Source organism: Aquabacterium sp. OR-4 (assembly GCF_025290835.2).
Lineage (GTDB): Bacteria > Pseudomonadota > Gammaproteobacteria > Burkholderiales > Burkholderiaceae_C > Pseudaquabacterium.
This window is the reverse complement of record NZ_JAOCQD020000002.1, coordinates 731264-1640309: the sequence shown is the minus strand read 5'-3', so window position 1 is coordinate 1640309 and position 909046 is coordinate 731264. Positions and strand designations below refer to the sequence as shown.

Below are 909046 nucleotides of genomic sequence, written 5' to 3'. Positions count from 1 at the left end.
GGCGCGCAGTTCGCGCGGGCCGCAGTCGTCGTCCACCACCGCGTCGGCGCCCAGCTCCAGCGCCACGGCGCGGTCGGTGGCGTCGGCATGCGGCTGCAGCACGATCACCGGCAACCGCGGCGCGGCGTCGCGCAGGCCGCGCAGCCGCTGCCAGGCATCGCCCGCGCTGCCGGCCGCACGCGGCCAGTCGGGCTGGGCCGAGGGCGCGCGCGGGCTCATCATCACCAGCTCGAAGCCACGCGCCGGCGCCTGGGCAATCGCTTCGGCGTGCCGCGCGGCATGCACGCGGTGGCCATGCGGCCGCAGGCACTGGGCCAGCCATTGCTGCACCTGGGCATCGGGGTCGACCACCAGCACGCGCGCCGGCAGGGGCGGCGGGGCAGGCTCGGGCAGGGTTCGGACGGCGGCTGTCATGACCGCTACGGTACGCGGCCAGCCGCCGCGCTCAACAGCCGATCTGTGCAGCCGGCCGCGGCCTATTTACCGGGGCTTCACCGAGCAGCAACACGGGCCCGGCGCCGGGTGCCGGGGCGCCCGCCTGGTACGGCGCAGGCGCGCCGGCCGCTAAGCCGCCAGCCAGCGCGCCAGCCGGCGGCGCAGGGTGTCGAGCTGCAGCGGCTTGGTGAGCACGCCGTCCATGCCGGCGGCGCGGCAGGCGGCATGGTCTTCGGGGCTGGCGTGCGCGGTCAGGGCCACGATGGGCGCGCCGGGCCAGCGGCGGTCGCGCTGCATGGCGCGCAGGCGGCGCGTGGTTTCCAGGCCGTCCATGCCGGGCAGCTGCAGGTCCATCAGCACCAGCGAAGGCGGGCGCTCCAGGCAGGCGGTGAGCGCCGAGGCGCCGTTGCCGGCCAGCGTGGTGTGCAGGCCCAGGGCATGCAGCAGCTCCTGGCCGACCAGCTGGTTGACCTCGTTGTCCTCCACCAGCAGCACCGTGGCATCGGCCTGCAGCGCGGGCGCGGCGTGGTGGGCATCGGTGGTGTCGCCGCCCAGGCCGTCGTCGGCATTGGTGAGGATGTGGCGCAGCTGGCGCGGCGTGAGCGGGGCCACCAGCGGGCGGATCTGCAGCGCGCTGGCGGCGGACTCGAGCGCGGTGTCGCGCCAGTCGGGGCGCACCAGCAGGCGCAGCTGGGCCTGGGGCAGCAGCTCGCGCAGCACGCGCAGGTCGATGCCGGGCTGCAGCGCGGGCTCGGCCAGCAGCACCAGGTCGGGGCCGGGGGCCTCGGCCTGCTGCGCCAGGCGGCTGGCCTCGGCCACGCTGTCGAGCACGCGCGTCTGCCAGCCCAGGCGCTGCAGGCGCTGGGCCAGCCACTGGCCGGCATCCTCGCGGTGGTAGACCAGCCAGGCCAGGCCGGGCGGCGGGGCCGGCGGTTCGGGCGCCTGGGCCGGGGCCTCGGCCTCGTCAAGCAGCAGGCGCAGCGTGAACACCGAGCCGCCGCCGTCAGGGCAGTCGAGCGTGAGCTGGCCTTCCATGGCCTCGGCCAGCAAGGTGGCGATGGCCAGGCCCAGGCCGGCGCCACCATGGCCGCGCGACAGGCTGTCGTCGCCCTGCACGAAGGGCTCGAACACCTGGGCGCGGCGCTCGGGGGCGATGCCCGGGCCGGTGTCGATCACCTGCACCTCGAGCGCCACGCGGCCATCGGCCCCGCGCCGGGTTTCGCCGCGCAGGCTGACCGAGCCCTGCGGCGTGAACTTGACCGCGTTGCCCAGCAGGTTGGTGACGATCTGGCGCAGGCTGCCGGGGTCGCCCTGCAGCCAGTGGCTGTCGCCCACCCAGTCGAACAGCAGCATCAGGTCGCGCTGGCGGGCCAGCGGCATCACCGCGCGCAAGGTGTCGGCCAGGGCCTGGGTGGCGTCGAAGGGCTTGCGTCGCAGGCCGGCGTGGCCGGATTCGATGCGCGAGAGGTCGAGCACGTCGCTGATGGTCTGCAGCAGGGCCTGGCCCGACTGGTGCGCGGCGCTGAGAAAGCGCTGCAGCTCGGGTGTGTCGGCGCTGCGCAGGGCCAGCTCGGTGAGGCCCAGCACGCCGTTGAGCGGGGTGCGGATCTCGTGGCTCATGTGCGCCAGGAAGCGGCTCTTGGCCGCGGCGGCGCGCTCGGCCTCCTGGCGGCGCTCTTCGGCCAGCGCCAGCGCGGCCTCGAGGCGGGCGGTGCGCTCATGCACCAGGGCTTCCAGCGCCTGCTGCTGGGCGGCCAGGCTCAGCTGGGCCAGTTTTTCCTGGTGCACATCGGTCACCGCGCCGCTGATCACCTCGGGCCGGCCATCGGCGTCGGGCCACACCTGGCCGCGGCCGCGTACCCAGCGCCATAGGTTGTGCGCGTCGAGGTAGCGCACCTCGTAGTCGAAGTCGCCACAGCTGGCCACCGCGCTGCGGTAGGCGTCGAGGATGCGGCTGCAGTCGTCGGGGTGCAGGCGCTGGTGGGCCTGTGCCATGCTGGGCATGGGCGCGTCGGGCGCAAAGCCGAACAGGCGCAGAAAGCTGGTCGAGTACCAGACACCGCCGGTGTGCAGGTGGTGTTCCCAGTAGCCGTCGCGCGACGAGGCGAGCGCGCGCTGGCAGCGCAGAAGCGATGGCGTTGGGGCTTCGGCGGTCATCCGTACAGCGACGATGCTTGGCCCGCGGCCGTTGCTCGGCTCGATGCGGATCCACTCCCTACCTGCGCTGACTCTAACATCGGTAACCGGGTGTTTCTGTGTCGTTGCGCATTCGCTTCGTGCACACCCGCAGCCATCAGCGCTTGAAGCGGCCGTCGGCGCCGATGATCGACAGGTCGGCGTAGTCGAGGCCGCTGTGGTCGCTGGGCGAGTAGCTCAGCTCCAGCCCGCCCAGGTTGAGCTTGCTGATGCCGTTGAGCGCCTGCTGCAGGCCGGCGCGGCTGAGGTCGCGCGCCGCGGCGGCGCGGCGCAGGCCTTCCACCAGCACCTTGGCGCTGACCAGGCCTTCCAGCAGCGCGGGCGTCACCTCGGTGGCCAGGCCGGGGTGCTGGGCCAGCAGGTCGTGGGCCTCCTTCACCAGCGGCACCGCCAGTGCGCGCTCGCCGGGCAGCACCTGGCTCACGATCACGCCATGGGCCAGCGGCCCGAGCGACTTGACGAAGCCTGACGAGGCGTTGTTCGACAGCGTGGCCAGCTGGGCCGCGCTGCCGCCGGCGCGCAGCGCCTTCATGCCGTCGACCACCGCCGTGCCCGAGCCGACGAACAGCACCGCCTGCGCGTCGCTGCCCATCAGCTGCTTGACCACCGGCGCAAAGTCGGGCTTGCTGCGGTCGTACTTGAGGTGGGCCACCGGCGGCTTGCCCGGCGCAAAGCCGCGCAGCGCGCCGGCGGCGCCGTCGTCGCCAAAGCTGTCGGCCACCTGCACGATGGCCAGGCGCGAGACGCCGGTCTGCAGCAGGTGGCGCACCAGGCGCTCGGCCTCGCGCTGGTACGAGGCGCGCACATTGAACACCCACGGGTTGACCGGCTGGTGCAGCAGCATGGCGCCGGTGCTGGGCGCCACCAGCGGCAGCCGGGCCTGCTCCAGCAGCGGCAGGATGGCCTGGTTGTGCGGCGTGCCGCGGGTGAGAAACAGCGCGATCACGCCCTGGTCGGCCAGTTGGCGCGCATTGGCGGCGGCCAGCGCGGGCTCGAACTTGTCGTCCATCTGCACCAGCTCGATCTTCTGTCCGCCGATGCCGCCGCGCGCATTGACCTGCTCGAACACCAGGCGTGCGCCGGCGGTGGCCTCCTTGACCGTGGCTGCCACCGCGCCGCTGTGGCCGGCCGTCTGGCCGACCCGCAATTGCGCAGACGCCGGGCCGATCAGCCCCAGCCACGCGGCCAGGCTGCACAGCGTGATCCGTGGCAAAACAGACAGAAATGGCATCGCGCAAGTCCTCCAAGGCCAATGGTGGCGCAAGTGTGTGACGAAGATCACAGCCTTCATCTTAGGGGTATCGCGTACCGGTGCTCGGACGAAATGTGCCGTCAAAGCGGGCTGTCCACGCGCAGGCGGCCGGCCAGCGCCCGGCGGCCGCGCCGGGGCCTTGCCCCGCCGGGCGTGGGGCTTCGGCACGCCACCGCTGGCGCGCGGGGGGTGCTGCCTAGAATGGCCCGCCCCCACCCCCGCGCCACCTGCACCCACACCATGTCCTCCGGCCTGATCCGCATCCGTGGCGCCCGTCAGCACAACCTGAAGAACCTCGACCTGGACATCCGCACCGGCGAGCTGACCGTGGTGACCGGGCCCAGCGGCTCGGGCAAGAGCAGCCTGGTGTTCGACACCCTGTATGCCGAGGGGCAGCGGCGCTACGTGGAGACCTTCAGCGCCTACGCACGGCAGTTTCTCGACCGCATGGACCGGCCGGCGGTCGACAAGGTCGACGGCGTGCCGCCGGCCATCGCCATCGACCAGACCAACCCGGTGCGCACCAGTCGCAGCACGGTCGGCACGATGACCGAGCTGAACGACCACCTGAAGCTGCTGTTCGCCCGCGCCGCCGAGCTGTTTGACCGCCAGACCGCACAGCGTGTGCGCCACGATTCACCCGAAACCATCTACCGCGCGCTGTGCGAGCGCGCCGCGGCCCAGGGTGACCCGCGCGTGGTGATCACCTTTCCGGTGGAGCTGCCGGCCAGCGTGACCCCGGACGAGGTGGCGCAGTGGCTCAGCGCCAGCGGCTTCACACGCGTGCAGGCCGAGCGGGTGGTCAATGAGCGCACGAGCGGCGCCGGGGCGTCCCAAGCCGCGAGCGCCCGCAAAGTCCTGGACGTGGTGGCCGACCGCCTGCGCCTGGCCGGCGCCGAGAAGGTGCGCGTGGTCGAGGCCATCGAGACCGCGCTCAAGCGCGGCAGCGGCCGGGTCAACGTCTATGCCTTGCAGGAAGGGGATGCCGAGCCCGAGCTGTGGCGCTTTTCCACCGGCCTGCACTGCCCCGACAGCGACCTGCGCTATGCCGAGCCGCAGCCGGCGCTGTTCAGCTTCAACTCGGCCTTCGGTGCCTGCGAGGCCTGCCGCGGCTTTGGCCGCGTGATCGGTGTCGACCTGGGCCTGGTGATCCCCGACCACCGCAAGACCCTGCGCAACGGCGCCATCAAGCCGCTGCAGACGCCGGCCTGGGCCGAGTGCCAGGACGACCTGATCAAGTACGCCGGCGAGGCCGGCATCCCGCGCGACACGCCCTGGAGCCAGCTCAGTGCGGCGCAGCACGACTGGGTGATCAACGGCAGCCCGCACTGGACCGGCAACTGGAACAAGCAGTGGTACGGCGTGCACCGCTTCTTCGAGTACCTGGAGAGCAAGGCCTACAAGATGCACATCCGCGTCTTGCTGTCCAAGTACCGCAGCTACACGCCCTGCGGCAGCTGCCACGGCGCGCGGCTCAAGACCGAGGCCCTGCAGTGGCGCATCGGCGGCCAGGCCGATGCCGATGCGGCCATGGACGGCGGGCGCTACCAGCGCTTCATGCCGGCCGGCGTGCAGTGGAGCCGCGCCCAGCTGGATGCCTTGCCCGGCCTGGCCCTGCACGACCTGATGCTGCTGCCGATCGAGCGCCTGCGCCGCTTCTTCGACGGCCTCACGCTGCCCAGCACCATGCTCGACGAGGCGCTGAAGCTGCTGCTCGACGAGGTGCGCACGCGCCTGAAGTACCTGTGCGACGTGGGCCTGGCCTACCTCACGCTCGACCGCCAGAGCCGCACCCTCAGCGGCGGCGAGGTGCAGCGCATCAACCTGACCACCGCGCTGGGCACCAGCCTGGTCAACACCATGTTCGTGCTCGACGAGCCCAGCATCGGCCTGCATCCGCGCGACATGAACCGCATCGTCGAGGCCATGCAGCGCCTGCGCGATGCCGGCAACACCCTGGTGGTGGTGGAGCACGACCCGGCCGTGATGCTGGCCGCCGACCGCCTGATCGACATGGGCCCGGGCCCTGGCGAGCGTGGCGGCCAGATCGTGTACGACGGCACGCCCGAGGCCGCGCGCAGCGCCGACACGCTGACCGGCGCCTACCTGGGCGGGCGCAAGCAGGTGGGCATCGGCCTGCGCCGCTTCGTCAACGAGAGCACGCCCAAGCTGATCCTGGAAGGCGTGCGCGAGCACAACCTGCGCGGCATCGACGTGGCCTTTCCGCTGCAGCGCCTGACCGTGGTGACCGGCGTGTCGGGCTCGGGCAAGAGCACCCTGGTGCAGGACGTGCTGGTGCCGGCCCTGCTGCGCCACTTCGGCAAGGCCACCGAGACGCCCGGCGCCCACGATCGCCTGCTGGGTGCCGACTGGCTGGCCGACACGGTGTTTGTCGACCAGAGCCCGATCGGCAAGACCGCGCGCAGCAACCCGGTGAGCTATGTGGGCGCCTGGGACGAGATCCGCAAGCTGTTTGCGCTGGCGCCGCTGGCGGTGGAGCGCAAGTACACCGCCGGCATGTTCAGCTTCAATGCCGGCGATGGCCGCTGCCCCAGCTGCGGCGGCTCGGGCTTCGAGCATGTGGAGATGCAGTTCCTGTCCGACGTGTACCTGCGCTGCCCCGATTGCGACGGCAAGCGCTTTCGCGCCGAGCTGCTCGAGGTCAAGCTGATCCGCGGCGCCTACAAGCTCAGCGTGGCCGATGTGCTGGAGCTCACCGTGGCCGAGGCCAGCGTGGTGTTCAGCGGCGACCCGGCGGTGGTGGCGCGGCTGGCGCCCATCGTCGATGTGGGCCTCGACTACGTGCGCCTGGGCCAGCCGGTGCCCACGCTCAGCGGCGGCGAGGCCCAGCGCCTGAAGCTGGCCGGCTTTCTGGCCGAGGCCGCCAGCGGACCCCGGCAGCCGGCCTCGAAGAAGGGCACGCTGTTCCTGTTCGACGAGCCCACCACCGGCCTGCACTTCGACGACATCGCCAAGCTGATGCGCAGCCTGCGCAGGCTGCTCGATGCCGGGCATTCGCTGATCGTCATCGAGCACAACCTCGATGTCATCCGCAGCGCCGACTGGCTGATCGACCTCGGCCCCGAGGGCGGCGAGGGCGGTGGCGCGCTGGTGGCCCAGGGCACGCCCGAAGACCTGAAGGCGCATGCCAGCTCGCACACCGGCGCGGCGCTGCGCGACTACGAGCAGGCCATCGGCCAGGGCCCGCTGCAGGCCGAGGAGGGCCGGCCGCTGCAGCTGGTGGCCAAGGCCCGGCGTGATGCGGCGCGTGCGCTGCGCGCAGCCCAGGGTGGCGACAACATCCGCATCGTCAATGCCAAGGAGCACAACCTCAAGAGCCTCAACGTCGACATCCCGCACGGCAAGTTCAGCGTCATCACCGGGGTGTCGGGCTCGGGCAAGAGCACGCTGGCCTTCGACATCCTGTTCAACGAGGGCCAGCGCCGCTACCTCGAAAGCCTCAACGCCTATGCGCGCAGCATCGTGCAGCCGGCCGGCCGGCCCGAGGTGGACGCGGTGTACGGCATTCCGCCCACGGTGGCCATCGAGCAGCGCTTGAGCCGTGGCGGGCGCAAGAGCACGGTGGCCACCACCACCGAGGTGTGGCACTTTCTGCGCCTGCTGTGGGTGAAGCTGGGCATCCAGCGCTGCGTGCACGATGGCGCCGAGGTGCGGCCGCAAAGCGTGGAGAGCATCGCCGCGCAGATCTTGCGCGATTACCGCGGCCAGCACGTGGGCCTGCTGGCGCCGCTGGTGGTCAACCGCAAGGGTGTCTACACCGACCTGGCCAAGTGGGCCAAGGCCCGCGGCCACAGCCATCTGCGCGTGGACGGCGAGTTCATCAAGACCGATCCGTGGCCGCGGCTCGACCGCTTCAAAGAGCACACGCTCGAGCTGCCGGTGGCCGACTTCGTGGTCAACGTGGCCGACGAGGCCGCGCTGCGCGAGGCCCTGGCCAAGGCGCTGGACCATGGCAAGGGCGTGCTGCACCTGCTCAGCCCGCTGGATGGCCTGTCGGCCGCGATGGAGGCCGGCACGCCCACGCTGGGCATCGGCACGCTGAAGGTGTTTTCCACCAAGCGCGCCTGCCCGCAATGCGGCACCAGCTACCCCGAGCTGGACCCGCGCATGTTCAGCTACAACAGCAAGCACGGCTGGTGCACCAGCTGCGTGGGCACCGGGCTGACGCTGACACGCGAGCAGCGCAAGGCGCTCGATGACAGCGTGCGCGACGACAGCGACAAGGGCCGCGAGCAGAGCTTTCCGTCCGAGGAGGCCGAGGTGGAAGGCCTGTCGGGCGAGCCCTGCCCCGATTGCCAGGGCACGCGCCTGAACCCCACCGCGCGCGCCATCGGCTTTGACGGCCAGGCCATCACCACGGTGGCGCAATGGTCGGTGGGCCAGGCGCGGCAGTGGGTGCAAGCGCTGGCGCTGGAAGGCCGCGATGCGGCCATCGCCCGCGACGTGGTCACCGAGATCCGCAACCGCCTGCAGTTTCTCGAGGAAGTGGGCCTGGGCTACCTGACGCTGGACCGCGCGGCGCCCACGCTGAGCGGCGGCGAGGCACAGCGCATCCGCCTGGCCGCGCAGCTGGGCAGCAATCTGCAGGGCGTGTGCTACGTGCTCGACGAGCCCACCAACGGCCTGCACCCGCGCGACAACGGCGTGCTGCTGAAGGCGCTGGGCCGGCTCAGCGAGCAGGGCAACACCCTGGTGGTGGTGGAGCACGACGAAGACACCATCCGCCGCGCCGACCACATCATCGACATCGGCCCCGGCGCCGGCAAGCGCGGCGGCCGGCTGATCGCCCAGGGCAGCGCGGCCGATCTGGCCGCGGTGGCCGAGTCACTCACCGGGCGCTTCCTGGCGCGGCCGCTGATCCATCCGCTGCAGGCCCGGCGTGTGGTGAACCGCGCCACCTTCCAGATGCAGCTGCGCGGCGCGCACCTGCACAACCTGCAGCAGGTCGACATCGAGGTGCCGCTGCAGCGCCTGGTGGCCGTGACCGGCGTCAGCGGCTCGGGCAAGAGCACGCTGGCGCGCGACGTGCTGCTGGCCAATGTGCAGGCCGCCGTGGCCATGAAGGTCAGCAAGGCCGGCCGCGATGCGCTGGCCGCCGGCGAGTTGCCGGCCGGCGGCTGGACGGGCTGCACCGGGCTGGCCGGCTTCGACCTGATCGACCGGGTGCTCGAGGTCGACCAGACGCCGATCGGCAAGACACCGCGCAGCTGCCCGGCCACCTACATCGGTTTCTGGGACGCGATCCGCAAGCTGTTTGCCGAGACGCTGGAATCCAAGGCCCGCGGCTATGCGGCCAGCCGCTTCAGCTTCAACACCGGCGACGGCCGCTGCCCGGGCTGCGAGGGCCAGGGCATGCGCACCATCGAGATGAGTTTTCTGCCCGATGTGAAGGTGCCCTGCGACCAGTGCCACGGCCAGCGCTTTGCCCCCGAGACGCTGGCCGTGAGCTGGCGCGGCAAGAGCATCGGCGATGTGCTGCAGATGAGCGTGGACGAGGCGGTGGAGTTTTTCGCCAGCATGCCCAGCATCGCCCATCCGCTGCAGCTGCTGCAGGACGTGGGCCTGGGCTACCTGACGCTGGGCCAGCCCAGCCCCACGCTGAGCGGTGGCGAGGCCCAGCGCATCAAGCTGGTGACCGAGCTGTCCAAGGTGCGTGACGATGTGACCCGGCGTGGCCAGAAGCCGCCGCACACGCTGTACGTGCTGGACGAACCCACCGTGGGCCTGCACATGGCCGATGTGGAACGCCTGATCCGCGTACTGCATCGCCTGGTGGCCGGTGGCCACAGCGTGGTGGTGATCGAGCACGACCTCGACGTGATTGCCGAGGCCGATTGGGTCATCGACATGGGGCCCGAAGGCGGCACCGCAGGGGGCACGGTGGTGGCCGCGGGTCCGCCGGAGCTGCTGGTGGCGCGTGGCACGCACACGGGGGTGGCTTTGGCGCCGGTGTTGGCGCGGGTGGCTTCTTGACGCGTTTTGCTTGCCTGCTTTGGCGCATGGCCAAGGCCGGCGGGTGACCGGCCGGCTTCGTGTCCCCCGGGCCTTCGGCCCTCCTCCTTTTACCTACGCCGGCCGGCCACCCACCGTCCTCGTCCCGAGGCGCGGTGGCATGCCATCACCCGCAGGCCGTGGCAAGCCATAAACAAGTCAAGAGCCAGAGTCGAACTGCTGCCAGTTCTTGCCCTTGAACTGCGCGTAGTAGGCCTTCACCGTCACCATGTCGGCCTCGATGTCGCCTGAAGGTTGCAGCACCGGGCCCAGGCCGCTGAGCTTGCGCGGGTAGTCCATGTAGGCCATCACGATGGGCACGCCGGCGCCATGGGCGATCCAGTAGAAGCCGGTCTTCCAGTGCCGCGTCTTGCTGCGCGTGCCTTCGGGCGGCACCACCAGGGCCACCGCGCCATCGGCCTCGCGCAGCGCCTGGGCCGAGGCGGCCACCAGGTTGTTGGCCTGGCCACGGTCAACCGCAATGCCGCCCAGCCAGCGCATCAGCCCGCCGAAGGGCCAGCGAAAGATCTGCGCCTTGCCCATCCAGTGGATGTTGATGCGCAGCGCAAAGGCCACCATCAGCGTGTAGGGCAGATCCCAGTTGCTGGTGTGCGGCGCGGCGATCAGCACGCACTTGGGCTGGCCAGGCGGCAGGCTGCCGCTGATCTGCCAGCCGGTGAGCCGCAAGAAGGCCACCGAGGCGGCGCGCAGCAGGGTGTTGACGCCGGGGGTGGTGAAGATGGTGCGGTGCATGGCGCGCTGGGGCATCGGCGCTCAGGCCGATCCCGGCGCGCGAGGCCGGTATTACATCAGTGCCGAGGGGCCCGCCACCCGCATCGCATCACGCGAGGGTGGAATCGATGGCACGGTGCTGGGCTCGGCCTGCATCAGGCCCATCAGCGCCATCGCCCGGTTCTGGATGGCGGCGGCGTCGTCGTGCTCGCCGCAGCGCTCGAGCACGTCGCTGGCGCGCAGCAGCAGCTTCACCTCCCACATCGCGTCGGCGCCGCGGCCGGCCAGCATGGCGGCCTCCAGCGCCAGCTCGCGCGCGCGCTCGCGGTCGGCGCGCGGCTCGGGTGCGGCGGGCAGTTCGTCGTCACCGGCCTCGGCGGCGGCGTCGAGTTGCTGGTCGTGGCGGTCGGCGGCCTGGCAGGCCAGGTCGGCCTGCAGGCAGATCAGGTCGGCGCGTGCGGCCTGGCCGGCATCCGAGGGGATCAGTCCGGCCCAGGCGATGGCGCGCGCCAGAAAGGCGTCGGCGCTGCGCAGGTCGTGCAGGCGCATCAGGCAGCGCGCCACCTCGGCCAGGCAGTGGGCCATGTCGGTGGGCCGGCTGCGCACGGCGGCGGCGTCCACGCCCACCAGGGCCAGGTTCAGCGCGCGCTGGTGGTGCGCCGTGGGGCTGGTCTTCTTGGGGCGCTTGCTGGCGCTGCGGGCGGGGTCGGTCATGTCGGCATCCTTGGCCGCGACAGGCTGCAGGCCTGGCGTCGGCGTAACGGGATGCTACGGTGCCGCCAGGGCCGGCCTTCCCCCCCGGGCACGGGGTGCTTGGCCATGGCGCGGCGCGGGCCGTGACTGCTGCCACGGCCGGCGGCTCAGGCCGGCGTCAGGCGGCGGCGCTGCAGCCGCCGGCGCAGGCGCCAGCCCAGCAGCAGGGCCACGATGCCGGCGTGCACGGCCCATTCGCCGAAATTCTGCTTGGCCGCGCGCATCCAGAAGAAGTGCAGCAGGCCCAGGCCGATGGCCACGAACACCAGCCGGTGCAGCGCCCGCCAGCGCGCCGCGCCGAGCGCGCGGATGGCGCCATTGAACGAGGTGGCGGCCAGCGGCAGCATGGCCAGCAGCGCCGCCGTGCCCACCAGGATGAAGGGCCGCTTGGCCAGGTCGCGCAGCATGTCGTGCAGCACGAAACCCATGTCCAGCCAGGCGTAGCACAGCAGGTGCAGCAGGCCGTAGAAAAACGCGAACAGGCCCAGCAGGCGCCGCCAGCGCGCCAGCGCCGTCCAGCCGGTGGCCTCGCGCAGGGGCGTCACGGCCAGCGCCAGCATCAGGCTGCGCAAGACCCAGTCGCCGGTGCCGCGCAGCAGCGCCTCAGCGGGGTTGGGCCCCAGGCTGTCGTTCAGCGCGCCACCCAGCAGCCAGGCGGCCGGCAGCAGCATCAGCACCCACAGCAGCGGCTTGGCCGCCGGGTGCAGCAGCAGCGTGTTCAAGGCCGGCGCGGGTTCAGAAGAACTTGGCCAGGTCCATGCCGGCGTACAGCTGGCCCACCTGGGCCTCGTAGCCGTTGAACATCAGCGTCGGCCGCTTCTTGGCAAAGATGCCGTCCTCGCCGATGCGGCGCTCGGTGGCCTGGCTCCAGCGCGGGTGGTCGACCTTGGGGTTCACGTTGGAGTAGAAGCCGTACTCCTGCGGCGCGGCGCGGGTCCATGACGAGGTCGGCATCTGCTCGGTGAAGCGGATCTTGACCAGCGACTTGCCGCTCTTGAAGCCGTACTTCCAGGGCACCACCAGGCGCAGCGGCGCGCCGTTCTGCTGCGGCATCACCTCGCCATACATGCCAAAGGCCAGCAGGGTGAGCGGGTGCATGGCCTCGTCCAGGCGCAGGGCCTCGACATACGGCCAGTCGAGCACGCCCGAGCGCAGGCCGGGCATCTGCGCCTTATCGGCCAGGGTGATGAACTCCACGTACTTGGCATTGCCGGTGGGCTCGACCTGGCGGATCAGCTCGGCCAGCGAGTAGCCCACCCAGGGCACCACCATGCTCCAGCCCTCGACGCAGCGCAGGCGGTAGATGCGCTCTTCCATCGCGCTGAGCTTCAGCAGCTCTTCGAGGCTGAAGCTGCGCGGCTTCTTGACCGCGCCTTCGACGGCCACGGTCCAGGGCCGGGTCTTGAGGCTGCCGGCGGTGCGGGCGGGATCGGCCTTGTCGGTGCCGAACTCGTAGAAGTTGTTGTAGGTGGTGGCGTCCTGCCGGCTGGTGGGCTTGTCCATGGTCACCGCGCCGGGCACCGCGCTCTTGGCACCGGGCAGGGCCGCGCCCTTGGTGGCTGGTTGGGCCAGGGCATCACGTGCCGCCCAGCCCGCCATCGAGGTGCCCAGTGCACCAGCGGCCAGGCGCTGCATCCAGGCACGCCGCCCCTCCACCAGCGCGCGCGGCGTGATCTCGGAAGCAACAGGGTGGTCAAAGCCACGGTCGGGGCGCAGAAACGGCATCGCGGGTCTCCAGGGCAAGCCAGGCGGAGTGGGTATGACGGTCAGTCGCCGCCAAGGTTCAAACCTTACTGGACGGGAGGCCTGGGGTACCCGCGAGGCCGAGTGCCCTAACCAGCGGGCCGAGCGCCGGGCCGCCCCAAGCCGGCCCGCACCCGCCCGGCGGGTGGCCTCGCGTACCCGCGAGGCCGGGTGCCCATCCAGCGGGCCGAGCGCCGGGCCGCCGCAAGCCGGCCCGCACCCGCCCGGCGGGTGGCCTCGCGTACCCGCGAGGCCGGGTGCCCTACTCTTCGCTCGGGCGGCCGAACAGCGTGCGGGCCACGGCTTCGTCGATGTCGGCGCCGGAGACCAGGTCGCCACCGCCCGGAAACAGGCTGTCGCGGTAGCTCTTGCGCGACATCAGCTTGGCGCGCGCCTCGGGCGGCAGGTCGGTGATGGCGATGATGTGGCGGCTGATCAGCACGTCGACCACGTCCTCGATGACGCGCACGAAGTCGGCATCGAGGGCGCGGAAGTCGGGCGTGCCGTCGGCCCCGGTCTCGCCGCGGCCCAGGAAGGCCTGAACCTCGGGGTCGCCGGCGGGCAGGAACTCGAGCGCATCGGACTCGGCGTCGCGGCACAGGCGGTCGATGCGGCGGTCGGCGTCGCGGTGAACGTAGGGCATGGGCGATCCGGTGCGGGCAGGCGGGCAGGTGGACGAGGCGGACGGGCGGCCAGCCGGCGAGCCTAGCCCGCCGGGCTCAGCCCGCGCTCACAGCTCGCCGTAGGAATGCAGGCCGGACAGGAACATGTTCACGCCCAGGAACGCGAAGGTGGTGATCACCAGGCCCACCAGCGCCCACCAGGCCGAGACGGTGCCGCGCAGGCCCTTCATCAGGCGCATGTGCAGCCAGGCGGCGTAGTTGAGCCAGACGATCAGCGCCCAGGTCTCCTTCGGGTCCCAGCTCCAGTAGCCGCCCCAGGCCTCGGCCGCCCAGAAGGCGCCCAGGATGGTGGCGATGGTGAAAAACGCGAAGCCGACCGCGATGGCCTTGTACATCATGTCGTCCAGCACCTCGGGTGCCGGCAGCGCCGCGGCAATGCGCCTGCGGGCGGCCAGGATGGCGATGACGATCAGCAGGCTGACGCCGGCATACACCGCCCAGTAGCTGGCCGAGCTGCTGAGCTTGCTGGCGCGAAAGACGATCGGCTCGAAGCACAGCACCAGGCCCAGCGCGCCCAGCGGTGCCAGCTTCCACCAGCGGGTTTCTTCGGCCTGGCGCTGGATCAGGTAGGCAAAGGCCACCATGGCCGCCAGCGCAAAGGTGCCGTAGCCGATGAAGTTGGCCGGCACGTGCAGCTTCATCCACCAACTCTGCAGGGCCGGCACCAGGGGCTGGATCTGCTGCGCCTCGCGCGCCACCGTGTACCAGAGCAGAAAACCCACCGCCGCGCTGACCACCAGCATCACGAAGCCGCCCAGCGCGCGGTTGCGGTAGTGCTGCTCGTAGTACAGGTAGAACAGTGTGGTCAGCCAGCAGAACAGCACGAACACCTCGTACAGGTTGCTGACCGGGATGTGGCCGATGTCGGGGCCGATCTGGTGGCTCTCGAACCAGCGCACCAGGGTGCCCACCAGGGCCATGATCACGCCGGCCCAGGCCAGGCGCGAGCCCAGCTTGAGGCCGGTGTTGTCGCCACCGGCATCCTTGCGCGCCAGCAGGCCGATCCAGTACATCACCGTGCTCATGAAGAACAGCACGCTCATCCACAGGATCGCGCTCTGGCTCGACAGGAAGTACTTCAGCAGGAACACCTGATCGGCCATCGCCAGGTCGGCGCCAAAGGCGTCGCTGTGGCGGCCGTACAGCGCAATCGCGCCCAGCGTGGCGGCACCCACGCCAAGGGCCAGCACGCGCAGCGGGCCCCAGGCCCAGCCCAGCGCCACCAGCGCCGGCACGCTGCCCAGCAGGATGGCCTTTTCGTAGCCGTCCATCGAGGCGTTGTAGCGCTGGAAGGCATAGCCCGCACCCAGCGCCACCAGCAGCGCGAACAGCCAGTCGAAGAGGCTGCGCCGCGTCAGGCGACCGATCAGGCCGGGGCGGCCCATCACCAGCGTGGTGGTGCCGGCAACGGTGGTGGTGCTGTTCATGGCGTGTCCTTCGGAGCGGCGGCGGCGGCGGGCGCGGCATCGTGCAGCAGCGCGGTCTTCAGCATGTCGAACTCGGCGTCGGTGTCCAGCGTGCGGCGGGTGGTGGACAGCGCCGCCTGCAGTTTGGTTCCGCCGGCCGGGCCCTCGGCATGGGGCTTGGCGGGGCTGTCGTTGGGGGTGTCGGCGGCGGCATCGGCCGGGGCCAGCCAGATCCACAGCCGGCGCTCGCGGATGTAGAGCATGGCGAACACGCCCACGATCAGCAGCACGGCGCCCAGGTAGACCAGGGTCTTGCCCGGTGCACGCGCAACCTGGAACACGCTGGCCTGCACCTGCTTGAAGTCGCCCAGCTGCAGCAGCATCGGCGCCGGGTAGAAGGCGGCGTCCGACAGCGACAGCACGGCCTGGGTCATGAAGCGCTGGGTGGCCTCGTCGCTGCCCAGCGGCGGCTGGCCGGCCTGCTCGCGGCTGAGGTTGGCCAGCTCGAGCAGGCAGCCGTTGACGATGCGCAGCAGCACCTCCGAGATGCGCGCCCGCTCGCCCTCGGGCACGCTGGCCTCGACAAACTGGGCCAGCGCCGGCAGGCCGCCGAGGGCGTTGTCCTGCGGCCGGGCGGCGCTGGCGCGCACCGGCTCGGCGCCGGCAAACAGCGCCAGCGCGCGCTGGGCGGTGGTGAACAGCTGCTCGGCCATCTGCGGCTTGTCGGGCGGCGTGGCCTTGGCCACGTAGCGGCGCACCGCCTTGTCACGCAGGGTCTCGTCGCGCAGCGCGCCGGCCATGCGCCACCAGCCATCGATGGCGCCCTGCTCGTCGGCCGGAATGCGCAGGTAGCGGAAGGGCTCGGCTGGCGTCTCGCGCACGCCGGCCAGGAACACGCGCTGGCCGTCCAGCTCGACCGGCAGCATGTAGTTGTTGAACTCGCGCGCCTGGCCGCTGGCGTCGCGCAGCTTGTAGCTCACCGAGGGGCCGATGTTGCGCAACAGCTTGTCGCGGCTGCCCTTGACGCCCGAGCCCAGGTGCTTGTCCAGCGTGTTGGCCAGGTCGACCTTGCGCACATCGGTGGCGCTGCCGGCGGCCTGCGGGGTCTCGGCGTCGCCGAAGTTCTCGACGTTGATCACGCGCAGGCCGGTGAACTCGAGCGTCAGCGCCTCGGCATCGGCCTGGCCGTCGGCGCCGGCCGGGGCCTTGGTGAGCCGCGTGCTGCCGCCCACCGCGCCCTGCACCGTGAAGGGCTCGCCGCGGCCCTTCAGCGGCAGTGCGCGCAGCGTGAGCTGGCTGCCGCCGTCGTCGAAGCTGCTCTGGTACAGCGCCACGCCGCGGTGGAACACCGGCTCGTTGACCTTGACCGTGGCCGCGGTGGTGCTGCCGCTGTCGCGGTCGTGGATCACGATCTCGCTGGCAAACAGCTTGGGCATGCCGGTTTCGTAGTACTCGACGATGAACTTCTTCAGCTCCACGTCAAACGGCAGGTCTTGCAGCACCACGCCGTCGGACATGCTGATCACCGCCGTGCCGGCGCGCCCGCCCTCGGTGACCAGCAGGTTGCCGCGGTAGGTGGGGTTGGCCAGCGGCAGCCGGTGCTCGGGCTTCACGTCGGCGATCAGGCCGCCGCCGGCATAGGCCTTCTTGTCCAGCAGGGCCATCTGCGCGCGCACCACCAGGTCGCCGTCGAGCAGGCCGCCCAGGCAGATCAGCACGATCGACGAGTGCGCCGCCAGGTAGCCGATCTTGTTGGCCATGCCCTTGCGTGCGGCCACCATGGTGCCGTTGGCACGCACCTGGGCGCGGGCCTGCCAGCCGTGCGCCACCAGCAGCTCGTTGACCCGGGTCAGTGCGGCGGCGGGCGCCAGCGCCAGCCGGCCCTCGGCCTTGTGGTGGAAGGAGCGCATGGCCTGCTCGCGCAGGCCTTCCTTGTAGCTCTTGAGGTCGCTGAGGATCTTGGGCGTGTTGCGCGCAATGCACAGGCTGGTGGAGATCACCAGAAAGGCCAGGATCAGCAGAAACCAGCCGGCGCTGTAGACGGCGTAGAGGCCGACCTTGTCGAACACCTCGGCCCAGAACGGGCCGAACTGGTTGACGTAGTTGTTGTACGGCTCGTGCTGCTTGACCACGGTGCCGATCACCGAGGCGATGCAGATCACCGACAGCAGGGTGATCGCAAAGCGCATCGAGGCCAGCAGATCGAGCAGCTCGCGCATGGGGCGCGTTGCGGACCGGGCTGGCTCGCTGAAGGGGCCGTTGGGCTGGGCAGTCGACATGGGCCGCGATTATCCGAGTTCAGGTGCCGCCCAAGTGCGAAGGGCCGGTCAGTGACCGGCCCTTCAGCGCTGGCGGAGCCGCAGGGGGAGGGTGGGGCTCGGCCGGCGCGGCCTTCAGCGCAGGCCGGCGATGTAGTCGGCCACGGCCTTGATCTCTTTGTCGCTCATGCGCGCGGCGATGCTGACCATCTGGGCCGAGTTGCCGCGCGCGCCGGAGCGGAAGGTGCCCAGCTGCGCCTCGGTGTAGTCGCTGTGCTGGCCACCCACGCGCGGGTACTGCGCAGGGATGCCGGCGCCGTTGGGGCTGTGACAGCCCGCGCAGGCCGGCACCTGCTTGGCGGCGATGCCGCCGCGGTAGATCTTTTCGCCCAGGCTCACCAGATCCTTGTTCTTGGCGGCGCCGGCCTTGGGCTGCTTGCTGGCGTAGAAGGCGGCGATGTTGCGCATGTCGTCTTCGCTCAGCGGCGCGGCCATGCCGCTCATCACCGGGTTCTGGCGCTTGCCCGACTTGAACTCGACCAGCTGCTTGACCAGGTACTCGGCGTGCTGGCCCTGCAGGATCGGGTTGGCCGGGCTGCCGCGCGAGCCATCGGCGGTGTGGCAGGCCATGCAGGCGGCGGCCTTCTCCTGGCCCTTGGCCAGATCGGGTTTGGCCGGGCCTTTCACGTCGGCGGCCAGTGTCGGGCCGACAAGAAGGGCGGACAGCGCGAGCGAGGGCACGAGCTTGGGCAGAGCGGCGAGCAGCGACTTCATGTCGAGGAACCTTGACGGTGGGACGGTCGGGGCGCCTGGTCCGTGAAAGGCGGCGCGGGAAACCAAACCTGCGGATTTTACAATGCTCCATGATTCGCAAAGCCGACCACCGTGGCGCAGATGCTGCGCCCGCCGCTTCCCGACCTGAGTCGGCCCCCACTGCAGCGGCTGGCGCACCCGCCAAAAAGGCGGCTGGCGCACCCGCCAAAGAGGCGGCCGGCACACCTGCCAAGAAGGTGGCCGGCACACCCGCCAAGAAGGCGGCAAGTGCACCCGCCAAGAAGGCCGCCGCCAGGCCGGCCAGGAAGGTGCCGGCCCAGCCGGCCGCCAAGGCGGCGCGGGCCTCGTCGCTGAGCCCCGAAGAAGCGGCCTTGAAGACCGCCGAGCAGGCCGCCCGAAAGGCCGAGCGCGAGGCGGCGCTGGTGGCCGAGCGCGAGGCCGTGACCTGGGCGCGCAGCGCGCGCTTTTTCATCACCGCCAGCAAGCTCAACCAGATGCCGCCGGGTGTGCTGCCCGAGGTGGCCTTCGTGGGCCGCAGCAATGCCGGCAAGTCGACCGCCATCAACACCCTGGCCGACCACAAGCGCCTGGCCTTCGCGTCCAAGACCCCGGGCCGCACCCAGCACCTGAACGTGTTCGAGGTCGGCCCGCGCGAGGCTGCCGATGCCCGCTGGGTCGACCTGCCCGGCTACGGCCATGCCGCGGTGTCGCGCAGCGACAAGCAGCGCTGGCAGAAGGTGATGGCCGACTACCTGGTCGAGCGCGAGCCGCTGGCCGGCATCGTGATGATGGTCGACAGCCGCCACGGCTTCACGCCGCTCGACCAGCAGCTGCTCGATTTCGTGGCCGAGCGTGTGGCCGGCGGCGAGGTGCGCCTGCTGGTGCTGCTGACCAAGTCGGACAAGCTCACCCGGGTGGAGGCCGCGCAGTCGCTGGCCGCCGCGCAGGCCGTGCTGGCCGAGCTGGCCACCGACGATGCCGACATCGCCGTGTCGCTGTTCTCGGCGCTCAAGCGCCAGGGCGTGGCCGACGCGGCGCAGGTGCTGCACGGCTGGCGCCTGGGTGCGCTGCAGGGCTGGGAGCCCTCGGCGCTGGGCGATGACTTCGACGTGCAGGAGCTGCCGCCCACGCTGTGAGCGGTGCGGGCGCACGGCGGGCCGGCCGCGCCGGGCGGCCGCCCGGCGCTGGCCGGCTGTCCCCCGCTTGACGCGCCGGCCGCGCGCCGGCCCGCACACTGCGGCGCATGCGCGATGCCATCTCCCAGTTCGACCTGCCGCTGCCGGGCAGCCAGCCTCAGCCGGTCAGCCTGGCCTGCCGCGCCGCCGGCCGGCCCGATGCGGCGCGCCGCGTGCTGCTGCTGCACGGCTTTCCGCAAGCCGCGTTCGCCTGGGACGAGGTGCTGCTGGCGCTGGCCCCCGAGGCCTATGCGCTGGCCCCCAACCAGCGCGGTTACGCCGGCAGCAGCGCGCCGGCCGAGGTGGCCGCCTACCGCGTGCGGCATCTGGTGGCCGATGCGCTGGCGCTGCTGGCACACCTGGGCGTCAGCGCCGAGCGCCCGCTCGACCTGCTGGTGGCGCACGACTGGGGCGGCGGCGTGGCCTGGAACCTGGCCGCCCTGCGGCCCGAGCTGATCCGCCGCCTGGTGATCCTGAACTCGCCGCACCCGGCCACCTTTCGCCGCGAGCTGCTGGCCAGCCCGGCGCAGCGCGCGGCCAGTGCCTACATGCACGATCTGGTGCAGCCCGATGCGGCGGCGCGGCTGGCGGCCGACGGCTTTGCCGCGCTGCTGGCGATGCTCGAGCGTTTTGGCGATGCGCACTGGCTCACGCCGGCCTTGCGGGCGCAGCACCGTGCGGTGTGGTCGCAGGGCCTGGACGGCGCGCTGAACTGGTACCGCGCCTCGCCGCTGCGCCCGCCCACCGGCCCGCATGACCAGGCGCTGGCGCAGCTGCAGCTGCCCGACTCGGTGGTGCGGGTGAGCGTGCCCACCACGCTGCTGTGGGGCGAGGCCGACCACGCCCTGCTGCCCGGCCTGCTGGACGGGCTGCAGCAGTGGGTGCCCGAGCTCACGGTGCACCGCCACCCGCAGGCCAGCCACTGGATCGTGCACGAGCAGCCGGCCTGGGTGATCGCGCACCTGAAGGCCTTGCTGGCTTAGCGCTGCTTCAGGGCCGGCCGAGAAACAGGGCCAGGCCGGTGCTGCCGCGCGGCGCGTGGGTGATGCCCAGGTAGAGCGGGCCGATGCCGGTGTCGGCGCCCAGGTACAGGCTGTAGCCGCTGCGCAGGCCGCTGAGCTTCATCTGGCCGCCGCGCTCCCAGGCATTGCCCAGCTCGGCGGTGGCGCCGATGAAAAAGCCGCGGGTGAGCACCGGCGTCTGGCTCAGCCGGCGGTACCAGCCCAAGCGGCCGAACAGCACATGGTTGCCGATCAGCTGACCGTCGTGGTAGCCCGACAGGCGCTGAAAGCCGCCCAGCGTGTAGCGCTGCAGCAGCGTGCCGCCATCGGCGTCGGCGCTTTGCGCCAGCAGGTGCAGCGTGAAGGTGTTGCGGCCCCAGCTGCGCACCGCGGTGCCCTCGGCCTCGATGCGGGTGAAGCGCCCGCGCAGATCGCCGCCCAGCTGGCCCAGCACCAGCTGCAGCTCGCCGCGGTAGCCGCGCTGCGGAAACACCGCGAAGTCGAGCTGGTCGACCACCGCGCGGGCGCGGATGCCGTCTTCCACCCAGCGCGCGCGCACCTGGCCGCCGACGCCCAGCGCCGCCGCCACCAGCTCGGTGCGGCCCTGCAGCACCTGGCGCGACCAGCCCAGCCGCAGCTCGCCAAACTCGCCCCAGGGCTGGCCGATGTCGAGCCCCAGGCGTGCAGTGTTGAGCAGCACCGTGGCCAGGGCCTGGCCGCTGCTGCTGTCATAGCGCTGCAGCAGGCGGCGCTCGAGCCCGGCGTTGGCGGCGGCAAACCAGTCGTTGGCGGGTGAGTCGTTCCAGGCCAGCGGGTGATACAGCTCGGTGGCGATCTGCGGCACCTCGCCGATCTGCAGGCGGTTGCGCCACTCGGTGCCGGTGCGGGTGAGCCAGTGGCGGTTGTGGCTGAGCTTGAGGTTGAACTTGCTGTGGCCGGCAAAGTCGGTGCCCATGTCCAGCCCCAGTCGCAGGTAGCTGGGGCCCCAGGGCTTGTCTTCCAGATCGAACACCAGCGTGTCGCCGCCCACCACGCCGGGGTCGGCGGGCAGCAGCTGGTAGTCGCTGCGGGTGTAGTCGCCGCCGGCGGCCAGGCGGCGGGTGTCGCGCTCGGCGCGTGCGGCGTCGAAGGCCTGGCCGGCCTGCGATTCAAGCAGCTTCACCAGGCGCTCGGGGTTGCCCACCTGGGTGCCTTCCACCCGCACCTGGGCCAGCCGTGCCGCCGGCGTGGGCGGCACCGGGTGCGACTGCTGCCAGTGCGCGTAGGCGCGGGCGTCGAGGGCCAGCGCCGCCAGGCGGTCACTGAGGCCGCGCGCCGCGGCGTCGCCCAGTGCCACAAAGCGCGGCGCCTGGTCGAAGTCGGCCGAGGTCAGCGTGCCCAGCTGCGGCGTGATCAGCAGGTCGCGCGACGTCAGCGTGGCCAGGCTGCGCTGCACGTTCTGCTCGGTGAGGATGTTGATCATCTGGCCGGTCAGGCCCACCGCCGAGGCCAGCGTCTCGCGGCCGGCCAGCGGCGTGCCGATGTTGACCACGATCACGATGTCGGCGCCCATCGCACGGGCCACGTCCACCGGCACGTTGTTCACCAGGCCGCCATCGCCCAGCACGCGGCTGGCCACCTCGGTGGGCGAGAACACGCCGGGCACGCTCATCGACGAGCGCAGCGCCAGCGCCAGGTCGCCCTGGTCGAGGATGGTGGCGGCGCCGGTCTCCATGTCGGTGGCCACGGCGCGAAACGGGATCGGCAGCGCGTCGAAGTGCCGCACATGGCGCACCGGCAGCGTGAAGCGGCGCAGCAGCGATTCGAGCCCACGGCTGGACACCGCACCGATCGGCGCCCGCAGCTCGCCGTCGCGCCAGCCCAGCTCGATCAGGGGCGAGATCTCGTAGTCTTCTTCCTTGCGGCGCTGCGACAGCTCGCGCCGCTCGATGCGGTTGGCAAACAGGCTGCCCCACGAGACGGCCGACAGCTCGCGCTCGATCTCGGCCGCGCGCATGCCGCTGGCATACAGGCCGCCGACGATGGCGCCCATCGAGGTGCCGGCAATCACGTCCACCGGCACCTGCAGCTGCTCCAGCACCTTCAGCACGCCCACATGGCTGAGGCCGCGTGCGCCCCCGCCCGACAGCACCAGGCCGATGCGTGGGCGCTGCAGTGCGGGTGCGCTGGTGTCGGATGTGGCCGGCGTGGGCGGTGTGGCCGGTGCGGCCGCTGTGGCCGCTGTTGCCGCTGTTGCCGCTGTTGCCGCTGTTGCCGCTGTTGCCGGTGCGGCCGGCGTGCTGCCGGGCACTTGCGCATGGCTGGCCGGCCACTGCAGGGCCATGGCCACGGCCGCGGCGGCCAGGCCGCCCCTGCGTGGCCAGCGCCCCGGCTGGCGCATCAGTGGCGCGCGCCCAGCATGCGGCTGGCTGCCCGGCGCACCAGCGAGCGCATGTGCAGCGGCTGCACCAGGTGCTCGCGCGCCAGCTGGTCCAGCGCCGAGGCGCGCAGCGCCCAGGGGCGGTCGGCGGCCGGCTCGCGCAGCAGCCACAGGCCGGCGCCGTCGTCGCCCCACAGCAGCTGCAGCGTGCGCCAGTCGCCCTGCAGGTACAGCCGCCAGTGGCTGCCCGGCACGGCCTGGTGCAGGTGGCCGCTGGCGCTGTCGGCGGCCAGCGCCGGATCGGCCTCCAGCAGCTCGGCCGGCACGGTGTCGAGCGAGCCCACGTCCAGCGGCATGGTCGAGGTGCTGGGGCCGGCCTCTTCGCGCGTGATGCGCAGCAGGCGCTCGATCAGCGGCGCGGCGGCGGCCAGGGCCTGGTCCAGCGCATGGCGCTGGCTGGCGGCCAGGCGCTCGGTGGCCCAGGCAAAACGCGAGGGGTCGGTCTGCTCCTCGGCGCACAGGTGATCGATCAGGTTGCGGGCCAGGCCCAGCATGCGCGGGCGCTCGGCGGCGGTGGCCACCGCCACCTGGTGCACCGCGGTGTCGATGAAGCGCCACAGCGCATGCTCGTGCAGCACCAGCAGCGAGCGGTCCTGCACCGCCAGGCGGTCGGCCAGCGGATGCAGGCGCAGCAGCAGCGGCGGCAGCTCGGGCGGCATGGCCGGGTCTTGCACCACCGCCTCGAACAGCTGGGTCAGCAGATCGGGTGCGCCACGCTCGCCGCGCGACTCGGGCGCGCCGGGCGGCTCGGCCGGCAGGCGGGGCGGCACGCCGGTGCTGGCCGGCGACAGCGGTGCCTGCAGCGCCGACAGGTCGGCCGGCGGCCGGTAGCGCGGCAGGCGCGCACCCCAGGCCGAGCTGCTGTAGATGATGGTGCGGTGGGCGGCCGGCTCCACGCCCTGCTCCTGCAGCCGCGCCACCGCGCCGGCATAGGCCAGGCGCAGGGCCTCGGCCAGCGGATGCGCGGCCTCGCGCATGAAGGCCGCATGGGCCTGGCGCGACAGCGGCAGCGTGCGCACGCCCTCCCACAGCGCGCGGGTGTAGGGCTCGGGGCCGAAGGGATTGGTGTCGCGGGCCACGTTGTGGTCGCCCACCAGGCCCGAGGTGTAGGTGGTGAGCTCGCGCAGCTCGCCCTCGGCGCGCACGCGGATGGCCTCGACGCAGTGCGCGATCTCGATGTCGACGGCCACGTCGTCGTCGCCGATCAGGGCCAGCTCGCGCGGCGCGCCGGTGGCGCGCGGGCTGCTGGTGGTGGCCGCCGCGGGCGGCTCGGTGCCGCGGCGCAGCGTGCGTGTGGCGGTGTTCACCACATCGCCACGGCTTTGCTGCAGCACGCGGTCGGCCTGCGCGTCGTGGCGGTCGTGGCTGGGCAGGCGCAGGCGCCAGCGGTCGAGCACCGCGTCGATCACGCGGTCGAAGCTCATCGGCGCGCGCAGCAGTTCGTCGTCGATGAAGTCGTTCAGCGTGGGCTGGCGGTGCATGGCAGAGGGATTATCAGCGGGCCGACGCGGCCCGAACGCCGGAAATGCAACGGGCCACCCGAAGGTGGCCCGTTGTGGCAATGCGTGCCGGTGCAGGCCGGCGCCGAAGCGCTGGCCTGCGGGCTGGACTTACATGTCCATGCCGCCCATGCCGCCCATGCCGCCCATGCCGCCGGGCATGCCGCCGCCGGCTGCTTCTTCCTTCGGGGCCTCGGCCACCATGCACTCGGTGGTGAGCATCAGGCTCGACACCGAAGCGGCGTTCTGCAGCGCGGTGCGGGTCACCTTGGTCGGGTCCAGGATGCCCATTTCGATCATGTCGCCATAGGTGTCGTTGGCGGCGTTGAAGCCGTGGTTGCCCGACGAGGCCAGCACGGCGTTGACCACCACGCTCGGCTCGCCACCGGCGTTGGCCACGATCTCGCGCAGCGGCGCTTCGATGGCCTTGAGCACCAGCTTGATGCCGGCGTCCTGGTCAGCGTTGTCACCCTTGATGGTGCCAGCGGCCTGACGGGCACGCAGCAGGGCCACGCCGCCGCCGGCGACGATGCCTTCTTCCACCGCAGCGCGCGTGGCGTGCAGGGCGTCTTCGACGCGGGCCTTCTTTTCCTTCATCTCGACTTCGGTGGCCGCGCCAACCTTGATCACGGCAACACCGCCGGCCAGCTTGGCCACGCGCTCTTGCAGCTTCTCACGGTCGTAGTCGCTGGTGGCTTCTTCGATCTGGATGCGGATCTGCTTGACGCGGGCTTCGATGTCGGCAGCGGCACCGGCGCCATCGATGATGGTGGTGTTTTCCTTGCCCACTTCCACGCGCTTGGCCTGGCCCAGGTCGGCCAGGGTCACCTTCTCGAGGGTCAGGCCCACTTCTTCGGCGATGACCTTGCCGCCCGTCAGGATGGCGATGTCTTCCAGCATGGCCTTGCGGCGGTCGCCGAAGCCAGGCGCCTTGACGGCCACGACCTTCAGGATGCCGCGGATGGTGTTGACCACCAGCGTCGCCAGGGCTTCGCCCTCGACTTCTTCGGCGATGATCAGCAGCGGACGGCCGGCCTTGGCCACCTGCTCCAGCGTGGGCAGCAGGTCACGGATATTGCTGATCTTCTTGTCGAAGAGCAGAACAAACGGGTTGTCCAGCAGGGCGGCCTGCTTCTCGGGGTTGTTGATGAAGTAGGGCGACAGGTAGCCGCGGTCGAACTGCATGCCTTCAACGACATCGAGTTCGCTGTCCAGGCTCTTGCCGTCTTCGACGGTGATGACGCCTTCCTTGCCCACCTTGTCCATCGCGTTGGCGATGATGGTGCCGATGGATTCGTCGCTGTTGGCCGAGATCGAGCCGACTTGCGCGATCTCCTTCGAGGTGGTGGTGGCCTTGCTGGCCTTCTTCAGCTCGGCGACCAGGGCGGTGACCGCCTTGTCGATGCCGCGCTTCAGGTCCATCGGGTTCATGCCGGCGGCCACGTACTTCATGCCTTCGCGCACGATGGCCTGGGCCAGCACGGTGGCGGTGGTGGTGCCGTCACCGGCGTTGTCGCTGGTCTTGGAAGCCACTTCCTTGACCATCTGGGCGCCCATGTTCTGGAGCTTGTCCTTCAGCTCGATTTCCTTGGCCACCGAGACACCGTCCTTGGTGACGGTGGGGGCGCCGAACGAGCGCTCGAGCACCACGTTGCGACCCTTGGGGCCCAGCGTGACCTTGACCGCGTTGGCCAGGATGTTCACGCCTTCCACCATGCGGTGACGGGCGTCGGAACCGAAGATGACGTCTTTGGCTGCCATGTGAATAACTCCGAAATTTCGATGTTGGGTTCTGGCCTTCCTTCACCGCACTGTCGTCGGGAAGGAAAGCGTAGCGAGCAGCGGGCTGGCTAGGCGCACGGAGCGCAGGAACCGGAACGTAGCAGCGCTACGTGAGGATTCCGAGCACCGCGCAACGACGCCAGCGCGCCGCGCAGTGGCTTTACTTGGCGACGACGGCGAAGAGGTCTTCTTCGCGCATCACCAGCAGTTCGTCGCCATCGACCTTGACGGTCTGGCCGCTGTACTTGCCGAACAGCACGCGGTCGCCCACGGCCACGTTCAGGGCCACGAAGTCGCCCTTGTCATTGCGCTTGCCCGGACCGACGGCCAGCACTTCACCCTGGTCGGGCTTCTCGGCGGCGTTGTCGGGGATGACGATGCCCGAAGCGGTCTTGGTCTCTTGTTCCAGGCGCTTGACGATCACTCGATCATGCAACGGACGCAGTTTCATCGTATCTCCTTGGGGATCTCAGATCAGCTTGAACGAACGGGCGCCGCAGCGGGCGGGGCCCATTCAACGGCTAGAGGGGCCGGCCAGGCGAGGCCTGTGTCCGGGTGTTAGCACTCAAACCTTGTGAGTGCTAGCAAAACGATTATAGGGTTCGGTTGCCGGCTTTCAAGAGGGGGGGGCACCGGCCGGCGCCGCGTCAGGGCAGGGCCAGCGTGAGCTTGACGCTGGGCACCCAGGCGGCGTCATCCTCGCCCGAGGCGCGCAGCAGCGGGGCGGCCAGAAACAGGCGCTCGGCCGGCAGGCCGCGGGCCACCAGCGCGTCGCGCACCGCCAGGCCGCGCTGCAGCGCCAGCTCGCGCATCACCTCGGTGCTGACCACCAGGCCGGCCTTCAGCCGTGCCGCCATCTCGGCGGCCGGCAGTTCGCGCAGCAGGCCCACCAGATTGCGTGGCCGGTCGGGCAGGGCGCTGTTGCGGTACAGCTCGCGCAGCAGGCGGGTGCGTTCGTCACCCGGGATCGGTGGCGCCTCGGCGATGGGTGAGGCGGCGGCGGATGCCGATGCAGATGCAGATGCGGCGGCCGCTGCCGGTGCTGCGGTCGCTGCCGTGGCGGGCGCGGCACGCCGCTGGGCGCGCCGGTGTTCGGCCAGCAGGCGGGCTTCCAGCGTGGCCGCCTGCCAGGCCTCGCGCTCGCTCAATGGGTCGGCGGCGCCGGCCACGGTCATCTGCAAGGCCGGCCGGTCGAGCAGGGCCTGCGCCACCTTGTCGAGCACCTGCTGGCCGGCGGGCGTCACGCGGGCCACACCGGGCTCGAACTGCACCTGGCTGATGTCGGGGCCGCCGCCGCCGCTGAGCAGCGAGAACGGGGCCGTCAAGGCCTTGCCCAGCAGGTTGACGATGACCTTGAAGATCAGCCCGCCCACGCTGAACTGCGGGTCGTCGAGGCTGCCCGAGACCGGCAGGTTGATGTCGATCACGCCGTGCCGGTCTTTCAGCAGCGCGATGGCCAGGCGCACCGGCAGCTGGGTGGCGTCGGGCGACTCGACGCGCTCGCCGAAGGTGAGCTGGTTGAGGATGACCTGGTTCTTGGCGTCCAGCCGGCCGTCGGGCTCGATCCGGTAGTGCACGTCCATGCTCAGCTTGCCGCGCTCGATGGCGTAGCCGGCGTACTTGCCGGCGTAGGGCGACAGCGGCGCCAGCTCCAGGTCGCTGGCGCGGGCGCGGATGTCCAGCGCCAGCGGCTGGGCCGTGGGGTTGAGCTGGCCGCTGATCTCGAGTGTGGCGGTGTCGGCGGCACGGCCCGACAGCGTCAGCGTGGCCATCTCGCGCGTGTCGGAGCGCAGCGTGCCGAGCTGGCCGTTCAGCGCCGACAGGCGCGCGCTGTAGTTCGGGCGGATGAAGCGGTCGGTGAAATCGACCCGGCCGTTGACCAGGCGCGTGGCGCCGACTTCGAGCGCGATCGGAAAGGCCGCCGCGGGCGCCGAAGCGGGTGGTGTGGGCGGTGTGGCTGCGGCGTTCGATGCGGCCGATGCGGCGGGCGCCGCGTTGGCTGCCGCAGGTTCAGCCGATGCCGCAGCAGGTGCAGCGGGTGCAGCCGCCGTCGCGCCATCGGGCGCGGCGGCCATGTCGCGCAGGTTGAAGCGGCCGTCCTCGGTGATCACCAGCCGGCTGTAGAAATCGGTCAAGGCGGCCTCGGCCACGGTCAGGCGTGGCCGGGCGCCGGGCGCCAGCGACAGTTGCAGGCCGTTCAGCGCCAGCGACTGCCAGCTGAGCAGTTCGCTGGCCGCGTCCAGGCGGCCGCCGGCCTCGGGCCGGCTGTGCAGGTGCAGATCGTCGAGGCGCAGCTCGCCCCCGGTATCGAGCTGCCAGCCAGCGGGCTGCTGGCGCAGGGCCAGGCGGGCGGTCAGGTCGGCCTCGGCATGCAGCAGGGTCAAGGGCCCCATCGCCTCGGCGGCGTAGCGCTCGGCCAGGTGCAGCGGCAGCTTGCGCGCCTGCAGCCGGCCCTCGACACGCAACGGGTTGAGGCCCAGGCGGCCGGCCCAGCGCAGCTCGCCGCCCAGCGGCGCGGCGCGGCGGCCGGCGGCAATGGGGTCGTCGCTGGCGGTGGGCACGCCCAGGCGGGTGTCGATCTGCAGCGGCATCGTCGCCCGGCCGCTGGCGGGCGGCCATTGCGCCTGGCGCAGCCGCAGGCGCAGCGGGGCCAGTGCCAGGCGCAGCGGCTCGCCGGGCGCATCGCTCACGCCCAGGTCGGTGAACTGCAGGCGGCCACCGTCCACCGCCAGTTCGTCCAGGGCCCACTGCCAGCCGGCGGCCGGCGGGGCGGGGGCAGGTCGGGCGCCAGGGCTTGCCGGGCTGGTGGCCGCCTTGGCTGTGGTCGCCTTGGCAGTGGCCACTTTGGCTGTGGCTGTGGCCGTGGCCGTGGCCGGCACCGGAGGCGGGCGCGCTGGGCCGGCCCGGCCGGCGGGGGCCGCCGCGTCGGCCCGCCACCACTGCTGCAGGTTGAGCTGGCCATCGGCCGCGCGCACCACGCCGAGCTGCGGGCCCGCCAGGCGCACCCGGCCCAGGTGGGCGCGGCGGGCCTGCAGGTCGAACTGCGCGTCGTGCACGGTCAGGGCCTGCCAGCCGGCCAGCGGGCTGGCGCGCTGGCCCGGCCGTGCGGGCTGGCGCAGCGCCAGCTGCTCGAGGCGCAGCTCGGGCACGGCCAGCACCAGGCGCGCGGCCGGCGTGCCGCGGCGCCAGTCGAGCTGGGCGCGCAGGTTCAGGCGGCCATCGAGCCGTGGCCGCAGGTGCGGCGCCAGGTAGGGCGCGGCGGCGGCCAGCTGCAGATCGCTCAGCGTGAGGCTGGCGCTGGCGGCCTGCTGGCCGGCCTGCGCCTCGAGCGCCAGGCGGCCCAGGGCCTGGCCCTGGTGTTGCAGCGTGGCGTCGAGCGTGACCGGCACCGAGGACAGCGCGGGCCAGCGCAGGCCGTCGGCCTGCAGCGCCAGCCCGGCCAGCTGCCAGTGCGGCGTGCCGGGCAGCGTGGCGTCGCGCCAGTCCAGCATGCCGCGCTGCAGTTGCAGGCGTTCGAGCGAGAACTGCCAGTCGCCGGGTGCTGCGGTGGCGGGGGGCGTGGCTGGCTCAGAGGCCGATGCCGCGGCTGGTGCCGCGGCAGCCTGGCCGTGCGGGCCATTGCTGGCGGCCGCGGCCGCCGGGCTGGCCAGGGCCTGCCAGTTCAGCCGACCGTCGGCGTGGCGGCTGAGCGTGAGCTGCGGGTCGTCGATGCGCAGCGTGCCCAGCGCCACGCGGCGCGCCAGCGGCTGCACGTCGCGCAGCTCCAGCGCCAGCTGCGTCCAGCCGGCCAGGGCGGCACCGTCGCGGGCCTGCAGCGCCAGATCGTCCAGGCGCAGCCCGCCGCGCAGCTGCACCCGCGGCGGGCCCTGCGCGGCCTGGCTGAAATCGATGCTCAGCCGGGTGGACAGGCGCCCGCGCGCCACCCGCAGCGCCAGCGCGGGCGGCTGGTAGACCAGCCAGGGTGCCAGGTCGAGGCCGTCGAAGCCGATGTCCAGAGTGGCCTGGCGGGTCTGCGCAAAAGGCAGCGCCTTGCCGCCGCTGTCGATGGTGGTGCCGTCGATGCGCAGGCGCAGCCGTGGCTCGGTGTGCACGGCCACATCGGCCGGCAGGTTCGACAGGAAGGGCAGGCCCAGCGACAGCGCCTCGATGCGGTGGCGGCGGCCGGCGGGCCGGTCGTCGAGCGTGATCTCGCCGTCGTCGAGCTGCAGGTTGTAGATCGCAAAGCGGGCCGGCGCGGCCGCGGGTGGTTGATTGGGCGCCGGCGTGGCCAGGCGCTGCAGCAGGTCGTCGATGTCGCTGCGGCCCGCAGCGGTGCGGGCCAGGCGCAGGCGCAGCGATTGCAGCTGCAGCGATTGCAGCACCGGCGCGCGGTGGCGCAGCGAGCTGGGGGCCACGGTGATCGCCAGGCGCCCCAGTTCAAGCTGCGGCAGCGCCGCGTCGGCCCCGCCGGCGCCCGAACCCGGCGCGTGGCCGATGCGCAGCTGCTCGATGCTCAGCGCCAGTTGCCAGGGCCGAACCTGCACCGCGCCCACGCTGACCGGGCGGCCCAGGGCCGCGCCCAGGCGCAGCGGCAGCTCGTGGCGCAGCAGGGCCGACAGCGCCGGCGGCAGCGCCCAGGTGATCAGCGCGGCCAGCAGCAGCAGCACGCCCGCGGCCAGCACCAGGCGCCGCGGCCAGCGGCGCGGCCGTGGCGGTGGCGGTGGCGCTGGCGCTAGCGATGAGGCGGCGCTGGCCTGGGCGGAACCGGCCGGCGCGGCGGTGGCAGCGGTGGCGTCAGGCCCGGCAGTCATCGTGGCGCGACAGCGGGCGCAGGGGCGATCAACAAGGCCGGCGGGCGATGCGGGGTTGCGGGCTCAGCCGGCCGGCGGCACCGGCGGCGGCGCGTCGGCGTCGGCGTCGGCGTCGGCCTCGGTGTCCGGGGCGGCGCTGGCGGGCACCCGGTAGCGCTCGCTGGCCCAGGCGCCCAGGTCACCCAGGCGGCAGCGCTCGCTGCAGAACGGGCGCCAGCGGTTGCCGGGCGCAAACACCGCCGGCTGGCCGCAGGCCGGGCAGGGCACGTGGCGGATGCCGGCCTGGGTGGCGTCGCGGTTCATGCGCACAGGGTCAGCTCGAGCGGCGCATCGGCGCCGGCCGGGCGCAGCCGGCCGTCGCCGTCCACCCGCATCAGCCGCACCGACACCATCAGGCGGTGGCCGGTGATCTCGGGCACCAGGCCGCTGTCGCCGTCGATGCGCAGGCGCAGCAGCTGGTAGCTGCGGCCCTGCGGCAGGCTTTGCTGGAACTGGCCGGCGGTGCTGGCCACCATATGCGGCACACCGCTTTCGCGCAGCAGCTGCAGCAGCAGCTGCAGGGCGCCGGCCAGCGGCGCCAGCGTGTTCACCCAGCCCAGCAGGTCCTGGCGGCGGCGCCCGGCATCGAGCTGCTGCCAGGCGTAGTAGGCCGGCAGGTCGAACTCGCAGGTGCCGCCGGGAATGCTGATGCGGCTCTTGACGCTGGTCAGCCACTCGTTGCCGGCCAGCGCCTGGCCGGCCTTGCCGGTCTGGGCATTGAGCTGCTCGAAGGCCTGGTCGAGCCGGGCGATCAGCGATTCAAGCGCCTGGCCCTGCACCTGCGGGTTGTCGCGCAGGCTGCCCAGGTGGCTGCGGTGGCGGTCGAGGTCTTTCAGCAGATCGGACTTGAGGTCCGAGCGCGAGGCCACCTCGACGATCTCGAACAAGGACACCAGCGCGAAATGGTGGTCCACCGGCGCGTCGCGAACGATCAGCTGGCCCAGGCGGTCGAACAGGTGTTCGAGGCGCAGCATGGTGCGCATGCTCTCGTTGAACGGGTACTCGTACAGGACCAAGGCCGGGTTCCTCATGTGCCCCGGGTGCCGGGGCCATCTGCCCGGGATTGTTCCACAGCGTGGTGCCATGGCGCCGCACGGTTTGCGCCGGCCCGGCCGTGTCTTGCCGGTGTTAGGTGGCCGTTGGCGGGCTGTGCGCGGCCCCGGCCGGCGGCAGCCAGCGCTGCCACAGCGCATCCACCTCGGCCTGCAGCGCGGCCAGCGAGAGGCCGTCGTTCAGGATCACGGCGTCGGCGATGGCGCGGCGGGCCTCGCGCGTGGCCTGCAGCGCGATGACGTGCCGCACCTGGGCCGCGGGCCAGCCCGAGCGCTGCATCACCCGCTGCACCTGGGTGTCGGCACTGCAGTCGACCACCAGGATGCGGTCGCAGCGGCTGCGCCAGTGCGCCGACTCGGTGAGCAGCGGCACGTCGTAGACGATGGCCGGGCAGCCGGCGGCCTGCGCGGCGGCGGCCTGGCGGCGGGTCTCGTCGCCGATCATCGGGTGCAGCACGGCCTCGAGCCGCTGCCTGGCCTCGGGATCGGCCAGCATGCGCTGGCGCATGGCCGCGCGGTCGAGTGCGCCGGTGGCATCGGCCACCGTGTCGCCAAAGGCCGCGCGCAAGGCCGGCATCGCGGCGCCGCCGGCGGCCGTGAGCGCGTGCGCAATGGCATCGGTGTCGACCAGCGTCGCCCCCAGCGCCACCAGGCGCGCGGCTACCGTGCTCTTGCCGCTGCCGATGCCGCCGGTCAGGCCGATGGCCAGCGGCCGGCCTGCCGCGGCGCTCAGGCCACCGGCCACAGGGCGCCCAGCTGCGCGCCGAAGAACAGCGCCGCCACGCCGCCGCCGGCCAGGTAGGGGCCGAACGGGATCGGCACCTCGCGGCGGTGGCCACGAAAGCCGATCATGAACAGCCCCACCGCCGCCCCCACCGCGCTGGACAGCAGGATGATCGCCGGCAGCGCCTGCCAGCCCAGCAGCGCGCCCAGCCCGGCCAGCAGCTTGAAATCGCCCTCGGCCATGCCCTGGCGGCCCCGCAGCAGCCGATAGCTGGTGGCCACGAACCACAGCGAGAAATAGCCGAAGAACAGGCCCAGCGCCGAGTCGGCCAGGCTCACCGGAATCCAGCCCTGCCAGGCCGCCACCAGGCCCAGGCCGGCCAGCGGCAGGGTGAGCTCGTCGGGCAGCAGCGTGGTGTCGAAGTCGATCAGCGCCGCCGCCAGCAGCAAGGCGATGGCGGCGCAGTACACCAGCGCCATGGCGCCGCTGCCGGCATGCCAGGCGGCGGCGGCGAACAGCAGGCCGGTGAGCGCCTCCACCGCCGGGTAGCGTGCCGAGATGCGCGTGCCGCAGGCCGAGCACTTGGCGCGCAGCCGCAGCCACGACAGCAGCGGGATGTTCTCGTGCCAGGCGATGGCGTGGCCGCAGGCCGGGCAGCGCGAGCGCGGCTTCGACAGGCTGAGCTCGGGCAACGCCTCGAGCTCCTGGCCCAGCAGCTGGGCCTGGGCGGCCAGCGCCGCGCGCCGTGCCGGCGTGCTGCCCGGCAGCACGCGGGCCATGGCGGCATCGTCTTGCAGGTAGCCGGCGGCATCGGCCAGCCATTCGCGCTCCAGCCGCTGCGGCTTGCGGTGCACCACCACGTTCAGGAAGCTGCCGATGCACAGGCCCAGCAGGCCCAGGGCCCAGGGCGAGAGCAGCCAGCTCAGGGCGGGATCGCTCATGTCGGACGGACAACGGCGCCAAAGGCGCTTCGGGGGGGGATCAAACCACCGCACCGATCTTGAAGATCGGCAGGTACATGGCCACCACGATGGCGCCGATGATGGTGCCCAGGAAGACGATGATCAGCGGCTCCATCAGGCTCGACAGGCCCTTGACCATCTCGTCGACCTCGTCCTCGTAGAACTCGGCCGCCTTGCCCAGCATGTGGTCGAGCGAGCCGGATTCCTCGCCGATCGACGACATCTGCAGCACCATGTTCGGAAACACCGCGGTGCCGATCATCGAGGTGGTCAGCGAGCTGCCGGTGGACACGTCGCGCTGGATCTTCTGCGTGGCTTCGGCGTACACCGCATTGCCCGCGGCGCCGCCCACCGAATCGAGCGCCTCGACCAGCGGCACGCCGGCGGCAAACATCACCGACAGCGTGCGCGTCCAGCGCGCGATGACCGACTTGTTGATCAGGTCGCCAAAGATCGGCAGGCGCAGCAGCAGGCGGTCCATCACCATCTGCATCTTCTCGCTGCGCTTCCAGCTCTGCAGGAACATGTAGCCGCCGATGATCAGCGCGCCGAAGATCACGTACCACCAGTTGACGAAGAACTCCGACATCGCGATGACCACCATCGTCGGCGCCGGCAGGTCGGCGCCGAAGGAGCTGAACACCTCCTTGAACGCCGGGATCACCTTGACCATGATCACCACCAGCACCACGAAGGCCACCACCACCACGGCCACCGGGTACATCAGTGCGCTCTTGATCTTGGCCTTCAGCGCCATCGTCTTTTCCTGGTAGATCGCCAGGCGGTCGAGCAGCTGTTCCAGGATGCCGCCGGCCTCGCCGGCTTCCACCAGGTTGCAGTACAGCGCGTCGAAGTGCATCGGGTGCTTGCGGAACGCCGACGACAGGCTGGTGCCGGTCTCGACATCGGAGCGGATGTCGCCCAGCAGCTTGCCCATGCGCGGATTGGCCGCGCCGCGTCCGACGATGTCGAAGGCCTGCAGCAGCGGCACGCCGGCGCGCATCATGGTGGCCAGCTGGCGGGTGAAGACGGCGATGTCCTTTTGCTTGATGGCGCGCCCGCCGCTCACCCGGCGCTTCTTCACCTTGGTGAGCAGGATGCCCTGGCGGCGCAGCGATGCGCTGACCGCGGCCTCGCCACCGGCACGCACCTCGCCGCGCACGATCTTGCCGTTCTTGTCGCGGCCTTCCCATTCGAAGACCGCCTCCTTGATGCCCTTTGCGGCTGCTGCAGTCGCCATCGGTACTCCGGTGGATCAGGCCCGCGTCCGGGGGACTCGAGGCTCACTCATTGATTGGTCACCGCGATCACTTCCTCGAGCGTGGTGTGGCCGCTGCGCACCTTCACCAGGCCCGACAGGCGCAGATCGCGCACGCCGTCCTTGCGCGCCTGCACGGCGATGTCCACCGCCGTGCCTTCGCTGAGGATGATGCGCTGGATGGCGTCGGTGATCGGCATCACCTGGTAGACGCCGACGCGGCCCTTGTAGCCGTTGTTGCAGGCCGAGCAGCCCACGGCGCGAAAGGGCTTCCAGGAGCCGTCCAGCTCTTCGGCCTCGTAGCCGGCGCGCAGCATGGCCTCGCGCGGGTAGTCGGCCGGCACCTTGCAGTTCTCGCACAGCCGGCGCGCCAGGCGCTGGGCGGTGATCAGGATCACGCTGGAGGCGATGTTGAACGGTGCCACGCCCATGTTCAGCAGGCGGGTCAGGGTGGTGGGGGCGTCGTTGGTGTGCAGCGTGCTCATCACCAGGTGGCCGGTCTGGGCGGCCTTGATGGCGATGTCGGCGGTGTCCAGGTCGCGGATTTCACCCACCATGATGATGTCGGGATCCTGGCGCAGAAACGACTTCAGTGCGCTGGCAAAGCCCAGGCCGGCCTTGTCGTTCACGTTGACCTGGTTGATGCCCGGCAGGTTGATTTCGACCGGGTCTTCCACCGTGGAGATGTTCACCCCCGGTTGGTTCAGGATGTTCAGGCAGGTGTAGAGCGAGACGGTCTTGCCCGAGCCGGTGGGGCCGGTGACCAGGATCATGCCGTAGGGTCGCTGGATGGCCAGCAGCAGGCGGTCTTTCTCGATCTTCTCGTAGCCCAGCGCCTCGATGCCCAGCTTGGCGCTGGACGGGTCGAGAATCCGGATCACGATCTTCTCGCCAAACAGCGTGGGCAGCGTGGAGACGCGGAAGTCGATGGCCTTGCTGCCGAACTTCATCTTCATGCGGCCGTCTTGCGGCACACGCTTCTCGGCGATGTCGAGGCGGCTGATGACCTTGATGCGCGAGGCCAGCTTCTCCTTGATGGCCAGCGGCGGCTGCGTGATCTCGCGCAACTCGCCGTCGACCCGGAAGCGCACCCGGTAGTGGTATTCGTAGGGCTCGAAGTGCAGGTCGGACGCGCGCATGTTGATCGCGTCGATCAGCATCTTCTGCAGAAAGCGCACCACCGGCGCGTCTTCGACCTCGGTCGTGACGTCGGCCGCCTCGGGGGCGGTGGCGTCGTCGGTGACGTCGAACTCGAAGTCCTCGGCGGTCATCGCCTCCAGCGTCTCGGCGGCCGAGGCGCCGTGGCTTTCGAGCAGGCGCGCGAGCTTGTCGTACTCGACCACCACCCATTCGGGCTGCAGCTGGGTGGCGAACTTGATGCGCTCGACCACCTCTTGATCGGTGGGATCGGCGCCGCCGATGAACAGGCGGTTGCCGCGCTTGCCCAGCACCACCACCTGGTACTGGGTGGTCAGCTTGATGTCGACCACGCCCTTGGGCAGTCGGTCGAGGTCCACCGCCGACAGGTCGAGCAGCGGCAGCGCCAGCGAATTCGACAGGATGTGGGCCAGATCGAAGGCCGACACCGCGCCCGAGGCGATCACCGCGGCGATGAAGCTGATCTTGCGCTCGCGCGCCGACTTGGCCAGGTCTTCGGCCGCCTTGCTGCCCAGCTTGTTGGCGTGCACCAGCACCCTCGCCACGCCGGAGAGGCTTGCCAGGGGAGTTTCGACCAGAGTGGTGTTGTCCAAATCCGCAACCGTGGGGTACAGCGGGTCACGCAAGACAACATCGTCGCGCACCCAGCGCGCACTGTATACCGAAGAAACGGGGGCTTCCGGTGGCAGTTGGCAATGGGCCGGGCGTGCCGTGTAACCGATTGCTGCCCTGCGGTAACTGGCGCGTGAAGCGGACGGTCAACCGCACCAGAGCAGGGCGCGCGCGCTGGTTCCAGGGGGGCAGTCCGGCCGCTTGCCGGGCGGGCGCTTGCCGGGCGGCCGGTTGGCCGGTTGGCCGGGCGGTGCGGCGGATCGGGCCCGGCGGGTGCTCAGGCCTGACGGGTGCTCAGGCCCGACGGGTGGCTCAGGCCGGGCCGGAGGGCTCGGCCAGTTCGGCCAGCGCGCGGCGCAGCGCCAGCCATTGCGGCCGCGCGGCGGGCCAGTCGGCCTGGCCGGCGCTGGTTTCCAGCGCCGCGGCCAGCGGCCCGAATGCCGGGTGGCCTATCGAGGGCAGCACCGTCTTCAGGCTGTGCGCCAGGCGCTGCAGGGTCGGTGCGTCGCGCTGCTGCAGGGCGGTGTCGCCGGCGCGCAGGTCGTGGCCGAACTGGCGCTGCGCCGCGTCGCGAAACGCGGTGAACAGCGCCTGGTTGCCGCCAAAGTGCCGTTCGATCGCCTGGCGATCGGCGGCGTCGGCCCGCCCGGCGGCGGTGGCCGCATCGCTTGGCGGCGTGGCCAGGTCGGGGCTGTCGTGCGGCGCGTGGCCGGCGCGCCAGGCGGCGCCGGCGTCGTGCACGCAGGCCTGCATCTGGGCCACCGGCAGCGGCTTGCGCAGCACGCGCCACACGCCCAGGGCCGGCAGCCGGGCCAGCGTGGGGGCATCGATGCCGGCGCTGAACACCACCAGGCGCGCCGTGCCGCGCAGCGCCGGCTCGGCCGCCAGGCGGCCCAGCAGATCGAGGCCGGAGGCGCCCGGCAGCATCAGGTCGGTGACGATCAGATCGGCCGGTGCGGCCTGCAGCGCCAGCAGCGCCTGCGCCACGCTGCTGCAGCTGCGCAGTTCGAGCAGGAAGTCGTCCCACACCAGGGCCAGCAGCTGGCGCAGCAGCGGATCGTCTTCCACCAGCAGCACGCGCAGCGGCCGGTGCTGCGCGGCCGCTGGGTGCGCGGGCGGGTCTGCCGCGGGGTCACCGGGCGCTGCGGGGGTGTTGTTGGCGTGGCGTGCGGGCATGGCCGTGTTGGCGGGCGAGGCCTTGGCGCCAGGCCGTCGGGCTCAGGCCGGCAGGGCGCTGGCCGCGGCCAGCGCGTCGCTCAGGCGGGGCGGCAGGTCGACCGCCAGGCGGGGCTTGTGCACCACCGGCAGGCCTGCCAGCGCAAAGGCGTAGGGCGCGCGCTGCGCCTCGTCGAGCGAGGTGATCACGATCAGCCGGCTGCGCGCGAACTGGGCATGCGAGCGCAGGCTGCTGACCAGCGCCGCGCCGTCGATGCCGGGCAGCAGGATGTCGACGATCAGCACCTCGGGCTTGATCTCGCCGTGCAGCGCCAGGCCGGCGATGCCGTCGTCGGCCACATGCAGGTCGATCTGCGGGAACTGCTGCTGCAGCAGCAGGCGCACCAGGGTTTTGTAGTGCACCGAGTCTTCGATCAGCAGCACCCTGGGCGGGCGCGCCGCGGCCGCGGTGGGCGGGTTGACCAGGATGGCGGCCGGCGCGGGCAGGGTTGGCGTGGGTGTTGCCAGCGCGGGGCTTGCTGGCACGCCATCACTGGGCGAACCGGGCGAGCCGGGCGCAGCAGGCACAGCGGACGAACCGGGTGCAGCGGGCGCAGCGGTCAGCGGCGCGGGGCGCAGGCCGGTGTCAGGCGTGCCGCGCGGGTGGCGCTGGGCCAGCCAGCGCTCGACCGACCGGCACGAGATGCGGCGGTGGCCGCCCGGCGTCTTCCAGGCGTCGAGTTCGCCGCGATCGACCATCAGCTGCACCGAGCGCACGGCCAGGCCGAGGCGTCGCGCGGCCTCGATCGTGGAGAAATGCGCTGGCGGCTCGGGTTCGGGCACTGACTTCGCGCTCATGGTGGCAGCGATTGTGCCGATTTCACCCATACGCGGCAGCAGTTTCCCGCCGGTGCTTTGGGTCAAAACAGCAAAAACGCCAAAAACTCCCGACGAGCCGTATGCAGCCGGTTGTAAACGGCATAAATGATTGCAATGATAAACATCAGTGCCGCCCCACCCGGCGGTGCGCGGAAGCCACCGTATGCATTCCACTCTGCTCACGATCTTCGAGTCGCTGAATTCCGGCTTCATCTGGATGGACCGCGATGCGCGGGTGCGCTACGTCAACTCGCTGGGCTGCGAGATGACCGGCCTGCAGGTGGGCGGCCAGGTGCCGGCCGGGCCGCTGATGCGCGCGGTGCAGGCCACGCTGCAGGGGCATGCCTCGATGCCGATCCGCCTGCCCAATGCCAACGGCGACGGCAGCACGCTGAAGATCGACGTGATGCCCGGCCTCAGCCGCGACGACACCATGGCCTTCGTCGAGCAGGTCACGGCGCCCACCGGCGAGGCCATGGCCTCGTCGGCCGCGCCGTCGAACATCGGTCTGGAGAACCTGCTGACGGTGATCCGCACCGACCTGGCCGAGCCCTGGCAGCGCTGCAGCGCCGCGCTGCGCGAGGCCAGCCAGGCGCAGGACCTGGCCGAGGTCTCGCGGCTGATGGTCGAGCTGGACTCGGTGGGCGCCATCCTCGGCAAGCTGATCGATCTGGCGCAGATCTGGTCCAGCGGCTCGCTGCTGGCCGACGACCGCATCGAGATCTGGGAGATGCTGCGCAGCACCTGGGAGACGGTGCAGCCGCTGGCCAACCACCTGAACGTGAAGATGCGCTTCACGCGCTATCCGGCCGAGGCGCCGCTGTCGAGCGTGTACGGCAGCGAGACCTGGCTGCGCCGCGTGCTGGTGGAATGCCTCGAGGCCGAGCTGCGTGCCGCCCACCCGGGCGCCACGGTGGACATCGAGTACCACCAGCAGGGCCAGCGCATCATGGTGGTGTTTCGCGACAGCGGCATGTTCGCGCCCTCGCGCAGCCAGTCGACCATGCTCAGCGCCGGCACCGCGATGGGCCGCGTGAGCCAGAGCGGCGGCGGCGAGCCGCCCCATGCGCGCGACCTGATCGGCCAGCACCTGTGCCGCCAGATCGTCGAGCTGCACGGCGGCCACCTGCGCGAGGAGATCGAGGACGACGTGCGCAACTTCCTGATCGACCTGCCCGCCGGCGCCCCGGTGCGCCGCGTGACCCCCGAGATCGACATCCAACAGGCGCAGCAGTACGCGCGAGACCTGGCGGCGCTGATGGCGCGCCGCCGCAACAAGCCTGCCACCGCGACCGCCAGCCCGGCCAAGGAGTGACCCATGAAGAAGATCCTGATCGTCGAAGACCATGCCGACATCCGCAAGCTGATCCGCATGACGCTGGAGTTCGACAACTACGAGATCCACGAGGCCGCCGATGGCGTGTCGGGGCTGAAGGCCGCGCAGGACGTCAAGCCCGACCTGATCCTGATGGACGTGATGATGCCGGGCGAACTCGACGGACTGCAGGTGTGCCAGCGCATCAAGGCCGATCCGGCGATCAAGCACATCCCGGTGGTGCTGCTCACCGCACGCGGCCAGGTCAAGGACCGCGAGGCCGGCATGGCCGCCGGCACCACGGCCTACCTGGTCAAGCCCTTCAGTCCGCTGCAGCTGATCGACACCATCGAGCAGCTGCTCGCCACCGCGTGAGCCCGCCGGCCTCGCCGCACGCCTGGCCGCCGGCCGCCGGGGCGGGCACGGCCGGCACCCGGGGATGAAGCAGCGGCCTGCGCCGCGCGGCATGGAGCAAGCAAGATGAGCGACCGATCCGAGGCCGGCCTGCGCCGGCAACTGCTGTCGATGAGCGCCGGGGCGGCCTTGCTGTGCCTGGTGGCCGGCCTGCTGGTTGGCTGGCTGCTGGGGGCGCAGCGCAGCACCGGCGTCGCCGGGCTGTGGCCGCTGCTGGCGCTGGCGCTGCTGGCGCTGGTGATCCTGGCCGGCCTCAACCGGCGTCTGGCGCAGCGGCTGGACCCGCTGCAGCAGCTGGTGGCGCACTGCCGCACGCTGACCCAGCGCGCCGGCGTGCGCTTCGAGCAGGCGGTGGGCAGCCGCGAGGAGCACGAGCTGGCCACGGCCATCAACGAGGCCTCGGACGCCCTGGCCCAGCAGGTGGCCGACATCCAGGCCGTGAAGGCGCGGCTGCAGACCCTGCTGAGCGCGGTGCCCGACGCGATGCTGGGCCTGGACGAGCACCTGAACATCGTGGTGGCCAACCCGGCGGTGGCTTCGGTGTTCGGCATCGAGACCCGCGACGCCATCGGCCATGGCCTGGTGCAGCTGCTGCCGGCCTGCAGCGCCGACTGGGCGCGCGAGCAGCTGGGCGCGGCGGCGGTGATGTCGGGCAGCGGCGTGCGCGTGGCCCGTGCCGAGACCGAGGGCGTGCGCGGCGGCAGCACCTCGTTTCCGGTGGAGCTGTCGATCTCGGAGGCGCCTGAGGTGGCCGCCAGCAGCGGCCTGCGCTACACCGTGGTGGTGCGCGACCAGACCGAGAAACGCTGGGCCGACGACCAGCTGCGCCTGTACCAGCGTGCGCTGGAGGCCACCGCCAACGGCGTGGTCATCGCCGACATGTCCTGGCCCGGTGCGCCGCTGGTGTATGCCAACCCGGCCTTTGCCCAGCTCACCGGCTGGAGCCGTGACGAGATCGTGGGCATGAACTGCCGCGTGCTGCAGGGCCCCGACCGCGACCAGCCCGGCATTGCGGTGCTGCGCAAGGCCATTGCCGCCGGCCAGCCGGCCGAAGCCACGCTGCGCAACTACCGCAAGGACGGCACGCCCTTCTTCAACGAGCTGGCACTGGCGCCGGTGCATGACGCGCAGGACAAGCTCACGCACTACGTGGGCATCATCAACGACGTGACCCAGCGCGAGGCCGCACGCCGTGCGCTGGCCGACCGCAGCGCGCGCCTGGACACCATCTTCCGCCTCAGCCCAGACGGCTTCGTGCTGTTCGACGGTGACGGCTGGCTGGCCTACTGCAACCCCTCGTTCGCCGAGATGACCGGCTGGCAGGCCGACAGCGTGATCGGCATGATGAACCTGGCGTCCTTCGACGCCAACTTCGCGCAGCAGTGCGATCCGGCGCAGCCCTACGAGCCGATCGCCGCGGTGCTGGACGCGGCGCCCGACGGCGCGCAGGCCGCCGAGGCCGAGGCCACGATGGCCCTGGTGCGGCCGGTGCGCCGCACGCTGCGCCGGGCCATGCGCCGCACCATGACCGAGACCGGCGAAACCATCCTGTTCTTCCGCGACGTGACCCGCGAGACCGAGGTCGACCGCATGAAGAGCGAGTTTCTGACCACCGCCGCGCACGAGCTGCGCACGCCCATGGCCAGCATCTTCGGCTTCTCGGAGCTGCTGCTGCGCCGGCCGGTGCCCGACGACCGCCGGCGCGACATGGTGGAGACCATCCACCGCCAGGCCGCGTGGCTGATCCAGATGCTCAACGAGCTGCTCGACCTGGCGCGCATCGAGGCCCGCCAGGGCAAGGACATGAAGCCGGCAGCCATGCGCGTGGCCGAGCTGATCGACTCGACGCTGGGCTCGCTGATGGTGCCGGGCGACACCCGCCAGGTGGCGCTGCATGTCGAGCATGGCGACGCGTCCATTCATGTCGACAGCGAGAAGACCCGCCAGGCCCTGCTGAACGTGCTGTCCAACGCCTACAAGTACTCGCCGCAGGGCGGGGCCATCGAGGTCTCGGTGCTCAAGGGCGAGCGCCTGGGGCGGCCGGCGGTGGGCATCCAGGTGCGCGACCAGGGCATCGGCATGACACCGGCGCAGCTGCAGCGCGTGTGCGAACGCTTCTACCGTGCCGACCCCAGCGGCAACATCCCGGGCACCGGCCTGGGCATGTCGCTGGTCAAGGAGATCGTCGAACTGCAGGGCGGCGAGGTGCAGATCGACAGCGAGCTGGGCGCCGGCACGCGCGTCACGCTGTGGCTGCCGCTGGCCACCGAGATGCTGGTGGGCGGCCATGAGCTGGTGGCCGCCTGATCCAGCGCTGCCGGTGCCGGCCGCGGCGGCGCTCGGCCGCCCGCCCGGCCCCGCCCACGCGCCGCCACCGGCGCCGGCCGGCGCGCCGCCCGCCTGGCTGAACCACCGCCTGGCCGCGCTGACCGGCCTGATGCTGGCCCTGCTGATGGCCGCTGGCGCCGCGGTGTTCTTGCGCCTGGCCCATGCCGAGGCCCTGGCGCAGGAGCACCGCAGCGCGCGCCTGATGGCCCGCGTGCTCGAAGACCATGTCACGCGCACCCTGGTCAGCGCCGAGCTGGTGCTGATGACCCTGTCGGAAAGCGCGCTGCCACTCGGCGAGGGCGCCGCGCTCGATGCCGCGCTGCGCCACGCGCTGCCGGGCCAGCCGGCGCTGCGCAGCGTGTCGATGCTGGCTGCCGATGGCCGCGTGCTGGCCAGCTCGAACCCCGAGAACGAGCAACTGCGCCTGGCGCCAGCCGCCTGGCCGCTGGCGGCGCTGGCCGGCGAGCACTGGCTGGGCACGCCGCTGGCCGCGCGTGATCTGGTTGATCTGGCGCCGCGCGCCGATGGCACCGCGCCGCGCCGCTCGCCGGCCGAGCTGATCTTGCTGGTGCGCCGCGTGGTGCGCGGCGATGGCCCGGTGCGCTACCTGGTGGCGGCGCTGAACCCCGATGCCATGGCCAATCACTTTCGCATGGCCACGCAAGACAGCGGTTTTGCCGGCCTGCTCTTCAACACCGCCGGCCGGGCGCTGGTGGCCCATCCGTCTGCCGATGGCGCCTCGCTGAGCATGCCGCTGCAGACCGGGCACGAGGTGTTTGCCCGCCAGCTGCCGCAGGCCGAGCATGGCAGCCTGGTGGCCCGTGGTGCTCTTCATGGCGCGGTGAATGGCCGCTTGGGTGGCGCTTTGGTTGGCGCGGCGGATGGCGCAGCGGATGGCGCCGGCGATGCGCTGGTGGCCTTTCGCGCCTCGCGCGTGATGCCGGTGGTGGCCTGGGTCGAGAAGCCGATGCCGCTGGTGCTGGCCGGCTGGCGCACCCTGCTGGGCCAGGTGCTTGGCGCACTGCTGGCCGGCTGGCTGGTGGTGGGCGCGCTCACGCTGGCGGCCTGGCGCAGCCTGCGTGCCCGCTGGCAGCTCACGCTGCAACTGGCCCGCGCCGATGCGCGCACGGTGGCGCGCGAGCGCGAGCTGCGGCGGCTGGTCGATGGCGTGCACGAGGTGTTGCTGCGCACCGACGCCGACGGGCAGCTGAGCTTTGCCAACCAGCGCATGCTCGAGCTCACCGGCCGGCTCGAGGCCGATCTGCTCGGCCAGCCGCTGTGGATGCTGGTGGCGCCAGCCGATCGCCAGGCCGTGCAGGCCCGGCTGCGCGGGCGCGACAACACCGCCGCACCGCTGGTGGTCACGCTGCTGTCGGACGGCGCCGAGGCCCCATGCGTCGAGCTCAGCCTGAGCTGGCATGCCCCGGGGCCGGACGAGGCGGGCAGCTACCTGGGCTTTGCCGTCGATGTGAGCGCGCGCGAGCAGGCGCGTCGCGAGCTCAAGCGCCAGCTCGAATTCAGCCGCACCGTGCTGCAGGTGCTGCCGGTGCCGGTGTTCGTGACCGACCGCCAGGGCCGCTGCCTGGCCACCAACCGCGCCTGGGAGCAGTTCACCGGCCTGAGCGCCGCGGCGGTGGTGGGCCGGCGCCTCGAACCCGGCCTGGCGCCGACGCCGCTGGTCGAGGCCCATCGAGCGCACGAGTTCGAACTGCTGCATGGCCATCTGCGCGACAGCCACGACGCCCTGCAGCTGCTGCGTGCCGACGGCCAGATGCGCGATGTCGAGATCAGCAAGATCGCCCTGCGCCAGCGCGACGGCCACGTGGTGGGTCTGGTGGGCAGCATCCACGACGTGACCGAGTTTCTGCAGGCCCAGCGGGTCATGGGCCATGCCCGCGATGCGGCCGAGGCCTCTGACCGGGTGAAGTCGGGCTTCATCGCCAACGTGAGCCACGAGCTGCGCACGCCGCTGCAGAGCATCCTGGGCTTCTCGGAGCTGGCGCTGCGCCGGGCCATGCCCATCGAGCGCCTGCGCGATGTGCTGCAAGACATCCACCGCTCGGGTGACCGCATGCTGACCCTGGTCAACGAGGTGCTCGATGTCTCCAAGTTCGACAGCGCCCTGGCCAACCTGACGCTGGAGCCTGCCGATCCCTGCGCGCTGGCGGCCGAGGTGGTGCACGAGCTCAGCCCGATCGCGCAGCAGCGGCAGATCCGCGTGCTGTTGCAGCCACCCGAGCAAGCGCTGCAGGCCCTGCTGAACCGCTTTCGCTTCGCCCAGGTGGTGCGCAATGTGCTGGCCAATGCGCTGCGCTTTTCCAGCGCTGGCGGCACGGTGTGGCTGGCGCTGGCCCAGACGCCGGCCGGCGACCGCCAGCCCGCCGAGATCAGCCTGTGCGTGATCGACGAAGGCCCGGGGGTGCCGCCGGCCGAGCTGCAGGCCATCTTCGAGCCCTTCACGCAATCCACCCGCACCGGTGACGGCGCCGGCGGCACCGGCTTGGGCCTGACCATCGCGCGCAGCATCATGAAGGCCCACGGCGGCCGCATCTGGGCGCACAACCGGCCTGAGGGCGGGGCGGTGTTCACGCTGTGCCTGCCGGCGTGCGCAGCGACCAGCCTGGCATCGAAGGCCCAAGCGGGTGCGCCCGACGGCGAGGCCGCGGTGGCCACAAACGACAACGGCCTGCAAGCGCAGGCCGTCGGCGGCTGATCCGTCCGATCACCAGCGTCGGGCCAACAGGCCGGACGACGAGGACTTGACGGAAAAATCTGGTCGGGGTGAGAGGATTCGAACCTCCGGCCTCTACGTCCCGAACGTAGCGCTCTACCAGGCTAAGCTACACCCCGATGTGCCCTTGTGTGGCAGGCCTTGGCGCTGTGAAGCGGGCCGCCGGGCGGTGATGACTGGCTGCAAAGAACCTGTCATCGGCTGGTCAGGAGGATCGCTCCACCGACCGAGCACATGATTCTAGCAGCAAATCTTTCGCCTTCGAAGCCGGCAGTGCCGAAAGTGCGTCGCGTGCCTTGTCGGCCTGGGTGCGCGCGGCTTCGCGCGTGGCATCCAGCGCCCCGGTGCGGCGCACCAGCGCGATGATCTCGTCGAGCCGGGCGACCTCGCCGTGCTCGATGGCATGGCGGATCATCTGCCGCTCGTCTTCAGTGCTGCGGCTCATGGCCACCAGCAGCGGCAGGGTGGGCTTGCCTTCGCGCAGATCGTCGCCGACGTTCTTGCCCAGGGCATGGGTGTCGCCCTCGTAGTCGAGCAGGTCGTCCACCAGCTGGAAGGCCGTGCCCAGCGAGCGGCCGTAGTCGGCGCAGGCTTCCTCAACGGCCTGCGGTGCCTCGGCCAGCACGGCACCCAGGCGCGCGCTGGCCTCGAACAGCTTGGCGGTCTTGTAGCGGATGACGCGCAGGTAGTCCTCGACCGCCAGGTCGGGGTCGTGCATGTTCATCAGCTGCAGCACCTCGCCCTCGGCGATCACGTTGGTCGCGTCGGCCAGCACGTCGAGCACGCGCATGCGGTTCACGCCCACCATCATCTGGAAGGCGCGCGAGTAGAGAAAATCGCCCACCAGCACGCTGGCGGCATTGCCGAACAGCGCATTGGCGGTCTGCCGGCCACGCCGCAGCGAGGATTCGTCCACCACGTCGTCGTGCAGCAGCGTGGCGGTGTGGATGAATTCCACGGTGGCCGCCAGCTCGTACTTCTCGGGGCCGGCAAAGCCCAGCGCCTCGGCAAACAGCAGCACCAGGCGCGGCCGGATGCGCTTGCCCCCGGCGGTGACGATGTAGTGCGAGATCTGGTTGATCAGCGCCACCTCCGAAGCCAGGCGGCGGTGGATCACCGCATCGACCTGGGCCATGTCGGCAGCCATCGGGTCGATGGTGGCCGGGTCGGCGGTGGTGGCCAGTGCAGCGGGGAGGGGTGCGATCACGTCAGGCGGGTCCAGGCAAGCCCAAAATTATAGGGAGCCGCCTCGACCGCCCGCGCCCGGCCGGTGCCAGCTGCGCAAGTTTCTTCTTCGCGAATGCTTGTGCTAGAATCTTCGGTTCTTTCGCGCGCGCCAAGTCGTTTGGCGGGCCTGGATCACAGTATCCGGGCCAGGTCTTGCGGCCGGTGGGTGCGGGGGAGCAACATCGAAGCGTTTCTTCAAGAGGCACATATGTACGCGGTCATAAAAACCGGTGGCAAGCAATACAAGGTTGCTGCCGGCGAGAAGATCAAGGTAGAACAGATTGCTGCGGACGTGGGCCAAGAGATCGTGATTGACCAGGTTCTGGCCATCGGCAACGGTGACAGCCTGACGGTCGGGACTCCCTTGGTGGCCGGCGCCAGCGTGAAAGCCACGGTGGTGTCGCACGGCAAGCACGACAAGGTGCGCATCTTCAAGATGCGTCGCCGCAAGCACTATCAGAAGCATGGCGGCCACCGTCAGTGCTACACCGAGCTGGAGATCGGCGCTGTCGGCGCTTGATCGGTCACGGATCCAAGGAGTCTTTGAACCATGGCACAGAAAAAAGGCGGCGGTTCCACACGGAACGGCCGTGACTCGAAGCCCAAGATGCTGGGCGTGAAGGTGTTCGGCGGTCAAAACGTGCCCGCCGGCTCGATCATCGTGCGCCAGCGTGGCACGCGTTTCCATGCCGGCACCAATGTCGGCATGGGCCGCGACCACACGCTGTTCGCGCTGGTGGACGGCACCGTGTCGTTCACCACCAAGGGCTCGCTGAACCGTCAAACGGTTGTCGTGACGCCGGCCTGACGCCACCTCGGCACAGGCCCCGCGAAGCCCCGGCCTGCCGGGGCTTTTTGCATTGCGGGCCCACCGGGCCAAACAGGGCCCGTGCCGATCTCCGGCGGGTCTCGAAGGAAGGATGCCCATGAAATTCGTCGACGAAGCCACCATCGACGTGTCCGCCGGCAACGGCGGCTCCGGTTGCGCGAGCTTCCGGCGCGAGAAGTTCATTCCCTTCGGCGGCCCGAACGGCGGTGACGGCGGACGCGGCGGCAGCGTGTGGGCCGAGGCCGACCGCAACCTCAACACGCTGATCGACTACCGCTATGCGCGCCGCCACGAGGCGCGCAATGGCGAGGCCGGTCGGGGTTCCGATCAGTACGGCGCGGCGGCCGACGACATCGTGCTGCGCATGCCGGTGGGCACCATCATCACCGACCTGGGCACCGGCGACGTGATCGCCGAGCTGCTGGAGCATGGCGAGCGCATGCTGCTGGCCAAGGGCGGTGACGGCGGCTTCGGCAACCTGCACTTCAAGACCAGCACCAACCGCGCGCCGCGGCAGAAGACCCCCGGCTGGCCGGGCGAGGCCAAGAAGCTGCAGCTGGAGCTGCGCGTGCTGGCCGATGTGGGTCTGCTGGGCATGCCCAATGCGGGCAAGAGCACGCTGATCGCGGCCATCTCCAACGCCCGGCCGAAGATCGCCGACTACCCCTTCACCACCCTGCACCCCAACCTGGGTGTGGTGCGCGTCGGCCCCGAGAAGAGCTTCGTGGTCGCCGACGTGCCCGGCCTGATCGAGGGTGCCTCGGAAGGCGCCGGCCTGGGCCACCTGTTCCTGCGCCACCTGCAGCGCACCCGGCTGCTGCTGCATGTGGTCGACCTGGCGCCCTTTGACGACGCGGTCGATCCGGTGCAGCAGGCCAAGGCCATCATCGAGGAGCTGAAGAAGTACGACGCGGCGCCCGACGAGGACGAGGTCGACGAGGCGGCCGATGACGCCGCCGAAACCGACGACGACTTCGGCGACGAGCTTGACGAGGACGACGCGCCCGCCCAGCCGGCGCGCCGCAAGCGCCGCCGGGTGCGCGCCCGGGTGGGTGGCTCGCTGGCCGACAAGCCGCGCTGGCTGGTGCTGAACAAGCTCGACATGGTGCCCGGCGACGATCGTGCCAAGCGGGTCAAGGACTTCGTCAAGCGCATGAAGTGGAAAGGCCCGGTGTTCGAGGTGTCAGCGCTGGGCCGCGAAGGTCTCGAGCCCCTGGTGCATGCGATCTGGGACCACGTGGCCGCGTTCCAGCAGGTGCAGCACGATCCCGATCCGCGCTTCGATGCCCAGGCGGCAACGCCGGCTGCGGCCAGCGCACCCGGCCCGGTGGTGGCCGAGCCCGCTGCCGAGCCGGTGAGCGACGACCCGCGCTTCCGGCGTCTGGACGACGAGGGCTGAGCCATGTCCGAGCTGTTGCAGGGCGCGCGGCGCATCGTCGTCAAGGTGGGCTCCAGCCTGGTCACCAATGAGGGCCGCGGCATCGACGCCGAGGCCGTGGGCAACTGGTGCCGCCAGCTCGCCGCGCTGGCCGCCCAGGGCCGCGAGGTGGTGATGGTGAGCAGCGGCGCCATCGCCGAAGGCATGAAGCGCCTGGGCTGGAAGACCCGCCCGACCGAGCTGCACGAGCTGCAGGCCGCCGCCGCCGTGGGCCAGATGGGCCTGGCGCAGATGTACGAGACCCAGTTGTCCAAGCACGGCATGGGCAGCGCCCAGGTGCTACTGACCCATGCCGACCTGGCCGACCGCGAGCGCTACCTGAACGCCCGCTCGACCCTGCTGACCCTGCTGCAGCTGCAGGTGATTCCGGTGATCAACGAGAACGACACCGTGGTCACCGACGAGATCAAGTTCGGCGACAACGACACCCTCGGCGCGCTGGTGGCCAACCTGGTGGAAGCCGACGCGCTGGTGATCCTGACCGATCAGCGCGGCCTGTATTCGGCCGATCCGCGCAAGAACCCCGATGCGCGCTTCATCGACGAGGCGCGTGCCGGTGACCCCGAGCTCGAGCGCATGGCCGGTGGCGCCGGCTCGGGCATCGGCACCGGCGGCATGATCACCAAGATCCTGGCCGCCAAGCGCGCCGCGGGCTCGGGCGCCAGCACCGTGATCGCCTGGGGCCGCGAGCCCGATGCGCTGCTGCGCCTGGCGGCGGGCGAGCCCATCGGCACGCTGCTGGTGGCCGGCACCGCCAAGCTGGCGGCGCGCAAGCAGTGGATGGCCGACCACCTGCAGCTGCGTGGCGCGGTGGTGGTGGACGACGGCGCCGTGGCCAAGCTGCGCGACGAGGGCAAGAGCCTGCTGCCGATCGGCGTCACGGCGGTCGAGGGCGACTTCCGGCGCGGTGACGTGATCGCGGTGCGCACGCCCGGCGGCCAGGTGATCGCACGCGGCCTGGCGAACTACGCGGCGACCGAGGCGCGGCTGATCGCCCGCAAGCCCTCATCGCAGATCGTGGGCCTGCTGGGCTTTGTCAACGAGCCCGAGCTGATCCACCGCGACAACCTCGTGCTGGTGTAAGGCGGCGCGGCCGCTTGCGCGCCGGCCCGCCCGGCCGCCTGGCGGGCGGTGTCGCGCAGCTCATTCCTCCAGTTCGGACTTGGCCAGCTCGACATCGAGCCGCTCCATCGCATCGGCCGCCTCGCAGGCCGCGGCATCGGCGTAGAGCTGCTCGGCCTCTTTCATGCGCTTGCTGCCTTCCAGCATGGCCAGGCCGTTGGCGTACTCGATCATCGCGATGGCCGAGCCGGGGTTGAGCTTGCGCGCCTGCTGAAACAGCTTCAGGCCGGTGGCGGCATCGGCGCCCTGGGTGCGGCCCAGCAGCTTGCCCACCTTGTCGATCACCTCGGCATGGAAGGCACCCAGCGCGATGTGCGCATCGGCATGCTGGGGGGCCAGCGCGATGGTCGTCTCGAGCGCCGTCTTCACCTTGCTGCCCAGCCCCAGGCTCAGTGCCTTGGTCACGCTGATGCCCTGGCTGTAGCGGCCCAGCGCATAGGCCATCCAGTAGTGCGCGTTGGGCTGCTGCGAGTGCTCGGCCAGCAAGGCCTCGGCGCGCTCGGCCACGGCCTGGAACATCGTCAGCTTGAGCTTCTCGCTGGGCTCGAGGTAGTTGGCATAAATCGCCTGGGCCTTGTTGGCCACCGTGATGCCGGCCGCGCCACCGGCCTTCAGGCCGGCCTCGTGTGCCTTCTGGAACTCACCGGCATGGAACAGCACCCAGGCCTGCTGCACCGCCTTGTCGGTGGGCCAGGGTTCGGCGTCGCCGGCGTGCAGCTGGGGCCAGGCCTTCTTCAGCGCGGCCAGGTCGTAGGTGTAGTCGACGTCGTCATAGGGGAAGGCGGTCCACTTGGCCATGGGGCTTGTCTCCAGTTGTTGTGGGTGCGGTCCGCAGCGGGGCGGCCGGGGGTCAGGCTGGCGCCGAATCGGGCTTCTGGTAGGCGCCGGCGATCTGGAACAGGTGCTCGCGCGCGGCGGGCTCGAGGTAGGGCATCAGCAGGCTCAGCACATGGTAGGCACCGCGCGACAGGGCGGCCGCGGCGCTGTCGGGTTCGAGTGCCTTGCGCGGATCGCGCACGTACTCGTAGCTCAGCCAGTAGGTCAGCACCACCACCATGCTGGTGGCCACCGGCTCGGCCTCGCGGCGGTCGATGCGCATGGTCTGGCCGCGCGCCAGGCCGTCCAGCACGATCTGCACCGCGCGCGACTTGTTCTTCAGCACGAACTGGAAGTGCGTCTCGAGCCGGCGGTTCTTGCTGAGCAGGTCGTTCAGGTCGCGGTACAGGAAGCGGTACTGCCAGATCAGCTCGAACAGCATGTGGAAGAACAGCCAGGCGTCCTCGACATTGCGCACGTTGTCGGCCGCGCCCAGCAGGTCGTTCAGGCCGCGCTCGTAGCGGTCGAACAGGGCGTTGATCAGCTCGTCCTTGGCCGGGTAGTGGTAGTACAGGTTGCCAGGGCTGATGCCCAGCTCGGCCGAGATCAGCGTGGTGCTGACATTGGGCTCGCCGAAGCGGTTGAACAGCTCGAGCGTGACTTCGAGGATGCGCTCGGCGGTGCGGCGGGGCTTCTTGGCTTGGGATTGCATGCGGGCCCTGGGGCGGCCCGGTGGGCCAGATTGGCTGCCACACAATCTAGCACCAAGATGGGGGCAGGGCATTGACCGCGCTCCCTACAATGCGCCGCCTATGCCAGCGGTCAGCTTTCAACAGGTTGGAAAAACCTACAACGGGGCGCGCGGCAGCTTTCGCGCGCTGGATGGTGTCAGCTTCGACATCGGCGAGGGCGAGTTCTTCGGCCTGCTGGGGCCCAACGGCGCCGGCAAGACCACGCTGATCTCGGTGCTGGCGGGCCTGACCCGCGCCACCGAGGGCCGGGTCACCGTGATGGGCCACGATGTGCAGGCCGACGCGGCCGCCGCGCGCAAGGCGCTGGGCATCGTGCCGCAGGAGCTGGTGTTCGACCCCTTCTTCAGCGTGCGCGAGACCCTGCGCATCCAGAGCGGCTACTTCGGCGTGAAGGGCAACGATGCCTGGATCGACGAGCTGCTGTCCGAGCTGGGCCTGGCCGACAAGGCCCACGCCAACATGCGCCAGCTGTCGGGCGGCATGAAGCGGCGCGTGCTGGTGGCCCAGGCCCTGGTGCACAAGCCGCCGGTGATCGTGCTCGATGAACCCACTGCGGGAGTGGATGTGGAGCTGCGCCAGACGCTGTGGGCCTTCATCGGCCGGCTCAACAAGCAGGGCCACACGGTGCTGCTGACCACGCACTACCTCGAGGAGGCCGAGGCCCTGTGCCACCGCATCGGCATGCTCAAGCAGGGCCGGCTGGTCGCGCTGGAGCGCACGGCCACGCTGCTGGCCGCCACGCACAGCACCATGCTGCGCTTCAAGACCGACCAGGCCCTGCCGCCCGAGCTGGCGGCGCTGGCGCGCACCACGGGGCGCATCGTGCAGCTGCGCGCGCGCGATGCGGCCGAGGTCGAGCGCTTTCTGGCCACGCTGCGCGGTGCGGGTGTGGGCGTCGAGGATCTGGAGATCGGCCGCGCCGATCTGGAGGACGTGTTCGTGCAAATCATGCAGGGCCGCTCGCCGGTGGCCGCACCGGTGCAGGCCGTGGGGGCGGTGGCATGAGCGCCCGTCTCGAGGGCGCTGGCACGCTGTTCTACAAAGAGATTCTGCGCTTCTGGAAGGTGGCCTTCCAGACCGTGGGCGCGCCGGTGCTCACGGCCATCCTGTACCTGCTGGTCTTCGGCCATGTGCTCGAGGGCCGGGCGCAGGTGTTCGGCGAGGTCAGCTACACCGCCTTCCTGATCCCCGGGCTGGTGATGATGAGCGTGCTGCAGAACGCCTTTGCCAACAGCTCGTCCAGCCTGATCCAGAGCAAGATCACCGGCAACCTGGTGTTCCTGCTGGTCTCGCCGCTGTCGCACTGGGCCTGGTATGCGGCCTATGTGGGGGCCAGCGTGGTGCGCGGCCTGATGGTGGGCTTCGGCGTGTTCATCGTCACCGTGTGGTTCTCGCCGCCGCCCTTTGCCGAGCCGCTGTGGATCCTGGTGTTTGCGGCACTCGGTGCCGGGCTGATGGGCTCGCTGGGCCTGATTGCCGGGCTGTGGGCCGAGAAGTTCGACCAGATGGCGGCGTTCCAGAACTTCATCGTGATGCCCATGACCTTTCTGTCGGGCGTGTTCTATTCGGTGCATTCGCTGCCCGCGTTCTGGCAGGCGGCCAGCCACCTGAACCCGTTCTTCTACATGATCGACGGTTTCCGGCGCGGCTTCTTCGGCACCAGCGACGCCTCGCCCTGGCTCAGTCTGGCCGTGGTGGGCACGGCCTTCATTGCCGTGGCGGCGCTCACGCTGCATCTGCTGCGCATCGGCTACCGCATCCGGCCCTGAGCGCCGGGCGGGCAGGGCGCGCGTGGATGCCACACGGGTACAGATCCCGCCGCACGGCGCTCGGGCATTCAGTGCTCGCAGATAATCCCCCACATGGCTGATCCCACCGTTGACCAAGTTCGCAGCTACATCGCTGCAGGCCTGCCCTGTGAGCACCTCGTGGTCGAGGGTGACGGGCAGCATTTTTTCGCCACCATCGTGTCGGCCGAGTTCGACGGCCTGCCGCGAATCCGCCGCCACCAGCGGGTGTATGCGGCCCTGGGCGATAGAATGCGGGCCGAAATCCACGCGCTGTCGATGAAGACGCTCACCCCCGCCGAATGGGCAGCCGCACCGGCGGCCGACGCCCCGCACCACTCCCACTGACACCTGCGGCCACATGCTGCGGGTGGCTCTCGGGCACCCGCGGTACACGGTGGCCCTGATCCGCGCGGCATGGGGCGCCCCTGAGAGGACACCCCCCGATGACGATGCTGACCCTCGCCCTGTCCAAGGGCCGCATCTTCGAGGAAACGCTGCCGCTGCTGGCCGCCGCCGGCATCACGGTGAGCGAGGACCCCGAGAAGAGCCGCAAGCTGATCCTGCCCACCAGCCACGATGGCGTGCGCGTGGTGCTGGTGCGGGCCACCGATGTGCCCACCTATGTGGAGCATGGCGGCGCCGACATCGGCGTGGCCGGCCTGGATGTGCTGCTGGAGCACGGCGGCGCCGGCCTGTACCAGCCGCTCGACCTGAAGATCGCCCAGTGCCGCATGAGCGTGGCCACGCGCGATGATTTCGACTACGCCAGCGCGGTGAAGCAGGGCTCGCGCATCCGCGTGGCCACCAAGTACACCGCCATCGCGCGCCAGCACTTCGCCGACAAGGGCGTGCACGTCGACCTGATCAAGCTCTACGGCTCGATGGAGCTGGCGCCACTGACCGGCCTGGCCGATGCCATCGTCGATCTGGTGTCCACCGGTTCCACGCTCAAGGCCAATCACCTGGTCGAGGTCGAGCGCATCCTGGATGTGAGCTCGCGCCTGGTGGTCAACCAGGCGGCGCTGAAGCTGCAGCGCGAGCCGATCCGCCGCCTGATCGATGCCGTTGCGCAGGCCATTGCCGCGCGCCAATCCTGATCCGCCAGACGCTTTCCGCCATGACCGCCGTCGCCATCCGCCAGCTCAGCACCACGCAACCCGATTTCGAGGCGGCCTTCCAGCAGGTGCTGCACTGGTCGGCCGAGACCGACGACGCGATCGAGGCCCGTGTGGCCGACATCCTGGCCGAGGTGCGCCGCCATGGCGACGCCGCAGTGCTGCGCTACACCGCGCTGTTCGACCACCTGCAGGCCGACAGCGTGGCCGCCCTGGAACTCACGCGCGACGAGTTGAAGGCGGCGTTTGACGCCATCACGCCGGCCCAGCGCGCGGCGCTCGAATCGGCCGCGCACCGTGTGCGCAGCTACCACGAGCGCCAGAAGCAGGCCTGCGGCCTGAGCTGGCAGTACCGCGACGAAGACGGCACGCTGCTGGGCCAGAAGGTCATGCCGCTCGACCGCGTGGGCATCTACGTGCCGGGCGGCAAGGCCGCCTACCCGAGCAGCGTGCTGATGAACGCCATCCCCGCCCATGTGGCCGGTGTGGGCGAGATCATCATGGTGGTGCCCACGCCGGCCCGCAGGGATGGCGTTTCAGGTCAAGCGCGTGGCGAGAAGAACCCGCTGGTGCTGGCCGCCGCCCACGTGGCCGGCGTCAGCCGCGCCTTCACCGTGGGCGGTGCGCAGGCCGTGGCGGCACTGGCCTACGGCACCGCCACCATCCCGCGGGTGGACAAGATCACCGGCCCCGGCAATGCCTACGTGGCCGCCGCCAAGCGCCGCGTGTTCGGCCAGGTGGGCATCGACATGATTGCCGGGCCCAGCGAGATCCTGGTGCTGGCCGACGGCAGCACGCCGCCCGACTGGGTGGCGATGGACCTGTTCAGCCAGGCCGAGCACGACGAGCTGGCGCAGAGCATTCTGCTGAGCCCCGATGCCGGCTACATCGCCCAGGTCAAGGCGGCGATCGAGCGCCTGATCGACGGCATGCCGCGCCAGGATGTGATCCGCGCCAGCCTGGCAGGCCGCGGTGCGCTGATCCACACCGCCAACATGGAAGAGGCCTGCGCCATCAGCAACCGCATCGCGCCCGAGCACCTGGAGGTGAGCAGCCGCGAGCCGCAGCGCTGGGAGCCGCTGCTGCGGCACGCCGGCGCCATCTTCCTGGGCGCCTTCACCAGCGAGAGCCTGGGCGACTACTGCGCCGGCCCCAACCATGTGCTGCCCACCAGCGGCACCGCACGCTTCAGCTCGCCGCTGGGTGTGTACGACTTCCAAAAGCGCAGCAGCCTGATCGAGGTGAGCGAGGCCGGCGCCCAGGTGCTGGGCCCGATCGCCGCCGAGCTGGCCTATGGCGAGGGCCTGCAGGCGCACGCCCGGGCGGCCGAGCTGCGGCTCAAGCGCTGAAGCGTCATTGACACGAAGTTCGTGTAGCACGAAAATCGTGTTGCACGAACTCAGTGGCTCGATCATGAAGAACGTCACGGTCACGATGGAAGACAGCGTTGCCGACTGGGCGCGCATGGAGGCGGCGCGCCGCAACACCAGCGTGTCGCGCCTGATCGGCGAGATGCTGGCCGAGAAGATGCGGCACGACGACGCCTACGAGCGCGCCATGCGCGAGGCGCTGGAGTTCAAGAGCATCGGCAAGTCCGATGGGCGCTATCCCTCCCGCGAGGCGATCAACGACCGTTCGCTGGATCGCCAGTCGCCATGACGGTGCTGGCGTTCATCGACACCCATGTGCTGGTGTACGCGGCCGATGACCACGACATCGGCAAGCGCGACGCGGCGCGAGCCTGGCTGGCGGCGTGCTGGCAGCGTCGCTGCGGCCGGCTGAGTACCCAGGTGCTCAATGAGTACTACACCGTCATCCGCCGCAAGTTCCCGACGCCCGTGGCGGCGGGTGATGCGCGCGCCGAGATCCGGCGCCTGCAGGCCTGGCAGCCCTGGCAGATCGACCACCACACCCTGGAAGCGGCCTGGGCGGTGGAGGCGCGCCACCGATTCCACTACTGGGATGCGTTGATGGTGGCCTCGGCCCAGCAGCAAGGCTGCACCGTGCTGCTCACCGAAGACCTGCAGCACGACCAGCGCATCGACACGCTGCGCATCGTCAACCCCTTCCAGGCCGACGTCAGCCTGCTCGACGAGACCTCATGAGCGATTCCAGCGATTCCCTTGCCGCCATCCTGCAACGCGTGATCCGCCAGGACATCCAGGGCCTGCACGCCTATGCCGTGCAGCCGAGCGCCGGCCTGGTCAAGCTCGACACGATGGAGAACCCGCACCGCCTGCCCGAGGCGCTGCAGCGCGAGCTGGGCGAGCGCCTGGGCCGCGTGGCCATCAACCGCTACCCGGCCGAGCGCGGCGACGACCTGAAGGCCGCACTGGCGGCCCATGCGCAGATGCCCGAGGGTTGCGGCCTGGTGATGGGCAATGGCTCCGACGAGCTGATCACCCTGCTGAGCATGGCCTGCGCCAAGCCGGGCGCGGTGATCCTGTCGCCGCTGCCCAGCTTCGTGATGTACGGGCTGTCGGCGCAGCTGCAGGGCATCGGCTTTGTCGGCGTGCCGCTGAGCGCCGATTTCGAGCTCGACGAGCCGGCCATGCTGGCGGCGATTGCCCGGCACAAGCCGGCCCTGCTGTACCTCTCGTACCCCAACAACCCCACGGCCAACCTGTGGGACGACGCGGCCATCGAGCGCTGCATCGAGGCCATGGCCGCGGTGCAGGGCCTGGTGGTGATGGACGAGGCCTACCAGCCCTTTGCCGCGCGCGACTCGATGAGCCGCCTGCGCCGCCACCCGCATGTGCTGGTGATGCGCACGATGAGCAAGTTCGGCCTGGCCGGCGTGCGCATCGGCTACCTGATCGGCCGCACGGCCCTCACCGACCAGATCGACAAGCTGCGCCCGCCCTTCAACATCAGCGTGCTCAATGCCGAGGCCGGCCTGTTCGCGCTGGAACATGTGGACGACTATGCGCGCCAGGCCACCGCCATCCGCGAGCAGCGCCAGCGCCTCTACGCCGCACTGCAGGCCCTGCCCGGTGTGCACCCCTGGCCCAGCGAGGCCAACATGGTGCTGGCACGCTTTCCTGATGCCGCCAAGACCTTCGCGGCCTTGAAGGCGCGCGGCATCCTGATCAAGAACGTCAGCGCGCTGCACCCGCTGCTGGCCAACTGCCTGCGCCTGACCGTGGGCACCGCCGATGAAACCGGGCAGCTGATCGCCGCGCTGGCCGAATGCCTGTGAACCCCGCCAAAGACGCCACCACCATGGATCGCATTGCAGAAGTCACCCGCAGCACCAACGAGACCCAGATCCGCGTGCGCGTCAACCTCGACGGCAGCGGCCAGGCCCGGCTGGCCACCGGCATCGGCTTTTTCGACCACATGCTGGACCAGATCGCCCGCCACGGCCTGATCGACCTCGAGGTGAGCTGCGAGGGCGACCTGCACATCGACGGCCACCACACGGTGGAAGACGTGGGCATCACCCTCGGCCAGGCAGTGGCCCAGGCCGTGGGCGACAAGAAGGGCCTCACCCGCTACGGCCACAGCTACGTGCCGCTGGACGAAGCCCTGTCGCGCGTGGTGGTCGATTTTTCGGGCCGCCCCGGCCTGCACCAGCACATCCCGTTCACCGCCGGCATGATCGGCCAGCTCGACACCCAGCTGGTGTTCGAGTTCTTCCAGGGCTTCGTGAACCATGCGCTGGTGTCGCTGCACATCGACAACCTCAAGGGCATCAACGCCCACCACCAGTGCGAGACGGTGTTCAAGGCCTTCGGCCGCGCGCTGCGCATGGCGCTGACGCTCGATGCACGCTCGGCCGGCGTGATCCCGTCAACCAAAGGAAGCCTGTGACCATGAACGTAGCGTGCGGGCCGAGCGCCGGGCCGCTCCCAAGCCGGACCGCCATCCCCGCGGGGGATCGACCGACGTACCCGGCGGGCGAGGGGTCGACATGAGCAAGACGGTTGCGGTTGTCGATTACGGCATGGGCAACCTGCGCTCGGTGTCGCAGGCCGTGATGCATGTGGCGGCCGATACCGGCCACACCGTGGTCGTCACCCAGAACCCGGACGAGGTGCGTGCCGCCGAGCGTGTGGTGCTGCCGGGCCAGGGCGCCATGCGCGACTGCATGCGCGAGCTGCACGACTCGGGCCTGAAGCAGGCCGTGCTCGAGGCCGCCCAGGCCAAGCCGCTGCTGGGCGTGTGCGTGGGCATGCAGATGCTGCTGGAGCACAGCGAGGAGCAGGACACCCCGGGCCTGGGCCTGATCGGTGGCCGCGTGCGGCGCTTTCGGCTCGAGGGCCGGCTGCAGGCCGACGGCAGCCGCTACAAGGTGCCGCAGATGGGCTGGAACCAGGTCCACCAGCAGGCGCATGCCTGGCACGGCGGCGGCGTGCACCCGATCTGGCAGGGCGTGCCCGATGGCGCCTACTTCTACTTCGTGCACAGCTTCTGGGCCGATCCGTCGGACGCACGCCACAGCGCCGGCATCACCGAATACGGCGAGCGCTTTACCAGCGCGGTGGCGCGGGATAACATTTTTGCCACCCAGTTCCACCCCGAGAAGAGTGCCGACCACGGTCTCGCGCTGTATCGCAACTTCCTGCACTGGCGGCCCTGAGCCTCGGTCACCGTTGCCGATGCTGCTTCCCGGTTTTTTCCTCTCCACCACTGTGCTGCAACAGCCATGCTGCTGATCCCCGCCATCGACCTGAAGGACGGCAAGTGCGTCCGCCTGCAACAAGGCGACATGAACGTGTCGACCACCTTCGGCGAGGATCCGGCGGCGATGGCCCGGCGCTGGCTGGATGCCGGTGCGCGCCGCCTGCACCTGGTCGACCTGAACGGCGCCTTCGCCGGCAAGCCGGTCAACGAGCCGGCGATCAAGGCCATCCTGCGCGAGGTGGGCGACGCGATCCCGGTGCAGCTGGGCGGCGGCATCCGCGATCTCGACACCATCGAGCGCTACCTGGATGACGGCATCAGCTACATCATCATCGGCACCGCGGCGGTCAAGAACCCCGGCTTCCTGCAGGATGCCTGCACGGCCTTCGGCGGCCACATTATCGTGGGCCTGGACGCCAAGGACGGCAAGGTGGCCACCGACGGCTGGAGCAAGCTCACCGGCCACGAGGTGGTGGATCTGGCCAAGAAGTTCGAGGACTACGGTGTCGAGGGCATCATCTACACCGACATCGGCCGCGACGGCATGCTCACCGGCATCAACATCGAGGCCACGGTCAAGCTGGCCCAGGCGCTCACCATCCCGGTCATCGCCTCGGGCGGGCTGAGCGACATCGCCGACATCGAGCGCCTGTGCGCGGTGGAGCGCGAAGGTGTCGAGGGCGTCATCTGCGGCCGCAGCATCTACACCGGCGCGCTCGACTTCACCGCGGCGCAAAAGCGCGCGGACGAGTTGCTGGCCGGTTGAGGCCGCATCGGGCGAACGCGCCCGCCTGCAGCAACGAACCAGGGCGCCGCAAGGCGCCCTTGTTGTTGGCGCAGGCGCCGTGGCTCAGGCGCTGCGGCGCCTGCCCGCCCAGCCCAGCAGCGCCAGGCCGCCGAGCATCAGCGCGTAGCTGCCGGGCTCGGGCACGGGCGCGGCCTGCAAGAAGGCGCGGATCTCGCCGCCCGGCACGAACGAGGTGTGGATGTTCAGGTAGGCCGAGCCCGAGGCCAGCCCGGTAGCCAGCGCCGCGAAGGCGCCTGCGGTGCTGCCGCCATTGGCGGTGATGTAGGCCGGGTTCCAGCTGCTGGCCAGGCTCATGTCGAACACCTGGTGGTAGCTGCCGGCCTTGACCCCGCTCACCCCGCTGCCGGTGCCCGGAAAGCCCGGAAAGGTGGGCACCGGTGTGGCCACGCCCGCGCCGCCGGTGCCGGGTGTGGGCGTGCAGCAGTGCAGGTGCGAGTTGCTCACCTGGCCGGTCAGGTTCGAGAACGAGACGCTCAGGTCCATGCTGAAGTCGTCGTCGTTGAGGATCAGGGTCACCTGGCCGGTGCCCAGCGATTGCTCGGCCGGCGCGGGCTCGCCCTGGTTGCTGAGCGTGCCCACATAGGTGACGGCATGGGCCCAGGCGGCGGGGGCGGTGAACAGCGCGGCGGCGGCGGCCGCGGCGGCCAGTGTGGCGCGGGGGTGCATGGTGGTCGACTCCTGAAGGGCGGATGGGGCCGAGGAACAGTCCTCGATGGCGCATACGGCCGCCGGCCACGCGTGCATCCATGCGCCGCGCCCATGAACAAGGGACAGGGATAATCCCGTGTCCAGCCCACCGATCGCACCATGCTCGCCAAACGCATCATTCCCTGTCTCGACGTCACCGGCGGCCGGGTCGTCAAGGGCGTCAACTTCGTCGAGCTGCGCGATGCCGGCGACCCGGTGGAGATTGCCGCGCGCTACAACGAGCAGGGTGCCGATGAGCTCACCTTCCTCGACATCACCGCCACCAGCGACCAGCGCGACGTGATCCTGCACGTCATCGAGGCGGTGGCCTCGCAGGTCTTCATTCCGCTCACCGTGGGCGGCGGCGTGCGCACCGTGGCCGATGTGCGGCGCCTGCTCAACGCCGGCGCCGACAAGGTGAGCTTCAACTCGGCGGCCATCGCCAACCCGCCGGTGATCCGCGAGGCCAGCGAGCGCTACGGCGCCCAGTGCATCGTGGTGGCCATCGACGCCAAGCGCCGCGTCGGCGACGACCTGGCCAGCAAGGGCCCGGGCTGGGATGTCTACAGCCACGGCGGGCGCAAGAACATGCACCTCGACGCGGTGGCCTGGGCCACGCAGATGGCGCAGATGGGCGCCGGCGAGATCCTGCTCACCAGCATGGACCGCGACGGCACCAAGATCGGCTTCGACCTCGAGCTCACCCGCGCGGTCAGCGATGCCGTGCCGGTGCCGGTGATCGCCTCGGGCGGCGTGGGTGCGCTGCAGCATCTGGCCGAGGGCATCCAGATCGGTGGCGCCGATGCGGTGCTGGCGGCCAGCATCTTTCACTACGGTGAATTCACGGTCGGGCAAGCCAAGGCAGAACTGGCGCGCCATGGCATTGCGGTGCGGCTGTGATGCTGCCGCGCCTCCCGCGCCCCGGCGCTGAAACGAGACACCCATGACCGCACCCCCCAAGCCACCTCGCGAGGTGCGACTGATCGGCGGCGACCTGCGCCGCAGCAAGCTGCCCGTGGCCGACCGCCCGGGCCTGCGGCCCACACCCGACCGGGTGCGCGAAACGCTGTTCAACTGGCTGGGTCAGGATCTGGCCGGCTGGCGCGTGCTCGACGCCTTTGCCGGCAGCGGTGCGCTGGGCTTCGAGGCGGCTTCGCGCGGCGCCGCCGAGGTGCTGCTGCTCGAGCGCGACCCGGTGCTGGTGAAGAGCCTGCGCGACAGCCAGCAGCGCCTGAAGGCGGCCACGCTGCGCGTGGATGGCGCCGACGCGCTGGCCTGGATGCGCCGCTGCCCGCCCGCCAGCTACGAGCTGGTGCTGCTCGATCCGCCGTTTGACAGCGCGCTGATGCCGCAGGCGCTGGCCGCGGCCGCGCCGCTGCTCAGCGCGGGCGGCTTCGTCTACGCCGAGACGCCCGCCGCGCTGCAGCCCGACGACATGCCGCCAGGGTTGACGCTCTGGCGTCAGGGCCGCGCCGGGGCGGTGTTCTATCATTTGCTGCAGCGCAACACCTGATCGGCCCGGCGAGGCCGGCACGCTGTCCGGCGGCCCCGCCGGCACGGGCGCGACACCAGACCCACGAGGAGACCCGCGATGACCCAGGCCAAGTTCATGACCGCCGTGTACCCGGGCACCTTCGACCCGATGACGCTGGGCCATGAAGACCTGATGCGCCGCGCATCGCGCCTGTTCGACAAGCTGATCCTGGCCGTGGCCGCAGGCCACCACAAGCGCACCATGTTCACCATCGCCGAGCGGCTGGAGATCGCGCAGGAGATCGCCAAGCCCTACGGCAACGTGGAGGTGGTGGCCTTTCGCGGCCTGCTGCGCGACTTTGTCGTGGGCAACGGCGGCAATGTGGTGGTGCGCGGCCTGCGGGCGGTGAGCGACTTCGAGTACGAGTTCCAGATGGCCGGCATGAACCGCCAGCTGATGCCCGATGTCGAGACGCTGTTTCTCACGCCCAGCGACCATTACCAGTTCGTCAGCGGCACCTTCGTGCGCGAGATCGCCACGCTGGGCGGCGACGTGTCGAAGTTCGTCGCGCCCTCGGTGCTGGCGCGCTTGAAGGAACGGGTGGCGCACCAGCCGCCGGAGACCTGATCATGGCCCTGATGATCACCGACGAGTGCATCAACTGCGATGTCTGCGAGCCCGAGTGCCCGAACCAGGCCATCGCGATGGGCGACGAGTTCTACCGCATCGACCCCGACAAGTGCACCGAGTGCGTGGGCCACTTCGACGAGCCGCAGTGCGTGCAGGTGTGCCCGGTGGAGTGCATCCCGGTGAACCCCGGGCGGGTGGAAAACCAGGACCAGCTGTGGGCGAAGTACCGCCTGCTGGTGGTCAAGGCGGCCTGAGCGCAACGCGGGCCGCGCGGACTTGACCAGAGGCGCGCATGCCGCGCCCGGGCCGATGCGCCTGACCTGCAAGGTGGCCCTGGCTGGCCCCGGCGCGTGCGCGCGCGGCGGCGACCGCCGCGAACTCAGTGGCTTTTGCGCGCCTTGGCCTGGCCCTTGGCGCGCGGCTTGGCGGTGGTCTGGCCCGGGTCCTTGGTCTTGCGTGCCGAGGCTGCGGGCTTCTTGTCCTTGCGCGGCTTGGCGGGCTTCTTGTCGATCACCGCGGGGGCCGACGCCGCCGGCTTGGGGGCCAGATTGCCCGCCACCTGGCGGGCCGCGGCCTCACGCTCGCGGTTGCGGCGCTCGTCGGCCAGTTGCCGGGCCAGTTGCGCGTCGCGTGCGGCGGCGTCGCGCGCCAGGCGCTGCTGCTCGGCGGTGGGCGGCGCCGGGGTGTCGAGCTTGACGCCGCCCGGGCAGGGCTCTGACGAATACTGCCCCGGCCCGCAACGGTAGACCGGCGGGCCACCACCTTGTGCCCCCCCGCCTTGCGCGCCACCGCCCGCGGCCTGCGCCATGGCCAGCGCCGGCAGGCTGCCCAGGGCCAGCAGGGCCAGCGCGCGCCGCACCCGCGGGCACAGCCGGGCCAGTGGGTGAACGGCAGCGGGGCGGTGCGGCAGGTTCATGGCGTCGACGGTGGTGTGGGTTCCGGGCGGGCCGCGCCCGGCGCGGCGGGCACTGCGGCTGTGGCTGACACCGCCGCCGCCGCTGCGACGGGCAGGACGGCCAGCGTGGCCGGCTCGGGCCGCGGTGGCTTGGGCCGCGGCGGCTTGCTGGTGTGGATCTTGGCGGTGGCGCGGTCGATCGCACCGTCCAGCAGCCAGGGCAGGGCCTCCAGCGTGCGCGTCACGGTCTGGTCGATGGCAATGCGTTCGTCCAGCGGCGGCTTGCGCAGCACATAGGCCGCCACCTCGCTGCGGTGGCCGGGGTGGCCGATGCCCAGCCGCAAGCGCCAGAAATCGGGCGTGCCCAGCTGCGCCTGAATGTCCTTGAGCCCGTTGTGGCCGGCCGCGCTGCCGCCGCGCTTGAGCTTGGCCTCGCCGGGCGGCAGGTCGAGTTCGTCATGCACCACCAGGATCTCGTCGGGCGCGATCTTGAAGAAGCGCGCCAGCGGGCTGACCGCCTTGCCCGACAGGTTCATGAAGGTCATCGGCTGCAGCAGCCAGATCGGGCCGGCGCTGCGGTTCACGCGCGCCACCTGGCCGTGGTAGCTGCGGTCAAAAGACAGCAGGCCGCCCAGCTGGCGCGCGGCGCCATCCACCCACCAGAAGCCGGCGTTGTGGCGGGTGTCTTCGTATTCGGGGCCCGGGTTGCCCAGGCCAACGATCAATCGGATCATGGGGCGCGATTATCCCGCCCCGGGGCGGGTGCCCGATGCCTGGGGCGGGTGGCCGATGTCTGTGGCCTGGCCGGCGTCGGTGGCCTTGCCGGTGTCGGCCGGGTGTCCGTCGTCCGCGGCCGGCGCGGGCGGGCGCAAGGCCTGCGCCGCGCCGTCGGCCAGGGCGCGGCCGATGCGGTCCAGCGTGCCGGCGCGCGGCGCACCGGCGCCCGGCGCCGCGGCATCGCCGCTCTGGCTGCTCAGGCGCCACTGGTGCCAGTGCAGCAGCACGTCCACATGCACCGTGGGGTGCAGCGCCAGCAGCTCGCCGCTGGCCAGCCAGCCGGCCGCCATCTGCTCGGGCACCACACCGATGCCCCAGCCCATCACCGCGGCGCGGGCATGGGCCTCGGTGGCCGGCACATGGCGCTCACGCAGGCGCGGCGCGCGCACGCCGAAGGCCTGGCTGACCCAGACGCTGTGGTTGTCGTCCTTGCGGTTGAACACCAGCCAGGGCACGCTGGCAAAGTTGCCGCGGTGCAGGCCTTGCGGCAGCTGCTCGGCGACGAACGCCGGGCTGGCCACCGCCACGTAGCGCATGCAGCCCAGCGGCGTGACGCTGCAGCCGCGCAAGGCCTCGGCCACGGTGCTCACGCAGCCCAGCACCGCGCCTTCGCGCAGCCAGTCGTGGGTGAAGTCCTGGTCGTCGACGATCAGCTCCAGGCCATAACCCTCGCGCTGGCCGGCAAGCACCACCTCGTGCAGCGCGGGCAGCACCCAGGTGGCCAGGCTGTCGGCGTTCACGGCGATGGGCAGGCGCTCGTCCTGCGACAGCGCGGCGCCCAGCTCGCGCGACATGTCGGCGCGCATGGCCTGCATCTGGCGGGCGTAGCGCAGCAGCACCTTGCCGGGCTCGGTCAGGCGCAGCGGCCGGCTGCGCACCACCAGCAGCCGGCCCAGGCCGGTCTCCAGCGTGCGCAGGCGCTGCGACACCGCCGACTGGGTGATGCTCAGCTGCTGCGCCGCGCGCTCGAAGCTGCCAGCGTCGGCCAGCGCAGCCAGGCACTCCAGGGCCGCGGGATCGAAGGCGTTCATCGGCGGTGCCGGGTGGTGGCTTCAGGGGGCCGCGGCGCGCTGCAGCCGGGCCGGATCGAAACCCAGCGCCAGCAGGCGGGCGGTGATGCGCTGCCAGCCGGCCTCGTCAAGCTGCGGCGTGCGCGACAGCACCCACAGGTACTCGCGCTGCGGTTCGCTGACGATGGCCACGCGGTAGTCGGCATCGAGGTCGACCACCCAGTAGTCGCCCCAGACCTGCGGCAGCCAGGCCAGCCAGGCCGGTGCAAAGCGCACCTGCAGCCGCGCCGTGCCGGCCGGGCCCACCGCGCGTGCGCGGCCGGTGGCCTGCTCGGTGCCGCCATCGGCCAGGCCGCAGCGGTTGCTGACCTGCACGCCGCCGTCGGCCAGCAGGGCGTAATCGGCCGTGGTGGCGCCGGTGCACTGGCGCTGGAAGCGGTTGGGGTAGCGCGCCAGTTCATGCCAGCGGCCCATGTAGCGGGGCAGGTCGAGCGCGGCCATCGGTTGCAGCGCGCCCGGCGCCACGGCCGGGGCAACGGGCTGCTGCGCGGTGCCGGCCGCCGGCCAGGCGGCCAGCGCCCAGGCCATGCCGGCGGCGCGCAGCGCACGGGCTGCACGGGCCGGCGCTGAAAGAGAGCAGCAGGTGCGTGGTGAATGCATGGCGGCAAGCATGCCCCAGAAAGCACGAAGGCCCGCACAGGCGGGCCTTCGCAAAGCAAGGCAGCAGACGCGGGCGCCAGGGCCCGCGGCCGGACTTACTTCTTCTTCTTGGCGTCCTTGCCCTTGGCCGGCGCGGCCACGGGTGCGGCCACGATCTCTTCTTCGACCTTCGGCGGGTTCACGGCCACGATCACCGGGTTCAGGCTGCCATGGCGAACCAGCTTGGTGCCTTCGGGCAGCTGGATGTCGGTGGCGTGCAGCGACTGACCCTTGACCAGGGCCGACAGATCGACCGAGATGAACTCGGGCAGCTGCACGGCCAGGCATTCGATCTCGATTTCGGTGGCCACATGGGCGACCAGGCACTTGTCGGTCTTCACGGCGACCGAGTTCTCTTCGCCCGTGAAGTGCAGCGGCACCTTCTTGTGCAGGCGGGTGGTCTCGTCCACGCGCTGGAAGTCGACGTGCAGGACTTGCTGCTTCCAGGGGTGCATCTGGAAGTCACGCAGCAGAACCTTCTGCTGGGCGCCGGCCAGTTCCATCTCGAGGATGGAGCTGTGGAAGGCTTCCTTCTTGAGCGCGAAGAACAGCGCGTTGTGATCGAGCTCGATCATCTGGGGCTCGCCGGCACCGAAAACGATGCCCGGAACCTTGCCCGAAATGCGCAGGCGGCGGCTCGCTCCGGTCCCCTGCAGGGTGCGCTCAAAAGCGACGAATTGCATGGTGTGACTCCATGGTGGGTGCCCGCGACCAGGCACCTGGGTGATGCGCCGCCAGCCCCATGCCGGCGGACGCCGTGCTCAACCGGTCAGAAGTTGCTGTTCTGCTCGGCAAAGAGGGAGGTGACCGATTCGCCGTCAGAGATGCGGCGGATGGTCTCGGCGAACAGGAAGGCCACCGACAGCTGGCGGATCTTCTTGCAGGCCTTGGCGGCGTCGGACAGCGGGATGGTGTTGGTGATCACCACCTCGTCGAGCTGGCTGTTGCCAATGCGCTCGACGGCCGGGCCGGAAAGAATCGGGTGCGTGCAGTACGCGAACACGCGCTTGGCGCCGCGATCCTTCAGCACCTCGGCGGCCTTCACCAGGGTGCCGGCGGTGTCGATCATGTCGTCCATGATCACGCAGTTGCGGCCTTCGATCTCGCCGATCACGTGCATCACTTCCGACACGTTGGCCTTGGGCCGGCGCTTGTCGATGATGGCCAGATCCGAACCCAGCTGCTTGGCCAGCGCGCGCGCACGCACCACGCCGCCCACATCGGGGCTCACCACCACCAGATCAGGGTAGGCCTTGCTCTTCAGGTCGGACAGCAGCACCGGGCTGGCGTAGATGTTGTCGACCGGGATGTCGAAGAAGCCCTGGATCTGGTCGGCGTGGAGGTCCATCGTGAGCACGCGCTCGACGCCCACTGTCTCGAACAGGTTGGCCACCACCTTGGCGGTGATCGGCACGCGCATCGAGCGCGGGCGGCGATCCTGGCGGGCGTAGCCGAAGTAGGGCACCACGGCCGTGATGCGGCGCGCGCTGGCACGCTTGAGCGCATCGACCATGATCAGCAGTTCCATCAGGTTGTCGTTCGTGGGCGCGCAGGTGCTTTGCACCACGAACACGTCGCGCGCGCGAACGTTCTGCTGGATCTCTACCGTGACCTCGCCGTCGGAAAACTTTCCGACATGCGCCTTGCCCAGCTCGACGCCAAGATTGCGCGCCATTTCCTGCGCCAGGACCGGGTTGGAGTTGCCGGTGAACAGCAAGGTGTTGAACAGCACGACTCGCTCCGCGTCAGGCTCGGAATTGCTGGGGGGGGAGATGAAAAGATGTTTGGCAGGGGAGGAAGGACTCGAACCCTCGCATGTCGGAATCAAAATCCGATGCCTTGACCAACTTGGCGACTCCCCTACACAGGACCCGGCCAACGCCGAACCCTTGAAACCGTTTCAACCTGCCCAATCCACGAGGGGATGCCGGGCGAGGCTGCGGCACATGCGTCCAACCCAGGTTGGCGGAAGTTCATCCGCCGCCCATGTCGCCAAAGGTTGGCTGCCGGTGCCGGCTCCCGCGAACACTGCGCTGCCGGATCCCGTCATGCGGCTGTTGCCGTAGCGGGCCCCGAGCCACGTGGCGACTTGCGTCACCTCGCTGCAGTGGGACTCGGCCGGTGGCTGCAGGTCATTTTGACCGTGGCTGCTACCGATGAGACCCCCGCAACGCTTTGCGTCTGCGAGAAAGTCCATGACTATAGCAGGTTTCGTGTCGCGTACCAAGAGGGGGCTCGAAAAGATCGCGGCGGTGGCGATGGCCTCGGCCGGTTTGACCACCGCAAACCACTGCGGCGGCAGCACATCGGCGGGCAGCGGCGTGAGGCGTTCACCGATGCCCTCGACGAAGGCGTTGTCGCCACCGATGAAAAACGGCAGGTCGGCGCCCAGGCTCAAGGCCAGCGTGGCCAGTCGCTCGCGCGGCCAGTGCAGGCCCCACAGCCGGTTGAGGGCCAGCAGGGTGCTGGCCGCATCCGAGCTGCCGCCGCCCAGGCCGGCGCCCCAGGGCACATGCTTCATCACCGAGATGTCGGCACCCAGGGTGCAGCCGCTGGCCTGCTGCAGCGCGCGCGCGGCGCGCAGGCTCAGGTCGTCGGCCGGCAGCGCCGGGCCCAGGTCGTGGCGGGCCAGCGCGCCGTCGCTGCGGCGCTCGAAGTGCAGCGTGTCGCACCAGTCGATCAGCACGAACACCGACTGCAGCAGGTGATAGCCATCGGGCCGGCGGCCCACCACATGCAGGAACAGGTTGAGCTTGGCCGGGGCCGGCACGTCGTAGAGCGCGGAGAGGGGCATGGGGGAATTGTCGCGTCGGCACAAGCCGCAAGCGGCGGTGGCGCGCCATCGGCCCGCGCCGCCGTGTTGTTCAGGCCCGGTCAGCCGCCCGGCGTGAGGCGCACCCGCACGCTCACCGCGGGCGGGCCGTCGCGGCGGGCTTCGAGCCAGCCTTCGGCCAGGCGTGCCAGGCTCACCTGCCAGCCCAGCTGCACGAAGCCGGCGCCGCCGTCGGCGCGTGGCGTGCTGTTGGCGCCCGGCCAGGGCTGACCGCGCAGCCAGTCGAACAGCGCGGCAATCGGAAAGTTTTCGCCCAGGGCCTGCGTGGCCAGCGCGTCGAGCGTGGCAAAGGCCTGTTCGCCATCGCTGGTGCGCAGCAGGGCGCCGGCAGGCGACCAGCTGGCGCGGGCCGCGGTGGCGCCCAGCGGCCCCTGCAGCAGCAGCGCGCCGCGCTCGGCGTTGCCGCTCAGTTCAAAACCGGCGCTCAGGTCGCGTTCGGGTTGGCCGTCCACCCGCAAGGCCAGCCGGCCTTCGAGCACCGGCAACACGCCGGCCTGCGGCACGGCCGGGGTGGCGCAGGCGCCCAGCAATAAGGCCAGCGGCGCGGCCAGCACGGCGGCCAGCCAGTGGCGCCGCCGCCGCAGGGCGAACCCCGCCATCAAAGGCCGACCTTGAGCCGGGCCAGGGTTTCGCGCAGCACCTCGTTTTGCGCGTCGCGGGCCTGGGCCTCGCGCCAGACGCGGCGGGCTTCGTCTTGCTGGCCGGCGGCCCACAGCACCTCGCCCAGGTGGGCGGCGATCTCGGTGTCGGGTCGCGCGCTGTAGGCCTGGCGCAGCAGGCGCAGTGCTTCGTCGGCGCGGCCCATGCGGAACTCGGCCCAGCCCAGGCTGTCGGTGATGAACGGGTCGCCCGGAGAAAGCTCGAGCGCACGCTGGATCAGCGCCCGCGCCTCGGGCAGGCGCACATTGCGGTCGACCATCGAATAGCCCAGCGCGTTGTGCGCATGCGAATGCTCGGGCTTGAGTTCGATCACGCGGCGCAGCAGGCGCTCCATGTCGGCAAAGCGGCCGAGTTTTTCCTCGACCATGGCCTGCTCGTAGATCAGGTCGGTGTCGTCCTTGAAGCGCTCGGCGGCGTCGGCCAGCACCTCGGCGGCCTCGCGCCAGCGCTTCACGTCGCGCAGCATCTGTGCCTCGGCCATGGCCTTGGCGCGGGCGTCGTCGCCGGTGCGCTCGGGCACGCTGCGGATCAGGGCGCGGGCCTCGGCCAGCTTGCCCTGGCGCGCCAGCATGGTGGCGCGGCGGGTCTGCACCTCGATCAGGCGCTGCGGGTTGTCGACCTTGGCCAGCCATTGCTCTGCGGCCTTGACGTCGCCGCGCTGCTCGGCCGCCTGGGCCAGCAGCAGCCAGGCCTGGTTGAGGCCGGCCGAGCCGCTGGCATCGCCCTCGCCATCGGCTTCTTCGTCGTCATCGTGGGGCGAGGCGGGCTTGGCGGCCGGCGCGGCGGCGTCGCCTGCCGCAGCGGTGTCGGCCTTGGGGGCCTGGGCCAGCGTCACATAACGCTGCAGTGCCGCCTCGGCCTCGGCCGGCTGGCGCATCTCGAGGCGCAGGGCACCGAGTGTGAGCCAGGGATCGGCCAGCTGCGGGCGCTCGCGGGTGATCTGGTCGAGCTGCGAGGCGGCGTCGGCATAACGCTGCGACTGCGTGAGGGAACGCACCCAGGCCAGGCGCACGCCCGCATCGGCCTGTGGCTGGGCCAGGTAGGCCGTGACCAGGGCCTCGGCCGCCGGCGTGCCGGGCAGCATCTCGAGGGCCAGCAGCACCGGGCCGGGCGAGGCCGGATCGGCCGCCTGCGCGGCCTGGGCCAGCGCCAGCGCCCGCGGCGCGTCGTTGTTGGCCAGGTGCATGCGGCCCAGCGTGAGCTGGCTCGCCTGGCGCGTGGCGGCAGCGGCCTGGTAGGGCGCCACCAGCCGCTCCACCAGGGCCAGGGCCTGGGCGCGGTCGGGCATGCGCTGCACCAGGCGGGGCAGGGCGCCGATCAGGCCCGGGCGCTCCATCACCGGCAGCTTCTGCAGCCAGGCGGCCAGGGGTTCGGCGGTTTCGGCGGGGCGGTTCAGCGCGAACAGGATCTGGGTCTGGTAGCGCATCGGCGCCACCGACAGCGGCCGGCTGCTGGCCCAGGCGCGGGCGGCGGCCAGGGCCTGGTCACCGGCGCGGGCCTGCAGCGCGATCTCGACCGCGCGCTGGAACAAGGCCTCGTCACTTTGCCGGCGCGCGGCGTCAAGCACGATCTCGTAGGCCGAGCCGGCGCGCCCGGCGCGAAGCTCCATCTCGCCGATCAGCAGCTGGTAGAACAAGGGGGCATCGAGCGCCGAGTTCTCGACCGCGGCAGGCGCTGCCACGGCAGGCGCCACCGCCGGCTGTGCCCAGGCGCCGGTGCAGACCATGGCCGTTGCGAGCACGGCCCCGCGAGCGGAAAGGCGCCAAGGGCGGCGTGCGGGGACGGCTGTGCCGGTCATCGAGACTCCTGAAAACGCATCAGATTCTAGGTGGCGAGGATAATTCCCCGATGCCCGAACTGCCCGAGGTTGAAGTCACGCGCGCCAGTCTGGCCGATCGCCTGCACGGCGCCCACATCGAGGCCGTGCACCTGGGAAAACCGCTGCGCTGGCCGCTGGGTGCGGCCCCCGAGCGCCTGCTCGAGTGCCGGATCGGCGAATTGCAAAGACGCGGTAAATACCTGTGGATGCCGCTCACCGGCCCGCAGGCCCCGGGCGCCGGCGCAGCCCCGCGCGAGGCCGGTGGCTTGCTGTGGCACCTGGGCATGTCGGGCTCGCTGCAACTGACGGAGGCGCCGGCGGCGCGCGGCGTGCATGACCATGTCGAGCTGCGCACCAGCCGTGGCACCCTGCGCCTGACCGATCCGCGGCGCTTTGGCGCGGTGGTGTGGTCGGCCACGCTGGCGGTCGATCCGGCGGCCAGGCTGCTGGCCCGGCTGGGGGCCGAGCCGTTCGACCCGGCACTGACGCCGCAGCGTTTTCATGCCGAGCTGCATGCCCGGCGCACGCCGGTGAAGGCGGCACTGCTGGCCGGCGACATCGTGGTGGGTGCCGGCAACATCTACGCCTGCGAGGCGCTGCACCGCGCCGGCATCGACCCGCGCCTGCGCTGCTGCCAGCTGAGCCGGCCACGCGCCGAGCGCCTGCTGGCGGCGCTGCGCGAGACGCTGGCGCAGGCCATCGCGCTGGGGGGTTCGACGCTGCGGGACTTCAAGGACGCGCACGGCATGAGCGGCGCCTTCCAGCACCAGGCCCTGGTCTATGGCCGCGAGGGCGAGGCCTGCGCGCGTTGTGGCGGCACGGTGCGGCGGCTGGTGCAGGCGCAACGCTCGACCTTTTTCTGTCCGGCCTGCCAGCGCCGCTGACGGCCGCCGGCCCGGTATCGAGCGTTAATTTGGTCACGGCGCGATGGGCGCGCCTGTTGCGCTTGCTTGCCGGCCCGGCCGATAGACGCGCCAGGGCTGCGCTAGCATGCCCCAAGCCCGCCCCCCAGCCCACCGCCATCCGTACCACGCCGAGGCCGCATGAACAGTCCCCTGCTCACGAGCATCGACACGCTCGCCACCTGGCGTCGCGGGCTGGATCTGGGTGTCGAGCGCTTCAGCATGCTGCTGTCCGACCACGGCCTGCTCGATGGCGAAGACAAGGCCTTGGCCCAGGCCCTGCGCCAGCGTCTGGCGGCCGACCGGCTGGTGGTGGCTTTCGTGGCCGAGTTCTCGCGCGGCAAGTCGGAGCTGATCAACGCGCTGTTTTTTGCCGATTCGGGCCGGCGCGTGATGCCGGCCACGCCCGGCCGCACCACGATGTGCCCGGTAGAGCTGGGCTGGGATGCGCAGCAGCCGCCGTCGCTGGCGCTGCTGCCGATCGACACCCGCATCGGCGGCCAGCCGGTGGCGGTGCTGCGCGAGCAGCCCGAGCTGTGGCAGCAGGTGCCGCTGCAGGTGACCGACGCCGACGCCATGGCCGCGGCGCTCGAGCGGGTCACGCACACCCAGCGCGTGCCGGTGGCGCATGCCCGCGCGCTGGGCTTCTGGAACGACGAGCATCCCGAGGACAACCCGCCCTGCGACAGCGACGACATGGTCGAGGTTCCGGCCTGGCGCCATGCGCTGGTCAACCTGCCGCATCCGCTGCTGCGCCGCGGCCTGGTGGTGGTGGACACGCCGGGCCTCAACGCCATCGGCGCCGAGCCCGAGCTCACGCTGAGCCTGCTGCCCTCGGCCCATGCCACGGTGTTTGTGCTGGCCGCCGACACCGGCGTCACCAAGGCCGACCTGACCGTGTGGCGCGATCACCTGGGCGACCGCGCCTTCGAGCGTTTTGTCGTGCTCAACAAGATCGACACGCTGACCGACCCGCTGCGCTCGGCCGACGAGGTGGAGGCCCTGCTGCAGCGCCAGTGCCAGAGCGTGTGCCAGACGCTGGACGTGCCGCGCGAGCGGGTGTTTCCGCTGTCGGCGCGCGATGCCCTGGCGGGACGGGTGCGCAGCGACGGCGAGCTGCTGGCGCGCAGCCGTCTGCCGGTGCTCGAAGACGCCTTGCTGCAGCAGTTGCTGCCGCAGCGCAGCCGGGTGATCGGCCGCATGGTCGAAGACGGTGCGCGCAGCCTGCACCAGGGCGCGGTGCGCCGCCTGGCCGAGCGCCAGCGCCAGGTGGGCGAACAGCTGTACGAGCTGAAGAGCCTGAGCGGCAAGAGCCTGGCCCGCCTGCAGCTGATGACCGGCCGGCTGGACGCCGAGGCCGCCGAGTTCGAGCGCTGTGCGCCGCGCCTGGCCGCGCTGCGCATGGTGCTGTCACGCGAATCGCATGCGGTGCTCGACAGCCTGTCGAGCGAGCAGGTGCGCGACGCCGTGCTGCGCATGCGCAGCGACAGCGAATCCAGCCTGCTGCGCCTGGGCGCGGCACGCGCCTTCGCGCTGCTGGGCGAGCGCCTGCGCGGCCTGATCTTCGAGGCCGACCGCCGCCTGGCCGAGCTTGAATCGATGCTGGCCACCACGCAGGGCCAGCTCAATGGCGAGTTCGGGCTCACGCTGGGCATGCCGCCGCGGCCGGTGGCGGCCGACTTCATCGACGAGCTCAAGCGCATCGAGCACGGGTATGCGCGCCACGTCAGCATCACCCAGGTGTGGCGGCTGGCGCAGCCGGGCTTCATCGAGCAGTTCTCGCGCCTGCTGCTGTCGAAGCTGCGCGTGATCTTCGAGGGTGCCGCGCACGAGATCGAAGGCTGGCTGCGCAGCGTGGGCAGCCAGATGGATGAGCAGCTGCGCGAACACCGCAAGGCGCTGCAGCAGCGGCGCGAGGCGCATGGCCGCATCCGCGACGCCGAAAGCGGCCTGGAGCGCAGCATTGCCGACCTGGAAGCGCAAGATGCCCGCATGGCCCGCCTGGCCGAGAGCATCGATGCCGAGTTTGACCGCGTGCGCCGCCGCGCGGCCATGGCGCCATCGGCCGACACCGGTGCGTCGCCGCGGCTGCAGCTGGTGACGCCGGCCGAGCCGGCGGTGGCCCGCGGCGCCGCGTGAGCGGCGCCGATGTTGAGCTGCCACGCCGCGTGAGCGGCACCGATGCCGAGCTGCCGGGCCGCGTGAGCGGCACCGATGCCGAGCTGCCACGCCGCGTGAGCGGTACCGATGCCGAGCTGGCGCCGGCCCTGATCGCCTGGCAGCGCGTGCACGGTCGCCATGCGCTGCCGTGGCAGCGCAGCCGCGATCCGTACCACGTGTGGTTGTCCGAGGTGATGCTGCAGCAGACCCAGGTGAGCACCGTGCTGGGTTACTACGAGCGCTTTCTCGCGCGTTTTGCTGACGTGGCGGCGCTGGCCGCGGCGCACGAGGACGAGGTGCTGGCGCTGTGGAGCGGCCTGGGCTATTACAGCCGCGCGCGCAATCTGCACCGCTGTGCCCAGGCCGTGGTGGCACGGCACGGCGGGCAGTTTCCGCGCAGCGCGCCCAGCCTGGCCGAGTTGCCGGGCATCGGCCGCTCAACCGCCGCGGCCATTGCCGCCTTCTGTTTTGGCGAGCGGGTGGCCATCCTGGACGGCAACGTCAAGCGCGTGCTCACCCGGGTGCTGGGCATCGCCGACGATCTGGCGCAGGCGCGGCACGAGCGCGCGCTGTGGGCGGTGGCGCAGTCGCTGCTGCCGCACGGCGTCGAGGCCGGTGACTCGGGTGCCGGCGCCGCACCTGGCGCGATCCAGGCCTACACCCAGGGCCTGATGGACCTGGGCGCCACGCTGTGCACACCGCGCAAGCCGGCCTGCGATGCCTGCCCCTGGGCCGGGCCCTGCGTGGCCCGCGCCGAGGGCCGGCCCGAGGCCTACCCGGTGAAGACGCGCAAGCTCAAGCGCGGCACACGCAGCCATGCGCTGCTGTGGCTGCTGCGCGGGGATGCGGCGGCGCGCCAGGTGTGGCTGGTGCAGAAACCGGCGCAGGGCGTGTGGGCCGGGCTGTGGACCCTGCCCGAGTACGAGGACGAGGCCGCGCTCGACGCGGCCACCGCCGACTGGCCCGGCGAGGGCCGCTGGCTGCCGCCCTTCAAGCATGTGCTGACCCATCTGGACTGGACGCTGCAGCCCTGCGTCTGGCAATTGCCCGTCAGCTGGCCGGACAGCCCGGCCGACAGCCTGCCCAGCGTCGAGGCCATGCTGCCCGCCGGCCGCTGGTGGGCGGTGGACGATGCGCTCGCCGCCGGCCTGCCGGCACCGATCCGCAAGCTGCTGCAGGCCGGCCCGCCGCTCTGAGCCGTGCCATGCCGTGCCGGCCGGGCAGGCCGCCGGCGGGGCGGCGAAATCCGGGCCGCCTGTGCAGGTGGCTCAGATCACCTTCTTGCTGCGCAGAAACTCGTCCACCAGCTGCAGCCGCGCCAGCGGGTCGGGCAGCGCCATCAGCTGCTGGCGTGCGGCCAGCGGCAGCGGCAGCAGTTCGCACCAGCGGTTGGCCACCCAGCCGGCCTGGTCAAGCTGGTAGGGCGCCGCAAAGGGCTTCTGGCCCTGCGCGGCCAGGGTGGCAATGGCCTGGCCCAGCGCTAGCGCGCTGGGCACCAGGGCGTCGGGCACCGGCAGCACCGGGTCGTCGGACAGCGGCGTGGCCTGGGCCTGCCACAGGCCATCGGCCTGCTGCTCGGGCGTGGCCAGCTGCACGCGGCGCGTGCCCTGGCACTGCACCCGCAGGATGCCGGACTGCTCGGCGTCCAGCTCGTCCAGCCGGGCCAGTACGCCCAGGGATTCGAAGCGCGGTGGCGCCTCGCCCGCACGCTGCACCTCGCTGCCCTGGTGGATGCACACCACGGCAAACGGTGCGCCGCTGCGCAGGCAGCGGCTCATCAGGTCGAGGTAGCGCGCCTCGAACACCTTGAGCCCCAGGCGCCCACCCGGAAACAGCACCATCTGCAGCGGAAACAGCGGCAGCCCGGACATGGCCACACCCACCGGTGGCCAGGCCGCGTCGGCGCCGGCCGGGCTCACCCGACGGCGTCCAGCTCACGGTGGCGCACCAGCGTGGCGCCATGGTCGGCAAAGCGCCGGCCCAGCTGCTCAACCATGTAGACCGAGCGGTGCTGGCCTCCGGTGCAGCCGATGGCCACGGTGACATAACCGCGCTGGTCGGTGGCCAGCGCCGGCAGCCAGCGGCGCACGAAGGCCTCGATCTGGGCCATCAGCTCGGCGGCTTCGGGCTGCTGCTCGAGAAAGGCGATCACCGGCGCGTCGCGCCCGTTCTGCGGCCGCAGATCGCGCACGTAGTAGGGGTTGGGCAGCATGCGCACGTCGAACACGTAGTCGGCATCCAGCGGCACGCCGTACTTGAACGCGAAGCTCTCGAACACCAGGGTCAGGCGGTCGGTGGGCGTGGCCAGCAGCTGGCGCATGTGGGCGCGCAGGCCGGCCGGGCGCAGCTGGCTGGTGTCGATCACGGTGGACACCTCGCGCAGCTCGGCCAGCAGCAGGCGCTCGAGCTCGATGGCCTCGATCAGCGCATGCTGGCCGTTGCCGTTGATCTCGGGGTGGCTCAAGGGGTGGGGGCGGCGGGTCTCGGAGAAGCGCCGCACCAGGGTGTCGGTGGCGGCATCCAGAAACAGCGGACGGATGGTGACGCCCTCGGCGCGCAGCTCGGCGATCAGCGGCACCAGGCCGTTGAGCGAGCGGCCGGCGCGCACATCCACCGCCACCGCCACGCGCCGCGTGTAGCGCGGGTTGTCCAGGCCCATGTAGGCGCGCAGCAGCTCGGGCGGGAGGTTGTCGACGCAGAAGAAGCCGGCGTCTTCCAGCGCATGCAGCGCCACCGACTTGCCCGATCCGGAGATGCCGCTGATCAACACCAGCTCGCGGCTGACAAGGGGTGGCGCCAAGGTGGCGGGCGGTACTGCTGGGGTGCTCATGCTTTGCTGCTGCTGCGGCGTGGGGCAGGCTTGTCGGAAGGGGCGGATGGCTTGGCGGGTGGCTTGGCAGTTGGCTTGGCCGGCGCCGCAGCGGGCGCCGTGGCGGGCTGCTGCAGCATGGCCTGAGCATGGGCCAGGCTGGTGCCGGCCATGCGCTCGCCGCCCAGCATGCGCGCCACTTCGGCCACGCGCGCCTCGCCGGCCACCGCGGCCACGCTGCTGGCGGTGCGGCCATCGGCCTGGCGCGCCTTGGCCACCACGTAGTGCTGGTCGGCACAGGCGGCCACCTGCGCCAGGTGGGTGACGGCCAGCACCTGCACACGCTGGCCCAGCTGCTTCATCAGGGCGCCCACGGTGTCGCCCACCGCGCCGCCGATGCCGGCGTCGATCTCGTCGAAGATCAGCGTGCCGGGCCCGGCTTGTTGCTGGCCGGCGGCGGCCCTGGCCTGTACGGTGGTCACGGCGATGGCCAGTGCCAGGCGCGAGAGCTCGCCGCCCGAGGCCACCTTGGCCAGCGGCCGCGGCGTGCTGCCGGCATGGCCGGCCACCAGAAACTCGACGCCCTCCAGCCCTTGCGACTGCGCGGCCGGCAGGGCGGTGAAGCCCACCTCGAAGCGGCCACCGGCCATGCCCAGGCTCTGCATCGCGCGGCTCACCGCGTCGGCCAGCGGCGGCGCGGCGGCGCGGCGCCGCTGGCCCACGCGCCGGGCCTCGGCCTGGTAAGCGGCATCGGCACTGGCGTAGGCGGCTTCCAGTGCCGCGGTGTCGGTGGCGGCATCCAGCGCCTTGAGCTCGCTGCGCCAGCTGCCAAGCAGGGCGGGCAGGGCATCGGGCGGGCGGCGCCAGCGGCGGGCCAGGCCCATCCAGGCCGACATGCGCGCATCCAGCTCGCCCAGGCGATCGGGGTCGAGTTCGGCGCGGCCCAGGTAGGCGTTGAGCTCGTGGGCCGCGTCGCGCAACTGGGCCAGGGCGCTGTGCAGGGTGTCGATCACGGGCTGCAGGCGGGCATCGTGATCGGCCACGTCGGCCAGTGCATCGAGGGCGCGGCTGGCCAGGGTCTCGGCGCTGGCCTCGTCGTTGTCGGCAATGGCTTCCAGTGCGCCGCGGGCGGCGTCGATCAGCGCCTGGGCATGGGCCAGGCGCTGGTGCTCGGCCGTGAGCTCGGCCCATTCGCCGTCTGCCGGCGCCAGCTTGTCGAGCTCAGCCAGCTGCCAGGCCAGGCGCTCGCGCTCGCGGGCGATCTCGTCTTGCTGTTCGCGGGCGCGGGCCAAAGCCTCGGCGCTGGCCTTGCGGCTGGCAAACAGCGCGGCCAGCGGCGCGGTGTCGATGCCGGCCTGGGTGTCGAGCAGCTCGCGGGCGGCCGCCGCGCGGGTGAGGCTTTGCCAGGCATGCTGGCCGTGGATGTCGAGCAGGTGCTCGGCCACTTCGCGCAGCTGGGCCACGGTGGCCGGGCTGCCGTTGATCCACGCGCGGCTCTTGCCCTGGGCATCGACCGTGCGGCGCAGCAGCAGCGTGGGCTCGTCGGCGTTGGAGTCGAAGCCGGCCTGCTCGAGCCAGGCCAGCAGCGTGGCCGGGCGGTCGAACTCGGCCGTGATGTCGGCCCGCGCCGCGCCCTCGCGCACCACGCCCGACTCGGCGCGGCTGCCCAGCGCCAGCTGCAGCGCATCGACCAGGATCGACTTGCCGGCCCCGGTCTCGCCGGTGAGCACCGAGAAGCCGGCATGGAAGTCGAGCTCCAGCGCCGGCACGATGACGAAGTCGCGCAAGGCAAGGCGGCGCAGCACTCAGGGTCTCCTGGCCGGCACGCCGCAGCGCAAGCCGGCGGTCGCCACGGAAGTGGTCGTCTGGCCGGGCCGCAGGCGGCAACCTTTTGCCGGGCAGGCGGTGCCTGGCCCTTGGGGGGCGAGGCTCATACCACGCCTTCGTACCAGCGCAGCTTGCGGCGCAGCGTGGCGTAGTAGCTCCAGCCGCGCGGGTGCAGAAAGCGCACCTTGTGTGCCGAGCGGCGCACGCGCACCTGGTCACCGTGCAGCAGGCTGGCCAGGCCTTGCATGTCGAAGTTGGCCGAGGCGTCGCGCCCGGCCACCACGGTGATGCGCACCTCTTCGGCGTCGGGCAGCACGATGGGGCGGTTGGACAGCGTGTGCGAGGCGATCGGCACCACCACCCAGCCGGCGATGCGCGGATGCAGGATGGGCCCGCCAGCCGACAGCGCATAGGCCGTGGAGCCGGTGGGCGACGAGACGATCAGGCCATCGGCGCGGATGTTGGCCACGAACTCGTCGCCGATGTCCACGCGCAGCTCGACCATGCTGGCGGTGGCGCCGCGGCCCACCACCACGTCGTTCATCGACAGGCCCTCGAAGAAGCGCTCGCCGTCGCGCCACACCTCGCCCTCGAGCATGGCGCGCGGGTCTTCCTCGTAATCGCCGGCAATCATCGGCGCCAGGGCCTCGCGCCAGTGGCCCAGCGGCACATCGGTGATGAAGCCCAGCCGGCCCTGGTTGATGCCCACCAGCGGCACCTTGTGGCGGGCCAGTTCGCGGGCGATGCCCAGCATGGTGCCGTCGCCGCCTACCACCACCGCCAGATCGCAGCGCGCACCGATCTGCGCCGGGGTGAGCGCGTCGAACTCGGTCATGCCGGTGCTGAGGGCCGTCTCGCGCTCGAGCGAGACCTCGAGCCCTTCGCGCAACAGGAACTGCGCCACCTCGGCCAGCAACGGCCGGATGCCTTCAGCCTGGTATTTGCCTACCAGCGCGGCATGATGGAAGCGGCGCGACATCGTGCCGCGGATTACACCACAGCACCCCTGTGCAAGACCCCCTGCCGCCGGGTGGCGCGGCAGCCGGTCTTGCAGTGAAAATGGGCCATGGACGAGCGTGCCCACACCCTGCTGAAGATCCTGGTCGAGCGCTACATCGCCGATGGCCAGCCGGTGGGCAGCCGCACGCTCTCGCGCGCCTCGGGGCTGGAGCTGTCGCCGGCCACCATCCGCAACGTGATGGCCGATCTGGAAGAGCTGGGCCTGATCGCCAGCCCGCACACCAGCGCCGGGCGCATCCCCACGGCGCGCGGCTACCGCGTGTTTGTCGACACCATGCTCACGGCGCGGCCGGTCAACCCGGGCAATATGCCGGCCGACGTGGCCAGCGTGCGCGACCAGCTGCAGCCCGACCAGCCGCAGCGCGTGATTGCCCAGGCCGCGCAGATGCTGTCGAGCCTGTCGCACTTTGTCGGCGTGGTCACCGCGCCCAAGCGGGCCGGCGTGTTTCGCCACATCGAGTTTCTGCGCCTGGGCGAGAAGCGGGTGCTGGTGATCCTGGTCACGCCCGAGGGCGATGTGCAGAACCGGGTGATCTTCACCGCGCGCGACTACCCCGAGGGCGAGCTGGTGGAGGCCACCAACTTCCTCAACACCCACTACGCCGGCCTGGCGGTCGACGAGATGCGCATGCGCCTGCGCAGCGAGGTGGACGAACTGCGCGCCGACATCGCCACGCTGATGCAGGCCGCCGTGCAAGTGGGCAGTGACGCCATGGCCGACGGCGCCGACCAGGTGGTGATCTCGGGCGAGCGCAACCTGCTGGGCGTGCAGGATTTCGGCCACGACATGGGCTCGCTGCGCAAGATGTTCGACCTGTTCGAGCAGAAGACCGAGCTGCTGCGCCTGCTTGAGAACAGCAGCCGCGCCGAGGGCGTGCAGATCTACATCGGCGGCGAGAGCGGCGTGGTGCCGTATGAGCAGCTGAGCGTGGTGTCGGCGCCCTACGAGGTGGACGGCCGCATCGTCGGCACGCTGGGCGTGGTAGGCCCCACCCGCATGGCCTACGAGCGCATGGTGCAGATCGTGGACATCACCGCGCGCCTGGTCGGCAATGCGCTGAGCCAGCGGTAGTGGGGCACCCGGTTGCGCGGGTACGCGGAACCAACCGCCGGGCGGGTAGGCCGGTCAGTTGGACGGTCAGCTTGTGGCGGCCCGGCGCTTGACCGGCGCGCTCCGACTCACTTGAGTGGAATCGGCGTCGCGCGATCCACCGCCACGGCGGTGACCGCGTTCTGCGGCGAGCCGTCGATCAGCCGGTCCGAGTAGGTGAGGTAGACCAGGGCATTGCGCCGGGCGTCCACGATGCGCACCACGCGCAGTCGCTTGAACACCAGGCTGATGCGCTCGCTGAACAGCTCGTCCTGCCGGGGCAAGGGCTTCGGAAACTGGATCGGCCCCACCTGCCGGCAGGCGATCGACGCCTCGGCCTTGTCTTCGGCCAGGCCCAGCGCACCGCGCACGCCACCGGTCTTGGCCCGCGAGACAAAGCAGGTGATGCCCGGCACGGCCGGATCGTCATAGGCCTCGACCACGATCTTGTGGTCGGGGCCGATCAGCTTGAAGGCGGTGTCCACCTCGCCCAGCTGCTCGGCCATGGCGGCAGGGCCACAGGCCAGCAGCAGGGTCGCGGCAAGGGTCAGGCAAGGGCGGCGGATCGGCATGTGCAGGCTCCAGGGCGGGGTTGCCGGCATTGTGATGCGGCGCGGCTGCAGCGGCCTGGCAGGCCGGGCCATGCCCGCTGCCAGGCAGCACGCCGGCCGCCGCCTAGAATCGCGCCTCGTCGCTGGGGGCCGTTAGCTCAGTCGGTTAGAGCAGAGGACTCATAATCCTTTGGTCGTTGGTTCAAGTCCAACACGGCCTACCAACCAGCGCCCCGCTGCACCGGGCGCGACAGCCGCCGTCACACCGCCCCCAAGGCCTCGTCCATCAGCCCGGCAATCAGCCGCTGGCGCTGGCGGGTCATGCGGTCCATCGATGCCGCCACGCTGATGCCGGCCAGCGGCTGGCCGTTGGCATCGCGCAGGGCGCGGCCCACGCCCAGCACGCCTTTCACGGCGTGGTTGCCCACCACCGACCAGCCGCGCTCGCGGGTGCTGCGCACCAGGATGCGCAGGCGCTCCACCGTCATGCCGCCGTAGCGGGCCAGTGCGTCGCCATGCGAGGCGATGGCCGCGCGGGCCTCGGCCTCGGGCAGGGCGGCCAGCAGGGCCAGGCCGGCGGCGCCCACGCCCAGTGGCTGGCGGCTGCCCACCTGCACGGCCAGGATCTGCACCGGGTAGCTGCCGATGTGCCGCGCCACGCACCAGGCGCTGTGGCCCTCGCGCACCACCGCAAAGGCGGCATCGCCGCAGCCGGCGCTCACCTGGGCCAGCACCGGGGCCAGGCGCTGCGCCATCTCGGAGGCGATGTCGCTCAACTGGCGTGCACCGCGCAGCTGGGCGGCCGGGGCGGCCACGTAGTGCCAGCGGCCGTGGCGCTGCACGTGGCCGCAGTCGGTCAGCGTGGCCAGCAGGCGGTGCACGGTGGCGCGCTCCAGCGCCAGCGCGCGGCACAGGTCCACCACGCGGGCACCGGCCTCGCCGCTGCGCTGCACGGCGTCCAGCAGCTGCAGGCCGCGGCGCAGGGCGCGGCCTTCGGCCTCACGGCTGGGCCTTGCGTTGGCGTGCGCGGGGCTGGCCGGCCCGGCGGCATTGGCCCGGGCCGGCGCAGGGGGCTCCTCGGTGCTAACCCTTGTTTCGTCCGCCTGGCGGACGTTTCTGGGCGATTGGGGGCGTGGCATCGCCAAGAATTTTCGCCGAGATGAGCCCTTGTCGAACCTGCCTCCGGAGACACCCCATGCGCACTGAATCAGCCCCCCCGTTCCGGCCGACGCGACGCCGCGCGCTGGCTGCCTTGCTGGCCACCTTGTCCTGCGGCCTGGCGCACGCGCCGGCCCTGGCGCAGGCCCAGCCCTGGCCGGCCAAGCCGCTGCGCCTGGTGGTGGGCTATGCCGCCGGCGGCGCCACCGATGTGATCGCCCGCCTGGTGAGCCAGAAGCTGGGCGAGGCGCTGGGCCAGACCGTGGTGGTGGAGAACCGCGCCGGTGCCAACAGCAACATCGGCGCCGAGGCCGTGGCCCGTGCGCCGGCCGATGGCCACACGCTGTATGTGTTCACCATCGCCAACACCATCAACGCCTCGCTGTACGACAAGCTGGGCTACGACCCGCAGAAGGATTTCGAGCCGGTGGGCCTGATTGCCAAGGTGCCCAACATCCTGGTGGTGAACCCGGCGCTGCCGATCAAGAGCGTGGCCGACTATGTGAAGTTCGCCAAGGACAAGCCGCAGGGCATCAGCTTTGCGTCATCGGGCAGCGGCTCGTCCATCCACTTGTCGGGCGAGCTGTTCAAGTCGGTGGCCAGGCTCAACATGCTGCATGTGCCCTACCGCGGCAGCGCGCCGGCCGTCACCGATCTGATCGGTGGCCAGGTGCAGTCGATGTTCGACAACGCGCCCTCGGCGCTGCCGCATGTGCAGGGTGGGCGCCTGCGTGCGGTGGCGGTGACCGGCCCGCAGCGCCTGCCGCTGCTGCCCGACGTGCCCACGCTGGCCGAATCGGGCTACGCGGGGTTTGAGGTGCAGAGCTGGTTCGGCCTGGCGGCGCCGGCCGGCACGCCACGCGCCGTGGTGGAGCGGCTGAACAGCGAGCTGAACAAGCTGGTGGCCCTGCCCGAGGTGAGCAAGCGCCTGGCCGAGATGGGCGCCACGCCGGCCACCGGCACGCCCGAGCAGATGCGCAGCTTTGCCGGGGCCGAGCAGCGCCGCTGGCAGGCGGTGGTGAAACAGTCCGGCGCGCGGGCAGACTGACACCCAGGAGGCTTTGACACCATGTTCCCGATCGACTTCTTCTGGCGCGCCGCGGCGCGTTGGCCCGAACGCATCGCCATCGATGCGCCCGAAGGCCTGCTGCGCTATGGCGAGCTGGCGGCCCGGGTGGCCGCGCTGGCCGCGGCCCTGCGCGCGCTGGATGCCCAGGCCGGCAGCCGTGTGGCCATCTGCGCCGGCAACAGCGGCGAGCACCTGCTGGCGCTGCTGGCCGTGCTGGCCAGCGGCAAGGTGTGGGTGCCGCTCAACCCCAAGAGCACGGCCAGCGAGGTGCTGCGCATCGTGCAGGCCACCGAGCCCAGCATCGTGGTGGCCGACCCGGCCTGCGCGCCGCTGATCGCCGGTGCCACTGGCCAGGTGCTGTGGACCAGCACCGGCCCGGCTGACGACCCGGACGCCCGCACGCTGGCGCAGCAGGTGGCGGCCCATGCCGGCGCCGCGCCGCTGGACCTGGCCACGCTGGGCCTGAGCGATCGCGACACCCAGGCCATCAAGTTCACCGGTGGCACCACTGGCCTGCCCAAGGGCGTGATGCAGCCCTACCGCGCCTGGCTGGCCAACATCAGCAACCAGATCCAGGGCTGGGGCCTGACGGCCGACGACCGCTATGTGCTGGCCGCGCCCATCACCCACGGCACCAGCACCTATGTCTTGCCGGTGCTGGCCCAGGGCGGCTGCCATGTGGTGCTGGCCGAGGCCGGGGCCGAGGCGGTGCGCGCCGCCTTCCGCGACCGCGCCGGCACCTGCTGCTTCATGCCGCCCACGCTGATCTACATGCTGATGGCCTTGCCGGGCGCCGCCGCCACGCGGGCCACCGACTACCCCGCGCTGCGCCGGCTGATCTACGGCGGCGCCCCGATGCCCACCGAGAAGATCCGCCACGTGCGCGGGTTTTTCGGCCCGGTGCTGGGCACCACCTATGGCCAGACCGAGGCGCCGCAGATCATCACCGTGATGCGCCCCGACGACTTCGACGACGAGGCCAATTGGGCCAGCGTGGGCCAGTGCAGCTGGTTCACCGATGTGGCCATCATGGCGCCCGATGGCCGCCTGCTGCCCAGCGGCGAGGTGGGCGAGGTGGTGGTGCGCGGCGACCTGGTGATGAGCGGCTACTGGCGCCTGCCCGACAAGACCGCCGAGACCCTGGTGAATGGCTGGCTGCACACCGGCGACCGCGGCCTGATCGACGCGCGCGGCTACCTGTACCTGAAAGACCGGCTGAAGGAGCTGGTGATCACCGGCGGCTTCAATGTCTACCCCATCGACGTGGAGAACGCGCTGGGCCAGCACCCGGCGGTGCACGAGTGCGCGGTGTTCGGCGTGCCCGACGACAAGTGGGGCGAAGCCGTGACCGCCGCGGTGCAGCTGCGCGAGGGCCAGGCCGCCACCGAGGCCGAGCTGATCGCCTTCGTGCGCGAGCGCCTGGGACCGGTGCACACGCCCAAGCACATCCACTTCCACGCCAGCCTGCCGCGATCGCCGGTGGGCAAGGTGCTCAAGACCGAACTGCGCCGCCTGGCGCTGCCTGAAGGACACACGCCATGAGCGCCCCGCGCCCGAATGCCAGCCCCATCCCCGAGACCCGGCTGTGCAGCCACACGCTGACCAGCCTGCACTACCGCGACAAGAACCTGGTGGAGGATCTGCTGGGCCAGCGCAGCTTCACCGAGGTGATGCTGATGCAGATCCTGGGCCGCGAGCCGCGCGGCGTGGACATGCGCCTGGTGGATGCCGTGCTGATCACGCTGATGGAGCATGGCCTGACGCCCAGCGCCATCGCCACGCGCCTGGTCTACATGAGCGCGCCCGAGAACCTGCAGGGCGCGGTGGCCGCGGGCCTGATGGCGGTGGGGTCGTCCTTCGTGGGCACGATGGAGAACTGCGCCCGCCTGCTCGATCAGCTGCAGGCTGCGGCCGACCCGCAGGCCGAGGCCCTGGCCATCGCGCGCCGGCACAAGGCCGAGCGCAGCGCCGTGCCCGGCTTTGGCCACCACCTGCACAAGCCGGTGGACCCGCGCGCCTACAAGCTGCTGGACCTGGCGCGCGCCGAGCCCGAGCTGCCCGGGCGCCACCTGCAGGCGCTGGCCACGCTGTCGGCCGCGGTGGACGCCGTGGCCGGCCGGCCGATCACGCTCAACGCCACCGGTGCGGTGGCCGCGCTGCTGGGCGAGATCGGCGTGCCCACCGGCGTGATGCGCGGCTTTGCGGTGATCTCGCGCGCCGCCGGCCTGGTGGCGCACATCGTCGAGGAGCAGCAAAGCCCCTCGGGCCGCTTCATCTGGAGCACGGTGGAGCAGGCCATGCCCACCGTGGTGGACGGCCCGTCCCCCTGACCCACCGGCCCGGCCCGCGCTGCGGGCCTACAGCCCCAGCTCGCTCAGGCCCGGGTGCTCATCCGGCCGGCGGCCCAGCGGCCAGAAGAACAGGCGCGCGTCGGCCTGGATCGGCAGGTCGTTGATGCTGGCAAAGCGCCGGCGCATCAGGCCCTCGTCGGTGAACTCCCAGTTCTCGTTGCCGTAGCTGCGATACCACTGGCCTGAATCGTCGCGCCATTCGTAGGCAAAGCGCACGGCCAGGCGGTGGCCGTCGCAGGCCCACAGCTCCTTGATCAGCCGGTACTCCAGCTCGCGCGCCCACTTGCGCTGCAGAAAGGCCTGCACCGCGTCGCGCCCCTGCGGAAACTCGGCCCGGTTGCGCCATTGCGTGTCGTCGGTGTAGACGCCGACCACACGCTCGGGGTCGCGGCTGTTCCAGGCGTCTTCGGCCAGGCGCACCTTCTGCGCCGCGCTGTCGGGGTTGAACGGGGGCAGGGGGGCGCATTCAGGCTCCTGTGCGTATGGGGTCTCGAGGGCAGCCAGCGCGCCGGCCGGTGCCTGCGGTGATGCAGGCCAGCAGCCGCCGCAGGCGCTTCGGGGTGGGCCGATCAGTAGGTTTTGTAGGGCAGGAACTTGCCGCTCATCGTGATCGATACGCGGTCGCCGGCCGGGTTGGGCTCGCGCTGCAGATCCATCTTGAAGTCGATGGCGCTCATGATGCCGTCGCCGAACTCCTCATGGATCAGCTCCTTGAAGGTGGTGCCGTAAACGCTCACCAGCTCGTAGAAGCGGTAGATCAGCGGATCGGTGGGCACACTGGTGGGCAGGCTGCCCTTGTAGGGCACCACCATCAGCCACTTCTTCTCGTCGGCGCTCAGGCCGAAGATCTTGCCGATGATGTCGGCCTGCTTCTTGTCCAGCGTCATCTGGCCCAGGCAGGCGGCCGTGACCCACTCCTTGCTCAGGCCCACCTTGGTGGCCACGTCGGCCCACTGGATGCCCTTGGCCACCTTGGTGGCGATGATCTTCTCGGTGACGTCCAATCGGCTCATGCGGTGTGCTCCTCGTGCGGTGGGGTCGGGGGGGATGAAGGGGAGGCGGTGATGGCGCCAAGGCCCGGGCGCACCTCGGGCGGCCGGGTGGGCGCGCGGCCATGCGACAGGCCGGCGGCGCGCGCCACCAGAAAGTCGACCAGGTGGTTGCGCAGCGGGTAGTAGTGCGCGTGCTTGTGCAGTGTGGCGCGTTGGCGCCCTTCTTCGGGTGATCGCGGCAGCGTGTTGACCACGATCTCGGCCACGCGCGCCTGCGGGCCGTTGCTCATCAGCAGGATGCGGTCGGCCAGCAGGATGGCCTCGTCCACGTCGTGCGTGATCATGAACACCGTCTGCCGCGTCTCGGCGCAGATCCTCAGCAACTCGTCCTGGATGGTGCCGCGGGTCAGTGCATCGAGCGCGCCGAAGGGCTCGTCCAGCAGCAGCATCTTGGGCTGGATGGCAAAGGCCCGCGCAATGCCCACGCGCTGCTTCATGCCGCCCGAGAGCTGGCTGGGCTTCTTGTCGATGGCCGCGCCCAGGCCCACCAGATCGACGTACTTGCGCACCTGGGCATCGACCTCGGCGCGGCCCCATTGCGGCCACTTGCTGCGCACCGCAAAGCCGATGTTCTGGCGCACGCTCAGCCAGGGCATCAGCGCATGGCCCTGGAACACCACGCCGCGGTCGAGGCTGGGGCCGGCCACCTCGCGGCGGTCCATGATCACGGTGCCGGCGCCGGCCTGCTCCAGCCCGGCCAGCACGTTCAGGATGGTGGTCTTGCCGCAGCCCGAGTGGCCGATGATGCAGACGAACTCGCCGCGTGCGATCTCGAAGTTGACCTCGTCGAACACCGGCTCGGCGGCGCCGGGGTAGGTCTTGCCCAGACCTTCCACCTTGAGAAAGTCGTGCCCGCTCATGCTGCACCTCGCATGGCGCTGATCCAGGCCAGCGGTCGCCGTGGAACCGGCTTTGCCGGGCCGCTGGCGACGCCCCCTCGGGGGGAGGCGCCGCAGGCGCTTCGGGGGGGATCAATCCACATAGGTCACGGCCCGTTGCAGGCGCCCGAACAGCGCATCCAGGCCCATGCCCACCACGCCGATCACGCCGATGGCCACGATCATGTTGGGCAGGCTCAGGTTGTTCCACTCGTTCCAAACGAAGTAGCCGATGCCGGTGCCGCCCACCAGCATCTCGGCGGCCACGATCACCAGCCACGCAATGCCCATGCTGATGCGCATGCCGGTCAGGATGGTGGGTGCCGCGGCCGGCAGGATCACCTCGAAGGCGCGGCGCAGCGGTGGCACCTCCAGCGTGCGCGCCACGTTCAGCCAGTCGCGCCGCACGCCGGCCACGCCGAAGGCGGTGTTGATCAGCATCGGCCAGATGCTGCAGATGAAGATCACGAAGATGCCGCTGACGTCGCTGTCCTTGATGGTGTAGAGCGCCAGCGGCATCCAGGCCAGCGGCGAGATGGGCTTGAGCACCTGGATGAACGGGTCGAGTGCACGCCACAGCAGCGGGCTCATGCCGATCACGAAGCCCAGCGGTATGGCCACCAGCGCCGCAATGCCATAGCCCAGCGCCACCCGGCCCAATGAATGCGCCAGCTGCAGGCCCAGGCCCTTGTCGTTGGGGCCGTTGTCGTAGAACGGGCGCGACAGGTTCTCGCGCAGCGCGCCGGCCATCTGGCCCAGCGTGGGAAAGCCGCTCTTGCCGCTGACGGCGCCGCTGCCGCTGCTGGCGGCGGCCAGCGTGGCCGGGTCCTTGCCCATCAGCCTGGCGTATTCGATCTGCTCGGGCGTCAGCGTGGCGGCGGCGGGGGCGGGCAGGGCCGCGGGCTTCAGCGTGGCCAGGTGCCAGATGGCCAGCAGCAGCGCCAGCAGCAGCAGCGACAGCAGCGTGGATTTCAGCCGCTCGGCGCGGGTGGGTGGGGTGTTCATGGTGGTGTGGGGCGTGGGCCGGGACCTCAGTCCCGCCGGGCCGCCCCAGGGGACTGAGCGCCCCAGGGACGCGAAGCGGCCCCGTGCGGTGCCGCGGGGGCAGGCGCGAAGCGACGTGGGGGCGGCATGAGCTCAGGCCGCCTTGCTGATGGCAAAGCCCTTCAGGTAGTCGTCGGGCCTGGCCGGATCGAACTCCTTGCCCAGCACCTTGAACTTTTTGTACGCACCCTCGGGCACCGGCTGGCCAAGCTCCTTCATGTGCTTCTTGGCCTCGGTGATCAGGAACACCTTCTCGGCCACCTGCTTGTAGTTCACCTCGCCCTTCAGGTAGCCCCAGCGCTTCATCTGCGTCAGCATCCACACGGCCATGCTCTGCCAGGGCACGGGGTCGAAATCGGCGCGCTCGGGCACGTTGCGCACATTGCCCAGGCCATCGGCAAACTTGCCGGTCAGCACCTGGGTCAGCACGCCCTCGGGCTGGTTGAGGTACTGCGCGGGGCTGATCACCTTGGCGATCAGCTCGCGGTCCTTGGGCTGGCGTGCCATGGCCGCGGCGGTGAGCACCGCGCGGTACAGCGCGGCAAAGCTGTTGGGGTTGCTCTCGATGAAGGCGGTGGGCACGCCGAAGGCACAGCAGGGGTGGCCGTCCCAGATCTCGCGGCTGAGGATGTGGATGAAACCCACCTCGTCGAACACCGCGCGCTGGTTGAACGGATCGGGGCCGAGAAAGCCGTCGATGTTGCCGGCGCGCAGGTTGGCCACCATCTCGGCCGGCGGCGTCACACGCAGCTGCACGTCGGTGTCGGGGTGGATGCCGTGCTCGGCCAGGTAGTAGCGCAGCAGAAAGTTGTGGATGCTGTGCTCGAACGGGATCGCGAACTTGAAGCCCTTCCAGTTCTTCGGGTCGCGGTTGTTCTTGTGCTTGTTGGCCAGCACGATGGCCTGGCCGTTGATGTTCTGGATCGTGGCCACGTTCATCGGCATCGCCTGGCTGCCCAGGCCCAGGCTGATGGCCAGCGGCATGGGGCTCAGGAAGTGCGTGGCGTCGTACTCGCGGTTCATGATCTTGTCGCGGATCAGCGCCCAGCCGGCGGTCTTCATCAGCGACACCTCCAGCCCCTGCTGGCGGTAGAAGCCCAGCGGGTGGGCCATGATCAGCGGGCTGGCGCAGGTGATGGGGATGAAGCCGATCTTCAGCTCCTTCTTTTCGAGCGGCTTCTTCTCTTGCGCCATGGCCTGCAGGCTGGTCAGCGCGCCGGCCGGCAGCACGCTGGCAATCGCCGCCATGGCGCTGCGCCGGCCCACCGCCCGCAGAAAGGCGCGGCGCACCGGCTCGTGCGGAAACAGCGCCTTCACCAGGCTGGCCTCGATGAAGCGCCGGCCCAGGGCCTCGGGGTCGGTGCTGCCATCGGCGCGCTGCACGCTGGGCGTGGCCGGGCCCGGCTGCTGTGCGGCACGCAGCGCCGCAAGGCCGTTGTGCTGCTGCGGCGCATGGTCGCCACCGCACCCGCAGCGCGCCAGCAGCGGGCGCTCGGCGTCATACGGGTCGTAGGCGTCGTCGTGCGGGGCGGCAGGCAGCGGGGCGGGCAAGTCGGCAGGGCGCATGGCGGGGGCTCCGGTCGGGATGGGCCCGATCTTGAGAGCCGCCCCCGCGGCGGCCAATCACGCTGCCGGCCCTTTTGCCGTGGTGCCGGCGCGGCAGCGTGTAGGGCTGGCACTACAACGCTATCGCCGCGCGCGCGCTGCACCGCGGCGCGCGGCTGGCGCATGCTGGCGTGCATGCCGCCGCGAGTTGCCGCCCCCAAGAGCCTGCCGCCGGCGATGCCGAGGTCTCGGGGCGAGGGCATCGACTGGCGCGCGCAGGAGATGCTGCTGCTGGCCCAGGTGATGCGCCAGGTGGGCCGCGGCGTCGACAGCCGGCCGGTGCTGCGCGAGATGCTGCACCTGATGAGCGAGCTGCTGGGCCTGAACCGCGGCCGCATCGTGCTGGCCGAGGCGGCACCGGCCGCAGGCGGCGCGCCCGCCCCCCGCGGCCCGCAGCCGCCGGCCGGGCGCATTGCCCATGCCTACGGGCTGACGGCGGCCGAGATCACGCGCGGCATGTACGCGCCGGGCGAGGGCGTCACCGGCCGCGTGCTGGCCACCGGCCAGCCGGCCGTGGTGCAGGACGTGGATGCCGAGCCGGCCTTCCTCTTCCGCTGCGTGCCGCGGCACCGCCTGCCGCCCGAGACGGTGGCCTTCATCGCCCTGCCCATCGAGCTGGAGGGCCGCACGCTGGGCGTGCTGGCCTGCCACCGCATCCGCAGCCGCAGCCGGCCGCTGGCCGACGATGTGGCGGTGCTGGGCATCCTGGCCACGCTGGCCGGCCGCCTGCTGCAACTGGAGCGCCTGGTGGCCGAGGCCACACGCGGCCTGCAGCAACGCAACGAGGTGCTTACCCAGGCGCTGCGCGGCAGCGCGGCGCGCTACGGCATCGTGGGCAGCGCGCCGGCACTGCTCAACGCCATCGGCGAGCTCGAACGTGTGTCGGCCGCCCAGGCCACGGTGCTGCTGCTGGGTGAATCGGGCACCGGCAAGGAGCTGTTCGCCCGCGCGCTGCACCTGGCCAGCCCGCGCCGCGACAAGGCCTTTGTGAAGGTGAACTGCGCCGCCATCCCCGACACGCTGTTCGAGAGCGAGCTGTTCGGCCACGAGCGCGGCGCCTTCACCGGCGCGCAGGGCGAGCGCGCCGGCTGGTTCGAGCTGGCGCATGGCGGCACGATCTTTCTTGACGAGATCGGCGAGCTGCCGCTGGCCCTGCAGACCAAGCTGCTGCGCACGCTGCAAGAGGGCACGGTGGTGCGCCTGGGCGGCCAGCGTGAGCGCCGGGTGGATGTGCGCCTGGTGGCCGCCACCCACCGCGACCTGGAGGCCGAGGCCGCGGCCGGGCGCTTCCGGCGCGATCTGTTCTACCGCCTGTTCGTGATCCCGATCCGGCTGCCGGCGCTGCGCGAGCGGCGCGATGACATTGCGCTGCTGGCCGCGCACTTTCTCAACCGCGCCAACCAGGCGCACCAGCGCAACGTGATCCTGGCGCCCGATGCGCTGCAGGCCCTGGCCCGGCACGACTGGCCCGGCAACATCCGCGAGCTGGGCAACCTGATCGAGCGCCTGGTGCTGCTGAGCGAGGTGCCGCAGGTGGATGCGGCCACCGTGGCCCACCTGCTGCGCGGCATGCCCGGGCGGGCCGTGGCCAGTGCCGGCGCACCGGTGCCGGCCGGCCCGGTGGCTGCACCCGCCACCCAGCCGCCCGCCGGCTGGCCCGCGGTGCGCGACTACCGCCGCGCCGAATCGCACCCGCGCGATCAACTGGCCGCCGCGCTGGCCGAGGCCGGCGGCAACCGCACCCGTGCCGCGCAGCGCCTGGGGCTGACGCTGCGGCAGTTCAGCTACCGTTGCGCCAAACACGGATTGTGAGCGGCCAAAATGTCGACAAAGCCGAACACATTGTCGACATTGCGTGCGCCCGCCGCCCGCGCCCGGCCCCGGCTGCAGGCGCCATGGCCGGCCGCTGCCCTGGGTGGCCAGGCCTCGGCCAGCGGCCGCACGGCGCTGGCATGCGCCTTGCCCTGGATCCGCCGGGTCCAGCGTCGGGCCCGCCACCAGGAGTCCGCTGCCATGTCTTCCCCGATCCTGTCCTCCTCGGTCCTGATCTCGCCGGCCGAACTGCAGGCCTTGATGAACGCCGAGCCGGTGGTGCTCATCGACACCCGCGATGCCGACACCTATGCCGCCGGCCACCTGCCCGGCGCGGCCAACCTGCGCGAGATCTTCACCTTTCTGGCCGAGAGCACGGCCGAGGGCCTGCAAGCGCTGCAGAGCCGGTTCACCAGCGCCTTTGGCGCGGTGGGCCTGTCGGGTGCCGAGACCGCGGTGTTCTACGAAGATGCGCTGAACAACGGCTACGGCCAGAGCTGCCGCGGCTACTACCTGCTCACCTGGCTGGGCTACCCGAAGATCAAGGTGCTGGCCGGCGGCTTTCCGGCCTGGCAGAAGGCCGGCCTGCCGGTGAGCACCGAGGCCGTGGCCGCGCCGGCCGCCCAGTTTCCGGCGGCCGCGCTGGCCGACGTGATGCTCACCAAGGACGATGTGCTGGCCGCCCTCGGCAAGCCCGCCATCACGCTGCTGGACGTGCGCGACGTGGACGAGTGGACGGGCGAGAGCTCCAGCCCCTACGGCCGCGACTTCGCGCCGCGCAAGGGCCGGCTGCCGGGCGCCAAGTGGATCGAGTGGTACCGCTTCATGAAGCCCGGCGCCGGCGGCCCGCAGATGAAGAGCCCGCTGGAGGTGCAGGCCGAATGCGCCACCGCCGGCATCAAGCCGAGCGACACCGTGTACCTGTACTGCTTCAAGGGCGCGCGCGCGTCGAACACCTTTCTGGCGCTGAAGCAGGCCGGCTTCTCGGACGTGCGCATGTACTTCGGCTCGTGGAACGAGTGGTCGCGTGACCCCGCGCTGCCGATCGACGACGCGCCGCCGCTGGCGATGGCGGCGTGATCTCCTTCTTCTTTCAACCCACCTGACCCCCTGCTGGAGGAGCTTATGAGCGAAATTGCCGAACCCACCACCGTGAAGACCTGGCTGCGCCCGATCGACCGCGACGGCCTGATGAAGTTTGCCGCCGCTGGCCGAGACAACCCGGCCAAGCGCGGCACCAACAAGGTCCACACCGTCACCGAGGGCCAGTACCGCACGCTCAGCTACGTGGGCGAGCATGCACCGGTGGTGGTGGACGAGCCGCTGCACCTGTTTGGCGAGAACACCGCGCCGGCACCCGGCGAGATCGTGCTGTCGGCATTGGGTGGCTGCCTGGCGGTGGGCATCACCGCGGTGGCCACCTGGAAGCAGGTCAAGCTCAGCAAGCTCGAGCTGTTTCTCGAGGGCGACATCGGCAACCCCGCCGCCTGGGGCGCCGGCGGCGCCGAGATGCTGCCGCCGCAGATGGGCTTCCAGGCCATCCGCGTGAAGGTGGTGCTGGAAGGCGAGGCGCCGCGCGAGGTGCTCGACGAGATCGTGAAGCACGCCAACGCCTACTCGCCGGTGGCCAACTCGATGCGCAACCCGATCGCCTTCGACATCGCGCTGGCCTGAGAGCTTGAGCGTTTTTCTGCTGCGCGGGCACATGGCGGCCCTGCGCTACTCGCCGTACGGGTGTACGGCTGCGTTGCTCGAACCACCCTGAGCCCGCTCGCGACGAAAACCGCTCAAGCTCTGCGCCCCGCGCCTTCAGCAATCCAACGCAACAAGGAGCTTGCCCGTGGCCCTGGCCGACACCCTGGCACCGCCGATCCCGGCGCCACCCGCCGCCGCCGACCGCATGGCCGCGATGCTCGATGCGGTGCGCGCCATCGCCCACGGCCCGCTGGCCGAGCAGGCCGATGTCATCGACCGCGGCCGCTACCCGCGCGAGGTGCTGCAGTCACTCGGCGCGGTGGGCGCCCATGCCGCCCACCTGGGCCCGGGCGATGCGGCGGGCGACTATGCCGCCGCCATCCGCGCCATGGCCGAGGTGTCGGCGGTGTGCGGTGCCACCGGCTTCATGGTGTGGTGCCAGCAGGTGTGCGGGCTGTACCTGCAGCAAAGCGGCAACCCGGCGCTCACCGGCACGGTGCTGGCCGAGCATGCCGCCGGCCGGCGCCTGGGTGGCACCGGCATGAGCAACCCGATGAAGGCCTATGCCGGCATCGAGCCCCTGCTGCTGAAGGCCAGGCCGGTGGACGGCGGCTGGCGCATCAACGGCACGCTGCCGTGGGTGAGCAACCTGGGGCCCGACCACTACTTCGGCACGCTGGCCGCGGTGGAAGGCAGCGGCGAGGAGCTGATGTTCCTGCTGCGCTGCGATGCACCCGGCGTGCAGCTGCGTGAGTGCCCCAGCTTCAGCGCCATGGAGGGCACCGGCACCTGGGCCATCCGCTGCAACGAGCTGTTCATCGGCGATGCCGATCTCATCGCCCGCCCGGCGCGGCCCTGGGTGGGCCGGGTGCGCGCGGGCTTCATCCTGCTGCAGTGCGGCTTCGGCCTGGGCGTGGCGCAGGGCGCCATTGCCTCGATGTGGCGCGTGGAGCCGGCGCTGGGCCATGTGAACCGCTTCCTCGACGACCGCCCCGATGCGCTGCAGGCTGAGCTGGATGCGCTGTGGGCGCGCATCGAGCTGCTGGCGCGCACGCCCTTCGCGCCGGGCAACGAGTTTTTCATCGACGTGCTCGATGCCCGCGCCCATGCCAGCGAGCTGGCGCTGCGCGCCGCGCAATCGGCGCTGATGCATGCCGGCGCGCGTGGCTACCTGCTGTCCAGCGATGTGCAGCGGCGCGTGCGTGAATCGCACTTCGTGGCCATCGTCTCGCCGGCCATCAAGCACCTGCGCAAGGAGATCGCGCGCCTATCGGCACCGGAGCTGCCGGCATGAGCGCAGCGGCCGTGGCGATGGATGCGGCGGCGGCGCTGCCCTGGCGGCGCTTTCTGTGCCGCGTGTGCGGCATCGTCTACGACGAGGCGCTGGGCGACCCCGATGGTGGCCTGGCGCCCGGCACGCGCTTCGAGGCCATTCCCGACGACTGGGCCTGCCCGGTGTGCGGCGTGGGCAAGGCCGAGTTCGAGCCGATCGGTGACGCGCAGCCGGCGGTGGCTGCGGCGTTGGCGTCGGCGCCATCGGTCACCGGGCTGCCGCCCTCACGCCAGCCTGGCGTGGTGATCGTCGGCGCGGGCCGCGCCGGCTGGCAGGTGGTGCAGGCGCTGCGCGAGGCCGGCTGGGCCGGCCCCTTGAGCCTGGTGACGGCCTGCCCCGGCGATGTGTACGACAAGCCGCAGCTCAGCGTGGCCGTGGCGCGCGGGCTCGACCCGCAGGCCCTGGTGCGCGAGCCGGCGGCCGTGGCCGCCGCGCGCTGGCGCGTGCAGCTGATCACCGACGCGGTGGCTGTGGCCATTGATCCGCTGGCGCGGCGCCTGCGCACCACGCGCGGCACGCTGCGCTGGCAGCACCTGGTCTTGGCCCATGGCGCGCAGCCGGCGTTGCCGGCCTGCCTGCCGCCGGGCCGGGTGTGGCGGGTGAACGACTTGCCGGCCTATCAGAAGATGCGTGCGGCCTTGGCGGGCGCGCCGCAGCGCCTGGCCATCGTGGGCGCGGGCCTGGTGGGCTGCGAGCTGGCCAATGATCTGGCGCTGGCCGGCCATGCCGTGAGCCTGCTCGACCAGGCCGCCCGACCGCTGGCGACCCAGGTGGCGGCCGAGGTGTCGCAGCGCCTGCTGGATGCCTGGCAGACGCAGGGCCTGCCAATCTGCTTCGAGGGCGGCGTGGCGGTGGCCGGTGTCGAGCCCGGCCCGCCGGCCGCGGCCGCGCGCTGGCAGCTGCGCCTGGCCGATGGCCGGGTGCTGGCCGTGGACCAGGTGATCGCCGCCACCGGCCTGCGCGCGCCCGACCGGCTGGCGCGCAGCGCCGGCCTGGCCTTCGACGCCGCGGCCGGCGGCATCGTGATCAACCCCGCCACGGCGGCCACCAGCGTGGCCGGCATCCATGCGCTGGGCGATTGCGTGGTGGAGCAGGGCCGCGCCAGCCGCTTCATCGCGCCCATCACGCGCCAGGCGGCGGCCATTGCGGCGGCCATCACCGGCCGGCCCTTGCCGCTGGCTGCGCCGGCCGACGCCGAGTCGCTGCTGCGCATCAAGACCAGCGCCATGCCGATCACGGTGCGCTTGCCCGCCGCGGCCTGAGTGACTCCGGGCCGCCATGTGCCCGCGCAGCAAGAAACCGCTCAAGCGCTCAGGCTGAGCCGGCCTCCTGGCGCACGGCGTACAGCGCCAGTTCCACATCGTTGCGCACGCCGGTTTTCTCGAGGATGCGCGCGCGGTAGGTGCTCACCGTGTTGGGCGAGAGCACCAGCTGCTCGGCGATCTCGCCCACGCTGGCGCCGGTGGCCAGCAGCCGGTAGACCTGGTGCTCGCGGTGCGACAGCAGCTCGTGTGCCGGCCGTTCGCCACCGCCACCGCCACCGCCCAGGGTGTGCGCCAGCTGCTCGGCCACCGCCGGCGTGATGAACAGGCCACCGCCGGCCAGCCTGCGCACCGCGGCCACCATCTGCTCGGCATCGGCGCTCTTGTTCAGGTAGCCGGCCGCGCCCAGCTTCAGGCTGCGCACCGCGTACTGGCGGTCGGGGTAGGTGCTGAGCATCAGCACCGGCAACCTGGGCCACTCGGTCTTGAGCGCCTTCAGGATGTCGAGCCCGTCGCGCTGCGGCATCGCGATGTCCAGCAGCACCACCGGCAGGGCCTGCAGCGGCAGGCCGGCATCGGCCGCCAGCAGCGTGCGCAGCTGGCCGATCAACTCGGGGCCGCTGGCCGCCTCGCCGGCCAGGGCCAGGTCGCCAGCGTCGGCCAGGATCTGCTTGAGGCCCTGGCGCACGATCTGGTGGTCGTCGCAGATCAGCACTCTGATCATGCGCAGTCTCCGCTGCCATCCGGACCATCCGGCCCGTCCGGCGCCAAGGGCAGCACCAGCCGCACCGTGGTGCCGCCGCCCGGCCGGCTCTCGATGCCGATGCGCCCGCCAAAGTGCGCCGCACGCTCGCGCAGGCCCATCACGCCCCAGCTGTCGGGGGCGTTCAGCGCCTCGGGCGCCGCGCCCACGCCGTCGTCGCGCACCTGCAGGTAGAGCACCGGCGCGGGCGGTGCGTCCACGTCGATGCGGATGGTCACGTGGCGTGCGCCGGCATGCCGCGCGATGTTGCTCAGCACCTCCTGGAAGATGCGGAACACCGCAATCGCCAGCCCGCCGCCCGGCGGCGGCACATCGGCGGCGATGACCATGCGGAAGTCGACCTCGCGCTCGTCGGCGCCGGCATCGCGAAACTCCTGCGCCTGCCATTCGAGCGCGGCCCACAGGCCCTGGTGGTCCAGGATGCTGGGGCGCAGGTCGGTGATGATGCGGCCCACCGCGTCCACCGCCGTGTCCACCAGGCTGCCCATGTGGCGGCACTTGGCCTGCAGCGGCGCCTGCTGCTCGGGATGGCCCACGCGGCGGCCCATCCAGGCCAGGTCCATCTTCAGCGCCACCAGCAGGCTGCCCAGCTCGTCGTGGATCTCGCGCGCGATGCGCTTGCGCTCGGTTTCGCGCAGCAGCTCCATGTGCGCGGCCAGTTCGCGCAGCTGCGCGGTGCGCTCGGCCACGCGCTGCTCGAGCTCGTCGCGGCTGCGGCGCAGCAGCTCCTCGGCCTGTTTGCGCGCCGAGATGTCGGTGAAGGTGATCACCGCGCCGGTCACCTGGCCGGCTTCGAGCATGGGATAGCTGGAGTACTCGGCCGGAAAGGCGCTGCCATCGGCGCGCCAGAACACCTCACCGTCGATGCGGCAGGGCTCGCCGCGGCGAAAGGCGTGGTAGATCGGGCAGTCGCACTCGGCATAGTGGCGCTGGTCGGCATGGTGGTGGTGGATCAGCGCATGCATGTTGCGGCCCAGCACCGCTTCGGGGCGCCAGCCCAGCATCTGGCAGGCGGCGCGGTTCACGAAGGTGCAGCAGCCGTGCATGTCGATGCCGTAGATCCCCTCGCCGGTGCTGTCCAGCAGCAGCGAGAGGCGGCGCGAGGCATCGCCGCGCTCGGGCGGGGCGCTGTCGGCGGCAAGGGTGGGGGCAAACTGCACGGCCACGGGGCAGCAAGCACCGTGCCAGTGCGCCGCGCGGGCGTGCGGCCACGCGGCCGGCGCCAGTGCGCGGGCCGTGGCGGGCTCAGCGCCCCTGGTAGCGCGGTTCGCGCTTGTCGAGGAAGGCACGCATGCCTTCCTGGAAATCCTCGCTCTGGCTGCTGAGCACCTGGTTGCGGTCTTCCATCGCGATGGCCGCATCGAAGCTGGGCGCGTCGATGCTGAAGTTCAGGCAGTCCTTGGTGAGCGACAAGCCCATCGGCGTGGTGCGCAGCATGTCGGCCACCAGTGAGCGGGCTTCGGCCTGCAACTCGGGCAGCTCGGCCACTTGGCTCACCAGGCCCAGCGCCAGCGCGCGCTGGGCACCGAGAAAGCGCCCGGTGAGCATCAGCTCAGCCGCCACTGAAGCACCCACCATGCGCGGCAGAAAGTAGCTCACGCCCATGTCGCAGGCGGTGAGGCCGATGCGGATGAAGGCGGCGTTGAAGCGCGCCTCGGGCGTGGCCAGGCGGATGTCACTGGCCAGCGCCAGGCCGAAGCCGCCGCCCGAGGCCGCGCCCTGCACCACGCTGATGATGGGCTGCGGGCAGCGCCGCATGGCCAGCATGATGTCGCGGATGCTGCGCTGGTGCTTCAGCACATCGGCTGCGCCGCGGCGCCCGGCGGGCGCGCGCTCTTTCAGGTCGAGCCCGGCGCAGAAGGCGCGGCCCGCGCCCTGCAGCACCACCACGCGGATCTCGGGCCGCTGGTAGAGCGCCTGCATGTACTCGCGCAGCGCGGTCACCAGGCTCTCGTCCATCGCGTTCAGGCGCTCCGGCCGGTTCATCGTCAGCCAGGCGACCTGGCCTTCCTCGTGGACAAGAAGAACGCTCATTTTGAAGCCTGGGTTCTGGTGCCGATGGATGATCAGAGCGCGCGGGAGATCACTTCCTTCATGATCTCGCTGGTGCCGCCGTAGATGCGCTGCACGCGGGCGTCGGCATACATGCGGGTCACCAGGTACTCGTTCATGAAGCCGTAGCCGCCGTGCAGCTGCAGCAGCTCGTCCAGCACCCGCCCCTGCGTCTCGGCGCCCCACAGCTTGGCCATGCTGGCGGTGGCGGTGTCCAGCGTGCCGGCCACGATCTGCTCCACGCACTTGTCCATGAAGGCGCGGCCCACGGCGATTTGCGTGGCCACCTCGGCCAGCTTGAACTTGGTGTTCTGGAAGTCGGCCACCGTCTGGCCAAAGGCCTTGCGCTCGCGCACATAGGCCAGCGTGGCCTCGTAGGCACCCTCCATGCCGGCCACGGCGCCCACGCCGATGAACAGCCGCTCATACGGCAGGTCGCCCATCAGCTGGAAGAAGCCCTGGCCGGGCTTGCCGCCCAGCAAAGCGTCGTCCGAGAGGCGCACATCGGCAAAAAACAGCTCCGAGGTGTCCTGGCTCTTCATGCCCATCTTGTCGAGCACGCGGCCGACGCGGAAACCCGGCGTGTCGCCCGGGCCACCGGCGTGGCGGCCGGTCTCGACGATCAGGATCGAGGTGCCCTTGGCGCCCAGGGTGGGGTCGGTCTTGCACACCACCAGCACCACGCCGGCCAGGAAGCCGTTGGTGATGAAGGTCTTGCTGCCGTTGAGCAGATAGCCGCCGTCCACCTGGTCGGCGCGGGCGCGGATGCCCTGCAGATCGCTGCCGGCGCCGGGCTCGGTCATGGCGATGGCGCCCACCAGCTCGCCGCGGGCCAGGCGGGGCAGGTACTTCTGCTTCTGGGCCTCGGTGCCGTGGTTCAGAAAGTAGTGGGCCACGATCGAGTGCACCGAGTGAGCCCAGCCGCTGATGCCGCGGCGCGCACATTCTTCGGTGATCGTGGCCTCGTGGCGGAAATCGCCACCGCCGCCGCCGTACTGCTCGGGGATGTCGGTGCACAGCAGGCCCAGCTCGCCGGCCTTGCGCCACACGGCATGGCCCACGTTGCCACGCTGGCGCGCGGCCTCGTCGTCGGGCACCAGCTCGCTGTCGACGAAGCGCGCCGCGGTGTCGCGAAACTGGTCGAGGTCGGGGTCGCTCCAGGAGCGCTTCAGGTCCAGTGCCATGGTGCTTTGGGGTGTTGTGGTTGGGGGTGTTGTGGTTGGGGGTGTTGTGGTGATGTTGTCGGCGGGACTCGGTTCCGCCGGGCCGACCCAAGGAACTGAGCTTCCCCCCACGGTGGGGCCCTAGTTCACGCGACGGTTCTTGCCGGCCCAGTAGGGCTCGCGCAGCGCAAACTTCTGCAGCTTGCCGGCGGCCGACATCGGCATCTCGGTTCGAAACTCCACGCTGCGCGGGCACTTGTAGCCGGCAATCAGGGTCTTGCAGTGGGCGATGACGCTGGCCTCGCTGACATCGCTGCCCTCGCGCCGCACGATCACCGCGTGCACGCGCTCGCCCCATTGCTCGTCGGGCACGCCGATCACGGCGCACTGCTGCACGCCGTCCAGGCTGGCCAGCGCGTTTTCCACCTCGGCCGAGTACACGTTCTCGCCGCCGGTGACGATCATGTCCTTGATGCGGTCCACCACGTAGAGGTAGCCGTCGGCATCGAGCCGGCCGCCGTCGCCGGTGTGCATCCAGCCGCCCTTCAGCGCGGCGGCGGTCTCGGCCGGCTTGTTCCAGTAGCCCTGCATCACCATCGGGCCGCGGGCGCAGATCTCGCCCACCTGGCCGATGGGTACTTCGTTGTCGTCGGGGTCGACGATGCGCACCTCGGCAATCGGCACCGGCCGGCCGGCGGCGCGCAGGCGCGTGGCCTGAAGTTGCGAACCCTCCGGGCCGGGCAGGTGGTCTTTCGGGCTCAGCAGCGTGATGGTGGGCGACAGCTCGGTCATGCCGTAGGCCTGGGCGAAGCCGGCATTGGGCAGCGCGGCCATCGCGGCCTCGAGCAGCGCGGCCTCGATGGGCGCGGCGCCATACAGCACCAGCTGGATGCACGAGAGATCGAACTGCGCAAAGCGCGGGTGCTCGATCAGCCGCCGGATCATCATCGGCACCAGAAACATCTCGGCCGGCCGGTGCTGCTGCACGGCCTGCAGGATGGCCAGCTCGTCGAAGCCCGGCACGATCACCGCGGTGCCCAGGCGCATCATCAGGATGATGCTGAGGCCGCAGCCGGCCACATGGAACATCGGCGAGACCACCAGGCCGCTGGTGAAGGGCGCGCGCGGTATGGCCGCCGAGCCCGACAGCGCGTTCACGAACAGGTTGCCGTGGCTCAGCATCACGCCCTTGGGCCGGCCGGTGGTGCCACCGGTGTACATGATGGCGGCCAGGTCGGCGTCGTGGCGGCAGGCATCGGGCACCGGCGTGGCCGCGGCCATCAGCGCCTCGTAGCTCAGTGCGCCTTCGGGCGTGGGGCCGGTGCCGCAGTGGATCACGGTCGTCAGCGAGCGGCTCTGCGCGCGCAGTGCCGGCACCATGGCGGCAAAAGCATCGTCGACCAGCAGGATGCGGGTGTCGCAGTCGTCGAGCGAGTAGGCCACCTCGGCCGGGCTCCAGCGGATGTTGACCGGGTTCACCGCGCCGCCGGCCCACCAGGTGCCGTAGAAGAACTCGAGGTAGCGGATGCTGTTGAGGCCCAGCATGCCGACGCGGTCACCGGGCTGCACACCCTGGGATTGCAGCGCGCCGGCGAGCCGGGCCACGCGTTCAGCGAGCTGTCTGCGGCTGAGCTGCTCGGTGCCGAAGACGGCGGCAATGTCGTTGGGGCGTTCGCGTACGCCCTTGTGGACGGCTTGGGTCAGGTACATGGTTGTGCCTTTGATTTCAGCGCCAGCTCGCCAATGCGTCTTCCAGCGAGGTGGCCACGGGCGCCGTCGGCGTGGCAGAAGCCGTGCGCGAGAAGCGCGGCGCCGGCGCCGGCTGCACCACCCCACCCACGGTGACAAACGTCTCCCGCGCCCGGTTGTGCGCATGCTGCGGCGCCTCGTCCCAGTCGAGCACCGGGGCAAAGCAGGCGTCGCTGCCTTCGAGCAGCGCGCACCACTCGTCGCGGGTCTTGGTGCGAAACACGTCGGCCAGGCGCAGCTTCAGCAGCGGCCAGCGCGCCGCATCCATCTGGCCGTCGAACATCGGGTCGTCGATGCCGCAGCGCTGGCGCAGCTCAGCATAAAACTGCGGCTCGATGGCGCCCACGGCCACGTACTTGCCATCGGCGCAGGCGTAGGTGTCGTAGAAGTGCGCCCCGCCGTCGAGCATGTTCTCGCCGCGCTGGTTGCTCCAGCGGCCGGCGGCATGAAAGCCGTACATGAAGGCCGACAGCAGCGAGGTGCCGTCGGTCATCGCGGCGTCCACCACCTGGCCCCGGCCGGAGGCGCGGGCCTCGTGCAGCGCGGCCAGCACGCCCACCAGCAGCAGCATGCCGCCGCCGCCGAAATCGCCCACGTAGTTCAGCGGCGGCACCGGCGATTCACCACTGCGGCCGATGGCATGCAGCGCCCCGGTGATGGCGATGTAGTTGATGTCGTGCCCGGCGGCCTGGGCCAGCGGGCCATGCTGTCCCCAGCCGGTCATGCGGCCGAACACCAGCCTGGGGTTGCGCGCGGCGCACACCTCGGGGCCCAGGCCCAGGCGCTCCATCACGCCGGGGCGAAAGCCCTCGATCAGCAGATCGGCCTGGGCCACCAGTTGCAGCAGCGACGCCACCGCCTCGGGCTGGCGCAGATCGAGCGCCAGCTGGCGGCGGCTGCGGGTGGTGATGTCACTGGGCTGCAGCGGTGTGCCCGGGCGCGTGATGCGCAGCACATCGGCGCCCAGATCGGCCAGCACCATGGCCGCAAACGGGCCCGGGCCGATGCCGGCCATCTCGATCACCTTCACCCCGGCCAATGGCCCAGCGGCGGAACCTGCCATCGTGGCTCTCCTGTCAGTCAGTGCCCGATGTTGCAAAAGACCGGCGGCGCCGGCCATCGTCGGAAGAGACGAAGTGACTGTTGACCCAGCGGCCGTCGTGGAACCGGCTTCGCCGGGCCACTGGCGGCGCCCCCTTGAGGGGGAGGCGCCGCAGGCGCTACGGGGGTGGGTCAACGCCCGGTGAACACCGGCGGGCGTTTCTCGGCAAAGGCCTTGGCGGCCTCCTTGAAATCCTGCGTGCACAGGGCCAATACCTGGGCTCGGTTTTCCAGCTCGATGGCGGCATCGAGGCTGGGCGCCTCGAGGTTGGCCCACATCAGCTGCTTGGTGTGGCGCGTGGCATAGGGGCTGTTGCGCAGCACGGCCCGGGCCATGGCCAGGGCCTCGGCCAGCAGCGCGGCGTCGTCCACCACGCGGGCCACCAGGCCGATCTGGCCGGCCTCATCGGCTGGCACCGGGCGGCCGGTGAGCATCAGCTCGAAGGCGCGCGCCGCGCCCACCAGGCGTGGCAGGTGGTAGCTGATGCCACATTCACCCGCCGTCAGGCCGATGCGGATGGCCCCGATGTGGAAGCTGGCCGAGCGCGCCGCGAGGCGGATGTCGCTGGCCAGCGTGAGCGCCAGGCCGGCGCCCACGGCCACGCCGTTGACCGCGGCGATCACCACCTTGTCGAGCGCGCGCACGCGCTTGACCATGCCGGCAAACAGCTCTTGCCCGGCCATGTAGCCGGTCACGTCGTCGCTGCCACCGCTGCCCGAGGCCGAGCCGCTGGTGAGGTCCCAGCCGGCGCAGAAGCCGCGGCCGGCGCCAGTGATGATCAGCACCCGCAGCGTGGAGTCGGCGGCCACGGCATCGAGCCGGGCGCACAGCGCGCGCACGGTGTCGCCGGTCAGCGCATTCAGGCGCGCCGGGCGGTTGAGGGTGAGGATGGCCAGGCCGTCTGGCTGGCGCTCGAACAGCAGGTCGTCGGCGGCGTGGGCCATGCTTGTCTCCGGTGAGGGCCGGGGGGCCCGGCATGTGGAAATGGCAGCGAACGAAGCCCGGGATGTCAGCCCGGCGCCGGGTGGGCCGCCGGCACCATGGCCAGGGCCTGCATGGCCTGGCGTGTGGACTCGTCCAGCGGCGCGGGGCGCTGCGAGACCGGGTCGGTGCACACCAGCACGCTGTCGGCCACGGCCACCAGGTCGTTGGGATCGCGCACCCAGCTGCGCAGGCGGATCGCGCTGCGGCCCAGCTCGGCCACGCCGGCGCCGATCTGCCAGGCACCACCGCCGGCCCAGCCGGGCGCCAGCAGCTGCAGCCGCAGGTGCGCCACCAGAAAGCTCAGCGCCGGCGCGCTGTTGCCCGCGCCCGGCCGGTGTGTGGTGCCGCGGCGCAGCAGGCGCAGCCGGGTGTGCTCCACCAGGCGTGCCAGCGCCAGCTCGCTGAGGCCCTGGTGCGCATCGAGGTCGGCGTAGCGCGTGGTCATGCCATGCCAGTGCGGCGGCGCGTGATCGCGGTCGGCCGGCGCGGCATGGTGGTCGATCACCGCGTCGTGCGCCTGCGCCTGCGTGTGCCCGGCGGGCGGCGGCGGCAGGGCGGCCTGATCGGCCAGGCATTGATTGAGCCGCGCATGAAGCGCGTTGGGCAGCCGGCCGGGCTGGCCGTCCTGCCAGGCCGCCATGCGCGTGGCCGCCAGGCCCACGCAATGGCCCTGCTGGAACAGCGCGGTGGCCAGCTCGAAGCCTTGTGCGTCCACCGCGCGCAGGCGCACGCCGGCCTGCAGCGGCGTGGGGTAGTGCGCCTGGGCCACAAAGTCGGTGGCCACGCTCACCGGGCGCAGCGCCGGCTGGTCGGCGTCCACACCGCTGTGGCCCAGGCAGGCGGCCAGCCAGCGCATGCGGGCTTCGCCATGCAGGCCCATCAGCGCCACATTGTTCAGGTGGCGCAGCGTGTCCACATCCGACCAGCGTGGGGCGATCTCGGTCTGGAACGGGTAGGCCGCCGGATCACGGCGCCAGGCTTCGCGTTTCATGGCGACGAGTGCTGAAGCGACACGATGCGCAAGAGGTGCTGCCCGCTGCTGCCGGCACTGCGCTCGATCTGCAGCGCACGGCGGAAGAAGCGGCCCACTGCCAGCTCTTCGGTCACGCCCATGCCGCCGTGCATCTGCACCGCCTGCTCGCCCACGCGCTGGCAGGCCTTGCCCACCGCCACCTTGGCCGATGACACGGCCAGCGCCCGCGCCTCGGGCGTGAGCGTCGCGTCGGCGATCTGCACGCCCACCGCGGCCACCAGCGCGGCGGCCAGCTCGCGCGCGATGTGCATGTCGGCCAGGCGGTGCTGCAGCACCTGGAACGCGGCCAGCGGCTGGCCGAACTGCTGGCGCTCGCGCAGGTGGCTGCGCGTGGCATCGAACAGGCGCCGCGTGGTGCCCAGGCTTTCGGCGCACAGGGCCAGCGCGGCCTCGTCCAGCGCGCGGGCGATCGCCGGGCCGGCCTGGCCCGCAGGCGCCAGCAGATCGGCCTGGGCCACGGCCACGCCGTCGAAGGCGATTTCGCTGGCCACGCCGCAGTCCAGCGTGCGCGTGTCGCGGCGGCTGATGCCGGCGGCGTTGAGCGGCAGCAGGATCAGGTCGAGGCCCGCCGCATCGCCCGCCTGGCCGGCACGGCGCGCGCTGACGACCAGGTGCGTGGCCCAGGGCGCGGCCACCACCGCCGTCTTGCGGCCATGCAGCAGCCATTCGGCCCGGCCTTCACCGGGCAGCAGCGCCGCCGAGACATCGGCCGGGTCGCCGCGCGCGCCAGGTTCGGCATGGGCCCAGGCCAGCAGGGCGCGGCCGTCGATCAGCTCGGCCAGCACCGCCTGCGCGGTGGCCGTGCCGGCGCGCTGCAGCAGGCCGCCGCCCACCACCGCGCTGCCGATGTAGGGCTCGGCGCTGAGCCATTCGCCCAGGGTCTCGCAGATCGCCAGGTGGTTGCGCCAGGCCTCGGCGGCATCGGCGGCCAGGCCGCCAGCGCCTTCTGTGAAGCCGGCACCCAGCAGGCCCAGATCGCTGGCCAGGCCGGCCCAGGCGGGGCCGGCCGGCGGCGCATCGGCGCGGGCGTGGTGGTTCAGGTCGATGCGGTCGGCCAGCCAGCGCGCCAGGCTGTCGCGCAGGGCGTCGGTGGCGTCGTCTCGTGGGGCAGTCATGTGGGTCGTCCGGTTGGCAAAGCAGCACAGGGGCGGCAGGGCAGGGCGGCAAGCCAGCGACCGCCGCGGAACCGGCTTGGACGGGCCGCTGGCGGTGCCCCCTGGGGTGAGGCGCCGAAGGCGCTTCGGGGGGCGCTCATCCCGCCAGCAGGTGAGCGGCGATGATGTTGCGCTGCACTTCGTTGGTGCCGGCGTAGATCGAGGCCGCGCGGTCGTTGAGGTAGGACGAGATGGCGAACAGGCCGTCTTCGCTGAGCGCCAGCGCATGTGCGCCGGCCTGGTGCAGCGGGGCGTGCGGCACGGCAGCGTTGCCGGCAATGCGCACATGCAGGGCGGTGAGGGCCTGCTTCAGTTCGGTGCCCAGCAGCTTGCCCATCGAGGGCGAGATGCCGCGCTCGGCCCCCGCGGCCTGGGCGCGCAGCGTGCGCAGCTCGAGCGCCTGCAGCGCATCGAGCTGGCAGTGCAGATCGGCCAGTTCGAGCCGCAGCTGCTGCGCTTCAGGCGCGGCCGCCCGGTGGCCGCTGAAGGCGGCATCCAGGGCCTGCGCCACGCGGCGCCAGCGGCCGCGCAGGCTGGGCGAGTAGGCGCCGCCACGCTCGTGCTGCAGCAGATACTTGGCGATGGTCCAGCCCTGGTTCTCCTGGCCGATCAGGCTGTCCAGCGGCACGCGCACGTTGTCGAAGAACACCTGGTTCAGCTCGTGGTCACCCGACAGGCTGTGGATCGGCCGGATGGTGATGCCCGGCGTGGCGATGTCAAAGCACAGAAAGCTGATGCCGGTCTGCGGCTTTCCGGCGCTGGAAGTGCGCACCAGGCAGAACATGCGGTTGGCAAACTGCGCATGCGTGGTCCAGATCTTGGTGCCGTCGATCACCCAGTGGTCGCCATCGCGCCGGGCCTTGCACTGCAGGCTGGCCAGATCGGAGCCCGAGCCCGGCTCGCTGTAGCCCTGGCACCAGTAGTCGCTGCCATCGCGGATGCCCGGCAGCCAGCGCTGCTGCTGCGCGGGTGTGCCGAAGGCGATGAGCACCGGCGCCACCATGCCGGGGCCCATGGGCGCGCGCGGCGGTGCGTCGGCGGCGGCCAGCTCGGCGGCAAACAGGTAGTGCTGCATCGGTGTCCAGTCGCAGCCGCCAAAGGCCACCGGCCACTGCGGCACGCTCCAGCCCCGGCCGGCCAGCACGCGGTGCCAGTCATTGCCCTGCGGGTACTCGGCAAAGATGCCCGAGCAGCGCCGGCCGGCCTCGCGCAGTGCGGGCGTGAGGTGCTCGGCCAGAAAGGCGCGCACCTCGTCGCGGAAGGCCTGTTCTTCGGGCGTCAGCAGATCCTGCATGGGCTGGATGCTCCTGTGAGTCAGATCGTCGGCAGCACGTGCTGCTTGAACTGCTCGCGCAGCCGGGTCTTGAGGATCTTGCCGGTGGCGGTGTGCGGCAGCTCGGCCACGAAGGCCACGTCGTCGGGCAGCCACCACTTGGCCACGCGCGCGCCCAGGTGCTCCAGCATCTGCTCGCGCGTCACGTCCTGCCCTGCGCGCTTCACCACCACCAGCAGCGGCCGCTCCTGCCACTTGGGGTGGGCAATGCCGATCACCGCGGCCTCGGCCACGGCGGGGTGGCTCATCGCGGCGTTCTCGAGGTCGATCGAGCTGATCCACTCGCCGCCGCTCTTGATCACGTCCTTGGCACGGTCCACCAGCTGCAGAAAGCCGTCGGGGTCGATGGTGGCCACATCGCCGGTGGGAAAGTAGCCCTCGGCATCGAGCACCGGGCCGCCCTCGCTCTTGAAGTAGCCGCTGGTGATCCAGGGGCCGCGCACATGCAGGTGGCCATAGGCCACGCCGTCCCAGGGCAGGGCCTGGCCGGCTTCGTCGACGATCTTCAGATCGACCCCCCACACGCCGCGGCCCTGCTTGAGCTTGATCTTCACCAGCTCTTCTTCGGGCAGCGCGGCATGCTTCTTGAGCAGCTTGCTGATCACGCCGATGGGGCTGGTTTCGGTCATGCCCCAGCCCTGCACCACCTCGGCGCCGAACTGGGTTTCAAAGCGCTCGAGCATGGCGCGCGACACGGCGGCGCCGCCGATGCCCACGCGCTTGAGGCCCAGCTCGCGCGGGTCGAGGCCGGGGTTCGCATCCACGTAGCCAAACAGCATCATCCACACCGTGGGCACGCCCTGCGAGAAGGTGACGCGCTCGTCGCGCATCAGCGCATACACGCTGGCGCCATCCAGGTGCGGCCCGGGCAGCACGAGCTTGGTGCCCACCATGGCCGCCGCGTAGGGCGTGCCCCAGGCATTGGCATGGAACATCGGCACGATCAGCATGATGGTCTCTTCGCTGCTGACGCCAAAGGTGTCGGGCGCCAGCTCCATCAGCGTGTGCAGCATCGTCGAGCGGTGGCTGTACAGCACACCCTTGGGGTTGCCGGTGGTGCCCGAGGTGTAGCAAAGGCTGCTGGCCGTGCGCTCGTCAAATTCGGGCCAGGTGTAGTGCGTGCTCTGCGCGCCGATCAGCTCGTCCCAGCACAGCAAGTTGGGCACCTCGATGGCCGGCATGTGGGCGCGGTCGGTCATCGCGATGAAGTGCTTCACCGTCTTGAGCAGCGGGGCGATCTTCTCGACCAGTGGCGCAAACGTGATGTCGAAGAACAGCAGCTGGTCTTCGGCATGGTTGACGATGTAGTCGATCTGTTCCGGAAACAGCCGCGGGTTGACCGTGTGCAGCACCGCGCCGGAGCCCGACACGCCGAAGTACAGCGCCAGGTGGCGGTACGAGTTCCAGGCCAGCGTGCCCACGCGGTCACCGCTCTGGATGCCCAGGCCCTGCAGCGCATGGGCCACCTGCTTGGCCGTGTCGCGCACGCCGCGCCAGGTGCTGCGGTGCACCTGGCCTTCGGGCAGGCGGCTGACGATCTCTGTTGTCGGGTGGAAGGTGGCCGCGTGCTCGATCAGCGACGAGATCAGCAGCGGACGGTCTTGCATCAGGCCCAGCATGGGGGTGTCTCCGGGTGGGGGTGTTGTGCAGGCCGGCAGGGCGGGCCGCGGCGGGTGCGCCGGGGGCCGGCTTCAGCCCGGCAGCACCTTGCCGATGGGCTCGTAGCGGCTGCCGTTGAAGCGGATCAGCTGGATGCGGCTGACCGGGTAGAAGTCTTCCGGCGTGGTCTTGACCTCGATGCCGGGGTAGAGCATGGGCAGCGTCAGGCTCAGGTTGGCGGCCTGCTTCATCAGGTTCTCGTGCGTGAGGTTGTCGCCGCACTGCCTGAGCGTGTGCACCATGGTCTGCGACAGCGAGTAGCCGATGACGTTGAGCGTGTCGTTGGGGTCGCCGGCCGGGTAGTACTGCTTCATGAAGGCCAGGTAGTCGGCCAGTTCCTTGGTGCCGGCGTGGGCCGGGTCGGACGGGTCGCGCAGATAGGCCGAGCTGATGACGCCGGTGGCGTTGTCAAAGCCCGCGGGCTTGAGCACCGCGGCCGCCGACTGCGACACGCTGGCCAGGTAGTGCGTGGGCTTCCAGCCCAGCTCGGCCACCTTGCGGATGGCCTGGGCCGCGAACTTGGGCGTGGTGATGTCGAAGAACACGTCGGCGCCGCTGGCCTTCAGGCTGAGCAGCTGGCTGTCAATGGTGGGGTCGCTGGTCTCGTAGGTGAGGCTGGCCACCACCATGGTCTTGGCCTTGTCGCCCAGCACCTCCATGAAGCCGCGCAGGTAGTCTTTGCCGAAGTCGTCGTTCTGCATCAGGATGGCGATCCTGGCGTTGGGCTTGGTCTCCAGGATCTGGCGGGCGTAGGCGCGGCCCTCGGCCGTGTAGGTGGGCTGCCAGCCGATGGTCCAAGGAAACTCCTTGGGGTTGCCCCAGCGCGAGGCGCCGGTGGCCAGAAACAGGTGCGGCACCTTCTTGGCGTTCATGTACTTCTGGATGGCGGCGTTCTGGGCCGTGCCCAGCGGCGCGAACATGGCCAGCACCTCTTCTTCTTCCACCAGCTTGCGTGTCACCTCCACGGTCTTGGCCGGGTTGTAGGCGTCGTCCAGCGAGATGACCTTGACCTTGCGGCCGTTCACACCGCCTTCGGCATTGACCTTGGTGAAGTAGGCGCTGATGGTCTTGCCGATGGTGCCGTAGGCCGACACGGGGCCCGAGTACGGCACGATGTGACCGAGCTTGATCTCGGTGTCGGTGGCGCCGGTGGAGTACTTCTTCTGGGCCTGCGCCGGCAGGGCAGCAGCCAGGGCGGAGGCGGCGGCCACGGCGGCGATCAGGTGGCGGCGCGACAGGGGGGCAGACATTCGGTTCTCCAGACGGCGGACGTTGGGTTCAACGGGGGGAGGAAAGAGCGCCGGCCGAAGTGCGGGCACCCTGCGCCACGATGGTAGGCAGGGGGGGGCGCGGCAACATCGTCGCTTCCGACGATTGAGGGCGGCGTCACGGGTTTCCTAGCATCGGCCGGCGCGGCGGTGTGTTTGCGCGCTGTGCCATCCGGAGTTCCCCATAACGAGCAGGAGACAGGCATGACCCCGAGCAGCAAGCCCGCCGTGCTGGCGTGCACCCTCGCCGCACTGGTGCTGGCGATGGCCACCGCCCCGTCGCACGCCCAGACCCAGGGCGTGAGCAAGACCGAGATCGTGATCGGCACCATCCAGGACTTGTCGGGCCCGGTGTCGGCCTATGGCAAGCAGGCGCGCAACGGCGCGCAGCTGCGGGTGGACGAGATCAACGAGCAGGGCGGCATCCACGGTCGCAAGCTGCGCCTGGTGGTGGAGGACTCGGCCTACGACCCCAAGCGTGCGGTGCTGGCCGCACAAAAGCTGGTGAACCAGGACAAGGTGTTTCTGATCACCTCGCACATCGGCACGCCGCAGAACAACGCGGCCATGCCGATCCAGTTCGAGAAGAACGTCGTCAACTTCATGCCGCTGTCGGCCGGGCGCGAGATGTTCGACCCGGTGCACAAGCTCAAGTTCGCCAACGTGGCCTCGTACCACGACACGCTGAAGGTGCACGCGCCCGAGCTGTACAAGCAGCTGGGCGCCAAGAAGCCCTGCGCGCTGTACCAGGACGACGACTACGGCCTCGAGGTGTTGCGCGGCGCCGAATCGGGCATGAAGAGCCTGGGCCTGGAACTGGCCGAGAAGACCAGCTACAAGCGCGGCGCCACCGACTTCAGCTCGCAGGTGGCCAAGATGAAGTCGGCCGGCTGCGACTTCGTGGTGCTGGGCACCATCATCCGCGAGACCGTGGGCGCCATGGCCGAGGCCGCCAAGGTGGGCTGGAAGCCCAGCTTCCTGGCCAGCGTGGCGGCCTACACCGACCTGATCCACAAGCTGGGCGGCAAGGCCACCGAGGGCCTGTACGCGGTGATGACCATCCCGTTTCCCTACCTGGACGACAGCCCGCAACCGGTTCGCTTCTGGGCCACCAAGTACAAGACCCGCTTCAACGAAGACCCGTCGACCTATGCCGTGGGCACCTACCAGGCGGTGGACATCTTTGCCCGCGCGGCGCAGAAGGCCGGCCCCAACCTCAGCACCGAGAGCTTCGTGAAGGCGATGGAGACCATGGGCACCATCGCGCCCGACATCTTTGGCGCGCCGCCGCTCACCTGGACGGCCACGCAGCGCCTGGGCTCCACGCAATCGCGCCTGTCGCAGATCAAGGACGGGCGCTGGAAGGTGATCAGCGAGTACCGCTGAGCGCTTGGCGTTTTTCTGCTGCGCGGGCACATGGCGGCCCCGCGCGACTCGCCGTACGGGTGTACGGCTGCGTTGCTCGAACCACCCTGAGCCCGCTTGCGACGAAAGCCGCTCAAGCCCTCACCCAACCAACCAACCAACCAACCCTCTCAACGGAACACCACCCACATGCCCCGTGAACTGACCCCCGCCATCCACCTCGACATCCTGCCCGGCCATGTGGCGCTGGTGACCCTTGTGCGCCCCGAGGCGCGCAATGCCGTCAACGGCGACGTGGCGCGCGGCCTGGAGGCGGCCATCGATGTCACCGAGGCCGACGACGACATCTGGGCCGTGATCCTCACCGGCACGGGCAGCGAGGCCTTTTGCGCCGGCGCCGACCTGAAGGCCATCTCGGCCGGCCGCGGCCACGAGCTGCGCACCGACCGCGGCGGCTTCGCCGGCTTTGTGCACGCGCCCAGGCGCAAGCCCTGGATCGCCGCGGTCAACGGCCCGGCGCTGGCCGGGGGCTGCGAGATCGCGCTGGCCTGCGACCTGATCGTGGCCGCCACCGGCACGCGCTTTGGCGTGCCCGAGGTCAAGCGCGGGCTCATCGCCTCGGCCGGTGGCCTGTACCGGCTGCCGCGCGCCCTGCCGCCGGCCATCGCCCGCGAGGCCATCCTCACCGGTGAGCCGATCACGGCCGAGCAGGCGCACGCGTTCGGCATGGTCAACGCCTTGTGCGAGCCGGCGCGGCTGATCGAGGCCGCGCAGGCCATGGCCGCGCGCATCACCGTCAACGCGCCGGTGGCCGTGCGCGAAAGCCTGGCCGTGGCCCGCGCCGCCTTCGACAAGACCGACGCCGAGCTGCGCCAGATGTCCGAAGAAGGCCAGGCGCGCAACATGCAGAGCGAAGACTTCAAGGAAGGCCCGCTGGCCTTCATCGAGAAGCGCGCACCGCGCTGGGTGGGACGATGACTGTCCACCCCCACGCGAACCGCGTTCGCTGCCCCCCGAGGGGGTGCGCAGTCCCTTGGGGCGGCCGGGCGGGACTGCGCCCAAGCTTGTCGCCATGGTGAGCGTCCACACCGGCGATGCGGATGCCCGCACGCCGGTGCTGGTGGGCGCCGGCCAGATCACGCAGCGGCCCGAGCGGGGCGGCGATCCGCGCACCGCACGCGGCCCGCTGCCGCTGATGGTGGATGCGGCGCGCGCCGCGGCCGCGGATGCCGGCCCGGCGACGGCCCTGCTGGCCGCGCTGCAGGCCGTGGTGGTGATCCGCCTGTTTGCCGACACCAGCCCGCGCTTCGTCGATCCCGCAGGCCGCTTCACCAACCTGCCGCGCAGCGTGGCGCAGCGCCTGGGCGCCGAGGCGGCGCAGCAGCTCGTCTACACCCACCCCGGCGGCAACATGCCGCAGTGGAGCATCAACCGCCTGGCCGAACAGGTGGCCGCCGGCCGCCTGCAGGCCGCGCTGGTGGTGGGCGCCGAGGCCCTGGCCACCTGGCGCATGGGCCAGCGCGCGCAGGTGCCGCTGGGCTGGCACGAGGATGCCGGCGGCACACCCGAGGCCTGGGGCGATGCGCGGCGCGGCTGGTCGGATGTGGAAAACGCCCACGGCGCCCGCGCGGCCATCGTGATGTACCCGATGTTCGAGAACGCGATCCGCCACCACCTGGGCCGCAGCATCGGCGCGCACCAGGCCGCGATGGGCCGCTGGCTTGAACCCTTTGCCAAGGTGGCCGCCGCCAACCCGCTGGCCGACCGGCGCGCAGGCTTTGATGCCGCGCAGATCGCCACGCCCGGCCCCGACAACCCCTGGATCGGCTGGCCCTACACGCGGCTGATGAGTGCCAATGCCTACATCGACCAGGGCGCGGCCGTCATCCTGACCAGCGTGGCCCTGGCCCGCGCACTGGGCGTGCCCGAAGACCGCTGGGTGTTCCTGCACGGCTGCGCCGATGCGCACGACCACTGGCATGTGAGCCAGCGGCGCGACTTTCACAGTGCACCGGCCATGGCGGCGGTGTTCGAGCAGGCGTTCGCGATGGCCGGCAAGCAGGTGGCCGACATGCGGCACCTGGACATCTACAGCTGCTTCTCGTCGGCGGTGGCGGTGGCCTATGGCGCGCTGGGACTGCAGCCCGATGACCCGCGCGGCCTCACCGTGACGGGCGGTCTGCCCTACTTCGGCGGGCCGGGCAACAACTACGTGACGCACGCGATCGCGCAGATGATGCAGGTGCTGCGCGGTGATCGTGCGTCGTATGGTCTGGTCACGGCCAACGGCAACTACCTCACCAAGCATTCGGCGGGCATCTATTCCACCGAGCGTCCATCGCGTGCCTTTGCACCGGAGCCGCCTTCTCTCTTGCAATCGCGGTTGAACGCCTCGATTCCTTCACCCGTGTTTGCCGCGTTGGCAGCGGGTGAGGCGGTGGTCGAGACCTATACCGTGATGCATGAGCGCTCGGGGCCGTCGGCAGGGGTGTTGTTCGGCCGCCTGCTCGATGGCACGCGCTTCATCGCCAACACGCCTGTTGACGCATCCTTGTTCGAGGCGATGCAGGCGGAGGACTTCATCGGGCGTCGGGGTGTGGTGACGAACGATGGCGTGCGGAACGTCTGGGCGCCTCGATAGCGTTTGGCTCTTGCTGGGTTGGGCTTGCTGGGTGTTGAGCAAGCCAAGCCGTGCCCGGGTGTCCGGCTTCGCTCAACTGCGCTGGTCCGATGCGTTGCATCGGACTTCGCTGCGGTGCTCGCAGGCGTGGCGGCGCATCGCAACTCGCTCCGTTCGCTGACGCTCACTGTGCTCGAACAGGCGATGCGAGTCAGAGGTCGATGCGGGCTCACGCCCGCCGCCACGCCTGCTGCGCTCCTCGCCAGCGCAGATTCGCTGCGCCAGACACCCGGGCACGGCTTGGCCGCACGGTCGAGGCATGCGGATGGCGGTATGCCACGGTGCCTCGGGACGAGGACGTCGGGTGACCGCCCGGCGTAAGTAAAGGAGGAGCCGAGGTGCGAGAGCACCTCGGCGGGGGACATGGAGCCGGGCGGTTACCCGGCGGCCTTGGCCATGCGCAGACCTTCGACTGCCAACTGAAGTAGCAAACTCAAGACCGCCCAGAAAAACGCGGCTCCCGCTTCCCAATGAAGGCCTGCACCCCTTCCGCAAAACTCGGCGCATCGATCAGTTCACGCTGCCGCTCGGCCTCGTAGCCCATCTGGGCGTCGAGGCTGTTGTGCGCGGCGGCGTCGTAGGCGCGGCGGGTTTCCAGCGCGGCTTGCGGGGGCAGGGCAGCCAGGCGGTGAGCCAGCTTCAAGGCCTCATCACGCAGAGCGTCGTCGTCCACACAGGCCCAGGCAATGCCCCATTCGGTGGCCTTCTCGGCGGGCAGTTTCTCGCCCAGCAGCGTCAATGCGGTGGCACGGCCGCGGCCCACCAGACGCTCCAGAAACCAGGTGGTGCCCAGGTCGGGCACGATGCCCAGCTTGGCCATGAAGGGCAGGTAGAAGTAGGCCGAGCGCGCGGCGATCACGATGTCGGCCGCCAGCGCCAGGCCCACGCCCGCCCCGGCACAGGCGCCGTTGATCGCGCTCAGCACCGGAAAGGGCAGGCGGCGGATGTCCGAGATCAGCCGGTTGGAGGCCGCGTGCATGGTGTCGGCCGTCTTGTTGCCCAGCGTGCGCGTGTCGGTCGATGCCTCGCCGGCCAGCGCGCTGTTCATCGCGCTGAGGTCGGCGCCCACGCAGAAGCCGCGGCCATCGGCGGTGATCACCAGGGCGCGCACGCTGCGGTCGGCGGCCAGCGCGCGCAGGCGTTCGCGCAAGGCGTTCTGCAAGGGCTGGCCCAGCGGGTTCAGGCGCTTGGCATCGGCCAGCACCAGGATGGCCACATCGCCATCGCGCTCCTCGCGCAGGGGGGCGGTGTGGGGGGCTGCGGGTTCGGTCATGGGTGTCTCCGGAAGCGGCCGCGCCGGCAGGGCGGCTCAGCCCGCTGCCCCGTGCAGCGCGTGGCGGTAGGTGGCGTAGTTCGGCTGGTCCACCGCCAGCTTGGCCAGCGTGGTGTGCCACAGATGCCCGGCCAGGCCGGGTGTGGCCAGGCCCAGGCGGCCCTCGGCAATGGCCTCGGCCAGGGCCTGGTTCAGTGTGGCCAGGTCGGTGTCGGTGCGGTCCAGCAAGGCCTGCAGGCGCTGCACTTCGGCGGCGGCCACGGCCGGGTCTTCCAGCAGCTGGCGGCGCGCGATGTCCAGCAGGTTGGCGGCCACGCGGGCATGGTGGGCGGTGGCCGCGGCCATGGCGCTGGCGGCGGCCTGGGCCTCGGGTGGGGCGGCCTGGCCGCTGCCCAGCGCGGGCATCACCCGCTCGCGCAGAAACAGCGTGGCGGCCTCGGTGATCTGCGCCGGGCTGGGGGCGTCATGCATGGTGCTGCGCGCCTGGGGCGTGGTGCGGGTTGGCCTCGGGCACGATCAGCGTCAGCAGGTCGATCTCGGCCTCGCTGGCGCGGCGGCCGATGGCGGCTTTTTCGACCTCGCGCTCGGCGCCGCTCAGCCAGGCCTGCAGCATGCTCTCGCAGATCACGCCCCACTTCAGCGCGCCCATCACCGTCCACCAGCGGATGCGTTCGCGGTCGGCCCGACCCCCGGCGGATTGATAGCCGGCCAGCAGCTGATCCAGCGTGCCGAAGCCGCCGACCGGCAGCGCGACCTGGCCGAAGCGCCAGCTGGGCACGCACAGCCAGCCCAGGTCTTCCATCGGGTCGCCCACATGGGCCAGCTCCCAGTCGAGCACGCCGCGCAGGCCCTGGGCATCGATCATCAGGTTGCCATTGCGAAAGTCGCCATGCACCAGCACCGGCGCGGCGGTGTCGGCCGGCAGGCGCCGGGCCAGCCAGTCAAAGGCCAGCTGGAACACCGGGCGCGCCGTGCCGTGGCCCTGGTGCCAGGCGCGGTAGTGCGCCAGCTCGTCGGCCGGGCCGGCGCGGCGCAGGCCCGCGGGCAGCTGCTGTGGCGCGATGGCGTGCAGGCGCGCCAGCGTCTGGCCGCACTGCCAGGCCAGCGTGGCGCGGGCCTCGGCCAGCGCGGGGTCGGTGGCGATGCGCCGGCCCAGGGTCTCGCCCTGCAGGCACTGCATCACGAAGCCCTGGCCCAGCGCATCGGCGGGCGTCAGCACCTGGTGGATGGCCGGCACCGGCACACCGTGGCGGCCGGCCAGCGTGATCAGCGCGGCTTCGGCGGCCAGGCCGGCGTTGGCGGCCGAGCGCTGCTGGCCACCCGGTGGCTGGCGGCGCAGGATCAGGTCGACGGCCGCGCTGTCAGCGCATTGCAGCGCCAAGGCCCAGGTCTCCTGGCTGGCGCCGCCCGACAGCCGGCGCAGCCGCGTGATGCGGCCGCCCAGCGTGCGCGCCAGGCCATCGGCCAGCGCGCTAGCGGGGGCCTGCGTGGAGGCGGAGGCCTGCGTGGTGGCGGAGGCCGGCGTGAAGGCGCTGGCCATGGCGGGCGGGCGGCCTGCCTTACAGGCGTTCGACGATGGTCACGTTGGCCATGCCGCCGCCTTCGCACATGGTCTGCAGGCCGTAGCGCTTGCCGGTCTGCTGCAGCGCGTTGACCAGGGTGGTCATCAGCTTGGTGCCCGAGCCGCCCAGCGGATGGCCCAGCGCGATGGCGCCGCCGTGGATGTTCAGGCGCGCGGGGTCGGCACCCAGCACCTTCAGCCAGGCCACAGGCACCGAGGCAAAGGCCTCGTTGACCTCGTACAGGTCGATGTCGTTGATCGACATGCCGGCGCGGGCCAGGGCCTTTTGCGTGGCGGCGATCGGGGCCTCGAGCATCACCACCGGGTCGCCGCCGGTCACGGTCATGTGGTGCACGCGGGCCAGTGGCTTCAGGCCCAGAGCCTTCAGGCCGCGCTCGTTGACCACCATCACGCCGGTGGCGCCGTCGCAGATCTGGCTGGCGCTGGCGGCGGTGAGGCGGCCCCCTTCCTGCAGCAGCTTGACGCCGGCAATGCTCTCGTAGGTGGCGTCGTGGCGGATGCCTTCGTCGGCGGTGTGCAGGCTGCCGTCTTCGCTGTAGACGCCGTCCTTGTCCACGCGCTTCATGGCCACCGGCACGATCTCGCCCTTGAAGCGGCCGGCCTCGGTGGCGGCGATGGCACGCTGGTGGCTCAGCAGCGCAAAGCGGTCGAGCTCCTCGCGGCTGAGGCCGTGCTTGCTGGCCAGCATCTCGGCACCCATGAACTGGCTGAACTCGATGCCGGGGTAGCGCGCCTGCATGGCCGGGCTCATGTAGAAGCCGAAGCCGGCCTTGCGCGCCAGCGTGCTGGGCAGGCCCATGGGCACGCGGCTCATGCTCTCCACGCCGGCGGCGATCACGCAGTCCATCGTGCCGCTCATCACCGCCTGGGCGGCAAAGTGCAGCGCCTGCTGCGACGAGCCGCACTGGCGGTCCACCGAGGTGGCCGGCACGCTCTCGGGCAGGCGGCTGGCCAGCACCGCATTGCGCGCGATGTTGGTGGCCTGCTCGCCGGCCTGGCCCACGCAGCCCATGATCACATCGTCCACCGCGGCGGGGTCGATGCCGCTGCGGTCGAGCAGGGCGTTGAGCACCTGGCCGGCCAGATCGGCCGGGTGCCAGCCCGACAGGCGGCCACCCTTGCGGCCACCAGCGGTGCGGGCGGTGGCGACGATGAAGGCTTCGGACATTGCAGATCCTTTCAAGAAGCGAGGCATTCGATGCATGCCTCGGTCAAACCAAGCAATCGCCGCGGATCCGGCTCTGCCGGGCCGCTGGCGATGCCCCCTGGGGGGGAGGCGGCGCAGCCGCTTCGGGGGGGACTTATCTCGGAGCCATGCGGATGGCGCCGTCCAGGCGCACGCTCTCGCCATTGAAGTAGCCGTTGCTGAGCATGGTCTCGGCCAGCTGGGCGTATTCGTCGGGGTTGCCCAGGCGCTTGGGGAAGGGCACCGAGGCCGCCAGCGCGGCCTTCACGTTGTCGGGCGCGCCCTGCAGCAGCGGGGTGTTGAAGATGCCCGGCAGGATGGTGTTGATGCGGATGCCTTCGCCCATCAGGTCGCGGGCGATCGGCAGCGTCATGCCCACGATGCCGGCCTTGCTGGCCGAATAGGACGCCTGGCCCATCTGGCCATCCACCGCGGCCACGCTGGCGGTGCACACCATGGCGCCGCGCTCGCCATCGGCCAGCGGTGCCAGGGTCAGCATGCCGGCAGCCGAGTGGGCGATGCAGCGGAAGGTGCCCACCAGGTTGATCTGGATGATGCGGTCGAAGTTGGCCAGCGGAAAGTGCTTGATCTCGCCGCTGGTCTTGTCGCGGCTGGCGGTCTTGACTGCGTTGCCGGTGCCGGCGCAGTTGACCAGTACGCGCTCCTGGCCGAGCGCGGCGCGGGCCTTGGCAAAACCGGCGGCCACCTGCTCCTCGCTGGTGACATCGACCTTGCAGAACACGCCGCCGATCTCTTGGGCCAGGGCCTCGCCGGCGGCCTCGTTCAGGTCGAACAAGGCCACCTTCACGCCCTTGGACGCCAGGCGCCGGGCGGTGGCGGCACCCAGGCCGGAGGCGCCACCGGTGACGACGGCGGTGATCGACGAATCGAGCTGCATGGATCGGGTCCTTGAAGAGGCGTTGTGAGAAACGGGGCGCAGGGCCTGCGCCGGCCGGGTCGGGCGCTTGCGGGCACCTGCGCAGGCTGGTCGGCCACGGTGGATCGGCGCGCGCGGGCGCTGTGCGCACCGGGCTGCACCACCAGTCTAGGCAGGCCCCCGGCCCGCGGCCATCGTCGGAAGCGACGAACCGGCCGGCATGGCGCGGCCTGTGGCGGCGCGGCCTGTCGCCGCAGCGACAGGGGCTGGCCGGACTCGGCAGCCAGGGCCCAGAATCCAGCGCCTGCCCTGCCACCCATGACCACCCGCCCGCCCGATCCCGCCCCCGCCGCACCGGCTGCCGCACCGGTTGCTGCGCCGGCCGCCGCAACGGCTGCGGGCCTGGCCGCCAAGCTGCTGCCGCCCGGCCGCCGTGCCGCGCTGGTGCCACGCCATGCGGTCACCGAGCGGGTTGTGGCCGCTGGCGCGGTGAAGGTGGTGCTGGTGCGCGCGCCGGCCGGCTTTGGCAAGACCACCGCCATGCTGCAGTTGCGCGAGCGGCTGCATGAGGGCGGCGTGGCCACCGCCTGGCTGACGCTGGACCGCGCCGACAACGACCTGCCGCGCTTTCTGGGCAGCCTTGGCGCGGCCGTGGCCGGGCTGGACCGCGACGAGGCCCGGCCGCTGGGTGCGCCGCTCGATGCGGTGGCCGCGCTGGCCCACGAGGGCCCGCCCTTCGCGCTGTTTGTCGATGACTTCGAGCGCGTGCAGGAGACCGCGGTGCTGGGCCTGGTCAGCGAGATCATCGACCGCCTGCCGCGCCGCGGCCAGCTGGTGATCGGCTCGCGCAGCCTGCCGCCGCTGGGCCTGGGCCGCCTGCGCGCGCGCGGCCAGCTGCTCGAGATCGACGCCGAGGCACTGCGCTTCACGCTGCCCGAGGCGGTGGCCTTTTTTGCGCTGGCCCAGCAGCGTGGTCGCGAGGCCCTGCCGGCCGGCACCGTGGCGCGCCTGCATGGCAAGACCGAGGGCTGGGTGGCCGCGCTGTGGCTGGTGTCGCTGGCGCTCGAGCGCCATGCCGGCGGCGGCGATTTCGTCGAGCGCTTCTCGGGCTCGAACCGCGCCGTGGCCGACTACCTGGCCGAGGACGTGCTGGCCCACCAGCCGCCCGAGGTGCGCGACTTCCTGCTGCGCACCAGCATCCTGCGCCATCTGTCGGCGCCGGTGTGCAAGGCCCTGCTGCCGCGCATGGACTGCGCGCGCCTGCTCGAGCGGCTGGAGGCGGCCAACCTGTTTCTCACCCCGATCGGCGAGGACGCGCACAGCTACCGTTATCACAGCATGTTCGCGGCCTTCCTGCGCGCCCAGCTCGAACGCGAACACCCCGACGAGCTGGCCCGCCTGCACCTGGCCGCCTCGGGCTGGTACGAGTCGCAAGGCCGTCCGGTGCCGGCCATCGACCATGCCATCGACGGCGGCGACCACCCGCATGCGCTCACGCTGCTGGCCCAGCACGCCACGACCTTTCTAGAGCAGGGCCGCATGCGCCTGCTGGCGCGCTGGTTCTCGGCCCTGCCGGCCGATCTGGTGCGTGCCCAGCCGGCGCTGCAGGCCGTGGCCGTGTGGGCCCAGGCCTTCACCCACGGGCCCTGGGAGGCCATGGCCCTGCTCGAACGCTCTGGGCTGGCCGAGGTGGCCGATGCCGGCGTGCAGGCCCATGTCAATGCGCTGCGTCCGCTGCTGCTGGCCATGATGGACCGGCCCGAGGAGGCGGTGGACATCGGCCGCGCCAGCCTGGCCGCCCTGCCCACCGCCAGCCCCTTTGCCGACAGCGTGCTGCTCAATGCCTCGGCCCATGTGCTGTCGGTGCTGGGCGATCAGCACCAGCCGCAGCGCCTGCTCGATGCCGCCCGCCGGGCGCACCGCGACAGCGCCTTCAACCGCATGTACACCGAGTCGCTGGAAGGTGTGCTCGACCTCAAGCAGGGCCGCCTGCGCCAGGCCACGGCGCGGCTGCGCCTGGCGGTGGCGGCCACGCCGCAGGCGGTGGTGTCGTACCACCACACCAACGGCAATGCCTGGGCCGGCGTGCTGTATGCCGGCGTGGTGTACGAGGCCAACGAGCTCGAGGCCGCCGAGCGCCTGCTCAATGTCTACCTGCCGCTGGCGCGCGACGTGGGCCTGCCCGACCACATGATCGCCAGCCACCGCATGCGCGCGCGCATCGCCTTTGGCCAGGGCGACATCGACCTGGCCTTCGAGATCCTGGCCGAGCTGGAATACCTGGGCCACCACCGCCAGCTGCCGCGCGTGGTGGCCAGCGCCCGGCTCGAGCGCGCGCGCCTGCTGGGCCTGCAGGGCAATGGCCCCGGCGCACTGGCCGAGCTGCAGCGCGCCGACGATCCTGCCGTGTGGGCGCGCTGCGAGGGCCAGCACCTGCCGGCCCAGGAGCTCGACGACATGGCCATCGGCCGCCTGCGCTGGGACATCCACTTCGGCGACGCACGCGCCGCCGTGCCGCGGCTGGAGCAGGCGCTGCACGAGGCGCAGCGCAGCGGCCGCGCCTACCGCGCGCTCAAGCTGCAGGTGCTGCTGGCGCTGGCCTGGCGCCGTGCCGGCCAGGCGGCCCAGGCCACGGCGCTGCTGGCCACGGTGCTGGCCAGTGCCTGCCGCGAAGGCTTTGTGCGCCTGATCCTCGACGAAGGCCCGCCGGTGGCGGCCTTGCTGCAGCGCGTGCAGGCCGCGGCCGACGAAGGCAGCCGGCCCGCCGACCCGATCCTGGCCGATCTGGTGCAGCGCCTGCTGGCCGCCGCCGGCGGCCCGGTGGCACTGGACGACGAGGCCGCTCCGGCGGCGCAGGGCGATGCGCCATCGCCCGAGACGCTCACGCGCAAGGAGATCCGCGTGCTGCAGCTGCTGGCCGAGGGCTACAGCAACAGCGCCCTGGCCGAGAAGCTGTTCGTCAGCGACAGCACGGTGCGCACCCACCTGCGCAACATCAACACCAAGCTCGGTTCACACAGCCGCACGCAGGCGGTGGCGGTGGCGCGGCGGCTGTCGGTCATCCGTTAGGCGGCACAGCCGGTGCCGGCCGCGGGCAGCACCCGCCAAGCGGGTGGGTCGGCGTCAGGCGGCCGTGCGCCCGGCCGGCTTGCGCTGACTACGAGCGCCGCGGTGCGTCAGGAGCGCTCGCCCTGCACCGGGGCCGGCTTGCCGGCCGGGGCGGGCACCGGGTTCAGCGACACACGCACCTTGCCGCCGGTGGTGACCAGGATCACCGCATCGCCGGGCTTGAAGCTCTCGTTGCCCTTGGCCTGCACGATGGCGCGGCGGTCGCCGTTCTTGAGCTGCACCAGGATCTCGTACGACTCCTCGCGCGTGCTGGCACGCTCGATCGCGTTGCCGGCCACGGCACCTGCCACCGCGCCCAGCACGCCCACGGCCACCGATTCGCGCCGGCCACCCATCGACGAGCCGGCAATGCCGCCCAGCACCGCACCGGTGGCGGCACCGGCACCGCTTTGCGAGCCGTCCACCACCACCGGGCGCACGGTGAGCACGGTGGCATCCACCACGCTGGACATGCGCTGCGCGTCGTTGCGGCTGATGACGTCGGGGCTGCTGGTGGCGCAGGCGGCCAGCGAGGCGGCCAGCGCCAGGGCGAGGGTGGTACGGAGCATGGTGGTGTGTCTTCGCAGAGTCTGGAACTGGTTCAACGGCGGCCGTGGCCAGGGCGTTGACCCGCTGAAGCGCGATTGGAGTGGTCGCGCGTCCGGCCGGTTCCGACAGGCGGGTAAAGAATCGTGGCGCGTGTGGCGCGTGTGGCGCGTGTGGCGCGTGTGGCGCGGGGCGCCTGGCGCGGCCCGGCGCGGTCAGTCGTGCAGCCGGCTGCTGCGTGGCACGCTGGCCAGCAGAAACTCCATCTGGTCGGCCAGGATGCGGCGACCACGCAGGATCATGTCCTCGTGCAGGCTGGGCACGTAGGGCAGGTACATCAGCGTCATGCGCGCCTCGTCGGGCAGCCGGTTGCCCTTGCTGCCGTTGCAGCCGCGGCAGGCGGTGATGCAGTTCATCCAGGTGTCGCGCCCGCCCCGGCTGGTGGGCACGATGTGCTCGCGCGTCAGCAGGTCGAAGCCGAAGCGCCGGCCGCAGTAGGCGCAGATGTGGCGGTCGCGCACGAACAGCTTGGGGTTGGTGATTGTGGGCGTGACATGCCAGGCCCGGCTGGGCATGGCGCCCTTGACCGCGATGATCGGGTGCAGCTCGATGCGCGACTGCAGGCCCGTGGCCCGCTGGATGCCGCCGCGCAGCACGCGGAAGGCGCGGCCCAGCGTCCACGCCACACCATCGCTGGCGTAGATCACCGCGGCCTCGCGCGGCGTGATCCACGCCTGCGGGCGGCCTGAGACATCGAGCTGCAACACGTCCACGGAACGTCCACCTCCTGACCGGCAGCGCTAGGGTAGCCGATCTGCGCGACCGGCGTATGGCAGCACAACCCGCATTGCGCTGGCGTGCCGAAGGTGCATCAGGGCCGCGCATCGGGCGCCAACAGGCCCTGCGCCGCTGGCCTGGTGGGTAGGCGGGCCATTAAACCGAGGCGGCGCCACGCGCGTCGGCCGCCGCCGGCCGCGACCGCCGGCGTGGCGGCCGTCACCGAGGCTGCGCCGGCAAATTGGCGACGTTCGCCGACGGTTGGCGGCCGAATAGTGGCCGAACCCTAGAAATACCGCACCGATTTCACGTCACGGCGGCGGCAAACTTCTGCAGAATAGAACGATCGTTCGTTTCTTTCCTGCCGCCACGCCGTGTCCGTCACCCCGCTGCCAGCTGCCCGCAAACGTGCTGTTTCGCCCCGCGCACTGCAAAAGGGCCAGCAGACGCGCGCCATCATCCTGGATGCGGCGCTGGGCCAGGCCGCGCACATGGGCCTGGAGGGGTTGTCGATCGGTGCGCTGGCCGACCTGACCCAGATGAGCAAGTCGGGCGTGTTCGCCCACTTCGGCTCGCGCGAAGAGCTGCAGATCGCCGTGATCCGCGAGTACCACGCGCGCTTCGAGGACGAAGTGTTCTTTCCGGCCGTGCGCGAGGCGCGCGGCCTGCCGCGGCTGCGCGCGCTGTTCGAGCACTGGCTGCGCCGCGTGTCGGTGGAGGTGGACTCGGGCTGCATCTACATCAGCGGCGCGGTCGAGTTCGACGACCGGCCGGGGCCGGTGCGCGATGCGCTGGCCTCGATGGTGCGCGCCTGGCAGGCCGCGCTGGAGCGCGCCATCCGCCTGTCGATCGCCGAAGGCCATCTGCGTGCCGACACCGATCCGCTGCAGATGCTGTTCGAGGTGCACGGCCTGATCCTGGCGCTGCACCACGATGCGCGCTTTCTGCGCCTGCCCGGCGCGGTGGATCGCGCCCGCGTGGCCTTCGACCGCATCGTGGCCCATTACGTCGTTGGCGTCGACGTCAGCGCACCGCCCCCGCCGCTGCCGCGGCAGGCTGTGCGCTGAGTCGGCGGTTTGCTGCTGTCGTTGTTTCGTCCCTTCCCTTCGCCTTTTCAGTTAGCCAGAGGAGCACACCATGCCCCAGTACACCCCGCCGCTGCGCGACATGCAGTTTGTGCTGCACGAACTGCTCGACACCGTAGGCACGCTGCGCCAGCTGCCGGCCCATGCCGAGATCGATGCCGACACGGTGAATGCGGTGCTGGAAGAGGGCGGCAAGTTCGCCGCCGAGGTGACCGCGCCGCTGAACCTGAGCGGTGACCGCGAGGGCTGCACGCTCGACAAGACCACCCACGAGGTCACTGCGCCCAAGGGCTTCAAGCAGGCCTATGCGCAGTACGTTGAAGGCGGCTGGCCGGCGCTGAGCTGCGACCCCGCCTTTGGCGGCCAGGGCCTGCCGCATGTGGTGAACCTGTGCTTCTACGAGATGCTCAACAGCGCCAACCAGGCCTGGACCATGTATCCCGGCCTGAGCCATGGCGCCTACGAGGCCCTGCATGCCCATGGCACGCCCGAGCAGAAGGCGCTGTACCTGCCCAAGCTGACCAGCGGCGAGTGGACCGGCACCATGTGCCTGACCGAGCCGCACTGCGGCACCGACCTGGGCCTGCTGCGCAGCAAGGCCGAGCCGCTGGCCGACGGCAGCTACAAGATCAGCGGCCAGAAGATCTTCATCTCGGCCGGCGAGCACGACCTGGCCGAGAACATCGTGCACCTGGTGCTGGCCCGCCTGCCCGATGCGCCCGAGGGCAGCAAGGGCATCAGCCTGTTCGTGGTGCCCAAGTTCATCCCCCAGGCCGATGGCGGCCTGGGTGCGCGCAACGGCATCTTCTGCTCGGGCCTGGAGCACAAGATGGGCATCCACGGCAGCTCCACCTGCCAGATGCTGCTCGACGGCGCCACCGGCTGGCTGGTGGGCCAGCCGAACAAGGGCCTGATGGCCATGTTCGTGATGATGAACGCCGCGCGCCTGGGCGTGGGCAACCAGAGCCTGGGCCTGACCGAGGTGGCCTACCAGAACGCCGTGGCCTACGCGAAAGACCGCATCCAGATGCGCGCACTGTCGGGCCCCAAGGCGCCCGACAAGCCGGCCGATCCGATCATCGTGCACCCCGATGTGCGCAAGATGCTGCTGACGGCCCGCGCCTACGCCGAGGCCGGCCGTGCGCTCACCGCCTACACCGCGCTGAAGCTCGACGTGGCCCTGGCCACCGACGATGAGGACGAGCGCCGCGCCGCCGACGACCGTGTGGCCCTGCTCACGCCGATCATCAAGGCCTTCATCACCGACAACGGCTGGATCGCCACCAGCCACTGCCAGCAGGTGTTTGGCGGCCACGGCTACATCCACGAGTGGGGCATGGAGCAATTCGTGCGCGACTCGCGCATCAACATGATCTACGAAGGCACGAACACCGTGCAGTCGCTCGACCTGCTGGGCCGCAAGGTGCTGGGCGACAACGGCGCCAAGCTGCGCGCCTTCGGCAAGGAGATTGCCGAGTTCGTCGAGGAGCACGGCATCAGCGAGGAGATGCAGGAGTTCGTCAACCCGCTGGCCGACCTGGGCGACAAGGTCACCAAGCTCAGCACCGAGATCGGCATGAAGGCCTTCGGCAATGCCGACGAGGTGGGCGCCGCGGCGGTGGACTACCTGCGCGTGGTGGGCCACCTGTGCTTTGCCTACCTGTTTGCACGCATGGCGCAGATTGCGCTGGCCAAGAAGGACTCGGGCGATCCGTTCTACACCGCCAAGCTGCACACCGCGCGCTTCTACTTCGCCAAGCTGCTGCCCGAGACGGCCACGCTGATCCGCACCGCGCGGGCCGGCCTGTCGCCGCTGATGGCGATGGACGAAGCGCTGTTCTGACCCCGCCGTGGCGCGGCGGCAGCGGCCGCCGCGCCACTCATCCGCCAACCCAGGAGACAGGCATGAAGAAGAAGTTGCTCGCAGCACTCGCCCTCGCATTCGCCGCCCATGGCGCCGCGCTGGCCCAGGCCACGCCGGTGGGGCTGTGGAAGACCATCGACGACGAGACCAAGGCCGAGAAGTCGTATGTGCGCATCACCGAGTCGGGTGGCGCGCTCAGCGGGCGCATCGAGAAGCTGATCAACCCCGAGCAGGCCGAGCCCAAGTGCGACAAGTGCACCGATGCGCGCAAGGACCAGCCGGTGATCGGCATGACGATCATTCGCAACGCGCGCGCCGACGACAAGAAAGAGCACTGGGAAGGCGGCGACATCCTCGATCCCAACAATGGCAAGGTCTACAAGCTGCGCCTGAGGCCGCTGGACGGCGGCAAGAGGCTGGAGGTGCGCGGCTACATCGGCCCGTTCTTCCGCAATCAACAGTGGCTTCGCGTCGAGTGATCTCGACCGTCTGATTCAACGAGAAAGCAGACCCCATGAACCGATTCAATGTCCGCAAGGTGGCCGTGCTGGGTGCCGGCGTGATGGGCGCGCAGATTGCCGCCCACCTGGTCAACGTGAAGGTGCCGGTCGTATTGTTCGACCTGGCCGCCAAGGAAGGCCCGAAAAACGGCATCGTGCTGAAGGCGCTGGAGGGCTTGAAGAAGCTCAAGCCCAGCCCGATCGGCGTGGCCGACGACGTGGCGCTGATCGAGCCCGCCAACTACGAAGAGCACCTGGCCCTGCTGGCCGGCTGCGACCTGGTGATCGAGGCCATTGCCGAGCGCATGGACTGGAAGCTCGACCTCTACACCAAGATCGCGCCGCATGTGGCGCCCAGCGCCATCGTGGCCAGCAACACCTCGGGCCTGAGCATCACCAAGCTCAGCGAGGTGCTGCCCGAGAGCCTGAAGCCGCAGTTCTGCGGCATCCACTTCTTCAACCCGCCGCGCTACATGCAGCTGGTGGAGCTGATCCCCACGCCGACGACCCGTCCGGACGTGCTGGACCAGTTGGAAGCCTTTGCCACGCGCACGCTGGGCAAGGGCATCGTGCGGGCGAAGGACACGCCCAACTTCGTGGCCAACCGGGTGGGCATCGCCGGCATGCTGGCCACCATCGCCGAGGCCGAGAAGGCGGGCCTGAGCTACGACGTGGTCGACGACCTCACTGGCAAGAAGCTGGGCCGCGCCAGCAGCGGCACCTTCCGCACGGCCGACGTGGTGGGCATCGACACCATGGCCCACGTGATGAAGACCATGCAGGACAACCTGCAGGCCGACCCCTTCTACGCCAGCTATGCCACGCCGGCAGCGGTGAGCACGCTGATCGCCGCGGGCGCCCTGGGCCAGAAGAGCAAGGCCGGCTTCTACAAGAAGGTGGGCAAGGACGTGCTGCGCTTCGACGCAGCCGCCAATGGCGGCAAGGGCGACTACGTGCCCGCCGGCGGCAAGGCCGACACGCTGGTTGATCGCATCCTGAAAAAGCCCGCGGCCGAGCGCCTGAAGCTGCTGCGCGAATCCAGCAACCCGCAGGCGCAGTTTCTGTGGGCCATCTTCCGCAACAGCTTCCACTACGTGGCGGTGAACCTGGCCGAGGTGGCCGACACGGCGCGCGAGGTGGATCTGGCCATGCGCTGGGGCTTTGGCATGAAGCAGGGCCCGTTCGAGCTGTGGCAGGCCGCCGGCTGGGCCCAGGTGGCCGAGTGGGTGAAGGCCGACATCGATGCCGGCAAGGCGCTGTGCAATGCACCGCTGCCGGCCTGGGTGTTCGACGGCCCCGTTGCCCAGAATGCGGGCGTGCACACGCCCGAGGGCTCGTGGAGCGCGGCCCAGGGCAAATACATCGCCCGCGCCCAGCTGCCGGTGTATGCGCGCCAGCTGTTCCCCGAGCAATTGCTGGGTGAGGGCGGTGCGGCGGCCGCCACGGCCGGCACCGAAGTCTTCAAGAACGACGAGTGCCGGCTGTGGACGCTGGACGGCCAGGTGCTGATCCTGACGCTGACCGGCAAGATGCACACCATCGGCCCGGGCACCGTGGAAGGCCTGTTGAAGGGCATCGAGCTGGCCGAATCCAGCCACGACGGCCTGGTGATCTGGTCGCCAGACGAGCCCTTCTCGGCCGGTGCCAACCTCGAGGCCATGCTGCCCACCTTCATGAAGATGGGCGCCAAGGGCATCGCGCCGGAAGTGAAGAAGCTGCAGGACGCGCTGCTGCGCCTGCGTTACGCCAGCGTGCCCACCGTGGCCGCCGTGCGTGGCCTGGCGCTGGGCGGTGGCTGCGAGATCGCGGTGGCTGCGGCGCGGCGCGTGGCGCACATGGAAAGCTACATCGGCCTGGTGGAAGTGGGCGTGGGCCTGATTCCGGGCAGTGGCGGCCTGACTTACATCGCCCGCCGCGCGGCCGAGAAGGCGGCGCTCACCGGCGCGGCCGATCTGCTGCCCGGCCTGAAGGACGCCTTCCAGGCGGCCGCCATGGCCACCGTGGGCACCAGCGCCATCGAGAGCCGCAAGCTGGGCTACCTGCTGGGCGATGACGTGATCGTGGCGCACCGCGACGAGCTGCTGTTCATCGCCATCGAGCAGGTCAAGTCGATGGCTGCATCGAACTGGCGCGCGCCGCTTCGACAGCAGTTCCCGGTGGCTGGCCGCAATGCCAAGGCCACCATCCAGGCCCAGCTGGTGGGCATGCGCGACGGTGGCTTCATCAGCGCGCACGACTATCACATTGCCGGCCTGATCGCCGACGTGGTGACCGGTGGCGACGTGGATGCCGGCACCCTGGTGAACGAGGAATACCTGATGGCGCTGGAGCGCAAGCACTTCTGCAGCCTGCTCGAGAACCCCAAGACGCAAGAGCGGATCATGGGTCTGCTGCAAACCGGCAAGCCTGTCCGCAACTGATCGGAGCGACGAACCATGTCGAAACAAGTTCAAGACGCCTACATCGTCGCGGCCAGCCGCACGCCCATCGGCAAGTCGGGCCGCGGCTACTTCAAGAACACGCGCTCGGATGACCTGCTGATCACCGCCTTGCGTGCCGCGCTGGCCCAGGTGCCCACGCTGGACCCCAAGGCGATTGAAGACGCCATCATCGGCTGCAGCTTCCCCGAGGGTGAGCAGGGCATGAACATGGCCCGCATCGCCGTGGCCCTGGCCGGCCTGCCCAACAATGTGGGCGGCGTCACCGTCAACCGCTTCTGCGCCTCGGGCCTGACCGCCATCCAGATGGCGGCCGACCGCATCCGCATCGGCGAGGCCGATGTGATGATCGCCGGCGGTGCCGAGAGCATGAGCCTGGTGCCGATGGGCGGCAACAAGCCCAGCTTCAACCCGGCCGTGTTCGCCCGCAACGAAGACGTGGGCATCGCCTACGGCATGGGCCTCACCGCCGAGAAGGTGGCCACCCAGTGGCAGGTGAGCCGCGAAGACCAGGACGCCTTCGCGCTGGCCTCGCACCAGAAGGCCCTGGCCGCCCAGGCCGCCGGCGAGTTTGCCGACGAGACCTGTCCGGTGGACGTGATCACCCGCGTGCCCGACCTGGCCACCGGCGAGGTCACGCTCAAGACCCGCACCGTGACCCAGGACGAAGGCGCCCGCCCCGACACCAGCCTGGAAGGCCTGGCCCGCCTGCGCCCGGTGTTTGCCGCCAAGGGCAGCGTGACGGCCGGCAACTCGAGCCAGACCAGCGACGGCGCCGGTGCGCTGATCCTGGCCAGCGAGAAGGCGGTCAAGCAGTTCGGCCTGACGCCGCTGGCCCGCTTCGTCAGCTTTGCCAGCCGCGGCGTGCCGCCCGAGATCATGGGCATCGGCCCGATCGCGGCCATTCCTGCCGCACTGGGCTACGCCGGCCTGAGCCAGGACGCGATCGACTGGATCGAGCTGAACGAGGCCTTTGCCGCGCAGTCGCTGGCGGTGATCCGCGACCTGAAGCTCGACCCGTCCAAGGTCAACCCGATGGGCGGCGCCATTGCGCTGGGCCACCCGCTGGGCGCCACCGGTGCCATCCGTGCCGCCACCGTGGTGCATGCACTGCGCCGCAAGAACCTGAAGTACGGCATGGTGACGATGTGCGTGGGCACCGGCCAGGGCGCGGCCGGCATCTTCGAGCGGGTGTGATCCCGCCGCGGCCCACGGCGGCCGGGCGCCGCGGCGCGCTGCTGACGCTGGGCGCGCTGGCGGCCGTGCCGCTGGCCGGCTGCGAGGCCGGGGTGCCCCGGGTCTTTGCCTCGCTGGGCGCGGCGCGGCAGGCCATCGCGGCGCTGGCGCACGCCCCGGGTGCGCGCAGCAGTGGCGCCTGGGCGCTGCCGCAGGTGCTGGTGCATCTGGCCCAGAGCATCGAGTACTCGCTGCAGGGCTATCCGGTGCCGCGGTCGGCGCTGTTCCAGCAGACCCTGGGGCGCGTGGCCTTTGCGGTGTTCGACGCGCGCGGCGCGATGCACCATGCGCTGGACGAGCCGATCCCCGGTGCGCCTGCGCTGGCGGGCGGGGTGGATCTGCCGGCCGCCGCGGCGCGGCTGCTGGCCGCCATCGATGCCTTTGACGCCCACGCCGGCGTGCTGCAGCCGCACTTCGCGTATGGTGCGCTCGACAAGCCTGCCTACACCCGCGCGCACCTGATGCACATCGGCCAGCATTGGTCCGAGGTGCTGTCCGCGACCTGAACCTGACTGGAGACCCCCTTCCATGAGCATCCGCACCGGCGTGGTCAACGGCGTCGCGACGATCGAGATCGCGCGGCCCGAAAAGAAGAACGCACTCACCGCGGCGATGTACACCGCGATGGCCGAGGCCATCACCCACGCCGGCAGCGATGCCAGCGTGCGCGCGCTGCTGATCACCGGCCAGCCCGGCGTGTTCACCTCGGGCAACGACCTCGAGGATTTCATGCAGCGGCCCCCGGCCGGCCCCGATTCGCCGGTGTTCCGCTTCATGCAGGCGCTGCTGGAGTGCGAGAAGCCGGTGGTGGCCGCCGTCACCGGCGCGGCGGTGGGCATCGGCACCACGCTGCTGTTCCATTGCGACCTGGTCTACGTCAGCGACGAGGCGCGCCTGGCCATGCCCTTCGTGAGCCTGGGCCTGGTGCCCGAGTACGCCAGCAGCTTGCTGATGACGCAGCTGGTGGGCCATGTGAAGGCCGCCGAGAAGCTGCTGCTGGGCGACCCCTTCACTGGCGAGCAGGCGGTGGAGTTCGGCATTGCCAATGCCGTCCTGCCGGCCGCCGAGGTGCTGCCGCACGCGCGCCGCATGGCCGAGCGCTTCAACACGCTGCCGCCGGGTGCGGTGCGCGACGGCAAGCGCCTGATGCGCGCGCCGCAGCGCGCCCAGATCCAGGCCGTGATGGCCGAGGAGAACCGCCTGTTTGCCGAGCGCCTGCGCAGCCCCGAGGCCCGCGAGGCCTTCCAGGCCTTCTTCGAGAAGCGCAAGCCCGACTTCACCCGGTTCTGACCGGCGCTGCCGCCCGGGCGCACGGCCTGCATGACGCCAGCCATCTGGTCGCTGCCGCTGAAGCTGGCGCTGGCGCCGCTGGTGATCCCGCAGGCGGTGATCACGCGGCGGCGCCTGCCGCGGCTGCCCGAGGCGGCCGGGCCGCGCCAGGGCATGGCCGGGCGTGGCGAGCATGGCCTGTCGCTGCTGATCCTGGGTGATTCGTCGGCCGCCGGCGTGGGGGTCGAGCACCAGCGCCAGGCGCTGGCGGGCTACCTGAGCCGGGCGCTGGCCGCTCGGCTGGGCCGGCGTGTGGCCTGGCAGCTGTGTGCCCGTTCGGGCGTCACCAGCGCGCAGGCCCTGGCCCTGTTGGCCGATGCGCGGCCGGCCGATGTGGCGGTGGTGGTCACCGGCGTCAACGATGTGGTCGACCAGGTTTCGCCGGCTGCCGCGCTGCGCCACCGCGAGGCCCTGGTGCAGGCGCTGCAGCAGCGCGCCGGGGTGCGTCAGGTGGTGATGACGCCGGTACCGCCGATGCACCGCTTTGCCGGCCTGCCGCAGCCGCTGCGCTGGCTGGCCGGGCGCGATGCCGCGGCCCACGAGGCCGCGCTGTGCCGCTGGGCGGCACTGCAGCCGCAGCTGAGCCATCTGCCCTTCGACCTGCCGCTGGACGACGCCACGCTGCTGGCCCGCGATGGCTTCCACCCCGGCGCGCCGCTGTACCGTCTGTGGGGCGAGGCGCTGGCGGCGCACATCGCCGGCGCGGTGTGGGCGCGGCTGTAGCCCGCGCGCGCTCAGGCGCCAGGCGCAGCCTCAGCCGCGCGGCACCGGGCGCGGCTTGCCCTGGTGGTCGATCGCCACGTAGGTGAGGTTGGCCTCGGTCACCTTCACCACCTGCAGGTTGGCCGGGTTGCGCTCGGCATACACCGCCACATGCACGGTGATCGAGGTATTGCCGATGCGCTCCACGCGGGCATAGAAGCTCACCAGGTCGCCCACCGAGACCGGCTGCTTGAAGATGAACTGGTTCACCGCCACGGTGGCGATGCGGCCCTTGGCGATGCGAGCCGGCAGCACCGCGCCGGCCAGATCCACCTGGGCCATCAGCCAGCCACCGAAGATGTCGCCATTGCCGTTCACGTCGGCCGGCAGCGGCATCACGCGCAGCACCAGCTCGCTGCCGTCGGGCAAACTCAGGGGGCCGGTGAGCGCCGGTGCGGCGGGTGTGGGGGTGGAAGACTCGGTCATCGGCATCACCTTCAGGGTTCGTTCGGCTCGATTGTCTGTCCACGCTCCGGCCCGGTGCCGGGTTCCCCCTTTTGCCAGCCACCGCCAGCATGCGCCGATCTGCCCCCACCCTGAACCTGCCGCACGCCGATCCGGCCGCCGGCCCCCGCTCCGACTGGCAGACGCTGCGCCGCCTGTTGCCCTATCTGTGGGCCTGGCGCTGGCGGGTGATGCTGGCGCTGGGCTTTCTGGTGGCCGCCAAGGCCGCCAACGTGGCGGTGCCGGTGCTGCTGAAGCACCTGGTGGATGCGCTCGACCTGAAGGCCGGCGACCCGCGCGCGGTGCTGGTGGTGCCGGTGGGTCTGCTGCTGGCCTATGCCGGCCTGCGCCTGAGTACCAGCGTGTTCACCGAGCTGCGCGAGCTGGTGTTCGCCAAGGTCAGCTTCGGCGCCAGCAAGCAGATCGCGCTGCAGGTCTTCGGCCACCTGCACTCCCTGAGCCTGCGCTTCCACCTCGAGCGCCAGACCGGCGGACTGACCCGCGACATCGAGCGTGGCACGCGCGCGCTGCAGTCGCTGGTGAGCTACTCGCTCTACACCATCGTGCCCACGCTGGTGGAGGTGGCCCTGGTGCTGGCCGTGCTGGGCAGCCAGTTCGACCTGGGCTATGTATGGATCACGCTGACGGCGCTGGTGCTCTACATCGGCTTCACCGTCGGCGTGACCGAATGGCGCTCGCGCTTCCGGCGCGAGATGAACGAGTTCGACTCCAAGGCGCACAGCCGCGCCATCGACGCGCTGCTGAACTTCGAGACGGTGAAGTACTTCAACAACGAGGCCTTCGAGGCGCAGCGCTACGACGAGGGCCTGGAGGCCTTTCGCCGCGCGCAGGTCAAGAGCCAGACCACGTTGTCGCTGCTGAACACCGGCCAGCAGCTGATCATCGCCACCAGCCTGGTGGCCATGCTGTGGCGCGCCACCGAGGGCGTGGTGGCTGGGCGGCTGACGCTGGGCGACCTGGTGATGGTGAACGCCTTCCTGATCCAGCTGTACCTGCCGCTCAACTTCCTGGGCGTGCTGTACCGCGAGATCAAGCAGAGCCTGACCGACCTCGACAAGGTGTTCGGCCTGCTCGAGCGCGAGCGCGAGGTGGCCGATGCGCCCGGCGCCGCCGACCTGCAGGTGCGCCACGGCGTGCTGCGCTTCGAGAACGTGAGCTTTGCCTACGACCCCAGCCGCCCGATCCTGCACGGCGTGAGCTTCGAGATCCCGGCGGGCCAGACCCTGGCGGTGGTGGGTGCCTCGGGCGCGGGCAAGAGCACGTTGGCACGGTTGATGTACCGCTTCTACGACGTGAGCGAAGGCCGCATCACCATCGACGGCCAGGACATCCGCCAGGTCACCCAGGCCAGCCTGCGCCGGGCCATCGGCATCGTGCCGCAGGACACCGTGCTGTTCAACGACACCGTGGGCTACAACATCGCCTATGGCCGCCCCGGGGTGGGGCGCGAGGCGGTGGAGGCGGCTGCGCGGGCGGCGCACATCCACCAGTTCATTGCCGCCACGCCCAAGGGCTACGAGACGTTGGTGGGCGAGCGCGGCCTGAAGCTGTCGGGCGGCGAGAAGCAGCGGGTGGCGATTGCACGCACGCTGCTGAAGAACCCGCCGGTGATGATCTTCGACGAGGCCACCTCGGCACTCGATTCGGCCAATGAGCGGGCGATCCAGGCCGAGCTGAAAAGCGCGGCCCAGGGCAAGACGGCGCTGGTCATCGCGCACCGCCTGTCCACGGTGGTCGATGCCCACACCATCGTGGTGCTCGATGGTGGCCGTGTGGTCGAAAGCGGCCCGCATGCCGACCTGCTGGCCCGTGGCGGCCGCTATGCCGAGATGTGGCGCCTGCAGCAGGCTGGCGACGAACCCGCGCCCGACGCCGAGCCAGCTGCCACGCCAGCATGACAAAGGCCCGCCGAAGCGGGCCTTTTCATGGTCTGTCAACGCCGGCCACTGGCCGACGCTCAGGCCAGCCGTTCAGCGGGCGCTGCGGCGGCGTGAGGCGGCACCAGCGGCCAGCAGGGCCATCGCGGCCAGGCCATAACCGGCCGGCTCGGGCACCGAGTTGCTGCCGATCTGGGTGAAGCTGAGGTTGTTGAAGCCGGCGAAGTCGATGGCGGTGGTCGAGAAGGTCACCTCGGTGATCCACGGATCGTTGCCGTCCGTCAGCTGGACGGGATTGCACTGGTTATTGCCTGGGTCGCAATTGCGCAGCAGCGGGGCAACAACCCAGGCGCCGTTGCTGGTACCCGACAGCTCGGGGCTGTCGATGCCGTTGACCGAGGCGTTCAGATCAAACTCGGAGAAGCGAGAAAAGGTCAGCGCGTTCAGGTTGTACTGGCTGCTGTCGATCTTGATGACGATCGGGCCGCTGCCCGAGAAGGTCAGGCCGATGTCGCCGTTGTCGATGAACACTTCGGCACCGCTGACGGTGACGCCAGGGGCCAGCGAGGTGATCTCGTCACCGTCCTTGACCGAGCCATTGTTGGCCAGGTTGACGTTCAGCGAGGTCAGGGCCGCGGCCTGGGCCGACATCGGCGCCAGAACCGCAACGGCGGCGGCCAGGGCCAGGGAGCGGATTGCGTGGGACATCTTCTGATCACCTGCGGGTTCGTTGGAACCGCCAGGCACACACCGGTTGGTGCAGTGCGGCAATTCATGGGCAGACTGTATCGAAGGGCACATGGAGCCAACATGACGCTGTGCCCTTCGTTCAGGGGGGGTATCACCCTGACTGAGGGCCACTTCGGTGCAGGCGGGGCGGGCTGCAGGCCGCCGCTACACTCAAGCGGGTGGAGACCAAGTGGCTTGAAGACTTTGTCAGCCTGGCCGAGACGCGCAGCTTCTCGCGTTCGGCGCAGTTGCGGCACGTGACGCAGCCGGCGTTCTCGCGGCGCATCCAGGCGCTCGAGGCCTGGGCCGGGGTGGACCTGGTCGACCGCTCGAGTTACCCCACGCGGCTGACGCCGGCCGGCGAGACGCTGCACGCGCAGTCGCTGGAGATCCTGTCGGCACTGCAGTCGGCACGCAACCTGATGCGCGCGCACCGCGCCAGCGGTCAGGACGTGATCGAGTTCGCCGTGCCGCACACGCTGGCGTTTACGTTCTTCCCGCATTGGCTGATGGCCCTGCGCGAGCGCTTTCCGCAGCTCAAGTCGCGGCTGAACGCGCTGAACGTGCACGACGCGATGCTGCGCCTCACCGAAGGCGGCTGCGATCTGCTGATCGCCTTCCACCACGCCTCGCTGCCGCTGCAGCTCAGCCCCGACCGCTACGAGATGCTGTCGCTGGGCCATGAGACGCTGGCGGCCTACGCCAAGGGCGATGCCAACGGCCACCCGATGTTCCGGCTGGCGGCGGGCGGGCCGGCAGTGCCGCTGCTGGCCTATGCGGCCGGCGCCTACATGAGCCACATGGTCGACCAGATCATCCGCCAGATGACGGTGCCGCCGCCGCTGGAGACGACCTACGAGACCGACATGGCCGAGGGCCTGAAGGCCATGGCGCTGGCCGGCCACGGCCTGGCCTTTCTGCCCTCGAGCCTGGTGCGCCAGGAGCTCAAGGCCGGGCGCCTGGTGCCGGCCGCGCCGCCCGGCGTGGGCGAGCTGACGATGGAGATCCGCGCCTACCGCGAGCGGCCCGAACTGTCGCGCCACCCCAAGCAGGCGGCGCAGGCACTCTGGGACCACCTGCGCCAGGGCGTCTGATTGGGGCACCCGGCCCTGCGGCTGCGCAGGGCCACCCGCCAAGCGGGTTGTGGGCCGGCTTGGGGCGGCCCGCGGCGTCAGTGGCCCAGGATCTTCGACAGGAAGTCCTTGGTGCGCTCGCTCTTCGGATGGTCGAAGAACTCGTGCGGCGAGTTCTGCTCGACGATCTGGCCCTGGTCCATGAAGATCACGCGGTTGGCCACCGCCTTGGCAAAGCCCATCTCGTGCGTGACGCACAGCATGGTGATGCCGCCGGCGGCCAGCTCGATCATCACGTCGAGCACTTCCTTGATCATCTCGGGGTCGAGCGCCGAGGTGGGCTCGTCGAACAGCATGATCTTGGGCGTGAGGCACAGCGCGCGCGCAATCGCCACGCGCTGCTGCTGACCGCCCGAGAGCTGCAGCGGGTACTTGCCCGCCTGCTCGGCAATGCGCACGCGCTTCAACTGCGCCATCGCACGCTCTTCGGCCTCGGACTTGGGCATCTTGCCCACCCACATCGGCGCCAGCGTCAGGTTCTCCAGCACCGTGAGGTGCGGGAACAGGTTGAACTGCTGGAACACCATGCCGACGTTCTTGCGCACCTTCTCGATGGCCTTGATGTCGTCGGTGAGCTCGGTGCCGTCAACGATCAGGTGGCCCTGCTGGTGCTCTTCGAGCCGGTTGATGCAGCGGATCAGCGTGCTCTTGCCCGAGCCCGAAGGCCCGCAGATCACGATGCGCTCGCCCTTGGCGACGGTGAGGTCGATGTCGCGCAACACGTGGTAGCTGTTGCCGTACCACTTGTTGACCTTGTCGAAGGTGATGATCGGTTCGGTCATGTTCTTGTCACCGGTTCTTGGAGCGGCCGAGCTGCTTCTCGATCCACAGGCTGTAGCGGCTCATCGAGAAGCAGAAGATGAAGTAGACGAGGGCGATGAACAGGTAGGCCTCGATCTTGAAAGGGCGCCAGTCACTGTCGGAGTTGAGCGCCAGGCCCATCGCGCCGGTCAGCTCGTACAGGCTCACGATGGTGACCAGCGAGGTGTCCTTGAAGATCGCGATGAAGTTGTTCATGATGCCCGGCACCACCAGCGCCAGGGCCTGCGGCAGGATGATCTTGCGCTGGGCCTGCCAGTAGCCGAGGCCCAGCGTGTCGGCGGCCTCCTGCTGGCCCTTGGGAATGGCCTGCAGGCCGCCGCGCACGATCTCGGCCATGTAGGCCGCGGCAAACAGCGTGATGCCCACCAGCACGCGCAGCAGCACGTCGATGCTGGTGCCCGGCGGCATGAACAGCGGGAACATGAAGCTGGCCATGAACAGCACGCTGATCAGCGGCACGCCGCGGATCAGCTCCACGTACACCACGCACAGCGTCTTGATCGCCGGCATCTTGCTGCGCCGGCCCAGCGCCACCGCCACCGCCAATGGGAAGGCGCAGACGATCGACAGGCTGGCCAGCATGATGGTCAGCGGCAGGCCGCCCCAGCGGTCGGTGGGCACGGGTTCGAGCCCGGCCACGCCGCCGCCCATCAGCGAGAAAAACAGCGCCAGCACGGCCACCCACAGCAGCACCAGCCAGGGCTTCCAGAAGGCGCGCATGCAGCTGGCCACCAGCAGCGCCACCAGCGCCAGCGTGGCCACTTCGGGGCGCCACTGCTGCTCGAAGGGGTAGCGGCCAAAGATGATCAGCCGGTGCTTTTCGGTGATCACGCCCCAGCAGGCGCCGGCGCCGCGGGCGTTCTGGCAGGCATCGGCATTGGCCGCCCAGACCGCCTTGACGACCGCCCAGTCGAACAAGGTCGGCAGCCACCAGGCGGCAGCGCCCAGCAGCAGCAGCGTGACCACCGAGCTCGGCACATTGCCAAACAGGTTGCTGCGGATCCAGGGCACCAGGCCCTCGGTGCGCACCGGCGCGGGGCGCGGCGCAATGGGTTGAAAGCTGTCAGCGACCATGGTTCAACGCTCCTTGATCGCCGCGCGGTTGTTGTACCAGTTCATCAGGCCCGAGGTGGCCAGCGAGGTGCTCAGGTACACCAGCATGATGATCGCGATGCACTCCACCGCGCGGCCGGTCTGGTTGATGGCGGTGTTGGAGATCGACACCACGTCGGGGTAACCGATGGCCACCGCCAGCGAGGAGTTCTTGGTCAGGTTCAGGAACTGGTTGGTCATCGGCGGGATGATCACGCGCAGTGCCTGCGGCAGCACCACCAGGCGCATGGTCTGGCCACGCGACAGGCCCACCGCGCCGGCGGCCTCGGTCTGGCCCCGCGGCACCGACGCGATGCCGGCGCGCACCACCTCGGCCACGAAGGCCGCGGTGTAGAAGGTCAGGCCCAGCAGCACCGACAGGAACTCGGGGGTCCAGGCGCCGCCGCCTTCCACCGACACCTCGGCGGCCTTGGGCAGGTTCCACTCGCTCGGCGCCCCGCCGGCCACCCAGCCGATCAGCCCGCCCAGCAGCACCAGGGCCAGCGTGGGCAGCAGCACCGGCCGGGCCTGGCCGGTGCGCTCGAACAGCGCATGGGCGCGTCGTGCCCACCACCAGCCCGCAGCCAGACCCAGCAGCGCGCCGATGGTGGCCAGGCCCTGGCCCAGGCCCCACACCGGCATCGGGAACGAGAAGCCGCCCTTGCTGAGGAAGAACAGGCCCCAGGCCTGCATCGGCTCGCCCGGGTCGGGCAGCCACTCGGTCATCAGCAGATACCACATCAGCAACTGCAGCAGCACCGGCACGTTGCGAAACAGCTCCACGTACGCATAGCACAGGCCGCGCACCAGCGCATTGGGCGAGAAGCGGCCCACGCCCACCAGCGTGCCGAGCAGGGTGGTGAGCACGATGCCGACGATGGCCACGCGCAGCGTGTTGGCCACGCCCACCGCGAAGGCGCGCCAGTACGCGTCGGTGCTTTCGTAGGGGATCAGCAGCTCGCCGATGTCGAAGCCGGCCGGCTGGGTGAGGAAGTCGAAGCCGCTCTGGATGCCGCGCACACGCATGTTCTCCAGCGTGTTGTGCGCGAGAAACCAGACGGCCAGCACGATCAGGCCAAGGGCCAGCAACTGGTACAGCAGGCCGCGCATGGCGCGGCTGCGCAGCGACCAGTCGCGCTGCCTGGTGGGTGCGGCCCGGGGGGCCACGGGGGGGCAGTTGGTGCCGTCATGGGGTCCACCTCCTTCAGCCGCAAATGGGCTGCCGAGGATCACATTGCAAGGCAACGGGGAGGGCGGGGCGGGCGCTGCGGCCGCGCCCCGTCGTCAGGATGGGCGCAGGGGGCGGTGCCACGTGGACCGGCCCCTGCGTCAACGCTCAGTGGCTCAGCGCACCGGCGGGGCGTACATGATGCCGCCCTTGTTCCAGAGGTTGTTCACGCCGCGCGGCAGGCCCAGCGGGCTCTTGGGGCCGACGTTGCGCTCGAAGATCTCGCCGTAGTTGCCGGTGGCCTTGATGGCGCGGGCGGCCCATTCCTTGTCCAGGCCCAGCAGCTTGCCGGTGTCTTCGCTGGTGCCCAGGATGCGCTGCACCACCGGGTCGGTGCTGCTCTTTTGCTGGTCGACGTTGGCCTGGGTGATGCCGAACTCTTCGCCCTCGATCAGCGCGAAGATCACCCACTTGGCGATGGCGTAGAACTCGTCGTCGCCACGGCGCACGCTGGGGCCCAGCGGCTCCTTCGAGATCAGCTCGGGCAGGATCAGGTGCTCGGCCGGGTTCTTGGCTTCCTTGTTGCGCACCGAGGCCAGGCCCGAGGCGTCGGTGGTGTAGGCCTGGCAGCGGCCGGCAAAGTAGGCGCCGGTGGCGGCCTCGACCTTCTCGAACACCACCGGCTTGATGGCCAGGCCGTTGGCGCGCGAGAAGTCGGTGAGGTTCTTCTCGGTGGTGGTGCCCGACTGCACGCAGACCGTGGCGCCCTTGAGCTGCTTGGCGCTCTTGATCTTGCCCTTGGCGGGCACCATGAAGCCCTGGCCGTCGTAGTAGGTGGCGCCGGTGAAGTGCATGCCCAGCGAGGCGTCGCGGGTCAGGGTCCAGGTGGTGTTGCGCGACAGGATGTCGATCTCGCCCGACTGCAGCGCGGTGAAGCGCTGCTGCGCGTTCAGCGGCACGTACTTCACCTTGCCGGCATCACCCAGCACCGAGGCCGCGATGGCCTTGCACACGTCGACGTCCAGGCCCGACCAGTTGCCCTGGCTGTCGGCCTGCGAGAAGCCGGCCAGGCCGGTGTTCACGCCGCAGACCAGCTGGCCGCGCGCCTTGATGGCGTCGAGGGTCTTGCCGGCATGCGCGGGCAGGGCGGTTGCACCCAGCACGATGGCGGTGCAGGTGGCGGCGAAGAGGGTCTGGGCAAATCGTTTTGTCATGGGAGTCGACTCCTGGTAGGACTGATTTCTGCGCACCTGCGTGGGGTGTTGCCCCGGTGAGGTGCGGCGCAGTATAGGCAGGCAAGAAGCGTGCTCAACATGTAGGTTCTACGTAGCATCGGGCCATGCGCGGCGCGCATGCTGCGGGTTCGCCCGGATGGTGAAGGCGCTTTCAAGCTGCCCCCTGGCGGCCGTCTGGCGCGGGTCTGACGGGCTGGGCCCGGCAGTGGCCGGCCAGCATCCGGGGCCGCGGATCGCGGCCTCGCCTGCCGATCCCGGACAATCGCGGCCATGACCCAGCGCCTCACCCTTCTTCGCCCCGACGACTGGCACCTGCATGTGCGCGATGGTGCCGCCATGGCCGCCGTGGTGCCCTACACCGCGCGCCAGTTCGGCCGCGCCATCATCATGCCCAACCTGCGCCCGCCGATCACCACGGCGGCCGCGGCCCAGGCCTACCGCGAGCGCATCCTGGCCGCGCGCCCGGCCGCCGGCCTGCCGGGGGCCGACTTCGAGCCGCTGATGACGCTGTACCTCACCGACCGCCTGGCGGTTGACGAAATCGCCCGTGCCAAGGCCGATGGCGTGGTGGCCTGCAAGCTCTACCCGGCTGGCGCCACCACCAACAGCGATGCCGGCGTGACCGACATGCGCAAGATCTACCCGGTGCTCGAGGCCATGCAGAAGGCCGGCCTGCTGCTGCTGGTGCATGGCGAGGTGACCGACCCGGCGGTGGACCTGTTCGACCGCGAGGCGGTGTTCATCGAGCGCGTGATGCGCCCGCTGCGGGCCGATTTTCCTGAGCTGAAGGTGGTGTTCGAGCACATCACCACCAAGGAGGCGGCCGACTACGTGGCCACGGCCGGCGCGCACACCGCGGCCACCATCACCGCCCACCACCTGCTGTACAACCGCAACGCCATCTTCCAGGGCGGGCTGCGGCCGCACTACTACTGCCTGCCGGTGCTCAAGCGCGAGATCCACCGCCAGGCGCTGGTGGCCGCGGCCACCTCGGGCTCCGACCGCTTCTTTCTCGGCACCGACAGCGCGCCGCATGCCGCGCAGCTGAAGGAGGCCAGCGTCTGCGGCGCCGGCTGCTTCACGGCGCTGAGCGCGCTCGAGCTGTATGCCGAGGCCTTCGAGGCCGCCGGTGCGCTGGCGCAGCTGGAAGGCTTTGCCAGCCGCCACGGCCCGGCCTTCTACGGCCTGCCGCTCAACAGCGGCAGCGTGACGCTGGAAAAGCAGCCCTTCACGCTGCCCGAGGGCGTGCCCTTCGGCGACGCCACGCTGAAGCCGCTGCGTGGCGGTGAGACGCTCGCCTGGCGACAGGTGGCGTAGCCCCCCCCCGAAGCGCCCGCGGCGCCTCCCCCCGAGGGGGTGCCGCCAGCGGCCCGGCAAGGCCGGTTCCGCGGCGGCCGCCGGGTTGGGCGGTGCCCGGCCTATGCGGCAGGCAGAAAGCCGTCGACCGACAGGTAGCGCTCGCCGGTGTCGTAGTTGAAGCCCAGCACGCGCGCGCCGGCACCCAGCTCGGGCAGCTTCTGCGCGATGGCGGCCAGCGTGGCGCCGCTGGAGATGCCCACCAGCATGCCTTCCTCGCGGGCGCTGCGGCGGGCCATCTCGCGCGCGGCCTCGGCCTCGACCTGGATCACGCCGTCGAGCAGAGCGGTCTTCAGGTTGGCCGGGATGAAGCCGGCGCCGATGCCCTGGATCGGGTGCGGGCTGGGCGCGCCACCCGAGATCACCGGGCTGGCGGCCGGCTCCACGGCAAACACCTTCAGGGCCGGCCACTTCGCCTTCAGCACCTGGGCGCAGCCGCTCAGGTGGCCGCCGGTGCCCACGCCGGTGATCAGCGCATCCAGGCCTTCGGGAAAGTCGGCGGCAATCTCTTCGGCGGTGGTCTTGACATGCACCGCGATGTTGGCCGGGTTCTCGAACTGCTGCGGCATCCAGGCGCCGGGCGTGCCGGCCACGATCTCCAGCGCGCGCGCGATGGCGCCCTTCATGCCCTTCTCGCGCGGCGTGAGGTCGAAGCTGGCGCCATAGGCCAGCATCAGGCGGCGGCGCTCGATGCTCATGCTGTCGGGCATCACCAGCACCAGCTTGTAGCCCTTGACGGCGGCCACCATGGCCAGGCCGATGCCGGTGTTGCCGCTGGTCGGCTCGACGATGGTGCCGCCGGCCTTGAGCGCGCCCGAGGCCTCGGCGTCCTCGATCATGGCCAGCGCGATGCGGTCCTTGATCGAGCCGCCGGGGTTGCTGCGTTCGCTCTTGATCCACACGTTGGCGCCGGCGCCGAACAGGCGGTTGACGCGCACGTGCGGGGTGTGGCCGATGGTGTCGAGGATGTTGGCGGCTTTCATGGCGGCGGGTGTCTCCTGTGCGGCAAAAAACGGGGGGTGGTGTGCCAGCCCTGATAATCGCACGGTGAAGCGCGCCAGACCGCCGCTGGGACATCGGCCGAAAGGCTGTCCTGGAGGAAGGTCCGGACTGCACAGGGCAGCGCAGGAGTTAACGACTCTCCACCGCGAGGTGAGGATCAGAGCAACAGAGACGAGTCTGGACGGGCCACCGTTCGGGGTGTTCTGGGCGGTACCGGCGCAAGCCGTGCACCGCACAGCCACCCTGGCGGCTTTGCCGCCCAGGGTGAAACGGGCAATCTCTGCGCGCAGCAACACCAAATAGGCCAGTGCAAACGGCTGCGGTTTCGGCCGCGGCCGCATGACATGCGGCTCGCATGAGCTGGCGGGTAGGTGGCACCGAGCCGGGTGGGCGACCCCCGGCCCAGAGGAATGGCGGTCACGCCGCGCACCGGGCAGCCGGGGCGCGGTGCACAGAATCCGGCCTATCGGCGCGCTTCACACTTTTTTCGCCGGGCGCTGAGCCCGCGCCGCCCATGGCCTTGTGCCGGCAGGCGTGTTCAGCGCTCACTACACTGCGGGCTCACCCCCTTCCTGCCGTACCCACCTCCAGAAGGCCGTGCGCACGCCACGAGCGCTGCCGCACCGGGCCCGCCCATGAATCCCGAAGCTTCAAGACTGTGGCGCCACCCGCGCTGGGCGCTGGCCATGCTGATGGCCTCGCTGGGCACCCTGGGCCCGTTCTCGATCGACACCTACCTGCCCGCGTTCTCGGGCATCGCGGCCTCGCTGGGCGCCACGCCGGCGCAGATGCAGCAGACCCTGTCGGGCTACCTGTTCGGCTTTGCGCTGATGAACCTGTTTCATGGCGCGCTGTCCGACAGCTTCGGGCGCCGGCCAGTGGTGCTGGGCGGGTTGGTGGTGTTCACGCTGGCCTCGGTAGGCTGCGCGCTGAGCGATTCGATCGCCATGCTGGTGGCCTGCCGCACGCTGCAGGGCATGTCGGCCGGTGCCGGCGTGGTGGTGTCGCGGGCCATCATCCGCGACATGTGCCCGCCCGACGAGGCGCAGCGCCTGATGTCGCAGGTGACCATCTTCTTCGGCGTGGCGCCGGCCATCGCGCCGGTGCTGGGCGGCTGGCTGTACGTGCACGCCGACTGGCATGCCATCTTCTGGGCGCTGGCCGGCATCGGCGCGCTGCTGCTGGTGCTCAACGCCCGCCTGCTGCCCGAGACCCTGCACCTCGACCAGCGCCAGCCCTTTGCCGCGCGGCCGCTGATGGCAGGCTATGCGCAGCTGCTGCGCAACCCGCGCTTCGTGCTGCTGGTGTTTGCCAGCGGCGTGCCCTTCAACGGCATGTTCCTGTATGTGCTGTCGGCACCCGAGTGGCTGGGCACCCACCTGGGCCTGGGGCCCACGCAGTTCGTGTGGTTCTTCGGCCTGTCGATCGCCGGCATCATGGGCGGGGCCTTCCTGTCGGGCCGGCTGGCCGGCCGCATCGCGCCGCGCCGGCAGATCTACTGGGGCTTTGCGGTGATGCTGGCCACCTCGCTGGCCAACGTGGGCCTGAACCTGGCCTTCATCGCGCACCCGGCCTGGGCGCTGCTGCCGGTGGCGCTGTACTCGTTCGGCTGGTCGCTGATGGTGCCGGTGGTCACGCTGATGGTGCTGGACCTGGCGCCTGATCGGCGCGGCATGGCCTCGTCGCTGCAGGCCTGCGTGGGCAGTGCCGCCAACGGCCTGGTGGCCGGCGTGCTGGCGCCGCTGGTGATGCACTCGACCGTGCTGCTGGCGCTGGCCTCGCTGGGCCTGATGGCGGTGGGTCTGGTGGCCTGGTTCGGGGTGCATCGCACGGCAGGCTGATGCGCCCGGGCGGGCGCGGCTCAAGTTGGCCGCCCGCGGGCCGATAGACCAGGACTCGGGGTCTGCCCGCTCGCATGGGCGGCGTGGCTCCGCTTCACTGTGCCGAGGCCCGAGCCATGACCGTTGCTGTTGCCCTGAACCTGTTGCGTCCCGCGCTGTCTGCGCTGGCGGCGGCCCTGCTGCTGGCGGCACCTGCCGCGCGTGCCGCCGACGCCCACGCGGCGGCGCCGGCTGGCGCAGCGGCAGCCAAGGCCGGTGGCGGCCATGCCGCCGCGCCGGCTGCCGGCCACGGTGCGGCGCCTGCGGGTGTGCACGGCGCGGCGCCTGCCGCCGCCCATGGTGCCGATGCCAAGGCCAAGCCGCTGGCCAAGGCCGCGGTGCCGGCCGACGCGCACGGCGACACCGCCAAGGGCGGTGCGGCGATGCCCAAGGCAGGCGCGGCGACCGACCCGATGGACACGCTGCGCGAGAAGCTGGCGCAAAAGCTCGGCGCCACCAAGGCCCCCGACGCGCCCAGCCCCTATGTGGTGCGGGTGGTGTCGAAGACCGGCGATGCCGCCCATGGCGATGGCAAGGGCGCCGGTGGCCATGGCGATACCGGCAGCGTGGTCAAGAAGCTGCGCGCCGACAAGGCCGCCGCCGGCCACAAGGCCAGCGCCCATGGCGCGCACTGGGGCTATGACGGCGACAGCGGGCCCGAAAAGTGGGGCCAGCTGAAGCCCGAGTTCGCCAAGTGCGCCAGTGGCACGCGGCAGAGCCCGATCGACATCCGCGGCGGCGTCAAGGTGGATCTGGAGCCGATCCAGTTCGACTACCGGCCCACCGGCTTCGGCGTGGTCGACAACGGCCACACCATCCAGGTCAACCTGCATGGCGGCAGCGCCATCGAGGTGGCGGGCCGGCGCTATGACCTGATGCAGTTCCACTTCCATCGGCCGTCGGAAGAGCGCATCAACGGCCGCCAGTCGGACATGGTGGCGCACCTGGTGCACAAGGACCCCGAAGGCCGCCTGGCCGTGGTGGCGGTGCTGCTCGACCGCGGCAGCGCCCACCCGCTGGTGCAGACCGTGTGGAACAACCTGCCGCTTGAAAAAGGCCAGGAGCAGGGCGCGCGCCTGCAGATGGACATGAACCACCTGCTGCCCGCCGACCGGCGCTACTACACCTACATGGGCTCGCTCACCACGCCGCCCTGCAGCGAGGGGGTTCTGTGGATGGTGCTGCAGCAGCCGGTGCCGATGTCCAGCGACCAGATCGGCGTGTTCTCGAAGATGTACCCGATGAACGCGCGCCCGATCCAGCAGGCCGCTGGCCGCCTGATCAAGCAGAGCAACTAGGCCCCGGCCGAGGCGGCCACCCCCCCAGCCGGTGCCGCCAGCGGCCCGCCGGCTGCTGGTTTGCCGGCACCGCGGCACCGGCGGCGGGCAGGCCTGAGCGCACGGCCGGGCTGCGCGGCTATCATCCCGCCCCGCATGCGCATCCTGATCGTCGAGGACGAAACCAAGACCGCCGCCTATGTCCGCAAGGGCCTGGGTGAGCACGGCTTCATCGTCGACGTGGCCGACAACGGGCTCGACGGCCTGCACCTGGCGCTCAATGGCAGCTACGACCTGGTGCTGCTCGACGTGATGCTGCCGGGCCTGGACGGGCTGGAGCTGCTGCGCCGCCTGCGCCTGCAGCGCGACACGCCGGTGTTCATGCTCAGTGCCCGCGACACCGTGCCCGACCGTGTGCGCGGCCTCGAGCTGGGCGCCGACGACTACCTGGTCAAGCCCTTCGCGTTCTCGGAGCTGCTGGCGCGCATCCACACCGTGCTGCGGCGCGGGGCCGGCAAACCGGCCACGGTGGTGCGGGTGGCCGACTTCGAGATTGACTTCGTGCGCCGGCGTGTGGCCCGCGGGGCCACGCGCATCGAGCTCACCGCCAAGGAGTTTGCGCTGCTCGACTACTTCGTGCGCCACCAGAGCGTGGCCTTGTCGCGCACGCTGATCGCCGAGCATGTGTGGGACATGAACTTCGACAGCGACACCAATGTGGTCGATGTGGCCGTGCGCCGCCTGCGCGCCAAGATCGACGACGACTTCGAGCCCAAGCTGATCCACACGCTGCGCGGCGTGGGCTACGTGTTCGAGGCGCGCGAGCCGTGAGCCCCGGCCCGCAGGCGTCGGGCGGGCAGGCCTCCGCACAGGCGTCGGTGCAGGCGCCGGTCCAGGTGGCCTGGCGCGCCGTGTGCCATGCGCCGGCGCAGTGCCGCGGCCTGCTGCGCGGCTCGATGACGCTGCAGATCAGCCTGTCGGTGATGGCCATCTCGGTGCTGCTGGTGGCGGGCAGCACCTGGCTGATCCTGCGCCTGTCCAAGCAGGATCTGCTGGATGTGGCCGACGCGGTGATGCTGGGCAACCTGGCCCTGGTGCAGCGCGAGCTGATCGAGTCGCGTGGCGACCTGCCGCTGGTGGCCGCCGCGCTGACCGAGCGCATCGGCACCCAGGTGGGCAGCCTGCATGTGGCGGTGGTGGACGAGCAGCGCCGCACCGTGGCCGCCACTCAGGGCTTTCCGCTGCGCGCGGCCGAGCTGCCCGGCGCCACGGTGCCCGACGAGGCCCTGCCGCCGCGCATCGACCCCCATCTGGTGCGCGTGCTGCGCGAGCGCTGGGGGCCCTTGTCGCGCGAGGTGCGGGCGGCCGACGGCACGCGCTACCTGGTGGCCATGGCGCGCATCTGGTCGCTGCCCGGCCTGCACCCGCAGCCGGCCGGCTGGGCGGTGATGGCCATGGACACCGGCATCGCGCGCGAGCTGGTGATCGACAGCGCGCAGATCATGGCGGCCCTGCTGGCGGTTTCGGCCGGGGTCTCGGCACTGGCCGGCGTGTGGCTGGCGCGGCGCATCGTGGTGGCGGCGCGGCAGCTGGGCGACACCGCCGCGCGCATCAGCGGCAAGGACCTGAGCGAGCGGCTCGACGTGCCCTCGCTGCCGTCCGAGCTGCATGGCGCGGCCGAGGCGCTGAACCACATGCTCGACCGGCTGGACGCCGCCTTCACGCGGCTGACGCAGTTCTCGTCGGACCTGGCGCACGACCTGCGCACGCCGCTCAACAACCTGCTCGGCGAGGCCCAGGTGGCCTTGTCGCGGCCGCGTTCGGCCGGCGAGTACCGCGCGGTCATCGAGTCGGCGGTGGAAGACTGCGAGCGCCTGGTGCGCCTGACCGAAAGCCTGCTGTTCCTGGCCCGCGCCGACGAGGGCGAGGCCATGCTGCGTGCCGAATGGATCGACGTGGCCGATCTGGCCGACCGCCTGCGCGACTACTTCGAGCCACTGGCCGAGGACCGTGGCCTGGGCCTGGCGCTGAGGGTCACGTCCACCGTCAGCACGCGGCTGGCGCATGGCGCCGCACCGCGGCTGTGGGCCGACCGCACGCTGCTGCTGCGGGCGGTGTCCAACCTGCTCAACAACGCCCTGCGCCATGCCCGCCCGGGCAGCACGCTGAGCCTGCACCTGGCGGCCGGCGTGGGCGGCGTGGCGCGCATCGCCGTGGGCAACGAGGGCGAGCCGATCCCGGTGCAGTACCACCAGCGCATCTTCGAGCGCATGTTCCGCGCCGACCCCTCGCGCAGCGATTCGGCCGGCGGCGCGGGCCTGGGCCTGGCCATCGTGCACTCGATCATGGAGCTGCATGGCGGCAGCGTGGCGGTGCGCAGCCAGGCCGGCGAGCCCACGGTGTTCACGCTCGCCTTCCCGGCACCGGCCAGCGCCGCCTGACGGCGCCAACCCCGCCCGGCGCCGGGCGGGCGGGACTGAGGCCCGCGCGACACGGCCGCGTGCCGTTTCGGCCCCCCTTTGCTCGCATGGGTGCGGTGGTTGCGTCACCGCAGATGCGCCGGGCGGCCCGCTCTTCCTAAGCTGCCGCATGTCCCGTTCAAGCCATGGACAAGGCTGACGCCATGGACATGTTCGAAACCCCCTGCGAAGGAAGATCATGAAAAAGTTCGTTCCGCACACCATCGCCCTCGCCGTGCTCGCCACCGCAGCGGCCTCGGCCAGCGCCCAATCCACCCTCACCGTGTTCGGCGTGATGGACCTGAGCGCCAACCAGGTCAAGAACGGCAGCACCACCACCCGCTCTATGGACACCGCCGGCCTGAACACCAGCCGCCTCGGTTTCCGCGGCACCGAAGACCTGGGCGGCGGCCTGCTGGCCGGCTTCTGGCTGGAAGCCGGCGTGAGCGGCGACACCGGCGCCGCTGGCGGCGGCACGGGCTACAACAGCTCGGGCACCACCAACACCGGCTTCTTCAACCGCCGTTCGACGCTGAGCCTGTCGGGTGGCTTCGGTGAAGTGCGCCTGGGCCGCGACTACACGGTCAACTTCAACGTGTCGGGCAAGTTCGACGCCTTCGGCGCCAACGGCTTTGGCAACGGCAGCAACCTGTACGCCAACAAGAGCCCGTTCGACAAGGTCAGCACCGCCACCACCACCGGCGCGGCCACCGCGCTGCGCGTGAACAACGCGGTCAGCTACTTCCTGCCGAAGAACCTGGGCGGCCTGTACGGCCAGCTGCAGATCGCCGCGCCCGAAGGCGTGCAGGGCAACGGCTACAAGGGTGGCCTGCTGGGCTACGCCGCCGGCCCGGTGGATGTGGCCACGTCGTTCAGCCAGATCGACGTGTACGCGGCCGAGAAGCTGAAGACCTTCAACGCCGGCGTGTCCTACAACTTCGGCGTGGCCAAGGTCTACGGCCTGTACAACCAGAGCAAGTTCGGCGCGCTCAAGTACACCACGTACGAGCTGAGCACCGGCGTGCCGCTGGGCCAGGGCGAGTTCCGCGCCTCGCTGGGCAAGGGCAATGCCGAAGGCGGTTCCAGCGCCTTCAACAACAGCGACGCCACCCTGTGGGGCCTGGAGTACCTGTACAACCTGTCCAAGCGCACCGCCGTGTACGCGCAGACCGGTTCGCTGAAGAACAAGGGCGATTCGGCCATGACCGTGGGCGGCCAGGGCAGCGCCGTTGCCGCCAAGTCCACCGGCTTCGGCGTGGGCATGCGTCACACCTTCTGATCGCCGGCGCCGCCGGGTCCTGTCGGGCGTTCGGGCCGGGCAGGGCCAGGGGGCGCAGTGCATCGGTGGTTCCCGACCAGGGGCCGCACTCCGCAAGGGGTGCGGCCCTTTTTCCTGGGCGGCCGCGGGCGGCACCTTTCGGCGGCCGGTGGCGGCCCGGCATGGCGCCCGCCTGACGGCTGGATGACCGGATCGTCATCTTCGGGTCGGTCTGTCGACAGGGCCTGGTTTCCATCATCCCTGCATGCCCAACCGGGCCCACCGCCACGAAGCAAAGCGCCACCCGGTGGCCTTGGGCGTGGCGGCCTCACCACATGCAAGGAAGCACGATGCGACGTCAGGACATTCAACTGCTGGCCCAGGCCCGACAGGGCGATGTGCGCGCCCGCTGCGAGCTGGGCCGGCGCTACCTGCTGGGCGTGGAAGGCTTCACCCGCCATGTGGCGGCCGGCATCGACCACCTGCGCCAGGCCGCGGCCGTGGATGCCGTGGCCGCCGCCCGTGTGCTGGCCGAGTGCCTGCCGCTGCATGAACTGCTGGCGCAGGGCCAGGAAGCCGCCTTGCAGCCCGCTGCAGCGGCCGGCAGCGTGCCGGCGCAGCTGCGCCTGGCCGCCTGGCTGCTGGTGCGCCGCAACGGCCAGGCCGAGGCGCGGCGCTGGCTGGGCCGGGCTGCCGGCGCGCCGCATGCCGCCGCCGCGGCCGGTGCCGCCGCCCTGGCCGCGCTGGATGCCGCCGCGCCGGGCCTGGCCCTGCGCGACGTGCTGCGGGCCCTGGACGCAGCGGCCGAGGTGGATGGACGCGCCGTGGCCACCCAGGCCATCGCCCAGGCCCGCGCCCAGGCCGATCTGCCGGCCCTGGCTGATGCCTTGCAGGCCGCGCTGGGCTTTCCCGCCGGCTCGCAGGCCGACCTGGCGCCCGACCTGGCCGCGGCCGTGCAACTGGCCGAGAGCCAGGGCCAGGTGCTGCACGGCGTGGACGGCCAGGCCCTGCGCGAGGCGCTGGAAATCTGCGCCAGCCAGGGCGATCGCGACGCCGCCCACACCCTGGGCCGCGGCCTCAGCGGCCTGGCCACGCCGGGGGTGGCCAGCGAGGTGTTCGAGGGCCACCAGAACATGCGCAAGGGCGCGGCGTTTCTGCTGCGCGCGGCCGATGCCGGCTGCGACGCCGCCTGGCTGCTGCTGTACCGCCTGCATGCCGATCACAGCCTGTCGGTGGCCAATCCGCAGATGGCGCGCTTCTTTCTGGAAAAGGCGGCCGCGCGCGGCCTGGCCGAAGCCCAGCGCAAGCTGGGTGCGTTGATGCTGCGCGAGTCGTCCGGCCTGGCCAGCTCCGAGCAGGCCATCGCCTGGCTGCATGCGGCCGCCGCGCAGCACGACGCGCATGCCCACACCCTGCTGCAGTCGCTGGTGCTGCCGGTGCAGGGCAGTGACGCCGAGGCCGCCTGGGGCATCGCCCAGGTGCAGCAAAGCGATCCCTGGCTGGCTGCGCGGCTGCAGCTGGCGCGCAGCTTCGGCCTGACCAAGCTGGAAGGCCTGTGCGTGGACGTGGTCGATGGCCACCGCCCCTGGGGCCTGGTGGTCGGGCGCAACCCGTTCATCCAGCAGGTGCGGCTGGCGGCGCCGCGTGCCATTCCGGCCACCGGCGGCGCGGCCCAGCAGGCGCTGCAGCAGGCCGTGCTGCTGTACGGCCAGGCCCGCGGCGCGGCAGGCGAGGGCGATCTGCGCACCCGCTCGCTGCGCCAGCGCCGGCTGTTTGAACGCCTGGGCCTGGACGAGGCGCTGTACTTTGCCGACGCCAGCGCCACCACGCTGGAGGCCCTGCGCCTGGGCAGCAAGTGGGCCTGGCGCGCGCGCCAGCCGCTGAGCGACGCACTGGCGGCCTGACCAGGTGTGAGTGATCCTGCCGCGCGGGCCCATGGCGGCCCTGCGCGACTCGCCTTACGGGTGTACGGGTGTACGGCTGCGTGGCTCGAACCACCCTGAGCCCGCTCGCGACGCTTCCTTCACACCTTGTAGGAGGCTGAGGGGGCGGGGGGCTGATCACCGGCCTGGGTGCCCGCCCGCCACGCCTGCTGCCCCTTCACAACGCGCCCGCCCGGTGTTCCACCCGGCGGGCGCGCTGCATGGGGCCGGGCCCTGGCGGGCCGGCGCGCCAGGCGCGGACGCGGCCTGCCACCCCCACTTGCGGCCAGGCGCCGGCCGCTGCCTCTGTGACAATTCACACGCTTGAACAGGGGGTTGCCACCGTTCGGGCGCTGCGCCAGAGCCACCCTCACCACCACCATTGCTCACGCACTGCTTTCACAAGCTTCTGCAAGTTCCTATTTTTGAATGATTTTTTCCTGACGCCTACTTCCACAAGTGCCTGTAACTCGTTGATTTAACTGATTTTTTCCAGCCCGGCCCTGCATCGCAGCGGGGTTTCTGAGTTAAAGTGGGGTTTGGTGGGAATTGGTGGGGCAAAGTGGCTGGATTGGTGTTTCAGGGTACGTCGGCGATGTCGCTGGACGCGAAGGGGCGGATCACCGTCCCGGCGCGCCATCGCGATGCGCTGAGCGCCCTGTGCGGCAACCAGCTCACGCTGTGCCGCCACCCGGTCGGCTGCCTGATGATGTTTCCGCGGCCGGCCTGGGAGGCCTTCCGCGACAAGCTGCTCACCCTGCCCATGAACGCCGACGGCTGGCGCCGCGTGTTCCTGGGGTCGGCGGTGGATGTCGACATCGACTCGGCCGCGCGCGTGCTGGTGTCGCCCGAGCTGCGTGCCGTGGCCGGGCTCGACAAGGACGTGCTGCTGATGGGCAACGGCCGCCACCTCGAGCTGTGGGATCCGGTGCGTTACGCCGCCCATGAGGCGCAGACGCTGGCCACGGCCATGCCGGCGGCCATCCAGGACTTCGTGCTGTGAGCCCGGCCAGCACCCATGCCAGCAGTCCCGCCCCGCACACCCATGTCACGGTGCTGCTGGACGAGACGGTGTCGGCCGTGCTCGGCCTCGATGCGCTGGACGAGGGCGATGTCGCCGCGCACCAGGCGCGCCTGAACGGCACCTACATCGACGGCACCTTCGGCCGCGGCGGCCACAGCCGTGCGCTGCTGGCCCGGCTGGGCCCGGGCGGCCGCCTTGTCGCCTTCGACAAGGACCCCGAGGCCATCGCCGTCGGCGAGGCGCTGGCCGCCGAGGATGCGCGCTTTGGCATCGTGCACGACAGCTTCGCCGGCATGGGCCAGGCACTGGCCGCGCGCGGCATCGCGCAGGTGCAGGGCGTGCTGCTCGACCTGGGTGTCAGCTCGCCGCAGATCGACAACCCCGTGCGCGGGTTCAGCTTTCGCTTCGATGCGCCGCTGGACATGCGCATGGACACCACCCGTGGCGAAACCGCCGCGGATTTTCTGGCCAGCGCTCCCGAGCGCCGCATCGCAGAGGTGATACGTGACTACGGCGAAGAACGGTTTGCTGTTCAGATTGCAAAGGCGCTTGTTGCTCGCCGGGAGGGCGGGAGCCCTGTTCGAACCACAGCCGAGCTTTCCGAGCTCGTGGCTCGTTCGGTCAAGACCCGCGAGCCGGGCCAGGACCCTGCAACGCGCACGTTTCAAGCTCTTCGGATTCTCGTCAACCGTGAGCTCGAGGAGCTCGAACAGGGGCTGAGCGCCGCGCTGGCGCTGCTGGCCCCGGGCGGGCGGCTGGCGGTGATCAGCTTCCATTCGCTGGAAGACCGCATCGTCAAGACCTTCATCGCCCGCGAGAGCAAGGACGAGATCGACCGCCGCGCCCCGATGGCGCCGCCCAAGGCCATGCGTCTGCAGGCGCTGGGCCGGCTGCGCGCCAGCACCGGCGAGGTGGCGGCCAACCCGCGTTCCCGCTCGGCCATGCTGCGCGTGGCCCAGCGCACGGAGGTGCCGTGATGGCGCGGCTCAATGTGCTGCTGCTGGCGGCGGTGATTGCCAGCGCGCTGTGGCTGGTGCGCAATGCCTATGACGCGCGGCGGCTGTTTGCCGAGATCCACCGGGCCGAGCAGGAAGGCCTGCGCCTGGAAGGTGAGCGCACCCGGCTCGAGGCCGAGCGCCAGGGCCAGGCCACCTCGTACCGCGTGGACAGCACCGCACGCGAGAAGCTGGGCATGCGCACCGTCACCCCGGCCGTCACCATGTACGAAGGCCAGGCCACGGCCACGCTGACCGAGATTCCGGCCGGCAAGGCCGCCGGCCTGCCGGCCAAGCCCGGCGCACGCGCCGATGGAGCCGCACGATGAAGAAGCTGCTTGCCCCGGCCAGCGTGCGTGGCGTTGATTTCGCCACCAGCCCGCTGCTGGCCAGCCGCACCCCCAACTGGCGCAGCCGCTTCATCGTGGCCGCGGTGGGCCTGGGCTTTGCCGGCCTGCTGGGCCGCGCCGCCTACATCCAGCTGATCGGCACCCAGTTCTTCCAGATGCAGGGCGAAAAGCGCTACGCCCACACGCTGGAGATGCCGGCCACGCGCGGCCGCATCCTCGACCGCAACCAGCAGCTGCTGGCCACCAGCGTGCCGGTGCCCAGCATCTGGGCCATTCCCAAAGAGTTTCAGGCCACGCCCGAGCAGCGCGCCAAGCTGATCAAGCTGCTGGGCCTCAGCGCCAAGGACTTCGACGCCAAGCTGGCCAGCGGCAGCCAGAACTTCGCCTGGATCCGCCGCCAGGCCGAGCCCGCGCTGTGGGCGCAGGTCAAGGCGCTGGGCATCAAGGGCCTGTACGAAGACCGCGAATACCGCCGCCGCTACCCCGAGGGCGAGTCGGCCGCGCATGTGGTCGGCTTCACCAACCTCGACGACCAGGGCCAGGAAGGCATCGAGCTCGCGTTCCAGAAGGAGCTGCAGGGCAAGAAGGGTGCACGCGGCGTGGTGAAGGACCGCCTGGGCCGCGTGATCGAAGACCTGGGTACCGGCGTCGAGCCGGCCGACGGCCGCGACATCACGCTGGCCATCGATGCCAAGGTGCAGTTCTTTGCCTACCAGAAGGTGCGCGAGGCGGTGGCCCAGCACCGTGCCAAGGCCGGCAGCGTGGTGGTGCTCGACACCCAGACCGGCGAGATCCTGGCGCTGGCCAACTACCCCAGCTACGACCCCGGCGCGCGCGCCGGCCTCAATGGCGAACAGCTGCGCAACCGCGCGCTGACCGACATCTTCGAGCCCGGCTCGACGATGAAGCCCTTCGTCGTGGCGCAGGCGCTCGAGAGCGGCCGCGTCAAGCCCGAGAGCATGATCAACAGCACGCCCGGCAGCATGGTGGTGGGCGGCTTCGCGATCAAGGATGCCCACCCCTACGGCGGCCTCACCACGCAGGGCGTGATCCAGAAGAGCAGCAACATCGGCACCGTGCGCATGGCCATGATGATGCCGCCGCAGGAGCTGTGGGAGGTGTACTCCAAGGTCGGCTACGGCCAGAAGCCGCAGATCAACTTTCCCGGTGCCGTGACCGGCCGGCTGCGCCCGCACAAGAGCTGGCGCCCGATCGAGCAGGCCACCATGGCCTACGGCTACGGCCTGTCGGCCTCGCTGCTGCAGATCGCCCGCGCCTACACCACCTTTGCGCGCGACGGCGAGGTGATCCCGGTGTCGATGTTGCGCCAGGAGCAACCGGCCAGCGGCATCCGCGTGTTCTCGCCCGAGACCGCGCGCGAGATCCGCAAGATGCTGCAGATGGCCGCCGGCCCCGGCGGCACCGGCCCGCTGGCGCAGACCATCGGCTACTCGGTGGGTGGCAAGAGCGGCACCGCGCACAAGCAGGAAGGTCACGGCTACGCCAGCAACAAGTACCGCTCGTGGTTCGTGGGCATGGCGCCGATCACCCAGCCGCGCATCGTGGTCGGCGTGATGGTCGACGAGCCCAGCAACGGCGTCTACTTCGGTGGTGCGGTGGCCGCGCCGGTGTTCGGCCAGGTGGTGCAGCAAACCCTGCGCATGATGAACGTGGCGCCCGATCTGGATGTCACGCCGCAGGTCATGGCCAAGGCCCTGCCGGCCGCGCCCGAGAGCTTCTGAGCATGCAGCGGCTGCACACCCCTGAACAGGCCGTGGCCTGGCTGCGCGCGCAACTGGCGCTGCAGGCCGGCCAGCCCTCGGCCGGCGCCACACTGCGCACCGACAGCCGCCGGGTGCAGCCGGGCGATGTCTTCATCGCCTGGCCCGGCTACGCCAGCGATGGCCGCGCCCATGTGGCCGCCGCGCTGGCCGCTGGCGTCGCCGCCTGCCTGGTGGAAGCCGAGGGCGTCGAGGCCTTTGCCCAGGCTTTCTCCGAGGCCATCTCCGACACTGTTGCCGGCGCTGCGCCCGCCCCGGGCCAGGCCCGCATCGCCGCCCTGCCGGGCCTGAAGGCTGCCACCGGCGCCATCGCCGCCGCGTGGTTCGGCCAGCCCGGTGCCGCGCTGCAGGTGGTGGCGGCCACCGGCACCAATGGCAAGAGCAGCACCGCCTGGTGGACGGCGCAGGCGCTCAGCGCGCTGGGCCGGCGCTGCGGCGTGGTGGGCACGCTGGGCGTGGGCGAGCCGCCGCTCGATGGCGCGCTCGGCCGCATCGACTTCACCGGCCTGACCACCCCCGATCCGGTGACGCTGCAGGCCACCTTCCGCCAGCTCGCCGACCAGGGCTGCAGCGCCTGCGCCATCGAGGCCTCGTCGATCGGCATTGCCGAGCACCGCCTGGCCGGCACGCCGATCGCGGTGGCGCAGTTCACCAACTTCACGCAAGACCACCTCGACTACCACGGCGACATGGCCGCCTACTGGGCCGCCAAGCGCGCGCTGTTCAGCTGGCCGGGCCTGCGCGCCGCCGCCATCGACGTGGACGATGCGCAGGGCGCCAGCCTGGCGGCTGAATTGAGCGGCCAGGGTGGGCTGGATGTCTGGTCGTGCGCGGTGCAGCACCGCAATGCGCGGCTGCGCGCCGATGGCCTGCGCTACGTTGATGGCGGCCTGGCCTTCAGCGTGGTGGAGCGCCTGGCCGACGGTGGCGAGGCCCGCGCCGAACTGCGCAGCGGCCTGATCGGCGACTACAACGCGCACAACCTGCTGGTGGTGCTGGCGGCCCTGCGCGCGCTGGGCCTGGGCCTGGCCGAGGCCGTGGCCGTGGTGCCGCGGCTCACGCCGGTGCCCGGCCGCATGGACCGCGTGCCCGCCGCCCCAGGCCAGCCCGAGCTGGTGGTCGACTATGCCCACACGCCCGACGCGCTGGAAAAGGCCATCACCGCGCTGCGCCCGCTGGCTGCTGCGCGCGGCGGCCGCCTGTGCTGCGTGTTCGGCTGCGGTGGCGACCGCGACGCCAGCAAGCGCCCGCTGATGGGCGCCATCGCCCACCGCCTGGCCGACGACGTGGTGCTGACCAGCGACAACCCGCGCACCGAATCGCCCGGCGCCATCCTGAGCCAGATCCTCGCCGGCATTGCGGATTCGACCGCGGTGGCGGTGATCGAAGACCGCCGCGAGGCCATCGGCCACGCCGTGCGCCAGGCCGGCGCCAACGATGTGGTGTTGATCGCCGGCAAGGGCCATGAGGACTACCAGGACGTGGCCGGCGTCAAGCGCCCCTTCCTGGATGCGGCCGTGGCCGCCCAGGCACTGGCGATGCGGGGCGCAGCATGAGCGCAGCACGCGAGGGGGGCGACATGTTCATGATGACGCTGACCCAGGCGCACGCGCTGCTGCCCGGCAGCCGCCTGGTGGCCGCCGACCCCACCGCGCTGGCCGCCGCCCACATCCACCGCGTGCACACCGACACGCGCACGCTGCAGCCGGGTGACCTGTTCGTGGCGCTGCGCGGCGAACGCTTTGACGCGCACGACTTCCTGCCCCAGGCCCGCGCCGCCGGTGCCGTGGCGGTGATCGCCGAGCGTGGCCTCGCCACGTGCGGCCTGCCCGGCGTGGAAGTGCCTGACGCACTGGCCGCGCTGCAGCAGCTGGCCAGCGCCTGGCGCGCGCGCCACACGCTGCCGCTGGTGGCGGTGACCGGCAGCAACGGCAAGACCACGGTCACGCAGATGGTGGCCGGCATCCTGCGCGCCTGGGTGGGCGAGGACGATGCGCTGGCCACCGCCGGCAACTACAACAACCACATCGGCGTGCCGCTCACCGCGCTGCGCCTGCGCCCGCACCACCGCGCCGCGGTGCTCGAGCTGGGCATGAACCATCCGGGCGAGATTGCCGAGCTGGCCGCCATCGCCCAGCCCACGGTGGCCATCGTCAACAACGCGCAGCGCGAGCACCAGGAGTTCATGGCCTCGGTGGAAGCCGTGGCGCACGAAAACGGCAGCGTCATCAGCGCCTTGCCGGCCAGTGGCGTGGCGGTGTATCCGGCCGACGATGCCCATGCCGGCATCTGGCAGGCCCTGGCCGGCACGCGGCCCACGCTGAGCTTTGCGCTCGACGCCGTGGCCGATGTGCACGACGACGCCGTGTGGGTGGCCGACGACGGCGCTGCCGGCGATGCCACCGCCGGCCTGGCGGGCTACTGGGCGCTGCGCCTGCACACCCCGGCCGGCCCGGCCGAATGCCACCTGCATGCCGCCGGCCGCCACAACGTGCGCAATGCGCTGGCTGCGGCCGCCGCCACGCTGGCCGCCGGTGCGCCGCTGGCCGCGGTGCTGGCCGGGCTGGAAGCCTTCCGCCCGGTGAGCGGCCGCTCGCAGGCCAGCCGGCTGATGCTGGGCGGGCGCAGCGTCACGCTGGTGGACGACAGCTACAACGCCAACCCCGACTCGGTGCGTGCCGCCATCGAGCTGCTGGCCAGTCTGCCCGGCCCGCACTGGCTGGTGCTGGGCGACATGGGCGAGGTGGGCGACGAAGGCCCGGCCTTCCATGCCGAGGTGGGCGCCCTGGCGCGCGCACTCGGCATCCACACGCTGTGGACGGCCGGCCCGCTGTGCGCGCATGCGGCGCAGGCCTACGGCCAGGCCTCGGCGGACAGCAGCACCCGCGGCGCCGCTGCCCGCCACTTCAATGACGCCGCGGCCGTGGTGGCCGCGCTGGATGAGGCACCCGCCTGTGGCGCGGTGCTGGTGAAAGGATCGCGCTTCATGCGCATGGAACAGGTGGTGCGCGCGCTGCGCGACCGTGCGGCCGCGGCCGCCAAGGCCGGCTCGGCGCAGGAGGGGGGGCCATGCTGCTGAGTCTGTCGCAGTGGTTGCTGACGCTGTACCCCGAGTGGGGCTTTCTGCGCATCTTCCAGTACCTGACCTTTCGCGCCGTGATGTCGGCGATGACCGCGCTGCTGATCGGCCTGGCCTTCGGGCCGTGGGTCATCCGCCGCCTCACCGAGCTCAAGATCGGCCAGCCGATCCGCGAGTACGGCGTGCAGGCCCATCTGCAAAAGCGCGGCACGCCCACCATGGGCGGCGTGCTGATCCTGATCGGCATCGCCGTGTCCACCGTGCTGTGGTTCGACTGGACCAACCGCTTCGTGTGGGTGGTGATGGTGGTCACCTTCGGCTTCGGCGCCGTGGGCTGGGTGGACGACTGGCGCAAGGTGGTGAAGAAAGATCCCGAGGGCATGCGCTCGCGCGAGAAGTTCTTCTGGCAAAGCCTGGTCGGCCTGCTGGCCGCCATGTACCTGGCCTTCGCGGTGTCGGAGAGCACCAACCAGAAGGTGCTGGAGCTGTTCTTCGAGTGGATCCGCAGCGGCTTCAACACCGCGCTGCCGCCCAAGGCCGGCCTGATGGTGCCGTTCTTCAAGACCATCAACTACCCGCTGGGCGTGCTGGGCTTCATCGGCGTGACCTACTTCGTCATCGTCGGCTGCAGCAATGCAGTGAACTTCACCGACGGGCTCGACGGCCTGGCCATCATGCCGGTGGTGCTGGTGGGCTCGGCGCTCGGCATCTTTGCCTACATCGTGGGCAATGCGGTGTACAGCAAGTACCTGTTCTTTCCGCACATCCCCGGTGCCGGCGAGCTGCTGATCTTCTGCGGCGCGCTGGCCGGCGCGGGCCTGGCGTTCCTGTGGTTCAACGCCCATCCGGCCCAGGTGTTCATGGGTGACGTGGGCGCGCTGTCACTGGGCGGCGCGCTGGGCACCATCGCCGTCATCACGCGCCAGGAGATCGTGCTCGGCATCATGGGCGCGGTGTTCGTGGCCGAGGTGCTGTCGGTGATGATCCAGGTGAGCTGGTTCAAGTACACCAAGAAGCGCTATGGCGAAGGCCGGCGCATCTTCCTGATGGCGCCGCTGCACCACCACTTCGAGAAGAAGGGCTGGCGCGAGACCCAGGTGGTGATCCGCTTCTGGATCGTCACCATGCTGCTGTGCCTGGTGGGCCTGGCCAGCTTGAAGCTGCGGTGATGACGACCCCCACGCTCACTGCGTTCGCTGCCCCCCGAGGGGGGGCGCGGCCTGCTTGGCGCGGCCCGGCGCTGGCCGCGCCGCGTCTGCGGAGGTCGGCATGAACCATTTGCGTGACCTCGATGTGCTGGTGCTGGGCCTGGGCGACTCCGGCCTGGCCATGGCGCGCTGGTGCGTGCGCCACGGTGCGCGCGTGCAGGTGTGGGACTCGCGGCCCAACCCGCCGCAGGCGGCGGTGCTGGCGGCCGAGCTGCCGGCCGTGACGCTGCGCTCGGGCACGCTGGGCGCCGACGACCTGGGCGACTTCAAGCTGGTGCTCAAGAGCCCCGGCCTGGCACCGCACGATGCGCGCATCGTCGGCCTGCTGCAGGCCGCGCGCGCCATCGGCATTGCGGTGGCAGGCGAGCTGGATCTGTTTGCCCGCGCGCTGGCCGACCTGAAGGCCGACCGCGGCTACGCCCCGGCTGTGCTGGCCATCACCGGCACCAATGGCAAGACCACCACCACCGCCATGACCGCGCTGCTGGTGCAAAGCTGCGGCAAGCGCGTGGCCATGGCCGGCAACATCGGCCCGACGATGCTGGACACCCTGGCCGCCGCGCTGGATGCCGAGCCGGTGCGTGAGGCCGAACCGGCGGCTGAAGCGGTGGCGGCCGCGGCAGAGCTGCCGCTGGCAGTCGATGAGCCGGCAGCTGCCGCCGAAGCCGCCGCGGTCGTCGATCCCGCCGAAGCGGCCGTGGCCGACGAAGCCGTGGCAGCAGCCGATGCGACCGATGTGGTCGACGCCGCGGCCGAGGCAGCGGCCGACGCGCCAGCCGACACCCCCGCCGACGACGACGAACCCGCGCCGCTGCCCATCGCCCCGCCGCCGCCGGCTGCGCCGGTGTTCGAGGTGCTGCCCGAGGTCTGGGTGCTCGAGCTCTCCAGCTTCCAGCTTGATGGCGTGCAGGGCTTTGCGCCCAGCGCCGCCGCGGTGCTCAACATCACGCAGGACCACCTCGACTGGCATGGCGACATGGCCGCCTATGCCGCGGCCAAGGCCCGCATCCACGGCCCGGCCGGCGTGGAGGGGCCCACCGTGATGGTGGTCAACCGCGACGACCTGCAGGTCGAGGCCATGGTGCCGGCGCCGGTGGTGATCAAGGGCGGGCGCGGCATCAAGCCGCGCACGCTGGCGCGCAAGGTGCTGCGCTTCGGGCTCGATGCCCCGCAGCAGCCGGGCGATTTCGGCCTGGTCACCGAGAACGGCATGGCCTGGCTGGTGCGCGCCCGCGAGCTGGACGAAACCCTCAAGCGCAACAGCCGCAAGGCCGCTGCCGAGGAGGTCGAGATCCAGCTGCAGCGCCTGATGCCGGCCGATGCGCTGCGCGTGCGTGGCCGCCACAACGCCGCCAATGCACTGGCCGCGCTGGCCCTGGCCACCGCCATCGGCTGTGCGCTGGCGCCGATGCTGCATGCGCTGCGCGACTACGCCGGCGAGCCGCACCGCGTGGCCTATGTGGCCACCGTGGGCGGCGTGGAAGCCTTCGACGACAGCAAGGGCACCAATGTGGGCGCCACCGTGGCCGCGCTGGACGGCCTGGGTGCCGACAAGGCGCCGGCCCGGCTGGTGGTGATCCTGGGTGGCGACGGCAAGGGCCAGGACTTTGCGCCGCTGGCCCCGGGCGTGGCCCGCCATGCCCGCGCCGTGGCGCTGATCGGCCGCGATGCGCCGGCCATTGCCAGCGCCCTGGCCGGCGTGGCCGGCGAAGGCACGGCGCTGCCGCTGCAGCAGCACGACTCGCTGGAGGCCGCCGTGCTGTGGTGCTTTGAGCAGGCGCGTCCGGGCGATGCCGTGCTGCTGAGCCCGGCCTGCGCCAGCCTGGACATGTTCCGCAACTACGCCCACCGCGCCGACGTGTTCGTGGCCGCGGTGCAGGCCGAAGCCGATGCACGCGGGGAGTTCACCGGATGAGCACGCTGGCCGACCGACTCAACCCCCTGAGCTGGCTGCAGGCGCTGCGCGCCGCACGCGCCGACGCCGGCGCCGGCACCGAGCGGGTGCCGATCCACGACTGGCAGGGCCCCACGGCCGGCCAGGCGCCGCGCATCGCCGGCTTCGACACCGCGCTGGTGTGGTGCACGCTGGGCCTGCTGGCGCTGGGCCTGGTGATGGTCTATTCGGCCAGCGTGGCCCTGCCCGACAGCCCCAAGTACGCGCGCTACTCGTCCACCTTCTTCCTCAGCCGCCATGCCTTTGCGCTGGCGCTGGCCTGCGTGGCCGCGCTGGTGGTGGTGCAGATCCCCGTCAACCAGTGGGAGCGCTGGGCGCCGTGGCTGTTTGTCGTGGCGCTGCTGCTGCTGGCCCTGGTGCTGGTGCCGGGCATCGGCAAGGGCGTCAACGGCGCACGCCGCTGGCTGCCGCTGGGGGTGATGAACTTCCAGCCCAGCGAGCTGGCCAAGCTGGGCATGGCCATGTACGCCGCCAGCTACATGGTGCGCAAGATGGAGGTGAAGGAGCGCTTCTTCCAGGCCGTGTGGCCGATGGCGGTGGCGCTGGCGGTGATCGGCCTGCTGCTGCTGGCCGAGCCCGACATGGGCGCCTTCGTGGTGATCGCGCTGGTGGCGCTGGGCATCCTGTTCCTGGGCGGCGTCAACGGCCGCATGTTCTTCCTGAGCTTCACGGTGCTGCTGGCAGCCTTTGCCGCGATGATCGCGCTCAGCCCCTTCCGCCGCGAGCGCATCCTGGCCTTCCTGGACCCCTGGGACCCGGTGTATGCCAAGGGCAAGGGCTACCAGCTCACCCACTCGCTGATCGCCATCGGCCGCGGCGAGTTCTCGGGCCAGGGCCTGGGCGGCAGCATCGAGAAGCTGCACTACCTGCCCGAGGCGCACACCGACTTCCTGATGGCCGTGATCGGCGAGGAGCTGGGCTTCATCGGCATGGCCTGCGTCATCGTGGCCTTCTTCTGGCTCACCCGCCGAATCTTCGTCATCGGCCGCCAGGCGGTGGTGCTCGACCGCGTGTTTGCCGGCCTGATGGTGCAGGGCATCGGCATCTGGTTTGGCGGCCAGGCGCTGATCAACATGGGCGTGAACCTCGGCGCCCTGCCCACCAAGGGCCTCACGCTGCCCTTGCTGAGCTACGGCGGCTCGGCCATCCTGATGAACATGATCGCCCTCGCCATCGTGTTGAGAGTCGACATTGAAAACCGGCAGCTCATGCGAGGAGGCCGAGCATGAGTGCGACGCGCAGCGGCGCCACGGCGTGCAACGCCGCATGCAGGCTTGGGCGAAGCCAGAATCGGCAGCTCATGCGAGGAGGACGGGCCTGATGCCGCATCTCGTCGTCATGGCGGCAGGCACCGGCGGGCACATCATGCCCGGCCTGGCGGTGGCGCGCGAAGTGCAGCGCCGCGGCTGGACCGTGAGCTGGCTGGGCACCACCACGGGCATGGAAAACAAGCTGGTGCCGCCCACCGGCATCGCGATGGACACGCTGGCCTTCAGCGGCCTGCGCGGCAAGGGCCTGCTGCACACGCTGACCGGCGCCGCGCGCCTGCTCAAGGCGCTGTGGGACAGCGCCGGCGTGCTGCGCCGGCGCAGTGCCAGCGCCGTGCTGGGCATGGGCGGCTATGTGTGCTTTCCGGGCGGCTGGGCCGCCGCGGCGCTGGGCAAGCCGCTGATGCTGGTGAATGCCGATGCCGCGCTGCTGCTGTCCAACCGCAGCCTGCTGCCGGTCGCCGACCGCGTGGCCTTCGGCTTTGACGGCCCGGCGGCGCAGGTCAGGCACGGCCTGGTCACCGGCAACCCGGTGCGCGCCGAGATCGAGGCCATTGCGCCGCCGGCGCAGCGCTATGCCGGCCGCAGCGGCCCGCTGCGGCTGCTGGTGGTGGGCGGCAGCCTGGGCGCCCAGGTGCTCAACAGCACGCTGCCCCAGGCGCTGGCCGCGCTGCCGGCCGCCCAGCGCCCGAGCGTCACGCACCAGACCGGCGTCAAGGACGCCGAGGCCGTGCGCGCCGCCTACGCCGCGGCCGGCATCGGGCCCGAGCAGGCCGAGGTGCTGCCCTTCATCGACGACATGGCCAGCCGCCTGGCCAGCTGCGACCTGATCGTCTGCCGCGCCGGTGCGGTGACGGTGAGCGAGCTGTGCGCCGCCGGCGTGCCGGCCATCCTGGTGCCGCTGGTGGTGAGCACCACCGCCCACCAGCGCGACAACGCCCGCTGGCTGGCCGAGCAGGGCGCCGGCATCCACCTGCCGCAGACCGAGCTGAATGCTGAGGCCCTGGCGCGGCAGCTGGCCGCACTCGACCGGCCGGCGCTGCTGGCCATGGCCGAGAAGGCGCGCGCCGCCGCCCGGCCCCAGGCCGCCGCACGCGTGGCCGACGAACTTGAACGGCTGGTGAACAAGTCATGAAACACATGCTCGTCAAGCGCACCCACGTCATCGCGGATCCGGCAGCGCCGATGCAGCGGCCCGGCCAGGCGGAGATCGGCGCATGAAACACGCGGTCAAGCGCATCCACTTCATCGGCGTGGGCGGCGCCGGCATGTCCGGCATCGCCGAGATCCTGCACAACCTGGGCTACCAGGTGTCGGGCTCCGACCAGGCCGCCAGCACCACCACCGAGCGCCTGGCCGGGCTGGGCATCCGCGTGGCCATCGGCCACGATGCCGCGCACATCGGCCGCGCCCAGGCAGTGGTGACCAGCACCGCGGTGCGGGGCGACAACCCCGAGGTGATCGCGGCGCGTGCCAGCGGCATCCCGGTGGTGGCCCGCGCGCAGATGCTGGCCGAACTGATGCGCCTGAAGGCCGGCATCGCGATCGCCGGCACGCACGGCAAGACCACCACCACCTCGCTGGTGGCCAGCGTGCTGGCCGAGGCCGGTGTCGACCCCACCTTCGTGATCGGCGGCAAGCTCAATGCCGCCGGCGCCAACGCCCGCCTGGGCTCGGGCGAGTACATCGTGGTCGAGGCCGACGAGAGCGACGCGTCGTTCCTGAACCTGACACCGGTGCTCAGCGTGGTGACCAACATCGACGCCGACCACATGGACACCTACGCGCACGACTTTGCGCGGCTCAAGGCGGCCTTCGTCGACTTTCTGCACCGCATGCCCTTCTACGGCGCGGCCATCGTCTGCACCGACGACCCCGGCGTGCGCAGCATCCTGCCGATGGTCTCGCGCCCGGTGGTCAGCTACGGCTTCAACGCCGAGGCCCAGGTGCGTGCGGTGAACGTGCAGGCCATGCCCGGCGGACAGATGCGCTTCACCTGCCAGCGCCGCGAGCCCGGCAACGACGGCCAGGCCCTGCCCGACCTCGAGGTCACGCTCAACCTGCCCGGCGAGCACAACGTGCGCAATGCGCTGGCCACCATTGCCGTGGCCACCGAACTGGAGCTGGACGACGCCGCCACGGTGCGCGCGCTGGCGGCCTTTGCCGGCGTGGGCCGGCGCTTCCAGCGCTACGGCGAGCTGCCGGTGCCCGCCACCCGCGGCGGCGGCCTGTTCAGCCTGATCGACGACTACGGCCACCACCCGGTGGAGATGGCGGCCGTGATCGCCGCGGCGCGCGGCGCCTTTCCGGGCCAGCGCCTGGTGCTGGCGTTTCAACCCCACCGCTACACCCGCACGCGCGACTGCTTCGAAGACTTCGTCAAGGTCATGGGCCAGGCCGACGCCGTGCTGCTGACCGAGGTGTATGCCGCCGGCGAGGCGCCCATCGTGGCCGCCGATGGCCGCGCGCTGGCGCGCGCCTTGCGTGTGGCGGGCCGCGTCGATCCGGTGTTCGTCGACGACGTGGCGGCGCTGCCCGAGGCCATCGTGGCCCATGCGCGCGGCGGTGATGTGGTGATCGCGATGGGTGCCGGCTCGATCGGTGGCGTGCCGGCCCAGGTGGTGGCGCGGCTGGCGCAGGAGAACAACGAATGATGTACGCAGCACTGAGCGCGACGCGCGCCGGGCCGCTCCCAGGCCGGCCCGCCATCCCCTCGGCGGACAAGGGGCTGACATGTCCTTGACGGTGGCCGATCTGCCGCATGTGGATGTTGCCGCGCTGGGCAAGGTGGCGGTGCTGATGGGTGGCAGCAGCGCCGAGCGCGAGGTGTCGCTGATGTCGGGCGCCGGCGTGCTGGCGGCGCTGACCGGCCAGGGCGTCGACGCCCATGCCTTCGACCCCGCCGGGCGCGCGCTCGACGAGCTCAGGCGCGAGGGTTTCGACCGCGTGTTCATCGCGCTGCACGGCCGCCACGGCGAAGACGGCACGGTGCAGGGCGCGCTCGAGCTGCTGGGCCTGCCCTACACCGGCTCGGGCGTGATGGCCTCGGCCGTGGCCATGGACAAGACCATGACCAAGCGCGTGTGGAAGGCCGAATCGCTGCCCACGCCGGCCTGGGTGTGGCTGAGCCCGCAAGAGCAGAGCCGCGAGCGCGTGATCGCCATCCCCGACACGCTGGGCCTGCCGCTGATCGTGAAGCCGCCGCGCGAGGGCTCGACCATCGGCATCAGCAAGGTGCAGGGCTACAGCGACATGGCCCAGGCCGTGCAGCTGGCCACCCGCTACGACCCCGACCTGCTGTGCGAGCAGTTCATCGAGGGCGACGAAGTGACCTGCCCGGTGATCGGCGAAGGGGCGTCCGCAAGGGCCCTGCCGGTGGTCAAGATCGTGGCCCCCGAGGGCAACTACGACTACCAGAACAAGTACTTCAGCGACGATACTCGCTACCTGTGTCCCAGCACCTTGCCCCCCGACGAAGAGCGTGAGATCCAGCGCCTTGTCGTCGCCGCCTACCGGGCACTGGGCTGCCGCGGATGGGGGCGCGCCGACCTGATGATCCGCGCCGCCGACCGCAAGCCCTTCCTGCTGGAGATGAACACCTCGCCCGGCATGACCGGGCACTCGCTGGTGCCGATGTCGGCCCGCGCCGCCGGCATCAGCTACGAGCGGCTGTGCCTGCACCTGCTGTCGCTGGCCACGCTGGACGGCGCCCGCAGCAACCCGCCGGTCAGCGCCAGCTGAGCACTATGGCCAGCTACGTCCCGCACAGCTTCGCATTCGGTCAGGGCAGCGCCGCGCGCGCGCCGCTGCCGGCCGATGTGCGCCTGATGCAGGCCACCGCCAACACGCTGCTGCTGGTGGCCGGTGTGGCCGTGTGCGTGGCGGCCGTGGCCTGGGCATTGCGGCTGCCGGCCTTTGCGCTGCGCGCCATCCGCATCGACGGCGAGGTGGCGCGCAACAGCGAGACCACCATCCGCGCCAATGCCGCGCCCAAGCTGGCCGGCAACTTCGTCACCCTCGATCTGCAGAAGGCGCGGGCGGCCTTTGAATCGGTGCCCTGGGTGCGCCACGCGATGGTGCGCCGAGTGTGGCCGATGCGCCTGGCCGTCGACCTGGAAGAGCACAAGCCCGCCGCCCTGTGGGCCGCCGCCGATGGCAACGACCGCCTGGTGAACAGCTTTGGCGAGGTGTTCGAGGCCAACATCGGCGATGTTGAAGACGACCGCCTGCCGCGCCTGCAAGGCCCCGAAGGCAGCGCCGCGCTGATGCTGGCGATGTACCAGCGCCTGGTGCCGCTCATCGCGCCGCTGCAGGCCGGCGATCTGGCCGGCCTGCACCTCTCGCCGCGCGGCTCGTGGCGGCTGTCGCTCGGCAAGGGCGCCACCGTCGAGCTGGGCCGCGGCAGCGACGACGAGGTGCTGGCCCGCACCCAGCATTTCGTGCGCACGCTGCCGCAGGTGGTGGCGGCCTACCAGCGCCCGCTCGAGTCGGCCGATCTGCGCCACGTGGGCGGCTTTGCGGTCAAGCTGCGCGGCGTCACCACGCAGCTCAGCGCGCCGCCCGTCCGCAAGAAGTGACATCCGCACAAGACCCGTTCGCAACCCGAGCACCGCGACAAGAAAGCAGCACAGCAAGGCACTTATGGCCAAGGAATACAAGGATCTGATCGTCGGCCTCGACATCGGCACCGCCAAGGTGATGGCGGTGGCCGCCGAGGTGCTGCCCGGTGGCGAGCTGCGCCTGGCCGGGCTGGGCATTGCGCCCTCGCATGGCCTCAAGCGCGGCGTGGTGGTCAACATCGACGCCACCGTGGCCAGCATCCAGCAGGCGCTGAAAGAGGCCGAGATGATGGCCGCCTGCAAGATCGAGCGCGTCTACACCGGCATCACCGGCAGCCACATCCGCGGGCAAAACAGCACCGGCATGGTCATCGTGCGCGACAACCGCGAGGTCACGCCGGTGGACGTGCACCGCGTGGTCGAGACCGCCAAGGCGATCAACATCCCGAACGATCAGCGCCTGCTGCTGGTGGAGCCGCAGGAGTTCGTGATCGACGGCCACGAGGTCAAGGAGCCGATCGGCATGAGCGGCTCGCGGCTCGAGGTCAAGGTGCACATCGTCACCGGCGCGCAAAGCGCGGCCGAGAACATCCTCAAGTGCGTGCGCCGCTGCGGCCTGGAGGTGGAGCGCCTGGTGCTCAACCCCAGCGCCAGCGCCGCCGCCGTGCTGACGGACGACGAGAAGAGTCTGGGCGTGGCCGTGGTCGACATCGGCGCCGGCACCACCGACGTGAGCATCTACACCGAGGGCTCGATCCGCCACACCGCGGTGATCCCCATCGCCGGCGACCTGATCACCAGCGACATCGCGATGGCGCTGCGCACACCCACCAAGGACGCCGAGGAGATCAAGGTCGAGTACGGCGTGGCCAAGCAACTGCTGGCCGACCCGGCCGAGGCGCTCGAGGTGCCCGGCCTGGGCGACCGCGCACCGCGCATGCTCAGCCGCCAGGCGCTGGCCGGCGTGATCGAGCCGCGCGTCGAAGAGATCTACTCGCTGGTGCACCAGGTCATCCGCGAATCGGGCTACGAAGAGCTGCTCAGCTCGGGCATCGTCATCACCGGCGGCTCCGCCGTGATGCCCGGCATGGTGGAGCTGGGTGAAGACATCTTCCTCAAGCCGGTGCGCAAGGGCGTGCCCACGTACCACGGTGCCCTGTTCGACATGGTGGCCAACCCCCGCTCGTCCACCGTGATGGGCTTGCTGGAAGAGGCCCGCATCGCCCGTGCACGCGGGCACAAGGTGGCGCAGCAGGCGGGGTCGGTGAAGACCATCGTCGGCCGCGCCAAGGACTGGTTTCTCGGCAATTTCTAACAGGGACGGTTCACGTCCCGAGACACGACCGCTTCGGCAGCGCCGAAGCAACCCAATCAACGGCAACTGCTTGACTAGACACAGGAGGTCTCCATGCCCATCGAAATGATCGAAGAATTCGACCAAGGTACCCGCATCAAGGTGGTGGGTGTGGGAGGCGGCGGCGGCAACGCCGTCGAGCACATGATCAGCCAGGGTGTGCAGGGCGTGGAGTTTGTGTGCGCCAACACCGACGCGCAGGCGCTCAACCGCAGCAGCGCGCACACCCTGATCCAGCTGGGCGACAACGGCCTGGGCGCCGGCGGCAAGCCCGACAAGGGCAAGGAGGCCGCGCACGAGGCCGAGGCCCGCGTGCGCACGGCGCTGGAAGGCGCGCACATGGTCTTCATCACCGCCGGCATGGGCGGCGGCACCGGCACCGGCGCCGCGCCGGTGGTGGCCAAGGTGGCCAAGGAGATGGGCATCCTGACCGTGGGCGTGGTGACCAAGCCCTTCGAGTTTGAAGGCCCGCGCCGCATGAAGCAGGCCGACTCGGGCACCAGCGAGCTCGAAGCCAACGTCGACAGCCTGATCGTGGTGCTCAACGAGAAGCTGCTCGAAGTGCTGGGCGACGACATCACGCAAGATCAGGCCTTTGCGCATGCCAACGATGTGCTGAAAAACGCCGTGGGCGGCATCAGCGACATCATCCACATGCACGGTCTGGTAAACGTCGACTTCGAAGACGTCAAGACCGTGATGAGCGAGCCCGGCAAGGCCATGATGGGCACGGCCACTGCCAGCGGCCCGGATCGCGCCAACAAGGCGGCTGACGCTGCCGTGGCCTGCCCGCTGCTGGAAGGCATCGACCTGTCGGGCGCCCGCGGCGTGCTGGTGCTGATTGCTGCCAGCAAGACCAACTTCCGCCTGAACGAAAGCAAGGCGGCGATGAACACCATCCGCCGCTATGCCGCCGATGACGCGCACATCATCTACGGCGCGGCCTATGACGACAGCCTGGGCGACCAGATGCGCGTGACCGTGATCGCCACCGGCCTGTGCCAGCGCAAGCCGCAGGCTGCACCGCTGACCGTGGTGCAGCCGGCCGCCGCGCTGCGCACCGGCACCGACAACCTGCCGATCCTGAACACCGTGGCGCAAATGGGCGGCCAGGGCCAGGGCCTGCCCGGCACCACCGCGCACGACTACAGCAACCTCAGCACGCCCAGCGTGTGGCGCTCGGCCCGCACCCAGGCCGCGGCCAAGGTGGAAGCCCTGTCGTCGAACGGCATGGACGAGATCGAGATCCCGGCCTTCCTGCGCAAGCAGGCGGATTGAGCCCGCGCGTGCAAGGCCGGATGGCCTTGCGCGACCGTGCGCCAGCTGAAGTTCGCAAGCCCCGCAGTGCGAGACGTCGCGCTGCGGGGCTTGGTGCTTGTGACGCGCCTCTGATGGTTTCGGGCGCGGTCTGGCCGCAAGGTCAGGTGTCAGTTGACGACCATCAGGTGACGCTCGAAACCCAGGCCGCTTACCGGTCGCTCGGCGTCAAGGTCGGCGCACTGCAGACGGTCATCTGCTTGAATTCGCCACGGATCGCGAAAGCTACCTCCGCGCCATTCAGTTGCCTCGACCCGTCGGCCGCCCGCGGCCCCGCCTTTGGCTCAGAGGCTGAGATCTTTTTGCCCGAGCTGGCACGAGATCCGCTTGAGGCGAAGGACGAACAAGACGGAAGTGAGCGGGTCGGGCGAAGGTGATCTGTTTGGTGAGGTGCCTGCAGGCCCGCAGCCGGAAGCTGCGAGGGCTGCTGGTCAGCGAGCAGGCGCGGCACGAATCCACGAACCCAACCGGCAGCAGTTGGAGTTGCGAGCGCTGGACTTGGAGGCGCTGCTGCCGCCGGAGCATCGGGCGCGCATGGTCTGGGCCTACGTTGAGCGCCAGGACCTGAGCGCGTTGCTGGCGGGCATCAAGGCCCGCGGTGCTGCACCCGGACGGCGGGCGACGGATCCGCGGGTGCTGTTCGCGCTGTGGCTGTATGCGACGCTCGAAGGCGTGGGCAGCGGGCGCGAGCTGGCGCGGCTGATGCAGGAGCACCACGCGTACCGCTGGATCTGTGGCAGCGTGCCGGTGAACTACCACCTGCTCAACGACTTTCGCAGCACCCAGGTGGCGCTGATGGACCGGCTGCTGACGGACAACGTGGCGGTGCTGGCCTCGGCGGGGCTGATCCGGCTGGTGCGGGTGGCGCAGGATGGCATGCGGGTGCGGGCCTCGGCGGGCGCGGCCCCGTTCAAGCGCCAGGGCACGTTGCGCGAGCACCAGGCCAAGGCCGGCGAGATGGTGCGCACGCTGCGCGAGGAGGCGCTCGCTGACCCCGGCGGGGCCAGCCGGCGCTCGCGTGCAGCGCGTGAGCGTGCCGCCGTCGAGCGCGAGCAGCGCTTGCAGCAAGCGCTGGCACGGCTGCCCGAACTGCAAGAGGCCAAGCGCCGCAATGGCCGCAGTGCCGACGAGGCCCGCGCCAGCACCACCGATGCGCAGGCCAGCGTGATGAAGATGGCCGACGGCGGCTGGCGCCCGGCGTACAACCTGCAACTGGCCACCGACTGCGCGAGCCAGGTCATCGTCGGTGTCGATGCGGTGATGGCGGGCTCGGACATGGCGCAACTCGTACCGATGGTCGAGCAGGTCGAGCAACGCCTGGGCCGCGCGCCCGAGCAGTGGCTGGTCGATGGAGGCCTCCCGGCGCACGCGCAGATCGATGCGGTGGCGCACAAGACCGCGGTGTACGCCCCGGTGCCCGAGCCCAAGGCGCCAAAGGCCAAGCCGACCATGCCGATCAAGCCGGGCGCAGCCGAGCAAGGCGACGACGAGCCGCCCGCCCCGCCAGCCAGTCGCTACGACCCCAAGCCCGACGACAGACAGCCCCGCGGTGGTCGCGTGGCGACAGCGCATGGGCACCGAGGCGGCGCGCGAGCTCGACGAGGAGCGAGCAGCCACGGCCGAATGCGTCAACGCCTTGGCACGCAACCGGGGACTGCAGCGGCTGCCGGTGCGTGGCCTGCAGCGGGTGCTGGGCGTGGTCAGGCCTTTTGCACTGGCGCACAACCTGATGCGCACGGCACGGCTGGCGCCGCAGCTCGTCGGTTGGGCTTGAAGCCCGGCCGGCCAGCGCCGGCAGGCCTTGAGGGCCTAGCAGCGCACGCCTGACGAGGCTGAATGCGTTGGCAATCCGCACGCCACCCGGTCCTCGTCACAGCAGCTTGAGCACGCTGCGCACGCACAACCATCAAACCCTTCGCCGCTGAACCTCACCGCTCGCACGGCGCGGACGAAACGATCTCAAGCTCTCAGGCGATGCTTGCGCCCAGTGCCGGGAAGACGTCGGTGAACAGCAGCGTGATCAGTTGCTGGCCAGCCGGCGTGGACCAGTCCTGCGCAATCTCGGCCATCAGCGTATTGGTGGCGGTGAGCACCACGCCGGCGTCATGCATGCGCTGGCGCGAGAACTCTTCGGACAGCAGGCTCGGCGAGCCCGAAGCGTCCATCACCGCCTGCACATTGAAACCCTCCTGCGCGGCATCGATCGCCGGGAAAATGAGGCAGACGTCGGTGGTGACGCCAGCCATGATCAGGTTCTTGCGGCCGGTGGCGAGCACGGCGTTCTTGAAGTCAGCATAGGCCCACGCATTGACTACGCCGGGCCGCTTGACGCGCGCCGCATGCGCCTCGGGCAGCACTTGGGCAATTTCGGGGAGGATCGGGCCCTGGGCGCGTTCTTCCTGGCTGGACGTGATCACAACCGGCATGTTCAGGATCTTCGCCATCTTGGCCAGTGCGATGGATTGCTTTGCGGCCTGTTCGCGGTCGATGTTCTTGATCAGCTTCATCGTGCCGACCTGGTGGTCGATGAGCAGCAGGGCCGAGTTCTCGGCGGTGAATCGTTCAACTTTCATGGTGTGACTCCTTGAGGAAGGGTGGGGCAAGCGGACGCGGCTGTGGCTCACAGTCGGCCCATGTCGCCCCGTTGGTAGGCGGCGGTGGCCGCGATCAGGTTCTGTTGGCTGGCAAACGCCATCGGGCCGTTGGAAAAAAGAGGCTGGCGCAGCGGCTCGCCGATGAAGACGGCGACCTTGGAGATGCCGTCCTTGGCAACAAGCCTGTGGCCCGTTGCTGCATCCGAGATCGGCAGGAACACAGCGCCAAGGTCGTCCAGGCCGAAGCCAACGCCGTCGATTTCTGCGCTGCCGTTGACTGGCATGACGAAGGCGCGACGGCCGGCAGGAACGGGGATCGCCAGTTCGGCATCGGCGTCCAGCGTGATGTCCAGCAGCGTCACGTCGGTCGGTGGCGCCAGCGGCGAGTGCACCTCGCCGTAGGAACCCAGCGGCACGCGCACGCGTGCACCGGGCAACTGCACCACAGGCACGTCCTGCGTGGCCAGGCTCAGCGCGAACGGCGCCGCGTTCTGGCGGGATTCAGGCAGGTTGACGAAGATCTGCAGCAGGTGCGTGGTGCTGCCCGTCACGGCGGGCACCTCTTCGTGGACCACGCCCCGCCCCGCGGCGGTCCAGTGCAGGCCGCCTGGTTCGATCAGGTTGCGCGTGCCCAGTGAATCGCGCGATTGGCCATGCCGGTCTCGGAGTCGAGGAACAGGTAAGTCACCGCAGAGAAGCCCGCGTGCGGATGCGGCGGAAAGGTGGGCGCGCTCATCCAGGCGTGGTCGATGCCGATGAAGGGGTCGAGCTGCGCCGGGTCGGCGCCATGCAGGCGCACTGCGCGGAACTGGGCGCCATGGTTGGCGCGCTGCATGCGGACGAGGGTGGCCATGGCCTTTGCCTTTCGTAGAGGTGGGCCTGTCAGGCCGTCGCCAGCGTCGGGTAGTCGATGTAGCCCTGCGCGGTGGGTGGTGCGAAGAAGGTGTTGCGGTCCGGCGTGTTCAGCGCGGCGCCAACGCGGAAGCGCTCCGGCAGGTCGGGGTTCGCGAGGAAGGCGCTGCCGAACACGACCGCATCGGCCGAGCCTGATGCCACCAGCTTCTCGGCGCTGTCCTGCGTGAGGCCGCTGCCGATCAGGTAGCTGCCATCGAAGAGCGGGCGCAGCACCGCGTGGTAGTCGAAGGCGGCGCCGAACAGTGCCACGTGCAGGTAGGCCAGGCCCTTGCCGCGCAGCTGCTCGACCAGGTAGGCGTAGGTCTCTTGCGGGGCGGCATCGGTGATGCTGTTGTAGTTCATCTCCGGAGACAGCTTGATGCCGACACGGTCGGCGCCGGCCTCGGCCACCATGGCGTCCAGGACCTGCAGTACGAAGCGGGCGCGGTTCTCCACAGAGCCACCGTATTGATCCTTGCGTTGGTTGCTGCCGGATGACAGGAACTGCTCGGGCAGGTAGCCCGAAGCCCCATGCAGCTCCACGCCGTCGAAGCCGGCTTCGATGGCATGACGTGTGGCCTGGCGGTACCCGTCGACCACACCGGCGATCTCGGCGACGCTCAGTTCGCGCGGGGTTTCGAAGTCGACCTGGCCGACGGGCGTCCAGGCCTTGCCTTCAGGCTTGATCGCCGACGGGGCCACCGGCGTGGCACCACCCAGCAGCGACGGGTGCGAGACGCGCCCGCAATGCATCAGCTGCATGAAGATGCGGCCGCCCTTGGCGTGCACGGCCTCGGTCACCTTCTTCCATGCGGCCATCTGCGCTGCGGTCTCGATGCCGGGCGTGTGCACATAGCCCTTGCCCATGGCGGACGGGAAAACGCCCTCGGTGATGATCAGACCAGCGCTGGCGCGCTGGGCGTAGTAGGTGACGGTCAGGTCGCTGGGCACGCCGTCGGCATCGGCCCGTGAGCGGGTCATCGGCGCCATCACCAGGCGGTTGGCGGCGGGCGTGCGGCCGATGCGGACGGGGGTGAGAAGTGGGCTCATGGCTGTTCCAGGGATGGTTGGGCTGCGATGGCCGAATCTTCCGCTGTCCTGCCTTGTGGATAAAGTAGGTACGATGGAACTCATTGATCCATCGATGGTGCAATCCCAATGGAACTGCTGAACGACATGGCCTTGTTCGTCGAGGTGGCCCACACGCTGAGCTTTCGCCGCGCGGCCGACGCCACCGGGGTGCCGAACTCGACGCTGTCGCGACGCATCGGCGCGCTGGAAAAGGCCATCGGCCTGCGGCTGCTGCACCGCACGACGCGCAAGGTGGAATTGACCGAGGCCGGGCAGATCTACTTCCAGCGCTGCCGGCGCATCGTTGACGAGGCCCGACTGGCACACGAGCAACTGGGTGAACTGCTGGCACAGCCCAGCGGCGTGCTGCGCGCCTCCTTGCCGGTGGATTTCGCCACCACCTACATGGCGCCGCTGATCGCGGAATTCGCGCGCCGCTATCCCGGCATCACGTTCGACTTCGACCTCACCCCCCGGCGCGTCGACCTGGTCAGCGAACCCTTCGACGTGGCCATCCGCATGGGCGAGCTCTCCGACTCCAACCTGATCGCCCGCCTGCTGGCCCGCCTGCCGGTGGGCGCCTACGCCTCACCGCGCTACCTGGCCGTGTCGGGTGAGCCGGAACACGCCCGCGACCTCGCGCAGCACGAGTGCCTGGGCTTTCCCAAGGCGGGCAACTGGGTGCTGCACTGCGGGGACGAGGTCGCAGAGGTCGACGTCAGTGGCCGGTTCCAGGTCAACAGCGTGGGCATGCTCCGACGGCTGGCGACACTGGACCTGGGTGTGATCCTGCTCTCCGACGAGATCGCTGCCGATGACGTCGCAGCAGGGCGCTTGCGCCGGGTACTGCCGACCTGGCAGGGCAAGGCAACACCGGTCTATGCGATCACCGAGACACGGCTGCTGCCCGCGAAGACGCAGCGCTTCGTCGAGTTCCTGCAGGAGCGCCTGACCTCCGTCAAAGCGCCCTGAAGAAAGCATCAACCGCCCGTTGAACGTGGGCAGCGCAGCGCGCGGCTCCCTGCACCCCATCCAGGCGGGAATCAACACCGGCCTTGCGATGCAGCCCGTTCAGGAAGCTTGCACGCTCGACCCGGTTGGAGCCGGTGTCGTTGACGCCGTCGGCATACAAGGCATCGCGTGCGGAGATCTGGATGTCGTTGGCCGTGTCTTCAGAACCCACGACGACCTGCGCCTTCAAGCGCTGGAGACCCTGCCAGTCGATTTGCTGCCCAAATCGTTGCGCCACGTAGCGCACGCCAACAAACCAGTCGCGGTCAGGATCGAGCGTGTTCACGAGGCCCGGCGCCCCGACCCGCGAGCAACTTCGCCTGCTGGCTCAGGACCGGAATCGGGTCGCTGAGGCCTACCTGGAGCGTGATCAGCGGCTGGCGCAAGCAGTCAATCGATCCATGCTGAGACAGGCTGGCGCGGCCTGCGAGGTGAGATTCAATCGACCGGCAACGAAGCCGTCGCACAGAGTGCCGAGCACCTGATTGCCTTCGATGCCTGAATCTGGCAGCACAGCGCAGGTCCATTGCCGAGAAGCTGGTAGTCGCGCGACTGACCGCAATCGATGGTCATCGAATTCCCGGAATGGGTCGACAGCCGCCTCCCATTCGCTCCCCGCTCGACCGGACACTCGCTGGCCTGCCGCCAGCGGCTGCCGCATCAGCTTGGCTGATGCGTGGTGCTGAACGAGAAGCTGCTCGAAGTGCTGGGCGACGACATCACGCAAGACCAGGCTTTTGCGCATGCCAACGATGTGCTGAAAAACGCCGTGGGCGGCATCAGCGACATCATCCACATGCACGGTCTGGTGAACGTCGACTTCGAAGACGTCAAGACCGTGATGAGCGAGCCCGGCAAGGCCATGATGGGAACGGCCACCGCCAGCGGCCCGGATCGCGCCAACAAGGCGGCTGACGCTGCCGTGGCCTGCCCGCTGCTGGAAGGCATCGACCTGTCGGGCGCCCGTGGCGTGCTGGTGCTGATTGCTGCCAGCAAGACCAACTTCCGCCTGAACGAAAGCAAGGCGGCGATGAACACCATCCGCCGCTATGCCGCCGATGACGCGCACATCATCTACGGCGCGGCCTACGACGACAGCCTGGGCGACCAGATGCGCGTGACCGTGATCGCCACCGGCCTGTGCCAGCGCAAGCCGCAGGCTGCACCGCTGACCGTGGTGCAGCCGGCCGCCGCGCTGCGCACCGGCACCGACAACCTGCCGATCCTGAACACCGTGGCGCAAATGGGCGGCCAGGGCCTGCCCGGCACCACCGCGCACGACTACAGCAACCTCAGCACGCCCAGCGTGTGGCGCTCGGCCCGCACCCAGGCCGCGGCCAAGGTGGAAGCCCTGTCGTCCAACGGCATGGACGAGATCGAGATCCCGGCCTTCCTGCGCAAGCAGGCTGATTGAGCGGCAAAGCCGGCTCCTCGGGGCCGGTCTGAAGGTCACAAGCCCCGCAGCGCGAGACGTCGTGCTGCGGGGCTTGGTGTGGCGCGCCACTGATGGTTTTGGGCGCGGTCTGGCCGCAAGGTCAGGTGTCAGTTGCCGACGGTGAGGATGGGCAGCTACCTGGCAACTCGTTTCATAGAGGCTCCTGCAGAACATTGATCTCGGGGCGATGCAAGCGACCCAAATGTGATGGGCTTCCTACAGCCAGCGTGGGAGGTCGACCTCAGCCCTAAAGACTCAGGCGGGCCGTCGAGGTAAAGCACGCTGCCGAGAGCGAGCGAGTCTTTGCGTGGCCGCGGCGCCAACCCGCCCACCGACCAGCGCAAGTGAACCAGTTGCTGGGGCCAGACAGTCGGGCGTTGCCGCCGGCCGCCATCAAGCAAATCAGTGCAATTGCACGAGAGAGTTCTTCCACTCGCCAGAGTGAGGCAGCCCAAAGGGGATTCCCGCGTTGGCATGAGCCGGCCCGGCCGGACCCCTTGACTAACGAAAAGTGTCAGGAAGAATCGCTGTAAGGGAGGGCAAAAGATGTTCAGTATCGCTAATGACCAACTGCTCCAAAAACTTCGCGCACTTTTCAAAATATCTGAAGCTACCACTGATTTCAGTAGAAGTCTTTCGGCGAGCGAGGTGCTCTTTCTCGAGAGCATCCAGGTGTGTGTTTCTGAGGGGTGGTTCGATTACGCAAGGTATCTTATCGCCGCACGATATTTTGACCATCGTCGTGCGCTTCGGGCCGCGCTGGCAACACAAGCTTCCATTCGAGGATCGAAAGAGAATATAAGTTGTCTTAACGATCTACTCGCGTATGCGCAGGGTCAATATATTGATTCTAGAGGGTGGTGTGGTCGGGAAGCACGGACTGAAAGATCTTTGCCGGACGATGAAATTCAGGCAACTGCAGATCAGCTTATATATGCACTGGGACAAAAAATGGGGCAGCTACCCGAAGAGATTCGCGTTGAGATTGACGGTGTACTCTGCGACCGGCACCGCCGACGAATATTGCTCGGGCGCAATAGTGAGGCTGGCCCGCTGCTGAATCAGTCGACCCATCAGCATGCCTTGATAGGGTTGGCAATGTCAGGCGGCGGCATTAGGAGTGCGAGCTTTTCCATCGGTGTCTTGCAGGCTATGGCAGCCAAAGGCTTGCTGCCCGGATTTCAATACATTTCATCGGTTTCGGGCGGTGGTTATGCTGCAAGCTGGTTTCTTGCTTGGGCCTATAGACACAAAGACGGCATGGATGGAGTGGCCAAGGAGTTAGCATCACGACGTGGCTCCGAATGCGGTCCATTGTGGTGGGTACGCCGTCATAGCTCATATTTGGCTCCGCGCTTTAGTCTTTCAAGCGCAGGCGACCTCATTGCTCTAGTTGCCGCCTACCTATTCAATTGGATACCCATCTTCACGCTAATGTGCTTGGCGCTTGCGTCAGTGCTGCTTGTTCCCCGAGTGTTGGCCGAGATGATTAAGGTGCTGACAGAGTCAACAGATAGTTATAAGGTCATCGCCCTCTGTATCACGGCGGGAGCTCTCACTTTGCTAATAGGAGCTGTTCGAACACTCACAATGTACCTAAGGGCGCCGGCCAAACCTAGCCGCTATCCAGATGGACTCCCGCCGTTGGCGATCTTTGTCTTTGCACTGCTCGCACTTATTTTATCCTTGACGATCCCAGCAGTGCCATCTGCGCTAAAGGTTGGAGCATTCCAGGAGGCTTGGATTTCAGTGTTTCCGCGCCCGCCGGGAGGCTTCACGGCCATGCTAATTGTCTGGTCATCTGCGTACTTTTTTGGAATACTGATTGCCTATTTGCTGGGCAGAACTTATTCAGTCCGATTAATTGATTTCATGTTGCTTAAGATTTGGAGCCGAGCGCGACCAATCAGAAATCCTTCTATAATAATTCCCGTCCGCCCATGGCAGTTTATGTTAGGCGCTGCTCTCGGGATTATTGTCGGCTCCAGCCTTAGTGACGCGCTTGTTCCCTTCGCATCAAGTGGTGGGGGCGAACGATATGTGGCAGCAGTTGGGCCTCTGGTGATTATTCAAGTGGTTGCAGCATCTGAGTTGTGCAATGCGTTTCTGTCCCATAGTCGAATGCGAGAAATTGACCGCGCTTGGATGTCTCAAGTTGCTGCTTGGATGCTAGCTGGTTCAGTCATTTGGTTCGGCGTCTCGGCACTCTCACTGCTCAGTGATGACCTAATTGCGCTTGTGGCAGCCGCAGGACCTGTGCCACAGTCCATCCTGGCAGCATCGATCGCCCTGCTGCTGATGTTTCTCATAGCCCGAAAGATGCTTTTGCTAGCCGGCTCGGTCTTGGCTTTGACGTTCCTTGTGCTGTTCTCGGGCATAGGTATTTCAAAACTTATTTCAATTTGGTTGAAGTGGCCTAACGCATCGCTGTTCTGGCTTGCAGCCGGACTGTTCTTGAGTACCCTAGTTCTGGGCTCCATAATTAATGTGAATCGATTCTCGATGCACGCCTTGTACAGAGAGGGACTAGTCAGGACATTCTTGGGGGCTTCGCGGCTGGGCTTCAGAAATCCTAATATCGTAGCGCATGCAGATGCGGGAGATGATGAGCGTCAACAGTTCAATACGAGGACTCCAGATCCAATTACCAGCATCGATGACGACGACAACCCTGCGCTTTGCTGGCTGCGTACCCGAAAGAATAGATCGCTCCCGATGTTTCTACTAAATGCGGCTGTCAACGGATTGAATCCTGGCGACGTGGATGGTCGAGTTCCTCGTCAATGGCCGTACACGTTTAGTCCTGTTCATTGTGGGAGTCCCGCGTCTGGAATTGGCTATAGCCGGACAGAACTCGTTTTTAGCAGCGGCAATACTAAGTCGATCACACTTGGGACTGCGATGGCCGTTTCCGGTGCGGCCGTTTCCCCTACGTCTGGGCATGGAACAAATCCAATCAAAGCATTTGTTCTTGGATTACTCAACGCGAGGCTTGGATTGTGGATCGGGAATCCTCAAAAACCGGAGACAGTTAAACAAGAGAGCCCAAAGCTTACCGGTTTGGCAATTATTTCCGAGGCCATGGCGCTCCGCTGGCGCTTTGGAAACTGGCTACATCTTAGCGATGGAGGGCATTTTGAGAACTTGGGGGTCTACGAGCTGCTTCGACGTGGTTGTTCACGAATAGTTGTTGTGGACGGTTCTTGTGATCCTGAAGAGCAAATGTCAGATCTGGCCAATGCCATTCGACGAGCTCGAATCGACTTAGGAATCATCGTTCGGCATTCGACCGCACTTGACTTTGCGCTCGATTCCTTAGCCCCGAACCAAAATCTTGAGTCCTTCGAGCGAGGTCAAGTCGGTTCTTCCGCGGCTAGTGTCAATGGACAGACTGGATCCAGCATTGCGGGGCGCGGCATAGAGCAAGTGTTTTCCGATTTCCCCCCCGAGATCGGAAGCAGTATTGGCACGTCGGCCGGATATCGGGATTCGAACGTGCGCAGACTCGAATCCAACGAATTTTCGAAGGAGTCCCTTGAAATTCAGGCGGACACCGAGCGTGCTTGGCAGTGGTTCACTGTCGACTATGGCGAAGGCCTGCCATTGGGCCGAATGCTGTACATTAAGCCCTCGCTTAAGGGCCTCACAAAACTTCCGATTGAGGTTCACCAGTACGCCAAGCTTGGTAAAGGATTCCCTCACGAAACTACTGTTGATCAGTTCTTTACCGAAGCGCAACTGGAGGCCTACCGATCGCTTGGGCAGGCTTCTGGCGAGGACGCGCTCAACGTAGCCCTAAAGGTTGGTCGGTCTCAGGGGCAATCGGGTGCAGACTCCGGTTTGACTGAGCGCATGCGAAGGCGTGCCCTGCAAAAAGTGCGCGCTGGGTAGCGCTCATAGTCACACTTGCCGCTTGACCATGCGTACGCCGCTATGCTAGAAAGCAAAATCGGCCGAACCCCTCGGATGAGGGGTACTGGAGGACATATGTCGACCCGTACACCTACGGACGTAGCAGCTACGCACGTCTTGCTCGTCATCGCTAGTCGGGGGGATCGTTTGCTGCAGGTCCTCCAAGAACTGGGCCTTCTTGGTGTACCTCATCCAAGGTCAAGACACGGGATGGCCTTCCCTGCGCTTGCTCCGCTGCCAGTACATGAGGCAGGCAATCTTGGGGAGCGCCTACGCCGTATGGTGGACGACGCTGAGCTTGATGAGATTGAGAGGAAGACTGGCGTACCCAGGGCGCGATTTTTGGCGGCCGCCGTTGAGCAGTTGCGCTTGGTGGCGGTCTTCGCGCAATCCGACGGTGGCGCCACCAATGAGAATGTTCGCGCCGTTGAGTCTTTGGTGCGATCCGGTGGCGCTGAGATGTTTGCCCCAGCATAGACCGAACCAAGCGGTCTACCGGCGTTGGTCTGAGTCGCTGAGCATGCCTTCCAGTTGCAGAGCGTCTTGGATTAAAATTTCGCGGTTATGCCTCCTGGACGGTTCGACTCAAGCACATCGTTGCTCCCAAGTGTTCAGCCGGAGCTGATCGAGGTCGACACTAGTTGATTTCCGCGGGGGCTCACCTTCCGGCTCGCATGATGGGCGCCCAGTAAGGTGAACCGGCACGGGTCTGGGCCAAGCCTCACGCATAAATCGCAGTAGAGGCTGCAAGCCGATGAGTGCCGTCCACAGCCCGCCTCCAGCCGGTGCCTGTGTGCGGGTCCGGCTGGTAGTTTCAGGGTGGCGAGTCCAGGACAGCGTGTGTCCGTACAGGGTCGACACTGCCTGGCTAGGCCGACAAGGAACTGCCTCTGACCCAGGTCAGCCCCCTAATTTGAAGTGCTGCTTTCGGGCGAGCGTCCCGTGTGGCGGTCCCAGACTTTTGCAGCCACCTCTGGCCGGATCCTGCTGGCCGCGAATGGAAGCTTCGCGGGGGTGTGAAGCCCGCAAGAGGGCGGTCCGAGCGTCGGGCAGCTTTGGAGAAGCTCGGATGACGGGATTGGGTCGACAGCCGCCTCCCATTCGCTCCACGCTCGACCGGACACCCGCTGGCTTGCCGCCAGCGGTTGCCGCTCAGCTTGGCCGATGCGTGGTGCTCAACGAGAAGCTGCTCGAAGTGCTGGGCGACGACATCACGCAAGACCAGGCCTTTGCGCATGCCAACGATGTGCTGAAAAACGCCGTGGGCGGCATCAGCGACATCATCCACATGCACGGTCTGGTGAACGTCGACTTCGAAGACGTCAAGACCGTGATGAGCGAGCCCGGCAAGGCCATGATGGGCACGGCCACCGCCAGCGGCCCGGACCGCGCCAACAAGGCGGCTGACGCCGCCGTGGCCTGCCCGCTGCTGGAAGGCATCGACCTGTCGGGCGCCCGTGGCGTGCTGGTGCTGATTGCTGCCAGCAAGACCAACTTCCGCCTGAACGAAAGCAAGGCGGCGATGAACACCATCCGCCGCTATGCCGCCGATGACGCGCACATCATCTACGGCGCGGCCTATGACGACAGCCTGGGCGACCAGTTGCGCGTGACCGTGATCGCCACCGGCCTGTGCCAGCGCAAGCCGCAGGCTGCACCGCTGACCGTGGTGCAGCCGGCCGCCGCGCTGCGCACCGGCACCGACAACCTGCCGATCCTGAACACCGTGGCGCAAATGGGCGGCCAGGGCCAGGGCCTGCCCGGCACCACCGCGCACGACTACAGCAACCTCAGCACGCCCAGCGTGTGGCGCTCGGCCCGCACCCAGGCCGCGGCCAAGGTGGAGGCGCTGTCGTCCAACGGCATGGACGAGATCGAGATCCCGGCCTTCCTGCGCAAGCAGGCTGATTGAGCGTCCACGCTGGCACCTCGTGTGCCAGCGTGCAAGTCACAAGCCCCGCAGCGCGAGACGTCGTGCTGCGGGGCTTGGTGCTTGTGGCGCGCCGTTGGGGGTTGAGGGATCGGGCGAAGGGGGTAGATGCCTGTTGACGGCCAGGACCTGTCGCTCGCGGGCGACGGCATTGAAGCAGGCTGCGTGCGCCGACGAGGTCTTGAAGGGCTCAACCTGCCGTGGGCCACAGACGCTCCGCCCAAGTCTTGGCGGACGCGTCAAACCCTTCGACATTGGCCAGAACGATCAAGGAGAGGCCGTCTTCAATGCTGCGCAAGACAAGCGACGAGAAGCCAGCGAAGCCGCCTCCATGGAAAAGCAGGCGCCGGTGGTCGTGGGCCATCGATTCGATGCCGAAGGCGTATGGAAGATCGGCTGGACCGAAACGCGGATCATCCCCTGAGCAGCGAGCGAGTACGGCGTTCGTGCCATGGCGGCGCCAGTCGTCAAGCAGATTCGCCTCGGCGCAAACGAGGTCATCCAGCGTCGACCACATGCCGCCGTCTCCCCAAGTCGCCAGGTTCACCGGCAACTCGCGCCAATCGCCGGAGGCAGCCCGCTGGTAGCTGCGCGCGCGGCGCGAAAGCACACGGCGAGGGTCGCGCTCAAAGCTGGTGTTGCTCAGTCCCCAGGGTGCAAAGAAGCGATCGCGTGCGATCTCGCTGAGCGGCCGGCCGGTGTCGCGCTCCAGCCAGTCGGCCAGCAGCACGTAGTTGCTATTGCTGTAGTCGTGGCGTGTGCCAGGCTCGAAATCCAAGTCCCCGGCTCGCCGGATCAGCGCCAAGGCCTGCTCCTGCGTGACGAGGTCATCCTCGTCATGCCCCAGTTGCAGGTGCCACAGATAGAGGTAGTCGTCCACGCCACTGGTGTGGCGCAGCAGGTGGCCCAGACGCACTGGCTGGGTGCAGTCGGCTAGCGCGGGCAACGCCGGGCGCACATCGGCGTCGAGCGCAACGCGGCCAGCGGCGACAGCGTCCATCACCAGTGCTGCGACCCAGAACTTGGACTCCGAGGCGAGATAGAGGCGCGTGTCGCCGGTTAACGGCTGCGGCCAGTCGGTCAACGCCTGGCCATGGCAAGCAGTGCGAATCGCCTGGCCGTTCAACGTGAGCGCGATGCTGAAGCCGGGGCCCTGGGGATCGTGCTTATCGCGCAGGCTGGCAACGCAGGTATCGAAGCGGTCCAGGGTGTGTTGAACATCGAGGGTCATAGTTAAACAGCGTATCAAGTCGGTGTAGTTTCGCCGTTGACTCCGGCGGCTGCGGGCAACGATGGACTGTTCTGCGACTATCAATCGATCAAGCTAAATGTCCGCATCGGGTCGACAACCTTCTCCCAACCGCCCCCCGCTTGACTCGGCGACATCATCCACATGCACCGCGCGGGTGAGAAGTCGACTTCGAAGAACTCAAGACCGTGATGAACGTGCCCGGCAAGGCCATGATGGGCACGGCCACCGCCAGCGCCCGGATCGCGCCAACAAGGCGGCCAACGCCGCCGTGGCCTGCCCGCTGCTGGAAGGCCTCGACCTGTCGGGCGCCCGTGGCCTGCTGTGCCCGCGCCGCCGCGTGAGAATCCGTTGCATCCGACCGGAGCCCGCCATGCCCATCGAACTCTCCCGTGAAGCGCGCCAGCAGGCGATCGCGTCGATCGAGCGCTATGTCGAGCAGGAGCTCGACCAGCGCATCGGCAACATCGCGGCCGGGGCGCTGCTGGGCTTCATGGTCGAGGAGATCGGTCCGCTGATCTACAACCAGGCCGTGCGCGAGGTGCAGGAGCGCCTGCTGGAGCGTGTGCAGGAGCTCGACATCGAGTGTCACGAAGACGAGCTGCAGTACTGGCGCCGCCGCCAGGCTGCCGCCAAGCCCCGCGGGCTCAAGGGCGGGTGAAGGCCTGCGGGTAGTGGCGGCCATACCAGCCGCGGGCCGCCTCATGGTCGGCGCGCAAGAACGCGCCCAGGCCCGGCACGGCCAGCAGCAGCAGGCCGGCGGCCGCAAAGCCCAGCGCCAGCAGCAGGTACACCGTGCGCAGCCCGTTGCCCAGCAGCAGCAGGCCGGCCACGGCCGGGGCCAGCGCCGCGGCCAGTTGCGCCATCATCAGGTGGGCGGCGTTCATGCGTGCGCGGTAGTGCTCGGGGATGGCCAGCAGGCGGTGCACCTGGCCGACCATCTGGGTGACCGACATGCACAGCCCGATCAGCGCCAGCAGCGCCACCAGCGCCGGTGCCGCCTGGCACAGGCCGATACCGGCCATGGCCGCCGCGCACAAGCCGATGGCCAGCGCCAGCGCGCGCACCCGGCCCAGGCGGGCGATCAGCGCCGGGGCCAGGCCGGCCACGCCCAGCAGCAGGCCCGCCGACAGGCCGGCGCTGCAGGCGCCAAACCAGGCGGCGCCCAGGCCCAGGGCCTGGATGCGCAGCGGCAGCAGCAAGCCGGTGGCGGGCAGCAGGCACAGCATCATCAGTGCGCCGGTCAGGGTCCACCAGCGGTCCAGGCGCACGCGCCACTTGGCGCGCAGGCCGTCGGCGATATCACCAAGCCAGCTGCGGCGCCGGGGCGGCGGCACCGTGGCCATGGCGGCGGCAGGGGCCAAGGCTTCAGCGGATGCCGGTGGCGCGGTGTTGCCGGCCGGCCGGTCGATGCGCCAGGCTGCAGCGGCCGCGATCAGGCACAGCAGCAGGTTGGCGGCCATCGCCAGCTTCAAGCCCGCCGCGGCCAGCAGCAGCCCGCCCAGCGCCGGCCCCAGCAAGCCGCCCATGGCCTGGGCAGCGCGGCGCAGGCGCACGGCGTCGGGCAGGGCGGCGGTGGGCACCAGCTCGGGCAGCAGGCTGGCCTCCACCGGCCACAGCAGGGCGGTGGCCGCCACCGACAGCAGGCCGCACAGGCACAGCAGCGTGAGCTTGAACACGCCGGCCCCGCACAGGGCCGCCAGCAGCAGCGCATCGACGGCCAGGCACAGCTTGCCGGCGCGGATCAGCAGGCGCTTGGGCCAGCGGTCGCCGGCCGGTGAGATCAAGGGCGTGGCCAGCAGGGCGGCCAGCCCGGTCAAGGCGCCATAACGCGCCAGCGCAGCGGCGCCGCCCTGGCTGCTGATCCACCAGGCCATGCCCAGCTGCATGGAGGCAGTGGCCAGCAGGCCCAGCAGCTCGCTCAGCAGGAAGTGCCGCAAGCCGGGCGGCAGGGCCCGCCAGCGGGCCAGTGTGTGCATGGGGGAGGGCGCTTGGCTCATGGCGCCGCACTCTAGGCAGCCGCCGGCCCGGCCGGAAGGCACAGGCGCGGCGCCGGGGCAGGGATGCAGAACCCGCTGTAGCGATCCAGAGGTGGTTGATCTGTATCGATGCAGGGCGGGCGCGGGGCTATGCTTGCCCGCATGCCTGCCCGCCCCGCCCGCCCTGCGCGATACCGGCTACTGGCCGACACCCTGGCCCACGCGCTGCGCGAAGGGCGCTACCCGGCGGGCGCGCAGCTGCCGTCGGTGCGCCAGCTGTGCGACGAGCACCGCGCCAGTCTGGCCACCGTCACCCATGCCCTGCACGAGCTCGAGGACGCCGGGCTGATCGAGGCGCGGCCGCGGCGCGGGCACTTTGCGCGTGGCCTGAGCCGCCCGCCGCCCATGGCCAGCGGCCCGGTGCTCGAGCTCGAAGGGCGGCGCAAGCTGCTGATCGACATCGCCACCACGCGGCCCGACTGCCTGTCGCTGAGCCATCTGGCGCTGCCGGCCTCGCTGCTGCCGCTGGCGGCGCTGCAGCGGCATGTGGTTCAGGCCATGGCCGATGACCGCGCGCTGCTGGCCATCGGCAGCGTGTTCGGCAGCCAGGCGCTGCGGGTGCAGCTGGCCCGGCGCATGTCGCGCGCGGGCTGCACGGTGGACGCCGAGGACATCGTCGTCACCCACGGCGAGGGCGAGGCGCTGGATCTGTGTCTGCGCCTGCTCACCCGCCCCGGCGATGCCGTGGCCGTGCCCGAGCCGGCCTCGCCGCGCACCGGCGAGCTGGTGGCCAGCCTGGGCCTGAAGCCGCTGGCGATTCCGGCGCCGCAGGACGGCGGCTTCTCGGTGCCGGCGCTGGCCTTTGCGCTGCAGCACCACGACATCCGCTGCTGCATCGCCGAGCCCACGTTCGACAGCGTGCGCGGCAGCTGCATGCCCGATGGCGCACGCGAGCAGCTGGCGGCGCTGCTGCGGCAGCACCGCGTGCCGCTGATCGAGTGCGACATGATGGGCGAGCTGCACCGCGGCCAGCAACCGCGGCCGCGGCCGGTCAAGGCCTGGGACAGCGACGACCGCGTGCTGTACTGCACCAGCCTGGCCTGCGTGGTCGGCCCCGGCCTGGGCGTGGGCTGGATCGTCAGCCGGCGCCACCGCAAGCAGCTGCGTGCGGCGCGGGCGGTGCAGGGCGAGCTGCTGTCGCCGCTGAGCGATGCGGCGCTGGCGCGGTTTCTTGCCGACCGCGGCTTCGAGACCCATCTGCGCCGCCTGCGCCAGCACCTGGCGGCGCAGACCGAGGCCTGGGCCACCGCCGCCAGGCGGCTGCTGCCGCGTGGCGCGCAGGTGCGGCCCGGCGCCGGCGGCTACGTGCTCTGGGTCGAGCTGCCGCCCGGCACCGACGCCGAGGCCTTGCTGCCCGGCCTGCGCGAGCAGGGCTACAGCGTGGTGCCCGGCGCCGCCTTCGGTGCCGGCCAGGCCCTGCGCCACGGCCTGCGCCTGAGCGCCGCGCACCCGCTGGATGCCAACCGCCTGCGCGGGCTGGAATGCCTGGCCGAGGCGGCGCGGGGCTGACGCGCAGCGATGAACCTGCTGCGCAGGCACCTGGCGGACCGGCGCGCGCTGCGCGGCGCTCGGGTGGCGCTCGGGTGGCGCTCGGGTGGCACTTGGGTGGCGCAAGGGTCGGGCCGGTCCCGGGGCTGGCGTCCCTCGCAGCGGCGTGAATTGCTGCATTGCAGCAGAAGTTCAGGGCTGGCTAAAATCCTGGTGTTAACCCTGGGTTTTGACCTGGGGCAACACCGCAGCGCTACCCCTTCGTGGGACTGCGGGCCCACGCGGCCCGCCGCGTGACCCACGAACCCCACGAAGGCTCCATTCCATGCGCAAACATCTTCTCGCCGCCCTGGCGGCCGCCTGTCTGGCCGTGCCGGCCCAGGCCTCGGTGCTGGACACCCAGACCCACCCGGTGGCTGCGGCCGTCGCGCCCTATGGCGTGTTCCACGACGGCGTCACGCACTTCGTGTTTCTGCGCCTGCCCGAGGGCTGGCGCTTTGTCGGCCGCGACGCCGACGCGCAGTCGCACGAGGTATTTCTGGACGCCGGTACCGGCTTTGTCTTCGTCAAGCTGTCCACCGGCTGGAAGTTCGTCGGCCGCACGAACTGAGGCGCCGCCGCCGCCGCCGGCCCGCACCGCCGCCGGTCTCGGGGTTTTCGCGCAGGCCCTATCGGCGCGCCGGGCCGCGGCGCAGACTTCTTCGCTCAACCCACTGACGAAGGAGAAACGGCATGTCGTTCGATGGCTCGGCAGTTCGCGCGGTGCTCGATGGCGCCGTGCGCAAGGGCGCGGTGCACGGTGTAGCGGCGCTGGTGGTGGGCCGCGACGGCCCGTTGTTTCATCACGCCGCCGGCGAGGCGGACGAGCGCACACTGTTCCGCAATGCGTCAATGACCAAGGCGGTGGCCACCACCGCCGCGCTGCAGCTGGTCGAGCAGGGCCGGCTGAGCCTGGACGCCACGGTCGAATCGATCCTGCCCGAGTTTGGCCGCCTGCCGGTGCTGGAAGGCTTTGACGGCGACACGCCGCGCCTGCGCCCGCAGGCCAGCCCGGCCACCGTGCGCCAGCTGATGACCCACACCGCCGGCCTGGGCTACTTCTTCACCAACCAAGCGCTGCTGCGCTACCTGGCCCTCACCGGCGAGCCCAGCCCGCTGTCGGGCGACAAGCGCAGCCTGTCGGTGCCGCTGGTGCACCAGCCCGGCACGGCCTGGGAGTACGGCGTCAACACCGACTGGCTGGGCCTGATCGTCGAGAAGCTCAGCGGCCAGAGCCTGGGCGCCTGCCTGCAGCAGCAGGTGTACGGCCCGCTGGGCATGGCCGACTCGGGCTTTGCGCCCGATGCCGCGCAGCGCGAGCGCCTGCTGCGCGTGATGCAGCGCCAGGCCGATGGCCGGCTGGCGCCCTCGGTGCACGAGCTGCCGGCCGCGCCCGAATGGGACGCCGCCGGCCATGGCTCCTACGGCACGATCCACGACTACGGCCGCTTCGTGCAGGCCTGGCTGAACGATGGCGCCGGCCTGCTGGCCCCGGCCACCGCGCAGATGGCGCTGGCCAACCACCTGGGCCGGATCGCGCTGCCGGCGTTGATCACATCGGCGGTGCCCGAGCTGAGCAACGACGTGCCTTCACTGCCGGTGCCGCAGGGCTGGGGCCTGGGCTTCCATCTCACCCTCACCGATCTGCCCGGCATGCGCAGCAGCGGCACCGCCGACTGGGCCGGCGTGTTCAACAGCTACTACTGGATCGACCGCACCCGCGGCGTGGGCGGCATCCTGATGACCCAGGTGCTGCCCTTCTTCGACATGCCGGTGGTCGAGACACTGATGGGCTTCGAGCTGGCGGTGTACCAGCAGGTGGGTGCGGTGCTGCCGGCGGCCTGAGCTTGTGTCGCCGGTGCACGCCTCAGGCTGCAGTCTGCAGCTCGGCCAGCGGCAGGCCAATGTCGGTGAGCAGATCGGCCGGCGCGGTGTCGCGCGGGCTGTTGAGGAATTCCTCGAACACCGGCTGGTCGGCCGCCCGTTCGCCGCTGTGCACCAGCCAGTGGCCGAACAGCCAGCGGTAGGCCGCATGCATGCTGGCGTAGGGGCCGCGGTAGCGCAACACGGCGCAGCGGCCGCCGCCCACCGCAAAGGCCTGCAGCGGCGGCGCAGGCACCCAGCCGTCGGGTACCGACAGTCCGGCCAGCGCACTGAGCTGCGCCGTGGGCACGCTGGCCGGGTCGTCGTGGTAGACGGCGATCCAGCGGCTGTGCGCCTGCACCTGGCCCAGGCCATGCAGCTGCGCCAGCGTGCACTCGAAGGCCTTGCCGATGCCCATGTAGCTGCCGCGGTGCGGCAGGCCCGCCAGCACCACCCTCGGTACCTGCCGGATCTGCACCTCAAAGCCTTCCGCCAGGCCGGGCGCCTGCGGCTGGGCAAAGGCCATGTGCGGCCCATGGCGGCGAAAGTGCAGCGGCGCCAGGCCGTAGGCGGCCTTGAAGGCGCGGCAGAAGGATTGCGCGTTTGGGTAGCCCTGGCGCTGCGCGATCTCCAGCACGCTGCGGCGGCCATTGGCCAGCTCGCCGGCGGCGCGGTGCAGGCGCAGCCGGCGCTGGGTGGCGGCCAGGGTTTCGCCAAACAGCGCGTGGTAGGTGCGGTGCCAGTGAAAGGGTGACAGGTGCGCCAACTCGGCCAGGCGCGGCAAGTCCAGCGGCTCGTCCAGGTGGGCGTGCAGGTGCGCCAGCACCCGGGCCATGCGCTCGTGATAGTTCACCCAGCCGTGGCGGCGGTTCATGGTGCGTGGGTCAAGCCGATCAACAGGGCGATGCTGCCATCACTGCCGTAGCGCTCGGCATCGGCCACGAAGGCCTTGGGCAGGTCGTCGCGGCGCCACACCTCGGCCCAGGTCTCGACCACGCGCTCGGGCTGGCCCGGCGGGCTGTTGAACACCGCGCGCCAGCACGCCGGCAACACGGCGTGGCTGAAGCCCGGCGGCTGCGGGGCATCGGCCGCCACCGGCACGCCGATGATCAGCGAGTACAGGCCCGCGTTGCTGCGGCCGGCATGCTCGAAGTGGGTGTACACCGCGTACAGCTCGCTGCCCAGCCGGCCGGCGATGGGCGCCAGTGCGTCGGGCTGCATCGCGCGCGCCCAGTGCGGCGGGATGCTCTGGGCGGCCTGCGCGTTGCTGGTGCGCAGTTCGAGACCGATGATGCGGATGGCCTGGGCCTGGTGTTCGAGGTGCATGGGCGCTCCCGGCGGGGTGGCAGAAAGGGGGGTGGCAGAAGCCCCCAGTCTGGCCCGGCGCGCCTGACAATCCTTGCGCACTTGGCGCCGGCGCCCGGCGTGTCAGCCCACCGGCAGACCGCGCCGGTAGACCAGCATGCGCCCCTTGTAGTGCGGCCGCGTGCCGGCGCCCAGCGGCAGTGCGTGGGCCAGGCGCAGCTCCTGCAGCCCGTAGCCATGCGACGCCATGTGGCGGTTGAAGGCCGGGCGGTTGCCGCGGTCGGGGTCGACGATCCACACCTCGGCCACCGGCGCGGCGTGGCGCTCGATGAAGGCCGCCAGCGTGCCACGCTCGTCGCGCTCGTACAGCACGTCGCTGCCGATGATCAGGTCGAAGCTGCCCTGCAGGTCGTCGGGCCCGGCCACCGCCGGCGGCACCGGCAGCGCCCACGGGCCGTGGCGGTACTTCATCGGCGGCAGCTGGTTCAGGCGCAGGTTTTCCAGCAAGAAGGCGGCGGCCATCGGGTGCACGTCGCTGGCGGTGACATCGGCGCCGCGCCGGTGCGCCACCAGGCTGGCCAGGCCCAGGCCGCAGCCGATCTCCAGGATGCGCTCGGCCAGCACCACCGGGCGCAGCGCCATGCGGGCGGCCAGGTGCGCGCCCGAGGGCCACAGCAGTCCGAACAGCGGCCACTGCGCGCTCGAGATGCCCAGCCGCTCGGCGGCGCCATCGGCGTCGGCATGCTGCTGCAGGTCGAGCAGCGAGCGGATCTGCAGATCGTTCTCGCCGGCAATGGCGATCGTTTCCTGCTTGGTGTGATAGCCGGGCATCGTGGTGGCACGAAGCCCGGTCGGGCGGCTTCAGGCAGGCGGGGAAGGGGAGGCGATTGTGCGCCCGCCGCGGCTGCGGCTTTACCTGCCGATCCCCGCCTCGCAGGATGCGCCCGCGAAGGGCTGCGGTTAAAGTGCCCGGTTCGCCGCGAAATCCTCGCCCGCGGTGGCAACAGGTGTCGTCGATGAAACTGCTGGTCAAGTTCAACCTGATCTTCGTGAGTGTGGTGGCGGTGGGCATGGCCGTCAGCGGCTGGATCGCGCGCGACCTGCTGCAAAGCACCGCCCGCGACGAGGTGCTGAACAACGCCCGCCTGCTGATGGAAAACGCGCTGGCCGTGCGCACCTACACCTCGGGCCAGATCGCCGGGCTGCTGGAAGAGCAGCTCAAGACGCGCTTTCTGCCGCAGGCTGTGCCCAGCTACTCGGCCACCGAGGTGCAGCGCGCGCTGCACACCAAGTACCCCGACTTCGCCTACAAGGAAGCCACGCTCAACCCCACCAACCCGCGCGACCGCGCCAACGGCTGGGAGGTCGACATCGTTCAGCAGTTTCGCAACACCGCCGACCTGAAAGAGTTCGTCGGCACGCGCGAGACGCCCTCGGGCCCGTCGCTGTACGTGGCGCGGCCGCTGCGCATCACCAATGCCGCCTGCCTGCAATGCCACAGCAGCGTGGAGGCGGCGCCCAAGACCCTGGTCGAGCGCTACGGCCCGGCCAACGGCTTCGGCTGGCAGTTCAACGAGGTGGTTGGCGCGCAGATCGTCTCGGTGCCGATGGCCGTGCCGCTGGCGCGCGCCGACCGCTCTTTCAATGTCTTCATCACCGCTCAGCTGGCCATCTTCACGGCCGTGGGCGTGGTGCTCAACCTGATGATCTGGTGGGTGGTGGTGCGGCCGGTCACGCGCCTGTCGCTGCTGGCCGACCGCGTGAGCCAGGGCGACCTCGATGCCGCCGAGTTCGACCGCAGCAGCCGCGACGAGATCGGCGTGCTGGCCACCAGCTTTGCGCGCATGCGCGCCAGCGTGGTGCAGGCCATGAAGATGCTCGAGGCCTGAGCCTGTGATCAAGCCATCGCAGAACGAAGCGAGCGGGCCGAGCGCTGGGCCGCTCCCGGGCCGGCCGTTCGCCGTTTGCGGCTCACCCCCTTGGGGGATCGGTCGACGTCCCCGTCGACCGAGGGGCTGACGTGAGCATTCCCGAACGCCTGGGCAAGTACCGCATCGTCGAGGTGCTGGGCTCGGGCGCCATGGGCGTGGTCTACCGCGCCCTCGACCCCGACATCCAGCGCGAGGTGGCGGTCAAGACGCTGCTGCGCGGGGCCGATGGCGCGCCCGCGTCGGGCGTGTCGCTGGCCGAGCGTTTTCGCAACGAGGCGCAGGCCGGCGGGCGGCTGCAGCATCCGGGCATCGTGGCGGTGTTCGACTACGGCCGCGACGAGGGCACGGCCTTCATCGCGATGGAGTACGTGGCCGGCCACACGCTGTCGCGCTACCTGCGCCAGGCCGCGCTGGGCGAGCTGACGATCGCCGACGACGATGTGCTGAGCATCGTGGGCCAGCTGCTCGAGGCCCTGCACCATGCGCACGAGCAGGGCGTGTGGCACCGCGACATCAAGCCCAGCAACCTGATCATGACCCGCCAGGGCAAGATCAAGGTCACCGATTTCGGCATCGCGCGCATCCAGTCGGCCGAGCTCACCCAGGTGGCCAGCCTGGTGGGCACGCCGATGTACATGGCGCCCGAGCAGTTCCGCGGCAAGGCCATCGACCGCCGGGTCGATCTGTATGCCAGCGGCGTGGTGCTGTACCAGCTGCTCACCGGCCAGCTGCCCTTCACCGGCGAGCCCGAGTCGCTGATGTACAAGGTGGTGCACGAGCCGCTGACCCTGCCTTCGCAACTGCCCGGCCTGCAGCGCCTGCGGCCCTACGACGCGGTGCTGGCCAAGGCCCTGGCCAAGGAGCCGGCCGACCGCTACGCCGATGCGCTCGAGTTCCGCGACGCGCTGGTGGCGGTGGTCGGGCGCATGCACAACGCCGCGGTGTCGGATGCCACCGTCACCGCGCTGCTGCCGGCCATGCCGCGCGCGCCGGGGCCGGGCGGCGGCACCACCTCGGGCCCGCCACCCACCCACTTCAGCGACACCGACCTGTCGCAGGCCGAGGCCTCGCTGGCGCGCCACCTGGGCCCGCTGGCCCGCGTGCTGGTGCGCCGCGGCGCGCGCGAAACCGCCGACCTGCCCGGCCTCTACACCTGGCTGGCCGCGCAGGTAACCGATGCCGGCGCGCGCAGCGCGCTGCTGGTGCTGCGCGACCAGACCCTGGGCAGCCAGGCCACCGGCACTGGCCGCGCCGGCGCGCCGTCCACCCAGGGCAGCAGCCTGGCGGGTGGCGTGGCGCTGGCCTCGGCCTTTGCGCCCACGCAGCGCCTGGGCCCGCCGCCCGCGGCCACCAGCCCGCCGGTGAGCGCCACGCTGCGCGACGCCGCACAGCGCCTGCTGGCGCAGCAGCTGGGTCCGATTGCCGCGGTGGTGGTCAAGCGCGCCGCCGCTGCCGAGCCGCATCGCGCCGGCTTTCTGGAGCGCCTGGTGCAGGCGGTGGACGACCCGACGGCACGCAGCCGCCTGGCCGAGGCCCTGGCGCGCCTGCCCGATTGAACGCCCGCCGCCCCGGGCCATCGCCCTGCGCGCGGCGCGGCCCCGGCCGATGCGGGACAATCCGGCCCTGATGCTCGCCCAACGCACCCTCAAATCGATCACCCGCGCCGTGGGCGTGGGCATGCACAGCGGCCAGAAGGTCGAGCTGACGCTGCGGCCTGCACCGCCCGACACCGGCATCGTGTTCCGTCGCGTCGACCTGGCCCAGCCGGTGGAGATTGCGGTGCGGCCCGACAGCGTGAGCGACACGCGCATGGCCTCCACCATCTCGGCCGGCGGCCGGCCCGATGCGCCCAAGGTGCAGACCATCGAGCACCTGATGAGCGCCTGCTGCGGCCTGGGCCTGGACAACCTGGTGATCGACATCACCGCCGATGAGGTGCCCATCCTCGACGGCTCGGCGGCCAGCTTCGTCTACCTGCTGCAAAGCGCCGGCGTCGAGGTGCAGAAGGTGCCCAAGCGCTTCATCCGCGTCAAGCAGACGGTGGAGGTGCGCCAGGGCGAGGGCAAGCGCCTGATGTGGGCGCGGCTCGAGCCGTACCACGGCTTCAAGCTGAGCTTCGAGATCGACTTCGACCACCCCGCGGTCGATGCCACCGGCCAGCGCGTGGTGTTCGACATGGGCTCGGGCCGCTACAAGCGCGACATCGCCCGCGCCCGCACCTTCGGCTTCACGAAAGACGTGGAGCTGATGCGCAGCCGCGGCCTCACGCTGGGCGGCAGCATGGACAACGCCATCGTGGTCGACGACAGCCGCGTGCTCAATGCCGACGGCCTGCGCTACGACGACGAGTTCGCCAAGCACAAGATCCTGGACGCCATCGGCGACCTGTTCAACGCCGGCCACCCGATGCTGGCGCATTACGTGGCCTACAAGAGCGGCCACGCGCTCAACAACCTGCTGCTGCGGGCGCTGTTCGAGCGGCCCGAGGCCTGGGAGTGGGCCAGCTTCGACGACGCCGCGCTGGCCCCGCCGGGCCTGGCCGAGCTGGCGCCGGCCTGGTGATGCCGCGGCCGCGCCACGGCGCGCGGCCGATTTGCAGGCAAGATCGCGCCCATGCTTGTTTTCCGACTGGTCTTCGGACTGCTGCTGTTTGCCAGCCTGCTGTGCTTTGCCATGTACATCGGCACGCGCGACGTGCGCTGGCGCCAGCGCGGCATCGTGGTGCTGAAGTGGTCATTGATCGCGGCGCTGGGCTTCTTCGGCGTGCTGATCCTCGAGCGCCTGGCGCTGATGTTGTAGGCTCGGCCGCATGATTCTGTTCTGGGTTGCCGGCATCGTGCTGGCCATCATGGCCGCCACCACGGCCTTCTTCTTCGTGCTGCATGTCACCACCGGCGAGCATGTGCCGCTGGCGCGCGCCAAGGCGCTTTACCGCTGGTGCGTGGTGGTGGTGCTGGGCACCTTCAACATCTGGATCTTCGGCCGCGTGTTCGCGGGCATCCGCGCGCTGATGTAGCGCGCAGGCCCCGGCCCCAAGCCGGCCGGCGCCCGGCCGCTCCGAAGCCGGCCCGCAACCCGCACGGCGGGTGGCCCCGTGTAACCGCGGGGCCGGGTGCCCCAGCCGGCCGGCGCCCGGCCGCTCCGAAGCCGGCCGGCAACCCGCACGGCGGGTGGCCCCGCGTACCCGCGGGGCCGGGTGCCCCAGCTACACCGCCCGTCCGCGCCGGTACTGGCTCTGGCTGCGCCGCGCCAGATCGCCCGCGCTGCCCAGGGCCAGCAGGTGCCGCGCGGCATGCGCATGCACGATGGCCAGGCCCAGCGCATCGGCCGCGTCCTTGCCCGGCAGGCCGGGCAGCTGCAGCAGGCGCATCACCATCGCCTGCACCTGGTCCTTGCTGGCCAGGCCGTGGCCGACGATGGCTTTTTTCATCTGCAGCGCGGTGTACTCGGCAACAGGCAGGTCGCCCGATACCAGCGCCGCCAGCGCCGCGCCGCGCGCCTGGCCCAGCAGCAGCGTGCTCTGCGGGTTGACGTTGACGAACACGATCTCCACCGACGCCGACTGCGGTTGGTAGCGCTGGCGCACCTCGCACACGCCGTCGAAGATCAGCTTCAGCCGTGCCGGCAGGTTGCCCTTGTCGGCCTCGGTGGTGCTGATGGTGCCGCTGGCCACATAGCTGAGCTGGCTGCCGTCGATGTCGACAACGCCGAAGCCGGTGCGTTGCAGGCCGGGGTCGATGCCCAGGATTCTCATGAAGGCTGAAGCTGGAAGTACCAGCGCACGGAGTGAAAGAACACCGGCGCGGCAAAACACAGCGGCGCCACGCGGTCGAGCAGGCCCACCGCACCGGTGACCGAGCTCTCGTTGCCCCACCAGCGCACGCCGGCGTCCTTCTTCAGCGCGCGCATCACAAAGTCGCCCAGCGTGCCGGCGCCGCCGGCAATGGCGGCCATCACCAGGGCCTGGCCCAGCTTGAACGGCGTGATCCAGAACAGCAGGGCGCCCAGCAACGCGCCGGCCAGCACGCCGCTGCCCCAGGCGCGCAGCGAGAAGCTGCGGTCGATGTGGCGCGCCACCGGCCGGCGCCGCAGGCGGCGGCTGGCGGCCTCCTGGGCCAGTTGCGCGGCGGCGGTCACCATCACCAGAAAAAACAGCAGGAACGCGCCGCGGTCGGGCAGCTTCGGAAAGTTCAGCAGCAGCAGCGCCGGGGCGTGCGACAGGCCGTAGACGCACACCGTGATGCCCCACTGGATCTTGGCGTTGCGCTCGAGAAAGCGCTCGGGGTCGCCGGCCAGCGCGCTGATCACCGGGATGGCCAGGAACATGTAGACCGGGATGAACACCGAGAACAGGTCGAAGCGCCGCCAGCCCACCAGCGCGAACTGCAGCGGCAGCACCACAAAGAAGGCCAGCAGCAGGCTGCGGTGGTCGCTGCGCCGGGTGGCCACCAGCGTGATGTATTCGCGCAGCGCCAGAAACGAGATCACGCCGAACAGCAGCGTGGCGCCGGCCGCCCCCGACACCCAGGCCAGCCAGAACACCACCGCGCCGATCCACACCGCGCGCAGGTCGCGCTGGGCGCGCGCAAAGCGCCCGGCCTGCTGCGCATCACGCTCGCGCAGGGCCAGCATCGCGGTGGCGGCGCTGGCCAGCGCCAGCAGGCCGAACAGCACCACGAACAGCAGCGCCACCTGCTGGCGCGCATCCAGACTGCGCAGCCAGCTCATGTGGCGCGGGCCATCGGGTCGTCGCTGGTGCCGTGGCCGGCCGGCTGCAGGGCCACCACCGCCTGCCGTGCGCGTGCCAGGAAGGCCGCCTTGTCCTCGGGCTGGCCGTCCACCGTGGCCAGCTGGATCGGCGCGCCGAAACTCACCGTGCACAGGATGGGCACCGGCACGACCTCGCCCTTGGGCATCACGCGCTGCACGTTGTCGATCCAGGCCGGCACCAGCGGCACCTGCGGAAACTGCCGCGCCAGGTGGTACAGCCCGCTCTTGAACGGCTGCGGCAGGCCGCGGCTGCTGCGCGTGCCTTCCGGAAAGATCACCAGCGAGTCGCCGTTGGCCAGGGCCTCGAGCAGCGGCTCGAGCGGGTCCTGGTCGTCGGTTCGCTGGCGGTTCACGTACACCGCGTTGAACACCTCGCGCGTGAGCCAGTGCTTGAACGGGCTGCTGGTCCAGTAGTCCTTGGCGGCGATCGGCCGGGTGCTGGCGCGCAGCTCGCGCGGCAGCGCGGCCCAGATCAGCACCCAGTCGAGGTGGCTCTGGTGATTGGCAAAGTAGATGCGCTGTTCGGCCTTGGGCGGGCAGCCTCGCCAGTGGCCTTGCGCGCCGGTGATCAACCGGGCCACGAAGGACAGCAGCAGGCCCATGGCATCGGCGCGGGTCATGCCCTGATCTTATGCGGCGGCACCCGGCCCGCGCGCGCGCGTCAATCGGCCAACAAATTCTGATCTTGAGTCTCAGATCTGTTGCAGATTGTGAGCAATGTCGTTCTGTCTGAGGATTTGAGGCCAGATTCGGGCACATTTCGTTCGATTCAGGGTTCTGCCTCATACGATGGCGTCCTGGAAAACACTAACGAGCGATGCCCGTCACGGCCCCCGAGGCTGCTGAACGAGGGGTCGGCGCGGTCCGGCCGCAGGAGTTGTCAGGTGATTGAGGGATTTCGTTGGCGCGGTCTGAGCGCGTTGGAGCCGGTCAAGGCCGTGATGCGCTGTGTGGCTGCCGTGATGCTGGCGGTGCCCGCCATGGCCTGGGCCGCCGATCCGCAGATTGCCGAGTTCTCGGACAACCCCGATCCGGTGGCCGCCGGCGGCGCCTACGCCTACACCCTGCGCATCGACAACAACGCGGTTGACGTGGCCAGCAATGTGCGCCTGCGCGTCACGCTGCCCAGCGGTGCCAGCTTTGTGTCGGCCACGCCGGCCAGCCAGAACTGCGTGGCCACCTCCGCCACCCAGATCGACTGCAACCTGGGGGCCCTGGGCGCCAACGGCGCCGATGTGCGCAACATCCTGATGACCTGGCGCACGACCGTGCCCGGCCCCACCACGCTGACCGCCACGGCCACGCTGAGCTCGGACAACGACAGCAACAGCGCCAACAACACCCAGACCCAGACCACCACCATCATCAGTGGCGCCAACCTGGGCCTGACCAAGACCGGTTCGCCCAATCCGGTGGTGGGCGGCGGCAACGTCACCTACACCCTCACCGCCAGCAATGCCGGCCCGAACGCCTCGAACGCGATCACGCTGATCGACACGCTGTCGCCGTCCAGCACCTTCGTGTCGGCCAGCGGCAGCGGCTGGAGCTGCAGCCATGCCTCGGGCACGGTCACCTGCACGCGGCCCGGGCCGCATGCCGTGGGCGCCGCCATTCCGCCGGTGAGCGTGGTGGCCACGGTCAACGTGGGCAGCGGCACGGTCACCAACACCGCCACGCTGGAGCCTTCGGCCGGCGGCACGGCCGACCCCGACAGCTCGAACAACACCGCCACCGCCAACACCACGGTCGACCCCGGTGCCGATGTGCGCATCGACAGCAAGACGGTCAGCTCGGGTTCGCCGGCGGCTTCGGGCGCCAGCGTGAGCTTCCTGATCCAGCCGCGCAACGGCGGCCCGAGCCAGGCCAACAACGCCGTGGTGACCGACACCCTGCCGGCCGGCTGGACCTTCGTGTCGGCCAGCGGCACCAACTGGAGCTGCTCGGCCAGCGGCCAGACGGTGAGCTGCACCCGCGCCACGCTGCCGGTGGGCGCCATCGACAACATCACCATCGTTGCCACCGCGCCCAGCACCGCCACCAGCACCAACTACACCAACACCGCGACGATCGCCTCGGCCACGGCCGACCCGGTGTCCACCAACAACAGCGGCTCGGTGACGGTGAACGTGCGCCCCGATGGCGCCGACCTGAGCCTGATCAAGACCAAGACGCCGAACCCGGTGAACGTCGGCTCGAACATGACCTCGACGATCACCGTGCGCAACAACGGTCCGCGCACGGCCACCGGGCCGGTGCGGGTGATCGAGCGCCTGGGCGCCGAGACCTTCGTCAGTTTCTCCGGCACCGGCTGGAGCTGCACGCCCAATGGCCAGGACATCGTCTGCGAGCATGCCAATGCCGCCGGCCTGGCGCTGACCGCGTTGCCGGCGCTGACCATCGTCACCACCGCCACCGGCACCGGCACGATGAGCAACACGGCCTGTACCGGCAACTCGGTGCCCAGCGGCTCGTCGGCCACCGCGCTGCCGCCGGTGCAGGGTGATCCGATCAGCACCAACGACTGCGCCACCGCCACCTCGAACGCCACAGCCGGCGCGCCCGATCTGGCCATCACCAAGCTCAGCAGCACGCCCACCGGCGGCGACAAGATCATGTCGGCCACCGAGACCAGCGCCACCTTCAGCCTGGTGGTCACCAACGCCTCGCTCAACGGCGCCGGCGCCACCGGCGTGGTGATCGCCGATCCGCTGCCCGCGGCGTTCTACAACGGGCTCGGCTTCACTGCCGCCACGATCAGCAGCCCGGTGACGGTCACGGTTTCGGCCGGCAGCACCGCCACCTTCACCTGCAGCACCGCCAATGCCGGGCTGCGCTGCACGCAAAACGGCGGCGTGCTGCTGCCGGGCGAGACCGCCAGCGTCAACATGGTCATCAACCGCCCGCTCAACGGCGTGACGGCGACCAACACCGCCACGGTGAGCAACAGCGTCGAGGGCGACTCCAACAGCGGCAACAACTCGGCCCAGGACACGCTGACCATCGTGCCGGTGGCCGATCTGCAGATCGCCAAGGGCGTGTTGCCGGCCAGCGTGCGGGCCGGCGAGGCGGCCACCTACACGATGTCGTTCTCGAACACCGGCCCGTCCACCTCGGCGGGCGTGACGGTGACCGACAGCTTCAACCTGCCGGCGGGCGACAGCGGTTTCACCGTGGTGTCGATCGCGTCCACCAAGGCGGGCTCGAGCTGCAACGTGGCCGCCGGTGCCCAGATCACCCCGGCCGCGCCCAGCATCACCTGCACCATCGGCAGCATGATCCGCAACGAGGCGCAGTCGATCACCCTGGTCGTGCGCCCCAACTGGATGGCCGGCGAGCCTGAGCGCACCCTGCCCAACACCGCCACCATCGCCGCCACCACGGCCGATGCCAACAGCGCCAACAACAGCGCCAATGCCACGCTGACCGTGCGGGCCTCCGAATCCGACCTGCAGATCAACAAGGTCGACGTGCCCGATGCGGTGGTGGCCGGTGCCGGTGACCCGGTGCCGTTCACGCTGGGCGCCACCTTCCTGAACTACCGGGTGCGCATCACCAACAACGGCCCCTCGCATGCCACCGGCGTGCGTGTGACCGAATCGATGGTGCCGCCGGCAGGCAAGACCGTGCGCTTCGTCTGCGACACCACGGCCACGGGCGGTTCCACCTGCAATGCGCCGGCGCTGTGCACGGGTGCGGGCAGTGTGTCGGCTGCCGGCACCGCGCTGCCCACCTTCACCTGCAGCCTGCCCGCCAGCAGCGCAGCGGCGCAGGGCGAGATGGCCAGCGGTGAAAGCAAGGACCTGTTCCTGCGCTTCGAGGTGCTGGAGCAGCCCGCGGCCACCGGCGACGTGTTCAACAACGTGGCCTCGGTGGCCGGCAACGAGACCGACCTGCTGAGCACCAACAACAGCGAGAACGAGCAGACCACCACGCGCCAGAAGGTCGACCTGCGCCTGACCAAGAGCGCCAGCGTGGCCAGCGTCAGCCTGCGCCAGCCCTTCAACTGGATCGTGCGGGTGGTCAACAACGGCCCCGGCAATTCGCTGCGCACCGATGTCACCGACACGCTGCCGGCCGGCACCGAGATCCTCGGCACCATCACCTGGACCCGCACCCGCAGCGCGGCCAGCGGCACCTGCAGCGCCAGCGGCCTGACCGTGAGCTGCGCGCTCGGCCAGCTCGACAGCACCGGCGAGGCCACCATCACCATCCCGGTGCGCGTGACCAGCTTCCCGGCTGGCGGCAACCTGACCAACAGCGCCATCGTCGACAACGATCCGGCCAAGACCGGCGCGGTGGACGTGCCGGGCGGCAACAACACCGGCTCGGCCGTGGTGGGCGTGGTGCAGGCCAGCCTCTCGGGCACCGTGTTCCAGGACCGTGACCGCAGCGGCGCCAATGGCGGCGTGCCGCAGGCCGGCGCCAGCGAGCCGCGCATTGCCGGCGTGAGCCTGCGCCTGACCGGCACCGATGCCTTCGGCAACCCGGTCGACCTCAGCGCCACCACCGACAGCGACGGCAACTACAGCTTCACCGGCCTGTCGCCGTCGGACGCCAGCGGCTACACCGTCACCGAGACGCAGCCGGCCGGCTTCGTCAACGGCCCGGTGGCACCGCCCACCAGCGGCAGTGCGGCGCCCAGCGCCGGCGGCAGCCATGCTGCGGGCGGCACCAGCGGCAACTCCAGCTACAGCGGCGTGGTGCTGACCGCCGGCAGCAATGCCACCGCCTACAACTTCCCCGAGCTGCCGCAAGCCAGCCTGGGTGGTTTTGTCTACGCCGACGCCAACAACAACGGCGTGCGCGACAGCGGCGGCGACACCCCGATCGCCGGCGCCACGGTGCGCCTGCTCAATGCCGCCAGCGGTGCCGTGGTGGCCACCACCACCACCGATGCCAGCGGCGCCTACAACTTCAGCGCGCTCGACCCCAGCCTGCTCTACACGCTGGAAGAGCCGTTGCCCGCCGGGGTGACCAACGGCCCGGTGAACCCCGGCCTGGTCAACGGCGCGGCCTGCGCCAGCGGCTGCACGGCGCAGCCCGACCAGCCGGCTGCCGGCACCGACCGCATCGCCAGCATCGACCTGAGCACCGGCCTGGTCGGCACGCAGTTCAACTTTGGCGAGCGGCTGGCCACCCGCACCAGCATCAGCGGCCTGATCTACCTCGACGCCGACCGCGACAACGCGCTGGGCGGCAGCGAGAGCACGCGCCTGCCCGGCGTCACCGTGCGCCTGGTGCAAGGTGCCGACTGCACCAGCGGCACCACGCTGCAGACCACCACCAGCGCCGCCGATGGCAGCTGGCGCTTCGACGACGTGGCCGTGGGCCAGAACTACCTGGTGTGCCAGACCCAGCCCGCCGGCTACGGCAACGGCAATGCCAACGGCACGGCCGGCAGCAACCAGATCAGCATCAGCAACCTGCCGGCAGCCGGCTCCAGCGGCAACAGCTTCGGCGAGACGCTGGGCGCGCTGTCGGGCAGCGTGTACCAGGACACCGGCGCCGGCACCGTGGCCAACTTCGACAACGGCGTGCGCAACACCGGCGAGAGCGGCATTGCCGGCGTGCCGGTGCGCCTGACCGGCACCGACGCCAGCGGCAACGCAGTGAGCCGCAGCACCACCACCGATGCCGACGGCAACTACCGCTTCGACAACCTGCCGCCGTCCAACGCCACCGGCTACACGGTGTCCGAGGGCACCATTCCCACCTCGGCCGGCAGCTTCGTGGACGGCCGCGAGGCCGTGGGCAGCGCCGGCGGCAGCGCCGCGCTGAACGACGCGTTCGCCGGCATCGTGCTGCCGGCCGGCACGGCGGCCAGCGGCTACCATTTCGGCGAGCTGCCGGTGGCCACGGTCAGCGGCACGGTCTACCTCGACCGCAACCGCGATGGCGCGATGGACGCCGCACCGGCCGACGGCCGCCTGCCGGGCGTCACCGTGCGCCTGGTGCAGGGCGCCGATTGCGCCAGCGGCACCACGCTGCAGACCACCACCACCGACGCCAGCGGCAACTACAGCTTCGCCAACCTGGCGGTGGGCGGCAGCTACCTGCTGTGCCAGAGCCAGCCCGCGGGCTATGCCGATGGCGGCACCAACCCTGGCACCAGCGGCAGCGGCGCGGCCGTCAATGCCATCGCCATCAGCAACCTGCCGGCCGGCGGCTCGGCCAACAACCTGTTCGGCGAGCGTGCCGCGTCGATTGCCGGCACGGTGTATGTCGACAGCAGCCCGGCCACGCCGGCCAACACCCACAACGGCCTGCGCGATGCCGGCGAAAGCGGCCTGGCCGGCGTGCCGGTCACGCTGAGCGGGCGCGACAGCGGCGGGGCCGTGGTCAGCCGCAGCACCGTCACCGATGCCGACGGCAACTACCGTTTCGACGACCTGCCGCAAAGCGACGCCGCCGGCTACACGGTGAGCGAGGGCGCGATCCCCGCATCGGCCGGCAGCTTCAACGACGGCCGCGACACCGCCGGCTCGGCCGGTGGCAGCGTGGCCGTCAACGACGTGCACGGCGCCATCGTGCTGCCGGCCGGCACCCAGGCCACCGGCTACAACTTCGGCGAGCTGCCGGTCGCGCCGATCAGCGGCACGGTCTACATCGACCGCAACCGCAACGGCGCGGCCGACGCCACGCCCACCGACGGCCGCATCCCCGGCGTCACGCTCACGCTCTACCAGGGCAGCAGCTGCAGCGGCACGCCGGTGGCCACCACCACCACCGATGCCAGCGGCAACTTCAGCTTCAGCGGCGCCTCGGCCGGCCTGACCTACACCGTGTGCCAGACCCAGCCGGCCGCTTATGCCGACGGCGGCGTCAACCCCGGCACCGGCGGTGCCAGCGGCACGGCCAACGCCATCACCATCAGCAACCTGCCGGCCGCCGGCTCACCGGGCAACCTGTTCGGCGAGCGCGTGGGCTCGCTGGCCGGCAGCGTGTACCTGGATGCCAACAACGACGGCAGCCGCGCGGGCAGCGACAGCGGCATCGCCGGTGTCACCGTCACGCTCAGCGGCAGCGATGCCGCCGGCAACCCGGTCAACCGCAGCACCACCACCGATGCGGCGGGCAACTGGTCCTTCGGCGACCTGCTGGCCGCCGGCCCGGCCGGCTACACCGTCACCGAGCAGGCGGCCCAGCCGGCCGTCACGGTGGCCGGCAGCAGCGTCACCACGCTCAACGGCCGCACCAGCGCCGGCAGTGCCGGCGGCACGGCCGCGGGCGTGGCCAATCTGCCCAGCACGGTGAGCGGCATCGCGCTGCCTGCCGGCACCGATGCCACGGCCTACCACTTCGGCGAGATCCTGCCGGTGGCGATCAGCGGCACGGTGTTCCTCGATGTCGAGAACAACGGCCTGCAGAACCTGCCTGCCGACACCGGCATTGCCGGCGTCACGCTGCAGATCACCGGCACCGACGACACCGGCGCCGCGGTCAGCCGCAGCGTCGTGACCGGCGCCGACGGCCGCTACAGCGTGGCCGACCTGCGCCCGGGCACCTACACCGTGACCGAGCCCACCCAGCCGCCGGGCACCCGCAACGGCCTGACCGTGCCGGGCACCGCCGGCGGCACGGCCACGCCGGCCGGCACCGCGCCCAGCGCCCTTGCCGGCATCGCGCTGACCACCCCCGGCGCCAGCGCCAGCGCCAACAACTTCGGCGAGATCCCGGCCAACAGCGTGATCAGCGGCCGCGTGTGGCTGGATGCCGACAACAGCGGCATCGCCGAGCCGGCCGAGATCGGCTTGGCCGGCGTGACCATCACGCTGACCGGCACCGACAGCACCGGCCAGGCCGTGAGCCGCAGCACCACCACCGATGCCAGCGGCAACTACCGCTTCGACGGTCTGGCGCCCGGCACCTACACCGTCACCGAGCCCAGCCAGCCGGCAGGCACGCTGGACGGCCGGGTGCGCCCCGGCAGCGCCGGCGGCACGGCCACCCTGGCCGGCAGCACGCCCAGCGCCATCAGCAGCATCACGCTGGGCGTGGCCCAGGTGTCCAGCGGCAACGACTTCGGCGAATTGCTGGCCAGCCGCATCAGCGGCCGCGTGTGGGGCGATGGCAATGACAACGGCGCCATCGACGCCAGCGAGAGCGGCCTGTCGGGCGTGCCGATGGTGCTGACCGGCATCGACGACATGGGTCGCGCGGTCAACCTCACCGTCAACACCGACGCCGCGGGCGTGTACGCCTTCGAGGGCTTGCGCCCGGGCAACTACACGGTCACCGAGCCCACCCAGCCCGCCGGCACCCTGAACGGCCAGACCCTGGCCGGTTCGCTGGGCGGCAACGCCACCGACAAGGCCACCACGCCGTCGGCCATCAGCGCCATCGTGCTGCAGCCGGGTGGCGAGAGCGTGGCCAACAACTTCGGCGAGATCGGCCAGTCGCCCGACCTGCGGGTGCGCAAGACGCATGACGGCAGCCTGTTCACCGTGGGCAAGCCGGCCACCTGGCGCATCACGGTGCGCAACGTGGGCGATGCCGCCAGCAGCGGCAGCTACACCGTCACCGACCAGTTGCCCACCGGCCTGACCCTGGCCGCCACGCCCACCGGCAACGGCTGGGCCTGCGTGGGCGCCGCCGGTGCCTCGCAGTTCAGCTGCAGCAGCAGCACGGTGCTGGGTGTCAACGTCACCGGCGCCGATGCCATCACCGTGGTCACCCAGGTGGGCGCGGCGGCCGCCGCCGCCTCGCCGGTGAACAACGCGGTGATGGTGGATGGCGGTGGCGAGCTCGACGTGCGCCGCCCCAGCGCCGCCGAGCGCGCGGCCATGGCCGGCAACGTGGCCGCGCTGCCGCTGTGCGCCAGCGTGCCCGAGCACAACGCCTGCCGCGACGCGGTGGCGGTGCAGCTGGCCGCCTCGGTGTCGGGCACGGTGTGGTTCGACATCGGCACCGGCGCCCGCGTGCTCGACGCCGGTGACCGCCGCCTGCCGGCCTGGGTGGTCGAGGTGGTCGATCCGGTCAGCAACCAGCTGATCGCCAGCACCACCACGGCCAGCGACGGCAGCTACAAGGTCAGCGATCTGGTGCCCGGCATCGAGTACGCCATCCGCTTCCGCGACCCGGTGTCGCAGGTGGTGTTCGGCTACCCGGTCAATGGCGAGACGGCTCCCGGCTCGTCGGGCAGCGCGTGCGCCACCGGCCTGCCGGCCAGCGGCACCGCCAGCTCCTGCGTGGTGGCCGGCAGCGCGCCGCAGCTCAACGTGGTGCTGGCCGCCGGCCAGGAACTGCCGCAGCAGAGCCTGCCGGTCGATCCCAGCGGCGTGGTCTACGACTCGGCCACGCGCACCCCGGTGCCCGGCTCGGTGGTCACCTTGGCGCCGGTGGGCAGCTGCCCGGGCTGGAACCCGGCCACGCACATCGTTGGCGCCACCGTGGGCGGCTACACGATCAACGGTGACGCGATCTCGATGACCGTGGGCGACACCGGCCTGTACCAGTTCTTCTTCGGCCCGCAGGCCCCGGCGAGCTGCGTGTTCGGCCTGGTGGTCACGCCGCCGGCGGGTTACGGCTTCCCGTCGCAGGCGCTGCCGCCAGCGGCCGGGCCGCTGGTGCCCAGCGGTGCACCCGGCACCAGCTTCCCGGTGCAGCCCTCGGCCGCCGCGCCGACCGGCTCCGACACCACCTACTACCTCGAGATCCGCACCGGCTCGGGCGGCCCCGATGTGGTCAACAACCACATCCCGATCGATCCGGCGCTGCCCGGCGCGATGTCGCTGTCCAAGACCGGCGACAAGGCCGTGGCCGAGGTTGGTGACAGCGTGCGCTACACCATCACGGTGCAGGTGACCAGCGGCGCCAGGCCGACGCAGACCACGGTGGTCGACCGCCTGCCGGCCGGCTTCACCTACATCCGCGGCACGGCCTCGGTGGACGGTGTGAGCATTGCCGATCCCATGGGTGGATCTGGCGGCCTGGGCCCGACGCTGGCCTTCAACCTGGGCAGCATCGGCACCAGCGGCCAGGCGGTGCTGCGCTACCGGGTGCGGGTGGGCGTGGGCGCGCAGCAGGGCGACGGCATCAACCGCGCCCGTGCCCATGGCTGCAGCCTGGCCAGCGGCTGCGTCGACGCCGGCTTCCAGCCGGTGGGCGGTGCCGTGGCCACCAACGAGGGCCGCCATGCGGTGCGCGTGACCAGCGGCGTGTTCGCCACCGAGGCCTGCGTGCTCGGCAAGGTGTTCGTCGACTGCAACGGCAACCACGTGCAAGACCGCGAAGAGCTGGGCGTGCCCGGCGTGCGCCTGATCGTCAGTGACGGCACCACGCTGATCAGCGACTCCGAGGGCAAGTACAGCGTCTGCGGCCTGCCGCCGCGCAGCCATGTGATCAAGGTCGATCCGGCCACGCTGCCGCGCGGTACCCGCCTGACCACCAGCAGCAACCGCAACCTGGGCGATGCCGGCAGCCTGTGGCTGGACCTCAAGACCGGTGAGCTGCACCGCGCCGACTTCATCGACGGCAGCTGCAGCAACACCGTGCTCGAGCAGGTCAAGGCCCGCCGTGCCCAGGGCGAGGTGCGTGCGCCCGAGACCGAGAAGAAGGGCGGCCCCGCGCTGCGCTTCGACAGCAAGGCGCATGGCCTGAACCCGCTGAGCTCGCCGCAACAAGGCACCGATGGTGCCAACCAGCGCGCACCCAAACCGCGCCAGGCGGCGCCGGCCCCGCAGGCCACGCCGCTGCGTACCGAGACCGAAGACAACGTGCCCACCTCGCAATTGCCGATGAACCGGCCGCCACCCGACGGGCGAGACGCGTCGCAGGCACCGGATGCCACGTCCGCCAGCAAGGCCCAGCCGAACGGAGCGTCGAATGGCACGCGCTGACCGACGCCTTGCACGCGCCGTGGCCGGCGCCTTGCTCCGCCCCGGCAACGGCCTGCTGATCCGCCCATCCGTTCGCCCATCCATCCGCCCGCTGGCCTGGGCGGTTGCCGCCGCGGCCGGCCTGGCCGCGCCCTGGGCGCAGCTGCAGGCCCAGGCGCAAACCGGCGCCGGCAGCGCGCCACCGGCGGGCTCGCCCACCGACGTGCGCTACACGCCGCTGGCCGCCGGCGACGCCGCGCTGTACCCGCGCGTGCCGGGCCAGGACGCCCAGCCCGGCGTCCTGTTCCGCGGCGAGCGCAGCGGCCTGAACTACGCCGCCAATGCCGGCGTGCAGCGCCTCGTGGTCGAGGTTGATCGCGACGGCGTGCCGGCCGACGGCCAGAGCCCGGTGCAGATCACCGTGCGCCTGTTCGATGCCCAGGGCCGGCCGCTGGCCGGCGAGGCCTTTGCCACGCTCGAGCACTCGGGTGGCCGCGTGCTGCTGCCCGGTGCGCGCACCGACGAGGCCGGCCCGCGCGGCCTGGACGCCGACCGCACGGTGCCCGGCGTGCAGCTCAAGGTGAGCGCTGGCGTGGCCACCTTCACGCTGCTGGCGCCGGCCGATGCGCAGGATGTGCGCGTGCGCGTCAGCGCCGGCGACCACGAGGCCTCGGGCACCATCAGCTTCGTGCCCGAGCTGCGCTCGATGGTGGCTGCCGGCCTGGTGGAAGGCATCGTCAACTTCCGCAACCGCACCGTGCTCACGCCGGCCCGCCGCGGCGATGCCTTCGAGCAGGAGATCGAATCCTGGGCGCGCGAGTTTCGCGGCGGCAAGGCCAATGTCGGTGCCCGCACCGCCTTCTTCCTGAAGGGCACGATCCGCGGCGACGTGCTGCTGACCGCCGGCTACGACTCCGACAAGGACACCCGCGCACGCCTGCTGCGCGACATCCGCCCCGACGAGTTCTACCCGGTGTATGGCGACGCCTCGATGCGCAGCGTCGATGCGCGCTCGGGCAGCCGCCTGTACGTGCGCGTGGACAAGGCCAAGAGCTATGCGCTGTACGGCGATTTCGCCACCGGCGACGGCTTCTCGCAGCCGCTGGGGCAGGGCGCCGTGGCCTCGCTCAAGTCGCGCAGCCTGGGCGCCTGGAACCGCACCGCCACCGGCGTGCGCCTGCACCACGAGGAGGGTCGCTTCACCGGCAACCTGTTCGTGTTCCAGGACACGCTGCGCAACGTGGTGGAAGAGTTCTCCAGCCAGGGCTCGGGCCCCTACGGCCTGCGCAACAGCGCGGTGGTCGAGGGCAGCGAGAAGGTCGAGGTGGTGGTGCGCGACCGCGCCCAGCCGGCGCGCATCGTCAGCGTGCGCGCGCTGGCGCGCCTGATCGACTACAGCTTCGAGCCCTTCTCGGGCCGCATCCTGCTGAGCCAGTTTCTGCCGGCGCTCGACGACGACCTGAACCCGGTGTCGCTGCGCATCAGCTACGAGGTGGACCAGGGCGGCGATCCATACTGGACCGTGGGCGGCGACGCCCAGGTCAAGCTGGCCGAGCAGCTCGAGCTGGGCGGCTCGCTGGTGAAAGACCGCAACCCGCTGGCGCCCTACGACCTGGCCAGCGCCAACGCCACCTGGCGCATGGGCCCGCGCACCGCGCTGGTGGTGGAAGGCGCGCAAAGCACCAGCACCGTCAACACCAACCCGGCCAACCAGAACGTCACGCCCGGCCTGGCCGGCCGCAGCGGCGAGGTCACCGGCAAGGCCGCCCGCCTGGAGTTTGCGCACGAGGGCGACAGCACCGAGGCGCGGCTGTCGGCCGGGCGCTCGTCGCCGGCCTTCAACAACCCCGGGGCGCCGCTCAGCGGCGGCCGTGGCGAGGCCTATGGCCTGGCGGCCTTCAAGCTCACGCCCGAGCTGAAGGCCTATGTCGAGGGCTACCGCAGCGAAGACCGCAACGCCGGCGGCGGCCACCGCGGCCAGGCCGGCCTGGGCCTGCGCTGGCTGGCCAGCGAGCGGCTCACGCTCGATGCCGGCCTGCGCAGCGCCCGCGAGACCGTGGGCACCCAGGGCAATGGCGTGATCACCTCGCCCTTCGGCCTGACCTCGGGCTTGAGCGGCAGCATTGCCAGCGGTTCGGCCGGCGGCGCGCTGGGCTACGGCGCCAGCGTGCTCGACCCGGTCACCGGCCTGCCGGTCATCACCCAGGGCAGCCTCACGGCAGCCACCAGCAGCCTGGCTGCCGGCACCCGCCTGGGCAGCGACACCGCACGCCTCGGCCTGGGCTGGCGGGCCACCGAGCGCCTGCGCCTGGGCGCCGAGGTCGAGGGCGATGTCGCGGGCGAGCGCCGCCGCCGCGTGGCGCTGGGCACCGACTACCAGGTGGCCGAACGCACCCGCCTGTATGGCCGCTACGAGCGCCAGAGCGGCTGGGTGCAGATGGCCGGCGTGTCCGACACCGGACGCTCGGCCTCGGCCTTTGCCTTCGGGCTTGAGTCGAGCTACCTGCGCGACACCCAGCTGTTCAGCGAGTACCGCCTGCGCGACGCGGTGTCGGGCCGCGACCTGCAGCTTGCCTCGGGCGTGCGCCAGGGCTGGGACATCGCCGAAGGCTGGCGTGCCACCGGCGCCTACGAGCAGGTCAACGTGCTGTCGGGCAGCACCGCCAAGACCCGCGCAGTGGCCGGCGCGCTCGACTGGACGGCCCATCCGCTGTGGCGGGCCGGCACCCGGCTCGAGCTGCGCCGCTCGGGCGACCTGGGCAGCACCGCCGACAACGAGGCCTTCACCACCACGCTGTGGCAGGTGACCGTGGCGCGCAAGCTGGCCCGCGACTGGACCCTGCTGGGCCGCAACTACCTGCTGCGCACCGACTACGCGGCGCGCGGCGATGTGCTGCAAGACCGCGCCCAGCTCGGCCTGGCCTACCGCGACACCGACACCAACCGCGTCAACGGCCTGGCCAAGATCGAGCACAAGCTCGAGCGCGACGCCAGCAATGCCGCGGTGGGCGAGCTGCGCACCCGTGCCTGGATCGCCTCGGCCCATGCCGACTGGCACCCCAGCCGCCCCTGGTGGCTGACCGGCCGGGTGGCGGGCAAGTGGCAGACCGACCGCTTCGAGGCCGGCGTGACGGACAGCTTCCGGGCCCAGCTGCTGTCGGGGCGCATCACCTACGACATCACCGAGCGCTGGGACATCGGCGCGCTGGCCGCCGCGCAGATCGGCCAGCATGGCGCCCGGCAGACGGCCTTCGGTGTCGAGGCCGGCTACCTGCTGCGCACCAACCTCTGGCTCAGTGCCGGCGTCAATGCCACCGGCTTTGCCGGCGATGCCGACCTGGCCGGCTACGAATACACCCGCTCCGGCGTGTACCTGCGACTTCGTTTCAAGTTCGACGAGAACCTGTTCAAGAGCCGTGACCGCGAGGTCAACCGGAGTCTCGACCGATGACATCCCCGATGACGTATTTTTCCCGCTCCTGCCTGGCCGCCGCCGCCTTCGTGGCCTGTGTGCCTGGCGCCGCCCTGGCCCAGGCCACCCAGCTCAACCCCGCCGCCCAGCGCATCAGCGACGCGGCCATCCGCGCCGACCAGCAGGCCTATGAAGCCCTGCAGTCGCGCATCAAGGGCCTCAACGACCGTGGCCGGCCGGTGCGCGACTACCACCTCAGCAAGGCCCAGTGCTGGCTGGACGTGAGCTTTCACGAGTACACCCGCAACGACCGCGGCCCGTTCCCGCAGGCCGCCCTCACCGAGAGCGAGAAGCTGGTCGTGGCCATGGAGCAGGGCGTGACGCCGCTGCCCACGGCCACGCCGCTGGTCGGCGAGGCCGTGGCCATCCGCCCCGACCTGTGGGCCGCGGCCCAGGCCCTGCAAGGCCATGCCGGCTGGCGCTGCGCGCAGCAAAAGACCGCCTGCGCCGAGGTCGAGCTGGTGCATGCCGGCAACGAGCAGGCGCAGGCACAGTGGCGTCATGCCAAGCCCTACGTGCAGATTGCCGAAGACCTGCTGGGCGAGGCCCGGGCGCTGGCCGAGGCCTGCCTGCCGCCGCCGGCCCCGCCCGCACCGCCGCCTGCACCCGTGCCCGCGCCGCGCGAGCTGCCACCACCGGTGGTGGTGCAGCAGTTCGAGCTGGCCGCGCAGGTGGTGTTCAACTTCGACAAGCACACCGCGACCGACATCCGCCCCTGGAGCACGCTGCAGCTCGAGCAGCTGGTGGCCCAGGTGCGCGAGCGCAAGCTCGATGTGCAGGCCATCCGCCTGGTGGGCCATGCCGACCGCCTGAACAGCACCGGCCAGACCGACTACAACCAGCAGCTGTCCGAGAAGCGCGTGGCCACGGTGCGCGACGTGCTGGTGAAGCTGGGCGTGGAGGCGCGGCTGATCACCACCGCCGCACGCGGCGACCAGCAGCAGGTGCAGGGCTGCGAGGCGCGCTTCAGCAAGAAGGCCGACCTCGAGGAATGCCTGCTGCCCAACCGCCGGGTGGAAGTGTCGATCAGCGCCCGCCAGCGCTGATCGGGCGGCGCGCCAGCCGCCGCGCGTGGCGGCCGGCGCCGCACCCTGGCGCAGGCTGAGCGCGCTGCCGGCCGCTCAGCCGGCGTGGCCGCGCTGCAGCTGGCGGTAGATCAGGCCGCGCGACACGCCCAGGCGCCGCGCGGCCAGCGACACATTGCCGCCGCAGGCGTCCAGCGTGCGCAGCACCAGGCCCTGTTCGTGGTCGCGCAGGCTGCTGCCGGCCGCGGCGCCGGCGGCCGGCGGTGCCGCGGCGCTGTCTGAAGCCCCCGCATTGCCCACGGCGCCCGCATCGCGCAAGGCGCCCACGGCGGCCACGGCGCCCACGGCACCCAAAGCGCCTGCATCGCACACCGCGCCCACCGCGCCAACGGCGGCCGCCTCGGCCTGGCCACGCGGCGCGGCCGTCTGCACCCACACCGCCAGGCCGCTGGGCAGGCACAGGCGGCGCGCGGCGGCGCTCTGGGCCAGGCCCAGCAGCTGCGCAAAGGGCTGGCCCAGCCACTGCTCGGCCATGGTGCCCAGCGGCAGGTCGGCCAGGCCTTGCAGGTCGAGCAGGCGCGCGGCGGCGGCATTGAGCCAGAGCACGCGGCCGTCGCCATCCAGGCCGATCAGGCCGGCCAGCGCGCCGTGCAGCAGCGTGGCATCGCAGTGCAGGCGCAGCACCAGCACGGCGGCGCGATCCTGGCACAGCAGACAGTTCTCGATGGCCACGGCCGACAGGCCGGCCAGCATGGCAGCGTCAAAGCCGAAGGGCCGGCCCTCGACCGACAGGTTCAGCACCGCCAGCAGGCGGCCATGGCGGTCGTGCACCGGCGCGGCCACGCAGCGCATGCGGCCCACCGCGTCGGCAAAGTGCTCGGCCCCCAGCACCGCGCTCGGCTGGCCGCTGAGGGCGGTGAGTGCCGGCGCATTGGTGCCGATGCGCTCTTCGGTGAGGCACACGCCCACCCGCGCCGACACCGGCAGGATCTGCTCGCCGGCCGCCGCCTGGCGTGCCGATACATGCATCACCACCCCCGTGGCGTCGAGCAGCATCGCCAACACCGGGGTGCCGGCCAGGCTGTGCGCCAGCTGGGCCAGCGCCGGCTGGGCCGCCGCCAGCAGCTGGCGGTGGGCGCCCAGCACCGAATGCACGCGACTCACGCTGACCGGGTCGAACTGCGGCGCGCGGGCCGGGCTCTGGCGCTGCCGCAGGCAACGCGACCACGACTGGATCAGCGCCTCCGACACCACGCCGGTGGGCCGCACGCCATCCTCGAAGAACTGCTGCCGCGCGCGTGCCAGGCGCTGCTCGGGCGTGCGGTCGAACAGGCGCATCGGCAAACCGGCGGCCGGCGGCGGTGGCAGGCCCCCGCCGGGCCGGGGATGGGGTGCAGACGACATGGCGCGATTCTCGAAGCGGATGCCGCCACAGCGTACGGGATGGATTCCCGATCGCGCTCGGGACTGACCCACGGCCAACGGCCGGCACTGTCGCGTCACGGAACAGATCGGGCCTGCGTGTTTGCCCGCACTTGGGTGCCGGCGTGGTGGCGGGCGAGCATGCCGGTCGGCCACTGGGGCCCCACACCCACGAGGAGACGACAGAACATGCATCACCCCATCGCTTGCACCACCGGCCGGCTGTGGCTGCTGGCCGGCCTGCTGGCCGCCGCGGCCCCGGCGCCGCTGCTGGCCCAGCCGGCCAAGGGCTCGGCCGAGCACATCCGTGCGGCCACGGCCAAGGTCGACGGCGCCTTCATCCGCGCCAACGCCGCCACCTCGCGCGACTGGCCCAGCTACGGCCTCGACCATGCCGAAACCCGCTTCAGCCGGCTCGAGCAGATCAGCAGCGCCAACGTGGCCAAGCTGGGCCTGGCCTGGACCTACAACCTCGAGAGCACGCGCGGCGTCGAGGCCACGCCGCTGGTGGTGGACGGCATCATGTACGTCACCGCCTCCTGGAGCATCGTGCACGCCGTCGATGTGCGCAGCGGCAAGCGGCTGTGGAGCTACGACCCCAAGGTCGACCGCAGCAAGGGCTACAAGGGCTGTTGCGACGTGGTCAACCGCGGTGTGGCCCTGCACCAGGGCAAGGTCTACGTGGCCGCCTACGACGGCCGGCTGATCGCGCTGGATGCCGCCAGCGGCCAGGTGGTGTGGCAGCGCGACACCATCGACGACAAGCGCTTCAGCTACACCATCACCGGCGCGCCGCGGGTGTTCAAGGGCAAGGTGATCATCGGCAACGGCGGCGCCGAGTACGGCGCGCGCGGCTACATCACCGCCTACGACGCCGACACCGGCACGCAGAAGTGGCGCTGGTTCACCGTGCCGGGCGATCCGTCCAAGCCCTTCGAAGACGAGTCGATGGCCCGCGCCGCCAAGACCTGGGACCCGGCCGGCCGCTGGTGGGACTACGGCGGCGGCGGCACCGCCTGGGACACCCTGACCTTCGACCCCGAGCTGAACCTGATGTACGTGGGCACCGGCAACGGCAGCCCGTGGGCGCGCAGCAAGCGCAGCCCGGCCGGTGGCGACAACCTGTACCTGGGCAGCATCGTCGCGCTCGACCCCGACACCGGCATGTACAAGTGGCACTACCAGGAGACACCGGGCGACAACTGGGATTTCACGTCCACCCAGCCGATGATCCTGGCCGACCTGAAGATCGACGGCAAGCCGCGCAAGGTGATCCTGCACGCGCCCAAGAACGGCTTCTTCTTCGTGATCGACCGCGCCGATGGCCGCTTCATCTCGGCCAAGCCCTTCACCGAGGTGAACTGGGCCACCGGCTACGACGCCAGCGGCCGGCCCATCGAGACGGCCATGGCGCGGGTCAGCGACAAGCCGCGCGAGATCATGCCCAGCGCCTTTGGTGCCCGCAACTGGCACCCGATGTCGTTCAACCCGCAGACCGGGCTGGTCTACATGCCGGTGCACAGCATTCCGCTGACGCTGATGGACAACCCGGCCTGGAAGTTCAACGCCAACGCGCCGGGCGAGGCGCATGGCAACCTGGGCTGGAACCTGGCCACCGTGGTCAACGCCGAGCCGCCCAAGGGCAAGGCCGGTGGCCGACTGGTGGCCTGGGACCCGGTGGCGCAGAAGGAGGCCTGGCATGTGGACCATGGCGCGCCCTGGAACGGCGGCACGCTCACCACCGCCGGCAACCTGGTGTTCCAGGGCACGGCCGACGGCCGCTTCGTGGCCTATGACGCGCGCAACGGCGCCAAGCTGTGGGAGAGCCCGGTGGACAGTGGCGTGGTGGCCGCGCCGGCCACCTACAGCGTGGACGGCACGCAGTACGTCTCGGTGGCGGTGGGCTGGGGCGGCGTGTACGGCCAGACCGCGCGCCACACCGACCGCGTGGGCCCCGGCAAGGTCTACACCTTCGTGCTGGGCGGCACTGCCAAGGCGCCTGAGCCCATGCCCTACCGCCAGGGCACGCTGGTGCAGGGCGTGAAGTACGACCCGGCGCTGGTGAACGCCGGCCTGGGCCTGTACATCAACAACTGCGCCTTCTGCCATGGCGTGCCGGGCGTCGACCGCGGCGGCAACGTGCCCAACCTGGGCTATTCGATCGCCTACAACATCGACAACCTGGACAAGTTCCTGTTCAAGGGCCCGGGCATGGCCAACGGCATGCCCGACTTCACCGGCAAGCTGACGATGGACGACGTGGCCAGCCTGAAGGCCTTCATCCAGGGCACGGCCGACGCGGTGCGGCCGAAGTGATCGCGCCGGGCTCCGGCCGCCAGGCCGGGGCTCAGCGCGACACCGGCGGCAGATCCGGCAAGCGGCGCGGCGGCGGCAGCGGCCGCGTCTCGGTGTAGCTGCGGATGGCCCAGATGGTTTCCGGGGCCAGCACACCCTGCCAGGCCGGCATGTGCATCAGGCCGGCGCGCAGCTTGCCGTGCAGCACCGATTGCAGGAAGTACGCATCCACGTCCTTCAGGCAGAGCGGGCGCAGGCTGGCGTCGCGCAGGCGCTGGCAGGCGCTGTTCAGGCGGCGCAGGTCGGGGCCTTCGGCCACCGCGTTCTCGGCCTTCTCGCCATGGCAGGACGCGCAGTGACGGGCATAGGCCGCCGCGCCCACGGCCAGCACCGCGCCCTGGCCGCGGTAGGGGTTGGGCGCCTGCGCGGCCGCGGCCGACAGGGCCGGCAGGCTGGGGTCGGCGGCTTCCGGGGCGGGCGGTACCGGCGGTGCCGCCAGGGCCAGCGGCGTGGTCAGTGCGGCGGCCAGTGCGGCAGCCACTGCGGCAGCCCGTGCGGCGGCCGCCAGGCGGGGGACAGGGCGCGGGTGTGTCATGTCACCAGTCCTTCGGGCAGCCGCGGCAGCCGCTCATCTCGGCATCGGGAAAGATCGCGAAGCGCAGCTGGTTGCCGGCCATCTCGGCGTCGCGCAGGTTGCTGGTCACGAACTTGGCCTCCTGCAGATCCGAGTCGATGATGCGCGTGCCGACAAACTGCGCAAAGTTCAGTCGCGCCATCTCGAGCCTGCTGCCGATGATCTCGGCACCGCTGAAATCGGCGCGAAAAAAGCGCCCCTGCTCCAGGTTCACCTTCACCAGCCGCGCCCGCCGGAACGACGCGCCCGGCGCGTTCAGCGCATAGGCGCTGGCACCGCTGAGGTCGGCCTCGTCCAGCGTGGCGCCGGCCAGGTTGGCCGAGCGCAGGTCGGCCCCCTGCAGCTGCGCGCCGCGCAGGTTCACGCCGCGCAGATCCTTGCCCACCAGGTCGGCGCCGCGCAGGTCGGCGCCCGGGCACTGGGCATAGGGCCACAGGTGGCAGCCATTGACCACCGCCACCTCCAGCGTGGCCGCCGGCTGCGCGCCAACTGCGGAGGCCATCGCCAGCAAGCAGATGTTGACAAGGCGCTGTCCGAACCCAGCAACCGCCGCGGATCCGGCTTTGCCGGTCCGCTGGCGGTGCCCCCCCCTGGGGGGGAGGCGGCGAAGCCGCTTCGGGGGGGTCACCGCTTCGGCAGCTTGAAGGCCCAGAAGCTGCCGCCCTGCGTGACCTGCTTGGTCAGCTCGGCCATGTCGCCGCCCCACAGCGGCACGGCGCCGCCGTAGCCGTTGCTCAGGCCGATGTACTGCTCGCCGTCCTGCTCCCAGGTGATGGGCACGCTGACCACGCCCGAGCCGGTCTGGAAGTGCCACAGCTCGTCACCCGTCTTGGCGTCGAAGGCCTTGACGAAGCCGTCCGAGGTGCCGGTGATCAGCAGGCCGCCGGCGGTGGTCAGCGTGCCGGCCCACAGCGGGAACTTCTCCTTTTTCTGCCACACGATCTTGCCGCTCACCGGGTCGATGGCGCGCAGGATGCCCACGTGGTCGTCAAACAGGCGCTTGATGCGAAAGCCCTGGCCCAGGTAGGCGCTGCCGGCCTTGTAGGTGAGGTTCTCGGTCCAGTAGTCCATCGCCCAGTGGTTGCCGGGGATGTAGAACAGGCCGGTGTCGGGCGAGTACGACATCGGCATCCAGTTGGTGCCGCCCAGGAAGGGCGGCGAGACGAAGATCGAGTCGCCCTTGTCGGCGCCGGCCTTGGGCAGCGGCGGGTGCTGGCCCTTGACGATGTTGGGCTTGCCGGTCTTCAGGTCGAAGCCGGTGGACCAGGTGATGCCTTCCACGAAGGGCCAGGCGCCGATCAGGCCGGTGGGCTTGCCGTACATGCCGGCGCCCTTGGCCAGCTTGTCGCGGTCGGTCACGAAGAAGAAGCCGTTGCGGTCGGCATGCGCGCTGGCCTTGACCTGCTGGCCGGTCTTGGGGTCCTTGTACTCGAACAGCAGCACCGAGTTGTTGCCCGAGAAGTCCCAGGCGTCATTGGGCGTGTGCTGGAAGAAGCCCTTCAGATCGCCCGTGCCGGCGTCCACATAGGCCTGGCCGCTGGTGAACAGGCTGTCCCAGTTGCGCGGGTCGTCGCCTTCCTGGGTGCGCTTCCAGGTGTTCCAGGGCGCCGGGTTGCCGGTGCCGATGATCACGGTGTTGGTGTCCACGTCGAAGCTGGCGGTCTGCCAGGGCGCGCCGCCGCCGTGCTGCCAGGCCTCGACCAGGTTGCCGTCCTTGTCGCGCGGCCAGCTCGGTGCCTTGGGGTCGCCGGTGTAGCTGCCGTCCTGGCCGTTCAGGCGGCCGCGGTGGCCTTCGACCATCGGGCGCGCCCACACCTCGGCGCCGGTGTCGGGGTCGCGCGCGAACAGCCAGCCGACCACGCCGAACTCGTCGCCCGAGCTGCCGTGCACCAGCAGCACCTTGCCGCTGGTCTTGTCCTTCACCACGAAGGGCGCGCCGGTCATGGTGTAGCCCACCTTGTGGTCGCCGAACTTCTCGTTCCACACCACCTTGCCGCTGGCCCGGTCGAGCGCCACGATGCGCGCGTCCAGCGTGCCGAAGAACACCTTGTCGCCGTAGATCGCCGGGCCGCGGTTGACCACATCGCAGCAGGGCCGGATGTCGTCGGGCAGGCGGTGCTCGTACATCCACAGCTGCTTGCCGGTCTTGGCGTCGATGGCGAAGAAGCGCGAGTACGAGGCGGTGACGTAGATCACGCCGTCGTGCATCAGCGCCTGGGCCTCCTGGCCGCGCTGCTTCTCGCCGCCGAAGCTGAAGCTCCAGGCCGGCACCAGGTTCTTCACGCTCTTGGTGTTGATCTGCTTGAGCGGGCTGTGGCGCTGGGCCTTGAGGCCCAGGCCGTAGGTCAGCACGTCGCCACCGGTGGCGTGGTCGCGGGCGATGTCGTCCCAGCTCACGGGCTTGACGGCCTGGGCGCCGGTGCAGGCCAGGGCGGCGGCCAGGGCCAGCCAGCGGGTCTTGGGGCTTGTGCGGATCATGGGCAGGGTCTCCTCGTCGAAATCATGGAAGTCGCGTATCTGTGCTGCTGGGCCGGCAGGGCCCGCACCGAGAGCGCCGCCAGTCTAGGAAGAGCCCTTGCCGCCGTCGCGGGACGCCTTCCCGGCCAAGTCGGGAAGCATTCCCGCATCGCCGGGCTGCCCGGGGAACAGGCTTTGCTTCACCATGGGGCAGGCCCTTGGGGCGAACCAGGAGACAAGCGATGATCACCGTGATGCTGCTCGACGACCATGCGGTGGTGCGGGCCGGCTACCGCCGCTGGATCGACGACCAGCCCGACCTCAAGGTGGTGGCCGAGGCCGCCACCTCGGCCCAGGCCTGCGAGCTGCTGCGCCAGCAGCCGGTGGACGTGGCGGTGGTCGACCTGATGCTCAAGGACGACAGCGGCCTCGAGGCCATCCGCCGCCTGCGCAGCCGCAGCCCCGGCATCCGCGTGCTGGTGTTCACCATGCACAGCCACGAGGGCTATGCGCTGCAGGCGCTGCGCAGCGGTGCGATGGGCTACCTCACCAAGGACAGCAGCCCCGACGAGATGCTGCATGCGCTGCGCGAGGTGGCCGCCGGGCGGCGGGTGTTTGCCGCCGAGGTGGTGCAGGCCTGGCTGGCCGATGGCCAGGCGCTGCCGGCCGGCCCGCTGGCACGGCTGACGCCGCGCGAGTTCGAGGTGCTGCGCATGGCCACCGACGGGCTCAGCACCGCCGCCATCGCCCGCGCGCTGCACCTGAGCGAGAAGACCATCCACAACACCATGTCGCTGGTGCGCCAGAAGCTGGGCGCGCACAGCGACTTCAGCCTGATGCGTCTCGTCACGGAGCAGGGCCTGTTCCTCACCTGAGCGCTGCCGCGGGTTCTCCCCGGCCGACAATCGCCGCCATGCTGCCACCCCCGTTGTCGCCACCGCTGCAAGCCGGCCCCCAGGCCGCCCCCGGCACGTCCGCACCGGCACCGGCACCGGCGGCGCCGCTGGACCTGCCGCGCCTGTTGATGCGGCGCTCGGCCTGGGTGGGCACGGCCGTGCTGCTGCTGGCCCTGGTGCTGGGCCTGTTGCGCATGGCCGACGACATGGCCGACGAGGTCGATGCGGCCATGGCCCTGGCCGACACCATGGCCCAGCTGGCCCACCTGCCGGCCCACGACGACGCACGCGCGCTGCTGACGCTGCGCCAGGTGCAGGCCAGCCGGCGCCTGCGCCATCTGGAGCTGCATGTGCACGACGGCCAGGGCCAGCTGCTGCTGGGCCCGGTGCCCGAGCCCGCCGGCGCCGGACCGATGGAGGGCCTGCTGCGCCTGCACCGCTGGCTGGATGGCGCGGCCGATGGCCGCCGCGTGGCCTGGACGGTGGCGCGCGAGGCCGGCGCGCGCTGGACCGTCTCGCTCACCGCCTCGCACGAGAGCGAGCGCCGCGAGGCCCTGGGCAGCCTGGCCGGCATGCTGGGCCTGATGCTGCTGTGCGTGGCGGCGCTGCTGGCGGCCATGCGCATCAACCTGCACCATGCCCTGCGGCCGCTGGGGCGCCTGGTGGGCGCCATCAACGCCATCGAGCTGCAAGACCTGCAGGCCGTGCGCGCCCTGCCCACCATGCCCATCCGCGAGCTGGAGAGCCTGGCCGCGGCGCTGCGCCACCTGGCCGAGGCGCTGGACGCCGAGCAGGCGCGGCGGCGGCAGCTGAGCCAGCAGGTGCTCACGCTGCAGGAGGACGAGCGCCTGCGCCTGGCGCGCGATCTGCACGACGAGTTCGGCCAGCGCCTGACCGCCATGCGGGTGGACGCCACCTGGCTGGGCCGGCGCCTGGCACTGGCGCAGGGCGATGCCCAGCCCGCCGCCGCGCTGGCGGCCATGCAGCCGGTGGTGGCCGGCCTGGGCGAGCAGTGCGCCTGCATCCAGCAGGACATCCGTGCGCTGCTGGCGCGGCTGCAGCCCTTTGGCAGCGGCCAGCACGGTCCGGCCGATGGCGCCGGCGAAAGCCCCGAGCGCCTGGCCACGCTGCTGCATGGCCTGGTGCAGGGCTGGAGCTCGTCGGCCCGCACCCAGGGCCTGCAGTTCAGCCTGCAGCTGCTGTGGCGCGCCCAGCCCACGCCGGCGGCCAGTGCCGACGCGCTGCCCGTGGCCGACGATGCGGCGCTTGCGCCCGCCGCCGCGCCCGGCCCGTCAGCCGCCTGGCCCGCCGGGCCCGGGGTGGCCCTGCTGCCGCGCGCGCTGGCGCTGGTGCTCTACCGCATCACCCAGGAGGCGCTGACCAACGTGGCCCGCCACGCCCAGGCGCAGCATGCGCAGATCACGCTCGAGCTGCAGGGCCCGCCGCAGCCTGGCGCGGTGCTGCAGGTGCACTGGCGGGTGCTTGACGACGGCCTGGGCCTGGCCGATGCCCTGGCGGTGGCCAGCCAGCGCGGCAACGGCCTGGCCGGCCTGCGCGAGCGGGTGTGGGCCCTGGGCGGCGAGCTGGGCGTGGCCGCGGCCAGCGCCGACCCCGCGCGCCCGGGGCTGTGCCTGTCGGCCAGCCTGCGCGCACGCTGGCTGGCGGCACCCGAGGCCGACGATCAGAAGCTCAGCCGCAGCCCGGCATAGACGCTGCGCGGCGCGCCCGGCGCCACGAACAGCGCGTCGCGCTCCTCGCCGGTGTAGTTGCCGCGCGCATCGAACACCGTCTCGGCCAGCGCGCCAAAGGTCTCGTGGCGGCGGTCGAGCGCGTTGTTCACGCGCAGCATCAGCTCGAGGCCCGGGCGCGGCTGCCAACTGGCGCGCAGGTTCAGGATGCCGTAGCCGCCGATGCGCAGGCGGTGGATGTCGTCCTCGCCGTCCTCGAGCAGGCCGTCCTCGTTGCCCTGCACGCCGCGGCTCGACAGCAGCTGCACATCGGCGCCCACCGACCAGCCCGGCGCCAGGCGCCAGTCGGCGCCCATGCGCGCCTGCTGGCGCGGCAGCCCGGCCATGCGCGTGCCGGGGGTGATGAGCACGTTGCGCTCGCCCATGCGCAGCACGCCGTGCGCCTGGTAGGTGGCGTCGAGCAGGCTCACGCCGGCCAGCAGGCTGACCGGGCCGTGGCGGCTTTCCCAGCCGGCGTCCAGGCCCTGGTGGCGGGTGCGCGCGAAGTTCTGGAAGTAGCCCAGCTGGCCGGTGGCGCTGACGCTGCCGAACACGATGTCGTCGCGGTTGGTGTTGCGAAACAGCGTGAGCTCCAGGCGCTGGCCGGCCGCCGGGCGCCAGCGCAGGCCGGCCTCCAGGCTGGTGGCGCGCACCTGCTTCAGGTAGGGGTCGCTCTGCAGGCCGGCCGGCAGGCGGCAGGGTTCCTCGGGGTCGGCGCAGCCCAGCTCGATGACCGTGGGCACGCGGGTATTGCGCGCCAGGTTGCCAAACACCGTGAGCGTCGGGCCCAGCGCCTGGGCCAGGCCGACGGCCGGGTTGACGCTGGTGTAGGTGAAACGCTCCTCGGGCTTGGCCTCGAGCACGCCGGTGTCGTCGTCCACCGTGGTGAGCAGGTTGCTCACCCGGGCGCGGTTGTAGCGCAGCGTGGTGGTGAGGTGGGTGCCCGGCGCCAGGCGCCAGGTGTCGGTGGCGTACAGGCCCAGGTTGCTGGAGCGGCCGGTGACCGAGGCGCTCAGCTCGGCCTCCTCGTCGCCGGCCAGCACGCCGCGGCTGGCGTCGAAGGCGCCTTCCTGCTCGTGCTGGCTGTAGCTGACCCGCGCCACATCCAGCGTGGCACCCAGCTGCCACTGGTGCGCGCCCTGGCGGCGCGCCAGGCTGGCGGCCAGGCCCCAGCCGCGCTGGCGCGTGGCGGTGGTGTTGAGCGCGGCGTTTTCGTCGGCGTCCTCGGCTTCGTCGGCGACATCGCCGTTGAGCGTGCTGCGGCGGCTGTTGCGCACGTAGGCCAGGGCCTGGGCCTGGCTGTCGGCATCCAGCTTGTGGCTGGCGTTGAAGCTCAGCTGGCCCAGCGTGTTGCGCGTGCGGTCGGGGTGGCTGAACACCGCGCTGCGGCGCGTGGCGTACAGGTCGGGCGTGAACTCGCCGTCGTCGTGCGTGGCCGCCGGCACCAGGCCGTTGCCCACCAGCGTGGCACGGCCGCCCAGCGCCGAAAGCTCCCAGTGGGTAGGGCCCCACTGGCGGCCGATCTTGGCCATCACCAGCGCCTGCTCGCCCTTGGAGTGGTCGCGCCAGCCGTCTTCGCCAAAGGCGCTGCCGCCCACCCAGCTGTGCCAGCCGTCGGCATGCTGCTGGCCCAGGCCGGCCTGCGCCTGCCGCCGGCCATGGCTGCCAAAGCGCAGCTCGGCCTGCACGCCGGGCGCGCTGAGACCGTTGACGGTGGTCAGCGCCAGCGCGCCGCCCAGCGTGTTGAGGCCGAAGCTCGGGTTGGCCGCCGGCAGCACGGTGAGGCTGCCGAGTGCGAACTCGGGCACCATGTCCCAGTTCACCACGTCGCCAAAGGGCTCGTTGATGCGCACGCCGTCGAGGTAGACCGACAGGCCCTGGCTGGCACCCAGCAGGCCCGAGGCGCGGTAGCCGCGGTAGGTGAGGTCGGCCTGCAGCGGGCTGCCCTGGATGTCGTTGACCTGCATGCCGCTGGCGCGGCGGCGCAGGAAGTCGGTCAGGTGATCGCTTTGTGCCGCATCCAGCGTGCCGCGGCGCACCACCTGGCTGGCATAGGGCAAAGTGTCACGGTCCACCCCCAGGCCGGCCAGCGGCGAGGTGCCCACCACCTCCACCTGCTGGGGCGCGGCGGTCTGCGCCTGCAGCGGCAGCGCCAGGCCGGCGCCCAGGGCCAGCGCCACCGCGGCGGGCAGGGCCGCCCACCGGGGCGCGCATGGGGGGCTGGCGGCCGCCAGCGGCGTGGCGGGGTGCACGGCGCTGCGCTGCAGCGGCCGGCCCGGGCGGGCACGGCGGGTGGAATCGGGGCTCTGGCTGGACTGCATGGGCTTGTCTCCGGCTGTTTTGTTGGACATCACGGCCGAGCTTGCTGCAAGCCGCGCGCCGGCACACCCGGGAAAAATTCCCGACCTGCCGCGCCGCGCCGTCCTGGCGGGCCGGCAACGACAATGCAGACACGATGCTGCCGCCTTTCTCGATGCCGCCACCCTTGCGCGTGATGCTGGTCGACGACCACGCCGTGGTGCGCGCCGGCTACCGCCGCCTGCTTGAAACCGAGCCCAGCTTCACCGTGGTGGCCGAACATGCCGATGGCGACGCCGCGCTCGCGGCTCTGCAGCGCGCCAGCCTGCCGGCGGTGGATGTGGTGGTGCTCGACCTGTCGATGCCCGGTCGCAGCGGGCTCGACCTGCTGCGCCGCATCGCGCTGCGCTGGCCCACGCTGCGCACGCTGGTGTTCAGCATGCACGACAACCCGGCCATGGTGGCCCAGGCGCTGCAGGCCGGCGCCGACGGCTTCGTCACCAAGAGCAGTGCGCCCGAGGTGCTGGTGGATGCGCTGCGCCGCGTGGCCGGCGGCGAGCGCCCGGTGCTCTCACCCGATCTGGCCGCGGCGCCGACCCAGGCCCAGGCCCAGCCGCCACACCTGGCGCTGTCGCCGCGCGAGTTCGAGGTGCTGCAAGGCCTGGTGGCCGGCTGGACCATCGACGAGATCGCCCAGCGTCTGCACCTGTCGACCAAGACCGTGTCGAACTACCAGACCCTGATCCGCCAGAAGCTCGAGGTGTCCACCGCGGTGGAGCTGCTGCGCTATGCCCAGCAGCATCGCCTGTTCATGCCCTGACAGGCGGTGAATGAACCTGCTGCGCGGGGCACATGGCGGCCCTGCGCGACTGGCCGTACGGCAGTACGGCTGCGTTGCTCGAACCACCCTGAGACCGCTCGCGACGGTTCATTCACACCGCTTGAGTGCGCGGTTTGTCACGCCAGGCCGGTGCCGGTGGCCCGCCCGGCCTCAAGTTGGGCACGCCCCGGCCGAACAGATCGGCATCGTGCGACCTGAGCCGCGGGCCCGGGCGCACCCACCACCGGGGCTGCCGTGAAACTTCGACTCGTCAACGTGTTCTTGATCGCCGGCGGCGCGCTGCTGTCGCTGCCTGCCCTGGCACATTCGCCGGCCCAGCCGGCTGGCGCGGGCGCCACGGCCACGGCCCCCAAGGCCCCGGCCAACCCGGCCGCGATGACGGCCGTGCTGCCGGCAGCGGCCACCACCGTGGCCGCCAACACCCGGGCCGGCGCGCGCAGCTTTCATGCCGCGGGCAGCGTCATCGTGCTGGTGGACGGCATCGTGGCCAATGCCACCAGCGCCCAGGTGCATCCGCCTGCCGCCGGCTTCATGTACGAGCGCTGAGAGCGCCTCGTCGGCGCGGCCGCTGCCGGCCAGCCCGTCAGGGCTTGAACGACTGCACCGTCTCCCAGGCCACCGCCTGCAGATGCTGCGCCACATCGGCCGGCAGGCCGGCGGTGTAGCTGTTGCCCACCGGTGACTTCTTGAACAGGCTGGCCATGGTCACGGCCGCACCGAGGTAGGTGCCGGCCAGGCTGGGGTGGCGCTTGTCGGGGGCGTACAGGTTGATGTCGGGCCGCTTGGCGATCGACGCGGCAAAGGCCGGCCCGGCCGGCACCACGCGCATGCCGTTGGCGCGCCCGGCGCGCAGGTACTCGGCCGCCAGCTGCTCGGTCATCTGCGGCTGGTCCTGGTAGGCCCAGCTCAGGAACAGCGCCGGTTCGGCCCCGGCCGCGCGCACGGTGGCGGCATGCGCCTTGGCCGTGTCGTGAAAGGCCTGCTGCAGCTTGGGGTGGGTGGGGCACTGGCTGCAGTCCATCATCAGCACCATGTCGTAGGCGCGCTCGAACTGGTTGAACGCCACGTCGTTGCTGGGCGTGAAGCTGTAGCGCGCCATGCCCGAGCCGGGCTTGAAGTGCGAGGCCATGTCGTGCCAGTCCAGGCCCGCGCCGCTGATGGTCACCGAGGTCTGGCGCACGCCGCGCACGCCGGCGGCATTGAGCAGCCCGCCCAGGTGCCCGTGCATGCTGTTGTTGAAGTAGAAGAAGCTGTTGCCCACCCACAGCAGGGCCTGCGGCGTCTCGCCCTGCCAGCGGGGTGGCGTTGGCGTTGGCGTTGCCGTTGGCGTGCTGACACAGGCTGCCAGCGTCAGTGCCGCCGTGGCGGCCGTCAACATGCGCGCGGCACGCGCCGCCCATTCCCTACGCGTCTTCATTCGATGTGCTCTTTGGTGGTGGTTGCAACAACGGCCAGCGCGGCCGCCGCCCGGCAGTCTAGCGGCCACCACGGCGCGTTCGGCTGCGGCGGGGGCCGCTCACTCGCTGCGCGCCAGGCCCAGGCGCTCGACCACCTTGCGCTCGGTCTCGTAGGCCAGCCTCAGGGCGCGTCCGTACTCCTGCGGGCCCAGGTAGTTCAGCTCCTGGTCGTACACCGCCAGCTCGGCCACATGGGCGGGGTCGTTCATCGCGGCGCGAAAGGCCTCGTGCAGCACCGCCACCACCGGCGCCGGCATGCCGGCCGGGCCCACGATGCCGTAGGGCGAGGTGGCCACGATACCGTGGCCCAGCTCCTTGAGCGTGGGCACGCCGGGCCAGCGCCGGGTGCGGTGCTCGCCAAAGGTCACCAGCAGGCGCAGCCGGCCTGAATCGACAAAGGGCGCAAAGCCGTTGCTGTTGACGCCCACCTGGACCTGGCCGGTGCTGACCGCGATCATCTGCTCGGACGTGCCCTTGTACGGCACATGGTTGAAGCTGAGGCCGCGGCGGCCGAACAGGTCGTCCATCACCACGTGTGGCGTGGTGCCGGTGCCGTTGGTGGCGATGGTCAGTTCGCCCGGGTGGGCCTTGGCAAAGGCGAACAGGTCATCCAGGCCCTTGAACGGGCTGTTGGCCGGCACCACGATGCCGAAGGTCACGCCCGAGATCTGGATGATGGGCGTGGTGTCGCGGATCGGGTCCCACAGCACCTTGCGCGTCCAGGGGGCGCGCAGCGCGGTCTGCGGCAGCTGGGCCAGCGTGTAGCCGTCGGGTGCGGCCTGCTGCAGGATGGGCATGGCCAGCGTGCCGCCGGCGCCGCCGCGGTTTTCAACCAGCACCTTCTGGCCCAGGCGGCGGGCCACGTTGTCGGCCAGGATGCGGAAGGTGAGGTCGGTGGCACCGCCGGCCGGCCAGGGCAGCCACAGCGTGATCGGCCGCGTGGGGAAGGGCGCCTGTGCATGGGCCAGCGTGGCGCCGAAGGCCTGGCCCAGCGCCAGTGCCGACGCGGCGCCCAGCAGCCTGCGCCGGGCGGGATCAACGCGCTGCGGTCGGGTCATTGCCATTCGGTCAGTTCCATCACGAGCTTGCCGCCCTGCAGAAAGGTGGAGTTGTTGGTGGGCTCGCTGCGTTCCAGCTTCACCAGGCCCACGCCCTTGCAGTACCACTCGGTGCTGTGCAGCGGCATCTCGCGAAAGCCCACCACGGGGTCGGCAAACAGCTTCATCACCGCCGTGCCCTGCACGCGCAGGCAGTCGCTGAACTCGCCGGCGCGGGTCTTCACGGCCTCGCCGACGGCGGCGATCTGGTAGGTCATCAGCACCGGCTTGTGGGTGTGCCGGATCTCGGGCGGAAACTCGGCGCCGCGCTTGAGCAGGTAGGCAGTGGTGGGCGCCTGCCAGCTGGTGCCCACGGCCAGCGGCATCTTGAGCACATAGCGCACCGGCTTGTCGGCCTCGGGTTCGGCCTGCAGGTCGGTCTTGGTGGCCACGCGGTAGATGCCGGTGTCGTCGGTGCGCAGCCAGTAGTCGACACCGCTGGCGCTGCGCCGGCGCCAGGCCTTGCCGCTGCCGGGCACGTGGTCGGGCAGGCTTTCGGCGCCCAGGGTGCTGAGGGTCACCGTCTCCTTGTCCTGCGTGTTGTTCTCCCACTCGCTGAGCTGCTCGTAACGCCAGCTGTGGCCGGCCTCGAGCGGGAAAAAGCCGCTGGCCGTGGGCTGCGAGCAGGCCTGCAGCAGGCCGAGCGCCAGCAGGGCAGAGGCCGAAACCAGGCGGCCACCCAGGGTCCGGCTTGGCCGGGCCGAGGGTGGCGCCCCCCAGTGGGGGGAGACGCCGAAGGCGTTGCGGGGGGCGTTCATTTCTCGGGCAGCTGCGGCGCGGGCAGGTCGCGGATCTTCACCTCCTGCTCGTCGGCGCCGGGGCGCAGCCAGCCCAGGCCCTTCTTGCCGCGCTTGGGCACGGCCTGGCCCATCTGGCTGACGCCCTGGCGGGCCTTCTTCATGCCCTCGTTGAGCAGGGCGTGCAGGTCTTTCGTGTAGGCCAGCTTGTGGGCGCGTGGCTGGGCCACCGGCTTGCCGTTCTCGATGGCATTGACCCACAGGTACAGCGCGCCGGCGGTCTTGGCGCTGGGCTCCTCGACCACCACCGCCAGCAGCGTGAAACGCTCGGGCAGCGCATCGGGCGTGGGCCAGCCCGAGAGGTTGTGCACCACGTCGTCGGCCCAGAAATAGAACACGGCCACGCCGGCCACCAGCAGGCCTTTCAGCCAGCCCGGCCAGCGGCTCCACAGCAGGGCCAGCGTGAGCAGCAGCACCAGGGCTGCGAACGAGAGGGTCAGAGCGAGTCCCATGGGCGGGTCACATCCGTTGCACCAGCTGCCGTGGCAGCGTGTTGATGTTGGTGGTGCTGCCGTCGGGCAGCACCGTGAAGCGCACCAGCGTGGTCTCGTCGCCCTTGCGGGCCACGGTGGCGGTGCCGTAGTACACGACCTCGGCGCGCGGGTTGACCTTGACCACCGACACCGTCACCTCGACCGGCTGGCCGTCCTTGCTGTCGTAGTAGTGCGCATTGAACGCGTACTCGCCGGGGGCGATGCCGCGCAGCGTGATCACCTCCTGGTTCAGCGGGTTCACGATGCTCTTGCCGTTGACCACGATCGAGTCGTTGGCCAGGCCGCGGTCGTCGCGGTCCAGGTGCATCAGGCCGGCCTCGCGGGCGCGAAACCACACCAGGTTGCCGCCGGGGTCCTGGCCCCAGCCGTCGATGTCGTTCGGGTTCATGTCGGGCCAGCTGAGCGTGATGATGAACTCGGCCTTGGCCGGAATGTCGCCGGCCTTCAGGGCCTTGGGGTTCATCGCCAGCAGCGCCACGATGAAGCAGAAGACGAACGCGATCAGCATGTTGAACAACATGTCGTAGAACGGATCGACCTCGGCCTCGGGGCCACGGCGGCGGCGTGCCATGTTCAATCGGCGTGGCGCACCGCGATGCCCCGGCGCTGGATGTCGGCCATCAGGGCATCGGCGTAGCGGTCCAGCCGGGTGAGCTGCAGGCCCAGCAGGATGTTGCCCACCAGGCCCACCATGGTGGTCAGCAGCGCGATGCCCAGGCCGGCGGTCAGGCTCTTGAGCAGGTCCTGGCTCTGGCTGGCATCGAAGCTCTGGATCTGGCCGATCTGCAGCGCCAGCACCGAGAAGCCGATCACCTTGCCCAGCAGGCCCAGCTTGAGCTGGATGCCGTTGACCCACCAGGCCGTGTGGTGCGGCCCGTGGGTGTGCTCGGCCAGCAGTTCGGCCGGGGCATCGGCATCGCGCGGCGCGGCAGCCAGCGCGCTGAGGTATTCACTGGCCCAGCTCTGGCCGCTTTGCCCGGGCAGGCCGGGGCGGGCGGTGGCCAGCAGCGCACGCTGGCGCTGCAGCTCGCGGCTGCGTGCGCCGCACCACAGCGTGCTGGCCAGAAACACCACGATGATCACCAGCGTGAGCCCGGTCGGGTCGCTGCTGAGCAGCAGCGCCCACACGCCGCGCATGCCCAGCAGCCAGGCGCCGAAGATCAGCATGCCGCCCAGGGCGAGCCACTCCAGCCACAGGGGTTCGATGGCGGGCCCACCGTTGTTTGCAGCGCGAGGCAAACCCAGTGAGCGCCGCAGATCCGGCTTCGTCGGGCTGCCAGCGGTGCCCCCCTGGGGGGGAGGCGCCGAAGGCGCATCGGGGGGGGGTGTCATGTTCCGCGCTTGGTGAGTTGGCCAAAGCCACGCTGCGGGTCGTAACCCCAGGCCGCCAGCAGGAAGCACAGCGCCAGCGTGCCCAGCACGATCCAGGGCGACAGGCCGGGGTCCTTGCCGTACAGCGCAAAGCGCAGCCACTCCACCGCATGGGTGAAGGGGTTGAAGCGCGCGATCTGGTAGACCCAGTTCGCGCCCGATTCCTCCAGCTTCCACAGCGGGTAGAGCGCGGTGGACATGAAGTACATCGGAAAGATCACGAAGTTCATCGTGCCGGCAAAGTTCTCGAGCTGCTTGACATGCACGCTCAGCAGCAGGCCCAGCGCACCCAGCATCAGCGCCGCGGCCACCGCGGCCAGCAGCACCTGCGGCGTGTGCGCGCCCCACAGCGGCAGCTCGGTGCCGATCAGCCAGGCCACCAGCACGAAGGCCAGCGCCTGCGCCAGCGACAGCACGGCGGTGGCGCTGAGCTTGGCGAACAGGATCCACCAGCGCGGCAGCGGCGCGGTGAGCAGCAGGCGCATCAGGCCCATCTCGCGGTCGTACACCATGGCCAGGCTGCTCTGCATGCCGTTGAACAGCAGCACCATGCCGATCAGGCCCGGCGCGATGTACACGTCATACGGGATATAGGTGTCGTAGGGCTCGACGATGGCCACGCCGAAGACGTTGCGAAAACCCGCGGCAAACACTGCCAGCCACAGCAGCGGCCGCACCAGGGCCGAGACCAGGCGGCCGGTCTGGCGGCTGAACTTCAGCAGCTCGCGCAGCACGATGGCCCACCAGGCCTGCAAGGCATGCCTCATGTCAGCCCCTTGTCCGACGGGTCGGTTGGCCGATCCCGCGCGGCGCTGGCGGGCCGGCCTGGGGTGGTCCGGCGCTCGGCGCGTCCGCCGCTGGCTTTGCTCATGGCCGCACCTTGCACAGCTTCTCGGGCTGGTCGGCGCCCAGCGTGTCGAGGGCGTTTTTCGGATGCAGGATGCCCTCGATCGGCGCGGTGCCGATCACCGCCTGGCCATCGCTCAGCAGCAGCGGCTGGCGCAGCTGGCCGTCCCAGGCGCGAAAGCTCATCGCCACGCCCTTGCTGCCGTCGAGCTCCACCGCCGCCAGCGCCTTGTGGAAGGCCGCCACCGGGCCCTTGCCGGCCTTCACCGCGGCGGCCACCAGGGCCTTGCCGGCCGCCCAGGCCGTCCAGTCGTGGCTTTCCATGCGCCGGCCTGCGGCCTTGGCCAGGCGCCGCGTGACCTGCGGCGCGCCGTAACGCTCGTAGCGGCTGCTCCAGGCCAGCGCCACCAGGCCGCCGTCGCCCACCACCAGCCGCGGCAGCGCGGTGCGAAAGGGCAGGGTCTGCGCAAACTCGCCGTCGCTGTCGACCACCCACACCACGTCGTACTGGCCCTGGGTGAGCAGCAGCGGGTTGGCCAGATCGCGTTCGCGCGGGTCGCCCGACAGCTTGAACGGCTTGCTGCCAGCCAGCTTGAGGCCGTAGCGCGCGATGGCGGCCTGGGCGGTGGCGGCGCGTTCCTTGTCGGCGGCCTCGGGGCCGGTGAGCAGCAGCACCTGGCTCCACTTGCGCGCGGTAAGCCACTGCGCCAGCGCGTCGGCGCGCATGCGCTCGCTGGGCGCCAGGTGGAAGAGGTTGCGTCGGCAGTCGGCGGCGCGCAGCGCATCACTGGCCGCGCCGATGTTGAGCACCGGGGCCTTGGCGCCATCGGCGGCGGCCAGGGTCCAGGCGGCGGGCAGGTCGGTGACCAGGGCCGCCGCGCCTGCGGCCTCGGCGCGGCTGGCGGCGGCCTTGGCCGCGGCGGCGTCGGCCACCTCCAGCACCTCGAGCTGCAGCGTGGCGCCGGCCGCGTCGAGTTCGAGCTTGGCATCGGCCAGGGCCAGCTTCAGCGCATCGGCCGCCGGGCCGGTGGCCTGGCCGAGCGCGGCACGCTCGAGCCGGCCGCGCTCGAGTCGGGTGTCGTCGGCCGGCACCAGCAGCACGAGCTTGAAGCCGGCCGCCTGCGCGGCGCCGGCACCCAGCGTGGCCAGCAGTGCCACGGCCAGCGCGGCTGCCGGCCCCGCGGCCCGCGCCCCGGGGGCGCGCGGCAGAAGGCGCCGTGGCAGAAGGCGCCGTGGCAGAAGGCGCCGTGGCAGAAGGCGCAGTGGCATCACTCGACCACCACCACGCCGTAGGGCACGCGGCCGACCTTGATGGTCTTGAGGGCCTTGGCGTCGGCCACGTCCACGATGGTCAGGTCATCGGACAGGCCGTTGACCACGTACAGCGTCTTCTCGGCCGCGTCCAGCGTCAGGCCCCAGGCGCGCTTGCCCACCAGCACCAGCTGGGTGGTCTTGCGCGCGGCCACGTCGACAAAGGCCACATGGTTGGCCTTGCCCAAGGTGACGAAGGCGCGGCGGCCGTCGCGGGTCATGGCCAGGCCCACCGGCGTGATGTCGGCGGCGCGCGCGCCCTTGACCTCGAAGCGCAGGGTGTCGATCACCTCGCCCTTGCGGGTGTCGATGATGCTGATGCTGGCGTCGAGTTCGTTGGTCACCCACAGCTGGGCGCCGTCGGGCGTCAGCGCAAAGCGGCGCGGGCGCTTGCCGACCTGGATGTTCTTGGTGACCTTGGCGCTGGCCACGTCGATCTGGTGCACCAGGTTGGCCACCTCGCTGGTGGCATAGACGGTCTTGCCATCGGCCGTGACCTTGATGCCCTCGGGCTCCTGGCCCACCTTGACCTCGGCGCGCTTCTTGCCGCTGGCCAGGTCAATGAAGCTGACCGCGGCGTCTTCCTCGTTGGTGACGTACAGGGTCTTGCCGTCGGGTGAGAGGTCGAAGGCCTCGGGGTCTTCGCCCAGCGGTACGCGGCGCACGCTCTTGCGTGTGGCCAGGTCGATCACGTCGGCCTGGTGGGTGTCGGTGCAGGCCACCAGCAGCTGCTTGCCGTCGGGGCTGCGCTGCAGGTGGCGCGGGCGCTTGCAGGTGGCCACGGTGCCGGTCACGGCCTGGGTCTTGAGGTCGACGACGGTGAGGGTGTGGTCCTTCTCGCTGGACACATAGGCCACGCCCTGCGCGGCCGCGCCCAGGCTGGTGCAGGCTGCTGCCAGGGCCAGCAGGTGGAGGCGGATGTTCATGGCGCGGGGTCTCCGGGTTGTGTTCTTGGCGCGCTGCGGGTGGTGCCGGCGGCATTGACGGCGCCGGTGGCGCTGGTGGCGCGGATGAAGCCGTTCTCGAGCGAGTCGCCGCCCAGCGCCTGGCTCACCTCGGCCGGCGTGCCGTCGGCCAGCAGGCGGCCCTGGTGCAGCACCAGCACGCGGTCGGCCTGGGCAGCCTCTTCGACCAGGTGGGTGGCCCACAGCACGCTGCTGGCGCGAGCGGCCATGTCGGCGCGCACGGTGGCCAGCAGGTCGCGTCGCGACTTGGGGTCGAGGCCGACGGTGGGCTCGTCCATCAGCAGCAGGGCCGGCTGGTGCAGCAGCGCGCGCACCAGCTCCACCTTGCGGCGGTTGCCGCCCGACAGCTCGCGCACCGGGCGCTGCAGGTCGGCAGCCAGGCCGGCGCCGTTGACGCCGGCCGCGATGCGGTCGGCCGCCAGCGCGCGCGGCAGGCCGTGCAGATCGGCATGGAAGCGCAGGTTGCGTTCGACGCTCAGATCGAGATCCAGCGACATCTGCTGGAACACCACGCCGATGTGGCGCAGCGCGGCCGCAGGGCGCTGGCGCAGCGACAGGCCGTTGACCTGCACGTCACCGGCGTCGGCCGCAAACAGGCCGGTGAGCACCTGGAACAGCGTCGACTTGCCGGCGCCGTTGGGCCCCAGCAGCGCCACGAAGGCGCCGGGCGCCAGGCGCAGGCTGAGCCCGTCGATGGCGGTGCGCGCGCCGTAGCGCTTGGTCAGCGAGTCGATGGCCAGGCGGGCCGGGGCGGGTGATTCAGGTGTCATGCGGCAGTGGTGGCACCGGTGGCCGGCGGCCGCCCTGGCGGGTGGCCGATGCCGTGGGTGTGAGCCCCGTGTTTGTAGCCGCGCCGAGCGCCGCAGCCTACCTGTGGATTGCCCGGGCTGGTCGCAGCGGCCTGCCCGCCATGATGTGCCGCGCCGGCGCGCCCGGAGGATGCCTCTTGTTTCGGGGTGTGCCCGTCAGAGGGTGATCTCCATGCCATCGTAGGCCAGCGCAATGCCATCGTCGGCCAGGCTGCCCAGCGCGTCGTCGGCCTGGCCCAGCAGCACCTTGTGGCGCGCCGGCAGCGCGCGCAGCGCGCTCAGCCAGTCGGGCGCGGCGTCGTGGTCGGGGCAGTCCATCAGCAGGCAGTCGGCGCCTTGCATCCATTCAAAGGCTTCGCTGCCCGGCTGGGCCAGGCCCGGCGCGCAGAACACGCGCTGGCCGCTGCCGATGTGGCGGATGGCCAGCGCGATGCTGTCGCCCACCACGCCATGCTCGCCACGCGCCATGTGCGGCGGTGCCGGCGTGCGCGTGGCCACGGCGGTGAACTCGAGCATCGGCAGACCCTCGACCCGGAAGCTGGCCTGCTGCCGGTCACCGGCCACCGGCACCACATGCCAGTGCACGCCGCAGTAGTGCTGCAGCACCGGCAGCACCGGCAGCGCGGTGGTCAGCTCCTCGAACACCGCCGGCGTGGCGTACAGCTCGATGGGCGCGCCGTCGCGCAGGCTCAGCAGGCCGCCCACATGGTCAACCTGGGCATCGGTGAGCACCACGGTGCGCAGCCCGCCATCGGGCAGGCCGGGGTGGTGGTCGAGCCGGGTGTCGCTGTCGAGCTGGTGCGCCACCGCGGGCGACATGTTCACCAGCGCCCAGTGGCCGCTGCCGCTGCCGTCGCTGATGGCCATCACGCCGCGCTCGCGCGTGCCGGCATCGGCGTTTCGCGTATCGTTCCGGCGGCGCCGCGGGGCACCGCCGCGCAGGATCACGATGTTCACGGCCGTGGGCACCCGGGTTTCGGGTGGGCGCGCAGTCCGGGGCGGTGCGGCATGGCAATCATTGGAAGCAGGTCCCTCATGGTCTTGTCGGACGCCCACCCGGGGTGGGCCTTTGTGGCCGTGGGCGCTGCAAGACATATGCCGTGCGCTGACGGCCGCCGCGGGCCTGCTCGCCCACCCGCCAGCGCGTGGCAGCGTGCGATGCTGGCTCGTGGTGTGTCATGAAGGCGCAGGGCTGGAAGGGCCTGGCACAGGGTATTCCCCTGCTGCTGGGCCTGGCCGGCGCCTGGGCGGCGCCCGCCTCGGCACCTGGGGTGAACCCTCGGGTGGTGGCAGTCTGTCCCGGCCCGGTGTTGCAACTCGAAACATGGGCGCCGGGCCTGTGGTGGCTGCCCGCGCAGCCCGGCGAGGCCGGGGTCGGCAACCGCGGCCAGGTGTCGAACCTGGTGCTGGCGGCCGATGGCGCGCAGCTGTGGCTGCTGGGCAGCGGGCCCAGCCCGGCCTTTGGCCGCGCGCTGGCCTGCCAGGTGCGGCGCCAGCTGGGCCGCCCGGTGAGCGATCTGGTCAGCCCCTGGGCGCGGCCCGAGCTGGTGCTGGGCGCGCGTGGCCTGGCCGCCGCGGCGCCGCTGCGCCACTGGGCGCATGCCGAGGTGGCGGCGGCCATGGCCGAGCAGTGCCCGCAGTGCGTGGCCCGGCTGCGCGCCCGGCTGGGCCGGGCGGCAGCCGATCTGGGCGCGCGGCCGATTCCGCGGCCCGAGCGGCTGCTGCAGGGTGAGCAGGGCCGGCTGGGGCCCTGGATTTGGTGGCGGCTGCCGCGCAGCGCCGGCCGGGTGGTGACGGTGTGGCGCCACCAGGACCGGCCGCTGTGGGTGGCGCCCGGCCTGCTGGGTGGCAGTGGTGCGCCCGACGGGCGCGATGCCGACCTGGCCCGCCTGGCCGAATCGGCCGGCCGACTGGCCGAGCTGGCCGCCGCGGATGGCGCTGCGGCGCAGTTTCTGGGCGAACAGGGCGCGCCGATGGATGCCGGCGCGCCGCGCCGCCACCAGGCCTACTGGCTGCAGCTGCTGGCCGAGGCCCGTGCGGCCATCGAGCGCGGTGAATCCGACACCCAGGCCCCGCCGGTCTGGCCCGGCCTGGCCACCGACTGGGCGGCGCACCCCTGGCATGCGCTGAACTGGCAGCGCGCCTGGCGTCAGGTGGAGCCCGAGGTGCTGCAGCGCTGAGGCTGGCCGCCTCAGCCCCTCACTTCTTCCAGCGCAGCTTGCGGTAGATGGTGTTGCGGCTGATGCCCAGGCGCTTGGACGCCTCGGAGATGTTGCCGCCGGCCAGGTCGACCGCACGTTGGATGGCCTCGATCTCCTGCTCTTCCAGCGAGCGGATCGAGGCCGGGCTGTCGCGCATCGGCATCGCGGCCATCGGCGGCGGTGCCGGCACGGCGGTGGCCGGGCCGTAGGCCGAAGGCGCGGTGGGCGCCAGCGTGCCAAACGGGCCATGTGCGCCCGCGCCGGCTGCGGCGGCCATGCCGGCGCCGCCGTGCAGGGGCTCGGTCAGCGCGGGCTCGGCCCGGGCCAGCGGCGCCTCGGCGCCGAGCGCCGCGCGCGACTCTTCGAGAAAGTCGTCCGACAGGTGTTCGCGCGTGATCACCGTCTCGTTGGCGGCCATCACGGCGGCGGTGCGCAGCACGTTGAACAGCTGGCGCACATTGCCCGGCCAGGGGTAGCGCTCGAACAGGCGCACCACCTCGGGCGTGAGCTCGAGCCGGCGCGGGCCGCGCTCGTCGGCACGGCCCTCGCCGAGCTGGCGGTCGAGGATGCGGCGCACCAGGGCCATCAGATCGCTGCGCTCGCGCAGCGGCGGCAGGCGCACGGCCAGGCCGTTCAGGCGGTAGAACAGGTCTTCGCGGAAGGCCTTCTGCTCGATCATCTCGCGCAGGTTGCGGTGCGTGGCGCAGATGATGGACACATCCACCGCCACGCTCTTGGCGCTGCCCAGCGGCGTGACCTGGCGCTCTTGCAGCACGCGCAGCAGGTGGGCCTGCAGGCCGATCGGCATGTCGCCGATCTCGTCGAGGAACAGCGTGCCGCCATTGGCCTGCACGATCTTGCCCACCTGGCCCTTGCGGCGCGCGCCGGTGAAGGCGCCGTCCTCGTAGCCGAACAGCTCGGCCTCGATCAGCGTGTCGGGGATCGAGGCGCAGTTCACCGCCACGAAGGGCTGCTTGGCGCGGGCCGAATCCATGTGGATGGCGCGCGCCAGCAACTCCTTGCCGGTGCCGGTTTCACCCAGCACCAGGATCGGGATGTCGCGGTCGAGCACGCGGCGGATCTTGTCGACCACGCTGCCGACCTGGGCGTCGCCGGTGCGCAGCTGGTCGAGGCCCGAATCGCTGCGCAGCGCGGCGCTGCCGATGCCGGCGGCGGCCGCGGGGGCGACCGGTGCCGTGCCGGTGCTGGCGCCGGGCGCCAGCGGTTCGTGCTCGGGGCCGCGCGCGGTCACAGCGTTGCCCGACACGGCCTCGGCCAGGCTGGTCCACACCGGCCAGTTGAAGCGCGCGTGGATGTGGAACTGCCGGCCGCCGTTCAGGTGCACCGGCATCGGCGTGGCCAGCGGGCTGCGGAAGCGATCGACCAGCGCGCTCACCGTGGTGCCGAACAGCGTGGTCAGGCTGTGCATGCGCAGCGCCGCGCCCGACAGGCCCAGCTGCTCGAGCGCGCCGCGGTTGGCGCCCACCAGCTTGCCGTCGGCGCTGATCGCCAGGATGCCCTCCATCAGCGTGCCGATGAACTCGACCCGGCTGTGGAAGTGCACCCGCATGACGTTGCGGTAGTCGTCGGTGAGCCAGTGGTTCTCGATCATGCGCGCCGACATCTTCACCAGCGCCATGGTGTGCTGGTGGTAGCTGCGCTGATCGCCCGACACATCCAGCACGCCCAGGATGTTGCCGCGCGGATCGAGGATGGGCGCGGCCGAGCAGGTGAGAAAGTGGTTGGCGTGCAGGTAGTGCTCGTCGGCATGCACGAGGGTGGGCGTTTCTTCCACCAGGGCCGTGCCGATGGCATTGGTGCCCTTGGTGCTTTCGCTCCAGTTCACGCCGGGTTGCAGCGCCACCTTGCTGGCGCGGCTGAGGAAATCGTCGTCGCCGATCGAGTGGATGATGGTGCCGGTGGCATCGGTCAGCACGACCATGTTCTCGGTGTTGACGATCTGCTCGTAGAGCATCTCCATCACCGGCGCCGCATGCTCGTGCAGGCGGCGGTTGCGGTCGCGCACCACCACCATATCGGGGCGACCCAGCGGCGACAGATCGGGCGCGTCGATGCGCGACACGCCCAACGCCACGCAGCGCTCGTGCGACTGTTCGATCTTGTCGATGTGGTCGTGGCTCAAATTGAGGCTCGAGGCAATCGGCCGGGTGGGTGCTTCGCTGCCGCGACGCGCCCCCTGGCTGCCGATTGCCGGATGAAACGGCCCACGCATGTGCTTTTCTCCTGCCCGCACGGTCGGCGGTTGTCTCCTGGCGCCAGCGCCTGTGGCCGGCGCCGCGGGGGCACACATCGCAAGACCCGGGCCGTGCCCGGCTTGCTTCAAATCGGGACAACTGCGTTCCCGGAGGGCGCGATGGTAGCCTGATCGGGCGGCCGCAGGCCCCGGGTGACTGCGGATGCAGAAGCGGCCGTTTGGTGCCGAAATGACAGTCGGCCCGGGCATGCTTCCTGGGCGAAGGGTCTGGCATGGTGATTGCAGTCGAGCCCGCCGATCGTGTTTCATCAATGGACGGAGACAGCAACATGTCGAGCATTCCCCACCTTTTCTCTTCCCGCCTTCGCCGCGCCGGCGTGGCCAGCGCGCTGGCGCTGGCCGCAGCCGCGGCCTGGTCGCACGGCGACGTGACGCCGCAGGCCGTGGACACCAAAGACCTGCCGCAGCTGGGCGAGCAGTGGCGCGCCGAGAACCCCTACCGCAAGAACGACAAGGCGATCAAGGTGGGAGCCTCGGCCTACAACCAGAACTGCGCCCGTTGCCACGGCCTGGAAGCCATCTCGGGCGGCATCGCCCCCGACCTGCGCAAGATGGACAACGAGTGCGCCAGCCTGAAGGACGAGAAGAAGCGCGCCGCCTGCGTGAAGGACATCGACGACTACTACCTGGGCAGCCTGCGCCGCGGCAAGGTGCGCAACGGTGCGGTGTACATGCCCCCGTTCGAAGGCATCCTGAACCAGGAAGCCATGTGGTCGATCAAGGCCTACCTGGAAACGCGCCGCGAACGTCCGTTCTGATCGAGCGCCATCGGCCACGCCCGCGGCCCCCGGCCCGGGCGGCCCGGGCGCGAAGGCCACACGCCGCGCGGGGTCGGGCTGATCGGGCCGATCACGCCGATACTGCGCCGCCCCAGGAGACCCCATGACCCAAGCCCCCCCGGCGGCCCTGCGCCGCCGCCAGTTGCTGGCGGCTGCTGCCGCGCTCGGCGCCACGGCCGGCAGCCCGCTGACCGCCCTGGCGCAAGACGGCCCCAGCGCGCTGACGCGCATCCGCAGCCGCGGCATCCTCACCGTGGGCCTGTACCACGAGCTGCCGCCCTTCCACGTCAACGGCCAGGGCATCGAGGTGGAGATGGCCCACGCGCTGGCCAAGGCGATGGACCTGAAGGCCTCGGTGCTGCCCTTCCATGCCGGCGAGAACATGGGCGACGACCTGCGCAACATGGTCTGGCGCGGTCACTACATGGGCTGGGGCCCGGCCGATGTGCTGATGCATGTGCCGGTGGACCGCCCGCTGATGCTGGCCAACCCGCGCGTGCAGATCTTTGCGCCCTACTACCGCGAGCGGGTGATGATCGCCCGCAGCCTGGTCGAGGTGCCCAAGTTCGACTCGCTCGACGACATCGGCCCGCAGCAGCGCATTGCGGTGCACGGCCTCAGCCTGTCGGGCTGGCTGCTGATCGGCGCCGACGGCGGCAAGTACCGCGAGCGCCTGGTCACCAAGCTGAAGGACGGCTGCGACGCCGCCCAGGCGCTGCAGCGCGGCGAGGTGGCCGCGGCCGCCGGCCACGCCTCGGAGCTGGAATCGGTGCTGGGCGGCGACGCCCGCTTCTCGATCGAGCCCTTGCCGATTCCGCGTGGCAAGGACGGCTGGGCGGTGGGTTGCGCGGTCAAGAAGGAATCGGAAGACCTGGCCCAGGCGGTGCAGGCCGCGATGAACGGCCTGGCCAGCTCGGGCGAGCTCAAGCGCATGTTCAATGCCGCGAAGGTGACTTGGCGTCAGCCTTGAGTTGAGCGGGCTGGGCTGGTGCTTTGGCCTGAGCCTGGGCCCGGGCGTGGCTTGGCTGGCTAACTGGCTGGCTGGCTGGCTGGCTGGCTGGCTGGCTGGCTGGGCTTGGGGTTGCCCATGGCTCGGTGCAGCGCGCCGGGTGTTCGCCCCGGCGGGCTGCAGCGAGCAACAAACCACCCTGGCAAGAGCGCAGGTCAGCGATTGTGAGCGAACCTGGGGCCCGCACGCTTCAAGTGTTACTGGTCGCCCGCACTTCGTCGATCGAGGTCAGTCCTGCCAGCACCTTCAGGATGCCGTCCTGCCGCAGCGTGCGCATGCCCTCGCGCATGCCCAGCGACTGGATCTTCTCGGCGGCGGCCGAGATCTGCACCAGGTGGCGCTGCTCGCGGCTGATCACCAGCAGCTCGTGCAGGCCCACGCGGCCCGAGAAGCCGCTGCCGTTGCAGCGCTTGCAGCCGGGCGCATGAAAGTGCAGCAGCGTGCCGTCATGGCCGAAGCGCTGCAGCCATTCGTCGAGCAGGGCGCTGCGGCTGGGGGCCGCGTCGGCGTCGGGGTAGGCGTGCAGGTACTCGTCGAGCAGAATCTCGGTGTCTTCCACCGTGGCCGGCTGCGAGCTCACGCACTGCGGGCACCAGCGCCGCACCAGGCGCTGGGCCAGCACGGCCAGCAGGCTGTCGGCAAAGCTGAACGGGTCCATGCCCATGTCGAGCAGCCGGATCACCGTCTCGGGCGCGCTGTTGGTGTGCAGGGTGCTGAGCACCAGGTGGCCGGTCAGCGAAGCCTCGATGGCCATCTGCGCGGTCTCCTTGTCGCGGATCTCGCCGACCATCACCACGTCGGGGTCGGCACGCAGAAAGGCGCGCAGCGCATTGGCAAAGGTCCAGTCGATGCGCGGGTTCACCTGCACCTGGCGCAGACCGGCCTGGGTGATCTCGACCGGGTCCTCGGCCGTCCAGATCTTGCGATCGGGCGTGTTCAGATGGGCCAGCGCGGCATGCAGCGTGGTGGTCTTGCCGCTGCCGGTGGGGCCCACGCACAGCACCATGCCGTAGGGCCGCTCGATGGCGTTCTTCAGGTGCGCCAGCGTGTCGGGCTGCAGGCCCATGCTCTCGAGCGGCAGCGCGCGGGCGCTGGCCAGCAGGCGCATCACCACGTCCTCGTTGCCGCCGGCGGTGGGGATGGTGGCCACGCGCAGCTCGAGCTTCTGGCCCGGCACCCAGCGGCCGAAGTTGATCTTGCCGTCCTGCGGCTTGCGCTTCTCGGAGATGTCGAGGTCGCACATGATCTTGAGCCGCGCCACCATCGCCTGGCGGTAGCTGGCCGGCAGCTCGATGTAGGCGCGCAGCACGCCGTCGCGGCGAAAGCGCACCTGCACCTTGGCCGGGCTGGGCGGGCATTCGATGTGGATGTCGGAGACGCCCTGGCTGCGCGCCTCCTGGATCATGGTGTTGATCAGGCGCACCAGCGAGTTGTCGCTCTGCTCGATGGCCGGGCCTTCGTCGCTGTCGCTGCCCTGCTCGGTCTCCAGGTTGGCCAGCAGCTTGTCGGCGTTCTCGGTCTGCTCGTGGCTGTACATCGAGAACGGGCTGGACAGGTCACTGCCGGGGTCGATGCCGTCCTCGCCCAGGCGCAGGTACACGCGGTCGACCGCACGGCCCAGCTTGCCGGTGGGCGCCAGCACCGGCAGCACCTTGCTCTGCGCGGTGAACTCGATCTCGTCGATGACGTTGCGTGCCGACGGGTCTTCCAGCGCCACCACCAGGCGCCCGCCGTGCAGCATCAGCGGCAGCGCGGTCAGGCGCCGGGCAATGGTGGTGGGCAGGCGCAGCGCCGCGGTGGGCTCGACCGGAAACTCGGCCACATCGACCAGCGGGTAGCCCATCTTGCGCGCCAGCGCGGTGTGCAGCTGCTCGGGCGTGACGCTGCCAAGCCGCACCAGCAGCTCGCCCAGCGGCACGTTGCGGTGCAGCTTCTGCTCCTGCAGCGCGTCCGACAGCTGCTGCTTGTTGATGCTGCCCAGCGCCAGCAGCGCCTCGCCGATGCGCACCACGGGCATGCGCGCCTGCTCCTCGATGGCGCTGCGCAGCGCCTCGGGCGTGGCAATCGGCTGCATGGCCAGGTTGTCGCCGGCGCGCTTGCGCGCCACGGCCGGCGGTGCCACGCCGCCGGTGCTGCCGGCGGTCTTGTCGGCATCGGCGCCGGCGTGGGTGACCTCGGCAATCATCGGCTGCGGATAGAAGCTGCGCAGCAGATCGCCCTCGATGTTGATCGGCGTGAAGGTGAACAGGCCCAGCGGCGTGGCGGCATGGGCGATGCACTTGACCTGCAGCGTCTGGCCGTCGCGAAAGCGCAGGCGGCAGCCGCCGTTGCCGCGCCGCGGCAGCAGCGGCGTGGTGTCGTCAAAGGCGCTGCCGGCGGCTTGCGGCAACGGCGACAGCGGGCGCATCAGGGTCAGGCGGCGAAACTGCGTGAGCTTCAGCGAGACCGGGGTGCGCGACTGCTTGCGCTTGATCAGCACCAGGCCGGCGGCGGCGTCCAGGCCCAGCAGCAGGCCGGCGCTGACCGTGCCGTTGGGGCCTTCGATCTCGCAGGGCTCGGCCTCGGCCAGCGGCGTGGGGCCCGGGTAGCCCAGCTCCTGCAGCGACGGCCACGCGAAGCCGGGCGCGGCCAGCGGGGCGGCCATGGCGGCAGTGCCTGGCAATGGCGGCAGCACGGGCAGGGCGCCTGATCTGGCGGCGGGCGGCAAGGCCTCGTCACCCAATGGCAGCAACGACAGCGGCGGCAATGACATGTCGGACATGCGGATCCTCGCGAACGGGCAACACGCGGCGTCCACCCGGGGCGGGCGGACGGGGCGCTCGTTCGATGCTAGGGGCCGCAGGGGCGCGCGATCGGTGGATCAGCGGGTCGATGGCGCGGCAGTTTGGCGCGGCAGCCGTGCTGCGGCGCGCATGCCGGCGGCGGCGCGCCGCGCGCCCGCGGCCGCTCAGGCGCGCATCTGCGCCGGCAGCCAGGTGACGATGCCGGGAAACACCCAGATCAGCACCACCGCCAGCACCATCAGAAAGAAGAAGGGCAGCGTCACGCGGGCGATCCAGCCGATCTCGCGCCGGGTCATGCCCTGCAGCACGAACAGGTTGAAGCCCACCGGCGGCGTGATCTGCGCCATCTCGACCACCAGCACGATGTAGATGCCGAACCACAGCGTGTCGATGCCGGCCTTCTGCACCGTGGGCAGGATCACGCCCATGGTCAGCACCACCATCGAGATGCCGTCGAGAAAGCAGCCCAGCACCACGTAGAACAGGGTCAGCACCACCAGCAGGCCCGCCGGCGTGAGGCCCATGCCGCCGATCCACTCGGCCAGATGGCGCGGCAGGCCGATGTAGCCCATGGCCAGCGTGAGAAAGGCGGCGCCGGCCAGGATCATCGCGATCATGCAGTACAGCCGCGTGGCGCCCAGCAGCGCCGCGGTGAAGCTGCGGCGGTCGAGCGAGCCCTGGGCGGCCGACAGCGCCAGCGCACCCACCACGCCCACCGCGGCGGCCTCGGTGGCGGTGGCGATGCCGGCGTAGATGCTGCCCAGCACCGCGGTGATCAGCAGCACCACCGGGATCAGGTAGCGCGACTCGCGCAGCCTGGCGCCCAGGCTCATCGGTGCGTCGGCCGGCGGCACCCGGCCCGGATGACGCAAGGCCCACAGCACCAGCCAGCCCGAAAACAGGGCCGCCAGCATCACGCCGGGCAGCACGCCGGCGATGAACAGCTGGGCGATCGACACATCGGCCGACACGCCGTAGACGATCATGATGATCGACGGCGGAATCAGCAGGCCCAGCGTGCCGGCGCCGGCCAGCGAGCCGATGGCGATGTCGTCGGGGTAGCCGCGCTGCTTCAGCTCGGGCAGGGTCATCTTGCCGATGGTGGCGCAGGTGGCCGCGCTGCTGCCCGACACCGCGGCAAAGATGGCGCAGCCGATCACGTTGGTGTGCAGCAGGCGTCCGGGCAGGCCCTGCACCCAGGGGGCCAGGCCGCGAAACATGTCCTGGCTGAGCCGGGTGCGGAACAGGATCTCGCCCATCCAGATGAACAGCGGCAGCGCGGTCAATGTCCAGCCCGAGGCCGCGCCCCAGGTGGTGACGGCCATCGCGTCGCCGGCTGGCCGGCTGGCGAACAGCTGCATGCCGATCCAGGCCACGCCCGACAGCGTGAGCCCGATCCACACGCCGCTGCCGAGGATGGCGAACAGCGCGGCGATCAGCAGGGCGGTGATGGCAAGGTCATTCATCGCGGGCGGGCCGGGTGGGCAGGGGGCGGGGGCCTGGCGGCGGGCAGGTGGGGGTGGGTGCCGCCACCGGGCGGTGGCCGTCATTCGTGGTGCAGCGCTTCGTCGCTGCCGGGCACCACGCGCAGGCCGCGCCACTCGAGCACCAGCTCGTCAACAAAGGCCAGCAGCAGGATCAGGCTGCCGGCGGCCATGGCCAGTTGCGGCAGCCACAGCGGCGTGGCGTCGCTGCCGGTGGAGATGTCGTGGAACTGGTGCGACTGCCAGACCAGGCGCACGCTGTACCAGGCCCCCAGCGCGGCCAGTGCCGAGGCCGCGGCCAGCGCCCACAGCTCGAGCGCGCGCCGCGCCTGGCCTTGCAGCGCATTGAGCAGCAGCGTCACCCGGATGTGCTCGCCATGCTTGAGCGTGTGCGCCAGCGCCAGATAGCCGCAGGCGGCCATCAGGTAGCCGGCATAGGCGTCGGTGCCTGGCACATGGAACTGCAGCTGCCGGCCGGCGATCGACAGCAGCACCATCAGCAGCAGGCCCACCATGGCCAGCGCTGCCAGCCAGGCCGCGCCGTCGTACAGCGCATCGAGGGCCCGGCGCAGCGCGCCCGGTGGAGCAAGCGGGGGGTGCTGCGTGGCGGACATCGGCGGGCCTGGTGATGGGGCGGGGCGCGGGGCGGCTGGCTTCAGCGGCGGTAGGCGTCGACCAGGGCCTTGCCATCGGCGCCGGCCTTGTCCAGCCACTCCTTGAGCATCACCTCGCCGGCCTTCTTGAGGTCGGCCGACAGCGCGGCCGGCGGCGGCAGGATCTGCATGCCCCCGGCGCGCAGCTTGTCGAGCGATTCGCCATTGGCCTTCTTGCTGGCGGCCAGACCACGCTCCTCGGCGGCGGCGGCGGCCTTCAGCACCGCGTCCTGGGTGGGCTTGTCGAGCGCCGCAAAGGCCGCCTTGTTGACCAGCACCAGGTTCTTGGGCAGCCAGGCCTGGGTGTCGTACCAGTGCTTCACATGCTCGTGCAGCTTGGCGTCGGCGCCGGTCGAGCCGCTGGAGATCATGCTGTCGGTGACCCCGGTGGCGAAGGCCTGGCTGACCTCGGCCGCCTGCACGGTGACCGGCTGCGCGCCCAGCAGTTCGGCCAGGCGCGAGGTGGCCGGGTTGTAGGCGCGGAACTTGATGCCCTTCATGTCGGCGCCGCTGGCCAGCGCCTTCTTGCTGAACACGCCCTGCGGCGGCCAGGGCACGGCGTACAGCGGCATCAGGCCCTGCTCGCCGAGCTTCTTCTCAAACAGCGGCTTCTGCACCTTCCAGAGCTTGACCGACTCGTCGTAGCTGTCGGCCAGGAAGGGCAGCGCGTCGGCACCGAAGGGCGCCCACTCATTGGCGAAGTTGGAGATCAGCACCTCGCCGATCTGCGCCTGGCCGCCCTGCACCGCGCGCTTGATCTCGGGCGCCTTGAACAGCGAGGCATTGGCATGCACGGTGATCTTGAGCTTGCCGCCGGTGGCCTTGTCGACATCGTCGGCAAAGGCCTGCAGGTTGACCGAGTGGAAGTTGGTGGCCGGGTAGGCGGCTGGCAGATCCCACTTGACCTGGGCCCGGGCGGGCGCAGCCAGGCCAGCGACCGCAAGGGCCAGTGCAGACAGCAGCAGGGGACGGCGGGCAGGGATCATGGGCGCTCCAGCAAGACGGTGAGGAAGTTGAGCAGGGATCGTGCCCGCCAGGTCGCCGGTGCCGGCGCGGCGCCGCGCGGCATGCGCGCATCAAGGCGCCGGGCACCAGGTACAAAAAAGGCTCGCGGGTCGCTTGCAGTCTAGAAACATCTCCAATAAATTGTCAATAAATCTTCAGCGTTTTGCCGGAAAGTCCCATGCCTCGAAAACCCGCGCCCGCTGCCGTTGAACCGGTCGTCGTCGCCGCCACCGCTGCGCCGCGCCGCGCGTCACCCGCGGCCCGCAGCGACCGCGCGGCGCGCACCGCACCGGGGGCGCGGCAGTCGGCGGGCATCGTCTCGTCTTCGCATCTGGTGTCGCCACGCAGCGTCGAGCTGTCGGAGCTGGAGTTCGGCCTGATCGTCGGCTGGAACGCCTTCTCGCGCTGGGCCGTGCGCTGCATGGCCGCGGCCGGCTGCGCCGACCTGACCATCACCGACGTGCTGGTGCTGCACCATCTGCAGCACCGCGGCCGCAACAAGAAGCTGGCCGACATCTGCTTCGTGCTGAACTACGAGGACACCCATGTGGTGGCGTATTCGCTGAAGAAGCTGGTGGCCGCCGAACTGGTGCAGACCGAGAAGCTGGGCAAGGAGGTGTTCTACAGCCCCACCGCCCGCGGCGAGGCTTGTGTCGAGCAGTACCGCGCGGTGCGCGAGGCCTGCCTGGTGGACAACCTCGATGGCCACAGCAACACCGACATCGGTGCGCTGGCGCGCCTGCTGCGCACCATGTCGGGCCTGTACGACCAGGCCGCGCGCGCGGCCACCTCGCTGTGAGTGCCGGCCCCGCGGCCGGGTCGAGCGGCACGCCCTTCCTGGGCATCCTGATGCTCGACACGCGCTTTCCGCGTCCACCGGGCGACATCGGCCATGCCGACGGCTGGGCCATGCCGCTGCGCTGGCGCCGCGTGGCGCAGGCCTCGCCGCAGCGCGTGGTGCGCGAGGGCGCCCGCGGCCTGCTCGAGCCCTTCCTGGCCGCCGCACAGGCCCTGGTGGCGCAGGGGGCCGCGGCCATCGGCACCGGCTGCGGTTTTCTGGTGCTGCACCAACAGGCCCTGCAGGCGGCGCTGCCGGTGCCGGTGTGGAGCTCGGCCCTGCTGCTGCTGCCCGGCCTGGCGGCCATGCGGCCGGGCGTGATCACCGCCGACGCCCAGGCGCTGGGCGCCGCGCACCTGCAGGCCGCGGGCGCCGCGCCCGACACTCCGGTGCAGGGCCTGGCGCCGGGTTGTGCGTTCCAGCGCACGCTGCTCGAAGACCGACCCGAGCTGGACGAGGCCGATGCCCGCGTCCAGGTGCTGGACGCTGCCGCGCGCCTGCGCGCACGCCATCCCGACTGCGGTGCACTGGTGCTCGAATGCACCAATCTGCCGCCCCATGCCGAGGCGCTGCGCCGCGCCACCGGCCTGCCGGTGCACGATGTGCGCACCCTGCTGCACGCCCGCTGGCAGGCGCTGCGCGCCGGCCATCCGCTCTGACCCCTGCAAGGACGCCCCCCGATGACCAAGCCCCTGGACCGCTGGCAGTTCTGGATCGACCGCGGCGGCACCTTCACCGACATCGTCGCGCGCCGCCCCGATGGCACGCTGGCCACGGCCAAGCTGCTCAGCGAGAACCCCGAGCAGTACGCCGATGCCGCGGTGGCGGGCATCCGCCGCCTGCTGGGCCTGGCCGCGCACGAGGCCATCACGCCCGAGCGCGTGGCCTGCGTGAAGATGGGCACCACGGTGGCCACCAATGCGCTGCTCGAGCGCAAGGGCGACCGCACCCTGCTGGTCACCACGCGCGGCTTTGCCGATGCGCTGCGCATCGCCTACCAGAACCGGCCGCGTCTGTTTGACCGCCGCATCCTGCTGCCCGAGCTGCTGTACGAGCGCGTGGTCGAGGCCGACGAGCGCATCGGTGCCGATGGTGCGGTGGTGCGGCCGTTGGCCGAGGCCACGCTGCGCCCGGCGCTGCAGGCCGCGTTCGATGCCGGCATCCGCGCCTGTGCGGTGGTGTTCATGCACGGCTGGCGGCATGGCGCGCACGAGGCCCAGGCCGGCGCGCTGGCGCGCGAGCTCGGCTTCAGCCAGGTCAGCATCAGCCACCAGGTGAGCCCGCTGCTCAAGCTGGTGCCGCGTGGCGACACCACGGTGGTGGATGCCTATCTCTCGCCCATCCTGCGCCGCTATGTCGAGCAGGTGGCGCAGCAGATGCCCGGCGTGCCGCTGTATTTCATGCAGAGCTCGGGCGGGCTCACCGAGGCCCGGCGCTTCCAGGGCAAGGACGCCATCCTGTCGGGCCCGGCTGGCGGCATCGTCGGCATGGTGCGCACCGCCCAGGCCCTGGCGCCCGATCCGGCCGGCCCGCCGGTGCGGATCATCGGCTTCGACATGGGCGGCACTTCCACCGACGTGAGCCACTACGCCGGCGAGTTCGAGCGCGCCTTCGACACCGAGGTGGCCGGCGTGCGCATGCGCGCGCCGATGATGAGCATCCACACCGTGGCGGCCGGCGGCGGCTCGATCATTGCCTTTGATGGCGCGCGCCTGCGCGTGGGCCCCGAATCGGCCGGGGCCAAGCCCGGCCCGGCCTGCTACCGCCGCGGCGGCCCGCTGGCCGTGACCGATGCCAACGTGATGCTCGGCCGCGTGCAGCCGGCGCACTTTCCGGCGGTGTTCGGCGCCAGCGCCGACCAGCCGCTCGACCGCGAGGTGGTGGTGCAGGGCTTTGCCGCGCTGGCCGCCCAGGTGCAGGCCGCCACCGGCCGCGCCACCACGCCCGAGGGCCTGGCCGCCGGCGCGCTGCGCATCGCGGTGGCCGGCATGGCCAACGCCATCAAGCGCATCTCGGTGGCGCGCGGCTACGACGTCACCGGCTACACGCTGCAGTGCTTTGGCGGCGCCGGCGGCCAGCATGCCTGCGCCGTGGCCGACGCCTTGGGCATGCGCCAGGTGCTGATCCATCCGCTGGCCGGCGTGCTCAGTGCCTACGGCATGGGTCTGGCCGACCAGATCGCGATGCGCGAGGCCTCGGTGGAGCGCCCGCTCGACGCTGACGGCCTGGCCGCGGCCCGCGCGCAGCTGGTGCAGCTGGGCGAGGCCGCCTGCGCCGAGGTGGCTGGCCAGGGCGTGCCGGCCGCGCGCATCCGGCTGCAGCAGCGCCTGCTGCTGCGCTACCAGGGCACCGACACCGCACTGGCCGTGCCGCTGCACGAGGCCACCGCGCTGCCGGCGCTGCGCAGCGCCTTCGAGGCCGCCTACCGCCAGCGCTTCGCGTTCCTGATGCCCGACCGGGCGCTGGTCATCGAGGCGGCCACGGTCGAGGCCATCGGCGCCGCCGAGACGGTGGGCGCCGGCCTCGCGCTGCCGGCGTCTGGTGACAGCGCTGACGGCGCCACGGGCGGCGCGATGGCTGGCGCCACGGACAAAGCCACGGACGAAGCCACGGACGTGGCCGGCGACGCCGCGCCCAGCCGGCCCGCACCGCTGGCCCGGGTGCGCATGTACGTGGCGGCCGACGACGGCCCGGGCGAGGCCTGGCGCGAGGCCGGCCTGTACCAGCGCGAGGCCTTGCCGGCGGGGGCCTGCATCGACGGCCCGGCGGTGCTGGCCGAGCGCAACGCCACCACCGTGCTCGAGCCCGGCTGGCAGGCCCGCGTGGGCCGCGGCGGCGAGCTGCGGCTGCAGCGCGTGGCGGCGCGTGCCACGGCGCATGCGCTGGGCACCACGGTCGATCCGGTGATGCTGGAGGTGTTCAACCACCTGTTCATGAACATCGCCGAGCAGATGGGCCTGCGGCTGCAGAACACCGCGCACTCGGTCAACATCAAGGAGCGGCTCGACTTCAGCTGCGCGCTGTTCGATGCCCGGGGCCAGCTGATCGCCAATGCGCCGCACATGCCGGTGCACCTGGGCTCGATGAGCGAGAGCATCCGCACCGTGATCGAGCGCAACCCGGCCATGCAGCCGGGCGACGTGTATGTGCTCAACGACCCCTACCACGGCGGCACCCACCTGCCCGACGTGACCGTGGTCACCCCGGTCTACCTGGCGCCACGGGCCGGCGGCACTGGCGTCGAAGCCCAACCCGCGTTCTACGTGGCCAGCCGCGGCCACCATGCCGACATCGGCGGCATCACGCCGGGCTCGGTGCCACCGTTCAGCACCACCATCGCCGAGGAGGGCGTGCTGCTCGACAACCTGCTGCTGGTGCGCGACGGCCGGCTGCGCGAGGCCGAACTGCGTGCGCTGCTGTGCGCCGGCCCCTGGCCGGCCCGCAACCCCGACCAGACCCTGGCCGACCTGCGCGCCCAGATCGCCGCCAACGAGAAGGGTGTGCAGGAGCTCCAGGCCATGGTGGCGCAGCACGGCCGCGACACCGTGGTGGCCTACATGGGCCATGTGCAGGACAACGCCGAGGCCTCGGTGCGCCGCGTGATCCACACGCTGCAGGACGGCCGCTTCTCGCTGCCGCTGGACAACGGCGCGCGCATCCAGGTGGCGGTCACGGTGGACGCCGCGGCGCGCGAGGCCACGATCGACTTCACCGGCACCAGTGCCCAGCTGGGCAACAACTTCAACGCGCCCAAGGCCGTGACCATGGCCGCCGTGCTGTACGTGTTTCGCACCCTGGTCGACGACGACATCCCGCTCAACGCCGGCTGCCTGAAACCGCTGAAGATCGTGGTGCCCGCCGGCAGCATGCTCAACCCGCTGCCACCGGCCGCGGTGGTGGCCGGCAACGTCGAGACCAGCACCTGCGTCACCAATGCGCTGTTCGGCGCCTTGGGCCTGCTGGCCTCGGCCCAGCCGACGATGAACAACTTCACCTTCGGCGACGCCACGCACCAGTACTACGAGACCGTGGCCGGCGGGGCCGGTGCCGGCGTGATCACCGATGCCCAGGGCCGGGTGGTGGGCGGCTTCGACGGCAGCTCGGTGGTGCAGACCCACATGACCAACTCGCGCCTGACCGACCCCGAGGTGCTGGAATGGCGCTTTCCGGTGCGGCTGGAGGGCTTTGCCATCCGCCGCGGCTCGGGCGGTGCCGGGCGCTGGCAGGGCGGCGATGGCGGCGTGCGGCGTGTGCGCTTTCTGGCGCCGATGACCGCCAGCATCCTCAGCAACGGCCGCGTGCACCCGGCCTTCGGCCTGGCCGGCGGGGCGCCCGGCGCGCCCGGCATCAACCGGGTGGAGCGGGCCGATGGCACGGTGCAGGCGCTGGCCCACATCGGCTCGGTGCCGATGGCGGTGGGCGACGTGTTCGTGATCGAGACGCCCGGTGGCGGCGGCTGGGGCGAGGCGCCATGACGCGGCCGCGCCCAACCCTGCTGCTGAGCGGCTTCGAGCCCTTCGCCGGCGAGCGCATCAACCCCAGCTGGGAGGTGGCGCGCGCGCTGGCCGGCCAGCAGATCGGCGGCTGGCGCGTGGTGGCGCTGCAGCTGCCCTGCGTGTTCGGCCAGTCGCGCGCGGTGCTGCAGCAGGCCTTGCGCCGCTGGCGGCCAGCGGGCGTGATCGCGCTCGGCCTGGCCGGCAACCGCGGCGCGATCAGCGTCGAGCGGGTGGCGCTGAACCTGGTCGATGCGCGCATGGCCGACAACGCCGGAGCCCGGCCGGTGGATGTGCCGGTGCTGCCCGGTGCGCCATTCGGCCTGGCCACGCGGCTGCCGGCCAAGGCCATCGTCGCGCGGCTGCAGGCCGAGGGCCTGCGCGCCGAGCTGTCGCTGTCGGCCGGCAGCTTCGTCTGCAACGAGCTCATGTACGGCCTGCTGCACGGCCTGCGGCGCCGGCCCAAGGTGCCGGCGGGTTTCATCCACCTGCCGCCGCTGCCCGAGCAGGCGGCGCGCCACCCGGCCGGCCGGGCCATGCCGCTGGCCGAGCAGGTGCAGGGCATCGGCCTGGCCATCGGCCTGCTGGCCGCAGGCATTGACGAACTGCACACGCCGGGCGGCCGCCTGAGCTGATCGTCTGCCGGGTGCAGGCCCAGTCAGTTTCAGAAACCTGGGTCGCTTATGCTGCGCGGCCGAAACTGGACGGCAAGTGGGCAGCAGGTGAGCAGCATGCGATCGGATGCGCAAGAACAGCAGGGCGACTCGGCAGGGCCCCGCGGCCGGGGTGTGCGCGCGGGCCGGCCGGCAGTGGCCTGGGGGCCGGCCGCCGGGGTGCATGCCGGCGGCCTGGCCGGCGGGCTGCACGCAGCCGGGTGGGTCGGCTGGTGGCGTCTGGTGTGTCTGCTGTGCCTGGTGTTGATGGCCTGGCCGCAGCCTGCCCAGGCGCTGCCACTGCCGCAAAGCGAGCTCGAGCGCAGCTGCTGGCTCAAGTACACCCGTGATCGCACGCGGCCCAATGCCAAGGGCGTGACCACGGTCGACTTTGCCAACCTGCGCCATGGCGACCGGGTGCGCTCGCCGTTTCTGGTGGACTTTGCGGTGCGCGGCGTCGGCGTGGCGCCGGCCGGCAAGCCGATGAAGAACACCGGCCACCACCACATCCTGATCGACACGCCGCTGCCGGGCAATGCCACCGACAAGATCCCGTTCAGCGACACGCACCGCCATTTCGGCAAGGGCCAGACCTCGGCCGTGTTCGACCTGCCGCCCGGCCCGCACACGCTGCGCCTGCTGTTTGCCGACCATGAACACAAGCCCTATTACGTGTTCAGCCCCGAGATCCGCATCACCGTCACCGGCGCGCGCACGGCCGAGCCGGTGCGCATCGACCCCACGCGGTTTGCCACCACCTGCGAGGCCTGGTACGAGGACGAGGTGAGCCGCCCGCGCGGCCCGGGCGAGTGGCTGGGCCTGGCCAATCTGCGCGACAACGAGCCGGTGACCAGCCCGTTCACGCTGCAGTTCACGGTGGATGGCTACGGCGTGTGCGCGGTGGGCCAAAGCATCGAACGCACCGGGCATTTCGTGGCCCAGGTGCTCAAGGGCGGCCGGACGGTGCAGACCCTGGATCTGGCCAACGGCGCCACGCAGAGCACGCTGAGCCTGCCCGAGGGCCAGTACCTGCTGCGCCTGCGCTTCATCGACACCAGCACCGGCCGCGATCTGCTGCCGCCGCACGAGCACCAGCTGCCGGTGGTGGCGCACGAGCGCATGTAGCCGCGCTGCGCGTCGCCGCCGCCGGGCGGCCCCTATTCGTCGCTGTGGCCGCGGTAGTGGCGCCAGCCATCCATCGCCCGGCCCATCACGCGGGCCTGGCGGCGAAAGTTGCGGCAACCCGGGCACACCAGCCAGTGCAGGCGCATCGACAGGCGCTCGAGCGGGCGCAGCGGGCGGTCGTGGCCCTGCAGCACCAGGGCGGTGACATCTCGGCAGCTTCGCAACAAGGCCATTCGGCAGGCGCTTTCGTCGGGTGGATCGGCCGCCGGCGCTCAGGCCGGGCGCAGGGCGGCGGGTGGGTTGAACCAGCGCTGCTGCAGGCAGGCCTGCAGGCGCAGCCGGGCACGGTGCAGCAGCACCCACAGGTTGGTCGAGGTGATCGCCAGTTCCTTGCAGATCTCGGCGGTTTCCAGGTCGAGCCACTCGCGCATCATGAACACCCGCGCCTGGGCCGGCGGCAGGTGTTCGCAGCAGGCCTCGAGCACCTCGAAGAACTGGCGCTGGCCCAGCGCCGCGGCCGGGTCGCCCCAGTCGCGCGGCGGCTCGCGCCAGTGGCCGCTGGCATCGAACAGCAGCGCGTCCAGGTCTTCGGCATCGTCGCCGTCCAGCACCGTGGCCTCGCGCTGGTGGCGGCGCAGCTGGTCGATCAGCTTGTGCTTGAGTACGCCCACCAGCCAGGTCTTGAGCTGCGACTGGCCGGCAAAGGCGCCGGGTTTCTCCAGCGCTGCCAGCAGCGTCTCGGACACCGCGTCTTCGGCCCAGGCCTCGTTGCGCAGCTGGGTGCGCGCAAAGCGCATCAGCTGTGGCCGCAGCGCCTCCACACGCTGGCCAAAGGCGGCAGGGCTCTCGGCTTGCGGGTCGGGTGCGGCGGAGGTGTTGTGGGTGGAGCGCATGGCCTGGCAAGCTCGGGGTGGGGGCAGTGTAAGGATTCAGGGCCCCGCCACGACACACTGCGCGACGGGTGCCCGAACACCCTGTCGACCGATGTGCACACCGACGCGACAGCGTCACATCGATCCCTCAACCCTGCTGGAGTTTCGTCACCATGAACCACCACCTCGTGCTTTCGTCCGCCCTGGCCTCCGCACTGGCGCTCGGCGCCGCCATGCCGGCGGCCGCCAACGACAAGGAAAAGTGCTACGGCATCGCCAAGGCCGGCAAGAACGACTGCGCCAATGCCAGCGGCACGCACAGCTGCGCCGGCCAGGCCAAGACCGACAACGCCCCCGACGAATGGAAGTACGTGGCCAAGGGCACCTGCGCCAAGGAAGGCGGCAAGACCATGGCGCCGAAGAAGTGAACATCGGCATCGGCTGGCGCCAGCCGCACTACCGCGCGCTGCTGCAGCAGCGCCCGGCGCTGCAGTTCATCGAGGTGCACTCGGAGAACTTCTTTGCCGACGGTGGTGCGGCGCTGGCGGTGCTGGCCGAGGGCCGTGCGGCCTACCCGGTCAGCCTGCACGGCGTGGGCCTGGGCCTGGGCTCGGCCGCCGGGCTGGACGACTGGCACCTCGACCGCCTGGCGGCGCTGGTGCAGCGCATCGAGCCGCTGCGGGTGAGCGACCATGCCAGCTTCGCCCGCGCGCCGCTGGCCGAGGGCGCGGCACCGGTGCATGGCAGCGATCTGCTGCCGATCGCCTTCACGCCGGCGGCGCTCGACATCCTGGTGGCCAATGTGCAGCGTGTGCAGGAGCGGCTGCGCCGGCCGATCCTGGTGGAGAACATCTCGGCCTACCTCGGCTGGGCGCAGCCGCCCGGCAGCGCGCCGGCCCTGCCCGAGGCCGAGTTCTTCAATGCGCTGGTGCGGCGCAGCGGCTGCCAGCTGCTGCTGGATGTGAACAACCTGGTGGTCAATGCCCTGAACGCCGGCACCGAGCCGCTGGCCACGGCCAGCGCCTTCATCGACGCACTGGCGCCCGGCAGCGTGGGCGAGATCCACCTGGCCGGCTATGCGTGCACGCCCGATCTGGTCATCGACGACCACGGCAGCCGCGTGCACGCCCCGGTGTGGGCGGCCTATGCCCATGCGCTGCGCCGCCTGGGCACCGTGCCCACGCTGATCGAGTGGGACACCGACCTGCCGGCGCTGGAGGTGCTGCTGGACGAAGCCACGCAGGCAGCACGTTGGCAGCGCGACCTTGCCCCGGCGGACAGGCAGGCCAGCGCCCAGCCGGCGGCCAGCGCGGCATGAACCCCATGGCCCTGACACCGGCCGCCAGCGCTGACGCGGCCAACGGCCACGCCGCCGAGGCGCGGCGCCAGCAGCAGCTGCTGCAGGTGCTGTGGCGCCGGCGGGCGGCCGAGCCCCTGATCCAGGCCTGCCAGGGCACGCCGGCCCAGGTGGCGCGCGGCCTGCAGGCCTATGCCGCCAACGCCGCGGCCTCGGCCGAGCGGGTGCTGGGCGGCATCTGCCCGGTGCTGGCCCGGGCCGTGGGGCCCGAGGCCATGGCGGTGCTGGCGCGCCAGGCCTGGCGCCGGGCGCCGCCGCAGCGCGGCGATCTGGACGACTGGCAGGCGCCGGGCGAGCTGCTGCCGGCGCTGCTGGACGCCGCACCACCGCTGGCCGGGCGGCCCTGGCTGGCCGATCTGGCCCGGCTGGAATGGGCCGTGCACCAGGCCGAACGCGCGGCCGATGGCGGCGACGGCCCGCCCGCCGGCCTGGCGCGTCTGGCAGCGCCCGATGCGCCGGCGCTGTGCCTGCGGCTGCGGCCCGGCAGCGCCTTGCTGCGCCTGGCCTGGCCGGTGGCCGGGCTGTGGCTGGCCGCGCAGCAGCAGCCGGCCGCGGGCCGCGCCGCGCCGGCCTGCACAGCGCGCCGGCCCGAGGCCGTGCTGCTGATGCGCCAGGGCTGGCGTGCCACCGTGCAGGTGCTGGACCCCGCCGACGCCGCCTTCACCGCGGCCGTGCTGGCCGGCCAGCCGCTGGCGGCCGCACTGGATGCGGCGGTGGCGGCCCAGGCCGGCCCCACGCCGCCCGAAGCGCGGCCCGACTTGCCCGTCGACACGCTGCCACCCGACACGCCCGCCTGGTCGTTCGAAGCCTGGCTGCTGCGCGCGCTGCGCGAGGGCTGGATCAGCGCCGTGCAGGACCCGGCCCCCGCCCCCCATTCCAGCCCAGCCGCAGGAGCCGAGCATGGCCGTTGACACCCCCCGCCCGCCGCCACGCCGCGTGGCTTGTTCAGACGCGCTGCGCCGCCTGCAGGCGGCAGTGCAGGCCGCCGCGCTGCAACTGCAGCCGCTGGCGCAGCTGGCCGCGCGCTGGCATGTGGCGCAGGTGTTCTTTCTGTCGGGGCTGACCAAGCTGCGTGACTGGGAGACCACGCTGGCGCTGTTTCAGCACGAGTACCACGTGCCGCTGCTGTCGCCGGCGCTGGCGGCCGTGCTGGGCACCGCCGGCGAGCTGGTGCTGCCGGTGCTGCTGCTGCTGGGCCTGGGCGGGCGCATCGCCGCGCTGGGCCTGCTGGTGGTCAATGCCGTGGCGGTGCTGAGCCTGCCCGAGCTGCCCGAGCCGGCCCTGAACCTGCACATCTTCTGGGGCAGCCTGCTGCTGGGCCTGCTGCTGTGGGGGCCGGGGCGCTGGTCACTCGACGCCTGGTGGTGGTGGCGCTGGATCGGCGATCAGCCGCGCTGAAAGTCGCCCGGCTGCAGCGTGATCGGCTGGCCGTGCGGCGTGCGCTCGGCGGCATGGCCCCAGGCCTGGGCGTGGCGGGCCAGCGTGGCGGCATCGGTGGCGCCCTTGGCACTCACCAGGCCCTCCAGCGCGGCCAGCCAGTGGTGGTAGTAGGTGTGGCCCAGGTCGGCATCGCCGGCGGCCTGGGCGCGGCGGATCTCGGCGGCCAGTGCCGCGGCCCACTCGGGCCAGCTGAACAGGCCCTGGCGGTGCAGCTGCAGGGTCATGGCAAAGGCCTGGGCCTGCCAGGGTTCGGCAAACACCGGCTCGGCCGCGGCGGCATCGGCCCGGCCGCCGCCCAGCGGCAGGCCGGGGCACAGCCCCAGGTCGACCGGCGGCCTGGCGCTGGCCTCGGCCGCAGCGCCGTGGCCCTGGCCCTCGGGCTGGGCAGGCAGCGTCATGCCGGCTCCAGCGTGGATTCCCAGGCGTCGATCGACACCTGGGTGCCGGGCTGCGCCTCGTCGCCCCACAGCGTGCGGCCGTCGAAGACCACGGTGTAGAGCCACTGCGCCTGTTCGCCCAGGCCCTGGGCATGGCTGGGCGCAAACACATGCAGGCCGTGCACGCTGTGAACCACGCCGCGCCGCCCGCGGGCATAAGCGGGCACCCGGCTGTGATGGGCCGGCGCTGTGGCCACGGTGCACACCGGTGCGCCCACGGCAAAACGCGGCGGCGGCGTGCCGGCCGCGGCCGGGCGCGCGGTGGGCGAGCCCTTGGCCAGCGCGGCGGCCACATCGGCGGCCGCCAGCACGCGGGCCACCGGGCGCGGCGGCTGCTGCAGCGTGCCGCTGGCCAGCTCGTCGGCGGTGGCCAGGCCGCGCTCAGTCAGCAGCCGCGCCAGCGCGGCCAGCCAGATCTGGTAGTAGCTCAGCCTGGCGTAGTCGGGCAGGGTTTCGCGGGCGCTGCGGCTCTGGTCGATGTTCCATTGCCCGGTGGCCCCCATGGCCAGCGTGAGGGCCAGCGCACGCGGCTCCCACTCGCCATGCCAGAGCTCGCCCTCGGGCTCGGGCTGCACCGGGCGCCGCTCGGGCGTGCCGCCCAGGTCGGCATGGCTGGTGTAGGGCAGGCCGGGCTGGCTCATCTGGCGGGGGCCGGGGCGGGGGCCGCTGCGGGTGTGGGGGCCGCGGTGGGGTCGGTGGGGGCGAGCGCCAGGCCGGTGCCGATCATCGAGTCGCGGCTCACCAGGGTGGCCAGCCGTTCTTCGCTCCAGCCGTCGGTGCCGGCCGGCCGTTCAGGAATCACCAGGTAGCGCAGCTCGGCGGTCGAATCCCACACCCGCACCGCGGTGCCCGCGGGCAGCGTGACGCCAAAGTCGGCCAGCACGCCGTGCGGGTCTTTCACCACCCGGGCGCGGTAGGGCGCGCTCTTGTACCAGGTGGGTGGCAGGCCCAGCACCGGCCAGGGGTAGCAGCTGCACAGCGTGCATACCACCAGGTGGTGCTGGCCCGGGCCATTGGCCACCGCCAGCATGTGCTCGCCCTGGCGGCCGCTGTAGCCCAGCGCGCCGATGGCGGCGGTGGCGTCGCGCAGCAGCCAGTCGCGGTAGCTGCTGTCGACCCAGGCGCGGGCCACCACGCGTGCGCCATTGCGCGGGCCGATGCGGGTCTGGTAGGTGTCGATCAGCACATCGAGCGCGGCGGGGTCGATGTAGCCCTTGGCGCTGAGCACCGACTCGAGTGCCCGCACGCGGCGGCTCATCTCGTCGAGGTGGCTGTGCTCGCCGTGGTCGTGGCCAGGCGCGTGGTCATGGTCATGGTCATGGTTCTGTTCATGGCCATGGTCGTGCCCATGGTCATGATCGTGTCCATGACCGTGACTCATGGCACCAGCCGCAGGATGCGTCCGTCGGGGTTGTCGGTCAGCACGTACAGCCAGCCGTCGGGGCCCTGGCGCACATCGCGGATGCGTTCGTTGAGCGTGCGCAGCAGGCGCTCCTCGCGCAGCAGCTTGTGGCCGTCGAGTTCCAGGCGCAGCAAGGCCTGGCCGCGCAGCGCGCCGATGAACAGGTTGCCCTTCCAGCCGGGGTAGCGATCACTGGTCAGAAAGGCCATGCCGCTGGGCGCGATCGACACCGGCAGCCAGTGCGAGACCGGCGCCACCACGTCGTTGCGCTCGGTGCCGTCGCCGATCTTGGTGCCGGTGCCGTAGTTGCGGCCGTAGGTGATCACCGGCCAGCCGTGGTTGCGGCCGGCCTGGGTGAGGTTGAGCTCGTCGCCGCCCTGCGGGCCATGCTCGGTGGTCCACAGCTCGCCGGTCACCGGGTGCACGGCCGCGCCCTGCACATTGCGGTGGCCCAGGCTCCAGATCTCGGGCCGGGCGTTGGCCGGCACGCCGGGCCGCGGCGTGCCGTTGGCCGCGGCATAGGGGTTGTCGGCGGGGATGCGGCCATCGCTCTCGATGCGCACCACCTTGCCCAGCGTGTTGTCCAGCGTCTGCGCGTCGTCCTTGCGCGTGAAGCGGTCGCCCAGCGTGATGAACAGGCGCCCGTCCTGGCCGAAGGCCAGGCGCGAGCCGAAGTGCAGCCGGCTGGCCACGCGCGGCATCTGGCGGAAGATGACCTGCACCTCGGCCAGGCGCTCGGCGCCGGGCGCACCGTCGAGCCGGGCGCGGGCCACGGCGGTGCTGTTGCCGCCGTCGTCGGCGCCTTCGCTGTAGCTCCAGTAGACCAGGCGGTTGCTGGCGAACCGGGGGTCGAGCACCACGTCCAGCAGGCCGCCCTGGCCCTCGGCCACCACGGTGGGCAGGCCGGGCAGCGGCGGGCCCAGCTTGCCGTCGGCGGCCACGATGCGCATGCGCCCCGGCCGCTCGGTGACCAGCATGCGGCCATCGGGCAGGAAGGCCAGGCCCCAGGGGTTGACCAGGCCGTGGGCCACCGGCTGAGCCTTCAGGCTGCTGGCGGGCGCTTGCGCCAGCGCTGCCGGGCTGGCGCCCCCCAGCAGGCCGGCCGCCAGCAGCCCGTTGGCCAGCAGCAGCCCCGCACCGTGGCGGGCCCGGCGCAACAGCCGGCGGGCGCGCGCCAGGCCGGGCCCGGGCGCCAGGTGGATCAGGCCGGGCAGGCCGGCAGGGTGGGGCATCGAACGGCGGTGCTGCAACATCATGTTGCTGCTTCTACCACCATCTGGATGCGTTGTTGCCCCTGGAATTCATCGAGGCTCAGGCGGTAGGCCAGGCGCACGCGGGCGGGCAGCGGCTCGCTGTGGCCAAACCAGATCGCGTCGCGCAGCGTGCCGGCCTGGCCGCCGGTGCGCACGCGCAGCTTCAGGTGCTTCTCGCCCACCAGGCGCTGCTGCAGCACCTCGACCTCGTCGCAGAACACCGGTGCCGGAAAGCCCTGGCCCCAGACCTGGGCTTCGAGCGTGCCCACGGTGTGGGCGTTGAACCACTCGGCGGCCAGCGGGCCGTCGGTGGCCAGGCTGCGGTTCAGCGCCGCCGGCTGCAGCCATTCGGCCGCCACCCGGCGCAGGGCCTGGGCAAAGGTGGCCACCTGGTCTTCGGCCAGCGTGCAGCCGGCGGCCATGGCGTGGCCGCCGAACTTCTTCAGCACCCCGGGGTGGCGCTTGCTGACCAGATCGAGCGCATCGCGCAGGTGAAAACCGGCGATCGAGCGGCCCGAGCCCTTGAGCCAGCCGTCCTGCCCGCGCGCCAGCACGAAGGTGGGGCGGTGCAGGCGGTCTTTCAGGCGCCCGGCCACGATGCCCACCACGCCCTCGTGGAAGCTGTCGTCAAACAGCACCAGCGCGGGCGGCACGGCGGTGCTGAGGTCTGGCGCGGCCAGCAGGCGGTCGAGCTGCAGCTCGGCGGCCACGCGCATGTCGGCCTCGACCTCGCGGCGCTCGCGGTTGATGGCATCGAGCTGCTGCGCCAGGCGTGCCGCGGTGTCGGCGTCGTCGGTGAGCAGGCAGGAGATGCCCAGCGTCATGTCGGCCAGGCGGCCGGCGGCGTTGATGCGCGGGCCCAGCGCAAAGCCGAAGTCGAAGGCCGAGGCGCGGGCCGGCTGGCGTGCCGCGGCCTGGAACAGCGCCGCCACGCCCGGCTGCATGCGCCCGGCGCGCAGGCGCTTCAGGCCCTGGGCCACCAGGCGGCGGTTGTTGTCGTCCAGCGGCACCACGTCGGCCACGGTGCCCAGCGCCACCAGGTCCAGCAGCGCATCCAGGCGCGGCTGGCGAACCTGGTCGCCACCGGCGCCACCGGCGCCACCGGCGCCGCTGTCGGCCGCGAAGGCGCCGCGCGCGCGCAGCTCGGCGCGCGTGGCCAGCAGCACGTAGAACATCACGCCCACGCCGGCCAGGGCCTTGCTGGCAAAGTCGCAGCCGGGCTGGTTGGGGTTGACGATCACATCGGCGTCGGGCAACTGCACGGCACCGTGCTCGTCGATGGCGGGCAGGTGGTGATCGGTCACCAGCACCTTCAGGCCGCAGGCGCGGGCATGGGCCACGCCGGCGCTGCTGGCGATGCCGTTGTCCACCGTGACCAGCACGTCGGGCCGGTGCTGGGCGATGGCCAGGTCCACGATCTCGGGCGTGAGGCCGTAGCCGTGGATCTGGCGGTCGGGCACCACGTACTGCAGTTGCCCGGGCGCGGCGCCCAGCATGGCCAGGCCGCGCAGCGCCACGGCGCAGGCGGTGGCGCCATCGCAGTCGTAGTCGGCCACGATGCACAGGCGCTGCTGCGCGGCAATGGCATCGGCCAGCAGCACGGCGGCCTCGGCCGCGCCCTTCAGCGTGGCCGGCGGCAGCAGCCGGGCCAGGCCGTCGTCCAGGGCTTCGGTGCCGCGCACGCCGCGGGCGGCAAACAGCCGCGCCAGCAGCGGGTGCACGCCGGCCTGCTCGAGCGCAAAGGCCGCGCGCGGCGGCACGTCGCGCACGAACAGCTGCAGCCCTGCGCCCGGAGCGCCCGCGTTGCTTGTGGTCTCGTTGTTCATAGGGTTTCGAGCAGTGGCGCCGCGGCCACGCGCCGCGCGCCGAACCAGCGCTTCATCAGGCCGCGCGGCAGCGCCTCGTAGCGCTGCGCCTGGCGCTCGCCGGCCAGCGTGAGCGCCACCGCCTCGCCCGCCTCGGCACGCGCCAGCAGGGCGCGCAGCGGGCCGTCGTCGAGCTGGCCCCAGGCCTCGGCCCAGGCGGCCCAGTCCTCGGCCAGCGCGGGTTCGCGCAGGCGGTGGTCGCACTGCCAGTCGGGCGGCGGTGTGCCGGCCAGCGCGCGGCCGGTGCCCGACAGCCAGAACGAGTTGACCGGCAGCTTGCCGCGCGCCTCGCGCCGGGCGTTCACCGGATGGGTGTGCAGCAGCATCTGCGCCTCGGCCTGGCGGCGGCGAAAGGGCCGGGCCTGCGGGTGCGTGGTGAGCCAGGGGTCGACGTTGCGGCCGACCACGCGGTCGAGCGAGGCCGTGGGCAGCTCGGCCAGGCTGGCGTGGCGCAGGTACCAGCGCGTGGGTGCGCCCCACAGCAGGGCCCAGCCCTCGTCGTTGAACAGCGGCAGCAGCGCATCGAACAGTTCGCGCGCGTCGGCGTCGTCAAGGGCCAGGCCGGCGGGGTCCATCAGCGAAGCCTGCTCGGTGCCGAAGTGCCAGTGCGTGGGCGACAGCAGGCCCCAGCCGCGCGGCGCGTCGGCCGGGTCGTCGTCGATCGCCAGGCCGTCGCGCTGCGCGGCGGCGGCGGCCAGCGGCAGCAGGCCGTCGGTGACCGGCCAGCCGGCGGCGGCGGCCCAGGCCCGCTCGTGCGGTGGCGTCAGCGAGAGCTCGTCGCCGCCGTCGCGCTGGGTGGGGCTCAGCCGGGCCAGCAGGCGTTCGAGCCGGGGCAGGGCGAGGGTGGACGCCGCCTGGGCGGCGGCCGGCGTCAGCGCGCCGGCGTAGGAGAGCACCAGGTGGTGCATGTCAGCGCTGCGTCCGGTGGAGGCGTCGGGCGATCCGGCAAGGGGATGGCGGGCCGGCTGGGGGGCGGCCCGGCGCCCGGCCCGCCGCGCTGTGGGTCACGGCGTGTTGCATGCGGCGATTATCGCGGCGGCACGCTGCGCGGCCGGCGCCGGGCCTCCGGTAGCATCGCCTCCCCATGACTTCGCGTTTCACCATGCCCTACGAGTGGCAGGTTGGCTGGCGCTACACCCGCGCCGGCCGCGCCGGGCGGCGCAACGGCTTCATCTCCTTCATCTCCTTCGTGTCGGTGCTGGGCATCGCGCTGGGCGTGGCGGCGCTGATCATCGTGCTCAGCGTGATGAACGGCTTCCAGAAGGAAGTCACCGAGCGCATGCTCAGCGTGGTGTCGCACATCGAGGTCTTCGATGCCCAGGGCGGTGCGCTGGCCGACTGGCAGGCCACCGCCGCGCTGACCCGCAAGAACCCGCAGGTGCAGGCTGCGGCGCCCTTTATCGCCGTGCAGTCGCTGGTGGCGCGGGGTGACGAGATGCGCGGCGCCATCGTGCGCGGCATCGATCCGGCGCTCGAGGCCGGCGTCACGCCGATCGCCGCGCAGCTCAAGGACGGCGTGCTGGCCCAGCTGCAGCCCGGCGCCTGGAACATCGTGCTCGGCGCCGAGCTGGCGCGCATGCTGCGTGTGCGGCCGGGCGACTCGGTCACGCTGGTGGCGCCGGGCGGCCAGGTGACGCCGGCCGGCACCGTGCCGCGGCTCAAGGCCTTCACGGTGGCCGGCACCTTCGACGCCGGGCACTACGAGTACGACTCGGGCCTGGCCCTGATCCACCTCGACGATGCCGCGCGCCTGTACCGCATGGACGGCCCCGGCGGCGTGCAGCTGCGCCTGGCCGACCTGCACCAGGCCCGCGGCGTGGCCGAGCAGCTGGTGCAGGCGCTGCCGCCGGGCCTGTACGTGCGCGACTGGACACGCACCAACCGCAACTGGTTCGACGCCGTGCAGCTCGAGAAGCGGCTGATGTTCATCATCCTGACGCTGATCGTCGCGGTGGCGGCCTTCAACCTGGTGTCGACGCTGGTGATGACCGTGACCGACAAGCGCGCCGACATCGCCATCCTGCGCACCCTGGGCGCCAGCCCGCGCTCGATCATGGGCATCTTCGTGGTGCAGGGCGCGATGAGCGGCATCATCGGCACGCTGGCCGGCGTGGCCGGCGGCCTGCTGATCGCCTTCAACGTGGGCAGCATCGTGCCGGCCATCGAGCGCGCGCTGGGCGTGGCCTTTCTGCCCGGCAGCATCTACGTGATCAGCCGCATGCCCAGCGACCCGCGCGCCAGCGACGTGATGCCGATTGCGCTGATCTCGCTGGCGCTGGCCTTCGTGGCCACGCTGTACCCCAGCTGGCGTGCCAGCCGCGTCAAGCCCGCCGAGGCGCTGCGCTATGAATAGGCCCCCCCGAAGCGCCTTCGGCGCTTCCCCCCGAAGCGCCTTCGGCGCTTCCCCACGAACCGCCTTCGGCGCCTCCCCACGAAGCGCCGTCGGCGCCCCCCACGGACGGGGCGCCGCCAGCGGCCCGGCCAAGCCGGGTCCGCGGCGGCCGCTGGGTCGGGCTGCGGACCGCCTCTGTCGTGCTGGAGCCCGGCTGTCGTGACCCAAACCGTACTTTCCTGCGAGAACCTGGGCCGCCGCTTCACCGAGGGCGGCCTGGATGTGAGCGTGCTGCAAGGCGTGAACCTGCAGGTGCAGGCCGGCCAGACGCTGGCCATCGTGGGTGCCTCGGGCTCGGGCAAGAGCACGCTGCTGCACCTGCTGGGCGGGCTCGACGCACCCAGCAGCGGCCGCGTGCAGCTGATGGGCCAGGACCTGGCGCAGCTCGATGCCGCCGCCCAGGGCCTGTGGCGCAACCGCCACCTGGGCTTCGTGTACCAGTTCCACCACCTGCTGCCCGAGTTCAGCGCGCTCGACAACGTGGCCATGCCCTTGCGCATCCGCCGCCAGCCGGTGGCCGAGGCCCAGGCCGCGGCGCGCGAGATGCTGGGCCGCGTGGGCCTGGGCCCGCGTGCCGCGCACCGGCCGGCCGAGCTGTCGGGCGGCGAGCGCCAGCGCGTGGCGATGGCCCGCGCACTGGTCAGCGGCCCGGCCTGCGTGCTGGCCGACGAGCCCACCGGCAACCTCGACCGCGGCACCGCCGACGCGGTGTTCGCGCTGATGCTCGAGATCGCCCGCGAGCGCGGCACCGCCTTCGTGCTGGTCACCCACGACACGGCCCTGGCCGCCCGCTGCGACCGCCAGCTGCGGCTCGAGCGCGGTCTGCTGGTCTAGCTAGCCGGCGGCTCAGGCCCGGCGCCGCGCCGGGCTGCGGGGGCGGGCCAACACCCCGCAGTTGCGCTGGGCGGCTGGCGCGTGGTCGGTGCGACACTGCGGCCATGATTCGGGAGTCCACGGCTTTCGCCGGTCCAGGTCGATCCGCTGCGTCGGTGCGCTGGCTGCTGGTGGCTGTGGCGGCCGGCGTGGTGGCGGTGGCCCTGCTGGCGGTCGGCCAGGCCCACGAGCGCCAGCAGGCCCTGGCCGCCGAGCGCGTGCATGCCGCCGCCGAGCTGCGCCTGGCGCGGTTGCGCGGCTGGCTGCAGTCGCGGCTGGGGCTGGCGCAGTTTCTGTCGGGCAGCCCGCTGTGGGCCGAGCTGTACAGCCGGCCGGCTGCGCCGGGCGAGCCCGAAGGCCCGCAGCGCCTGCTGCAGCGGGCCGATGCCTTTCTGCAGGCCAATGGCGGCGTGAACGTGCGCGTGCTCGATGCCCAGGCCGCGGTGGTGGCAGCCGGTGCCGGCGCGCCACCCCTGAGCGACAGCCTGCAGATGGCCACGCGCGAGGCGCTGGCCGCCGGCGAGCTGCGCCTGCTGCCGGCCGCCAGCGACGGCAGCACGCCGCTGCGCCTGGATGTGGTGATGCCGCTGCAGGCCACCGGCCGGCCGGCGCGGGCCGCCGTGGTGTGGCAGATCGACGCCGCGCGCGAGCTCGGGCCGCAGCTGCAGACGCCAGCGCGCGATGGCGCCGCGCCGCCGCGGGCCACGCTGTGGCTGCCCGACGGCGATCGCCTGCTGGGCCAGACCGATGCCGGCGCAGCCGGCGCCGAGGCGGCCGGGCCGCCGGTGCCGGTGCTGCGCCTGTCCGACCTGCAGGCGCCGGTGGTGCGCGCACTGCGCGGCGAGCTGCGCGCGGGCCAGCCGCTGGCGGTGGAATCGCTGCCGGGCGGCGCCGGCCCGGCCCTGCTGCTGCTGCAGCCGATGGCGGGCACCGGCTGGTGGCTGCAGGTGGCGCTGCCGCTGGCGCCGCTGCGTGGCCAGGCCTGGCGCGAGACTGCGGGCATTGCCACCGCGGCGCTGGGCCTGCTGCTGGCGCTGGGCCTGATGGCCCGGCTGCTGCGCCAGCGCCAGGCGCTGACCGAGGCCCGGGCCACCGAGCAGTCGCTGCGCGAGCGGCTGCAGGCCATGGCCCTGCTCGAAGCCATCGGCGAGCACTCCACCGACGTGATCTTCGCCAAGGACCGGCAGGGCCGCTACCTGCTGTTCAACCGCGAGGCAGCCCGCATCACCGGCCACCCCGCCGAGGCGGTGATCGGCCACGACGACCAGCTGCTGTTCAGCGCCGAGCAGGCCACGCAGGTGATGGCCAATGACGCGCTGGTGATGGCCGACGGCCAGGCGCGCAGCTTCGAGGAGCGTCTGACCACGGTCGACGGGCCGGTGGTCTACCTCGCCACCAAGGGCCCCTTGCGCGACGCGCAGGGCCAGGTCACCGGCATGTTCGGCATCTCGCGCGACATCACCGAGCTGGCGCGGCTGCGCCAGGCGCTGGAAGACTCGCGCGCCTCGCTCGAGCGCATGGTGGCCGAGCGCACGCTGGCGCTGGAGGACAGCCACCGCGCACTGGCCGATGCCGAGCGCTTCATCCGCGCGGTGGTCGACAAGCTGCCCGGCCGCGTCTCGTACTGGGACCACGAGCTGCGCCTGCGTTATGCCAACCGTGCCTGGCTGGCCTGGAACCACACCACCGCGCAGGACGCGCTGGGCCAGCCGGCCGCGGCACTGCGGCCCCCGGGCGAGGCCGCCGACATCGACCGCCGCATGCAGCGTGCCCTGGCCGGCGAGGTGCAGAACTTCGAGCGCGTCACCGGCACGCATGCGCAGCGCCAGGTGCACCGCCTGGTCTACCTGCCCGACGAGGCCGACGGCCGGGTGCTGGGCTTCACGGTGCTGGGCACCGACATCACCGACCTGCGCCGCGCCCATGACGAGCTGAGCCTGGCGCGCGATGCCGCCGAGGCCGCCAACCGCGCCAAGAGCAGCTTCCTGGCCAACATGAGCCACGAGATCCGCACGCCGATGAACGCCATCATCGGCCTGGCGCACCTGATCCGCCGCGACAGCCGCGACACGCTGCAGCGCGAGCGGGTGGATCGCCTGGGCAGCGCCGCGCAGCACCTGCTGCAGCTGATCGACGATGTGCTCGACCTGTCCAAGATCGAGGCCGGCAAGCTGGTGCTCGACAGCGCGGTGTTCTCGGTCGAGGCGCTGATGGTGCGGGCCTGCGAGATGGTGGGCGAGCGCGCCCGCGCCAAGGGCCTGGAGCTGGTGCTCGACACCGACCACCTGCCCGACCGGCTGCGCGGCGACAGCACGCGGCTGGCCCAGGCGCTGCTGAACCTGCTGTCCAACGCGGTCAAGTTCACCGAGCACGGCTGGGTGCGCCTGCTGGGCGAGCGCCTGCGCGAGGTGGATGGCCGCGTGGAGGTGCGCTTCGAGGTGCGCGACACCGGCATCGGCATCACGCCCGAGCAGCGCGGCGAGCTGTTCAACCCTTTCGTGCAGGCCGAATCGGGCACCTCCCGGCGTTTTGGCGGCACCGGCCTGGGCCTGGCGCTCACCCGCCACCTGGCGCGGTTGATGGGCGGCGACGCCGGCGTCAGCAGCGAGCCCGGCGTGGGCAGCACCTTCTGGTTCACCGCCTGGCTGGGCGCGGTGGACGAGCCCGAGCTGCGCACCGACCACGACGGCCTGGACCGCCTGCATGCGCTGCTGGTGGACGACCTGCCCGAAGCGCGCGTGGCGCTGCGCGACCGGCTCGAGATGCTGGGCCTGGAGGTCGAGCTGGCGGCCTCGGGCGACGAGGCCATCCAGCGCGTGCAGCGCGCGCTGGCCTCCGGTGGTGGCTACGACGTGCTGCTGATCGACTGGCGCATGGCGCCGATGGACGGCATCCAGACCCTGCGCCAGCTGCGCGCCCTGCTGGGCGACGGCACACCGCCCAGCCTGCTGGTGACCGCCTACGACGACCCGCAGATGCGCCAGCAGGCGCAGGAGGTCGGCTTTGCCGAGGTGCTGGTCAAGCCGATCGGGCCCTCGGTGCTGCACGACGCGCTGCTGCGCACCGTGCTGCGCCGCGGCCGCGCGCTGGCCAGCGCGCCAGACGCCGGCAGCGGCCGCGCCGAGGCCCTGCTGCGCGAGCGCCACACCGGCGCGCGCGTGCTGCTGGTGGACGACAACGCGGTCAACCGCGAGGTGGCCGCCGAGCTGCTGCACGCCGCCGGCCTGCAGGTGCTGCTGGCCGAGGATGGCGAGCAGGCGGTGGCCGTGGCCACCGTCGACCGGCCCGACCTGATCCTGATGGATGTGCAGATGCCCGGCATGGACGGCCTGGCCGCCACGCGCGCCATCCGCGCGCTGGTGGGCGGGCGCATGCCGATCCTGGCAATGACCGCCAATGCCTTTGGCGAAGACCGCGCCGCCTGCCTGGCCGCCGGCATGGACGACCATGTGGCCAAGCCGGTCGACCCGGAGCGGCTCTACGCGGCCTTGCTGCGCTGGCTGCAGACCTAGCGGCAAACGCACGCGGCCAGTCGTCCGGCGGGCGCTGGCGGCACCGCGCAGCGGCGCGGTAGGAGCATCAGGTCACCCGGCCAAACCACCACAGCCCGAGCCCGGCGCCCAGCAGCAGCAGCGCGGCGCCGGCAGCGGCAAACAGCGCGCTGACCTCGGTCTCCTGGGTCTGCACCACCAGGCGGCTGGACAGGCCCTCGTACACCTGCTTCAGGTCTTGCGCGGTGCCGGCGTAGAAGTAGTTGCCGCGGGTCAGCGTGGCAATGGTCTTGAGCGTCTCCTCGTCCAGGCGCACGCGCATGCTCCAGCCCTCGAAGCCGATCACCTCGCCGGCCTTGGTGCCGATGCCCACGGTGAACACCTTCACGCCATGGTCGGCGGCCATCTTGGCGGCCTCCAGCGGATCGGGGCCGACGGTGCGCTGGCCATCGGTGAGCAGGATCACCGCGGCCGAGCGGTAGCTGCCGGGCTCGGCCGGTGGCCGCGGCTTGCGGGCCGGCCCTTCGGCCGCGCTGCCGGGCATGGCGCGCGCGCCGGTGATCTGCGACAGATCGATGCCCGCATCCGGAAACAGCGTGGCCAGCGACAGCACCAGGCCCGAGCCGATGGCCGTGCCGCGCTGCAGCTGGAAGCGGTCGATCGCGGCCACCACGTCGTCGCGGCTGTGCGTGGGCGCCTGCACCACCGCGGCGGTGCCGGCAAAGCTGACCACGCCGATGCGCACGCTGCGCGGCAGGCCGGCCACAAAGGCCTTGGCCGCGGCCTGCGCGGCCACCATGCGGTTGGGCAGCACATCGGCCGCGCGCATGCTGCCCGAGACGTCCATCGCCAGGATGATGGTCTGCTGCGAGGCCGGCAGCGTGAGCCGCGCCGTGGGCCGCGCTGCGGCCACGATCAACAGCGCCAGCGCGGCCAGCAGCAGCGCCGGCGGCAGATGGCGGCGCCAGCCCGGCCCGCGGCCCAGGGCCTGGCGGATCAGCGCCAGGCTGGGCACCTGCAGCACGTGGCGCCGGCGCCGGCGCAGCAGCGCCAGGTAGGCCAGCACGGCCAGCGGCAGCAGCAGCAGCGCCCACAGCGCCTGCGGCCAGAGGAAATCCAGCATGCGCAGCTGGGGCAGCCAGTCGGGCAGGTTCATGCCCAGGCCCTTGCTGCGCGGCGCGGGGCCGGCAGGCGCTGGCGCTGGCGGCGCAGCTGCACGCAGCGCAGCAGGGCCTGCAGCAGGTCGTCGCCGGTGGCCAGCTCCAGCACGTCCACGCCGGCCTGGGCCAGCTGGGTGCGCAGCGCGGCCTCGTGCTCGGCGGCCAGCCTGGCGTAGCGCGCGCGAAAGCCGGGGTCTTGCGTGTCCAGCAGCAGCTGCTCGCCGCTTTCGGCGTCCTGCACGGTCAGCAGGCCCAGGTCGGGCAGGGCCAGCTCGGCCGGATCGAACAGGCGCACGGCCAGCAGGTCGTGGCGCTGCGCCAGGCGGCCCAGCGGCGCGGCCCAGCCCGGCGCGCTGATGAAGTCGGACAGCACGAACACCAGCGATCGGCGCGTCAGCACCGCCAGCGCGCGCTCGAACAGCTCGGCCAGCCGGGTGCCGGTCTCGCCCGCCGCCGGCCCGGCGGACGCCGCCGCGGCAGCAGCCACCGCCGGTGCCGCGGCCGGTGCCGGCACCGGTGCGGGCATGCGCAGCCGCGCCAGCAGTTGCAGCACCTGCTGGCGGCCGCTGCGTGGCGGCAGCACCGCGTGCACGCCGGCCTGGCCGTACAGCACCGCGCCCACGCGGTTGCCGTGGTGGGTGAGCACGCGCGCCAGCGCCGCGGTGAAGGCCTCGGCCAGCGCCCGCTTGCTGCGCAGCGGCACGGCCGGATCGCCGGCATCGGCGCCGGCATCGACCACGCTGCCAAAGCTCATGCTGCCGCTCAGGTCGATCAGGAACCAGGCGCTGGTGTCGCGGTCTTCGGTGTACTGGCGCACATGCGGCACCTGCAGCCGCGCGGTGACGTTCCAGTCGATGTGGCGCACATCGTCGCCACCCTGGTACTCGCGCAGATCGGCCAGGTCGATCCCGGCGCCGCGCCACAGCGAGCGGTAATCGCCCTGCAGCAGGCCGTCCAGGCGCTTGAGCACCGTCCATTCCAGGCGCTGCAGCAGGCGGGCCTCGGCGCCGCGCCCCGGCGCCTGGCCCGTTGCGCGTGCCGAGGGGTCAGGCATTCGGGCCATCTTTCAGCGGCTGCTCGGGCGGCGGCACCTGGGCCATCACGCGGGCGATCAGGTCATCGGGCGTCAGGCCTTCGGCCAGCGCCTCGTAGCTGGGCACCAGGCGGTGGCGCAGGCAGTCGGCGGCCAGCGCGCCCAGGTCTTCGGCCAGCGCATAGCTGCGCCCGCGCAGAAAGGCCAGCGCGCGCGCCGCCTCCACCAGCGCGATGCTGGCGCGCGGGCTGGCACCGTATTGCAGGTACTGCTCCAGCCCGGCCAGGCCGTGCTGGGCAGGCCGCCGGGTGGCGCCCACCAGGCGCACCGCGTACTGGATCAGGCTGGGGTCGACATACACCTCGCGGCACTGCTGCTGCAGCGCCACCAGCTGGCCGGTGCCGGCCACCGCCTGCACCACCAGCGCCGGGCCGATGACGCGCTGCACGATGACGAATTCTTCGTCGTCGCTGGGGTAGTCCACCAGTACCTTCATCATGAAGCGGTCGACCTGCGCCTCGGGCATCGGGTAGGTGCCCTCGGTCTCGATCGGGTTCTGCGTGGCCATCACCACAAAGGGCTGCGGCAGCTTGTGCGACTCGCCGGCGATCGTCACCTGCCGCTCCTGCATCACCTCGAGCAGCGCGCTCTGCACCTTGGCCGGCGCGCGGTTGATCTCGTCGGCCAGCAGCAGGTTGGCAAACACCGGGCCCAGCGTGGTGCCGAACTCGCCGGTCTTCTGGTTGAAGATGCGCGTGCCCACCAGGTCGGCCGGCACCAGATCGGGCGTGAACTGGATGCGCTTGAAGCTGCCGCGCAGCGTGGCCGCCAGCGTGCGCACGGTGAGCGTCTTGGCCAGCCCCGGCACGCCCTCGACCAGCAGATGGCCCTGGGCCAGCAGCGCGATCATCACGCGCTCGAGAAAGCGGTCCTGGCCCACCACCACGCGCTTGACTTCGTACAGCACCTGCTCGATCAAGGCGGCGGGTGATGCGGGTGTGCTCATGGGCGGGGCCCTTCGCGCGGGCGGGGCAGGGGGGTCAGAACGGCGGCATGCCGGCGGCGGTCGCGGCGTTCTCGATCGGCACAGCAAAACCGATGCCGATGAAGGTGCGCTGGCGGTTGGGGTTCATGATCGCGGTGACGATGCCCACCACATGGCCGTCCATCGTGACCAGCGGCCCACCCGAGTTGCCGGGATTGGCCGCGGCATCGAACTGGATCAGGTTGCGCAGCACCGGCCCGCCATCGGCGCCCTGAACTCGCGCTGCAGGCCCGACACCACGCCGGCCGAGGCCGAGGGCCCGATGCCGAACGGAAAGCCCACCGCCAGCACCTCGTCGCCCGGCGCCAGGCCCTGCGTGCTGCGCAGCGTGGCGGCGTGCAGGTCGTCGGGCAGCACGGTGGCCTGCAGCACCGCCAGGTCGTTCTCGGGCTGGCGGTTGACCAGCACCGCATCGCTCTGGCTGCCATCGGCAAAGGTGACGCTGATGCGCGCCGCGCCGTCCACCACATGCAGCGCGGTGAGGATCAGGCCGCGGTCGACGATCACCACGCCGGTGCCCACGCTGGCGGCGTGCGGCTCGCCGTCGGCCTCGTCGCCCGGCCGGGCGCCGGCGGGTGGCCGCGGCTTTCGGCTGTTGGCCTGGCCGGCGGCCGCGGGGGCGGTGACCGCAGCATGGCCCTGCATCCGCACCACCGAGGGCAGCACCGCCGCATAGGCCGCGGCGGCGGCCGAGGGCAGCGGCTCCTTGATCAGCGACTCGCGCAGCGCGGCGTCCAGTGCCTTCAGGTTCACGGGCCCGGGCTGGCGCTGCGTCCATGCCGGCCAGCCGGCGGCCAGCGCCAGCAGCAACGCGCCCAGCGCCCACAGCCAGCGCTCGCGCCGCTGCAGCCAGGCCTGCAGCGCCTGGCGGCGGGACGGGCAGGGTGCGGCCGTTGCCGTTGCCGTGGCCGTGGCCGTGGTCATCTGCCCGGGAGCCGAGGGGTGCGCGGCGTGTGCTGTGTGCCGCGGGTGTGCGGCCACAGTGGCCTGCGCAGCCTGTGCATCGTGCGCCACCGCGGCCGCTGGCACTGCCGCGGCCACCGCGGCGGGCGGGCTGCTGCCTGGGCGCTGTGGCGAGCGGCTGTACAAGGGGTGGCGGGCCTTCATCAGGGGCTCCGGCAGCCATGCAAAGGCTGCGTGCCATGAAGGTAACACGCGCCGCAGCACCGCAGTGGGGCCAGGGTTGCCGCGGCGGGTGGCGGGGCGGTTGCCGGGGCGGGCGGGCGTGGCCGTTGAAGCCCGGTGCGGGCTCTGGGCGGCCCGTGGGCCGGCCCGAGGCATCATCGCGCGATGCCCTGCTGGATCGACACCCACTGCCACCTCGACGCGCCCGAGTTCGATGCCGACCGCCCGGCCGTGGCCGCGCGCGCTGCCGCGGCCGGTGTGCAGATGCAGGTGCTGCCGGCGGTGATGGCGCGCCACTTCGAGGCCGTGCGGGCGCTGGCCCATGCCCATGGCCTGGCCTATGCACTGGGCATCCACCCGCTGTATGTCGATCGGTCCGACGAGGCCGATCTCGAGCAGCTGGCCGATGCGCTGGGCCGCTGGCGCGACGACCCGCGCCTGGTGGCGGTGGGCGAGATCGGGCTCGACTTCTTCGTGCCCGGGCTGGACGCCGCGCGCCAGCAGCGCTTTTACCTGGCGCAGCTGAAACTGGCGCGGGCCGCGGGCCTGCCGGTGATCCTGCATGTGCGCCGCTCGGCCGACCAGCTGCTGGCCGGCCTGAACCGCGTGCCGGTGGCCGGCGGCATCGCCCACGCCTTCAACGGCAGCCATGTGCAGGCCCAGCGCTTTGTGGCGCAGGGCTGGCGCCTGGGCTTTGGTGGCGCGATGACACATGAGCGCGCGCTGCAGATCCGCCGCCTGGCCGCCGACCTGCCCGACAGCGCACTGGTGCTCGAAACCGACGCGCCCGACATCCCGCCGGCCTGGGCCTACCGCACCGCCGCCGAGCGCGCGGCCGGCGCCAGCAGCCGCAACGAGCCGGCCGAGCTGCCGCGCATTGCCGGCACGCTGGCCGCGCTGCGCGGCTGGACGCTGGACGACACGGCCCGCATCACCACGGCCAATGCCCTAGCCGCGCTGCCGCGGCTGGCCGCCTTGCTGCCCGATCAGCGGTTGCGCGGGGCCAGCGGGGTTTCGGGCACCGGGTAGCCGGCGCTGCCGAAGGTGGCCACGATGGCGCGGTGGGTGTCGAAGTACACCTGCCAGTAGTGGTCGGTGTGGGTGTACGGGCGCACCGCCAGCAGCGGGCCTTCGGGCGTGAACTGCAGCAGGTCGACATCGGGCGCCGGATCGGCCTTGACGTTGGGGATGGCCGCCACGGCCGCCTTCAGCCGCGCGATGGCGTCGACCGGGTCGACGCTGTTGGCCACCTTGGCGGTGCAGTCCACGCGGCGGTGCGGCAGCGCCGAGAAGTTCTGGATGCTGTCGGAGAAGACCTTGTTGTTGCCCACGATGGTGAGCACGTTGTCGGGCGTGATGATGGTGGTGCCGAACAGGCCCAGCTCGTGCACCGTGCCGGTGACGCCGCCCGCCTGCACAAAATCGCCCACCTTGAACGGCCGCAGCACCTGCATGAACACGCCGGCCGCAAAGTGCGTGAGCAGGCCGCCCCAGGCCGTGCCGATGGCCAGGCCGGCACCGGCCAGCAAGGCGGCGAACGAGGTGGTCTTGACGCCGAAGATGTCCAGGATGGCCAGCACCAGCACGATGTTGAGCACCACGCCCAGAATCGACTTCAGGTAGTTGGCCAGCGTGGCATCCACCTTGCGGCCGGCGGCCAGCGCGGCGCCGAAGGCCCGCACCACCATGCTGATCAGCCAGCGCCCGACGATCCAGGCCGCCAGCGCGCCCAGGATCTTCAGGCCGAAGTCGGCGCCCTGGGTGCTGAGAAAATTGATCACTGCCTCGATGTTCATGAAGCCTTCCCTCGTTGCGTTGAATGTTGCCGGCCCGGTGCCGGCAGGCCGATGATGACCCAGCCGCGTGACGGAATCGACCCCCCGCCGCCAACGCCGCCGGTGGGCGGCCGCCTGCTGGGCCTGCCCGCGGTGGCCGATGCCGGCACCCGGGTGCTGCTGCTGGGCAGTTTTCCGGGCGCTGCATCGCTGGCGGCGCAGCAGTATTACGGCCACCCGCGCAACCAGTTCTGGCCCATCGTCGGCGCACTGATCGGCCAGCCGCTGGCCGCCCAGCCCTATGCGCAGCGCCTGTGCACGCTGCGCGCCCACGGCCTGGGCCTGTGGGACGTGTACGCCGCCTGCCGGCGCGAGGGCAGCCTCGACTCGGCCATCGAGCAGGCCGAGCCCAACGATCTGCCCGGCCTGTTGGCGCGACTGCCGCAGCTGGCGGCCATCGCCCACAATGGCGGCGAATCGGCGCGCAGCCTGCGCATCACACGGGCCTTTGGCGTGCCGGTGTACCGGCTGCCATCGACCAGCCCGGCCAACGCCAGCTGGTCGTTCGAGCGCAAGCTGGCCGCCTGGCGCGAGGCGCTGGGCCCGCATCTTCTTGTTGAACCCTCCACGCCCGGGCCCTCGGCCACCGCATGAGCACCAAAAAAACCGCGCGCCGCCAGACCGATCTGGCCGGCGCCACGATCAGCGAATTTGACGGCGTGCGCTACCTGCACCTGGGCACCGAGTGGGTGCAGGGCGCGATGCGCATCCGCAGCCCCAAGAAGCTGGAGCTGGAGTACATCCAGCGCATGATGGCCTGGATGCTGTGGCGCGACGCCGGCTCGCTGGCGCCCGACGCCGGCCAGGCCGTGCAGCTGGGCCTGGGCGCCGGCGCCATCACCCGCTTCACCCACCAGGTGCTGCGCTGGCCGACCACGGTGGTGGAGATCAACCCCACCGTGCTGGCCGCCAACCGCTTGTGGTTTCACCTGCCGCCCGAAGACGAGCGCCTGACGCTGGTGGAGGCCGACGCCGCGCAATGGGTGAGCCGCGACGCGCCGCCCGGCAGCGTGGATGTGCTGTGCGTGGACCTGTACGACCACGACGCCGCCGCGCCGGTGCTCGACGACGAGGCCTTCTACGCCGCCTGCCGCGCCATGCTGGCCGATGGCGGCCTGATGACCGTCAACCTGTTCGGCCGCGACGCCAGCTTCGAGCGCAGCGCCGCGCGCATCGCCGCAGCCTTCGGCACCGACCAGCTGTGGCAGCTGGCGCCCACGCAGGAAGGCAACACCATCGTGGTGGCCGGCCGCGGCGTGGTGGTGCCCGACCGCGACACGCTGAACCGCCGCGCCGATGCGATCGAGCAGCAGTTCAGCTTGCCGGCGCGCAAGTGGTTGCGCATGGTGCGGCCGTACCGGGCCTGGGAGTCGGCGGGGCCGCCGGTTTAGGTTGATGCCTGGCGTCTGGCTTCTTGCCGGCGCGCAATGAAAATCGGGCAGTGCAGGAGTGGCCACCACATGCCAATGCGACCTGCCAGCCGGGCAGCCGGGAAGCCGGGCAAACGCGCTACTCCATCCCCCCCTTGCCCCGCAGCGCCTTCACCTGCCCCCGCTGCAGCTTGCCCTCCACCCGCCGCCGTTGCGAGCCGCGCGTCGGCCTGGTGGCGCGCCGCGCCTTGGGCACATGCGCGGCCTCGGCGATCAGCGCGCGCAGGCGGTCCACCGCCTCGGCGCGGTTCATCGGCAGGCTGCGGTGGGCCTGGGCCTTGATCACCACCACGCCGTCGGCGCTGATGCGCTGATCGCCCATCGCCAGCAGCCGGGCCTTCACCGCCTCGGGCAGGCGGCTGGCGCCGATGTCGAAGCGCAGGTGCACGGCGTTCGACACCTTGTTGACGTTCTGCCCACCGGCGCCCTGGGCGCGGATGGCCGAGAACTCGAGTTCGTCGTCGCGGGGCTCCAGGGCCGGGGGCAGGGTGCTGTCAGACATGGCCGTGGGATCATCGCCGATGCGGCGCCGCAGGCTTGGCGGTCGCCGGGGCCACGGGCGCCCGGGCAACAGGCGGCTGGCAGGGGCCGGCACAACAGGAGCAGGTGATGTTCGGTGTGGCTGACTATGGCGCCTTCGTGGTGGCGGTGATCGTGTTCCTGGCCATCCCGGGGCCGGGCAATCTGGCGCTGATCACCTCCACCAGCAAGGGCGGCGTGCGTGGCGGCCTGGCGGCCACGGCCGGTTTGATCGGCGGCGACCAGGTGCTGATGTGGGCCGCGGTGGCCGGCGTGGCGGCGCTGCTGGCGGCCGCGCCGCTGGTGTTCAACGCCGTGCAGTGGCTGGGCGCGGCCTACCTGGCGTGGCTGGGCTGGCGCATGATCACCGCCAAGCCGGGCGATGCCTCGCCGATCACCATCACCGCCGGCCACTACTTCCGCCAGGCCTTCACGATCACCTTGCTCAACCCCAAGGCCATCGTGTTCTACATGGCCTTCTTTCCGCTGTTCGTCGATCCGCAGCGCCACCAGGGCGTGCTCACCTTCGGCGTGATGGCGGCCACCATCGCCGTGCTCACCTTCGGCTATGCGGCCGTGGTGATCGTGCTCACCAAGGTGTTTGCCGAGCGCCTGCGCGCCAGCCCCACGCTGACGCGCTGGCTCAATCGCGTGGCCGGCACGCTGCTGCTGGGCTTTGGCGTCAAGCTCGCCTTGTCAAGATAGGCGCGGGCGGCCGGCCTCTGCGAACTGGGGGGGCAGGCGCAAGCCAGCAATGAATCGTGACAGCATGCGCCGCACACAATCAGCCAAGATGGGGTGGGAGGCATGCGCAACCTGGTGCTCTTGATCGTGATGGTGCTGGCCGGCGGCGCCGGCTGGTGGGCCGGCAGCTGGTCGGGCCGCGACGCCAAGCAGGCACTGGCCAAGGCCGCCGAGCTGGGTGAGCAGGCCAAGAAGGCGCATGCCGAGGAAACCCAGGCGCTGAAGTCCAAGCTCGAGGGCATCGGCGCCGAGTTCGAGGCCCGGCAGAAGGCGCGCGACACCGAGTTCGCCAGCGCCAAGGGGCAGCTCGACACCGCACTGGCCGGCCGCGACAAGACCATCACCGAGCTGCAGCGCAGCAGCGGTGGCAAGCAGACGCGCATCGTCGAGATCGCGAATCGCGTGGCCGATCCCACGCTGCCGGTGGCCGAGCGCAACACGCTGCAGGCCGAGATCGCGCGGCTGCAGGGCGAGGTGCAGGCCGAGCGCGCGCGTGTGGCCGGGCTTGAATGCTCCAAGGTGCCGGTGCCGGTGGAACTGCTGGCGCCGCTGCGGGTGGGAGGTTGATCATGCTGCCCCTGCCCCTGCCCCTGACCCCTCTGCGCCCCATCGCCCTGATCGCCACGCTGGCGGCGGTGGCCCTGCTGCTGCCGGGTTGCGCCGCCACGGTGGTCAAGCCGCTGCCCACCATGGCCTGCCCCGTGGCGCCCGAGTTGCTGGTGGCGCGCTGCGCCGCGCCGGCACCGGTGGCCGACGGCATCAACTACGGCCAGGCCCTGCAGATTGCGCAGCAGGACCGCAAGGCCCTGGCCGACTGCGCCGCGCGCGAGGGCGCGCTGGTTCGCAGCGTGCTGGCCTGCCAGCAGGCCATCGAGCGCTACAACCAGGCCCTGGCCGAGAGCGAGCGCGCGATCAACGCGCCACGCTGAGGCCCGCGGCGCCGCAGGCCGGGCGCGCAGCGGTGCCCAGGCCCGTCACCCGGCATGCCGGCCTGGGCCGACAGCCGGATTCGCCTCGCGCCGACCCGGCCCGCCAGGCCTGCCGGGTAGCATGCGGCCCAATTCCGCAACCCCGGCGCCAACCCTGGCGCATGCACTACCCATGGCCACCAGCCTGCTAGCCCTGCTCGACGACATCGCCACCGTGCTCGACGATGTGAGCGTGATGACCAAGGTGGCGGCCAAGAAGACCGCCGGCGTGCTGGGCGACGACCTGGCGCTCAACGCGCAGCAGGTCAGTGGCGTGCGCGCCGATCGCGAGCTGCCGGTGGTATGGGCGGTGGCGCGCGGCTCGCTGGTCAACAAGGCCATCCTGGTGCCGGCGGCGCTGCTGATCAGTGCGCTGGCGCCCTGGGCCATCACGCCGCTGCTGATGGTGGGCGGCGCGTTCCTGTGTTTTGAGGGCTTCGAGAAGCTGGCCCACCGCTGGCTGCACAGCCGCGCTGAAGACGAGGCCCAGCATGCCGAGCTGACCCAGGCCCTGCTCGACCCCGCGGTGGATCTGGCCACGGTGGAGAAAGACAAGATCAAGGGCGCGGTGCGCACCGACTTCATCCTGTCGGCCGAGATCATCGCCATCACGCTGGGCACCGTGGCCACCGAGGCGATCACCCGCCAGGCCTCGGTGCTGGTGGCGGTGGCGCTGCTGATGACCGTGGGCGTCTACGGCCTGGTGGCCGGCATCGTGAAGATCGACGACGCCGGGCTGTGGCTGTCGCGCCGCCCGGGCGCCGCGGTGCAGGCCGTGGGCCGCGCGCTGCTGGCCGGCGCCCCCTGGCTGATGAAGGGCCTCACGGTGGTGGGCACGGCGGCCATGTTCCTGGTGGGCGGCGGCATCCTGGTGCACGGCTTCGCGCCGCTGCACCATGTCGTCCAGGCCTGGACCGAGGGCGCCGGCATGCTGCGGGCCGTGCTGGTGGACAACCTGGCCAATGCCGTGGTGGGCGTGGTGGCCGGTGCACTGGTGCTGGGTGCCGTGACGCTGGTGCAGCGCGTGCGCGGGCGTTGAACCAGGCGGCCAGCCACGGCGGCTGATCGGCCGGCCCGGCCGCCGCCAGGGCTGGCCGGGGCGGGTAGCATCTCGCCCCATGAACATCAATGCCGACCCTCAGGAACTGGCCAAGTTCGGCGATCTGGCCCACCGCTGGTGGGACGCCGAAGGCGAGTTCCGTCCGCTGCACCAGATCAACCCGCTGCGGCTCGACTGGATCGACGGCCTGGCCCAGATCCAGGGCAAGGCGGTGCTGGATGTCGGCTGCGGCGGCGGCATCCTGGCCGAGAGCATGGCCCAGCGCGGTGCCGACGTGCTGGGCATCGATCTCTCGACCAAGCCCTTGAAGGTGGCCATGCTGCACGCCATGGAAAGCGGCGTGCAGCGCCTGCGCTACCGCGAGGTGGCCGCCGAGGCGCTGGCCGCCGAGCAGCCGGGCAGCTTTGACGTGGTCACCTGCATGGAGATGCTCGAGCATGTGCCCGAGCCGGCCTCGGTGGTGCGCGCCTGCGCCACGCTGGCCCGGCCCGGCGGCTGGGTGTTCTTTTCCACGCTCAACCGCAACGTCAAGAGCTGGCTGTTCGCCATCGTCGGCGCCGAGCATGTGCTCAAGCTGCTGCCCAAGGGCACGCACGAGTACCAGCGCTTCATCCGCCCCAGCGAGCTGGCCGGCTGGGCGCGCGAGGCCGGCCTGGAGCCGCTGGGCTTCAAGGGCATGGAATACAACCCGTTCACGCAGCGCTACTGGCTGTCGGCCGACACCTCGGTGAACTACCTGCTGGCCTGCCGGGTGCCGGGTTGAGCGCCGACTTCCTTCCTCTGTTCGATCTGGACGGCACGCTGATCGACAGCGCGCCCGATCTGGCCGGCGCCGCCAACGACCTGCGCGCCAGCCACGGCCTGCCGCCGCTGCCGCTGGCCGCGCTGCGGCCGATGGTGGGCGCCGGCGCGCGCGGCATGGTCGGCGTGGCCTTTGGCGTGACACCCGAGCAGCCCGAGTTCGAGGCGCTGAAGCAGGCCTTTCTGGACCGCTACGCCGAGCGCCTGCTGGTCGACACCCGCGTGTTCGAGGCCGTGGCGCCGCTGCTGGATGCGCTGGACGCCGCCGGCCGGCCTTGGGGCATCGTCACCAACAAGGCCATGCGCTTTGCCGCGCCCATCGTGGCCGGCCTGGGCCTGGACCGGCGGGCCGCGGTGGTGATTGCCGGCGACACCACGGCGCATGCCAAGCCGCACCCCGAGCCGCTGCTCGAGGCCGCACGCCGCCTGGGCGTGGCGCCTGCAGCGTGCGCCTATGTGGGCGATGATCTTCGCGACATGCAGGCCGGCCGCGCCGCCGGCATGGCCACACTGGCCGCCGCCTGGGGCTACCTCGGCCAGGGCGAGCCGGTGGCCGCCTGGGGCGCCGACCATGTGATGGATCATCCCGGCCAGCTCTTGAACTGGCTGCAACTGGCCTAAACTACGGGGTTCCCAGGGGCCGACCTGGCTTCGACGTGGGTGCGGAGTCGGTACAGGGCATGCCGAGCGCCAGATCAGCTCGTAAATCCAGCTGGAAACAAGTAACTGCGAACGACGAACGTTTCGCCCTCGCCGCTTAAACACCGGTGAGCCTCACAACGGTTGGCCGATGGGCCGGGCTTGAGCCGCAAGGCAAGGGCTGTGAGGTCATTCACATCGGCTGGCACCTTGCCGGGTCACTTGGCCGGGTGCGAGATTCAAGGTGACTGGTCTGTCAGGTAGCGTGCTGCTGCGCGACCTGGCCGACGAGACTCAAATCAGACAGCTACGCATGTAGAACTGGCCGGTGATGGCTTGCGGACGGGGGTTCGATTCCCCCCGGCTCCACCACACAACTGAAAAGCCCGACGGGTTCCCGTCGGGCTTTTTCTTTGGTGGCGCCGCTCAGGCGTCGGGCTTCAGCAGCCGCATCTGCACGGCATCGAAGTACACGCCGTCGAAGCGCAGCGCACGCGGCTTCAGGCACTCGTGTTCGAAGCCCGCACGTTCATACAGCCGGATGGCGCGCTGGTTGTCGGCGCGTGCTTCCAGCTCGATGCGCGCCAGGCCCTTGGCCCAGGCCTTGGCGACGCAGGTGCGCAGCAGGGCTTCGCCCAGACCGGCGCCGCGGTACTCGGGCAGCAGGCCCATGCCCAGGCGGCCGCAGTGCTGCAGCGCATGCGCCCAGGCCGGAAAGATGTCGGCCCAGCCGACCACGCGTTCGCCATCCAGGGCCACGAACTGCGCCACGTCGCCGGCCACGCTGTCGCGCACAAAGCCTTCCACCTTCTCGAGCGGTGGCGCGTGCAGCTGCGCCAGGTAGCGCTTTTCACGGCACACGGTGTCCAGGCAGGCGTGGAAGCTGGCCGCATGGGCCAGCGTGATCGGTGCGATGCGGATGGCGCCCGGCAGCTGCGGCGTGCCGGCCGTGGGGGTGGGGTTCACAGGGTCAGGATGCTGCAGCCGGTGGTGTTGCGCGCTTCCAGCTCGACATGGGCGCGTGCCACATCGGCCAGCGGGTAGCGCTGGTCGATGCGGACTTTCACCGCACCGCTCTTGACCACCGCAAACAGGTCGTCGGCCATGGCCTGCGTGGCCTCGCGCGTGGCGATGTGCGAGAACAGCGTGGCCCGCGTGATGTACAGCGAACCCTTGGTGCCCAGGATGCCCGGCGCAAACGGCGGCACCGGGCCCGAGGCATTGCCAAAGCTGGCCAGCAGGCCGAAGGGGCGCAGCACGTCGAGGCTGCCCTCGAAGGTGTCCTTGCCCACCGAGTCGTAGACCACCTTGACGCCCTGGCCGCCGGTGATGGCCTTCACGCGCTCGACGAAGTTCTCGCTGCGGTAGTTGATGGCATGTGCCGCGCCATGCTGCAGCGCCAGCTGGCACTTGGCATCGCTGCCGGCGGTGGCGATCAGCTGCAGGCCCAGCGCCTTGGCCCACTGGCAGGCGATCAGGCCCACGCCGCCGGCCGCGGCATGCCACAGGATGGCATCGCCGGGCTGCAGGCCCTCGGCCGGCAGCGTCTTCTTCAGCAGGTACTGCACGGTCAGGCCCTTGAGCATCATGGCCGCGCCGGTGTCGAAGCCGATCTCGTCGGGCAGCCTGCACACGCACTTGGCCGGCATCACGCGCACATCACAGTAGCTGCCGGGCGGGTTGCTGGCATAGGCGGCGCGGTCGCCGGCCTTCAGGTGGGTGACGCCCTCGCCCACGGCCTCCACCACGCCGGCGCCTTCCATGCCCAGCGTCAGCGGCAGGGCGTTCTTGTACAGGCCGGTGCGCTGGTACACGTCGATGAAGTTCAGGCCGATGGCGTGGTGGCGGATGCGGATCTCGCCGGGGCCGGGCGCGCCGACCTCGCGCTCCACAAGCTGCATGGCCTCGGGGCCGCCGAATTGCGTGATCTGGATCGCCTGGGGCATGGGAGTCTCCGTGGTCTGGGCTGATGGGGCGTTGCCGGGCCGGGGCCCTGGCGGCCCGCGGTCGGGCGTGGCGCGCAAGCGTAACCGCAGCCATGCCGGTGGCCGTGTCACCGGCAGATCGCGCCGATGCAAACGGCGTTTGCAGCCGAGCCGGCAGCCGCAGGGCGCAGGCCGGGGGAGGGCGGGCCACAATCCGCCGCCCTGCTGATCCATCGCGCCGGTTGTTCTTCCGGTTGTCCGTCGCCCCCGGTTTGCCCCTGCCATGAGCCTGACGCCCCGCCTTGCCCTGATGCTGGCCGTGCCCCCGCTGCTGTGGGCCGGCAATGCCGTGGTGGGCCGGCTGGCGGTGCAGTCGATCGGGCCACTGTGGCTCAACGCCGCGCGCTGGCTGCTGGCCCTGCTGCTGCTGGCACCGCTGGGCTGGCGTGCCTTTGGTTCGCCGCAGGCGCGCGCGGCGGTGGGTGCGCGCTGGCCGCACCTGGCGCTGCTGAGCCTCACCGGCGTGGGCGCCTACAACGCGCTGCAGTACCTGGCGCTGACCACCAGCACGCCGCTGAACGTGACGCTGATCGCCGCCAGCTCGCCGGTGTGGGCCATGGCCATCGGCGCCCTGGTGTACCGCGTGCGGCCCGGCCGGGCGCAGCTGGTCGGCGCGCTGCTGTCGCTGCTGGGCGTGGCCGTGGTGCTGGCGCGCGGCGAGGTGGCGGCGCTGGCGCGGGTGCAGTTCGTGCCGGGCGATCTGTTCATGCTGCTGGCCATCATCAGCTGGAGCTTCTACAGCTGGCTGCTGGCGCGGCCGCCCGCGCACATGCAGGGCGCGGCGCGGCCGGCCTGGGACTGGGCGCAGTTCCTGTTCGTGCAGATCACGCTGGGCCTGGGCTGGGCCACGCTGTCGGCCGGCTTGCTGGAGGCGGTGCAGCCGTCGGTCACGCCGCAATGGTCGGCCGGGCTGGTGCTGGCCCTGGTGTATGTGGCGGTGGGGCCGTCGCTGCTGGCCTACCGGCTGTGGGGCCTGGGCGTGGCCGCGGTGGGGCCGGCGCTGGCCTCGTTCTTCGGCAACCTGACGCCCTTGTTCGCGGCCTGCCTGTCGGCCGCGCTGCTGGGCGAATGGCCGCAGGCCTACCATGGGGTGGCCTTTGCACTGATCGTGGCCGGCATCGTGGTGTCGAGCCGCCAGCGATGAAGCGCCTGGCCCAGGCGCCCCACCTGGCCATCGCCACGCCGACGGCCCGTTCGACCCATGCTGGCAGTGCGGCGCCGCCATGCCGCCGCTGCCCCGAGGTGTGAGAATTGGTCATGGACACCCCCACGGACGATGCTGGCGACGGCGCCGACCTGGCCGCCCTGGTGCTGGCGCTGATCGGTAGCCGCCAGTCGGTGATGCCCAAGCGGCTGGAGGCGCCCGGGCCCGACGAAGCGCAGCTGTGCCAGATGGTCGATGCCGCCGCCTGCGCGCCCGACCACCGCGGCCTGCGGCCCTGGCGGCTGGTGCGCATTGCCGACTCGCAGCGCGCCGCCCTGGCCGATCTGTTCGACGCCTGCACCCGCGACCGCGACCCTGCCGCCACCCCCGAGGACATCGCCCGCAGCCGCGAGAAGGCCCACCGCGCCCCGGTGCTGCTGCTGGCGGTGCTGCGCGGCGAGCCGGCCCAGGCGGCCCAGGCGGCCCAGGCGGCCGATGATCCCGAGGTGCCGCTGGTCGAGCGCGCCATCACCCTGGGCGCGGCGCTGATGAACCTGCTGCTGGCCGCCCACGGCCTGGGCTATGGCGCCATGCTGACCAGCGGCCGGGCGGTGCGCACGCCGCGCTTCGCCCGTGCCTTTGCGCTGGCGCCGGGCGAGCAGGCGGTGTGTTTCGTCTCGATCGGCCGCGCCCGCAACGCGTCGCACCGGCGCGGCCGGGGTGTGGCGGCCGATTTCCTGGGCGACTGGGCACCGCCACCCGGCTGAAGCAGCCCCCACCGCCCCGGCCTGGCCCACGGTGTGCGCTGGTGCGTTGCTGCGCTGGTGCGTTGGTGCGTTGGTGCGCGGTGGTCTGACCCATGCACGGGCCAGCGTATTCGGCAACCATCAGTTTGAGGGAGCCAGGCGCCATGCCGCGGGGGGATCATCGGGCGGCGGGTCGTTTGACCAGCCTGCGCGGGTGCCTGTCCGCTGGGGGTGGGTGCCCGCATCAACCATGGGAGTCATCAGAATGCAAACAATGCAGCGCCAACCAGCGGCGCGCAACAGCAAGTCCATGCCTTGCCTGGCGGCGGCCTTGCTGCTGGGCGCGGCCACGGCTGCCAGCGCCGCCGCACCGGCCGTGGTCACCATCACCGGAACCGTCGGCAGCAGCGGCGTGGCGCTGGGCAGCACGCCGGCCTATGACACCAGCGCCTGGCTGAACCAGCCGTTCACGCTGGTGCTGCAGCCTGACATCAGCGGGGTGGTCAAGCAGTCCGAGACGGACCCTGCCATTCCCGGTCTGGTCTTCAACTACTGGGCGCCCGCCAACATCCGCTACAGCCTGACCGTGGGCGGCAGCAGCTTGTTTGCAGGCACGGACACGCTGTTCTCCGAGCTGTCCACCATCAACGACATGCTGGTTCCGGCAAACATCGAGCCGCCGGAGATCGCGGGCATCGTGGCCGACGGCACCCACACTTACGACATCCTGCAGATGCGCTTCAGCGGCATCCGCCTGAGCTGTGTCGGTGCTGGCGGGTCATGCGCCGACTACGAGTTCGGCGGCGTCAGATTTGGCTATGCCTGGGATACCGCGGTGCGCCAAGGGCTGACCGACGGCAACGCGCCCGATCTGCTGAGCACTGCGTTCTCCGGTGGGTTTGCCAGCGCAAGCTTCGTGATCGGCCTGGCACGGGCCTCCTCCGGCAGTGATTTCGTCGGCAATCTGCTCGCCCTGCCGCTGGTGGTCGAGGGCGTGACGGTGAGCGCTGTGCCCGAGCCGGCCAGCGTGGCCATGCTGCTGGCCGGTCTGGCATCGCTGGGCGCACTGCGGGCAAGACGCCGCCCCTGAGCGCCGGCTGAGCCGGCGCAGCATGCAAGGCCGGCCACGCTGGCACCTTGGCGACTGCGCTGGCGGCTGGCCGGCATCGACACTCCGCGCTCCCTTGATCCTCAACAGGAGCGCGCCCCGATGAACCGAGTGCTTGCCCACACCGGCGCCCGCCATCCCATCGTGCAGGCGCCGATGGGCTGGATCGCGCGCAGCCCGCTGGCGCTGGCCGTCTCGCGTGCCGGCGGCCTGGGGATCATCGAAACCTCGTCCGGCGAGGCCGAGGCCTGCCAGCGCGAGATCGCGGTGATGCTGAAAAGCGGCCTGCCCTTCGGCGTCAACCTGCCGATCCGCTTTCTGAAAGACGACGCGATGCTGCGCTATGTGTGCGGCAGCGGCATCCGCTTCGTCACCACCTCGGCCGGCAGCCCGGCCAAGTTCATTGCACCGCTGAAGGCTGCCGGCATCGTGGTCTATCACGCGGTACCCACGCTGGACGCGGCGCTGAAATGCGTGGACGCCGGCATCGACGGCCTGGTGGTCGAGGGCGCCGAAGGCGGTGGCTTCAAGAACCCCGAGGAGGTGAGCAGCCTGGTGCTGCTGCAGGCCATCCGCGAGCGCGTGGACGTGCCGCTGATCGCCGCCGGCGGCATTGTGGACGGCCGCGGCATGGCCGCGGCCTTTGCGCTGGGCGCCGAAGGCATCCAGATGGGCACGCGCTTCGTGGCCAGTGCCGAAAGCCCCGTGCATGCGCACTACAAGCAGGCCATCGTCGACGCGCCCACCACCGGCACCTGGGTGCTCAACCAGAGCGGCACGCCCTGCATCCGCGCGCTCAAGACCGAGGCCATGGCGCCGGTGCGCGCGGCCGGTGTGCTGCCGGCCGATGCCTTCCAGCGCATCCGCGGCGTGTACTTCGATGGCGACATGAACGCCGCGCCGGCGCTGGCCGGGCAGTCAGCCGGGCTGATCCATGGCGTGAAAAGCGTGCAGCAGATCGTCGACGACACGGTGGCCGAGTTCCATGCCATCAGCCGCCGGCTGGGCGCGCTGGGCGCGGCCGGCGGTTTCTGAGCTGGCGCGCCGGCTGCGGCCGGCGGTTTCTGAATCCCCCTTCAACTTTTGCAACCCGAGAGCCCCTCATGAGCAATGCCCTGTTTTCCCTTGCCGGCCGCGTGGCCCTGATCACCGGTGGTTCGCGCGGCATCGGCCGCATGATCGCCAAGGGCTTTCTCGAGCAGGGCGCGCGCGTCTACATCTCGGCGCGCAAGTCCGAGGCCTGCCAGGCCACGGCCGATGCGCTGTCGGTGCACGGCCAGTGCGTGGCCCTGCCGGCCGACGTGGCCACCGCCGAGGGCCTGGCCGCGCTGGTGGCCGCGTTCAGCGCGCGCGAGCCGCAGCTCGACATCCTGGTCAACAACGCCGGTGCCGCCTGGGGCGCGCCCTTCGACGAGTTTCCCGAGGCCGGCTGGGACAAGGTGGTCGACCTGAACATGAAGACGCCGTTTTTCCTGACCCAGGCGCTGCATGCCCAGCTCAGCGCCGCCGGCAAGCACCAGCCGGCCAAGGTGATCAACATCGCGTCGATCGACGGCCAGAGCGTGAACCCGCTGGAGACCTACAGCTACGCCGCCAGCAAGGCCGGCCTGATCCACCTGACCAAGCGCATGGCGCTGCGCCTGGTGCAGGACAACATCGTGGTCAATGCCATCTGCCCCGGTGCCTTTGCCAGCGAGATGAACCGCGCCGCGCGCGACGAGGCCGAGGCGGTGGCCGCGCGCATTCCGGCGCGCCGCATCGGCGAGGACGCCGACATGGCTGCCGCCGCGATCTACCTGGCCAGCCGTGCCGGCGACTATGTGGTGGGCACCACGCTCACCGTGGACGGTGGCGTGAACCTGGTGCGCTGAGCCGGATCAGGCCCGCACCATCGGCTGGCCCATGCGCACCGGCACACCCTCGGCCCAGCCGGGGTTGAAGGTCAGCGGGCCGGTCGGAAACAGCATCACCACCGTCGAGCCGAGCAGAAAGCGGCCCATCTCGGCGCCGCGCGCCAGCGTGATGTCCTGGTCGTCGTAGCGCCACTCGCGCAGCGTGCCGGGCCGCGGCGGGTTGACCACACCGTGCCAGACGGTGGCCATGCTGCCCACCACGGTGGCGCCCACCAGCACCATCACGAAGGGCCGGCCGGCCTCGTCGTCAAACAGGCACACCACGCGCTCGTTGCGTGCAAACAGGCCGGGCACGGCGCGCGCCGTGGTCGGGTTGACCGAAAACAGCTCGCCCGGCACATGCAGCATGCGGCGCAGGCGGCCGGCACAGGGCATGTGGATGCGGTGGTAGTCGCGCGGGCTCAGGTAGATGGTGGCGAACCAGCCATCGGCAAAACGCGCGGCCAGGTCCTTGTCGCCGCCCAGCAGCGCGGTGGCGGTGTACTCGTGGCCCTTGGCCTGGAAGATGCGCCCGCGCGACACGCGGCCGAACTGGCTGATCGCGCCATCCACCGGGCACAGCAGGCGGGCATCGGCCAGCGGCCGCACGCCGGGCTTCAGCGCCCGGGTGAAGAACTCGTTGAAGGTGGCGTAGGCGGCCGGGTCGGGATTGGCGGCCTCGGACATGTTGACGCCGTAGCGGCCGATGAACCAGCGGATCAGCGCGGTGGTCAGGCCGCCGCTCGGGCGGCTGGCCAGCCGGCCCATGAGCGAGGTGAGCGCCTGCTTGGGCAACAGGTACTGGGGCAGGACGGCGAGGCGATCGATCACGGCAGGCACATAGGACGGTGCGCGCAGTGTAGCGGCGGGCACCGTGGCCACCGCCCCTGCGGCCCCCCCTGCTTTGCGCTGGGGGTTCGCCCGCATGCCCGGCCCTCAGCGGGGGCCTCTCAGTTCGGAGACACCCGCTCAGGCCTGGCGGCGTGCCGGCTCGCGCAGGTGCAGGAACTTGGTGAACAGATCGCGCGGCGGCGCCATGCCGATCGACTTGAGCAGCTGACCGACATTGCCGCGGTGGTAGGCGCCATGGGTGATCACGTGGCTCAGCATTTCTTCGCGGCTCATGCAGCCGCCGTCGCCATCGGTGAAGCGAAAGCGGATGCGCTCGGCCAGCTGCGCCGGGGCCAGTGCGGCCACGTGCCGCTCGAACCAGGCATCGGTCTCGGCCACCTCGAACTGCAGCGTGCCCAGCTCGGGCGTGGCTTCGGTGTTGGTGGCGGTGTAGGCATGGGCCTGCCCCGACAGGTGGGCCTGGAAGATGCGGTCGACCACACGGATGTGGTTGAGCGTGCGCACCGCCGTGTGCAGCACCGGCCCATGTGCCGCCACCGGCACGCTGGCCAGCACGTGGAACAGCTCGTTGTTGGCCCAGGACTTCTGCGCGAACAGGGATGACAGGGTGTTCATGGCTCGGACGGATGGGATGCCGGGTTGGCGTTGAACAGCGGTTTGGGTCGCCAGCGTAGCAGGGGGGGGCAGAGCGGCGCGGCCACCACGCAGGAAGCCGATCTATAGTAACGAGCGTCCTGAGCGTCAACGCAGTGCGGCCTTGCTGCTGCCTCGGGCGCCTGACGTGGGCAGGGATGTCAAGGGAGAGCGAGGATGAAGAACATTCAGGGGTCTGGCGGGGCGCGGCTGCGCCCGGGCCGGGTGGCCGGCGGCGTGCTGGCCAGCCTGGCCATGCTGGCGGCAGCGGGTTGCGGTGGCGGGATCGAGTCCGATTCAGGGGCGCAACCCGAGCGCCTGACCTGCGCCACCACGTGCAAGTCGTCCAGTTCGCTGGCCATCAACCAGATCCGGCCGGCTTTCGCCGTGGTCAGCGACGGCACGCAGGCGCAGGCGCAGGCCGCGTTCAGCACCGGCAGTGATCTGCGCTTCAATGTCGAGCTCGACGGCGGCGACAGCCTGCGCCTGAAGACCGCGCAGGGCAGCCAGGCCTTCCACATTCCGGGCAGCAGCCTGGCCAGCGTCGTGTTTGATGCGCTGGGGGTGCTGCTGACCGGCGCGCGGCCTTATGTGGCGACCTTGACGCCCACCGCGGGCGTGATGGCGGTGCAGTTCGAATTCGTGCGCGGTGAAACGGTGTACGTCGCGTCGGTGAGCCTGCCGGCGTCGCACCAGATCGCGGCACCGGCGCCGGGTGCCCAGCTCGACATGGCGGCGCGCAACGTGGCGGTCAGCCTGAACATCGCCTCGCCGGTGAACACGCACCACGCCAGCTTCAAGTGCACCGATGCCAACGGCAACACCGCATCCGAAAGCCGCTCGCTGGGCATCGTGCCCGACAGCACCGTGCGCACGGCCACCGGTGTGAGCTACCTGCTGGACATCGGCTCGGCCATCGACCGCCTGAGCTTCACCACCACCTACGCGCGCGGTGTTGTCGCCCGCTGCGATGTCGACCTGGAGGTCAGCCATCAGGCCATGGGCCTGCCCGATGAGCGCTTCAGCACCACCCAGATCTCGGCGCGGCAGCAGCGCAAGGTGGCGTTCACGATGCGCTGATCAGGCCTTGACGGTCAGGCGCCACAGCGAGGTGACTTCGCGGGCGCGGGCGCGGTGCAGCGGGTCGTTCGCATCGCCCACCTTGGGGTGCTGCGGGCGGATGTCGAGCCGGCCTTCGATCTCGAGGCCGGCGGCATCGATCCACTGCTCAAGCTCGGCGCGGCTGCGCAGGCCCAGGTGCTCGGCCAGGTCCGACAGGATCAGCCAGCCCTCGCCGCCGGGCAGCAGGTGGGCCGCCAGGCCGGCCAGAAAACCGCGCAGCATGCGGCTTTCGGGGTCGTAGATGGCGCGTTCCACCGGCGCGGCGGGCTTGGCCGGCACCCACGGCGGGTTGCACACGATCAGTGCCGCGCGCGCGGCCGGAAACAGATCCACCGGCTGCAGCTGCACCTTCTTGTCGAGCTTCAGGCGCTTGAGGTTGTCCTGCGCGCAGGCCAGCGCGCGCGGATCGGTCTCGGTGGCGATGAGCTGGGCCACGCCGCGCTTGGCCAGCAGGGCCGCCACCACGCCGGTGCCGGTGCCGATGTCGAAGGCCACGCCGGCCTTGCCGGCACTGGTGAGCGCCAGCGGCAGCGGTGCGGCGGCCAGCAGCTCGAGGTACTCGCCGCGCACCGGGCTGAACACGGCGTAGTGCGGGTGGATGGCCGCGCCGCCCAGCGCGTCGACCTTCACGCCCTTCTTGCGCCACTCATGCGCGCCCACCAGGCCCAGCAGTTCGCGCAGCGAGGCCACGTAGGCACCGTCGGCCGGGCCATGCGCCTCCAGGCAGGCCTGGCTGACATCGGGCGCGCGGCGCAGCGGCACGCTGTGGTCGGCGTCAAAGGGCAGCACCAGCATGCCCAGGATGCGCGCGCGCTCGCCCTGCGCCTTGCGGTGCAGGTGAAAGGCGTCGGCCGCGGCCTGCTGCTTGCTCTTGGGCGCTTCGCCCGCGGCGGCGGCCTTGGGCTTGTGCGGCTTGCGCTCCACGCGCCGGGCCAGGGCCTGCAGCAGCAGGCGTGCGTTCTGAAAATCGCCGCGCCACAGCAGGGCCGTGCCTTCGCAGGCCATGCGGTAGGCGGTGTCGGCGTTCATGGTGTCGTCGGCCAGCACCACGCGCTTGGGCGGGCGTGCGCCCGACTCGCTGCGCCACAGCGCGGTGTGCGACACGCCGTCGTCGTCGGTCCAGGCAATCGTCGGCTGTTCGGCGGCGTTGGGGAGGGTGCTCATCGGCAGCTTTCGTCAGGCGCCCGCAGCGGACGCGTCGTTGGAGGGTTGGGCCGCCCAGGCCAGCACGCCCTGGCCGGCGGCACGGCCGGTGGCCAGGCAGGCGGTGAGCAGGTAGCCGCCGGTGGGCGCCTCCCAGTCGAGCATCTCGCCGGCGCAGAACACGCCGGGCAGGGCGCGCAGCATCAGCCGGCTGTCCAGCGCGCCCCAGGCCACGCCGCCGGCGGTGCTGATGGCCTCGTCGATCGGCCGCGGCGCACCCAGCACCAGCGGCAGGGCCTTCAGCGCCGCCGCCAGGCGCGGTGCATCGGCCAGGCCATCGGCGCCCAGGCGCTCGTGCAGCAGTGCCAGCTTGAGCCCGGCAATGCCCAGGCGGCTTTTCAGGTGGGTGGCCAGGCTGCGCGGGCCGCGCGGGCGCTGCACCTCGGCCAGCACCTGGTCGGCGCTGTGGTTGGGCAGCAGGTCGAGCAGCAGCGTGGCGCTGCCCTGCGCGGCAATGGCCTCGCGCAGCCGCGCCGAGAAGGCATACACCAGGCTGCCCTCGACCCCGGTGTCGGTGAGCACGAACTCGCCCTGCTGGCGGTGGCTGTGGCCGGCGGCGTCGGTCACGCTGGCGGCCACCGGCTTGACCGGCTGGCCGGCGTAGCGGCTGCGCATGAACTCGCTCCAGCCGATGCGGCCGTCGGCCGCCGGCGCCAGATCGAAGCCGCAGTTGGCGGGCTGCAGCGGCGTGATGGCCACCTCGCGTGCCGCCAGCCAGGGCACCCAGGCGCCATCCGAGCCCAGCCGGGACCAGCTGGCGCCGCCCAGCGCCAGCACGGTGGCCTGCGGCCGGTGCACCTGCTCGCCGGCCGGGGTGGCAAAGCGCAGCGCGCCGGCGCCATCGGCGCCGGGTGCCCAGCCCAGCCAGCGGTGGCGGGTGTGCACCGCCACGCCGGCCGCGCGCAGGCGGTGCAGCCAGGCGCGCAGCAGCGGCGCGGCTTTCATGTCGGCCGGAAACACGCGGCCCGAGCTGCCCACGAAGGTGGCCACGCCCAGCTGCTGCGCCCAGGCGCGCAGCGCGTCGGCGTCGAACTGGCGCACGATGGGCTCGAGCGCCGGGCGCGCCGCGGCATAGCGGCCCAGAAAGGGCTCGAGCGGCTCGCTGTGGGTGAGGTTCAGACCGCCCTTGCCGGCCAGCAGGAACTTGCGGCCCACCGAGGGCAGGGCGTCGAACAGGTCGACCTGCGCGCCCCCGGCGGCCAACACTTCGGCGGCCATCAGCCCGGCGGGGCCGCCGCCGATGACGGCCACGCGCAGGCCGGCACGGCCGGGCGTGAGGGGGGCGGGCGAAGGCAGGGCGGCGTCGGGCATGGGGGCAGGGTTGTACCACCCCCGGGCCTGCCGTGCCGGCCCGGCCGGTTCTGGCGCGTGCCACCGCGTGCCCATTGGCCGCCGCCGGGCGGCCTGCGGCAGGCTCAGTGCGCGCCGCCGGCGTCGGCCGCCGCCGCCCCGGCCAGGCGCCTGGGCCGGGCCAGCCACACCAGCCCCACCAGCGCCAGGAACAGCAGCGACGACAGGTGGAACAGGTCGGTGGCGGCCATCGTGAAGGCCTGCTGGTCGATCAGCCGTGTGAGGGTGGCGCTGGCCTGCTCGGGCGTGAGCCCGGCGGTTTGCAGGCCGCCGAGGGCCTGCAGCGCGGCCGGGTTGCCCTGGTGCACCGCCTCGGCCAGATGGGCGTGGTGCAGCGTGGCACGGCTTTCCCACAGCGTGGTGAACACCGAGGTGCCGATGGCGCCGGCGGTGATGCGCACGAAGTTCGACAGCCCCGAGGCCGCCGGCATCTGCTCGGGCGTGAGGCCGTTGAAGGTGATGGCCTGCAGCGGGATGAAGAAAAACGCCATCGCCGCGCCCTGCAGCACGGTGGGCAGCAGGATGGTCATGAACGGCGCCTGCACGTTGAACTGCGCGCGCATCCACAGCACCAGCGCAAAGCCCAGAAAGGCCACCGTGGCCAGGCGGCGGGGGTCGATGCGGCCGACGTTCTTGCCCACCCACGGCGAGCACACGATGGCCAGCAGGCCCACCGGTGCGGTGGCCCAGCCGGCCCAGGTGGCGGTGTAGCCCATCCACTGCTGCAGCCACAGCGGCAGCAGCACCACGTTGCCGAAGAACAGGCCGTAGCCCACCGACAGCGCCGTGGTGCCGGCCAGGAAGTTGCGTCGCGCAAACAGCCGCAGGTTGACGATGGGGTGGGCCTCGGTCAGCTCCCACACCAGGAAGTAGGCGAAGCCGATGGCCGCCACCAGGGCATAGGCCACGATCTCGGGCGAGGCGAACCAGTCGAGCTCCTTGCCCTTGTCGACCATCAGCTGCAGCGCGCCCACCCACAGCACCAGCAGGCCCAGGCCCAGGCGGTCGAGCGGCACGCGGCGCGGGCCGGGGTCGCGGCTGCGGTAGATGCTCCAGGTGATGGCCGCGGCCAGCAGGCCCACCGGCACGTTGATGTAGAAGATCCAGGGCCAGCTGAAGTTGTCGGTGATCCAGCCGCCCAGCAGCGGCCCGGTGACCGGCGCCACCAGGGTGGTCATGGCCCACATGGCCATCGCCGTGCCGGCCAGCTGCGGCGGGTAGCTGGCCAGCAGCAGGGTCTGCGACAGCGGGATCATCGGCCCGGCCACCAGACCCTGCAGCACGCGAAAGAAGATCAGCGCCTCGATGCTGGGCGCCAGGCCGCACAGCCACGAGGCCAGCACGAACAGCAGCACGCTGGCGGTGAACAGCCGCACCTGGCCAAAACGCTGCGTCAGCCAGCCGGTGAGCGGCACCGCGATGGCGTTGGCCACCGCAAACGAGGTGATGACCCAGGTGCCCTGGCCCGGGCTGACGCCCAGATCGCCGGCAATGGCCGGGATCGACACATTGGCGATCGAGGTGTCGAGCACGTTCATGAAGGTGGCCAGCGACAACGCCACCGTGCCCAGCACGCGCTGGCTGCCGGTGAGCGGCGCAAAGGCCGGCCGCGGCGGGCCGGCCGGCGGCGCTGGCACCGGGGCTGCGGCGCCGCCCGGGGCGGGCGTGGCGGCGGTCAGGCTCTGGCTCATGCGTGTGCCTCAGCCCTTGGCCAGCCGGGCCGGCGCCTTGTCGGCCCGGGCCGGGCCTGCCGCGCCCTGGTTGGCCGCGATGATGCGCTGGATGCGCGTGTCGATGGCCGTGGTGGGCAGGTCGAAGGCCTGGGTGCGGCTGCTGGCGCGCGGCGTGGCGGTGCCGCTGGCGGCCAGCAGCGGCTGGCCCTCGGCGCCGGCCACGTCCACCGTGGCCTCCATCGACAGGCCCACGCGCAGCGGGTGGGCGGCCAGCTCCCTGGCATCGAGCTCGATGCGCACCGGCACGCGCTGCACCACCTTGATCCAGTTGCCGGTGGCGTTTTGCGCCGGCAGCAGCGCAAAGGCCGCGCCGGTGCCGGCGCCCATGCCGGCCACCTTGCCGTGGTACTCGACCTGGCTGCCGTACAGGTCGGCCGTCAGGTGCACCGGCTGGCCGATGCGCATCTGGCGCAGCTGGCCTTCCTTGAAGTTGGCCTCGACCCACACCTGCTCGAGCGGGATCAGGCTCATCAGCGGCGTGCCGGCAGCGATGCGCTGGCCCACCTGCACATTGCGCCGCGCCACCTGGCCGCTCACCGGCGCCGGCAGCTCGGTGCGCTGCTGGGCCAGCCAGGCCTCGCGCACGGCGGTGGCGGCGCGGGCCACGTTGGGGTGGCTGGCCACCTGCGTGCCCTCGGTCAATACGCGGTTGCCGGCGGCCTGCTCGCGGGCAGCGGCCAGGGCTGCCTGCGCTGCCGCCAGGGCGCTCTGGGCGCTGGCCTGGCCGCTGCGTGCGGCGGTGGCGGCCGACTCGGCGTGCTGCAGTTCCTCGCCGCTGACCGCGCCACTGGCCAGCAGCGGCTTGCGGCGCTGCAGGTCGTCCTGGGCGCGGGCCAGGTCGTTTTGCAGGCGGCCCAGCTCGGCCTTCATGCGCGCCACATCGGCCTCGCGTGCCTGGATGGTGGCGTCGAGTGTGGCGTTGTTGGCGTACAGGGTGCGCACTTCGCGCACCGTCTGCGCCAGCTGCGCCTCGGCGCGCTCGAGCGCCACGCGGGCGTCGGCCGCGTCCAGGCGCACCAGGGGCTGGCCGGCCTGGACCACGTCGGTGTCGTCGGCCAGCACGGCCAGCACCGTGCCGCCCACCTGCGGCGTGACCTGCACCACCGGCGCCTGCACATAGGCGTTGTCGGTGGTCTCGTGGTGGCGCTGGGTCAGGGCCCACCAGCTGGCGTAGCCGGCCGCGCCCAGCAGCACGGCGCCGGTCAGCACGATCAGCGCCGGGCGGCGCGGGTTGGCAGGCACCGGCGTGATGGTGGTCGCGGTGGCGGTGGCGTTGGCGGTGGCGGCCGGGGCCGCGGTGGGGGCGGCCGCTGGCGCGGCGGTGCGGGGGGCTTGGTCTTGGCTCATGGGTGTGCGGTGTTCTGGAGTGCGATGCGGGTGTCGGGCGCGGCCTGCCAGCCGCCGCCCAGTGCGCGGGCCAGCGCCACCTGGCTGGCCAGGTGGCGGGCCTGCAGCTCGAGATCGGTGCGGCGCTGGGCCAGCAGGCCCAGCTCGGCGTTGACCACGGCCAGGCGCGTGCCCAGGCCGGCCTGGGCGCGCTGGCGGGCCAAGGCCAGCGCGGCCTCGGCGGCGCTGCTGGCCTCGGCCTGGGCCTGCGTCTGGGCGGCCAGCGACTGCAGGCTGGCCAGCTCGTCGGCCACCTCGCGCAGGGCGCGCAGCAGGGCGCTGTCGTAGCCGGCCACGGCGGCGTCCACCTCGGCGCGGCGGGCGCCCAGGTTGGCGCGCAGCCGGCCGCCATCAAACACCGGCAGACGCAGCGCCGGGCCGATGCCATAGGTTTGCGCACCGGCACTGAGGAAGTTGTCGAGGCTCAGACTCGACAGGCCGACAAAGGCATTGAGGCTGATGTTGGGATAGAACTGGGCGCGTGCCACGTCCACGTCGCGCAGCGCGGCCTCCACGCGCCAGCGCTGCGCCACCAGATCGGCGCGGCGGCCCAGCAGGTCGGCCGGCAGCGCCGCGGGCACGGTCTGCGCGGGCAGGCTGGCCAGGGTGGGGCTCAGCGTGGCCAGGGCGTCGGGGGCCAGGCCGGCCAGCTCGGCCAGCGCGCGCCGGCTGCGGCCGATGGCCTCGTCGCGCTGCGCCAGCTCGAGGCGGGCCTGGGCGATGCCGCCGTCGGCCTGGCGCAGCTCGACCTGCGTGTCGAGCCCGGCGGCCAGGCGCTGGCCCACCAGCTGCTGCAGCTGCAGGCGCAGCGCCAGGCCGTGCTGGGCCAGCGCGCGCTGCTGCAGCTGGCGCGCCAGATCGACCCAGGCCGCGCTCAGGTTGCCGGCCAGCAGCACGCGCGCGGCCTGGGTCTCGGCCTCGGCGGCGCGGGCCTGGCCGATGGCGGCCTCCAGCGCGGCACGCTGGCGGCCGAACAGGTCCAGCTCCCAGCTGCCCGACAGCGTGGCGCTGTTGTTCCAGTAGATGTTGCCGGCCACCGGCGCCGGCACCAGGCCCTTGGCGGTGAAGCGCTGATCGGTCATGTCGATGGCCAGGCTGGCCTGCGGCCCCTGGGCGGCCTCGGCGCTGCCGAGTGCGGCGCGCGCCTGCTGCAGGCGTGCCTGTGCCAGGCGCAGCCCCGGCTGGCCGGCCAGCGCCTGCTGCACCAGGGCATCCAGCGGCGCATCGCCGAAGGCCTGCCACCAGCGCTCGGCGGGCCACGGCGTGGCGCTGCCGGTGGCGCCCAGGGCGGCGGCCGTGACCGGCTGCGCCAGCGGCGCCTGGGCCTGCGGGCCGGGGCTGGCGCAGCCGCCCAGCAGCAGCAGCAAGGCTGCCGCGGCCACCGCGGTGCTGGCGGTGATGAAGGTGAGGCCGCGCGCGCAGCGGCCGGGCGGCGGCGGTGCGGTCTGGGATGAAAAGGACGGGGTCATCGCTGAAAGAGTGGGCTCAGGAGGTGGGGGTGGCCGGCCCGGACAAGGCCTCGCCATTGACCAGCATGCGGTCGAGCAGGCCGCGCAGCTGCTGCCATTCGGCGCTGCTGAAGCCATCGAGGAAGTCGTTGTTCACCGAGGCCAGCACCGGCGGGATCTGCGCGGCGGCGGCGCGGCCGGCCTCGGTGAGCGCCAGCTGCACCACGCGGCGGTCGGTGTCCGAGCGGGTGCGGACCAGCAGGCCCTTGCTCTCCAGGCGGTCGAGCAGACGGGTCACGGCACCGCCGTCGACATCCATCTCGCGTGCCAGCTCGTTGGGCGTGGTGGCACGGCCGGCGTGCAGAAACCACAGCGGCTTCCACTGCGCATCGGTGAGGTCCAGCGCCGCCATGCGCGCGTCGGCCTCGCGGCGCAGCATGGCCACCAGGCGCACCATCTGGTGGGCCACGCTGTCGCCAATGTTGAAGCAGCTGCCGCTGTACAGCGGGCGGGTGCGGCGGTTGGGCATGGTGGCGTCGGATTCCGTTGCTGGATCAATAGTTGACTAGGCAAATTATGCCACGGCATCAAATACCCGGGCGTGATGGGCTTGGCGCCGCCCACGCTGGTCTGCGGGCCAGCGGTTCTTCCGGGCCAGGGTGGGAGGGCGGGGGGGGGGGGAGGATGTCCACGGCGCGCATCACCCAAGCGGGGGTGGCCCCGGGGGCCCTCCGCGGGCCCCACCGCAGGGGGAGTGCGGGCGCCGGGCCGTGTTCGCAGAATTCAACCCAGCCCCTTGCGATGTGCCCGAACCGGCGCAGGCAGCGGGCCCCGCCTGGCCAGGCCAACCCACTCCCGTGAACCCGCCATGCAACCCATCTGGAAGGAAACCATCATGTCGATCCATCAACACATCGCCCGCCTGCTGCTGGCCGCCGTGACCGCACTGACCACGCTGGCCACGCCGGCGCTGGCCGAGGTGGAGGCCAACCGCGCCAGCCAGGCCGAGCTGGAGACCGTGAAGGGCATCGGGCCGGCGCTGTCGGGCAAGATCCTGGCGGCCCGTGAGCGCGGCGCCTTCAAGGACTGGACCGATCTGCAGGAGCGCGTGGCCGGCATCGGCAGCGGCAACTCGGCCCGCTTCTCGCAAGCCGGGCTCACGGTGGCCGGCAGCGGCTTCGCCGGCCTGGCCGAGGCCGCGCCGCGCGCCGGCACGGCGACGGCCCCGCGCGGCGCGGGCGGCAAGACCGACAAGACCGGCAAGGCCGACAAGGCCGACAAGGCCGACAAGGCACGCAAGGGCGAAGCCGCGACCCGGCCCTGAACCTGGCCAACCCGGCCCCGCCCCGCCCAGCGCAGCGCAGCAATGGCCGCTGCGCTGGCGCGTCAGGCCCCTGCCGCGGCCAGGCGTCGGGCGGCCGCCCGCGCCCATCCGCACCCGGCCCGTCGTGCCCGGGCTCTCCCCAGGGCGGCGGGGCCTGACTTGTCCCCCACAATCGGCGCCAGCCCAATCAAAACCGGGAAGACGGCGCCACGATGTCCGGGGATACCGATTTGCTGCCGGCTGGCAGCCGGCAGCAGCCGGGCCAGCCTTCCGGCCCGGCGCTGCGCACGCTGGTCACGCGCATCATCTGGGGCGTGCTGCTGCCGCTGGTGCTGCTGGCCAGCTGGCTGGCGGTGGACCGGGTGCGCGAGGTCTGGCGCCGCCAGGCGCTGGATGCCCAGGGCCTGGCCAACGCCATCGCCGCGGGCATGGATGTGGCCATGCAGTTGCGCATGGACACGCTCAAGACGCTGGCCGCCTCGCCGCTGCTCGACTCGCCGGGCGACCTGCCGGCCTTTCACCGCAATGCCCAGGGTTTTGTCGCGGCCCATGGCAGCCAGCTGCTGGTGGTAGGCGCCGACGGCACGGTGCAGCTCAACTCGCGCCTGCCGCCCGGCGCGCCGCTGCCGCCGCTGCTGCGCCCCGCCGGCCGCGCCGCCGTGCCCGAGGCCCTGCGCAGCGGCCGGCCGGCCACGGGCGATCTGGTTCACGCGCCGGCGCTCGGGGCCACCATCTTTGCAATTGCCGTGCCGGTGACGCGCGGTGCCAAGACCGAACGCCTGCTGGTCACCACGGTGGACGTGCGCCAGCTCCAGGCGCGGCTGGATCAGCGCGCACTGCCCGAGGGCTGGTCCGTGACCATCCACGACAGTGTCGGCGCCGTGGTGGCACAGCGCCCGCAGGGCGTGGCGGCCCCGCCATGGGCTCCGGCCAGCGCCGCGGTGGCGGCGCAGAGCGGGCGCTACACCGCCGCGCTGCGGCAGGCACCCTGGCAGGTGGCGGTGGTGGTGCCGGCCGCGGTGTCGCGCGCGCCCCTGCTGGCGGCCAGCGTCACGCTGGCCGCCCTGCTGCTGGGCGCCACGCTGGCCGGCCTGCTGGGCGGGCGCCTGGCCAGCCGCCGGCTCACCCGGGGCCTGGCGGTGCTGACCGGCGAGATCCCGGCGCTGCCCGGCGGTGCGCGCCATGAGATCCACGAGATCGCCCGCGTGCAGCAGCGCCTGGACGAGACCGCCCTGGCCCGCGACCACGCCGCCCAGACCCTGCGCCAGGGCGAGCAGCGTTTTCGCGGCCTGTTCGAGAACTCGCCGCTGCCGCAGGCGCTGGTTTCAAGCGATGGCCGCGTGCTGGCGGTCAACGGGCGCTTTACCGAGGTGTTCGGCTACACCCGCGACGACGCCGCCACGGTGGACGACTGGGCGCGCCAGGCCTACCCCGATCCCGACCTGCGCGCCAGCATGGCGCGGCGGCGCGCGCGGGCGGTCGAGCAGGCGGCCACGCAGGGCCGCGTGGGCGGCATCAACGAGTTTCCGGTGCGCTGCAAGGACGGCAGCGAGCGCATCGCCGTCAGCGAGATCGTGGCCATCGGCGACGACCGCCTGCTGACCCTGCAGGACGTGACCCAGCGCGTGCACGCCGAGCGCTCGCTGCGCAAGCTCTCGCTGGCGGTGGAGCAAAGCCCCGAGAGCATCGTCATCACCGACCTGCAGGCCCATGTCGAGTATGTCAACGAGGCCTTCGTGCGCACCACCGGCTACAGCCGCGACGAGGTGCAGGGCCGCAACCTGCGCATGCTGCAGTCGGGCCAGACGCCGCAGGAAACCTATCAGTCCATGTGGGCGACTCTGGGTGATGGCCAGGCCTGGCAGGGCGAGTGGATCAACCGGCGGCGCGACGGCAGCAGCTATGTCGAGTACGCCATCGTCTCGCCGCTGCGCGACCTGGATGGCGACATCGTCAACTACGTCGCGGTGCAGGAGGACATCACCGAGAAAAAGCGCATCGGCCTCGAGCTCGAGCAGCACCGCCACCACCTCGAAACCCTGGTGGCCAGCCGCACCGTCGAGCTGGAGGCGGCGCGCGCCAGCGCCGAGGCGGCCAGCCGCGCCAAGAGCGCCTTCCTGGCCAACATGAGCCACGAGATCCGCACGCCGATGAACGCCATCATCGGCCTCACCCACCTGATGCGGCGCGAGGCCCGCGACACCCTGCAGCGCGAGCGCCTGGCCAAGGTGGGCGGTGCCGCGCGGCACCTGCTGCAGCTGATCAACGACGTGCTCGACCTGTCCAAGATCGAGGCCGGCAAGATGAGCCTGGACGACACCGAGTTCGCGCTCGACGAGCTGCTGTCGGGCGTGTTCGAGATGGTCGGCGATGCGGCGCGCAGCAAGGGCCTGGAGCTGGTGCTCGACACCGACCACCTGCCGGCGCGGCTGCGCGGCGACCCGGTGCGCCTGTCGCAGGCGTTGATCAACCTGCTGAGCAATGCGGTCAAGTTCACCGCCAGCGGCTGGGTCAAGCTGCGCGGCGAGCTGCTGGCCGAGCGCGGCCCGCGGCTGCAGCTGCGCTTCGAGGTGCAGGACACCGGCGAAGGCATCGCCGCCGAGCGCCAGGCGGCGCTGTTCAACGCCTTCGAGCAGGCCGACAACTCGATCACCCGCCGCCACGGTGGTTCGGGCCTGGGCCTGGCCCTGACCCGCCATCTGGCGCAGATGATGGGTGGCGACGTGGGCCTGCACAGCACGCCGGGCGTCGGCAGCCGCTTCTGGTTCACCGCCGAGCTGGGCCGCGCCGCCGAGGCCGGCGACCAGGCGGCGCCGGTGGCGCTGGCGGGCCTGCGGGCGCTGCTGGTCGATGACCTGGCCGAGGCCCGCCAGGCCATCACCGACCAGCTGCAGATGCTGGGCCTGAGCGTGCGCGCCGAGCCCGGCGGCGAGCAGGCCCTGCATTGCCTGGACGCCGAGATGGCTGCCGCACGGCCCTTCGACCTGCTGCTGATCGACTGGCGCATGGCGCCGCTGGACGGCATCACCACGCTCGAGCGGGCCCGCGCGCTGCTGGGCGACGGCCTGCCGCCCGCCATCCTGGTGACCGCCTTCGACGACGCGGTGATGTGGGCCCAGGCGCGCGCCGCCAACTTTGATGCCATCCTGCTCAAGCCGATCACGCCCTCGAGCCTGAACGACACGCTGGCCCGCGTGCTGCGCCACCGCGGCTTTGCGCTGCCGGTGGTGCCTGAGACCGGCGGCATGGCGGCCGAGACCATGCTGCGCAGTCGCCACGCCGGCCAGCGCGTGCTGCTGGTCGAGGACAACCCGACCAACCAGGAGGTGGCCGACGAACTGCTGCGCGCCGTGGGCATGGTGGTCGAGACGGCCGACGACGGCGCGCTGGCGCTGGACATGGCCGGCAGCCGGCCCTACGACCTGGTGCTGATGGACGTGCAGATGCCGGTGATGGACGGCCTGGCCGCCACCCGCGCGATCCGTGCGCAGCTGGGACGCGGCCTGCCGATCGTGGCCATGACCGCCAATGCCTTCGGTGAAGACCGCCGCCTGTGCCTGGACGCCGGCATGAACGACCACGTGGCCAAGCCGGTCGACCCGCAGCGCCTGTACGCCACGCTGCTGCGCTGGCTGCCGCTGCGCAACCCGACCGGGCAAGACGCCGCGGCCGGGCCGGCCCCCGGCGGGCCGGCGGCCGCGCCAGCCCACCCGCCGGCCGAGCCGGGGTCGGCCACGCCGCAGGGGGCTGCGCTGCACCCGGCACTGGCCGAGCGCCTGCTGGGGGTGGCCGGCTTCGATCTCGATCTGGCGCTGCACCACGTGGGCGGCTCGAGCGAGATCCTCGAGCGCATGCTGCGGCGCTTTGTGGCCAGCTACCGCGGCGGCGCACCGGTGCTGGGCCAGCCACCGCAGCCCGACACGCTGCCCGCCTGGCGCACCGCCTGCCACTCGCTGCGCGGCGCCTGCGGCACGGTGGGCGCGCGCCAGCTGGTCGAGCGCCTGCAGGCGGTGGAACAGCGGGCCGACCTGGCCCTGGCCCTGCTCGACCGGCACGGCGAGGGGCAGGGTGGCGAGCAAGGTGACGTGCAGGGCAGCGAGCAGGGCGCCGAGCTCAGTGCGTTGCCGGCCGCGCTGGCCAGCCTGGCCGATGAAGGCGCGCAGATCGACCACGCGCTGCGCCTGCTGGCCGAGCGCATGGCGGTTGCGCTCGAAGGCGGCGCGCCGGCCGTGTGAGCAGCCGCGCCGCGGCTCAGCACATGGTGCTGCTGGAGGCGGCGATCTGGCGCAGTGCCTGCTCGAAGACCTCGGGCGGCTGGCCGCCCGACACCAGATACTGGCCCTCGATCACCACCGCCGGCACCGACTGGATGCCGGCCTTCAGCCAGCGCTGGGCGGCCTGGCGCACCGCGTCGGCGTGTTCGCCGCTGGCCAGCACCGCGGCGGCCGCGGTGGCGTCAAGCCCGGCCTCGCCGGCCACGGCGGCCAGCGTGGCCGCATCGGACGGGTCGCGCCCGTCGGTGTGATAGGCCTTCAGCAGCGCCTGCTTCAGCGCCAGCTGCTCACGCGCGCCCAGCAGGCCGGCCCAGTGCAGCAGGCGGTGGGCGTCGAAGGTGTTGACGATGCGCGTGCGCTTGCCCACGCCGAACTCGAAACCCAGTGCCGCCCCGCGCTGGCGGATGGCCTCGGCATTGGCCGCCACCTGTTCGGGGCCGATGCCGTACTTGCGCGTCAGGTGGGCCACGATCTCCTCGCCCTCGGCCGGCATCTGCGGGTTCAGCTCGAAGGGCTGGAAGCTGATCTCGGCATGCACCTCGGGCGCCAGCCGCGCCAGCGCCTGCTGCAGCGAGGCCAGGCCCACCGCACACCAGGGGCACACCACGTCGGAGACGAAATCGATGTGCAGGGTGGTCATGGGCGATCCTCCGTGGCGGTGGTTTGGCAGCGTGGCGCCCAGTGTAGGGGCGGTGGGCGGTGGGCGCGGTGCCGCCCAGCTGCAAGCCCGCAGGGCGGGTCGGGCTGAATGCCCGCGGCGGACAGCGGGCCGCCGCCGGCCTTGCCGGCACAATCATGTGATGAATGCCGCCATCCCGACCGACGACGCCCAGGCGCGCGCCCTGCTGCGCACGCTGTTCGATGCTGCCGTGGCCCGTGCCCAGCCGGCCCAGGTGATGGGCGGCTTCCTGCCGGTGCCGCCCGATCCGGCGCGCGGCCGCACGCTGGTGCTGGGCGCCGGCAAGGCCGGCGGCGCCATGGCCGCGGCGGTGGATGCGCTGTGGCCGGCCGATGCGCCGCTGTCGGGCCTGGTGATCACGCGCTACGGCCATGTGCCGCCGGCCTGTGCGGCACGCCCTGGCCGCATCGCCGTGGTGGAGGCCGCGCACCCGGTGCCCGACGCCGCCGGCCTGGCCGCCAGCGCCCGCCTGATGGCGCTGACCCAGGGCCTCACCGAGCACGACCTGGTGCTGTGCCTGATCTCCGGCGGCGGCTCGGCCCTGCTCACCCAGCCGGCGGCCGGCCTCACGCTGGCCGACAAGCAGGCGCTGAACAAGGCCTTGCTGAACAGCGGTGCGGCCATCGACGAGATGAACACCGTGCGCAAGCACCTCAGCGCCGTCAAGGGCGGCCGCCTGGCGGCGCTGTGCGCACCGGCACGGGTGGTGACGCTGCTGATCAGCGACGTGCCGGGCGACGAGCCGGCGGTCATCGCCAGTGGCCCCACGGTGCCCGACGCCAGCACCTGCGCCGACGCGCTGGCCATCCTGGACCGCTACGGTATCGCGCTGCCGCCGGCGGCCCGCGCCGGGCTGGAGAGTGCGGCGTTTGAAAGCCCCAAGCCCGGCGATGCCTGCTTTGCACGCGGCTCGGTGGCGCTGATCGCCACGCCGCGCCAGAGCCTGCAGGCGGCGGCCGAGGCGGCGCGCGCCGCCGGCCTGGCCGCGCATGTGCTGGGCGACGACCTGGAGGGCGAGAGCCGCTGCGTGGGCCAGGTGCACGCGGCACTGGCGCGCAGCGTGGCGCGCCACGGCGAGCCGTTTGCGCGGCCCTGCGTGATCCTGTCGGGTGGCGAGACCACGGTCACCGTGCGCCATGCCCGGCCCGGGCGCGGCGGGCGGGCGGGCGAGTTCCTGCTGGGCGCGGCGCTGGCGCTGCAGGGCCAGGCGGGCGTGTGGGCGCTGGCGGCCGACACCGACGGCATCGACGGCGTGGAAGACAACGCCGGCGCCCTGGTCACGCCCGACACGCTGGCCCGGGCCGCGGCCGCCGGCCTGACGCCGGGCGACAGCCTGGCCCGGCACGACGCCTACGGCTTTTTCAGCGCGCTGGGCGATCTGGTGCACACCGGGCCCACCTTCACCAACGTCAACGACTTTCGCGCGCTGCTGGTGCTGTAGGCGCGGCGGCCGCGGGCCGGCGGCCCAGTGCGGCGGTGCGCAGGGTCTGCTGGGCGATCATGCCCTCCTCGTTGGTGGGCAGGCGCAGGCACAGCACCGGTGAATCGTCGCTGGAGATCACGGTGGCGCCGGCGCGGTTGCGCGCCGCATCGAGCCGGATGCCCAGCCAGCCCATGCCCTCGAGCACGCGTTCGCGGATCAGCGCCGAGTTCTCGCCGATGCCGCCGGTGAAGACCACCGCGTCCAGGCCCTGCAGCACCGCAGCCAGGCCGCCCAGCTCGCGGCGGATGCGGAACACGAAGTAGTCGATGGCCTGCGCGGCCTCGGGCGTGCCGGCCGCCTCGAGCGTGCGCATGTCGTGCGACAGCCCGCCCGACAAGCCCTTGAGCCCCGACTGCTTGTAGAGCAGGTCGGCCACCTGGTCGGCGTCCAGGCCCTCGTGCTGCATCAGGTACAGCAGCACGCCGGGGTCGATCTGGCCGCAGCGGGTGCCCATCGGCAGGCCGTCCAGGGCCGAGAAGCCCATCGTCGAGGCCACCGAGCGCCCGCCCTGCAGCGCGCACATCGAGGCGCCGTTGCCCAGGTGGGCCACCACCACGCGCCCGGCATGCTGCTGCGCATGCTGCTCGGCCAGGCGCTGCGCGATGTACTCGTAGGACAGGCCGTGAAAGCCGTAGCGCCGCACGCCGGCGTCAAAAAAGCGGCGCGGCAGCGCGAAGCAGTCGTTGACGAAGGGGTGGTGGCGGTGGAACGCGGTGTCAAAGCAGGCCACCTGCGGCACCGCGCCAAAGGCCTGGCGCGCCGCGGCCACGCCGGCCAGGTTGTGCGGCTGGTGCAGCGGCGCCAGCGGCACCAGCGCCTGCAGGCGGGCCACCACGGCGTCGGTCAGCAGCACCGGCTCGGCATGGTGCAGGCCGCCGTGCACCACCCGGTGGCCCACCGCCACCACCGCGCGGCCGGGCACCTGCCGGCGCAGCCAGTCGATCAGCCACCGCAGCGCGGCGCCGGCATCGGCCGGGGCGCTGGCGGCCGGCCACTGCTCGTGGGCATCGAGCGTGCCGTCGGCGCTGCGCGCCTGAAAGCGCACCGCGCCGCCCAGGCCGTCGATCTGGCCGCTGAGCAGCAGCTGCAGGCCGTCGGCATGCGGCAGGCCGCTTTCGTCGAGCGCGTCGAACAGCGCGAACTTCAGCGACGAGGAGCCGCTGTTGAGCGTCAGCAGCGCGTCGTCGCCGGCATAGGCGCCGGCCAGCGGCGGGATCACGGGATTCATGGGCCTGTCAACTCCAGTTGCGGTGCCGGCACCTGCCGGTTCAGCGGGTGTGCAAAGCCGGTGCGCCGGGGCCGCCCAGCCGCCCGGCGCACACGCGCCGCCCCATCCTGGGCGCACGCCTTGACAGCCGCGTGTCAATTTTTGCTGCACTGCAATATGAAGCATATCGCTGATCAACCGCGCGCTGGCGCGCCGGGTGCGGCGCCGGTCTTTGCCCATCAGCGCCGCGCCTCGGCGGCTGCGCCCTGCGGTCGCAGGCCGCCAAAAGCCCGGGGCGGCGCATGCAATCCGCCAGGCGCGCAGTTTTTATCAATTTTGAACTGGCCTGCCGGCCGGGCACTCCTCAAGCGATTGCAGCGCCACGCCGAAATGCCCAATGCCGCCAGGTCATGCGGGGGTGTACGCAAGCACCGTCGTCTGGCCGTTCATTGAATCCGTCGTTCGAACAGGAAGCTTCACCGATGAATGCCTTTGCCCGCCTCGGCATTGCCCAACGCCTCTACCTCGTGGTGACCGCCGTCGCGCTGGCGCTGCTGGCGGTGGCCTTCTTCGCCTCGACCGATTTGCGCGGCATCGGCCGCGAAACCGAGCGCATTGCCGCGCAGCGCGTGCCGCAGCTCGAACGGGTGGCCGAGCTCGAGCTCAATGTCACCCGCACCTCGCTGCAGCTGCGCCACGCCATGCTGGCGCGCACGCCGCAGGAGCGCGAGGCCACGCTGGCCCAGATCGGCGAGCTGCGCCAGCACATCGACAAGGGCGCGGCGGCCTATGCCAAGGCCGCCATCGACGACGAGGAGCGCCGGCGCTCGGCCGACGTCGCCACGCAGCTGAGCAGCTTCTGGCAGGTGGGGGCTGCCAACCTCGAGCTGGTGAAGAAGGGCGACACCGCGGCGGCCTTCGGCTTCCTGGTCGACAAGACGATTCCGGCCCGCAACCAGGTGCTGGCCTCGCTGGAAGCGGCCAACAAGTTCCATGTGCGCACGCTGCAGGCCGACGTGGCGGAAGTGCAGCGCGAAGGCCAGCGCACGATGGTGCTGCTGGTGAGCCTGGTGGTCGGCGTGGTGCTGGTGCTGGCGGTGTTCTGCTGGTACGTGACGCGGGCGCTGACCCAGCGGGTGAGCCTGGCGCGCGAGGTCACGGCCCGGGTGCGCGACGGCGACTTCACCCAGCCGGTGCACGACGACGGCCACGACGAGTTCAGCCCGCTGCTGAGCGCGCTGGGCGAGATGCAGACCGCGCTGAGCAATGTGGTGGGCACCGTGCGCACCAATGCCGAGAGCGTGGCCACCGCCAGCGCCGAGATCTCGCAGGGCAACAACGACCTGAGCCAGCGCACCGAAGAGCAGGCCAGCGCGCTGGAGCAGACCGCCGCCACGATGGACCAGCTGGGTTCCACCGTGCGCCAGAACGCCGAAAACGCCAGCCAGGCCAACCAGCTGGCGCAAAGCGCGTCCACCGTGGCCGGCGAAGGCGGCCAGGTGGTGGATGCGGTGGTGCAGACGATGAAGGGCATCAACGACAGCTCGCGCCGCATTGCCGACATCATCGGCGTGATCGACGGCATCGCCTTCCAGACCAACATCCTGGCGCTGAACGCCGCGGTGGAAGCCGCCCGCGCCGGTGAGCAGGGCCGCGGCTTCGCGGTGGTGGCCGGCGAGGTGCGCAACCTGGCCCAGCGCAGCGCCGAGGCCGCCAAGGAGATCAAGAGCCTGATCACCGCCAGCGTCGAGCAGGTGGAGCAGGGCACGCAGCTGGCCGACAAGGCCGGCCACACGATGACCCAGATCGTCAGCTCGATCCGCCGCGTGACCGACATCATGGGCGAGATCTCGTCGGCCAGCGCCGAGCAGAGCAGCGGCGTCTCGCAGGTGGGCGATGCCGTGGGCCAGATGGACCAGGCCACCCAGCAGAACGCCGCGCTGGTGGAGCAGAGCGCAGCCGCCGCCGAGAGCCTCAAGACCCAGGCCCAGCAACTGCTGCACGCGGTGTCGGGCTTCAAGCTGGCCGGCCAGGCCGGCCGAACCCTGCACGCCTGACGGCCTGACGACCTGTCAGGCCGCGCCCTGGGTGTTGAGCGCCAGCGTGTACAGCGAGTGGCTGGCGGCCATGAACAGCCGGTTGCGCCGCTCGCCGCCAAAACACAGGTTGGCGCAGCGCTCGGGCAGGTGGATGTGGCCGATGGGCCGGCCGTCGCGGTCGTAGCAACGCACGCCGTCGAGGCCGGCGCTGGCCGCGCCGGGGCTGCCGTCGGAGCCCAGACCGGCCCAGATGCGCCCGTCCACATCGACCGCGATGCCGTCGAAGGCGCCGGGGCCGTCGGCGTCGATGTGCAGACGCTTGTTGCCGAGCGCACCGCCCGGCCCGACATCCCATGCCCAGATCTTGCGCGTGGGCGTGGCCCGGCTTTCCACCACGTAGAGCACGCGCTCGTCAGGGCTGAAGGCCAGGCCGTTGGGGCCGGCCGGCTCGGTGATCGGGCAGCTCAGGTGGCCGCTGGCGGCGTCGATGCGGTACACGCCCTGGTGCGGCGCCGGCGTGCCGGGCTCGCCCTCCCACCAGCCGTGGATGCCGAACTCGGGGTCGGTGAACCACACCGTGCCGTCGCGCTGGCAGACGATGTCGTTGGGCGAGTTCAGCCGAGGGCCGCCCGGCGTGCCGTCGATGGTGGCGGCCAGCACGGTGATGCGGCCGTCGTGTTCGGTGCGCGTCACACGGCGGGTGTGGTGCTCGCAGGCCAGCAGCCGGCCCTGGGCATCGCGTGCCAGGCCGTTGGCATGCTGGGATGGGGTGCGAAACGGCGTCACCGCGCCGGTGGCGGCGTCCCAGCGCAGGATGCGGTTGTTGGGGATGTCGCTCCACAGCAGGCAGCGGTGGTCGCCAAACCACTGCGGCCCCTCGGCCCAGCGGCAGCCACTGGCCAGCTGCTCGACCCCGCTGCTGTAGACCCGCAGCGCCGCAAAGCCGGGGTGCAGCAGCTCGATGGCGGGGTCGGGGTAGCGCGTGCTGGGCACAAAGGGCACGGCCGGGCCGTGCTGCAGGCTGAGCGGGGGCGTGGTCATCGTGGCGCTCATTTCAACATCAGCGCGGGCAGCCAGGTCGAGAAGGCCGGCACATAGGTCACCAGGGCCAGGCACAGGCCCATGGCACCGTAGAACGGCCAGATCGAGCGCATCACCTGGCCCACCGAGATGCCGCCGATGGCGCAGCCCACGAACTGCACCGTGCCCACCGGTGGCGTGTTCAGGCCCAGCGCGCAGTTGATCAGCATCACGATGCCGAACTGCAGCGGGTCCATGCCGAACTGCTGGGCAATGGGCAGGAAGATCGGCGTGCAGATCAGGATGGTGGGCGCCATGTCCAGAAAGGTGCCCAGCACGAACAGCAGCACGTTGATCAGCAGGAAGATCACCCACGGGTCGCTCGACAGCGACTGCATCAGCGCGCCGGTTTTCTGCGGCACCTCGTACAGCGCCAGAAAGTAGCCGAAGGCCGCCGAGATGCCGATCAGCAGCAGCACCACGCCGGTGGTCTTGCAGGCCTTGGCGCAGGCCTTCAGAAAGTGCGCCCAGCTCAGCGAGCGGTACACGCCCACGGTGACCAGCAGCGCCCAGCCCACGGCCACCGCGGCCGACTCGGTGGCGGTGAACAGGCCGCTCAGGATGCCGCCCAGGATGATGGCCACCACCAGCAGCCCGGGCAGCGAGGCGGCAAAGGCCACCGCCACCGCCGCCCAGCCCGGAAACTCGCCCTGCGTGGCATAGCCGCGCCGGCGCGCCACCCACCAGGCGGCGCCCAGGTTGCACAGCGTGAGCAGCAGCGCCGGCAGCACGCCGGCCAGGATCAGCCCCATCACGCTGACCGAGGCGATGCCTGAGGTGGCCAGCGTGAACAGGATCAGGTTGTGCGAGGTGGGCATCAACGCCCCCACCAGCGCCGCATGGGTGGTGACGTTGACCGCGTAGTCGGCGTCGTAGCCCTGCTTCTTCATCAGCGGGATCATCACGCTGCCCATGGCCGAGACATCGGCCACCGGGCTGCCGACGATGCCGCCGAACAGCGTGCAGCCCAGCACATTGCTCATGCCCAGGCCGCCGCGCACATGGCCCACCAGGCTGTTGGCCAGGCGCACGATGCGCTCGGCGATGCCGCCGTAGAGCATCAGCTCGCCGGCGAACACGAAAAACGGGATGGCCAGAAAGCTGAACACCTGCATGCCGCCCACCATCTTCTGGAAGACGACGGCCATCGGCAGGCCGGCGGCCAGGATGGTGGCCACCGACGACAGGCCGATGGCAAAGGCCACCGGCACGCCCAGCAGCAGCAGGGCCGCGAACGAGACTCCCAAGACGGTCAGTTCCACGATGGCTCCACCACGCTGCCGCGCAGGTTGGCCAGGATGTGCTCGATGGAGAACAGCACGATCAAGGCGCCGGCGATGATCAGCGGCACATAGTCGATGCCGTCGGGTACCGGCAGCATGGGCTTTTTTTCGCCCCACTTGGCGGCGGCCCAGGGTCCAGCCGCCATGGCACATCAGCGCGCCGAACAGGCCCACCAGGGCATGGATCAGCAGCTCGATGCGGCGCTGCCAGGCCTCGGGCAGCAGCGCCACCATCGACTCCAGGCCCACGTGGCCGGCATCGCGCACGCCCACCGCCAGGCCCAGCGCGGTGACGAACAATACGCCCAGCAGGGCCACGGCCTCGGCCCAGGTGGGCGTGTCGTTGAGCACGTAGCGGCCGAACACCTGCCACTGCACGCTCAGCACCACCGCCAGCAGCAGGGCCACCGCCGCCATCAGGCACAGCCGGGACAGCCCGGCGCAGAACTGCGTGTACATCGTGCGCGCCCGTCCGCCGGAGTTACTTGGTGTCCTGCACGGCCTTGACCAGGCGCTTGTGCTCAGGCGTGGTCATGAACTTGTCGTAGACCGGGCCCATCACGGCCTGGAACGAGGCCTTGTCGACATCGACCACCTGGCCGCCCTGGGCCTTGACGGCGGCCAGCGACTTGGCCTCCTGCTCGTCCCACTTCTGGCGCTGGAAGGCCACCGAGGCCTTGGCCGCGGCGCGCACCATGTCCTGCTCGGCCTTGGGCAGCTTGTCCCAGACCAGCTTGCTCATCAGCAGCATCTCGGGCGCCATCGAGTGCTCGGTCTTGGCGTAGAACTTCACCGCCTCCACATGCTTGAAGCCGTCAAAGCTGGGCAGGTTGTTCTCGGCGGCATCGATCAGGCCGGTCTTCAGGCCGGTGTAGACCTCGCCAATGGGCATGGGCGTGGGGTTGGCGCCCATCGCGCCGACCAGGGCCACCCACAGATCGCTTTGCTGCACGCGGATCTTCAGGCCCTTGGCGTCGGCCACGCTCTTGATCGGCTTCTTGGCATAGATGCTGCGCGCGCCCGAGTCGTAGAAGGCCAGGCCGATGAAGCCGGCGCCTTCGCAGCTCTTGAGGATCTCGTCGCCCACCGGGCCGTCGAGCGCATGGCGCATGTGCTCGACCGAGCGAAACAGGAAGGGCATGGTCGGCACCTGGGTCAGCGGGCACACCGCGTTCATCGGGCTGATGTTCACGCGGGTGAGGTCCAGCGCGCCGATCTTGACCTGGTCGATGGTCTCCTTTTCGGTGCCCAGCGCGCCCTTGTTGAAGACCTTGATCTTGTGCTTGCCGCCGCTGGCCTTCTCGAGCAGCGTGCTCATGTGGCGCACGGCGGCCACGGTGGGGTAGTCGTCGGCGTTGTGCACATCGGCCGAGCGCAACTCGGCCGCCTGCGCGGCGCCGGTGGCAAACAGGCTGCACAGGGCAGACAGGGCGGCAGCGGCCAGCGCGGGCCGGCGGGCGGGGAACAACATGGCAGGTCTCCTGGGGGCCGGGCCGCGCAGAGGGCGCTGACCCTGGGGGGGGCGCGAGTGCCGGCGTCAGGCCGGCCCCGCAGGAAGCGGATGCAGCGGGCGGCCGCGGCCGCCCCGGTGGGTCAAGGGCAGGGGTTCAGCCGCCGGCCGGCGCAGCGGGTTCGTCGTCGCAGGGGCCCAGGCGCACGAAGCGGCCGCCCTGGCAGGCCACCACCGGGTTGGCGGCGTCCAGCCAGGGCGGCTCGGCCGCCTCGACCTGGGCGCGCCAGGCCTCGCTGGTGTCTTGCGGCCGGTAGCCGATGTGGGCGGCGTGGCGGTTGTCCCACCAGCGCACGCTGTTGTCGCTCATGCCGAACACGATGCTGTGGCCGGCCACCGGCGTGCGCAGGCTGGCCAGCACCAGGCGCTCGAGGTCGTCGATGCTCAGCCAGGTGGCCAGCATGCGCCGGTTCTCGGGCGCGGGCGTGACGCTGCCGATGCGCAGGCACACGGTCTGGATGCCGTAACGATCCCAGTACAGGCGCGACAGGGTTTCGCCAAAGGCCTTGCTGACGCCGTACAGGCCGTCGGGGCGCGGCGGCGCCAGCGCGTCGATGGTCTCGTGCTGGCCGTAGAAGCCGGTGACATGGTTGCTGCTGGCAAACACGATGCGCTTGACGCCCTGACGGCGCGCCGCTTCGTACAGGTGATAGACGCCGACGATGTTGGCCTCGAGGATCGGCTGCCAGCGGTCTTCGACCGAGATGCCGCCCAGGTGCACCACGGCGTCCACGCCCTGCAGCAGGGCCTCGACCGCGGCGCGGTCTTCCAGCCGGCAGGGGGCCAGCTCTTCGCCCGGCGCGGCCTCGCCCAGCGGGCCGATGTCGGACACCCGCAGCGCCGCGCAGTGCGCGCGCAGCCGCGGCCGCAGCTGACGGCCGATGCCGCCGCCGGCGCCGGTGAGCAGCAGGCGGTTCAGGCGCAGGGGTGGGGTCGGGTCAGGGGCGCGCATCGGCGGCTGGGGCATGGGCCAGGGGGTTGGCGGGCGGGGCGGCAGGGCCTGGGGCAGGCCGGCTCAGCGCCGGCGGCTGCCGGCGTCGGCCGGGTCGAGCGGAAACTGCGTGCAGCCCAGGCCTTGCGACACCTGCCGGCTGGCCTGCGTGAGCATGGCCACCAGCTCGGGCGCGCGCGCCTCGTCGTAGCGGAAGGTGGGAAACGACACCGACAGCCCGGCCACCGGCTGGTTGAGCCGGTCGAAGATGGGCACGCCCAGGCAGCGGATGTGGTCGTCGAACTCCTCGCGGTCCTCGCCGAAGCCCTGGCTGCGCACGCGGTCGAGCTCGGCCAGGTAGTCCTGGCGATCAACGATGGTCTTGTCGCGAAAGCGCTGGAAGCTGGCGCCGTCGAGGATCAGTTCGCGGCGCTCGGGGTGCTCCCAGGCCATCAGCACCTTGCCGATGGCGGTGCAGTGCAGCGGCGCGCGCCGGCCCACGCGCGAGTACATGCCCAGCATGTGGCGCGAATCGACCTTGTGCACGTAGATGATCTCGCTGTCGATCAGCATGCCCAGGTGCACCGTTTCGCCGGTGCGGTCGGCCAGCATCTGCATCGGGTGCTTGGCCAGTTCCACCAGCTCGGGGTACTGCAGCGCCTTGGTGCCCAGCTCGAACATGCGCATGGCCAGGCCGTAACGCTCGCTGTCGCCGTCCTGGCGCACGAAGCCCAGGGTCTTCATGGTCTGCAGAAAGCGGTAGACCGTGGCCTTGGGCATGGCCAGGCGCACCGACAGGTCGGACACGCCGGTCTCGGCGCTTTCGCCCAGTGCCTGCAGGATCGCGAACACCTTGAGTACCGCGGCCACCGATTCGGGTTGCCGGCTGTCGAGAGCGTCGTCGTCCATGGCTCGATTTCTTTGAAATGCTGTTTCGAAGCTCATTGTCGCGCCGTCTCGGCGCGCGTTTCGCTCAGGATGTTGCGATATTCCGCCAGCCAGGCCTGCGCTGGTGCAGGCCGCACCCAGCCCCACTGCGCGGGCTCGTGGCCGGCGGCCTGCAGCAGCTGCCACCAGCGCTCGCTGTCGGGCAGCACCGGGCGGTAGGCCGGGTGCTCGGGCTGGCTGCTCCAGTCGGCCCAGGGCTGGCTGGGGTGCAGGTGCGGGCCCAGGCGCGAGTGCATCACCACCATGCGGCCCACGGCCTCGAGGCTGCTGGCGGCCAGGCGCAGGCCTTGGGCGGGCAGCGTGGCGCCGGCGGCCAGCGCCGGCTCGGGCACGCAGCGCGCGCCATTGGGCTGCTCGGCCGTGGCGCGGCCAAAGGGGCTGCAGCGCGCGCCGATGAACCACTGGCGGGCCAGGTGCACGCGGCCGCTGGCCCCACCGGTGCTGGCCGGGCCCGTGGCCGTGCCTGTGCTGGCCGGGCCCGTGGCCGTGCCTGTGCTGGCCGGGCCCGTGGCCGTGCCTGTGCCGGCCGGGGCATCGGCCGCGCCCTCGCTGGTGAAGTCGCAGTCGTCGAACACAAAGCCGTGCGGTGCGCGCCACGAGGTGCTGGGGGCGGCGATCCAGCCCTGGCGCGGGGTGTGGCTGGCGTTGCCTGCATCGCCGGGTGCGGCCGGCCGGCTGGGCCGGTAGCGGATCTCCGAGCGGCCGATCCAGGCCAGCGCATTGCCGAAGATGAAGTCGACATCGCCGGCCACCAGGCTGCGGTGCACGGCCACGCGCACCAGGCGATCGGCGGGGCCGCGCAGGTACAGCGTGTCCTGCCAGCCGAACAGCTGCACCTGCTCGAGGTGCACGCGGTCGGCGCCGTCGCTGACCAGGGCCACCGCCTGCTGGCCGGGGCCGGGCTGGTCGAGCTGGAAGCGGTTGGCCACGGTCACGCCGCGCAGCTGGAAGCCGTGGTTGCGCACGCGCAGCGTGGCGCTGCAATCGGTGCCGATGAGCTCGCGCTGGCGGCAGGCCAGCCAGGGTGCGGCGATGTCGGGGTGGGCATCGGCGGCACCGAACACCGGCGCCAGCAGCGCCGCCAGGCGCGGCCCGGGCATGCGGGCATGCAGGCCGGCCTCGATGCGCACCTCGGCCGGCGTGGCGCCGCGGCCCCACAGCGTGAGCGGGATGGGCGTGGCCGGCACCACCAGCACCTCGGGGTACAGGCCCGGTGCAATGCCGATGTACAGCCGCGCCGTGCCGGCGTGGCGGCCGGCCAGCACATCGCGGTGGGCCTGCTGGACGGCCGCCTGCACGGTGGCAAAACGCTGCCGGCCATCGGCGGCCGCGGGCCGTGCGCCATCCACCTGGTAGTGCCACTGTGCCGGCTCGGTGCTGCCGGTGATCAGCCGGTCGGCCAGCGGGTCCCAGTCGTCGCGCTGCAGGGCGCCCAGCGGCCCGGCCAGGGCCAGCACCTGCTGGCGCCCATGCGCCGCCGCCTGCGCTGCGCTGAGCTGGGGTCGGCCGGCGCCGGCCGGGGGCGCCGCTGTGCCCGGGATGCCCGGGGTGGCCGGGGTGGCCGGCGTGGCCGGCGTGGCGGCTGCGGCAGGGCCTGGTGCAGGCGCCGGGGCCGGGGCCGGGCCCAGGGCGCGCGCCGGCCGCGCCAGGCCGGCCAGCACACCCGCCACGCCGCAGGCCAGCACCCAGGCCAGCAGGCGCCGCCGGCCGCTGCGCCGCAGCGGTGGCTGGGCGGGCGCCGGCCGCTGCATCACAGCTCGGCCAGGAACAGGCCGGGCTCACCGGCCTTGTCGCAGCTGAACAGCACGCCCTTCTGGTCGGGCGTGAAGCTGGGGTGCGGGTGGGTGACCTGGCGGTCGCCCTTGTAGACGCCCCAGCTGCTGTCGTGGCGCGCGATGCGGCGCGTGCTGCCGGCCTTGAGATCGAACAGGTGCAGGTAGGGGTCACCGGTCAGCATGGCATTGCTGGCGCTGCTGTCGTTGCTGACCTGGCCGCAGCCGTCGCCAACGATCAGCGTGCCGTCGTGGTTGCTCATCAGGTGCGAGCAGGGCGGCATGGCGGTGAGCACCCGGTTCTCCAGCGTCACCGGGTCAAGGCTGCAGATGAAGCGTTCGGGCGAGTCGTGGCGGTAGCTCACGTAGATCATCGCGCTGCCGTCGGGCACCCAGAACTCGTGGGTGCAGCTCTCGCCGTCGGCGTGCGGCTTGCCGCAGCGGCGCTGGGTGCCGTCTTCGTTGATGAACCACATGCGCGCGTCGATCAGGTCGTGCGGGCCCTCGTGGCAGTAGGCCACGGTGTGGTCGTCAAAGGGCCGGTACTGCGGATGGCCCAGCCAGCCCTTCTGCTCGAGGATCAGGTTGCGCCGGCCCTGGTGGGGGCCGCTGAGGTCGACGCTGAACAGCCGGCAGCGCGGCTGGGTGTGGAACATGGCATTGAACTTCTCCCAGGTGTCGAGCGCGAACCAGTCCTCGGCGGCGATCTCGATGCCGACCATCTTGGTGCAGGCGCTGTTGCTGACCCAGGTGCCGTAGCCCACCCAGCCGTCGGGCACCACGTAGACCACGTCTTCGGCCAGCGTGGCCAGGTCCAGCCGGATCAGCTGGCGCTTGGCGCGCACGAAGTACAGGTGCTTGTCGTCGGGGCTCAGGAAGCCGCCGAAGGTGTTCTCGTCGGGCTGGTCGGTGAGCTGCAGGCAGTCGCCGGTGTGCAGGTCGAGCAGGTGGTAGTTCCAGTCGCTGCCGGGGCCGAACTCGCCGCCGAAGAGCAGCTTGCCGCCATCCTGGGTGAAGCACTTCTGGTAGAAGTAGTTGCGATGGCAGGTCACGTCGGACGGCGTGAGCCGGGTCACGCGGGTGCCGGTGTCGGGGTCGGTCTGGGTGCTGAACTGCAGCTGGCGGTGGGTGTGCTTGGGCATGCCGAAAGGTCCGGGATCTCGGGTGGACGACAGGGGGTCAGTGGATGCGGCGCAGCAGCGCGTTGCCATGCACCAGCAGGCGCTCGGCGGCATCCACCACGCCCAGCCGGTCGTAGGACACGCGCTCGAAGGTGTCGCGCAAGAACTTGCGCATGCGGGCGTCCTCGAACACCGGCGAGGGCAGCGGAATGCGGCCGGCCGCGCGCTGGCTCTGGATCTGCTGCCAGGCCTGCTTTTCCAGCGGCGTGAGCTTGCGGTCGGCCAGGGCCACCTCGAGCGCGCTGCGCGCCGAGGGCAGGCCACGCACCAGGCCCAGCACGCGCGAGGCGTCGGCATCGGTGAGCAGAAAGTCGATGAAGCGCGCGGCCCACTCGGGGTGGCGGGTATTGCGGCTGGCCGAGAACAGCATCGCCGGCCGGCCGAACACGCCCGACGAGCTGGCCCCGGGCAGCATCAGCGGCTCGCCCAGCGCCAGGCGCTGCTGCTTGTCCAGCGTGCTCTGGCGCAGGCGGATGGTCGAGTCCCAGGTGTAGTTGCCGGCCCAGCGGCCGTTCACCCAGTCGGGCTGCTGCTCGGTGGGCTTGTCGGCGCCGCCCAGGCTGGCGCGGTAGCGCAGCGGCGTGGCCACATGCTGCTGGCCCAGGCGGCGGAAGGCGGCCACCCAGTCCTGCAGCGCCTCGCGGCTCATCGCCACGCGCGGCTCGCTGGGGTGCAGGTAGGCCATGCCATGGCGCTGCGTGACCCAGCTCTGGGCCAGCAGCAGCATGTCGTAGATCTCGCCGTCCAGCGGGTAGAAGCGCTCGCCCAGGCGCTGGCGAAAGGCCTGGCCGCTGCTGAACAGCGCATCCCAGTGGCTGGGCAGCGGCACGCCGGCGCGCTCGAAGGCGGCCGCGTTCCACAGGAAGATGCGCGCCGAGTACGAGGGCGGCAGGCCGTTGAGCCGGCCCCGCACCTCGCACAGGCGGCGGTCCTCGTCGCTGAACTGGGCCAGCGACAGGCGGTCGCGGTGGCGGTAGAGGTCGAGAAAGCCCTGGCCGTCCTTGCTGAACATGCTCAGCCAGGCCCAGTTGATCTGCATGATGTCGGGCTCGGTGCCGCCCACCATCTGCATCGTGAGCTTCTCGAGGTAGCCGTTGAAGCCCATGTACTCGGCCTTGATCGACACGCCGGGATGGCGCGACTCGAACAGGGCAATGGCCTCCAGCGTGCGCTTGTGGCGTTCGCCGCCACCCCACCAGCCAAAGCGCAGCTGCACCGGGGCCGTCGCGGTGCTGGTGGCGGTGGTGCTGGTGGTGCTGTTGGTGGCCTGGGCCAGGCCGGCGTCCGGCAGCGCGGCGCCGGCCAGCGCCGGGGCCGCGGCCAGCAGCTGGCGGCGGGTGATCGACACGGCAGCCGGCTTCACGGCAGCAGCAGGTTCTGGCCCGACTCGGCGCAGAACACCTGGCAGCCCTCGGGCTGCAGATGGAACAGCTGGGCATCGCCGCGGCGCTTGTGCGCCAGCTCGCCCAGCGCATCGGCCGCCACCCGGCTGGTGAAGGGCAGGCCGCCGAGCGTGAGGTGCACGAACACCTCGCTGCCCATGTGCTCCATGAAGCGCAGCGTGCCCGGCAGCGTGATGGCGCGGCCGCTGGGCGGCAGCACGCTGATGTGCTCGGGCCGCAGGCCCAGCGTGACCCGGCTGCCGGCGTCGAGCTTGAGCCGCGCGGCCTTGGCGTCGGGCAGCGGCAGCAGCAGGCCGTCGCCATCGCCCTCGCCGCCCCAGCGCAGCGCCAGGCCGTCACCGGCGGTGGCCAGGGTCACCGGGTGCAGGTTCATCTCGGGCGAGCCGATGAAGCCGGCCACGAAGGCATTGGCCGGATGGTGGTACAGCGTGGTCGGCGCGTCCACCTGCTGGATGCGGCCGTCCTTGAGCACGCAGATGCGCTCGCCCATGGTCATGGCCTCGGTCTGGTCGTGGGTGACGTAGATCACCGTGCTGGCATGGCCGTTGGCGCGCAGGGTCTGGTGCAGCTCGGTCAGGCGCACGCGCATGGCCGCACGCAGCTTGGCATCGAGGTTGGACAGCGGCTCGTCAAACAGGAACACGCCCGGCTTCTTGACGATGGCGCGGCCCACCGCCACGCGCTGCGCCTGGCCGCCCGACAGCTGCTTGGGATAACGATCCAGCAGGTGGCCCATCTCCAGCAGCTCGGCGGCCTCGCGCACGCGGGCGTCGATCTCGGCCTTTTTCAGGCCGGCCAGCTTGAGGCCGAAGGCCAGGTTGTCGTAGACCTTCATGTGCGGGTAGAGCGCGTAGTTCTGGAACACCATCGCGATGCCCCGCTCCTTGGCCGCCACGTTGTTGACCACGCGCCCGCCGATGCGCAGCTCGCCGCCCGAGATGCCCTCGAGCCCGGCGATCATGCGCAGCACCGTGCTCTTGGCGCAGCCCGAGGGGCCGACGAAGACCATGAACTCGCCGTCGCGCACCTCGAGGTCGATGCCGTGCACGGCCTTGAAGCCGTTGGGGTAGACCTTCTCGATCTTGTTCAGACTCAGCTGGGCCATGGCGAGGAAATCAACCCTTGATGCCGCTGGATGCGGCGCTGTCGATGAAGTGCCGCTGCGCGGCGAAGAACACCGCCACGCTGGGCAGCAGGGCCACCACAGAGATGGCGATGGCGCTGGCCCACTCGACCTCTTCGGTGGCGCCGATGCTCATCTTCAGCGCCAGCGATACCGGGTACTTGGCCACCGTGCTGAGGTAGATCAGCGGGCTCATGAAGTCGTTCATGGTCCAGATGAACTGGAACACGATCACCGACACGATGGCCGGCTTGAGCATGGGCACCACCACATGCCACAGCAGCTGCAGCGGGTTGCAGCCGTCGATCACCGCGGCCTCTTCCATGTCGCGCGGGATGCCGCGCAGAAACTGCACCAGCATGAACACAAAGAAGGTGTCGGTGGCAAAGGCCGAGGGCACGATGATGGGCAGGTAGCTGTCGAGCCAGCCGAACTCGCGGAACATCAGGTACTGCGGAATGCGCAGGATCACGTGCGGCAGCATCATCGTGGCCACCATGATCGAGAACAGCGTCTTGCGGCCCCAGAACTCGAAGCGTGCGAAGGCATAGGCCACCAGCACGCAGCTGACCACCGTGACCACGATGCGCGGAATGGCGATCAGGAAGCTGTTGAGAAAGTAGGTGGCAAAGGTGTACTCGGTGCTGGTCTTCCAGCCCTTCACATACGACTCGACGTTCCAGCTGCTGGGCCAGAAGCCGGCCGAGCCGAAGATCTCGGCATTGCTCTTGAACGAGGCGCCCACCAGCCACACGATGGGGTAGAGCATCAGCACCGACACCGCGCCCAGGATCAGGTAGCGCAGGGCCAGTTGCAGATGCGCCTTGCGGCGGGTGCGGGCGGCCTCCAGGCGGCCGAGCTGCAGCGCCGCGGGGTCGAGTGCGTCGAGACTGCTGCTCACTTGGCGCGCTCCTTCTCGCCGGCATAGAACACCCAGTAGCGCGAGCTCCAGAAGCTGATGGCGCTGAAGGCGCCGACCACGGCAAACATCACCCAGCTCATGGCCGCGCCATAGCCGAGATTGAAGTAGCGGAAGCTCTCTTCATAGATGTACAGGCTCAGCAGGTAGGTGCTTTGCAGCGGCCCGCCCTCGGTGACCATGTAGGGGCCGTTGAACTCCTGGAAGCCGTGCACCAGCTGCATGATCAGGTTGAAGAAGATCACCGGCGTGATCAGCGGCACGGTGATGCGCCAGAACTGCTGCCACTTGCTGGCGCCGTCGAGCTCGGCGGCCTCGTACAGGCTGGTGGGCACGTTCTGCAGCGCGGCCAGAAAGATCACCATCGACGAGCCGAACTGCCAGGTGAACAGCAGCACGATGGTCCACATCGCATGCTGCTCGTCGGCCAGCCACATCACCGGCTCCAGGCCGATGGCCGCGAGCACCTGGTTGACCAGGCCGTTGCGCGCGAAGATGAAGCGCCACAGCACGGCCACCGCGATCGAGCCGCCCAGGATGGACGGCAGGTAGAACGCGGCGCGAAAAAAGCCGATGCCGCGCAGCTTGTAGTTCAGCACATGCGCCACCAGCAGCGCAAAGCCCACCCGCAGCGGCACCGCCAGCGCCACGAACCACAGCGTGGCCCCCATGGCGCTGTGAAAGCTCGGGTCCTGCGCCAGCTGCGCGTAGTTGTCCAGGCCCACGAACTGCGGCGGCCGGAACACCTCGAACTGCGAGAAGCTGAGCGCAAAGCTCATCACGAACGGAAACAGCTTGAAGCCCAGCACGCCCAGCACAAAGGGCAGGGCGAACAGGAAGCCGACGCGCCGGTTCTCGTACATCGTCGCAGTCCTCGGTCAGAACCCAGCGGCCGCCGCGGAACCGGTTTGGCCGGGCCGCTGGCGGCGCCCCCCTGGGGCGGAGGCGCCGAAGGCGTTTCGGGGGGGAGTCATCGGGCCAGCCAACCGCCGTCCACCGCGATGGTGTAGCCGTTGACATAGTCGGACGCGCCGGAGGCCAGAAACACCACCGGCCCGGCCAGGTCGTCGGGCGTGCCCCAGCGGCCGGCCGGGATGCGCTCGAGGATGGCGGCGCTGCGGTCGGCGTCGGCGCGCAGCGGCGCGGTGTTGTTGGTGGCCATGTAGCCCGGGGCGATGGCGTTGACGTTGACGCCATGCTGCGCCCACTCGTTGGCCATCAGCCGGGTGATGCCCATCACGCCGCTCTTGCTGGCGGTGTAGCTGGGCACGCGCACGCCGCCCTGGAACGACAGCATCGAGGCCACGTTGATGATCTTGCCGCCGCTCTTTTGCGCCACGAACTGGCGCGCCGCGGCCTGGGCAAAGAAGAACACCGACTTCAGGTTCAGGTCGATCACGTCGTCCCAATCCTTCTCGGAGAAACGCAGCGCATCGTCGCGCCGGATGATGCCGGCGTTGTTGACCAGGATGTCGAGCTTGCCGGCCCAGGCCAGGGTCTGCTGCATCACCTGGGCGATGGTGGCGATGTCGGCCAGGTCGGCGCGCAGGTCGAGAAAGCGCCGGCCGCAGGCCTGCACCTGCTGGGCGGTTTCGGCCGGCTCGGTGACGTTGACGCCAACGATGTCGGCGCCGGCCTGGGCCAGCGCACGCGCCATGCCCTGGCCGAGGCCGGTGTTGCAGCCGGTGACGATGGCCACGCGGCCAGCCAGATCGAAGGGGTTCAGAACCATGGTGTGGGGGTGCGGAGAAGGGAGTGGAAACGCAGCAGGTCGACGCAGCAAGGCGCCGGGCCGCACGACAGCCGCTGCGTCCGATCGGCATGGCGTGCATCTTCTGGCTTTCGAAAGCTGGGTTCCATTAGGGTGAACCAGCGTTTCAGAAATTTTCGCAGAGGTTACATTGAACACAGATTGATGTTTCACCTGATCGCTGGAGCGCGCATGAGCCCCTACTTCCTCGACGCCGACACGCCCTGGCACGAACTGGGAGACGGCATCCGCCGCAAGGTGGTGGGCCACACGCCCGAGCTGATGAGCGTGCTGGTGCAGTTCGATGCCGGCGCCATTGGCACCCCGCATGCCCACGACGCGCACGACCAGATCGCCTACGTGATCCGCGGCGCCTTCGAGTGCGAGGTGGGCGGTGTCAAGCGCGTGCTGCGCCCCGGCGACGCCTTCGTGGCGCCGCGCCTGGTGATGCACGGCGTGGTGGCGCTGGAGGCCGGCAGCACCCTGCTCGACCAGTTCTCGCCGCGCCGCGACGACTACCTCTGATCCCATCCCCCCCGTCCGTGCGACGGACGGTCCGGAGCGGCGGGCACTGCAGCCCGACGTTCCATCCCGAGAGCAGGCGCCCTGCGAGTGCCTGGGTGGCGGTGCGCTGACGCCGCCGTGCCCGCGAACGCAACGCCCGCCGGGATGCGGCCGCCTTGATGGCGGTGTGCTCCGCGCGGCGGCAGGAGACGAGATGACGAGCCTTTCCTTCCTCCGCACCCTGCTGCTGGCCGCCGGCCTGGCGGCTGCCGGTGTGGCCGCCGCCACGCCGCTGGTGGCCGGACTCACGCAGGTGCAGGGCCGGCTTGACGGCGCCGATCTGCTGAGCCTCGATACCGCCTATGCCGCCAGCGCAGCGGCCACGCTCAGCGACGGCTTTGGCGACATCGAGCTGCTGGCGCCCGACTTCGGCCTGGCGGTGGAGCTGAGCAGCGACGGCGTGCTGCGCCTGATCGACTTTGACGGCGACGGCGCACTGGCCGGCGGCGTGCTGCGCCTGGGCTTCGACGCCCTGCCCACGCCGCTGGGCGCGGTGCTGGCGCTCGACTTCTCGGCCCTGGCCGCCGGCAGCCTGGTGGCCAGCCTGATCGACGCGCACAGCGTGCAGATCGCCTGGCAGGGCGTGCAGCTGGCGGCGCCCTTTGCCGAGCTGAGCTGGCAGCTGCAGTCGGTGCCCGAGCCCGGTGCGCTGGCCCTGCTGGCCACCGCGGCGCTGGCCGCCGCCGCGGCCCGGCCCCGGCCCGGCCGCCGCACGCGCGGCCAGGGCTGAGCCGGGCACCGCCCGGCCACCGGCTGCACCCCGCTGCCCCACCGCGGCAACTCGCAGCAACTCGCCGCACCCAGGCTGCACTCCGCAGCACGCCGCCGGCCCGTCCGGCCTGCATCGAAACACTGCCGCAGAGCAGTCTCTGCGCCCCCGGGGCGCAGCCCACGATCCGGAGACATTGCATGCCCCACCCGACCCGACATCCACCGCAGCCGGCGCGCTGGGCGCTGGCCCTGTGCGCGGCCCTGGCCGCCGCGGGCGCGCAGGCCGCCCTCGATCCGGCGCGCGAAGCGGCACCGGCCGACGGCTGGGCCGGCACCGCGGGTGGCACCAGCGGCGGCAGCGCCGCCACCAGCGAGCACATCTACAGCGTGGCCAACCGCGGCGAGCTGCTGGCGGCGCTGGCCCGCGCCGGGGCTCAGCCCAAGATCATCCGCGTGACCGGGCGCATCGACATGAGCGACGGCGTGCCCTACACCAGCGCGGCCGACCAGGGCGCCCGCTCGCGCCTGAAGCTCAGCAGCAACACCACGCTGATCGGCGCCGGCCCCGCGGCCCAGCTGGTCAACGGCGGCATCGACATCATTGCCGTGCGCAATGTCATCGTGCGCAACCTGAGCCTGGTGGCGCCCTGCGACATCGCACCCGTGTGGGACCCCAGCGACGGCAGCACCGGCAGCTGGAACGCCGCCTACGACGCCATCACCGTGCAGGGCGCCGACCATGTGTGGATCGACCGCAACACGATCACCGACGCGCCCACCACCGACGACACGCTGCCGATCGAGAACGGCAAGACGCGCCAGTGCCACGACGGCGCCATCGACATCACGCGCGGCGCCAACCACGTCAGCATCACCTACAACCTGTTCGACCGGCATGACAAGGCGCTGCTGATCGGCCACAGCGACAGCTTCAGCGCCGACAGCGGCAAGCTCAAGGTCACCATCGCCAACAACGTGTTCACCAGCATCGTGCAGCGCGCGCCGCGTGTGCGTTATGGCCAGGTGCACGTGTACAACAACTACCACGTCAACAGCACCGGCGCGGCCAGCTACCGCCACGCCTACAGCCTGGGCGTGGGCACGGCCGGCCAGGTGATCTCGCAGGCCAACGTGTTTGCCATCACCGGTGCCGGTGGCTGTGCCAGCGTGGTGCAGACGCTCAACGCCACGGCCAGCAGCAGCTTTGTGGACACCGGCTCGGTGCTCAACGGCGCCGCGCTGGCCGGCTGCCCGGCCACCAGCGGCAGCAGCTGGACCATTCCCTATGCCTACACGCTGCGCCCGGCTGCTTTGGTGAAGGCCAATGCGCTGGCCAAGGCCGGTGCCGGCCGCATCGCCAGCACGCTCACCGGCACGGCGGTGATCGGCGCCACGCCGGGCAGCCTGCGCCCGGCCGACGGCGCCACCGGCGTGCACACCGACACCCTGCTGCAACTGGCCTTCGACGCCGCGCCGCGGCTCACCGGCAGCGGCACGGTGACGGTGCGGCGCAGCAGCGACAACGCGCTGGTCGACAGCATCGACCTGTCGAGCGCGCCCTCGGCCGGCGACACGCAGACGGCGATCTCGCGCCACAACCTCGAGATCGATGCGCTGGGCCTGGGCGCCATGCCCGACAGCAGCGCCCGCGCGCGCTTCGTGTGGTATCGGCCGGTGAGCATCAGCGCCAACCTGGCGCAGATCCGCCTGCACAACCACCGGCTCGACTGGGCCACGCAGTACACCGTGACGGTGAGCGCCGATGCGCTGGCCGGCACGGTCAACGCGGCGCCGTTCGCCGGGGCCAGCTGGCGCTTCACCACGCGGGCGCGGCCGGCCGGCTACACCAGCATCACGGTGGACGATGACGGCGGCAGCGCCGACTTCCAGACCCTGCAGGGCGCGCTGAACTGGGTGATGAGCCACTGCGCCAGCGCCGCCGCGGCCAGCCATGGCTGCAACAGCGCGGCCACGGCCAAGACCATCACGCTGAAGAACGGCCACTACCCCGAGCTGGCCGTGCTGCGCAACGTGGCCAATCTGCGCATCGTGGGCGAAAGCCGCGGCGGTGTGCGCGTGGGCGCGTCCAACTTCGAATCGCTCAATGCGGGCAGCGGCAGCACCGCCACCAGCGCCGGCACGGCCCTCGGCAGCTCGGGGCGGGTGCCCGGCCACCGCGTGCTGGGTGGCGGGCGTGCGGTGCTGCTGGTCGAGAACGCCGACCTGCTGACGCTGCAGGGCTTCACGCTGGAGAACCCGCACGGCCGCCTGGGCGTCTACGACAACCAGGCCGAGGCGCTGTACTTCAACACCGGCACCACGGCCGCTGCCGCCCGCCTGGTGGCCCGCGAGATGGACTTTCTGAGCGAGCAGGACACGCTGCAGCTCAAGGGCTATGCCTGGATCTACCAGTCGCTGGTCAGCGGCAACGTCGACTTCATCTGGGGCAACGTGATGGCCGCGCTGTTCGAGGACTGCGAGATCCGCTCGGTGTTCGACCCCGCCAGCAGCTCGCCCGGCTACATCGTGCAGGCACGGGCCACCGCGGGCGATGCCGGCTTCGTGTTCCTCAACAGCCGCCTGACCGCCGGCCCGGGTGTCACCCAGGCCTACCTGGCACGCAGCGGCGGCACCACCAGCTCCAGCTACGTGGACAACGTGGCCTACCTGAACACGCGCATGGACAGCCACATCCTGCCCATCGGCTGGTGCGTGGGCACCGGCAGCAGCAAGACCGGCACCGGCCGCGGCAGCTGCAGCAGCAACCCGCCGCCCTGGGCCGGCACGGCCACCGGCGCCAGCACCGACAGCGCCGGCTGGCGCGAGCTGGGCAGCACCGATCTGGCCGGCCTGCCGCTGGACCTGGGCGCCCGTCTGGGCCTGGCCACGGTCACGGTGGCTGGCAGCGCCAGCAGCGTGCAGCTGGCCAGGCCGCTGGGCAGCACCACCGGCCTGGGCACGCGCGCCGAGGTGTTTGCGCGCAGCACCGCCGCCACCGGCGCGCCGGGCGGCTGGGTGCCGGTGCCCTGAGCGGCCGCAGCCCCATCTTCATCCCCACATCACCACGGAGACAAAAGAGCCATGAACCCGACCCCTGTCAAAGCCTCCCGCCGCCGCACGGTGCTGCAGCCGCGTGCCACGGCGCTGGCCGCCTTCGGCCTGATCGCCAGCCTGCAGCCGGCGCTGGCGCAGACCGCCGACCCGCAGCGCGTGGAGATCACCGGCTCGATCATCCGCCGCGTGGTCGATGACTCGCCGCTGCCGGTGACCTCGGTGTCCTCGGCCGAGCTCGAGCTGCGCGGCCACACCGAGCTGAAGGACTTCATGCTCGAGCTGCCGCAGGCCAACTCGCTGGGCAGCAATGCCGGCACCGCCGGCCCGATGACCAGCCTGCGCGGCTTCGGCCCGATGCGCACGCTCACCCTGCTGGACGGGCGCCGCCTGGCCAAGGAATCGCTGGTCAACCAGTACGTCAGCGTGTCGGTGATCCCGCGCATGGCGCTCGAGCGCACCGACATCCTGCGCGACGGCGCCTCCAGCAGCTATGGCTCGGATGCCATCGGCGGCGTGCAGGCCTTCTACACCCGCAAGAGCTTCGAGGGCCTGAAGATCAAGGTCGCGGCCATGCAGCCCGAGGCCTCGGGCGGCGCCGACGAGCAGGACGTGGGCCTGCTGGCCGGCCGCGGCAACCTGCAAAAGGACGGCTGGAACATCTACGGCGCGCTCGAGGTGCAAAAGCGCGCCATCCTGCTGCGCAAGGACCGCCCCGAGCTGATCGACCCCGCGGTGCTGGCCACGCTGGGCATCAACAACACCTCGGGCCTGGGCAGCAATGCGGCGCCGGGCAACTTCACCGATCCCACCCATCCCACCAGCAGCCAGCGCACCATCCGCTGGAACCCCTACTACGCCACCGGCTGCCTGGCCGGCTACTCGGCGCCCAGCATCAGCGGCAGCAGCCGCACCTGCTTTGCCGACAACGAGAACAACTACCGCCCGTTCAGCAACGACAACGACATCACCACGCTGTTTGCCCGCGGCAGCCTGATGCTGGCCGGCCACCGCGTGAGCCTGTCGGTCAACCACGGCTTCTACCGCGTGGGCCAGTACAACGACCCCACGCCGGTGACCGTGCGCCTGACCAGCACCCACCCCTACTACCCCGGCAACGGCATCACGCCCACCATCGCCGGGCAGACGCTGGCCGGCCGGCCGATCGACGTGCTGTGGTCGGTGGTCGACACCGGCCCGCGCATCCGCCGCGACGAGCACACCAACAACCGCGTGGTGCTCGAGTCTGAAGGCCAGCTGATGGGCTGGGACTACCGCGCCGGCCTGAACATCGGCCGCGCCGAGCGCCGCACCAAGTTCGGCAGCGGCTGGGTCTCGGCCAGCGGCCTGGTCAGCGTGCAGGGCACGGCCACCACGCAGTTCCTGGATGCGCGCCTGAACCCCTTCGGCCTGCAAACCGCCGAGGGCCTGGCCCTGCTGGCCGGCAAGAACCTCGAGGGCCGCACCTACCGCCTGCACAAGACGCTCAACGACAGCGTCGATGTCACCGTCTCGCGCGAGCTGTTCGAGCTCTCGGGCGGCGCGGCCACGCTGGCCGTGGGTGGCGAACTGCGCCGCGACGGCTGGGAGGCCGTGGGCTTTGCCGACAACGACCCGCTGAGCTCGCTGAACGGCCTGGTCAATGTGCTGGGCCAGGACGCCGCCGTGGCCGGCGCGCGCGCCTCCAGCAGCACCGAGCGCACGCGCAAGATCAGCTCGCTGTTCACCGAGCTGGAGCTGCCGCTGCGCAAGAACCTGTCGTTCAATGCCGCGGTGCGCGCCGACCAGTACGACGACCTGGGCGAGACCACGGTCAACCCCAAGCTCAGCGTGCGCTGGCAGCCGCTGAGCGCGCTGACCCTGCGCGCCTCGGCCAACACCGGCTTCCGCGCCCCCAGCCTGCCCGAGGTGTACTCCAAGGAAACCGAGCGCACGGCCATCGCCACCTTCGACGACCCGCTGCTGTGCCCCACCGTCAACGGCGTGCGCACGCCGGCGGCGGGCTACACCAGCGAGCAGGTGTGCCAGATGGCCAACCGCAACCAGATCACCAAGGTGCCGGGCAACAGCGGCGTCAAGGCCGAGACCTCGCGCTCGTTCAACCTGGGCGTGGCCTTCCAGCCAGTGCGCGAGTTCGGCATCACGGTCGACTTCTGGGAGACCCAGATCGACGACGTGATCGGCACGCGCAACATCAACTTCATCCTGGCCAACCCCAGCCTCTACACCGGCCTGTACCGGCGCAACGCCGATGGCACGCTGGCCGTCGACGCGGTGATCAACACCCCCGGCAACGTGGGCTCGATCCTCAGCCGCGGCCTCGACGTGAGCCTGAAGTTCGTGGCCCCCAAGAGCGACCTGGGCCAGTTCAGCGCCGGGCTCGATGTGGCCTATCTGCTGAAGTGGGACGCGCGCAGCGAAGACGTCAACGGCAACCAGTGGATCTCGGCCCTGGGCCAGTACAACGACGTGGTGCCGGTCAACCCCAATGCCGGCCTCAGCAACAACACCCGCGGCATGAACAACCGCTGGCGCCACGTGGCCAGCCTGGGCTGGTCGCGCGGGGCCTTCGCGGCGCAGCTGTCGCAGCGCTACCAGAGCAAGGTGCGTGACCAGAACCTGGCCACGCGCACCGGCACCGGCACCACCGGGCCGCGCAACGTGGCCTCGTACGAGCAGTACAACCTGGCGCTGCAGTACACCGGCATCAAGCAGCTCAAGCTGGGCCTGGCGATCAACAACCTGACCGATCGCAACCCGCCGCAGACCAACCACAGCGGCTACCAGGGCTACCTCACCAGCACCGCCGACGTGGTGGGCCGCGCCTACCGCGTGAGCGCCGAGTACACGTTCTGATGCGGCTGCGCCTGACCCCGGCCCGCCACCGGGCTGCACGGCCGGCCCTCACCCGGCTGGCGGCCCTGCTGCTGCCGCTGGGCCTGGCCGCCTGCGCGCTGCAGGGCGCCGCGCCGCAGGGCGCCACGGCCGTGGAGGTGGCCGCCGCCGCCGGCCGCCCGGCCATGAGCCCGCCGGGCCGCCCCCAAGGCGAAAACCGGAAGGCGCAGCCTGAAGGTAGCCCAGTGAGCGTGCCGCCGGGCTGGAAGGCCACCGACGGCGCGCGCGACGAGGGCCTGCCGGCCTTTCCGGGCGCCGAGGGCGCAGGCCGCTTCGCGCTGGGCGGGCGCGGCGGGCGGGTGATCTTCGTCAGCAACCTCGGCGACAGCGGCCCCGGCTCGCTGCGCGCCGCGGTCGAAGCCCAGGGGCCGCGCACCGTGGTCTTCGAGGTCTCGGGCACCATCGCGCTGAAGACCCCGCTGGTGGTCAGGAACGGCCGCATCACCATCGCCGGCCAGACCGCGCCGGGCGACGGCATCACGCTGCGCGACCAGCCGCTGGAGATCGCCGCCGACGACGTGGTGCTGCGCTTCATCCGCAGCCGCCTGGGCGACGAGAGCGGGGTCGATGGCGATGCCATCGGCATCGTCTCGGGCCGGCGCATCGTCATCGACCATGTCTCGGCCAGCTGGAGCACCGACGAGGTGCTGTCGGCCAGCGCCCGCTTCGACCGGCCCGAGCGCAGCTTCGACGCGGTGAGCGTGCAGTGGTGCCTGATCAGCGAATCACTCGATGCCAACCGCGTGAAGGCGCCGCACAAGCACGGCTTCGGCACCCTGCTGCGCGCCGGGCGCGGCGCGCGCCTGAGCTTCCAGCACAACCTGTGGGCCCACCATGCCGACCGCATGCCGCGGCCGGGCAACTGGCACGGCCCGGCGCTGGACGCCGAGGGCGGCTTCTTCGAGTTCCGCAACAACCTGTTCTACGACTGGGGCCGCGAGCGCGCCGGCTACAACCTCGACACCGCCACGCGCAGCACCTACGGCTTTGTGGCCAACAGCTACCGGCGCGGCCCGTCCAGCCAGGGCGCCTGGGCGTTCGAGGAAAGCAGCCCGCTGGCCCAGGCCCATGCCGAGGGCAACCAGATGGACGGGCAGCTGCCCGCCGATGCCCGCAGCCTGTGGCGCGCCCATCCCAAACACCTGCCGCAGGGCCTGCCCGCCGGCTACTGGCTGGCCGCGCCGCTGAACCTGGGGCCGGTGCACACCGTGGCCGCGGCCGAGGCCGAGCAGCGCGTGCTGGCCCATGCCGGCGCGGTGCTGGTGCGCGACGCGGTGGACCAGCGCGTGCTGCAGCAGTTCAGGCAGCGCGGCGGCCGCCTGATCGACAGCCAGGCCCAGGTGGGCGGCTGGCCGCTGCTGAAGAGCCTGCCGCCGCCGCCCGACGCCGACCGCGACGGCATGCCCGATGCCTGGGAACGCCAGCGTGGCCTGGACCCGGCCGATGCCGCCGACGGCGCGCGCACCGACCCCTACACCGGCTACACCGAGCTCGAGCTGTACCTGGCCAGCCTGGTCTCGAAACACATGCCGGTGCCCAGCGCCGGCAAGGCCAGCCCGCCGCTGCCGCGCGCCACGCTGCACCCGGCCCTGCACCTGGTGGGTGACAGCACCATGGCCGACAAGGCGCCCTTGCCGGCCCACCCCGAGCGCGGCTGGGGCATGGCCCTGCGCCCGATGCTCGACCGGCCCGAGCGCCTGGTCAACCATGCGGCCAACGGCCGCAGCACGCGCCGCTTTGTCGACGAGGGGCGCTGGGCCCATGTGCTGGGCCAGCTGGCGCCGGGCGATGTGGTGCTGATCCAGTTTGCGCACAACGACATGAAGGCCGATGACCCGGCGCGTTATGCCGAGGCGCACACCGACTACCAGGCCTATCTGCGCCGCTTCATCACCGAGCTGCGCGCACGCGGGGCCACACCGCTGCTGGCCACCGCGGTGGCGCGGCGCAGCTTCGACGCGCAAGGCCAGGTGCAGCAGACCCTGGGCGACTACCCGGCCGTGACGCGCCAGGTGGCCGCCGCCATGGGCGTGGGCCTGATCGACCTGAACGCGCTCACCAGCGCCCAGCTGCAGCAGCTGGGCCCCGAGGCCAGCAAGGCCTTGTTCATGCACATCGCCCCGGGCCAGTGGGACAGCCTGCCGCAAGGCCTGCAGGACAACACCCACTACGTGCAGGCCGGCGCCCAGGCCACCGCCACGCTGGCGGTGCAGGCCTGGCGGGCGCAGGGCCTGGCCGGCGCCGGCTGGCTCAAACCCTAGTCCAGTGAAACCGAGAAATCGGATGTGCGTGGGTACCTGTCAGGGGCGCCATCTAGGCGCCGGGCGCAGCCGGGTTGGGCACCCGGCGAGCACCGGCAACGACGAGGGCTCCCCTGACAGGTGCCCACCCTGCGGGCAGGGGTCTGGCAGGGCATGCGCCGGTGTTGCAACCCTTGCCCAGGCGTTTAGCCTGGGCTGCGGGCCGCGCCTTGTCGCCTGCCCTGCCAAACCCCTGCGCACATCCGATTTCTCGGTTTCACTGGACTAGGGCAACACCTGGGTCGGCGGCCTGCGCTTCAGGTCTATCCCCTAGCGCGGTGCGGGCGCGGCCGGGTGGAGCGCTCATCTTCCTGATTGTTTCCGGCCGCTGCATTGCGGGCCGGCGGCCGGCCCGTGAACATGGCAGCGGCCCGAAGGCCAAGCCCTCGAGACAACAGGAGACACAGGTGGGAACAAGCAAGACCAATCGCCGCGCGCTGCGGCAAGCGGCGCAGCCGCGCTGGCCCATGGGGGCCCGTGCCGTGGCCCTGGCCGCCGCCGCGGCCGGCCTGGCCGCACAGGCCCAGACCGGCACCGGCAGCGCCGCCGCGGCCGCGCCGGCCACGCCGGCCAGCGCCAGCGAGGCGGTGGTGGTGACCGGCTTTCGCGCCAGCCTCAACAGCGCGCTCAACGCCAAGAAAAACGCCGACGGCATCGTCGACGTGATCCGCGCCGAGGATGTGTCGAAGTTTCCCGATGCCAACCTGGCCGAGTCGCTGCAGCGCGTGCCCGGCGTGTCGCTGGCGCGTGGCGATGGCGGCGAGGGCAAGCAGATCAGCGTGCGCGGCCTCAGCGCCGGCTTCACGCGGGTGCGCATCAACGGCATCGAGGCCATCTCGGCCACCGGCGCCTCCGACATCAACGGCAGCACCAACCGCAGCCGCGCCTTCGACTTCTCGGTGTTCGCGGCCGAGCTGTTCAGCAGCCTGGAGGTGCGCAAGACCTCGCAGGCCGATCTGGAGGAAGGCTCGCTGGGTGCCACGGTGGATCTGCGCGCCGCGCGGCCCTTCGACTTCAGCGGCCGCACCGTCTCGCTGAGCGCGCAGAAGGGCTACAACACGCTGGCGCGCAACACCGCGCCGCGGCTCACCGGCCTGGTGTCGGACCGCTGGGACACGCCCTGGGGCAAGCTGGGTGCGCTGGTGTCGCTGGCCTACTCCAAGCGCCAGGCCATGGAAGAAGGCTACGAAGCCGTGGAGCTGCTGCCGGCCAGTGCCGATGGCGGTTTCTGCTCGCCCTTGGGCTACTCGCCGCAAAGCCCGGGCAACGATGCGGTGCGCGGGGCCTCGGCCACGAACTGCGGCGTGAACCTGGCGCGCACATCCGACCCCGCGGCCTACCAGAACGTGTTCGGCCGCACCGACAACTTCGGCGGCACGGTGGCCACGCCGGCCGCGGGCAGCGGTGCCTTTCACCCGCGCATTCCGCGCTACCGCCGCTCGGTGGCCGAGTACGAGCGCAGCGGCCTGACCGCGGCCTTCCAGTGGCGGCCTTCGGTGGCCACCGAGCTCAACCTCGACCTGCTGGCCGGCCAGTTCAACAACAGCCGCTACGACAACTACATCTCGGCCATCTCGTTCGGCCGCACGCTGGCCGCGGCCAACGGCAAGCCGCAGACCTCGATCGTCGAAGCCTCGTTCAATGGCAACGGCAGCTGGGAGTACGGCAAGTTCAACGGCGTGGATGTGCGCTCCGAGGGCCTGCTGGATGTCAACAACACGCGCTTTCGCCAGCATGTGCTGTCGGGCAGCCACCAGCTGAGCGAGCGGGTCAAGCTCGAGTTCATGAGCGGGCTGTCGCGCAACACGCTCGATTCACCGCAGCGCACCACGGTGCAGTTCGACTCGCCCAACGTCAACGGCTACTCGTTCGACTTCCGCAACAACCGCAATGTGCCCACGCTGAACTTCGGCATCGACGTGGCCAACCCCAGCAACTTCAGCTGGGGGCCGGTGGATGCCGACGGCACGGTGCATGGCCAGTTCGTGGGCCGCGTGCTCAAGACCGGCAACAAGCTGGCCACCCACAGCCTGGGCGGCAGCTGGGAAGTCAACGAGCAGCTCACGCTGAAGAGCGGCCTGTCGCTGCGGCAGAACACCTGGGACAACTTCGAGGTCAGCTTCGGCGCGCCCAACGGCCTGGCCAATCCGGCCGGGTTCAACATGGGCAGCGTGTCGCGCCTGATCACCGGCTTCGGCCGCGGGCTGGAGGGCTCGGGCTTCCCGTCGCAGTGGGTGGCGGTGGATCTCGACAAGTTCCGCCAGGTGTGGGACATCGAGTGCAACTGCGCCGCCGTGCCCGGCTCGCAGCTGAGCTGGCTGACCCAGGCCAACCGCACGGTCGACGAGAAGATCCAGGCCGCCTACCTGTCGGCCGACTTCAACGCCCAGCTGCTGGGTGTGCCGCTGCGCGGCAATGCCGGCCTGCGCGCCACCGACACCACCGCGCGCTCGTCGGCGCTGGTCAATGCCGGCGGCACGCTGACACCGGTGAACTTCGAGAAGGGCTACCGCGACGTGCTGCCGGCACTGAACCTCACCGCCCAGCTGCCGCGCAATGTGTTCGTGCGCTTCTCGGCCGGCAAGACGCTGTCGCGGCCCGAGTACGTGGATCTGGCGCCGTCGGCGGCCGTCAACGTCAATGCGCAGACGGTGAATATCGGCAACCCGCAGCTTGAACCGATCCGCGCCAAGACCTTCGACCTGCAGGCCGAGTGGTACTACGACAAGGGCGCGATGGTCTCGCTGGGCCTGTTCCACAAGAAGATCGACACCTACATCCAGCGCATCAGCGAGCGTGTGGCCTACAGCACGCTGGGCCTGCCCGATGCGCTGCTGAGCGCGGGCGGCTGCTCGTTGACCGGTGGCACGCCGGCCTGCCCGACGCTGCCCAGCTCGATCGTCACGGTCAGCCGCGCCGCCAACACGCCGGGCGGGCCGCTCAACGGGGTCGAGTTCAACCTGCAGGCGCCGCTGCGCTTCCTACCGGGCATGTTCAGCAACCTGGGCCTGCTGGCCAACTACACCCAGGTGCGCTCGAACATCAACTACATCACCCGCACGGCCACCGCCACGCTGCCGCAGCTGACGATGAACGCGCCGCTGGTGGGCATGTCGCCGCGCGCCCGCAACCTCACGCTGTACTACGAGGACGCCAAGTTCAGCGCGCGCATCTCGTCGGCCTATCGCTCCAAGTACATCTTTGCGGTGCTGGGTGACGTGAACGGCCATGACTTCACCTGGGTCGACCCGAGCACCAACGTCGACTTCTCGATGTCGTACCAGGTGACGCCGCAGCTCAGGCTGAGCTTCGAGGCCGCCAACCTGACCGACCAGCCGCTGCGCTACAGCCGCGACAGCCAGCGCGACGACACGCTGCTGTACGCGCATTCGGGCCGCAGCTTTGCGCTGGGGGCGGCCTACAAGTTCTGAGGCCGCGCCGCTGAACGCGAGGGGCCGCCGCCGGGCGGCCCTGGCCGGGTCTCAGTCTGCCGTGGCCGGCCCGTGCGGCGGGCGGGCCCGCCACAGCTGCCACATCGTGTGCGCGTTCACTGCCGCCACCACCAGCTCCAGCAGCGTGCCGCCCACCGAGCCGGCGATGGCGTTGTGCAGCACCCAGATCAGCGTGCCGCCCAGCATCAGCGCGCGCATGGCCAGGCCCTGCAGGCGAAACAGCGCCCAGGTGCCGCAGATGCTGGCGGCCAGCGGCATCAGCGACAGCGGGCCCTGGTAGAACCAGGCCGCGAAGCCGGCATTGACGGCGATGAAGGCCCAGGCCAGATGGCCGCTGCGCCAGCGCAGCGACACCAGCGCGCGGGCCAGCGACACGCCGGTGCTGGCCGCGGCGGCCGGCTGGCCCAGCCAGGCGAAGTGGATGGCATAACTCAGGCACTCGGCGGCCATCAGCCAGCGAAAGCGCCGGTCGTCCGTCTGGGCGAAGCAGGCCACGCCAAACGCGAAAGCGGCCCAGCCGGGCCACTGCGCCGGCTGGGCCGCCTGGGCAAGCCAGTCGGTGACCTGGAGCAAGGCCGCGTCAGGCCGCCAGCACGCCGCGCAGGTGGGCGGCGATGGCCTCGTCCTGGCAGTTCGCAAAGAACAGTTCCTGGAACTTCTCGCCGGCGATGGTGGCCTTCAGCAGATCGGCGTCCACGCCCTTCAGCACCTCCAGCATGGGCTTGCTGGCAGCGGCCTTCAGGCCCTTCAGGATGCCGCGGTTCTTGGCCATGATGGCCGCGCGCTCCTTCGGGTAGCCCACGCCGCGCTCCACCTCGAACAGCTTGCGGTAGCAGTCCTGCAGGTTCAGCTCGGCGGCCCAGCCAAAGCCCTTGGCATAGGGCATCGACAGGCAGTTGCCGTCGTTGATCTGGCCGAACAGGAAGGCGTCGGTGGGGTCGATCACCAGGCCGCAGAACACGCCGGGCATGCTGTTGCAGGCCAGCATCGAGCCCATGCCGGTGCCGCAGCCGGTGACCACGAAATCGGCCGCGCCGCTGTTGAGCACGATGCCGGCCAGCAGGCCGTTCATCACATAGGTGAGCGAGGCCTTGTCTTCGGGCGCGTACATGCCGTAGTGGTGCACGCTGTGGCCCAGCGGCTCGACCACGCTCTTGAGCGCGCCGTGCACGATCTCGGACTTGGCGGCCTGGCTGTTCTCGATGATCAGGGCAATCTTCATGGGGTGTCCTTTGGCGGGTTGGGGCAGGGCAGGCGCGGCATGCGCCAGGGGGTTGGGGGGGCTGGGGTCGGCGGGGTGGCGGGGCGGCGGGATCAGGCCGGCCGGGTCAGCCCGGGCAGGGCGGCCCAGCCGGCGCGCGGCATCGGCGTGGCGGTGTCGAGCCGCCAGTCGGCCTCGGCAAAAACGCGGCGGCTGGGCGTGTGGCGCGGGTAGCCCAGCGGATGCTCGGCCTCGCTGTCGAGGATGCGGCCCTCGCCGCGCAGCAGTTGCTCGATGAAGCCGGCGTCGATGGCGTCGCGGTCCCAGGGCCGGGCGCCCAGCAGCCGCGGCAGGCGCTCGGCCAGGCCGGTGCAGGGCCACAGCGGCAGGCCCTCGGGCAGCTCGGCCTGGGCCAGCGGCAGCACGCGGGCGCGGCCCTCGCTCTGATCGGCCAGCAGCGGCAGCGCGGCGCCGTGGCGATCCCAGGCCTGGTTGTCGGCCAGGTGCAGCGCCACATCGCCCACGCCGCGCAGCGTGAACAGCGCGGTGCCGGGCTCGGTGTCGGGGCCGGCGCGGTACAGGTTGCCCACCAGGCTGATGCGGCCGAGTTGCGGCGGCTGGCCCTGCCATTCATTGGCCAGCAGGTTGTAGTGCACCGCACGGCGGCCGGGGTTGACGATCCAGTTGTTGACCATGGCGCCGCGCGCGCCGCCCTTGAACAGCGCGTTGCGCTCGCGGTTGCTGAGGTAGGCGTTGCGCCACAGCAGCACGGCGCTGGTGTTGTCGTGGATCAGCGAGCCCTTGCTGTGCTCGCCCTTCTCGTGCACCGAGTGGCTGAGGCTTTGCGCGATCAGGTTGTGCGCGTAGGTGATGCGGTGCGAGGTGGCGCGACGCCAGTCGTCGGGCGTGGCGCCCTCGAAGCGCGGGCCCGAGGCCGAGAGGTTCTCGTCGGTGGCCCAGCTGAAGCTGCAGTGGTCCACCACCACGTCGTGCGCGCCGGCCAGCGTGGAGATGCCGTCCTGGTCGCCGCCGCCCTTCTTGGGCCGGCCGAACTCGCCCGGCCGCAGCCGCAGGTGCTGGATCAGCACGTTGTGCGTGTGCACCGTGAACTCGCTCTTGACGATGCTGATGCCCGGGCTGGGCGCGGTGTGGCCGGCCACGGTGATGAACGGGTGCCGGATGGCCAGCGGCGCACCGGCCATGTCGATCACGCCGCCGACCTCGAAGACCACGATGCGCGGGCCCTCGGCCTCGAGCGCGGCGCGCAGCGAGCCGGGGCCGGCGGCGGCCAGCGTGGTGACACGCAGCAGCCGCCCGCCCAGGCCGCCGCGCGTGCCGGCCCAGCCGAGGTGCGGCAGCGTGAAGGCGTCATCTGGCAAGGCCAAGTTCTGGTCAGGCAGCGCCAAGTTCCGGTCAGGCAGGGCCAGGGTTTGGCCAGCCTGGGCCTGGGCCACGGCCAGCGCGGGCCAGGCCAGGCCGGCCAGCGTGGCCAGGCCAGCCTGGCCCAGCAGCGTGCGGCGGCGGGGCGTGAAGCGGGGGCGTGTGACGGCGTGCGCGGGCATGGTTTGGCGGTTGGGGGGCAGGGGCGGGATCAGCGTTCACCCAGCAGATCGGCCATGGCCTCGCGCGGGATCACCGCACCGGGGTGCTGGATCACGCGCGCGGCCAGGCGGTTGCCAAAGGCCGCGGCTTCGGCCACCGCGGCGCCGGCCAGGCGGCGGGCCAGGTAGCCGGCGGCAAACGAGTCGCCGGCGGCGGTGGTGTCGATCACCTGGGCCACGGCTTCGGTGGGCACGCTGTGCCAGGGCTGGCCGGCACCCAGGCGGCACAGCGTGGCCTCGCCGCCGCGCTTGACCACCAGCTCGGGCGCGGCCAGTGCGGCGGCATGGGCCAGCGCGGCCTCGGCCGCCACCGGCTGTCCGTCGCCCGCGCCCAGCACCTGGCCGCGGCCCAGCCAGGCCTGGTGGTCGTCCAGCGTCAGCAGCACCGTGTCGGCGCGGGCAAAGGCGGCCTCGTAGGCGGCGCGGGCCTCGGCCGGGTCGGGCCACAGGCGCGGGCGGTGGTTGTTGTCGAACACCACCTGGCCGCCAGCGGCACGCAGCCGCTCCATCAGCGCATACAGCCGGCTGCGGCCGGCCGGCGGCAGGATGGCCAGGCTGATGCCGCTGAGGTAGAGCAGGTCGCAGGGCAGGGGCTCGGCCTCCAGCGGCGTGGCGCCGGGCGGGGTGTCGAAGTAGCTGCGCGCGGCGGCCTGGTCGCGCCAGTAGTGGAAGCGGCGCTCGCCGCCGGCATCCACCTCGATCATGTACAGCCCCGGCAGCCGGCCCGGCAGCCGGCGCAGCAGGTCGAGGCCCAGGCCCTCAGCCGCCCAGCGGGCGGCCAGGCCGTCGCTCAGCGGGTCGTCGCCCAGCGCGGTGGCGTACTGCACGCTGCACTGCGGCGCGCAGCGCGCCAGGTACAGCGCGGTGTTCAGCGTGTCGCCGCCAAAACCCTGGCGCAGGCTGCCAAAGGCCTGCCCGGTGAGCTCGAGCATGCATTCGCCAAACAGGGCAATGCGGCGGGCGGGGGCAGGTGGGCGCATGGGTGGGGGCGGTGGCTGGCCAGTCGCAGCGCAGCGGAGATTTGTTTTAAAACGTCGTTTCATTGTGCCGCATCGCACCGCGGATGCCCATCCGGATTGCACCTGGGTGTCCGATGTCTGATCTCTGGCCGCCGGCGAGTTGGCCGACAATCGCCGCAGCCGTCGCCACACCCCGCCTTGCAGCCTGCGCCATCCATGAACCGCCCCCTCGGCATTGCCCGTCCCCGCAACCTGGCCCAGCATCTGGTGGAGCAACTGGGCCAGCGCATCCGCGACGGCGCCTGGGCGGTGGGTGAGCGCCTGCCCACCGAATCGGCCCTGGTGGCCGAGTTCGGCGTCAGCCGCACCGTGGTGCGCGAGGCCATCAGCAAGCTGCAGGCGGCCGGCCGGGTGGTCACGCGGCACGGCGTGGGCACCTTCGTGGCCGAGGCCGCCGAGGGCTGGGATTTCCGCGTGCAGCCGCACGAGCGCGGCACGCTGCAGGACGTGATTGCCGTGCTCGAGCTGCGCATCGGCGTCGAGAGCGAGGCCGCGGCGCTGGCCGCGATGCGCCGCACGCCCGAGCAGCTGCTGGCCCTGCGCGCCGCGCTCGATGCCTTTGGCCAGGCGGTGGAGGAGGGCCGCGACGCGGTGGCCAGCGACTTCCAGTTCCACCGCGAGCTGGCGCGCGCCGCGCACAACCCGCATTTCGAGGCGCTGATGGATTCGTTCGGCGTGCAGGTGATCCCGCGGGCACGGCTGACGCCGCACCTGAGCGACAGTGCCCACCAGGCCTACCTGCGCCGCGTGAACACCGAGCACGAGAGCATCCTCGACGCCGTGGCCGCGCAAGACCCCGATGGCGCCCGCGCCGCCATGCGCACCCACCTGGTCAACAGCCGTGAGCGCCGCCGCCGCGCGGCCGACGAGGCGGCTTCGGCGCCGGGCACGGGCGCTGCCCTGGCGGCAGCCCAGGCCGCCACCGGCACGCTGGACGCCGGTCTGCCCACGCGGCCGGCCGCCGGCCCAGGCGCCGCATTGCCGGCGCGCTGACCCAGCGCCGACCCAGCGCCGACCCAGCGCCGACCCAGCGCCGACACCGGCACGCGACTGCCAGGCGTCTGCCAAGCGGTCGCCAGGCGGTCGCCAGGGTTAACCCTCAAGCCGTCCCACAAGCTTAGTTGTACGATGTCTAACAACAACGGATGAGCGTCGCCCTGCCGCGAGCTTGCCCCTCCCTTTTTTTCATCAGCCCCCCTGCCGGAGCGCCTGCCATGACCCCCCAAGAGCTCAAGACCGCCATGTCCAGCGGCCTGCTGTCCTTTCCGCTGACCGACTTCAACGCCGACCTCAGCTTCGACCCCAAGGGCTACGCGGCGCGGCTGGAATGGCTCAAGCCCTATGGCGCCACGGTGCTGTTCGCGGCCGGTGGCACGGGCGAGTTCTTCTCGCTGGAGCCGGTGGAATTCGGTGAGGTGGTGAAGGTGGCCGTGGACACCTGCCGCGGCCACACGCCCATCATTGCCGGCGCCGGTGGCGGCACCCGCCTGGCCATCCAGTACGCGCAAGAAGCTGAAGCCCGCGGCGCCCAGGGCATCCTGCTGCTGCCGCACTACCTGACCGAGGCCTCGCAAGAGGGCCTGCTGGCCCACGTGGAAGCCGTGTGCAAGAGCGTGAAGATCGGCGTGGTGGTCTACAACCGCGGCGGCGCGCGCTACGCCCCCGAGACCCTGGCCCAGCTGGTGGAGCGCTGCCCGAACCTGATCGGCTACAAGGACGGCGTCGGCGACATCGAGCACTTCGTGATCGTGCGCCGCACGCTGGGTGACCGCGTGGCCTACCTGGGCGGCCTGCCCACCGCCGAGGTGTTTGCCGCGCCGTACTACGCCATGGGCTGCCATGTGTACTCGTCGGCGGTGTTCAATTTCATCCCGCAGACGGCGATGGACTTCTACAACGCGCTGGCCAAGGGCGACCAGGCCACCTGCAACAAGCTGCTGGACGAGTTCTTCCTGCCCTACATCGCGCTGCGCAACAAGGGCCAGGGTTATGCGGTGAGCATCGTCAAGGCCGGTGCCGCCATCGCCGGCCACTCGGCCGGCCCGGTGCGCCCGCCGCTGTCGGACCTGAAGGCGCCCGAGGTGGAGCAGCTGCGCGCGCTGATGGCCAAGCTTGGGCCCCAGTAAGCCGGCCTTCGATCCGACCTGACCGGCTGCCTGCCTGCCTGTTCTCCGCCCGGCCCTGTGGCCGGTGCGGCTGCCGACTCCCCGGCAACCCCTCACCGATCTGACATCGACATGACCCTCCGCCGCCGCCTCCTGGGCGCCGGGCTGGTGCTGGCCGCAGCCGCGATGGCCGCCCTGGCCACCGCGATGCCCGCCCAGGCCTACCCCGACAAGCCCGTCACGCTGCTGGTGCCGTTCCCGCCCGGCGGCTCCACCGATGCCATCGCCCGCGCACTGTCGTCCAAGCTGCAGGACAAGCTCGGCGGCAGCTTCATCGTCGACAACAAGGCCGGCGCCACCGGCACCATCGGTGCCGGCCAGGTCAGGCGCGCGGCGGCCGATGGCCACACGCTGCTGGTCACCTCGCTGGGCCCGCTGGTGATTGCGCCGCACCTGATCAAGGGCGTGACCTATGACGCCGGCAAGGACTTCGATCTGCTCACCGTGGCCGTGCAGGCGCCCAATGTGCTGGTGGTGCCCGCCAACTCGCGCTTCAAGAGCGTGGCCGAGCTGCAGGCCGAGCTGAAGAAGACCCCCGGCAAGCTGAGCTTCGCATCGTCGGGCAATGGCTCGTCCGACCACCTCACCGCCGAGCTGTTCTGGCTGCAGACCGGCACCGAGGCCATCCACGTGCCCTACAAGGGCGGCGCGCCGGCCATCACCGACCTGCTGGGCGGCAATGTCGATGCCTCGTTCCAGAACATCAATGCGGTGCTGCAGCACATCCAGGGCGGCAAGCTGCGCGCGCTGGCCATCACCGGCGCGCAGCGCTCGGCCCTGCTGCCGCAGCTGCCCACGCTGGCCGAGGCCGGCGTGAAGGGTGTCGACGTGTACTCGTGGCAGGCCGTGGCCGCGCCCAAGGGCCTGCCCGCCGACATCAAGGCCAAGCTGCACGGCGCCCTGGTGGCCGCGCTGAACGACCCCGCACTGAAGACCAAGCTCACCGAGCAGGGTTTTGAGGTCGTGGCCAACACGCCCGAGCAGTTCACCAAGTTCCAGGCCGCGGAATTTGCGCGCTGGAAGCAGCTGATCGAGACCCGCAAGATCACCGCAGATTGATTGGCCCACCGCCGAAGCGGCTGCGCCGCTCCCCCCTCAAGGGGGCGTCGCCAGCGGCCCGGCAGAGCCGGTTCCGCGGCGACTGCTTGGTTAATCCCGAACCCAAAGTGTTGACATGACCACCAGTTCACCTGTTGTCCGCCAGATGCGCGTCGTGCCCGTCGCGGGCACCGACGGCATGCTGCTGAACCTGTCGGGCGCGCATGCGCCCTTTTTCACCCGCAACATCGTCATCGTCACCGACTCGGCCGGAAACACCGGCCTGGGCGAGGTGCCCGGCGGCGAGAAGATCCGCCAGACGCTGGAAGACGCCCGCGCCATCGTCGAAGGCCGGCCGATCGGCCAGTTGCAGGCCATCCTGGCCGAGATGCGCACCAAGTTCGCCGACCGCGACTCGGGCGGCCGCGGCCTGCAGACCTTTGACCTGCGCACCACCATCCACGCCGTCACGGCCGTGGAGAGCGCGCTGCTCGACCTGCAGGGCCAGCACCTGGGCGTGCCGGTGGCGGCCCTGCTGGGCGAAGGCCAGCAGCGCGATGCCGTGCAGATGCTGGGTTATCTTTTTTTCCTGGGCGACCGGCGCAAGACCGATCTGCCCTATGTCGATCCGACGAGCGAACCCGAGACCGCCGACGGCTGGTTCCGCGAGCGCCACAACGAGGCGCTGACCCCCGAGCGTGTGGTGCGCCTGGCCGAGGCCGCGCAGGCCCGCTACGGCTTTCAGGACTTCAAGCTGAAGGGCGGCGTGCTGGCGCCCGAGGCCGAGGTGGAGGCCATCGTCGCGCTGCACGAGCGCTTTCCCGAGGCCCGCATCACGCTCGACCCCAACGGCGGCTGGAAGTTGAAGGACGCCATCCGCGTGCTGCGCGACCTGCACGGCGTGCTGGCCTATGCCGAAGACCCCTGCGGCGCCGAAGACGGCTTCTCGGGCCGCGAGGTGATGGCCGAGTTTCGCCGCGCCACCGGCCTGCGCACGGCCACCAACATGGTGGCCACCGACTGGCGCCAGATGGTGCATGCGCTGTCGCTGCAGGCGGTCGACATCCCGCTGGCCGACCCGCACTTCTGGACCATGGCCGGCAGCGTGCGCGTGGCCCAGACCTGCCGCGACTGGGGCCTCACCTGGGGCAGCCATTCGAACAACCACTTCGACATCTCGCTGGCCATGTTCACCCACGTCGGGGCCGCGGCACCGGGCCAGGTGACGGCCATCGACACCCACTGGATCTGGCAGGACGGCCAGCGCCTGACCAAAGAGCCGCTGCAGATCCAGGGCGGCTACGTGCACGTGCCCGAGAAGCCGGGCCTGGGCATCGAGATCGACCTGGCCGAGGTGGAGAAGGCCCACCAGCTGTACCTGCAGCACGGCCTGGGCGCGCGCGACGACGCCATCGCGATGCAGTACCTGATCCCCGGCTGGAGCTTCGACAACAAGCGGCCCTGCCTGGTGCGCTGACGCCGGCACGACAACAACAAGCCACAGGAGACACACGATGACCCGCAGCACCGCGCCGAGCCGGCGCCAGTTCTTGGCCTCCACTGCGGCTACCGCGGCCACTGCGGCCACCACCGCCTCGGTGGGCACCGGCCTGCTGGCCCTGGCCGGCGGCGCCTCGGCGCAGAGCTTCCCGTTCCAGCCGAACCAGCGCTACCCCGATCCGGCGCTGCAGATCCTCGACCCGGCCTTCCTCAAGTACCGCATCTACAGCAGCACGCTCGAGCAGGTGGGCAGCGGCATGCGCTGGGCCGAGGGGCCGGTGTACTTTCCGGGCGAGAACGGCGGGCCGGGCCATGTGCTGGTCAGCGACATTCCGAACAACCGGATCATGAAGTTCGACGAGAAGAGCGGTGCCTTCACCGTCTTCCGCAGCCCGGCCCACTATGCCAACGGCAACACCCGCGACCGCCAGGGCCGGCTGATCAGCTGCGAGCATTCGGTCACCCGCCGCATCACCCGCACCGAGCACGATGGCCGCATCACCGTGCTGGCCGAGCGCTTCGAGGGCAAGCGGCTGAATGCGCCGAACGACATCGTGGTCAAGAGCGACGACTCGATCTGGTTCACCGACCCGCTGTTCGGCATCAACGGCGAGTGGGAAGGCAGCCGCGCCAAGCCCGAGCAGGCCAGCACCAACGTCTACCGGCTCGACCCCGCCAGCGGCCAGCTCACGGCCGTGATCACCGACATCGTCAACCCCAACGGCCTGGCCTTCAGCCCCGACGAGAAGAAGCTCTACGTGGTGGAGTGGAAGGGCACGCCCAACCGCAGCCTGTGGGCCTACGACGTGGCGGCCGACGGCCGCAGCCTGAGCCACAAGACCAAGCTGATCGACGCCGCCGACCAGGGCGCGCTCGATGGCTTTCGGGTCGACCGCGACGGCAACCTGTGGTGCGGCTGGGGCAGCAACGGCGCCATCGCCGCTGAAGCCGTGGAGCAGGGCGGCCGCAAGGTCTACCCGCTGCGCGCCCAGCCCGAGGCGCTGGACGGCGTGATGGTGTTCAGCCCCGCCGGCAAGCCGCTGGCCCACATCCGCCTGCCCGAGCGCTGCGCCAATGTGTGCTGGGGCGGCCCCAAGAACAACCGCCTGTACATGGCCAGCTGCCACTCGCTGTACGCCATGCACTTCGAGGCGCATGGCGCCACCTGAGGCGCCGCGCCCCACCCCCTGACCCGCACTGACCGAGAGCCTTTCCGATGAGCGCCATGTTGACCTCCTTCGACGCCCGCACCGCCCAGGTGCTGGGCGAACTTGCGCCCACCCCGCCCGCCGCGGTGGATGCCGCCGCCGAGGCCGCGGCCGCGGCCTTTGCCGGCTGGCAGGCCAGCAGCAGCGCGCAGCGCGCGGCCCTGCTGCGCGGCCTGGCCGATGGCCTGGAGGCCGCCCGCGAAACCCTGGTGCCGCTGGCCGACCGCGAGACCGCGCTGGGCCCGGTGCGCCTGAACGGCGAGCTCGACCGCACCGCCTTCCAGCTGCGCCGCTTTGCCCAGATCGCCGAGCGCGGCGAAGCCTTTGCCGTGCTGGACGACCCCGCCGTGGCCGGCGCCCCGCCGGCCGGCCACCCGGCCATGCAGCGCTGGAGCGTGCCGCTGGGCCCGGTGGCCATGTTCTCGGCCAGCAACTTCCCGTTTGCGTTTTCGGTGCTGGGCGGTGACACCGCCTCGGCCCTGGCCGCCGGCTGCCCGGTGGTGGTGAAGGCGCATTCGGGCCATCTGCTGCTGTCGCAGGCGGTGTGGGCCATCGTGCAGCAGGTGCTGGCCGCGCAAGGCCTGCCGGCCGGGCTGGTGGGCCTGGTGCAGGGCGGCGGGCGCGATGTGGGCGTTCGCCTGGTGCGCCATCCGGCCATCGCCGCCGGTGCCTTCACCGGCTCCACGCAAGGCGGCGCCGCGCTGGCCGCCGAGGCCGCCGCGCGGCCGCGCCCGATCCCGTTTTTTGGCGAGCTGGGTTCGGTCAACCCGGTGATCGCGCTGCCGGCCGAACTGGCCGCCAACGGCGCCGCGCTGGCCGCCACGCTGGCCGGCAGCGTGGCGCTGGGCTGCGGCCAGTTCTGCACCAACCCCGGCGTGATCGTGCTGATCGACCAGCTGCAGCCCGGCCTGGACGCCAAGGCCTTGAACGACGCCTTCGTGGCCCAGCTGGCCGAGGCGCTGAAGGCGCAAACGCCGCATGCCATGCTCACCCAGGCCATGCGGGCCGGCTTCGAGGCCGGCGTGGCGCACTGGGCCGAGGCCGGCGCCAGCTTTCTGCTGCGCGAGACCGCCCCCGCCGGCCAGCCGCCGCGGCCGGTGCTGGCCCAGGTCAGCGCGCTCGAGTTCAATGCCAAGGCAGCGCTGCGCGAAGAGGTGTTTGGCCCCAGCAGCCTGATCGTGCGTGCCGCCAGCGTGGCCCAGGCGCTGCAGGTGCTGCAGGCGGTGGGCGGCACGCTCACCGTCACCGTGTGGGGCGCGCAGACCGAAGGCGACGACGTGCACGCCCTGGTGCGTGGCGCCATGGCCATCGCCGGCCGCGTGCTGTTTGCCGGCGTGCCCACCGGCGTGGCCGTCACCGCCGCGCAGCAGCACGGCGGCCCCTGGCCCAGCAGCACCCGGCCCGAGAGCACCTCGGTGGGCGACGCCGCACTGGCGCGTTTTCTGCGCCCGGTGTGCCTGCAGGACGCGCCGGCCTGGCTCACGGCCCGCGCCGGCCGGCCCCTGTAAACAGGCCCACCCCCGAAGCGGCTTCGCCGCCTCGCCCTCGAGGGGGCACCGCCAGCGGCCCGGCAAAGCCGGTTCCGCGGCGGTTGCCGGGTTGCCAGCACCGGTTCGAAAACACTCACCACCCCCAGGAGACCCGCATGACCCCTTCGACTCCCCGCCGCGCACTGCTGGCGCTGGCCGCCCTGGCCAGCCTGGCCGCCCCGCTGACCGCCCAGGCCCAGGACAAGTGGCCCAGCAAGCCGCTGCGCATCGTGGTGCCCTACCCGCCGGGCGGCTCGTCGGACATCATCGCGCGCACCATCAGCCAGCCGCTGTCCGAGGCCCTGGGCCAGACCGTGGTGGTGGAGAACAAACCCGGGGCCAACGGCAATACCGGCGCCGATGCGGTGGCCAAGGCCAATGACGGTCACACCGTGCTGCTGTGCGATGTGGGCGCGCTGGCCATCTCGCCGGCGGTCTACAGCAAGCTGCCCTTCGATCCCAGCAAGGACCTGAAGGGCGTCACCATGCTGGCCTACTCGCCGCACTTGCTGGTGGTGCACCCGTCGGTCAAGGCCAACAGCTTTGCCGAGCTGGTGGCGCTGTCGAAGAAAGAGCCGCTGAACATGGCCATCCCGGCCATCGGCAGCGCGGCGCATGTGGCGGCGGTGGCCGTGGCCCAGGCCAGCGGCGCGCGCTGGGAATACGTGCCCTACAAGGGTGGCGCCCAGGCCATCGGCGACACCGTGGCCGGCCAGACCCAGGTGCTGATGAACGGCATGCTGGCCACGCTGCCGATGGTGACCAACGGCAAGCTCAAGCTGCTGGGCGTGAGCAAGGCCACCCGCATGCCGCTGGTCGGCCAGGTGCCCACGCTGGCCGAGCAGGGCGTCAAGGGCTTCGAGTCGGGCACCTGGCAGGGCCTGATGGTGCCGGCCGGCATGCCCGCGGCCCAGGTGGCCAGGCTCAACGCCGAGCTGATCCGCATCATCCGCTCGCCGGCGGTGCGCGAGCGCCTGGTCAACCAGGGGGCCGAGGTCAACACCATGAGCCCGAGCGACTTCAGCAGCTTCTTCGAGAAGGAGCGCAAGAAGTGGGCCGCCGTGGCGCAGGCCGCCGGCATCAAGGCGCCAAGCTCAGGCCCGGGCCCCGATGACCCCGCCCGTCGTACTGAACACCGGCCGCCTGCCGGCCGATCTGCTGCAACTGCTGGCCGCGCGCTACACGCTGCACGACCTGGCCACGCTGCCCGATGCCGCCGCGCGCAGCGCCTGGCTGGCCCGGCACGGCGCGCAGGTGCAGGCGGTGGTCACCTCGGCCTCCACCGGGCTGGACGAGGCCACCCTGGCCGCTCTGCCGGCGCTGCGCGTGATCTCGTCCTTTGGCGTGGGCCTGGACAAGCTGCCGGTGGCCGCCGCCCGGGCACGCGGCATCGCGGTGGGCTACACGCCCGATGTGCTCAACGACTGCGTGGCCGACCTGGGCTTTGCGCTGCTGCTCGACGTGGCGCGCTCGTTGAGCGCGGCCGACCGCTTTGTGCGCCGCGGCGACTGGACCCGCGGCGCCTTCGGCCTGACCCGCAAGGTGAGCGGCGCGCGCCTGGGCCTGGTCGGCCTGGGCCGCATCGGCCGCAGCATTGCCGAGCGGGCCACGGGCTTTCGCATGGACATCCGCTACCACAGCCGGCGCGCCGTGGCCGATGTGGCCTGGCGGCACGAACCCGTGCTCACCGAGCTGGCGCGCTGGGCCGACTACCTGGTGGTGATCACCGCCGGTGGTCCCGAGACCCGGCACCTGGTGAATGCCGGCGTGCTGGACGCGCTGGGCCCCGACGGCTTTCTGGTCAACGTGGCGCGCGGCAGCGTGGTCGACGAGGCCGCCTTGCTGGCCGCCCTGCAGCAGCGCCGCATTGCCGGCGCCGGGCTGGATGTATATGACGACGAGCCGCGCGTGCCCGAGGCCTTCTTTGCGCTCGACAACGTGGTGCTGGCACCGCACATCGCCAGCGCCACGCGCGAGACGCGCCAGGCCATGGCCGACCGCGTGGCCGAGAACCTGGCCGCTTTTTTCGAGCGCGGGCAACTCGTTTCGGCTGCGTAAGCCGCCGGCCGGGCGCGCTCAGGGCCGGCGCCGCGCCGCCATCTCGGCGCCCATGGCCGGCCACTCGGCCGCCGGCGTGGCGGCGCGGGCGGCCGGGAACACCAGCTCGTCTTCCAGCGCCAGATGCCCGGCATGGCGCGCAATGAAGGCCTCGGCCGCCTGCTGCCAGCCGGCGGCCGGCACCGCACCATCCCGCAGCGCGGCCAGCGCCGGCCCCAGCGTGGCCCACAGTGCGGCAAAGGCGGCGTGGTCGGCCAGCAGGCGGGCGGCGGCCTCGCGCTGCGCGGGCTCGGCGGCCGCGGCCAGGCGCGGCAGCACATGGCGTTCTTCGTCCAGATGGTGCTGCGGCGCGGCGATCTCGAAATAACGCCACACATCGGCGGCCGCACTGCGTGCCGCGGCATCGGCGCCCTGCGCCTGCCAGTGCGCCAGCAGGCGCTGCAGCAGGGCCAGCGAGCGCCGCACCCGCTCGTGGCAGGCGGCCAGCATCTCGAAAGGCTGCTCAAAACCCACCCCGGGCGCGGCCTGGCCAGGGGCTGAAATGGTGTGCAGGCGGCTCATGCGGCCGGATTGTCGGCGCAGTGCCGGCCGCCGCGCCGCCGCGCCGCTGCACCGTGCACTTTTTTGCGGTTTCAAGCGGCGGCGGGAGGCCGCCGGGTGGCTGGTTTGCGCCAGCGCGTGCTGCCCCTGCGCCCGCGCTTGATCCAACGCAACCCGGGCCCCGGGGTGCTCGCCGACAGTTGGCCCAACAGGACGTCGGCCGCCATCTGCTGTGAACGGGTGCCCGGCCACCGTCCGCCGCATCGACACCGAACCCGACCGACGCATGGAACCCCGATACGCTGCTCCCCTCGGCACGCCGGTGCTGCGCGAGGCCGCCGGCATCCGGCTGGCTGGCGAGGCCGGCGCCGCGCTGCGGGCCACCCAGGCCAAGGCCATGGCCAGCGACGCCGAGCTGTGGCGCGCGCTGCTGGGCGGCGCCCCGCTGTCCGACGCCGAGGCCGGCGCGCTCGAAGCGCTGGCCCGGACCCACACCGTGCCCACCGGGCAGGGCGTGCTCAGCCGCAGCGCTGCCGCCGACACCCTGGTGGCCCTGCGCAGCGGCGAGGTGGCGCTGGGCTTTCGCACCGCCGACGGCACCTTTCGCACCGAGCGCATCGTGCGCGGCCCGGCCTGGCTGGATCTCAGCTCGGCCTGGACCGGCGACACCCATGTGATGGACGCCCAGGCCCTGGGCCCGGCCCAGGTGGTCGAGCTGCCGCGTGCGGCCCTGGCCGCGCGGCTGGCGGTGCACCCGGGCCTGGCCCAGCGGGTCATCGAAGGCCTGGCGCGCGAGGTGCAGGCCCTGGCCGTCAACACCCACGAGCTGATGCACAAGGACGCGCCGGCCCGCCTGGCGCAATGGCTGCACCAGCGCTGCGAGCCGGTCGACGACACCGGCAACCAGGCCGTGGTGCGCCTGCACGAGCGCAAGCGCGACGTGGCCTCGCAGCTGGCGATCACGCCCGAGACCCTGTCGCGGCTGATGCGCAGCTTCACCCGCCAGGGCGTGATCGAGGTTTCGGGCTACCTGGTGCGGGTGCTCGACACCGTGGCGCTGGAGCGCCTGGCCCAGGCCTGAGCGGCGCGGCGCCGCCGGGTCGACGCCGGGGTGCAGCCGCCCGTCGATCACGCGCACGGCCTTCAATTCGGCCTTGGGGCCTTCGAGCCAGGCGCTTCAGCGCCAGTGGTTGTTGCCGATGGACGGCTCGCTCTGAACGATGCGCAGGCTCATTGTGGGGGCGTCAGGGCATTGCGAGCCCATCGCCTGAACCGGCGGACAGGACGAACGCGCTGCCTCCGTCACTCAGTGCCGGTGAGCGCCGCCCGACAGCGGCTTGACCGGGGCCTTCAGCTGCAGTGTCTCCTTCTTGCCGTCGGTGCCTTCGACCACCAGGGTCAGGTCGATGCTGTCGCCGTCCTTCAGCGGTGCCTTCAGGTCCATCAGCATCACGTGGTAGCCGCCGGGCTTGAGCTCCACCGCCTTGCCGGCCGGCAGCGCCAGGCCGCCGGGCAGGGCGCGCATCTTCATCGTGCTGCCTTCCATGGCCATCTCGTGGATCTCGACCACGCCGGCCGCCGGCGAGCTGACCGAGACCAGCTTGCCGCCGGCCTTGGAGGTGATCTTCATGAAGGCGCCGGTGGCCTTTTGCTGGGCCACGGTGCCGCGCACCCAGGGCTCGCTGACGGTGGTCTGGGCCTGGGCGGCCAGGCTGCTGAAGGCCAGCAGGGCGGCGGTGAGAAGCGGTGTCTTGCGCATGGCTTGGGTGCTCGGGTCGGAAGGGGCCTGGATTGGCCGGTGGGTGGGCTTGGATCGTCGCGGTGGCGCGGGGTTCAACGGCGGGCGAACCAGCGCTGCAGGTCGCGCTCATCCGGTGCGCCCTGCATGAATTGTGGCGCGCGGCCGGGCGCCAGCCAGGCCACTGAAGGCGAGGTGCCGCTCCAGCCCGGCTGCACCGCATGGCGCAGCGCGGCCGCGCTGCCGTCAAAGGCCAGCAGGCGCTGGGCGCGGGCGTAGTGCGGGGCGGCCAGCAGCCTGGCGTCGTCGTCGCCGGGGGCCAGGTCGGTCACCACCACCACCAGGTCGGCCTGCGCGCGCTGGCGCCGCCGATCGTCGGCCAGACGCACGATGGCCTCGGGGCAGACGCCACACCAGGTGGCCGAAAACACCACCAGCATGGGCTGGCGGCGGCGCTCGGCCTCGCGCTGCAGGGCCTGCCAGGCGCTGGCGTCAAAAGACTCCACCGCGCGCGGCGCGGCCGGGCGGCCGGGCTGGGCCTTGGCGTCGGTGGGGGCCTTGGCCTTGGCGTTGGCGGACGGGCTGGCGGACGGGCTGGCGCTGGCGCGGGTGCCGATGCCGGCGCCCAGCAGCCACATCAGGCCGTGGGCCAGCCATTGCCGGCGGCGGGTTTCAGGCGGGCAGCAGTGTGACAACGCGCACTCCCTGGTCTTCGGTATGCCACAGGGCCAGCACGCGGCCGGCGTCCTGGGCCAGGCGGGGATGGTCGGTCTCGCCGCGGCTGCTGCCCAGCGTGCGCAGCGTGAACGTGCGGCCGCCGTCGGCCGACAGCCAGGCGCGCCACTGCATGGCCTGGCCATCAAAGGCGCGCCAGACGATGGCCACGCGCTCGCCCAGCGCGGCCACGGCGGCATGCTCGGCCGCGGCATCGGGCAGCGGGCGGGCCTCGCCCTGCGGCCGGCCCTGGGCATCCAGCCGGCCATAGCGCACCGCGGCCACGCCGGCGCGCTGGCCGAACCACACCGCATGCCAGCCGCCCGCCGCGGCCGGGGCCAGGCCCGGGCCGTGGTGCGGGCAGCCGGCCACCACCCAGCCGTCCAGCGTGGCGCGCACCGGTGCCGGCGCATCGTCGGCCAGGCGGGCCCAGGCGTGGTCGCGCACGTTGGTGGGGAAGACATGGCGCCACAGCGCGGCCAGGCCGCCCTCGGGCGTGGGCGCCAGCGCAATGCGGCAGCATTCGCAGCTGCCATCGGCCACCTTCAGGTCGGGGCCGAAGCTGGCGCCGCCGTCGCGGCTCTCGACGCGGTAGATGGCCGCGCCCTCGTAGCGGCGGCCGGCGGCCTTGGCCAGTTCGAGATCGCGCTTGTCGATCCACACCACATGCAGGCGGCCGCGGGCGTCGAAGCCCACCGCGTCGAAGCGGTGGGTGATCTCCTGCCGGTCGTGGTGCACCGTGACCGGTGGCGCAAAGCTGGCGCCGCCATCGGCCGAGCGCAGCAGGCGGATGGCGCCGGTGAACGGCTTGCTCAGCGGCATGGTGTAGGTGATCACCGCCTGGCCCTGCGGCCCGAAGGCCAGCTTGGGCCAGCTTTCGCCATCGGCGGCAATGCCGTCGCGGCCGGTGTCCAGGCTTTGCGCGGGCGACCAGCTGGCCCCGGCGTCGGTGCTGCGCTGCAGCTGCAGGCGCGTGCCGTCCAGGCGCAGCACCCACAGCGCGCCGTCGGGCGCCAGCGCGGCGCCCAGGCCCAGCGCGGGCCGCGGCCGGCGGGCCTTGGGCGCTGCGCCGCCGGGGGCGGTAGCGGTGGCCGCCGTGGCCGCATCACCATGGCCGTGCTGGGCGGCCGCGCTGCCGGCCCAGGTGGGCAGGCCCAGGCCCAGGCCCAGCCGGAGCCCCAGGCCCAGGCATTGGCGTCGGTTGGTCGTGGTCATCGCATCTCCCAGCGCAGGGCGGTGTGCAGCACGCGCTGCGGCAGGGTGTGGGCCTGCCAGGCGTGGTGGTTGCCAGCATTGTCGATGCCCAGGCTCCACTCCCACTGTGGCGCAAAGCGCCAGCTGGCCTTCAGGTCGAGCTGGTTCACGCGCGAGGTGCCGCCGTAGGTGTCGGGGTGGATGTCGATGTTGGTGTCGGTGTTGAACTGCCGGCCGCTCCAGCGCCAGGCGGCGGCAAACAGCCAGCCGGGCGTGCCGCGCCAGGCCAGCTGCGCGGTGTAGCGCTGCGGCGGCACGCGCAGCCAGCGCTTGCCCACGCTGGCCGGGTTGGCGGCGTTGGCCTCGATGCGGGCCTGTGCCCAGGTGGCGTTGGCGCCCAGATCGAGGCCGCGATGGCCCAGGTCGCGCGCGTCCCACACCAGCTCCAGGCCCTCGGTGAGCACGCGGTCGATGTTGTTGACCCGCGTGACGCTGGGCGTCACCGTGCTGTCGGTCTGGCGCACGATGGTGTCGCGCACGTCGTCGCGAAACAGGCTGGCGCGCAGGTTCTGGCGGCCCAGGTCGAGCTCGGCGCTGAGCTCCAGCGCACGCGCGCGCTCGGGCCGCAGCGCGGGGTCGCTGGTGGTGATGCTGGTGCCGGTCTTGGTGCCGTTGTAGAGCTCGTCGACGTTCGGAAAGCGCACGCCCTTGGCGGCACTGGCCTTGAGCAGCAGCGTGTCGCTGGCGGCCCAGGCCAGTGCCAGCTTGGGGCTGCTGGCATCGATGCGCCGTGCGGCGTAGGTGTTCTGGGCCACCGGCGGGCCGGCGAAATACTGCGCGCCGCCCCAGGTCTCGAAACGCTCCTGGCGCAGGCCGGCGGTCAGGCGCCAGTCGTCGTTCAGGCGCCAGGCATCTTGCGCATACAGCGCGGTGATGCGGGTGCGGCCGAAGTAGCTCTGATCCAGCGCGGTCTCGGTGCTGCGCCAGTCGCTGGCGGTGTTGACGATGTTCTTCAGCGTGTACTCGTTGCGGTGCAGGCCCACGGTGGGCGCATGGCGGCCCTGGCCCCAGTCGCCTGCTACCGGGCGGTAGGTGGCCTGCAGTTCCAGCGTGGTCCAGCCGGTGCCGTCGCGCCGGGTCACGCTGCCGGCGCCGCCCAGGTCGGCCTCGGGCTGGCTCAGGTTGGCCTGGCGGCTGGCGTCCTCGACGATGCGGTACTGCGTGGCCACCACCGAGGCGTTCCAGCCCGTGGCGTGAGTGGTCTTCCAGGTGGCACCGAGCTGGCGGTGGGCCTCCAGCCGCGTGCTCGGCGCGAAGCTGCTGGCCGGCAGGCTGAAGGCGTAGCGGTCGTCGCGCACGCTGCCCAGCCACACGGGCTTGCCGGCTTCGTCGCGCAGCCAGGTGTCGTAGCGCAGATCGCTGCGGCTGCGCCACAGCGACACGCGGGCCTCGACCTCCTGCGTGGGCGACAGCGCCCAGCCGCCGCGCGCGTTGAGCGTGTCCTGCACGCTGTGGTCGATGCCGGTGGCGCCAAACAGCGCGCGCTCGCGGCCGTTGGGGTCGGTGTCGTAGACGATGCCGCTGACGCGGGTTTGCGCCGCCGGCGTGGCAAAGGCGCCGCTGGTGCTGCCGCGCACCGCATTGGCATAGCCCATCGGGTGGCCCTGGCTGTCCTGGTGCTGCAGGCCCAGCACCCAGAACAGGCCGTTGTCATGGCGCATGGCCAGGCGCGCCGAGGCCTGGCCGGCGAGGTAGGTCTCGGCGCTGGCGTACTCCTGGAAATCCTGCTGCGACAGGCGCAGCGATGCCGAAGCCTCGAAGCCGCGCGGCTTGCGCTCGGTCATCACCAGGGTGGTGCCGATGCTGTTGCCCGGGTAGATGGCCGAGAACGGGCCGTACAGCGCATCCACCCGCTCCAGTGCCTCGAGGTTGACCATGTTCCAGCGCGGCGCGTCGAAGCGCCCGAGGAAGTTGCTGATCAGGTAGCCGTCCACATAGACCAGCGCGCGCCCGGGCTGCAGCACGCCGTGGCTGCGGCCGCCGACGTTGGCATTGCGGTCGCCCAGGTAGCGCTTGCGGATGGCCGTGCTGGGCAGCATGCGGGCGGCATCTTCGGGGTTGAAGAGGTTTTGCTCGCGCAGGTCTTCGGCGGTGATGCTGGCCGTGCTGCTGGGCAGGTTGGGGTCGAGCGCGGCGCGCGTGCCGGTGATGACCAAGGGCTGTACCTGGGCGTCGGTGGCCACGCCCTGGGCGTGGCTGCTGCCGGTGGCGGCGGCCAGGCAGGCCAGGGCGATGAGGTGCAGCGGCGGCCGGCCGGGGTGGGCAGTGCAGGAGGGGGGCATGGCAATCTGAACAGGGCGGTTCGTGCCCGCCAGGCGCGCGGCGATGCCGGCAAGCCGATGCGCAGCAGCGCAGGCGGCGCAGGCCGGTGGCCGGTGACCGGGCGTGGCAGCGACAACATGGGCCCGGCCGTGCCGCGGTGGCGGCGACTGGCCGGAGGGGGAGGGAGGCAGTCGCCTGGCGCGCAGGGGCTGCCCTGGCGCCGGACTGCAGGCCGGCAGGGCCGGGATCAGCCCTTGAACCGGCGAGGATCAGGCCTGCGGTGGTGCCCGGGCCTGCGCGGCCGACCACGCGAACAGCGGGCGCGGCGCCTGCAGAAACAGCGGTGGCAGCACCTCGCCCAGATCGGCCGGCAACCACCGCATGGGCGCTGCCGGCGGCGGCGCCGATGCCGCCTGCTGCAGCAGGCACACCGGGCAATGCTCCAGCGACGGCGCACCGGGCTCGGAGCCACCGGCGGCCCCTTCCACCGTGCACACCACGCCCCAGGGGCTGGCCTGGGCCTGCAGCGCATGCAGCAGCCGTGACACGGTGGGGGCCGCAAAGGCCAGCACCAGCATCGCCAGGGCGATGTGCGCGCGCAGCGCGTGTCGACGAAGAAGCCAGTGCATGCGCGGCAGTGTAGTCAATCGCTGCGGCGGCTGTCCTTGATCCAGTTCGTCTGGCCGGCTGCCGCGGCGTGCCGGCCGGCCACCTGCAGCAACTGCGCCACCACCGCCACGGCCACCACCTCGGGCTGCTTGCCGGTGACGCCCGGCACGCCGATCGGGCAGGCCAGCGCGGCCACGCGCTCGGGTGCCACGCCGCGATCCAGCAGCCGGCGCTCGAAGCGCGCGCGCTTGGTGGCCGAGCCGATCAGGCCCACCCAGGCCAGGTCATCCGAGCGCAGCGCCGCCGCGCAGATGGCCAGATCGAGCTCATGGCTGTGGGTCATGATCAGCGCCAGGCTGCCGGGCGCGGCAGCCTGCACCTCGGCGGCGGCGGGCTCGACGCACAGGTGCTCGATGTGCGGTGGCAGCGCGGCCTCGGCCGGGAAGGCCTCGTCGCGCTCGTCGATCCACATCACCCGGCAGTCGATGCCGGCCAGCAGCGCCACGATGGCGCGGCCCACATGGCCGGCGCCGTACAGCTGCAGCGTGAACAGCGGCACCGGCAGCGGCCAGGCGGCCAGCGCGGCGGCATCCAGCGGCCCGTCACGCAGCGTGAGCGCACCGCCGCAGCACTGGCCCAGCGTGGGCCCCAGCGCGATGTCGCGCTCGGCGGCCGGCTCGCCCAGGCGCAGCCGCACGCGTGCCTGCTGGATGGCCTGCCATTCGAGATGCCCACCGCCAATGGTGCCGGCCACGGCATCGGCGGCCACCAGCATGCGCGTGCCGGCCTCGCGCGGCACCGAGCCACGGTGGCGCAGCACCTGCACCACACGCGCAGAGCGCCCGGCGGCCAGCCAGGCGGCGGCGGTGGCGCGCAGCGCGGCCTCGGTCATGCCGGCGCGCGCCAGTCGCGGCGCAGCAGCGCGTACTGCGCCAGATCGTGAAACTGCCCGCCCCAGCGCGCCACCTCGCGCAGCAGGCCTTCGCGCTGGAATCCCAGGCCCGACACCAGCGCTATCGACGGCTGGTTGTCGGGATGGATCTGCGCCTCGATGCGGTTCAGCGCCATGGCCTCGAAGCCCCAGGCCATGGCGGCGGCCAGGGCCTCGCACATCAGGCCCTGGCCGCGGGCATCGGCGGCCAGCTCGTAACCGGTGCTGCATTTGGCCCAGTCGCGGTTCCAGGCAAACAGGCCGCAGCTGCCGATCAGCCGGCCATCGCTGCGGCGCGCGATGCCCCAGCGCACGCCGGGGTTGGCGGCCAGGCGCCAGCTGGCAAACCGGGTGATCACCGCCGCGGTGGCCGCCAGATCGGCCGGCGCATCGGTGCCGAACCAGCGCATCGCTTCGGCATCGGCATGGATGGCATGCAGCGCCGGCACATCGGCGGGCAGCAGCTCGCGCAGCAGCAGGCGCGGTGTGTGCAGCGTGGGGAAGGGCGGGGTTGGGTCGCTCATCGTCAGTTGGTGGCCGTGCCTGGGTCTGGGGTCTGCCGCAGTTGCGCCGGGTCGTAGAAGAACTGCTCGTGGATGATCTGCTCACCCTGCCAGCGCTGGTAGGCCAGCTCTTCAATCTGCCTGGCCTCGCCGCCCGGGGTCTGGTAGTGGATGCGCCAGCGGATGACCACCCGGTCGCCCGCCATCAGCACCGGGTGGATGCAGCGCATGCGCATCTGCTGCACGCTGGCCAGGGCCCGTTGCTCGTGGGCGATCAGCGTGTCGCGGCCGCAGCGCGGTGGGCCCTGGTTCTCTTGCGTGCAGGCGTCGGGGGCATAAAAGCGGGCCAGCGCCGCCAGGGTGTCGCCGGCCTCCACGGTGGCGATGAACTGCGCAAGGGTGGCGGCCGCCGGGCCGCCCGCGGTGGCGTCGCTGCCGGGCAGCGCAGCGGGCTGGCCGCCGTGGCCGTGTGGTGCCAGCGGCTCGGTGCTCATGGCAGCCCGGCCCCTACCACGTTCAGCGCATCCAGCGCGTCCAGCACCGCCTCGGGCGTGGCCGGTGCGCGCAGCGGCGGGTGGCTGCGGTGGCCGCCGGCGGCCGAGATGGCGTCACGGATCGCCAGAAAGGCCGAGAAGGCCAGCAGGAGCGGGGGTTCGCCCACGGCCTTGCTGCGGCCGATGGTGTCGGCGGCATTGGGCTGGCCATACAGGCGGGTGTTGAACACCGCCGGCACGTCGTTGGCCGTGGGGATCTTGTAGGTGCTGGGCGCGTGGGTCATCAGCCGGCCGGCGTTCTTGCCACCGCCCGGGCTGCCATCCATCGGCTGCCACCACAGCTCTTCCATCGTCAGCCAGCCCAGGCCCTGGATGTAGGCGCCCTCGACCTGGCCGGTGTCGAGCGCCGGGTTGAGCGATGCGCCCACGTCATGCAGCAGATCGGCGCGCAGCACGCGGTGCTCGCCGGTGAGGGTGTCCACCTGCACCTCGCTGCAGGCGGCGCCATAGGCAAAGTACTGGAAGGGCTCGCCCTGCAGCGTGTCGCGGTTCCAGTGCAGGCCGGGCGTGGCGTAGTGGCCGTCGCTCCACAGCTGCACGCGGGCCAGGTAGGCGGCCTGCACCAGCTCGGCCCAGGCCAGGGTCTGCCCGTTCTCGGCCCGGGCCTGGCCGCCGGCAAAGTGCACCGCCTCGGCACGGCCGCCCAGGCGCTGGGCCACCAGGGCGGCCAGGCGTACGCGGATCTGCCGCGCGGCATCTTCGGCGGCCTTGCCGTTCAGGTCGCTGCCGGTGCTGGCGGCGGTGGCCGAGGTGTTGGCCACCTTGCTGGTGTCGGTGGCGCTGCAGCGCACGGCCTCGAACGCGATGCCGAGGGTGTGCGCCACCACCTGGGCCACCTTGGTGTTGAGGCCCTGGCCCATCTCGGTGCCGCCGTGGTTCACCAGCACCGAGCCGTCGGCGTACACATGCACCAGCGCGCCGGCCTGGTTGAAGTGCGCCACGTTGAAGGCGATGCCGAACTTCACCGGCGTGAGCGCCAGGCCTTTTTTTAGCACCGGGCTGGTGGCATTGAAGGCGGTGATGGCCGCGCGCCGTTCGGCATAGGCGCAATCGCTGGCCAGTTGCTCGACCAGCGGCGCGATGATGTTGTCGCGCAGCACCTGGCCATAGGGCGTGACGTTGTTCGACGTGGTGCCGTAGAAGTTGGCGCGGCGCACATCCAGCGCATCGCGGCCGAGTGCGCGGGCGATGTCGTCGATCACCATCTCGATGGCCAGCGCGCCCTGCGGGCCGCCGAAGCCGCGAAACGCCGTGTTGCTCTGGGTGTTGGTCTTGGCGCAGTAGCCGTGCGCGGCCAGGTGCGGCAGCCAGTAGGCGTTGTCGAAGTGGCACAGCGCGCGGGTCATCACCGGGGCCGACAGGTCGGCCGAGTGGCCGGCGTTGGACACCATGCTGACCTCGGCCGCGCCGATGCGGCCCTCGCCGTCATGCGCCACGCACCAGCTGAAGTCGAAGGGGTGGCGCCGGCCGGTGATGGCGAAATCGTCGTCGCGGTCGGGGCGCAGCTTCACGGCGCGCTGCAGCTTTGCCGCGGCCACGGCAGCCACGCAGGCAAACAGCGCGCTCTGGCTTTCCTTGCCGCCAAAGCCGCCGCCCATGCGCCGGCAGCTCACCTGCACGCGGTGCGCCGCCACGCCCAGCGCATGGGCCACGGCGTGCTGCATCTCGCTGGGGTGCTGGGTGCTGCAATGCACCTGCATGCCGCCGTCTTCTTGTGGCACGGCCAGGCTGATCTGGCCTTCGAGGTAGAACTGCTCCTGGCCACCCAGCGTGAACCGGCCCTGCGTCAGCTGCGTGGCCTGGGCCAGCGCCGCCGGGGCATCGCCACGCACCAGGTGCATGGGCGGCACCACGTACTGCTGCGCCGCATGGGCCTGGGCAGCGCCCAGCACCGCCGGCAGCGGCGTGAGGCTGAGCACCTGCGGCGCCAGCGCGGCGGCGCGGCGCGCGGCCTCACGGGTGCTGGCGATCACCGCAAACACCGGCTGGCCGACATGGCGCACCGTGCCCTCAAGCCCGCCGCCGGGCGTGCGCTGCAGCTCGGCCAGGATGGGGTCGTCGTGCACGATGGCCCCGCAGTCGTTGGGGCCCGGGATGTCGAGCGCGGTGAGCACCGCCACCACACCGGGCTGGGCCTGCAGGCGCGCCAGGTCGATGGCCGTGATGCGGCCATGCGCCAGCGGCGACAGGCCCAACGCGGCATGCAGGGTGCCGGCGGGCTCGGGCAGGTCGTCGGTGTAGGGCGCGGCGCCGGCCACGTGCAGGTGGGCCGATTCGTGCGGCGGGCATGTCGGCCCCTCGGCCGATGCGTACATCGGCCGGTCCCCCGAGGGGACCGCGGGCCGGCTTGGGAGCGGCCCGGCGCTCGGCCCGCGCGCTTCGGTCGGGTTCATGCGGCCTCCCACACCGTGGTGGCGCTGGCGGGCAGCGGATCCACCGGCCGCGTTTCCAGCCAGAGGCGCCACATCAGATTCGCGGCGGTGCGCTGGCGGTGTGCGGCGCTGGCGCGCAGATCGCTCAGCGGCTGGAAGTCGTGCGCCAGCGCGGCCATCGCGGCGCGGGCGGTGGCGGCGGTCCAGGGCTGGCCGATCACCGCGGCCTCGGCCTGGCGCGCACGGGCCACCGTGGCGGCCAGGCCACCGAAGGCAAAGCGCGCCTCGGCCACCGTGTCGCCCTGCAGCCGCAGGTGCAGGCCGCAGGCCAGGGCCGAGATGTCGCAGTCGAACCGCTTGCTCAGCTTCCAGGCGCGCAGCGTGTCGGCCGGCTGTGGCAGCGGCACGGCAATGGCCTCGATGAACTCGCCCGGCTGCAGCGCATGGCGCATGTAGCCCAGGTAGAAGGCCTCGAGCGGCAGGCTGCGCGTGGCCGTGCCCAGCCGCAGGTGCAGCGTGGCGCCCAGCGCCATCAGCACCGGCGCGCCATCGCCGATGGGCGAGCCGTTGGCGATGTTGCCGCCCAGCGTGCCGGCCTCGCGCACCGGCCGCGAGGCAAAGCGCCGGCCCATCTCGGTGGTGGCCGGCCAGTGCCGGGCCAGCGCTGCCCAGGCGGCCTGCAGCGAAGCCCCGGCGCCGATGTGCAGCGCGCCATCGGCCACGTGGATGGCCTGCAGCCCGGCCACGGCGCCCAGCGAGATCACGTGCTCGAAGCGGCGCAGCTGCTTGTTCAGCCACAGGCCGATGTCGGTGCAGCCGGCCAGCAGCGTGGCCTGGGGGTGTTGCTGGCGCAGCGCGGCCAGCTGGGCCACGCTGCGGGGGGCATGAAAGGCCGGGCCGGTGGCGCCGTCGGGCGCGGTGCAGGCGGGCAGCTGCAGCGGCGCATCGGCCTGCAGCGCACGCAACTGGGCGGCCAGCGCGGGCGTGGCCAGGCGGGGCAGGGCGGCGGGGCTGGCCAGCGCCTGCTCGCCGGCATCGAGGATGGGCCGGTAGCCGGTGCAGCGGCACAGGTTGCCCGACAGGTCATCGGCCAGCTGCGCCCGCGTGGCGGCCAGGCCCGCGGCCGCACAGCGCTCGGCCGTGCCGGCCAGCGACATCACGATGCCCGGTGTGCAAAAGCCGCATTGCGCGCCGTGGCAGGCCACCATGGCCTGCTGCACGGGGTGGCTGCCGCCCAGGTCTTCCACGGTCAGCAGGGCCTTGCCGTCCAGCGTGGGCAGCCACTGGATGCAGCTGTTGACCGGCTTGAAGCGCACATCGCCCTCGGCATCCAGCTCGCCCAGCAGCACGGTGCAGGCACCGCAGTCGCCCTCGTTGCAGCCCTCCTTGGTGCCGGTGAGGCGCTGCTGCTCGCGCAGCCAGCCCAGCAGCGTGGTGGTGGCCGGCAGGCCCGACAACTCGCGCAGCGCGCCGCGGTGCACAAAGCGGATCGGCCGCGCCGCGGCCGCCTGTTCGTCAGCGGGACTGGAAGTTGCTGGTGCGGCGGATTCGGGCATCGGGAAACACGGCGTCGGGCCATGGCAAAGCAGGGTCGCTTTCACGATAGCACTTACCATTCCTGGCCAAGGCGTCAGGTTTTCGGCGCCCGCCGCCGCCCGGGCCCGGGCCCCTGGCCACAGCCCCTGCCACGCCGCTACCCGAACGCCCCCGCGCACCCCTGCCGATGACCCCCACCGCCATCCGCGCCGACCTGCTGGACTTCCAGGCCGAGCCCGGCCTGGACGAGCGCGCCAGCCCGGCCGTGCGCTGGCGGCCCGGCCACTGGCTGCTGATCAACGGCGATGGCCGCATCGCCGCGGTGCAGGCCGAGGCGCCAGGCGACGACTGGCACAAGCTGGACCACACCGGCCGCCTGCTGCTGCCCGGCTTCATCGACACCCATGTGCATGCGCCGCAGCTGGATGTGATCGCCTCCTGGGGCACCGAGCTGCTCGACTGGCTCAACACCTACACCTTTCCGGCCGAAGCGGCGTATGCCGATCCGGCCGTGGCCCATGCCGGCGCCGAGCGCTTTCTCGATGCGCTGCTGGCCCATGGCACCACCAGCGCCGCGGTGTTTGCCACCGTGCACCGCATCAGTGCCGATGCGCTGCTGGCCGGTGCGCAGGCGCGCGGCATGCGCCTGATCACCGGCAAGGTGCTGATGGACACCCACGCGCCCGACACGCTGCGCGACGACGTGGTCCAGGCCGAGGCCGACTGCGAGGCCCTGATCGCCCGCTGGCACGGCCAGGGCCGGCTGGCCTATGCCGTGACGCCGCGTTTTGCCGCCACCAGCAGCGAGGCCCAGCTGGCCATGGCCGGGCGCCTGCTGGCCCGCCACCCGGGCCTGTACCTGCAAACCCATGTGGCCGAAAACCGCGCCGAGGTGGCCTGGGTGGCCAGTCTGTTTCCGCACGACCGCAGCTACCTCGGGGTGTACGCCCGCCACGGCCTGCTGACCGAGCGCGCCGTGCTGGCCCACGGCATCTGGCTGGACGATGCCGACCGGCGCCAGATGGCCGACGCCGGCGCGCAGATCGCCTTCTGCCCCAGCAGCAACCTGTTTCTGGGCAGCGGCCTGTTCGGCTGGGGCGCGGCGCGTGCCGCCGGCGTGAACGTGAGCCTGGCCAGCGACGTGGGCGGCGGCACCGCGCTGTGCCAGCTGCGCACGCTGGCCGATGGCTACAAGGTGCAGGCCCTGGCCGGCCAGCGCGTCACCGCCTGGGCGCTGCTGCATGGCGCCACGCGCGGTGCGGCGCAGGCCCTGCGCCTGGGCCACGAGCTGGGCAGCCTGGAGCCCGGCGCGGTGGCCGATGTGTGCGTGTGGGACTGGGCCTGCGGCCCGGTGGCGCAGCGGCGCGACGACATCGCGCAGCAGCGCGGCCCGACGGTGGCCGATCTGCACGAACGGGTCTTTGCCTGGCTCACGCTGGCCGACGAGCGCAACCTGGTCGAGGCCCGGGTGGCCGGGCAAAGCCGGTTCCAGCGCGGCCCGGTGCCGGCCTGAGCGCGGCGTGGGTCAGGACACAATTCAGCCGATGCCGCCAGCCACGCCCCCTGCGCCGCCCGAAGTGCTGCCCGAAGTGCTGCCCGAAGTGCCGCCCGAAGTGCCGCACGCCGCAACGCCCGCCGCCCGCACCCCGGCCGTGCCGCCGCGGCTGGCGCTGCGCGGCATCACCAAGCAGTACCCGGCGGTGCGCGCCAACGACGATGTGAGCCTCACGGTGGCGCCCGGCCAGATCCATGCGCTGCTGGGCGAAAACGGCGCCGGCAAGAGCACGCTGATGAAAATCGTCTACGGCGCGGTGCGGCCCGATGCCGGCCAGCTGCTGTGGAACGGGCAGCCGGTGCAGATCGCCAACCCGCAGGCCGCGCGCGCGCTGGGCATCGCGATGGTGTTCCAGCACTTCTCGCTGTTCGACACCCTCACCGCGGCCGAGAACGTGTGGCTGGGCCTGGACAAGGCGCTGCCGCTGGCCGAGGTCACCGAGCGCATCCGCCAGGTGGCGCGCGACTACCGGCTCGAGGTCGATCCGCTGCGCCCGGTGCACAGCTTGAGCGTGGGCGAGCGCCAGCGCGTGGAGATCGTGCGCGCGCTGCTGGCCCGGCCGCAGCTGCTGATCCTGGACGAACCCACCTCGGTGCTCACGCCGCAGGCGGTGCAAAGCCTGTTCATCACGCTGCGCCAGCTGGCGGCCGAGGGCTGCGCCATCCTCTACATCAGCCACAAGCTCGACGAGATCCGCGCGCTGTGCCACCACTGCACCGTGCTGCGCGGCGGCAAGGTGGTGGGCGAGGTGAACCCGGCGCAGCAAAGCAATGCCAGCCTGTCGCGCCTGATGATCGGTGCCGAGCCGCCGCCGCTGCAGCACCGGCCGGCCGTGCCGGGGGCCGTGGCCTTTGCCGCGACGGGCCTGACGCTGGCCGCCGTGGATGCCTTCGGCACGGCGCTGCAGGATGTCTGCCTTGAAGTGCGTGCCGGCGAGATCCTGGGCCTGGCCGGTGTGTCGGGCAATGGCCAGCAGGAGCTGCTGCGCGTGCTGTCGGGCGAGGACACCCGCGCCGCGCCCGCCGCCGTGATGCTGATGGGCCGGCCGGTGGGCCATCTGCCGCCGGCCGCACGGCGCAGCCTGGGCCTGCATGCCGTGCCCGAAGAACGCCTGGGCCGCGGCGCCGTGCCGGGCTTCAGCCTGGCGCAGAACACGCTGCTCACCCGCACCGAGGGCCTGGGGCCGCTGGGCTGGATCACGCCGGGCAGGCTCAAGGCGCTGGCCGAGCAGCTGATCGCGCGCTACCAGGTCAAGGCCGGCGGGCCCGAGGCGCTGGCGCGCAGCCTGTCGGGCGGCAACCTGCAGAAGTTCATCGTCGGCCGCGAGATCGATGCCGTGCCCAAGGTGCTGGTGATCGCCCAGCCCACCTGGGGCGTGGACGTGGGCGCCGCGGCGCAGATCCGCCAGGCCCTGCTGGCGCTGCGCGATGCCGGCGCGGCCATCCTGGTGGTCAGCGAAGAGCTCGACGAGCTGTTCGAGATCAGCGACCGGCTCAGCGTGATGGCCCGCGGCCGGCTCTCGCCCGCGCTGCCGGTGGCCGAGGCCACGGTCGAGCGCATCGGCAGCTGGATGAGCGGGCTGTGGGACGACGCGCCGGCCGCGGCCATGCCGCAAGGGGCCGCCGCATGATGCGCCTGGAGCCGCGGCCGCAGCCTTCGCGTGCCATGGTGCTGGCCTCGCCGCTGCTGGCGCTGCTGATCACCGTGCTGCTGGGCCTGGGCCTGTTTGCGGCGCTGGGCAAGAGCCCGCTGCAGGGCCTGGCCATGTTCTTCTGGGAGCCGGTGAAAAGCGCCTATGCCTGGAGCGAGATCGCCGTCAAGGCCACGCCGCTGGCGCTGATCGGCCTGGGCCTGGCGGTGTGCTACCGCAGCAATGTGTGGAACATCGGTGCCGAGGGCCAGTTCATCCTGGGCGCGGTGGCCGCCGGTGGCGTGGCCATGCAGGCCGGGCCCGACAGCCCGCGTGCCTTGCTGCTGCCGGCCATCCTGGCCGCCGGCGTGCTGGGCGGCATGGCCTGGGCGGCCATCGTGGCGCTGCTGCGCGAGCGCTTCAATGCCAGCGAGATCTTGGTCAGCCTGATGCTGGTGTACGTGGCCGAGCTGCTGCTGCAGTACCTGGTGTACGGGCCCTGGAAAGACCCCAAGGGCTACAACTTTCCGCAGACCATCAGCTTTCTGGCCGTCACCAAGCTGCCCAGGCTGGTGGAGGGCTTTCGTGCCCACATCGGCGTGTGGTTCGCGCTGGCCGGCGTGCTGGCGGTGTGGCTGCTGCTGTTTCGCACCTACGCCGGTTTTCAGCTGCAGGTGGGCGGGCTGGCGCCGGCCGCGGCGCGTTATGCCGGTTTTTCAAGCCGCCGCGCGCTGTGGATGGCGCTGCTGCTGTCGGGCGGCCTGGCCGGCCTGGCCGGCGGGCTGGACGCCATCGGCCCGCTGGGCCAGCTCACGCCCTATGTGCCGGCCGGCTACGGCTTTGCGGCCATCATCGTGGCCTTTGTCGGCCGCCTGCATCCGGTGGGCGTGGTGGCCGCGGCGGTGCTGATGAGCATGTTCGTCATCGGCGGTGAGCTGGCGCAAAGCCGCATGGGCCTGCCCAAGAGCATCTCGGGTGTGTTCCAGGGCCTGCTGCTGTTCACGCTGCTGGCCTGCGACACGCTGATCCATTACCGAATCCGGCGCAAGGTGGCCCCACCCCGAAGCGCCTTTGGCGCTCCCCCCCAGGGGGGCGCCGCCAGCAGCCCGGCAGAGCCGGCTCTGCGGCGGCCGCTGGGTTAAGGCTGCACACCATGGAAGCTGTTGCCCTGCTGATCGCCGCCACGCTGAACGCCGGCACCGTGCTGGCCCTGGCCGGCCTGGGCCTGCTGCTCAACGAGCGCGCCGGCGTGGTGAACCTGGGTGCCGAGGGCATGATGCTGGTGGCCGCCATTGCCGGTTTTGCCACCGCGGTGGCCACCGGGTCCACGCTGGCCGGCCTGGCCGCCGGCATGCTGGCCGGCGCGCTGCTGGCGGCGCTGTTCGGGCTGCTGGTGATCTGGCTCAACACCAATCAGTACGCCACCGGCCTGGCGCTCAGCCTGTTTGGCGCCGGCTTCTCTGCCTTTGTGGGCCAGCGCTTCACGCAGGAGCGCCTGAGCGCACCGCCGCGCTGGGACATCCCGCTGCTGGCCGACATCCCCTTCATCGGCCCGGCGCTGTTCAGCCACCATGCCATGGTGTATCTGGCGGTGCTGGGCACGCTGGCGCTGGGCGCGTGGCTCAACCGGTCGCGCGCCGGCCTGGTGCTGCGCGCGGTGGGTGAATCGCCCGAGTCGGCGCATGCGCTGGGCTACCCGGTGCGGCGCATCCGCCTGGCCGCGGTGGTGGCCGGCGGCGCGCTGTGCGGCCTGGCCGGCGCGCATGTGAGCACCGTGTACACGCCGCTGTGGGTGGAGGGCATGATCGCCGGCAAGGGCTGGATCGCGCTGGCGCTCACCACCTTTGCCACCTGGCGGCCGCTGCGCGTGCTGCTGGGCGCCTGGCTGTTCGGCGGCGTCACGATGCTGCAGTTTCACCTGCAGGGCGAGGGCGTGCAGATCGCCAGCCAGTGGCTCAGCATGCTGCCCTACCTGGCCACCATCGTGGTGCTGGCGCTGATCTCGCGCAACCCGGCCTGGATCAAGGCCAACATGCCCGCGTCGCTGGGCAAGCCCTTCCACCCAGGCGCCTGAATTTCACCGACGGAGAGACCCCCCCATGACCGACAAGACCAAACGTTCCCTGCTGGCCCTGGCTGCGGCCGGTGCCGTGGCAGCCCTGGTGGGCTGCGGCAAGAAGGAAGACGCCGCCCCGGCCGCGCCGGCGGCTTCTGCCCCGGCCTCGGCCGCCGCCGCCTCGGCGCCGGCCGCGCTGAAGATCGCCTTCGCTTACGTGGGCCCGGTGGGCGACGGCGGCTGGACCTTTGCGCACGACAACGGCCGCAAGGCGGTGGAGGCAGCCTTCGGCGCCAAGGTGCAGACCATCGGCGTGGAGAAGGTGCCCGAGGGGCCCGATGCCGAGCGCGTGATGCGTGACCTGGCCGGCCAGGGCTACACCATGATCTTCGGCACCACCTTCGGCCACATGGAAAGCATGCTCAAGGTGGCGGCCGACAACCCCAAGCTGAAGTTCGAGCACGCCACCGGCTACAAGACCGCCGAGAACCTGCGCACCTACGACAGCCGCACCTACGAGGGCGCCTACATGGCCGGCATCGTGGCCGGCAGCATGACCAAAACCAATGTGCTGGGCGTGGTGGGCTCGATCCCCATCCCCGAGGTCATCCGCAACATCAACAGCTTCACGCTCGGCGCGCAGAGCGTGAACCCGAAGATCAAGACCAAGGTGGTGTGGGTCAACGAGTGGTTCAACCCGCCCAAGGAGACCGAGGCCGCCACCGCGCTGATCGACGGCGGCGCCGACGTGCTGATGCAGAACACCGACTCGGCCGCCGTGCTCAAGACGGCTGAAGAAAAAGGCAAGCGCGCGGTCGGCTGGGACTCGGACATGAGCGCCTACGGCCCCAAGGCCCACCTGGGCTCGGCCATCATCAACTGGGGCCCGTACTACACCAAGGCCGTGGGCGAGATGCTCGAAGGCAAGTGGGCCACCGGCCAAGCCTGGTGGGGCGTGAAGGAAGGCGCCATCGACTTCGTCTCGGTGGCCGCCGACGTGCCCGAGGCCGCCAAGAAGAAGCTCGAGGAGGTCAAGGCCGGCCTGAAGGACGGCAGCTTCGTGATCTGGAAGGGCCCGCTGGTCGACAACGCCGGCAAGCCGGTGCTCGAGAAGGACAAGGTGGCCGACGACGCCTTCCTGGGCGGCGTGAAGTTCTACGTCAAGGGCGTCGAAGGCAAGGTGCCGGGCGAGGGCAAGTAAGCCGCCTGCGGCACCCCGCGCCGCGGATTTCTGGATCTGCGGGGTAGGGATCTCTCGATACCCGCGCCGCACGCCGCCGGGGCGATCAAGCCCGGCGCGGCGGCGTCGATAAACCGGGCACGATCCATCCGCTGCGGGTGCCGGTCGCGTGCCCGCATCGGGCAGGCGCGGCGGCCGCGGCGACCCGCCCGACCATGCCCGATGCCCTGATGCCGACCGCGCACGACCCCCTGGTGGTGGCGCTGTCCTTCCTGGTCGCCCTGGCTGCCTCGTATGTGGCGCTGGAGCTGGCCCGCCGCGTGCGCAGCCCCGACCGGCTGCTGGCGCTCGGCTGGGGCCTGGGCGGCTCGATGGCCATGGGCACCGGCATCTGGGCCATGCACTTTCTGGGCATGCTGGCCTTCGAGCTGCCGGTGGCGGTGGGCTATGCGCCGCTGCCCACCGCGCTGTCGTGGCTGGCGGCCGTGCTCGTCTCGCTGGTGGCCATGCTGGCCGCGGCGCGGCCCGATCTGGGCCGGGCCGGCCTGGCCGTGGCCGCGCTGAGCATGGGCGGCGGCATCTGCGCCATGCACTATATCGGCATGGCGGCGCTCGATTTCGCGCCCGGCATCCGCTGGCACCTGCCCACCGTGGCCGCCTCGGTGGCCGTGGCGGTGGGCGCCTCGGCGGTGGCGCTGGGCCTGTTCATGCGGCTCGATGCGCTGACGCCGGGCGGCAAGCGCCGCGGCCAGCTGCTGGCCGCCGCGGTGATGGCGCTGGGCATTGGCGGCATGCACTACACCGGCATGGCCGCGGCGGGTTTTCCGGCCGGCGCGGTGTGCCTGTCGGCCGGCCAGCTGCGAGGGGACGGCATGGCCCTGCTGGTGGCCTTTGCGTCGATGCTGCTGCTGGGCCTGACCTTCTTCTCGTCGCTGCTCGAAGAGCGCATGCAGCACCGCGCCGCCAAGCTGTCGGACTCGCTCAGCGCCAAGAGCGCCGAGCTGCAGCGCGCCCTGCTGCACGACCCGATCACCGACCTGCCCAACCGCCTGCTGTTCGAGGACCGCCTGGCCCAGGTGGTGCGCCGCTGCGAGCGCGACCAGCAGGGCGTGGCGCTGCTGGTGGTCGACCTCGACGGTTTCAAGGAGCTCAACGACCAATTCGGCCATGCCGCGGGCGATGCCACGCTGCGCCAGGTGGCCCTGCGGCTGCGCCGCCTGGCGCGCCAGGCCGACACGCTGGCCCGTCTGAGCGGCGACGAGTTCGTGCTGCTGCTCGATGGCGCGCCCGACGCCGCCGCCGTGCACGCCGTGGCGCTGCGCGTGCAGCGTGCGCTGCAGGAGCCGTTTGCGCTGCACGGCCAGGAGGTGCAGCTGAGCGCGGCCATCGGCATGGCCCTGCACTCGGCCGATGCCAGCTTCGACAAGCTGCTCACCTGCGCCGCCACGGCCATGGTGGAAGCCAAGCGCCAGGGCGGTGCGCGTGCGCTGTTCTTTGCGCCCGACATGGACAGCGAAACGCGCGAGCTGATGGCGCTCAAGCGCGACCTGCGGCGCGCCATCGAGCAGCCCGGCCGCGGCGAGCTGAGCCTGCACTACCAGCCCAAGGTGCAGGCGCTGGATGGCCGCCTCACCGGCGTGGAGGCGCTGCTGCGCTGGCAGCACCCGGAGTGCGGCGCGATCAGCCCGCTGGTGTTCATCGACCTGGCCGAGCGCTTCGGCCTGATCGAGCCGCTGGGCGACTGGGTCATCGACGAAGCCTGCCGCCAGATGGCGCAGTGGCGCAACCAGGGCCTGGCGCTGCGCGTGGCGGTGAACCTGTCGATGCACCAGCTGCGCCAGGCCGGCCTGGTGGCGCATGTGCAGCGCGCGCTGGCGCGCCATGGCCTGCCGGCCGAGCAGCTGATGTTCGAGATCACCGAATCGACCGCGATGACCGACATCGACACCACGCTGCGCGTGTTTGCCGAGCTGGCGCAGCTGGGCACCGAGCTGTCGATCGACGACTTCGGCACCGGCTACTCCAGCCTGGCCTACCTGCGCCGTCTGCCGGCCGTCCAGCTGAAGATCGACCGCAGCTTCGTCAAGGACCTCGACAGCAGCGCCGACGCGCGCGCCATCGTCGAGGCCGTGGTGCGCCTGGCCCATGCGCTGGGCCTGGCGGTGGTGGCCGAGGGCGTCGAGACCGAAGGCCAGCGCCAGCAGCTGTGTGCGCTGCAGTGCGACGAACTGCAGGGCTACCTGTTCAGCCGGCCGGTGCCGGCGGCCACGGTGTCGGCCTGGGCCGAGGGCGAGCCGTGCCCGCCGCTGCTGCGCCTGGGCCTGCCGGCGTGGGCCGGGCGGCCACCCGTGGCCGCCGCGGCCACCATGGCCGGCATGGCCGCCACGGCCGGCCGGCGGCCGCAGGGGCCGGTCAAGACGGTGAGCTGAGCTGAGCCTCTGGCATCCGTGCGGTGGGTCACCCGGCAGCGGCCGCGGTGCGCTTCGTGCTTGGGTAGCATCCCGAATCCCCATCGGAGCCCGTCAGATGCACCAGCCCTTGCGCACACCTTGTTCACCGCCCCGCGACGGGGCGTTGCTGCCCCATCGCGTGGCCGGGCGGGTTTGACATGCCGATCGACTTTGCCCGCATTCCGCGCGACGCTCTGCCTGCGCTGCTGCGCAGCGCGCCCAAGGCCGAGCTGCACATCCACATCGAGGGCTCGCTGGAGCCCGAGCTGATCTTCCAGCTGGCGCAGCGCAACGGCGTGGCGCTGGCCTACCCCGGCGTCGAAGCCTTGCGCGCGGCCTACGCGTTCACCGATCTGCAGAGCTTTCTCGACATCTACTACGCCGGCGCCAGCGTGTTGATCCACGAGCAGGACTTCTTCGACATGGCCTGGGCGTACCTCGAGCGCGCCGCGGCCGATGGCATCGTGCATGCCGAGCTGTTCTTCGATCCGCAAACCCACACCGCGCGCGGCATCGAGATGGGCACCGTGATCCGCGGCCTGCACCAGGCCTGCGAGCGCGCGCAGCAGCAGCTGGGCGTCAGCGCCAGCCTGATCCTGTGCTTTCTGCGCCACCTCAGCGAAGAAGACGCGCTGGCCACGCTGGAGGCGGCGCTGCCGTTTCGCCAGCTGTTCGTGGGCGTGGGCCTGGATTCGAGCGAACGTGGCCACCCGCCCGAGAAGTTTGCGCATGTCTTTGCCCGCGCCCGCGCGCAGGGCCTGCACTGCGTGGCCCATGCCGGCGAGGAAGGGCCGCCGGCCTACATCGAGGGCGCGCTCGACGTGCTGCAGGTGCAGCGCATCGACCATGGCGTGCGCAGCCTCGAAAGCCCGGCCCTGGTGGCCCGGCTGGCCGCCGCGCGCGTGCCGCTGACCGTGTGCCCGCTGTCGAACGTGAAGCTGTGCGTGTTCAAGACCCTGGCCGAGCACAACCTGCCGGCGCTGCTGAACGCGGGCCTGTGCGTCACCGTCAACAGCGACGATCCGGCCTACTTTGGCGGCTACCTCAACACCAACCTGCTGGCCACCTTTGAGGCGCTGCCGCAGCTGGGCGTGCGCGAGGCCTACCAGCTGCTGCGCAACAGCTTCGAGGCCAGCTTCGTGCCGCCCGCGCAGCGCGACCGCTGGATCGACGCGCTCGACACCGCCTTTCGCGCCGCTGCGGTCTGAGCGCGTCGCGTCGCGCTGCGCCGCTCAGGCCGCGCGGTGGGCCTGCAGCACCGGTGCCAGGCGCGCATGGGCTTCCAGCGCCAGCAGCCGGGCGTGGAAGTCGGGGCGCTCGGCCAGCAGGTGCTGGCGCGCGCCCGACCACTGCGACACCACCACCGCCAGAAAGGCCAGCGCGCCCGGCGTGGCTGCGGCATCGAGCAGCAGGCCGAACTGATCGGCAAACAGCGCCCAGCGCTGGTGCAGCTGGGCCCGCGCCGCGGCGCGCACCGCAGCCACCGCGGCCGGCGTGCTGTCGTGCGTCCATTGCGCCGGGTAGTCGCTGATCGATACCGCCGAGTAGCAGTTGGCGGCGATGTAGACCAGGCCGTGCAGGTGCCTGGCGCGTGCGCCCGGCTCGGCCGGCAGCAGGCCCGACTGCGGGTGCAGGCTGCCCAGGTGGATCAGGATCGCCGCGCTCTCGGCCATGGCCGTGCCGTCGGGCAGGCGCAGCGTGGGGATCTGGCCCAGCGGGTTGTGCTGCCGCAGCTCGGCCAGGGCCGAATCGGCCTCCCACGACGCGGCGCGCACCACGCGGTAGCCCAGGCCGGCGGCCTGCAGGGCCATCTCGATGGCCGCCGAACCCGAGCCGGGGCTGCCGTAGAGGATGTGTTCCATGCCGCCACTGTAGCCCGGTGCCTGGGCGCCGCCGCCGCGCCGGGCGGGTGCAATGTCCCCACGCAAAAATGCATCGCGGATGCAGGTACGCTCCCGGCACCTGCGCAACCCTGCCCGCGAGCCCCTCTGATGACCGATGCCTATCCCCATGTTCAGCTGCTGATCGCCAACCAGTGGGTGGATGCCGCCAGCGGCAAGACCCTCGACGTGCGCAACCCCGCCACCGGCCAGGTGATCGGCACCGTGGCCCATGCCGGCGTGGCCGACCTGGACCGCGCGCTGGCAGCGGCGCAGGCCGGCTTCGAGGTCTGGCGCTTCACCAGCGTGTACGAGCGTGCCGCGGTGATGCGCCGCGCCGCCGCGCTGCTGCGTGAGCGCGCCGAAGCCATCGCCCGCGTGCTGACGCAGGAGAACGGCAAGCCCCTGGCCGAAGCCCGCGTGGAGGTCAATGCCGGCGCCGACATCATCGAGTGGTTTGCCGACGAAGGCCGCCGCGTCTACGGCCGCCTGGTGCCGGGGCGCAACCTGGGTGCCCAGCAGATGGTGCTGAAGGAGCCGGTGGGCCCGGTGGCGGCCTTCACGCCCTGGAACTTTCCGGTCAACCAGATCGTGCGCAAGATCGGCGCGGCGCTGGCCACCGGCTGCTCGTTCCTGTGCAAGGCGCCCGAGGAAACACCGGCCGCACCGGCCGCGCTGCTGCGCTGCTTTGTCGATGCCGGCATCCCGCCCGGCGTGGTGGGCCTGGTGTTCGGCAACCCGGCCGAGATCAGCAACTACCTGATCCCGCACCCGGTGATCCGCAAGGTCACCTTCACCGGCTCCACCGCCGTGGGCAAGCAGCTGGCGGCGCTGGCCGGCCAGCACATGAAGCGCGTGACCATGGAGCTGGGCGGCCATGCACCGGTGATCGTGGCCGAAGACGCCGATGTGGCGCTGGCCGTCAAGACCGCCGGCGCGGCCAAGTTCCGCAATGCCGGCCAGGTGTGCATCTCGCCCACCCGCTTTCTGGTGCACCGCAGCCTGGTGGGCGAGTTCACCGCGGCCTTTGCCAAGCAGGCCCAGGGCCTGAAGCTGGGCGACGGCCTGGCCGACGGCACCACGCTGGGCCCGCTGGCCAACCCGCGCCGCGTGACCGCCATGGAGCAGATCGTGGCCGATGCCCGCCAGCGGGGCGGCGAGATCCTCACCGGTGGCGAGCGCGTGGGCAGTGCCGGCAACTTCTTCGCGCCCACCATCATCGGCGGGCTCGACACCGCGTCCGACCTGTTCAACCTCGAGCCCTTCGGCCCGGTGGCCGGCGTATTGGCCTTCGACACGCTGGACCAGGCCATCGCCGAGGCCAACCGCCTGCCCTACGGCCTGGCGGCGTATGCCTTCACGCGTTCGGTCAAGAACGTGCAGCTGCTGAGCCAGCGGGTCGAGGCCGGCATGCTGTGGATCAACCAGCCGGCCACGCCCTCGGCCGAGCTGCCCTTTGGCGGCATCAAGGATTCGGGCTACGGCACCGAAGGCGGCCCCGAGGCGCTGGAGGCCTACCTCAACACCAAGGCGGTGTCGGTGGTCGGCGTCTGACAAGGTGTGAATGAACCTGCTGCGCGGGCCCCTGGTGGCCCGGCACGCAGGGCCATGCAAGGCCACGCAAGGCCAGCTCATCGTGCATTGGATTGACTTGTCACCGCTCGGTGACTAGAGTTGTCACTCATTGGTGACTTGAGGCCTGCACGATGCAACGACGCGCGTTTGTCCGCCTGGTGGGCGGTGGGGTGGTGCTGGGCGCCGTGGGCGGCCTGGGCGCTTGTTCCGGCCGCTTGCCGGCCGAGGCCATTGCCGCCTGGCAGGGGCCGGGGGCCGAGCCCGACCTGCGGCGCTGGATCCTGTCCCACGCCATCCTCGCGCCGCACTCGCACAACCTGCAATCGTGGCTGGTGGATCTGCGCACGCCCGGCGAGATGCTGCTGCGCTGCGACCCGCAGCGCCTGCTGCCCGAGACCGACCCGTTCTCGCGCCAGATCATGATGAGCCACGGCTGCTTTCTCGAGCTGCTGGATCTGGCCGCACGCCAGCGTGGCCAGCGCGCGCAGATCACGCTGTTTCCCGAAGGCACCTACGGCCCCGACCAGATCGACGCCCGGCCGGTGGCCCGTGTGCGCCTGGTGGCCGAGCCCACGCTGGCGCCCGACCCGCTGTTCCAGCAGATCCTGTCGCGCCGCACCAACCGCCAGGTGTACGCGCTCGAGCGGCCGGTGCCGGCGCCGGCCTGGCAGGCCCTGGCCGAGGCGGTGCGGCCGCACCCGCTGCGCTTTGGCTTCATCGGCAGCGATCAGGCGGGCGCGGCCACGGCGCTGCAGCGCCAGCGCGAGGTGGCGCGCCAGGCCTGGCGCACCGAGCTGGTCACGCCGCGCACCCTGCTCGAGTCGTACCGCTGGCTGCGCATCGGCGCCAGCGAGATCGCGCGCCACCGCGACGGCATCTCGATCACCGACCCGATGCTCACCGCGCTCGACCGCCTGGGCCTGTTCAACCGCCAGCAGGCCCCGGCGCCCGACGACACCGCCATCCGCACGCAGCTGAAGGACTTTGACGCCAAGATCGCCTCGGCCCCCGGCTTTGTGTGGCTGGTGAGCGAAGGCAACAGCCGTGTGGTGCAGATCGAGGCCGGGCGGGCCTGGGCGCGTGTGCAGCTGGCCGGCACGGCCCTGGGCCTGGCCATGCATCCATTGCAGCAGGCCCTGCAGGAGTACGCCGAGCAGGCCCAGGCCCATGCCGAGATCCACCGCCTGCTCGGCGCCGAGCGGCCCTCGCACACCGTGCAGATGTGGGCGCGCGTGGGCCATGCCGAACCGGTGGAGCCGGCGCCGCGGCGCGGGCTGGACGCGCAACTGGTGCGCGGATGAGCCGGCCGGGCCGCACGCCCGCACCTGCGGCCTCACAGGGCACACCGGGAACGCCTGGCAGACAGTCACCCAGGGCACGCGCCACCGCCGAGCCACGCCCGCGCGACCGGGCGGCCACCGAAGAGCGCATCCTCGGCGCGGTGGGCGAGGTGCTGGCGCGTGACGGCTTTGGCGGCATCGGCGTCACCGCCATCGCCCGCCAGGCGGCGGTGGACAAGGTGCTGATCTACCGCTACTTCGGCAGCCTGCCCGAGCTGCTGCGTGCCTGGGGCGAGAGCAGCCGCTTCTGGCCGCGCGTGGCCGATCTGCTGGGCCCCGAGCCCCAGGCCCTGCTGGCGCTGCCGGCGGCCGAACGTTATGCGCGCTTCTTCGAGCACTTTGTCGACGCGCTGCGGGCCCGGCCGCTCACCGTGGCAGTTTTGGCCGGCGAGGTGCACGAGCGCAACGAGCTGACCGCCATTCTTGAAGCCGAGCGCGAGCAATGGGGCGCCGAGGCCGCGCATGTGCTGGGCGGTGCCGAGTGGGCGCAGCGCCCCTGGCTGCAGGGCGTGACCCTGCTGCTGGTGGCCGGCGTGCAGCACCTGCTGGTGCGCAGCCGCCAGATCCGCGTGTTTGGCGGCCTTGATCTGCACGACGATGCCAGCTGGCAGACGCTGAAGCAGTCGCTGCGCGCACTGGCCGCCTTGATGCTGGCCGACGAGCCGCCCGCGGCCGCGCCAGCGCCGGTGCCCCGGCGCACCCGGCGCTGAGCCCCGCGCCCGGCGGCGCTACACCGAGCGAAACACCGGCGAGCGTGCACGCTGGGCATCGGCGGCCGACAAGAAGCGCTCGGTGTGGATGTCGCGCTCGAACAGCCGGCCCTGCATCAAGCTGCTCAGGCAGGCATCGATCATGGCCGGCGGGCCGCACAGATAGGCCTTGTGGCCGCTGAAGTCATGGCCGAAGTGCGCGCCGGCCACCTCGTGCACCAAGCCGCGGGCGCCCATCCAGCCGCTGCCGGCCGGCTCGTCCGACAAGGCCGGCAGGTAGCGCAGGTTGGCATGCGCGGCGGCCAGCGCCTGCAGGCGCTCGTGCAGGTACAGCTCGCTGCGCTGGCGCTGGCCGTAGACCAGGGTGATCGGCAGGCGGCAGCCCTGTTCGAGCAGATCCAGGATCATCGCCAGCGGGCTCGAGAGCCCCGAGCCGCCGGCCATGAACAGCAGCGGCCGCCCATCCGGCCCGTGCGCCGAGCGGCGCACGAAGAAACGGCCATACGGCCCGGCCAGCGGCAGGCGGTCGCCCACGGCCAGCTGCTGGTGCAGCCAGCCGGTGCAGGCGCCGCCGGGCACCTGGCGCACATGCAGGTCCAGCAGATCGGCGCGCGAGGGCGGGCTGGCAATCGAGAACGCCCGCCGCTGCGCCAGCGCCGGAATCTCGAGGTTGATGTACTGCCCGGCCTGAAAGCGCATCGGCCGCTCGAGCTGCAGGCGCAGGATGCGCACGCTGAGCGAGGCCTGCTCGATGGCCACCACCCGGCCCACATGGTCCTGCACCGGCAGGGCCAGCGCATCGGGCTCGTCGTCGATCTCGGCCTCGATCACCAGATCGGATTGCGCGTGTGCGCAACAGGCCAGGGCCCGGCCCTCCTCGCGCTCGAAGTCCATCAGCGCGAAGGGCGAGGCCTCGCCGTGCTCGACCTCGCCTTCCAGCACGCGCACCTTGCAGGTGGCGCACAGGCCGTGGCAGCAGGCATGCGGCAGCCACACGCCGGCACGCAGGCAGGCGTCGAGCAGGGTCTGGCCCTCGGCCAGATCCAGCGTCTGGCCGAGGGGTTCGATGCGCAGTTGAAAGCTCATGCCGCAGCGCCCCGCCGTCAAAAGGCCGCGCCGGCCAGGCCTGCCAGGCCCGGCGTGCGAAAGCGCAGCACGGCCTTGTGGCCCAGGCCGTTGTCGGCCAGGCTCTGGTCCATCGCGGGCGTGAAGCGCTCGCCCGAGCGCAGCCACTCGGTGGCCGCCCAGTCGATCTGCGCAAACTGCGGGTGCTGGCCATACAGGCCGGGCAGCACCTGCTGCACCAGCGCACCAAAGGGCATGCCCGGCGGCACCGGAATGCACAGCGGCGTGGCGAACATCAGGTGCTGGTCCCAGCCGATGTTGAGCAGCTGCTGGCCGTGGAAGTGCTCCACGCTGTCCTTCATGCTGCCGTGGTAATCGGGCGAAATGGCCTGGACGGTCATGGTTGAAAGTCTCCTTGTGCGCTGGGGCGGGCCATGCGGCGATCAGGCCGGCTGGCGCTGCGGCGGGGTCTGCGGGGCGGTGTGTGGCGGGGTGTGTGGTGGGGGCGGCGTGGCGGCCTGCGGGGTGGGCTGCGGGGCGCTCTGCATCGGGTCATGCATGCTGGCCGGGCGCTGGGTCCAGCGCTCCCAGTTCTGCGCGTCCACATGGCCGTGGAAGCTGCCGCCGTCCACGCCGGCCGTGATGCCCATGTAGCGCAGCGCCTCGACCAGCGGGTTGAAGCCGGGCGCGCCGGGGTTCACATCGGGCAGGAAGTAGCTGCCCTGGTAGATCTGGTGCACCGGCAGATGGGCGTGCACGTACTTCTGCGGCTCCTTGGCAAAAATCTCGCGGCAACCGTCGCTGCAGCAGTGGAATTTTTCGCCCAGGTAGCTTTCTTCGCGGTAGCAGATCTGCGTGGGGTCGTCGGGCTCGGTGAACAGCAGCGGCCACTGGCACACCTGGCACAGCTGCGGCAGCGTGGCATTGGCAAACGGTGTGCCGGCCGCTTCCAGTGCGGCCCAGTGCGCGTAACGTGGGCGGTAGTACCGGTCGAAGGTATCGGGGTACTTGGCCGACAGCCACTGCTGCTCGTCCTGGCTGGGCAGCCACACCGCAAAACCCGCCGCATGCCTGAACTGGTAGAAGGTGCTCCACAGCTGGTGGCTCACATGGGCCTTCTCCTTCACCGTCACGTCGGCGTGGCGGGGCGGCCGGATGCCGTAGCGCGCCAGGTCGGCAAACAGCGCGCCGCCGTTCTGCTCGTAGTAGATCTCCCAGGCCTCGGCCCAGCTCATCACGCGTTTGGGCAGCATGTAGTCCATCATGGCCGCCACCAGGCTCAGCAGGCGGTAGCCGCGCCAGAACCACTTGTCGATCCAGCCCTGCACGATGGGCACGTTGGCCGGGTCTTGTTCGAGCAGGAACTTGATGACCTCGATGCCCAGCGTCATGTGCCGGGCCTCGTCGCTTTGCGCGCTGAAGCCGAAGCTCACCGTGGACATGTCGCCGTTGTAGGCCGCGCCCGACATCCAGGGCATGAACACCAGGTTGGTGAGCACGTATTCGAACGCGAAGCAGATGCCCACCACGAACTCGAAGGGTCCGCTGGACACGGCATCTTCAAAAAAGCTCTTGGGGATGCTGAGGTACCAGGTGCGGTCGTACTGGTGCGGAAACTCGCTCATGCCCGCGAAGTACTTGCTGTAGTGGCTCAGCGCGTGGGTCTGGGTCTGGGCATGGCGCAGTTCGTCGATGGCCTGCATTTGCGCGGCAATGCGCGCGGCCGTGCCCGGAAACTCGCGGCCGATGATGTTGAAGCCGCGGTGCGAGGCGTACTCCATGCCGACCACGCCGTTGATGAACAGCTTGAGCGCCTGCACGTAGCGCACATCGCTGACATTGAACTGCGCGTTGTTCTGCTGAAACGCATCCAGGATGGCGTAGAGCTTGCGCTCCTTCTCGCCCTGGTACTTCCAGTAGGCGTCCATGGTCAGGCGAAAGGGGTCTTCCCACTGCTCCCAGTCGTGGATCTTGATGCCCTCGAACTGCGCGTGGCGAAACACATCCTCGGGCTTCTGGTAGCTGGGCTCCCAGCCCAGGTCGCGCGTGAGCAGGGCGTAGTTCTCCTTGAGGCTGAGCTTCCTGGCCGCGGTCTTGGCGGCTTCAGCGGTGGGGGTCAGGGTGGCTGGGTTCATGGTGTCTCCTCGGTGTCTTGAATCGGCGCGATCAGGCGGCGCGCCAGAGCAGGGTGAACTCGTCGTCGGTCTCGTCGATCTCGCCCGACAGCGAGACCAGGTGGATGTGAACCTCGCGCAGATCGAAGGCCCGGCCCATGGCCTCTTCGATGCTGGCGCGGCACACGCGCAGACGGCCGGGGGCGGTGAGCTTGACCAGGCCGGGCAGTTCGTCCACCACGGCCAGCGGGTTGTCGGCGGCAATGGCCTGCACGATGGGCAGGGTGTCGTTGTTGGCCTGCAAGGCGATGAACACTGGTTGCTGGCTGGTGCGCACGGCGGCCGGTGGGGTGGCGGTGGTGGTGGTCATGCAAGGCTCCTGCAGGTGGGGTGGTGGCGGGGCATCACGGCGTTCAGGCGTTCAGGCGCTCAGGCGTCCAGCCCCAGGCGGGCCAGGCGTGCGCCCAGGTCGGCATCGGCCTCGCGCAGCGCCGGGCCACCGTCGCGGCCCATCGCGGTTTCAGCCAGCGGCGCCAGGGCGGCGCCAAAGGCCTCGCGCCACTGGCGCGCCCAGGCGCTGATCAGGCTGCGGTTGGCCGCGCTCTCGGCGGCGCAGGTCTTCAGCACCGCATCCACCCAGCGGGCATGTTCTTCCTGCCAGCGCAGCGGAAAGTCCAGCACCGTGGCCAGCGCCGTGCCGTGCTGGCTGGCAAACCAGGCCTCGTAGCGCTGCAGCAGCGTGCCGTACACCAGGCCATCGGCCACCAGGGCCTGGGCCACCAGGGCCTCGAACCAGTCGCGCCGCACGAACACGTTCTCGATCTCGCGGCGCAGCGGCTGCCAGGCGGCATCGGCCATCCAGCGCTGCTTGGCCCGGGCCAGCGAGCTGCCGGTGTTGCCATCCAGCAGCAGGCCGATGCGCGACAGGTGCTGGGCCATGCCCAGGCGGTCCATCACGCCCATGGCCGCGGCCTGGGTGATGGCCGTGCCCCAGCCGTAGGCGGCCACCTCGGCCAGGTTGGTGTTGCCGCCCCATTCGAAGTGGCGCAGCGGCAGCACCGTGGCCAGCACCGACTCGCGCGCCGCCTCGGGCAGGCTGCTGAGCAGGCCGCGCCGCTCGGCCAGGTCCAGCTGCCGGTCGGCCGCCTCCTGCATGCGGCTGCGGGCGATGGTGTAGCTGCCGTAGTAGTACTGGCGCGGGTCCTTGGCCGCGTACCAGTCGTGCATGGCCACGGCCGTGCGGCGCGGGTCGTAGATGTCGCGCCCGGGGTCCCACAGCGGCTTGTAGTGGAAGTTCAGCTCCGACTGCAGCTGGTAGGTGCCTTCCTGGTAGCGGCTGGCCGGCTTGTCGCCAAAGCGCCGCGCGATGTGGCCGAAGGTGTGGCGCAGCGGCTTGACGCTTTGCACGCGGATGTCGACGGTCATGGGCTTGTCTCCTCTCTCGTGGCTGGGTGCGGGTTGGATGGGGTGAACCGGGTAGCGCGGGCGTGGGCTACTCGGCGAGGCCGGGCCGGCCGTGGCGCCACTGGGCCTGCTCGGCGGCCAGCGCGGCGGCCTGGGCATCGCCGATGCGGCGCACCTGCTGCTCGGCGCAGAAGGCCTCGAAGGCCGGGCGCGGCAGGATCAGATCCACCGCCAGATCGGGCGTGCCGATGGCGAAGTCGAACTCCACAAAACCATCGGGCCGGTCGCGCGTGATGCGCACCCAGCGCTGGCTGGGATCGGGCGCGGCGGGCGCTGCGGGTGCGGCGGTGGCGGCAAAGTCGGGCATGGGCATGGCGGGTCTCCTGGCGCTGGGGCGCGCGGCCTGCCGGGTGTCTGGCATTGCGCAGGCGGCGGGCTGGCCAGGTTTCAGTGCGAAGCCCGTGCCATGCCGGGCCGGTGGCCGAGATTCCGCGGGAAAGCCCCAGGCTCCAAGGCTCTGCCGGGCCGGCGGGCGGCCGCCGGAGCGGGCCCCGGCCCGCGGCATGCCGCCCATGCTGCGCTGCGGTGTTGAAAGCTGCGCAGCCAAGCCGGCCTGGGCGTCGGCCGGGGTGTGCAAACCTGTGCAGGCCGCGCGGCTGGCGGCGGCCGGGGCCTGCGGCGTCTACTGGTAGCGGCCTTCGGCGGCCATCATCCGCGCCAGCAGCCGGCGCACGCGCACCGGCGCCACATCGCTGCTGATCAAGACCGGGTTCAGTGCAAAGAAGTCGCTGCTGCCCATCTCGCGGTGCACGGCCTCGATGATCGGGCCGTCTTCGTTGACGAAGGCGCCGTGCATGGCCTGGATCTTCATCTGGTTGAACTCGCCATCGTCCACCGCATGGTTGCGGCGGGTGGCAAACCAGTAGTGCGTGTGGCCCTCGCTGGCTGGCGTGCAGGTGTGCACGTCGTACTGGCCGGTGGTGCTGTCCAGGGCCAGCGGCGCGGCCTCGTCCTGCGTGGCGCCGATCACCAGGCGGATGGTGGCCGGCGCATGCCAGGTCACCTCCACGAAGTGCCGTGCCGGCTCGGCCGGTTGCGGCAGAAAGTTGGCAAAGATCAGCATGGCCGGCTGCTGCTGCCATTGCCAGCGCACGCTGACCGTGCCGTTCTCCTCCTTCACCGGCGGCACCAGCGGCGACAGCTGGCCGCGCGTGCTGATGATCTCGCCATGCACATGGTCCACATGGCTCAGGTCCATCACGTTGTCGATGATGAGCTCGTAGTGGGTCTTCATCGGCATGTAGGTGAAGGCGATGCCGGTGTCGGGGCCCACGTCCAGCGGGCTGAAGTCGGGCAGCTTCGTGGCGTCGGCCGGGGCGTCGCCCATCCAGATCCACACAAAGCCGTGACGCTCCAGCAGCGGGAAGCTGCGCACCCGGGCCGCGGCCGGAATGGCGCCACTGCCATGCGGGTTGTGGGTGCAGGTGCCGCTGCAATCGAAGCGCAGCGCGTGGTACCTGCACACCACGTCGTCGCCATGGCGCTGGCCCATCGACAGCGGCACAAAGCGGTGCGGGCAGCGGTCGTGCAGGGCCACCGGCTGGCCGCTGGATGTGCGGTAGAGCAAGACGCCGGTGTCGAGCAGCTGGCGCGAGAGCATGCCCTCGGTGGGCAGCTCGGTGGCCAGCGCTGCCGCGTACCAGCAGTTCAGCAGGTAGGGCGTGGCCGGCTTGCCCACGGGGTTGCCGCTGGGGTGCAGCAGGATGCTGCGGGCGGGGGAGGCGGTGGTGGTGGTGGTGCTCATGAGGTGTCTCCTGGTGGATGAGCGTGGTGAAAAGCCGCCCCGGGCTGAGCCCGGTGACGGCGCGGAAAACGCAAGCCCGGGCGCTGCAGAGCTCAACGCCAGGGCCTGGCTCAGCGGCCCGGCGCCGGGTCTGCCCAGCCCAGCGGTGCCAGCACCAGCTGCGCCGACAGCGCGCGCGAGCAGCAGGGCGTGAAGCGGCGCTCCAGCGTGTGCTCGTGCTCGCCATAGACCATGTCGCGGTGATCGGGCTGGCCGGCCAGCACCTGCACGCAGCACTGGCCGCAAATGCCCTGCTCGCACGACAAGGGGATGTCAATGCCCGCGGCGATCAGCGCCTGCGCCACGCTGTGCTGCGGCGCCACATTCACCCGCTGCCCGCTGGGCGCCCACAGCACGCTGAGGCCTTCTGGTGCGACGGCCGGTTCATCACGGCCTGCGGGCACTGCAGCCGGCGCGGCGAAATGCTCCACCACCACGCGGCCATCGGCCCAGCCCAGCTGTCGCGCCGCGCCCTGCACCGCGGCCATGAAGCCCGTAGGCCCGCAGGCAAAGGCCAGCGCTTGCGGCGGCTGGCGCGCCAGCAGCGCGGCCAGATCCAGCGCCGGGCCGGGCCCATCCACATGCACCTGCACGCAGCCGGCCCAGGGCGCCGTGCGCAGGCGCTGCGCAAAGGCCAGGCGCGCGGCGCTGCGCACGGCCACATGCAGCTCAAAACTCTGGTCAGCCGCCCACAGCGCCTCGGCCATGGCCAGCAGCGGCGTGAGCCCGATGCCGCCGCCCAGCAGCAGTGTGTGCGGCGCGGGGCGCAGCGCAAAGGCATTGCGCGGCGGGCCCACGCTGAGCACATCGCCCACCTGCACCTGCTGGTGCAGCCAGCGCGAGCCGCCGCGCCCGGCCGGCTCGCGCTGCACCGCCACGCAGTAGCGCTGGCGCTCGGACGGCGCATTGCACAGCGAGTAGCAGCGCACGCGCGGGCCGCTGACGGGCGCATCGGCCGGCAGGTGCACATCGATGTGCGCGCCGGCCTCGAAGGGCGGCAGGTCGGCGCCCGCCGGGTCGCGCAGCTCGAAGGCCAGCACGTCTTCGGCCACCACGTCGCGCCGGGCCACCTGCAGGCGCAGCGTGGCCGGCTTGGCATCCACCATGGGCTTGTCTCCTTGCATTGTTTGGCAGCGGCCAATGCAAGCCACGGGCCACCGCGCCAGGCTGTTGATTCCTGGACATTCGCACTCGCACCAATGGCCCCGGGCGCCGCGGCGCTTCATGATTCCAGGCAACCGGGCGCGGGCCGTTTCATGGGCTCAGCAAGCAGTCGGCCATGCAGGAGCGCGCGCGATGAACCAGAGCCTTGGCCCCAGCCAACACACCCAGACCCTGGCCGCGCAGCTGCGCTTCTCGCCCGAGGCCGGGCACATCCAGCTGTTCGACCAGCGCATGCTGCTGATGCATGCCAGTGCGTTTGCATCGCTGCGGCGCGAGCTGATGGCCAGCCTGGGCCAGCCCAAGGCGCGCGAGCTGCTGATGCGCCTGGGCTGGCAGCAGGGCTTCGAGGACGGCCAGCGCGTGCGCCGCATGGTGGACGCGCAAACGCCCCAGGCCCTGGCCGAGGCGCTGGCCCTGGGGCCGCGGCTGCGCGAGATCGAAGGCTTTGTGCGCCACCAGCCGATCGACGAGATGCGCATGGACATCGAGCGCGGCCAGTTCTGGGGCGATTTTTTATGGCATGGCAGCTGGGAGGCGCAGGCCCATCTGGCGCACAGCGGCGTGAGCGGCGAGCCCGCCTGCTGGACCATCGTGGGCTATGCCGATGGCTACAGCACCGCCGTGGCCGGCGTGCCCATCCACTGGCGCGAGGTGGAATGCGTGGCCATGGGCCATGCGCGCTGCCGCGTCATCGGCCGGCCACTGGCCGAGTGGGAGGCGCAAGACCGCCAGCCCGGGACCCAGCCGCATGCCAGCTACCTGCGCATCGACAGCTTCGTGGGCACGCCTGCGCAAGAGCTGGCGGGCTTTGTGGGCGCCTCGGCCGGCTTCAATGCAGTCGCTCACCTGGTGCGCAAGGTGGCGCCCACCGACAGCACCGTGCTGTTCAAGGGCGAAAGCGGGGTGGGCAAGGAGTGTTTTGCCCGCGCGCTGCACCAGATCAGTCCACGCGGCGCGGGGCCGAAGCCGGGGCCGTTTGTGGCCATCAACTGCGCCGCCATCCCGCCCGATCTGGTGGAGGCCGAGCTGTTTGGCGTGGAGCGCGGCGCCTTCACCGGCGCCGACCGGCCGCGGCCCGGCCGCTTTGAGCGCGCCGAGGGCGGCACGCTGTTTCTGGACGAGGTGAGCAGCCTGGCCCTGGCCGCCCAGGGCAAGCTGCTGCGCGCGCTGCAGGAGCGCGAATACGAGCGCGTGGGCGGCACCGAGCTGCGCCGCGCCAACGTGCGCATCGTGGCCGCGGCCAATGTCGACCTGCGCGACGAGATGGCCGCCGGGCGTTTTCGGCGCGACCTGTTCTACCGCCTCAACGTGTTTCCCATCGAGATACCGCCGCTGCGCGAGCGGCGCGAAGACATCCCGCTGCTGGTGGCGCTGTTTCTGCGGCGCAGCAGCCAGCGCCTGGGCAAGACGGTGCAGGGCCTGGGCCCGCGCGCCTATGCCGCGCTGTGCGACTACGACTGGCCCGGCAATGTGCGCGAGCTTGAAAACATGATCGAACGCGGCGTGATCCTGGCCGACGAAGGCGGCCAGCTCGACGTGCAGCACCTGTTTGCCGGCGGCGAAGAACTGCGCGGCCAGCCCACCTGGGGCCTGGGCGGCAGCGGGGCGCTGGAGTTGGCGGGGGCGGCGCCCGAGGCCGCGGGCGGCGGATCAACCGCGCCTGCCGGCACCCCATCATCCCTGGCCGATCAGCTGCTGGCCTCGTTGCCCTCGTTCGACGCCATCGAGCAGTTGCTGCTGGACCGGGCGATGGCGCAGTGCGAGGGCAATGTGTCGGCCGCAGCGCGGCTGCTGGGGGTGGGGCGGGGGCAGATGGACTATCGGTTGAAGAAGCGCGAGAGAACCGAGCCCATGTGAGCCGCGTGGTTCCGCCATGGCGAGGCCATCAGGCTTTCGCCGACCAGGAGGCCTTGGCGAGGCGATCTGGGCTCGACCATGCAGCGCGTCTGCAATACCTTGGCCCGCATGAAGACCGCCTCGAGCGTGCCCAGTACACCGAAGACCTGGCACGGCAGACCGCGTACTCGAAGCCATCGAATCCATCGAAGCGCCCTTGCTGGCGCTGGCCAGGCCGCCATTTCTGTTCCGCAAGGTGGCGGGCTCGCGCTCGGGTCTGCGCCGTGAACTGGTGAACGCGTTCGGCGCATCGGGCCATGTGCTGCAGTACGAAATCGCCTCGCCCCAGCCGGTGGGGGTGCTGGCCGTGCGGCATCGGTTGGAGGGTGAAGGCCACTGACAGCGCGCTGCGTTGCCAACTGCTGCGGTGCCAACCCCGCCGTCAATCACCGAGTTCGGCAAATTTGCCTGCCACCCCCTGCGCCAAGCCCTTCAATCGATAGATCAATTGCGACCGGCTCAAACCCAGCAGCCGCGCGGCGGCCGACTGGTTGCCACCGGTGGCTGCCATGGCCCGCCGCACCAGTTCGGCCTCCAGCGCATCCAGCGGCACCTGGGCTTCGCGCCCACCAGCGCACCGTCCGGCCAGCAGGTCTTGCACACGCTGGCCCAGGGTGTGGGCCTCGCCGAGGTCGTCGCGGCACGGTGATGCTGTCGATCCCTCGTCTGCATCGTTCAACGCTCCCGCCCGGTTGCGCAGGCTGCCATCGCGCTGCAGCGCCAGCCAGTCCGCGGGCAGTTGCTCATCGCCCAGAAACAGCTGCGGCGTGTCGATGGCGCCGCCGTCGCTGGCCAGCACCACGCCGCGTTCCACCAGGTTCTCCAGCTCGCGGATGTTGCCGGGCCAGTGGTAGGCCAGCATGGCGTCGATGGCCCGGCCGGTGAAGCCGCTCACCTGGCGCCCGTCGCGCCGGTTGTACTGGTGCAGGAAGTGGTTCATGAACACGGGGATGTCTTCGCGCCGCTCGCGCAGCGGGGGCACGCGGATGGGCAGCACGTTCAGCCGGTAGTACAGGTCTTCGCGAAAGCGGCCGGCCTGCACCTCGTTCTTCAGGTCCAGGTTGGTGGCGGCCACCACGCGCACATCCACCGGCATCGTGGCCGTGCCGCCCACCCGCTCGATCTCGCGCGCCTGCAGGGCGCGCAGCAGCTTGCCCTGGGCCGTCCAGCCCAGGATGCCGATCTCGTCGAGAAACAGCGTGCCGCCGTGCGCGCGCTCAAAGCGGCCCGGTCGGCTGGCCAGCGCGCCGGTGTAGCCGCCCTTGTCCACGCCGAACAGCTCGCTCTCGATCAGCTCGTCGGGGATGGCGGCGCAGTTGATGGCCACGAAGGGGCCCTGCGCCCTCGGGCCGATGCGGTGCAGGGCCTGGGCCAGCACCTCCTTGCCCACGCCGCTTTCGCCGAGGAACAGCACGGTGGCCCGGGTGTCGGCCGCGCGCCGCACCATGTGGCACACGGCATTGAAGCCGGCCGAGACGCCCACCACGGCGCTGTCGCCCAGCAGGTGGCGGGCGGCGCTGGGGGCGGCACCGGGCTCAGGCGCCGGCCCCGTGGGCAGCGCGGCCACGCCCTGGCTCAGCGCATCGGCGCGCAGGTGGGCCAGGTCGTCGGCGGCGTCGGCGGCATCGCCCCAGGCTTCGGCGGGCCGCCCGACGATCACGCAGTGCGGCGCGCCCTGGGCGCGGCACTGCAGCTCGCGAAACACCACCGGCCGGCCCATGAAGCGGCTGACAAAGCCGCTGGCATAGCCCACCTGCTGCCAGCAGGCGGTGTGGCCCACGATGCCGTACACCTGCACATGGGCCTCGGCCTCGGCGCTGCCATGCCAGTTGAATTCACCCAGGAAGTGGCCGGCCTCTTCGTCCAGCTCCAGCGTCACGGCCTCAACCCGCGCCACGCCTTCCAGCATGTGCAGTTGCGGGCCGATGGTCACGGCCTCGGCCGGGCGGTCGCTGCAGCGCAGCTCGCGTGCCAGCTCGGCATCGTGGGCGCCGCAGTTGTAGCCCATGCGGGTGATCAGGCCGCGGGCCCTGTCCAGCCCCAGGCTCTCGATCAGCTCCTGCCGCAGCACGCCCATGGCGCTGTTGTGCAGCAGCAGCATGCGCTGCTGGTTGAGCCAGATGCGGCCCTCGCGCGCATCGAAGTGCAGGCGCGAGACCAGTTCGTCGGTGGGCGACAGCGCTGCGCACGCGCAGCCCACGGCTTGCAGCGCGGCCATCGGTCGCTCTCCTGGTTGGGGTGGGTGTGGCCCGGCTCAGAACGCGAACACCGCCTTCAGCCAGGCTGCCGTGCCCTGGGTGTGCCAGCGCGCGCCGCTTTCCTTCAGCACACGCGCTTCCAGCGACCAGCCGGCGGGCGACTGGTAGCGCACCGCCGGGCCGAAGGCCATCACCTTGGTGCGCACGCCATCGGCCACGGTGGCGCCGCCGGCCTGGTCGTCGGTGGTCTGGTGGATCAGGCTGCCTTGCAGGCCCAGCTGCCAGCCTGGGGCCACGTGGAAGCCCAGGTTCCAGTCGGCATGAAGGTATTGGCCCGAGCGGTAGTCGGTGTCGCCGTTGCGGCCATTGATGCTGTAGGTGATCTTGGCCGAGACATCCAGCTGCGGTGTCAGGTACGAGAAGCCGACGATGGGCCGCCAGGTGGTGTAGTGGTGGCCCAGGTTGACGCCGCGGTTCTTGTCATAGGCGCCGGTGGGCAGCACCACGTCGAGTGCGGCCACGTAGTGGAACGTGGGCGTGTGCCAGGCCACGAAGGGGCCGGCCTCGATGTCGCCCACGCCGCTGCGGCTGTCGCTGTTGCCGGCGGCGCTGAGCTTCACCCTGGCCAGCGGCACGATCACGTGCCAGCCCAGATTGCCGCCCAGCACCTGGGTGGGCAGCACCTGCACGAAGCGGCCCACCACGGCATCGGCCGTGACCTTGAAGCCGGGCACGGCCGAGTCGCCCGCGCCGTTGTTGAAGCGCGTGCTCTGGTAGTGGTTCAGGTACACCAGGCCGTAGCTGCCGGGCGGGGGCAGGGCGCCGGCGGTGAAGCCTTCGGCCCCGGCGGCGGCGCTGGTCAGGCCGTTCTCGGTGGCCTGGGCGGCACCGGTGGCCAGCCAGCCGATGAGGGCCACGGTGGCGAGCTGGACGGCGGCGCGCGCGCGAACGCCTGCCTGCATCTGGAACTGCATGCTTGTCTCCTGTTGATATTCTTCAAACAACGCGGCCGAGGACCCCCATGGCCCGCGGCGGGTTCAGGGCAGCCCGTGTCTGCGGCCTGCATCCATGAACAAGGTGCTGCCGGCCAGGGCATCGGCCTCGCGCGCCAGCAGCAGGGTGATGGCCCAGGCGATCTGCTCGGGCGTGGTGAAGGCGCCAATGGCGGATTCGGCGCGCATCTGCGCCAGCACCTGGGTGGTGGCCAGGCCATCGCGCTCGGCGCGCGAGGCGGCCACGCGGTGCAGGCGCTCGGTATCGGCCGGGCCGGGCGCCAGCAGGTGGGCGGTGATGCCGCGCGGGCCATGGGCCCAGCTGAGCTGGCGCACCAGGTTGGCCAGCGCGGCATTGGCCACGCCGGCGGTGGCGGCATAGGCCGTGGGCTCGAAGCCGTAGTGCCCGCCTATGGCCAGCAGGCGCGATCCGGTGGCCAGCCGGTCATCGGCCGCGCGCACCAGGCGCATCAGGCCGGCCACCTTGATGTTGACCGCGTCCACCACGGCGGCCGTGGATGCTTGCAATACGCCGCCGGCCGTGGCCACGCCCGCGCCCTGCAGCAGCAGGCGCACGGGGCCTGGCAATGGCTTGAGTGCGGCGGCGATGGTGGCGATGGCGCTGTCATCGCCAATGTCGGCCTGGCAGGCCCGCACGCCGGGCACGCTGTGGGCCAGGGCTCGCAGTGCATCGGCATGGCGGGCCACGGCCAGCACCTGCAGGCCGTGCTGCACCAGCCTTTGCGTGATCACCGCACCCATGGCGCCGGTGGCGCCAACCACCACCGCGATGCCTTGCTCGGCAGCCATGGCGTCAGGCCGCCGCTTGCGCGCTGGCCTGGGTGCCGGCCTGGGCGCCGGCCTGGGCGCCGCGCACCACGTCCTTCAGCAAGCCGCGCTGCTTGGCCAGCGTCATGGCGGTGTCCTCGATCATGTCTTCCTGGCCGGCGATCATCTTCTTGTGGCCCAGGGCCACCAGGATGTCGCGCGCCGGCACGCCAAAGCGCGCGGCGGCCCGCTTGGCATGCAGCAGAAAGGTGGAGTACACGCCGGCAAAGCCCAGCGTGAGTGAGTCGCGGTCCACGCGCACCATGTGGTCCATCATCGGCACGATGATCTCTTCGGCCACGTCCATCAGCTGGAAGAGATCCACGCCGGTGTCGATGCCCATGCGTTCGCACACCGCCACAAACACTTCCAGCGGCGTGTTGCCGGCCCCGGCGCCCAGGCCGGCCACCGAGGCATCGATGCGGCTGGCCCCGGCGGCGATGGCGGCGATCGAGTTGCTGATGCCCAGCCCCAGGTTGTGGTGGCCGTGGAAGCCGATCTCGGTCTCGGGCTTCAGCGTCTGGCGCAGCGCATCCACCGCGGCCGTCACGTCGTCGGGCAGCATGGCGCCGGCCGAGTCGGTGATGTAGAGGGTTTGCGCGCCGTAGCTTTCCATCAGCTTGCCCTGGGCGGCCAGGCCCTGGGGCGAGTTGAGGTGGGCCATCATCAGAAAGCCGGTGGTGTCCATGCCGAGCTTGCGCGCGCAGGCGATGTGCTGGGGCGAGGTGTCGGCCTCGGTGCAATGCGTGGCCACGTGCACGCTGCGGGCGCCGCAGTCGTAGGCGCTGTGCAGCTCGCGCATGGTGCCCAGGCCGGGGATCAGCAGCACGCTCACCTTGGCCTGCTTCAGCACCGGGCACACGGCGCGCAAGTATTCTTCGTTGCTGGCCAGCGCAAAGCCGTGCTGCAGCGAGTTGCCGCCCAGGCCAGCGCCATGGGTCACCTGGATCAGCGGCACGCCGGCGGCATCGAGCGCGCGGGCCACCTTCACCATCTGTTCCACGCTGATCTGCTCGCGCTTGGCATGCATGCCGTCGCGCAGGCACATGTCGTGCACCAGAACCTTGCGGCCTTTGAGATTGCTTGTCATGGTTTGGATCGTCCTCAGGCAGTAGCCGCCTCGGCCACCACAGGCTTCAACGTGATGCTGCCGGCCAGGATCTCCTCGGCAAACATCTCGGCGGTGCGGCAGGCGGCGGCGGTCATGATGTCGAGGTTGCCGGCGTAGGTGGGCAGGTAGTCGCCTAGGCCCGCCACCTGCAGAAACACCGCCACGCGCTTGCCATCAAACAGCGGGCCGTTCACCAGGCGGTAGCCGGGCACGTACTGCTGCACCTGCTCGATCATGGCCAGCACCGAGTCGATGATCCGGGTCTGATCGGGCTCGGTCTCGCACAGGCAGTTGATGGTGTTGCGCATGATCATCGGCGGCTCGGCCGGGTTGATGATGGCCAGGGCCTTGCCCTTTCTGGCGCCGCCCACCTTCTCGATGGCGGCCGAGGTGGTGTAGGTGAACTCGTCGAGGTTGGCGCGTGTGCCCGGCCCGATCGACTTGCTGGCCAGGCTGGCCACGATCTCGCCATAGGCCACCGGCTGCACGCGGCTGATGGCATGCACGATGGGGATGGTGGCCTGGCCGGCGCAGGAGATCATGTTGACGTTCATCTCCACCTGGCCCACATGCGCGGCCAGGTTCACGGTTGGCACGCACAAGGGGCCGATGGCCGCGGGCGTCAGGTCCACCATCAGCACGCCCAGCGCATTGAGCTTGCGCGAGTTCTCGGCATGCACATAGGCGCTGGTGGCGTCAAAGGCGATCTGGATGCCATCGGCGGCCACATGCGGCAGCAGGCCGTCCACGCCCTCGGCGGTGGTCTTCAGGCCCATGTCGCGGGCGCGCTGCAGGCCTTCGGATTGCGCGTCGATGCCCACCATCCACACGGGCTCCAGCACGGGGCTGCGCTGCAGCTTGTAGATCAAATCGGTGCCGATGTTGCCGCTGCCGATCAGGGCGCAGCGGATCTTGCGGTTGGGTGTGGTCATGAGAGATTTCCAGTCGTCATTCGGGAGTGATCCGGGCGTCGCGGATGACCTTGCCCCAGCGCGTGTTCTCGTCGGCGCGTGAAGCTGGTGCGCGGGTGGTACGGCAGCCTGGCCAGCAGCTGCGGCGCGATGGCCAGGCTGCTGATCACAACCACGCCCAGCGTGTAGCCATCCGATGCTTGCCGCGCAGCCCGCGGCGGGGGCGTTGTCAGCGGGCGTTAGCCCAGGCGGAAGCCCACGCTGCCCAGTTCTTGAAAGCGGGCGCAGACGTGGTCGCCCGGCTGCACCGCAATGGCCTCGGTGATGCCGCCGCTCATCACGAAGCTGCCGGCCGGCAGGCGCTCGCCGATCTCGTGCAGCACCTTCACCACCAGGGCCACGGCATCGGCCGGGTGGCCGGCCACGGCGGTCGACGCGCCCAGGGCGACCGGCTCGCCGTTTTTCTCGAGCACCACGCCCAGCGTGGCCAGGTCCACATCGGCGGGAAGGCGGGCGCGGCCACCGGTGACATAGCGCGCCGACGAGCTGTTGTCGGCCACCACGCTTTGCAGATCGAACTTGAAGCCGGCAAAGCGCGAGTCGATCACCTCGATGGCGGGCACGACAAAATCGGTGGCGGCCAGCACCTGCGCACGCGTGACATCGGGGCCGGCCAGCTCGGCCCGGGTGACGAAGGCCACCTCGCACTCCACCCGCGGGTGCACCAGGTCATGCGTGGCCACCACCGAGTTCTCGGGCCTGAAAAAATCGGCCAGCAAGAAGCCCACGGTGGGCACGCGCACGCCCATCTGGTCCATCTTGGCCTTGGAGGTGAGGCCGGCCTTCCAGCCCACTTGGCGCCGGCCCTGCGCCACCCAGCGGCGCAGCAGCTGCAGCTGCACCGCATAGGCATCGCCCAGGGTCATCGCGGGGAAGTCTTCGGTGAGCTTGGGGATGGCGGTGGCGCTGGTCTGCGCGGTCTCGATGCGGTCGGTTAGCTGGGCGATGTGGGCATCACTCAGCGCGCGCTGCATGGTGAGCGGGTTGTCGGTCATACAGCGGCCTTTCCGTGGAAGCGTGCGCGGCAGGTGCCCAGCCCGCCGATGGTGCAGACCAGGTCGTCGCCATCGGCCACCGGCAGCAGCGGCGATTGCGAGCCCGAGAGAATGACCTCGCCCGCGCGAAAGGGCAGGCCCAGCCGGCCCAGCGTATTGGCCAGCCACACCACGGCATTGACGGGCGAGCCCTGCACGGCCGCGCCCACGCTGGTGGCGTGCAGTGCGCCATTGCGCTGCAGGCTCATGCCGGCCAGCTGCAGATCGAGCTTGCGCGGGTCGCCCTTGGCCTGGCCCAGCAGAAACACGCCGCAGCTGGCGTTGTCGGCCACGGTGTCCTGGATCTTGATCTTCCAGTCGCGGATGCGGCTGTCCACGATCTCGAAGCAGGGCGACACATAGGCGGTGGCGCGGATCACGTCGGTGGCGGTGATGCCGGGGCCGACCAGATCGTGCGCCAGCACAAAGGCCAGCTCGGCCTCGGCCTTGGGCTGGATCAGGCCGTTCAGGTCGACGCCATCGCTTTCGGAGCACACCATGCCGCTGGTGAGCTGGCCGAAGTCGGGCTCGTAGACGCCCAGCATGTCCTGCACCGGCTTGCTGGTGACGCCGATCTTCTTGCCGATGATGGTTTCACCGGCCTGCACGCGGCGCGCCACCATGCGGCTCTGGATGGCGTAGCCGTCGGCCACGGTGATGGCTGGAAAGCGCTCCAGCAGCGGCGCCACGGTGGCGCGGGCGCGCCAGGCGTCGTACAACGCGTCGCCGCAGGCTTGGATGAGGTCAGGGGTCATGTGCGAGGCCAAGTTCAGAGCTTGATGCAGACGTTTCTGAGGTCGGTGTAGAACTCGAGCGAGTGCACGCCGCCTTCGCGGCCGATGCCGCTTTGCTTGCTGCCGCCAAACGGCGTGCGCAGGTCGCGCAGGAACCAGCTGTTCACCCAGGTGATGCCCACCGCCACCGCGGCGGCCATGCGGTGCGCGCGCTTCAGGTTCTCGGTCCAGATCGTGGTGCTCAAACCGTAGCGGTTGGCATTGGCCAGCACCACCACCTCGTCTTCGCTGTCGAAGGGGCGGATGTGGCAGCAGGGGCCGAAGATCTCCTCGCGCACCACGGCGGCGGTTTCGGGCAGGCCGGTCCAGATGGTGGGCTGCACCCAGGCGCCTTCGGCCAGCAGGCCGGGCAGGTCGGGCACGCCGCCACCCGTCACCACATTCGCGCCTTCGGCCACGGCCTTGGCGTAATAGCTCAGCACCTTGCGCCGGTGCTCCTGGCTGATCAGCGGGCCGTAGTTGCTGCCGGCATCGCCGGGGCGGCCGTACTTCACCGCCTCGCAGCGGCGTTTGAGCGCAGCCACGAAGCGCTCGAACAGCGGCCGTTCCACATACACGCGCTCGGTGCCCAGGCACACCTGGCCGGTGTTCATGAAGGCCGAGCGGAAGATGCCTTCCACGGCGGCATCGAAGTCGCAATCGGCAAACACGATGCCGGCGTTCTTGCCGCCCAGCTCGAAGCTCACGTCGCGGATGCCGTCGGCGGCGGCCTTCATGATGGCGGTGCCGGTGCGCGTCTCGCCGGTGAAGGTGATGGCGTCCACGTCATCGTGGCGGGTCAGCTGCTCGCCGGCCGCATCGGGGCCGAAGCCATGCACCACGTTGTACACACCGGGCGGCACGCCCACGGCGTTCATCACCTCGCCCAGCAGCGTGGCGGAGGCGGGGGTTTCTTCGCTGGGCTTGACCACCACGGTGTTGCCGCAGGCCAGCGCCGGGCCCACCTTCCAGGTCATCAGCAGCAGCGGCGCGTTCCAGGGGCTGATGACGCCGATCACGCCCTTCGGTCTACGGATGGCGTAGTTCAGCGCGCCGGCGCCGTCGGGCGTGTCCATCACAAAGCTCTCGGCCGGCACGTTCTTGACGATGTCGGCAAAGATCTTGAAGTTGGCCGCGCCGCGCGGCACGAAGGCGTGGGCGATCACATGGTGGGGCTGGCCGGTGTCGGCTTCTTCAGCCGCCACGAAGTCGTCAAAGCGCCGGGTGATGCCATCGGCCACCGCGTGCAGCATGGCCACGCGCTGGTCGGTGGGCATGCGGCCCCAGGGGCCGTGCAGGGCGGCCTGGGCGGCGGCCACCGCGGCGTTCACCTCGGCCTGGCCGCCTTCGGCCACCTGGCCCAGGCGGGTGTTGTCCAGCGGCGAGCGCTTGTCGAAAAGCTTGCCGCTGGCCGAGGCCACGAACTGGCCGTTGATGAAGTGCTGGAAGGTCTGCATGGTGCGGGGCAGGGGTTGGCGGTTGGGGTGGCCGGGCGTGCGCGGCGCAGCCGTTGCGGGCCTTGGCGGCCGCGTACGTCAGATGCCAGCTGGTTCAGGAGCCGCTGGCGGCGGGTGCCCGCCGGGCCAGCTCGGCGGCGCGGGCCTGGCTGGCCGGCACACCGCCGATGGCCCAGCGCTCCGGGTGCACATGGTCGATCTGCACCCGCACGCGCTGCGGGTCGCCGCCCAGCACGCGGGCCACCGCGGCGCTCAGGTCGGCCATCACGCGGTGCAGCGTGGCCACCGGCCGGCCTTCCATCAGCGCCATGCGGATCAGCGGGATCTCGGCCTCGGCGCGTGGCACGCCGCGCGCCAGCACCTCGTCGGCCGGCTCGCCGGCCAGGGCATAGAGCCCGGGGTCGACCTCGGTGATCCACACCTGCAGGCGTTCGGGCGGTGCGTCGATGGCCTGCGCAAAGGCCATCGAGGCCTCGCGCAGCAGCTGCTTGAGCACCGGCCGGGGATGACCGGCCAGCACGTGGATGTTGGCGACTGGCATGAATGAAGCCTTGCAAGGGGTCCGGGGTGGAGCGGGTTCAGCCGCGCAGCAGCGGGATGCGCCGCCGGGCTCAGGTCACCACGGTCAGGAAGGTCTCGTGCATCTTGCGGTGCGCCACGTCGAGGCCGCCGCCTTCGCCAAGGCCTTCCCAGCTCCATTCGATGGGCGGCAGGTCGGGGTAGGACGAGTTGCCGCCCGAGAAGGTCTCGAAGCGGTTGCCCGACGGGTCCCATGCATAGATGGTGCCGCCGCGCGTGATGCCGTGGCGCGTGGGGCCGATGTCGACCTTGATGTCGTTGGCGCTCATGATGTCGGCGGCGCGGAACACGCGGTCGATCGACTCCATGTAGAACGACACATGGTGCAGCTTGCCCGGCTCGGGGTGCACGACAAAGGCGATGTCATGCGCCTTGTTCGAGCAGGCCAGCCACAGCGCGCCCTTGACATCGGTGCCGGGCAGGGTGACGTACTCGGCCAGGTGAAAGCCCAGCACCTGGGTGAAGATCTCCAGCACCTGGTCGACGTTGGGGCCGTAGAGCAGGGCGTGGTCCATGCGCATCGGCGCAATGCCCTGGTCGAAGCGCGCGCTGTAGGGCTTGGGGTCCTTCTGGCCCAGCGCGCTGCCGGCAAAGGTCTTCTTGGCATACAGCTCGATCTGGTGGCCGCTGGGGATCTCGAAGCGCACGCGCTCGCCGGTTTCCATCAGCTCGCCGGCCGGCAGGCGCGAGGTGCGCAGGCCGCGGTCGCGCAGGTCGGCCTCCAGCTTGTCGAGCGTGGCCTCGCTGTCGACCTTGAAGGCGAAGAAGTCCATGCCCGCGCTGTCGGCCTGGCGCAGCACCACGCTGTGGTGATCGCGCTCGTCCCAGGCACGCAGGTAGACGCGGCCGCTCGCATCGCGGCCCATCTCCTCGAGACCCAGTACGTCGCGGTAGAAGGCCACCGCCTCGCCCATGTCGAGCACCCGGATCTGCACATGTCCCGGGCGCAGCACGCCTGTCATTGCCATGGTTCTTGTCTCCTGTCGTCGCCTGCTGGATGCGCGGTGGTTGTGGACGACGCTGTGGCCGCCGCGCTGAATGTGCAGCCACTGTAGGCAGCCGGTGTGGCCGGCGTCCAATACCATCGAAGCCCGGTTGACCATACCCGGCAAGCATGGCTGCGGCTACTGGTTGCTACCAAGTGGTATCAGCGGCGCGGCTCGGCCACAATTTGGCGCTGCCCTGCACCCGCCCTGCCGCGTCCGCGCCGGCCGTATCGACGTGGATCTGCGCCATCTCCGCTACTTCGTGTGCGTTGCCGAAGAGAAAAAAATCGGCCGTGCGGCCGTGCGCCTGCACATCTCGCAGCCGCCGCTCACGCGCCAGATCCAGCAGCTGGAAGAGCAGCTGGGCGTGCTGCTGTTTCGCCGCACCCACCGCGGCGTGGAGCTCACCGATGCCGGCCGCGTGTTCTACGACGATGCCCGCAACATCCTGGGCCTGACCGAGCGCGCCATCGAGCGCAGCAGCAAGGCTGCGCAGGGCCTGCTGGGGCGGGTCGATCTGGCGATCTTCGGCTCGGGCATCTTTGGCGCCATTCCGCGGCTGATCCGGGCGTTTCGCGAGGCGCATCCCGAGGTCAGCATCTTCCTGCACAACATGGTGAAGGACGAGCAGATCGACGCTTTACGCCAGCGCCGCATCACGCTGGCCTTCAACCGGCTGATGCGGCCCATCGACGGGCTGGTGAGCGAGACCCTGCTGACCGAGCCGCTGTACGTGGCCCTGCCCTCGGGCAGCCCGCTGACCGCACGCACCGCGGTCGCGCTGCAGGAGCTGGAGCAGGTGCCGCTGGTGCTGTACCCCACCGGCTCGCGGCCCAGCTTCATCGACCGTGTGCACGAGATGTGCCGCAGTTGCGGCTTCACGCCGCAGGTGGCGCAGGAGGTGGGCGATGTGGTGCATGCCGTGGCCCTGGTGGCCACGGGCTTCTCGGTGACGGTGGTGCCGCAGTCGGCCACCTCGATGGCCATGCCGGGCATTGCCTACCGGCCGCTGCACCACCCCGCGGATTCGCGCGTGGACCTGTGCTGCATCTACCGCGACGACGACGACTCGCCGATCCTGCAGTCGCTGCTGGCCTCGATGCGGCGCGAGGCGGCGGCGCTGCAGTAGCCGGGCCACACGCCATTCCGGGCCACCGCGCATGCAAACCCCTGGGCTGCAAGCCATGCCATGCAGCCCAGGTATCGCGCCGCAGCGCCCAAGGGTATTGGACAGCGCGCGGCAGCGCCGCCAACATGCCACCACCCCCGACACACCGACGATGCGGCGCGCACGGTACGCCCGCACATGGAGACCGGCTTGCAGAAATTTGACGTCCTGATCGAGGACACGGGCGAGCACTTCGCCTGTGCTGACGCGCGCTCGCTGCTCGAAGGCATGGTGGCGCTCAACCGCAAGGGCATCCCGGTGGGCTGCCGCAACGGCGGCTGCGGCGTGTGCAAGGTGGCCATCCTGCAGGGCGAGGTGGCCACCCGCGTGATGAGCCGCGCCCATGTCAGCGAAGACGACGAACGCCACGGCCGCCTGCTGGCTTGCCGCGTGGCGCCACGATCGGACATCCGACTGGCCGTGCTGGGGCCGATGCGCAAGAGCGTGTGCCGGAACTCGGCAGCGCCAACCAACGGCGCTGGGGCCGAGCACTGCACCGAGCGGTCACCGGGCCACTGATCCGGGCCTGCAACACCCACCGCTTGCGGGTGGCTGGACGCGGACATTGCTACTTGGGCCGTACACACAAAAGCCCGACGATGATCGTTATGCAAACTGCCACCGATGATCAGCGAGCAGCGTGCGGCGCGACCGCGCCGCACGCTGCTCAGCAACAGCCAGAGCTGCGACGCGCCGGGACGGGGGCGGCCACGATCGACGCCAATGCCGGCACCGCCGCCGGCGTGGCGCACCCGCAGCCGGCTTCGCCCTCGGCCTTGCGCTGCTCGTCCAGCACGCAGCAGGCCGCGGCATCGCGGGCCGGCGGGCCGCCGCAGCAGGCCTCGCCCGCTGCCGCCTCGGTGTCGGCGCCGCTCACGCTGCACACGCCGGTCTCGGGCAGGTTCAGTTCCACACGGTCGGCGGCCTGCAGGTCGCCGGCCAGCGCCGCCACCACCGAGCGCGCCTGCTCAAAGCCGGTGGCCATCAGGAACGTGGGCGCGCGGCCGTAGCTCTTCACGCCCACGGTGTACAGGCCGGGCTCGGGGTGGCTCAGCTCGCGGTGGCCATGCGGGCGCACCGTGCCACAGCTGTGCAGGTTGGGGTCGATCAAGGGGCCCAGGGCCTCGGTGGATTCCAGCCAGGGGTCGAGGCGCACGCGCAGTTCGCGGGTCAGGCCCAGATCGGGCCGCTGGCCGGTGGCGCAGACGATCTCGTCGATGCCCTCCAGCCGCTGCTCATGCCCTTGCGCATCCACCCCCAGCACGGTCAGCGTGCCGGTGGCACCGGGCTCGATGCGGGTGATGCGCAGGCCGGCATGCAGGGCCAGCGCGCCGCTGTCGCGCAGCTGCCGCAGCGCCGTGCCCAGCGCGCCGCGCGCCGGCAGCGCATCGGCCGCGCCACCGCCGAACACCCGTGTCAGTGCGGGCGAGCGCACGGCCCAGGCCAGGCGCGTGCCGGGCGCCTGGGTGGCCAGCCGGGCCAGGTCAAGCAGCGCATGGGCGGCCGAGTGGCCGGCGCCCACCACCAGCGTGTGCTTGCCGGCATAACGCGCACGCTCGGTGTCCAGCACATCGGGAATGCCGTAGCGGATGCGCGCGGCGGCCTCGGCCTCGGCCTCGCCGATGGCCGGCAGCCCGCCCGCGCCCAGCGGATTGGGCTGGTGCCAGGTGCCGGTGGCGTCGATCACGGCGCGGGCGCGGATCTCCAGCGCCTGGCCCCCGTGCAGCGCACGGATCACGAAAGGCGCGTGGTCGCGCCCGGCGCTCTTGACCTTGTCGAAGCCCTCGCGGGTGATGGCGGTCACGCGCGTGGACAGGCGCAGTGCCGCGGCCACTTCCGGCAGGCGCGCAAAGGGGGCCAGCACCTGCTGCACCACCTCGGCGGCCAACGGCAGCGCCTCAGGCGGCGGCGCCTGCCAGCCGGTGGGCGCCAGGTGCGCGGCCATCACCGGATCGATGTTGTAGCGCCAGGGCGAGAACAGGCGCACATGGCCGTAGTCCAGCAGGCTGGCGCCCACCTGGGGTGCCGCTTCCAAAATCACGAAGGGCAGGCCGCGCGCCAGCAGCTGCGCCGCCGCGGCCAGGCCCACCGGGCCGGCGCCCAGCACGGCCACCGGCAGGCCCTGCAGCGCATCGGCCGCCACCGGCGGCTGCAGCATCAACTGCAGGTAGTCGGCGCTGGCCGGGCACAGGCCCTGGAACTCGGCCGACTGCTGCAGCGCCGCCGGCGCCTGGGCCCGGTCGGCCAGCGTGAAGCCAAGCTCCTCGAAGAAGCGCCGCGCGGTGGTGGTCAGCAGCACCATCTGCGCAAAGCCGCGGCGGCGTGCCTCCTGCATCAGCAGCGCCACCATCTGCCGGCCGATGCCCTGGCGCTGCAGCCCGGGTGCCACCGCCACCGAGCGCAGCAAGGCCACCTCGCCGCGCGGCTCCACGCCCGCGCAGCCCACCGTCTCGCCCCCGGCCTGGGCCAGCACGAACGTGGCGAGGTGCTCGCGCGCGCCCTGCAGCGGCAGGCCGTTGGCGCGCAACAGGGCTTCAACGGCGGGCCAGTCGGCCGCCTGGGCCTGACGCATCGTGATGGAAGACATGGTCGATCCTCGGTGGATGGGTGGGGGTCAGCACCCGCAGGTGCCAGACGGCGGCGTGGCTGCCGCGCGCGGCGCGCCGGCGCAGCAGTTGTCGGTGAGGTAGCCCAGCAGCGCGCGCATCTGCTCGAAGCCAGCGCGGTAGATCACGAAGCGGCCGTTCTGCGCCTGCGTCACCAGGCCGGCCGCGGCCAGCTCCTTGAGGTGGAAGGCCAGGTTGGTGGGGCCCACACCCACGGCCTCGGCCAGGGCCTTCTGGGCCAGGCCCTCATGGCCGGCCACCACCAGGGCGCGAAAGGCCTCCAGGCGCACCGGGTGGGCCAGCGCGGCCAGGGCTTGAACGACTGATGCTTGATCCATGAATTCAATAATAGTTGAATCAACGGACTTGATCAAGCGCAGTACGCAGAGGCCGCTGACGGCGCAAGCTGGAACCCCGGACGGAGACCCCTGCATGAGCGCCCTCACCTTGTCCCGTCGTACCCAGCAGATGGCGCAGCAGCACCCGCGTGCGCTGCTGCTGCTGGCGGCGCTGGCCTGGTGGCTGCTGTACCGGGCGCTGAACCCGGCCTCCGAGGCACTGGTGGCGGCGCTGCCGGTGGCACGCGATAGCCACCTGGGCAGTGCGCTGCAGTTCTTTCTGTACGACACGCCCAAGGTGCTGCTGCTGCTCACCGCGGTGGTGTTCGTGATGGGCATGGTGAATTCGTTTTTCACGCCCGAGCGCACGCGCGCGCTGCTGGCCGGCCGTGGCGAGGGCCTGGCCAACGTGATGGCCGCCAGCCTGGGCGTGGTGACGCCCTTTTGCAGTTGCTCGGCGGTGCCGCTGTTCATCGGCTTTGTGCAGGCCGGCGTGCCGCTGGGCGTGACCTTCTCGTTCCTGATCTCTGCACCCATGGTCAACGAGGTGGCGCTGGCCCTGCTGCTCGGCCTGTTCGGCTGGAAGATCGCCCTGCTCTACCTGGGCCTGGGCCTGGCGGTGGCCATCGGCGCGGGCTGGATCATCGGCCGGCTGAAGCTGGAGGCGCAGCTGGAAGACTGGGTGCGCGAGATGCCGCGCGTGCCCGCCAGCGCCGGCCACGACGACCTGGCCCTGGCCGGGCGCATGGCCGCCGGCCTGGACAACGTGCGCCAGATCGTCGGCCGGGTGTGGCCCTACATCCTGGCCGGCATCGCCATCGGCGCGGTGATCCACGGCTGGGTGCCGCAGGACTTCATGGCCGCCATCATGGGCAAGGACGCCTGGTGGTCGGTGCCGCTGGCGGTGCTGCTGGGCGTGCCGATGTACACCAATGCCGCCGGCATCATCCCCATCGTGCAGGCGCTGCTGGCCAAGGGGGCGGCGCTGGGCACGGTGCTGGCCTTCATGATGAGCGTGATCGCGCTGTCGCTGCCCGAGATGATCATCCTGCGCAAGGTGCTCAAGCCGCGGCTGATCGCCACCTTCGTGGCCGTGGTGGCCACCGGCATCCTGGCCGTGGGCTTCATCTTCAACGCGGTGCTGTGACGCGCCGCCCGGCCTTCCTTCACGTCACGGCCAACATCGGAGCATCTCATGGACATCAAGGTACTGGGCAGCGGCTGCGCCAACTGCCGCAACACCATCGCGCTGATCCAGCAGGTGGCACAGGACAAGGGCGCCACCATCACGCTGGACAAGGTGGAGGCCCTGCGCGACATCGTGGGCTATGGCGTGATGGCCACGCCCGGCGTGGTCATCGATGGCCGCGTGGTGCATGCCGGCGGCGTGCCCAGCCGCAGCAAGGTAGAGGGCTGGTTCGCGGGCTGACCCAGCGGCGGCCCGGCCGGGCCGCATTCTTCAGCGACCCGCCTCGTACCAGGCCTTGCTGCGGTTCACCACGCGCACCACGGCCAGCATCACCGGCACCTCGATCAACACGCCCACCACGGTGGCCAGCGCGGCGCCCGATTCAAAGCCGAACAGGCTGATGGCCGCGGCCACCGCCAGCTCGAAGAAGTTGCTCGCGCCGATCAGCGCCGAGGGGCAGGCCACGCTGTGCGCCTCGCCCAGCCGGCGGTTCAGCCAGTAGGCCAGGCCGGCGTTGAACAGCACCTGGATCAGGATGGGCACGGCCAGCATCGCGATCACCAGCGGCTGCTGCAGGATGGCCTGGCCCTGGAACGCGAACAGCAGCACCAGCGTGGCCAGCAGCGCCGCGATCGACCAGGGCCCGAGGCGCGCCAACATGGCCTCCAGCGCCGCCGGGCCACGCGCCAGCAGCGCGCGCCGCCAGGCCTGGGCCATGGCCACCGGCAGCACGATGTACAGCAGCACCGAGATCAGCAGCGTGTCCCAGGGCACGTGGATTGCCGACAGGCCCAGCAGCAGGCCGACGATGGGCGCGAAGGCGAAGACCATGATCAGGTCGTTGAGCGCCACCTGGCTCAGCGTGAACAGCGGATGGCCCTGCGTGAGCCGGCTCCACACGAAGACCATGGCCGTGCAGGGCGCGGCGGCCAGCAGGATCAGGCCGGCCACGTAGCTGTCAAGCTGCGCCGCGGGCAGGTGGGGCGCGAACACCTGGCGCACGAACAACCAGGCCAGCAGCGCCATCGAGAACGGCTTGACCGCCCAGTTGACGAACAGCGTCACGCCGATGCCGCGCCAGTGCGCGCGCACCTGGTGCAGCGCGCCGAAATCCACGCGCAGCAGCATGGGCACGATCATCACCCAGATCAGCAGGCCCACCGGCAGGTTGACCTGGGCCACCGACATCGCCCCCACCGCGCGCACCGGCCCGGGCAGAGCCTGGCCCAGCGCGATGCCGGCTACGATGCACAGCGCCACCCAGAGACTGAGGTAGCGCTCGAAGACGCTCATCGGCGCCGGCGGTGGCGGGCAGGACGGCAGGGCGTCGGCGGCCATGGCGTCAGCGCGTGCCGATGTCGTCGATCTCGCGCTGGATGGCCAGCCCGTCCAGCGCGGCCAGCGGCAGGGCCAGCATCAGCTCGATGCGGCGCTTGAGCACCACCGCAGTGTCCCAGAACAGCCGGGCCCGCTGCTCGTCGCTGCCCTCGCCCGCGGCGGGATCGGCCACGCCCCAGTGCGCCGTCATCGGCTGGCCGGGCCACACCGGGCAGGTCTCGCCGGCGGCCTTGTCGCAGACGGTGAACACGAAGTCCATCACCGGGGCCCCGGGCTGGGCGAACTCCGACCAGTCCTTGCTGCGCAGCCCCTCGGCCGGCACATGCATGGCCGCCAGCGTGCGCAGGGCCAGCGGGTGCACCGTGCCGGCCGGGTGGCTGCCGCCCGAGTGGGCGACGAAGCGGCCGGCGCCCAGCCGGTTCAGGATGGCCTCGGCCATGATCGACCGGGCCGAGTTGTGCGTGCAGATGAACAACACGTGGTAGAGCTTGTCAGACATGCGCGAACTCCTGTCGGGTGGGATGCAGCGAAGAACACTCAGCACTGCGGGCAGCTGCTGCTGCCGGGCAGGCCGCAGACGGTGGGATCGGTGCCCGAGGCCTGGCAGCAATGCGCGGTCAGGTAGGCCATCAGCGCGTCCATGCGGCCGAGGCGCGGGCGGTAGATCAGGTGGCGGCCCTCGCGCTCCTGGCTCACCAGGCCGGCATGGGTCAGCTCCTTCAGGTGGAAGGACAGCGTGGAGGCCGGCACATCCAGCGTGGCCGCCAGCGCGCCGGGGGTCAGGCCTTGCGCCCCGGCGCCCACCAACGCGCGGTAGATGCGCAGCCGCGCGCCCTGGGCCAGCGCCGCCAGCGCGGCCACGGCGCCCGCCTCGTCAAGCGCGGCCACGGCCGCGGCCCGCTCCGGCACCGGGGCTGACGCCTGCTGCAGCGCGCCGCGGCCGGCGCTCACTGGGGCACCTTCAGGCTGCGCCTTGCGGTATTCGCCCTTGGGGCGGCCCGTCGGGCTCATGGCTGGCTCCCGGCGGCCGGCGCGACGGCAGCAACCGCGATCTGCCGCTGCAGGGGCAGGCCCAGCGTGATCACCCAGCAGCCGAGCAGCATCAGCGCCGAGCCCATCAGCGCATACAGCAGCCCGCCCCACTGGTACAGCAGGCCCGACAGCAGCGTGCCGAAGAAGCGGCCCAGCGCGTTGGCCGCGTAGTAGAAGCCCACGTCCTCGGCCGCCTTCTCCGAGCCGGCATAGGCCAGCACCAGGTAGGAATGCACCGAGGAATTGACCGCGAACACAAAGCCGAACAGCCCCAGCCCGGCCACCACCACCCATTGCAGCTGCGCCACCGGCCAGGCCACGCAGGCGGCCAGCGCCAGCGGCACGGTGACCAGCAGCGCCGACCAGGCGCGCGCGGCCGGCACCTCGGTGCTCAGGCCATCGGCGCTGCGGCGCACGAGGGCCGGCGCCAGCACCTGCACCAGGCCGTAGCCCACGGTCCAGGCGGCGACGAAGCCACTCACCATCGTGAAGCTCCAGCCCGCCGCGTACAGGAACACCGGCACGCCGACCACGAACCACACGTCGCGCGCGCCGAACAGCACCACCCGCGCCGCAGCCAGCAGGTTGATGCCCCGGTTCTTGGCGAACAGCTCGCGCGCCGAGGCCGAGGCCTTCTGCCGGCCCATCAGCGGCGGCACGAAGCCCAGCACGCCCACCAGCACCAGGGCCAGCAGGCCGGCCATGGCCCACAGCGCCTGCTGGAAGCCCAGCCCCTGCAGCAGCACGCCGCCCAGGAACAGGCCCACGCCCTTCATCGCGTTCTTGCTGCCGGTGAAAAACGCCACCCACTTGAACAGCGTGCCCGAGGCCTCGCCGGCCGTGGCCTTGATGGCCGCCTTGCTGGCCGTCTTGGTGAGGTCCTTGGCCACGCCGCAGACGCCCTGCGCCATCACCACCCAGGCCACCGACAGCGCCGCCGACCAGGCCGGCGACAGCGCCGACATCAGCAGGAAGCCGCCGATCTCGGTGGCCAGGCCCACGGCCAGCATGCGCTGGATGCCGTGGCGCGTGGCCAGCCAGCCGCCCACCAGGTTGGCCACCACGCCCATGGCCTCGTACAGCAGGAACAGCAGCGCCAGCGTGAACGGCGAATAGCCCAGCCGGTGGAAGTGCAGCAGCACCAGCATGCGCAGCGCGCCATCGGTGAGCGTGAAGCCCCAGTAGGCCGCCGTGACGATGGCGTAGTGGCGCGCACCGGGGTTCATCGGCCGGGCCCGGTCACAGGCCGCACTGCTGCATGTGGCAGGCCAGGTCCACCATGCGGCAGGCATAGCCCATCTCGTTGTCGTACCAGGCGTAGACCTTCAGCAGCGTGCCGTCGGTGACCAGCGTGGACGGGGCGTCGACGATGCTGCTGCGCGTGTCGCGCGCATAGTCGGCGCTGACCAGCGGCCGCGTCTCGTAGCCCAGGATGCCGGCCAGCGCGCCGCTGGCGGCCTCGGCAAACAGCTGGTTCACCTCGGCGGCCGTGGTCTCGCGGCGCAGCTCGAACACGCAGTCGGTGAGCGAGGCGTTGAGCACCGGCGCGCGCACCGCGTGGCCATCGAGCTTGCCCTTCAGCTCGGGGTAGATCAGGGCGATGGCGGTGGCGCTGCCGGTGGTGGTGGGCGCCAGGCTCAGCATGGCGCTGCGCGCGCGGCGCAGGTCCTGGTGCGGCGCGTCGACCATCAGGTTGGTGTTGGTGGGGTCGTGGAGGGTGGTGATCTGGCCATGGCGGATGCCCAGGCCCTCATGGATCACCTTGACCACCGGCGCCAGGCAGTTGGTGGTGCACGAGGCGGCGGTGACGATGCGGTCGCGCGCCGGCTCGTACAGGTGGTGATTGACGCCGACCACGATGTTGAGCACGCCGCCCACCTTGACCGGCGCGGCCACGATCACGCGCTTGGCGCCGCGGTCGAGGTGGCCCTGCAGCGTCTCGGGCGTGAGGAAGCGGCCGGTGCACTCGAGCACCAGATCCACGCCCAGGTCACCCCAGGGGATCGCGGCCGCCGTGGCGTGCGACGAGAACGACAGCCGCCGCTCGCCGATGCGGATGGCCGCGGGGCCCTCGACCGCAAAGTCGGCGCGCCAGCGGCCCTGCACGCTGTCGAACTGCAGCAGGTGGGCGGTGGCCTCGGCGCCGCCCTTCAGCTCGTTGAGGTGCACCACCTCCAGCCGGTGGCCGGCACGCGGATCGTCGTGCGGACGCTCGGCCGCGCCCAGCGCGGCGCGCAGTGCCAGGCGGCCGATGCGGCCCAGGCCATTGATACCCACCTTCATGGCATGCACTCACTGATCAGATCAACAAAGAAAGCGCAGACAACGACGCTTCCACAATAGTCGAATCATAGGCCGGGCACATGACACGTGCGTGACGGCCAGCCCGGGCCGCCGCCCCCCGCCGGCGTGCGGGCCGCGCTCAGATCGGGTAGATGATCGAGTTGGGGATCAGCTCGCTGTCGTAGATGCATTCGCGCGAGGCAAAGCGCAGCCCGGCCGGTGTGCGCACCACCAGGTCAAGGTAGCGGCCCACGTTGAACACCGTGCTCGGCTCGGACAACTTGGTGCGAAACACCGCGTAATTGGCCTCGCAGCGGATGCGCCCGGGCTGCACCTCGTGGATCAGCGGCAGGCCCACCACATGCCGCTGGTAGTAGGGGTCGTGGTAGAGCGTTTCCTGGATGCCGTAGACCCGATCCTTGAGCATGGCCTTGCTGCTGAAGGCCAGCGTGGCCAGCGGAAAGCCGCGCTCGTGGTTCTCGCGCGGCTGCAGGCGGTAGCAGGCGTCGTCGGTGAAGAACTCGGGCCACAGATCCCACTGGCCCGAATCGACCGCCCGGGCGTAGTCGGCGTAGAGCTGGGTCAGGGCCAGCCAATCGTCAAAGGGCAGGGTTGCCGCCACGCCGGGTGCTGCCTCGCTGCTGGTTGCCATGCTGCTGGTTGCCTCGCTGCTGGTTGCAACGCTGGGTGTCGCCATGTTCATCAGGCCTCCATCACCTCGCGCCAGTAGCGGTACATGCCGCGGATCAGGGTCTCGGTGACCATGTGCTCGGTGTCTTCCACGCCATGCCCGCCCAGCTCGGCCAGCGCGCGGTGCCAGGGTTTGCTCTCGAAGGCCTGCTGGCTGAATTCGATCACCTCGCCGTCGTCGGCCGAGACAAAGCCGGCCGGCCCGAACAGGTTGGCCTGGGTCAGGCGGCGCCGGGTCATGGCCTCGTCGTCGTCGTCGAAGCCGAAGTGCGTCCACACGAAGTCGAAGCTGCCATGGCCATTGGGCTTGATGTGGCGGGTGGACACGCTGTTGACCTGCTGCTGCAGGATCACGCTGGGAAACAGCGTGGTCATCACCGCGGTGGGCGCCGGGCTCTCGCCGTCGGGCCCGGCCCACCAGGCCTCGGGCACGATGTCGATGAAGCTGGGGTCGTGCAGGCTCATGCCGGCCTTGAAGCTCGACACCTCGGTCACCGCCCCGGCCTGGCCCGCCGCGCCGCGGGTGGACACCATGGCCGCATGGCGGTGCCGCCGGTCCATGCGCAGGCGCGACTTGTTGTCGGCGCGCCAGAGCCCGAAGGTCACGAACCAGGTGTGCAGCAGGCCCGGGTGGTAGGGGTCCTTGATGTTCTCCTGCATCAGCTTCCAGTTGCCCGGGATGCGCTGGCGGTTGTAGCCCAGGATGCGCAGCGCGCGGCCGTTGAACAGGCGGTCGTAGTAGGCCAGGATGGTGGGGCCGAGAAAGTCCTCGAAGGGCTCGACCTGCGGGTCGAACGATGCAAACACCACGCCGCCGCGGCGCGCCACCTGCAGCCGGGTGAGGCCATGGTCGCCGGCCTTGAAGTCCTCGGGCATGCCGCCCAGCATCTGGCCGTCCTGCTTGACGCCGCGGCGCAGCGGCACGCCCTGCAGCCGGCCCTCGAGCGAATAGCGCCATTGGTGGTAGGGGCAGACGAACTGCTGGCGCTTGCCATGGCGCTCGCGGCAAAAGCGCATGCCGCGGTGGGCGCAGACGTTCTCCACCACATGGATCGCGCCGCCGGCATCGCGCACCATGATCACCGAGCGCTCGCCGATCACCGTGCGCTTGAAGTCGCCGGCCTGCGGCACCTCGGCCTCCAGGCCCACATAGCACCAGTGGCCGCGGTAGAAAAAGCGCTCCGGCTCGCGCCGGTGCAGCGCGTCGCTGGTGTAGGCGCCAAACGGGATGCGCTGGGTGCCCGCACCGGTCTCCCACAGCGGCAGCCCGGCGTCCGGTACGGGGGGCTGGCTCATGGCGGGTCTCCTGCGGGATGGGGTGGGGCGTGGCGGGGTGGGGTGGGGTCGGGCGCGGCCGCATCATGGCCGGCAGTGCCCAATCAATCCATAAAATGAAGTGAATGTGCCGTATCACGGTGTGTGATGAGGTGGCATGGAGCTGTCCGACATCGACCTGAACCAGCTCGTGCTGCTGCACCAGCTGATGCAGGAGCGGCGCGTCTCGCGCGTGGCCGAGAACCTGGGCATCAGCCAGCCGGCGGTAAGCAACAGCCTGGCCCGGCTGCGCCGGCAGTTTGCCGACGACCTGTTCGTGCGCACGCCGGGCGGCATGATGCCCACGCCGCTGGCCGAGCAGCTGGCCGGGCCCATCGGCCAGGCGCTGGCGCTGATCCATGCCGGGCTCAACCCGCAACGTGCTTTTGCGCCGGCGCAGGTGCAGCGCCGGCTCACGCTGGCGATGACCGACATCGGCGAGATCGTGTTCCTGCCCCGGCTGCTGGCCCGGCTGCGCGAGCAGGCACCGGGCATCACGCTGAACACGGTGCGCACCACGGCGGCCAGTCTGCGCGAGGACATGGCCAGCGGCCAGGTCGATCTGGCCATCGGCCCGCTGCCGCAGCTCAAGGCGGGCTTCTACCAGCGCCGGCTGTTCAAGCAGCGCTATGTGTGCCTGTTCCGCCAGGGCCATGCGCTGGATCGCCGGCGCGTCGGCCTGGCTGACTTCAAGGCCGCCGAGCACCTGGTGATCGTGTCGGCCGGCACCGGCCATGGCCGGGTTGACACGCTGCTGCAGCGCGCCGGCATCGAGCGCCACACGCGCCTGACCGTGCCGCATTTCGTCAGCGTGGGCCACATCCTGCAGCACTCGGACCTGGTGGCCACGGTCACCGAGCGGCTGGCGCAGTGCCTGGCCGGGCCGTTCGCTCTGAGCTGCCGGCCGCACCCCGTGGCGCTGCCCGAGGTGGCCATCCAGGTGTTCTGGCATGCCACGCAGCACCGCTCGCCGGCGCACCAGTGGCTGCGGGGCCAGGTGTTTGAGCTGTTCGGCGAGCCGGCCGCCGGTGCGGCGGCCTGAGCGGCGGCGGCGCCGGCGCCTCAGGCCGGGCGGCGGCGCGGTGACGCCAGCGCGCTGGCCACCGAGGCCAGCCCGCGCTGCGACAGCGCGAGCTCTTCGAACAGCCAGTCGCGAAAGGACATCAGCGGCGGCCAGTCGCGGCGCGCCCGCGGCATCACCAGCCAGTAGCCGTCGTCGTCGGCATCGGCCGCCAGGCTGGGCCCGGGCAGGCGCTGCAGGCGGCCCGCGGCCAGGGCATCGGCGGCGAACATCTCGCGCACCAGGGCCAGGCCCAGGTCCTGCTCGGCAGCCTCGGCCACCAGGCCGGCATCGTTGGAGCTGGCCACCACCTGCAGCGCGCGCGTCGGCAGTGCGGCACCGGCGGCTGCAAACCAGGCGCCCCACTTGGCGGCATCGCCCAGCAGCGGCTCGCCGGCCCATTGCGCCAGCGGCAGCCGGGCCACGCGGCGGGCCCGTGCGGGCGTGGCCACCGGCACCAGCCGCCACTCGGGCAGGCGCTCGCACAGCAGGCCGCGCCAGCGGCCATGGCCGTAGCGCAGCGCGGCATCAAAGCCTTCGGCGGTGAGGTCCAGCGTCTGCATCGAGGCGTGCAGGTCGACCGCGATATCGGGATGGCGTTCGCGCCAGCGCGCCATGCGCGGCAGCAGCCAGCGCTGGGCCATCGAGTTCATGGTGGCCAGCCGGATCAACTGACCCGCGGCGCCGGCCGCACGCTCGGCGGCGCGCTGGCCGGCCTCGAGCTGGGCCAGCGCCGGCTCGGCCGCGGCCAGCAGGGCCTGGCCCGCGGCATTGATCACCAGGCGCCGGCCCCGCCGCTCGAACAGCGCAAAGCCCAGCTGTTGTTCGAGGTGGCGGATCTGTTGGCTGACCGCACCGTGCGTGAGGTGCAGCGACTCGGCCGCCGCGCGCAGCCCGCCCATGCGCGCCACACGCACAAAGGCTGGCAACGGGTTGAGCGGCAGGTGGGCCATGCTGGATAGTAAACCTCACCACCGCGTGCAGAAGCTTTCGATTTTCATGGCGGCCGGCAGCCCGTAGCCTGCGCAGCTTGATCCAGCCGGGAGCCGCCCATGACCGCCAGTGCCTGCCCACCCACCGCGCCCGGGCCGTGGCGGCCGCTGCAGTGGCTGCGTGCCTGGCCGGCACGCGCTGCGGCCTGGGCTTGCCACCGCCGCCACCGGCGGCAGTGCGCTGCGCCAGGCGCCGAAACGCCGGTGCAGGAGCAGGAGCAGGAGCAGGAGCAGGTGCAGGTGCAGGTGCAGGTGCAGGTGCAGGCGGAGGCGCCGATGCCGGAGCCGATGCCCCGGCCCCCCGCCGCGGGCCGCATGCCGGCCTGGCTGCGGCGCGACATCGGCCTGCCGGCCGAGGCCGCTGGCCACGAAGCGCTGGCCGCCACGCGCGAGCGGGTGATGCTCAAGAGCCATTGGCTGGGCGGTGGTTGACCCGCGCCGGCGGCGGCTGACCCGCGCCACGGGCCGGCATCGCGCTGCCCGATGCCGGGCATCGCCTGAATCGATTTCCGCGCGGCGGGCGCGCTGCCTAGGATGCCGGCCTTGTGCTGTCACCCCGCCTGCTGCCGATGCGCCACGCCACTGAACACACCGGGCCCGCCGCGGCCTGCCGGTTTCCGCCCGACGAGCGCGGCTTTCTGCTGACCGAGCCGCGCATCGGCCTGGGCGTGGTCGAGCGGCTCGAGCAGGCCGGTGTGCATTCGCTGGCCCAGCTGGCGGCGCTGGGCCCGGCCGTGGTGGTGCGGCGCATCTGCGAAGGTCAGGGCTCGCTGGCCTGGGCCAACCGGCGCCGGGCGCTCGAGCGCGCGCTGCTGCGCTCGCGCCAGATCGGCCTGTGCCCGGCGCCGGCCCTGGCCTAAGCGCGGCTCGGCCGCAACCGCCGGCGCTGCCGCCTACGCCTGCAGCGCCACCGCCTGCAGCTGCTCGCGCAACCAGGCCAGCGCTGCGTCTTGCGCCTTCAGCCGGTTCCACTGCGCCACCAGCGTGAGCGGCGGGATCTCGAAGGGCGGCGCCAGCAGGCGCACCGGCAGCAGCCGCGCATACATGCGCGCCAGCCGGGTGTGCATGGTGGCGATGCGCTGCGTGCCCACCACCAGCAGGGGCAGCGCATTGAAGCTGCTGGCGCTGGCCACCACCTCGCGCTGTGCCTGGTGGGTGGCCAGGAACCAGCTCTCGAAGGTGGGCACGCGCAAGTCGCCGAACTGCGCCGCCACATGGCGCGCGGCCAGGTACTGCGGCAGGCCCAGGGCCTCGCCCTGCAGGTGAAAGCCGGTCCAGACCACGCAGCTGTAGCGTTCGGTCAGCAGCTCGCACTGCGGGTGGTCGGGGCTGGCATTGCGCTCGGGGTAGATCGCCAGGTCGACATCGCCGCGCTCCAGGCGCTCGACATTGCTGTTGCCCAGGCTCACCACGTCGATCGACACGCCGGGCGCCAGTGCCTCCAGACGCTGCGACAGCGGCGTCAGCAGCACCGTGGTGGCGTAGTCGGAGGCGTTGATCACGAAGCGCCGGCGCAGCGCGGCGGGCTCGACCGCGCTGCCGCTGGCCAGCGTGGCCTGGGCACGCAGCAGCAGCTCGCGCACCGGCTCGCGCAGGCTTTGCGCCAGCGGCGTGAGGTGCATGCCGCGGCCGGCGGGCACCAGCAGCTCGTCCTGGAAGTGCGCGCGCAGACGGCCCAGGGCGCTGCTGGTGGCCGAGGCGCCGAGGTGCAGGCGCTCGGCGGCACGGCTCACGCTGGCGGTCTCGAGCAGCGCGTCGAGCGTGATGAACAGGTTCAGGTCGAAGTGGCCCAGGCGCATGGGCCAGCATTTTGAGTGCAGCGCGCGAACCGTTCGATGCCGTCAACAGCAGGCGTCGAAAGGAATTGATGGTCAGCCTGCCAGGCCCTGCCTAGCATGCGCCCCCAGAACACCCAGCATCAGCCCGCCAGGCGGGACAGGAGACACGGCCGGCCATGACCGAATCATTGACCTGCGCCATCGGCCCGCTGCGGCCGCACCACTTCGGCATCAGCGTGCCGCAGCTCGAGGCCGCCATCGCGTGGTACGAGCGCATGCTGGGCTTCAGCGTGGAACAGCGCCTGCACATCGCCAAGATTCCGGCGCACATCGCGTTCTTGAAGCGCGGCGATTTCCGCATCGAGATCTTCGAGGTCGACGGCGCCGCACCGCTGCCGGCCGAGCGCCGCGTGCCCAACCTCGACCTGAAGACCCATGGCAACAAGCACATGTGCTTCGAGGTGCCCGATGTGCCGGCCGCGGTGGCCGCGCTGCGCCGCGCCGGCGCCGACATCGCCTTCGAGCTGAGCGTGGACGGCAACCCCACGGCCTTTGTGCGCGACTGCGCCGGCAACCTGATCGAGCTGCTGCAGCCCTTCGAGAGCCGGCCGGCCCAGGCCGTGGCGGCGGCCTGAGGCGCCGGCCCGCCGCTGCGGGTGAACCCTCAGTATTGCCGGCCCCGATGCGGCGCATCCGCACAAACGATTTCCCGATCGCGGGCCGTCTTTCTAGCATCGGCGCCGATCCAGCCTGAACATTTTTCGGAGACAGTCCCGTGACCGTGCAGATCATCAAGGCCGGCAAGCCCGCCGCGCACAAGGCCGACCTGAACGCCCAGGTGCGCGCCACCGTCGAGGGCATCCTCACCGACATCGAGGCACGCGGCGATGCGGCGGTGCGCGAGTACAGCGCCCGCTTCGACCACTGGTCGCCGGCCAGCTTTCGCCTCAGCCAGGCCGAGATCGAGGCCTGCATCGCCAGCCTGCCGGCCGCCACGCTAGACGACATCCGCTTTGCGCAGGCGCAGATCCGCCGCTTCGCGCAGATCCAGCGCGACAGCATGCAGGACGTGGAGGTGGAGACCCTGCCCGGCGTGGTGCTGGGCCACCGCAACATCCCGATGAACTCGGTGGGCTGCTACATCCCCGGCGGCAAGTACCCGCTGATCGCCAGCGCGCACATGAGCGTGCTCACCGCCAAGGTGGCCGGCGTGAAGCGCATCGTGGCCTGCGCGCCGCCCTTCGACGGCCGGCCCTGCCCCGAGATCGTGGCCGCCATGCACCTGGCCGGCGCCGACGAGATCTACTGCCTGGGCGGCGTGCAGGCCGTGGCCGCGATGGCCATCGGCACCGAGAGCCTGCCCAGCGTGGACATGATCGTGGGCCCCGGCAATGCCTATGTGGCCGAGGCCAAGCGCCAGCTGTTCGGCCGCGTGGGCATCGACCTGTTCGCCGGGCCGACCGAGACCCTGGTGATCTGCGACGACACGGTCGACGCCGAACTGGTGGCGGTCGATCTGCTGGGCCAGGCCGAGCACGGCCCCACCAGCCCGGCCTACTGCATCACGCGCAGCAAGACCATCGCCGAGCAGCTGCCCGCCGCCATCGAGACCGTGCTGGCCCGGCTGGACACCGCGCCGATCGCCAGCGTGGCCTGGCGCGACTACGGCGAGATCATCCTGTGCGACACCCAGGAGGAGATGCTGGCCGAGGCCGAGCGCCTGTGCAGCGAGCATGTGCAGGTGATGACCGACGACCCCGACTGGTTCCTGCAGCGCATGACGCGCTACGGCGCGCTGTTTCTCGGCCACCGCACCAACGTGAGCTATGGCGACAAGGTCATCGGCACCAACCACACCCTGCCCACGCAGGGCGCCGGCCGCTACACCGGCGGGCTGTGGGTGGGCAAGTTCATCAAGACCCACACCTACCAGCGTGTGCTGACCGACGCGGCCAGCGTGATGGTGGGCGAATACTGCGCCCGCCTGTGCGGCTACGAGCACATGAGCGGCCACCAGGAGCAGGCCGCCATCCGCGTGCGCCGGCTCAAGGCCGCGGCCGGCGCCCAGCAGCCGTGATGAGCGGCACCCTGGCGGGCCAGGTGGCCGTGGTCACCGGTGGTGCCGGCGGCCTGGGCGAGGCCATCTGCATGGCCCTGGCGCAGGCCGGCTGCAGCGTGGTGGTGGGCTACAACAGCTCGGCCGACGCGGCCCGCGCGCTGGCTGCGCGCCTGCCGCTGGCGGCGCAGGTGCCCGCGTTGCAGGCCCACACGGCGCTGCCGGCGCCGCAGGCCCACACGGCGCTGCCGGCGCCGGTGACCGATTCGACCGCGCTGGCCACGCTGGCCGACACGCTGCGCCAGCGTTATGGCCGCTGCGACATCCTGGTCAACTGCGCCGGCACCACGCGCTTCGTGCCGCACCCGCAGCTCGACGCGCTGGACGATGCGCTGTTTGACCAGATCCTGGCCACCAACATCCGCGGGCCGTTTGCCGCGGTGCGCGCGCTGCGGCCGCTGCTGGCGGCGCCGCGCAGCGATGGCGGCACGGGCCTGGTGGTGAACATCTCGTCGATCGCCGCGGTCACCGCCATGGGCAGCAACATCGCCTACTGCGCCAGCAAGGCCGCGCTCGACAACATGAGCAAGAGCCTGGCCCGTGCGCTGGCGCCGGCGGTGCGCGTGCTCAGCGTCTCGCCCGGCCTGGCCGACACCGATTTCGTGAAAAGCATGGACCCCGCCTGGCGCCACGAGCAGGCCGGCCGCACGCCGCTGCAGCGCCTGGCCGGCCCCGACGAAGTGGCTGCCGCCGTGCTGGCCTGCGCCACGCACCTGAGCTTCAGCACCGGCACGGTGATCGCCGTGGACGGCGGCCGGCCGCTGGCCTGAGCCGCCCCCTGACATTCGACCCCGGAGACAAGCGCCCCATGAAACTCGCCACCCTGAACAACGGCCGCCGCGACGGCCGCCTGGTCGTGGTCTCGCGCGACCTGCGCCACGCCACCGACGCCGCCCCGGTGGCCGCCACCATGCAGCAGCTGATCGAGGACTGGGACGCGCGCGCCCCCGGCCTGCAATCGCTGTACGAGATGCTCAACGCCGGCCGCGGCGTCGAGCACTTCGCCTTCGACCCGGCCCAGGCCATGTCGCCGCTGCCGCGCACGCACCAGTTCGTGGATGCCTCGGCCTTTCTGAACCACGGCAACATCATGGAAGAGGCCTACAAGCTGGACGTCAAGAAGACGCCCGGCATTCCGGTGCTGGTGCAACGCCAGAGCGACGACTTCTGCGGCCCCTGCGACGACTACCCACTGCACAGCGAGGCCGACAACGGCGACTTCGAAGGCGAGTTCGCCGTGGTGATGGCCGATACGCCGATGGCCAGTCCCCCCGAGGCCTGCGCTGCGCAGATCCGGCTGGTGATGATCCTCAATGACGTGAGCCTGCGCGCGCACCTGTTTCGCGAGCTGCAGATGGGCTTCGGCTTCATCAATGCCAAGCCGGCCACGGTGTTCGGCCCGGTGGCCGTCACGCCCGACGAGCTGGGCGAGGGCTGGGGCGCCGATGGCCGCATCCACCTCGAGATGCGGGTCAGCCGCAACGGCCAGTGGTTTGGCCACCCCAACGGCCGCGAGATGGACTGGAGCTTTGGCGAACTGCTGGCGCGGCTGGCGCTGAACCGCAACCTGCGCGCGGGCACCATCCTGGGCACGGGCACGGTCAGCAACCGGGCCGCGCGCGAGGTGGGCTCGGCCTGCCTGGCCGAAAAGCGGGCGCTGGAGAAGATCACCACGGGTGATTCGAGCACGCCGTTCCTGACGTGGGGCGACCGGCTGCGCTTCGAGGTGCTGGGTGCCGATGGGCAAAGCATCTTCGGCGCGATCGATCACCGGTTCGTGCCGTTCAAGGCGGGCGCGTAAATGAGCGCTTATGACATTGTCGCAATGGGCGCGGGCCACAACGGCCTGGTGGCCGCTGCCTACCTGGCCAAGGCCGGCAAGAAGGTGCTGGTGCTCGAACGCAAGGCCTACCCGGGTGGCGGCGTCAGCACGCGCCAGCTCAACACCCCTGGCTACTGGCATGACGAGCACAGCAGCGTGCACATCATGATCCAGGGCAACCCCATGCTGCGGCAGGACGAGCTGGGTCTGCTGTCGAAGCACGGGCTCAACTACCACTACTCACCGGTGCCGCACGCCACGATCTTTCCGGATCAGAGCGTGCTGTTCACCTACAAGGACGTGGACAAGACCTGCGAGTGCTTCGCCAGGATCAGCCCCAAGGACGCCGAGACCTACCGGAACTTCGTGAAGATGAGTTCCGAGATCCTGAAGGTCTTCATGCCCGGCCTGTACAGCCCGCCGCCGCCGCTGGGCGAGCTGGTGGCCATGCTCGACCGCAGCGACGAAGGCCGGCTGATGCTGGAGTACATGACGCGCGACTGCCTCAGTCTCGTGAATGATCTGTACGAGAGCGACAAGATCAAGATCCACCTGCTGCGCCTGGTCAGCGAGAACCTGCAGCACCCCAACGAGCTGGGCACCGGCATGGGCGTGCTGCTGATGCCCGGCATCATCCACACCTATGGCGTGAGCCAGCCGGTGGGCGGCAGCGGCAAGCTGACCGAATCGCTGGTGCGCTGCATCGAGAGCTTCGGCGGCGAGGTGCGCTGCCAGGCCGAGGTGGCGCAGATCCTCACCAGCGGCGGCCGCGCCACCGGCGTTCGCATGGCCGATGGCGAACAGATCCTGGCCAAGGACGCGGTGATCGGCGCCATCCACCCGCATGTGATCCGCAAGTTCGTCGAGGGCGTGCCCGAGCCGGTGATGAAGAAGGCCGAGCGCGCGCAGCTGGCGCCGTTCTCCATCATGGTGAGCCACTACGACCTGAAGGAGAACGCGCAGTACCACGCCGACCCGCAGGTGGGCTACGCCACGATGCTGGAGTTCATGGCCACCGACCGGCTCGACGAGATGCTGGCCGACTTTGACGACCTCAAGCGCGGCCTGATCACCGAGCGCCGACTGTGCGCCGGCGGCGATGAAAGCATTGGCGACAAGAGCCGCGTGCCGGCCGGTGCCGGCATGTTCCACGGCATCACCTTTGCGCCCTACACCGTGACCGACAAGCGCTGGAGCCACCAGCACTGGGACGAGTTCAAGGAAGAGATCGGCGATCTCTCACTCGCCCACTACCGCCGATTCGTCAAGAACCTGACGAGCGACAACATCATCGCCCGCAGCATCGTCAGCCCGGTGGATCTGGAGCGCAGCAGCCCCAACAGCATGATGCGCGGCGACCTGCACGGCGTGGCGCCGTACTTCCACCAGAGCGCGGGCGCCCGGCCCACGCCCGACCTGGGCCAATACACCGTGCCGGGCGTCGAGCGGCTGTTTCTGGCCGGGCCCTCGCAGCACCCGGGCGGCGGCGTCTACGGCGCCGGCCGCGCCACAGCCATCCAGGTGTTCGAGGCCCTGGGCATGGACTTTGGCAGCGTCGCCGCCGGGGCCCGCCAGGACAGCGCCAACTCCAAGCTCATCGCCGAAGCCAAGAAGGACGGCATGGTGCTGCGTGGCGCCGCCAACGAGGAGCTGATGCACGTGGAGGCCATCGAGCGCGTGGGCGACGAGCTGGTGATCAAGGGCAAGAGCTTCGGCACCATGCCGATGCAGGCGCGGCTGGATGCGGCCTCGGCCCGCGCCGGCCTGAAGCTGCTGGGCCTGGGCAAGCTGGCCTTCCTGGCCACGCTGCCGTTCCGCTCCGGCCCGAAAGAGTGATGCCATGACCCATGTCGTCGTCACCGGCAGCGAGGGTTTCGTGGGCCAGGTGCTGGTGCAGCGCCTGCTGGCCCACGGCCTGGGCGGCCAGCGCGTCACCCGCCTGAGCCTGATGGACGTGCGCTTTGCCGCGCCGGCCAGTGATGCGCGCGTGCGCCAGATCGAAGGCAGCATCGCCGAAGCCGCCGTGCGTGCCCAGGCCTATGACAGTGCGGTGGATGCCGTCTTCCACCTGGCCAGCATCCCCGGCGGCGCCGCCGAGAAGAACTACGAGCTGGGCCGGCGCATCAACCTCGATGCCACGCTGGGGCTGCTGGAAGACTTGCGCACGCAAGCCAAGGCGCCCAGGTTCGTGTTCGCCAGCACCATTGCCGTCTACGGCGAGCACCTGCCGCCGGTGGTGGACGAAGCCACGCTGCCCAACCCCGGCCTGAGCTATGGCGCGCACAAGCAGGCCGGTGAGTACCTGGTGGCCGATGCCACGCGCAAGGGCTGGTGCCAGGGCTGCTCGCTGCGCCTGCCCGGCGTGGTGGCGCGCCCGGGCGATGGTGCGGGGATGATGAGCGCCTTCATGAGCCAGCTGTTCTGGAAGCTGGCCGCCGGCGAGCCGATCACCGTGCCGGTGTCGGCCGACGGCGTGGCCTGGTGGATCTCGGTGGGCGCCTGCGTGGACAACCTGCTGCATGCCGCCACCGTGGATGGCGCGGCAATGAACCCGCGCCGCAGCTACCAGATGCCGGTGCTGCGCTTCACCGTGGGCGAGCTGGTGGACGCGCTTTCCGCGCGCTATGGCGCTGAACGCAAGGCCCTGGTGAGCTACGCGCCCGACCCCTTCATCCAGCGCCTGTTCGCCAGCTACCCGCCACTGCACACGCCCGAGGCCCTGGCGCTGGGCCTGCGGCACGACGGCGACATCGCCACCTTGATTGCCCGAGCCACGGCGGCCTGAGCCGGTCTCGAAAGGACACCCCATGAACATCCTCGGACTCGACAACCTGGTCTTCGGCGTCGACGACATGCCCGGCTCGCGCCAGTACCTGCTGGATTACGGCCTCGACGAAACCGGCTTCGACCCCGCGGTGGGCGGCAGCTACGAGGCGCTGGACGGCACGCGCATCACCATCCGCCATGCGCACGATGCCAGCCTGCCGCCACTGCCGCCCGGCGCGCACAGCCCCTGCCTGCGCGAGACGATCTACGGCGTGGCCGACGAGGCCTCGCTCGATGCCCTCCAGGCCGAACTGGCCAAGGACCGCCCGGCCGAACGCGGCGCCGATGGCGTGCTGCGGGCGATGGACGACGGCGGCTTCGCCATCGGCTTCCAGATGACCCTTCGCAGGCCCTACACCGCGCGCTTTCTCGGCTTCAACGTGCCGGGCCAGCCACCGGGCCGCGCGCCCAATGATTGCGCCGCCAACCCCGACGAGGTGATCAAGCCGCGCTCGTTGAGCCACCTGGTGTACTTCGTGCCCGATGCGGTCAAGGCCGAGGCCTTCTACCAGCGCCTGGGCTTTGTCACCACCGACCGCTTCAACAAGCTCGGCCCGTTCATGCGGCCGGCCGGCACGCAGGATCACCACACGCTGTTCATGATCCAGCGCTTCAACGACCACATGGTGGGCTGCAACCACTTCACCTTTCACCTGGGCTCGGCGGCCGAGGTGCTGCAGCACGGCTGGGAGTTCGTGCGCAAGGGCTACAAGAGCTTCTGGGGGCCGGGCCGCCACATCCTGGGCAGCAACTTCTTCTGGTACTTCAACAGCCCCTTCGGCGCGGTGATGGAGGTGGATGCCGACATGGACATCCACGACGAGCACTGGGTGCCGCGGGCCTGCGATCCGGGCAAGGACAACTCGCAGATCTTTCTCTTCAACGCCGCACCCAAGTGGGCGCCCGGGGAATAGCCCAGCCCCTACGTGCTTCGCGCGCCCCCTCAAGGCGGCACTGCCAGTGGCCCGGCAAAGCCGGCGCCACGGCAGTCGCTGGGTAAAGACATGACCGAGCCTCTTCAACATCTTTGCGCACTGACGGACATTCCCGATGGCGGCGCGCGCGGCCTGCTGCGGCGCGGGCTGGACGACCAGCTGTGCGTGGTGCGCCAGGGCGACGAGGTGTTTGCCTGGCTCAACGACTGCCCGCACGAGCACCGGCCCATGGAGTACCGGCAAGACCAGTTCCTGTCGGGCGACGGCAGCCACCTCGTCTGCTACGCGCACTCGGCGCATTTCGACATCCGCAGCGGCCTGTGCTTTGCCGGGCCCTGCACCGGCCAGCACCTGGTGAAGGTGCCGGCCACGGTGCGCGATGGCCAGGTGTTCGTGCCGGCCGAGCTTCCCTCCCTCTTTGATTGACCGCCATGTTCCAGTACTTTCCCAGCAACTACGTGTGGAGCCTGTCCACGATGATTGCGCTGACCCACGGCGGCAACATCGGCGAGGTGGACGCGATGTGCGCGCCCATCCTGGAGGCGGCCCGCGCCGGCGACGACCCCGGCACCGAGGCCTTCTACGCCGCCTGGAAGGGCGGCGGCGACCGGCTGATCGCGCTGGCTGACGCTGACCTGGCGCGCGGCCACGGCCTGTCGGCCGGCGAGAAGTACGGCCGCGCCGCGCTGTACTACGGCATTGCCGAGCGCATGCAGGCGCATGGCTTCGAGGCCCGGCTGGCGATGTACCGGCGCTCGCTGGAACTGTTCGCGCTGGCGCGCCGGCACGGCCGCGAAAACTGCGAGCGCATCGAGCTGCCCTATGGTGATTCGCACCTGAGCGGCCTGCTGGTGCGCGCCGAGGGCCTGCAGCCCGGCCAGCGCGCGCCCCTCGTGCTGGTGATGAACGGGCTGGACAGCACCAAGGAGATGCTGGCCAAGAGCGTGATGGGCAGCCTGTTTGCGCGGCGCGGCCTGTCGGCCCTGTTCATCGACCAGCCGGGCACCGGCGAGGCGCTGCGCCTGCAGGGCCTGCCGGCGGTGGCCAACACCGAGGTCTGGGCCAGCCCCATCGTCGACTGGCTGCAGCAGCGGCCCGAGGTGGATGCGCAGCGCATCGGCGCGCTGGGCGTGTCGCTTGGCGGCTACTACTGCCCGCGTGCGCTGGCCTTCGAGCCGCGCTTTGCCTGCGGCGCCGTGTGGGGCGCCAACCACGACTGGCGCGCGGTGCAGCAGGCGCGCCTGAAGCGCGAGGGCGAGAACCCGGTGCCGCACTACTGGAAGCATGTGCAATGGGTGTTCGGCGCGCACGACATGGACGACTTCTTTGCCAAGGCCGAGGCCATGCACCTGAACGGCGTGCTCGACCGCATCCGCGTGCCCTTTCTCGTGACCCACGGCGAGAACGACCGCCAGATCCCGCTGAAGTACGCGCACCAGACCTATGAGCAGCTGGTGAACTGCCCGAAGAAGGACTTGTTCATCTTCGACGCCAGCACCGGTGGCGTGGAGCACAGCTCGCTCGACAACCCCCACAACGCCGGCAACCAGATCGCCGACTGGCTGGCCGAGCAGCTGGGTGGCCGCACATGAGCCAGCCGGTGGCGGGCCTGCCGCCAGCACCCTCAGACCCGCCCTCAGACCCATCATCAGCCCCATTCATTCAGGAGACAAGAGCATGGCCCTGATCCAGAACGCCCTGATCGTGGGCGGTGGCGTGGGCGGCATGTGCGCCGCCATCCAGTTGCGCAAGCTGGGCGTGGCCGTCACGCTGATCGAGCAGAACCCGAACTGGGCGCCCGACGGGGCCGGCATCACGATCAGCGGCCCCACGCTGCGCGCGCTGCGCGAGGTGGGCGTGATCGAGCCGGTGCTGGCGCAGGGCGGCCACTGGAACGCGGTGGACATCTGCGATGCCCAGGGCGCCGTGACCATGACCGTGCCGGTGGCGCCGGCCATCGGGGCCGAAGACCTGCCGGGTGCCGGCGGCATCCTGCGCCCGGTGCTGGCCGACATCCTGGGCCTGGCCACGCAGGCCGCCGGGGCCACGGTGCGCCTGGGCCTGAGCTTCGAGCGCATGAGCCAGCACGCCGACGGTGTGCAGGTGCTGTTCAGCGACGGTTCGCAGGGCCGCTTCGACCTGATGATCGGTGCCGACGGCGTGAACAGCGCGGTGCGCAAGCTGGTGATGCCCGGCTTTGCCGGGCCGATGTTCAGCGGCCAGGGCTCGTGGCGCGCGGTGGTGCCGCGGCTGCGCGAGAACAGCAGCATCTACATGGGCGCCACCACCAAGGCGGGCATGAACCCGATCAGCGCCACCGAGTGCTACCTGTTCGTGCTGGACCGGCGCGCCGGCATGGACTTCATCCCGCAAGACCAATGGCCCGAGCAGCTGGCCATGCTGCTGGCCGAATTTGGCGGCCCGGTGGGCGACATCCGCGACGCGCTGCGCCGCGGCGAACTGCGCGACGCCCGCCTGCTGTACCGGCCGCTGGCCGGCCACATGATCGACGGGCCCTGGCACCACGGCCGCATCGTGCTGCTGGGCGACGCGGTGCATGCCACCACGCCGCACCTGGCCTCGGGTGCCGGCATTGCCATCGAAGGCGCGCTGGTGCTGGCCGAGGAGCTGGCACGCCGCCACAGCCTGGAAGGCGCCCTGCTGGCCTATGCCGGCCGCCACTACGACCGCGCGCGCCTGGTGGTCACGGCCTCGGGCCGCATGGGCCAGATCGAGCAGCTGGGCGGCTCGCGCGAGGAGCACACGGCCATCATGCGCGACGCCCAGCAAAAACTGCGTGCGCCGTTGTGAGCCCCGGCCATCGGCGCCGCTGATACGCACTGGCCGCCTGATGGGCGTGCTGTTCAGCGCGGGCGCGCCGGCCGCCCGGCAACCCTGAAGCGGACCGCCACGCCGGGCCGCCATCCACCCCCTCACGCGACGGAGCCACCGGCATGACATCCCTTCCCATCCCAGCGGCCCGCGTGGCCGTGATCACCGGCGCGGCCGGCGGCCTGGGCCAGGCCTTTGCACTGCGCCTGGCCGCCAGCGGCCACCGCCTGCTGCTGACCGACCGCGCGGCCTGCGACGAGACCGTGGCCCGGGTGCGCGCGGCCGGCGGCCAGGCCGAGGCGCTGGGCTGCGAGCTGGGCGATGCCGACGACGTGCAGCGTTTTGCCGCCGAAGCGCTGGCGCGCATGGGCCGCGTGGATGTGCTGGTGAACAACGCCGCCTTCATGCCCATGGCGCCGCTGCGCGAGATCACGGCCGCGCTGTGGCGGCAGATCATGGCGGTGAACATCGACGCGCCCTTTCTGCTGGCCCAGGCCTTCAGCGCGGGCATGGCCGAGCGCGGCTGGGGCCGCATCGTCAACCTGGCCAGCAGCACCGTGTGGGGCCCGCCGCCGGGCATGGCGGCCTATGCCAGCAGCAAGATGGGCGTGATCGGGCTGACCCGTGCGCTGGCCGCCGAGCTGGGCGGGCAGGGCATCACGGTCAATGCCATCTCGCCCGGGCTGACGCGCCACCCGGGCAGCGCGGCCAACCTGCCGCCGCAGGCCTTCGAGCAGGTGCGCGCGCGGCAGTTCATCCCGCGCACCGAGGTGCCCGACGACCTGACCGGTGCGCTGGCCTTCCTGGTCAGCGACGACGCCGGCTTCTACACCGGCCAGGTGATGAACGTGGACGGCGGCGGCTTCGGCTTCTAGCGCTGCAGCGTGGGCGCGCCGCAGCAGGCGCGCTGGCCGGCCGCTGCAGGCCCGGTGCCCAGGCGCCGGGCCTGCTTGTTTTGGCGCGCCGCCGGCCACGGCGCCTGTGGTGCCGCAGGCACAGCGCGCCTCTCCTGACAAACCCTTTGTGTGCAGGCCGCGGGCTGTGCCGGCGTGGCGCATTCGCCCAGGAAGACGGGCCATGCATCAGGCGCCGCAATGGCGCGCATCGGTCGAAACGATTGGTGGCGCGTGGGGCGGGTTCTTAGCATTTCTTAGCGCTCAACCCAGCCTTTGCCGGCCGGGTGGCCTGGCGGTCATCCGCCCCCGCATCCACCAGGAGACAAACACATGAAGAACACACCCCACGCTGCCCGGCCCACGCCCGTGGCCCATGCCACCGTGCTGATGCTGGCCGGCCTGCTGCCGGCCCTGGCCCTGGCGCAGGGCACCGCCCCTGCCACCGAGGGCGAGGGCGGCAAGTCGCAGGAGGTGGTGATCACCGCACAAAAGCGCACCGAGCGGCTCAAGGACACGCCGGTGGCGGCCGCCGTGATGTCGGCCGATGCGCTGGACAAGGCCAATGCCACCGACATCTCCGACATCAGCAAGCTGGTGCCCTCGGTGCAGCTCAAGGGCAGTTTCAACGGCCGTGTGCCATATGCCATGCGCGGCATCTCGACCTCGGCCAACCAGGCCGCCGTGGGCCTGACCTCGGGCGTGGCGATCCTGATCGACGGCGTGCCGGTGCCCTCGGACTCCACCGCCGCCAACGAGCTGCAGGACGTGCGCCGTGTCGAGGTGCTCAAGGGGCCGCAGGCCACGCTGGGCGGCCGCACCGCATCGGCCGGGGTGATGAACTTCGTCACCCAGGCGCCTGCGCGCAGCTTCCAGGGCAGCCTGGGGCTCACGCTGACCAATGACAACGAGCGCCGCGGCAACCTGTTCGTCACCGGCCCGATCAGCCCGCTGCTGGCCTACAGCCTGAGCCTGTACGGCCAGCAGCGCGAGTACCCGATCTACAACCGCATGCGCGACGAGCACTCGCGCTCCAGCGGCCACGGCGCGCGCGCCAAGCTGCTGCTGAGCCCCGACAAGACGCTGGACCTGACCCTCACCGCCCGCGTGGCCGAGGGCGAGTCCAGGGGCGGCACCTTCACCTACCAGCACCTCACGGCCGGCGCCGAGCTGTTTCCGTACTTTCCGTTCAACGCCGGCCATGGCGTGACCCAGGCCACCGCCTTGCCGGGCATCACGCCGCAGTACGGCAACACCGACTATGCGTCGCCGGTGCAGATGCGCTCGAAGACGCGCGACCGCGACCTGAGCCTGACCATCGACAAGCGCGTGGGCGACCACAGCTTCAGTTCCACCACCGCGCACCAGCGCAACCGGCAGGACAACGTGCAGGACGTGCCCATCGTGGCCACCTACTTCCTGAACGACCTGCGCGGCCCGATTCCCGCGCCCGAGGCCGGCGGCCCGCCGTACTACTACAACCGCCAGCCGATCCAGGTGAAGCCGACCTCGCTGACCCAGGAGTTCAAGGTGGCCTCGCCGCTGAACCAGCCGCTGAGCTATGTGGCCGGCCTGTTCTACAGCGACGTGAAGGTCGACCTGAGCGACAACCGCGAGATGTTCGTCAACCCGAAGATCGACGCGGTGCACTCCAGCACCCGCTCGCTGGGGCTGTACGGCCGCGCCACCTGGACGATCTCGCCCAGCGACAGCCTGCTCACCGGCCTGCGCTACAACCGCGACCAGATCCGCTACAGCATCCAGGACTTCGGCAACGCGCTGTCCTCGGCCGGCAGCGACAGCGCCAAGGCCACCGTGGGCGACCTGACCTGGCGCCACAAGTTCGGCAACGACCGCATGGCCTATGCCACCTATGCCCGCGGCTACAAGCCGAGGGCGTTCAACACCGCCCAGACCCTGCAGGCCGCCGACAACGGCAAGAGCCTGGCGCCGGTGGACAAAGAGCAGATCGACCACTACGAGCTGGGCGCCAAGACCACGCTGCTGGGCGGCGCGCTGACCCTCAACACCGCCGTGTTCAACACCGCCTACCGCAACTACCAGGTGCAGATCTTCGCCAACGACGGCACCGGCTATGTCAACAACCTGATCCTCTCGAGCGCCGGCAAGGCGCGCACCCGCGGCGTGGAGATGGACGCGGTGCTGAACGCCGGCGCCGACACCCGGGTGAGCGCCAGCGCCGCCTACATCGACGCCCGCTTCCTGCGCTACCAGGGGGCGGCCTGCTACCCGGGCCAGGACAGCAGCGCCGGCTGCATCACCGCCAGCGGCGCGGCCGTGGGCGCGCAGGATCTGTCGGGCAAGACCATGCCCGATTCACCCAAGCTGAAGCTCACGCTGGGCCTGGACCACGGCCTGGCGCAGACCCTGCTGCCCTGGGACCTGCGCGTCAACGCGCAGTACGCCTGGCGCAGCGCCGCGGTGCTGCAGGCCAACCAGAACCCCTACACCCGCCAGGGCGCCTTCGGCATCCTGAACCTGGGGGCCACGGCCAGCTCGCCCGATGGCAAGTACGCGCTCACGCTGTTCGTCAACAACGTGACCAACCGCTTCTACCTGGTCAATGCCGAAGACTTCTTCAGCGGCCTGTGGGGCGCCACGGCCAATGCGGTGATCGGCCAGCCGGCGCGCGATGCGCAGCGCTATGGCGGTGTGCGCTTCAGCATGAACTTCGACTGACCGGGCGGTGGATGAGCCCGCCCGCGGCGGGTGATCCACAGCGTGTGGGCGCGGCGCGGCGGGCCGCTTCGCTGCCTGTCAGGCCTGCAGCTCGCGGTGCAGCCAGGCCCGCGCCAGCGCCCAGTCGCGCTTGACGGTGGCGCTGCCCAGGCCCAGCAGCTCGGCGATCTCGTCGACCTCGAGCCCGCCAAAGAACTTCAGCTCCACCACCCGTGCCGCGCGGGCGTCCACCTGCTCAAAGGCCAGCAGGGCCTCGTGCACGCGCAGCACCTCGCTGTTGCCGGCGTCGCCGGCCACCTGCTGGGCCTCGGTGAGGGTCAGCGACACCAGCGGCGCGTCGCGCTTGGCCGCGGCCTTGGCCACCGCGTGGTTCACCAGGATGCGCCGCATCATGATGCCGGCCATGCCCAGAAAGTGGCTGCGGCTTTGCCAGCGGGTGCGGGTCTGCTCGGTCAGGCGAAACCAGGCCTCGTGGGTGAGCGCGGTGGCGCTGAGCGTGTGGCCGGCGTACTCCTTGCGCATCTGCGCGCTGGCGCTGCGCTTGAGCTCGCCGTACAGGGCCGCGAACAGCTGGTTGACCGGCCCGCCCGGCGCGGCCGGGCCCGCGCCTGCGGCGCCGTCGCCGGCATCCAGTTCGGTCAGCCATTGGGTGATGTCGGCGGGGTGGGGCAGCGGCAAGGGGTCGTGCATCGCGGCATTGTGCGAGCCAGGCCGCGCCGCGCCGCCGGGGCTTGCCCGCAGCGGCCCCCGCTTGCGGGGGGCGGGCCTGCGCGCGCGGTGATCCTTTGCGCGCCGCGCTGCTGCGCTACCCGACAAGGCCTGTTGCGGCCGCCACCCCTTGTCTGGAGACCCCATGCGCCTGTTGCCCTGCTTGATGCCCTGTTCGATGCCCAGCCCGATGCCCAGCCCGACCCTCCCAAGCCCGCGCAGGCGGCCGCAGGGCACCACGCTGGTCAGCAGCCTGCTGTGCGGCCTGGCGGCGCTGTGGCTGGCGCTGACGCCGGGCGAGGCGGCGGCCAAGGAGGCGCCACCGATCGTGGTGCCGGTGAATGCCGGGTTCAACGCCGGCGAGCTGGCGGCCAAGGCCTTCAGCATCCCCGAGCTGCGGGGCCTGAAGGGCATGAGCCGTGCGGCGGTGACCGTGTTTGCGGTCGAGTTCGTCACCGCCGACCACATCGCCACCCACACCTCGGGCTTTGGCAGCGCCGGGCGCGCCAGCTCGGCGCTGTACTACCAGCTGCTGGGCGTGGGCGAGGCCGATTTCCAGGCCCTCACCAATGCCCTGCATGCGCAGTTTCTGGCGCGCCTGCAGGCCAGCGGCGTGGCGCTGGTGCCGCCCGAGCAGTTGCAGGCCTCGCCGCTGTACCGCAAGCTGGTGGCCGGCGGCCGGCAGGCGCCGGTCAAGAGCGACACCAGCCTGGTGATGTCGCCGCCCGGGCTGGGCATCTTCGGTTTTGCGCGCGGCAGCGTCGGGCCGGCCAAGCCATCGGCCGGGGTGTTCGGAGCGCTGGCCGGGCTGGGCAACGGCTTGTCGGCGGTGGGTGACATCACCGACACCATCGAGCTGTCGAACCAGCTCAACGCCAGCCTGATCGAGATGCGCCTGCGCGTGAACTTCGTCGAGCTGAGCGACCACAACAAGGGCTTCTTCGGCCGCATGGCGCTCAGCGCCCGCACCTCGGGCCAGGTGCTGCCCAGCATCGACGGCGTGATGGTCGGCGTGCAGGCCGGCCCCTGGCGCAGCACCATGACCATGACCCACACGCTGGCGCTCGACCCGGCGGCCTTTGCCGAGGTGCGCGAGAAGGCCACCACCGCCGGCGACGTGGCCGGCGCGGTGCTGGTGGGTCTGATCCGCCTGGCCAGCAGCAGCAAGGACAGCCACGCCAGCAAGGAGATGGAGGCCGTGGCCGACCCGCAGCGCTACCGCGAGCTGGTGGGCGGCGGCCTGGCACAGCTGGCCGATGTGGTGGTGGCGCGGCTCAGCGCCGAGCGCTGATCCCAGCGCGCGCCGAGCGCTGATCCCGGCTCAGCGCCGAACGCTGATCCCGGCGGGCGCCGGCCGCTGCCCGCCGGCCCGGCCGCGGCCTGCCGCCAGACGATGTCCAATGCAGCCCCATGAACCTTCCCCCTGAGCGCTGGGCCACGCTGAAGGCCGTGTTCGACGCCACGCTCGAGCTGCCAGCCGCGGCGCGCGAGCCGGTGATCGCCGCCGCCGCCTTGCCGCCCGAGCTGCTGGCCGAGCTGCGCAGCCTGCTGGCCCACCACGACGATGCCACCGGTGGCCGCGTGTTCATGGCCGCCAGCGCCGCCCAGCAGCTGATGGCGCCGCCCTCGCGCATCGGCCAGCGCCTGGGCAGCTGGGAGATCGTGCGCAGCATCGGCGCCGGCGGCATGGGCGAGGTGTTCGAGGCGCGCCGCGCCGACGGCCAGTTCGATGGCCGGGCCGCCGTCAAGCTGCTCAAGCGCGGCATGGACAGCGCGGCCGTGCTGCAGCGCTTTGCGCAGGAGCGCCAGGCGCTGGCGCGCATGAGCCATCCGCACATCGCGCGCCTGCTCGATGCCGGCGCCAGCGCCGATGGCCTGCCCTTCTTCGTGCTGGAGCATGTGGACGGCCGGCCCATCGACCAGGCCGTGCAGGGCCGCCCGCTCGAGCAGCGCCTGCAGCTGTTTCTGCAGCTGGCCGACGCGGTGGCCCATGCCCACCGCAATCTGCTGGTGCACCGCGATCTGAAGCCCGGCAATGTGCTGGTGGATACCGAGGGCCAGGTCAAGCTGCTCGACTTCGGCATTGCCAAGGCGCTCGACCCGCTGGCGCAGGGCGATGGCCACACCACGGTGGCCGGGCAGCGGCCGTTCACGCCGCACTACGCCAGCCCCGAGCAGGTGCGTGGCGAGCCGGTGACCACCGCCACCGACATCTACAGCCTGGGCGTGCTGCTGTACCAGCTGCTCACCGGCACCCGCCCCACCGGGCGCAAGGCCAGCACGCCGGCCGAGGCCGCACGCAGCGTGCTCGAGGATGCGCCCACCCGGCCCAGCCGGCTGTCGCCCGACGAGACGCCCGACCCCCAGTGGCTGCTCACCCGCCGCCGCCTGGAGGGCGACCTCGACAACATCCTGCTGAAGGCGCTCGAGAAAGACCCGGCGCGTCGCTACGCCAGCGTCGATGCGCTGCGCAGCGACGTGCAGGCCTACCTGGGCGGCTACCCGGTCAGCGCCCGCGCGGCCGGGCGCCTGTACCTGCTGGGCAAGTTTGCGCGGCGCCACCGCGCCACGGTGGCCGCCTCGGCGGCGGCGGTGCTGGCCCTGGTGGGCGGCCTGATCGCCGCCACCTGGCAGGCCGGCGAGGCGCGGCTGGCGCGCGACGCGGCACGCCAGCAGCTGGCCGGCGTGAAGGACATCGCCACCGAGCTGGTGTTTCGCTATGGCGATGCGATCCAGCAGCTGCCCGGCGGCGCCAAGACCCAGGAGGCCTTGCTGAAGCAGACCGTGGCCTCGCTCGACCTGACCCTGGCGCGCGCACCGCAGGATGTGGCGCTGAACGCGCTGGTGGCCTCGGCCCTGGGCCGGCTGGCGCAGATCCAGGGCAACCCCAGCTTTGCCGGGCCCGAGCGCGCCGCCGAGGCCCAGGCCACCGTGGCCCGTGCCCTGGCCCTGGCCGAGGTGGCCTGGGCCGACCGCAAGGGCGATGCGCGCTTTGCCAACCAGCACCTGATCACCCTGCTCACCCAGGCCAACATGCGCCGCAATGCCGGCGATCCGGCCGGCGGCGTGGCGGTGCTGCAGACCGCCGCGCGCCGCGCCGCCGAATCGCTGGCCATGCCGCTGGGCGCGGCCGACCGCGCCGGCCTGCTGGAGCTGCGCGCCAACGTGCTGACCAATCTGGCGCACTTTCACGACCACTCGGGCCGCCCCAGCCTGGGCCGGCCGCAGGACGCGCTGCGCTACTACGCCCAGGCGCAGGGCGAGTTCGAGGCGCTGTACGGCAATGCCGCGCTGGTGGCCGCCATGGCCCAGGCCACCGATCCCGGATCGCCGCCGCCCGAGGAGTGGGCCAACCACAACATCGCCAATGCGCGCGTGGGCCGTGCCCTGGTCTACCAGCGCCTGGACGACTATGCCGCGATGAAGCAGGAGGTGCAGGCCGCCTTGCTGCGCCGCCAGGACAACCTGCGCCGCAACCCGCACAGCGCCATCTGGCGCCAGGGCCTGATGTACGACAGCCACTACCTGGCCCTGGCCCTGCTGCGGCTGGACGAGAACGCGGCCGCCCTGGCCGCCGCCCGGCAGGCCTGGGACAGCGTGGCACGGCGCCTGCGTGAAGACCCCGGCAACGCGCTGTGGCCCAGCACCCAACGCAGCTTTGCAGCGGCCTACGCACGCGCGCTCGATGCCAACGGCCTGGCCGCCGAGGCCGCCCCGGCCTACCAGATGGCCTTGCAGCGCGCCCACCAGCAACGCGCCGACGCCGACCAGCCGCGCCACCGCCTGGCCCTGGCCTGGCTGCAGGTGCAGGCGGCACGCAACCAGCTGGCCCTGGGCCAGCGCGACGCGGCGCGCGCGCTGCTGCAGCCGGCCCTGGCAGACCTGGCGCCGCTGACCGGCGATGCCGCCGTGGGCCGCGATGCGCTGCTGGCCCAGGCCGAGGGCCTGGCATTGCAGGGCGGCAGCGGCGGCGCCGATGCGCGGGCCGAGGCCCTGGCGGCCCTGGCCGCCGCAGCCCGGACACGGCCGCTGGCGCCCGAGCAGCTGCGGCTGCAGCAAGGCCTGCAGGCCGCGCCGCCGCTCAGCCCATCAAGGCCTCCACCGCCGGCAGCGCGCGCGCGTGGCGGATGATCTTGTCGCGCAGGTACTGGCTGGCGGGGTCGAGGTCGCGGTAGCGGTGCCACTGCAGGGTCTCGACCAGGCGCGGCGCCTCGAAGCCCAGCGCCACCAGGCGCACCGGCCACTGCCGCGCCGCCTGCAAGGCCATGCGCGTGTGCAGCGTGGCCACGCGTGAGGTGCCCAGCACCAGCGGCGGCAGCAGGCTGAACGCGTTGACCACCACCTCGGTGTGCGCCGGCGCGCCGTGCTCGCTGATGAACCAGGTCTCGAACTGCGGGCGGCCGTTCACCTCCAGCGTGACGTGGCGCTGCTGGCGGTAGCTGTCGAGGCTGAGCACATCGCCCACCGCCGTGTTGGCGCGGTCGACCACCGCGTGGTAGCTGTCCTCGAACAGCACCGTGCTGGCCTGGTTGGGCGTGGTGAAGCGCTGCGGGTTGATGACGAAGTCGACCTCGCCGTTCTCCAGATCGACCGCCGCGGCATTGCTGGGGTGGCGAAACTCCAGCCGCAGGCCCGGGGCCTCGTGGTGCAGCTCGCGCAGCACATCCAGCAGCAGCACCTGGGCCACGTAGTCGGAGGCCACGATGCTGAACTGCCGGCGCGAGGTGGCGGGGTCGAAATCGGGCCGCGTGGCCAGCGTGGCATCGAGCCGCAGCATCAGGTCATTGACCTTGTCCACCAGGGTCTCGGCCAGCGGCGTGAGCTCCATCCGGCGGCCCACCGGCACGATCAGCGCGTCGTCGAAATACTCGCGCAACCGCGCCAGCATGCCGCTCATGGCCGATTGCGACACATGCAGCTGCTCGCCGGCGCGCGTGACATTGCGCTCGGTGAGCAGCGCGCGCAGCGCGGTCAGCAGGTTCAGGTCGAGGCGCTGGTAGCGCATGGCGGGGCAGGGCGGTGGCGCAAGGGTGCGGGGGGCTGGCGGCAGTTTAGGCGCCAGGCTGGCGCTGCGGCCACGCGCCCCGGGTTGCCCCGCATATGGGAGTTGGCGATGCCGCGCATCGCCGGGCCTGATGCCGGCCGGCAGCGGTTGGCAGCGGTTGGCTCAGCCGCTGCCGCGGCCCGTGCCTCAGCCGCTGCTCAGCCGCGCCCGCGCGGCGGCGGCCACGTCTTTCAGCCAGGGCGATCGGGCCCAGTGCTGCTGCGCGAAGGCGGTGATCGCCTCGCGGTGGGTCAGCGACAGGCCGATGCTGTCCAGCCCCTCCAGAAACATGCGCCGGTGGCGCGGCAGCAGCTCGAAGCGGGCCTGCACGCTGCGGCTGCTGAGGGTTTGCGCGCCCACATCGATGTGCACCGCCGGGCTGGCCGCATCGTCGGCGTCGTCCATCAGCCGGGCCACCTGCTCGGGGGGCAGGGCCACCAGCAGCAGCCGGTTGTTCATGGCGTTGGTGTGGAAGATCTCGGCGAAGCTGGGCGCCACGATGGCCCGGATGCCGGCCTGCAGCAGGCCCCACACCGCATGCTCGCGGCTGGAGCCGCAGCCGAAGTTGGCCCCGCCGACCAGGATGGGCGCACCGGCAAACGCCGGCCGGTTGAGCACGAAGTCCGGCCGCGGCCGGCCCTGCGCATCCACGCGCAGGTCGTACAGCAGGCCCTCGGCCAGGCCCGACTTGTCGATGCCGCGCAGAAACTGCTTGGGCATGATCTGGTCGGTGTCGAGGTTCTCGATGCGCAGGGCCGCGGCACGGCCGGTGATCCGCACGGTGTCGTTCAGGCTCATGGCAGCACCTGCAGTTGGCGGGCGTCGGTGATGCGGCCGGTCACCGCGGCGGCGGCGGCCATGGCCGGGCTCATCAGGTGGGTGATGGCGCCCCGGCCCTGGCGGCCCTCGAAGTTGCGGTTGGTGGTCGAGGCGCAGCGCACGCCCTCGGCCAGCACGTCGTCGTTCATCGCCAGGCACATCGAGCAGCCGGGCTTGCGCCACTCGAAGCCGGCCTCGATGAAGATGCGGGCCAGACCTTCGGCCTCGGCGGCGGCCTTCACGGCGCCCGAGCCCGGCACCACCATTGCGCGCACGCCCTCGGCCACCCGGCGCCCGTGCACGATGGCCGCGGCCGCCCGCAGGTCTTCGATGCGGCCATTGGTGCACGAGCCGATGAACACATGCTGCACCGGCGTGCCTTCGATGGCCGCGCCCTCGGTCAGCCGGGTGTAGTGCAGCGCCCGCTGCGCGCTGCTGCGGGCCGGGCCCTCGGGCAGCTGCTGCAGCCGCGGCAGGCGGGCGTCGATGGCCATCACCTGGTCGGGGCTGGTGCCCCAGGTCACGTGCGGGGCGATCGCGCCGGCGTCAAAGCGGTGTTCGACATCGAAGTGCGCCTGCGCGTCCGAGCGCAGCTCGCGCCAGGCCGCCAGCGCGGCCTCGCGCTGGGGATTGGCCGCGTCGGCCAGGTCGGGCGCGTGGGCCATCAGGTAGTCGACGGCCTTCTGGTCGGGCGCGATCAGGGCGCCGCGCGAGCCGGCCTCCACCGTCATGTTGCACAGCGTGAAGCGCGCCTCGATCGACAGCGCGTCGATCGCCGTGCCGCAGAACTCGACCACGAAGCCGCGCGCGCCCTGGGCACCGATGCGGCCGATGATGGCCAGCACCAGGTCCTTGGACGTGGTGCCCGGCGGCAGTTCGCCGTCGACGCGGATGCGCATGTCCTGCGCCGGGCGGTAGGCCAGGGTCTGGGTGGCCAGCACATGCTCGACCTCGGTGGTGCCGATGCCGAAGCCCAGGGCGCCCAGTGCGCCATAGGTGGTGGTGTGGCTGTCGCCGCAGATCACCACCATGCCCGGCCGGATCATGCCGTGCTCGGGCGCCACCACATGCTCGATGCCCTGCAGTGCGTCCTGGGTGTCGAACAGCGGGATGCCGAAGTGCTCGCAGTTCTTCTTCAGGTTGCTGGCCTGCAGCGCCGAGGCGGGGTCGGCGATCACGCGCACCGGCGTGGGGTGGGTGGGGATGATGTGGCTCACCACGGCCACGTTCTGGCCCGGCATGGGCACGCCGCGCTGCTGCTCGTACAGGCCGGCAAAGGCCTGCGGGCTGGTGTACTCGTTCATCAGGTGCAGGTCGCAGAACAACAGCAGGTTCTGGTCATCGAGCCAGGCGACGGTGTGCGCGTCGACCAGCTTGCGGTAGAGGGTTCGGGCGGTCATCGGGGTTGTCCGGGCATCCGGTTCAGGCTTCGGTCAGAAAGGGCAGGGCCTCGGCCAGCAGGGCCTGCGGGGCTTCTTCGGCGATGTAGTGGCCGCAGTCGAGCGGGCCGCCGCGCACATCGCGGGCCACGCGGCGCCACTCGTCCAGCGGCTGGAAGCAGCGGTGCACCACGCCGTCGCGGCCCCACAGCACCAGCAGCGGCGGCTCGAGCCGCAGGCCGCGGTCGCGGTCGTCCCGGTCGTGCACCAGGTCGATGCCGGCCGAGGCGCGGTAGTCCTCGCACAGGCCGTGCGCGGCGCCGGGCAGCGCCAGCGCCCGCTGGTATTCGGCCAGCGCGCGCGGGTCGAACGGCGCCAGCCCGGCGCTGCGGCGGCCCATCACATCGCGCACATAGGCGGCCGGGTCGGCCTCGATCAGGCGTTCGGGCAGCGGCGACGGCTGGATCAGGAAGAACCAGTGCCAGTAGGCGCGGGCGAAGGCCTCGCCGGTCTGCTCGTACATGGCCAGCGTGGGCGCGATGTCCAGCAGCACCAGGCGCTGCACGGCCTGCGGCCAGTCCATCGCCAGCCGGTGCGCCACGCGCGCGCCACGGTCGTGCGCCAGCACGCTGAAGCGCGCGTGGCCCAGCGCCTGCATCACGGTCAGCATGTCGCGCGCCATCACGCGCTTGCTGTAGGCGGCGTGTTCGGCATCGCCGGCGGGTTTGGACGAGTCGCCATAGCCGCGCAGATCGGCCAGCACCAGCGTGAAGCGCTGGGCCAGCGCCGGCGCCAGCCTGTGCCAGATGGCGTGGGTTTGCGGGTGCCCGTGCAGCAGCAGCAGCGGCGCGCCCTGGCCGCCGGTGCGCAGGTGGATGGCCACTCCCGGCGCCACCTCGACCTGGCGCGACGCGAAGCCCGCGAACAGCGGGTCAGGGTCGGCCGTCACGCCGGGCGCAGGCCAATGAACCGGGGGTGGATGCTGCATGGGGGTCTCGGGCGCTGGGGTCGAGGTCGCATGCTATGCGTGAGTCAGAGTTTCATAATGTCCGGCCCGGCAGTTCTTTCGGTCTTCAAAGTTATCAATGGACGGCTTCTCCGATCTGGCCTTTTTTTCACTGCTGCTCAAGCAGGGCAGCCTGGCCGCCACCGCCCAGCAGTTGGGCGTGACGCCTCCGGCCGTGAGCAAGCGGCTGGCCGCCATCGAGCGCCGGCTGGGCGTGCGGCTGTTGCAGCGCACCACCCGCCGCATCAGCCTGACGCCCGAGGGCGAGACCTACCTGACCGACGGCGCGCGGGTGCTGGAGGAGCTGGACGCGCTGGAGCGCTCGGTGAGCGGCAGCCGGGCCCTGCCGCGCGGGCTGGTGCGTGTGTGCGCGACGCTGGGCTTTGGCCGCCGGCACATCGCGCCGGCGCTGTCGGCCTTTGCCCGCGGCTACCCCGATGTGGAGGTGCAGCTGCAGCTCACCGACCGGCCGGTCAATCTGGTGGAGCAGGGCTTCGACCTGCAGATCCGCTTTGGCGAGCTGCCCGATGCGCGGCTCACGGCCCGCTTGCTGGCGCACAACCAGCGCCTGCTGTGCGCGGCACCGGCCTACCTGAAGCGCGCCGGCGTGCCGGCCGCGCCGCGCGACCTGGGCCGCCATGCCTGCCTGTTCATCCGCGAGAGCGACGAAACCTTCGGCAGCTGGCATCTGCGCCAGGGCGGCAAGACCGAGACCGTCAAGGTGCGCGGCCCGCTGGCGTCAAACGACGGCGAGTGCGTGCTCGGCTGGGCGCTCGATGGCCACGGCATCCTGATGCGCTCGGCCTGGGAGGCCGCCCCCATGCTGCGCACCGGCCGGCTGCGCCGGGTGCTGGCCGACTGGAGCCTGCCCGCGGCGCAGGTGTATGCGGTGTTCCCCTCGCGCAGCCACCTGTCGGCCAAGACCCGCGCGCTGGTCGACTTTCTGATCGCCCGGTTCGAGCCGCACCGGCTTGACGACAGCGGCGCCTGGTAGCGCGGCACGGCGCGGGCCGCGCAGCGGGAACCGGGCGGGATCAGGGCGGGATCAGGGCGCGTGATCCGCGGCGGGTTCGGGTTGCCCCGCATATGGGCATTGGCGATGCCGCGCATCGCCAGATTCGATTTCCCAGCCCGGGGGGCGCTGCCTAGCATGGCCGCACTTTCCTTCCCGTTCCGACATGAGCCTCAACCTCAATCCGCTGCTGGGCTGGCAGGTGGACCGCGCGCAGATCGTCCACCACGGCAGCGGCCTGCAGCGGCCCGAATGCATCCTGGCCGAGCCCGATGGCACGCTGTGGACGGCCGACGCCCGCGGCGTGATGCGCATCGCCCCCGATGGCGCGCAGCAGCTCATCCGCCAGCAGGCCGCCGGGCCCGACCGCCCGCTTGACGCGCAATCGCTGATCCTGGGCGGCAGCCTGCCCAATGGCATCGCCTTCAGCGCCGAGGGCGACATCCTGATCGCCAACTTCGGCACCGATGCCATCGAGCTGATGACCCGCGACGGCCGCTCGCGCACGCTGTTCAACCAGCTCGATGGCCGGCCGCTGGGCAAGACCAACTTCGTGCTCACCGACAGCCGCGGCCGCATCTGGTTCACCGTCACCACCCGCCAGGTGCCGTGGACCCGCTCGATCAACGACAAGACCGCCGATGGCTACGTGGGCCTGATCGACGAGCGCGGCATCCGCATCGTGGCCGATGGCTTCGTGGGCACCAACGAGGCCCGGCTCGATGCCAATGAAGAGTGGCTGTACGTGGCCGAGACGAACGCCCGCCGCATCTCGCGCCTGCGGGTGATGCCCGATGGCGCGCTGAGCGACCGGCAGGTTTACGGCCCGGCCGATCTGGGCGGCTTTCCGGACGGCTTTGCGCTCGACGTGGCTGGCAACCTGTGGATCACGCTGGTGCTCACCGAGCGGCTGATCGCGCTGACGCCCGACGGCCAGGTGCTCACGCTGCTCGATGACGGCCGGCCGCAGGCCCTGGCCGAGTACGAGCGCCACTACCAGGCCGGCACCACCACGCCCGAGCTGATGGCCGCCTGCCGCGGCACGCTGGCGCCGATGATGGCCAGCATTGCCTTTGGCGGGCCCGACCTGCGCACCGTGTACCTGGGCAGCCTGGCCGGCAGCACGCTGCCGAGCTTTCGCTCACCCGTGGCCGGCCTGCCGCTGGCGCACTGGCCGCGCGGCTGAGCGCGGCCCCGGCCCTGCTGGCGATGATGCTCGAAGTGGCCACGCTCACCGTCCGGCCCGGCCACGAGGCGGCATTCGAGCAGGCCTTCGAGAAGGCCCAGCGCCTGCTGCCCGGCCAGGCCGGCTACCTGTCGCACGAGCTGCGCCGCGCGGTCGGCCGCGAACCGCTGTACCTGCTGCTGATCGAGTGGCGCGCGGTGGACGACCGCACGCTCGGCTTCGGCCAGTCGCCCAGCCACGCCCGCTGGCACGAACTGCTGCAGGCCCATCTGGCCGAGCCGCCGCAGCCGGCGTTCTACCGCGCGGTATCGCCCGGCCCGGCCACGGACGGCGAGGCCGCGATGGCCGGGAAAGTCCGCAACGCGGGTGACTGAGCCCGCGCCGGCCTGTCCGCGACACTGCCCGCACAACACCCACAACATCCCGTCAGGAGACTTCCGATGCGCAGTACCACCAGCAGCCCGCTGCCCCGATCGGCCAGCGTGGGCGCCCCGGCCGGCCACGCGGCAGCGCTGCCGCGCGAGCCGCGGCTGATCCAGGCCTTCATCCTGCTCGTCACGGCCAGCCTCACGGTGCTGGTCACGGCCATCCTGGGCCCCAGCCTGCCGGCCATGCAGGCGCATTTCAAGGATGTGCCGGGCGCCGACTACCTGGTGCCGCTGACCATGACCGCGCCGATGCTGATGATGGCCGGCCTGAGCGTGTTCGTCGGCGAGCTGGCCGACCGCCTGGGGCGCAAGCGCCTGCTGGTGGGGGCCACCGCCTTCTACGCGGTGGTGGGCACGGCGCCGATGTACCTCGATTCGCTCAGCGCCATCATCGCCAGCCGCTTTGCGCTGGGCGTGATGGAGGCGGTGCTGATGACCGTGAGCACCGCGATGATCGGCGACTACTACGAGGGTGCGCGGCGCGAGCGCTTCATGTCGTTGCAGACCACGGTGTCGGCCACCTCGGCGTTTCTGATGAACACCGTGGGCGGCATGATTGCCGAGCAGGGCTGGCGTGCGCCCTATGCGGTGTTTGCGATCAGCCTGCTGCTGGCGCCGCTGATGATGGTGTACCTGTGGGAGCCGCAGACCCGCGCCACCATGAGCGCCGAGCAGCTGCGCGAGGACACGCAGTCCTTCCGCCCGCGGGTGCTGGGCTTCATCTGCGCACTGGCCGTGCTGCTGGGCATCATGTTCCTCACGGTGCCGGTGCACTTCGGCTACCTGCATGGCGCCATCGGCGTGCAGAGCCCGGCCCAGATCGGCATGGCCTACGGCATCAACAGCCTGGGCGTGATCAGCGGCACCCTGCTGTTCGGCTGGGTGCTGGCGCAGCGCCTGGCGGTGAGCTGGCAGCTGGCGCTGGGCTGCCTGGTGGCAGGCTGCGGCTTCTGGCTGATGAAGGGCGCTGGCGACTACGCCGCGCTCACCACCGCCGGCTTCGTCAACGGCCTGGGCGCCGGCGTGCTGCTGCCCACCATGGTGACCTGGACGATGCGCGTGCTGCCGGTCTCGCGCCGCGGCATGGGCACCGGGGCCTTCCAGTCGTGCCTGTTCTTTGGCATGTTCGTCAACCCGATCCTGATCGTCGGCCTTGAAAAGCAGCTGGGCGGCAGCCGCGCGCTGGCCGTGGGGCTGGAGGGGCAGGTGCTGCTGGGCCTGGGCCTGGTGGCGGTGGCGGTGGCGGTGCTGCGCAAGGGGCGCTGACCCGCCGCCACAGCCTGTGCACCGCCTGACGGGAGCAGCTGCGATGCAACGCCTGCTGTTGATCGACGACGACCCCGACCTCACCGCGATGATGGGCGAGTACCTGTCGCAGGAAGGCTTTGCGGTGGATGCCGTGCACGACGGCCCCGAGGGCGTGCGCGGCGCGCTCAATGGCGGCTACGCGCTGGTGGTTCTCGATGCCATGCTGCCGCGCCTGCATGGCCAGGAGGTGCTGCGCCGCATCCGCGCGCGCAGCCGCATCCCGGTGCTGATGCTCACCGCCCGCGGCGACGATGCCGACCGCATCAGCGGCCTGGAGCTGGGTGCCGACGACTACGTGCCCAAGCCCTGCACGCCACGCGAGCTGACCGCGCGGGTGCGCTCCATCCTGCGCCGCACCCGGCCCGATGCGCCCGAACTGCAGCCGCAACAGGTGCTGCGCGCCGGCGCCCTGGTGATGTGGCCCGAGCAGCGCCGCGCGCAATGGGCGCAGCGTGAGCTGCTGCTCACGCCCACCGAGTTCAACCTGCTGGAGGTGCTGGCCAGCGAGGCCGGCCACATCGTCAGCAAGGATCAGCTCTCGCGCCGCGCGCTCGGCCGCCCCGCCGGCCGCTTTGACCGCAGCATCGACGTGCACCTGTGCGCGGTGCGGCAGAAGCTGGGGGCCCAGCCCGATGGCCAGCCGCGCATCCGCGCGATCCGCGGCATGGGCTACCAGCTGCTGCGCGAGCTGCACTGAGCGGCCATGGCCGCCGGCGCGGTGCGTTCGTTCTGGTCGCGCGCGCCAGGCGGGCTGTTCTGGAAGGTGTTTGCGGCCTGCTGGTGCAGCTCGCTGTTCACCGGCGTGGGCATTCATCTTTTTGCGCGCCTGTTCCCGGCACTGGTGCAATTGCCGCCGATGCCGCCCACGGTGGCGCAATCGGCTGGCATGCCGGTGCTGGTGGGCGGGTTCATCGCGCTGGGTTTCAGCGGCGTGCTGGCCTGGTCGCTGTCGCGTCCGATCCGGCTGCTGCGCCAGGCCTTCGGCGCCGCCGCGGCGGGGCAGCTGGCGCAGCGCCTGGCGCCGCAGCTGGGCCGCCAGCGTGACGAGTTTGCCGAGCTGGCGCGCGACTACGACCGCATGGCGCAGCAGCTGCAGACGCTGCTGGGCGCGCAGTCGCGCCTGCTGCACGATGTGTCGCACGAGCTGCGCTCGCCGCTGGCGCGCCTGCAGATGGCCACCGGCCTGCTGCGCCGCAACCCCGCCGCTGCCATACCGGCCCTGACGCTGCAGCGCATCGACCACGAGGTGGAGCGGCTGGATGCGCTGGTTGACGAGGTGCTCACCCTGGCGCGGCTGGAGTCGGGTGTGGCCGGGGTGCCGCTCGGGGCCGAGCCCGAGGGCCTGGACGTGCAGGCCCTGTTGCACTCGGTGCTGGACGATGCCCGCTTCGAGGCCCAGCAGCAAGGCCAGGGCCGCAGGCTCACGCTGGCCGCACCCGCCGAGGGCCCGCTGCTGGCCGCCCAGGGCGAGCTGCTGCAGCGGGCCTTCGACAACGTGCTGCGCAATGCGCTGAAGTTTTCGCCGCCCGGCGGCGAGGTCGAGCTGGCCGTGCACTGGCAGGCGGGCGATGCCTGGTGGACGCTGTGGGTGCGCGACCGCGGGCCCGGCCTGTCGGCCGAGGATTGCCAGCGTGTGTTCGAACCCTTTGTGCGTGGCGTGGCGGCCCCAGCCGCCGGGGCCCCGGCGGCACCCGGTTTCGGCCTGGGCCTGGCCATTGCGCAGCGGGCCTTGCAGGCGCATGGCGGCCGCATCCAGGCCCAGCCGCGTGATGGGGGCGGCCTGGCTCTTTGCCTGCAGCTGCCGGTGCCACCGGCGCATGCCTTTACCGGCTTTAACGCAAACGCCGGGTGCAACCCTGAGGACGCGGCGGCCGGCCCTGACCATCATGGCGCCATGACGATGCCGATCACGGCGGGCGGCCCCAGGGCCTCGCCGAGCTGATCCCCGCGGGTCTGGCCTGCCGCGCCGCCCGCTCCCCGATCCACCGCTGCCCCAGCCGGGCCCAGACCTGGCAGGGCCGCGCCATGCCCGAGCCAACCACCCAGAACGAACCGGAGACTCCGATGACCCTGCGCCTTCGACCCACCCCCCTGTGCCTGGCCGTGCTCACCGCGCTGGGCGTGTTCGGCAGCGCGGCGCAGGGCCAGACGCCTGTGTCCCCACCGCCACCGCCGCCGCCTGGCGATCGCGCCGACCCACCCGAGCCCATGCAGGGCGCCACCCAGCGCGGCCAGCTGCAGAGCGTGATCGTCACCGCCGAGCGCCGCGCCGCCAATGCGCAGAAGACCTCGATCGCGATGCAGGTGGTCACCGGCGCCGAGATTGCGCAGCAGGGCCTCTCGAGCGGCGCCGAGCTGCTGAAAAACGCGGCCAGCGTGGAGGTGCAGGGCGCCGCCCGCGGCAACATCGTGGCCATGCGCGGCGTGGGCTCCGACATGCCACCGGGCATGGGCGAGTCGGCCGTGTCCACCAACTACGACGGCATCTACAGCTTTCGCGCCGAGACCACCACGCTGGGCTTCTTCGACCTCGACCGGGTGGAGGTGCTGCGTGGCCCGCAGGGCACGCTGTACGGCCGCAACGCCGCCTCGGGCGCGGTGAACTTCATCACCCGCGACCCGGTGCTCGGGCGGCGCGATGGCCAGGCCTCGCTGGAGATGGGCAGTCACAAGCTGGTGCGCGGCGAGGTGGGATTCACCGTTCCGGTCAACGAGATGATCGCGCTGCGCGCCTCGGCCGCCGCCATCAGCCGCGACGGCTTTCTCAGCGATGGCTTCAACGATGCCCAGGCCAGTGGCGTGCGGCTGAAGGCCCTGTTCCAGCCCAGCCAGGGCCTGCGCGTGCTGGCCGGCGTGGAGCGCATCCACCTGGGTGGCAAGGGCGTGGGCCTGATCCCCGATGCCAACTGGGACAACGCCGCCACCCGCCTCACCGCCGAGAGGCACACCGACAGCGCGGGCGCCTTCGACAACGCCGAGAAGGTGGGCACCCAGAGCTACGACGCCACCAAGCTGTGGGCGCAGATCGATGCCGATGTGGGCATCGGCACGCTCACGCTGCTGCCGGCCTGGCAGAACGCCAGCGGCGACGTGTACCGCAAGTGGGATGCCTCGCACCGCGGTGCCGAGACCTGGAGCTACGACCCCAACCCGGCGCGCCAGAAGAGCCTGGAGGTGCGCCTGGCCTCGCAGGCCGGTTCGCCGCTGCAGTGGGTGATGGGTGTCTACCGCTACGACATGCGCAATGTGCAGAGCTGCTTCCTGGGCTGCGGCAGCACGCCCGAGAGCATCGACACCACGCGCTCGAACGCCGTGTTCGGCCAGACCACCGTGCCGCTGGGCCAGGGCCTGCGCCTGGTGGCCGGGCTGCGCCACACCAGCGACAGAAAGACCAATGTGTTCCGCCCCGGCGGCGAGACCTGGCGCAGCAACGACGGCAAGCTGTCGCTCGAATACGACTGGCTGCCGCAGGCCATGGCCTATGCCACGCTGTCCACGGCCTACCGGCCGGGAGGCTTCAACACCTTCAATGCCACCAGCCCGCGCTTCGAGGCCGAGCACCTGCGCAGCATGGAGCTGGGCCTGAAGAGCCGTTGGCTGGCCAACACGCTGCAGTTCAACGCTGCGCTCTACCAGATGAACTATCGCAACTACCAGGCCATCGACAACTACCTGAACCCGGCGCCGGCCACGCCGGCCGACTTCTTCCTGTCGAACGTGCTGAACGTGCCGCGCCAGACCATCCGCGGCCTGGAGCTGGAAACCCAGGCCCTGCTGCCCACCGGCACCTGGCTGCGCGGCAGCCTGGCCTGGCTGGACGCCAAGCTGGGCGAGTTGCGCCTGCACGACTTTGCCAGCGCCAGCGAGTTCAGCATGGCCGGTGCGCCGCTGCCGCATGCACCGCGCCTCACGCTCAAGGCGGGGGTCGAGCACCCGATCGAGCTGCGCGGCGGCACCGTGACGCTGCGAGCCGATCTGCGCCACACCAGCCAGCAGTACGTGTCGATCAGCGAGAGCGCGGCAACGCTGCAGCCGGCCTACAGCCAGCTGGACCTGTCGCTGCAGTACCGCCCCGACAGCGACCGCTGGGGCGTGAACCTCTACGTCAAGAACGCCGGCAACTACGTGCCCAAGACCGGCGAATTCTTCGGCTACAGCACCGTGGGCGCGCCGCGCACCTACGGCCTGGTGTTGACCAACAAGTTCTGAACCCAAACACCATGAACCGTCTTCTCCACAAGGGGCTGCTGCGTGCGGCAGCCATGGCCACCGTGCTGCAGGCCGGCGGGCTGCCTGCTGCCTGGGCCCAGATGGCGCCACCGGTGCCGCCCGAGGTGCTTGCCGCTGCCCGGCTGAACCCGCGCATCGGCGCCGGTGAGCAATGGGTGGTCGAGCGCGACACCGCCTTGCAAAGCCTCGGCATTGCCGCCGGTGGCGCCGTGGTGGCGCCCCCGGGACGCAGCCTGAGCATGACCGTGGACGGCGTGGAGACCACGCTGCGCCCCGGGCGCTACCGTGGCGCGGTTCAGCTGCGCGTGACCGAGGCGCACCCGGTGCGCTTCTCTGATCTGCATGTGCACCCGTTCCGCCAGGCGCTGTACATCGATGCCGGCGGCGTCGTGCAGGGCAAGTCGGTGCCTTCGGCGGCCGGCCCGGCCTGGAAGCTGGAGAACGGCGTACTCAGCGGTGCGCAACTGCGTTCGGCGGGCGAGAACTTCAACGGCCTGCTGGTCGCCGGTGGTGATGTCACTGCCCGCGGCCTGACGCTCGACTTCAGCGGCAACGGCGGCAATGATTTCGCCGGCTATGGCGCCGGCGTGATGTCGCACGGCAAGACCACCCGCCTGGTGATCGATGGCGCCGACCTGCGCACCCACGGCGCCGTGCGCACGGCCGTGGTGTGTGATGGCGGCAGCACCCTGGTGGTGAAGAACAGCCGCGTCACCTCGCTCACCGGCCAGCTGCCGGCCGACTACGTGAGCAACGTCTCGCCCGGCGAGATGAAGGATGCGCCGTGGATGCTGGGCATCACCGGCAATGTGCGCAGCACCAATGTGCTGGGCGACGACACCACCTGCAGCTATGTCAACAGCACGCTGTCGGCCGACGGCTGGGGCGTGCTGTCCATCGATGCCAGCCAGAACGCGCGGCTCACCACCATCAACAGCCAGGTGCTGCTGACCGGTGCGCGCGGCTACGGCTCGTATGCCATCGGCAATTCAAGCAACCGCTTCTATGGCACGGTGTTCCATGTGCCCACGCATGGCGCCATCGTCACCGGCGGCACGGTGGAGTTTGCCGCCAGCCGGCCCGACACCCTGGCGCGGCTGAACGGCGAGCTGAAGCTGGGCCTCAGCCCGGCCGAACTGGCGGCGCTGAAGCCCGCCGAGACGGTGGTGAACTCGCAGCGTTTCGGCGTGATGATGTGGGGCGACGCGGTGGTGAGCGTGCGCGACGGCACGCAGTTCAACACCGGCGAGGCGGTGTTCCTGAACAAGGGCGCCACGTCGCGCATCGAGGTCGACGGCCGCGGCGGCGTGCAGCTCAATGCCCGCAACGGCGTGCTGTTCCAGGCCATCGACAACGACGACCCCGGTCCGGTGATGGTGGATGGCCTGATGGCCAACACCGGCGTCTACCGCGAGCCCGCCAAGGCACCGGCCAAGGTGCCGGGCTTCGATCTGGCCGCCGTGCACGCCACCGACATGCAGGCCCGCTTCACGCACAGCCAGCTGAAGGGCGACTTCTTCAACGCCATCGGTCTGCGCCTGCTGGGCAGCGAGATGGGGCCGGGCGGCCCGCCCGGGCCCGACGCCAAGCCGCCCACACCCAGCGGCGCCAACCTGGTGCTCACGCTCGACAACAGCCAGCTCGAAGGTGTGGTCACGGCCAGCCGCGCGCGGCATTTTGTGGACAGCATCGGTCCGGCCCAGGTGGATGAGCTGGCCCGTGTGCGCAACACGCCGGCCCCGGCCATCAACAACGGTGTGATCGTCTCGCTCAAGGCCTCGCGCTGGACGGTGACCGGCCCCTCGCACCTCACGGCGCTGGAGCTCGCCGCCGATGCCGAGTTGCGCGCGCCCGCCGGCCAGCGCCTGGTGCTGCGCGTGGATGGCCAGGTGCGGCCCATCCAGCCGGGCCGCATCGCCGGTCAGATCCTGCTGCAGCCGGAGGCCCTGTGAAGGCGCTGCATCACCGTGTGCTGGCCGTTGGCGCCATCGCCGCCGGCGCGCTGCTGGCCTGGCCGGGGGCGGTCTGGTCACAGGCCACAGCCCTCACGGCCGCGACCGCGCCGGCCGCCCCGGCCAGTGCCGCCGCGGTGCTGGAGGCGCGCTTCCTGCGGCTGTACCCCGGCATCTACACCCCGCGTGAGCAGGCCTTGGTGCGCCAATACCTGGCCGACAACGCCGCCTTGCAGGCGCGCGGCCCGATCGACGTGCAGCGCCTGGTGCGCGGTGAGCTGCCGAAAGCCACGCCCGGCCTGGGCCCGGTGATCCGCGCCACCGACGACTGGGTGCGCTACTTCAATACCCGCAGCGACCCCGAGAATCCGCTGCGCCACGACCGCGCCCATGCGCAGCGCGCCGGCTGGCCCGACATCCTGGCCATGCCCAGCTTTGCCGCGCACGACGACACATTCATGGTGCCGTACCCCCCCGGCGCGCGCGACACGCTGCTGGTCAGCGACCTGAACCACAGCCTCACGGCGCTGAAGCCGATCATTCCGGGCGACACGCTGTACCTGGTGGCCGATGCGCGCGAGCTGATCGACCTGACCCCGCCCGAAGGCTCGGTGTACCGCACGCTGGCCATCAACACCCACGGCAGCATCTACAACCAGCGCGGCGAGAAGGTCAACGAGGTGGTGTTCCGGGTCACCGAGAGCATCAAGCTCTACCGCAACCCGGCCGATGCTCCGAAGAACCCCGGCTTCTTCGACATGTGGGAGGCGCCCGACTGGCTGAGCCGCCCGACCCGCGTGTACACCGACGCCGATTGGGTGCGCATCCGCGGCATCTGGCAGCGCGAAGAGCGCCGCGCTGAGCTGCCGCGCTACTGGCAGGACGTGGTGCTGGGTGAGCGCCCGCGCGAGACGCTGGACGGGCCCATCCTGGCCTCGGTGTCGCCGGTGCCACCCTGGGGCCAGGGTTCGGGCGGCAGCCGCACGCTGAAGCAGGAGCTGCTCGACCCTGTGCGCGCCGCCAGCCTGGTGCGCGGGCAGAAGGACGGCATCTGGCGCACGCGCGAGCGCAGCGGCTACGTGCCGGCCACGCCGCCACAGCCCGCCGGCTACGCGGGCGGCCCGCCGCCCGAGGCCGGTGCCATCACCACCACCGACATCCACCAGGACGGCGAGAAGCGCAGCCCGCTGGTCAACTACATGGGCCGCGACCTGGCCCTGCGCCACCTCGGCAACTGGATGGGCGATGCCGGCTGGCTGCGCAACATCCGCTGGTCGATCATGGACCCGCGCGGCCACGCGGCGCTGGGCAAGCCGGTGCCCACCAACCCGCGCGCCGAGCGCTTCTTGCACCGCGTGCCCGAGCTGACGGGCCGCTACGTCAGCGCCCATGGCCTGACGCAGGACGTGGCGCTGGTGAAGTCGCAGGTGGTGGCCAAGGCGGTGCGCGACGGCCGCTTCGAGGTGGATCTGGTGTGGTGGATCGAAACCCTGGATGGCGACATCTGGCAAGAAGGCGGCGCCACCATCGAGCTGCCGTCGCGCCCCTGAACCCCCGCTTGCATTGGCCAATCCCATGACTCGTTTCACGTTGTCCCCCATCGGCCGTGCCAGCGCGGCCCTGCTGGGCCTGCTGGCCGGCCTGAGCCTGCTCACCGCGCCGGCGCTGGGCCAATCACCCGCCCAGCCGGCGGCGCCGGGCGCCACAACGGGTTCGCCACCGGGCGCACCTCTGAGCGCACCTCTGAGCGCACCACTGAGCGCACCACTGGGCACGCCACCGGGCGCACCCATCGGTGCCCCGCCCGGCATGCCCCCCGGCATGCCGCCGCCGTCCTCCGAGCCGGTGAACCTGCGCGCCGCACTGATGCTCAGCGACGCCACCGCACTGCCACCAGGCCGCACGCTGCGCGCCACCCAGGACGAACTGGGCGGCCTGCTCGTGGCCGGCCGCTCGCACCTGCGCGCCGATGGCCTGAGCGTTGAGGTGCTGGGCCGCGGCAAGAGCGATTTCGACGGCGTGGCCGCCGGCGTGCTGGTCAAGGACGGCAGCACGCTCACCTTGCGTGATGCGCGCATCACCACCCGCGGCGTGGTGGCCGCCGCCGCAACGGCCATGGGCGAGGCCACGCTGCGCGTGCAGCGCAGCACCCTGGTGGCCGAGGGCGGGCCGCTGCCCAGCGGCTATGTGCGCCGCATCGGCCCCGGCATGATGGAGCCGCCCACACCGCTGGGCATCACCGGCACGGCGCGCACCACGCTGGTGTTGGGCCGCGCCAAGGCCTTCTACGAAGACTCGCGCATCGTGGCCGACGGCTGGGGCGCGCTGTCCACCGACGCCGCGCAGGGGGCCTACCTGCAGGTGGATCGCTGCCGGGTGCTGGTGCGCCGCAGCGGCTACGGCACCTATGCCGACAACGGCGCGGCGGTGGTCATCAACGATTCGACGCTGGATGTGCCGACCTTTGGCGGCGTGATCGCCGGCCAGGCCAGCCTGGCGCTCACACGCGTGCGCAGCCGCTCGGGCGGCAACACGGTGATGATCCACAACGTGATGGGCCGGCCCGACGAGCTGGCCACGCTGCGGCTCACGGGCGGCACGCTGCGGTCGACCAACGCCGCCATCGTGGTCAAGAGCGCCAATGCCGACATCGTGCTCGAGGGTACGCGGCTGGAGGCGCGCAATGGCGATCTGCTGCTGGCGGTGATCAATGACGACAGCCACCGCACCCGGCTGCAAGGGGCCACAGCGCCCGGCAGCCGGGCCGTGCTGCGCCATGCCAGGCTCAACGGCAACCTGCTCAATCTGGACAGCGAACGCCCCCTGCGCGTGGCGCTCGAGGGCACGCAGCTGCGCGGCCGCGTGCACGAGGTGGCGCTGAGCCTGGACGCGACCAGCCGCTGGACAGCCACCGCCGACTCCAGCGTGCTGCTGGCTGCGCCCACCACGCTGGCCCAGCTGGATGCGCCGCGTGGCGTGACCATCCGTGCAAAGCTGCAGGGCGCCGCACTGGCACCGGGCCGCCACACCTTGGCCCAGGGTGGCACGCTGGAGGTTCAGGATGTGGCGCAGTGAGACCCTGGGCCCGGCCCCGATGCAGGCACTGCGACTGGCACCGACAATCGCTGTCGCCTGCACCCCCCGACATCACCTACCCGCACCATGGCCGCCACGGCCCCGCCCTCACAGCCACGCCAGCTTGCCGCCGTGCCGGCCCAGCCCGATCTGGCCGCCGTGCAGTCGGTGATCGGCACCGACCGGCCTGCCCAGGCGCATGCGCGCCATCTGCACAACCTGGCCCGGCTGCTGGCCAACATGGCCTGCTACGGCAAGCGCCGCGACGACCCGGTGCGCACCGTGCCGGCCCTGCTGGGCGACCGCTGGAGCTCGCTGGTGATGCACCTGCTCAGCGGCGGCATGCTGCGCCACACCGAGCTGCGCCGGCTGATCGGCCTGGTGTCGGCCGAGCAGGACATCTCGCAGCGCGTGCTCACGCTCAAGCTGCGCACGCTCGAGCGCGACGGCCTGGTGCTGCGCCAGGCCACCACCGACGTGCCGCCGCGCATGACCTACCAGCTCAGCGCGCTGGGCGAACAGGCCTATGCGCATTTCTCGGCGCTGGTGCGCTGGGCCGAGCAGACCAGCGCCGCGGTGCGTGCCGCGCGCGATGACTACGACCGCCGCCATCCCGGTGCGGTGGACGCGGCGGGCCACGCGGCCGCCGGCGGTTCAGGCGACGACGCCGCCGACGAAGCGGCCGACGCCCCGGGCCACTGAGCCAACGCCCGGGCAGGGCACAAAAAAGTGCTCATGGCGAGCCCCGTTGGCGGGCTGCGGCGGTCTGCCTAAGCTGGGCGCATGCCGCGTCAGCAGGTCTTCTGCAACGCTGTTCAGCCCCCGCCTGGAGACCCCTGAAGTGCCCCAACCATTTTCCGCGCAGCGCCTGGCGCTGCTGATCGCCGTCGCCATCGCCACCGGCCCGCTCGGCCCCGCCAGCGCGCAAGAAGCCGGCCGTGGCATGGACGTGCGCCCCTTTCTGCGCGCGGTGGACAGCAACCGCGACGGCTGTGCCACGCGCGACGAATGGCAGCGCGCCGGTGCGCCGATGTCGAGCTACGAGATGCTGAAGGACGCGCGCGGCTGCGTCACCGAAGCGGTGATGGCCAGGACCCCCGCGCCCGATGGCATCGACACCAACCGCGACGGCCGGCTCACGCTGGCCGAGATGAAGGCCTTCGACAAGAAGATGGCGCCGCTGATGGCTCAGCGCGCCGCACCGGGTGGCGCACCCGGCACACCCGGCGCAAACGGTGCACCGGGTGCACCGGGTTCAGCGGCCCGGCCCACCATCAGCGATGGCGAGCGCGCCGCGGCCACCTGGGCGGTGCAGAACCTGATGAGCCGCCACGAGTACATGCACGCCGCCGGCCTGAACCTCGAGGAGGTGGACAGCTTCTGGGTCTCGCGCCAGGGCCGCTTTGCCAAGACCGCGGCCTTTGCCAGCCCCGGCTGGGTGATGAACGGCATCGAGACCATCCGCGCGGCCTACGGCCAGGGCAGCCGCAAGGACGCCGAGGCCGCGCGCAAGGCGCTGGCGGCCATCGACCCCGGCGTGAAAGACAGCGAGGCCTTCTTCGGCGCCGGCGCCGAATGGGTGATGCACACCAGCACCACACCGCTCATCGAGGTGGCCGGCGATGGCCAGACGGCCCAGGGCGCCTGGTACTCGCCGGGCATCGGCATCATGCCCACGGTGGTGGACGGCAAGGTCAAGCTCACGCCGGTGATGTTCTGGGAGAAGTACGGCGGCGACTTCGTCAAGGAAGACGGCGTCTGGAAGATCTGGCACCTGCAGATGGCCTATGACTTCGTGCCCGGCCTGCCCGCCGAGATGGTGGCCGAGGTGAACAAGAAGCTGGGTGACCTGGCCTGGAAGGGCCTGGCCGGCGGCGTCGCGGTGGAGGCCGGCGAGCGCATGTCGGGTGAGCTGCCGCCGGGCTTCAGCAAACCCAGGTACAGCTACCCGGCCTACAGCCCGCAGCGCCCGGGCATCGTGTACCCGCACCTGCCCAGGCCGTACCACAGCTGGGGCGAAACCTTCAACAACTGCAACTGCGAGCAGTGACACGGTGCGCCGGCCCATGCCGCCGGCGCCCATCAGCCGGCCTGAACCGGCCACCGAGGAGACCCCGACATGAAGACCATGCAAGACGCGCCGCGTGCGCGCCGGACGGCGCTGGCGCTGGCCGCGATGAGCCTGTGCCCGCCCGCCGCGCTGGCCCAGGCCCAGCCCCGGACCACCGACACCAAGGCCCTGCAGGAGGTGGTGGTGACGGCCGAGCGCCGCAGCACCCATGTGCAGAAGACGGCCATCTCGCTGGCCACCGTCAGCGGCGACGAGATGCGCGAGAAGGGCCAGACCACGCTCGAGGCCGCGCTCAGCGACACGCCCGCCGTCAGCGTGATGGCCACGCCGCAGGGTGGCCAGGTGTTCGTGCGCGGCGTGGGCTCGCAGGGCGACAGCAACTGGGTCGACCCCGCCATCTCGCTGAACCTCGACGGCGTGTACAGCGGCCGCGCCGAGCGCGTGTTCGCCAGCATGTACGACGTGGCCCGGGTGGAGGTCTTGCGCGGCCCGCAGGGCACGCTGTACGGCCGCAACTCCACCGGCGGCAGCGTCAACGTGCTCACCCACAACCCCGGCCCGCGCCTGGGCGGTGCCGTGAACCTGCAGCTGGGCAACTACCAGCTGCGCCATGCCGATGCCGCGCTGAACGTACCGCTGGGCGAGCAGTGGGCCCTGCGCGTGGCGGCCCTGCGCGAAAAGCGCGAGGGTTACTTCAGCAATGGCGGCCGGGCGTCCGACCTGAGCGCCGGGCGCATCAAGCTGCAGTACCGGCCCAGCAACGACGTCACGCTGCTGGCCACGGTGGACAGCTTCGACAGCCGCGGCGCCGGCGCCACCACGGTGCCGCGCGCCTTCGCGGGCGGCCCGCCCTTCTTCAACTGGCAGACCGACCACGCCAACCCCTGGCAGGTGGACGATCTGCACCCGGCCGACGTGCAGCGCACCCGCTTCACCACCACCACGCTGCAGGCCGATGTGAACCTGGGCTTCGGCCTGCTCAGCGTGCAGCCGGCGCTGGTCAAGAGCCGCCGCATGACGCAGACCGATCTGGTGGCCGGCATCGCCGCGCCCGGCAGCACGCTGCCGCTGCCCGAGACGATCTGGGAAGAGACGCAGAAGACCCTGGAGCTGCGCCTGGCGGCCCCCGCGCGGGCGCCCTGGCAATGGGTGCTGGGGGCCTATGCCTTCGAGGCCAGCAATGTGCAGACCGGTGTGCCGCCGTCGTTTCCGCCGCCCACCTGGGAGAGCTACGACACCCGCGTGCCGGCCGCGTCACGCGCGCTGTTCGGCCAGCTCACGGCACCGCTGATGCCGGGCCTGCGCGGCACGGCGGGGCTGCGCCACACGCGCGACGAGAAGACCTACCACTACGGCGTGCACAGCACCGCGGTGTGGACCGGTGCGGCCTATGACAGCGGCATCCAGCAGGTGAGCCAGACCTACAGCGCCACCACCGGCAAGCTGGGGCTGGAGTGGGACCTGTCGCGCCAGGCCATGGCCTATGCGCAGTGGGCCAGCGGCCACAAGGCCGGGGGCTTCGGCATCGCGATGCCGCCGCAGGCCTACGAGCCCGAGCACCTCGATGCCATCGAGCTGGGCCTGAAGAGCCGCTTCCTCGACAACCGGCTGCAGATCAACGGCGAGCTCTACGCCTACCAGTACAAGAACTACCAGGTGATGTACCAGGACGCGGCCGCGCCCTCGCCGGTGCCGGGCGACGCCAGCGCCTCGTTCATGCAGTACGTGGTGAACGCCGGCGCCGGGCGCATCCGCGGCTTCGAGGTCGAGTCGCGCTGGCGTGCGCTGCCCGACACCGAGCTGCGCGCCGCCTTCACCTACAACGACGCGCACTACGGCCACTTTGCGCTGGCCGCGCTGCAGGGCATGAACGGTGCACGGGTGGTGGGCACACCGCGCTGGAGCCTGACGCTGGGCGCCGAGCAGACCTGGGAGCTGGGCGACGGCCTGGGCCTGCTGCGCGCCGGCTGGAGCACGCGCTTCTCGGACGGCTACACCGTCTCGCTCAACCACAGCATGCCCGGCGGCAACCTCAACGGCCAGCAGGCGCGCTTTCACAAGACCGATCTGCGCCTGAGCTACGCGCCGATGCATGAGCGCTGGTCAGCCGGCCTGTGGCTCAAGAACCTGGAGAACAAGGCCCAGACCACGCAGGTGCTGCCCTTCGGCCGCGCCCAGATCACCGACCCGCGCACCGTGGGCGTCAACCTTGGATGGAAGTTCTGATGAGGGCACATGACTGACACGACACGAGGCATCTTCAAGCCGGCGCGCCCGGCCACGCGCGGTGACCGCCTGGCCGGCAAGGTGGCCGTGGTCACCGGCATCGGCGCCGGCATCGGCCAGGGCATTGCGCGCCTGTTTGCCATGCAGGGCGCCCAGGTGCTGGGCTGCGACATCAACGCCGCGGCCGCGCAGGCCACGGTGGACGCCTGCACCGCCGAGGGCCTGGCGGTGCACAGCCTGCACCCGCTGGACCTGACCCAGCCCGATGCCGCCGCCACGCTGATGCAGCAGGCCGCGATGCGCTTTGGCGGCATCGACATCGTGGTCAACGCCGCAGCCTTCGGCGCCTTCGAATGGCTGGAGCAGATGGACTACCAAAGCCAGTGGCGGCGCACCCTCACTGGCGAGGTCGACATCGTGTTCCTGGCCTGCCAGGCCGCCTGGCCGCACCTGAAGGCGCGCGGTGGCGGCGCGGTGCTCAACTTTGCCAGTGCCAATGCACGCATGGCGCTGCCGCTGTCGCCAGCGCTGGCGCACTGCGCCGGCAAGGGCGCGGTGCTGGCCATGAGCCGCCAGCTGGCGATGGAAGGCGGGCCGCACGGCATCCGCGTCAACACCATCAGCCCGGCCCTGGTGGTGAGCGCCGCCACCCGCGAGCCGCTGGCCAACATCCCTGGCTTCGAAGCCCAGGTGCTGGGCAAGTTCATGGTCAAGCGCCTGGGCCAGCCCGAAGACATCGCCTGGGCCGCGCTGTACCTGGCTTCCGACGAAGCCAGCTGGGTGACGGCCGCCGACTTTGCCATCGATGCCGGGGCCACGGCGTGGTAGCCCGGGCGACCTTGCGGTGCAAGACCTGCCAGGCGCGCATGCGGGCGTGCTGATGGCCAGGGCCGGCCTGATGGGTGACCGTTGAAGTGGCGATGCCGGACAGGTTTCAGCCGGCCGGCCAGGCCTTCGGGTAGCGGCCCAGGCCCAGCAGCAGCAGGGGGCCCAGCACCAGCAGCGCCGCGGCAGCCAGCAGCGCATGGTGGTAGCTGCCGCTGTGGTCGAAGATCATCGCGAAGGCGATCGGCCCGGCGCCGGCCGCCACCGAGAAGTTGACCCACTGCCACGCGTAGATCTGGCCGAAGTTGCGCGTGCCGAAGTAGCGCAGGCACAGGTAGGCGATCAGGTCGAATTCGGCGCCGGCCGCCAGGCCGATCATCATCACGGCCGCGCCAGGCCACTGCGGCACCGCCAGCAGCAGGCAGGCCACGGCGGGCGGCATCAGCAGCACCAGCGCCACGCCAGGGCCCCAGAAGCGATCCAGCAACCAGCCCGCCAGCAGGCGGCCGGCCATCACGTTCAAGCCCAGCAGGCTGGCGTAGCCGGCGGCCTGGGTCATCGTCAAGCCGCTGTCGGTCAACATCGGCACCAGGTTCGGGATCAGGCCCGACACCGCGGCGCAGATCAGCCAGAAGCCGACGATCAGCAGCCAGAAGTGCCGGCTGCGCAGCGCCTGGGCCAGGCGCAGGCCGTCGCCCGCCTGCGCCTGGGCGGTTGGCGCAGCACGCGGCTTGTCGCGGAACATCAGCCAGACTGCCGGCACGGCCACCAGCACGATGGCCAGCGCCACGGCCATGTAGCCGGCACGCCAGCCATGGGCGCTGACGATCAGGTTCACCAGCGGCGGCGCCACCAGGGCCGTCACGCCGGTGCCGCTGAGCGCCACGCCCAATGCCAGGCCGCGGCGCTGGTCGAACCACGCGGCGATGCCGCGCGACCAGGTCAGTGGTGTGGTGCCAACCCCCAGCACGGCCAGCAGCAGCCAGCTGACCTGCCACAGGGTCGACGAACCCGTTTGCGCGGCCAGGCCGACAAAGCCCAGCGCCAGGCCGACCTGGCTGAACAGCGCCACCCGCCGCACGCCAAACCGGTCGATCGCCCAGCCGGCCGCCCAGGCGCTGCAGATCACGCCCAGCATCGAGAAGCTGAAGCCGCTCTGGATCACCGCGCGTGACCAGCCGAACTCCAGCGCCAGCGGCTTGGCAAAGATGCCCAGCGTGTAAAAGGGCAGCGCGGTCAAGCCCATGGCCACGCCCACCCAGGCCGCCAGCACCACGCGCCAGGCATGGTCGCGGCGGAACTCGTTGACTTCCTCGTCAGGGGCACAGCGCAGGGGCGAGGACGTTTCAGTACGAGAGGTCATGGTGGACGTTGCCGCGGGCTGTCGAGTAGGCCGCAGGCTAGGACTGCCGGGCCGTTCGGCCAACGGGCCCGTCTGCACAGTTCATACCGCGAACTTTGCCGGCACCAGCGCGCCCAAGGCGGCCGGCCGCGGCCGCGTCCGCGGCGCGGGTGCTGCGCCCGCCACGGGCCATCACGCGGCGCAAAACTCACCCGATGAACACGCGCGCAGCCCGGCGTGCGCGCCGGCGGCCGGCCGTGGCCTACTTGGCCGCTGTTGGGCGGCGAGCCCGTACAGGAGCCAGGATGATCGTTCAAGGCGTGACTCGGCGCGGCGCGCTGGGGCTGGGTGCTGCGGCCCTGGTGGCAAATGCCGGCTGGGCTGGCGCAGAACCGGCGGCGGCCGATGTGCTGGTGCTGGGGGCGGGCATGGCGGGTCTGCATGCCGCACGCATGCTGCAGGGCGCCGGCCTGAGGGTGACGGTGCTGGAAGGCAGTGAGCGCGTGGGCGGCCGCTGCTGGACGGCAACCGATGTGCCCGGCCGGCCCGAGCTGGGCGCGGCGCAGATCGGCCCCGGCTACGGGCGGGTGCGCAGCCATGCCGCCGAGCTGGGGGTGGCCCTGGTCAATCCGCCGCCCGGCGGCGCCTCGCAGATGGGCCTGGGCAGTATGGCGGTCAGCGTCTACGGCCAGCCGGCGGTGTCGCGGCCCTGGGCCGATTCGCCGCTCAACCGCCTGGCGCCCCATGAGCGCGCGCTGCAGCCCCTGCAGCTTTATGGGCACTACATCAACAGCCGGTCGCCGCTGGTCGAGCTGGCGGACTGGCTCAAGCCCGAGTTCGCCGCGCTCGACCGGATGTCCCTGCGCCAGTTCTTCACCGCGCAGGGCGCCTCGTCCGAGGCCTTGCGGCTGCTCAACGTCAATGTGAGCGCGCGTGACCTCGACGAGGCGAATGCGCTCGACGCGATGCGCAAGAACCACTTCTACCGCTGGGAGGCCCGCAGCGGCGCCACCAGCAAGGTGCGCGACGGCACCAGCGCGCTGACCGATGCCATGGCCGCGTCGCTGGCACGGCCGGTGCAGCTGCGGCGCAGCGTGCACCGTGTCCAGGCCGGCCCGGCAGCCACCGTGGTGAGCTGCGAGGACGGCAGCGTGCACCGTGCGCGGGCCTGCCTGTCGACCCTGCCGCTGTCGGTCATGAAACGCCTGCGCATCGACGGCGTCGCCGGGATCGCGGTGCCGCCGCCGCAGCGCGCGGCCTGGGCCGACATCACCTACGGCCAGCTGGTGCAGGTGTTTCTGGAGGTGAAGTCACCGTTCTGGGAAAAGGACGGCCTGTCGCCCGAGTTGTGGTCGGACGGGCCCATCGAGCGGGTGTTCCCGATGTCGTCCCGGGACGGCGGCCACGGCCACCTGGTGGCCTTCATCAACGGCGCGGCCACGGACCGGCTGAACCGGCTGTCGGCATCCGCCGTGGGCGAGTACTTCCTGCGCGAGCTGGCGCGGCTGCGGCCATCCACGCTAGGCGCCGTTCGCGTGACCCATGTGCACAACTGGACCACCCAGCCGTTCGCGCGCGGCCATGTTGCCGGTTTCAGGCCAGGCGGCATCGCCCGCTGCATGCCATGGCTGGCCCGGCCGGTGGGCGCGCTTTACTTCGCCGGCGAGCACTGTGGCCGGTTGCATGCCGGCCTGGAGGCGGCTTGCGAATCGGCCGAGGCGGCCGTGATGCAACTGCTTGCCGACATCGACAACAAGGGCTGACTCCACGCGCCCTGTCTGCCGGCCCTATCCATCTGGTGGCCAGCGCGCACGCCCGGCAGCACGCCTGCCGGCCGTCGGTCCTACAGTGAGCCGAGACCCGAAAGTGCCCGTGCCCGTCCAGAACCCCCAGTCCCACCGACTTTCGAACATGAGCCTTTTGTCCTGGCCGCGGCGGCGCATGTGCTGGCGCCTGCCCCTGCTGCTGGCACTGGCCAGTGGCCAGGCGGCGGCCCAGCCTGTCGAGACCGGCAGCCGCGTGCTGGCGCGCGAGGCTGTCATTCAGGAATTCGCCGACGCGCAGTCCCGGTTCATCGACATCGATGGCGTTGCGGTGCACTACAAGGACCAGGGCCACGGCCCCGCCGTGCTGCTGGTGCACGGCACCCTGGGCGACCAGGCCGACTGGGACGGCTGGGCGGCGGTGTTGTCCAGGCGTTACCGGGTGCTGCGCCTGGACCTGCCGTCCTTCGGCCTCAGCGGCCCCATCGGCAACGGCAACTACTCGGTCGACCGCATGCTTGCGCTGGTCGACGGCTTCATGGACGAGATGGGGGCCGAGCGTTTTGCCATCGCGGGCACTTCTTACGGTGGCCTGGTGGCCTTCCGTTATGCCGCGACGCGCAGCGACCGGATCAGCGCGCTGATCCTTGCCAACTCGGCCGGCATCGAGACCGGCAAACCACCGGCCACGGCGGCATCAGCCCTAGGGCGGGCCGGCATCTTCCACGCCGCCGTCGTCACGGCTGCCGACATCGAGAAAAACCTGCGCCACGTGCTGGCCGACCCCGCGCTGGTGACGCCGCTGATGGTCCGACGCAAACTGGCCTTTGCCAACATCCGCGGCCGTGGCGAAGAGTCGGTGGCCGGCCGGGTGCTCTACGAGCGTGGCAACCCGCAGCGCGTGCTGGCCCATGCGCGCGCGCCGGCACTGGTGCTGTGGGGCGCGGCCAACCAGGCCCTGGACCCCAGAACCGCAGACGCCTTCGTCGCCGCCATGAAAAACGCCTGCAGCGCCGAGCGCATCGTCTACCGCGACGCCGGTCACCTGCTGATCGTCGACAAGGCGGTGCAGAGCGCGACCGACGCGATGGCCTTTCTTGACCGCAGCCTCGGCGGCGGCCTGCACTGCCGCACCAAGTCCTGATTGCCCGGAGACATTCCGTATGCACTACGACTACGTCCCCCTGCCCGAACGCCAGCCGCTGCGCTGGCCTGGCGACAAGCGCGTGGCGCTGTTCCTGACCATCAATCTTGAGACCTGGGACCTGATCAAGGACACCGACCAGCCCTACTACGCCGGCGGCCCGGCCATCCTGCCCGACACGCTGCCGGGCAATGTGCCCGACTTTCCCAACTACAGCTGGCGCGAGTACGGCCAGCGCGTGGGGGTCTGGCGCCTGTACGAGCTGTTTGACGAGATGGGCGTGAAGCCGGCCGTGACCATGAACGCCGTCACCGGCCTGCGCCGCCGCGCGATGGTGGACGCGGCGCTCCAGCGCGGCTGCGAGGTCATCGCCCACAACTACGAGCAGGGCGAACTGCTGACCAACTTTGCCGGCGATGTGGCCGCCGAACGGGCCGTCATCGAGCGCACGCTGGCCGTGTACGAGCAGACCTGCGGCCGCAAGGCGCAGGGCTGGCTGTCGTCGTCGCTGCGCGGCACCCTGCACACGGCCGACATCCTGGCCGAGAAGGGCCTGAAGTTCTACTGCGACCTGATGAACGACGACCAGCCGTACCTGGTGCGCACGCCCAGCGGCCCCATCGTGTCGACGCCGTATTCCAACGAGATCAACGACTTCACGCTGCTGACGCGGCGTGGCCACACCACGGCCGAGTACCGCGATGTGCTGATCGAGGAGTTGCGCGTGCTGCACGAAGAAGGCGCCCGCACCGGTCGCATGATGAACGTGGGCCTGCACCCCCATGTGAGCGGACGCGCCTACCGCATCAGCGCATTGCGCGAGTTCCTGGCGTATGCCAAGTCGCTGCCCGGCGTCTGGTTCACCACCCGGGAGGAGGTGGCGCGCTGGTATCTCGAACACCACCACGAACACATCGCGCCCAAGGGCTGAACACGGAAGGCACAGGCATGACCCTCGACATTCCCGCCCTGCAGGCCAGCCAGCCCGCGGCCCAGGCCTTTCTGGCCCGTGGCGACCACCCGATGCTGCTGGGCGATCAGTGGGTGGGCGCCGCGTCCGGCGACTGGATGGAAACCGTTGATCCGGCCACCGGCGCGGTGCTGGGCCGCTTTCCCAGTGCCGCCGCGGTGGATGTCGACCGTGCGGTGCAGGCGGCGCGCGCGGCCTTCGAACACGGTGCCTGGCCGGCCATGACGCCCGCGCAGCGCGCGAAGATCCTGTGGCGGGTGGGCGAGCTGATCGACCAGCACATCGACGAGCTGTCGCAGCTGGAGACGCTGGACCAGGGCAAGCCGCTGTGGGTGGGCCGCTACGCCGAGATCCCTGGGGCTGCCGAGCAGTTCCGCTTCTTTGCCGGCCAGGCCCAGCGCATCGACGGTCAGACCATTCCGACCTCGATCAACTACCAGCCACCCGGCAAGCAGGTCTTCGCCTACACGCTGAAGCAGCCGGTCGGCGTGGTGGCGGCCATCGTGCCCTGGAACTCGCCGCTGGTGCTCACCGCCATGAAGCTGGCGCCCGCGCTGGCCGCCGGCTGCTGCGTGGTGCTCAAGCCGGCCGAGGACACCTCGTTGACCGCGCTGCGCCTGGGTGAGCTGCTGCTGCAGGCGGGCCTGCCGCCGGGCGTGGTGAACATCGTCACCGGCCTCGGCCATGTGGTGGGTGCTGCGCTGTCCGCCCATGCCGATGTCGACAAGATCTCGTTCACCGGCTCCACGCAGGTGGGCCGTGCGGTGCTGGCCGCCGCCGGTGGCAACCTGAAGAAGGTGACACTCGAACTGGGCGGCAAGTCGCCCGTCATCGTGATGCCCGATGCCGACATGGATCTGGCCATTCCCGGCGCGGCCAATGCCATCTTCTTCAACTCCGGCCAGGTCTGTGTGGCCGGCTCGCGCCTGTATGTGCACCGGGCGGTGTTCGATGAGCTTGTCAACGGCATCGCCAACATTGCCCGCGGCATGACGCTGGGCCACGGCCTGGCCGCCGGCACGCAGATCGGGCCGGTGGTCAGCCGCAAGCAGGCCGACCGCATCAACGGCCATGTGCAGGCAGCCCTGGCCGATGGCGCCCGCGCGCTGGTGGGCGGGCGTCAGCTTGGACCCAACGGCACCTTCATCGAGCCCACGGTGCTGGTCGATGTGCGCCCCGAGATGGCCTGCGTGCGCGAAGAGATCTTCGGCCCGGTGGTGGTGGCCATGCCGGTGGACTCTCTGGAGCAGGCGCTGGCACTGGCCAACGACTCGATCTACGGCCTGGCGGCCAGCATCTGGACCCGCGACCTCTCCACCGCGCACCGCGCCGCGGCACAGCTCAAGACCGGCACGGTGTGGATCAACAGCCACCTGATGTACGACGCCAGCCTGCCGATCGGCGGCGTCAAGCAATCGGGCTGGGGCCGTGAAAGTGGCCAGGCCGCTGTGGACAACTACCTCGAGACCAAGACCGTTTGCGCGGTCATCTGAAACCCGGACTGCCCAAGTCTTCCCATTCCTGGAGATCGCCTTGAACCGCACACCGAACGACCGCCGCGCCGCGCTGCGCATGGCCGCCACCGCCGCGCTGGCGGGTGCCGCCACCGGCGGTGCCAGCGCCCAGGCCGCTGCGCCTGCCCCCCGCCCGCTGGCCTTTGACGACCCGATCTGGAACCGCGAGGTCTCGGCGCGGCTGGAAGCCTTTGCCGATCCGAAGAAGTTCGTCTATGGCTCGGTGACCGGTGTGGTCACCGGCGTGCGCGACGGTGAGAAGGTGCTGCCGCTGATGCGCTTCGAGGTGTTCAGCACCATCCGCGTGGTGCGCCAGCCCGATGCCAGCTACCAGCGCCTGTGCCGCGAGGTGGTCTTCTACCGCAGCCTGGAAACCGGCCAGCTGATGGACGAGTGGGACAACCCGTACACCGGTGAGCGGGTCAAGGTGGTGGACGTGGCCAACGATCCCTACAACTACGTGATCTCGGACTTCTATCCGCAGCCGCCCAGCTACGGCGGCCTGAACAAGGAGACCCGCCCGCGCCGCCCGTACATCCGCAACTGGCGCATGCTGGATGCGGACACGGTGGGGCTCGAGTCCGACATCCACCTGCTCTACCCCAGCGCCATGCAGCCCGAGAAGTGGCCGCGCGAATCGCCGGGCAAGATGACGCGAACGTCGGAGATGTTCCGCTACTCGATCCGCCGCAGCGATCTGGAAGACCCGACCCTGGACAACATCCCCTACCAGGGCGTGTGGAACCGCATCACACCCTGGCTGCCATGGATGCTGATGGACCAGGCGCCCGGACACATCCTCTACGCCGGCAGCATGACGGCGCGCCAGACGCTGGAATTTTTCCCCAAGGACGTGATCGCACGGGTGCGTGAGCGTCATCCCAAGTACCTGGTGGCGCCCGAGAAGGTGGAAGGGCCGAGCCTGTCGAGCCTGGAGCGCTATGCGCTGGAGCAGACACCGGCCGCCCCGCGCGCCGCACGCAAGCCTTGACGAGAAGCCGGGCGGCAGCCTTGAGCCAGACCCTTTACGACAAGCTCTGGACCTCGCATGTGGTCAGCGAAGAGCGCGACGAGAACGGCGAGACCACGGCGCTGCTCTACATCGACCGCCAGATGCTGCATGAGGTCAGCAGCCCGCAGGGCTTCGAGGGCCTGCGTGCACGCGGCCTGCCGGTGCGGCGCAGGCACACCCAGCTGGCGGTGGCCGACCATGCCGTGCCCACCCAGCACCGCGACCGGCCCATGGCCGACCCGCTGGCGCGCGACCAGGTGGCGCTGCTGGAACGCAACACCGCCGCCAACGGCCTGCGCTACATCCCATTGAGCGACAACCGCCATGGCATCGTTCATGTGATCGGGCCCGAGCAGGGCTTCACGCTGCCGGGCATCACCCTGGTGTGCGGCGATTCGCACACCTCCACCCACGGCGCCTTCGGGGCGCTGGCCTTCGGCATCGGCGCCAGCGACATCGAGTGCGTGCTGGCCACCCAGACCCTGCGCCAGCGCCGCGCGCGCAACCTGCGTGTGCGGGTCAGCGGCGCACTGCCGCCGGGCGTGGCCGCCAAGGACCTGATCCTGGCCATCATTGGCCGGCTGGGCGCCGCGGGCGCGGTGGGGCACACCATCGAGTTCGACGGCGCCACGATCGCAGGCTTGTCGATGGCCGAGCGCATGACGGTCTGCAACATGAGCATCGAGGCCGGTGCGCGCAGCGGCCTGATCGCACCCGATGAGCGCACCTATGCCTGGCTGGAGGGGCGGCCAATGGCCCCTCGCGGTGCGCTGTGGGAACGGGCCCTGGACCACTGGCGCAGCCTGGCCAGCGATGAGGCCGCCCATTTCGACCGCACGCTCGAGATCGATGCCGCCGCGCTGGCGCCGCAGGTGACCTGGGGCACCAGCCCCGACCAGGTGCTGCCCATCGACGGCCGCGTGCCTGATCCAGCCGCCGCGGCCGACGACGCGGCCGCCCGCAAGATCGCCCGCGCGCTCGGCTACATGGGCCTGACACCCGGCATGGCGCTGCAGGCGGTGGCCATCGACCATGTCTTCATCGGCTCGTGCACCAACAGCCGCATCGAAGACCTGCGTGCCGCTGCCGCCCAGTTGCGCGGCCGGCACAAGGCCGCGCATGTGCGCGCCCTGGTGGTGCCGGGATCGGCCCTGGTGGCCCGCCAGGCCGAGGCCGAAGGGCTGGACCGGGTCTTCACCGCGGCCGGCTTCGAGTGGCGCGCGGCGGGTTGCTCGCTGTGCGTGGCGATGAACGACGACCGCCTGCTGCCCGGCGAGCGCTGCGCCAGCACCAGCAATCGCAACTTCGAGGGCCGCCAGGGCATGGGCGCACGCACCCACCTGGTGAGTCCGGCCTCGGCCGCGGCCAGCGCCGTGGCCGGCCACCTGGCCGATCCCCGCCACAGCGCACAGGCCTGAGCCATGCAAGCCTTCACTCGCCTGAAGTCGGTCGCGGCACCGATGCCCGATGCCGACATCGACACCGACATCATCTTCCCCGCACGCTTCCTGGTGCTGACCCAGAAGGCCGGCCTTGGCCCCTATGCCTTCTACGAAAAGCGCTTCGACCCGCAGGGGCGCGAGCGCCCCGACTTCGTGCTGCACCGCCCGCGCTGGCGCGGCGCTGCCATCCTGGTGGCGGGCGCCAACTTCGGCTGCGGCTCCAGCCGCGAGCAGGCGCCCTGGGCGCTGGCCGATCTGGGCCTGCGCTGCCTCATCGCGCCGGGCTTTGGCGAGATCTTCCAGGCCAACTGCCTGAACAACGGCCTGCTGCCCATCAGCCTGCCGCCGGCCGTGCACGCGCGGGTGATGGCCGCGGCCGAAAGCGGCCAGGCGCTGACGGTCGACCTGACTCTCAACACCATCACCCTGCCCGATGGCGAGGTGATCGCCTTCGCGATGCCCGCGGCCGCGCGCCTGGCCTTGCTGGAAGGGCGCGACGCGATCGAGCGCATTCGCCAGCACGCCGGCGCGGCGATCACCGCCTTCGAGGCGCGGCAGCGCCTGCGCCAGCCCTGGCTCCACGCCCGGATCGACGACTCCGAACCCTGCTGACCCATCCCACACCACCCACCATGGCCAATCCCATCCTCCGCCAGATGCTGAACAAGGGCGAGTTCTTCGTCGTGCCAGGCATGCAAGACATGATCGCCACCGCCGTGGCCAACAAGGTGGGCTTCCCCATCGTCTACGGCACCGGCTACTGGCTGACCGCCTCCAGCCTGGGCCTGCCCGACGCCGGCCTGGCCAGCTACACCCAGATGCTCGACCGCATGGCCACGCTGGTGCAGAGCAGCCAGGCTGCGGTGATCGCCGATGCCGACACCGGCTACGGTGGCCTGCTGAACGTGGCGCACACGGTCAAGGGTTACGAGCGTGCCGGCGTCACCGCCATCCAGATCGAGGACCAGGAGTTCCCGAAGAAGTGCGGCCATACGCCGTTCAAGCGCTGCGTGCCGGTGGACGACATGGTGGAGAAGATCAAGGTGGCCGCCGAGACCCGCGTGGACAAGGAGAACTTCCTCATCATCGCTCGCACCGACGCCCGCGCAGCCGATGGCGTGGACGCCGCGCTGCGCCGCCTGGAGGCCTACGACAAGGCAGGCGCGGACATCCTGTTCTTCGAGGCGCCGCAGTCCGAAGCCGAGATGCGCGAGGCCTGCGCCGCCTTCAGCAAGCCCATGATGGCCAACATGGCCGACGGCGGCAAGACGCCCATCCTGCCGGCCGCCCAGCTGGCCGACATCGGCTACCGCTTCGCGATCTACCCGTCGATGACCAGCCTGGTGGCCGCCGCGGCGATGGAGAAGGCGCTGCGCCAGCTGAAGGAGCAGGGCCTGAGCCAGTCGCCCGATCTGCCGATGTTCGACTTCACCGAGTTCTGCAAGCTCATCGGCTTCCAGGCCGTGTGGGACTTCGAGAAGCGCTGGGCACGCTGAGCGCGGCCACGTCAGGCTCTGCGGCGCCCAGCCTTCCCCCACGGCAACTCAATGCGGCTCTTCGCCCCCCGACACGTTCATCGACTCGGCGGTGATGTAGTCGGCCTGGGGCGAGCACAGAAAGGCCACCGCCCTGGCGGTGTCGGCCGGCAGGCCGGGGCGGCCCAGCGGAATGCGCGCGGCCATGTCGGCCATGTACTGCACCAGGGTCTTGCCCTGCTGGGCGGCGAAGTACTCGTTCTGCCACGCCCCCAGGCCGGTCGTCACATGGTTGGGGCAGACGTTGTTGACGGTGATGCCGTGCGGGCCCAGCTCGATGGCTGCCGAGCGCACCAGGCCCACCAGCCCGTGCTTGGACGCTGTGTAGGCCTGGGCCTGCGCAAAGCCCGACTTGGCGGCCTGGCTGGCGATGTTGACGATGCGCCCGCCGCGGCCTTGGCGCACCATCACCTCGGCGGCGGCCTTCAGGCCGAAGAACGCACCGCTGAGGTTGACCTCGATCACCGCGTTCCAGTCCTGCGGGTCCACCTCCAGCAGTGGCTTCATGATGTAGCCGATGCCGGCGTTGTTGATCCAGATGTCCAGGCTGCCGTGCGTGCGCACCGCATGCTCGGCCAGCGCCTGCACCTGCTCCCAGCGCCTGACGTCGCAGGTGTGCGTGCTCACCGCGCTGCCGCCCGTGTCGGCGCAGCGGGCGCGCACGCCCGCGGCCACGGCGTTCAGTTCATCCAGGCCGCCGATCATCGCGGGCGGGGTGGCGCTGTCGGCCGAGCGGCCGATGTCGGACAGCACGATGGCCGCACCATCGGCCGCCAGCTGCAGAGCGATGGCTTCGCCGAGCCCGCCATGGCGGCCCGCGCCGGTGATGACGGCGGTCTTGCCGGCCAGCGGCCGGCGGCTGTCTGTTGCAGTGCTGCTCATGGTTCAGGCCTCGATGCGCTCGGTGGTGATGAACACCGGGTCGGCCCAGGCCTGGAACTCGGCGGCGATCTGCTTCATTGCATCGCTGGCCACGTCAACGCCGAAGCGGTCCATGTCGGCGATGTCCAGCACCTCGATGTACTGGTAGGGCGGTGCGGCGTCGCTGCCCAGCAGGCCGGTGGCCTTGAACAGCTCGAAGCGCTGCATCGAGCCCAGTGCATTGACGGTGGGCAGATCGGTGTGGCGGGCCCAGGCCTCGTAGTCCGCGAGCACGCGGCCTGGTTTCAGGTTGAACAAAACAACGATGCGGGTGGAAGCCATGGCGTCTTTCTGTCTGAATGGGTGGGCCGCACGATAGGTGCGCTCAGGCAGCGGCTTCCGGCCCCGGGTCGGAACTGTTCACACCTCGATCAACCTTGAGCCGAAAGGCATGCCATGAACCCATCGAAGAAGCCGGCAGCAGCCAACGCACCGGAGGGCCCGCCCGACTACCGCGTGCTGGGCCGCCATGCGGTGTTCCCCGAGACCACGCACGACGAGGTCGAGCGCCTGAACTTCCTGGCGCAGATGAACCGCCACCTGGCCGCTCGCGTGGTGCCCGGCGTGCAGCGCGCCTATGAGGCGCGTGTGCGCCCCGCACTGTGCGAGGCCCTGGGCCGCGAACCGCGCGACCGCCATGAAGTGCGCCGTGGCCTGCTGCGCGACCCGGCCTTCCAGACCTGGTCGGCGCTGCGCCGCATGACGATGGAGCAGCGCCAGCAGGCCGGCCTGTGGACCGCGCTGCGGCAAGGCGAGCGGCTGGCGGCGACCGCGGCCGAGCTGGCACCGGCCGGCGGCCCGCAGCTCGAGCTCGACCCCACGCTGCCCATCCCGCGTTATGTCAGCGCCGTTGATCACCACTGCATGCCCGGCAGCTACCACCACGAGCGTTTCGCGGGCGACGTCTCGGCCGGTGCCAACTACGACCATGGCGGCTTCGTCACCACCGCCGGCCTGCTGGGCCGCTATGCCGATGGCGGCGGCCAGGCCGTGGTGCAGTGGGTGCGCCGGCGCTTGCCCGGCTTCCGGCCGCGGCGCATCCTCGACATCGGCTGCACCGTGGGCCACAGCGCGCTGCCGATCGCGCAGGCCTTCCCCGAGGCCGAGGTGGTGGCGGTGGATGTGGCCGCGCCGGTGTTGCGCTATGCGGCGGCGCGCGCGGCATCGCTGGGCGTGCACAACATCCGCTTCGTGCAGGCCAGCGGCGAGAACCTGTCGCGTTTCGAGGATCAGAGCTTCGACTGGATCCAGACAACGATGTTCCTGCACGAACTCTCGACCACCGCACTGACGGCGATCTTCAACGAGAGCCGGCGCCTGCTGCGGCCCGGCGGCATCGTGCTGCATGTGGAGCAGCCGCAGTACAGCGCCGCGATGCCGCTGTTCGAGCAGGCGCTGCGCGACTGGGACGCCTTCTACAACAACGAACCCTTCTGGAGCCGCTTGCACGAGATGGACCTGGACAGCCACATGCGCGAGGCCGGCTTCCACGCCGACGAGCTGATCCACGGCGGTGTCACCGCCGTGGTGGACCGGGGCCTGTTTCCCGACGCCGCCGACGACAGCACCGAAGACTACGGGCGCAAGGCCGCCTGGCATGTGATCGGCGCGCAAAGGGCCGCCGCATGAGCCTCGACCACGCCCTCGATGCAGCCGGCAGCAAGCCCGCCGGCAAGCGCCCCTATTTCCTGCAGTCGCCCGAGACCGAACGGGTGCTGGCGATCACGATGGCCGTGGTGCAGGAGCTGGCCGTGACGCGCCAGCGCCTGGACACGCTGGAGCGCCTGCTGCAGGCCCGGGGCCTGCTGGCCGATGGCCAGATCGACGCCTTTGCGCCCGATGCGCAGGCCGCCGCCGAGCGCGCGCTGTGGTCGCAGGCCTACATCGCCCGCGTGCTGCGCATCGTGCAGCAGGAGAACGAGGCGGCGGCGGCCGGCGACGAGCCGGCCTCGGAGGACGTGGCGGCGGAGGTGGCCCGGGTGCGGTGAGCGCGGCCGGCGCGGCCGGCCCGACCGGTGCGCCCGGCCCGCCCGCTGCGTCCCACGCCGGCCATCAGGCGAACAGCCTGCGCTGCCGCCTTTCGTTTGCACCCCGGCCTGAAAAGAATCGGCCTGACCGCCTGGCGGCCGGCCGCCGGCCGGGCCACCACCCTCATCTCCTTTCCCCCATCGATACACGAGAAGCAACATGCCCATGTCCACCGTCAAGGCCTACGAGATCGGTCCGCAGCAAGGCCTGGGCGGCTTGCGCGCGGTGCAGCGCGAGCAGCCGGCAGCCGGGCCCGGCCAGGCGCTCGTTCGCGTGCGCGCCACCTGCCTGAACCACCGCGACCTGCTGGTGCTGGAGGGCCGCTATGGCCCGCGCCGGCCCGAGACCCGCATTCCGCTGTCCGACGGCGTCGGCGAGGTCATCGCGCTGGGCGCAGGCTGCAGCGGTGTGGCCGTTGGCGACCGGGTGCTCAGCGGCCATTTCGTCAGCTGGCTGGATGGCGCCTTCGCGCCGACCATCTTCGGTGCCGACCTGGGCATCTCGATGGATGGCTGGCTGGCCGAGCAGATCCTGGTGCCCGCGGCCGCCCTGGTGCCGGTGCCGGCTTCGCTGTCGGACGAGCAGGCCGCGCCGCTGTGCGCCGCCGGCCTGACCGCCTGGAACGCGCTGGTGGAGGTGGGCCGCATCCAGGCAGGTGATCTGGTGCTGGCGCTGGGCACCGGCGGCGTGTCCATCTTCGCGCTGCAGCTGGCCAAGATGCACGGCGCCCGGGTGGCCATCACCTCGTCCAGCGACGAGAAGCTGGCCATCGGCCGCGCACTGGGCGCCGACATCACCGTCAACTACAAGACCCATCCCGACTGGGCCGCCGAAGTGCTGCGCGCCAACGGCGGGCGTGGCGCCGACATCGTGGTCGAGACCGGAGGCCTGGCCACACTCAGCGCGTCGATCAACGCCGCCGCGCCGAATGGCCGCATCGTGCTGATCGGTGCGCTGGCCAATGCCGCGCCCGACACGCCGGTGCACCTGCCCAACTTCTCGAGCATCCTCGGCAAGAACCTCACGCTCAAGGGCATCACCGCCGGCAGCCGCAGCATGCTGCAGCGCCTGGTCACGGCCGCGGCGGCCAACGGACTGGAGCCGCTGATCAACCGCGTGTTCGACTTCGACGCGGCGGCCCTGGCCTATGCCTACCTGAAGTCGGCCGACCACCTGGGCAAGGTGATGATCCGCGGCGCGTGAGGGCAGGGGGCGCTGGGCACGGCCTTGGCGGCCGCGCCCGGCGCCGCATCACAGGTGCGACAGCAGGCGGCCGAAGCCGTCGATCGGGTCGGTGATGCCGTTGGCGCGCAGCGCATGCCAGTAGGTGGCGGTGTTGATCGCGATCACCGGCTTGCCCAGCCAGACCTCGGCCGATGCCGCCAGGCGCGCCATCGACAGGTTGGTGCCCACCTGGATGATCGCGTCCACATCGTCGCCGTCGAGTTCGCGCAGCACCTGCACCAGGCGTGACTCGGGCTGCTGCGCGATGTCGCGCCAGCTGGTGCATTGCAGCGGCACATCGCGCTGCACCGCGAAGCCGCTGTCTTCCAGGTAGCGGCGCACCTGCGCATTGGCCGAGGGGTAGTAGGGCGAGACAAAGGCCACGCGCCGGATGCCGCCGTAGGCCTCCAGCGCGGCCACCACCGAGCGTGAGCCCACGCTGGCACGCAGGCCGGTGGCTTCTTCCACCTGGCGCTGGAACTGGTCGCCGCCGGCGCGGCCGCCCACGAACGAGATCGCCGACACGCCCATCACCAGGTAGTCCGGGCCGCAGGTCACGGCGGTGCGCAGCGCGTCGCTCAGCGAGTCGGCAATCTTGTCGGTGCCGGCCACGAAGTCGCGGTCCGACAGCGCCTGCGGGTTCTCCACGTACATGTCGCGGAACTGGTTGGTGACCCCGGCCGGGCGCATGGCCTCCATGTCGGGTTGCACGACGGTGTTGGTGGATGGGGCGATGACGGCGAAAACCTTTCGCCAGCCAAGAACATCGGTCATGGATGGAGCTCCTGGGCGGTCAGTGGATCGCGGCAGCCTGTTCGAGGCTGGTGAACATCGATTGCTTGAGCAGGTAGGCGCGGCGCGCCTCGCGGTCGGCCATCAGCTTGTTCATCAGCTCGCTGCGCTGCGCGCGGGCGTTGGCCCAGCCGTCGCGCATCAGCCGCGTGTTCTCGATCGTCTGCGCCTGCACGAACTCATGGGTGACGGTGCGGCGCTGGCGCTCGTACAGCGCGATCTGCTGGCCGGCGTCGGCACCCTGGCGCAGCACCCGCACCAGCTTCTCGCTGGCATTCATCGCATCATGAATGCCGCTGTTCATGCCAAAGCCGCCCATCGGGCTGTTCAGGTGGGCCGAGTCGCCCACCAGCAGGATGTTGCCGACCGCAAAGCGCTCGCAAACACGCTGGTGCGCACGGTAGATGGTGCGGTGGCGGGTGACGATGTCGCAGTCGCGGCCCAGCATGCGGCCGAACACGCCGTTCTTGTAGGCGTCCGAGACCAGTTGCTCGTCGCTGAGGTCGGGCGGGGCGGGCACCAGGATGCGCCACAGACCCGGCACGCGCAGCACCACCATCCACTCCTGCGGATCGGAGATGTAGTTGACGCAGCTGAGGTCCTCGAAGGCCTCCTCGATCGGGTATTCGGTCGAGAAGCAGACGAACTTCTCGTCGTAGGTGAAGCCGGGGAACTGCAGCCCCAGCACCTTGCGCACCACGCTGCTGGCGCCATCGGCGGCCACCAGATGGCGGGCGCGCCAGCGCTCCACCGTGTTGGCGTTCTCGACATAGGCGGTCACACCGTCGCTGTCCTGCTCGACGAAGAGCACGCGCTGGCCCTGCAGCACCGTGGCGCTGGGCTGGCGTTTGAGTTGATCGACGATGTTGGCCGTCACGCGGTGCTGCTCGCACTGGATGCGGTACGGAAAGCGCGTTCGGTCGGCGATCTCGGCCATGTCGAACGAGAACACTTCGCCCGTGGTGCGGTCGCGGTACTGGTAGATCGGTGCCTTCAGGCCCTGGCTGAACAAGGTCTCGGCGGCGCCCAGATCGTCGAGGATCTCCAGCGTCGGGGCGTGGTAGGTCGATGCGCGCAGGTCGGTGGCGCTGTTGGCCAGTGGCTCGACGGCGGCCACGACAATGCCCTGGCGGGCCAGTGCGAGCGCCGCGGTGGCACCGACCGGCCCCAGGCCGGCGACCAACACTTCGGTTTCGTGGGTGATCATGGGAACGGGTGCTTCCAGCAGAACGAGGGATGGGTCATGGTCACACCGCCGTGCCCCGGGGTCGCGGCTGGGACAGGCGCCGTCCGTCAGGTGGATAGGGCGCCTTGGGCCCCCTGCCGGGTCCTGCAGCCTGACGGCCATGGATCGGCACCAGGGCTGCCACCCTCCGCAGCGCGAACAGCGCCGCGTGCCGTCGCCCAGCGCTGACGGGCCGGCCCTAGCATGCAGAATTTCCAGCCTCCCAGCACCATCCAGAAAGGTCTGCCATGCAGAAGAAGTCGACGCGGGCCCTGTTGTGGACCGCCCTGGTCTGCGCGCAGATCGTGGCCGGCGCCGCCCAGGCCCAGACCGGCGCCGATGCGGCGACGCTGGCCAAGGGCAAGCGCCTGTTCATGCTGTGCATGGCCTGCCATGCCACGGCGGACGGTGGCCCGGCCAAGATCGGCCCGGCACTGAACGGCGTGGTTGGCCGGCCGGCCGGCGGTGTGCCGGGCTTCAACTACTCGGCCGACCTGAAGAGCCAGACCTTTGTCTGGGACGAGGCCCAGCTCAATGCCTGGCTGCTCAAGCCCACGGCGGTGGTGCCCGGCACCACGATGGCCTATGCCGGCATGCCCGATGCGGCAGATCGCAAGGCGCTGATCGCCTTCCTGGGCAGCCTGAAGTGACCGCGCGCAACGCAGCGGTGCCGCGGCAGCCCGTCGCACTGCCCTGCGGGCTTCAACACTGACATGCGCCTGCCACCGATCGATCGCCAGTTTCTGCGCCTGTCTGACGAGCGGCTGCTGCACTTTCGCGCGGCCGGCGAGCCGCGCCCCGGCGAACCGCCGCTGATCCTGGCCCACGCCGGGCCGGGTTCATCGCTCGGGCTGGTGCCGCTGATCAGGCAACTGGCCGCGGCGCGCCGTGTCATCGCGCCCGACATGCCCGGCAATGGCGACTCCGAGCCGCTGCCGATGGCGCAGCCGCAGCTGGCCGACTATGTGGATCAGATGGTCGAGCTGCTGGACCGCCTGGGCCTGGCCCAGGTGGATTTCTGCGGCCAGCACACCGGCGCGCACATCGGTTGTGAACTGGCATTGCGGCACCCTGCGCGGGTGCGGCGCCTGATGCTGGACGGCATCGCGCTGTTCGAGCCCGCGCTGCTGGCGCAGATGGTGGCCGGCTACGCCCCGCCGGTGGCGCCCGATGAGTTTGGCGGCCACCTGGCCTGGGCCTGGCACTTCGTGGACGGGCTGTATCTGCACTTCCCCTACCACCTGCGCGATCCGGCGCACCGCCTGCACCGCAGCGCCGTGCCGCCCGCCGCTGTGCGGCATGCGCTGGTGGTCGACCTGCTCAAGGCCTTGCCCAGCTACCACCTGGCCTACCAGGCCGTCTATGCCCACCCCACGGCCGAGCGCCTGGCGCTGTTGCGCCACCCCACCTTGCTGATGGCGGCCGATGGTGACCCGCTCGGCGTGTACCTGGACGCCGCGGCGGCCCTGGTGCCGGGCAGCCGGCAGGCGCGCATGGCGCGCGAGGGCAGGGCGGCGGTGATGCTGGACTTTGTGGCGGGGTAGCGGCGGCCATCCACCGCCGCACTGGCCGGCTGGCGAACACCGCTGCACCAGGGCTTCGGCCTGGTCGGCGCCGGGTGACAGCATCCTTGCACGCAGGGCCAACCCGCAGAACCCGCTGCACCCGCAGCACCCGCAGCACCCGCAGCGCGTGCAGGCTCTGATCTTGATGGCCCGACCTGGCCCTCTTTACTTTGCGCATGAGCTCCCGAATGACACCGCAGCACCGCCTGAGACAAACCGCCATCCTGCTGGTGCCCGCGCTGCTGGGCACACCGGCGGCCCTGGCCCAGACCCGCGAAGACGCCGATGCCCGCGCCGCGCGGGTCGAGGCGCAGATGACCGATGCCGAGCGCATGAGCCTGCTGGTGGGCATCATGCCGATCCCGTTTCCGGGCTCCAAGGCGGTGATCCCTGCGGGTGTGCCCGCCACGGCCGGCTATGTGCCCGGTGTGCCGCGCCTGGGCGTGCCCGCACAGCTGGCCACCGATGCCGGCCTGGGCATCGGCAACCCGAACCTGTCGCGGCCCGGCGATGTGGCCACGGCCATGCCGGCCAGCCTGGCCCTGGCGGCCTCGTTTGACACCGGGCTGGCCGAGCGCGTGGGCGCCACCGTGGCAATGGAGGCGCGTGCCAAGGGCTTCAACGTGCTGCTGGCCGGCGGCATGAACCTGGCCCGTGATCCGCGCAATGGCCGGAACTTCGAGTACCTGGGTGAAGACCCCTGGCTGGCCGGCGTGCTGGCCGGGCACGGCATCCGCGCCATCCAGGCGCAGGGCGTGGTGTCAACCATCAAGCACTTCGCGCTGAACGGGCAGGAGACGCTGCGCTTTTACGCCGACTCGGTGATCGACGAGGCCCCGCTGCGCGAAAGCGAACTGCTGGCCTTCCAGATCGGCATCGAGATCGGCCAGCCGGGCGCGGTGATGTGCGCCTACAACCTGGTCAACGGCCACAAGGCCTGCGGCAACGAGCACCTGCTCAACACCGTGCTCAAGCGCGACTGGGGCTACAAGGGCTGGGTCATGTCCGACTGGGGCGCGGTCAGTTCAGCCAGCTTCTTCAACGCGGGCCTGGATCAGCAGGCCGGCAGCCAGCTCGACAAGGAGGTCTGGTTCGGCCAGCCGCTGCAGGCCCTGGTCGATGCCGGCCAGGTGAGCAAGGCGCGTGTCTCGGATGCCGTGCGCCGGATGCTGCGCAACCTGTATGCGCTGGGCATCGAGCAGGCCTACACGCCCACGCCGATCGGCTACCCGGCCCATGCCCGGGTGGCGCTGGAAGCCGCCCAGGCCGGCATCGTGCTGCTGAAGAACGACGGCGTATTGCCGCTGGCGAAGGAGGGCGCGCCCAGCGTGCTGGTGGTCGGCGGTCATGCCGATTTCGGCGTGATGTCCGGTGGCGGCTCCAGCCAGGTGATCCCCAGCAACGGCAAGCCGAGGTTCGTGACCGGGGATGCAGGCGATCCGTCGACGATGTTCAGCCGCCAGATGCTGATGCCCGGTTCACCGCTGGCTGCGCTGAAGGCGGCGATGCCCCAGGCGCGGGTGCGCTTCAACTCGGGCTACTCGGCCGACACCGCGGCCGCCTACGCGGCCAAGGCCGACCTGGTGATCGTGTTCGCCACCAAGTGGGAAGGTGAGGGCCATGACTCGGGCAGTCTGGCCCTGCCCCAAGGGCAGGACGAGCTGATCGCCAAGCTGGCGGCCGCCAACCCGAACACGCTGGTGGTGCTGGAGACCGGCAACCCCATCACCATGCCCTGGCACCGCGAGGTGCGCGCCATCGTCCAGGCCTGGTACCCCGGCCAGGAGGGCGGGCAGGCCATTGCCGATGTGCTGACCGGCGCGGTCAACCCGGCCGGGCGCCTGCCCATCAGCTTTCCGCAGTCGCTGTCGCAGATGCCACGCAGCGCCTTGCCGGGCATCGGCCTGCCGGAGCGCACACCCGTGCAGGTGGTGTACGCCGAAGGGGCGCAGGCGGGCTACCGCTGGTTTGCCAAGACCGGGCAGACGCCGCTGTACGCCTTTGGCCACGGGCTCAGCTACACCCGCTTCAGCCATGGCGCAGCCTGGGCCCGCAACGACCAGGGCATCACGCTGGGCCTGACGGTCAGCAACGACGGGTCGCGCGCCGGTGCCGACGTGCCCCAGGCCTATCTGGTGGAACGCAACGGCCGCAAGCTGCAGCGCCTGGTGGCGTTTCAGAAGGTGCCGCTGCAGCCGGGGCAGCGGCAGGCACTGAGCTGGCGCGTCGACCCGCGCCTGCTGGCCGACTTCACCGCGGGTGGCTGGACGCTGCCCGCCGGCACCTACCGCTTTGCGTTCGGCAAGAGCGCGGCCGACCTGGGGCCGACGGTCGAGCTGCGCCTGCCGGCGATGGCGCTCAAGCCCTGAGCGCGCGGCGCTGCTCACTGTGCGGTCAGTCGCCACAACCGACTTGGGTTGACGCCGCCGCAAACGCACGATTGAGGCACTGGAACGGAGATCCCTTGATGAGTCCCCTGGCCCCTGCCACCGTTGATGTTCTGCCGATGCTGCGTGCCATCGTCGGCGACGCGCATGTGCATCTGGACGACGCGCTGCGCGCGCTGTTCAGCACCGACATCGGCGACCGTGGCACCGGCAAGGTCAGCCTGGTGGTGGCCCCGGGCAGCGTCGACGAGCTGTCGCGGGTGGTTGCGGCATCCACCGCCGCCGGCTACGCCATCGCCCCGCGCGGGGCCGGCCTGAGCTACACCGCCGGCTATGTGCCCGGCGCGGCGCACACCGTGGCGCTGGACATGCGGCGCATGAACCAGGTGCTGGCCATCAACGAGCAGGACATGACGGTCACCGTGCAGGCCGGCTGCAGCTGGGCGCAGCTGCTGGCCGCCCTGGCGCCGCTGGGGCTGCGCACGCCGTTCTGGGGGCCGATGTCGGGCATGGCCTCCACCATCGGCGGCGGGCTCTCGCAGCTCAACGCCATGCTGGGCGCCGGCCAGCACGGCACCTCCAGCGAGAGCGTGGTGGCGCTGACCGTGGTGCTGGCCGATGGCCGCGTGCTGCGCACCGGCGCCCGCGGCGCCGATGGCCAGTCGCCGTTCTACCGGCACTTCGGCCCTGACCTGGCCGGCCTGTTCTGCGGCGACTGTGGCGCCCTGGGCGTGAAGGCCGAGGTCACCCTGCGCCTGATGCGCATGCCGGCCCATGAGGGCTCGGTGGCCTTCTCGTTCAAGACCGGTGCCGCGCTGATGGCGGCGATGGCCGAGATGGCACGCGCCGGCCTGGCCGCCGAGACCTGTGCCTTCGACCCGGGCCTGACCCGTGTGCGCATGCGCCGCGAGTCGATGGCCGGCGACATGAAGAAGGCGCTGGCCGTGGTGGGCAAGCAGAAGTCGCTGGTGAAGGGCCTGGTCGAGGTGGGCCGCATGGCGATGGCCGGCCGCAGCTTCATCGAGGCCGATGACTACTCGCTGCACCTCAATGCCGAGGGCCGCTGCGCCGAGGCCGTGGCCTTCGACCTGGCCGAGGCCCGTCGCATCGCCGGCTCGCTCGGCGGCAGCGAGATCGCCAACACCATTGCCAAGGTCATCCGGGCCCAGCCCTTCCCGCCGGCCAACAGCATCCTGGGGCCCGACGGCGAGCGCTGGCTGCCGATCCATGGCCAGGTGCCGCTGTCGAAGGCCGCCGAGGTGCTGGCCGAACTGCAGCAGGTCTTTGCCGGCATGGCGACCGAGTTTCAGCAGCATGGCGTGCACACCGGCTTCCTGTTCACCAGCATGTCGACCAACGCCATGATCCTGGAGCCGGTGCTGTACTGGCCCGACGAGCGCCTGCCGGTGCACGAGGCGGCGATCGAGGCAGCGCACCTGGCGCGTCTGCCGGTGCTGGCCCCCAACCCGGCCGCCCACGCGGTGGCGTTGAAGGCCAAGGCGCAGGTCATCGCCGTGTTCCAGCGCCACGGTGCCGGCCACTACCAGATCGGCCGCACCTACCCCTACCGTGCCAGCCGCGAGCCGGCGTCGTGGGCCTTCCTGGAGGCGCTCAAGCGCGAGGTGGACCCGGCCGGCCTGATGAACCCCGGCGTGCTGGGCTTCGACATGCCCCACCCGGTGCAGCCGGCATGAGCGCGCCGGGCCGCTCCCCAGTGCGAGTCGCGGCGCGCACCGCGCGGAGGCCAGTCCAGTGAGCACCTATCGCGCCCTGCAACTGCAGCGCTTTGCGCCCACCGTGCGCGCCGCCACCGAGGTGGTCAGCCTGCCCTGGCGCGACCCGGCCCCGGGCGAGATTGCGGTGCGCAATCTGTGCTGCGGCGTCAACGGCATCTTCGACACCCAGATTGCCCGCAACGCCGTCGACTATGTGCGCGTGGCCCTGCCCAGCGTGATGGGTGTCGAGGCGCTGGGAGTGGTGCAGGCGGTGGGCGCCGATGTCGAGGGCTTCGTGCCAGGCGATGCGGTCGTCACTGTGCGCTTTCGCGGCGGCTACCGCGAAGGCAACATCGGCCCGGCCGCCGACTTCATCCCGGTGGCGGCCGCCACACCCGAGTGGCTGGCCCTGGCCTCCACCGGTGTCTCGGCCTGGCTGGCACTGAACCATCTGGGCCAGGCCCAGGCCGGCGAGACGGTAGCGATCTCGGCGGCGGCTGGGGGCCTGGGCCACCTGCTGGTGCAGCTGGCCAAGCTGCGCGGCTGCCGCGTGGTGGCGATCTGCGGCGGTCCGGTCAAGGCGGCCTTCGTCAAGAGCCTGGGCGCCGACCGGGTGATCGATTACAGGGCCGAGCCGATCGGCACCGCGCTGGCCCGTGACTTTGGCGATGCGCTGGACCTGGCCATCGACACCGTGGGGGGCAGTACCTTCGATGCGCTGCTGGACAACCTGGCACCGCATGGCCGCCTGGTGGTAGGCGGCGCCGCGCAAGACCTGGACGGCAAGCCTGAGATCGTGACCGGCCCGCGCATCGTGCACAAGCTTTACTACAAGGGCGCTTCGGTGCGCGGCTTCATGAACGGGCTGCTGACGCCGCACTGGGCCGCCGCGCGCGCGGCGCTCTTCCCGCTCTACCAAGCCGGGCAGTTGCGGGTGGCGCTCGACGCGCAGCGCTTCTGCGGCGTGGCGCAGGTTCCGGATGCCGTCGAGCACCTGCTGTCGGGCCAGTCGATGGGCAAGGTCGTGGTTGAACTGGGCCAGGAGACGCACGCATGAGCAGCCGCCTTCGCATCTGCCTGAGCATGTGCCTGAGCATCTGCGCGCTGCTCGGCGCGCCGCTGTTCGCCACTGCCGCGCTGGCGCAGCCCGCAGCGGCCCCGGCAGCAGGCGCCGCAGCGCCAGCCACCGCCACATCGCCCTTCGCCCAGGCGCGCTTCATGCAGGTGGCGGGCGGTGGCGGTGTGCCGCTCAATGTGGTGGATCAGGGTGATCCGGCCAAGCCGGCGGTGCTGTTCATTCATGGCTTCCGGCAAAGCACCCTGAGCTGGTCGCTGCAGTTCGGATCCGACCTGGCCAAACGGTGCCGCCTGGTGGCGTTTGACCTGCGCGGGCATGGCAACTCGGGTTCGCCCTGGCAGCCGGAGGCCTACCACAGCAGCCGTCCCTGGGCCGATGACGTGGCGCGGGTGATCCAGGCGCTGGGCCTGGACAAGCCGCTGATCGTGGGCTGGTCCTTCGGGGGCAATGTGGCCATGGACTTCGCCGCGTTGTACCCGGATGTGCCGGTGGCCGGCTACCTGCTCACCGGCACCGCCGGTGGCACCGCGGCATCGCCACCGCCGCCAGCCGCACCGGTGAACGCGCCGCCGCGGCCGTCGGTCAGCCCTGACCTGGCCTTGAACATCGGCGCGGTCGAGGCATCGATCCAGCTGCTGTTTCCCAACCCTGCGCTGGACAAGGCGCTGCTGGCCCAGTTTGCGGCGGCGGCCATGCGTGTCGGGCCCTGGGTTGAACAGGGCGTGGCCCGGCGTCCGCGCAGCGGCAAGCCGGCCGTCGCGCAGCCTGTCACCTTTGCCACCGGCGGCAAAGACCCGTTGGTGGGCCCTGCCACCGTGGCCCGCCTGAAGGACTTCTTCCCGCAGGCCCGACTCATCGACTTTCCGGCTGCCGGACATGCCGTGTTCCTGGACGAGGCCGTGCGCTTCAACGCCCTGATCGACGAGCTTCACTGCGGCCAGGCCGGGTCCTGACGCAGGTCATGCCCGGCCCTTCATCGCCATTCCTGTGAGTCGCCCCCCTGCAGCCAGCGCGCTGCAGGGGAGCCAGAAGAACCGAGTCCGGGCCTGCTGCCGGCCACCCCCTTCGCCCCCCCAAACGCCCATCCCTGGAGTCATTGAACATGCATTCTCAATACACCCGCACCGTGCCCCCGCGCTTTCGCCGCCAGGCGCTGCGCCAGATGGTGCGCGCCGCCTGGGGGGCTGGCCTGACGGCAGCCGCCCTTGCCCCCGCGACCTCGGCCTGGGCGCAGGCAACGGCTGAGGCCTCGGCTGCGGCGCAGGCGGCCAAGCCGGCGGCGGACGCCGCTTCCAGCGGTGGCGTGGGCACGGTTTACGTCACGGCCCGCAAGCGCGCCGAGTTGCAGCTGGATGTGCCGATCTCGGTGCAGACCATGTCCGACAAGGACCTGCGCGCGGCAGGCACCACCTCGGTCACCGAGCTGGGCGCGACGGCGGGATTCAGTTTCACCTCGGCGCAGAGCACGGGCGCCTACGGCCGCGCGGCGGGCATGGTCACCTTCCGCGGCCTGCAGGGCGAACTGGGCCGTCCCAGCGATGCCTCGGGCGGCGTGTTCGTCGATGGCATTGCCATCACTGGCGGCATCTCCACGCTGGGCATGTCCGACGTGGCACGGGTCGAAGTTCTGAAGGGGCCGCAGAACGCGTTTTTCGGCCGCAGCACCTTCGGCGGTGCGGTGAACTTCATCACCAAGAACCCGGCGTCCGAGCTGCGTGGCACGGTCAACGCCAGCATGAACCACCGTGGCTCGTCGGATGTCGACGCCAGCATCGAGGGCCCGCTGGTCGAAGGCCTGCTGAACGGCCGCATCACGGTGGCCAGCCACAACAAGGTGGCCGAGAGCCGTGCCACCGATGGCGGTGCACTGGGCGCAGAGAACTCGAAGTCGGTGGGCGGTGCGCTGTACTTCACGCCGACGGACAAACTCTGGGTCCGCCTGCGCGGCAACTTCCAGAGCAATGACGACTCGCTGCCGGCGGTGGCCTACCTGGCGGCCACGGGCAACACCAGCTGCGCAGGCAAGACCTTCAGCGGCCAGAACAAGACCGGCGAGACCGTGCAGTACACGCCGGGCACCGCCTACTTCTGCGGCAGCATTCCCTCGCTGACCACGCTGGGCAGCAGCGCCATCAACGCCAACACCAGCATCCCGGCGGCGGCCTACAACGGCTTCGTCAACAACACGGTGAACGACCCCTACCTGGCCAAGTCGCCCAAGCTCGACCACATGGGCATGCGCAGCGAAGTGACCCAGGCCTCGATGCAGCTGGGCTACCAGCTGCCGAAGTCGATGGATCTGGCCGTCAACCTTGGCTACAACAAGGCCTACACCACCAGCATCTTCGACCTCGACAAGACCGGCACGGCCAACTTCTACACCGCGCAGATCACGCCCACCGAGGATCTGACGATCGACGCCCGCCTGTCCACCGACGCCTCGGCGTCGCTGCGCGGCGTGGTTGGCGTCAGCCACTTCAAGTCCAGCTACGTCTATTCGCAGCTCGACTACAGCCCGGGCTTCGGTGGCACGACGGTGGGCATCTCCAGCAACTTCAGCAACTTCGATTCCGACGTGCCGGCGATCTATGGCTCGCTGGAGTACGACTTCACCAAGCAGATCACCGGCTCGTTCGAAACCCGCTACCAGCGCGACAAGATCACCTCGCGCACCCGCGCCGGCGTAGCGCTTGAAAACGAGAGCAGCAACTGGCTGCCGCGCATGACCCTGCGCTACAAGCCGACGGCCAACATCTCGATGTATGCCAACCTGGCCGAGGGCGTGCAGCCGCTCACCGTCAACGGCGGCTACACCAGTGCCTCGGCGGCCGGCAAGGCCTTGCTGGCCACCCTGGTGCCTGGCGTCAATGACTTCACGCCGCAGCCCAAGCTGACCTCCATGGAGTTCGGCCTGAAGCAGCGCGTCAGCCGCGACTGGCAGTACGCCGTGGCCGTGTATGACCAGAAGTGGAAGAACCGGCTGACCGGCACCAGCGTCTTCAACCCGTCCAGCTGCGGCACCACCACGGGCACGACCGATTGCCCGCTGACGGCCTCGGGCGCCGGCATCCAGGCCGGCAACGACGCCCGCATTCGCGGCATCGAGCTGTCGGTCGATGCCCAGCTGGGCGCGCAGTGGTCGGCCAACGCCTATGTGGACTACAAGCGCGCCAAGTGGACCCGCTACGACGCGTCGTCGCAATCGGTCTACGGCAGCTACGGCGTGCTGGCCCTGACCGGCACGGCGGTGAGTTTCGACGGCAACACCCTGGCCCGGGTGCCGGATCTGCAGATGTCGCTGAACAGCACCTACCGCTTCAGCCTGAACAACGGCTGGAAGTCGTTCGTGCGCGGTGACGTCACCTACGTTGGCAAGATGTGGGAGAGCGACTTCAACTTCGCCAAGACCGACGGCTACAGCCGCTTCGATGTGCGCTGGGGCTTCGAGAAGGGCAGCATGTCCTTCGACCTGTTCGTCAAGAACCTGGCCAATGACCGCAGCTGGACCACCGTCTCGCGCGTGCCCAACCTGGGCATCTCGCCGCTGACCAGCTTCGCCAACCAGGGGCTGACGGCCATTGCCCAGGAAGCCCGCTCGGTCGGCGTGCGCGCAAGCTACAGTTTCTGATGGACAAGCCGCTGACGAGCCCGACGCCGGCCGCTGCACAGCCGCAGCCGGCGCTCACCCGCCGCGCCGCGCTGCTGGGCGGTGCGGCCAGCCTGGTCGGGCTGCCGCACATGGCCAGGGCCGCGGCGGCCCCGAGCGATGTGCTGATCCTGGGTGCCGGCATTGCCGGCCTGCATGCGGCGCGCTTGCTGCAGCAGGCCGGGCTGTCGGTCAGCGTGCTGGAGGCCAGCGGCCGTGTCGGCGGGCGCTGCTGGACGGCGCGTGACGTGCCGGGCCGGCCCGAGCTGGGTGCGGGCACCGTGGGCGCCGGCTACGGGCGCGTGCGGGCCAATGCAAGCGATCTGGGCGTTGAGCTGATCCTGCCGCCAGCCGGCTCGCGCGACATCGTCGGCAGCGGCCCGGCGGCCTACAGCGTCTACGGCCAGCCGGTCTCGCGCACGCCCTGGGCCAGCACGCCGCTGAACCGGCTGGTGGGCGCGGAGATCTCGAAGACGCCTTCGCAGCTGATCTCGCACTTTCTGAACCAGGACTGCGGGCTCAAGGACCTGAACGACTGGCTCAAGCCCGAGTTTGCGTGGCTCGACCAGCTCTCACTGCGCCAGTATTTCGCCAAGCTCGGCGCTTCGCCCGAGGCCCTGCGCCTGATGGACGTGCACGCGCCTGGCACCAACCTCGACGAGGCCAATGCCCTGCACTTCGTGCGCCGCACGCTGTACTACGGCTGGGAAGCCCGCGCCGGCCGCTCGCACCGCGTGCGCGGCGGCACCAGCGCGCTGACCGATGCGATGGCGGCCTCGCTGCAGCGGCCGGTGCTGCTGAACCGCTTCGTGCAGCAGATCCAGGCCGGCGACAAGTCGGTGGCGGTGCGCTGCGCCGAAGGGTCGGTCCACCATGCCCGCGCCTGCATCTCGACGATGCCGTTTGCCGTGCTGAAGAACCTGCGCGTCGATGGGCCGGTGCCGGCCTTGAAGCGCGCGGCCTGGCGCGCCGTGCGCCATACCGACGTGGTGCAGGTGTTCATGTCGGTGGACGGCCCGTTCTGGAAGCAGGACGGCGCGGCGGCCGAGATGTGGACCGACGGGCCGATCGAGCGCTTCTTCCATCTGCCGTCCGAAACCGATGCCAACGGCGTCATCGGCGCCTACATCAGCGGTGATGGCGTGCAGGCTCTGCGCTCGATGGACACCGAGGCGATCGGGCGCTATGTGGTCGACACGCTGGCCCGCCTGCGGCCGGCCTCGCGCGGCCATGTCACCGTGACCCATGTGCATCACTGGGGCGCGGTGCCTGGCGCGCGTGGGCACATCGCCAGCTATGCACCGGGCGACATCGGGCGCTACGAGGCCCTGCTGCAGCAGCCCGTGGGCAACCTGCACTTTGCCGGCGACCACCTCGGGCGCACCCATGTCGGCCTCGAAGCCGCATGCGAGTCGGCCGAACGCACGGCCATGCAGGTGCTGGAACGGCTGGCGTGATGCCGCGCCGGCCCGGGCTGTTGGCCGTGGCGGCCCTGCTGCTGGCCGTGCGCGCCTTGGCGGCCGAGGCTTTTCTCGATTGCCCGGACTGCCCGGCGCTGATGGCCGTGGAACCGGGACGTCTGCGCATGGGCAGCCCGGACGACGAGGCCGGGCGCGCCGCCGATGGCCATGAGGGCCCGGTGCGCGAGCTGCACATTGCCCGGCGTTTTGCGCTGGGCCGCGAAGAGGTCAGCGTGGGCCAGTTCCGGCGCTTCGTGGCCGACACCGGCCATGTCACCAGCGCCGAGCGCGACCCCGCCGGACCGTCCTGCCTGGGCTGGCTGGCGCAGGACCACCGGCTGGCCCCGCGCCCGGGCCTGCAATGGCGCGATCCCGGTTACGCCCAGGGCGAGCACCACCCGGTGGTTTGCGTCAGCTGGCATGACGCGCAGGCCTACCTGCGCTGGCTCAGCCAGCGCAGCGGTCAGGCCTACCGCCTGGCCAGCGAGGCCGAGTGGGAATACGCCGCCCGTGCCGGCAGCCACCGCAGCCGCCCCTGGGGCGACGACCCGGCGCAGGCCTGCCTGTATGCCAATGTGGCCGACCAGACCGCTGCCGCCGACGGCTACACCTGGCGCGAACGCCACGCCTGCCAGGACGGCCATTTCGTCGCCGCCCCGGTGGGCAGCTTCCGGCCCAACGCCTTCGGCCTGCACGACATGCTGGGCAATGTGTGGGAATGGGTGCAAGACTGCTACGACCCGGCTGCCTACGCACGCGCCGATGCCGCGCTCGACGGCCGCGCCGACGAGACGCCGGGCTGTGCCGCCCGTGGCCTGCGCGGCGGTGCGTGGATCAGTGGCCCTGACCGCACGCGGCCGGCCTACCGCGGTGGTTACGGGCCTGACACCCGCACCAACGTCTTCGGCTTCCGCGTGGCGCGCAGCCTGTAGCACGCCGCGCCGCGGGGCGGTGGCTCAGCGCTGGTTCGCAGCCCCGGCGCGCAGGGCGCCGGCCAGCAGGTTCGGCAGCACATGGTCGCGCCAAGCGGGTGAGGCCTTGCCGACGCGCAGGATCACCAGCTGCTCGCTGGGCACGATGACCAGCTGCTGGCCGCCCACGCCGCTGAGGTAGAACAGATCGGGTGCCACCGCCGCCACCTGGTCGTCGCCCTGGGCCAGGGCACGGCGGTTCAAGCGCGGGTCCTGCCAGGCCGGGCCCACATTGACCTGAAACCCGAACAGCGGGTTGGCCGCCGAAGGCGCTCGCAGCGCGCGCACAAAGGCTTCGTCCAGCAGCCGCCGACCTTGCCAGCGGCCCTCGTCAAGCAGCATCTGGCCCAGGCGCACCCAGTCGCGCGGCCTGGACCACACGCAGCAGTAGGCCATGGCACGGCCGCCGGAGCGGTCGAGCAGTTGCTCGGCATCGCTGGCGCCCAGCGGCTGCCAGAGCTTTGCCGAGACATAGTCCAGGTAGCGCTGGCCAGTGGCGCGCTCGATCACCAGGCCCAGGGCGTGCGAGTTGTCGTTGTCCCAGGCGAAATCACTGCCCGGGGCATAGGCCACCGGGGCGGCCCGCACGATGGCCTCGACATCGGCACCGTAGTGAAGCTGGATGTAGTGGCTGCCCAGATCCTTGCTGGGCAGGTTGCGGAAGCCGCCGCTCATGGTGAGCAGCTGGCGCAGCGTGATGCCCGCGCGGGCCGGATCGCGCCACTCGGTCAGCCAGGTGGAGGCCGGCTGGTCGAGCGACTGGATGTGGCCCTCGCGCAGGGCCACGCCGAGGGCGGCCGCCCCCAGGGTCTTGGCCATGCTGTGTGCGCTGAACGCGGTCTCGGCATCGCTGCCGTCGAAGTAGCGCTCGAGCTGCACCACACCACGGTGCACCACGATCAGGGCCTTGCCTTGGCTGGACGCCACGAAGCGCGCGGCCTCGTCCAGCGCCGGTGCGGGCAGCGTGGTGCGGCCTGGGTCCGCGGTGGGCAGAAACGGCCCGGGCGCGCCGGCCAGCCTGGCCAGCGGGCGGTACGAGGCATAGGGCGCGTCCAGCGGGTTCGACGCCGGGTGGTCGATGCGCCACCAGAAGGCGGCGTTCGCCTCGTCACGGGGCGGTGGCTCCTGCGCGCCCACACTGGTGATCCAGGCCGACAGGGCAAGCACGACGAGGCGGGGCAGGGGGCTGGTGCGCATGTCAAAGCCGGCTGGCGGCCAGGTGGATGGCGGCGCGGATGCGCGGGTAGGTGCCGCAACGGCACAGGTGGGCCGACATCGCGTCGTCGATGGCCGCATCATCGGGCTTCGGGTTGCGGCTCAGCAGGGCCACGGCGCCCATCACCTGGCCGGCCTGGCAATAGCCGCATTGCGCCACGCCCAGCTCGACCCAGGCCGCCCGCACGGTATCGGCCACCCGGCCCTTCAGGCCTTCGATGCTGACCACCTGGGCCTTGCCGTCCAGTGCGCCGATGGGCAGCACACAGGATGGCGTGGCCGTGCCGTTCAGATGCACGGTGCAGGCGCGGCACTGCGCGACGCCGCAGCCGTACTTGCTGCCGCGCAGATCGAGCCTGTCGCGCAGCACCCACAGCAGCGGCATCTCCGGCGGCGCATCGACCGTGACGCGCTGGCCGTTGAGGTTCAGCGTGGCCATGCGTCAGCGCCCATGGCCGCGCCGGCGCTGCGCGAGAGCTGTTCGATCGCCTGCGCCTCGCTGATCACCTCGGCGTACTTGGCCTGCAGGTCGAACAGGTTGGCCTCCTGCGGGCGCGCATCGCGTTCGCCGCAGGCGTCGCGCACCACAAAAGGCGCAAAGCCGTGCTGCAGGGCGTCCAGCGCGGTGGCCCGCACGCAGCCCGAGGTCGAGAAGCCGGTGATGACGGCCGTGTCGATGCCGCAGGCCGTCAAGGTGGAAGCCAGCGTGGTGCCGAAGAAGGCCGAGGCGTACTGCTTGGTGACCACCGTCTCGCTGTGCAGCGGCGCCAGCCCGTCGGCCCAGGCCCCCAGCGGCGATCCGGGGGTGAAGGCGCGCAGCGCCGGCACCTTGCGGAAGAACAGGCCGCCGTCGCGTCCCTGGGCGTCATAGGCCACGCGCGTGAAGATCACCGGCACGCCGGCCGCCCGCGCAGCCGCCACGATGCGGCGGTTTGGCGCCAGCGCATCGACGAAGCCCTGCGCATACAGCCCGCTGCCGGGCTGCACATAGGCCTGCACCACATCGACCACGATCAAGGCCGGCCGGCGGCCGAAGGGCAGGGTGGCACCGAAGCCGGCGCGCTGGTAGTCGGCATCCAGGCTGTGGGGGGCGGCAATGGAACTCACAGGCGATCTTTCGGGGTCGATACGGCCGCCAGCGTGCACGCCGGCGGCCCACGCCGGCAAGTGCAGCCGGCCAGCCGTCCACCTGTTGAACAGGTGCACAGCGCGGGGCCGGGTTCGCTCAGTGGATAGACGGCCAGCGCGTGTTGGCTGCCGGGGCCGGCGCGGCCGACCATGGTGCATCGCGACTTGCTTGACACGGGCCGATGACCTTCCTCACTGCCGCACTGCGCGCCCTGTTCGGGTGTGTTGCCTCCGCGCCGGCCCCGGCACCAGCGCCGCCGATCGATCTGGAACTGATGCAGGCGATCCTGCCCTGCGCCGTGGACGGCGTCAGGTGCTACGCGTGACACGGCCCGACTTCGAATTCACGGTGCCCGTGATCGTGGTGGGCGGCGGCGCCTGCGGCGCAACGGCGGCACTGGCTGCGCGCGATGCCGGTGCAGCGGTGCTGCTGCTGGAGCGCGACGCCGTGCCACTGGGCACCACCGGCATGTCGCAAGGCCTGGTCTGCGCCGCCGGCACGGCGGCACAGCGCGCCCATGGCATCGACGACGACGCCGACACGCTGTACGCCGACATCATGGCCAAGACCCGCGGCCGAACCGATGCCGCGCTGGCCCGTGCGATTGCCGAGCAATCCGGCCCCTGCCTGGACTGGCTGGTGCAGGCGCATGACCTGCCCTGGGACCTGGACCTGCGCTTCAAGCCCAGCTATGGCCACAGCCGCGCCCGCGTGCACGGCTGGCCTGGCCACACCGGCATCGACATGGTGCAGCTGCTGCACGCGCGCCTGGCCAGCGCGCAGGTGGACGTGCTGACCGAAGCGCGCCTGGCCGAGGTCATCAGCGACGGGCAGGGCCGCGCGCAGGGCGTCGCCATCGAGCGCCCCGATGGCTCGCGTGAGCTCATCGGCTGCGGCGCGCTGGTGCTGGCGGCCGGCGGCTTTGCGGCCAATGCGCACATGGTGGCGCGCCACATGCCCGAGGTGGCCGCCGCGCGCTGCAATGGCCATGAAGGCAACCGCGGCGATGCCATCACCGCTGGCGCGGCCTTGGGCGCGGCGCTGGCCGACATGGGCGCCTACCAGGGCTACGGCATGCTGGCCGATCCGCAGGCCATCCCCGTGCCGCCCGGCTTCATGGTCGAGGGCGGCCTGCTGGTCAATGCCCAGGGACAGCGCTTCGTGCACGAAACCGAAGACATCTCCGGCATGGTGCACGCGGTGCTGGCGCAGCCCGGCGGCCAGGCCTGGGTCATCATCGATGCGGCCATCGAGGCGCGTTGCGACTACGTGCTCGAGACCCGCCAGCTGCGCGCGCTGGGCGCCATGCGCGACAGCCCCACGCGGGCCGGCCTGGCGGCGGCCATCGGGGCCGACGCCGCGGTGCTGGCGGCCGTGCTGGACGACGTCCACCAAGCGCAGCGCGCCGGCCGCGCCGATGCCCTGGGCCGGCCCTGGCCCGACAGCCCGCCCCCGGCTGGCCCCTACCGTGCCCTGAAGGTGTGCGGCGCCATCTTCCATACCCAGGGCGGCCTGCAGATCGACGCCAGCGCCCGCGTGCTGCGCGGCGACGGCTCGGCATTGCCCAACGTCTTTGCCGGAGGCGGCAGCGCGCGCAGCGTGTCGGGCCCCTCGTGCTGGGGCTATCTGCCCGCCATGGGCCTGAGCACCGCCGTCACCTTTGGCGCGCTGGCCGGCCGCGCCGCGGCCCGTCAGGTGGCCTGAGCTTGCATCCGCGCTGTTTCGCGGTGGCGGCGCCTGCAAGGCGTGGCTTCCTCGCCTCGCACCACTCCCTCCACCACCCCTTCCACCACCCCCTCCCGTCATCACTGAGACCCGACATGACCTCGAACACCGAAACCCCGAAGCCCTCCGCCATCCGCGAAGCCATGCCCTTGCTGGCGCGCAACGAAGGCGTCTGGGAAGGCTGGTACCGCTACTACGATGCCAAAACCGGCCAGATGACCGACCAGCACCGCTCGCGTCTGATCTGCCGCCTGCCCGACCAGGGGCCGCACGCCGGCAACTACCACCAGACCAACCACTACTTCTGGGAAGACGGCCGCACCGACGTGCGCGACTTTCCGGCCTGGTACGAGAAGGGTCGCATCTGGTGGGACAACGACCTGATCACCGGCTGGGCCGCGGCCATGCAGCCCGACGACTTCAACCGCTCGACCTGCCTGAACTGGACGCGCAAGGGCGAGCCCGATCTGTACCTCTACGAGATGATCCAGCTGTCGGCCGATGGCAAGAGTCGCGCCCGCACCTGGCATTGGTTCAAGAACGACGTGTGCTTCCAGCGCACCTTGATCGACGAGCGCTTCGTCACGCCCGACTGGCGCAACTTCAAGGACGAGACGGCTCCGAACAACTGAGCGTCCAGGCGGCCTGCAGCGCCCGCGCCACGTCGGGTGCTGCGTCGAAGGCCTCCAGCAGCGCCGCCAGCGCCTCGTGCGCCGGGGCGCTGCCGCCAAAGGCCAGGCAGTCGCGTGCCTTGGCCAGATGCTCGGCGCGCGACAGTGGCCAGGCCGGCGAACCGAACTGCCGGCTCACGGCCTGCTCCAGGCGCTGGCCGTCAGAGGTGGTGGCCACCAGCAGCGCCGGCACGAACGCGGCGGGATCCGGGTTGTCATCGGCCTGCACCGAGATGCGCCCAGCCAGCGCCAGCACCGCGGCGTCGGCCAGCCGCTCGGGCGTGAAGTCCGACAGGCCGACGCTGCCGCGCAGCAGCACCACGGCACCAAGGTAGGCGAAACACAGGCGTGCATGCGCCGGCCCCATGCCCGCGAAGGCCGCGCGCCCCACCAGGCGCGCGATCAGCGGCGGAGCGCGGTACACCAGCGTGTCCACCGTGTCGGCCGTCAGCGCGGCGCTGGCCATCAGCTGCTGCGTGGCCACGATGGCGCCATGCGCCGCGCGGCCGGTCGGGAAGGGCTTCCAGCTCAGCTCGGTGATGCGCCATTGGCGGCCCAGCGCGGCCAATGGGGCCTGCAGCGCATGACCGCCCTCGAACAGGCTGAGGTAGCCGAAGGGCCCGTCGATCGACTGCACCGGCGCATCGATGCCGGCCAGCGCGAGGTCCAGTGCCTCGACCGCCGAGCGGGCTGCGCCCGCCACCTGCAGCGCCAGGTTCGGCTTGCCTTCCAGGTGGGCCTGCATCGTGCCCGAGGCATACGCCAGCGCATGGCCGAAGGCCCGCAGCGCCACCGGCAAGGGCAGCCGCCGCAGCCGGCACAAGGCCGCCACCGAACCGAAGATGCCGGCCGTGGCGGGGCGGAAGAAGCGCAAGGGCGTGGTCACCGCCACCCCGAGCGTGGCCACCACGTCGACCCCCGCGACCAGTGCGGCCAGAAACTCGTGGCCCGCCACCGGGCCCGCGGCGCGCTCGGCATCGGCCAGCAAGGCCGCCAGCACCGTGGCCATCGGGTGGGCCACCGCGGGTTCGTGCACGCAATCGAACTCCTGCGCATGGATCTGGTAGGCGTTCATGAAGGCCGCATACGGCGCAGTGGCCCGAACGCCGGGCCGGCCCAGCACCGTGCACGGCGCCTGCCGCGCGCCGAACCAGCCCTGCACGGCGCTCCACACGCGTTCGGCATCGGGTGCGGCGCGGCCGGCCACGCCGACGCACAGACTGTCGTGAAGAAAGGTCCTGGCGCTGGCGCGGGCGGCGTCGGGCAGGCCCGCCCATTCGACGCTGAGCGCGTGCTCGAGCAATTGTTGGGCGGCGTGGGTGTTCATGTCCGGGGCTCCATCACTTCGATCAGCGCGCCTTCGGGCGAGCGCAGCACGCCGACCCGGCGACCCTCGTAGACCGCGCCCGTGCGCGGCGTCGGCCTGCTCAGCCACGGGCCGGGGATCGCATGGAGGTCGGGATGCGTCAAGCTGCACACCGCCATGCCAGGTGGCAGCTGGCCGGCGTGCTGGGGCCGCTGCACGGCGGCCTCGGGGTACTGGTCGAACTCCAGGCAGATCTCGCCAGCCTGCGTGGCCGTGCTCAAGCGGTGGCGCCGATCGGCCGGCAAGCCGAAGGCCTGGTTCAGCATGCGGTAGGCGATCTCGAACGGGGGCGCCACCGCCAGACCCAGCTGCTGCCTGAACCATGCGGCGCTGGCCTCCAGGTCGGCGCAGGCCAGCACGGCGATGAACAGCTGATCCACCGCCGCGTGGGCCTGCGGCAGCCCGCTGCCCGGCCCGCCTTGCAGGATCTGCGTCAGGTAGACGATCTCGCCATCGGGGCCGCGCACCTGCATCGGGTGGATGCTGGGCAGGCCGGGGTTCTCGCTGGGCGGGCCGATGACCTCGAACGGGCCGTTGCGCAGCCGCAGGTGGCTGGCGCGCACATCGGCCACGCACAGCTCGATGGCCGCCCAGCCGTGGCTGCGCAAGGGCTGGAAGGCGGCCACCGGATCGCCTTCGACGAGGCGCAGGTCGACCTTCTTGCCGCTGGCCGGGCGCAGCACCACGCTGGCCCGCCCGGCGCTGCCAGGGGCCTGCCAGCTGTCGGCCAGGCTGGCATCGAGCGGGCCGGTTTCGATGATGCGGTAGTCGAGCCAGTCGACATAGCGCGATGCCGCCGCAGCCGCATCGCTGACCACCAGGGTGGCGGAGCGCAGGGGATTCATCGGCCGTCAGCATAGGCGGCGGCGCGCGCGCGCCGTCTGCCGCGTGGGCCCTTATCCGCGCAGTGAACGGCGGACCGGTCGCATGTTGTCGCCAACGCGGTCCTGGCGATCATGGCCAGAACGCGAAGCGCGTTGCACGCCAGAGGACACCCCGTCATGACCAAGCGCCCCCAGGGCTATCGAGAATTCCGCCGCGGATGGCCGATCGTGCTGTCGTCGATGCTGGGCGTCGGCCTGGGCCTGTCGCCGCTGCCCTTCTACACCATCGGTGTGCTGGCGCCGCACCTGCATGCAGCCTTTGGCTGGGGCATGGGGCAGATCTTCTTCGGCATCACCATCACCACCTTCGTGATGCTGGTGGCCGGCCCGCTGGCCGGCTACCTGTCGGCGCGTTTCGGTCCGCGGCCCGTGGCGCTGTGGTCGCTGCTGGCCTTCGGGCTGGCGTTCATGTCCTTCGCACTGACCAACGGCTCGCTGCAGCTTTACTACCTGACCTGGGGTGCGATGGCGCTGGTGGGCGCCGGCACCCTGCCGATCACCTGGACGCGCGGCGTCAACAGCTGGTTCGAAGAACGCAAGGGCCTGGCGCTGGGTCTGGCGCTGATGGGTACCGGCCTGTTCGGCATCTTCTCGAAGCCCTTGACGGCCTGGCTGATCGAAGGCTTTGGCTGGCGTGGTGCCTATGTGGGCCTGGGCCTGCTGCCGATCCTGGTTGCCGCACCGGTGGCCTTTGCGCTGTTCCGCAACACCGACGGCGATCCACTCGCGCCGGCCTCCACGCGCGTGGTCGAGGGCCTGAGCTTCGGCGAAACGCTGCGCTCGTGGCGCCTGTGGCTGATGGTGGCCGCCTTCATTCCGATCTCCTTCGCGCTGGGCGGCCCGATCCCCAACATGGAGAACATCCTCAAGGCCATGGGCTTTGCCAAGTCTGATGTGATCCGGCTGACCCCGTTCATCGGCCTGTCGGCCCTGATCGGCCGCCTGGTGGGCGGCTGGTTGCTGGACCGTTTCTGGGCGCCTGCGGTGGCCCTGGTGATCCTGTGCCTGCCCGGCTTGTCGTGCTGGATGCTGGCGCACGGCGAGCTGAGCTTCCTGCAGGCGGCACTGTCGATCTGCCTGATCGGTTTTGCCGTTGGCGTCGAGTACGACCTGATGGCCTTTCTGGTTGCCCGCTACTTCGGCATGCGCGGCTACACCCAGACCTATTCGCTGCTGTACGTCTGCTTCTCCATCGGCGCCGGCTTCGGCCCGGCCGTGTTCGGCTGGAGCTTCGACCGCAGCGGCTCGTATGCCGGGGTGCTGATGGTCTCCGTCGGCGCCTTGCTGGCGGGGGCCGTGTCGTTCCTGTTCCTGGGCCGGTATCGAGACGAGGCGACGCCGCCGCTGGCGGTGCAGGCCGCCGATGCGCTGCCTGCCGGCACGCGCGCCTGAGGTCTTGACCTGCATGGCGGTGCCGGGTCTGTCGTGCGCCTGTTCGGGAGCGCTTAGGGAGCGCTTGGAGGGCCAGGCCCTTGCGCAGCGCTCAGCCCGGCAGCAGGGTCAGGCGGGCCACCCTCCGCTGGCCGGGCAGGAGGCCCGGCGGCGTCACCACGCCTGGCGGTACAGCGCCAGGGCCTGAGACTCATCCAACGGGCGCGGGTTGTTGATGAGCAGGCGCGTCTGCAGCATGGCATCGGCCGCCAGGCGAGGCAGCTCATCCTGGGGCACGCCGTGGTCGCGCAGGCGCAGGGCCAGGCCGGTATCGGCCACACAGCGGGTCAGGGCCTGCAGCACGGCGGCGCAGCGCTGGTCATCCGGCCCGCTGGCCGATTCAGGCGCCAGCACCGAGGCCAGCGGCGCGTAGGCGCCGGGCGCGACCTGGGCATTGAAGCGCAGCACCGGGCCGAGCATCAGCGCATTGCTCAGGCCATGCGGGATGTGGAAGCGCGCGCCCAGCGGGTAGGCCAGTGCATGCACCGCGCCCACGGGTGCGTTGGCAAAGGCCTGGCCGGCCAGCAGGGCGCCCAGCAGCATGGCCTCGCGTGCGTCCAGGTTGTCACCGTGCCGGCAGGCCGTTGCCAGGTGCGTGGACAGCAGCTGCAGCGCCTGACAGGCCAGCAGGTCGGACAGCGGGTTCTTCAAACGCGCCGAGGTGAAGGCCTCGATGGCGTGCACCATCGCGTCGATGCCGGTGGCCGCGGTCACGGCGGCGGGCAGGCCGGTGGTCAGGCTGGCGTCCAGCACGGCCAGGTCGGCCATCAGGCGGCGATCCACGACACCCTTCTTGGCGTCCTGGCCCAGGGTGAGGATGGCGATCGGCGTGACCTCGGAGCCGGTGCCCGCCGTGGTGGGCACCTGCACCAGCGGCAGCCGCTCGCCCTGCGCCTGGTCGATGCCATACATCTGGGCCAGCGGCTGGGGGCTGCGGGTCAGCAAGGCCACCAGCTTGGCCACGTCCATCGATGAGCCGCCGCCCATGCCCAGCACCAGGCCCACCTCGGCATGGCGCGCACGTGCGCTGGCCTCCAGCACCACGGCCTCGGGGGGATCGGCCACCACCTCGTCGAACACCAGCGTTTCGAGACCGGCCTGTGCGAGGCTGTCCAGCGCTGGCGCGAGCAGCCCGCTGCGGTGCAGCTGTGCATCGGTGACCAGCATCACGCGGTGGTGGCCCAAGCGCTGCCGAAGGATCTGGCCCAGGCGGTGCTGGGCGCCGCGCTCCATGTGCAGTTGCGGTACGGACAGGAAGGTCAGCGCGGCCATGGTCGGGTGAGGGCGCGCTGTTGGAGCGCGAAGGGTGGCGGTGCAACAGTGTGCTGAGCGGCTGCACTTGCCGCGAGGCGGGTATCGCCGTTGTCCGCGCCTCGGTCACGGGCAGCGCTTCGGCGGCCTGCCGCGTCGCGCCGGGCACGCTGGGCTGCGCGGCGGCGTCAGGCAGCTGCGCGCACCGTCTGCGGGACGCCGCACCGCCCCATGCGGGTCACAGCCCTGCGCTGGTGCGTCGCGACCGGCGCATGGCTGCCGGTCGGCCTCGTGCCGGGCACATCGGCCGAACCCCGGTGGCCGATCGGCGACCGGAGGCTCGCCGGCTGGCCGGAAATCGGCAGGATCGAGCCGCTTGTCAAGGGCCTGTGCCCGTTTGCCCGGCGGTCGGGGTGTGGCGTGGCCGGGCCTGCCCGCATGGCGGGCACTTGATTCAGGTCAGGGTTTTGACGGCCTGGATGGCAGCGCGATTGCTAGAAAGATCGTGACTGTGTTCCATATCAATTGCACGACGTTCGGCCGGTGGCCGCACGTGCATGCTCAAACGAGGTACCGACCATGGAAAGAGCCTGCCCCATCCGTTCCGTCAGCCGCAGCATCGCAGTGCTGCGCGCGATCAACCAGGGCGAATGGTTGACGCTGATGGAGATTTCCAAGGCGGTTGATCTGCCGTACCCGACCACGTTCCGCATCATCAAGACGCTGATGCATGAAGGCCTGGTGGCGTGCGAGGCGTCCAGCAAGCGCTACCGCGTCACGGCCCTGGTGCAATCGCTGGCGGCCGGTTATTCGGCCGATGGCCGCCTGGTGGGTCTGGCCAGGCCGCACCTGGAGGCGATGACCCGCAAGCATGCCTGGCCCATGTCACTCACCACGCGCGTCGGGCGGCACATGGTGGTGCGCGACTCCACCCACACCATGAGTTCGCTGACCTTCAGCAACTATGCGCCGGGCTTCACGCTGCCGCTGCTGGAATGTGCCTCGGGCCACGCCGTGCTGGCCAGCCTCGACGAGGCCACACGCCACAGCCTGCTGGCGGGCCTGGAGGCCTACGAGCGCCGCTCGCCGCTGATCGAGATCTTCCGCACACCCCGGCTGGTGGCCAACATCCGCGACAACGGCTATGCCACCTGGGAGCGCAATCAACACACACCCTTCCCGGGCAAAACCTCGTCGATTGCCGTGCCGGTGACCGAGAACGGTCAGGTTGTGGCGGCGATCACGCTGGTGTTCTTCGCCTCGGCGCTGCCCATGGCCGAGGCGGTGAGGCGCTTTGCCGGCGATCTGCGTACCGAGGCGGCGGCCTTGTCGCAGCAGTTGTCCAGCGACGCCCAGCCTCAGCCCGAACTGCTGTCGATGGACGCGTCGGCGGCGCTGGACGAAGAACTGCTCGACGAGGCCTTGCTGGAAGACTGACGCAGGTCGCGTGTGGCAGGCCGGCACCGGCTCAGCACGGCCGACACAGCAGCCGTGCCAGATCACCGCTGTCGGCCAGGCGCTCCAGGCCCCACACGGCACCCAGGATCTCACCGGCGCGCTGCGGCAGCACCAGGTCGTCAGCCGCCTGCCTGAACAGTTCGGCCAGCTCGGCGTCGCTGAGCGGTTCATCCGGGGCGCCCAACACCCGATCGACGCGGACGAGGTCAACCCGGCCATCGGCCTGAACGACGCTCAGTGCGGCCTGCGTCAGGCCCTGCAGCGTTGGATCTCGGCGCAGCACCATGCGCTGGCGCAGGGCCACCAGCGCCGGGTTCTGGCGCAGCGGGGGCAACTCCTCGTCCAGCGTGTACTGGCCGCACAGCCAGGCACTGGCCACCTTGTGCGATACCTCGGCCGCGTCGGCCAGCGGCCAGGCCTGCGGCGACAAACCCAGCTCCAGCGCCTGCGGCATCACCGCCGGCGACCCAGCGCGCAGACGCAGCGCCGCCTCGATCGGCGCCAGGGCCACTGCGGCCGCAGGTCGGGTGTGCAGCAGCAGCGATTGCAGGCGCCAGGTTTGGCGGGGGGAGGGGAGTTCGGCGGCCACCCGCGCCAGGCCATCCACCGAGTGGCCGGTCGCGGCCAGCAGTTGTCTGGCCAGCAAGGGTGCCGGCTGGCGCAGCAGACGGCCCATGGCGGCCAGCAGGCCCAGGTCGGCCGCCGGCGCCGCCAGCGTGCGAGCATCCGGTGTCTCTGGCCTGTGCGGACCCAGGGCCGCTGCCTGGGCCAGCGCCACCTCGGTGCCGATGGCCCAGGCCTGCAGCAGGCTGCGCCCGCCCAGGCCCCGGGCTTGCGCGGTGGCCATCAGCACGGGCAGCAGGTCGGCGCACAGCGGCTCGCCGGTGGGCAGGTGCGTGGCCGCATGCGGCTGCAGGCGACTCAGCCGCTGGTTGATGCCGGCCGCCTGTTCGCTGGTGGCGCGGCCACCGTGCCACCACACGCTGGCCGTGCCAGGCGCCGCGCGGGGCGCGCGTGCATCGGTACTTCGGTCCTGGGATGCCAGTGGCTGCAAGCGCTCCGCACTGCGCTGCAGCCAGGCTTGGCCATCCGGCTGCAGCGCCGCAGTGGCACTGGCCCACAAGCGACTCAGCAGCAGGCGCTTGGCCTGGTGCAGCAACCCGCCCGGGGTCTCGCTGACCGGGGCCTGGACAATGAAGTCGACCAGCCGGCCGCCCGGCGCATCGGCGGGCAAGGCGGGCTTGGCGCCGGGCATCGGGCCCGCGTTCATGTCGGGCGGTCCTGCAGGGCGTGGGTCACCGGATGGCGTTGCGCGATGTCGCTGGCCAGGCGCTGCAGATGCGGGGCGTAGACCTCGCGCAGCTTGTTCGTGTTGCGCAGGGTCGACTTGATGTAGCGCATCACGATGCCGCCCACCGGACGACCCGCAAGTAGCAGCGGCACGCCGAGGTTGCCTTCGCGGTAGTGCTCGAACTCCAGATGGCAGTAGCCATCGCTGCGGGTGCGCTGGATGAGGGCGTCGATCTGTTCACGGTCGAAGGGAATCGGTGCGCGCGGGTCCATGTTGCGCAGGCTGTTGTCGATGGCGGCCTCGCGTTCGGCATCGTTCAGGTGCGCCAGATAGCAGTAGCCGCAGGTCGACAGCAGGATCGGCAGCGAGGCCCCGACGCCGTAGCGGATCAGCGCCAGCGGCGAGTCGTGGTCGGTGTTCAGCCGCACCACCATCTGCGTGCCGCGCGGTGTGCTCAGTGCGATCGACCAGCCCAGTTCCTGCTGCGCTGTCGCGATCATCGGCTGGGCGATTTCCAGCAGCAGGTCCAGATCCTGGAAGCCCGACGACAGCCGCCGCACCTGGCTGGTCAGGCGGTACAGATCGCTGCCCGGCAGTTTGTCCACGTAGCCTTCGCCGGCCAGCGTCTGCAGCAGGCGGTAGGCCGTGGCACGGGGAACGTCGAGGCCTTGGGCCAGCTGGCTCACGGTGCTGTCGCCCACCTGGTTGAGCAGCACGATGGCGCGCAAGGCCTTCTTCAGTGACTTGATGTCGTCGCGGTCGCCCATTCGCCGATCGGGGCCCTTGCCGACCGGCTGGCGCCAGGTCGCTGGTTGTGGGGCTGGTCAGTGTAGGTGCAGGTTCAGCGGGCCTGGCGGGCGGCCTGGGGCCAGGACGTCGGGTAGCGGCCCATCGCGAACAGCAGCAGCGGCCCGGCCAGCAGCAGCCCGCCCGCGACGCCGAGTGCCAGGTGGTAGCTGCCGGTGTGGTCGAAGCTCAGGCCGAATGCCATCGGGCCCAGGCCGGTGGCCAGCGAGAAACCGGCCCATTGCCAGGCGTAGATCTGGCCGTACTGCCGGGTGCCGAAGTAGCGCAGGCACAGGTAGGCGATGAGGTCGAACTCGGCGCCGCCGGCCAGGCCGATGAGCATCACCGCCAAGGCCGGGGCGCTCTGGTTGGCCAACAGCCAGCAGGCCAGGGCCGGCGGCATCAGCAAGGCCAGTGCCACGGCCGGCCCCCAGAAGCGATCCAGCAGCCAGCCGGCCAGCAGGCGGCCCAGGATCACGTTCAGGCCCAGCAGGCTGGCGTAGCTTGCCGCCTCGGCCATGCTGAGGCCGCTGTCGGTGAGCATGGGCACCAGGTTGGGAATCATGCCGGCCACGGCGGCCGAGATGGCGGCAAACGACACCAGCATGATCCAGAAGTGCCGGGTGTGCAGGGCCTGGCCCAGGCTCAGGCCCTGGCCTTGCGCATGGGCCCGGGCCGCCCCCGCGGCGCCAGTGCGCGCGGCATCGGGTGGATCGCGAAACAGCAGCCACACCGTGGGCATGCCGAGCACGATGATGGTGGTGGCAATGGCCAGGTAGCCCATGCGCCAGCCCTGCGCAGCCACCAGCGCATTGAGCAGGGGCGGCGCGATCAGTGCCGTGGCGCCGGTGCCGCTGAGGGCCACGCCGATGGCCAGGCCGCGCTGCTTGTCGAACCAGCCACCGATGCCGCGCGACCAGGTCAGCGGCGTGGTGCCCACGCCCAGCAGCGCCAGCAGGAACCAGTTGGCCTGCCACCACAGCGGCTTGCCCTGCTGCAGGGCCATGGCCACGAAGCCCAGTGCCAGACCCGCCTGACTGGCCAGCGCCACGCGCCGCACGCCAAAGCGGTCGATCAGCCAGCCGGTGCCCCAGGCGCTGCAGATGACGGCCAGCGTCGAGAAGGTGATGCCGCTCTGGATGACCGAGCGCGACCAGCCGAATTCGAGCGCCAGGGGTTTGGCGAAGACGCCCAGCGAGTAGAACGGCAGCGCGGTCAGGCTCAGCGCCATGCCGAACCAGGCGGCCAGCACCACGCGCCAGCCTTGCTCACGCAGGAACTCGTTGGGCGTGCCGCGTGCGGCGGTGGACGGTGCGGCGTGGCGGCTGGATTCGACAACGGACATGGTGACGGCAAGGCGGTGGCAGGGGCGAAGAGGGCGGTTCAGGCCGCTGGTCGCAGCGGCTCGATCACGGCGGCAGCGACCGCATGCGGTGCGTCCGCGGACAGGCCCAGCGCACCAGGGTTCATCAGGTGGTGGGGATCGAGGGCCTGCTTCAGGGCCTCCAGCAAGTTCAGGGCCGGAGCCGACAGGCGCGTGGCGTAGGGGTAGGCGCGACCGATCTGGAAGTGTGCGGCCTCATGGCGGGCAAACAAGGCGATGAGTTCGTGCTTCAGCCGCGCCACCAGGGCGGCGGCTTGCGGGTCGGCAGGGTAGCGGCGGATCTGCTGCCAGTGTTCGGGCGGCAGCGTGGCTTCATGATAGGGCGTGCAGATGTCGGGCCAGTAAAGTGCGATCTCGTAGAGCAGGCCGCTGCTGCCCACGGTGCAGAACATGGTGCCGTGCCACACGCCCAGGTGCTGCATCTCGTCGCGGTGGGCGTCCCACAGGGCCTGCAGCTCGGCATGGCAGGCGGCCACCGCGGCGTGCGGCACGATGCCGTGCAGCGGCACCCAGCGCTCGCCGCGCGGCCCCAGGATGTTGCTCAGCGGCGCAAAGGGCAGGGCACGCACGAAGCCGGGCACGGTGTTGGCGATCTCGCGGCCTGCGCTCGCCGCCATCAGGCGTCGCAGGCGCCGCGCCTTGGCGCGGGCATCGTCGGCATCGCAGCCTTCGACGATGAAGTGCGCCATGTACTCGCCCAGGCCCAGCACCTTCTCACCGGCCAGCGCCATGCGCAGCAGCTGGCGCAGTCCGGCGCCCACGCCCGGGGCGGCGGCCAGCACCTGGCGGGCAATGCCCAGCCGCGCAGCCAGCGACGACTGCTTGCCGATCTGACCTTGCGACAGCGCGCGATCCAGGCCGAAGCTCTCGTCCTCCAGACCCTCGCGCGCGGCACTGCGCAGTGCGGCATGGAAACTGGCGAAGTTCCCGAACGCAAACGACAGGGCCTCGAAGTCGCTGCGCGCGGCGATCAGCGGCAGGCAGATGGCGGCCTTGATGCCCAGGGCGCCACAGTCGCCGGTGAACAGGCCGGTCAAATCGGGTCCGAAGTGCCGGGTGGCCGGCGACAGCCCCGTGCGCAGCAGCTCGCCCGAGGCCAGCACCACGTCCACCGACAGCACCGACTGCGCGGTGATGCCGTGGCTGGCGCTGCCATGGCTGATCGAGTTCTGGCTGACGCTGCCGCCAACCGTGGCCACCAGGCCCGAGAACGGGCCCCAGAACGGCGTGCGCAGGCCCAGCGGTGCCAGCCGCTCGCGCAGCGCGGCCCAGGTGACGCCCGCGCCCACGGTGACCTGGGCGTTGTCGGTGTCCACCTCGATGTGCTGCAGGGCCCCGGTGTCGACCAGCACATGGCCGCCCGTGGCGAGCAGGTAGCCGTCGGTGTACGAGGCCCCGCCGCCGCGCGGCACCATGGCCACACGGGCCGCCGCGCACAGCCGCACGGCCGACCGCAGGGCCGCCACGTTGCCGGGCCGCAATGCCGCCAGTGCGGGTGCGCCGCGGCCGTAGACATCGTGGGCCAGCAGGTTCAGGTGCGCGTCATCGGTGCTCACTGCGCTGTCGCCGAGCGATTCGCGCAGCGCCTGGATCAGTCGAAGGTGAATCTCAGGGGGCGGAGCGGTGCTGTTCATGGACAGGGTGGAGCGATGGGCGCAGTGGCGGGCAGGGCCTGCAGGCTAGCGGCTGGTGGCGGTGCAGGCCAGGGCATGGGTGCCGCCTGCTCGCAGCTTGAACAGCGCCGCCGCTATCCGGCAGGTGACCACGCCCCGATGCCGGCCTGCAGGACGCGGCGCGTCTGCCTACATTGACCCGCACGGCCCCACGGCCGCCGTCGCTGCGGCCCTGGCCGGCGCAGCGCGCACGCACCGAGTTACAGGAGAGACGCCGTGCTCAACACCTTCCAGCAAGCACCCCACGCGATGTTGCCCGTGGCCAGCCATGACGAGGCCGCGCGGCAGGAGTTTTCCAAGAGCCTCAAGCACTTCGTGCAGCAGGGGCTGCTGCCGGGGCTGCAGCCGGCCTTCCAGCGCCGCGCCGCGCCGGCCTACGAGCGCGACACCGGCCACCCGGCGCGCGACCGCCGCGAGATCCGCGCCGCCATGGTGACCGATCCGTACTTCCAGCACTACGCCGCGCTCAACCGCATCTCGCAGGAGCTGCTGTGGAACTCGGTGATCGACTCGGTGGAGCGCCAGCTGCCGGTGCTCAACGAGCGTGCCCAGGCGCTGTCGGCCGAGGGCTCGGCCACCTTGCGCATCGATGCCGGCTTCGAGCCGCCGCGCTACGTCACCGCGCTGGACATCCACTGCATGCCCGGCGGTTATGCCAGCGAGCTGGTGCCTGGCGACATCAGCGTGGCGGCGCTGTACGACCGTGGCGCCTACCTCTATGGCATGGGCTTCGCCGGCCCGCTGAACGACGACATGGGCCGCTCGGTGTGCAACTACATCCAGCGCCAGCTGCCGGGCTTCAAGCCGCGCCGCATCCTCGACATGGGCTGCACCGTGGGCCACTCCACGCTGCCCTACAAGCAACTGTTCCCCGACGCCGAGGTGTGGGGCATCGACGTGGGTGCGCCGGTGGTGCGCTACGGCCACGCGCGTGCGGCGGCGCTGGGTGTGGCGGTGAACTTCGCGCAGATGAACGCCGAGCAGACCGACTTTCCCGATGGCCACTTCGACCTGATCGTCAGCCACATCCTGATGCACGAGACCAGCGGCCGTGCCATGCCGCGCATCGTCAAGGAATGCCACCGCCTGCTCGCGGCGGGCGGCTATGTGATCCACGCCGACCTGCCGCCCTTCGACCTCATGGACCCCTTCACCCAGTTCATCCTCGACAACGAGACCTGGTACAACAACGAGCCGTTCTGGGGTGCGATGCGCGATCTGGACCAGATCCAGCTGGCGGTGGATGCCGGCTTTGCGCGTGAGCAGGTGCGCTTTGCCACCGCGCCCATGGCCATCCTGGAGTCGGCCGCGCAAGGCGCCGCCGGCTACACCGATGCCTCGGCCAGTGCCGTGGCCGAGCGTGAATTCACCGCCGGCGAGTTCGCACCCGGCGGCGGCTGGGAGGTGTTGATCGCGCACAAGCCGGCCGCGCCGGCCCAGGCGGGCCAGGCCGATGAGAAGGCGGTGACCGCATGAGCGCCGACCAACTGAAGGCCCAGCGCCACGCCCGCGGCAAGCGCCCGCAGTTCTATGCCACGCCGGGCCTCGACCAGGCGATGTCGATGATCGTGGTGCTGGCCCAGGAGCTGCACGTGCTGGCCGACCGGGTGGACGCCATCGAGCGTGTGTCCAAGGCCCGCGGCATCGACCTGGCGGCCGAGGTGGACGCGCTGGTGCTGGATCAGCCGGCACTGGATGCCCGCGAGCAGCGCCGCCAGCAGCTGCTGGAGCGGCTGTACTACCTGGTGCGCAAGGAGGGCCAGGAGCTGGCCGAGGCCGACAGCCAGGCGCGCTATGACCGGGTGATCTCCGAAACGGCCCAAGCATGAGCGCCACCGACGGGCAAGCCCCGGTGCTCATCGCCGGAGCCGGTATCGCCGGGCTGTGCACCGCGCTGGGCCTGTTGCGTGCCGGCGTGCCGGTGCGCGTGTTCGAGCAGGCCGCCGAGCTGCGCGAGGTGGGTGCGGCGGTCTCGCTGGCGCCCAATGCCGTGCGCGCGCTCGACAGCCTGGGCCTGGCCGAAGCCTTGCGCGATGTGGCCAACCGTCCGGCCCTGGCGGCCATGCTGCACTACCGCACGGGTGCCGAACTGAACGCCTACGCCATGGGCGACGAGATGGAGCGGCGCTGGGGCAAGCCCTACCTGCAACTGCTGCGTGCCGATCTGCACCAGTTGCTGGTGCAGGCGGTGCAGGCCCTGAAGCCCGACGCCCTGGTGCTGGGTGCCCGGGTCACCGGACTGGCGCAGGATGACGCCGCGGTGCAGTTGGAGACGGCGGCCGGGCGGTTCAGCGGCCGTGCGCTGATTGGCGCCGACGGTGTGCGCTCGGCAGTGCGGCAGGCATTGCATGGCGAGGGTGGGCCGAGCTTCACCGGCTATGTGGCCTGGCGCGGCGTGGTGCCGATGAGCGAGCTGCGCTACCCCGATCAGCAGCCCGACACCGCGGTCTACCTGGGCCCGCAGACCTCGCTGCTGCGCTATCGCGTGCGCGGCCTCGACGCCATGAACGTCGTGGCTTTCGCCCGCATCGACCGCTGGGTGGACGAAGGCTGGTCGAGCCCGGCCGATCCGCAGGAGCTGCGCGACACCTTCAGCGGCTGGCATGCGGTGGCCGACGACCTGTTCCAGGCCATGGCGCGTTGCGGCGCGTTCAAGTGGGGCCTGTTCGGGCGCGCCGCCCTGCCGCGCTGGCAAGTGGGCCGTGTGAGCCTGATTGGCGATGCCGCGCACCCGATGCTGCCTTTCCTGGGGCAGGGGGCTGCCATGGCCATCGAGGACGGCGTGCTGATGGCGCGGGCGCTGGCCGGCGTGACCGATGTCGGCGATGCACTGGCCTGCTATGAGCGCCTGCGCTACGAGCGGGCCACCACCACGGTGCGGCGCTCGGATGCGCATGGCCTGCGCATCCACAACCATCCGGTGGATGCGCCCGATCCGGGCCCGGTGCCGCGTGACGACTTTGCCGAGTTCGACTTCGACGTGGCCGGCCTGCCGCTGGCGGTCTGAGCGGCGCGGCAGGGTGTCGGGAAGCGACTGTTCACGGGGCGACCAGCGGCGCAACGGCGATTGGGCGCGCGCAGCGCCCGGCCTATCGTGGCAGCCAGTGACATCAACCCCCGACACCGCCGACGATGGAAACCTCCGACAAGACCGCGCGCCAGATCTGGGCCGAGGTGAAGTCCAACCCCCAGCGCGCGCGTTTCGGCTACGGCCGCAAGGCAGCGCTGGTGAACATCGACTTCCAGTGCGCCTACACCCGGGTGGACGAGTTCAAGACCGCCTATGAAACCGACCCACGCCAGATCGCGCATGTGAACCAGCTCGCGCAGCGCTTTCGCGCGCTGAGCTGGCCGGTGGTGTGGACGCATGTGGCCTATGCCGAGTCGGCCGAGGACGCCGGCGTCTGGGGTACCCGCACCCACACGCCGGACTCGCTGCAGAACATCAAGCACGGCTCGCGCCGCGCGCAGTTCGACGAGCGCTGCGAGATCCAGCACGGCCGCGACCTGGTGTACTGCAAGCGCATGCCCAGCCCGTTCTTCGAGACGCCGCTGCAATCGCTGCTGGTGTGGCACCAGGTCGACACGGTGGTCATCACCGGCGGCTCCACCTCGGGCTGTGTGCGTGCCGCGGCGGTGGATTCGCTGTCGCGCGGCTACCGCACCATCGTGCCCGAGCAGTGCGTGGCCGACAAGCATGAGTCCTACCACTTCGCCAACCTCACCGACCTGATGCTGAAATACGCTGACGTGGTGGATGTGGCCGACACGCTGGCCTGGCTGGACGGCCAGCGGAGCGCGGCATGAACGCGCCGGCGGCCCCGCGCCGCGAAGACACCGGCCACTATGGCTACTGGCCCTACGCCGGGCGGCCGCGCATCAGCTGGCCCGGCGGCGCGCGCATTGCCGTGTGGGTGGCGCCGAACATCGAGTTCTACGAGCTCGACCCGCCGCTCAACCCGCAGCGCGCGGCCTGGCCGCATCCGTACCCGGCGGTGCCCGGCTACTCGATCCGCGACTACGGCAACCGCGTCGGCCACATGCGGCAGATGGCGCTGCTGGACAAGTACGGCCTGCGCGGCTCGATCTCGCTGTCCACCGCGCTGTGCATCCACCATCCCGAGATCATCGCGATGTGCCGCGAGCGCGACTGGGAGTTCTTCAGCCACGGCATCTACAACACGCGCTACACCTACGGCATGTCCGAGGCCCAGGAGCGGGCGATGATCCTGGAGTCGATGGACACCATCGAGCGCCATGCCGGCCGCCGCCCGGCGGGCTACCTGGCGCCGGCGCTGTCGCACAGCGAGCTCACGCTCGATCTGTTCGCCGAGCTGGGTGGCCGCTACAGCTGCGACCTGTTCCATGACGACCAGCCCACGCCGCTGCAGGTGCGTGGCGGACAGCGCTTCGTGTCGGTGCCTTACTCGCTGGAGCTCAACGACACCATCGCCTATGTGGTCAACAAGGTCGAGCCGCGGCGCTACGGCCAGATGATCAAGGGCAGCTTCGACCGGCTGTATGCCGAGGGCGCCGATTCGGGCACGGTGATGTGCATCCCCACCCACAACTACCAGGTGGGCTGCCCACACCGGCTCAAGGCCTTCGAGGATGCGCTGGCGCACATCACCGGGCACAGCGGCGTGTGGCTGACCACCGGCCGCGAGATCGCCGAGCACTACCTGGCCCACCACCACGACGCCGCCGTGGCCGACATCGCCCGCCACGCGGGCGCCGGCGCCACCACCGGCCAGGAGGCCTGAGCATGGCCCTCGACGACAGCCACCTGGCCTATCCGATGCGCCGCCACGGCATGGACCACGACCGCTATGCCTGGTCGATGCTGACCGACCGGCCGCCGCTGCACTGGCCCGGCGGCAAGCCGCTGGCGGTGTGGATCAATGTCAGCGTGCAGCACTTCCCGATGAACCCGGGCGCCGCGCTGAAGCTGCCGGGCTCGATGACCATGCCGTACCCCGACCTGCGCCACTACACGCTGCGCGACTACGGCAACCGCGTCGGCATCTACCGCCTGCTGCAGGCGCTGCGCGAGGCCCGCCTGCAGGCCAGTTTTGCCGTCAATGCCGCTCTGGTTGATCGCTATCCCGCGCTGGCCGACGCGCTGCTCGCGCATGGCGGCGAGTGGCTGGGCCACTCGTGGTCGATGGACACGCCGCATGCCGGCGCAGTGCCGCCCGAGGCTGAGCAGGCGGTGATCGCCCGTTCGCTGGCGCTGCTGCGCCAGCGCAGCGGCCAGCCGGTGCGCGGCTGGCTCAGCCCGGGCAAGCTGCAGACCGCACGCACGCCCGAGCTGCTGAAGGCTGCCGGCATCGACTACTTCTGCGACTGGGTCAACGACGAGCTGCCCTACCGCTTTCACACCACCGCGGGCGAGCTGTGGAACCTGCCGCTGGCCACCGAGATCGAGGACCGCTTTGTGGTGCTGGACAACCTGCATGCCGAGGCCTCGTGGGCCGACCAGGTGATCGATGCCTTCGAGCTGCTGCTGGCCGAGGCCCGCGCGCAGGGCGGCCGGCTGCTGAGCCTGTCGCTGCACCCCTGGGTGATGGGCCAGCCGCACCGCATGCGCCACCTCGAGCGCGTGCTGGCGCACATTGCCGCCAGCGACGCCGTGTGGTGCGCCCAGCCGGGCGAGATCGTCGCGCTGGCCGCCGCACAGGAGCCACGCTGATGCGGGCCGACCGTGACGTTCTGATCAGCGAGGTGGGCCCGCGCGACGGCCTGCAGAGCATCCAGGCCATCCTGCCCACGGCGGCCAAGAAGGCCTGGATCAGCGCCGCCGCCGCGTCGGGCATTGCCGAGGTGGAGGTGGGCTCCTTCGTGCCGGCCAGCGTGCTGCCGCAGCTGGCCGACACCGCCGAGCTGGTGGCCCATGGCCGCGGCATCTCCGGCCTGACGGTGGCCGTGCTGGTGCCCAACTTCAAGGGCGCGCAGGCGGCGGTGGCCGCCGGCGCGCACAAGATCACCGTGCCGCTGTCGGTCAGCGAGACCCACAGCCTGCGCAACGTGCGCCGCAACCATGCGCAGATGCTCGACGAGATCCGCCGCATCGGCGAGCTGGTGAACGCGCTGCCCGAGGGCCAGCGCCCGCACCTGGAGGGCAGCCTGTCCACTGCCTTCGGCTGCACGCTGGAGGGGGTGGTGCCCGAAAAGCGCGTGCTCGAGCTGGCCGTGGCCCTGATGGAGGCTGGTTGCCACGAGGTCGGGCTCAGCGATACCACCGGCTACGCCAACCCGGCGCAGGTGCGCCGCCTGGTTCGCGCGCTGTGGTCGGCGGTGGGGCGTCACCAGCTCTCCGGCATCCATCTGCACAACACGCGCGGCCTGGGCCTGGCCAATGCCGTGGCTGCGCTTGAGGTGGGGCTGAACACCTTCGACGCGTCGCTGGGCGGCCTGGGCGGCTGCCCGTTCGCGCCAGGGGCCAGCGGCAACATCGTCACCGAAGACCTGGTGTTCATGCTCGAGGCCATGGGCCTGCGCACCGGCATCGACTACGCCGCGCTGCTGGCGCAGCGCGCGCTGCTGCAGCAGGCGCTGCCCGCCGAGCCGCTGTACGGCATGGTGCCGCTCGCCGGGCTGCCGCTGGGCTTCCAGCCGGCCAGTGCGTCTCCCGGCTCTTCCAAAGGTTCCTGATGAGTGCTTCCGCATTGCCGCTGGCCGGCGTCCGAGTCGTCGAGTTCACGCACATGGTCATGGGGCCCAGCATCGGTCTGATCCTGGCCGACCTGGGGGCCGAGGTCACCAAGGTCGAGCCGCTGGAGGGCGACAACACGCGCCGCCTCACCGGTGCCGGTGCCGGCTACTTTGCGATGTACAACCGCAACAAGCAAAGCGTGGCCATCGACTTGAAGTCGGAGGCCGGCCGCCAAGCCGTGCACCGCCTGCTGGCCGATGCCGACGTGCTGCTGGAGAACTTCCGCCCCGGCGCGATGGACGCGCTGGGCTTCGGCGCCGCCGCGCTGGCCGCGCTGAACCCGCGCCTGATCTACTGCTCGGCCAAGGGCTTTCTCTCCGGCCCCTATGAGCACCGCACTGCGCTCGACGAGGTGGCGCAAATGATGGGCGGCCTGGCCTACATGACCGGCTTGCCCGGCCGGCCCATGCGCGCCGGCAGCTCGGTGATCGACGTCACCGGCGCGATGTTCTGCGTCATCGGCATCCTGGCGGCGCTGCACCAGCGCCATGCCACCGGCCGCGGCCAGGCGGTGACCGCCTCGCTGTACGAGACCACGGTGTTCCTGGTCGGCCAGCACATGGCGCAGTGCGCGGCCACCGGCCAGGCGCCGCCGCCGATGTCGGTGCGCCAGTCGGCCTGGGCGGTGTACGACGTGTTCGAGACCGCCGACGACGAGCGCGTGTTCGCCGCAGTGGTGAGCGACACGCAATGGCGCAAGTTCTGCGAGGACTTCGGCTTCGCCGAGTTCCTGGCCGATGAATCGCTGGCCCGCAACACCGGCCGCGTGCAGCAGCGCGAGCGCACGCTGCCGGTGATCCGCGCGCGCTTCGCCGAGCTGAACAAGGCGGCGCTGATGGCGCGGCTGGAGGCCACGGGCCTGCCCTTTGCGCCCATCGCGCGGCCACAGGACCTGTTCGACGACCCGCACCTGAATGCCGGCGGTGGCCTGCTCGATGTCACGCTGCCCAATGGCACGGCGACGCGGCTGCCGGCGCTGCCGCTGGAGATGGATGGCCGGCGCTTCGGCCTGCGCAGCGGTTTGCCGGCGGTGGGTCAGCACAACCGCCAGCGTCTGCTGGCCGGCGGGCTGGAGGCGGCAGAGATCGACGCGCTGGTGGCCAGCGGGGTGCTCACCGCATGAGCCGGGGCCGCGCCGACTTGGCGCCCTCGTCGCTGTTCGACAAGCTGTGGGCCTTGCACCGAATCGCCGAGCTGGACGACGGTGCAACGCTGCTGCACATCGACCGTGTGTTCTTGCATGAGCGCACCGGCGGCGTGGCCCTGCAGTCGCTGGCCGAGGCCGGCCACCCCGTGCACCGCCCGCGCCAGGCCTTTGCCACGCTGGACCACATCGTCGACACACTGCCCGGTCGCGCCGGGCGCGGTGACCGCACCCTGATGCCGGGCGGCGAGGCCTTCATCCGCACCACACGCGAGGCCACGCGCGCACACGGCATCCGTCTGTTCGATCTGGACGACCCTGACCAGGGCATCGTGCACGTGGTCTCGCCCGAGCAGGGCATCGTGCTGCCGGGTCTGAGCCTCGTATGTCCCGACAGCCACACCTGCACCCAGGGTGCCTTTGGTGCACTGGCCTGGGGTGTGGGCTCGTCCGAGGCCGAGCATGCGCTGGCAACGCAGACACTGCGCGCAACACGGCCACGCTCGATGCGGGTGTGGTTCGACGGACAACTGCCCGTCGGCGTGGGCGCCAAGGACATGATCCTGGCGCTGATCGCGCGCGACGGTGCCTCGGGCGCACGCGGCGCGGTGGTCGAGTTTGCCGGCGAGGCGGTGCGCGCGCTGTCGATGGAAGCGCGCATGACGCTGTGCAACATGGCGGTGGAGTTCTCGGCGTTCACAGGCCTGGTCGCACCCGATGACTGCACCTTCGACTACCTGGCCGGTCGTCCTCATGCACCGCAGGGCGCGCTGTGGCCACAGGCTGTCGCAGCCTGGCGTTGCCTGCACAGCGACGAGGGCGCGGCCTTCGATGCCGAGTCCCGGCTGGCGCTGGACCAGCTCGGGCCCATGTTGACCTGGGGCACCAGCCCGCAGCATGCGTCGGCCATCGATGCCGTGGTGCCAGCTCCCGAGTCCTCGCGTGATGCGGCCGCGGCGCAGGCTGCGGCCACGGCGCTGGATTACATGGGCCTGACGCCCGGCCAGCGCCTGGCCGGGCTGCCGATCGACGTGGCCTTCATCGGCTCATGCACCAACAGCCGCCTGTCCGATCTGCGCGCCGCTGCCGAGCTGCTGCGCGGCCGGCGCGTGGCGCCCGGGGTGCGTGCGCTGTGCGTGCCGGGCTCCGGTGCGGTCAAGCGCGCGGCCGAGGCCGAGGGCCTGCACCAGGTCTTCCTGGACGCCGGCTTCGAATGGCGCGAACCCGGCTGCTCGATGTGCTTTTTTGCCGGTGGCGAGCAGTTCGGCCGCCAGCAGCGCGTGGTCAGCACCACCAACCGCAACTTCGAGGGCCGCCAGGGCCCTGGCGTGCGCACCCACCTGGCCAGCCCGGTGACGGTGGCGGCCTCGGCCATCGCCGGATGCCTGGCCGACCCCCGCGCGCTGCTGCGCACACCCTGAGCCACCTGCCATGCCGCCTTTCACCGAACACACCGGCGTGGCCGCGGCACTGCTGCGGCCCAACATCGACACCGACGCCATCATCCCCTCGCGCGAGATGACATCCGTGGGCAAGACCGGCCTGGCCGATGGCCTGTTTGCGGTGTGGCGCTACCTGGACGCTGCGGCACGCGTGCCCGATCCGCAGTTCGTGCTCAACCGGCCGGCCCAGCGCGGCAGCAGCGTGCTGCTGGGCGGTGAGAACTTCGGTTGCGGTTCCTCGCGCGAGCATGCGGTGTGGGCGCTCAAGGAGTACGGCGTGCGCGCCGTCGTGGCGCCCAGCTTCGGCGCCATCTTCGCGGCCAACTGCGTGCGCAACGGCCTGGCCCCGGTGCTGCTGCCGGCGGCCCAGGTGCAGGCCCTGGCCGAGGTGGTGGCGGCCGATCCGAAGTACCACCAGCTCACGGTCGACCTGCTGCATCAGCGGCTGAGCGTGGTGGACGGGCCGCAGTTCCGCTTCAGCATGCCCGACGAACAGCGCCAGGCCTTGGTCAGCGGGCTCGACCCCATCGGCCAGACGCTGCAGCTGGGCGAGCGCATCGCCGCCTTCGAGGCGCGAGACCGCGCACTGCGCCCCTGGGCCTACCTGGCCTGATGCAGGCCCAGCGGCATGGACCGCGGTGATCGCCTGTGCGACGCGGGTGTTGACCCGCTCCGCGGTCAACGGCGCAACCGGCCTGGTGTGCCCATGCTGTCAGCGCGAGGGCAACGCTGCCTGCGCTGGGCGCCTGGCACTGCCGGCCATCATCAGCAGGTAGACGACGATCGCGATGGCCAGGCCGCTGAACCAGGCGTACTGGTAGAGCTGCTTGAAGAACTCGGGCACGCCCGCGAAGGCCTGCGGAAAGGCCGTGGCCAGAAACCCTGGCACGTGGGGCAGCACCGCCGCCAACAAGGCGCCCAGCGCGGCCGGGTTCCAGCCCTGGCGATAGGCGTAAGGCCCCTGGGCGTCGTACAGCGCGGCCACGTCGATGCGCGTGCGGCGCAGCAGCCAGTAGTCGGCAATCATGATGCCCAGCACCGGGCCGAGCAGGGCGCCGTAGCCGATCAGCCAGGTGAAGATGTAGCCGCCTGAAGACTCGATCAGCTTCCACGGCATCATCGCGATGCCCAGCACCGCGGTGAGGTAGCCGCCGCGCGCAAAGTTCAGGCGGCGGGGAAAGATGGCCGTGAAGTCGTAGGCCGGCCCCACCACATTGGCCGCCAGGTTCACGCACAGCGTGTCCAGCGTGATGATGGCCAGGCCCACCGCCACGGCCAGACCTTCCATGCGGCCGGCCAGGTCCACCGGGTCCCAGATCGCCTGACCGTACAGCGTGACGGTGGCCGAGGTCACCGCCACGCCCACGAAGGCCAGGCCGGCCTGCGGCAGCGGCAGGCCCACGGCGTGGCCGATGGCCTGGTCGCGCTGGCTTCGGGCGAAGCGGGTGAAATCGGGGATGTTCATCGCCAGCCCCGACCAGTACCCGGCCATGGCCGTGAAGGCCGGCCAGAACACGGCCCAGAACTGACCTTCGCGCTTGCCGCCTGCGTCAAACTGCGAGGGTGCGGCCAGCATCGGCCCGAAGCCGTCGGCCTTGTGCCAGGCCCAGGCCAGCAGGGCCAGCACGATCAGCACCTTGACGGGTGCGGTGACCGTCTCGATCCACCGCACCGATTCCGGCCCGCGGGCGATGAACCACAGGTGCAGCGCCCAGAACAGCACGAAGCAAGCCAACTGGCCGGCGTCGATGCCGATCCAGCCCAGCCTGGCCCCGGCCAAGGCGCCGCCACTGACGATGTTGCCGATGGCGTAGATGGCGCTGCCCCCCACCCAGCACTGGATGCCGAACCAGCCGCAGGCCACCAGCGCACGCAGCAGCGCCGGCAGCTTGGCGCCCTGGGTGCCGAACGAACTGCGCACCAGCACCGCGAAGGGCACGGCGTACTTGGCGCCCGCATGGCCGTTGAGCAGCATCGGCACCAGCACCACCAGGTTGCCGGCCAGCACCAGGCCCACTGCCTGCCAGGCCGAGAAGCCCTGGTCGATCAGCCCGGCGGCCAGCATGTAGCCGGGGATGCAGACGACCAGGCCGATCCACAGCGTGACGTAGTGGTAGGCCGTCCAGTTGCGCTGCGCGGCGGGCGTCGGCGCCAGGTCCGCGTTCCAGAGGCCGGCATCGCGCGCCGGCGCCTGGGGCGGCGTGGTGGGGTCGGGCATGGTCTCTCCGAAAGCGTTCTGCGAGCAGCCAGCGTAGGGGCCGCGAGGCGGTGGCGGTGGTACGGGCCGCGGCCCTGTTCGCATGCCGGACAGGCGCCCATCACTGCCCCACCAGGCTCCCAGGCCCGGGGCCAGCCACCTGGCGAACACACCCCATCCCGGGTTTGGTGCGCACCAGACGGCTGCGAACAATGCCGCCAATGCCCCGACCTGCGGGGCGCCATGACGGAGTGCTTCGATGGCCTATCGCCTGGGTGTGGATGTGGGTGGCACGTTCACCGACCTGTTGCTGTTCAACGATGCTGACGGGCGCTTCTGGCGCCACAAGACCCCGTCGACCCCGCACGACTCGTCGGAGGGCATCCTGCAAGGGGTGCAGGCGATCTGCGACAAGGCGCAGATCAGCCCCGCGCAAGTGGAGTTCTTCCTGCACGGCACCACGGTGGCCACCAATGCCGTGCTGGAAGGCAAGGGCGCGCGTGTGGGCCTGGTCACCACCGAGGGCTACCGCCAGATCATGCAGATCGCGCGCAGCTTCGTGCCGGGCGGCCTGGCGGGTTGGATCGTGTGGCCCAAGCCCGAGCCGTTGGCGGCGCTGCAGGACACGGTGGAGATCGCCGGTCGAATGGATGCCAACGGGCAGGAGGTGCGTCCGGTCAACGAGATGCAGATCCGCCGCGTGCTCACGCAGCTGCGCGATGCCGGCGTGCAGGCGCTGACCGTGAGCCTGATCAATGCCTACCTGAACGGCGCACACGAACAGCGCGTGGGCGAGCTGGCCGCCGAGATCATGCCCGACGTGCCCATTTCGCTGAGCCACGAGGTGCTGCCCGAGATGCAGGAGTACGAACGCACGCTGACCACCGTGGCCAACGCCAGCATGCGCCCGGTGGTGGGCCGCTACGTGCGCAACCTGCGCGACAGGCTGCGCGGCGCCGGCATGGCCGGCTCGCTGAGCCTGCTGCGCTCGGACGGTGGCCTGATGTCGTCCGAGAAGTCCGAGCTGCAGCCGGTGAACCTGCTGATGTCGGGCCCGGCCGGTGGCGTCACCGGCGCGATCTGGGTCGGCCGCAACGCTGGCATCAAGAACATCCTGACGCTGGATGTGGGCGGCACCAGCACCGATGTGGCACTGATCGAGAACCTCGATGCCCGCCGGCAGCGCACCACCGAGGTGGCCCACCTGTCGGTGCGCGCCTCGGCGCTGGACGTGAAGACGGTGGGCGCGGGCGGCGGCTCGATCGCCTATGTGCCCGAGCTGACCAAGGCCCTGCGCGTGGGCCCGCAATCGGCGGGCGCCGTGCCCGGCCCGGTGGCCTACCAGAAGGGCGGCACCCAGCCCACCGTGACCGATGCCAACGTGGTGCTGGGCTACCTGCCGGAGAACCTGCTGGGTGGCAGCTTCAAGCTCGACCGCGACGGCGCACGACGCGCCGTGCAGACCATTGCCGACGCCCTGGGCATCGGTCTGATGGAGGCGGCGCGCGGCATCATCGACATCGTCAACGAGAACATGTTCGGCGCGCTGCGCATGATCTCGGTTCAGCAGGGCTATGACCCGCGCGACTTCGCGCTGATGGGCTTCGGCGGTGCCGGCCCGCTGCATGTGAACGCGGTGGCCCGGCTGATGGGCTCGTGGCCGGCGATCTCGCCGGTGTCGCCGGGCGTGCTGTGCGCGCTGGGCGATGCCACCACGCGCATGCGCACCGAGACCGCGCGCAGCTTCTCAAGGCGCGTGTCCGAGACCAGCGAAGAGGTGGTGCTGGCCCTGCTGGAGGGCATGGCCGAGCAGACCCGCGCCGAACTGCGCGCCGAGGGCATTGCCGATGCTGACCTCAGCAGCCAGTTCGAGCTGGATGTGCGCTACGAGGGCCAGGCCTTCGAGGTGCCGCTGGCCATCGACCCCGCGCTGCTGCGCAAGGATGGCCTGGCCGGTGTCACCGCGCGTTTCGATGCCGAGCACCGGCGCCTGTTCACCTTCAACATGGACACCGCCCATGAGCTGGTGAACCTGCGCGCCGTGGCCCTGGGCCCGGCGCTGGAGCTGCCTGCGCCTCGGCTGGCTGCCAGCGATGGCAACGTGGCCCGGGCCAAGATCCGCGACCACGCGCTGTGGGCCGATGGCCAGATGGTGCCGGCGGTGATCTATGACCGCGTGCGCCTGCTGGCCGGCGACGTGATCCCGGGCCCGGCCATCGTCACCGAGATGGACTCGACCACGCTGATCGAGGCCGGCTGCGTCGGCACCGTCGATTCGGTCGGCAACATCCTGATCAACCTGGCCTGACCCCGGGAGCACGCACATGTCCGCGACAATCATTCAAGCCAACGCCACGCCCTTCACGCCGGTGGCGGTGGACCCGGTCACGCTCGACATCATCGAGAACGCGCTGCGCAATGCGCGCATCGAGATGGACGCCACGCTGGTGCGCACGGCCATGTCGCCGGGCATCCGCGAGCAGGGCGATGCCTTTCCGCTGATTGCCGATCACCGCGGCCGCATGGTGGTGGGCCAGTTCGGCAGCTACATCGGCCCTTTCCTCGACGGCTACGACGGCACGGTGGAAGACGGCGACATGATCTTCCTGTCCGACCCCTACTCGGTGGGCGGGGCCATCAGCCACTGCAACGACTGGCTGGTGCTGCTGCCGGTGTTCAAGGACGGCCGGTTGATCGCCTACACCTCGATGTTCGGCCATCAGAGCGACATCGGCGGCAAGGTGCCGGGCTCGATGCCCATCGACGCGACCTCGATCTTCCAGGAGGGTGTGCGCATCCCGCCCGTCAAGATCTGGAAGCAGGGCGTCTACAACGAAGACCTGCTCAAGCTGGTGATGCACCAGGTGCGCACACCCGACTGGTGCAAGGCCGACCTGAACGCGCTGATCGCCTCGTGCCGGGTGTCTGCGCGCCGCGTGGTGGAGATGGCCGAGCGCTTTGGCGACGATGTCTTCGTGGCCGCCACCGACCTGCTGCTTGAGCGCAACCACCGCGCCATGCAGCACTTGATCAACACCGCGGTGTCGGAAGAGAAGGTCAGCTTCGAAGACTATGTCTGCGACGACGGCCTTGGCTACGGCCCGTACAAGATCAAGTGCACGATGTGGCGAGAGAACGGCAAGGTCGTTCTCGACTTCGACGGCACCGATCCGCAGAGCGAAGCCTCGATCAACTTCCTGTTGAACGAGAACATGATGAAGATGTTCTTCGGCATCTACATGATCATGGTGTTCGATCCGCAGATCCTGTTCAACGACGGCTACTACCCGTTGATCGATGTGCGCATCCCCGAAGGCAGCCTGCTCAAGCCGAGGTTTCCGGCGGCGCTGTCAGGCCGCACGCATGCACTGGGCCGGCTGTTCGACATCCTGGGCGGCCTGCTGGGCCAGAAGACGCCGGAGTTCCTCAACGCCGCCGGCTTCTCCTCGTCGCCGCACCTGTTTTATGCCGGCACCGACCGCAACGGCCAGTGGTTCCAGCTGTTCCAGATCGGCTTCGGCGGCATCCCCGGCCGGCCGATGGGCGACGGACCCGACGGCCACTCGCTGTGGCCGGGCTTCACCAACGTGCCCAACGAATTCCTGGAGCGCTACTTCCCGCTGCGCATCGAGCGCTACGAGACCGTGGTCGACTCGGGCGGCGCGGGCCTGCACCGCGGCGGCAACGGCATCAACATGGTCTACCGTTTCCTGGAAGACGGCGTGATCGCGATCCACGATGACCGCTGGTTCGTGCCGCCCTGGGGCGTGAACGGCGGTGAGCCGGGCACCCGGGCCCGCAAGGTGCTGGTGAAGAACGACGGCAGCCAGCTGGTGCTGCCCAACAAGGTAGAGGACTACAAGGTCCGGGCCGGCGAGCAGTTGCACTTCATCACCTGGGGCGGCGGCGGCTGGGGTGACCCGCTGCAGCGCGACTCGGCCCTGCTGGCCAAGGAACTGCAGCAGGGCCTGGTCAGTGTGCAGGGAGCGCGCCGTTACGGCGTGGTGCTGGTCGACGGCCAGGTGGATGCTGCCGCCACCGAGGCCCTGCGCGACGCGATGAGGGCCGAGCGCGGTGCACTGGGCACATTCAACTTCGGCCCGGACATCGAGACACTGCGCGCGCGCTGCCTTGAGGAGACCGGTTTGCCGGCGCCCAGGCAGCCCGTGTGGTCGGGCCGCGCTGGCGCTGCGCGCGCGGTGTGAACACGCCCGGCACCGGCCGACGATGAGGCAGGATACCGGCATGCCCCTGGACCGACGTCGCTTCATCGCCCTGGCTGGCCCGGGCCTGGCCCTGGGCCTGCTGCCGCACGCCGGCCCCGCCGCGGACGCCCACGCGGCAGCCATCTCCCCTGCGGCGGCCAATGGCCTGGCCCAGACCTTCGTACGCATTGCGGCTGACGGCTGGGTCACCGTGGTCATCAAGCACCTCGAGATGGGCCAGGGCATCAGCACCGGACTGGCCACCGTGGTGGCCGATGAGCTGGACGCTGACTGGTCACGCGTGCGTACCGTCGCCGCCGCCTTTGATCCGCCGCGCTACAAGCACACGCTGTTCGGCTGGCAGACCACCGGGGGCTCCACGTCCATGGCCAACAGCTGGCAGCAGCTGCGCGAGGCGGGTGCCACCGCCCGCGCCATGCTGGTGGCTGCTGCGGCCCAACGCTGGGGCGTGCCGATAGCGCAGCTCACTACGCACCGCAGCCGGGTATTCCATGCCGCCAGCGGCCGTCAGGCCGGCTATGGCGAGTTGGCCGGCGCCGCCGCGGCGCTGCCCGTGCCCAGTGGCGTGCCGCTGAAGACAGCGGCCTCGCGCCACCTGATCGGCCGGGCCAAGCCGCGCCTGGGCCAGGCTGAGGCCGCCAGCGGTCGGGTCTCTTACGGCATCGACATGCGTCGCCCGGGCATGGGTGTGGTGGTGCTGCAGCGCTCACCGCGCTTTGGCGGCCGCGTCGGCACGCTGGACGCTGCGGCGGCCCTGGCCATGCCGGGCGTGCGGGGAGTGCACCGCCTCGAAACGGCGGTGGCCGTGGTTGCCGACGACACCTGGCGCGCGTTGCAGGCGCGCAATCAGCTGGTCATCACTTGGGACGACAGCCAGGCCGAGCAGCGCAGCAGCCCGGCGCTGTGGGCCGAGTTCCGCCGTCTGGCCGACAGTGGCCAGCCCGGCGTGGACGCCCTGCTGCGGGGCCGCGGCGAGGCTGCGTTGGCCGACGCCGCCCAGGTTCTGGAGGCCGAGTTTGAGCAGCCCTACCTGGCTCACCAGGCCATGGAGCCGATCACTGCCGTAGGCGAGTGGGGCGAGGCGGGCTGCGATTTGTGGTGCGCCAGCCAGAACGTCACGGCGGACCATGCCGCCGCCATGCGCCTGCTGGGCCTGAAGCCTGAGCTGGTGCGCCTGCATGTGCTGCCGGCCGGCGGCAGCTTCGGCCGCCGCGCCACCTTCTCGGCCGACTGGATGACCGAGCTGTGTACCGTGCTCAAAGCGCGCCGCGAGGCCGGTGACCGCCGGCCGGTGCAGTTGTTATGGACGCGAGAAGACGACATCACCGGTGGCTATTACCGGCCAATGAGTCTGCACCGCATGCGCGCCGGTCTGGATGCCCAGGGCCGGCTTCTTGCCGTGCGGCACACCGTGGTGGCGCAGTCCTTCTCGCCACGGCTGGCCAAGGGCGAAGCGCCGACCCGGATCGACCCCTTTGCGGTGGAAGGCCACTTGGCCGAGCGCTACGACGTGCCACATGCACTCTGCCGCTGGGTGAACCCCAAGGTGGGCGTGCCGGTGCACACCTACCGTGCGCTGGGCTACAACCACAGCACCTTCTGCAAGGAGGTGCTGATGGACGAATTGGCGCAGCTCGCTGGACAGGACGCACTGGCCTTCAGGCTGGCGCACCTGCAGGGTCATGGGCGTCAGGCGGCGGCGTTGGCAAAGGCGGCGCAGATGGCCGGCTGGGGCCAGCCGCAGCCGACCGGTCGAGAACTGGGACTGGCGGTGCAGGAGGCCTATGGCACCGTGGTGGCTCAGGTGGTGCGCGCACGCCTGCAGGATGGCGCCCCGGTGGCCGAGCAGGTCTGGTGCGTGGTTGACTGCGGCACCGTGGTGGATCCCGACATCGTGCGCTCCCAGATGGAGGGCGGCGTGGCCTTCGGCCTGAGCATCGCGATATACGGCGGCCTCAGCCTTGAGGATGGCCAAGTGCAGCAGCGCAACTTCCACGACGCGCCAGTGCTGCGCCTGCCGCAGACGCCGGCCGTGCACGTGGTCATCGTGGACAGCAGCGCACCGCCCACCGGTGTGGGCGAGCCTGGCAGCGTGCCCATCGTGCCAGCCATCGCCAACGCATTCGCGAGGCTGAGCGGCCAGCGCGTTCGCAGGTTGCCGCTGCACGTCGACTGAGCGGGTGTCGCGAGAGACGCTGTTCAACGCCCACTGCCCGCGGTCGGAGTGATGAGAATCGATGGGGCCCCCGTTTGGGGTGATCGTCAGCGTGAACGTGGCCTACGACGCCCAGACAAGATGACTTCTGAGTGAAGGGCGGCCCGTCCTCTGCGAGATCGTAGATTGCATGCCAGGGGTATGCAGAGCTACACCAATGGACCGGCCGATGGTCGGCCGGAGCGTTGCGCGAGTGCAAGGAGACGGGCCATGGAAAACGAAGCCTCGGATCGGCGGCGATCTGGCGGCGCTGGACAAGGCGCTGAGGCGGCTGATCTCGCGCGGCCACCGGTTGCATGTGGTGTATGAGGCCGGCCCCTGCGGCTTCGTGATCGCCCGCCACCTGGCCAGCCATGGTGTGGAGTGCATGGTGGTGGCGCCCTCGTCGATCCCCAAGCGTGCGGGCGACCGGGTCAAGACCGACCGGCGCGACGCGCTGATGCTGGCGCGCCTGGCGCGTGCGGGTGAACTGGCGCCGGTGCGCGTGCCGGATCTGCGCGACGAGGCGGTGCGCGACCTGGTGCGCGCCCGCGAGGACGCGGTGCGTGAGCAGCGCAACGCGCGTCACCGTCTGAAGGCGCTGCTGCTGCGCAACGGCATCGCCTACGCCGGCAAGGCCGCGTGGACGCCGGCGCACATGCGCTGGCTGGCTGACCTGAAGCTGCCGCTGCCGGCACAGCAGATCGGCTTCCAGGAGTACCTGCACAGCATCACCGAATCGGCCGCGCGCATTGCCCGGCTGGAGCAGGCGATGCGCGATCAGTTGCCCGGCTGGCCGCTGCGCCCGCAAGTGCAGGCGCTGATGGCGCTGCGCGGCGTGCAACTGATCGCGGCCATGACGCTGGTGGCCGAGTTGCAGGACTTCACCCGCTTTGCCCACCCGCGGCAGCTGATGGCCTACGTGGGCCTGGTGCCCGGCGAACACAGCTCGGGGCCCAAGCGGCGCCAAGGCAGCATCACCAAGGCCGGCAACAGCGCAGCGCGGCGCATGCTGGTGGAGGTGGCCTGGCAGTACCAGCACGGCCCGCGCGTGAGCCCGATCATCGCCAGGCGGCACGACCAGTTGCCCAAGGCCATCACCGACATCGCCTGGGCGGCGCAGTTGCGGTTGAACGCCAAGTTCAAGCGCCTGACGGCACGCAAGGTGATGAAGACCAAGGCGGTGGTGGCCGTGGCGCGTGAGCTGGTGGGGTTCATCTGGGCCATTGCCCAGGAGGTTGACAGCAGCGGCTGGCAGGGCGTGCCCATGGCGGACGCTGCAGCGGCGTGATGGGTTGAAATCAACCACAACGCAAGCCGAAAGGAGGTGAGCACCACAACCGTCAGATGCCGGAGGGGGAACGCGGCGCAGCCGCGGCCACTGGGGAAACCTCGACAACGTTATTGGTGCAATCGACAGCGGGCCGAGAGGTGCGGTGTCCATTGATCTCAGACCCTAGAGCGAAGGCAGCCCCGCGACGATTCCCTGTCTTGAGGTATCCAACCCTCGCATATCAGCCCGAACAACCGTCGCACATCCACCATCGGGTGGCAGCACCAGGCTCCGTCGCGTTCCCCGTCCGGCAACGGGTTCCACGATCATCTGTTTGCGCAGAGGGATTCATGCGCGCTCTTGACAGACAGAAGCCATATCAACGTTTGAGCTAACCAGACCGCCGCAGCGTGACGGCGGCTGGGCCAGAATGAAATGGAGGCCCGGACGGCGGCATGCTGTGGTGGGTCTGGTTGAGTGAAGTGTTAGGCCGCGGCCCGGCAGAGTGGATTGGCCGAGCAACGCGAAGCCAGATGCAAGCCTGCCAGAAAACACAACAACCCAGACCTGAAAACTTGCTGGCCGTGAACAAGGCGAGTGAGCCACGGGCTTGAACGAACGGTTTGCCAGCAGATGAACCGGTGCCGAAATAAGACGCGACCAGAAATAAAAGTGCCGTACCTTGTCGAGCGTTGAATTTCGACAGGCACCAGAGCTTGATGGCCACGGCCACCGTTTTGCTGACAAGCGCGCTGAGAGAACCGAAGACCGAAGTACCAAAAGGAAGGGCGCGACCTGCAACGAACCGAGCCGCACCGCCAGGGACGGGGCCTGCGAGCAGCACGAGAAAGCTGCGGCGACAGATGCGCGGTGCCTGCATGGTTTGAGACGGCTGCGGCCTAACGTAGAGTTAACCGGGCGACGACGGCGTGGCGCCCTGGCCGTGCGGCCGATGATGGACCAAGGCGGTCGCACGGCCAGGGTGCCATGCCGTTGGCGCTCCGGTTGAACGACAAGTTAGGCATCTCATATCAGCCTCCGCATTGCTTCCACAACTGCTGACAACCAAACTCGATCAAGCAACTTTGCGAGACTGCGTTTGAAAGGCCGAGTGGGTGCAGATTCGGGTCCATCTGCGTCGATGCTCAACAGATAGACGCTGTTGTTGTGCACGAGATAGAAGATCCGATAGTCGTTGAACTTCAGTGTTCGGACTTCTGATCCTGTCTGCTTATGAACGACTTTGCCTGCATCTGGATCTGCGACTAGTGTATGAATCATCCTAGAGAATGCACCCTCATCGCTGAGCGGCGTGCCGTTCCGCGACTCATCAAATGAGGGTGTGCGAAAGACAGTTAGGCTCTTCGCGTTCGCCGATGCAGGGAGTGTTTCAGTGTGGTTGTCGGTCATGTCGCTCACCCTAGATGCTCTTACGCTTGAGTCCGAGGTCCTTTCGGAGGGCAGTTGCGTCCAGTGCGTGGGCCTTGTCTGGATTCTTTAGAAGGTCCGCAGCAAGTGCATCAAGCTTCAACTTCCGGATGACTGCCTCGCAGTGGAGATCGTCGGCGTAAGTTATGAGCCCATAGTCAGACTGCAGATACGCCACCTGAACGCTGAGCCAGACCGCGGTGACTAGCAGCAAGATCCAGAACGATGAAACCTTCGGAAGTAGGGACCAGTCCAGCTGCCCGTTGGGCATGATCTGCGACGCAAGAATGCTCGAAAGCACGCCTATGGCGACCGTCAGCGCAAGTGTGACCGCCAGCCTCAGGCGCGGGTAAGCGGATAGATTTTGTGCAGCCATTGCGAGGAAGGACGAAGGTGGTCGGTTGAGATGCCTAACGTTTGAGCTAACCGGACCGTTGCGGCGTGTGGCTAAAAGCCCAGAATGAAATGGCGGGCTTTTGGCCGCATGCCGCAATGGGTCCGGTTGAGCGAATGGTTAGGCGTCATTTCGGGCCATCTAGCAGAACTTTCTTGGCCGCCTCAAGCGCAAATTCTCGCCCCTCCTTCGAACCCATAACGGCCTTCGCTGCCTTAAGGATGCGGCTGCCCGCCATTCGTAACCATGTACCCTTGTTCACGCTTTCTGTCGCCGCGGCAAGTACTTCCAGTTTGGCCTTCAGGTTGGAAATTACGCTCTTTAGCTCATCATTGGTAGGGCACAATTCTGTAAGCTTATTGGAAAACTCATTCAACCTTTCGGCTAACTGGGTTGCCTCTTCGCGAGTGAAATAGTCATCCTGTTTCTCCCCGAGATAGTCAATTCTCTCTTCCAGTTGCTTTCGAACCAATTGCAACTCTCGATTAAGTGGACTTGAGTCAATTATTTCCTCCTTAATCCTCTGAATCCAATCTGGAATGCGCCTAGCACAATCGTCAAAACTGCGCTCCATATGGGTGTCTGGACGTAGAAACTCGACACCTGGGGCCGCACTTGATTGATAAAACGCCGTACCGAGGCCTGTTCCGTCGATCTTGAAACTAAAGTTGCCATTCGGAATGAATGAGACTTTCAGCCATCTCGGATTTCCATCTCCAAATTCAACGGAAAAGTTTGAAGCGCCGAAGTAACTTTCATCAAGAAGATCAAGCACGGTTCGTTTCGTAGAAGCTCTGAGCATTTTTGGTATTTCTAGTGTGGCAGGATAAAGGATTTGCCAATGACGCATAACGTTTGAGCTAACCGGACCGTTGCGGTATGTGGCTAAAGGCCAAGAATGAAATGGCGGGCCTTTGGCCGCATGCCGCAATGGGTCCGGTTGAGCGAATGGTTAGGCCTCAGTGCGCTTGCGGCGAACTGTTAGCCGATGGAACTTAACTGCACCTGCACAGGCCAAGATAACGCCAAGGAAGACTTCTGAAAATATCGTAACGTTTGTGGTAAGTGTGTGTTCTGAACACAAGGCAAGCGTGTAGTGGAGTAATCCATCTGTGCCAAGTAAACCATACGCCACGAGGAGCGGTGCCGCAACTCTCTTCCAGCCACGCCAAGCGGTTAGCATTGCAAGTAGACCAACACTTGCAACTGTTAGCCAAGCCAAGTAGACGGTCTCCCTAGTCATCCAGTTTGGGAGACCAGGATAGAACGCGATGTATTCAGCGTTATGGCTGAAGTGGGCGAGACTAGCCAATGTGTAGAGCGCGAAGAGGGTGTGCATTGAATTTGTGTTGAAGCCTTCGAAGGGCGATGCGGATGAAATCTGAGGCCTAACGTTTGAGCTAACCGGACCATTGCGGTATGTGGCAAAAGGCCCAGAATGAAATGGCGGGCCTTTTGCCGCATGCTGCAATGGGTCCGGTTGAGCGAATGGTTAGGCTGCATTGCAACCTATTTGAACAACGACTGCGCTAGTCCAACGATACTGCCAAGTAGAGTTACCCAAGCAAGAGCTTTCCAACGAATCTCTGTTTGTGTTGTTCTCTGGCTTAGTCCGTTGTTCTGGAAAAATGATTCCCATCCTTCTGGATTCGCGTTGTCGGGCAGCTGGGCATTCTCAATCTTGTGGAGGTAATTTCCCAAAATTTGAAGGTGTATGCCAATCGACGTTGCCTTCAGCATTCAAAATAGCGGAAGTAAGCTCGGAACCATCCAGGCGAAATTCTCGAATCCATTCAAGTCCCCACTATTCTTTGATACCCATGCAAAGATTCCGGCAACCCCGCCAACACAAATCTTTTCAAGATTTGCGAGTTCAGCCATGTTGCTTTCGACCTCCTTGCGAAGTGTCAAATACTCTTCCTTCTGAAACCATGAATCGGTCATGTGATCCTCCGAAGTTTGTCCTTCTATGGTGGTGGGCGTGCAGGGGTCTTTCCTATGCAGCCTAACGTTTGAGCTAACCAGACCGCCGCAGCGTGACGGCGGCTGGGCCAGAATGAAATGGAGGCCCGGGCGGCGGCATGCTGTGGTGGGTCTGGTTGAGCGAAGTGTTAGGCCGCGGCCCGGCAGAGTGAACTGGCTGAGCAACGTGCAGCCAGAGGCAAGCGTGCCAGAAAACACACTGACCCAGACCAGGAGACTTGCTGGCCGTGAACAAGGCGAACGAGCCAAGGGCTTGACCGAACGGATTGCCAGCAGATGAATCGGTGCCGAAGGATGGCGGGGCGAGAAAGGGAAGAACCGTACCGTGGCGAGAACTGAATTGCGACAGGCGCCAGAGCCTGAAGGCAATGGCCACCGCTTTGCTGGCAAGCGCGCTGAGAGAACCGAAAACCGAAGTACCAGAAGGAAGGGCGCGACCTGTAACGAACCGAGCCGCACCGGGAGGGGTGGTGCCTGCGAGCAGCACGAGAAAGGTGCGGTGATAGATGCGCGGTGCCTGCATGGTTTGAGACGGCTGCGGCCTAACGTTCGAGCTAAGGCGCCCGCGGAGGCAGACACCGACTGGCCGCGGAAGGATGATATTCACAAAAGCCTGGAGCGGCCAGGCGGTGGCTGCCGTAGCGGGTCGGCTTGAGCGAGGGGTTAGGCGTCACTCGGTACAGGTGTGCGCTGGTGAGCATAGCCCTGCGGCCTAGCCGCCGCAGCCTGCCAGTACTTCTGCCGTCTGGTCTAAGTTCTTGTTGGCCCGGGCGCGGCGTTCAGGAGAGCCGTTCTTTGAAAGCCAACTTTCCGAGATTCGGATGCGTTTCCCGGAGACCGGCATGAGCATCTGTTGCGACGGAGGATCTGTGCGCAGAGAGACGGCTAACCCGTCTGTGAGCAGGTTCTCCACCTTGGAGACGAATGGAGCTTGGCGAAGCCTCTCGACTCCGCACGTTCGGAGTGATTGCTTAGACAGCACCATGTCCAGTTCCACGACGTCAGCGGACTTGGAGGCCACAGCGACGTCGGCCAGGTACCAAAGCCCAGCCACCAAAATGAGAGGCAAGACTGCTGCGACCAAATGAGTGCGGAGCGACATAGGGGAGCGTTCAGAGGTTTGGTATGACGAGTGCTCACAGGACCGCGATGGCAAGTACTGCCGCCGGGATTAGCAGGATGAGAAGGGCGTCAGTTTTGAAGTGCTTCATGGGCGCGCGGAGGTGTTTGTGACGCCTAACGTTTGAGCTAACCGGCGTTTTGCGGCGCACGGGCTTTGGGCGAAAATGAAATGAAGCCCAAAGCCCGTGTGCCGCAAAACGTCCGGTTGAGTGAATGGTTAGGCCTCACCGCGAAGTTCCTTGACGCGCATGTTGGAGCCTATTTGCCGACTAATGGCCCGTACAGCGTGAACCCAAGCCCAAGAAGTCCCAGCGTACCAAATGAGGCGATCGACGTGGCAGTGGCAATGAGCTTTCTCGCAGGTACCTCGGTGCTGATTGGGCCCAACATGTAGAAATAAGAAACTAGCCAACACGCCGCAAAGCCCCATAGTACCGTTGCAAGGAGTGACGAGGCTAGGAGGAGCGGCAATAGTGCTAGGGAGAGCGCGCACAAAGTTCCATACCCAACAGACTCAACTCCTTGCAAGCCGAGGTGCCCGGCCAATGCTGCAGACGCCTTTAGAACCCCAGCCATGATCATTGGGAAGGCAATCAGGGCGATCAGCAACTCTCCAGGGTTTGCAACCGAACCTACCATGTAGTTACGCCTTCGTGGAGAGTCTGTATTCATCTCGGCGCCCCGAGTTGCTGGCGGTGTGAATATGTGAGGCCTAACGTTTTAGCTAACCGGACCGTTGCGGCATGTGGCTAAAGGCCCAGAATGAAATGGCGGGCCTTTAGCCGCATGCCGCAATGGGTCCGGTTGAGCGAATGGTTAGGCAGCACTGGTGGACAAGTGCAACTGTGGCCTGACTCTCGCTGAATTCCCCTGTATAGGCGCGAGTTCAGCTCCGATTCGAACTGCGCCACACGCCAGATAGAACGGTTCAGCATTGGGATCTGAATCAATGTGCAAAATAGTTTGCCCGGCTTTACTGGCTGTGGCAACGGCTTCTTTGAGCAGGGCCCGGCCGACACCGATTCCAATGTGCGCGGGCAGAACGAATAGGGATACGAGTTCCCAAATTTCAAGATCTGGATTGATCTGGGAGAAGCCTATTAGCTCTCCTTGATCTTCGGCTACGAAGGTCGGCCATTGCTCGACCTGATTCGAAACGAAGCTAAGCATGCCGAATGACGCGCTCGGTTGCGGCCTTGCCGCGACAGACATCGACGATGAGGCGGATGACGAGGCCGGCGAGATCGAAGCGTCGGTTGAAGCGGTAGGCGAAGGCGCCGAGGTAGCGGTCGGCGTACTTGGCGTAGCCGAAGGCCTTGTAGGCACCCGAGAGCATGGTCTTGAGGTTGCCCAGGACGGTGTTGACCCACTTGAATTGCGGCAAGTCCCGGGGCTTGCGCTGGCCGACGACCTCGACCTGATGGGTGCAGCCGGCCTCGGTGACGGCGGCGAAGCATCCCAGGCCGTCGCTGAGCACCGAGCAGCCAGGCGCCAGATGCAGCCGTGCCCAGTGGGAGATGGCATCGCTGGAGAAGGCGGCTACCGGCGTGACCTTGAGGTACAGCGGATTGCCCTTGTCGTTGAGCGAGACCGCCGCGACGATGGGCACCTTGTTCTCCGAGCCGCGCCCGGGCTTGCCACCAGGGCGCTCGCCACCCAGGTAGGCGTCATCGATCTGCACGGCGCCCGACAGGCGGTGCTCGGCCTCACGCGAGGCCATGGCGGTCATGATCTTGTGGTGCATCAGCCAAGCGGTCGGGTAGCTGACGCCGAGGTGCCGCTTGAGTTCAAGGGCGGACATGCCGGTCTTGGCCTGGCTGATCAGGTAGATCGCGAGAAACCACCGGGTCAGCGGCAGCTTGGTGTTGCCGAACAGGCTGCCGGCGGTAACCGAGGTCTGCCGGTGACAGCTGTGGCACTGGTAGAGGTTGCGCCCGCTGCTCGAGACAACGCAGTGCGCCCGGCTACTGCAGCGCGGACAAACGAAACCCTGCGGCCAGCGCGCCTGACGAACCGCCTCAGCGCACGCAGCCTCGTTTCCGAAGCACTGCAGGAACTCGGGCATCGACATGCCTTGCTGAAACTGGATCGGGTTGTAGGCCACGGCTTGCACTCCTGGGTGAAGTGCATCCAGCCTATGGGCCAGGTGGCTCACCGGGTGAGCTAGGCTTAGCTTCGTTTCGAATCAGGTTGCTCGATGCTTTGCGGTTCAGTAGAAAGGCTTTCCCGCCATTGTTCCATTTGTTCAGCCGTGTATCCCCAATGCGCCTTTGCTTGCATGGCAATGGTGTTCAGTTGATCGGCCTCGGTACGGCTTGCGTTGCGGATTCGCATTTGTGCGGCCTAACGGTTGAGCGGAGCGGACGCCACCGGCAAGGTGCTTGGCCCGCGCAATGGATGATGATACTGGCCGATGCGCGGGCCAAGCGCCTTGCCGGTGGAGGTCCGCTCGAGCGAAGGGTTAGGCCTCATTGAGCTTCTGCCGCGCCTTCAACTGCTCGCCGAGTGATTGCAGATATTGGGTTGCGTGCGCAACTTCACCTCTCTGCAGCCACTTCATGCAACTGAAGAGTTCCCAGACGAGACCGGCGTCACCGTTGACATACGGCTTCACTGTCTTCCGACCAATCGGCTTCTCTTCGGATAGTCTCGACGCAAGGTAGTCGTCTCGGTTGATCACTTCCAAGTACGGCGGTCGCAGGCGCATTCGAGTGGCAGGCTCAATGACGTGGATCTCGTAGGAGCACCAGTCCTCCAGGATGACCTTCTCGTACAGGCTGTTCGCGTCATGTTGTCCGGCAAGGCGATGGACGACCGGCGCGTCAGCCGCAATCTCGTTGAGGATGTTCAGAATGGCTTGCGCCGCGCCCGCTTCGCAGTACACGAGTAGGTCGACATCGGACATCCGATCTGCCTTGCCTGCTGCGAGCGAGCCCACAACTGCTGCACCAAGGCAACGGGGCTCCTCGTACAGGACTCGTTGGAGGCGAACGAGCAAACCGTACTGACGGGACAGAGACGGCTTCCCCGCGATGGAAAGGAGAGAGACGGTGGTTGGCATGAGGCCTAACGTTCGAGCTAAGCGGGCGCCAACGGCAGGACGCCAGGCCGGGGCTGGCGAAAATGTACGGCGTACCGCTAGTGTAGTGCGCGTGAATTTATAGAACTTATTTGCGCCGGCATACTCAGACGTTCCAGGAGGCTGGAACAGTGCGGGTTGCCAAGACGATTGAACTGGACGCAGACACCGAGCGCGAGCTCCGTGTGCTGGCCAAGCGCCGAACGGTGGAGGCCCGGTTGCAGCAGCGTGCGCTGGTCGTGCTGCTGGCCGCCGAGGGCCGGCAGAACAAGGACATCGCTGTCGATGCAGGACTGGATCGGCGCCAGGTCGCCATGTGGCGCGAGCGCTTCCTCAGCGGTGGCATCGACGCGCTGCGCAAGGACGCCCCACGCAGCGGCCGTCCGGCCACGATCACCGCTGAGATGGAGTCGCGCATCGTGCAGGCCACGCTGCACGACAAGCCGGTCGACGCCACGCACTGGAGCACCCGCACCTTGGCCGCGCACCTGGGTGTGGGAGCCACCACCGTGCGTCGGGTTTGGCAGAGCAACGGCCTGAAGCCGCACCTGAGCCGCACGTTCAAGCTCTCGCGTGATCCACGGTTCGAGGACAAGTTGCTCGACGTCGTCGGCCTGTACATGAACCCGCCCGAGCACGCCCTGGTGCTCAGCTGCGACGAGAAGAGCCAGATCCAGGCGCTCAACCGTACACAGCCGGGTCTGCCGATGAAGCGCGGGCGTGCCGGCACCGTGACCCACGACTACAAGCGCCACGGCACGACCACGCTGTTTGCCGCGCTCAACACGGTGGACGGCAAGGTGATCTCGATGTGCCAGCCGCGCCACCGGCATACCGAGTGGCTGAAGTTCTTGCGGCTGATCGACCGCCGCACGCCCAAGCACCTGGGCCTTCACCTGATCGTGGACAACTACGCCACCCACAGCCACCCCGAGGTGCAGAAATGGCTGGCGCGTCATCCGCGGTTCGTCATGCACTTCACGCCGACCAGCGCTTCGTGGCTGAACATGGTCGAACGCTTCTTCCGCGACATCACCGACAAGCGCATCCGGCGTGACAGCTTCGCCAGCGTTGCCGAACTGGAGCTGGCCATCGACCTGTACGTGGCCCATCACAACATCGATCCCAAGCCGTTCATCTGGACGGCCCGCGCGACCGACATCCTGGCCAAGGTGACCCGGGCCAAGGCCGCCCTGGTCACCGCACCGGAATAAGTACAGAACAGAGCGGCGCACTGCACTAGACCGGGCCTGGTGGCCTGCCGTTGGCGCTCCGCTTGAGCGAGGGGTTAGGCATCACTAGCGCTTGAGCGCGAACTCGGGTTCATAAACCTGCAGAAGCAATGTGATGAACGATCTCGCGTTGTCTATTGTTTCTGCAGCTTCTTGCTCGTTGCAGAACTCCCCTTGATGCGCTACGGAGTTTCGTTTCCCATTCACAGATTGAGCCAGCTTCTTCAGTTCCTTCAGGTGCTTTTGCTTCGCCTTCTGATGCGCCCAAAGTGGCGTGATCAAGTGATCGAGCTTCCCAGATAACCCGTTTGCCCACTTCAGCTGGCTGTTTACGAAGGCTGCGTCAAACCCGCTCTGCGCGGCAAATTCTTGTCGTATTGCGTGGTTTGCTGCGATCTCCGCAGCAGTAGCGGCGCGTACCACGGCTGCGACCACTCCTCACGGGAGTGCAGGCCAGTCAGCTGTGAGCGACCCGCCGTCCCCCGTGACGACAAGCCGCTGAGCTGACAGCGTTCTCGCCGACCAGCGATCATGTGTTTGGTTTTCGCCACCGGTGCGGCAGCAACTCTTCGATGCGGCTGTTCTGATGCCTGGGAAGCCGCTCCAGCACGGCGCGCAGGTAGGCCCATGGGTCATGCCCATTGAGCTTGGCGGACTGCACCAGGCTCATGACGATCGCTGCGCGTTGGCCGGCCAATTCGCTGCCGCAAAACAGCCATGCCTTGCGGCCCATGGCCCAGGGTTTGATCTGCCGTTCGATGAAGTTGTTGTCTATCGGCACCGCACCGTCTTCGAGGTGCCGCGTCAGCGCATCCCAGGCGTTCAGGCTGTAGTCGATCGCCGCGGCGATGGAGCCGCCGTCGGGCACGCGGCCGCGCTCCAGCCTGAGCCAGACGTGCAGTTCCTTCCACAGCGGCCGGGTCAGTTGTTCCCGCGCTGCCTGGCGCTGCTGCGCGTCCATCCCCTCGAACTGGCCTTCGACGTGGTAGATCCAGCCGATGCGCTTGATCGCCTCCTTGGCCACCTCGCTGGTGCCGATCAGCTCGTCGAACTTGCGCCTGGCATGCGCCGCGCAATGAGCAGCCATGCGCTGCGGGTACACGCGCCTGTCGAGCACGGCGTCGTACCCGCCGTACTGGTCGCACACCAGCGTGCCTTGCCACGCCGGCTGGTCCTCCTTCATCGAGCCCGGCGACCTTGCTGTCGTGTCGATGGGCCCAGGAAGGCCACCGGGTACTGCGACCCTCGACCCAGGCAGAACTCGTAGACCACACCTTGCTGGGCATCGAATTCGCCGCGCGCGTAGGCCCAGATGTAGGCCCGCTTGGTCTTGCCCGCGCCGGGGTCCAGCATCGCCACCGGCGTCTCGTCGGCATGCAGCACGGGGCAGCTCAACACGAAGCGCTTGAGGGCTTCGAACAGCGGGAACAGCGCGGCACCGGCATTGCCGGCGGTGCGCGCCAGCGTCGAGCGCGGCGTGTGCACGCCGGACCGGGCGTTGATGGTCTCCTGGCGGTAGTACGGCAGGTGGTCGACGAAGCGGCTGATGAGGATGTGAGCCGCGAACCCGCTGGCAGCGATGCCGCCGTCGATGATCTGCGGCTCGGCCGGCTCCTGCACCAGGTGCTCGATGCCTTGACGCTGGCAGCAGCGGCAGGTCCACTTGCCGTAGATGTGCCGGTGCACGAAGAACTCCGCCGGCACGATGTCCAGGCGTTCACTCACGTCCTCGCCCACGCGCGTCATTGGCCGGCCGCAGTCCGGTGTCGTGCAGGTCGTGTCCTCGGGCTCGTGGTGGTGCTCGACACGCCGCAGATGCTCGGGCAGCGCCTGACGCCGCGGACGACGGGGCGCGTCCTTGGGCTTGGGCTGCGTCTTGGGCAGCGCGGCCTGCAGGGCGGCGAGTTGCGCCTCCAGGTCGGCTTCGTCCTCCAGCAGCGTGTCCTGGAACATCTGACGCTGCTCGGCGGTCATCGCCTCGCTCTTGGCGCCGAACTTCCAGCGCTTCAGCCGTGCCAGCTCGAACGTGATCTTCTCGATCTTCGCGTCGCGCCAGGCGATGTCGCGGTCCTTGCGCTGGATCAGCGTTTGCTGGGCCTGGAGGTCTTGTGCCTGCTGCTGGATGTGCCCCAGCATCTGCACGGCCAGTGTCGTGAGGGCCTCTGGGGACAGGTCCCGCAGGTCCTGAGGCTTGAGGTCACGCATGCCGAGCATGCGAGGCATCTTGCCAAGACGCGCGAGCCCGCGCCACTGGCGGATGTCCTGTCAACGCCGGGCCCCGAGCCTCACATCCGCGTGATCACGCTCATCTCTGGCAGACGCTGCCAGGGCAGGCCCACGATCAAGGCGTCGAACTGGCTCTGCGTCAACGACAGCGGCGCCGCCGTCGCCTCGCGCGGCCAGGCGAAGTGACCTGCGTTCAGTCGCCGCGCTGCGCACCACACGCCGAAGCCGTCATGCACCAGCAGCTTGATGCGCGTGGCGCGCGCGTTCGCGAAGAGGTAGCCGTGATGGGCGCGGGCCGCGCCGGTGGTCTGCACGACGCAGCTCATCAGCCGCTCGGCGCCAGCGCGCATGTCCATCGGGGCCGTGCACAGCCAGAGCTGATCGATGCGGATCACTTGAGCAGGCTCGAGCTCAGCTCGCGCAACCAGGACCGACAGTCCTCGGCCGCAGCGGTCGGCCAGCGCACGTTCAGGTGCAGCGCACCGCGGCGAAGCTCGACCAGGATCAACGGCTCGGCGATCGGCGCCGGCTCCCTGGGTGCGACCGCGGTACGCGACACGGCCTTGGACGGTGCGGGCATCTCGACGGCAACGAATTCGGCGGCCGCGCCTGACGGTGCCGGGGTCACTGCGCCGCTCGTCGCCGATGTAGCGGGCATGCTGTCACGCTTGGTGCCGCGACCCGAGCGCCACTTGCGAACGAGATTGGCGTTCAGCCCATGCGCCAGCGCGACCCCGGATATCGACGCACCCGGTTCGGCACAGGCGGCCAGAACCTTGGCCTTGAGCTCGGTACTGTGGCGCCGCCGAGACTTTGAATTGGGATGCATAGGTGTCCACCAATGAATAGGTGGACACCATCCTCAGGCGCCTGTTCCCGGTAAGCAAGGTGGGACGGCGAGCCGCTCACAGTCAGCTTGCGCCACTGAGAGTGAACTTTCTCGATGTCTGTTCGGTCTTCGTATGGTTTGCGGGCCATGGTGGTCGTGTGTGATGCCTAACGTTTGAGCTAACCGGAACGTTGCGGTGTGTGGCTAAAGGCCCAGAATGAAATGGCGGGCCTTTGGCCGCACGCCGCAATGGGTCGGTTGAGCGAATGGTTAGGTTTCTTTCGCGAACCATTTGACAGCGGCTATGGTGTGTTTTGACGGCTTTCCCCATGAGCCGAGAGTCGAAACAAAAGTGGGGGATTTGTAATCGTTCAAAACTAGCCACTTAGCAAAATTCTTGCCGCGCTCGGTTAGAGAAACATTGAACTTTAGGTCTTGGGTCAATATGCCTGCATCTGGCATCTTCTCGCACAGGTCATTAATGGAAAAGCGACCGTTTCCAAGATGGCGCCCCGGAAATTCAATGCCATACCAATATTTCCCCATGTTCCCGAATACATTGCGCTCCCGAAGCAACTTTGCATCCAAGTCGTGCATTTGGATTATATAGTTGCAAGCAATTATTCCGAGTAAGTCGGCAATGACGCGAAATTGTGTATCTTGATCGACTAAGCCTGCCACGCCATGTTTTGGTCGTTCGCCGAGTTCCAAAATCTTCTTCTCAATCTCCGTGGACGCTGCGCCGACTGATGCAGTTGCATTTCCATCGTCATGCGGAAGAAATGATGCATGTGTTATACCCGCGAGGTCGCTAGGTAATTTTATTGGCTTTGACCTGTCGTGTACAAGAAAGCTACGTTCCCGGCCCAGGGTACCAATGCAGATCCCGAGTTCTAGTAATACATTGTCGCGCGGTGATGCAGACTTTGTGCCTCTCGATATTGATACATCGTCTGGCGTTACGACAAGTACGCCGAAATCAACCACCTTGATCTTCTCGACTAGATCTTCAAGAGTTCCGGCACTAAGGCCAAATATTCCCTGCGACCAGATGACAACCTGGCATACATGATCCAAGTTGACTTGCAGTGCTTTTGCGTACTTCAAGCCCTCCGATGAGGAGCCAACAAAAAGTATTGGTCTTGTTGACATGTGCGTGAGCCGGCCTGTGTTGAAGAAACCTAACGTTTGAGCTAACCAGACCGCCGCAGCGTGACGGCGGCTGGGCCAGAATGAAATGGAGGCCCGGACGGCGGCATGCTGTGGTGGGTCTGGTTGAGTGAAGTGTTAGGCCGCGGCCCGGCAGAGTGGATTGGCCGAGCAACGCGAAGCCAGATGCAAGCCTGCCAGAAAACACAACAACCCAGACCTGAAAACTTGCTGGCCGTGAACAAGGCGAGTGAGCCACGGGCTTGAACGAACGGTTTGCCAGCAGATGAACCGGTGCCGAAGGAAGGCGCGGCCAGAAATAAAAGTGCCGTACCTTGGCGAGCGTTGAATTGCGACAGGCACCAGAGCCTGATGGCCATGGCCACCGATTTGCTGACAAGCGCGCTGAGAGAACCGAAAACCGAAGTACCAGAAGGAACGGCGCGACCTGAAATGAACGGAGCCGCACCGCCAGGAACTTTGCCTGCGAGCAGCAAGAGAATGCTGCGGTGACAGAAGCGCGGTGCCTGCATGGTTTGAGACGGCTGCGGCCTAACGTTTGAGCTAACCGGACCGTTGCGGTATGTGGCCAAAGGCCCAGAATGAAATGGCGGGCCTTTGGCCGCATGCCGCAACCTGATTCGAAACGAAGCTAAGCCTAGCTCACCCGGTGAGCCACCTGGCCCATAGGCTGGATGCACTTCACCCAGGAGTGCAAGCCGTGGCCTACAACCCGATCCAGTTTCAGCAAGGCATGTCGATGCCCGAGTTCCTGCAGTGCTTCGGAAACGAGGCTGCGTGCGCTGAGGCGGTTCGTCAGGCGCGCTGGCCGCAGGGTTTCGTTTGTCCGCGCTGCAGTAGCCGGGCGCACTGCGTTGTCTCGAGCAGCGGGCGCAACCTCTACCAGTGCCACAGCTGTCACCGGCAGACCTCGGTTACCGCCGGCAGCCTGTTCGGCAACACCAAGCTGCCGCTGACCCGGTGGTTTCTCGCGATCTACCTGATCAGCCAGGCCAAGACCGGCATGTCCGCCCTTGAACTCAAGCGGCACCTCGGCGTCAGCTACCCGACCGCTTGGCTGATGCACCACAAGATCATGACCGCCATGGCCTCGCGTGAGGCCGAGCACCGCCTGTCGGGCGCCGTGCAGATCGATGACGCCTACCTGGGTGGCGAGCGCCCTGGTGGCAAGCCCGGGCGCGGCTCGGAGAACAAGGTGCCCATCGTCGCGGCGGTCTCGCTCAACGACAAGGGCAATCCGCTGTACCTCAAGGTCACGCCGGTAGCCGCCTTCTCCAGCGATGCCATCTCCCACTGGGCACGGCTGCATCTGGCGCCTGGCTGCTCGGTGCTCAGCGACGGCCTGGGATGCTTCGCCGCCGTCACCGAGGCCGGCTGCACCCATCAGGTCGAGGTCGTCGGCCAGCGCAAGCCCCGGGACTTGCCGCAATTCAAGTGGGTCAACACCGTCCTGGGCAACCTCAAGACCATGCTCTCGGGTGCCTACAAGGCCTTCGGCTACGCCAAGTACGCCGACCGCTACCTCGGCGCCTTCGCCTACCGCTTCAACCGACGCTTCGATCTCGCCGGCCTCGTCATCCGCCTCATCGTCGATGTCTGTCGCGGCAAGGCCGCAACCGAGCGCGTCATTCGGCATGCTTAGCTTCGTTTCGAATCAGGAACAAAAGAATGGTTCTTCTCCCGTTTCTGGAAGGATGCTTGCTGGTAGCGAATTCAGTTGGGGAGGCAGGGTAAGGGAATCGAAAAGTGTCTTTAACCGATTGTCGATGTCTCCGCCTTGTGTGAGCAAACCACCAGGCGGCTCTGGTCGCAGCAAAACGATCGAAAGCTCGGCTATCGCGTTCATTTCTGCTGACACCAAGGGAACAAAGGTGAAAGCGCCTCTCTTCCGAAGTAGCGAAAAGCTTCCTGGTCTATCTCTTGGTTCAAGGAACGAGAGGCATTCGTTCAGCGGACTTTGTTGCCATAGAGTGGCGAGTTGGCGATGGAACCACTTCCTCAATTCGTGCTTGTGAGTCGGTGAACCGTTTGCCTTTAGCGGGCCGCGATAGTGCAAGGTGAGTCGCATTTTGTGCCGCCTAACGTTCGAGCTAAGCGGGCGACAACGGCAGGACGCCAGGCCCGGGCTGGCGAGAATGTACCGCGTACCGCCAGACCGGGCCTGGTGGCCTGCCGTTGGCGCTCCGCTTGAGCGAGGGGTTAGGCCGCACTGCGCGCCGGCTGAAGAACTGAACTTGGCCGACTTGCCGCAACTCTGAGGAAAGGCGCCGTGGCGTTGAGCAGAGACTTGACGACGGCGATGTGCCTGGCTTGAAGTTTGCCCGCACACGGCATGCTTGCTTTTCACTCATAGATCTTGCCGCAATACAGGAAGTCAGCGAACCGTCTCCATGGATTGGCTGGGTCTAGTGTAGTGCGCGTGAATTTATAGAACTTATTTGCGCCGGCATACTCAGACGTTCCAGGAGGCTGGAACAGTGCGGGTTGCCAAGACGATTGAACTGGACGCAGACACCGAGCGCGAGCTCCGTGTGCTGGCCAAGCGCCGAACGGTGGAGGCCCGGTTGCAGCAGCGTGCGCTGGTCGTGCTGCTGGCCGCCGAGGGCCGGCAGAACAAGGACATCGCTGTCGATGCAGGACTGGATCGGCGCCAGGTCGCTGCATGTGGCGCGAGCGCTTCCTCAGCGGTGGCATCGACGCGCTGCGCAAGGACGCCCCACGCAGCGGCCGTCCGGCCACGATCACCGCTGAGATGGAGTCGCGCATCGTGCAGGCCACGCTGCACGACAAGCCGGTCGACGCCACGCACTGGAGCACCCGCACCTTGGCCGCGCACCTGGGTGTGGGAGCCACCACCGTGCGTCGGGTTTGGCAGAGCAACGGCCTGAAGCCGCACCTGAGCCGCACGTTCAAGCTCTCGCGTGATCCACGGTTCGAGGACAAGTTGCTCGACGTCGTCGGCCTGTACATGAACCCGCCCGAGCACGCCCTGGTGCTCAGCTGCGACGAGAAGAGCCAGATCCAGGCGCTCAACCGTACACAGCCGGGTCTGCCGATGAAGCGCGGGCGTGCCGGCACCGTGACCCACGACTACAAGCGCCACGGCACGACCACGCTGTTTGCCGCGCTCAACACGGTGGACGGCAAGGTGATCTCGATGTGCCAGCCGCGCCACCGGCATACCGAGTGGCTGAAGTTCTTGCGGCTGATCGACCGCCGCACGCCCAAGCACCTGGGCCTTCACCTGATCGTGGACAACTACGCCACCCACAGCCACCCCGAGGTGCAGAAATGGCTGGCGCGTCATCCGCGGTTCGTCATGCACTTCACGCCGACCAGCGCTTCGTGGCTGAACATGGTCGAACGCTTCTTCCGCGACATCACCGACAAGCGCATCCGGCGTGACAGCTTCGCCAGCGTTGCCGAACTGGAGCTGGCCATCGACCTGTACGTGGCCCATCACAACATCGATCCCAAGCCGTTCATCTGGACGGCCCGCGCGACCGACATCCTGGCCAAGGTGACCCGGGCCAAGGCCGCCCTGGTCACCGCACCGGAATAAGTACAGAACAGAGCGGCGCACTGCACTAGTGTAGTGCGCGTGAATTTATAGAACTTATTTGCGCCGGCATACTCAGACGTTCCAGGAGGCTGGAACAGTGCGGGTTGCCAAGACGATTGAACTGGACGCAGACACCGAGCGCGAGCTCCGTGTGCTGGCCAAGCGCCGAACGGTGGAGGCCCGGTTGCAGCAGCGTGCGCTGGTCGTGCTGCTGGCCGCCGAGGGCCGGCAGAACAAGGACATCGCTGTCGATGCAGGACTGGATCGGCGCCAGGTCGCCATGTGGCGCGAGCGCTTCCTCAGCGGTGGCATCGACGCGCTGCGCAAGGACGCCCCACGCAGCGGCCGTCCGGCCACGATCACCGCTGAGATGGAGTCGCGCATCGTGCAGGCCACGCTGCACGACAAGCCGGTCGACGCCACGCACTGGAGCACCCGCACCTTGGCCGCGCACCTGGGTGTGGGAGCCACCACCGTGCGTCGGGTTTGGCAGAGCAACGGCCTGAAGCCGCACCTGAGCCGCACGTTCAAGCTCTCGCGTGATCCACGGTTCGAGGACAAGTTGCTCGACGTCGTCGGCCTGTACATGAACCCGCCCGAGCACGCCCTGGTGCTCAGCTGCGACGAGAAGAGCCAGATCCAGGCGCTCAACCGTACACAGCCGGGTCTGCCGATGAAGCGCGGGCGTGCCGGCACCGTGACCCACGACTACAAGCGCCACGGCACGACCACGCTGTTTGCCGCGCTCAACACGGTGGACGGCAAGGTGATCTCGATGTGCCAGCCGCGCCACCGGCATACCGAGTGGCTGAAGTTCTTGCGGCTGATCGACCGCCGCACGCCCAAGCACCTGGGCCTTCACCTGATCGTGGACAACTACGCCACCCACAGCCACCCCGAGGTGCAGAAATGGCTGGCGCGTCATCCGCGGTTCGTCATGCACTTCACGCCGACCAGCGCTTCGTGGCTGAACATGGTCGAACGCTTCTTCCGCGACATCACCGACAAGCGCATCCGGCGTGACAGCTTCGCCAGCGTTGCCGAACTGGAGCTGGCCATCGACCTGTACGTGGCCCATCACAACATCGATCCCAAGCCGTTCATCTGGACGGCCCGCGCGACCGACATCCTGGCCAAGGTGACCCGGGCCAAGGCCGCCCTGGTCACCGCACCGGAATAAGTACAGAACAGAGCGGCGCACTGCACTAGTCCCTGTGTGAGGCCGACATTCGTGCTTTCGGCCCACGCGATGGCGCCACCAAGAAACTGCTCTATCGTTTGGTTCTCCCAGCCGTTGGCTCCTGGCCCGTAGGCATTGGAGGGTGACTCTGCTTCCTTCTTCTCCTCTTCCATGCGATCAAGACGCAGTGCGCTGGCAAATTCCAGGAACGTCGGTTCGTCCTTGACGGAGTCGAGAAGCTCGTGGAGATTGGTCGGCATGGGGATAGGTGGCCTTGTGCGGCCTAACGTTCGAGCTAAGCGGGCGACAACGGCAGGACGCCAGGCCCGGGCTGGGGAAAATGTACCGCGTACCGCCAGACCGGGCCTGGTGGCCTGCCGTTGGCGCTCCGCTTGAGCGAGGGGTTAGGCTTCACCGGCGCCCCATGCGCATACCTCTGGGTTTGCCGTCTTGGAGAAGGGCGAACCAAACGTGTACCCACGCAAAAACTTCTTCTCGAATGGCAAATAGAGTGCAACGGTTAGGCCTCGCCGGTGCTCGAAGAGAACCTTAATCGCGCTCGTAGAGCGCTGACCCTCTAGAGAGACAGTGACGTTCTCAGCAACTGCCAAGGCCTTGCAGGGAACTTCCTTGACTTGTGCACGAAGTCCATCGTGAAGTACCGGCAATATCTCGACTGAGTTTGTCTTGTCTTTGGTTCCATCGGGTGCGGCGGCTACAAGCTGAACGTCCCCCGAGTCGGTGAGAACGGCGCCGTGAGGTAGGAAGTTGCCAGCTTTTCGAAGAAACGTTTCAGAGAGTTCGAAGAGGTGATTGGCAATCGCCCCAATCTCTGGCTTCAGCTCGGCATACAACTCTTCAGTAGTGGGCATGCGTGCTCTTCTCGTGGTTGTTGGGAGGGGCACCGAAAGGCTGGTTTGTGAAGCCTAACGTTCGAGCTAAGCGGGCGACAACGGCAGGACGCCAGGCCCGGGCTGGCGAAAATGTACCGCGTACCGCCAGACCGGGCCTGGTGGCCTGCCGTTGGCGCTCCGCTTGAGCGAGGGGTTAGGCCGCACTCTTCGCCTCGCGCTCACCGAGACTTGGGAGTTGGACGCCGGAAAGAAGGGCGTCTCCGGCCGCAAGCAGGAGTGACCAGCTAACTTTTACCTCTTCCGCGCTTGTGCGCGAGCGTATAAGTTCTCGGTGCGAGGACGCTGTGAAGTAAGCGCGGTTGAATGAGTCTCGGGCTTCCGGTCCGAGGTACAGGCAGTTCTTTTCCCACCAGTCTTGACACTCGAGGACGAGTGCGTGCACATCATCTGAGTGTGCCGCGGCTACAAGGCGACGCCAAAGCGTGAACGCTTCCTGGTGCGCGGCAAGTCGGCGCTCGACTGCAGCCAAGCGGAGCTGTTGTTGTGACCGAAGTTGCTCAAGGACAAGTGCGTTCTGGTGCTCAAGCTCCTTCAGGCGCTTTGCATAAGCCTCCTTCACCTCCTCAACTTTCTGAGTAATGGCGGCGATGTCTTCCTTTGTCGCAAGATTCTTGCCCTTCTCGCCGATATACGAAGGAAAGAAGGAGCGTAGAACGAGCCAGAGAACTCCGATCGTCGCCAGAAGTAGGAGGTAGAAGAAGGACTCGGGCATGTGGCGTGCAGTGTGATCTTTGTGCGGCCTAACGTTGGAATTAACCGGCGCGGAACGGATGGCGGGCTGGAAGGCCAGAATGAAATGGCGGCCTGTAAGCCCGGCAGCCGTGTAGCGTCCGGTTGAATGACTGGTTAGGCATCAGCGATGTGCTGTCGGAGTGCAGCTAATGATTGCTCGCCAATTAGTCTATGAATCATCGCGTGGCAGTTTGGGCAGAGAGGTACTAGATCGCGTTCCGCATCCACAATATAGCTCCGACGAATTGTTCGTAAGGGGTTCAAGTGATGAACGTGGATAAACCCCGCGCCAAGCGGCCCATATTTCTTTTCAAAGTTGAAGTTGCAACCGTGGCATGTGATGCCATGAATCTTGAGGCAGCGCGCTCTCGCCGCAGGATTGCGCTCTGATCGCGACTGAGTGACATTGAGTCGCGCCCCTTCTATGAAGCTATTTCCCGGCGCTGATGCAATGGGTTCGCGAACGGTTGCCGTGGCTTGCCTTGGAAGGTAGATGCCGCCGGTTCCGCTTAGGGTCTTGGCGGAAACGTCCGATGACAGTGCGTGGAGCCATTCGCCTAAATCTTCGAGAAGATTGTCGAAGGCTTGTGATGGCCTGTCCAACTTCGTAAAGAACCTCTTCAGTACGCGAGTAGTGTCTGTACCAGTGCCACGAGATTGGTAGTTGGCGACGGTCGTTCCCCTATAACCAATGAACTTGCTCGGTGCAAATGCCTTGTGGTCAGGGAAGTAGAACCAATGCGAGTATCTTCCAAGTTGCTTGAATGCGATCGAGTCGGGCTTCTTCGCGACGTGTTGAAAGCGAAGGGCATTTTCTCGCGCCTCGGAAAGTGACTGAACCAGTTCCATGATGGGTTGCGAACCTTGACGGTTGGATTCTGATGCCTAACGTTCGAGCTAACCGGCCTGCGGAGGCAAGCACCGTAAGCCCGGACTGCGACGATGTTACTGCTGGCGCAGGCCGGGCTTACGGTGCTTGCCGTAGCGGGTCCGGTTGAGCGAGGGGTTAGGCGTCGCTGGCAGGTAGCTCATGGACTTGCCAAACTTGACTGGCGTGGTCGTATTGAAGCAGCGCTTTGTCGGGGGTGTTCTCTGGGGTAACCACAGCATCCTTCCGTGTGGCCTGTGCCAGTCGCTCGACGAACTGCAGCACGGCAACGTGCTTTTCTTGATCTATGACTTCCCATGGATCAATGTCCAATTCGATCTCTTCGGGCACGAAAAAGTGGCAATTGATGCGAACAGCGCCAGTCAGTATGCTGAGCAAATGAGAGTGCTCTCGATCTCGGAAGAGGGCGGCAGCTGCCGGCAACGAGTGAGGAATCCCGTCTTGTGTGTACTCGTGCGGATATGTTTGAGCCAGGACTAGAAGCGCATCCCAATCTGAGGCGATGGTACTGAAGACATAGATGTCTCTCAGCGAACCGTCGACGTGCCAGAGATCAGCGGGTTGATTCAGGGTGGGGCGGTTCACAGTGGGTGCGATTGTGACGCCTAACGTTCGAGGTAAGCGGGAGACGACGGCAAGGCGCCAGGCCCGCGCGATGCAGAATAAACCACAGCGGCGCGCGGGCCTGGCGACTTGCCGTTGGCTCTCCGCTTGACCGAGGGGTTAGGCCTCATTGCCGACGTTTGGCTGCTGATCTGACAGCCTGGCAGAACTCCTCCGCTCCCTTTGGACAGTGTCGAGTTACGTTCGCGTGAACTGTGTTGAAGGTGTCTCGTGGAAAGGCCTCCGAGTCGATGATGACCCAGATGAACTTCTTGAACTCTCGATCCTTAGTCGTCAGTGCAAGCATTGTAGGAATCTCCGACCAGCGATTGGCCCAGAGGAGTTGAACCTTGTCCTCTGCACCTCCCGCAATCGCGCCCTCGTAGCAGTGCTTGAACTGCTTGTAGAACCTGTAGACGCCGTCCCAAGTTGTGAGGTAATCCGTAACCACCTCGGCCGCGTAGGCCTCTTCCCGAGTGCACGTACTGGATGAAGAATGGGCCTGCGACGACAGAAGAAGCGCGGCTAACGTAGCGAACGCGACGGTGGTTCTCATGAGGCCTAACGTTTGAGCTAACCCACCGTTGCGGTATGTGGCTAAAGGCCCAGAATGAAATGGCGGGCCTTTAGCCGCATGCCGCAATGGGTCCGGTTGAGCGAAGTGTTAGGCCGCAGTGCCAGGGTGGCGGCATGCGCATGCATGTGCCACAATGCAACCACTTTGGTTGCCTTTTGGTGCTAGACATGCCTACGACTTTGACACTGAAGAACATACCCGATGCCGTGTACGAGCGGTTGAAGAGTGCTGCAGAGATGCACAGGCGAAGCTTGAACAGCGAAGCGATTGTGTGCCTTGAGGCCGTGCTGCTGCCGACAAGGCTTGCGCCGAGCGAGAGGCTTGCCAAGGCCAGAGAACTGCGTGCGGCCTTGCCAATGCAGACGTTCCTGGCTGAGGACATTGATAACGCGAAGCGGGACGGCAGGCCGTGATCGTAGTTGATACGAACGTGCTGGCCTATCTGTACTTGCCAGGCGAGCACACGGCTGCGGCGGAAGCGCTACTTGAGCGAGATCCGGACTGGAGCGCACCGATTCTTTGGAGAAGCGAGTTCCGAAACATCTTGGCTGGCTATGTGCGACGGAGTGATATTTCTTTTGAGCAAGCCGTGAGCTTGCAAGCAGAGGCCGAAAGCCTGTTGGCTGGTGGTGAATTTGAAGTTGAGTCCCGCACAGTCCTGGAGCTTGTTCGAGATAGCGACTGCTCCGCGTACGACTGCGAGTTCATTGCTTTGGCAGTAAAGTTGGATACGAAGCTGTTCACGATGGACAAGAAGCTTTTGCGAGCATTCCCGAACCGCGCGCTGCCAATTTCTGCGGCCTAACGTTTGAGCTAACCGAACCGTTGCGGTATGTGGCTAAAGGCCCAGAATGAAATGGCGGGCCTTTAGCCGCATGCCGCAATGGGTCGGTTGAGCGAATGGTTAGGCCCCACTCGCCGCGCTGTGCGCAAGTAAAAGGTACTGAGCAAGCTGTTTGCTCTTGATTTCCCCCACTGACATGAGTTTCAAGTGACGTCGGCCTTTGCCTGTGCCTTCAAGATGACCAATATCGTCCTTGATCTTGGCTCCGCTTCCAAATTCCACTGACACATGCTCTTTGTACGCGAAGACACCACAGAACTGAACTCCAGACGTGAACAAGATCCCTCCGTACTTGACCTCCTCCGATGTGGACTTGAACGTCTTTTTGATCAATGCGCGGACTGCCTCAACGATCTCATAGTTGGTTTCGCCAAGAAGGCGAATATCTTCGACCAACGATTGGACTGACTTTATGGCCATCTTGGATTGTGGTGTGCGGGTTGATATGGGCGGTAGGGGTGCAAGAGCGTGATTCTTGTGGGGCCTAACGTTTGAGCTAACCGAACCGTTGCGGTATGTGGCTAAAGGCCCAGAATGAAATGGCGGGCCTTTAGCCGCATGCCGCAATGGATCCGGTTGAGCGAATGGTTAGGCATCAGTTTTGAGCGTTGCCTGGTAAGCTTGAATTGCTGGAAGCACCGCAGCTCGCCTCGTTAGACTCTCAGCGGGCCAGTAGTCTTCGCGCTCGTAGTATTCATCTACTGCAGGTGCACCGCCTTGGAGGTTTACCCATGGCTGCTTTGAGCGAGTGAAGATGTGGATCTCTGGTGGACATACATCAGGATTGTCAAGTGTCCCCACGCGCACAAACTTCATGATGGGGCCTGCACCTGCGTAGTTGCTCCAAACAGCGACCTTGCAACTTGGGCAGCGTGCAATGCGTTGGCCTAGTCCGCTATCGGAAGGCGTGTTTACCACTTCCGGTTCTGAGCCGAGGTTGACAACGCGATCGCTCTCAATCATCGCATTCAGTGCGAATGCAGCACCGCTTTCTCTTTGGCACCACTTGCAGTGACAGCAGTGGACAAAGAGCGGCTTGGTCTCCATGCAATAGCGAATGGCATTGCAGTCGCAGCCGCCTTCGATTGGGAATTCAGCAGTGGTGGGCATGGTGGAGGTGCTAGTTCTGATGCCTAACGTTTGAGCTAACCGGACCGTTGCGGTATGTGGCTAAAGGCCCAGAATGAAATGGCGGGCCTTTAGCCGCATGCCGCAATGGGGATCCGGTTGAGCGAATGGTTAGGCCTGTCATTGCACGCGCGCAATGTGTTTACGATTGGTGGTACTTCGAGCAAGTTTTCCCTCTCGCATAAGTATGCCCAGTACGCTATAAGACAGATAATCCTTGGAACCTCCGCCATAGTCGCTTCGAAGGCCGAGAAGGCTAGCCGCATCGGAGTTCGATATCCCGCCAGGATTTGCCTTTGCTAATTCAAGAACGGCATCCTTCAAGAGTGATAGTGCTATCTGGGCCTTCTCTTTCACGCCAGATGGAAGTACAACAGAAGTTCGCGCTTTCGCCGACAGTCCAGATGGGAGGACATTGTTGAGGAGTCGGCCGCCTGTATCTACCGTTCCAAACGAAGAGATCAGTTCTGCTTCAAGTCGTATTGCCTGTGGTTCACTTAGCTCGTCAACCATCCTTGTTACCAGAACTATGTATCCGGCTGCTTCAATCTCTTTAATTCTTTGACCCTTGCGAGATTCATCTGGTCGGACCAAGTGATCGAACGAGCGGGTACCGGTACCTTTGCCAATGTAGAACGGCAAGGCTGGCGACTCACGCGGGTCCTTTAACGCATAGACATAGTAGGAGGTATCGATGGCCATGTGGGTACAGTTGAGTTTTGAGAGGCCTAACGTTCGAGCTAAGGGGGCGACGGCGGCAGGGCGCCAGGCCCGGGCCGGTGAAAATGTGCAGCGTACCACCGGCCCGGGCCTGGTGACCTGCCGTTGGCGCTCCCTTTGAGCGAGGGGTTAGGCCGCCGCGGGTACGACCGGTGCTGACTGGCTGGTTGTTCAATGCTGTTGGGCAAGTGGCGAGTCTCTACGTTGCAGGACGCTCAAACAGGGCAACCATATTCTCGGTGGCTTTGCCCCAACTGGTAAGTACGTCCGGAGTAAGAATCTGCACAAGGCGCCAGCCATTGGCGCCTTCCTCGTTCAGTATCTTCTCGATATTTGGCAAAGGGGTCTTCGATATGCCTGAGAGGAAACCCTTTTTGATTGGTATGTTCAGTGTTTTGTACTCGTGCTTGACCATGGCCGGCAGTTCCTGAGTTTCAAGCGCCTTGATGTCGATGTCGAATACCGAAGCTAAAGCCTTTTTCGACTGCAGCGAGGCCGACGCCTCATTCTCGATTCGCTGAATCGTTCTCAGGTTCAGGCCAGCCGCGGTCGCAAGTTCTTCCTGCGACCACGACCGAGCGTTCCTGAGTCGAAGGACCAAAGCAGAGTTGATTTTCATGTGTTTGACAGCTCACGGCGCCACGTTTGGCGAGGCGGACTGAGCTTGGCTGGCCGTGGATGACGCCGCTACGAAACGGGTGCGACAGTAGCACGACAGTTGGGCGGCGGCGCGACGACAGGGGTGTTTCGGCGGCCTAACGTGCTTTCGACATCACCAAATATACCCACTGGCGGTCAGTCGTTGCCACCGGTGGTCACTTGGGTTGGGTGGAGCGGATGCGGGGGCGCTTCTTTCTGATCACCTTGGCTTGTAGGCCGAGGGCGATCGCGAGGGCGCGGGGGATCAGGCAGGGCTGCAGTTCGCTGATCGTGTGATTGCCATGCAGTGCCAGCAACTGCTGCAATGCAATCTCGTGCGGCTGTACCTTGAGCAGCACGGTGGGTCCTGATCGGCGGTCCAGCGGCAGCGGGCCGTCGTCCACCAGCAGCTCCACGGTGGTGTATCGGTGGCCTTGTTCGGGGTCGTGGCGATAGCGCACGCACACCAGTTGCGCGCCGTAGCGCTGCAAATGCTGCTTTGTGCCAGGTCGCCCGGGCAGCAGGCGTTTGGTGACGGTCAGCAGCGCCACGTCGCTGGCGCGGGTGTTGACGGCCACAGGCGGGGTCTTGCGCGGCATCGGATGACTGGCGCTTCGTGGCCGGGCCGAGGCGGATGGCCCCGTGTGCAGGCACTTGCGAAAGCTGGTGAACTGTATGAACATACAGTATCACAGGTGTTGGAGCTTGACCATGCCACCCCATGCTGAGCCGCCTCCCGTTCGGCTGCTGGATCGGCTGCGCAGCCAGATCCGCTTCATGCACTACAGCATACGAACCGAGGAGGCCTACGTCCATTGGGTACGGGTCTTCGTGCGCTACCACCAACTGCAGCATCCAGCCGATCTGGGCGGTGATGCGGTCGAGGCCTTTCTGGGCTGGCTGGCGGCCGATCGGCAGGTGTCGGCGTCCACGCACAAGCAGGCCCTCTCGGCGTTGCTGTTTCTCTACCAGAAGGTGCTGGGCCTGCGCCTGCCGTGGATGGACGAGATCTCGCGTCCGCAGCGGCCGCCACGCCTGCCGGTGGTGCTGTCGCACGACGAGGTGGCGAGGGTGCTGGCGGCCTTGCCCGAGCCGGTGCCCAGGCTGTTTGGTCATCTGTTGTATGGAACCGGCATGCGCCTGCTCGAGGGCTTGCGGCTGCGCGTGAAAGACATCGATTTCGACCGCCGCGCGATCATCGTGCGCGAGGGCAAGGGCGGCAAAGACCGGGTGGTGATGCTGCCGGCCTCGCTGGAGCAGGCTTTGCGTGATCAGCTGGCCGCGGCGCATGCCCTGTGGGCGGCCGATCGGGCCGCCGGCGTGGCCGGGGTGCAGGTGCCGCATGCGCTGGGCCGCAAGTACCCGCGCGCGCCCTTGTCGTGGGCCTGGTTCTGGGTGTTTCCGCAAGCCACGCTGTCTGAGGATCCGCGGGCCGAGCCGCGCGTGCTGCGCCGACATCACCAGCACGAGCAGCAGTTCCAGCGCGCGTTCCGCCAGGCCGTGCAGGCCGTCGGCGTCCACAAGCCGGCCACGCCGCACACGCTGCGCCATTCGTTCGCCACGCACCTGCTGCTGTCGGGTTACGACATCCGCACCGTGCAGGAGCTGCTGGGCCATGCCGACGTGAGCACCACCATGATCTACACCCATGTGCTCAAGCTCGGCGGTGGCGCGGTGCGCAGCCCGGTCGATGCCTTGATGGCCGCCGGGTCGACACCGGGCTGCGCGATGGCGCCGCCGCCTTCCTTGGTGGCCCCCGCGCCGCTGGGCCAGAGGCATCCGTCTGCGGCCCGCGCGGCGGCAGGCCGCCAGACACCACCGGTGTCGCCACCGCGATCGCCAACCCAACCGCCACCACGGGCGCGTGAGCCTGCGGCGGCCTATGTCGTCGTGCGATCCGCGGCGGTGCCATCGCCGCCGCGGGGTTCTTGTGCCGCCTCTTGTCCAACGTCCATTCCAGCCGATCGTCCCGTTCTGTGGCCACCCTTCCTGCCTACGCCGAGCTCCACTGCCGCAGCCACTTCAGCTACCTGAGCGGCGCCTCCAGTCCCGAGGAGCTGATGGCGGCCGCGCATGCGCGCGGCTACGGCGCGCTGGCACTCACCGACGAATGCTCGCTGGCCGGCGTGGTGCGGGCGCATGAGTGGCTGCTTGAACAGCAGCAGGAGGATGAACACCCGCAGCCAGCGCAGCCGCCATCGCCACGGCCGCCGCAGTCGCAGTCGCAGTCGCAGTCGCAGTCGCAGTCGCAGTCGCAGTCGCAGTCGCAGTCGCAGTCGCAGTCGCAGTCGCAGTCGCCACCATCCCAGCAAAGCGCGCACCAGCCCCAGCTCCAGCCCCAGCCCCAGCCCCAGCCCCAGCCCCAGCCCCGGCTCCCGGCCCCAGATACACCACCCCCACCGTCCCAAGCACCCACCCAGACCGGCGATCCCCGCCCGCCCCGGTCGGCGCCCTTGCACCTGATCATCGGCACCGAGATGCGCCTGTGCCTGCCGGCGGCCGGCGACCCGGTGGCCCAGGCGCAGGCGGGGGTACCGGCGTCGTCGCCGCTGGCTGGCCAACCGGCGCCGCGTCTGCTGCTGCTGGCGCAGACCCGGCGTGGCTACGGCAACCTGGCGCAGTGGATCAGCGTGGCGCGGCGGCGTGCGGCCAAGGGCCAGTACCTGGCCCATGCGGCCGATCTGGAGGGGCGGGTGCCCAATGCGCCGCACCTGGCCGGCCTGCCCGACTGCGTGGCCGTGCTGCTGCCCGATCCGGCGGCCTCGTTCGAGACCCTGTGCGCCCAGGCCATGTGGCTCAAGACCTGGTTTGGCGGTGGCGGCGGCGTGGCCGCCGGCGCGCGCTGCGCCATCGCCATCGAGTTGCTGCACCGTCCGCACGATGCACTGCGGCGCGAGCTGCTGCCGCGCGTGTCGGCGCTCACCGGCCTGCCGCTGGTGGCCTGTGGCGATGTGCGCATGCATGCGCGCCAGCGCAAGCCGCTGCTCGATGTGATGACCGCCACGCGCCTGAACCTGCCGGTGGCCGAGTGCGGCTTTGCGCTCGAGCCCAACGCCGAGGCGCATCTGCGGCCGCGCGCGCGCCTGGCCGCGCTGCATGCGCCCGAGTGGCTGGCCGAATCGCTGCGCATCGCCGCCACCTGCCGCTTCTCGCTGGCCGAGCTGCGCTACGAGTACCCGCAAGAGATCGTGCCGGCCGGCCACACGCCCGCCAGCTGGCTGCGCGCACTCACTGAAGACGGCGTGCTGCGCCGCTTTCCGGCCGGTGCGCCGCCCAAGGTGCGCGCGGCCATCGAGCATGAGCTGGCGGTCATCGCCCAGCTGCGCTTCGAGCCTTATTTCCTCACCGTGGCCGATGTGGTGCGCTGGGCGCGTGGCCAGGGCATCCTGTGCCAGGGCCGTGGCAGCGCGGCCAACTCGGCGGTGTGCTACTGCCTGGGCGTCACCGAGGTCGATCCTGATCGCATGCAGCTGCTGTTTGAGCGCTTCATCAGCCCCGAGCGCAACGAGCCGCCCGACATCGACATCGATTTCGAGCACCAGCGCCGCGAGGAGGTGATCCAGTACCTCTACGGCCGCTACGGCCGCCACCGCGCCGCGCTCACCGGCGTGGTGATCCGCTACCGCCCGCGCTCGGCGCTGCGCGACGTGGGGCGTGCGCTGGGCATCGGGCTCGACCGCATTGCCGCGGTGGCCAAGAACCAGCACTGGTGGGTCGACGCCTCGCAGGTCGCCGCGGTGCCGCCTGCCGCGGGCGTGGCGCCCGGTACCGCGCCGCGCCGGCGCTTCGATCCCGAAAGCCTGCGCGAGCACGGCCTCGACCCCGATTCGCCGGTGTGTCAGCAGTGGATGGCGCTGACCGAGCAACTGGTCAACCGGCCGCGCCACCTCAGCCAGCACCCGGGCGGCTTCGTCATCGCGCGCGACGATGTCTCGCGCCTGGTGCCGGTGGAAAACGCCGCGATGGACGGCCGCACCGTGATCCAGTGGGACAAGGACGATCTCGACGCGCTGGGCCTGATCAAGGTCGACATCCTGGCGCTCGGCATGCTCAGCGCCATCCGCCGCGCGCTCGACATGGTGGGGCGCAAGCTGGGCGCAGCCGCCGGCAGCGGTGGCGGCAGCTTTCGCATGCAGGATGTGCCGGCCAGGGACGACGCGGTCTACGAGATGCTGTGCCGGGGCGACAGCATCGGCACCTTCCAGGTGGAAAGCCGCGCGCAGATGAGCATGCTGCCGCGCCTGCAGCCGCGCTGCTTCTACGACCTGGTGATCGAGGTGGCCATCGTGCGCCCCGGCCCCATCCAGGGCGGCATGGTGCATCCCTACCTGCAGCGCCGCAGCGGCGCCGAGCCGGTGGACTACCCCAGCGCCGAGGTGCGCCAGGCGCTCGAGCGCACGCTGGGCGTGCCCATCTTCCAGGAGCAGGTGATGCAGCTGGCCATCCTGGCGGCCGATTTCACCCCCGGCGAGGCCGACCGCCTGCGCCGCGCCATGGCCGCCTGGAAGCGCAAGGGCGGCCTGGGCCCGTTCCACGCGCGGCTGGTGGGCCGCATGGTGGCCAAGGGCTATGCGCGCGAGTACGCCGAGCGCATCTTCCAGCAGATCGAGGGCTTTGGTGAGTACGGCTTCCCCGAGAGCCACGCCGCCAGCTTTGCGCTGCTGGTGTGGGTGAGCGCCTGGCTCAAGTGCCGCCACCCCGATGCGTTTCTGGCCGCACTGCTCAACAGCCAGCCGATGGGCTTTTATGCCCCCGCCCAACTGGTGCGCGATGCCCGCGCGCACGGCGTGCAGGTGCGCCCGGTGGATGTGCTGTGCAGCGAGTGGGACACGGTGCTCGAGGCGCGCCCCCACGCCGACGGGTGTGAGCTGGCGACGGCTGTCGCCGGCGCTGCCGATCCCGCTGACCTGGCTGATGCCGCTGACGCCGACGAGGGCACGGGCACGGGCCCTGACGCGGGTGCTCACGCACGCGCCCCGGCCGCCGTGGCCACCACCCCGCTGCCGCCGGGCACGCCGCCGCTGCACCCGGTGCGCCTGGGCTTCAGCCGGCTGATCGGCTTTCGCGAGGCCGATGCCAGGCGCATCGTGGCCGCGCGTGCCGCCGCACCCGACCCGCGCCGCCCCTTTGCCAGCGTCGAAGACCTGGCCCGCCGCGCCGGGCTCGATGCGCATGCGCTGGCCTGCCTGGCCGAAGGCAATGCCCTTGCGGCCCTGACCGGCCACCGCCACCAGGCCGCCTGGGCCGTGCGTGGCATCGACACCCGCGCCACCGCGCTGCTGGCCGATACCCGCACCCACGAGGCGCCGGTGGCCCTGCTGGCGCCGGCGCCGGGCGAGGCCCTGGTGGCCGACTACCGCCGCACCGGCCTGTCGCTCACCCAGCACCCGCTGGCGCTGCTGCGCGCGCAGCTGGCGCAGTTCCAGGTGCAGCCGGCGGCGGTGCTGGCCGGCTGCCGGCGCGGCCAGCTGGCGCGGGCCTCGGGCCTGGTGACCCACCGCCAACGGCCCGAAACCGCCAAGGGCGTGGTCTTCGTCACGCTGGAAGACGAGACCGGCAGCATCAACGTGATCGTCTGGCCGCAGGTGGCGCAGGCCCAGCGCCGGCCGCTGCTGGCCGCGCGCCTGCTCACCGTGTATGGCGTGTGGCAGTGCGAGGGCGAGGTGCGCCACCTGATCGCCCGGCGCCTGGTTGACCATTCCGAACTTCTGAACGGTCTGGTCACCCACAGCCGCGATTTCCACTGAGTGCAGGCCGGACAATCGGCCTGCGCACCCCGCTCCCACCCCAGCCCCGAACCGCGCCGGCCCGGCCCGGCCCGGCGCCGCCAGAGACCGCCCATGACCACGCCCCTGATGCCCCATACCCTGCAATGGCTGCCAGCCGATGGCAGCGCCCCGCAACAGCTGATGGTGCTGCTGCACGGCTGGGGCGCCTCGGCGGCCGACATGGCGCCGCTGGCCCAGGTGCTGCGCCAGCAGTTTGCGCAGTGCGCCGTGCTGGCGCCTGAGGGCTTCGAGCCGCTGGACGGCACCGGCGCCGCGCAGCTGGCCGGCCGCCAGTGGTTCAGCCTGGCCAGCGCCCAGGGCGGCATGATCACCGAGGCCGAGCGCCCGGCGCGCGTGGCCGCCGTGCTGCCGCGCCTGGCCGAGTGGCTGCGTGCCGCCCAGGCCGCCACCGGCGTGGGCCCCCAGGCCACGGCCCTGGTGGGCTTTTCGCAGGGCGCGATCTGTGCGCTCGAGCTGGTGCAGCGCCACGACGGCGCCGCCGGCCGCGTGCTGGCCTTTGCCGGCCGCTACGCCACGCTGCCCGATGCCGCGCCGCGCGAGACCACGCTGCACTTCTTTCACGGCAGCGCCGACGGCGTGATCCCGGTCACGCACGCGCGCGCCGCCATCGAGCGCCTGGCCGCGCTGCAGGGCGACGCCACCATCGACATCGCCGAAGGCGCGGGCCACGAGATCCCGCCGGCCCTGCTGCGCTGCGCCCTGCAGCGGCTCACCGGCCACATCCCGCAGCGCACCTGGCGCGAGGCCATGGGCGCCGCCGCGGCGCGCGGCGCGCCCGACGACACCGACGACTGAGCAGCCGCCTTCCAAGCGCACCCGGCTGCGCGGTACGCGGGGCGCTCCGTACACTGGTGCCATGCTTTTTCTGCTTTCTCCCGCCAAGACCCTCGACTACGAGCGCCCGCTGCCTGCCGGCGCGGCCCGGCGTGCCACCGAGCCGGCCTTCGTGCCGCGCGCCGCCGCCCTGATCGAGGGCCTGAAGACGCTGACGCCGCCGCAGCTGGCGCAGCTGATGGACCTGTCGGACGAACTGGCCGCGCTCAATGTCGGCCGCTTTGCCGCCTGGACGCCCGAACACGGCCCGAAGAACAGCCGCCCGGCCGCCTATGCCTTCAACGGCGATGTCTACGACGGCCTCGACATCCGCAGCCTGGAGGCGGCCGACCTGGGCTGGGCGCAGCAGCATCTGGTGATCCTGTCGGGCCTGTACGGCGCGCTGCGCCCGTTTGACCGCCTGCAGCCCTACCGCCTGGAGATGGGCACACGCTGGGCCAACCCCGCCGGCAAGGACCTGTACGCCTGGTGGGGCGACACGGTGGCCGGCTACCTCAACGAGCGCCAGGCCGACGAGCGCAGCCCGGTGATCGTGAACCTGGCCTCGCAGGAGTATTTCAAGGTGGCCGACCGCGCCGCGCTGAAGGCCCGCGTGGTCGAGTGCCAGTTCGAGGACTGGAAGGACGGCCCGGGCGCAGCCGGCGGCCAGTACAAGATCATCAGCTTCTTTGCCAAGCGTGCACGCGGTGCCTTTGCGCGCTGGGCCATCCGCCACCGCGTGCGCAGCGTGGCCGCGCTGCGCGGCTTTGATGCCGACGGGTATGCGCACGACGCCGGTGTGTCGACACCCGAGCGCCTGGTGTTTCGCCGTCGGCTTTGATGCCGCACCGGGCGATCTGGGCCAGCGCTGCCAGAATGGGCGCATGTTGTTGTGCCCACCGGTGCGCACGGCACGCCGGGCCGCTGGCCCGCGGGGCCGGTTGCCGGTTGAGCCAGCAAGCCCCGAGGTATCCGAGGTAGAGCGCCGTGACAACGCAGACCGTCACCCCCGAACTGCGGCAGTGGATCATCGAGCAGGCCCGCGCCGGCTGCCGCCCCGAAGACGTGCTGGAGGCCATGCGCAGCAGCGGCTGGGACGAGGACGTGGCCATCGCCGCACTCGAGCAGGCCCTGGCCGGCCAGCTGCCGACCCACGGCCTGGCCGCCGCCGCCGCCAGTGCGCTGGCCGCCCATGGCCGCCCGGTCGTGCAGCAGCCGCAAACCCACCAGCAGCCCTTGCCGGCGGTGGTGGCTGTGCCCGAGCCCGATCTGCGCCTGTCGCCCGCGCGCCTGTGGGCGCATGACCGCGAGGTGGCCGTGCTGGCGGTGATGCAGCACCCGCGCGTGGTGGTCTTTGGCGGCCTGCTGTCCGACGACGAGTGCGATGCGATGGTGGCCGCGGCCGGCCCGCGCATGGCGCGCTCGGAGACCGTGGTCTACGAGACCGGCGGCAACGAGGTGAACGCCGCGCGCACCAGCGAGGGCATGTTCTTCGGCCGCGCCGAGAACGCGCTGTGCGAGCGCATCGAGGCGCGCATTGCCGCGCTGCTGCGCTGGCCGGTGGAAAACGGCGAAGGCCTGCAGGTGCTGCACTACCGCCCCGGCGCCGAGTACAAGCCGCACCACGACTACTTCGACCCGGCCCAGCCCGGCATGGCCGCGGTGCTGCGCCGCGGCGGCCAGCGCGTGGCCACCGTGGTGATGTACCTCAACACGCCCGAGCAGGGCGGCGCCACCACCTTTCCGGACGTGGGGCTCGAGGTGGCCCCGGTCAAGGGCCACGCGGTGTTCTTCAGCTACGACCGCGCGCACCCGGTCACGCGCACGCTGCACGGCGGCGCACCGGTGATCCGCGGCGACAAGTGGGTGGCCACCAAGTGGCTGCGCGAGCGCGAGTTCGTTTGAGGGTTGGGTGCCTGCGCTGCGCTGCGCGGCGCTGCCTGGCGCTGTGGCTGAGGGGCTTGCCTGGCTGGCTGCTTGGGTTTTTGGGTTTTTGGGTTTTTGGGTTTTCGGGTGGCCTGGCGGCGGGGGTTTTGCATGGCTCGCTGCAGCGCGCCGGGTGTTCGCCCCGGCGGGCGACCTACTTTCTTTTGGCGAAAAGAAAGTAGGCAAAGAAAGCGCATCCCAACTTTCCGACACCACTGAGCATTTTGTTTGGTGCATCGAGGCGGGCGCCTCGCCCGCCCCGCGGGCTCGAACATAGCCAGCCGGATGCAGGTGTAGCCGGTCCTCGCGCGCGGGCCCCCCGGTCAAGACTTGCGGGCGCAGTGTGGTGTGGGCTGGTCTTGGTCTTGGTTCTGGTTTTGGTCAGTGCTGGTGCCGGTGCCAGGCCAATGCCCCTGGCCATGGCCCAGGCGCTCTGTCCGTGGCACGGCTTGCCTTCTTGCGGCGAGCTGCCGGAGCCTTCACAGATGAGCGGCCATGCCATCGGCGGCCATGTGTCCGTCACCAAGCCCCATGTCGGCAGCCTGTTCGAGCCCGCCGGGCGGGCGAGGCGCCCGCCCCGATGCTCGAGAAGCAGCAGTGCGGTGTCGGAAAGTTCAATGCGCTTTCTTTGCCTACTTTCTTTTCGCGAAAAGAAAGTAGGTCGCCCGCCGGGGCGAAACCCCGGCGCGCTGCAGCGAGCCACGCAAGACCCGGCGCGGTGAAACGAACCATGGGCAACGCCAAGCATCGAGCCAAGTCCGCGCAACCGCGCAACCGCCGCAACAGCCGCAACCGCCGCAACCGCCGCAACCGCCGCAACCGCCGCACCCGCCGCAACCGCCGCACCCGCCGCACCCGCCGCACCCGCCGCACCCGCACTACTGCGCATTCACCGCATGGATCTGCCGCCGCCGCTCCACATAGCCCGTGCGCACCGCCGCCGCCGCATCCGGGCACGCCGCCGCATTGCAGGCCAGTGCCTCGATGGTGTAGACCCGCAGCGTCTGCGCCACGCCGGGTGCGCTCTCGCCTTCGTTGTACAGGCGCGAGTCGCAGCTCACGCTCACCACCATGCCCAGGTCGGCATTCAGGTCGAGTGCCTGGCTGGTGTTGCTGCAGCTCGTCCAGCTGCCCTTGAAGGCCTGGTACAGGCCCCATTCGATGCCGGCGCGTGCGGCGGCCGCGGCGCGCAGCGCCAGCACGTCCTGCGTGCTGGTGATCTGCGCCTGCTGGCCCAGGCGCAGCACGGCGGCGGCCAGGCCGGCCAGCGTGACCAGCACGATGATCACCGCCACCGCACCCAGGCCGCGCGCCGGTGCCGATGGCCCAGCCCGCCGGCGTGCCGGGCCAGCTCTCAGAGGCCGGTGTGTGCGCCTCATGGGATGTTCACCACATGCGCGCCCACCACCAGGCTGGCGGTTTCGCCGTTGCGGGTGAGTTCGAGCTGGATCGAGATGAAGCCGCTTTGCTGCGTGGCACCCTGGTTGGCCTCGTAGACGAAGCGGCAGGCGCGCACGCCGGTCAGCACCACGTCGCCGCCGGTGGCCGACGGGCAGCTGGTGGGCGTGGCGGCGTTGAAGCCGTAGTTGCTCAGGCGCACCAGCCGGCCCGGCGCGTTGCCCTGGGCATCGAGCGTGCCGCTGGCGCCGCTGCACACGTAGAACACGGCCTTCTGCGCGTTGGGCACCAGTGCGAAGCGCGCGCCCTCGTAGCCCAGCGGAAACTGCATCGCGTTCACGCCGATACGGTGTCGCCCATGCGCCGCGTTGGGTGTGGCCACCGCGGTGATCTCGGTGCGGTTGCTGCCGGTGTACACGTCGCCGGCGTTCTGGTTGTCCACCACCACCCAGTCGCCCACCGCCGGCACGGTGCTCAGCGGCGTCAGCACGTCGAACTGCGTGGTGCTGCTGCCGGTGTCCACCGGGGCCGAGCCGCTGGTCACGATGTCGGTGTCGCGGCGGTAGCGGCCGCCGCCCAGTGTGGGCACGGTCTCGAAGCACTCGCTGCCGGGCGCGCGGATCGAGTTGGGCACCGCGCTCTGCACATCGCGCAGCATCAGGCGCAGGCCCTGGTCGGCGTCGGCGGTGATGGCGGCGCGGCTGCGCGCGGCCAGGTAGATGTCGAAGGCCGGCTTGAAGAACACCGCCAGCGTGGCCCCCAGCACGCCGATCAGCACCAGCGTGACCACCAGCTCGATCAGCGTGAAGCCGGCGGGCACGCGGCCGGCGGCCCGGGCGCGGTGCGGCGGCCGGCGCGGCCGGGTGGCAGGGGGCATCGTGGCGCGCAGCATCACGAGGCGTAGTCGGTGCGCCAGCCCACCAGCTGCAGCGTGTGGCCGCCGGCGGGCTGGGTGACGGTGATGACGATGCGCCGTGCCGCGGCCACGCCGCCCAGCGTGCCGCCGCTCACGCTGATGGCCAGGCTGTAGCCGGCCAGCGCCGGGATCACGGTGCCGTCCACCGCGCAGATGCCGGTGCTGGCATGGCCGTGGTAGTCGGCCACATCGTTGAAGCTGTCGCGTGCGCAGCCAGCGGCAGGGGCATTGGCCGCCGCCGCATAGGGCTTGAGCTGGATCTCCTCGAGCAGCTCTTGCGCTATGGCCTGCATCTGGCGCTGCACCACCGGATCGGCACTGCCGCGCGCGGCGGTGCGCAGCGCCAGCAGCACGCCGGCCAGGCCCACGCCCAGCACCACGATGGCGATGATCACCTCGGGCAGCGTGAAGCCGCGCCGGGCCCGGCCGGGCGGCGGGCGGCGCGCACCGCGGCCGGCCGGCGCGGCCGCCCTGGCTGCGGGCTCAGTCGACATGGCCGGTGCGCCCGGTGAGGTGGATCGCGCTCTCGCCGGCAATGGCGATGCTGGCGTTGAGCGGGCTGAGGCCGGCGCCGTCGCTGGTGATGCGGCCGTCGGGCTGGAAAAACAGCGTGCCGGCCGGCGTCAGCGTGGTGGCGTGGTTGGCGCTGTCGCTGGCCCAGCGGGCGCTGCCGTCGGCGCCGTTGAGCGTGCTGCCGCAGCTGCTGGCCGGGTTGGTGGCGGCAATGGCCAGGCTCACCTGGCCGGTGGCCACGCTGGCGCACACCAGGCGGCGGTGGCCCTGGGCCAGGCTGCGCGCCGTCTTGAGCGTGGCGCTGACCTGGTCGCGCCAGGCGCTGCCGCCCAGCGCCAGCGTGCCGCCCAGGCGCGGCATGGCCACCGCGGCCAGCACGCCCAGCAGCAGCACGGTGGCGATCAGCTCCACCATCGTGAAGCCGCGCACGGCCGCAGCGGCCTGGCGCGGGGCAGGGCGGGCGCTGTGGCGGCTGGCGGTGGGATGGCGGTCAGTAGAGGTCGCGCACATGCACGAGCTTGCGGTGTTCGGGGCTGTGGATGCCGAAGCTGGCGCGGCCGGCGGGGTCTCGATCGGCCGTGGCCGCGCAGGCCCCGTTGTGGCTGCGCAGCCAGGGCAGGCCGGCGCCCACGGTGGCTGGCTGGCTGCCCTGACAGGCTTGATCGGCAGAAAGTGCGCCCAGGTTGAGGGCAATGTCCACCGTGAGCGTGCGGCCGGCCGGCGTGGGGGCGGCCAGCGTGAGCACGCCACGCCCGGCGGCCAGGCTCAGCGCGCTGACCGCGGTGGCCGCATCGCTGGCCTGGCCCAGCGCATCGCGCGGCCGGCTCAGCGCCACGGCGCCGGGCAGCAGGGTGCTGCAGCTGTCGGCGCTGTTGACCAGCCAGGCCTGGCCGCTCCAGTACTCGACGGTCAGCGGCAGCTGCAGCGCGGACCGGGCGCTGCCAAAGGCATTGGCCAGGCGCAGGCGGCCGCTGCGCAGGTTCAGCGTCGGCTCGGGCTGGCCGTCCGAGCTGATGGCGGCGCCGCCGCTGGCCGAATTGCTGGCGCGCAGGCCCAGCGCCATCGGCGCGGTGGCCTTTTGCGCAAAGCCGACGCTGGGCGTGGCGCTGGCCACGCCGGCGTTGAAGGCCGACGGCGCCACGCTGGCGCCGCTCAGCGTGGCCGGCCCGGGGCTGCCGGCGGCGGCCAGTGTGATGGCCTGGGCAAAGCCGGGCGTGGTGGCGCTGCTGCCGTCGAAGTTGCGGGTCACGCCGCCGGCCGCATTGCGCGCGGTGAGCGTGGCCGCCAGGGGCTGGCCGGCATAGGTGAAGCTGCCGCAGGCGTTGGCGGCGCTCAGCAGCAGGTGGTGCGGGATGAAGTCGCCCACCGAGCCGGTGGCGCTGCCGCTGGTGGGCACGTACAGGCAGCTGCGGTCGCTGTCGGCCCCGGGCTCGCCGAGCGCAGCCGCGCTGCAGGCCTGGCTGCCGCTGCGGCCGGGCAGCGCCACCCAGCCACTGGCACTGCCGAAGTACAGCGTGGCGCTGCCGCCGCCGGGCAGGCTGCAGTTGCCCCCTTCCAGCGCGCAGGCCAGGGCCGCGTCGCCAGCGCTGCTGCCCACCGGGCGCAGGCCCGAGTCCAGGTAGCTGGGATTGGCCAGGCGCGCCACCAGGTCGCCGCGGCCCACCTCGCTCCAGGCCAGGTCGCTGACGCTGGCCGCGCCGCCCGAGAAGCTGGCCAGCGTGCGGGTGCCGCTGAAGCTGCCGTCCACCGCGCCGCTGCCGGTGGGCTGCAGGCGCACGAAGCCCAGCGTCACCGCCTCGGGGTTGTTCTCGCGGCCGTAGTTGGGCATGGCCGCGCCCGCGGCGTTGTGGGCCGTGACGGTGGCTGAAAAGGGGCTGCCGGCGCGCAGCGGGCCGGCCTGCGCCGCCACCTTGAACCATGCCGGCGCGGCGATGAAGCTGTCGCTGCCGCTGATCACCAGGCCGCTGTCGCCGGTGGCGCTCGAGCCGGTGTAGGTGGCGCTCAGGCGCACGCGGCCGGCGTCGCCATAGCTCACCGGCAGGCTGGCCCGGCCCTGATGGTCGAAGCTGATGCGCAGGCTGCGGCCGCTGCCGTCGCAGGCGGCGTTGGCGTTGCCGGTGGCATTCAGCGCCTGGCCGTTGACGCTGACCGCGCGCGTGCCGCTGGCCGGCTCGAGCGGCGTGCAGCGAAACACCAGATCGCGCTGCGCGCTGGCAAAGCTGCCGGCGCAGGCGGTGCTGCCCGAGCCCGGGGTCACCGCCGTGATCTCCAGGCTTTGCGGGCTGCCGGCCACATGGTCGGGCACGTCGAACACGAAGCCGCTGTTGCGCGAGGTCCAGGTGCAGGCGGGGCTGCCGAAGTTGCAGCCGGCCGCCGGGTTGGCGAACTGCACGCCCAGCGTGGTGCTGCCGGCGGTGGTTTGCTGGATGCGCTTGCTCACCGTGTGGCTGCCGGGCGCGATGTCGAAGCTGGCGCCGTCGGGCCAGTTCACCGTCTGGCCGCTGCCGGTGGCGGTGAGCACGCCGTTGACGCCGCCGTTGTAGAAGCTGGTGCAGGCGGCATTGGCGCAGGCCACCACGGTGAGCGTGCTGGCCTGGCAGGTGAGGCCCTGGCCGCTGCCGTGGCGGATCTCGATGCGGTGCAGCGTGGGCGCCGGCGGCGCCGGGTTCAGGCCCAGCATGAAGCCGATGCGCGGGCCGCCCAGCGTGGCGGTGCTGCTGCGCGCGGTGTTGAGCGAACCGGCGCTGGCCTCCAGCCGGGTGTGGATGGCATGGCTGACGCCGCTGCTGGCGTTGTTGGACACGGTGTCCACCCGCTCGGTGCTGCCCGAGGGCGTGCTGAAGCTGGCCGGCGCATTGCCCAGCACGCTGACGCCGAACTGCAGCACGCCGTCGCTGCTGCTGGTGATGCCGGGCAGCGTGACCACGTTGCCGCTGCCGGCATCGCCCCAGCTGTCGCCCACCTGCACCGGGTTGGCGGTGTCCACGCCGCGCAGCAGCATGCCCGAGGCCACCACGCGCGTGGCCGGAAAGCTCCAGGTGTGGGTGGTGGGCTCGGTGCTGGGGTTGGTGATCACGCGCAGGTAGACCAGCGAGCGCAGCGTGCCGCCCTCGCTGCGGTCGGCCAGCAGGGTCCAGCCGGCCGGCGGCGTGACCGTGCCGGTGGTGCGCAGCGAGATCACCGCAATGCCCACGTCGCCGGTGGCCAGCGTGGCGCCGATGCCGCGGGTGGGCACGGTGGCGCTGCTCACGTTGCCGCTGCTGCTGGTGGCAAAGGTGCCCCACACCACCTCGGTGATGGCCGCCTGCGCCGCCGGCATCAGGCCGCCCAGGCCCAGCAGCAGGCCGGCCAGCCAGAGGGCCGGCCGCCACCCGGCCCGCCGGGCGCTCAGCACACCGCGGGTACGGCGCAGTTCATCAGAACATCTCCCTCACGTGCACGGCCTTGCGCGACTCGGGGCTGTAGATGCCGAAGCTGGCGCGGCCGGCGGGGTCGCGGTCGGCGGTGGCGGCGCAGGCCCCGTTGGCGCTGCGCAGCCAGGGCTGGGCGGCGCCGGTGCTGGCCGGGTGGCTGGCCTGGCAGGACTGGTCGCTGCCGGTGCTACCCAGGTTGAGCGCCAGGTCGACGGTGAGCGAATGGCCGGCCGGCGTGGGCGCGCTGAGGGTGAGCATGCCGCGGCCGGCCACCAGGGCCACCGCGCTGACCGTGGTGCCGGCGGCGCTGGCCGCCCCCCTGGCATCGCGCGGGTTGCTCAGGGCCACATGGGCCGGGCTCAGCGTGGTGCAGCTGTCGTCGGCGCTCACCAGCCAGGCCAGGCCGCTCCAGTAGTCCAGGCTCAGCGGCACCTGCAGGCTGGTCTTGGCGCTGCCGAAGGCATTGCTCAGGCGCAGCCGGCCGCTGCGCAGCAGCATGGCCGGCTCGACCCCGCCGGCCGAGCTGACGCCGTCGGCATCGGTGGCGCGCACGGTCAGCAGCTGCGGCGCGGTGGTCTTGCTGCTGAAGCTGTAGCTGGCGCTGCCGCTGCCCACGCCGCCGGCAAAGCCGCTGGCCGGCACGCCGCTGCCGGCAAAGCTGCCCAGGCCCAGCGCCAGGCCCTCGCTGAAGCCCACCGCGCGCGCAAAGCGGGCGGCGGCGCTGGCGTGGTGCGCGTAGTTGACGGTGGTGGCGGGCACCGCCAGGCCGTTGCGCGCGGTCAGGCTCACGGCAAAGGGCTGGCCGGCATAGCTGAAGCTGGCGCCGCAGGCCGGCGTGGCGCTGATCGCGAAGTGGTGCGGCGTGAAGCGGCCCACCGGGCCCGAGGCCGCGCCGAGCACATCGCCGGTGCCGAGGTAGCTGCCATCGGCCACGCTGGGTGTCAGCGCGATCACGCCCACCTCGGGGTAGATCAGCGCACTGGCCGTGGCCGCGCCATTGGTGAACACGCCGAACAGGCCACCGTTGAGCAGCGCCGGCGCCGCGCCGCCGGCCGGTTGCAGCAACGTGGCGGCCAGCTTCACCCCCTCGGGCGGCAGCTCGCGGCCATAGGCCGGCAGGGCATTGCCGGCCGTGTCCACCGCCGTCACCGTGGCCGAGAAGGCCTTGCCGGCCGGCATGAAGGCGCTGCCGCCGGCATCGGCCGCGCCCGGGTTGTGGCCCGGGCTGGCCAGGCTGGCGGTGGCGCATTCGCCGGCGGCGTACAGCGTGCACTTCACGCCCGACACGGCAAAGCCCGCAGGCCGCACCACGAAGGCATTGCTGCTGCCCGACAGCGGCGCGGCCAGCGTGCCGCCGGCCGCTTTGCTGGCCTGCAGCGTGATCTGGCCCACATCGGCCAGGGCGATGCTGAACGGCGCATTGCCGTTGGCGTCGAAGTGCATCGGCACCGCGGTGCTGTCCAGCCAGGTGGGCGCGGCATTGCCGGCCACCGCCACCGCGCTGCTGCCGCTGACCGTGAGGCGGTTGCCGCTGCTGCACAGCGCCGGGTTGTTGCACTGGTAGGCCCAGTTCACGCTCTGGCTGCCGGTGAGCGCGGCCTCGCAGGCCTGGGTGCTGGTGTTGGTTCTGACCGCGCGCAGCACATGGCTGGCGGCCACGCCGGCGGTCTGCGTGGCCACCGGCGTGGCGGCACCGCCGCTGGCTGCGGCGATCACGAAGCCGGCGGTGCTGTAGGTGATGGTGCAGCTGCTGCTGGCGCTGCAGCTGCTGCCGTTGGGGCAGCACTGGGTGGCGTTGGCGGGCAGCACGTCGGGCAGCAGCAGCGTGACCGTGCCCACCGCGCCATCCACCGCCGCGGGATGGCTCAGCGCGGTGCTGACCCGGCCGCTGGCGTCGAAGACGAGGCTCGACGAGGCCAGCGTGCCGCCGGCCGCCAGCAGCGTGACGCTGCGCCCGTTGAGCGTGCCGGCCGGTGCGGTGCAGGGGCTGCTGGCATTGCTGCAGGCGGTGATGGTGACGGTGCTGGCCAGGCAGCTCACGGCGCTGCTGGGCAGGTTGATCTCGTAGTGGTCGATGCCGATGCTGCAGGCATGGCTGAGCGCCGGCAGCGACTCGATCTCCAGCGCGCTGAGCGCGCTGTTGTACAGCCGCAGTTCGTCGATGTAGCCGTTGGCGCTGTTGCTGCCGTAGGCCGCCGGCGTGCCGCCCACATTGGCCATGCGCTGCGAGCCCACGTACAGCGTGGCCAGCGTGCCCAGCTGGCCGTTGAGCCCGCCGCTGGCGCTGGCGGCCAGCGTGCCGTCCACATAGACGGCCAGCGTGCCGGTGGCCAGGTTCCAGCTCACGGTGATGTGGTGCCACTCGTTGGCCGGGTAGCCGTAGCTGCTGCTGGTGGCGGTGGCAGTGGCGCCGGCACTGTCCTGCAGCGAGAACACCAGCTGGCCGTTGCCGTCCTTGGCCAGGAAGAAGTGGCGGTCGCCCAGCACGGAATCCAGGCTGGCGTCGAACAGCATGCGCGAGTTGCCGTCGTTCCAGGTGCTGCTGCCGGCATACCAGAAGGCCAGCGTGCCGGCCTGGCCCAGCGTGTTGGGATTGACCAGGGTGTGGATGCCGGTGGCGCTGCTGGCCGCCGGGATGCTGGCCGCGCCGCAGGTGCCGGGGTTGCCGGCCACGGCCTGGCCGGGCGGGCTGGGCACCGTGGTGCCGGTGGGCGCGGCCGTGCCCAGGCCGGTGGCCGGGCGGGCATTGCCGCTGGCATCGGCCACCACCCCCCAGCTGGTTTCGTCCAGCGCCCACCAGGCCCAGGGCGGGGTGGGCACGGCGTAGTGGTTGACGGCAGTGTTGTTCTGGACATTGCTGTCGCCGCCGGTGCCCGACACGGTGACGGTGTTGCTCAGCGTGCCGCTGGCGCCGGTGTTCACGCTGACGTTGAGCGTGAGATCGGGCGCCGACGCGCCGGGCGCCAGCGCGCCGCTGCGCGTGCAGGTCAGCACCTGGCCCGCGCGGTTGCAGCTCCAGCCGCTGCCGCTGTGGCTGCTGTAGGCCAGGCCGGCTGGCAGGGTGTCGATCACGGTCAGCGGGCCGGGCTCGGTCTGCAGGCCGTCGTTGGTGACGCGGATGGCGTAGCTGCCGTTGCCGCCGGGCATCAGCGGGCCGCTGCGGGTGAGCGTGACCGACGGGTCGATCAGCGAGGCCTTCAGCGCCATCAGGTGGCCGACGCCGTGGTCGGGGTCGGCCGCGGCGGTGGCCGACACGCCGCCCACCGGGCCGGCCGCTGGCATCGGCACGCTCGACATCTGCACCGTGACGCCCACGCTGTTGGCGTAGTTGGGCGCCGACTGCTGCAGGCGCTGGGTGAGGCCGCTGATGCCGCTGGGCGGGCCAAAGGTGCCGGCCGACAGGTAGGCGATCGAGGCGATCACCAGCGTGTCGGCGCTCACCGTGGTGATGCCGCTGGTGCCGTGGCTGAGGCTGTGGCCGTCAGTGGTGGCGCTCCAGGCCGTGCCGTTGTTGTCGATCGGCGTGCCGCCGGCGGTGTCGATGCCGTTGTAGGCCAGGATGCCGCCGGCGGCGGCGCCGCCGTAACCCGAGGGGTTGGCGAACGTCCAGGTGTAGCTGGCCGGCTCGCTGGGGGTGGCGATCTTGTAGTACGTCACCAGCGTCATGCCGTAGGGCGGGGTGGCCGAGCCGCCGTTGGACTGGTTGGTGAAGGTCATCTGCACCCAGCCCGCGGGCACCACCACGGTCATGGCCTGCGGCCGCGCGGCGATCGAGGCCACCAGGGCCATGCCCGGGCGCACGTTGGCCGGGCGCGCGATGGTCAGCGCGCCGGGCAGGCCGCCATTGGGAATCCAGTCATTGCGGCCACTGCTGGCGCTGACGAACTGGATGGCGCTGAAGGCCGGTGCCGGCAGCAGGCTGCCAAGCAGGGCGCACAGCAGCGCCAGCGCGTGCAGGAGTCGGTGCATCTGGGCCCGCGCCGTGGTGGCGCGGCCTCAGTTACCGGCCGAAATGCCGGTGAAGGTGGCGGGCGTGCTGGTGCCGGTCTGGCTGATGCTGCAGGTGCCCTCGACGCCGTTGCCGGCGGCGCTGTGGCTGCCGTCGCCCAGCGCGCCATCGGCAATGGTGTAGCCCGACGGCAGGGCCCCGCCCTGCAGCAGGCTGGGCAGATCGTTGCAGTTGTCGACCTTGCGGCACTTGCTGGCGTTGGCGCCGGTGCTGTCGTGCGCGGTGACGGCGCAGCCGCTGAAGTTGATCGTCATGGCGCTGGCTGCCGCGCCGGTGACGCCCTGCAGCGCGGCGCTCTTGGCGTCGCTGCTCATGTCGATGAACTTGGGCAGGGCCGTGGCAGCCAGGATGCCCAATACGACGATGACGACGATCAGCTCGATCATCGTGAAACCGGATTGGCGTTTTTTCATGGAGGCGCTCCAGACTGCAGCATGAGGAGAAGAAATGGAAACCTGCGGACCAGCCGCTCGGAAAGGTTTCGAACCGGCCTGCGCGGGATATCGGCCGGCTGCGCTCACTTCTTGAGCGACACCCGGCCCAGATCCCACATCGGCAGAAACACGCCCAGCGCCAGCACCAACACCATCACGCCCAGAAAGGCGATCAGGATCGGCTCGATCTGCTGCGACAGCGTCTTCAGTTCGTACTGCACGTCGCTGGTGTAGAGGGTGGCGATCTCGTCCATCAACTCGTCGACCGCACCGGTCTCCTCGCCCACGGCGATCATCTGCAGCACCACCGGCGTGAACACCCCGGTGGCCACGGCGGCGCGCAGGATGGTGTCGCCACGCTCCACCGCCTCGCGCATGCCGTCGACCTTGCGGCCGATGTGGGCGTTGTCCACGGTCTGCGCCACGATGGTCAGGGCCTGCTCGATCGGCACGCCGCTCTTCAGCGCCAGCGAGAAGCTGCGCGCAAAGCGCGACAGCGTGGCCTTGTGCACGATCGGGCCGGCCAGCGGCAGGCCCAGCAGCCAGCGGTCCCAGGCCACGCGGCCCTCGGGCGTGGTCACCCAGCGCTTCACGCCCACCACCGTGGCGGTGGCCAGCAGCAGCAGCGCCCAGCCCCACTGCAGCGTGAAGTTGCTGGCCGCCACCAGGGCCCGCGTGGCCAGTGGCAGCTGCGCGCCGAAGCTCTTGAACACATCGGCAAAGGCGGGGATCACCAGCACATTGATCACGCCGATGGCCACCACCATCGCGCTGATCACGAACATCGGGTAACGCAGCGCCGACTTGACCTGCTGCGACATCAGCGCCTCGAACTCGAGGTGCGAGAACAGGCGCATGAACACCTCGTCGAGCCGGCCGGTCATCTCGCCCACGCGCACCATGGCCACGTAGAAGGCGTCAAAGACGCCGGCCTGCTGGGCCAGGCATTTCGACAGCTCGATGCCCGATTCCAGGCTGTGGCGCACCTCGGCCAGCGTGTGTTTCATGGCCGGGTTGACGCTGCTTTCCTGCAGCCCGGCCAGCGCCCGCAGGATGGGCACGCCCGAGCGCAGCAGGGTGTGCAGCTGGCGCGAGAACAGCATCAGGTCGGTGGCACCCACCCGGGTGCGCCGCCACCACGGGCCGTTGGCGCTGCCGGCGGCACCGGACGACGCCCCGGCCGCGGCACGGCCCGGCGCGGCGGCCGGCGCGCCGGCGCTGGCGGGCGTGATGCGCAGCGGCGTGATGCCGCGCGCCTGCAGCGCGCTGGCCACGCCGGCCGCATCGGCGCCGTCGAGCTCGCCGCTCACCGGGCCGCCGGCGCCCTGGCCGGTGTAGGCAAAGCGGGTCATGTCAATCCAGCTCGCTGCCCACGCGCATCACCTCGTCCAGCGTGGTGCGGCCGGCCAGGGCCAGGCGCAGCGCATCGCGGCGCAGCGTGGCGCCGGCCATCTGGCGGCGGCCCGCCTGCATGAAGCGGATCGGGTCGTCGTCGGCCATGGCCTCGACCAGCTCGTGGGTCATCTCCACGAATTCGTAGACGCCGGTGCGGCCGCTGTAGCCGGTGTGGTTGCACTCGCTGCAGCCGCGTCCGGCGCGCAGGCCGGCCAGGGCGGCGTCCACGTCGGCCGGGGCCATGCCCTCGGCGCCCAGCAACTGGCGCAGCCAGCCCAGCTGGCCGGGCTCGGGCGTGTGCGGCTGGGCGCAGGCCGGGCACAGGGTGCGCACCAGGCGCTGCGCCAGCACCAGCTGCAGCGACATGGCCACCATGTAGCGCGGCACGCCCATGTCGACCAGGCGCAGCGGGGTGGACAGCGCGTCGTTGGTGTGCAGGGTGCTCAGCACCAGGTGGCCGGTCATGGCCGCGCGCAGGCCGATCTCGGCGGTGTTCTGGTCGCGCATCTCGCCGATCAGGATCACGTCGGGGTCCTGGCGCAGTGCGGCGCGCAGCACGCGCGCAAAGCTCAGGTCGATCTTCTCCATCACCTGCACCTGGTTCAGGCCGGGCAGGCGGTACTCCACCGGGTCTTCCACGGTGATGATCTTGCGTTCGCTGTTGTTCAGCTGGTTCAGTGCGGCGTACAGCGTGGTGGTCTTGCCGCTGCCGGTGGGCCCGGTCACCAGGATCAGGCCGTTGGGCCGCGCCAGCGCGCGCTCGATGGCCGCGTTGAGCGGCGCCGGCAGGCCCATGCCGCGCAGCTGCAGCAGGCCGGCGTTGTGGTTGAGCAGCCGCATCACCACCGATTCGCCATGCTGGGTGGGCAGCGTGGAGATGCGCACGTCCAGCGCGCCGGCCTTGAGCTTGACGTGGAAGCGGCCGTCCTGCGGCAGGCGCTTCTCGGAGATGTCGAGCCCGCTCATCAGCTTCAGGCGCAGCGCCACGGCCACGGCGATCTTGGCATCGGCCTCGGTCTGCACATGCAGCACGCCGTCGATGCGAAAGCGGATGCGCAGCAGCCGGTCCTGCGGCTCGATGTGGATGTCGCTGGCGCGCATGCGCAGCGCCTGCTCGAACATCGAGCTGAGCAGGCGCACCACCGGCGCGTCTTCGGCGGTGGTGGCGGTCAGGCCCAGGATGTCGCCGATCTCGTCCTCGACGCTGGCGATCTCGCTGGTCAGCTCGCGCGCCAGGCCGGCAATCTCGTCGCCGCCGCGGTACACGCGGTCGAGCGCGGCCAGCAGCTGGGTCTCGGCCACCACGGCCAGGTCGAGTTCGACCTTGGCCAGGCGGGTGACCTCGTCGTAGGCCGCCAGGTCGGTGGGGTCGGCCATGGCCACGCGGCGCGTGCCGGCGGCGTCGACGATGGGCAGCGCGCGCAGCCGGCGCGCATGCATCTCGGGCAGCAGCGCGGCCAGCTCGGCGCTGGGCGGGGTGTTGGCCAGGTCGATGAAGGGCGCGCGCAGCTGGCGGGCCAGGGCCCGCGCGATCTGCACCTCGGTGACCCACTGCCGGTCGATGAAGATGCGGCCGAGCTTGCGCCCGGTCTTCTTCTGCTCGACGAGGGCCTCGTCGAGCTGCGCGGCAGTGATCAGCGCCTCCTGGATCAGCAGGTCGCCGAGGCGGACACGTTCGGGGCGGGCCATGTCAGAACCTCAGGTCGCCATGAGGCGTCGCCGGGCCGGCGGCCGCCGCGGAGAGGCTTTGCGGGGGGCTCATTGCGTGACCGGCATGGCCTCGGGCCACGGGCCGTCCTGGCGGATCACCGAGGGCTTGAGCAGGATCACCAGCTCGCGCTTGCTGGTCACCACGCTGGTCTGCTTGAACAGGTTGCCGACCACCGGCGCGTCGCTGAGCACCGGCATGCCGGTGCGCTCGTTGTGCGACTCCTGCTTCATCAGGCCGCCAATGGCCACGATCTGGCCGTCGCGCACGCGCACGATGGAGTCGGTCTCGTTCACGGTGCTGGCGGCCAGCGGCAGCTTGTAGTTGCCCAGAGCGCCCAGGTCGATGTTCTTGCTCTTCTCGGTGACCACGCTGATCGTCGGATGCACATGCAGCATCACGTTGCCGGCCTCGTCGATCTGCGGCGTCACGTCGAGCGAGATGCCCGAGAAGAAGGGCTGCAGCGTCACCGAGGGCGAGCTCACCGCGTTGTTGCCGGCGGTGGTGGTGCTGGAGGTGATGCCGGTGACGTAGAGCTCGTCGGAGCCCACCTTCAGCACCGCCTTCTGGTTGTTGAGCGTGGCGATGCGCGGGCTCGAGAGCACCTGCACGCTGCCCTGGGTCTCGAGAAAGTTCAGCAGCGCGGCAAAGTTGGCCGCCTGGAAGGCCAGGCCGTAGAAGCCGCGGCCCAGCGAGCCGGCGGCGATGTCCAGGCCCGGCGCGATGCGCGTGCCGTCGGCACTGGTCAGCGGCACGCTGGCATTGCCGCTCAGCGTGGTGCCCGGCGCGGCCGTGCCGACGCTGAACCGGGTGTTGCTGCCCGGCAGCTTGCCGAAGCCGGCCCAGTTGACGCCGCTTTGCGCGTCCTTGCTGAGCACCACCTCGATGATCTTGGCCTCCAGCATCACCTGGCGCTCGATGGCCAGCTGCACCACCTTGAGGTAGCCCTCCACCTGGCGCAGCTCGGCCGGGGTGGCACGCACCACCACCACGCCGGCGGCCGGGTTGAGCACCACGCTGCGCCCGCCCTGGCTGCCCACCATGGCCACCAGCGAGGACTGCACCTCCTGCCAGAAGTTGGCGTCCGAGGTGGTGCGCACCTGGGCGTTGTCGTTCGGCCGCTGCGGCATGCCGCCATTGCTGCTGTTGCCGCTGCTGCTGCTCGGGCCGCTGGTTTGCGTGATGGCGCTGCTGGTCACGCGCAGATCGCTCTCGCCCTGGCGGCGGCCGGGCAGGTAGTTGACCCGGTAAAGCCGCGTCTGCACCGCGTTGGAGTAGACGAAGATGCGGTTGCCGGCAATGCGGAAGTCGTAGCCGAACAGCTCGCGCAGCGTGTCCAGCGCCTCGGGCACCGAGGTGTCCTTCAGCGTGATCGACAGCGTGCCGGCCACCTCGGGCGAGACCAGCATGTTGTAGTGCGTGCCCTGGGCCAGCTGCAGAAACACCTGCGCGGCCGGCGCGTTGTTGACCGACAGGTCGAAGCGCGGCTCGGCCAGGCCACGTGGCGCGTTCGGCGCCGCGGCGGCCAGCTGCAGCGGCTGCGCGGCCGCCTGGGCCGGCGCCGGCGTCACCTGCGACGGCGCCAGCGCTGCGGCGCTGTCGTTCGGGTCGGCGGCGGCCGGCTCGGTTTTGTCGGTCCGGTCGGGGCCGGCGGGCTGGTCGCTGTGGGCTGTCTTGTCGCTGCGGGCGGCCACCGGCGGCAGCGGCGTGACCACGATGCGCGGCATGGCGCGTGCAGTGATCACCACCGTGCTGGTGGCTGCGGAAAGCGGTGTGGGCGGCGTCAGCGGGGGCTCGTCGGCGGCCGGGGTGGTGGCCGAATTGGTTGCCGAATTGGTTGCCGAATGGGTGGCGACCGGGGCGGCGGCGCCCGCGGCCGCAGCGGCTGCCGGCTGCGGCGTGTGGACCAGCGCGGCGGCCGGGGTGGCCGATGCGGCGGCCGGGTTGAGCGCTGCGCCCGGGTTGGCCGCTGCTGCAGCCGCAGCCGCCTGGCCATGGGCCGGTGCGGTGCCGGCCAGCGCGGTGGCAAGTCATGGACGGGTCCTTTCGGCCAGCGAGACCGGGGCGGCGCGCGGCGGCACGGGTGCGCCGGCCAGCGCGGCATCGGCCGGCAGGGGCTCGGCCTGCGGCTGCCAGCGGGCGCTGCGGGTGATCTGGATGGTTCCGGGCGGCTGCTTCTCGTCGCCGCCCAGCAGGCGCAGGCGGCGGTCGCCCGAGGTGTCGCCGGCGCGCGCCGCACTGCCGCGCAGCAGCACGCCGTCGGCGTCGATGGCGGCCACCACGCGCTCGCCCACCGCGTCGCCCAGCTTGACCTCGCGGCCGTCGATCAGCGCACTGGCCGGGCCCTTGGCCGGCATGCGCAGCGACTGCAGGCGCAGCGCCGGTGCCGCGGCATCGCTGCGCGCCACGGCCAGGCCGGCACCGGCCGGCTGCACCCGGCCCGAGGCCGCCGGCCCCGCCACCGCTGCCGCCGCCGCGGCGGCCACGGCCGCGGGCGGACGGGTGGGGTCGGACAGCAGCGGCGACGGTTGCGCCGCCACCACCACAGCCGCGCCGATGATGGCGCTCAGCGCCACCAGGCCGGCAAAAGCCGGGCGCAGCTGGCGCCGCAGCGCGGGCAGGGTAAAGCTCGGCGGCAGGCTGGGCATGGTGGCGCTCCGGGGCACGGGGTCGGGGGAAAGGGGCTGGCCGCAGGCGGCCAGGCCGCTGCGGCGCTGGGCGGGGCGGTTCATATCTCGAGCCAGTGGCGGTCGCGGCTGAGCGTGTACAGGCGCAGCGTCATCACCGTGCTGGGGTACTGGGTCTTCATCTGCAGGCCGCCCCACAGCACGTGCTGGGGCATGGCCTCCAGCGTGCGCAGATAGGCCAGCAGCTCGCCAAAGCTGCCTTCGAGCGTGATCTCCACGCCATGGCGGTAGAGCGAAGGCGTCGCGGTGCCGAGCGTGGCGGGGCCCGCCGCGGGGCCGGCTGTGGCGGGCAGGTTCATCACGCCCAGCGGTGCCTGGCCGGCACCGGCCGCGGCGGCCAGCAGATCGGTGCGGCCCAGCGAGCGCAGTGCGCGCACGCGCAGGCTGCCGTGGCGGCTGAGCACCTGGTCGAGCAGCTCGACCATGCGTTCGGAGCCGATCAGCGTGTCCTGGTGCTGGCGCAGCGCGGTGTCGCCTTCGCGCACCTTCTGGCGCCAGCTGCCCAGCTCGGCCTTGAGCTGCAGGCTGCGGGCGCTGTCCACGCTTTGCAGGCGCTGCAGGTCGGCCAGTGCCGACTGTTTCGCCGTCAGCGCGGTCTGGGCGCGCAGGCGCGCGGCCTGCAGCGCACCCAGCGCCGGCGAGATCCACAGCAGGTCACCCAGCGCCAGCGCCGCGGCCAGGCCGGCGCCGATCAGCATCAGGCGCTCGCGCGGCGTGCGTTCATCAAAGCGGCGCTGCCACTGGCGCAGCGGCGTCGACAGGCGTGCCGACAGCCGGGCCGAGAGGGCCTCGCGGCCCAGGGTCGGCGTCATGGCTGTGCTCCCGACGCGGCGATCGACGAGCGCAGCGCGAAATCGGTGGTGGCCGGCGCGCTGCTGCCACCGGTCTGCAGCGCCTGGGCGCTGAGCTCGGTGCTGCGCATGTTCAGCTGCGCGAAGGGCCGGCCGCGAAAGCGCGGCTCGGCGTTCAGGCGGCGCAGGTAGTCGGGCAGGGCGGCCGAGTCGAGCATGCGGCCCTCGAGCTCGAGCGACTGGCCGTCCTCGGAAATGCTGAAGCCGGTGATCCACACCGCGCCATTGGCCTGGCGCGCCAGCGCCGCCAGGTAGTCGGACGGGCCTTCGCGCACGCCGGCCACACCGGCCTGCAAGGCGGCCAGGATGCGGCGCTGCCCGGCATCGTGCTGGCGCAGCGTCTGCAGCTCGGCGTCGCCGGCCGCCGCGGGCGTGGCGCGCGGGTCCTGGGCCGCCAGCTGCTGGCGCAGGGGCGTCAGGCCGCCTTCGTGCTGCTGGGCCTGCTGCACCTGGTGCGAGGCGGCGATGCGCAGGCCGGCACCGAGCACGCTGCACAGGCCCAGCACCAGCAGCATGCCCAGCAGGCCGTGGTGGGCGGCATAACGCTGCGGCTGCGGTGCGAAGCGCGGGTCGTAGAGGTTGAGCTGCTGGGCCATGCGGTCTGCCCTCAGTCGTCGCGCAGCGCGGCGCCAATGGCCAGCAGCACGCGGTTCAAGGCGGCGGCATCGGCCGCCAGCTCGGGCACGGCGGTCCAGTCCAGCGCCTCGGCCAGATCCAGCGGCGCCACCGGCACGTACAGCAGCGGGCCCAGGTGCGCGGCCAGCTCGGCCACGCCGGGCATCGGGGTGATCAGCAGCTGGGCCAGCGTGACCTGGCCATAGGCGCGCTCGATGCCGTCCAGCGTGCGCTGCAGCTCCAGGCCGGCGTGGTCGAAGGCGCGCTGGCGGACGGCCTCGTCGCTGGCCACGAACTGCTCGGCGGCCAGGTCCATCTGCCGCGTCGACAGCAGCTCGCCGGCGTAGGTGACCACCAGCGTGGCGTGGCTGGGCTGGCAATGCAGCAGGGCCAGCGCGCGGCCTTCGGGCTGCACCAGCAGCGCCAGGTTGCGCAGCGCGGTCTCGGCCACGTCCACCGCGCTCCAGGGCAGGCCGGCATCGTGGGCGCCGGTGATCAGCGGCCGCACATGCTGCTCGGCCGCGGCCACGGCAATCAGCTGCGGCTGCGGCCGGTAGCTGGCACCGGACGGCACCGCCAGCACGTCGATGGCGGCGGTGTCGACCGCGAAGTCGACGCTGTCCTTGAGCTGCCAGCGCACCGCGGCGGCCCAGTCGGCACGGCCCACCTCGGCCGGCGCATCCATGCTCTGGCACAGGTACTGGCCGCGTTCGAGCAGGGCCACGCGGCGGTGGCGGGCCAGCGCATGCGGCCCGCGCAGCCGGCGCAGGGCGCTCGCCGGCCCGTCCCAGGCCTCGTGCACGGCCCAGCGCACGGCCGGCCGGCCGCCAGTGGCAGCCGGCTGCACAAGGGCCAGCGCGGTGTGCCCACCTTGCGGTGCGCAACCGATCCAGCCTGGCAGCAGCGGGGGACGAGTGAACGGGAACACGCGGACGATCTCCGGTTAGGGCCCCGCCATGGTTTCATGGGGGGGCGCTGACCAAAGCCGCGAAAAAGGGCCGGTTTGAGCGGGTGTTGGGGGCTGGGCGGGGCTTGAGCCGCCTGGGCTGGCCGGTGCGCGGGTTCAATGCGCTGGGTCTTGCGTGGCTCGCTGCATCGCGCCGGGTTTTCGCCCCGGCGGGCGACCTACTTTCTTTTCGCGAAAAGAAAGTAGGCAAAGAAAGTGCATTGAACTTTCCGACACCGCCGTGCCGCTTGTCCCACATCGGGGCGGGCGCCTCGCCCGCCCGGCGGGCTCGAACAGGCTGCCGACATGGGGCTTGGTGACGGACACATCGCCGCCGATGGCATGGCCGCTCATCTGTGAAGGCTCTGGCTGCTCGCCGCAGTTGGGCAGGCCGTGCCACGGACAGAGCGCCTGGATCATGGACGGGGCGATGGCCTGGCACCAGCATTGACCAAAGCCAGAACCAAGCCCTTCCCACACCACGCTGCGCCCGCAAGTCTTGATCGGGGGCCCGCGCGCGTGGACCGGCTACATGCGTCTCCGGCTGGCTATGTTCGAGCCCGCGGGGCGGGCGAGGCGCCCGCCTCGATGCACCGAGCAAGATGCTCAGTGGTGTCGGAAAGTTGGGATGCGCTTTCTTTGCCTACTTTCTTTTCGCCAAAAGAAAGTAGGTCGCCCGCCGGGGCGAACACCCGGCGCGCTGCAACGAGCCACGCAAAACCCCAGCCGTCAGGCCACCAAAAAGATCCAGGCCAGCCAGCTCAACCCACCCCAACGATCAAAACCGCGCCGAAGGCTGCGCCAGGTAGAACCACTCGTTGCGCGCCGCCGCCCGGGCGTTGGGAAACACGATGCGCCCGGCGCCCGGTGCGCGCACCTCCTCGCCATCGGCGCGCACGCCGATCAGCTCGCCGGCGTCCACCGCGTCAAAGCTGCGCCATTCGCGTGCAAAGCGGTCGTCGGCATGGCGCTTGTCGATCACGGCATGCAGCGACAAGGCCTCGATCGCCGCCACCGGCGCCGGCGCCACCTCGTCGGTCAGGCCCAGGTGGGCCAGCGTGTTGCGGATCGCGCGGTAGGCCACCTCGGGCGCGGCGGGGTCCTCGTGCTGGCCGCATTCGAGCGTCAGCGCGCAGCCGCCCATGGCACGCATGTACTCGGTGGTGCCGACGCCGTAGTTGGGGTTCAGATCCAGCGTGGCGGCGGCCGCGCCGGCCTCGGCGCGGCGCCGTGCCACGCCGGCGGCGTAGGTGCCCAGCCAGCCGTCCACCGCGCGGTCCACGCCCAGGTGGCGCACCAGCGCTTCTTCGCGCGCGGCCTGGGCAAAGGGCTCCACCGGGCCGGTGTTGTCGCGCGGGCCCACCATCACGAAGGGCCGGCCGGCGCTCTGGAACGAGTGCAGGTCGAGCAGCACCTGGTGCTCGGCCAGCAGCGGGCACAGCCAGTTGGCCACGTGGTCTTCGTACTCGCGCGGGATCGCGGTGGGGCCGAGGGCGCGGTTGAGGTTGCGGTCGCCGGCACGCACGCCCTTGGCATGGGCCAGCGGATTGGTCACCGGCACCAGGGTCAGCACGCCGCGCGAGATGCGCACCTCGCCGCGGTCGATCTCGTCGATCAGGCGGCCGATGGCCTGCGTGCCGCACACCTCGTTGCCATGCACGGCACCGGTGACGATCAGGCGGGTGCCGGGGGCGGTGCCGGCGTAGCGCACGGACTTGAACGGAAGCAGGGGCGGGTTCATGCCCGGCATTGTCGCCAAAGGTGATGGCGGCATCGGCGCAGCCCCCGCGGCCAGCGCCGCCGGCCGGCGCCTGGGCCGCGGCATGCGGCCCGGTTATGCCCCTGGCCCGAGCCGGCATTGGCCTTGGCCGCGCGCAGCCCCTAGGCTTGCCGGCATCGTGTGGCGCGGCCGATGGGCCGGGGAGAGCAGCGTTCGGTATGCCGGGTGAGGTGTGTGTGGTGGGCGCGGGCGTGGTGGGCATCACCAGCGCCTGGTTTCTGGCCGAGGCCGGCTGGTCGGTGACCCTGCTTGACCGCAGCGGCGTGGCCCAGGGCACCAGCCTGCGCAATGGCGGGCAGCTGAGCTACCGCTACGTGTCGCCGCTGGCCGATGCCGGCGTGCCGGTGAAGGCGCTGCAATGGCTGCTCGAGCGCGACGGCCCGCTGCGCTGGAAGCCGCAGGCCGATGGCGCGCAGTGGCGCTGGCTGGCGCAGTTTGTGGCGCGCTGCCGCGGCAGCGTGAACCGCCGCACCACGCAGCGCCTGGCGCGCCTGGGTGAACACAGCCGCGCCTGCCTGCACGCGCTGATGGCGCAGCAGCAGCTGCCGCCCTTTGCCTGGCAGCAGCCGGGCAAGCTGGTGGTCTACCGCACGCCGGCGCTGCTGGCGCGGGCCAGTGCCGGCCTGCCGGCCGGCCCGGCGCCCGACGATGCCGTGCAGCAGCGCTGGGACGTGGCGCAGTGCCTGGCCCACGAGCCGGTGCTGCAGGGCCTGGCCGGGCGCCTGGCCGGCGGCATCTTCAGCCGCGACGAGGCGGTGGCCGATTGCCATGCCTTCTGCTTTGCGCTGATGCAGCGGCTGCGCGCGCACCCGCGCTTTCGCGGCCTGGTGTGCGACCGTGCGCTGGGCTTCGAGCCGGGCGCCGGCGCGGCGCGGCTGCAGCTGCGCTGCGAGGCCGGCGTGCTGGGCGCCGATGCCTTCGTGCTGGCCGCCGGCATTGCCAGCCGGCATCTGGCGGCCAGCGCCGGCCTGCGCCTGCCGCTGTACCCGCTCAAGGGCTACAGCCTGGACGCGCCCATCGGTGCCGGCCATGTGCCGCCGCGCGCCAGCATCACCGACTTCGAGCGCAAGCTGCTGTATGCGCGCATCGGCGAGCGCCTGCGCATCGCGGCGATGGTCGATCTGGTGGGCGAGGACGAGCGCATCGACCCCGCACGCCTGGCCAGCCTGCTGCGCATTGCCCGCGCCGATCTGCCCGCCGCCGGCGACTATGACCAGGCCCAGCCCTGGGCCGGCCTGCGCCCGGCCACGCCGGGCGGCGCGCCCATCGTCGGCGCCAGCCCGGTGCCCGGCCTGTGGCTCAACGTGGGCCATGGCGCGCTGGGCTTCACCTTTGCCTGCGGCACCGCCAGCCTGCTGGCCGAGGCCATGGCCGGGCGGCCCACCACGCTGCCGCTGGACGGCCTGGCCTGGGGCGCGGACACCTGACAAGTTGTGAACGAACCTGCTGCGCGGGCCCATGGCGGCCCTGCGCGACTCGCCGTACGGGTGTACGGCTGCGTTGCTCGAACCACCCTGAGCCCGCTCGCGACGGTTCCTTCTCACCTTGTGAGCCGCAGCGGGCGCGCGGGGCCGCAACGCGCCGCTCTGGGCGCCGCTCAAGGCGCTGTTCAGGGTGCCGCTCAGGGCGCCAGCCTGACCCAGCGCAGCTCGAGCGTGTCGCTGGGCCACTGCACCAGCTGCACCTTCTTGCTGGCGGCCCAGTTCAACGTGCGGCGGTACAGCGGCAGGTAGGGCATCTCGTCGGCGATCAGGCGCAGCGCCACGCCCACGCGGGCGCGGCGCTTGACCAGATCGGGCTCGACGCGCACCGCGTCGATCAGCGTGTCGAGCTGCGGGTTGCTGTAGCGCCCGGCGTTGAAGCCGCCGCCACCGCTGGGATCGAAGCTGCGCACCATGCCGTTCAGCGTGTTCCAGGGGTCGGTGGTGGGCGTCCAGCCAAACTCGATGAAGCTGGCCGTGCCCTGGGTCAGCTTGGGAAAGAACTGGTTGGTCGGGCTGCTGCGCAGCTGGGTGCGGATGCCCACCTGCGTGAGCATGGCCGCCGCGGCCTGGCACACCGCCTCGCGCCAGGCCACGTTCACGCAGTCGAGCGTGACGCCAAAGCCCTGCGGGTAGCCGGCCTCGGCCAGCAGCGCGCGCGCCTTGGCGGGGTCGTGCGGCAGGCGCTTGTCGAGCGCCGGGTCGTAGCCGTCCACCAGCGGCGAGACAAAGCTGCCGGCGGCCACGGCCTGGCCGCGCAGCACCTTCTGGATGATCAGCTCCACATTCACCGCATGCGCCACGGCGCGGCGCACGCGCAGGTCCTTGAACGGATTGCGGTCCTTCACGTCGCCGTGCAGCAGCTCGTTGCGCGCCAGGTCGAAGCTGAGGTACTGGGTGCCCAGGTCGCTGGTGCTGCGCACGCGGATCTTCGGGTCCTGCTTCAGGCGGCTCACGTCCTGGAAGGGCGGGTCGAGCACCAGGTCGACCTCGCCCGAGCTCAGGGCCGCCAGGCGCGTGGCATCGCTCTTGATCGGCAGGTACACCGCGCCGTCGAGGTTGCCGTTGCGCTGACTGTCCTTCCAGCCCCACCAGGGCACATGGCGGGCCAGCTCGAGCCTGGCATCGGGCGCGTAGTTCAGCAGCTTGAACGGGCCGGTGCCATTGGCGTTGCGCACCGCAAAGGTCTCCTGCCGGGCATCGAAGTTCTGCGCCTTCTCCACGCCATGCTGGCGGCACCAGGCGCGGCTCATCATGGCCACGAACAGCAGCTTGTCGGGCAGCACCGCATCGGGCTGCTTGAGCTGCAGCTCGATGGTGCTGGCGTCGATCTTCTTCACTGCCGCCACGCCGGTGAGCTGGAAGCTGCGCTGCGAGCCCGGGCCCATGGCGCGCTCGAGCGAGAACACCGCATCGTCGGCGCTGAACGGCGTGCCGTCGTGAAAGCTCACGCCCTGGCGCAGCGTGAAGCGCCAGGTGGCGGGCGCCAGCTGCTTCCACGCGGTGGCCAGGCCGGGTTCGAGGCGGAACTGCTCGTCGCGCGTGACCAGCGATTCATACACCTGGGTCACCACCCGCGTGTGGTACAGCAGGGCCACGGCATGCGGGTCCATGCTTTGCGGATCGAAGGCGCTGGCGATGCGCAGCGTGGCCGACTGCGCCGGCGCGGCTGGCAGCGTGGCCAGGGCGGCGATCGCGGCCATGGCGGCGATGGCGGCCAGCGCGCCCGTTGCGCGCTTTGCGCTCCTGGTCGCCAGGGCGGTGGTGGCCCGCCGCCAGGCGTGGCCGGCGCGGTGCCGCGGGGGCTGTGGGGTGCTGGGCAGGCGCGGCATGGCAGGGCTCTCGTCGGTCAGGGCCGGGGGTGGCTGGCGCCGATTCTGGCGGAAGGGGCCGCCGGCCGGCGACCCGGCGCGCTGATACGCTGGCGGGCATGCCGGCCCCGCCCCTTGCCCCCGCCGCCCCGGCGCTTGAACGCTGGTGGCCCTGGCTGGCCTTGCTGCGCCAGGGGGGCTGGCGCGCCACGTTGCGCGCCGATGCGCTGGCCGGCCTGCTGGGCGCGGTGCTGGTGCTGCCGCAGGGCATCGCCTTTGCCGCGCTGGCCGGCCTGCCGCCGGCCATGGGCCTGGCCGCGGCGGTGTTGCCGGCGGCGGTGGCGGCGCTGGCCGGCTCGAGCCGGCATGTGGCCACCGGGCCCACCAATGCCACCTCGCTGGCGCTGGGCGCCATGCTGGCTCCGCTGGCCCAGGGCGACGCGCTGCTGGCCATCGCCCTGGCCGGTGTGCTGACGCTGCTGGTCGGCCTGATGCAGGCGCTGCTGGCGCTGCTGCGCCTGGGCACGCTGGCCAACTTCATCTCGCCGTCGGTGATGCTGGGCTTCACCAGCGGCGCCGCGGCGCTGATCGCCTGGCATGCCCTGGCCGGGCTGATGGGCGCGGCCGGGCGCATGGCGCCGCCCGAGGCCTGGGCCCGCGGCGTGTCGCTGCCGGCTTTGGCGGTGGGCCTGCTGGTGCTGGGGCTGGCCGCCGCCGGGCGGCGCTGGTGGCGGCGCGGGCCGCACCTGCTAGCGGCGCTGCTGGTGGGCGGGCTGGCGGCCTGGTGGCTGGCCGACGCCACGCGGCGCACGGCGCTGTTTGGCGCCGTGGCCGCCGCGCCGGGCTCAGCCGGTGCGGGCGTGGGCGTGGGTGCGGGCATGGGCATGGGCATGGGCATGGGCATGGGGGCCGGCGGGCCCTGGCTGGCCAGCGCGCCGCTGGTGGTGGGCACGCCGCCGTCGGCCTGGCCGCAATGGCAGTGGGCCGGGCTGCAGCGCGCGCTGCACTGGGAGCTGCTGCCGCAGCTGCTGCCCATGGCGCTGGCGCTGGCCATCGTGGCGCTGGGCCAGGCCATGGCCGTGGCCAAGGCCCTGGCGCAGCGCAGTGGCCAGGTGCTGGACGTCAACCGCGAGTGCCTGGGCCAGGGCCTGGGCAACCTGGCCGGCGGCCTCAGCGGTGCGCTGGTGAGCTGCGGCTCGCTCAACCGCTCGCTGCCCAACTACGAGGCCGGCGCGCGCACGCCGCTGGCCTCGGTGGCGGCGGCGCTGTGGCTGCTGGTGCTGCTGGCGCTGGCCGGGCCGCTGCTGGCCTGGATTCCACTGGCCGGCGTGAGCGCGCTGCTGCTGGTGGTGGCCTGGAGCCTGATCGACCGCGCCGCCTGGGCACGCCTGGCCCGGCTGGACCGCAGCGAGCTGGGCATTGCGCTGGCCACCGCGCTGGCCACGCTGGTGCTGCGCCTGGAGATGGCGGTGCTGACCGGCGTGATGCTGTCGCTGGTGGCCTATCTGTGGGGCGTGTCGCGCCCGGCGCTGCGCAGCATGGGCTTTGGCAGCCAGGCCGCCGGCCGGCCGTTCGTGGTGCTCGATGGCGCGGCGCCCGGCAGCGTGCTGCCCGAGTGCCCGCAGCTCAAGCTGCTGCGCATGGAAGGCTCGGTGTGGTTCGGCGCCGTGGCCCATGTGGCCGAGCACCTGCGTGCCTTGCGCAGCGCGCCCGGCGCCCCGCGCCATCTGCTGGTGATGGCCAAGAGCATGAACGCGCTCGACCTGGCCGGCGCCGACCTGTGGGACGACGAGCGCCAGCGCCGCCGCGAGATGGGCGGTGATCTGTACTTCCACCGCCCGCGCCCGCCGGTGCTGGCGCTGTGGCGGCGCAGCGGCTTTCTGGCGCGGCTGGGCGAGGACCATGTGTATCCCGACAAGCAGCGCGCCATCGCGCGCATCGTGCCGCGGCTCGACCCGGCCATCTGCGCGGGCTGCCAGGTGCGCCTGTTCGATGAATGCGGCGAGCGCCCCGGCGCACCGATCGCGCCGATGATCTGACCGCCTCCGGCGTCCGGCGCCCGATCTGCAAGCCTTTGTCACTGCGCCCTCAAGTCCGGCGCGGCCAGGCCGACAAGCCAGATAGGGCGGCCATCCGCAGCCCGCAGGAGACCGGCATGACCACACCGTCGTCTGACGTCGTCGACTTCCGCAGTGCCAACCCCCACGCGCTGGAGACCATCCTCGCGGCCAGCGAGACCCGCACGATCATCGCCGCGCGCGACATCGTCGATCTCAAGGGCGTCAAGCTGTGGGCCCGTGACCAACCCGTCTCGCGCGCCCTGCAGGAGCGCCTGCTCGACCGCGGCCTGAAAGAGCCGCTGGAAACCAGCCTGCGCGCCAAGGACGGCCTCAACCACGAGCGCCTGGCGCGTGAGCTGGCCGCGCGCATGAACGGCCCGCTGGCCGCGCTGCTGCAGCCGGCCGCCGCGGCACTGATGGCGGCGCTGCCCTCGGTGCCGCTGCACCCGGTGGCCCAGCTGTTGCTGACCGCCGCGCAGGACGCCCGGCCGGTGGCCTTTGCCCATGCGGTGGACGCCATGGCCGTGGCCGGCGCCATGGCGCTGGCCCGGCGGGCGCCGGCCGTGGTGGTGACCGGCGCCATGACCGCCGGCCTGCTGCACGACATCGGCGAGATCTACATGTCGCCCGACTTCGGCGAGGCCGACATCGGCGCCACCCTCGACGCCGACCAGTACCGCCAGCTGGTGGTGCACCCGCACATCGGCCAGCTGCTGCTGAGCCAGCTCACCGACACCCGGCCCGACGTGGTGCGCGCGGTGGCCGAGCACCACGAGCGGCTGGACGGCTCGGGCTTTCCGCGCTGCCTGCAGGGCACGGCGCTGTCGCCGCTGGGCTGCCTGGTGGCCGCGGCCGAGGCGGCGCTGCTGGCGCTGCGCGAGCCCGGCGCCTCGCTGCAGCATGCCAGCGTGGCGCTGCGCGTGGTGCCCGGCGAGTTTGACGAGCACATGGTGGGCCCGCTGGTGGCCGCGGCCCGCCGCGCCGCGGCCGGCCAGCCGCTGCCCGCGCCCACCCGGCTGCGCGACGACCTGACCCGCCTGGACCTGGCGCTGCAGTCGGCGCTGAACCACCTGGACGCCCTGGCGCCCGACGCCGAGGCGCTGGGCGATGGCGACACGGGCCAGCACGCCATCGTGCGCGCCACCGTGCTGGCGCGCCACCTGCTGCTGCGCCTGCGCGCGGGCTGGAACGAAAGCGGCCTGTGGAGCCCGGCCGCGCTGGACGGCGAGGCGGCCGCCGAGGCCGGCGCGGTGCAGGACGCGCTGCGCTGGCGCCTGCGGGCCATCGAGCGTGCCGCACGCCTGGCCGCCGGCCCGGTGCAGGGCGAGGCGGCCGACACGCTGGACGAGGTGTGCGCCGGCCTGGCCGGCGAGCTGGGCTGACGACGCGGCCAGCGGCGGCGGGGCGTCAGGCGCCAGCCGTCAGCTGCCAGACGTCAGCCGTCAGCCCCCGCCCTCGCTGCCGCAGCGGGCGCACAGGCCGTGGTACTCGAGCGTGGAGCCGGCCACCTCGAAACCCTGGGGCAGGGCGGCGCGGCGCGGTGGGTGCACCTCTTCGATGCAGTAGCGCTTGCCGCAATGGTCGCAGTGGAAGTGCGCGTGCTGCGCATGGTTGCCGGCGCCGGTGGGTGCATAGCGGCCGACACGGTCGGTGCCAACCTGGCGCAGCAGCAGACCCGCGGCCACGAAACTGTCGAGCGCGCGGTACAGCGTGACCCGGTCGGCGCTGTTGCCCAGGGCGGCCTCGATCTCGGCATGGCTCATCGGCTGCGGGCTGGCGCTGAGCAGTTGCAGCAGCTGGCGGCGCAGCGCGGTGCTGCGCAGGCCGGCGGCGCGCAGGCGCTCGCTCACGGCGTCGTCGGGGCTGTCGGTGCCTGGCGCTGCGGGCCCAGGCTCTGCAAGGGCAGCCGGGGCCTGGCGTGGGCTGGGTCGCGGGTTTCTGGCGGTGGGGCTCAAGGTGCGGCGGCGGCAAGCGGTGGCGGTCAGCGCCGATCTTAGTGCCGCAGCGATCGGCCGCGCGCTCGCTCGGGCTTCGCACCCAGGCGCCCGGCCGGCGCGGCGGCCCGCGCACCCGCTCAGCGCGGGTTGTTTGGCGCCAGGAAGTGCAGGTACCAGCGGCCCTCGCTGTCTTGCACCACCAGGCGTGCGGCCAGCCAGCGCCCGCGCCAGCCGCTGCGCTCGGGCACGGCCAGGTGCAGCGCGGCCGGGCGGCCGTCGGCACCGGCCGCGGGCAGGCGGCGGTGCACGCGCTCGTCGCCATCGTCGCCGTCGGCCTGCTCGGCCGTGGCACTGCCGGCCGGCGCCGCAGCGCCGGGCCAGGGCGCGCGCCACCAGGTGAGCGCGGCCTCCACCGGCAGCAGGCCCGCCTCGGCAGGCGCCAGCGCCGGCCACTGCAGCGCCAGGGCCTGGGCGTGGCGGTCGTCGAGCACGGCGTTCAGGGCCGGCAGGGCCGCCAGGGTGTCGCTGGCCGGCGTGGGTTGCCAGCGTGCGAACCAGCGCCCCGGGTCGGCCTGCAGCTGGGCCTGTGGCCGCGGCAGCAGCGGCAGCGTGACCGCCTGCTCGCCCAGGGTCTGGCCCTGGGCGTCGAGCCACCGCAGTTGCCATGACCGGCCGGGTGCCAGCGTGGCCCAGTCGGCCTGGCATTGGCGCTGGGCGGCCGTGTCGGCGGCCCAGTCGCACCAGCCGAGCGGCAGTGCCTGCCAGTCGTCGCGGGCGCGTCCGTCGGCATCGGCCAGGGCCCAGTGCGGCCACAGCGGCCGGCCGGCCCACAGGGGCGGTGGCACCAGCAGCACGCCGTCGGCGGGCAGCCCCGCCCCGAACAGGCGTGCCGAGCGGGCGCGTGCATCGACCCGCCGCGCGTCGATCTGCAGGGCCAGGTGCTGGCTCACGCCCTGGCTGGGCTGGCCCAGCAGCTGGCTGTGCTGGCCTTGGGCCTGCAGGCGCAGGGCGGGGTCGGCGCTCAGCGACCAGTGCAGCGCCAGGCTGCCGAACAGGCCGTCACCGGGCCGGCCGGCATCGAGCACGCCGCCCAGCGCCGGCTGCAGCAGATGGCAGCGCTGGGCCAGGTCGGTCTCGGGCAGCCAGTCGAAGCCGGTCGGGCAGCGGAAGCCGGGCAGCGAACGCACGGCGGCCTCGGCCAGCGGCTGCGGGCCCAGCACCGACAGTGCGCGCCACTGCACACGCGCCATGGCGCCATCGCCCAGCGGCTGCCAGCGGCCGTTGTGCCGCTGCCACCACATGGTCTCGCTGTAGGCGGCCTGCGGCGCCGACGGACTGACCTGCCATTGCAGCAGCGCACGGTCGGCCGCCGGCTGGGCCAGCAGGCGTGGCGCGCTCCAGCGGGCGCCGGCCATGCGCCAGCCACCTTCATCGGCCGGGTCCTGGCGCAGCAGCACGCGATCGACAAAGCCGCTGGCGTCCAGGCCGCCGTCGCGAAAACCGGCGGGCAGCTCGGCCAGCAGCTGCTGGCGGTCGGGCCGGGCCGGCGCCAGCCAGGCGGTCCACTGCCGCAGCTGGGCCTCGAGTTCGGCCAGGGTGTCGGCGGCCCGACGCGCCGCCGTGCCGGCCATGGCCGGCAGCGGGGCGGCCAGTGCCAGTTGCTGGGCCTGCTCGAGCACCAGGTCCGGGGCGTCGCTGGGCTGTCCGGCATGGCGCAGGCGGTAGCCCTGCGCGCCATGGGGCTGCACATCGAGCAGCTCGAGCACCAGGTCGAGGCCGCTGCGGTCGGTGCTGAAGGCGGTGACGCGCAGATCCACGGCCGCCGCCACGCCGGCGGCGTCGAGCAGCGGGCGCAGCACGGCCTCGGCCAGGGCTTCGGCGCGGCGCAGGCTGTCGGCATCCACGCGCAGCAGATCCAGCGTGCCGGCCTGCAGCAGCTCGGCCGGACGACCGCCCAGCACCTGCGCGGCCACCAGCTCGCTGATGGCGGTCACGGTGACATGCCGGGTGCCCACCTCGGCACCGCGGCACAGCGCATGCCAGGTCACTGCGCGGCCGCCGGCCTGGCCGCGCACCTGCAGCAGCCAGGCGGTGCCGGGCGAACCCACGCCGAGCGCGAAGCGGCCCTGCGCATCGGTGCGGCCTTCAACACGGCGGCCATCGGCGGCCACGGCCAGCACCGCGGCGTCGGCCAGCGGCTGCCCGCTGGCGGCCTGGCCGCTGAGCACGCCAGGCCGGCAATCGCCGCAGGGCGCGCCGTCGAGCTGCTGGGCGTCGGGCGCGGCCAGGCTGTCGGGCGCGCTGTCGCTGCCGCCGCCGCAGCCGGCCACCACGGCGGCGAGCAGTGCCGGCAGCAGGGCGGGCCGCAGGGCGGGCCGCAGTGTGGGCATCACTGCAGCGAGCCGTGCGGGCAGCCGCGCAGCCAGCCGCAGGGCCGGCACCGGCCGGCGCCTCACAGCCGCCACTCCAGGCCCAGCTCGAGGCTGCGGCCGGGTTCGGGCGCCATCAGCCGCAGAAACGAGGTGCTGCTGCGGATGCTCTGGTTGCCCAGGTTGCGCGCCACGGCAAAGGCCGTCCACGGCGCAGGCCGGCCGGGCTGGGCGGCGCCGGCGCCGACGCCGTCAGCGGCCGGGGCCGTCCAGTGCAGGCTGGCATCCAGCCTCAGGTAGCCCGGCGTGGGCTGCTCGTTGCGGCCCGGGCGGTCTTGCGCCAGCCCTCGGGTCAGGCGCCACTGGGCTGTCCAGGCGCCGTGTGCGGCGTCCAGCACCAGGGCCCAGCGCCTGGGCGGCAGGCGCGGCACGTCGCTGCCGTCGTCCAGGCGGCCGCGCACGGCATCGCCCTGCACGGCCAGGCGCAGGCGCAGGTTGTCATCGGGCCTGAACTGGCGTGCCAGCTCCAGTTCGTGGCCAAAGAAGCGGGCCGGCGACTGCTCGCGCTTGGTGGCCGGCAGGCAGCGGTCGAGCCGGGTGCAGACGATCTGCGCCTGCTGCTCCTCGGCTTCGTAGAACCAGCCCAGCGTGCGCTGGTAGATGTAGTGCGCGCTGCGGTAGACATAGGCATTGGCGCGCCACTGCCAGGCGCCGTGCTGGTGCTGCCAGGCCAGATCCCAGGCCTGCAGTGTTTCGTTGACCAGGCCCGGGTTGCCCAGGTCGAAGCTGCGGGTGGCGATGTGCGGGCCGCCGGCGTACAGCTCCTGCACGTCGGGTGCGCGGCCCACGCGCCAGTGCGTGAGCGTGAAGCTGCCCTGCGCCCAGGGGGCGGGCATCGGGGCGATGGGATCGGCGGTGGCGGCGCTGGCCGGGGCGTGCCAGGCGTAGTCGCGCTGCAGGGCCAGCGAGCCGCTGCGTGGCCAGAAGCGCCGCGCCGGCATGGCGCGCGGCTGGCCCAGCACGCTGAAGCTGGCATCGGGCTGCCAGCGCTGGTGGTCGGTGCGCCAGCCGGCCTCCAGGTGCCAGGGTGCGGCCTGCCAGCGCTGCAGCGCAAACAGGCCCACCATGCGGCCGCGGCTGCGGGGCACGAAGGCCTCCTCGCCCAGCGCCGCAAACTCGCGCTGCTGCCATTGCAGCCCCAGCGTGCCGGGCCATTGGCGCCACCAGCGGTGCTGCCATTCGAGGCGGAGCTCATCGACATCGTTGCGGAAGGTGGTGGACAGGCGCGGGCCCTCGCGCTCGTCATGGCCATAGCGGCTGGCGCTGGCGCGCAGCTGCAGCTGGCCGGCGCCGGCATGGGCCACGGCCGGTGGCAGCTGCGTGAGGTCGAGGTCGGCGCGCAGCTCCAGGCGTTGCTGGCGGGCATCGATGCGCACCTCGCCGCCGCTGGCCACCTCGCCCGGTGCCGGGGTGTGGGCGTGGCTGTGCCCGCCGGGCGGAATGCCGTACACCTGCCTCAGCCGCGACAGCGCCAGCCCGGCCTGGCCGGCCTCGCCCAGCCAGGCCAGGCCCAGCGCGCCGCCTTCGCTGGCCGACTGGCTGTTGTCGATGTGGCCCCAGCTGTTGCGCTGGGTGCGCAGCTGGTATTGGCGCAGCACGGCCGCTTCGTCCACCGCCGCGCCGCGGATCGGCACCAGGCCCTGGCGCCGGCCATGCAGATCGGCATGCCAGGCCAGCGGCAGCCCGGCCGGCGCGGGCCCGTCGGCGCTGAGCACCAGCAATTGCTGGTCGCCCCAGGCCAGGCGGGCCTGGCCCCGGCTGCGCAGCTGCTCGTGGCGCTGGGTGGGAACGCGGCCGTCGTCGACCTCCACCGCACCACCGATGGCGCCGCCACCAAAGCGGATGGTGGCCGGCCCGCGCCAGATGGTCACGCGCTCGGCCAGCGCCGATTCGAGCATCGCGCCGTGGTCGGCGCTGACGGTCGACGCGTCGTTGCTGCCCAGGCCGTTGACCAGGGTGCGCAGCCGCGAGCCTCCTTGCCCGCGCACCATCGGCAGGCCCACGCCGGGGCCGAAGCTGGCATTGGCCACGCCCAGCTCGTCGGCCAGCGTGGCGCCCAGCGTGGCCGACACCGCGCGCTGCAGCGCGGTGCCGCGCAGCTGGCCTTGCGGCGCCAGCTCGTCGGGCGCGCGCCGGCCCTCGATGGTGACCTGCTGCGCGGCCGCAGGCGCTGCGGCGGCCGAGGCGGCGGCCGCTGGGGGCAGCGCCTGGGCGGCCGCCGCAGCGGCCATCTGGGCAACGACCTGGGCGGCGGCCGGAGCGGCCATCAGCGCGGCCATCAGCGCGGTCGGAAAGGCCATGACACAGCGCGCAAAGGGCGCGGCACAAAGAAGGTCGATTGCCATTCGAACAAGGGGGTAAGACGACACAGTGTTGCATGAAATACGCAATACTGTTGCGTCTGCAGGAGCCCCGATCAGGGGATGTCTATGTTCATTGGTGGAGGTTTCATGAAGTTCGCTCACTGGATTCCGGCGCTCGCGCTGGCGCTGGCCGCCGCGCTGCCGGCGCAGGCGCAGCATCTGCACGAGGGTGATATCGAGGTGGCCGTCACGGCTGGCCGCCTGGTGGTGCTGGGCGGGCATGGGGTGCACGCCGACGGCGCTCGGATCTTCGAGGGCGACCTCGGCGATCTGGCCGGTGGCCCCTACAGCACCGACGACCCGGGCTTCGACAGCGAGGACGCTTCGTTTGCCGCCGGCACCCTCGTCAACTACCGCGCCATCGGCAGCCTGCTGGCCTGGAACGGCAGCGCCTGGACGGCCGCGCCGGCCGCGCTGAGCCTGCGCCTGACCGGCAATCTGGGCGAAGAGACGCTGTGGCAGGCCGCGGGTGTGAGCGGCGACGTGACCGGGCTGATCGGCCAGGCCGGCAGCACCGGCAAGATCCACGAGCACCTGGACTTCACCCTCACCGGCAGCGGCCGCGTGGCCGTGGCGGCCTACCTGGTGCAGCTGCAGCTCGAGGCCGGCAGCCTGCAGGACTCCACGCCCTTCTACATGGCCTTCAACCGGGGCATGGACGAAGCGGGCTTCGAGGCCGCGGTGCACAGCCTGAGCGCCGTGCCCGAGCCCCAGGCCGCGCTGATGCTGGCGCTCGGCCTGGCCGGCCTGGGCCTGCTGCGCCTTCGCCGCGGCGCGCGCTGAGCCTGCCCTCGCGCCCGGCACAAACTTGATGGCCGCTGTGCTGTGGCGCGGGCTGCGGGCCTGCCGGGGCGCGCTGCCGGGCTGGTGTCTGGGCTGGTGCCTGGGCTGGTGTCTGGGCCTGGCCACCACGGCAGCGCAGGCGGTGCACTTCGATGTCGAGCTGCGCACCAGCGCCGGCCCGGTGGCCGGCAGCCGCATCCTCACCGCCTTCTATGGCGACCCCGGTCTGAACGGCGTGCTGCCGATCGATGCGGCCACCGGCTACCGGATCTTTCCGGGCTGGTTCGGCGATCTCGAAGGCGGGCCCCTGCAGACCGACGATCCCGGCTTCCAGGCCTTTGCGGGCACCTTCGCCCGCAACGAGGTCATCCACTTCCAGGCCCATGGCACGCTGCTGTACTGGAACCCGGCCAGCGGCCGCTGGGGCCCGGCGCCGGCGGGCGTGCAGCTGGCGCTGTTTGGCGGCGTGCCGGCCGAGGTGCTGCTGGGCTACGAGGACAACCCCGCCGTCTGGCGCACGCAGTACGAGCATTGGGCCGGTGGCACGCGCTTTGGCCGCGACGGCGTCAGCGGCCCGCTGGCGGCCTTCATCGACGCCGCCTCGCGCACCGGCGCCTTCCACGCCCATCTTGACTGGAAGATCAGCGCCGGCGCTGCGGCCGAGCCGCCGGCCGGGGCCTATCTGGTGACCTTGTCGCTGTGGTCCAGCGCCACGGTGGACGGCCAGCCCAAATACCTGCCGTCCGAGCCGTTGATGGTGGCCTTCGAGCGCGGCATCAGCGAGGCGCAGATGCAGCAGGCCATCCTGGCGCGGGTCAATCCGCCGCCACCGCCCTGCGCTGCCGCCACGCTGCGCTGGAGCGTGGCCGATGCCACCTGCAGCGCCAGCGTGGCTGAAACCGAACCGGGCCAGCAGCTTCAGCTCACCGACCGCGACGCGCCGGCCGTGGGCACGGCCGGCTTCAGCTGCCAGGCCGGCCAATGGTCGGCGCCGCAGCAGGCCAGCTGTGCGCTGCCGCCGCCGCCGCGCTGCGCGGCCCAGACCATCGCCTGGAGCGTGGCCGGCCTGGCCTGCGAGGCGCCCGCGCCGGCCAGCGACGACGGCGTGCAGCTGACCCTGGGCAACACCCGCGCACCCTACCTGGGCGAGGCCACGCTGCGCTGCGAGGCCGGCCAGTGGAGCCCAGCCACGGCCACCCGCTGCGCGCTGCCACCGCCCCCCGACTGCGCCGCCGCCACACTGGGCTGGAGCGTGGGCAACGCCCGCTGCGAGGCCACGGCGCCAGGCGCGCCTTCGTCGCGTGAGCTGCTGCTCAGCGACAGCGGTGCGCCCACGCTGGGCCAGGCGCTGGCGCGCTGCGAGGCCGGCAGCTGGCAGCTGGTGGCTGGCCAGCTCAGCTGCAGCGAGCCCCAGCCCTGCGCCGCGCAGGCCCTGAGCTGGCGTGTGGGCACGCTGCAATGCACGGCCACGGTGGCGGCCCAGGCCTCGGGCAGCACGCTGCAGGTGGTGGATGCCAGCGGCCCGGCCACCGGCAGCGCCAGCTTCAGCTGCAGCAACGGCCGCTTCGAGGGCCCGTCGCAGGCCAGCTGCAGCCTGGCGCCTGCGGCCGACTGTGCGGCACAAAGCCTCAGCTGGAGCGAAGGCGCGGCGCAGTGCAGTGCCGGTGCGCCGGCGGCTGCGGCAGGCACGGCCCTGCTGCTGGAAGATCGGCTGGCCCCGGCCACCGGTGCCGCCAGCCTGCAATGCCTGGATGGCCAGTGGCACAGCACGCAGGCACCGCGCTGCACCCACGCGCCCGAGCCTTGCGTGGCGGCGCGCCTGACCTGGCAGGTGGGCGGCCAGCGCTGCACCGGCGATGCGCCGGGCACGGCCGCGGGCAGCGGCGCGCTGCTGGCCGCGCTGGCACCGATGCTGGGCAGCGCGCGCTTCGAGTGCCACGACGGGCAATGGAGCGTGCCGCAGTCGGCACAGTGCGAGGCCCCGCCGCCCGCCGCCTGCAGCGCCCAGGCCCAGGCCTGGCAGGTGGGCGAGCAGCGCTGCGAGGGCCTGCTGCCCGGCGCGGCATCGGGCCGCAGCGCCACCGCCACGGCCCATGGCAATGCCCAGGGCACGGCCGGCGTGGGGGTGGCCAGCTGGCACTGCGACAACGGGGCCTGGAGCGGCCCCGGCGCCGCCACCTGCACACTGCCGCCGCCGCCGCGCCCCTGTCTGGCCCAGACCCTGGGTTGGCAGGCGGGTGCCGAGCGTTGCGAGGCCGCCGTGGCCACCACGGCCTCGGAGCAATCGGTGGTGCTCACCGACCTGGGCCGGCCGACGCTGGGCTCGGCACTGTTCTCCTGCCGCGACGGTGCCTGGTCGGCGCCTGGCGCGGCCAGCTGCGTGGCGCAGGCGCCGGCGGCCTGCGCGGCGCAGTCGGTGGCCTGGCAGCTGGGCGGCGCCTACTGCGCGGCCAGCCTGGCGGCCAGCGCCTCGGGCACGCGCCTGGCCGTGAGCAGCCAGCTCGACAGCGGGCTGGGCCAGGCGGCGTTCAGCTGCGTGGACGGCCAGTGGCAGGGCCCACAGGACGCGGCCTGCTCGCAGCCGCCGATGCGCCCCTGCGTCGCGCAGGACCTGGACTGGCGCGTGGGCACCGAGCAGTGCCAGGGCCGCCCGGCCAGCACCGCCCACGGCGCCCAGGCGCTGGCCGTGGACGAGGCCAGGCCCACGCTGGGCAGCGCCTTGTTCAACTGCAGCAACGGCGCCTGGAGCGCGCCGCACAGCGCACGCTGCGAGCGCCATGTGCCGGCGGCCTGCGCGGCGCGCCTGCTGCGCTGGGCCGGCCGCGGCGCCCACAGCGCCGTGCAGTGCGAGGCCAATGCCCCGGCCAGCGCGGCCGGCGTCAGCGTCAGCCTGGTCGATGCGGACCGGCCGGCGCTGGGCGAGGCCCAGTGGCGCTGCGACGACGGCCAATGGCTGCTGGCCGACACCGGCCCGGCGCGTTGCGAGCCGGTGCCGCCACGCGCCTGCAGCGCGCAGCGCCTGAGCTGGCGGGTGGGCGAGGTGGGCTGTGAGGCCGAGGTCTTGGCGGCCGAATCGGGCCAGCAACGCATGCTGGACGACGGCAGCAGCCCCAGCCTGGGCCGCGCCACCGCCCTCTGCGAGGACGGCCAGTGGCGCCTGGGCACCCCGCTCAGCTGCAGCGCAGCCGCGCAGGCGACGCTGCGGCGTCGCCCGCCATCGCCGTGGCAGGCGCCACCGCGGCCGCCCTGGGCCGCCTGGTAGCGCCCGGGTGATGCCTCAGTGTGCCGCGCGGCGACGCCAGGCCAGGCCGGCCAGCCCCAAGGCCAGCAGCAGGGCGGCCTGCGGTTCCGGCACGGCCGGCACCTGCACATCCAGATAAAAGCGTCCGCCATCCAGCACCGCGCCATTGCCACCCAGCTGCAGCAGCTGGAACTGGGCGGTGTAGACGCCGGCCGCGGCGCCCATCAGCACCTGGGCCACCGGCAGCGCGTCCAGGCTGTCCAGGCTGCCCAGCGCCACGGTGTCGCTGGCGGCAAAGGCATGGCCCGCCGTGCCGTCCAGGGTGAACTGCAGGCCGGGCGTCGCGCTCAACAGCCGCAGGCCGACCTGCACATCCGCCGGCGCGGCGTTCCAGCGCTGGGCGCTGCTGTTGCGCAACACCTCGGCCTCGGCCCCCAGCCCGGCCAGGGACTGGATGCCGGCCATGCCCAGCAGCGCGTACTCGTGGGTCGGGTCGCTGGCCGGCACGCCCAGGCTGGTCCAGTAGCCGCTGTAGGCGCCGCTGCCGGCCTGCAGCGTGATGGCGCTGGTCTGCGGCGACACGCGGGTGTAGGTCTCGGGCAGGCGGTTGTTGCTGTTGGTGTCCTGCACCAGCGGCGCGCTGCTGCTGCCGCCGAGGCTGTAGGCCCCGATGCCATGAAAGTGGTTGCCATGGTCGAACAACAGGGTCAGCCGGCCGGCATTGGGGTTGGCCAGGCCGGCGAAGCTGCCACTGGCCACGGTGGCCAGGCTGTCCACAGCGATGTAGTAGCCAATGCCATCGGCCGCCCGCACGGCAGCCTGCGCCGGTGCACTGCAGGCCCAGGCCGCGCAGGCCAGTGCGGTCAGCCGCCACAGCGGGCCGAGGGCCGGCAGCCGGGCCTGGATAACAAACGGGAACGCCATGCGAACACTCCTTCAAGAAACAAGCGGAGTGGCATGTTAAACGCAACGTAGTTGCGTTACAGCATTGGTTTGAGGGAGTCGATGACGGGTGCCCTCAGCCCTTGGCCAGCGCCTGGCCGGCCTGGTGGATGGCCGCCCGGATGCGCGGGTAGGTGCCGCAGCGGCACAGGTTGCCGTTCATCGCTGCGTCGATCTGCGCGTCGCTGGGCTGCGGCGTGCGGGCCAGCAGTGCGGCGGCGGCCAGCAGCTGGCCGCTCTGGCACCAGCCGCACTGCACCACGTCGAGTGCGGCCCAGGCGGCGCGCAGCGCGTCGATCTCACGGCCCTTCAGGCCTTCGATGGTGGCCACGGTCTGCTCGCCCACGGCCGACAGCGGCAGGCTGCAGCTGCGCACCGGCTGGCCCACCGCCGCGCCCTGGGCATCGCCCAGCAGCACGGTGCAGGCGCCGCACTGCGCGATGCCGCAGCCGAACTTGGTGCCGGTGAGCTTGAGCTCGCCGCGCAGCACCCACAGCAGCGGGGTCTCGGATTCGGCCTGCACGCTGACCGGCTGGCCGTTCAGATGGAGCGAGGTGGTCATGTTGGGGCTTTCCGGGCTGCAGGGCCGCCGGGCTGCCCCAAGGGTCTGAATGGCCCCTCGGGGGGCACAGGCGAAGCGACGTGGCGGCGCATGGGCATCAGGCCAGCTTCAGCGGCAGGCTGCGCAGGCGCTGGCCGGTCAGTGCGAACAGGGCATTGGCCACCGCCGGCGCCAGCGGCGGCAGGCCGGGCTCGCCCACGCCTTCGGGCGGCTCGGTGCTGGCGATGATCTCGGTGTGGATCTGCGGGCAGTCGGCGCCGCGCAGCAGCGGCTGCTGGTCAAAGTTGGCCTGCTGCACCTGGCCCTTGAGCAGCGTGATCTCGCCGTACAGCGCCGCGCCCAGGCCGTTGACGATGGCGCTTTCCATCTGCTGGCGCACGATGCCCGGGTGCACCACGGTGCCGCAGTCGATCACCGCCGTCACGCGGTGCACGCGGATGCGTTGGGCATCGCCCGGGTCGAGCGAGACCTCGGCCACCTGGGCCACGATGGCGCCAAAGCTCTGGTGCAGGGCCAGGCCGCGGGCGGTCTTGGCGCCGTCGGCAGCGGCGGCCGGCGGTGCACCCCAGTGGCCCAGCTCGGCGGCACGGCGCAGCACCGCGGCATGGCGCGGGTGCCGCTGCAGCAGGGCCAGGCGATAGGCCAGCGGGTCCTGGCCCGCGGCGTGGGCGCATTCGTCAAGAAAGCTTTCCTTGAAGAAGGCCTGGTGCGAATGCCCCACCGAGCGCCAGAAACCCACCGGCACCGGCAGCGCCACGATGTGGTGGCTGATGCGCGCGGCCGGCCACTCATAGGCCTGGTCGAAGGCGCCTTCGCAGGTGGTCTTGTCGGGGCCGGCGCCGGCCAGGCCGAACACCCGCTGCAGGTACTGGTGCACGATCGACGGCCCGGCCGACGCGGCCTGCCAGGCCGTCACGCGGCCCTGGGCATCGAGCCCGGCGCGGTAGCGCGCCACGCAGGGCGGGCGGTAGAAATCATGGGTGCTGTCCTGCGCTCGGCTCCAGAAGGTCTGCACCGGCACGCCCGGCAGCGCGCGGGCAATGGCCGCGGCCTGGGCCACGAAGTCGACATCCAGCCGCCGGCCGAAACCGCCGCCCAGCAGCGTGACCTGCACCGCCACCTGCTCGCTCTCGAGCCCCAGCGCCTGGGCCGCCACATAACGCGCCAGGCCCGGCACCTGGGTGGGCGCCCAGACGGTGGCCTGGATGGCCTGGTCGGCCGGGGCCGAGCCAGGCGCCGCGGGCTGGAACAGCACGGTGCAGTTCTGCGGCTCCAGCGTGGCATGGGCCAGCAGCGGCGCGTGGTACTCGGCCTGCAGGGTCTTGCTGGCGCTCTGCAAGGCCTGCTCGGCATCGCCGACCGTGTGGTACGCAAAGCCGGCATCGGCCGTGAGCGCCTCGCCCAGCTGGCGGCGGATGCCGGCGCTGTCCAGCGTGGCGGCCGGGCCGTCGGTCCATTGCGGCTGGACGGCTGCCGCGGCCTGCATGGCATGCCAGGGCGTGTCGGCCACCGCGGCATAACCGGCGGTGGCACCGCGCAGCGCCGGCACCGCCACCACCGTCTTCACGCCGGGCAGGGCCAGGGCCGCGCGGGCGTCGAAGCCGCCCAGGCCACCCCCGAGCTGCGGGTTCATCACCAGGCTCGCATACAGCAGGCCCGCCGGCGTGACATCGAGCCCGAAGCGCGCCGTGCCGTCGTGCTTGGCGGCGGCGTCGCGCCGCGGCGGCGTGCGGCCGATCAGCGTGAACTGGCTGGGCGTCTTCAGCACCGGCGCCTTGGGCAGCGGCAGCGCCGCGGCACGTTCGGCCAGCTCGCCAAAGCGCAGCTGGCGCTTCGAGCGCGCATGCAGCACCAGGCCGCGCTGCACCAGCACCTCGTCGGCCGGCACGCCCCACTGCGCGGCGGCGGCGGCCACCAGCATGGCACGGGCGGCGGCGCCGGCCTGGCGCATCGGCAGCCACAGATCCTTGATGCTCGACGAGCCGCCGGTGACCATCAGCCCGACCTCGCGCATGGTCTTGGCGGTCAGCCAGCCGGCCAGGCGCTTGAGGCTGCCCTGGTCGTCGGGGTGGAAGGGCAGGCCGTCGACCACGGTGGCCAGGTTGTTGTAGATCGCGTCCACCGGGGCCATCTCGGTGCGCACCTGGGCCCAGTCGGCGTCCAGCTCGTCGGCCAGCACCATGGCCAGCGCGGTGCTCACGCCCTGGCCCATCTCGCTGCGCGCCAGCACGATGCTCACCGCGTCGTCGCGGCCGATCTTGACCCAGCCGTTGAAGGCCTGCTCGCCCGCGGCGGCGGGCAGCGGCTGGCTGCCGGTGAGGCGCTGGCGCGGCGGCAGCGCGCCCCAGCCCACCACCAGCGCGCCGCTGGCCGCCAGCGTGCCCAGCAGGATGCGGCGGCGGCTCACCATGGCAGGCGGGCCTCGGCGGGGTGTGGGGTGGTGTGGCGCATGGTTGGCAAGCTTACGTGCCGGCGGGTGGCCGGCGCCAAGGTGGAGAGCCCCATCCAGATCGGGATCAACCCGGGGCGCGCATCAGCGTGTGACTCAGCCCGGAGCACGCATCAGCGTGCTCTTGCCGAACAGGCTCTCGATCAGGTCGACCGCCAGCTCGGCGGTCTGGTTGCGCAGGTCGAGGGCCGGGTTCAGCTCCATCACGTCCAGGCTGGCCAGGCGGCCGGTGTCGGCGATCATCTCCATGCACAGCTGGGCCTCGCGGTAGCTGGGGCCGCCGCGCACCGTGGTGCCCACGCCCGGGGCGATGCCGGGGTCGAGAAAGTCGACGTCAAAGCTCACATGCAGGTGGGTATTGGCGTCCAGTGTGGCCAGGGCCAGCGCCATGGCGTGGCGCATGCCGTGTTCGTCGATGAAGCGCATGTCGAACACCTCCAGACCCACCTGGTGCACGAAGCGCTTTTCACCGGCATCGACCGAGCGGATGCCGATCTGCCGCACCCACTTCGGCTGGATGGCCGGCACCATGCCGCCGATCTCGATCAGCTGCTGCGGGCCGTGGCCGCACAGGCAGGCCACCGGCATGCCGTGGATGTTGCCGCTGGGCGTCAGCGCGTCGGTGTTGAAGTCGGCATGGGCGTCCAGCCACAGCACGCGCAGCTTCTTGCCGGCCTCGCGGCAGTGGCGCGCCACGGCGCTGATCGAACCGATGCCCAGGCAGTGGTCGCCACCCAGCAGGATGGGCAGCCGCCCCAGCGACAGCTCGGCCAGCACGGCGTCGTGCACCGCCCGGTTCCAGGCCGTCACCTCGGCCAGGTGGCGGTAGCCGTCCACCGGCGGTTGCCAGGGGTTGTAGGGGCCGCTGAGGTTGCCGCGGTCGACCACCTCGAGGCCATGGCTTTCGAGCGTGGGCTGCAGCTGCGCCACGCGCAAGGCCTCGGGGCCCATGCTGGCGCCACGGCTGCCGGCGCCGATGTCGGTGGGGGCGCCGATCAGGCTGATCGGCAGGTTGGGGGTGTTCATGGGCGCGATGGTAGTGGCGTGGCCTGGGCTGCCTATCATCGCCGCAGGCCCCGGCGCGAATCCGGGCCGCAGCACAGCAAGGGAGGGTGATCACATGCCGCAGGCCGGTCACGACACACCGGCGGCCGCCGCGGCGGGCCCGCCGGCCTGGGTGCTGGGCGCGCTGGCCGTGGCCGCCGATCTGGCCTGGCGCGCGCTGGCGCTGGCGCCCTGGGCGTTTTTTCTGCTGCTGGGCGCCCTGTGGTGGCAGCAGCCCTGGGCCGCCTGGCTGGCCGTGGCGGTGCTGCTGCTGCTGGGCTGGGCGCTGATGCCGCTGCAGCCGCTGGCCGGCGAGCCGATCACGCGTGCACAGGCGCCGGGGCTGTTTGCCCGGCTTGACGAGATCCAGCGCCAGCTCGACTGCCGCCCGGTGGCGCAGGTGCTGCTGGGCAGCGAGTTCAATGCCGGCGTGGTGGACGGCGGGGCGCGGCGCTGGCCGCGCCGTGTGCGCCACAGCCTGGTGATCGGCGTGCCGCTGCTGGCGGTGCTGAACGAGGCCCAGGCCCGTGCCGTGCTGGCCCATGAGCTGGGGCACCTGTCGCGCCGCCACGGCAGCCTGGGCCAGTGGGTCTACCGGGCCCGGCTGGGCTGGCTGGCGTTGCAGCAGGCGCCGCCGGGCGATGGTTCGGCCTTCGATCGACTGGTGAGCTGGTTTGCACGCCGCTTCGCGCCATGGTTCTCGCGCCTGGCCTTCGCCCATTCGCGGCGCTGCGAATACGAGGCCGATGCTGACGCCGCACGCCTGGTGTCTCCGGCCGACGTGGTGGCCGCGCTGGCCCTGCTGCGCGTGGCCGAGGGCCGCATGCAGGCCTGGCGGCACCACGTCTACCCGGGCCTGCTGAGCCAGCGCGCCGACGCCATGGTGCTGGGCTGGCACGAACACCTGCCGGCACTGCTGGCCCGGGCCCCCGACGCCGGTGAGCGCGCCGCCGCCTGGGGCCGGCCCCCCGGTGCGAACGACACCCACCCCAGCCTGCCGCAGCGGGCCGCCGCGCTGGGCCTGGCCGGGCCCGAGACCCTGGCGCTGCCGGCCCTGGCGCCGGGCCACTGTGCCGGCGCGGCCTGGCTGGCCGACTGGCCGGGTGCGCTGGCGGGCTGTGCCCAGCGGGCCATGGCCGCGATGCACTGGTGCACGCTGGCGCGCCACCTGTGGCTGGCCCGGCTGCGCGCCTGGCTCGATGGCCAGGCGCGGCCGGCGGGGCTGCCTGCCAGCCTGGCCCATGCCGAGGCCCTGCAGCAGCTGGGTCAGCCCGGGCCGGCCCTGGCCATGCTGGAGGCGCTGGCGGCATTGGGCGGCGCCGACCCGCAGCGCGACCATGCGCTGGCCCTGGCCTGGCTGGCGCAGCCCGGGGCGCCGGCCGCGCGCGTGGCCGCGGCGCTGGCGCTGCTGGAGGCGGCGGTGCAGGCCGAGCCGGCCCTGGCCTGGTCGGCACGCGCCGCGGCACTGGCCGAGGCCCAGGCGCAGGCCGACGGCCCGGCCATGCAGCACCTGGCCGCCCGGCTCAGCCGCGCCGGCGAGCGCCGCGCCCAGGCCTTGCAGCAGGCGCATGCCTGCATCGAATCGGCCGGCCTGGCGCCGCCGCGCCTGCCCGCGCATGCCTTGTCGGCGCTTGACGATCTGTGCGCCCAGCTGCCCGGCGTGCTGCAGGCCTGGAGCGGCCATGCACCAGTGGCCAGCCGCGATGGCCGGCGATTTGACGCGCATGTGCTGGTGCTGCAGGTCGACCCCGCGGCCTTGCAGGCCGCCGGTCTGCTCGACGACGACCTGAGCGACGCTGCATTGACCCTGCTGCAGGCAGCGCGCCCGATGGCCGGCGATCTGGTGCTGGCCCGCATCAGCTTCAGCACCGAGCGGGCCTTGCCCGAGGTGCTGGCGCGCAGCGCGGCACGGCACTGGCCGGGTGGTGCGCGGGCCGAGATCCAGGTGGCTGAACCGGGCGGCTGAACCGGCCCTGTCAACGGGCCGTTAGGTTGTGGCCGGCTGCGAGCCGGGCTGAGCACCCGCGCCGTTGAAGCCGTAGTGCGCGGCCAGCACGCCCCAGGCCTCTTCGGCGGTCTCGACAAAGTGGAACAGCCCCAGGTCGCCCGGGCTGATCATGCCGGTGTCCACCAGGTGCTGGAAGTTCACCAGCTTCTCCCAGAACGCGCGCCCGAACAGCAGGATCGGCCGGCGCCGGCTCTTGCCGGTCTGGATCAGCGTCATGGTCTCGAACAGTTCATCGAGCGTGCCAAAGCCGCCCGGAAAGCACACCAGCGCGATGCTGCGCATCACGAAGTGCATCTTGCGCAGCGCGAAGTAGTGGAACTGGAAGCACAGCTCCGGCGTGATGTACGGGTTGGGCTGCTGCTCGTGCGGCAGCACGATGTTCAGGCCGATGCTCTTGCCGCCCACCTCGTGCGCACCGCGGTTGCCGGCCTCCATGATGCCGGGACCGCCACCGGTGACCACGTAGATCGGCGTGTCGTGCGCCCGCGAGCGCTCGGTCACGATGGCGGCAAACTCGCGCGCCGCCTCGTAGTAGGCGCTCATGGCCAGCGCGGCCTCGGCGCGGCGCAGGGCATCGGCATCGTCGGCGCCCCGCGCGGCCTCCACGCGGGCCTGGGCCTCGTCGCGCGGCAGGATGCGCGCCGAGCCGAAGATCACGATGGTCGATTCGATGCCCTGCTCGCGCTGGATCAGCTCGGGCTTGAGCAGCTCGAGCTGCATGCGAACCGGGCGCAGCTCGTCGCGCAGCAGAAACTCGGTGTCGGTGAAGGCCAGGCGGTAGGCGCTTTCCGGGCCGTCGTACAGCGAGGGCGGCTGTGCCGCCTGCGCGTCTTGCTCGGCGGTGGGAAAGTTGCGCGCAGTCAGCGCGCCCAGGTGCCGGGCATCGGGCTTGGCATCGGACTTGGAGTCGGACTTGGGGTCGGTCATGGTGGCAGCTTAACGCCCTGCGGGCACGGAGAAAACCCGTTGCGGGCTAGCATGCCACCCGCTTCTTGAACCTTGGCTTTGGAAAGGCGGGCCGCCGATGGGCTTGCGCGCGATCACGCTCGACCTGGACGACACGCTGTGGCCGGTGTGGCCGGCCATTCACCGCGCCGAGGCGCGACTGCACGACTGGATGCGCGAACACGCCCCGGCCACCGCGGCCGCGCACGATGTGGCCGCGCTGCGCGAGATCCGCGCCGCCGTGGCCCGCGACCTGGCCGACCAGGCGCACGACCTCAGCGCCATGCGCCGCGAGAGCATCCGCCGCGCGCTGCTGGCGGCCGGCGACGACCCCGCGCTGGCCGTGCCGGCCTTCGACACCTTCATGGCCGCGCGCCAGCAGGTTGAGCTGTTTGACGACGTGGTGCCGGCGCTGGCCCGGCTGGCGGCGCGTTATCCGATCGTGGCGCTGTCCAACGGCAATGCCGATGTGCGGCGCATGCCGGCGATCGCCGGCTACTTCAGCGCCAGCCTCAGCGCGCTGGATCTGGGCGTGGGCAAGCCGGCGCCCGCGGCCTTTGCCGCCGCCTGCGCCCGGGCCGGTTGCGCGGCGCACGAAACTTTGCATGTGGGCGACGATGGCCATGCCGACATCGACGGTGCGCTGGCCGCCGGCCTGCAGGCCGCCTGGGTGCGCCGGCCCGAACTGCCGCCGCCGGCCGCGCCACAGCGCACGCCGCAGCATGTGGTGACCGGCCTGGCCGAGCTGGTGACGCGGCTGGGCTGCTGAGGTTTCAAGAGCTCCGGACAAAGGCGCTGGGGAGGTCACCCGAGAAATCGACCGCATTCCCGGTGCAACTTTCACGCCAGTCTTCACTCAGTGGAAAAAGCGCGGTCTTATACTGACCGCGAACCCCATGAATGGCAGGCCCGAAGGGGCCAAGGCGGACACGATGACGGGCAAATTGAAGGTGGCAGGCCTGCTGGCGCTGGGCGCCCTGGCTGGCGCGCTCACCACGATGCAACTGCAGGCCAATGCCCGCAGCTCGCTGGCACCGCTGCCGCTGGAAGAGCTGCAGCAGCTGGCCGCGGTGTTCGGCATGATCAAGAGCGACTATGTCGAGTCGGTGGACGAGAAGAAGCTCATCTCCGACGCCATCGGCGGCATGGTGGCTGGGCTCGACCCGCACTCGGTCTACTTTGACAAGAAGACCTTCAAGGAATTTCGCGAAGGCACCACCGGCAAGTTTGTCGGCGTGGGCATCGAGATCGGCATGGAAGACGGCCTGGTGAAGGTGGTCTCGCCGATCGAGGGCTCACCGGCCTTTCGCGCCGGCCTGAAGCCCGGCGACCTGGTGACCAAGATCGACGACAGCGCGGTCAAGGGCCTCAGCATGGACCAGGCCGTCAAGAAGATGCGCGGCGAGCCCAACACCAAGGTCACGCTCACCATCTTCCGCAAGCTCGAGAACCGCAGCTTCCCGGTGACCATCACGCGCGAAGAAATCCGCGTGCAGAGCGTGCGCGCCAAGCTCATCGAGCCCGGTTACGCCTGGATCCGCGTCAGCCAGTTCCAGGACCGCACGGTTGACGACTTCGCGCGCAAGCTCGAGGAGCTGTACAAGAGCGAGCCCAACCTCAAGGGCCTGGTGCTGGATCTGCGCAACGATCCGGGCGGTCTGCTCGAGGGTGCGGTGGCGCTGTCGGCGGCCTTCCTGCCCAGCGAGGTCACGGTGGTCAGCACCAACGGCCAGATCGCCGAGAGCCGGGCCACCTTCAAGGCCTCGCCCGAGTACTACGTGCGCCGCGGCAGTGCCGACCCGCTCAAGAAGCTGCCCGCCGCACTGAAGCATGTGCCGCTGGTGGTGCTGGTCAACGAAGGTTCGGCCTCGGCCAGCGAGATCGTGGCCGGCGCGCTGCAGGATCACAAGCGCGCCACCATCATGGGCGCGCAAACCTTCGGCAAGGGCTCGGTGCAGACCGTGCGTCCGCTGTCGGCCGACACCGCGCTGAAGATCACCACCGCGCGCTACTACACGCCCAGCGGCCGCAGCATCCAGGCCAAGGGCATCGTGCCCGACCTCTGGATCGACGAAACCGCCGAGGGCAATGTGTTCGCCGCGCTGCGCATGCGCGAGGCCGACCTGGAAAAGCACCTGGGCGAGAAGAACAAGCCCGCCGGCGCCGCAAGTGGGGCCGATGCCACCGAAGCCGCGCAGCAGAAGGCGCGCGACGAGGCGCGTGAAGAGGCGCGCAAGAAGCTCGAGGAAATGGCCGCCAAGACCAAGGAGCCGATCAAGCCGCTGCCCGAATTCGGCAGCGCCGAAGACTGGCCGCTGGTGCAGGCCCTCAACCAGCTCAAGGGCAAGCCGGTGGCGGTGAGCAAGACGCTCAGCGAGCGCAAGGCGGCGCTGGACGAAGACAAGCAGTAACTGGAGCACCCGGCGCCGGTGTACCGGCGCCACCCGCCAGTTCAAGGCCCGCTTCGGCGGGCCTTTCGCATTCGGGGGCTATGCTTCGTGCCAGCATGAATGACGACCAACTGCTGCGCTACTCGCGCCACATCCTGCTTGACGAGATCGGCATCGAGGGTCAGGCACGCCTGCTCGCCAGCCATGCGCTGGTGATCGGTGCCGGCGGGCTGGGCTCGCCGGTGGTGCTGTACCTGGGCACGGCCGGCGTGGGCCGCATCACGCTGGTGGACCACGACACCGTGGATGTGACCAACCTGCAGCGCCAGATCGCGCACAACCTGGCGCGTGTGGGCCAGCCCAAGGCCGAGTCGGCGCGCGACACCCTGGCCGCGATCAACCCCGACGTGCAGGTGCTGCCGGTGGTGCAGCGCGCCGATGCGGCCTTTCTGGCCCAGGCCGTGGCCGCGGCCGATGTGGTGCTCGATTGCAGCGACAACTTTGCCACCCGCCATGCCGTGAACGCCGCCTGCGTGGCCGCGGGCAAGCCGCTGGTCTCGGGCGCGGCCATCGGCTTCGATGGCCAGATCTCGGTGTACGACACGCGCACGGCCCAGGCGCCGTGCTACCACTGCGTGTTTCCGGCCGATGCCACCTATGAGGAAGTGCGTTGCGCCACGATGGGCGTGTTTGCGCCGCTGGTGGGCATCATCGGCAGCATGCAGGCCGCCGAGGCGCTGAAGCTGCTGATCGGCACCGGCAGCTCGCTGGCTGGCCGCCTGCAGATGCTGGACGCCCGCACGATGGAGTGGACCGAGATCCGCATGCCGCGGCAAAAGGGCTGCACGGTGTGCGGACACCGCGCCTGAGCGCGGCCTGACGCTCAGCCGCTCAGTCGCCCAGGGCCCGCAGCGCGTCGGATTCGAGGATCTGCACCGCCGGGCCGTTGCTGGCCAGTGCCCGGTGCAGCGCCCGCGCCACGCAGTCGGCAGGGATCGGCCGCAGCCGACGCGGCAGCAGCCAGCCGATGGCCGGCGCCAGGCGCTGGGCGATCTGCTCGCCGGCGCGCACGGGCTGGCCCAGCGCCGCACGGTCACCCAGCAGCAGCGAGGGCCGGGCGATCACCAGGCGCGGCCAGTCCATGGCGATCAGCGCTGCCTCGGCCTCGCCCTTGATGCGGTTGTAGAACACCGCCGAACCGGCCTCGGCGCCCAGCGCCGACACCAGGCCCAGGCGCTGCGCGCCGGCGGCGCGTGCCGCCTGGGCAAAGGACAGGACGGCGTCGAGATCCACCGCACGGAACGCGGCTTGCGAGCCTGCGGTCTTGATCGTGGTGCCCAGCGCGCAGAAGGCCGCGTCGATGTCCGGCAGCACGGGCCCGCCGGGCTGGCCCAGACGGGCCGGGTCGGCGAACAGCGCGCGGGTCTTGGTGTCGGGCATCACCCCGGCCGCCGGTGCGCGGCGCAGCACGGCATGCACCGCGGTCACGGCCGGATCGGCGGCCAGCGCCTGCAGCAGGGCCCGGCCCACCAGGCCGCTGGCGCCGGCCACGGCCACGCGCCGCAGCGCGCTGCTGGGGTGGCGGTTCACGGCAGGAAGGGGCGCATGGCGTGGGCAGTGCAGGCCGTGGCGGGGGGAGTGCGGAGGGACGGACGGCGCGGCAGGTGCTGCACGCGCGCGCCGGCCGCAGGCCTCGCCGGGCCTCAGTGCGTCAGCGCTTGGGCGAGGTCAGGCGCGAGACCAGGCCGCCCGCGCCGCTGCGCTGGCCGCCACCGGAGCCGCCACCGCCGCTGCGCTGGCCACCGCCATTGCTGCCGCCGTTGCCGCCACCGCCGTTGCCACCACCGTTGCCAGCCTGGCGCGGCTGGCCGCCCTGGGGGCCGTTGCCACGGCCACCCTGGGGCGCCGGGCCGCGGCCACCTTGCGGCGCCGGCCGGCCCTGGCCACCACCGCCCGAGCCACCACCCGAGCCACCGCCCGAACCGCCACCAGGGCCGCGGCCGCCGCCCTGGGCACCGCGATGGCCACCGCCACCGCCGCCACCCGGCCGGCCACCACCACCCGGGCGGCCCATGCCGCCGCCGGGGTTGCGCTTGGTGCCGCCCACGCCGATGGTCATGCGGCCCAGCACGATGGGCTCGGCGCGCTCGTCGGCCGGGGCCTCGAAGCCGGCCACCGCCTCACGCGGGATGCTGCGCTTGATCAGCTTCTCGATGTCCTTGAGGAAGATCTCCTCGTCCAGGCACACCAGGCTGATGGCCTCGCCCTGCGCGCCGGCACGGCCGGTGCGGCCGATGCGGTGCACATAGTCTTCGGGGATGTTGGGCAGCTCGAAGTTCACCACGTGCGGCAGCTGGTCGATGTCGATGCCGCGCGCCGCGATGTCGGTGGCCACCAGCACCGGCAGCTCGCCGCTCTTGAACTCGCTCAGCGCCTTGGTGCGCGCGCCCTGGCTCTTGTTGCCGTGGATGGCCATGGCACCGATGCCGCGGTCGTTCAGGTACTCGGCCAGGCGGTTGGCGCCGTGCTTCATGCGCGTGAACACCAGCACCTGGTGCCAGTCACCTTCGCGGATCAGGTGCGCCAGCAGCTCCTTCTTCTTGTCGCGCGCGACCGGATGGATCTTCTGCGCGATGGCGTCGTTGGTCTGGTTGCGGCGCGCCACCTCGATCAGCGAGGGCTGGTTCAGCAGGCGGTCGGCCAGGGCCTTGATGTCGTCGCTGAAGGTGGCCGAGAACAGCAGGTTCTGGCGCTTGGGCGGCAGCACCGCCAGCACCTTCTTGATGTCATGGATGAAGCCCATGTCGAGCATGCGGTCGGCTTCGTCCAGCACCAGGATCTGCACCTTGCTCAGGTCGAGCGTGCCCTGGCCGTGGTGGTCGAGCAGGCGGCCCGGCGTGGCCACCAGGATGTCGATGCCCTGGCGCAGGCGGTCGATCTGCGGCTGCATGCCCACGCCGCCGAACATCACCATGCTCTTGAGCGGCAGGTACTTGCCGTAGGTGCGCACGCTTTCTTCCACCTGGGCCGCCAGCTCGCGCGTGGGGGTGAGGATCAGCGCGCGGATCATGGCGCGGCCGCGGCTGTCGCGCACCGGGGCCTCCACCGACAGGCGCTGCAGCAGCGGCAGCGTGAAGCCGGCGGTCTTGCCGGTGCCGGTCTGGGCGCCGGCGAGCAGGTCGCCGCCCTGCAGCACGGCGGGAATGGCTTGCGCCTGGATCGGGGTGGGAGCGTCGTAGCCTTGTTCGTGGACGGCGCGCAGCAGCGGCTCGGCAAGGCCGAGATCGGTGAATTTCATCGGGTTGGGTGTGCTCGCCCCGGGGGGAGTGGGGCTGTGCTCGATCAGCCTCGCAACCACTCGTTGCCGAGGGCTCCAGTCGGAAGAGGCTGTCAGGTCGATGTGGAGGTCGGATCGACTGTGCCCGCGTGACTGGTGGCGCTGGCACAGGCCCATTGTAGCGGGCGGGGTGCCCGCCAGCGGATGACAAGGCCTGCCATCGCGGCGCAGTTCACTGCCACGGCCGCTGTCATGGCCCGGTCATGGCCTGGGCGGGCACTTTTACAATCGCCGCTCCTTCACCGCAGCCCGGCCCACCCGGCCGCCTGCTGCCAGACAGGGCCCGTGCCGCAGCCGCGCACCCGGGCCCCCCCAGCCGGAGCCTCACGATGGACACCCGCACCCACCCCGCCCGCGAACGCTTGCAGCGCGTGCGCGACGCCCTGCTTGGCCAGGGCGCGCATGCACTGCTGGTGCCCAGCGCCGACCCGCATCTGTCGGAGTACCTGCCCGGCCGCTGGCAGGCGCGTGAATGGCTGTCGGGCTTTACCGGCTCGATGGGCACGCTGGTGGTCACGCGCGACGAGGCGGCGCTGTTTGCCGACAGCCGCTACTGGGAGCAGGCCGAGCGCGAGCTGCAGGGCAGCGGCATTGCGCTGGTGAAGATCCCCACCGCCGCAGGCGCGCACCACATCGACTGGCTGGCCCAGCACACACCGCGCGGCGGCACGGTGTGCGTGGATGGCGACGTGCTGGGCCTGGCGGCCGCGCAGCAGCTGCGCGGCGCGCTCGAGCGTGCCGGCATCCAGCTGCACACCACGGCCGACCTGATGGACGCGGTGTGGCCCGACCGGCCGGCACTGCCGCAGGCCGGCGTGTATGCGCACGAGGCGCCCTATGCGGCCGAGCCGCGTGCCGCACGCCTGGCGCGGGTGCGCGAGGCCATGGCGCGGCATGGCGCCACGCAGCACTTCGTGTCCACCGTCGACGACATCGCCTGGATTACCCACCTGCGTGGCGCCGATGTCGAATACAACCCGGTGTTCCTGGCCCATCTGCTGATCACCCTGACCGGTGCCACGCTGTTTGTCGGCAGCGCGCAGCTGCCCAAGGTGCCGCCCGCACTGGCCGCCGAACTGGCCACCGACGGCATCACGCTGGCGCCCTATGACAGCGCCGCCGCGGCGCTGCGCGCGCTGCCCGGTGAGGCCGTGCTGCTGGTCGACCCGCGCCGCATCACGCTGGGCTTTCGCCAGCAGGTGCCGGTGGGCGTGCAGGTGATCGAGGCCATCAACCCCAGCACGCTGGCCAAGTCGTGCAAGGGCGAGGTCGAGGCCGCGCACATCCGCGAGGCCATGGCCGAAGACGGCGCCGCGATGTGCCACTTCTACGCCTGGTTCGAGGCCGCGCTGGCCCGCGGCGAGCGCATCAGCGAGCTCACCATCGACGAGAAGCTCAGCGCCGAGCGCGCCCGGCGCGCCGGCTTCAAGGGGCTGAGCTTCTCCACCATCGCCGGCTTCAATGCCAATGGCGCGCTGCCGCACTACCGGGCGCTGCCTGGCGCCTATGCCTGGATCGAAGGCAACGGCCTGCTGCTGATCGACTCGGGCGGCCAGTACCTGGGCGGCACCACCGACATCACCCGCGTGTGGCCGATCGGCCAGGTCAGCGCGGCGCACAAGCGCGACTACACGCTGGTGCTCAAGGGCACCATGGCGCTGTCGCGGGCGCGTTTTCCGCGTGGCACGCTGAGCCCGATGCTCGATGCCATCGCCCGTGCGCCGCTGTGGGCCGAGGGCCTGGACTACGGCCACGGCACCGGCCATGGCGTGGGCTACTTCCTGGCCGTGCACGAAGGCCCGCAAAGCATCAGCAAGGCCATTGCCGAGCCGCAGATGGCCATGCAGCCGGGCATGATCACCTCCATCGAGCCCGGCCTGTACCGCTCGGGCCAGTGGGGCATCCGCATCGAGAACCTGGTGATGAACCGGCCGGCCGCCACGCCCGAGCACGGTGCCTTTGGCGAGATGCTCGAGTTCGAGACCCTGACCCTGTGCCCGATCGACACCCGCTGCATCGAGCGCAGCCTGCTGCGCAGCGACGAGGTCGACTGGCTCAACGCCTACCACGCCACGGTGCGCGAGCGCCTGGCACCGCGCCTGAGCGGGGCCGCGCTCGACTGGCTGATCACGCGCACCGCGGCCTTGTGAGCGCCCCCCGGGCCGGGCTGCCGGCCATGGGCATCGACGTGGGCGGCACCAAGATCGAGGCCGTGCTGCTGGACGCCCATGGCGCGCAGCGGTGGCGCGAGCGCCGGGCCTCGCCCTCGACCGACTATGCGGCCATGCTCGACAGCATCGGCGCGCTGGTGGCCGCCGCGCGCGCAATGGCACCTGAAGGCCTGAGCATCGGCCTGGGCACGCCCGGCAGCCTGAGCGCCGACGGCCGCATTAAGAACGCCAACACCCAGTGCCTGAACGGTCGCGCGCTGGCCGCCGACCTGCAGCTGCAGCTGGGCCAGCCGGTGCGCCTGGCCAACGATGCCAACTGCCTGGCCTTGTCCGAGGCCACCGATGGCGCGGGGCAGGGTGCGCCGGTGGTGTTTGCCGCCATCCTGGGCACCGGCACCGGGGCCGGCATCGCGGTTGATGGCCGCGTCTTGACCGGCCCCAACCGCCTGGCCGGCGAATGGGGCCACAACCCGCTGCCCTGGGCGCCGCCCGACGAGCCGCAGCTGCCCTGCTACTGCGGCCAGCAGGGCTGTGTGGAAACCCTGGTCAGCGGCCCCGGCATGGCGCGCGAGCATGCGCTGCGGCATGGCGGCAGCCTGAGCGCGCTGCAGATCGCTGCCGCCGCCGAGGCCGGCGAAGCCGCGGCCCAGGCCACGCTGGCGCGCTGGCACCAGCGCCTGGCGCGAGCCCTGGCCGGCGTGATCAACCTGCTCGATCCGCAGGTCATCGTGCTGGGCGGTGGCCTGTCGCGCATCGCCAGCACCTATGCCGTGGTGCCGGCGCTGTGGCAGCGCTGGGTGTTTGCCGGTGGCCTGCAGGAGCCGGTGCGCACCCGCCTGCTGCCGGCCCGGCACGGCGACGCCTCGGGCGTGCGCGGCGCCGCCTGGCTGTGGCGCGAGGCCGCGCTGGCGGCCGGGCGCCGGCAGCGCGCGCACCCGCCGCCCGGCCCGCGCCGGCGCATGCAGGGATAATCCCGCCATTCGCGCCGGCCCAGGCGCGCCTTGTCCCCGACCTCGAGCCCTCCGCACACCATGGCCCAGTACGTCTTGTCGAAACCACTGCCCGGCGCCGCCGGCCTCTCCACGCTTCGCTTCGGGAGGGCCCTGTAATGGCGCAGTACGTTTTCACGATGAACCGTGTCTCCAAGACGGTTCCGCCCAAGCGCCAGATCCTCAAGGACGTGTCGCTGTCGTTCTTTCCCGGCGCCAAGATCGGCGTGCTGGGCCTCAACGGCTCGGGCAAGTCCACGCTGCTGAAGATCATGGCCGGGCTCGACAAGGAGATCGAGGGCGAGGCCGTGCCCATGCCAGGCATCAAGATCGGCTACCTGCCGCAGGAGCCGCTGGTCAACCCCGAGCAGACGGTGCGCGAGGCGGTGGAAGAGGGCATCGGCGGCGTGCTGGCCGCCAAGGCCCGGCTAGACCAGGTGTATGCCGAGTACGCCGAAGAAGACGCCGACTTCGACAAGCTGGCCGCCGAGCAGGCCGAGCTCGAGGCCATCATTGCCGCCGCCGGCAGCGAGAACACCGACCTGCAGCTCGAGCTGGCCGCCGACGCGCTGCGCCTGCCGCCCTGGGACCAGACCATCGGCGTGCTGTCGGGTGGCGAGAAGCGCCGCGTGGCGCTGTGCCGCCTGCTGCTGAGCAAGCCCGACATGCTGCTGCTCGACGAACCCACCAACCACCTGGACGCCGAATCGGTGGAGTGGCTCGAGCACTTTCTGCAGCGCTTCTCGGGCACCGTGGTGGCCATCACCCACGACCGCTACTTCCTCGACAACGCCGCCGAGTGGATTCTCGAACTCGACCGCGGCCACGGCATTCCCTGGAAGGGCAACTACTCCGACTGGCTCGACCAGAAGGAAAAGCGCCTGGAGAGCGAGCAAAAGACCGAAGACGCCCGCATGAAGGCGATGAAGGAAGAGCTGAAGTGGGTGCGCAGCAATGCCAAGGGCCGTCAGGCCAAGAGCAAGGCGCGCCTGGCCCGCTTCGAGGAGCTGAGCGACTCCGACTACCAGAAGCGCAACGAGACCAACGAGATCTTCATCCCGGTGGCCGAGCGCCTGGGCAACGAGGTGATCGAGTTTGAAGGCGTCACCAAGAGCTTTGGCGACCGGGTGCTGATCGACAACCTGAGCTTCAAGGTGCCGGCCGGCGCCATCGTCGGCATCATCGGCCCCAACGGCGCCGGCAAGTCGACGCTGTTCCGTATGATCCAGGGCGTCGAGCAGCCCGATGGCGGCAACGTCAAGATCGGCAAGACGGCCAAGCTGGCCTTCGTCGACCAGAGCCGCGCCAGCCTGGCCGCCGAGAAGACGGTCTGGGAAGACGTGTCGGGTGGCCTCGACAACATCGTGGTGGGCAAGTTCGTGATGCCCAGCCGCGCCTACATCGGCCGCTTCAACTTCAAGGGCAACGACCAGCAAAAGCTGGTGGGCAGCCTGTCGGGTGGTGAGCGCGGCCGCCTGCACCTGGCCAAGACCCTGGCCCAGGGCGGCAACGTGCTGATGCTCGACGAGCCGTCCAACGACCTCGACGTGGAAACCCTGCGCGCGCTGGAAGAGGCGATGCTGGAGTTTGCCGGCTCGGCCATGGTGATCAGCCACGACCGCTGGTTCCTCGACCGCATCTGCACCCACATCCTGGCCTGCGAAGGCGACTCGAAGTGGTTCTTCTTTGACGGCAACTACCAGGAGTACGAGGCCGACAAGAAGAAGCGCCTGGGTGAAGAGGGCGCCCGCCCGCACCGCCTGCGCTTCAAGAACATCAAGTGACCGGGCGCGCCTGAACCTGCTGCGCGGGCCCATCGCGGGCCCGCGCTGCCTGCCGTACCGGCGTGCGGCTGCGCGGCTCGACCCACGCTGAGCCCGCTCGCGACGGTTCTTGCCCGCCTGGCTGGTGCCCGTCAGCACCGCGGGCCGGGCGCTCCAAACCGCCACTGATCGCATCGCCGGCCCCTGGGCCGGCGTGGCCGCTCGGCATGGCCTCACAATCGTCAGGACGCTCCACTGTGGAACCCTGCCGATGCCGCTCGCTCACCCGCAATCCGTCTGGCGCCTGTCGGCGCTGACCACCGCCGCCCTGGCCACGCTGCTGGCCGGTTGTGCCCAGCTGCCCGGCCAGGTGGGTGCCCCGGCCACGGCCGCGCCGGTGGCCGCTGCGGCCTCGGCACCGCCCGCACCACCCACGCCAGCCGCGCCGGGCGCCAGCGCGCCGGCCAGTGCCCGTGCGGCGGCGGGCCCGGCACGCGCCGCCAGCGGCCCGGCCGCCGCGGCCACCCCGCCGGCACCGCCGGCCCCCGGCCAGCCGCCGCCCTTTGCCACGGTGATCAAGGACGCCACCGAGGTCAAGGGCCTGTTCACCGCCTGGCGCAAGGACGAGAAGCTGTGGCTCGAGCTGCGGCCCGAGGATTTCAACAAGCCCTTCTTCCTGTCGCCCAAGCTCAGCTCGGGCATCGGCGAGCAGATGCTGTTTGGCGGCCTGATGCTGCCCTCGCCGCGCCTGGTGCAGTGGAAGCGCGTGCACAACGTGGTGCGGCTGGAGGCCATCAACCACCAGCAGGTGGCCAAGGACGGCACGCCCGAGGCGCGTGCGGTGGCCAGCGCCATCTCGGCCAGCCTGCTGGGCAGCATTCCGGTGGCCAGCGCGGCGCACCCCGAGCGCAAGTCGGTGCTGATCGACGGCGGTGCCATCTTCGTGGGCGACATGCTGGGCCTGGGCGCCACGCTGCAGCGCACCTTCCGCCAGGGTTACAGCTTCGACGGCCGCAACTCGGCCGTGCTGGGCGTGCGCGGCAAGCCCGAGCTGCTGGTGCTGGAGGTGCAGAACCACTACGCCACCGCCAACCTGGCGGTGCCGCAGCCGGGCATGCCGCCGGGCGCGCCGCTGCCCACCGTGCCGCGCGGCCTGGCCGATGCACGCAGCCTGTTCCTGGGCATCCACTACTCGTTGGCGCGCCTGCCCGAGCAGCCGATGGCCGCGCGTGCGGCCGATCCGCGCGTGGGTTACTTCCTGTCGACCACCGACGACTTCAGCGACGACCTGGCCCGCTCGCCGCGCCAGCGCATCGTGCACCGCTGGCGCCTCGACAAGAAGGACCCGGCGGCCGAGCTGTCCGAGCCGGTCAAGCCGATCACCTACTGGCTCGACCGCAACATCCCGGTGAAGTACCGCGCGGTCATCACCGCCGGCGTGCTGGAGTGGAACAAGGCCTTCGAGAAGATCGGCTTCAAGAACGCCATCGAGGTCAAGCAGCAGCCCGACGACGCCGACTGGGACACGCTGGACGCCGGCGTGGCCTCGGTGCGCTGGATGGTCAACCGCGAGCCGGTGTTCGGCGCCATCGGGCCCTCGCATGTCGACCCGCGCACCGGCGAGATCCTTGACGCCGACATCGGCATGGAAAGCCTCTCGTCGCGCAACATCCGTGCGGCGCGCGCGCGCATCCTGGGCGCGGCCAGCGGCCCGGCCGAATGGGCGGCGCTGATGCAGGTGGCCACGCCGCCGGCCGATGGCCATGCCGCCGCGGGGCACCTGGCCTGCGCCCATGGCGACCAGGCCGCCGAGCAGCTGGGCTTTGCGCTCGATGTGCTCACCGCGCGCGGCGACCTCGAGCCCGACAGCGCCGAGGCCCAGGCCTTCGTGATGGCCTATCTGCTCGATGTCACGATGCACGAGGTGGGCCACACGCTGGGCCTGCGGCACAACTTCCGCGCCTCGCGCATCTTCAGCGACAAGCAGGTCGGCGACCCGGCGTTCACCAAGGACCACGCCTTCACCGGCTCGGTGATGGAGTACGCGGCGATCAACCTGCCGCGCCCCGGCGAGCCGGCCGCCGCGCCCTTCCAGACCACGCTGGGCCCCTACGACTACTGGGCCATCGAGTACGCCTACAAGCCCATCGCCGCAGCGGAAGAGAAGGCCGAGCTGCAGCGCATTGCCGGGCGCAGCGGCGAGCGCGAGCTGGCCTACGGCACCGACGAGGACAACTTCCTGGGCACCGACCCCGACGCGCTGCAGATGGATCTGGGCGACGACCCGATCGCCTTTGCCGCGCGCCGCTTCGACATCGTGGCCGATCTGCTCAAGCGCCAGGAAACCCGCCCGCTCAAGCCCGATGAAGACTACGCCGGCCTGCGCCGCTCGGTGGCCTATGCGCTGCGCGATGCCGGCCGCGCCGCCGGTGTGCTGCTGCGCCAGGTGGGCGGCGTGCGCTCGCTGCGCGACTACCCCAACACCGGCCGCGACCCGCTGCAACCGGTGGCCGCCGAGACCCAGCGTGCCGCGCTGGCGCTGCTGAGCAAGCGCGTGCTGGCCGCCGGCGCGTTCCAGGTCAGCCCGGCGCTGCAGCGCCGGCTGGCGCCCGATTTCATGGAGCGCCTGGAGCTGCTGGCCAGCACGCCGACCGAGTTTCCGCTCACCCAGAACGTGCTCGACCTGCAGCGCGCGCTGCTCGGCCGCCTGATGAGCGACGATCTTTCGCGCCGCGTGCTCGACAACGAGGAGCGGGTCGACAAGCCCGAGCAGGCCCTGCACCTGCGCGAGCTGTACCAGCAGCTCGAGGCCGATGTCTGGAGCGAGCTGGGCGGCAGCGGCGCGGCGGGCGAGATCGGCGCCGCGCGGCGCGAGCTGCAGCGCGAGCACCTCAACCGCCTGGCCGCGCTGGTGCTGCGCCCGGGCCAGCTGGGCCGGGCCGACGCACGTGCCCTGGTGCGCAGCCAGGCCAGCGCGCTGCTGGGCCGCATCGAGCGCGCCGGCCGCCACGCCGGCCTCAGCGCCGACACCCGCGCGCACCTGAAGGACAGCGCCGAATCGCTGCGCAGCGCGCTGGCCGCGAAGCTGGAGCGCAGCGGGGCATGAGCGCGCCGGGCCGCTCCCAGGCGCGAACCCCGCAGCGCTCTGCGCGGAGGGGGGGGCGGTGAGCCTCGTGGCGCCTGCCATCGCCCCTGCCCCCGCCAGGGGGTGGCGCGCCTGGCTGCGCGGCCTGAACCCGCGCACCCTGGGCTGGGTGATCGGCCTGGCGGTGCTGGGCGCGGCGCTGCTGAACCCGATCTTCAAGCCCTCGTTCCTCGAGCTGTCGGGGCGCACCGTGTTCGTGGCGCTCACCTGCCTGCTGGCCTTCAGTGCGGCCGGGCACTGGCAGCCGCGCTGGCTGCCGGGCGGCATGCCGCGCTGGCTGGTGCAGTCGCTGGCGCTGGCGCTGGCGGCGCCGCTGGCCACGCTGGTGGTCTACCTGGTGGCCTCGCGCGGCGACATCCGTGCCTTTGTCTCCAACGAGGCGCGGCTGTTCGGCTTCTTGTGGATCTCGGTGCCGGCCATCCTGGTGGGCCTGGTGCTGGCGCTGGGCTCGCTGCTGCGCGAGCGCGAGGCCCAGGCGCGCACGCTGCGGCTGCAGCTCGACCTGCACCAGGCCGAGCTGGCGCGCCAGGCGGTGGACGCCCGGCTGGCGCTGCTGACCGCGCAGATCGAGCCGCACTTTCTGTTCAACACCCTGGCCAATGTGCAGGCGCTGGTGGAAACCGGCTCGCCGCGCGCGCCCGAGGTGCTGCGCAGCCTGATCGCCTACCTGCGCGCGGCCCTGCCGCGCCTGCACGAGGACGGCGGTCTGCCCTCGCTGGGCAACGAGCTGGCGCTGGTGCGCGCCTACCTCGAGCTGATGCACCTGCGCATGCCCGACCGGCTGCGCTATGCGGTCACGGTGGCGCCCGGGGTCGAGGCGGTGCGCTTTCCGGCCATGTCGCTGCTGACCCTGGTGGAAAACGCCGTGCGCCACGGCATCGACCCGGCCGAGGACGGCGGCCTGATCGAGGTGAGCGCCGCCCGCGCCGACGATGGCACGCTGCTGCTGCGCGTGGCCGACACTGGCGTGGGCATGGCGCCCACCGCCGCGCCGGGCACCGGCCTGGCCAATCTGCGCGAGCGCCTGGCCAGCGTCTACGGCAGCAGCGCGCGGCTCGAGCTGACCGAGGTGGCCCCGCACGGCGTGTGCGCCGAGATCCGCGTGCCGCCGCCGGCCTGAGCGGCCGCACCGCCGCACTGACGCCCGACGCCCGACGCCACCCCCATGACACCGACCTGCCTGATCGCCGACGACGAGCCGCTGCTGCGCGAGCACCTGGCCAGCCATCTGGCCCGGCTGTGGCCGGCGCTGCAGGTGGTGGGCCAGGCGCGCAACGGCCGCGAGGCGGTGGCGCTGCAGGCCCAGCACCAGCCCGACATCGTGTTTCTCGATGTGCACATGCCCGGCCTCAGCGGGGTGGACGCGGCCCGGGCCATTCGCGAGGCCGAGGCCGCCGAGCAGCCGGGCGCTGGCGGTGGCGGTGGCGGCGGTGGCAATGCGGGGGGTGCCACCGGCGGGCCCGTGCGGCGCGCGCAGCTGGTCTTTGTCACCGCCTACGAGCAGTACGCGGTGCAGGCCTTCGAGCAGGGCGCGGTCGACTACCTGGTGAAACCTTTCGAGGCCGCTCGCCTGGCCGACACGGTGGCGCGCCTGCGCGAGCGGCTCGATGCGCCCGCGCTGGCGCTGCCCGCCGCGGCGGCCACTGCCGCCGAGGCCACTGCCGCCGAGGCCGCGGCCGACGACGACGGCTCGGGCCGCATCGACGCGGTGCTGGCCCGGCTGGCGGCGCGCCTGCAGCATGCCGGCGGCCGCGCCTGGCTGCAGTGGATCAAGGCCTCGGTGGGCCAGGCGGTGCGCCTGATCCCGGTGGACGAGGTGATCTACCTGCGCTCCGACGAGAAGTACACGCTGGTGGTCTGGCAGGGTGGCGAGGCGCTGATCCGCAAGCCCATCCGCGAGCTGGTGGACGAGCTCGACCCCGAAAGTTTTGCCCAGGTGCACCGCTCGGTGATCGTCAACCTGCGCGCCATCGCCCAGGTGGTGCGCGGCGCCAATGACACGGCCGACGTGCACCTGCGCGGCCGCGCCGAGACGCTGCCGGTCAGCCGCAGCTTTCTGCACCTGTTTCGCCAGATGTGAGCCGGGGCCGGGCCGCTGCGCGGCCCATTACAGTCGCCCCCCATGAATCTGCTGCTGGCCAAACCTTTTGAACTGCTGCCTGCGCTGGACTGGCTGGCACTGGCGCTGTTTTTTGCCGGCTGGGTGGGCTATGCGCTGTGGGCCAAGCGCCGCGCCGAGGTGCGGCCGTCGATCCTGGCCACCACCAACCGCTGGCGGCGGCGCTGGATGCTGCAGGTCACCTGGCGCGAGAACCGCATCGTCGATTCGGCGGTGGCGCAAAGCCTGTCGGCCAGCCCGTCGTTTTTTGCCTCCACCAGCATCCTGATCATCGGCGGCCTGCTGGCGGCGCTGGCCTCCACCGAGAAGGCCACCGAGCTGGTGCAGGAGCTGCCCTTTGCCGCGCGCACCTCGGCCCTGGTGTTCGACCTGAAGCTGGCCACGCTGGCGGCGATCTTCGTGTTCGCGTTTTTCCGCTTCACCTGGAGCATCCGCCAGTACAGCTTTGGCGTGGTGATGGTGGGCGCCGCGCCCGATGTCAGGCGCTACGCCAACGATGCCGAGCGCGAGCTGTTTGCCGACCGCGCCGGCCGCGTGATGGGCCTGGCGGCCGAGACCTTCAACGACGGGCTGCGCGCCTACTACCTGTCGTTTGCGGTGGTGGCCTGGTTCGTCTCGGCCTGGGCCTTCATCGGCGCCACGGTCTTCGTGCTGTGGGTGCTGTACCGGCGCGAGTTCCACAGCGAGGTGCTGCACGCGCTGCGGGCCGGCCTGGACTGAGCTGCGGCCGCCCGGCCGGCCGCGCTACTTCAGAAACGCCTGCACCACCGCCACGGTGCGCGCCGGGTCTTCCTCGTGCGGGATGTGGCCCAGGTCGTCGAACACCTGCACTTGCGCGCCGGGGATGTCGGCGGCAAAGCGCTGCGCCGTGGCCGGCGGAATCAGGCGGTCGCGGCCGCCCCACAGCACCAGCGTGGGCTGGGTCACGCCACGCACCTGGGCCACGCCTTCGTCGGGCGTCCATTGCCGCGCGCGCTCGATCAGCGCGGCGCGATTGCCCTCGCGCAGCGTCAGCTCGTGGTAGCGCTCGACCATGGCCTCGGTGACGTGCGCCGGGTCGCCCATCACCAGGCTCAGGCCTTCGCGGATGAACGATTGCGGCAGCACATGCTCGGCCACCCGGCCCAGCACCGGCACGCGGGCGATGCGCCAGCCCAGCGGAATCTGCGCCACGTTGCGCTGGTAGCCGGCGGCATCCACCAGGATCAGCCGCTCCACCCGCTGCGGCGCGCTGGCGGCGATGCGCCAGGCCACCTCGCCGCCCAGCGAGTTGCCGGCAATGCTCACGCGCGGCAGCTTGAGCTGGTCGAGCACGTCGAGCACGAAGCGCGCGTACTGCTCGCCGGTGTAGGGCCGGCCGGCATAGGGCCCGTCGAAGGGCCCGGTCAGGCCGAAGGCCGGCAGGTCGAGGCTGATCACGCGGCGCGTGCCGCGCAGCGCGCGCACCCAGCCGTCCCAGGTGTGCAGGCTGGCCGAGGTGCCGTGCAGCAGCAGCAGCGGCACCGGATCCTGGCGCGGGCCCTCGTCGCGGAAGTGCACCAGCTGGCCGCCCAGATCGAGAAACTGCGAGGGCGGCGGTGCCCAGCGGGCCACCAGGGTGTCCACCGGGCGGTCGGGGGCGCGCACCAGCGGCAGCGCCAGCGCGCTCAGCAGCAGCAACAGGCCGAACAGGCGCAGCAGCAGGGCGCCCATCACGCGCCGGCCGCCGCGCTGGCGGGGTGCAGCGCCGGGTCGAGCCCCAGGCGTTCGTCGAACACGAAACAGCGGCCATGCCAGCCCGGCGCCTGGCCCGCGGTGGCCTCGAAGTACTTCAGGATGCCGCCCTCGAGCTGGTAGCTGTGGCTCAGGCCCATCTCCTGCATCACGATGGCCGCCTTTTCGCAGCGGATGCCGCCGGTGCAGTAGCTCACGATGGTGGCGCCTTCCAGCTCGGCGCGGTGCGCGGCCAGGGCCGCCGGAAACTCGCTGAACTTGTCGATGCGCCAGTCGATGGCGTTGTCGAAGGCGCCGTCGTCCACCTCGAAGGCATTGCGGGTGTCGAGCATGCGCACCGGGCGGCCGGCGTCGTCATGGCCCTGCCCGAGCCAGCGCGCCAGCACCTCGGGGGCCACGGCCGGGGCGCGCCCGGCTGCCGGGCGCACGGCCGGGTGGTTCATGCGGATGATCTCGCGCTTGATCTTCACCTTCAGGCGCTTGAAGGGCGGGGCCTCGCTCCAGCTCTGCTTGGCCTCGAGCCCGGCAAAGCGTGCGTCGGCGCGCAGTGCCGCCAGCCAGGCGTTCACGCCGTCGGCGCTGCCGGCCAGGAACAGGTTGATGCCTTCTTCGGCCAGCAGCACGGTGCCGGTGAGTTGCAGCGCCTGGGCGCGCTGGTGCAGCGCGTCGCGCAGCGCCGGCAGGTCGTCCAGGGGCACGAAGCGGTAGCTGCTGATGTTCAGGATGGCGGCCATGGCGCCCATTCTAGAAAGCTCGCCGCGGCCCGCCAGCACGCCTCGCGAGGGGCCGGTGGCGCTGGTTAGACTTGTCGCTCACCTGGCCTGTTGGCCGGGCAGGCCATCCATGAACAGGGAGTCGACACCATGATGCAAACCACCAACCCGCAGCCCAGGAATCTGCTGCCCAAGGCCCCGCTGGCCCAGAACCCGTTGCGCCTGGGCGCGCTGGCGCTGATGCTGGCCCTGGCCGGCTGCGCCACCGAAACCTCGCGCACCGTGGCCGTGCAAAAGGTCGAGTCGGCCTCCACGCCCTACCGCGGCGCGCGTGTGCCGGTCTCGGTGGGCAAGTTCGACAACCGCTCGAGCTTCGGCCGCGGTGTCTTCTCCGACGGCGTCGACCGTCTGGGCAGCCAGGCCAAGACCACGCTGGTGTCGCACCTGCAGCAGTCGCAGCGCTTCAGCGTGCTCGACCGCGAGAACCTGGCCGAAACGCGCCAGGAGGCGCAGTTCCAGGCCAAGGCCCAGGGCATCAAGGGGGCCGAGTTCGTGGTCACCGGCGATGTCACCGAGTTCGGCCGCAAGGAGGTGGGCGACCAGCAGCTGTTCGGCCTGCTGGGCCGCGGCAAGAGCCAGGTGGCCTATGCCAAGGTCACGCTCAACATCGTCAACACGCTCACCTCCGAGGTGGTGTATTCGGCCCGTGGCGCCGGCGAGTACGAGCTGTCCAGCCGCGAGGTGGTGGGCTTTGGCGGCACGGCCGGCTATGACGCCACGCTCAACGGCAAGGTGCTCGACCTGGCCATGCGCGAGGCGGTCAACGCCCTGGTCAGCGGGCTCGAGGCCGGCCAGTGGTCGGTGGCGCCGTCGGGGGCCAAGCCTTGAGCGGCCGCACGTCAGGCGCACGGCCGGGCCGGGCCGGTGCGAGGGCGCTGGCGGCGCTGGCGGCGCTGGCGGCACTGGTGCCGGTGCTCTGGCTGGGTGGCTGTGCGCAGCCGGCCAAGCCGATGTACCACTGGGGTGGCTACGAGCGGCAGGTGTATGCCTACCTGAACAGCGACACCAGCACCGCGGCCGAGCAGCTCGGCATCCTGCAGGCGCAGGCCGAGAAGGCCCGCGCCCAGCAGGCAGCGCTGCCGCCCGGCTTTCGCGCCCATGTGGGCCTGCTGCAGCTGCACCTGGGCAACCCCGACGAGGCGCGGCGCCAGCTGCAGGCCGAGAAGGCGGCCTTTGCCGAGGCGGCGCCCTTCATGGACTTTCTGCTCGCCCGGCTCGACCAGCGCCCGGCCGCTGCACCCGCTGCACCCGGTTCAGCCAGCCCGGCGGCCAAGCCGGCGCTGCCGGCCACGGCCGCCTCCGCAGCCAAGGCGCCCTGAACCCCCGTACAAGGACACCCCCGATGACCCCGACTTTCGGCCCCCGCGGTTTGGGCTGCCGCCTGCCGCGCTGGGCCCAGCGCCTGGCGCTGGCCGTGCTGCCGGCCCTGCTGGGCGCCTGCGCCACGCCCAAGGCCCCGTTCGACTACACCGCCTACCGCCAGAGCCGCCCGGCCTCGCTGCTGGTGCTGCCGCCGATCAACGACTCGTCCGACGTGAAGGCCAGCAACGGCGTGCTGGCCACCGCCACCGCGCCGCTGGCCGAGGCCGGCTACTACGTGCTGCCGGCCGCGCTGGTGCACGACACCTTCCGCGAGAACGGCCTCAGCACGCCGGCCGACATCCAGGAGGTGTCGACCGCCCGGCTGCGCCAGATCTTCGGTGCCGACGCCGCGGTCTACCTGCGCGTCAAGCAGTACGGCACGCGCTACCAGGTGGTGGGCAGCGAAACCCGCGTCACGGTGGAAGGCCGCATCGTCGACCTGCGCAGCGGTGTGCAGATCTGGCAGGGCGCGGCCACCGCTTCGTCGGCCGAGCAGAGCAACAGCAACCAGGGCGGCCTGGTGGGCCTGCTGGTGAAGGCGGTGGTCGAGCAGGTGCTCAACACCGTCACCGACGCCAGCTTCGGCTATGCGGCCATCGCCAACCAGCGCCTGCTGGGGGTGCCGATGCCCAACGGCGTCCTGCCCGGCCCGCGCCGGCCCGACCCGGCGGCCACGGCGGCCCGGTAACGCGCGTGGGCTGCCCGGACCGTGCCCGGGCCGGCCCCGGGCTGCGTCAGGGCGGCTCAAAGGGCGGGGGGCTTCCTACAATGCCGCATGCCCTTCGTCCACCTGCGCACCCACTCCGAATATTCCGTTGTCGACGGCACGCTGCGCGTCGATGACGCCGCCGCGCTGGCCAAGGCCGATGGCCAGCCGGCGCTGGCCATCACCGACCTCAGCAACCTGTTCGGCGCGATCAAGTTCTACAAGGCCTGCCGTGGCAAGGGCGTGCAGCCGATCATCGGCGCCGATGTCTTCCTCGAGCCCGAGGGCACCGACAAGCTCCCCAGCCGCCTGCTGCTGCTGGTGCAAAGCCGCCAGGGCTACCTCAACCTGAGCGAGCTGCTGGGCCGCAGCTGGGTGCTCAATGCCCAGCGCGCCCAGGCCTGGGTCAAGTGGGAGTGGCTGGCCGAGCTGGGCGGCGGGATGATCGCGCTGTCGGGTGCCGACCTGGGCGCCGTGGGCATGGCCCTGCTGGCCGGCGATGTGGAGCGCGCGCGAAACCAGGCGCGGCGCCTGGCCGGGCTGTTTCCGGGCCGCTTCTACCTCGAGCTGCAGCGCGGCGGCCTGCCCAACCACGAGGCCCATGTGCGCGCCGCCGTGCCGCTGGCGGCCGAGCTGGGGCTGCCGGTGGTGGCCACCCACCCGGTGCAGTTTGCGGCGCCGGAAGACTTCGAGGCCCACGAGGCGCGGGTGTGCGTGGCCGACGGCGAGACGCTGGCCAACCCCAAGCGCATCAAGCGCTTCACCCGCGAGCAGTACTTCAAGACCCAGGCCGAGATGGCCGCGCTGTGGGCCGACCTGCCGGTGGCGCTGGCCAATACGCTGCAGATCGCGCAGCGCTGCAGCCTGACGCTGCAGATGGGCAAGTTCTACCTGCCCGACTTTCCGACGCCGCTCATGGCCGACGGCACGCCGATGCCGATGGGCGACTACTTCCGCCAGGCCAGCTTCGAGGGTCTCGAAGACCGGCTGCGGCAGCTGTTTCCCGATGCCGCCAAGCGCGATGCCGAGCGCCCGCGCTACGTCGAGCGGCTGGAGTTCGAGATCGGCACCATCCTGAAGATGGGCTTCCCGGGCTACTTCCTCATCGTGTCGGACTTCATCCTGTGGGCCAAGGCCAACGGCTGCCCGGTGGGCCCCGGCCGGGGCTCGGGCGCGGGCTCGCTGGTGGCCTATGCGATGAAGATCACCGACCTGGACCCGCTGCACTACAACCTGCTGTTCGAGCGCTTCCTGAACCCCGAGCGCGTGTCGATGCCCGACTTCGACATCGACTTCTGCCAGGGCAACCGCGACCGGGTGATCGACTATGTGAAGGACAAGTACGGCCGCCAGGCCGTCAGCCAGATCGCCACCTTCGGCACCATGGCCGCCAAGGCCGCGCTGCGCGACATCGGCCGTGTGCTGGGCATGGGCTTCGGCCATGTGGACAGCATCGCCAAGCTGATCCCGGCGCCGCCGGGCAAGAGCGTGACGCTGGCCCCGGTGCCCGAGGGCTACAACCCCGACAAGGACCCCACCATCTACGCGCGCCACGAGGCGCCCGAGCTGGGCGAGCGCGAGAAGACCGACGAAGAGGTGGCCGAGCTGCTGAAGCTGGCCATGCGCGTGGAAGGCATGGTGCGCAACATCGGCATGCATGCCGGTGGCGTGCTGATCGCGCCGGGCAAGATCACCGACTTCTGCCCGCTGTACCAGCAGCCCGGCAGCGACTCGGCGGTGAGCCAGTACGACAAGGACGACGTCGAAGCCATCGGCCTGGTCAAGTTCGACTTTCTGGGCCTGGCCACGCTCACGATCCTGGAGCTGGCCAAGGACTTCATCGTGCGCCGCCATCCGGCGCAAAAGGACTTCAGCTTCGAGACCCTGCCGCTCGATGACCCGCGTGTCTACAAGCTGTTCTCCGAAGGCCTCACCGAGTCGGTGTTCCAGTTCGAATCGACCGGCATGCAGAAGATGCTGCGCGAGGCGCGGCCCAGCCGGCTGGAAGACCTGATCGCGCTGAACGCGCTGTACCGCCCGGGCCCGATGGACCTGATCCCCAGCTTCGTGGCGCGCAAGCACGGCAAGGAGGTGGTGGAGTACCCGCACCCGCTGCTGGGCCAGGTGCTGGGTGAGACCTACGGCATCATGGTCTACCAGGAGCAGGTGATGCAGAGCGCCCAGATCCTGGGCGGCTACAGCCTCGGCGGCGCCGACCTCTTGCGCCGCGCGATGGGCAAGAAGAAGGCCGAGGAGATGGCGCAGCATCGCCAGATCTTCCGCGAGGGCGCGGCCAAGAAGGACATCCCGGCCGAGAAGGCCGACGAGGTGTTCGACCTGATGGAGAAGTTTGCCGGCTATGGCTTCAACAAGAGCCACGCCGCCGCCTACTCGCTGCTGGCGTACCACACGGCCTGGCTGAAGGTGCATTTCACGGCCGAGTTCTACGCCGCGAACATGACCATCGAGATGGACGACACCGACAAGCTCAAGGTGTTGCTCAACGATGCCAAGCTCTTCAACATCGCCTTCGATGCGCCCGATGTCAACACCGGCACCTGGCGCTTCGAGCCGGTGGACAACAAGCGGGTTCGTTATGCGCTGGGCGGCATCAAGGGCACCGGCCAGGGCGCGATCGAGGCGCTGGTCGAGGCACGCAGCGAGGGCGGCCCCTTCCTCAGCTTCTTCGACTTCTGCGCCCGCGTCGACCGCAAGCGCGTCAACAAGCGGGTGGTCGAGGCGCTGATCAAGGCCGGCGCCTTCGATCTCATCAGCATCGAGCGCGACCCCGCCTGCGCCGACACCGACCGCGGCCGCTCGCGCCTGCTGGCCAGCGTGGGCCTGGGTTTTGAATTTGCCGAGGCCCAGGTGGCCAATGCCTCGCAGGGCGGCCTGTTCGACGACGACAGCCACGGCTCGCATGCGCAGGAGCCGCCGCTGGTGGCCGCCGCGCCCTGGGGCGTGCGCGAGCGCCTGTCGCACGAGAAGACGGCCATCGGCTTCTACCTCTCGGGCCACCTGTTCGACGAGTGCGAGCCCGAGGTGCGGCGCTTCTGCAAGCGCCAGGTGGCCGACCTGGTGGACAGCCGCGATCCGCAGCTGGTGGCCGGCATCGTCAGCGACCTGCGCTTCATCAACGGCCAGCGCGGCCGCGTGGCCATCTTCAAGCTCGACGACAAGACCGAGAGCATCGAGTGCGTGGCCAACGAGGCCCTGATCGAGAGCGCGAAAGACCTGCTGAAGGACGACGAACTGCTGCTGATCCAGGGCCGGGTGCAGACCGACCGCTTCAATGGCGGCGGCCTGCGCTGCAATGTGCAGGCGGTGTGGGGCCTGGCCGCGGCGCGCGCGCGTTTTGGCCGCTGGCTGAGCCTCACGCTCGACGGCAGCGCCGCCGAGCGCGACCCGCGCCTGCTGGACGAACTGGTGACCACCTGGCCGGCGCGGCGCGAAAGCACCGAGCAGGGCGAGATCACCCAGGGCCTGATGCTGCGTCTGAAGCTCCGGCGGCCCGGCGCCGAGGCCGAGCTGGAGCTGGGCGACGCGGCCCGCATCTGGCCCTGCGACGAGGCGCTGGCGCGGGTGCGTGCGCTGGCCGGTGAAGGCCGCGCGGCCATCGTCTACGAGGCCTGACCGGATGAAGAAGGGCCCGCGCAAGGCGGGCCCTTTTGGATTGCGGGTGTGCGCCCGTTGCCGGGGCACACCGATGGGCGCATGAGGACGCATGAGGGGCGCACAACGTGCGCTCAAGCGCCCTGCTGGGTCAGGACACCGACGGTCGCGTGGGGGCGCCGGCGTAGTGCACGCCGTTGACCGTGGCGCCCGATTCGGACAGGCGGCGCGCCAGGCGTGCACCGATGCCGCGCACGCGCCGCATCAGGTCAGACCAGTCGGTGAAGGGCGTGGTGCTGCGCGCAGACACCACGCGCTCGGCCAGGCCGCCGGCCAGGCCCTCGCAGGCCAGCAAGGCCTCGAGCGTTGCGTTGTTGATTTCGAGCGGCTTGACCGACGCGCACAGCGCATCCAGCCAGACCGCCATGTCGCCGCGCCACACGGTGCGCGCATTGGCGGCCACGGGCAGATCGGACGGTTCGGCGGTTTCGGGCGGCGCTGCGGCACGGCGCGGACGGCGTGCTCGGGTGGGGGTGGCCAGGTCGATGGAGGCACCGCTGGCGCGGCTTCGGGTGGGTTCGCGTTCAGGCATGGAACGCCGATTGTCGCCGATGGTGCCAACGTGCCACCGCGAGCTGTGCGCGCACGGCCAGGGAACGCAGATCGCGACGGCCATCGCGGCCCCGCGCGGCCAGGATATCGGCCGCGCCGTCGAGCTGTCCGGCCCTGACCATGGCCGCGCACAGCGCCAGGCCATCGGCCCCCTGCAGCAGGGCATCGGGCAGCTGGGCCACCAGGGCCCGCAAGGCCTTGGCCGGCAGCACCTGCGGCAGATGCTGCAGGCCCTGGAAGCCGAAGCTCGCCATGCTTTCGGCGGGCCAGGCCTGCGAGAAGCGCAGCGCCATCTCGGGCGGCGCAAAGCGGATGTCGTGCACCAGCTCCAGGTGGCGGCGATGGGTCTGGCAGATCGCCAGGTCGTCGGCATGATCGGCCGCCACGCCGGCCTTGCGCAGCGCCGCCAGCAGCCGCCGTGAACGCAGCGAAAACGCCCCATGCCCCACCGAGCAGGCGGCCGGCACGCCACGCATCGGCGCGCCGATGTAGTCGTAGAGCAGGAAGTCGGGGTTCCACTGCGCCACGTCGCGCACAAAGGCGTCGTGCCGCACGATCAGTGCATGGCTGGTGTAGACGTGCGGCGCCAGCTCCTCGAGCATGAACTCGGCATGGCTGCGCGCGTCGGTCAGCTGCAGGCCGCGCAGGTGCACCTCGCGCGGCGCATCCTGCACTTGCGTGGGGTCGGTGAACAGCAGCACCTCGCCAAAGTCGGCCAGGCGCATGCAATGTTGCAACGCGGCCAGGCTGGCCGCCGGCAGGCCCATGTCCACGCACACCAGGGTCACTTCGGGCAGTTGCAGGCGGGGGGCGGTGGCGCTCATGGTCAGGCCCCATTGTCGACAAGAAATGAGCGCAGTCTGAGCGATGGCCCGCGCTTGGAGGGGGCGCAGGCCTCCACCCACTCCTGGGGGCGGCATGTGGGGGCTGTCATGCCGTGCGCCTGGCCGGCGTTCACAATGGTTCACGTGGCGTGCTGTGCGCCCTGCCGTTGCGGTGGCGTCTGCCGCTGGCCGCGTTGCCCGATGCGTGTTCTGGTCGTCAACCACTTTCCGGTGCTGCCCGCGCGTTTTGGCGGTCAGCAGGCCGTGCTGGGGCTGGCGCTGGAGCTGGCGCGGCAGTGGCCCACCACGCTGCTGTGGACCGAGCGCCACGCCGCCGGCCTGCAGGCGCTGCAGCACGACGGTCAGTACCTGCTCGGCTGCGCCGTGCCCATCGCCTGGCGGCAGCGGCGCCTGGCGCGCTGGCTGGCGCCGTGGCTGGGCCGCGCCGATGGCGACCTGGCCGCACTGCTGTGCTGCGGCCACAACCACGCGCTGGCGCGGCGCCTTGAGTCGCTTTGCGCCGACGGTGATGTGCTGGTGCTGGCCCACCCCTGGCTGTGGCCGGCGGTGGCGCAGCTGATGCAGCGGCGCCGCGTGAGGCTGGTCTACGACGCCCACAACGTCGAGGCCGTGCTCAAGCGCGGCAGCTGTCGCGCCGGCTGGCTGGCCGATCGCCTGGTGCGCCGGGTGCAGGCGGCCGAGGCCGACATCGTGCGCCACGCCGAGCTGGTGCTGTGCTGCACCGCGGCCGACGCGCAGCAGCTGGCCGCCGCCGGTCTGGCGATGGACCGCTTTGTGGTGGGCAGCAAGGGCTGCACCACGGCACCCACGGCTGCTGCAGCGGCCGCGGCGAAAGCCCGGTGCGGTGGCGGCCGGGTGCCCGGGGCCGCGCCGGTGGCCTTGTTCGTCGGCTCCAGCCACCCGCCCAACGACGAGGCGGCGCGCTGGATCGCCGGCCACCTGGCACCGGCCCTGCCGGGCTGGCGTTTTCGCATCGTTGGCAGCTGCGCGCATGCGCTGGGGCCGCTGGCCGCCGGCGTCGAGGCGGTGGGGCCGGTGGACGCGCTCGATGCCGAGCTGGCGGCGGCCGACGTTGCGCTGAACCCGGTGCGTTTGGGCTCCGGCATCAACATGAAGCTGTTCGACTACCTGCAGTACGGCCTGCCGGTGCTGGCCACGCCACTGGGTGCGCGCGGCTTCGAGCCGCTGGACGGCAGCGGCATCCAGGTGCTGCCGCGCGATGACTTTGCGGCGGCACTGCGCCGGCTGCTGGCCGATGCGGCGCTGTACACCCGCCTGTCAGAGGCCGGGCCACGTACCGTGGCGGCGCGCTTTCAATGGCCGGTGGTGGGCGCGCGGGTGCGTGCCGCCGTGCAGGCCATGCTGGGCGAACCGCCGACAGCGCCGGCGGCCGTGGCCGTGGCCGCTAACGCGCCAGCAGCTGCCGATACAGCGCCAGATACGCCTGCCCGCAGCGCGCCCAGCTGAAGCTGCGGGCGTGGGCCAGCACGGCGTCGACGCGGCCGGGCTGGTCAAAGTCGGCCAGGCCGTCCTGCACCACGGTGCGCATCGCCGGGCCGTCGAAGCGGTCGAAGTAGTAGGCCACCGCACCGCCCACCTCGGGCAGCGAGGTCAGGCGCGACAGGAACACCGGCTTGCCGAACTGCATGGCCTCCAGCGGCGGCAGGCCGAAGCCCTCGGTCAGCGACGGAAACAGGAAGCCGCGGCAGTGCGCGAACAGCCAGGCCTTCTGCGCCTCGCTGACGTTCTCGATCAGCTGCACATGGCCCAGGCCCCGGCGCTGGATCTCGCCGCGCAGCTGCTCCGAATCCACCGAGCGCGGCCCGGCAAACACGAAGGCCTGCCCGGGCATGGCGCTGGCCAGCTCGAGCAGGGCCTTGACGTTCTTGGACGCGGCCATGCGGCTCAGGTGCAGCAGGTAGCCCGGGCGCGGCGCGTCGGGCAGCGGCTCGCGCGGCGCGCTGCTGAGATCGCTGACGCCGTTGTGGATCACCTGCGGCGCCAGGCCGAGGCCCAGGGCCAGATGGCGCTGCATGTCGTCGGCCACATGCCGGGTGATGGCCACCAGCGCGGTCTGGCGCTGGCACAGGCGGGTGAGCTTGCGCAGGTACTTCGGCACCTTGCGCGGCGCCTTCGAGTAGACGAAGTTCAGGTCGTGCACCGTCAGCAGGCGCTGGCGCGTGCCGATCGGCGCGCGCAGCCGGATGTGCTGGTGGATGGTGTGCCACAGGTCGAAACGCTGCGCGCCCCAGTGCGGCAGGCGCTGCCAGGTGTGGGTGGGGATGTAGTGCAGCCCGTCGCCAAAGCAGCCGTGCAGCGCCTGCGGCAGGCGCACGTGAAGGGCGATGCCTTCTTCACGCAGCGCCGGCGCCTGGGCGGCCAGGTACTCGCCCAGGCGGCGCGACACCTCGCCCAGGCCGTCGTGCCAGGTTTCCAGCCGGCCCAGGCACAGGCCGATGTGGCGCAGCTCAGCCATGGTGGCCGCCTGGCGGTGCCAGGCCAGGGGCGGTGCGGTGCGGGGTCATGGCAGTGGCAGGGTTTGTTGCAGGGCTTCGTCCACCGTGGGCCAGCGCGGCCAGTGGCGCAAGACCCGCACCGTGGGCCCCCAGGGTGCCCACTGCTCGGGTTTGGTGGGGCCCAGCACGCTGAGCACCGGCGCGTCCACCGCGGCGGCCAGGTGGGCCGGGCCGGTGTCGTTGCTCACCACCAGGCCGGCGCGGCGCAGCAGGCCGCCGTAGACGCCCAGCTTCACGCCTTCGAGGCTCAGCACGCCGGGGTGCTGGGCCAGGATGGCTTCTTCGCCCGGGCCCGGGCAGGCCACGATGTCGCGTGTGCCGGCCAGCGCCGCATGCAGTGCGCGGGTGTAGTCGGCAAAGGCCGGCCAGGTCTTGTCCTGCTTCTCGAACAGGCCGCCGGCAAAGGGGCAGATGACGATGAAGCCGGGACGGATGCCGCGCGCGGCCAGCAGGGCGTCGGCGGCCGCCTGGTCGGCCGGCGCGGTGGCCAGGCCGATGCGGGCCGGCGCCGCCTGCTCGATGCGCAGAAAGCGGCAGGCCAGCTCCCAGTAGCTGGTGAGCGCATGGCCGCCATAGGTGATGGGCTCGGCGCGCCGGAGCAGCAGGCCACGGGCCTCTTGCGCATAGCCCACGGCCCGCAGGCCGGCCAGGCGCATCTCGAGCGCGCCCGAGAACGAGGTGGGCAGCACCAGTGCGTTGTCGCGGCGGTCAAAGCCGGGGTCGAGCGCGCGGGCCTCGGTGCGCAAGGCGCGCAGCTGGGCCACCCGCTCGCCCAGCTTGCCCGGGCGGCCATGGGTGGGCCAGCCCTGGCCGGCCAGCAGCGGCCGGGCCCAGCCCTTGCCCACCAGCACCGGCTGGTAGCCATGGGCCTGCAGCAGCTGCAGGGCCGGCACGCCGAGGATCACGTCACCCACCCAGTTGCGCAGGCGGACGATCAGCGGACGAGGGGGCATGCAGGGCAGGGTGTCAGGCGGGGAGAGGGCGCGTCGGCCCGGCCCGCGGCCGTCCGATAATCGCGTTTTTGCATTCTGCCATTCGCCATGTCCAACACCCTGCCGCCCCAGCCGGCCCTGCCGGCCGCCGCCGACGTGATTGCCCTGCACGACCGCCTGCTGGCCAGCGCCGGCTGGCCCGCCCAGGCGCTGGCCGCCGCCGACGACGGCCTGTGGCACTGGGTGCAGGCCAACCACTGCTTCAACAGCCGGCTGTGGGCCGAGGAAGACCTGGCGCGCCGCACCACCGTGGGCGCCGCCGACATTGCCGCCAACAAGCGCGCCATCGACGGCTTCAACCAGGCCCGCAACGACGCCACCGAGCGCGTCGACGAGATCCTGCTCACCGCGCTGGGCCTGGTGGATGCGGCCTCGGCGCGCACCGACGCGCCGGTGTCCACGGTGCCGGCCGGCGCGCGCCTGAACAGCGAGACTGCCGGCAGCATCATCGACCGCATGAGCATCATGGCGCTGAAGGTGCATGCCATGCGCGCGCAGACCGAGCGCAGCGATGTCGACGAAGACCACCGCGCCGCCAGCCGCGTGAAGCTGGCGCGGCTGCAGCAGCAGCGTGCCGATCTGGGCGCCTGCCTGGAGGCCTTGATCGCCGATGCGCAGGCCGGGCGGGCCTACTTCAAGGTCTACCGCCAGTTCAAGATGTACAACGATCCGCGCTTCAACCCCGAGCTGGTGAAGGAAGCGAAGGCCAAAGCTTGAACCTCAGCAGCGGCCGTGTCCTGATCGTCAAGACCACGTCGATGGGCGACGTGGTGCATGCGCTGCCGGCCATCAGCGACATCCGCCACTACCGGCCCGGCATCGGCATCGACTGGCTGGTCGAGGCGCCGTTCGCGGCCATTCCGGCCCTGCATCCGGCGGTGCGGCGGGTGATCCCGATCGCCTGGCGCAAATGGCGCAAGAGCCTGCTGGCCGCGCCCACGCGTGCCGCCATCGCCCAGGCCCGGGCCGACCTGCGGCGCGACGAGTACGACCTGGTGATCGACCTGCAGGGCCTGCTCAAGAGCGTGCTGTGGGGCGCCCAGGCGCGCGGCCCGCTGGCCGGTTTTGACCGCGACAGCATCCGCGAGCCGCTGGCCGCGCTGGCCTACCGGCGCATGGTGCGGGTCTCGCGCGAGGCGCATGCGGTGGCGCGCTGCCGGGCGCTGGTGTCGGGCCTGCTGGGCTACCAGCTGCCCGAGCAGTGGCCCGAGGCGCGGCCTGATTTCGGCATCGTGGCGCCAGCCTTTGCGGCCGGCGACTGGCAGCCGCCGGCGCTGGCCGCGGCCCTGATCCCCTGCGCCAGCCGGCCCGAGAAGCTGTGGCCCGAGGCGCACTGGATCGCGCTGGGCCAGCGCCTGCGCCGTGCCCGGCTGACGCCGGTGGTGGTGTGGGGCAGCGACGAGGAGCGCCAGCGCGCCGAGCGCATCGCCGCGGCGTGCGAGGGCATCGTGCCGCCGTTTCTCAGCGTGGCGCAGATGGCGGCGGTGCTGTCGCGCGCGCGCCAGATCGTGGGCCTGGACACCGGCTTCAGCCACCTGGCGGCGGCCTTCGGTGCGCCCACCATCGGCATCTACTGCGACCACGAGCCCGGCCTGGCCGGCATCACCGGCCCGGGGCCGGTGGCCAGCTTCGGCGGCAAGGGCCAGGTGCCCTCGCTGGACGAGGTGATGGCGCAGCTGGACAAGCACCTCGGGCCGCGCTGACGCCGCGGGGGCGTCCGGGCGGGGCCGGCGAGGGGCTCAAAGCTCCTCGATGCGCTGCGGCGGGAAGGTGTCCCAGCCCAGGCAGCCCGGGCATTGCCAGAAGTGGCGCTGGCTCTCGAAGCCGCAGGCCGCGCAGCGGTAGCGCTGCAGCGGCCGTGCGGCGCGTGCCACGGCCTCGCGCACGGTGGCCTGCGCCTGTTCGGGCCACAGCGCGGCCGCTTGGTCGAGCAGGTCGATGGCGGCCGTCAGGCTGGGCTGTTCGCGCAGCAGGGCCGGCAGGCGCGGCGATGCGCCGGGTGCGTGGCCATCGGCGCGGGCCAGGGCGCGCAGCAGGTCGATGCCCGGCTGCTGCTCGAACAGGCGGTTCAGCGTGTCGCGCAGCGCCGGCAACTGGCCGGCAGCCTGGGCACAGGCCACGGCATCGCCGGCCACGCGGGCAAAGGCATCGGGGTTGCGCTGGGCCAGGGTCTGGTAGACGGCCAGCGCCGCATCGGCGTGGCCGGCCCGTGCCAGCCGCTCGGCGCGCTGCACCCAGGGCCGCGCCGACTGCGGTGCCGCGGCCTGGGCCTGCAGCAGCAGCGTTTCGGCGCTGCTGCCGTCACCGCGCGCGTCGGCCTCGGTGGCCTGCTCGCACAGGTAGTGGGCGATGCGTGTCGCAAACGAGCCGGCGCCGGTCTTCTCGAGCCGTCCGGCCACCTCGGCGGCGCCGGCCCAGTCGCGCGAGCGCTCGTGCAGGCTCAGCCGGGCCAGCCGCGCCTCGGTCTCGAAGGGCGTGCCCTCCAGCGCGGCAAAGGCGGCCTCGGCGCGGTCAAACAGGCCGGCCTTCATGAAATCATGGGCCAGCGCGTATTGCGCGCGTTCGCGGTCGCCCTGGCTCAGGTCGGCGCGCTGCAGCAGATGCTCGTGCACCCGCACGGCGCGCTCGAACTCACCGCGGCGGCGAAACAGGTTGCCCAGCGCGAAATGCAGCTCGCTGGTGTCGGGGTCGTGCTGCACGGCCTCGATGAAGGCGTCGATGGCCTTGTCGGGCTGTTCGTTGAGCAGCAGGTTCAGGCCCTTGAAATAGGCCTTGGGCGCCTCGCGGTCGGTGCGCTTCCACTGCCGCAGATCCATGCGCGAGGCCACCCAGCCAATGGCAAAGGCAGCGGGCAGCGCGATCAGCAGCGCAAACAGCAGGCTTTGGGCGTCCAGCTCCATCGTGCTCACAGGCCTTCGCGTGGCGGATGCTCGGGGCCGAACTCCGAGGGCGCCACGGTGGGCGGATCACTGGCCTTGCGCGGCGGTGGCGGTGGCGGCGGGGCGTGGCGGCGGGCCACGCGGCGGTGCCGCCACCAGGCCGGCACCATGGCCAGCACGCCCAGCGCGGCACCGGCGGTGAGCGCCACCAGCACCACGATGACCAGCGGCGCACGCCACTGGTAACCGAAGAACCAGCGCACCGTCACCTCCTGCTCGTTGTTGAGCGCGAAGGCGAACAGGGTGAAGAAGATGAAGGCTCGCAGGAGCCAGACGGCCAGTCGCATTGCAGCGCCGATTCTACGGAGGGCCCCAGGGGCCCGCAGCGAAAAAGCCACAGCCTTTGACGCACGGCGCCCAAAGAACAACGGGGCCCCGCAGGGCCCCGTCTGGGCTTGGCACGAGCGTGCCGGCCGCTTCAGTCGAGTGCGGGTTGCCGCACCGGTGATTCGTCGTCGGTGACCGGTTGTTGCAGATCGACCGCTTCGCGCAGGGCCTTGCCCGGCTTGAAGTGCGGCACCAGCTTTTCAGGGATGGTGACCTTCTCGCCGCTGCGCGGGTTGCGCCCGAGCCGCGGCGGCCGACGGTTGATCGAGAAGCTGCCAAAACCACGGATCTCGATGCGGTGGCCACGCGCCAGGGCGTCGCTCATCGCATCCAGGATGGTCTTGACCGCGAACTCGGTGTCGCGCTGGGTGAGCTGACCGAAACGTTCGGCCAGCTTGTTCACGAGGTCACTGCGGGTCATGAAAAGCGGGGTACAGCAGGAGAAGAAGCCAGCAACCGTGATCGCAGCAAACCCCGGAGGGGACAGACCGCCCAAAGGGCGGTCAGGGGAGCGCGGTCATTTCGGAAGGGCCCAAGCCGATCCGGGTTGCCCGGTCGGCTTGGGTTGCCCCCTCGGGGGGCCGCCGCCAGACGGCGGCGGGCTCCACTTACTCGCGGTCTTGCATCTTGGCGCGCAGCAGCGCGCCCAGGCTGGTGGTGCCGGCGTTCTCGCGCTCGTTGCTCTGCGACAGGCGCTGCATCTGCTCTTGCTGGTCGGCAGCGTCCTTGGCCTTGATCGACAGCTGGATCGAACGCGCCTTGCGGTCGACGTTGATGATCATCACCGAGACCTCGTCGCCTTCCTTCAGCACGTTGCGCGCGTCTTCCACGCGGTCGCGGCTGATTTCAGAGGCGCGCAGGTAGCCGGTGACGTCGTCGTTCAGCTGGATCTCGGCGCCGCGCGGGTCGACGGTCTTGACCTTGCCGTTGACCAGGGCACCGCGGTCATTGACCGAGGTGTAGTTGGCAAACGGGTCGCCGTCGAGCTGCTTGATGCCCAGGCTGATGCGCTCGCGCTCCACATCGATGGCCAGCACGATGGCTTCGACTTCCTGGCCCTTCTTGTAGTTGCGCACGGCCTGCTCGCCCGGCTCGTGCCAGGACAGGTCGGACAGGTGCACCAGGCCGTCGATGCCCGAAGCCAGGCCCACGAACACGCCGAAGTCGGTGATCGACTTGATCGGGCCCTTGACCTTGTCGCCGCGGTGCACGGTGCCCGAGAACTCTTCCCAGGGGTTGGCCTTGCACTGCTTCATGCCCAGGCTGATGCGGCGCTTGTCTTCGTCGATCTCGAGGACCATGACTTCGACTTCGTCGCCCAGCGAGACCACCTTGGACGGGGCCACGTTCTTGTTGGTCCAGTCCATTTCGGAGACGTGCACCAGGCCTTCGATGCCGGGTTCGATCTCGACGAACGCGCCGTAGTCGGCGATGTTCGTGACCTTGCCGAACAGGCGGGTGCCCGACGGGTAGCGGCGCGACACGCCCAGCCAGGGGTCGTCACCCAGCTGCTTGATGCCCAGCGAGACGCGGTTCTTCTCGGCGTCGAACTTCAGCACCTTGGCCGACAGCTCTTGACCCACGGTCACCACTTCGCTCGGGTGACGCACGCGGCGCCAGGCCATGTCGGTGATGTGCAGCAGGCCGTCGATGCCGCCCAGGTCGACGAACGCACCGTATTCGGTGATGTTCTTGACCACGCCGTGCACGATGGCGCCTTCGGTCAGGGTCTCGAGCAGCTTGGCGCGCTCTTCGCCCATGCTGGCCTCGATCACCGCGCGACGGCTCAGCACAACGTTGTTGCGCTTGCGGTCGAGCTTGATGACCTTGAACTCCATGGTCTTGCCTTCGTACGGCGTCAGGTCCTTGACCGGACGCGTATCGATCAGCGAGCCCGGCAGGAACGCGCGAATGCCGTTGACCAGGACCGTGAGACCGCCCTTGACCTTGCCCGAGACCGTGCCGTTGACGAACTCACCGCTGTCGAGCGCGTTCTCGAGGCTCAGCCACGAGGCCAGGCGCTTGGCCTTGTCGCGCGACAGGATGGTGTCGCCGTAGCCGTTTTCGATGGCGTCGATGGCCACCGAGACGAAGTCGCCGACTTGCGTCTCGACTTCGCCTTGATCGTTCTTGAATTCCTCGATGGGAATGTAGGCCTCGCTCTTGAGGCCGGCGTTGACGACAACGTAGTTGTAGTCGATGCGCACCACTTCGGCGGAGATGACCTCGCCGGCGCGCATGTCGCTTTTCTTGAGCGACTCTTCAAACAGCGCAGCAAAGCTGTCGATGGCAAACGGGCTGTCGGGGATCTGGTCCAGGGATTGGGACATGCGGGAGTTCCTTGGTGCCGGCGGAAACCAAGTGCGTGAGGAATGCCGGCGGGGTTGAATGCAGCGCAGGCTGCGGTGGATTGAACACACTGCCGGCGCGGTGCACCTTGCGGTGCGGCAGGGGCGCGCGGCAGACCGGGGTAACGCGGCTTGCCTAGGCTTGACCTGTGGCAAACGGCCCGCGTGCGTCCCACCAGCTCAGCACCCGATCAACCGAGGTTTCGATCGACAGGCCCGAGTTGTCGAGCAGCAGCGCGTCTTCGGCTGGCTTGAGCGGCGCGACGGTGCGGCTTCTGTCCCGCTCGTCACGCGCCTCGAGGTCGGCGCGAAGGTCGGCGAGTGTGGCAGAAATTCCCTTGGAAATCAATTGCTTATGCCGCCGCTCGGCGCGCATCGCGGCGCTGGCGGTGAGAAACAGCTTCAGCGGCGCGGCTGGAAAAATCACTGTGCCCATGTCGCGGCCGTCGGCCACCAGGCCGGGCAGGGCGCGAAAACCGAGCTGCAACGCCTCGAGCGCGGCGCGCACTGCGGGCAGCGCGGCAATGCGCGAGGCCATCGAGCCCACCTGCTCCTGGCGCAGTGCGGCCGCCACATCGGTGGCGTGGCCGTCGGGGCTGGTGAGCAGCACGCGCTCGCCGTCGAAGCGCAGCTTCAGCGCGGCGGCCACGGCGGCCACGGCGGCTTCGTCGTCGGCGGCCACGCCCTGGCGTTGCGCGGCCAGCGCGGTGGCGCGGTACAGCAGGCCCGAATCGAGCTGGTGCCAGCCCAGGCGCGCGGCCACCTCGGCGGCCAGCGTGCCCTTGCCCGAGGCGGTGGGGCCGTCGATGGTGATCACCGGGATCTCGTCGGTGCGCGCCTGCGCCACCGAGAACAGCGCCTCGAAGTACTCGGGGAAGGTCTTGGCCACGCACTTCGGGTCGAGGATGCGCACCGGCATCGGCGCCGCCCGCGTGCCGTCACCGGCCAGCGGGTGGAAGGCGGCCAGCGAGAAACACATCGCGATGCGGTGGTCGTCGTAGGTGTGGATGGCGGCCGGCCGCCAGGCGCCGGCGGTGGGCGGCGTGACGGTGATCGCGTCGGGCTCCTCCACCACGCTGGCGCCCAGCTTGCGCAGCTCGGCGGCCATGGCGGCGATGCGGTCGGTCTCCTTGACGCGCCAGCTGGCGATGTTGGTCAGGCGGGTGCTGCCTTCGGCATACAGGGCCATCACCGCCAGCGTCATCGCGGCATCGGGGATGTGGTTGCAGTCGAGCGTGATGGCGCGCAGCGGCCAGGCGCCGCGGCGCACCAGCAGGCGGCCGGGCTCGCCCTGCACCTGGGCGCCCATGGCCTGGGCGGCCTCGATGAAGCGGATGTCGCCCTGGATCGAGTCCAGGCCCACGCCTTCGATGACCAGCGGCTGGTCGGTGGCCGCAATGGCCCCCAGCGCGACGAAGTACGAGGCCGACGAGGCATCGGCCTCGACATGGATCTCGCCGGGCGTGCGGTAGCGGCTGCCGGCCGGGATGGTGAAACGCTGCCAGCCCTCGCGCTGCACCGCGATGCCGAAGCGCGCCAGCAGGTTCAGCGTGATCTCGACATAGGGCTTGCTGATCAGCTCGCCGCTGACCGCGATGGTGATGGCGCCGGCATCGGACGCCAGCGGCAGCGCCAGCAGCAGCGCGGTGAGGAACTGGCTCGAGACATCGCCTCGCACCGGGATCTCGCGCCCGGTTTGCAGGGCGCCCCCGGCCTGGCCGTGCAGCCTGAGCGGCGGATAGCCGGGTGTGCCGAGGTAGCTGACCCCGCAGCCCAGCGCCACCAGCGCATCCACCAGGTCGCCGATGGGCCGCTCGTGCATGCGCGCCACGCCCGACAGCGTGAAGGCCCCGCCCTGCAGTGCGGCCAGCACCGCCAGTGCCGCGGCCAGCGGCCGCATGGCCGTGCCGGCATTGCCCAGGAACAGCGCCGCCTCGTGCACCTGCAGGCGGCCACCCAGGCCGGTGATGGCCAGCGCGCCGTCGGCCCGGTCTTCGAGCCGGCAGCCCAGCGTGCGCAGCGCATCGCGCATCACCCGCGTGTCGTCGCTGGCCAGCAGCTCGCGCACGAGCGTGGTGCCCTGGCTCAGGCCGGCCAGCAGCAGCACGCGGTTGGAGATGCTCTTCGAGCCGGGCAGGCGCACCGTGCCGGCGGCACCGCGCAGCGGCGGCAGATCGAGGTGGGGGAGGTCAAACATGGCGAAGGGCGGCTACGGCGCGTGCGGCACGGCGCAGCGTGGCACCGCGCATGGCCGGGGATGAAGGGGCTGGGGGCGCGGTCAGGGCGTGCCGCTGCCGTGGCCGCGGCCGGGGCCACCGATCTGCCAGTGGCTGCGCGGCTCCGACGCGGTGCGGATGCGCTCTTCCAGCAGCTCGCCGTCGCCATTGAGCATGGCGCGCTCCATCATCTCGAGCGCATAACGGAAGCGCTGGCTCTGCTTGAGCACCTCTTCGCGGTTGGCCAGCAGGATGTCGCGCCACACCGCCGGATCACTGGCCGCGATGCGCGTGAAGTCGCGAAAGCCCGGGCCGGCCAGCGACAGGAACTCCGGCCCGGCCGGCTGGTTGACGATGGCCGAGAAGTAGGCAAAGGCCAGCAGGTGCGGCAGATGGCTCACGGCGGCAAAGGCCGCGTCGTGGTTCTCGGGCGACATGCGCAGCACCTGGGCGCCGATGGCGTTCCAGACATCCGAGGCCTTCTGCACCAGCTCGGGCCGGGTTTGCGGCAGCGGCGTCAGGATGACCTGGCGGTTGTTGTACAGCGTGGCGTCGGCGTGCTGCACGCCGCTGTGCTCGCTGCCGGCGATCGGGTGGGCGGGCACGAAGCTGCCGACGCGCTCTTTCAGCACGCGGCGTGCGGTGTCGACCACATCGCGCTTGGTGGAGCCCACGTCCATCACCAGCACATGCGGCTCCACCAGGTGCATGATGGCCTTGAAGGTGACCTCGGTGGCGGCCACCGGCACGGCCACCAGCACGATGTCGGAGCCCGAGATCGCCAGCAGCGCCGACTCGGCCGCGGTGTCGATGACCCCCATGCGCCTGGCCAGATCGGTGGTCGACGGCGACTTGCTGTAGCCGACCACGCGCTTGACCAACCCGGCGCGCTTGAGCGCCAGCGCGAACGAGCCGCCCATCAGGCCGCAGCCGATGACACCCAGCTGGTTGAACATGATGTCAGGCCCGCCCTGCCGCCCGAAGGGCCTGATGAGCCCCCTGGGGGCGCAGCGAACGAAGCGAGCGTGCGGGCAGTTTCATCTCAGTGCACGTCCACGGGGTAGGCGCCCAGCACCTTGAAGAAGGCGCAGGTCTCGCGCAGCGCGTGCAGCGCGGTGTTCATGCGCGGCTCGTCGGGATGGCCGTCGAGGTCGATGTAGAAGAAGTACTCCCACTGGCCCGAACGCGCCGGGCGCGACTCGAAGCGGGTCATCGACACGCCGTGCTCCTTCAGCGGCACCAGCAGATCGTGCATGGCGCCGGGCTTGTTGGGCACGCTCACCACCAGGCTGGTGCAGTCATGGCCCGAGGCCTTGGGTGCGGGATGGCGGTCGGGGTGGGTGACGATGGCGAAACGGGTGCGGTTGTGGGCGTCGTCCTGGATGGCCGGCGACACCACGTGCAGGCCGAACTCGGCCGCCGCACGCAGGCTGGCAATGCCGGCGATGCCGGCATCCAGTGCCGCCAGGCGGGCACCTTCGGCATTGCTGGACACCGGCCGCCGCTCCACGTCGGGCAGGTGGTGGCTGAGCCAGCCATGGCATTGGGCCAGCGCCTGCGGATGGGCGGCCACGGTGTGGATGCCGGCCAGCGCGTTGTCCTTGCGCAGCAGGTTGTGGCGCACGATCAGGCTGGTCTCGCCGATGATGAACAGCGGCGAGGTCAGAAACAGATCCAGCGTGCGGGCCACGCCACCCTCGGTGGAGTTCTCGACCGGCATCACGCCGAAATCGGCGGCGCCGGCGGCGGTGGTGCGCATCACCTCGTCCATGCTGGCGCAGGGCACCTTGACGATCGAGCTGCCGAAGTAGCCCAACGCCGCCTCTTCACTGAAGGTGCCGGCCGGGCCCAGGTAGGCCACGCGGGTGGGCGTCTCGAGCGCGCGGCAGGCGCTCATGATCTCGCGCCAGATCGGCGCCACGTTGTCGTTCTTCAGCGGGCCGGGGTTGGCGCTTTTCAGGCCGTCGATGACCTGCGCCTCGCGCTCGGGGCGAAACACCACCGAGCCTTCCTTCTTCTTGAGCTCGCCCACCGCCAGCGCCAGGCCGGCGCGGCGGTTCAGCAGCGCCAGCAGTTCGCGATCGACCGAGTCGATGCGCTCGCGCAGCGCCAGCAGCTCGGGTTGCACGGGCGTGGCGCCGCCAGGGGCCGGCGTGCCGGTGGTGGTGGTGTCATCAGCCATGGCGGCGGGCAAATTGGTTCAGGTAGTCGACCAGGGCCATCACGCCCTCGATCGGCATGGCGTTGTAGATCGAGGCGCGCATGCCGCCCACGCTCTTGTGGCCCTTGAGCTGCAACAGGCCGGCCTCGCGCGCACCGGCCAGAAAGGCCTCGTTGAGCGACTCATCGCGCAGAAAGAAGGGCACGTTCATGCGCGAGCGGCCATCGTGCGCCACCTTGTTGAGGTAGAAGCCGCCGCTGCCGTCGAGCGCGCCGTACAGCAGCCGGGCCTTGGCGATGGCGCGGCGTTCCATCTCGGCCACGCCGCCCTGGCGCTTGAGCCACTGGAACACCAGCCCGGCGATGTAGATGCCGTAGGTGGGCGGGGTGTTGAACATCGAGCCGTGCGCGGCCACGGTCTTGTACTCGAAGGCGCTGGGGCAGATGGGCAGCGCGCGGTCGAGCAGATCCTCGCGCACGAACACCAGCGTGAGGCCGGCCGGGCCGATGTTCTTCTGCGCGCCGGCAAAGGCCAGGCCCACGCGGGCCCAGTCGATGGGGCGCGACAGGATGTGGCTGGAGCAGTCCACCACCAGCGGCGCGTCGCTGCCGAGCGCGGCCAGATCGGGCAAGGCGCCGAACTCGACGCCGTGGATGGTCTCGTTGCTGCACACATGCACGTAGGCAGCGCCCTGGCGCAGCTGCCAGCCGGACGGCGCCGGCAGCGAGGTGTGGCCGTCGGCCTCGTTGCTGGCGGCAATCGCCACATCGGCGTACTTGCGCGCCTCGCCGGCCGACTTCTTGGACCAGGCGCCGGTGACCACCAGATCAACCAGCCCGCCGCGCGACAGGTTCATCGGCACGATGGCGTTTTCGCCCAGGCCACCGCCCTGCATGAACAGCACGCGGAAATGCGCCGGCACCGCGAGCAGTTCACGCAGGTCGCGTTCGGCGGCCTCGTGGATCGAGACGAACTCCTTGCCGCGGTGGCTCATCTCCATCACGCCCATGCCCGAACCGTGCCAGTCGAGCATCTCGGCAGCGGCTTCGCGCAGCACTTCTTCGGGCAGCACGGCCGGGCCGGCCGAGAAGTTGTAGGGGCGGTGGGTGGTGCTCATCGGCGGACTGCGCAGTGGGGGCCCCGGTTTACTTCTTGCCCGAGGCCGCGGCGGCCGGCGGCTTGACGCCCCCGCCGGCCGGCGCGCCGCCCTGCGCACCCTGCGCCGGCAGGCCCAGCTTCTTGGCCACCGATTGCTCCAGCGCCTTGAGCTTGGGCTCGATGGTGCTGCGGGTGTCTTCCACCACCTTCTGGCCCAGCAGCTGCTGGCTCTGCGGCACGATCTCGCTGAACTTGCGGCTCACCGGCGACTCGAGCCAGGCCACCAGGGTCTTGAGCTCGTCCTCGCTGAACTTCTCCTCGAGCAGCGGGCCGATGGTGGTGGCGGCCAGCTTGACGGCGCGCTCGCGCATGTAGGGCGCATTGGTGTCGAAGAACTTCTTCACCTCGGCCTGGATGTCCTTGCCCAGCGCCTCGCGCTTGTCGGCCGGCACCTGGCCCAGCGCACGGCCGGCACCCTGCAGCAGCAGCTGCGCCGGCTCGCCCAGCAGCGCGCTGCCGATGTTCTCGAAGCCGCCTTGCTGCAGCTTCATCACCTTGGCCACCAGTTCCTTCTTGGCCGGCGAGCTGGCGGTGGCCGAGGCGGCCGCTGCCGGAGCGGCCGCCTGGGCCAGCGCCTGGCCAGCGCTGGCGGTGAGCAGGGCCACGGTGATGGCCTGCGCCAGCGGTCGGAAAAACGTCATGCGGGATCCTGGTTGGGGGAGTCGGTGCCGGCGTCGGTGCCGGGTTCGGCATCGGCGTTGCCGCTGCCGTCGTCGTTGGCGTCGTTCTCGACGATGCGCTGCAGGCCGCTGAGCTTGCTGCCGTCGTCGAGCGCGATCAGCGTCACGCCCTGCGTGGCGCGGCCGAGTTCGCGGATCTCCGACACGCGGGTGCGCACCAGCACGCCCTTGTCGGTGATCAGCATGATCTCGTCGTTGGCGCGCACCAGCGTGGCGGCCACCACCTTGCCGTTGCGCTCGCTTTGCTGGATGGCGATCATGCCCTTGGTGCCGCGGCCGTGGCGGGTGTACTCGACGATGCTGGTGCGCTTGCCGAAGCCGTTCTCGGTGGCGGTGAGCACGCTCTGGCTCTCGTCTTCGGCCACCAGCATGGCGATCAGGCTCTGGCCGTCTTCCAGCATCATGCCGCGCACGCCGCGGGCCTGGCGACCCATGGCGCGCACATCGTCTTCATCGAAGCGCACCGCCTTGCCGCTGTCGGAGAACAGCATCACGTCGTGCTTGCCGTCGGTGAGCGCGGCGCCGATCAGGTGGTCGCCCTCGTCCAGGTCGACGGCGATGATGCCGGCCTTGCGCGGGTTGCTGAAGTCATCGAGCGCCGTCTTCTTCACGGTGCCCAGGGCGGTGGCCATGAAGATGTAGTGGTCGCCCGGGAAGCTGCGGAACTCGCCGGTCAGCGGCAGCACCACGTTGATCTTCTCGTCGGCCTGCAGCGGGAACATGTTGACGATGGGCTTGCCACGGCTGGCCCGCCCGCCCTGCGGCACTTCCCACACCTTGAGCCAGTAGACGCGGCCGCGGTTGCTGAAGCACAGGATCCAGTCGTGCGTGTTGGCGATGAAGAGCTGGTCGATCCAGTCGTCTTCCTTGGTCGCCGTGGCCTGCTTGCCGCGGCCGCCGCGCTTTTGCGCGCGGTATTCGGTGAGCGGCTGGCTCTTGATGTAGCCGGTGTGGCTGAGCGTCACCACCATGTCGGTGGGCGTGATCAGGTCCTCGGTGCCGAGCTCCTGCACGTTGTGCTCGATCATCGAGCGGCGGGCGCCCAGCTTGGTCTGGCCGAACTCGCTCTTCAGCGCGATCAGCTCGTCGCCGATGATGGTCGTCACCCGTTCGGGCTTGGCCAGGATGTCGAGCAGGTCGGTGATGACGGCCATCACCTCGCGGTACTCGCCGATGATCTTGTCCTGCTCCAGCCCGGTCAGGCGCTGCAGGCGCATCTGCAGGATCTCGCCAGCCTGGTCGTCGCTCAGGCGGTACAGGCCATCGGGCTGCAGACCGTAGCTGTCGGGCAGGCCATCGGGGCGGTAGGCGCGGCTGCCGCCGGGCGTGGTGCCCTCGGTGCGCATCAGCATCTCGCGCACCAGGCCCGAATCCCAGCGCTTGGCCATCAGCGCGGCGCGCGCCACCGGCGGCGTCGGGCTGTTCTTGATGGTCTCGATGAACTCGTCGATGTTGGCCAGCGCCACCGCCAGGCCTTCGAGCACATGGCCGCGCTCGCGGGCCTTGCGCAGCTCGTACACGGTGCGCCGCGTCACCACCTCGCGCCGGTGCTCGAGGAAGATGTCGAGCAGCTGCTTCAGGTTGCACAGCTTGGGCTGACCGTCGATCAGCGCCACCATGTTCATGCCGAAGCTGTCCTGCAGCTGCGTCTGCTTGTACAGGTTGTTCAGCACCACCTCGGGCACTTCACCGCGCTTGAGCTCGATGACCACGCGCATGCCCGACTTGTCGGACTCGTCCTGCAGGTGGCTGATGCCCTCGATCTTCTTCTCGCGCACCAGTTCGGCAATGCGCTCGAGCAGCGTCTTCTTGTTGACCTGATAGGGGATCTCGTCAACGATGATGGCCTGCCGCGCGCCGCGCTCCAGGTCTTCAAAGTGCACCTTGGCGCGCATCACCACCTTGCCGCGGCCGGTGCGGTAGCCCTCGCGCACGCCGCTCAGGCCGTAGATGATGCCGGCGGTGGGGAAGTCGGGCGCCGGCACGATCTGCATCAGCTCGTCGATCGAGGCGTCCGGCACCTTCAGCAGGTGCAGGCAGGCGTCGACCACCTCGTTGAGGTTGTGCGGCGGGATGTTGGTGGCCATGCCCACCGCGATGCCGGCCGAGCCGTTGACCAGCAGGTTGGGCAGCCGCGCCGGCAGCACCGTGGGCTCTTTCTCAGAGCCGTCGTAGTTGGGCGCGAAGTCGACCGTTTCCTTGTCGATGTCGGCCAGCATCTCGTGGGCGATCTTGGACAGGCGGATTTCGGTGTACCGCATCGCCGCGGCGCTGTCGCCGTCGACCGAGCCGAAGTTGCCCTGGCCATCCACCAGCATGTGGCGCAGACTGAAGGTCTGCGCCATGCGCACGATGGTGTCGTACACCGCGGTGTCGCCGTGCGGGTGGTACTTACCGATCACGTCGCCGACGATACGGGCCGATTTCTTGTACGGGCGGTTCCAGTCGTTGTTGAGCTCGTGCATCGCGAACAGCACGCGGCGGTGCACGGGCTTGAGCCCGTCACGCGCATCGGGCAGCGCTCGCCCGACGATCACGCTCATTGCGTAATCTAGATAGGAGCGCCGCATCTCCTCTTCGAGGCTGATCGGCAGGGTTTCCTTGGCGAAGGACGTCATGCGTTTGCGGCGGGCTGAAGCGCCGGGCATCAAGGAGGCCTGACCGGCGTCCCGGGCGGGCAATCCATCATTCTAAGCGGCGCCGGGTTGTCGCGGCGATGCAACATCCTGGGCCGTTCGGCGCGTCCGGAGGCTGAAAAGCGGGTCGGCCGAAATGTGCGTGGCACAATGATTCATCGGTGGCAAACGCCTGCCGAACCAGGTGTTTGTCGGCTTTTCTTGCTTCCGATTTGGACGTTACGCAGTGATCTGCGGCTTTCCTCGAGAGGAGAATCATGAAGAAACTGAACAAGGTGGCGGTGCTCTTCGCGTCGGCCGCAATCGTTGCGCCCTTGGCGGCTTTCGCCCAGGTCAGCACGGGTGGCGACAATTGGCGCGGCACGGATGGCACGGTGTGGAAGAACGGCACCAATGAACTCTGCTGGCGCGATGCGCAGTGGACGCCCGCCACGGCGGCCGAACAGTGCGATGGCGCACTGAAGAAGGCTCCGCCGCCGGCCCCGGCCCCCGCTCCGCGTGTGGCGCCCCCGCCGCCCCCGCCGCCGGTGGTGGCTCCGCCCCCGGCTCCGGTTGCACCGGTTGCCCCGGTGCCGGCCCCCGCGCCGAAGCCCACCAGCGAGAAGGTGACCTTCGCTGCTGACGCCTTCTTCGACTTCGACAAGGCTGTGCTCAAGCCCGAAGCCAAGGCCAAGCTGGACGACCTGGTCGGCAAGACCTCGGCCGTCAGCCTGGAAGTCGTGATCGCCGTCGGCCACACCGACTCGGCCGGTGCCGACGCCTACAACCAGAAGCTGTCGGTTGGCCGTGCTGAAGCCGTCAAGGCCTACCTGACCGGCAAGGGCATCGAGAAGAACCGCGTGTACACCGAAGGCAAGGGCGAGAAGAACCCCGTTGCCGACAACAAGACCGCCGAAGGCCGCGCGAAGAATCGTCGCGTGGAAATCGAAGTGGTTGGCACGCGCGCCATCAAGTGATGACCTGCCCCTCGGGGCCTTTCAGCACCCAGTAAAAAACCCCGCCTCGGCGGGGTTTTTTGCGTTCTGGCCGAGGCCATCGGGGCCTTGGCGAACGGGCCTGGGCGAAGGCGCCCTGGGTGATGGATCAGGCCGGCGGCAGCTGGCCTGTGGCGGCCAAGAGGTCGCTGCCGGGCCTCAGCGCGCGGCCTGGCGTTGCGTGGCCACGGCGCGCCCCAGCTCGATGACCGCCAGCGCGTAGTAGGCCGACCAGTTGTAGCGCGTGACCGCATAAAAGTTGGTGGTGCCGGCGATGTGGCTGGGTGCGGCGTCGCCGTTCTGCAGTTCCACCAGCGCCAGTGGCCCGCCATGTGCGCGGCCGTCGGCGTCGAGTTCGGCGCCATGCTCGGCCAGCTGCGCGGCGCTGAAGCTGGGCAGGATGTCGGGTGCCAGCAGCCGGGCGCGCTCGGTGGTGTCGACCGGCGGGCGCACCGCGAAGTGGGTGGGCATGCCGCGCTGCCAGCCGTGGCGCACCATGTAGTGGCCGATGCTGCCGATCACGTCGGCGGCGCTGGACACCATGTCGATGCGCCCATCGCCGTCGAAATCGAGCGCATGGCGGTTGATGCTGCCCGGCATGAACTGACCCAGGCCCATGGCGCCAGCGAACGAGCCCTTCACGCTGCTCGGCTCCAGGCCCTGGCTGTGGGCCAGTTTCAGGAACTCGCCGAGCTCGTCGCGGAAGAAGGCGCTGCGGTCCTTGCGGCCGCTGGGAAAGTCGAGGCTCAGCGTGGCCAGGGCGTCCAGCACGCGAAAGCCGCCGGTGAGCCGGCCGTAGTAGGTCTCGACGCCGATGATGCCGATGACCAGTTCAGCCGGCACGCCAAAGCGCTCGGCCGCGGCATCCAGCCAGCGCGCCTGCGCGTCCCAGAAGGCCACGCCGGCCTGCACCCGCGCCGGTTCGACGAAGCGCGCGCGGTAGGCCTGCCAGTTCTTGGCGCTGCCCGCCGGTGGCGGCATGATCAGCCGCGCCACGGCGGGCACCAGCCGGGCGCCGGCCAGCTGCGCCTGCACCCAGGCCGGGTCGAGGCCATGGCGTTCGGCAATGTCGCGGGCCAGTGCGGCAGCCTCGGGCCGGCCGGCATAACTTGGGCCCGCAGCGACATCGGTGGCTGGGCGCTTGGGCTGGGCGGCCTTGGCCGGCTTGGCCGGCCTGGCTGCCTTGCGTGCCGGGGCCGCCTTGGCGCCCGGTGGGCGGGCCGATGCCGCCGGGCTGGTTGCCTGGGCCTGTGCCACCGGGCCGAGGCCCGCGCCGGCCAGCGCGAAGGCCAGCGCCCAGCTCAGCGGACGCAGGGTGGGGTGCCGGTTCGGTGCGCGCATGCCCGGCATTATCGGCGGGGTGATGGCGGTGGCTGGCCGCTGCTTGTGGGCGCCGTGCTGGTGGCCGGGGTTGTGGGCGCCGGGCCGCTGGCCGTGGGCGCCGGGCCGCTGGCCGGGTGCGGGGCAAGCACGGGCAGGCGCCGGGCGGCGCGCAGCACGGCGCGCCAGGCGGCGCGTTCGTCGGCCGGCAGTGCGCCTGCATGGCCAGCGCCTGGTTTGGCGCTGGCGCCGGTGCCTGGGCTGGAGCCCGGGCCGTAGCGCAGGTGCTCCAGTGTGTTCAGCGCCTGCACCAGGGCGGCGGCGGCTGCCGCGGCCTGGCCGTGGCCGTGGCGCGCCAGCACGGCCGCGGCCAGCGTGCGCGGTGCGTGCTGTGCAGCAGCGCCGACGCCGCGCTGCTGCAGGGCGTGCACCATGCGGGCCTGCAGGCGCTGGCGCGGGTCCTGGCGATGGCGGTCGCGCCAGGCCCACAGCGCGCCCGCTGCCGCCGTGCCGGCCAGCACCAGGCCCAGCGCCCGGGCCAGGTCGCTGGCATCGGGTTGGGGCACGCCCAGCTCCTGCAGCAGGTTGATCTGGCGGGTGCGCGACCAGCCCATCACCCACAGCGTCCAGCGGCCGTCCAGCGTGTCCCAGGCGCGGCGCAAGCGGTTGGCCAGAGCCGGGTTCATGGTGCGCAGCGCGCCGGCCACCAGGCCCGGCGCGGGTTGCAATGCGCGGCTGGCGCGCACCCGCTCCGGCGCCACCGCGGCGGTGGGATCGGCCCGCAGCCAGCCGGCGCCGGCCTGCCAGTATTCGGCCCAGGCGTGGGCATGGCTCTGGCGCACGATGCGCCAGCCATCGGCATCGGGATCTTCGGCGCCCTGGTAGCCGGTGACCACGCGTGCCGGCACGCCCATGGCCCGCATCAGCACCACGAAGGCGCTGGCGTAGTGCTCGCAGAAGCCCTCCTTGCCGTCGAACCAGAACTCGTCGACCGCATGGCGGCCGTTGGCGGCGCCATAGGGCGGTGGGGCCAGCGTGTAGGCATAACTGCCCTGGCGCACCTGGGCCTGCAGCGCGGCGGCCAGCGTGCGCGCATCGGCGTCGGCGAGCTGGCGGCGCATGCTGCGCGCCCAGGCCACGGCACGCGGGTTGAAACCTTCGGGCAGGCGGCGCAGCAGCTCGAGCTCGAACGGGTCGGCGCTGGTGCCGTGGCTGAAGCGGGTGTAGGCCTCGGCGCGCAGGCGCAGCCGCTCGGTGACCAGGCGGTCGGTGCGCCACTGCAGATCGGTGCCTTGCCACAGGGTCCAGTCGGGCAGCACCGGGGCGCTGCCGGCGCGCTCGGGTGTGGCCTCCAGCAGCGGCAGCAGCGGCAGGCGGATCGGCTCGAGCACCATCTCGTAGCCTAGCCCCGGGCCCCGGATCTGCAGGTCGGTCCAGCGCAGCGGGTGGCGGGTGGCGGCGGAGACCGAGGCCGTCCACTCCAGGCCGTCAAAGCGCGACAGCACCGGGCCGCGGAAGTACAGGTCGGCCGCGCGCAGCGCCGGCTGTTCACCGCCCGGTGAATCAAAGCGCACGCGAAAGGCGATGCTGTCGTCCTTGGCCAGTTCGGCCACGCCGCCCAGGCGCAGCGAGCCCGACAGGCCGGTGCGGCCCACGCTGTCGTTGGGCAGACCCCACAGCGGGCCGATGCGCGGAAACAGCAGGAACAGCACCGCCATCACCGGCAGCCCCAACAGCGCCAGGCGCAGCGCCACGCCGCCGGCGCGCGCCAGCGGTGGCCGGCCCACCGGCATGTTGGCCAGCACCAGCGCGGTGAGCAGGCCCCAGGTGGACACCAGCATGCCCAGCGCCGTGAGCAGCGACTGCGAGTTCAGCGCACTGGTGAGCACCAGGAAGAAGCCGAGGAAGAACACCACCATCGCATCGCGGCGCGCGCGCAGCTCCAGGGTCTTGAGCGCCAGCAGCACCACCAGCAGCGTGATGCCGGCCTCGCGCCCGAGCAGCGTGCGTTCGGTCAGCAGGGTCAGCGCCACCGCGCTGCCCAGCACCAGGGCCACCGTCCAGCGGCCGGGCAGGGTGCGGCCGGTGACGGCGATCTGCGCCCGCCACAACAGCACCAGCAGCGTGAGGCCACCGCACCACGGCGGCAGGTGCAGCAGATGGGGCAGGGCGATCCAGCCGATCAGCGCCAGCTGGAACAAGGTGTCGCGGGTGTCGCGCGGCCAGTGGCGCCAGTGCTGCCAGCGCGTGTGGCCGCCGGCCGAGCCCGAGCCCGAGCCCGAGCCCGAGCCTGAGCCTGAGCCTGAGCCTGAGCCCTGAGCGGCGCCCGGCGGGCGGGCTGCGGTGCTGGATGGCGGTGGCTGCGCGGTCATGGCGTGGCTGGGTGCCGGGATGGGCCGCTTGGGCGCGGTGGCGTGGCCGGATCAGGGCTGCCCGTGGCCGGCCACAGCGCCAGGGCCTCCAGCGCGGCACGGCGCTGGCCATCGCCCACGGCGCGCGGCAGTGCCACGCCGGGCAGGCGCAGCGCATAGGGCAGGCCCTGGCGCTCGGCCGCTAGGACCCAGGCGGCCAGGCGCGCCAGGCGGCCTTCGGTATCGGGGTGGGGCGCTGGTGTGGCCGCCGCTGCGCCACGGCCCGCCTGGGGCAGGGCGGCTGGCGCATGCCGGCCTTGGCTGCCGGCGCCGCATTGCTGCCAGTCGAGCGTGAGCGTCTGGCTGGCGCTGCGGCGGGTGTCGCGGCTGACCAGGCTGCCGCTGCGCGCCACCTTCTTCCACACCACCTGGCGCAGCGGGTCGCCGCGCCGCCAGGGGCGCACGCCGTCGAACTCGCCACCGCCGCCGGCCTGGGTGGGCAGGGTCTGGTGGCCTTCCACGCCGGTGTCAGCGGCCGGCAGCGGCGGTGCCGGCCGTTCGGGGGCCGGGTAGACCAGCAGCTCGGCCGCCGGCCGCCACACGCTCCAGGCGCGAAACAGGCCCAGCGGAAAGTGCGTCTCGATGCGCAGCGTGGGCACGGCATGGCGGCCACGCTGCGGCGTGGCCACCTGCAGGTGCACCAGGCTGCTGCCCAGCGCCGGCACATCGCACTGGGCCAGCGCGCGCGCCGGCTTGCGCGACGGCTCGGCCGCCAATGGGCGGTGGTAGACGGCCAGGCCCACGCCATGGCGCTCGCGCCCCGGGTTGTCGATGACGATCTCGAGCGTGGCCGGCTCGCCGGCAAACACCGGCTGCGGCAGGCGCAGGCGCAGCGCCAGGCGGCGCAGGTTGGCGTGGGTCTGGTGCATCGACACCAGCGCCGCGCCGCCCAGCAGGAAGGTCAGCGCATAGCCCAGGTTGAGCTGGTAGTTGATCGAGGCCAGCAGCATCACCAGCAGCGTGAGCGCAAAGCCCCAGCCCGAGCGCGTGGGCAGGATGTAGAGGTTGCGCTGGCTGAGCTGCCAGCTGTCGCTGCGCGGCAGGCGGTTTTCAAGCCAGCGGCGGAACCTGCGCCTGAGCATGGCCAGGCCGGACATCAGCGCGCCAACCGAGCCGGCAGCCGCCGCGGATCGGGCTCGGCCGGGCCGCAGTTGGCGTGCTCCTGGCGGGGAGGCGCCGCGGGCGCTTCGGGCGGGTTCAAGGGATGCCGACAGCCTCGATCATCGCGCGCACCTGCTCCACGCGGCCGCGGCCGGCGCTGTTCAGCGGCACCAGGCGGTGCGCGGCGGTTTGCGGCAGGATGGCCTGGATGTCATCGGGCGCGGCGTAGTCGCGCTGGGCCAGCAGCGCGCGGGCGCGCGCGGCGCGCAGGATGGCAATGCCGGCGCGCGGGCTCAGGCCCTCGACGAACCACTGGCCCGAGCGCGTGGCGGCGATCAGCGCCTGCAGGTAGTCGAGCAGCGCGCCCGACACATGCACGCGGCCCACGGCGGCCTGGGCCTCGCGCAGCTGCTCGTTGTTCATCACCGGGGTCAGGCGCTCGACCAGCTGGCGGCGGTCTTCGCCGGCCAGCAGGGCCCGCTCGCTGGCGCGGTCGGGGTAGCCCAGGCTGATGCACATCAGAAAGCGGTCGAGCTGGCTTTCGGGCAGCGGGTAGGTGCCGAGCTGGTCGCTGGGGTTCTGCGTGGCGATCACGAAGAAGGGCCGTGGCAGCGGCCGGGTCTCGTTGTCCACCGTGACCTGCTGCTCCTCCATGGCCTCGAGCAGGGCGCTCTGGGTCTTGGGGCCGGCGCGGTTGATCTCGTCGGCCAGCAGCACCTGGGTGAAGACCGGGCCTTGATGGAAGGCAAAGGCCTCGCTGCTGCGCTCGAACACACTGACCCCGATGAGGTCGGTGGGCATCAGGTCGGCGGTGAACTGCACGCGGGCAAAGCGCAGACCCAGCGACACCGCCAGCGCGTGCGCCAGCGTGGTCTTGCCCACGCCGGGCAGGTCTTCGATCAGCAGGTGCCCGCCAGCCAGCAGGCAGGCCAGGCAGTCGTCGATCTGTGCCCGCTTGCCCACGATCACCGTGCTAATCTGATCTGCGAGACGGGTGAGCTGCTGCGCAAGCGTGGGTTCAGACATGCGCGGCACCATACCGGAAAAACCGAGGAGCTCCAGCCATGTCCACCGCCTTCTACACCCATGCAGACTGCCGTCTGCACGACATGGGTGCGGGCCATCCCGAGTGCCCGCAACGGCTCGACGCAATTCACGATCAACTGCTGGCCTCGGGCGTCGACATGGCGCTCGATCACCGTGAGGCGCCGCTGGCCACGCTCGAGCAGATCGAGCGCGCCCACACCGCGCACTACGTGATGCAGCTGAAGGATTTTCTCGAGCAGATCCAGGCCACCGGCGAGCCGCGCCACCTCGACCCCGACACCGTGGCCTGCCCCGGCACCTGGCGTGCCGCGCTGCGCTCGGCCGGTGCGGCGATCGCGGCCACCGAGGCGGTGGTGAAGGGGGAGGCCGAAAACGCCTTCTGCTCGGTGCGCCCGCCTGGCCACCACGCCACGCGCGACGAGACCATGGGCTTTTGCTTCTTCAACAACGTGGCCATCGCGGCGCGCCATGCGCTGGACGTGATGGGCCTGCAGCGCGTGGCGATCATCGACTTCGATGTGCACCACGGCAATGGCACCGAGGACATCATCGCCGACGACGAGCGGGTGCTGATGTGCAGCTTCTTCCAGCATCCGCTGTACCCCAACAGCGGCGCGGTGCCCAAGGGCACCAACATGGTCAACGTGCCGATCCCGCCCTACACCCGCGGCATGGAGGTGCGCGAGATCATCGACGCGATGTGGATGCCGCGGCTGGAGGAGTTTGGCCCGCAGATGATCTTCATCTCGGCCGGCTTTGATGCCCACCGTGAGGATGACCTCGGCCAGCTCGGCCTGGTGGAGGCCGACTACGAGTGGATCACCCGGCGGCTGAAGGACGTGGCCGACCGCCATGCCAAGGGCCGCATCGTCAGCGTGCTCGAGGGGGGCTATGTGCTGAGCGCGCTGGCGCGCAGCGTGGTGGCGCATGTGCGGGTGTTGGCGGACGTTTGAATTCGTCCGCTTGCCGGCTGCGCTTGACTTGCTGAGTCCGGCGCGCTGCCGAGGTCGTCACATGCGATCGCCAGCGCAAGGCCGAGGCCACCGCGCGGCCGGCTGACGCCGTGTCACCCGCCGTCGGCCTTCCGGCCAACGGCTCCTTCTTTGCCTGCGTCAGCCGGCCGCCCGGCGTCCTCGGCCCGAGGCACCGCGCTTTGCCGAGGCGCTCGGCGTCGGTGTTGGCGTTGTGGTGGCGATCCGTCTCGCTCTTGGCCTTTTGACGACCTTGGCCACCAACCCCAGGTACTCCTGAAAGCTGTCGCGCAGGCACAGCGCAAACTGTTCGGGGTCGGGCATCAGTTCGCGGCAGGAGGTGGGCGAGATCACCACGCGGCCGTCGTAGCGGGTCACGGCAAAGGCCAGGCCCAGGCCGTCGCTGATGGGCAGGATGGCCGAGTAGTAGCTCAGGCGTGCACCGCACAGGTATTGCGGCTGCGCCGGTGCCGGAATGTGCGTGAGGGTGCAGTGCGCCGGCGGGGCGCGGCGGCCCAGCTCGGCACCGGCACGCTGGGCCAGGCGGCGGCTCCAGGCCAGCATGGCGGCCGAGGCCTGCTCGCCGGCCTCGCGCCATTCACGGCCGCCCAGGGCCTGGGCCACGACATCGGGCGCGGCCTGGCGCTGGTCGCGGATGCTGGCGAGGCGGACGAGCGGATCGGCCTGCTCGGTGTGCAGGCCGGCGTGGCGCCAGGTGGGGCCGGCGTCGGTGGCCGCGTCGGGGGCGTGGCCGGCGGGCAGCAGGGCGCTCAGGCCGTGGCCGTCGGGCAGTTCGTCATGGTGGTCGAGGTAGCGGCGCAGCGCACCGCCGCACACGGCCAGCATCGCATCGTCCAGCGTGGCGCCGGGCACCAACTGGCGCACGGCCTCGAACTCGGCATCGCTGAAGCGGCGGGTCTCGAACACGCGGTGCGGCGACACCACCGAGTTGAAGCGCGTGGGCGGCAGGTTCTCGGGGCGCAGCAGCATCTCGCGGGCCAGCGCGGCGGCGGCGGGCGCCACATGGCTGGCGGCGCGCCACAGCGGCCGCGCCAGGCGCAGCGGCGCGGCGGCCGATTGCACCGCGCCGCGCGCCACCAGGGCCAGCCGGCCGGGCGCGGCATCGGCAAACCAGGGCTCGGGCGGGCCGGTGTCGGTGGCAGCGGCGCAGGTGTCGTGCAGCAGGCTGGTGAGGGCGCTCACCGCGCCCAGTTCAATGGCCGCCAGATGGGTCTTGAGCAGCAGCGCGAAGCTGCCCACCGGCAGGTCGAGAAAGCTGTCCAGGCCCTCGATGACATACAGCTCCCACAGCGGGCGGTCGAGGTCGAGCGCGCGCGCATGGATGCGCGAGGCCTGGATGCAGAACTGGCGCCAGTCGCCCGGCTTGGGCAGGGCGATGTGGCGCACGTGGTACTCGAGGTCGAAGTTCTCGTCATCGACCCAGTACGGATGATCCAGCCCCAGCGGCACGCGCTGCAGGCGCTGGCGGAACAGCGGCGCACGGTGCAGCCGCCGCTCCAGATGCGCCAGGATCTGCTTGAAGCGCACCACGCCGGCCGGCGCGGTGCTCTGGTCGTAGATGTGCAGCAGGCTGACGTTGGCGTTGGAATGCGCCGTGTCGGCGTAGAGGTAACCGGCGTCGTGCCCGCTGAGCTGGCGCATCGTGGGTGGTGGCTGGTGGCTGGTGGCTGGTGAACGGCTGGCCCGGGCCGCTCAGGCGGCGGCTGGGGCCTTGGCCGGCTTGGCCGGCTTGGCAGCGGCCTGGGCGGTCTTGGCCTTCTTGACGGCCTGGATGGCATCGGCCAGCGGCTTGGCCGCGGCCTTGACCACCGGCTGCGCGGCGGCCTTCACCGTGCGCTTCACGCCGGCGGCGGCGCGGCGCACCGGCGCCTTGGTGGTGGCCCGCTGGCTGCGGCCGGGCTTGGCGCCGGCGGCGCTGCGCGCCAGCTTGTCGGCGCCATCGGCCAGGCGCTCGGTGAGCGCCAGCGCGGCCTGCACGCCGGGCAGCGTGATGCGCGCCGCGGTGTCCAGGCCGTTGGCGATGACGCGGTTGTCCACGCCGTCGGCCAGTTGGGCCACGCGCTTGACCTGGGCGGCAACGCCCTTGGAGGCCACGCTGATGGCCTGCTCGGTGCGGTCGCTCACCAGGTCGATGCCCTTGTCGGCCAGGCTGCCGGCCTGGTGGCTGGTGCTGCGCAGGGCGGCGGCCAGGCGCGGCGCGTAAGGCTGGGCGCGCTCGGCGGTGGGCGCGGTCAGGCGCTGCTGGATCACGGCCACCAGGCGATGCCCACCGGCGCGGTAGGCGCCCACGGTGCGTTCGGCGGCCTTGGTGGCCGTGGCCACGGTTTGCAGGGTGGCGGTGCGCAGGGTTTGACGGGTCATGAGAGCCTCGCTGGGTGGGTGATGGACAGTGTGTGCGTGTGGGGTGGGCGGCGCCTGAGGGATCACCCTGCGCCGCCCGTGCCCACACTGTCGCCCTGCAGCCCTAGAGGGCGAAACCCAAAACCCGCCGTCCGGCCTAGGGTGTGCACTCCAGTCGGCGCGGCCGGGCCCGCCGTTGCGGCTTGACCGCGCTCAAGTGCCGGCAGGCCTGCGCACTGCAGCATGGCGCATGCCTTGCACGCCAGCACCCGCCGCAGCCCGCGCACCGGCCGCTGCCGCGCCGCTGGTGTTTCGCGCCCGGGGCCTGGGCAAGACCTACCAGGCCGGCGACGTGCCGGTGCTGGCGCTGCGCGACGTGGATCTGGACATCCACCGCGGCGAGTTCCTGGTGCTGCTGGGCCCGTCGGGCAGCGGCAAGAGCACGCTGCTCAACATCGTGGGCGGGCTCGAGGTGGCCTCGGCCGGCACGCTGTTCTATGAAGATCAGGAACTCACCGCCGCCGACGACGCCGCGCTCACCCGCTATCGCCGCGAGCACGTGGGCTTCGTGTTCCAGTTCTACAACCTGATCCCCAGCCTCACCACCTGGGAGAACGTGGCGCTGGTCACCGACATCGCGCGCGAGCCGATGCCGATCGAGCAGGCCCTCGGCCAGGTGGGCCTGCTGCCGCGGCGCGACCACTTTCCGGCCCAGCTCTCGGGCGGCGAGCAGCAGCGCGTGGCCATCGCCCGGGCCATCGTCAAGCGCCCGCAGGTGCTGCTGTGCGACGAACCCACCGGCGCGCTCGACTACGCCACCGGCAAGCGTGTGCTGGAGACGATTGCCGGCGTCAACGCCGCGCTGGGCACCACCACGGTGGTGATCACGCACAACGCGGCCATTGCGCAGATGGCCGACCGCGTGGTGCACCTGGGCGACGGGCGCATCCAGCGCATCGAGGTGAATGCGCACAAGCGCGATCCGTCGGCCTTGAGCTGGTGAGCCGGCATGAAGGCCTTGGACAGAAAGCTGCTGCGCGACCTGCGCCTGATGTGGAGCCAGGTGCTGACCATCGCGCTGGTGGTGGCCAGTGGCATCGGCGGTTTTCTCACCAGCCTGTCGGCGGTGGAATCGCTGGACGACGCCCGCGAGGCCTACTACGCCCAGGGGCGCTTTGCCGAGGCCTTTGCCACGCTCAAGCGTGCGCCTCTGGCGCTGGCCGAGCGGCTGCGCGCCGTGCCCGGCGTGGCCGATGTGCAGACCACCATCGAGCAGGTGGTGCGCATCACCGTGCCGGGCAGCAGCGACCCGGTGCTGGGCCAGCTGATCGGCATGGACCGTCGCAACCCGCCGCGCCTGAACCTGGTGACGGTGGTGGCCGGGCGCGGCCTGCACCCGCCCGGCACCGATGCCAGTGCCAGCGGCGCCGACGGCGACGGCGCGGTGATCGACGCGCTGGTGAGCCAGGGCTTTGCCCGGGCGCGTGGCCTGCCGCCCGGTGCCACGCTGCAGGCGCTGGTCAATGGCCGGCTGCGCACGCTGCGCGTGGTGGGCTGGGCGCTGTCGCCCGAGTTCATCTTTGCCGGGCTGTTCGGCATGCCCGACCAGCGCGGCTTCGGCGTGTTCTGGGTCGATCACGATGCCCTGGCCGCGGCCTACGACATGAGCGGCGCCTTCAACCGCGCCGCCGTGCGCCTGGCGCCGGCCGGCGCGCGCACGGTGGGCGAGCGCGCGGTGCTCGATGGCATGGCCGCGCTGCTGGCGCCTTATGGCGGCAGCGAGCCGCTGGGCCGCGCGCACCAGACCTCGCACGCCATGCTCGACAACGAGATCAACGAGCAGCGCGTGCTGGGCACGGTGCTGCCGGCCATCTTTCTGGCGGTGGCGGCCTTTTTGCTCAACGTGGTGGTGAGCCGCCTGGTGAGCACGCAGCGCGAACAGATCGCGGCGCTGAAGGCGCTGGGCTACCCCAACAGCAGCATCGCCCGCCACTACCTGCAGCTGGTGGGCCTGATCGCGCTGGCCGGCCTGGGCCTGGGCGTGGCGCTGGGCCACTGGCTGGGCGGGCTGCTGATGGGCCTGTATGGCGAGGTGTTTCACTTTCCGGGCATGGTGCACCGGGTCGATCCGGCCCTGGTGCTGCTGGCCGGCGGCATCACGCTGGCCACCGCGGTGGCGGGCACGCTGAGCGCCATCCTGGCCACGGTGCGGCTGACGCCGGCCGAGGCCATGCGACCGCCATCACCCGGCCACTTCAGGCCCACGCTGGCCGAGCGGGCGGGCTTCACCCGCATGACGCCGGCGCTGCGCATGGTCTTGCGCAACATGGAGCGCAAGCCGCTGCGCACCGCACTCGGCATCGTGGGCGTGGCGGCGGCGGTGGCCATCGTGGTGATGGGCAACTTCTTTCGCGATGCCATCGGCCTGATCGTCGACACCGAGTTCGTGCTGAAGATGCGCAGCGATGTCTCGGTGTGGATGGTGGAGCCGGTGGACGACCGCCTGGCGCTGCAGCTGGCCCGCCTGCCCGGGGTGCTGGCGGTGGAGAGCACGCGCTTCGTCGACGGCACGCTGGTGGCCGGCCATCGGCGCGAGCGCATCCTGGTGCGCGGTTTGCCCGAGCTGCCTGATCTCTACCGCATCGTCGATGTCGATGGCCGTGCCGCGCTGCCATCTGCCAGCGGCCTGCTGCTCACCGACCGCCTGGCCCAGAAACTGGGCGTGCGCGTGGGCGATGTGGTGCAGCTCACGCTGCCGCAGGGCAGGCGCCGCGAGTTGCAACTGCAGGTGGACGGCCTGGTGCGCGAGATGATGGGCCTGAACGCCTACATCCGCCGCGATGCGCTGAACCGTGCGCTCGGCGATGGCGATCTTTCAAGCGGCTTCGTGCTCAGCCTGGAGCGTGGGCGCGAGGCCGAGTTCCTGGCCGCCACGCAGCGCCTGCCGGCGGTGAGCGGCGCCTTCAGCAAGGCCACGATGCTGCGCAACATGCAGGAGATCACCGCGCGCAACATCCGCATCATGAGCAGCGTGCTCACGGCGTTTGCCTGCGTCATTGCGGTGGGCGTGGTCTACAACAACGCCCGCATCGCACTGGCCGAGCGCGCCTGGGAGCTGGCCAGCCTGCGCGTGCTGGGCTTTACCCGCGGCGAGGTCACGGCCCTGCTGCTGGGCGAGATGGCGCTGCAGATCGCCGTGGCCCTGCCGCTGGGCATGCTGCTGGGCCGCGGCCTGGTGGGCCTGACCGCGCAGCTGCTCAAGAGCGACCAGTTCTTCTTTCCGGTGGTGATCTCGCCGGCCACCTATGCCATGGCCGCGCTGGCCGTGGTGGCAGCGGCGCTGGCCAGCGCGGCCGTGGTGAGGCGGCGCATCCACCGCATCGACATGGTCTCGGCGCTGAAGACGCGGGACTGACCTTCGGACAAGCCTTGCCATGAAACGCAACACCCGCATCATGATCGCCGCCGCCAGCCTGGCCACGCTGGGCCTGCTGGCCTGGGCCTTTGCGCCGCGCCCGCTGGCGGTGGAGGTGGCCACCGTGGCCAAAGGGCGCTACGAGCAGGCCGTGGTCGAAGACGGCCGCACCCGCCTGCGCGACCGCTATGCCGTCACCGCGCCGCTGGCCGGGCGGCTGGCGCGCATCACGCTGCGCGAGGGCGATGCGGTGCAGGCCGGCCAGCTGCTGGCCGAGATCACACCGCAGCCCGCACCCATGCTGGATGCGCGCACCCGCGCCGAGCTGCAGGCCCGCGAGGCCAGCGCGCGTGCCGGCGTGCAGCGCGCCATGGCCGGCGTGGGCCAGCAGAAGGTGGCGCTGGCGCAGGCGCGCATCGATCTGGCGCGCAGCGAGCAGCTGGCCCAGCAGGGCTTCGTGGCACCAACCCGGCTCGACAGCGAACGCCTGGCCGTGCAGGCCGCGCAACAGGGCCTGACCGCCGCCGAGCAGGCCCAGCATGTGGCTGAGCACGAGGCGCAGCAGGCCCGTGCGGCGCTGCAGGCCAGCGCGCCGGCCGGCAGCGCCACCGGCGCGCCTTTTGCCGTGCGCGCCCCGGTGGCCGGCCGCGTGCTCAAGGTGGCCCAGACCAGCGAGACCAGCGTGGCCCCCGGCACGCCGCTGCTGGAGCTGGGCGACACCGCCCGGCTGGAGATCGTGGCCGAGCTGCTGACCACCGAGGCCTTGCCGCTGGCCGCCGGCGCGCCGGTGCGCATCGAGCGCTGGGGCGGCGCGGGCGAGCTGCAGGCGCGGGTGCGCCAGGTCGAGCCGGCCGGCTTCACCAAGGTCTCGGCGCTGGGCGTGGAAGAGCAGCGCGTCAACGTGCTGATCGAGCTGACCAGCCCGCCGGCGCAGTGGCGTGCGCTGGGCGATGGCTACCGCGTGGGCGTGCGCGTGTTCACCCAGCAGCGCGACGGTGTGCTGATGGTGCCGGTGAGCGCGGTGTTTCCGCGCCCCGGCCAGGCCGCCGTGGCCGGCCAGGCCGCGGTGTTTGTGCTGGCCGATGGCCACGCCCGGCTGCGGCCCGTCACCCTGGGCGGCCGCAACGGCCAGCAGGCCTGGGTGGGCAGCGGCCTGGCCGAAGGCGAGACGGTGATCGTCTACCCGCCGGCCGCGGTAGCCGATGGCGTGCGGGTGAAGGCGAGGATGGTGCCTGCGCTGGCGGGGGGAGGCTGAGCGCAGCGGCGCTGCGGCGCCGCGTTAGCATGCCGGCCATCATGCGATTTGAAGGCACCCTCACGCGCTGGGATGACGCGCGCGGTTTCGGTTTTCTGGAGTCCAGCCAGGGCGGCGAGCCGATCTGGGTGCACGCGCGCGCCATCAGCGGCCTCGACGGCCGGCCCCAGGCGGGCCAGCGCTTTTCGTTCGAGGTCGAACTGGGGCCGCAGGGCAAGAAGCGCGCAACGGCCGTCAAGCCGCTGCGTGCCGCGCCACCGCCGCGTGCACCACGGCGCGGCGCGGTGGCGGCAGGGGGCGCGGCCAGCTTGCTGCTGCTGCCGGCCTTTGCGCTGCTGGCCCTCGGGGTGGCGCTCTGGTGGCGCCCGCCGGGCTGGCTGCTGTGGCTGTATGTCGGCGCCAGCGCGCTGGCCTTCGTGATGTACGCGATGGACAAGTCTGCAGCCGAGCGCGGCGACTGGCGCGTGGCCGAGAGCCAGCTGCACCTGGTGGCGCTGGCCGGCGGCTGGCCGGGCGCGCTGCTGGCCCAGCAGCTGCTGCGGCACAAGACCATCAAGGCCAGCTTTCGCCAGACCTTCTGGGGCACGGTGCTGGCCAACGTGGCGGCCTTTGTCGGCGGCAGTGCCTGGCTGGCGCGGCAGGCGGCCGGCTGACAAGCCGCAGCTGTGGCGGCGGCGCCGTGCTGCCTCAGATCGGCAGCGCCTCGTGCGTCAGCAGCCTGTAGGCCATGCCCGGCAGGCCGGCGGGTTGAAAGGGCTGCCAATGGCCTTCGGGCTGGGCCAGGCGGTCGGCCACCACGCACATCACCATGGCGTTGAAGCCCAGGCCGGTGTGGCTGCCGGCCACGCGGATGTTCTCGACCTGGCTGTCGGGGCCGTCCACGGTGGCTTCCTGGGGCGGCACCACGCCGTCGCTGATCGAGTACAGGCAGCTCACCGGCACCGGCGGCAGCTGGCGCTCGCGCAGCTGCTTCACGCGCGGCTGCATCACATGCACCTCGGGGCCCATCGGGTGGGCGATCAAGCGGTACAGGGCCTTCACCAGCGGCGGTGAGCGGCTGCCCTCGGGGCCCACGCTGATCGGGCTGCCCAGCGTGATGACCTGGCGCACACAGTCGCTGGCCTGCAGCGCGCCGTACATCGAGAACACGCCGCCCAGGCTCCAGCCCACCAGGCTGACGGTGCGGCCGGTCTTGTGGTGCAGGTGGCGGATCTTTTTTTCCAGCGCCTCGGCATGGCGGCGCTGGAAGCCGATGTTGCGGCCCAGGCCCCAGGTCTGCACGTCGTAGCCGCGGCCGCGCAGAAACAGCTTCAGCGCCACCAGCGTGCCTTCGTCGGCCATGAAGCCGGGCAGCAGCAGCACCGGGTGGCCGTCGCCTGGCTGGGCGCCGGCCAGCATCGGCCAGGCCATCGGCAGCATGGCCATCTCCAGCAGCGCGCGCCACTCGATCAGCGAGTGCAGGGTGTGCGGCGCGCCGCGGTGCGGGTGTCGGGTGGCCATCGGGTGATGCCTCGGCTGTGCGAACCGCTGGATTGTCCGCCCCGGCCTGGGGCGCCCGTCGGGAGAGCTGTCTAGAGGATTCCCTGCAAATCGGCCCGGCCGCAGCGCCAGGCGCGGTGTTCTCGTCACCTGCGCGACAGCGCGCCAGGCCGGGGCCACAGGTCGGAGCGCAGCCCTGGCCACACGCGCCCAGCCCGCCCAGCCCGCCCACCCAGCACAATGATCCGATGCCCACGACCCCGGCCGCCGCCCCCGACCGCGCGCCATGCCCCGCGCTGCAGGCCGCCGAGGCCTGGTTTGCTGGGCGCGGCTGGCTGCCGTTCGCTTTTCAGCGCGAGGTCTGGGCGGCCTGCGCCGAGGGGCGCAGCGGCCTGCTGCATGCCACCACCGGCGCCGGCAAGACCTACGCCGTGGGCCTGGGTGCGGTGCTGCGCGCGGCCACGCTGGGGGTGCCGATGCAGGCCGGGCCGGAGCGTGCCCAGGCCGGCGCCGCGCCGCCGCTCGGCTTGCTCTGGATCACGCCGATGCGCGCGCTGGCGGCCGACACGCAACGCGCGCTGGCCGCGCCGCTGGCCGATCTGGCACCGGCCTGGAGCCTGGGCCTGCGCAGTGGCGACACTGGCAGCGCCGAGCGCGCGCGGCAGGACCGGCGCCTGCCCACCGCGCTGGTCACCACCCCCGAATCGGCCACGCTGCTGCTGACCAAGGCCGATGCCCGGGCGCTGCTGCGCGGCGTGCACACCGTGGTGGTGGACGAGTGGCACGAGATGGTGGGCAACAAGCGCGGCGTGCAGGTGCAGCTGCTGCTGGCGCGCCTGCAGGCCTGGAACCCCAGGCTGGTGGTGTGGGGCCTGTCGGCCACGCTGGGCAATCTGCCGGCGGCCATGGCCATGCTGCTGGGCCCCCGGCCCCGGCGCCCGGCGCCGCGCCTGGTGCGCGGGCGCATCGACAAGGCGCTGGTCATCGACACCCTGCTGCCGGCCCAGCCGGGGCGCTTTTCGTGGGGCGGCCACCTGGGCGCGCAGATGCAGCAGCCGGTGGCCGACGAGATCGCCCGCACCGCGGCCAGCGGCGGCAGCACGCTGGTGTTCACCAATGTGCGCTCGCAGGCCGAGGCCTGGTATCAGCTGCTGCTGGCCGCCCGCCCCGAATGGGCCGGCGAGATCGCGCTGCACCATGGCTCGCTCGACAAGGGCGTGCGCGAATGGGTGGAGGCCGGCCTGAAGGCCGGCCGGCTGAAGGCGGTGGTGGCCACCTCGTCGCTCGACCTGGGCGTGGACTTCCTGCCGGTCGAGCGCGTGCTGCAGATCGGCTCGGCCAAGGGCGTGGCGCGGTTGCTGCAGCGCGCCGGCCGCTCGGGCCACCAGCCGGGGCGGCCCAGCCGCATCACGCTGGTGCCCACCAACACGCTGGAGCTGATCGAGGCCGTGGCCGCGCGCCGCGCCGTGGCCGCCGGCCGGGTCGAGCCGCGGCAGGCGCCCGAGCAGCCGCTGGACGTGCTGGTGCAGCACCTGGTGACGGTGGCGCTCGGCGGCGGCTTTGCCGCCGACTCGACGCTCGGCGATGGCTGCACGGCCGACGCGCTGTACGACGAGGTGCGCCGCACCTGGAGCTACCGCGCGCTGCCGCGCGAGGCCTTCCAGTGGGCGCTGGATTTCGTGGTGCGCGGCGGCGCGTCGCTGGGCGCCTACCCCGAGTACCACCGCGTGGTGCTGCGCGATGGCGTCTACCGCGTGGAGGACCGCGGCATTGCACTGCGCCACCGGCTGCAGGTGGGCACCATCGTCGGCGAGAGTTCCATGCTGGTGAAGTGGTTCTCGTCGGCCGGCATGGGCGGCACGCTGGGGCAGATCGAGGAGGGCTTCATCGCCCGGCTGAACAAGGGTGACTGCTTCGTGTTCGGCGGCCGGGTGCTGGAGTACGTGCGCACCCAGGACATGGTGGCCTTCGTCAAGAAGAGCAGCGGCAAGCGTGGCCTGGTGCCCAGCTGGCAGGGCGGCAAGATGCCGCTGAGCAGCGAGCTGGCCGATGCCACGCTGGCGGTGCTGGCCGGCTGTGTGCCCGGCTGTGTGTCCGGCTGTGTGTCCGACGACGGGCAGGCCGATCCGGCCGGCGTGGCCACCGACCCCGAGCTGCAGGCCGCGCGGCCGATGCTGCAGGCCCAGGCGCGCCTGTCGCGCCTGCCCACGCCGGCGGCGCTGCTGCTCGAGCAGTACCGCTCGCGCGAGGGCCACCACCTGTTCATCTACCCCTTTGCCGGGCGCTTTGTGCACCTGGGCCTGGCCAGCCTGCTGGGTTGGCGGCTGGCGCGCGAGCGGCCCAACACCTTCTCGATCAGCATCAACGACTACGGCTTCGAGCTGCTCTCGGCCGATGCGGTCGACATCGCCGGCCTGCTCGACCACGCGCTGCTGGCCGGTGACGAGGCCGACGGCCAGCTGCTGCACGACGTGCTGGCCAGCCTCAACAGCAGCGAGCTGGCGCTGCGCCGCTTTCGCGAGATCGCCCGCGTGGCCGGCCTGGTGTTCACTGGCTATCCCGGCGCGCCCAAGAGCACGCGGCAGCTGCAGGCCTCGTCGGGCCTGTTCTACGAGGTGTTTCGCAAGTACGACCCGGCCAACCGCCTGCTCGGCCAGGCCGATGCCGAGGTGCTGGCGCAGGAGCTCGACCTGGGCCACCTGGCCGCCTGCCTGGCGCGCTTGCGCCGCCAGCGCATCGAGGCGGTGACGCTGCCTGCGCCCAGCCCCTTTGCGCTGGCGCTGATGGTGGAGCGCTTTCGCGAGCAGCTCAGCACCGAGAAGCTGGCCGACCGGCTGGCGCGCATGGTGGCCGAGTCCGAGGCCGTGCTCGATGCCGCCGAGGCCGTGCCCGCCGCGCCGCGCCGCCGCCGGGCCGCAACAGCGCCGCGATCGCCCGGTTGATCGGCGCTTTGCGTGGCCGCGGCCGCGCCACCATCGGCAGCGGGCAGGCCTGCCCGACCGGCGGCCCTGTGCCGCTCGCCATACGCGTTATTGCATTCCACCGCTCAGCCCCCCACCGGCACTGCCATGAACCTGCTGCACTCCCTGCGCCACGGCCAGCGCTTTGCCACCGCGCTGGTGCTGGTGCTGGCCGTGCTGGGCGTGCTCACCGGCGTGTCGCTCAGCCGCGCCGCCCGGCTGGGCCAGGAGCTCGAGCGCCTCGAGCAGGTGGCCCTGCCGGCCGCCCGCATGGTGCACGACCTGGCCTTGCTGGCCGACGAGGCACGCGGCCTCGAAGCCCTGCTGCTGCTGCTGGACGACGAGCGCGAGCGCCGCGATGTCGAGGCGCGGCTGATGCAGCAGCGCGGCCGCATTGCCGAGCGCCTGGCCAGCCAGGTGTCGCGGCTGCACGATGCCTCTGACCGCAAGCTGCTGGCCGATGTCAACAGCGCGCTGGGCAGCTGGTGGTCGGTGCAGGACCAGGTGCTGGGCGCGGCCCGCGCCGCCGTCGGCAATGCCAGCGAGGCCGGCCGTGCGCGCCGCCTGCTGGCCGGCGAGTCGCAGCTCGCCTACCGCCAGCTGCTCGACACGCTGGAGCGCTGGTGGCGCCACCACGACGATCTGGCCCAGTGGTCGGTGAAGAAGGCGCGCCAGGAGATCGCGCTGCGCCTGCTGCCGCTGCTGGGCGGCCTGCTGTTTGCCACGCTGGCGGCGCTGCTGCTGGCGCTGGCCCAGCGCAGCCGGCTGGCGGCACCGGCTGCGGTGGTCGCGGTGGCCGGCAGTGCCGCGGCGGCGCCCGCACCGGCGCCGGCCGCTGGCCGCTTGCCGCCGCTGGATGGCAGCCCGGCCCAGGCCGCGCACAAGCTGCTCAGCGAGATCGCGCGCCAGACCGCCGACGGCCCGCCACGGCCGCCGGACGCGGTGGCCGCTGCGGAGGTGGACGCGCGTGTGGACGCAGGTGCAGGCGCCGATGCCGCCACGGCCACCGCGGCGGCGCGCGTCAACCCGCGCACATAAGCGGCCGGCCAAGACCCGCCGGCACCGAGACGGCCGCACCCACGCGACCGCACCGCGACGCCGCTGCGCCAGCGGCTGCCGGTGCGGGCCGCGGCCTTACAGTGTGCGCAGTCCACAACCGCGGCGGCCAAGGCCACCGCCGCCCGCCATGCTGTCTTCTGCCGGCCTGCCGCAAGACACCGCCAGCCTGCTGAAGCTGGCGGCGCAGTCGATGTTCGACCTGTATGCCCAGACCGTGCAGGGCATGATGGTGGTCGACCGCGAGCACCGCATCGTGTGGATCAGCGAGGGCTACAAGCGCTTTCTGCCGGCGCTGGGCTTTGCCGGCGAGCACGAGTTCGTGGGCCAGCGCATCGAGTCGGTGGTGCCCAACACGCTGCTGGGCCAGGTCATCGAGACCGGCCGGCCGATCATGGTCGATCTGCTCACCAACCATGCCGGCACCTTTCTGGTCAGCCGCGTGCCGCTGCGCGACGGCCAGGGCCTGGTGATCGGCGCGCTCGGCATGGTGCTGATGGACCATCCCGAAAGCACCATGCAGCCGCTGATGGCCAAGTTCGTGCGCATCCAGCACGAGCTGGCCAGCACCCAGCGCGAGCTGGCCGCCGAGCAGTCGCGCCACCGCCGCAGCAAGTACACCATTGCCGCCTACATCGGCGCCAGCCCGGCGGCGCTGGAGGTCAAGCGCCAGGCGCGCCGCGTGGCCGGCACCGAGAGCACGGTGCTGCTGCTGGGCGAAACCGGCACCGGCAAGGAGCTGCTGGCGCATGCCATCCATGCCGGCTCGGCCCGCGCGGCGGCCAGCTTCGTGGGCGTCAACATCGCCGCCGTGCCCGACACGCTGCTGGAGGCCGAGTTTTTTGGCGTGGCACCCGGCGCCTACACCGGGGCCGACCGCAAGGGCCGCGACGGCAAGTTCAAGCTGGCCGACGGCGGCACGCTGTTTCTCGACGAGATCGGCGACATGCCGCTGGCCCTGCAGGCCAAGCTGCTGCGCGCGCTGCAGGAGCAGGAGGTCGAGCCGCTGGGCAGCAACCGTGTGCACAAGGTCGACGTGCGCGTGATCGCCGCCACCAGCCGCGATCTGGCCGGCATGGTGGCCGATGGCCGCTTTCGCGCCGACCTGTACTACCGCCTGCATGTGCTGCCGATCCGCCTGCCGGCGCTGCGCGAGCGCATGGCCGACCTGGAACCGCTGGCCGACAGCCTGCTCGACGACATTGCCCGCCGCGCCGGCCTGGCGCACAAGAGCCTGTCGGCCGACGCCCTGGATCGCCTGGCCGCGCACGCCTGGCCCGGCAACATCCGCGAGCTGCGCAATGTGCTGGAGCAGGCCGCGCTGATGACCGACGAGCCGGTGCTGCACCGCAGCGACATCGACCGCGCCCTCGGCTCGGCACCGGGCAGCCTGCCGGCCGGCGCCGCCGCGCCCGGCCCGGCCCTGCCGCCGCCCCGGCGCGAGCCACCGGCCCGCAGCGCCTTGCCGCCGGTGGCCCCAACGCCGGAGGTTGCGCCCGAGGTTGCGCCCGAGGTTGTGCCCGAGGTTGTGCACCCGGTGGCCCCCGAGACCGTGCCCGGGGCCTTGCCCGTGCCGCCGGCCATCGTGCCGCTGCCGCAGGCCATTGCCGAGCTCGAGGCACGCGCCATCCGCGAGGCGCTGGCGGCCACCGGCGGCAACAAGCTGGCGGCGGCACGGCTGCTGGGCATCGCCCGCGCCACGCTGTACGAGAAGCTGGCCGCCCAGGGCGCCCCCGGTTGAGGCCGTGCGCGCCGGCCCCGCCACACGCTCAACCCTTTCGTCCCCTTCGCCACCCCCTCTCGCCACCCCTCTCGCCCAGGCCCGGCCGCGCGCGCGAGATCAAGCCCCCACCCATGAGCACTCCACCGCTGTTGCACGCCCTGGCCCCCGGCGCCACGCTGGCCATCATTGCCCCGGCCGGGCCGGCGGCGGCCGAGCGCGTGGCCGCGGTGCCGGCCCTGCTGCAGGCCCAGGGCTGGCAGGCGCGGCTGTACCCCGGCTGCCACGCGCGGCATCCGGCGCATGAGTTCTTGTCGGGGCCCGACGCCCAGCGCCTGGCCGATCTGCAGGCCGCCTTCGCCGACCCGCAGGTGGACGCGGTGTGGTGCCTGCGCGGCGGCCATGGCAGCGCGCGCCTGCTGCCGGCCATGGATGTGGCGCAGCTGGCGCGCCGGCCCAAGCTGCTGATCGGCTACAGCGACATCACCGCGCTGCACCTGCTGCTCGACCGCCTGGGCTGGCCCACGCTGCATGCGCCGATGCCGGCCTCCGACCTGCTGCTGCCCGGCCGCGAGGCCGATGCTCAGGCGCTGTTCACGCGGCTGCGCCAGGGCTGGAGCGCCGGCGAGGTGCTGGCGCCGCCCCTGCTGCCCGGTGCCTGGCGGGTGCCGGGCACGGTGCAGGGCCGGCTGCTGGGCGGCAACCTCAGCCTGCTGGCGGCGCTGTGCGGCACACCCTGGCAGCCGCGCACCGAGGGCGCGCTGCTGTTCATTGAAGAGGTGGGTGAGCCGGCCTACCGGATCGACCGCTGCCTGCTGCAGCTGCGCCTGGCCGGCCTGCTGGAGCAGGCGGCCGGCTTCGTGCTGGGCAGCTTCACCGACGGTGCCGCGGTGGCCGACACCGAGGCCGTGCTGCGCGAGCACCTGGCCGGCCTGGGCAAACCGGTGCTGGCCGGCTGGCCCACGGGCCACGGCAGCCCGCACCAGCCGCTGCCGCTGGGCGTGGCCGCCCGGCTGGACAGCGCGGCCGGCACGCTGACCCTGCTGCAGGATTTTCTGCGCCCGCGCGGCGTGGCCTGATCCGGCGGCACGGCACGGCACGGCGCCGCGCCGCGCCGCGCCGCGTCACGCCGCGTCACGCCGCGTCACGCCGCGTGGGCGCGGCTCAGGGCGCCGGTGCGGTGGCGGCGGGGCTGGTGGCCAGCAGGCCTTCGCTGACGCACAGCACGCGGGTGGCGGCCAGCGTCTCGTCAAAGCGCTGCAGCGCCAGCGCCAGGGCCGCGGCGCCCAGCTGGCGCGCGTCGCGGCTCAGTGTGGCGGCCGCCTCGGCCAGGGCCGACAGGCCCAGGTTGAGCGCCGCGCCCTTGACGCTGTGCGCCGCGCGCCGCAGGGCTTCGGCATCGGCCTCGCGCATGGCCTCGCGCATGCGGCGCGAGGCATCGTCCACCTGCTGAAAAAAGCCGCCGTACAGGCCCGGCAGCTGCTCGGCGCCCATCAGCTCGCGCACATTGCGCAGCATCTGGCGATCGAGCAGGGGCACCGTGTCGCCCCCCTCCACCTGCAGCGCCGGCACCGGCGGCAGCTCGGTGGCGGTGCCGAACAGGCGCGCAAACAGCGCCTGCAGCCCGGTCAGGCTGACCGGCTTGGCCACCACCTCGCTCACGCCGGCGCGCAGGCAGCGCTCGCGGGTGTCGGCAAACACGTCGGCGGTCAGCGCCACGATGGTGGTGCGGCCGGCCGTGCCGGGCAGGGCACGAATGGCCTCGATGGCGGCCACGCCGTCCATCACCGGCATGTGCACGTCCATCAGCACGATGTCAAAAGGCTGTTCGGCGGCGGCCTGCACGGCCTGCAGCGCCTCGAGCCCGTTCTCGGCAAAGCGGCCCTGGTGGCCCAGGCGCTCGAGCAGCGCGGCCATGTACAGGCGGTTGACCGGGTGGTCTTCGGCCACCAGCACCGACAGCGAGCGCAGCGGCGCCGGCGGCAGCAGGCCGGGCCGGGCCGGCGCGGCCGGGCTCAGCAGCAGCGGGCAGTGGAAGGTGAACACGCTGCCGGCGCCCGGCGCGCTGCGCACCGCGATCTCGCCGCCCATCAGCCGCGCCAGGTTGCGCGAGATGGCCAGGCCCAGGCCGGTGCCGGCCTGGCGCCGGGCCAGCGGGTCGTCGGCCCGGCCGAAGCGGCGAAACAGCTGCGACAGCGTGTGCCGGTCCATGCCGATGCCGGTGTCGGCCACCGCAAACACCAGGCGCGGCGCGCCGTCGTCGGCGGCCTGGCGGCCGCAGCGCAGCACGATGGCGCCGGCATCCGAGAACTTGATGGCATTGGCCAGCAGGTTGTAGAGCACCTGGCGCACCCGCGTGGGGTCGAGCTGCACATGCGCCGGCAGGCCGTCGGCGGCCTCGAGCTGCAGCGCCAGGCCCTTGGCCTGGGCATTGGGCAGCAGCAAGGCCTGCACCTCGCGCAGCAGCGTGGGCAGGTGCACCGCCTGCGGCACCAGGCGCAGCGAGCCCGATTCGAGCTTGGCCAGGTCGAGGATGTCGTCGAGCAGGCGCAGCAGGTGGTTGGCCGAGTCGTCGGCCACGCCCAGCCATTCGGCCGAACGCGGGTCGCGCGGGGAGTCCTTCACCAGCGACAGCATGCCCAGCAGGCCGTGCAGCGGCGTGCGCAGCTCGTGGCTCATGTCGGCCAGGAACTCGCTCTTGGCGGCATTGGCGTCCTCGGCGTCGATGCGCGCGTCGCGCAGCTCGTCGGCCAGGGTCTGCAGGCGCTGGTGGCGTTCGTCGAGCTTGCGCATCTGGCGCATCGCCAGGCCGGCAAACAGCATCACCATGGCCACCAGAAAACCGGTCAGCGCCAGGCCGATGCGGTTGTGCTGGCGCACCTTCTCCTGGCGCTCGGTGACCTGCATCGCCACGCGGTGCGAGGCCTCCAGCATCAGCTGGTGGATCGGCGCGTCGAGCGCCAGCAGGTCTTGCAGCAGCGCGTCGGCGGCCTGCGGGCTGATGGCATCGGCGCGGGTGCCGTCGCCCAGGTACAGGTCGGCACGGCGGGTGAAGGCGGCAATCGCGCTGAGGGCCGTGCTGGCCTGGCTGGAGCTGCCCAGCAGGCGCGAGGCGCGCTCGTTGTCGAGCAGGCCCACGCGCGACAGAAAGATGTCGTAGCGCAGCTTCAGCGCCGTGCTGTCGGCCTGCTCGGCGGGCTTTTGCCACTGCTCGCGCAGGCGCAGGTACTCGGTCTCCACCTGGTACAGGTTGAGCACCAGGTAGTCGTCCTGGTATTGCACGGTGAGGTTGAGCAGCGCGAACTGCCGCGCCTGCACGAAGGCGGCCGCCAGCAGCGTGGCCAGCAGGGCCAGGCCCACGATGCCGAACCAGGGCGACAGCCGCGGCGTGTTCACAGCACCTCGATGGACTTGAGCTGCCAGGCGCAGCGGCTGTAGTACACCGCATTGCGCAGCTCGCGGTGGCCGTCGAACGGGTAGACGATGAACAGCGGCCCCTTGTCGCGCACCGGCATCGGCTTGTCGTCCATCAGGCGCGCCAGCACGATGTCATAACGCAGCGCGTCGTTGGCCGGGATCTCGACTGCGTAGTCGTTCAGGGCCCGGGCGCGCAGCGTGCCGCCGGGCAGCAACTGGCCGCCGGCGGCCGCGATCACCTCGCGCAGCAGCGGGCCGCTGAAGCGCCGCGCCTGCGCGTACCAGGGGGTGTGGGTGTGGATGTGGGCCTGCGGCAGGCGCTCGAGCATGGCCATGTCGAAGCTCGCCGCCGCGCCGGCCTGGCGCAGGCGGCCCGACACGGTGAGCAGCACCGGGCCGGTGGGCGACGGCAGCGCCCAGGCGTCAGGCCTGAGCAGGGCCAGCGTGGCAAAGCCGAAAAGACGACGTCGGAACATCGGCGCAGTCTCGAAAAACCAGAGCGTCCATGGTAACGCGCCCGGGTGGCGGTGCGGTGGCGGTGCGGTGGTGGCGCGGTGGCGATCCGGTGGCGATCCGGTGGTGGTGCCGTGGTGATCCGGCGGCGGCGACGTGGCCGCGCAGCGACGCGGCCGCGGTATTCCGCTGTGCATGTCGGGCGGCGTCGCCAGGGCGACATTTCGCGGGTTCGCGGGGATGCCCAGACCCAGCGCGCTGCGGTACACCGGCGCACCGCCGGTGTATTCCGCTGCGCAAGGCAGCGGGCTCGGCATCCGCTCATGGCTTTCACCACACCCCTGTCGACGATGACCGCTACCCGCCCGCACCATGCCATCTGGCCCAAGCGCCTGCCCCGCCACCTGGTGCTGCCCGAAACCAGCCTGTGGTTCAACCTCGAGGTCACGGCCCGCCGCTACCCCGACAAGCCGGCCTACCTGTTCTTTGGCCGGCCGCTGGGCTTTGCCGAGCTCAAGCGCCAGGCCGAGGCGCTGGCCGGCTGGCTGCAGGCCCATGGCGTGGCCAAGGGTGACCGCGTGGCGGTGTTCATGCAGAACTGCCCGCAGTTCGTGGTGGCGGTGCATGCGGTGCTGCGCGCCGACGCCGTGGTGGTGCCGGTCAACCCGATGAACCGTGCCGACGAGTTTGGCCACTACATCACCGACCCCGGCACGAAGGTGGTGCTCACCACCGCCGATCTGGCCGGCATCGTGGCCGAGGCCAACGGCCGCCTGCCCGCCGCGCAGCAGCTGCAGCACATCGTGGCCACGCGCTTTGCCGACGCCATGCCCGAGCGGCTGGACGAGGCCGAGCGCCCGTCGCAGCCGGTGCTCGACTGGCTGCTGGCCGACCCGGCCCTGCCCGCAGGCGCCGCGCCGGTGACCCGCTGGAACGATGCGCTGGCCGCCGGCCACGTGGCCCGCGCCCACACCGCCGGCCCCGACGACCTGGCCCTGCTGCCCTACACCAGCGGCACCACCGGCCTGCCCAAGGGCTGCATGCACACCCACCGCACGCTGATGCACAACGTGATGGGCGGCGGCGTGTGGGGCCACTCGGGTGCCGAGGCGGTGAGCCTGGGCGTGGTGCCGATGTTCCACATCACCGGCTTCATCTACGGCTGCGTGGGCTCGGTGGCCGGCGGGGCCACCACGGTGATCCTGCCGCGCTGGGACCGCGAGCTGGCCGGCCGCATCATCAGCCGCCACCGCGTGACGCACTGGACCTGCATCCCGACGATGATCATCGACCTGTTCGCCAGCCCGCACTACGCCAGCTTCGACCTGTCGAGCCTCAAGTACGTGTCGGGCGGTGGCGCGGCCATGCCGCAGGCGGTGGCCGAGCGCCTGCAGCGCGAGTTCAACATCACCTTTGCCGAGGGCTACGGCCTCACCGAGACCGCCGCGCCCACGCATGCCAACCCGCCCGAGCGCGCCAAGCTGCAATGCCTGGGCATCCCGATCATCGGCACCGACTCGCGCATCATCGACCCCGACACGCTCAAGGAGCTGCCCATCGGCGAGACCGGCGAGATCGTCAGCTGCGGCCCGCAGGTCTTCAAGGGCTACTGGGGCCACCCCGAGGCCACCCGGGCGGCCTTCATCGAGCTGGACGGCAAGACCTTTTTCCGCACCGGCGACCTGGGCCGCATGGACGAGGAGGGCTACTTCTTCATCACCGACCGCCTCAAGCGCATGATCAACGCCAGCGGCTACAAGGTGTGGCCCAGCGAGGTGGAGCTGCTGCTGTTCAAGTGCCCGCTGGTGCAGGAGGCCTGCGTGATCGGCACCCGCGACGCCTACCGCGGCGAATCGGTCAAGGCCGTGGTGGTGCTGCGCGCCGAGCACCGTGGCAGCGCCACCCCCGACGACATCATCGCCTGGGCCCGCGAGCACATGGCAGCCTACAAGGTGCCGCGCAGCGTCGACTTTGTCGACGCCCTGCCCAAGAGCGGCTCGGGCAAGGTGATGTGGCGGCTGCTGCAGGAGAAGGAAAGCGCCTGAGCGTGACGCCGGGTCAGCCCTTCGGGTAGGTGCCCGGCAGCAGGATGCGTGTGTCCACGTTGCGCAGCTGGGTGTGGCCGCAAAAGGCCATGGTCACGTCCAGCTCCTTGTGCAGGATCTGCAGCGCGCGGGTGACGCCGGCCTCGCCCATCGCGCCCAGGCCGTAGACCATGGCGCGGCCGATCATCGTGCCGCGGGCGCCCAGGGCCCAGGCCTTCAGCACGTCCTGGCCGCTGCGGATGCCGCCGTCCATCCAGACCTCGATCTGGCTGCCCACCGCGGCCACGATGGCCGGCAGGGCGCTGATGCTCGACGGCGCGCCATCCAGCTGGCGGCCGCCGTGGTTGCTGACCACGATGGCGTCGGCACCGCTGTGCACGGCCAGCTGCGCGTCCTCGACATCCATGATGCCCTTGAGGATCAGCTTGCCGCCCCAGCGCTCCTTCACCCAGGCCACGTCGGGCCAGCTCAGGCGCGGGTCGAACTGCTCGTTGGTCCAGGCGGCCAGGCTGCTCATGTCGCTGACGCCCTTCACATGGCCCACCAGGTTGCGGAAGGTGTGGCGCCGGGTGCCGGCCATGCCTAAGCACCAGCGCGGCTTGGTCATCAGGTTGACGATGTTGCGCAGCGTGGGCCGCGGCGGCGCGGTGAGGCCGTTCTTCAGATCCTTGTGGCGCTGGCCGATGACCTGCAGGTCGAGCGTCAGCACCAGCGCGCTGCACTTGGCGGCCTTGCAGCGGTCGATCATGCGGCCCATGGCCTCGCGGTCGCGCATCATGTAGAGCTGGAACCAGAACGGCGCGCTGGTGTGCTCGGCGATGTCCTCGATCGAGCAGATGCTCATGGTGCTGAGCGTGAACGGGATGCCGAACTTCTCGGCCGCGCGGGCGGCGTGGATCTCGCCGTCGGCATGCTGCATGCCGGTCAGGCCCACCGGGGCGATGGCCACCGGCATCTTGGCCGCCTGGCCGACCAGGGTGGTGGCGGTGCTGCGGTTTTCCATGTTCACGGCCACGCGCTGGCGCAGCTTGATGCCGTGGAAGTCGCTCTCGTTGGCGCGGTAGGTGCCTTCGGTCCAGCTGCCCGAGTCGGCGTAGTCGTAGAACATGCGCGGCACGCGCTTCTCGGCCAGCACACGCAGGTCTTCGATGCAGGTGATGACGGTCATCGGCTCTTGTCTCCGGCAATTCAAGGGGGCAGCCGGTGATGCTAGCGGCGCCGCGCGCGGCCGCGGCGGAAGAATCTTCAGCCCAGGCCGGAAAGCCATTCCGCCGCGCGCGCCGAGGCGGCAGCGCACTGCGCCTGCAGCCACTGCGCAAAGGCGGCGGCGGCCTGGTGGTCGGCTTGGCCGCTGCCGCTGCTGCCGCTGCTGCCGCTGCTGCCGGTGTGGCCGCCGTGGCCGGCATGCGGCATCAGCACATAGGGCGCGGCGGCCGGCGCGGTGATGTGCGCGAACAGCGGGCGCAGGGTGCCGCTCTCAAGCCACTGGCGCGCCAGCGTGGGCCGCGCCAGCGCCACGCCCTGGCCGCACACCGCGGCCTCGAGCGTGAGGCCCAGGTCGAGCAGCTTGGGGCCGCTGGCCGGCTCGGGCCAGGGCAGGCCGGCGGCGCGCAGCCAGGGGGTCCAGGGTTCCAGCGGCGTGCGCAGCAGCGGCGCATGGGCCAGGGCGGCCGGCGTGTGCAGCGGCGGCAGGCGCGCGAGCAGCGCCGGCGCGGCCACGGCCACGACGCGGTCGTCGAGCAGCACCACCGAGCCCGGCAGCAGCGCCGGATCGCTGACCCGCACCTCGATGTCGCTGTCGTGCGGCGTGCCGTCGAGGTAGGGGATCGACAGCAGCACCTCCAGCTCGATCTCGGGGTGCGCGGCGCAGAAGGCATCCAGCCCGGCCACCATCACCTGGCGCGCAAAGGTGGGCGGCACGCTGACCCGCAGGCGCTGCTGGCGCTGCGTGCGGCGCTGGTGCAGCGGCATGGTGGCCAGCAGGGCCAGCGCGTCGCGCACCTGGCCCAGGTATTCCTTGCCGGCCGCGGTGAGCAGCAAGGCCTTGGCGCCGCGGCTGAGCAGCGGCGTGCCCAGCAGGTCTTCCAGCGTGGCCACGCGCTTGCTCACCGCGCTGGCGGTGATGGCCAGCTCGTCGGCCGCGCGCTCGAAGCTGCCCAGCCGCGCCGCGGCCTCGAAGGCGCGCAGGCCGTCGATGGACGGAAAGCGCAGGTCGTGCGGGTGGACGGGGGGCGCGGTCATGGCCGGCGATTGTCGGCCTGCGGGGCGCGGGTGCGCTGCCGCGCAGCGACGTCGCGGCCGTCAGGCGCGGCGGGGGCCGCGGGGGCTGGGGTTGTCAGCCGCAGCTGCTGCCGCCGCAGCCGGTGATCGGCTCGAGCGCCGGCTCGCGCAGCGGTTCGCCATTGCCGTCCAGCGTCACCGCGCAGCGGCCGGTCTCGGGGTCGAAGCCGACCAGGGCCATGTGCTGGGCGAGGGCGGCGTCCATCTGCCGGGCGTGCTGCGGAAACCAGATCGCCAGCTCGCCCACGGCCAGGCGCAGCGGCTCGAAATCGGCCTGCTCGCGGGCGCGCTTGGCGCATTCGAGCATCACGTCGAGCACGGCCTTGTGCTGGAAGGTGTGGCAGTTTTCGGGCGCAAAGCCGGTGGCCTGCATCCAGCGGTCTTCCTGGCCGAAATGCTCGACCGTGTGCTCGCACAGCGTGGTCCAGCGCGTCAGCAGCGTGGCCTCGTCCAGCGTCAAGGCGGCCTCGGTGTCGGCCAGCAGGGCCACGAACTCCTCGTGCGTGCCGTCCATGCGGGGGTGGTCGAGGGCGAGATCGGCGCTCCAGGCGAGAGTGGACATGGCTATCGGGTCAGGGCTTTGGCAGAGGCGCGAGCGTAGCAGGCGCCGTGCGCCGCCGCGCCGCGGCCGGTGGCCTGCGCTTGTGGCAGCGCAAGGGCCGGCCGGGGCGGATAGCATCGCTGCCATGAGCCTGCCCGACACGCCGCCTGCGCAGGCGCCCCGCCAGCCGCTGTGGGCGCGGGTGCTGTGGCTGCTGGCCGGTCTGGCCAGCCTGCTCACCGGCATCGTGGGCATCTTCGTGCCGCTGCTGCCCACCACGCCCTTCGTGCTGCTGGCGGCGTTCTGCTTTGCGCGCGGCAGCAAGCGCTGCGAGGCCTGGCTGCTGGGGCACCCGCGCTTCGGGCCGATGGTGCGCGACTGGCGCGAGCACCGGGCGATCCCGCTGCGCGCCAAGCAGCTGGCCTGGACGATGATGGCCATCGGCTGCGTGCTGGGCGGCCTGCGGCTGCCGCTGCGCTGGTGCTGGGTGCCGGCCGCCTGCTGTGCCGTGGTGGCCTGGTGGATGTGGCGTCTGCCCACGCGCCTGCCCGGGGCGCCGCGCCGCGCCGGGGCGGGCAGCGAACCGACCGCGTAGCGCCGGCCCCGCCGCGGGCGCAATCAGTAGGTGGTGTTGTAGTCGCGCGGCGGCGTGGGCGGGCTGCGGCGCGGCTTGGGTGCGAAGTTCAGCCGCGCCTCGGCGCTGGCCTGGCCGGCCGCCTGCACCCGCATCACCGGCTGCTCGACCAGCTGGTCGGGGTGCCACACGCGCAGCTGCACCGGGCCGTCGGGCAGGTTGGGCAGGGTGACCTCGCCGCGCTCGTTGCTCACCGCCACCCAGGGCGTGCTGCTGATCACCAGGTGGCCACGCATGGCGCCGTGCAGGTGGCAGCCCAGGGTCACCACGCCGGCCGTCTCGGCCTTCAGGTCCTGCGTTGCTTCCTTGCCGCCGCGCAAGGCGCCGAGGCGAAACTCGAACTGCTGCGCCGGCGCAATGCTGCCCAGCGGCCCGCCGGGCTGCGAGCGCACATGGTGGTCGTAGCGGTCGCGGTTGACGAAGCGCACCGTGGCCCCCACCGGCACCGCGGTGACATAGGGCAGAAACTTGCTGCCCTGCTGCACGATCAGCGCCGGCTCGGGCAGCGGCTGCGAGGGCCAGATGCCGGTGGGCTGCGCGCTCACCACCACATCGGGCGCGGGCTTGCCGTCGGCGTCCAGCACGCTCACCTGCAGCTGGCCGGCCTGTGCGTTGAGCGCGGCCTGGCCGCCCAGCAGGGTGATGGCCAGCAGGCTGCGCGCGGTGGCACGGCCAAGGGTGCGCCGGGCGAGGCCGTGGGTGCGCGGGGCGTAGCCGTGGGTGCGCGGGGCGCATGGGGGCAGGGCAGAGGGCATCATGGTGGCGCCGATGATAGAAGCGCGGCACGCTGCAGCGCGCCCACCCGCACCCCTAGCAGGCGCAGCCGGCGGCTCAGGTCCACACGCTTCAGGCACAGGCCGGCGGCCAGGCGGATGGCGCTGGCCTCGGCGGTGGGTGTTTCCACGGTCAGGTCGCGGGTGACGGTCTTGAAATCGTCAAAGCGCAGCTTGATGCCGATGGTGCGGCCGACATAGCCCTTGCGCTGCAGGTCGCCGGCCACCTGCTCGGCCAGCCGGGTGAAGATGGCGCCCAGCTCGGCGCGGTCGCGCTGGGCATGCAGGTCGCGCTCGAAGGTGGTCTCGCGGCTCATCGACACCGGCTCGCTGTAGGTGACCACCGGGCGCTCGTCGTGGCCGTGCGAGGCCTCGTGCAGCCAGGTGCCGTAGCTGCGGCCGAACTGCTCGACCAGCAGCGCCGGCGGCTGGGCGGCCACATCGCCCACGGTCTTCCAGCCCAGCGCGGCCAGCCGCGCGCCTGCCTTGGGACCGATGCCGTTGATGCTGCGCACCGGCAGCGGCCAGATGCGGCTGGCGATGTCGGCCTCGGTCAGCAGGGCCAGGCCGTCGGGCTTGTCGAGCTCGCTGGCGATCTTGGACAGCAGCTTGTTCGGCGTCACGCCGATCGAGCAGGACAGGCCGGTGGCCGAGCGCACGTTGTTCTTGATCTCGAGCGCCAGCGCGCGCACGCCGCCGTGCGGGTCGTGGCCCAGCGGCTCCTGCGCGCCGGGCACCTCGGTGAGGTCGATGTAGATCTCGTCGATGCCGCGGTCCTCGATCACCGGCGCCAGTTCGGCCACCGCGGCCTTGAAGCGGCGCGAGTACAGCCGGTACTGCTCGAAGTCGGTGGGCAGCAGCACCGCGTCGGGCGCGCGCACGGCGGCCTTCATCAGGCCCATGCCCGAGTGCACGCCGTAGTCGCGCGCGGCGTAGGTGGCGGTGGTGACCACGCCGCGCCCGGCATACCCGGCCAGCCGGGCAAAGCGCCGCTTGCCGTCGGGCAGGCACTCGGGCTGGTGGCGCCGGCCGCCGCCGATGACCACCGGCTGGCCCGTCAGCTCCGGATAGCGCAGCAGCTCCACCGAGGCATAGAAGGCATCCATGTCCAGGTGGGCGATCCAGCGGCGGCGCGGCGGCGAGCTCACGTCACCCCCTTGGCGCGCTGCGCCATCCCCCCGAGGGGGAATTCGCTCTTGAAGCGGTTCGGCGAGCTCATGCCCGGATTGTGGGTCGCGACAACTGGACATGTTTGCGTCACCAGTTCATCGATTAAATGTGCAAGTTGCACATATACTGGCAACGCGACATCGGCCCAGTCCTCTTGTGGGACGGCCTTCATCCTTGCCGGAGACCTGCCATGAGCCTGTTCGATCCCCTGCCGCACGACCCGACGCCCGCCGCGGCAGCCCACACCCCGGCCGCCCGGCCGCCGCGCCGCGCCCGCTGGTCTGACCGCCTGGCCTTGCCGGCCGCCTGCCTGGCGGCCAGCCTGGCCCTGCTGGCCGGCTGTGGCGGCGGCGGTGGCGAGGCCAGCACCACCAGCGCCTCGGGCAGCACCGTCAGCACGGCCAGCGCCACCGATTTCACCGAAGGCGCGATCACCGGCTTCGGCTCGGTCATCGTCAACGGCGTGCGCTACGACGACAGCAGCGTCAAGGCGGTGGATGACAGCGGCAGCGAGATCAAGATGGCACTGGGCATGACCGCCGCCGTCGACAGCGGCACGGTCGACACCAGCAGCCGCAGCGCCAAGGCCCACGGCATCCGCGTGGGCAGCCGCCTGCGCGGCCCGGTCGAGGCCGGCAGCCTGGTGATCAGCGGCAGCAGCGGCAGCCTGGTGGTGCTGGGCCAGCCGGTGGACGTGACCGACAGCACGGTGTTTGACGACACGCTGGCCGCCGGCCTGTCGGCGCTGAGCGACGGCGCGGTGGTCGAGGTGCACGCGCTGCCCGACAGCGCCACCGGCCGCCTGGTGGCCACGCGCATCGAGTCCAAGACCAGCGCTACCGCCTACAAGCTGGTGGGCACGGTGTCGGGCCTCGACACCACGGCCAAGAGCTTCAGCATCGGCGCGGCCAAGATCGCCTACGCCAGCGCCACCGCGCTGACCTCGACCCTGGCCGATGGCGCCACCGTGCGCGTGACGCTGGCCACCACCGCGCCCGCCACCAGCGCCGACGCCTGGACCGCCACCCGCGTGGATGCCGGCAGGGCCCTGGTCAGCACCGACACCGGCAGCGTCACCACGGTGGCCGTGCGCGGCGACATCAGCAGCTTCACCTCGGCCACCAGCTTCACCGTGGCCGGCGTCAAGGTGGATGCCAGCGGCGCCACCGTCACGCCCACCGGCAGCACGCTGGCCGCCGGCGTCTCGGTGGTGGTCAAGGGCAGCCTGAGCAATGGCGTGCTGGTGGCCACCAGCGTGGTCGTCGACAGCTACGACAAGGGCAACGGCGGCAAGGGCCGCTTCGAGCTGCACGGCACGGTGGGCAGCCTGGACACCACGGCCAAGACCTTCGTCGTGGTGGGCAGCAAGGTCAACGTGACGGTCGACTACAGCAGCAGCCTCACCTGGACCAACGGCACCGAGGCCACGCTGGCCAATGGCGTGAAGGTCGAGGTGCGCGGCGGCGTCGGCAGCACGCGCACCAAGATCGTCGCCACGGCGATCAAGTTCGAGAGCTGAAGCTGGCCCCGCGACGGGCGGCGTAGCATCGCGCCGCCCGCCGCCGCCGACCCCTTCAAGCCAGCCGTTCCCACGTGAGCCCCACCGACCCCGCCGCCGCCCACCCCGGCCCCGCCGATGCGCTGGCCGAGGCACTGCGCCGCCTGCTCGGGCCGCTGGCCCGGCTGGCGCTGGCGCGCGGGGTCACGCATGCCACGCTGGACGAACTGGTCAAGCTGGCCCTGGTGGATGCGGCCGATCGCCAGCATGCCGAGCTGCCGCCGCACCGGCGGGTCAGCCGCATCAGCACCGCCACCGGCATCCACCGCCGCGAGGTCACGCGCCTGGTGGGCGCGCTGCGCGAGGGCGGGGCGCGCCAGCCACCGCCGCAGCGCTCGCTGGCCAGCGAGCTGTTTGCCCACTGGCGCACCCAGCGCGACTACTGCGACCGCCGCGGCTCGCCGGCCGAGCTGCCGCGCCAGGGCCCGGCGCCCAGCTTCGAGAGCCTGGCCCAGGCCATCACCCGCGACGTGCACCCGCGCAGCCTGCTCGACGAGCTGCAGCGCCTGGGCCTGGCCGCCCATGACACCGGCCGCGACACCGTGCGCCTGCTGCGCGAGGATTTCGTGCCCAGCGGCGACAGCCGGCGCATGCTGCGCGCGCTGGGCAACAACGTGGGCGACCACCTCGAGGCGGCGGTCGACAACGTGCTGGCCGAGGCGCCACGGCACTTCGAGCAGGCGGTGTTTGCCGGCGGCCTGAGCCGCGAATCGGTGGCCGAGCTCGACCGCCTGCTGCGCGCGCGCTGGAGCGAGCTGGTCGATGCGCTGGTGCCGGCGCTGGAACAGCTGGTGGCCCGCGACGCCGCCGCGGCCCAGGCCGCCGACCAGCAGGCGGCCAGCCAAGGCGGCCCGGCCGATCCCTCCATCCACCCGGCCCGCCAGCGCGTGCGGCTGGGTCTGTATGCCCTGGCGCAGGACGAGTCTGCGCCCGACGCTCCGGAACCACCGCGATGAACGCCCACGACTCCACGCTCAGACCCGAGGCGCGACGCGCCTGGTCCGGCCGCCTGCGCGCGCGGCTGGCCACCCTCTCGCGCAGCGCGCTGCGCGAGGGCGCCACCGATGTGCTGGCCTTCGGCGTGGCCCTTCTGGCCGCGGCGCTGGCCGCACTGCTGCTGGGCAGCCTGCACGGCTGCGGCGGCGGCGTCGGCATCGAGGGCACCGGCTCGTCCTATGCCTCGGGGCCGATCACCGGCTATGGCTCGATCATCGTCAACGGCGTGCACTTCGACGAGGGCACGGCCAGCGTCAGCGACGACGACGGCCTGCCGCTCGAGCGCAGCCAGCTTGCGCTGGGCATGGTGGTGCAGGTGCAGGCCGGCGCCATCACCGCCACGGCCGACGGCACCCAGGTGGCCACCGCCAGCAGCGTGCGCACCAGCCGCACCCTGGTGGGCCCGCCGCAGGTCTCGGCCGGCGGCCAGCTCAGCGTGCTGGGCCAGGTGGTGAGCATCGGCAGCGCCACCGTGCTCGACGCCAGCTTCACCCGGGGCCTGGCCAGCATCGCCCAGGCCGGAGTCATCGAGGTCTATGGCGACTACGACAGCACCAGCGCCAGCGTGCTGGCCACGCGCATTGCCCCGGCCGCGGCCGGCAGCAGCTACAGCGTGCGCGGCCCGGTCAGCGCGATCGACTTCGCGCGCCAGACCTGCACCATCGGCAGTCAGACCTACAGCCTGTCGAGCACCAGCGGCCTGAGCGACGGCACCGTGGTCAAGCTGGCGCTGCAGGGCAGCATCGACGGCAACGGCCGCTGGCAGACCAGCGGCCAGAAGACCGACAGCAGCCTGCCCGGGCGCAGCGGCGCGGTGGTGGAGCTGCAAGGCCTGGTGAGCAGCATGAGCTCGGCCACGCGCTTCGTCGTGGATGGCGTCACGGTGGACAGCAGCGCCGCCACGGTGAGCGGCAGCGTGCAGCGCGGCAGCCGGGTCGAGGTCAAGGGCACGGTGCAGAACAACGTGCTGCAGGCCAGCCGCGTGGAGGTGGACAGCGACAGCCAGGCGCGCAGCTTCGAGCTGCGCGGCACGGTGGCCAGCATCGACCGCGCCACGCTGAGCATGGTGGTGCAGGTGGCCGGCCGCAGCACCGTGGTCAGCCTGGCGCGCAGCGACCTGGTGTTCGAGCGCGGTGCGCTGGCCGACCTGGCCGCCGGCGTGGGCCTGCGCGTCACCGGGCAGCTGGCCGCCGACGGCCGCGTGCTCGAGGCCACGCGCATCCGCATCGGCAACTGAGGCGGGGCAGGCGCCGCGGGCGCCCGGGCTGGCTGCCAAGCTCAGGCTGCCGAGGCCGGGCCGCCTCCGCGGCCCGCGCCGTGGGCGCCGATCAGGCGCCGAGCGCGCCGCTGGCCCAGGCCAGGCTGGCCGCCACCGCCAAGGCACTGAACAGGCAGCCGGCCATGCGCAGCGCAAAGGCCCGGCCGCCGCTGAAGGCCGCCACCACGCTGCGGGTCAGGCTGTTGGTGGCCAGGGTCAGCAGCACGCCGCGCAAGGCCTGTGCGTCGCTGACCTGGCCTTGCTGCGCCACCGCGGCCAGTGCCGCCACGCCCGAGTGCGCGTCGCCAAAGCCGGCCAGCGCGGCCCCGGCCAGTGCACCCGCCTGGCCGAAGACGCGCTGCGCCAGCGACACCGCCAGCGCCACGCCGCTGAGCAGTGCGGCCACGATCAGGGCCTCGCGCACCCGCAACGCGCGGCCCGGTGGCGCGCGGCCGGCACCGGTATCGGGCGCGGCGGCCCGGGCGGTGCCAGCGGTCCCGGCGGTCAATCCGGCCATGCCGGCGGGCGCCGCAGCGGCGGCTTCGGCCGGGCGCCGCCCCAGCAGCGCCTGGGCCGCGCCCCAGGCCAGCGCCAGCAAGGCGCCGGCGGCCAGCGCCGGCAGCGCGCGCCAGGCCAGTGACGGTGCCACCGCGGCCAGCATCAGCATCGCCTGCAGCCAGGTGGCGGCGGTGGAGAACATGGCCCCGGCCGTGCAGGCCGCGGCCTGTGCCGGATGGGCGCGCAGCCGGCTGCCCATGGCCGCCACCGTGGCGGTGCTGGACACGAAGCCCGAGAACAGGCCCGACACCGCCAGCCCGGCCGCGGCCCCCAGCAGGCGCAGCGCCACATGGCCGGCGGCCTGCAGCAGCAGGATCAACAGCACCAGCGCGGCGATCTGGTGCGGCGCCAGGCCGCCCAGCCAGGCCAGCGGCTGCTGCGGCACCAGCGGCACCAGCACCAGGGCCACGGCGGCCAGCAGCAGGCCGTCGTGCAGCTCGTCCTCGCTGAGCACGCGGGTCGCAAAGCGGTGCAGGCTGCCGCGCGCCGCCAGCAGCACGGCCACCACCGCGGCCGCGCCGGCCGCCACCGCCGGGCGGGCCATGGCCAGCACGCCGATCAGGTAGGTCACCAGCAGGGCCAGCTCGGTGGTCATGCCGGGATCGGGCGGCGGGCCCTTGGCGGCCGGGCGCAGCGAGTGCAGGTAGGCCAGCGCGGCCAGCAGCAGCACCGCCAGCGCACCCACCGCCACCAGCGCCGGCTGGGCCAGGCCCTGGGCCAGCGCGCCGGCCAGCGCCACCAGCGTGAAGCTGCGGATGCCGGCCGCCGCGCGCTGCGGGCCGCGGCCCTTGCGGCGCTCGCGCTCCAGGCCGATCAGCAGGCCGGCGCCCAGCGCCACGCTCAGGCCCAGCAGCAGCGACGGCAGGCTGCCGCTGGCGGGCGGGCCGGGCACCGCCATGCCGTTACAGGCTCACCGTCTCGCCGTGCTGCGGCACGCGCACGCGCCAGTCCAGCTCGGTCTGGATGCGCTGGCGCAGCGCGTCGGCGGCGGCCGGTTCGCCGTGCACCACGAAGGTCTGTGCCGGCGCGGCGGGCAGCTGGCCCAGCCAGGCCAGCAGCTCGTCGGCATCGGCGTGGCCCGAGAAGCCCTCCAGCCCGCTGACCGTGGCATGCACCGGCACGTACTCGCCGTGGATCTTGACCTCGCGGGCGCCGCCCAGCAGCAGCGCGCCGCGGCTGCCGCCCACCTGGAAGCCGGCAAACACGATGTGGTTGCGCGGGTCGGGCGCCAGCGACTTCAGGTGGTGCAGCACCCGGCCACCGGTGGCCATGCCGCTGGCCGAGATGATCACCGACGGGTAGCGCGAGGCACAGACGCGCTGGCTTTGCGCCGGCGTGCTGACGATGGTGACGCCGTCGGTCAGCGTGGCCATCTCGCGCGCCGGCACGCGCAGCAGCCGGCGGTGCTGGCCGTACAGCGTGGTGGCCTGCGCGGCCATCGGGCTGTCGAGCACGATCGGCAGCCGCGACGCGATCTCGCCCGCCGCCTTCAGCCGCTGCAGCACCAGCAGCAGGGCCTGCGCCCGGCCCACCGCAAAGGCCGGCAGCAGCACCGAGCCGCCACGCGCCACGGTGTCGCGGATGATGCGCGCCAGCAGCGCCGGGGCATCCTCGGGCGGGTGGCGGCGGTTGCCGTAGGTGCTCTCGACCAGCAGCACATCGGCACCCGACGACAGCCCGGCCAGCGGCTGCGGTGGCGGCATCAGCAGGTCATGCTGGCGGCCGAGGTCACCGCTGAAGGCCAGCGTGCGGCCGCCATGGCTCAGCGTGATGGCGCAGGCGCCCAGCAGATGGCCACCGGGCACCAGGCCCACCTGCACATCGCCGATGCGAAACGGCCGGTCGGTGCGCTGCGGCGAGATCTTGGCGATGGCCCGGCGGGCGTCGGCACGGGTGTAGAGCGGCAGCGCCGTGGCATGCCGGCTGTAGCCGTAGCGGTTGGCGCGGCGCGCGTCTTCCTCCTGCAGATGCGCGGCGTCGAGCAGCAGCACCTCGGCCAGGTCGCGCGTGGCGGCGCTGGCGTACACCGTGCCGCGCCAGCCGCTGGCCACCAGGCGCGGCAGCCAGCCGCAGTGGTCGAGGTGGGCATGGCTCAGCACCACCGCGTCGATGTCGCCGGGCGCCACCGGCAGCGGCTGCCAGTTGCGCTCGCGAAACAGCTTGAAGCCCTGGAACATGCCGCAGTCGAGCAAGATGCGCTGCCCGCCCATCGTCACCAGGTGCCGCGAGCCGGTGACCGTGTCGGCCGCGCCAAGAAACTGGATCTGCATCGTGAGGTCTCCCAACGTGTTGCGCCGGCCGCCGCGGCGCGGGCCGGGCTCAGCGCGAGGCCGGCTGGGCGGGCGGCGTGGGCGGGGTGGCCGGCAGGGCCGGCTGCGCTGCCTGTGCCTGCTGCGCCTGCTGCTGCAGCAACTGGTACTCGAAGAACTTCTGGCCGCCGAAGGCCAGCGTGCCCATCAGCGCCGCGCCGCCCAGCAGCAGCGCGGCGATGGCGCCCAGCACCGGGCCCCAGGTGGTGTGGCGCACCGGGCCGCCGGCGCCGTGGCGCACCGCCCATTTTTCGTCGGGCGTCAGTCCGTAGACGATGGCGGTCAGCATGGCCTGGCTCAGCATCAGGCCCAGCAGCGGCAGCAGCAGCCAGGCGGCGTGGTCGTCCTGGCCCAGGTTGCGCATGCGCACCAGGCCGGCCAGGCCGGCCAGCGTGGGCCAGGGCATCAGCCAGCCGGCCAGGTCGCGCAGGCCATGCAGGTAGAAGCGGTGCAGGCCGAAACTGCCGGCCAGCAGTGCCAGCCAGGTGGCCAGGGTCTTGGACTTGGGGGCGGGCAGGGGCAGGGCGGCAGCGGTGGACATCGTCACGGCATTGTGGCGCCTGGCCGCGCTGTGGCCGGCGCTCAGGCCTCGCCGGGCGTGCTGTCGCCCGTGCCCAGGCTGCGCTGCATCAACACCACATCGAGCCAGCGGCCGAACTTCCAGCCCGAGGACTTGAGCACGCCGGTGTGCGTGAAGCCCAGCGCGGCATGCACGCCGATCGAGCCGGCGTTGGCCGAGTCCCCGATCACCGCCAGCATCTGGCGCGCGCCGGCCGCCTCGCAGCGTCCCACCAGTTCGGCCAGCAGCAGCCGGCCCAGGCCCTGGCCTCGCGCCTGGGGCGCCAGGTAGATCGAATCCTCCAGGCAGAAGCGGTAGGCCTTGCGCGGGCGGAAGTGGTTGGCATAGGCATAGCCCAGCACCTCGCCGCCGCGCTCGGCCACCAGCCAGGGCAGGCCCTTGGCCAGCACGTCGTCGCGACGGCGCGCCATCTCGTCCTGGTCGGGCGGTTCGAGCTCGAAGGTGCCGGTGCCGTGCAGCACGGCGTGGCCGTAGATCGCGGTGATGGCGGGCAGGTCGTCGGCGATGCTGGGGCGCAGGTGCAGGAGGGGGGCGGCGTCGGTCACGGTGGTGGGGGCGGCGCGGTCGGCGCGCGGTTGGGGCGGGGGATGGCCGCGGGGTAGTGGCCGCGGGGTGGTGGCTGCGGGGTGGCCGCCGCGGGGTGGTGGCCGCGGGGTGGTGGCAGGGGCCTCAGCAGGGGTGGCAGCAAGGAGGGCGGTGCGCGATGCCGGCAAGGCCTGTCAAAGTGCCCGTGAAGGCACTTGTGAATGCAGCGCCGGCTCAGTTTATAATGCGCGGTTCTCGGCGGCGGCTGGGTGAGGTTTGTGCCATGGCGCAGACCGCATCCGGCGTATCTACGACGCCGACACCGTGCCTCGCGCACGCCGCACCTCGCAGGTCAAGAGGGGTTGGCAGGCGCGGGCAACCTTGATGGTTCGGCCTTGCGTGTCTCCCTGGCTGGTCTGTCGCCAACGATTTTCCGGAAGAACATCATGGTCGTCATTCGACTGGCACGTGGCGGCGCCAAGAAGCGCCCCTTCTACAACATCGTCGTGTCCGACTCGCGCGAGCGTCGCGACGGCCGCTTCATCGAGCGCCTGGGTTTCTACAACCCGATGGCCGCCGGTGCCGAGCAGCCGCTGCGCGTTGCGATGGACCGCCTGAGCTACTGGCAAGGCGTGGGCGCGCAGATGTCGCCCACCGTCGAGCGCCTGGTCAAGCAGGCCGCCAAGGCCGTGGCGGCCCCGGCTGCCGCCGTTGCCGCCTGATCCAGGCGACAGCAGGCCGATGAGCGCCGCCCAGCCCTTTGCTGGGGCCGACGAACCGGCCTTTCCCGAAGACGCGATCGAAGTCGGTCGCGTGCTCGGCGCCTGGGGCGTCAAGGGCTGGATTCGCGTCCAGCCCTTCTCGCGCGATCCCAAGGCCCTGTTTTCATCGCGCCGCTGGTTCGTGCGCCCGCCCGAGGCCGACGGCCCGCGGCCGGCGCTGCCCCAGGGCGCGCCCGCCATGCCGCCGCTGCTGCGCATCACGCACAGCAAGGAGCATGGCGATGGCGTGGTGGCCGCCGCCCAGGAGCTGGGCGACCGCAGTGCGGCCGAGGCCATGAGGGGCGCGCGCATCTTCATCGCGCGCTCGAGCTTTCCCACTGCCGGCGACGGCGAGTACTACTGGATCGACCTGATCGGCCTGGCCGTCGTCAACCGCGACGGCGCGGCGCTGGGCACCGTGGTCGATCTGCTGGACACCGGCGCGCACAGCGTGCTGCGCATCCGTCGCCCCGAGGCCACCGAGGCCACGCCGCCGGCCGAGGCCGAGCGCCTGATCCCCTTCGTGGGGGCCTTCATCGACGATGTGAGCCTGGCGGAGCGCCGCATCACCGTCGACTGGGGCCTCGACTTCTGACCATGCGCGAATGAACCTGCTGCGCGTGCACATGGCGGCCCTGCGCGACTCGCCGTACCGGTGTACGGCTGCGTTGCTCGGACCACCCTGAGCCCGCGCGCGACGGTTTCTTCACGCCTGGTGAGCGTCACCTGGCCCGATTGCGGTTCTCGCCACCCCGATGCGCTTCGACATCGTCACGCTGTTTCCCGAGCTGTTTGCGCCGCACCTGGCCGTGGGCATCACCCGCCGCGCCTTCGAGTCGGCGCAGGTCGATGTGCGCCTGTGGCCGCTGCGCGACCATGCCGAGGGCACCTACCGCCGGGTGGACGACCGCCCTTTTGGTGGCGGCCCGGGCATGGTGATGCTGGCCGAGCCGCTGGAGCGCGCACTGGCCGCCGCCAAGGCCCAGCGCCGCGCGCAGCAGCCCGACGAGGCTGCGCCGCAGGTGCTGCACTTCACGCCCACCGGCGAGCGCATCACCCAGGCGCTGGTGCGCGACATCGCCAGCGGCCCGGGCGCCATCCTGCTGTGCGGGCGCTACGAGGGCATCGACCAACGCCTGCTCGACCGCCATGTCACGCGCGAGCTGAGCCTGGGTGACTTCGTGCTGTCCGGCGGCGAGCTGCCGGCGCTGGCGTTGCTGGATGCGGTGGCGCGGCTGCAGCCCGGCGTGCTGACGCCCGAGTCGCACGAGCAGGACAGCTTCTCGGCCGACTTTCTGCTCGACTGCCCGCACTACAGCCGGCCCGAGCTGCTGTCGGCGCCCGATGGCGGCCCGCCGCAGCCGGTGCCGCCGGTGCTGCTGAGCGGCCACCATGCGCAGATCGCCCGCTGGCGGCGCGAGCAGCAGCTGGCCATCACCGCCCGCCGCCGCCCCGACCTGATCGCCGCGGCCCGCGCCGCCGGCCGCCTAACGTCGGCCGACGAGCAGTGGCTGCGCAGCCTGCGCGAGCCGGCTGCTTGACGCAGAGCCACAGGCGACGCGCCTGGGCTATAATCATCGGCTTTTCGATCCTCTGCCGGGCAAGGCGCAGGCAACAGCGATTTCGGTCGACGTTGATCCGCACCACACGGTCGCACTTTGCGATCACCCCTCAAACCCGCCGGCACGATCGCATCTGGAGAAAACCGTGGACCTGATCCGCACCCTCGAGCAGGAAGAAATCACCCGTCTGGGCAAGACGATTCCGTCGTTCGCCCCTGGTGACACCGTCATCGTCAGCGTCAACGTGGTGGAAGGCACGCGCAAGCGCGTGCAGGCCTACGAAGGCGTGGTGATCGCCAAGCGCAACCGCGGCCTGAACAGCAGCTTCATCGTGCGCAAGATCTCCAGCGGCGAAGGCGTGGAGCGCACGTTCCAGCTGTACAGCCCGCTGATCGCCTCGATCGAAGTCAAGCGCCGCGGCGATGTGCGCCGCGCCAAGCTGTACTACCTGCGCCAGCGCTCGGGCAAGTCGGCGCGCATCAAGGAAAAGCTGTCCTGACCTTTGGTCAGGCGGCGCGGAACGCGCACGGTTCGTGCACAGCACGAACCACAGCGAACGCAGCATGTCGGCGCAGCCGGCATGCTGCAAAAGCTGGTTCCGCCCAAGAAACAAGCCGCCTCCGGGCGGCTTGTTTCATTTCTGGCGCGCCACAATGCGCGGCATATGGCCCAGCCCGTTCCGCGCATCACCGATCCCCAGGCCATCCCGGTGATCGGCATCGACGACCACCTGCCGCCGGTGGCCCCCGCCGCGCTCACCGCACCGGCCCTGCGCGCGCTGTTTGCCGCACCGCCCGCATTCGAGCCCGAGATCCCCGGCGACGGCGGCCGTTTTGCGCCCGGGCGCGCGGCCACGCCGGCTGCGGTGCTGGTGCCGCTGGTGATGCGCGCGCACGGCCTGCAGGTGCTGCTGACCCAGCGCACCCCGCACCTGCGCGACCATGCCGGCCAGGTGAGTTTTCCGGGCGGCCGCGCCGAGCCGCACGATGCCGATGCCGTGGCCACCGCACTGCGCGAAACCGAAGAAGAGGTGGGGCTGGCGCGCCGGCACATCGAGGTCATCGGCACGCTGCCGGTCTACCGCACCGTGACCAGCTACGTGGTCACGCCAGTGGTGGGTTTGGTGCAGCCCGATTTCGATCTGGCGCTCGACGCCAACGAGGTGGCCGAGGCCTTCGAGGTGCCGCTGGCTTTTCTGATGGCGCCGGCCAACCACCACCGCCACCGCTTCGAGTGGGACGGCCACGCGCGGCAGTTCCTGTCGATGCCCTGGACGCGGCCGGGCGGCCAGGCGCCGTACTTCATCTGGGGCGCCACGGCCGCGATGTTGCGCAACCTGTATGGCTTTCTGGCCGGCGCGCGCTGAAGCCTGGCCCGCCATGCCGGCGGTCAAGCGGTGGCCGCGACGCTTGTTCCGGCCCTGAAGGCCCGGCACCGCTGGGTATGATGCGCGGCGATGAGCTTCTTTGCGGTTCTGTTTGCGTTGGTGGTCGAGCAGCTCAAGCCGCTGCCACGTGACAACTGGGTGCACCATCTGCTGATGGGCTGGGTGGGTTGGACCGGCCGCAACCTCGATGCCGGCAAGCCGCACCATGCCTGGGTGGTGTGGTGCGTGTCGGTGCTGGTGCCCGGGCTGGCGATGTCGGCGGTGTACCTGGCGCTCAACCACTGGAGCGTGCTGCTGGCGCTGGCCTTCGATGTGGCGGTGCTCTACCTCACGCTGGGCTTTCGCCAGTTCAGCCACTACTACACCGACATCCGCGACGCGCTGGAGCGCGGCGACGAGATCGACGCCCGCCGTCTGCTGGCCGAGTGGCGCCACCTGGACGCCAGCGAGCTGCCGCGCACCGAGCTGCTGCGCCATGTGCTCGAGCATGCGCTGCTGGCCGCCCACCGCCATGTGTTCGGCGTCTTCTTCTGGTTCGTGCTGCTGTCCACGCTGGGCCTGGGGCCGCTGGGCGCGGTGGTCTACCGCATGGCCGAGTTCGCCAGCCGCTACTGGAGCTATCCCAGCAAGACCCTGGGCGTGCCGGCCAATGCGCGGCTGATGCAGGTGTCGCAGCAGATGTTTGCGCTGATCGACCACCTGCCGGCGCGCATGACCGCCTTCGGCTTTGCCGTGGTCGGCAACTTCGAGGACGCGATCAATGCCTGGCGCCGCGATGCCGCGCTGTGGCGCCACCCCAACGAGGGCGTGATCCTGGCCGCCGCCGCCGGTGCGGTGGGCGTGCAGCTGGGTGGCCATGCCGCGCCGGGCGTGAGCCCCGAGCGCTCGCGCACCTTCGATGCCGGCGCGGTGGACGATGCCGGCGCCGAGGGCAGCACGCCGGGCGATCCGCCGCAGCTGGGCCACCTGCGCAGCGTGGTGGGCCTGGTGTGGCGCTCGGTGGTGCTGTGGATGCTGCTGCTGGCCTTGCTGAAGCTCGCGAACCTGGTCGGCTGATGGGCATCGCAGGGCGCGGGCCGGGCGCCGGGTGGCTGCCGTACCCGGCAGCCGGGTGCGGTCAATACCGGCTCGACGACAACTCTGCGTGCAGCTCGCCGTAGATGCGGTAGCGCGAGGGGCTGATCGCGCCGCTGTCCACCGCGGCGCGCACGCCGCAGCCGGGCTCGTGCAGGTGGCTGCAGTTGTAGAAGCGGCAGTCGGCGGCGTGGGCCGCGATGTCGGGCATCAGCGTGGGCAGCTCGGCCGGGCCCACCTGGTGCAGGCCGAACTGCTGGAAGCCCGGTGAATCGAGCAGCGCGCTGTGTCGCGCGCCGTCCAGCCAGTACCAGGTGGTGCTGGTGGTGGTGTGGCGGCCGGCGTTGAGCGCCAGCGAGATCTCGCCCACCTGGGCCGCGGCCTGCGGCACCATGGCATTGATCAGCGTGCTCTTGCCCATGCCGCTGGGGCCCAGCACCAGCGTGGCGTTGTCGGCCAGCAGCGGCGCAAGCAGGGCGCGCGCCTCGTCGGTGCGGGTCTTCAGCGCGCATTCAAGCACCGTCACGCCCATCGTGCGGTAGGGCTGCAGGCGCGCACGGGCCGCGTCGGCGCCCTCGAGGTCGGTCTTGTTGAGCACGATGGTGGCCGGGATGTGCACCTGCGTGGCGGCGATCAGCGCGCGTGTCAGCTGGCTTTCCGACCACATCGGCTGCACCGCCACCAGCACCAGCAGCTGGTCGAGGTTGGCGGCAAAGGACTTGGTCTTCCACTCGTCCTGCCGGTAGAGCAGGTTGCGGCGCCCGATCAGGCGCTCGATCACGCCCTCGTCGCCGGCCGGCGCCCACTGCACCCGGTCGCCCACCACCAGATCGCTCTTCTTGCCGCGTGGATGGCACAGCGTGCGTGTGCCGTCGTCGGCCTCCACGATGCAGTGGCGGCCATGCGCCGCCACCACCAGGCCATTGCCCTGGCCGGCCGCGGCCGTCATGCCGGCAACAGTGCGTCGACCAGCGCCGCGCAGATGAAATCGTTGACCGACAGGCCGCCCACCGAGTGGGTGTTGAAGCGCACCGTGCAGCCGCCGTAGCTGAGCGCCAGGTCGGGGTGGTGGTCCTCGCGGTTGCACAGGTAGGCCACGGCATTGGCAAAGCCCATGCTGCGGTGGAAGTCGGCAAAGGCGTAGTGCCGCTCGATGGCCGACTGCCCGGCCGGCGTGCGCACCCGTTGCCAGCCCGGCACCTGGGCCAGCAGCGCGGCGGCGTCGGCATCGGCCAGCGGCGCGCCGCTGACAGGGCGGCAGCGTTGCTGCACCAGGGATGGGTTCATCGCGGGGCTCCCGGGCAAGGCGTGGCGCACATCAGGCCGCCAGCGCCGCCAGCCGCTCACCGGCCGGCGGGTGCGAGTAGTAGAAGCGCACGTACAGCGGGTCGGGTGTCAGCGTGGCGGCGTTGTCCTGGTGCAGCTTGACCAGCGCGCTGGCCAGCGCCTGGCCGTCGCTGTGGCTGCGCGCATACGCGTCGGCCTCGAACTCGTGGCGGCGCGACAGCATGGCGCTGAGCGGGGCCGCGAAAAAGCCGAACACCGGCACCGCCAGCATGAACAGCAGCAGCGCCAGCGCATCGTTGGGCGCCGCCAGGTTGGGCTGCACGCCCAGGCCGGTGTAGAAGCCGGTCCAGTTCGACAGCCAGCCCAGCAGCGCCAGCGCGCCCAGGCTCAGCGCAAACATCATCACCATGCGCTGCAGGATGTGACGCAGCTTGAAGTGCCCCAGCTCGTGCGCCAGCACCGCCTCGACCTCCAGCGGGCTCAGCTTGGCCAGCAGGGTGTCGTAGAACACCACGCGCTTGGCGGCGCCCAGGCCGGTGAAATAGGCATTGCCATGCGCCGAGCGCCGGCTGCCGTCCATCACGAACAGGCCCTTGGCGGCAAAGCCGCAGCGCGCCATCAGGGCCTGCACGCGGGTTTTCAGCGCGTCGTCGGCCAGCGGCTCGAACTTGTTGAACAGCGGCGCGATCAGCGTCGGGTAGACCACCATCACCGCCAGGTTGAAGGCCATCCAGGCGGCCCAGGCCCACAGCCACCACAGGCCACCGGTGGCGCCCATGATCCACAGAATCAGCGCCGCCAGCGGCAGGCCGATCACCGCGCCCACCAGCAGGCCCTTCACCGCATCGGCCAGCCACAGCTTGAGGGTGGTGCGGTTGAAGCCGAAACGCTGCTCGAGCCGGAAGGTGGCGTACAGCTCGAAAGGCAGGTCGAGCACGGCGCCGATCAGCGTGAAGGCGGCCAGCAGCGCCAGCTGGTAGGCCAGGTTGCCAAAGCGCGGCTGCACCGCCTCGAGCACCGCCAGGTTCAGCGCATCCAGGCCGCCCAGCAGGGTCCAGCCCAGCAGCACGGCGCTGCCGAAGGCTGCCCACAACAGCCCCAGCCGGCCCTTGGCCAGCGTGTAGTCGGCCGCACGCTGGTGGGCGGCCAGGCTCACCGTGTCGGCAAAGGCCGCCGGCACCTGGGCCCGGTGCTGCGCCACATGGCGCATCTGACGGGTGGCCAGCCACAGCCGGACGGCCAGCGAAAGCACCAGCGCGGTGGTGAACAGCAGGGTGAGCAGCATGGGGATGGGCGACGGGCGCGCGACGGCCGGGCAGCGGGCGTCAGGGCATCCGATCGGGGCGACGCTTCGGGCCTGCAAGTGTAGGGCTGCGACAATCTGCGCATGAGCTCAACCGACAACGCCCCTGCCGCCGGCACGCCCCTGGCCTCGAGTGACCAGAACCTGATCTGGATCGACCTCGAGATGACCGGGCTGTCGCCGTTCACCGACCGCATCATCGAGATCGCGGTGGTGGTCACCGACCCGCAGCTCACCGTGCGCATGGAAGGCCCGGTGATCGCCATCCACCAGAGCGACGCGGTGCTCGACGGCATGGACAACTGGAACAAGGGCACGCACGGCAAGAGCGGCCTGATCGACCGCGTGAAGGCCAGCACCGTGGACGAGGCCGCGGCCCAGGCCCAGGTGATCGCCTGGCTGAAGACCTATGTGCCCAAGGGCAAGAGCCCGATGTGTGGCAACTCGATCTGCCAGGACCGGCGTTTTCTCGCCAAGGACATGCCGGCGCTGGAAGACTTCTTTCATTACCGCAACCTGGATGTCAGCACGCTCAAGGAGCTGGCGCGGCGCTGGAAGCCCGGCGTGCTGGAGGGCTTCAAGAAGGCCCAGAAGCACACCGCGCTGGCCGACATCCACGAGTCGATCGACGAGCTGCTGCACTACCGGCAGCACTTCCTGTCAGTCTGACGCGGGCACTGACGAAGGCGCCGACGAAGGCGTTGCCGCAGGCGCCGGCCCGGCCAGGCGCCGCCGCGGGCTGTCGGCCCGCTCGGTGCGCACGCCGCTGAGCGTGCGCTGGCGCAGCCGCCAGGCCTGCAGCAGCGCGCGGGCCTCGTCGTCGGGCTGGGCCGGCAGCTTCCAGTAGGCGCTGCAGTCGCTCTCGCGCGCCAGCAGCCGGTGGTTGACCAGCTCGCGGCGCAGCGTGGCATGGTCATCGAAAGCATTGGCCGCACGCAGGATGGCGTTGACCTCGCGCTCGGTGTAGGTGCGTCGGGCTTCGAACAGGGTCCACAGCACCCACATCGCCAGCGTCTGCACGCTGTACTTGATGGGCCAGCGCACCAGGCGGCCACGCGGGTCGAACTGGCCCAGCGCCTTGCGCGCGTTGGCGCTCAGCGGCAGCGCGGTGGGTGTCTCGTCGGGGGCCCGGGCCGGGCGCGGCAGACTGGCCGGATCGATCGGCAGGGCCTGTGCGGCGGCGGCAGGCGTGGCCGCCGGTGTGGGCATGGCGGCGCGCAGCGCCTGCAGGTTGCGGTGGCCGGCGGCGCGGGCCAGCAGGTTCAGCAGCTCCTGGTGGCCCGGTGGTGGCGCGCCCTCGGCATGGCGGCTGTGCAGGGATTTGCCCAGGGCACGCGCGAACTGCGACGCATCGGGCACCCGCAAGGGCAGGGGAATTCGGCTCATGGCACGCTTCTCCACGCAGGCAATGCTGGACCACGGGGCGCAGCCGCAGGGCTGCACCGGGGTGCTGGGGGTTGCCGTCTTCCAGCCGCATTGCCCGCGCAGAAAACGGCGGGATGGCTTGGCTCGGGGGCCTCGGCTTGCGAGGGGCAGGTTCAGCACGCGAGGGGTCTCGCGCGGCAACGCCTGGGTGAACTGCCGACCAGGGCGCCAGTGTAGCCGGGCTGCGCGGCGCGTGGCTGGCGCGGGTGGCGCCGCCTGCGCGGCGTCACGCGCCTGACCCGCCCGGTGAGCCGAACGCGGCAGGCCACCGGGCCGGCACTGACACAGCCCGAACATGGCCAACACCTAAGCTGGGCGGCATACCCCAAGCACGGAGCTGCCCATGACCTCGCCCATTGACCGCCGCCGACTGCTCAAGTCGGGCCTCACGCTGGCCGGTGCCGCCACGCTGCCGACACTGCGCTGCGCGCCGGCGCTGGCCGCGTCGGACGCCGATCGCCCGCTGATGGCGCAAGGCATCCAGCTGGGCGACATGGCGCTGGGCCGCATCATGCTGTGGAGCCGCGCCGACCGCCCGGCCCGCCTGCATGTGGAATACGCCTTCGACGAGGCCTTCAGCAAGGCCCAGCGCGTGAACGGCCCGCATGCGCTGGAGCTGAGCGACTACACCGCGCGTGTCGACCTGATCGACCTGCCGGCCGACCGCCAGGTGTTCGTGCGCGCCTGGTTCACCGGCCTGGACAACCGCCGCGCCAGCAGCGAGCCGGTGCTGGGCAGCTTTCGCACCCCGGCGCTCAAGCGCAGCGTGCGCTTCGTGTGGGGCGGCGACACCGCCGGCCAGGGCTGGGGCATCAACACCAGCTTCGGCGGCATGAAGATCTATGAGCAGATGCGCCTGGTGCAGCCCGACTTCTTCTTGCACAGCGGCGACACGATCTATGCCGATGGCCCGATCACCGAGAGCGTGAGCACCCCACTGGGCACCTGGACCAACATCGTCACGCCCGAGGTCAGCAAGGTGGCCGAGACGCTCAACGAGTTTCGCGGCCGCTACCGCTACAACCTGCTCGACGAGAACGTGCGCCGCTTCAACGCCGAGGTGCCGCAGATCTGGCAGTGGGACGACCACGAGGTCACCAACAACTGGAGCGACGCCAAGAGCCTGGAGGCCGACGCCCGCTACACCGAGAAGAACGTGCCGCTGCTGATTGCCCGCGGTGCGCGCGCCTTCCAGGAGTACGCGCCGATGCGGCCCTTCACCACCGAGGAGCCCGAGCGCGTCTACCGCCACATTGCCTACGGCCCGCTGCTCGACGTGTTCGTGATCGACATGCGCAGCTACCGCGCGGCCAACAGCGCCAACCTGCAGGCCACGGCCGGCGCCGCCACCGAGTTTCTGGGTGCCGCGCAGCTGGAGTGGCTCAAGCAGGGCCTGCGCCGCAGCCGCGCCACCTGGAAGGTGATTGCCGCCGACATGCCCATCGGCCTGAACGTGGGCGACGGCCGCGATGCCGCCGGCACCCTGCGCTGGGAAGCCATCGCCAACGGCGACAACGGCACGGCCAAGGGCCGCGAGCTCGAGATCGCCGGCCTGCTGCGCGCCATCAAGCAGATGGCGGTGAAGAACGTGGTCTGGCTGACCGCCGACGTGCACTACTGCGCCGCGCACTACTACGACCCCAACCAGGCGCAGTTCAGCGACTTCAACGGCTTCTGGGAGTTTGTCTCGGGCCCGTTGAACGCCGGCAGCTTCGGCCCCAACACGCTGGATCTGACCTTCGGCCCGCGCGTCGACTTCTTCAAGGCGCCGCCCACCGGGCAGGTGAACCTGTCGCCGCTGGCCGGCCTGCAGTTTTTTGGCGAGGTGAACATCGACGCCAGCAGCCGCAGCTTCACGGTCGACTTCAAGGACCTGGGCGGCGCGTCGGTCTACCGCAAGACCCTGCAGCCCGCCTGAGCCACCCCGCCCTGGAGACCATGATGACCCCCCACACCCCGAAGCCGCCAACCGCGGTGGCCCCGTTCAAGCGCCTGGTGGCGCAATTGGTCTGCGTGGCCGGTCTGGCCGCACTGGGCCTGCAGCCGGCGCAGGCCGTGCTGCTGCAATCGGCCAGCGCCAGCGTGGGCAGCAGCGCCGGCGCCACGCTCAGCGGCCAGCAGCTGGCCCTCGATCTGCAACTGGCCGAAGGCGGCCGCGCGCACTACAGCTTTGAGCTCGAGGCCGCCGATGTGGGCCAGTGGCTGCGCCTGGATGCGGTGATCGGCCTGGTGCCCGGCACCGCGCTGTCGCAGCTGCGGGTGCTGCTGGGGCAGGCCGAATTTGCGCTGGTCGGCTCGGTCACGCCCGCGTTCGGGCAGCTCGACACGCTGGACGGCGATGCCACGCAGCAGTCGATCCGGCTGTCGCTGCCCGAAACCCTGGGCCTCGACCTGGGCGCACCCTTTGCCCAGGCCGGCACCAGCGCCTGGCTGCTGGCCCCGGCCGGCGCCGCGGCCGGTGAGCGTTTCAGCCTGGAGATCCAGGCCGTGCCCGAGCCGGGCGCGCTGCTGCTGTGCCTGGCCAGCCTGGCCGGGGCCGCAGCGGCCACCGGCCGCCGCCGCACGGTGTCGCGCGTGGTGTGACCGGGGCGGCCAGGGCGGCCGGCGCCACTCAGACGCCCAGCAGCTCCACCTCGAACACCAGCGTGGCGTTGGGCGGGATCACGCCGCCGGCGCCGCGCGGGCCATAGCCCAGCTCGGGCGGGATCACCAGCACGCGGGTGCCGCCCACCTGCATGCCCTGCACGCCGTCGTCCCAGCCGCGGATCACCATGCCGGCGCCCAGCTGGAAGCGGAACGGATCGCCGCGGTCCTTGCTGCTGTCGAACTTGCGGCCACGGCCATCGGCGGCGCCGGGCTCGTGCAGCCAGCCGGTGTAGTGCACGGTGACGCGCTGGCCGGCGGCGGCGGTGGCGCCGCTGCCCACCACCACGTCGGTGATCTCGAGCGGCTTGCGCTCGGGTTCGGGCAGCAGCTCCACCTCGAACACCAGGGTGGCATTGGGCGGGATCACGCCGCCGGCGCCGCGGGCGCCATAGCCCAGCTCGGGCGGGATCACCAGCACGCGGGTGCCGCCGGTCTGCATGCCCTGCACGCCCTCGTCCCAGCCGCGAATCACCATGCCGGCGCCCAGCTCGAACTCGAAGGGATCGCCGCGGTCCTTGCTGCTGTCGAACTTGGTGCCACGGCCATTGGGCGCCGTGGGGTCGTGCAGCCAGCCGGTGTAGTGCACGGTGACCGACTGGCCGGCCTGCGCGGTGGCGCCGGTGCCCGGCGTGGTGTCTTCGTACTGGAGTCCGGAGGCGGTGGTGGTCATCGGGTGATCATCCTGGAGCGGGTTGAATGCGTCGCGGGGCACGCCCCGCGGGCCGGCATCATGCCATCGACAGGCGGGCGGCAACGGCCAGCGGTGCCGGGTGCACCATCCCGCGGGCCAGCGCCGGGCCGCCCCAAGCAGGCCCTCCACCCGCCCGGCGGGTGGACCCGCGTACCCGCGGGGCCGGGTGTCCTACAAGTTCAAAGCCAGGCCTGCGCCCAGGCCAGCGTGGCGGCCTGCAGCCAGTCGGGCACGGTGCTGGCGTGCAGCTCGGGCAGGCCCAGGGCGTGGCCGGCGGCGCGCAGCGCGCCCAGTGGCTCGCGTGTCTCCAGCGGGCGGGCGCCGTTCTGCTTGCTGAGCTTGTGGCCGTCGTCGCCCAGCACCAGCGGCACATGCAGGTAGCGCGGCTCGGGCAGCACCAGCAGGCGCTGCAGATGGACCTGGCGGGCGGTGTTGTCGGCCAGGTCGGCGCCGCGCACCACATCGGTGATGCCCTGCGCGCCGTCGTCCACCACCACCGCCAGCTGGTAGGCCCACAGGCCGTCGGCGCGGTGCAGCACGAAGTCGCCCACCTCGCGGGCCACGTTCTGGCGGTGCGGGCCGCTGCGGCGGTCGTTCCAGCTCACCACCGCCTCGATGCCGCCGCACACGGTGAGCAGGCGCGTGGCGCGCGCCGGCCGGCCATGCAGGCCGGCGCGGCAGGTGCCGGGATACACCCGCTCCTCGAAGCGGCCGTGCAGCACGCCCAGCGCCACCAGGGCCTCTTCGACCTCGCGCCGGGTGCAGGCGCAGGGGTAGACCAGGCCCAGCGTGTGCAGTCGCTTCAGCGCGGCCTCGTACAGCGTGCCGCGGCGCGACTGCCACACCGGCGGCTCGTCAGGAAACAGCCCGCAGCGCGCCAGCTGGCGCAGGATCAGCTCGTCGGCGCCGCTCACGCAGCGCGGCGTGTCCACGTCCTCGATGCGCACCAGCCACTTGCCGCCATGGGCGCGCGCATCCAGCCAGCTGGCCAATGCGGCCACCAGCGAGCCGGCATGCAGCGGCCCGGTGGGCGAGGGCGCGAAGCGGCCCACATAGCCCGGCCGGCGGGTACTGCTGGATGCGCTCATGGCCGGCGGCTTACTCCAGCGGCTCGAGCAGGCTGCAGTGGCGGTCGAACAGCGCCAGCCGCGTGGTCGGGCTGTCGAGCTGGCTCAGCCACCAGGCCAGGGCCTGGCCACGGCCGGCATTGCGCCGCCAGGCATAGCCAAACCGCGCCGGCACACGCTGGCGCGCCACGGCCCGCGTCACCAGGCGGCCGGCGCGCAAGTGATCGCGCACCTGCGGCTCGGGCACGAAGCCGCAGCCCAGGCAGCGCAGCAGGGCCTCGACCTTGGCCGCCAGCGTGGGCACGGTGAGCACGTCCTGGCCCGGCAGCAGGTTCACCGTGGCCGGCGACAGTCGCTGCGCCGAATCGGCCACCGCCACCGCACGGTGCTGGAAGATCTGCTCGTCGGTGAGCGGCGCGTCGCCGGCGGCCAGCGGGTGGTGCGGCGCCACGCAGAACACGAAATCGACCTCGCCCAGCGGCTGCAGCTCGATGCCGGCCTGCGGCGTGGCGCTGAGCGTGACGCCGATCGACAAGTCGGCCTGGCCGGTGACCAGCGCCTCCCAGGTGCCGGTCATGATCTCGCGGCGGATCTTCAGCCGCGTGCCGGGCGGCTTGCCGTCGTCGGTGCGCTGGGCGTAGAAGCCTTCGATCAGCTCGAACATCACCAGCCGCGACACCACGCCATCGGCCACGATGGTCAGCTCGCTCTCCCAGCCGGTGGCCACGCGGCGCACGCGGTTGGCCACCGCGTCCATCTCGGCCAGCAGGCGCCGACCCTCGCTGAGCAGCTCCTGTCCGGCGGCGGTGAGCTGGGCCTGGCGCGAGCGGCGGTCGAACAGCAGCACATCGAGCGCTTCTTCGAGCTGGCGCACGCTGTAGGTCAGCGCCGAGGGCACACGGCCCAGCTCGCGGGCGGCGGCGGCAAAACTGCCGCAGCGCGCGATGGTGTCCATCATCAGCAGCGCGTCGGGGGTCAGGGCCTGGCGGCGGGTATGGGGCATGTCATGCAAGCGTCAGTCTTTCATCTTATTTGAATGGATGCTTCAAGCCCCGCACCACCACACCGGGATGCGGGGGAGGCACGATGGCGGCCACGCTGGAGACTGTCTGAATGATCACACTGCGACGCGCCGAAGACCGTGGCCACGCCGACCACGGCTGGCTCAAGAGCTGGCACAGCTTCTCGTTTGGCGAGTACCACGACCCCGCCCACATGGGCTTCGGCAACCTGCGGGTCATCAACGACGACCGCATCGCGCCGGGCACCGGATTTGGCACCCACGGCCACCGCGACATGGAGATCGTGAGCTACGTGCTCGAGGGCGCGCTGGCGCACAAGGACTCGCTGGGCAATGGCGCGGCCATCGTGCCCGGCGAGGTGCAGCGCATGAGCGCCGGCAGCGGCGTGATGCACAGCGAGTTCAACCACGCCCGCGACCACGCCACGCACTTTCTGCAGATCTGGATCCACCCCGATCGCTCCGGCATCGCGCCGGGCTATGAGCAGAAGGCCTTCAGCGAGGCCGACAAGCGCGGCCGCCTGGCCCTGGTGGCGGCGCCCGACGGCCGCGACGGCGCGGTGACGATCCATGCCGATGCGGCCATCCGCGCCGGCCTGTTCGATGGCGACGAGGCCGCCGAGCTGGCCTTGCCGTCAGGCCGCCGCACCTGGGTGCACGTGGCGCGCGGCGAGATCATGGCCAACGGCCAGGCGCTGAAGGCCGGCGACGGCCTGGGCCTGGTTGACGAGCCGCTGCTCACGCTGGGCCAGGGCCGCGGCGCCGAGGTGCTGGTGTTCGACCTGGCGACATAGGCTCCGCCCCGTAAGCGCCTGCGGCGCCTCCCCCCAGGGGGCGCCGCCAGCGGCCCGGCAGAGCCGGTTGCGCGGCGACCACCGCTGGGTTGCCGGCCGCCGCGCCGTTCAAAGCTCGGTTTCCGCCTCGCGGCCATAGCCCGGGCGGATGCGCACCGCGGCCACCGCCACAAAGGACGGGATCGTGGCCACGCACACCCAGACAAAGAAGCCGGTGTAGCCGAGCTGGCTTTGCAGCCAGCCGGCGGCCATGCCGGGCAGCATCATGCCCAGCGCCATGAAGCCGGTGCAGATGGCGTAGTGCGCGGTCTGGTGCGGGCCCTCGGCCACCATCATCATGAACACCATGTAGGCGGCAAAGCCGAAGCCGTAGCCGAACTGCTCGGCCATCAGCGCCGCGCTGATCCAGCCCAGCTGCGTGGGCTGCCACAGCGCCAGCGCCACGAACAGCAGGTTGGGCAGGTGCATGCACACCACCATGGGCCACAGCAGGCGGTCGAGCCCGCGGCGCGAGATCACCCAGCCGCCCAGCAGCCCGCCCGCGGTGAGCGCGGCCACGCCCAGCGTGCCGTAGGCCAGGCCCAGCTGCTGGTTGCTCAGGCCCAGGCCGCCGGCGCTGGCGGCATCCAGCGCAAACGGCGCCACCAGCTTCAGCAGCTGCGCCTCGGCAAAGCGGTACAGCAGCAGGAAGGCCAGCACGCGCCCGATGTCGGGCCGGCGCAGGAAGGCCGCGAACACGGCCACAAAGTCGCGCCGCAACTCGCCGGCGCGGCGCCGGGTTGGCGCTGGCACCGAGGCGCCAGCCGGCGCGGGTGCGCCAGCCACGGGCCGCGGCAGGCTCAGCGTGTGCAGCAGCGCCAGCAGCACGAACAGCGCGCCCAGCAGCCCGAACACCCGCACCCAGGCACCGGCCGCGCCCAGCCCGGGCTGCTGCTGCTGCCACCAGCCGGCCAGCGCGATCAGCCCGCCCTGGCCGGCGATCATGGCCAGCCGGTAGCAGGTGCTGCGCACGCCCACGAAGGCCGCGCGCTGGCGTGGCCGCAGCGCCTGCAGGTAGAAGCCGTCGGCGGCGATGTCGTGCGTGGCCGAGGCGAAGGCCAGCAGCCACAGCACGGCCAGCGTGGCGCGCACCGGCTCGGGCCCCGGCAGCACCAGGGCCACACCACCCAGCGCCGCGCCGATCAGCCACTGCATCGCCAGCACCCAGCGCCGCGGCGTGCCCAGCAGCTCGACCAGCGGGCTCCACAGCGGCTTGATCACCCACGGCAGGTACAGCCAGCCGGTGAGCAGCGCGATCTCGGTGTTGGAGACGCCCAGGTTCTTGTACATCACCACCGCCAGCGTCATCACCACCACATAGGGCAGGCCCTGGCCGAAGTACAGCGTGGGGATCCAGCGCCAGGGCGAGGGGGGCGGCGAGGGCAGGGCAGTCAAGCGGTGCGGTCCGGCGGGCGGTGGTGCAGGGGCGGTAGGCGCCGCTGCGGTGGGCGCCGTTGCAGTTTGCGCCGCTGCGGTTTGTGTCGGGGCGGCGCAACGCCGCCGCATGCACTGTAGCGCCCAGGCCTGGTGCGCCGGCACGCGGCTGCCTGGGCACGGCGCCATGCCCCGTGTTGACGCATGCCCTGAAGTTATGGGCTGATTGGCAACCGCTACGGCCCGAACGGCACGGCCGCCAGACCCCCTGAAGTAAAGTCAATCGCAACAAATGTTGCGGCAACGTGTCGGCCGGCCCCGGCCGGCACGGCCGCCCACAGCGGCCGTCCCCATCCGGGCGGACGAGATCGACCTCCGGAGGGACCATGCAGTTGAAGACCATCGTTCGTGGGATCACCTTGCTGGGCGTGGCGATGCCCGCGCTGGCGCAGACCGGCGACTCGCCGCAGCGGGTGGAGATCACCGGCTCGAGCATCAAGCGCATCCAGAGCGAAGGGGCGCTGCCGGTGCAGGTGATCCGGCGCGCCGACATCGAGAAGCTGGGCGTCAGCACGGTCGAGCAACTGGTGAGCACGCTGAGCGTGGCCGGCAATGGCACCGACAACCTGGCGTCCCTGGGTGGCAATGCCTCGCAGGGCTCCAACGCCAACCCCGATGGCAACAACAACCTCGGCAACTCGTCGGCCAACCTGCGCGGCCTGGGGCCGCAGAACACGCTGATCCTGCTCAACGGCCGGCGCCAGTCCAGCCATGGCCTGAAGGGCGCCACGGTCGACCTGGGCTCGATCCCGCTGGCCGCGCTGGACCGCATCGAGATCCTGCAGGACGGCGCCTCGGCCATCTACGGCACCGATGCCATCGGCGGCGTCATGAACTTCATCCTGCGCCGCGATTACAGCGGCCTGGAGATCAGTGCCGGCACCGACCTCACCGAGGAGGGCGGCGGCGCCATCCACAAGTTCTCGGGTGTCTGGGGCCTGGGCTCGCTGGACAAGGACCGGTTCAACGTGATGGTCACGCTGTCGGGCTCGCGCAACGAGTCGCTGAACTCGCGCCAGCGCGATTTCGCCAGCAACGGCCACATGCCGGCGCTGGGCGTGGCGCAAGAGACCGTGGGCACGCCCTACGCCACCCAGACCTACCAGGCCTGGGCCGCGCTGCAGCGCCCCGGCAGCACCGCGCCGATCCGCTTCAACTCGGCCAACCTGCTGGCGCTGAACGGCAACTGCGACAGCGTGCCCGACATGTACGCCTACGCCGACAACGTCACCGGTGTCACCACCCGGCGCTACGGCTGCTCGTACGACTATGCCGGCCGCGCCATGCTGCAGCAGCCGCTGGACGTGCTCAACCTGGTGTCGCGCGCCAACTTCCAGCTCGCGCCCGAGCACACGGCCTTTGTCGAGCTGATCGGCTCGCGCACCCAGGCCCGCAAGGAATACGAGTCGGTGCAGATCACCTCGGCCACGGCCAGCGACCGCTACTCGTATCCGGTGAACGGCCCGTACTACCAGAACCTGCTGGCCCTGTACCCGAACCTCACGGCGCAGACCGGCATGAGCTTCGACGCCACCAAGCCGATCGCCATGCGCTGGCGCTGCCTGGAATGCGGCCCGCGCATCGTGGACACCACCTCCACCAACCTGCGCGTGGTGGCCGGCCTCGAAGGTGTTGTGGCCGGCTACGACTACAAGATGGGCGTGATGGCCGGCCGGGCCACCAGCCGCGCGGTGCTGACCCGCGGCTACTTCTTCGACGACAAGCTCGACGCCGCACTCGATTCGGGCCTGATCAACCCCTGGCTGCAGCCCGGCCAGAGCCAGACCGCGGCGGGCATGGCGCAGCTGGACGCGGCGCGGGCCGATGGCCTGGAGCGCCTGCGCGGCAGCACCCATCTCTATGGCCTGGATGCCACGGTCTCGGGCGAGCTGTTCAAGCTGCCCGCCGGCGCGATGATGTTTGCGCTGGGGGCCGACTTCCGCCAGGAAGGCTACAAGCTCGAGTACAACGAGGCCGTGCTCTACGCGGCGCTGCCCGACGCCGACTTCGTCTCGCGCAAGCGCGACATCAAGGCCTTGTTCGGCGAGTTGCTGATTCCGGTGGTCAAGAACCTCGACCTGACCCTGGCCGTGCGGGGCGACGATTACTCCGACTTCGGCAGCACCGTCAACCCGAAGCTGTCGCTGCGCTTCCAGCCCTTGCCCAACCTGATGCTGCGGGGCTCGGCCAGCACCGGCTTCCGTGCACCGACCTTCGGGCAGCTGTACACCGCGGCCACCGACCCCAGCGGCACGCTGCCCACCATCACCAGCGCCCGCGACGACCCCGCAGCCATCTGCAGCGGCACCGGCGCGCTGGTGGGCGCGGCACGCGATGGCGTGTGCGGCGTGCGCTTCGAGTACCTCACCGGCGGCAACCCCAACCTGAAGCCCGAGGAGTCGAAGCAATGGTCGATCGGCTTCGTGGCCGAGCCGGTTGACTGGATGACCCTGAGCCTGGACACCTGGCGGGTCAAGCGCAGCAACGTGATCGGCTTCCTCACGCCCGAGGGCGTGCTGAACAACTATGCGGTGCTCAGCCAGTACGTGGTGCGCGGTGCCGACGGCAAGATCGACTACCTGCGTGCCGGTCGCATCAACGCCGCCGGAACCATCACCGGCGGCACCGACATCGGCGTGACCCTGCGCGGCGCGCTGGCCGGCGGCAAGTGGACCACCTCGCTCACCGGCTCGTACCTGGACACCCACAAGGAGCGCCTGTTCGACAACCAGCCCTGGGTTGAGCGTGTGGGCCAGTGGAGCAGCCAGGACCTGCGCCTGCGCTGGAAGCACAACCTGGCGTTCAGCTACACCCAGGGCGACTGGTCGGGCACCTTGTCGCAAAGCCATGTCACCGGTCACAAGGCCTATGTCTGGAGCACCGGCGTCACCCAGCCTGGCGGCGAGGTCGACAGCTACACCCGCTACAACCTCAGCGGCGGCTACACCGGCATCAAGAACCTGGCCATCACCGCCGGCATCCGCAACCTGCTCAACACCGATCCGCCGTTCTCGGTTCACCATTCCGACGAAGTCAGCGGCACCAGCTGGGACCCGCGGGTGGCCGACCCACGTGGCCGCTCGTACTTCGTCAACATGACCTACAAGTTCTTCTAGGCGGCGCGGCATCCGCAACAATCGGCGGGGCCTTCCGGATCGGGAGGCCCCGTTGTCCATTTCACGCCAGGATTCGCCAAGGCCATGCGGCTGCGCCACATCGAAGTTTTTCACGCCGTGATGCGGGCCGGCACGGTGAGCGGTGCCGCGCACCTGCTGCACATCTCGCAGCCGGCGGTCACCAAGGTGCTGCAGCATGCCGAGGCGCAGCTGGGCCTGCTGCTGTTCGAGCGCGTGCGCGGCAAGTTCTACCCCACGCCCGAGGCGCTGCGCCTGTTCACCGAGGTGGACAAGCTGCATGCCGATCTGGTGGCCATCCGCCGCCTGGCGGTGAGCCTGAAGAACGGCGAGGCGCAGACGGTCAAGCTGTCGGTCACGCCGGCGCTGGGTGCGGCGGTGGTGCCGGCGGCGATGACGCGCTGGTCGCTGGCCCAACCCGATGGCCGCTGCGAGCTCAGCACCCAGCACACCCGCGAGCTGGTCAATGCGCTGCTGCTGGGCGAGGCCGAGCTGGGCCTGGCGCTGCATGACCCCAAGCACCCCGGCATCCGCGCCGAGCCGCTGGCCTCGGGGCGCATGATGGTGCTGCTGCCGCGCAAGCCCGCGCGTGCCGGCCGTCGCGCGGGCGAAGCCGCCGGCCTGCCGCTGGCCATCACCGAGCTGCCCTCCGAGCTGATCGGCCTGGCCGGCGACGACCCGCTGGGCCTGCGGCTCAGCCAGGAGTGCGAGGCCCAGGGCGTGCAGCTGCAGTTCCGCATCACCGTGCAGACCTACCAGCTGGCGCGCGCGCTGGCCGAAGCCGGCCTGGGTGCGGCGGTGGTCGATCCCTTCACCGCGGCCTCGGCCGATCGCCAGCGCGTGGTGGTGCGCCCGCTGGACCCGGAGATGCCGGTGCCTCTGTACCTGCTCACCCCGTCGGCCATGCCCTTGTCGCAAGGCGCGCGGCGGCTGGTGCGGTTTCTGGGCGAGGCGGCCGAGGCCTGCCTGGCGCAGGCCGACACGGTGCCGGCATGAGCGGCGGCAGCCTGCCGGTGGAGGCCATCGCCGCCCACCCTGACTTCCGCCGCCTGGCCAGCCTGAACGGTGTCGCGCACGATCTGCGTTATGCCGGCCGCAACAACTTTGCCGGCCGCGTGCTGTATCCGGGCCTGGATTGCGCCTGGGTCCGCCGCGAGGCGGCGCAGGGCCTGGAGGCCGCGGCCGAATGGCTGGCCGCGCACCGCCCCGGCCACCGCCTGCTGGTGCTGGATGCGCTGCGCCCGCAGCGCGTGCAGGAGGCGATCTGGGCCGATGTGGCCGGCACCGACCTGGCCCACTACTTTGCCGAGCCGGTGCGCGGCTCGGTGCACAGCTTCGGCATGGCGGTGGATGTGACCGTGCTGCGCCCCGACGGCCTTGAATGCGACATGGGCGCCGGCTACGACGAGATGGCGTTGCGCTCGCACCCGGCGCTCGATGCCCAGCACCTGGCGCTTGGCGTGCTCAGCGCCGCGCAGGTGGCCGAGCGCGGCTGGCTGTATGCGGCCATGGCGCAGGGCGGCTTCCACGGCATCCCCTCCGAGTGGTGGCACTTCGACCATGGCGACCGCGAGCGCGTGCGCCGGGAGTTTCCGCGTGTGCTCTGAGCCGCACCTCTCTCGGCGCCGCGCGCTGCAGGCCGGCATCGCCGCGCTGATGGGCGCCGGCCTGGCAGGTGCCGGCGGCGCCACCCAGGCCGCCGGCAACGGCACCCGCCTGCCGCTGCTGAAGGCCGCGCGCCTGAAGCCCGGCGACACCATCGGCCTGGTCAACCCCTCGCATGCCGTGTACGAGCGCGAGCCCTACGAGATTGCCCACGACACGCTCAGCGCCATGGGCTTCAAGGTGGTGGAAGGCGCGCACCTGCGTGCGCGCCGCGGCCACCTGGCCGGCAGCGATGCCGGCCGCGCGGCCGACATCAACGGCTTCTTCGCCGACCCCGGCGTGCAGGGCATCCTGGCGCTCACCGGCGGCTCGGGCGGCAACCGCATCCTGCCGCTGCTGGACTACGGCCTGATCCGCGGCAACCCGAAGTTCCTGGGGGGCTTCTCCGACATCACCGCGCTGATCAATGCGGTGTTTGCGCGCACCGGGCTGGTGAGCTTCCATGCGCCGGTGGGCGTGTCGTCGTGGAACGCGTTCAGCCTGCGGCACTTTCGTGGCGTGGCGATGGACGCCGAGGCGATGACGCTGCGCAACCCGCGTGATCTGGACGGCCTGCCGGCGCCGGCCGAGCACCGCACGCGCACCCTCACGCCGGGCCTGGCGCGCGGCCCGCTGCTGGGCGGCAACCTGGCGGTGCTGAGCGCGATGACCGGCTCCGACTACCTGCCCAGCTTCGACGGCGCGATCCTGTTCCTTGAAGAGATCAACGAGTACATCTACCGCGTCGACCGCATGCTGTCCACGCTGAAGCTGGCCGGTGTCTTGGATCGCCTGGCCGGTGTGGCCATCGGCCAGTTCACCAAGTGCACGCCGGGCGATGGCTACGGCACGTTGACGCTCGACGAGGTGTTTGACGACTGGTTCGCGCCGCTCAAGGTGCCGGTCTACCGCGGCGCGATGATCGGCCACATCCGCCAGAAGTTCACCGTGCCCATCGGCCTGCCGGCCGAGATCGACGCCACGGCCGGCACGCTGCGCCTGCTGGAGCCCGCCGTTCGCTAGCGGGAGCCCCCGGCCTCACGGGCACGTGAGTCCACCCGCCGGGCGGGTAGGCGGGCCCGCCTGGGCGCGGCCCGGCGCTGGGCCCGCCGTTCCACGGTGCTTGACGCCGCTCAACCTGCGCGCCGGAGCCGCGCCGAAGAATGCCCACTTCACACCCGCACCACGGGACGAAGAGGAGCGCGCATGCTGCAGATCCGCATTCACGGGCGGGGCGGGCAGGGGGTGGTCACGGCTGCCGAGATGCTCTCGATCGCCGCCTTCTGGCAGGGCCGCTGCGCGCAGGCGTTTCCCAGCTTCGGCTCCGAGCGCACCGGCGCGCCGGTGGTGGCCTTCTGCCGCATCGATGACCGCGAGATCCGGCTGCGCGAGCCGATCATGGCGCCCGATGTGCTGATCGTGCAGGACGCCACGCTGCTGCACCAGGTGGATGTGTTCCAGGGCCTGCAGCCCGATGGCTATGTGCTGATCAACAGCCGCCTGGGCTTTGACGCGCTGGGCCTGGGCGATATGGCCTCGCGCTTTCGCCACGAGCGGCTCACCACCGTGCCGGCCACCGACATCGCGCAAAAACACCTGGGCCGGCCGCTGCCGAACGCCGTGCTGCTGGGCGGTTTTGCGGCGCTGGCCGGGCTGGTGTCGCTGGATGCGGTGGCGCATGCCATCCGCGACAAGTTCAAGGGCCAGCTGGCCGAGGCCAATGTGGCCGCCGCCAGCGAGGCCTTTGCCCATGTGAGCCGCGAGATCGAGGAGCTGCGCCATGCCGCCCGTTGAAGCCGCCACCCGCCCCGGTGGCCACCGCGAGCAGATCGAGGGCTCGGTGGCCGTGGCGCGTGCCGTGGCCCTGGCCCGGCCCGAGGTGATCTGCGCCTACCCGATTTCGCCGCAGACGCACATCGTCGAAGGCCTGGGCGCGCTGGTCAAAAGCGGGCAGCTCACGCCCTGCGAGTTCATCAACGTGGAGAGCGAGTTCGCGGCCATGAGCGTGGCCATCGGCGCCTCGGCGGCCGGTGCGCGGGCCTACACCGCCACCGCCAGCCAGGGCCTGCTGTTCATGGCCGAGGCGGTGTACAACGCCAGCGGCCTGGGCCTGCCCATCGTGATGACCGTGGCCAACCGCGCCATCGGTGCGCCGATCAACATCTGGAACGACCACTCCGACAGCATGAGCCAGCGCGATTGCGGCTGGATCCAGCTGTTTGCCGAGAACAACCAGGAGGCGCTGGACCTGCACCTCCAGGCCTTCAAGCTGGCCGAGGAGCTGTCGCTGCCGGTGATGGTGTGCATGGACGGCTTCATCCTGACCCACGCCTACGAGCCGGTGAACCTGCCCGACCAGGCTGAGGTGGATGCCTTTTTGCCGCCCTATGTGCCGCGCCAGGTGCTCGATCCGGCCGAGCCGGTGTCGATCGGCGCGATGGTCGGGCCCGAGGCCTTCATGGAGGTGCGCTACCTGGCGCACGCGCGGCAGCTGCAGGCGCTGGAGCGCATTCCGCAGATCGCCGACGAGTTTGCGCAGCGCTTCGGCCGCCGCTCGGGCGGCCTGGTGCGGGCCTACCGCTGCGATGACGCGGCCACCATCGTGGTGGCGCTGGGCTCGGTGCTGGGCACGCTGAAGGACACGGTGGATGCCTTGCGCGACGAGGGCCAAAAGATCGGCGTATTGGGCATCCACAGCTTTCGGCCGTTTCCGCTGGCGGCGGTGCGCGAGGCGCTGGCCGGCGCACAGCGCGTGGTGGTGCTGGAAAAGAGCTTTTCGGTGGGCCTGGGCGGCGTGGTCAGCACCGATGTGCGCCTGGCGCTCTCGGGCCTGCACCTGCACGGCCACACCGTGGTGGCCGGGCTGGGTGGCCGGGCCATCACGCAGGCCTCGCTGGCGCGCATGCTGCACGAGGCGGTGGCCGGTACGCTGCCGCCCTTGAGCTTTCTGGATCTGGACTGGCGCATCGTCAACCGCCAGCTGGAGCGCGAGGCGGCCCAGCGCCGCAGCGGGCCGATCGCCGAGAACCTGCTGCGCGATCTGGGCAGCATGCCGGCCGTACGCGGTGCGGATCAGAGCGAGCGGGCCGAGCGCCGGGCCGCTCCCAAGCCGGCCCGCGTCCCCTCGGGGGGCCGGCCGACGGACCCGTCGGACGAGGGGCTCCCATGACCGCAGTCAAGTTCTACCAGACCGGCACCTTCACCGTGGGCAACCGCCTGCTGGCGCCCGAGCAGCGCAGCGTGCAGGCCAGCACCGAGCGCAACAACTCGCTCAACAGCGGCCACCGCGCCTGCCAGGGCTGCGGCGAGGCGCTGGGCGCGCGCTATGCGGTGGATGCCGCGATGCGCGCCACCAGCGGCCAGCTGATCGCCGCCAACGCCACTGGCTGCCTGGAGGTGTTCTCCACGCCCTACCCTGAAACCAGCTGGCAGCTGCCCTGGATCCACTCGCTGTTCGGCAATGCCGCGGCGGTGGGCACCGGCATTGCCGCGGCGCTGAAGGTCAAGGGGCGTGACCGCGGTGAGAAGCCGGTGCGCGTGATCGCCCAGGGCGGCGATGGCGGCACCACCGACATCGGCTTCGGCTGCTTGAGTGGCATGTTCGAGCGCAACGACGATGTGCTCTACATCTGCTACGACAACGAGGCCTACATGAACACCGGCGTGCAGCGCAGCAGCGCCACGCCGCCGGCTGCGCGCACGGCCACCACGCAGGCGCTGGGCCGCGAGCCCGGCGCGGTGTTCGGCCAGGGCAAGAACCTGCCGCTGATCGCCATGGCGCATGAGATCCCGTATGTGGCCACCGCCACCGTGGCCGACTTGCACGATCTGGAGGCCAAGGTCGAGCGTGCGATGGCCATCCGCGGCGCACGTTATCTGCACATCCTGGTGCCCTGTCCGCTGGGCTGGGGCGCGGCCAGCCACGACACCATCCGCCTGGCCCGGCTGGCGCGCGAGAGCGGGCTGTTTCCGGTGTTCGAGGCCCAGCATGGCGAGATCACCGCGGTGCAGAAGATCCGCCACCGCGTGCCGGTGGCTGATTACCTGAAACCACAGAAACGCTTCGCCCATCTCTTCGCCCACGGCGGCCAGGCCGGCCACCCCGAGATGCTGGCGCGCATCCAGGCCGATGCCGACAAGAACATCCGGCGTTTTGGCTTGATCGACGCAGCGCAGGAGGCCTGACCATGCACAAGCCGTTTGCCATCACGCTGGACCCTGGCAGCTCGCTGGCCAACCACACCGGCAGCTGGCGCAGCCAGCGCCCGGTGTATGCCGACCACCTGCCGCCCTGCAATGCCCAGTGCCCGGCCGGTGAAGACATCCAGGGCTGGCTGTTCCATGCCGAAAGTGGTGACTATGAAAGCGCCTGGCGCCAGCTCACGCGCGACAACCCGTTTCCGGCCACCATGGGCCGGGTGTGCTATCACAGCTGCGAAGCGGCCTGCAACCGCGGCCAGCTCGATGCCGCGGTGGGCATCAACTCGGTCGAGCGTTTCCTGGGCGACGAGGCCATCGCACGCGGCTGGGCCTTCACGCCGCCGGCGCAAGAGTCGGGCAAGCAGGTGCTGGTGGTGGGTGCCGGGCCTTCGGGCATGTCGGCGGCCTACCACCTGCGGCGCCTGGGCCACCGCGTCACGGTCAAGGAGGCGGGGCCGCAGATGGGCGGCATGATGCGCTTCGGCATCCCGCGCTACCGCCTGCCGCGCGAGGTGCTCGAGGCCGAGATGCAGCGCATCGTGGCCATGGGCGTCACGGTGCAGTGCAACACCCGCGTGGCCGATCTGCAGGCCGAGATGGCCGGCTTCGATGCCACCTTTCTGGCCGTGGGCGCGCACATCGCCAAGCGCGCCTTCATTCCGGCCAAGGATTCGGCACGCATCCTCGACGCGGTGAGCGTGCTGCGCTCGATGGAAGGCGACCAGAAACCGCTGCTGGGCCGGCGCGTGGCGGTGTACGGCGGCGGCAACACCGCCCTCGACGTGGCCCGCACCGCACGCCGCCTGGGCGCCACCGAGGCCGTGATCGTCTACCGCCGCACCCGCGGCCAGATGCCGGCGCACGATTTCGAGGTGGAAGAGGCGCTGCAGGAGGGCGTGCAGGTGAAGTGGCTGTCCACCATCTCGCAGGCCGCGGGCGACACGCTCACGCTCGAGAAGATGCAGCTCGACGCCGACGGCAAGCCCCAGCCGACCGGCGAGTACGAAACCCTGCAGGCCGATGCGCTGGTGCTGGCGCTGGGCCAGGATGTCGATCTGAGCCTGCTGCACGGCGTGCCCGGCCTGGTGCTGCGCGACGGCGTGGTGCAGGTCGATCCGGCCACGCTGATGACCGGCCGTGCCGGCCTCTTTGCCGGTGGCGATATGGTGCCGGCCGAGCGCAATGTCACCGTCGCCGTGGGCCATGGCAAGAAGGCCGCCCGCCACATCGATGCCTGGCTGCGCGACGCGCAGGCATGCGCCGCGCCAAAACACGCACTGGCCTCCTTCGAGCGCCTGAACCCCTGGTATTACAGCGATGCGCCGGCCACCGTGCGGCCGCAGCTCGATGCCGCGCGCCGCAGCAGCAGCTTTGACGAGGTGCAGGGCGGGCTCACCGAGGCCAATGCGCTGTTCGAGGCGCGGCGCTGCCTGAGCTGCGGCAACTGCTTCGAGTGCGACAACTGCTACGGCGTGTGCCCCGACAACGCGGTGATCAAGCTGGGGCCCGGCCAGCGCTTCCAGATCAACCTGGATTACTGCAAGGGCTGTGGCATGTGCGCCGCCGAGTGCCCCTGCGGCGCGATCGACATGCAGCCCGAAGCCTAGGCATCTGCCTGCTGCGCGGGCACATGGCGGCCCTGCGCTACTCGCCGTACGGGTGTACGGCTGCGTTGCTCGAACCACCCTGAGCCCGCTCGCGACGGCAGCTGCCCAGGCTTCGACACTACGGGTTCAAGCCAGAATCGAGGCAATGAACGGTCTCGACGCTTTCCTCGATCTTTTTCAGTCGCTGCTGCACCCCACGGCCCTGGCCGAGCTGGGTGTGCTGGCGCTGTGCCTGGGCCTGGCCTGGCTGGTGCTGCGGCTCACCCGGCCAGCCGGCGAGCCCGGCATCCTGTTTGGCGAGCGCGGCTTCGACGGCGTGCTGTTTCCGCTGCTGGCGCTGGCGCTGGCGCAGGGCGCGCGCATGGTGGCGCTGAGCCACAAGCTGCCATTGGCGGTGTTCCATGTGGCAGTGCCCATGCTGGCCAGCCTGGCAGTGATCCGCATCGCCGTGCGGGTGCTGCATGCGGCGTTTCCCAAGTCGCCGCTGGTGCGGGCGCTCGAGCGCACCATCAGCTGGGGCGTGTGGGCCGTGCTGGTGCTGTGGATCACCGGCCTGCTGCCGGTGCTGCTGGCCGAGATGGAGGGCGTGAGCTGGAAGATCGGCGGGGCCCCGGTCACGCTGCGCAGCCTGGTGGAAGGCGCGCTCACCGCGGCCGCGGTGCTGGTGGCGGTGCTGTGGCTGTCGGCCTCGATCGAATCGCGGCTGATGCGTGCCACCGGCGTGAACCTCAGCGTGCGCAAGATCGCCGCCAATGCCACGCGCGCCGGCCTGCTGCTGGTCGGCCTGCTGCTGGCCATGTCGGCGGCCGGCATTCCGCTGGGCGCACTCGGTGTGCTGGGCGGCGCGGTGGGCGTGGGCATCGGCCTGGGCCTGCAGAAGCTGGCGGCCAACTACGTGTCGGGTTTCGTCATCCTGGCCGAGCGCTCGCTGCGCATTGGCGATGTGGTGCGGGTCGACAACTTCGAGGGCCGCATCACCGACATCAGCACGCGCTACACGGTGATCCGGGCCAACAACGGCCGCGAGGCCATCGTGCCCAACGAGATGATGATCACCCAGCGGGTCGAGAACTGCTCGTTCGCCGATCCCAAGGTGGCGCTCACCACCACCGTGCAGGTGGCCTACGGCAGCGATGTCGAGGCGCTGATGCCCGAGCTGGTGCGCGCCATGGCCGCCGTGGCGCGGGTGCTGCACGACCCCATGCCCTCGGTGCAGCTGAGCAGCTTTGCCGCCGATGGCCTGGAGCTCACGCTGGTGTTCTGGGTGGCCGACATCGAGAACGGCCAGGGCAATGTGCGCAGCGACGTCAACCTGGCGGTGCTGCGCGCCCTCGATGCGCAGGGCGTCGAGATCCCGTTTCCGCAGCGCGTGGTGCGGGCGCTGCCGGCCGGCCCGGCCGCCGGCGTGGCGGCGGCACCGCCGCTCAACGGATGAAGCGTCCGCCGGGCCCGACGATGGTGCTGTCCACGTAGCTCGAGCCGTGGTGGTTGCCGGGTGAGAAGCTCAGCGTGTAGCCACCCAGGTCGACGCGGTTCATGCCTTCCAGCGTGCTCACCAGCTTGGCCGGCGTCACGCCGCGGCCGGCGCGCTTGAGCGCCTCGAGCAGGATGCGCAGGTTGAGGTAGCCGTAGAAGTGCTCGTAGTCGGCCGGTGTGCCGGCGCGGGTGCTGGCGGCGCTGAAGTCGCGCACCAGCGCGTCCTGGCTGCGCCAGGGCGGCGGAATCACCTGGGTGATGGCCAGGCCGCGGGCATCGTCGCCCATGGCCTCGATCAGCGCCTTGGCATTGGCGATCGAGATCGCGTAGAGCGGCGCGGCCACGCTTTGCCGTGCGGCCTTGATGAAGGGCACGATGGGCGGCCCGAAGGCCATCAGGATCACCGCCTGCGGCCGCGCCTCGGCCACGCTGGCGGCGGCGGCCACGCTGTTGCTGCCATCGGCCTCGAGCGGCACGCGCGCCACCACCTGCATGCCCAGCTCGCGCGCGGCCTCGTCCACCACCGGGCGCATCAGCTGGCCGAAGGCGGCGTTCTGGTAGACCAGGGCCACGCGCTCGCGCTGCAGCGTCTTCTGGTTGCGCAGCATGTGCAGCACCTCGTCGCGGTAGCTGGCCGTGGTGGTGAAGAAATACGGGTGCTGCTGCACGCGCAGCGAGGGCGAGCCGCCGTAGACACCCACCAGCGGCACCTGGCGCTCGGCCAGCAGCGGCAGCACCGCCGCCACGTTGGGCGTGCTGGCCAGGCCAAACAGCGCGGTGATGCGTTCACGCTCGATCAGCTGGCGCACATTGGCCACGCAGCGCTTGACGTCGTAGCCGTCGTCCAGCGTGATCAGCTGCACCGGCCGCCCGGCCACGCCGCCGCGCGCATTGAACTGCGTCAGCGCCAGGCGCTGGCCGGCCAGCACGCCCAGAAAGGTGGTGGCCAGCGGGCCGCTGAGGTGGGCACTCTGGCCGATCACCACCGGCTCGTTGCGGCCGGGGCTCGGGCTGGCCGACGGGCTGGCGCTGGTGGCTGCGCCGGTGGTCGCCGGGCTGGCCGCCGGGTTGGACTGGCCGCGGGCGCTGTCGGCCAGCGCCAGGCCCAGTGCCAGCCAGCGGCGACGGGAGAAAAACTGCGACATCGATGCACCTGCAAGCGGCCCGAGGTTGGCCGCACCGGGCGCGACTGTCTGGCATCGCCCGGCGACGTCCAATGCGGAATTGCCCGCGCTGCCCGTCAAACCCCGTGGATGCGGGGACGATGTGTTGCGCGGGCGCCTTCAGGCCGGGGCTGGCGCCGGGCCCTGGCGGCCCGCTCAGCCGCTCAGCCGCTCAGCCGCTCAGCCGCTCAGCCGCTCAGGCCACCGTCACCGGGATCTTGCCGATGCGCGCCTGCCATTCCTTCGGGCCGGTCTCGTGCACGCTGGTGCCGAGCGAATCCACCGCCACGGTCACCGGCATGTCCTTGACGGTGAACTCGTAGATGGCTTCCATGCCCAGGTCTTCAAAGGCCAGCACCTTGGCGGCCTTGATGGCCTTGGCCACCAGGTAGGCGCTGCCGCCCACGGCCATCAGGTAGGCCGACTTGTTGTCCTGGATGGCCTGGATGGCCACCGGGCCGCGCTCGCTCTTGCCCACCATGGCGATCAGCCCGGTCTTCTCGAGCATCATGCGGGTGAACTTGTCCATGCGCGTGGCGGTGGTGGGGCCGGCCGGGCCCACCACCTCGTCGCGCACCGGATCGACCGGGCCCACGTAGTAGATGACGCGGTTGGTGAAGTCGACCGGCAACGGCTCGCCCTTGGCCAGCATGTCCTGGATGCGCTTGTGCGCGGCGTCGCGGCCGGTCAGCAGCTTGCCGCTCAGCAGCAGGGTCTGGCCCGGCTTCCAGCTGGCCACCTCGGCGGGGGTGAGGCTGTCGAGGTCGACGCTCTTGCTCTTGTTGTAGTCGGGCGCCCAGTGCACGTTGGGCCACAGGTCGAGGCTGGGCGGATCGAGGTAGACCGGGCCCGAACCATCCATCACGAAGTGCGCATGCCGCGTCGCTGCGCAGTTGGGAATCATCGCGATCGGCTTGCTCGCGGCGTGGGTGGGGAAGGTCTTGATCTTCACGTCCAGCACCGTGGTCAGGCCGCCCAGGCCCTGCGCGCCGATGCCCAGCGCATTGACCTTCTCGTACAGCTCGATGCGCATTTCCTCGAGCTTGTTGGCCGGGCCGCGCTCGAGCAGCTCGTACATGTCGATGTCGTCCATCAGCGCCTGCTTGGCCAGCAGCACTGCCTTCTCGGCCGTGCCGCCCACGCCGATGCCCAGCATGCCCGGCGGACACCAGCCGGCGCCCATGGTGGGCACGGTCTTGAGCACCCACTCGACGATGTCGTCGCTGGGGTTGAGCATGTAGACCTTGCTCTTGTTCTCGCTGCCACCGCCCTTGGCGGCCACGGTCACGTCGATGGTGTTGCCGGGCACCAGTTCCACATGCACCACGGCGGGCGTGTTGTCCTTGGTGTTCTTGCGCGCAAAGATCGGGTCGTCCAGCACGCTGGCGCGCAGCACGTTGTCGGGGTTCAGGTAGCCCTGGCGCACGCCGGCGTTGACGGCGTCGTCGATGCTGCCGGTAAAGCCTTCCCAGCGCACGTCCATGCCGATCTTCAGGAACACGTTGACGATGCCGGTGTCCTGGCAGATCGGGCGCCGGCCTTCGGCGCACATGCGGCTGTTGGTCAGGATCTGCGCAATGGCGTCCTTGGCCGCGGCGCTTTCCTCGCGCTCGTAGGCGCGCGCCAGGTGGGCGATGTAGTCGGCCGGGTGGTAGTAGCTGATGTACTGCAGCGCCGCGGCGATGCTGTCGATCAGGTCTTGCTGGCGGATCGTGGTGGTGGTGCTCATGGGGGTGCGCGCCGGAAGGGAGGGAAGGGGGGCGATGGCTGCGGCCCCGCACGCACTGCGCAAGGCCTGGGCAAACCCGTGCAGTTTAGCCACCGTGCCCGACGCGCACCTGACCCCCGGGCCATGCCCGTGCGGCGGCCGGCGTCGTATCCTTGCGCATCTCGGCTGGGGCGGGGGCGTGACGCGATGTTCAGCATCTATGGCACGACGGGGCGGGTGTTCACCGGTTCACTGGAGCAGCTGCGGCGGGTGCCCGGCGTGGGCCAGGGCCTGCGCGTGGCGCCGGTGGACGACCGCGAGATCACCTTCGTGGGCGCGCTCGACGACGCCGGCCGGCCGCTGGAGCGCGAGCCCGGCGGCAACGGCCACGGCCACGGCGCCACGGCGGCCCGGCGCGACGCGGTGGCCGCCGCCGCGGCGGCCTATGCCCCCGGCGGCGAGGTGGCGCGCCACCGCATCACCACCGTGGCCGAGCTGATGAGCCACGAGGTGCTGCTGCTGCCGGCCGATGTGCCGCTGCGCCGCGCCTGGCAGCTGCTGAGCGCGCGCGGCGTGGCCCAGGCGCCGGTGCGCAACGCTGCCGGCGGCCTGGTGGGCCTGGCGCGGCTGGCCGATCTGGCACCGCCGCCGCTGGTCGACCCCTCGCGCCTGACGGCCTTCTGGGCGCAGCCGGTGTCGGCGCGCATGCGCACGCCGGTGCCGGCGGTGGCGGCGGCCACCGATGTGCGCCGCCTGGCCCAGGTGCTGGCCGCCACCGGCCTGCCGGGCCTGCCGGTGGTGGACGAGGGCGGCCAGGTGCAGGGCTACATCGGCCGCGGCGACCTGATGCGCGCGCTGTCGGCCGACCCGCCGCTTGACCTGTGGGCCTGACACGTTGTGCATGAACCTGCCGCGCGGGCACATGGCAGCCTTGCGCGCAGCCGACCGGCGCGCCGCCCGTCAGGCCATCGCCGTGATGCGCTGCGCCTTGCCGCTGCGGCCATGCGGCACCGGCCGGCCGGCCTCGCCCAGCACCCGCGGCCGGGCTACGCCCTGCTGCGCCGCAAAGCCGCTGAGTGCGGCGCAGCCGCGGGCCAGCGCGTCGGCCGCCTGCTCGGCCGGCAGCGGCAGCTGCAGCACCAGCGTGTGGCGGTCGCGCTGGGTGAGGGTGAAGTCGTAGAGCCCGGCCTGCTCCTCCAGCACCGTGCTCAGCGCCAGCGGCAGCAGCGTGACCGGGTGGCCCTGCCTGCCGGCCATCACCAGGCGGTCGTCGTGGCGGCCCTGCACCTGCAGCACCGGCAGCGGCGAGCCGCAGCGGCAGCGCTCGGCCGCGATGCGGATGCGGTCGCCCAGCTCGTAGCGGATCAGCGGCTGCACCCGGTTGGCCAGGTTGGTGAGCAGGCAGTTGGCCGACAGGCTGCCGGGCGGCACCGGGCGGTGGTGCTCGTCCACCGGCTCGAGGATCACCCAGTCGGCATTGACATGCAACGCGCCATGCCGGCACTGCCAGCCGATGGGCAGAAACTCCGAGGCGCCGTAGCTGTCGCGCACCGGGCAGCCCAGCTGGTGGGCGATGTGCCGGCGCTGGCTGTCGGTCAGGGTTTCGCCGCCGGTCCACACCGTGCGCGGGCGGATGCGCAGCCGGCCGGCGGCGGCCTCGTCGGCCAGCAGGGCGGCGGCACTGGGGTAGGTGGCCAGCTGGCTGGGCTGCAGTGCATTGAGCTCGGCCACCAGCTCGGCCGTGGGCTGCAGGATCGACACGATGCCCAGCGCTGCGCCGCGCCAGGGCTGCAGGCGCTGCAGCCGCCGCAGGCTCACCAGGCTGGCAAAGTGCCCGCCGGTGGCCCCCACGAACACCAGGCGCTCGCCCAGCTGGGCCGGATCGAGCCAGCGCCACCAGCACGGCGGCTCGCTGCGGCGCAGGGCCTCCAGCGCGTCATACACCGCCAGCGTGGCTGCGTCGTGCACAAACACCCCCGGCAGGCCGCTGGTGCCCGAGCTTTCCCACACCAGGTAGCGGTCCAGCCAGGGCTCGGCGATGCGCGAGGCATCGGCGGTGAAGGCGCGCAACTCGGCCAGCCGCAGCGCCGGATCGGTGACCCAGTGGTCGAAGTCGGCCATCAACTCGCCACGCCGGCTGACCGGCAGCGCGTGCAGCGGTGTGCGCGCCGGGTCGATGCCGCGCAGGCGTTCGCGCCACCAGGGGCTGGCCTGCTGCGCATGCGTCAGCAGGGCGGCCAGGCGCTGCGCCTGGTGCCGGGCCAGGCGGGCCGGGCTGTCGCCAGCGGCGGCCAGCACCGCCATGGCCGCAGCGCTGGCCTGCAGTGCATCGAACACAGGGCCCATGCCTCGTCTCTCCTGCGCGCGCACCCGGTGGCGGCGCCTGATGGCCATCATCGCGCTGGCAGGGCCCGTTGCGTGTGACGCAAGGCCCCTGGCCACGTCGGCGCCTTGCGGCGGCGCAAGCCGCACCGTGTGGCGTGCAGGGCTGTTGCGTTGCAGCATTGACGCCGGTCAGGTGCAATGCGCGCTGCGCGTGCAGCATGGGTGCGGCACGCGCCGGCCCACCGCCGGCTGCGGCGAGCCAGTCAGCCACAGTCAGGCCGTTTTCATGGACGGGTCATGAGCATCCGCAACCTCGATTCCCTGTTCGACCCGGCCTCGGTGGTGGTGGTCGGCGCCTCCGACCGGCCCGGCAGCCTGGGCGCGCTGGTGTGGCGCAACCTGCGCGCAGCGGGTTATGCCGGCCAGCTGTATGCGGTGAACCGGCGGGCGCAGCGCCTGCACGGCAGCCGCGGCGCGCCGGGCGTGGTGTGCCACGCGTCGGTGGCGGCGCTGCCGGCGGTGCCCGAGCTGGCGGTGCTGTGCACGCCGCCGGCCACGCTGCCGGGCCTGATCGCCGAGCTGGCCGCCAAGGGCACGCGCGCCGCGGTGGTGCTCACCGCCGGGCTGGACGCCACGCAGCGCCAGGCCATGCTCGATGCCGCGCGGCCCACGCTGCTGCGCATCCTGGGGCCCAACGGCCTGGGCCTGCAGGTGCCGCGTCTGGGCCTGGATGCCAGCTTTGCCCACACCTGTGCGCTGCCGGGCGAGCTGGCCTTCGTGTCGCAGTCGGGCGCGCTGGTGACCGCGGTGCTGGACTGGGCGCGCGGCCGCGGCATCGGCTTCTCGCAGGTGGTGTCGCTGGGCGAGCATGCCGATGTCGACTTTGGCGACATGCTCGACTGGCTGGCCAGCGATGCGCACACGCGCGCCATCCTGCTCTACATCGAGTCGGTCAGCGCGGCGCGCAAGTTCATGTCGGCGGCGCGGGCGGCGGCGCGCAACAAGCCGGTGATCGTGGTCAAGGCCGGCCGCTCGGCGCCGGGCCAGCGCGCCGCGGCCTCGCACAGCGGCGCGCTGGCCGGTGCCGACGAGGTGGTGGATGCGGCCATTCGCCGCGCCGGCATGCTGCGCGTGGACACGCTCGACGAGCTGTTCCTGGCCGCCGAGACGCTGGCGCGCTGGCGCGGCAACACCGCCGACGAGCTGCTGGTGCTCAGCAACGGCGGCGGTGCCGGCGTGATCGCCGCCGATGCCGCCGCGCGCGAGGGCATCCCGCTGGCCGCCCTGGCGCCGGCCACGCTGGCCCGGCTGGATGCGGTGCTGCCGGCCAACTGGTCGCACGGCAATCCGGTGGACATCATCGGCGACGCGCCGGTGCAGCGCTACCTCGACACGCTGGACGCGCTGGCCACCGACCCGGCCGCCGCGGCGCTGCTGTTCGTGCACGCACCCACGGCCATCGTGCCCAGCGCCGAGATCGCGGCCGCGCTGGCACCCCGCCTGGCCAGCGCGCCGGGGCAGCCGCCGCGCGTGCTGGCCAGCTGGCTGGGCGGCCCGGCCGTGGCCGAGGCGCAGCAGCGCTTCAGCGCCGCCGGCATTGCCTGTTACGCCACGCCCGAGGAGGCGGTGCGCGCCTTCGCGATGGGCGTGGCCTACCGTCGCAACCAGGCCCAGCTGATCGAGACCCCGCCGGCCGCGCTGCCCGCTGCGGCACCGGGCGCCCCCGGCGCGGCCGCCGATCTGGCCGCCGATGTGGCCGCTGCCCGGGCCATCGTGCACCAGGCGCTGGCCGCCGGCCGCACGCTGCTGAGCGAGCCCGAGGCCAAGGCGCTGCTGGCGGCCTATCGCATCCCGGTGGTGGCCACGCGCAGCACGGCAGCCACACCGCAGGCCGCGGTGGCAGCGGTGGCCGATGGCGCGCCCGGTGCGCTGAGCTATCCGGTGGCGCTGAAGATCATCTCGCCGCAGATCAGCCACAAGAGCGATGTGGGCGGTGTGGTGCTCGACCTGGCCGACGCCGAGGCGCTGCGCGCGGCCGCCCAGGCCATGCTGCAGCGGGTGGCCGTGCAGCGGCCCGATGCCCGCATCACCGGCTTGTCGGTGCAGCAGATGCAGCGCTGGCCGCAGGCCCGCGAGCTGATCGTCGGCGCCAGCATCGACCCGGTGTTCGGCCCGGTGATCGTGTTCGGCCAGGGCGGCACCGCGGTCGAGCTGCTGGCCGACCGCGCCATCGGCCTGCCGCCGCTGAACGTGCCGCTGGCCCGCGCGCTGGTGGCCCGCACCCGCGTGGCGCGGCTGCTGGGCGCCTGGCGCGACACGCCGGCCATCGACGAGGCCGCGCTGCATGCCACGCTGCTGGCGGTGTCGCAGATGCTGACCGAGCTGCCCGAGCTGGCCGAGCTCGACATCAACCCGCTGCTGGCCGATGCGCGTGGCGTGGTGGCGCTGGATGCACGGGTGCGGCTGGATGCCGCGGGCCCGGCGGGGGCCGCGAACTTTGCCATCCTGCCCTACCCGCAGCACTGGGTGGAGTTGGTGCAGTGGCAGGGCCGGGCGCTGACGCTGCGGCCGATCCGCCCCGAGGACGAAGCTCAGCACCTGGCCTTTCTGGCCGCGCTCGAGCCCGACGATGTGCGCCTGCGCGTGTTCTACAGCCGGCGCAGCATCGAGCACAGCGAGCTGGCCCGCCTGACCCAGGTGGACTACGCGCGCGAGATCGCCTTCGTGGCCACCGAGCGCGACGCCGCCGGCCAGGAGCAGACCCTGGGCGCGGTGCGTGCGGTGATCGACCCCGACAACCGCGACGCCGAGTTCGGCATCATCGTGCGCTCGCAGCTCAAGGGCAGCGGCCTGGGCCGGCTGCTGATGCACAAGCTGATGCAGGCGCTGCGCGAGCGCGGCACCCAGCGCCTGGTGGCCAGCGTGCTGCGCGAGAACCAGCGCATGCTGGCGCTGGCCAGCGGCCTGGGCTTTGTGCGCGCACCGGCCGAGGCCGGCGCCGACACGGTGGACATCCGCCTGGCACTGGGCTGACGCGCCGGGCCGCGCCGGCGCGCCGGGGGCTCAATGCTCGGCCGGGCCGTGCGGCATCAGCCGGTCGGCCGCCGCGATGGCCAGCGCCGAGAACAGGAAGGCGACATGGATCACCGTCTGCCAGATCAGCACCTTCTCTTCGTAGTTGGCGGCGTTGATGAAGGTCTTGAGCAGGTGGATCGAGCTGATGCCGATGATGGCCGTGGCCAGCTTGACCTTCAGCACCGAGGCGTTCACATGGCTCAGCCACTCGGGCTGGTCGGGGTGGCCCTCGAGGCCCAGGCGCGAGACGAAGGTCTCGTAGCCGCCGATGATCACCATGATCAGCAGGTTGCTGATCATCACCACGTCGATCAGGCCCAGCACCACCAGCATGATGATGGTCTCGGACAAGGCCTTGATCGGCTCGTAGCCGATCACCGTCTTGCCGTCGGGGCCGAAGATGGCCGTGCCCTTGTAGCCCAGGCTGTTGACCAGGCTGGCCAGCGCGCCCTGGTTGCCGAACGCCGCTTCGATCAGGTGCACAAGCTCCACCCAGAAGTGGAAGACGTACACCGCCTGCGCCAGGATCAGGCCCAGGTACAGCGGCAGTTGCAGCCAGCGGCTGGCAAAGATCAGCGACGACAAGGCCGGCAGTCGCGGGGACTGGCCGGCCGGTTGCGGCGGGCGGGAAGGAGGATGTGCCATCGTGAAGCGGAGTCCCATGGGGAAATCCCGTGGATTCTAGGCAGAGCCTGTGTCACGCTGGCGCGTGTTTTGCCTATCACCCGCGCAAGACGGTCCGCCAGGCCCTGGCCTGAAGTTTGCCAATGGCAGGACAAAGTAAGGGGTTCGTAAGAGCCCCTGCCTAAGGTGCTGGCATCTCGCGATGCCCGCTCCAAGGGCCTGCGCCGAAGATCCGTTCGACATCCATCCAGGAGACATGCATGAGTGCCACCGAAGGTTCCACCGAACTGAAGATCTACCAGCCGCCTGCCGCGCTCGTCGACAGCGCCCATGTCTCCGGGATGGCCGCCTACGAGGCCCTGTGCCAGCAGGCCGATGCCGACTACGAAGGTTTCTGGGCCGGCCATGCGCGCTCGCTGCTGAGCTGGAAGACGCCCTTCACCAAGGTGCTCAACGAGGCCGAGGCGCCGTTCTTCAAGTGGTTCGAGGACGGCACGCTGAACGCCAGCTACAACTGCCTGGACCGCAACGTCGAGCGCGGCCTGGGCGACAAGACGGCCATCATCTTCGAGGCCGATGGTGGCGAGGTCACCAAGATCAGCTACAGCCAGCTGCTGGCCAAGACCTGCCAGATCGCCAACGGCCTGAAGAGCCTGGGCGTGGCCAAGGGCGACCGCGTGGTGATCTACATCTCGATGTCGATCGACGGCGTGGCCGCCATGCAGGCCTGCGCGCGCATCGGCGCCACGCACTCGGTGGTGTTTGGCGGTTTCTCGGCGCAGAGCCTGCGTGACCGCATCGAAGACACCGGCGCCAAGGCCGTGATCACCGCCGACCACCAGGTGCGCGGCGGCAAGCAGCTGCCGCTCAAGAGCATCGTCGACGAAGCGCTGGCACTCGGCGGCTGCGACTCGGTGAAGAACGTGCTGGTCGTCAAGCGCAGCGGCGCCGAGGTGGCCATGACCGCCGGGCGCGACCAGTGGATGGCCGATGTCATCGCCAGCCAGCCCAGCACCTGCGAGCCCGAGTGGGTGGGTGCCGAGCATCCGCTGTTCCTGCTGTACACCAGCGGCTCCACCGGCAAGCCCAAGGGCGTGCAGCACAGCACCGGCGGCTACCTGCTGCATGCCGCGCTGACCACCCAGCTCACCTTCGACCTGAAGGCCGACGATGTGTTCTGGTGCACCGCCGACATCGGCTGGGTCACCGGCCACACCTACATCACCTATGGCCCGCTGGCGCTGGGCGGCACCGAGATCGTGTTCGAGGGCGTGCCCACCTACCCCGATGCCGGCCGCTTCTGGAAGATGATCCAGGACCACAAGGTCTCGATCTTCTACACCGCCCCCACCGCCATCCGCAGCCTGATCAAGGCCGCCGAGGCCAACGATGCGGTGCACCCCAAGAGCTACAAGCTCAGCTCGCTGCGCATCCTGGGCTCGGTGGGCGAGCCGATCAACCCGGCGGCCTGGGAGTGGTACCACCAGCACGTGGGTGGCGGCCGCTGCCCGATCGTCGACACTTTCTGGCAGACCGAGACCGGCGGCCACATGATCACGCCGCTGCCGGGCGCCACGCCCATGGTGCCGGGCTCGTGCACGTTGCCCTTCCCGGGCATCCAGGCCGCGGTGGTCGATGAAACCGGCAAGGACGTGCCCTGGGGTCAGGGTGGCATCCTGGTCGTCAAGCGCCCCTGGCCCAGCATGATCCGCACCATCTGGGGCGACCCCGAGCGCTTCAAGAAGAGCTACTACCCTGAAGACTTCAAGGGCAAGTACTACCTCGCGGGCGACGGCGCCATCCGCGACGCCAAGACCGGCTACTTCACCATCACCGGCCGCATCGACGACGTGCTCAACGTCTCGGGTCACCGCATGGGCACGATGGAGATCGAATCGGCCCTGGTCAGCTGCACCGAGCTGGTGGCCGAGGCCGCCGTGGTGGGCCGCCCCGACGACACCACCGGCGAGGCCATCTGCGCCTTCGTGGTGCTCAAGCGTCCGCGTCCCACCGGCGACGAAGCCAAGGCGATTGCCAAGCAGCTGCGCGACTGGGTGGGCAAGGAGATCGGCCCGATCGCCAAGCCCAAGGACATCCGCTTCGGCGACAACCTGCCCAAGACCCGCAGCGGCAAGATCATGCGCCGCCTGCTGCGCTCGCTGGCCAAGAACGAGGCCATCACGCAAGACACCAGCACGCTGGAAAACCCGGCCATCCTGGATCAGCTGGGCGACAACCACTGAGCACCCGCGCTCGCGCCGCCTGCGTCAGGCCGGGACCCGGCCCGCGCGCAGGCTCGCGCCGGCTGCGGTGGGGGCTCAGGCCCCAGGGCGCTTCGGCGCCCTTTTTCGTGCCGGTCTGATCGGTGCCGCCGGCGCGGCGGCCATCGGCTCAGCGCAGCTGGCCCAGCGCCCATTGCAGCGCGCGCGCATCGCTGCTGGCGCGGTGGCGCACGATGCCCAGCGCCGGAAAGGCCTGCTGGCGCAACCGGTCGAGATCGGGCATGCGGCTGGCATCCAGCAAGGTGCTCACCGCCTCGAGCCGAAAGCGCTGCGGGGTGCCGGCGGCGTCGAACAGGCGCGCCAGCCAGGCGTAGTCATGGCCCCAGGCGTCGGTGTAGACGGTGAGCCCGGCGAGGTCTTCGTTCAGGCGTCTGGCCACCTCGGCCGGCGGTCGGCCATGGCTGGCGAGCATGGCGCGGCTGATGCCGTGCACCTGCTCGGCGCTGTCGTCCCAGTGCAGCCAGTCGGCCGCCGGGCTCACCAGCGTGCACCAGGCCCGGCCATCGGCGTGGGCATAGCCCACCTCCACCGGATAGCTGCCGCGACCGAAGCCGGAGGCCTCGATGTCGATCACGCAGGGCGGGGCGATGCATGCCATGCCCCCGACCATAACCCGAGCGGGGCGCGGGCTGACGCCGATCCGCCCAACACGGCGCCAGGTTGTGACGCATGCCGGCCTGAAAACGACACAGCCCGTGTGCTGCGGGCATGCCAGGGGGCCTCGCGCGAGGCGGGCGCACCCATGAAAAAAAGCCCCGCGATGCGGGGCTTTTTACTGCGCTGGCGGCGGCTGGCGCTCAGGCCCGGCCGCGCGCAGCACGGGCGATCACTTGATCGACATCACCCAGGTGACGAGTTGCTTGGCCTCGTCGGCGCTGACCTGCGGGTTGGCCGGCATCGGCACCTGGCCCCAGGAACCCACGCTGCCCTTTTGCACCTTCTCGGTCAGCTTGGCCACGGCATCCTTCTGGCTGGCGTACTTGGCGGCGATGTCCTTGAAGGCGGGGCCGACCAGCTTCTTGTCGGTGGCATGGCAGGCCATGCAGCTCTTCTTGTTGGCCAGGTCTTGGCTGGCGAATGCCGGGGCGGCCACAACGGTGGCCAGGGCGGCGATCAGGGCGATCTTGTTCATGGTGTCCTTTCGATGGATCGGGGGCGGGTAGGGCTGCGCTACAGTCTCCCCAACGAATTCTAGGGCCCGCTGGTTGACGCGGGGCTGTCAGCGGTCGCTGCGTTGTGAAGAGGTCACGCGATGTACCTGGTGCTGTTGGGCGTGCTGCTGCTGGCGTTGAAGCTGCTCGGCGTCGGGCCGGTGTGGGGCTGGCCCTGGTGGGCCGTGCTGGCGCCCTTCGGCGGGGCCGCGCTGTGGTGGGCCATTGCCGACCAGACCGGCATCACCCAGCGCAATGCGATGCGCCGTGAAGAAGAGCGCACGCGCCGCCGTCGCGATGCGCAGGCCGAGCACCTGGGCCTGAAGCGCCCGAGCGACGACCGCGGCCGACGCTGAGGCCCGGCCCGCGCCGCGGCCCGGGCGCCGCGGCCGCCTGGCGGCCGGCCAGGTCACCGAGGGTGCGGCGACAATCCGCCGCCCGACCCACCCGCGCACCGGCCGGCACCGCCCGCCGGCCGCGCCAAGAAAGACGTCTTGATGCTTGTGCATCCGCAGTTCAATCCCGTTGCCCTGGAACTCGGCCCGGTGCAGATCCACTGGTACGGCCTGACCTATCTGGTGGCCTTCGGCCTGTTTTTGCTGCTGGCCGCGTCGCGTGCGCGCCAGCCCTGGTACGCCCATGCCGGCTGGACCCGTCGCGACGTGGAAGACCTGCTGTTCTGGGGCGTGCTGGGCGTGGTGCTGGGCGGACGCATCGGCTATGCGCTGTTCTACAAGTTCGACCACTACCTGGCCCATCCGCTGGAGATCCTGGCGGTGTGGAAGGGCGGCATGTCGTTTCACGGCGGCATGCTGGGCGTGATCCTGGCCATGGTCGGCTTTGCGCGCCTGCGCGGGCGCTCGTGGCTCGAGGTGACCGACCTGATCGCGCCGGCCGTGCCCACCGGCCTGGCCAGCGGACGCATCGGCAACTTCATCAATGGCGAACTGTGGGGCCGGCAGGCCGATGCCTCGCTGCCCTGGGCGATGGTGTTTCCGCAGGCGGGCAGCGATCTGCCGCGCCACCCCTCGCAGCTCTACCAGTTTGCGCTGGAGGGCCTGCTGCTGTTCGTGCTGCTGTGGCTGTATGCCCGCCGGCCCCGCGCGCTGGGCCAGGTGTCGGGCCTGTTCCTGCTGGGCTACGGGCTGTTCCGCTTCATCGCCGAGTACTTCCGCGAGCCCGATGCGCACCTGGGCCTGCTGGCGCTGGGCATGAGCATGGGCCAGTGGCTGTGCGTGCCGATGATTGCCGGCGGTGCCCTGCTGTGGGCCTGGGCCACCCGGCGTGGCGCGCCGCCGGCAGCGCTGCCGGCCTCGCGCTGAGGCGTCTGGCCATGCCGGCCTGCAACCCGGCCACGGCCGCCGCGGCGCCGGGTATCGACTGGCAGTGGCAGGCGGCCGAGCCGGGCGATCTGCAGGCCATGGCCGGCCTGCGCGTGGCCGCCATGCGCGCCAGCCTCGAGCGCATCGGCCGCTTTGACCTCGAGCGTGCCCGCGCCCGCCTGCGCGAAGGTTTTGACGCCGCCTGCGCGCGGCACATCGTGCTGGCCGGCCAGCGCGTGGGCCTGGCGCTTGTCAGGCCGGTGGCGGCTGCCGACGGCGTTGCCGCCCATTGGCGGCTGGATCACCTGTACCTGCTGCCCGCCGCCCAGGGGCAGGGCCTGGGTTCGGCCGTGCTGCGCGCGCTGCTGGCCGAGGCCGACCAGGCCGGCCAGGCGCTGCACCTGGGCGCGCTGCGCGACAGCGACGCCAACCGCTTTTACCTGCGCCACGGCTTCGTGCTGGTTGGCCGCAGCGAATTCGACAACCACTACCGCCGGCCGCCACGCGGCTAGCATGCAGGCATGCGACAGATCTTCCTGGACACCGAAACCACCGGCCTCGAGGCCAACAACGGCGATCGCCTGGTCGAGATCGGCTGCATCGAGATGGAGAACCGCCGGCTCACCGGCAACACCCTGCACCTCTACATCAACCCCGAGCGCAAGGGCCATGAAGACGCCATCCGCGTGCACGGCCTCACCGATGCCTTTCTGGCCGACAAGCCCAAGTTTGCCGAGGTGGCGCAGCAGGTGGTCGACTTCATCGGCGGCGCCGAGCTGATCATCCACAACGCGGCCTTCGACGTCGGCTTTCTCGACGCCGAGTTCGCACGCTGCAAGCTCGGCAAGACCGCGCAGATGGCCGGCAAGGTGACCGACACGCTGCTGATGGCGCGCGAGATGTTTCCCGGCAAGGCCAACTCGCTGGATGCGCTGTGCCGCCGGCTCGAGGTCGACAACGCCCACCGCACCTTCCACGGCGCCTTGCTGGACGCCGGGCTGCTGGCCGAGGTCTACATCCGCCTCACGCGCGGGCAGGACTCGCTGGTCATCCAGCACGACGAGGGCGCCCCCGGATCCGCCGCCGCCAGCGCCGCCGCGGTCGACTTCAGCCAGTTCACGCTGACCGTGCTGGAACCCACCGACGAAGAGCGCGCCGCACACGAGGCCTTGCTGGCCGATCTGGACAAGGCCAGCGGTGGCAAGACGCTTTGGCGCACAGTGCTGACCCAAGCCCCCGGGCTTGTGGCACAATAGCGGGCTCACCCGGGCTCTGACAACAGAGACCAACGCACCCTGGGGCGGTTAGCTCAGCGGTAGAGCACTGCCTTCACACGGCAGGGGTCGCAGGTTCGAACCCTGCACCGCCCACCAGATTGCGTTGCATTGACCCGCCAGACACCCGGGCGGTTAGCTCAGCGGTAGAGCACTGCCTTCACACGGCAGGGGTCGCAGGTTCGAACCCTGCACCGCCCACCAAGAACAGGCCCCGACGGTTTTGCCGCCGGGGCCTTTTTCTTTGGCTTGCGTGCAGCTTGTTGCGCCTGGTTGCGCCTGGGCCGGCTGCACCGTCATGGCCGGTGCGCTGCATGCGCTCCCGGGCGGATGGCCGGCCCGTTCTTGCGGGGGTGGGTGGCCGATCGACCGTTGGTGATCTGCCAAAATCCGGGGCTTCGCACGCTGGTCTTGCGGCATGCCCCGACGGCAGATGCACGGATTGCCGCGTCGGCGTTTCGGCCTGTGGATCGGCGTTGCCGCCGCTGTGCCAACCCATCCCCGTGCCCCACCGAGTTGCCGATGTCCGACGCCGAACAAGCCTGCCCTGCCGTACCGCTGGTCTGTGATGTGGCCGTTGTTGGCGGTGGCCCGGGTGGCGCCACCATTGCCAGCCTGCTGGCGCAGCAGGGGCGCCGGGTGGTGCTGCTGGAAAAAGCCCATCATCCGCGCTTTCACATCGGCGAGTCGCTGCTGCCGGCCAATGTGGCGCTGTTCGACCGGCTGGGCCTGCGCGAGCAGGTCGAGGCGATCGGCATGCCCAAGTACGGGGTCGAGTTCTGCTCGCCCGACCACGCGCACCGCAGCTATGTGGACTTTGCCGACGCCTGGGACAAGTCGATGCCCTACGCCTGGCAGGTGCGCCGCGACCAGCTCGACGAGCTGCTGTTCCGGCATGCCCAGGCGCAGGGCGCCACGGCCATCGAGGGTTGCCGTGTGCACGAGATCCGCTTTGACGATCCGGCCTGCCCCGCGGGCGTGGTGCTGCGCGCCCGCTGCGACGACGGCAGCGCGCGCGAGCTGCATGCGCGCTACGTGGTCGATGCCTCGGGGCGCGACACCTTTCTGGCCAACCAGTTCGACATCAAGCGCAAGAACCCGCGCCACAACAGTGCCGCGCTGTTCGGCCACTTCAGCGGTGCGCAGCGCCTGCAAGGCCAGCGCGAGGGCAATATCAGCATCTTCTGGTTCGAGCACGGCTGGTTCTGGTTCATTCCGCTCGCCGATGGCAGCACCAGCATTGGCGCGGTGTGCTGGCCGGGCTACCTGAAGCGCCGCGACAAGCCGCTGCGCGAGTTCTTTGACGACACCATCGCCCTGTGCCCGCTGCTGCAGCAGCGGCTGCAGGGTGCCACGCTGATCGACGACCGGGTGCATGCCACCGGCAACTACAGCTACAGCGCCACGCATTGCACCGGCGACCGCTTTCTGATGCTGGGCGATGCCTTCGCCTTCATCGACCCGGTGTTCTCGTCGGGTGTCTACCTGGCCATGTACGCGGCCTTCGAGGGCGCCGACCTGGTGGCCACCGAGCTCGACCGGCCGGCCCAGGCCGCGGCCGAGCGCGCCCGCTACGAACGCATGATGCGCCACGGGCCGCGCGAGTTCTCGTGGTTCATCCTGCGCATCACCAACCCGGTGATGCGCCACCTGTTCATGTACCCGCAGAACCCGATGCGGGTCAAGGAGGCCCTGCTCAGCCTGCTGGCCGGCGACATCTTCGGCAGCACGCCGATCTGGGGCGCGCTGCGCAAGCTCAAGCTCATCTACGGCCTGATGTCGCTGGCCCGGCTGCCGCGCACCCTGCGTGTCGGGTGGCGCCGGCGCCAGCGCAGCCGCGACGTCGGCCCGCTGAAGGGCGAGACCCTGCTCGAGACCCGATGACCCGGTCTGTGCGTCTTGTGGTGCGGGCCGCAGCCTGCGTGGCTTGCGGCGCCGGCCCGGGGCTGGCCGCACCGGCGTGGGCCGAGGGCCGCCAGCCGCTGTGGGAGCTGGGCATGGGCGCCGCGGTGCTGCAGCTGCCGCATTACCGCGGCTCCGACCAGCAGCACACCTGGCTGCTGCCGGCGCCGTATGTGGTCTACCGCGGCCAGCTGTTCAAGGCCGATCGCGAAGGCGCCCGCGCCGAGCTGCTGGCCCGCGAGGCGCTGCGCCTGGACCTCAGCGTGGGCGCCAGCGCGCCCACCCGCAGCCGCGAGAACCGCGCCCGCGAGGGCATGCCCGATCTGGCGCCGACGGTGGAGATCGGCCCCAATCTGAACTGGACGCTGCAGCAGGGCCCGGGCTGGAAGCTCGATCTGCGCCTGCCGCTGCGCGCGGCGCTGACCGTGTCGCGCGAGCCGCGCTGGCTGGGCTGGCTGGCGGCGCCGCACCTCAACCTCGACCGCCGGCTGGCCAGCGGCTGGAACCTGGGCCTGCAGGGCGGCCCGGTGTGGCAGGGGCGTGGCCTGGCCGAGCACTTCTACGGCGTGCCGCCCGAGTACGCCCGTGCCGGCCGCCCGGCCTACCAGGCCGCCGGTGGCGCGGCCGGCTGGACGGCCTTGAGCGCACTGTCGCGGCGCGATGGCCGGCGCTGGATGGGCGCCTTCATCAAGTTCGACAGCCTGGACGGCGCCAGCTTTGGCGCCAGCCCGCTGCTGCGCCAGCGCCAGCAGTGGTCGGGCGGTGTGGCCGTGTCCTGGGTCTTCGCGCAGTCGGCCAGCCAGGTGGAGGCCGCACCATGACACGGCCCGGCCGCTGCCCCGCGCCCGGCGTGCCGCGCCTTCGCCGGAGGGCCGCCGCGTGACCCGCCTGCCACCGCCGGTGGACGTGTCGGTGCCCGGCCGACCGGCTGCGAGCCCGCCGATGCCGCCGCAACGGCAGCCGGGGCTGCTGCTGCGCCTGCCGGCCCTGCTGCTGCTGTACCTGCTGCTGCTGCTGCTGGGTGCGATCTCGTTGTTCTGGAACCTGCTGGCGTTGCCGCTGCTGTGGTTGCCGCCGGCCTGGGGCCAGCGCATCGGCCGCGCCGGCATCGCCCATGGCTACCGGCTGTTCTGGGCCGTGGCGCGCGCCTGCGGCATGCTGCGGCTCGAGGCCGAGGTGCTGGATGCGCTGCGCGACGAGCCGCGGCTGGTGATCGTGGCCAACCATCCCAGCATGCTGGACGCGCTGATGCTGGTGGCGCGGCTGCCGCGCAGTGCCTGCATCATGAAGGCCAGCCTGCTGGACAACGTGTTCCTGGGCTCGGGCGCACGCCTGGCCCGCTATGTGAGCAATGCCGCGCCCTTGACGATGATCCGCCTGGCCGTGGCCGACCTGCAGCGCGGTGGCCAGCTGGTGATGTTTCCGGAAGGCACCCGCACCACCGAGGCCCCGCTCAACGCCTTTCGCCCCGGCGTGACCCTGATCGCCAAGCTGTCGGGCGCGCCGATCCAGACGGTGTTCATCGACACCGCCAGCCCCTACCTCGGCAAGGGCTGGCCGCTGTGGCGGCTGCCACCGCTGCCGATCGTGTTTCGCGTGCGGCTGGGCCGGCGCTTCATGCCCCAGGCCGACGCCGCCGCCCAGCTGCGCGAGCTGGAGGCCTATTTCCGCAACGGCGTGCAGATGCCGCCCCCGGGGGGCGAACCCGCGCCCCCGACTTTCTGACGGGCCTGACACGCCCCTCCTGCCTCGCCGATGACTTCTCCCGTGTCCGTTGCCGTGCCGCCTGCCATGTCGGCCCTGGTGCCCGAACCTGTGCCCAGCACCAGCCACCTGGTGCTGATTCCCAGCTACAACACCGGCCGGCTGCTGCTTGACACGGTGCGCGCCGCGCGCCAGCGCTGGGCCCCGGTGTGGGTGGTGATCGATGGCAGCACCGATGGCTCCGAGCAGGCGCTGCTGGCCCTGGCCGCCCAGGACGCGCAGCTGCGCGTGTGGGTGCTGCCGCACAACCAGGGCAAGGGCGCGGCGGTGCTGCATGGCGTGCGCCAGGCGCTGGCAGCCGGCTTCAGCCATGTGCTGACCATGGACGCCGACGGCCAGCACCCGGCCGCGCTGATTCCGCCGTTCATGGCCTTGTCGGTCGGCCGGCCCGAGGCCATGGTGCTGGGGCGGCCGGTGTTCGATGCCAGTGCGCCGCTGCTGCGGGTGCGCGGGCGCAAGGTGTCCAACGGCTGGACCGCACTCGAGACCCTGGGCGCCGGCGTGGGCGACTCGCTGTTCGGCTTTCGCGTCTACCCGGCGGCGGCGCTGGAGGCGGTGATGCGCCGCCAGCCCTGGATGCGCCGCTTCGACTTCGACACCGAGGCCGTGGTGCGCCTGGTGTGGCGCGGCATCAAGCCGCTGAACCTGGATGCACCGGTGAAGTACCCGCGGCCCGAGGACGGCGGTGTGTCGCACTTTCGCTATGGCCGCGACAACGTGCTGCTGACCTGGATGCACACCCGGCTGATGGTCGAGTTTGCGCTGCGCCTGCCCGGCCTGCTGCTGCGGCGTCTGCTGCGCCGGGCGCCGTTCCAGCCCTGAAGGCCGGGCGCGCCGGGCGGCTCAGTGCCGGGTGAACAGCAGCACCGAGTTCGTGCCGCCAAAGGCGAACGAGCTGCTGATCGCGGCGTTCAGGCCCGCGGTGGCCAGGCCGCCGGCCGGCACCAGCGACAACGCGCACTCGGGGTCGATCTCGCGGCAATGGGCGTTGGGTGGCAGGCGCTGCTGCTGCAGCGCCATCACCGTGATGGCCGCTTCCAGTGCGCCGGCCGCACCCAGCAGGTGGCCGTGCAGCGCCTTGGTCGAGCTGACGCGCAGATCGTCCAGCGCTGGCCCCCACACCTCGGCCAGCGCGGCGCGCTCGACCACATCACCGATGCGCGTGGCGGTGCCGTGGGCATTGCAGTAGCCCACATCGGCCGGCTGCAGGCCGGCGCGCTGCAGCGCCTGGCGCAGGGCACGGGCCTGGCCGTGGGCGTCGGGCTTGGTCAGGTGGCTGGCATCGCAGCTGGTGCCCCAGCCGGCCAGCAGGGCGTGCACGCGGGCACCCCGCCGGCGCGCATGCTCGGCCGACTCGATCACCAGAAAGGCCGCGCCTTCGCCCAGTGCAAAGCCGCCGCGGTCCAGCGCAAACGGGCGCACCGCCTGGGTTGCCTGCTCGGGCGCCGCGGGGGCCAGGGTCTGCATGGCCTGCCAGGCCATCACCACGCCGGGCACGATCAGCGATTCGCTGCCGCCGGCAATGGCCATGTCCAGCTCGCCATCGCGCACCGCGCGGGCCGCCTCGGCAATGGCCACGGCCGACGAGGCGCAGGCCACCGAGTAGGTCAGCACCGCGCCCTGGGCCTGCTGGCGCATGGCCACATGGGCCGCCGGCGCATTGGGCATGAAGGCCGGGATGGTGAGCGGCGGCACCCGGTTGCCGCCGGCGCGGTAGGCCGCTTCCAGCGCTGCGGCGCCGCCCATGCCGCAGCCGGCATAAACGCCCAGGCGCTCGGGCGCCACCTGGCCGGCGGCGCCGGCATCGGCCATGGCCAGGTCGGCCGCGGCCACCGCCAGCTGGCTGACCCGGTCGACACCGGCCAGCTGCAGCTTGTTGAACCAGCGCTGCGGATCAAAGTCGACCAGCGCCGCCGCGGCCGGGCGGACCAGTTCGGCAAACACCGGCTGCAAGGCGCTGCGGCCCTGCATCAGCGCATCGAACACCGCAGCGTTGTGGTGCCCGTGCGGCACCATCAGGCCCAGGCCGGTGACGGCAACGGCGCTCACGGGGCCGGGGCCACGCTGCTGTCGCTGTCGATCTTGCTGCCAGCCGCAGCGGCCTGGCTTGGCGGGCTGGCCGCCGCGCCGGCGGCCTTGTCGGCGAGCAGGCGGTCAACCACCTCGGACAGCTGGGCCAGGGTTTCGAGCTGCAGGCCGGCCTGCGGGTCGGGGTCGGGCATCGAGATGCCGAAGTGGTCTTCGATCTCGAACAGAAACTCGACCAGAGCCAGGGAATCCAGCCCCTTCTCGCGCATCGAGATGTTCGGGTCGATGTCGGCCGGGCCGAGTCCGTATTTCTTTTCGATCAAGGCCTGCAAGGCCGGCAGCGAGCTCATCTACATCGTCCCTCGGAGTCGTCGCACCGGTCGTTCCTGCGGCCGGTGTCCATGTCAACAGCAATGATAGCCAGTCGGCCCGGTGCGTGGCCGTTCAGCGCCGGGGCCGCCAGTGCAAGGAAGCTGCAGCAAAAACCGCGCCCAGCAGGCCGCCGGCCAGCACGTCGAGCAGCACATGCTGCTTGACGGCCAGCGTGGAGTACACGATGGCCGCAAACCAGGCCAGGTTGAGCCCGCGCAGCCAGGCCGGGGCGGCCACGTCGCGCAGCAGGCGCTCGATCCAGCACACCGTGAACATGGCGATCGCCACGTGCATCGACGGGCAGGCGTTGCCGGCGGCGTCGATGCCGCGGATCAGGCTCATGCCCGCGGCGCTGCTGGTGGCCGCGGCGGCGTTGGGTGGCACGGCGTTGGGCCACAGCCAGAACGCCAGCAGGCCGCTGGCGCACAGCGCGCCGGCCCACACGCCATAGGCCAGCAGGCCGCGCAGCGAGGCCTGCAGCCCCGGCGCGATGCCCACATAGACCCACAGCGACAGGTAGGCGCCCAGCCAGCCCGGCTGGAACGGCAGCCAGTGATCCAGCGCCGTCAGCGGCATGGTCACCACCGCCTGTGCCGGGTGGCGCAGCAGGTGGAAGTAGCCGATGAAGAACAGCCAGGTCCAGGCCGTGGTGCCAATGGCCTTGAGCCAGAACAGGTGCCGCATGCGCCGCCACACGGCGCCCGTCCAGTGCGGCAGCGGCGCCGCCGCCAGGCACGGAACCGGGGCCGTTGCGGCGGCGTCGGGCATCAGCGGTAGCCGCCCTCGGTGGCGTTGTGGATCACCCAGATCAGGTTGCCGCCGGTGTAGTCGCCCAGCGAGCCGCCGGCAAAGATCAGCCGGCCCTGGCCCTTGAACACCATCTCGAAGCGGTGGCGGTCGCTGCCGAAGTAGAACGGGATCCAGGCCTTGCCGGTCATGTAGGCGCCTTCGTCGGTGGGCTTGCCGACCAGGTCGGTCACCTGGCGCATCGACATGCCGATCTTCAGCTGCGTGAAGCGGCTGTTGGGCGCCGGCTTGCCGGTGATCTCGCCCTCCCAGTCGCCGATGCCCTTGACCTTCTGGCCGCTGCCCGACTCGACCTTGCTCGAGTCGACGACCTCGCCGCGCTCGTTCATGCCGGGCCTGGCGCCGGGCTTGGCGCTGGGTGCCGCGGCGGGCGCGGTGGCGCTGGCGCCCGAGCTGCCGCTGTCGGATTTGCCGCCACCGATCTGCGGCAGGCTGCCGCAGCCGCTGATCAGCGCGGCCGCGGCCAGCGTGGCCGCCAGCCTGGGGGCGCAAAGACGGGTGAGTGCGATCGATGTCATGGTGCTGGAACCTCCCTGAGGGCGATGGTGCGGGGCCTGGCCGGGCCGGTGCATTGGCGGGCAGGCGGTCTGCCCACGGGCCGTCCGCGGCCGCTTCGAGTGTAGTGGCCGTTCATTTCTGGATACATGTCGCTGCGCCGCCGCCACGGCGCAGCCGGCTCAGCACATGCCGCCGTTGATGGCGATGACCTGGCCGCTGATGTATGCCGCCTGCGGGCCGGCCAGAAAGCCCACCAGGTCGGCCACCTCGTCGGGGCGGCCGGCGCGCTGCACCGGCACCATCTGCTTGATGCGCTCGGCATCGAAGGCGCCATCGGCCATCGGCGAGGCGATGATGCCCGGCGCCACGGCATTGACCGTGACCCCGCGGCTGGCCACCTCGAGCGACAGCGCGCGCGTGGCCGAGTTGAGCGCGCCCTTGGCCGCCGCGTAATTGACCTGGCCGCGGTTGCCCATCAGCGCCGCCACCGACGAGATGTTGACAATGCGCCCCCAGCGGGTGCGCAGCATGGGCAGCAGCAGCGGCTGGGTGATGTGGAAGAAGCCGTGCAGCGACACGTCGATCACCTGGTGCCATTGCGCCGCGCGCATGCCGGGAAACACCGCGTCGTCGTGCACGCCGGCGTTGTTGACGATGATCTGCACTGCACCGCCGGCCAGCATTTGCGCCGCTGCGGCGGCGGTGGCGGCCGCATCGGTGAGGTCGAACACCAGGCTCTCGGCCTGGCCGCCGGCCTGGCGCAGGCTGTCGGCCAGTGCGGCCACGCGCTCGGCGCGGGCGTTGGCATGCAGCAGCACGTGGGCGCCGTCGGCCGCCAGGCGGCGGGCAATGGCTTCGCCCAGCGCGCCGCTGGCGCCGGTGACCAGGGCGCGCTTGCCGGCCAGCGGGGCGGCGGGAGCGGGGGCTGCGGATGCGGCCACCGCCGCGGGCTGGGCGGCGCCGGCGGCCGGGGGCAGGGCGTTGTCGGACATGGCAGGGTTCTCCGGTGCGCAACTCAGGCGCCTGGCGCCGGGGGTGTCGGGGATGTCGGGGGTGACGAGGGTGTCGACGGTGTCGGCATCGGCGGCGACGGCGGCATGGCCAGCGGCGTGTTCAGCACCACCGTGGCGCGGCCCTCGGCCAGCAGCGCGTGCTGGCCATCGTGCAGCGTGAAGCGGTACATCACCTGGCGCTCGTCGCCGGCCAGGCGCTGCACCCAGATGCGCAGCGGCGCCGGGCAGGGCTGCAGGTCCAGCACCTGCAGCACCAGGCCGCGCACGCTGGCGATGTAGCCGGCCGAGGGTGGCGTGCCCGGCGCCGCCTGCAGGCCGCCGTGCAGGGCCATGGCCTGGGCCGCGTACTCGACCGCGGCCGTGGCCGGCAGGCCGTCGGGCCCGCCCAGCGGATGGTCGGTGGCCTGGTGGCTGGCGCTGTGGCACAGCAGCTCGGTGGCCGACCACTGCGCCAGGCTGTCGAGCAGGCACATGCGCCCGGCATGCGGAATGCGCGCCGCGATGCCGGCGTGGTCCAGCTGCGCCGGGGTGGCCGTCACGCGGCGGCTCCGCCGGCCGCGCTGTTGGCCGCCTTGCTGGCCGCCTTGTTGGCCACCTTGTCGGCCACCAGCAGCACATTGGCAAACGGCGTGCCCTGGCTCATCGGCAGCGCGCGCACCGCAAAGCCCAGGCCGTGCAGCAGGGCCTGCCACTCGGCCAGGTTGCGGCCAAAGGTGGGCGGCACGCGGTGGCCACGCACCAGGGTCACCAGGCGGTCAACCCACTGGCTGATGGCAAAGCCGCGGCGCGCCGCCGCGTCGCCCACACGCAGCAGCAGGCGGCCACCCGGCGTCAGCGCCGCGTGCACACGCGCCAGCAGGGCGGCCTGGGCGGCATGGTCGACGTAGTGCAGCACGTCCAGGATCACCACCACCTGGCAGGGCGGCAGGGCCTGCTGGCACATGTCGGCGCACACCAGCTGCGGCGCCGAGGGCAGATCGGCCAGCGCGGCGCGGGCGCGCTCAACATCGCGCGGCATCAGCTCGATGCCGGTGTAGCGGCCGCGCACCGGGGCCGGCGGCCATTCGGCGGGCCAGCCCTGGCGGGCCACCAGCTGGTCGATCTGGTGCTGCAGGCTGGCCAGCAGCGACTGGCCGCTGCCGATGTCGACCAGGTGCGCATCGGGCGGCAGCAGGCCGTGCTCGAGCAGGCCGCGAAACACCGGATCGCGCCCCAGCTTGCCGCGCGCAAAGTGCCAGGCAAAGCGGCCATGGCGCTGGTAGGGCGCGGTGGTGGCCGCATGCAGTGCCGACCACGCGGCCTCGGTGGCCGCCGTGCGCGGCGGCGGCGCCGAGGTGGCGGTGGCGGTGGCGGGTGAGGCAGACACGGACATCGGTTCAGGCATCGCGTTCGAAGGGGCAGGGGGCAGGCGCCGCGGCGGCCGCGCCGGCCGGGGCCAGTGCCTGCGGCAGGCTCACGCTGCGCAGGCCGGCGCGCTGCAGGCTGGCCAGCAGGGCCGGCAGCACATGCAGCAGCACCGGGCGGCCGTCGGCGGCAGGCGCGGCGTGGCGGTCGTGCAGCAGCAGCAGGTCGCCGGCGGCCAGGCCGCGCTGCAGCCGCGCCAGCACGCGGGCGGGTTGGCGCTCGCGGGTGTCGAAGCCGCGCCGTGTCCAGCTGGTCAGCAGCAGGCCCTGGCGGGCCAGCACCGGCTGCAGGAAGGGGTTGCGCAGGCCCGCCGGCGCGCGGAAGAAGCGCGGCAGCGTGCCGGTCAAGGTGGCCAGGGCTTGCTGGGCCTGGTCCACCTCGCGGGCCAGCGCGCGCGGGCCCAGCAGCGAGAAGTTGTGGCGGTGCGCGAAGCTGTGGTTCTGCACGCTGTGGCCACGCGCCACGATCTCGCGCACCAGCTGCGGATGGGCCAGCGCCTGGCGCGCGATGACAAAGAAGGTGGCGCGCATGCCGGCGGCGTCGAGCAGGTCCAGCGCACGCGGCGTGAGCTCGGGGTCGGGGCCGTCGTCCAGGGTCAGCGCCACCTCGCCACGCGCCGCCGCGGCGGCCGGCAGGCGCTGCAGGTTGGCGCCCAGCAGGGTGGAGCGCGGCCACAGCCCGGCCGCGGTGAGCAGGGCATGGTTGGCCGCCACCGCACCCAGCGCCCACGGCCAGCTGCCGGGCAGCAGCAGCGCGGCACCGGCGCTGAGCGCATGCAGGCCGGCACTGGCGTGCAACAGCGGGCTCCAGGCGGCGCCGGCGAACGGGGCCGGGCTGCTGGCAGGCCCGCCGGGCGGCGTGGCGTGCGGCGCGGGGCTGGGGTTGGGGCCGGCCATCGCCATCAGCCGCCTTGGGGCCGCGCCGCAGGGGCCGGCGTGATGAAGGCCGCCGACAGCAGCAGCGCCAGCAGCGTGCCCGGCGCCACCACCTCGCCGATGGCCGCCAGCGCCGGGATCTGCGACTGCGCGATCAGCGCGAACGAGCCCACCGTGGTGAGGTTGGCCAGCAGCAGCGAGGCCAGCGTGTCGGCCGGCGGGGCAGCGGCCGGCAGGCGCGCGAACTGGTCGAAGAACAGCGCGTAGTTCGAGCCCACCGCCACCACCAGCAGCAGCCCCACCAGGTGCAGGATGCCCAGCGTGGTGCCGGCCAGTGCGAGGCCGCCCAGCGTGATCAGCAGGGTCAGCGCCAGCGGCACGCACACCCGCAGCAGGCGCGGGGCCGAGCGCAGGGCCAGCGCCAGCAGCACCACCACCGCGGCAGCGCCCAGCGCCGATTGCCACATGGCCTCGCGCAGGTAGCGTGCGTACAGGCGGTCAAGCTCGAGCTTGAGGTCGAGCACCTGGGCCCCGGGCACGCCGTCGAGCACGCGGTGCAGGCTGGCGGCATCGGCCGGCGTGGCGCCCGGGTGCAGCGACAGCAGGGCCAGCCAGCCGCCGCCATGCGCCGCATCGCGCTGCATCAGCATGGCGTCGAGGCCGGCCTTCAGCGGGCTGCCGGCCAGCGCCTGGCGCTCCACCGCCGGCAGGCGGCGGGCCGCGTCGACCTCGGCCACGAAGGGCTCGAGCCGGGCCGCCGGCAGCGGGCTGCCGGCCTGCGCCTCGGCCAGGCGGGCGCGCAGCAGCTCGGGTGGCGGCAGGCTGGCCAGCCGGGCCTGCTGCGCCGCCAGGCTGGGCAGCAGGCGCGCCGGGCTGTCGTAGCTGGCCAGGCGGCCGTCGGCCACCCAGGCGTCCAGGCGTGCGCCCACGGTCTCGGCGGCGCGCAGCGTGGCCTGCAGGTCGGCACCGGGCACGGCCACCAGGGTGCGTTCGTCGTCGGCCGAGAGGTCGGCGCGCAGCTGGGCATCGAGCGCCATCGCAGCGCGCGGCACCGGGCTCAGCGAGGCCAGATCGCCGGCCCACAGCGTGCCGCGCTGCCACAGCAGCAGGGCCAGTGCCGCCGCAGCCAGCGCCGCCAGCGGCAGGCGCAGCGCCGGCAGGCGGGCCACCACGCGCACCGCGCCCCGGCCCAGCGGGCCGCGCAGACCGCTGCCGGCGGCGCCATCGGGCATCAGCGCCGGCAGCACCCAGCGTGCGGTCAGCGCCGCGGCCAGCAGCCCGGCCACCGAGAACACGCCCAGCTGGGCCAGGCCCGGAAAGCCCGAGAACAGCAGCGCGGCAAAGCCGCACACCGAGGTCAGCAGGCCCAGCCGCACGGTGGGCCAGGACGCCCGCTGCCACAGCCGGAAACCGGTGCCGGGCGCGGTGCCGGCCGGGCCGCGGGCCTGGATCAGGTAGTAGATGGCGTAGTCGACGGCCTCGCCGATCAGCGTGCTGCCAAAGCCCAGGGTCATGCCATGCACCGTGCCGAAGCCCAGGCTGACCGCCGCCACGCCGCCCAGCACACCGGTGAGCACCGGCAGAAAGGCCACCGCCAGCGCCGGCAGCGAGCCGAAGGCCAGCAGCAGCAGGGCGCCCATCAGCACGGTGCCGGCCACGGCGAACTGGTGCACCTCGGTCTCGATGCGGGCGCGGCTTTGCACCGCAAATACCGGCGGGCCGCTCATCTTGAGCGTCAGGCCGGCCTGGGGCGGCAGGGCCGGGGCGCGCTGCAAGGCCTGGTCGAAGGCTTGCTGCACGCGCTGCAGCATGGCCGCCTGGGCATCGAGATCGGCGCCCGATGCGGCGGTCTGCAGCAGCAGCACGGCGCGCGGGGCCTGGCGCGAGACCCACACGCCGTCTTCGCTGCGCGGGCCTTCGGCCGGCACCAGGGCCTCGGCCAGGCGCCGGGTCTCGCCGGTGGGGTCGCGGTGGAGCAGCGGCTTGACCAGGCCGCCGGCCGGCGTGCCCAGCAGCGACAGCGATTCGTCGATCGCGTCGCGCAGGCCAGCCACCTCGAACAGGCCCGGGCCGACCGCCGGACTGAGGTGGTAGCGGTGCTGCACCAGCCAGGCGCCGGCGCCGTTTTCGCCCTCCCAGCCGTGGCGCTCGCCGTTGTTGACCTGCTCGAAATCGCCGCTGCCGCGCAGCGTGGCGGCCAGGCGGCGCGAGGCCTCGGCCCGGCTGCCGGCGTCGCCGCCCTCGATGCCCAGGATCAGGCTGCGCGCGGCAATGCCGCTTTGCAGCTGCTCGATCAGCAGGCGCTGCCGCGCATCGGGCCGGTCGGGCAGAAAGGCCGACAGGTCGGCGCTGTAGTGGCTGCGTGCCGCCACCCAGGCGCCCAGCAGCATGGCCAGCAGCCAGGCGGCCAGCAGCAGCGCGCGCTGGCGCGGGCGCAGCGCCGCGCCGCCGGGGGGCGGGTGGGGGCTGGCCGCGGGCGCGCTCACGGCGCCTTGGCGCCGGCCAGCGGCTCGACCTGCATCACCGAGCGGTCACCGTCGGCCATGCGCATCTCCACGCTGCGCAGTTCGGCGCGCCGGCCGCTGATGCGCACCTGCGACAGCATCACCTGCAGGCGCGGCTCCAGCGGCACCAGCTCCAGCGTCCACAGCTCGGGCTGGCCGCTGACCGTGGTGCGGAAGTGCTGGCGCAGCGTGGCGCCATTGCCGGTGAGCGTGCCGCGCACCGCCTCGACGATGGCCTCCATCTCGGGAATGGCGTCGAGCACCAGGCTGCGCGTGCGGCCGCTGCGGCTGATGGTGATGATCTTGCCCTGCACGGCCAGGGTCTCGGGCCGCGGCTGCAGGGTTTGCCGCGTGAAGCGGTCGGGCGCGGCAAAGCTCAGCAGGCCGCTGCTGGTGAGCGGTGCGTCCAGGCCCTTGACCTGGCGCTCTTCGGTGAAGCGGGCCTGGCCGCCGCGGGTTTGCGACAGCAGGTTCATCAGCTCGTCGAGCTCGAGCGCGCGGGCCGGTGCGGCCGCGGCCAGCCACAGCCCGGCGCCCAGCAGCAGCCCCAGGGTGCGCGGCCAGGCCTGGCGCCTGCGGGCCGGCTCAGGCCGCGTCTTCATGCCAGAAATCATGGAAGTTGAACCAGTTGTCGGGGTGTTCGCGGCACAGCGACTCGAGCTGCGCCACATAGGCCTGCATGGCCGCCTGCAGCCGCGCGGCGCGGGCCGCCGGGTCGCGCAGGCGCTCGCTGAAATCGGCCAGCGGCTCGAAGCGCACATCGTACGTGCGGCCACCGGCATACAGGCCGACCATGAACACCACGCGCTGGCGCAGCAGTTCGGCCAGCCGGAAGGGGCCGTCTGAAAACGGCGCCGGCCGGCCCAGGAAGGGCAGCCAGACCACGCCGCCGCGCTGCGACTCGGCGCCCGGCAGGGTGCGGTCGGCCAGCACGCCGACCAGGCCGCCGGCCTCGAGGCGCTCGCGCACCGCCAGCATGGCCTCGGGGCGGCCCAGCGCGATGATGCGCGGGCTGGCCCCCGGCGCCAGCGCCTGCAGCGCGGCATTGATCTTGCGCGCGTTGTCGGGGTACATCAGCATCGTGATGTCGAGCTCGGGCCGGTCGCGCCCGGTCACCCGCAGCGCCTCGAAGCTGCCGATGTGCGAGCCCATCAGGAAGGCGCCGCGGCCGCTGGCCAGGCAGGCGTCGACATGCTCGGCCCCGCGCACCCGCAGGTCGAGCCAGGCGGTGCGCTCGCGCAGGAAGTACACCCGGTCGAGCACCGTGGCGGCAAAGGCGAAGACATGGCGGTAGCCGTCGCGCCAGCCGGCCTCGCGGCCCAGTGCGCGAGCCAGGTAGCGGCGGCTGGCGCGGCGCTGGCGGGCCGCAAAGACCACGAAGTACAGCGCGATGCCGGCCAGCACCACGCGCGCCAGCCGGCGGCCGCAGACCACGGCGATCCAGCCCATCACGCGCAGCGCCATGGCATTGCTGCGCTCGGGCTCGTCGGCCCAGTTGGGGTTGGATGGCTCGCGGCTGCCTTCGGCCTGGGCGGCCTGGGCGGCCTGGGCGGCCTGGGTGGCCTGGGTGGGCGGCCGGGCCTGGTGTGCCGAGGGGCCGCTCATCGGCCGGCTCCGGCCGCCGGGCCGCCCGCCGCTGCCGCGGTGGCCAGCGCAAAGCTGCCGCTGGCGGCCAGCGTGGCAGCGCCATCGCCATCCAGGCGCAGCAGCTCGAAGCGCAGCTGGGTGGCCGCCGCCTGCAGGCGCACGCCCAGGCCGGCACCGGGCTGCACCGGCGCCAGAAACTTGGCTGCCTGCAGCTGCAGCGGCGGCTGCGGCGGCGGCAGCTCGCCGCGGCCGGCGGCCTCGCGCCAGGCCTGCAGCACCTCGGCCAGCAGCACCACGCCGGGCAGGATGGGCTGCCCCGGAAAATGCCCGGCAAAGGCCGGGTGATCGAGCGGCACCTGGCGCGGCGGCAGCTGCAGCCAGCCATCGGCCGGCAGGGCGGGCGCGGCGTTCACTGCGCTGCCTTCAGGCTGCGCAGCGCAAACTCGCGCAGCGCCTGCAGGGTGAGCTTGCCGGTGGCCTCGCGCGGCAGGGCGGCCACCTGCACCACGCGCCGCGGCACGAACACCGGGTCGAGCCGCTCGCGCAGCGCGGCCAGGATCTGCGGGCCGCTGAGGCCCGGCGCCACGACAAAGGCGATCGGCCGCACCACGCCGTCGGTCACCTCGTCGGGCAGCCAGAAGGCGCCATCGTCAACGCCGGCGATGCTGTTGAGGTGGTGGTTCAGGTGGCCCAGCGAGCTGCGCTTGCCGGCCACGTGCACCAGGTCGTTGGCGCGGCCCAGCAGCTGGAAGTGCTGGTCGTCGATCAGGCGCAGCACATCCGACAGCGGCGTGGTTTCGACGAGGTGCCCGCCGCTGACCACGAAGCCCTCGCCACCCGGTGCCTCGGGCTGCGGCACGGCGGCCAGGCGCAGCGTGCCGAAGGCATGCCAGACATCGGTGAGCGCGGTGCGCCGGCTGGCCACCTGGCCGGCTTCGGTGCAGCCGTAGATCTCGATCAGCTGGCCACCCAGGCGCTGCTCGGCCAGGCGCGCCAGCTGGGGCGACAGCGGCGCGGTGGCGCTGAGCACCAGCGCGGTGGCGGGCAGCTCGATGCCGGCGGCCAGCAGCGCCTTCAGGTGGAAGGGCGTGGTCACCAGCGCGCGCGGTGCCGGCACGGCGGCCAGCGCCGCGGCGATGTCGGCCGGGTAGAACGGCCGGCCGGTCTCGAAGCTGGCGCCGCCCAGCAAGGCCAGCAGCACGCTGGATTCGAAGCCGTAGCTGTGCTGCGGCGGCACGGTGGACACCAGCGTGAGCCCCTGCAGCGAGGGCCGGCCCAGCAGCTCGGCCAGGCGCTGCGCGGCGGCCGCCACGTTCACCGTCCACTGCCGCCACGACTTGGCATGCGGCTGCGGCGCGCCGGTGGAGCCCGAGGTCAGCAGGCAGGTCAGCGCCGCGTCGGCGGGCACGCCGGCCGGCAGGCTGGCGGCGGCGGCAGCGGTGGCAGCATCCGCGGCCGTTGCAGTGATGCCGGCGGTGGTGCCGTCAGTGGTGCCATCAGTGGCGCCATCGGTGCTGGCATCGGTGGCCGCCGTCACCACCGCCGCGGTGGGCAGGCCCGGTGGCGGCTGCAGCGCGGCATCGTCGCTCAGCGCATGGCGGGCGCCATGCACCTGCTGCAGCTGGGCCAGCGTGTCGGCCCGCGCATTGGGCGGCAGCATCGACACCTGGCCCCGCTGCAGCGCGGCGCCCAGCGCCACCGCGAAGGCATAGCGGTTCAGGCACAGGTTGACGGCCGGGCCCTCGGCCGGCAGGGCAGCGGCCGTGGCCGCCACATCGGCCAGGAACTGCGCCACGCCGATCGGCCGGCCGTGGTGCCAGGCCAGCGGGGCGGTGCCATGGCCGGCGGCCAGCAGCGCGAGCGTGGCCGCGCTCATCGCGTCGCGTCGGTGCTGCGCCAGGCGCGCACCACATCGGCCAGGCGCACGCGCTCGAACTCGGGGTGCAGGCGGTAGCGCAGCAGGTACTCAAGACCGAAGACGGTGGCAATGCACACCGGCGTCAGCACATTGGCCAGCAGCGACCAGGCGGCCCAGGAGCCCAGCGCAAACACCGCCAGCGACAGCACCGCCATGCCGGCAAAGTAGCCCAGCCACAGCCAGGTGAGGCCGCGGGTGTAGCGGCTCTTGGCCGGTGTCATGGCATGCAGGCGGCCGGCCATGGCGGTGATCAGCGGCGTGCGCCCGGGCATCAGGGTCAGCGCAAAGCCGGCGCCCAGCACCAGGTGGATGGCCACATGCTGCAGCAGATAGAGCCGGCGCACATCGCCCAGGCCGCCGGCCGCAACGATCAGCACCAGGCCGGCCGCGGCGGCCAGGCCCAGCAGGGCCAGCAGCAGGCGGCGCTGGCGCCAGGCCACGGCCAGCGGCGGCAGCAGCAGCGGCCCGAACAGGGCGGCCACCGTCCACGGCGCATCGGCGGCGTGCAGCATCAGGGCGTACGACAGCAGGCCGTAGCTCGCCAGCGCCAGCCCACCCAGCAGCAGGCGGGTGTTCATCGGCGGGGCTGCGGGCTCAGACCGTGCGGTGCTGGGCCACGTGCGCCGCCAGGCTGCGCAGCGAGGCGAAGATGCGCACGTTGTCTTCGTCGTCCGAGCGCAGCTGGAAGCCGTAGCGCTGCGAGACCTCGAGCGCCAGCTCGAGGATGTCGATCGAATCGAGCCCCAGGCCTTCGCCATACAGCGGCGCGGTCGGGTCGATCTGATCCACGGCCACGTCGAGGTTCAGCGCCTGCACCAGCACGCCGGCCAGTTCGCGTTCGAGCTCGCTGGCGGCGCCCTGCGCGGCGGGGGTGATGTGGTCGGTCGGGGACGAGCTCATGGCGATGGCGTGGCAGGACTTCGAGAACCCGCCATTGTAGGGGTGCGGCCCCGGCCGGGCGGGCTGGCGCAGGCCGCGGCACCTCTGTCCGGGGGAGGGCGCAGCGGCCCGGAATGCTGCCGCTATCATGCGCCGGCCTTTCTACCGACCTCACCGTGCCGCAGCCCATCGCTCCGCTCGCCATCACCGCCTTCACGGCCACCACGGCCGTTGGCAACGGTCTTCAAGCCCTGCTGCAGGCCCTGCGCGACGGGCGCAGCGGCCTGAGGCCGAACGACTTCGGATCGCCCGTGCTGCCCACCTGGATCGGCCGCGTCGAGGGGGTCGAGCAGGTGGCCTTGCCGGCCGCGCTGCAGCACTGGGATTGCCGCAACAACCGCCTGGCCTGGCTGGGGCTGCAGGCCGATGGTTTCATGGCCGCCGTGGCCGCGGCGCGCCAGCGCCATGGTGCCCACCGCGTGGCCCTGGTGCTGGGCACCTCCACCTCCAGCATCGGCGCCACCGAAGAGGCCTACACCCGGCTCGATGCCGACGGCCGCTTTGCCGCCGCCGACCGGCTGCCGCAGGTGCACACGCCGCACTCGCTGGCGATGTTCGTGCAGGAGGCGCTGGCGCTCAGCGGGCCTTGCGTCACCGTGTCCACCGCCTGCTCGTCGAGCGCCAAGGTGTTTGCCGATGCCGAGCGCCTGCTGCGCCTGGGCCTGGCCGATGCGGCCGTGGTCGGCGGCGTCGACACGCTGTGCGGCAGCGTGCTGTTCGGCTTCAATGCGCTGGAGCTGGTCTCGCCCGAGCCCTGCCGGCCCTTCGACGCCGCGCGCCAGGGCATCAGCCTGGGCGAGGCCGCCGGCTTTGCGCTGCTGCAGCGCCAGGCCGATGCGCCGCAGGCCGCACTGCTGCTGCTGGGCTATGGCGAGGCCAGCGACGCCCACCACATGTCGACCCCGCACCCGCAGGGCCTGGGCGCCGAGCGCGCGCTGGACGACGCGCTGGCCCGCGCCGGCCTGGCCGACACCCAGGCCATCGACTACGTCAACCTGCACGGCACGGCCAGCGCCAAGAACGACGAGGTCGAGGCCGCGCTGGTGGCGCGGCGCTTTGGCGCCACGGCCTTTGCCAGCTCCACCAAGGGCTACGTCGGCCACACGCTGGGTGCGGCCGGCATCGTCGAGGCGGTGGTTTCGCTGCTGGCCCTGCGCGACGGCTGGATGCCGGGCACCGTGAACACCCAGGTGCCCGATGCGCTGTGCGGCCCGCAGATCCGCCTGCAGGGCGCGGCCGGCCCGGTGCGGCGCGCGCTGAGCAACTCGTTCGGTTTTGGCGGCAACAACTGCGTGCTGGTGTTCGGCCGCGCCGATGCGCAGGCCGATGCGCCGGCACAAGTGGCACAGGTGGCGGTAGCGCCGGCCCGGGCCGACCTGGCGGCGGCGCCGGCCGCCACGGCCGCGCTGTATGTGGATGCGGTGTCGCTGTGGTCGCCCCTGCTGCCGGGTTGGGACAGCGCCGCGCCGGCCCTGCGCGGCGAGCCGCTGGCCGCCGGCGCCACCGCGGTGCGGCCGGTGCCGCAGATGCTGGCGCCGGCCGAGCGCCGGCGTGCGCCCGACACCGTGGCCCTGGCCCTGGTGGCCGGCGCGGCCGCGGTGGCCGCAGCCGGGGCCGATGCGGCCGCGCTGCCCAGCGTGTTCGTGTCGGCGCATGGCGATCTGGGCGTCAACGACTACATGTGCAGCACGCTGGCGCGCACGCCGCTGCTGCTGTCGCCCACGCGCTTTCACAACTCGGTGCACAACGCGGCCGCCGGTTACTGGACCATGGCCACCGCCTGCCACGAGACCAGCACCGCGCTGACCGCCCATGTGCGCAGCTTTGCCAACGGCCTGCTGGCCGCGGCCACCCAGTGCCAGGCCGATGGGCGCGCCGTGCTGCTGGTGGGCTACGACGTCAACGCCGTGGGCGGACTGGCCTCGGTGACCCACAGCGAAGGCCTGCTGGCCGTGGCCCTGGTGCTGTCGCCGGTGCCCGGCGCGCACAGCGTGGCGCGGCTCGACTGGCAGCTGAACGACGGTGCCGCGCCCGCGCCGGCGCTGCTGTCACCCGCCGCGCAATCGCTGGCCGGCAATGCCATGGCCGATGCCTTGCCCTTGTGCGAATTGTTGGCAAGGGCCACGGCGGCCGGGCCGTCGGTGCACCATGTCAACCTGCCCCTGTCGGCGCAGCAGGCGCTGGCGCTGACCGTGACGCCGCTGCACCCGCAGTGAGCCGCCCGCCCAACCCGAAGCCGCCACTGATGCCCGACGCCCCCGCCCACCCCGACGCCGCCCCCATCAGCCACGCCGCGGACAGCCACGCCACGGACAGCCGCACCGCGCCCGCGCCGCAGGCCGACGCGGCCCGGGCGGCCGGGCAGTGCGACGTGCTGATCATGGGCGGCGGCCTGGCCGGGCTGAGCCTGGCGCTGCAACTGCGCCAGCGCTGCCCCGAGCTCGACATCCTGGTGCTCGAGCGGCGCCAGCACCCGGTGCCGGTGGCCACGCACAAGGTCGGCGAATCGACCGTCGAGCTGGCGGCGCACTACTTTGCCGAGGTGCTGGGCCTGCGTGAGCACCTCGAGCAGCATCAGTTGCGCAAGTTCGGTTTCCGCTTCTTCTTCTCGGACGGGCAGCGCGAGCTGGCCGCGGTCACCGAGGTGGGCGCCAGCGTGGCGCTGCCGATGGTCAGCTACCAGATCGACCGCGGCATCTTCGAGAACATGCTGGCCGAGCGGGTGCAGCAGGCCGGCATCCGCCTGGCCGACTCGGCCCGCGTCACCGCCCTGGCACTGGCCAAGGACGACGGCGAGCACCAGGTCGACTGGCTGCAGGCCGGCCAGACCCACCGCACCCGCTGCCGCTGGGTGATCGACGCCTGCGGCCGTGCCGGCCTGATCAAGCGCCAGAAGGCCCTGGCCCAGCCCAATGGCCACGACTGCCATGCGGTGTGGTTTCGCATGCGGCACCGCATCCGCATCGACGACTGGTCGGACGACCCCGCCTGGCGCGAGCGCTGCACGCCGGCTGAACGCTGGCGCTCGACCAACCACCTGGTCGGGCCGGGCTACTGGGTGTGGCTGATCCCGCTGTCGTCGGGCTCGCATTCGGTGGGCATCGTGGCCGATCCGCGCTGGCATCCGCTGTCGACGATGGACAGCTTCGACAAGGCCATGGACTGGCTGCAGCAGCGCCAGCCGTGCCTGTTCGAGGCGCTGGACGGGCAGCGCGAGACCTTGCAGGACTTCGCCTTCCTGCGCAGCTTCTCCTATGGCTGCAAGCAGGTGTTCTCGGGCGAGCGCTGGGCGCTCACCGGCGAGGCCGGGCTGTTTCTCGACCCCTTCTACTCGCCCGGCAGCGACTTCATCGCCATGGCCAACACCGCCATCACCGAGCTGGTGCTGCGCGAGCGGGCCGGCCACCGCGTGCAGGCCCAGGCCCAGGTGTACGACCAGATCTACCAGTCGGTCTACGAAAGCACGCTGGCGCTCTACCGCGACCAGTACGCGCTGTTCGGCGACCCCGAGGTGCTGCCGGTCAAGGTGATCTGGGACTACAGCTACTACTGGGGCGTGCTGTCGCCGCTGTTCGTGCACGGCCGCCTCACCGATGTGAAGCTGCTGTCGCAGCTGCGCGAGCCGCTGGCGCGCTGCCGGGCCCTGAACACGGCCGTGCAGCAGCTGCTGCGCGAGTGGGGCCGGCTGAGCCCGCGGCGCAACCCGCCGCGCATGCTGGACCAGGCTGCGCTGCCCTGGTTCGTGGCGCTCAATGCCGCGCTGATGGCGCCGCCGGCCGACGACCCGGCCTTCTGCCAGCGCCTGCACCAGGCCGCGCGCATGCTGCAGGAGCTGGCGCTCGAGCTGGCCGACCGGATGCAGCAGACCTGCCCGGCCCCCGACCCCGAGGCGACGGCCGCACTGGCCGCGCTGCGGGCCCTGATCGACGCCGACATCACCGTGCCGGTGCCGCCGCGCCTGTTCGAGGCCGAGCCGGCCCTCGCGGCCGCCGAGCCGGGCTGAGCCTGGCCGGGGCAGGGCGGCTCAGCCGCCCTGCACGGCGCGCGAGCGCGCCTTCACCTTGCGCATGCCGCCCAGCCAGCGGTCGATGTCGGCGGCCTTGTGGCGCACGTAGTCGGCCACCTCGGGGTGCGGCAGGATCAGAAAGCGCTCGGCCTGCATCACCCGCACGATCTCGTCGGCCACCTGCTCGGGCTCGAGCATGCCGTCCTGCAGAAAGCTCTTGCGCTGGCCCTCGGCGCCCATCAGCATCGGCGTGCGCACGCCCTGCGGGCACAGGCAGCTCACGCGCAGGCCCTCGTGGCCATGGTTGATGGCCAGCCACTCGGCAAAGGCCACCGCGCCGTGCTTGGTGACGGCATAGGTGGGCGAATCCACATGCGACAGCAGGCCGGCGGCCGACGCGGTGCTGACGAAGTAGCCCTCGCCGCGCGCCACCATCTGCGGCACCACCGCGCGTGCGGCGTACACATGGGCCATCAGGTTGATGTTCCAGCAGCGCTGCCAGGCCTCGTCGGGGGCCTCCAGGCCACCGGGCAGGGCAATGCCGGCATTGGCAAAAAACACGTCCACGCGGCCGAACCGCGCGGTGGCCTGGGCCACCAGGGCCTGCACCTCGGCCTCCACGCCCACATCGCAGCGCACGGCCTGGGCGGTGGTGTGCCGCACCAGGCTGGCGGCCACGGCGGCGGCGCCGGCCTCGTCGCGGTCGGCCACCACGATGGCCGCCGGCTGCTCCTGCGCAAAACGCCGGCAGGCCGCCGCGCCGATGCCCGACGCGCCACCGGTGACGACGATGACCTTGTCCTTCAGTTCCATGGGGTGCTTCTCCGCAAGGCTCAGAGCGTCTGGGCGAGCTGCCAGGCCTGCTCGGCCAGCGGCCGGGCTCGCTTGCCGGCCTCCAGCGCGCGGGCATTCGAGGCATTGCCCTGCAGCGCGCGCGCCAGGATGCCCTGCAGGATGCCGGCCAGGCGGAACATGTTGAACACCAGGTAGTAGTTCCAGTCGGCCGCGCTCACGCTGCCGGCAGGGCGGCCGGTGCGCTCGAGATAGCGTGCCAGGTAAGCGGCTTCGCTGGGGATGCCGAGCGCGCCCAGATCCACGCCGGCCAGGCCGCGGTTGCCCTCGCCATTGGCCATGTGCCAGGTCATGCAGTGGTAGGCAAAGTCGACCAGCGGATGGCCCAGCGTGCTCAGCTCCCAGTCCAGTACCGCCAGGATGCGCGGCTCGGTGGGGTGGAAGATCACGTTGTCGAAGCGGTAGTCGCCATGCACCACGCGGGTTTCGTCCGCCGCCGGCACGCGCGCCGGCAGCCACTCGATCAGCCGGTTCATGGCCTCCACCGGCTCGGTCTCGGCGGCGCGGTACTGCTGGGTCCAGCGTTCCACCTGCCGCGCCACGTACTGGCCGGGCTTGCCGTAGCTGCCCAGGCCCACGGCCTGCACGTCCACGCTGTGCAGCGCGGCGATCACGCGGCCCAGCTCGTCGTAGTGGGCTGTGCGCTCGGCGGGCGTCATGCCCGGCAGCGCCGGGTCCCACAGCACGCGGCCGTCCACGCAGTCCATCAGGTAGAACATCGAGCCGATCACGGCCGTGTCCTCGCACAGCGCCCAGGGCCTGGCCACCGGCACCGCGGTGCCGTGCAGCGCGCTGATGACCCTGAACTCGCGATCGACCGCATGCGCCGAGGGCAGCAGCTTGCCGGGCGGCTTGCGGCGCAGCACATAACGCTGGCCGCCGGCCGTGACCTGGAAGGTGGGGTTGGACTGCCCACCCTTGAACTGCTCGACCGTCACCGCAGCCTCGAAGCCCGGCACGCGCTGCTCACGCGCCCATGCCGCCAGCGCGGCCACGTCGAATGCGTGTTGGGCAGAGACCGGTTTGGTGCCGGTGAAATGCGCGAACTCGTCAGCCATGCTCAGGCGACTTCAAACAGGCCGGCCGCGCCCTGGCCACCGCCGATGCACATGGTCACCACCACGTACTTGGCGCCGCGGCGCTTGCCTTCGATCAGCGCATGGCCGGTCAGGCGCGCGCCGCTCACGCCGTAGGGGTGGCCCACCGCGATGGCGCCGCCGTTGACGTTGAGCAGTTCGTCGGGGATGCCCAGCTTGTCGCGGCAATACAGCACCTGGCAGGCGAAGGCCTCGTTCAGCTCCCACAGGCCGATGTCGGACACCTTCAGGCCGGCGCGCTGCAGCAGGCGCGGCACGGCGAACACCGGGCCGATGCCCATCTCGTCGGGCTCGCAGCCGGCGATGGCAAAGCCGCGGAAGATGCCCAGCGGCTTGAGGCCGCGCTGCTCGGCCAGCTTGCCGTTCATCACCACCACGGCCGAGGCGCCGTCGCTGAACTGGCTGGCGTTGCCGGCGGTGACGATGCCGCCCGGCAGGGCCGAGCGCAAGCCGCTGATCGACTCGAGCGTGGTGTCGGCACGGATGCCTTCGTCGCTGGCAATCGTGACCTCCTTGCGCGTGAGGCGGCCGCTGGCCTTGTCGACCACGCCCATCAGCGTGGTCATGGGCACGATCTCGTCGGCAAACTTGCCGGCGGCCTGCGCCGCGGCGGCGCGCTGCTGGCTGCGCACGCCGTATTCGTCTTGCGCCAGCTTGGGGATGTTGTAGCGCTGGATCACCTGCTCGGCGGTCTGCAGCATGTTCCAGTACAGCTCGGGCTTGTGCTCGGCCAGCCAGGGGTCCACGCGCATGTGCTTGTTGGCCTCGTTCTGCACGCAGCTGATGCTCTCGACGCCGCCGGCCACGATGGCCGGGCAGCCCTCGGTCATCACGCGCTGGGCGGCCAGCGCAATGCTCTGCAGGCCCGAGGAACAGAAGCGGTTGATCGTGAGGCCGGCGGTGGTGACCGGCAGGCCGGCGCGCAGCGCGATGGCGCGGGCGATGTTGCCGCCGGTGGTGCCCTCGCCGAAGGTGCCGCCCATGATGCAGTCCTCGATCTCGGCCGGATCGAGGCCCGAGCGGGCCACCGCATGCTGCACCGCATGGCCGCCCAGCGTGGCGCCATGGGTCATGTTGAAGGCGCCCTTCCAGCTCTTGGCCAGGCCGGTGCGGGCGGTGGAGACAATGACAGCGTCAATCATGGATGTCCTCGGTGTCTGTCGAAGGGGGCTGGGCCAGCGCCGGGCCGCCCCAAGCGGCCCAGCCCACCCCGCGGGGGTGGTCGCGGTATTCCGCGACCGGGGGCGTCAGCTGAACGTCTTGCCTTCGGCCGCCAGCTTGGCGAGCAGCGGCGCGGGCTGCCACGACGGATCGGCCCCCGGCTCGGCGGCAAAGCGCTTGAGCGCACGCACCACGTTGGCCAGGCCCACGGTGTCGGCATACAGCATCGGGCCGCCGCGCTGGGCGGGGTGGCCGTAGCCGTTGAGGTAGACCAGGTCGATGTCGGAGGCGCGGGCGGCAATGCCTTCTTCGAGGATGCGTGCGCCCTCGTTGACCAGCGCGTAGATGCAGCGCTCGACGATCTCGTCGTCGCCCACCTTGCGCGGCGTGATGCCGTTGGCGGCGCGGTACTCGGTGATCAACGCTTCGGTCACCGGATCGGGGATCGGGTCGCGCTGGCCGGCCTCGTAGCGGTACCAGCCGGCGCCGGTCTTCTGGCCGTAGCGGCCGGCCTCGCAGAGCTTGTCGGCCACGATGGGCTTCATCTCCACACCGGCCTCGGCGGCCTTGCGCTTGCGCGTGGCCCAGCCGATGTCCAGGCCGGCCAGATCGCCCATGCGGAACGGGCCCATGGCCAGGCCGTAACCTTGCTGCAGGGCCTTGTCGACCTGCTGCGGCAGCGCACCGGCATTGACCAGGCTCTGTGCGGCGGCGCCATAGCGCGCCAGCATGCGGTTGCCGATGAAGCCATCGCACACGCCCGAGACGATGGCCACCTTCTTGATCTTCTTGGCCAGCGCCATGCTGGTGGCCAGCACATCGTTCGCCGTGGCGGCGCCGCGCACCACCTCCAGCAGGCGCATCACGTTGGCCGGGCTGAAGAAGTGCAGGCCGATCACGTCTTGCGGGCGCTGGGTGAACTGCGCGATCTTGTCGACGTTGAGGTAGCTGGTGTTGCTGGCCAGGATGGCGCCGGGCTTGCACACCTCGTCAAGCGTGCGGAACACGGTTTCCTTGACGCCCATGTCCTCGAACACGGCCTCGATCACCAGATCCACATCGGCCAGGCCCTCGTAGCCCAGCGTGGGCGTGATCAGCGCCATGCGCTGTTCCACCTGCTCGGGCTTGAGCTTGCCCTTCTTCATCGAGTTGTCGTAGTTCTTGCGGATGGTGGCGATGCCGCGGTCCAGCGCCTCCTGTTTCATCTCGAGCAGCACCACCGGGATGCCGGCGTTCAGGAAGTTCATCGTGATGCCGCCACCCATGGTGCCGGCGCCGATGACGCCCACCTTGGCGATGGTGCGCAGCGGCGTGTCCTCCGGCACGTCGGGGATCTTGGCGGCGGCGCGCTCGGCGGTGAACACATGGCGCAGCGCGCGGCTCTCGGGCGTGGCCATCAGGCCCAGGAAGATGTCGCGCTCGAGCCGCAGGCCCTCGTCGAAGCCCTTGCTGGCCGACAGCGCCACCGCCTCCACGCACTTCAGCGGTGCCGGCCAGCCCTTGGCGGTGGCGGCCACGGTGTTGCGGGCGAACTGCAGCCAGGCCTCGGCCTGCGGGTCCTTGAGCTTCAGGTCGCGGGCGCGCTTGAGCGGCTTGCCTTCGGCCACGGCCTGCTCGGCGAAGGCGAGTGCGGCCGCCACCACATCGCCGTCGGTCACGGCGTCGAACAGCGGCGTGCCCTCGAACTGCGCGGCCTTGACGCTGGCCCCCGAGACGATCAGGTTCAGCGCCGCCTCCAGGCCCACCAGGCGTGGCAGGCGCTGCGTGCCGCCGGCGCCGGGGATCAGGCCCAGCTTGACCTCGGGCAGGGCAATCTGCGCATCGCGCTGCGCCACGCGAAAGTGCGCGCCGAGCGCCAGCTCGAGCCCGCCGCCCATGCACACGCCGGCGACCGCCGCCACCACCGGCTTGGGCGAGTTCTCGAGCGCGGCAATCACCACCGGCAGGCGCGGCTCCATGCCGGCCTTGGGCGTGCCGAACTCCTTGACATCGGCACCGCCCGAGAAGGCGCGCGCCGTGCCGGTGAGCACGATGGCCTGCACGGCCGGATCGGCCAGCGCCTGGTCGAGCGCATCGACGATGCCGGTGCGCAGGGCCAGGCCCAGGCCGTTGATCGGCGGGTGGTCGAGCGTGATCAGCGCGGTGGCGCCGCGCAGCTCATAGCGGGTGGGGGTCGACATGCTCGGGTCTCCATGGAATCGGTGCACGAAACGCGGGCGCGCCTGGCGGCCGCCACGCCTGTCTGCAAGCCATTCTGCATGGCGATACCCGATGGCCCCGTCACGCGTGAGTCACGCGGCACCTAGAGAGAACCCGCAGCCGCCCGAGCGGTCTGCTGCATGCCGATCAGCGGAATACGGCCGCCGCGCGGGTGCCCGGCGGCGGTGGCCGCCGCGGCCCCGGCTTACCAGCCCTGCGCGCGCCGGAAGCTGGCCATCGCCGCATCGGCGCGGCGCAGCTGCTCGGGCGTGCAGTTGGCCAGCTGGCGCCAGCGCCGGCCGCTGGCGGCGTAGTACACGATGCAGTTGTCGCGGAACACGACCTCGGCCTCGCGGTTGTTGCCGGCAAAGATCTCGGGCGCCGACTCTTCGCGCAGCAGGCCGCCCGGTGGCCGCGGGCGGCTCCAGGGGTGGGTGTGCTCGGGGCGGTCGAGGCCTTGGTCGGCGCGGTAGCGGCTCATGCTCTCGTCGGCGCGGCGGATCTGGCGGCCATCGCAGGACGGCAGGTTTTGCAGGCGCTGGCCGGCCGGGTTGTAGTACACCACGCAGCCATTGCTGAAGGTGGCGCGGCCATAGCGCTGGATGCCCAGCGTGATTTCGGGTACCGAGCCGTCGTCGTTGTGCCAGCCGCCATTGGGCCGGCCACCGCCCCAGGCCGGCGGCCCGCTGCTGGGCCGCAGCGACGACACGGCGTCGTTCAGGCCCTGGTCGCGCAGCTGGGTGTAGCGGCCCGGGCCCAGCGTGACGCAGCGGCCGCGAAAGTCGGCGTCGCTGCACAGATCCCAGCGGCCGCTGCGGATCAAGACCGACGAGGCGCGGTCGTTGAAGTCGCGCCGCGCCAGATCGACCACCGGGCTGTTGCTGCCCAGGCGCTGGCCTTCGAGGTCATCGTGCTCGTAGAGCTCGATGGCATCGCCACGGCCGGCCCAGCCGCCGCCCCAATCGCCCAGTTCGCGCACCGACGAGACGCTGTCGTTCAGGCCCACGCCGCGCAGCGAGGGGTAGCTGCCGGCCGACAAGGTGATGCACTGGCCGCGAAACTCGGCATCGGTGCACAGCTGCCAGCGGCCGCTGCGCACCACGGCCGACGAGGCGCGGTCGTTGAAACCCTCGGCGGCCAGGTCGGGCGTGCTGCGCGCGCGGGTGCTGAACTGGCGGCCGCCGTAGTCGTCGTGCTCGTAGAGCACCAGCTCGGCATGGGCAGCGGCCTGCAGGCCGGCCAGGGCGATCAGTGCCAGCAGGCGGCGCGCGCCGCGCAGGGCAGTTGGGTGGCGGAGGTTCATGCCCGTCTAACGCCCGATGCGGGGGCCGCGATGACAGGGGCTGGCCGCCCTGGGCCCGCGCAGCAGCGGCCGTTGCAGCGGCTCAGCCGCTCAGCAGCTTGTGCACCAGCTCGGGCGTGGTGGCCGCGCCGGCCTTGCGCATCAGCCGGGCGCGGTACACGTCCACCGTGCGCGGGCTGATCTCGAGCCGCTTGCCGATCTGCTTGCTGGTGAGGCCCTCGATCAGCAGCGCGGCGATCTCGCGCTCGCGTGGCGTGAAGTCGAGCTTGAGCTTGCGGCGTGCGCTGAGGTCTTCAAAGGCCCAGATGCCGGCCGCGTGCGGTGCCGCCGGATCGAGCGCACGCCCGCTCACATGGCACCAGAACAGCTCGCCCCGCGCCGCGCCGCCGTACACCGAGCCCACGCGCTTCATCACCCGCTCGTCGGCGTACCAGCCCTGGGCATCGAGCGCGGCCACGATGCGCGCGCCGGTGCGCTCGAACTCGTCGGGCGAGGGGTACAGCATCTCGAAGCTCTGGCCCACCAGCTGCTCGCGCTCGGCGCCAAACATCGCCAGCAGCTGGCGGTTGCAGTCGACGATCTGGCGCTGGCGGCTGAGCACCAGGCCGATCGGCGCCAGGTCGAAGGCGGTGCGGTAGTCGAGCGGCAGGTCGGGCATGGGCAGGGCTTGAACAATGGGTCGCGCGCCAGCGCGGGCGGGGCGGCCGATGGGCGGCTGAACGTGCCGGGCCGTGTCGGGCGTTGTCGGGCCGTGTCGGGCGTTGTCGGGCCGTGTCGGGACGAGTCGGGGCCGGGCCGGGCGCGAACCTACAGCAGGGCGCAGGTGGTGGTGGCGTGCGCGGCCAGGCGGCCTTGGGCATCCAACAGCTCGATCTCGCCGAACACCAGGCTCTTGCCGGCGCGCAGCACGCGGGCCACCACCTGGGCCTCGCCGGCGGTCGCGGTCTGGCTGCCGGGGATGGGGCGCAGAAAGCTGGTTTGCAGCTGCACCGTGGTCATCGGCCTGAAGCCGCCCAGCTGGCTGCTGGCAGCCAGCACCATGGCGGTGTCGGCGGCCGCCATCAGGGTCTGGCCGCACAGCACCTGGCCGGCGTGCACATGCCGCGGCGTGACCGGCAGCGCCAGCGTCACCGCGCCACGGCGGGTGTGCAGCACGCGCAGCTGCAGCTCCTGCACCCACGGGGCAAACAGCTCGCTCAGCAGGGTCTGCAGCGCGGCTGCGTCCAGCTCGGGGGTGGGGTCTTGGCTCATGGTGGGCAGTGTCTCCAGGCGTGGGCGGTGCGGGCTCGGGCATGTTCCGTAAGCGATCTTACGTAACACCTACGTAATGCCATACGTAGTACGCTTTGCGCCGAATTTGCTTCCACCACTCCTGCCCATTTGCGGAGCATCCACCCCATGAACAAGATCTACCCCAGCGCGGCGGCGGCCCTGGCCGGCATCGTGCGCGACGGCCAGTTGCTGGCCGTGGGCGGTTTCGGCCTGTGCGGCATCCCCGAGGCGCTGATCGAGGCGCTCAAGGACAGCGGCGCCAAGGACCTCACCGTCATCTCCAACAACGCCGGCGTTGATGGCTTCGGCCTGGGCAAGCTGCTCGAGACGCGCCAGATCCGCAAGATGATCAGCAGCTACGTGGGCGAGAACAAGGAGTTCGAGCGCCAGTACCTGGCCAAGGAGCTGGAGCTGGAGTTCACGCCCCAGGGCACGCTGGCCGAGCGCCTGCGCGCCGGCGGCGCAGGCATTCCGGCCTTCTTCACGCGCACCGGCGTGGGCACGCTGGTGGCCGAGGGCAAGGAGCAGCGCGAGTTCGACGGCCACACCTATGTGATGGAGCGTGCCCTGGTGCCCGATGTGGCGCTGGGCAAGGCCTGGAAGGCCGACAAGAGCGGCAACCTGATCTTCCGGCGCACCGCGCGCAACTTCAACCCGGCGGCCATCATGGCCGGCAAGATCAGCGTGGTGGAGGTGGAGGAGATCGTCGAGACCGGCAGCTTCGACCCCGACGCGGTGCACCTGCCCGGCATCTACGTGCACCGCCTGGTGCTCAATGCCACGCCCGAGAAGCGCATCGAGAAGCGCACCACCAAGCAAAACCCGAAGGGAGTTTGAACATGATGCCCCCACGTTCATTTCATTCACTGCCCCCCGAGGGGGCGCATGCCTCCTTTGAGGCGGCTCGGCAGGAGGCTTGACATGGCCTGGACCCACGACGAAATGGCCGCCCGCGCGGCCAAGGAACTGCAGGACGGCTTCTACGTGAACCTGGGCATCGGCCTGCCCACGCTGGTGGCCAACTTCGTGTCGCCCGACATCGAGGTGTGGCTGCAGAGCGAGAACGGCATGATGGGCATCGGCGCCTTCCCCGACGAGAGCGAGGTCGACCCCGACCTGATCAACGCCGGCAAGCAGACCGTGACCACGCTGCCCGGCAGCAGCATTTTCGGCAGCCACGACAGCTTCGCGATGATCCGCGGCGGCAAGATCAACCTCAGCATCCTGGGCGCCATGCAGGTCAGCGAGAAGGGTGACCTGGCCAACTGGATGATCCCCGGCAAGATGGTCAAGGGCATGGGCGGCGCGATGGACCTGGTGGCCGGCGTGAAGAGCGTGGTGGTGCTGATGGAGCACGTGGCACGCAAGAAGGACGGCGGCTTCGACCTGAAGATCCTGCCCGCCTGCACCCTGCCGCTCACCGGCGTGGGCGTGGTCGACCGCATCATCACCGACCTGGCGGTGCTCGATGTCACCCCGCACGGCCTGAAGGTGGTGGAGATGGCGCCGGGCGTCACCCGCGACGAGCTGCAAAGCAAGACCGGCGTGGCGCTGCAGTGACGCCACCCGCGCGCTGACCCGTGCAGGGTCAGCGCGTGGTGGCCAGCCAGTCGTCGATCTCCTGCCACAGCGGGGCCAGCGCAGGGTGCACCAGCAGCTCGGCCTCGGTCTCGGGCCACAGGCAGTCGCGGCGCAGGCTTTGCAGGCGGTGGCGCAGTTCGCGCCGCGCCAGTCCGTGCAGCACCACGGTCTCGCTGGCGGCCTCGGCGTCGCTGGCCTCGGGTGTCATCTCGGCCGGCAGCCACAGGCCCATCGCATGGCCGGCCAGGCGCAGCCGGCTCAGGCGGTGGCGCGCCCGGCCCGCCACGCGGGCGGCCGCAGCGTCGCGGTGGCCGGCCAAAGCATCCACCAGCCGCAACAGCTGGTCGAGCAACTGGCCCAGCGCCGTCATCTCTTCGGCCAGCGTCAACACCCCCGTGGGCGCCGGCTCGGGCGTCAGTGGCACGGCGGTCATCTGGGTGCGGGCCCAGCGCACCAGCGGCCCGTAGGCGGTGTGGTTGAGTTCGCCGCCCACGAAGCGCAGCACAAAGTCGAGCCGGCGTGCAAAGCGTGCGGCCTCCACCTCGGCATCGCAGGGCTCGGCGGCATGGCGCATCTGGGCCGCATGGCCGGTGGCCAGGCCCAGCGCCACCTCCACCACCGCAATCAACTGGCCCAGCGGGCTGAGCTGGGCCGCCTGGGCCTGCGCCGGGTAGCCGCTGCCGTCCAGGCGCTCATGGTGCTCGGCCACCGCCTGGCACACCGCGGGCGGCGCGCCGGCCAGATGGCGCAGCAGCAGCGCGCCGACCTGCGGGTGTGCGGCCAGGTGCCGAAACTCGGCCGGCAGCAGCGGGCGCTTGAGGCCCTGGTAGGCCGGGTTGAGGTAGAAGTCGCCGATGTCATGCAGCAGGCCGGCATGCAGCGCATCCACCAGTCCCTGCGGCGTGGGCTGGCGCTTCGGGGCCAGCGCGCAGGTCAGGGCGCCGGCCAGCGCCATGGCCCGCACGGCATGCGAGAAGGTGTCGGGCTGCAGGCGGTGGGTGGTGGTCAGCAGCAGCTGCACCACCGGCGGCAGCGGCAGCGAGGCCACGGCCGGGGTCAGCGGCGCGGCCAGCGGCGCCACAAAACGCGCCAGCGGCTCGGGCCCGTCGACAAAGCGGTACAGCTCGCGCACCAGGTGGTCGTGCGTCACGCCGTCCACCACGCGCAGGCTGGTCTCGAGCGGATGGCGCAGCTTGCGGTCGATCAGCTGCTGGTGCAGCCGCGGCGTGATGCTCAGGTTGGCGGCCAGCAGCTTGATGCCGTGGTCATCGACGATGTCGCGCGCGGCGACGATCTCGGTCGACTCCGCGGCCTGCAGGATGCTGGCCAGGGCGAAAGGATTGCTGGGAAATCCATTGTCGGGCGGCGACGTAGACGACATTCCGACTTTGCGGGTACTTCAATAAGGGTTGATGCTAGCCCAGGCTGGGGGCGAGTTCATGCGTCTGTGAAAAAGTTCCAGGGTTTCGTCACGCCAAACGCACAAATGCGGGCTGGTGCGATGCCGGCCCATCGTGCTGCAAGCGGGGCAGGCCGCGCCAAGCTGGGTTGGTGCGTTCAGACGGTGCGTTCAGTCTGTGCACAGCGTCGACCATGCCGCCAGCGCTAGCATGCGCCGATGCGGCGTTCTTCATTTCTGGCGTCTGTGGCGCCTCTGGCGGCCATCGCGGCCATCGCGGCACTCACGCTGTCAGGCTGTGCCTGGCAAGCCAGGCCCACACCGGCTGCACCAGCCCCTGCATCGCCACCCCCCCAGCCCGAGGCTGCCAGCGGCCTGAGCGCCAAACCCGGCTGGGCCTTTCAACGCCAGGCCGTGGCCGCGGCCAACCCGCTGGCCGCCGAGGCCGGTGCGCGCATGCTGGCCGCCGGCGGCAGCGCGGTGGATGCGGCAGTGGCCGTGCAGATGGTGCTGACGCTGGTGGAGCCGCAAAGCAGCGGCATCGGCGGTGGCGGTTTCCTGGTGCTGTGGGACGGCCAGGCTGTGAGCGCCTGGGATGGCCGCGAGACGGCGCCGGCCGCTGCCGACGAGCACCTGTTCCTGGCCCCCGACGGCCAGCCCATGGCCTTGATGCAGGCCGTGGTGGGTGGCCGGGCCGTGGGCGTGCCCGGCGTGCTGCGCCTGCTGCAGGCCGTGCACCAGCGCCACGGCCGCTTGCCGTGGGCGCAGCTGATGCAGCCGGCCATCACGCTGGCTGACGAGGGCTTTGCCGTCAGCCCGCGCCTGCATGCGCTGCTGGCCGGCCAGGCCCCGCAGCTGCGGCGCGATGCCCAGGCCGCGGCCTACTTCCTGGACGCCCAGGGCCAGCCCTGGCCGGTGGGCCACCGGCTGCGCAACCCGGCATTGGCCGCGGTGCTGCGCGCCATTGCCGCGCAGGGCGCCGATGCGCTGCACCAGGGGCCCATTGCCGCCGACATCGTGGCCCGGGTGCGCGGCCATGCCGGCAATCCCGGCCGGCTGAGCCTGGCCGACCTGGCCAGCTACCGCGCCATCGAGCGCGCGCCGCTGTGCAGCGCCTGGCGCCAGCTGCGGGTGTGCGGCCATCCGCCGCCCTCGTCAGGCCACATCGCGGTGATGCAGACCCTGGGCCTGCTGGAGCGGGTGCCGCCGGCGCTGGTGCCGGCCGCGCCGGTGCTGCAGCAGGGCGTGCCGGGGGCCGACTGGCTGCACCTGTATGCCGAGGCCGCCAAGCTGGCCCAGGCCGACCGCGAGCGCTGGGTGGCCGACCCCGACTTTGCCGCGCCACCGGCCGGCCGCTGGGACAGCCTGCTCGATGCCGCCTATCTGCAAAACAGAGCGGCCCGCATCGGCCCGCGTGCCGCGCCCACGGTGGCCGCTGGCGAGCCCGAGCAGGGCACCAGCCACATCAGCATCGTGGACGCGCGCGGCCAGGCGCTGGCCTTCACGTCCAGCATCGAGTACGCCTTCGGGGCGCACCTGATGAGCGATGGCGGCACCGGCCTGGCCGGCGGCTTTTTGCTGAACAACCAGCTCACCGACTTCAACTTTGCGCCGCTCGATGCCCAGGGCCGGCCGGCGGCCAACCGGGTGCAGCCGGGCAAGCGGCCGCGCAGCAGCATGAGCCCGACCCTGGTGTTCGATGCCCAGGGCCGGCTGCTGGCCACGCTGGGCTCACCGGGCGGCGCGGCCATTCCGCACTTCACGGCCAAGACCCTGCTGGGCCTGCAGGCCTGGGGCCTGGACGCCCAGCAGGCCGTGGCCCTGCCCAATGTGGCGCAGTTCAGCGGCAGCCCGCTGCTGCTGGAGGCCGGGCGCTACCCGCCGGCCACCGTGCAGGCCTTGCAGGCGCGTGGCCACAAGGTGCTGGAGATGGCGCTGACCAGCGGCCTGCAGGCCATCCAGCGCACGCCCGACGGCTGGTTTGGCGGCGCCGATCCGAGGCGCGAGGGCGTGGTGGCGGGCCAATAGCTGAGCAATAGCTGAGCAATAGCTGACCAATAGCGGGCCTGGGCTCAGCGTCCGTTCTTCAAGGCCCGCGCCACCTCGCCCGCCAGCCCCGGGCCGCGGTAGATCAGCCCGGTGTACACCTGCACCAGATCGGCGCCGGCGGCCAGCTTGGCGCGGGCGTCGGCGCCGTTCATCACGCCGCCCACGCCGATGATCGGGTAGCCGCTGCCCAGCTCGGCGCGCAGCATCGCGATCACGCGGTTGCTGGCCTCGCGCACCGGGGTGCCGCTCAGGCCGCCGGCCTCGTCGGCGTGCGGCAGGCCTTGCACGGCCTCGCGGCTGATGGTGGTGTTGGTGGCGATCACGCCGTCGATGCCGTTGGCGCGCAGCGTGGCGGCAATCACCTTGACCTGCGCGTCGTCCAGGTCGGGCGCGATCTTCAGAAACACCGGCACGGTCTTGCCATGCTGCGCGGCCAGCTGCGCGCGGCGCTGCTGCAGCGCGCCCAGCAGGGCATCGAGCGCCTCGTCGCTTTGCAGCGCGCGCAGGTTCTTGGTGTTGGGGCTGGAGATGTTGACGGTCACGTAGTCGGCATGCGGGTACACGCCGTCCAGGCCCAGCAGGTAGTCCTGGGCCGCGTCCTCGATGGCTGTGGCAGCGTTCTTGCCGATGTTCAGGCCCAGGATGCCGCCGCTGGCGCGAAAGCTGCGGCTGCGCTGCACATTGGCCACAAAGGCCTCCAGGCCCTCGTTGTTGAAGCCCAAGCGGTTGATCAGGGCCTCGCGCTCGGGCAGGCGGAACATGCGCGGCCTGGGGTTGCCCGGCTGCGCCTTGGGTGTGACCGTGCCCACCTCGATGAAGCCGAAGCCCATCGCGCCCAGGCCGTCGATGCAGCGCCCGTTCTTGTCCAGGCCGGCGGCCAGGCCCACGCGGTTGGCAAAGCGCAGGCCGGCCACGGTGACCGGATCGGCCACGCGCGGCGCGCTCCACAGGCATTGCAGCGGCGTGCCCTGCAGCGTGGCAATGGCATCGAGCGTGAGCTCGTGCGCGCGCTCGGGATCAAGGCCAAACAGGAAGGGGCGGGTGAGGGCGTAGGGGACAATCGGCATGGTGGCGCGATTGTCCCGCATGGGTTCCATGCCGGCCGGGCGCGCCGCCACCCCGAGGCCCGCTGCGCCGTCGCCCCTTCACCCCTTCACCCCTTCAACCCACCGGAACCCGCTGCCATGTCCGCCCCGCTGACCCAGGATCAACTCAAGGCCCTCGTGGGCCGCGCCGCTTTGGATTACGTGGTCGATGGCCAGATCGTCGGCGTGGGCACCGGCTCCACGGTCAACCAGTTCATCGATGCGCTGGCCACGGTCAAGCACCGCATCAGCGGCGCGGTGTCGAGCTCGGTGGCCAGCACGCAGCGCCTGCAGGCGCATGGCATCACGGTGCTCGACAGCAACAGCGTCGAGCGCATCCCGGTCTACATCGACGGCGCCGACGAGATCGATCACCGCGGCTTCATGGTCAAGGGCGGCGGCGCCGCGCTGACCCGCGAGAAGATCGTGGCCGACCTGGCCGAGCGCTTCATCTGCATCGCCGACGAGAGCAAGCTCGTGCCGGTGATGGGCAAGTTTGCGCTGCCGGTGGAGGTGATCCCGATGGCCGCCGCCCAGGTGGCGCGGCGCTTCAAGGCCATCTACGGTGGCGAGGCGCAGTTGCGCGCCCACTGCACCACCGACAACGGCAACGCCATCCTGGATGTGCGTGGCCTGCAGATCACCGACCCCGCGGCCATGGAGGCCGAGGTCAACCAGTGGCCCGGCGTGGTGACGGTGGGCATCTTTGCCCGCCACCGCGCCCGCGTGTGCCTGCTGGGCACGGCGGCCGGCGTCAAGACGCTCAGCTTCGACTGATGCGTTGTGATTGAACCCGCTGCGCGGGGCGCAGGGCGCCCGGCCTCAGCGGTCTTGCCGGTGCCGCTGCTCCCGCGCAAAAAAGCGCGCCGGGTCCACGGCATCCAGCAGTGCGGCCGGTGCCGGCAGGGGGGCGCCGCACATCCACGCGGCCAGCAGTTCGCCGCCCAGCGCGGCCTGGCTGAGGCCGCGTGAACCCAGCGCGCTGAAGATCCACAGCCCCGGCTCGCGTGGCACCTGGCGTGGCTGCTCCAGCCGGTGCCCGGTGGGCTCGGCCACCGGCACCGGGCCCAGCAGCGGCAGGCGGTCGTCGGTGACAAAGCGCCAGCCGGTGCGGCCCTGCAGTTGCGCGGCGTCGCCGGGCTGCTGCGGATCGAGCGGCGCGGCCCAGCCGCTCACGCGCTGCAGCGCGGCCAGGTTGTGCGCATGGTCGGCCGTGCGCACGGCGGGGTCGTCGTCGCCGGGCTGCGAGGTGGCGCCGCACAGCAGCCGGCCGTCGGGCAGGCGCAGCGCATAGCCGCCGGCGGCCAGCGGCACGGGCAGCGCGGGCAGGCCGGGCAGGGCGGCCGGCAGCAGCGTGGTCTGGCCGCGCTGGCGGCCGGTGAGCCAGCGGGCGGTGCAGCGGGCGTCCAGCAGGCGCAGGGCCTCGCCGGCATTGGCCAGCACCACGGCGTCGGCATCGGTGATCGGTTGGTCGTCGGCGTCCAGCAGCTGCCAGGCCCCGTGCAGGCGCTGCAGGCGGTGCACGGCCACGCCACAGCGCAGCGTGATGGCGGCGTCGTCCAGCCAGGCGCGCACCAGCTCGGCCGGCGCGGCCCAGCCGGCACCGGGGTAGCGCCAGGCTGCGCCGGCCAGGCTGCTGGCGGCGGGCCAGGCGTGGGCGTCGATCTGCAGGTAGTCGGCCGGCAGGCCCAGGCGCTCGATCAGCGCCTGCATGGCCGCGGGCGTGCTGTCGTGCGCGCTGCGCAGCAGGCCGTCGGCCGCGCCGCTCACCCGGCCGGCGGCCAGCAGCGGTGCCAGCACGCGCTGCATGTGCAGCGCGCCGGCGCGCAGCCAGCGTGCGTGCGGGCCGTCTTGCGCATGCACGATGCCGTGGAACAGGCCGCCGGCGTTGCCCGAGGTCTCCATCGCCGGGGCGTCGCGCCGCTCGATCACCTGCACCGCGCAGCCCTGGGCGGCCAGGGCGCGGGCCACGGCCGCACCGGCCAGGCCGGCGCCGATCACCGCCACGCGCCGCGGCGGCCGGGCCGCCAGGTGCGGCCGGCCGGGCGGCGGCGGCGGGTGCACGCGCGGCATGAACTGGCCCACGCTCATCTCGCGCTTGCCCGGCAGGCCCGGCAGCTTGCGCATCTGGAAGCCGGCGGCGGCCAGGGCCTCGCGCACCGTGCTGGCCACGCTCCAGGTGGCCAGGGTGGCGCCGGGGGCGGCCAGGCGGGCCAGGCGCTGCAGCTGCCGGGGGTCCCACATGGCCGGGTTGCGGCTGGGCGCAAAGCCGTCGAGGTAGATCGCATCGGCCTGCAGCACCAGCTCGGGCAGCACCTGGGCGATGTCGCCCAGCGCCAGCAGCAGGCGCACCCGGCCCAGCGAGGCGGCGGCGGCGCCGCGCGCTGCGGTGGGATCGGGCAGCGCGGGCAGGTCGATCAGGTGCAGATCGGGCGTCAGCGGCGGCCAGTGCGCCAGCAGGGCCTGGGCCAGTGGCGCGATCTCGGCATCGGCCTGGTGCTGGGCCAGCGCACGGGCCAGGTCATCGCGCCGCGGCGGGTGTTTGTCGAGCGACACGAACAGCAGCTCGCGCGGGCGTTGTGCATCGGCGCGCCAGGCGGCCCAGGTGGCCAGAAAGTTGTGGCCCAGGCCGAAGCCGGTTTCCAGCACCGTGAAGCGTGGCCGCCCGGCCCAGCGGCCGGGTGGCGCCTGGCCGTCGCAGCCAGGCGCCAGCAGGCCGTTGCCGGCCAGGAACACATGGCGTGCCTGCACCAGCGCACCCTGGCGCGCGTGGTACACGTCGCCGAAGTCGGGCGCGGCGGGCGCGGCCGGGTCCGAAAAAACGATCCGCACCGGTTGCGGCGGGCCCCAGCTCATCGTGCTGCGGTCAGGCCGTGGCCGTGTCGCCGGCGGCGCGGCGGGCCAGCCAGGCCAGCAGGGGCGCGCGCGCCGCGCCGAGCCCGCGGTAGGCCAGCACCGCCTCGCTCATCGAGGCCAGCGCCTCGTGCACGCGCTGCGCCCGGGCCGGCTCAGCCAGCGCGCGGCCCAGCGGCTGCACCTCCACGCCGATGCAAAACACGGCCTGGCCCGGGCCGGCGTCGACGATCGTGGTGCCAGGCACCGGAATGAAGCTCTGCCGCTCGGTGCGCCACCAGCTTTGCGCGGCCAGGGTGTCGCCGCTGGCATCGGCCAGCAGTGCCGGCGCCCAGCGCTCGGGTGGATAACGCCGCGGATGGGCGTGCAGGCGCGGGTGCGGCGTGATCGTCCAGACAAACCGCTCCCAGCGTTCGGCCCCGGTCACCAGCTTGACCAGTTGCGGTGCGGCCTGCACGATCAGCCTGGCATCGGCCACCGGCGCGTGGATCTCGCCGAACGGCCGGCCCACCTTCTCGGCCGGCGCCCACACCGAGGGCAGGGCCACGGCCAGCCAGGGGATGCTGCCGCTGGCGGCGTCGACGATGGCGAAGTCTTCGCAGAAGGCCAGCGAGAGCAGCGCCGCGCGCCGCCACGGCCGGGCGATCTGGCGCAAAAAGGGCCCGATCTCGGGCCAGCCGGTGTCGGCATCGGCCACCGGCTCGTCATCGGCGTCCAGGCTCCAGCCCAGACCGGCGCAGCGCCAGCGCGCACCGTCGACCTGCCAGGCTGCGGGATGCTCGGCCGCGGCATGCGCGGCCAGCGCATCGAGCGCGGGGCGGGCATCGAAGCCGGGCACGCTGCACAGCGCATCGTCGGCAAAGGCCCACAGCACGGCCAGCTTCTCGCGCATGTGGCGCGACACGCCGCGCTGCGGCAGCGCGGCCGGCGTGAGCTGCGGCGTGCCGGGCGCCAGCCGGCGCAGACCGGGCTGCATGCGGAACGGGGCCTGAACCGCGAAATCGAAATCGAAGCCGGGGGTGTCGCTCATGGTGGTGCGCACGGTAGCACCGCAGCGCCCAATGCAAAGGGGCACCGAGGTGCCCCTTGTTGCATCAGCGCAAGACCGTGATCAGACGCGCTTGCGGTACTCGTTGGTGCGGGTGTCGATTTCGACCTTGTCGCCCTGGGCCACGAAGATGGGGACCATGATCTCGTAGTCGGTGGCGATCTTGGCCGGCTTGAGCACCTTGCCCGAGGTGTCGCCCTTGACGGCCGGCTCGGTCCAGGTGATCTCGCGCACCACGCTGGTGGGCAGTTCAACCGAGATGGCCTTGCCGTCGTAGAACACCACTTCGGCGCTCATGCCGTCTTCGAGGTAGTTCACCGCGTCGCCCATGTTCTCGGCTTCGACTTCGTACTGGTTGAACTCGGTGTCCATCCACACATACATCGGATCGGCAAAGTAGGAGTAGGTGCACTCCTTCTTGTCGAGGATGATCTGGTCCATCTTGTCGTCGGCCTTGTAGACCAGCTCGGTGGCCTGGTTGTTCAGCAGGCTCTTGAGCTTCATGCGCACCGTGGCGGCATTGCGGCCACCGCGCGAGTATTCGGTCTTCAGAACCACCCACGGGTTCTTGTCCTGCATGATCACGTTGCCGGCGCGGATTTCCTGAGCGATTTTCATGGGCGGTCCTTCTAGCGGGTGCCCTCGACCGCTGGAAGCGTCCGGTCGCCGGGCTGGGACGGTCGGCAGGCCGACCTGAGGTTCGGGGATGTTCGGGAGGCTGGCCCGACGGCGCGGTTTTCACCCGCTGCCGGGCAGCAAAGCCCGCTATTCTAGCGTTTTCCCCGTGACGAAGCTGTGCAGCTGCGTGACCAGATCGGTCTGCGCGCGCAAGCCGTCGCGCCAGCGGGCCTGCAGCGCCGCCCACGGCGCGGGTGGCGGCAGGGCCTCGGGCCAGTCGCCCAGGCCGTTGATGGCCCGCTGGCTGGCGGCCACGGCCAGCGCCAGATCAGGTGTGGCACCCGCGGTGCAGCGGCGCACAAAGGCCTCGAGCTTGGGCGCATGCGCGCCGTCGTGCTGCGGGTAGATCTGCCACAGCATTGGTGCGGCGCCAGCCAGCTGGGCGCGCGCGAACGAATCCTCGCCGCGCACCAGGTTCAGCGCGCAGCCGGCCAGCAGGCGGTCGTAGTCGGGCTGGCTCAGCCAGGGCAGGGCGGTGATGGCCAGGCCCTGCGGCAGCGTGCCGGCCGTGGCCATGGCCTGCAGCTGGCGCTGCGCAGCGCCGGGGGCGGCCAGCAGCCGCACCGGCTGGCCGCCGGCCCAGGCCGGCAGGCGCCGCAGCAGGCCGGACAGCGCCGGGTTGTCGTAGCAGAACAGCGAAACCGGCCATTCGCCCGCCGCGCACCAGCCGCAAGCCTGCAGCCAGGCACGGTGCTCGTGCGGGCTGCCGGCGGGCAGGTCGTCGTGCATCAGGCCACCGGTGGCCGGCGTGAAGCCCGGGTAGAAAAACCACTTGGTCAGGCCCCGGCCCGGGCCGCTGAACTGCGGCGAGGCCAGGCGGTGCGAGCGCTCCACATAGGCTTCGGCGCTGAGGTACTCGAGGTTGATCCACACCGGCGGGCGCTGGCCCTGCGCTGCGCACGCCGCCATGCGCGCGACGAAGGGCGCCGGCGGGTCGCAGCCGAAGGCCTCGACCACCACCGCGCCGGGGTTCAGCGCGGGCAGCGTGGCCGCGTCCCCGGCCCAGTGGATCAGCGTGACGCCCGGCTCGCCCTGTGGCGCCATCCAGGCCAGCGCCGCGGCGTCGTCCACCCACAGGCGCACCGGCAGGCCGCGCCGCGCCAGGCCGCGCGCCAGGCGCCAGCACACGCCCAGATCGCCGTGGTTGTCGATGACGCGGCAGAACAGGTCCCAGACCGCGGCCGGCGGCGGCGTGGTGGCAGGGGCGGGCAGCGGCATGGGCCGCATTGTCGTGCGGTGACAATCACGCCCCGATCTGCCGCCGCCCGATGACCGAGCCCGCCCCTCCAGACGCCCCCCTCGCCAGCCACAGCGCCAGCGCCGGCCCCAGCCCCGAGGCGCTGCAGCGCGAGCGCCTGCTGGCCGAGGTGGCCGCGCTGCCCGGCCTGCCGGGCGTCTACCGCTACTTCGATGTGCGCGGCGAGGTGCTGTATGTGGGCAAGGCGCGCAACCTGAAAAAGCGCGTCTCCAGCTACTTCCAGAAGGACCACGGCGGCACCCGCATCGGCGTGATGGTGGGCCGCATCGTGCGGCTCGAAACCACCGTGGTGCGCAGCGAGGCCGAGGCCCTGCTGCTGGAAAACAACCTGATCAAGGCGTTGAACCCACGGTTCAACATCCTGTTCCGCGACGACAAGAGCTACCCCTACCTGAAGCTCGAGCGCCACCCGTTCCCGCGCATGGCCTACTACCGCGGCGCGGTGGACCGCAAGCACACCTACTTCGGCCCCTACCCGGGTGCCTGGGCGGTGAAGGAGACCATCCAGCTGCTGCAAAAGGCCTTCCGCCTGCGCACCTGCGAGGACACGGTGTACGCCAACCGCTCGCGGCCCTGTCTGCTGTACCAGATCCGCCGCTGCTCGGGCCCCTGCGTGGGCCTCATCACCCCGGCCGGCTACGGCCGCGACGTGGCCGATGCCGAGCGTTTCTTGCGTGGCGACACCGATGCCGTGCTGGGCGACCTGCAGCGCCAGATGATGGCCTTTTCCGACGGCCTCGAGTTCGAGCGCGCGGCCGAGGTGCGTGACCGCATCGGCGCCTTGTCGCGCGTGCTGCACCAGCAGAGCGTGGACGAAAGCAGCCTGTCGGCGCGCGACCGCGATGTCGACATCCTGGCCGTGCGCGTGCTGGGCGGGCGGGCCTGCGTCAACCTGGCCATGGTGCGCGGCGGCCGCCACCTGGGCGACCGCGCCTACTTTCCGGCCCATGTGGAAGACGCCACCGCGATCAGCGCCGAAGAGCTGGAGGCGATGGAGGCGCTGGAGGCCGCCGAGGCCGGCACCGAGGGGGCCGAGCCCGCAGCGCGGCCCACCGTCGAGCAGCAGGTGCTCGAGGCCTTCATCGCCCAGCACTACCTGGGCGTGGCGCCGCCGCCCAGCCTGGTGGTCAGCCACGCCGTTGACAAGGCCTTGCTGCAGGCCCTGGCCGAGCAGACCGGCGTGAAGCTGGCCGCCCAGCCCAACCCGCGCGAGCAGCGCCGGGTATGGCTGGAGATGGCCGACAAGGGCGCGCAGATCGCGCTGGCCCGGTTGCTGGCCGAAGAGGGCAGCCAGCGCGAGCGCACCCGTGCGCTGGCCGAGGCGCTGGAGCTGGAATCGGACGACCTGGACGCGCTGCGCATCGAGTGCTTCGACATCAGCCACACCGCCGGCGAGGCCACGCAGGCCAGCTGCGTGGTCTACGAAGCCCACGGCATGCGCCCGGCCGAATACCGCCGCTACAACATCGAGGGCATCACCGGCGGCGACGACTACGCCGCCATGCGCCAGGTGCTGCAGCGCCGCTATGCCAAGGTGGCCGAGGCGCGCGCCGCGGCCGCCGCCAGCGGCGAGCTCGATGCCGATGGCGCCATCGCCACCCAGCAGCCGCTGCCCAAGGCCTTGCGCCTGCCGGGTCTGGTGCTGGTGGACGGCGGCCGTGGCCAGGTGGCCATGGCCCGCGAGGTGTTCAGCCAGCTGGGCCTGCCGCTGAACATCATCGTCGGCGTCGAGAAGGGCGAGGGCCGCAAGGTCGGCCTGGAAGAGCTGGTGTTTGCCGATGGCCGCGACAAGGCCTACCTGGGCCATGACTCGGCCGCGCTGATGCTGGTGGCGCAGATCCGCGACGAGGCGCACCGCTTCGCCATCACCGGCATGCGCGCCAAGCGCGCCAGCGTGCGCACCGGCGGCAGCAAGCTCGAAGAAATCCCGGGCGTGGGCCCGAAGAAGCGCGCGCGCCTGCTGCAGCGCTTTGGCGGCATCCGTGGCGTCACTGCGGCCAGCGTCGACGAGCTGGCCACCGTGGATGGCATTGGCGCCGACCTGGCCGAGGAGATCTACCGTGCCCTGCACTGAGCACCCGCGCGTGCCGCGGCCAGCACCGGCTGGCGATGGGCCGAGCCTGCGGGCCAGCGCCCGGCCAGCCGCGCCAGCCACCGGCTGGCTGAACCCGCTGGCCGCCGGCGCCCTGCTGCTGCTGCTTGGCGCCTGCGGCCAGCCGCCGGCGGTGCCGGGGCCGGGCGACAGCCGCCCGGCCGCCGAGCGGGGTGGCGCGGCACCCGCCCGCCCCGCAGCGCCAGCCCAGGCCGACGCCGCGCCCAAGGCCCCGGCGCCACGCCGCGGTGCGCCGGCCCGTGGCTGGGACGACTGGCGCCGCCAGGCCGCCTTGCAGCTGGTGGCCGCCAACACCGGCCGCACCTACGACGGTGTGCCGCCCGAGCCGCTGCTGGCCATTCCGGTGCTGGAGGTCGAGCTCAATGGCGACGGCAGCGTGCGCCGCGTGGGCGTGCTGCGCCGGCCCGGCCAGGCGCTGGACACGGTGCAGCTGGCCATCGACGCGGTGCACCGCGCCGCGCCCTTTGCGCCGGTGTCGCACCTGCCGCGGCCCTGGAAGTACACCGAGACCTTCCTGTTTGCCGACGACCGGCGCTTCAAGCCGCGCACGCTGGATTGATGCGGCGCCCGGCCCGCGCAGGGGCGGGGCTCCATGCACAATGCCCCCCATGTTCCTCACGCTGCCGACCTTGCTGACCTGGGCGCGCATCGTCGCGATCCCGCTGATCGTCGGCGTGTTCTACCTGCCGCTGGATGCCGGGCTGCGCAACCTGGTCGCCACGGTGCTGTTCGTGGTGTTTGCGCTGACCGACTGGCTCGACGGCTGGCTGGCGCGCAAGCTCAACCAGACCTCCTCGTTCGGCGCCTTTCTTGACCCGGTGGCCGACAAGTTCCTGGTGTGCGCCTGCCTGCTGGTGCTGGTCAAGCTCGACCGCGTGGACGCGCTGGTGGCGCTGGTGATCATCGGCCGCGAGATCGCCATCTCGTCACTGCGCGAATGGATGGCGCAGATCGGCGCCTCGCGCAGCGTGGCGGTGCACATGCTCGGCAAGCTCAAGACCGCCACGCAGATGACGGCCATCCCCTTTCTGCTGTACGACGGCGCGCTGCTCGGCGTGATCGACACGCGGCTGTGGGGCACCGCGCTGATCCTGGTGGCCACCGTGCTGACCATCTGGTCGATGGTGTACTACCTGCAACGCGCGCTGCCGGAGATCCGCGCCAAGGCCAAGTGAGCGATCCCGGCGCGCCGCAGCGCGCCCGGCTGCTGGCGTCCATGCCCTGGGTCTTCGTGGCCATCTGGAGCACCGGCTTCGTGGTGGCGCGCCTGGCCATGCCGCATGTGCCGCCCCTCAGCTTCCTCACCTGGCGCTATGCGCTGTCGGTGCTGGCGTTTGCGCTGTGGGTGCGCCTGGCCAGAGTGGCCTGGCCGCGTGGCGCTGCGCAATGGGCGCACCTGGGGGCCAGCGGCGTGCTGATGCATGCCGGCTACCTGGGCGGTGTGTGGGCCGCCGTGCGCGCCGGTGCACCGGCCGGCACGGTGGCATTGATCGTCGGCCTGCAGCCGCTGCTGACCGCGCTGTGGGAAAGCCAGCGCGGCCGCCAGGCCGTGGCCCCGATGCAATGGCTGGGCCTGCTGCTGGGCCTGGCCGGCCTGGTGCTGGTGGTGTGGCCCAAGATGGGGGCCGGCGAGGTCACCGGACACAACCTCGGCCTGGCGCTGCTGGCGCTGGTCTGCATCACCGCCGGCACGCTGTATCAGAAACTTTTTGTGCAGCCGGTGGATGTGCGCACCGGCAACGCGGTGCAACTGGCAGCCGCGCTGCTGCTGAGCTGGCCGTTTGCGCTGCTCGAGGCCGCGCCCATGGTCTGGCATGTCGATGTGCTGCTGGCGCTGGCCTGGTCGGTGCTGGGCCTGTCGCTGGGCGGCAGTTCGCTGCTGATGCTGCTGATCCAGCGCGGCGCGGCCACGCACGTCACCAGCCTGCTGTACCTGGTGCCACCGTGCACCGCGCTGCTGGCCTGGCTGATGTTCGACGAGCGCCTGGGCCTGCTGGCGCTGGCCGGCATGGGCTTGTGCGCGGTGGGTGTGGTGCTGGTGCGCCGCGGCGATGTGAGGTGAGTCACATCCCGTCCTGCAGCGGGTTCGGGGCCCTCTGACGCCACGCATAGAATCCGCGCCTCACGCTTGACACTGCAGGGCGGCCACCGCTGTAATCGACGCGCTTCACAGCGCCCTTGCAGCGGGGACCGCAGAGCCTCCGAGAACCATCAAACCAGAGCGCAAACGAGAGGGGGTACCTTCGTGAACAAGACCGATCTGATCGAGCACATTGCCAAGCAAGCCGACATCTCCAAGGCTGCCGCCACGCGCGCCCTGGATGCGCTGATCGGCGGCGTCAAGACCACGCTCAAGAAGAACGGCAATGTGTCCATCGTCGGCTTCGGTACCTTCACCGTCACCAAGCGTGCGGCCCGCAGCGGCCGCAATCCGCGCACCGGTGACGTCATCAAGATCAAGGCCTCCAAGGTGCCCAAGTTCCGCCCGGGCAAGGCACTGAAGGACGGCATCAAATGAAGTCTGGCGCCACGCGCGCCTGAAGGGTGCTTAGCTCAGCTGGTAGAGCGGCGCCCTTACAAGGCGTAGGTCGGGGGTTCGAGCCCCTCAGCACCCACCACTTTTGCCGCGTTGCGCGGCCACCTGCCTGGAGGCGCCGCACGGCGCCGCCCGGGCCCTAGAATCGCGGGCTCCGGCGCCGCCGGCGTTCGGGTCCCGACACATGCAAGGCGAACCCCGGTTCGCCTTTTTTGCATTCAGGGCCCGCCCTGGTCTGCCGCTTCCCAAGGCTCTTCATCCATGTTCGAGTTTGTACGCACCCACAACCGGCTGCTGCAGCTGCTGCTGCTGATCTTGATCCTGCCGTCGTTCGTGGTTTTCGGCATCCAGGGCTACTCGGAGTTCTCCGAGAGCGGCAACAACACGGTGGCCAAGGTGGACGGCCAGGCCATCACCCAGGCCGAGTGGGACGCCATGCACCAGCGCCAGGTGGAGCGCGTGCGCGCGCAGATGCCCGGCGTGGACGCCAAGATGCTGGATTCACCCGCTGCCCGCGCCGAGACCCTGGACATGCTGGTGCGCGAGCGCGTGCTGCAGGCGGCCATGCAGAAGCAGCACCTCACGGTGACCGATGAGCGCCTGCAGCGCCTGTTCACCACCGATCCGCAGTTTGCGCAGATGCGCAATGCCGACGGCACGGTCAACAAGGAGCTGCTGTCGGCCCAGGGCATGACCTCCGAGATGTTTGCCGCACGCCTGCGCCGCGACCTGGCCCAGCAGCAGGTGCTGGGTGGCATCACCGGCGCCGTGGTGGTGCCGGCCGCGGTGGTGAACACCGCGCTCGACGCACTGCTGCAGCGCCGCGAGCTGCGCCTGGCGCGCTTCGAAGCCAAGGACTACCTGGCCAAGGTGGCGCCCACCGACGCCGACATCGAGGCCTTCTACAAGCAGCGCGAAGCCGACTTCCGCGCCCCTGAACAGGCGCAGATCGAGTACGTGCTGCTCGACATGGACAGCATCAAGCGCGGCATCACCGCGCCCGAGGAAGATCTGCGCAAGTACTACGCCGAGAACGCCAGCCGCTACACCGCCGCCGAAGAGCGCCGTGCCCGCCACATCCTGATCACCGCCGACAAGGACGCTGCGGCCGACCTGCGGCAAAAGGCCAAGGCCAGGGCCGAGGCGCTGCTGGCCGAAGTGCGCAAGAGCCCGGCCAGCTTTGCCGAGGTGGCGAAAAAGAACTCGCAAGACCCCGGCTCGGCCGAGAAGGGCGGCGATCTCGATTTCTTCGGTCGCGGCGCGATGGTCAAGCCGTTCGAGGAAGCCGTGTTCGCGATGAAGCCGGGCGAGATCAGCAATGTCATCGAGACCGATTTCGGCTACCACGTGATTCAGCTCGAGGCAGTGCGTGGCGGCGACAAGAAGGCCTTTGACGCGGTGCGCGCGCAGATCGAGGAGGAGGTGCGCCAGCAGCTCGCGGTCAAGCGCTGGGCCGAGGCCGCCGAGCAGTTCACCAACACCGTGTACGAGCAGAGCGACAGCCTGCAGCCGGTGATCGACAAGCTCAAGCTCGAGAAGCGCACGGCCACCGTGCAGCGCAGCGCCCCCGCCGATGCCAAGGGCCCGCTGGCCAGCGCCAAGCTGCTCGAGGCGGTGTTCGGCAACGACCCGCTGAAGAACAAGCGCAACACCGACGCGGTGGAGGTGGGCGCCAACCAGCTGGCCGCAGCCCGCGTGCTGCAGCATCAGCCGGCACGCACCCTGCCGCTGGCCGAGGTGAAGGACGTGGTGCGGCAACGCCTGGTGATCAGCCAGTCGGAAGCCCTGGCGCGCAAGGACGGCGAAGCCCGCCTGGCGCAGCTGAAGGCCGATGCCGCCAGCGGTGCGCTGGGCGATGCGCTGACCGTGTCGCGCGCCAAGCCCGAATCGCTGCCGCGCCAGGTGCTCGAGGCCGTGCTGGCGGCCGACACCGCCAAGCTGCCGGCCGTGGTGGGCGTGGCCCTGCCCGGGCAGGGCTATGTGGTGGCGCGCGTCGACAAGGTGCTGCCGCGCGAAGCCCGGCCCGAAGATGCACAGGCCTTGCGTGGCCAGTACGGCCAGGCCTGGGCGCGCGCCGAGTCCGAGGCCTACTACCAGGCCCTGAAAACCCGCTTCAAGACCGAGAAGCGCACCGATCCGGTGGCCGCTGCTGCGGCAGCCTCTGCAAACAAGCCATGATCAGGCTATAATCTGCGGCTCTACGGTGGCTGTAGCTCAGTTGGTAGAGTCCCAGATTGTGATTCTGGTCGTCGTGGGTTCGAGTCCCATCAGCCACCCCACCCGATAAAGCCCAGACCGATCCAGTGCCCACGGCCTCCGTGGGTGCCAGGTGTGGGAGCAAGACGAAGGCCCTGCGGCGCATCTGCCCCAGGGCCTTTTTGTCGCCTGTAAGCGCCTGCGCCGGGCGCTGGCTGCGCATGAGTCCGTGGCGCGCGCAGGTGGGTGCCCGGGCTCAGGCTGGCGGCGGCGGCCAGCGCAGCAAGGTGCCGTACAGGCTGTCCGGGTCCACCGGCTTGGCCATGTGGTCGATCATGCGGCGGCCAGGCAGACGGCGAAGTCTTCGCCAAAGGCGTTGGCGGTCATGGCCACGATGGGTGTGTCGGGGCCCGGCTGCTGGCGGATCTGACGTGCGGCAGGCAGACCATCCAGCTCGGGCATCTGCAGGTCCAGCAGGTTCAGCGCATGGCGCTGTTCCAGCGCCATGGCCACGGCCTGCCGGCCGTTGTGGGCGCTGGCCACGTGCAACCCGGCGTGGCGCCGCAGTTCTTCGGCCACATCGTGGTTGAGCGGGTTGTCGTCCGCGCTGTCGTTTGCCTGTGGGGTGCCGGGGCTGCCGGTGGCATCGGTGCGGCCGTTGGGGCCGGTGCTGGCTGTGCTGGCTGTGCTGACGCGGGTGGCATGGGTGGCACGGGCGGCACGGGTGTGGTCTGCCGGTGCGCCGGCCGTGGCGGCCAGCGCGGCGGCCGGAGTCTCGGCCAGCCGCAGCCAGGCCGAGAACCAGCAGCAGCTGCCCTGGCCGGGGTGGCTGCGCACCCCCCGCCTCGCCGCCCATCAGCTGGGCCAGATGGCGGGTCAGTGCCAGGCCCAGGCCGGTGCTGGGCGCGATGCTGCTGCAGTACGCGAAACACGCGGCCATCGGCGTGGCGGCAGTCCAGCGTCACCTGCGGTGGCAGTCCGATGCTGGCTTGCGCAAACCGCGTAGCGGCCTGCTGCTCGAACTCGGCGGCACCGGCATGCAGCATGGCGGTGCCCTGGCCGATCACGGCCTGCGGCGCGTGGCCGAACACGCGGCTGAAGGCCGGGTTCACCATGCGGATGCGGCGCTGCGGGTCGAGCAGCGGCGCCGCGTCGGTCATCACATCGAACGTCGCCCGCAGCGTGGCTTCGCTGCTGCGCAGGGCCGTCGGCGCCGCCGTCTGGCCCTGCATCGGCGGCAGCATCGGCAGGGCCGTGCCCAGCGGCAGACGGGTGGTGAACAGCAGCTGGGTGCTGGGGTCCACCAGCAGCACATGGCCGCTGAAAGCCGCGAAGAAGGGGCGGGCCTGCTGGTACGGCGGCGCCAGATCGCCACCAGGCGCCACCGCCGCGGTGGCGGCCGGACTGTGGGTCATCAGGATCAGTCCGGCCAGGCGGGTTTCGATGCTTTGCGCCACGCGCCCGGCCATGTGTTCGGCCATGTGTTCGGCCAGTTGGGCGGCCAGCCGCTCGGTGTTGCGCTGGGTCTGCGCCAGACCCATGCCCCGCCCACCAGCGCCATCAGCAGCAGCGGCGGCAGCACGCACAGCCAGATCAGCCAGCGCAGGCAGCGCCGCAGCGTCATGGACCGCGGTTCACCTGATGTCCTGTGACCGAGCGAGGGTCTGCCGAGGCGTGCCTCCCCGATCGCCGAGGGTGGCTGCCTGGCCCAGTGCCTACGCGGCCTGGGCGGGGGCGGGGGCGGTGGCCTGCCGCGCAGCGCCTGTGCGGTGACGGTGCGGCGGCGGTGCGAACCACCGAGCCACCATTGGCGCCGGGCCCGGTGCATGGCGGCCGCCCGGCTGGCGCTGGGGCATCGGCCGGCGCCGCAACCGTCTGGGAACGTCCGGTGTCGATGATTCGGTTGGAAGTAAAACTACAAATTCAATCGGCCATCGCCGTGATCGGTCGCCTGAATTTGTGTGGAGGCCAGGAGAATCCGCCCGGGGAGAGGGGCTTCATCGGGATTTCACCAGCTTCCAGTTGTAGTTTTACTTCAATAGCATCGGCGCCACACAAGAAGCTGAGGTGAGACATGAGGTCATGGTTGGACAGGTTGGGTCGCCAGGCGCGCCAGGTGGTCGGGGGCCTCGCGCTGGGCCTGTGCGGCCTGCTCGCGGCCTGTGGTGGCGGCGCTGGCGATGCCCAGGCCGTGGCCCAGGCGCAGGCCGGCGGCACGGTGTCGGCCGCCGCGGCCGACAGTGGCGTCGAGCTGCTGGCCGGCGTGCCCGGTGCGCCCGTTGCGGCAGCTGAGGCCCCCACCGCCCGCATCGCGGCCGTGGCCACCGAAACCGCGCCGGCCACCTCGCTGCGCGTGCACTACCGCCGCGCCGACGGCAACCACGCCGGCTGGCAGATCCACACCTGGAACGCCGCGCAAAGCCCGAACTGGAACGCCGGCTGGAACGCCGCCGGCAGCGACGACTTCGGCGTGTACTACGACGTGCCACTGGCCGCCGGCAGCGGCACGGTGGGCTTTCTGCTCCACCAGGGTGACACCAAGGACAACGGCGGCGCCGACCAGAGCCATGTGCTGCAGGCCGGTGCCAACGAGATCTGGCGCGTGGAGGGCGATGGCACCAACTACACCAGCAACCCGCGCCTGCTGCCGGTGCCCGACATCAAGACCGTGCGCGTGCACTACAAGCGCTTTGACGGCGGCTACAGCGCCTGGGGCCTGCACCTGTGGAACGGCAGCGGCCTGGACGCTGCCGCGCTGCCCGCCAGCCTGCAGATCGACCGCTGGAACCAGCCGGTGGCGCTGAGCGCGATGCCGGGCTACGCCGCGGCTGACGGCGAGGTGGTGTTCGACATCCCCGTGCTGAACCCGCAGGGCGACGTGAACCGCACGGCGCTGGAGTTCATCGTGCACGGCATGGCGCCGAACGAGAACGACAAGGATGGCCGCGACAACAACATCCGCGTGCCCTACGCGGCGCTCACCGTGCGCGGCCAGGTCGGCCACGTCTGGCTGGTCGAGCGCGACGCCACGGTCTACACCGCCAGCCCCGATCTGCGCCAGGTGTCCAGCACCGATGCCCGCGCGGTGTGGCTGAACCGCCGCCTCGTCAAGTGGCCGCGCATCGCCACCACCGGCAGCGTGCGCCTGTACCACTCGGCCACCGGCCAGATCAGCGTGGGCCTGGGCGCCGCGGTGCAGGGCGCCGACGGCTTCATCACCCTCGATGCCCACAGCGGCACGGTGCCGGCGGCCGATGCGCTGCGCTTCAAGTGGGTGGCCAGCGGCACGGTCTTCGGCGTGCGCGCCGCCGACGAGGCGCGCCTGCCCGCGCTGCACCAGCAGCAACTGGTGCTGGTGCAGGAAGATGCCGCCGGCAAGGTGCAGAACGCCACCACCGCCCAGGTGGCCGGCGCGCTGGATGACCTGTATGCCGCGGCCGAGGCCGTGCCCGGCCTGGGCGCGGTGGTGTCCGGCGGCAGCACCCGCTTCAAGCTGTGGGCACCCACGGCGCAGGCCGTGTCGCTGGTGCTCACCACGCCGGTCAGCGGTTCGGCCCTGCTCACCCGCACCACCACCGAGGCCATGAGCCGCGACGCCGCCACCGGCGTCTGGCAGCTGGCCAAGCCCGGCAACCTGCAGGGCGCCAGCTACCGCTACCAGGTGCAGGTGTTCGTGCGTGGCGTGGGCCTGGTGCGCAATCTGGTGACCGATCCGTACTCGCTGGGCCTGGCGCTCGGCGGCCAGCACAGCGTGGTGATGGATCTGCAGTCGGCGGCCACCAAGCCGGCCGGCTGGGATGCCGCAGCGCCGCCGGCCACGGTGGCCGCGCCGGCCGATCTCAGCATCTACGAGCTGCATGTGCGCGACTTCTCGATCCACGATGCCAGTGTGCCGGCGGCCCGCCGCGGCAAGTACCTGGCCTTTGCCGAAACCCAGTCGAACGGCATGCGCCACCTGGCCGCGCTGGCCCAGGCCGGCCTGAGCGATGTGCACCTGCTGCCGGTGTTCGACATCGCCAGCGTCAGCGAAAAAGGCTGCGTCACGCCCGTGCCCAGCGGCGCGCCCGACAGCACGGCCCAGCAGGCCGCGGTGGCCGCCACCGCCGGCACCGACTGCTTCAACTGGGGCTATGACCCGCACCACTTCACCACGCCCGATGGCAGCTACGCCAGCAGCGCGGCCGACCCGCTGGCGCGCGTGGTCGAGTTCCGCCGCATGGTGCAGGCGCTCAACGCCGTGGGCCTGCGCGTGGGCATGGACATGGTCTACAACCACACCACCGCCTCGGGCCAGAACAGCAGCTCGGTGCTCGACAAGGTGGTGCCCGGCTACTACCACCGCCTGAACGCCGGCGGCGGCATCGAGCGCTCGACCTGCTGCGAGAACACCGCGGCCGAGAACCGCATGATGGCCAAGCTGATGATCGACTCGGCCATCACCTGGACGCGCGACTACCGCATCAGCTCGCTGCGCTTCGACATCATGGGCCACCACCCGCGCTCGGTGATCGAGGCGCTCAAGGCCCGCACCAGTGCCGCCGCCGGCCGCGAGGTGCAGATCGTTGGCGAGGGCTGGAACTTCGGCGAGGTGGCCAATGGCGCGCGCTTTGTGCAGGCCGAGATGCTGTCGCTCAACGGCTCGGGCATCGGCAGCTTCAACCCGCTGCTGCGCGACGCGGTGCGCGGCGGCGGCTGCTGCGACACCGGTGCCGCGCTGGTGGCCAGCCAGGGCTATGTCAACGGCTTCTTCTACGACCCCAATGCCAGCGCCACGGGCCAGAGCCGTGGCGAGCTGATGTGGCAGGCCGACCGCATCAAGGCCTCGCTGGCCGGCTCGATCCGCAGCTTCCAGATGCAGACCAGCTGGGATGCCACGCTGCGCCTCGACCAGATCGACGTGGGCGGCATCCCCGCCGGCTGGGTGCTCGAGCCGGGCGAGGTGGTGAACTACGTGGAGAACCACGACAACCTCACGCTGTTCGACACCAACGCCTACCGCCTGCCCACCGGCACCAGCCGCGACGACCGGGCCCGCGTGCAGATCCTGGCCAGCGCCATCAACGCCTTCAGCCAGGGCGTGCTGTACTTCCATGCCGGCACCGACACGCTGCGCAGCAAGTCGCTCGACCGCAACAGCTACGACAGCGGCGACTGGTTCAACCGCCTCGACTGGAGCTACGCCGACAACAACTTCGGCGTCGGTCTGCCCCCGGCCCGCGACAACGCCGACAACTGGGACCTGGCCCGTCCGCTGCTGGCCAACCCGCTGATCAAGCCCGGCGCGGCCGAGATCGGCTGGACCCGCGACGCCTTCCGCGACCTGCTGCGCATCCGCCAGAGCAGCACGCTGCTGCGACTGCGCACGGCCGAGGACATCAAGTCGCGGCTGAGCTTCCTGAACACCGGCTCGACCCAGGAGCCCACGGTGCTGGTGGGGCGCCTGAACGGCGTGGGCTACCCCGGCGCCAACTTCGACGAACTGGTCTACCTGATCAACGTCGACAAGACCGACAAGCAGCTCACGCTGCCGGCACTGGCCGGCCGCCCGCTGGTGCTGCACCCGGTGCATCGCGCCGCCACCGCCGCCGACCGCCGCGCCGCGGCAGCCGCCTTCGACCGCGCCAGCGGCCGCTTCAGCCTGCCGGCGCGCACCGCGGTGGTGTTCGTCGCACCCACCGCCGCCCCCTGATGAAAGCCCCAGCCATGAAGCCCCTGCACCGCACCTGCCGCCGCCTGCTGGGCGCGGCCGCCATCGCCCTCTCGGCCGCCAGTGGCAGCCAGGCGGCCAGCATCGTGGTCGATGCCACCGGCGTGCAAAGCCGCAACCTGCTCGGCGAGGCCGGCAACACCGTGCTGCAGGTCGATGTCGGCGCCTACAGCGCCCTGCAGTCGCTCGACTGGTCGGTGCTGCTCGAAGCCTTTGCGCCCAGCCTGCTGTCGGAGCTGCAGTTCAGCTTCGGCAGCTCGAGCGGGCTGGACACCGTGACGCTGGCGCCGGCCGCGGCCGACGCCATCAGCGGCAGCGGCCAGTACAGCGGCTCGCTCGACCTCAGCGCCCTGGGCCTGGCCGTGGGGGCCGATGGCCTGCTGCGCATCGAGTTCAGCGAGCAGTTCAAGGACCTGGGCACCGATGTGGCCGACGGCCGCTGGCTGGGTGGCACGCTCACCTTCGGCGTCAGCGCCGTGCCCGAGCCCGGCACGGCCAGCCTGCTGCTGGCCGCCGCCGCCGGCCTGGCGCTGGCCGGGCGCTTCAGGCCTGGCCGGCGTCCGGGCTGACCCGCAGCGGCACTTGCACCTCGCAGCGGATGCCGCGCCCGGCCTGCTCGAGCCACTGCACCTGACCGCCGAGCTGCTTGACGCGCTTGCGCACGCCGCCCAGGCCCAGGCCATGGGCCCACAGCGCGGGCGCGCGGCCAATGCCGTCGTCCAGCATGGTCAGCGTGAAGCGGCCGCGGTCGACATGCACGGTGATCTCCACCTGCGTGGCCTGGGCGTGGCTGATGATGTTGTTGACCAGCTCGCGCATCACACGGGTGAGCGCCGACCACTGCACCACGTTCAGCGTGAGGTCGCGCTCGGTGGAAAAGCTCCAGTGCAGGTCGCAGCCCGTGGCCGACAGGCGCTGGGTGATGTCGGACTTCCATTCGGCCGCGGCATGCGACAGCCGGTGGTTCGAGGCCGCCAGGCCGCGGGTCAGCGTCTTCAGGTCCTGCAGCGTGTGGCGGATGTACTCCTCGATCTCGGGATCCGGCGCCTTGTACATCAGCGTCAGCAGGCGCGCGCCGATGTCGTCGTGCAGGTCTTGCGCGATGCGCGTGCGCTCCTCGGTGCGGCCGTGTTCCACCGCGCGGTCGTAGGCCACGGCGCGGCGCAGCTGCTCGATCACACGCTCGGTGAGCTGGCGGTCCTCGTCGGTGAACAGGCGCCGGCCGCGCTGCGCGTGGCGCAGCACCAGGGCGCCGCGGGTGGCCGCGGGCGGGGCGTCGTCGCCGAGGTCGGGCACCGGCACGCCCAGGGTCGAGCCATCGCCGGCCAGGCGCACGCGCGACAGGGTGCGTGGCGTGTGCGTGACCTGCAGCGGATCGAAAAACTCGCGCAGCAGCTTGCCCAGCTGCTCGCTGGCCTGGCGCGGTGACTGCTCGAGCTCGCGCGCGGCGCGGTACAGGCTGTCGAACATGCGCTCGGCGCTCACCGTCACCGAGCCGGTGAGCTGACGCACGATCCAGTGGCGGGCCAGGTGGTACAGCCCCAGGCCCACCAGCAGCGCCAGCAGCAGCGCGGCCAGGTGGCCAAACGGAAACAGCGCCGCGAACAGCAGGTTCAGCGAGGCCACCGTGCTGGCAATGCCGGCCAGCAGCGCAAACATGCGCAGCACCTGCTGCGAGCGCGACAGAAACGGCGCCAGCATCAGCAGCGCGGCAAAAAACACCATCCACACCACCGGGCCGATCACCGCCACATCGGCCGGTGCGCGTGCACTGCCACCGGCCACGCCGATGGCCAGCAGCAGCAGCGCCAGCGTGCCGGTGCCGGCCAGCGTGAGCCACAGCAGCGTGCTGGCCATCGCGTGGCGGGCGTGGCGCTGGGTCCAGCGCAGCAGCGCCAGGCCCAGCAGGCCGCAGCCCAGGCCCAGGCCCGAGGTCCACCACCACAGGCCGGGCAGCGGCAGCAGTGGTGCCATCACGGCCAGGCCCAGCGCCACAGTCCAGGCCGGCCAGGCCAGCCAGCGCCAGCGCGGCAGCGGCTGCGGATGCACCAGCAGCAGGTGCACCAGCGCGGCCGAGGTCACGGCATCGGCCAGCAGGCGCAGCCGCAGGTCGACGCTGGCCAGGGCCTGGCTCATGCCCAGGCCGGGCAGCAGCTCGGTGCCGATCAGCAGCAGGTTCAGGCATTGCGGCAGGGCCATCGCGGCATACAGCAGGGCCGGCGGCCCAGGGCGCCACACCAGCACCGCCGCCGTCACCAGGTACAGCTGCAGCGCCAGCACGGCCAGTGCGCCGCTGGCCAGGCCCAGGCCCCACAGGCCGCGCGGCCGGGTCGGCACCGACACCTCGGCCTCGCCGCCGGCGGCGGTGGCGAACACCAGGGTCACCCGGGGCATCGCCTGGGCGGTGGCCAGATGGGCCTGCGCGGCCATCAGGTCGACACGCGCCTGGTCATCGACGATCCAGCGCGGCGAGCGTGCCAGCCACTCGGGCTGGGCCGGCAGCCGCTGGCCGGCGGCGTCGCGCAGGGCCAGCAGGCGCTGGCCACGGTGGGCGCCCAGCACCGGATCGCTGCTGGCCACCAGCTCGAGCCCCGGCCCGCTGCTGGGCACGCGCCAGCGGGCGGGCAGATGCGGCTCGGCGGCCGCCCAACGCAGCCACAGGGCCAGCAGCACCACGCCCAGCAGGCCCACCAGCAGCAGGCGTCGCGCCACGTCCACCGGGCGTTGCGGGGCGCGGCGTGGCGCGTCGGCGGTGGCTTCGGTCCAGGCCGAGTCGGCGGGGGATTCGGTGGGCGGATCGCCCGCCATGCGCGGCGCGGCACGCGCGCCAGGGTCGGTGGCCATGCCCTGGGCGGGCCAGGGCGGCGGGTCGGTGCTGCGGCTGCTGGGCGGCAGTGGCACGCCGCCAGGGCGGTCGTCGCGGCCGGAGGGCGGGCTCACGGCCGCAGGGCGATGGGCGGGCCGACGAAGCGCAGGCGGGTGAACGGCGGGCCCGGTGGCCGGGCGCCGTTCAGACCAGGCCCTGCTTGGTGGCCAGCACCGCCGCCTCGGCGCGGCTGGACACGTTGAGCTTCTTGTAGATGGACTTGATGTGGTCGTTGACGGTGAACCACTTGATGCCCATCAGGCTGGCGATCTCCTTGATCGTGAAGCCCTTGCTCAGGTAGGTGAGCACCTCGCTCTCGCGCGGCGTCAGGCGCTCGTGGTCGGGCAGCTTCTCGATCGGCACCGGCGCGCTGGTGGTGACGAACTCGCCCGGCACGGTGAAGCCCGAGTCGGGCGCCGCGCCATCCAGCCGCCCACCGTGGCGGAAATGCGTCAACAGCCGCCGCGCGATCGCCGGCGACAGCGGCGGCTGGCCGCGCACGATCTTCTGCAGCTCTTCCACCAGCACCTCGAAGCGGTCTTCCTTCAGCAGGTAGCCGTCGGCGCCGCGCTGAAGGGCAGGGAACAGGTGGTCGTCGTCCGAGTACAGCGTGGTGACGATCTTGGTGGCCGGGTAGTGGCCCAGCTCGGCCAGCAGCTCCATGCCATTGCCGTCAGGCAGTTCAAGATCGACGAGGATCAGCTTGAACGGATCGACGCCGTGCAGGCCGCTGGCGCCGCCGGCCAGCTTGATTTGCGCGCGCGCGGTTTCCAGATCACCGGCTTCGGTGATCGAGATGGCATCGCTGAAGCTTTCGCGCACCACGCGGCACAAAAAGGCGCGGGCGACCGGGTTGTCTTCGAGGATCAGGACCTTGACGGCCATATGCAGGGCTCTCCGCTGCGCATGCTAGCGCAGAAGACCCGTGGGCGCGAGAAACGGGCGTCCTACCGAGGGGGTAGGTTGCATCAGCCCGGCGTGAGCACCAGCTTGCCGATGACCTGGCGGCCGGCCATCATCGCGTAGGCCTTGTGCAGTTCGCTCATGCGCAGGGTTTGGTGGACCAGCGGGCGCACCTTGCCTTCGGCGTACCACTGGCCCAGCTGGCGCATGTCGCGCTGGAACGCGGCCGGCTCGCGGCGCACGAAATCGCCCCAGAACACGCCCACCAGGTCGGCGCTCTTCAGCAGCGCCAGGTTCCAGGGCAGGGCCGGGATGCCGCCACCGGCAAAGCCGATCACCAGGTAGCGGCCGCGCCAGGCGATGCTGCGAAACACCGGCTCGGCCAGATCGCCGCCCACCGGGTCGTAGACCACGTCGGGGCCCTTGCCGCCGGTCAGCGCCTTGAGCGCCTCGCGCAGGTTGCCGGTGCTGTAGTTGAGGGTGTCGTCGGCGCCGATCTCGCGGCACAGCGCGCACTTCTCGTCGCTGCTGGCGGCGGCGATCACGCGCGCGCCGGCGGCCTTGGCGATCTGCACCGCGGCCGTGCCCACGCCGCCGGCCGCGCCCAGCACCAGCACGGTTTCGCCCGCTTGAAGGCGGCCGCGGTCGAGCAGGGCGTGGATCGAGGTGCCGTAGGTCATGGCAAAGGCCGCGCCGTGCTCGAAGCTCATCGCGTCGGGCAGCGGAAACAGCTTGTCGGCGGCCACGATGGCGTGGCTGCCAAAGCCGCCGTTGCCGGCCAGCGCCGCCACACGGTCACCGGGCTTGCAACTGGTGACACCTTCGCCCACCGCCTCCACCACACCGGCAAACTCGCTGCCCGGCACAAAGGGCAGCGGCGGCTTGAACTGGTACTTGTTTTCCACGATCAGCAGGTCGGGAAAGTTCAGGCTGGCGGCATGCACTGCCAGCCGCACCTGGCCGGCCTGCGGTTCGGGCGTAGGCGCCTCGCGCCACTGCAGCGCATTCACGCCGATCGGGTTGTCGCAGAACCAGGCTTGCATCGTGTCTCCTCGCGGCGTCTTCGCAACGCCATGCTGCTGTTGAACCAAGGATCATAGGCAGGCCGCCGGGCCAGCCCCGTCGCCGGGGCGACGGGGCCGCGCAGCCGCCGCGGGCGCGGGCCGCGCCTCCTACAATCGGCGCCCTATGCGCATCCTGATCGCCAATGACGATGGTTACCTCGCCCCCGGCATCGCCGCCCTGGTGCAGGCGGTGCAGGGCCTGGGCGAGATCGACGTGTTTGCGCCCGAGCAGAACGCCAGCGGCACCAGCAATGCGCTGACGCTGGGGCGGCCGCTGTCGGTGTTCACCGCCAGTGGCGCGCAGCAGGGGTTTCGCGTGGTCAACGGCACGCCGTCCGACAGCGTGCACCTGGCCCTCACCGGCGTGCTGGGGCACCGTCCCGATCTGGTGCTCTCGGGCATCAACCAGGGCGCCAACATGGGCGACGACACGCTTTATTCGGGCACCGTGGCCGCGGCCATGGAGGGCTACCTGTTCGGCGTGCCGGCCATCGCGTTCTCGCAGGTCGAGAAGGGCTGGGGCCAGCTCGATGCCGCGGCGCGCGTGGTGCGTGCGGTGGTCGAGCAGGTGCTGGCCCAGGGCATCGTCGGCCGGCCCGAGGCCGCGCCGTTTCTGCTCAATGTCAACATCCCCAATCGCGCCGATGCCGACGCGCTACCGCGCCGCATCACGCGCCTGGGCCGCCGCCACGCCAGCGAGCCGGTGATCCGCCAGACCAGCCCGCGCGGCGAGACCATCTGGTGGATCGGCCCGGCCGGCGATGCGCGCGAGGCGGGCGATGGCACCGATTTCCATGCCGTGGCCCATGGCTGCGTGTCGATCACGCCGCTGCAGGTCGACTTGACCGACCATGCCGGCCTGGCCACCTGGGGTGGCCGCCTGGGCAACTGGGGTGGCCGCCCGGCCAGTGGCGGATGAGCGCCGGCTGCGCAGCGAGCGCCGGGCCGAGCCTGGCGCCGCGCCCCGGCCCGGCTGGCCGCTGCCCGGCAGATCGGCCGATGCCGATGCCGATGCTGGCGCCGCTGTCGGCCAAGGCGCGGTCATGAGCAAGCCCTCGCGCTTTCCGCTCGGTCTGGACAGCATGGGCCAGGCCCCGGCGGGCGCCCGTGCCAAGACCGACGGCCGCACCGTGCTGCGCCCGCAGCGCCCGCTGCACGAGGCCGCCCGCGATGCCGTGCGCCAGGCCGCGCCGCAGGGCCTGGGCCTGGATTCGCAGCCGATGCGCGAGCGCATGATCGGCGTGCTGCGCCGCGAGGGCATCCGCTGCGAGCCGGTGTTCGAGGCCATGCGCCGGGTGCCGCGCCATGTGTTCGTCGACACCGCGCTGGCCAACCAGGCCTACGAGGACACCAGCCTGCCGATCGGCCTGGGCCAGACGATCTCCAAACCCTCGGTGGTGGCGCGCATGGTCGAGCTGCTGTTCGAGGGCGCACAGGCGCGTGCCGGTGGCAGCCTCGGGCGCACGCTGGAGGTGGGCACCGGCTGCGGCTACCAGACGGCGCTGCTGGCGCACCTGTCCAGCCGCGTGATCTCGATCGAACGGCTGAAGCCGCTGTTCGAGAAGGCCGGCACCAACCTCTCCGCCTGGCGGCTCGACCACGTGCGCCTGGTGCACGGTGATGGTCGCCTGGGTCACGGCCCGAACGCCCCCTACGAGAGCATCATCGCCGCCGCGGGCGGCGACGACGTGCCCCAGCCCTGGCTCGACCAGCTGGCCATCGGCGGGCGCCTGGTGGCGCCGATGCACCGCAGCGGTGGCCGTGGCCAGGTGCTGCTGGTGATCGACCGCCATGCCGGCGGTCTGGTGCGCACCGAGCACGAGGCGGTGCATTTCGTCCCTCTAAAATCGGGCATCGCCTGAATCCGCCGCTCATGCGGCGCGTTGTCATGATCCCGTCCCGCCCCGTGTCGCCCCGCTTCCACCTGCTGTCCTGGTCGGCCGTGGCCCTGGTGCTGGCCTTGGCGGGCTGCGCCTCGCCCAGGCACAAGGCGCCGGTCGAAGACCGCGGCAGCCAGGCGCGCGCCTCGGCGCCAGCGCCAGGCGGCGCCGCTGCCGGCACCACCACCGCCGGCAGCGCCCCGGCCGCCGCGACCGAGGGCAGTGCCAAGCCGCCGCCGCCGGGCATCGAGAACGCCGGCAAGCCGGGCTACTACACGGTCAAGCCCGGCGACACGCTCACCCGCGTGGCACTCGAGCACGGCCAGGCCTGGCGCGAGATCGCCCGCTGGAACGGCGTGGAGAACCCCAACCTGATCGAGGTGGGCCAGGTGCTGCGCGTGGTGCCGCCGCAGGTCGATGCCTCGGCCGCCAGCACCCGGCCAGTCAGCTCGGGCCAGGTCGAGGCGCGTCCGCTGGACGGCCGTGCACAGGCCGGTGGCGCAGCGGCGGCCGCGGGCACGGCCTCGGCGCCGGCCACCGCGCGCGAAGGCGACGAAGACATCGGCTTCGCCTGGCCGGCCAGCGGCCCGGTGCTGGGCGCGTTTGAAGAAGGCCGCAGCAAGGGCCTGGCCATCGGCGGCAAGGCCGGCGATGCGGTGCTGGCCGCCGCCGACGGCCGCGTGGCCTATGCCGGCTCGGGCCTGCGTGGTTATGGCAACCTGGTGATCGTCAAGCACAACAACACCTATCTCACGGCCTACGCCCACAACCAGACCCTGCTGGTGAAGGAAGACCAGGTGGTGCGTCGCGGCCAGAAGATCGCCGAGATGGGCGCCAGTGACGCCGAGCGGGTGCAGCTGCACTTCGAGATCCGGCGCCAGGGCAAGCCGGTCGATCCGTCCAAGCTGCTGCCGGCGCGCTGAGCCCGGTCTGCCGCGGCGCTGTCATCCCACTGGGCGCCGCACGATGCACGAACCACCCGATGCCGCCGCCGATCCGGCCGGCGACGAACCGCCGCACGCCGGCGCCCTGAGCGACCCGGCGTCCGACGGCACGGCCGGCAGCGCGCTGCAGCGCTACCTGCTCGAGATCCGCCGCGCGCCACTGTTCAGCGCCGAGCAGGAGCAGGCCACCGCCCGCGCCGCGCGCGACGGCAGCTTTGCCGCGCGCCAGGCCATGATCGAGCACAACCTGCGCCTGGTGGTGAGCATTGCCAAGCACCATCTCGGCCGCGGCCTGCCCTTGCCCGACCTGATCGAGGAAGGCAATCTCGGCCTGATGCATGCGATCGGCAAGTTCGAGCCCGAGCGCGGTTTTCGCTTCTCGACCTATGCCTCGTGGTGGATCCGCCAGGCGATCGAGCGTGCGCTGGTGCAGCAGACGCGGCTGGTGCGCCTGCCGGTGCATGTGGTGCGCGAGCTCAACCAGGTGCTGCGCGCCCGCCGGGCACTCGAAAACGAGGCCGCCGATGCGGCCGCCGGCGAGCCGGTCAGCGCCGAGGCCATCGCGCGGCGCCTGGGCTGGCAGCCCGCACAGGTGGGCGCCTTGCTGGCGATGGCCGAGCCGCCCACCTCGCTGGATGCGCCGCTGGCGCTCGACACCGCCGAATCGCTGCTCGACGGCGTGGCCGACGAGCGCGCGGCCGATCCGGTGGGCCTGATGCTCAGCCACGAGGTCTCGGCCCTGCTGGCCCAGGGTCTGGCCGGGCTGAACGCACGCGAGCGCGAGGTGCTGAGCGGCCGCTACGGCCTGGACGACCGCGAGCCCGAGACGCTGGAGGTGCTGGCGCAGCGCCTGGGCCTGACCCGCGAGCGGGTGCGCCAGATCCAGCAGGAGGCCCTGCTCAAGCTCAGGCGGCGCATGGCCGGCCAGGGCGTGGGGCGCGACGCGCTGTTCTGACCGGCTCGGCGCTCGGCGCCTGCGGTGCCGTGCTGGGCTGTCTTGCGCTTTGTGGCTGCGCCGGTGGCGTGGCGCTCATCGCTTCCCCGGGGATCGTGGCGCCCCCCTGCGGGCTAGCATGCCAGCCGCAACGGCCCGCCCCGTGGCCGACCATCCGACCCCTGTGTGGAGACACGTTCCATGATGAAGCGCATATCCCTTGCCCTGCCGGCGCTGTCGGTGCTGGCCACGCTCACATCGCTGGCCACCAGTGCCCAGGCGCAGACCCAGGGCGTCAGCAAGACCGAGATCCTTGTCGGCACCATCCAGGACCTGTCGGGCCCGCTGGCCGGCTACGGCAAACAGGCGCGCAACGGCATGCAGCTGCGCGTGGACGAGATCAACGAGCAGGGCGGCATTGCCGGGCGCAAGGTCAAGCTGCTGGTCGAGGATTCGGGCTATGACCCCAAGCGCGCGGTGCTGGCCACGCAGAAGCTGGTGAACCAGGACAAGATCTTCATCATGGCCGGCCACCTGGGCACGGCGCAAAACCTGGCCTCGATGCCGGTGCAGTTCGAGAAGAACGTCGTCAACTTCCTGCCCATCACCGCCGCGCGCGAGATGTACGAGCCCTTCCACAAGCTCAAGTACTCGTTCGCCGCCACCTACTACGACCAGATCCGCATGGTGCTGCCCAAGCTGGTGAAGGAGAAGGGCGCCAAGAAGGTGTGCACGATCTACCAGGACGACGAGTTCGGCCTCGAGGTGGTGCGCGGTGGCGAGGCCGGCCTCAAGGCCATGGGCATGGAGTTCGCCGAGAAGACCAGCTACAAGCGCGGCGCCACCGACTTCAGCTCGCAGGTGGCCAAGATGAAGTCGGCCGGCTGCGAACTGGTGGTGCTGGGCACCATCATCCGCGAAACCATCGGCGCCATCGGCGAGGCGCGCAAGACCGGCTTCAACCCGGTGTTCCTGGGCTCCAGCGCGGCCTACACCGACCTGATCCACAAGCTCGGCGGCAAGGCCATGGACGGCCTGTACACCACCATGACCGCACAGCATCCGTACCTGGACGAGGCGGCGCAGCCCATCCGCTTCTGGGCCACCAAGTACAAGACCCGGTTCAGCGAGGATCCCACGGTGTTCTCGGCCTACGGCTACGTGATCGTCGATGCCTTTGCCCGTGCGGCGCAGAAGGCCGGTGCCAACCTCAGCACCGAGAGCTTCGTCAAGGCCATGGATTCCATGGTGATCCCGCCCGACATCTTCGGCAGCCCTCAGATGAGCTACACCGCCACCAAGCGCCTGGGCAACGACCTGTCGCGCCTGTCGCAGATCGTTGATGGCCGCTGGAAGGTGCAGTCCGACTACGTCAAGCCCTGAGTGGGGCGCAGCGTCAACAGTTGCCCGATCCATGCAACGCCGCCTTCGGGCGGCTTTTTCGTGCCCGGATAATCGGGCCCATGACAGCAAGAGACGAATGGCTGACGGTCGACTCGATCGACCTCGAGGCCCAGGGCGTGGCCCGCAATGCCGAAGGCAAGGTGGTGTTCATCGAAGGCGCACTGCCGGGCGAAGAAGTGCAGGTGCAGGTCGGCCGCAGCAAGAACGCCTGGGAGCAGGGCACGCTGACCGCGATGCGCCGCGAAAGCGCGCTGCGGGTGCGCCCCGGCTGCCCGCATTTCGGCCTGCATGCCGGTGCCTGCGGCGGCTGCAAGATGCAGCATGTGGACGGCGCGGCGCAGGTGGCGATCAAGCAGCGCGTGCTCGAGGACAACCTGGCCCATCTGGCCAAGGTGAAGGCCGAGACCCTGCTGCGCCCGATCCAGGGCCCCGACTGGGGCTACCGCTTCCGCGCCCGCCTGTCGGTGCGCTATGTGGCGCGCAAGGGCACGGTGCTGGTGGGCTTCCACGAGCGCAAGAGCCGCTACGTGGCCGACATGCAGGTCTGTCCGGTGCTGCCGGCCACGGTGAGCGCGATGCTGATGCCGCTGCGCGCGCTGGTCGGCAGCATGGATCAGCGCGACCGCCTGCCGCAGATCGAGCTGGCCATCGGCCAGGCCGAGGCCGGCCCCGTGATCGCGCTGGTGCTGCGCCACCTCGAGCCGCTGACCGATGCCGATCTGGCGCGCCTGCGTGCCTTTGCCGCCGTGCACGGCGTGCAATGGTGGCTGCAGCCCAAGGGCCCCGACACCGTGCACCTGTTGGACACCGATGGCCCCGAACTGGCCTACACCCTGCCCGAGTTCGGCGTGGTGATGCCTTTCAAGCCCACCGACTTCACCCAGGTGAACCACCAGATCAACACCGTGCTGGTGGGCCGCGCGCTGCGCCTGCTGGCGCCCACGCGCGACGAGCGGGTGATCGACTGGTTCTGCGGCCTGGGCAACTTCACGCTGCCGATCGCCACGCTGGCGCGCGAGGTGCTGGGCATCGAGGGCAGTGAAACCCTGGTGCAGCGCAGCCGCGACAACGCGCTGCGCAACGGCCTGGACGGGCGCGCCAGCTTTGCCGCACGCAACCTGTTCGAGCTGGCGCCCGACGATCTGGTGGCCTATGGCCAGGCCGACAAATGGCTGGTCGATCCGCCGCGCGAGGGGGCCTTTGCGCTGGTCAAGGCCCTGGCCGATCTGCATGCCGCGCCGCGCGCCGACTGGCAGCCGCCGCGGCGCATCGTCTACGTCAGCTGCAACCCGGCCACGCTGGCGCGCGACGCCGGCCTGCTGGTGCACCAGGCCGGCTACCGCTGCGTGGCGGCGGGCGCGGTGAACATGTTTCCGCACACGGCGCATGTGGAGAGCATGGCCGTGTTCGAGCGCGCCTGACGCCCGTCGGACCGCCATGAAAAAGGGCACCCGAGGGTGCCCTTGTCATTTCAGCGGGTGCTGCGGTCAGTCACGCTCACCGCCCACGATGCCCAGGATGGACAGCAGGCTCTGGAACACGTTGTACACGTCCAGGTAGATGGCCAGCGTGGCGCTGATGTAGTTGGTCTCGCCGCCATCGATCACGCGCTTGATGTCGAACAGCATGAAGCCCGAGAAGATCACGATGGCCAGCACCGACACGGTCAGCATCAGCGCGCTGCTCTGCAGGAACGCGTTGGCGATGCCCGCCACCATCAGGATCAGGGCGCCGATGAACAGGAACTTGCCCATGTTCGACAGGTCGCGCTTGATCACCGTGGCCAGCGTGGCCATGCCGACAAACACCACGGCCGTGCCGCCGAAGGCCGTCATGATCAGGCTGCTGCCGTTCTTGAAGCCCAGGATGGCCGCCAGCAGGCGCGACAGCATCAGGCCCATGAAGAACGTGAAGGCCAGCAGCACGGCCACGCCGGTGGCTGAATCCTTGGTCTTCTCGATCGCGAACATGAACCCGAAGGCTCCGGCGAAAAAGACGATCATCGACAGGCCCATGCCCATCGAGGCCATGATGCCGGTGCTGACACCCACCCAGGCGCCCAGCACGGTGGGCACCATCGACAGTGCAAGCAGCCAGTAGGTGTTGCGCAGCACGCGATTGCGGCTGGCCGCCAGCGCGCCGCCGCCGGCCATACCGGTGCCGAGGTGCAGGCCTTGATTGTTCATGAGGACTCCAGGTCGTCAGGGGGTTGGGGATGCGGCTGTCTGACCGCGGGCGCGATTCTAAGTTCCGCAGGGCAGTACAGGCGTTTCGGCCCTGAATCGCTTGTGGGCGCTGCGGCACACTGCGCAGCACTCTCTCACACTGCACATGGATGCACCCCGATGAAAACCAAGCCCTTCCTGAGCGCCGCTGACGTGCGCCTGATCGCCGAAGCCGCCGAACGCGAGGCCCTCGCCAACCAGTGGGCGGTGACGATCGCCATCGTCGACGACGGCGGCCATCCGCTGTGGCTGCAGCGGCTGGATGGCGCTGCACCGCTGTCGGCCCAGATCGCGCCGGCCAAGGCGCGCACCGCCGCACTGGGTCGACGCGAGAGCAAGGTGTACGAAGACATGATCAACGGCGGCCGCGTGTCCTTCCTGAGCGCACCGCTGATCGAAGGCATGCTCGAAGGCGGCGTGCCGGTGCTGGTGGACGGGCACTGCATCGGCGCGGTTGGCGTCAGCGGCGTCAAGTCGGCCGAAGATGCGCAGATTGCACGCGCCGGCATCGCCGCGCTGGCCCAGCCGGGCTGACATCCCCGCTGCGGCCGGGGGTGTGCAAGTCTCCGGGCAAACCCTTGCGGCTATAATTCGAAGGTTTACCCGCCACCACCGCAGCCTTAGCGAAACTTCCGCGAAGTGTTTCGTCGCCGGATGCCGTTCCCCGTGATGTTCGGGCGCAACGGCCCTGGGGCTGCGCGACTTCCGGAGCTTCTCCCTTGCTGCCAGTTCTGCCCCCCGCCATCCTCGCACTCGCAGACGGCACGGTCTTTCAGGGCATCTCGATCGGCGCCGCCGGTCACACCGTGGGCGAGGTGGTGTTCAACACCGCGCTCACCGGCTACCAGGAAATCCTCACCGACCCGAGCTATTGCCGGCAGATCGTCACGCTGACGTATCCGCACATCGGCAACTACGGTGTCAACGAGGAGGACGTGGAGGCCGCGAAAGTCCATGCCGCCGGCCTGATCGTCAAGGACGTGCCGCCGCGCGTCTCCAACTTCCGCGCCGGCCTCACGCTCAGCGACTACCTGCAGCGCGAAGGCACGGTGGCCATCGCCGGACTGGACACCCGCCGCCTGACCCGCGTGCTGCGCACCAAGGGCGCGCAGAACGGCTGCATCGTCACCTTTGCCGCTGGCACCAGCGTGACGCAGGCCGACATCGACACCGCCATCGCCAAGGCCCAGGCCGCGCCCAGCATGGCCGGCCAGGACCTGGCGCAAAGGGTCACGGTGGCCGAGCCCTACGCCTGGGCCGAGACCGAATGGCAGCTCGGCAGCGGCTACGGCGCAGTGGCCGATGCCCGCTTCCACGTGGTGGCCTACGACTTCGGCGTCAAGCGCAACATCCTGCGCATGCTGGCCAGCCGCGGCTGCCGCGTGACCGTGGTGCCGGCCAGGACGCCGGCTGCGCAGGTGCTGGCACTCCAGCCCGACGGCATCTTCCTGTCCAACGGCCCCGGCGACCCCGAGCCCTGCGACTACGCCATCGCCGCCGCCAAGACCCTGATCGACACCGGCATCCCCACCTTCGGCATCTGTCTGGGCCACCAGATCATGGCCCTGGCCTCGGGCGCCAAGACTTTCAAGATGAAGTTCGGCCACCACGGTGCCAACCACCCGGTGAAGGATCTCGACTCGGGCCGCGTTTCGATCACCAGCCAGAACCACGGCTTCGCGGTTGACGAGGCTAGCCTGCCCGCCAACCTGCGCGCCACGCATGTGAGCCTGTTCGACGGCACGCTGCAGGGCCTGGCGCGCACCGACAAGCCGGCCTTCTGCTTCCAGGGCCACCCCGAGGCCTCGCCCGGCCCCCATGACATTGCCTACCTGTTCGACCGTTTCACCACGCTGATGGCTGACAAGAACGCGGAGAAGAAGAATGCCTAAGCGTACCGACCTGCACAGCATCCTGATCATTGGCGCCGGCCCGATCATCATCGGCCAGGCCTGCGAATTCGACTACTCCGGCGCCCAGGCCTGCAAGGCGCTGCGGCAAGAGGGTTACCGCGTGGTGCTGGTCAACAGCAACCCGGCCACCATCATGACCGACCCGGAGATGGCCGACGCGACCTACATCGAGCCCATCACCTGGCAGGTGGTCGAGAAGATCATCGCCAAAGAGCGCGCCGAGCGCCCGAACGAGAAGATGGCCGTGCTGCCCACCATGGGTGGCCAGACGGCACTGAACTGCGCGCTCGATCTGCACAAGCACGGCGTGCTGGCCAAGTACGACGTCGAGATGATCGGCGCCAACGAGCACGCCATCGAGAAGGCCGAAGACCGCCTGAAGTTCAAGGATGCGATGACCTCCATCGGCCTGGGCTCGGCCAAGAGTGGCATCGCCCACTCGATGGAAGAGGCCTGGAGCGTGCAGAAGGCCATCCAGGCCGAGATTGGCGGCGCGGGCTTTCCGATGGTCATCCGCCCCAGCTTCACCCTCGGTGGCACCGGTGGCGGCATCGCCTACAACCCCGAAGAGTTTGAAGAGATCTGCAAGCGCGGCCTCGACCTCAGCCCGACCAACGAGCTGCTGATCGAGGAAAGCCTGATCGGCTGGAAGGAGTACGAGATGGAAGTGGTCCGCGACAAGGCGGACAACTGCATCATCGTGTGCTCGATCGAGAACCTCGACCCGATGGGCATCCACACCGGTGACTCGATCACCGTGGCCCCGGCGCAGACGCTCACCGACAAGGAATACCAGCTGCTGCGCAACGCCTCGATCGCGATCCTGCGCGAGATCGGCGTGGATACCGGCGGCTCGAACGTGCAGTTCTCGATCAACCCGGTCGATGGCCGCATGGTGGTGATCGAGATGAACCCGCGCGTCTCGCGCTCGTCGGCGCTGGCGTCCAAGGCCACGGGCTTCCCGATCGCCAAGATCGCCGCCAAGCTGGCGGTGGGCTACACGCTCGATGAGCTGCGCAACGACATCACCGGCGGTGCCACGCCGGCCAGCTTCGAGCCCAGCATCGACTACGTGGTCACCAAGATTCCGCGTTTCGCGTTCGAGAAGTTCCCGGCCGCCGACTCGCACCTGACCACGCAGATGAAGAGCGTGGGCGAGGTGATGGCCATGGGCCGCACCTTCCAGGAATCGTTCCAGAAGGCCCTGCGCGGCCTGGAGACCGGCATCGACGGGCTCAGCGAGCGCAGCACCGACCGCGAGGAGATCGTCGAAGAGATCGGCGAGGCCGGCCCCGAGCGCATCCTGTACGTGGGCGACGCGTTCCGCATCGGCATGACGCTCGACGAGATCTTCGACGAGACCGCCATCGACCCGTGGTTCCTGTCGCAGATCGAGCAGATCATCGCCACCGAAACCCAGCTGCGCGGCCGCACGCTGGCCGGCTTGAGCGCGGCCGAGCTGCGCTACGTGAAGCAAAAGGGCTTCTCCGACCGCCGCCTGGCCACGCTGCTGGGCACGCACCAGCATGCCGTGCGCGAAGCCCGCCACGCGCTGGGGGTGCGCCCGGTCTACAAGCGCGTGGACACCTGCGCGGCCGAGTTCGCCACCCAGACCGCCTACCTGTACAGCTGCTACGAGACGCTCGACGGCGAGTGCGAGGCCGAGCCCACCAGCAACAAGAAGATCATGGTGCTGGGCGGTGGCCCCAACCGCATCGGCCAGGGCATCGAGTTCGACTACTGCTGCGTGCACGCGGCGCTGGCCATGCGCGAGGACGGGTACGAGACCATCATGGTCAACTGCAACCCGGAAACCGTGTCGACCGACTACGACACCAGCGACCGCCTGTACTTCGAGCCGGTGACGCTGGAAGACGTGCTCGAGATCGTGGCCAAGGAACAGCCGGTCGGCGTGATCGTGCAGTACGGTGGCCAGACCCCGCTGAAGCTGGCGCTCGACCTCGAGCGTGCCGGCGTGCCCATCATCGGCACCACGCCCGACTCGATCGACATCGCCGAGGACCGCGAGCGATTCCAGCAGCTGCTGCACACCCTCGGCCTGAAGCAGCCGCCCAACCGCACGGCGCGCACCGAAGACGCCGCCATCGCGCTGGCCAACGAGATCGGCTACCCGCTGGTGGTGCGTCCCAGCTATGTGCTGGGTGGCCGCGCGATGGAGATCGTGCACGGCGACAAGGATCTCGAGCGCTACATGCGCGAGGCCGTGCGCGTGTCCGAGAAGAGCCCGGTGCTGCTCGACCGCTTTCTGGATGACGCGATCGAGGTCGATGTCGACTGCATCGCCGACGGCACCGGCGAGGGCGAAGGCCCGGTCGGCGTGATGATCGGCGGCATCATGGAGCACATCGAGCAGGCCGGCGTGCACTCGGGTGACTCGGCCTGCTCGCTGCCGCCCTACACCCTGCCCAAGGCGCTGCAAGACGAGCTGCGCCGCCAGACCACGCTGATGGCGCGCGCGCTGAAGGTGGTGGGCCTGATGAACGTGCAGTTCGCCATCCAGGGCGACGTGAACACCGACCAGGCCGTGGTCTATGTGCTGGAAGTGAACCCGCGCGCCTCGCGCACCGTGCCCTTCGTCAGCAAGGCCACCGGCCAGCCGCTGGCCAAGATCGCCGCGCGCTGCATGGCCGGTCAGCTGCTCAAGGACCAGAAGGGCCTGGGCGGCGTGGCGCCGCACGAGGTGATCCCGCCCTACTTCTCGGTGAAGGAGGCAGTGTTCCCGTTCAACAAGTTCCCGGGCGTGGACCCCATCCTCGGCCCCGAGATGCGCAGCACCGGCGAGGTGATGGGCGTGGCGCGCAACTTCGGCGCGGCCATGCTCAAGAGCCAGCTCGGTGCTGGCAGCCGCCTGCCCGCCAAGGGCACGGTGGTGATCACCGTCAAGAACAGCGACAAGGCCCGTGCCGTGGCCGTGGCGCGTGATCTGGTGGCGCTGGGCTTTGCGGTGGTGGCCACCAAGGGCACGGCGGCGGCCATTGCCGCGGCTGGCGTGCCGGTGAAGACGGTCAACAAGGTCAAGGACGGCCGGCCGCACATCGTCGACATGCTCAAGGCCGGCGAGATCCAGCTGGTGTTCACCACGGTCGACGAGACGCGCACGGCGATTGCCGATTCGCGCAGCATCCGCACCGCCGCGCTGGCCAGCCGCGTCACCTACTACACCACCATGGCCGGCTGCGAAGCGGCCACCGAGGCGCTGCAGCAGCGTGGCGCGGTCGACGTCTACAGCCTGCAGGAACTGCACGCCGAACTGCACTAAACTGTTGCCCCAAGCCGGCTCCGCCGCGTCTGTGTCCCGTCTTGTGCGGGGCTTCAGCGCGGCGGATTCGTTTTGTCTGCGTACTCCCAAAAAATCACGCTGAGGAGGCCCCGATGGCCACCATTCCCCTGACCAAGCGCGGCGCCGAGAAGCTCAAGGAAGAGCTGCACCGGCTCAAGACCGTGGAACGCCATGCCGTGATCCAGGCCATCTCCGAGGCGCGCGCCCAGGGCGACCTGTCGGAAAACGCCGAGTACGACGCCGCCAAGGACAAGCAGGGCTTCATCGAAGGCCGCATCCTCGAGATCGAAAGCAAGCTCGCCGCGGCGCAGATCATCGATCCGTCGGCCCTCGATGCCGGCGGCCGCGTGGTGTTCGGCGCCACCGTGGTGCTGTGCGACGACGACTCGGGCGCCGAGGTCACCTACCAGATCGTCGGCGACGATGAAGCCGACCTGAAGCTGGGCCGCGTCTCGATCAGCAGCCCGATCGCGCGGGCGCTGATCGGCAAAGAGACGGGCGACGAGGCCGTGGTGCAGGCGCCCGGTGGCGAGCGGCACTACGAAGTGGTGGACGTGCGCTACATCTGAGGCCAGGCATGCAGCCCGGCGCATCCCCTGACCGCCCGCAGCGCCTGCTGACGGTGCTGTGGGCCGGTGCCTTGCTCTGCATCGGCCTGGTGGCCACGCCGGCGCCGTTTGCCACACTGGCCACGGCCGACGCCGGCCGCGTCGTGTCGCGCATCCTGGCGCAGGAGGCCTGGCTGAGCCTGGTGCTGGGCGTGACGCTGCTGCTGCTGGCGCGCCGCCAGGCGCGCCAGGCAGCCCAGGCGCAGGGTGCATCGGCGTTCAGCACCGACATGCTGCTGCTGCTGGGCACGCTGTTCTGCACCGTTGCGGGCTATTTCGCGATCCAGCCGCTGATGCCGGCGGCGCGCGCCGGGCAGGGGCCGTTCAGCTTTGGCCAGTTGCACCTCGCAAGCGCCTCGTTCTTCGTGCTGAAGGCGCTGCTGGTGATGGCGCTGGCCTGGCGCGTCAGCGCCTGAAGCGCCGGCCGGGTGGTCGCGCTCAGTCGGCCACGGTCTTCTTGACGCTGGTCGGGCGCTTCTTCTTCACCCGCTTGATGTTGCCGCCGGGCGTGACACGCTCGTTGCCCAGCACGCGCACCTTCTTGACCTGCGGGCGGGTGGAGCCGCTCTTGGCGAACTTGACGATCTTGACCACCCGCGGTGCGGGGGCGCGATCACCGCGCTCGGCCTTGGCCTTCTCGGGCATCGGCCGCCACAGCACCAGCAGCTTGCCGATGTGTTGCACCGGCGCGGCCGACAGCTGATCGGCCAGGTTGGCCAGCATGGCTTCGCGGGCCGCTCGATCATCGGAGAACACGCGCACCTTGATCAGGCCGTGGGCCGTCAGTGCGCGGTCGATTTCCTGGACCACCGCGGGCGTCAGGCCCTCGCCACCGATCATGACGACCGGGTCGAGGTGGTGGGCACCGGCGCGGTGCTCCTTGCGTTGGGCGGGAGTGAGGAGAAGGGCAGACATGGCCCAATTGTCCTATGTCCGGCGACCAGCGCCGGTTTTATGATGCGCCGCCCGTGCGTCCGCGCGTGCCAACGTCGATGACAACGCCGAAAAAACTGCCGCCGCCCCGCGTGATCCGTGTCCGACACCTGGCGGTGCTGGCCAGCGCCCTGCTGTTGGCGCAGGCCGCCAGCGCCGGGCCGGTGCTCGAACGGGTGCGCAGCAGCGGCACGCTCAGGGTGTGCATCTGGCCCGACTACTACGGCATCACCTACCGCAACCCGCGCACCGAGCAACTGGTGGGCGTTGACATCGACCTGTCGGCCGAACTGGCCAAGGGCCTGGGCGTGAAGCTGCAGCATGTCGAATCGTCATTCGCCAAGCTGATCGAGAACCTGCACACCGACCGCTGCGACGTGGCAATGCATGCGGTGGGCGTGACCGCGCAGCGCCAGCAGCACCTGAAGTTTTCGCTGCCCTACCTGCAGAGCGACATTTATGGCGTCACCACCCGCAGCAACCATGTGGTGCGGCGCTGGGAAGACATCGACCGCCCCGGCGTGCGGGTGGCCGTGCAGGCCGGCACCTTCATGGAGCCGGTGATGGCCGTGGCACTGAAGCAGGCCCAGGTGGTGGTGATCAAGCCGCCGGCCACGCGCGAGCAGGAGCTCGAAGCCGGGCGGGTGGATGTGTTCATGACCGACTTTCCCTACAGCCGGCGCCTGCTGGACAACGCCGACTGGGCGCGGCTGGTGGCGCCATCGCGGCCCTTCCACACCATTCCTTATGCCTACGCCATCAAGCCGGGCGACGAGGACTGGCTGCGCGAGCTGGATCACTTCGTGGCGCGCATCAAGCGCGATGGTCGCCTGGAGGCGGCGGCGCGCCGCCACGGCCTGGCCGAGATCGTCGTCAAATAGCGCATCGGCGATACTCTCGCCCCCGCCAAGGCCGGTCGGCCGGGGCCCCACCGCAAGAACGCGAGAATCCCCAAGCGCATGGCGACGAAGTCCCGCAAGGTCAACCGGGCCTGGTTGAACGACCATCTGACCGATCCCTACGTGCGAATGGCCCAGAAAGAGGGCTATCGCGCCCGGGCGGCCTACAAGCTCAAAGAGATCGACGAGGCGCTGTCGCTGCTGCGTCCGGGCCAGGTGGTCGTGGATCTCGGCTCGGCGCCCGGCGCCTGGAGCCAGTACCTGCGCCGGCGCTTCGCGCCCAAGGTGGCCGGCGCCGGTGGCGCGGCCTCGGGCGAACTGCAAGGCACGATCATCGCGCTCGACCTGCTGCCGATGGAGCCGGTGGAAGACGTGCAGTTTCTGCAGGGCGACTTCCGCGACGACGCCGTGCTGGAGCAGCTGCATGCCGCCGTGGCCGGCCGGCCGGTGGACGTGGTGCTGTCGGACATGGCGCCCAACCTGTCGGGCATTGCATCGTCGGATTCGGCGCGCATCGAGCACCTGGTCGAGCTGGCGCTCGAGTTCTCCCAATCCCACCTCAAGCGCGATGGCGTGCTGGTGGCCAAGGTGTTTCATGGCGCCGGCTACAGCCAGCTGGTTGAAATGTTCAAGCGCCAGTTTCGCGTGGTCAAGCCGATCAAGCCCAAGGCCTCGCGCGACAAATCGGCCGAAACCTTTCTGGTCGGCATCGGTCTGAAGGACTGCTGACAGGCGGTGCGTCCGGTGCGCAGCTTTGCGTTGCGTCGAAGACGGGCCGATTTCCCCCGGCTCACGCCGGTTTTGGCGCCCGGAGCCGGGGGCTTGACTCGACTAGAATCATCCCCATCTGCCGTGGAACTGCGTTGTATCTCGCGGGAGCAGGCGTGCCATGGTGTCGCCTGCACCACCTGCGCAGTCTTGTTTTGGCTGAAGGAGCCGTGGTGAACAATCAGTGGTTCTCGAAGGTCGCTGTCTGGCTGGTGATCGCACTTGTGCTGTTCACTGTGTTCAAACAGTTCGACCGCGGGGTGTCGGCAGGGGGCCAGATCGGGTACTCCGAGTTTCTGGACGAGGTGCGCGCCAAGCGCGTCAAGCAGGTCACGCTGCAAGAGGGCAATGGCGGCACCGAGATCCTGGCCGTCACCAACGACGACAAGCGCATCCGCTCCACCGCCACCTACCTCGACCGCGGTCTGGTCGGCGACCTGATCAACAACGGCGTCAAGTTCGACGTCAAGCCGCGCGAAGAGCCCTCGCTGCTGGTCAGCCTGCTGATCAGCTGGGGTCCGATGCTGCTGCTGATCGGCGTGTGGGTGTACTTCATGCGCCAGATGCAGGGTGGCGGCAAGGGCGGCGCCTTCAGCTTCGGCAAGAGCAAGGCGCGCATGCTCGATGAGGCCAACAACTCGACCACCTTCGCCGATGTCGCCGGTTGCGACGAGGCCAAGGAAGAGGTCAAGGAGCTGGTCGACTTCCTGAAAGACCCGCAGAAGTTCCAGAAGCTGGGTGGCCGCATCCCGCGCGGCGTGTTGCTGGTCGGCCCTCCGGGCACCGGCAAGACGCTGCTGGCCAAGGCCATCGCCGGCGAGGCCAAGGTGCCGTTCTTCAGCATCTCGGGCTCCGACTTCGTCGAGATGTTCGTCGGCGTGGGCGCGGCCCGTGTGCGCGACATGTTCGAGCAGGCCAAGAAGAGCGCGCCCTGCATCATCTTCGTCGACGAAATCGACGCCGTGGGCCGCCATCGTGGCGCCGGCCTGGGCGGCGGCAACGACGAGCGCGAGCAGACGCTGAACCAGATGCTGGTCGAGATGGACGGCTTCGAGACCAATCTCGGCGTCATCGTGATGGCGGCCACCAACCGGCCCGACATCCTCGACCCGGCGCTGCTGCGCCCCGGCCGTTTCGACCGGCAGGTGTATGTGACGCTGCCCGACGTGCGCGGCCGCGAGCAGATCCTCACCGTGCACATGCGCAAGGTGCCGATCGGCCAGGACGTGCGGGCCGACATCCTGGCGCGTGGCACGCCGGGCTTCTCGGGTGCCGATCTGGCCAACCTGGTCAACGAATCGGCCTTGTTCGCCGCCCGCCGCAGTGCGCGCGTGGTGGAGATGGTCGACTTCGAGAAGGCCAAGGACAAGATCATGATGGGCCCCGAGCGCAAGTCCATGGTCATGCCCGAAGAAGAACGCAAGAACACGGCCTACCACGAGGCTGGCCATGCGCTGGTGGCGCGCCTGAGCCCCAAGACCGACCCGGTGCACAAGGTCACCGTGATCCCGCGCGGCCGTGCGCTGGGCGTCACGATGCAGTTGCCCGAAGGTGATCGCTACAGCATGGACAAGGAGCGCATGCTCTCCACCATTTCGGTGCTGTTTGGCGGCCGCATCGCCGAAGAAGTGTTCATGAACCAGATGACCACCGGCGCCAGCAACGACTTCGAGCGCGCCACGGCCATTGCCCGCGACATGGTCACGCGCTACGGCATGACCGATGAGCTGGGCCCGATGGTCTACGCCGAGAACGAGGGCGAGGTGTTCCTGGGCCGCTCGGTGACCAAGCAGGTGCACATGTCCGAGGCCACCATGCAGAAGGTGGACAAGGAAGTGCGACGCATCATCGACGAGCAGTACGCCACCGCGCGCAAGCTGATCGAAGACAACCAGGACAAGATGCACGTCATGGCCAAGGCCCTGCTCGAATGGGAAACCATCGATGGCGAGCAGATCGACGACATCATGAACGGCAGGCCGCCGCGGCCGCCGAAGGATTGGACGCCCACCCAGCGCAACACCGGCGGCGGCGCCAGTGGCAGCGGCCCGGTGAGCACCGATGGGGCGCCGGCAGCGGCCGCCTGATCGGCCACCAAGCTCGTCTTCTTGAACCATGGCCCGGCGGCTGATGCGCTGGGTTGATCACACGGGGCCCGCGGGCCCCGTTTTCACGCGCCATGCCTGAATCCGCCTCCGCACCGCCGCCGCTGTTCTGGCAGACGCGCCGCTTTCGCATCGATCTGGCGCGCCCGCAGGTGATGGGCATCGTCAACGTCACGCCGGATTCGTTCTCCGATGGCGGGCGGCACCACGAAGTGTCGGCCGCGTTGAGCCATTGCGAACGTCTGCTCGGCGAAGGTGCCGACATCCTGGACATCGGCGGTGAATCGACCCGCCCGGGCTCGAGCAGCCCGACGGCCGAGGACGAACTGGCCCGCGTGCTGCCGGTGCTGCGCGGCGCCTTGACGCTGGGCGTGCCGGTGTCGGTGGACACCAGCTCGCCGCTGGTGATGCGCGCTGCGCTCGATCTCGGCGTGGACATCGTCAACGATGTGCGTGCGCTGCAACGCGAAGGCGCCCTGGCCGCGGTGGCCGCGCATGCCAATGTGGGTGTGTGCTTGATGCACATGCGCGGCGGGCCCGACACCATGCAGGCGCTGTCCGGCTACGCCGATGTGGTGGCCGAGGTGCGGGCCTGGTTGGCGCATCGCCGTGAACAGGTTCACGCCGCAGGCCTGGCCCTGGACCGCATTGCAGTGGATCCCGGCATCGGATTCGCCAAGGCGCCCGACGACAATTGGGCCCTGCTGCAGCGTCAGGCCGAATTGCTGACGCTGGGCGCGCCACTGCTGCTGGGCTGGAGCCGCAAGAGCACGCTGGGCCTGCTGACCGGCAGGCCGGTGCACGAACGGCAGGCCGCCAGCGTGGCAGCGGCGCTGGCCTGCGTGCAGCGTGGTGGCCATGTGCTGCGCGTGCACGATGTGGCCGCCACCGTGGATGCGCTGGCGGTCTGGCGCTCGGCAGGCCTGCCGTAAGCCTGGCGCAGACGCCAGGGCACGACACTCTCAAACAAAAGATTCCGGAGCGAAGGATCCCTCACGATGACACGCCAGTACTTCGGCACCGACGGCATTCGCGGCACTGTGGGCACCAGCCCGATCACGCCCGACTTCATGCTGCGCCTGGGCCATGCCGTGGGGCGCGTGCTGCGCCGCCAGGGCGGGCGGCCCACGGTGCTGATCGGCAAGGACACCCGCATCTCGGGCTACATGATCGAATCGTCGCTCGAGGCCGGCCTGGCCTCGGCGGGCGTGAACACCTTGCTGACCGGCCCGCTGCCCACGCCCGGCGTGGCCTACCTGACCCGCGCGCTGCGGCTGGACCTGGGCATCGTGATCAGCGCCTCGCACAACGCCTACCCCGACAACGGCGTCAAGTTCTTCTCGGCCATGGGCGAGAAGCTGCCCGATGACTGGGAGCTTGCTGTCGAGGCGGCGCTCGACGAGCCGCCGCAGTGGGTGGACTCGGCCAACCTCGGCAAGGCGCGGCGGGTGGAAGACTCGCGCAGCCGCTACATCGAGTTCTGCAAGAGCACGGTGCCCAAGGCCTTTTCGCTCAAGGGCATGAAGGTGGTGGTCGACGCGGCCAATGGGGCGGCCTACCACGTGGCGCCCGATGTGTTTCATGAGCTCGGTGCCGAGGTGGTCACCATCGGCTGCAGCCCGGACGGCCTGAACATCAACGCCGGCGTTGGCGCCACGTCGCCCAAGGCCTTGGTGGCCGCCGTGGCCGCGCATGCCGCCGACTACGGCGTGGCGCTGGACGGCGACGCCGACCGGCTGCAGCTGGTGGATCGCCACGGCCGCCTGTTCAACGGCGACGAACTGCTCTACGTGCTGGTGGCTGAGCGCCTGTCGCGCGGCCATGCGGTGCCGGGTGCGGTCGGCACGCTGATGACCAACATGGGTGTCGAGCTGGCGCTGTGCCGCCGTGGCGTGGCGCTGGTGCGGGCCAAGGTGGGCGATCGCTACGTCCTGGAAGAACTGGCACAGCGCGGCTGGCTGCTGGGCGGCGAAAGCTCGGGCCACCTGCTGCAGCTGGACAACCATTCCACCGGCGACGGCATCATCAGCGCGCTGCAGGTGCTGCACGCCGTGCACCAGGCCAAGACCGGGCTGGCGGACCTGCTGGCCGATGTGCAGATGTTTCCGCAAACCCTGCTCAACCTGCGCCTGCCCGACGGCCTGGACTGGAAGAACCATGCCGGTTTTGCCGCCGAGCAGGAGTGCGTGCGCGCCGAACTGGGCGACAGCGGGCGCATCCTGATCCGCGCCTCCGGCACCGAACCGGTGCTGCGCATCATGGTCGAGGCGCGCGAGGCGGCCGTGGCCAAGGCGGCGGCCGAGCGCCTGGCGGCCACCTTGCAATCCTGAACCGCACCCGCCAGACGGCCTGGTGAACCGGCGCCAGGCCGGGCCTTGTGCGGTGGGGCAGGGGCATGCGGTGTGAAAAACTGCCGGCTGCGCTTGCGCATGGTGGTATGTGACAGTTTGCCGATTGCTTTATGACAGCGATTTGCACCACATCGGTGCCGTCACGAAGCTGTCATGGTGCGTTCTTAAAGTGTCGATCTATCTGAACGACACCCAAGAAAGGCGAACCATGCTCAACCAGTGGATCCGTACCGCCAGCTTCGGCTTTGGCGCTGCCATGGCGATCACCGGCGCCGCACAGGCCCAGGACGTCACCGGCGCTGGTGCCACGTTCCCGGCGCCGCTGTACGCAAAGTGGGCCGATGCCTACAACAAGGCCACCGGTGCACGGATCAACTACCAGTCGGTCGGGTCGGGTGCGGGCATCAAGCAGATCAAGTCGAAGACGGTCGACTTCGGTGCCAGCGACATGCCGCTGAAGGACGAAGACCTGGCCAAGGACGGCCTGGTGCAGTTCCCCACCGTGATCGGTGGCGTGGTGCCGGTGGTCAACATCCAGGGCATCCAGCCGGGCCAGATCAAGCTCACCGGCCAGGTGCTGGGTGACATCTACCTGGGCAAGATCACCAAGTGGAACGATCCCGCCATCACCGCGCTGAATGCCGGTGTGCCACTGCCGGCCGCCGACATCTCGGTGGTGCGTCGCGCCGATGGTTCGGGCACCACCTTCATCTTCACGAACTACCTGTCGAAGGTGAACGCCGAGTGGAAGGCCAAGGTGGGTGACGGCACGGCGGTGAACTGGCCGATCGGTGCCGGCGGCAAGGGCAACGAGGGCGTGGCCGCCTTCGTGCAGCGCCTGCCCAACTCGATCGGCTACGTCGAGTACGCCTACGTCAAGCAAAACAAGATGACGTACACCCAGCTCAAGAACAAGGACGGCGTGTACGTGTCGCCCAGCGACACGGCCTTCAAGGCCGCTGCCGCCGGTGCCGACTGGTCGAAGACCTTCTACCAGATCACCACCGAGCAGCCCGGCAAGGACGCCTGGCCGCTGAGCAACCCCACCTACATCCTGATGTACAAGGTGCAGGACAAGCCGGCCAGCGCCAGCGCCGCGCTGAAGTTCTTCGACTGGGCCTTCGCCAACGGCGACAAGGCCGCCGACGATCTGGACTACGTGCCGCTGCCTGATTCGGTCAAGGCTCTGGTGCGCAAGCAGTGGGGAGAGATCAAGGACGCTTCGGGCAAGCCCGTTGCTCTGAAGTAGGCCAACCCATCTTGTCGAAGCAGCGCCAGGCCCGTCGGCCGGCGCTGCGCCGATGAAGCGGAGAATCCGGTGACCACCGCACTGCCCGCCACACCCTTGAACACCTCCACTCCCATCGAGCGGGCCGCGCCTCAGGCGCGGCCACCGCAACGTCGTCGCGTCGCACCCTGGGCTGACTCGGTGTTCTCGCTGCTCACCCATGGCGCTGCGTGGCTCACGCTGCTGCTGCTGGTGGGCATCATCATCTCGCTGCTGATCGGCGCCGCGCCGGCGATCGAGAAGTTCGGCCTGAGCTTCCTCTGGACCAAGGAATGGGATCCGGTGCAGGAGAAGTTCGGCGGTCTGGTGATGATCGTGGGCACGCTGATGACCTCGCTGATCGCGCTGCTGATCGCGGTGCCGGTCAGCTTCGGCATCGCGGTGTTCCTCACCGAGCTGTCGCCCAACTGGCTCAAGCGGCCGCTGGGCACGGCGATCGAGTTGCTGGCGGCGGTGCCGTCCATCGTCTACGGCATGTGGGGCCTGCTGGTGTTCGGCCCCATCCTGTCGAAGTACGTCCAGCAGCCGCTGCAATCCATGTTCAAGGGCGTGCCGCTGCTTGGCGCGCTGTTCGAAGGCCCGCCGGTGGGCATCGGCATGCTGTCGGCCGGCATCATCCTGGCCATCATGGTGATCCCGTTCATCGCCGCGGTGATGCGCGACGTGTTCGAGGTCACCCCGGCGATGCTGAAAGAATCGGCCTACGGTCTGGGCGCCACCACCTGGGAGGTGGTGTCGCGTGTCGTGCTGCCGTACACCAAGGCGGGTGTGGTCGGCGGCATCATGCTGGGCCTGGGCCGCGCGCTGGGTGAAACCATGGCGGTCACCTTCGTCATCGGCAACTTCAACCAGCTCGACTCGCTGTCGCTGTTTCAGGCGGCCAACAGCATTGCCTCGGCGCTGGCCAATGAGTTTGCCGAAGCCGGCGAGGGCCTGCACCAGGCCTCGCTGATCTATCTGGGTCTGGTGCTGTTCTTCATCACCTTCGTGGTGCTGGCCTTCAGCAAGCTGCTGCTGGCCCAACTGAAGAAGAGCGAAGGAGCGCGCACATGAGCCAAGGCATGACCCTGGATGCGGGCCGGCTGGCCCACCACAGGCGGCGCAAGCAGATCAACGCCGTGGCGCTGATGCTGTCGCTCGGCGCGATGGCCTTCGGCGTGTTCTGGCTGCTGTGGATCCTGTTCGAGACGGTGCGCCTGGGCATCGGCGGCCTGTCGCTGAGCCTGTTCACCGAGATGACCCCGCCGCCGCAGGAAGCCACTGGCGGCCTGGCCAACGCCATCTACGGCTCGCTGCTGATGGTGGGCGCGGCCACCGCGCTGGGCACGCCCATCGGCGTGCTGGCCGGCATCTACCTGGCCGAGTACGGCCAGAAGTCGTGGCTGGGCACCGCGGTGCGGTTCATCAACGACATCCTGCTGTCGGCGCCGTCGATCGTGATCGGCCTGTTCATCTACGCGGTGGTGGTGGCGCGCATGAAGTCCTTCTCGGGCTTCGCCGGCGTGCTGGCGCTCGCGCTGATCGTCATCCCGGTGGTGATCCGCCAGACCGAGAACATGCTGAGCCTGATTCCGAACGCACTGCGCGAGGCGGCCTACGCGCTGGGCACGCCCAAGTGGAAGGTGATCTCCTCGGTCACCTTGAAGGCGGCGCGAGCCGGCGTGATGACCGGCGTGCTGCTGGCGGTGGCGCGCATCGCCGGCGAGACGGCACCGCTGCTGTTCACCGCGCTGAGCAACCAGTTCTTCACCAGCAGCCTCGGCGAGCCGATGGCCAGCCTGCCGGTGACGATCTTCAAGTTCGCGATGAGCCCCTACGAAAACTGGCAGAAACTGGCCTGGGCCGGCGTCTTCCTGATCACGCTGGGCGTGCTGGCGATCAACATCGCCGCCCGCGTGCTGTTCAAGAACAAGCACTGAGAAGCGAGTACCCCATGGACGCACGCGTCAACGCCCCGGTGGCCGAAAAGGCCAAGATCTCGGTGCGCAACCTGAACTTCTACTACGGCGGTTTCCACGCCCTGAAGAACATCAACATCGACATTCCCGAGCACAAGGCCACGGCCTTCATCGGGCCGTCGGGCTGCGGCAAGAGCACGCTGCTGCGCACCTTCAACCGCATGTTCGAGCTCTACCCCGAGCAGCGCGCCGAGGGCGAGATCAATGTCGATGGCCAGAACATCCTGACCAGCCGCGACGATGTCTCGCTGATCCGCGCCAAGATCGGCATGGTGTTCCAGAAGCCGACACCGTTCCCGATGTCGATCTACGACAACATCGCCTTCGGCGTGAAGCTGTTCGAGACCCTGTCGCGTGCCGAGATGGACGAGCGCGTGGAGTGGGCGCTGAAGAAGTCGGCGCTGTGGGGCGAGGTCAAGGACAAGCTCAACCAGAGCGGCTCCGGCCTGTCGGGCGGCCAGCAGCAGCGCCTGTGCATCGCGCGCGGCGTGGCCATCAAGCCCGAGGTGCTGCTGCTCGACGAGCCCTGCTCGGCGCTCGACCCGATCTCCACCGGCAAGATCGAAGAGCTGATCCAGGAGCTCAAGGGCGAGTACACGGTGGCCATCGTCACCCACAACATGCAGCAGGCGGCACGTGTGTCGGATTACACCGCCTACATGTACCTGGGCGACCTGATCGAGTTCGGGCCGACCAGCGAGCTGTTCATGAAGCCCAAGCGCAAGGACACTGAGGACTACATCACCGGCCGGTTCGGTTGAGTTCATCGACGATGTGCCGGGCCGTCGTGCCCGGCCGTCGCCAGCAAGCCACGATCCTGTTGCGGGGTCGATTGACGCATTCGGCGATCGGGGAGTTTCAATGACTGACAAGCATCTTTCCACCCAGTTCGACTCCGAACTCAGCGCGGTGTCGACCCGCGTGCTCGAGATGGGCGGCCTGGTCGAGGCGCAGGTGGCCCAGGCCGTCTACGCCCTGTCCAACTTCAGCGGCGAGACCGCTTCGCAGGTGCTCAAGCAGGAAGAGCGGGTCAACTCGCTCGAGGTCGAGATCGACCGCGACCTGTCGACCATCATCGCCCGCCGCCAGCCCACCGCCCGCGACCTGCGCCTGCTGATCGCCGTGAGCAAGACCATCGGCAACCTCGAGCGCATCGGCGACGAGGCCGCGCGCATCGCCCGCACCGTGCAGCGCCTGCTGAACTCGGGCGTGTCCAGCCGGCTGCGCCTGCCGGTGGCCGACCTGGCCTTCGAGAGCGAGCTGGCCATCAAGCAGCTGCGCAAGGCGCTCGACGCCTTTGCCCGCCTCGACACCGAGGGCGCGCTCGAGGTGCTCAAGCACGACGACCAGATCGACCAGGAGTTCGACGGCCTGATGCGCAAGCTGATCACCTACATGATGGAAGACCCGCGCACCATCTCGTCGTCGATCGACCTGGTGTTCGTGGCCAAGGCCATCGAGCGCGTCGGCGACCACGCCAAGAACCTGGCCGAGCAGATCATCTACATCGTCAAGGGCACCGACGTGCGGCACAACCCGCTCGACACGGTCGAAAGCCTGGTGCGCTGACGCCCCGCCGCGCGCGCATTTTCTGAAGCCACAACGGACCCCCTAGCCATGAGCCACATCGTCGTCGTCGAGGACGAACCGGCGATCGCCGAGCTGATCGCCATCAACCTGCGCCATGCAGGCCACGAGGTGACCATTGCCGCCACCGCCGAGCAGGCGCAGCGCGAAGTCGACGCCATGCTGCCCGATCTGGTGGTGCTCGACTGGATGCTGCCGGGCCAGTCGGGCCTGGCGCTGGCGCGCCGCTGGCGCGGCGATGCGCGCACCCGCGAGCTGCCGATCATCATGCTCACCGCCCGCGGTGAAGAGGCCGACAAGGTGGCCGGCCTGGACGCCGGCGCCGACGACTACCTCACCAAGCCCTTCTCGACCAACGAGCTGATGGCGCGCATCCGTGCGGTGCTGCGCCGCAAGGCGCCCGAGGCGCTGGACGAAGCGGTGGACGTGGCCGGCCTGCGGCTGGATCCGTCCACCCGCCGGGTCAGCCACGGCGAGCGCGAGCTCAAGATGGGCCCGACCGAGTTCCGCCTGCTGCACTTCCTGATGACCCACCCCGAGCGCGTGCACAGCCGTGCCCAGTTGCTCGATCGGGTGTGGGGCGACCATGTGTTCATCGAGGAGCGCACGGTCGACGTGCACGTCAAGCGCCTGCGCGAGGCCCTCACGCCCGCGCAGTGCGCCGGCATGATCGAGACCGTGCGCGGCGCCGGCTACCGGCTCACCCGCCATGTGAGCGCCGTGCAGGTTTGATGGGCTGACGGGCTGATGCGCCGACACATCGCCACGGCGCCGCCCGACGCGTCATGAGCTGGCTGCTGCCGCGTTTGCTGGTGATGCTGGCCAGCCTGGGCCTGGCCATGCTGGCGGGGCACTTCGCCGGGTTCTGGCTGGGCAGCTCCGAGCTGGGCACGGCCGTCGGCGCCGCTGCGGGTGTCACGCTGGTGGTGGTGATCGACACCGTGCGCGGTGCGCGCCTGCTGCGCTGGATGCGCAGCGATCTGGCACTGGGTGCACCGCGCGATGCCGGCTTCTGGGCCGAGGTGGCCTACCGCAGCGAGCGTGCGGTGCGCGAGCGCGACAAGGCCATTGCCAACGAGCAGCGCAAGCTGGCCGAGTTTCTGCAGGCCATCGAGGCCTCGCCCAACGGCGTGGTGCTGCTCGATGACCACGACCAGGTCAGCTGGTGCAATGCCATCGCGGCCGATCACCTGGGTCTGGACGCCCGCCGCGACCTGCACCAGCCCATCACCAACCTGGTGCGCAAGCCGGCCTTCGTGGCCTATCTGCAAAGCCGTGAATGGCGCGAGCCGCTGATGCTGGCCGAGCCCAGCGGCCTGTCGGCACTGCAGCTGGTGATGCGCGGTTATGGCGAGCGGCAGACGCTGCTGATCACCCAGGACGTCACCGAGCGCCAGCGTTCCGATGCGATGCGCCGCGACTTCGTGGCCAATGTGTCGCACGAGATCCGCACCCCGCTCACCGTGCTGGCCGGCTTCGTCGAGACCATGGCCTCGCTGCCGCTCACCGGCGTGGAGCGCACCCGTGTGCTGGCGCTGATGCAGCAGCAGACCGTGCGCATGCAGACCCTGGTGGCCGACCTGCTCACGCTGGCCCAGCTGGAGGGCAGCCCGCGCCCGGCCATCGACCGCTGGGTGTCGCTGTCCGGCCTGCTGGAGCGTGCCGCGGCCGACGGCCGCACGCTGTCGGCGGGCCGGCACACCATCACGGTGTTGCCGGTGCCCGCGCTCGAGCTGGCGGGGCAGGAGAGCGAGCTGTTCAGCTCGGTGGTCAATCTGGTGGGCAATGCGGTGCGCTACACGCCCGACGGGGGCCAGATCAGCGTGTCTTGGCAGGCCCGGCCGGATGGCGGTGGCGAGGTGCTGGTGCGCGACAACGGCATCGGCATCGCACGCGAACACCTGGGTCGCCTGACCGAGCGCTTCTACCGCGTGGATGGCAGCCGTTCACGCGATACCGGCGGCACCGGCCTGGGTCTGGCCATCGTCAAGCACGTGATGCAGCGGCATGGTGGCACGCTCGAGATCGACAGCGAACCGGGCAAGGGCTCGAGTTTCCGCCTCGGCCTGCCGGTGGGCCGGCTGCGGGCCACGGCTGCCGCGGCCACGCTGGCCGACGACGCCACCTCGCGGGTGGGCTGAGCGCCTGCGGGTGCTGCGGGGGTTTGTGGCCGGCTGAGCCGGCGCGGGCCCGGCGCGGCGGGCCACCTGCCGTCCGACCAGGGCTCAAGGTTCAGGGCCGGGTGGCGGCAGCGCTGCGCTGAAACACCAGGGTCCACTCGTGGCGGTCGGTGGGCCGGCGTTCGCGGCCGGTCTCCACCCAGCCGGCCGCGCGCGCCGCCAGCACCGGTGCGGTGTCCTTGAGCCCGCGTTGCGCCAGCATCAGCACCGGGCAGGGGCCCTGGGCGGCCGTGGCCGAGGCATCCACACGGTGGCGGCCATGGAACTCGAGTGCCGCCACCAGCGAGCCCGAGGCGCCGGGTGCGGCAATGCAGGCATCGCCCGGCACCAGGCGCGCCAGGCGCTGGGCCAGCGGCCGGTTGCTGCGGCCGTAGTCCAGCAGCGGCAGCCACAGCGTCATCAGCAGCAGCCAGCACAGGGCCACGCCGCCGGCCGGCAGCACCAGGCTCTTCCACAGGGCCGCGCGGTGGCGGGCGGTGCGCCAGCGCACCAGCAGCAGCCAGACCAGGCTGCCGGTCAGCGCCAGCAGCAGCGGCAGCCACAAGGCCGGCGCCTGAAAGCCCGGGGCCAGGCGCGCGATGTTGGCCGCCGGCCGTGCCGGCACGCCAATCTGCATGGCCAGGTACATCACCCAGATCACCAGCGCGGCCAGGGTGAAGAAGCTCACCGAGAACCAGTCGATGGCCGCGGCCGTGCCGCGCTGCAGGGTGGGCAGGGCAAAGGCCGCCAGCACGGCCAGCCCCGGCAGGCCCAGCATCAGCGCACGATCGGATCCGCCCATGGTCACGCTGGCCGCCAGGGCCACGCCGAACACCAGGCCGGGCAGCGCCAGATGGCGCTCGCGCAGATGGCCGCGCCAGCGCCACAACGTCCACATCGCCAGCGGCCAGGCCGGCCACAGAAACCACAGCCACAGCTTGGCCAGCTGCAGCGCGGCCGGCAGCTTGGCCATGCGCCAGGCCCAGGTGTGCATGGGCCAGCCGGCCAGCGCGGCCAGCACCAGCGCGGCGGCCAGCCAGGGCCACAGCGCCCGCACCGCCGGATCGCGGTTGAAGACCGACAAGGCCAGCGCGCCAGCCCCCAGCACCAGGGCCATCGTGGGCGCGCCGCAAGCCGCCAGCACCGGCAGCAGCAGCAGCGCGCCGAGCCGCGCGCGCCAGCCCTCGGGGCTGGCCAGCACCCATTGCAGCCCGGCCACCACGGCCAGCTGGGCCATCTCGGGCGTGGCTTCGTGGCCCAGCTGCAGCAGACCAAGCGTGGCCATCAGGGCCAGCAGCGCGGCGTCGGCCATCGCGCGGGCGTAGTCGAGCGGCGGGGCTTCGCCGCCGAAGGCAAAGGGCAGCGGCTGCGCGGCCTCGCTGCGCGCCAGGTGGTAGGTGGCGTACCAGGTGCCGGCCAGCGCCAGCGCCAGCAGTGCGGCAAAGGGCAGGCGGGCGGCCAGCGCCGCATCCAGCCAGGGCTGGCCCAGCAGAATGGCCGCCGCCCCCAGCCAATGCGGCAGCAGTGCGGCATCGGTGGGCACGCCGCCGAGGGTGGGCTGCCACCACGACGAGCGGCCCTCGGCCATGGCCAGCATCTGCCCGAAGGCGGTCAGGTCGGCGCCACGCCAGGGGTCGCGCCCGAACAGGCCGGGCAGCAGGTAGGCGGCGCAAAACAGCAGCAGCGCGAGCCGTGGCAGGCGTTGCGCCGCCTCGGCAGTGACGAGGGCAGGGCGGGGCGAAGGTGTCACGGCGGCGATGATGCCCGAAGCCACGGGCCAGTCGGGCCGCTGCGCCGGCGCAGGCTGGCGGCGCAGCAAGCAAAACGGCAGCCGAAGCTGCCGTTGTGTGGAGGGGGGCCAAGCGAGCGTCGGGCCGCCCCGAGAACCGGACGGCGATGCGTCCGGTGGGTGGCGCCGCGCACGCGCGACGCCAGGTGCCCCGGTCAGGCCTTCTTGGTGATGCCGACGCGGGCGAACTTGTTGCGGAACTTCTCGACGCGACCGCCCAGCGTGTCGATGCTCTTCTGGGTGCCCGTGTAGAACGGGTGGGTCTCGCTGGTGGTTTCCAGCTTCACCAGCGGCAGATCACGGCCGTCGTCCATCTTGATGGTTTCCTTGCTCTGCACCACCGAACGGGTGACGAACTTGAAGCCATTGGTCAGGTCGACGAAACAGACGTCGCGGTAGTTGGGGTGGATGCCGTCTTTCATGGGAAACCCTTCGCTGCAGTCACAGGCAGCCACGCAGCACCCTTGCCACGCACTTGCCCGAAGCGGAAAACCCGCGATTATAGCGTGAACGCGATCAGCCGCCGCGCCGCATCATGTCGAAGAAGTCCAGATTGCTCTTGCTGGCCTTCATCTTGTCGAGCACGAACTCCATCGCCTCGATCTCGTCCATGTTGTAGAGCAGCTTGCGCAGGATCCAGGTCTTTTGCAGGATCTCGGGCTTGAGCAGCAGCTCTTCGCGACGCGTGCCGCTCTTGTTGATCAGGATCGAGGGGTACACGCGCTTCTCGGCCATGCGGCGATCCAGGTGGATCTCGCAGTTGCCGGTGCCCTTGAACTCCTCGTAGATCACCTCGTCCATCTTCGAGCCGGTGTCGATCAGCGCGGTGCCGATGATGGTCAGCGAGCCGCCTTCCTCGACATTGCGCGCGGCACCGAAGAAGCGCTTGGGACGCTGCAGCGCATTGGCATCCACACCGCCGGTGAGCACCTTGCCGGAGCTGGGCAGCACGTTGTTGTAGGCGCGGGCCAGGCGGGTGATGCTGTCGAGCAGGATCACCACGTCCTTCTTCAACTCGACCAGGCGCTTGGCGCGCTCGATCACCATCTCGGCCACCTGCACGTGGCGGGCGGCGGGTTCGTCGAAGGTGGACGAGATGACCTCGCCACGCACGCCGCGCACCATCTCGGTCACTTCTTCCGGACGCTCGTCGACCAGCAGCACGATCAGGTGAATCTCGGGATGATTGGCCACCAGCGCATGCGCGATGTGCTTCATCATGATCGTCTTGCCGGTCTTCGGCTGGGCCACCAGCAGGGCGCGCTGGCCCTTGCCGATGGGCGCGATCAGGTCGACGATGCGGCCGGTGACGTTTTCTTCGCCCTTGAAGTTGTCACGCTCGAGCTTGAACGCTTCCTTGGGGAACAAGGGCGTCAGGTTCTCGAACATGATCTTGTGCTTGTTCTCCTCGGGCGTGAGGCCGTTCACGCGGTCGACCTTGACCAGCGCGAAGTAGCGTTCGCCGTCCTTGGGCACCCGCACCTCGCCCTCGATCAGGTCGCCGGTGTGCAGGTTGAAGCGCCGCACCTGGCTGGGGCTGAGGTAGATGTCGTCGGTTGACGCCATGTAGCTCGAGTCGATCGAGCGCAGGAAGCCGAAGCCGTCGGGCAGCACCTCCAGCACGCCGTCGCCGAAGACCTGCTCGCCGGCCTTGGCGCGCTTCTTCATGATGGCGAACATCAGCTCCTGCTTGCGCAGGCGCGAGACGTTTTCGATCTCCAGCGCCTCGCCCATGGTGATGAGTTCGGAGACGTGGAGCGCCTTCAGTTCGGACAGATGCATCGGGGTGTCACCCTGGGGTGGTTGCCGCGCGCCTTGCCAGGGCGATGGCGGCCGGAACAGATGGCCCCTGTTGCGCGCCCCGCTGCCGCAGCCTGGCGGGCTGCAGCCGGATCGCCACCACGGGGGCGGCGAAGCGGGTCGGGGTCACGGGGGAGGGGCCGAAACCACGCGGTTCAAGCGCCGGGCTCGGGCCCGGGTGGCGTGGTGGCAATGGGCCGGTGGCGCCGGTGCGTCGCTTGTGGCGACGCGCTGAAACCGGCGCTATGGCTGCAGATTATAGGTGCGGCTCGATGAAGGCGGTCAATTGCGCCTTGGTCATCGCACCCACCTTGGTGGCGGCCAGCTGACCGTCCTTGAACAGCATCAGCGTCGGGATGCCGCGGATGCCGAACTTGGCCGGCACTTCGCGGTTTTCGTCGACGTTCATCTTGGCCACCTGCAGGCGTGCGCCGTATTCCTTGGCCGCCTCGTCGAGGATCGGGGCAATCATCTTGCACGGCCCGCACCACTCGGCCCAGTAGTCAACCAGCACCGGCGTGCCGGACTGGAGCACGTCGGCCTCGAAACTGGCGTCGGTGGTGTGCTTGATCAATTCGCTGCTCATCGTCTGATTCCTTGGCGGCTGGGCCCTCCATGGGGAGTCAAAAGATTGTGGCACAAAGGCTTACGGCACCACGGCTGGCACGGTCTGTGCCCCCGGGCTGCGGTGTGGCGGCGGCAATCAGGCGGCGTGATCGGCCCCTGTTCGGGCCATCAGCGCGGTGTGCAACGCGTCCAATCGGGCCGAATCCGCCGATCCGACCGCCATGCCTGCCCCCGCCCCCTCCGATCGTCCGCCCGCCGGCCAGGCTGTGCGCAAGCTCGGCCGCTTTCAGCTTTTGCGTCTGCTGGCCAAGACCCAGCGCAGCATGCTGTGGCTGGTGCAGGCGCCGGACACGGCCGGTGAATGGGTGCTGGCCATGCCGCGCCAGCAGCCCGAGGGCGAGGAGGCCATGCGCCACTGGCTGCAGTCGGCGCAGCGCGCGGCGCGGGTTGATCATCCCGGGCTGGCCACACCGGTCGAGATTGGCGAGCAGGAGCGTTGGCCGTACATCGCCTACGCATGCGGTGACGCCGTGCTGTTGCTGGAGCGCGTCAGCGGCAAGGGCTTGCTGCCGGCCGATTTCGTGCCGGCCGCCACCCAGGCGCTTGAAGGCCTGGCCATGGCCCACGACGCCGGGCATGCCCACCTCGATCTGCACGCCGGCATGTTGTTGCTGCGCAGCGACGGCGGCGGACAGCTGATCGGCCTGGGCGTGGTGCAGGCCGATGCGGCCGCCGGCCTGCAGGCCCGGCGCCAGGAAACCGAGCGCGACCTGCTGGCCTATGGCCTGGTGCTGCACCATGCGCTGGCCGGTGCGCCGGCGCTCGATCAACCCGATGCAATGCTGGCGGCGGCCTCGATGCCGCCGCAGGGGCGCGAAATCGTGCGCCTGCCCTGGGTGGAGGGCCGCGCCGTGCCCGAAGCCCTGCGCGCCATCGTCAACCGTGCCACCGACCGGCAGGAGCGCCAGCGCTACCGCAGTGCGCGCACCTTCGAGCGCGCCTTGTCGGGCTGGCTGCGCAGTGCCAGTGACGGCAACCTCGGGCCGCTGGCCGTGCTGGCCGACCGCATGCGCAGCGCCGGCGTGCTGCCCGGCATGCCGGGCGGCGCGCGCCGCGCGGCGCGGCTGATGCAGATGGACCGCGACAGCAGCGCCGCGCTGGCCGAGGTGGTGCTGGAGGACGTGGGCCTGTGCTTCGAGCTGCTGCGCCAGGTCAACAGTGCCGCGGTGCGTGGCGTCATGGGCGCCGGCAGCGGGCCAATCCTGACGGTGCGCCGCGCCATCGCGCTGATCGGGCTCGACAGCGTGCGCCGCGCCGCGCAGGTGATGAAGCCCTGGCCGGGCGTGCTCGATTCGGCCCAGGCCGACGAGCTGAGCCGCCAGTTTGCGCTGGCGCGCCAGGCCGGGCGCATTGCCCGCCAGCTGCGGCCGGCCGGCTACGACGCCGAGCTGTGCTACCTGCTGGCGCTGCTGCAGCGCCTGGGCCGGCTGCTGGTGCAGTACCACTTTCCGGACGAGGCGGCGCAGATGCGCCGCCTGATGCTGCCCGCACCCGCGGCGCGGCCCGGTGAGCCCGAGGAACCGGGCATGGCCGAAGAAAGCGCGTCGTATGCCGTGCTGGGCATCGACCTCGAATCGATGGCCGCGGCCGTGGCCCGGCAGTGGGGCCTGGACGACAGCGTGCAGAACATGATCCGCCGCATGCCGCTGGAGGCGCCGGTGCGCAGTCCGCACACCGACCACGAGCGCCTGCGCGTCACCGCGAGCGCCGCCAACGAGCTGGTCGACACCCAATTGCTGCCGCTGCGCCACCGTGCCGCCGCGCTGCACCGGGTGGCGCAGCGCTACGGCCGGCCGCTGGAGGTGACGCAGACCCAGCTGCAGCAGGCCCTGCAGGGCGAGCCCGCCACCGAGCCGGCCACGCTGGGCCCGCGTGCGGTGGTGCTGCCCGATGAACCGTCGAGCCTGGTGCCCGCCGCGGCATCGGTCACGGCACCCGCGCCAACGTCTGCGCCCGGGTCTGCGCCTGCGCCTTCGTCAGTCGGTGCGCCAGCCGGTGCGTCAGCCGGTGCGCCGGCGGCGGCGGCCGCCAGCAGACCGGCCGCGCCGGTGGCGGCTGGCCCCGCCAGCGCGCCATCCGCACCTGCACCCGCACCCGCACCCGCACCCGCACCCGCACCCGCACCCGCACCCGCAACTGCGGCCACCAGCGGCCTGGCGGCCCGCCTGGCCGCCGCGCGCCAGACCCGCAAGGCCACGCCGTGAGCGCCGCACTGCCGCTGGCCGAGCGCCCGCCCTTGCCGCCGCCGCTGCGCCCCGGGCGGCGACTGGGCCGCTTCAAGCTCGAGGCGGTGCTGGGCCGAGGTGCGCAGGCCACGGTGTGGCGCGCGCTCGACGAACGCCTGCACCGCGAGGTGGCGCTGAAGATCTTCACCGCCGAGGGCGATGCGGCCGGCACGGCGGCCTGGCTGAACGAGGCGCGCTCGGTCGGGCGGCTGGCCCATCCGCACATCGTGCCGGTGTTCGACGCCGACACCTTCGACGGCCATGCCGCGCTGGTGTTCGAGCTGGTGCCGGGGCCCACGCTGGCCGAGGTGCTGCGTCGCGACGGCGCCATGCCGGCACGGGCCGCGGTGGAGCTGATGCTGGGCGTGGTGGATGCGCTGCGCGCAGCCCATGACCAGGGCATCGTGCACCGCGACCTCAAGCCCTCGAACATCCTGATCGATGGCGCCGGCCGTGCGCGGGTGATGGACTTCGGCATTGCCGCGCGTCTGGCGCAGCCTGGCGAAGACATCGCCGGCGCCGGCATGATCGTCGGCACGCCTGGCTATCTGTCGCCCGAGGCGGCCCGCGGCGCGGCGCCGGCGCCGCAGATGGACGTGTTTGCCGCCGGGGTGGTGCTGGCCGAGCTGCTGAGCGGTGCACGCCTGCTGCGCGAGCCCGACGTGGCCCGGGCCCTGCAGCGGGTGCAGACCGAAGACCTGCGCCTGCCCGACGACAGCCAGGCCGACGACCGCCTGCGCGCCGTGGTGCAGCACGCCATCGCCCGCGTGCCGGCCGACCGCTACGAGAGCGCCGCCGCGCTGCGCGATGCGCTGATGATCTGGCTGCAGCCGCCCGACGACGGCCAGCCCGCCGCCAGCGCCGGCCATGGCACGCTGGATTTCCTGCTGCGCCGCATGCGCCACAAGAGCGACTTTCCGGCCATGTCCGACCGTGTGCTGCGCATCCAGCGCATGTCCTCGTCGGAGACCGAGACGCTGCACCGCGTGTCCGACGAGATCCTGAAGGACGTGGCGCTGACCGGCAAGCTGCTCAAGCTGGTGAACACCGCGCACTTCCGGCGCGATGCGCAAGGGGTGTCTACCGTCTCGCGCGCCGTGGCACTGGTGGGCATGGCCGGCATCCGCAACCTGGCGCTGTCGCTGGTGCTGGTCGAGCACATGAAGGACAAGGGCCATGCACAGCGCCTGAAAGAGAGCTTTCTGCGTGCACTGCTGGCCGGTGAACTGGCGCAGCAGCTGTCGGGCGTGAAGCGCGACGGCGAGGAGGCCTTTCTGGGCGCCATGTTCTACAACCTCGGGCCCTTGCTGGCCGAGTACTACTTTCCCGACGAGGCCGAGGCGGTGCGCGACGAAATCGCCCGCCAGCAGCGCGAGCCGCGTGGTGAGGCCGGGCTGCACCCCGACCTGCTGGCCGAGCGCGTGGCGCAGCAGGTGCTGGGCCTGGGCTGGGAGGCGCTGGGCATGGGCGTGGCCCGCCACTGGGGCCTGCCCGAGGTGCTGCAGCAATGCATGCGCCGGCCCACCTCGGCGTCACCTGCACGCGCGCTGCCGGCCGGTGGCGAGCGCATGCGCTGGCTGGCCGTGGCCTCCAACGAAATGGCCGAAGCCGTCTGGCAGGGCGACGAGCAATCCTTGCCCGAGCGCCTGGAGGGCGTGGCCCAGCGCCATGGCCGGGCCCTGGGCCTGGCCGCCACCGACCTGCGCCGCGCTGCGGCCGAGGCCCAGCGTGCGGTGATGGAGATGGCGCCGGCGCTGGGCTTGTCGGTGCCGGCCGCGCGCCGCCTGATGGGTGTGGGCGTGCAGCCCGCCATCGCAGGCCAGCGCCGCGAGGGCGACACGATCACGGCCGCCGCCACACTGCCGCTGGAGGCCGCTGTGCCCGCCGATGCCCAGGCCCAGGCCGCGGCGCGCGATGCGGCGCATGGCCTGCTCAACGCGGGCATCCAGGACATCACCGACACGCTGGCCGGCGACGCCATGCAGCTCAGCCAGGTGCTGCGCATGGTGCTCGAGACGGTGCACCGCGCGCTGGGCTGCCGCCGCGTGGTGTTCTGCCTGCGCGACGCAGCCACCGGCCGGCTGCGCGGGCGCTTCGGCCTGGGCGCCGATGCCGACGCGCTGGCCGCGCAGCTGCAGATCCAGACCACCGTGGTGGCCGGTGCGGCGCCCGACCTGCTGGCCGCCGTGTGCCAGAAGGGCAACGACACGCTGATTCCCAGCCTGGCCGAGCCGCGCGTGGCGGCTGCGCTGCCGGCCTGGTTCAGGCAGCGCGGTGAGCGCGGAACCTGCCTGCTGCTGCCGATGATGATGCGCGGCGCCCCGTTCGCGATGATCTACGCCGACCATGCCGAAGCGCTGCCGGTGGGCGAGCGCGAGCGGGCGTCGCTGCGCACGCTGCGCAATCAGGTGGTGCTGGCCTTCCGTCAGGCCGGTCACGGCCAGTAGCGAGAGACCAAGCCGGCGGGCGGTCTGGCGGCCCGAGGGTGGCGCCGCCCGGCGGGCGGCCGGTCAGGGCCCGAGGCCCGCGTGCTGGCGGTCTGAAGGAGAGGGCACAGGTGCTGCGCAAGGGCTGCGCAGGTGCGGTGCAAAGGCTGCACGGCGGTGTGACGGATGAAAGGTGACGAGCCTGAACCTCGGCACTGGTTGCAACGGTTGGGGCTGCTTCGTTCCCGACCTGACCCGGTTGGCCGCGCTTCCATGCGAGGGGGCCCGTCACCGACGATTGTAGGTGATCCGCATGCGCGGCAGGTCGGCCCGGCGTTTGGCTTGACGCAGAATCGCAGGTTTCCCGTGCAGCGCACGGGCCACAGCCTTCAACGCCTTGCATGTGACCACGCTTCCGCAGACCCTGGCGCTGATCGACGACGACGCGGCGTACAGCGAATACCTGTCGCAATTTCTGCAATCGCAGGGCATTGCCGTGCGCTGGTTTGCCGACAGCGATGACCTGCTGTGCAGCGAGCGGCCCTTCGAGTTCGATTTCTACATCGTCGACCTGATGCTGCCCGGCGTGGACGGCCTGAGCCTGCTGCGCCTGCTGCGCCGGCGCACCGAGGCCGGTGTGCTGGTGGTCTCGGGCAAGCTCGGCAACGACGTGTTCGACCAGGTCATCGGTGCCGGCGCCGACATGCACCTGGCCAAGCCGGTCACGTTCGAGCAGGTGCTGCTGGCCGTGGGCAGCGTCTACCGGCGCGCCGCGCGCAGTGCCGACACCACGCCCAGCCAGGCCTGGCGGCTGGACGAGGTGCAGCGCCGGCTGGTGGCGCCCGACGGCGCGATGATCGAGCTCAGCCCCACCGATGTCAGCGTGCTGGCCTGCCTGCTCGAGGCCAAGGGCGAGACCGTGGGCCACCAGGCCCTGCTGACGCTGCTGGGCCTGTCGGCCGAGGACGATCCGAACCGCCTGCATGCCACCATCTACCGGCTGCGCCGGCGCATCGAGCGGGCCACGCCGGCGCTGGTGCCGCTGCAGTCGAAATCGCGGGTGGGCTACATGTTCCGCGCGCCCCTGGTGCGCGCCTGAGGCTGCCGGGCCTGCGCCGGCGCGCCTGAGGGCCGGGCTGCGCTCAGGCCGGTGTGTCGCTGGGATCCGGAAACACCAGCCGGGCCTGCAGGCCATGCGGCGGGTTGGCCGACAGCACCAGGCGGCCGTGGTGCAGCGCCATCACCCGCCGCACGATGAACAGGCCCAGGCCGCGGCGCGGCAGCGTGCTGCTGGGGGTGGGCGTGGTGTCGGGCGGGGCTGGCGGCGCGCCGGCCTCGAGCAGCACCGCCAGGCGGCCCTGGCCGTTGTCGGCCACCACCAGCACCATGGCCGGCGGGTTGTCCTGCTCCTCGATGCGCAGCGTGACCTTGACCTCGGCGCCGCCGTGCTCGAAGGCATTGCGCATCAGGTTGCGCAGCGCCAGGCGCACCAGGCCGGGCTCGAGCTCGGCCGAGCGCAGCGGCGTCTGCCAGTCGACCTGGGTGCGTGCGCGCTGCGATTCGGGCAGGTCGCCCAGCACCAGATGCACCAGCAGATGCAGGTCGACGTCCTGCACCACCAGCGGATCGCGGCGGGTCAGCATCAGCGCGGCGGCCAGGGTGTTGTCGAGCACCGAGCGCACGTCACCCAGCACCGACTGGGCGCGCAGCAGCCGCTCTGACAGCTGCCGGGTGTCGGCCGGCGTGGGCGCCTGCACCAGCAGGGCCGCGGCCTGCAGCGCGCCGCTGGCGTTGTGCAGCGGCTGGCGGATCTCGTGTGCCAGCACGCGCAGCAGCTGGTCGCGCTCGGCGGCCAGCTGGTCGCGCTGGGCGAGCAGGTCGCGCAGTTCGGCGGCGGTCTGCTCGGCCGCGGCACGTCGCGCGGCCTCGGCCATCTGGCCCTGGCGGGCGCGGTACTCGGCGCGGCGCAGCTTGTCGAGCACCATGCCCAGGTAGCCGAGGTTGCCGTACAGCGCGGCGGCCAGGGCCACCAGCAGCACGAGCGCGAAGTCCCAGGTCATGCCGGGCGGCCGCACCGGCAGCCAGCCCAGCATCACGCCGCCCATGCGCAGGCTGAGCGCCACGGTCAGCGCGGTTTCCACCCACGCCAGGGCCAGGCCGTTGCGCGAGCGTGCCACGGTCGCGGCCAGAAAGGCCTGCCGTGCCAGCACGCCGGTGCCCAGCGCGATCATGGCCTGGGCATACAGCGAGCGGTCGGCCGGTGACAGCCACATCGTGGCCATCTGGTAGCCGGCCACCATCAGCAGCCAGGCGCCCACGGCCCAGGCGATGCGCGGTGGGCTGCCGATGTCCAGGCGCAGCGCCATCACGCGCAGCGGAAACGAGCCGAAGGCCAGTGCAAAGGCGCCGGTCATCGCGATCCAGTCGGGAATCTGATCGCGCAGGCCCAGCAGCGACAAGGCCAGACCGGCCGCCGCCGCGCCCAGCGACCACAGCGCCAGCGGCACACGCGGGTGGCGATGCAGCAGCAGGGCCCACACCGTGAGCGCCACCACGGCATACAGCAGCCCGACCACCAGCGTGGCGCTGGACGGGCTGATGTCGGGCGTCATGGTGCTGCGCCTGCGGCCCTGGCGCTTGCGCCCGGGCCGTTGTCAGGCGGGTTGTCGGTCGGATCGGGAAACACCAGCCGCGCCTGCAGGCCGCGCGGCCAGTTTTGCGCCAGCACCAGGCGGCCATGGTGCAGCGCCATCACGCGCCGCACGATGACCAGGCCGAGGCCGCGGCGCACCGCGTCGGGCGAGCCGGCCGATGGCGGGGCCAGCGGTGCGCCGCCTTCCTCGAGCGTCGGCCCGGGCCGGCCGATGCCGTTGTCGGCCACGGTCAGCACCACGGCCGGCGGGTGCTCCTGGTCCTCGATGCGCAGGGTCACGATGACCTCGGGGCCGCCATGCTCGAAGGCATTGCGCATCAGGTTGCGCAGCGCCAGTCGCACCATGCCGGGTTCGAGCTCGGCCGAGCGCAGCGGCGTGTACCACTCGACCCGGATGCGCGCGCGCTGGGCGTCGGGCAGGTCACCCAGCACCAGATGGGCCAGCAGGTGCAGGTCGACGTCCTGCACCACCAGCGGATCACGGCGGGTCAGCATCAGCGCGGCGGCCAGCGTGTTGTCGAGCACCGAGCGCACATCGCCCAGCACCACCTGGGCCCGCACCAGGCGGCCCGAGACCTCGGCCGAGTCGGCCGGCTGTGGCGCCTGCACCAGCATTGCTGCGGCCTGCAGCGCGCCGCTGGCGTTGTGCAGCGGCTGGCGGATCTCGTGGGCCAGCATCTGCAGCAGCTGGTCGCGCTCGCTGGCCAGGCGGTCGCGCTGGTCGATGGCGGCGCGCAGCTGCACAGCCGAGCGTTCGGCCGCCTCGCGGCGCGCGGTCTCCTCCAGTTGCTCGCGGCGCGCGCGCAGCTCGGCCTCGCCCAGGCGGTCGAACTCCATGCCCAGGTAGCCCAGATTGCCGTACAGCGCCGCGGCGATCATGGTGGCGGCCAGCAGCCAGAAGCTCAGCTCGGGCGACAAGGTGCTGGGCGGCGACGATCCGCCCAGCACCGCCAGCGCACGCTGCAAGACCGCGGCGCTGACCAGCCATTCCACCGCCGCCAGCACCAGGCCGCTGCGCGACGGGATCCGCTGCGCCGAGCGCATCGCGAAGTAGGCCACCAGGCCGTTGCCGGCGGCATGCAGCAGCAGCGCCACGCCCACGCGCCACTGCGTGCTGCCGAACGCCAGCACCGCGGCAAACACCGTCACGGCCAGCAGCCACAGGCCGCCCGCCCGCCGCAACTGCAGCGGCAATCCCGGATCCAGGCTCAGGCCCACCACCCGCAGCATGTTCGAGCTGATCAACAGCGTGTTGGTCAGCATCAGGACCCACCACTGCGGCGGCTCGGGGCGCAGCGCCAGCAGGATCACGCCCAAGCCCAGGCACAGCGAGCCGGCCGTCCACAGGTCGACATGCGGGGTGCTGCGCTGGCGGCGCAGCGTCACCCACACCGTGATCGACAGCAGGGCGTAGACGACGCCCGTGAACAGCGTCAGTGTGGTGGGAGAGATCGACGGCAGCATCGCGGATGCGGCCCATGGTTGGCCGGCCTGGGCGAGGCCGGCCGTGCCGGGCCAGTGCGGCGATTGTCACGGCCGGCGCAAGGGCCGGTGGGTGCTTCCCGGGCGCGGCGGCCATCGGCATGGCTGCACCGGGGTGTGCGGGCAGGGTCTGTGCGACCCGGCCAGCCAGGCCGGGGGCCGCTCAGTGGTCGAGCGGCGGGCGCACGATGATCGAGCCGTCGTCCAGCGCGTCGACGATGCTGCGGCGGCTCAGCTGGCGCATCACGCGGCAGACCATCTCGCGCGAGGCGCCCACCATGTAGGCCATCTCGGTGCGGCTGACCCGGCCACGCACATGGAAACTGCCGTCGCCGCCAGCCTCGCCGGCCTCGCGCAGGTAGTCGATGACGCGGTCATGCACATCGTGCAGCGCCAGCGAGGCGATGCGCCGGTTGGCGCCGCGCAGGCGCTGCACCAGGAAGGACACCATGGCCTGGGCAAACTCGGGCCACTGGCGCAGGCAGCGGTCGATGTCGCGGCCGGGCAGCATCAGCACATCGCACTGCACCAGGCAGCGCACGCTGCCGCTGTGGGCCTGGCCGTCGATCACGCCCAGATCGCCGAAAAAGTCGCCACGCCGCAGCACCTGCAGCAGCAGCGCCCGGCCGTTGGCGCCAGTGCGCATGGCATGGGCCTTGCCGCTGAGCAGAATGTACAGGGTGTCGTTGTTGCGGCCCTGCTCGACCACCCGCTCACCGCGGCGGAAATGCCGCACCGTGGCGGTAGCGGCCAGTTCGGCCAGGCGGGCTTCGCCCAGGCCGGCCAGCAGCGGCAGGTCGCGCAGGGTCTGTAGGCTCACGTCGGCGGTCGACCGTGCGCTTGTGCGGGGAACCGGCAGCGGCGGCAGGCGCGACGGCAGTCGAAACAGTGCGGCGTCGGGCAAGGAGCGCTCGGGGACCTCGAAGGCAGCGGGGTGGGGTGACAGCAACATGATCCGGGGTCGACTTTCCAGCAAGCTCGCCAATGACTGGCAGGCGCTCGTCGGCGCGGGCATTCAGCCACCCGCAAACGAGCCTCCCTGAGTGAGTTTTGTCAGTTCTTGGAAAGATCATATCTGACTGATGTGATGAATGATGATGACCCGAAGCCCTCCATGTGTGGGGGGTCTTCGTCAATGAATGAAAACGATTTCTCTTTAGATCGATTGCATGCGCGCGCAGATCGGCAAATCAGCGATCAGATCTTGTTGCCGGGCCAAAACGGGGCCGCCCCAAGGCAGGGCCGGGCGGGTGGCGCGGCGGGCGGGCCGATGGCTCTCGGCGGCGTGCTGCCGGCATCGCGTTGCCGGCGGGCGCGGCAAGGGGCCGCCAGCGCGCCGTACCGGTGTGGGCAAGAAAAGTGGGGAAGGGTGTGCGCGCGGCCGGCCAGGCCGCGGCCACGGTGTCAGGGCCGGCCGGGGAGGCCGGCAAGGGGCAGCAGGCTTGTGCGCTCCGGCACAGAGGCCAGCGCTCGAACTGCCTGGATCGTCAGCCGAACGTGATGGTCCCGATCGGCTTGAACAGCCTGGGCGGCTTGATGGGCCCGTGCTGCTTCAACAGCCTGTGCGGCCTGAGCAGTGCGGGTGATCTGACCGCCCCGAACGGCCGGTCAGCCCCGATCACCCGGGCGGCGCAGCGGGCGGCCCGGGCGGGGCGCTCGATCAGCGCAGCTGCAGGTCGTCGTCGCCGAAACGCACGCCGATCGGCTCGATCAGCAGCTGCTTGGCGCCGGCTTCCACCGTGCCGGCGATGCGGGCGCCGATGCCCTGGGCCTGGGCCACGGCCACGGTGCGCTCGGCGTCCTCGGCGGCCACGAACAGTGCAAAGCCGGCGCCCATGTTCAGTGTGGAGTAGGCCTCGCGGTCATCGTGCTGGGCGTGCTGCTGGATGAACTTCAGCACCGGCGGCACCGGCGGCACGGTGTGGATGCGGTAGGTGAAACTGCCCGGGTGGCGCAGCAGCTTGCGCCAGCCGTGGCCGGTGATGTTGGCGCAGTAGTGCGGCACGATGCCGGCCGCCCACAGCGCCTCGGTCACCGGCGAATACAGCGGTGTCGGCGCCAGCAGCGCTGCGCCATAGCTCAGGCCGGGGTGGTTGACCGGGTCGACCTCGGTCAGCCAGCCCTGCGGCAGGCGTTCGAGCAGCTTGCGCGCCAGGCTCAGGCCATTGGCGTGGATGCCACTGGCATCGAGCAGCACGATGGCGTCGCCGGCCTGCAGCCGGTCGCCCACGCTCAGGCGCTGCTTGGGGTTGATCAGGCCGGTGCACGAGGCCGCCAGATCGATGCGGCCACCCTCGACGATGCCGGCCAGCGCCGGCGTCTCGCCGCCGCCCCAGGCCACGCCGCACACCTCGCAGGCCTTCTTCCAGCCGGCCACCAGGGCCTGGGCACGCTGCGCGTCGCCGAACCAGTCGCTGCCGCCGGCGGCCCAGTAGGCCTGCACCACCAGCGGCGTGGCGCCCACGGTGATCAGGTCGTTGACGGCCATCGCGATGGTGTCTTGCGCAATGCCGTCGTACCAGCTGCGGCCGGTGAGGGTGGCCATCTCGTCGGCCACCAGGGCCTTGGAGCCCAGGCATTCGACGATCGAAGCGATGTAGAACGGGCCGACATCGACCACATAGGCCGATTCGCCGCGCGAGGCGGCCACCTCGGTGAAGCCGTGGCGGCCCAGCTGGCTGGCGGTGGACGCGGCAGCGCGCTGGGCGCTGACCTTCAGCGGATCGATCAGGTCGTAATTGACGCCGGCCTGCTCATAGCTGAGCGTGCCCGGGTTCGAAGGGGCGTGCGAGGAACTCATGGGGCGGGATTATCGTTGACAGCTTGCGCACGCCGACGGCGGGCGGGGTGGGTTCCTTAGAATGCGCCGGATGCAACACACCCCGTCTACCAGCGCGCGCAAGCAGAGCGCCGGGCCGCGCCCAAGCCGGCCCGCGATGGCCTCTGGCGAGCGGCCGACGTACCCGTTGGCCGAGGGGCAGGCATGACGGATGTCGTTCTGGCCCGCAAGTACCGCCCGCGCAGCTTCGAGCAGATGGTGGGCCAGACGCACGTGGTGCAGGCGCTGACGCACGCGCTGCAGTCGGGCCGCCTGCACCATGCCTACCTGTTCACCGGCACCCGCGGCATCGGCAAGACGACGGTCAGCCGCATCTTGGCCAAGAGCCTGAACTGCACCGGGGCCGATGGCCGCGGTGGCGTCACCGCGCGGCCCTGTGGCGTGTGCCAGGCCTGCACCGAGATCGATGCCGACCGCTACATCGACTACATCGAGCTCGACGCCGCCAGCAACCGCAGCATCGACGAGATCCGCGATCTGATTGAACGCGCCGCGTACAAGCCCAGCGTGGGCCGTTACAAGGTGTTCATGATCGACGAGGCGCACCAGCTCACCAAGGACGCCTTCAACGCGCTGCTCAAGACCCTGGAGGAGCCGCCCGAGTACCTGAAGTTCGTGCTGGCCACCACCGACCCCGAGAAGATGCTGCCCACGGTGCTGAGCCGCTGCCTGCAGTTCAACCTGCGGCCGATGGCCCCCGAGACGGTGCGCGAGCACCTGCAGCAGGTGCTCGAGGCCGAGGCCGTGCCGGCCGATGCGGGCGCGCTGCGCCTGCTGTCGCGCGCCGCGCGCGGCTCGATGCGCGATGCGCTGTCGCTCACCGACCAGGCCATCGCCTACGGTGGCGGCCAGCTGGGCGAGGACGCCGTGCGCGCCATGCTCGGCAGCGTTGACCGCTCGCATGCACTGCGCCTGGTGCAGGCGCTGGCGCAGCGCGACGGCCCCGCCGTGCTGGCCACCGTGGACGGGCTGCGCGGGCGCGGCCTGTCGGCCGCCGGCACGCTCGAGGAGATGGCCGCCCTGCTGCAGCAGATGGCGGTGGAGCAGGCGGTGCCGGGCGCGCTGGACGACAACGACCCCGACAGCGCCGCCGCACGCGAGGCCGCCGCTGCGCTGGCCGCCGACGAGACCCAGCTGCTCTACGGCATCGTGATCCACGGCCGCGCCGAGCTGGGCCTGCTGAGCGACGAATACGCCGCGCTGACCATGGTGCTGCTGCGTTTTCTGGCCTTTCCACCGGCCGGCGCCGCGGCGCCCGCGCCAGCGCGCGCCGCGCCCTTGGCGGTGACGCCGCCGATCGCCCGGGCGAGTGCCCCGGTGGCGCCGGTGGCATCGGTGGCGCCGGTGCATGCGCCGCGCGCCACGATGCCTGCTGCTGCTGCGCCAGCGCCGGTGCCGGTGCCGGTGCCGGTGCCGGTGCCGGTGCCGGTGCCGGTGCCGCAGGTGGCGCCCTCGGCTCAGGCTGCGCAAACCCTGCCGTCGCCGCGCGCAAGCCAGGCGGCCCAGGCGGCCAGCGCCGGGCTGCACGTGGCCGAGCCACCGCCACCTGAGATGGCCGCGCCACCGGCACCTGAGATGGCCGAGCCACCGGCGCCTGAGATGGCGGCGCCGGCGCGGGCCGTGGCCACGGCGCCTGCCGTGCCTGTCGGGCGTGCAGCGCCCACCGCGCGTGCCGCGCCGGCCGCGGCCAGACCGGCGCCGGCCGCCTCGGGCCGCGAGCCGCCGCCCTGGGTTGACGACGACCTGCCGCCGCCCGAGGCCGATGGCGACGCCGCCGGGCCGCCCGACGACACACCGGGCCCGGCACTGGCCGGGCCGGCGCGGTCAGCGCCCGCCGCGACCGTGGCCCCGGCCGCAGCGCCGCTGCAGGCCACCGCCATGGGCGAGCTCTGGAGCCAGACCCTGCGCCCGCTGGCGGCGCCCGGTGGTGGCCTGGTGGCCCTGGTGCGCGAGCTGGCGGTGCAGGCCGAGCTGCTGTCGGTGACGCCACGCCCGGCCGCCGACGGCGGTGGCCGCCGCTGGTGCCTGCGGGTCGAGCGTGAATCGCTGCGGGCGCCGGCGCTGGTGCTCAAGCTGGCCGGCGCGATGCAGGCCAGCCTGGGCGAGCCGGTGCAGATCGACACCGAATCGGGCGTGCCGCAAGACTCCATCTCGCGTCGCGATGCCCAGGCCCGCGAGGCCGCTCAGCGCCAGGCCGAGCACACCATCCGCAGCGATGCGGCGGTGCAGGCCCTGATGGCGCAGTTTCCGGGTGCGCGCATCGTGCCCGGCTCGATCAAGCCGGTCAGTCCGCCGTCGGCCTGATCGCGTCCCCTGCCGCCGGCGCGGGTCGCCGGCAACACCCAAGCCCTTCCGTCCCGAGGAACACCACCATGATGAAGAACCAGTTGGCCGGCCTGATGAAGCAGGCCCAGGCAATGCAGGACAACCTGAAGAAGGCCCAGGACGAGCTGGCCTCGATCGAGGTCACCGGCGAAAGCGGTGCCGGCCTGGTGAAGGTGCAGATGACCTGCAAGCACGATGTCAAGCGGGTCAGCATCGACCCCAGCCTGCTGGCCGACGACAAGGACATGCTCGAAGACCTGGTGGCCGCCGCGATCAACGACGCGGTGCGTCGGGTCGAGACCACCACGCAGGAGAAGATGGGCCGCGTCACCGCCGGCATGCCGCAGATCCCGGGCATGAAGTTCCCGTTTTGATGATCCCCCGCCGCAGCGCCTTTGGCGCCGCCCCCCAGAGCCTGGGGCGAGGGCGCCGCCAGCGGCCCGGCAAAGCTGGTTTCGTGGCGGCCACCGGCTTGCATCCGAGCCCTGCGCCGGCGGCACCGCCGGGTGTCCTTGGGCACTGACAGGGGGCCGGCGTGAGCGAAGGCAGTCTCGAGGGCCTGGTCGAGGCCCTGCGCCGCCTGCCCGGCGTGGGCGTCAAGTCGGCCCAGCGCATGGCCTACCACCTGCTGCAGCACGACCGTCCGGGCGCCGAGCGCCTGGCCTTGGCGCTGCAGCAGGCCGTGGGCCATGTGCGGCACTGCGAGCGCTGCCACACCTTCACCGAGGCGCGCATCTGCGCCACCTGCCTCGACCCGCAGCGCGATGCGCGCCAGTTGCTGGTGGTGGAGTCGCCGGCCGACCAGGCCGCGCTCGAGCGCAGCGGCAGCTACAAGGGCCTGTACTTCGTGCTGATGGGCCGGCTGTCGCCGCTGGACGGCATCGGCCCGGCCGACATCGGCGTGCATCCGCTGCTCGACCGCGTGGCCGACGGCCTGGTGCAGGAGGTGATCCTGGCCACCGGCTTCTCGGCCGAAGGCGAGGCCACGGCCCATGTGCTGGCCGCCACACTCAAGGCGCGCGGCCTGGCCGTCACCCGGCTGGCGCGCGGCGTGCCGGTGGGCAGCGAGCTGGAGTACGTGGACCTGTCGACGCTGGCCCATGCGCTGAACGACAGGCGCTGAGCAAGCGGCGCTGAGCAACCGCCGCAGAGCAACCCGCGCTGAGCAACCGGCACCACCGCGTCGCCGGCCTGAACCGATCTGCTTCCAACACACACCATGAGCGACCTCACGCCCGCCCTGCACAAGCTGTCTGCCGCCATGCCGGGCGAGCCCACGGTGGATCATCCGCGGCCCGAACGCCTGCTGCACGGCAACCCGAGGCGCGAGACCTGGGCCACCAGCAGCCGGCCGCTGGGCGGCGGGCTGAGCCTGCACCAGGGCGTGTGGCGCTGCGCGCCGGGCCACTGGCGCATTGCCTTCGGGCCGCAGGAGCACGAGCTGTTCACCGTGCTGTCGGGCCGCTGCCGCGTGCATGCCGCAGCCGGTGGCTACCAGGAGGCCGGGCCGGGCGAGGCGCTCAGCATCCCGCCGGGCTTTGAGGGCTCGTTCGAGGTGCTGGAAACGCTGACCAAGACCTACGCGATCGTCGACCGCGATTGAGCCCCGGGCCCGCGGTGTGCGGGCGCGTGAAGCTCAGGCCTGCGGTGTGCGGGCGCGTGAATCTCAGGCCTGCGGCACGCGGGCGCGTGCCGTGGGCCCCGGCTTCTGGATGCGCTTGCCGGTGCTGGCGCGTGCGGCCGTGCGCACCGCCGGTGCCTTGGCCTTGGCCCGGGCCACGGCCTTGCTGCCGGTCTTGGCTTCGGCCGGGGCGCCGAGCCTGGCCTGGGCCACCGCGCGGGCCTTGGTGGCACCGCGGTTGGGCAGCATCACCACGATGGCCTGGCCGGGCTTGAAGCGCCCGCCCACGCTGGTGCCCGGGTTCCATTGCGCCACCTGGGCAGCGCTCACGCGGTAGCGGCCGGCCACGGCGGCCAGCGTCTCGCCGCGCTTGCCGGCCTTCAGCGTCACCCGGCGCAGCGGCGGCAGATCGGGCGACAGCGCCAGCATCGCGTTGTCGGCGATGTGTTCGGCCACGTCTTCGCTGCGGTGGGCCTGGCGCGGCACCAGCAGCGTGGAGCCGGCCTTGACCAGCATGCGCGGCGGGATGGCGTTGAGCTCGCGCAGCTCGGCCTCGTCCATGCCCACCAGGCGCGCGGCCTCGGCGGTCTTCAGCGTCTTGGGGGCCACCCAGGCCGTCCACTGCGCCAGCGGGCCCTTGGCCGATTGCAGCGCGCGCACGAAGCGGTTGGCGTTGTCATAGGGCAGCAGCACCTGCGGCGTGCCGGCGGCCAGGATCACCGGCTTGTTCATCTGCGGGTTCAGCGCCTTGAACTCGTCGAGCGGCAGGCCGGCCAGCTGCGCAGCGCGGGCCAGGTCGATGTCGCGGTCGATGCCCACCGAGATGAAGTAGGGGTGGTTGCGCAGCTGCGGCAGCACCAGGCCGTAGGCCTCGGGCCGGGCCACGAGGTTCTTCACCGCCTGCAGCTTGGGGTAGTAGTTGCGCGTCTCGTCGGGCATCGACAGGCTCAGGTAGTCGGTGGGCAGACCGGCCTTCTGGTTGCGGTTGATGGCGCGCTGCACATTGCCCTGGCCCCAGTTGTACGCGGCCAGCGCCAGCTTCCAGTCGCCGAACATGCCGTGCAGCGTCTGCAGGTAGTCGAGGGCGGCGCGGGTGGAATCGAGCACGCTGCGGCGGTCATCGCGGAACACGTTCTGCTTGAGCGCGAAATCGCGTCCGGTGCCGGGGATGAACTGCCACATCCCGGAGGCCTTGGCACTCGACATGGCCTGCGGATTGAACGCGCTCTCGATGAAGGGCAGCAGCGCCAGCTCGGTGGGCAGGCCGCGGCGGTTGACCTCTTCGACGATGTGGAACAGGTAGCGGCCACCGCGCTCGGTCATGCGCTGCACGTACTCGGGCCGCGAGGCATACCACTGCTCCCACTTGCGCACATGGTCGGTCTCGAGGTCGGCGATGGCCAAGCCCAGGCGCACGCGGGCCCACAGATCGGTCTGCGCCGCAACGTCGTCGAGGTTGATGCGCACCGTGGGCTGCAGCGGGTCGATGGCGATCGGCGCGGCGGCTTCCTCGGTGGCCGCAGGCAGGGCCGCGGCGCCGGCCGGCGCGGCCGCCGTGCTGGACAGAAACAGCGCCGACGGGCTGGACGAGGCCACTGCGGACAGGGGCAGGGCGGCGCTGGCCCCGTCGCCGCGGCTGCCGGCCTCGGCCTGGGCGTTGCCGGTGGCGTTGGGGGTGTTGGGGGTGGCACAGGCCGCCAGCAGCAGGGCCACGGCCACCGTGGCCGCCCGCTGCACCCAGTGGCCGGCTGGGGCCGCGGGGCCGGCCTTAGCGGTGTGGCCATCGGCACCCGGCAGGCCGGGCCCATCGGGCAGCTGGCACGCGGCAGTCAAGGGCAGGCCCGGGTGGCGAGGGCGGCGGTGGTGGGGAGGTGTCATCGAAATCGGTTTTTCCATTCGCGCAGCGCGCCCAGCACGTCGGGCCCGCTGTCGTTGGCCGCCCCCTGCGCCAGGGCGGCGGCAATCACGCTGGGCTGGGCGCAGCGCATGAAGGGGTTGATCTGGCCTTCCAGCATCAGCGTGGAAGGCAGGGTGGGCTGGCCCGCCGCGCGCAGCGCGCGGCAATGGGCGATGTGGCTGGCCACGGCGGCATTGTCGGGCTCGACCGCGGCGGCAAAGCGCAGGTTGCTCTCGGTGTACTCGTGGGCGCAGCACACGCGGCTGCTGGCTGGCAGGGCCGCCAGCGCGGCCAGCGAGGCGTGCATCTGCGCCGGCGTGCCCTCGAACAGGCGGCCGCAGCCGGCCGAGAACAGGGTGTCGCCACAAAACAGCACCGGGGCCTGCGTGCCGGCCCCTGGCCACCAGTAGGCCACATGGCCGGCGGTGTGGCCCGGCACCTCGATCACCGTGAAGCCCAGGCCCAGCAGTGTCACGGTGCTGGCGGCCTGCACCGGCACAAAGGGTTCGGGGATGGCCTCGCGTGCCGGGCCGAACACGGGGCCCTGCAGGCGCGGCCGCAGCGCCGCGATGCCGCCGACATGATCGGGGTGGTGGTGCGTCACTAGAATGCCAGCCAGCGCGAGGCCCTGGGCATCGAGTGCGGCTTGCACCGGCGTCGCGTCGCCCGGATCCACGACGAGGGCGCTGTGACCATCGTGCAGCATCCAGACGTAGTTGTCCGAGAAGGCGGGCAGGGCGACGAGATTCATGACGCGTTTAGAGGCAATTATAGAGTTGGGCCACTGGTGGCAAAGCCCGCCCGGCCGCTATCTGCTGGCCTGGGAGCAGCGCCAGCTCGACGCGCTGGTCAACGACCTGTTCGGCTTCCATGCGCTGCAGCTGGGTTTGCCGCAGCTCGAGGCGCTGCGCGCCAACCGCATGCCGCACCGCTGGCTGGCCACCGAGGCGACGCTCGACGACGAACTGCCGCCGGTGCCGCTGCCGCCGGTGGACGACGCGCTGTCGACGCTGCTGCCGCAGGATTCGGCGCTGGTCGGCAACGCGGCGCTGCTGTGCGACTTCGACGCGCTGCCGTTTCCGGCGCAAAGCCTCGATCTGGTGGTGCTGCCGCACGCGCTGGAGCTGGCGCGCGATCCGCACGACACCTTGCGCGAGGTCGAGCGGGTGCTGCGCCCCGAGGGCCGGGCGCTGATCCTGGGCTTCAACCCGGCCAGCCTGTGGGGCCTGCGCCAGCGCGCCGGCCACCTGCGCCAGCGGCTGGGCATCGGCGGGCCGCTGTACCTGCCGCAGGCTGGCGAGTTCATCGGTTTCGGGCGGGTGCGCGACTGGCTGCGCCTGCTGGGTTTCGAGGTTGAATACGGCCGCTTCGGCTGCTGGCGCCCGCCCTTGCGCAGCGAGGGCTGGCTGGAGCACTGGCGCTGGATGGAGGGTGCCGGCCAGCGCGCCTGGCCGGTGCTGGGTGCGGTGTACGCGGTGCAGGCAGTCAAGCGGGTGCGGGGCATGCGCCTGGTGGGACTGGCGCGGCGCCGGCAGGTGCTCAAGGGCGCGGCGCCGGCGGTGGTGGCGCAGCGCCAGCCGCATGCGCCGCAGCGGGCCGGGGCGCGGCCGCTGGCTGCGCCGGCCCATGGGCCAGACAGGATTCTTGAAATGGATGGGTATGACTGAACGCGTGGTGATCTACACCGATGGCGCCTGCAAGGGCAATCCGGGGCCGGGCGGCTGGGGTGCCTGGCTGCGCTGGGGCGAGCACGAAAAAGAGCTGTTTGGTGGCGAGCCCAACACCACCAACAACCGCATGGAGCTCACCGCGGTGATCGAGGCCCTGGCCTTGCTGAAGCGGCGCACGCCGGTGGCGGTGTACACCGACAGCGAGTACGTCAAGAACGGCATCACCACCTGGATCCACAACTGGAAGCGCCGCGGCTGGCGCACCGCCGACAACAAGCCGGTGAAAAACGACGACCTGTGGAAGCGCCTGGACGGCCTGGTGGCCGAGCACGAGCTGCAGTGGCACTGGGTGCGCGGCCATGCCGGCGATCCGGGCAACGAGCGCGCCGACCAGCTGGCCAACCGCGGGGTCGAGTCGCTGCGTGGCCGGGCCTGAGGCCGCAGAGGCTGAGAGTCTCTCAGCCATGCCCGCCCTGCACGCCAATGCGCGCCAGCGCGTGGTTGCCCATGCTCGCCATGGCGCGGGCCATGGTGGGGCTTTGAGCCCAGATCCGGGCCGCTTTGGGGCGCGCTTCAATCACGGCTGGCCAGCGCTCGGCCTTTGACGGCCCCGCCTGGGCCGCGCAAACCGCCGTTCACCACCCTCGGGGCCCCGTGGGCGGGTGCACAGGGTTACATTCGTCCGCATGGGTCTCGTACGCAGCTGATGAAGAACAAACTCCACATCGTCCTGGTCGTTTTGGGCCTGCTGCTGGCTGTGCTGGCGGCATGGTGGTTGCAGCGGCCGTCGTCGGCGCCTGGCGCGTCGTCGTTGTTGCACACGGGCGCCGCCGCGCCGGCGGGTTCGGCGCCCCGCGGGGCCGCTGCGGCCGGCCCGGCCGGGCCCGGTGGGCCGGTGGCGGTGGAGGTGGGCCGCGTCGAGCGCGCCCGGCTCGAGGACGATGCCCAGGCCGTGGGCTCGCTGCGCTCGAACCAGGGCGTGATGCTGCGCCCCGAGGTCAGCGGCCGCATCGTCAAGCTGGCCTTCGCCGATGGCCAGCGGGTGCAGCGCGGCGCCTTGCTGGTGCAGCTGGACGACACGCTGCAGCAGGCCCAGCTGCAGCAGTCGCAGGCCCAGGCCGGCATTGCGCGCACCAATCTGCAGCGCAGCCGCGAGCTGCTGGCGCAGAACTTCATCAGCCAGAGCGCGGTCGACCAGAACGCCGCCGCGCTGGACGTGGCCCAGGCCCAGGTGGCGCTGAGCCAGGCCCAGCTGCAGCGCATGCGGGTGCTGGCACCGTTTGACGGCGTGCTGGGCATCCGTGCCGTCAACGTGGGCGACTACGTCAAGGACGGTGCCGACCTGGTGACGGTGGACGACGTGTCGTCGATGTGGGTCGACTTCCGGCTGCCCGAGCGCTACCTGCCCAAGCTGAAGCCGGGCCAGGCGGTGGCCATCGACCTGGACGCCTTGCCCGGCCAGCGGGTGGCCGGTCGCATCGGCGCGCTCGACGCGCAGCTCGACGCCAACGGCCGCTCGGTGCTGGTGCGCGCGCGCGTGCCCAATGCCGACGGCCGCCTGCGCTCGGGCATGTTTGCGCGGGCCCGGGTGCTGTTCGAGGTGCGCGAGGGCGCGCTGCTGGTGCCCGAAGAGGCGCTGGTGCCGATGGCCGGCAAGCAGTTCGTGATCAAGGTGATCGATGCGCCGCAGGGCGGCAAGCTGGCGCGGCGCATCGAGGCACGGCTGGGCCAGCGCGCCAATGGCAAGGTCGAGCTGCTGGCCGGCGTGGCCGAGGGCGACGTGGTGGTGCTGGCCGGCCAGGCGCGGCTGATGCGGGGCGATGACCTGCCGGTGCGCGTGGTCGATCTGGCGCGGCCGGCCGGCGCGCCGCGGCCGGCATCGGGCGCGGCGTCCGGCCCGGGCATGGGCCCGGCCATGGCCGCCAACCCGGCCTCCAGGGCGCAGCCATGAAGCTGTCGGAAGTCTCGATCCGCCGTCCGGTCTTTGCGACGGTGATGTCGCTGCTGGTGCTGCTGCTGGGCGCGGTGTCGTTCAAGCAGCTGGCGGTGCGCGAGTACCCGCGCATCGACGAGCCGGTGGTCAATGTCAGCACCCGGCTGCCGGGTGCGTCGTCGGAGGTGATCGAGAGCCAGGTGACCAAGATCCTGGAGGACTCGATCGCCGGCATCGACGGCATCGAGATCCTGACCTCGATCTCGCGCAGCGAGCAAAGTCAGATCACCGCGCGTTTCAAGCTCAGCAAGGAGCCCGACGCAGCGGCGGCCGACGTGCGCGACCGCGTCTCGCGGGTGCGCGGGCGCCTGCCCGACGCCATCGACGAGCCGGTGATCGCCAAGGTCGAGGCCGATGCGTTTCCGGTGGTGTGGCTGGCCTTCACCAGCGAGACCATGAGCTCGCTGCAGGTCACCGACATCGTCAACCGCATCGTCAAGCCGCGGCTGCAGACCGTGCCCGGCGTGGCCGATGTGCAGGTCAACGGCGACCGCCGCTTTGCAATGCGGGTGTGGCTCGACCCCGACAAGCTGGCCGCCTACCGCCTGACCACGCAGGACGTGGAAGACGCGCTGCGGCGCCAGAACCTCGAGGTGCCGGCCGGGCGCATCGAGAGCGTCAAGCGCGAGTTCAACGTCACCGCGCGCACCGATCTCAACACCGTGGCGCAGTTTGGCGAGGTGGCGCTGAAGGTCGGCAACGGCTTCACCGTGCGCCTGAAGGACGTGGCACGCATTGCCGAAGGGCCGGCCAGCGAGCGCACCAGCGTGCGCCTGAACGGCGTGCCCTCGGTGAGCCTGGGCGTGATCCGCAATGCCACGGCCAACCCGCTGGACATCTCGGCCGGCGTGCGCGAGGCGCTGCCGCGGGTGCAGCAGGATCTGCCGCCGGGCCTCAAGGTGCAGGTGGCCAACGACAACTCGGTGTTCATCGACCGCTCGGTGAAATCGGTGTTCAGCACCATCACCGAGGCGGTGGTGCTGGTGGCGCTGGTGGTGTTTGTGTTCCTGCGCACGCTGCGGGCGTCGATCATTCCGCTGGTCACCATTCCAGTCAGCCTGATCGGCACCTTTTCGCTGATGGCGCTGGCCGGCTTCACGATCAACACGCTGACGCTGTTGTCGCTGGTGCTGGCCATCGGCCTGGTGGTGGACGACGCCATCGTGGTGCTCGAGAACATCTTCCGCCACATCGAGGAAGGGCTCGAGCCCTTCCAGGCCGCGCTGAAGGGCGCCAAGGAGATCGGCTTCGCGGTGGTGGCCATGACCCTGACCCTGGCCGCGGTGTTTGCGCCGCTGGCCTTCACGCCGGGGCGCACCGGGCGGCTGTTTGTCGAGTTTGCGCTGGCCCTGGCCGGGGCGGTGCTGGTGTCGGGTTTTGTCGCGCTGACCCTCACGCCGATGATGTGCAGCAAGCTGCTGCGCCACAACCCGAGCCCCAACTTCTTTGACCGCGGCATGGAGCGCGTGCTGGTGGCCATCACCAGCGGCTATTCGGCCGCGTTGCGCTGGGTGTTGCGCCACCGCTGGGTGCCGCTGCTGGTGATGGCGGCCTCGGGCTTGGGCAGCTGGGCGCTGCTGGCCAGCACCAAGAGCGAGCTGGCGCCGATGGAAGACCGCGGCGTGGTCATCGGCACGGTCAGCGGCCCCGACGGCGCGACGCTGGGCTACACCGAGCGCTACATGCAGGCCATCGAGCGCATCGGCATGGGCATTCCCGAGTTCGACCGGGTGTTCGTGGTCACCGGCAACCCCTCGGTGGCCCAGGGCAGCGCGATCATGCGCACCACCGACTGGAGCGAGCGCAGCCGCAGCACGCAAGAGCTGGCGCGGCTGCTGCAGCCGCAGTTTGGCGCGCTGCCGGGCGTGAGCGCGTTTCCGGTCACGCCGCCCAGCCTGGGCCAGGGCTTTCGCGACCGGCCGATCAACTTCGTCATCGTCACCAGCGACAGCTACGAGAACCTGTCGCGCGTGGCCCAGCAGATGCTGGCCGAGATGGCCAAGAACCCCGGCATTGCCCAGCCCGACAGCGACCTGCGCCTGAACAAGCCCGAGCTGCTGCTGGAGGTTGACCGCGAGCGCGCCGCCGACGCCGGCGTGGCGGTTGACCAGGTGGCGCGCACGGTCGAGACCATGCTCGGCGGCCGCGCCGTCACGCGCTACAAGCGCGAGGCCGAGCAGTACGACGTGATCGTGCAGACCGAGGACTTCGGCCGCGCCCGGCCGGCCGACATCGAGCGCCTGTTCGTGCGTGGCCGCAACGACACGGTGGTGCCCTTGTCGGCGCTGGTGAAGGTGCGCGAATCGGTGAGCCCGCGCGAGCTGAACCACTTCAACCAGCGCCGCTCGGTCACCATCACCGCCAACCTGGCGCCGGGCTACTCGCTGGGCGAGGCGCTCGGCTTCATGGACGCCACCGCGGCCACGGTGCTCAAGCCCGGGTACGCCACCGAGCTGAACGGCGTGTCGCGCGAGTACCGCGACTCCAGCGGTGCGCTGGCCATGGTGTTCGTGCTGGCGCTGGTGTTCATCTTCCTGGTGCTGGCGGCGCAGTTCGAAAGCTTTGTCGATCCCTTCGTGATCATGCTCTCGGTGCCCTTGTCGATCGTGGGCGCGCTGGGCGCGCTGCAGCTGGCCGGCGGCACGCTCAACGTCTACAGTCAGATCGGCTTGGTCACGCTGGTGGGCCTGATCACCAAGCACGGCATCCTGATCGTCGAGTTTGCCAACCAGCTGCGCCAGGAGGGCCGGGCGGTGACGGATGCGGTGGTTGAGGCCGCCAGCCTGCGCCTGCGCCCGATCCTGATGACCACCGGCGCCATGGTGCTGGGCGCGCTGCCGCTGGCCCTGGCCACCGGTGCCGGCGCCGAGAGCCGCCAGCAGATCGGCTGGGTGATCGTGGGCGGCATGAGCCTGGGCACGCTGCTCACGATCTTTGTGGTGCCCACGGTGTATGTGCTGCTGGCGCGCCGCGCCGTGCCGGGCGAGATCACCACGCCCGAGTCCGGCGGCCCGGCGGCCCATGCCGCCCCGCTGGCCGGCGACCAGGCCGCCGGCTGAGCGCCTGGCCGCCCGTCAGAACAGGTCGCAGCGCAGGCGCTGACTGTCGCGCAGCGCCTGCAGCCCGGCCGCCCCCAGCTGGGCGCCCAGCACGGCGTCGAGCGCCTGGCCCAGGCTGTCGCGGCCGCCGCAGACATGCAGGCTGGCGCCGGCCGCCAGCCAGGCCTGCAGGCGCGCGGCCTCGGCCTGCAGCCGGTGGGTGACATGCGGCGCCTCGGGTGTGTCGCGCGAGAACACGCGGTCCAGGCGGCTGAGCACGCCGCTGTCGAGCCAGCTTTGCAGCTGGGCATCGAGCAGGCTGTCGTGCGCGGCCTGGCGTTCGCCGTACAGCAGCCAGGCGTTGTGCCCGGCACGCTGCAGCGGCCCGCGCCGCAGCGCCTGCTGCGCCAGGCCATGCAGCAGGCCCAGCAGGCCGGCCAGGCCGGCGCCGTGGCCGATCAGGATCACCGGCCGGTCGAGCGAGGGCGTGAGCCGGAAACCCGGGTTGGCGCGCAGTCGCAGCGGCACCGTCTCGCCCAGGCGCAGGCCCTGGCACAGCCAGCCCGAGGCCAGGCCGGTGTGGCGCTGGCCATCGGCCGTGGCCACCTGGCGCAGGCGCACCAGCAGCTGCAGCGCGCCGGGCGGGACACCGGCTGAGGCCGTGGCTTCGGCGCCAGCCGGTGAAGCAGGTGATGCAGGTGATGCGGGTGATGCAAGTGATGGCGCCAGTGCCGCCAGTGCCGCAGGCGGGTCGCCCAGGCCGTGCGGCGCGGCCGCGCCAAGTGCCAGCCGGCCGGGCACATTGGCCACCGAGTAGTCGCGTGGCAGCGCTGGCGGCAGGGCCGTGGATGCGCTGTCGGTCGCTGGCAGCACCTGGGCCAGGTCGCCGGCCTGCCACTGGTGCGCCGAGGCATCGGCATCGGCCGGCGGCAGCAGGGTCAGCAGGTGCATCGGCGCGCCCAGGCTGCCGGGGTTGAGATGCTCGCGGCGGATCAGGCGCCAGGGCAGCCAGGGCGGGGCGGGCGGCATGGCCGGCATGGCCAGTGTGGCCGGCGTGGCGCTGTCGTGCCCGCGGGGGCCGAGCAGGCCCTGCAGCAGTTGCTGCCAGCCGCCCAGCGCGTCGTCGTGCAGGGCGTCGTTGCGCAGCAGCGGAAACAGCGCGCGGCTGCCGCTGGCGTCCAGCCAGTGGTGCAGGCGCTCGCCAAAGGCGCAGAAGTGCGGGTAGCGGCGGTCGCCCAGCGCCAGCACCGCATGCTGCAGGCCCTGCAGCGGCGCCGGCTGCTGCAGGTGGCGTTCGGCAAAGCTGGCCACCTCGTCGGGCGCATGGCCCTCGCCGCTGGTGGCGGCCACCAGCAGCAGCTGGCCACCGGCACGCGCATGGGCCTGCCAGTGCGCCAGCTCGATGCGGTGCAGGGCCGCGGCCAGCGCCGGCCGGCCGGCGGCCTGCAGGTGGGCCGCAGCCTGCTCGGCCAGCGCCCGCGCGCGGCCGGTCTGGCTGGCCCACAGCACCCAGCACGGCGCCGGGCTGCCGTGTGGCATGGCCTGCGGCGTGCTGGGGGGTGCGGCCTGGGGCGGCGTGTCTGGCAGAAGGTGAAGCGGGGCGCGGTCGCGCCGGCTGCGCCGCCAGGCCCACAGGCACAGGCCCAGCCAGGCGCCGACGGCCAGCACCGCGCCCAGCAGGCGCGGCGTGCCGATCTCGGGCCCGGGCATCATCGGTCGGCGCTGTCCCGCAGGGCCTGCCAGGCCGGGCTCTCGACGCAGCGCCAGCCCGCCCCGGGCGTGGCCGGGCGCTGCAGCCAGCGGGCGGCCAGGCCCTGGCAACGCGCCAGCGCCAGGCCGGCCTCGGGCCCCAGCACCAGCAGCGCGGTGCTCCAGCCGTCGGCCCACAGGGCCTGGGGGTGCAGCACGCTGACCGAGGCCACGCCGTGGCGGATGGGCTCGCCGCGGCGCGGGTCGAGCGTGTGGCTGCAGCGCCGGCCGCGGGCGTCGGTGTAGTGGCGGCGGTAGTCGCCCGAGGTGGCCACGGCCAGGCCGTGCAGGGCCAGGCGGGTGGCGGCCCAGGGCAGGTGCCGCGGGTCCAGGCCCGGCTCGGGCGGCTCGAGATCCACCCACCAGGGCAGACCGCTGGGGCGCAGGCCCTGGCCGCTCAACTCGCCGCCCACGTCCACCAGGTGGTGGGTGCAGCCGAGGGCGGCCAGGCAGCGGCTCAGCCGGTCCACCGCATGGCCCTTGGCAATGGCGCACAGGTCGAGGCAGATGCCGCCGGGCTGGGTGATCTGCGCCGTGTCGGCCGACCAGGCCAGGGCGTCCCAGGCGGCCTGGCCGCGGGCGGGGGGCGGGTGCAAGGCATCCGCCGTCTCGGCCTGCAGCGGCGGCTGGAAGCCGGTGGCCTGGTAGGCCGGCGTGCGGCCGTCGGCGCCCGGGCCGAAGCCCCAGTGCCCAACCAGCGCGCCGGCGCAGGGGTCGAAGGCGCCGCCGCTGGCGCGGGCCACCCGCAGCGCGGCATCGAGCACCTGCGCAAAGGCCAGCGGCAGCACATGGCGGCTGCCGGCGGGCGCGCGGTTGAAGCGCATCAGCGCGCTGTCGGGGCGCCAGGTGCTCATCTCGGTGTCCACCCGGTCCAGCTCGGCCTGCAGGGCCTGGCGCACGCGGGCCAGCGGCACCGAGGGCGGGGCGTGGAACAGCGCCGACCAGTGCGTGCCCATGCTGGCGCCGGCCAGGCGGTGGCAGGGCTGGCCCCAGGGCGGCGGCTCGCCCTCGATCAGCGCCGGCAGCAGCACCTGGCGCGCGGCCGCTGCGGTGGCGGGCGGGTGGATCGGCGCGTGGGTCGACGGGTTCATCGGCTCCATCATCGGCACGCCTGTCGGCGTCGGGGGCAAGCTGCGGGGGGCCGCGGGCCGGCTGGCGGGGGCCACCGGCCATCGGCCGCAGTGCAAGGGGCTGCTGCGCATGGGGCCGCTGCGCACGGGGTGGCTGCTGCTCAGCGCGGCAGCACTTCGAAGGTGACCGACAGGCCGGCGCGCTGCAGCGGCTTGTCGCGGGTGCCGGCCTGGGCTGGCGCGGCACCGGGGGCTGCGGCCGCCGGCCGGTCGCCATGGCTGGCGCCCAGGAAGTAGCGGCCGGCCTCGGCCCAGCGCAGCGTGACCACGCCCTCGGCGTCGCTGGTCAGCAGCTCTTCGCCCATCTTGTAGCGGTAGCGGTTGCCCTCGCGCAGCAGCTTCAGCGTGGCACCGGGCAGCGGGCGGCCGTCGAGCAGCAGGCGCAGCCGGGTGGTGTCGCCCACGCTGAGGTCGGAGGCGGCATCCAGCGGCAGCACTTCCAGGCCCTGGCCTTCAGCGGCAAAACGCGGCTGGCCGGCGCGCTCCTTGCTGACGAAGGTCTGCTGGCGCGCATGGGTCAGCGTGATGCCTTGCAGCACCTGGTCGGCTGGCACTTCCTTGGCAAAGGCCTCGGGCGTGCCGCGAAAGCGCCGCGTCTGCTCGCCCTCGCGCCAGCTGGCCATCACGCCGCGGCTGACATGGCTGATGCGGTAGCTGCCGTCGGCCACCAGTTTCAGGTCGAAGCTTTCGCGGTGGCGCGCGGCGCTGCGGTTGGCCAGCTCGCGCGGCTGGCCGTCAGGGCCGGTGATGAGCACGGTGTCGAGCTTGAGGGCGCGCTCGAAATGGAACAGGTCCTCGGACACCGCGGCGTCGAAGGCGATGGTGGCTTCCTTGCCGTCGACATGGCTTTGCACCGGCAGCAGCCAGGTCAGGTGGGCACGGGCCGGCACGGCCAGCAGCAGGCCCAGGGCCAGGGCCAGCGCAGCGGGCAGGGGGTGGGGGCGTGGGCGGATGGGCATCTCGGGTCTCCGGGCTCAGGGTTGGGCGTTCAGGCGCAGCGCGCCCAGCTCGTGCTCGCCCTGGGCGCTGGCGCTCTGGGCGGCGCGCAGCGGCCAGCTGAAGGGCAGGCGCTGCACCTCGCGGCCGCCGCCTTCACGGGCGGCCTCGATCACCAGCTCGTACTGGCCGGCGGGCAGCTTGGCCAGCTGCGCGTGCTGGGCCAGCTGCAGGCTGTGCTCTCCGGGGGCCCGCGTGGCGCCGCTCACGCCATCGGCCGGCACGCTGAGATCGCGCCCGCCCTGGCGCCACCACTGGCGCATGTCGCGCAGCCACTTGGTGCCGCCGTTGTTGGCCTTCTTCAGGTCGTACCAGACGGCCAGCTGGGCCATGGCGCCGGCCTGGCCGGGCTTCTCGACCCACACGGCCACGTAGGGGCGGTGGTACTCGGCCACGTTCAGGCGCGGCAGCTCGAGCTGCAGCTGCAGGCTGGCAGCCCAGGCCGGGCTGCCCACGGCCAGGCTGCCGAAGATGCCCAGGGCGCCCAGGGCGCTGAGCGGATGGCGCGCGCCAGGGGCGCCGATGGAAGAAGACGCGCCGTGCTGCGGGCGCGCCGGTTGTGCGGGCTGTTGGGTCATGGGCGATGTGCGTGAGAGAGGGCGGGAGGGGTGGGGGAGGAGAGCGGGAAAGAGTGCTGCGGTGCGCGCGGTCTGGCCGCTCAGTGCACCGCCAGCAGCAGCACCAGCAGCGGCAGCAGCAGGCCCATGGCGGTGACCGGCCAGGTGCCGGGGCGGTGGCGCGCATGGCGCTGCAGCAGCAGCAGGCCGGTGATGCAGAACACCACGCAGGCCACGGCCATCAGGTCGATGAACAGCGACCACCACCGGCCGCTGTGCCGGCCCTTGTGCAGGTCGTTGGCCCAGGCCAGCCAGCCGCGGTCGCTGTCTTCGAACTCGAGCTCGCCGGCCGCGTTGCCGCTGCCCAGCGTCAGGCGCAGCCAGGCATCGCCGCCGGGGCGGGGCATGCCGATGTAGAGCTCGTCGTCGCGCCATTCCAGGCTGGCGCCCGGCGGGACGCGCAGCCCGCGCTGCTGCGCCAGCCAGTCGCCCAGCACCGGCGGCAGCGGGGCGCGCGGTGCGGCGGCGCGCTGCACCTGGGCCAGCAGCTCGGCCGGCAGGCGCGCCTGCCACTGCCGCAGCACCGGCCGGGCCTCGATGTCGGCGGCATGGTTGAGCGTGAAGCCGGTGATGGCAAACAGCAGCATGCCGGCCAGCGCCACGGCCGAGCTGATCCAGTGCCAGCGGTGCAGGCTGCCCAGGTGCCAGCGCGGGCGGCGGGGGGTGGAAGGGGTCGGGGTCAGGTCAGCGCCCATTGCTGCATCAGGCGGTGGTAGAGGCCGGTCAGCGACAGCACCTGGGCATGCCGCTCGCCGAGCTGGCTGCGCAGCGCGACGATGTCCATGTCCAGATCGAACAGCAGGCCGCGCTGCACGGGGCAGCGCACCAGGCTCTGGGTCCACAGGAACGCGGCCACGCGCTCGCCGCGGGTGACCGGCTGCACGCGGTGCAGGCTGGTGGCCGGGTAGACGATGGCATCGCCCGCCGCCAGCTTGACCTCGTGCGTGCCGAAGTGGTCGCTGGCCACCAGCTCGCCGCCGTCGTACTCGTCGGGCTCGCTCAGGAACACGGTGGTCGAGACATCGGTGCGCACCGGCTGGCCATTGAAGCGGTCGAACTGCAGCGTGTTGTCGATGTGGTCGCCGTACTGCTCGCCGACGCCGTAGCGGTTGAACATTGGCGGCAGCAGGCGCGCCGGCAGCACCGCGGCCACAAACAGCGGGTGGCGCTGCAGCGCCAGCGCCACCTGCTGCGACAGGGCCGCGAAGGCGGCGCTGTCGGGCGGCAGCTGGCGGTTGTGCTTGACCAGCGCGGCCTGCGCGCCGGCGCTGGTGGCACCGGCCTGCCAGTCGGCGGCGTCGAGCGCAAGGCGCAGCGAGGCCACCGCGTCGCGGGTCAGCACCTGCGGCAGATGCAGCAGCATGGCGGGCAGCCGCAGGCCGGGCTCAGAACTGCAGCGCGGCGGTGAGCTGCACGTTGCGTGGCGCGCCCAGCAAGAAGCGCGCGCCGCTGTTGTTCAAGGCGGCCACGTAGTTCTTGTCGGCCACGTTGCCCACGTTGAGCTGCAGGTTCAGCTGGCGAGAGACCTTCCAGGCCGCCATCAGGTCGATCACGTCGTAGCCGGGCAGGCTGGGCATGTTGGCGGCGGCCGCGCTGTCGGTGATCACGCGCTTTTGTTCGCCGACGTGGCGCACGCCGCCGCCCAGGGTGAAGTCGCCCAGCGTGTACGAGGTCCACAACGTGGCGCTGAACTCGGGCGACCAGCGCAGGCCGGTGGTGTTGGTGACCGCGCCGGTGGTGGCGTCGATGCTGCGCTGGCTTTGCTGCGAGGTCTTCATGCTGGCCAGCGCGGCGGTGAGCTGCCAGAAGTTGGTCAGCTGGCCCACGGCGGCCAGCTCGGCGCCGCGCACCGTGGTGCGGCCGTCCTGGATGAAGCTGCGGTCGATCAGGTCCTGCGTGACCTGGTTGTCGTTGACCGTGCGGTACAGCGCGCCGCTGAGGTTCAGGCGCTTGTCCAGCAGGTCCCACTTGCTGCCCAGCTCGACGATGCGCGTGCGCTGCGGCTTCATCGAGGCATTGGCCTGGTTGGTGCTGGTGGCCGACAGCGCGAAGTTGGCGCTGCCCGGCGGCGTGGACGAATTGCCCGCCGCGGCGTACAGGCTGCCATGGGCCGCCGGCTTGTAGACCACGCCGAGGTTCCAGCTGCTCAGGTCGCCGCTGTTGCTCATGTTGGCCGGCACCACGCCGCCCACCGCATAGCCCTGGCTGGCGTAGGTGGCCAGGTTGGTGCTGGTGACCAGGGTGCCGCCGGTGGTGGTGGTGCGGTAGCGCTCCACGCGCAGGCCGGCATTGATCTTCCACTGCGGGTTCAGGGTCAGGGTGTCGGCCACGAAGGCCGCCACCGTGCTGCTCTGGCCTTCGGTGTCGATGCCGGTCAGGTAGGGCAGGCCCAGCACGTCGTCCACATTGGGCCGGTACAGGTTGGCCGCCGGAATGGCGATGGCGCCGTAGCTGACGCCGCGGATGAGCTGCGCCGTGGTGCCGGTGCCCAGCGTGGTCTGGCGCTCGTTGAGCAGTTCGGCGCCGCCCACCAGGTCATGCTGCAGGCCGGCCAGCGTGAGCTTGGCGTTGACCAGCGTCTGGTTGGCCAGGATGGTGTTGGTCTGGTCGACGCGCTGGCGCGTGCGCGCCACGGTCCACAGCGCGGGGTCGGTGCTGTTGTTGCGGCTGAGCGCGTTGACGCCGGTGAGCACCCGGTCCATGTGGCTGCGGCCGGCGCGGGTGAGGTTGCGCAGGGTCAGGCCCGGCGCCCAGTCGTGCTCGATGCGGGCGGTGAACATGTCGGCCTCGACCTTCTCGCGGTCATGCCGGCTGCCGTAGTAGTTGTTGCGGTCCACCGGGGCACCGGCGGCCAGCAGGGCATCGGCGTTGTAGAAGCCGGGCCGGCCGATGCTCGGAATGCCGCCATCGGGCTGGTTGTCCTGGCGCTGGTGCAGCGAGTACAGGTGCACGCGGGTGGGTGTCTGCAGGCCGAACGACAGCGCCGGCGCCAGGGCCCAGCCCTTGTTGCGCAGCATGCTGGCGCCGGGCACGCCGGAGTTCTGCGCCATCAGGTTCAGCCGTGCCGCGCTCTGCCCGCCCAGGCGGCGGTTGATGTCGACGGTGGCGCGCTTGCGCTCGGCACTGCCCAGGGTGAGGCTGGCCTGGCCCTCGTTGTCGAGCTCGGGCAGCTTGCTGATCAGGTTGATGTAGCCGGCGGCGGCACCGCGGCCGATGTCGGAGCCCGAGGGGCCCTTGACCACCTCCACCTGGTCGAGGTTGAAGACATCGCGGGTCACCGGGCCCAGGTCGCGCAGGCCGTCGACGAAGGTGGCCGACTGCGCCGCAAAGCCGCGCAGCTGGAAGGTGTCACCGGCCGCGGTGTTGCCGTTCTCGCCCAGCTGCAGGGTGATGCCGGGCGTGTTGCGCAGCGCCTCCATCAGGGTGGCCGCACCCTGCTCGCGCAGGGTTTCCTGCTTGATCACCTGCACCGTCTTGGGCGTGTCCACCAGCGGCTGGGTGAACTTGGGCGAGGCGCTGACATCGGCCTTGTTGGGCAGCTCGCGCTGCGCCTTCACGCCCACGTCGGGCAGCGTGGTGGCCTTGCTGTCGCCGCCCGGGGTGGCGGGCTTGCTGCTGGCCGGGCTGGCGACTGGGTTGCTGGGGGCCGCGTTGGTGGTGGCGTTGGCGTTGGTGGCCGCGTTGGTGGCCGCGGCGGCCGTGTTGCCCTGCGTCTGGGCCAGCACCGACAGCGGCAGCAGGCTGGACAGCGCGGCGGCGGCGGCCAGGCTGCCACCGGGCAGGCAGCGACGGGTGGCCGTGTGGGCACGGCTGCGAATCGAGGACGACATGACAGGACTTCCGGGAGTGGGGCGTTGCGATGGCCTCGGACACTTCGGAAGTCGATGGCTGGCGCGGGCTTGCTGGGACGCGCTTCGCGAGCGAGACGCTGCGGTCTCGATGTCAGAGTTGCCGCATGTTAAAGCAAATGCGAATGATTCGCAAAACAATCCAGCAACAAATCAAGCCAAGGGCGATGGCCGGCCACCGCGGTGCGGTGCCGGCCATGGGGCGGGCTGTGGTGCAGGCCGTCCTGCGGGCTGTCTGGCGGACCGTTGTGCGGGCCGGCCGGGCTCAGACCCGGTTCATCGACGCGCCCACCGTGCTGCGCAGGCGCTCGATCAGCGCCGGGGCAATGCGCTGCAGCGGCAGCACCTCGTTGGCGGCGCCATGGGCGATGGCCTCGCGCGGCATGCCGAAGACGACGCAGCTGGCCTCGTCCTGGCAGATGTTGAACGCACCGGCGTCGCGCATGGTCTTCATTGCGCGGGCGCCGTCGCCGCCCATGCCGGTGAGCATCACGCCCAGCGCGTTCTGGCCAACCACGCGCGCGGCCGATTCGAACAGCACCTCCACGCTGGGCTTGTGGCGGTTGACCGGATCGCCGTCGCGCACGCGGGCGATGTAGTTGGCGCCCGAGCGCTCCACGCTCAGGTGCAGGCCGCCCGGCGCGATGTAGGCATGGCCCGGCAGCACGCGGTCGCCGTCCACCGCCTCCTGCACGCGGATGCGGCACAGCCCGTCCAGGCGCGCGGCGTAGCTCTTGGTGAAGCCGGCCGGCATGTGCTGGGTGATGACCACCGCCGGCGCGTCGGGCGGCAGGTTCATCAGCACCTCTTTGGTGGCCTCGGTGCCGCCGGTGGAGGCGCCGATGAAGATGATCTTCTCGGTCGACAGCCGGCCCAGCGCGGCCACCGGGGCCGGTGCGCGCACGCCGGCATTGGCCGGCGCACCGGCCGTGGCCGGCTGGCCCGGCGCGGGCGGCAGGCGGCGCACATGGGCGCGGGCGGCCGTGCGCACCTTGTCGGTGATGTCCTCGGCCAGCTGGCGCAGGCCGTCGGCCACGCCGATCTTGGGCTTGGCCACGAAGTCCACCGCACCCAGCTCGAGCGCGCGCATCGTCACCTCGGCGCCGCGCTCGGTCAGCGTGCTCACCATCACCACCGGCATCGGCCGCAGGCGCATCAGGCGGCTGAGGAAGTCGAGCCCGTCCATGCGCGGCATCTCGACGTCGAGCGTGATCACGTCCGGGTCGAGCTCGCGAATCATCTCGCGCGCCACCAGTGGATCAGCCGCGGCGCCGATGCAGGTCATGTCGCTTTGCTTGTTGATGATCTCGGTGAGCAGTCCGCGCACCAGCGCCGAATCGTCCACCACCACCACGCGAATCTTGGCCATGTGTCTCTTACTCCCGTCTTGGCAGCGCGCCGGCCCGTTGGCGCGCCGCAGTCAGAACAATCAGAACAGGTCGACCGAACCGCCGCCGCTGCTGGTCGGCACGGCGCGCTGGGCGGCTGTGCGGTCCTGCGCGGCCAGGGCCTCGGTGTTGGTCGGTGCCAGGCGCTTGACCATGGCCTTGCCGCTGGCCGGCAGAAAGCAGACCTTGCGCGCATAGATGTCCATCACGTCACGGCTGACGATGGGGATGCGCTCGGTCTGCAGGTAGTCGGTGACGAACTTGGTGTTGCGCTCGCCCACGTTGATCGAGTTCATGCCGCTGATCACCGCGCCGCCGCCGAAGACCTTGGCCTCCAGCGTCAGCCGCGAGGCGCCGCGCTTCATCATCTCGTTGATCAGCAGTTCCATCGCGTAGCTGCCGTAGCGGCCCGAGTCGCCGCTGCCCTCGGGCAGCATGAAGTGGTTCATGCCGCCGATGCGGCGCTCGCGGTCCCAGATGCACGCGGCGATGCAGCTGCCCAGCGTGGTGGTGATCAGGATGTCCTCGTCGAACACGAAGTACTCGCCAGGCAGCACCTTGACGGCTTCGTTCTTGAAGTGGGCATCCCAGTAGAAGAACGAGGCCTCGCCGTCGCGGCGCGACTGCGCCTTCAGCTTCAGCAGGCGGGGCGTGGCGGCAAGTACCGACGCCCGGGCAGCAGGCGCTGGGGCGGTGGAGACAGCAGAAGGCATCATGGGTGCGGGTCCTTGTGGGGGGTTATCGGCAGGTCGGCGGCCGAACTTCAGCGCCGCCGGTGTAACTGACCCCTCACACCCGCTGATAGATGGTCTTGCCCCGCAGCTTGAACAGCTCGCGCGAATCGGTGAAGTTCTCCGAGTGGCCCACGTAGAGCAGCCCGTCGTCGCGCATCACGCGGTGCATGTGCTGCAGCACCCGGCGCTGAGTCGGCGCATCAAAATAGATCATCACGTTGCGGCAGAAGATCAGGTCGAAGGGCTCGCCCAGCTGCCACTGCGCACTCATCAGGTTGAAGCTGCGGAACTCGATCATGCGCGCCAGCTCGGGCTTGACCCGGATGAAGCCCGAGTTGCCGCCCTTGCCGCGCAGAAAGTGCCGCTGCAGCCGCTCGGGCGACAGCCCGCGCGCGCCGGCCTCGTACACGCCGCGCTGCGCGGTGGCCAGCACCTTGGTGTCGATGTCGCTGGCCACGATGCGCACATTGGCGCTGCTGCCCAGCGCTTCGGCCACGGTCATGGCGATCGAGTAGGGCTCCTCGCCGGTGGACGCGGCGCTGCACCAGATGCGCAGGGCGCGGCCGCTGCGCGCGCGCAGGTCGCTCACCATCTCCTGGAAGTGGTGCTCTTCGCGGAAGAACGCGGTCAGGTTGGTGGTCAGGCAGTTGACGAACTCCTGCCACTCGGCGTCGGCCGCCGGCCCGCTGGCCTGCTGCAGCCAGCCCAGGTACTCGCCAAAGCTCTGGTGGCCGGTCTCGCGCAACCGGCGCGACAGCCGGCTGTACACCATGGCCTGCTTGCCCGCCTGCAGGCTGATGCCGGCATGCTTGTAGATCAGCGAGCGCACCTGCTCGAAGTCGGCGGTGGAAAACGCGAACTCCTGGTCGCCCGAGCCGCCCAGCGCGGAGGCGCTGGCCGAGGACGAGGCGTTCGAGCCGGCACGTTTGGAGGTCAGCAACTCGGTCATGGTGTCAGGCGGGTTCCGGGCACACGAAGGGCGCCCACACTGCGAAGCAGTCTGCCCGCCGGCGGTGCCGGCAAAGGGCCGAACAGGGCCCGTCGCCACCGCCAGTTCGGCCCCGGCGCGGGCCAGACCCGCTGCTAGACTGCCCCGCCAACCGCTCCTGCACCCCGCCCCTGAACGCCGTGGATTCGCGCACCCATCGCCCGCCAGATGCCGACGCCCCGCCGTGGCGGCTGGACACCGCGCTGGCGCTGCTGCGCCACGCCGGCCTGCCGGCCCCCGATGGCGAGCCGGGCTCGCCGCCCTACCTGCAGGCGCTGATCGACCAGCTGGTGGCCTTGTCCTCGCGCGACGCGCTCACCGGCCTGGCCAACCGCCGCAATTTCGAGATGGCGCTGGCCCGCGAGGTCGACCGCGTGGCGCGCTCGGGCGAATCGGCGCTGCTGCTGCTGGTCGACATCGACCACTTCAAGCGCGTCAACGACACCCACGGCCATGCCGCCGGCGACGACGTGATCCGCGCCGTGGGCCGGGCCCTGGCCGACAGCGTGCGCCCCATGGACCTGGTGGCGCGCATCGGCGGCGAAGAGTTCGCCATCCTGCTGCCCAACTGCCCGCCGGCCTTCGGGCCGCAGGTGGCTGGCCGGGTGCGCCAGCGCGTGGCGCGCACCCAGGTCTCGGTGGCCGAGGGGCTGCAGCTGGGCGTCACGGTCAGCGTCGGCGGTGCCTTTGCGCCGCAGTGGGTGCGCTCGACCCCGGCGCTGTGGATCGAGCGCTCCGACCGCCAGCTCTACCGCGCCAAGTCCGAGGGCCGCGACCGCGTGTGCTTCGAGCCCATGGCCATGCCCCAGGTCAGCCTGGAAGAGCGCGAGATGCTGCTCGGCAGCAGCGCCAGCGCCACCTCGCCGACCCCCGTTGCCCAGATGTCCCAGGATTCCCCCGAATGATCGAGCCCGGCAGTCACTCCGAGGCCAATGCGCCCGCACCCGGCAGCGCCCGGCGCGGTGCGCGCGTCACGGCCGTCACCAGCGGCAAGGGCGGCGTGGGCAAGACCTTCGTTGCCGCCAACCTGGCCGCCGCTTTGGCCCGCCGCGGCGAGCGCGTGCTGGTGCTCGATGCCGATCTGGGCCTGGCCAACCTGGACGTGCTGCTCAACCTGGCCGCCCGCACCACGCTGCACGACGTGTTCACCGGCCGCGCCACGCTGGCCCAGGCCCTGCAGCCGGCGCCCGGCGGCTTCACGGTGCTGCTGGCCGGCTCGGGCCTGATCGAGTACTCGCGCATGACGCCCGAAGTACGCGACAAGCTGCTCGCGCTGGTCGAGCAGGTGCGCCCGCAGTTCGACCATGTGCTGCTCGACACCGGTGCCGGCATCTCCGACGTGGTGCTGTTCACCGTTTCGCTGGCCGACGAGGTGGTGGTGGTGGCCACGCCCGAGCCCACCTCGCTGGCCGATGCCTATGCCACCGTGAAGGTGCTGGTCAGCACCCAGTCGGCGCGGCCGATGCGCCTGCTGGTCAACCAGACCCAGCGCCTGGGTGAGGGCCGCAGCGTCTGCCAGCAGCTGCAAAGCGTGGTCGACCGCTTCGTCAACCCGCCGCGCGAGACGCCGGTGCGCCTGGTCTGCCTGGGTGAGGTGCCGCTCGACATCGCGGTGCGCGAATCGGTGCAGCGCCGCGAGCTGCTGATGGAGGCCCAGCCGGGCAGCGCCGCAGCGGTGGCCCTGGGCACGGTGGCTGGTCGCCTGCTCACGCCCTGAGCGGCGCGCGCCCGGCTGGCGCCAGCAGCGCGTGCCGCGGCGTCAACTGACATAAGCTCGCAGCCCCATGAATGCCGCTGCCACCTCCGACAACGACCCCGACGCCCCGCCGCCCGGCCCCACGCCCTTTGAGCGCCTGGGCGGTGAACCCGGCGTGCGCGCCCTGGTCGACCGCTTCTACGACCTGATGGACCTGGAGCCGGCCTACGCCGGCATCCGCGTGCTGCATCCGGCCAGCCTGGACGGCTCGCGCGACAAGCTGCACTGGTTTCTGTGTGGCTGGCTGGGCGGGCCCAACCTCTACATCGAGCGTTTCGGCCACCCGCGGCTGCGCGCGCGGCATCTGCCCTTTGCCATCGGCATCGCCGAGCGCGACCAGTGGATGGCCTGCATGATCCAGGCGATGGACGAGCGCGCCCTCGAGCCGGCCCTTGCACAGCGCCTGGCCGAGAGCTTTTTCGGCACCGCCGACTGGATGCGCAACAAGGGCGGCTGAGCCCCGCCCTGGGCGGCCACGCACCGGCGGCCGCCCGGGGTGACCTGGCGGCCGATCAGCTGCCGGCGTATTCCAGCGACGAGTGGTGGACCACGATGCGCAGCTTGCCGGCGTCGTCCTTGACGAACTTCCAGGTCTTGTCCACCGAGGTCAGCTTGCCGTCCTTGCCGGTGAAGTGCACCTTGCCCATGGTGGTGGCGCTGTCGCCGGCGATGAAGATCGCGCTGTTGGCCACGTCGCACTTGGTCCAGCCCTTCAGCGCAAAGCCGGTGTCCTTCGGGAAGGCCGCGTCGCCGCCCACAAAGTAGGCCAGCGCGCCGGCGCGCGTGGTGCGGAAGGTCTGCGGGTTGACCGTCAGCGTGGGCTTGAACAGCACCGCGCCCATCTGGTAGCCGTAGGCCGCATCGATCACCTTCTCGGCCAGCGCCTTGGCGGCCGGCTGGCCGCTGCTGTTGTGGGTGGCGCTGATGTCGACCAGCGCCTTGCACCAGGCCTGCTGGGCAGCCAGAACCTCGGCTTCGGTGACCGCCTGGTTGACGACCACGGCCTGCGCCGACGCGATGAACGGGGTGCCGAGGGCCAGTGCGGCGGTGGCGGCGGTGATGAGGTGCTTCATGGCAATACTGCTCCGGAATGAACGGGACGGTGGATCTGACAGCGGATCTGACCGCGGTACTGGCGGCGGCCGGGCCGGTGCGCCGGCCGGATCGGCCGGCGGGCCGGTGCCGCAGCGGGCATTGAAGCCCCGCCGCTTGAAGCCGCGCTGAGCGCGGCATGAGTGCAGCCTGTCCGTTGCATGAACGCCAGATGAATGCGCCGGCCGCTGCCGCCGGCACCGCGAAAATCAAGCCATGCTGCGCCGCCGCCTGACCCTCGTCTTGACCCTTTTTGCCTCGGTGGTGGTGCTGGCCGCGCTGCTGGCGGCGGCCTCGTTGGCCGTCACCGAGCGCCAGGTGCTGCGCGGGCGGGTGGCCAGCGACATCGCCACCGGCTTCATCCAGCTGTCGGCGCAAAAGCAGCGCCTGCGCACCTGGGTGGCGCAGATGCAGCAGGGCGCCACGGCCGATGGCGGCGTGCGCGCCGAGCTGCAGGGCGCGATGCAGGGCACGCTCGAGCGCCTGAAGGTGCTGAGCGCCCAGGCCATCGAGCTGGACGGCGATGACCCGACCGGCGACGAGCATGCCCGCCGCCGCGACAGCCTGGCCCTGCTGAGCGAAGGCGTGGCCGCGCTGGGCCGTGCGGTGGACGAGGCACGGCCGCTGGCCCCCGGCGCCGATGCCGCGCAGGCCTGGGTGGCGCTGTCGCGGGTGTTCGACGAGGTCGAGGGCCGCGACATGCGCAAGCTGATCGGCGAGAACATCGCGCGCGAAAGCGCCGCCGTGCAGCGCGAGCGCGCCGCCGCCGATGCCACGTTGGCCTGGGTGCGCTGGCTGTGGCTCACCGCGGCGGCGCTGCTGGCCACCAGCGCCATGGCCGCGGCGCTGTACTTCGGCCGCGCGCTGCGCAACCCGCTGCAACTGCTGAGCGAGGGCGCGCGGGCCCTGCAGGCCGGCCAACTGGGCCACCGCATCCCGCTGGTGGGGCGCGACGAATTTGCCGAGGTGGCCGGCAGCGTCAATGCGCTGGCGGCCGAGCTGGAGCAGCACCGCGAGCGCGAATCGGCCCAGCGCCAGCACCTGGAAGACCTGGTGGCTGCGCGCACCCGCGAGCTGGCCGAGGCCCTGGCCTCGCTGCGTCAGGCCGACGGCCAGCGCCGGCGCCTGTTTGCCGACATCAGCCACGAGCTGCGCACGCCCACCACCGCCATCCGCGGCGAGGCCGAGATCACGCTGCGCGGCGTGGACAAGCCGGCTGGCGAATACCGCGAGGCGCTGGCGCGCATCGTCGTCACCGCGCGCCAGCTGGGCAGCGTGATCGACGACCTGCTGGCCATGGCGCGCAGCGACATGGACGCGCTGTCACTGGTGCATGTGCCGGTCGATCTGGAAGAGCTGGCCGCCGAGGCCCTGGCCCAGGCCGGCGCCCAGGCGGCGCGCCGCGGCGTGCTGCTGGCCGCCGCGCCCGCGCGCACCGGCAGCCTGGTGGTGGCCGGCGACCCGCAGCGCCTGCGCCAGCTGCTGGGCACCCTGATCGACAACGCCACGCGCTACTCGCATGCCGGCGGCCGGGTCAACCTGTCGATGCAGACCTCCGCCGGTGGCGCCGGCGGCCTGCCGCGGGTGCAGCTGACGGTCAGCGACCAGGGCATCGGCATCCCGGCGCACGAGCTGCCGCTGGTGTTTGACCGCCACTTTCGCGGCAGCGACGCGCGCCGCCACAGCCCCGACGGCAGCGGCCTGGGGCTGTCGATCGCCCGCGCGCTGGCCCATGCCCATGGCGGCCAGCTGCAGCTGCTCAGCACCAGCGGCGGCACCCGCGCGGTGCTCACGCTGCCGCTGCTGCCGGCGCAGGCGCTGGAGGACACCGAGGCATGAACATTCTGGTCATCGAGGACGATGCCCGCATCGCCGACTTTCTGGGCCGCGGCCTGCGCGCCGAGGGCCACCGCGTGGAGCAGGCCGCCACCGGCCCCGAGGGCCTGGCCATGGCGCGCCAGGCCGCGCGCGCCGCCGCCACCGATGGCCAGCCCACGGTGCTGGTGCTCGACCTGATGCTGCCCGGCATGGGCGGGCTCGAGATCTGCCAGACCCTGCGTGCCGAGGGCGTGGCGCTGCCGATCCTGATGCTGTCGGCCTTGGGCGCGGTGGAAGACCGCGTGGCCGGGCTGCGCCTGGGCGCCGACGACTACCTGGCCAAGCCCTTCGATTTTGAGGAGCTGCTGGCCCGGCTGGAGTCACTGGCGCGGCGTGGCCGCGAGCTGGCGCGCCAGGCGCCCAACCGCCTGGAGGTGGCCGACCTGGTGTTCGACCGCGAGCGCATGCAGGCCAGCCGCGGCGGCCGGCCGCTGCCGCTCACCGCCAAGGAGCTGGCGCTGCTGGAGCTGATGATGAGCGCGCCGGGCCGCCTGTTCAGCCGCGAGCGCATCCTGGCCAATGTGTGGGGCGCCAGCGAAGATCCGCTGACCAACGTGGTGGATGTGTACATCCGCCGCCTGCGCAGCAAGATCGACGAGGACGGTGTGCCGCCGCTGATCCACACCGTGCGCGGCCTGGGCTACCGGCTGGAGGCGTTGGCGGGCTGACGCGCTGTTCACGTTCACCACCAACAACACCACCACCGCCAACACCACCACCGCCACCACCACCACCAGCCCGCCTTGGCCCAGGTTGGTGAGGCGGGTGGTGGTGTTGGAGCGGCGGCCGGGCCCGCGCGCTCAGCTGCCCGCCAGCAGCACCACCAGCGCGCCGGCGCCGCCCTGCGGGCCGGTGGCCTGGGCAAAGGCGATGACCTCGGCGCACTGCGCCAGCCACTTCTGCACCTTGCCCTTGAGCACCGGCTGGCGCCCCGGCGAGCCATTGCCCTTGCCATGCACCACGCGCACGCAGCGCATGCCGCGGCGGTGGCTGTCGCGGATGAAGCTGGCCAGCAGCTCGCGCGCCTGGTCGCGGTTGTGGCCGTGCAGATCCAGCTGGCCCTGCAGCGCCCAGTGGCCGCGGCGCAGCTTGTTGACCACATCCGGCCCGATGCCGGCGCGGCGAAAGCTCAGCCCGTCGTCGGTGAGCAGCAGCGATTCGAGCGTGACCTCGTCGCTCATCGTGGCGGCCAGCGCGGCCTGCTCGTCCAGCTCGCGCTGGCGTGGCAGCGGTGGCGGGCGCGGCAGGTCCAGCTCGGCCAGGCCGCGGTCGCGCAGCGGGTGCACCAGGCCCACGGCGCGGGCAAACAGCTGGTGCTCGGCCTGCACCTGGCGCTCGCGCTGGCGGCGCTGGGCGGCCTCGCGCTGGCGCTGCTCGGCCGCGGCGCGTTCGGCGCTGCGCACGGCCTCGCGCAGCGCGCCCAGTTCGGCGAGCGAGCGGATCTTCATGCCGCCACCCTAACGCAGTTTGCGCGGGCTGCCGGCGCCGATCACAGCAGACCCCGCTCGGCAAAACTGGCCACCGCGCCGCGGCCCACCACCAGGTGGTCGAGCACGCGCACGTCCACCAGGGCCAGCGCGCTCTTGAGGGTCTGGGTCAGAAACTCGTCGGCGCGCGAGGGCTCGGCCACGCCCGAGGGGTGGTTGTGCGCCAGGATCACCGCGCCGGCGTTGAGCGCCAGCGCGCGCTTGACCACCTCGCGCGGGTACACGCTGGTCTGGCTGAGGCTGCCGCGAAACAGCTCCTCCAGCCGGATCAGCCGGTGCTGGGTGTCGAGAAACAGCACCGCGAACACCTCGTGCGCCAGGTGGCCCAGCTGCAGCTGCAGGTAGTCCTTCACCGCCTGCGGTGATTCGAACACCGGCTGCTCGGCCAGGCGCTGGCCGAGGGCGCGGCGCGCCATCTCGATCACCGCCGACAGCTCGGCGCGCTTGGCCGGCCCCAGGCCGCGCACGCCGCACAGGGCGCCGGGCCCGGCCTGCAGCAGGCCGGCAAAGCCGTCAAAGCGCGCCAGCACGCTCTCGGCCATCTGCAGCACACCCTGGCCGCGCACGCCGGTGCGCAGCAGCAGCGCCAGCAACTCGGCATCGGCCAGACTGGCGGCGCCGTGCTGCAGCAGCTTTTCGCGCGGGCGGGCGGCGGCGGGCAGGTCCTTGATCGACATGGTGTGTTGGGTTTCAGCCCGGATCGGGCCGACAGCGGCGCTGTTGTGGCCCTGGGTGGGGTGGCGGCCTCGTAAAATCGGCGCCAGTCTAGACGCAGGTGTCATCGCGTCGCATTCCCCCACCAACCCCTCAGCCATCCCCCTTATGGGCGTGAACCTCATTCAGCAGGGGTCGTTTCTGACCCTGCATTACCGGCTGGCCGGCCCCGACGGGGCCGATGTCGTCAGCACCTTCGATGGCAAGCCGGCCACCTTGTCGCTGGGCGCCGGGCAACTGGCGCCGGCCATGGAGCAGCGCCTGCTCGGCCTGGCCGAAGGCGCCCGTGAAACCTTCACGCTGGCCGCCGGCGAGGCCTTTGGCGAGCGCAACCCTGAGCTGCTGCAGCGGGTCAAGCGCGCGCTGCTGCGCGAGCTGGGCGATCCCGATGCCGACTACGCGGTGGGCGACGTGGTGCAGTTCCCCACGCCCGATGGCGGCGGCCAGTACGCCGGCGTGGTGCGCGAGCTGGGCGGTGCCGATGCGGCCGACGGTGGCTGGCTGCTGTTCGACTTCAATCACCCGCTGGCCGGCCAGCCGGTGAGCTTTGAAGTCCAGGTCATCGGGGTGCTGTGAGATGAGCGACACCACCACCCTGGTGCACGAGGTGCTGCTGGCCGAGCCGCGCGGCTTTTGCGCCGGCGTCGACCGTGCGATCGAGATCGTCGAGCGTGCGCTCACCAAGTTTGGCGCGCCGATCTACGTGCGCCACGAGATCGTGCACAACACCTATGTGGTGAACGACCTCAAGGCCAAGGGCGCGATCTTCATCGAAGACCTGGCTGAGGTGCCGCCCGGCGCCACGCTGGTGTTCAGCGCCCACGGCGTGAGCCGCGCGGTGCGCGACGAGGCCGCCGCGCGCGGCTTCCAGATCTTCGACGCCACCTGCCCGCTGGTGACCAAGGTGCATGTCGAGGTGGCCAAGCTGGCGCGCGAGGGCTTCGAGTTCATCATGATCGGCCACAAGGGCCACCCCGAGGTCGAGGGCACGATGGGCCAGCTCAGCCAGGGCATCTACCTGGTGGAAGAGGTGGCCGATGTGCGCCACGTGCGCCCGCGCGGCGACAAGCTGGCGGTGGTCACGCAGACCACGCTCAGCGTGGACGACGCCGCCGGCATCCTGGCCGAGGTGAAGGCGCAGTTTCCGCATGTGCGCGAGCCCAAGCAGCAAGACATCTGCTACGCCACGCAGAACCGGCAGGACGCCGTCAAGGTGCTGGCACCGCAGGTCGACGTGGTGGTGGTGGTGGGCAGCCCCACCAGCAGCAACAGCAACCGCCTGCGCGAACTGGCCGAGCGCCTGGGCACCGATGCCTACATGGTCGATGCGGCCGACGATCTCCAGCCGGGCTGGTTTGACGGCAAGCCGCGGGTCGGCCTGACCGCCGGCGCCTCGGCCCCCGACATCCTGGTGCAGCAGGTGATCGCACGGCTCAGGGCGCTGGGCGCGGTGAGCGTGCGCCGCATGCATGGCGTCGAGGAGACGATCCACTTCCCGCTGCCGATGGGCCTGGGCGACAAGTCGATGCAGCAGGTGGCGGCCGAGCGATCCGCGCCGCGACCCTGACCCGCCGTGGCCGCCGCAGCGCAGCGGCCACCGCCCGCCCGCCCGCCGGCGCCCAGAGCCGCCGGCCCGGCCTGCCCCCGACACACCGCGAACCCAAGGACCTCCCATGCTCGACATCAACCAGCTGCGCCGCGACCTGGCCGGCACCGTGGCCCGGCTCGAGACCCGCAAGACGCCGCAGACCTTTCTCGACATCGGGCGCTTCAGCGCGCTCGAGGCCGAGCGCAAGACATTGCAGACCCGCACCGAGGAGCTGCAGGCCCAGCGCAACGCGCTGAGCAAGCAGATCGGCCAGCTCAAGGGCCGCGCCGCCAAGGGCGAGGACACCGCCGCACAGGCCGCCGAACTGATGGCCCAGGTGGCCGCCGCGGCCGACGAGATGGCCAGCGGCGCCACCCGGCTCGAAGCCCTGCAGGCCGAGCTGCAGGGCCTGCTGCTGTCGGTGCCCAACCTGCCCGACGAGAGCGTGCCGGTGGGCGCCGACGAGCAGGGCAATGTCGAGGTGCGCCGCTGGGGCACGCCCCAGACCTATGCCTTCGACGTGAAGGACCATGTCGACCTCGGCGCGCCGCTGGGGCTTGACTTCGAGGCCGGCGTCAAGCTGGCCGGTGCACGCTTTTCGATGATGCGCGGCCCGGTGGCCCGCCTGCACCGGGCGCTTGCCCAGTTCATGCTGGACACGCACACCGGACGGCACGGCTACACCGAGTGCTACACGCCCTACATGGTCAATGCCGCGGCGATGCGCGGCACCGGCCAGCTGCCCAAGTTCGAGCAGGATCTGTTCCACGTCACCAGCGGCGACGGCGATGCGGCGGGCCACAAGTGGTACCTGATCCCCACCTCGGAGGTCACGCTCACCAACACCGTGGCCGACACCATCCTGGCGCCCGAGCAGCTGCCGATCAAGCTCACCGGCCACACGCCGTGTTTCCGCTCGGAAGCCGGCTCGGCCGGGCGCGACACGCGCGGCATGATCCGTCAGCACCAGTTCGACAAGGTCGAGATGGTGCAGATCGTGGCACCCGAGACCAGCTTTGCCGCGCTGGACGAGATGGTGGGCCATGCCGAGGCCATCCTGCAGGCGCTGGAGCTGCCCTACCGGGTGATGCTGCTGTGCAGCGGCGACATGGGCTTTGGTGCGGTCAAGACCTTCGACCTCGAGGTCTGGCTGCCGGCGCAGGGCACCTACCGCGAGATCAGCTCGTGCAGCAGCATGGGCGCCTTCCAGGCGCGGCGCATGCAGGCCAGGTTCAAGAACGCCCAGGGCAAGACCGAGCTGGTGCACACCCTCAACGGCTCGGGCCTGGCCGTGGGCCGCGCGCTGGTGGCGGTGCTCGAGAACCACCAGCAGGCCGACGGCAGCATCGCCGTGCCGGCCGCACTGCAGCCCTATCTGGGCGGGCTGACGCGGCTGCAGGCCTGAGGCCGGGCTGGCGCCGGCTGGGTGCGGGGCGGGCTGCTGAGCGGGTGCGCGCCTGAGCCCGCGCCGCCCGCCTGCAGCGGCTTGGCGGCAGATGGGCCGCAAAGGCCAAAACCTGCGCTAGAATCTGCGGCTTCACTCGACGCGACCGCCGGGTGCACCGATTTCAGGAGAGGTGGCAGAGTGGTCGAATGTACCTGACTCGAAATCAGGCGTACGGTATCCCCGTACCGAGGGTTCGAATCCCTCCCTCTCCGCCAGGATACTGCCCCCGCAACGTGCACGACAGTGCAGATAACGTGCGGGGGCTTTTGCTTTAAGTCGTTGATTTGACGGCTGTTTTCTCCCCTCAGACACTGCATAACGTGCACAAGCGTTGCAGCAACGTGCACAGCGCTCCCGCCACTTTCTGGCGGACAGACTGGCGGACGGCAAGGGGAACAGCAAATGGCGACTTCACGCAAACGGACCACCGCGCGGCTACACCTGCTTACTACGCGGCAGGTACAGGCGGCCAGCGATGGCGATTACTCGGACGGCGGCGGGCTGCTGCTCAGGGTTCGAGGGCCGTCTGCGGCGTGGGTTTTCCGCTACACCGCGCCCAGCGGCCGGCGGCGCGAGATGGGCCTCGGTGTCGCCCACCGCGGCAGCACAGCCCAAGCCGGCGACACCCTGACCAGCGCGCGCGACAAGGCCCACGATGCCCGCCAGCTGCTGCGCGACGGCACAGACCCACTCGACGCCAAGGAACAGCGCCGCGAGGCCCTGCGCGAGGCTGAGGCCACCACCAGGGCACAGAAGGCCCGGGAGCGCTGGACGCTAGCCCGGTGCGCTCGCGATTACCACGAGCGCACCATCGAGCCCACCAAGACGGCCAAGCACGCCGCGCAGTGGATCGCGAGCCTGGAAAACCACATGCCGGCCAGCGTGTGGCACAAGCCCATCGCCGACATCGAGGCGCCCGAGTTGCTGGAGGCCCTCGGCCAGGTGAAGCCGCACGAGCGTGCGAGGCGCCACACGGGCGACACCATGCCCGAGACGCTGCAGCGCATGCGCCAGCGGCTGGACGCTGTCTTCGAGGACGCCATCTTCCACCGCCGGTGCACCAGCAACCCGGCCGCGGCCATCCGCCGCAAGATGCGCGAGGCACTGCCCCGCAAGCAGGCCGGCCAGTTCGCCGCGCTGGCCTACCGCGAGGCCCCCGCGCTGCTGGCCCGGGTGCGGGCCGTTGAAGGCATCGCCGCGCGCTGTCTGGAGTTCGCGGTGCTGACCGCAGCACGCACCGGCGAAGCCCTGGGCGCGACCTGGGCCGAGATCGACCTGCAGGCGGGTGCATGGGTGGTGCCGGCCGAGCGGATGAAGGCCAAGGAGCCGCACACGGTCTACCTGTCGCCGCGGGCACTGGAGGTGCTGGCCGCCGTGCGAGGGCTGCACAAGGACTGGGTCTTCCCGTCGCCGATGCTCAACGGGAAGCCGCTGTCCAACATGGCCATGCTCAAGGCACTGGAGCGCCTGGGCGTGCGCGATCAGACCACGGTGCACGGCCTTTGCCGGGCCACCTTCAGCACCTGGGCGAACGAGACCGGCGCGGCCAGGCCCGACGTGATCGAGGCGTGCCTGGCGCACGAGGAATCGAACCGGGTGCGCGCCGCCTACAACCGGGCCGACTTCGCGACCGAGCGCCGCGCGCTGCTGATGGCCTGGGCCGAATACCTGGCCCGGCCTGCGGCCGAGGTGGTGCCGCTCAAGGCCGCTTGATGTTGACTCACGTAACGCAACACGATACATTGACAAGCCATGATCCTAAGCTTCATCCACAAGGGGCTGGAAGCGTTCTTCAACACCGGTTCGAAGGCAGGGATTCAGCCGGCGCACGCGGCAAAGCTGCGCCGCCAGCTGGCCCAGCTTGAGCAGGCCGAACGCCCGCAGGACATGAGCGTCCCCGGCTGGCGTCTGCACCAGCTCAGCGGCGATCTGGCCGGCCACTGGTCGGTCTGGGTCAACGGGAACTGGCGCCTGGTGTTCCGGTTCGAGGACGGCAACGCCCACCTGGTGGATTACCGCGACTACCACTGAGCAACCGACGATGACCCGAATGCACAACCCGCCGCACCCCGGCGAGACGCTGCGCGATGACGTGCTGCCGGCCCTGGGCCTGAGCGTCACCGATGCCGCGGCTGAACTCGGCGTGAGCCGTGTCACCCTGTCGCGCACGCTGAACGGCCGCGCCGCGGTGTCGCCCGAGATGGCCCTGCGCCTGGAGCGCTGGATGGGCGCCGACCACGGTGGCCGCGCCGAGGTGTGGTTGCGCATGCAGGCCGCCTATGACCTGTGGCAGGCCGAGAAGGTAGCGCGGGCCGAGCTGAAGCGCATCAAGCCGCTGGCGCCGGATCGTTTCGAGGCGCCGGCCTGACCTGGCACCGCGCCGGCCGGACGCCGGCACCGACGCTGCAGTGGGTCTGCGGCATGGCGGGCTGAACGGTGGACACGACCACCACCCGCCCCACAACCCGCATGGAACAAGGGCCCTGGGCGGAGAGCACCTCCGCCAACCCGAATCCGGCGCCTCAGCGGTCCTGAGGCAAAGGCGGCCGACCGAGAGCTCTGACCTTCTCGGCCGGCCTGACACCCACCACGATCCAAGGACGATCGCAATGACTGCTACCCGAACTGTACCGCCCGAGGGCGACCGCCCCATCAACCCGTCGGCGGACACCCCGCTCACGCCCGTGCAGCTGCTTCAGCTGCTCGACGGATGGCTGGACAACACCGGCCACGACGACGGCCACCCGTGGCGCGTGAGCATCGCCCAGACGCTCAAGGCGCAGCCCGACAGCGGGGCCAAGGTCGACGCCAAGCCCGCCACCGGCATTCCACTGATGTCGGGGCACGAGGCCAGCCGTCGCACGGGGGGCACGTCGGCAGCTGAAATGTCCGAAGACCCCGCGCTGATGCTGAATCCGGCCGCGTCGCCCAGGGCGTTGCTGGCCGCTGCACAGTCCCGCGCCGACCTGCTTTACAGGCAGCTTTATGCGTGGACGTGCGAGCCCACAGACGGGGACACCTGCGCGGCGGAACTGGCTGAGTTGCTGGCGCCGACAGCCTACGAACTGGACACCATCCTGGATGCCCTGCGCCTCAAGATCGCTCGGGAGGTGCCCCGTGGCTGACACCATCACCTCGACACGGCTGACGCTGCCGACCAACACCGGCGCTGAGGTGCGCTTCAACACCCTCGCGGAGGTGGTGCGCTTTGCCGAGCTCAACGCGCGCCGCGTGTCCAACACACTCGAGGCGCTGCGGTCTGAGCGTGCCCACCTTGACGAACTGCTGCGGCACGAGGAACTCGCTGACGTCGCGCGCCAGCAGCACGCCGACGCCGTGCGCCACCGCGAAGTCGCTGCCAGCGCCCTCGCGGCTGCCGAGCAGACGGTGGCCACCATCAAGGACATGATCCGTGCCGAGCGCGACGCGCACACCAAGGCCACCCAGTCGGCCGCCGCGCGCCTGTTGGCACTGGTGAAGGCCGGCACGCCACCGGCTCAGGTCGACACCTCGAGCAGCGACCGCATTGCGACCATGGAACTGTCGCAAGCCTCCGCCGAGGGGGAGGCGGCGCAGGCGCGCCAAGTGCTGGGCCAGGCCGAGCGCGAGGTCGAGATGGCGCTGCAGCGGATCCTGGCCGCCGAAGCCCGCGGTGCCGAGGCGCGCTATCTGGCCGCGCAGGAGGCCTACGCCGCAGCGCTGGCCGGCTTCGCGGTCGCCCACTACCGCGCGCACCGCCGCGCCTTCGTTGTGCCGGACCTGCGCCCTCACGCGCAGCAGGCGCTGGCCAAGGCCGGTTTCTGATGTCAGGCCCGCGCCGGCGCCGCGTGCGCATCGTGAACAAGCTCCCCGAGTTCATCGGCAAGATCGAGCGGCAGAAGGTCGCCGCGCTGCGAAGCTGCCTCAGCGCGATCAGCGGCGAGGTGGCCGCGCTGGTGCCCATCGCGACGTCGACGCTGATCAACTCGCAGTACGCGGAAGTCAGCATGCGTGGAACCGCCCTTGTCGGCCGCATCGGCTTCACGGCCGAGTACGCGCTGGCCGTGCATGAGGCCGCGGGCAAGTGGGTCGGGCTGAACAAGCCCAGACCCAAGCGCAACGGCCGTGATGCGGGCTTCTACTGGGGGCCCAACGATGGGCAGCCCGGCTTTCTGACCGAGGCCGCGGAGCGCGCAGCGCCGGCGATCCACAAGGCGATGCTCGCGGCCTTGCGGCCACAAGGCCCCAAGGGCTGAACCACCATGCCGACAGCACGCCCCCCGCGCTGGGCCCGGGCGAGCGCTCCCGAGGAGCTGCAGCGCCACGAGGCCGCCAACGACGCGCCAGACGCGGACGATGATGTTTGCCTGTGGCCGGTTCGCCATGTCATCGTGCCGGCCGCCGGCACCGCGCCGCCCCGCACCAAGGGCCCGAGCTCAGTGTTCGCACTCGGCGAACTAGCGAAGACCGAGGCAGCGAACAGCAGCGAGCCCAGCCAGGCCGACAGGCGCCGGGCCAGGCGCAGGCCGCAGGCCAGCACGCCGCCGCCGCCAATCAAGGTCGAGCGCCAGTTCGGCAGCGTCAAGGTGGTGCGCCTGCGGCCTGAGGAAACCGCCGAGTGGGCCGAGCGCGAGCGCCAGCGGCGTGCCAAGCAGCGCCCGCCCAAGCCCACCCGCTTCGCCAAGTCGAAGTCGGTGAAGCTGCGCCAGTTCATCAGGTTCAGCGGCGACGACTGGGACGCGTAGCGGCGACGTTGTGCAGGGGCTTCCTTCCTACCATTCCAGGCACACCACCACCACCTGTCTACACCATGCCCAACACCGTTTTCCGCGGCCCTGTTGACCGTCAGCCCCACACCGTGACCGACCGCGCCGTCTCCGGTGCTCTGCTCCCGTGCACTGGCGTCTTTATCGGCGCCAACCTCTCCCAGGCCACCAGCGCCACCGGCGGCCGCCTGGCGCTTCTGGGTATTCGGGACTACTACGTTCCTCTGGCTTCGAGCTTCTATGACGACACTGACCCACTGAAGGTGGCCTATGCCTCTGGTGACGGTGGTGTGGCCTACATTCTGGAGCCGGGCTTCATCTTCCAATGGGCGATGGCGGCCGGCACGTACACCCGCGGGCAAGAGCTGACCGTCGGCACCGCTGGTCGGTTGCGCGCGGCGACGGCGGGCCAAATCGTGGTCGCACACTTCGACGCTGCTGGTGCACTACCCGTCACGATGCTCGACGGCGTCTTGGCCGACGTGTCGATCGCCAACTTCTATACCAAGTGAGCACCATGGCACGCACCACCACCGCCGCCCAGATCGTCGACGCCCTGGAGGCCGGCGGCGTGCAGGTCAATGCCACCGTGCAGCTGGCAATCGCCAGCGCCTGCGGCAACTCGAACCGGCAGCTGTCCCCCGCCGAACTGGCTGAGTTCGTTCGGCGCTTCAAGTCGGAGGCCGTCGGGAACAGCGCAGCGCGCGGGCAGGCCGGCCCGGTCGAGTTCGCCGTCGGCGTGTCGAACTTCAGCGCGAACCACGCACGCGCCACCGCGCCCGCGGTCAACGCCGACACCAGACGCATGATCGACGAGCTGTTGGCGGCGGGCGTCGGCGGCGCAGGTGTCACCGCCTCCGACCTCGCGCAACTGGGCCAGGAGCGCGTGAGCGAGTTGCACCGCACCCGGACCTTCCAGGGCTACCGCAACAACGCGTCCATCGATGGAGACGCCGACGGCGAGCTGCTGCGCCTGGCCACCGCCGTTCAGACGGCCGTGCGAGGCGCCAGTACCGCCGCGCTGGTTCAACTGGGGGCCGACCGGCTGAAGCAGTTCGCCGCGGACCTGGCGGCGGCCGTTGCGGCGATCTCCGCCACGAGCACGACGGCCACCAACCAGGCGGGGGCCGAGGCGGGCAGTTTGGCCGGCTACTCGCTGAACGAGTTCCTGGGCGGCTGAGGGCGGCCGGCGGGCCGCTCGAGCCGCCGGCAGGCCCGAACAATCAGAGGAAATCGAAACCATGCCACGAGGCGGCACCCGCCCCGGCGCCGGCCGACCACCGGGCAGCAAGAACCACAAGACCCGCGAGACGGCTGCGGCGGCGGCAGCGGCTGGCCTGACGCCGGTCGAGTACCTGCTGCACGTGATGCGCAACCCCCGCATGTCGGCCGCCAAGCGGATGGAAGCGGCCAAGGCCGCGGCGCCCTACTGCCACCCGCGCCTGCAGGCGTTGACCATCGACCTGAAGGACTTGTCCGATGACGATCTTCGCGACCTTGCCGGCTGATGTGCGGCGCGCGCTGGCCAGGGCCGAGCTACGGCGCCGGCGCGTGCCGGTCCACCAGGAGCCCGAATCCGCGTGGCACAAGGTGCTGCCGTTCATGAGCACCCCGCACCTTGAACGCCTGCTGGAGACTCAAGGCAGTTCGGATCCTGGTGTGCTGCAGGTGCAGGTCGATGCGCTGGCCGATGCGCGGGCGCGGATGCTGATCACGCAGCAGCCCGAGCCGCCGGCGCCGCCGATCACCCAATATGCCGCTTGGAACGACCATCAGGAGCTGTTCAGGTTCGCAGGGCCGGCGACGGCTGAGCACCTGGCGGCCGTCGACAGCCTTCTTGAGACTGCAGCTCAGGGCAGCTTGGACTGATGAGCGGCGCCAGGCGCCCGCGCTGGCGGGGTGGAAGAAGGCGCACCCGGAATTCTTGCAGGCCATCGCGCGCGCACGCGAGGCCCACCCGATGAGGCTGGGGCCAGCCCACGAAGAAACCGCGCCGCAGCCAGCGCGGAGGGCTGCAACAGCCGGCGGGTGCCGGGGACCGGCGGAGGGCAGGGTGCGGTACCATGCCGCCGGGCCGCAAGGCCTTGGGCTTGTCCTCCCTGAGCCCATCCGGAGACTCCTCAGTCCCCCCGGTTCCCCGCCCCGCGGTCGACATGGCCTCGGGGCGTTTTCTTGTCGCAAGCGAGCATGGCTGGCCAGGCGCTCGGCCATCAGATCGCCCCGCCCAACTTCAGCTTCTCCACCAGCGTCAGGCGGCGCGGCGGTGCGCCAGGGTCGCCGCTGACCTCCAAGTCGTGCCCCCTGGCATCAGCCGTGAGCAACACGGCGTCTTCGCGGATGTACCAGGTGCGCCCAATCTTCTCGACCGGCGGATCGAACAGCCCGCGCCGACACAGCTGCCGTAGCACGTAGGCCGACGGAGGTGTCGTGAAGCGCATTGCACCCCACTCGGCCAGCGTCATGAACTTCGGCGCGGGTGGCATGGCGATCCTTGCGAGGCGGTGGCGCTGCCCTGATGATGCCGGGCATTCGCCACGCTTCGATTCTTGAATGTCCACCGCCGTTGCGCTGCCCTGGCTGACCGACGATGAACTGAACGAACTGTGCGCACCGCTGGTGGCGCCGGCTGCTCGGATCCGCTACCTAAAGCGCCTGGGCCTGCATGTCGAGCGCAAGCCCAACGGCCGCCCGCTGCTGATGCGCAGCGAGCTGGAGCGCGTGCTGGGCGCCGGGCGGATGCAGCCAACGCCCCAGCCGGCCGCGCCAGCCGCTGAACCGGACATGGCTGCGCTGCTGCAGGTCTTGAGCCGCCGAAAGAGCGCAAAGCCCAGGCGCGGATAGAGCTGTCCCGGGCTGGGCGGCGCACCTGGCGGACAGACTGGCGAAGGGATACCCGACCGGCCGGAGAGCGAGTACTGGCGCGGGTGTTGACAGTCTCCCTCTCCGCCAAAGCAAAAGCCCAAGTGATTGATTCACTTGGGCTTTTTTGTTGCCTGTGCGGCGCCCCGGGCCTGCTGGCGCGCTGCGCCGGCGCAGTGGGCGGGCCGGGCGCGGCGGGGGCGTGGGGCGGCCTGCGGCACGCGGCACAATGGCGGGGCCATGTTCCGTTGTCCGAGGTTTCGCCAGGGCGTTGCTGCCACCACCGCTGCCGCACTGCTGTGCCTGCTGCAGACTGGCTGCGCCACGCATTCTTCGGCCGTGCAGCCCAGGCCGGGTGATGCCGCGGCCTATGCCGGCTGGCCTTGCGAGCGCCTGTTCGACGAGCTCGACGCCGTGCAGCAGCGTGCCGCCGATGTGGCCTATGCGGTGGATTCGCGGGCCGGCAACAACATGATCGCGCTGGGCCTGGGGGTGATGGTGTTCTGGCCGGCGCTGCTGGCCATGCGCCCCGATGGCGAGGAGGCGCAGCAGCTGGCCGAGCTGAAGGGCCGCTTCGAGGCGCTGCGCGCTGCCGCACAAACCCAGGCGTGCGGCACGGCACCGGCCGGCATGGCCGCGCACCGGGTGCAGGCCCTGCCGGTGGCGCTGGGCGAGCGTCTGATCTACGAGGAGCGCGCGGGCCTGCATGCCAGCGCCCACCTGCTGGGCCTGCAGGTGGCCGGCCTGCGGCGCGACCGCATCGAGTTCCGTGTCGAGCTCGACGGGCGCGCCACCGGCGAACTGTGGCAGCAAGACCTGCTGGGCAACACCCTGGGCGAGGGCGCCGCGCCGCTGATCGCGTGGCGCCGTCTGTTGCGCCGCGATCTGGCCCTGGGCCAGGTGCTGTCGGGCGATCTGGCGGCGGCCGGCGAACTGGTGGCCACCGCCCGCGTGCGGGGCCAGGTGGTGGCCACCGGGCCGCAGACGATTGGCGGGCGCCGTTTCGACGTGGCGGTGATTGAGCTGTTCGGCGAGGCACCCCCGCCGCCGCCGGCGTTGGCAGAGACCGCCAACGCCGCGCGGCTGGATGGCGTGATGGCCGTTGACCGCGCCAGCGGCATGCTGCTGCGCCTGGAGCTGCGCAGCGCCAACCCCGACTTTGCGCTGCGCCGGCGTCTGCTGCGGGTGGAGCCGGCAACGCCCTGAGGCCGTGCAGGCGCGCGCTTTTCACCCAACTTTACAAAGCCGGCGTGCGGGCGATACCGGCCGCGGTCACGATCTCGACACTGCACAGTGATTGAGGTGAAGACGATGATGTTTCACATGAGCCGCGGGGCCTTGGCCCCGCACCGGCTGGTGGCCCCGGTGGCCTTGCTGGCCCTGTTGGCCGGCGTGGCCAGCGTGGTGATGGCCCAGCCGCCCGAAGGCGCTGGCCAGCCCGGTCCGCGCCACGCCAGCATGCACCGCATGGGCCCCGGCATGGGCGCGCCGGTTTCCGTCCCGGGCATGCTGTCCGAGCGCGAGCTCGATGCGGTGGGCGCCAGCGCCGAGCAAAAGGGCAAGCTGCGCGAGATCCGGCGCGCCGCGCAGGACGACCTGCGCCGGCAGCACGACAGCGCACGCGAGCTGCACCAGCAGATGCAGCAGCTGCTGGCCGCGCCGCAGGTCGACGCCGCCGCCGCCGAAGCGCTGCGCCAGAAGCTCAACGCCCAGCACGATCTGGCCAGCAAGCGCATGCTGCAGGCCGCACTCGACAGCGGCGCGGTGTTCACGCCCGAGCAGCGCCAGAAGCTGGCCGAGCGCCGTGCGCAGCAGCGCGAGCGCCTGCAGCGCCCGCCGCCCGAGCGCGAGGGCGGCCGCCCGCCGCACAGCTGAGCCGCAGGCCCCTGACCAGACCGCACGGATTCGCACCGACCCGAACCGCCGTCCTGGCGACCGCTTGACCCAGGGCTTCGCTCCGGCGCCAAGGTGCGCCGGGGCGCTTTTTCCATTTCAAACCTCTACAGTGTTCTGTCCATGACCACCGCCCGGCTGCTGATGATCGACGACGATGCGCGCCTGTCCACCATGGTGGGCGACTACCTGCGCGCGAATGGCTATGAGGTCGACACCGCCGGCTCGCTGGCCTCGGGCCGCGACCGGCTGCGCCAGACTGCCTACGACGCCCTGGTGCTCGACCTGATGCTGCCCGACGGCGACGGCCTCGACCTCACCCGCGAGCTGCGCGGCGATGCCCGCACGCGGCGCCTGCCGCTGCTGATGCTCACCGCGCGCGGCGAACCGCTTGACCGCGTGCTGGGCCTCGAGCTGGGCGCCGACGACTACCTGCCCAAGCCCTTCGAGGCGCGGGAGCTGCTGGCCCGTGTGAAGGCCTTGCTGCGCCGCGCCCAGCCCGAGCCGGTGACCGACGAGGTGCTGCAGTTCGGCAAGCTCGAGATCGACCTGGGCGCGCGCGAGGCCCGCCTGGGCGGCCAGGCCTGCGATCTCACCAGCCACCAGTTCGATCTGCTGGTGGTGCTGGCCAAGAGTGCCGGCCGCGTGCTCAGCCGCGACCAGATCATGGATTCGCTCAAGGGCCACCCGATCGACGCCTTCGACCGCAGCATCGACGTGCATGTCTCGCGCATCCGTGCCTGCATCGAGGAAGACGCCAAGAACCCCAAGCGCGTGCTCACCGTGCGCGGCGTGGGCTATGTCTTCGCCAAGAAGCAGGACCATGAGGCCTGATGCACGCCTTTGCGTCGCAGCGCTCGTGCCGCCCGCGGGGGCGCTCGGCCCCTTGGGTTGGCCCGGTGCGGCCGGTGCCGGTGGCTGAACCGCAGCGATGAAATCGCTCTACCTGCGCATCTGGCTCACCGTGGTGGCCGCGCTGGCGCTGTTTGCGCTGGTGTCGGGCTGGATGTGGCAGCGCCACATCGAGGACGAGCGCAGCCGCTTCGAGCAGGTGGCCAATGACCGCCTGGCCGCCTGGGCCGAGCTGGTGCAGCGCTCGCTGCCCGGCGCCGACGCGCCGGCCGAGCAGCAGGCCGAGGCGCTGCGCGAGTGGTCGCAGCGCCTGCGGGTGCCGATGGCGCTGGACGACGCCGGCGGCCGGCGCATCGCCGCCTCCGAAAGTTTTGCGCGCCGGGCCGAGGAGGGCGGGCCGATGTCGGTGGCCTCGGTGCGGCTGGACGACGGCCGCACGCTGCTGCTCACCCGGCGCAGCCTGCGCCGGCCCCTGGGCGGGCCGCCGCCCGAGGCGATGCTGATCTGGTCAGGCCGTGCCGGCGCGCCCAATGGCCCCGGCGGGCCGGGCGGCCCCGGTGGCCCGGAAGGCCCGCCGCCCGAGTTTCGCGCCACCGATGGCAGTGGCCCGTCGCGCAACAACGACCGCCTGTTCTTCGGCCTGCCGCGTGCCGTGGGGCCGCTGGCCCTGGTGGCGGTGCTGTTCGTGGCCGTGGCCGCCGGCGCCTACCCGGTGGTGCGCCGGCTCACGCGCCGGCTCGAGGCGCTCAAGCAGGGCGTCGAGGCCTTCGGCGGCGGCAACCTGGGCCTGCGCGTCGATGCCTCGGGCCGCGACGAGGTGGCCGCGGTGGCCAGCAGCTTCAACCAGACCGCCGCGCGCATCGAGACCCTGGTCAACTCGCACAAGAGTCTGCTGGCCAATGCCAGCCACGAGCTGCGCTCGCCGCTGGCGCGGCTGAAGATGGCGGTGGCCATGCTGGGCGGCCTGTCGGACACCTCGCCCGCGGCGCAGCGCGCCAGCCTGTCGAAAGAGATCGACACCAACATCCGCGAGCTCGATGCGCTGGTCGAGGAGGTGCTGCTGGCCAGCCGGCTGGACGCCTCGGGCGCGCTCGAGCGCGACGAGCAGGTCGACCTGCTGGGCATCGCGGTGGAAGAGGCGGCACGCGTTGGCGCCGAGGTGGCGGTGGGCGACGAGACCGCCGAGGCGGCCGAGGCGCAGGCCGGCGACACCGCTTTTTGCGTGCTGCCCGGCAGCGACCGCCTGCTGCGCCGCGCGCTGCGCAACCTGGTCGAGAACGCCCACCGCTACGGCGGCCAGGATGTGGCGGTGCGGCTGGCGCCGCTGCCGGGTGGTGGCCTGGCGTTGAGCGTCAGCGACCGCGGGCCCGGCGTGCCGCCCGAGTACCGCGAGCGCATCTTCGAACCGTTCTTCCGCCTGCCCGGCCATGCCGAGCAGGCCGGTGGCGTGGGCCTGGGCCTGAGTCTGGTGCGCCAGATCGCCCAGCGCCACGGCGGCAGCGTGCGCTGCGAGGCGCGCGAGGGTGGCGGCAGCCGCTTCGTCTTGAGCCTGCCGCGGCATTGAGCCTGCGCGCCGCCGGCCGCGCCGTTGGCTGGCTCAGGCTGTGCCGGTGCGCGCCGAGGTCTGGCGCGACATCACCCACACCAGCAAGACGGTCAGCGCCAGCGCCGACAGCGTGAGGCCGGTGGTCGAGGCGATCCAGAAGCCGCGCGCACCGTGCCAGGCGGCCGGCGTGCTGGTCTGGCTGGCAAAGGCCAGCCAGTAGCCGCCGCCCAGGCCCACGCCCCACAGCGCCACCACGTAGATCACCATCGGCACGGTGGCAATGCGCCAGGCGCGCAGCACAAAGGCCACCAGGGTCTGCACCGCATCGGCGGCGTGGAACAGCGCCACCCAGGCCAGCAGCGGCAGGGCCGCGGCCACCACTGCGGCGTTGCCGGTGTACAGCCGCACCACGCCTTCACGCGTGGCAAACACCGCCAGGCCCATCACCAGGGCCACGCCCAGGGTCAGCTGCAGGCCGTGCCAGCCCAGGCGGCGGGCGTCGCGCAGGTCGCCGGCGCCGATGCGCTGGGCCACCAGGGTGCTGGTGGCGTTGGACAGGCCCAGCGGCATCATGAACAGGATCGACACCAGGTTGGCCGCGATCTGGTGGCCGGCCACCGCGGTTTCACCCAGGCGCGAGATGAAGATGGCCATGAACGAGAAGCCGGTCACCTCGACCAGGATGGTCAGGCCCATCGGAATGCCCAGCTTCAGCAGAGCCCGCAGCGAGGGCCCATGCGGCGCGCGGTGGCCGGCCTGGGCCAGGTCAAAGCGCTGGTAGAAGCTGTCGCGGCGCATCACCCACAGGGCCACGATCAGCTGCGCCCACATCACCAGCGCGGTGGCGATGCCGCAGCCCACCACGCCCAGCGCCGGCAGGCCCAGGCCCGGCGAGCCGGCCACCAGCAGCCACGACAGCGGCACCTTCAGCGCCAGCCCGCCCAGCTGCAGGGCCATCACCGCCTTGGGCCGCGACACCGCGTTGTTGAAGCCGCGGTACACCGTGAACAGCAGCGCCGCCGGCAGCGCGGCGGCCAGCGCCAGCAGGTAGCCGCGCACCTTGTCGGCCACCGCCGGCGAGGCCTGCGCCAGCGCCAGAAAGGGCTCGGGAAAGGCCAGCAGCGCGCTGCCCAGCAGCGACATCGCCAGCGCCAGCCAGCCGGCCTGCCACACCTGGTGGCCGGCCTCGTGCAGGCGCTGCGCGCCGAACAGCTGGCCGACGATGGGGCCGATGGCCAGCACCGCGCCCATCAGGCCGATGAACACCGTGATGTAGGCCGCGCTGCCCACCGCCAGAGCGGCCAGGTCGGTGGCCGAATGGCGGGCCACCAGCATGGTGTCGACGGTGGCAAAACCCAGCACCGCCAGCTGGCCGATGAACAGCGGCCAGGCCAGCGGCACGATGCGGCGCACGCTGCCGCCCCAGCCGGTGGCCGCCGGTGCGCCCGCCCTGGCCGCGCCGCTCATTGATCGCCGGGCGCTGGCGCCGCGCCGGACGGCGCGCCACCGGCCACCCGTGCCCGCTCGGCATAGCGGTTGAAGCGCCAGGCCGTGCCTTCGGTGGTGATGCGCCGCCACACCAGGCGCTTTTCAGTCGGGCTGAGCTGCGGCCAGTGCTGCACCTCGTCCTCGCTGCGGCCACAGCCCTTGCAGATGGCATCGCCCTGCGCGGTGGAGCAAATGGCGATGCAGGGCGCATCGGGCGTGCTGTGGTACCAGTCGAGCCAGGCATTGCGCGCGGCGGCAGGCATGCTGCGCTCGTCGGCCAGCGACTCGCGGTAATACACCATCAGCGCGTACACCTCGGCCAGCGCGCGCACCGGCGGGCTCAGGCTGAGGCCGTCGGGCGAGGGCGAGCGCTCGCGCCACCAGTTGATGGCGCTCTCGATGTCGGTGATGTGGATGCCGGCCATGGGTCAAGGCGAAAGGGCCGCGAGCATAGCCTGTTGCCGCCACCCGCTGCCCGGCACGGGCCATGCATACTGGGGACGCTTCATCCAACCGGGGGGCGCCGCCAACGCAGTGGTGCCGTGACACGTGCGCATCCACCTGCCCAACTGCCGCCGCGCTGCCGCTCCCGCCTTGCTGGCGCTGAGCGCCGCCCTGGCCATCGGCCCGCTGCAGGCGGGCGAGTTCAGCGACGAGTTCGACCGCCAGCGCTTCAAGGAAGGGCTCAAGCACGAGATCGCGTTTCGCGAGGCGGCCATCCATGTGGCCTGGGGCGCCGAGCCGCTGTGCGACGACACCACCGAGATCGAGCCCTTCGTGCTGTGGAGCACGCGCACAGTGCGCAAGGGCCTGTCGGGCAAGCACCAGGAATTGTTCAGGCAGGCCACCGGCATGGACGAGCACTGGCGCGTCGCCTGGCTCGACGAGGCCGCGCCCGACGAGCTGAAACTGGGCGCCCGCGTGCTGGCGGTGAACCAGCGCGCCCTGCCGGCGCCGGGGCAGAAGTTCGAGCTCACCGCACTGCTGCGTGGCGGCTCGACGATGTCGGTGGACGACCAGGCCTTCTGGTCGGTGATGCACCAGGCACGCGAGGAAGCCAACCACGACCAGACCATGAGCCTCACGCTGGAAGGCGGGCAGACAGTGAAGGTGAGCACCCAGACCGGCTGCGCCGGCACCGTGATGGCCAGCGCCTTCGACGACGAACCGGGCAACTTCCTGCGCCAGGAGGGCCGGCGCAGCAAGATTCCTGGCAACGCCATGCTCGAGGCGCGCACGCGCGACGAATACCGCTGGCTGGCGGCCTTCGGCACGTACTTCCTGGCCAGCGAGAAATCCATCCTGCGCCAGCGTTCGTCCGACGATCTGGGCAATGCCTTCCTGGTGGGCAAGGTGCTGGCGCTGGCGGTGCCGGGCGGCGGCACCATCTTGTCGGCGGTGGAGGCGCAGACCCAGCGCACGCTGCAGGTGGACGGCCTGGTGGGCGGCGCCGACCTGTTTGCCAACGAGGTGGTGATGGCCATGGGCGGTGATCCGGCCGTGGGCATGAAGCTCTCCGACCGGCTCAAGGCCCAGGGCATTCGCGCCGACGTGCTGGTGCTCAGCGAATTTCGCCGCTCGACCGTGGAGCTGCACCTGCGCACGCTGCGCGAAATCGATGCGGCGCGCCAAAAGGCCGAAGCCGCCACGATCACCTTGCGGCGCTCCCGGTGCGGGGGCGGCCGCCTCGGCGGCTTCGGCCGCGTCACATCCCATGCGCTGAGGCGCCTGGGGATCCACTTTGCCCATGCGCTGGCGCGCCTGGGGTTTCACTCTGCCCATGCGCTGACGCGCCTGGGGGGGCCGGGCAGGGCGCCCGGCCTCAGGGGCTCAGCGCGAGCCGCCGCGGCGCGGGCCGCCGGCCGGGCCGTGGCCGCGGAACGGGGCGCGGCCATCGGCCTGGTAGCCACCCTGGCCACCCCGCGTGTCGGGGCGGCCGCCACGGAAGCCGCCGTCGCCGGCACCCTGGCCATCGCCATGGCCGCCACGCGGGCCGCCAAAACCGCCACGGTCGTGCTGCGGGCCGCCGAAGCCGCCCCGCTCTTGCTGCTGGCCACCAAAGCCGCCACGGTCCTGGCCGCCGAAGCCGCCACGATCACCTTGCGGCGCCGGGCCGCCGTGGCCACGGTCGCGGCCGAAGCTGTTGAACGAGCCGAAGCCGCCACCGTTGCCACCGCCGTTGCCGCCACCCTGGCCACCCGGGCCCGGACGGCCGCGGCCGAAGGCCGGGCGCTCGCCACGGCCACCGCCGAAGCCACCAAAACCACCGCCGGGGCGGCGGTCACGCGGGCTGTCGCTGGGCGGCGGCGCCTTGGGCTCGAGGCCCGGCACCACCGACACGGCGATCGGCTGGGTGGTGAAACGCTCGATGCGGCGGATCATCGGCACATCGCGGCGCTCGGCCAGCGTGATCGCCAGGCCCGAGCGGCCGGCACGGCCGGTGCGGCCGATGCGGTGCACGTAGTCCTCGGCCTTCATCGGCAGGCCCCAGTTGATGACGTGGGTGATGGTGGGCACGTCGATGCCGCGGGCGGCCACGTCGGTGGCCACCAGCACGCGCAGCTGGCGCTGGCGCAGGCCCTGCAGCACGCGGTTGCGGCGGCCTTGCGGCATGCCGCCATGCAGCGAGGCCACGGCGTGGCCGATGTCGGCCAGCGCGTCGGCCAGCACGTCGGCGTCTTGCTGGGTGCTGGTGAAGACCACCGCCTGGTCGAGCTCGGGGTCGGCCAGCAGCTGCTCCAGCAGCGCACGCTTGTGGCTCAGGCTGTCGGCCCAGTGGATGCGCTGCTCGATGCGGGCATGGGTGTCGGTGTGCGAATCGATGCTGATGCGTTGCGGGTCGCGGGTCAGGCTTTGCGCCAGGCGGCCCACGCTGCCGGCAAAGGTGGCCGAGAACATCAGCGTCTGGCGCGTGGCCGGCAGGGCCTCGGCCACGGCGGTGATGTCGTCGATGAAGCCCATGTCGAGCATGCGGTCGGCCTCGTCGAGCACCAGCATGTCCACCTGGTTCAGGATGGCGGCACCCGAGCCCATCAGGTCGAGCAGGCGGCCGGGGGTGGCGATCAGCACGTCCAGCGGCGCGCGCAGCGCCTTCAGCTGGGCCTGGTAGGGCACGCCGCCTACCACGTGGGCCACACGCAGACCCTGCATGCCCAGGCCGTAGGTGGTGCAGGCACGCGCCACCTGCAGCGCCAGTTCACGCGTGGGCACCAGCACCAGAATGCGCGGGCCGCAGGGCTGGCCCTTGGCGCGCTTCTTGGCCGGGTCGCGGCGGGCGTTCAGGATGGTCTGCAGCGCCGGCCACACGAAGGAGGCGGTCTTGCCGCTGCCGGTCTGCGACGAGACCAGCAGGTCGACGCCGGTCAGGGCCACCGGCACGGCACGGGCCTGCACCGGGGTGGGTTCGTTGTAGCCGGCGCGGGTGATGGCGCTCACCACCTCGGGGGCCAGGCCCAGCGCGGCGAATTCGGCGCCCGGCACACCTTGCGGCTCGGTGGTGGCGGAGGCGGTGTCGGCGGTGTCCAGGTCGGCGTCGAGCGGCAGCGCGGTGTTCAGTTCGGTATCGAAGGTCATGGTTCGTTTTCTCGGAGCAAAGGCTTCCCCCGATGGCGCTGGTGAGCCATGGCAAGGCAAGCCCATGGCGCCACGGCGTCGGGCATGACGCGAGGGGCACCCAGGGGTGATGTCGCTGTGGGGATGGCCGCGGGGCTGCACGCAGTGGTGGTGCAGCTGACCCGTGAGTCCTGAAGCAACGGCAGGCATCGCCGCCGACCAGGACTCGGGACACGGTGACTCCCCGTGCTCGATCGCTGTTGGATCGCCGGGGCCGCGCTCGATGAGGGCCAGAGGGGATGAACGAAGGCACTGACCGAAATCAGCGCCGAAGTGCGGATTCTCTCAGAGTTTTCCCGAACGCGCCAGCCTTGGACCTTGGCCGGCCCGACGGGCGTGCAGTCTGCACAGGGCCGGTTCAGGCCGCGGCGCGCACCAGGTCGGCGGCCTTCTCGCCGATCATGATCGTCGGCGCGTTGGTGTTGCCGCCCACGATGCGCGGCATCACCGAGGCATCCACCACGCGCAGTCCGGCGATGCCGTGCACGCGCAACTGCGCATCCACCACCGCGCCGGCGGCCGCGTCGGGGCCCATGCGGCAGGTGCCCACCGGGTGGTAGATGGTGTCGGCGTAGCGGCGGATGAAGTCGGCGATCTGGGCCTCGGTGTGCACTGCCTTCGAGGCCGCCAGCGGCCGCCCGCCCAATGCCGCCAGCGCTGGCTGGGCGGTGATCTGGCGCATGCGCTGAAAGCCCTTGACCAGGCGTGGCAGGTCGTCGGGGTGGCTCAGAAAACCCGGGTCGATGGCTGGCGCGGCCAGCGGGTCGGGGCTGGCCAGCGTCAGCGTGCCGCGGCTCTTGGGGTGCAGCAGGCACACATGGGTCGACCAGCCGTGGCCCAGCACCGTGGTGCGGCCATGGTTGACCAGCTTGCCGATCACGAAGTGCAGCTGCACATCGGGCACCAGCTCGGTGGGATCGGTGCGGAAAAAGGCGCCGGCCTCGGCAAAGTTGGTGGTCAGCCGGCCGGTGCGCTGGCGGCGCCATTCGCGCAGATCGCCCAGCGCCTGCCACAGGCCGTGCCACGACAGGCCGAACAGCTCGCGCGCGTGCGGCGCGTCCATCACCTCGACCACGTCGATGTGGTCGTGCAGGTTGGCGCCGACGCCCGGCAGGTCGAGCGCCACCGGGATGCCCAGGCGCTGCAGCTGGGCGCCGGGGCCGATGCCGCTGAGCAGCAGCAGCTGCGGCGATTGCAGCGCGCCGGCGGCCAGCAGCACCTCGCGCCGCGCCTGCACCTGCTGCAGGCCGTGGTCGCGGCGGCGGAACTCGACACCGGTGACGCGGCGCCCGTCCAGCAGCAGCCGCGTGGCCTGGGCGCCGGTCAGCACCGTGAGGTTGGGGCGCTGGCGTGCCGGCGTCAGATAGGCCTTGGCGGCGCTGCAGCGCTCGCCGTCGCGGTGGGTGACCTGGTACCAGCCCACGCCGTCCTGCGCGGGGCCGTTGAAATCCTCGTTGAGCGGCAGGCCGGCCTGCTGCCCGGCCTCGATGAAGCGCGCCGCGCCGGGGTTGGGGTGGCCCAGATCCTGCGCCTGCAGCGGGCCGCCACGGCCATGCAGTGCACCGTTGAAGCGGGTGTTGTGCTCGGCGCGACGGAAGTAGGGCAGCACCTCGTCGAAGGCCCAGCCCGGATTGCCGGCGGCGGCCCAGCCGTCGTAGTCGGCGGGCTGGCCGCGCAGGTAGATCATGGCGTTGATCGAGCTCGAGCCACCCAGCACCTTGCCGCGCGGCTGGTAGCCGCGGCGGCCGTTCAGGCCCGGCTGCGGCACGGTCTCGAAGCCCCAGTTCAGCGCCGGGCTGCGGGCCATCAGCGCCAGCCCGGCGGGGCAGTGGATCAGGGGGCTGGTGTCGTCGGCGCCGGCTTCCAGCAGGGCCACCTGCACGGCGGGGTCTTCGCTCAGTCGCGCGGCCAGCACACAGCCGGCCGAGCCGCCGCCGATCACCACATAGTCGTAGCGCATGCCCGGGTCTCCATGATCTCGCGCGGGCACTTGGGGCAGGCCCGTCGTCGTCCAGTGCGTGGGCACCGGTTCAGCGAAATCATGACAGCCAGCGGGCTGGCGCAGCGCTGGGCTGGGCTCCTGCCTCTAGAAGAGGGGCGGGTTGTCCCCAGTCAGGGCGGGCGGGGCGCCTGGAACTCAGGCGGCCGGCGGGGTGGCCGGCGGGGCGCCGTCGGCGCTGTTGCCGTCGGGCGCGCTGTTGTGCTCTTCGGCCGGGGCGCTGCCATCGTCGGGGCGCGACTTCTTGTTGCGCTTTTCCTCGGCCTTGCGTTTCTTGGCCAGTTCGCGTTGCCGCTTTTCGTACGAGTAGTTCGGAGTCGCCAAGGGGGGTGTCCTCTGGGGAAGGCTCAAGGCGCGCCGATCGCGCTATGCAGCGTACCGGCAGCATAAGGCATCCGGCCACGGCCCTGCCGTGGTGCCGTGCCGGCCCGCGGCGTGCGCAGAAAAGGCAAAGGGCCATGCATGCATGGCCCTTCAGGGTGTCTGGCGCCGGGTACGGGTTCCGGTACTCCGCCCATTGGTGCGGTCGGTTTTCGCGTCGACAGGAGTGATTGTGCAGGCCGCCCATGACGGCGGTATGACGAAGAACAAAGGTCATCACCGGCCAGTTCCGGCGATTGCGGTCGCGGGGTGTGATGTTGCGGTGCACAATGGCCCATCCGCAGCGAGCAGCGGCCGGCTGGCCGCAAAGGTGATGGGGTTCATGCGCCAGGTCGTGTTCAACCAGAAGGGTGGTGTCGGCAAGTCGACCATCGCGTGCAACCTGGCGGCCATCGGCGCGCAGCAGGGCCTGCGCACGCTGCTGGTCGACCTGGATGCGCAGGGCAACAGCACCCGCTATCTGCTGGGGGCGCTGGCCGACGAGCCGCTGCCCGGCGTGGCCGAGTTCTTCGACCAGACGCTCAAGTTCACGCTGCGCGACGAGGGCATCGAGGCCTTCGTCACCGCCTCGCCCTTCGAGAACCTGGACGTGATGCCGGCCAGCCCGCGGCTGGACGAACTGCACGGCAAGCTCGAGAGCCGCTACAAGATCTACAAGCTGCGCGATGCGCTGGCCGCACTCGGCACGCGTTATGACCGGGTGTGGATCGACACCCCGCCGGCGCTGAACTTCTACACCCGCTCGGCGCTGATTGCCGCCGAGGGCTGTCTGATCCCGTTCGACTGCGACGATTTTTCGCGCCGGGCGCTGTACGGGCTGATGGATGCGGTGCAGGAGATCCAGGCCGATCACAACCCGCAGCTGCGGGTCAGCGGCATCGTCGTCAACCAGTTCCAGCCGCGCGCCAACCTGCCGCAGCGCCTGGTGCAGGAGCTGATCGACGAGGGCCTGCCGGTGCTGCAGCCCTACCTGGGCGCCAGCGTGAAGATCAAGGAATCGCACGAACGCGCGCTGCCGATGGTGCACCTGGATGCACGCCACCGCCTGACCCAGGACTATCTGGGCCTGTACGCCGCGCTGCACGCGGCCACCTTGGCCAGGGGCAAGGCCAAGCCGGCGCGCGGGCGCTGAGGGCGGCGGCTGGCGCGCAGCCGCCCAGCTGCTCAGCCGCTCAGCCGCTCAGCGCGGCGCGGCCTGCAGCTCGCGCATCCAGCGCTCGAGCATGCGCTGCTCGTAGGCCAGGCTGCCCCGGCCCGCGCCCAGGCCGGTCTGCTGCAGGTAGTTCATGTCCGACAGCCGGGCCTCGCCCTGGCGCAGCACCTGCTCGCCGCGTGCCAGCGTGTAGCGCAGGTGCAGGCGCGGCCAGTCGGCGCGGCCCTTCATCACGCGGATGTCGCTGGCGGCCCGCAGCCAGGGGTTGAGCTCGCCGGCCAGGTCGATGTCGAGCACCTCGATGTGCAGCGCCTGGTCGGCCGGCAGGCGGGTGGCGGCCAGCTGCTGCAGCTGGCGGGCCAGCGCCTCGCGCACTTGTTCGGCGTCGATGCCGCGGCCGGCATCGGTGTAGCGCTCGGGCTCGACAAAGCGCACATCGGCCGTGGCGGCGCGGGCCGGGCCGCTCGCGGCGGCGGCGGCCATGGCCAGCAGCAGCGCTGCCAGCGCGCTGGCGGCCTGTGGCCGCCGCCGCGCGGCTGGCGCGGGCTGCGGCGGGGCTTTTGGCCGCTGGCAGGGGTGGGGCTCAAGGCAGGATGGATGGTGCATGGGGATCCTCCGGAAGGCGGTGGCCAAGGGTGCCCGCCTGTGGCTGGGAGCCGTCCGCGCGGCGGTGGGTTCCGTGCTTTGCCGCGGGTTCACACGGCCGTGCCGCGGCCGTCGCCCGGCTGCAGGGCCAGCGCGCGGCAGCCGGGGGCCGGCTCGGCCACGCAGGGCAGGATCCAGCCCTCGGCGATCTCGTCGGCCAGCAGGCTGGGCCAGTCGATGCGGTGGTGCACCTGGCCTTGCACCAGGCGGCTGATGCAGGTGCGGCAGCTGCCGTTGCGGCACGAGGCCGGCAGTGCCAGGCCCTCGCGCAGCGCGGCCTGCAGCAGCGTGTGTCCGGGCAGCACCGGCACCTGCCGGCCGCCCGGCAGCACGGTGAGCAGGATCTGGCTGTCGGGCATGGCCATGGGCCTCAGCCGCCGTGGGGCGGGTGGCGGCGAAACACCAGCAGGCGGTTGTTGGCCGGCATGGCCACCTGCTCGTGCAGCTGCAGGCCGGCGGCGCGGGCGGCGGTGGCCACCGCACCGAGCTGGCGCAGGCCCCAGGCCGGGTTGCGCTGGCGCAGGTCGGCGTCAAAGGCCAGGTTGCCGGGCGCGGTGGGCTCACCCTCGACGAGGTAGGGGCCGTAGGTGATGAGCTGGCCGGCGGGGGCGAGCCGCTGCGCGGCGCCGCGCATCAGCGCCGCGCAGCAGGCCCAGGGCGCGATGTGCAGCATGTTGGCGCAGTACAGCAGGTCGATCGGGCCGGGCAGGCCGGTCACCGGCCAGGGCTCGGCCAGCACATCCAGCTGCTGCGGCGGCAGCAGGCCGGGCAGATGCGCCTGGGCCTGGGCCTGGGCACGCCAGGCGGCGATGGACGACAGCGCGGCGGCGTCGGGATCGGTGGGCTGCCAGGTCCAGCCGGGCAGGTGGGCGGCAAAGTGCGCCGCGTGCTGGCCGGTGCCGGCGGCGACTTCGAGCGCCGCGCCCTGCGCCGGCAGCAGGCGCAGCAGCTCGGCCAGGATGGGCGCCTTGTTGCGCTCGGCGGCGGGGCTGGTCTGGCGGATCGGGGGCAGGGCGGGGCTCATGCTGGGCGGCAGTCTGCCATGCGCAGCCGCGCTGCAGGGACCGCCGCCGGCCGGGTGGCTTCGCGCCCGGCCAGCGGGCGCGCCACTCAGCGGGCCGCTGTGCCGGCCAAGGCCTCCGCCAGTGCCTGCGCCATTGCGCGGCTGTAGCCCAGCGGCGCCAGGCCCGGCAGGCCGTGGCACAGCGGGGACAGCGCGTCGGCATCGCCGGCGCAGGCGCGGTCGCGGTCGAGCGACCAGAAGTGCAGGCCTTCCAGGCCGGAGGCTCGCACATCGGCCGCCAGGCGGCGCGCATCGGCCAGCGAGAAGCGGTTGTCGGCCACGTCATTGCGGCCCAGCATCGGCGTGAGCGCGATGCGCGACAGCGCGATGCCGTGGCGGGCCTGCACATTGCGCGCGGCCTGCAGGCCCGCGGCGCCCATGTCGCAGGCGGCTGCAGCGCCGGCAGCCGCCTCGCGCAAGGGGCAGTGGCGCGGCTGCGCCGGGCCGTAGTTCATGACCATCAGGTTGACCACCAGATGCGCCAGCACGCCGGCCGAGCGGGCGGCGGCCAGCACGCGCTCGCCGGTGGCGTTGAGGCTCTGGTGGCTACCGTCTGTGGCGGCATGGGTGGCCAGCGTGACGCTCCAGCGCAGGCCGGGGCGGTGGCGCAGGCCGAAGGCCACGCGGGCCATCAGGTCGGCGATCTGCGCATCGCTCTGGTCGCGCTCGATGTCGAAATCGATGCCGCGCAGCAGTGCGGAGTCGTAGCGCGCCAGAAACCGCGCCATGCCGGCATTGCTGGCGCAATGGAAACCACCGGCCTCGCCGCCGGTGGCCACGATGTAGGGCACGCCGGCCGCGGCAAAGGCGGCCACGTTCAGGCCTGCGAAGGCCTCGGTGTCGAACGGGCCCCAACGCTCCTGCCCACATTCGCCGGTGGCAAAGGCCCAGACCAGGGCCTGCGCGCCACCGGGCAGCCGGCCGTCGGGCTGGCTGGGCTGGCCGGGCCCGCCGGGCAGCAGGGCCGGCGGCCCGCCGTGCACCGCCGTGGCGATGCGCGGCGTGGCCGGATCGATGGCCAGCGACACGTCCTTGTAGGGCATCAGCGCCGGGCCGGACGCCACGGTCAAGGCTGGCAGCGCGGCCAGCACCATGGTCATGGGCCACGCCCTTGCGCGCCGGGCGGCCCGCGTCACGGCAAGCCCGCTGCCGGTGGTGTGCATGCCGGCCCTCGGCCTCAGAACCGGGCCCGCGCCGTCAGGAAGAACTGCCGGCCGTTGACGTAGATCGAGCGCGGCTGGTCTTCGTTGAGCGCGTAGTACTTGAGCTTCGGGTTGTTGAGGTTGCGCGCATCCAGCGAGATGCTGAACTGCTCGTTGATCTTCACCCCGAACGAGGCCGACACGCTGTCGCTGGCCGCCTGGTAGAAGGCGGTGCTGCGGTCCAGCCCGCTGTAGAAGCTGGAGCGGTGGTTGTACGAGACGCGCACGTTGAAGCGCTCGTCCTCGTAGAAGCCGCCCAGGTTGTAGGTTTGGCGCGAGGCGCCTACCAGCGGGCCGCCGCCGGCTTCGTTGGCATCGGTGTAGGTGAAGTTGGCGTTGACACCGAAGTTGTTCCACAGCGGCTGCTCGTAGGCGAACTCCAGGCCCTTGACCTTGCCGCTGCTGTTGACCGGCACGGTGAGCAGGTAGTCCACCAGCGCGCCCTGCGGCACCGCGGCGCTGTAGGTCATGAACTGCTTCTTCACCTGGCCCAGGCCCACGTAGCTGCGCAGGTCCATGTAGAAGGCGCTGGCCGTCAGCAGCGAGCGCGGCGCGAAGTACCACTCGAGCGTGGCGTCGAGGTTGGTCGAGCGCACCGGCTTCAGGTCGGGGTTGCCGCCCGAGCCCGAGCCCACGCCGCCGGCCACCGCCGGCGGCGACAGCGCCACCGAGGCGGCCAGCGCCGAGTAATCGGGCAGGGTCATGGTGCGCGCCGCGGCCAGGCGGGCCACCAGCTCCTTGCTCAGCTCGATGCGCAGGTTGGCGCTGGGCAGCACGTCGGTGTAGCGGTGCTCGGTGCTCACCGGCTTGAACGGGCCGAAGGCCGAGCTGGTGACAGCACCCGGCGTGGTGGCGTTCACGGCCATGTTGTTGGTCACGCGTTCGCTCGTCTGCACCAGGCGCAGGCCGACATTGCCCGACCAGCCCTTGCCGTCCAGATTGGCCTGCACATAGGCGGCGTTGCGCTTTTCCTTCAGCGCGTAGGTCGAGTTCCAGTTCAGGCGCGAGCCGTCGGTCGAGCGGTTGGCCAGGCGGGCGTTGTAGGCCGCCAGCTGCTCGGGGGTGTAGTACCAGATGCCGCCGGGGAAGTTGCCGCCCAGGCCGTTGCCGAAGTCGCCCGGGTAGGTGGCAAAGCCCTGCGGGAAGTTGGCCGGGTCGGCGGCCGAGGCGGTGCCCGCCGGGCACCAGTAGGCCTGCAACCAGTCGAAGCCCACGTTCTGGCCGGTGCTGGTCTTGCAGCCCGGGCCCTGGCCGATCACGCCTTCGGACTTGCGCGTGTGGTCCATCGCGCGCACGCCGAACTTCAGCTTGGCCAGCAGGCCGCTGTCGACCACGTACTCGCCGTCGAGCTGGGCCCAGTTCTCCTTGTCCTTCACGTGGATGTTCTGGTCGCCAAAGATCCAGCCCAGGCCCAGGCCGGCCGGGCTGGCGTTGTTGGCCGTGCCCAGCGACCAGTCGGCCGCGCGGTCCACGCCGTTCAGCCGCCACGCGGCGCCACTGCCGACGCCGGTGTTCCATTCGGCCACGTCCTGCGTGGGCGTGCTGCCGCTGCCGCTGCTGGTGCCCAGCTTGCCGGCCAGGCTGAGGGCGCCGTTGGGCTTCCAGCTGGCATCCAGGTTCACGAAGTTCGAGGTGGCCTCGGCATCAGGGCGCGAGATCTGGTCGTACACACCGTAGGTCGTGCCGGCCACCGGGCTGAAGCTGGCCGACACCAGGGTGTTGTTGCGCACCACGTAGCCGGCATCGGGGGCCTGGCCGGCGCCCTGGTTCAGCACGCGGGTGGCCCACAGCATGTAGTTGCGGTTGTAGTTGGCGGCCTTCATCGTCGACGAGAAGCCGCTCAGATCGAGCGTCAGGTCGTGGGTCGGCCTGATCTGGATGTCGATCAGGCCGCCGGTGCGCTCACGCTTTTGCTCGAACAGCGCCGAGCCGATCAGCGTGGGGTACCACACGCCGGCCAGGTCGGGGCGGGCGGTGGCCACCGCGCTGCCGGCCTTGATCTGCTCGTAGCCCAGCAGCTCCTGGCCGTCGCGGCGCAGGTGGCGGTGCTCGCTGAAGGCCTGCAGCATCACGCCCAGCGTGCCGGCGTCGTTTTTCCAGTTGATCAGGCCGTTGAACTGCGGGTCGGTCTTGCCCGGCAGGTCGGCATACACCATGCCGGCCCCGGCCTCCAGCGTGAGCTGCTTGCGAAAGGCCAGCGGCTTGCGCGTGATGATGTCCACCGCGCCGACCACGCCGCCCTCGATCAGGCTGGCCTCGGCGCTCTTGCGCACGATCACCTTGTCCACCAGCTCGGACGGCAGCAGCGAGAAGCTCACGCTGCGGCCCACGGTGCCGGTCTGGTTGAGCACGAACCAGTCGCCCGACGAGATGCCGTGGCCGTTGATGGTGGTCAGCGTCAGGCTGGGGCTGGTGCCGCGCATGCTGACGCGGTCGTTTTCGTCGAAACCGCCCTCGTTGGCGCCGGCCGAGCTGATGGTGACACCGGGCACGCGCTGCAGCGAATCGGCCACGTTCTTGTCGGGCATCTTGCCGATGTCCTCGGCGGTGATCACCTCGACGCGGCTCTCGGCATTGCGCTTCTGGTTGATCGACTGCTGCAGCGACCCGCGGATGCCGGTGACCACCACTTCCTGGGTGGGCGTGGCGGCCGGCTGGGCCTGGGCCGCGGTGCCCAGCAGGGCCAGCAGCGCGGCGGTGGCGATGGGGGTGGCGAGCGGGGTGGGGGACAGCTTCATCGGGAGCACTCCTGGCGTGGGGATGGTCGTCAACCTGGCTGGGCAGTCGCGCGGCGGCGGATTGGTTCTGTCCGCGGTCTGCATTGGTGTGATACCAATATACTACCAATCACGCCAATGTTGCTACCAGTTTTCCCGCGTGTGTCGGCTGGGTGTCCTGGGTTTGCGGGGTGCTGGGCCTGTGTGCGCCAGCGGCGGGGCAGGTGAATCCCGGGGCCGGCGGGGCCTGGCTGGCGCCGGCGATGGCTGGGTGGTTTGGTATGCTAGTGGTCATGAACTTCTGGCCTCGCCCCGCGTCGTGAATGCCGCTCCGCAAGACAGTGCGGCGGTGGCCGCGCTGCTGGGCGCACTGGATTCGGCGTCGAGCCAGCCGCTGTACCTGCAGTTGCAGCAGGTGCTGCGCCGCGCCATCGAGCAGCGCGTGCTGGGCCCCGAAACCGCGCTGCCGCCCGAGCGTGTGCTGGCCGAGGAGCTGGGCGTGTCGCGCATCACCGTGCGCAAGGCCATCGATGGCCTGGCGGCCGAGGGCCTGCTGGAAAAGCGCCAGGGCGCCGGCAACTTCGTCTGCACCCGCATCGACAAGAACTTTGCCAAGCTGACCTCGTTTTCAGAAGACATGCGCTCGCGCGGGCGCTCGCCCAGCAGCGTGTGGCTGAAAAAGAGCGAGGGCACCGTGTCGCCCGAAGAGGCGCTGAAGCTGGCGCTGAGCCCCGGCACCACGGTGTTTCGGTTTGACCGCCTGCGCCTGGCCGACGGCCATCCGATGGCCATCGAGCGCTGCACGCTGGCGGCCTGGACCGTGCCCTCGCTGGCGGCGGTGGACCATTCGCTGTACGAGGCGCTCGATCTGGCCGGCCACCGCCCGGTGCGCGCGCTGCAGCGCCTGCATGCGCTGCTGCTCACCGACGAGCAGGCGCGCCTGCTGGAAGCCAAGCCGCGCGACGCCGGCCTGCTGGTGGAGCGCCTGGGCTACCTGGCCGATGGCCGCGCGGTGGAGCTGTCGCAATCGGTCTACCGCGGCGACACCTATGACTTCGTGGCCGAGCTCAATGCCGGCTGAGTGAGCGGGCCGGCTGGCCCGCCCGGCGTCACAGATTGCAGGGGCTGCTCAGTGGCGGCTGGGCGGCGGGCAGGGTGTCCTGCCGGGCCAGGCCGGCCTGGCGCAGGCGGGCGACCTCGGCCTCCACCGCAGCGGCGTCCAGCAGGCGGTCGCGGGCGTGCAGCACCCAGTCGACCTCGTAGCGCCACAGGCGCGGCTGGCTGCTGGGTGCGCCCAGCCCACCCGGCGAGAACCACAGGTTGAACTGCAGCGCCATCGGCTGCACCGGCACGCTGCGCCCGCCGTGCACGGCGAAGGGCTGGCCGTCGACAAACAGCCGCACCTCGGCCGGTGTGACCTGCATCAGCAGCTGGTGCCAGCCGGCCAGGCTGCCCGGCCGCTCATGGGCGCTGTTGTGCGCGTCCCAGGGTTCGATCCGCACGGTTTGCCAGCTCAGGCCGTACAAGCGGGTGTGCGGGCTGCCCCAGCCGCCGTTGGCCAGGTACTCCCAGTCGACCTCGGAGAAGCGCGGGTCGTAGTCGTGGGCCAGCGGGCTGGCGGCGTAGAAGGTCTGGATCACCGGGTCGCCGTCGGCGCCCGCCAGCGGCTCGTCGTGAAAGCGGATGCGCGCGGCATAGGTGCCCACCAGCATCTTGCGGGCGCTGCACAGCTGGGCCTGCTGCGTGCCGGCCGGCGTGCCATCGGTTTGCGCACGCAGCTGCAGCAGGCGGTTGCCGGGGCGCTGGGGGTCGTCCACCAGCGCCAGGCCGGCGGCGCCCCAGCGCGCACCGGGCACGCCGGGGTGGCCGGCCAGGCTGCGCACGATCCAGCCATCGGCGGCCAGCCCGGCCAGGTCGGGCTGCGCGAAGTCGTCGAAGAAGATCATGGGGCCGGGGCCGGGGCCGGGGCCGGGGCCGGGGTCGGGGCGGCGGCCGGTGGCTCGTCGCGGATCGGCAGCCGGCGCAGCATGGCAAACACCGGCAGCGCGCAGACCAGCACCCACAGGAAGAAGTGGCGGTAGCCCAGCGCCTGCTGGACATCGCCGCTCACCGTCTTGAACAGCACATAACCCAGCGCCATGAAGCCGGTGGCCAGCGCGTAGTGCGCGGTCTGGTAGCGGCTGCCGGCCACGAACTGCATCATGAACAGGATCACGGCGACAAAGCCGAAGCCGTAGCCAAAGGTCTCCAGGCTCACCGCCGCCGAGATCAGCCACAGGCTCTTGGGCTGGGCCACGGCCAGCAGCCAGAAGGCCAGGTTGGGCAGGTTCATCGCCACCACCAGCGTCAGCAGCGCGCGGCGCAGGCCCAGCCAGGCGGTGAAGTAGCCCGAGGCGATGCTGCCGGCCAGAAAGGCCAGCGTGCCGGCCGTGCCATAGCTCCAGCCCACCTCGCTGGTGGCCAGGCCCAGGCCGCCGGCGGCCACGGCGTCTTTCAGAAACAGCGGGCCGATGGTCTGCACCTGCGCCTCTCCGGCGCGAAACAGCACGATGAAGGCGATAGCCCAGCCCACGCCGGGCAGCTGGAAGAAGCTGCGCAGCACGTCGACCAGGGTGCCGGCCAGCGGTGCGCCGGGTGCGGTGGCGGTGGCGGTGGCGGTGGCGTCTGCGGATGGCGCCGTGGCGCGCCGCGTGTCGGGCAGCGCCCAGGCGTGGTAGCCGGCCAGCAAGGCCATGGCCAGCGCGGTGAGGCCGAACACCGTGGCCCAGGCCGCGGCCACGCCGATGCGCGGCTCGAGTGCGCCGGCCAGGATCACCAGGCCGCCCATCGCCGCCAGCTTGGCGGCATTGAAGCAGGCGCCCAGCCAGCCGGCCCACAGGGCGCGCTGGCGGGCGTCGAGCGAGGCGATGTAGAGGCCGTCGCAGGCGATGTCGTGCGAGGCCGAGGCGATGGCGGCCAGCGCCAGCAGCGCGATCACCGCGGCAAAGTAGGCCGGCAACTGCAAGGCCAGCGCCACCGCGCCGAGCGTGAGCGCGCCGGCACCCTGGGCGGCCACCACCAGCCACTTCTGGCTGGGGGCCGCCTCGAGCAAGGGGCTCCACAGCGGCTTGAACACCCAGGCCAGGCCCAGCAGGCCGGTCCAGCGCGCGATCTCGTCATTGGCCACGCCCAGGCTCTTGAGCATCAGCCCGGCCACCACGTTGACCATGAAAAACGGCAGGCCCTGCATGAAGTACAGGCTCAGCACCCAGGTGGCGGGGCTGCGCGGCGTCATGCGGCCACCGCCTGCGTTGGCGCCGGTGCGGCCAGCAGCGGTGCCGGTGGCACGCCCGGCGCATCGGCGCGGCCGTGCAGCCAGGCCGCCAGGGCGGCCAGCGCGCCATCGGCATGGCCCCAGGTGACGACCGTTGGCGCGTCGATGTCGGCGGCCTGGAACGGGTTCCACAGCGCCAGGTGCAGATCGGGGCGCAGGCCATGGCCGGGTGCATAACGCTGCCGGTGGTTGGACACCAGCACGCGCACGCGGCCATCGGCCGGGCCCAGATCGGCCGGGGTGGCGCGGGCCAGGTCGGGCACGGTGCACCACTCGACATCGGCCCAGCCCTCGAACAGCCCGCGCACCGCGCTGGCCGGCAGGCCGGCCTCGGCCACGCCGTCGCTGGCCACATCGGCCTGGGTGAGCACGCGCAGGCGGGCGCCAGGCGCTGGCGGCTGCGGGTCGCGCAGCGCGCTCAGGCCGCGGGCCCAGGCGGCGTGCATGCGGCGGTCGTCGGCGGCGCGGGTGGGCGTGTCGTAGGGGCCGGGGCGCACCGGGTAGGTGGTGGCCAGCGCGTCCAGGCGCGCGGCCGAGCGCTGCAGCGCGGCCCGCTCGAGCCGGCCATCGGCCAGGGCCTCGCCGATGGCCTGCAGCGTGGCCGCCTGCTCGGCGCGGCTGCCCTGGGCCAGCGGCATGTCGGCGCCGGCCTGCAGCGCCAGCACCGCGGCGCGGGCATGGCCCCAGCGGGCGTGCACGGCCTGCATCATCAGCGCATCGGTGATCACCACGCCCTGGTAGCCCAGGCGCTCGCGCAGCAGGCCATGCAGCAGCGGGCGGCTCAGCGTGGCGGGGTGTTCGGGGTCGAGCTGCGGGTAGACGATGTGCGCGCTCATCACCGCCGGTGCCTGGCCGGCCAGCGCGGCAAAGGGCCGAAGCTCCAGCGCCAGCAGCTCGGCCAGCGACTTGTTCACCGTGGGCAGGGCGTGGTGCGAGTCTTCGTGGGTGTCGCCATGGCCGGGAAAGTGTTTCACGCAGCAGGCCACGCCCTCGCGCAGGCTGCCGCGCATCCAGGCGCCGGCCAGGCGGGCCACCGCGTCGGGCTCGGCACCGAAGCTGCGCTCGCCGATCACCGGATTGGCCGGGTTGCTGTTGACATCGAGCACCGGTGCGAAATTCCAGTTGATGCCCAGTGCCCGCAGCGCGCGCGCCACCGCCGCGCCCACGGCCTCGGCCTGGGCGCAGGCGGCGCCGTCGCTGCCGGCGGCGCCCAGGGCCATGGCCGAGGGCGCCTGCGGCACGAAGGTGGCACGCAGCACCGAGCCGCCTTCCTGGTCGAGCGCGATCAGCGCCTGCGGGCCCAGCACGCGGTGCAGGTCGGCCAGCAGCTCGCGCACCTCGGCCTCGTCGCCCAGGTTCTTGCGGAACAGGCACACCGCGCGGATGCGGTGTTCGCGCAGGAAGGCTGCGGTGTCGGCGTCGAGGTGGCGGCCGGGGATGTCGACCATCACCAGGCGGCCGGGGTGGAAATCGGTGTCGCTCATGTACTGCACTGGGTGTTCGGTGGGCGCGGGGTTCAGCGCGTGCGCGTGACCTTGGCCAGGTGGCGCGGCTGGTCGGGGTCGAGGCCGCGGGCGCGGGCCAGGGCCTCGACGGTCGGGTAGAAGCTTTGCGCCGCGGTGATCGCGTCGAGGTCGACATGGCCGGTGGTGGCCAGCGGCAGCTCGGCACCCGCCACGCCGGCCGGCGCGGCCAGCAGCACGCGTGCGCCGCGCTGGCGCATCTGCTGCGCCAGCTCGATCAGGCCGGCCTGGGCCGGGCCGCGCGGGGCGATCACCAGCAGCGGCCAGCCTTCGTCGATCAGCGCCATCGGGCCGTGCTGCACCTCGGCGCCCGAGAAGGCCTCGGCGTGGATGCCGGCCACCTCCTTGAACTTGAGCGCGGCCTCCATCGCGATGGCCAGGCCGGTGCCGCGGCCGATGACGTACAGCTGGCGCGCGCTGGCCAGGGCCTCGACCATCGGCTGCCAGTCGAGCGCCGCGGCCTCGGCCAGTGCGGCGGGCAGCTGCGCGAGCGCGGCCAGCAGCGCGGCGTCGTCCTGCCAGTGCGCCACCAGCGCGGCGCCCAGGGCCAGCTGGGCCAGGTAGCTCTTGGTGGCGGCCACGCTGGTCTCGGGGCCGGCCGACAGCGGCAGCAGCCATTGCGCGGCATCGGCCTGGGCCAGCGGCGAGGCGGCGTCGTTGACCAGGGCCACGCTGCGCCCGCCGTGGGCGCGCACATAGCGCATCGGCGCCACCAGGTCGGGGCTCTGGCCCGATTGCGAGAAGGCCAGTGCCAGCAGGCCCTCGCAGTGCAGGCGCGACTGGTACAGGGTGATCAGCGACATCGGCAGCGAAGTCACCAGGCGGCCCAGGCGGGCCATCACCAGGTAGGCCATGTGGTGCGCGGCATGGTCGCTGCTGCCACGCGCCACGGTGAGGATGGACTGCGGCGGCGCGGCGCGCAGGCTGGCGCCCAGCGCGGCCAGCGTGGGGCCGGCGGCGGCCAGGGCGCGGGCCACCGCGGCCGGGGCTTCCAGCGCCTCCAGGCGCATGCGCGAGGGCGGCACGGTGTTGGCGCAGGTCGTGGCGTCAGGACTCAATCGTTTCTCCTTCCACAAGCACACGCTGCAGCTGCAGCGCGGTATCGAGCACCACCAGGTCGGCCCAGGCGCCGGGGGCCAGGCGCCCGCGGTCAGCCGCGCCGATGAAGTCGGCCGCGTGGGTGGACACGCGGCGCGAGGCCTCGTCGATCTCCAGCCCCAGCTCGAACACCAGGTTGCGCAGGGCCTGGTCGAGCGTGAGCGTGCTGCCGGCCAGCGTGCCGTCTTCCAGGCGCACGCCGCCCAGGCACTTGCGCACGCGGTGGCTGCCGAGCTGGTATTCGCCATCGGGCATGCCGGTGGCAGCGGTGGAATCGCTCACGCAGTACAGGCAGGGAATGGCGCGCAGCGCGGCGCGGATGGCGCCCGGGTGCACATGCAGCAGGTCGGGAATGATCTCGGCATGCGTGGCATGCGCCAGCGCCGCGCCCACCATGCCCGGCGCGCGGTGGTGCAGGCCGCTCATGGCGTTGAACAGGTGGGTGAAGCCGGCCGCGCCCTGGCGCAGCGCGGCCACGCCGTCCTCGTAGCTGCCGGCGCTGTGGCCGATCTGCACCACAAAACCCGCGGCGCGCAGGCGTGCGATCCATTCGAGGTTGCCGGGGATCTCGGGCGCCAGCGTGATCAGGCGGATCGGCGCCAGCGCATGCAGGCGCTGCAGCTCGTCGGTGCTGGCCGGGCGCGCATGGTCGGGCTGGGCGCCCAGGCGGCCGGGGTTGATGTACGGGCCTTCGAGGTGCACGCCCAGCACCCGCGCCATGCCCGGCTGGCGTTGCTGGCAGGCCGGGCCCATGGCCGCCATCGCCGCCTGCAGCTCGTCGGGCGGGGCGGTCATGGTGGTGGCCAGCAGCGCGGTGGTGCCGTGGCGGGCGTGGGTGCGGGCGATGGTGGGCAGGGCGTCGCCGGCCTCCATGGTGTCGCGCCCGCCGCCGCCATGCACGTGCAGGTCGACAAAGCCGGGCAGCACCAGCGGCAGGCGGCCGTGGCGCACCTCGGGCTCGCTGACCGGCTCGCCGTCGATGGCGCTGATGCGGCCATCGGCGCCCCAGTGCAGGCGGCCGCGCAGCCAGCCGCCGGGGGTGAGCAGGTGGCCGTGAACCTCGCCGGCGGCCACGTGGGCGTGGCGGGCGGTGTGTGGGTGGGTGGGGTGGTCGGTGTGGTGGCCGGTGTGGTGGCCGGGCGCGTGGCCGCTGCCGTGGCCGGCGGGGTCGGGGCTTGCGCTGCGCGGGCTCATGGCGCCTCCACCGTGGCCTGGCCCAGCGCGCTGCGCAGCAGGTGCAGCGCGCCCTCGGTGGCGTCGGCCTGGGCCGGCACGCTGCGGGTGTGCAGGCGCGCTGGCAGGCGCGGCGCCAGGCGCTGGCCCACGCTGCCGCCCACCACGATGGGCAGCTCGCCCAGCGGGTCCATCGCATCCACCAGGCGGGCCAGGGCCTGGGCGGCTTCGTCCAGCAGCGACCAGGCCACCGGATCGGCATGCGCCAGCTCGAACACCAGCGGTGCCAGCGAGGCGTAGGCCTGCTGGCCGGCGCCGGCGCACCAGTCGATCAGCTGGTCGCGCTGGCCGCCCACGCGCTCCCACACGGCGCGTGCCAGCGCGCCCACCGGGCCGCGGCCGTCCATCGCCTGCTGCGACAGCTGCATGGCACGCAGCCCGAGCCAGGCGCCGCTGCCCTCGTCACCGACCGGAAAGCCCCAGCCGCCGACCGACAGGCGCCGGCCATCGCGGCGCAGGGCCTCGCCGACGCTGCCGGTGCCGGCGGCCACGATGACGCCCGGCTGGCCACCATGGGCGCCCAGCAGCAGCACGCCGGCGTCGGTGTCGAGCAGGGTGCTCTGGAAGCCGGGATCGGCCGCGCGAAAGGCCGCGGCCAGGGCCGGCGCATGCACGCCGGCCAGGCCCAGGCCCAGCGCGCAGTGCTGTGGCGCCACGCCGGGCAGGCCGGCGGCGGCAAAGGCCGCGTCAATGGCCTGGCGCACATGCCGCCAGGCCTGCGGCACGCCCTGCGCCAGGCCCGAGGGCCCGGCCTCGCCCAGCGCCAGCGTGCGCCCTTGCGCATCGGCCAGGCGGGCGCGGGTGCCGCTGCCGCCGCCATCGATGCCGATCAGGTGGCGCGGGGCTGGCGCGCTGAGGTGAGGGCTTGGGTTCATCTAGTACCAATGTAATACCAAATAGACAAGGCAGTCAACGCCGGTGCGCTGGCTCGGGCCGCCTTGACGGTTCAGACCAGGGTGTGAAAACCTGGGGGCGAGGAGGCCGTGCACGGGTGGCCCAGGCTTTGGCGTCGGTATATGACCAATTGCGATCCACTTCAGGCGCGGCATTGATCGGCGACAATCGCCGCTCCAACGCGCCGGCTTCGTGCCCCCGAAGCCGGCGTTGTCATTTTCACGGGGTCATGTCGAGGACAACCATGCACAAAAACCTCAGGCGCGCAGCCATGGCTGCGGCGTTCTGTGTCGCCCACCCCCTGCACGCCGGCGCGCAGCCGGCACCCGCGGCACCCACGGCGCCCCTGCAGGCCTGTTTCGTCTATGTCAGCCCGGTCGGCCAGGCGGGCTGGACCTACCAGCACGAGCAGGGCCGCCAGGCCATGCAGCAGGCGCTGGGCGCGGCGGTGAAGAGCCGCTTCGTCGAGGCGGTGCCCGAAGGCGCCGACAGTGAGCGCGTGATGCGCGACATGGCGCGCGACGGCTGCGGCCTGATCTTTGCCACCAGCTTCGGCTACCTCGAGCCGGCGCTGCGTGTGGCGGCCGAGTTTCCGGGCGTGAAGTTCGAGCACGCCGGCGGCTACAAGACCGCGGCCAACCTCAACACCTACAACGCGCGCTGGTACGAGGGCCGCTGGCTGGCCGGCTGGCTGGCCGGCAAGCAGAGCAAGAGCGGCGTGGCGGGCTACGTGGCCGGCTTTCCGGTGCCCGAGGTGGTGCAGGGCATCAATGCCTTCACGCAGGGCATGCGCGCGGCCAACCCCAAGGCCGAGGTCAAGGTGGTGTGGCTCAATGCCTGGTTCGACCCCACGCGTGAGCGCGAGGCGGCGCTGAGCCTGGTGGCCCAGGGCGCCGACGTGCTGACCAACCACTCGGGCTCGCCGGCCGTGCCGCAGGCTGCCGAGGACAAGGGCGTGCTGCTGCTGGCCTACCAGAGCGACATGCGCCGCTTTGCGCCCAAGTCCCAGCTGGCCTCGGTGGTGCAGCACTGGGGGCCGTACTACACCCAGGTGGCCAAGGCCGCGATTGCCGGCCAGTGGAAGCCGCAGCCGGTGTGGGGCGGCCTCAAGGACGGCGGCGTGCAACTGGCCGCGGTGAGCGAGGCCCTGCCCGCTGCGGTGCGCAGCGAGCTGGAACGCAAGCGCGCCGACATCGTGGCCGGCCGCCTGCTGCCCTTTGCCGCCCCGCTGGTCGACAACGCCGGCCGCGTGCGCCTGGACAAGGGCGCACTGCCCGATGCGCAGATCGCGCAGATGGACTGGTTTGTGCAGGGCGTGACCGGCAGCGTGCCGGCACGCTGAGCGGGCCGGCGGCCGGCCGTCAGGCCAGCCGCTCCGCCTGCGGCCCGAAGGCGTAGGCGTCCATGCCCAGGCAGCCGTAGGTGAGGCTGTCGTGCAGGCGCCGTGCCGGCACACGGCCGGCGGCGCCCGCGGCCACGTAGAAGGGCAGCAGGTGCTCGTCGGTGGGGTGCATCAGCGCCGCATGGGGCGCCTGGCGGCGGTAGTCGAGCAGGGCGTCCCAGTCGCTGTCGGTGCCGGCCGCGCTGCGCTCGGCAAACCAGTGGCGAAAGGCCGCGCTCTCGGCGATCTCGGGCGCGTCGAGGGCCGGCATGCCGCCGGCGCGGGCACCGAACACCAGGCGCAGGTTGTGGGTGAGGCTGCCGCTGCCGTAGATCAGCACGCCTTCGGCGGCCAGCGGCGCCAGCGCCTGGCCCAGCGCAAACAGCCGCGCCGGGCTCCAGTCGGGCGGAAAGCCCAGCGGCAGCACCGGGATGTCGGCCTCGGGCCAGGCAAAGCGCAGCGGGCTCCAGATGCCGTGGTCGAGCCCGCCTTCGGGCAGCACATGGGCCGGCAGGCCCGCACCCTGCAGCAGCGCGGCCACGCGCTGGGCCAGCGCCGGGGCGCCCGGGGCGTCGTAACGCAGCCGGTACAGCGCCTCGGGAAAGCCTGAAAAGTCGTGGATCGTGCTGTGCCGGGCCGCCGCCATGAGCACCGGCTCGCGGGTCAGCGTGTGCGCCGAGATCGCGAGGATGGCGCGCGGCGGCCCGCCCTGGGCGTCGATCTGCCGGCCCAGCGTCTGCCAGAACGGGCCGGCCGCGCCAGGTTCCAGCGCCGTCATCGGCGAGCCATGCGACAGATAGATCGGCGCAAGCGGTGCGGCAGTGGCCGCGGCGGGGCGGGGAGTGGGATGCATGGCGGCATTACAGCAGCGGTCGCCCGGCGCGGCGTTGAGCGGCGCTGCATGCGGCGTTCAATCGCGCCGCAAGGCGCCGCCGGCCCTGCAGGCCGCAGGCGTCGCGCGCATCGTGTACCGTGCGGCCCCATGTCGACCGACGCTGCATCCTCCGCCCCGGCTGCCCCCGTGCTGCCGGCTGTTCCTCCGCTGAAACGCCTGCCGGTGTCGGTCTGGGCGATGGCCTGGCGCCAGACTTGGCGTGACGCCCGCGCCGGCGAGCTGCGCCTGCTGATGGTGGCGGTGATGCTGGCCGTGGCCGCGCTCAGCGCGGTGGGCTTTTTTGCCGGTCGGCTGGACGCCGCGCTGGCGCGCGACGCGATGCAGCTGCTGGGTGGCGATGCGGTACTGGCCAGTGACCAGCCGCTGCCGCCCGAGTTTGCCGCCCGGGCACGCGCACTCGGCCTGCGCGTGGCCAGCCACGCCAGTTTTCCCAGCATGGCGCGGGCCCCCGATGAACGCGGCGGCGATGCCCGCCTGGTGGCGCTGAAGGCGGTGAGCGACGGCTATCCGCTGCGCGGCAGCCTGCGCGTGCGCGAGCGCAGCGACGGCCCCGAGCAGGTGCTGCAGCGTGGCCCGGCGCGCGGCATGGTGTGGGTGGATGCGGCCCTGCTTGATGTGCTGCAGCTCGACATCGGCGAGACCCTGTGGCTGGGCGAGCAGCGCCTGCGCATCGAGCGCACGGTGGCGCGCGAGCCCGACCGCGGTGGCGGCTTCTCGAGCTTTGCGCCGCGGCTGATGATGCATGCCGACGATCTGGCCGCCACCGGCCTGGTGCAGCCGGCCAGCCGCGTGACCTGGCGCATGGCGGTGGCCGCGCCGGTTCGCGAGGGCAGCGACCGCGGCGTGGCCGACCCCGGTGTGCGCGAGTTCGTGCGCTGGGCCGAAACCCAGGTGGCCACGGCCGGGCTGCGCGGCGTGCGGGTGGAATCGATCGACGCCGGCCAGCCGGCGATGCGCCAGACACTCGACCGCGCGCAGCGCTTCCTGAACCTGGTGGCGCTGCTGGCCGCGCTGCTGGCGGCAGTGGCGGTGGCGATTGCCGCCCGCGACTTCGCGCAGCGCCATCTGGATGACTGCGCCATGCTGCGCGTGCTGGGCGCACCGCAGCGCGCCATTGCCGGCGCCTATGCGCTCGAGTTCGGCGCGGTGGGCCTGGTGGCCAGCGGCGCCGGCGTGGCGCTGGGTTTTGCCGCGCACTTCATCTTCGTGCGCCTGCTGGCCGGCCTGTTTGACACCCAGCTGCCGCCGGCCGGGCCGCTGCCGGCGCTGTTTGGCCTGGGGGTGGGGCTCACGCTGCTGGCCGCCTTTGGCCTGCCGCCGGTGCTGCAGCTGGCGCGGGTGCCGCCGCTGCGCGTGATCCGGCGCGACGTGGGCGGCCTGCGTGTGGCCTCGGTGGGCGTGCTGCTGGCCGGCACCGCCGGCTTTGCCGGCCTGCTGCTGGCCGCCTCGAGTGATCTGCGCATGGGGGCCATGGCCGTGGGCGGCTTTGCCGTGGCGGTGGCGGTGTTTGCGCTGCTGGCCTGGGCCGCGGTGCTGCTGCTGCGCCGCGTGGTGCCCGACAGCGCACCACGCTGGCTGGTGCTGGCCACGCGCCAGCTCTCGGCGCGGCCGGGTTTCGTGGTGCTGCAGGTCTCGGCGCTGTCGGTGGGCCTGCTGGCGCTGGTGCTGCTGGTGCTGCTGCGCACCGACCTGATCGGCGCCTGGCGCAAGGCCACGCCGGTGGACGCACCCAACCGCTTCGTCATCAACCTGCAGCCCGAGCAGGGCGACGCCTTTCGCGCCGCGCTGCAGGCCGCCGGTGTGAGCCGCTTCGACTGGTATCCGATGATCCGCGGCCGGCTGGTGGCCATCAACGGCCGCGCGGTGCAGCCCGCGCAGTTCACCGACGAGCGGGCGCAGCGCCTGGTCGAGCGCGAGTTCAACCTCAGCCATGCCGCGGCGCTGCCCGATCACAACCAGGTCGTCGGCGGCCGCTGGACGCCCGACGAGCGCAACGGCCTCAGCGTGGAGCAGGGCCTGGCCCAGAGCCTGGGCCTGAAGCTGGGCGACAGCCTGAGCTTCGACATCGCCGGGCAGACGCACGAAGGCCGCATCACCAGCCTGCGCAAGGTCGACTGGGGCTCGATGCGGGTCAACTTCTTCGTGATGTTTCCGCAGGCGCGGCTGGACGGCGTGCCCGCCACCTACATCAGTGCCTACCGCGCACCCGACGCGTCCAAGGTGCCGGGCTTCGACCGCGCGCTGGTGCGGCAGTTTCCCAACCTCACCAATGTCGACCTCAGCGCCTCGATCGCACAGGTGCAGCAGGTGCTCGACCAGGTCATCCGCGCGGTCGAGGTGCTGTTCGGCTTCACGCTGGCTGCCGGCGTGGTGGTGCTGTTTGCCGCGGTGACGGCCACGCGCGAGAACCGTGCGCGCGAATACGCGGTGATGCGCGCCGTGGGCGCCGGCAGCCTGCTGCTGCGCCGCGTGCAGCGCGCCGAGCTGCTGGGTGTGGGCGCGCTGGCCGGCTTGCTGGCCTCGGTGGCGGCGGTGGTGCTGGGCGGGCTGCTGGCGCAGCGGGTGTTCGAGTTCAGCTGGGCGCCGGCACCGTGGGTGCCACTGGCGGGCCTGGTGGCCGGTGCGCTGCTGGCCTGGGCGGCCGGCTGGTGGGGCCTGCGCGAGGTGCTGCGCCGCCCGGTGATGGAGACCTTGCGCCAGGCGGCGCAGTAGCGCGGCCTGCAACTGAGGCTGCAGTGGCCAATGCGGCCTGCGCCACCAGCGGCAACGCCCGCGGCGTGATTCACGCGGCGGGCGTTGCAGGCCCCGGGTGAGGCCCGGGGCAGGGAGGAGCAGGGCCCTCAGGCCAGGCGGAAGCCGCTCACCACCGAGGTCAGGCGCGTGGCCTGCTCGCGCAGGCTCTCGGCGGCTGCAGCGCTTTCTTCCACCAGTGCGGCGTTCTGCTGGGTCATCTGGTCGAGGCTGCCGATGGCGCCGTTGACCAGGCCGATGCCCGAGCTCTGCTCGGTGGCCGCGGCACTGATCTCGCCGATGATGTCGGTGACGCGCGAGACGCTGCTGACGATCTCGCTCATCGTGCTGCCGGCGTCCTGCACCAGGCGCGAGCCCGACTCGACCTTCTCGACCGAGGCGCCGATCAGGCTCTTGATCTCGCGCGCGGCCTCGGCCGAGCGCTGGGCCAGGCTGCGCACCTCGCCGGCCACCACCGCGAAGCCGCGGCCCTGCTCGCCGGCACGAGCGGCTTCGACCGCCGCGTTCAGCGCCAGGATGTTGGTCTGGAAGGCGATGCCGTCGATGGTGCCGATGATGTCGGAGATCTTCTTGGACGACTGGTTGATCGCGTCCATGGTGCTGACCACCTGGCTCACCACCTCGCCGCCGCGGCGTGCCACGCTTTGCGCGCTGGCGGCCAGCTGGTTGGCCTGGGCGGCCGAGTCGGCGCTCTGGCGCACGGTGCCGGTGAGCTGCTCGATCGAGCTGGCGGTCTGCTGCAGGTTGCTGGCGGCCTGCTCGGTGCGCTGGCTCAGGTCCTGGTTGCCACTGGCCACCTCGGCGCTGGCGGTGCCGATCGACTCGGCCGCCTGGCGCACGCCCTGCATGGTGCTGGCCAGCGTGCCGCGCATGGTTTCCACCTGCTGCATCAGGCGGCCGATCTCGTCGCTGCGGTCCACGTGCACGGCATGGCTCAGGTCGCCCTGGGCCACGGCCTCGAGGCTCTGGCCCAGCACGGCCAGCGGCTGCGAGACACCGCGGCGCAGCATCCAGGCCAGGCCCAGGCCCAGCACCAGCGAGGCACTGACAAACAGTGCCACGAAGGGCAGCATGGCCGCGTAGTGCGGGCGCATGGCCTCGGCGTCGCTCACCTCGGCCACCAGCCACCAGCCCGAGCCCTGGGCCTTGCGCACCACGGCCCAGCGGCCGTCACCGGCGGCCAGCAGCGGCACCGGCAGGGCCTGCGGGCCGCTGTCGGCGCCGGCATCGGCCAGCATGGCCAGCGACTTCTCGGCGCCGGGCCAGGCTTCGCTGACCTTCTTGCCGCGCAGCGTCGGGTGGGCCACGAACACCGCATCGGCGGGCGACTTCTTGGGGTCGATGATGGCCAGGCCGCCGGTCTCGTAGAGCTTGCCCTCGGCCACCATCTTGTCCAGCGTGGTCTGGAACGCCGACAGGTCGAAGCCGATGAACTGGATGCCCACCACCTGGCCGGCAGCGTCCTTCACCGCCTGGTAGCGGGTCATGTAGTGCTTGCCGAACAGGAAGGCGCGGCCGACATAGCTTTCGCCGGCCATCATCTTCTTGTAGGCCGGATGGCCGCTGCCGAGCAGGGTGCCCATGGCGCGGTCGCCGTTTTCCTTCTTCAGCGAGGTGGTGACGCGCTGGAAGTCATCGCCCTTGCGCGCAAAGATGGTGGCCACGCCACCGGTGCTGGCGGCAAACCTGTCCACCAGCGTGAAGCTGCCGTTGAGCAGCTCACCCTTGTTGCGCAGCTCGCCGCTGGCGGCGTCGAGCACGAAGTCCTTGCCGAAGCTGTCGGCAAAGCTGGTGTAGAAGCGCTCGGCCACCTGGCGGGCGGCCTCGTCGAAGGCGTCGAGTGACTGGGCGGCGGAGTGCGCGCGCTCGGTGGCCAGACGCTGCACATGGCCGCGGGTTTCGTTGGCCGTGGCCCAGGCCATGACGCCGCAAATGCCCAGCATCACCACGGCCACGGCGCCGGCACCGCTGAGCGCGATGCGGCGGGCCAGGGAACCGGGGGCGGCGGCGTTGCCGGGGACTGGAATGGCGGAGGACATCGAGGCGTTTCCTTGGTCGAAGAAAGCGGGGGGCACAAGCGGCACGGCAGGCCACGAGCCTGCCGTGCCCGGGATCAGAAGGTTTCCCAGTCGTCGTCGCCGCCGGACTTGCCGGTTGGCACGGCCGAGCGTGCACTGCTGTCACGCGCCTGGCCGATGGCCGACTGGGCCACCTCGGCCGGTCGCGGCGCTGCGGCGGCGGCCGGTCGGGGCGCGGCGGGGCGGGCAGCGGCCGTGCTCGGGGCACGGGCCGCCGTGGGGGCGGCGGGCGCCCGTGCCACGCTGGGCGCCGGGCGGTGGGCCACGGCGCCAGCCGCCTGGCTGCCCGCATTGACCTTGAAAGTGCTCACCACCTCGGCCAGGCGCTTGGCCTGCTCGCGCAGGCTCTCGGCGGCGGCGGCGCTTTCTTCCACCAGCGCGGCGTTCTGCTGGGTCATCTGGTCGAGGCTGCCGATGGCGCCGTTGACCAGGCCGATGCCCGAGCTCTGCTCGGTGGAGGCGGCGCTGATCTCGCCGATGATGTCGGTGACGCGCGAGACGCTGCTGACGATCTCGCTCATCGTGCTGCCGGCGTCCTGCACCAGGCGCGAGCCCGACTCGACCTTCTCGACCGAGGCGCCGATCAGGCCCTTGATCTCGCGCGCGGCCTCGGCCGAGCGCTGGGCCAGGCTGCGCACCTCGCCGGCCACCACCGCGAAGCCGCGGCCCTGCTCGCCGGCACGGGCGGCTTCCACCGCCGCGTTCAGCGCCAGGATGTTGGTCTGGAAGGCGATGCCGTCGATGGTGCCGATGATGTCGGAGATCTTCTTGGACGACTGGTTGATCGCGTCCATGGTGCTGACCACCTGGCTCACCACGTCGCCACCACGCTGGGCCACGCTTTGCGCGCTGGCGGCCAGCTGGTTGGCCTGGGCGGCCGAGTCGGCGCTCTGGCGCACGGTGCCGGTGAGCTGCTCGATCGAGCTGGCGGTCTGCTGCAGATTGCTGGCGGCCTGCTCGGTGCGCTGGCTCAGATCCTGGTTGCCGCTGGCCACCTCGGAGCTGGCCACCTGGATCGACTCAGCCGCCTGCTGCACCTGGCTGACCACACGGCGCAGCGAGTCACGCATGTGGGCCAGCGAGCTGAGCACCTCGCCGATCTCGTCCTTGCGGGTGGTGTCGATGTCGACCGTGAGATCGCCTTCGCCGATGCGGCGCGCGGTGGCGGCCAGCTGGGTCATCGGTGCGCTGATCGAGCGCACGGTGAGCACCGCGCCCACGGCCATGCCCACCACCACCAGCAGCATCACGCCGACCACGGCCCACACCGTCTTCATGCGCTCGCGGCCCACGGCCTCGAGCAGGGCTTCGCCACGCTCGCGCTGCAGCTTCACGAACTCGGCCTGGGCGGCCGTGTAGGCCTCCATCTTGGGCTTCATCTGGCCGTCGAGCGCGGCGGCGGCTTCGTCGTCCTTGCCTTCGCCCTTGAGCTTGCGCACCGTGTCGCGCGCAGCGATGTAGGTCTTGCGGGTGTCGGCCACCTTGGCCAGCGCAGCCTTCTCCTCGGGCGTTTCGGCCATCGATTCGATGCGCTTTTGCAGCTCGGAGATCTGGGCCGAGGTGGCCTCGATCTGCGGCTTCAGCGTGCTGGCCACCTTGGGGTCGCTGCCGACCACGCCGGCGATGGTGCGCGCGGCGTTGGCGGCCGTCAGGCCCTGCCAGTTGGTGGCGTCCTGCAGCTTGTTGAGCTGGGCTTCCTGGCTGGCCGAGGACGCGGCAATGCTGCCGCGGATCTGCACCGCCATGACCGTGGCCAGCGCGGCCACGATGGTGAGCTGGACGATGGTGGGCAGCCACAGCCGCGTGGAAAGTTTCATCTGCATCTTTGACTCCCGGGCGCGATGAAGGCGTTTACGTCGCTAGGAAATGATTTGGAGAGAGAGAGAGAACGGGTGCGCCCGAGTGGCGAGGCGCCGCTGGATCAGGTGCCCACCTGGTCCAGCAGACCCATGTCGGCGCTGCCCATCAGCGCTTCGATGTCCATCAGGATCAGCATGCGTTCGCTGACGCTGGCGATGCCGGTGATGAAGTCGGCTTCCACCGTGGTGCCCATGGCCGGCGCCGGGCGGATGCTGTCGCCGGCCAGCTCCAGCACGTCGGACACCGAATCGACCACCGCACCCACCACGCGACCGCGCAGGTTCAGCACGATGACCACCGTGAAGGGCGTGTAGTCGGCGCTGTCGCAACCCAGCTTCAGGCGCAGGTCGACGATGGGCACGATGACGCCGCGCAGGTTGACCACGCCCTTCAGGAACGACGGTGCGTTGGCGATGCGCGTGGGTTGCTCGTAGGAGCGGATTTCCTGCACGCGCAGGATGTCGATGCCGTACTCCTCGGCGCCCAGGCGGAAGGTGAGGTATTCGCCGTTGTGTGCCTGCAGCGAGGGGGCGCGCTTGCCGGCGGCCTCGATGGCGCGCTGGGCCTCGTGGCGGGCGACGGCTGCGGCGTCGGTGATCATGTCCATGGCGGGAGGTCTCCAGTGGGATACGGGGCGGTGGATGGGCTGACGGGGCGTAGGCCTGTCGCTGTTATCGGCGCGGCGCTGGCGGGTTTGAGGCGCTGGCAGCGGGCGGACTTGCGGCGCAGGCTTGCATGCAGTGGCGGCGTGAATCAGTGCACGGTGTGGGCTTGCGCCAGCCTGCAGCGGCCCCGTTGCCGGTGGGCGGCCTGGCCGGCGCCGTCAGGCTCGCGGCGGCAGCCGTGGCCGCCGTGGCAGCCGTGGCAGCCTCGGCAGCCGGGGCGCACCGGCCCGTCACCAGGCTGATGGCCGGGTGCGTACTGGAGCGGATCGAGACGCCTGGCTTCCAATGCATGGCCGCGGACATGGGGGGGCTCCACAGGGCGGGTACTGCAATCAGGAGACCGGTTCGAGCCGGCGCCGGTCTGGCGGGCGCCGGGGTCGGGCCGGATGCGGGCGGCCGGAGCGCCGCTGTCGGTGGCGGGCCTGGCGGGCGGGCGACGTGCGGGCGACGGGCGCGCCGGGGCGCGTGCGCCGCCCGTTCGATCAGAA

The 909046-nt window shown here is 71.1% G+C and carries 767 protein-coding genes, 8 tRNA genes, 3 other RNA genes and 13 pseudogenes (2 of these 791 cut by a window edge); 397 read left to right on the top strand and 394 right to left on the bottom strand.

Going from position 1 to position 909046, the window contains the following annotated elements; translation table 11 throughout:
- From N4G63_RS19450 to N4G63_RS19440, 3 genes are all read right to left on the bottom strand, one after another.
- On the bottom strand, positions 1-414 hold the 5' portion of the coding sequence (locus N4G63_RS19450; RefSeq protein WP_260787217.1) for a winged helix-turn-helix domain-containing protein. It extends 492 nt beyond the left edge of the window; 414 of the gene's 906 nt are visible here — the first part of the coding sequence; it begins with the start codon at positions 412-414; its stop codon lies beyond the left edge, outside the window.
- 150 nt (positions 415-564) lie between these two features.
- The gene (locus N4G63_RS19445; RefSeq protein ID WP_260787218.1) at positions 565-2592 is read right to left on the bottom strand and encodes a PAS domain-containing hybrid sensor histidine kinase/response regulator; all 2028 of its coding nucleotides are present in this window, start codon (positions 2590-2592) and stop codon (positions 565-567) included.
- A gap of 136 nt (positions 2593-2728) precedes the next feature.
- Positions 2729-3862 (bottom strand): ABC transporter substrate-binding protein, encoded by a 1134-nt coding sequence (locus N4G63_RS19440; RefSeq protein WP_260787219.1) that lies wholly within the window; start codon positions 3860-3862, stop codon positions 2729-2731.
- 261 nt (positions 3863-4123) lie between these two features.
- Between N4G63_RS19440 and uvrA the strand changes: the two genes are divergently transcribed.
- Positions 4124-9877, top strand: a complete 5754-nt coding sequence (uvrA, locus tag N4G63_RS19435; protein WP_314600080.1) for an excinuclease ABC subunit UvrA — start codon at positions 4124-4126, stop codon at positions 9875-9877.
- A gap of 177 nt (positions 9878-10054) precedes the next feature.
- On the opposite strand, the gene N4G63_RS19430 is transcribed toward uvrA, so the two are convergent.
- From N4G63_RS19430 to N4G63_RS19395, 8 genes are all read right to left on the bottom strand, one after another.
- Positions 10055-10648, bottom strand: coding sequence for a lysophospholipid acyltransferase family protein (locus tag N4G63_RS19430; protein WP_260787221.1), 594 nt, complete (start codon positions 10646-10648; stop codon positions 10055-10057).
- Positions 10649-10699: 51 nt separating this feature from the next.
- Positions 10700-11341 carry a hypothetical protein gene (locus N4G63_RS19425; RefSeq protein ID WP_260787222.1) on the bottom strand — a complete coding sequence of 214 codons (642 nt, stop codon included), beginning with the start codon at positions 11339-11341 and terminating at the stop codon, positions 10700-10702.
- Positions 11342-11487: 146 nt separating this feature from the next.
- Positions 11488-12102: a protein-methionine-sulfoxide reductase heme-binding subunit MsrQ gene (msrQ, locus tag N4G63_RS19420; protein WP_260787223.1), complete on the bottom strand. Its 615-nt coding sequence runs from the start codon at positions 12100-12102 to the stop codon at positions 11488-11490.
- 13 nt (positions 12103-12115) lie between these two features.
- A complete protein-coding gene (msrP, locus tag N4G63_RS19415) occupies positions 12116-13105 on the bottom strand; it encodes a protein-methionine-sulfoxide reductase catalytic subunit MsrP (protein ID WP_314600079.1) in 990 nt (329 codons plus the stop codon).
- Between the two features lie 280 nt (positions 13106-13385).
- The gene (locus N4G63_RS19410; RefSeq protein WP_260787225.1) at positions 13386-13766 is read right to left on the bottom strand and encodes a hypothetical protein; all 381 of its coding nucleotides are present in this window, start codon (positions 13764-13766) and stop codon (positions 13386-13388) included.
- Between the two features lie 87 nt (positions 13767-13853).
- The gene (gene ccsB / locus N4G63_RS19405) at positions 13854-15191 is read right to left on the bottom strand and encodes a c-type cytochrome biogenesis protein CcsB (RefSeq protein ID WP_314600222.1); all 1338 of its coding nucleotides are present in this window, start codon (positions 15189-15191) and stop codon (positions 13854-13856) included.
- A gap of 38 nt (positions 15192-15229) precedes the next feature.
- A complete protein-coding gene (locus N4G63_RS19400) occupies positions 15230-17491 on the bottom strand; it encodes a cytochrome c biogenesis protein ResB (RefSeq protein WP_260787226.1) in 2262 nt (753 codons plus the stop codon).
- Positions 17492-17605: 114 nt separating this feature from the next.
- The gene (locus N4G63_RS19395) at positions 17606-18244 is read right to left on the bottom strand and encodes a c-type cytochrome (protein WP_260787227.1); all 639 of its coding nucleotides are present in this window, start codon (positions 18242-18244) and stop codon (positions 17606-17608) included.
- A 440-nt stretch (positions 18245-18684) separates the two neighbouring features.
- On the opposite strand from N4G63_RS19395, the gene yihA reads away from it, so the two are divergent.
- Together yihA and N4G63_RS19385 are read left to right on the top strand one after the other, a co-directional pair.
- Positions 18685-19380 (top strand): ribosome biogenesis GTP-binding protein YihA/YsxC, encoded by a 696-nt coding sequence (gene yihA, locus N4G63_RS19390; RefSeq protein WP_260787666.1) that lies wholly within the window; start codon positions 18685-18687, stop codon positions 19378-19380.
- Between the two features lie 107 nt (positions 19381-19487).
- Positions 19488-20402, top strand: coding sequence for an alpha/beta fold hydrolase (locus tag N4G63_RS19385; RefSeq protein WP_260787228.1), 915 nt, complete (start codon positions 19488-19490; stop codon positions 20400-20402).
- 7 nt (positions 20403-20409) lie between these two features.
- On the opposite strand, the gene N4G63_RS19380 is transcribed toward N4G63_RS19385, so the two are convergent.
- From N4G63_RS19380 to N4G63_RS19320, 13 genes are all read right to left on the bottom strand, one after another.
- Positions 20410-22743 (bottom strand): patatin-like phospholipase family protein, encoded by a 2334-nt coding sequence (locus N4G63_RS19380; RefSeq protein ID WP_260787229.1) that lies wholly within the window; start codon positions 22741-22743, stop codon positions 20410-20412.
- Positions 22744-22799: 56 nt separating this feature from the next.
- A complete protein-coding gene (locus N4G63_RS19375) occupies positions 22800-24320 on the bottom strand; it encodes a DUF1631 family protein (RefSeq protein ID WP_314600077.1) in 1521 nt (506 codons plus the stop codon).
- 129 nt (positions 24321-24449) lie between these two features.
- Positions 24450-26099 (bottom strand): chaperonin GroEL, encoded by a 1650-nt coding sequence (groL, locus tag N4G63_RS19370; protein ID WP_260787231.1) that lies wholly within the window; start codon positions 26097-26099, stop codon positions 24450-24452.
- A gap of 181 nt (positions 26100-26280) precedes the next feature.
- On the bottom strand, positions 26281-26571 hold the full coding sequence (groES, locus tag N4G63_RS19365) for a co-chaperone GroES (RefSeq protein WP_260787232.1): 291 nt from the start codon (positions 26569-26571) through the stop codon (positions 26281-26283).
- Positions 26572-26767: 196 nt separating this feature from the next.
- Complete coding sequence (locus N4G63_RS19360) at positions 26768-30910, bottom strand: DUF748 domain-containing protein (RefSeq protein WP_314600076.1); 4143 nt, start codon at positions 30908-30910, stop codon at positions 26768-26770.
- Positions 30911-30973: 63 nt separating this feature from the next.
- A complete protein-coding gene (locus N4G63_RS19355) occupies positions 30974-31213 on the bottom strand; it encodes a DNA gyrase inhibitor YacG (protein WP_260787234.1) in 240 nt (79 codons plus the stop codon).
- Positions 31210-31965 (bottom strand): cell division protein ZapD, encoded by a 756-nt coding sequence (zapD, locus tag N4G63_RS19350; protein WP_314600075.1) that lies wholly within the window; start codon positions 31963-31965, stop codon positions 31210-31212. The genes N4G63_RS19355 and zapD overlap by 4 nt, the downstream gene beginning before the upstream one ends.
- Positions 31966-32077: 112 nt before the next feature.
- A complete protein-coding gene (gene coaE / locus N4G63_RS19345) occupies positions 32078-32746 on the bottom strand; it encodes a dephospho-CoA kinase (protein WP_260787236.1) in 669 nt (222 codons plus the stop codon).
- Positions 32731-33666, bottom strand: a complete 936-nt coding sequence (locus N4G63_RS19340) for a prepilin peptidase (protein WP_260787237.1) — start codon at positions 33664-33666, stop codon at positions 32731-32733. Before N4G63_RS19340 ends, coaE begins: the two co-directional genes overlap by 16 nt.
- A gap of 40 nt (positions 33667-33706) precedes the next feature.
- A complete protein-coding gene (locus N4G63_RS19335) occupies positions 33707-34927 on the bottom strand; it encodes a type II secretion system F family protein (RefSeq protein WP_314600074.1) in 1221 nt (406 codons plus the stop codon).
- A 47-nt stretch (positions 34928-34974) separates the two neighbouring features.
- Positions 34975-36696 (bottom strand): type IV-A pilus assembly ATPase PilB, encoded by a 1722-nt coding sequence (gene pilB, locus N4G63_RS19330; RefSeq protein ID WP_260787238.1) that lies wholly within the window; start codon positions 36694-36696, stop codon positions 34975-34977.
- A gap of 331 nt (positions 36697-37027) precedes the next feature.
- Entirely contained in the window at positions 37028-37891 is an 864-nt protein-coding gene (locus N4G63_RS19325) for a response regulator (protein WP_260787239.1), read from the bottom strand.
- A 42-nt stretch (positions 37892-37933) separates the two neighbouring features.
- Positions 37934-38728: a helix-turn-helix domain-containing protein gene (locus N4G63_RS19320; RefSeq protein WP_260787240.1), complete on the bottom strand. Its 795-nt coding sequence runs from the start codon at positions 38726-38728 to the stop codon at positions 37934-37936.
- A gap of 184 nt (positions 38729-38912) precedes the next feature.
- Here N4G63_RS19320 and N4G63_RS19315 point away from each other — a divergent pair, with 184 nt between their 5' ends.
- The 4 genes from N4G63_RS19315 to N4G63_RS19300 all read left to right on the top strand — a co-directional run bounded on the left by N4G63_RS19315 (position 38913) and on the right by N4G63_RS19300 (position 45519).
- Positions 38913-40064, top strand: coding sequence for a PAS domain-containing protein (locus tag N4G63_RS19315; RefSeq protein WP_314600073.1), 1152 nt, complete (start codon positions 38913-38915; stop codon positions 40062-40064).
- A gap of 3 nt (positions 40065-40067) precedes the next feature.
- Entirely contained in the window at positions 40068-40439 is a 372-nt protein-coding gene (locus N4G63_RS19310) for a response regulator transcription factor (protein ID WP_260787243.1), read from the top strand.
- A 105-nt stretch (positions 40440-40544) separates the two neighbouring features.
- A complete protein-coding gene (locus tag N4G63_RS19305; RefSeq protein ID WP_260787244.1) occupies positions 40545-42785 on the top strand; it encodes a PAS domain S-box protein in 2241 nt (746 codons plus the stop codon).
- Positions 42766-45519: a PAS domain S-box protein gene (locus tag N4G63_RS19300; protein ID WP_260787245.1), complete on the top strand. Its 2754-nt coding sequence runs from the start codon at positions 42766-42768 to the stop codon at positions 45517-45519. The genes N4G63_RS19305 and N4G63_RS19300 overlap by 20 nt, the downstream gene beginning before the upstream one ends.
- A 60-nt stretch (positions 45520-45579) precedes the next feature.
- Here the strand turns inward: N4G63_RS19300 and N4G63_RS19295 are convergent.
- Both N4G63_RS19295 and N4G63_RS19290 read right to left on the bottom strand, forming a co-directional pair.
- Positions 45580-45656: transfer RNA gene (locus N4G63_RS19295), tRNA-Pro, on the bottom strand.
- A gap of 86 nt (positions 45657-45742) precedes the next feature.
- Positions 45743-46684, bottom strand: coding sequence for a polyprenyl synthetase family protein (locus N4G63_RS19290; RefSeq protein WP_260787669.1), 942 nt, complete (start codon positions 46682-46684; stop codon positions 45743-45745).
- A 288-nt stretch (positions 46685-46972) separates the two neighbouring features.
- Between N4G63_RS19290 and rplU the strand changes: the two genes are divergently transcribed.
- From rplU to proB, 4 genes are all read left to right on the top strand, one after another.
- Positions 46973-47284 carry a 50S ribosomal protein L21 gene (gene rplU, locus N4G63_RS19285; RefSeq protein WP_260787246.1) on the top strand — a complete coding sequence of 104 codons (312 nt, stop codon included), beginning with the start codon at positions 46973-46975 and terminating at the stop codon, positions 47282-47284.
- 30 nt (positions 47285-47314) lie between these two features.
- Entirely contained in the window at positions 47315-47572 is a 258-nt protein-coding gene (gene rpmA / locus N4G63_RS19280; RefSeq protein WP_260787247.1) for a 50S ribosomal protein L27, read from the top strand.
- 118 nt (positions 47573-47690) lie between these two features.
- Positions 47691-48992: an Obg family GTPase CgtA gene (gene cgtA / locus N4G63_RS19275; protein WP_260787248.1), complete on the top strand. Its 1302-nt coding sequence runs from the start codon at positions 47691-47693 to the stop codon at positions 48990-48992.
- Positions 48993-48995: 3 nt separating this feature from the next.
- Positions 48996-50114 (top strand): glutamate 5-kinase, encoded by a 1119-nt coding sequence (gene proB, locus N4G63_RS19270; RefSeq protein WP_260787249.1) that lies wholly within the window; start codon positions 48996-48998, stop codon positions 50112-50114.
- A 60-nt stretch (positions 50115-50174) separates the two neighbouring features.
- On the opposite strand, the gene N4G63_RS19265 is transcribed toward proB, so the two are convergent.
- Positions 50175-50951, bottom strand: coding sequence for a hypothetical protein (locus N4G63_RS19265; protein WP_260787250.1), 777 nt, complete (start codon positions 50949-50951; stop codon positions 50175-50177).
- Between the two features lie 52 nt (positions 50952-51003).
- Complete coding sequence (locus N4G63_RS19260; RefSeq protein WP_260787251.1) at positions 51004-51681, bottom strand: TetR/AcrR family transcriptional regulator; 678 nt, start codon at positions 51679-51681, stop codon at positions 51004-51006.
- 100 nt (positions 51682-51781) lie between these two features.
- Here N4G63_RS19260 and N4G63_RS19255 point away from each other — a divergent pair, with 100 nt between their 5' ends.
- The 11 genes from N4G63_RS19255 (at position 51782) to hisA (ending at position 60018) form a co-directional block, all read left to right on the top strand.
- Positions 51782-52726, top strand: a complete 945-nt coding sequence (locus N4G63_RS19255) for an ABC transporter ATP-binding protein (RefSeq protein ID WP_260787252.1) — start codon at positions 51782-51784, stop codon at positions 52724-52726.
- Positions 52723-53490: an ABC transporter permease gene (locus tag N4G63_RS19250; RefSeq protein ID WP_260787253.1), complete on the top strand. Its 768-nt coding sequence runs from the start codon at positions 52723-52725 to the stop codon at positions 53488-53490. The genes N4G63_RS19255 and N4G63_RS19250 overlap by 4 nt, the downstream gene beginning before the upstream one ends.
- A gap of 93 nt (positions 53491-53583) precedes the next feature.
- A complete protein-coding gene (locus tag N4G63_RS19245) occupies positions 53584-53856 on the top strand; it encodes a BolA family protein (RefSeq protein WP_260787254.1) in 273 nt (90 codons plus the stop codon).
- Between the two features lie 104 nt (positions 53857-53960).
- On the top strand, positions 53961-54608 hold the full coding sequence (hisG, locus tag N4G63_RS19240) for an ATP phosphoribosyltransferase (protein WP_314600221.1): 648 nt from the start codon (positions 53961-53963) through the stop codon (positions 54606-54608).
- 20 nt (positions 54609-54628) lie between these two features.
- Positions 54629-55975, top strand: a complete 1347-nt coding sequence (gene hisD / locus N4G63_RS19235; protein ID WP_260787255.1) for a histidinol dehydrogenase — start codon at positions 54629-54631, stop codon at positions 55973-55975.
- A gap of 64 nt (positions 55976-56039) precedes the next feature.
- A complete protein-coding gene (locus N4G63_RS19230; RefSeq protein ID WP_260787670.1) occupies positions 56040-56285 on the top strand; it encodes a CopG family transcriptional regulator in 246 nt (81 codons plus the stop codon).
- The gene (locus N4G63_RS19225; protein ID WP_260787256.1) at positions 56282-56731 is read left to right on the top strand and encodes a PIN domain-containing protein; all 450 of its coding nucleotides are present in this window, start codon (positions 56282-56284) and stop codon (positions 56729-56731) included. The genes N4G63_RS19230 and N4G63_RS19225 overlap by 4 nt, the downstream gene beginning before the upstream one ends.
- Entirely contained in the window at positions 56728-57825 is a 1098-nt protein-coding gene (gene hisC, locus N4G63_RS19220; RefSeq protein ID WP_260787257.1) for a histidinol-phosphate transaminase, read from the top strand. The genes N4G63_RS19225 and hisC overlap by 4 nt, the downstream gene beginning before the upstream one ends.
- Positions 57816-58439, top strand: coding sequence for an imidazoleglycerol-phosphate dehydratase HisB (gene hisB / locus N4G63_RS19215; protein ID WP_260787258.1), 624 nt, complete (start codon positions 57816-57818; stop codon positions 58437-58439). The genes hisC and hisB overlap by 10 nt, the downstream gene beginning before the upstream one ends.
- Positions 58440-58539: 100 nt before the next feature.
- Positions 58540-59208, top strand: a complete 669-nt coding sequence (gene hisH / locus N4G63_RS19210; protein ID WP_314600072.1) for an imidazole glycerol phosphate synthase subunit HisH — start codon at positions 58540-58542, stop codon at positions 59206-59208.
- 66 nt (positions 59209-59274) lie between these two features.
- Complete coding sequence (hisA, locus tag N4G63_RS19205) at positions 59275-60018, top strand: 1-(5-phosphoribosyl)-5-[(5-phosphoribosylamino)methylideneamino]imidazole-4-carboxamide isomerase (RefSeq protein ID WP_260787260.1); 744 nt, start codon at positions 59275-59277, stop codon at positions 60016-60018.
- A gap of 84 nt (positions 60019-60102) precedes the next feature.
- Here the strand turns inward: hisA and N4G63_RS19200 are convergent, their stop codons facing one another.
- The gene (locus tag N4G63_RS19200) at positions 60103-60726 is read right to left on the bottom strand and encodes a CHRD domain-containing protein (protein WP_260787261.1); all 624 of its coding nucleotides are present in this window, start codon (positions 60724-60726) and stop codon (positions 60103-60105) included.
- A gap of 141 nt (positions 60727-60867) precedes the next feature.
- Between N4G63_RS19200 and hisF the strand changes: the two genes are divergently transcribed.
- From hisF to N4G63_RS19180, 4 genes are all read left to right on the top strand, one after another.
- Positions 60868-61647 carry an imidazole glycerol phosphate synthase subunit HisF gene (gene hisF, locus N4G63_RS19195; protein ID WP_260787262.1) on the top strand — a complete coding sequence of 260 codons (780 nt, stop codon included), beginning with the start codon at positions 60868-60870 and terminating at the stop codon, positions 61645-61647.
- Between the two features lie 43 nt (positions 61648-61690).
- The gene (gene rsmD / locus N4G63_RS19190; RefSeq protein WP_314600071.1) at positions 61691-62260 is read left to right on the top strand and encodes a 16S rRNA (guanine(966)-N(2))-methyltransferase RsmD; all 570 of its coding nucleotides are present in this window, start codon (positions 61691-61693) and stop codon (positions 62258-62260) included.
- Between the two features lie 78 nt (positions 62261-62338).
- On the top strand, positions 62339-62848 hold the full coding sequence (coaD, locus tag N4G63_RS19185; RefSeq protein ID WP_260787263.1) for a pantetheine-phosphate adenylyltransferase: 510 nt from the start codon (positions 62339-62341) through the stop codon (positions 62846-62848).
- Between the two features lie 2 nt (positions 62849-62850).
- Positions 62851-63105: a YfhL family 4Fe-4S dicluster ferredoxin gene (locus N4G63_RS19180; RefSeq protein WP_260787264.1), complete on the top strand. Its 255-nt coding sequence runs from the start codon at positions 62851-62853 to the stop codon at positions 63103-63105.
- 125 nt (positions 63106-63230) lie between these two features.
- Here N4G63_RS19180 and N4G63_RS19175 read toward each other — a convergent pair whose 3' ends face one another.
- The 10 genes from N4G63_RS19175 to N4G63_RS19130 form a co-directional block, all read right to left on the bottom strand.
- Positions 63231-63767, bottom strand: a complete 537-nt coding sequence (locus N4G63_RS19175; protein WP_314600070.1) for a hypothetical protein — start codon at positions 63765-63767, stop codon at positions 63231-63233.
- Positions 63764-64480: an aminoacyl-tRNA hydrolase gene (gene pth, locus N4G63_RS19170; RefSeq protein ID WP_260787266.1), complete on the bottom strand. Its 717-nt coding sequence runs from the start codon at positions 64478-64480 to the stop codon at positions 63764-63766. The genes N4G63_RS19175 and pth overlap by 4 nt, the downstream gene beginning before the upstream one ends.
- Positions 64481-64489: 9 nt before the next feature.
- Entirely contained in the window at positions 64490-65554 is a 1065-nt protein-coding gene (locus N4G63_RS19165) for a LysR family transcriptional regulator ArgP (RefSeq protein ID WP_314600069.1), read from the bottom strand.
- 21 nt (positions 65555-65575) lie between these two features.
- Positions 65576-66193, bottom strand: a complete 618-nt coding sequence (locus N4G63_RS19160; protein ID WP_260787267.1) for a lipocalin family protein — start codon at positions 66191-66193, stop codon at positions 65576-65578.
- Between the two features lie 95 nt (positions 66194-66288).
- Positions 66289-66915 carry a 50S ribosomal protein L25/general stress protein Ctc gene (locus tag N4G63_RS19155; RefSeq protein ID WP_260787268.1) on the bottom strand — a complete coding sequence of 209 codons (627 nt, stop codon included), beginning with the start codon at positions 66913-66915 and terminating at the stop codon, positions 66289-66291.
- An 86-nt stretch (positions 66916-67001) separates the two neighbouring features.
- Entirely contained in the window at positions 67002-67964 is a 963-nt protein-coding gene (locus N4G63_RS19150; protein WP_314600068.1) for a ribose-phosphate pyrophosphokinase, read from the bottom strand.
- A gap of 53 nt (positions 67965-68017) precedes the next feature.
- Positions 68018-68094 (bottom strand) — tRNA-Gln (locus N4G63_RS19145).
- 38 nt (positions 68095-68132) lie between these two features.
- Entirely contained in the window at positions 68133-69026 is an 894-nt protein-coding gene (gene ispE / locus N4G63_RS19140) for a 4-(cytidine 5'-diphospho)-2-C-methyl-D-erythritol kinase (protein WP_260787672.1), read from the bottom strand.
- Between the two features lie 80 nt (positions 69027-69106).
- Complete coding sequence (locus tag N4G63_RS19135) at positions 69107-69664, bottom strand: lipoprotein insertase outer membrane protein LolB (protein WP_260787269.1); 558 nt, start codon at positions 69662-69664, stop codon at positions 69107-69109.
- On the bottom strand, positions 69664-71406 hold the full coding sequence (locus tag N4G63_RS19130) for a tetratricopeptide repeat protein (protein WP_260787270.1): 1743 nt from the start codon (positions 71404-71406) through the stop codon (positions 69664-69666). Before N4G63_RS19130 ends, N4G63_RS19135 begins: the two co-directional genes overlap by 1 nt.
- A gap of 167 nt (positions 71407-71573) precedes the next feature.
- Here N4G63_RS19130 and mutM point away from each other — a divergent pair, with 167 nt between their 5' ends.
- From mutM to mutY, 3 genes are all read left to right on the top strand, one after another.
- Entirely contained in the window at positions 71574-72428 is an 855-nt protein-coding gene (gene mutM / locus N4G63_RS19125; protein WP_260787271.1) for a bifunctional DNA-formamidopyrimidine glycosylase/DNA-(apurinic or apyrimidinic site) lyase, read from the top strand.
- 159 nt (positions 72429-72587) lie between these two features.
- On the top strand, positions 72588-74585 hold the full coding sequence (locus N4G63_RS19120; protein ID WP_260787272.1) for a dynamin family protein: 1998 nt from the start codon (positions 72588-72590) through the stop codon (positions 74583-74585).
- 83 nt (positions 74586-74668) lie between these two features.
- Positions 74669-75802, top strand: coding sequence for an A/G-specific adenine glycosylase (gene mutY / locus N4G63_RS19115; protein WP_443112088.1), 1134 nt, complete (start codon positions 74669-74671; stop codon positions 75800-75802).
- A 72-nt stretch (positions 75803-75874) separates the two neighbouring features.
- Here the strand turns inward: mutY and N4G63_RS19110 are convergent, their stop codons facing one another.
- The 4 genes from N4G63_RS19110 to N4G63_RS19095 form a co-directional block, all read right to left on the bottom strand.
- Positions 75875-76477 carry an LON peptidase substrate-binding domain-containing protein gene (locus tag N4G63_RS19110; RefSeq protein WP_260787273.1) on the bottom strand — a complete coding sequence of 201 codons (603 nt, stop codon included), beginning with the start codon at positions 76475-76477 and terminating at the stop codon, positions 75875-75877.
- Positions 76478-76521: 44 nt separating this feature from the next.
- Positions 76522-77436 carry an RNase adapter RapZ gene (gene rapZ / locus N4G63_RS19105; RefSeq protein ID WP_260787274.1) on the bottom strand — a complete coding sequence of 305 codons (915 nt, stop codon included), beginning with the start codon at positions 77434-77436 and terminating at the stop codon, positions 76522-76524.
- On the bottom strand, positions 77433-79220 hold the full coding sequence (gene recN / locus N4G63_RS19100; RefSeq protein WP_260787275.1) for a DNA repair protein RecN: 1788 nt from the start codon (positions 79218-79220) through the stop codon (positions 77433-77435). The genes rapZ and recN overlap by 4 nt, the downstream gene beginning before the upstream one ends.
- A 125-nt stretch (positions 79221-79345) precedes the next feature.
- Complete coding sequence (locus tag N4G63_RS19095) at positions 79346-80221, bottom strand: NAD kinase (protein WP_260787276.1); 876 nt, start codon at positions 80219-80221, stop codon at positions 79346-79348.
- Positions 80222-80308: 87 nt separating this feature from the next.
- Between N4G63_RS19095 and hrcA the strand changes: the two genes are divergently transcribed.
- Positions 80309-81334, top strand: coding sequence for a heat-inducible transcriptional repressor HrcA (gene hrcA / locus N4G63_RS19090; protein WP_260787277.1), 1026 nt, complete (start codon positions 80309-80311; stop codon positions 81332-81334).
- A gap of 107 nt (positions 81335-81441) precedes the next feature.
- Here hrcA and N4G63_RS19085 read toward each other — a convergent pair whose 3' ends face one another.
- Positions 81442-81924: a CreA family protein gene (locus N4G63_RS19085; RefSeq protein WP_260787278.1), complete on the bottom strand. Its 483-nt coding sequence runs from the start codon at positions 81922-81924 to the stop codon at positions 81442-81444.
- Between the two features lie 126 nt (positions 81925-82050).
- Between N4G63_RS19085 and N4G63_RS19080 the strand changes: the two genes are divergently transcribed.
- A tRNA-Ile gene (locus N4G63_RS19080) sits at positions 82051-82127 on the top strand.
- A 36-nt stretch (positions 82128-82163) separates the two neighbouring features.
- Here N4G63_RS19080 and N4G63_RS19075 read toward each other — a convergent pair.
- Positions 82164-83042, bottom strand: coding sequence for an IclR family transcriptional regulator (locus N4G63_RS19075; RefSeq protein WP_260787279.1), 879 nt, complete (start codon positions 83040-83042; stop codon positions 82164-82166).
- Between the two features lie 56 nt (positions 83043-83098).
- Here N4G63_RS19075 and N4G63_RS19070 point away from each other — a divergent pair, with 56 nt between their 5' ends.
- The 3 genes from N4G63_RS19070 to N4G63_RS19060 are packed head-to-tail and all read left to right on the top strand — an operon-like array spanning position 83099 to position 86460.
- A complete protein-coding gene (locus N4G63_RS19070) occupies positions 83099-84109 on the top strand; it encodes a Bug family tripartite tricarboxylate transporter substrate binding protein (RefSeq protein WP_314600067.1) in 1011 nt (336 codons plus the stop codon).
- Positions 84110-84130: 21 nt separating this feature from the next.
- Positions 84131-85672 (top strand): class I adenylate-forming enzyme family protein, encoded by a 1542-nt coding sequence (locus N4G63_RS19065; RefSeq protein WP_314600066.1) that lies wholly within the window; start codon positions 84131-84133, stop codon positions 85670-85672.
- Complete coding sequence (locus N4G63_RS19060) at positions 85669-86460, top strand: citryl-CoA lyase (RefSeq protein WP_260787282.1); 792 nt, start codon at positions 85669-85671, stop codon at positions 86458-86460. The genes N4G63_RS19065 and N4G63_RS19060 overlap by 4 nt, the downstream gene beginning before the upstream one ends.
- A gap of 27 nt (positions 86461-86487) precedes the next feature.
- Here N4G63_RS19060 and N4G63_RS19055 read toward each other — a convergent pair whose 3' ends face one another.
- From N4G63_RS19055 to N4G63_RS19035, 5 genes are all read right to left on the bottom strand, one after another.
- Positions 86488-86985, bottom strand: coding sequence for a nuclear transport factor 2 family protein (locus N4G63_RS19055; RefSeq protein ID WP_260787674.1), 498 nt, complete (start codon positions 86983-86985; stop codon positions 86488-86490).
- Between the two features lie 65 nt (positions 86986-87050).
- Positions 87051-87494 carry a cyanase gene (cynS, locus tag N4G63_RS19050; RefSeq protein WP_260787283.1) on the bottom strand — a complete coding sequence of 148 codons (444 nt, stop codon included), beginning with the start codon at positions 87492-87494 and terminating at the stop codon, positions 87051-87053.
- Positions 87491-88393: an ABC transporter ATP-binding protein gene (locus N4G63_RS19045; protein WP_314600065.1), complete on the bottom strand. Its 903-nt coding sequence runs from the start codon at positions 88391-88393 to the stop codon at positions 87491-87493. The genes cynS and N4G63_RS19045 overlap by 4 nt, the downstream gene beginning before the upstream one ends.
- Positions 88394-88504: 111 nt before the next feature.
- Positions 88505-89416, bottom strand: a complete 912-nt coding sequence (gene ntrB / locus N4G63_RS19040) for a nitrate ABC transporter permease (protein WP_314600064.1) — start codon at positions 89414-89416, stop codon at positions 88505-88507.
- A 132-nt stretch (positions 89417-89548) separates the two neighbouring features.
- Positions 89549-91021 (bottom strand): CmpA/NrtA family ABC transporter substrate-binding protein, encoded by a 1473-nt coding sequence (locus N4G63_RS19035; RefSeq protein ID WP_260787284.1) that lies wholly within the window; start codon positions 91019-91021, stop codon positions 89549-89551.
- Between the two features lie 216 nt (positions 91022-91237).
- On the opposite strand from N4G63_RS19035, the gene N4G63_RS19030 reads away from it, so the two are divergent.
- The 5 genes from N4G63_RS19030 (at position 91238) to N4G63_RS19010 (ending at position 97162) form a co-directional block, all read left to right on the top strand.
- Positions 91238-92872 carry a sigma 54-interacting transcriptional regulator gene (locus tag N4G63_RS19030; protein WP_314600063.1) on the top strand — a complete coding sequence of 545 codons (1635 nt, stop codon included), beginning with the start codon at positions 91238-91240 and terminating at the stop codon, positions 92870-92872.
- Positions 92873-93073: 201 nt separating this feature from the next.
- On the top strand, positions 93074-93952 hold the full coding sequence (locus N4G63_RS19025) for a sulfurtransferase (protein WP_260787287.1): 879 nt from the start codon (positions 93074-93076) through the stop codon (positions 93950-93952).
- Positions 93953-93997: 45 nt separating this feature from the next.
- Positions 93998-94546, top strand: a complete 549-nt coding sequence (locus N4G63_RS19020; RefSeq protein ID WP_314600062.1) for an OsmC family protein — start codon at positions 93998-94000, stop codon at positions 94544-94546.
- A 166-nt stretch (positions 94547-94712) separates the two neighbouring features.
- Positions 94713-95861 carry an acyl-CoA dehydrogenase family protein gene (locus tag N4G63_RS19015; protein ID WP_443112069.1) on the top strand — a complete coding sequence of 383 codons (1149 nt, stop codon included), beginning with the start codon at positions 94713-94715 and terminating at the stop codon, positions 95859-95861.
- The gene (locus tag N4G63_RS19010) at positions 95858-97162 is read left to right on the top strand and encodes an FAD-dependent oxidoreductase (RefSeq protein ID WP_314600061.1); all 1305 of its coding nucleotides are present in this window, start codon (positions 95858-95860) and stop codon (positions 97160-97162) included. The genes N4G63_RS19015 and N4G63_RS19010 overlap by 4 nt, the downstream gene beginning before the upstream one ends.
- A gap of 49 nt (positions 97163-97211) precedes the next feature.
- Here N4G63_RS19010 and N4G63_RS19005 read toward each other — a convergent pair whose 3' ends face one another.
- The 12 genes from N4G63_RS19005 to N4G63_RS18950 form a co-directional block, all read right to left on the bottom strand.
- A complete protein-coding gene (locus N4G63_RS19005) occupies positions 97212-97886 on the bottom strand; it encodes a response regulator (protein WP_260787677.1) in 675 nt (224 codons plus the stop codon).
- A complete protein-coding gene (locus N4G63_RS19000; protein ID WP_314600060.1) occupies positions 97883-99085 on the bottom strand; it encodes a PAS domain-containing sensor histidine kinase in 1203 nt (400 codons plus the stop codon). The genes N4G63_RS19005 and N4G63_RS19000 overlap by 4 nt, the downstream gene beginning before the upstream one ends.
- A gap of 85 nt (positions 99086-99170) precedes the next feature.
- Positions 99171-99959, bottom strand: a complete 789-nt coding sequence (locus tag N4G63_RS18995) for an enoyl-CoA hydratase/isomerase family protein (RefSeq protein ID WP_260787289.1) — start codon at positions 99957-99959, stop codon at positions 99171-99173.
- Between the two features lie 32 nt (positions 99960-99991).
- The gene (locus N4G63_RS18990; protein WP_260787290.1) at positions 99992-101161 is read right to left on the bottom strand and encodes an acyl-CoA dehydrogenase family protein; all 1170 of its coding nucleotides are present in this window, start codon (positions 101159-101161) and stop codon (positions 99992-99994) included.
- A gap of 120 nt (positions 101162-101281) precedes the next feature.
- Positions 101282-102850 (bottom strand): long-chain-fatty-acid--CoA ligase, encoded by a 1569-nt coding sequence (locus N4G63_RS18985; RefSeq protein ID WP_260787291.1) that lies wholly within the window; start codon positions 102848-102850, stop codon positions 101282-101284.
- A 16-nt stretch (positions 102851-102866) separates the two neighbouring features.
- A complete protein-coding gene (locus tag N4G63_RS18980) occupies positions 102867-103952 on the bottom strand; it encodes a CaiB/BaiF CoA transferase family protein (RefSeq protein ID WP_260787292.1) in 1086 nt (361 codons plus the stop codon).
- A gap of 170 nt (positions 103953-104122) precedes the next feature.
- The gene (locus N4G63_RS18975) at positions 104123-104935 is read right to left on the bottom strand and encodes an enoyl-CoA hydratase/isomerase family protein (protein WP_314600059.1); all 813 of its coding nucleotides are present in this window, start codon (positions 104933-104935) and stop codon (positions 104123-104125) included.
- Positions 104936-105000: 65 nt separating this feature from the next.
- Positions 105001-105966: an acyl-CoA thioesterase gene (locus tag N4G63_RS18970; protein ID WP_260787294.1), complete on the bottom strand. Its 966-nt coding sequence runs from the start codon at positions 105964-105966 to the stop codon at positions 105001-105003.
- Entirely contained in the window at positions 105963-107123 is a 1161-nt protein-coding gene (locus N4G63_RS18965; protein ID WP_260787295.1) for an acyl-CoA dehydrogenase family protein, read from the bottom strand. The genes N4G63_RS18970 and N4G63_RS18965 overlap by 4 nt, the downstream gene beginning before the upstream one ends.
- A gap of 136 nt (positions 107124-107259) precedes the next feature.
- The gene (locus N4G63_RS18960; protein ID WP_260787296.1) at positions 107260-108456 is read right to left on the bottom strand and encodes an acyl-CoA dehydrogenase family protein; all 1197 of its coding nucleotides are present in this window, start codon (positions 108454-108456) and stop codon (positions 107260-107262) included.
- A 20-nt stretch (positions 108457-108476) separates the two neighbouring features.
- The gene (locus N4G63_RS18955; RefSeq protein ID WP_260787297.1) at positions 108477-110114 is read right to left on the bottom strand and encodes a 3-(methylthio)propionyl-CoA ligase; all 1638 of its coding nucleotides are present in this window, start codon (positions 110112-110114) and stop codon (positions 108477-108479) included.
- A gap of 72 nt (positions 110115-110186) precedes the next feature.
- Positions 110187-111404 carry an ABC transporter substrate-binding protein gene (locus N4G63_RS18950; RefSeq protein ID WP_260787298.1) on the bottom strand — a complete coding sequence of 406 codons (1218 nt, stop codon included), beginning with the start codon at positions 111402-111404 and terminating at the stop codon, positions 110187-110189.
- Between the two features lie 222 nt (positions 111405-111626).
- On the opposite strand from N4G63_RS18950, the gene N4G63_RS18945 reads away from it, so the two are divergent.
- The 3 genes from N4G63_RS18945 to N4G63_RS18935 all read left to right on the top strand — a co-directional run bounded on the left by N4G63_RS18945 (position 111627) and on the right by N4G63_RS18935 (position 115428).
- On the top strand, positions 111627-112808 hold the full coding sequence (locus N4G63_RS18945; protein WP_260787299.1) for an ABC transporter substrate-binding protein: 1182 nt from the start codon (positions 111627-111629) through the stop codon (positions 112806-112808).
- Positions 112809-112976: 168 nt separating this feature from the next.
- Positions 112977-113765: an enoyl-CoA hydratase-related protein gene (locus N4G63_RS18940; protein WP_260787300.1), complete on the top strand. Its 789-nt coding sequence runs from the start codon at positions 112977-112979 to the stop codon at positions 113763-113765.
- 94 nt (positions 113766-113859) lie between these two features.
- Complete coding sequence (locus tag N4G63_RS18935) at positions 113860-115428, top strand: TLP1 C-terminal extension domain-containing protein (protein ID WP_260787301.1); 1569 nt, start codon at positions 113860-113862, stop codon at positions 115426-115428.
- Between the two features lie 472 nt (positions 115429-115900).
- Here N4G63_RS18935 and N4G63_RS18930 read toward each other — a convergent pair whose 3' ends face one another.
- From N4G63_RS18930 to N4G63_RS18910, 5 genes are all read right to left on the bottom strand, one after another.
- Complete coding sequence (locus N4G63_RS18930; RefSeq protein WP_260787302.1) at positions 115901-116740, bottom strand: enoyl-CoA hydratase-related protein; 840 nt, start codon at positions 116738-116740, stop codon at positions 115901-115903.
- Positions 116741-116776: 36 nt separating this feature from the next.
- Complete coding sequence (locus N4G63_RS18925; RefSeq protein ID WP_260787303.1) at positions 116777-117211, bottom strand: DUF6285 domain-containing protein; 435 nt, start codon at positions 117209-117211, stop codon at positions 116777-116779.
- Positions 117204-118280, bottom strand: coding sequence for a phosphotransferase family protein (locus N4G63_RS18920; protein WP_260787304.1), 1077 nt, complete (start codon positions 118278-118280; stop codon positions 117204-117206). The genes N4G63_RS18925 and N4G63_RS18920 overlap by 8 nt, the downstream gene beginning before the upstream one ends.
- A gap of 19 nt (positions 118281-118299) precedes the next feature.
- Positions 118300-119490 (bottom strand): acetyl-CoA C-acetyltransferase, encoded by a 1191-nt coding sequence (locus tag N4G63_RS18915; protein ID WP_260787305.1) that lies wholly within the window; start codon positions 119488-119490, stop codon positions 118300-118302.
- A 133-nt stretch (positions 119491-119623) separates the two neighbouring features.
- A complete protein-coding gene (locus N4G63_RS18910; protein ID WP_260787306.1) occupies positions 119624-120406 on the bottom strand; it encodes an SDR family NAD(P)-dependent oxidoreductase in 783 nt (260 codons plus the stop codon).
- A gap of 297 nt (positions 120407-120703) precedes the next feature.
- Here N4G63_RS18910 and N4G63_RS18905 point away from each other — a divergent pair, with 297 nt between their 5' ends.
- A complete protein-coding gene (locus N4G63_RS18905; protein ID WP_314600058.1) occupies positions 120704-123454 on the top strand; it encodes a winged helix-turn-helix domain-containing protein in 2751 nt (916 codons plus the stop codon).
- Between the two features lie 107 nt (positions 123455-123561).
- Here N4G63_RS18905 and N4G63_RS18900 read toward each other — a convergent pair whose 3' ends face one another.
- Together N4G63_RS18900 and N4G63_RS18895 are read right to left on the bottom strand one after the other, a co-directional pair.
- Positions 123562-124062 (bottom strand): outer membrane lipoprotein, encoded by a 501-nt coding sequence (locus N4G63_RS18900; protein ID WP_260787307.1) that lies wholly within the window; start codon positions 124060-124062, stop codon positions 123562-123564.
- A gap of 192 nt (positions 124063-124254) precedes the next feature.
- A complete protein-coding gene (locus tag N4G63_RS18895) occupies positions 124255-124812 on the bottom strand; it encodes an HNH endonuclease (protein WP_260787308.1) in 558 nt (185 codons plus the stop codon).
- Between the two features lie 378 nt (positions 124813-125190).
- Here N4G63_RS18895 and N4G63_RS18890 point away from each other — a divergent pair, with 378 nt between their 5' ends.
- From N4G63_RS18890 to N4G63_RS18855, 8 genes are all read left to right on the top strand, one after another.
- Complete coding sequence (locus N4G63_RS18890) at positions 125191-125883, top strand: TetR/AcrR family transcriptional regulator (RefSeq protein ID WP_260787309.1); 693 nt, start codon at positions 125191-125193, stop codon at positions 125881-125883.
- 70 nt (positions 125884-125953) lie between these two features.
- Complete coding sequence (locus N4G63_RS18885) at positions 125954-127744, top strand: acyl-CoA dehydrogenase C-terminal domain-containing protein (RefSeq protein ID WP_260787310.1); 1791 nt, start codon at positions 125954-125956, stop codon at positions 127742-127744.
- Between the two features lie 62 nt (positions 127745-127806).
- A complete protein-coding gene (locus N4G63_RS18880) occupies positions 127807-128244 on the top strand; it encodes a DUF2147 domain-containing protein (RefSeq protein WP_260787311.1) in 438 nt (145 codons plus the stop codon).
- 35 nt (positions 128245-128279) lie between these two features.
- Positions 128280-130685, top strand: a complete 2406-nt coding sequence (locus tag N4G63_RS18875) for a 3-hydroxyacyl-CoA dehydrogenase/enoyl-CoA hydratase family protein (RefSeq protein WP_260787312.1) — start codon at positions 128280-128282, stop codon at positions 130683-130685.
- Between the two features lie 15 nt (positions 130686-130700).
- Positions 130701-131900, top strand: a complete 1200-nt coding sequence (locus N4G63_RS18870) for an acetyl-CoA C-acyltransferase (protein WP_260787313.1) — start codon at positions 130701-130703, stop codon at positions 131898-131900.
- Positions 131897-132445, top strand: a complete 549-nt coding sequence (locus N4G63_RS18865) for a DUF1569 domain-containing protein (protein ID WP_314600057.1) — start codon at positions 131897-131899, stop codon at positions 132443-132445. The genes N4G63_RS18870 and N4G63_RS18865 overlap by 4 nt, the downstream gene beginning before the upstream one ends.
- 22 nt (positions 132446-132467) lie before the next feature.
- Positions 132468-133229, top strand: coding sequence for an enoyl-CoA hydratase (locus N4G63_RS18860; protein ID WP_260787315.1), 762 nt, complete (start codon positions 132468-132470; stop codon positions 133227-133229).
- A 30-nt stretch (positions 133230-133259) separates the two neighbouring features.
- A complete protein-coding gene (locus N4G63_RS18855) occupies positions 133260-133991 on the top strand; it encodes an SGNH/GDSL hydrolase family protein (protein ID WP_260787316.1) in 732 nt (243 codons plus the stop codon).
- A gap of 30 nt (positions 133992-134021) precedes the next feature.
- Here N4G63_RS18855 and N4G63_RS18850 read toward each other — a convergent pair whose 3' ends face one another.
- Positions 134022-134456 carry an acyl-CoA thioesterase gene (locus N4G63_RS18850; RefSeq protein WP_260787317.1) on the bottom strand — a complete coding sequence of 145 codons (435 nt, stop codon included), beginning with the start codon at positions 134454-134456 and terminating at the stop codon, positions 134022-134024.
- Between the two features lie 89 nt (positions 134457-134545).
- Between N4G63_RS18850 and N4G63_RS18845 the strand changes: the two genes are divergently transcribed.
- Entirely contained in the window at positions 134546-136393 is a 1848-nt protein-coding gene (locus N4G63_RS18845; protein ID WP_260787318.1) for an ABCB family ABC transporter ATP-binding protein/permease, read from the top strand.
- A 72-nt stretch (positions 136394-136465) separates the two neighbouring features.
- Here the strand turns inward: N4G63_RS18845 and N4G63_RS18840 are convergent, their stop codons facing one another.
- Complete coding sequence (locus tag N4G63_RS18840) at positions 136466-137080, bottom strand: hypothetical protein (protein ID WP_260787319.1); 615 nt, start codon at positions 137078-137080, stop codon at positions 136466-136468.
- A gap of 200 nt (positions 137081-137280) precedes the next feature.
- Between N4G63_RS18840 and N4G63_RS18835 the strand changes: the two genes are divergently transcribed.
- A complete protein-coding gene (locus N4G63_RS18835; RefSeq protein WP_260787320.1) occupies positions 137281-138195 on the top strand; it encodes a LysR substrate-binding domain-containing protein in 915 nt (304 codons plus the stop codon).
- A gap of 77 nt (positions 138196-138272) precedes the next feature.
- Here the strand turns inward: N4G63_RS18835 and N4G63_RS18830 are convergent, their stop codons facing one another.
- From N4G63_RS18830 to N4G63_RS18815, 4 genes are all read right to left on the bottom strand, one after another.
- The gene (locus N4G63_RS18830; protein WP_260787321.1) at positions 138273-139016 is read right to left on the bottom strand and encodes an amino acid ABC transporter ATP-binding protein; all 744 of its coding nucleotides are present in this window, start codon (positions 139014-139016) and stop codon (positions 138273-138275) included.
- 7 nt (positions 139017-139023) lie between these two features.
- Positions 139024-140130 carry an amino acid ABC transporter permease gene (locus tag N4G63_RS18825; protein WP_260787322.1) on the bottom strand — a complete coding sequence of 369 codons (1107 nt, stop codon included), beginning with the start codon at positions 140128-140130 and terminating at the stop codon, positions 139024-139026.
- A 3-nt stretch (positions 140131-140133) separates the two neighbouring features.
- Positions 140134-141258, bottom strand: a complete 1125-nt coding sequence (locus tag N4G63_RS18820) for an amino acid ABC transporter permease (protein WP_314600219.1) — start codon at positions 141256-141258, stop codon at positions 140134-140136.
- A gap of 234 nt (positions 141259-141492) precedes the next feature.
- Positions 141493-142530, bottom strand: a complete 1038-nt coding sequence (locus N4G63_RS18815) for an amino acid ABC transporter substrate-binding protein (protein WP_260787323.1) — start codon at positions 142528-142530, stop codon at positions 141493-141495.
- Between the two features lie 291 nt (positions 142531-142821).
- On the opposite strand from N4G63_RS18815, the gene pyrC reads away from it, so the two are divergent.
- On the top strand, positions 142822-143868 hold the full coding sequence (gene pyrC, locus N4G63_RS18810; RefSeq protein WP_260787324.1) for a dihydroorotase: 1047 nt from the start codon (positions 142822-142824) through the stop codon (positions 143866-143868).
- Positions 143869-143969: 101 nt separating this feature from the next.
- On the opposite strand, the gene cysK is transcribed toward pyrC, so the two are convergent.
- A complete protein-coding gene (gene cysK / locus N4G63_RS18805) occupies positions 143970-144890 on the bottom strand; it encodes a cysteine synthase A (RefSeq protein WP_260787325.1) in 921 nt (306 codons plus the stop codon).
- A 66-nt stretch (positions 144891-144956) separates the two neighbouring features.
- On the opposite strand from cysK, the gene rnpB reads away from it, so the two are divergent.
- The 24 genes and pseudogenes from rnpB to N4G63_RS18685 all read left to right on the top strand — a co-directional run bounded on the left by rnpB (position 144957) and on the right by N4G63_RS18685 (position 174368).
- An RNA gene (gene rnpB / locus N4G63_RS18800) (RNase P RNA component class A) lies at positions 144957-145391 on the top strand.
- A 153-nt stretch (positions 145392-145544) separates the two neighbouring features.
- The gene (locus tag N4G63_RS18795) at positions 145545-146750 is read left to right on the top strand and encodes a multidrug effflux MFS transporter (protein ID WP_443112068.1); all 1206 of its coding nucleotides are present in this window, start codon (positions 145545-145547) and stop codon (positions 146748-146750) included.
- A 116-nt stretch (positions 146751-146866) separates the two neighbouring features.
- Positions 146867-148087, top strand: a complete 1221-nt coding sequence (locus tag N4G63_RS18790) for a carbonic anhydrase (RefSeq protein ID WP_260787327.1) — start codon at positions 146867-146869, stop codon at positions 148085-148087.
- Positions 148088-148222: 135 nt separating this feature from the next.
- Positions 148223-148897, top strand: coding sequence for a heavy metal response regulator transcription factor (locus N4G63_RS18785; RefSeq protein WP_260787328.1), 675 nt, complete (start codon positions 148223-148225; stop codon positions 148895-148897).
- Positions 148894-150507 (top strand): heavy metal sensor histidine kinase, encoded by a 1614-nt coding sequence (locus tag N4G63_RS18780; RefSeq protein WP_260787329.1) that lies wholly within the window; start codon positions 148894-148896, stop codon positions 150505-150507. Before N4G63_RS18785 ends, N4G63_RS18780 begins: the two co-directional genes overlap by 4 nt.
- A gap of 217 nt (positions 150508-150724) precedes the next feature.
- A complete protein-coding gene (locus N4G63_RS18775) occupies positions 150725-151804 on the top strand; it encodes a porin (RefSeq protein WP_260787330.1) in 1080 nt (359 codons plus the stop codon).
- A gap of 329 nt (positions 151805-152133) precedes the next feature.
- Complete coding sequence (locus N4G63_RS18770) at positions 152134-153687, top strand: SEL1-like repeat protein (protein WP_260787331.1); 1554 nt, start codon at positions 152134-152136, stop codon at positions 153685-153687.
- Positions 153688-154279: 592 nt separating this feature from the next.
- Positions 154280-154708 carry a division/cell wall cluster transcriptional repressor MraZ gene (gene mraZ / locus N4G63_RS18765; RefSeq protein ID WP_510182766.1) on the top strand — a complete coding sequence of 143 codons (429 nt, stop codon included), beginning with the start codon at positions 154280-154282 and terminating at the stop codon, positions 154706-154708.
- Positions 154705-155706, top strand: coding sequence for a 16S rRNA (cytosine(1402)-N(4))-methyltransferase RsmH (gene rsmH, locus N4G63_RS18760; protein ID WP_314600056.1), 1002 nt, complete (start codon positions 154705-154707; stop codon positions 155704-155706). The genes mraZ and rsmH overlap by 4 nt, the downstream gene beginning before the upstream one ends.
- Positions 155706-156053 (top strand): cell division protein FtsL, encoded by a 348-nt coding sequence (gene ftsL, locus N4G63_RS18755; protein ID WP_260787333.1) that lies wholly within the window; start codon positions 155706-155708, stop codon positions 156051-156053. Before rsmH ends, ftsL begins: the two co-directional genes overlap by 1 nt.
- Positions 156050-157816, top strand: coding sequence for a peptidoglycan D,D-transpeptidase FtsI family protein (locus N4G63_RS18750; protein ID WP_260787334.1), 1767 nt, complete (start codon positions 156050-156052; stop codon positions 157814-157816). Before ftsL ends, N4G63_RS18750 begins: the two co-directional genes overlap by 4 nt.
- Before the next feature lie 2 nt (positions 157817-157818).
- Entirely contained in the window at positions 157819-159411 is a 1593-nt protein-coding gene (locus tag N4G63_RS18745; protein ID WP_314600055.1) for a UDP-N-acetylmuramoyl-L-alanyl-D-glutamate--2,6-diaminopimelate ligase, read from the top strand.
- A gap of 29 nt (positions 159412-159440) precedes the next feature.
- Entirely contained in the window at positions 159441-160934 is a 1494-nt protein-coding gene (locus N4G63_RS18740; protein WP_314600217.1) for a UDP-N-acetylmuramoyl-tripeptide--D-alanyl-D-alanine ligase, read from the top strand.
- Complete coding sequence (gene mraY, locus N4G63_RS18735) at positions 160925-162103, top strand: phospho-N-acetylmuramoyl-pentapeptide-transferase (RefSeq protein WP_260787336.1); 1179 nt, start codon at positions 160925-160927, stop codon at positions 162101-162103. Before N4G63_RS18740 ends, mraY begins: the two co-directional genes overlap by 10 nt.
- A 100-nt stretch (positions 162104-162203) precedes the next feature.
- Entirely contained in the window at positions 162204-164057 is a 1854-nt protein-coding gene (gene murD, locus N4G63_RS18730; protein ID WP_260787337.1) for a UDP-N-acetylmuramoyl-L-alanine--D-glutamate ligase, read from the top strand.
- Positions 164054-165325 carry a putative lipid II flippase FtsW gene (gene ftsW / locus N4G63_RS18725; RefSeq protein ID WP_260787338.1) on the top strand — a complete coding sequence of 424 codons (1272 nt, stop codon included), beginning with the start codon at positions 164054-164056 and terminating at the stop codon, positions 165323-165325. The genes murD and ftsW overlap by 4 nt, the downstream gene beginning before the upstream one ends.
- A 91-nt stretch (positions 165326-165416) precedes the next feature.
- A complete protein-coding gene (gene murG / locus N4G63_RS18720) occupies positions 165417-166499 on the top strand; it encodes an undecaprenyldiphospho-muramoylpentapeptide beta-N-acetylglucosaminyltransferase (RefSeq protein ID WP_260787339.1) in 1083 nt (360 codons plus the stop codon).
- Positions 166500-166581: 82 nt separating this feature from the next.
- A complete protein-coding gene (gene murC, locus N4G63_RS18715) occupies positions 166582-168018 on the top strand; it encodes a UDP-N-acetylmuramate--L-alanine ligase (RefSeq protein WP_260787340.1) in 1437 nt (478 codons plus the stop codon).
- A gap of 79 nt (positions 168019-168097) precedes the next feature.
- Positions 168098-169105 (top strand): D-alanine--D-alanine ligase, encoded by a 1008-nt coding sequence (locus tag N4G63_RS18710; RefSeq protein ID WP_314600054.1) that lies wholly within the window; start codon positions 168098-168100, stop codon positions 169103-169105.
- A 5-nt stretch (positions 169106-169110) separates the two neighbouring features.
- Complete coding sequence (locus N4G63_RS18705; RefSeq protein ID WP_260787342.1) at positions 169111-169941, top strand: cell division protein FtsQ/DivIB; 831 nt, start codon at positions 169111-169113, stop codon at positions 169939-169941.
- Positions 169942-170005: 64 nt separating this feature from the next.
- On the top strand, positions 170006-171238 hold the full coding sequence (gene ftsA, locus N4G63_RS18700) for a cell division protein FtsA (RefSeq protein WP_260787343.1): 1233 nt from the start codon (positions 170006-170008) through the stop codon (positions 171236-171238).
- Positions 171239-171331: 93 nt separating this feature from the next.
- Positions 171332-172555, top strand: a complete 1224-nt coding sequence (gene ftsZ, locus N4G63_RS18695; protein WP_260787344.1) for a cell division protein FtsZ — start codon at positions 171332-171334, stop codon at positions 172553-172555.
- A 146-nt stretch (positions 172556-172701) separates the two neighbouring features.
- Positions 172702-172971, top strand: coding sequence for a hypothetical protein (locus N4G63_RS18690; protein WP_260787693.1), 270 nt, complete (start codon positions 172702-172704; stop codon positions 172969-172971).
- A gap of 13 nt (positions 172972-172984) precedes the next feature.
- Positions 172985-174368 (top strand): annotated as a pseudogene (locus N4G63_RS18685) (IS1182 family transposase).
- Positions 174369-174561: 193 nt separating this feature from the next.
- Here N4G63_RS18685 and N4G63_RS18680 read toward each other — a convergent pair.
- From N4G63_RS18680 to N4G63_RS18670, 3 genes and pseudogenes are all read right to left on the bottom strand, one after another.
- Positions 174562-175167 (bottom strand): isochorismatase family protein, encoded by a 606-nt coding sequence (locus N4G63_RS18680; protein ID WP_314600053.1) that lies wholly within the window; start codon positions 175165-175167, stop codon positions 174562-174564.
- Between the two features lie 47 nt (positions 175168-175214).
- Positions 175215-176041: pseudogene (locus N4G63_RS18675) on the bottom strand (pirin family protein).
- 29 nt (positions 176042-176070) lie between these two features.
- Positions 176071-177132, bottom strand: a complete 1062-nt coding sequence (locus N4G63_RS18670; protein ID WP_260787678.1) for an alkene reductase — start codon at positions 177130-177132, stop codon at positions 176071-176073.
- A 108-nt stretch (positions 177133-177240) separates the two neighbouring features.
- Between N4G63_RS18670 and N4G63_RS18665 the strand changes: the two genes are divergently transcribed.
- A complete protein-coding gene (locus N4G63_RS18665; protein WP_260787345.1) occupies positions 177241-178125 on the top strand; it encodes a LysR family transcriptional regulator in 885 nt (294 codons plus the stop codon).
- Here N4G63_RS18665 and N4G63_RS18660 read toward each other — a convergent pair.
- Entirely contained in the window at positions 178112-178450 is a 339-nt protein-coding gene (locus tag N4G63_RS18660; RefSeq protein WP_260787346.1) for a hypothetical protein, read from the bottom strand. The two genes, N4G63_RS18665 and N4G63_RS18660, sit on opposite strands and share 14 nt — an antisense overlap.
- Before the next feature lie 390 nt (positions 178451-178840).
- Between N4G63_RS18660 and N4G63_RS18655 the strand changes: the two are divergent.
- The 3 genes and pseudogenes from N4G63_RS18655 to N4G63_RS18645 form a co-directional block, all read left to right on the top strand.
- Positions 178841-179578, top strand: a pseudogene (locus tag N4G63_RS18655) (cell division protein FtsZ); the annotation flags it as partial.
- A gap of 567 nt (positions 179579-180145) precedes the next feature.
- A complete protein-coding gene (locus N4G63_RS18650) occupies positions 180146-183490 on the top strand; it encodes a patatin-like phospholipase family protein (RefSeq protein ID WP_314600052.1) in 3345 nt (1114 codons plus the stop codon).
- Between the two features lie 1189 nt (positions 183491-184679).
- Positions 184680-185423, top strand: a pseudogene (locus tag N4G63_RS18645) (cell division protein FtsZ); the annotation flags it as partial.
- Between the two features lie 208 nt (positions 185424-185631).
- Here the strand turns inward: N4G63_RS18645 and N4G63_RS18640 are convergent.
- Entirely contained in the window at positions 185632-186672 is a 1041-nt protein-coding gene (locus N4G63_RS18640; protein WP_314600051.1) for a serine hydrolase domain-containing protein, read from the bottom strand.
- 182 nt (positions 186673-186854) lie between these two features.
- Here N4G63_RS18640 and N4G63_RS18635 point away from each other — a divergent pair.
- Together N4G63_RS18635 and N4G63_RS18630 are read left to right on the top strand one after the other, a co-directional pair.
- Positions 186855-187015, top strand: a pseudogene (locus N4G63_RS18635) (cell division protein FtsZ); the annotation flags it as partial.
- Between the two features lie 48 nt (positions 187016-187063).
- The gene (locus N4G63_RS18630) at positions 187064-187351 is read left to right on the top strand and encodes a DUF2164 domain-containing protein (protein ID WP_260787679.1); all 288 of its coding nucleotides are present in this window, start codon (positions 187064-187066) and stop codon (positions 187349-187351) included.
- Here the strand turns inward: N4G63_RS18630 and N4G63_RS18625 are convergent.
- Positions 187338-188669: an MFS transporter gene (locus tag N4G63_RS18625; RefSeq protein ID WP_314600050.1), complete on the bottom strand. Its 1332-nt coding sequence runs from the start codon at positions 188667-188669 to the stop codon at positions 187338-187340. The two genes, N4G63_RS18630 and N4G63_RS18625, sit on opposite strands and share 14 nt — an antisense overlap.
- A gap of 162 nt (positions 188670-188831) precedes the next feature.
- Here N4G63_RS18625 and N4G63_RS18620 point away from each other — a divergent pair, with 162 nt between their 5' ends.
- The 3 genes from N4G63_RS18620 to N4G63_RS18610 all read left to right on the top strand — a co-directional run bounded on the left by N4G63_RS18620 (position 188832) and on the right by N4G63_RS18610 (position 192101).
- On the top strand, positions 188832-190238 hold the full coding sequence (locus tag N4G63_RS18620) for an aminotransferase-like domain-containing protein (RefSeq protein ID WP_260787350.1): 1407 nt from the start codon (positions 188832-188834) through the stop codon (positions 190236-190238).
- A 304-nt stretch (positions 190239-190542) separates the two neighbouring features.
- The gene (locus N4G63_RS18615; protein WP_260787351.1) at positions 190543-190827 is read left to right on the top strand and encodes a hypothetical protein; all 285 of its coding nucleotides are present in this window, start codon (positions 190543-190545) and stop codon (positions 190825-190827) included.
- 122 nt (positions 190828-190949) lie between these two features.
- Positions 190950-192101, top strand: coding sequence for a serine hydrolase domain-containing protein (locus N4G63_RS18610; RefSeq protein ID WP_260787352.1), 1152 nt, complete (start codon positions 190950-190952; stop codon positions 192099-192101).
- 22 nt (positions 192102-192123) lie between these two features.
- Here N4G63_RS18610 and N4G63_RS18605 read toward each other — a convergent pair whose 3' ends face one another.
- The 3 genes from N4G63_RS18605 to N4G63_RS18595 all read right to left on the bottom strand — a co-directional run bounded on the left by N4G63_RS18605 (position 192124) and on the right by N4G63_RS18595 (position 194255).
- Positions 192124-192993, bottom strand: coding sequence for an AraC family transcriptional regulator (locus N4G63_RS18605; RefSeq protein WP_260787353.1), 870 nt, complete (start codon positions 192991-192993; stop codon positions 192124-192126).
- The gene (locus N4G63_RS18600; protein ID WP_260787354.1) at positions 192990-193445 is read right to left on the bottom strand and encodes a GyrI-like domain-containing protein; all 456 of its coding nucleotides are present in this window, start codon (positions 193443-193445) and stop codon (positions 192990-192992) included. The genes N4G63_RS18605 and N4G63_RS18600 overlap by 4 nt, the downstream gene beginning before the upstream one ends.
- A gap of 102 nt (positions 193446-193547) precedes the next feature.
- On the bottom strand, positions 193548-194255 hold the full coding sequence (locus N4G63_RS18595) for a class I SAM-dependent methyltransferase (protein WP_260787355.1): 708 nt from the start codon (positions 194253-194255) through the stop codon (positions 193548-193550).
- A 185-nt stretch (positions 194256-194440) separates the two neighbouring features.
- Here N4G63_RS18595 and N4G63_RS18590 point away from each other — a divergent pair, with 185 nt between their 5' ends.
- From N4G63_RS18590 to N4G63_RS18570, 5 genes are all read left to right on the top strand, one after another.
- Positions 194441-195313, top strand: a complete 873-nt coding sequence (locus N4G63_RS18590; RefSeq protein ID WP_260787356.1) for a Tll0287-like and HAMP domain-containing protein — start codon at positions 194441-194443, stop codon at positions 195311-195313.
- Positions 195314-195444: 131 nt separating this feature from the next.
- Positions 195445-196911, top strand: a complete 1467-nt coding sequence (locus N4G63_RS18585) for a serine/threonine-protein kinase (RefSeq protein WP_260787357.1) — start codon at positions 195445-195447, stop codon at positions 196909-196911.
- Between the two features lie 70 nt (positions 196912-196981).
- A complete protein-coding gene (gene lpxC / locus N4G63_RS18580) occupies positions 196982-197917 on the top strand; it encodes a UDP-3-O-acyl-N-acetylglucosamine deacetylase (protein WP_260787358.1) in 936 nt (311 codons plus the stop codon).
- A gap of 51 nt (positions 197918-197968) precedes the next feature.
- Complete coding sequence (locus N4G63_RS18575) at positions 197969-198154, top strand: hypothetical protein (RefSeq protein ID WP_260787359.1); 186 nt, start codon at positions 197969-197971, stop codon at positions 198152-198154.
- A gap of 10 nt (positions 198155-198164) precedes the next feature.
- Positions 198165-198371 carry a hypothetical protein gene (locus tag N4G63_RS18570; protein ID WP_260787360.1) on the top strand — a complete coding sequence of 69 codons (207 nt, stop codon included), beginning with the start codon at positions 198165-198167 and terminating at the stop codon, positions 198369-198371.
- Positions 198372-198560: 189 nt separating this feature from the next.
- Here N4G63_RS18570 and ruvC read toward each other — a convergent pair whose 3' ends face one another.
- The 3 genes from ruvC to N4G63_RS18555 are packed head-to-tail and all read right to left on the bottom strand — an operon-like array spanning position 198561 to position 200745.
- The gene (gene ruvC / locus N4G63_RS18565; RefSeq protein WP_260787361.1) at positions 198561-199109 is read right to left on the bottom strand and encodes a crossover junction endodeoxyribonuclease RuvC; all 549 of its coding nucleotides are present in this window, start codon (positions 199107-199109) and stop codon (positions 198561-198563) included.
- Positions 199106-200083 carry a phosphatidate cytidylyltransferase gene (locus N4G63_RS18560; protein WP_260787362.1) on the bottom strand — a complete coding sequence of 326 codons (978 nt, stop codon included), beginning with the start codon at positions 200081-200083 and terminating at the stop codon, positions 199106-199108. The genes ruvC and N4G63_RS18560 overlap by 4 nt, the downstream gene beginning before the upstream one ends.
- Complete coding sequence (locus N4G63_RS18555) at positions 200080-200745, bottom strand: lysophospholipid acyltransferase family protein (RefSeq protein WP_260787363.1); 666 nt, start codon at positions 200743-200745, stop codon at positions 200080-200082. Before N4G63_RS18555 ends, N4G63_RS18560 begins: the two co-directional genes overlap by 4 nt.
- 342 nt (positions 200746-201087) lie before the next feature.
- Here N4G63_RS18555 and N4G63_RS18550 point away from each other — a divergent pair, with 342 nt between their 5' ends.
- Genes N4G63_RS18550 through N4G63_RS18540 form a run of 3 tightly spaced genes read left to right on the top strand, consistent with a single transcriptional unit; the run spans position 201088 to position 215460 of the window.
- The gene (locus tag N4G63_RS18550; protein ID WP_314600049.1) at positions 201088-210963 is read left to right on the top strand and encodes an SdrD B-like domain-containing protein; all 9876 of its coding nucleotides are present in this window, start codon (positions 201088-201090) and stop codon (positions 210961-210963) included.
- Positions 210950-214393, top strand: coding sequence for an Ig-like domain-containing protein (locus tag N4G63_RS18545; protein WP_314600048.1), 3444 nt, complete (start codon positions 210950-210952; stop codon positions 214391-214393). Before N4G63_RS18550 ends, N4G63_RS18545 begins: the two co-directional genes overlap by 14 nt.
- Positions 214394-214401: 8 nt before the next feature.
- Positions 214402-215460: an OmpA family protein gene (locus tag N4G63_RS18540; RefSeq protein ID WP_314600047.1), complete on the top strand. Its 1059-nt coding sequence runs from the start codon at positions 214402-214404 to the stop codon at positions 215458-215460.
- A gap of 75 nt (positions 215461-215535) precedes the next feature.
- On the opposite strand, the gene N4G63_RS18535 is transcribed toward N4G63_RS18540, so the two are convergent.
- Positions 215536-216843 carry a helix-turn-helix domain-containing protein gene (locus tag N4G63_RS18535; protein WP_260787367.1) on the bottom strand — a complete coding sequence of 436 codons (1308 nt, stop codon included), beginning with the start codon at positions 216841-216843 and terminating at the stop codon, positions 215536-215538.
- Between the two features lie 207 nt (positions 216844-217050).
- Here N4G63_RS18535 and N4G63_RS18530 point away from each other — a divergent pair, with 207 nt between their 5' ends.
- Entirely contained in the window at positions 217051-219177 is a 2127-nt protein-coding gene (locus N4G63_RS18530; protein ID WP_314600046.1) for a PQQ-dependent dehydrogenase, methanol/ethanol family, read from the top strand.
- 31 nt (positions 219178-219208) lie between these two features.
- Here the strand turns inward: N4G63_RS18530 and N4G63_RS18525 are convergent, their stop codons facing one another.
- From N4G63_RS18525 to N4G63_RS18515, 3 genes are all read right to left on the bottom strand, one after another.
- Positions 219209-219751 (bottom strand): c-type cytochrome, encoded by a 543-nt coding sequence (locus tag N4G63_RS18525; protein WP_260787368.1) that lies wholly within the window; start codon positions 219749-219751, stop codon positions 219209-219211.
- Between the two features lies 1 nt (position 219752).
- On the bottom strand, positions 219753-220292 hold the full coding sequence (locus N4G63_RS18520; RefSeq protein WP_260787369.1) for a pentapeptide repeat-containing protein: 540 nt from the start codon (positions 220290-220292) through the stop codon (positions 219753-219755).
- Positions 220293-220414: 122 nt separating this feature from the next.
- Positions 220415-222268, bottom strand: coding sequence for a methanol/ethanol family PQQ-dependent dehydrogenase (locus tag N4G63_RS18515; protein ID WP_314600045.1), 1854 nt, complete (start codon positions 222266-222268; stop codon positions 220415-220417).
- Positions 222269-222489: 221 nt separating this feature from the next.
- Between N4G63_RS18515 and N4G63_RS18510 the strand changes: the two genes are divergently transcribed.
- Positions 222490-223122 carry a response regulator gene (locus N4G63_RS18510; RefSeq protein ID WP_260787370.1) on the top strand — a complete coding sequence of 211 codons (633 nt, stop codon included), beginning with the start codon at positions 222490-222492 and terminating at the stop codon, positions 223120-223122.
- 38 nt (positions 223123-223160) lie between these two features.
- Positions 223161-224852, top strand: a complete 1692-nt coding sequence (locus tag N4G63_RS18505) for a sensor histidine kinase (protein ID WP_314600044.1) — start codon at positions 223161-223163, stop codon at positions 224850-224852.
- Here the strand turns inward: N4G63_RS18505 and N4G63_RS18500 are convergent.
- Positions 224825-227191, bottom strand: coding sequence for a TonB-dependent receptor (locus N4G63_RS18500; protein ID WP_314600043.1), 2367 nt, complete (start codon positions 227189-227191; stop codon positions 224825-224827). The genes N4G63_RS18505 and N4G63_RS18500 overlap by 28 nt on opposite strands.
- A gap of 134 nt (positions 227192-227325) precedes the next feature.
- Between N4G63_RS18500 and N4G63_RS18495 the strand changes: the two genes are divergently transcribed.
- Positions 227326-227988, top strand: a complete 663-nt coding sequence (locus N4G63_RS18495; protein ID WP_260787376.1) for a response regulator transcription factor — start codon at positions 227326-227328, stop codon at positions 227986-227988.
- A 255-nt stretch (positions 227989-228243) separates the two neighbouring features.
- A complete protein-coding gene (locus N4G63_RS18490; RefSeq protein WP_260787377.1) occupies positions 228244-228555 on the top strand; it encodes a hypothetical protein in 312 nt (103 codons plus the stop codon).
- A 37-nt stretch (positions 228556-228592) separates the two neighbouring features.
- On the opposite strand, the gene N4G63_RS18485 is transcribed toward N4G63_RS18490, so the two are convergent.
- From N4G63_RS18485 to N4G63_RS18435, 11 genes are all read right to left on the bottom strand, one after another.
- Positions 228593-229426, bottom strand: a complete 834-nt coding sequence (locus N4G63_RS18485; protein ID WP_260787378.1) for a hypothetical protein — start codon at positions 229424-229426, stop codon at positions 228593-228595.
- 99 nt (positions 229427-229525) lie between these two features.
- Positions 229526-230530: a tripartite tricarboxylate transporter substrate binding protein gene (locus tag N4G63_RS18480; RefSeq protein ID WP_314600042.1), complete on the bottom strand. Its 1005-nt coding sequence runs from the start codon at positions 230528-230530 to the stop codon at positions 229526-229528.
- A complete protein-coding gene (locus N4G63_RS18475) occupies positions 230521-231321 on the bottom strand; it encodes a hypothetical protein (RefSeq protein ID WP_314600041.1) in 801 nt (266 codons plus the stop codon). The genes N4G63_RS18480 and N4G63_RS18475 overlap by 10 nt, the downstream gene beginning before the upstream one ends.
- Positions 231318-231812, bottom strand: a complete 495-nt coding sequence (locus N4G63_RS18470) for a hypothetical protein (protein WP_260787381.1) — start codon at positions 231810-231812, stop codon at positions 231318-231320. The genes N4G63_RS18475 and N4G63_RS18470 overlap by 4 nt, the downstream gene beginning before the upstream one ends.
- Before the next feature lie 7 nt (positions 231813-231819).
- On the bottom strand, positions 231820-232425 hold the full coding sequence (locus N4G63_RS18465; protein ID WP_314600040.1) for a hypothetical protein: 606 nt from the start codon (positions 232423-232425) through the stop codon (positions 231820-231822).
- Positions 232426-232427: 2 nt separating this feature from the next.
- On the bottom strand, positions 232428-233021 hold the full coding sequence (locus N4G63_RS18460) for a hypothetical protein (protein WP_260787383.1): 594 nt from the start codon (positions 233019-233021) through the stop codon (positions 232428-232430).
- A gap of 161 nt (positions 233022-233182) precedes the next feature.
- Positions 233183-233992: a lanthanide ABC transporter permease protein PedC gene (gene pedC / locus N4G63_RS18455; RefSeq protein WP_260787384.1), complete on the bottom strand. Its 810-nt coding sequence runs from the start codon at positions 233990-233992 to the stop codon at positions 233183-233185.
- A 100-nt stretch (positions 233993-234092) separates the two neighbouring features.
- Positions 234093-235229: a type 1 periplasmic-binding domain-containing protein gene (locus N4G63_RS18450; RefSeq protein WP_260787385.1), complete on the bottom strand. Its 1137-nt coding sequence runs from the start codon at positions 235227-235229 to the stop codon at positions 234093-234095.
- A gap of 110 nt (positions 235230-235339) precedes the next feature.
- Positions 235340-236308 (bottom strand): PQQ-dependent catabolism-associated beta-propeller protein, encoded by a 969-nt coding sequence (locus tag N4G63_RS18445; RefSeq protein WP_260787386.1) that lies wholly within the window; start codon positions 236306-236308, stop codon positions 235340-235342.
- Positions 236305-237117: a lanthanide ABC transporter ATP-binding protein PedB/LutE gene (gene pedB, locus N4G63_RS18440; protein WP_260787387.1), complete on the bottom strand. Its 813-nt coding sequence runs from the start codon at positions 237115-237117 to the stop codon at positions 236305-236307. The genes N4G63_RS18445 and pedB overlap by 4 nt, the downstream gene beginning before the upstream one ends.
- Positions 237118-237312: 195 nt before the next feature.
- Complete coding sequence (locus N4G63_RS18435) at positions 237313-238113, bottom strand: MBL fold metallo-hydrolase (protein WP_260787388.1); 801 nt, start codon at positions 238111-238113, stop codon at positions 237313-237315.
- Between the two features lie 353 nt (positions 238114-238466).
- On the opposite strand from N4G63_RS18435, the gene N4G63_RS18430 reads away from it, so the two are divergent.
- Positions 238467-239336: a hypothetical protein gene (locus N4G63_RS18430; RefSeq protein ID WP_314600039.1), complete on the top strand. Its 870-nt coding sequence runs from the start codon at positions 238467-238469 to the stop codon at positions 239334-239336.
- A gap of 19 nt (positions 239337-239355) precedes the next feature.
- On the opposite strand, the gene N4G63_RS18425 is transcribed toward N4G63_RS18430, so the two are convergent.
- Positions 239356-241590, bottom strand: coding sequence for a sigma-54-dependent Fis family transcriptional regulator (locus tag N4G63_RS18425; RefSeq protein ID WP_314600038.1), 2235 nt, complete (start codon positions 241588-241590; stop codon positions 239356-239358).
- A gap of 311 nt (positions 241591-241901) precedes the next feature.
- Between N4G63_RS18425 and pedF the strand changes: the two genes are divergently transcribed.
- Positions 241902-242390 (top strand): cytochrome c-550 PedF, encoded by a 489-nt coding sequence (gene pedF / locus N4G63_RS18420; RefSeq protein ID WP_260787391.1) that lies wholly within the window; start codon positions 241902-241904, stop codon positions 242388-242390.
- Positions 242391-242514: 124 nt separating this feature from the next.
- Positions 242515-243381: a substrate-binding periplasmic protein gene (locus tag N4G63_RS18415; RefSeq protein WP_314600037.1), complete on the top strand. Its 867-nt coding sequence runs from the start codon at positions 242515-242517 to the stop codon at positions 243379-243381.
- 229 nt (positions 243382-243610) lie between these two features.
- Here N4G63_RS18415 and N4G63_RS18410 read toward each other — a convergent pair whose 3' ends face one another.
- The 4 genes from N4G63_RS18410 to N4G63_RS18395 form a co-directional block, all read right to left on the bottom strand.
- On the bottom strand, positions 243611-245494 hold the full coding sequence (locus N4G63_RS18410) for a GspE/PulE family protein (protein ID WP_443112087.1): 1884 nt from the start codon (positions 245492-245494) through the stop codon (positions 243611-243613).
- Between the two features lie 873 nt (positions 245495-246367).
- Positions 246368-247669 carry a TRAP transporter large permease gene (locus tag N4G63_RS18405; protein ID WP_260787394.1) on the bottom strand — a complete coding sequence of 434 codons (1302 nt, stop codon included), beginning with the start codon at positions 247667-247669 and terminating at the stop codon, positions 246368-246370.
- A gap of 80 nt (positions 247670-247749) precedes the next feature.
- Positions 247750-248259, bottom strand: coding sequence for a TRAP transporter small permease (locus N4G63_RS18400; protein WP_260787681.1), 510 nt, complete (start codon positions 248257-248259; stop codon positions 247750-247752).
- An 83-nt stretch (positions 248260-248342) separates the two neighbouring features.
- Positions 248343-249326, bottom strand: a complete 984-nt coding sequence (locus tag N4G63_RS18395) for a TRAP transporter substrate-binding protein (RefSeq protein WP_260787395.1) — start codon at positions 249324-249326, stop codon at positions 248343-248345.
- A 197-nt stretch (positions 249327-249523) separates the two neighbouring features.
- On the opposite strand from N4G63_RS18395, the gene N4G63_RS18390 reads away from it, so the two are divergent.
- The 5 genes from N4G63_RS18390 (at position 249524) to N4G63_RS18370 (ending at position 256454) form a co-directional block, all read left to right on the top strand.
- Entirely contained in the window at positions 249524-250144 is a 621-nt protein-coding gene (locus N4G63_RS18390; RefSeq protein ID WP_260787396.1) for a winged helix DNA-binding protein, read from the top strand.
- The gene (locus N4G63_RS18385; protein WP_260787397.1) at positions 250141-250842 is read left to right on the top strand and encodes an aspartate/glutamate racemase family protein; all 702 of its coding nucleotides are present in this window, start codon (positions 250141-250143) and stop codon (positions 250840-250842) included. The genes N4G63_RS18390 and N4G63_RS18385 overlap by 4 nt, the downstream gene beginning before the upstream one ends.
- Positions 250843-250863: 21 nt before the next feature.
- The gene (locus N4G63_RS18380; protein ID WP_260787398.1) at positions 250864-254658 is read left to right on the top strand and encodes a hydantoinase B/oxoprolinase family protein; all 3795 of its coding nucleotides are present in this window, start codon (positions 250864-250866) and stop codon (positions 254656-254658) included.
- On the top strand, positions 254655-255311 hold the full coding sequence (locus N4G63_RS18375; RefSeq protein WP_260787399.1) for a pyroglutamyl-peptidase I: 657 nt from the start codon (positions 254655-254657) through the stop codon (positions 255309-255311). Before N4G63_RS18380 ends, N4G63_RS18375 begins: the two co-directional genes overlap by 4 nt.
- Before the next feature lie 261 nt (positions 255312-255572).
- The gene (locus N4G63_RS18370) at positions 255573-256454 is read left to right on the top strand and encodes a DUF4399 domain-containing protein (protein WP_260787400.1); all 882 of its coding nucleotides are present in this window, start codon (positions 255573-255575) and stop codon (positions 256452-256454) included.
- A 32-nt stretch (positions 256455-256486) separates the two neighbouring features.
- On the opposite strand, the gene N4G63_RS18365 is transcribed toward N4G63_RS18370, so the two are convergent.
- Together N4G63_RS18365 and N4G63_RS18360 are read right to left on the bottom strand one after the other, a co-directional pair.
- A complete protein-coding gene (locus N4G63_RS18365; RefSeq protein WP_260787401.1) occupies positions 256487-256687 on the bottom strand; it encodes an anti-sigma factor family protein in 201 nt (66 codons plus the stop codon).
- Between the two features lie 39 nt (positions 256688-256726).
- The gene (locus tag N4G63_RS18360; RefSeq protein ID WP_260787402.1) at positions 256727-257347 is read right to left on the bottom strand and encodes a sigma-70 family RNA polymerase sigma factor; all 621 of its coding nucleotides are present in this window, start codon (positions 257345-257347) and stop codon (positions 256727-256729) included.
- A gap of 152 nt (positions 257348-257499) precedes the next feature.
- On the opposite strand from N4G63_RS18360, the gene N4G63_RS18355 reads away from it, so the two are divergent.
- From N4G63_RS18355 to N4G63_RS18340, 4 genes are read left to right on the top strand one after another with little or no spacing between them, the layout of a single operon-like run.
- On the top strand, positions 257500-257754 hold the full coding sequence (locus tag N4G63_RS18355; RefSeq protein ID WP_260787403.1) for a BufA1 family periplasmic bufferin-type metallophore: 255 nt from the start codon (positions 257500-257502) through the stop codon (positions 257752-257754).
- Positions 257751-258644: an MbnB/TglH/ChrH family RiPP precursor modification enzyme gene (locus N4G63_RS18350; RefSeq protein ID WP_260787404.1), complete on the top strand. Its 894-nt coding sequence runs from the start codon at positions 257751-257753 to the stop codon at positions 258642-258644. Before N4G63_RS18355 ends, N4G63_RS18350 begins: the two co-directional genes overlap by 4 nt.
- The gene (locus N4G63_RS18345; RefSeq protein ID WP_314600036.1) at positions 258641-259594 is read left to right on the top strand and encodes an HvfC/BufC family peptide modification chaperone; all 954 of its coding nucleotides are present in this window, start codon (positions 258641-258643) and stop codon (positions 259592-259594) included. Before N4G63_RS18350 ends, N4G63_RS18345 begins: the two co-directional genes overlap by 4 nt.
- Positions 259584-260081: a DoxX family protein gene (locus tag N4G63_RS18340; RefSeq protein ID WP_314600035.1), complete on the top strand. Its 498-nt coding sequence runs from the start codon at positions 259584-259586 to the stop codon at positions 260079-260081. The genes N4G63_RS18345 and N4G63_RS18340 overlap by 11 nt, the downstream gene beginning before the upstream one ends.
- On the opposite strand, the gene N4G63_RS18335 is transcribed toward N4G63_RS18340, so the two are convergent.
- The 6 genes from N4G63_RS18335 to N4G63_RS18310 form a co-directional block, all read right to left on the bottom strand.
- Positions 260069-260521: a nitrile hydratase accessory protein gene (locus N4G63_RS18335; protein ID WP_260787407.1), complete on the bottom strand. Its 453-nt coding sequence runs from the start codon at positions 260519-260521 to the stop codon at positions 260069-260071. The two genes, N4G63_RS18340 and N4G63_RS18335, sit on opposite strands and share 13 nt — an antisense overlap.
- Positions 260518-261201 (bottom strand): nitrile hydratase subunit beta, encoded by a 684-nt coding sequence (nthB, locus tag N4G63_RS18330; protein WP_260787408.1) that lies wholly within the window; start codon positions 261199-261201, stop codon positions 260518-260520. Before nthB ends, N4G63_RS18335 begins: the two co-directional genes overlap by 4 nt.
- A complete protein-coding gene (gene nthA, locus N4G63_RS18325) occupies positions 261198-261818 on the bottom strand; it encodes a nitrile hydratase subunit alpha (protein ID WP_260787409.1) in 621 nt (206 codons plus the stop codon). Before nthA ends, nthB begins: the two co-directional genes overlap by 4 nt.
- Before the next feature lie 119 nt (positions 261819-261937).
- A complete protein-coding gene (locus tag N4G63_RS18320; RefSeq protein WP_260787410.1) occupies positions 261938-263194 on the bottom strand; it encodes a PQQ-dependent sugar dehydrogenase in 1257 nt (418 codons plus the stop codon).
- A gap of 20 nt (positions 263195-263214) precedes the next feature.
- On the bottom strand, positions 263215-265041 hold the full coding sequence (gene recJ, locus N4G63_RS18315; protein WP_314600034.1) for a single-stranded-DNA-specific exonuclease RecJ: 1827 nt from the start codon (positions 265039-265041) through the stop codon (positions 263215-263217).
- Complete coding sequence (locus tag N4G63_RS18310) at positions 265038-265988, bottom strand: hypothetical protein (RefSeq protein WP_314600033.1); 951 nt, start codon at positions 265986-265988, stop codon at positions 265038-265040. The genes recJ and N4G63_RS18310 overlap by 4 nt, the downstream gene beginning before the upstream one ends.
- 176 nt (positions 265989-266164) lie before the next feature.
- Here N4G63_RS18310 and N4G63_RS18305 point away from each other — a divergent pair, with 176 nt between their 5' ends.
- The 3 genes from N4G63_RS18305 (at position 266165) to N4G63_RS18295 (ending at position 271857) form a co-directional block, all read left to right on the top strand.
- Positions 266165-267433 carry a lipoprotein-releasing ABC transporter permease subunit gene (locus N4G63_RS18305; RefSeq protein WP_260787413.1) on the top strand — a complete coding sequence of 423 codons (1269 nt, stop codon included), beginning with the start codon at positions 266165-266167 and terminating at the stop codon, positions 267431-267433.
- 198 nt (positions 267434-267631) lie between these two features.
- Positions 267632-268306, top strand: a complete 675-nt coding sequence (lolD, locus tag N4G63_RS18300) for a lipoprotein-releasing ABC transporter ATP-binding protein LolD (protein ID WP_314600032.1) — start codon at positions 267632-267634, stop codon at positions 268304-268306.
- Between the two features lie 155 nt (positions 268307-268461).
- Entirely contained in the window at positions 268462-271857 is a 3396-nt protein-coding gene (locus N4G63_RS18295) for a response regulator (protein WP_314600031.1), read from the top strand.
- 67 nt (positions 271858-271924) lie between these two features.
- Here the strand turns inward: N4G63_RS18295 and N4G63_RS18290 are convergent, their stop codons facing one another.
- From N4G63_RS18290 to N4G63_RS18275, 4 genes and pseudogenes are all read right to left on the bottom strand, one after another.
- Complete coding sequence (locus N4G63_RS18290; protein WP_443112067.1) at positions 271925-272992, bottom strand: VWA domain-containing protein; 1068 nt, start codon at positions 272990-272992, stop codon at positions 271925-271927.
- Positions 272989-274050, bottom strand: coding sequence for a DUF58 domain-containing protein (locus N4G63_RS18285; RefSeq protein ID WP_260787416.1), 1062 nt, complete (start codon positions 274048-274050; stop codon positions 272989-272991). The genes N4G63_RS18290 and N4G63_RS18285 overlap by 4 nt, the downstream gene beginning before the upstream one ends.
- A complete protein-coding gene (locus N4G63_RS18280) occupies positions 274043-275035 on the bottom strand; it encodes an AAA family ATPase (protein WP_314600030.1) in 993 nt (330 codons plus the stop codon). Before N4G63_RS18280 ends, N4G63_RS18285 begins: the two co-directional genes overlap by 8 nt.
- A 34-nt stretch (positions 275036-275069) precedes the next feature.
- Positions 275070-275998, bottom strand: a pseudogene (locus N4G63_RS18275) (S1C family serine protease).
- Positions 275999-276364: 366 nt separating this feature from the next.
- On the opposite strand from N4G63_RS18275, the gene N4G63_RS18270 reads away from it, so the two are divergent.
- On the top strand, positions 276365-277228 hold the full coding sequence (locus N4G63_RS18270) for a TatD family hydrolase (protein WP_260787419.1): 864 nt from the start codon (positions 276365-276367) through the stop codon (positions 277226-277228).
- Here the strand turns inward: N4G63_RS18270 and N4G63_RS18265 are convergent.
- Complete coding sequence (locus N4G63_RS18265) at positions 277186-277995, bottom strand: mechanosensitive ion channel family protein (protein ID WP_260787420.1); 810 nt, start codon at positions 277993-277995, stop codon at positions 277186-277188. The two genes, N4G63_RS18270 and N4G63_RS18265, sit on opposite strands and share 43 nt — an antisense overlap.
- A 54-nt stretch (positions 277996-278049) precedes the next feature.
- On the opposite strand from N4G63_RS18265, the gene N4G63_RS18260 reads away from it, so the two are divergent.
- Complete coding sequence (locus tag N4G63_RS18260) at positions 278050-278628, top strand: DNA-deoxyinosine glycosylase (RefSeq protein WP_260787421.1); 579 nt, start codon at positions 278050-278052, stop codon at positions 278626-278628.
- Positions 278625-279425 carry a class I SAM-dependent methyltransferase gene (locus N4G63_RS18255; protein ID WP_314600029.1) on the top strand — a complete coding sequence of 267 codons (801 nt, stop codon included), beginning with the start codon at positions 278625-278627 and terminating at the stop codon, positions 279423-279425. The genes N4G63_RS18260 and N4G63_RS18255 overlap by 4 nt, the downstream gene beginning before the upstream one ends.
- A 118-nt stretch (positions 279426-279543) precedes the next feature.
- Here the strand turns inward: N4G63_RS18255 and arfB are convergent, their stop codons facing one another.
- Entirely contained in the window at positions 279544-279966 is a 423-nt protein-coding gene (arfB, locus tag N4G63_RS18250; protein WP_314600028.1) for an alternative ribosome rescue aminoacyl-tRNA hydrolase ArfB, read from the bottom strand.
- 107 nt (positions 279967-280073) lie between these two features.
- On the opposite strand from arfB, the gene N4G63_RS18245 reads away from it, so the two are divergent.
- The 7 genes from N4G63_RS18245 to ssrA all read left to right on the top strand — a co-directional run bounded on the left by N4G63_RS18245 (position 280074) and on the right by ssrA (position 284567).
- On the top strand, positions 280074-280688 hold the full coding sequence (locus N4G63_RS18245; RefSeq protein ID WP_260787422.1) for a LysE family transporter: 615 nt from the start codon (positions 280074-280076) through the stop codon (positions 280686-280688).
- Between the two features lie 102 nt (positions 280689-280790).
- Complete coding sequence (locus tag N4G63_RS18240; protein WP_260787423.1) at positions 280791-281294, top strand: hypothetical protein; 504 nt, start codon at positions 280791-280793, stop codon at positions 281292-281294.
- 2 nt (positions 281295-281296) lie between these two features.
- The gene (locus tag N4G63_RS18235; protein WP_314600027.1) at positions 281297-281656 is read left to right on the top strand and encodes a hypothetical protein; all 360 of its coding nucleotides are present in this window, start codon (positions 281297-281299) and stop codon (positions 281654-281656) included.
- Between the two features lie 172 nt (positions 281657-281828).
- On the top strand, positions 281829-282734 hold the full coding sequence (locus N4G63_RS18230; RefSeq protein WP_260787425.1) for a DUF808 domain-containing protein: 906 nt from the start codon (positions 281829-281831) through the stop codon (positions 282732-282734).
- A 79-nt stretch (positions 282735-282813) separates the two neighbouring features.
- Positions 282814-283518: a bifunctional 2-polyprenyl-6-hydroxyphenol methylase/3-demethylubiquinol 3-O-methyltransferase UbiG gene (ubiG, locus tag N4G63_RS18225; RefSeq protein WP_260787426.1), complete on the top strand. Its 705-nt coding sequence runs from the start codon at positions 282814-282816 to the stop codon at positions 283516-283518.
- The gene (gene gph, locus N4G63_RS18220) at positions 283515-284177 is read left to right on the top strand and encodes a phosphoglycolate phosphatase (RefSeq protein WP_260787427.1); all 663 of its coding nucleotides are present in this window, start codon (positions 283515-283517) and stop codon (positions 284175-284177) included. Before ubiG ends, gph begins: the two co-directional genes overlap by 4 nt.
- Positions 284178-284192: 15 nt before the next feature.
- Positions 284193-284567, top strand: a transfer-messenger RNA (tmRNA) gene (gene ssrA / locus N4G63_RS18215).
- Positions 284568-284621: 54 nt separating this feature from the next.
- Here the strand turns inward: ssrA and N4G63_RS18210 are convergent.
- Both N4G63_RS18210 and N4G63_RS18205 read right to left on the bottom strand, forming a co-directional pair.
- Positions 284622-285161, bottom strand: coding sequence for a GNAT family N-acetyltransferase (locus N4G63_RS18210; protein ID WP_260787428.1), 540 nt, complete (start codon positions 285159-285161; stop codon positions 284622-284624).
- On the bottom strand, positions 285158-286141 hold the full coding sequence (locus N4G63_RS18205; protein ID WP_260787429.1) for a quinone oxidoreductase family protein: 984 nt from the start codon (positions 286139-286141) through the stop codon (positions 285158-285160). The genes N4G63_RS18210 and N4G63_RS18205 overlap by 4 nt, the downstream gene beginning before the upstream one ends.
- A gap of 262 nt (positions 286142-286403) precedes the next feature.
- On the opposite strand from N4G63_RS18205, the gene N4G63_RS18200 reads away from it, so the two are divergent.
- The 5 genes from N4G63_RS18200 to N4G63_RS18180 all read left to right on the top strand — a co-directional run bounded on the left by N4G63_RS18200 (position 286404) and on the right by N4G63_RS18180 (position 291049).
- Positions 286404-287324, top strand: a complete 921-nt coding sequence (locus N4G63_RS18200; RefSeq protein ID WP_260787430.1) for a DMT family transporter — start codon at positions 286404-286406, stop codon at positions 287322-287324.
- A 113-nt stretch (positions 287325-287437) separates the two neighbouring features.
- The gene (locus tag N4G63_RS18195; protein ID WP_260787431.1) at positions 287438-288091 is read left to right on the top strand and encodes a nitroreductase family protein; all 654 of its coding nucleotides are present in this window, start codon (positions 287438-287440) and stop codon (positions 288089-288091) included.
- A gap of 229 nt (positions 288092-288320) precedes the next feature.
- Complete coding sequence (locus N4G63_RS18190; protein WP_314600026.1) at positions 288321-289160, top strand: PEP-CTERM sorting domain-containing protein; 840 nt, start codon at positions 288321-288323, stop codon at positions 289158-289160.
- A gap of 120 nt (positions 289161-289280) precedes the next feature.
- Positions 289281-290213 (top strand): NAD(P)H-dependent flavin oxidoreductase, encoded by a 933-nt coding sequence (locus N4G63_RS18185; protein ID WP_260787433.1) that lies wholly within the window; start codon positions 289281-289283, stop codon positions 290211-290213.
- 68 nt (positions 290214-290281) lie between these two features.
- Positions 290282-291049, top strand: coding sequence for an SDR family oxidoreductase (locus N4G63_RS18180; RefSeq protein ID WP_260787434.1), 768 nt, complete (start codon positions 290282-290284; stop codon positions 291047-291049).
- 6 nt (positions 291050-291055) lie between these two features.
- On the opposite strand, the gene asd is transcribed toward N4G63_RS18180, so the two are convergent.
- Both asd and N4G63_RS18170 read right to left on the bottom strand, forming a co-directional pair.
- Entirely contained in the window at positions 291056-291901 is an 846-nt protein-coding gene (asd, locus tag N4G63_RS18175; RefSeq protein ID WP_314600025.1) for an archaetidylserine decarboxylase, read from the bottom strand.
- Between the two features lie 138 nt (positions 291902-292039).
- Entirely contained in the window at positions 292040-292537 is a 498-nt protein-coding gene (locus N4G63_RS18170; RefSeq protein ID WP_260787436.1) for a DinB family protein, read from the bottom strand.
- Between the two features lie 195 nt (positions 292538-292732).
- Here N4G63_RS18170 and N4G63_RS18165 point away from each other — a divergent pair, with 195 nt between their 5' ends.
- Positions 292733-293635, top strand: coding sequence for a hypothetical protein (locus N4G63_RS18165; RefSeq protein WP_260787437.1), 903 nt, complete (start codon positions 292733-292735; stop codon positions 293633-293635).
- Here the strand turns inward: N4G63_RS18165 and N4G63_RS18160 are convergent, their stop codons facing one another.
- From N4G63_RS18160 to N4G63_RS18135, 6 genes are all read right to left on the bottom strand, one after another.
- Positions 293636-294841 (bottom strand): methyltransferase, encoded by a 1206-nt coding sequence (locus N4G63_RS18160; protein WP_314600024.1) that lies wholly within the window; start codon positions 294839-294841, stop codon positions 293636-293638. It lies immediately after the preceding gene.
- Positions 294842-294853: 12 nt separating this feature from the next.
- Positions 294854-296191: a TIGR03862 family flavoprotein gene (locus tag N4G63_RS18155; protein ID WP_260787439.1), complete on the bottom strand. Its 1338-nt coding sequence runs from the start codon at positions 296189-296191 to the stop codon at positions 294854-294856.
- A 104-nt stretch (positions 296192-296295) separates the two neighbouring features.
- Positions 296296-297921, bottom strand: coding sequence for a DHA2 family efflux MFS transporter permease subunit (locus N4G63_RS18150; RefSeq protein ID WP_260787440.1), 1626 nt, complete (start codon positions 297919-297921; stop codon positions 296296-296298).
- A 9-nt stretch (positions 297922-297930) separates the two neighbouring features.
- On the bottom strand, positions 297931-299310 hold the full coding sequence (locus N4G63_RS18145; protein WP_260787441.1) for an HlyD family secretion protein: 1380 nt from the start codon (positions 299308-299310) through the stop codon (positions 297931-297933).
- Positions 299307-300818, bottom strand: coding sequence for an efflux transporter outer membrane subunit (locus N4G63_RS18140; protein WP_314600023.1), 1512 nt, complete (start codon positions 300816-300818; stop codon positions 299307-299309). The genes N4G63_RS18145 and N4G63_RS18140 overlap by 4 nt, the downstream gene beginning before the upstream one ends.
- Positions 300819-300834: 16 nt before the next feature.
- Entirely contained in the window at positions 300835-301326 is a 492-nt protein-coding gene (locus tag N4G63_RS18135) for a MarR family winged helix-turn-helix transcriptional regulator (protein WP_314600022.1), read from the bottom strand.
- Positions 301327-301692: 366 nt separating this feature from the next.
- Here N4G63_RS18135 and N4G63_RS18130 point away from each other — a divergent pair, with 366 nt between their 5' ends.
- Together N4G63_RS18130 and N4G63_RS18125 are read left to right on the top strand one after the other, a co-directional pair.
- A complete protein-coding gene (locus N4G63_RS18130; RefSeq protein WP_260787443.1) occupies positions 301693-302121 on the top strand; it encodes a ComEA family DNA-binding protein in 429 nt (142 codons plus the stop codon).
- Between the two features lie 212 nt (positions 302122-302333).
- Entirely contained in the window at positions 302334-306356 is a 4023-nt protein-coding gene (locus N4G63_RS18125) for a response regulator (RefSeq protein ID WP_314600021.1), read from the top strand.
- 16 nt (positions 306357-306372) lie between these two features.
- Here N4G63_RS18125 and N4G63_RS18120 read toward each other — a convergent pair whose 3' ends face one another.
- On the bottom strand, positions 306373-307035 hold the full coding sequence (locus N4G63_RS18120; RefSeq protein WP_260787684.1) for a DsbA family oxidoreductase: 663 nt from the start codon (positions 307033-307035) through the stop codon (positions 306373-306375).
- 160 nt (positions 307036-307195) lie between these two features.
- Between N4G63_RS18120 and N4G63_RS18115 the strand changes: the two genes are divergently transcribed.
- Complete coding sequence (locus N4G63_RS18115; protein ID WP_260787444.1) at positions 307196-308515, top strand: glycerate kinase type-2 family protein; 1320 nt, start codon at positions 307196-307198, stop codon at positions 308513-308515.
- Here N4G63_RS18115 and N4G63_RS18110 read toward each other — a convergent pair.
- The gene (locus N4G63_RS18110) at positions 308484-309785 is read right to left on the bottom strand and encodes an acetate/propionate family kinase (RefSeq protein ID WP_260787445.1); all 1302 of its coding nucleotides are present in this window, start codon (positions 309783-309785) and stop codon (positions 308484-308486) included. The two genes, N4G63_RS18115 and N4G63_RS18110, sit on opposite strands and share 32 nt — an antisense overlap.
- Positions 309786-310246: 461 nt before the next feature.
- Between N4G63_RS18110 and N4G63_RS18105 the strand changes: the two genes are divergently transcribed.
- A complete protein-coding gene (locus N4G63_RS18105) occupies positions 310247-311821 on the top strand; it encodes a methyl-accepting chemotaxis protein (protein ID WP_314600020.1) in 1575 nt (524 codons plus the stop codon).
- 15 nt (positions 311822-311836) lie between these two features.
- Here the strand turns inward: N4G63_RS18105 and N4G63_RS18100 are convergent, their stop codons facing one another.
- From N4G63_RS18100 to kduD, 13 genes and pseudogenes are all read right to left on the bottom strand, one after another.
- Positions 311837-312844: an SMP-30/gluconolactonase/LRE family protein gene (locus tag N4G63_RS18100; protein WP_260787447.1), complete on the bottom strand. Its 1008-nt coding sequence runs from the start codon at positions 312842-312844 to the stop codon at positions 311837-311839.
- An 8-nt stretch (positions 312845-312852) separates the two neighbouring features.
- A complete protein-coding gene (locus N4G63_RS18095) occupies positions 312853-314145 on the bottom strand; it encodes a TRAP transporter large permease (protein WP_260787448.1) in 1293 nt (430 codons plus the stop codon).
- 207 nt (positions 314146-314352) lie between these two features.
- Positions 314353-314583: pseudogene (locus tag N4G63_RS18090) on the bottom strand (TRAP transporter small permease); the annotation flags it as partial.
- Between the two features lie 64 nt (positions 314584-314647).
- Positions 314648-315637, bottom strand: a complete 990-nt coding sequence (locus N4G63_RS18085) for a TRAP transporter substrate-binding protein (protein WP_260787450.1) — start codon at positions 315635-315637, stop codon at positions 314648-314650.
- Between the two features lie 136 nt (positions 315638-315773).
- The gene (locus N4G63_RS18080; RefSeq protein WP_260787451.1) at positions 315774-316643 is read right to left on the bottom strand and encodes an NAD-dependent epimerase/dehydratase family protein; all 870 of its coding nucleotides are present in this window, start codon (positions 316641-316643) and stop codon (positions 315774-315776) included.
- Positions 316644-316691: 48 nt separating this feature from the next.
- Entirely contained in the window at positions 316692-317516 is an 825-nt protein-coding gene (gene kdgR / locus N4G63_RS18075) for a DNA-binding transcriptional regulator KdgR (protein WP_260787452.1), read from the bottom strand.
- Positions 317517-317548: 32 nt separating this feature from the next.
- Entirely contained in the window at positions 317549-319306 is a 1758-nt protein-coding gene (locus tag N4G63_RS18070; protein ID WP_314600019.1) for a pectinesterase family protein, read from the bottom strand.
- Positions 319306-320469 (bottom strand): oligogalacturonate lyase family protein, encoded by a 1164-nt coding sequence (locus N4G63_RS18065; RefSeq protein ID WP_260787454.1) that lies wholly within the window; start codon positions 320467-320469, stop codon positions 319306-319308. The genes N4G63_RS18070 and N4G63_RS18065 overlap by 1 nt, the downstream gene beginning before the upstream one ends.
- 37 nt (positions 320470-320506) lie before the next feature.
- Entirely contained in the window at positions 320507-321871 is a 1365-nt protein-coding gene (locus tag N4G63_RS18060) for an ABC transporter substrate-binding protein (RefSeq protein ID WP_260787455.1), read from the bottom strand.
- Entirely contained in the window at positions 321868-323016 is a 1149-nt protein-coding gene (locus tag N4G63_RS18055) for an ABC transporter ATP-binding protein (protein WP_314600018.1), read from the bottom strand. The genes N4G63_RS18060 and N4G63_RS18055 overlap by 4 nt, the downstream gene beginning before the upstream one ends.
- 10 nt (positions 323017-323026) lie before the next feature.
- Positions 323027-323935 (bottom strand): carbohydrate ABC transporter permease, encoded by a 909-nt coding sequence (locus N4G63_RS18050; RefSeq protein WP_260787456.1) that lies wholly within the window; start codon positions 323933-323935, stop codon positions 323027-323029.
- Entirely contained in the window at positions 323932-324816 is an 885-nt protein-coding gene (locus tag N4G63_RS18045) for a carbohydrate ABC transporter permease (RefSeq protein WP_314600017.1), read from the bottom strand. The genes N4G63_RS18050 and N4G63_RS18045 overlap by 4 nt, the downstream gene beginning before the upstream one ends.
- Before the next feature lie 107 nt (positions 324817-324923).
- A complete protein-coding gene (gene kduD / locus N4G63_RS18040) occupies positions 324924-325685 on the bottom strand; it encodes a 2-dehydro-3-deoxy-D-gluconate 5-dehydrogenase KduD (RefSeq protein ID WP_260787459.1) in 762 nt (253 codons plus the stop codon).
- A 210-nt stretch (positions 325686-325895) separates the two neighbouring features.
- On the opposite strand from kduD, the gene N4G63_RS18035 reads away from it, so the two are divergent.
- The 6 genes from N4G63_RS18035 (at position 325896) to N4G63_RS18010 (ending at position 338655) form a co-directional block, all read left to right on the top strand.
- Complete coding sequence (locus N4G63_RS18035; protein WP_260787460.1) at positions 325896-326228, top strand: cupin domain-containing protein; 333 nt, start codon at positions 325896-325898, stop codon at positions 326226-326228.
- A 193-nt stretch (positions 326229-326421) separates the two neighbouring features.
- Positions 326422-326997 (top strand): hypothetical protein, encoded by a 576-nt coding sequence (locus N4G63_RS18030; RefSeq protein ID WP_260787461.1) that lies wholly within the window; start codon positions 326422-326424, stop codon positions 326995-326997.
- Positions 326998-327176: 179 nt separating this feature from the next.
- A complete protein-coding gene (locus N4G63_RS18025; RefSeq protein WP_260787462.1) occupies positions 327177-330008 on the top strand; it encodes a pectinesterase family protein in 2832 nt (943 codons plus the stop codon).
- A gap of 51 nt (positions 330009-330059) precedes the next feature.
- Positions 330060-332885: a TonB-dependent receptor domain-containing protein gene (locus N4G63_RS18020; RefSeq protein WP_260787463.1), complete on the top strand. Its 2826-nt coding sequence runs from the start codon at positions 330060-330062 to the stop codon at positions 332883-332885.
- Positions 332885-335185 carry a GDSL-type esterase/lipase family protein gene (locus tag N4G63_RS18015; RefSeq protein ID WP_314600016.1) on the top strand — a complete coding sequence of 767 codons (2301 nt, stop codon included), beginning with the start codon at positions 332885-332887 and terminating at the stop codon, positions 335183-335185. Before N4G63_RS18020 ends, N4G63_RS18015 begins: the two co-directional genes overlap by 1 nt.
- 446 nt (positions 335186-335631) lie before the next feature.
- Positions 335632-338655 carry a TonB-dependent receptor gene (locus tag N4G63_RS18010; protein WP_260787466.1) on the top strand — a complete coding sequence of 1008 codons (3024 nt, stop codon included), beginning with the start codon at positions 335632-335634 and terminating at the stop codon, positions 338653-338655.
- Between the two features lie 51 nt (positions 338656-338706).
- On the opposite strand, the gene N4G63_RS18005 is transcribed toward N4G63_RS18010, so the two are convergent.
- The 4 genes from N4G63_RS18005 to N4G63_RS17990 all read right to left on the bottom strand — a co-directional run bounded on the left by N4G63_RS18005 (position 338707) and on the right by N4G63_RS17990 (position 342458).
- Complete coding sequence (locus N4G63_RS18005) at positions 338707-339249, bottom strand: YgjV family protein (RefSeq protein ID WP_260787467.1); 543 nt, start codon at positions 339247-339249, stop codon at positions 338707-338709.
- Positions 339250-339256: 7 nt separating this feature from the next.
- Positions 339257-339898, bottom strand: a complete 642-nt coding sequence (locus tag N4G63_RS18000; RefSeq protein ID WP_260787468.1) for an RpiB/LacA/LacB family sugar-phosphate isomerase — start codon at positions 339896-339898, stop codon at positions 339257-339259.
- Positions 339899-339990: 92 nt separating this feature from the next.
- A complete protein-coding gene (locus N4G63_RS17995; RefSeq protein WP_260787469.1) occupies positions 339991-341439 on the bottom strand; it encodes a hypothetical protein in 1449 nt (482 codons plus the stop codon).
- Positions 341440-341468: 29 nt separating this feature from the next.
- Positions 341469-342458, bottom strand: coding sequence for a sugar kinase (locus N4G63_RS17990; RefSeq protein WP_260787470.1), 990 nt, complete (start codon positions 342456-342458; stop codon positions 341469-341471).
- 195 nt (positions 342459-342653) lie between these two features.
- Here N4G63_RS17990 and N4G63_RS17985 point away from each other — a divergent pair, with 195 nt between their 5' ends.
- The 8 genes and pseudogenes from N4G63_RS17985 (at position 342654) to N4G63_RS17950 (ending at position 351995) form a co-directional block, all read left to right on the top strand.
- Positions 342654-343490 carry a FadR/GntR family transcriptional regulator gene (locus N4G63_RS17985; RefSeq protein ID WP_314600015.1) on the top strand — a complete coding sequence of 279 codons (837 nt, stop codon included), beginning with the start codon at positions 342654-342656 and terminating at the stop codon, positions 343488-343490.
- Between the two features lie 221 nt (positions 343491-343711).
- Positions 343712-344623: a 5-dehydro-4-deoxyglucarate dehydratase gene (gene kdgD, locus N4G63_RS17980; RefSeq protein WP_260787471.1), complete on the top strand. Its 912-nt coding sequence runs from the start codon at positions 343712-343714 to the stop codon at positions 344621-344623.
- 111 nt (positions 344624-344734) lie between these two features.
- Entirely contained in the window at positions 344735-345721 is a 987-nt protein-coding gene (locus N4G63_RS17975) for a Bug family tripartite tricarboxylate transporter substrate binding protein (protein ID WP_260787472.1), read from the top strand.
- Between the two features lie 115 nt (positions 345722-345836).
- Positions 345837-347177, top strand: a complete 1341-nt coding sequence (gene gudD, locus N4G63_RS17970; protein ID WP_260787473.1) for a glucarate dehydratase — start codon at positions 345837-345839, stop codon at positions 347175-347177.
- A gap of 37 nt (positions 347178-347214) precedes the next feature.
- A complete protein-coding gene (locus N4G63_RS17965; protein ID WP_260787474.1) occupies positions 347215-348369 on the top strand; it encodes an SMP-30/gluconolactonase/LRE family protein in 1155 nt (384 codons plus the stop codon).
- Between the two features lie 47 nt (positions 348370-348416).
- A complete protein-coding gene (locus tag N4G63_RS17960; RefSeq protein WP_260787475.1) occupies positions 348417-349916 on the top strand; it encodes an aldehyde dehydrogenase family protein in 1500 nt (499 codons plus the stop codon).
- Between the two features lie 137 nt (positions 349917-350053).
- Positions 350054-351022: pseudogene (locus N4G63_RS17955) on the top strand (Bug family tripartite tricarboxylate transporter substrate binding protein); the annotation flags it as partial.
- 25 nt (positions 351023-351047) lie between these two features.
- The gene (locus tag N4G63_RS17950; protein WP_260787477.1) at positions 351048-351995 is read left to right on the top strand and encodes a 2-hydroxyacid dehydrogenase; all 948 of its coding nucleotides are present in this window, start codon (positions 351048-351050) and stop codon (positions 351993-351995) included.
- 18 nt (positions 351996-352013) lie between these two features.
- Here N4G63_RS17950 and N4G63_RS17945 read toward each other — a convergent pair whose 3' ends face one another.
- Positions 352014-352556, bottom strand: a complete 543-nt coding sequence (locus tag N4G63_RS17945; RefSeq protein WP_260787478.1) for a hemerythrin domain-containing protein — start codon at positions 352554-352556, stop codon at positions 352014-352016.
- A gap of 265 nt (positions 352557-352821) precedes the next feature.
- Here N4G63_RS17945 and N4G63_RS17940 point away from each other — a divergent pair, with 265 nt between their 5' ends.
- Positions 352822-353616: a Crp/Fnr family transcriptional regulator gene (locus tag N4G63_RS17940; protein WP_314600014.1), complete on the top strand. Its 795-nt coding sequence runs from the start codon at positions 352822-352824 to the stop codon at positions 353614-353616.
- Positions 353617-353841: 225 nt separating this feature from the next.
- Here N4G63_RS17940 and N4G63_RS17935 read toward each other — a convergent pair whose 3' ends face one another.
- The 10 genes from N4G63_RS17935 to xdhA all read right to left on the bottom strand — a co-directional run bounded on the left by N4G63_RS17935 (position 353842) and on the right by xdhA (position 365028).
- On the bottom strand, positions 353842-354294 hold the full coding sequence (locus N4G63_RS17935; protein ID WP_260787480.1) for a copper chaperone PCu(A)C: 453 nt from the start codon (positions 354292-354294) through the stop codon (positions 353842-353844).
- Between the two features lie 74 nt (positions 354295-354368).
- Complete coding sequence (locus tag N4G63_RS17930) at positions 354369-354968, bottom strand: YbbN family protein (RefSeq protein ID WP_260787481.1); 600 nt, start codon at positions 354966-354968, stop codon at positions 354369-354371.
- Positions 354946-356202 carry an exo-alpha-sialidase gene (locus N4G63_RS17925; RefSeq protein ID WP_260787482.1) on the bottom strand — a complete coding sequence of 419 codons (1257 nt, stop codon included), beginning with the start codon at positions 356200-356202 and terminating at the stop codon, positions 354946-354948. The genes N4G63_RS17930 and N4G63_RS17925 overlap by 23 nt, the downstream gene beginning before the upstream one ends.
- A complete protein-coding gene (locus N4G63_RS17920) occupies positions 356199-358523 on the bottom strand; it encodes a TonB-dependent receptor (RefSeq protein ID WP_314600013.1) in 2325 nt (774 codons plus the stop codon). The genes N4G63_RS17925 and N4G63_RS17920 overlap by 4 nt, the downstream gene beginning before the upstream one ends.
- Before the next feature lie 249 nt (positions 358524-358772).
- Complete coding sequence (locus N4G63_RS17915; protein ID WP_260787484.1) at positions 358773-359132, bottom strand: DUF2946 family protein; 360 nt, start codon at positions 359130-359132, stop codon at positions 358773-358775.
- A gap of 14 nt (positions 359133-359146) precedes the next feature.
- The gene (gene xdhC, locus N4G63_RS17910; protein ID WP_260787485.1) at positions 359147-360004 is read right to left on the bottom strand and encodes a xanthine dehydrogenase accessory protein XdhC; all 858 of its coding nucleotides are present in this window, start codon (positions 360002-360004) and stop codon (positions 359147-359149) included.
- Positions 360001-360567, bottom strand: coding sequence for a GNAT family N-acetyltransferase (locus N4G63_RS17905; protein ID WP_260787486.1), 567 nt, complete (start codon positions 360565-360567; stop codon positions 360001-360003). Before N4G63_RS17905 ends, xdhC begins: the two co-directional genes overlap by 4 nt.
- A gap of 2 nt (positions 360568-360569) precedes the next feature.
- Positions 360570-361040 (bottom strand): nuclear transport factor 2 family protein, encoded by a 471-nt coding sequence (locus N4G63_RS17900; RefSeq protein WP_260787487.1) that lies wholly within the window; start codon positions 361038-361040, stop codon positions 360570-360572.
- Positions 361037-363415, bottom strand: coding sequence for a xanthine dehydrogenase molybdopterin binding subunit (xdhB, locus tag N4G63_RS17895; RefSeq protein WP_314600012.1), 2379 nt, complete (start codon positions 363413-363415; stop codon positions 361037-361039). Before xdhB ends, N4G63_RS17900 begins: the two co-directional genes overlap by 4 nt.
- A gap of 74 nt (positions 363416-363489) precedes the next feature.
- A complete protein-coding gene (xdhA, locus tag N4G63_RS17890; protein ID WP_314600011.1) occupies positions 363490-365028 on the bottom strand; it encodes a xanthine dehydrogenase small subunit in 1539 nt (512 codons plus the stop codon).
- A gap of 167 nt (positions 365029-365195) precedes the next feature.
- On the opposite strand from xdhA, the gene guaD reads away from it, so the two are divergent.
- The 7 genes from guaD to N4G63_RS17855 all read left to right on the top strand — a co-directional run bounded on the left by guaD (position 365196) and on the right by N4G63_RS17855 (position 375087).
- Entirely contained in the window at positions 365196-366521 is a 1326-nt protein-coding gene (gene guaD / locus N4G63_RS17885; protein WP_260787489.1) for a guanine deaminase, read from the top strand.
- Between the two features lie 139 nt (positions 366522-366660).
- The gene (locus N4G63_RS17880; RefSeq protein WP_314600216.1) at positions 366661-368193 is read left to right on the top strand and encodes an ABC transporter ATP-binding protein; all 1533 of its coding nucleotides are present in this window, start codon (positions 366661-366663) and stop codon (positions 368191-368193) included.
- Positions 368190-369335 (top strand): ABC transporter permease, encoded by a 1146-nt coding sequence (locus N4G63_RS17875; RefSeq protein ID WP_314600010.1) that lies wholly within the window; start codon positions 368190-368192, stop codon positions 369333-369335. Before N4G63_RS17880 ends, N4G63_RS17875 begins: the two co-directional genes overlap by 4 nt.
- Before the next feature lie 11 nt (positions 369336-369346).
- On the top strand, positions 369347-370267 hold the full coding sequence (locus N4G63_RS17870; RefSeq protein ID WP_260787491.1) for an ABC transporter permease: 921 nt from the start codon (positions 369347-369349) through the stop codon (positions 370265-370267).
- Positions 370268-370292: 25 nt separating this feature from the next.
- The gene (locus tag N4G63_RS17865) at positions 370293-371450 is read left to right on the top strand and encodes a BMP family ABC transporter substrate-binding protein (RefSeq protein ID WP_260787492.1); all 1158 of its coding nucleotides are present in this window, start codon (positions 370293-370295) and stop codon (positions 371448-371450) included.
- Between the two features lie 194 nt (positions 371451-371644).
- Complete coding sequence (locus tag N4G63_RS17860) at positions 371645-373858, top strand: putative bifunctional diguanylate cyclase/phosphodiesterase (protein WP_260787493.1); 2214 nt, start codon at positions 371645-371647, stop codon at positions 373856-373858.
- A 179-nt stretch (positions 373859-374037) separates the two neighbouring features.
- Positions 374038-375087: an adenosine deaminase gene (locus N4G63_RS17855; protein WP_260787494.1), complete on the top strand. Its 1050-nt coding sequence runs from the start codon at positions 374038-374040 to the stop codon at positions 375085-375087.
- A 24-nt stretch (positions 375088-375111) separates the two neighbouring features.
- Here the strand turns inward: N4G63_RS17855 and N4G63_RS17850 are convergent, their stop codons facing one another.
- Positions 375112-375741 (bottom strand): glutathione S-transferase N-terminal domain-containing protein, encoded by a 630-nt coding sequence (locus N4G63_RS17850; protein WP_260787495.1) that lies wholly within the window; start codon positions 375739-375741, stop codon positions 375112-375114.
- Between the two features lie 129 nt (positions 375742-375870).
- Between N4G63_RS17850 and N4G63_RS17845 the strand changes: the two genes are divergently transcribed.
- The 3 genes from N4G63_RS17845 to N4G63_RS17835 all read left to right on the top strand — a co-directional run bounded on the left by N4G63_RS17845 (position 375871) and on the right by N4G63_RS17835 (position 379384).
- Positions 375871-377313 carry an NAD-dependent succinate-semialdehyde dehydrogenase gene (locus N4G63_RS17845; protein ID WP_314600009.1) on the top strand — a complete coding sequence of 481 codons (1443 nt, stop codon included), beginning with the start codon at positions 375871-375873 and terminating at the stop codon, positions 377311-377313.
- A 152-nt stretch (positions 377314-377465) separates the two neighbouring features.
- Positions 377466-378635 (top strand): Acg family FMN-binding oxidoreductase, encoded by a 1170-nt coding sequence (locus N4G63_RS17840; RefSeq protein ID WP_260787497.1) that lies wholly within the window; start codon positions 377466-377468, stop codon positions 378633-378635.
- Between the two features lie 140 nt (positions 378636-378775).
- Complete coding sequence (locus tag N4G63_RS17835; protein WP_260787498.1) at positions 378776-379384, top strand: TetR/AcrR family transcriptional regulator; 609 nt, start codon at positions 378776-378778, stop codon at positions 379382-379384.
- An 18-nt stretch (positions 379385-379402) separates the two neighbouring features.
- On the opposite strand, the gene N4G63_RS17830 is transcribed toward N4G63_RS17835, so the two are convergent.
- The 8 genes from N4G63_RS17830 to N4G63_RS17795 form a co-directional block, all read right to left on the bottom strand.
- Positions 379403-380470: an NADH:ubiquinone reductase (Na(+)-transporting) subunit F gene (locus tag N4G63_RS17830; RefSeq protein WP_314600008.1), complete on the bottom strand. Its 1068-nt coding sequence runs from the start codon at positions 380468-380470 to the stop codon at positions 379403-379405.
- A gap of 17 nt (positions 380471-380487) precedes the next feature.
- Positions 380488-380850, bottom strand: coding sequence for a phenol hydroxylase subunit P4 (locus tag N4G63_RS17825; protein ID WP_260787500.1), 363 nt, complete (start codon positions 380848-380850; stop codon positions 380488-380490).
- 42 nt (positions 380851-380892) lie between these two features.
- On the bottom strand, positions 380893-382584 hold the full coding sequence (locus N4G63_RS17820; RefSeq protein ID WP_260787501.1) for a YHS domain-containing protein: 1692 nt from the start codon (positions 382582-382584) through the stop codon (positions 380893-380895).
- Positions 382585-382615: 31 nt separating this feature from the next.
- Positions 382616-382933 carry an MmoB/DmpM family protein gene (locus N4G63_RS17815; RefSeq protein ID WP_260787502.1) on the bottom strand — a complete coding sequence of 106 codons (318 nt, stop codon included), beginning with the start codon at positions 382931-382933 and terminating at the stop codon, positions 382616-382618.
- 59 nt (positions 382934-382992) lie between these two features.
- The gene (locus tag N4G63_RS17810; RefSeq protein WP_260787503.1) at positions 382993-383988 is read right to left on the bottom strand and encodes an aromatic/alkene monooxygenase hydroxylase subunit beta; all 996 of its coding nucleotides are present in this window, start codon (positions 383986-383988) and stop codon (positions 382993-382995) included.
- A gap of 67 nt (positions 383989-384055) precedes the next feature.
- A complete protein-coding gene (locus N4G63_RS17805; protein WP_260787504.1) occupies positions 384056-384340 on the bottom strand; it encodes a phenol hydroxylase subunit in 285 nt (94 codons plus the stop codon).
- A gap of 309 nt (positions 384341-384649) precedes the next feature.
- The gene (locus N4G63_RS17800) at positions 384650-385771 is read right to left on the bottom strand and encodes a Rieske 2Fe-2S domain-containing protein (protein ID WP_314600007.1); all 1122 of its coding nucleotides are present in this window, start codon (positions 385769-385771) and stop codon (positions 384650-384652) included.
- Between the two features lie 110 nt (positions 385772-385881).
- Positions 385882-386916, bottom strand: coding sequence for a PDR/VanB family oxidoreductase (locus N4G63_RS17795; protein ID WP_260787506.1), 1035 nt, complete (start codon positions 386914-386916; stop codon positions 385882-385884).
- A gap of 190 nt (positions 386917-387106) precedes the next feature.
- Between N4G63_RS17795 and N4G63_RS17790 the strand changes: the two genes are divergently transcribed.
- Together N4G63_RS17790 and N4G63_RS17785 are read left to right on the top strand one after the other, a co-directional pair.
- Positions 387107-388831: a sigma 54-interacting transcriptional regulator gene (locus N4G63_RS17790; protein ID WP_260787507.1), complete on the top strand. Its 1725-nt coding sequence runs from the start codon at positions 387107-387109 to the stop codon at positions 388829-388831.
- Between the two features lie 196 nt (positions 388832-389027).
- Positions 389028-389210, top strand: a complete 183-nt coding sequence (locus N4G63_RS17785; RefSeq protein WP_260787508.1) for a hypothetical protein — start codon at positions 389028-389030, stop codon at positions 389208-389210.
- A gap of 42 nt (positions 389211-389252) precedes the next feature.
- On the opposite strand, the gene N4G63_RS17780 is transcribed toward N4G63_RS17785, so the two are convergent.
- The 10 genes from N4G63_RS17780 to N4G63_RS17735 form a co-directional block, all read right to left on the bottom strand.
- Positions 389253-391088 (bottom strand): sigma 54-interacting transcriptional regulator, encoded by a 1836-nt coding sequence (locus N4G63_RS17780; RefSeq protein WP_260787509.1) that lies wholly within the window; start codon positions 391086-391088, stop codon positions 389253-389255.
- Positions 391089-391124: 36 nt separating this feature from the next.
- Positions 391125-392042, bottom strand: coding sequence for a SphA family protein (locus N4G63_RS17775; protein ID WP_260787510.1), 918 nt, complete (start codon positions 392040-392042; stop codon positions 391125-391127).
- 63 nt (positions 392043-392105) lie between these two features.
- Complete coding sequence (locus N4G63_RS17770) at positions 392106-392870, bottom strand: SDR family oxidoreductase (RefSeq protein ID WP_260787511.1); 765 nt, start codon at positions 392868-392870, stop codon at positions 392106-392108.
- A gap of 4 nt (positions 392871-392874) precedes the next feature.
- Complete coding sequence (gene dmpG / locus N4G63_RS17765) at positions 392875-393978, bottom strand: 4-hydroxy-2-oxovalerate aldolase (protein ID WP_260787512.1); 1104 nt, start codon at positions 393976-393978, stop codon at positions 392875-392877.
- Between the two features lie 14 nt (positions 393979-393992).
- Entirely contained in the window at positions 393993-394931 is a 939-nt protein-coding gene (locus N4G63_RS17760) for an acetaldehyde dehydrogenase (acetylating) (RefSeq protein ID WP_260787513.1), read from the bottom strand.
- A 218-nt stretch (positions 394932-395149) separates the two neighbouring features.
- Positions 395150-395965 carry a 2-oxo-3-hexenedioate decarboxylase gene (dmpH, locus tag N4G63_RS17755; RefSeq protein WP_260787514.1) on the bottom strand — a complete coding sequence of 272 codons (816 nt, stop codon included), beginning with the start codon at positions 395963-395965 and terminating at the stop codon, positions 395150-395152.
- Positions 395962-396759: a 2-oxopent-4-enoate hydratase gene (gene dmpE / locus N4G63_RS17750; RefSeq protein ID WP_260787515.1), complete on the bottom strand. Its 798-nt coding sequence runs from the start codon at positions 396757-396759 to the stop codon at positions 395962-395964. Before dmpE ends, dmpH begins: the two co-directional genes overlap by 4 nt.
- Before the next feature lie 14 nt (positions 396760-396773).
- A complete protein-coding gene (locus tag N4G63_RS17745; RefSeq protein WP_260787516.1) occupies positions 396774-398234 on the bottom strand; it encodes a 2-hydroxymuconic semialdehyde dehydrogenase in 1461 nt (486 codons plus the stop codon).
- A 94-nt stretch (positions 398235-398328) separates the two neighbouring features.
- Positions 398329-398775, bottom strand: a complete 447-nt coding sequence (locus tag N4G63_RS17740) for a tautomerase family protein (protein ID WP_260787517.1) — start codon at positions 398773-398775, stop codon at positions 398329-398331.
- 70 nt (positions 398776-398845) lie between these two features.
- A complete protein-coding gene (locus N4G63_RS17735) occupies positions 398846-399781 on the bottom strand; it encodes a catechol 2,3-dioxygenase (protein WP_314600006.1) in 936 nt (311 codons plus the stop codon).
- Positions 399782-400034: 253 nt separating this feature from the next.
- Here N4G63_RS17735 and N4G63_RS17730 point away from each other — a divergent pair, with 253 nt between their 5' ends.
- Both N4G63_RS17730 and N4G63_RS17725 read left to right on the top strand, forming a co-directional pair.
- Positions 400035-400928, top strand: coding sequence for a LysR family transcriptional regulator (locus tag N4G63_RS17730; RefSeq protein WP_314600005.1), 894 nt, complete (start codon positions 400035-400037; stop codon positions 400926-400928).
- A 189-nt stretch (positions 400929-401117) separates the two neighbouring features.
- Positions 401118-401486 carry a 2Fe-2S iron-sulfur cluster-binding protein gene (locus tag N4G63_RS17725; protein WP_260787520.1) on the top strand — a complete coding sequence of 123 codons (369 nt, stop codon included), beginning with the start codon at positions 401118-401120 and terminating at the stop codon, positions 401484-401486.
- Positions 401487-401634: 148 nt separating this feature from the next.
- Here the strand turns inward: N4G63_RS17725 and arsN2 are convergent, their stop codons facing one another.
- On the bottom strand, positions 401635-403554 hold the full coding sequence (gene arsN2, locus N4G63_RS17720) for an arsenic resistance N-acetyltransferase ArsN2 (RefSeq protein WP_314600004.1): 1920 nt from the start codon (positions 403552-403554) through the stop codon (positions 401635-401637).
- A 27-nt stretch (positions 403555-403581) separates the two neighbouring features.
- Positions 403582-403911: an ArsR/SmtB family transcription factor gene (locus tag N4G63_RS17715; RefSeq protein ID WP_260787521.1), complete on the bottom strand. Its 330-nt coding sequence runs from the start codon at positions 403909-403911 to the stop codon at positions 403582-403584.
- 94 nt (positions 403912-404005) lie between these two features.
- Here N4G63_RS17715 and N4G63_RS17710 point away from each other — a divergent pair, with 94 nt between their 5' ends.
- Positions 404006-405058, top strand: a complete 1053-nt coding sequence (locus tag N4G63_RS17710; protein WP_260787522.1) for a permease — start codon at positions 404006-404008, stop codon at positions 405056-405058.
- A 48-nt stretch (positions 405059-405106) separates the two neighbouring features.
- The gene (locus tag N4G63_RS17705; protein WP_260787523.1) at positions 405107-405340 is read left to right on the top strand and encodes a thioredoxin family protein; all 234 of its coding nucleotides are present in this window, start codon (positions 405107-405109) and stop codon (positions 405338-405340) included.
- 30 nt (positions 405341-405370) lie between these two features.
- On the opposite strand, the gene arsB is transcribed toward N4G63_RS17705, so the two are convergent.
- The 7 genes from arsB to N4G63_RS17670 form a co-directional block, all read right to left on the bottom strand.
- Complete coding sequence (arsB, locus tag N4G63_RS17700; RefSeq protein WP_260787524.1) at positions 405371-406438, bottom strand: ACR3 family arsenite efflux transporter; 1068 nt, start codon at positions 406436-406438, stop codon at positions 405371-405373.
- A 4-nt stretch (positions 406439-406442) separates the two neighbouring features.
- Positions 406443-406937 (bottom strand): arsenate reductase ArsC, encoded by a 495-nt coding sequence (locus N4G63_RS17695; protein WP_260787525.1) that lies wholly within the window; start codon positions 406935-406937, stop codon positions 406443-406445.
- Positions 406938-406975: 38 nt separating this feature from the next.
- Complete coding sequence (locus N4G63_RS17690; protein ID WP_260787687.1) at positions 406976-407326, bottom strand: ArsR/SmtB family transcription factor; 351 nt, start codon at positions 407324-407326, stop codon at positions 406976-406978.
- A gap of 119 nt (positions 407327-407445) precedes the next feature.
- On the bottom strand, positions 407446-408696 hold the full coding sequence (arsJ, locus tag N4G63_RS17685) for an organoarsenical effux MFS transporter ArsJ (protein WP_314600003.1): 1251 nt from the start codon (positions 408694-408696) through the stop codon (positions 407446-407448).
- A gap of 13 nt (positions 408697-408709) precedes the next feature.
- Positions 408710-409753, bottom strand: coding sequence for an ArsJ-associated glyceraldehyde-3-phosphate dehydrogenase (locus tag N4G63_RS17680; RefSeq protein ID WP_260787526.1), 1044 nt, complete (start codon positions 409751-409753; stop codon positions 408710-408712).
- Positions 409754-409892: 139 nt separating this feature from the next.
- A complete protein-coding gene (locus tag N4G63_RS17675) occupies positions 409893-410405 on the bottom strand; it encodes an aromatic-ring-hydroxylating dioxygenase subunit beta (RefSeq protein WP_314600002.1) in 513 nt (170 codons plus the stop codon).
- A 50-nt stretch (positions 410406-410455) separates the two neighbouring features.
- Positions 410456-411739, bottom strand: a complete 1284-nt coding sequence (locus N4G63_RS17670) for an aromatic ring-hydroxylating dioxygenase subunit alpha (protein ID WP_314600001.1) — start codon at positions 411737-411739, stop codon at positions 410456-410458.
- A gap of 136 nt (positions 411740-411875) precedes the next feature.
- Here N4G63_RS17670 and N4G63_RS17665 point away from each other — a divergent pair, with 136 nt between their 5' ends.
- Complete coding sequence (locus N4G63_RS17665) at positions 411876-412799, top strand: LysR family transcriptional regulator (RefSeq protein WP_314600000.1); 924 nt, start codon at positions 411876-411878, stop codon at positions 412797-412799.
- 20 nt (positions 412800-412819) lie between these two features.
- On the opposite strand, the gene N4G63_RS17660 is transcribed toward N4G63_RS17665, so the two are convergent.
- On the bottom strand, positions 412820-413770 hold the full coding sequence (locus tag N4G63_RS17660) for a LysR substrate-binding domain-containing protein (RefSeq protein WP_314599999.1): 951 nt from the start codon (positions 413768-413770) through the stop codon (positions 412820-412822).
- 99 nt (positions 413771-413869) lie between these two features.
- Between N4G63_RS17660 and N4G63_RS17655 the strand changes: the two genes are divergently transcribed.
- The gene (locus N4G63_RS17655; protein ID WP_260787529.1) at positions 413870-414241 is read left to right on the top strand and encodes a hypothetical protein; all 372 of its coding nucleotides are present in this window, start codon (positions 413870-413872) and stop codon (positions 414239-414241) included.
- A 113-nt stretch (positions 414242-414354) separates the two neighbouring features.
- Positions 414355-414669: a hypothetical protein gene (locus N4G63_RS17650; protein ID WP_260787530.1), complete on the top strand. Its 315-nt coding sequence runs from the start codon at positions 414355-414357 to the stop codon at positions 414667-414669.
- A 33-nt stretch (positions 414670-414702) separates the two neighbouring features.
- On the opposite strand, the gene N4G63_RS17645 is transcribed toward N4G63_RS17650, so the two are convergent.
- A complete protein-coding gene (locus N4G63_RS17645; protein ID WP_260787531.1) occupies positions 414703-415608 on the bottom strand; it encodes a LysR family transcriptional regulator in 906 nt (301 codons plus the stop codon).
- Positions 415609-415763: 155 nt separating this feature from the next.
- On the opposite strand from N4G63_RS17645, the gene N4G63_RS17640 reads away from it, so the two are divergent.
- From N4G63_RS17640 to N4G63_RS17585, 12 genes are all read left to right on the top strand, one after another.
- Positions 415764-416222 carry a VOC family protein gene (locus tag N4G63_RS17640; protein ID WP_260787532.1) on the top strand — a complete coding sequence of 153 codons (459 nt, stop codon included), beginning with the start codon at positions 415764-415766 and terminating at the stop codon, positions 416220-416222.
- Between the two features lie 140 nt (positions 416223-416362).
- Positions 416363-417664 carry a histidinol dehydrogenase gene (hisD, locus tag N4G63_RS17635; protein ID WP_260787533.1) on the top strand — a complete coding sequence of 434 codons (1302 nt, stop codon included), beginning with the start codon at positions 416363-416365 and terminating at the stop codon, positions 417662-417664.
- Positions 417664-418473 carry an SDR family NAD(P)-dependent oxidoreductase gene (locus N4G63_RS17630; protein WP_314599998.1) on the top strand — a complete coding sequence of 270 codons (810 nt, stop codon included), beginning with the start codon at positions 417664-417666 and terminating at the stop codon, positions 418471-418473. Before hisD (N4G63_RS17635) ends, N4G63_RS17630 begins: the two co-directional genes overlap by 1 nt.
- A 38-nt stretch (positions 418474-418511) precedes the next feature.
- The gene (locus N4G63_RS17625) at positions 418512-419504 is read left to right on the top strand and encodes a fumarylacetoacetate hydrolase family protein (RefSeq protein ID WP_260787535.1); all 993 of its coding nucleotides are present in this window, start codon (positions 418512-418514) and stop codon (positions 419502-419504) included.
- Entirely contained in the window at positions 419505-421361 is a 1857-nt protein-coding gene (locus N4G63_RS17620; RefSeq protein WP_260787536.1) for a phytoene desaturase family protein, read from the top strand.
- Between the two features lie 4 nt (positions 421362-421365).
- Complete coding sequence (locus N4G63_RS17615; protein WP_260787537.1) at positions 421366-422310, top strand: NAD-dependent epimerase/dehydratase family protein; 945 nt, start codon at positions 421366-421368, stop codon at positions 422308-422310.
- Between the two features lie 22 nt (positions 422311-422332).
- On the top strand, positions 422333-423265 hold the full coding sequence (locus tag N4G63_RS17610) for a VOC family protein (protein ID WP_260787538.1): 933 nt from the start codon (positions 422333-422335) through the stop codon (positions 423263-423265).
- Positions 423266-423355: 90 nt separating this feature from the next.
- On the top strand, positions 423356-423712 hold the full coding sequence (locus N4G63_RS17605; protein ID WP_260787539.1) for a Rieske (2Fe-2S) protein: 357 nt from the start codon (positions 423356-423358) through the stop codon (positions 423710-423712).
- A 5-nt stretch (positions 423713-423717) separates the two neighbouring features.
- Positions 423718-424878, top strand: coding sequence for an alpha/beta hydrolase family protein (locus tag N4G63_RS17600; protein ID WP_260787540.1), 1161 nt, complete (start codon positions 423718-423720; stop codon positions 424876-424878).
- Positions 424879-424963: 85 nt separating this feature from the next.
- Positions 424964-426097: an FAD-dependent oxidoreductase gene (locus N4G63_RS17595; protein ID WP_260787541.1), complete on the top strand. Its 1134-nt coding sequence runs from the start codon at positions 424964-424966 to the stop codon at positions 426095-426097.
- A 143-nt stretch (positions 426098-426240) separates the two neighbouring features.
- The gene (locus N4G63_RS17590) at positions 426241-426993 is read left to right on the top strand and encodes an SDR family NAD(P)-dependent oxidoreductase (protein ID WP_260787542.1); all 753 of its coding nucleotides are present in this window, start codon (positions 426241-426243) and stop codon (positions 426991-426993) included.
- 351 nt (positions 426994-427344) lie between these two features.
- Positions 427345-429711: a TonB-dependent receptor gene (locus N4G63_RS17585; RefSeq protein WP_260787543.1), complete on the top strand. Its 2367-nt coding sequence runs from the start codon at positions 427345-427347 to the stop codon at positions 429709-429711.
- A gap of 78 nt (positions 429712-429789) precedes the next feature.
- Here N4G63_RS17585 and N4G63_RS17580 read toward each other — a convergent pair whose 3' ends face one another.
- Positions 429790-430401 carry an ECF-type sigma factor gene (locus N4G63_RS17580; RefSeq protein WP_260787544.1) on the bottom strand — a complete coding sequence of 204 codons (612 nt, stop codon included), beginning with the start codon at positions 430399-430401 and terminating at the stop codon, positions 429790-429792.
- A gap of 208 nt (positions 430402-430609) precedes the next feature.
- On the opposite strand from N4G63_RS17580, the gene N4G63_RS17575 reads away from it, so the two are divergent.
- Together N4G63_RS17575 and N4G63_RS17570 are read left to right on the top strand one after the other, a co-directional pair.
- Positions 430610-431710, top strand: coding sequence for a hypothetical protein (locus tag N4G63_RS17575; RefSeq protein WP_260787545.1), 1101 nt, complete (start codon positions 430610-430612; stop codon positions 431708-431710).
- Positions 431711-431829: 119 nt separating this feature from the next.
- Positions 431830-434550, top strand: coding sequence for a serine/threonine-protein kinase (locus N4G63_RS17570; protein WP_260787546.1), 2721 nt, complete (start codon positions 431830-431832; stop codon positions 434548-434550).
- Here N4G63_RS17570 and N4G63_RS17565 read toward each other — a convergent pair.
- The 4 genes from N4G63_RS17565 to N4G63_RS17550 all read right to left on the bottom strand — a co-directional run bounded on the left by N4G63_RS17565 (position 434501) and on the right by N4G63_RS17550 (position 438649).
- On the bottom strand, positions 434501-435424 hold the full coding sequence (locus N4G63_RS17565) for a LysR family transcriptional regulator (protein WP_260787547.1): 924 nt from the start codon (positions 435422-435424) through the stop codon (positions 434501-434503). The genes N4G63_RS17570 and N4G63_RS17565 overlap by 50 nt on opposite strands.
- A 186-nt stretch (positions 435425-435610) precedes the next feature.
- Complete coding sequence (gene leuD / locus N4G63_RS17560; protein WP_260787548.1) at positions 435611-436261, bottom strand: 3-isopropylmalate dehydratase small subunit; 651 nt, start codon at positions 436259-436261, stop codon at positions 435611-435613.
- Positions 436258-437682, bottom strand: coding sequence for a 3-isopropylmalate dehydratase large subunit (gene leuC, locus N4G63_RS17555; protein WP_314599997.1), 1425 nt, complete (start codon positions 437680-437682; stop codon positions 436258-436260). The genes leuD (N4G63_RS17560) and leuC (N4G63_RS17555) overlap by 4 nt, the downstream gene beginning before the upstream one ends.
- A 22-nt stretch (positions 437683-437704) precedes the next feature.
- Positions 437705-438649, bottom strand: coding sequence for an alpha/beta fold hydrolase (locus N4G63_RS17550; protein ID WP_443112066.1), 945 nt, complete (start codon positions 438647-438649; stop codon positions 437705-437707).
- Between the two features lie 97 nt (positions 438650-438746).
- On the opposite strand from N4G63_RS17550, the gene N4G63_RS17545 reads away from it, so the two are divergent.
- From N4G63_RS17545 to N4G63_RS17480, 14 genes are all read left to right on the top strand, one after another.
- Positions 438747-439661, top strand: coding sequence for a LysR family transcriptional regulator (locus tag N4G63_RS17545; protein WP_260787550.1), 915 nt, complete (start codon positions 438747-438749; stop codon positions 439659-439661).
- 184 nt (positions 439662-439845) lie between these two features.
- Positions 439846-440865 (top strand): SMP-30/gluconolactonase/LRE family protein, encoded by a 1020-nt coding sequence (locus N4G63_RS17540; protein ID WP_314599996.1) that lies wholly within the window; start codon positions 439846-439848, stop codon positions 440863-440865.
- A 23-nt stretch (positions 440866-440888) separates the two neighbouring features.
- Positions 440889-441239 carry an antibiotic biosynthesis monooxygenase family protein gene (locus tag N4G63_RS17535; protein ID WP_260787552.1) on the top strand — a complete coding sequence of 117 codons (351 nt, stop codon included), beginning with the start codon at positions 440889-440891 and terminating at the stop codon, positions 441237-441239.
- A 66-nt stretch (positions 441240-441305) separates the two neighbouring features.
- Entirely contained in the window at positions 441306-442559 is a 1254-nt protein-coding gene (locus N4G63_RS17530; RefSeq protein WP_314599995.1) for an MFS transporter, read from the top strand.
- A 43-nt stretch (positions 442560-442602) separates the two neighbouring features.
- Positions 442603-443298, top strand: coding sequence for a response regulator transcription factor (locus tag N4G63_RS17525; protein WP_260787555.1), 696 nt, complete (start codon positions 442603-442605; stop codon positions 443296-443298).
- A gap of 6 nt (positions 443299-443304) precedes the next feature.
- Positions 443305-444543, top strand: coding sequence for a sensor histidine kinase (locus tag N4G63_RS17520; protein WP_260787556.1), 1239 nt, complete (start codon positions 443305-443307; stop codon positions 444541-444543).
- 122 nt (positions 444544-444665) lie between these two features.
- Positions 444666-446810 (top strand): TonB-dependent receptor, encoded by a 2145-nt coding sequence (locus N4G63_RS17515; protein WP_314599994.1) that lies wholly within the window; start codon positions 444666-444668, stop codon positions 446808-446810.
- A gap of 11 nt (positions 446811-446821) precedes the next feature.
- Positions 446822-448783 carry a hypothetical protein gene (locus tag N4G63_RS17510; protein WP_314599993.1) on the top strand — a complete coding sequence of 654 codons (1962 nt, stop codon included), beginning with the start codon at positions 446822-446824 and terminating at the stop codon, positions 448781-448783.
- A complete protein-coding gene (locus N4G63_RS17505; protein ID WP_314599992.1) occupies positions 448780-450333 on the top strand; it encodes a hypothetical protein in 1554 nt (517 codons plus the stop codon). The genes N4G63_RS17510 and N4G63_RS17505 overlap by 4 nt, the downstream gene beginning before the upstream one ends.
- 40 nt (positions 450334-450373) lie before the next feature.
- Positions 450374-451858 (top strand): hypothetical protein, encoded by a 1485-nt coding sequence (locus N4G63_RS17500; protein WP_314599991.1) that lies wholly within the window; start codon positions 450374-450376, stop codon positions 451856-451858.
- A gap of 87 nt (positions 451859-451945) precedes the next feature.
- On the top strand, positions 451946-452560 hold the full coding sequence (locus N4G63_RS17495) for a winged helix-turn-helix transcriptional regulator (protein WP_260787562.1): 615 nt from the start codon (positions 451946-451948) through the stop codon (positions 452558-452560).
- Positions 452561-452699: 139 nt separating this feature from the next.
- The gene (locus tag N4G63_RS17490; RefSeq protein ID WP_314599990.1) at positions 452700-453908 is read left to right on the top strand and encodes a nuclear transport factor 2 family protein; all 1209 of its coding nucleotides are present in this window, start codon (positions 452700-452702) and stop codon (positions 453906-453908) included.
- 69 nt (positions 453909-453977) lie between these two features.
- Positions 453978-456155, top strand: a complete 2178-nt coding sequence (locus tag N4G63_RS17485) for a TonB-dependent receptor (RefSeq protein WP_314599989.1) — start codon at positions 453978-453980, stop codon at positions 456153-456155.
- Between the two features lie 9 nt (positions 456156-456164).
- The gene (locus tag N4G63_RS17480) at positions 456165-456983 is read left to right on the top strand and encodes an SDR family NAD(P)-dependent oxidoreductase (protein ID WP_260787566.1); all 819 of its coding nucleotides are present in this window, start codon (positions 456165-456167) and stop codon (positions 456981-456983) included.
- Between the two features lie 106 nt (positions 456984-457089).
- On the opposite strand, the gene N4G63_RS17475 is transcribed toward N4G63_RS17480, so the two are convergent.
- Entirely contained in the window at positions 457090-458343 is a 1254-nt protein-coding gene (locus N4G63_RS17475; protein WP_260787567.1) for an MFS transporter, read from the bottom strand.
- Between the two features lie 284 nt (positions 458344-458627).
- On the opposite strand from N4G63_RS17475, the gene N4G63_RS17470 reads away from it, so the two are divergent.
- The 8 genes from N4G63_RS17470 (at position 458628) to N4G63_RS17435 (ending at position 467663) form a co-directional block, all read left to right on the top strand.
- Positions 458628-460085 (top strand): flavin monoamine oxidase family protein, encoded by a 1458-nt coding sequence (locus tag N4G63_RS17470; protein ID WP_314599988.1) that lies wholly within the window; start codon positions 458628-458630, stop codon positions 460083-460085.
- A gap of 148 nt (positions 460086-460233) precedes the next feature.
- The gene (locus N4G63_RS17465) at positions 460234-461229 is read left to right on the top strand and encodes an alpha/beta fold hydrolase (protein WP_260787570.1); all 996 of its coding nucleotides are present in this window, start codon (positions 460234-460236) and stop codon (positions 461227-461229) included.
- Positions 461230-461248: 19 nt separating this feature from the next.
- On the top strand, positions 461249-462160 hold the full coding sequence (locus N4G63_RS17460; protein ID WP_260787571.1) for a polysaccharide deacetylase family protein: 912 nt from the start codon (positions 461249-461251) through the stop codon (positions 462158-462160).
- 17 nt (positions 462161-462177) lie between these two features.
- Complete coding sequence (locus N4G63_RS17455) at positions 462178-463692, top strand: aldehyde dehydrogenase family protein (protein WP_260787572.1); 1515 nt, start codon at positions 462178-462180, stop codon at positions 463690-463692.
- Between the two features lie 40 nt (positions 463693-463732).
- Complete coding sequence (locus tag N4G63_RS17450) at positions 463733-464704, top strand: DUF1838 family protein (RefSeq protein WP_314599987.1); 972 nt, start codon at positions 463733-463735, stop codon at positions 464702-464704.
- Between the two features lie 20 nt (positions 464705-464724).
- Positions 464725-466143, top strand: a complete 1419-nt coding sequence (gene leuC, locus N4G63_RS17445) for a 3-isopropylmalate dehydratase large subunit (protein ID WP_314599986.1) — start codon at positions 464725-464727, stop codon at positions 466141-466143.
- 3 nt (positions 466144-466146) lie between these two features.
- Positions 466147-466779: a 3-isopropylmalate dehydratase small subunit gene (leuD, locus tag N4G63_RS17440; RefSeq protein WP_260787574.1), complete on the top strand. Its 633-nt coding sequence runs from the start codon at positions 466147-466149 to the stop codon at positions 466777-466779.
- Between the two features lie 20 nt (positions 466780-466799).
- Positions 466800-467663: an isocitrate lyase/PEP mutase family protein gene (locus tag N4G63_RS17435; RefSeq protein ID WP_260787575.1), complete on the top strand. Its 864-nt coding sequence runs from the start codon at positions 466800-466802 to the stop codon at positions 467661-467663.
- A gap of 48 nt (positions 467664-467711) precedes the next feature.
- On the opposite strand, the gene N4G63_RS17430 is transcribed toward N4G63_RS17435, so the two are convergent.
- A complete protein-coding gene (locus N4G63_RS17430; protein WP_260787576.1) occupies positions 467712-468584 on the bottom strand; it encodes an SDR family NAD(P)-dependent oxidoreductase in 873 nt (290 codons plus the stop codon).
- A gap of 3 nt (positions 468585-468587) precedes the next feature.
- On the bottom strand, positions 468588-468905 hold the full coding sequence (locus N4G63_RS17425) for a RedY/HapK family protein (protein ID WP_314599985.1): 318 nt from the start codon (positions 468903-468905) through the stop codon (positions 468588-468590).
- Positions 468906-469019: 114 nt separating this feature from the next.
- Between N4G63_RS17425 and N4G63_RS17420 the strand changes: the two genes are divergently transcribed.
- From N4G63_RS17420 to N4G63_RS17410, 3 genes are all read left to right on the top strand, one after another.
- Entirely contained in the window at positions 469020-470252 is a 1233-nt protein-coding gene (locus N4G63_RS17420) for a class I SAM-dependent methyltransferase (protein ID WP_314599984.1), read from the top strand.
- On the top strand, positions 470249-470611 hold the full coding sequence (locus N4G63_RS17415; protein ID WP_314599983.1) for a hypothetical protein: 363 nt from the start codon (positions 470249-470251) through the stop codon (positions 470609-470611). Before N4G63_RS17420 ends, N4G63_RS17415 begins: the two co-directional genes overlap by 4 nt.
- A gap of 199 nt (positions 470612-470810) precedes the next feature.
- Complete coding sequence (locus tag N4G63_RS17410; RefSeq protein WP_314599982.1) at positions 470811-471854, top strand: zinc-dependent alcohol dehydrogenase family protein; 1044 nt, start codon at positions 470811-470813, stop codon at positions 471852-471854.
- A 48-nt stretch (positions 471855-471902) separates the two neighbouring features.
- On the opposite strand, the gene N4G63_RS17405 is transcribed toward N4G63_RS17410, so the two are convergent.
- Positions 471903-472649: a maleate cis-trans isomerase family protein gene (locus N4G63_RS17405; RefSeq protein WP_260787579.1), complete on the bottom strand. Its 747-nt coding sequence runs from the start codon at positions 472647-472649 to the stop codon at positions 471903-471905.
- 19 nt (positions 472650-472668) lie between these two features.
- A complete protein-coding gene (locus tag N4G63_RS17400) occupies positions 472669-473874 on the bottom strand; it encodes an FAD-dependent oxidoreductase (RefSeq protein WP_260787580.1) in 1206 nt (401 codons plus the stop codon).
- A 266-nt stretch (positions 473875-474140) separates the two neighbouring features.
- On the opposite strand from N4G63_RS17400, the gene N4G63_RS17395 reads away from it, so the two are divergent.
- The 9 genes from N4G63_RS17395 to N4G63_RS17355 all read left to right on the top strand — a co-directional run bounded on the left by N4G63_RS17395 (position 474141) and on the right by N4G63_RS17355 (position 486675).
- Positions 474141-474542 carry a c-type cytochrome gene (locus tag N4G63_RS17395; RefSeq protein WP_314599981.1) on the top strand — a complete coding sequence of 134 codons (402 nt, stop codon included), beginning with the start codon at positions 474141-474143 and terminating at the stop codon, positions 474540-474542.
- Between the two features lie 63 nt (positions 474543-474605).
- Entirely contained in the window at positions 474606-475436 is an 831-nt protein-coding gene (locus N4G63_RS17390) for an alpha/beta hydrolase (protein ID WP_260787582.1), read from the top strand.
- A gap of 197 nt (positions 475437-475633) precedes the next feature.
- Complete coding sequence (locus N4G63_RS17385; RefSeq protein ID WP_260787583.1) at positions 475634-477826, top strand: beta-glucosidase family protein; 2193 nt, start codon at positions 475634-475636, stop codon at positions 477824-477826.
- 98 nt (positions 477827-477924) lie between these two features.
- Positions 477925-479538, top strand: coding sequence for an FAD-binding oxidoreductase (locus tag N4G63_RS17380; protein ID WP_314599980.1), 1614 nt, complete (start codon positions 477925-477927; stop codon positions 479536-479538).
- 58 nt (positions 479539-479596) lie between these two features.
- Positions 479597-480616 carry a zinc-binding dehydrogenase gene (locus N4G63_RS17375; protein ID WP_314599979.1) on the top strand — a complete coding sequence of 340 codons (1020 nt, stop codon included), beginning with the start codon at positions 479597-479599 and terminating at the stop codon, positions 480614-480616.
- A complete protein-coding gene (locus N4G63_RS17370) occupies positions 480613-481590 on the top strand; it encodes an alpha/beta fold hydrolase (RefSeq protein WP_314599978.1) in 978 nt (325 codons plus the stop codon). The genes N4G63_RS17375 and N4G63_RS17370 overlap by 4 nt, the downstream gene beginning before the upstream one ends.
- A 149-nt stretch (positions 481591-481739) precedes the next feature.
- Positions 481740-484265 carry a TonB-dependent receptor gene (locus tag N4G63_RS17365; protein ID WP_314599977.1) on the top strand — a complete coding sequence of 842 codons (2526 nt, stop codon included), beginning with the start codon at positions 481740-481742 and terminating at the stop codon, positions 484263-484265.
- Positions 484265-485740 (top strand): flavin monoamine oxidase family protein, encoded by a 1476-nt coding sequence (locus tag N4G63_RS17360; protein ID WP_314599976.1) that lies wholly within the window; start codon positions 484265-484267, stop codon positions 485738-485740. The genes N4G63_RS17365 and N4G63_RS17360 overlap by 1 nt, the downstream gene beginning before the upstream one ends.
- Complete coding sequence (locus tag N4G63_RS17355; RefSeq protein WP_260787588.1) at positions 485740-486675, top strand: formylglycine-generating enzyme family protein; 936 nt, start codon at positions 485740-485742, stop codon at positions 486673-486675. The genes N4G63_RS17360 and N4G63_RS17355 overlap by 1 nt, the downstream gene beginning before the upstream one ends.
- A 24-nt stretch (positions 486676-486699) precedes the next feature.
- On the opposite strand, the gene N4G63_RS17350 is transcribed toward N4G63_RS17355, so the two are convergent.
- Genes N4G63_RS17350 through N4G63_RS17340 form a run of 3 tightly spaced genes read right to left on the bottom strand, consistent with a single transcriptional unit; the run spans position 486700 to position 489036 of the window.
- Positions 486700-487881 carry a serine hydrolase domain-containing protein gene (locus N4G63_RS17350; protein ID WP_260787589.1) on the bottom strand — a complete coding sequence of 394 codons (1182 nt, stop codon included), beginning with the start codon at positions 487879-487881 and terminating at the stop codon, positions 486700-486702.
- Positions 487882-487912: 31 nt separating this feature from the next.
- A complete protein-coding gene (locus N4G63_RS17345) occupies positions 487913-488368 on the bottom strand; it encodes a (2Fe-2S)-binding protein (RefSeq protein ID WP_260787590.1) in 456 nt (151 codons plus the stop codon).
- Positions 488356-489036 (bottom strand): isochorismatase family protein, encoded by a 681-nt coding sequence (locus tag N4G63_RS17340; protein ID WP_260787591.1) that lies wholly within the window; start codon positions 489034-489036, stop codon positions 488356-488358. The genes N4G63_RS17345 and N4G63_RS17340 overlap by 13 nt, the downstream gene beginning before the upstream one ends.
- A gap of 203 nt (positions 489037-489239) precedes the next feature.
- Here N4G63_RS17340 and N4G63_RS17335 point away from each other — a divergent pair, with 203 nt between their 5' ends.
- From N4G63_RS17335 to N4G63_RS17325, 3 genes are all read left to right on the top strand, one after another.
- Positions 489240-489383: a hypothetical protein gene (locus N4G63_RS17335; protein WP_314599975.1), complete on the top strand. Its 144-nt coding sequence runs from the start codon at positions 489240-489242 to the stop codon at positions 489381-489383.
- Positions 489380-490762 (top strand): FAD-dependent oxidoreductase, encoded by a 1383-nt coding sequence (locus N4G63_RS17330; protein ID WP_260787592.1) that lies wholly within the window; start codon positions 489380-489382, stop codon positions 490760-490762. Before N4G63_RS17335 ends, N4G63_RS17330 begins: the two co-directional genes overlap by 4 nt.
- A 116-nt stretch (positions 490763-490878) precedes the next feature.
- Positions 490879-491415 (top strand): hypothetical protein, encoded by a 537-nt coding sequence (locus N4G63_RS17325; RefSeq protein ID WP_260787593.1) that lies wholly within the window; start codon positions 490879-490881, stop codon positions 491413-491415.
- Here N4G63_RS17325 and N4G63_RS17320 read toward each other — a convergent pair.
- Positions 491387-492781, bottom strand: coding sequence for an MmgE/PrpD family protein (locus N4G63_RS17320; RefSeq protein ID WP_260787594.1), 1395 nt, complete (start codon positions 492779-492781; stop codon positions 491387-491389). The genes N4G63_RS17325 and N4G63_RS17320 overlap by 29 nt on opposite strands.
- Positions 492778-493665 (bottom strand): VOC family protein, encoded by an 888-nt coding sequence (locus tag N4G63_RS17315; protein WP_260787595.1) that lies wholly within the window; start codon positions 493663-493665, stop codon positions 492778-492780. Before N4G63_RS17315 ends, N4G63_RS17320 begins: the two co-directional genes overlap by 4 nt.
- Before the next feature lie 156 nt (positions 493666-493821).
- On the opposite strand from N4G63_RS17315, the gene N4G63_RS17310 reads away from it, so the two are divergent.
- Complete coding sequence (locus tag N4G63_RS17310) at positions 493822-495096, top strand: MFS transporter (RefSeq protein WP_260787596.1); 1275 nt, start codon at positions 493822-493824, stop codon at positions 495094-495096.
- 153 nt (positions 495097-495249) lie between these two features.
- On the opposite strand, the gene N4G63_RS17305 is transcribed toward N4G63_RS17310, so the two are convergent.
- The gene (locus N4G63_RS17305) at positions 495250-496407 is read right to left on the bottom strand and encodes an iron-containing alcohol dehydrogenase (RefSeq protein WP_260787597.1); all 1158 of its coding nucleotides are present in this window, start codon (positions 496405-496407) and stop codon (positions 495250-495252) included.
- Between the two features lie 558 nt (positions 496408-496965).
- Between N4G63_RS17305 and N4G63_RS17300 the strand changes: the two genes are divergently transcribed.
- Entirely contained in the window at positions 496966-497823 is an 858-nt protein-coding gene (locus N4G63_RS17300) for an IclR family transcriptional regulator domain-containing protein (RefSeq protein ID WP_260787598.1), read from the top strand.
- A gap of 31 nt (positions 497824-497854) precedes the next feature.
- Here N4G63_RS17300 and N4G63_RS17295 read toward each other — a convergent pair whose 3' ends face one another.
- The 4 genes from N4G63_RS17295 to N4G63_RS17280 all read right to left on the bottom strand — a co-directional run bounded on the left by N4G63_RS17295 (position 497855) and on the right by N4G63_RS17280 (position 502939).
- The gene (locus N4G63_RS17295) at positions 497855-499114 is read right to left on the bottom strand and encodes an MmgE/PrpD family protein (protein ID WP_314599974.1); all 1260 of its coding nucleotides are present in this window, start codon (positions 499112-499114) and stop codon (positions 497855-497857) included.
- Positions 499111-499902, bottom strand: a complete 792-nt coding sequence (locus N4G63_RS17290) for a helix-turn-helix domain-containing protein (protein WP_260787601.1) — start codon at positions 499900-499902, stop codon at positions 499111-499113. The genes N4G63_RS17295 and N4G63_RS17290 overlap by 4 nt, the downstream gene beginning before the upstream one ends.
- A gap of 74 nt (positions 499903-499976) precedes the next feature.
- A complete protein-coding gene (locus N4G63_RS17285) occupies positions 499977-501266 on the bottom strand; it encodes an MFS transporter (protein ID WP_260787602.1) in 1290 nt (429 codons plus the stop codon).
- A 38-nt stretch (positions 501267-501304) separates the two neighbouring features.
- Positions 501305-502939 carry an FAD-binding oxidoreductase gene (locus N4G63_RS17280; protein WP_260787603.1) on the bottom strand — a complete coding sequence of 545 codons (1635 nt, stop codon included), beginning with the start codon at positions 502937-502939 and terminating at the stop codon, positions 501305-501307.
- A 255-nt stretch (positions 502940-503194) separates the two neighbouring features.
- On the opposite strand from N4G63_RS17280, the gene N4G63_RS17275 reads away from it, so the two are divergent.
- From N4G63_RS17275 to leuD (N4G63_RS17230), 10 genes are all read left to right on the top strand, one after another.
- Positions 503195-504454 carry a class I SAM-dependent methyltransferase gene (locus N4G63_RS17275; RefSeq protein WP_314599973.1) on the top strand — a complete coding sequence of 420 codons (1260 nt, stop codon included), beginning with the start codon at positions 503195-503197 and terminating at the stop codon, positions 504452-504454.
- A complete protein-coding gene (locus tag N4G63_RS17270; protein ID WP_260787605.1) occupies positions 504451-504807 on the top strand; it encodes a hypothetical protein in 357 nt (118 codons plus the stop codon). Before N4G63_RS17275 ends, N4G63_RS17270 begins: the two co-directional genes overlap by 4 nt.
- Entirely contained in the window at positions 504804-505985 is a 1182-nt protein-coding gene (locus N4G63_RS17265) for an FAD-dependent monooxygenase (RefSeq protein WP_260787606.1), read from the top strand. The genes N4G63_RS17270 and N4G63_RS17265 overlap by 4 nt, the downstream gene beginning before the upstream one ends.
- A 125-nt stretch (positions 505986-506110) precedes the next feature.
- On the top strand, positions 506111-506785 hold the full coding sequence (locus tag N4G63_RS17260; RefSeq protein WP_260787607.1) for an isochorismatase family protein: 675 nt from the start codon (positions 506111-506113) through the stop codon (positions 506783-506785).
- Positions 506782-507741, top strand: coding sequence for a polysaccharide deacetylase family protein (locus N4G63_RS17255; RefSeq protein WP_260787608.1), 960 nt, complete (start codon positions 506782-506784; stop codon positions 507739-507741). Before N4G63_RS17260 ends, N4G63_RS17255 begins: the two co-directional genes overlap by 4 nt.
- Positions 507742-507743: 2 nt before the next feature.
- On the top strand, positions 507744-508670 hold the full coding sequence (locus tag N4G63_RS17250; protein ID WP_314599972.1) for a polysaccharide deacetylase family protein: 927 nt from the start codon (positions 507744-507746) through the stop codon (positions 508668-508670).
- Positions 508670-509632, top strand: coding sequence for a hydroxymethylglutaryl-CoA lyase (locus N4G63_RS17245; RefSeq protein WP_260787610.1), 963 nt, complete (start codon positions 508670-508672; stop codon positions 509630-509632). Before N4G63_RS17250 ends, N4G63_RS17245 begins: the two co-directional genes overlap by 1 nt.
- Positions 509632-510816 (top strand): CaiB/BaiF CoA transferase family protein, encoded by a 1185-nt coding sequence (locus N4G63_RS17240; protein ID WP_260787611.1) that lies wholly within the window; start codon positions 509632-509634, stop codon positions 510814-510816. Before N4G63_RS17245 ends, N4G63_RS17240 begins: the two co-directional genes overlap by 1 nt.
- Positions 510813-512258, top strand: a complete 1446-nt coding sequence (locus N4G63_RS17235) for a 3-isopropylmalate dehydratase large subunit (RefSeq protein ID WP_260787612.1) — start codon at positions 510813-510815, stop codon at positions 512256-512258. Before N4G63_RS17240 ends, N4G63_RS17235 begins: the two co-directional genes overlap by 4 nt.
- 10 nt (positions 512259-512268) lie before the next feature.
- Positions 512269-512892 (top strand): 3-isopropylmalate dehydratase small subunit, encoded by a 624-nt coding sequence (gene leuD / locus N4G63_RS17230; RefSeq protein ID WP_260787613.1) that lies wholly within the window; start codon positions 512269-512271, stop codon positions 512890-512892.
- A 99-nt stretch (positions 512893-512991) separates the two neighbouring features.
- Here leuD (N4G63_RS17230) and N4G63_RS17225 read toward each other — a convergent pair whose 3' ends face one another.
- A complete protein-coding gene (locus tag N4G63_RS17225; RefSeq protein WP_314599971.1) occupies positions 512992-514497 on the bottom strand; it encodes an NCS1 family nucleobase:cation symporter-1 in 1506 nt (501 codons plus the stop codon).
- Between the two features lie 238 nt (positions 514498-514735).
- Between N4G63_RS17225 and N4G63_RS17220 the strand changes: the two genes are divergently transcribed.
- From N4G63_RS17220 to N4G63_RS17205, 4 genes are all read left to right on the top strand, one after another.
- A complete protein-coding gene (locus tag N4G63_RS17220; RefSeq protein WP_260787615.1) occupies positions 514736-516784 on the top strand; it encodes a hydantoinase/oxoprolinase family protein in 2049 nt (682 codons plus the stop codon).
- Between the two features lie 16 nt (positions 516785-516800).
- Positions 516801-518681, top strand: coding sequence for a hydantoinase B/oxoprolinase family protein (locus tag N4G63_RS17215; RefSeq protein ID WP_314599970.1), 1881 nt, complete (start codon positions 516801-516803; stop codon positions 518679-518681).
- A 40-nt stretch (positions 518682-518721) separates the two neighbouring features.
- Complete coding sequence (locus tag N4G63_RS17210) at positions 518722-520878, top strand: xanthine dehydrogenase family protein molybdopterin-binding subunit (protein WP_260787616.1); 2157 nt, start codon at positions 518722-518724, stop codon at positions 520876-520878.
- A 169-nt stretch (positions 520879-521047) separates the two neighbouring features.
- Positions 521048-522187 (top strand): IS110 family RNA-guided transposase, encoded by a 1140-nt coding sequence (locus N4G63_RS17205; protein ID WP_314599969.1) that lies wholly within the window; start codon positions 521048-521050, stop codon positions 522185-522187.
- Positions 522188-523195: 1008 nt separating this feature from the next.
- Here the strand turns inward: N4G63_RS17205 and N4G63_RS17200 are convergent.
- From N4G63_RS17200 to N4G63_RS17180, 6 genes are all read right to left on the bottom strand, one after another.
- The gene (locus tag N4G63_RS17200) at positions 523196-523579 is read right to left on the bottom strand and encodes a hypothetical protein (RefSeq protein WP_260787618.1); all 384 of its coding nucleotides are present in this window, start codon (positions 523577-523579) and stop codon (positions 523196-523198) included.
- Between the two features lie 539 nt (positions 523580-524118).
- A complete protein-coding gene (locus tag N4G63_RS17195; RefSeq protein ID WP_260787619.1) occupies positions 524119-524766 on the bottom strand; it encodes a hypothetical protein in 648 nt (215 codons plus the stop codon).
- 965 nt (positions 524767-525731) lie between these two features.
- Entirely contained in the window at positions 525732-525935 is a 204-nt protein-coding gene (locus N4G63_RS17190; protein WP_260787620.1) for a hypothetical protein, read from the bottom strand.
- A gap of 1977 nt (positions 525936-527912) precedes the next feature.
- Positions 527913-528266, bottom strand: a complete 354-nt coding sequence (locus N4G63_RS28345; RefSeq protein WP_443112065.1) for a GNAT family N-acetyltransferase — start codon at positions 528264-528266, stop codon at positions 527913-527915.
- Entirely contained in the window at positions 528259-529200 is a 942-nt protein-coding gene (locus N4G63_RS17185) for an IS1595 family transposase (RefSeq protein ID WP_260786650.1), read from the bottom strand. Before N4G63_RS17185 ends, N4G63_RS28345 begins: the two co-directional genes overlap by 8 nt.
- 357 nt (positions 529201-529557) lie before the next feature.
- Positions 529558-530157: a nucleotidyltransferase domain-containing protein gene (locus N4G63_RS17180; protein ID WP_260791141.1), complete on the bottom strand. Its 600-nt coding sequence runs from the start codon at positions 530155-530157 to the stop codon at positions 529558-529560.
- Positions 530158-530306: 149 nt separating this feature from the next.
- Here N4G63_RS17180 and N4G63_RS17175 point away from each other — a divergent pair, with 149 nt between their 5' ends.
- The gene (locus tag N4G63_RS17175; protein WP_260785852.1) at positions 530307-531389 is read left to right on the top strand and encodes an IS630 family transposase; all 1083 of its coding nucleotides are present in this window, start codon (positions 530307-530309) and stop codon (positions 531387-531389) included.
- An 84-nt stretch (positions 531390-531473) separates the two neighbouring features.
- Here N4G63_RS17175 and N4G63_RS17170 read toward each other — a convergent pair whose 3' ends face one another.
- From N4G63_RS17170 to N4G63_RS17145, 6 genes are all read right to left on the bottom strand, one after another.
- Entirely contained in the window at positions 531474-531842 is a 369-nt protein-coding gene (locus tag N4G63_RS17170; RefSeq protein ID WP_260791143.1) for a hypothetical protein, read from the bottom strand.
- A 94-nt stretch (positions 531843-531936) separates the two neighbouring features.
- A complete protein-coding gene (gene tnpC / locus N4G63_RS17165) occupies positions 531937-532590 on the bottom strand; it encodes an IS66 family transposase (protein WP_314599968.1) in 654 nt (217 codons plus the stop codon).
- Complete coding sequence (gene tnpC / locus N4G63_RS17160) at positions 532587-533621, bottom strand: IS66 family transposase (protein ID WP_314599846.1); 1035 nt, start codon at positions 533619-533621, stop codon at positions 532587-532589. Before tnpC (N4G63_RS17160) ends, tnpC (N4G63_RS17165) begins: the two co-directional genes overlap by 4 nt.
- Positions 533622-533692: 71 nt before the next feature.
- Entirely contained in the window at positions 533693-534028 is a 336-nt protein-coding gene (tnpB, locus tag N4G63_RS17155; RefSeq protein WP_260786059.1) for an IS66 family insertion sequence element accessory protein TnpB, read from the bottom strand.
- Positions 534025-534462: an IS66-like element accessory protein TnpA gene (gene tnpA, locus N4G63_RS17150; RefSeq protein WP_314599967.1), complete on the bottom strand. Its 438-nt coding sequence runs from the start codon at positions 534460-534462 to the stop codon at positions 534025-534027. Before tnpA ends, tnpB begins: the two co-directional genes overlap by 4 nt.
- Before the next feature lie 270 nt (positions 534463-534732).
- Positions 534733-535614 (bottom strand): TIR domain-containing protein, encoded by an 882-nt coding sequence (locus tag N4G63_RS17145; protein ID WP_260791147.1) that lies wholly within the window; start codon positions 535612-535614, stop codon positions 534733-534735.
- A 718-nt stretch (positions 535615-536332) separates the two neighbouring features.
- Between N4G63_RS17145 and N4G63_RS17140 the strand changes: the two genes are divergently transcribed.
- From N4G63_RS17140 to N4G63_RS17130, 3 genes and pseudogenes are all read left to right on the top strand, one after another.
- Entirely contained in the window at positions 536333-537274 is a 942-nt protein-coding gene (locus N4G63_RS17140; RefSeq protein ID WP_260786650.1) for an IS1595 family transposase, read from the top strand.
- A gap of 835 nt (positions 537275-538109) precedes the next feature.
- Positions 538110-539194: pseudogene (locus N4G63_RS17135) on the top strand (IS630 family transposase).
- Between the two features lie 97 nt (positions 539195-539291).
- Positions 539292-540374, top strand: coding sequence for an IS630 family transposase (locus N4G63_RS17130; protein ID WP_260785852.1), 1083 nt, complete (start codon positions 539292-539294; stop codon positions 540372-540374).
- Between the two features lie 404 nt (positions 540375-540778).
- On the opposite strand, the gene N4G63_RS17125 is transcribed toward N4G63_RS17130, so the two are convergent.
- The 5 genes from N4G63_RS17125 to N4G63_RS17105 form a co-directional block, all read right to left on the bottom strand.
- Positions 540779-541246, bottom strand: a complete 468-nt coding sequence (locus N4G63_RS17125; RefSeq protein ID WP_260786649.1) for a hypothetical protein — start codon at positions 541244-541246, stop codon at positions 540779-540781.
- Positions 541247-541421: 175 nt separating this feature from the next.
- Entirely contained in the window at positions 541422-542000 is a 579-nt protein-coding gene (locus tag N4G63_RS17120) for a hypothetical protein (RefSeq protein ID WP_260786648.1), read from the bottom strand.
- Positions 542001-542134: 134 nt separating this feature from the next.
- A complete protein-coding gene (locus N4G63_RS17115; RefSeq protein ID WP_260786647.1) occupies positions 542135-542869 on the bottom strand; it encodes an HNH endonuclease in 735 nt (244 codons plus the stop codon).
- A gap of 157 nt (positions 542870-543026) precedes the next feature.
- Complete coding sequence (locus N4G63_RS17110) at positions 543027-543494, bottom strand: hypothetical protein (RefSeq protein ID WP_260786645.1); 468 nt, start codon at positions 543492-543494, stop codon at positions 543027-543029.
- A 145-nt stretch (positions 543495-543639) separates the two neighbouring features.
- Positions 543640-544068: a hypothetical protein gene (locus N4G63_RS17105; RefSeq protein WP_260786644.1), complete on the bottom strand. Its 429-nt coding sequence runs from the start codon at positions 544066-544068 to the stop codon at positions 543640-543642.
- A gap of 188 nt (positions 544069-544256) precedes the next feature.
- On the opposite strand from N4G63_RS17105, the gene N4G63_RS17100 reads away from it, so the two are divergent.
- On the top strand, positions 544257-544502 hold the full coding sequence (locus tag N4G63_RS17100; protein WP_260786643.1) for a FitA-like ribbon-helix-helix domain-containing protein: 246 nt from the start codon (positions 544257-544259) through the stop codon (positions 544500-544502).
- Positions 544499-544894: a type II toxin-antitoxin system VapC family toxin gene (locus N4G63_RS17095; RefSeq protein ID WP_260786642.1), complete on the top strand. Its 396-nt coding sequence runs from the start codon at positions 544499-544501 to the stop codon at positions 544892-544894. The genes N4G63_RS17100 and N4G63_RS17095 overlap by 4 nt, the downstream gene beginning before the upstream one ends.
- 99 nt (positions 544895-544993) lie before the next feature.
- On the opposite strand, the gene N4G63_RS17090 is transcribed toward N4G63_RS17095, so the two are convergent.
- From N4G63_RS17090 to N4G63_RS17070, 5 genes are all read right to left on the bottom strand, one after another.
- Positions 544994-545353, bottom strand: coding sequence for a DUF1801 domain-containing protein (locus tag N4G63_RS17090; RefSeq protein WP_260786641.1), 360 nt, complete (start codon positions 545351-545353; stop codon positions 544994-544996).
- A 168-nt stretch (positions 545354-545521) separates the two neighbouring features.
- The gene (locus N4G63_RS17085; RefSeq protein ID WP_260786640.1) at positions 545522-546043 is read right to left on the bottom strand and encodes a GFA family protein; all 522 of its coding nucleotides are present in this window, start codon (positions 546041-546043) and stop codon (positions 545522-545524) included.
- Between the two features lie 138 nt (positions 546044-546181).
- Positions 546182-546763, bottom strand: coding sequence for a GIY-YIG nuclease family protein (locus N4G63_RS17080; RefSeq protein WP_260786639.1), 582 nt, complete (start codon positions 546761-546763; stop codon positions 546182-546184).
- A gap of 217 nt (positions 546764-546980) precedes the next feature.
- On the bottom strand, positions 546981-547400 hold the full coding sequence (locus tag N4G63_RS17075) for a DUF4177 domain-containing protein (protein WP_260786637.1): 420 nt from the start codon (positions 547398-547400) through the stop codon (positions 546981-546983).
- Between the two features lie 196 nt (positions 547401-547596).
- Entirely contained in the window at positions 547597-548019 is a 423-nt protein-coding gene (locus tag N4G63_RS17070) for a hypothetical protein (protein ID WP_314599966.1), read from the bottom strand.
- Positions 548020-548131: 112 nt separating this feature from the next.
- On the opposite strand from N4G63_RS17070, the gene N4G63_RS17065 reads away from it, so the two are divergent.
- From N4G63_RS17065 to N4G63_RS17045, 5 genes are all read left to right on the top strand, one after another.
- Positions 548132-549454, top strand: a complete 1323-nt coding sequence (locus N4G63_RS17065) for an integron integrase (RefSeq protein WP_510182765.1) — start codon at positions 548132-548134, stop codon at positions 549452-549454.
- Positions 549397-553167: an error-prone DNA polymerase gene (locus tag N4G63_RS17060; protein ID WP_260786635.1), complete on the top strand. Its 3771-nt coding sequence runs from the start codon at positions 549397-549399 to the stop codon at positions 553165-553167. Before N4G63_RS17065 ends, N4G63_RS17060 begins: the two co-directional genes overlap by 58 nt.
- Before the next feature lie 93 nt (positions 553168-553260).
- Positions 553261-554004, top strand: a complete 744-nt coding sequence (gene ypfH, locus N4G63_RS17055) for an esterase (protein ID WP_260786634.1) — start codon at positions 553261-553263, stop codon at positions 554002-554004.
- Between the two features lie 61 nt (positions 554005-554065).
- Entirely contained in the window at positions 554066-554863 is a 798-nt protein-coding gene (gene yaaA / locus N4G63_RS17050) for a peroxide stress protein YaaA (RefSeq protein ID WP_314599965.1), read from the top strand.
- 146 nt (positions 554864-555009) lie between these two features.
- Entirely contained in the window at positions 555010-555927 is a 918-nt protein-coding gene (locus N4G63_RS17045; protein WP_260786631.1) for a 2OG-Fe(II) oxygenase, read from the top strand.
- Between the two features lie 899 nt (positions 555928-556826).
- On the opposite strand, the gene N4G63_RS17040 is transcribed toward N4G63_RS17045, so the two are convergent.
- From N4G63_RS17040 to N4G63_RS16970, 15 genes are all read right to left on the bottom strand, one after another.
- Positions 556827-557237 carry an MSHA biogenesis protein MshP gene (locus N4G63_RS17040; protein ID WP_314599964.1) on the bottom strand — a complete coding sequence of 137 codons (411 nt, stop codon included), beginning with the start codon at positions 557235-557237 and terminating at the stop codon, positions 556827-556829.
- Between the two features lie 86 nt (positions 557238-557323).
- On the bottom strand, positions 557324-558223 hold the full coding sequence (locus N4G63_RS17035) for a prepilin-type N-terminal cleavage/methylation domain-containing protein (RefSeq protein WP_260786629.1): 900 nt from the start codon (positions 558221-558223) through the stop codon (positions 557324-557326).
- Between the two features lie 14 nt (positions 558224-558237).
- On the bottom strand, positions 558238-558756 hold the full coding sequence (locus tag N4G63_RS17030; protein ID WP_260786628.1) for a prepilin-type N-terminal cleavage/methylation domain-containing protein: 519 nt from the start codon (positions 558754-558756) through the stop codon (positions 558238-558240).
- Positions 558746-559285 (bottom strand): prepilin-type N-terminal cleavage/methylation domain-containing protein, encoded by a 540-nt coding sequence (locus tag N4G63_RS17025; protein WP_314599963.1) that lies wholly within the window; start codon positions 559283-559285, stop codon positions 558746-558748. Before N4G63_RS17025 ends, N4G63_RS17030 begins: the two co-directional genes overlap by 11 nt.
- On the bottom strand, positions 559266-562169 hold the full coding sequence (locus N4G63_RS17020; RefSeq protein WP_314599962.1) for a DUF6701 domain-containing protein: 2904 nt from the start codon (positions 562167-562169) through the stop codon (positions 559266-559268). The genes N4G63_RS17025 and N4G63_RS17020 overlap by 20 nt, the downstream gene beginning before the upstream one ends.
- A 22-nt stretch (positions 562170-562191) precedes the next feature.
- Positions 562192-566157 (bottom strand): DUF6701 domain-containing protein, encoded by a 3966-nt coding sequence (locus N4G63_RS17015; RefSeq protein ID WP_260786625.1) that lies wholly within the window; start codon positions 566155-566157, stop codon positions 562192-562194.
- Positions 566158-566184: 27 nt separating this feature from the next.
- On the bottom strand, positions 566185-566610 hold the full coding sequence (locus tag N4G63_RS17010; protein WP_260786624.1) for a prepilin-type N-terminal cleavage/methylation domain-containing protein: 426 nt from the start codon (positions 566608-566610) through the stop codon (positions 566185-566187).
- A 104-nt stretch (positions 566611-566714) separates the two neighbouring features.
- On the bottom strand, positions 566715-567983 hold the full coding sequence (locus N4G63_RS17005; RefSeq protein WP_260786623.1) for a type II secretion system F family protein: 1269 nt from the start codon (positions 567981-567983) through the stop codon (positions 566715-566717).
- Between the two features lies 1 nt (position 567984).
- Positions 567985-569715, bottom strand: a complete 1731-nt coding sequence (locus N4G63_RS17000; protein ID WP_260786622.1) for a GspE/PulE family protein — start codon at positions 569713-569715, stop codon at positions 567985-567987.
- Between the two features lie 69 nt (positions 569716-569784).
- On the bottom strand, positions 569785-571479 hold the full coding sequence (gene mshL, locus N4G63_RS16995; RefSeq protein WP_314599961.1) for a pilus (MSHA type) biogenesis protein MshL: 1695 nt from the start codon (positions 571477-571479) through the stop codon (positions 569785-569787).
- Positions 571480-571764: 285 nt separating this feature from the next.
- Positions 571765-572382, bottom strand: a complete 618-nt coding sequence (locus N4G63_RS16990; RefSeq protein ID WP_314599960.1) for a hypothetical protein — start codon at positions 572380-572382, stop codon at positions 571765-571767.
- A gap of 80 nt (positions 572383-572462) precedes the next feature.
- On the bottom strand, positions 572463-573233 hold the full coding sequence (locus tag N4G63_RS16985) for a hypothetical protein (protein ID WP_260786620.1): 771 nt from the start codon (positions 573231-573233) through the stop codon (positions 572463-572465).
- Complete coding sequence (locus N4G63_RS16980; protein ID WP_260786619.1) at positions 573230-573868, bottom strand: PilN domain-containing protein; 639 nt, start codon at positions 573866-573868, stop codon at positions 573230-573232. The genes N4G63_RS16985 and N4G63_RS16980 overlap by 4 nt, the downstream gene beginning before the upstream one ends.
- Before the next feature lie 11 nt (positions 573869-573879).
- A complete protein-coding gene (locus tag N4G63_RS16975; protein WP_260786618.1) occupies positions 573880-574815 on the bottom strand; it encodes a hypothetical protein in 936 nt (311 codons plus the stop codon).
- Positions 574816-575611: 796 nt separating this feature from the next.
- On the bottom strand, positions 575612-576574 hold the full coding sequence (locus N4G63_RS16970) for a M14 family metallopeptidase (protein ID WP_314599959.1): 963 nt from the start codon (positions 576572-576574) through the stop codon (positions 575612-575614).
- Between the two features lie 197 nt (positions 576575-576771).
- Here N4G63_RS16970 and N4G63_RS16965 point away from each other — a divergent pair, with 197 nt between their 5' ends.
- Positions 576772-578040 carry a D-amino acid dehydrogenase gene (locus N4G63_RS16965; RefSeq protein WP_260786617.1) on the top strand — a complete coding sequence of 423 codons (1269 nt, stop codon included), beginning with the start codon at positions 576772-576774 and terminating at the stop codon, positions 578038-578040.
- A gap of 194 nt (positions 578041-578234) precedes the next feature.
- Here the strand turns inward: N4G63_RS16965 and N4G63_RS16960 are convergent, their stop codons facing one another.
- Positions 578235-579797: an ABC transporter substrate-binding protein gene (locus N4G63_RS16960; RefSeq protein WP_260786616.1), complete on the bottom strand. Its 1563-nt coding sequence runs from the start codon at positions 579795-579797 to the stop codon at positions 578235-578237.
- A gap of 227 nt (positions 579798-580024) precedes the next feature.
- On the opposite strand from N4G63_RS16960, the gene N4G63_RS16955 reads away from it, so the two are divergent.
- Complete coding sequence (locus N4G63_RS16955) at positions 580025-581944, top strand: SulP family inorganic anion transporter (RefSeq protein WP_260786615.1); 1920 nt, start codon at positions 580025-580027, stop codon at positions 581942-581944.
- A gap of 116 nt (positions 581945-582060) precedes the next feature.
- Positions 582061-583347 (top strand): HD-GYP domain-containing protein, encoded by a 1287-nt coding sequence (locus N4G63_RS16950; protein ID WP_260786614.1) that lies wholly within the window; start codon positions 582061-582063, stop codon positions 583345-583347.
- Positions 583348-583407: 60 nt separating this feature from the next.
- On the opposite strand, the gene N4G63_RS16945 is transcribed toward N4G63_RS16950, so the two are convergent.
- The 3 genes from N4G63_RS16945 to N4G63_RS16935 all read right to left on the bottom strand — a co-directional run bounded on the left by N4G63_RS16945 (position 583408) and on the right by N4G63_RS16935 (position 588631).
- Complete coding sequence (locus N4G63_RS16945; protein ID WP_260786613.1) at positions 583408-583815, bottom strand: Fur family transcriptional regulator; 408 nt, start codon at positions 583813-583815, stop codon at positions 583408-583410.
- Between the two features lie 224 nt (positions 583816-584039).
- Positions 584040-586292: a hypothetical protein gene (locus N4G63_RS16940; protein WP_314599958.1), complete on the bottom strand. Its 2253-nt coding sequence runs from the start codon at positions 586290-586292 to the stop codon at positions 584040-584042.
- A 62-nt stretch (positions 586293-586354) separates the two neighbouring features.
- Positions 586355-588631: a TonB-dependent receptor gene (locus N4G63_RS16935; RefSeq protein ID WP_260786611.1), complete on the bottom strand. Its 2277-nt coding sequence runs from the start codon at positions 588629-588631 to the stop codon at positions 586355-586357.
- Between the two features lie 150 nt (positions 588632-588781).
- On the opposite strand from N4G63_RS16935, the gene N4G63_RS16930 reads away from it, so the two are divergent.
- Positions 588782-589477, top strand: a complete 696-nt coding sequence (locus tag N4G63_RS16930) for a hypothetical protein (protein WP_260786610.1) — start codon at positions 588782-588784, stop codon at positions 589475-589477.
- A 28-nt stretch (positions 589478-589505) separates the two neighbouring features.
- Complete coding sequence (locus tag N4G63_RS16925; RefSeq protein ID WP_314599957.1) at positions 589506-592739, top strand: hypothetical protein; 3234 nt, start codon at positions 589506-589508, stop codon at positions 592737-592739.
- 15 nt (positions 592740-592754) lie between these two features.
- Here N4G63_RS16925 and N4G63_RS16920 read toward each other — a convergent pair whose 3' ends face one another.
- The 4 genes from N4G63_RS16920 to rocF form a co-directional block, all read right to left on the bottom strand.
- Entirely contained in the window at positions 592755-593642 is an 888-nt protein-coding gene (locus N4G63_RS16920) for an all3515 family Zur-repressed PEP-CTERM protein (RefSeq protein ID WP_260786607.1), read from the bottom strand.
- Between the two features lie 94 nt (positions 593643-593736).
- Positions 593737-594222, bottom strand: a complete 486-nt coding sequence (locus N4G63_RS16915) for a (2Fe-2S)-binding protein (protein ID WP_260786606.1) — start codon at positions 594220-594222, stop codon at positions 593737-593739.
- Positions 594223-594319: 97 nt separating this feature from the next.
- Positions 594320-596632, bottom strand: a complete 2313-nt coding sequence (locus N4G63_RS16910) for a xanthine dehydrogenase family protein molybdopterin-binding subunit (protein WP_260786605.1) — start codon at positions 596630-596632, stop codon at positions 594320-594322.
- 135 nt (positions 596633-596767) lie between these two features.
- The gene (rocF, locus tag N4G63_RS16905) at positions 596768-597697 is read right to left on the bottom strand and encodes an arginase (RefSeq protein ID WP_260786604.1); all 930 of its coding nucleotides are present in this window, start codon (positions 597695-597697) and stop codon (positions 596768-596770) included.
- A gap of 94 nt (positions 597698-597791) precedes the next feature.
- Here rocF and N4G63_RS16900 point away from each other — a divergent pair, with 94 nt between their 5' ends.
- Positions 597792-599681, top strand: a complete 1890-nt coding sequence (locus N4G63_RS16900) for a M48 family metalloprotease (protein ID WP_260786603.1) — start codon at positions 597792-597794, stop codon at positions 599679-599681.
- A 21-nt stretch (positions 599682-599702) separates the two neighbouring features.
- Here N4G63_RS16900 and N4G63_RS16895 read toward each other — a convergent pair whose 3' ends face one another.
- Positions 599703-600650, bottom strand: coding sequence for an LOG family protein (locus N4G63_RS16895; protein ID WP_260786602.1), 948 nt, complete (start codon positions 600648-600650; stop codon positions 599703-599705).
- A gap of 97 nt (positions 600651-600747) precedes the next feature.
- On the opposite strand from N4G63_RS16895, the gene N4G63_RS16890 reads away from it, so the two are divergent.
- The 3 genes from N4G63_RS16890 (at position 600748) to N4G63_RS16880 (ending at position 603927) form a co-directional block, all read left to right on the top strand.
- Positions 600748-601437: an HAD family hydrolase gene (locus N4G63_RS16890; protein WP_260786601.1), complete on the top strand. Its 690-nt coding sequence runs from the start codon at positions 600748-600750 to the stop codon at positions 601435-601437.
- 163 nt (positions 601438-601600) lie between these two features.
- The gene (locus tag N4G63_RS16885) at positions 601601-603079 is read left to right on the top strand and encodes a S41 family peptidase (protein WP_314599956.1); all 1479 of its coding nucleotides are present in this window, start codon (positions 601601-601603) and stop codon (positions 603077-603079) included.
- Between the two features lie 95 nt (positions 603080-603174).
- Positions 603175-603927, top strand: coding sequence for a HesA/MoeB/ThiF family protein (locus N4G63_RS16880; protein ID WP_260786600.1), 753 nt, complete (start codon positions 603175-603177; stop codon positions 603925-603927).
- A gap of 22 nt (positions 603928-603949) precedes the next feature.
- On the opposite strand, the gene N4G63_RS16875 is transcribed toward N4G63_RS16880, so the two are convergent.
- The gene (locus tag N4G63_RS16875) at positions 603950-604648 is read right to left on the bottom strand and encodes an NAD(P)H-binding protein (RefSeq protein WP_260786599.1); all 699 of its coding nucleotides are present in this window, start codon (positions 604646-604648) and stop codon (positions 603950-603952) included.
- A gap of 121 nt (positions 604649-604769) precedes the next feature.
- The gene (locus N4G63_RS16870; protein WP_260786598.1) at positions 604770-606356 is read right to left on the bottom strand and encodes a DEAD/DEAH box helicase; all 1587 of its coding nucleotides are present in this window, start codon (positions 606354-606356) and stop codon (positions 604770-604772) included.
- Positions 606357-606724: 368 nt separating this feature from the next.
- Here N4G63_RS16870 and N4G63_RS16865 point away from each other — a divergent pair, with 368 nt between their 5' ends.
- The 7 genes from N4G63_RS16865 to N4G63_RS16835 all read left to right on the top strand — a co-directional run bounded on the left by N4G63_RS16865 (position 606725) and on the right by N4G63_RS16835 (position 617302).
- Positions 606725-608545: an aminopeptidase P family protein gene (locus N4G63_RS16865; protein ID WP_260786597.1), complete on the top strand. Its 1821-nt coding sequence runs from the start codon at positions 606725-606727 to the stop codon at positions 608543-608545.
- Positions 608542-609537 carry an ROK family protein gene (locus N4G63_RS16860; RefSeq protein WP_260786596.1) on the top strand — a complete coding sequence of 332 codons (996 nt, stop codon included), beginning with the start codon at positions 608542-608544 and terminating at the stop codon, positions 609535-609537. Before N4G63_RS16865 ends, N4G63_RS16860 begins: the two co-directional genes overlap by 4 nt.
- 137 nt (positions 609538-609674) lie before the next feature.
- Entirely contained in the window at positions 609675-611339 is a 1665-nt protein-coding gene (gene ettA / locus N4G63_RS16855) for an energy-dependent translational throttle protein EttA (protein ID WP_260786595.1), read from the top strand.
- A 250-nt stretch (positions 611340-611589) separates the two neighbouring features.
- Positions 611590-614424, top strand: coding sequence for a zinc-dependent metalloprotease (locus N4G63_RS16850; protein WP_260786594.1), 2835 nt, complete (start codon positions 611590-611592; stop codon positions 614422-614424).
- Positions 614425-614482: 58 nt separating this feature from the next.
- Positions 614483-615583 (top strand): sensor histidine kinase, encoded by a 1101-nt coding sequence (locus tag N4G63_RS16845; RefSeq protein WP_260786593.1) that lies wholly within the window; start codon positions 614483-614485, stop codon positions 615581-615583.
- A 45-nt stretch (positions 615584-615628) separates the two neighbouring features.
- Positions 615629-616543 (top strand): LytR/AlgR family response regulator transcription factor, encoded by a 915-nt coding sequence (locus N4G63_RS16840; protein WP_260786592.1) that lies wholly within the window; start codon positions 615629-615631, stop codon positions 616541-616543.
- A gap of 42 nt (positions 616544-616585) precedes the next feature.
- Positions 616586-617302, top strand: a complete 717-nt coding sequence (locus N4G63_RS16835) for a DUF599 domain-containing protein (RefSeq protein WP_260786591.1) — start codon at positions 616586-616588, stop codon at positions 617300-617302.
- A gap of 24 nt (positions 617303-617326) precedes the next feature.
- Here N4G63_RS16835 and N4G63_RS16830 read toward each other — a convergent pair whose 3' ends face one another.
- Complete coding sequence (locus N4G63_RS16830; RefSeq protein ID WP_260786590.1) at positions 617327-618274, bottom strand: alpha/beta fold hydrolase; 948 nt, start codon at positions 618272-618274, stop codon at positions 617327-617329.
- Positions 618274-619029 (bottom strand): sulfurtransferase, encoded by a 756-nt coding sequence (locus tag N4G63_RS16825; RefSeq protein WP_260786589.1) that lies wholly within the window; start codon positions 619027-619029, stop codon positions 618274-618276. Before N4G63_RS16825 ends, N4G63_RS16830 begins: the two co-directional genes overlap by 1 nt.
- A gap of 219 nt (positions 619030-619248) precedes the next feature.
- On the opposite strand from N4G63_RS16825, the gene N4G63_RS16820 reads away from it, so the two are divergent.
- The 4 genes from N4G63_RS16820 to dnaE all read left to right on the top strand — a co-directional run bounded on the left by N4G63_RS16820 (position 619249) and on the right by dnaE (position 624769).
- The gene (locus N4G63_RS16820) at positions 619249-619896 is read left to right on the top strand and encodes a CsgG/HfaB family protein (protein WP_260786742.1); all 648 of its coding nucleotides are present in this window, start codon (positions 619249-619251) and stop codon (positions 619894-619896) included.
- Positions 619893-620387 (top strand): DUF4810 domain-containing protein, encoded by a 495-nt coding sequence (locus tag N4G63_RS16815; protein WP_260786588.1) that lies wholly within the window; start codon positions 619893-619895, stop codon positions 620385-620387. Before N4G63_RS16820 ends, N4G63_RS16815 begins: the two co-directional genes overlap by 4 nt.
- Before the next feature lie 23 nt (positions 620388-620410).
- A complete protein-coding gene (locus N4G63_RS16810) occupies positions 620411-621118 on the top strand; it encodes a DUF799 domain-containing protein (RefSeq protein ID WP_260786587.1) in 708 nt (235 codons plus the stop codon).
- A gap of 87 nt (positions 621119-621205) precedes the next feature.
- Positions 621206-624769, top strand: a complete 3564-nt coding sequence (gene dnaE, locus N4G63_RS16805; protein ID WP_260786586.1) for a DNA polymerase III subunit alpha — start codon at positions 621206-621208, stop codon at positions 624767-624769.
- 130 nt (positions 624770-624899) lie between these two features.
- On the opposite strand, the gene N4G63_RS16800 is transcribed toward dnaE, so the two are convergent.
- The gene (locus N4G63_RS16800; RefSeq protein WP_260786585.1) at positions 624900-625340 is read right to left on the bottom strand and encodes a ComEA family DNA-binding protein; all 441 of its coding nucleotides are present in this window, start codon (positions 625338-625340) and stop codon (positions 624900-624902) included.
- Positions 625333-626184 carry a DUF5672 family protein gene (locus N4G63_RS16795; RefSeq protein WP_260786584.1) on the bottom strand — a complete coding sequence of 284 codons (852 nt, stop codon included), beginning with the start codon at positions 626182-626184 and terminating at the stop codon, positions 625333-625335. The genes N4G63_RS16800 and N4G63_RS16795 overlap by 8 nt, the downstream gene beginning before the upstream one ends.
- 201 nt (positions 626185-626385) lie before the next feature.
- Here N4G63_RS16795 and N4G63_RS16790 point away from each other — a divergent pair, with 201 nt between their 5' ends.
- A complete protein-coding gene (locus tag N4G63_RS16790; protein WP_314599955.1) occupies positions 626386-627672 on the top strand; it encodes a glycosyltransferase in 1287 nt (428 codons plus the stop codon).
- Here N4G63_RS16790 and N4G63_RS16785 read toward each other — a convergent pair.
- Positions 627611-628681 carry a glycosyltransferase family 4 protein gene (locus tag N4G63_RS16785; protein ID WP_260786582.1) on the bottom strand — a complete coding sequence of 357 codons (1071 nt, stop codon included), beginning with the start codon at positions 628679-628681 and terminating at the stop codon, positions 627611-627613. The two genes, N4G63_RS16790 and N4G63_RS16785, sit on opposite strands and share 62 nt — an antisense overlap.
- A gap of 45 nt (positions 628682-628726) precedes the next feature.
- Entirely contained in the window at positions 628727-629674 is a 948-nt protein-coding gene (locus N4G63_RS16780; protein WP_260786581.1) for a glycosyltransferase family 9 protein, read from the bottom strand.
- Between the two features lie 87 nt (positions 629675-629761).
- Here N4G63_RS16780 and N4G63_RS16775 point away from each other — a divergent pair, with 87 nt between their 5' ends.
- Both N4G63_RS16775 and waaC read left to right on the top strand, forming a co-directional pair.
- A complete protein-coding gene (locus N4G63_RS16775; protein ID WP_260786580.1) occupies positions 629762-630430 on the top strand; it encodes a DUF4254 domain-containing protein in 669 nt (222 codons plus the stop codon).
- Positions 630427-631416: a lipopolysaccharide heptosyltransferase I gene (waaC, locus tag N4G63_RS16770; protein WP_260786579.1), complete on the top strand. Its 990-nt coding sequence runs from the start codon at positions 630427-630429 to the stop codon at positions 631414-631416. Before N4G63_RS16775 ends, waaC begins: the two co-directional genes overlap by 4 nt.
- 36 nt (positions 631417-631452) lie before the next feature.
- On the opposite strand, the gene lapB is transcribed toward waaC, so the two are convergent.
- The 10 genes from lapB to gyrA form a co-directional block, all read right to left on the bottom strand.
- Positions 631453-632613: a lipopolysaccharide assembly protein LapB gene (gene lapB, locus N4G63_RS16765; RefSeq protein ID WP_260786741.1), complete on the bottom strand. Its 1161-nt coding sequence runs from the start codon at positions 632611-632613 to the stop codon at positions 631453-631455.
- Positions 632614-632618: 5 nt separating this feature from the next.
- The gene (locus N4G63_RS16760; protein WP_260786578.1) at positions 632619-632939 is read right to left on the bottom strand and encodes a LapA family protein; all 321 of its coding nucleotides are present in this window, start codon (positions 632937-632939) and stop codon (positions 632619-632621) included.
- 131 nt (positions 632940-633070) lie between these two features.
- Entirely contained in the window at positions 633071-633400 is a 330-nt protein-coding gene (locus N4G63_RS16755; protein WP_260786740.1) for an integration host factor subunit beta, read from the bottom strand.
- A 187-nt stretch (positions 633401-633587) separates the two neighbouring features.
- Positions 633588-635309 carry a 30S ribosomal protein S1 gene (rpsA, locus tag N4G63_RS16750; RefSeq protein ID WP_260786577.1) on the bottom strand — a complete coding sequence of 574 codons (1722 nt, stop codon included), beginning with the start codon at positions 635307-635309 and terminating at the stop codon, positions 633588-633590.
- A gap of 154 nt (positions 635310-635463) precedes the next feature.
- On the bottom strand, positions 635464-637524 hold the full coding sequence (locus N4G63_RS16745) for a bifunctional 3-phosphoshikimate 1-carboxyvinyltransferase/cytidylate kinase (RefSeq protein ID WP_260786576.1): 2061 nt from the start codon (positions 637522-637524) through the stop codon (positions 635464-635466).
- 81 nt (positions 637525-637605) lie between these two features.
- Positions 637606-638499, bottom strand: coding sequence for a prephenate dehydrogenase (locus N4G63_RS16740; protein ID WP_260786575.1), 894 nt, complete (start codon positions 638497-638499; stop codon positions 637606-637608).
- Between the two features lie 86 nt (positions 638500-638585).
- Positions 638586-639725, bottom strand: coding sequence for a prephenate dehydratase (pheA, locus tag N4G63_RS16735; protein ID WP_260786574.1), 1140 nt, complete (start codon positions 639723-639725; stop codon positions 638586-638588).
- Positions 639718-640821, bottom strand: a complete 1104-nt coding sequence (gene serC, locus N4G63_RS16730; protein ID WP_260786573.1) for a 3-phosphoserine/phosphohydroxythreonine transaminase — start codon at positions 640819-640821, stop codon at positions 639718-639720. Before serC ends, pheA begins: the two co-directional genes overlap by 8 nt.
- Positions 640822-640849: 28 nt before the next feature.
- The gene (locus N4G63_RS16725; protein ID WP_260786572.1) at positions 640850-641503 is read right to left on the bottom strand and encodes a DUF2059 domain-containing protein; all 654 of its coding nucleotides are present in this window, start codon (positions 641501-641503) and stop codon (positions 640850-640852) included.
- Positions 641500-644160 (bottom strand): DNA gyrase subunit A, encoded by a 2661-nt coding sequence (gene gyrA / locus N4G63_RS16720; RefSeq protein ID WP_260786571.1) that lies wholly within the window; start codon positions 644158-644160, stop codon positions 641500-641502. The genes N4G63_RS16725 and gyrA overlap by 4 nt, the downstream gene beginning before the upstream one ends.
- A gap of 275 nt (positions 644161-644435) precedes the next feature.
- Between gyrA and ompA the strand changes: the two genes are divergently transcribed.
- Complete coding sequence (gene ompA, locus N4G63_RS16715; RefSeq protein WP_260786570.1) at positions 644436-645134, top strand: outer membrane protein OmpA; 699 nt, start codon at positions 644436-644438, stop codon at positions 645132-645134.
- 177 nt (positions 645135-645311) lie between these two features.
- On the opposite strand, the gene mltB is transcribed toward ompA, so the two are convergent.
- The 4 genes from mltB to N4G63_RS16695 form a co-directional block, all read right to left on the bottom strand.
- Positions 645312-646493 (bottom strand): lytic murein transglycosylase B, encoded by a 1182-nt coding sequence (gene mltB / locus N4G63_RS16710; protein WP_260786569.1) that lies wholly within the window; start codon positions 646491-646493, stop codon positions 645312-645314.
- Between the two features lie 8 nt (positions 646494-646501).
- Positions 646502-648844 (bottom strand): transglutaminase TgpA family protein, encoded by a 2343-nt coding sequence (locus N4G63_RS16705; RefSeq protein ID WP_314599954.1) that lies wholly within the window; start codon positions 648842-648844, stop codon positions 646502-646504.
- Positions 648841-649980: a DUF58 domain-containing protein gene (locus tag N4G63_RS16700; RefSeq protein ID WP_314599953.1), complete on the bottom strand. Its 1140-nt coding sequence runs from the start codon at positions 649978-649980 to the stop codon at positions 648841-648843. The genes N4G63_RS16705 and N4G63_RS16700 overlap by 4 nt, the downstream gene beginning before the upstream one ends.
- A gap of 100 nt (positions 649981-650080) precedes the next feature.
- Positions 650081-651010: an AAA family ATPase gene (locus N4G63_RS16695; protein ID WP_260786566.1), complete on the bottom strand. Its 930-nt coding sequence runs from the start codon at positions 651008-651010 to the stop codon at positions 650081-650083.
- Positions 651011-651048: 38 nt separating this feature from the next.
- Between N4G63_RS16695 and N4G63_RS16690 the strand changes: the two genes are divergently transcribed.
- Positions 651049-651984 (top strand): histone deacetylase family protein, encoded by a 936-nt coding sequence (locus tag N4G63_RS16690; RefSeq protein ID WP_260786565.1) that lies wholly within the window; start codon positions 651049-651051, stop codon positions 651982-651984.
- Between the two features lie 159 nt (positions 651985-652143).
- Here N4G63_RS16690 and N4G63_RS16685 read toward each other — a convergent pair whose 3' ends face one another.
- Entirely contained in the window at positions 652144-653664 is a 1521-nt protein-coding gene (locus tag N4G63_RS16685; RefSeq protein ID WP_314599952.1) for a wax ester/triacylglycerol synthase domain-containing protein, read from the bottom strand.
- Between the two features lie 51 nt (positions 653665-653715).
- Positions 653716-654384, bottom strand: a complete 669-nt coding sequence (locus tag N4G63_RS16680; protein ID WP_260786563.1) for a hypothetical protein — start codon at positions 654382-654384, stop codon at positions 653716-653718.
- Positions 654385-654613: 229 nt separating this feature from the next.
- Here N4G63_RS16680 and N4G63_RS16675 point away from each other — a divergent pair, with 229 nt between their 5' ends.
- From N4G63_RS16675 to N4G63_RS16660, 4 genes are read left to right on the top strand one after another with little or no spacing between them, the layout of a single operon-like run.
- Complete coding sequence (locus tag N4G63_RS16675; protein ID WP_260786562.1) at positions 654614-655366, top strand: ABC transporter ATP-binding protein; 753 nt, start codon at positions 654614-654616, stop codon at positions 655364-655366.
- A 6-nt stretch (positions 655367-655372) separates the two neighbouring features.
- Positions 655373-657778, top strand: a complete 2406-nt coding sequence (locus N4G63_RS16670) for an ABC transporter permease (RefSeq protein ID WP_260786561.1) — start codon at positions 655373-655375, stop codon at positions 657776-657778.
- Positions 657779-657797: 19 nt separating this feature from the next.
- On the top strand, positions 657798-659033 hold the full coding sequence (locus N4G63_RS16665) for an efflux RND transporter periplasmic adaptor subunit (RefSeq protein ID WP_314599951.1): 1236 nt from the start codon (positions 657798-657800) through the stop codon (positions 659031-659033).
- 41 nt (positions 659034-659074) lie between these two features.
- Positions 659075-659686: a DUF1294 domain-containing protein gene (locus N4G63_RS16660; protein ID WP_260786558.1), complete on the top strand. Its 612-nt coding sequence runs from the start codon at positions 659075-659077 to the stop codon at positions 659684-659686.
- Positions 659687-659720: 34 nt separating this feature from the next.
- Here the strand turns inward: N4G63_RS16660 and N4G63_RS16655 are convergent, their stop codons facing one another.
- Complete coding sequence (locus N4G63_RS16655; RefSeq protein WP_260786557.1) at positions 659721-660533, bottom strand: esterase/lipase family protein; 813 nt, start codon at positions 660531-660533, stop codon at positions 659721-659723.
- 227 nt (positions 660534-660760) lie between these two features.
- On the opposite strand from N4G63_RS16655, the gene N4G63_RS16650 reads away from it, so the two are divergent.
- The 4 genes from N4G63_RS16650 (at position 660761) to N4G63_RS16635 (ending at position 667327) form a co-directional block, all read left to right on the top strand.
- Positions 660761-663454 (top strand): ligase-associated DNA damage response DEXH box helicase, encoded by a 2694-nt coding sequence (locus tag N4G63_RS16650; RefSeq protein ID WP_260786556.1) that lies wholly within the window; start codon positions 660761-660763, stop codon positions 663452-663454.
- Between the two features lie 126 nt (positions 663455-663580).
- The gene (locus tag N4G63_RS16645; protein WP_260786555.1) at positions 663581-664510 is read left to right on the top strand and encodes an MCP four helix bundle domain-containing protein; all 930 of its coding nucleotides are present in this window, start codon (positions 663581-663583) and stop codon (positions 664508-664510) included.
- Between the two features lie 148 nt (positions 664511-664658).
- Complete coding sequence (locus N4G63_RS16640; RefSeq protein ID WP_314599950.1) at positions 664659-666269, top strand: sigma-54 interaction domain-containing protein; 1611 nt, start codon at positions 664659-664661, stop codon at positions 666267-666269.
- A 113-nt stretch (positions 666270-666382) separates the two neighbouring features.
- A complete protein-coding gene (locus N4G63_RS16635; protein ID WP_314599949.1) occupies positions 666383-667327 on the top strand; it encodes a S66 peptidase family protein in 945 nt (314 codons plus the stop codon).
- 85 nt (positions 667328-667412) lie between these two features.
- Here N4G63_RS16635 and N4G63_RS16630 read toward each other — a convergent pair whose 3' ends face one another.
- Positions 667413-669644, bottom strand: coding sequence for an ATP-binding protein (locus tag N4G63_RS16630; RefSeq protein ID WP_314599948.1), 2232 nt, complete (start codon positions 669642-669644; stop codon positions 667413-667415).
- Positions 669641-670141 carry a putative pterin-binding protein gene (locus N4G63_RS16625; RefSeq protein WP_260786553.1) on the bottom strand — a complete coding sequence of 167 codons (501 nt, stop codon included), beginning with the start codon at positions 670139-670141 and terminating at the stop codon, positions 669641-669643. Before N4G63_RS16625 ends, N4G63_RS16630 begins: the two co-directional genes overlap by 4 nt.
- A 327-nt stretch (positions 670142-670468) precedes the next feature.
- On the opposite strand from N4G63_RS16625, the gene N4G63_RS16620 reads away from it, so the two are divergent.
- Positions 670469-672163, top strand: a complete 1695-nt coding sequence (locus tag N4G63_RS16620) for a long-chain fatty acid--CoA ligase (RefSeq protein WP_260786552.1) — start codon at positions 670469-670471, stop codon at positions 672161-672163.
- A gap of 13 nt (positions 672164-672176) precedes the next feature.
- Here N4G63_RS16620 and N4G63_RS16615 read toward each other — a convergent pair whose 3' ends face one another.
- From N4G63_RS16615 to N4G63_RS16605, 3 genes are all read right to left on the bottom strand, one after another.
- Positions 672177-673331, bottom strand: coding sequence for an alpha-hydroxy acid oxidase (locus N4G63_RS16615; RefSeq protein WP_260786551.1), 1155 nt, complete (start codon positions 673329-673331; stop codon positions 672177-672179).
- Positions 673332-673408: 77 nt separating this feature from the next.
- Positions 673409-674404, bottom strand: coding sequence for a LysR family transcriptional regulator (locus N4G63_RS16610; protein ID WP_314599947.1), 996 nt, complete (start codon positions 674402-674404; stop codon positions 673409-673411).
- Positions 674405-674498: 94 nt separating this feature from the next.
- Positions 674499-675005: a hemerythrin domain-containing protein gene (locus N4G63_RS16605; protein ID WP_260786550.1), complete on the bottom strand. Its 507-nt coding sequence runs from the start codon at positions 675003-675005 to the stop codon at positions 674499-674501.
- Positions 675006-675129: 124 nt separating this feature from the next.
- Between N4G63_RS16605 and N4G63_RS16600 the strand changes: the two genes are divergently transcribed.
- On the top strand, positions 675130-675579 hold the full coding sequence (locus N4G63_RS16600; protein WP_260786549.1) for a YbaN family protein: 450 nt from the start codon (positions 675130-675132) through the stop codon (positions 675577-675579).
- Positions 675580-675602: 23 nt separating this feature from the next.
- On the opposite strand, the gene N4G63_RS16595 is transcribed toward N4G63_RS16600, so the two are convergent.
- Together N4G63_RS16595 and dinB are read right to left on the bottom strand one after the other, a co-directional pair.
- The gene (locus N4G63_RS16595; protein ID WP_314599946.1) at positions 675603-676376 is read right to left on the bottom strand and encodes a cupredoxin domain-containing protein; all 774 of its coding nucleotides are present in this window, start codon (positions 676374-676376) and stop codon (positions 675603-675605) included.
- A complete protein-coding gene (gene dinB / locus N4G63_RS16590) occupies positions 676373-677539 on the bottom strand; it encodes a DNA polymerase IV (protein WP_260786547.1) in 1167 nt (388 codons plus the stop codon). The genes N4G63_RS16595 and dinB overlap by 4 nt, the downstream gene beginning before the upstream one ends.
- 212 nt (positions 677540-677751) lie before the next feature.
- Between dinB and N4G63_RS16585 the strand changes: the two genes are divergently transcribed.
- The 3 genes from N4G63_RS16585 (at position 677752) to N4G63_RS16575 (ending at position 681352) form a co-directional block, all read left to right on the top strand.
- Entirely contained in the window at positions 677752-679080 is a 1329-nt protein-coding gene (locus tag N4G63_RS16585; RefSeq protein ID WP_314599945.1) for a DUF5666 domain-containing protein, read from the top strand.
- Positions 679081-679154: 74 nt separating this feature from the next.
- Positions 679155-680075, top strand: coding sequence for a DUF6502 family protein (locus N4G63_RS16580; protein WP_260786545.1), 921 nt, complete (start codon positions 679155-679157; stop codon positions 680073-680075).
- Entirely contained in the window at positions 680072-681352 is a 1281-nt protein-coding gene (locus N4G63_RS16575) for a DUF5666 domain-containing protein (RefSeq protein ID WP_314599944.1), read from the top strand. The genes N4G63_RS16580 and N4G63_RS16575 overlap by 4 nt, the downstream gene beginning before the upstream one ends.
- Positions 681353-681443: 91 nt before the next feature.
- Here the strand turns inward: N4G63_RS16575 and N4G63_RS16570 are convergent, their stop codons facing one another.
- The 4 genes from N4G63_RS16570 to N4G63_RS16555 are packed head-to-tail and all read right to left on the bottom strand — an operon-like array spanning position 681444 to position 685365.
- The gene (locus N4G63_RS16570; protein WP_260786543.1) at positions 681444-682829 is read right to left on the bottom strand and encodes a DUF4010 domain-containing protein; all 1386 of its coding nucleotides are present in this window, start codon (positions 682827-682829) and stop codon (positions 681444-681446) included.
- Between the two features lie 4 nt (positions 682830-682833).
- Complete coding sequence (locus N4G63_RS16565; RefSeq protein ID WP_260786542.1) at positions 682834-684201, bottom strand: MBL fold metallo-hydrolase RNA specificity domain-containing protein; 1368 nt, start codon at positions 684199-684201, stop codon at positions 682834-682836.
- Between the two features lie 49 nt (positions 684202-684250).
- Entirely contained in the window at positions 684251-684781 is a 531-nt protein-coding gene (locus N4G63_RS16560) for an NINE protein (protein ID WP_260786541.1), read from the bottom strand.
- Positions 684782-684822: 41 nt separating this feature from the next.
- On the bottom strand, positions 684823-685365 hold the full coding sequence (locus N4G63_RS16555) for a GNAT family N-acetyltransferase (RefSeq protein WP_260786540.1): 543 nt from the start codon (positions 685363-685365) through the stop codon (positions 684823-684825).
- Positions 685366-685791: 426 nt separating this feature from the next.
- Here N4G63_RS16555 and rpsP point away from each other — a divergent pair, with 426 nt between their 5' ends.
- The 6 genes from rpsP (at position 685792) to N4G63_RS16525 (ending at position 690111) form a co-directional block, all read left to right on the top strand.
- Positions 685792-686067 carry a 30S ribosomal protein S16 gene (gene rpsP / locus N4G63_RS16550; protein ID WP_260786539.1) on the top strand — a complete coding sequence of 92 codons (276 nt, stop codon included), beginning with the start codon at positions 685792-685794 and terminating at the stop codon, positions 686065-686067.
- Between the two features lie 19 nt (positions 686068-686086).
- Positions 686087-686701, top strand: coding sequence for a ribosome maturation factor RimM (gene rimM / locus N4G63_RS16545; RefSeq protein WP_314599943.1), 615 nt, complete (start codon positions 686087-686089; stop codon positions 686699-686701).
- A gap of 160 nt (positions 686702-686861) precedes the next feature.
- On the top strand, positions 686862-687647 hold the full coding sequence (gene trmD, locus N4G63_RS16540; protein WP_260786538.1) for a tRNA (guanosine(37)-N1)-methyltransferase TrmD: 786 nt from the start codon (positions 686862-686864) through the stop codon (positions 687645-687647).
- 166 nt (positions 687648-687813) lie between these two features.
- Positions 687814-688167: a 50S ribosomal protein L19 gene (gene rplS / locus N4G63_RS16535; protein ID WP_260786537.1), complete on the top strand. Its 354-nt coding sequence runs from the start codon at positions 687814-687816 to the stop codon at positions 688165-688167.
- Between the two features lie 165 nt (positions 688168-688332).
- Positions 688333-689034 (top strand): CoA pyrophosphatase, encoded by a 702-nt coding sequence (locus N4G63_RS16530; protein WP_314599942.1) that lies wholly within the window; start codon positions 688333-688335, stop codon positions 689032-689034.
- 90 nt (positions 689035-689124) lie between these two features.
- Positions 689125-690111 (top strand): CobD/CbiB family protein, encoded by a 987-nt coding sequence (locus N4G63_RS16525; RefSeq protein ID WP_260786536.1) that lies wholly within the window; start codon positions 689125-689127, stop codon positions 690109-690111.
- Positions 690112-690172: 61 nt separating this feature from the next.
- Here N4G63_RS16525 and rsgA read toward each other — a convergent pair whose 3' ends face one another.
- Genes rsgA through N4G63_RS16510 form a run of 3 tightly spaced genes read right to left on the bottom strand, consistent with a single transcriptional unit; the run spans position 690173 to position 692701 of the window.
- Complete coding sequence (gene rsgA, locus N4G63_RS16520) at positions 690173-691078, bottom strand: ribosome small subunit-dependent GTPase A (RefSeq protein WP_260786535.1); 906 nt, start codon at positions 691076-691078, stop codon at positions 690173-690175.
- Complete coding sequence (locus tag N4G63_RS16515; RefSeq protein ID WP_260786534.1) at positions 691075-691416, bottom strand: 4a-hydroxytetrahydrobiopterin dehydratase; 342 nt, start codon at positions 691414-691416, stop codon at positions 691075-691077. Before N4G63_RS16515 ends, rsgA begins: the two co-directional genes overlap by 4 nt.
- Before the next feature lie 31 nt (positions 691417-691447).
- On the bottom strand, positions 691448-692701 hold the full coding sequence (locus tag N4G63_RS16510; protein WP_260786533.1) for a M48 family metallopeptidase: 1254 nt from the start codon (positions 692699-692701) through the stop codon (positions 691448-691450).
- A gap of 102 nt (positions 692702-692803) precedes the next feature.
- Here N4G63_RS16510 and orn point away from each other — a divergent pair, with 102 nt between their 5' ends.
- The gene (gene orn, locus N4G63_RS16505) at positions 692804-693388 is read left to right on the top strand and encodes an oligoribonuclease (RefSeq protein WP_260786532.1); all 585 of its coding nucleotides are present in this window, start codon (positions 692804-692806) and stop codon (positions 693386-693388) included.
- Here orn and N4G63_RS16500 read toward each other — a convergent pair.
- Positions 693380-694105 (bottom strand): DUF2087 domain-containing protein, encoded by a 726-nt coding sequence (locus N4G63_RS16500; RefSeq protein ID WP_314599941.1) that lies wholly within the window; start codon positions 694103-694105, stop codon positions 693380-693382. The two genes, orn and N4G63_RS16500, sit on opposite strands and share 9 nt — an antisense overlap.
- Positions 694106-694487: 382 nt before the next feature.
- Here N4G63_RS16500 and N4G63_RS16495 point away from each other — a divergent pair, with 382 nt between their 5' ends.
- Both N4G63_RS16495 and N4G63_RS16490 read left to right on the top strand, forming a co-directional pair.
- Entirely contained in the window at positions 694488-696062 is a 1575-nt protein-coding gene (locus tag N4G63_RS16495; protein WP_260786530.1) for an alkaline phosphatase D family protein, read from the top strand.
- Positions 696063-696085: 23 nt separating this feature from the next.
- Positions 696086-696727, top strand: coding sequence for a hypothetical protein (locus N4G63_RS16490; protein WP_260786529.1), 642 nt, complete (start codon positions 696086-696088; stop codon positions 696725-696727).
- Between the two features lie 28 nt (positions 696728-696755).
- Here the strand turns inward: N4G63_RS16490 and N4G63_RS16485 are convergent, their stop codons facing one another.
- The 4 genes and pseudogenes from N4G63_RS16485 to N4G63_RS16470 all read right to left on the bottom strand — a co-directional run bounded on the left by N4G63_RS16485 (position 696756) and on the right by N4G63_RS16470 (position 699551).
- Positions 696756-697118, bottom strand: coding sequence for an FKBP-type peptidyl-prolyl cis-trans isomerase (locus N4G63_RS16485; protein WP_260786735.1), 363 nt, complete (start codon positions 697116-697118; stop codon positions 696756-696758).
- Positions 697113-697460, bottom strand: a pseudogene (locus N4G63_RS16480) (FKBP-type peptidyl-prolyl cis-trans isomerase); the annotation flags it as partial. The gene N4G63_RS16485 and the pseudogene N4G63_RS16480, both read right to left, overlap by 6 nt.
- 200 nt (positions 697461-697660) lie before the next feature.
- A complete protein-coding gene (gene gluQRS / locus N4G63_RS16475) occupies positions 697661-698569 on the bottom strand; it encodes a tRNA glutamyl-Q(34) synthetase GluQRS (RefSeq protein WP_260786528.1) in 909 nt (302 codons plus the stop codon).
- A 10-nt stretch (positions 698570-698579) separates the two neighbouring features.
- Positions 698580-699551, bottom strand: coding sequence for a LysR substrate-binding domain-containing protein (locus tag N4G63_RS16470; RefSeq protein WP_260786527.1), 972 nt, complete (start codon positions 699549-699551; stop codon positions 698580-698582).
- 110 nt (positions 699552-699661) lie between these two features.
- Between N4G63_RS16470 and N4G63_RS16465 the strand changes: the two genes are divergently transcribed.
- Positions 699662-700363, top strand: a complete 702-nt coding sequence (locus tag N4G63_RS16465) for a pirin family protein (protein WP_260786526.1) — start codon at positions 699662-699664, stop codon at positions 700361-700363.
- A gap of 108 nt (positions 700364-700471) precedes the next feature.
- Here the strand turns inward: N4G63_RS16465 and N4G63_RS16460 are convergent, their stop codons facing one another.
- Positions 700472-701797: an MFS transporter gene (locus N4G63_RS16460; protein WP_260786525.1), complete on the bottom strand. Its 1326-nt coding sequence runs from the start codon at positions 701795-701797 to the stop codon at positions 700472-700474.
- Positions 701798-702162: 365 nt separating this feature from the next.
- Between N4G63_RS16460 and N4G63_RS16455 the strand changes: the two genes are divergently transcribed.
- The 9 genes from N4G63_RS16455 to N4G63_RS16415 all read left to right on the top strand — a co-directional run bounded on the left by N4G63_RS16455 (position 702163) and on the right by N4G63_RS16415 (position 713856).
- Positions 702163-704952, top strand: coding sequence for a TonB-dependent receptor domain-containing protein (locus tag N4G63_RS16455; RefSeq protein ID WP_314599940.1), 2790 nt, complete (start codon positions 702163-702165; stop codon positions 704950-704952).
- Positions 704953-705036: 84 nt separating this feature from the next.
- Positions 705037-705966 (top strand): LysR family transcriptional regulator, encoded by a 930-nt coding sequence (locus N4G63_RS16450; RefSeq protein ID WP_314599939.1) that lies wholly within the window; start codon positions 705037-705039, stop codon positions 705964-705966.
- Positions 705963-706577: a M15 family metallopeptidase gene (locus N4G63_RS16445; protein WP_314599938.1), complete on the top strand. Its 615-nt coding sequence runs from the start codon at positions 705963-705965 to the stop codon at positions 706575-706577. The genes N4G63_RS16450 and N4G63_RS16445 overlap by 4 nt, the downstream gene beginning before the upstream one ends.
- Positions 706567-707637: a S66 peptidase family protein gene (locus N4G63_RS16440; protein ID WP_260786523.1), complete on the top strand. Its 1071-nt coding sequence runs from the start codon at positions 706567-706569 to the stop codon at positions 707635-707637. The genes N4G63_RS16445 and N4G63_RS16440 overlap by 11 nt, the downstream gene beginning before the upstream one ends.
- 183 nt (positions 707638-707820) lie before the next feature.
- Positions 707821-708408, top strand: coding sequence for a 2-oxoacid:acceptor oxidoreductase family protein (locus tag N4G63_RS16435; protein ID WP_260786522.1), 588 nt, complete (start codon positions 707821-707823; stop codon positions 708406-708408).
- On the top strand, positions 708395-709783 hold the full coding sequence (porA, locus tag N4G63_RS16430; protein WP_314599937.1) for a pyruvate ferredoxin oxidoreductase: 1389 nt from the start codon (positions 708395-708397) through the stop codon (positions 709781-709783). Before N4G63_RS16435 ends, porA begins: the two co-directional genes overlap by 14 nt.
- Positions 709780-710799, top strand: coding sequence for a thiamine pyrophosphate-dependent enzyme (locus N4G63_RS16425; RefSeq protein ID WP_260786733.1), 1020 nt, complete (start codon positions 709780-709782; stop codon positions 710797-710799). The genes porA and N4G63_RS16425 overlap by 4 nt, the downstream gene beginning before the upstream one ends.
- 2 nt (positions 710800-710801) lie before the next feature.
- On the top strand, positions 710802-712421 hold the full coding sequence (locus N4G63_RS16420; protein WP_260786521.1) for an NAD(P)-binding protein: 1620 nt from the start codon (positions 710802-710804) through the stop codon (positions 712419-712421).
- A 145-nt stretch (positions 712422-712566) separates the two neighbouring features.
- On the top strand, positions 712567-713856 hold the full coding sequence (locus tag N4G63_RS16415; RefSeq protein WP_260786520.1) for a mechanosensitive ion channel family protein: 1290 nt from the start codon (positions 712567-712569) through the stop codon (positions 713854-713856).
- Here N4G63_RS16415 and N4G63_RS16410 read toward each other — a convergent pair.
- Together N4G63_RS16410 and N4G63_RS16405 are read right to left on the bottom strand one after the other, a co-directional pair.
- Positions 713846-715042, bottom strand: a complete 1197-nt coding sequence (locus tag N4G63_RS16410; RefSeq protein WP_260786519.1) for an ABC transporter substrate-binding protein — start codon at positions 715040-715042, stop codon at positions 713846-713848. The genes N4G63_RS16415 and N4G63_RS16410 overlap by 11 nt on opposite strands.
- Before the next feature lie 214 nt (positions 715043-715256).
- A complete protein-coding gene (locus tag N4G63_RS16405) occupies positions 715257-716789 on the bottom strand; it encodes a fumarate hydratase (protein ID WP_260786518.1) in 1533 nt (510 codons plus the stop codon).
- Between the two features lie 186 nt (positions 716790-716975).
- On the opposite strand from N4G63_RS16405, the gene N4G63_RS16400 reads away from it, so the two are divergent.
- Positions 716976-717659, top strand: coding sequence for a CBS domain-containing protein (locus N4G63_RS16400; RefSeq protein ID WP_260786517.1), 684 nt, complete (start codon positions 716976-716978; stop codon positions 717657-717659).
- Positions 717660-717728: 69 nt separating this feature from the next.
- On the opposite strand, the gene N4G63_RS16395 is transcribed toward N4G63_RS16400, so the two are convergent.
- Positions 717729-719114, bottom strand: coding sequence for a phenylacetate--CoA ligase family protein (locus N4G63_RS16395; RefSeq protein ID WP_314599936.1), 1386 nt, complete (start codon positions 719112-719114; stop codon positions 717729-717731).
- Positions 719115-719390: 276 nt separating this feature from the next.
- On the opposite strand from N4G63_RS16395, the gene N4G63_RS16390 reads away from it, so the two are divergent.
- On the top strand, positions 719391-722126 hold the full coding sequence (locus N4G63_RS16390) for a bifunctional acetate--CoA ligase family protein/GNAT family N-acetyltransferase (protein WP_260786514.1): 2736 nt from the start codon (positions 719391-719393) through the stop codon (positions 722124-722126).
- A 30-nt stretch (positions 722127-722156) separates the two neighbouring features.
- On the opposite strand, the gene N4G63_RS16385 is transcribed toward N4G63_RS16390, so the two are convergent.
- Entirely contained in the window at positions 722157-722813 is a 657-nt protein-coding gene (locus N4G63_RS16385) for a TIGR00645 family protein (RefSeq protein WP_260786731.1), read from the bottom strand.
- A gap of 239 nt (positions 722814-723052) precedes the next feature.
- On the opposite strand from N4G63_RS16385, the gene acs reads away from it, so the two are divergent.
- Complete coding sequence (acs, locus tag N4G63_RS16380; RefSeq protein ID WP_260786513.1) at positions 723053-725035, top strand: acetate--CoA ligase; 1983 nt, start codon at positions 723053-723055, stop codon at positions 725033-725035.
- Positions 725036-725183: 148 nt separating this feature from the next.
- Here the strand turns inward: acs and N4G63_RS16375 are convergent, their stop codons facing one another.
- Together N4G63_RS16375 and N4G63_RS16370 are read right to left on the bottom strand one after the other, a co-directional pair.
- Positions 725184-725672 (bottom strand): 3'-5' exonuclease, encoded by a 489-nt coding sequence (locus tag N4G63_RS16375; RefSeq protein WP_260786512.1) that lies wholly within the window; start codon positions 725670-725672, stop codon positions 725184-725186.
- Positions 725673-725900: 228 nt separating this feature from the next.
- The gene (locus N4G63_RS16370) at positions 725901-726206 is read right to left on the bottom strand and encodes a c-type cytochrome (protein ID WP_260786511.1); all 306 of its coding nucleotides are present in this window, start codon (positions 726204-726206) and stop codon (positions 725901-725903) included.
- Positions 726207-726326: 120 nt separating this feature from the next.
- Between N4G63_RS16370 and N4G63_RS16365 the strand changes: the two genes are divergently transcribed.
- From N4G63_RS16365 to N4G63_RS16320, 10 genes are all read left to right on the top strand, one after another.
- The gene (locus N4G63_RS16365; protein WP_260786510.1) at positions 726327-726581 is read left to right on the top strand and encodes a TIGR04438 family Trp-rich protein; all 255 of its coding nucleotides are present in this window, start codon (positions 726327-726329) and stop codon (positions 726579-726581) included.
- A gap of 141 nt (positions 726582-726722) precedes the next feature.
- Entirely contained in the window at positions 726723-727547 is an 825-nt protein-coding gene (gene lgt / locus N4G63_RS16360; protein WP_260786509.1) for a prolipoprotein diacylglyceryl transferase, read from the top strand.
- 11 nt (positions 727548-727558) lie between these two features.
- On the top strand, positions 727559-728059 hold the full coding sequence (locus tag N4G63_RS16355; RefSeq protein ID WP_260786508.1) for a GNAT family N-acetyltransferase: 501 nt from the start codon (positions 727559-727561) through the stop codon (positions 728057-728059).
- A gap of 9 nt (positions 728060-728068) precedes the next feature.
- Positions 728069-728803 carry a DNA polymerase III subunit epsilon gene (dnaQ, locus tag N4G63_RS16350; protein ID WP_260786507.1) on the top strand — a complete coding sequence of 245 codons (735 nt, stop codon included), beginning with the start codon at positions 728069-728071 and terminating at the stop codon, positions 728801-728803.
- 42 nt (positions 728804-728845) lie between these two features.
- Positions 728846-728920, top strand: a tRNA-Val gene (locus N4G63_RS16345).
- Between the two features lie 30 nt (positions 728921-728950).
- Positions 728951-729025 (top strand) — tRNA-Val (locus N4G63_RS16340).
- Between the two features lie 318 nt (positions 729026-729343).
- Positions 729344-730705 (top strand): NAD(P)/FAD-dependent oxidoreductase, encoded by a 1362-nt coding sequence (locus N4G63_RS16335; RefSeq protein WP_260786506.1) that lies wholly within the window; start codon positions 729344-729346, stop codon positions 730703-730705.
- On the top strand, positions 730702-731544 hold the full coding sequence (locus tag N4G63_RS16330; RefSeq protein WP_260786505.1) for a MipA/OmpV family protein: 843 nt from the start codon (positions 730702-730704) through the stop codon (positions 731542-731544). Before N4G63_RS16335 ends, N4G63_RS16330 begins: the two co-directional genes overlap by 4 nt.
- 58 nt (positions 731545-731602) lie before the next feature.
- Positions 731603-732448, top strand: coding sequence for a lysophospholipid acyltransferase family protein (locus N4G63_RS16325; protein WP_314599935.1), 846 nt, complete (start codon positions 731603-731605; stop codon positions 732446-732448).
- A 66-nt stretch (positions 732449-732514) separates the two neighbouring features.
- The gene (locus N4G63_RS16320; RefSeq protein ID WP_260786729.1) at positions 732515-733309 is read left to right on the top strand and encodes a glycosyltransferase family 2 protein; all 795 of its coding nucleotides are present in this window, start codon (positions 732515-732517) and stop codon (positions 733307-733309) included.
- 21 nt (positions 733310-733330) lie between these two features.
- Here N4G63_RS16320 and N4G63_RS16315 read toward each other — a convergent pair whose 3' ends face one another.
- The 15 genes from N4G63_RS16315 to N4G63_RS16245 form a co-directional block, all read right to left on the bottom strand.
- Positions 733331-734536: a beta-ketoacyl-[acyl-carrier-protein] synthase family protein gene (locus N4G63_RS16315; protein ID WP_260786503.1), complete on the bottom strand. Its 1206-nt coding sequence runs from the start codon at positions 734534-734536 to the stop codon at positions 733331-733333.
- Positions 734533-734865 (bottom strand): acyl carrier protein, encoded by a 333-nt coding sequence (locus N4G63_RS16310; RefSeq protein WP_260786502.1) that lies wholly within the window; start codon positions 734863-734865, stop codon positions 734533-734535. The genes N4G63_RS16315 and N4G63_RS16310 overlap by 4 nt, the downstream gene beginning before the upstream one ends.
- Before the next feature lie 94 nt (positions 734866-734959).
- Positions 734960-735655, bottom strand: coding sequence for a phosphatase PAP2 family protein (locus N4G63_RS16305; protein WP_260786501.1), 696 nt, complete (start codon positions 735653-735655; stop codon positions 734960-734962).
- Positions 735655-736212, bottom strand: coding sequence for a hypothetical protein (locus tag N4G63_RS16300; RefSeq protein ID WP_260786500.1), 558 nt, complete (start codon positions 736210-736212; stop codon positions 735655-735657). Before N4G63_RS16300 ends, N4G63_RS16305 begins: the two co-directional genes overlap by 1 nt.
- A gap of 159 nt (positions 736213-736371) precedes the next feature.
- Complete coding sequence (fabG, locus tag N4G63_RS16295) at positions 736372-737184, bottom strand: 3-oxoacyl-ACP reductase FabG (protein ID WP_260786499.1); 813 nt, start codon at positions 737182-737184, stop codon at positions 736372-736374.
- A gap of 23 nt (positions 737185-737207) precedes the next feature.
- Complete coding sequence (locus N4G63_RS16290; protein ID WP_260786498.1) at positions 737208-737744, bottom strand: hotdog family protein; 537 nt, start codon at positions 737742-737744, stop codon at positions 737208-737210.
- Complete coding sequence (locus N4G63_RS16285) at positions 737741-738577, bottom strand: methyltransferase (protein ID WP_260786497.1); 837 nt, start codon at positions 738575-738577, stop codon at positions 737741-737743. Before N4G63_RS16285 ends, N4G63_RS16290 begins: the two co-directional genes overlap by 4 nt.
- 4 nt (positions 738578-738581) lie before the next feature.
- On the bottom strand, positions 738582-739505 hold the full coding sequence (locus N4G63_RS16280) for a polysaccharide deacetylase family protein (protein ID WP_314599934.1): 924 nt from the start codon (positions 739503-739505) through the stop codon (positions 738582-738584).
- 5 nt (positions 739506-739510) lie between these two features.
- The gene (locus N4G63_RS16275) at positions 739511-741970 is read right to left on the bottom strand and encodes an MMPL family transporter (protein WP_314599933.1); all 2460 of its coding nucleotides are present in this window, start codon (positions 741968-741970) and stop codon (positions 739511-739513) included.
- On the bottom strand, positions 741967-742590 hold the full coding sequence (locus N4G63_RS16270; protein ID WP_260786494.1) for a LolA-related protein: 624 nt from the start codon (positions 742588-742590) through the stop codon (positions 741967-741969). The genes N4G63_RS16275 and N4G63_RS16270 overlap by 4 nt, the downstream gene beginning before the upstream one ends.
- The gene (locus N4G63_RS16265; RefSeq protein WP_260786493.1) at positions 742574-743593 is read right to left on the bottom strand and encodes a lysophospholipid acyltransferase family protein; all 1020 of its coding nucleotides are present in this window, start codon (positions 743591-743593) and stop codon (positions 742574-742576) included. Before N4G63_RS16265 ends, N4G63_RS16270 begins: the two co-directional genes overlap by 17 nt.
- Positions 743590-743988 (bottom strand): ApeI family dehydratase, encoded by a 399-nt coding sequence (locus N4G63_RS16260; protein ID WP_260786492.1) that lies wholly within the window; start codon positions 743986-743988, stop codon positions 743590-743592. The genes N4G63_RS16265 and N4G63_RS16260 overlap by 4 nt, the downstream gene beginning before the upstream one ends.
- Positions 743985-745451, bottom strand: a complete 1467-nt coding sequence (locus N4G63_RS16255) for an AMP-binding protein (RefSeq protein ID WP_260786491.1) — start codon at positions 745449-745451, stop codon at positions 743985-743987. Before N4G63_RS16255 ends, N4G63_RS16260 begins: the two co-directional genes overlap by 4 nt.
- Entirely contained in the window at positions 745448-746071 is a 624-nt protein-coding gene (locus tag N4G63_RS16250; RefSeq protein WP_260786490.1) for a COG4648 family protein, read from the bottom strand. Before N4G63_RS16250 ends, N4G63_RS16255 begins: the two co-directional genes overlap by 4 nt.
- Before the next feature lie 16 nt (positions 746072-746087).
- Positions 746088-746393, bottom strand: a complete 306-nt coding sequence (locus N4G63_RS16245) for a phosphopantetheine-binding protein (RefSeq protein ID WP_260786489.1) — start codon at positions 746391-746393, stop codon at positions 746088-746090.
- 113 nt (positions 746394-746506) lie between these two features.
- Here N4G63_RS16245 and N4G63_RS16240 point away from each other — a divergent pair.
- From N4G63_RS16240 to N4G63_RS16230, 3 genes and pseudogenes are all read left to right on the top strand, one after another.
- A pseudogene (locus tag N4G63_RS16240) lies at positions 746507-747751 on the top strand (beta-ketoacyl-[acyl-carrier-protein] synthase family protein); the annotation flags it as partial.
- Between the two features lie 207 nt (positions 747752-747958).
- Positions 747959-748648 carry a beta-ketoacyl synthase chain length factor gene (locus N4G63_RS16235; protein ID WP_260786728.1) on the top strand — a complete coding sequence of 230 codons (690 nt, stop codon included), beginning with the start codon at positions 747959-747961 and terminating at the stop codon, positions 748646-748648.
- Between the two features lie 29 nt (positions 748649-748677).
- The gene (locus tag N4G63_RS16230) at positions 748678-750435 is read left to right on the top strand and encodes an NAD(P)/FAD-dependent oxidoreductase (protein WP_260786488.1); all 1758 of its coding nucleotides are present in this window, start codon (positions 748678-748680) and stop codon (positions 750433-750435) included.
- Between the two features lie 21 nt (positions 750436-750456).
- Here N4G63_RS16230 and N4G63_RS16225 read toward each other — a convergent pair whose 3' ends face one another.
- The 7 genes from N4G63_RS16225 to N4G63_RS16195 form a co-directional block, all read right to left on the bottom strand.
- The gene (locus N4G63_RS16225) at positions 750457-751251 is read right to left on the bottom strand and encodes an SDR family oxidoreductase (RefSeq protein ID WP_260786487.1); all 795 of its coding nucleotides are present in this window, start codon (positions 751249-751251) and stop codon (positions 750457-750459) included.
- A gap of 20 nt (positions 751252-751271) precedes the next feature.
- Positions 751272-752348 (bottom strand): phosphotransferase, encoded by a 1077-nt coding sequence (locus N4G63_RS16220; protein WP_260786486.1) that lies wholly within the window; start codon positions 752346-752348, stop codon positions 751272-751274.
- A gap of 2 nt (positions 752349-752350) precedes the next feature.
- On the bottom strand, positions 752351-753529 hold the full coding sequence (locus tag N4G63_RS16215) for an acetyl-CoA C-acyltransferase (protein ID WP_314599932.1): 1179 nt from the start codon (positions 753527-753529) through the stop codon (positions 752351-752353).
- Between the two features lie 105 nt (positions 753530-753634).
- Positions 753635-755728, bottom strand: coding sequence for a 3-hydroxyacyl-CoA dehydrogenase NAD-binding domain-containing protein (locus tag N4G63_RS16210; protein WP_260786485.1), 2094 nt, complete (start codon positions 755726-755728; stop codon positions 753635-753637).
- Between the two features lie 224 nt (positions 755729-755952).
- Positions 755953-757050, bottom strand: a complete 1098-nt coding sequence (locus N4G63_RS16205) for a beta/gamma crystallin-related protein (RefSeq protein WP_260786484.1) — start codon at positions 757048-757050, stop codon at positions 755953-755955.
- Between the two features lie 82 nt (positions 757051-757132).
- Positions 757133-757708, bottom strand: coding sequence for a LuxR C-terminal-related transcriptional regulator (locus N4G63_RS16200; RefSeq protein WP_260786483.1), 576 nt, complete (start codon positions 757706-757708; stop codon positions 757133-757135).
- 149 nt (positions 757709-757857) lie between these two features.
- Positions 757858-758301: a PaaI family thioesterase gene (locus tag N4G63_RS16195; protein ID WP_260786482.1), complete on the bottom strand. Its 444-nt coding sequence runs from the start codon at positions 758299-758301 to the stop codon at positions 757858-757860.
- 147 nt (positions 758302-758448) lie between these two features.
- Here N4G63_RS16195 and N4G63_RS16190 point away from each other — a divergent pair, with 147 nt between their 5' ends.
- Both N4G63_RS16190 and N4G63_RS16185 read left to right on the top strand, forming a co-directional pair.
- Positions 758449-759159, top strand: a complete 711-nt coding sequence (locus tag N4G63_RS16190) for a CoA transferase subunit A (RefSeq protein WP_260786481.1) — start codon at positions 758449-758451, stop codon at positions 759157-759159.
- 84 nt (positions 759160-759243) lie between these two features.
- Positions 759244-759882 (top strand): 3-oxoacid CoA-transferase subunit B, encoded by a 639-nt coding sequence (locus N4G63_RS16185; protein ID WP_260786480.1) that lies wholly within the window; start codon positions 759244-759246, stop codon positions 759880-759882.
- A gap of 28 nt (positions 759883-759910) precedes the next feature.
- Here the strand turns inward: N4G63_RS16185 and N4G63_RS16180 are convergent, their stop codons facing one another.
- The gene (locus tag N4G63_RS16180) at positions 759911-761284 is read right to left on the bottom strand and encodes an HD-GYP domain-containing protein (RefSeq protein ID WP_260786479.1); all 1374 of its coding nucleotides are present in this window, start codon (positions 761282-761284) and stop codon (positions 759911-759913) included.
- A 237-nt stretch (positions 761285-761521) separates the two neighbouring features.
- Here N4G63_RS16180 and N4G63_RS16175 point away from each other — a divergent pair, with 237 nt between their 5' ends.
- Positions 761522-763330 carry a gamma-glutamyltransferase family protein gene (locus tag N4G63_RS16175; RefSeq protein ID WP_314599931.1) on the top strand — a complete coding sequence of 603 codons (1809 nt, stop codon included), beginning with the start codon at positions 761522-761524 and terminating at the stop codon, positions 763328-763330.
- A gap of 44 nt (positions 763331-763374) precedes the next feature.
- On the opposite strand, the gene N4G63_RS16170 is transcribed toward N4G63_RS16175, so the two are convergent.
- On the bottom strand, positions 763375-764418 hold the full coding sequence (locus N4G63_RS16170; protein WP_260786477.1) for a quinone-dependent dihydroorotate dehydrogenase: 1044 nt from the start codon (positions 764416-764418) through the stop codon (positions 763375-763377).
- A 117-nt stretch (positions 764419-764535) separates the two neighbouring features.
- Here N4G63_RS16170 and rpiA point away from each other — a divergent pair, with 117 nt between their 5' ends.
- Complete coding sequence (gene rpiA / locus N4G63_RS16165) at positions 764536-765213, top strand: ribose-5-phosphate isomerase RpiA (protein WP_260786476.1); 678 nt, start codon at positions 764536-764538, stop codon at positions 765211-765213.
- Positions 765214-765258: 45 nt separating this feature from the next.
- Here rpiA and mnmC read toward each other — a convergent pair whose 3' ends face one another.
- From mnmC to earP, 4 genes are all read right to left on the bottom strand, one after another.
- On the bottom strand, positions 765259-767268 hold the full coding sequence (gene mnmC / locus N4G63_RS16160) for a bifunctional tRNA (5-methylaminomethyl-2-thiouridine)(34)-methyltransferase MnmC2/FAD-dependent 5-carboxymethylaminomethyl-2-thiouridine(34) oxidoreductase MnmC1 (RefSeq protein WP_314599930.1): 2010 nt from the start codon (positions 767266-767268) through the stop codon (positions 765259-765261).
- 34 nt (positions 767269-767302) lie between these two features.
- On the bottom strand, positions 767303-768319 hold the full coding sequence (locus N4G63_RS16155; protein WP_260786474.1) for a heme-dependent oxidative N-demethylase subunit alpha family protein: 1017 nt from the start codon (positions 768317-768319) through the stop codon (positions 767303-767305).
- An 81-nt stretch (positions 768320-768400) separates the two neighbouring features.
- Positions 768401-768955 carry an elongation factor P gene (gene efp, locus N4G63_RS16150; RefSeq protein ID WP_260786473.1) on the bottom strand — a complete coding sequence of 185 codons (555 nt, stop codon included), beginning with the start codon at positions 768953-768955 and terminating at the stop codon, positions 768401-768403.
- A gap of 147 nt (positions 768956-769102) precedes the next feature.
- Complete coding sequence (gene earP, locus N4G63_RS16145; RefSeq protein WP_314599929.1) at positions 769103-770233, bottom strand: elongation factor P maturation arginine rhamnosyltransferase EarP; 1131 nt, start codon at positions 770231-770233, stop codon at positions 769103-769105.
- Positions 770234-770283: 50 nt separating this feature from the next.
- Between earP and uvrC the strand changes: the two genes are divergently transcribed.
- The 8 genes from uvrC to N4G63_RS16105 all read left to right on the top strand — a co-directional run bounded on the left by uvrC (position 770284) and on the right by N4G63_RS16105 (position 777201).
- Positions 770284-772347 carry an excinuclease ABC subunit UvrC gene (uvrC, locus tag N4G63_RS16140; protein ID WP_314599928.1) on the top strand — a complete coding sequence of 688 codons (2064 nt, stop codon included), beginning with the start codon at positions 770284-770286 and terminating at the stop codon, positions 772345-772347.
- Positions 772334-772945, top strand: coding sequence for a hypothetical protein (locus tag N4G63_RS16135; RefSeq protein WP_260786470.1), 612 nt, complete (start codon positions 772334-772336; stop codon positions 772943-772945). The genes uvrC and N4G63_RS16135 overlap by 14 nt, the downstream gene beginning before the upstream one ends.
- A 49-nt stretch (positions 772946-772994) precedes the next feature.
- Entirely contained in the window at positions 772995-773561 is a 567-nt protein-coding gene (gene pgsA / locus N4G63_RS16130; RefSeq protein ID WP_260786469.1) for a CDP-diacylglycerol--glycerol-3-phosphate 3-phosphatidyltransferase, read from the top strand.
- Between the two features lie 41 nt (positions 773562-773602).
- Entirely contained in the window at positions 773603-774448 is an 846-nt protein-coding gene (locus tag N4G63_RS16125; RefSeq protein WP_260786727.1) for a DMT family transporter, read from the top strand.
- Between the two features lie 66 nt (positions 774449-774514).
- Positions 774515-774904 carry an HU family DNA-binding protein gene (locus N4G63_RS16120; protein ID WP_260786468.1) on the top strand — a complete coding sequence of 130 codons (390 nt, stop codon included), beginning with the start codon at positions 774515-774517 and terminating at the stop codon, positions 774902-774904.
- A 24-nt stretch (positions 774905-774928) separates the two neighbouring features.
- Positions 774929-775004 (top strand) — tRNA-Val (locus N4G63_RS16115).
- 179 nt (positions 775005-775183) lie between these two features.
- Entirely contained in the window at positions 775184-777100 is a 1917-nt protein-coding gene (locus tag N4G63_RS16110) for a SurA N-terminal domain-containing protein (RefSeq protein WP_260786467.1), read from the top strand.
- A 25-nt stretch (positions 777101-777125) separates the two neighbouring features.
- Positions 777126-777201, top strand: a tRNA-His gene (locus N4G63_RS16105).
- Between the two features lie 250 nt (positions 777202-777451).
- Here the strand turns inward: N4G63_RS16105 and N4G63_RS16100 are convergent.
- Both N4G63_RS16100 and N4G63_RS28340 read right to left on the bottom strand, forming a co-directional pair.
- The gene (locus tag N4G63_RS16100; protein ID WP_314599927.1) at positions 777452-777955 is read right to left on the bottom strand and encodes a response regulator; all 504 of its coding nucleotides are present in this window, start codon (positions 777953-777955) and stop codon (positions 777452-777454) included.
- Positions 777956-778098: 143 nt separating this feature from the next.
- A pseudogene (locus N4G63_RS28340) lies at positions 778099-778278 on the bottom strand (PAS domain S-box protein); the annotation flags it as partial.
- 956 nt (positions 778279-779234) lie between these two features.
- Between N4G63_RS28340 and N4G63_RS16090 the strand changes: the two are divergent.
- Together N4G63_RS16090 and N4G63_RS16085 are read left to right on the top strand one after the other, a co-directional pair.
- Complete coding sequence (locus N4G63_RS16090; protein WP_260786464.1) at positions 779235-782807, top strand: alpha-1,6-glucosidase domain-containing protein; 3573 nt, start codon at positions 779235-779237, stop codon at positions 782805-782807.
- 14 nt (positions 782808-782821) lie between these two features.
- Positions 782822-783394 (top strand): PEP-CTERM sorting domain-containing protein, encoded by a 573-nt coding sequence (locus N4G63_RS16085; RefSeq protein ID WP_260786463.1) that lies wholly within the window; start codon positions 782822-782824, stop codon positions 783392-783394.
- On the opposite strand, the gene N4G63_RS16080 is transcribed toward N4G63_RS16085, so the two are convergent.
- From N4G63_RS16080 to N4G63_RS16070, 3 genes are all read right to left on the bottom strand, one after another.
- Positions 783369-785765, bottom strand: a complete 2397-nt coding sequence (locus tag N4G63_RS16080; RefSeq protein WP_314599926.1) for a sensor histidine kinase — start codon at positions 785763-785765, stop codon at positions 783369-783371. The two genes, N4G63_RS16085 and N4G63_RS16080, sit on opposite strands and share 26 nt — an antisense overlap.
- A 70-nt stretch (positions 785766-785835) precedes the next feature.
- Positions 785836-786576, bottom strand: a complete 741-nt coding sequence (locus N4G63_RS16075) for a LuxR C-terminal-related transcriptional regulator (protein WP_260786460.1) — start codon at positions 786574-786576, stop codon at positions 785836-785838.
- 83 nt (positions 786577-786659) lie between these two features.
- On the bottom strand, positions 786660-787637 hold the full coding sequence (locus N4G63_RS16070; protein WP_260786459.1) for an NADPH:quinone oxidoreductase family protein: 978 nt from the start codon (positions 787635-787637) through the stop codon (positions 786660-786662).
- Positions 787638-787782: 145 nt separating this feature from the next.
- Between N4G63_RS16070 and surE the strand changes: the two genes are divergently transcribed.
- The 6 genes from surE to rlmD all read left to right on the top strand — a co-directional run bounded on the left by surE (position 787783) and on the right by rlmD (position 794241).
- A complete protein-coding gene (gene surE, locus N4G63_RS16065; protein ID WP_314599925.1) occupies positions 787783-788577 on the top strand; it encodes a 5'/3'-nucleotidase SurE in 795 nt (264 codons plus the stop codon).
- A gap of 124 nt (positions 788578-788701) precedes the next feature.
- Complete coding sequence (locus N4G63_RS16060; protein WP_260786458.1) at positions 788702-789520, top strand: protein-L-isoaspartate(D-aspartate) O-methyltransferase; 819 nt, start codon at positions 788702-788704, stop codon at positions 789518-789520.
- Positions 789521-789546: 26 nt separating this feature from the next.
- Positions 789547-790461 carry a peptidoglycan DD-metalloendopeptidase family protein gene (locus N4G63_RS16055; protein ID WP_443112064.1) on the top strand — a complete coding sequence of 305 codons (915 nt, stop codon included), beginning with the start codon at positions 789547-789549 and terminating at the stop codon, positions 790459-790461.
- Positions 790462-790504: 43 nt separating this feature from the next.
- Entirely contained in the window at positions 790505-791437 is a 933-nt protein-coding gene (locus N4G63_RS16050; protein WP_260786456.1) for a sigma-70 family RNA polymerase sigma factor, read from the top strand.
- 180 nt (positions 791438-791617) lie between these two features.
- A complete protein-coding gene (locus N4G63_RS16045) occupies positions 791618-792799 on the top strand; it encodes an ABC transporter substrate-binding protein (RefSeq protein WP_260786455.1) in 1182 nt (393 codons plus the stop codon).
- An 80-nt stretch (positions 792800-792879) separates the two neighbouring features.
- On the top strand, positions 792880-794241 hold the full coding sequence (gene rlmD, locus N4G63_RS16040) for a 23S rRNA (uracil(1939)-C(5))-methyltransferase RlmD (RefSeq protein ID WP_314599924.1): 1362 nt from the start codon (positions 792880-792882) through the stop codon (positions 794239-794241).
- Positions 794242-794307: 66 nt separating this feature from the next.
- Here the strand turns inward: rlmD and N4G63_RS16035 are convergent, their stop codons facing one another.
- Entirely contained in the window at positions 794308-795006 is a 699-nt protein-coding gene (locus N4G63_RS16035) for a Bax inhibitor-1 family protein (protein WP_260786454.1), read from the bottom strand.
- Between the two features lie 159 nt (positions 795007-795165).
- Between N4G63_RS16035 and N4G63_RS16030 the strand changes: the two genes are divergently transcribed.
- From N4G63_RS16030 to N4G63_RS16010, 5 genes are all read left to right on the top strand, one after another.
- Positions 795166-795579: a GlcG/HbpS family heme-binding protein gene (locus N4G63_RS16030; protein WP_260786453.1), complete on the top strand. Its 414-nt coding sequence runs from the start codon at positions 795166-795168 to the stop codon at positions 795577-795579.
- Between the two features lie 185 nt (positions 795580-795764).
- Positions 795765-796937, top strand: a complete 1173-nt coding sequence (carA, locus tag N4G63_RS16025) for a glutamine-hydrolyzing carbamoyl-phosphate synthase small subunit (protein WP_260786452.1) — start codon at positions 795765-795767, stop codon at positions 796935-796937.
- Entirely contained in the window at positions 796930-800238 is a 3309-nt protein-coding gene (carB, locus tag N4G63_RS16020; protein ID WP_260786451.1) for a carbamoyl-phosphate synthase large subunit, read from the top strand. The genes carA and carB overlap by 8 nt, the downstream gene beginning before the upstream one ends.
- Positions 800239-800351: 113 nt before the next feature.
- Complete coding sequence (gene greA / locus N4G63_RS16015) at positions 800352-800828, top strand: transcription elongation factor GreA (RefSeq protein ID WP_260786450.1); 477 nt, start codon at positions 800352-800354, stop codon at positions 800826-800828.
- A gap of 8 nt (positions 800829-800836) precedes the next feature.
- Positions 800837-801283 carry a DUF4149 domain-containing protein gene (locus N4G63_RS16010; protein ID WP_260786449.1) on the top strand — a complete coding sequence of 149 codons (447 nt, stop codon included), beginning with the start codon at positions 800837-800839 and terminating at the stop codon, positions 801281-801283.
- A gap of 22 nt (positions 801284-801305) precedes the next feature.
- Here the strand turns inward: N4G63_RS16010 and N4G63_RS16005 are convergent, their stop codons facing one another.
- Positions 801306-801782: a YhbY family RNA-binding protein gene (locus tag N4G63_RS16005; protein ID WP_260786448.1), complete on the bottom strand. Its 477-nt coding sequence runs from the start codon at positions 801780-801782 to the stop codon at positions 801306-801308.
- 77 nt (positions 801783-801859) lie between these two features.
- On the opposite strand from N4G63_RS16005, the gene N4G63_RS16000 reads away from it, so the two are divergent.
- The 12 genes from N4G63_RS16000 to phoR all read left to right on the top strand — a co-directional run bounded on the left by N4G63_RS16000 (position 801860) and on the right by phoR (position 814897).
- Entirely contained in the window at positions 801860-802681 is an 822-nt protein-coding gene (locus tag N4G63_RS16000) for an ABC transporter substrate-binding protein (RefSeq protein WP_443112063.1), read from the top strand.
- A gap of 78 nt (positions 802682-802759) precedes the next feature.
- Positions 802760-803428 carry an RlmE family RNA methyltransferase gene (locus N4G63_RS15995; RefSeq protein WP_260786446.1) on the top strand — a complete coding sequence of 223 codons (669 nt, stop codon included), beginning with the start codon at positions 802760-802762 and terminating at the stop codon, positions 803426-803428.
- Between the two features lie 212 nt (positions 803429-803640).
- A complete protein-coding gene (gene ftsH, locus N4G63_RS15990; RefSeq protein WP_260786445.1) occupies positions 803641-805554 on the top strand; it encodes an ATP-dependent zinc metalloprotease FtsH in 1914 nt (637 codons plus the stop codon).
- A gap of 122 nt (positions 805555-805676) precedes the next feature.
- On the top strand, positions 805677-806504 hold the full coding sequence (gene folP / locus N4G63_RS15985) for a dihydropteroate synthase (protein WP_443112086.1): 828 nt from the start codon (positions 805677-805679) through the stop codon (positions 806502-806504).
- A gap of 66 nt (positions 806505-806570) precedes the next feature.
- Positions 806571-807902 (top strand): phosphoglucosamine mutase, encoded by a 1332-nt coding sequence (gene glmM / locus N4G63_RS15980; RefSeq protein ID WP_260786443.1) that lies wholly within the window; start codon positions 806571-806573, stop codon positions 807900-807902.
- 277 nt (positions 807903-808179) lie between these two features.
- On the top strand, positions 808180-809172 hold the full coding sequence (pstS, locus tag N4G63_RS15975; protein ID WP_260786726.1) for a phosphate ABC transporter substrate-binding protein PstS: 993 nt from the start codon (positions 808180-808182) through the stop codon (positions 809170-809172).
- A 114-nt stretch (positions 809173-809286) separates the two neighbouring features.
- Positions 809287-810264, top strand: coding sequence for a phosphate ABC transporter permease PstC (gene pstC / locus N4G63_RS15970; RefSeq protein WP_443112085.1), 978 nt, complete (start codon positions 809287-809289; stop codon positions 810262-810264).
- Positions 810261-811130, top strand: a complete 870-nt coding sequence (pstA, locus tag N4G63_RS15965) for a phosphate ABC transporter permease PstA (protein WP_260786442.1) — start codon at positions 810261-810263, stop codon at positions 811128-811130. The genes pstC and pstA overlap by 4 nt, the downstream gene beginning before the upstream one ends.
- A 14-nt stretch (positions 811131-811144) precedes the next feature.
- Positions 811145-811930, top strand: a complete 786-nt coding sequence (pstB, locus tag N4G63_RS15960) for a phosphate ABC transporter ATP-binding protein PstB (RefSeq protein WP_260786441.1) — start codon at positions 811145-811147, stop codon at positions 811928-811930.
- 100 nt (positions 811931-812030) lie between these two features.
- Positions 812031-812738: a phosphate signaling complex protein PhoU gene (gene phoU, locus N4G63_RS15955; protein ID WP_260786440.1), complete on the top strand. Its 708-nt coding sequence runs from the start codon at positions 812031-812033 to the stop codon at positions 812736-812738.
- Between the two features lie 48 nt (positions 812739-812786).
- Positions 812787-813488 carry a phosphate regulon transcriptional regulator PhoB gene (phoB, locus tag N4G63_RS15950; RefSeq protein ID WP_260786439.1) on the top strand — a complete coding sequence of 234 codons (702 nt, stop codon included), beginning with the start codon at positions 812787-812789 and terminating at the stop codon, positions 813486-813488.
- 53 nt (positions 813489-813541) lie between these two features.
- The gene (gene phoR, locus N4G63_RS15945; protein WP_260786438.1) at positions 813542-814897 is read left to right on the top strand and encodes a phosphate regulon sensor histidine kinase PhoR; all 1356 of its coding nucleotides are present in this window, start codon (positions 813542-813544) and stop codon (positions 814895-814897) included.
- 91 nt (positions 814898-814988) lie between these two features.
- Here phoR and N4G63_RS15940 read toward each other — a convergent pair whose 3' ends face one another.
- The 4 genes from N4G63_RS15940 to trxA form a co-directional block, all read right to left on the bottom strand.
- Positions 814989-816665 carry a hypothetical protein gene (locus N4G63_RS15940; protein ID WP_260786437.1) on the bottom strand — a complete coding sequence of 559 codons (1677 nt, stop codon included), beginning with the start codon at positions 816663-816665 and terminating at the stop codon, positions 814989-814991.
- A 194-nt stretch (positions 816666-816859) separates the two neighbouring features.
- Positions 816860-817126: a type B 50S ribosomal protein L31 gene (locus N4G63_RS15935; RefSeq protein WP_260786436.1), complete on the bottom strand. Its 267-nt coding sequence runs from the start codon at positions 817124-817126 to the stop codon at positions 816860-816862.
- Between the two features lie 94 nt (positions 817127-817220).
- Positions 817221-818486, bottom strand: coding sequence for a transcription termination factor Rho (gene rho / locus N4G63_RS15930; RefSeq protein WP_260786435.1), 1266 nt, complete (start codon positions 818484-818486; stop codon positions 817221-817223).
- A gap of 274 nt (positions 818487-818760) precedes the next feature.
- Positions 818761-819090 carry a thioredoxin TrxA gene (gene trxA, locus N4G63_RS15925; protein ID WP_260786434.1) on the bottom strand — a complete coding sequence of 110 codons (330 nt, stop codon included), beginning with the start codon at positions 819088-819090 and terminating at the stop codon, positions 818761-818763.
- Between the two features lie 202 nt (positions 819091-819292).
- Between trxA and N4G63_RS15920 the strand changes: the two genes are divergently transcribed.
- Both N4G63_RS15920 and N4G63_RS15915 read left to right on the top strand, forming a co-directional pair.
- Positions 819293-821335, top strand: coding sequence for an HDOD domain-containing protein (locus N4G63_RS15920; protein ID WP_314599923.1), 2043 nt, complete (start codon positions 819293-819295; stop codon positions 821333-821335).
- Positions 821332-823803, top strand: coding sequence for a protein kinase domain-containing protein (locus tag N4G63_RS15915; RefSeq protein ID WP_314599922.1), 2472 nt, complete (start codon positions 821332-821334; stop codon positions 823801-823803). The genes N4G63_RS15920 and N4G63_RS15915 overlap by 4 nt, the downstream gene beginning before the upstream one ends.
- Positions 823804-823974: 171 nt before the next feature.
- On the opposite strand, the gene ffs is transcribed toward N4G63_RS15915, so the two are convergent.
- Positions 823975-824072: signal recognition particle sRNA small type (ffs, locus tag N4G63_RS15910), an RNA gene on the bottom strand.
- A 113-nt stretch (positions 824073-824185) separates the two neighbouring features.
- Between ffs and N4G63_RS15905 the strand changes: the two genes are divergently transcribed.
- Positions 824186-824881 carry a response regulator transcription factor gene (locus N4G63_RS15905; RefSeq protein WP_260786430.1) on the top strand — a complete coding sequence of 232 codons (696 nt, stop codon included), beginning with the start codon at positions 824186-824188 and terminating at the stop codon, positions 824879-824881.
- A gap of 43 nt (positions 824882-824924) precedes the next feature.
- Here the strand turns inward: N4G63_RS15905 and N4G63_RS15900 are convergent, their stop codons facing one another.
- The 5 genes and pseudogenes from N4G63_RS15900 to N4G63_RS15885 all read right to left on the bottom strand — a co-directional run bounded on the left by N4G63_RS15900 (position 824925) and on the right by N4G63_RS15885 (position 830717).
- The gene (locus tag N4G63_RS15900; RefSeq protein WP_260786429.1) at positions 824925-826394 is read right to left on the bottom strand and encodes a sensor histidine kinase; all 1470 of its coding nucleotides are present in this window, start codon (positions 826392-826394) and stop codon (positions 824925-824927) included.
- Positions 826391-827899, bottom strand: a complete 1509-nt coding sequence (locus tag N4G63_RS15895; RefSeq protein WP_314599921.1) for a sensor histidine kinase — start codon at positions 827897-827899, stop codon at positions 826391-826393. Before N4G63_RS15895 ends, N4G63_RS15900 begins: the two co-directional genes overlap by 4 nt.
- Positions 827900-828080: 181 nt before the next feature.
- The gene (locus N4G63_RS28335) at positions 828081-828368 is read right to left on the bottom strand and encodes a helix-turn-helix domain-containing protein (protein ID WP_443112084.1); all 288 of its coding nucleotides are present in this window, start codon (positions 828366-828368) and stop codon (positions 828081-828083) included.
- 36 nt (positions 828369-828404) lie between these two features.
- A pseudogene (locus tag N4G63_RS28330) lies at positions 828405-828869 on the bottom strand (cyclic nucleotide-binding domain-containing protein); the annotation flags it as partial.
- A gap of 708 nt (positions 828870-829577) precedes the next feature.
- A complete protein-coding gene (locus N4G63_RS15885; RefSeq protein WP_260786426.1) occupies positions 829578-830717 on the bottom strand; it encodes an AIR synthase related protein in 1140 nt (379 codons plus the stop codon).
- 183 nt (positions 830718-830900) lie between these two features.
- Between N4G63_RS15885 and dnaX the strand changes: the two genes are divergently transcribed.
- The 4 genes from dnaX (at position 830901) to N4G63_RS15865 (ending at position 834684) form a co-directional block, all read left to right on the top strand.
- Positions 830901-833060, top strand: coding sequence for a DNA polymerase III subunit gamma/tau (gene dnaX, locus N4G63_RS15880; RefSeq protein ID WP_260786425.1), 2160 nt, complete (start codon positions 830901-830903; stop codon positions 833058-833060).
- A 68-nt stretch (positions 833061-833128) separates the two neighbouring features.
- Entirely contained in the window at positions 833129-833455 is a 327-nt protein-coding gene (locus N4G63_RS15875; protein WP_260786424.1) for a YbaB/EbfC family nucleoid-associated protein, read from the top strand.
- Between the two features lie 161 nt (positions 833456-833616).
- Positions 833617-834204 (top strand): recombination mediator RecR, encoded by a 588-nt coding sequence (gene recR, locus N4G63_RS15870; RefSeq protein WP_314599920.1) that lies wholly within the window; start codon positions 833617-833619, stop codon positions 834202-834204.
- Between the two features lie 96 nt (positions 834205-834300).
- A complete protein-coding gene (locus tag N4G63_RS15865) occupies positions 834301-834684 on the top strand; it encodes a cupin domain-containing protein (RefSeq protein ID WP_260786422.1) in 384 nt (127 codons plus the stop codon).
- 63 nt (positions 834685-834747) lie between these two features.
- Here N4G63_RS15865 and N4G63_RS15860 read toward each other — a convergent pair whose 3' ends face one another.
- The gene (locus N4G63_RS15860; RefSeq protein WP_443112083.1) at positions 834748-836439 is read right to left on the bottom strand and encodes a transglycosylase SLT domain-containing protein; all 1692 of its coding nucleotides are present in this window, start codon (positions 836437-836439) and stop codon (positions 834748-834750) included.
- A 137-nt stretch (positions 836440-836576) separates the two neighbouring features.
- Positions 836577-837350 carry a hydroxyacylglutathione hydrolase gene (gloB, locus tag N4G63_RS15855; RefSeq protein ID WP_260786420.1) on the bottom strand — a complete coding sequence of 258 codons (774 nt, stop codon included), beginning with the start codon at positions 837348-837350 and terminating at the stop codon, positions 836577-836579.
- On the opposite strand from gloB, the gene N4G63_RS15850 reads away from it, so the two are divergent.
- The 4 genes from N4G63_RS15850 to N4G63_RS15835 all read left to right on the top strand — a co-directional run bounded on the left by N4G63_RS15850 (position 837349) and on the right by N4G63_RS15835 (position 843321).
- Positions 837349-838266 carry a class I SAM-dependent methyltransferase gene (locus tag N4G63_RS15850; protein ID WP_260786419.1) on the top strand — a complete coding sequence of 306 codons (918 nt, stop codon included), beginning with the start codon at positions 837349-837351 and terminating at the stop codon, positions 838264-838266. The two genes, gloB and N4G63_RS15850, sit on opposite strands and share 2 nt — an antisense overlap.
- Entirely contained in the window at positions 838259-838705 is a 447-nt protein-coding gene (rnhA, locus tag N4G63_RS15845) for a ribonuclease HI (protein ID WP_260786418.1), read from the top strand. The genes N4G63_RS15850 and rnhA overlap by 8 nt, the downstream gene beginning before the upstream one ends.
- A 270-nt stretch (positions 838706-838975) precedes the next feature.
- On the top strand, positions 838976-840220 hold the full coding sequence (locus N4G63_RS15840; protein WP_260786417.1) for an efflux RND transporter periplasmic adaptor subunit: 1245 nt from the start codon (positions 838976-838978) through the stop codon (positions 840218-840220).
- On the top strand, positions 840217-843321 hold the full coding sequence (locus tag N4G63_RS15835) for an efflux RND transporter permease subunit (protein ID WP_260786416.1): 3105 nt from the start codon (positions 840217-840219) through the stop codon (positions 843319-843321). Before N4G63_RS15840 ends, N4G63_RS15835 begins: the two co-directional genes overlap by 4 nt.
- 15 nt (positions 843322-843336) lie before the next feature.
- On the opposite strand, the gene N4G63_RS15830 is transcribed toward N4G63_RS15835, so the two are convergent.
- The 10 genes from N4G63_RS15830 to N4G63_RS15785 all read right to left on the bottom strand — a co-directional run bounded on the left by N4G63_RS15830 (position 843337) and on the right by N4G63_RS15785 (position 854711).
- Positions 843337-845013 carry a flavodoxin domain-containing protein gene (locus N4G63_RS15830; RefSeq protein ID WP_260786415.1) on the bottom strand — a complete coding sequence of 559 codons (1677 nt, stop codon included), beginning with the start codon at positions 845011-845013 and terminating at the stop codon, positions 843337-843339.
- On the bottom strand, positions 845010-846140 hold the full coding sequence (locus tag N4G63_RS15825) for an FAD:protein FMN transferase (RefSeq protein WP_314599919.1): 1131 nt from the start codon (positions 846138-846140) through the stop codon (positions 845010-845012). Before N4G63_RS15825 ends, N4G63_RS15830 begins: the two co-directional genes overlap by 4 nt.
- Positions 846141-846280: 140 nt before the next feature.
- Positions 846281-847138 (bottom strand): DUF4198 domain-containing protein, encoded by an 858-nt coding sequence (locus N4G63_RS15820; protein WP_260786413.1) that lies wholly within the window; start codon positions 847136-847138, stop codon positions 846281-846283.
- A gap of 15 nt (positions 847139-847153) precedes the next feature.
- Positions 847154-847753 carry a DUF2271 domain-containing protein gene (locus N4G63_RS15815; protein ID WP_260786412.1) on the bottom strand — a complete coding sequence of 200 codons (600 nt, stop codon included), beginning with the start codon at positions 847751-847753 and terminating at the stop codon, positions 847154-847156.
- An 80-nt stretch (positions 847754-847833) separates the two neighbouring features.
- Positions 847834-848487, bottom strand: a complete 654-nt coding sequence (locus N4G63_RS15810; protein ID WP_314599918.1) for a PepSY-associated TM helix domain-containing protein — start codon at positions 848485-848487, stop codon at positions 847834-847836.
- Positions 848472-849155, bottom strand: a complete 684-nt coding sequence (locus tag N4G63_RS15805) for a Fe2+-dependent dioxygenase (RefSeq protein WP_314599917.1) — start codon at positions 849153-849155, stop codon at positions 848472-848474. The genes N4G63_RS15810 and N4G63_RS15805 overlap by 16 nt, the downstream gene beginning before the upstream one ends.
- Positions 849156-849177: 22 nt before the next feature.
- Entirely contained in the window at positions 849178-851622 is a 2445-nt protein-coding gene (locus tag N4G63_RS15800) for a TonB-dependent siderophore receptor (RefSeq protein WP_314599916.1), read from the bottom strand.
- A gap of 283 nt (positions 851623-851905) precedes the next feature.
- Positions 851906-853009: a protein-glutamate methylesterase/protein-glutamine glutaminase gene (locus N4G63_RS15795; RefSeq protein WP_260786409.1), complete on the bottom strand. Its 1104-nt coding sequence runs from the start codon at positions 853007-853009 to the stop codon at positions 851906-851908.
- Positions 853010-853069: 60 nt separating this feature from the next.
- Positions 853070-853741: a chemoreceptor glutamine deamidase CheD gene (gene cheD / locus N4G63_RS15790; RefSeq protein ID WP_260786723.1), complete on the bottom strand. Its 672-nt coding sequence runs from the start codon at positions 853739-853741 to the stop codon at positions 853070-853072.
- Positions 853742-853817: 76 nt separating this feature from the next.
- Positions 853818-854711 (bottom strand): CheR family methyltransferase, encoded by an 894-nt coding sequence (locus N4G63_RS15785; RefSeq protein WP_260786408.1) that lies wholly within the window; start codon positions 854709-854711, stop codon positions 853818-853820.
- A gap of 179 nt (positions 854712-854890) precedes the next feature.
- On the opposite strand from N4G63_RS15785, the gene N4G63_RS15780 reads away from it, so the two are divergent.
- The 3 genes from N4G63_RS15780 (at position 854891) to N4G63_RS15770 (ending at position 856963) form a co-directional block, all read left to right on the top strand.
- On the top strand, positions 854891-855655 hold the full coding sequence (locus N4G63_RS15780) for a GGDEF domain-containing protein (RefSeq protein ID WP_260786407.1): 765 nt from the start codon (positions 854891-854893) through the stop codon (positions 855653-855655).
- The gene (locus N4G63_RS15775) at positions 855652-856467 is read left to right on the top strand and encodes a MinD/ParA family protein (protein WP_260786406.1); all 816 of its coding nucleotides are present in this window, start codon (positions 855652-855654) and stop codon (positions 856465-856467) included. The genes N4G63_RS15780 and N4G63_RS15775 overlap by 4 nt, the downstream gene beginning before the upstream one ends.
- A gap of 67 nt (positions 856468-856534) precedes the next feature.
- On the top strand, positions 856535-856963 hold the full coding sequence (locus N4G63_RS15770) for a group II truncated hemoglobin (RefSeq protein ID WP_260786405.1): 429 nt from the start codon (positions 856535-856537) through the stop codon (positions 856961-856963).
- Between the two features lie 55 nt (positions 856964-857018).
- Here the strand turns inward: N4G63_RS15770 and N4G63_RS15765 are convergent, their stop codons facing one another.
- Positions 857019-857579: a metal-independent carbonic anhydrase family protein gene (locus N4G63_RS15765; protein ID WP_260786404.1), complete on the bottom strand. Its 561-nt coding sequence runs from the start codon at positions 857577-857579 to the stop codon at positions 857019-857021.
- Between the two features lie 235 nt (positions 857580-857814).
- Between N4G63_RS15765 and N4G63_RS15760 the strand changes: the two genes are divergently transcribed.
- Positions 857815-859437 carry a sensor histidine kinase gene (locus N4G63_RS15760; RefSeq protein ID WP_260786403.1) on the top strand — a complete coding sequence of 541 codons (1623 nt, stop codon included), beginning with the start codon at positions 857815-857817 and terminating at the stop codon, positions 859435-859437.
- Positions 859434-860144 carry a response regulator transcription factor gene (locus N4G63_RS15755; protein WP_260786402.1) on the top strand — a complete coding sequence of 237 codons (711 nt, stop codon included), beginning with the start codon at positions 859434-859436 and terminating at the stop codon, positions 860142-860144. Before N4G63_RS15760 ends, N4G63_RS15755 begins: the two co-directional genes overlap by 4 nt.
- A 132-nt stretch (positions 860145-860276) precedes the next feature.
- Here the strand turns inward: N4G63_RS15755 and N4G63_RS15750 are convergent, their stop codons facing one another.
- Positions 860277-860924 (bottom strand): Smr/MutS family protein, encoded by a 648-nt coding sequence (locus N4G63_RS15750; protein ID WP_260786401.1) that lies wholly within the window; start codon positions 860922-860924, stop codon positions 860277-860279.
- Between the two features lie 41 nt (positions 860925-860965).
- The gene (gene radC / locus N4G63_RS15745) at positions 860966-861640 is read right to left on the bottom strand and encodes a RadC family protein (protein WP_314599915.1); all 675 of its coding nucleotides are present in this window, start codon (positions 861638-861640) and stop codon (positions 860966-860968) included.
- A 145-nt stretch (positions 861641-861785) separates the two neighbouring features.
- Between radC and N4G63_RS15740 the strand changes: the two genes are divergently transcribed.
- From N4G63_RS15740 to N4G63_RS15670, 15 genes are all read left to right on the top strand, one after another.
- Entirely contained in the window at positions 861786-862253 is a 468-nt protein-coding gene (locus N4G63_RS15740) for an FKBP-type peptidyl-prolyl cis-trans isomerase (protein ID WP_260786400.1), read from the top strand.
- A 1-nt stretch (position 862254) separates the two neighbouring features.
- The gene (gene ispH, locus N4G63_RS15735; RefSeq protein ID WP_260786399.1) at positions 862255-863244 is read left to right on the top strand and encodes a 4-hydroxy-3-methylbut-2-enyl diphosphate reductase; all 990 of its coding nucleotides are present in this window, start codon (positions 862255-862257) and stop codon (positions 863242-863244) included.
- A gap of 106 nt (positions 863245-863350) precedes the next feature.
- Positions 863351-864670 (top strand): serine--tRNA ligase, encoded by a 1320-nt coding sequence (serS, locus tag N4G63_RS15730; protein WP_260786398.1) that lies wholly within the window; start codon positions 863351-863353, stop codon positions 864668-864670.
- A 166-nt stretch (positions 864671-864836) separates the two neighbouring features.
- Positions 864837-864927: transfer RNA gene (locus N4G63_RS15725), tRNA-Ser, on the top strand.
- Positions 864928-865114: 187 nt separating this feature from the next.
- Complete coding sequence (locus N4G63_RS15720) at positions 865115-866425, top strand: tyrosine-type recombinase/integrase (protein ID WP_260786397.1); 1311 nt, start codon at positions 865115-865117, stop codon at positions 866423-866425.
- A 39-nt stretch (positions 866426-866464) separates the two neighbouring features.
- Entirely contained in the window at positions 866465-866743 is a 279-nt protein-coding gene (locus N4G63_RS15715) for a type II toxin-antitoxin system RelE/ParE family toxin (protein WP_260786396.1), read from the top strand.
- A 10-nt stretch (positions 866744-866753) separates the two neighbouring features.
- The gene (locus tag N4G63_RS15710) at positions 866754-867080 is read left to right on the top strand and encodes a HigA family addiction module antitoxin (protein ID WP_260786395.1); all 327 of its coding nucleotides are present in this window, start codon (positions 866754-866756) and stop codon (positions 867078-867080) included.
- A gap of 241 nt (positions 867081-867321) precedes the next feature.
- Positions 867322-867837 (top strand): hypothetical protein, encoded by a 516-nt coding sequence (locus tag N4G63_RS15705; RefSeq protein ID WP_260786394.1) that lies wholly within the window; start codon positions 867322-867324, stop codon positions 867835-867837.
- Entirely contained in the window at positions 867830-868516 is a 687-nt protein-coding gene (locus N4G63_RS15700) for a hypothetical protein (protein ID WP_260786393.1), read from the top strand. Before N4G63_RS15705 ends, N4G63_RS15700 begins: the two co-directional genes overlap by 8 nt.
- A gap of 32 nt (positions 868517-868548) precedes the next feature.
- Positions 868549-868947: a hypothetical protein gene (locus N4G63_RS15695; protein ID WP_260786392.1), complete on the top strand. Its 399-nt coding sequence runs from the start codon at positions 868549-868551 to the stop codon at positions 868945-868947.
- A 6-nt stretch (positions 868948-868953) separates the two neighbouring features.
- Complete coding sequence (locus N4G63_RS15690) at positions 868954-869436, top strand: hypothetical protein (RefSeq protein ID WP_260786391.1); 483 nt, start codon at positions 868954-868956, stop codon at positions 869434-869436.
- 65 nt (positions 869437-869501) lie between these two features.
- The gene (locus N4G63_RS15685) at positions 869502-869969 is read left to right on the top strand and encodes a hypothetical protein (protein WP_260786390.1); all 468 of its coding nucleotides are present in this window, start codon (positions 869502-869504) and stop codon (positions 869967-869969) included.
- A gap of 5 nt (positions 869970-869974) precedes the next feature.
- Positions 869975-870637: a hypothetical protein gene (locus N4G63_RS15680; protein WP_260786389.1), complete on the top strand. Its 663-nt coding sequence runs from the start codon at positions 869975-869977 to the stop codon at positions 870635-870637.
- A gap of 61 nt (positions 870638-870698) precedes the next feature.
- Positions 870699-870965, top strand: coding sequence for a hypothetical protein (locus N4G63_RS15675; RefSeq protein ID WP_260786388.1), 267 nt, complete (start codon positions 870699-870701; stop codon positions 870963-870965).
- Positions 870937-871326 (top strand): hypothetical protein, encoded by a 390-nt coding sequence (locus N4G63_RS15670; RefSeq protein ID WP_260786387.1) that lies wholly within the window; start codon positions 870937-870939, stop codon positions 871324-871326. The genes N4G63_RS15675 and N4G63_RS15670 overlap by 29 nt, the downstream gene beginning before the upstream one ends.
- Positions 871327-871667: 341 nt before the next feature.
- On the opposite strand, the gene N4G63_RS15665 is transcribed toward N4G63_RS15670, so the two are convergent.
- On the bottom strand, positions 871668-871919 hold the full coding sequence (locus N4G63_RS15665) for an excisionase (protein WP_260786386.1): 252 nt from the start codon (positions 871917-871919) through the stop codon (positions 871668-871670).
- An 88-nt stretch (positions 871920-872007) separates the two neighbouring features.
- Here N4G63_RS15665 and N4G63_RS15660 point away from each other — a divergent pair, with 88 nt between their 5' ends.
- The 5 genes from N4G63_RS15660 (at position 872008) to N4G63_RS15640 (ending at position 876625) form a co-directional block, all read left to right on the top strand.
- Positions 872008-872298 carry a hypothetical protein gene (locus N4G63_RS15660; RefSeq protein ID WP_260786385.1) on the top strand — a complete coding sequence of 97 codons (291 nt, stop codon included), beginning with the start codon at positions 872008-872010 and terminating at the stop codon, positions 872296-872298.
- A gap of 258 nt (positions 872299-872556) precedes the next feature.
- Positions 872557-873522: a hypothetical protein gene (locus N4G63_RS15655; RefSeq protein ID WP_260786384.1), complete on the top strand. Its 966-nt coding sequence runs from the start codon at positions 872557-872559 to the stop codon at positions 873520-873522.
- A 105-nt stretch (positions 873523-873627) separates the two neighbouring features.
- Complete coding sequence (locus N4G63_RS15650; protein ID WP_260786721.1) at positions 873628-874191, top strand: Spy/CpxP family protein refolding chaperone; 564 nt, start codon at positions 873628-873630, stop codon at positions 874189-874191.
- 141 nt (positions 874192-874332) lie between these two features.
- Positions 874333-875043, top strand: a complete 711-nt coding sequence (locus N4G63_RS15645; protein WP_260786383.1) for a response regulator — start codon at positions 874333-874335, stop codon at positions 875041-875043.
- A gap of 97 nt (positions 875044-875140) precedes the next feature.
- A complete protein-coding gene (locus tag N4G63_RS15640; RefSeq protein WP_260786382.1) occupies positions 875141-876625 on the top strand; it encodes an ATP-binding protein in 1485 nt (494 codons plus the stop codon).
- Between the two features lie 33 nt (positions 876626-876658).
- Here the strand turns inward: N4G63_RS15640 and N4G63_RS15635 are convergent, their stop codons facing one another.
- The 6 genes from N4G63_RS15635 to N4G63_RS15610 all read right to left on the bottom strand — a co-directional run bounded on the left by N4G63_RS15635 (position 876659) and on the right by N4G63_RS15610 (position 884030).
- Complete coding sequence (locus tag N4G63_RS15635) at positions 876659-878074, bottom strand: MATE family efflux transporter (protein ID WP_260786381.1); 1416 nt, start codon at positions 878072-878074, stop codon at positions 876659-876661.
- Entirely contained in the window at positions 878071-878520 is a 450-nt protein-coding gene (locus N4G63_RS15630; RefSeq protein ID WP_260786380.1) for a DUF3717 domain-containing protein, read from the bottom strand. The genes N4G63_RS15635 and N4G63_RS15630 overlap by 4 nt, the downstream gene beginning before the upstream one ends.
- A gap of 3 nt (positions 878521-878523) precedes the next feature.
- Positions 878524-879579 (bottom strand): hypothetical protein, encoded by a 1056-nt coding sequence (locus N4G63_RS15625; protein ID WP_314599914.1) that lies wholly within the window; start codon positions 879577-879579, stop codon positions 878524-878526.
- A gap of 346 nt (positions 879580-879925) precedes the next feature.
- Positions 879926-881668, bottom strand: coding sequence for a DEAD/DEAH box helicase (locus N4G63_RS15620; RefSeq protein ID WP_260786378.1), 1743 nt, complete (start codon positions 881666-881668; stop codon positions 879926-879928).
- Positions 881669-882065: 397 nt separating this feature from the next.
- Positions 882066-883667, bottom strand: coding sequence for a GMC family oxidoreductase (locus tag N4G63_RS15615; RefSeq protein ID WP_260786377.1), 1602 nt, complete (start codon positions 883665-883667; stop codon positions 882066-882068).
- Between the two features lie 177 nt (positions 883668-883844).
- Entirely contained in the window at positions 883845-884030 is a 186-nt protein-coding gene (locus N4G63_RS15610; protein WP_260786376.1) for a hypothetical protein, read from the bottom strand.
- 379 nt (positions 884031-884409) lie between these two features.
- On the opposite strand from N4G63_RS15610, the gene N4G63_RS15605 reads away from it, so the two are divergent.
- Positions 884410-885219, top strand: a complete 810-nt coding sequence (locus tag N4G63_RS15605) for a ParA family protein (protein ID WP_260786375.1) — start codon at positions 884410-884412, stop codon at positions 885217-885219.
- 48 nt (positions 885220-885267) lie between these two features.
- On the opposite strand, the gene N4G63_RS15600 is transcribed toward N4G63_RS15605, so the two are convergent.
- From N4G63_RS15600 to N4G63_RS15580, 5 genes are all read right to left on the bottom strand, one after another.
- Complete coding sequence (locus tag N4G63_RS15600; protein WP_314599913.1) at positions 885268-885846, bottom strand: DUF3016 domain-containing protein; 579 nt, start codon at positions 885844-885846, stop codon at positions 885268-885270.
- 89 nt (positions 885847-885935) lie between these two features.
- On the bottom strand, positions 885936-886244 hold the full coding sequence (locus tag N4G63_RS15595; protein WP_260786373.1) for a 2Fe-2S iron-sulfur cluster-binding protein: 309 nt from the start codon (positions 886242-886244) through the stop codon (positions 885936-885938).
- A gap of 11 nt (positions 886245-886255) precedes the next feature.
- A complete protein-coding gene (locus N4G63_RS15590; RefSeq protein ID WP_260786372.1) occupies positions 886256-886909 on the bottom strand; it encodes a DUF938 domain-containing protein in 654 nt (217 codons plus the stop codon).
- Between the two features lie 86 nt (positions 886910-886995).
- Positions 886996-888048 carry a glycoside hydrolase family 18 protein gene (locus tag N4G63_RS15585; RefSeq protein ID WP_314599912.1) on the bottom strand — a complete coding sequence of 351 codons (1053 nt, stop codon included), beginning with the start codon at positions 888046-888048 and terminating at the stop codon, positions 886996-886998.
- Between the two features lie 77 nt (positions 888049-888125).
- On the bottom strand, positions 888126-890888 hold the full coding sequence (locus N4G63_RS15580; RefSeq protein ID WP_314599911.1) for a TonB-dependent receptor: 2763 nt from the start codon (positions 890886-890888) through the stop codon (positions 888126-888128).
- Positions 890889-891186: 298 nt separating this feature from the next.
- On the opposite strand from N4G63_RS15580, the gene N4G63_RS15575 reads away from it, so the two are divergent.
- Entirely contained in the window at positions 891187-891948 is a 762-nt protein-coding gene (locus tag N4G63_RS15575; protein WP_443112062.1) for a GntR family transcriptional regulator, read from the top strand.
- A 28-nt stretch (positions 891949-891976) separates the two neighbouring features.
- Here the strand turns inward: N4G63_RS15575 and N4G63_RS15570 are convergent, their stop codons facing one another.
- From N4G63_RS15570 to N4G63_RS15545, 6 genes are read right to left on the bottom strand one after another with little or no spacing between them, the layout of a single operon-like run.
- Positions 891977-892813 carry a glycoside hydrolase family 16 protein gene (locus tag N4G63_RS15570; protein WP_260786369.1) on the bottom strand — a complete coding sequence of 279 codons (837 nt, stop codon included), beginning with the start codon at positions 892811-892813 and terminating at the stop codon, positions 891977-891979.
- Positions 892810-894141, bottom strand: coding sequence for an MFS transporter (locus tag N4G63_RS15565; protein ID WP_260786368.1), 1332 nt, complete (start codon positions 894139-894141; stop codon positions 892810-892812). The genes N4G63_RS15570 and N4G63_RS15565 overlap by 4 nt, the downstream gene beginning before the upstream one ends.
- The gene (gene nagZ / locus N4G63_RS15560; RefSeq protein WP_260786367.1) at positions 894138-895664 is read right to left on the bottom strand and encodes a beta-N-acetylhexosaminidase; all 1527 of its coding nucleotides are present in this window, start codon (positions 895662-895664) and stop codon (positions 894138-894140) included. Before nagZ ends, N4G63_RS15565 begins: the two co-directional genes overlap by 4 nt.
- Before the next feature lie 32 nt (positions 895665-895696).
- Entirely contained in the window at positions 895697-896713 is a 1017-nt protein-coding gene (locus tag N4G63_RS15555) for an SIS domain-containing protein (RefSeq protein WP_260786718.1), read from the bottom strand.
- Between the two features lie 37 nt (positions 896714-896750).
- The gene (nagA, locus tag N4G63_RS15550) at positions 896751-897995 is read right to left on the bottom strand and encodes an N-acetylglucosamine-6-phosphate deacetylase (protein ID WP_260786366.1); all 1245 of its coding nucleotides are present in this window, start codon (positions 897993-897995) and stop codon (positions 896751-896753) included.
- Positions 897992-898909, bottom strand: coding sequence for a glucosamine kinase nucleotide-binding domain-containing protein (locus tag N4G63_RS15545; protein ID WP_260786365.1), 918 nt, complete (start codon positions 898907-898909; stop codon positions 897992-897994). The genes nagA and N4G63_RS15545 overlap by 4 nt, the downstream gene beginning before the upstream one ends.
- A gap of 263 nt (positions 898910-899172) precedes the next feature.
- Here N4G63_RS15545 and N4G63_RS15540 point away from each other — a divergent pair, with 263 nt between their 5' ends.
- On the top strand, positions 899173-900270 hold the full coding sequence (locus N4G63_RS15540; protein WP_260786364.1) for a BMP family ABC transporter substrate-binding protein: 1098 nt from the start codon (positions 899173-899175) through the stop codon (positions 900268-900270).
- A 19-nt stretch (positions 900271-900289) separates the two neighbouring features.
- On the opposite strand, the gene N4G63_RS15535 is transcribed toward N4G63_RS15540, so the two are convergent.
- On the bottom strand, positions 900290-901162 hold the full coding sequence (locus N4G63_RS15535) for a DODA-type extradiol aromatic ring-opening family dioxygenase (protein WP_260786363.1): 873 nt from the start codon (positions 901160-901162) through the stop codon (positions 900290-900292).
- Between the two features lie 219 nt (positions 901163-901381).
- Between N4G63_RS15535 and N4G63_RS15530 the strand changes: the two genes are divergently transcribed.
- The gene (locus tag N4G63_RS15530; protein WP_260786717.1) at positions 901382-903916 is read left to right on the top strand and encodes an ABC transporter permease; all 2535 of its coding nucleotides are present in this window, start codon (positions 901382-901384) and stop codon (positions 903914-903916) included.
- Between the two features lie 128 nt (positions 903917-904044).
- Here N4G63_RS15530 and N4G63_RS15525 read toward each other — a convergent pair whose 3' ends face one another.
- From N4G63_RS15525 to N4G63_RS15510, 4 genes are all read right to left on the bottom strand, one after another.
- Positions 904045-905994 (bottom strand): methyl-accepting chemotaxis protein, encoded by a 1950-nt coding sequence (locus tag N4G63_RS15525; RefSeq protein ID WP_314599909.1) that lies wholly within the window; start codon positions 905992-905994, stop codon positions 904045-904047.
- A 74-nt stretch (positions 905995-906068) separates the two neighbouring features.
- Positions 906069-907856: a methyl-accepting chemotaxis protein gene (locus N4G63_RS15520; RefSeq protein WP_314599908.1), complete on the bottom strand. Its 1788-nt coding sequence runs from the start codon at positions 907854-907856 to the stop codon at positions 906069-906071.
- Positions 907857-907954: 98 nt separating this feature from the next.
- The gene (locus N4G63_RS15515; protein ID WP_260786362.1) at positions 907955-908500 is read right to left on the bottom strand and encodes a chemotaxis protein CheW; all 546 of its coding nucleotides are present in this window, start codon (positions 908498-908500) and stop codon (positions 907955-907957) included.
- 540 nt (positions 908501-909040) lie between these two features.
- On the bottom strand, positions 909041-909046 hold the 3' portion of the coding sequence (locus N4G63_RS15510) for a methyl-accepting chemotaxis protein (RefSeq protein ID WP_260786361.1). The gene runs 1767 nt beyond the window's last position; 6 of the gene's 1773 nt are visible here — the last part of the coding sequence; the start codon falls outside the window, past its right edge — the gene reads right to left on this strand; its stop codon occupies positions 909041-909043.

Bases quoted from the DNA above. Each gene is read 5' to 3' on its own strand.
- N4G63_RS19445 (WP_260787218.1), bottom strand. From the start codon at position 2,592: ATGACCGCCGAAGCCCCAACGCCATCGCTTCTGCGCTGCCAGCGCGCG.
- N4G63_RS19440 (WP_260787219.1), bottom strand. From the start codon at position 3,862: ATGCCATTTCTGTCTGTTTTGCCACGGATCACGCTGTGCAGCCTGGCC.
- uvrA (WP_314600080.1), top strand. From the start codon at position 4,124: ATGTCCTCCGGCCTGATCCGCATCCGTGGCGCCCGTCAGCACAACCTG.
- N4G63_RS19430 (WP_260787221.1), bottom strand. From the start codon at position 10,648: ATGCACCGCACCATCTTCACCACCCCCGGCGTCAACACCCTGCTGCGC.
- N4G63_RS19425 (WP_260787222.1), bottom strand. From the start codon at position 11,341: ATGACCGACCCCGCCCGCAGCGCCAGCAAGCGCCCCAAGAAGACCAGC.
- msrP (WP_314600079.1), bottom strand. From the start codon at position 13,105: ATGCCGTTTCTGCGCCCCGACCGTGGCTTTGACCACCCTGTTGCTTCC.
- N4G63_RS19410 (WP_260787225.1), bottom strand. From the start codon at position 13,766: ATGCCCTACGTTCACCGCGACGCCGACCGCCGCATCGACCGCCTGTGC.
- ccsB (WP_314600222.1), bottom strand. From the start codon at position 15,191: ATGGGCCGCCCCGGCCTGATCGGTCGCCTGACGCGGCGCAGCCTCTTC.
- N4G63_RS19400 (WP_260787226.1), bottom strand. From the start codon at position 17,491: ATGTCGACTGCCCAGCCCAACGGCCCCTTCAGCGAGCCAGCCCGGTCC.
- N4G63_RS19395 (WP_260787227.1), bottom strand. From the start codon at position 18,244: ATGAAGTCGCTGCTCGCCGCTCTGCCCAAGCTCGTGCCCTCGCTCGCG.
- N4G63_RS19385 (WP_260787228.1), top strand. From the start codon at position 19,488: ATGCGCGATGCCATCTCCCAGTTCGACCTGCCGCTGCCGGGCAGCCAG.
- N4G63_RS19380 (WP_260787229.1), bottom strand. From the start codon at position 22,743: ATGGCCCTGCAGTGGCCGGCCAGCCATGCGCAAGTGCCCGGCAGCACG.
- N4G63_RS19375 (WP_314600077.1), bottom strand. From the start codon at position 24,320: ATGCACCGCCAGCCCACGCTGAACGACTTCATCGACGACGAACTGCTG.
- groL (WP_260787231.1), bottom strand. From the start codon at position 26,099: ATGGCAGCCAAAGACGTCATCTTCGGTTCCGACGCCCGTCACCGCATG.
- groES (WP_260787232.1), bottom strand. From the start codon at position 26,571: ATGAAACTGCGTCCGTTGCATGATCGAGTGATCGTCAAGCGCCTGGAA.
- N4G63_RS19360 (WP_314600076.1), bottom strand. From the start codon at position 30,910: ATGACTGCCGGGCCTGACGCCACCGCTGCCACCGCCGCGCCGGCCGGT.
- N4G63_RS19355 (WP_260787234.1), bottom strand. From the start codon at position 31,213: ATGAACCGCGACGCCACCCAGGCCGGCATCCGCCACGTGCCCTGCCCG.
- N4G63_RS19340 (WP_260787237.1), bottom strand. From the start codon at position 33,666: ATGAGCGATCCCGCCCTGAGCTGGCTGCTCTCGCCCTGGGCCCTGGGC.
- N4G63_RS19335 (WP_314600074.1), bottom strand. From the start codon at position 34,927: ATGGCGACTGCAGCAGCCGCAAAGGGCATCAAGGAGGCGGTCTTCGAA.
- N4G63_RS19325 (WP_260787239.1), bottom strand. From the start codon at position 37,891: ATGCCCGCACGCCACGCCAACAACACCCCCGCAGCGCCCGGTGACCCC.
- N4G63_RS19320 (WP_260787240.1), bottom strand. From the start codon at position 38,728: ATGAGCGCGAAGTCAGTGCCCGAACCCGAGCCGCCAGCGCATTTCTCC.
- N4G63_RS19315 (WP_314600073.1), top strand. From the start codon at position 38,913: ATGCATTCCACTCTGCTCACGATCTTCGAGTCGCTGAATTCCGGCTTC.
- N4G63_RS19310 (WP_260787243.1), top strand. From the start codon at position 40,068: ATGAAGAAGATCCTGATCGTCGAAGACCATGCCGACATCCGCAAGCTG.
- N4G63_RS19305 (WP_260787244.1), top strand. From the start codon at position 40,545: ATGAGCGACCGATCCGAGGCCGGCCTGCGCCGGCAACTGCTGTCGATG.
- N4G63_RS19300 (WP_260787245.1), top strand. From the start codon at position 42,766: ATGAGCTGGTGGCCGCCTGATCCAGCGCTGCCGGTGCCGGCCGCGGCG.
- N4G63_RS19290 (WP_260787669.1), bottom strand. From the start codon at position 46,684: ATGGCTGCCGACATGGCCCAGGTCGATGCGGTGATCCACCGCCGCCTG.
- rplU (WP_260787246.1), top strand. From the start codon at position 46,973: ATGTACGCGGTCATAAAAACCGGTGGCAAGCAATACAAGGTTGCTGCC.
- rpmA (WP_260787247.1), top strand. From the start codon at position 47,315: ATGGCACAGAAAAAAGGCGGCGGTTCCACACGGAACGGCCGTGACTCG.
- cgtA (WP_260787248.1), top strand. From the start codon at position 47,691: ATGAAATTCGTCGACGAAGCCACCATCGACGTGTCCGCCGGCAACGGC.
- proB (WP_260787249.1), top strand. From the start codon at position 48,996: ATGTCCGAGCTGTTGCAGGGCGCGCGGCGCATCGTCGTCAAGGTGGGC.
- N4G63_RS19265 (WP_260787250.1), bottom strand. From the start codon at position 50,951: ATGGCCAAGTGGACCGCCTTCCCCTATGACGACGTCGACTACACCTAC.
- N4G63_RS19260 (WP_260787251.1), bottom strand. From the start codon at position 51,681: ATGCAATCCCAAGCCAAGAAGCCCCGCCGCACCGCCGAGCGCATCCTC.
- N4G63_RS19255 (WP_260787252.1), top strand. From the start codon at position 51,782: ATGCCAGCGGTCAGCTTTCAACAGGTTGGAAAAACCTACAACGGGGCG.
- N4G63_RS19250 (WP_260787253.1), top strand. From the start codon at position 52,723: ATGAGCGCCCGTCTCGAGGGCGCTGGCACGCTGTTCTACAAAGAGATT.
- N4G63_RS19245 (WP_260787254.1), top strand. From the start codon at position 53,584: ATGGCTGATCCCACCGTTGACCAAGTTCGCAGCTACATCGCTGCAGGC.
- hisG (WP_314600221.1), top strand. From the start codon at position 53,961: ATGCTGACCCTCGCCCTGTCCAAGGGCCGCATCTTCGAGGAAACGCTG.
- hisD (WP_260787255.1), top strand. From the start codon at position 54,629: ATGACCGCCGTCGCCATCCGCCAGCTCAGCACCACGCAACCCGATTTC.
- N4G63_RS19230 (WP_260787670.1), top strand. From the start codon at position 56,040: ATGAAGAACGTCACGGTCACGATGGAAGACAGCGTTGCCGACTGGGCG.
- N4G63_RS19225 (WP_260787256.1), top strand. From the start codon at position 56,282: ATGACGGTGCTGGCGTTCATCGACACCCATGTGCTGGTGTACGCGGCC.
- hisC (WP_260787257.1), top strand. From the start codon at position 56,728: ATGAGCGATTCCAGCGATTCCCTTGCCGCCATCCTGCAACGCGTGATC.
- hisB (WP_260787258.1), top strand. From the start codon at position 57,816: ATGCCTGTGAACCCCGCCAAAGACGCCACCACCATGGATCGCATTGCA.
- hisH (WP_314600072.1), top strand. From the start codon at position 58,540: ATGAGCAAGACGGTTGCGGTTGTCGATTACGGCATGGGCAACCTGCGC.
- hisA (WP_260787260.1), top strand. From the start codon at position 59,275: ATGCTGCTGATCCCCGCCATCGACCTGAAGGACGGCAAGTGCGTCCGC.
- N4G63_RS19200 (WP_260787261.1), bottom strand. From the start codon at position 60,726: ATGCACCCCCGCGCCACACTGGCCGCCGCGGCCGCCGCCGCCGCGCTG.
- hisF (WP_260787262.1), top strand. From the start codon at position 60,868: ATGCTCGCCAAACGCATCATTCCCTGTCTCGACGTCACCGGCGGCCGG.
- rsmD (WP_314600071.1), top strand. From the start codon at position 61,691: ATGACCGCACCCCCCAAGCCACCTCGCGAGGTGCGACTGATCGGCGGC.
- coaD (WP_260787263.1), top strand. From the start codon at position 62,339: ATGACCCAGGCCAAGTTCATGACCGCCGTGTACCCGGGCACCTTCGAC.
- N4G63_RS19180 (WP_260787264.1), top strand. From the start codon at position 62,851: ATGGCCCTGATGATCACCGACGAGTGCATCAACTGCGATGTCTGCGAG.
- N4G63_RS19175 (WP_314600070.1), bottom strand. From the start codon at position 63,767: ATGAACCTGCCGCACCGCCCCGCTGCCGTTCACCCACTGGCCCGGCTG.
- pth (WP_260787266.1), bottom strand. From the start codon at position 64,480: ATGATCCGATTGATCGTTGGCCTGGGCAACCCGGGCCCCGAATACGAA.
- N4G63_RS19165 (WP_314600069.1), bottom strand. From the start codon at position 65,554: ATGAACGCCTTCGATCCCGCGGCCCTGGAGTGCCTGGCTGCGCTGGCC.
- N4G63_RS19160 (WP_260787267.1), bottom strand. From the start codon at position 66,193: ATGCATTCACCACGCACCTGCTGCTCTCTTTCAGCGCCGGCCCGTGCA.
- N4G63_RS19155 (WP_260787268.1), bottom strand. From the start codon at position 66,915: ATGCAATTCGTCGCTTTTGAGCGCACCCTGCAGGGGACCGGAGCGAGC.
- ispE (WP_260787672.1), bottom strand. From the start codon at position 69,026: ATGCCCCTCTCCGCGCTCTACGACGTGCCGGCCCCGGCCAAGCTCAAC.
- N4G63_RS19135 (WP_260787269.1), bottom strand. From the start codon at position 69,664: ATGGCGGGGTTCGCCCTGCGGCGGCGGCGCCACTGGCTGGCCGCCGTG.
- mutM (WP_260787271.1), top strand. From the start codon at position 71,574: ATGCCCGAACTGCCCGAGGTTGAAGTCACGCGCGCCAGTCTGGCCGAT.
- N4G63_RS19120 (WP_260787272.1), top strand. From the start codon at position 72,588: ATGAACAGTCCCCTGCTCACGAGCATCGACACGCTCGCCACCTGGCGT.
- N4G63_RS19110 (WP_260787273.1), bottom strand. From the start codon at position 76,477: ATGTCCGGGCTGCCGCTGTTTCCGCTGCAGATGGTGCTGTTTCCGGGT.
- rapZ (WP_260787274.1), bottom strand. From the start codon at position 77,436: ATGAGCACCCCAGCAGTACCGCCCGCCACCTTGGCGCCACCCCTTGTC.
- N4G63_RS19095 (WP_260787276.1), bottom strand. From the start codon at position 80,221: ATGTCGCGCCGCTTCCATCATGCCGCGCTGGTAGGCAAATACCAGGCT.
- hrcA (WP_260787277.1), top strand. From the start codon at position 80,309: ATGGACGAGCGTGCCCACACCCTGCTGAAGATCCTGGTCGAGCGCTAC.
- N4G63_RS19085 (WP_260787278.1), bottom strand. From the start codon at position 81,924: ATGCCGATCCGCCGCCCTTGCCTGACCCTTGCCGCGACCCTGCTGCTG.
- N4G63_RS19075 (WP_260787279.1), bottom strand. From the start codon at position 83,042: ATGCCACGCCCCCAATCGCCCAGAAACGTCCGCCAGGCGGACGAAACA.
- N4G63_RS19070 (WP_314600067.1), top strand. From the start codon at position 83,099: ATGCGCACTGAATCAGCCCCCCCGTTCCGGCCGACGCGACGCCGCGCG.
- N4G63_RS19065 (WP_314600066.1), top strand. From the start codon at position 84,131: ATGTTCCCGATCGACTTCTTCTGGCGCGCCGCGGCGCGTTGGCCCGAA.
- N4G63_RS19060 (WP_260787282.1), top strand. From the start codon at position 85,669: ATGAGCGCCCCGCGCCCGAATGCCAGCCCCATCCCCGAGACCCGGCTG.
- cynS (WP_260787283.1), bottom strand. From the start codon at position 87,494: ATGAGCCGATTGGACGTCACCGAGAAGATCATCGCCACCAAGGTGGCC.
- N4G63_RS19045 (WP_314600065.1), bottom strand. From the start codon at position 88,393: ATGAGCGGGCACGACTTTCTCAAGGTGGAAGGTCTGGGCAAGACCTAC.
- ntrB (WP_314600064.1), bottom strand. From the start codon at position 89,416: ATGAACACCCCACCCACCCGCGCCGAGCGGCTGAAATCCACGCTGCTG.
- N4G63_RS19035 (WP_260787284.1), bottom strand. From the start codon at position 91,021: ATGCGCCCTGCCGACTTGCCCGCCCCGCTGCCTGCCGCCCCGCACGAC.
- N4G63_RS19030 (WP_314600063.1), top strand. From the start codon at position 91,238: ATGCCGAGGTCTCGGGGCGAGGGCATCGACTGGCGCGCGCAGGAGATG.
- N4G63_RS19025 (WP_260787287.1), top strand. From the start codon at position 93,074: ATGTCTTCCCCGATCCTGTCCTCCTCGGTCCTGATCTCGCCGGCCGAA.
- N4G63_RS19020 (WP_314600062.1), top strand. From the start codon at position 93,998: ATGAGCGAAATTGCCGAACCCACCACCGTGAAGACCTGGCTGCGCCCG.
- N4G63_RS19010 (WP_314600061.1), top strand. From the start codon at position 95,858: ATGAGCGCAGCGGCCGTGGCGATGGATGCGGCGGCGGCGCTGCCCTGG.
- N4G63_RS19005 (WP_260787677.1), bottom strand. From the start codon at position 97,886: ATGATCAGAGTGCTGATCTGCGACGACCACCAGATCGTGCGCCAGGGC.
- N4G63_RS18995 (WP_260787289.1), bottom strand. From the start codon at position 99,959: ATGAGCGTTCTTCTTGTCCACGAGGAAGGCCAGGTCGCCTGGCTGACG.
- N4G63_RS18990 (WP_260787290.1), bottom strand. From the start codon at position 101,161: ATGGCACTGGACCTGAAGCGCTCCTGGAGCGACCCCGACCTCGACCAG.
- N4G63_RS18985 (WP_260787291.1), bottom strand. From the start codon at position 102,850: ATGTACCTGACCCAAGCCGTCCACAAGGGCGTACGCGAACGCCCCAAC.
- N4G63_RS18980 (WP_260787292.1), bottom strand. From the start codon at position 103,952: ATGGCAGGTTCCGCCGCTGGGCCATTGGCCGGGGTGAAGGTGATCGAG.
- N4G63_RS18975 (WP_314600059.1), bottom strand. From the start codon at position 104,935: ATGGCCCACGCCGCCGACGACCTGCTGTTCGAGCGCCAGCCAGACGGC.
- N4G63_RS18970 (WP_260787294.1), bottom strand. From the start codon at position 105,966: ATGAAACGCGAAGCCTGGCGCCGTGATCCGGCGGCCTACCCGTTCCAG.
- N4G63_RS18965 (WP_260787295.1), bottom strand. From the start codon at position 107,123: ATGACTGCCCCACGAGACGACGCCACCGACGCCCTGCGCGACAGCCTG.
- N4G63_RS18960 (WP_260787296.1), bottom strand. From the start codon at position 108,456: ATGCAGGATCTGCTGACGCCCGAAGAACAGGCCTTCCGCGACGAGGTG.
- N4G63_RS18955 (WP_260787297.1), bottom strand. From the start codon at position 110,114: ATGCTGGGCCTGATGCAAGACCGTCCGCTGCTGATCTCGTCGCTGATC.
- N4G63_RS18950 (WP_260787298.1), bottom strand. From the start codon at position 111,404: ATGTCTGCCCCCCTGTCGCGCCGCCACCTGATCGCCGCCGTGGCCGCC.
- N4G63_RS18945 (WP_260787299.1), top strand. From the start codon at position 111,627: ATGACCCCGAGCAGCAAGCCCGCCGTGCTGGCGTGCACCCTCGCCGCA.
- N4G63_RS18940 (WP_260787300.1), top strand. From the start codon at position 112,977: ATGCCCCGTGAACTGACCCCCGCCATCCACCTCGACATCCTGCCCGGC.
- N4G63_RS18935 (WP_260787301.1), top strand. From the start codon at position 113,860: ATGGTGAGCGTCCACACCGGCGATGCGGATGCCCGCACGCCGGTGCTG.
- N4G63_RS18930 (WP_260787302.1), bottom strand. From the start codon at position 116,740: ATGACCGAACCCGCAGCCCCCCACACCGCCCCCCTGCGCGAGGAGCGC.
- N4G63_RS18925 (WP_260787303.1), bottom strand. From the start codon at position 117,211: ATGCATGACGCCCCCAGCCCGGCGCAGATCACCGAGGCCGCCACGCTG.
- N4G63_RS18920 (WP_260787304.1), bottom strand. From the start codon at position 118,280: ATGGCCAGCGCCTTCACGCCGGCCTCCGCCACCACGCAGGCCTCCGCC.
- N4G63_RS18915 (WP_260787305.1), bottom strand. From the start codon at position 119,490: ATGTCCGAAGCCTTCATCGTCGCCACCGCCCGCACCGCTGGTGGCCGC.
- N4G63_RS18910 (WP_260787306.1), bottom strand. From the start codon at position 120,406: ATGCAGCTCGATTCGTCGATCACCGCCGTCGTCACCGGTGGCGCCTCC.
- N4G63_RS18905 (WP_314600058.1), top strand. From the start codon at position 120,704: ATGACCACCCGCCCGCCCGATCCCGCCCCCGCCGCACCGGCTGCCGCA.
- N4G63_RS18900 (WP_260787307.1), bottom strand. From the start codon at position 124,062: ATGCTCCGTACCACCCTCGCCCTGGCGCTGGCCGCCTCGCTGGCCGCC.
- N4G63_RS18885 (WP_260787310.1), top strand. From the start codon at position 125,954: ATGCCCCAGTACACCCCGCCGCTGCGCGACATGCAGTTTGTGCTGCAC.
- N4G63_RS18880 (WP_260787311.1), top strand. From the start codon at position 127,807: ATGAAGAAGAAGTTGCTCGCAGCACTCGCCCTCGCATTCGCCGCCCAT.
- N4G63_RS18875 (WP_260787312.1), top strand. From the start codon at position 128,280: ATGAACCGATTCAATGTCCGCAAGGTGGCCGTGCTGGGTGCCGGCGTG.
- N4G63_RS18870 (WP_260787313.1), top strand. From the start codon at position 130,701: ATGTCGAAACAAGTTCAAGACGCCTACATCGTCGCGGCCAGCCGCACG.
- N4G63_RS18860 (WP_260787315.1), top strand. From the start codon at position 132,468: ATGAGCATCCGCACCGGCGTGGTCAACGGCGTCGCGACGATCGAGATC.
- N4G63_RS18855 (WP_260787316.1), top strand. From the start codon at position 133,260: ATGACGCCAGCCATCTGGTCGCTGCCGCTGAAGCTGGCGCTGGCGCCG.
- N4G63_RS18850 (WP_260787317.1), bottom strand. From the start codon at position 134,456: ATGACCGAGTCTTCCACCCCCACACCCGCCGCACCGGCGCTCACCGGC.
- N4G63_RS18845 (WP_260787318.1), top strand. From the start codon at position 134,546: ATGCGCCGATCTGCCCCCACCCTGAACCTGCCGCACGCCGATCCGGCC.
- N4G63_RS18840 (WP_260787319.1), bottom strand. From the start codon at position 137,080: ATGTCCCACGCAATCCGCTCCCTGGCCCTGGCCGCCGCCGTTGCGGTT.
- N4G63_RS18830 (WP_260787321.1), bottom strand. From the start codon at position 139,016: ATGACCGAACCGATCATCACCTTCGACAAGGTCAACAAGTGGTACGGC.
- N4G63_RS18825 (WP_260787322.1), bottom strand. From the start codon at position 140,130: ATGGTCGCTGACAGCTTTCAACCCATTGCGCCGCGCCCCGCGCCGGTG.
- N4G63_RS18820 (WP_314600219.1), bottom strand. From the start codon at position 141,258: ATGCGCGGCCTGCTGTACCAGTTGCTGGCCCTTGGCCTGATCGTGCTG.
- N4G63_RS18815 (WP_260787323.1), bottom strand. From the start codon at position 142,530: ATGACAAAACGATTTGCCCAGACCCTCTTCGCCGCCACCTGCACCGCC.
- pyrC (WP_260787324.1), top strand. From the start codon at position 142,822: ATGACCCAGCGCCTCACCCTTCTTCGCCCCGACGACTGGCACCTGCAT.
- cysK (WP_260787325.1), bottom strand. From the start codon at position 144,890: ATGAAAGCCGCCAACATCCTCGACACCATCGGCCACACCCCGCACGTG.
- N4G63_RS18795 (WP_443112068.1), top strand. From the start codon at position 145,545: ATGAATCCCGAAGCTTCAAGACTGTGGCGCCACCCGCGCTGGGCGCTG.
- N4G63_RS18790 (WP_260787327.1), top strand. From the start codon at position 146,867: ATGACCGTTGCTGTTGCCCTGAACCTGTTGCGTCCCGCGCTGTCTGCG.
- N4G63_RS18785 (WP_260787328.1), top strand. From the start codon at position 148,223: ATGCGCATCCTGATCGTCGAGGACGAAACCAAGACCGCCGCCTATGTC.
- N4G63_RS18775 (WP_260787330.1), top strand. From the start codon at position 150,725: ATGAAAAAGTTCGTTCCGCACACCATCGCCCTCGCCGTGCTCGCCACC.
- N4G63_RS18770 (WP_260787331.1), top strand. From the start codon at position 152,134: ATGCGACGTCAGGACATTCAACTGCTGGCCCAGGCCCGACAGGGCGAT.
- ftsL (WP_260787333.1), top strand. From the start codon at position 155,706: ATGGCGCGGCTCAATGTGCTGCTGCTGGCGGCGGTGATTGCCAGCGCG.
- N4G63_RS18750 (WP_260787334.1), top strand. From the start codon at position 156,050: ATGAAGAAGCTGCTTGCCCCGGCCAGCGTGCGTGGCGTTGATTTCGCC.
- N4G63_RS18745 (WP_314600055.1), top strand. From the start codon at position 157,819: ATGCAGCGGCTGCACACCCCTGAACAGGCCGTGGCCTGGCTGCGCGCG.
- N4G63_RS18740 (WP_314600217.1), top strand. From the start codon at position 159,441: ATGATGACGCTGACCCAGGCGCACGCGCTGCTGCCCGGCAGCCGCCTG.
- mraY (WP_260787336.1), top strand. From the start codon at position 160,925: ATGCTGCTGAGTCTGTCGCAGTGGTTGCTGACGCTGTACCCCGAGTGG.
- murD (WP_260787337.1), top strand. From the start codon at position 162,204: ATGAACCATTTGCGTGACCTCGATGTGCTGGTGCTGGGCCTGGGCGAC.
- ftsW (WP_260787338.1), top strand. From the start codon at position 164,054: ATGAGCACGCTGGCCGACCGACTCAACCCCCTGAGCTGGCTGCAGGCG.
- murG (WP_260787339.1), top strand. From the start codon at position 165,417: ATGCCGCATCTCGTCGTCATGGCGGCAGGCACCGGCGGGCACATCATG.
- murC (WP_260787340.1), top strand. From the start codon at position 166,582: ATGAAACACGCGGTCAAGCGCATCCACTTCATCGGCGTGGGCGGCGCC.
- N4G63_RS18710 (WP_314600054.1), top strand. From the start codon at position 168,098: ATGTCCTTGACGGTGGCCGATCTGCCGCATGTGGATGTTGCCGCGCTG.
- N4G63_RS18705 (WP_260787342.1), top strand. From the start codon at position 169,111: ATGGCCAGCTACGTCCCGCACAGCTTCGCATTCGGTCAGGGCAGCGCC.
- ftsA (WP_260787343.1), top strand. From the start codon at position 170,006: ATGGCCAAGGAATACAAGGATCTGATCGTCGGCCTCGACATCGGCACC.
- ftsZ (WP_260787344.1), top strand. From the start codon at position 171,332: ATGCCCATCGAAATGATCGAAGAATTCGACCAAGGTACCCGCATCAAG.
- N4G63_RS18680 (WP_314600053.1), bottom strand. From the start codon at position 175,167: ATGAAAGTTGAACGATTCACCGCCGAGAACTCGGCCCTGCTGCTCATC.
- N4G63_RS18670 (WP_260787678.1), bottom strand. From the start codon at position 177,132: ATGAGCCCACTTCTCACCCCCGTCCGCATCGGCCGCACGCCCGCCGCC.
- N4G63_RS18665 (WP_260787345.1), top strand. From the start codon at position 177,241: ATGGAACTGCTGAACGACATGGCCTTGTTCGTCGAGGTGGCCCACACG.
- N4G63_RS18650 (WP_314600052.1), top strand. From the start codon at position 180,146: ATGTTCAGTATCGCTAATGACCAACTGCTCCAAAAACTTCGCGCACTT.
- N4G63_RS18640 (WP_314600051.1), bottom strand. From the start codon at position 186,672: ATGACCCTCGATGTTCAACACACCCTGGACCGCTTCGATACCTGCGTT.
- N4G63_RS18630 (WP_260787679.1), top strand. From the start codon at position 187,064: ATGCCCATCGAACTCTCCCGTGAAGCGCGCCAGCAGGCGATCGCGTCG.
- N4G63_RS18625 (WP_314600050.1), bottom strand. From the start codon at position 188,669: ATGCACACACTGGCCCGCTGGCGGGCCCTGCCGCCCGGCTTGCGGCAC.
- N4G63_RS18620 (WP_260787350.1), top strand. From the start codon at position 188,832: ATGCCTGCCCGCCCCGCCCGCCCTGCGCGATACCGGCTACTGGCCGAC.
- N4G63_RS18615 (WP_260787351.1), top strand. From the start codon at position 190,543: ATGCGCAAACATCTTCTCGCCGCCCTGGCGGCCGCCTGTCTGGCCGTG.
- N4G63_RS18610 (WP_260787352.1), top strand. From the start codon at position 190,950: ATGTCGTTCGATGGCTCGGCAGTTCGCGCGGTGCTCGATGGCGCCGTG.
- N4G63_RS18605 (WP_260787353.1), bottom strand. From the start codon at position 192,993: ATGAACCGCCGCCACGGCTGGGTGAACTATCACGAGCGCATGGCCCGG.
- N4G63_RS18600 (WP_260787354.1), bottom strand. From the start codon at position 193,445: ATGCACCTCGAACACCAGGCCCAGGCCATCCGCATCATCGGTCTCGAA.
- N4G63_RS18595 (WP_260787355.1), bottom strand. From the start codon at position 194,255: ATGCCCGGCTATCACACCAAGCAGGAAACGATCGCCATTGCCGGCGAG.
- N4G63_RS18590 (WP_260787356.1), top strand. From the start codon at position 194,441: ATGAAACTGCTGGTCAAGTTCAACCTGATCTTCGTGAGTGTGGTGGCG.
- lpxC (WP_260787358.1), top strand. From the start codon at position 196,982: ATGCTCGCCCAACGCACCCTCAAATCGATCACCCGCGCCGTGGGCGTG.
- N4G63_RS18575 (WP_260787359.1), top strand. From the start codon at position 197,969: ATGCTTGTTTTCCGACTGGTCTTCGGACTGCTGCTGTTTGCCAGCCTG.
- N4G63_RS18570 (WP_260787360.1), top strand. From the start codon at position 198,165: ATGATTCTGTTCTGGGTTGCCGGCATCGTGCTGGCCATCATGGCCGCC.
- ruvC (WP_260787361.1), bottom strand. From the start codon at position 199,109: ATGAGAATCCTGGGCATCGACCCCGGCCTGCAACGCACCGGCTTCGGC.
- N4G63_RS18560 (WP_260787362.1), bottom strand. From the start codon at position 200,083: ATGAGCTGGCTGCGCAGTCTGGATGCGCGCCAGCAGGTGGCGCTGCTG.
- N4G63_RS18555 (WP_260787363.1), bottom strand. From the start codon at position 200,745: ATGACCCGCGCCGATGCCATGGGCCTGCTGCTGTCCTTCGTGGCCCGG.
- N4G63_RS18550 (WP_314600049.1), top strand. From the start codon at position 201,088: ATGCTGGCGGTGCCCGCCATGGCCTGGGCCGCCGATCCGCAGATTGCC.
- N4G63_RS18545 (WP_314600048.1), top strand. From the start codon at position 210,950: ATGGCACGCGCTGACCGACGCCTTGCACGCGCCGTGGCCGGCGCCTTG.
- N4G63_RS18540 (WP_314600047.1), top strand. From the start codon at position 214,402: ATGACGTATTTTTCCCGCTCCTGCCTGGCCGCCGCCGCCTTCGTGGCC.
- N4G63_RS18535 (WP_260787367.1), bottom strand. From the start codon at position 216,843: ATGTCGTCTGCACCCCATCCCCGGCCCGGCGGGGGCCTGCCACCGCCG.
- N4G63_RS18530 (WP_314600046.1), top strand. From the start codon at position 217,051: ATGCATCACCCCATCGCTTGCACCACCGGCCGGCTGTGGCTGCTGGCC.
- N4G63_RS18525 (WP_260787368.1), bottom strand. From the start codon at position 219,751: ATGACACACCCGCGCCCTGTCCCCCGCCTGGCGGCCGCCGCACGGGCT.
- N4G63_RS18520 (WP_260787369.1), bottom strand. From the start codon at position 220,292: ATGGCCTCCGCAGTTGGCGCGCAGCCGGCGGCCACGCTGGAGGTGGCG.
- N4G63_RS18515 (WP_314600045.1), bottom strand. From the start codon at position 222,268: ATGATCCGCACAAGCCCCAAGACCCGCTGGCTGGCCCTGGCCGCCGCC.
- N4G63_RS18510 (WP_260787370.1), top strand. From the start codon at position 222,490: ATGATCACCGTGATGCTGCTCGACGACCATGCGGTGGTGCGGGCCGGC.
- N4G63_RS18505 (WP_314600044.1), top strand. From the start codon at position 223,161: ATGCTGCCACCCCCGTTGTCGCCACCGCTGCAAGCCGGCCCCCAGGCC.
- N4G63_RS18500 (WP_314600043.1), bottom strand. From the start codon at position 227,191: ATGCAGTCCAGCCAGAGCCCCGATTCCACCCGCCGTGCCCGCCCGGGC.
- N4G63_RS18495 (WP_260787376.1), top strand. From the start codon at position 227,326: ATGCTGCCGCCTTTCTCGATGCCGCCACCCTTGCGCGTGATGCTGGTC.
- N4G63_RS18485 (WP_260787378.1), bottom strand. From the start codon at position 229,426: ATGAAGACGCGTAGGGAATGGGCGGCGCGTGCCGCGCGCATGTTGACG.
- N4G63_RS18480 (WP_314600042.1), bottom strand. From the start codon at position 230,530: ATGGCAATGACCCGACCGCAGCGCGTTGATCCCGCCCGGCGCAGGCTG.
- N4G63_RS18475 (WP_314600041.1), bottom strand. From the start codon at position 231,321: ATGAACGCCCCCCGCAACGCCTTCGGCGTCTCCCCCCACTGGGGGGCG.
- N4G63_RS18470 (WP_260787381.1), bottom strand. From the start codon at position 231,812: ATGGGACTCGCTCTGACCCTCTCGTTCGCAGCCCTGGTGCTGCTGCTC.
- N4G63_RS18465 (WP_314600040.1), bottom strand. From the start codon at position 232,425: ATGGCACGCCGCCGCCGTGGCCCCGAGGCCGAGGTCGATCCGTTCTAC.
- N4G63_RS18460 (WP_260787383.1), bottom strand. From the start codon at position 233,021: ATGCTGATCTTCGGCGCCTGGCTGCTGGGCATGCGCGGCGTGTGGGCG.
- pedC (WP_260787384.1), bottom strand. From the start codon at position 233,992: ATGAGGCATGCCTTGCAGGCCTGGTGGGCCATCGTGCTGCGCGAGCTG.
- N4G63_RS18445 (WP_260787386.1), bottom strand. From the start codon at position 236,308: ATGAACATCCGCCTCCACCTGCTGGCCCTGGCAGCAGCCTGCACCAGC.
- pedB (WP_260787387.1), bottom strand. From the start codon at position 237,117: ATGACACCTGAATCACCCGCCCCGGCCCGCCTGGCCATCGACTCGCTG.
- N4G63_RS18425 (WP_314600038.1), bottom strand. From the start codon at position 241,590: ATGCGTGGGCCGTTTCATCCGGCAATCGGCAGCCAGGGGGCGCGTCGC.
- pedF (WP_260787391.1), top strand. From the start codon at position 241,902: ATGTCGAGCATTCCCCACCTTTTCTCTTCCCGCCTTCGCCGCGCCGGC.
- N4G63_RS18415 (WP_314600037.1), top strand. From the start codon at position 242,515: ATGACCCAAGCCCCCCCGGCGGCCCTGCGCCGCCGCCAGTTGCTGGCG.
- N4G63_RS18410 (WP_443112087.1), bottom strand. From the start codon at position 245,494: ATGCAGCCGATTGCCACGCCCGAGGCGCTGCGCAGCGCCATCGAGGAG.
- N4G63_RS18405 (WP_260787394.1), bottom strand. From the start codon at position 247,669: ATGAATGACCTTGCCATCACCGCCCTGCTGATCGCCGCGCTGTTCGCC.
- N4G63_RS18395 (WP_260787395.1), bottom strand. From the start codon at position 249,326: ATGATCCCTGCCCGCCGTCCCCTGCTGCTGTCTGCACTGGCCCTTGCG.
- N4G63_RS18390 (WP_260787396.1), top strand. From the start codon at position 249,524: ATGCCTCGAAAACCCGCGCCCGCTGCCGTTGAACCGGTCGTCGTCGCC.
- N4G63_RS18380 (WP_260787398.1), top strand. From the start codon at position 250,864: ATGACCAAGCCCCTGGACCGCTGGCAGTTCTGGATCGACCGCGGCGGC.
- N4G63_RS18375 (WP_260787399.1), top strand. From the start codon at position 254,655: ATGACGCGGCCGCGCCCAACCCTGCTGCTGAGCGGCTTCGAGCCCTTC.
- N4G63_RS18365 (WP_260787401.1), bottom strand. From the start codon at position 256,687: ATGGCCTTGTTGCGAAGCTGCCGAGATGTCACCGCCCTGGTGCTGCAG.
- N4G63_RS18360 (WP_260787402.1), bottom strand. From the start codon at position 257,347: ATGCGCTCCACCCACAACACCTCCGCCGCACCCGACCCGCAAGCCGAG.
- N4G63_RS18355 (WP_260787403.1), top strand. From the start codon at position 257,500: ATGAACCACCACCTCGTGCTTTCGTCCGCCCTGGCCTCCGCACTGGCG.
- N4G63_RS18345 (WP_314600036.1), top strand. From the start codon at position 258,641: ATGAACCCCATGGCCCTGACACCGGCCGCCAGCGCTGACGCGGCCAAC.
- N4G63_RS18340 (WP_314600035.1), top strand. From the start codon at position 259,584: ATGGCCGTTGACACCCCCCGCCCGCCGCCACGCCGCGTGGCTTGTTCA.
- N4G63_RS18335 (WP_260787407.1), bottom strand. From the start codon at position 260,521: ATGACGCTGCCTGCCCAGCCCGAGGGCCAGGGCCACGGCGCTGCGGCC.
- nthB (WP_260787408.1), bottom strand. From the start codon at position 261,201: ATGAGCCAGCCCGGCCTGCCCTACACCAGCCATGCCGACCTGGGCGGC.
- nthA (WP_260787409.1), bottom strand. From the start codon at position 261,818: ATGAGCCGCCGCGTGCGGGCACTCGAGTCGGTGCTCAGCGCCAAGGGC.
- N4G63_RS18320 (WP_260787410.1), bottom strand. From the start codon at position 263,194: ATGCCCCACCCTGCCGGCCTGCCCGGCCTGATCCACCTGGCGCCCGGG.
- recJ (WP_314600034.1), bottom strand. From the start codon at position 265,041: ATGAACAACGAGACCACAAGCAACGCGGGCGCTCCGGGCGCAGGGCTG.
- N4G63_RS18310 (WP_314600033.1), bottom strand. From the start codon at position 265,988: ATGCACCACCTGGTGCTCTCCTACGCCGGCGCGCTGACGCCGGCCGCC.
- N4G63_RS18305 (WP_260787413.1), top strand. From the start codon at position 266,165: ATGACTTCGCGTTTCACCATGCCCTACGAGTGGCAGGTTGGCTGGCGC.
- N4G63_RS18290 (WP_443112067.1), bottom strand. From the start codon at position 272,992: ATGAACCTGCCCGACTGGCTGCCCCAGCTGCGCATGCTGGATTTCCTC.
- N4G63_RS18285 (WP_260787416.1), bottom strand. From the start codon at position 274,050: ATGCCTGACCCCTCGGCACGCGCAACGGGCCAGGCGCCGGGGCGCGGC.
- N4G63_RS18280 (WP_314600030.1), bottom strand. From the start codon at position 275,035: ATGAGCACACCCGCATCACCCGCCGCCTTGATCGAGCAGGTGCTGTAC.
- N4G63_RS18270 (WP_260787419.1), top strand. From the start codon at position 276,365: ATGCCCTGCTGGATCGACACCCACTGCCACCTCGACGCGCCCGAGTTC.
- N4G63_RS18265 (WP_260787420.1), bottom strand. From the start codon at position 277,995: ATGAACATCGAGGCAGTGATCAATTTTCTCAGCACCCAGGGCGCCGAC.
- N4G63_RS18260 (WP_260787421.1), top strand. From the start codon at position 278,050: ATGACCCAGCCGCGTGACGGAATCGACCCCCCGCCGCCAACGCCGCCG.
- N4G63_RS18255 (WP_314600029.1), top strand. From the start codon at position 278,625: ATGAGCACCAAAAAAACCGCGCGCCGCCAGACCGATCTGGCCGGCGCC.
- arfB (WP_314600028.1), bottom strand. From the start codon at position 279,966: ATGTCTGACAGCACCCTGCCCCCGGCCCTGGAGCCCCGCGACGACGAA.
- N4G63_RS18245 (WP_260787422.1), top strand. From the start codon at position 280,074: ATGTTCGGTGTGGCTGACTATGGCGCCTTCGTGGTGGCGGTGATCGTG.
- N4G63_RS18240 (WP_260787423.1), top strand. From the start codon at position 280,791: ATGCGCAACCTGGTGCTCTTGATCGTGATGGTGCTGGCCGGCGGCGCC.
- N4G63_RS18235 (WP_314600027.1), top strand. From the start codon at position 281,297: ATGCTGCCCCTGCCCCTGCCCCTGACCCCTCTGCGCCCCATCGCCCTG.
- N4G63_RS18230 (WP_260787425.1), top strand. From the start codon at position 281,829: ATGGCCACCAGCCTGCTAGCCCTGCTCGACGACATCGCCACCGTGCTC.
- ubiG (WP_260787426.1), top strand. From the start codon at position 282,814: ATGAACATCAATGCCGACCCTCAGGAACTGGCCAAGTTCGGCGATCTG.
- N4G63_RS18205 (WP_260787429.1), bottom strand. From the start codon at position 286,141: ATGCCCCAGGCGATCCAGATCACGCAATTCGGCGGCCCCGAGGCCATG.
- N4G63_RS18200 (WP_260787430.1), top strand. From the start codon at position 286,404: ATGAGCCTGACGCCCCGCCTTGCCCTGATGCTGGCCGTGCCCCCGCTG.
- N4G63_RS18195 (WP_260787431.1), top strand. From the start codon at position 287,438: ATGGACACCCCCACGGACGATGCTGGCGACGGCGCCGACCTGGCCGCC.
- N4G63_RS18190 (WP_314600026.1), top strand. From the start codon at position 288,321: ATGGGAGTCATCAGAATGCAAACAATGCAGCGCCAACCAGCGGCGCGC.
- N4G63_RS18185 (WP_260787433.1), top strand. From the start codon at position 289,281: ATGAACCGAGTGCTTGCCCACACCGGCGCCCGCCATCCCATCGTGCAG.
- N4G63_RS18180 (WP_260787434.1), top strand. From the start codon at position 290,282: ATGAGCAATGCCCTGTTTTCCCTTGCCGGCCGCGTGGCCCTGATCACC.
- N4G63_RS18170 (WP_260787436.1), bottom strand. From the start codon at position 292,537: ATGAACACCCTGTCATCCCTGTTCGCGCAGAAGTCCTGGGCCAACAAC.
- N4G63_RS18165 (WP_260787437.1), top strand. From the start codon at position 292,733: ATGAAGAACATTCAGGGGTCTGGCGGGGCGCGGCTGCGCCCGGGCCGG.
- N4G63_RS18160 (WP_314600024.1), bottom strand. From the start codon at position 294,841: ATGAGCACCCTCCCCAACGCCGCCGAACAGCCGACGATTGCCTGGACC.
- N4G63_RS18155 (WP_260787439.1), bottom strand. From the start codon at position 296,191: ATGCCCGACGCCGCCCTGCCTTCGCCCGCCCCCCTCACGCCCGGCCGT.
- N4G63_RS18150 (WP_260787440.1), bottom strand. From the start codon at position 297,921: ATGAGCCAGAGCCTGACCGCCGCCACGCCCGCCCCGGGCGGCGCCGCA.
- N4G63_RS18145 (WP_260787441.1), bottom strand. From the start codon at position 299,310: ATGAGCCAAGACCAAGCCCCCCGCACCGCCGCGCCAGCGGCCGCCCCC.
- N4G63_RS18140 (WP_314600023.1), bottom strand. From the start codon at position 300,818: ATGACCCCGTCCTTTTCATCCCAGACCGCACCGCCGCCGCCCGGCCGC.
- N4G63_RS18135 (WP_314600022.1), bottom strand. From the start codon at position 301,326: ATGCCCAACCGCCGCACCCGCCCGCTGTACAGCGGCAGCTGCTTCAAC.
- N4G63_RS18130 (WP_260787443.1), top strand. From the start codon at position 301,693: ATGTCGATCCATCAACACATCGCCCGCCTGCTGCTGGCCGCCGTGACC.
- N4G63_RS18125 (WP_314600021.1), top strand. From the start codon at position 302,334: ATGTCCGGGGATACCGATTTGCTGCCGGCTGGCAGCCGGCAGCAGCCG.
- N4G63_RS18120 (WP_260787684.1), bottom strand. From the start codon at position 307,035: ATGACCACCCTGCACATCGATTTCGTCTCCGACGTGGTGTGCCCCTGG.
- N4G63_RS18115 (WP_260787444.1), top strand. From the start codon at position 307,196: ATGAATGCCGCCATCCCGACCGACGACGCCCAGGCGCGCGCCCTGCTG.
- N4G63_RS18110 (WP_260787445.1), bottom strand. From the start codon at position 309,785: ATGAATCCCGTGATCCCGCCGCTGGCCGGCGCCTATGCCGGCGACGAC.
- N4G63_RS18105 (WP_314600020.1), top strand. From the start codon at position 310,247: ATGAATGCCTTTGCCCGCCTCGGCATTGCCCAACGCCTCTACCTCGTG.
- N4G63_RS18100 (WP_260787447.1), bottom strand. From the start codon at position 312,844: ATGACCACGCCCCCGCTCAGCCTGCAGCACGGCCCGGCCGTGCCCTTT.
- N4G63_RS18085 (WP_260787450.1), bottom strand. From the start codon at position 315,637: ATGTTGTTCCCCGCCCGCCGGCCCGCGCTGGCCGCTGCCGCCCTGTCT.
- N4G63_RS18080 (WP_260787451.1), bottom strand. From the start codon at position 316,643: ATGCCCCAGCCGCCGATGCGCGCCCCTGACCCGACCCCACCCCTGCGC.
- kdgR (WP_260787452.1), bottom strand. From the start codon at position 317,516: ATGGACGACGACGCTCTCGACAGCCGGCAACCCGAATCGGTGGCCGCG.
- N4G63_RS18070 (WP_314600019.1), bottom strand. From the start codon at position 319,306: ATGCAGCGGCCGGCGCCCGCCCAGCCACCGCTGCGGCGCAGCGGCCGG.
- N4G63_RS18065 (WP_260787454.1), bottom strand. From the start codon at position 320,469: ATGCCCAAGCACACCCACCGCCAGCTGCAGTTCAGCACCCAGACCGAC.
- N4G63_RS18055 (WP_314600018.1), bottom strand. From the start codon at position 323,016: ATGGCCCAGCTGAGTCTGAACAAGATCGAGAAGGTCTACCCCAACGGC.
- N4G63_RS18045 (WP_314600017.1), bottom strand. From the start codon at position 324,816: ATGTACGAGAACCGGCGCGTCGGCTTCCTGTTCGCCCTGCCCTTTGTG.
- kduD (WP_260787459.1), bottom strand. From the start codon at position 325,685: ATGGTTCTGAACCCCTTCGATCTGGCTGGCCGCGTGGCCATCGTCACC.
- N4G63_RS18035 (WP_260787460.1), top strand. From the start codon at position 325,896: ATGAGCCCCTACTTCCTCGACGCCGACACGCCCTGGCACGAACTGGGA.
- N4G63_RS18030 (WP_260787461.1), top strand. From the start codon at position 326,422: ATGACGAGCCTTTCCTTCCTCCGCACCCTGCTGCTGGCCGCCGGCCTG.
- N4G63_RS18025 (WP_260787462.1), top strand. From the start codon at position 327,177: ATGCCCCACCCGACCCGACATCCACCGCAGCCGGCGCGCTGGGCGCTG.
- N4G63_RS18020 (WP_260787463.1), top strand. From the start codon at position 330,060: ATGAACCCGACCCCTGTCAAAGCCTCCCGCCGCCGCACGGTGCTGCAG.
- N4G63_RS18015 (WP_314600016.1), top strand. From the start codon at position 332,885: ATGCGGCTGCGCCTGACCCCGGCCCGCCACCGGGCTGCACGGCCGGCC.
- N4G63_RS18000 (WP_260787468.1), bottom strand. From the start codon at position 339,898: ATGAAGATTGCCCTGATCATCGAGAACAGCCAGGCCGCCAAGTCCGAG.
- N4G63_RS17995 (WP_260787469.1), bottom strand. From the start codon at position 341,439: ATGCCCGCGCACGCCGTCACACGCCCCCGCTTCACGCCCCGCCGCCGC.
- N4G63_RS17990 (WP_260787470.1), bottom strand. From the start codon at position 342,458: ATGCGCCCACCTGCCCCCGCCCGCCGCATTGCCCTGTTTGGCGAATGC.
- N4G63_RS17985 (WP_314600015.1), top strand. From the start codon at position 342,654: ATGAACCGCCCCCTCGGCATTGCCCGTCCCCGCAACCTGGCCCAGCAT.
- kdgD (WP_260787471.1), top strand. From the start codon at position 343,712: ATGACCCCCCAAGAGCTCAAGACCGCCATGTCCAGCGGCCTGCTGTCC.
- N4G63_RS17975 (WP_260787472.1), top strand. From the start codon at position 344,735: ATGACCCTCCGCCGCCGCCTCCTGGGCGCCGGGCTGGTGCTGGCCGCA.
- gudD (WP_260787473.1), top strand. From the start codon at position 345,837: ATGACCACCAGTTCACCTGTTGTCCGCCAGATGCGCGTCGTGCCCGTC.
- N4G63_RS17965 (WP_260787474.1), top strand. From the start codon at position 347,215: ATGACCCGCAGCACCGCGCCGAGCCGGCGCCAGTTCTTGGCCTCCACT.
- N4G63_RS17960 (WP_260787475.1), top strand. From the start codon at position 348,417: ATGAGCGCCATGTTGACCTCCTTCGACGCCCGCACCGCCCAGGTGCTG.
- N4G63_RS17950 (WP_260787477.1), top strand. From the start codon at position 351,048: ATGACCCCGCCCGTCGTACTGAACACCGGCCGCCTGCCGGCCGATCTG.
- N4G63_RS17945 (WP_260787478.1), bottom strand. From the start codon at position 352,556: ATGAGCCGCCTGCACACCATTTCAGCCCCTGGCCAGGCCGCGCCCGGG.
- N4G63_RS17940 (WP_314600014.1), top strand. From the start codon at position 352,822: ATGGAACCCCGATACGCTGCTCCCCTCGGCACGCCGGTGCTGCGCGAG.
- N4G63_RS17935 (WP_260787480.1), bottom strand. From the start codon at position 354,294: ATGCGCAAGACACCGCTTCTCACCGCCGCCCTGCTGGCCTTCAGCAGC.
- N4G63_RS17925 (WP_260787482.1), bottom strand. From the start codon at position 356,202: ATGACCACGACCAACCGACGCCAATGCCTGGGCCTGGGGCTCCGGCTG.
- N4G63_RS17920 (WP_314600013.1), bottom strand. From the start codon at position 358,523: ATGCCCCCCTCCTGCACTGCCCACCCCGGCCGGCCGCCGCTGCACCTC.
- N4G63_RS17915 (WP_260787484.1), bottom strand. From the start codon at position 359,132: ATGCACTGGCTTCTTCGTCGACACGCGCTGCGCGCGCACATCGCCCTG.
- xdhC (WP_260787485.1), bottom strand. From the start codon at position 360,004: ATGACCGAGGCCGCGCTGCGCGCCACCGCCGCCGCCTGGCTGGCCGCC.
- N4G63_RS17905 (WP_260787486.1), bottom strand. From the start codon at position 360,567: ATGAGCGACCCAACCCCGCCCTTCCCCACGCTGCACACACCGCGCCTG.
- N4G63_RS17900 (WP_260787487.1), bottom strand. From the start codon at position 361,040: ATGAGCACCGAGCCGCTGGCACCACACGGCCACGGCGGCCAGCCCGCT.
- xdhB (WP_314600012.1), bottom strand. From the start codon at position 363,415: ATGTACGCATCGGCCGAGGGGCCGACATGCCCGCCGCACGAATCGGCC.
- xdhA (WP_314600011.1), bottom strand. From the start codon at position 365,028: ATGCCCGAATCCGCCGCACCAGCAACTTCCAGTCCCGCTGACGAACAG.
- guaD (WP_260787489.1), top strand. From the start codon at position 365,196: ATGACCCCCACCGCCATCCGCGCCGACCTGCTGGACTTCCAGGCCGAG.
- N4G63_RS17875 (WP_314600010.1), top strand. From the start codon at position 368,190: ATGATGCGCCTGGAGCCGCGGCCGCAGCCTTCGCGTGCCATGGTGCTG.
- N4G63_RS17870 (WP_260787491.1), top strand. From the start codon at position 369,347: ATGGAAGCTGTTGCCCTGCTGATCGCCGCCACGCTGAACGCCGGCACC.
- N4G63_RS17865 (WP_260787492.1), top strand. From the start codon at position 370,293: ATGACCGACAAGACCAAACGTTCCCTGCTGGCCCTGGCTGCGGCCGGT.
- N4G63_RS17860 (WP_260787493.1), top strand. From the start codon at position 371,645: ATGCCCGATGCCCTGATGCCGACCGCGCACGACCCCCTGGTGGTGGCG.
- N4G63_RS17855 (WP_260787494.1), top strand. From the start codon at position 374,038: ATGCCGATCGACTTTGCCCGCATTCCGCGCGACGCTCTGCCTGCGCTG.
- N4G63_RS17850 (WP_260787495.1), bottom strand. From the start codon at position 375,741: ATGGAACACATCCTCTACGGCAGCCCCGGCTCGGGTTCGGCGGCCATC.
- N4G63_RS17845 (WP_314600009.1), top strand. From the start codon at position 375,871: ATGACCGATGCCTATCCCCATGTTCAGCTGCTGATCGCCAACCAGTGG.
- N4G63_RS17840 (WP_260787497.1), top strand. From the start codon at position 377,466: ATGCAACGACGCGCGTTTGTCCGCCTGGTGGGCGGTGGGGTGGTGCTG.
- N4G63_RS17830 (WP_314600008.1), bottom strand. From the start codon at position 380,470: ATGAGCTTTCAACTGCGCATCGAACCCCTCGGCCAGACGCTGGATCTG.
- N4G63_RS17825 (WP_260787500.1), bottom strand. From the start codon at position 380,850: ATGACCGTCCAGGCCATTTCGCCCGATTACCACGGCAGCATGAAGGAC.
- N4G63_RS17820 (WP_260787501.1), bottom strand. From the start codon at position 382,584: ATGAACCCAGCCACCCTGACCCCCACCGCTGAAGCCGCCAAGACCGCG.
- N4G63_RS17815 (WP_260787502.1), bottom strand. From the start codon at position 382,933: ATGACCACCACCACCGCCACCCCACCGGCCGCCGTGCGCACCAGCCAG.
- N4G63_RS17810 (WP_260787503.1), bottom strand. From the start codon at position 383,988: ATGACCGTCGACATCCGCGTGCAAAGCGTCAAGCCGCTGCGCCACACC.
- N4G63_RS17805 (WP_260787504.1), bottom strand. From the start codon at position 384,340: ATGCCCATGCCCGACTTTGCCGCCACCGCCGCACCCGCAGCGCCCGCC.
- N4G63_RS17800 (WP_314600007.1), bottom strand. From the start codon at position 385,771: ATGAGCACCACCACCACCACCGCCTCCCCCGCCCGCAGCATCCTGCTG.
- N4G63_RS17795 (WP_260787506.1), bottom strand. From the start codon at position 386,916: ATGGTGGATGCCAAGCCGGCCACGCTGCGCCTGCAGGTGGCCCGGCGC.
- N4G63_RS17790 (WP_260787507.1), top strand. From the start codon at position 387,107: ATGAACCAGAGCCTTGGCCCCAGCCAACACACCCAGACCCTGGCCGCG.
- N4G63_RS17780 (WP_260787509.1), bottom strand. From the start codon at position 391,088: ATGGCCGCGCTGCAAGCCGTGGGCTGCGCGTGCGCAGCGCTGTCGCCC.
- N4G63_RS17775 (WP_260787510.1), bottom strand. From the start codon at position 392,042: ATGCAGTTCCAGATGCAGGCAGGCGTTCGCGCGCGCGCCGCCGTCCAG.
- N4G63_RS17770 (WP_260787511.1), bottom strand. From the start codon at position 392,870: ATGGCTGCCGAGCAAGGCATCGCGGTGGTGGTTGGCGCCACCGGCGCC.
- dmpG (WP_260787512.1), bottom strand. From the start codon at position 393,978: ATGACAAGCAATCTCAAAGGCCGCAAGGTTCTGGTGCACGACATGTGC.
- N4G63_RS17760 (WP_260787513.1), bottom strand. From the start codon at position 394,931: ATGACCACACCCAACCGCAAGATCCGCTGCGCCCTGATCGGCAGCGGC.
- dmpH (WP_260787514.1), bottom strand. From the start codon at position 395,965: ATGACCGACAACCCGCTCACCATGCAGCGCGCGCTGAGTGATGCCCAC.
- dmpE (WP_260787515.1), bottom strand. From the start codon at position 396,759: ATGACCCCTGACCTCATCCAAGCCTGCGGCGACGCGTTGTACGACGCC.
- N4G63_RS17745 (WP_260787516.1), bottom strand. From the start codon at position 398,234: ATGCAGACCTTCCAGCACTTCATCAACGGCCAGTTCGTGGCCTCGGCC.
- N4G63_RS17740 (WP_260787517.1), bottom strand. From the start codon at position 398,775: ATGCCAGTCGCCAACATCCACGTGCTGGCCGGTCATCCCCGGCCGGTG.
- N4G63_RS17735 (WP_314600006.1), bottom strand. From the start codon at position 399,781: ATGGCAATGACAGGCGTGCTGCGCCCGGGACATGTGCAGATCCGGGTG.
- arsN2 (WP_314600004.1), bottom strand. From the start codon at position 403,554: ATGTCTTCCATCACGATGCGTCAGGCCCAGGCGGCCGACTGGCCCGCC.
- N4G63_RS17715 (WP_260787521.1), bottom strand. From the start codon at position 403,911: ATGGATCAAGCATCAGTCGTTCAAGCCCTGGCCGCGCTGGCCCACCCG.
- N4G63_RS17710 (WP_260787522.1), top strand. From the start codon at position 404,006: ATGAGCGCCCTCACCTTGTCCCGTCGTACCCAGCAGATGGCGCAGCAG.
- N4G63_RS17705 (WP_260787523.1), top strand. From the start codon at position 405,107: ATGGACATCAAGGTACTGGGCAGCGGCTGCGCCAACTGCCGCAACACC.
- arsB (WP_260787524.1), bottom strand. From the start codon at position 406,438: ATGGCCGCCGACGCCCTGCCGTCCTGCCCGCCACCGCCGGCGCCGATG.
- N4G63_RS17695 (WP_260787525.1), bottom strand. From the start codon at position 406,937: ATGTCTGACAAGCTCTACCACGTGTTGTTCATCTGCACGCACAACTCG.
- arsJ (WP_314600003.1), bottom strand. From the start codon at position 408,696: ATGAACCCCGGTGCGCGCCACTACGCCATCGTCACGGCGGCCTACTGG.
- N4G63_RS17680 (WP_260787526.1), bottom strand. From the start codon at position 409,753: ATGAAGGTGGGTATCAATGGCCTGGGCCGCATCGGCCGCCTGGCACTG.
- N4G63_RS17675 (WP_314600002.1), bottom strand. From the start codon at position 410,405: ATGGCAACCAGCAGCGAGGCAGCACCCGGCGTGGCGGCAACCCTGCCC.
- N4G63_RS17670 (WP_314600001.1), bottom strand. From the start codon at position 411,739: ATGAGCCAGCCCCCCGTACCGGACGCCGGGCTGCCGCTGTGGGAGACC.
- N4G63_RS17665 (WP_314600000.1), top strand. From the start codon at position 411,876: ATGGAGCTGTCCGACATCGACCTGAACCAGCTCGTGCTGCTGCACCAG.
- N4G63_RS17660 (WP_314599999.1), bottom strand. From the start codon at position 413,770: ATGGCCCACCTGCCGCTCAACCCGTTGCCAGCCTTTGTGCGTGTGGCG.
- N4G63_RS17655 (WP_260787529.1), top strand. From the start codon at position 413,870: ATGACCGCCAGTGCCTGCCCACCCACCGCGCCCGGGCCGTGGCGGCCG.
- N4G63_RS17645 (WP_260787531.1), bottom strand. From the start codon at position 415,608: ATGCGCCTGGGCCACTTCGACCTGAACCTGTTCATCACGCTCGACGCG.
- N4G63_RS17640 (WP_260787532.1), top strand. From the start codon at position 415,764: ATGACCGAATCATTGACCTGCGCCATCGGCCCGCTGCGGCCGCACCAC.
- N4G63_RS17630 (WP_314599998.1), top strand. From the start codon at position 417,664: ATGAGCGGCACCCTGGCGGGCCAGGTGGCCGTGGTCACCGGTGGTGCC.
- N4G63_RS17625 (WP_260787535.1), top strand. From the start codon at position 418,512: ATGAAACTCGCCACCCTGAACAACGGCCGCCGCGACGGCCGCCTGGTC.
- N4G63_RS17620 (WP_260787536.1), top strand. From the start codon at position 419,505: ATGAGCGCTTATGACATTGTCGCAATGGGCGCGGGCCACAACGGCCTG.
- N4G63_RS17615 (WP_260787537.1), top strand. From the start codon at position 421,366: ATGACCCATGTCGTCGTCACCGGCAGCGAGGGTTTCGTGGGCCAGGTG.
- N4G63_RS17610 (WP_260787538.1), top strand. From the start codon at position 422,333: ATGAACATCCTCGGACTCGACAACCTGGTCTTCGGCGTCGACGACATG.
- N4G63_RS17605 (WP_260787539.1), top strand. From the start codon at position 423,356: ATGACCGAGCCTCTTCAACATCTTTGCGCACTGACGGACATTCCCGAT.
- N4G63_RS17600 (WP_260787540.1), top strand. From the start codon at position 423,718: ATGTTCCAGTACTTTCCCAGCAACTACGTGTGGAGCCTGTCCACGATG.
- N4G63_RS17595 (WP_260787541.1), top strand. From the start codon at position 424,964: ATGGCCCTGATCCAGAACGCCCTGATCGTGGGCGGTGGCGTGGGCGGC.
- N4G63_RS17590 (WP_260787542.1), top strand. From the start codon at position 426,241: ATGACATCCCTTCCCATCCCAGCGGCCCGCGTGGCCGTGATCACCGGC.
- N4G63_RS17585 (WP_260787543.1), top strand. From the start codon at position 427,345: ATGAAGAACACACCCCACGCTGCCCGGCCCACGCCCGTGGCCCATGCC.
- N4G63_RS17580 (WP_260787544.1), bottom strand. From the start codon at position 430,401: ATGCACGACCCCTTGCCGCTGCCCCACCCCGCCGACATCACCCAATGG.
- N4G63_RS17575 (WP_260787545.1), top strand. From the start codon at position 430,610: ATGCCCAGCCCGACCCTCCCAAGCCCGCGCAGGCGGCCGCAGGGCACC.
- N4G63_RS17570 (WP_260787546.1), top strand. From the start codon at position 431,830: ATGAACCTTCCCCCTGAGCGCTGGGCCACGCTGAAGGCCGTGTTCGAC.
- N4G63_RS17565 (WP_260787547.1), bottom strand. From the start codon at position 435,424: ATGCGCTACCAGCGCCTCGACCTGAACCTGCTGACCGCGCTGCGCGCG.
- leuD (WP_260787548.1), bottom strand. From the start codon at position 436,261: ATGAGCCTGAACGACACCGTGCGGATCACCGGCCGTGCCGCGGCCCTG.
- leuC (WP_314599997.1), bottom strand. From the start codon at position 437,682: ATGACCGCCCGAACCCTCTACCGCAAGCTGGTCGACGCGCACACCGTC.
- N4G63_RS17550 (WP_443112066.1), bottom strand. From the start codon at position 438,649: ATGCAGCATCCACCCCCGGTTCATTGGCCTGCGCCCGGCGTGACGGCC.
- N4G63_RS17545 (WP_260787550.1), top strand. From the start codon at position 438,747: ATGGACGGCTTCTCCGATCTGGCCTTTTTTTCACTGCTGCTCAAGCAG.
- N4G63_RS17540 (WP_314599996.1), top strand. From the start codon at position 439,846: ATGAGCCTCAACCTCAATCCGCTGCTGGGCTGGCAGGTGGACCGCGCG.
- N4G63_RS17535 (WP_260787552.1), top strand. From the start codon at position 440,889: ATGATGCTCGAAGTGGCCACGCTCACCGTCCGGCCCGGCCACGAGGCG.
- N4G63_RS17530 (WP_314599995.1), top strand. From the start codon at position 441,306: ATGCGCAGTACCACCAGCAGCCCGCTGCCCCGATCGGCCAGCGTGGGC.
- N4G63_RS17525 (WP_260787555.1), top strand. From the start codon at position 442,603: ATGCAACGCCTGCTGTTGATCGACGACGACCCCGACCTCACCGCGATG.
- N4G63_RS17520 (WP_260787556.1), top strand. From the start codon at position 443,305: ATGGCCGCCGGCGCGGTGCGTTCGTTCTGGTCGCGCGCGCCAGGCGGG.
- N4G63_RS17515 (WP_314599994.1), top strand. From the start codon at position 444,666: ATGACCCTGCGCCTTCGACCCACCCCCCTGTGCCTGGCCGTGCTCACC.
- N4G63_RS17510 (WP_314599993.1), top strand. From the start codon at position 446,822: ATGAACCGTCTTCTCCACAAGGGGCTGCTGCGTGCGGCAGCCATGGCC.
- N4G63_RS17495 (WP_260787562.1), top strand. From the start codon at position 451,946: ATGGCCGCCACGGCCCCGCCCTCACAGCCACGCCAGCTTGCCGCCGTG.
- N4G63_RS17485 (WP_314599989.1), top strand. From the start codon at position 453,978: ATGAAGACCATGCAAGACGCGCCGCGTGCGCGCCGGACGGCGCTGGCG.
- N4G63_RS17480 (WP_260787566.1), top strand. From the start codon at position 456,165: ATGACTGACACGACACGAGGCATCTTCAAGCCGGCGCGCCCGGCCACG.
- N4G63_RS17475 (WP_260787567.1), bottom strand. From the start codon at position 458,343: ATGACCTCTCGTACTGAAACGTCCTCGCCCCTGCGCTGTGCCCCTGAC.
- N4G63_RS17470 (WP_314599988.1), top strand. From the start codon at position 458,628: ATGATCGTTCAAGGCGTGACTCGGCGCGGCGCGCTGGGGCTGGGTGCT.
- N4G63_RS17465 (WP_260787570.1), top strand. From the start codon at position 460,234: ATGAGCCTTTTGTCCTGGCCGCGGCGGCGCATGTGCTGGCGCCTGCCC.
- N4G63_RS17460 (WP_260787571.1), top strand. From the start codon at position 461,249: ATGCACTACGACTACGTCCCCCTGCCCGAACGCCAGCCGCTGCGCTGG.
- N4G63_RS17455 (WP_260787572.1), top strand. From the start codon at position 462,178: ATGACCCTCGACATTCCCGCCCTGCAGGCCAGCCAGCCCGCGGCCCAG.
- leuD (WP_260787574.1), top strand. From the start codon at position 466,147: ATGCAAGCCTTCACTCGCCTGAAGTCGGTCGCGGCACCGATGCCCGAT.
- N4G63_RS17435 (WP_260787575.1), top strand. From the start codon at position 466,800: ATGGCCAATCCCATCCTCCGCCAGATGCTGAACAAGGGCGAGTTCTTC.
- N4G63_RS17430 (WP_260787576.1), bottom strand. From the start codon at position 468,584: ATGAGCAGCACTGCAACAGACAGCCGCCGGCCGCTGGCCGGCAAGACC.
- N4G63_RS17425 (WP_314599985.1), bottom strand. From the start codon at position 468,905: ATGGCTTCCACCCGCATCGTTGTTTTGTTCAACCTGAAACCAGGCCGC.
- N4G63_RS17420 (WP_314599984.1), top strand. From the start codon at position 469,020: ATGAACCCATCGAAGAAGCCGGCAGCAGCCAACGCACCGGAGGGCCCG.
- N4G63_RS17415 (WP_314599983.1), top strand. From the start codon at position 470,249: ATGAGCCTCGACCACGCCCTCGATGCAGCCGGCAGCAAGCCCGCCGGC.
- N4G63_RS17410 (WP_314599982.1), top strand. From the start codon at position 470,811: ATGCCCATGTCCACCGTCAAGGCCTACGAGATCGGTCCGCAGCAAGGC.
- N4G63_RS17405 (WP_260787579.1), bottom strand. From the start codon at position 472,649: ATGACCGATGTTCTTGGCTGGCGAAAGGTTTTCGCCGTCATCGCCCCA.
- N4G63_RS17400 (WP_260787580.1), bottom strand. From the start codon at position 473,874: ATGATCACCCACGAAACCGAAGTGTTGGTCGCCGGCCTGGGGCCGGTC.
- N4G63_RS17395 (WP_314599981.1), top strand. From the start codon at position 474,141: ATGCAGAAGAAGTCGACGCGGGCCCTGTTGTGGACCGCCCTGGTCTGC.
- N4G63_RS17390 (WP_260787582.1), top strand. From the start codon at position 474,606: ATGCGCCTGCCACCGATCGATCGCCAGTTTCTGCGCCTGTCTGACGAG.
- N4G63_RS17385 (WP_260787583.1), top strand. From the start codon at position 475,634: ATGAGCTCCCGAATGACACCGCAGCACCGCCTGAGACAAACCGCCATC.
- N4G63_RS17380 (WP_314599980.1), top strand. From the start codon at position 477,925: ATGAGTCCCCTGGCCCCTGCCACCGTTGATGTTCTGCCGATGCTGCGT.
- N4G63_RS17370 (WP_314599978.1), top strand. From the start codon at position 480,613: ATGAGCAGCCGCCTTCGCATCTGCCTGAGCATGTGCCTGAGCATCTGC.
- N4G63_RS17365 (WP_314599977.1), top strand. From the start codon at position 481,740: ATGCATTCTCAATACACCCGCACCGTGCCCCCGCGCTTTCGCCGCCAG.
- N4G63_RS17360 (WP_314599976.1), top strand. From the start codon at position 484,265: ATGGACAAGCCGCTGACGAGCCCGACGCCGGCCGCTGCACAGCCGCAG.
- N4G63_RS17355 (WP_260787588.1), top strand. From the start codon at position 485,740: ATGCCGCGCCGGCCCGGGCTGTTGGCCGTGGCGGCCCTGCTGCTGGCC.
- N4G63_RS17345 (WP_260787590.1), bottom strand. From the start codon at position 488,368: ATGGCCACGCTGAACCTCAACGGCCAGCGCGTCACGGTCGATGCGCCG.
- N4G63_RS17335 (WP_314599975.1), top strand. From the start codon at position 489,240: ATGACCTTCCTCACTGCCGCACTGCGCGCCCTGTTCGGGTGTGTTGCC.
- N4G63_RS17325 (WP_260787593.1), top strand. From the start codon at position 490,879: ATGACCTCGAACACCGAAACCCCGAAGCCCTCCGCCATCCGCGAAGCC.
- N4G63_RS17320 (WP_260787594.1), bottom strand. From the start codon at position 492,781: ATGAACACCCACGCCGCCCAACAATTGCTCGAGCACGCGCTCAGCGTC.
- N4G63_RS17315 (WP_260787595.1), bottom strand. From the start codon at position 493,665: ATGAATCCCCTGCGCTCCGCCACCCTGGTGGTCAGCGATGCGGCTGCG.
- N4G63_RS17310 (WP_260787596.1), top strand. From the start codon at position 493,822: ATGACCAAGCGCCCCCAGGGCTATCGAGAATTCCGCCGCGGATGGCCG.
- N4G63_RS17305 (WP_260787597.1), bottom strand. From the start codon at position 496,407: ATGGCCGCGCTGACCTTCCTGTCCGTACCGCAACTGCACATGGAGCGC.
- N4G63_RS17300 (WP_260787598.1), top strand. From the start codon at position 496,966: ATGGAAAGAGCCTGCCCCATCCGTTCCGTCAGCCGCAGCATCGCAGTG.
- N4G63_RS17295 (WP_314599974.1), bottom strand. From the start codon at position 499,114: ATGAACGCGGGCCCGATGCCCGGCGCCAAGCCCGCCTTGCCCGCCGAT.
- N4G63_RS17290 (WP_260787601.1), bottom strand. From the start codon at position 499,902: ATGGGCGACCGCGACGACATCAAGTCACTGAAGAAGGCCTTGCGCGCC.
- N4G63_RS17285 (WP_260787602.1), bottom strand. From the start codon at position 501,266: ATGTCCGTTGTCGAATCCAGCCGCCACGCCGCACCGTCCACCGCCGCA.
- N4G63_RS17280 (WP_260787603.1), bottom strand. From the start codon at position 502,939: ATGAACAGCACCGCTCCGCCCCCTGAGATTCACCTTCGACTGATCCAG.
- N4G63_RS17270 (WP_260787605.1), top strand. From the start codon at position 504,451: ATGAGCGCCGACCAACTGAAGGCCCAGCGCCACGCCCGCGGCAAGCGC.
- N4G63_RS17265 (WP_260787606.1), top strand. From the start codon at position 504,804: ATGAGCGCCACCGACGGGCAAGCCCCGGTGCTCATCGCCGGAGCCGGT.
- N4G63_RS17260 (WP_260787607.1), top strand. From the start codon at position 506,111: ATGGAAACCTCCGACAAGACCGCGCGCCAGATCTGGGCCGAGGTGAAG.
- N4G63_RS17255 (WP_260787608.1), top strand. From the start codon at position 506,782: ATGAACGCGCCGGCGGCCCCGCGCCGCGAAGACACCGGCCACTATGGC.
- N4G63_RS17250 (WP_314599972.1), top strand. From the start codon at position 507,744: ATGGCCCTCGACGACAGCCACCTGGCCTATCCGATGCGCCGCCACGGC.
- N4G63_RS17245 (WP_260787610.1), top strand. From the start codon at position 508,670: ATGCGGGCCGACCGTGACGTTCTGATCAGCGAGGTGGGCCCGCGCGAC.
- N4G63_RS17240 (WP_260787611.1), top strand. From the start codon at position 509,632: ATGAGTGCTTCCGCATTGCCGCTGGCCGGCGTCCGAGTCGTCGAGTTC.
- N4G63_RS17235 (WP_260787612.1), top strand. From the start codon at position 510,813: ATGAGCCGGGGCCGCGCCGACTTGGCGCCCTCGTCGCTGTTCGACAAG.
- leuD (WP_260787613.1), top strand. From the start codon at position 512,269: ATGCCGCCTTTCACCGAACACACCGGCGTGGCCGCGGCACTGCTGCGG.
- N4G63_RS17225 (WP_314599971.1), bottom strand. From the start codon at position 514,497: ATGCCCGACCCCACCACGCCGCCCCAGGCGCCGGCGCGCGATGCCGGC.
- N4G63_RS17220 (WP_260787615.1), top strand. From the start codon at position 514,736: ATGGCCTATCGCCTGGGTGTGGATGTGGGTGGCACGTTCACCGACCTG.
- N4G63_RS17215 (WP_314599970.1), top strand. From the start codon at position 516,801: ATGTCCGCGACAATCATTCAAGCCAACGCCACGCCCTTCACGCCGGTG.
- N4G63_RS17210 (WP_260787616.1), top strand. From the start codon at position 518,722: ATGCCCCTGGACCGACGTCGCTTCATCGCCCTGGCTGGCCCGGGCCTG.
- N4G63_RS17205 (WP_314599969.1), top strand. From the start codon at position 521,048: ATGCCAGGGGTATGCAGAGCTACACCAATGGACCGGCCGATGGTCGGC.
- N4G63_RS17200 (WP_260787618.1), bottom strand. From the start codon at position 523,579: ATGACCGACAACCACACTGAAACACTCCCTGCATCGGCGAACGCGAAG.
- N4G63_RS17190 (WP_260787620.1), bottom strand. From the start codon at position 525,935: ATGACCGATTCATGGTTTCAGAAGGAAGAGTATTTGACACTTCGCAAG.
- N4G63_RS28345 (WP_443112065.1), bottom strand. From the start codon at position 528,266: ATGCTTAGCTTCGTTTCGAATCAGGTCGAGCAATGGCCGACCTTCGTA.
- N4G63_RS17180 (WP_260791141.1), bottom strand. From the start codon at position 530,157: ATGCCAACCACCGTCTCTCTCCTTTCCATCGCGGGGAAGCCGTCTCTG.
- tnpC (WP_314599968.1), bottom strand. From the start codon at position 532,590: ATGAAGGAGGACCAGCCGGCGTGGCAAGGCACGCTGGTGTGCGACCAG.
- tnpC (WP_314599846.1), bottom strand. From the start codon at position 533,621: ATGCTCGGCATGCGTGACCTCAAGCCTCAGGACCTGCGGGACCTGTCC.
- tnpA (WP_314599967.1), bottom strand. From the start codon at position 534,462: ATGCATCCCAATTCAAAGTCTCGGCGGCGCCACAGTACCGAGCTCAAG.
- N4G63_RS17145 (WP_260791147.1), bottom strand. From the start codon at position 535,614: ATGTCAACAAGACCAATACTTTTTGTTGGCTCCTCATCGGAGGGCTTG.
- N4G63_RS17125 (WP_260786649.1), bottom strand. From the start codon at position 541,246: ATGCCCACTACTGAAGAGTTGTATGCCGAGCTGAAGCCAGAGATTGGG.
- N4G63_RS17120 (WP_260786648.1), bottom strand. From the start codon at position 542,000: ATGCCCGAGTCCTTCTTCTACCTCCTACTTCTGGCGACGATCGGAGTT.
- N4G63_RS17115 (WP_260786647.1), bottom strand. From the start codon at position 542,869: ATGGAACTGGTTCAGTCACTTTCCGAGGCGCGAGAAAATGCCCTTCGC.
- N4G63_RS17105 (WP_260786644.1), bottom strand. From the start codon at position 544,068: ATGAGAACCACCGTCGCGTTCGCTACGTTAGCCGCGCTTCTTCTGTCG.
- N4G63_RS17100 (WP_260786643.1), top strand. From the start codon at position 544,257: ATGCCTACGACTTTGACACTGAAGAACATACCCGATGCCGTGTACGAG.
- N4G63_RS17090 (WP_260786641.1), bottom strand. From the start codon at position 545,353: ATGGCCATAAAGTCAGTCCAATCGTTGGTCGAAGATATTCGCCTTCTT.
- N4G63_RS17085 (WP_260786640.1), bottom strand. From the start codon at position 546,043: ATGCCCACCACTGCTGAATTCCCAATCGAAGGCGGCTGCGACTGCAAT.
- N4G63_RS17080 (WP_260786639.1), bottom strand. From the start codon at position 546,763: ATGGCCATCGATACCTCCTACTATGTCTATGCGTTAAAGGACCCGCGT.
- N4G63_RS17075 (WP_260786637.1), bottom strand. From the start codon at position 547,400: ATGAAAATCAACTCTGCTTTGGTCCTTCGACTCAGGAACGCTCGGTCG.
- N4G63_RS17070 (WP_314599966.1), bottom strand. From the start codon at position 548,019: ATGCCGCGCAAGACCCCGCCTGTGGCCGTCAACACCCGCGCCAGCGAC.
- N4G63_RS17065 (WP_510182765.1), top strand. From the start codon at position 548,132: ATGCCACCCCATGCTGAGCCGCCTCCCGTTCGGCTGCTGGATCGGCTG.
- ypfH (WP_260786634.1), top strand. From the start codon at position 553,261: ATGACCACGCCCCTGATGCCCCATACCCTGCAATGGCTGCCAGCCGAT.
- yaaA (WP_314599965.1), top strand. From the start codon at position 554,066: ATGCTTTTTCTGCTTTCTCCCGCCAAGACCCTCGACTACGAGCGCCCG.
- N4G63_RS17035 (WP_260786629.1), bottom strand. From the start codon at position 558,223: ATGCCCCCTGCCACCCGGCCGCGCCGGCCGCCGCACCGCGCCCGGGCC.
- N4G63_RS17030 (WP_260786628.1), bottom strand. From the start codon at position 558,756: ATGTCGACTGAGCCCGCAGCCAGGGCGGCCGCGCCGGCCGGCCGCGGT.
- N4G63_RS17025 (WP_314599963.1), bottom strand. From the start codon at position 559,285: ATGTGCGCGACCTCTACTGACCGCCATCCCACCGCCAGCCGCCACAGC.
- N4G63_RS17015 (WP_260786625.1), bottom strand. From the start codon at position 566,157: ATGCACCGACTCCTGCACGCGCTGGCGCTGCTGTGCGCCCTGCTTGGC.
- N4G63_RS17010 (WP_260786624.1), bottom strand. From the start codon at position 566,610: ATGAAAAAACGCCAATCCGGTTTCACGATGATCGAGCTGATCGTCGTC.
- N4G63_RS17005 (WP_260786623.1), bottom strand. From the start codon at position 567,983: ATGACCCGCTTTGCCTACACCGGCCAGGGCGCCGGCGGCCCGGTGAGC.
- N4G63_RS17000 (WP_260786622.1), bottom strand. From the start codon at position 569,715: ATGGCCCGCCCCGAACGTGTCCGCCTCGGCGACCTGCTGATCCAGGAG.
- N4G63_RS16990 (WP_314599960.1), bottom strand. From the start codon at position 572,382: ATGCCCAGCCTGCCGCCGAGCTTTACCCTGCCCGCGCTGCGGCGCCAG.
- N4G63_RS16985 (WP_260786620.1), bottom strand. From the start codon at position 573,233: ATGACGCCGACCCTGGGCCGCGAGGCCCTCTCGGCCCGGCTGTCGGCA.
- N4G63_RS16980 (WP_260786619.1), bottom strand. From the start codon at position 573,868: ATGGCCCAGCAGCTCAACCTCTACGACCCGCGCTTCGCACCGCAGCCG.
- N4G63_RS16970 (WP_314599959.1), bottom strand. From the start codon at position 576,574: ATGAACCCGCCCCTGCTTCCGTTCAAGTCCGTGCGCTACGCCGGCACC.
- N4G63_RS16965 (WP_260786617.1), top strand. From the start codon at position 576,772: ATGCCGGGTGAGGTGTGTGTGGTGGGCGCGGGCGTGGTGGGCATCACC.
- N4G63_RS16960 (WP_260786616.1), bottom strand. From the start codon at position 579,797: ATGGCCGCGATCGCCGCCCTGGCCACGCTGCCAGCCGCGCCGGCGCAG.
- N4G63_RS16955 (WP_260786615.1), top strand. From the start codon at position 580,025: ATGCCGGCCCCGCCCCTTGCCCCCGCCGCCCCGGCGCTTGAACGCTGG.
- N4G63_RS16950 (WP_260786614.1), top strand. From the start codon at position 582,061: ATGACCACACCGTCGTCTGACGTCGTCGACTTCCGCAGTGCCAACCCC.
- N4G63_RS16940 (WP_314599958.1), bottom strand. From the start codon at position 586,292: ATGCCCACACTGCGGCCCGCCCTGCGGCCCGCCCTGCTGCCGGCACTG.
- N4G63_RS16935 (WP_260786611.1), bottom strand. From the start codon at position 588,631: ATGGCCTTTCCGACCGCGCTGATGGCCGCGCTGATGGCCGCTCCGGCC.
- N4G63_RS16930 (WP_260786610.1), top strand. From the start codon at position 588,782: ATGAAGTTCGCTCACTGGATTCCGGCGCTCGCGCTGGCGCTGGCCGCC.
- N4G63_RS16925 (WP_314599957.1), top strand. From the start codon at position 589,506: ATGGCCGCTGTGCTGTGGCGCGGGCTGCGGGCCTGCCGGGGCGCGCTG.
- N4G63_RS16920 (WP_260786607.1), bottom strand. From the start codon at position 593,642: ATGGCGTTCCCGTTTGTTATCCAGGCCCGGCTGCCGGCCCTCGGCCCG.
- N4G63_RS16915 (WP_260786606.1), bottom strand. From the start codon at position 594,222: ATGACCACCTCGCTCCATCTGAACGGCCAGCCGGTCAGCGTGCAGGCC.
- N4G63_RS16910 (WP_260786605.1), bottom strand. From the start codon at position 596,632: ATGGTGAGCCGCCGCCGCATCCTGCTGGGCACGCTGGCGGCCAGCGGC.
- rocF (WP_260786604.1), bottom strand. From the start codon at position 597,697: ATGAACACCCCCAACCTGCCGATCAGCCTGATCGGCGCCCCCACCGAC.
- N4G63_RS16900 (WP_260786603.1), top strand. From the start codon at position 597,792: ATGCCGCAGGCCGGTCACGACACACCGGCGGCCGCCGCGGCGGGCCCG.
- N4G63_RS16895 (WP_260786602.1), bottom strand. From the start codon at position 600,650: ATGACCGACCCCAAGTCCGACTCCAAGTCCGATGCCAAGCCCGATGCC.
- N4G63_RS16890 (WP_260786601.1), top strand. From the start codon at position 600,748: ATGGGCTTGCGCGCGATCACGCTCGACCTGGACGACACGCTGTGGCCG.
- N4G63_RS16885 (WP_314599956.1), top strand. From the start codon at position 601,601: ATGACGGGCAAATTGAAGGTGGCAGGCCTGCTGGCGCTGGGCGCCCTG.
- N4G63_RS16880 (WP_260786600.1), top strand. From the start codon at position 603,175: ATGAATGACGACCAACTGCTGCGCTACTCGCGCCACATCCTGCTTGAC.
- N4G63_RS16870 (WP_260786598.1), bottom strand. From the start codon at position 606,356: ATGAAATTCACCGATCTCGGCCTTGCCGAGCCGCTGCTGCGCGCCGTC.
- N4G63_RS16865 (WP_260786597.1), top strand. From the start codon at position 606,725: ATGGACACCCGCACCCACCCCGCCCGCGAACGCTTGCAGCGCGTGCGC.
- ettA (WP_260786595.1), top strand. From the start codon at position 609,675: ATGGCGCAGTACGTTTTCACGATGAACCGTGTCTCCAAGACGGTTCCG.
- N4G63_RS16850 (WP_260786594.1), top strand. From the start codon at position 611,590: ATGCCGCTCGCTCACCCGCAATCCGTCTGGCGCCTGTCGGCGCTGACC.
- N4G63_RS16840 (WP_260786592.1), top strand. From the start codon at position 615,629: ATGACACCGACCTGCCTGATCGCCGACGACGAGCCGCTGCTGCGCGAG.
- N4G63_RS16835 (WP_260786591.1), top strand. From the start codon at position 616,586: ATGAATCTGCTGCTGGCCAAACCTTTTGAACTGCTGCCTGCGCTGGAC.
- N4G63_RS16830 (WP_260786590.1), bottom strand. From the start codon at position 618,274: ATGGGCGCCCTGCTGCTGCGCCTGTTCGGCCTGTTGCTGCTGCTGAGC.
- N4G63_RS16825 (WP_260786589.1), bottom strand. From the start codon at position 619,029: ATGGCCGCCATCCTGAACATCAGCAGCTACCGCTTCGTGCCCCTGGAC.
- N4G63_RS16820 (WP_260786742.1), top strand. From the start codon at position 619,249: ATGCTGGCCCTGGCCGGCTGCGCCACCGAAACCTCGCGCACCGTGGCC.
- N4G63_RS16810 (WP_260786587.1), top strand. From the start codon at position 620,411: ATGACCCCGACTTTCGGCCCCCGCGGTTTGGGCTGCCGCCTGCCGCGC.
- dnaE (WP_260786586.1), top strand. From the start codon at position 621,206: ATGCCCTTCGTCCACCTGCGCACCCACTCCGAATATTCCGTTGTCGAC.
- N4G63_RS16800 (WP_260786585.1), bottom strand. From the start codon at position 625,340: ATGCCTGAACGCGAACCCACCCGAAGCCGCGCCAGCGGTGCCTCCATC.
- N4G63_RS16795 (WP_260786584.1), bottom strand. From the start codon at position 626,184: ATGAGCGCCACCGCCCCCCGCCTGCAACTGCCCGAAGTGACCCTGGTG.
- N4G63_RS16790 (WP_314599955.1), top strand. From the start codon at position 626,386: ATGCGTGTTCTGGTCGTCAACCACTTTCCGGTGCTGCCCGCGCGTTTT.
- N4G63_RS16785 (WP_260786582.1), bottom strand. From the start codon at position 628,681: ATGGCTGAGCTGCGCCACATCGGCCTGTGCCTGGGCCGGCTGGAAACC.
- N4G63_RS16780 (WP_260786581.1), bottom strand. From the start codon at position 629,674: ATGCCCCCTCGTCCGCTGATCGTCCGCCTGCGCAACTGGGTGGGTGAC.
- N4G63_RS16775 (WP_260786580.1), top strand. From the start codon at position 629,762: ATGTCCAACACCCTGCCGCCCCAGCCGGCCCTGCCGGCCGCCGCCGAC.
- lapB (WP_260786741.1), bottom strand. From the start codon at position 632,613: ATGGAGCTGGACGCCCAAAGCCTGCTGTTTGCGCTGCTGATCGCGCTG.
- N4G63_RS16760 (WP_260786578.1), bottom strand. From the start codon at position 632,939: ATGCGACTGGCCGTCTGGCTCCTGCGAGCCTTCATCTTCTTCACCCTG.
- N4G63_RS16755 (WP_260786740.1), bottom strand. From the start codon at position 633,400: ATGACCCGCAGTGACCTCGTGAACAAGCTGGCCGAACGTTTCGGTCAG.
- rpsA (WP_260786577.1), bottom strand. From the start codon at position 635,309: ATGTCCCAATCCCTGGACCAGATCCCCGACAGCCCGTTTGCCATCGAC.
- N4G63_RS16745 (WP_260786576.1), bottom strand. From the start codon at position 637,524: ATGTTTGACCTCCCCCACCTCGATCTGCCGCCGCTGCGCGGTGCCGCC.
- N4G63_RS16740 (WP_260786575.1), bottom strand. From the start codon at position 638,499: ATGTTCAACCAGCTGGGTGTCATCGGCTGCGGCCTGATGGGCGGCTCG.
- pheA (WP_260786574.1), bottom strand. From the start codon at position 639,725: ATGGCTGATGACACCACCACCACCGGCACGCCGGCCCCTGGCGGCGCC.
- serC (WP_260786573.1), bottom strand. From the start codon at position 640,821: ATGAGCACCACCCACCGCCCCTACAACTTCTCGGCCGGCCCGGCCGTG.
- N4G63_RS16725 (WP_260786572.1), bottom strand. From the start codon at position 641,503: ATGACGTTTTTCCGACCGCTGGCGCAGGCCATCACCGTGGCCCTGCTC.
- gyrA (WP_260786571.1), bottom strand. From the start codon at position 644,160: ATGACGTCCTTCGCCAAGGAAACCCTGCCGATCAGCCTCGAAGAGGAG.
- ompA (WP_260786570.1), top strand. From the start codon at position 644,436: ATGAAGAAACTGAACAAGGTGGCGGTGCTCTTCGCGTCGGCCGCAATC.
- mltB (WP_260786569.1), bottom strand. From the start codon at position 646,493: ATGCGCGCACCGAACCGGCACCCCACCCTGCGTCCGCTGAGCTGGGCG.
- N4G63_RS16705 (WP_314599954.1), bottom strand. From the start codon at position 648,844: ATGACCGCGCAGCCACCGCCATCCAGCACCGCAGCCCGCCCGCCGGGC.
- N4G63_RS16700 (WP_314599953.1), bottom strand. From the start codon at position 649,980: ATGTCCGGCCTGGCCATGCTCAGGCGCAGGTTCCGCCGCTGGCTTGAA.
- N4G63_RS16695 (WP_260786566.1), bottom strand. From the start codon at position 651,010: ATGTCTGAACCCACGCTTGCGCAGCAGCTCACCCGTCTCGCAGATCAG.
- N4G63_RS16690 (WP_260786565.1), top strand. From the start codon at position 651,049: ATGTCCACCGCCTTCTACACCCATGCAGACTGCCGTCTGCACGACATG.
- N4G63_RS16685 (WP_314599952.1), bottom strand. From the start codon at position 653,664: ATGCGCCAGCTCAGCGGGCACGACGCCGGTTACCTCTACGCCGACACG.
- N4G63_RS16680 (WP_260786563.1), bottom strand. From the start codon at position 654,384: ATGACCCGTCAAACCCTGCGCACCGCCACCCTGCAAACCGTGGCCACG.
- N4G63_RS16675 (WP_260786562.1), top strand. From the start codon at position 654,614: ATGCCTTGCACGCCAGCACCCGCCGCAGCCCGCGCACCGGCCGCTGCC.
- N4G63_RS16670 (WP_260786561.1), top strand. From the start codon at position 655,373: ATGAAGGCCTTGGACAGAAAGCTGCTGCGCGACCTGCGCCTGATGTGG.
- N4G63_RS16665 (WP_314599951.1), top strand. From the start codon at position 657,798: ATGAAACGCAACACCCGCATCATGATCGCCGCCGCCAGCCTGGCCACG.
- N4G63_RS16660 (WP_260786558.1), top strand. From the start codon at position 659,075: ATGCGATTTGAAGGCACCCTCACGCGCTGGGATGACGCGCGCGGTTTC.
- N4G63_RS16655 (WP_260786557.1), bottom strand. From the start codon at position 660,533: ATGGCCACCCGACACCCGCACCGCGGCGCGCCGCACACCCTGCACTCG.
- N4G63_RS16650 (WP_260786556.1), top strand. From the start codon at position 660,761: ATGCCCACGACCCCGGCCGCCGCCCCCGACCGCGCGCCATGCCCCGCG.
- N4G63_RS16645 (WP_260786555.1), top strand. From the start codon at position 663,581: ATGAACCTGCTGCACTCCCTGCGCCACGGCCAGCGCTTTGCCACCGCG.
- N4G63_RS16640 (WP_314599950.1), top strand. From the start codon at position 664,659: ATGCTGTCTTCTGCCGGCCTGCCGCAAGACACCGCCAGCCTGCTGAAG.
- N4G63_RS16635 (WP_314599949.1), top strand. From the start codon at position 666,383: ATGAGCACTCCACCGCTGTTGCACGCCCTGGCCCCCGGCGCCACGCTG.
- N4G63_RS16625 (WP_260786553.1), bottom strand. From the start codon at position 670,141: ATGTTCCGACGTCGTCTTTTCGGCTTTGCCACGCTGGCCCTGCTCAGG.
- N4G63_RS16620 (WP_260786552.1), top strand. From the start codon at position 670,469: ATGACCGCTACCCGCCCGCACCATGCCATCTGGCCCAAGCGCCTGCCC.
- N4G63_RS16615 (WP_260786551.1), bottom strand. From the start codon at position 673,331: ATGACCGTCATCACCTGCATCGAAGACCTGCGTGTGCTGGCCGAGAAG.
- N4G63_RS16610 (WP_314599947.1), bottom strand. From the start codon at position 674,404: ATGACCGCGCCCCCCGTCCACCCGCACGACCTGCGCTTTCCGTCCATC.
- N4G63_RS16605 (WP_260786550.1), bottom strand. From the start codon at position 675,005: ATGTCCACTCTCGCCTGGAGCGCCGATCTCGCCCTCGACCACCCCCGC.
- N4G63_RS16600 (WP_260786549.1), top strand. From the start codon at position 675,130: ATGAGCCTGCCCGACACGCCGCCTGCGCAGGCGCCCCGCCAGCCGCTG.
- N4G63_RS16595 (WP_314599946.1), bottom strand. From the start codon at position 676,376: ATGATGCCCTCTGCCCTGCCCCCATGCGCCCCGCGCACCCACGGCTAC.
- N4G63_RS16585 (WP_314599945.1), top strand. From the start codon at position 677,752: ATGAGCCTGTTCGATCCCCTGCCGCACGACCCGACGCCCGCCGCGGCA.
- N4G63_RS16575 (WP_314599944.1), top strand. From the start codon at position 680,072: ATGAACGCCCACGACTCCACGCTCAGACCCGAGGCGCGACGCGCCTGG.
- N4G63_RS16570 (WP_260786543.1), bottom strand. From the start codon at position 682,829: ATGGCGGTGCCCGGCCCGCCCGCCAGCGGCAGCCTGCCGTCGCTGCTG.
- N4G63_RS16565 (WP_260786542.1), bottom strand. From the start codon at position 684,201: ATGCAGATCCAGTTTCTTGGCGCGGCCGACACGGTCACCGGCTCGCGG.
- N4G63_RS16560 (WP_260786541.1), bottom strand. From the start codon at position 684,781: ATGTCCACCGCTGCCGCCCTGCCCCTGCCCGCCCCCAAGTCCAAGACC.
- rpsP (WP_260786539.1), top strand. From the start codon at position 685,792: ATGGTCGTCATTCGACTGGCACGTGGCGGCGCCAAGAAGCGCCCCTTC.
- rimM (WP_314599943.1), top strand. From the start codon at position 686,087: ATGAGCGCCGCCCAGCCCTTTGCTGGGGCCGACGAACCGGCCTTTCCC.
- trmD (WP_260786538.1), top strand. From the start codon at position 686,862: ATGCGCTTCGACATCGTCACGCTGTTTCCCGAGCTGTTTGCGCCGCAC.
- N4G63_RS16530 (WP_314599942.1), top strand. From the start codon at position 688,333: ATGGCCCAGCCCGTTCCGCGCATCACCGATCCCCAGGCCATCCCGGTG.
- N4G63_RS16525 (WP_260786536.1), top strand. From the start codon at position 689,125: ATGAGCTTCTTTGCGGTTCTGTTTGCGTTGGTGGTCGAGCAGCTCAAG.
- rsgA (WP_260786535.1), bottom strand. From the start codon at position 691,078: ATGACGGCCGCGGCCGGCCAGGGCAATGGCCTGGTGGTGGCGGCGCAT.
- N4G63_RS16515 (WP_260786534.1), bottom strand. From the start codon at position 691,416: ATGAACCCATCCCTGGTGCAGCAACGCTGCCGCCCTGTCAGCGGCGCG.
- N4G63_RS16510 (WP_260786533.1), bottom strand. From the start codon at position 692,701: ATGCTGCTCACCCTGCTGTTCACCACCGCGCTGGTGCTTTCGCTGGCC.
- orn (WP_260786532.1), top strand. From the start codon at position 692,804: ATGAGCTCAACCGACAACGCCCCTGCCGCCGGCACGCCCCTGGCCTCG.
- N4G63_RS16500 (WP_314599941.1), bottom strand. From the start codon at position 694,105: ATGAGCCGAATTCCCCTGCCCTTGCGGGTGCCCGATGCGTCGCAGTTC.
- N4G63_RS16495 (WP_260786530.1), top strand. From the start codon at position 694,488: ATGACCTCGCCCATTGACCGCCGCCGACTGCTCAAGTCGGGCCTCACG.
- N4G63_RS16490 (WP_260786529.1), top strand. From the start codon at position 696,086: ATGACCCCCCACACCCCGAAGCCGCCAACCGCGGTGGCCCCGTTCAAG.
- gluQRS (WP_260786528.1), bottom strand. From the start codon at position 698,569: ATGAGCGCATCCAGCAGTACCCGCCGGCCGGGCTATGTGGGCCGCTTC.
- N4G63_RS16470 (WP_260786527.1), bottom strand. From the start codon at position 699,551: ATGCCCCATACCCGCCGCCAGGCCCTGACCCCCGACGCGCTGCTGATG.
- N4G63_RS16465 (WP_260786526.1), top strand. From the start codon at position 699,662: ATGATCACACTGCGACGCGCCGAAGACCGTGGCCACGCCGACCACGGC.
- N4G63_RS16455 (WP_314599940.1), top strand. From the start codon at position 702,163: ATGCAGTTGAAGACCATCGTTCGTGGGATCACCTTGCTGGGCGTGGCG.
- N4G63_RS16450 (WP_314599939.1), top strand. From the start codon at position 705,037: ATGCGGCTGCGCCACATCGAAGTTTTTCACGCCGTGATGCGGGCCGGC.
- N4G63_RS16445 (WP_314599938.1), top strand. From the start codon at position 705,963: ATGAGCGGCGGCAGCCTGCCGGTGGAGGCCATCGCCGCCCACCCTGAC.
- N4G63_RS16435 (WP_260786522.1), top strand. From the start codon at position 707,821: ATGCTGCAGATCCGCATTCACGGGCGGGGCGGGCAGGGGGTGGTCACG.
- porA (WP_314599937.1), top strand. From the start codon at position 708,395: ATGCCGCCCGTTGAAGCCGCCACCCGCCCCGGTGGCCACCGCGAGCAG.
- N4G63_RS16425 (WP_260786733.1), top strand. From the start codon at position 709,780: ATGACCGCAGTCAAGTTCTACCAGACCGGCACCTTCACCGTGGGCAAC.
- N4G63_RS16420 (WP_260786521.1), top strand. From the start codon at position 710,802: ATGCACAAGCCGTTTGCCATCACGCTGGACCCTGGCAGCTCGCTGGCC.
- N4G63_RS16415 (WP_260786520.1), top strand. From the start codon at position 712,567: ATGAACGGTCTCGACGCTTTCCTCGATCTTTTTCAGTCGCTGCTGCAC.
- N4G63_RS16410 (WP_260786519.1), bottom strand. From the start codon at position 715,042: ATGTCGCAGTTTTTCTCCCGTCGCCGCTGGCTGGCACTGGGCCTGGCG.
- N4G63_RS16405 (WP_260786518.1), bottom strand. From the start codon at position 716,789: ATGAGCACCACCACCACGATCCGCCAGCAAGACCTGATCGACAGCATC.
- N4G63_RS16400 (WP_260786517.1), top strand. From the start codon at position 716,976: ATGTTCAGCATCTATGGCACGACGGGGCGGGTGTTCACCGGTTCACTG.
- N4G63_RS16395 (WP_314599936.1), bottom strand. From the start codon at position 719,114: ATGGGCCCTGTGTTCGATGCACTGCAGGCCAGCGCTGCGGCCATGGCG.
- N4G63_RS16390 (WP_260786514.1), top strand. From the start codon at position 719,391: ATGAGCATCCGCAACCTCGATTCCCTGTTCGACCCGGCCTCGGTGGTG.
- N4G63_RS16385 (WP_260786731.1), bottom strand. From the start codon at position 722,813: ATGGCACATCCTCCTTCCCGCCCGCCGCAACCGGCCGGCCAGTCCCCG.
- acs (WP_260786513.1), top strand. From the start codon at position 723,053: ATGAGTGCCACCGAAGGTTCCACCGAACTGAAGATCTACCAGCCGCCT.
- N4G63_RS16375 (WP_260786512.1), bottom strand. From the start codon at position 725,672: ATGGCATGCATCGCCCCGCCCTGCGTGATCGACATCGAGGCCTCCGGC.
- N4G63_RS16370 (WP_260786511.1), bottom strand. From the start codon at position 726,206: ATGAACAAGATCGCCCTGATCGCCGCCCTGGCCACCGTTGTGGCCGCC.
- N4G63_RS16365 (WP_260786510.1), top strand. From the start codon at position 726,327: ATGTACCTGGTGCTGTTGGGCGTGCTGCTGCTGGCGTTGAAGCTGCTC.
- lgt (WP_260786509.1), top strand. From the start codon at position 726,723: ATGCTTGTGCATCCGCAGTTCAATCCCGTTGCCCTGGAACTCGGCCCG.
- N4G63_RS16355 (WP_260786508.1), top strand. From the start codon at position 727,559: ATGCCGGCCTGCAACCCGGCCACGGCCGCCGCGGCGCCGGGTATCGAC.
- dnaQ (WP_260786507.1), top strand. From the start codon at position 728,069: ATGCGACAGATCTTCCTGGACACCGAAACCACCGGCCTCGAGGCCAAC.
- N4G63_RS16335 (WP_260786506.1), top strand. From the start codon at position 729,344: ATGTCCGACGCCGAACAAGCCTGCCCTGCCGTACCGCTGGTCTGTGAT.
- N4G63_RS16330 (WP_260786505.1), top strand. From the start codon at position 730,702: ATGACCCGGTCTGTGCGTCTTGTGGTGCGGGCCGCAGCCTGCGTGGCT.
- N4G63_RS16320 (WP_260786729.1), top strand. From the start codon at position 732,515: ATGTCGGCCCTGGTGCCCGAACCTGTGCCCAGCACCAGCCACCTGGTG.
- N4G63_RS16310 (WP_260786502.1), bottom strand. From the start codon at position 734,865: ATGAGCTCGCTGCCGGCCTTGCAGGCCTTGATCGAAAAGAAATACGGA.
- N4G63_RS16305 (WP_260786501.1), bottom strand. From the start codon at position 735,655: ATGCCCGACGCCGCCGCAACGGCCCCGGTTCCGTGCCTGGCGGCGGCG.
- N4G63_RS16300 (WP_260786500.1), bottom strand. From the start codon at position 736,212: ATGACATCGATCGCACTCACCCGTCTTTGCGCCCCCAGGCTGGCGGCC.
- fabG (WP_260786499.1), bottom strand. From the start codon at position 737,184: ATGTCCGACAACGCCCTGCCCCCGGCCGCCGGCGCCGCCCAGCCCGCG.
- N4G63_RS16285 (WP_260786497.1), bottom strand. From the start codon at position 738,577: ATGTCCGTGTCTGCCTCACCCGCCACCGCCACCGCCACCTCGGCGCCG.
- N4G63_RS16280 (WP_314599934.1), bottom strand. From the start codon at position 739,505: ATGGCCGGCCCCAACCCCAGCCCCGCGCCGCACGCCACGCCGCCCGGC.
- N4G63_RS16270 (WP_260786494.1), bottom strand. From the start codon at position 742,590: ATGAAGACGCGGCCTGAGCCGGCCCGCAGGCGCCAGGCCTGGCCGCGC.
- N4G63_RS16265 (WP_260786493.1), bottom strand. From the start codon at position 743,593: ATGAGCGGCCCCTCGGCACACCAGGCCCGGCCGCCCACCCAGGCCACC.
- N4G63_RS16255 (WP_260786491.1), bottom strand. From the start codon at position 745,451: ATGAGCGCGGCCACGCTCGCGCTGCTGGCCGCCGGCCATGGCACCGCC.
- N4G63_RS16250 (WP_260786490.1), bottom strand. From the start codon at position 746,071: ATGAACACCCGCCTGCTGCTGGGTGGGCTGGCGCTGGCGAGCTACGGC.
- N4G63_RS16245 (WP_260786489.1), bottom strand. From the start codon at position 746,393: ATGAGCTCGTCCCCGACCGACCACATCACCCCCGCCGCGCAGGGCGCC.
- N4G63_RS16235 (WP_260786728.1), top strand. From the start codon at position 747,959: ATGCTGGCGCCGGCCGAGCGCCGGCGTGCGCCCGACACCGTGGCCCTG.
- N4G63_RS16230 (WP_260786488.1), top strand. From the start codon at position 748,678: ATGCCCGACGCCCCCGCCCACCCCGACGCCGCCCCCATCAGCCACGCC.
- N4G63_RS16225 (WP_260786487.1), bottom strand. From the start codon at position 751,251: ATGGAACTGAAGGACAAGGTCATCGTCGTCACCGGTGGCGCGTCGGGC.
- N4G63_RS16220 (WP_260786486.1), bottom strand. From the start codon at position 752,348: ATGGCTGACGAGTTCGCGCATTTCACCGGCACCAAACCGGTCTCTGCC.
- N4G63_RS16215 (WP_314599932.1), bottom strand. From the start codon at position 753,529: ATGATTGACGCTGTCATTGTCTCCACCGCCCGCACCGGCCTGGCCAAG.
- N4G63_RS16210 (WP_260786485.1), bottom strand. From the start codon at position 755,728: ATGTCGACCCCCACCCGCTATGAGCTGCGCGGCGCCACCGCGCTGATC.
- N4G63_RS16205 (WP_260786484.1), bottom strand. From the start codon at position 757,050: ATGAACCTCCGCCACCCAACTGCCCTGCGCGGCGCGCGCCGCCTGCTG.
- N4G63_RS16200 (WP_260786483.1), bottom strand. From the start codon at position 757,708: ATGCCCGACCTGCCGCTCGACTACCGCACCGCCTTCGACCTGGCGCCG.
- N4G63_RS16195 (WP_260786482.1), bottom strand. From the start codon at position 758,301: ATGAGCCAAGACCCCACCCCCGAGCTGGACGCAGCCGCGCTGCAGACC.
- N4G63_RS16190 (WP_260786481.1), top strand. From the start codon at position 758,449: ATGAACAAGATCTACCCCAGCGCGGCGGCGGCCCTGGCCGGCATCGTG.
- N4G63_RS16185 (WP_260786480.1), top strand. From the start codon at position 759,244: ATGGCCTGGACCCACGACGAAATGGCCGCCCGCGCGGCCAAGGAACTG.
- N4G63_RS16180 (WP_260786479.1), bottom strand. From the start codon at position 761,284: ATGTCGTCTACGTCGCCGCCCGACAATGGATTTCCCAGCAATCCTTTC.
- N4G63_RS16175 (WP_314599931.1), top strand. From the start codon at position 761,522: ATGCGGCGTTCTTCATTTCTGGCGTCTGTGGCGCCTCTGGCGGCCATC.
- N4G63_RS16170 (WP_260786477.1), bottom strand. From the start codon at position 764,418: ATGCCGATTGTCCCCTACGCCCTCACCCGCCCCTTCCTGTTTGGCCTT.
- rpiA (WP_260786476.1), top strand. From the start codon at position 764,536: ATGTCCGCCCCGCTGACCCAGGATCAACTCAAGGCCCTCGTGGGCCGC.
- N4G63_RS16155 (WP_260786474.1), bottom strand. From the start codon at position 768,319: ATGAGCGACACCCCCGGCTTCGATTTCGATTTCGCGGTTCAGGCCCCG.
- efp (WP_260786473.1), bottom strand. From the start codon at position 768,955: ATGAAAATCGCTCAGGAAATCCGCGCCGGCAACGTGATCATGCAGGAC.
- earP (WP_314599929.1), bottom strand. From the start codon at position 770,233: ATGCCGCTGCCCGCCCCTGCCACCACGCCGCCGCCGGCCGCGGTCTGG.
- uvrC (WP_314599928.1), top strand. From the start codon at position 770,284: ATGACCGAGCCCGCCCCTCCAGACGCCCCCCTCGCCAGCCACAGCGCC.
- pgsA (WP_260786469.1), top strand. From the start codon at position 772,995: ATGTTCCTCACGCTGCCGACCTTGCTGACCTGGGCGCGCATCGTCGCG.
- N4G63_RS16125 (WP_260786727.1), top strand. From the start codon at position 773,603: ATGCCCTGGGTCTTCGTGGCCATCTGGAGCACCGGCTTCGTGGTGGCG.
- N4G63_RS16110 (WP_260786467.1), top strand. From the start codon at position 775,184: ATGTTCGAGTTTGTACGCACCCACAACCGGCTGCTGCAGCTGCTGCTG.
- N4G63_RS16085 (WP_260786463.1), top strand. From the start codon at position 782,822: ATGAAGCCCCTGCACCGCACCTGCCGCCGCCTGCTGGGCGCGGCCGCC.
- N4G63_RS16075 (WP_260786460.1), bottom strand. From the start codon at position 786,576: ATGGCCGTCAAGGTCCTGATCCTCGAAGACAACCCGGTCGCCCGCGCC.
- N4G63_RS16070 (WP_260786459.1), bottom strand. From the start codon at position 787,637: ATGCAAGCCTGGTTCTGCGACAACCCGATCGGCGTGAATGCGCTGCAG.
- surE (WP_314599925.1), top strand. From the start codon at position 787,783: ATGCGCATCCTGATCGCCAATGACGATGGTTACCTCGCCCCCGGCATC.
- N4G63_RS16060 (WP_260786458.1), top strand. From the start codon at position 788,702: ATGAGCAAGCCCTCGCGCTTTCCGCTCGGTCTGGACAGCATGGGCCAG.
- N4G63_RS16055 (WP_443112064.1), top strand. From the start codon at position 789,547: ATGATCCCGTCCCGCCCCGTGTCGCCCCGCTTCCACCTGCTGTCCTGG.
- N4G63_RS16050 (WP_260786456.1), top strand. From the start codon at position 790,505: ATGCACGAACCACCCGATGCCGCCGCCGATCCGGCCGGCGACGAACCG.
- N4G63_RS16045 (WP_260786455.1), top strand. From the start codon at position 791,618: ATGATGAAGCGCATATCCCTTGCCCTGCCGGCGCTGTCGGTGCTGGCC.
- rlmD (WP_314599924.1), top strand. From the start codon at position 792,880: ATGACAGCAAGAGACGAATGGCTGACGGTCGACTCGATCGACCTCGAG.
- N4G63_RS16035 (WP_260786454.1), bottom strand. From the start codon at position 795,006: ATGAACAATCAAGGCCTGCACCTCGGCACCGGTATGGCCGGCGGCGGC.
- N4G63_RS16030 (WP_260786453.1), top strand. From the start codon at position 795,166: ATGAAAACCAAGCCCTTCCTGAGCGCCGCTGACGTGCGCCTGATCGCC.
- carB (WP_260786451.1), top strand. From the start codon at position 796,930: ATGCCTAAGCGTACCGACCTGCACAGCATCCTGATCATTGGCGCCGGC.
- greA (WP_260786450.1), top strand. From the start codon at position 800,352: ATGGCCACCATTCCCCTGACCAAGCGCGGCGCCGAGAAGCTCAAGGAA.
- N4G63_RS16010 (WP_260786449.1), top strand. From the start codon at position 800,837: ATGCAGCCCGGCGCATCCCCTGACCGCCCGCAGCGCCTGCTGACGGTG.
- N4G63_RS16005 (WP_260786448.1), bottom strand. From the start codon at position 801,782: ATGTCTGCCCTTCTCCTCACTCCCGCCCAACGCAAGGAGCACCGCGCC.
- N4G63_RS16000 (WP_443112063.1), top strand. From the start codon at position 801,860: ATGACAACGCCGAAAAAACTGCCGCCGCCCCGCGTGATCCGTGTCCGA.
- N4G63_RS15995 (WP_260786446.1), top strand. From the start codon at position 802,760: ATGGCGACGAAGTCCCGCAAGGTCAACCGGGCCTGGTTGAACGACCAT.
- glmM (WP_260786443.1), top strand. From the start codon at position 806,571: ATGACACGCCAGTACTTCGGCACCGACGGCATTCGCGGCACTGTGGGC.
- pstS (WP_260786726.1), top strand. From the start codon at position 808,180: ATGGCGATCACCGGCGCCGCACAGGCCCAGGACGTCACCGGCGCTGGT.
- pstA (WP_260786442.1), top strand. From the start codon at position 810,261: ATGAGCCAAGGCATGACCCTGGATGCGGGCCGGCTGGCCCACCACAGG.
- pstB (WP_260786441.1), top strand. From the start codon at position 811,145: ATGGACGCACGCGTCAACGCCCCGGTGGCCGAAAAGGCCAAGATCTCG.
- phoU (WP_260786440.1), top strand. From the start codon at position 812,031: ATGACTGACAAGCATCTTTCCACCCAGTTCGACTCCGAACTCAGCGCG.
- phoB (WP_260786439.1), top strand. From the start codon at position 812,787: ATGAGCCACATCGTCGTCGTCGAGGACGAACCGGCGATCGCCGAGCTG.
- phoR (WP_260786438.1), top strand. From the start codon at position 813,542: ATGAGCTGGCTGCTGCCGCGTTTGCTGGTGATGCTGGCCAGCCTGGGC.
- N4G63_RS15935 (WP_260786436.1), bottom strand. From the start codon at position 817,126: ATGAAAGACGGCATCCACCCCAACTACCGCGACGTCTGTTTCGTCGAC.
- rho (WP_260786435.1), bottom strand. From the start codon at position 818,486: ATGCATCTGTCCGAACTGAAGGCGCTCCACGTCTCCGAACTCATCACC.
- trxA (WP_260786434.1), bottom strand. From the start codon at position 819,090: ATGAGCAGCGAATTGATCAAGCACACCACCGACGCCAGTTTCGAGGCC.
- N4G63_RS15920 (WP_314599923.1), top strand. From the start codon at position 819,293: ATGCCTGCCCCCGCCCCCTCCGATCGTCCGCCCGCCGGCCAGGCTGTG.
- N4G63_RS15900 (WP_260786429.1), bottom strand. From the start codon at position 826,394: ATGACGCCCGACATCAGCCCGTCCAGCGCCACGCTGGTGGTCGGGCTG.
- N4G63_RS15895 (WP_314599921.1), bottom strand. From the start codon at position 827,899: ATGCTGCCGTCGATCTCTCCCACCACACTGACGCTGTTCACGGGCGTC.
- N4G63_RS28335 (WP_443112084.1), bottom strand. From the start codon at position 828,368: ATGGTGTCCTTCCTGGTGCAGCGCCTGCGCGGCGCCAACCGGCGCATC.
- N4G63_RS15885 (WP_260786426.1), bottom strand. From the start codon at position 830,717: ATGAGTTCCTCGCACGCCCCTTCGAACCCGGGCACGCTCAGCTATGAG.
- dnaX (WP_260786425.1), top strand. From the start codon at position 830,901: ATGACGGATGTCGTTCTGGCCCGCAAGTACCGCCCGCGCAGCTTCGAG.
- N4G63_RS15875 (WP_260786424.1), top strand. From the start codon at position 833,129: ATGATGAAGAACCAGTTGGCCGGCCTGATGAAGCAGGCCCAGGCAATG.
- N4G63_RS15865 (WP_260786422.1), top strand. From the start codon at position 834,301: ATGAGCGACCTCACGCCCGCCCTGCACAAGCTGTCTGCCGCCATGCCG.
- N4G63_RS15850 (WP_260786419.1), top strand. From the start codon at position 837,349: ATGACGCGTTTAGAGGCAATTATAGAGTTGGGCCACTGGTGGCAAAGC.
- gloB (WP_260786420.1), bottom strand. From the start codon at position 837,350: ATGAATCTCGTCGCCCTGCCCGCCTTCTCGGACAACTACGTCTGGATG.
- rnhA (WP_260786418.1), top strand. From the start codon at position 838,259: ATGACTGAACGCGTGGTGATCTACACCGATGGCGCCTGCAAGGGCAAT.
- N4G63_RS15840 (WP_260786417.1), top strand. From the start codon at position 838,976: ATGAAGAACAAACTCCACATCGTCCTGGTCGTTTTGGGCCTGCTGCTG.
- N4G63_RS15835 (WP_260786416.1), top strand. From the start codon at position 840,217: ATGAAGCTGTCGGAAGTCTCGATCCGCCGTCCGGTCTTTGCGACGGTG.
- N4G63_RS15830 (WP_260786415.1), bottom strand. From the start codon at position 845,013: ATGATGCCCGGGCCCGAGATCGGCACGCCGCGCCTGCTGGGCGCGGTG.
- N4G63_RS15825 (WP_314599919.1), bottom strand. From the start codon at position 846,140: ATGAACCCGTCGACCCACGCGCCGATCCACCCGCCCGCCACCGCAGCG.
- N4G63_RS15820 (WP_260786413.1), bottom strand. From the start codon at position 847,138: ATGCCCATCCGCCCACGCCCCCACCCCCTGCCCGCTGCGCTGGCCCTG.
- N4G63_RS15815 (WP_260786412.1), bottom strand. From the start codon at position 847,753: ATGACCCAACAGCCCGCACAACCGGCGCGCCCGCAGCACGGCGCGTCT.
- N4G63_RS15810 (WP_314599918.1), bottom strand. From the start codon at position 848,487: ATGGGCGCTGACCTGACCCCGACCCCTTCCACCCCCCGCCGCCCGCGC.
- N4G63_RS15805 (WP_314599917.1), bottom strand. From the start codon at position 849,155: ATGCTGCTGCATCTGCCGCAGGTGCTGACCCGCGACGCGGTGGCCTCG.
- N4G63_RS15800 (WP_314599916.1), bottom strand. From the start codon at position 851,622: ATGTCGTCCTCGATTCGCAGCCGTGCCCACACGGCCACCCGTCGCTGC.
- N4G63_RS15795 (WP_260786409.1), bottom strand. From the start codon at position 853,009: ATGGCCAAGATTCGCGTGGTGGTGGTGGACGATTCGGCGCTGGTGCGC.
- cheD (WP_260786723.1), bottom strand. From the start codon at position 853,741: ATGCCTTCTGCTGTCTCCACCGCCCCAGCGCCTGCTGCCCGGGCGTCG.
- N4G63_RS15785 (WP_260786408.1), bottom strand. From the start codon at position 854,711: ATGACCGAGTTGCTGACCTCCAAACGTGCCGGCTCGAACGCCTCGTCC.
- N4G63_RS15775 (WP_260786406.1), top strand. From the start codon at position 855,652: ATGATCGAGCCCGGCAGTCACTCCGAGGCCAATGCGCCCGCACCCGGC.
- N4G63_RS15770 (WP_260786405.1), top strand. From the start codon at position 856,535: ATGAATGCCGCTGCCACCTCCGACAACGACCCCGACGCCCCGCCGCCC.
- N4G63_RS15765 (WP_260786404.1), bottom strand. From the start codon at position 857,579: ATGAAGCACCTCATCACCGCCGCCACCGCCGCACTGGCCCTCGGCACC.
- N4G63_RS15760 (WP_260786403.1), top strand. From the start codon at position 857,815: ATGCTGCGCCGCCGCCTGACCCTCGTCTTGACCCTTTTTGCCTCGGTG.
- N4G63_RS15755 (WP_260786402.1), top strand. From the start codon at position 859,434: ATGAACATTCTGGTCATCGAGGACGATGCCCGCATCGCCGACTTTCTG.
- N4G63_RS15750 (WP_260786401.1), bottom strand. From the start codon at position 860,924: ATGAAGATCCGCTCGCTCGCCGAACTGGGCGCGCTGCGCGAGGCCGTG.
- radC (WP_314599915.1), bottom strand. From the start codon at position 861,640: ATGTCGATCAAGGACCTGCCCGCCGCCGCCCGCCCGCGCGAAAAGCTG.
- N4G63_RS15740 (WP_260786400.1), top strand. From the start codon at position 861,786: ATGGGCGTGAACCTCATTCAGCAGGGGTCGTTTCTGACCCTGCATTAC.
- ispH (WP_260786399.1), top strand. From the start codon at position 862,255: ATGAGCGACACCACCACCCTGGTGCACGAGGTGCTGCTGGCCGAGCCG.
- serS (WP_260786398.1), top strand. From the start codon at position 863,351: ATGCTCGACATCAACCAGCTGCGCCGCGACCTGGCCGGCACCGTGGCC.
- N4G63_RS15720 (WP_260786397.1), top strand. From the start codon at position 865,115: ATGGCGACTTCACGCAAACGGACCACCGCGCGGCTACACCTGCTTACT.
- N4G63_RS15715 (WP_260786396.1), top strand. From the start codon at position 866,465: ATGATCCTAAGCTTCATCCACAAGGGGCTGGAAGCGTTCTTCAACACC.
- N4G63_RS15710 (WP_260786395.1), top strand. From the start codon at position 866,754: ATGACCCGAATGCACAACCCGCCGCACCCCGGCGAGACGCTGCGCGAT.
- N4G63_RS15705 (WP_260786394.1), top strand. From the start codon at position 867,322: ATGACTGCTACCCGAACTGTACCGCCCGAGGGCGACCGCCCCATCAAC.
- N4G63_RS15690 (WP_260786391.1), top strand. From the start codon at position 868,954: ATGCCGACAGCACGCCCCCCGCGCTGGGCCCGGGCGAGCGCTCCCGAG.
- N4G63_RS15685 (WP_260786390.1), top strand. From the start codon at position 869,502: ATGCCCAACACCGTTTTCCGCGGCCCTGTTGACCGTCAGCCCCACACC.
- N4G63_RS15680 (WP_260786389.1), top strand. From the start codon at position 869,975: ATGGCACGCACCACCACCGCCGCCCAGATCGTCGACGCCCTGGAGGCC.
- N4G63_RS15675 (WP_260786388.1), top strand. From the start codon at position 870,699: ATGCCACGAGGCGGCACCCGCCCCGGCGCCGGCCGACCACCGGGCAGC.
- N4G63_RS15670 (WP_260786387.1), top strand. From the start codon at position 870,937: ATGACGATCTTCGCGACCTTGCCGGCTGATGTGCGGCGCGCGCTGGCC.
- N4G63_RS15665 (WP_260786386.1), bottom strand. From the start codon at position 871,919: ATGACGCTGGCCGAGTGGGGTGCAATGCGCTTCACGACACCTCCGTCG.
- N4G63_RS15660 (WP_260786385.1), top strand. From the start codon at position 872,008: ATGTCCACCGCCGTTGCGCTGCCCTGGCTGACCGACGATGAACTGAAC.
- N4G63_RS15655 (WP_260786384.1), top strand. From the start codon at position 872,557: ATGTTCCGTTGTCCGAGGTTTCGCCAGGGCGTTGCTGCCACCACCGCT.
- N4G63_RS15650 (WP_260786721.1), top strand. From the start codon at position 873,628: ATGATGTTTCACATGAGCCGCGGGGCCTTGGCCCCGCACCGGCTGGTG.
- N4G63_RS15645 (WP_260786383.1), top strand. From the start codon at position 874,333: ATGACCACCGCCCGGCTGCTGATGATCGACGACGATGCGCGCCTGTCC.
- N4G63_RS15640 (WP_260786382.1), top strand. From the start codon at position 875,141: ATGAAATCGCTCTACCTGCGCATCTGGCTCACCGTGGTGGCCGCGCTG.
- N4G63_RS15635 (WP_260786381.1), bottom strand. From the start codon at position 878,074: ATGAGCGGCGCGGCCAGGGCGGGCGCACCGGCGGCCACCGGCTGGGGC.
- N4G63_RS15630 (WP_260786380.1), bottom strand. From the start codon at position 878,520: ATGGCCGGCATCCACATCACCGACATCGAGAGCGCCATCAACTGGTGG.
- N4G63_RS15625 (WP_314599914.1), bottom strand. From the start codon at position 879,579: ATGGCCATCACCACCTCGTTGGCAAACAGGTCGGCGCCGCCCACCAGG.
- N4G63_RS15620 (WP_260786378.1), bottom strand. From the start codon at position 881,668: ATGACCTTCGATACCGAACTGAACACCGCGCTGCCGCTCGACGCCGAC.
- N4G63_RS15615 (WP_260786377.1), bottom strand. From the start codon at position 883,667: ATGCGCTACGACTATGTGGTGATCGGCGGCGGCTCGGCCGGCTGTGTG.
- N4G63_RS15605 (WP_260786375.1), top strand. From the start codon at position 884,410: ATGCGCCAGGTCGTGTTCAACCAGAAGGGTGGTGTCGGCAAGTCGACC.
- N4G63_RS15600 (WP_314599913.1), bottom strand. From the start codon at position 885,846: ATGCACCATCCATCCTGCCTTGAGCCCCACCCCTGCCAGCGGCCAAAA.
- N4G63_RS15595 (WP_260786373.1), bottom strand. From the start codon at position 886,244: ATGCCCGACAGCCAGATCCTGCTCACCGTGCTGCCGGGCGGCCGGCAG.
- N4G63_RS15590 (WP_260786372.1), bottom strand. From the start codon at position 886,909: ATGAGCCCCGCCCTGCCCCCGATCCGCCAGACCAGCCCCGCCGCCGAG.
- N4G63_RS15585 (WP_314599912.1), bottom strand. From the start codon at position 888,048: ATGACCATGGTGCTGGCCGCGCTGCCAGCCTTGACCGTGGCGTCCGGC.
- N4G63_RS15580 (WP_314599911.1), bottom strand. From the start codon at position 890,888: ATGAAGCTGTCCCCCACCCCGCTCGCCACCCCCATCGCCACCGCCGCG.
- N4G63_RS15570 (WP_260786369.1), bottom strand. From the start codon at position 892,813: ATGATCTTCTTCGACGACTTCGCGCAGCCCGACCTGGCCGGGCTGGCC.
- N4G63_RS15565 (WP_260786368.1), bottom strand. From the start codon at position 894,141: ATGACGCCGCGCAGCCCCGCCACCTGGGTGCTGAGCCTGTACTTCATG.
- nagZ (WP_260786367.1), bottom strand. From the start codon at position 895,664: ATGAGCGACACCGATTTCCACCCCGGCCGCCTGGTGATGGTCGACATC.
- N4G63_RS15555 (WP_260786718.1), bottom strand. From the start codon at position 896,713: ATGCGCCTGGAGGCGCTGGAAGCCCCGGCCGCGGTGGCCCGCGCCCTG.
- nagA (WP_260786366.1), bottom strand. From the start codon at position 897,995: ATGAGCCCGCGCAGCGCAAGCCCCGACCCCGCCGGCCACGGCAGCGGC.
- N4G63_RS15545 (WP_260786365.1), bottom strand. From the start codon at position 898,909: ATGAACCCAAGCCCTCACCTCAGCGCGCCAGCCCCGCGCCACCTGATC.
- N4G63_RS15540 (WP_260786364.1), top strand. From the start codon at position 899,173: ATGCACAAAAACCTCAGGCGCGCAGCCATGGCTGCGGCGTTCTGTGTC.
- N4G63_RS15535 (WP_260786363.1), bottom strand. From the start codon at position 901,162: ATGCATCCCACTCCCCGCCCCGCCGCGGCCACTGCCGCACCGCTTGCG.
- N4G63_RS15530 (WP_260786717.1), top strand. From the start codon at position 901,382: ATGGCCTGGCGCCAGACTTGGCGTGACGCCCGCGCCGGCGAGCTGCGC.
- N4G63_RS15525 (WP_314599909.1), bottom strand. From the start codon at position 905,994: ATGTCCTCCGCCATTCCAGTCCCCGGCAACGCCGCCGCCCCCGGTTCC.
- N4G63_RS15520 (WP_314599908.1), bottom strand. From the start codon at position 907,856: ATGCAGATGAAACTTTCCACGCGGCTGTGGCTGCCCACCATCGTCCAG.
- N4G63_RS15515 (WP_260786362.1), bottom strand. From the start codon at position 908,500: ATGGACATGATCACCGACGCCGCAGCCGTCGCCCGCCACGAGGCCCAG.